Source organism: Geotalea uraniireducens (genome assembly GCF_027943965.1).
Lineage (GTDB): Bacteria > Desulfobacterota > Desulfuromonadia > Geobacterales > Geobacteraceae > Geobacter > Geobacter uraniireducens.
Genome location: NZ_AP027151.1, coordinates 1 through 747,500 on the forward strand (window position 1 = coordinate 1; position 747,500 = coordinate 747,500).

The 747,500-nt window shown below is 59.0% G+C and carries 700 protein-coding genes, 12 tRNA genes, 1 other RNA gene, 3 pseudogenes and 2 riboswitches (1 of these 718 running past the window's edge); of the genes and pseudogenes, 406 read left to right on the top strand and 310 right to left on the bottom strand.

Annotated features, from left to right (window positions below; translation table 11 throughout):
- Positions 1-224 precede the first annotated feature (224 nt).
- Positions 225-1,565 carry a chromosomal replication initiator protein DnaA gene (dnaA, locus tag QMN23_RS00005; protein WP_282001027.1) on the bottom strand — a complete coding sequence of 447 codons (1,341 nt, stop codon included), beginning with the start codon at positions 1,563-1,565 and terminating at the stop codon, positions 225-227.
- A 279-nt stretch (positions 1,566-1,844) separates the two neighbouring features.
- On the opposite strand from dnaA, the gene rpmH reads away from it, so the two are divergent.
- From rpmH to def, 14 genes are all read left to right on the top strand, one after another.
- On the top strand, positions 1,845-1,994 hold the full coding sequence (rpmH, locus tag QMN23_RS00010) for a 50S ribosomal protein L34 (protein WP_282001028.1): 150 nt from the start codon (positions 1,845-1,847) through the stop codon (positions 1,992-1,994).
- 19 nt (positions 1,995-2,013) lie between these two features.
- Positions 2,014-2,358, top strand: a complete 345-nt coding sequence (rnpA, locus tag QMN23_RS00015; protein WP_432613108.1) for a ribonuclease P protein component — start codon at positions 2,014-2,016, stop codon at positions 2,356-2,358.
- A complete protein-coding gene (yidD, locus tag QMN23_RS00020; protein WP_282001030.1) occupies positions 2,352-2,561 on the top strand; it encodes a membrane protein insertion efficiency factor YidD in 210 nt (69 codons plus the stop codon). Before rnpA ends, yidD begins: the two co-directional genes overlap by 7 nt.
- An 18-nt stretch (positions 2,562-2,579) precedes the next feature.
- Positions 2,580-4,163 (top strand): membrane protein insertase YidC, encoded by a 1,584-nt coding sequence (gene yidC / locus QMN23_RS00025; RefSeq protein ID WP_282001031.1) that lies wholly within the window; start codon positions 2,580-2,582, stop codon positions 4,161-4,163.
- A gap of 22 nt (positions 4,164-4,185) precedes the next feature.
- Entirely contained in the window at positions 4,186-5,556 is a 1,371-nt protein-coding gene (mnmE, locus tag QMN23_RS00030) for a tRNA uridine-5-carboxymethylaminomethyl(34) synthesis GTPase MnmE (RefSeq protein WP_282001032.1), read from the top strand.
- A 143-nt stretch (positions 5,557-5,699) separates the two neighbouring features.
- Positions 5,700-7,580, top strand: coding sequence for a tRNA uridine-5-carboxymethylaminomethyl(34) synthesis enzyme MnmG (gene mnmG, locus QMN23_RS00035; RefSeq protein WP_282001033.1), 1,881 nt, complete (start codon positions 5,700-5,702; stop codon positions 7,578-7,580).
- Complete coding sequence (rsmG, locus tag QMN23_RS00040) at positions 7,577-8,233, top strand: 16S rRNA (guanine(527)-N(7))-methyltransferase RsmG (protein WP_282001034.1); 657 nt, start codon at positions 7,577-7,579, stop codon at positions 8,231-8,233. The genes mnmG and rsmG overlap by 4 nt, the downstream gene beginning before the upstream one ends.
- Before the next feature lie 315 nt (positions 8,234-8,548).
- Positions 8,549-9,187 carry a glycine zipper family protein gene (locus QMN23_RS00045; RefSeq protein ID WP_432613086.1) on the top strand — a complete coding sequence of 213 codons (639 nt, stop codon included), beginning with the start codon at positions 8,549-8,551 and terminating at the stop codon, positions 9,185-9,187.
- Positions 9,188-9,251: 64 nt separating this feature from the next.
- The gene (locus QMN23_RS00050) at positions 9,252-9,644 is read left to right on the top strand and encodes a YbgC/FadM family acyl-CoA thioesterase (RefSeq protein WP_282001036.1); all 393 of its coding nucleotides are present in this window, start codon (positions 9,252-9,254) and stop codon (positions 9,642-9,644) included.
- The gene (locus tag QMN23_RS00055) at positions 9,641-10,648 is read left to right on the top strand and encodes a glycosyltransferase family 2 protein (protein WP_282001037.1); all 1,008 of its coding nucleotides are present in this window, start codon (positions 9,641-9,643) and stop codon (positions 10,646-10,648) included. The genes QMN23_RS00050 and QMN23_RS00055 overlap by 4 nt, the downstream gene beginning before the upstream one ends.
- A 130-nt stretch (positions 10,649-10,778) precedes the next feature.
- Positions 10,779-11,081: a hypothetical protein gene (locus QMN23_RS00060; protein WP_282001038.1), complete on the top strand. Its 303-nt coding sequence runs from the start codon at positions 10,779-10,781 to the stop codon at positions 11,079-11,081.
- Between the two features lie 214 nt (positions 11,082-11,295).
- Positions 11,296-12,987, top strand: coding sequence for an FAD-dependent oxidoreductase (locus QMN23_RS00065; protein WP_282001039.1), 1,692 nt, complete (start codon positions 11,296-11,298; stop codon positions 12,985-12,987).
- A 99-nt stretch (positions 12,988-13,086) separates the two neighbouring features.
- Positions 13,087-13,650, top strand: a complete 564-nt coding sequence (locus tag QMN23_RS00070) for a glycine cleavage system protein R (RefSeq protein ID WP_432613087.1) — start codon at positions 13,087-13,089, stop codon at positions 13,648-13,650.
- A 4-nt stretch (positions 13,651-13,654) separates the two neighbouring features.
- Complete coding sequence (gene def, locus QMN23_RS00075; RefSeq protein WP_282001040.1) at positions 13,655-14,161, top strand: peptide deformylase; 507 nt, start codon at positions 13,655-13,657, stop codon at positions 14,159-14,161.
- Positions 14,162-14,263: 102 nt separating this feature from the next.
- On the opposite strand, the gene hemG is transcribed toward def, so the two are convergent.
- Together hemG and QMN23_RS00085 are read right to left on the bottom strand one after the other, a co-directional pair.
- Complete coding sequence (gene hemG / locus QMN23_RS00080) at positions 14,264-15,673, bottom strand: protoporphyrinogen oxidase (RefSeq protein WP_282001041.1); 1,410 nt, start codon at positions 15,671-15,673, stop codon at positions 14,264-14,266.
- A gap of 19 nt (positions 15,674-15,692) precedes the next feature.
- A complete protein-coding gene (locus QMN23_RS00085) occupies positions 15,693-16,121 on the bottom strand; it encodes a MarR family winged helix-turn-helix transcriptional regulator (protein ID WP_282001042.1) in 429 nt (142 codons plus the stop codon).
- 156 nt (positions 16,122-16,277) lie between these two features.
- Here QMN23_RS00085 and QMN23_RS00090 point away from each other — a divergent pair, with 156 nt between their 5' ends.
- Positions 16,278-17,171, top strand: coding sequence for a DnaJ C-terminal domain-containing protein (locus QMN23_RS00090; protein ID WP_282001043.1), 894 nt, complete (start codon positions 16,278-16,280; stop codon positions 17,169-17,171).
- Between the two features lie 59 nt (positions 17,172-17,230).
- On the opposite strand, the gene QMN23_RS00095 is transcribed toward QMN23_RS00090, so the two are convergent.
- From QMN23_RS00095 to QMN23_RS00110, 4 genes are all read right to left on the bottom strand, one after another.
- On the bottom strand, positions 17,231-18,196 hold the full coding sequence (locus QMN23_RS00095; RefSeq protein WP_282001044.1) for a peptidylprolyl isomerase: 966 nt from the start codon (positions 18,194-18,196) through the stop codon (positions 17,231-17,233).
- 65 nt (positions 18,197-18,261) lie between these two features.
- Positions 18,262-19,176, bottom strand: coding sequence for a peptidylprolyl isomerase (locus QMN23_RS00100; protein ID WP_282003953.1), 915 nt, complete (start codon positions 19,174-19,176; stop codon positions 18,262-18,264).
- A gap of 68 nt (positions 19,177-19,244) precedes the next feature.
- Complete coding sequence (mfd, locus tag QMN23_RS00105; RefSeq protein WP_282001045.1) at positions 19,245-22,721, bottom strand: transcription-repair coupling factor; 3,477 nt, start codon at positions 22,719-22,721, stop codon at positions 19,245-19,247.
- Between the two features lie 78 nt (positions 22,722-22,799).
- Entirely contained in the window at positions 22,800-24,242 is a 1,443-nt protein-coding gene (locus QMN23_RS00110; protein WP_282001046.1) for a PLP-dependent aminotransferase family protein, read from the bottom strand.
- A gap of 181 nt (positions 24,243-24,423) precedes the next feature.
- Between QMN23_RS00110 and QMN23_RS00115 the strand changes: the two genes are divergently transcribed.
- Together QMN23_RS00115 and QMN23_RS00120 are read left to right on the top strand one after the other, a co-directional pair.
- Positions 24,424-24,723, top strand: a complete 300-nt coding sequence (locus QMN23_RS00115; RefSeq protein WP_282001047.1) for a DUF2917 domain-containing protein — start codon at positions 24,424-24,426, stop codon at positions 24,721-24,723.
- Positions 24,724-25,037: 314 nt separating this feature from the next.
- Positions 25,038-25,697 carry a pentapeptide repeat-containing protein gene (locus QMN23_RS00120; RefSeq protein ID WP_282001048.1) on the top strand — a complete coding sequence of 220 codons (660 nt, stop codon included), beginning with the start codon at positions 25,038-25,040 and terminating at the stop codon, positions 25,695-25,697.
- Between the two features lie 67 nt (positions 25,698-25,764).
- Here QMN23_RS00120 and QMN23_RS00125 read toward each other — a convergent pair whose 3' ends face one another.
- Positions 25,765-26,298, bottom strand: coding sequence for a gamma carbonic anhydrase family protein (locus tag QMN23_RS00125; protein WP_282001049.1), 534 nt, complete (start codon positions 26,296-26,298; stop codon positions 25,765-25,767).
- Between the two features lie 60 nt (positions 26,299-26,358).
- The gene (nadA, locus tag QMN23_RS00130) at positions 26,359-27,273 is read right to left on the bottom strand and encodes a quinolinate synthase NadA (protein ID WP_282001050.1); all 915 of its coding nucleotides are present in this window, start codon (positions 27,271-27,273) and stop codon (positions 26,359-26,361) included.
- Between the two features lie 221 nt (positions 27,274-27,494).
- On the opposite strand from nadA, the gene QMN23_RS00135 reads away from it, so the two are divergent.
- A complete protein-coding gene (locus QMN23_RS00135; protein WP_282001051.1) occupies positions 27,495-27,842 on the top strand; it encodes a TatA/E family twin arginine-targeting protein translocase in 348 nt (115 codons plus the stop codon).
- Between the two features lie 46 nt (positions 27,843-27,888).
- Here QMN23_RS00135 and ybgF read toward each other — a convergent pair whose 3' ends face one another.
- The 7 genes from ybgF to QMN23_RS00170 all read right to left on the bottom strand — a co-directional run bounded on the left by ybgF (position 27,889) and on the right by QMN23_RS00170 (position 33,536).
- A complete protein-coding gene (gene ybgF / locus QMN23_RS00140) occupies positions 27,889-28,719 on the bottom strand; it encodes a tol-pal system protein YbgF (RefSeq protein WP_282001052.1) in 831 nt (276 codons plus the stop codon).
- A 74-nt stretch (positions 28,720-28,793) separates the two neighbouring features.
- Positions 28,794-29,372: a peptidoglycan-associated lipoprotein Pal gene (pal, locus tag QMN23_RS00145; RefSeq protein WP_282001053.1), complete on the bottom strand. Its 579-nt coding sequence runs from the start codon at positions 29,370-29,372 to the stop codon at positions 28,794-28,796.
- A gap of 138 nt (positions 29,373-29,510) precedes the next feature.
- Positions 29,511-30,806 (bottom strand): Tol-Pal system beta propeller repeat protein TolB, encoded by a 1,296-nt coding sequence (gene tolB, locus QMN23_RS00150; RefSeq protein ID WP_282001054.1) that lies wholly within the window; start codon positions 30,804-30,806, stop codon positions 29,511-29,513.
- Positions 30,803-31,561: an energy transducer TonB gene (locus QMN23_RS00155; protein ID WP_282001055.1), complete on the bottom strand. Its 759-nt coding sequence runs from the start codon at positions 31,559-31,561 to the stop codon at positions 30,803-30,805. The genes tolB and QMN23_RS00155 overlap by 4 nt, the downstream gene beginning before the upstream one ends.
- Positions 31,558-31,977, bottom strand: coding sequence for a protein TolR (gene tolR / locus QMN23_RS00160; RefSeq protein WP_282001056.1), 420 nt, complete (start codon positions 31,975-31,977; stop codon positions 31,558-31,560). Before tolR ends, QMN23_RS00155 begins: the two co-directional genes overlap by 4 nt.
- A gap of 9 nt (positions 31,978-31,986) precedes the next feature.
- Positions 31,987-32,661 carry a protein TolQ gene (gene tolQ, locus QMN23_RS00165; protein ID WP_282001057.1) on the bottom strand — a complete coding sequence of 225 codons (675 nt, stop codon included), beginning with the start codon at positions 32,659-32,661 and terminating at the stop codon, positions 31,987-31,989.
- 95 nt (positions 32,662-32,756) lie between these two features.
- The gene (locus QMN23_RS00170; RefSeq protein WP_282001058.1) at positions 32,757-33,536 is read right to left on the bottom strand and encodes a carbon-nitrogen family hydrolase; all 780 of its coding nucleotides are present in this window, start codon (positions 33,534-33,536) and stop codon (positions 32,757-32,759) included.
- 129 nt (positions 33,537-33,665) lie between these two features.
- Here QMN23_RS00170 and hemW point away from each other — a divergent pair, with 129 nt between their 5' ends.
- The 5 genes from hemW to dnaJ all read left to right on the top strand — a co-directional run bounded on the left by hemW (position 33,666) and on the right by dnaJ (position 39,774).
- The gene (hemW, locus tag QMN23_RS00175; RefSeq protein ID WP_282001059.1) at positions 33,666-34,811 is read left to right on the top strand and encodes a radical SAM family heme chaperone HemW; all 1,146 of its coding nucleotides are present in this window, start codon (positions 33,666-33,668) and stop codon (positions 34,809-34,811) included.
- A gap of 121 nt (positions 34,812-34,932) precedes the next feature.
- Positions 34,933-35,964 carry a heat-inducible transcriptional repressor HrcA gene (gene hrcA, locus QMN23_RS00180; protein WP_282001060.1) on the top strand — a complete coding sequence of 344 codons (1,032 nt, stop codon included), beginning with the start codon at positions 34,933-34,935 and terminating at the stop codon, positions 35,962-35,964.
- Positions 35,965-35,990: 26 nt separating this feature from the next.
- On the top strand, positions 35,991-36,578 hold the full coding sequence (gene grpE / locus QMN23_RS00185) for a nucleotide exchange factor GrpE (protein ID WP_282001061.1): 588 nt from the start codon (positions 35,991-35,993) through the stop codon (positions 36,576-36,578).
- 75 nt (positions 36,579-36,653) lie between these two features.
- Positions 36,654-38,561, top strand: coding sequence for a molecular chaperone DnaK (gene dnaK, locus QMN23_RS00190; RefSeq protein ID WP_282001062.1), 1,908 nt, complete (start codon positions 36,654-36,656; stop codon positions 38,559-38,561).
- A gap of 103 nt (positions 38,562-38,664) precedes the next feature.
- Positions 38,665-39,774, top strand: a complete 1,110-nt coding sequence (gene dnaJ, locus QMN23_RS00195; RefSeq protein ID WP_282001063.1) for a molecular chaperone DnaJ — start codon at positions 38,665-38,667, stop codon at positions 39,772-39,774.
- A gap of 101 nt (positions 39,775-39,875) precedes the next feature.
- Here dnaJ and thpR read toward each other — a convergent pair whose 3' ends face one another.
- On the bottom strand, positions 39,876-40,427 hold the full coding sequence (gene thpR / locus QMN23_RS00200; protein ID WP_282001064.1) for an RNA 2',3'-cyclic phosphodiesterase: 552 nt from the start codon (positions 40,425-40,427) through the stop codon (positions 39,876-39,878).
- Between the two features lie 4 nt (positions 40,428-40,431).
- Positions 40,432-41,496, bottom strand: coding sequence for a CapA family protein (locus QMN23_RS00205; RefSeq protein WP_348835251.1), 1,065 nt, complete (start codon positions 41,494-41,496; stop codon positions 40,432-40,434).
- Between the two features lie 97 nt (positions 41,497-41,593).
- Between QMN23_RS00205 and serS the strand changes: the two genes are divergently transcribed.
- The 8 genes from serS (at position 41,594) to QMN23_RS00245 (ending at position 44,561) form a co-directional block, all read left to right on the top strand.
- Entirely contained in the window at positions 41,594-42,862 is a 1,269-nt protein-coding gene (gene serS / locus QMN23_RS00210) for a serine--tRNA ligase (RefSeq protein ID WP_282001065.1), read from the top strand.
- A gap of 6 nt (positions 42,863-42,868) precedes the next feature.
- Positions 42,869-42,954 (top strand) — tRNA-Ser (locus tag QMN23_RS00215).
- 19 nt (positions 42,955-42,973) lie between these two features.
- Positions 42,974-43,066 (top strand) — tRNA-Ser (locus QMN23_RS00220).
- A 46-nt stretch (positions 43,067-43,112) separates the two neighbouring features.
- The gene (locus QMN23_RS00225) at positions 43,113-43,601 is read left to right on the top strand and encodes a DUF2155 domain-containing protein (protein WP_282001066.1); all 489 of its coding nucleotides are present in this window, start codon (positions 43,113-43,115) and stop codon (positions 43,599-43,601) included.
- A gap of 7 nt (positions 43,602-43,608) precedes the next feature.
- Positions 43,609-43,685 (top strand) — tRNA-Arg (locus tag QMN23_RS00230).
- Between the two features lie 133 nt (positions 43,686-43,818).
- Positions 43,819-44,298, top strand: a complete 480-nt coding sequence (tadA, locus tag QMN23_RS00235; protein WP_282001067.1) for a tRNA adenosine(34) deaminase TadA — start codon at positions 43,819-43,821, stop codon at positions 44,296-44,298.
- Between the two features lie 21 nt (positions 44,299-44,319).
- Positions 44,320-44,408 (top strand) — tRNA-Ser (locus QMN23_RS00240).
- Between the two features lie 76 nt (positions 44,409-44,484).
- Positions 44,485-44,561 (top strand) — tRNA-Arg (locus tag QMN23_RS00245).
- Between the two features lie 145 nt (positions 44,562-44,706).
- Here QMN23_RS00245 and QMN23_RS00250 read toward each other — a convergent pair.
- Complete coding sequence (locus tag QMN23_RS00250) at positions 44,707-45,108, bottom strand: iron-sulfur cluster assembly scaffold protein (RefSeq protein ID WP_282001068.1); 402 nt, start codon at positions 45,106-45,108, stop codon at positions 44,707-44,709.
- A gap of 67 nt (positions 45,109-45,175) precedes the next feature.
- Complete coding sequence (locus QMN23_RS00255; protein ID WP_282001069.1) at positions 45,176-45,547, bottom strand: NifB/NifX family molybdenum-iron cluster-binding protein; 372 nt, start codon at positions 45,545-45,547, stop codon at positions 45,176-45,178.
- A gap of 200 nt (positions 45,548-45,747) precedes the next feature.
- Here QMN23_RS00255 and QMN23_RS00260 point away from each other — a divergent pair.
- From QMN23_RS00260 to QMN23_RS00300, 9 genes are all read left to right on the top strand, one after another.
- Positions 45,748-45,823 (top strand) — tRNA-Asn (locus QMN23_RS00260).
- Between the two features lie 217 nt (positions 45,824-46,040).
- Positions 46,041-46,616, top strand: coding sequence for a TetR/AcrR family transcriptional regulator (locus QMN23_RS00265; RefSeq protein ID WP_282001070.1), 576 nt, complete (start codon positions 46,041-46,043; stop codon positions 46,614-46,616).
- Positions 46,617-46,872: 256 nt separating this feature from the next.
- Positions 46,873-48,075 (top strand): efflux RND transporter periplasmic adaptor subunit, encoded by a 1,203-nt coding sequence (locus tag QMN23_RS00270; RefSeq protein ID WP_282003957.1) that lies wholly within the window; start codon positions 46,873-46,875, stop codon positions 48,073-48,075.
- Between the two features lie 12 nt (positions 48,076-48,087).
- Positions 48,088-51,246 carry an efflux RND transporter permease subunit gene (locus QMN23_RS00275; protein ID WP_282001071.1) on the top strand — a complete coding sequence of 1,053 codons (3,159 nt, stop codon included), beginning with the start codon at positions 48,088-48,090 and terminating at the stop codon, positions 51,244-51,246.
- Positions 51,246-52,670, top strand: coding sequence for an AdeC/AdeK/OprM family multidrug efflux complex outer membrane factor (gene adeC / locus QMN23_RS00280; protein ID WP_282001072.1), 1,425 nt, complete (start codon positions 51,246-51,248; stop codon positions 52,668-52,670). The genes QMN23_RS00275 and adeC overlap by 1 nt, the downstream gene beginning before the upstream one ends.
- Positions 52,671-52,841: 171 nt before the next feature.
- Entirely contained in the window at positions 52,842-53,186 is a 345-nt protein-coding gene (locus QMN23_RS00285) for a hypothetical protein (protein WP_282001073.1), read from the top strand.
- A gap of 308 nt (positions 53,187-53,494) precedes the next feature.
- Positions 53,495-54,568, top strand: coding sequence for an HlyD family secretion protein (locus QMN23_RS00290; protein ID WP_282001075.1), 1,074 nt, complete (start codon positions 53,495-53,497; stop codon positions 54,566-54,568).
- A complete protein-coding gene (rbbA, locus tag QMN23_RS00295) occupies positions 54,565-57,375 on the top strand; it encodes a ribosome-associated ATPase/putative transporter RbbA (protein ID WP_282001076.1) in 2,811 nt (936 codons plus the stop codon). Before QMN23_RS00290 ends, rbbA begins: the two co-directional genes overlap by 4 nt.
- Before the next feature lie 2 nt (positions 57,376-57,377).
- On the top strand, positions 57,378-58,499 hold the full coding sequence (locus QMN23_RS00300) for an ABC transporter permease (RefSeq protein ID WP_282001077.1): 1,122 nt from the start codon (positions 57,378-57,380) through the stop codon (positions 58,497-58,499).
- Between the two features lie 166 nt (positions 58,500-58,665).
- On the opposite strand, the gene QMN23_RS00305 is transcribed toward QMN23_RS00300, so the two are convergent.
- The 10 genes from QMN23_RS00305 to QMN23_RS00350 form a co-directional block, all read right to left on the bottom strand.
- Positions 58,666-60,057 (bottom strand): HD domain-containing phosphohydrolase, encoded by a 1,392-nt coding sequence (locus QMN23_RS00305; protein WP_282001078.1) that lies wholly within the window; start codon positions 60,055-60,057, stop codon positions 58,666-58,668.
- A 40-nt stretch (positions 60,058-60,097) separates the two neighbouring features.
- Positions 60,098-62,776, bottom strand: coding sequence for a PAS domain S-box protein (locus tag QMN23_RS00310; protein WP_282001079.1), 2,679 nt, complete (start codon positions 62,774-62,776; stop codon positions 60,098-60,100).
- 196 nt (positions 62,777-62,972) lie between these two features.
- Positions 62,973-64,682 (bottom strand): allophanate hydrolase, encoded by a 1,710-nt coding sequence (gene atzF / locus QMN23_RS00315; RefSeq protein ID WP_282001080.1) that lies wholly within the window; start codon positions 64,680-64,682, stop codon positions 62,973-62,975.
- 106 nt (positions 64,683-64,788) lie between these two features.
- Positions 64,789-68,394, bottom strand: coding sequence for an urea carboxylase (gene uca, locus QMN23_RS00320; RefSeq protein ID WP_282001082.1), 3,606 nt, complete (start codon positions 68,392-68,394; stop codon positions 64,789-64,791).
- A 30-nt stretch (positions 68,395-68,424) separates the two neighbouring features.
- Positions 68,425-69,072: an urea amidolyase associated protein UAAP2 gene (locus QMN23_RS00325; protein ID WP_282001083.1), complete on the bottom strand. Its 648-nt coding sequence runs from the start codon at positions 69,070-69,072 to the stop codon at positions 68,425-68,427.
- A 49-nt stretch (positions 69,073-69,121) separates the two neighbouring features.
- Positions 69,122-69,844, bottom strand: a complete 723-nt coding sequence (locus QMN23_RS00330) for an urea amidolyase associated protein UAAP1 (protein WP_282001085.1) — start codon at positions 69,842-69,844, stop codon at positions 69,122-69,124.
- A gap of 37 nt (positions 69,845-69,881) precedes the next feature.
- Positions 69,882-70,340 (bottom strand): nickel-responsive transcriptional regulator NikR, encoded by a 459-nt coding sequence (nikR, locus tag QMN23_RS00335; RefSeq protein WP_282001086.1) that lies wholly within the window; start codon positions 70,338-70,340, stop codon positions 69,882-69,884.
- Positions 70,341-70,421: 81 nt separating this feature from the next.
- Positions 70,422-71,324, bottom strand: a complete 903-nt coding sequence (locus QMN23_RS00340) for an ABC transporter ATP-binding protein (RefSeq protein WP_282001087.1) — start codon at positions 71,322-71,324, stop codon at positions 70,422-70,424.
- Positions 71,311-72,351: an ABC transporter permease gene (locus QMN23_RS00345; protein ID WP_282001089.1), complete on the bottom strand. Its 1,041-nt coding sequence runs from the start codon at positions 72,349-72,351 to the stop codon at positions 71,311-71,313. The genes QMN23_RS00340 and QMN23_RS00345 overlap by 14 nt, the downstream gene beginning before the upstream one ends.
- Before the next feature lie 96 nt (positions 72,352-72,447).
- Positions 72,448-73,572 carry an ABC transporter substrate-binding protein gene (locus tag QMN23_RS00350; protein ID WP_282001090.1) on the bottom strand — a complete coding sequence of 375 codons (1,125 nt, stop codon included), beginning with the start codon at positions 73,570-73,572 and terminating at the stop codon, positions 72,448-72,450.
- 277 nt (positions 73,573-73,849) lie between these two features.
- Here QMN23_RS00350 and QMN23_RS00355 point away from each other — a divergent pair, with 277 nt between their 5' ends.
- Positions 73,850-74,371 (top strand): L,D-transpeptidase family protein, encoded by a 522-nt coding sequence (locus QMN23_RS00355; protein WP_282001091.1) that lies wholly within the window; start codon positions 73,850-73,852, stop codon positions 74,369-74,371.
- Positions 74,372-74,397: 26 nt separating this feature from the next.
- Here the strand turns inward: QMN23_RS00355 and QMN23_RS00360 are convergent, their stop codons facing one another.
- Positions 74,398-75,321 (bottom strand): L,D-transpeptidase family protein, encoded by a 924-nt coding sequence (locus tag QMN23_RS00360; protein ID WP_282001093.1) that lies wholly within the window; start codon positions 75,319-75,321, stop codon positions 74,398-74,400.
- Positions 75,322-75,350: 29 nt separating this feature from the next.
- Positions 75,351-75,719: a hypothetical protein gene (locus tag QMN23_RS00365; protein ID WP_282001095.1), complete on the bottom strand. Its 369-nt coding sequence runs from the start codon at positions 75,717-75,719 to the stop codon at positions 75,351-75,353.
- Positions 75,720-75,927: 208 nt separating this feature from the next.
- On the opposite strand from QMN23_RS00365, the gene QMN23_RS00370 reads away from it, so the two are divergent.
- The 8 genes from QMN23_RS00370 (at position 75,928) to QMN23_RS00405 (ending at position 88,070) form a co-directional block, all read left to right on the top strand.
- Positions 75,928-76,179: a hypothetical protein gene (locus QMN23_RS00370; RefSeq protein WP_282001096.1), complete on the top strand. Its 252-nt coding sequence runs from the start codon at positions 75,928-75,930 to the stop codon at positions 76,177-76,179.
- A complete protein-coding gene (gene kdpA / locus QMN23_RS00375) occupies positions 76,176-77,906 on the top strand; it encodes a potassium-transporting ATPase subunit KdpA (protein WP_282001097.1) in 1,731 nt (576 codons plus the stop codon). The genes QMN23_RS00370 and kdpA overlap by 4 nt, the downstream gene beginning before the upstream one ends.
- 102 nt (positions 77,907-78,008) lie before the next feature.
- On the top strand, positions 78,009-80,075 hold the full coding sequence (kdpB, locus tag QMN23_RS00380) for a potassium-transporting ATPase subunit KdpB (RefSeq protein WP_282001098.1): 2,067 nt from the start codon (positions 78,009-78,011) through the stop codon (positions 80,073-80,075).
- Between the two features lie 50 nt (positions 80,076-80,125).
- Entirely contained in the window at positions 80,126-80,695 is a 570-nt protein-coding gene (gene kdpC / locus QMN23_RS00385) for a potassium-transporting ATPase subunit KdpC (protein WP_282001100.1), read from the top strand.
- Positions 80,692-83,388 carry a sensor histidine kinase gene (locus tag QMN23_RS00390; protein ID WP_282001101.1) on the top strand — a complete coding sequence of 899 codons (2,697 nt, stop codon included), beginning with the start codon at positions 80,692-80,694 and terminating at the stop codon, positions 83,386-83,388. The genes kdpC and QMN23_RS00390 overlap by 4 nt, the downstream gene beginning before the upstream one ends.
- Positions 83,378-84,082, top strand: a complete 705-nt coding sequence (locus tag QMN23_RS00395) for a response regulator (RefSeq protein ID WP_282001102.1) — start codon at positions 83,378-83,380, stop codon at positions 84,080-84,082. Before QMN23_RS00390 ends, QMN23_RS00395 begins: the two co-directional genes overlap by 11 nt.
- Before the next feature lie 321 nt (positions 84,083-84,403).
- The gene (locus QMN23_RS00400; RefSeq protein ID WP_282001103.1) at positions 84,404-86,386 is read left to right on the top strand and encodes a fibronectin type III domain-containing protein; all 1,983 of its coding nucleotides are present in this window, start codon (positions 84,404-84,406) and stop codon (positions 86,384-86,386) included.
- Between the two features lie 520 nt (positions 86,387-86,906).
- Positions 86,907-88,070, top strand: coding sequence for an MFS transporter (locus QMN23_RS00405; protein ID WP_282001104.1), 1,164 nt, complete (start codon positions 86,907-86,909; stop codon positions 88,068-88,070).
- 63 nt (positions 88,071-88,133) lie between these two features.
- Here QMN23_RS00405 and QMN23_RS00410 read toward each other — a convergent pair whose 3' ends face one another.
- The 5 genes from QMN23_RS00410 to QMN23_RS00430 all read right to left on the bottom strand — a co-directional run bounded on the left by QMN23_RS00410 (position 88,134) and on the right by QMN23_RS00430 (position 92,901).
- A complete protein-coding gene (locus QMN23_RS00410; protein ID WP_282001105.1) occupies positions 88,134-89,030 on the bottom strand; it encodes a hypothetical protein in 897 nt (298 codons plus the stop codon).
- 76 nt (positions 89,031-89,106) lie between these two features.
- A complete protein-coding gene (locus QMN23_RS00415; protein WP_282001107.1) occupies positions 89,107-89,655 on the bottom strand; it encodes a DNA-binding protein in 549 nt (182 codons plus the stop codon).
- Between the two features lie 72 nt (positions 89,656-89,727).
- Positions 89,728-90,102 carry a hypothetical protein gene (locus QMN23_RS00420; protein WP_282001109.1) on the bottom strand — a complete coding sequence of 125 codons (375 nt, stop codon included), beginning with the start codon at positions 90,100-90,102 and terminating at the stop codon, positions 89,728-89,730.
- 172 nt (positions 90,103-90,274) lie between these two features.
- Positions 90,275-91,624: a sigma-54-dependent transcriptional regulator gene (locus QMN23_RS00425; RefSeq protein WP_282001111.1), complete on the bottom strand. Its 1,350-nt coding sequence runs from the start codon at positions 91,622-91,624 to the stop codon at positions 90,275-90,277.
- Positions 91,624-92,901: a two-component system sensor histidine kinase NtrB gene (locus tag QMN23_RS00430; protein WP_282001113.1), complete on the bottom strand. Its 1,278-nt coding sequence runs from the start codon at positions 92,899-92,901 to the stop codon at positions 91,624-91,626. Before QMN23_RS00430 ends, QMN23_RS00425 begins: the two co-directional genes overlap by 1 nt.
- 266 nt (positions 92,902-93,167) lie before the next feature.
- Here QMN23_RS00430 and QMN23_RS00435 point away from each other — a divergent pair, with 266 nt between their 5' ends.
- Positions 93,168-93,608, top strand: coding sequence for a glycine zipper 2TM domain-containing protein (locus tag QMN23_RS00435; RefSeq protein WP_282001114.1), 441 nt, complete (start codon positions 93,168-93,170; stop codon positions 93,606-93,608).
- A 127-nt stretch (positions 93,609-93,735) separates the two neighbouring features.
- Entirely contained in the window at positions 93,736-96,342 is a 2,607-nt protein-coding gene (locus QMN23_RS00440) for a plasma-membrane proton-efflux P-type ATPase (RefSeq protein ID WP_282001115.1), read from the top strand.
- 94 nt (positions 96,343-96,436) lie between these two features.
- Here the strand turns inward: QMN23_RS00440 and QMN23_RS00445 are convergent, their stop codons facing one another.
- Both QMN23_RS00445 and QMN23_RS00450 read right to left on the bottom strand, forming a co-directional pair.
- The gene (locus QMN23_RS00445; RefSeq protein ID WP_282001116.1) at positions 96,437-97,498 is read right to left on the bottom strand and encodes a threonine aldolase family protein; all 1,062 of its coding nucleotides are present in this window, start codon (positions 97,496-97,498) and stop codon (positions 96,437-96,439) included.
- Between the two features lie 51 nt (positions 97,499-97,549).
- A complete protein-coding gene (locus tag QMN23_RS00450) occupies positions 97,550-98,428 on the bottom strand; it encodes a DMT family transporter (protein WP_282001117.1) in 879 nt (292 codons plus the stop codon).
- Positions 98,429-98,627: 199 nt separating this feature from the next.
- On the opposite strand from QMN23_RS00450, the gene QMN23_RS00455 reads away from it, so the two are divergent.
- The 6 genes from QMN23_RS00455 to QMN23_RS00480 all read left to right on the top strand — a co-directional run bounded on the left by QMN23_RS00455 (position 98,628) and on the right by QMN23_RS00480 (position 104,029).
- Entirely contained in the window at positions 98,628-99,389 is a 762-nt protein-coding gene (locus tag QMN23_RS00455; RefSeq protein ID WP_282001118.1) for a basic amino acid ABC transporter substrate-binding protein, read from the top strand.
- Entirely contained in the window at positions 99,390-100,178 is a 789-nt protein-coding gene (locus QMN23_RS00460; protein WP_282001119.1) for an amino acid ABC transporter permease, read from the top strand.
- 10 nt (positions 100,179-100,188) lie between these two features.
- Entirely contained in the window at positions 100,189-100,911 is a 723-nt protein-coding gene (locus QMN23_RS00465) for an amino acid ABC transporter ATP-binding protein (protein ID WP_282003959.1), read from the top strand.
- Between the two features lie 136 nt (positions 100,912-101,047).
- Complete coding sequence (locus QMN23_RS00470) at positions 101,048-102,430, top strand: hypothetical protein (protein ID WP_282001120.1); 1,383 nt, start codon at positions 101,048-101,050, stop codon at positions 102,428-102,430.
- Between the two features lie 85 nt (positions 102,431-102,515).
- Complete coding sequence (locus QMN23_RS00475) at positions 102,516-102,797, top strand: hypothetical protein (protein WP_282001121.1); 282 nt, start codon at positions 102,516-102,518, stop codon at positions 102,795-102,797.
- Between the two features lie 44 nt (positions 102,798-102,841).
- Positions 102,842-104,029: an ABC transporter substrate-binding protein gene (locus QMN23_RS00480; RefSeq protein WP_282001122.1), complete on the top strand. Its 1,188-nt coding sequence runs from the start codon at positions 102,842-102,844 to the stop codon at positions 104,027-104,029.
- A gap of 80 nt (positions 104,030-104,109) precedes the next feature.
- On the opposite strand, the gene QMN23_RS00485 is transcribed toward QMN23_RS00480, so the two are convergent.
- Positions 104,110-104,826, bottom strand: coding sequence for a FadR/GntR family transcriptional regulator (locus QMN23_RS00485; RefSeq protein WP_282001123.1), 717 nt, complete (start codon positions 104,824-104,826; stop codon positions 104,110-104,112).
- A 217-nt stretch (positions 104,827-105,043) separates the two neighbouring features.
- Between QMN23_RS00485 and pruA the strand changes: the two genes are divergently transcribed.
- The 9 genes from pruA (at position 105,044) to QMN23_RS00530 (ending at position 114,423) form a co-directional block, all read left to right on the top strand.
- Positions 105,044-108,058: an L-glutamate gamma-semialdehyde dehydrogenase gene (gene pruA / locus QMN23_RS00490; RefSeq protein WP_282001124.1), complete on the top strand. Its 3,015-nt coding sequence runs from the start codon at positions 105,044-105,046 to the stop codon at positions 108,056-108,058.
- A 297-nt stretch (positions 108,059-108,355) separates the two neighbouring features.
- The gene (locus QMN23_RS00495; RefSeq protein WP_282001125.1) at positions 108,356-109,231 is read left to right on the top strand and encodes a branched-chain amino acid ABC transporter permease; all 876 of its coding nucleotides are present in this window, start codon (positions 108,356-108,358) and stop codon (positions 109,229-109,231) included.
- Positions 109,232-109,237: 6 nt separating this feature from the next.
- Positions 109,238-110,158, top strand: a complete 921-nt coding sequence (locus tag QMN23_RS00500) for a branched-chain amino acid ABC transporter permease (RefSeq protein WP_282001127.1) — start codon at positions 109,238-109,240, stop codon at positions 110,156-110,158.
- Positions 110,159-110,185: 27 nt separating this feature from the next.
- The gene (locus tag QMN23_RS00505) at positions 110,186-110,956 is read left to right on the top strand and encodes an ABC transporter ATP-binding protein (RefSeq protein WP_282001128.1); all 771 of its coding nucleotides are present in this window, start codon (positions 110,186-110,188) and stop codon (positions 110,954-110,956) included.
- A 56-nt stretch (positions 110,957-111,012) separates the two neighbouring features.
- Positions 111,013-111,717 carry an ABC transporter ATP-binding protein gene (locus tag QMN23_RS00510; RefSeq protein ID WP_282001129.1) on the top strand — a complete coding sequence of 235 codons (705 nt, stop codon included), beginning with the start codon at positions 111,013-111,015 and terminating at the stop codon, positions 111,715-111,717.
- Positions 111,718-111,781: 64 nt separating this feature from the next.
- Positions 111,782-112,675, top strand: coding sequence for a DMT family transporter (locus tag QMN23_RS00515; RefSeq protein WP_282001131.1), 894 nt, complete (start codon positions 111,782-111,784; stop codon positions 112,673-112,675).
- Positions 112,676-112,778: 103 nt separating this feature from the next.
- The gene (locus QMN23_RS00520) at positions 112,779-113,390 is read left to right on the top strand and encodes a FecR family protein (protein ID WP_282001132.1); all 612 of its coding nucleotides are present in this window, start codon (positions 112,779-112,781) and stop codon (positions 113,388-113,390) included.
- A gap of 87 nt (positions 113,391-113,477) precedes the next feature.
- A complete protein-coding gene (locus QMN23_RS00525; RefSeq protein WP_282001133.1) occupies positions 113,478-113,699 on the top strand; it encodes a GSU3473 family protein in 222 nt (73 codons plus the stop codon).
- Between the two features lie 37 nt (positions 113,700-113,736).
- Positions 113,737-114,423 carry a peroxiredoxin-like family protein gene (locus QMN23_RS00530; RefSeq protein ID WP_282001134.1) on the top strand — a complete coding sequence of 229 codons (687 nt, stop codon included), beginning with the start codon at positions 113,737-113,739 and terminating at the stop codon, positions 114,421-114,423.
- A gap of 67 nt (positions 114,424-114,490) precedes the next feature.
- Here the strand turns inward: QMN23_RS00530 and QMN23_RS00535 are convergent, their stop codons facing one another.
- The 4 genes from QMN23_RS00535 to QMN23_RS00550 all read right to left on the bottom strand — a co-directional run bounded on the left by QMN23_RS00535 (position 114,491) and on the right by QMN23_RS00550 (position 117,692).
- A complete protein-coding gene (locus tag QMN23_RS00535) occupies positions 114,491-114,928 on the bottom strand; it encodes a GSU0071 family protein (RefSeq protein WP_282001135.1) in 438 nt (145 codons plus the stop codon).
- A gap of 456 nt (positions 114,929-115,384) precedes the next feature.
- The gene (locus tag QMN23_RS00540; RefSeq protein WP_282001137.1) at positions 115,385-115,990 is read right to left on the bottom strand and encodes an outer membrane beta-barrel protein; all 606 of its coding nucleotides are present in this window, start codon (positions 115,988-115,990) and stop codon (positions 115,385-115,387) included.
- Positions 115,991-116,030: 40 nt separating this feature from the next.
- Positions 116,031-116,684, bottom strand: coding sequence for an isoprenoid biosynthesis glyoxalase ElbB (gene elbB, locus QMN23_RS00545; RefSeq protein ID WP_282001138.1), 654 nt, complete (start codon positions 116,682-116,684; stop codon positions 116,031-116,033).
- A gap of 90 nt (positions 116,685-116,774) precedes the next feature.
- The gene (locus QMN23_RS00550; protein WP_282001139.1) at positions 116,775-117,692 is read right to left on the bottom strand and encodes an NAD(P)H-binding protein; all 918 of its coding nucleotides are present in this window, start codon (positions 117,690-117,692) and stop codon (positions 116,775-116,777) included.
- A gap of 100 nt (positions 117,693-117,792) precedes the next feature.
- Between QMN23_RS00550 and QMN23_RS00555 the strand changes: the two genes are divergently transcribed.
- The 3 genes from QMN23_RS00555 to QMN23_RS00565 all read left to right on the top strand — a co-directional run bounded on the left by QMN23_RS00555 (position 117,793) and on the right by QMN23_RS00565 (position 119,121).
- A complete protein-coding gene (locus tag QMN23_RS00555; RefSeq protein WP_282001140.1) occupies positions 117,793-118,392 on the top strand; it encodes a hypothetical protein in 600 nt (199 codons plus the stop codon).
- Positions 118,393-118,581: 189 nt separating this feature from the next.
- A complete protein-coding gene (locus QMN23_RS00560; protein ID WP_282001141.1) occupies positions 118,582-118,779 on the top strand; it encodes a hypothetical protein in 198 nt (65 codons plus the stop codon).
- A gap of 9 nt (positions 118,780-118,788) precedes the next feature.
- Positions 118,789-119,121: a PilZ domain-containing protein gene (locus QMN23_RS00565; RefSeq protein WP_282001143.1), complete on the top strand. Its 333-nt coding sequence runs from the start codon at positions 118,789-118,791 to the stop codon at positions 119,119-119,121.
- Between the two features lie 47 nt (positions 119,122-119,168).
- Here QMN23_RS00565 and QMN23_RS00570 read toward each other — a convergent pair whose 3' ends face one another.
- Positions 119,169-119,759: a helix-turn-helix domain-containing protein gene (locus QMN23_RS00570; RefSeq protein ID WP_282001145.1), complete on the bottom strand. Its 591-nt coding sequence runs from the start codon at positions 119,757-119,759 to the stop codon at positions 119,169-119,171.
- A gap of 206 nt (positions 119,760-119,965) precedes the next feature.
- Between QMN23_RS00570 and QMN23_RS00575 the strand changes: the two genes are divergently transcribed.
- From QMN23_RS00575 to QMN23_RS00605, 7 genes are all read left to right on the top strand, one after another.
- Positions 119,966-121,381 carry a DegQ family serine endoprotease gene (locus QMN23_RS00575; RefSeq protein ID WP_282001146.1) on the top strand — a complete coding sequence of 472 codons (1,416 nt, stop codon included), beginning with the start codon at positions 119,966-119,968 and terminating at the stop codon, positions 121,379-121,381.
- Positions 121,382-121,436: 55 nt separating this feature from the next.
- Positions 121,437-121,700, top strand: coding sequence for a hypothetical protein (locus tag QMN23_RS00580; RefSeq protein WP_282001147.1), 264 nt, complete (start codon positions 121,437-121,439; stop codon positions 121,698-121,700).
- A 70-nt stretch (positions 121,701-121,770) separates the two neighbouring features.
- Positions 121,771-122,733: an RluA family pseudouridine synthase gene (locus QMN23_RS00585; RefSeq protein WP_282001148.1), complete on the top strand. Its 963-nt coding sequence runs from the start codon at positions 121,771-121,773 to the stop codon at positions 122,731-122,733.
- A gap of 54 nt (positions 122,734-122,787) precedes the next feature.
- The gene (pgeF, locus tag QMN23_RS00590) at positions 122,788-123,588 is read left to right on the top strand and encodes a peptidoglycan editing factor PgeF (RefSeq protein WP_282001149.1); all 801 of its coding nucleotides are present in this window, start codon (positions 122,788-122,790) and stop codon (positions 123,586-123,588) included.
- Between the two features lie 39 nt (positions 123,589-123,627).
- Complete coding sequence (locus QMN23_RS00595) at positions 123,628-124,803, top strand: aminotransferase (protein WP_282001150.1); 1,176 nt, start codon at positions 123,628-123,630, stop codon at positions 124,801-124,803.
- 114 nt (positions 124,804-124,917) lie between these two features.
- Positions 124,918-125,496, top strand: a complete 579-nt coding sequence (gene msrA / locus QMN23_RS00600; RefSeq protein WP_282003961.1) for a peptide-methionine (S)-S-oxide reductase MsrA — start codon at positions 124,918-124,920, stop codon at positions 125,494-125,496.
- A 19-nt stretch (positions 125,497-125,515) separates the two neighbouring features.
- Positions 125,516-126,187: a flavodoxin family protein gene (locus QMN23_RS00605; RefSeq protein ID WP_282001152.1), complete on the top strand. Its 672-nt coding sequence runs from the start codon at positions 125,516-125,518 to the stop codon at positions 126,185-126,187.
- A 66-nt stretch (positions 126,188-126,253) separates the two neighbouring features.
- On the opposite strand, the gene QMN23_RS00610 is transcribed toward QMN23_RS00605, so the two are convergent.
- From QMN23_RS00610 to QMN23_RS00640, 7 genes are all read right to left on the bottom strand, one after another.
- Complete coding sequence (locus tag QMN23_RS00610; protein ID WP_282001154.1) at positions 126,254-127,096, bottom strand: FAD/NAD(P)-binding protein; 843 nt, start codon at positions 127,094-127,096, stop codon at positions 126,254-126,256.
- 8 nt (positions 127,097-127,104) lie between these two features.
- Positions 127,105-128,103, bottom strand: coding sequence for a 4Fe-4S dicluster domain-containing protein (locus QMN23_RS00615; protein WP_282001155.1), 999 nt, complete (start codon positions 128,101-128,103; stop codon positions 127,105-127,107).
- 14 nt (positions 128,104-128,117) lie between these two features.
- The gene (locus QMN23_RS00620; protein ID WP_282001156.1) at positions 128,118-129,047 is read right to left on the bottom strand and encodes a 4Fe-4S dicluster domain-containing protein; all 930 of its coding nucleotides are present in this window, start codon (positions 129,045-129,047) and stop codon (positions 128,118-128,120) included.
- 87 nt (positions 129,048-129,134) lie between these two features.
- Positions 129,135-129,635, bottom strand: a complete 501-nt coding sequence (locus QMN23_RS00625; RefSeq protein WP_282001157.1) for a hydrogenase iron-sulfur subunit — start codon at positions 129,633-129,635, stop codon at positions 129,135-129,137.
- Between the two features lie 54 nt (positions 129,636-129,689).
- The gene (locus QMN23_RS00630) at positions 129,690-131,687 is read right to left on the bottom strand and encodes a CoB--CoM heterodisulfide reductase iron-sulfur subunit A family protein (protein WP_282001158.1); all 1,998 of its coding nucleotides are present in this window, start codon (positions 131,685-131,687) and stop codon (positions 129,690-129,692) included.
- Positions 131,688-132,578: a CoB--CoM heterodisulfide reductase iron-sulfur subunit B family protein gene (locus tag QMN23_RS00635; RefSeq protein ID WP_282001159.1), complete on the bottom strand. Its 891-nt coding sequence runs from the start codon at positions 132,576-132,578 to the stop codon at positions 131,688-131,690.
- The gene (locus QMN23_RS00640) at positions 132,575-133,159 is read right to left on the bottom strand and encodes a 4Fe-4S dicluster domain-containing protein (RefSeq protein WP_282001160.1); all 585 of its coding nucleotides are present in this window, start codon (positions 133,157-133,159) and stop codon (positions 132,575-132,577) included. Before QMN23_RS00640 ends, QMN23_RS00635 begins: the two co-directional genes overlap by 4 nt.
- A gap of 561 nt (positions 133,160-133,720) precedes the next feature.
- Here QMN23_RS00640 and QMN23_RS00645 point away from each other — a divergent pair.
- The 8 genes from QMN23_RS00645 to QMN23_RS00680 all read left to right on the top strand — a co-directional run bounded on the left by QMN23_RS00645 (position 133,721) and on the right by QMN23_RS00680 (position 141,291).
- Positions 133,721-135,442, top strand: a complete 1,722-nt coding sequence (locus QMN23_RS00645; protein ID WP_432613088.1) for an ABC transporter ATP-binding protein — start codon at positions 133,721-133,723, stop codon at positions 135,440-135,442.
- Between the two features lie 77 nt (positions 135,443-135,519).
- Positions 135,520-135,612: transfer RNA gene (locus QMN23_RS00650), tRNA-Ser, on the top strand.
- Between the two features lie 191 nt (positions 135,613-135,803).
- Entirely contained in the window at positions 135,804-137,069 is a 1,266-nt protein-coding gene (locus QMN23_RS00655) for a tyrosine-type recombinase/integrase (RefSeq protein ID WP_282001162.1), read from the top strand.
- Between the two features lie 312 nt (positions 137,070-137,381).
- The gene (locus tag QMN23_RS00660) at positions 137,382-137,612 is read left to right on the top strand and encodes a helix-turn-helix transcriptional regulator (RefSeq protein ID WP_282001163.1); all 231 of its coding nucleotides are present in this window, start codon (positions 137,382-137,384) and stop codon (positions 137,610-137,612) included.
- A 64-nt stretch (positions 137,613-137,676) separates the two neighbouring features.
- Positions 137,677-138,795 (top strand): hypothetical protein, encoded by a 1,119-nt coding sequence (locus QMN23_RS00665; RefSeq protein ID WP_282001165.1) that lies wholly within the window; start codon positions 137,677-137,679, stop codon positions 138,793-138,795.
- Between the two features lie 583 nt (positions 138,796-139,378).
- Entirely contained in the window at positions 139,379-140,344 is a 966-nt protein-coding gene (locus QMN23_RS00670; RefSeq protein ID WP_282001166.1) for a hypothetical protein, read from the top strand.
- A 1-nt stretch (position 140,345) separates the two neighbouring features.
- Positions 140,346-140,834, top strand: coding sequence for a hypothetical protein (locus tag QMN23_RS00675; RefSeq protein ID WP_282001167.1), 489 nt, complete (start codon positions 140,346-140,348; stop codon positions 140,832-140,834).
- Complete coding sequence (locus QMN23_RS00680; RefSeq protein WP_282001168.1) at positions 140,827-141,291, top strand: hypothetical protein; 465 nt, start codon at positions 140,827-140,829, stop codon at positions 141,289-141,291. The genes QMN23_RS00675 and QMN23_RS00680 overlap by 8 nt, the downstream gene beginning before the upstream one ends.
- 322 nt (positions 141,292-141,613) lie before the next feature.
- Here QMN23_RS00680 and QMN23_RS00685 read toward each other — a convergent pair whose 3' ends face one another.
- The 14 genes from QMN23_RS00685 to QMN23_RS00750 form a co-directional block, all read right to left on the bottom strand.
- Positions 141,614-143,083, bottom strand: coding sequence for an ATP-binding protein (locus QMN23_RS00685; RefSeq protein ID WP_282001170.1), 1,470 nt, complete (start codon positions 143,081-143,083; stop codon positions 141,614-141,616).
- A 507-nt stretch (positions 143,084-143,590) separates the two neighbouring features.
- Positions 143,591-144,073 (bottom strand): hypothetical protein, encoded by a 483-nt coding sequence (locus QMN23_RS00690; RefSeq protein WP_282001171.1) that lies wholly within the window; start codon positions 144,071-144,073, stop codon positions 143,591-143,593.
- Entirely contained in the window at positions 144,070-144,780 is a 711-nt protein-coding gene (locus QMN23_RS00695; protein WP_282001172.1) for a DUF3800 domain-containing protein, read from the bottom strand. The genes QMN23_RS00690 and QMN23_RS00695 overlap by 4 nt, the downstream gene beginning before the upstream one ends.
- A 551-nt stretch (positions 144,781-145,331) precedes the next feature.
- Positions 145,332-146,270 (bottom strand): hypothetical protein, encoded by a 939-nt coding sequence (locus tag QMN23_RS00700; protein ID WP_282001173.1) that lies wholly within the window; start codon positions 146,268-146,270, stop codon positions 145,332-145,334.
- Between the two features lie 2 nt (positions 146,271-146,272).
- The gene (locus tag QMN23_RS00705) at positions 146,273-147,433 is read right to left on the bottom strand and encodes an AAA family ATPase (RefSeq protein ID WP_282001174.1); all 1,161 of its coding nucleotides are present in this window, start codon (positions 147,431-147,433) and stop codon (positions 146,273-146,275) included.
- Complete coding sequence (locus QMN23_RS00710) at positions 147,433-148,566, bottom strand: DUF262 domain-containing protein (RefSeq protein WP_282001175.1); 1,134 nt, start codon at positions 148,564-148,566, stop codon at positions 147,433-147,435. Before QMN23_RS00710 ends, QMN23_RS00705 begins: the two co-directional genes overlap by 1 nt.
- 105 nt (positions 148,567-148,671) lie before the next feature.
- Positions 148,672-149,586, bottom strand: a complete 915-nt coding sequence (locus QMN23_RS00715; RefSeq protein ID WP_282001176.1) for a restriction endonuclease — start codon at positions 149,584-149,586, stop codon at positions 148,672-148,674.
- Between the two features lie 101 nt (positions 149,587-149,687).
- The gene (locus tag QMN23_RS00720) at positions 149,688-151,154 is read right to left on the bottom strand and encodes a hypothetical protein (protein ID WP_282001177.1); all 1,467 of its coding nucleotides are present in this window, start codon (positions 151,152-151,154) and stop codon (positions 149,688-149,690) included.
- Positions 151,154-151,618 carry a hypothetical protein gene (locus QMN23_RS00725; RefSeq protein ID WP_282001179.1) on the bottom strand — a complete coding sequence of 155 codons (465 nt, stop codon included), beginning with the start codon at positions 151,616-151,618 and terminating at the stop codon, positions 151,154-151,156. Before QMN23_RS00725 ends, QMN23_RS00720 begins: the two co-directional genes overlap by 1 nt.
- On the bottom strand, positions 151,615-153,654 hold the full coding sequence (locus QMN23_RS00730; protein WP_282001180.1) for an AAA family ATPase: 2,040 nt from the start codon (positions 153,652-153,654) through the stop codon (positions 151,615-151,617). Before QMN23_RS00730 ends, QMN23_RS00725 begins: the two co-directional genes overlap by 4 nt.
- Complete coding sequence (locus tag QMN23_RS00735) at positions 153,651-153,851, bottom strand: hypothetical protein (protein WP_282001181.1); 201 nt, start codon at positions 153,849-153,851, stop codon at positions 153,651-153,653. The genes QMN23_RS00730 and QMN23_RS00735 overlap by 4 nt, the downstream gene beginning before the upstream one ends.
- The gene (locus QMN23_RS00740; protein ID WP_282001182.1) at positions 153,844-155,961 is read right to left on the bottom strand and encodes a DEAD/DEAH box helicase family protein; all 2,118 of its coding nucleotides are present in this window, start codon (positions 155,959-155,961) and stop codon (positions 153,844-153,846) included. Before QMN23_RS00740 ends, QMN23_RS00735 begins: the two co-directional genes overlap by 8 nt.
- Positions 155,961-159,308, bottom strand: coding sequence for a DNA-directed RNA polymerase subunit alpha C-terminal domain-containing protein (locus tag QMN23_RS00745; protein ID WP_282001183.1), 3,348 nt, complete (start codon positions 159,306-159,308; stop codon positions 155,961-155,963). The genes QMN23_RS00740 and QMN23_RS00745 overlap by 1 nt, the downstream gene beginning before the upstream one ends.
- 195 nt (positions 159,309-159,503) lie before the next feature.
- On the bottom strand, positions 159,504-160,283 hold the full coding sequence (locus QMN23_RS00750) for a type IV toxin-antitoxin system AbiEi family antitoxin (RefSeq protein WP_282001184.1): 780 nt from the start codon (positions 160,281-160,283) through the stop codon (positions 159,504-159,506).
- Between the two features lie 160 nt (positions 160,284-160,443).
- Here QMN23_RS00750 and QMN23_RS00755 point away from each other — a divergent pair, with 160 nt between their 5' ends.
- Entirely contained in the window at positions 160,444-161,745 is a 1,302-nt protein-coding gene (locus QMN23_RS00755) for a hypothetical protein (protein ID WP_282001185.1), read from the top strand.
- Positions 161,746-161,897: 152 nt separating this feature from the next.
- Here QMN23_RS00755 and QMN23_RS00760 read toward each other — a convergent pair whose 3' ends face one another.
- Complete coding sequence (locus QMN23_RS00760; RefSeq protein WP_282001187.1) at positions 161,898-162,689, bottom strand: metallophosphoesterase; 792 nt, start codon at positions 162,687-162,689, stop codon at positions 161,898-161,900.
- 124 nt (positions 162,690-162,813) lie between these two features.
- On the bottom strand, positions 162,814-163,164 hold the full coding sequence (locus QMN23_RS00765) for a hypothetical protein (protein ID WP_282001188.1): 351 nt from the start codon (positions 163,162-163,164) through the stop codon (positions 162,814-162,816).
- 326 nt (positions 163,165-163,490) lie between these two features.
- Here QMN23_RS00765 and ffs point away from each other — a divergent pair.
- The 13 genes from ffs to selB all read left to right on the top strand — a co-directional run bounded on the left by ffs (position 163,491) and on the right by selB (position 185,056).
- Positions 163,491-163,589: signal recognition particle sRNA small type (gene ffs / locus QMN23_RS00770), an RNA gene on the top strand.
- Between the two features lie 79 nt (positions 163,590-163,668).
- On the top strand, positions 163,669-165,402 hold the full coding sequence (gene dnaX, locus QMN23_RS00775) for a DNA polymerase III subunit gamma/tau (protein WP_282001189.1): 1,734 nt from the start codon (positions 163,669-163,671) through the stop codon (positions 165,400-165,402).
- Between the two features lie 72 nt (positions 165,403-165,474).
- Positions 165,475-165,789 (top strand): YbaB/EbfC family nucleoid-associated protein, encoded by a 315-nt coding sequence (locus QMN23_RS00780; RefSeq protein WP_282001190.1) that lies wholly within the window; start codon positions 165,475-165,477, stop codon positions 165,787-165,789.
- 190 nt (positions 165,790-165,979) lie between these two features.
- Positions 165,980-166,573 carry a recombination mediator RecR gene (gene recR, locus QMN23_RS00785; protein WP_282001191.1) on the top strand — a complete coding sequence of 198 codons (594 nt, stop codon included), beginning with the start codon at positions 165,980-165,982 and terminating at the stop codon, positions 166,571-166,573.
- A 60-nt stretch (positions 166,574-166,633) separates the two neighbouring features.
- Entirely contained in the window at positions 166,634-170,215 is a 3,582-nt protein-coding gene (nifJ, locus tag QMN23_RS00790; protein WP_282001192.1) for a pyruvate:ferredoxin (flavodoxin) oxidoreductase, read from the top strand.
- 159 nt (positions 170,216-170,374) lie between these two features.
- Positions 170,375-170,866, top strand: coding sequence for a roadblock/LC7 domain-containing protein (locus tag QMN23_RS00795; protein ID WP_282001193.1), 492 nt, complete (start codon positions 170,375-170,377; stop codon positions 170,864-170,866).
- Between the two features lie 20 nt (positions 170,867-170,886).
- Positions 170,887-171,474 (top strand): GTP-binding protein, encoded by a 588-nt coding sequence (locus tag QMN23_RS00800; RefSeq protein WP_282001194.1) that lies wholly within the window; start codon positions 170,887-170,889, stop codon positions 171,472-171,474.
- A 178-nt stretch (positions 171,475-171,652) separates the two neighbouring features.
- Entirely contained in the window at positions 171,653-174,907 is a 3,255-nt protein-coding gene (gene recC / locus QMN23_RS00805) for an exodeoxyribonuclease V subunit gamma (protein ID WP_282001195.1), read from the top strand.
- 7 nt (positions 174,908-174,914) lie between these two features.
- On the top strand, positions 174,915-178,187 hold the full coding sequence (recB, locus tag QMN23_RS00810; RefSeq protein WP_282001196.1) for an exodeoxyribonuclease V subunit beta: 3,273 nt from the start codon (positions 174,915-174,917) through the stop codon (positions 178,185-178,187).
- 4 nt (positions 178,188-178,191) lie between these two features.
- On the top strand, positions 178,192-180,000 hold the full coding sequence (recD, locus tag QMN23_RS00815) for an exodeoxyribonuclease V subunit alpha (protein ID WP_282001197.1): 1,809 nt from the start codon (positions 178,192-178,194) through the stop codon (positions 179,998-180,000).
- Entirely contained in the window at positions 180,001-181,317 is a 1,317-nt protein-coding gene (locus tag QMN23_RS00820) for a tetratricopeptide repeat protein (RefSeq protein ID WP_282001198.1), read from the top strand.
- 29 nt (positions 181,318-181,346) lie between these two features.
- Complete coding sequence (locus QMN23_RS00825) at positions 181,347-183,137, top strand: ABC transporter ATP-binding protein (RefSeq protein WP_282001199.1); 1,791 nt, start codon at positions 181,347-181,349, stop codon at positions 183,135-183,137.
- Between the two features lie 8 nt (positions 183,138-183,145).
- A complete protein-coding gene (gene selB, locus QMN23_RS00830) occupies positions 183,146-185,056 on the top strand; it encodes a selenocysteine-specific translation elongation factor (protein ID WP_282001200.1) in 1,911 nt (636 codons plus the stop codon).
- A gap of 149 nt (positions 185,057-185,205) precedes the next feature.
- Here selB and QMN23_RS00835 read toward each other — a convergent pair whose 3' ends face one another.
- On the bottom strand, positions 185,206-185,466 hold the full coding sequence (locus QMN23_RS00835) for a cytochrome c3 family protein (protein ID WP_282001201.1): 261 nt from the start codon (positions 185,464-185,466) through the stop codon (positions 185,206-185,208).
- A 213-nt stretch (positions 185,467-185,679) separates the two neighbouring features.
- Between QMN23_RS00835 and QMN23_RS00840 the strand changes: the two genes are divergently transcribed.
- The 11 genes from QMN23_RS00840 (at position 185,680) to QMN23_RS00890 (ending at position 195,548) form a co-directional block, all read left to right on the top strand.
- Positions 185,680-186,453 carry a ParA family protein gene (locus tag QMN23_RS00840; protein WP_282001202.1) on the top strand — a complete coding sequence of 258 codons (774 nt, stop codon included), beginning with the start codon at positions 185,680-185,682 and terminating at the stop codon, positions 186,451-186,453.
- Entirely contained in the window at positions 186,446-187,285 is an 840-nt protein-coding gene (locus QMN23_RS00845; RefSeq protein WP_282001203.1) for a ParB/RepB/Spo0J family partition protein, read from the top strand. Before QMN23_RS00840 ends, QMN23_RS00845 begins: the two co-directional genes overlap by 8 nt.
- Before the next feature lie 184 nt (positions 187,286-187,469).
- Positions 187,470-187,895: an ATP synthase F0 subunit B gene (locus QMN23_RS00850; RefSeq protein WP_282001204.1), complete on the top strand. Its 426-nt coding sequence runs from the start codon at positions 187,470-187,472 to the stop codon at positions 187,893-187,895.
- Between the two features lies 1 nt (position 187,896).
- A complete protein-coding gene (locus QMN23_RS00855; protein WP_282001205.1) occupies positions 187,897-188,517 on the top strand; it encodes a hypothetical protein in 621 nt (206 codons plus the stop codon).
- On the top strand, positions 188,514-189,056 hold the full coding sequence (gene atpH / locus QMN23_RS00860; protein WP_282001206.1) for an ATP synthase F1 subunit delta: 543 nt from the start codon (positions 188,514-188,516) through the stop codon (positions 189,054-189,056). Before QMN23_RS00855 ends, atpH begins: the two co-directional genes overlap by 4 nt.
- An 8-nt stretch (positions 189,057-189,064) precedes the next feature.
- On the top strand, positions 189,065-190,573 hold the full coding sequence (gene atpA / locus QMN23_RS00865) for a F0F1 ATP synthase subunit alpha (RefSeq protein WP_282001207.1): 1,509 nt from the start codon (positions 189,065-189,067) through the stop codon (positions 190,571-190,573).
- A 21-nt stretch (positions 190,574-190,594) separates the two neighbouring features.
- On the top strand, positions 190,595-191,458 hold the full coding sequence (gene atpG, locus QMN23_RS00870) for an ATP synthase F1 subunit gamma (protein WP_282001208.1): 864 nt from the start codon (positions 190,595-190,597) through the stop codon (positions 191,456-191,458).
- A gap of 54 nt (positions 191,459-191,512) precedes the next feature.
- On the top strand, positions 191,513-192,925 hold the full coding sequence (gene atpD, locus QMN23_RS00875; RefSeq protein WP_282001209.1) for a F0F1 ATP synthase subunit beta: 1,413 nt from the start codon (positions 191,513-191,515) through the stop codon (positions 192,923-192,925).
- 66 nt (positions 192,926-192,991) lie between these two features.
- Positions 192,992-193,408 carry a F0F1 ATP synthase subunit epsilon gene (locus QMN23_RS00880; RefSeq protein WP_282001210.1) on the top strand — a complete coding sequence of 139 codons (417 nt, stop codon included), beginning with the start codon at positions 192,992-192,994 and terminating at the stop codon, positions 193,406-193,408.
- Between the two features lie 79 nt (positions 193,409-193,487).
- Positions 193,488-194,507, top strand: a complete 1,020-nt coding sequence (gene pdxA, locus QMN23_RS00885; RefSeq protein ID WP_282001211.1) for a 4-hydroxythreonine-4-phosphate dehydrogenase PdxA — start codon at positions 193,488-193,490, stop codon at positions 194,505-194,507.
- A gap of 66 nt (positions 194,508-194,573) precedes the next feature.
- Entirely contained in the window at positions 194,574-195,548 is a 975-nt protein-coding gene (locus QMN23_RS00890) for a transglycosylase domain-containing protein (RefSeq protein WP_282001212.1), read from the top strand.
- Positions 195,549-195,589: 41 nt separating this feature from the next.
- Here QMN23_RS00890 and QMN23_RS00895 read toward each other — a convergent pair whose 3' ends face one another.
- Complete coding sequence (locus QMN23_RS00895) at positions 195,590-196,594, bottom strand: hypothetical protein (protein WP_282001214.1); 1,005 nt, start codon at positions 196,592-196,594, stop codon at positions 195,590-195,592.
- Positions 196,595-196,766: 172 nt separating this feature from the next.
- Between QMN23_RS00895 and QMN23_RS00900 the strand changes: the two genes are divergently transcribed.
- Positions 196,767-198,416, top strand: a complete 1,650-nt coding sequence (locus tag QMN23_RS00900) for a GspE/PulE family protein (RefSeq protein ID WP_282001225.1) — start codon at positions 196,767-196,769, stop codon at positions 198,414-198,416.
- Between the two features lie 12 nt (positions 198,417-198,428).
- The gene (locus tag QMN23_RS00905) at positions 198,429-199,490 is read left to right on the top strand and encodes a type IV pilus twitching motility protein PilT (protein ID WP_282001226.1); all 1,062 of its coding nucleotides are present in this window, start codon (positions 198,429-198,431) and stop codon (positions 199,488-199,490) included.
- Between the two features lie 62 nt (positions 199,491-199,552).
- Here the strand turns inward: QMN23_RS00905 and QMN23_RS00910 are convergent.
- Positions 199,553-199,629, bottom strand: a tRNA-Pro gene (locus QMN23_RS00910).
- A gap of 138 nt (positions 199,630-199,767) precedes the next feature.
- Here QMN23_RS00910 and QMN23_RS00915 point away from each other — a divergent pair.
- Genes QMN23_RS00915 through QMN23_RS00945 form a run of 7 tightly spaced genes read left to right on the top strand, consistent with a single transcriptional unit; the run spans position 199,768 to position 206,573 of the window.
- The gene (locus QMN23_RS00915) at positions 199,768-201,189 is read left to right on the top strand and encodes a UbiD family decarboxylase (RefSeq protein WP_282001227.1); all 1,422 of its coding nucleotides are present in this window, start codon (positions 199,768-199,770) and stop codon (positions 201,187-201,189) included.
- Positions 201,186-201,710 (top strand): hypothetical protein, encoded by a 525-nt coding sequence (locus QMN23_RS00920; protein ID WP_282001228.1) that lies wholly within the window; start codon positions 201,186-201,188, stop codon positions 201,708-201,710. The genes QMN23_RS00915 and QMN23_RS00920 overlap by 4 nt, the downstream gene beginning before the upstream one ends.
- A gap of 13 nt (positions 201,711-201,723) precedes the next feature.
- Positions 201,724-202,593: a 4-hydroxybenzoate octaprenyltransferase gene (locus QMN23_RS00925; RefSeq protein WP_282001229.1), complete on the top strand. Its 870-nt coding sequence runs from the start codon at positions 201,724-201,726 to the stop codon at positions 202,591-202,593.
- 2 nt (positions 202,594-202,595) lie between these two features.
- A complete protein-coding gene (locus QMN23_RS00930; RefSeq protein ID WP_432613089.1) occupies positions 202,596-203,210 on the top strand; it encodes a UbiX family flavin prenyltransferase in 615 nt (204 codons plus the stop codon).
- The gene (gene mqnE / locus QMN23_RS00935) at positions 203,207-204,289 is read left to right on the top strand and encodes an aminofutalosine synthase MqnE (RefSeq protein WP_282001230.1); all 1,083 of its coding nucleotides are present in this window, start codon (positions 203,207-203,209) and stop codon (positions 204,287-204,289) included. The genes QMN23_RS00930 and mqnE overlap by 4 nt, the downstream gene beginning before the upstream one ends.
- 26 nt (positions 204,290-204,315) lie before the next feature.
- The gene (gene mqnC / locus QMN23_RS00940) at positions 204,316-205,380 is read left to right on the top strand and encodes a cyclic dehypoxanthinyl futalosine synthase (protein ID WP_282003783.1); all 1,065 of its coding nucleotides are present in this window, start codon (positions 204,316-204,318) and stop codon (positions 205,378-205,380) included.
- A gap of 47 nt (positions 205,381-205,427) precedes the next feature.
- Positions 205,428-206,573 carry a ribonuclease D gene (locus tag QMN23_RS00945; RefSeq protein WP_282001231.1) on the top strand — a complete coding sequence of 382 codons (1,146 nt, stop codon included), beginning with the start codon at positions 205,428-205,430 and terminating at the stop codon, positions 206,571-206,573.
- A gap of 11 nt (positions 206,574-206,584) precedes the next feature.
- Here the strand turns inward: QMN23_RS00945 and QMN23_RS00950 are convergent, their stop codons facing one another.
- Genes QMN23_RS00950 through prmA form a run of 3 tightly spaced genes read right to left on the bottom strand, consistent with a single transcriptional unit; the run spans position 206,585 to position 209,066 of the window.
- A complete protein-coding gene (locus QMN23_RS00950; protein WP_282001232.1) occupies positions 206,585-207,304 on the bottom strand; it encodes a hypothetical protein in 720 nt (239 codons plus the stop codon).
- 38 nt (positions 207,305-207,342) lie between these two features.
- Positions 207,343-208,152, bottom strand: a complete 810-nt coding sequence (locus tag QMN23_RS00955) for a 16S rRNA (uracil(1498)-N(3))-methyltransferase (protein ID WP_282001233.1) — start codon at positions 208,150-208,152, stop codon at positions 207,343-207,345.
- Entirely contained in the window at positions 208,149-209,066 is a 918-nt protein-coding gene (gene prmA, locus QMN23_RS00960; protein WP_282001234.1) for a 50S ribosomal protein L11 methyltransferase, read from the bottom strand. Before prmA ends, QMN23_RS00955 begins: the two co-directional genes overlap by 4 nt.
- Positions 209,067-209,205: 139 nt before the next feature.
- Between prmA and QMN23_RS00965 the strand changes: the two genes are divergently transcribed.
- The 7 genes from QMN23_RS00965 (at position 209,206) to QMN23_RS00995 (ending at position 215,541) form a co-directional block, all read left to right on the top strand.
- Positions 209,206-210,372 (top strand): M20 family metallopeptidase, encoded by a 1,167-nt coding sequence (locus QMN23_RS00965; RefSeq protein WP_282001235.1) that lies wholly within the window; start codon positions 209,206-209,208, stop codon positions 210,370-210,372.
- Between the two features lie 82 nt (positions 210,373-210,454).
- Positions 210,455-211,264 carry a pyruvate, water dikinase regulatory protein gene (locus tag QMN23_RS00970; protein ID WP_282003784.1) on the top strand — a complete coding sequence of 270 codons (810 nt, stop codon included), beginning with the start codon at positions 210,455-210,457 and terminating at the stop codon, positions 211,262-211,264.
- Positions 211,265-211,324: 60 nt separating this feature from the next.
- Positions 211,325-211,999, top strand: a complete 675-nt coding sequence (locus tag QMN23_RS00975) for a response regulator (protein WP_282001236.1) — start codon at positions 211,325-211,327, stop codon at positions 211,997-211,999.
- Positions 212,000-212,002: 3 nt separating this feature from the next.
- Positions 212,003-213,415, top strand: a complete 1,413-nt coding sequence (locus QMN23_RS00980) for a sensor histidine kinase (RefSeq protein ID WP_282001237.1) — start codon at positions 212,003-212,005, stop codon at positions 213,413-213,415.
- Positions 213,416-213,428: 13 nt separating this feature from the next.
- A complete protein-coding gene (gene mqnB, locus QMN23_RS00985) occupies positions 213,429-214,160 on the top strand; it encodes a futalosine hydrolase (RefSeq protein ID WP_282001238.1) in 732 nt (243 codons plus the stop codon).
- Positions 214,161-214,162: 2 nt separating this feature from the next.
- Positions 214,163-214,993: a menaquinone biosynthesis family protein gene (locus QMN23_RS00990; RefSeq protein WP_282001239.1), complete on the top strand. Its 831-nt coding sequence runs from the start codon at positions 214,163-214,165 to the stop codon at positions 214,991-214,993.
- Between the two features lie 104 nt (positions 214,994-215,097).
- Complete coding sequence (locus tag QMN23_RS00995) at positions 215,098-215,541, top strand: septal ring lytic transglycosylase RlpA family protein (RefSeq protein ID WP_282001241.1); 444 nt, start codon at positions 215,098-215,100, stop codon at positions 215,539-215,541.
- Positions 215,542-215,611: 70 nt separating this feature from the next.
- Here QMN23_RS00995 and QMN23_RS01000 read toward each other — a convergent pair whose 3' ends face one another.
- From QMN23_RS01000 to glmU, 18 genes are all read right to left on the bottom strand, one after another.
- Positions 215,612-218,152 (bottom strand): MMPL family transporter, encoded by a 2,541-nt coding sequence (locus QMN23_RS01000; protein ID WP_282001242.1) that lies wholly within the window; start codon positions 218,150-218,152, stop codon positions 215,612-215,614.
- A 4-nt stretch (positions 218,153-218,156) separates the two neighbouring features.
- Positions 218,157-218,861: an outer membrane lipoprotein LolB gene (locus QMN23_RS01005; RefSeq protein ID WP_282001243.1), complete on the bottom strand. Its 705-nt coding sequence runs from the start codon at positions 218,859-218,861 to the stop codon at positions 218,157-218,159.
- A gap of 13 nt (positions 218,862-218,874) precedes the next feature.
- Positions 218,875-219,495: a LolA family protein gene (locus tag QMN23_RS01010; protein WP_282001244.1), complete on the bottom strand. Its 621-nt coding sequence runs from the start codon at positions 219,493-219,495 to the stop codon at positions 218,875-218,877.
- The gene (locus QMN23_RS01015; RefSeq protein ID WP_282001245.1) at positions 219,492-219,794 is read right to left on the bottom strand and encodes a hotdog domain-containing protein; all 303 of its coding nucleotides are present in this window, start codon (positions 219,792-219,794) and stop codon (positions 219,492-219,494) included. Before QMN23_RS01015 ends, QMN23_RS01010 begins: the two co-directional genes overlap by 4 nt.
- 76 nt (positions 219,795-219,870) lie before the next feature.
- Positions 219,871-220,911, bottom strand: a complete 1,041-nt coding sequence (locus QMN23_RS01020; RefSeq protein WP_282001247.1) for a beta-ketoacyl synthase N-terminal-like domain-containing protein — start codon at positions 220,909-220,911, stop codon at positions 219,871-219,873.
- Positions 220,908-222,113: a beta-ketoacyl-[acyl-carrier-protein] synthase family protein gene (locus tag QMN23_RS01025; RefSeq protein ID WP_282001248.1), complete on the bottom strand. Its 1,206-nt coding sequence runs from the start codon at positions 222,111-222,113 to the stop codon at positions 220,908-220,910. Before QMN23_RS01025 ends, QMN23_RS01020 begins: the two co-directional genes overlap by 4 nt.
- Positions 222,114-222,265: 152 nt before the next feature.
- Positions 222,266-223,006 carry a 3-oxoacyl-ACP reductase FabG gene (fabG, locus tag QMN23_RS01030; RefSeq protein ID WP_282001249.1) on the bottom strand — a complete coding sequence of 247 codons (741 nt, stop codon included), beginning with the start codon at positions 223,004-223,006 and terminating at the stop codon, positions 222,266-222,268.
- Between the two features lie 29 nt (positions 223,007-223,035).
- Positions 223,036-224,421: a lipid biosynthesis B12-binding/radical SAM protein gene (locus QMN23_RS01035; protein WP_282001250.1), complete on the bottom strand. Its 1,386-nt coding sequence runs from the start codon at positions 224,419-224,421 to the stop codon at positions 223,036-223,038.
- Positions 224,418-224,840, bottom strand: a complete 423-nt coding sequence (locus QMN23_RS01040; RefSeq protein WP_282001251.1) for an acyl-CoA thioesterase — start codon at positions 224,838-224,840, stop codon at positions 224,418-224,420. The genes QMN23_RS01035 and QMN23_RS01040 overlap by 4 nt, the downstream gene beginning before the upstream one ends.
- Entirely contained in the window at positions 224,837-225,679 is an 843-nt protein-coding gene (locus QMN23_RS01045) for an ACP S-malonyltransferase (protein WP_282001252.1), read from the bottom strand. Before QMN23_RS01045 ends, QMN23_RS01040 begins: the two co-directional genes overlap by 4 nt.
- Entirely contained in the window at positions 225,676-226,974 is a 1,299-nt protein-coding gene (locus QMN23_RS01050) for a B12-binding domain-containing radical SAM protein (protein WP_282001253.1), read from the bottom strand. Before QMN23_RS01050 ends, QMN23_RS01045 begins: the two co-directional genes overlap by 4 nt.
- Positions 226,971-227,228, bottom strand: coding sequence for a phosphopantetheine-binding protein (locus QMN23_RS01055; protein ID WP_282001254.1), 258 nt, complete (start codon positions 227,226-227,228; stop codon positions 226,971-226,973). Before QMN23_RS01055 ends, QMN23_RS01050 begins: the two co-directional genes overlap by 4 nt.
- Positions 227,225-228,127: a lysophospholipid acyltransferase family protein gene (locus QMN23_RS01060; RefSeq protein WP_282001255.1), complete on the bottom strand. Its 903-nt coding sequence runs from the start codon at positions 228,125-228,127 to the stop codon at positions 227,225-227,227. The genes QMN23_RS01055 and QMN23_RS01060 overlap by 4 nt, the downstream gene beginning before the upstream one ends.
- 48 nt (positions 228,128-228,175) lie before the next feature.
- A complete protein-coding gene (locus QMN23_RS01065; protein WP_282001257.1) occupies positions 228,176-229,552 on the bottom strand; it encodes a radical SAM protein in 1,377 nt (458 codons plus the stop codon).
- Positions 229,553-229,571: 19 nt separating this feature from the next.
- Positions 229,572-230,234, bottom strand: coding sequence for a glycosyltransferase family 2 protein (locus QMN23_RS01070; RefSeq protein WP_282001258.1), 663 nt, complete (start codon positions 230,232-230,234; stop codon positions 229,572-229,574).
- A complete protein-coding gene (locus tag QMN23_RS01075; protein WP_282001259.1) occupies positions 230,219-231,049 on the bottom strand; it encodes a polysaccharide deacetylase family protein in 831 nt (276 codons plus the stop codon). Before QMN23_RS01075 ends, QMN23_RS01070 begins: the two co-directional genes overlap by 16 nt.
- A 5-nt stretch (positions 231,050-231,054) precedes the next feature.
- Positions 231,055-232,884, bottom strand: a complete 1,830-nt coding sequence (glmS, locus tag QMN23_RS01080) for a glutamine--fructose-6-phosphate transaminase (isomerizing) (protein ID WP_282001260.1) — start codon at positions 232,882-232,884, stop codon at positions 231,055-231,057.
- Positions 232,885-232,938: 54 nt separating this feature from the next.
- Positions 232,939-234,366 (bottom strand): bifunctional UDP-N-acetylglucosamine diphosphorylase/glucosamine-1-phosphate N-acetyltransferase GlmU, encoded by a 1,428-nt coding sequence (glmU, locus tag QMN23_RS01085; RefSeq protein ID WP_282001261.1) that lies wholly within the window; start codon positions 234,364-234,366, stop codon positions 232,939-232,941.
- Between the two features lie 158 nt (positions 234,367-234,524).
- On the opposite strand from glmU, the gene QMN23_RS01090 reads away from it, so the two are divergent.
- The 3 genes from QMN23_RS01090 (at position 234,525) to QMN23_RS01100 (ending at position 239,172) form a co-directional block, all read left to right on the top strand.
- Positions 234,525-235,073: an MXAN_5187 C-terminal domain-containing protein gene (locus tag QMN23_RS01090; RefSeq protein WP_282001262.1), complete on the top strand. Its 549-nt coding sequence runs from the start codon at positions 234,525-234,527 to the stop codon at positions 235,071-235,073.
- A 56-nt stretch (positions 235,074-235,129) separates the two neighbouring features.
- Positions 235,130-237,004: a B12-binding domain-containing radical SAM protein gene (locus QMN23_RS01095; protein WP_282001263.1), complete on the top strand. Its 1,875-nt coding sequence runs from the start codon at positions 235,130-235,132 to the stop codon at positions 237,002-237,004.
- Positions 237,005-237,312: 308 nt separating this feature from the next.
- Positions 237,313-239,172, top strand: coding sequence for a cytochrome c3 family protein (locus QMN23_RS01100; protein WP_282001264.1), 1,860 nt, complete (start codon positions 237,313-237,315; stop codon positions 239,170-239,172).
- Positions 239,173-239,320: 148 nt separating this feature from the next.
- On the opposite strand, the gene QMN23_RS01105 is transcribed toward QMN23_RS01100, so the two are convergent.
- The 4 genes from QMN23_RS01105 to radA form a co-directional block, all read right to left on the bottom strand.
- Positions 239,321-239,396: transfer RNA gene (locus tag QMN23_RS01105), tRNA-Ala, on the bottom strand.
- A gap of 61 nt (positions 239,397-239,457) precedes the next feature.
- Entirely contained in the window at positions 239,458-241,245 is a 1,788-nt protein-coding gene (locus tag QMN23_RS01110) for an ATP-binding protein (protein WP_282001265.1), read from the bottom strand.
- A 61-nt stretch (positions 241,246-241,306) separates the two neighbouring features.
- The gene (dksA, locus tag QMN23_RS01115; protein WP_282001267.1) at positions 241,307-241,663 is read right to left on the bottom strand and encodes an RNA polymerase-binding protein DksA; all 357 of its coding nucleotides are present in this window, start codon (positions 241,661-241,663) and stop codon (positions 241,307-241,309) included.
- Positions 241,664-241,758: 95 nt separating this feature from the next.
- Positions 241,759-243,111: a DNA repair protein RadA gene (gene radA, locus QMN23_RS01120; protein ID WP_282001269.1), complete on the bottom strand. Its 1,353-nt coding sequence runs from the start codon at positions 243,109-243,111 to the stop codon at positions 241,759-241,761.
- 171 nt (positions 243,112-243,282) lie between these two features.
- Between radA and QMN23_RS01125 the strand changes: the two genes are divergently transcribed.
- Positions 243,283-244,902, top strand: coding sequence for a HEAT repeat domain-containing protein (locus tag QMN23_RS01125; RefSeq protein WP_282001270.1), 1,620 nt, complete (start codon positions 243,283-243,285; stop codon positions 244,900-244,902).
- Positions 244,895-246,262, top strand: coding sequence for an HD-GYP domain-containing protein (locus tag QMN23_RS01130; RefSeq protein WP_282001271.1), 1,368 nt, complete (start codon positions 244,895-244,897; stop codon positions 246,260-246,262). The genes QMN23_RS01125 and QMN23_RS01130 overlap by 8 nt, the downstream gene beginning before the upstream one ends.
- Positions 246,263-246,278: 16 nt before the next feature.
- Here the strand turns inward: QMN23_RS01130 and QMN23_RS01135 are convergent, their stop codons facing one another.
- Complete coding sequence (locus QMN23_RS01135) at positions 246,279-246,863, bottom strand: HEAT repeat domain-containing protein (protein ID WP_282001273.1); 585 nt, start codon at positions 246,861-246,863, stop codon at positions 246,279-246,281.
- Between the two features lie 109 nt (positions 246,864-246,972).
- Between QMN23_RS01135 and QMN23_RS01140 the strand changes: the two genes are divergently transcribed.
- Complete coding sequence (locus QMN23_RS01140) at positions 246,973-247,326, top strand: hypothetical protein (protein WP_282001274.1); 354 nt, start codon at positions 246,973-246,975, stop codon at positions 247,324-247,326.
- A gap of 107 nt (positions 247,327-247,433) precedes the next feature.
- Positions 247,434-248,414 carry a beta-ketoacyl-ACP synthase III gene (locus QMN23_RS01145; protein WP_282001275.1) on the top strand — a complete coding sequence of 327 codons (981 nt, stop codon included), beginning with the start codon at positions 247,434-247,436 and terminating at the stop codon, positions 248,412-248,414.
- Here QMN23_RS01145 and QMN23_RS01150 read toward each other — a convergent pair.
- Complete coding sequence (locus QMN23_RS01150) at positions 248,401-249,465, bottom strand: CheR family methyltransferase (RefSeq protein ID WP_282001276.1); 1,065 nt, start codon at positions 249,463-249,465, stop codon at positions 248,401-248,403. The genes QMN23_RS01145 and QMN23_RS01150 overlap by 14 nt on opposite strands.
- 291 nt (positions 249,466-249,756) lie before the next feature.
- Here QMN23_RS01150 and QMN23_RS01155 point away from each other — a divergent pair, with 291 nt between their 5' ends.
- Positions 249,757-249,963, top strand: coding sequence for a hypothetical protein (locus QMN23_RS01155; protein ID WP_282001277.1), 207 nt, complete (start codon positions 249,757-249,759; stop codon positions 249,961-249,963).
- Between the two features lie 39 nt (positions 249,964-250,002).
- Here QMN23_RS01155 and QMN23_RS01160 read toward each other — a convergent pair whose 3' ends face one another.
- From QMN23_RS01160 to QMN23_RS01180, 5 genes are read right to left on the bottom strand one after another with little or no spacing between them, the layout of a single operon-like run.
- Positions 250,003-251,085, bottom strand: coding sequence for a protein-glutamate methylesterase/protein-glutamine glutaminase (locus QMN23_RS01160; RefSeq protein WP_282001278.1), 1,083 nt, complete (start codon positions 251,083-251,085; stop codon positions 250,003-250,005).
- 9 nt (positions 251,086-251,094) lie between these two features.
- Positions 251,095-251,988 (bottom strand): HDOD domain-containing protein, encoded by an 894-nt coding sequence (locus QMN23_RS01165; protein ID WP_282001279.1) that lies wholly within the window; start codon positions 251,986-251,988, stop codon positions 251,095-251,097.
- A 17-nt stretch (positions 251,989-252,005) separates the two neighbouring features.
- Positions 252,006-252,857 carry a CheR family methyltransferase gene (locus tag QMN23_RS01170; RefSeq protein ID WP_282001281.1) on the bottom strand — a complete coding sequence of 284 codons (852 nt, stop codon included), beginning with the start codon at positions 252,855-252,857 and terminating at the stop codon, positions 252,006-252,008.
- Positions 252,858-252,884: 27 nt separating this feature from the next.
- On the bottom strand, positions 252,885-254,717 hold the full coding sequence (locus tag QMN23_RS01175; protein ID WP_282001282.1) for a chemotaxis protein CheA: 1,833 nt from the start codon (positions 254,715-254,717) through the stop codon (positions 252,885-252,887).
- A 55-nt stretch (positions 254,718-254,772) separates the two neighbouring features.
- On the bottom strand, positions 254,773-255,270 hold the full coding sequence (locus QMN23_RS01180) for a chemotaxis protein CheW (protein ID WP_282001283.1): 498 nt from the start codon (positions 255,268-255,270) through the stop codon (positions 254,773-254,775).
- Between the two features lie 518 nt (positions 255,271-255,788).
- On the opposite strand from QMN23_RS01180, the gene QMN23_RS01185 reads away from it, so the two are divergent.
- Both QMN23_RS01185 and QMN23_RS01190 read left to right on the top strand, forming a co-directional pair.
- Positions 255,789-257,183 (top strand): sigma-54-dependent transcriptional regulator, encoded by a 1,395-nt coding sequence (locus QMN23_RS01185; protein ID WP_282001284.1) that lies wholly within the window; start codon positions 255,789-255,791, stop codon positions 257,181-257,183.
- Positions 257,184-257,192: 9 nt separating this feature from the next.
- Complete coding sequence (locus tag QMN23_RS01190; protein ID WP_282001285.1) at positions 257,193-257,960, top strand: lytic transglycosylase domain-containing protein; 768 nt, start codon at positions 257,193-257,195, stop codon at positions 257,958-257,960.
- Positions 257,961-258,056: 96 nt separating this feature from the next.
- Here the strand turns inward: QMN23_RS01190 and QMN23_RS01195 are convergent.
- The 9 genes from QMN23_RS01195 to QMN23_RS01235 all read right to left on the bottom strand — a co-directional run bounded on the left by QMN23_RS01195 (position 258,057) and on the right by QMN23_RS01235 (position 267,274).
- Positions 258,057-258,134: transfer RNA gene (locus tag QMN23_RS01195), tRNA-Glu, on the bottom strand.
- A 50-nt stretch (positions 258,135-258,184) separates the two neighbouring features.
- A tRNA-Lys gene (locus tag QMN23_RS01200) sits at positions 258,185-258,260 on the bottom strand.
- Between the two features lie 53 nt (positions 258,261-258,313).
- Entirely contained in the window at positions 258,314-259,606 is a 1,293-nt protein-coding gene (locus tag QMN23_RS01205; RefSeq protein WP_282001286.1) for an adenylosuccinate synthase, read from the bottom strand.
- A 14-nt stretch (positions 259,607-259,620) separates the two neighbouring features.
- The gene (locus tag QMN23_RS01210) at positions 259,621-260,928 is read right to left on the bottom strand and encodes an ATP phosphoribosyltransferase regulatory subunit (RefSeq protein WP_282001287.1); all 1,308 of its coding nucleotides are present in this window, start codon (positions 260,926-260,928) and stop codon (positions 259,621-259,623) included.
- Positions 260,929-261,100: 172 nt separating this feature from the next.
- Positions 261,101-262,603: an FG-GAP repeat domain-containing protein gene (locus QMN23_RS01215; RefSeq protein WP_282001288.1), complete on the bottom strand. Its 1,503-nt coding sequence runs from the start codon at positions 262,601-262,603 to the stop codon at positions 261,101-261,103.
- A 244-nt stretch (positions 262,604-262,847) separates the two neighbouring features.
- Entirely contained in the window at positions 262,848-263,135 is a 288-nt protein-coding gene (locus QMN23_RS01220; protein ID WP_282001289.1) for a hypothetical protein, read from the bottom strand.
- A 110-nt stretch (positions 263,136-263,245) separates the two neighbouring features.
- Positions 263,246-264,625, bottom strand: a complete 1,380-nt coding sequence (locus tag QMN23_RS01225; RefSeq protein ID WP_282001290.1) for a histidine kinase — start codon at positions 264,623-264,625, stop codon at positions 263,246-263,248.
- Positions 264,626-265,165: 540 nt separating this feature from the next.
- On the bottom strand, positions 265,166-265,570 hold the full coding sequence (mce, locus tag QMN23_RS01230) for a methylmalonyl-CoA epimerase (protein ID WP_282001291.1): 405 nt from the start codon (positions 265,568-265,570) through the stop codon (positions 265,166-265,168).
- A gap of 48 nt (positions 265,571-265,618) precedes the next feature.
- Positions 265,619-267,274 (bottom strand): acyl-CoA mutase large subunit family protein, encoded by a 1,656-nt coding sequence (locus tag QMN23_RS01235; protein ID WP_282001293.1) that lies wholly within the window; start codon positions 267,272-267,274, stop codon positions 265,619-265,621.
- Positions 267,275-267,570: 296 nt separating this feature from the next.
- On the opposite strand from QMN23_RS01235, the gene QMN23_RS01240 reads away from it, so the two are divergent.
- Positions 267,571-267,786, top strand: coding sequence for a hypothetical protein (locus QMN23_RS01240; RefSeq protein WP_282001294.1), 216 nt, complete (start codon positions 267,571-267,573; stop codon positions 267,784-267,786).
- 111 nt (positions 267,787-267,897) lie between these two features.
- Here QMN23_RS01240 and QMN23_RS01245 read toward each other — a convergent pair whose 3' ends face one another.
- The 9 genes from QMN23_RS01245 to QMN23_RS01280 form a co-directional block, all read right to left on the bottom strand.
- Positions 267,898-270,798 (bottom strand): biotin/lipoyl-containing protein, encoded by a 2,901-nt coding sequence (locus QMN23_RS01245; RefSeq protein ID WP_282001295.1) that lies wholly within the window; start codon positions 270,796-270,798, stop codon positions 267,898-267,900.
- A gap of 48 nt (positions 270,799-270,846) precedes the next feature.
- A complete protein-coding gene (locus QMN23_RS01250; RefSeq protein WP_282001296.1) occupies positions 270,847-272,571 on the bottom strand; it encodes an acyl-CoA carboxylase subunit beta in 1,725 nt (574 codons plus the stop codon).
- A gap of 182 nt (positions 272,572-272,753) precedes the next feature.
- Positions 272,754-273,317 carry a helix-turn-helix domain-containing protein gene (locus QMN23_RS01255; protein WP_282001297.1) on the bottom strand — a complete coding sequence of 188 codons (564 nt, stop codon included), beginning with the start codon at positions 273,315-273,317 and terminating at the stop codon, positions 272,754-272,756.
- 223 nt (positions 273,318-273,540) lie between these two features.
- The gene (locus tag QMN23_RS01260) at positions 273,541-274,803 is read right to left on the bottom strand and encodes a (Fe-S)-binding protein (protein WP_282001298.1); all 1,263 of its coding nucleotides are present in this window, start codon (positions 274,801-274,803) and stop codon (positions 273,541-273,543) included.
- Between the two features lie 52 nt (positions 274,804-274,855).
- Positions 274,856-276,235: an FAD-binding oxidoreductase gene (locus QMN23_RS01265; RefSeq protein WP_282001299.1), complete on the bottom strand. Its 1,380-nt coding sequence runs from the start codon at positions 276,233-276,235 to the stop codon at positions 274,856-274,858.
- 60 nt (positions 276,236-276,295) lie between these two features.
- The gene (gene larA, locus QMN23_RS01270) at positions 276,296-277,555 is read right to left on the bottom strand and encodes a nickel-dependent lactate racemase (RefSeq protein ID WP_282001300.1); all 1,260 of its coding nucleotides are present in this window, start codon (positions 277,553-277,555) and stop codon (positions 276,296-276,298) included.
- Positions 277,556-277,656: 101 nt separating this feature from the next.
- Positions 277,657-278,871 (bottom strand): FprA family A-type flavoprotein, encoded by a 1,215-nt coding sequence (locus tag QMN23_RS01275; RefSeq protein ID WP_282001301.1) that lies wholly within the window; start codon positions 278,869-278,871, stop codon positions 277,657-277,659.
- Positions 278,872-278,998: 127 nt separating this feature from the next.
- On the bottom strand, positions 278,999-279,124 hold the full coding sequence (locus QMN23_RS19600; RefSeq protein ID WP_432613090.1) for a rubredoxin-like domain-containing protein: 126 nt from the start codon (positions 279,122-279,124) through the stop codon (positions 278,999-279,001).
- Between the two features lie 10 nt (positions 279,125-279,134).
- A complete protein-coding gene (locus tag QMN23_RS01280; RefSeq protein ID WP_282001302.1) occupies positions 279,135-279,578 on the bottom strand; it encodes a Fur family transcriptional regulator in 444 nt (147 codons plus the stop codon).
- Positions 279,579-279,806: 228 nt separating this feature from the next.
- Here QMN23_RS01280 and QMN23_RS01285 point away from each other — a divergent pair, with 228 nt between their 5' ends.
- A complete protein-coding gene (locus QMN23_RS01285; RefSeq protein WP_282001303.1) occupies positions 279,807-281,861 on the top strand; it encodes a sodium-translocating pyrophosphatase in 2,055 nt (684 codons plus the stop codon).
- A 187-nt stretch (positions 281,862-282,048) separates the two neighbouring features.
- Positions 282,049-282,240 (top strand): FmdB family zinc ribbon protein, encoded by a 192-nt coding sequence (locus QMN23_RS01290; RefSeq protein WP_282001304.1) that lies wholly within the window; start codon positions 282,049-282,051, stop codon positions 282,238-282,240.
- 101 nt (positions 282,241-282,341) lie between these two features.
- Here the strand turns inward: QMN23_RS01290 and QMN23_RS01295 are convergent, their stop codons facing one another.
- The 9 genes from QMN23_RS01295 to QMN23_RS01335 form a co-directional block, all read right to left on the bottom strand.
- Positions 282,342-282,683 carry a hypothetical protein gene (locus QMN23_RS01295; protein WP_282001305.1) on the bottom strand — a complete coding sequence of 114 codons (342 nt, stop codon included), beginning with the start codon at positions 282,681-282,683 and terminating at the stop codon, positions 282,342-282,344.
- Positions 282,684-283,181, bottom strand: a complete 498-nt coding sequence (locus tag QMN23_RS01300) for a ferritin family protein (protein ID WP_282001306.1) — start codon at positions 283,179-283,181, stop codon at positions 282,684-282,686.
- Positions 283,182-283,300: 119 nt separating this feature from the next.
- Positions 283,301-284,071, bottom strand: a complete 771-nt coding sequence (locus QMN23_RS01305) for a tRNA threonylcarbamoyladenosine dehydratase (protein WP_282001307.1) — start codon at positions 284,069-284,071, stop codon at positions 283,301-283,303.
- Between the two features lie 14 nt (positions 284,072-284,085).
- Positions 284,086-284,853: a TatD family hydrolase gene (locus tag QMN23_RS01310; protein ID WP_282001308.1), complete on the bottom strand. Its 768-nt coding sequence runs from the start codon at positions 284,851-284,853 to the stop codon at positions 284,086-284,088.
- Between the two features lie 69 nt (positions 284,854-284,922).
- A complete protein-coding gene (gene cobA, locus QMN23_RS01315; protein WP_282001309.1) occupies positions 284,923-286,464 on the bottom strand; it encodes a uroporphyrinogen-III C-methyltransferase in 1,542 nt (513 codons plus the stop codon).
- A gap of 61 nt (positions 286,465-286,525) precedes the next feature.
- Complete coding sequence (gene hemC / locus QMN23_RS01320; RefSeq protein WP_282001310.1) at positions 286,526-287,482, bottom strand: hydroxymethylbilane synthase; 957 nt, start codon at positions 287,480-287,482, stop codon at positions 286,526-286,528.
- 87 nt (positions 287,483-287,569) lie between these two features.
- Positions 287,570-288,874: a glutamyl-tRNA reductase gene (hemA, locus tag QMN23_RS01325; protein WP_282001311.1), complete on the bottom strand. Its 1,305-nt coding sequence runs from the start codon at positions 288,872-288,874 to the stop codon at positions 287,570-287,572.
- Positions 288,875-288,893: 19 nt separating this feature from the next.
- On the bottom strand, positions 288,894-289,709 hold the full coding sequence (gene ccsB, locus QMN23_RS01330; protein WP_282001312.1) for a c-type cytochrome biogenesis protein CcsB: 816 nt from the start codon (positions 289,707-289,709) through the stop codon (positions 288,894-288,896).
- Positions 289,706-290,380, bottom strand: coding sequence for a precorrin-2 dehydrogenase/sirohydrochlorin ferrochelatase family protein (locus QMN23_RS01335; protein WP_282001313.1), 675 nt, complete (start codon positions 290,378-290,380; stop codon positions 289,706-289,708). The genes ccsB (QMN23_RS01330) and QMN23_RS01335 overlap by 4 nt, the downstream gene beginning before the upstream one ends.
- Positions 290,381-290,591: 211 nt before the next feature.
- On the opposite strand from QMN23_RS01335, the gene trxA reads away from it, so the two are divergent.
- Both trxA and QMN23_RS01345 read left to right on the top strand, forming a co-directional pair.
- Complete coding sequence (trxA, locus tag QMN23_RS01340; protein WP_282001314.1) at positions 290,592-290,921, top strand: thioredoxin TrxA; 330 nt, start codon at positions 290,592-290,594, stop codon at positions 290,919-290,921.
- A gap of 32 nt (positions 290,922-290,953) precedes the next feature.
- Positions 290,954-291,454: a TlpA family protein disulfide reductase gene (locus tag QMN23_RS01345; protein WP_282001315.1), complete on the top strand. Its 501-nt coding sequence runs from the start codon at positions 290,954-290,956 to the stop codon at positions 291,452-291,454.
- Here the strand turns inward: QMN23_RS01345 and uvrC are convergent.
- Positions 291,429-293,342, bottom strand: coding sequence for an excinuclease ABC subunit UvrC (gene uvrC, locus QMN23_RS01350; RefSeq protein WP_282001317.1), 1,914 nt, complete (start codon positions 293,340-293,342; stop codon positions 291,429-291,431). The two genes, QMN23_RS01345 and uvrC, sit on opposite strands and share 26 nt — an antisense overlap.
- 218 nt (positions 293,343-293,560) lie before the next feature.
- Between uvrC and QMN23_RS01355 the strand changes: the two genes are divergently transcribed.
- Both QMN23_RS01355 and QMN23_RS01360 read left to right on the top strand, forming a co-directional pair.
- Complete coding sequence (locus tag QMN23_RS01355; RefSeq protein WP_432613091.1) at positions 293,561-296,527, top strand: tetratricopeptide repeat protein; 2,967 nt, start codon at positions 293,561-293,563, stop codon at positions 296,525-296,527.
- A gap of 1 nt (position 296,528) precedes the next feature.
- On the top strand, positions 296,529-297,236 hold the full coding sequence (locus QMN23_RS01360; RefSeq protein ID WP_282001318.1) for a LysM peptidoglycan-binding domain-containing protein: 708 nt from the start codon (positions 296,529-296,531) through the stop codon (positions 297,234-297,236).
- 199 nt (positions 297,237-297,435) lie between these two features.
- On the opposite strand, the gene QMN23_RS01365 is transcribed toward QMN23_RS01360, so the two are convergent.
- The 7 genes from QMN23_RS01365 to QMN23_RS01395 all read right to left on the bottom strand — a co-directional run bounded on the left by QMN23_RS01365 (position 297,436) and on the right by QMN23_RS01395 (position 305,916).
- Entirely contained in the window at positions 297,436-299,061 is a 1,626-nt protein-coding gene (locus tag QMN23_RS01365) for a LysM peptidoglycan-binding domain-containing protein (protein WP_282001320.1), read from the bottom strand.
- Between the two features lie 26 nt (positions 299,062-299,087).
- Complete coding sequence (locus tag QMN23_RS01370; RefSeq protein WP_282001321.1) at positions 299,088-300,413, bottom strand: hypothetical protein; 1,326 nt, start codon at positions 300,411-300,413, stop codon at positions 299,088-299,090.
- Between the two features lie 184 nt (positions 300,414-300,597).
- Positions 300,598-301,305 (bottom strand): NAD(P)/FAD-dependent oxidoreductase, encoded by a 708-nt coding sequence (locus QMN23_RS01375; RefSeq protein WP_282001322.1) that lies wholly within the window; start codon positions 301,303-301,305, stop codon positions 300,598-300,600.
- A gap of 100 nt (positions 301,306-301,405) precedes the next feature.
- Positions 301,406-302,653 (bottom strand): spinster family MFS transporter, encoded by a 1,248-nt coding sequence (locus tag QMN23_RS01380; RefSeq protein WP_282001323.1) that lies wholly within the window; start codon positions 302,651-302,653, stop codon positions 301,406-301,408.
- Positions 302,650-303,381: a response regulator gene (locus QMN23_RS01385; RefSeq protein ID WP_282001324.1), complete on the bottom strand. Its 732-nt coding sequence runs from the start codon at positions 303,379-303,381 to the stop codon at positions 302,650-302,652. Before QMN23_RS01385 ends, QMN23_RS01380 begins: the two co-directional genes overlap by 4 nt.
- A 17-nt stretch (positions 303,382-303,398) precedes the next feature.
- Positions 303,399-305,393, bottom strand: a complete 1,995-nt coding sequence (gene uvrB, locus QMN23_RS01390) for an excinuclease ABC subunit UvrB (protein ID WP_282001325.1) — start codon at positions 305,391-305,393, stop codon at positions 303,399-303,401.
- A 70-nt stretch (positions 305,394-305,463) separates the two neighbouring features.
- The gene (locus QMN23_RS01395) at positions 305,464-305,916 is read right to left on the bottom strand and encodes a response regulator (protein WP_282001326.1); all 453 of its coding nucleotides are present in this window, start codon (positions 305,914-305,916) and stop codon (positions 305,464-305,466) included.
- Between the two features lie 286 nt (positions 305,917-306,202).
- Here QMN23_RS01395 and QMN23_RS01400 point away from each other — a divergent pair, with 286 nt between their 5' ends.
- On the top strand, positions 306,203-306,394 hold the full coding sequence (locus tag QMN23_RS01400; RefSeq protein WP_282003788.1) for a twin-arginine translocase TatA/TatE family subunit: 192 nt from the start codon (positions 306,203-306,205) through the stop codon (positions 306,392-306,394).
- A gap of 95 nt (positions 306,395-306,489) precedes the next feature.
- Here the strand turns inward: QMN23_RS01400 and QMN23_RS01405 are convergent, their stop codons facing one another.
- Positions 306,490-308,274, bottom strand: a complete 1,785-nt coding sequence (locus QMN23_RS01405; protein WP_282001327.1) for a tetratricopeptide repeat protein — start codon at positions 308,272-308,274, stop codon at positions 306,490-306,492.
- Positions 308,275-308,818: 544 nt separating this feature from the next.
- Between QMN23_RS01405 and QMN23_RS01410 the strand changes: the two genes are divergently transcribed.
- The 15 genes from QMN23_RS01410 to QMN23_RS01480 all read left to right on the top strand — a co-directional run bounded on the left by QMN23_RS01410 (position 308,819) and on the right by QMN23_RS01480 (position 322,785).
- Entirely contained in the window at positions 308,819-309,274 is a 456-nt protein-coding gene (locus QMN23_RS01410; RefSeq protein WP_282001328.1) for an Hsp20/alpha crystallin family protein, read from the top strand.
- Positions 309,271-311,751 (top strand): endopeptidase La, encoded by a 2,481-nt coding sequence (gene lon, locus QMN23_RS01415; protein WP_282001329.1) that lies wholly within the window; start codon positions 309,271-309,273, stop codon positions 311,749-311,751. The genes QMN23_RS01410 and lon overlap by 4 nt, the downstream gene beginning before the upstream one ends.
- Entirely contained in the window at positions 311,748-312,740 is a 993-nt protein-coding gene (gene thiL, locus QMN23_RS01420) for a thiamine-phosphate kinase (protein ID WP_282001331.1), read from the top strand. The genes lon and thiL overlap by 4 nt, the downstream gene beginning before the upstream one ends.
- Positions 312,741-312,857: 117 nt before the next feature.
- Entirely contained in the window at positions 312,858-313,733 is an 876-nt protein-coding gene (locus tag QMN23_RS01425) for a CheR family methyltransferase (RefSeq protein WP_282001332.1), read from the top strand.
- A gap of 54 nt (positions 313,734-313,787) precedes the next feature.
- Positions 313,788-315,068 (top strand): methyl-accepting chemotaxis protein, encoded by a 1,281-nt coding sequence (locus QMN23_RS01430; RefSeq protein ID WP_282001333.1) that lies wholly within the window; start codon positions 313,788-313,790, stop codon positions 315,066-315,068.
- Positions 315,065-315,532 (top strand): chemotaxis protein CheW, encoded by a 468-nt coding sequence (locus QMN23_RS01435; RefSeq protein ID WP_282001334.1) that lies wholly within the window; start codon positions 315,065-315,067, stop codon positions 315,530-315,532. Before QMN23_RS01430 ends, QMN23_RS01435 begins: the two co-directional genes overlap by 4 nt.
- Positions 315,504-315,869, top strand: a complete 366-nt coding sequence (locus tag QMN23_RS01440; protein WP_282001335.1) for a response regulator — start codon at positions 315,504-315,506, stop codon at positions 315,867-315,869. Before QMN23_RS01435 ends, QMN23_RS01440 begins: the two co-directional genes overlap by 29 nt.
- A gap of 3 nt (positions 315,870-315,872) precedes the next feature.
- Positions 315,873-317,573 (top strand): chemotaxis protein CheA, encoded by a 1,701-nt coding sequence (locus QMN23_RS01445; RefSeq protein ID WP_282001336.1) that lies wholly within the window; start codon positions 315,873-315,875, stop codon positions 317,571-317,573.
- Entirely contained in the window at positions 317,570-318,184 is a 615-nt protein-coding gene (locus QMN23_RS01450) for a chemotaxis protein CheC (RefSeq protein WP_282001338.1), read from the top strand. Before QMN23_RS01445 ends, QMN23_RS01450 begins: the two co-directional genes overlap by 4 nt.
- Complete coding sequence (locus QMN23_RS01455) at positions 318,181-318,669, top strand: chemotaxis protein CheD (RefSeq protein WP_282001340.1); 489 nt, start codon at positions 318,181-318,183, stop codon at positions 318,667-318,669. The genes QMN23_RS01450 and QMN23_RS01455 overlap by 4 nt, the downstream gene beginning before the upstream one ends.
- A 10-nt stretch (positions 318,670-318,679) precedes the next feature.
- Positions 318,680-319,495, top strand: a complete 816-nt coding sequence (locus QMN23_RS01460) for a LolA family protein (RefSeq protein WP_282001341.1) — start codon at positions 318,680-318,682, stop codon at positions 319,493-319,495.
- 84 nt (positions 319,496-319,579) lie between these two features.
- Positions 319,580-320,305: a LolA family protein gene (locus QMN23_RS01465; protein WP_282001343.1), complete on the top strand. Its 726-nt coding sequence runs from the start codon at positions 319,580-319,582 to the stop codon at positions 320,303-320,305.
- A 20-nt stretch (positions 320,306-320,325) separates the two neighbouring features.
- Positions 320,326-320,811, top strand: a complete 486-nt coding sequence (locus tag QMN23_RS01470) for a YajQ family cyclic di-GMP-binding protein (RefSeq protein WP_282001345.1) — start codon at positions 320,326-320,328, stop codon at positions 320,809-320,811.
- 69 nt (positions 320,812-320,880) lie between these two features.
- Positions 320,881-322,197 (top strand): 30S ribosomal protein S12 methylthiotransferase RimO, encoded by a 1,317-nt coding sequence (rimO, locus tag QMN23_RS01475; RefSeq protein ID WP_282003789.1) that lies wholly within the window; start codon positions 320,881-320,883, stop codon positions 322,195-322,197.
- Between the two features lie 168 nt (positions 322,198-322,365).
- Positions 322,366-322,785 (top strand): TraR/DksA family transcriptional regulator, encoded by a 420-nt coding sequence (locus QMN23_RS01480; RefSeq protein WP_282001346.1) that lies wholly within the window; start codon positions 322,366-322,368, stop codon positions 322,783-322,785.
- Positions 322,786-322,895: 110 nt separating this feature from the next.
- Here the strand turns inward: QMN23_RS01480 and gpmI are convergent, their stop codons facing one another.
- The 19 genes from gpmI to QMN23_RS01575 all read right to left on the bottom strand — a co-directional run bounded on the left by gpmI (position 322,896) and on the right by QMN23_RS01575 (position 341,655).
- Entirely contained in the window at positions 322,896-324,434 is a 1,539-nt protein-coding gene (gpmI, locus tag QMN23_RS01485) for a 2,3-bisphosphoglycerate-independent phosphoglycerate mutase (RefSeq protein ID WP_282001348.1), read from the bottom strand.
- A gap of 109 nt (positions 324,435-324,543) precedes the next feature.
- Entirely contained in the window at positions 324,544-325,005 is a 462-nt protein-coding gene (locus QMN23_RS01490) for a 23S rRNA (pseudouridine(1915)-N(3))-methyltransferase RlmH (RefSeq protein ID WP_282001349.1), read from the bottom strand.
- Positions 325,002-325,397, bottom strand: a complete 396-nt coding sequence (gene rsfS, locus QMN23_RS01495) for a ribosome silencing factor (protein WP_282001350.1) — start codon at positions 325,395-325,397, stop codon at positions 325,002-325,004. Before rsfS ends, QMN23_RS01490 begins: the two co-directional genes overlap by 4 nt.
- Entirely contained in the window at positions 325,387-326,037 is a 651-nt protein-coding gene (gene nadD, locus QMN23_RS01500; protein ID WP_282001351.1) for a nicotinate-nucleotide adenylyltransferase, read from the bottom strand. Before nadD ends, rsfS begins: the two co-directional genes overlap by 11 nt.
- Positions 326,038-326,061: 24 nt before the next feature.
- On the bottom strand, positions 326,062-327,318 hold the full coding sequence (locus QMN23_RS01505) for a glutamate-5-semialdehyde dehydrogenase (protein ID WP_282001352.1): 1,257 nt from the start codon (positions 327,316-327,318) through the stop codon (positions 326,062-326,064).
- Positions 327,319-327,349: 31 nt separating this feature from the next.
- Positions 327,350-328,471: a glutamate 5-kinase gene (proB, locus tag QMN23_RS01510; RefSeq protein WP_282001353.1), complete on the bottom strand. Its 1,122-nt coding sequence runs from the start codon at positions 328,469-328,471 to the stop codon at positions 327,350-327,352.
- A 158-nt stretch (positions 328,472-328,629) separates the two neighbouring features.
- On the bottom strand, positions 328,630-329,643 hold the full coding sequence (gene obgE, locus QMN23_RS01515) for a GTPase ObgE (protein WP_282001354.1): 1,014 nt from the start codon (positions 329,641-329,643) through the stop codon (positions 328,630-328,632).
- A gap of 79 nt (positions 329,644-329,722) precedes the next feature.
- The gene (gene rpmA, locus QMN23_RS01520) at positions 329,723-329,980 is read right to left on the bottom strand and encodes a 50S ribosomal protein L27 (protein ID WP_282001355.1); all 258 of its coding nucleotides are present in this window, start codon (positions 329,978-329,980) and stop codon (positions 329,723-329,725) included.
- A 77-nt stretch (positions 329,981-330,057) separates the two neighbouring features.
- Complete coding sequence (gene rplU / locus QMN23_RS01525; RefSeq protein WP_282001356.1) at positions 330,058-330,366, bottom strand: 50S ribosomal protein L21; 309 nt, start codon at positions 330,364-330,366, stop codon at positions 330,058-330,060.
- Positions 330,367-330,448: 82 nt separating this feature from the next.
- Positions 330,449-330,751, bottom strand: coding sequence for a Rieske (2Fe-2S) protein (locus QMN23_RS01530; protein WP_282001357.1), 303 nt, complete (start codon positions 330,749-330,751; stop codon positions 330,449-330,451).
- Between the two features lie 174 nt (positions 330,752-330,925).
- Positions 330,926-332,116 (bottom strand): formate-dependent phosphoribosylglycinamide formyltransferase, encoded by a 1,191-nt coding sequence (gene purT, locus QMN23_RS01535; protein ID WP_282001358.1) that lies wholly within the window; start codon positions 332,114-332,116, stop codon positions 330,926-330,928.
- A 117-nt stretch (positions 332,117-332,233) separates the two neighbouring features.
- Positions 332,234-333,742 carry an Rne/Rng family ribonuclease gene (locus QMN23_RS01540; protein WP_282001359.1) on the bottom strand — a complete coding sequence of 503 codons (1,509 nt, stop codon included), beginning with the start codon at positions 333,740-333,742 and terminating at the stop codon, positions 332,234-332,236.
- Positions 333,743-333,793: 51 nt separating this feature from the next.
- A complete protein-coding gene (locus tag QMN23_RS01545; RefSeq protein WP_282001360.1) occupies positions 333,794-336,292 on the bottom strand; it encodes a TIGR03960 family B12-binding radical SAM protein in 2,499 nt (832 codons plus the stop codon).
- 180 nt (positions 336,293-336,472) lie between these two features.
- Positions 336,473-336,850, bottom strand: coding sequence for an exosortase system-associated protein, TIGR04073 family (locus tag QMN23_RS01550; RefSeq protein ID WP_282001361.1), 378 nt, complete (start codon positions 336,848-336,850; stop codon positions 336,473-336,475).
- Positions 336,847-337,266, bottom strand: coding sequence for an exosortase system-associated protein, TIGR04073 family (locus QMN23_RS01555; RefSeq protein WP_282001362.1), 420 nt, complete (start codon positions 337,264-337,266; stop codon positions 336,847-336,849). Before QMN23_RS01555 ends, QMN23_RS01550 begins: the two co-directional genes overlap by 4 nt.
- An 84-nt stretch (positions 337,267-337,350) precedes the next feature.
- Positions 337,351-339,582, bottom strand: a complete 2,232-nt coding sequence (locus QMN23_RS01560) for a DNA polymerase domain-containing protein (protein ID WP_282001363.1) — start codon at positions 339,580-339,582, stop codon at positions 337,351-337,353.
- An 80-nt stretch (positions 339,583-339,662) separates the two neighbouring features.
- Complete coding sequence (locus QMN23_RS01565; RefSeq protein ID WP_282001364.1) at positions 339,663-340,265, bottom strand: peroxiredoxin; 603 nt, start codon at positions 340,263-340,265, stop codon at positions 339,663-339,665.
- 189 nt (positions 340,266-340,454) lie between these two features.
- Positions 340,455-341,180 carry an ATP-binding protein gene (locus tag QMN23_RS01570; RefSeq protein ID WP_282001365.1) on the bottom strand — a complete coding sequence of 242 codons (726 nt, stop codon included), beginning with the start codon at positions 341,178-341,180 and terminating at the stop codon, positions 340,455-340,457.
- 70 nt (positions 341,181-341,250) lie between these two features.
- Positions 341,251-341,655: a nitrous oxide-stimulated promoter family protein gene (locus QMN23_RS01575; RefSeq protein ID WP_348835252.1), complete on the bottom strand. Its 405-nt coding sequence runs from the start codon at positions 341,653-341,655 to the stop codon at positions 341,251-341,253.
- A 49-nt stretch (positions 341,656-341,704) separates the two neighbouring features.
- Here QMN23_RS01575 and pcnB point away from each other — a divergent pair, with 49 nt between their 5' ends.
- A complete protein-coding gene (gene pcnB / locus QMN23_RS01580) occupies positions 341,705-343,081 on the top strand; it encodes a polynucleotide adenylyltransferase PcnB (protein WP_282001366.1) in 1,377 nt (458 codons plus the stop codon).
- Between the two features lie 32 nt (positions 343,082-343,113).
- Here the strand turns inward: pcnB and QMN23_RS01585 are convergent, their stop codons facing one another.
- Entirely contained in the window at positions 343,114-344,061 is a 948-nt protein-coding gene (locus QMN23_RS01585) for a YbgA family protein (protein ID WP_282001367.1), read from the bottom strand.
- Between the two features lie 254 nt (positions 344,062-344,315).
- Between QMN23_RS01585 and QMN23_RS01590 the strand changes: the two genes are divergently transcribed.
- The 7 genes from QMN23_RS01590 to QMN23_RS01620 all read left to right on the top strand — a co-directional run bounded on the left by QMN23_RS01590 (position 344,316) and on the right by QMN23_RS01620 (position 353,944).
- On the top strand, positions 344,316-345,962 hold the full coding sequence (locus QMN23_RS01590) for a sensor histidine kinase (RefSeq protein ID WP_282001368.1): 1,647 nt from the start codon (positions 344,316-344,318) through the stop codon (positions 345,960-345,962).
- Positions 345,940-346,311, top strand: coding sequence for a response regulator (locus tag QMN23_RS01595; protein WP_282001369.1), 372 nt, complete (start codon positions 345,940-345,942; stop codon positions 346,309-346,311). The genes QMN23_RS01590 and QMN23_RS01595 overlap by 23 nt, the downstream gene beginning before the upstream one ends.
- Before the next feature lie 54 nt (positions 346,312-346,365).
- Positions 346,366-348,876 carry a mannose-1-phosphate guanyltransferase gene (locus tag QMN23_RS01600; protein WP_282001370.1) on the top strand — a complete coding sequence of 837 codons (2,511 nt, stop codon included), beginning with the start codon at positions 346,366-346,368 and terminating at the stop codon, positions 348,874-348,876.
- Positions 348,877-351,081: a glycoside hydrolase family 57 protein gene (locus QMN23_RS01605; RefSeq protein ID WP_282001371.1), complete on the top strand. Its 2,205-nt coding sequence runs from the start codon at positions 348,877-348,879 to the stop codon at positions 351,079-351,081. It abuts the gene before it with no gap.
- Between the two features lie 204 nt (positions 351,082-351,285).
- Entirely contained in the window at positions 351,286-352,311 is a 1,026-nt protein-coding gene (gene galT / locus QMN23_RS01610; protein ID WP_282001372.1) for a galactose-1-phosphate uridylyltransferase, read from the top strand.
- A 16-nt stretch (positions 352,312-352,327) separates the two neighbouring features.
- Positions 352,328-353,779, top strand: a complete 1,452-nt coding sequence (glgA, locus tag QMN23_RS01615; RefSeq protein WP_282001373.1) for a glycogen synthase GlgA — start codon at positions 352,328-352,330, stop codon at positions 353,777-353,779.
- A gap of 9 nt (positions 353,780-353,788) precedes the next feature.
- A complete protein-coding gene (locus tag QMN23_RS01620; RefSeq protein WP_282001374.1) occupies positions 353,789-353,944 on the top strand; it encodes a hypothetical protein in 156 nt (51 codons plus the stop codon).
- Positions 353,945-354,041: 97 nt separating this feature from the next.
- On the opposite strand, the gene QMN23_RS01625 is transcribed toward QMN23_RS01620, so the two are convergent.
- On the bottom strand, positions 354,042-355,556 hold the full coding sequence (locus QMN23_RS01625; protein WP_282001375.1) for a cytochrome c3 family protein: 1,515 nt from the start codon (positions 355,554-355,556) through the stop codon (positions 354,042-354,044).
- 348 nt (positions 355,557-355,904) lie between these two features.
- On the opposite strand from QMN23_RS01625, the gene QMN23_RS01630 reads away from it, so the two are divergent.
- Positions 355,905-356,978, top strand: coding sequence for a pyridoxal-phosphate-dependent aminotransferase family protein (locus QMN23_RS01630; protein WP_282001376.1), 1,074 nt, complete (start codon positions 355,905-355,907; stop codon positions 356,976-356,978).
- Positions 356,979-357,146: 168 nt separating this feature from the next.
- The gene (locus tag QMN23_RS01635; protein WP_282001377.1) at positions 357,147-357,332 is read left to right on the top strand and encodes a hypothetical protein; all 186 of its coding nucleotides are present in this window, start codon (positions 357,147-357,149) and stop codon (positions 357,330-357,332) included.
- A 43-nt stretch (positions 357,333-357,375) separates the two neighbouring features.
- Here the strand turns inward: QMN23_RS01635 and rd are convergent, their stop codons facing one another.
- Together rd and QMN23_RS01645 are read right to left on the bottom strand one after the other, a co-directional pair.
- Positions 357,376-357,537 (bottom strand): rubredoxin, encoded by a 162-nt coding sequence (rd, locus tag QMN23_RS01640; protein ID WP_282001378.1) that lies wholly within the window; start codon positions 357,535-357,537, stop codon positions 357,376-357,378.
- 77 nt (positions 357,538-357,614) lie between these two features.
- On the bottom strand, positions 357,615-357,806 hold the full coding sequence (locus QMN23_RS01645; protein ID WP_282001379.1) for a ferredoxin: 192 nt from the start codon (positions 357,804-357,806) through the stop codon (positions 357,615-357,617).
- Between the two features lie 225 nt (positions 357,807-358,031).
- Here QMN23_RS01645 and pckA point away from each other — a divergent pair, with 225 nt between their 5' ends.
- Positions 358,032-359,624, top strand: a complete 1,593-nt coding sequence (pckA, locus tag QMN23_RS01650) for a phosphoenolpyruvate carboxykinase (ATP) (protein ID WP_282001380.1) — start codon at positions 358,032-358,034, stop codon at positions 359,622-359,624.
- Positions 359,625-359,784: 160 nt separating this feature from the next.
- A complete protein-coding gene (locus tag QMN23_RS01655; protein WP_282001381.1) occupies positions 359,785-360,240 on the top strand; it encodes a hypothetical protein in 456 nt (151 codons plus the stop codon).
- Here the strand turns inward: QMN23_RS01655 and QMN23_RS01660 are convergent.
- The 3 genes from QMN23_RS01660 to QMN23_RS01670 form a co-directional block, all read right to left on the bottom strand.
- Complete coding sequence (locus tag QMN23_RS01660; RefSeq protein WP_282003792.1) at positions 360,200-362,740, bottom strand: helicase C-terminal domain-containing protein; 2,541 nt, start codon at positions 362,738-362,740, stop codon at positions 360,200-360,202. The genes QMN23_RS01655 and QMN23_RS01660 overlap by 41 nt on opposite strands.
- Positions 362,741-362,883: 143 nt before the next feature.
- Complete coding sequence (locus tag QMN23_RS01665) at positions 362,884-363,156, bottom strand: cytochrome c7 (RefSeq protein WP_282001383.1); 273 nt, start codon at positions 363,154-363,156, stop codon at positions 362,884-362,886.
- 131 nt (positions 363,157-363,287) lie between these two features.
- Positions 363,288-363,569 carry a cytochrome c3 family protein gene (locus tag QMN23_RS01670; protein ID WP_282001384.1) on the bottom strand — a complete coding sequence of 94 codons (282 nt, stop codon included), beginning with the start codon at positions 363,567-363,569 and terminating at the stop codon, positions 363,288-363,290.
- A 149-nt stretch (positions 363,570-363,718) separates the two neighbouring features.
- Here QMN23_RS01670 and QMN23_RS01675 point away from each other — a divergent pair, with 149 nt between their 5' ends.
- Complete coding sequence (locus QMN23_RS01675; RefSeq protein ID WP_282001385.1) at positions 363,719-364,630, top strand: helix-turn-helix transcriptional regulator; 912 nt, start codon at positions 363,719-363,721, stop codon at positions 364,628-364,630.
- Entirely contained in the window at positions 364,627-365,577 is a 951-nt protein-coding gene (locus QMN23_RS01680; protein ID WP_282001386.1) for a TIGR01212 family radical SAM protein, read from the top strand. Before QMN23_RS01675 ends, QMN23_RS01680 begins: the two co-directional genes overlap by 4 nt.
- Here QMN23_RS01680 and QMN23_RS01685 read toward each other — a convergent pair.
- The 6 genes from QMN23_RS01685 to QMN23_RS01710 all read right to left on the bottom strand — a co-directional run bounded on the left by QMN23_RS01685 (position 365,574) and on the right by QMN23_RS01710 (position 374,410).
- On the bottom strand, positions 365,574-366,821 hold the full coding sequence (locus QMN23_RS01685; RefSeq protein WP_282001387.1) for a BamA/TamA family outer membrane protein: 1,248 nt from the start codon (positions 366,819-366,821) through the stop codon (positions 365,574-365,576). The two genes, QMN23_RS01680 and QMN23_RS01685, sit on opposite strands and share 4 nt — an antisense overlap.
- A gap of 107 nt (positions 366,822-366,928) precedes the next feature.
- Positions 366,929-367,201, bottom strand: coding sequence for an EscU/YscU/HrcU family type III secretion system export apparatus switch protein (locus QMN23_RS01690; RefSeq protein WP_282001388.1), 273 nt, complete (start codon positions 367,199-367,201; stop codon positions 366,929-366,931).
- Entirely contained in the window at positions 367,188-368,903 is a 1,716-nt protein-coding gene (locus tag QMN23_RS01695; protein ID WP_282001389.1) for a flagellar hook-length control protein FliK, read from the bottom strand. Before QMN23_RS01695 ends, QMN23_RS01690 begins: the two co-directional genes overlap by 14 nt.
- 57 nt (positions 368,904-368,960) lie before the next feature.
- Complete coding sequence (locus QMN23_RS01700; RefSeq protein WP_282001390.1) at positions 368,961-371,525, bottom strand: glycosyltransferase family 1 protein; 2,565 nt, start codon at positions 371,523-371,525, stop codon at positions 368,961-368,963.
- Between the two features lie 45 nt (positions 371,526-371,570).
- Complete coding sequence (locus QMN23_RS01705; protein ID WP_282001391.1) at positions 371,571-372,938, bottom strand: sigma-54-dependent transcriptional regulator; 1,368 nt, start codon at positions 372,936-372,938, stop codon at positions 371,571-371,573.
- 50 nt (positions 372,939-372,988) lie between these two features.
- Entirely contained in the window at positions 372,989-374,410 is a 1,422-nt protein-coding gene (locus QMN23_RS01710; RefSeq protein ID WP_282001392.1) for a sensor histidine kinase, read from the bottom strand.
- A gap of 201 nt (positions 374,411-374,611) precedes the next feature.
- On the opposite strand from QMN23_RS01710, the gene hypA reads away from it, so the two are divergent.
- From hypA to QMN23_RS01770, 12 genes are all read left to right on the top strand, one after another.
- Entirely contained in the window at positions 374,612-374,944 is a 333-nt protein-coding gene (gene hypA / locus QMN23_RS01715; protein ID WP_282001393.1) for a hydrogenase maturation nickel metallochaperone HypA, read from the top strand.
- Positions 374,945-375,072: 128 nt separating this feature from the next.
- Positions 375,073-376,158 carry a glycine cleavage system aminomethyltransferase GcvT gene (gene gcvT / locus QMN23_RS01720; RefSeq protein WP_282001394.1) on the top strand — a complete coding sequence of 362 codons (1,086 nt, stop codon included), beginning with the start codon at positions 375,073-375,075 and terminating at the stop codon, positions 376,156-376,158.
- Between the two features lie 59 nt (positions 376,159-376,217).
- Positions 376,218-376,592, top strand: coding sequence for a glycine cleavage system protein GcvH (gcvH, locus tag QMN23_RS01725; RefSeq protein WP_282001395.1), 375 nt, complete (start codon positions 376,218-376,220; stop codon positions 376,590-376,592).
- Positions 376,589-377,935, top strand: coding sequence for an aminomethyl-transferring glycine dehydrogenase subunit GcvPA (gcvPA, locus tag QMN23_RS01730; RefSeq protein ID WP_282001396.1), 1,347 nt, complete (start codon positions 376,589-376,591; stop codon positions 377,933-377,935). The genes gcvH and gcvPA overlap by 4 nt, the downstream gene beginning before the upstream one ends.
- A complete protein-coding gene (gene gcvPB / locus QMN23_RS01735) occupies positions 377,926-379,371 on the top strand; it encodes an aminomethyl-transferring glycine dehydrogenase subunit GcvPB (RefSeq protein WP_282001397.1) in 1,446 nt (481 codons plus the stop codon). The genes gcvPA and gcvPB overlap by 10 nt, the downstream gene beginning before the upstream one ends.
- A gap of 27 nt (positions 379,372-379,398) precedes the next feature.
- On the top strand, positions 379,399-380,199 hold the full coding sequence (locus QMN23_RS01740; protein ID WP_282001398.1) for a lipoate--protein ligase family protein: 801 nt from the start codon (positions 379,399-379,401) through the stop codon (positions 380,197-380,199).
- Entirely contained in the window at positions 380,196-381,041 is an 846-nt protein-coding gene (gene lipA, locus QMN23_RS01745; protein WP_282001399.1) for a lipoyl synthase, read from the top strand. The genes QMN23_RS01740 and lipA overlap by 4 nt, the downstream gene beginning before the upstream one ends.
- Before the next feature lie 90 nt (positions 381,042-381,131).
- The gene (locus QMN23_RS01750; RefSeq protein WP_282001400.1) at positions 381,132-381,575 is read left to right on the top strand and encodes an NfeD family protein; all 444 of its coding nucleotides are present in this window, start codon (positions 381,132-381,134) and stop codon (positions 381,573-381,575) included.
- Between the two features lie 8 nt (positions 381,576-381,583).
- Complete coding sequence (locus QMN23_RS01755) at positions 381,584-382,432, top strand: SPFH domain-containing protein (RefSeq protein WP_282001401.1); 849 nt, start codon at positions 381,584-381,586, stop codon at positions 382,430-382,432.
- An 86-nt stretch (positions 382,433-382,518) separates the two neighbouring features.
- A complete protein-coding gene (locus tag QMN23_RS01760) occupies positions 382,519-382,929 on the top strand; it encodes an OsmC family protein (protein WP_282001402.1) in 411 nt (136 codons plus the stop codon).
- Between the two features lie 65 nt (positions 382,930-382,994).
- Positions 382,995-383,216, top strand: a complete 222-nt coding sequence (locus QMN23_RS01765) for a dodecin (RefSeq protein ID WP_282001403.1) — start codon at positions 382,995-382,997, stop codon at positions 383,214-383,216.
- An 84-nt stretch (positions 383,217-383,300) separates the two neighbouring features.
- Positions 383,301-383,741 (top strand): FKBP-type peptidyl-prolyl cis-trans isomerase, encoded by a 441-nt coding sequence (locus QMN23_RS01770; protein ID WP_282001404.1) that lies wholly within the window; start codon positions 383,301-383,303, stop codon positions 383,739-383,741.
- A 103-nt stretch (positions 383,742-383,844) separates the two neighbouring features.
- Here QMN23_RS01770 and QMN23_RS01775 read toward each other — a convergent pair whose 3' ends face one another.
- On the bottom strand, positions 383,845-384,321 hold the full coding sequence (locus QMN23_RS01775) for a ferritin family protein (RefSeq protein ID WP_282001405.1): 477 nt from the start codon (positions 384,319-384,321) through the stop codon (positions 383,845-383,847).
- Positions 384,322-384,491: 170 nt separating this feature from the next.
- On the opposite strand from QMN23_RS01775, the gene QMN23_RS01780 reads away from it, so the two are divergent.
- Complete coding sequence (locus tag QMN23_RS01780; RefSeq protein ID WP_282001406.1) at positions 384,492-385,373, top strand: complex I NDUFA9 subunit family protein; 882 nt, start codon at positions 384,492-384,494, stop codon at positions 385,371-385,373.
- A gap of 59 nt (positions 385,374-385,432) precedes the next feature.
- On the opposite strand, the gene radC (QMN23_RS01785) is transcribed toward QMN23_RS01780, so the two are convergent.
- Entirely contained in the window at positions 385,433-386,122 is a 690-nt protein-coding gene (gene radC, locus QMN23_RS01785; RefSeq protein WP_282001408.1) for a RadC family protein, read from the bottom strand.
- Positions 386,123-386,205: 83 nt separating this feature from the next.
- The gene (locus tag QMN23_RS01790) at positions 386,206-387,015 is read right to left on the bottom strand and encodes an undecaprenyl-diphosphate phosphatase (protein ID WP_282001409.1); all 810 of its coding nucleotides are present in this window, start codon (positions 387,013-387,015) and stop codon (positions 386,206-386,208) included.
- Between the two features lie 257 nt (positions 387,016-387,272).
- On the opposite strand from QMN23_RS01790, the gene QMN23_RS01795 reads away from it, so the two are divergent.
- Entirely contained in the window at positions 387,273-387,890 is a 618-nt protein-coding gene (locus QMN23_RS01795) for a DUF47 domain-containing protein (protein ID WP_282001410.1), read from the top strand.
- Positions 387,883-388,884: an inorganic phosphate transporter gene (locus QMN23_RS01800; RefSeq protein ID WP_282001411.1), complete on the top strand. Its 1,002-nt coding sequence runs from the start codon at positions 387,883-387,885 to the stop codon at positions 388,882-388,884. The genes QMN23_RS01795 and QMN23_RS01800 overlap by 8 nt, the downstream gene beginning before the upstream one ends.
- A gap of 78 nt (positions 388,885-388,962) precedes the next feature.
- Here the strand turns inward: QMN23_RS01800 and QMN23_RS01805 are convergent, their stop codons facing one another.
- Positions 388,963-389,445, bottom strand: a complete 483-nt coding sequence (locus tag QMN23_RS01805) for a DUF2062 domain-containing protein (protein ID WP_282001412.1) — start codon at positions 389,443-389,445, stop codon at positions 388,963-388,965.
- 230 nt (positions 389,446-389,675) lie between these two features.
- On the opposite strand from QMN23_RS01805, the gene QMN23_RS01810 reads away from it, so the two are divergent.
- From QMN23_RS01810 to QMN23_RS01995, 38 genes are all read left to right on the top strand, one after another.
- Complete coding sequence (locus QMN23_RS01810) at positions 389,676-391,022, top strand: TolC family protein (protein ID WP_282001413.1); 1,347 nt, start codon at positions 389,676-389,678, stop codon at positions 391,020-391,022.
- Entirely contained in the window at positions 391,019-392,131 is a 1,113-nt protein-coding gene (locus QMN23_RS01815; RefSeq protein ID WP_282001415.1) for an efflux RND transporter periplasmic adaptor subunit, read from the top strand. The genes QMN23_RS01810 and QMN23_RS01815 overlap by 4 nt, the downstream gene beginning before the upstream one ends.
- 122 nt (positions 392,132-392,253) lie before the next feature.
- Positions 392,254-395,469 (top strand): efflux RND transporter permease subunit, encoded by a 3,216-nt coding sequence (locus QMN23_RS01820; RefSeq protein ID WP_282001416.1) that lies wholly within the window; start codon positions 392,254-392,256, stop codon positions 395,467-395,469.
- An 80-nt stretch (positions 395,470-395,549) separates the two neighbouring features.
- A complete protein-coding gene (locus QMN23_RS01825; RefSeq protein WP_282001417.1) occupies positions 395,550-395,978 on the top strand; it encodes a C-GCAxxG-C-C family protein in 429 nt (142 codons plus the stop codon).
- Positions 395,979-396,012: 34 nt separating this feature from the next.
- On the top strand, positions 396,013-396,411 hold the full coding sequence (locus QMN23_RS01830; RefSeq protein ID WP_282001418.1) for a DUF302 domain-containing protein: 399 nt from the start codon (positions 396,013-396,015) through the stop codon (positions 396,409-396,411).
- A 63-nt stretch (positions 396,412-396,474) separates the two neighbouring features.
- Positions 396,475-396,687, top strand: coding sequence for a YgaP family membrane protein (locus tag QMN23_RS01835; RefSeq protein WP_282001419.1), 213 nt, complete (start codon positions 396,475-396,477; stop codon positions 396,685-396,687).
- Complete coding sequence (locus QMN23_RS01840) at positions 396,684-397,511, top strand: MBL fold metallo-hydrolase (protein WP_282001420.1); 828 nt, start codon at positions 396,684-396,686, stop codon at positions 397,509-397,511. The genes QMN23_RS01835 and QMN23_RS01840 overlap by 4 nt, the downstream gene beginning before the upstream one ends.
- 51 nt (positions 397,512-397,562) lie before the next feature.
- Positions 397,563-397,937, top strand: a complete 375-nt coding sequence (locus tag QMN23_RS01845) for a rhodanese-like domain-containing protein (RefSeq protein WP_348835253.1) — start codon at positions 397,563-397,565, stop codon at positions 397,935-397,937.
- Positions 397,938-397,953: 16 nt separating this feature from the next.
- Positions 397,954-398,217, top strand: a complete 264-nt coding sequence (locus QMN23_RS01850) for an ArsR/SmtB family transcription factor (protein WP_282001422.1) — start codon at positions 397,954-397,956, stop codon at positions 398,215-398,217.
- Positions 398,218-398,569: 352 nt separating this feature from the next.
- On the top strand, positions 398,570-400,219 hold the full coding sequence (locus tag QMN23_RS01855) for a methyl-accepting chemotaxis protein (protein WP_282001423.1): 1,650 nt from the start codon (positions 398,570-398,572) through the stop codon (positions 400,217-400,219).
- Positions 400,220-400,361: 142 nt separating this feature from the next.
- Complete coding sequence (locus tag QMN23_RS01860; protein WP_282001424.1) at positions 400,362-401,981, top strand: methyl-accepting chemotaxis protein; 1,620 nt, start codon at positions 400,362-400,364, stop codon at positions 401,979-401,981.
- Positions 401,982-402,035: 54 nt separating this feature from the next.
- On the top strand, positions 402,036-402,446 hold the full coding sequence (locus QMN23_RS01865) for a bacteriohemerythrin (RefSeq protein ID WP_282001425.1): 411 nt from the start codon (positions 402,036-402,038) through the stop codon (positions 402,444-402,446).
- Positions 402,447-402,726: 280 nt separating this feature from the next.
- Complete coding sequence (locus QMN23_RS01870) at positions 402,727-403,089, top strand: response regulator (protein WP_282001426.1); 363 nt, start codon at positions 402,727-402,729, stop codon at positions 403,087-403,089.
- On the top strand, positions 403,086-403,592 hold the full coding sequence (locus QMN23_RS01875; RefSeq protein WP_282001427.1) for a chemotaxis protein CheX: 507 nt from the start codon (positions 403,086-403,088) through the stop codon (positions 403,590-403,592). The genes QMN23_RS01870 and QMN23_RS01875 overlap by 4 nt, the downstream gene beginning before the upstream one ends.
- A gap of 18 nt (positions 403,593-403,610) precedes the next feature.
- Positions 403,611-404,699: a response regulator gene (locus QMN23_RS01880; RefSeq protein ID WP_282001428.1), complete on the top strand. Its 1,089-nt coding sequence runs from the start codon at positions 403,611-403,613 to the stop codon at positions 404,697-404,699.
- A 467-nt stretch (positions 404,700-405,166) separates the two neighbouring features.
- Complete coding sequence (locus QMN23_RS01885; RefSeq protein ID WP_282001429.1) at positions 405,167-407,068, top strand: tetratricopeptide repeat protein; 1,902 nt, start codon at positions 405,167-405,169, stop codon at positions 407,066-407,068.
- Positions 407,069-407,281: 213 nt separating this feature from the next.
- Positions 407,282-407,704, top strand: coding sequence for a flagellar basal body rod protein FlgB (flgB, locus tag QMN23_RS01890; RefSeq protein ID WP_282001430.1), 423 nt, complete (start codon positions 407,282-407,284; stop codon positions 407,702-407,704).
- Positions 407,704-408,147: a flagellar basal body rod protein FlgC gene (flgC, locus tag QMN23_RS01895; protein WP_282001431.1), complete on the top strand. Its 444-nt coding sequence runs from the start codon at positions 407,704-407,706 to the stop codon at positions 408,145-408,147. Before flgB ends, flgC begins: the two co-directional genes overlap by 1 nt.
- A gap of 96 nt (positions 408,148-408,243) precedes the next feature.
- Positions 408,244-408,549, top strand: a complete 306-nt coding sequence (gene fliE / locus QMN23_RS01900; protein ID WP_282001432.1) for a flagellar hook-basal body complex protein FliE — start codon at positions 408,244-408,246, stop codon at positions 408,547-408,549.
- 63 nt (positions 408,550-408,612) lie between these two features.
- Complete coding sequence (fliF, locus tag QMN23_RS01905) at positions 408,613-410,193, top strand: flagellar basal-body MS-ring/collar protein FliF (protein WP_282001434.1); 1,581 nt, start codon at positions 408,613-408,615, stop codon at positions 410,191-410,193.
- Positions 410,194-410,236: 43 nt separating this feature from the next.
- Complete coding sequence (fliG, locus tag QMN23_RS01910) at positions 410,237-411,229, top strand: flagellar motor switch protein FliG (RefSeq protein WP_282001435.1); 993 nt, start codon at positions 410,237-410,239, stop codon at positions 411,227-411,229.
- Entirely contained in the window at positions 411,216-412,025 is an 810-nt protein-coding gene (locus QMN23_RS01915) for a FliH/SctL family protein (RefSeq protein ID WP_282001436.1), read from the top strand. Before fliG ends, QMN23_RS01915 begins: the two co-directional genes overlap by 14 nt.
- Positions 412,012-413,343, top strand: coding sequence for a flagellar protein export ATPase FliI (fliI, locus tag QMN23_RS01920; protein ID WP_282001437.1), 1,332 nt, complete (start codon positions 412,012-412,014; stop codon positions 413,341-413,343). Before QMN23_RS01915 ends, fliI begins: the two co-directional genes overlap by 14 nt.
- A gap of 73 nt (positions 413,344-413,416) precedes the next feature.
- Entirely contained in the window at positions 413,417-413,857 is a 441-nt protein-coding gene (gene fliJ, locus QMN23_RS01925; protein WP_282001438.1) for a flagellar export protein FliJ, read from the top strand.
- A gap of 32 nt (positions 413,858-413,889) precedes the next feature.
- Positions 413,890-414,375, top strand: a complete 486-nt coding sequence (locus QMN23_RS01930) for a MotE family protein (RefSeq protein WP_282001439.1) — start codon at positions 413,890-413,892, stop codon at positions 414,373-414,375.
- A 127-nt stretch (positions 414,376-414,502) separates the two neighbouring features.
- On the top strand, positions 414,503-415,945 hold the full coding sequence (locus tag QMN23_RS01935) for a flagellar hook-length control protein FliK (RefSeq protein ID WP_282001440.1): 1,443 nt from the start codon (positions 414,503-414,505) through the stop codon (positions 415,943-415,945).
- A 17-nt stretch (positions 415,946-415,962) separates the two neighbouring features.
- Positions 415,963-416,625 (top strand): flagellar hook assembly protein FlgD, encoded by a 663-nt coding sequence (locus QMN23_RS01940; protein WP_282001441.1) that lies wholly within the window; start codon positions 415,963-415,965, stop codon positions 416,623-416,625.
- Positions 416,626-416,631: 6 nt separating this feature from the next.
- The gene (locus QMN23_RS01945; protein ID WP_282001442.1) at positions 416,632-417,018 is read left to right on the top strand and encodes a TIGR02530 family flagellar biosynthesis protein; all 387 of its coding nucleotides are present in this window, start codon (positions 416,632-416,634) and stop codon (positions 417,016-417,018) included.
- Positions 417,019-417,165: 147 nt separating this feature from the next.
- On the top strand, positions 417,166-418,404 hold the full coding sequence (gene flgF / locus QMN23_RS01950; protein WP_282001443.1) for a flagellar basal-body rod protein FlgF: 1,239 nt from the start codon (positions 417,166-417,168) through the stop codon (positions 418,402-418,404).
- A 452-nt stretch (positions 418,405-418,856) separates the two neighbouring features.
- Positions 418,857-419,381 (top strand): flagellar basal body-associated FliL family protein, encoded by a 525-nt coding sequence (locus QMN23_RS01955; protein WP_282001445.1) that lies wholly within the window; start codon positions 418,857-418,859, stop codon positions 419,379-419,381.
- A gap of 23 nt (positions 419,382-419,404) precedes the next feature.
- Entirely contained in the window at positions 419,405-420,388 is a 984-nt protein-coding gene (gene fliM / locus QMN23_RS01960) for a flagellar motor switch protein FliM (RefSeq protein ID WP_282001446.1), read from the top strand.
- Entirely contained in the window at positions 420,385-420,690 is a 306-nt protein-coding gene (fliN, locus tag QMN23_RS01965) for a flagellar motor switch protein FliN (protein ID WP_282001447.1), read from the top strand. The genes fliM and fliN overlap by 4 nt, the downstream gene beginning before the upstream one ends.
- On the top strand, positions 420,687-421,178 hold the full coding sequence (gene fliO / locus QMN23_RS01970) for a flagellar biosynthetic protein FliO (protein WP_282001448.1): 492 nt from the start codon (positions 420,687-420,689) through the stop codon (positions 421,176-421,178). The genes fliN and fliO overlap by 4 nt, the downstream gene beginning before the upstream one ends.
- A 20-nt stretch (positions 421,179-421,198) precedes the next feature.
- Positions 421,199-421,957: a flagellar type III secretion system pore protein FliP gene (fliP, locus tag QMN23_RS01975; RefSeq protein WP_282001449.1), complete on the top strand. Its 759-nt coding sequence runs from the start codon at positions 421,199-421,201 to the stop codon at positions 421,955-421,957.
- Between the two features lie 79 nt (positions 421,958-422,036).
- Positions 422,037-422,306, top strand: coding sequence for a flagellar biosynthesis protein FliQ (gene fliQ, locus QMN23_RS01980; protein ID WP_282001450.1), 270 nt, complete (start codon positions 422,037-422,039; stop codon positions 422,304-422,306).
- A 22-nt stretch (positions 422,307-422,328) separates the two neighbouring features.
- Entirely contained in the window at positions 422,329-423,126 is a 798-nt protein-coding gene (gene fliR / locus QMN23_RS01985; RefSeq protein WP_282001451.1) for a flagellar biosynthetic protein FliR, read from the top strand.
- Positions 423,127-423,151: 25 nt separating this feature from the next.
- Complete coding sequence (flhB, locus tag QMN23_RS01990) at positions 423,152-424,213, top strand: flagellar biosynthesis protein FlhB (protein WP_282001452.1); 1,062 nt, start codon at positions 423,152-423,154, stop codon at positions 424,211-424,213.
- 376 nt (positions 424,214-424,589) lie between these two features.
- Complete coding sequence (locus tag QMN23_RS01995; RefSeq protein WP_282001453.1) at positions 424,590-425,498, top strand: LysR substrate-binding domain-containing protein; 909 nt, start codon at positions 424,590-424,592, stop codon at positions 425,496-425,498.
- 52 nt (positions 425,499-425,550) lie between these two features.
- Here the strand turns inward: QMN23_RS01995 and QMN23_RS02000 are convergent, their stop codons facing one another.
- The 13 genes from QMN23_RS02000 to QMN23_RS02060 all read right to left on the bottom strand — a co-directional run bounded on the left by QMN23_RS02000 (position 425,551) and on the right by QMN23_RS02060 (position 441,541).
- The gene (locus QMN23_RS02000; protein ID WP_282001454.1) at positions 425,551-426,516 is read right to left on the bottom strand and encodes a cytochrome-c peroxidase; all 966 of its coding nucleotides are present in this window, start codon (positions 426,514-426,516) and stop codon (positions 425,551-425,553) included.
- Between the two features lie 182 nt (positions 426,517-426,698).
- The gene (locus tag QMN23_RS02005) at positions 426,699-429,362 is read right to left on the bottom strand and encodes a M16 family metallopeptidase (RefSeq protein WP_282001455.1); all 2,664 of its coding nucleotides are present in this window, start codon (positions 429,360-429,362) and stop codon (positions 426,699-426,701) included.
- 33 nt (positions 429,363-429,395) lie between these two features.
- Complete coding sequence (locus QMN23_RS02010) at positions 429,396-430,574, bottom strand: L-dopachrome tautomerase-related protein (RefSeq protein ID WP_282001456.1); 1,179 nt, start codon at positions 430,572-430,574, stop codon at positions 429,396-429,398.
- Between the two features lie 15 nt (positions 430,575-430,589).
- Positions 430,590-431,855, bottom strand: a complete 1,266-nt coding sequence (locus QMN23_RS02015) for a YfdX family protein (protein ID WP_282001457.1) — start codon at positions 431,853-431,855, stop codon at positions 430,590-430,592.
- Positions 431,856-431,930: 75 nt separating this feature from the next.
- On the bottom strand, positions 431,931-433,361 hold the full coding sequence (locus tag QMN23_RS02020; protein WP_282001458.1) for a DegQ family serine endoprotease: 1,431 nt from the start codon (positions 433,359-433,361) through the stop codon (positions 431,931-431,933).
- Positions 433,362-433,408: 47 nt separating this feature from the next.
- The gene (locus QMN23_RS02025; protein ID WP_282001459.1) at positions 433,409-434,488 is read right to left on the bottom strand and encodes a hypothetical protein; all 1,080 of its coding nucleotides are present in this window, start codon (positions 434,486-434,488) and stop codon (positions 433,409-433,411) included.
- A complete protein-coding gene (locus tag QMN23_RS02030; RefSeq protein ID WP_282001460.1) occupies positions 434,485-436,260 on the bottom strand; it encodes a c-type cytochrome in 1,776 nt (591 codons plus the stop codon). Before QMN23_RS02030 ends, QMN23_RS02025 begins: the two co-directional genes overlap by 4 nt.
- Before the next feature lie 252 nt (positions 436,261-436,512).
- A complete protein-coding gene (locus QMN23_RS02035; protein ID WP_282001461.1) occupies positions 436,513-437,409 on the bottom strand; it encodes a transporter in 897 nt (298 codons plus the stop codon).
- A gap of 45 nt (positions 437,410-437,454) precedes the next feature.
- Complete coding sequence (locus tag QMN23_RS02040) at positions 437,455-437,742, bottom strand: hypothetical protein (RefSeq protein ID WP_282001462.1); 288 nt, start codon at positions 437,740-437,742, stop codon at positions 437,455-437,457.
- Positions 437,743-437,762: 20 nt separating this feature from the next.
- A complete protein-coding gene (locus QMN23_RS02045) occupies positions 437,763-438,278 on the bottom strand; it encodes a hypothetical protein (RefSeq protein WP_282001463.1) in 516 nt (171 codons plus the stop codon).
- A gap of 135 nt (positions 438,279-438,413) precedes the next feature.
- Positions 438,414-438,755: a hypothetical protein gene (locus QMN23_RS02050; RefSeq protein ID WP_282001464.1), complete on the bottom strand. Its 342-nt coding sequence runs from the start codon at positions 438,753-438,755 to the stop codon at positions 438,414-438,416.
- Between the two features lie 192 nt (positions 438,756-438,947).
- Entirely contained in the window at positions 438,948-440,294 is a 1,347-nt protein-coding gene (locus tag QMN23_RS02055) for a sigma-54-dependent transcriptional regulator (RefSeq protein ID WP_282001466.1), read from the bottom strand.
- Complete coding sequence (locus QMN23_RS02060; RefSeq protein ID WP_282001467.1) at positions 440,291-441,541, bottom strand: two-component system sensor histidine kinase NtrB; 1,251 nt, start codon at positions 441,539-441,541, stop codon at positions 440,291-440,293. The genes QMN23_RS02055 and QMN23_RS02060 overlap by 4 nt, the downstream gene beginning before the upstream one ends.
- Positions 441,542-441,726: 185 nt before the next feature.
- Here QMN23_RS02060 and QMN23_RS02065 point away from each other — a divergent pair, with 185 nt between their 5' ends.
- Both QMN23_RS02065 and QMN23_RS02070 read left to right on the top strand, forming a co-directional pair.
- Positions 441,727-442,743 carry a helix-turn-helix transcriptional regulator gene (locus QMN23_RS02065; protein WP_282001469.1) on the top strand — a complete coding sequence of 339 codons (1,017 nt, stop codon included), beginning with the start codon at positions 441,727-441,729 and terminating at the stop codon, positions 442,741-442,743.
- Between the two features lie 129 nt (positions 442,744-442,872).
- Positions 442,873-445,245 (top strand): EAL domain-containing protein, encoded by a 2,373-nt coding sequence (locus QMN23_RS02070; protein ID WP_282001470.1) that lies wholly within the window; start codon positions 442,873-442,875, stop codon positions 445,243-445,245.
- Here the strand turns inward: QMN23_RS02070 and QMN23_RS02075 are convergent.
- Positions 445,232-445,837 (bottom strand): sensor histidine kinase, encoded by a 606-nt coding sequence (locus tag QMN23_RS02075; protein WP_432613092.1) that lies wholly within the window; start codon positions 445,835-445,837, stop codon positions 445,232-445,234. The genes QMN23_RS02070 and QMN23_RS02075 overlap by 14 nt on opposite strands.
- Complete coding sequence (locus tag QMN23_RS02080; RefSeq protein WP_282001472.1) at positions 445,782-447,110, bottom strand: MASE3 domain-containing protein; 1,329 nt, start codon at positions 447,108-447,110, stop codon at positions 445,782-445,784. The genes QMN23_RS02075 and QMN23_RS02080 overlap by 56 nt, the downstream gene beginning before the upstream one ends.
- A 234-nt stretch (positions 447,111-447,344) precedes the next feature.
- On the opposite strand from QMN23_RS02080, the gene QMN23_RS02085 reads away from it, so the two are divergent.
- The 10 genes from QMN23_RS02085 (at position 447,345) to QMN23_RS02130 (ending at position 455,364) form a co-directional block, all read left to right on the top strand.
- Positions 447,345-448,502, top strand: coding sequence for a class I SAM-dependent methyltransferase (locus QMN23_RS02085; RefSeq protein WP_282001473.1), 1,158 nt, complete (start codon positions 447,345-447,347; stop codon positions 448,500-448,502).
- Between the two features lie 49 nt (positions 448,503-448,551).
- Entirely contained in the window at positions 448,552-449,175 is a 624-nt protein-coding gene (locus tag QMN23_RS02090) for an HAD family hydrolase (protein ID WP_282001475.1), read from the top strand.
- Between the two features lie 7 nt (positions 449,176-449,182).
- Positions 449,183-449,644: a ferritin family protein gene (locus QMN23_RS02095; protein WP_282001477.1), complete on the top strand. Its 462-nt coding sequence runs from the start codon at positions 449,183-449,185 to the stop codon at positions 449,642-449,644.
- A 48-nt stretch (positions 449,645-449,692) separates the two neighbouring features.
- Positions 449,693-451,096 carry an aspartate ammonia-lyase gene (locus QMN23_RS02100; RefSeq protein WP_282001478.1) on the top strand — a complete coding sequence of 468 codons (1,404 nt, stop codon included), beginning with the start codon at positions 449,693-449,695 and terminating at the stop codon, positions 451,094-451,096.
- A gap of 52 nt (positions 451,097-451,148) precedes the next feature.
- Positions 451,149-451,370, top strand: coding sequence for a NifU family protein (locus QMN23_RS02105; RefSeq protein ID WP_282001480.1), 222 nt, complete (start codon positions 451,149-451,151; stop codon positions 451,368-451,370).
- A gap of 57 nt (positions 451,371-451,427) precedes the next feature.
- Positions 451,428-451,628, top strand: coding sequence for a hypothetical protein (locus QMN23_RS02110; RefSeq protein WP_282001481.1), 201 nt, complete (start codon positions 451,428-451,430; stop codon positions 451,626-451,628).
- A gap of 118 nt (positions 451,629-451,746) precedes the next feature.
- Positions 451,747-452,925 carry a phospholipase D-like domain-containing protein gene (locus QMN23_RS02115; RefSeq protein ID WP_282001482.1) on the top strand — a complete coding sequence of 393 codons (1,179 nt, stop codon included), beginning with the start codon at positions 451,747-451,749 and terminating at the stop codon, positions 452,923-452,925.
- A gap of 108 nt (positions 452,926-453,033) precedes the next feature.
- Positions 453,034-453,723 carry a 7-cyano-7-deazaguanine synthase QueC gene (gene queC / locus QMN23_RS02120; protein WP_282001483.1) on the top strand — a complete coding sequence of 230 codons (690 nt, stop codon included), beginning with the start codon at positions 453,034-453,036 and terminating at the stop codon, positions 453,721-453,723.
- A 16-nt stretch (positions 453,724-453,739) separates the two neighbouring features.
- Positions 453,740-454,540, top strand: a complete 801-nt coding sequence (folE2, locus tag QMN23_RS02125; protein ID WP_282001484.1) for a GTP cyclohydrolase FolE2 — start codon at positions 453,740-453,742, stop codon at positions 454,538-454,540.
- Positions 454,541-454,692: 152 nt separating this feature from the next.
- Positions 454,693-455,364: a TIGR04282 family arsenosugar biosynthesis glycosyltransferase gene (locus tag QMN23_RS02130; protein ID WP_282001486.1), complete on the top strand. Its 672-nt coding sequence runs from the start codon at positions 454,693-454,695 to the stop codon at positions 455,362-455,364.
- On the opposite strand, the gene ilvA is transcribed toward QMN23_RS02130, so the two are convergent.
- Positions 455,340-456,548 carry a threonine ammonia-lyase gene (gene ilvA, locus QMN23_RS02135; protein ID WP_282001487.1) on the bottom strand — a complete coding sequence of 403 codons (1,209 nt, stop codon included), beginning with the start codon at positions 456,546-456,548 and terminating at the stop codon, positions 455,340-455,342. The genes QMN23_RS02130 and ilvA overlap by 25 nt on opposite strands.
- Positions 456,549-456,572: 24 nt before the next feature.
- On the bottom strand, positions 456,573-457,553 hold the full coding sequence (locus tag QMN23_RS02140) for a cation diffusion facilitator family transporter (RefSeq protein ID WP_282001488.1): 981 nt from the start codon (positions 457,551-457,553) through the stop codon (positions 456,573-456,575).
- A gap of 202 nt (positions 457,554-457,755) precedes the next feature.
- On the opposite strand from QMN23_RS02140, the gene trxB reads away from it, so the two are divergent.
- Both trxB and QMN23_RS02150 read left to right on the top strand, forming a co-directional pair.
- On the top strand, positions 457,756-458,706 hold the full coding sequence (gene trxB, locus QMN23_RS02145; protein WP_282001489.1) for a thioredoxin-disulfide reductase: 951 nt from the start codon (positions 457,756-457,758) through the stop codon (positions 458,704-458,706).
- A 63-nt stretch (positions 458,707-458,769) separates the two neighbouring features.
- Positions 458,770-459,783: pseudogene (locus QMN23_RS02150) on the top strand (YifB family Mg chelatase-like AAA ATPase); the annotation flags it as partial.
- A gap of 13 nt (positions 459,784-459,796) precedes the next feature.
- Here the strand turns inward: QMN23_RS02150 and QMN23_RS02155 are convergent.
- Together QMN23_RS02155 and QMN23_RS02160 are read right to left on the bottom strand one after the other, a co-directional pair.
- Positions 459,797-461,299 carry a recombinase family protein gene (locus tag QMN23_RS02155; RefSeq protein ID WP_282001490.1) on the bottom strand — a complete coding sequence of 501 codons (1,503 nt, stop codon included), beginning with the start codon at positions 461,297-461,299 and terminating at the stop codon, positions 459,797-459,799.
- Between the two features lie 13 nt (positions 461,300-461,312).
- Positions 461,313-462,008 (bottom strand): LexA family transcriptional regulator, encoded by a 696-nt coding sequence (locus QMN23_RS02160; RefSeq protein ID WP_282001491.1) that lies wholly within the window; start codon positions 462,006-462,008, stop codon positions 461,313-461,315.
- A gap of 346 nt (positions 462,009-462,354) precedes the next feature.
- Between QMN23_RS02160 and QMN23_RS02165 the strand changes: the two genes are divergently transcribed.
- The 28 genes from QMN23_RS02165 to QMN23_RS02300 all read left to right on the top strand — a co-directional run bounded on the left by QMN23_RS02165 (position 462,355) and on the right by QMN23_RS02300 (position 488,913).
- Complete coding sequence (locus tag QMN23_RS02165; RefSeq protein ID WP_282001493.1) at positions 462,355-462,528, top strand: hypothetical protein; 174 nt, start codon at positions 462,355-462,357, stop codon at positions 462,526-462,528.
- Positions 462,529-462,559: 31 nt separating this feature from the next.
- Complete coding sequence (trfA, locus tag QMN23_RS02170) at positions 462,560-463,363, top strand: plasmid replication initiator TrfA (protein ID WP_282003795.1); 804 nt, start codon at positions 462,560-462,562, stop codon at positions 463,361-463,363.
- A gap of 260 nt (positions 463,364-463,623) precedes the next feature.
- Complete coding sequence (locus tag QMN23_RS02175; protein WP_282001494.1) at positions 463,624-463,989, top strand: hypothetical protein; 366 nt, start codon at positions 463,624-463,626, stop codon at positions 463,987-463,989.
- A 119-nt stretch (positions 463,990-464,108) separates the two neighbouring features.
- Positions 464,109-464,702, top strand: coding sequence for a sigma-70 family RNA polymerase sigma factor (locus QMN23_RS02180; RefSeq protein ID WP_282001495.1), 594 nt, complete (start codon positions 464,109-464,111; stop codon positions 464,700-464,702).
- Positions 464,703-464,736: 34 nt separating this feature from the next.
- Positions 464,737-465,234, top strand: a complete 498-nt coding sequence (locus QMN23_RS02185) for a hypothetical protein (RefSeq protein WP_282001496.1) — start codon at positions 464,737-464,739, stop codon at positions 465,232-465,234.
- A 63-nt stretch (positions 465,235-465,297) separates the two neighbouring features.
- Positions 465,298-465,915, top strand: coding sequence for a type II toxin-antitoxin system HicB family antitoxin (locus tag QMN23_RS02190; RefSeq protein ID WP_282001497.1), 618 nt, complete (start codon positions 465,298-465,300; stop codon positions 465,913-465,915).
- A gap of 199 nt (positions 465,916-466,114) precedes the next feature.
- Positions 466,115-466,996, top strand: a complete 882-nt coding sequence (locus QMN23_RS02195) for a ParM/StbA family protein (RefSeq protein WP_282001499.1) — start codon at positions 466,115-466,117, stop codon at positions 466,994-466,996.
- Between the two features lie 7 nt (positions 466,997-467,003).
- Entirely contained in the window at positions 467,004-467,309 is a 306-nt protein-coding gene (locus QMN23_RS02200) for a hypothetical protein (RefSeq protein WP_282001500.1), read from the top strand.
- Between the two features lie 109 nt (positions 467,310-467,418).
- Positions 467,419-468,015, top strand: a complete 597-nt coding sequence (locus QMN23_RS02205; RefSeq protein WP_282001501.1) for an OmpA family protein — start codon at positions 467,419-467,421, stop codon at positions 468,013-468,015.
- Positions 468,012-468,752 (top strand): DsbC family protein, encoded by a 741-nt coding sequence (locus QMN23_RS02210; RefSeq protein WP_199383775.1) that lies wholly within the window; start codon positions 468,012-468,014, stop codon positions 468,750-468,752. The genes QMN23_RS02205 and QMN23_RS02210 overlap by 4 nt, the downstream gene beginning before the upstream one ends.
- A gap of 58 nt (positions 468,753-468,810) precedes the next feature.
- Positions 468,811-469,116, top strand: coding sequence for a hypothetical protein (locus QMN23_RS02215; protein WP_199383776.1), 306 nt, complete (start codon positions 468,811-468,813; stop codon positions 469,114-469,116).
- A 55-nt stretch (positions 469,117-469,171) separates the two neighbouring features.
- Positions 469,172-469,435, top strand: coding sequence for a type IV conjugative transfer system protein TraL (locus tag QMN23_RS02220; protein ID WP_199383777.1), 264 nt, complete (start codon positions 469,172-469,174; stop codon positions 469,433-469,435).
- Positions 469,436-469,457: 22 nt separating this feature from the next.
- Positions 469,458-470,036, top strand: a complete 579-nt coding sequence (locus QMN23_RS02225) for a type IV conjugative transfer system protein TraE (protein WP_282001504.1) — start codon at positions 469,458-469,460, stop codon at positions 470,034-470,036.
- Entirely contained in the window at positions 470,033-470,986 is a 954-nt protein-coding gene (locus tag QMN23_RS02230; protein ID WP_282001505.1) for a type-F conjugative transfer system secretin TraK, read from the top strand. The genes QMN23_RS02225 and QMN23_RS02230 overlap by 4 nt, the downstream gene beginning before the upstream one ends.
- A complete protein-coding gene (locus QMN23_RS02235; protein ID WP_282001506.1) occupies positions 470,976-472,229 on the top strand; it encodes a TraB/VirB10 family protein in 1,254 nt (417 codons plus the stop codon). Before QMN23_RS02230 ends, QMN23_RS02235 begins: the two co-directional genes overlap by 11 nt.
- The gene (traV, locus tag QMN23_RS02240; RefSeq protein ID WP_282001507.1) at positions 472,226-472,750 is read left to right on the top strand and encodes a type IV conjugative transfer system lipoprotein TraV; all 525 of its coding nucleotides are present in this window, start codon (positions 472,226-472,228) and stop codon (positions 472,748-472,750) included. Before QMN23_RS02235 ends, traV begins: the two co-directional genes overlap by 4 nt.
- 2 nt (positions 472,751-472,752) lie before the next feature.
- Positions 472,753-475,206, top strand: a complete 2,454-nt coding sequence (locus QMN23_RS02245) for a TraC family protein (RefSeq protein WP_282001508.1) — start codon at positions 472,753-472,755, stop codon at positions 475,204-475,206.
- Between the two features lie 4 nt (positions 475,207-475,210).
- Positions 475,211-477,163, top strand: coding sequence for a hypothetical protein (locus QMN23_RS02250; protein ID WP_282001510.1), 1,953 nt, complete (start codon positions 475,211-475,213; stop codon positions 477,161-477,163).
- 16 nt (positions 477,164-477,179) lie between these two features.
- Positions 477,180-480,848: a conjugal transfer protein TraN gene (traN, locus tag QMN23_RS02255; protein WP_282001511.1), complete on the top strand. Its 3,669-nt coding sequence runs from the start codon at positions 477,180-477,182 to the stop codon at positions 480,846-480,848.
- The gene (locus QMN23_RS02260; RefSeq protein ID WP_282001513.1) at positions 480,848-481,447 is read left to right on the top strand and encodes a hypothetical protein; all 600 of its coding nucleotides are present in this window, start codon (positions 480,848-480,850) and stop codon (positions 481,445-481,447) included. Before traN ends, QMN23_RS02260 begins: the two co-directional genes overlap by 1 nt.
- Positions 481,448-481,483: 36 nt before the next feature.
- Positions 481,484-482,503 carry a TraU family protein gene (locus QMN23_RS02265; protein ID WP_282001515.1) on the top strand — a complete coding sequence of 340 codons (1,020 nt, stop codon included), beginning with the start codon at positions 481,484-481,486 and terminating at the stop codon, positions 482,501-482,503.
- Positions 482,479-483,468, top strand: a complete 990-nt coding sequence (locus QMN23_RS02270) for a type-F conjugative transfer system pilin assembly protein TrbC (RefSeq protein WP_282001516.1) — start codon at positions 482,479-482,481, stop codon at positions 483,466-483,468. Before QMN23_RS02265 ends, QMN23_RS02270 begins: the two co-directional genes overlap by 25 nt.
- 136 nt (positions 483,469-483,604) lie before the next feature.
- On the top strand, positions 483,605-483,901 hold the full coding sequence (locus tag QMN23_RS02275) for a hypothetical protein (protein WP_282001518.1): 297 nt from the start codon (positions 483,605-483,607) through the stop codon (positions 483,899-483,901).
- Positions 483,879-484,373, top strand: a complete 495-nt coding sequence (locus QMN23_RS02280; protein WP_282001519.1) for a S26 family signal peptidase — start codon at positions 483,879-483,881, stop codon at positions 484,371-484,373. Before QMN23_RS02275 ends, QMN23_RS02280 begins: the two co-directional genes overlap by 23 nt.
- 11 nt (positions 484,374-484,384) lie before the next feature.
- Positions 484,385-484,636: a hypothetical protein gene (locus QMN23_RS02285; protein ID WP_199383787.1), complete on the top strand. Its 252-nt coding sequence runs from the start codon at positions 484,385-484,387 to the stop codon at positions 484,634-484,636.
- 10 nt (positions 484,637-484,646) lie between these two features.
- Entirely contained in the window at positions 484,647-485,387 is a 741-nt protein-coding gene (locus QMN23_RS02290) for a hypothetical protein (protein ID WP_199383788.1), read from the top strand.
- The gene (locus QMN23_RS02295) at positions 485,365-488,574 is read left to right on the top strand and encodes a conjugal transfer protein TraG N-terminal domain-containing protein (RefSeq protein ID WP_282001522.1); all 3,210 of its coding nucleotides are present in this window, start codon (positions 485,365-485,367) and stop codon (positions 488,572-488,574) included. Before QMN23_RS02290 ends, QMN23_RS02295 begins: the two co-directional genes overlap by 23 nt.
- Entirely contained in the window at positions 488,575-488,913 is a 339-nt protein-coding gene (locus QMN23_RS02300; protein ID WP_282001523.1) for a hypothetical protein, read from the top strand.
- On the opposite strand, the gene QMN23_RS02305 is transcribed toward QMN23_RS02300, so the two are convergent.
- A complete protein-coding gene (locus QMN23_RS02305; protein ID WP_282001525.1) occupies positions 488,910-489,209 on the bottom strand; it encodes a hypothetical protein in 300 nt (99 codons plus the stop codon). The genes QMN23_RS02300 and QMN23_RS02305 overlap by 4 nt on opposite strands.
- Positions 489,210-489,425: 216 nt before the next feature.
- Here QMN23_RS02305 and QMN23_RS02310 point away from each other — a divergent pair, with 216 nt between their 5' ends.
- The 16 genes from QMN23_RS02310 (at position 489,426) to QMN23_RS02385 (ending at position 516,570) form a co-directional block, all read left to right on the top strand.
- Entirely contained in the window at positions 489,426-490,085 is a 660-nt protein-coding gene (locus QMN23_RS02310; RefSeq protein WP_282001527.1) for an HD-GYP domain-containing protein, read from the top strand.
- Positions 490,082-490,333, top strand: coding sequence for a hypothetical protein (locus QMN23_RS02315; RefSeq protein ID WP_282001528.1), 252 nt, complete (start codon positions 490,082-490,084; stop codon positions 490,331-490,333). The genes QMN23_RS02310 and QMN23_RS02315 overlap by 4 nt, the downstream gene beginning before the upstream one ends.
- Positions 490,334-490,589: 256 nt before the next feature.
- The gene (locus QMN23_RS02320; protein ID WP_199385278.1) at positions 490,590-490,799 is read left to right on the top strand and encodes a helix-turn-helix domain-containing protein; all 210 of its coding nucleotides are present in this window, start codon (positions 490,590-490,592) and stop codon (positions 490,797-490,799) included.
- Positions 490,796-492,313: a type I restriction-modification system subunit M gene (locus QMN23_RS02325; RefSeq protein ID WP_282001530.1), complete on the top strand. Its 1,518-nt coding sequence runs from the start codon at positions 490,796-490,798 to the stop codon at positions 492,311-492,313. Before QMN23_RS02320 ends, QMN23_RS02325 begins: the two co-directional genes overlap by 4 nt.
- On the top strand, positions 492,310-492,537 hold the full coding sequence (locus QMN23_RS02330; protein ID WP_199385280.1) for a hypothetical protein: 228 nt from the start codon (positions 492,310-492,312) through the stop codon (positions 492,535-492,537). Before QMN23_RS02325 ends, QMN23_RS02330 begins: the two co-directional genes overlap by 4 nt.
- Entirely contained in the window at positions 492,534-494,057 is a 1,524-nt protein-coding gene (locus tag QMN23_RS02335; RefSeq protein ID WP_282001532.1) for a type I restriction-modification system subunit M, read from the top strand. Before QMN23_RS02330 ends, QMN23_RS02335 begins: the two co-directional genes overlap by 4 nt.
- Positions 494,054-495,211, top strand: coding sequence for a restriction endonuclease subunit S (locus QMN23_RS02340; protein ID WP_282001533.1), 1,158 nt, complete (start codon positions 494,054-494,056; stop codon positions 495,209-495,211). The genes QMN23_RS02335 and QMN23_RS02340 overlap by 4 nt, the downstream gene beginning before the upstream one ends.
- Before the next feature lie 125 nt (positions 495,212-495,336).
- Entirely contained in the window at positions 495,337-497,922 is a 2,586-nt protein-coding gene (locus QMN23_RS02345) for a DEAD/DEAH box helicase (RefSeq protein WP_282001534.1), read from the top strand.
- On the top strand, positions 497,919-500,900 hold the full coding sequence (locus QMN23_RS02350; protein ID WP_282001535.1) for a type I restriction endonuclease subunit R: 2,982 nt from the start codon (positions 497,919-497,921) through the stop codon (positions 500,898-500,900). Before QMN23_RS02345 ends, QMN23_RS02350 begins: the two co-directional genes overlap by 4 nt.
- Before the next feature lie 22 nt (positions 500,901-500,922).
- On the top strand, positions 500,923-503,082 hold the full coding sequence (locus QMN23_RS02355) for a hypothetical protein (RefSeq protein WP_282001536.1): 2,160 nt from the start codon (positions 500,923-500,925) through the stop codon (positions 503,080-503,082).
- 100 nt (positions 503,083-503,182) lie between these two features.
- The gene (locus QMN23_RS02360; protein WP_282001539.1) at positions 503,183-507,589 is read left to right on the top strand and encodes a DEAD/DEAH box helicase; all 4,407 of its coding nucleotides are present in this window, start codon (positions 503,183-503,185) and stop codon (positions 507,587-507,589) included.
- Positions 507,590-507,689: 100 nt separating this feature from the next.
- Entirely contained in the window at positions 507,690-509,897 is a 2,208-nt protein-coding gene (locus tag QMN23_RS02365; protein ID WP_282001540.1) for an McrB family protein, read from the top strand.
- A 2-nt stretch (positions 509,898-509,899) separates the two neighbouring features.
- On the top strand, positions 509,900-511,090 hold the full coding sequence (mcrC, locus tag QMN23_RS02370; protein WP_282001541.1) for a 5-methylcytosine-specific restriction endonuclease system specificity protein McrC: 1,191 nt from the start codon (positions 509,900-509,902) through the stop codon (positions 511,088-511,090).
- A 19-nt stretch (positions 511,091-511,109) separates the two neighbouring features.
- On the top strand, positions 511,110-511,958 hold the full coding sequence (locus QMN23_RS02375) for a Hachiman antiphage defense system protein HamA (RefSeq protein WP_282001542.1): 849 nt from the start codon (positions 511,110-511,112) through the stop codon (positions 511,956-511,958).
- Positions 511,948-515,070 (top strand): DEAD/DEAH box helicase, encoded by a 3,123-nt coding sequence (locus tag QMN23_RS02380; RefSeq protein ID WP_282001543.1) that lies wholly within the window; start codon positions 511,948-511,950, stop codon positions 515,068-515,070. Before QMN23_RS02375 ends, QMN23_RS02380 begins: the two co-directional genes overlap by 11 nt.
- A gap of 114 nt (positions 515,071-515,184) precedes the next feature.
- The gene (locus QMN23_RS02385; protein WP_282001544.1) at positions 515,185-516,570 is read left to right on the top strand and encodes a hypothetical protein; all 1,386 of its coding nucleotides are present in this window, start codon (positions 515,185-515,187) and stop codon (positions 516,568-516,570) included.
- A gap of 29 nt (positions 516,571-516,599) precedes the next feature.
- Here QMN23_RS02385 and QMN23_RS02390 read toward each other — a convergent pair whose 3' ends face one another.
- The 36 genes and pseudogenes from QMN23_RS02390 to QMN23_RS02565 all read right to left on the bottom strand — a co-directional run bounded on the left by QMN23_RS02390 (position 516,600) and on the right by QMN23_RS02565 (position 543,670).
- Positions 516,600-516,875, bottom strand: a complete 276-nt coding sequence (locus QMN23_RS02390; RefSeq protein ID WP_282001546.1) for an integration host factor subunit alpha — start codon at positions 516,873-516,875, stop codon at positions 516,600-516,602.
- A 118-nt stretch (positions 516,876-516,993) separates the two neighbouring features.
- The gene (locus QMN23_RS02395; RefSeq protein WP_282001547.1) at positions 516,994-517,149 is read right to left on the bottom strand and encodes a hypothetical protein; all 156 of its coding nucleotides are present in this window, start codon (positions 517,147-517,149) and stop codon (positions 516,994-516,996) included.
- 169 nt (positions 517,150-517,318) lie between these two features.
- A complete protein-coding gene (locus QMN23_RS02400) occupies positions 517,319-517,591 on the bottom strand; it encodes a hypothetical protein (protein ID WP_282001548.1) in 273 nt (90 codons plus the stop codon).
- A gap of 23 nt (positions 517,592-517,614) precedes the next feature.
- Positions 517,615-518,010, bottom strand: coding sequence for a TSCPD domain-containing protein (locus QMN23_RS02405; protein ID WP_282001549.1), 396 nt, complete (start codon positions 518,008-518,010; stop codon positions 517,615-517,617).
- Between the two features lie 22 nt (positions 518,011-518,032).
- A complete protein-coding gene (locus QMN23_RS02410; protein ID WP_282001551.1) occupies positions 518,033-518,581 on the bottom strand; it encodes a hypothetical protein in 549 nt (182 codons plus the stop codon).
- A gap of 81 nt (positions 518,582-518,662) precedes the next feature.
- Positions 518,663-519,166, bottom strand: coding sequence for a hypothetical protein (locus tag QMN23_RS02415; RefSeq protein ID WP_282001552.1), 504 nt, complete (start codon positions 519,164-519,166; stop codon positions 518,663-518,665).
- 19 nt (positions 519,167-519,185) lie between these two features.
- Positions 519,186-519,860: a hypothetical protein gene (locus tag QMN23_RS02420; protein WP_282001554.1), complete on the bottom strand. Its 675-nt coding sequence runs from the start codon at positions 519,858-519,860 to the stop codon at positions 519,186-519,188.
- 73 nt (positions 519,861-519,933) lie between these two features.
- Positions 519,934-520,158, bottom strand: coding sequence for a hypothetical protein (locus QMN23_RS02425; protein ID WP_282001555.1), 225 nt, complete (start codon positions 520,156-520,158; stop codon positions 519,934-519,936).
- Between the two features lie 30 nt (positions 520,159-520,188).
- Positions 520,189-520,416, bottom strand: a complete 228-nt coding sequence (locus QMN23_RS02430; protein WP_282001556.1) for a hypothetical protein — start codon at positions 520,414-520,416, stop codon at positions 520,189-520,191.
- Positions 520,416-520,856: a hypothetical protein gene (locus tag QMN23_RS02435; RefSeq protein ID WP_282001557.1), complete on the bottom strand. Its 441-nt coding sequence runs from the start codon at positions 520,854-520,856 to the stop codon at positions 520,416-520,418. The genes QMN23_RS02430 and QMN23_RS02435 overlap by 1 nt, the downstream gene beginning before the upstream one ends.
- 73 nt (positions 520,857-520,929) lie before the next feature.
- Positions 520,930-521,301, bottom strand: a pseudogene (gene radC, locus QMN23_RS02440) (RadC family protein); the annotation flags it as partial.
- A 225-nt stretch (positions 521,302-521,526) separates the two neighbouring features.
- Entirely contained in the window at positions 521,527-521,982 is a 456-nt protein-coding gene (locus QMN23_RS02445) for a hypothetical protein (protein WP_282001558.1), read from the bottom strand.
- 79 nt (positions 521,983-522,061) lie between these two features.
- Entirely contained in the window at positions 522,062-523,909 is a 1,848-nt protein-coding gene (locus tag QMN23_RS02450; protein ID WP_282001559.1) for a hypothetical protein, read from the bottom strand.
- Positions 523,910-523,992: 83 nt separating this feature from the next.
- Complete coding sequence (locus QMN23_RS02455; protein WP_282001560.1) at positions 523,993-524,943, bottom strand: DUF3150 domain-containing protein; 951 nt, start codon at positions 524,941-524,943, stop codon at positions 523,993-523,995.
- Positions 524,944-525,012: 69 nt separating this feature from the next.
- Entirely contained in the window at positions 525,013-525,396 is a 384-nt protein-coding gene (locus QMN23_RS02460) for a hypothetical protein (protein ID WP_282001561.1), read from the bottom strand.
- Between the two features lie 11 nt (positions 525,397-525,407).
- On the bottom strand, positions 525,408-526,331 hold the full coding sequence (locus QMN23_RS02465; protein WP_199385306.1) for an AAA family ATPase: 924 nt from the start codon (positions 526,329-526,331) through the stop codon (positions 525,408-525,410).
- Between the two features lie 99 nt (positions 526,332-526,430).
- Positions 526,431-526,868: a hypothetical protein gene (locus QMN23_RS02470; protein WP_282001562.1), complete on the bottom strand. Its 438-nt coding sequence runs from the start codon at positions 526,866-526,868 to the stop codon at positions 526,431-526,433.
- Positions 526,865-527,068: a hypothetical protein gene (locus QMN23_RS02475; RefSeq protein ID WP_282001563.1), complete on the bottom strand. Its 204-nt coding sequence runs from the start codon at positions 527,066-527,068 to the stop codon at positions 526,865-526,867. Before QMN23_RS02475 ends, QMN23_RS02470 begins: the two co-directional genes overlap by 4 nt.
- Positions 527,022-527,273, bottom strand: a complete 252-nt coding sequence (locus QMN23_RS02480) for a hypothetical protein (RefSeq protein WP_282001564.1) — start codon at positions 527,271-527,273, stop codon at positions 527,022-527,024. Before QMN23_RS02480 ends, QMN23_RS02475 begins: the two co-directional genes overlap by 47 nt.
- A 91-nt stretch (positions 527,274-527,364) precedes the next feature.
- On the bottom strand, positions 527,365-528,330 hold the full coding sequence (locus tag QMN23_RS02485) for a PD-(D/E)XK nuclease family protein (RefSeq protein WP_282001565.1): 966 nt from the start codon (positions 528,328-528,330) through the stop codon (positions 527,365-527,367).
- A gap of 82 nt (positions 528,331-528,412) precedes the next feature.
- On the bottom strand, positions 528,413-528,574 hold the full coding sequence (locus QMN23_RS02490; RefSeq protein ID WP_199385310.1) for a hypothetical protein: 162 nt from the start codon (positions 528,572-528,574) through the stop codon (positions 528,413-528,415).
- 90 nt (positions 528,575-528,664) lie between these two features.
- The gene (locus QMN23_RS02495; protein ID WP_282001566.1) at positions 528,665-532,003 is read right to left on the bottom strand and encodes a DEAD/DEAH box helicase family protein; all 3,339 of its coding nucleotides are present in this window, start codon (positions 532,001-532,003) and stop codon (positions 528,665-528,667) included.
- An 87-nt stretch (positions 532,004-532,090) separates the two neighbouring features.
- A complete protein-coding gene (locus QMN23_RS02500) occupies positions 532,091-532,639 on the bottom strand; it encodes a hypothetical protein (RefSeq protein WP_282001567.1) in 549 nt (182 codons plus the stop codon).
- Positions 532,640-532,671: 32 nt separating this feature from the next.
- Entirely contained in the window at positions 532,672-533,778 is a 1,107-nt protein-coding gene (locus QMN23_RS02505; RefSeq protein WP_282001568.1) for an ATP-binding protein, read from the bottom strand.
- 118 nt (positions 533,779-533,896) lie between these two features.
- Entirely contained in the window at positions 533,897-534,304 is a 408-nt protein-coding gene (locus QMN23_RS02510) for a single-stranded DNA-binding protein (RefSeq protein WP_282001569.1), read from the bottom strand.
- Between the two features lie 482 nt (positions 534,305-534,786).
- Positions 534,787-535,050, bottom strand: coding sequence for a hypothetical protein (locus QMN23_RS02515; protein ID WP_282001570.1), 264 nt, complete (start codon positions 535,048-535,050; stop codon positions 534,787-534,789).
- Positions 535,047-535,859: a DNA/RNA non-specific endonuclease gene (locus QMN23_RS02520; protein WP_282001572.1), complete on the bottom strand. Its 813-nt coding sequence runs from the start codon at positions 535,857-535,859 to the stop codon at positions 535,047-535,049. Before QMN23_RS02520 ends, QMN23_RS02515 begins: the two co-directional genes overlap by 4 nt.
- A gap of 35 nt (positions 535,860-535,894) precedes the next feature.
- Complete coding sequence (locus tag QMN23_RS02525; RefSeq protein WP_282001573.1) at positions 535,895-536,179, bottom strand: hypothetical protein; 285 nt, start codon at positions 536,177-536,179, stop codon at positions 535,895-535,897.
- A complete protein-coding gene (locus tag QMN23_RS02530) occupies positions 536,172-536,495 on the bottom strand; it encodes a hypothetical protein (protein ID WP_282001574.1) in 324 nt (107 codons plus the stop codon). Before QMN23_RS02530 ends, QMN23_RS02525 begins: the two co-directional genes overlap by 8 nt.
- 319 nt (positions 536,496-536,814) lie before the next feature.
- Positions 536,815-537,297, bottom strand: coding sequence for a hypothetical protein (locus QMN23_RS02535; RefSeq protein WP_282001575.1), 483 nt, complete (start codon positions 537,295-537,297; stop codon positions 536,815-536,817).
- Positions 537,298-537,319: 22 nt separating this feature from the next.
- A complete protein-coding gene (locus QMN23_RS02540) occupies positions 537,320-538,807 on the bottom strand; it encodes a conjugal transfer protein TraH (RefSeq protein ID WP_282001577.1) in 1,488 nt (495 codons plus the stop codon).
- A 33-nt stretch (positions 538,808-538,840) separates the two neighbouring features.
- Complete coding sequence (locus tag QMN23_RS02545) at positions 538,841-539,677, bottom strand: conjugal transfer protein TraF (RefSeq protein WP_282001578.1); 837 nt, start codon at positions 539,675-539,677, stop codon at positions 538,841-538,843.
- On the bottom strand, positions 539,665-541,116 hold the full coding sequence (locus tag QMN23_RS02550) for an HD domain-containing protein (RefSeq protein ID WP_282001579.1): 1,452 nt from the start codon (positions 541,114-541,116) through the stop codon (positions 539,665-539,667). The genes QMN23_RS02545 and QMN23_RS02550 overlap by 13 nt, the downstream gene beginning before the upstream one ends.
- Positions 541,113-542,486 (bottom strand): type IV secretory system conjugative DNA transfer family protein, encoded by a 1,374-nt coding sequence (locus QMN23_RS02555; RefSeq protein WP_282001580.1) that lies wholly within the window; start codon positions 542,484-542,486, stop codon positions 541,113-541,115. The genes QMN23_RS02550 and QMN23_RS02555 overlap by 4 nt, the downstream gene beginning before the upstream one ends.
- On the bottom strand, positions 542,455-543,177 hold the full coding sequence (locus QMN23_RS02560) for a hypothetical protein (RefSeq protein ID WP_282001581.1): 723 nt from the start codon (positions 543,175-543,177) through the stop codon (positions 542,455-542,457). Before QMN23_RS02560 ends, QMN23_RS02555 begins: the two co-directional genes overlap by 32 nt.
- Positions 543,164-543,670 carry a lytic transglycosylase domain-containing protein gene (locus QMN23_RS02565; protein WP_282001582.1) on the bottom strand — a complete coding sequence of 169 codons (507 nt, stop codon included), beginning with the start codon at positions 543,668-543,670 and terminating at the stop codon, positions 543,164-543,166. Before QMN23_RS02565 ends, QMN23_RS02560 begins: the two co-directional genes overlap by 14 nt.
- 113 nt (positions 543,671-543,783) lie before the next feature.
- On the opposite strand from QMN23_RS02565, the gene lexA reads away from it, so the two are divergent.
- Genes lexA through QMN23_RS02580 form a run of 3 tightly spaced genes read left to right on the top strand, consistent with a single transcriptional unit; the run spans position 543,784 to position 544,796 of the window.
- Entirely contained in the window at positions 543,784-544,386 is a 603-nt protein-coding gene (lexA, locus tag QMN23_RS02570) for a transcriptional repressor LexA (protein WP_282001583.1), read from the top strand.
- 3 nt (positions 544,387-544,389) lie between these two features.
- Positions 544,390-544,635 carry a hypothetical protein gene (locus QMN23_RS02575; RefSeq protein ID WP_282001584.1) on the top strand — a complete coding sequence of 82 codons (246 nt, stop codon included), beginning with the start codon at positions 544,390-544,392 and terminating at the stop codon, positions 544,633-544,635.
- A complete protein-coding gene (locus QMN23_RS02580) occupies positions 544,635-544,796 on the top strand; it encodes a hypothetical protein (protein ID WP_432613093.1) in 162 nt (53 codons plus the stop codon). The genes QMN23_RS02575 and QMN23_RS02580 overlap by 1 nt, the downstream gene beginning before the upstream one ends.
- A 59-nt stretch (positions 544,797-544,855) precedes the next feature.
- On the opposite strand, the gene QMN23_RS02585 is transcribed toward QMN23_RS02580, so the two are convergent.
- From QMN23_RS02585 to QMN23_RS02590, 3 genes are all read right to left on the bottom strand, one after another.
- Complete coding sequence (locus QMN23_RS02585; protein WP_282001585.1) at positions 544,856-545,206, bottom strand: hypothetical protein; 351 nt, start codon at positions 545,204-545,206, stop codon at positions 544,856-544,858.
- A gap of 91 nt (positions 545,207-545,297) precedes the next feature.
- The gene (locus QMN23_RS19605) at positions 545,298-545,501 is read right to left on the bottom strand and encodes an ATP-binding protein (protein WP_348835255.1); all 204 of its coding nucleotides are present in this window, start codon (positions 545,499-545,501) and stop codon (positions 545,298-545,300) included.
- Positions 545,502-545,641: 140 nt separating this feature from the next.
- On the bottom strand, positions 545,642-546,154 hold the full coding sequence (locus QMN23_RS02590; protein WP_282001586.1) for an Hsp20/alpha crystallin family protein: 513 nt from the start codon (positions 546,152-546,154) through the stop codon (positions 545,642-545,644).
- A 363-nt stretch (positions 546,155-546,517) separates the two neighbouring features.
- Between QMN23_RS02590 and QMN23_RS02595 the strand changes: the two genes are divergently transcribed.
- The 8 genes from QMN23_RS02595 (at position 546,518) to QMN23_RS02630 (ending at position 555,882) form a co-directional block, all read left to right on the top strand.
- Positions 546,518-547,573, top strand: a complete 1,056-nt coding sequence (locus QMN23_RS02595) for a type IV toxin-antitoxin system AbiEi family antitoxin (protein ID WP_282001587.1) — start codon at positions 546,518-546,520, stop codon at positions 547,571-547,573.
- A complete protein-coding gene (locus QMN23_RS02600) occupies positions 547,536-548,411 on the top strand; it encodes a nucleotidyl transferase AbiEii/AbiGii toxin family protein (RefSeq protein WP_282001588.1) in 876 nt (291 codons plus the stop codon). The genes QMN23_RS02595 and QMN23_RS02600 overlap by 38 nt, the downstream gene beginning before the upstream one ends.
- 6 nt (positions 548,412-548,417) lie before the next feature.
- Positions 548,418-549,086 (top strand): SOS response-associated peptidase, encoded by a 669-nt coding sequence (locus QMN23_RS02605; RefSeq protein ID WP_282001589.1) that lies wholly within the window; start codon positions 548,418-548,420, stop codon positions 549,084-549,086.
- Entirely contained in the window at positions 549,083-551,263 is a 2,181-nt protein-coding gene (gene recD2, locus QMN23_RS02610) for an SF1B family DNA helicase RecD2 (protein ID WP_282001590.1), read from the top strand. The genes QMN23_RS02605 and recD2 overlap by 4 nt, the downstream gene beginning before the upstream one ends.
- A 378-nt stretch (positions 551,264-551,641) precedes the next feature.
- Positions 551,642-551,929, top strand: coding sequence for a co-chaperone GroES (groES, locus tag QMN23_RS02615; protein WP_282001591.1), 288 nt, complete (start codon positions 551,642-551,644; stop codon positions 551,927-551,929).
- Positions 551,930-552,020: 91 nt separating this feature from the next.
- Positions 552,021-553,646, top strand: a complete 1,626-nt coding sequence (groL, locus tag QMN23_RS02620) for a chaperonin GroEL (protein WP_282001592.1) — start codon at positions 552,021-552,023, stop codon at positions 553,644-553,646.
- Positions 553,647-553,782: 136 nt separating this feature from the next.
- Positions 553,783-555,180 carry a DegQ family serine endoprotease gene (locus QMN23_RS02625; RefSeq protein WP_282001593.1) on the top strand — a complete coding sequence of 466 codons (1,398 nt, stop codon included), beginning with the start codon at positions 553,783-553,785 and terminating at the stop codon, positions 555,178-555,180.
- 30 nt (positions 555,181-555,210) lie between these two features.
- Complete coding sequence (locus QMN23_RS02630; protein WP_282001594.1) at positions 555,211-555,882, top strand: FKBP-type peptidyl-prolyl cis-trans isomerase; 672 nt, start codon at positions 555,211-555,213, stop codon at positions 555,880-555,882.
- A gap of 194 nt (positions 555,883-556,076) precedes the next feature.
- On the opposite strand, the gene QMN23_RS02635 is transcribed toward QMN23_RS02630, so the two are convergent.
- From QMN23_RS02635 to QMN23_RS02680, 10 genes are all read right to left on the bottom strand, one after another.
- Positions 556,077-556,529 carry a thioredoxin family protein gene (locus tag QMN23_RS02635; protein ID WP_282001595.1) on the bottom strand — a complete coding sequence of 151 codons (453 nt, stop codon included), beginning with the start codon at positions 556,527-556,529 and terminating at the stop codon, positions 556,077-556,079.
- Between the two features lies 1 nt (position 556,530).
- Complete coding sequence (locus QMN23_RS02640; RefSeq protein ID WP_282001596.1) at positions 556,531-557,139, bottom strand: hypothetical protein; 609 nt, start codon at positions 557,137-557,139, stop codon at positions 556,531-556,533.
- Between the two features lie 26 nt (positions 557,140-557,165).
- Entirely contained in the window at positions 557,166-558,296 is a 1,131-nt protein-coding gene (locus QMN23_RS02645; protein WP_282001597.1) for a S1C family serine protease, read from the bottom strand.
- Between the two features lie 30 nt (positions 558,297-558,326).
- The gene (locus QMN23_RS02650) at positions 558,327-558,824 is read right to left on the bottom strand and encodes a phosphate-starvation-inducible PsiE family protein (RefSeq protein ID WP_282001598.1); all 498 of its coding nucleotides are present in this window, start codon (positions 558,822-558,824) and stop codon (positions 558,327-558,329) included.
- 19 nt (positions 558,825-558,843) lie between these two features.
- Positions 558,844-559,146, bottom strand: coding sequence for a chaperone modulator CbpM (locus QMN23_RS02655; RefSeq protein WP_199385344.1), 303 nt, complete (start codon positions 559,144-559,146; stop codon positions 558,844-558,846).
- A gap of 11 nt (positions 559,147-559,157) precedes the next feature.
- Positions 559,158-560,099, bottom strand: a complete 942-nt coding sequence (locus QMN23_RS02660) for a DnaJ C-terminal domain-containing protein (protein WP_282001600.1) — start codon at positions 560,097-560,099, stop codon at positions 559,158-559,160.
- 24 nt (positions 560,100-560,123) lie between these two features.
- Positions 560,124-560,285, bottom strand: coding sequence for a hypothetical protein (locus QMN23_RS02665; protein WP_199385346.1), 162 nt, complete (start codon positions 560,283-560,285; stop codon positions 560,124-560,126).
- Positions 560,286-560,606: 321 nt separating this feature from the next.
- On the bottom strand, positions 560,607-561,089 hold the full coding sequence (locus tag QMN23_RS02670) for an Hsp20/alpha crystallin family protein (RefSeq protein ID WP_282001602.1): 483 nt from the start codon (positions 561,087-561,089) through the stop codon (positions 560,607-560,609).
- A 25-nt stretch (positions 561,090-561,114) separates the two neighbouring features.
- Positions 561,115-561,513 carry an Hsp20/alpha crystallin family protein gene (locus QMN23_RS02675; protein WP_282001604.1) on the bottom strand — a complete coding sequence of 133 codons (399 nt, stop codon included), beginning with the start codon at positions 561,511-561,513 and terminating at the stop codon, positions 561,115-561,117.
- 37 nt (positions 561,514-561,550) lie between these two features.
- Positions 561,551-562,000, bottom strand: a complete 450-nt coding sequence (locus QMN23_RS02680; RefSeq protein ID WP_199385349.1) for an Hsp20/alpha crystallin family protein — start codon at positions 561,998-562,000, stop codon at positions 561,551-561,553.
- Positions 562,001-562,222: 222 nt separating this feature from the next.
- Between QMN23_RS02680 and rpoH the strand changes: the two genes are divergently transcribed.
- Both rpoH and QMN23_RS02690 read left to right on the top strand, forming a co-directional pair.
- Entirely contained in the window at positions 562,223-563,056 is an 834-nt protein-coding gene (gene rpoH / locus QMN23_RS02685; RefSeq protein WP_282001605.1) for an RNA polymerase sigma factor RpoH, read from the top strand.
- 200 nt (positions 563,057-563,256) lie between these two features.
- The gene (locus QMN23_RS02690; RefSeq protein ID WP_282001607.1) at positions 563,257-563,415 is read left to right on the top strand and encodes a hypothetical protein; all 159 of its coding nucleotides are present in this window, start codon (positions 563,257-563,259) and stop codon (positions 563,413-563,415) included.
- Between the two features lie 160 nt (positions 563,416-563,575).
- On the opposite strand, the gene QMN23_RS02695 is transcribed toward QMN23_RS02690, so the two are convergent.
- The 3 genes from QMN23_RS02695 to QMN23_RS02705 all read right to left on the bottom strand — a co-directional run bounded on the left by QMN23_RS02695 (position 563,576) and on the right by QMN23_RS02705 (position 566,803).
- Positions 563,576-563,764: a hypothetical protein gene (locus QMN23_RS02695; protein ID WP_282001608.1), complete on the bottom strand. Its 189-nt coding sequence runs from the start codon at positions 563,762-563,764 to the stop codon at positions 563,576-563,578.
- A gap of 192 nt (positions 563,765-563,956) precedes the next feature.
- Positions 563,957-566,191 (bottom strand): NADP-dependent isocitrate dehydrogenase, encoded by a 2,235-nt coding sequence (locus QMN23_RS02700; protein WP_282001609.1) that lies wholly within the window; start codon positions 566,189-566,191, stop codon positions 563,957-563,959.
- Positions 566,192-566,335: 144 nt separating this feature from the next.
- A complete protein-coding gene (locus tag QMN23_RS02705) occupies positions 566,336-566,803 on the bottom strand; it encodes a helix-turn-helix domain-containing protein (RefSeq protein ID WP_282001610.1) in 468 nt (155 codons plus the stop codon).
- Between QMN23_RS02705 and QMN23_RS02710 the strand changes: the two genes are divergently transcribed.
- The 3 genes from QMN23_RS02710 to QMN23_RS02720 all read left to right on the top strand — a co-directional run bounded on the left by QMN23_RS02710 (position 566,755) and on the right by QMN23_RS02720 (position 570,271).
- Positions 566,755-567,285: an ATP-binding protein gene (locus QMN23_RS02710; protein ID WP_282001611.1), complete on the top strand. Its 531-nt coding sequence runs from the start codon at positions 566,755-566,757 to the stop codon at positions 567,283-567,285. The genes QMN23_RS02705 and QMN23_RS02710 overlap by 49 nt on opposite strands.
- 520 nt (positions 567,286-567,805) lie before the next feature.
- The gene (locus tag QMN23_RS02715; protein WP_282001612.1) at positions 567,806-569,470 is read left to right on the top strand and encodes a sigma 54-interacting transcriptional regulator; all 1,665 of its coding nucleotides are present in this window, start codon (positions 567,806-567,808) and stop codon (positions 569,468-569,470) included.
- Positions 569,471-569,482: 12 nt separating this feature from the next.
- Complete coding sequence (locus QMN23_RS02720) at positions 569,483-570,271, top strand: NAD(+)--dinitrogen-reductase ADP-D-ribosyltransferase (protein WP_282003797.1); 789 nt, start codon at positions 569,483-569,485, stop codon at positions 570,269-570,271.
- 45 nt (positions 570,272-570,316) lie between these two features.
- Here QMN23_RS02720 and QMN23_RS02725 read toward each other — a convergent pair whose 3' ends face one another.
- The 8 genes from QMN23_RS02725 to nifH form a co-directional block, all read right to left on the bottom strand.
- A complete protein-coding gene (locus QMN23_RS02725; RefSeq protein ID WP_282001614.1) occupies positions 570,317-570,709 on the bottom strand; it encodes a NifB/NifX family molybdenum-iron cluster-binding protein in 393 nt (130 codons plus the stop codon).
- A gap of 28 nt (positions 570,710-570,737) precedes the next feature.
- Complete coding sequence (locus QMN23_RS02730) at positions 570,738-571,229, bottom strand: pyridoxamine 5'-phosphate oxidase family protein (protein WP_282001616.1); 492 nt, start codon at positions 571,227-571,229, stop codon at positions 570,738-570,740.
- A gap of 23 nt (positions 571,230-571,252) precedes the next feature.
- Positions 571,253-571,813, bottom strand: coding sequence for a gamma-glutamylcyclotransferase family protein (locus QMN23_RS02735; protein WP_282001617.1), 561 nt, complete (start codon positions 571,811-571,813; stop codon positions 571,253-571,255).
- Between the two features lie 18 nt (positions 571,814-571,831).
- Complete coding sequence (anfO, locus tag QMN23_RS02740) at positions 571,832-572,575, bottom strand: Fe-only nitrogenase accessory protein AnfO (protein ID WP_282001618.1); 744 nt, start codon at positions 572,573-572,575, stop codon at positions 571,832-571,834.
- 66 nt (positions 572,576-572,641) lie between these two features.
- Positions 572,642-574,030: a Fe-only nitrogenase subunit beta gene (gene anfK, locus QMN23_RS02745; protein ID WP_282001620.1), complete on the bottom strand. Its 1,389-nt coding sequence runs from the start codon at positions 574,028-574,030 to the stop codon at positions 572,642-572,644.
- Positions 574,031-574,047: 17 nt separating this feature from the next.
- Positions 574,048-574,476 carry a Fe-only nitrogenase subunit delta gene (gene anfG / locus QMN23_RS02750; protein WP_282001622.1) on the bottom strand — a complete coding sequence of 143 codons (429 nt, stop codon included), beginning with the start codon at positions 574,474-574,476 and terminating at the stop codon, positions 574,048-574,050.
- 13 nt (positions 574,477-574,489) lie between these two features.
- Entirely contained in the window at positions 574,490-576,064 is a 1,575-nt protein-coding gene (gene anfD, locus QMN23_RS02755; RefSeq protein WP_282001623.1) for a nitrogenase iron-iron protein, alpha chain, read from the bottom strand.
- A gap of 121 nt (positions 576,065-576,185) precedes the next feature.
- Positions 576,186-577,013, bottom strand: coding sequence for a nitrogenase iron protein (gene nifH, locus QMN23_RS02760; protein ID WP_282001625.1), 828 nt, complete (start codon positions 577,011-577,013; stop codon positions 576,186-576,188).
- Positions 577,014-577,385: 372 nt separating this feature from the next.
- Between nifH and QMN23_RS02765 the strand changes: the two genes are divergently transcribed.
- A complete protein-coding gene (locus QMN23_RS02765; RefSeq protein WP_282001626.1) occupies positions 577,386-577,631 on the top strand; it encodes a hypothetical protein in 246 nt (81 codons plus the stop codon).
- Between the two features lie 120 nt (positions 577,632-577,751).
- A pseudogene (locus QMN23_RS02770) lies at positions 577,752-578,834 on the top strand (IS5 family transposase).
- Positions 578,835-579,040: 206 nt separating this feature from the next.
- On the opposite strand, the gene QMN23_RS02775 reads toward QMN23_RS02770, so the two are convergent.
- Entirely contained in the window at positions 579,041-580,585 is a 1,545-nt protein-coding gene (locus QMN23_RS02775; protein ID WP_282001627.1) for a sigma 54-interacting transcriptional regulator, read from the bottom strand.
- A 136-nt stretch (positions 580,586-580,721) separates the two neighbouring features.
- Here QMN23_RS02775 and QMN23_RS02780 point away from each other — a divergent pair, with 136 nt between their 5' ends.
- From QMN23_RS02780 to QMN23_RS02810, 7 genes are all read left to right on the top strand, one after another.
- Positions 580,722-581,438, top strand: a complete 717-nt coding sequence (locus QMN23_RS02780) for an FMN-dependent NADH-azoreductase (protein ID WP_282001628.1) — start codon at positions 580,722-580,724, stop codon at positions 581,436-581,438.
- Positions 581,439-581,684: 246 nt separating this feature from the next.
- The gene (locus QMN23_RS02785; RefSeq protein ID WP_282001630.1) at positions 581,685-582,074 is read left to right on the top strand and encodes a response regulator; all 390 of its coding nucleotides are present in this window, start codon (positions 581,685-581,687) and stop codon (positions 582,072-582,074) included.
- Positions 582,075-582,235: 161 nt separating this feature from the next.
- The gene (locus QMN23_RS02790; protein ID WP_282001631.1) at positions 582,236-583,462 is read left to right on the top strand and encodes an efflux RND transporter periplasmic adaptor subunit; all 1,227 of its coding nucleotides are present in this window, start codon (positions 582,236-582,238) and stop codon (positions 583,460-583,462) included.
- 28 nt (positions 583,463-583,490) lie between these two features.
- Positions 583,491-587,918 carry an efflux RND transporter permease subunit gene (locus QMN23_RS02795; RefSeq protein ID WP_282001632.1) on the top strand — a complete coding sequence of 1,476 codons (4,428 nt, stop codon included), beginning with the start codon at positions 583,491-583,493 and terminating at the stop codon, positions 587,916-587,918.
- A gap of 70 nt (positions 587,919-587,988) precedes the next feature.
- A complete protein-coding gene (locus QMN23_RS02800) occupies positions 587,989-589,419 on the top strand; it encodes a hypothetical protein (protein ID WP_282001633.1) in 1,431 nt (476 codons plus the stop codon).
- A gap of 293 nt (positions 589,420-589,712) precedes the next feature.
- On the top strand, positions 589,713-591,203 hold the full coding sequence (locus tag QMN23_RS02805; protein ID WP_282001634.1) for a SpoIIE family protein phosphatase: 1,491 nt from the start codon (positions 589,713-589,715) through the stop codon (positions 591,201-591,203).
- 275 nt (positions 591,204-591,478) lie between these two features.
- Positions 591,479-591,844 (top strand): hypothetical protein, encoded by a 366-nt coding sequence (locus tag QMN23_RS02810; RefSeq protein ID WP_282001636.1) that lies wholly within the window; start codon positions 591,479-591,481, stop codon positions 591,842-591,844.
- Positions 591,845-591,866: 22 nt separating this feature from the next.
- On the opposite strand, the gene QMN23_RS02815 is transcribed toward QMN23_RS02810, so the two are convergent.
- Positions 591,867-592,478: an HAD family hydrolase gene (locus QMN23_RS02815; RefSeq protein WP_282001638.1), complete on the bottom strand. Its 612-nt coding sequence runs from the start codon at positions 592,476-592,478 to the stop codon at positions 591,867-591,869.
- Positions 592,479-592,736: 258 nt separating this feature from the next.
- Between QMN23_RS02815 and QMN23_RS02820 the strand changes: the two genes are divergently transcribed.
- A complete protein-coding gene (locus QMN23_RS02820; RefSeq protein WP_282001639.1) occupies positions 592,737-593,135 on the top strand; it encodes a class II SORL domain-containing protein in 399 nt (132 codons plus the stop codon).
- A gap of 334 nt (positions 593,136-593,469) precedes the next feature.
- Here QMN23_RS02820 and QMN23_RS02825 read toward each other — a convergent pair whose 3' ends face one another.
- Positions 593,470-593,724, bottom strand: a complete 255-nt coding sequence (locus QMN23_RS02825; RefSeq protein WP_282001640.1) for a hypothetical protein — start codon at positions 593,722-593,724, stop codon at positions 593,470-593,472.
- A 107-nt stretch (positions 593,725-593,831) separates the two neighbouring features.
- Here QMN23_RS02825 and QMN23_RS02830 point away from each other — a divergent pair, with 107 nt between their 5' ends.
- Both QMN23_RS02830 and QMN23_RS02835 read left to right on the top strand, forming a co-directional pair.
- Positions 593,832-595,406 (top strand): acetyl-CoA hydrolase/transferase C-terminal domain-containing protein, encoded by a 1,575-nt coding sequence (locus QMN23_RS02830; RefSeq protein WP_282001641.1) that lies wholly within the window; start codon positions 593,832-593,834, stop codon positions 595,404-595,406.
- A 481-nt stretch (positions 595,407-595,887) separates the two neighbouring features.
- The gene (locus tag QMN23_RS02835) at positions 595,888-597,483 is read left to right on the top strand and encodes an acetyl-CoA hydrolase/transferase C-terminal domain-containing protein (protein ID WP_282001642.1); all 1,596 of its coding nucleotides are present in this window, start codon (positions 595,888-595,890) and stop codon (positions 597,481-597,483) included.
- A gap of 134 nt (positions 597,484-597,617) precedes the next feature.
- Here the strand turns inward: QMN23_RS02835 and QMN23_RS02840 are convergent, their stop codons facing one another.
- Complete coding sequence (locus QMN23_RS02840; RefSeq protein ID WP_282001643.1) at positions 597,618-597,902, bottom strand: hypothetical protein; 285 nt, start codon at positions 597,900-597,902, stop codon at positions 597,618-597,620.
- Positions 597,903-598,082: 180 nt separating this feature from the next.
- Positions 598,083-598,967, bottom strand: coding sequence for a tyrosine recombinase XerC (gene xerC / locus QMN23_RS02845; protein ID WP_282001644.1), 885 nt, complete (start codon positions 598,965-598,967; stop codon positions 598,083-598,085).
- 186 nt (positions 598,968-599,153) lie between these two features.
- Between xerC and QMN23_RS02850 the strand changes: the two genes are divergently transcribed.
- The 5 genes from QMN23_RS02850 to QMN23_RS02870 all read left to right on the top strand — a co-directional run bounded on the left by QMN23_RS02850 (position 599,154) and on the right by QMN23_RS02870 (position 605,006).
- Complete coding sequence (locus tag QMN23_RS02850; protein WP_282001645.1) at positions 599,154-600,401, top strand: NAD(P)/FAD-dependent oxidoreductase; 1,248 nt, start codon at positions 599,154-599,156, stop codon at positions 600,399-600,401.
- 1 nt (position 600,402) lies between these two features.
- Positions 600,403-601,575, top strand: a complete 1,173-nt coding sequence (locus QMN23_RS02855) for a DUF362 domain-containing protein (protein WP_282001646.1) — start codon at positions 600,403-600,405, stop codon at positions 601,573-601,575.
- A gap of 292 nt (positions 601,576-601,867) precedes the next feature.
- Positions 601,868-603,082, top strand: a complete 1,215-nt coding sequence (locus QMN23_RS02860; protein WP_282001647.1) for an efflux RND transporter periplasmic adaptor subunit — start codon at positions 601,868-601,870, stop codon at positions 603,080-603,082.
- Positions 603,082-603,780: an ABC transporter ATP-binding protein gene (locus QMN23_RS02865; protein ID WP_282001648.1), complete on the top strand. Its 699-nt coding sequence runs from the start codon at positions 603,082-603,084 to the stop codon at positions 603,778-603,780. The genes QMN23_RS02860 and QMN23_RS02865 overlap by 1 nt, the downstream gene beginning before the upstream one ends.
- Complete coding sequence (locus QMN23_RS02870; protein WP_282001649.1) at positions 603,780-605,006, top strand: ABC transporter permease; 1,227 nt, start codon at positions 603,780-603,782, stop codon at positions 605,004-605,006. The genes QMN23_RS02865 and QMN23_RS02870 overlap by 1 nt, the downstream gene beginning before the upstream one ends.
- Positions 605,007-605,081: 75 nt before the next feature.
- Here the strand turns inward: QMN23_RS02870 and QMN23_RS02875 are convergent, their stop codons facing one another.
- A complete protein-coding gene (locus tag QMN23_RS02875) occupies positions 605,082-606,404 on the bottom strand; it encodes a DEAD/DEAH box helicase (protein ID WP_282001651.1) in 1,323 nt (440 codons plus the stop codon).
- A gap of 148 nt (positions 606,405-606,552) precedes the next feature.
- Here QMN23_RS02875 and trmB point away from each other — a divergent pair, with 148 nt between their 5' ends.
- The 6 genes from trmB (at position 606,553) to QMN23_RS02905 (ending at position 612,398) form a co-directional block, all read left to right on the top strand.
- Positions 606,553-607,176, top strand: coding sequence for a tRNA (guanosine(46)-N7)-methyltransferase TrmB (gene trmB, locus QMN23_RS02880; protein ID WP_282001652.1), 624 nt, complete (start codon positions 606,553-606,555; stop codon positions 607,174-607,176).
- Positions 607,169-608,383 (top strand): tRNA pseudouridine(13) synthase TruD, encoded by a 1,215-nt coding sequence (gene truD / locus QMN23_RS02885; protein ID WP_282001653.1) that lies wholly within the window; start codon positions 607,169-607,171, stop codon positions 608,381-608,383. Before trmB ends, truD begins: the two co-directional genes overlap by 8 nt.
- Positions 608,384-608,497: 114 nt before the next feature.
- Positions 608,498-608,818 carry a DUF4212 domain-containing protein gene (locus QMN23_RS02890; protein ID WP_282001654.1) on the top strand — a complete coding sequence of 107 codons (321 nt, stop codon included), beginning with the start codon at positions 608,498-608,500 and terminating at the stop codon, positions 608,816-608,818.
- Entirely contained in the window at positions 608,811-610,346 is a 1,536-nt protein-coding gene (locus QMN23_RS02895; protein WP_282001655.1) for a VC_2705 family sodium/solute symporter, read from the top strand. The genes QMN23_RS02890 and QMN23_RS02895 overlap by 8 nt, the downstream gene beginning before the upstream one ends.
- A gap of 19 nt (positions 610,347-610,365) precedes the next feature.
- Entirely contained in the window at positions 610,366-611,595 is a 1,230-nt protein-coding gene (locus tag QMN23_RS02900) for a putative nucleotidyltransferase substrate binding domain-containing protein (protein WP_282001656.1), read from the top strand.
- Between the two features lie 5 nt (positions 611,596-611,600).
- Positions 611,601-612,398: a sugar phosphate isomerase/epimerase family protein gene (locus tag QMN23_RS02905; RefSeq protein WP_282001658.1), complete on the top strand. Its 798-nt coding sequence runs from the start codon at positions 611,601-611,603 to the stop codon at positions 612,396-612,398.
- Here the strand turns inward: QMN23_RS02905 and QMN23_RS02910 are convergent.
- A complete protein-coding gene (locus QMN23_RS02910; RefSeq protein WP_282001659.1) occupies positions 612,388-612,843 on the bottom strand; it encodes a universal stress protein in 456 nt (151 codons plus the stop codon). The genes QMN23_RS02905 and QMN23_RS02910 overlap by 11 nt on opposite strands.
- Positions 612,844-613,188: 345 nt before the next feature.
- On the opposite strand from QMN23_RS02910, the gene QMN23_RS02915 reads away from it, so the two are divergent.
- Positions 613,189-613,971 (top strand): IclR family transcriptional regulator, encoded by a 783-nt coding sequence (locus tag QMN23_RS02915; protein WP_282001661.1) that lies wholly within the window; start codon positions 613,189-613,191, stop codon positions 613,969-613,971.
- A 71-nt stretch (positions 613,972-614,042) separates the two neighbouring features.
- Here the strand turns inward: QMN23_RS02915 and coaE are convergent, their stop codons facing one another.
- The 3 genes from coaE to QMN23_RS02930 all read right to left on the bottom strand — a co-directional run bounded on the left by coaE (position 614,043) and on the right by QMN23_RS02930 (position 617,606).
- Positions 614,043-614,648 (bottom strand): dephospho-CoA kinase, encoded by a 606-nt coding sequence (gene coaE / locus QMN23_RS02920; protein WP_282001663.1) that lies wholly within the window; start codon positions 614,646-614,648, stop codon positions 614,043-614,045.
- 94 nt (positions 614,649-614,742) lie between these two features.
- Entirely contained in the window at positions 614,743-616,389 is a 1,647-nt protein-coding gene (locus QMN23_RS02925) for a FapA family protein (RefSeq protein WP_282001664.1), read from the bottom strand.
- A gap of 92 nt (positions 616,390-616,481) precedes the next feature.
- Complete coding sequence (locus tag QMN23_RS02930; protein ID WP_282001665.1) at positions 616,482-617,606, bottom strand: aminopeptidase; 1,125 nt, start codon at positions 617,604-617,606, stop codon at positions 616,482-616,484.
- Between the two features lie 307 nt (positions 617,607-617,913).
- Here QMN23_RS02930 and QMN23_RS02935 point away from each other — a divergent pair, with 307 nt between their 5' ends.
- On the top strand, positions 617,914-619,932 hold the full coding sequence (locus QMN23_RS02935) for an FAD-dependent oxidoreductase (protein ID WP_282001666.1): 2,019 nt from the start codon (positions 617,914-617,916) through the stop codon (positions 619,930-619,932).
- Between the two features lie 119 nt (positions 619,933-620,051).
- Positions 620,052-622,607, top strand: coding sequence for a molybdopterin-dependent oxidoreductase (locus QMN23_RS02940; RefSeq protein ID WP_282001667.1), 2,556 nt, complete (start codon positions 620,052-620,054; stop codon positions 622,605-622,607).
- A 56-nt stretch (positions 622,608-622,663) separates the two neighbouring features.
- Here the strand turns inward: QMN23_RS02940 and QMN23_RS02945 are convergent, their stop codons facing one another.
- The 10 genes from QMN23_RS02945 to typA form a co-directional block, all read right to left on the bottom strand.
- The gene (locus QMN23_RS02945) at positions 622,664-624,601 is read right to left on the bottom strand and encodes a response regulator (RefSeq protein ID WP_282001668.1); all 1,938 of its coding nucleotides are present in this window, start codon (positions 624,599-624,601) and stop codon (positions 622,664-622,666) included.
- Positions 624,570-625,652, bottom strand: coding sequence for an endolytic transglycosylase MltG (gene mltG, locus QMN23_RS02950; protein WP_282001669.1), 1,083 nt, complete (start codon positions 625,650-625,652; stop codon positions 624,570-624,572). Before mltG ends, QMN23_RS02945 begins: the two co-directional genes overlap by 32 nt.
- Before the next feature lie 119 nt (positions 625,653-625,771).
- Positions 625,772-626,356 (bottom strand): glycerol-3-phosphate 1-O-acyltransferase PlsY, encoded by a 585-nt coding sequence (gene plsY / locus QMN23_RS02955; protein ID WP_282001671.1) that lies wholly within the window; start codon positions 626,354-626,356, stop codon positions 625,772-625,774.
- An 81-nt stretch (positions 626,357-626,437) separates the two neighbouring features.
- Entirely contained in the window at positions 626,438-626,854 is a 417-nt protein-coding gene (locus tag QMN23_RS02960; RefSeq protein WP_282001672.1) for a MauE/DoxX family redox-associated membrane protein, read from the bottom strand.
- Positions 626,854-627,369: a rhodanese-like domain-containing protein gene (locus QMN23_RS02965; RefSeq protein WP_282001674.1), complete on the bottom strand. Its 516-nt coding sequence runs from the start codon at positions 627,367-627,369 to the stop codon at positions 626,854-626,856. Before QMN23_RS02965 ends, QMN23_RS02960 begins: the two co-directional genes overlap by 1 nt.
- A gap of 9 nt (positions 627,370-627,378) precedes the next feature.
- The gene (locus QMN23_RS02970) at positions 627,379-627,723 is read right to left on the bottom strand and encodes a DUF190 domain-containing protein (RefSeq protein WP_282001675.1); all 345 of its coding nucleotides are present in this window, start codon (positions 627,721-627,723) and stop codon (positions 627,379-627,381) included.
- A 10-nt stretch (positions 627,724-627,733) separates the two neighbouring features.
- Positions 627,734-628,108, bottom strand: a complete 375-nt coding sequence (gene crcB / locus QMN23_RS02975; RefSeq protein ID WP_282001676.1) for a fluoride efflux transporter CrcB — start codon at positions 628,106-628,108, stop codon at positions 627,734-627,736.
- Between the two features lie 18 nt (positions 628,109-628,126).
- Positions 628,127-628,516, bottom strand: a complete 390-nt coding sequence (locus QMN23_RS02980; RefSeq protein ID WP_282001678.1) for a YybH family protein — start codon at positions 628,514-628,516, stop codon at positions 628,127-628,129.
- On the bottom strand, positions 628,516-629,259 hold the full coding sequence (locus QMN23_RS02985) for an outer membrane protein assembly factor BamD (RefSeq protein WP_282001679.1): 744 nt from the start codon (positions 629,257-629,259) through the stop codon (positions 628,516-628,518). The genes QMN23_RS02980 and QMN23_RS02985 overlap by 1 nt, the downstream gene beginning before the upstream one ends.
- 168 nt (positions 629,260-629,427) lie before the next feature.
- Complete coding sequence (typA, locus tag QMN23_RS02990; RefSeq protein WP_282001681.1) at positions 629,428-631,224, bottom strand: translational GTPase TypA; 1,797 nt, start codon at positions 631,222-631,224, stop codon at positions 629,428-629,430.
- Positions 631,225-631,473: 249 nt separating this feature from the next.
- Here typA and QMN23_RS02995 point away from each other — a divergent pair, with 249 nt between their 5' ends.
- Entirely contained in the window at positions 631,474-631,605 is a 132-nt protein-coding gene (locus QMN23_RS02995; RefSeq protein ID WP_282001682.1) for a hypothetical protein, read from the top strand.
- Between the two features lie 10 nt (positions 631,606-631,615).
- Positions 631,616-632,215, top strand: coding sequence for a M23 family metallopeptidase (locus QMN23_RS03000; RefSeq protein ID WP_282001683.1), 600 nt, complete (start codon positions 631,616-631,618; stop codon positions 632,213-632,215).
- 6 nt (positions 632,216-632,221) lie between these two features.
- Here QMN23_RS03000 and QMN23_RS03005 read toward each other — a convergent pair whose 3' ends face one another.
- The 6 genes from QMN23_RS03005 to QMN23_RS03030 all read right to left on the bottom strand — a co-directional run bounded on the left by QMN23_RS03005 (position 632,222) and on the right by QMN23_RS03030 (position 636,977).
- Entirely contained in the window at positions 632,222-632,392 is a 171-nt protein-coding gene (locus QMN23_RS03005) for a hypothetical protein (protein WP_282001684.1), read from the bottom strand.
- Complete coding sequence (locus tag QMN23_RS03010; RefSeq protein ID WP_282001685.1) at positions 632,392-633,252, bottom strand: NAD(P)-dependent oxidoreductase; 861 nt, start codon at positions 633,250-633,252, stop codon at positions 632,392-632,394. Before QMN23_RS03010 ends, QMN23_RS03005 begins: the two co-directional genes overlap by 1 nt.
- Positions 633,253-633,263: 11 nt before the next feature.
- Complete coding sequence (locus QMN23_RS03015; protein ID WP_282001686.1) at positions 633,264-635,084, bottom strand: chorismate-binding protein; 1,821 nt, start codon at positions 635,082-635,084, stop codon at positions 633,264-633,266.
- On the bottom strand, positions 635,081-635,938 hold the full coding sequence (locus QMN23_RS03020) for a TIGR02757 family protein (RefSeq protein ID WP_282001687.1): 858 nt from the start codon (positions 635,936-635,938) through the stop codon (positions 635,081-635,083). The genes QMN23_RS03015 and QMN23_RS03020 overlap by 4 nt, the downstream gene beginning before the upstream one ends.
- An 83-nt stretch (positions 635,939-636,021) precedes the next feature.
- Positions 636,022-636,462: a D-aminoacyl-tRNA deacylase gene (gene dtd, locus QMN23_RS03025; protein WP_282001688.1), complete on the bottom strand. Its 441-nt coding sequence runs from the start codon at positions 636,460-636,462 to the stop codon at positions 636,022-636,024.
- Positions 636,459-636,977, bottom strand: coding sequence for an O-acetyl-ADP-ribose deacetylase (locus QMN23_RS03030; RefSeq protein WP_282001689.1), 519 nt, complete (start codon positions 636,975-636,977; stop codon positions 636,459-636,461). Before QMN23_RS03030 ends, dtd begins: the two co-directional genes overlap by 4 nt.
- Before the next feature lie 110 nt (positions 636,978-637,087).
- Here QMN23_RS03030 and QMN23_RS03035 point away from each other — a divergent pair, with 110 nt between their 5' ends.
- Positions 637,088-637,708: a LysE family translocator gene (locus QMN23_RS03035; protein WP_282001690.1), complete on the top strand. Its 621-nt coding sequence runs from the start codon at positions 637,088-637,090 to the stop codon at positions 637,706-637,708.
- Here the strand turns inward: QMN23_RS03035 and QMN23_RS03040 are convergent.
- The 3 genes from QMN23_RS03040 to dapF form a co-directional block, all read right to left on the bottom strand.
- The gene (locus QMN23_RS03040) at positions 637,705-638,565 is read right to left on the bottom strand and encodes a deoxyribonuclease IV (RefSeq protein WP_282001691.1); all 861 of its coding nucleotides are present in this window, start codon (positions 638,563-638,565) and stop codon (positions 637,705-637,707) included. The two genes, QMN23_RS03035 and QMN23_RS03040, sit on opposite strands and share 4 nt — an antisense overlap.
- A 64-nt stretch (positions 638,566-638,629) precedes the next feature.
- Positions 638,630-639,049, bottom strand: coding sequence for an HIT family protein (locus tag QMN23_RS03045; protein WP_432613094.1), 420 nt, complete (start codon positions 639,047-639,049; stop codon positions 638,630-638,632).
- A 58-nt stretch (positions 639,050-639,107) separates the two neighbouring features.
- Positions 639,108-639,947 carry a diaminopimelate epimerase gene (gene dapF, locus QMN23_RS03050; protein ID WP_282001693.1) on the bottom strand — a complete coding sequence of 280 codons (840 nt, stop codon included), beginning with the start codon at positions 639,945-639,947 and terminating at the stop codon, positions 639,108-639,110.
- A 139-nt stretch (positions 639,948-640,086) separates the two neighbouring features.
- Between dapF and QMN23_RS03055 the strand changes: the two genes are divergently transcribed.
- The 5 genes from QMN23_RS03055 (at position 640,087) to larE (ending at position 643,245) form a co-directional block, all read left to right on the top strand.
- A complete protein-coding gene (locus tag QMN23_RS03055; RefSeq protein ID WP_282001694.1) occupies positions 640,087-640,296 on the top strand; it encodes a hypothetical protein in 210 nt (69 codons plus the stop codon).
- An 85-nt stretch (positions 640,297-640,381) separates the two neighbouring features.
- Positions 640,382-640,786: a cytochrome c3 family protein gene (locus QMN23_RS03060; RefSeq protein ID WP_282001695.1), complete on the top strand. Its 405-nt coding sequence runs from the start codon at positions 640,382-640,384 to the stop codon at positions 640,784-640,786.
- Positions 640,787-640,933: 147 nt separating this feature from the next.
- Complete coding sequence (locus QMN23_RS03065) at positions 640,934-641,398, top strand: RrF2 family transcriptional regulator (protein WP_282001696.1); 465 nt, start codon at positions 640,934-640,936, stop codon at positions 641,396-641,398.
- A 12-nt stretch (positions 641,399-641,410) separates the two neighbouring features.
- Entirely contained in the window at positions 641,411-642,334 is a 924-nt protein-coding gene (cysK, locus tag QMN23_RS03070) for a cysteine synthase A (protein WP_282001698.1), read from the top strand.
- A gap of 95 nt (positions 642,335-642,429) precedes the next feature.
- Positions 642,430-643,245 carry an ATP-dependent sacrificial sulfur transferase LarE gene (gene larE, locus QMN23_RS03075; RefSeq protein ID WP_282001699.1) on the top strand — a complete coding sequence of 272 codons (816 nt, stop codon included), beginning with the start codon at positions 642,430-642,432 and terminating at the stop codon, positions 643,243-643,245.
- Between the two features lie 62 nt (positions 643,246-643,307).
- Here the strand turns inward: larE and QMN23_RS03080 are convergent, their stop codons facing one another.
- Together QMN23_RS03080 and QMN23_RS03085 are read right to left on the bottom strand one after the other, a co-directional pair.
- The gene (locus tag QMN23_RS03080) at positions 643,308-643,751 is read right to left on the bottom strand and encodes an Hsp20/alpha crystallin family protein (RefSeq protein ID WP_282001701.1); all 444 of its coding nucleotides are present in this window, start codon (positions 643,749-643,751) and stop codon (positions 643,308-643,310) included.
- 124 nt (positions 643,752-643,875) lie between these two features.
- Positions 643,876-644,052: a hypothetical protein gene (locus QMN23_RS03085; protein ID WP_282003965.1), complete on the bottom strand. Its 177-nt coding sequence runs from the start codon at positions 644,050-644,052 to the stop codon at positions 643,876-643,878.
- A gap of 263 nt (positions 644,053-644,315) precedes the next feature.
- Here QMN23_RS03085 and QMN23_RS03090 point away from each other — a divergent pair, with 263 nt between their 5' ends.
- The 4 genes from QMN23_RS03090 to nfi all read left to right on the top strand — a co-directional run bounded on the left by QMN23_RS03090 (position 644,316) and on the right by nfi (position 648,993).
- Positions 644,316-644,495, top strand: coding sequence for a DUF4177 domain-containing protein (locus QMN23_RS03090; RefSeq protein ID WP_282001702.1), 180 nt, complete (start codon positions 644,316-644,318; stop codon positions 644,493-644,495).
- Positions 644,492-647,170 carry a DNA polymerase I gene (gene polA, locus QMN23_RS03095; protein ID WP_282001704.1) on the top strand — a complete coding sequence of 893 codons (2,679 nt, stop codon included), beginning with the start codon at positions 644,492-644,494 and terminating at the stop codon, positions 647,168-647,170. Before QMN23_RS03090 ends, polA begins: the two co-directional genes overlap by 4 nt.
- Positions 647,171-647,264: 94 nt before the next feature.
- On the top strand, positions 647,265-648,290 hold the full coding sequence (locus tag QMN23_RS03100; RefSeq protein WP_282001705.1) for a GGDEF domain-containing protein: 1,026 nt from the start codon (positions 647,265-647,267) through the stop codon (positions 648,288-648,290).
- A 28-nt stretch (positions 648,291-648,318) separates the two neighbouring features.
- Positions 648,319-648,993 (top strand): deoxyribonuclease V, encoded by a 675-nt coding sequence (gene nfi, locus QMN23_RS03105; RefSeq protein ID WP_282001706.1) that lies wholly within the window; start codon positions 648,319-648,321, stop codon positions 648,991-648,993.
- A gap of 292 nt (positions 648,994-649,285) precedes the next feature.
- Here the strand turns inward: nfi and QMN23_RS03110 are convergent, their stop codons facing one another.
- Entirely contained in the window at positions 649,286-649,915 is a 630-nt protein-coding gene (locus tag QMN23_RS03110; protein ID WP_282001707.1) for an O-methyltransferase, read from the bottom strand.
- Between the two features lie 147 nt (positions 649,916-650,062).
- On the opposite strand from QMN23_RS03110, the gene QMN23_RS03115 reads away from it, so the two are divergent.
- From QMN23_RS03115 to QMN23_RS03210, 20 genes are all read left to right on the top strand, one after another.
- Positions 650,063-650,992, top strand: a complete 930-nt coding sequence (locus QMN23_RS03115) for a DMT family transporter (RefSeq protein ID WP_282001708.1) — start codon at positions 650,063-650,065, stop codon at positions 650,990-650,992.
- Between the two features lie 3 nt (positions 650,993-650,995).
- A complete protein-coding gene (locus tag QMN23_RS03120) occupies positions 650,996-651,379 on the top strand; it encodes a peptide chain release factor family protein (protein WP_282001710.1) in 384 nt (127 codons plus the stop codon).
- 60 nt (positions 651,380-651,439) lie between these two features.
- A complete protein-coding gene (locus tag QMN23_RS03125; protein WP_282001711.1) occupies positions 651,440-653,806 on the top strand; it encodes an endonuclease MutS2 in 2,367 nt (788 codons plus the stop codon).
- 17 nt (positions 653,807-653,823) lie between these two features.
- Positions 653,824-654,534: a class I SAM-dependent methyltransferase gene (locus tag QMN23_RS03130; protein ID WP_282001713.1), complete on the top strand. Its 711-nt coding sequence runs from the start codon at positions 653,824-653,826 to the stop codon at positions 654,532-654,534.
- A 50-nt stretch (positions 654,535-654,584) separates the two neighbouring features.
- A complete protein-coding gene (locus QMN23_RS03135) occupies positions 654,585-654,884 on the top strand; it encodes a hypothetical protein (protein WP_282001715.1) in 300 nt (99 codons plus the stop codon).
- Positions 654,885-654,911: 27 nt separating this feature from the next.
- Positions 654,912-655,475, top strand: coding sequence for a cysteine hydrolase family protein (locus QMN23_RS03140; protein WP_282001716.1), 564 nt, complete (start codon positions 654,912-654,914; stop codon positions 655,473-655,475).
- A complete protein-coding gene (locus QMN23_RS03145) occupies positions 655,472-655,828 on the top strand; it encodes a cupin domain-containing protein (RefSeq protein ID WP_282001717.1) in 357 nt (118 codons plus the stop codon). The genes QMN23_RS03140 and QMN23_RS03145 overlap by 4 nt, the downstream gene beginning before the upstream one ends.
- A gap of 152 nt (positions 655,829-655,980) precedes the next feature.
- Positions 655,981-657,909: a carbon starvation CstA family protein gene (locus QMN23_RS03150; RefSeq protein WP_282001718.1), complete on the top strand. Its 1,929-nt coding sequence runs from the start codon at positions 655,981-655,983 to the stop codon at positions 657,907-657,909.
- On the top strand, positions 657,906-658,388 hold the full coding sequence (locus QMN23_RS03155) for a dihydrofolate reductase (protein WP_282001719.1): 483 nt from the start codon (positions 657,906-657,908) through the stop codon (positions 658,386-658,388). Before QMN23_RS03150 ends, QMN23_RS03155 begins: the two co-directional genes overlap by 4 nt.
- Positions 658,385-659,548 (top strand): HAD-IA family hydrolase, encoded by a 1,164-nt coding sequence (locus QMN23_RS03160; RefSeq protein ID WP_282001720.1) that lies wholly within the window; start codon positions 658,385-658,387, stop codon positions 659,546-659,548. Before QMN23_RS03155 ends, QMN23_RS03160 begins: the two co-directional genes overlap by 4 nt.
- Positions 659,549-659,584: 36 nt before the next feature.
- On the top strand, positions 659,585-660,571 hold the full coding sequence (locus tag QMN23_RS03165) for a zinc-dependent alcohol dehydrogenase family protein (protein ID WP_282001721.1): 987 nt from the start codon (positions 659,585-659,587) through the stop codon (positions 660,569-660,571).
- Positions 660,572-660,819: 248 nt separating this feature from the next.
- The gene (locus tag QMN23_RS03170; protein WP_282001722.1) at positions 660,820-661,263 is read left to right on the top strand and encodes a tetratricopeptide repeat protein; all 444 of its coding nucleotides are present in this window, start codon (positions 660,820-660,822) and stop codon (positions 661,261-661,263) included.
- Positions 661,264-661,374: 111 nt separating this feature from the next.
- Positions 661,375-662,124, top strand: coding sequence for a DNA repair protein RecO (recO, locus tag QMN23_RS03175; protein ID WP_282001723.1), 750 nt, complete (start codon positions 661,375-661,377; stop codon positions 662,122-662,124).
- Positions 662,125-662,293: 169 nt separating this feature from the next.
- Positions 662,294-663,163 carry a glycine--tRNA ligase subunit alpha gene (gene glyQ, locus QMN23_RS03180; RefSeq protein WP_282001725.1) on the top strand — a complete coding sequence of 290 codons (870 nt, stop codon included), beginning with the start codon at positions 662,294-662,296 and terminating at the stop codon, positions 663,161-663,163.
- Positions 663,164-663,306: 143 nt separating this feature from the next.
- Positions 663,307-665,370: a glycine--tRNA ligase subunit beta gene (gene glyS / locus QMN23_RS03185; RefSeq protein WP_282001726.1), complete on the top strand. Its 2,064-nt coding sequence runs from the start codon at positions 663,307-663,309 to the stop codon at positions 665,368-665,370.
- 146 nt (positions 665,371-665,516) lie between these two features.
- On the top strand, positions 665,517-668,177 hold the full coding sequence (gene ppdK / locus QMN23_RS03190; RefSeq protein WP_282001727.1) for a pyruvate, phosphate dikinase: 2,661 nt from the start codon (positions 665,517-665,519) through the stop codon (positions 668,175-668,177).
- 189 nt (positions 668,178-668,366) lie between these two features.
- On the top strand, positions 668,367-668,567 hold the full coding sequence (locus tag QMN23_RS03195) for a cold-shock protein (protein WP_282001729.1): 201 nt from the start codon (positions 668,367-668,369) through the stop codon (positions 668,565-668,567).
- A gap of 109 nt (positions 668,568-668,676) precedes the next feature.
- Positions 668,677-669,558 carry a B12-binding domain-containing radical SAM protein gene (locus tag QMN23_RS03200; RefSeq protein ID WP_282001731.1) on the top strand — a complete coding sequence of 294 codons (882 nt, stop codon included), beginning with the start codon at positions 668,677-668,679 and terminating at the stop codon, positions 669,556-669,558.
- Positions 669,559-669,644: 86 nt separating this feature from the next.
- Positions 669,645-670,154 (top strand): GNAT family N-acetyltransferase, encoded by a 510-nt coding sequence (locus QMN23_RS03205; RefSeq protein ID WP_282001732.1) that lies wholly within the window; start codon positions 669,645-669,647, stop codon positions 670,152-670,154.
- 182 nt (positions 670,155-670,336) lie between these two features.
- Positions 670,337-672,427, top strand: a complete 2,091-nt coding sequence (locus tag QMN23_RS03210; protein WP_282001733.1) for a methyl-accepting chemotaxis protein — start codon at positions 670,337-670,339, stop codon at positions 672,425-672,427.
- Between the two features lie 16 nt (positions 672,428-672,443).
- On the opposite strand, the gene QMN23_RS03215 is transcribed toward QMN23_RS03210, so the two are convergent.
- From QMN23_RS03215 to QMN23_RS03285, 15 genes are all read right to left on the bottom strand, one after another.
- Positions 672,444-674,150: a methyl-accepting chemotaxis protein gene (locus tag QMN23_RS03215; RefSeq protein WP_282001734.1), complete on the bottom strand. Its 1,707-nt coding sequence runs from the start codon at positions 674,148-674,150 to the stop codon at positions 672,444-672,446.
- A gap of 274 nt (positions 674,151-674,424) precedes the next feature.
- Positions 674,425-675,699, bottom strand: a complete 1,275-nt coding sequence (locus QMN23_RS03220) for a hypothetical protein (RefSeq protein WP_282001735.1) — start codon at positions 675,697-675,699, stop codon at positions 674,425-674,427.
- Between the two features lie 356 nt (positions 675,700-676,055).
- Entirely contained in the window at positions 676,056-676,712 is a 657-nt protein-coding gene (locus QMN23_RS03225; RefSeq protein ID WP_282001736.1) for a fumarylacetoacetate hydrolase family protein, read from the bottom strand.
- A 30-nt stretch (positions 676,713-676,742) separates the two neighbouring features.
- Positions 676,743-677,702, bottom strand: coding sequence for a TIGR01212 family radical SAM protein (locus QMN23_RS03230; protein WP_282001737.1), 960 nt, complete (start codon positions 677,700-677,702; stop codon positions 676,743-676,745).
- A gap of 3 nt (positions 677,703-677,705) precedes the next feature.
- A complete protein-coding gene (gene thiE, locus QMN23_RS03235; protein ID WP_282001739.1) occupies positions 677,706-678,347 on the bottom strand; it encodes a thiamine phosphate synthase in 642 nt (213 codons plus the stop codon).
- Positions 678,340-679,122: a thiazole synthase gene (locus tag QMN23_RS03240; protein ID WP_282001740.1), complete on the bottom strand. Its 783-nt coding sequence runs from the start codon at positions 679,120-679,122 to the stop codon at positions 678,340-678,342. Before QMN23_RS03240 ends, thiE begins: the two co-directional genes overlap by 8 nt.
- Positions 679,123-679,187: 65 nt before the next feature.
- Complete coding sequence (gene thiS, locus QMN23_RS03245) at positions 679,188-679,385, bottom strand: sulfur carrier protein ThiS (RefSeq protein ID WP_282001741.1); 198 nt, start codon at positions 679,383-679,385, stop codon at positions 679,188-679,190.
- A gap of 71 nt (positions 679,386-679,456) precedes the next feature.
- A riboswitch (TPP riboswitch) is annotated at positions 679,457-679,613 on the bottom strand.
- A 103-nt stretch (positions 679,614-679,716) separates the two neighbouring features.
- Positions 679,717-680,247, bottom strand: a complete 531-nt coding sequence (locus QMN23_RS03250; protein WP_282001743.1) for a menaquinol oxidoreductase — start codon at positions 680,245-680,247, stop codon at positions 679,717-679,719.
- A gap of 27 nt (positions 680,248-680,274) precedes the next feature.
- Positions 680,275-681,132, bottom strand: coding sequence for a HAMP domain-containing protein (locus tag QMN23_RS03255; RefSeq protein ID WP_282001744.1), 858 nt, complete (start codon positions 681,130-681,132; stop codon positions 680,275-680,277).
- 117 nt (positions 681,133-681,249) lie between these two features.
- Entirely contained in the window at positions 681,250-682,236 is a 987-nt protein-coding gene (locus QMN23_RS03260) for a cytochrome c3 family protein (protein ID WP_282001745.1), read from the bottom strand.
- Between the two features lie 174 nt (positions 682,237-682,410).
- Positions 682,411-683,058, bottom strand: coding sequence for a cytochrome b/b6 domain-containing protein (locus tag QMN23_RS03265; RefSeq protein WP_282001746.1), 648 nt, complete (start codon positions 683,056-683,058; stop codon positions 682,411-682,413).
- A gap of 2 nt (positions 683,059-683,060) precedes the next feature.
- A complete protein-coding gene (locus QMN23_RS03270) occupies positions 683,061-684,116 on the bottom strand; it encodes a cytochrome c3 family protein (protein ID WP_282001748.1) in 1,056 nt (351 codons plus the stop codon).
- 73 nt (positions 684,117-684,189) lie between these two features.
- Entirely contained in the window at positions 684,190-684,423 is a 234-nt protein-coding gene (locus QMN23_RS03275) for a hypothetical protein (protein WP_282001749.1), read from the bottom strand.
- Positions 684,424-684,479: 56 nt separating this feature from the next.
- Positions 684,480-684,872: a response regulator gene (locus QMN23_RS03280; RefSeq protein WP_282001750.1), complete on the bottom strand. Its 393-nt coding sequence runs from the start codon at positions 684,870-684,872 to the stop codon at positions 684,480-684,482.
- 46 nt (positions 684,873-684,918) lie between these two features.
- A complete protein-coding gene (locus QMN23_RS03285; protein ID WP_282001751.1) occupies positions 684,919-685,164 on the bottom strand; it encodes a hypothetical protein in 246 nt (81 codons plus the stop codon).
- 541 nt (positions 685,165-685,705) lie between these two features.
- Between QMN23_RS03285 and QMN23_RS03290 the strand changes: the two genes are divergently transcribed.
- On the top strand, positions 685,706-687,118 hold the full coding sequence (locus tag QMN23_RS03290; RefSeq protein WP_282001752.1) for a sigma-54-dependent transcriptional regulator: 1,413 nt from the start codon (positions 685,706-685,708) through the stop codon (positions 687,116-687,118).
- Between the two features lie 93 nt (positions 687,119-687,211).
- Here the strand turns inward: QMN23_RS03290 and QMN23_RS03295 are convergent, their stop codons facing one another.
- A complete protein-coding gene (locus QMN23_RS03295) occupies positions 687,212-688,825 on the bottom strand; it encodes a HAMP domain-containing sensor histidine kinase (RefSeq protein WP_282001753.1) in 1,614 nt (537 codons plus the stop codon).
- Between the two features lie 205 nt (positions 688,826-689,030).
- On the opposite strand from QMN23_RS03295, the gene QMN23_RS03300 reads away from it, so the two are divergent.
- Positions 689,031-692,537, top strand: a complete 3,507-nt coding sequence (locus QMN23_RS03300) for an alpha-amylase family glycosyl hydrolase (RefSeq protein WP_282001754.1) — start codon at positions 689,031-689,033, stop codon at positions 692,535-692,537.
- Positions 692,538-692,608: 71 nt separating this feature from the next.
- Here QMN23_RS03300 and QMN23_RS03305 read toward each other — a convergent pair whose 3' ends face one another.
- Positions 692,609-693,532, bottom strand: a complete 924-nt coding sequence (locus QMN23_RS03305) for a hypothetical protein (RefSeq protein ID WP_282001755.1) — start codon at positions 693,530-693,532, stop codon at positions 692,609-692,611.
- A gap of 110 nt (positions 693,533-693,642) precedes the next feature.
- The gene (locus QMN23_RS03310; protein ID WP_282003798.1) at positions 693,643-694,179 is read right to left on the bottom strand and encodes a YkgJ family cysteine cluster protein; all 537 of its coding nucleotides are present in this window, start codon (positions 694,177-694,179) and stop codon (positions 693,643-693,645) included.
- A gap of 140 nt (positions 694,180-694,319) precedes the next feature.
- Here QMN23_RS03310 and QMN23_RS03315 point away from each other — a divergent pair, with 140 nt between their 5' ends.
- On the top strand, positions 694,320-695,201 hold the full coding sequence (locus tag QMN23_RS03315; protein ID WP_282001756.1) for a DUF362 domain-containing protein: 882 nt from the start codon (positions 694,320-694,322) through the stop codon (positions 695,199-695,201).
- Between the two features lie 13 nt (positions 695,202-695,214).
- On the top strand, positions 695,215-696,780 hold the full coding sequence (locus QMN23_RS03320) for a 4Fe-4S binding protein (RefSeq protein WP_282001757.1): 1,566 nt from the start codon (positions 695,215-695,217) through the stop codon (positions 696,778-696,780).
- 65 nt (positions 696,781-696,845) lie between these two features.
- Here the strand turns inward: QMN23_RS03320 and QMN23_RS03325 are convergent.
- The 3 genes from QMN23_RS03325 to thiD all read right to left on the bottom strand — a co-directional run bounded on the left by QMN23_RS03325 (position 696,846) and on the right by thiD (position 699,811).
- Positions 696,846-696,921, bottom strand: a tRNA-Thr gene (locus QMN23_RS03325).
- A gap of 88 nt (positions 696,922-697,009) precedes the next feature.
- Entirely contained in the window at positions 697,010-698,311 is a 1,302-nt protein-coding gene (gene thiC, locus QMN23_RS03330; RefSeq protein ID WP_282001758.1) for a phosphomethylpyrimidine synthase ThiC, read from the bottom strand.
- Positions 698,312-698,347: 36 nt separating this feature from the next.
- Entirely contained in the window at positions 698,348-699,811 is a 1,464-nt protein-coding gene (gene thiD / locus QMN23_RS03335) for a bifunctional hydroxymethylpyrimidine kinase/phosphomethylpyrimidine kinase (RefSeq protein ID WP_282001759.1), read from the bottom strand.
- A 70-nt stretch (positions 699,812-699,881) separates the two neighbouring features.
- Positions 699,882-699,983: riboswitch (TPP riboswitch) on the bottom strand.
- Between the two features lie 162 nt (positions 699,984-700,145).
- On the opposite strand from thiD, the gene alr reads away from it, so the two are divergent.
- The 33 genes from alr to QMN23_RS03500 all read left to right on the top strand — a co-directional run bounded on the left by alr (position 700,146) and on the right by QMN23_RS03500 (position 739,059).
- Complete coding sequence (gene alr, locus QMN23_RS03340; RefSeq protein WP_282003800.1) at positions 700,146-701,285, top strand: alanine racemase; 1,140 nt, start codon at positions 700,146-700,148, stop codon at positions 701,283-701,285.
- Between the two features lie 63 nt (positions 701,286-701,348).
- Entirely contained in the window at positions 701,349-702,392 is a 1,044-nt protein-coding gene (gene selD, locus QMN23_RS03345; protein WP_282001760.1) for a selenide, water dikinase SelD, read from the top strand.
- Positions 702,379-703,650 carry an ASKHA domain-containing protein gene (locus tag QMN23_RS03350; RefSeq protein ID WP_282001761.1) on the top strand — a complete coding sequence of 424 codons (1,272 nt, stop codon included), beginning with the start codon at positions 702,379-702,381 and terminating at the stop codon, positions 703,648-703,650. Before selD ends, QMN23_RS03350 begins: the two co-directional genes overlap by 14 nt.
- Positions 703,651-703,798: 148 nt before the next feature.
- Entirely contained in the window at positions 703,799-705,364 is a 1,566-nt protein-coding gene (gene purH, locus QMN23_RS03355) for a bifunctional phosphoribosylaminoimidazolecarboxamide formyltransferase/IMP cyclohydrolase (protein ID WP_282001762.1), read from the top strand.
- A 484-nt stretch (positions 705,365-705,848) separates the two neighbouring features.
- Positions 705,849-707,123 carry a phosphoribosylamine--glycine ligase gene (purD, locus tag QMN23_RS03360; RefSeq protein WP_282001763.1) on the top strand — a complete coding sequence of 425 codons (1,275 nt, stop codon included), beginning with the start codon at positions 705,849-705,851 and terminating at the stop codon, positions 707,121-707,123.
- Between the two features lie 61 nt (positions 707,124-707,184).
- On the top strand, positions 707,185-707,694 hold the full coding sequence (purE, locus tag QMN23_RS03365) for a 5-(carboxyamino)imidazole ribonucleotide mutase (protein ID WP_282001764.1): 510 nt from the start codon (positions 707,185-707,187) through the stop codon (positions 707,692-707,694).
- Positions 707,695-707,825: 131 nt separating this feature from the next.
- The gene (locus tag QMN23_RS03370) at positions 707,826-708,098 is read left to right on the top strand and encodes a cytochrome c7 (protein ID WP_282001765.1); all 273 of its coding nucleotides are present in this window, start codon (positions 707,826-707,828) and stop codon (positions 708,096-708,098) included.
- Positions 708,099-708,283: 185 nt separating this feature from the next.
- Positions 708,284-709,636, top strand: coding sequence for a cytochrome c biogenesis protein ResB (gene resB, locus QMN23_RS03375; RefSeq protein WP_282001766.1), 1,353 nt, complete (start codon positions 708,284-708,286; stop codon positions 709,634-709,636).
- A gap of 19 nt (positions 709,637-709,655) precedes the next feature.
- Complete coding sequence (gene ccsB, locus QMN23_RS03380) at positions 709,656-710,510, top strand: c-type cytochrome biogenesis protein CcsB (RefSeq protein WP_282001767.1); 855 nt, start codon at positions 709,656-709,658, stop codon at positions 710,508-710,510.
- A gap of 135 nt (positions 710,511-710,645) precedes the next feature.
- Positions 710,646-711,659: a cytochrome c3 family protein gene (locus QMN23_RS03385; protein WP_282001768.1), complete on the top strand. Its 1,014-nt coding sequence runs from the start codon at positions 710,646-710,648 to the stop codon at positions 711,657-711,659.
- Positions 711,660-711,676: 17 nt separating this feature from the next.
- On the top strand, positions 711,677-712,669 hold the full coding sequence (locus tag QMN23_RS03390; RefSeq protein WP_282001769.1) for a cytochrome c3 family protein: 993 nt from the start codon (positions 711,677-711,679) through the stop codon (positions 712,667-712,669).
- 76 nt (positions 712,670-712,745) lie between these two features.
- The gene (locus QMN23_RS03395) at positions 712,746-713,834 is read left to right on the top strand and encodes a 6-bladed beta-propeller (protein ID WP_282001770.1); all 1,089 of its coding nucleotides are present in this window, start codon (positions 712,746-712,748) and stop codon (positions 713,832-713,834) included.
- Positions 713,835-714,266: 432 nt separating this feature from the next.
- The gene (locus tag QMN23_RS03400) at positions 714,267-714,986 is read left to right on the top strand and encodes a cytochrome c3 family protein (RefSeq protein WP_282001771.1); all 720 of its coding nucleotides are present in this window, start codon (positions 714,267-714,269) and stop codon (positions 714,984-714,986) included.
- Positions 714,987-715,267: 281 nt separating this feature from the next.
- Positions 715,268-717,514 carry a hypothetical protein gene (locus tag QMN23_RS03405; RefSeq protein WP_282001772.1) on the top strand — a complete coding sequence of 749 codons (2,247 nt, stop codon included), beginning with the start codon at positions 715,268-715,270 and terminating at the stop codon, positions 717,512-717,514.
- A gap of 85 nt (positions 717,515-717,599) precedes the next feature.
- On the top strand, positions 717,600-718,601 hold the full coding sequence (locus tag QMN23_RS03410; protein WP_282001773.1) for a glycosyltransferase family 2 protein: 1,002 nt from the start codon (positions 717,600-717,602) through the stop codon (positions 718,599-718,601).
- Positions 718,598-720,097 carry a hypothetical protein gene (locus QMN23_RS03415; protein WP_282001774.1) on the top strand — a complete coding sequence of 500 codons (1,500 nt, stop codon included), beginning with the start codon at positions 718,598-718,600 and terminating at the stop codon, positions 720,095-720,097. The genes QMN23_RS03410 and QMN23_RS03415 overlap by 4 nt, the downstream gene beginning before the upstream one ends.
- A 4-nt stretch (positions 720,098-720,101) precedes the next feature.
- Positions 720,102-721,049 carry a glycosyltransferase family 2 protein gene (locus QMN23_RS03420; RefSeq protein WP_282001775.1) on the top strand — a complete coding sequence of 316 codons (948 nt, stop codon included), beginning with the start codon at positions 720,102-720,104 and terminating at the stop codon, positions 721,047-721,049.
- A 54-nt stretch (positions 721,050-721,103) separates the two neighbouring features.
- Complete coding sequence (locus QMN23_RS03425) at positions 721,104-722,288, top strand: glycosyltransferase family 4 protein (RefSeq protein ID WP_282001776.1); 1,185 nt, start codon at positions 721,104-721,106, stop codon at positions 722,286-722,288.
- A gap of 6 nt (positions 722,289-722,294) precedes the next feature.
- Complete coding sequence (locus QMN23_RS03430) at positions 722,295-724,184, top strand: tetratricopeptide repeat protein (RefSeq protein ID WP_282001777.1); 1,890 nt, start codon at positions 722,295-722,297, stop codon at positions 724,182-724,184.
- A gap of 68 nt (positions 724,185-724,252) precedes the next feature.
- Entirely contained in the window at positions 724,253-724,900 is a 648-nt protein-coding gene (locus QMN23_RS03435; protein WP_282001778.1) for a winged helix-turn-helix transcriptional regulator, read from the top strand.
- An 80-nt stretch (positions 724,901-724,980) separates the two neighbouring features.
- Positions 724,981-725,043, top strand: coding sequence for a hypothetical protein (locus QMN23_RS19675; protein WP_432613102.1), 63 nt, complete (start codon positions 724,981-724,983; stop codon positions 725,041-725,043).
- Between the two features lie 226 nt (positions 725,044-725,269).
- On the top strand, positions 725,270-726,787 hold the full coding sequence (locus tag QMN23_RS03445; RefSeq protein ID WP_282001779.1) for an oligosaccharide flippase family protein: 1,518 nt from the start codon (positions 725,270-725,272) through the stop codon (positions 726,785-726,787).
- A 113-nt stretch (positions 726,788-726,900) separates the two neighbouring features.
- Entirely contained in the window at positions 726,901-727,617 is a 717-nt protein-coding gene (locus tag QMN23_RS03450) for a class I SAM-dependent methyltransferase (protein WP_282001780.1), read from the top strand.
- Positions 727,618-727,768: 151 nt separating this feature from the next.
- Positions 727,769-728,515 carry a class I SAM-dependent methyltransferase gene (locus QMN23_RS03455; RefSeq protein WP_282001781.1) on the top strand — a complete coding sequence of 249 codons (747 nt, stop codon included), beginning with the start codon at positions 727,769-727,771 and terminating at the stop codon, positions 728,513-728,515.
- Positions 728,502-729,407: a glycosyltransferase family 2 protein gene (locus QMN23_RS03460; RefSeq protein ID WP_282001782.1), complete on the top strand. Its 906-nt coding sequence runs from the start codon at positions 728,502-728,504 to the stop codon at positions 729,405-729,407. Before QMN23_RS03455 ends, QMN23_RS03460 begins: the two co-directional genes overlap by 14 nt.
- Positions 729,408-729,735: 328 nt before the next feature.
- On the top strand, positions 729,736-729,942 hold the full coding sequence (locus tag QMN23_RS03465; RefSeq protein WP_282001784.1) for a hypothetical protein: 207 nt from the start codon (positions 729,736-729,738) through the stop codon (positions 729,940-729,942).
- Positions 729,939-731,114, top strand: a complete 1,176-nt coding sequence (locus tag QMN23_RS03470) for a glycosyltransferase (RefSeq protein ID WP_282001787.1) — start codon at positions 729,939-729,941, stop codon at positions 731,112-731,114. Before QMN23_RS03465 ends, QMN23_RS03470 begins: the two co-directional genes overlap by 4 nt.
- Positions 731,111-732,097 (top strand): glycosyltransferase family 2 protein, encoded by a 987-nt coding sequence (locus tag QMN23_RS03475; RefSeq protein ID WP_282001789.1) that lies wholly within the window; start codon positions 731,111-731,113, stop codon positions 732,095-732,097. The genes QMN23_RS03470 and QMN23_RS03475 overlap by 4 nt, the downstream gene beginning before the upstream one ends.
- Before the next feature lie 82 nt (positions 732,098-732,179).
- Positions 732,180-733,322, top strand: a complete 1,143-nt coding sequence (locus QMN23_RS03480; RefSeq protein ID WP_282001791.1) for a glycosyltransferase family 4 protein — start codon at positions 732,180-732,182, stop codon at positions 733,320-733,322.
- A gap of 60 nt (positions 733,323-733,382) precedes the next feature.
- The gene (locus QMN23_RS03485) at positions 733,383-735,833 is read left to right on the top strand and encodes a hypothetical protein (protein WP_282001792.1); all 2,451 of its coding nucleotides are present in this window, start codon (positions 733,383-733,385) and stop codon (positions 735,831-735,833) included.
- The gene (locus QMN23_RS03490) at positions 735,823-736,572 is read left to right on the top strand and encodes a tRNA1(Val) (adenine(37)-N6)-methyltransferase (RefSeq protein ID WP_282001793.1); all 750 of its coding nucleotides are present in this window, start codon (positions 735,823-735,825) and stop codon (positions 736,570-736,572) included. The genes QMN23_RS03485 and QMN23_RS03490 overlap by 11 nt, the downstream gene beginning before the upstream one ends.
- A 169-nt stretch (positions 736,573-736,741) precedes the next feature.
- On the top strand, positions 736,742-737,485 hold the full coding sequence (locus QMN23_RS03495) for a glycosyltransferase family 2 protein (protein ID WP_282001795.1): 744 nt from the start codon (positions 736,742-736,744) through the stop codon (positions 737,483-737,485).
- A complete protein-coding gene (locus QMN23_RS03500; protein WP_282001796.1) occupies positions 737,482-739,059 on the top strand; it encodes an ArnT family glycosyltransferase in 1,578 nt (525 codons plus the stop codon). The genes QMN23_RS03495 and QMN23_RS03500 overlap by 4 nt, the downstream gene beginning before the upstream one ends.
- Positions 739,060-739,092: 33 nt before the next feature.
- Here QMN23_RS03500 and QMN23_RS03505 read toward each other — a convergent pair whose 3' ends face one another.
- Both QMN23_RS03505 and QMN23_RS03510 read right to left on the bottom strand, forming a co-directional pair.
- Positions 739,093-739,605, bottom strand: coding sequence for a DUF721 domain-containing protein (locus QMN23_RS03505; protein ID WP_282001797.1), 513 nt, complete (start codon positions 739,603-739,605; stop codon positions 739,093-739,095).
- Positions 739,598-739,855 carry a hypothetical protein gene (locus tag QMN23_RS03510; RefSeq protein ID WP_282001799.1) on the bottom strand — a complete coding sequence of 86 codons (258 nt, stop codon included), beginning with the start codon at positions 739,853-739,855 and terminating at the stop codon, positions 739,598-739,600. Before QMN23_RS03510 ends, QMN23_RS03505 begins: the two co-directional genes overlap by 8 nt.
- A 113-nt stretch (positions 739,856-739,968) precedes the next feature.
- Here QMN23_RS03510 and QMN23_RS03515 point away from each other — a divergent pair, with 113 nt between their 5' ends.
- The 12 genes from QMN23_RS03515 to QMN23_RS03570 form a co-directional block, all read left to right on the top strand.
- Positions 739,969-740,250: a DUF3343 domain-containing protein gene (locus QMN23_RS03515; RefSeq protein WP_282001800.1), complete on the top strand. Its 282-nt coding sequence runs from the start codon at positions 739,969-739,971 to the stop codon at positions 740,248-740,250.
- 184 nt (positions 740,251-740,434) lie between these two features.
- A complete protein-coding gene (gene ffh / locus QMN23_RS03520) occupies positions 740,435-741,793 on the top strand; it encodes a signal recognition particle protein (protein WP_282001801.1) in 1,359 nt (452 codons plus the stop codon).
- A 97-nt stretch (positions 741,794-741,890) separates the two neighbouring features.
- Positions 741,891-742,157 (top strand): 30S ribosomal protein S16, encoded by a 267-nt coding sequence (gene rpsP, locus QMN23_RS03525; protein ID WP_282001802.1) that lies wholly within the window; start codon positions 741,891-741,893, stop codon positions 742,155-742,157.
- A 52-nt stretch (positions 742,158-742,209) separates the two neighbouring features.
- Complete coding sequence (locus QMN23_RS03530) at positions 742,210-742,440, top strand: KH domain-containing protein (protein WP_282001804.1); 231 nt, start codon at positions 742,210-742,212, stop codon at positions 742,438-742,440.
- Positions 742,440-742,961 carry a ribosome maturation factor RimM gene (rimM, locus tag QMN23_RS03535; RefSeq protein ID WP_282001806.1) on the top strand — a complete coding sequence of 174 codons (522 nt, stop codon included), beginning with the start codon at positions 742,440-742,442 and terminating at the stop codon, positions 742,959-742,961. The genes QMN23_RS03530 and rimM overlap by 1 nt, the downstream gene beginning before the upstream one ends.
- On the top strand, positions 742,958-743,695 hold the full coding sequence (trmD, locus tag QMN23_RS03540) for a tRNA (guanosine(37)-N1)-methyltransferase TrmD (protein WP_282001808.1): 738 nt from the start codon (positions 742,958-742,960) through the stop codon (positions 743,693-743,695). Before rimM ends, trmD begins: the two co-directional genes overlap by 4 nt.
- Before the next feature lie 14 nt (positions 743,696-743,709).
- Positions 743,710-744,261, top strand: a complete 552-nt coding sequence (locus QMN23_RS03545) for an RNA methyltransferase (RefSeq protein ID WP_432613095.1) — start codon at positions 743,710-743,712, stop codon at positions 744,259-744,261.
- Between the two features lie 76 nt (positions 744,262-744,337).
- The gene (rplS, locus tag QMN23_RS03550) at positions 744,338-744,694 is read left to right on the top strand and encodes a 50S ribosomal protein L19 (protein ID WP_282001812.1); all 357 of its coding nucleotides are present in this window, start codon (positions 744,338-744,340) and stop codon (positions 744,692-744,694) included.
- A 49-nt stretch (positions 744,695-744,743) separates the two neighbouring features.
- Positions 744,744-745,397: a ribonuclease HII gene (locus QMN23_RS03555; protein ID WP_282001813.1), complete on the top strand. Its 654-nt coding sequence runs from the start codon at positions 744,744-744,746 to the stop codon at positions 745,395-745,397.
- Positions 745,384-745,770, top strand: coding sequence for a YraN family protein (locus QMN23_RS03560; RefSeq protein ID WP_282001815.1), 387 nt, complete (start codon positions 745,384-745,386; stop codon positions 745,768-745,770). The genes QMN23_RS03555 and QMN23_RS03560 overlap by 14 nt, the downstream gene beginning before the upstream one ends.
- A gap of 69 nt (positions 745,771-745,839) precedes the next feature.
- Positions 745,840-746,691 carry a nitrilase-related carbon-nitrogen hydrolase gene (locus QMN23_RS03565; protein WP_282001816.1) on the top strand — a complete coding sequence of 284 codons (852 nt, stop codon included), beginning with the start codon at positions 745,840-745,842 and terminating at the stop codon, positions 746,689-746,691.
- Positions 746,691-747,500: the 5' portion of an NAD+ synthase gene (locus tag QMN23_RS03570; RefSeq protein WP_282001818.1), read on the top strand. Its footprint extends 12 nt past the window's final position; 810 of the gene's 822 nt are visible here — the first part of the coding sequence; it begins with the start codon at positions 746,691-746,693; its stop codon lies off the right edge, out of view. Before QMN23_RS03565 ends, QMN23_RS03570 begins: the two co-directional genes overlap by 1 nt.

The following is a 747,500-nucleotide window of genomic DNA, read 5'->3' on the forward strand; positions in this document are numbered from 1 at the left end:
CGTCCCTCCTTTTCAACAGAGCATCTTTATTAGCATATATCTTTTTTAAATCTTGTAGTAGTAGATATGTCCTGTGCATATGTTGATAACCGGCTAACCGGCTGACATCAATGTTTTTTTGACCGCCCGTTCGATGTTGAAAAGAACTCGTTTATCCGCAACCGGCTGGGGAGCAGTGGTGGATGCCGGGGATAAACTGCTCGTTATCAACAGCTTTGTCATTGTCAGGTCAACAGCCCTTTTTTAAGGGTGTCGATGGTACTTTTCAGTTCGAAATTCTGGCTGAGGAGCTTCTCGACTTTCTTGGTCGAGTGAATGATGGTTGAATGGTCCTTGCCGCCGAACTTTTCACCGATTTCTGGGTAGGATGCCTTGGTCAGCTCCCGACAAAGGTAGATGGCGATCTGCCGGGGCACGACTAGTGCCTTGAGTCGTTTGTCCGACTTCAGTTCGGTTACCTTGATCCCGAAATGCTCTGCAACGTATTTCTGGATCATTTCCACCGTAACCTCTTTGGTCTTGTCGACAATGATGTCCTTGAGCACTTCGCGGGCCATGTCGAGGGTAATGTTTTTGCCGGTCAGGCTGGCTACGGCGCCGAGTCTGATCAGCATCCCTTCCAGTTCTCGGACGTTGGAAGTGGCGCTGGAGGCCAGGAAGAGCGAAACATCGTCGGGCAGCACGATCTTATCGCTCTCCGCTTTCTTTTTCAGGATGGCGATCTTGGTTTCGGTATCCGGCGGCTGGATATCGGCGATCAATCCCCATTCGAAGCGCGACCTGAGTCGTTCTTCCAGTCCCGGAATATCCTTGGGGAACTTGTCCGAGGTGACGATGATCTGTTTATGCGATTCGTAGAGCGAGTTGAAGGTGTGGAAAAACTCCTCCTGTGTCCGCTCTTTGCCGGCGATGAACTGGATATCGTCGATCAGCAGGATATCCATTTTGCGGAATTTGTTGCGAAACTGATCCATCTTCTGGTAACGGAGGCAGTTGATCAGTTCGTTCATGAATTTCTCGGAGGTATAGAAACAGATCCGGGCCTTTTTGTTGCGGGTGAGCACATCGTTTCCGATGGCGTTCAGGAGGTGGGTCTTACCGAGGCCCACTCCCCCATAGATGAAGAGAGGGTTATATTTTCCGGCCGGGTTGTTGGCGACCGACTGCGCTGCCGCATGGGCGAACTGATTGCTGCCGCCACAAACGAATGTCTCGAAGGTGTACTTTGGATTGAGGTTGGTTGAATAATCCGCCTGGGGCTGTTGACCCGGCTCCGCGGCCGTTTTGGCAGCGTCACGTTTCGTAGCGGTGGATTGTTTGCTTTCCTGGGGAGTGATCTGCAGTTCCACTGTGTACTGGCTGTTGGTCAGCGAGCAGATCGACTCGATGATCATCGGCAGGTAGTGCTCCGCGATCCGTTCCTTGATGAATTCGTTGGGTACGCTCAGGATGAGGGTGTTTTTGTTTGCGCCGTTAAACTTGATCGGTTGAATCCAGGTGTTATAGGTCTGGTGCGTCAAAACTTTTGCCAGATTGGATTGCGCCTGGAGCCAAACCTCTTCCATAACAGACCTTCTTAAAATGAGTTATACACAGACTTGTCAACACCTGTTGATAACTGTTGCGGTTGCAAAATTTATTGCGTGGGACGGGATTTGCGCTGGGAAATGCGCACGATCTTGAGACATTGGGATACCGCAGACTAACAGAGCAGGTGGTAATTTGCAAGGCCAAATTGAGCCGCGGTCGGTAAATTTATACTTGACAGACACGGAGCTCTGTGATTAAAAATACCCTCTTGGCAAAATACGCTGCCAACCATCGAGATTCAGGGAGAACCAATCATGAAAAGAACATATCAGCCGAGTAACACGTCGCGGAAAAGGACTCACGGGTTCCTGGTCCGGATGGCTACCAAAAACGGCCGTCTGGTCATTAAGCGGCGTCGTGCCAAAGGCCGTAAGCGGCTCGCCGTGGCGGTTGCCGGTAAATAACGGGAATACGTCAATTTCGCTGTACCGGTTTACCAAAGAAGACCGTTTGCTGCGGAGGGCCGATTATTTGCGTCTCTCCACGGCAGCGCGCAAGTACCATACCCCGAGCTTCCTTGTCCTGTGTGCGCCGGGCCCGGAGGGGCGGAGGCGAATAGGCATCACCGTCAGCCGCAAAGTCGGGCCGGCGGTGACACGCAACCGGATCAAGCGTCTTGTCCGCGAATATTACCGCGTGCACAAGACGCTCTTTCCTTCCATTGACGTGAACGTCATTGCCAAGAAGGGAGCCGAGCGGCTCGACTACCGGGGTGTCTGTCAGGAACTGGATGGGGTAGTGGAGCGTCTGGCAGGCATTCAATGGTAAAAGTACTCATTCACTTAATTTCCGCCTACCAGCGTTACCTTTCCCCCTTCAAGGGTCAAGTCTGTCGTTTTTATCCTTCCTGTTCCCAGTATTCAAAAGATTCTCTCGCAAAGCACGGGCTCCTGAAGGGGCTCTGGTTTTCACTTGTCCGGGTGCTGAAATGTCATCCGTTTCATCCCGGCGGTTATGATCCCGTAAAGTAATCACTTCAGGAGTGTTCCATGGAAAAACGGGCTTTTCTTGCAGTTATGCTGTCGATTGCCTTCATATATGCTTATTCGGCTTTTTTCCAGCCGAAGAAGCCGGTGGTGGCAACGGCCGATAAAGTGCCTGCCCAGGCTCAATTGTCGTCAGTTCGCCCTGTCGCTTCTGCTCAAGCGCTGGCTTCTGCAGTTAAGGCACCTGCTGCCAAAGATGAAGAGGTTTCAGTCGACACGCCGGTCTATTCGGCGGTTTTTTCGACTCGTGGAGCCAGCCTTAAGCGCTTGGTCTTGAAAAACTATCGCGAAACTGCCGATCCTCGCGGGAAGAACGTATCGCTAGTCAACGAAAGCAGTCCCGATGAATTCACGCTTGCTACCAAGGCTGGCGGTTTTGGCGCTGATCAGGCTGCGTTGTACGTCCCGAGCACGCAATCCTTGTCCGTTTCCGGTGGTGAAAACAAGCAGCTTTCCTTTGTCTGGACCTCGCCAGCCGGCGTTACCATTACCAAGACGTTTACCTTTCACGGCGGCAAGTACGGAATCAATCTTGACTACCGGGTAGCCAATACCGGCGCTGCGCCGGCAACCGGCGTCATTCAGACAATGATGACCTTTCCTTTCCCACCGCAGGGAAAGGAAAGCCGCTTTGATATCCATGGGCCTGTATCCTTTGCACAGGAAAAGCTGCTCACCGAAAAGGTGAAGGACTTGGCGACCCAGCAGAAGAATTACCAAGCTCCGGAATGGAGCGGTTATGCGGACAAGTATTTTCTCTCCGCGATGGTGACGGTGAATGGCAGCATCTCTTCGGTTGCCATCGGCTCCACTCCCCGCGGTTATTTCGACTCGATTTTCAGTTCGCCGGCCATTTCGTTACCAGCCGGCGAGGCTCGGACCCTTGCCTACCGACTTTATTTTGGGCCCAAGGATCTTGAAATACTCAAGGCACAAGGAAACAACCTTGAGCGGGCGATCGACCTCGGTTGGTTTGCCGTTCTCGCCAAGCCACTGCTCCATACGCTGAAATTCTTCTACCGCTATACGGGCAACTACGGTCTGGCTATTATTATCATCACCGTGATCATCAAGATCCTTTTCTATCCGTTGACCCATGCCAGCTATAAGTCGATGAAAGAGATGCAGAAGCTGCAGCCGAAGATGAACCAGCTGCGGGAAAAGTATAAGAACGACCGTGAAGCGATGAATAAAGCCATGATGGAACTCTACCAGACGCACAAGGTTAATCCGCTTGGCGGCTGTCTGCCGATGATCGTGCAGATCCCGGTCTTCTTCGCTCTTTACAAGGCTTTGATGTATTCGATCGAATTACGCCATGCGCCCTTCTTTTTCTGGATTCAGGATTTGTCAGCCAAGGATCCTTACTATGTGACGCCGATCATCATGGGGGTGACCATGGTGATTCAGCAGAAGATGACCCCGTCGCAGATGGACCCGACGCAACAGAAAATGATGATGGCTCTGCCGGTTGTCTTTACCTTCATGTTCCTGAATTTTCCGTCCGGCTTGGTGCTTTACTGGCTGGTCAACAACATCCTGACAATTACCCAGCAGTATTTTATCAATAAGAGCATCAGTTCCTGAGATGCCCGTGCATAGGTAAGGAATGTATCGACACGACACGATAGCAGCTATCAGCACACCGGTAGGCGAGGGGGGGATCGGCATCGTCCGCGTGAGCGGCCCTGATGTGCTCCCCCTTGTCCGGCAGGTGATCCGGCGTTCCACAGACGGTGACTTTGAGAGTCACCGTTTTTATTATGGCATGTTGATTGATCCGCTGTGCGGTGATGCGGTCGATGAAGTGTTGGCGGTTGTCATGAAGAAGCCGCATTCCTATACCCGTGAGGACGTCCTGGAAATTCAGTGCCATGGTGGTTATCTTGTGACCCGTCGGGTACTCGACGTGGTCCTCGGCTGCGGCGTTCGACTTGCCGAACCGGGCGAGTTCACCCGCCGGGCTTTTTTAAACGGGCGGATCGATCTTGTCCAGGCCGAGGCGGTGATCGAGCTGATCAGATCGAAAACCGAGACTTCTCTTGCTTTGGCGCGACATCAATATGAGGGGCGCTTGTCCTCGCAGCTTCACCAAGTTCGCGACAGTGTCCGTTATGTCTTGGCCCTTCTTGAAGCTTTCGTCGACTTTCCCGAGGAGGAGATCGACCCGGTTCACTACCGCGATATTGACTCGACGGCCCGATCGGCTTTGCAATTGGTCGGAGACTTGATTGCCGGTTTTGCCGAAGGCAAAGTCCTGCGGGATGGGGTGTCGGTGTTGATCGCCGGCAAACCCAATGTTGGCAAATCGAGTTTGCTTAATACCCTGGTGCAGGAGAAGCGGGCAATCGTTACTTCCATTCCCGGCACTACCCGGGATATCATCGAGGAAGTAGTCAGTGTGCGTGGTCTGCCGGTGAAGGTACTTGATACTGCCGGTGTTCGCTCGACATCGGACCCGGTGGAGCGGGAAGGGGTGCAGCGCGCTCTGGAGCGCATTCCGCTCGCCGATTTGATTCTGCTGATTCTTGACCGCTCCCGGCCGCTTGACGAAGATGATCGTTTGTTGTTTGAAGCGGTTGCCGGGCATCGGTATCTGGTTGTCCTCAACAAGGTTGATCAATCGCCCTGTCTCGAGCTTCCGGCATGTTTGAACGGGGCGGAAGTAGTTTCCATCTCCACTCTGACGGGGGAGGGGATTGACGCGCTGCGCGAAGCGATCTTCAGCCAATTCATGCTTGGCAAGGCTGTCGATAGCCGCGAGTATGTTGTCGTTTCGCAGGTCCGTCACCGCGATGCGTTGCTGCGAGCCGAGCGTCACCTCAAGCAGTTCCTCGACAATCTCGATGCTGGTTTTGCACCCGAATTGCTGTCGGTTGATTTGCGTGACGTTCTCGGTGCTCTTGGTGAGGTTACCGGTGAGACTACTCCTGACGACGTGCTCGATATTATTTTTCAGCGTTTCTGTATCGGCAAGTGAGGCAGAGCTCGGTATTGCGCGTCGGGCCGGTCTGATGAGATGTTTCACGTGGAACGTTTCTTGTAACATGGCAGAGTTGTAGAATAATTTGTTGGGATACAGTATCCCTGGATGAAAAATGTGAAACGAGCAGGACGTAGAATATGGCTTATGTAGATTACGAAAAACGATATGACGTAATAGTTGTCGGTGCCGGGCATGCTGGCTGCGAGGCGGCCCTGGCCGCGGCGCGGATGGGCTGCGAAACCCTGCTGTTGACGATCAATCTCGATGCCATCGCTTTGATGTCCTGCAATCCGGCAATCGGCGGTCTGGCTAAAGGCCATCTCGTCAAGGAGATCGATGCGCTGGGTGGCGAGATGGGGAAGAATATCGATGCCACCGGTATCCAGTTCCGCATTTTAAATACTCGCAAGGGGCCGGCGGTACGCGCCTCGCGGGCGCAGGCCGACAAGCAGCAGTACCGGCTTCGGATGAAGAAGATCCTGGAGAACCAGGATCGGCTTGATCTGAAGCAGGGAGAGGTGACGGGCCTCGTGTTCGACCGCAGCACAGTCGGCGGGGTTGATACCAAGGTAGGCATCCGGTTTCGCGGCACAACAGTGATCCTTACCACTGGCACCTTTATGCGGGGATTGATTCATGTCGGGCTGACCCATTACGCCGGCGGCCGGGCGGGGGACCTTCCCTCGATCGGTCTTTCCGACCAGTTGCGCGAGTTCGGTTTTACGGTCGGCCGGCTCAAGACGGGAACGCCGGCACGGCTCGATGGCCGGACGATCGACTTTTCCCGGTTGGAGCCGCAGTATGGCGATGATCCGCCGCAACCGTTTTCGTTTGCCACCGGGCAGATCAATCAGTCGCAGCTGCCCTGTTATATCGCCTACACCAACATCCGCACCCATGACATCATTCGCGGAGGACTTGACCGTTCGCCGCTCTATTCGGGAGTGATCGAAGGGGTGGGCCCCCGCTATTGTCCCTCGATCGAGGACAAGGTGATGCGCTTTCCGGATAAGGATCGGCACCAGACGTTTCTCGAGCCGGAAGGGCGCGATACAGTCGAATACTATCCGTCGGGCCTTTCCACCTCGCTGCCGATTGATGTCCAGTATGCGCTCTACCGATCAATCGAAGGGCTTGAGCGGGTGGAAATCATGCGCCCGGCCTATGCCATCGAATACGATTATGTTGACCCCATTCAGCTCCATACTTCGCTGGAGACCAAGCTCGTCGCCAATCTCTACCATGCCGGGCAGATCAACGGCACCTCCGGTTATGAAGAAGCGGCGGCACAGGGTCTTATGGCTGGGATTAACGCCGCGTTGCGGGTCAGGGGGCAGGAGCCGCTGGTCCTCGGCAGGAGCGAGGCCTATATCGGCGTGCTGATCGACGACCTGGTCACCCTTGGCACGCGGGAGCCCTACCGGATGTTCACCTCGCGCGCCGAATACCGGCTGTTGCTACGGGAGGATAATGCTGATCTGCGTCTGCGCGAGTTTGGGCATGCCGTCGGGCTGGTCGATGACGCCGACTATGGGAGATTTCGGGAAAAACGGGCGCAGATCGCCGAGGAGATAACGCGGCTGCAGCAGACCCGGCTTGCACCGTCGACTGCAGATTCGACGTTTCTCGCCGACTTTGCCCTGACCGGCCTGCAGAATGCCCCGAGCTTTGAGCAGCTGCTCCGCCGACCGGATATCACCTATGCCGAGCTGGAGCGGATCGACCCGCTCGCGGCGGCGTTGCCGCCGGCCGTCCGGGAGCAGGTAGAGATCCAGGTCAAGTACCAAGGCTACATCGAGCGGCAATTGGAGCAAGTGGAACGGTCGAAAAAGCTGGAGGCAACCAGGATACCGACAGACGTGGATTACCAAGCCATTCCGGGCCTCTCCATTGAAGTTCGGGAGAAGCTGCTCAAGTTCAGGCCCGATACCCTTGGCCAGGCGTCGCGCATTCAGGGGGTAACCCCGGCGGCAGTCGGTATTCTCGCGCTGGCAATCAAGGCACGGGGCAATGCATGAACCAGTCGGCGCGTTCATTGCTGCTTCAAGGCGCGGCAGCATTTGGGGTGACACTGTCACCGCCACAGCTCGATGCGTTTGCGTGTTACGCGGCCGAGCTGAAGAAATGGAACCGGAAGATCAACCTGACCGCCATTACCGGTGATGTGGAGATCGTCCTCAAGCACTTCGTCGATTCGCTGAGCATCTGCCCGATTGTCGCTGGCGCGGGCAGCGTCCTTGATCTCGGCTCCGGTGGTGGTTTCCCGGTTATTCCGCTGAAGGTGATTGATGCGAACATTGAGGCGCTGTCGGTCGACGCGGTTGAAAAAAAAATCATCTTCCAGCGTCATGTCGGGCGGCTGCTCGGTTTGTCGGGCTTTACCGCCCTGCACGCCCGGGGCGAGGTTCTGGCCGAACGTTTTGCCGGCCGTTTCGATTGGGTGGTTTCCCGCGCCTTTGCCGATATCCCGACATTTGTCCGGATGGCGTTGCCGCTTTGCGCTGCCGATGGCAAAATCCTGGCAATGAAAGGGCAGGCGGGGCGGACGGAAGTCGAAGCGGCGCAAGGCGAGTTGACCGGGTTGGGATTGAAGGTGGTCGAGCTGATTGAGTTCACATTACCGCAATCAACGGCACAGCGAAGCCTTGTTGTTATTGGAAAAAACCAATAATGTGTGAATTGTAGCGAAATGGGCCAAATTTGTCATTTCAGCCGGTCCGGATAAAAATCAGGCTCCGGTATGCCGGAAGAGGAAAATGCGCCGTAGACGGCAAATACGCGCCTTAAGTTTGTGCCTAAAATTTGGGCATTTGTATCCGCTAGACCCGTTGCACGGCAAAACGGGCATGTTATGCTTGAGCATGCATATTGATCCGATTCCCGGGAGATTGCCATGTCAAGAAAGCAATTAGCTGTATTGCTCGTGACACTGTTGTTCTGTTCCGCCTGCACGGCATATAAAAGTCAATATGTCGGATTCCGGCCGGTGGAAGACTATGCGAATCGCCAAGTCATCGACGGAGTCAGCGTCGCGGGCGAAGCGTTCGCCGAACCCGGTGCCGCCAAGGATGCCTTCGGTTTCGACGTTGTCGGCGCGGGGGTGCTGCCCGTACAGGTGGTGATGAATAATCGCGGCAACAGTGACCTGGAGATTGTTGCCGCACAGACCTTTCTTGTTACCGATGCCAACCGCTATTTTCCGGTCATTCCGAACAGTGTCGCCATCGACCGGCTCGAAAAATCGACCCAGCTCGCTTCGTTCTTCGGCAAGGGGGCCGGCAAGGGAGCGTTGCTCGGCGCCGCAGGGGGGGCAATCCTCGGCACGGCGATCGGCATCGTTTCCGGCAGCAGCGTCGGCGAAGCTCTCGGTAAGGGGGCGGCAGTCGGTGCCGCAGGCGGCGCGGTCATCGGCGGGGTGAAGGAAGGGACCTCCGATGAACGGGAACGGAGCATCATCGATGATATCCGCGACAAGGGGCTGGAAGGAAAGGAGATACCGCCCGGCAGCCTGGCCAGCGGTTTCCTGTTCTTCCCTGCCGAGGCTGGAACAGCGGCGGCGTTGAAGATGCAGTTGCGTGACCGCAGCAGCGGCAAGATCTTGCCGGTCACGCTCACCTTCAGGTAACCGCGCCAGCTGGTGGCGAAAAAGAGGCCTCGCGCCTCTTTTTTTTAAGCAGAGGAGATAGTTCATGGAGTTTCGCGTCTATTACGAAGATACCGACGCCGGAGGGGTGGTCTATCATGCCCGCTACCTCGGTTTTCTCGAACGGGGCCGGTGCGAGTTCCTGCGAGAGCGGGGACTGTCGGTCAAAGGGCTGGCAGAGCGGGACAACATCTTTCCGGTAATCCGGATCGAAGTCGACTTTCGTGCGCCGGCGGTTCTTGACGATCTGCTGCGGGTCGAATGCGAGGTGGTTGAGGTTGGCAAGACGTCCTTTACGTTAGGGCAGCAGGTGGTGCGGGCCCTTGACGGCAAGCTGCTCGTCAGCGCGCTGGTGACGCTGGTCTGTGTTGGCCCGGGGATGAAGCCCAAGCGGCTGCCGGCCGAATTGCTGCAGGCCCTCCGCCCGGAGACGCCGTGAAGCAACCGAAAATCTCGGTGCTGATGCCTCTCCGCAACGAGGCAAAGCATCTCCCGTTGGCTCTCACTTCGCTTTTTCGGCAAACCGAGACGGATTGGGAGCTGGTCGCGGTCGATGACGGTTCGCATGACGGCACCGAGGGCTTGCTACGCGCGGCGGCCGGGCTAGACCCGCGGATTCGGGTGACCCGCAATCGGGGAGAGGGATTGGTAGCCGCGCTCAATCACGGCTTGGCACTCTGCCGCGGCGGGCTGGTGGCGCGAATGGATGGCGACGACGTCTCCCATCCCTGGCGCTTTGCCCGGCAACTGGCCTGCCTGGAGGGCCACCCGGAGCTGGGACTGCTGGCCTGCAACTTTCGGCACTTTCCCCGCCGGGAAGTCGGTCTGGGCATGCAGCACTACGAATCGTGGCAAAATGGCCTGCTGACCCATGAAGCGATCATGCGTGACCTCTATGTCGAATCGCCGTTCGTCCATCCGAGCGTGATGGTGCGGCAACAGGTGCTGGTGGCAGCCGGGGGGTACCGGGAGCGGGGCTGGCCCGAAGACTACGATCTCTGGTTGCGGCTGGCGGCTGCCGGGGTTCGGTTTGCCCGGCTGCCGGAGGTACTGTTTTTCTGGCGCGAGCATCCGCGGCGCTATACGCGGACGGCCAAGCAGTGCAGTGCGCAAGCTTTCCGGGCGTGCAAAGCACATCACCTGCGCCACGGCTTTCTCGCCGGAGTGAATGCGGTGACGCTGGCGGGGGCGGGGGCGGAAGGCCGGGCTTGGCGCCAGGTCCTGGCTGCCGAAGGGGTCGCAGTTGAGCGCTGGCTTGATGTCGACCCGCGCAAGATTGGCAGGGAACTGCACGGCGCGCCGGTGGTCTCGCCGGAGCAGGTCCGACGGGACGGGCGGAAAATCCTCGTCACGGTAGGGACTCGCGGCGCCCGGGCCGCGCTGCGGCAGTGGGCGGCCCGGGTCGGCCTCGCCGAAGGACGCGATTATCTCTGCGTCACCTGATGGGCTACGGCCCTTCGCCGCATCCGGCGCGGACATTTTCCCGGCCGGGGCCGGCCGGCGGCCTGTCACCAGCCGAAAAAAGCGTGGCGGGCAGGAAAGCGCCAAACTGCCAGTATGAGAGGGGATGCCCATGGGGATCAAACTAAAGCCATCGGATCTTTTCAACAAGTATCACAAGGATGTGGCACATCGTGACGAACCGAAATTCGTCGGCAAGCCGGACCCGGCGCCGTTCAACCGCGATGATATCTACGAAGTGATCCCGCTGCTTGAGGCGGTGATGGACGAACTTGGCACGCTCGATGGCCGGGTGCTCAATGAGCTCGAAGACATTATGCTGCAGGAGATGCCGCGCTTCGTCGAGCGGCGTGACGAGGTGTTCGACTACCTCGTGGAAACGGCGCGCGATCGCTTCGGCTGGGAAAAATGCTGAGAAGAACAGCCCGCAGCGCGGCTGCGGGGCGCTGATTGCCGCAGCCCAGGAATTCGGCAACGCTGGGGTGGCCGTTTGCCGGGGGGGCGTTCAGTGGCCGGACCCGCGTTCCGAGTGCCGGCCGGAATGCCCATAATGGGTTGTTTTCCGGGAAGAATGGTATTATAGTATATGAAATTTTGAATATAATTGCGTCACGACGGAGGAGAAGGCGATGGGGAACAGGATCATTGTAATCGGCGCTAATGCCGCCGGGGCCAAGGCGGCCGCCAAGGCGCGGCGCATCGACCCTCGGGCAGAGATAACGGTGGTGGACCGGGGGGAATTCATTTCCTACGGGGCTTGCGGCATTCCCTATTACGTTTCGGACACCGTCGCCGACGTGAAGGAGCTGATGAGCACGCCGGTGGGCGTGGTGCGGGATGCCGCCTTCTTTCGCAAAGTTAAGGGGGTCGAGGTAGTTACCGGTACGGAAGCGGTAGCCATCGACCGGCAGGCGAAGACCGTAACCCTTTACGAGCGAAGTACCGGCCATACCGTGGTTCGGCACTATGACCGGCTTGTGCTGGCAACGGGAAGTTCTCCGTCGATTCCGCCGCTGGAAAACATGGGCTGTCCCAATATCCTGACGGTCAAGACGCTCGAAGATGCCCAACTTATCAAGGAAAAAGCTTCTCCCGACAAGAGCGTCTGCATCGTCGGCGGCGGCCTGATCGGCCTGGAAACAGCCGAGGCGTTGCGGGAGCGGGGCATGGCGGTAACGGTGGTAGAGATGCGCGAGCAGCTCCTACCCGGAATTCTCGACCCCGAAATGGCCCGGCTGGTAGAAAAACATCTCCAGGAAAAGGGGGTGACAGTGCTGACCGGCTGTACCGTCGCCGGCTTCGATGGGACGACCCGGGTGGAGAAGGCGATCACTACCAAGGGGGAGGTACCGGCCGACCTGGTCATCCTGGCGCCGGGAGTGCGGCCCAACGTTACCCTGGCCCGCGAAGCCGGGCTGACGATCGGCGAGACTGGCGCCATTGCCGTCAACGAACGGCTGCAAACCTCTGATCCTGACATTTACGCCTGTGGCGATTGTTGCGAGACGACTCACCTGGTCACCGGCCGGAAGATTTTCGTCCCCCTCGGCAGTACCGCCAATAAGCAGGGCCGGGTGGCCGGCATCAATGCCGCCGGCGGTTCTTCCACCTTTCCGGGAGTGCTCGGTACCGCCATCGTCAAGGTCTTTGAGATGAATGCCGGCAAAACGGGCCTTACCGAAGCCGAGGCCCGCAACCTTGGCTACCAGGTAGAAACCGTGCTGGCCCCGGCACCGGACCGGGCCCACTTCTTCCCTGGCGCCAAGCCGATCGCCCTCAAGCTGGTGGCCGACAAAGCGACCGGCCGGGTGCTCGGTCTCCAGGCGGTGGGCCTCGGTGCCGTGGACAAGCGGATCGATGCCGCCGTCGCCGCCATCACCTTCGGCGCTACCGCCGAGCAGTTGGCACAGCTCGATCTGGCCTATGCCCCCCCGTATGCGGCGGCAATGGACAACCTGATCGTCGCGGCCGATATCCTGCGCAACAAGCTCAGCGGCCATGCCCGCGGCATTACCCCGGCAGCGGTGAAGAAAAAGCTGACCGAAGAGGATGACTTCATCCTGCTGGATGTCCGTTCCCCCGGCGAGCACGAGGAGGTGCGGATTGCCGGTGCCAAACTGATCCCCCTCGGCGCCCTGCGCGAAAAGCTGGAGACGCTGCCGCGGGATAAAGAAATCGTTGCCTTCTGCAAGGTCAGCCTGCGGGGCTACGAAGCGCAGAAAATTCTTGAAGCTGCCGGGTATGCCGACGTCAAGTTCATGGACGGCGGAATTCTCACCTGGCCCTATGAGCTGGAAAAAGGGGCGCGGAAGGCGGAATGAGCCGCCTTGTCATTCGGGCCGACATCTGCTATAGATTGAAGGCCTGTCCGCTACGGGGCAGGCCACCGCTCCCGGACCTCGGTCCACGCAGGAGGAACCATGATGACCAGGCTTGAGAACCTTGCGCACTTTGCCGTCACCGTGGTCGGCAAAGACCGCCCGGGAATAGTCGCGGGGGCCACTGGAGCCCTCTATCGGCTCGGGTGCAATATCGAGGACTCCAGTTCGACGATGCTGGGCGGCGAGTTTTCGATGATCCTGATCGTCGGCCATGACAAGCCGTTCACTAAAGCGAAGCTGCTGGAGGGGTTCAAGGCGCTGGGGGAGGAGATGGGGCTGACGGTATCGGTCCGTCCCCTCAGCCGCGACGAGTCGCTCCATCGTGCGCCGGAAGGCGAGCTCTGCATGATCTCGGTCTACGGCAGCGACCGTCCGGGGATCGTGTACCGGGTGGCCCGGGCGCTGGCCGACCGGCAGGTCAATATCACCGATCTCAACACCAAGCTGATCGGTACCGAGCAGGAACCGGTGTACGTTATGATGCTCGAAGCGGCCATTCCCGAAGGGTTGTCCGTCGATGACGTGGCCATGCTGCTCGACGAGATTAAAAAGGAGTTGAACGTGGAGATCTCCGTCCGGTCGATCACTCCGGTCTCCCTCTGATCCGATGCCTGCGCAGAAAATCCTCCTCTATCCCCATCCCGTGCTGAAAAAAGTCTGTCATCCGGTTACCGCCGTCGATCAGGAGATCGCCGGCCTGATTGATGACCTGCTCGATACCATGCATGCCGGTCCCGGTTCGGTCGGCGTTGCCGCTCCCCAGATCGGCGTGACGTTGCGGGTCTGTGTGGTTGACGTTTCCGGCAGCCGCCATGGCAAGGAGAACAATCACGGACAGCTGGTGATGATCAACCCGGAAATTCTCTCCTGCGAGGGTGGTGCGGTGATGCGCGAAGGGTGCATGAGTGTCCCCGACTACACGGGCGATGTCGAGCGGTCCACGGCCATCACCGTCCGCTTCCAGGATGGCGCCGGTGTGGAGCGGCAGTTGGAATGCAGCGGCTTCGAGGCGGTGGCGATCCAGCATGAAATGGATCATCTGGACGGCATCCTCTTTCTCGACCGGATCGTCTCGCTCAAAACTGGCCTGTTCCGGCGCAAGAATTACAAATAGGCGGCGCACGTCGCTGTTGCTCTTCCCGTGGCGAACAACAGGATGGCATGAAAGTGTTTTCCGGAGGAAAGGGGAACCGTCAAAGGCGGCTCCCCTTTCGTTTTAGCGGGATTTCAGATAGGTGACAACCGCATCGGCCGTCCGGTTGGCGGCGGCAACGCAGTCGTTCAGACCAATGCCGCGGTAGGAGTTGCCGGTCAGAAAGAGACCCGGATGGTTTGCCAGCTGCTCGTCCAGCGCCGCCAGTCGCCGACCATGGCCGGCGGTGTACTGGGGGATCGCCTGAGCGTGTCGGAAGATGCGGATGAATGATGGCTCGGCGGTGATCGCCATTGCCGCCTGCAGGTCGGCCCGCACCCGGCGGATCACTTCCTCGTCGCTGAGCGTAACGTACTCGGGGAAGCAGGCCCCGCCCAGCATGCTGCGCAAAAGTACTCGCCCGGCCGGTGCCCGGTTTTCGAAAATGCTCGAATCCCACAGGGTACCGAGGGTGTTCATCCCTTCTTCTTTCGGGATCAGATAGCCGAAACCGTTCAGATCGTAGCTGATCCGCTCCCGTTCGTACCCGAAGCAGACGACGGTCATCGATGCATAGGGGATCTCCCGGAGCACAGTTACCATTTCCGGGGCGATGGCCTCCAGAATGTCGGCTGTGGCGTATGCGGGGCTGGCGAGGATCACTACGTCGGCATCGATATCGATCGTTGCCGTGCGGAGCCGGAAGGGTGCACTGCTTCCGTTGGTCAGGCCTGTTACCGCCTGCCCCGAAACAATAGTTGCCGGCCCGAGCCGTTCGGCCAGGATATCGGTCAGGGTCTGTATGCCGTCGCGAAACGAGGTGAGAACCCCGCCGGGGCCGGCAGCGCTGGCCACCACTTTGCCGGAGGCGATATCCTGTTTTTTCTTTTTGGCCAGCTTGATCATCGCCTTGACCAGACTGCCGTAATCGCGTTCCAGCTCGGCGATGCGTGGAAAGCAGGAGACGAGCGACATGGTCTCCGGGTTGCCGGCGAAGATTCCGGAGACCATCGGGGCAATCAGTTTCTGCAATGCCTCTTCACCGAGCCGGCGGCGGCCGAAAGCAGCCAGAGTCTCGTCTTCAGCGGCGGCATAGGGGGGAATGAACGGTTCCATTGCCAGCCGCAGCTTGCCAGGCCAGGAAATCAGCTTGCTTTTGAGGAACGATGGCCCATTTTCGGGGAGGCGGTTCAGGATGCCACCGGAATAGATAAACCGCTTCCGGGCATTGTCGTTGCTGCGCAGTAACTGGCCGGACGCCTCCAGATCGCGGCAGAGATCAAGCGTCTGCGGCTTGGAGTCGAGAAAGCCGTTCGGGCCCCATTCGCACAAGTACCCGTCCGCCTTGATGCTCCAGATCTTGCCGCCCAGCCGCTCCTCTTTTTCCAGCAGGGTCACGTCCAGCTCGATATCTGCCGCCTTTGCCTGCTTTTGCAGGAGGTAAGCGGCCGCCAGCCCAGAAATACCGCCACCGACGATGATCGCCTTTTTCATGATTCACTCCTCCGTATCGTCATTCCAGGCTGCCGAGAATTTCCGCCAGGGTTTCGAAGGCGCCGACCAGCCGGACCTGGTCGGCATCCGGCAGCCGGGCAAAAAGGTTTCGGTAGTTTTCCACGATGCCGTGTCGCAGCTCCCTGATCAACTCTTCTCCCTTCTCGGTAGTAAAAATAGTCACCTGCCGCCGGTTACCCTCATCGACGGCCCGGTAGACGATGCCGAGATTGACGAGCCGATCGACCATTTCACTGGCCGAACTCATGGCAATGCCGAGTTCGCGGGCCAAGAGGTTGAGCGGACAACTGCCTTTGTCGTAAATGGTCAGCAGCATCTTGTACTGGTTATAGGTCAGATCCATTCCTTCATGGACAAGGCTGCGAATTCTGCTCATCACCCGCATTATCGTTGGGTAGAGCTGGGCGATGCGTTCGATGCGTTCCATCGGTAACCCTTACGGTATACGAAATGTTCGGACACCTAAATATTAGATCATCGAAATTTCGCTGTCAAGGAGAGAAAATTACCGGGCGATGTTGACAGGGTACGCTTCTGCCATTACATTCACATTTGCCGATTGCATCAGGAAAGGAAAAGGATCATGGCAGCCAAGGACTACTACGAAGTACTGGGACTTAAAAAGGGGGCGACGGAAGAGGAGCTGAAAAAGGCCTATCGGAAACTCGCCGTCAAATACCATCCCGACAAGAACCCGGGAGATAAAGCAGCCGAGGAGAAGTTCAAAGAGATCAACGAGGCGTATGCCGTACTCTCTGATCCGAAGAAGCGTCAGCAGTACGATCAGTTTGGCTCGAGCGACTTCCATCAACACTATTCGCAGGAAGATATCTTCCGCGGTTTTGACGTCGGGGACATCTTCAAGGATATGGGGTTCGGCACCGATGATATTTTCAGCCGGATCTTCGGCGGTGGATTCCGGCAGGGCCAGGGTGGCTTTGGTTTCGGTGGCGGAGGCCGGCAGAGGGGCGAGGACTTCTCGATGGAGCTTGCCGTGAGCTTTCACGACGCTTATACCGGCTGCGAGAAGCGGGTGGCTTTCATGCGTGACGGCAAGCGGGAAGAACTCTCGGTGAAGGTACCTGCGGGCGTGGAAAGCGGGGCCCGGCTTCGGGTGGCGGGCAAGGGGGGGCAGGGGAGCGGCGGTCCCGGGGACCTCTTTCTGAATGTCAAGGTTGGCCACGATCCGCTCTTTGCGCGGGAAGGTGACGATCTGATAGTGGAACGGCAGATTCGCTTCACTGAAGCGGCGCTCGGCACCTCCCTTGACGTACCGACCCTGGAGGGGAAGAAGCGGATCAAGGTGCCGGCAGGTATCCAGGCGGGGACCAAGATTCGGCTGAAGGGGCTCGGCTTTCCCCATCTGGGCAAAAGTGGCAAAGGGGATCTTTACGTGCGGGTTGGGGTGGCGGTTCCCGAGCAGTTGACTGCCGAACAACGTAAGCTGCTGGAGGAACTTGGCAAAAAAGGATTGTAACCGGCATAAAAAAACGCGACCGGTGAGCCCGGCCGCGCTTGAAGCAACAAAAGGATGCGTTATTGACGGATATCGATCGCCGCACTCTTGCGGAGATCAGCAACCCACTGATTGAACCGCTCTTCCGACTTTTTCCGGTACAATAAATCCTCGACTTCGCCTTTCACCTCGTCGAAGGGGCGGGGTGCGCCGGGGGTCCGCGCTTCCAGCTTGATAATGTGCAAACCGGTTGAAGTGTAGATCAAATCGCTAACGTCGCCCGGCTTCATTTTGGCAAGGCTCTCCTCGAACTCCGGTAGGACATCCCCCTTGCGGAACGTACCGAGATCGCCGCCGTTTTTCTTGGCAGCCGGGTCGTCGGAATACTTGCGGGCCAAGTCGGCGAAATCCTTGCCGCTCTGGGCCTCATACAGTACCGTCATCGCGGTGGTCATGATCTTCTTGACCTGCTCGGCCGGCATCTCCTTGTCGAGCCGGAAGAAGATGTTGCGAGCTTTCAGCTGATCCTCGCCGCCGAATTTCTGCGGATTGGCCTGATAAAACTCATGCATCTCCCGCTCGCTGACGACGATTTTTGAGCGAACTTCCTGGCTGATCAGCCGAAGCCGTTCAAGCTGTTCGCGAATCTGGGTCTTGTATTGATCGAAGGTAAGCCCCTGGTTGGTCAGGGCCGCAACGAGTGCTTCCTGTGAAAGCTTGTTCTGCCGTTTGACGTCTTCAATCGCCTGCCTGATCTCCTCTTCGCTGACCCGGATGTCCAGTTCTCGAATCTTCTGTTCAACCAGTTTACGATCTATCAAGCGGTTGAGGGCAAGCTTGTCGATGTTGAGACGTGTCTGTTCGTCAAGGGGCTGCTGCTGCCGTTCGGCCTCCTTGAGCATGACGGATTTTTCCTTATCCACGGCATAGGAGGTGATGATCTCGTCGTTGACGACGGCGACAATCTTGTCGATGACCTCGGCAGCAGCGATAGAGGCGAACGTTGCGGAAGCAATGAGGATGAGAGCGGTGAGGCGTAGTTTCATGTTACCTTGCTGAGTTCAAAAGCAAAAACTGGCCGGGCAAGCCCGGCCAGTTCGCGTGATGGAGGTTACTTCGCTTCCGGGGCGGCTGCCGGCGGGGCACCGGCGTCCTGGGCACCGCCGAGGCTTTTCAGAACATCTTCGTTGATGGTGATCTTGGCGTTCTTCTTGATGTCGTCCTTCAGCTTCTGGAAGACTTCCTGCTGTTTGGCCGGCAGCAATGCCGCCTTGATCTGCTCTTTCACTTCGTCGAAGGAACGGACCCCCGCTTTCCGGGTGCCGGTCTTCTTGATGATGTGATAGCCGAACTTGGTTTTGACAATTCCGGATATCTGGCCATCTTTCATGCCCATGACCGCCTTTTCGAATTCAGGGACCATCGCCCCCTTGCTGAACCAGCCCAGGTCGCCCCCCTTGGCCGCTGCCGAGTCGATCGATTTCTTCTTGGCCAGTTCTTCGAAATTGGCGCCGGCTTTCAACTGCGCCAGGATATCCTGAGCTTCCTTCTCGGTCCGGACGAGGATGTGGCTTGCCCTGATCTGGTCGCCGGTCTTGAATTTATCTTTGTTTTCATCGTAAAACTTCTTCAGCTCATCATCGGAAATGTTGACCTGCTCTTCGACTTTTTTCTTGAGGAAGGCGTCGACAATCACGCGCTTCTTCAGCTCTTCCAGCTTGGCGGCAACTTCCGGGCTCTTGTCGATCCCGTCTTTCCGCGCCTGCTGCAGGATCAGTTCGCGCACCACCATCGTGTCGAGCAGTTCCTTTTTCCCTTCGGGCGTCTCGGCCATCGGTTTCAGGTACGGAGGAAGGTTTTCCAGCTCCCGCTGAAAGTCACCGGTGGTGATGGAGTCGCCGTTCACCTCGGCAATCACCTGTCCCGCTTTTTTGGCTGGTGCGCTTGTGCTGCCGGTTTCCGTCTTCCCGCCACAACCGGCAAGGGCGGCAACGCTGGCGGCAATGACGAGCGTTCTGAAGATCATCGTGCGCTTCACGGACAACTCCTTTGCAGATGAATTAACTACTGAACAATCTTGCGGAACCTAGCATATCAAACCAGCCTTTTCAAGAGATTTCTGGCCTCTGCCAGGATCCCCTCGAATGAGCTGTCGGCAAGCTCGGCGACGAGCCGGTAATCGGGAGTGAACTGATAGCGTTTGCCGTTATTTCTGATAAGTCCAATGATTGCATCGGGAGAAACGGAAGTCTTCTGGTGAAAGGAAAAGGTCAGCCGTCGGCCATCGCATTCCGCGGTCCGGATCAGCAAATTCTTGAAGAGGACTCGCAGCTTCATCACCTCAAGCAGATAGGAAGCGGCAAGCGGGAGCTTGCCGAAACGGTCGACCAGTTCTTCGAGCACTTCATCCACTTCCGTCTCGGCCGTCGCCTGAGTGAGTTTCTTGTAGATGATAAGCCGCTGGTTCGGCTCCCGAACGTAATCCTCGGGGATGAAGGCTGGAATACGGAGATTGATCTCCGGTTCGATCTTTTCAACCGGTTCCTCACCTTTAAGTCGCTGGACTGCCTCCTCAAGAAGCTCGGTGTAGAGGTCGAAGCCGACCGTGGCGATGTTTCCCGACTGCTTGGCCCCCAACAGGTCGCCGGCCCCGCGAATTTCAAGGTCGTGGGTGGCCAGGCGGAAGCCGGCCCCTAACTCGGTCAACTCCTGGATGACCTTGAGCCGTTCGCGGGCGTCGGCGGAAATCGCCCCCTCGCCGGGAATGAGGAAATAGGCATAGGCCCGCTGCTTGGAACGTCCTACCCGCCCGCGCAGCTGATAGAGCTGGGCAAGGCCGAAGGTGTCCGCACGATCGACGATCAGGGTGTTGGCATTGGGGATGTCGAGGCCAGACTCGATGATGGTGGTGCAGAGCAGCAGATTGGTTTCTCCGTGCATGAAGCCGAGCATCACTTTTTCCAGCTCGCCTTCCTCCATCTGCCCATGAGCCACGGCAATTTTGGCTTCTGGAACGATGCGGTGCAGATGCTCGGCCCAATTCATGATCGACTGTACCCGATTATGGACGAAGAAAACCTGGCCGCCGCGCCGCAGCTCGCGGATGACCGCCTCGCGGATCAGCTCATCGGCGGCCCGGGCGACGAAACTCTTGACTGCCAGCCGATCCACCGGGGGGGTATCGATGATGGAAAGATCGCGGATCCCCATCAGTGACATGTAAAGCGTGCGCGGAATCGGGGTCGCGGTCAGGGTGAGGATGTCGACGACTGCCCGGTATTTCTTGAGCCGCTCCTTGTGGGTAACTCCGAAGCGTTGCTCTTCGTCGATGATCAGCAGGCCCAGATCCTTGAAGGTCACGTCGCTCTGCAGCAGGCGGTGCGTGCCGATGATGACGTCGATGGTCCCCTTCTTCACCTGCTCGAGGATGGCTTTCTGCTCCTTGGCGGTACGGAAGCGGGAGAGCATCTCAATGGTAACCGGATATGCGGCAAAGCGGGCCCTGAACGTTTCAAGATGCTGCTGGGCAAGGATGGTGGTGGGAACTAGCACTGCCACCTGCTTGCCATCCATTACCGCCTTGAATGCGCCACGCATCGCCACTTCGGTCTTGCCGTAGCCGACGTCGCCGCACACCAGGCGGTCCATCGGTTTCGGCGCGGTCATGTCGCCCAGCATGTCGCCAATGGCTGCCAGCTGATCCGAGGTTTCCTCGTAGGCAAAGGAGGCCTCGAATTCGCGGTAGAGCTCGTCGGGGAGGGAAAAGGCATGTCCTTCGTGAACATGCCGGGCAGCATAAATCTTCAACAGCTCTTCCGCCATTTCCTGGACCGCAATCCTTGCCCGTGCCTTGGACTTTTCCCAAGAAGTGCCGCCGAGCTTGTCTACCTTCGGTTCGAGACCTTCGGCGCCGACATAGCGTTGGACCAGGTTGAGCCGGTCAATCGGCAGATAGAGCTTGTCGGCGCCGGCGTACTCCAGCAGCAGGAAGTCGCTGGCGTAGGTGTCGAAGGAGAGATGTACCAAGCCGCGATAGATGCCGATGCCGTGGTCGAGGTGCACCATGTAGTCGCCTGGCTTCAACTCGGCCAGTGACGTCATCAGCTGCTTTTTGCGCAGCTCCGAGATGCCGCGGCGCTTCACCCGGCGACCGAACAGCTCCTCCTCGGTAACGACAATCAGTTTGCCGGCGGGAAGTCGGAACCCGCGGGAGATACCGCCGATGACGATCGCGATCTTGCCGTCGTCACGTTCCCGTTCTTCGGCGAAACTCCGCTCGGAAATGGCCAGCGGGATGGGGTAGTGGGCCAGCAGTTCGTAGAGACGCTGAGCCTGCCCGCGCTGGTGGCAGGCAATGATGAGCCGTTCCCGCTCGTTGAGCCAGGCGCTGAAACGTTCGACCAGCGGTTTCAGGACCCCCTCGCTGTCGGCCGACAGCCCTACTTTCAGGTCGGCATTATCTGCACTGGTTATCTCGATGCGTTCTTCGTTGCGGTCGGTTATTGTCAGCGCGAGATGGGGGATTGTGACGACCCGGCTTCTTTTGAGCTGGTCGTCAGTTTCCGCGGCAGCCAGAAAGAGGGTTGCCGGTTCCGGGAAAAGGTCGCCTCGGTCCTGCGCCCGGGCCGCCGCCGTCTCCAGTTCATTGTCGAAGTGTTGCTGGGCGGCGGTGATTGCCTCGGGGTCGATCAGTACCTTGACCGTGTCCGCCGCGTAGTCGAAAAGGGTTTCCAGCGTCGGCTGGAAAAGTGGCAGCAGGTACTCGACCCCGGCAGGGCATAGGCCGCTTTGTAACTGTTCCAGCAGTTCCCGGCGGGCAAGGGGGGATATCTCCAGGTCGTCGCAGCGCTGTTTCAGCCGCGGTGCCGCGGCTTGGATGACATCGGGGGAGAGGAGAAGTTCCCGCGAGGGGAGGAGCAAGAGTTCCTCTAACGGAATCAGAGAGCGCTGGCTGAGCGGGTCGAAGGTGCGAATCGTGTCGACGAAGTCCCCAAAAAATTCAATCCTGACCGGCTGGTCGAAGCCTGGCGGGAAAATATCGACAATCCCGCCGCGCACGGCAAATGTGCCGCGGTCCTCGACTAGGGGGACATGTAGGTACCCGAGGGTGACAAGCTTGGTCAGCAGCTCGTCGCGATTGCTTTCTTCCCCGGGCAGGAAATAGAGGGAACTTCGGTCGAACAAGGTCCGCGGCAATACCTTCTGGCGTAGCGCCTCCACTGTCGTGACAACCGCCGACGGGCGACGATCGAGCAGGCGGCGCAGCGTGTCGAGACGTTGGCCGGTTATGTCTGCATGGGGAGAGGCCTTTTCGAACGGGGCAGTGTCCCAGGCGGGAAAATACAGGATTTCGCCGACCGGGCCGGCGAAGAATTGCAGTTCGGCATGAATTTCGCCGGCCCGGTCGCTGTCGGGGGCGACTATCAGGAGGGTGCGCCGGGATTCGGCCTGCAGCCTCGCCAGCAGGTACGCGGCAGCCGAGCCTTTGAGCCCCGGAAGGGCCAGCCGGGCATTCTCGTCCTCAAGGGCGTTGGCCAGGCGGCGTATGAGTGTGGAGTCGGCAACAGTCATGAAGGTAATGGGTCAGGAAGGAAGCGCTGATCAGACATTAGTTGAAAGGATAGCAGAAATGGTGCGCTTAATCTACCGTTACGACATGGCGGCAGCCAACTGGCCAAGGGTGGAGATGGCGTTCTCGACCCGCTCGTCCCAATAGGCGGCATTGAGCCGGATGCAATTCCGATATTTGCCGGTAGCGGAAAAGATCGGCCCAGGGGCAATGGTGATCCCCGCCCGAAGCGCCTGCTCGTAAAGGAGCAGGGAATCGACGGTCGGCGGGCACTCTACCCAGAGCACAAATCCTCCTTCGGGACGGGTGACACGCGTTCCGGCAGGGAAGGTGCGGCCGACCGCTTCAGCCATCTGTACCATCTGCCGGGCATAAACCCGGCGAATCCGCCGGACATGGTGATCGTAACCGCCGTTGGCCAGGAATTCCGCCACAGCCAGTTGTGGCGGGGTGGAGGTGGCAATGTTGGTAATTCCCTTCAGCCGCTCGATCTCCGTTTGGAACCGACCCGGCGCTACCCAGCCTACCCGGTAGCCAGGGGCGAGTGTTTTTGAAAAGGATGAGCAGAGGAGTACCATTCCCGAGCGGTCGTAAGCCTTGGCCATGCGCGGGCGGTTGGGAGCGAAGCTGAGATCGCCGTAAATATCGTCCTCAATGAGGGGGATATCCCGTGCAACCAGCAGTTCGACCAGTTCTTTCTTGTACTCGTCCGGCATCAGGCTGCCGAGCGGATTGTTGAAATTGGCGATTACCATGCACGCCCGGATCGGATTGTGATCGAGAGCGTAGCGGAGAGCGTCGAGGCTCATCCCGTGCCGGGGGTGAGAGGGGATTTCCAGCGCGCGGAGGTCGAGCAGGTCGATTGCCTGGAGAAAATTGTAGTACACGGGCGATTCAACCGCTACGGTATCACCGGGTCGACAGATGGCGCGCAATGACAGAACGACGGCTTCAACACAGCCGGAGGTGGTTACCAACCGGTCCGGCGAGACAGCACAGCCGGCGGTTAGCATCCGTTGGGCAATCTGGACTCGCAGCTTTTCACAGCCGGGCGGAATTTCATAGGAAACGCTGGCAATTCCGTGGCGGCGCGACTCAGTGGCGAGCATCCGGTTGAGCCGTTCGACGGGGAGGAGTGCCGGGTTGGGAATGGCGGCGCCGAGCGGAACGAGATCGGGATTGCGAGTGTCGCGCAACACCAGCATTGCCAGTTCGCCAGTGCTGACCCCGGTCGGGCTGAGTTGCGGGGCAGAGATTCCCGGTTCGGGAGTAACGACCGGGAACCGGGCCCGAACGTAATATCCCGATTGGGGCCTGGCATCGATCAACCCCCGGTCTTCCAGGAGGGTGTACGCCTCCAGGACCGTGGTGAGACTTACCTGGAACTGACGGCTCAGAGTCCGAACCGACGGGATTTTGTCACCGGGGCGGAACGTGCCCTCAGTAATCGACTGGGCGATCCGCGATGCGACCGTCTCATAGAGAGGCGTTTTTGCAACTGTCGATGGCGAGGACATTCTCATGGAGTGAGTTTACCTCCGGGATGGGAATGGGAATAGATACAATTGAGCTGTTCTTGGTAGAGTACAGTTTATAAAAGTGGCAACTGTTATGGTAACAGAGTTGTTGGTGTGTATCTGTTATTATCCTGGAAAACCCCGTATCCTGCAAGCGTAAATATGATGACGGTCACAGGGGGGGACGATGACGATCAATCTTGACCGGGATGAGACCGTAAGGCTTGAAGGCGATGCCCGCGGCGCGATTATTGCCTGCCTTGCTGGTGTGCTCTGGATAACGCAGGAAGGAGACGCGACCGACCACCTTGTCGAAGCCGGCGGGCAGTTTACGGTGGAGCGCCAGGGGCTTGTGCTGGTTGAAGCGAGGCGCGATGCCCAGCTTGCCATCCGTGGGGTGCAGCTGTCGGAAGCAGCCGGGCCATCAGCCAACCGGCGGCGGTCGTTTTCGCCAGTGCACCGGGTGTCGATTCCCTCCGGGGTGTGAAAGTTCTCAAGAATGAGCCCATGTAGCCGATAAGGGAAAATAGGGTGCTATCCTGGTGTCCAGGGACCATGTTTTTCCGCTGGAAAAGGAAGGGCTGCATGATAAAGGGTAGATGGCTGTATGGAAGTGTTCTGATCCTGGCGATTGCCGGCGGCGGGGATTTTGCCGTTGCGAAGGAGCACGCCGCAGCGAAACAGGAACTGGACCCCGCGGTCGCTGCCGTAGTGAGGAAGCCATTGCCATACGCGGAGTATGTCAAGTTGGTCGCACGTCGGGGAATCGTCGCACATCGAAAGGGCAGGAGCAAAAGTCGGATGGCTAAAAACGCGAAACCGGCCCGGGCGGCAGTCGTCGCGGCGAAAGTGACTACGCCTGCTCCTGCGGCGAAACCGCCCGTCATTACTGTGCTGACGCCCCCTGCACCGGTGGTTGCCGAGCAAACTCCCGGCTGGCGGCCCAGCCCGGAGCAGCTTCGTGAGATCATCCGTTCCACACGGAATCTGGCGGGGGCGAATCTGCGGGGAATGAATCTGGCACGGCTCGATTTGCGAGGCGTTTCGCTGGTCGGTGCCGATCTGTACCATGCCGACCTGGGCGGGGCAATTCTTGACCGAGCCGATCTTCGTGGTGCAGCGCTGGAGATGGCTGACCTGCGGGGAACGAGTCTGCAAGGGGCTAATCTGGCAGGAGCCGGACTCTTCAAAACTAACCTGCAGAATGCAAATCTTGACGGTGCTGATTTGACGGGAGTTTATGCCGTCTGTGCCAATTTCCGCGGCGCGCGACTTGTAAATGCCAAGCTGTGGGGGAGTGTTTTTACCGAGGCGGTGCTTGATCGTCCGCTTCGTCAGGAAGGTACTGTTGTAGCAACCGGCGAGAGGAAAGAGCCTCCCGCACTTGTGAAAACGGCCGAGGGAGGCGGACAGGCCCCCGTGGGGCGAAAGGGTTGGTGGGTGCGACCGATCATGTTCTGATTCGCTCGCATGTGCCGTGAAATTTCAGGCCGGTTCCGTCCGTACGGAGCCGGCTTTTTTTTGACCATCAGGGCTGACCGGACAGATACTGGCGCGCATAGCCGACGTATGCTTCGGCTGACCGCTTGAGCCGTTCGATTTCTGCCGGAATGAGTTTCCGCCGATATCTGGCCGGAGCGCCGAGCCAGAGAGTGTGCGGCGGGACAACCGTTCCTTCGGTAACCAGCGATCCGGCACCGATGAGTGCGCCTTCGCCGATCACGGCGTAGTCCATCACCAGTGCCTGCATGCCGATAAATGCCCCGTTGCCGATGGCGCAGCCATGGAGGGTCACGTGGTGGCCGACTGTTACGTCATCGCCGATGATGAGTGGCGCACCCGGGACGTCAGGGCCATCCCGGTGAGTTACGTGCAATAGGCAAAGGTCCTGGATGTTAGTCCGACAGCCGATCCGGATGCTGTTGACATCCCCCCGGATCACCACGTTGTACCAGATGCTGCTATCCGGGCCGATGATCACATCGCCGATGACCGCTGCCGTCTCGGCGATAAAGACGCTCCGGTCTATCGAAGGGGTGTTTCCCTTAAAGGTACGGATCATAGCATTCCACCAATCCGCAGTGACAGCAGGGTGCCGACCGCCTGCTGCCGGTCGAGCCGGTCAGTCTCGGGGGATCGCAATCATCCGATCCAAGGCCCGCTTTGCCGGAATTGCGGTTTCTAACGGCACCTTGACCACTGGTGACAGGGTTTGCAGCGCCTGCAGAACATCCTCCAGCGAGGTGAGCTTCATATTGGGGCAGACCAATGCCGGCGAGGCGAGGAGGAACTCTTTGCCGGGATTTTCCTGGCGCAGCCGATAGAGGATACCTGCCTCCGTACCGATGATGAAGCGCTGGGCCGACGAGGAACGACAAAAATCATACATGCCGCTGGTGGAGCAGACATGGTCGGCCAGCGCCGAGACCGCCGGATTGCACTCCGGATGGCAGATGAAGAGCGCGTCCGGATTTTCCTTCTTCAGCCGGATAATGTCATCGGCCTTCAGCCGCTCGTGGGTCGGGCAATAACCGTCCCAGAAGTGAAAGACTTTGCTGGAATGCTTTGCCACGAATTGTCCCAGGTTTCGGTCCGGGACAAAAATTACTTCGGGGTCCGGGAGGGAGTTGACCACTTTCACGGCGTTGGCGGACGTGCAGCAGATGTCGCTCACCGCCTTGACCGCAGCCGATGAATTGACGTAGGTAACGACCGGTACGCCGGGGTGCTGATTCTTCAGGTCGAGTAACTGTGGCACGGTAACCATGTCGGCCATGGGGCAGCCGGCATCAAGCCGGGGAAGAAGGACCGTTTTTTCCGGTGAGAGAATGGACGCAGATTCGGCCATGAAATGGACGCCGCAGAAAACGATGACGTCGGCGGCCGTTTTTGCGGCTTCCTGCGAAAGGGCAAGCGAATCGCCGGTGATATCGGCAATTTCCTGGACTTCGTCGCGCATATAATTGTGGGCGAGAAGCACTGCGTTGCGTTGTTTGAGGAGTTTCCTGATTTCCTGTTTGAGATCATCGGCGTGCATCAGACGCTCTCCCTTGACCAAAGCGCCGTATACGACGCGAAATGCTGAGATAGTAGAACAAGGGTCGGGTCTCTGTCAAACCCTTTGCGGCATCCCGGAGATGCCGTGCTTGACATAACCCTGCAAGACATCTATTATTTCTCCATTATAGGCGTTGGAATAACCGGATTGCCTGCTGTGCCAGCGCATCCCGGCGCCGTTCGGCGTGCTACGGAGGAAACATGTTCGGTATTGGGATGCCGGAATTGATAGTCATTCTTGTGATCGCTCTGATCGTGATCGGGCCGCAAAAGCTGCCGGATATCGCCCGTTCCCTCGGTAAGGGGCTGGCGGAGTTCAAGCGGGCCTCCGACGATTTCCAACGGAATCTGGCGGAAGAGGTGCGCAATCTTGACGAGAAGGACAAGGCGGCAAAAGATCCGGCAGATGCCGCTGGTGTGTCGGCGCCACGTGATCTGGCGGCGGAAGTGAAGGCTTACGAAGAGCAGGCGACGGAGCAGAATCCGCCGAAGGCGGCGGAGGTGAAATCCGGCGATGCTCACGGTGAGCCGGAGCGGAAGATCGGGTAGTGAGCCACTGATTCCAGAAAAAAAGGCGGGGTTACCCCGCCTTTTGTCATTTCAGCTCTTTCAGTTTCTCTTTTGCTCGCTTGGCTTCTTCCGAGGCGGGGTAGTCTTCGATCAGTTTCCTCAGTACGTACCGGGCACTCTTGTTGTCGCCGATTTCAGCAAAGGAAACCGCCTGCTTGAACATGGCGGCCGGTACTTTCTCCTTTCCTGGATAGTTCTTGATGACGTTCTGAAATTCGAGGATGGCCTGCTCGTATTTCTTCTCGCTGTAGTAGGTTTCGCCGACCCAATAATGGGCATTGGCCGCCAGATCGTTCTTGGGATAGAGCTCCAGGAACTTGTTGAATGTATCGCGGGCGGTCGGGAAATCGCCGGCGCGGTAAGTATCAAGCCCCTTCTGGTAGAGCGCCTCGGGGGTCTGCGCTTCCTGGGCACGGGCAGCTTCAAGAGCGGTAATTTTCTTGACCGCGTCATCCAATCCTGTCTCGACCTTGCCAAGCCGCTGTTCGATTCCCGTCAAGCGCCGCTCCAGATCGTCACGCAAGAGAGCGACATCTTCGGCGGGCTTCTTCGCGGCAATCGAAAGATCGTCGATTTTCCCCGCCAGGACTTGCGTGTCGACCTTCATCCCATCCATTGAGGCCTGCATGTCGGCCAGACCCTTGCGCTCTGTCTCCCGTTCGGTCTGGAAATCCTTCAAAGTCCCTTCGACACTTGCCCGCGCTTCAGTCTTGACGCCGTTCAAATCCTTTTCCAGCTGGAAAAGACGGCTCTTTAACTCTTCGTTGTCGCGCTGGACAACGTCAAGATCGCTTCGCGTCGCACAGCCTGCCAGAGTGAGCAAGGCAATTACACAAAACAGCTTCGCAATTTTCATCGGCCCTCCGCCGGTCGCCTTGACCGGAAATTGGATAACATAACGGGAACCGTTGCCGGTTCCCGTCGTTTCAGCTATTTTACGATAACGAATTCCGCTCGTCTGTTCATGGCCCAGGCAGCTTCGTTGTGGCCGGGGTCGAGGGGTTTCTCCTTGCCGTAGCTGATGGTCGAAAGGCGCCCGGCAGGAACGCCGAGCGCGACCAGGTAGCTTTGTGCCGCCTTAGCCCGTTTTTCGCCCAAAGCGAGGTTGTATTCGTCGGAGCCGCGTTCGTCACAATGCCCTTCAATGCTGACCTTGACGGTCGGCATTTTTTTCAGCAGCGCTTCCGCATCACGGGTCAGGATATCGCGGGCCTGTTGCGAAAGGACATAGGAATCGAAGTCGAAGTGGATTCTCTCAAGAGTTTCCTCTGCCGCCTGGGTCTTGAGCGGTTCCTGGGTCGGTTCGGCAGAGACGGGAGCTTCCGCGATCTGCTGGGCAGGCACTTCGGTCTTTGCCGCCGGAGCGGGGGCCGGTACAGGGGTCGGCTGGGTTACGGCAGCCTGGGGCAGTGGCTCTTCCGTCTTAACCATCTCTTTCTTGGCGCAACCGGCGGTGTAGATCAGGCTGCCACAAAGCAAGACTATCAATCCCAAGGTACGAGTGCGCATTCATTTCCCTCCTTTGTTGTAAGGCTGACCGGATCGGCAGCGGGCAACGACGTCCGGAACAGGGACAATTATATATAATCGACAAGCATTTTCAATATTCATCGGCCGACGTGCGAGGCGATGACAAGAGGTGCAGCATTACCAATGGTATGACCAGGTCGGGTGGGTGTCATCATGTTTCCCCTGCGAAATTCTGGTCTGCCCGCTGCCGTCGGCACGCATGAGGTAGATTGCATGACCGCCATCCCTGGTGGAGCTGAAGACGATGAACCGGCCGTCCGGTGACCAGCGCGGGTGTTCGTTGCTGCCCTGGGTAGTCAATCGAGTGTCGTTGCTGCCGTCGGGGCTGATGGTGTAGATCTGGAAACCGCCTTCCTGTCGACAGTAAGCAATCTGATCGCCGCGTGGCGACCAGCGGGGGGATACATTGTAGGCGCCATTGGTCGTCAGCCGCCGGACATTGGAGCCGTCTGCGTTCATGATAAAAATCTGCGGCTTGCCGAGCCGGTCCGATACAAAGGCGAGCTGCTTGCCGTCCGGCGACCAGGCGGGAGAAACCTCGATGGCGCTCGAGTGAGTCAAGCGCTTGATCATTTTGCCATCGCGAGAAATGGCATAGATTTCAGAATTGCCATCCTTGCTGAGCGTGAGCGCGATCTCCTGACCGTCCGGTGACCAGGCGCCGGTGACGTTAAGACCCTGACGGGCCGATACGAGAGCTTCCTTGCCGGAGAAGAGCTCGCGCCGGTAAAGGTCGGGGTTGCCGCGCCGGTATGAAGTATAGATGATCTCCCGGCCGCTGGGGGAAAAATCGGGGTCCAGGTTGATGGAGCCATTTCTGGTCAGACGCTGGACGTGATGACCGTCATAGTCCATCAGGTAAATCTCTTTGTTGCCGGTAACCTTGGAAATAAAGGCGATTTTCCCGGTAAAGGGGCCACGAATACCGGTCAGCGTTTCCAGGATATCGTCGGAAAAGGTGTGGGCGATGCGCCGGACGTCCTGCTTCCTGCCGCTATACCGCTTTGCCAGCAACTCTTTGCCCTGGGTGACATTGTAGAGGCGAAACTCACAGGTGACATTATCCCCGGAAATCGAATAGCCGCTTTTTACCAATAAATCAACGCCAGCGCTCTGCCAGGGAGCGAAGTCGAAGTCGCCGGGCCTGATCCCGGTGGCGGCCGCCTTGGCTGAACCGGCGGCCACGGTAAATGGGCCGGCAATGGTCATGTCGAAGCGGAGGACATCGGCAACTTCGTTCGCCAGCGGGTCGTCGGTACTGCCGCCAAGATTGCGGGGGGCATCAACGGCCAGGGTAAGCTTGTTCGTACCGGTGGCCGTAACTTCTCGATAGGATTGCTGGGCATACAGTGGGAACTGTAGCCCGCACAAAAGCAGCAGCACGCATGTAGCACGAAGGATGGAGAATTTCATTTTTTTCCCACTCCCTGGGGTCTGAAGACGAAACCGATTTCGGTTTCTCTGCCGCTCGGTGGCGGCGGAAAAGTCTTTTCGGCGCGGACAATCGCTTTGAGCACCGAGTCTTCGAAAATCCGGTCGCCGGTGGACTGCTCGATATGCTGTCCGACGACATGGCCGCTACCGTCAATGGTCAGCCTGACAAAAACTGCCGGCGCTTTGCTCTGGTAGGCGATGGTGTAGTGGAACGCGTCCTTCAAGCGGGATTGAATGTAGCTGCCGTAATCGCTTCCTGTCTGGGTGCCGGTCGCCCCAGGCATGCCGGGGGTCGCGGCGGTTCGGGAATTGGTCAGCTTTTTCCGCAGGGCGTCGAGCGCCGCTTCCTGATGGTGTGCGTCGACGGCGTCTCGTAACCCGGCCAGACGGTCCTCGAACTCCTTGGAGGTTTCCGCCCCCGTTGCAGCTTTTGCCGCTGTCGGCTGCCGTGACGCCGCAGGCCGGGAGCTTTTTCGGGGGAGCGCCATCTCCTGGGAACTCTGCGGTGGTGCGGTCGGTGCCGCGGGCGAGCCGGCATCGACTGCCGGACGGCCGGCCCGGGGGGCCGCCACGGGAAGATTTACCACATCGACATAGTAGATGGGGGCTTCCGTATAGGTAGGGGAGGAGAAGTGCCCGAACAGGATCGCTGCCGCCAGGCTGAGATGAATGGCGGCCGAAATGCCGAAACTCCACCCAAGGCCGCCATCTCTACGGGTATCAACGTAGGTCATTTCCTCTGCGCAGGCTCGGTAACCATGCCGAGACGTTCGATGCCGGCACCTTTGATCTCGGCCATGGTGGTTACCACCTGGCCATAGGGGACATCACGGTCGGCCTTGAGGAAGACCTCCTTCTTGGCTCGGTTGGCCACCATGGAGGTGAGTTTGGCCTGTAGGTCTCCCGGCGCGACTTCGGTGCTGTTGACGTAGACTTTACCATCCTGCTTGATCGAAACGACCACCGCCTCATCCTGAGTACTCATGGCCTTGGTTTCCGCTTTCGGCAGGTTTACCTGGACCCCCTGCTGCATCATCGGCGCCGTGACCATGAAGATCACCAGGAGCACCAGCATGACGTCAACCAGCGGCGTAACATTGATCTGCGACATGGTGCTGCGGTCGCCGTTGCTTCTGCTGCCGACTTCCATGGTTTCTCCTTATTTCCGGGCAAACGTCCGCTGGACGATGTTGAGGAATTCGGTCGAAAAATTGTCCATCACCGCAATGAGCACCTTGATCTTGTGTTGAAAGTGATTATAGCCGACGACCGCGGGAATTGCCGCCACCAGGCCGATGGCGGTGGCAATCAGTGCCTCGGCGATCCCCGGAGCGACAACGGCCAGAGAAGCGGAGCCGCTTTCGCCGATCCCCTTGAAGGCGGTCATGATTCCCCAGACCGTGCCGAACAGGCCGATGAACGGCGCGGTCGAACCGGTGGTGGCGAGAAAAGTTACATATTTCTCCAGGCGGGTGATTTCGGAGGTCGTGGCGCGGCGCAGCGCGCGGGCAATGTTGTCGATTCCGCCCAGGTCGGTGCTGATCACATCCGGCTCGTCCCGCTGGTCCCCCCGCTCCACGAGGCGTTTCAATTCGCTGTAGCCCTCGTTGAACAGGACGCTGAGCGGTGAATTGGTGAAGCGGTCCAGTTGTGCGTTAATGGCGTCGAACCGCTTGGTTTTCCAGAAAAAATCGAGGAAGCGTTCCGATTCGTTGTTGGCACGGTGCACCTGTAGGACCTTGAAGAAAATGATAGCCCAGGAGACAACGGAGAAAAAAACAAGGATGACAAGTACCAGCTTGACGACCAAACCGGTTCCGGCAAAGAGCGTCACGGTGAAACCTCCGAATTGATTGATTTTAGACGATGAACAATAGCCCCGGCGGTCAGGCAAGTCAATACCGTATTCCGGGGGTGGAAGCGGTCAGGTTAATAAAAATCCGGTTTGCGGTCGACGAAGCAGGGAATCTGCTGGCGCCAGGTTTCCATGACCGCAAAATCGAGCATGGCCGAGGGTTCGCCGGCGTCGTACCCGCCGTCGGCTAACAGTTCCCCCTTGGGATCGATAATCAGGCTGGCGCCGAAGAAGTCGAGCTTTCCCTGAACGCCGCAACAGTTGGCGGCCACGATGAACAGCTGGTTTTCGATCGCCCGTGCTCTCAGGAGGGTGCGCCAGTGCTCTTCGCGCGGTTTCGGCCATTCGGCCGGCACTACGAGGATTTCGGCCCCATCCACCGCCAGTCGGCGTGCCAGTTCGGGGAAGCGCAGGTCGTAGCAGATGAAAACGCCGAGCCGTCCAAGATGGGTATCCACCAGCAGACGGCTGTCGCCACCGTCAAAAGCCCGATCTTCACCGAGCAGCGAGAAAAGGTGGATCTTGCGGTACTTGCCGAGCAGCACCCCCCGGTCCATCACGTAAGCCGTGTTGCAGACCCGCGGCCCGTTCGGTTCCGGCAGGCTGCCGACGATGACCATTTCCAGCTCGCGGGAAAGTCGCCCCAACTCCTCGACAATCCCCGGCGTCCGCGTGGCCAGCTCATTCAATTCCTTGTATGCGTAGCCAGTGCTCCACATCTCCGGCAGGACGGCCAGATTACATCCCTGATCGGCAAGCCGCCGCAGCGCTCCCTGGACATATTCCACGTTGGCATCCACATCGCCAAGCCTGATGGTGAACTGAACTGCTCCGGCCTTGACGGTACGTTTCATCGACAGCCCTCCGGGTAGGTGACGTTGCGGCGCAATCTTTGCCAGTGTAGCGATAAGTCAGTATATTTTCAATAAAAGATGTTTGGACTTTCACCGGACGGCTGGCGTATCATGCGAAGGTCAATGCCTATGCCGCTATCTCTCTATATCCATGTGCCGTTTTGCGTTCGGAAGTGTGGTTATTGTTCCTTCGTCTCTACGGCGACCCCCCTTCTCGAGTTCGAGGAATATGTATCGCTCTTGGTCACCGAGCTGGAGTTGCGGTCGGCGGCGCTGCTCCGGGACTTCCGGGTGGCGACCATCTATTTCGGTGGCGGCACGCCGTCCCTCTTGGCGCCGCCGCTGATCAACCGTTTCCTGACGGCCGTCTTTCGCCTCCTTGCCGTGGCTGATGATGCCGAGGTTACGCTGGAGGCCAATCCCGGGACTGTGACGGCCGAGTCGCTGGCTGCCTACCGGACGGCCGGGGTGAACCGGTTGTCGCTCGGGGTGCAGTCCCTCGACGACCGAATGCTGGAGAAACTCGGTCGGATTCATACGTGCCGGGATGCGCGGAATGCTGTCGATGCCGCTAGGGCGGCAGGTTTCGCCAACCTGGGCATCGATTTGATCCATTCACTGCCTGGGCAGGATTGTCGCCATTGGCGGAGCGAATTGCTCCGGGCTCTCCAGCTGGCGCCTGATCATGTCTCGGCCTATGGGCTGACGGTCGAGGAAGGGACGCCGTTTGCCCGTCTGGTCGAAGCAGGAACTCTTGTCCTGCCGGAAGAGGAAGAGTCGGCGCGAATGTTCGAAATGACGATGGAGCTGTTGACCGGGGCCGGATATGACCACTACGAGATTTCCAACTTTGCCCGGCCCGGCTATCGTTCGCGACATAATCAGGTGTACTGGCAGCGGGGTGATTATCTCGGCCTCGGTGTCGGGGCGCACTCATTTTTCCGCAGTCCGGCTCCCGGGTGCCGGTGGCAGAATCACGAGTCCCTGGCCGATTATCGGCAGGCACTCGGCGCCGGCCGGTTTGCCGAGGAGGGGCTGGTCCGGCTGACGGAGCGGGAAGCCATGGCCGAATGGCTGTTTCTCGGGCTCCGGATGCGCGAGGGGATTCTCATCGAGCGTTTTCGGGAAGAGTTCGGCACTCCGCTCGGCGCTGTTTACGGGACTGTCATCGACCGGCTCGCGGAGTGTGGCCTGCTCAGTCTGGAGCACGGGAAAATGCGGTTGACGGACCATGGTCTGCTCCTGTCGAATCGGGTGTTTGCCGCCTTCCTGTAGTAGCCGGCGAGAGGCCTGCATAGTGGCGTGAAATCCCTTGACAAAGTACAGGGGCGTTGTTACTTTTACCACGTTAGCACTCACCTCGTCTGAGTGCTAACGTGCTTTGTGGGGTGTGCAAATGAAGGACGAGCTTTCGGAGCGCAATAAAAAAATCCTCGAAGCGATCATCGAGGATTATATCGTTACCGCTGAACCGGTGGGGAGCAGGGCCGTCACCAGACGGCACGGGCTTGCTCTGTCGCCTGCGTCGGTGCGGAATGTGATGGCCGATCTTGAGGAAATGGGCTTTCTGGCTTCGCCCCATACTTCGGCGGGTCGCGTTCCCACTGATAAGGCCTACCGCTTCTACGTCGATTCGCTGCTGACGGTGCGCAGGATTGACAAGCCGGAACGGGAGCTGATTCGCAAGCAATATAATGCTGCCGGACGGGACATCGGGGCGATCCTGCACGAAACCAGCCGGATGCTTTCATCGGTCTCCCGCTATACGGGGATTGTCCTGGCACCCCGCTTTTCGTCGACCATTTTCCGTCATATCGAGTTCGTCAAGCTGAGCGGTCGGCGGATTCTGACTGTTCTGGTAGCACAAAATGGTTCGGTGCAGAATCGGTTGATCGAATCGGAAGAGGAGTTCGCGACCGAGGACCTGGTCCGGATGTCCAACTATCTCAACGAGTTGCTCGAAGGACTGCCCGTCGCCCAGGTCAGGACCAGGATTCTGGAAGAGATGAAGGGCGAAAAGGCCCTTTACGATTCGCTGATTGCCCGTGCCCTTGTCCTGTCCGAACAAACCCTCGAAGAGGAGGGTGCGCAGATTTTCATCGAAGGGCAGACCAATATTTTCGAACAGCCCGAATTTGCCGATGTCGGGCGGATGAAGACGATCTTCCGCGCTTTTGAAGAGAAGGGGCATCTGGTCGATCTCCTGGACCGCTGCATAAACGCTCAGGGGGTGCAGATTTTTATCGGCGCCGAAACGCACCTGAACCGGATGGAAGGCTTGAGCGTCGTCACCTCGACCTACCTTACCGGCAAGAATACCCTCGGCGTGCTGGGGGTGATCGGGCCGACCCGGATGGGCTATGCCAAGGTGATCCCGATCGTCGATTACACTGCAAAGCTGGTGAGCAGACTGCTCGAGGAAACATAGCAAACGTGTTGGGAAAGGGTGGAGCTGTGGATAAGAAAAAAGGAAGCCACGATAAAGAAATGCTGAATGCCGGTCATGCGGCAGAAAGCGGCGCTCCGGTGGCAAGCGAAGTCGAGAATCTGTCGGACAGCGAACGGATTGGCCAGCTGGAAGCATTGCTGGCCACCAAAGAGGCTGAGGTGGCTGCCAACTGGGACAAGTTCGTTCGCGAGCGGGCCGATCTGGAAAACTATCGAAGACGGACCCAGAAGGAAAAGGAAGAACTGCTCAAGTATGGGAACGAGAGCCTGATCCTCGAGATCCTGCCGGTACTGGACAACATGGAACGTGCCTTGGCCCATGCCAGCGAGGAGAGCCTCACGGCCATTATTGAAGGGGTCAAGATGACCCACAGTATGCTCCTTGCGACGATGAAAAAGTTCGGCGTAGCGGCGGTAGAGGCGGAGAAGGGAACCGCTTTCGATCCGGCCCTCCATCAGGCGATGTGCCAGGTCGAAACGACAGAGCTCCCCGCCAACACGATCGTCGAGATCTTCCAGAAAGGGTATCTCCTCAACGAGCGACTGATCAGGCCTGCCATGGTATCGGTTGCCTGTGGGGAAAAGGGTAAATAAAAGATGTTTGCCCCTTGCTTTTCCGTGGGGCAATGACTAGGTTGGGCTTATCGAGCAAAAAGGAGGAAGTTACCAATGAGTAAAGTAATCGGTATCGACCTGGGGACCACCAACTCCTGCGTCGCAATAATGGAGGGTGGAGAGCCGGTTGTCATAGCCAACTCCGAAGGAAGTCGGACCACGCCGTCGATGGTAGCCTTCACCGACAGTGGCGAGCGGATCGTCGGACAGCAGGCCAAGCGGCAGGCGGTCACCAATCCGGAAAACACCTTGTTTGCCATCAAACGGCTGATCGGCCGCAAGTTCGATTCCGCGGAAGTGCGCAAAGACATCTCCATCTCGCCGTTCAAGATCGCCAAGGCCGACAACGGCGATGCCTGGGTTGAAGCCCACGGCAAGCAGTATTCCCCGCCGGAGATCTCGGCGATCGTTCTCCAGAAGATGAAAAAGACTGCGGAAGACTACCTGGGGCAGGAAGTGACCGACGCCGTCATCACCGTTCCGGCCTATTTCAACGATTCGCAGCGCCAGGCGACCAAGGATGCCGGCAAGATCGCCGGGCTCAATGTCCTGCGGATCATCAACGAGCCGACCGCTGCCGCCCTTGCCTACGGGTTGGACAAGAAAAAGGACGAAAAAATTGCCGTCTTCGACCTGGGCGGCGGGACGTTCGACATTTCCATCCTCGAGATCGGTGACGGGGTCTTTGAAGTTAAATCGACTAACGGCGATACCTTTCTCGGCGGCGAGGATTTCGACCAGCGAATTATCGACTGGGTGGCCGACGAATTCAAGAAAGAGCAGGGGATTGACCTGCGCAGCGACAAGATGGCTCTCCAACGGCTCAAGGAAGCGGCTGAAAAGGCCAAGTGCGAACTTTCCGGTTCGGCGGAGACCGAAATTAACCTGCCGTTTATCACCGCCGACGCCAGCGGGCCGAAACATTTGCTGATGAAACTGAGCCGTGCCAAGCTGGAGACGCTCTGTGCCAGCCTGCTGGACAAACTTGAAGGCCCCTGCCGCACCGCTCTGCGCGATGCCGGCCTTTCCCCGGCCGAGATCGACGAGGTGATCCTGGTCGGTGGGATGACCCGGATGCCGGCGGTGCAAAAACGGGTGCAGGATATATTTGGCAAGACGCCGAACAAGGGGGTCAATCCCGACGAGGTGGTCGCAATCGGTGCCGCCATTCAGGGCGGCGTGCTCAAGGGGGATGTGAAGGACGTTCTGTTGCTGGACGTCACGCCGCTCTCCCTCGGTATCGAGACCCTCGGTAGCGTCATGACGCGGTTGATCGAGAAGAACACGACGATTCCCTGCCGGAAGTCGCAGACCTTCTCAACCGCATCCGACAATCAGCCGGCGGTTACCATTCATGTGCTTCAGGGTGAGCGGGAGATGGCGTCGGACAACAAGACCCTGGGCATGTTCGAACTGACCGGAATCCCGGCGGCTCCGCGCGGGGTACCGCAGATCGAAGTAACCTTTGACATCGATGCCAACGGTATCGTCCATGTTTCCGCGAAAGACCTGGGGACCGGCAAGGAGCAGTCGATCCGGATCACCGCCTCCTCCGGCTTATCCAAAGAGGAAATTGATCGGATGGTCAAGGAGGCCGATGCCCATGCGGCCGACGACAAGAAAAAGCGGGAATTGATCGAGGCCCGTAACCAGGCGGATTCACTGATCTATACCACCGAAAAATCTCTCAAGGAGTATGGGGATAAAATCGGTGCCGACGAGCGGAAGCGGATCGAGGATGCTGTCGCTGCCCTGAAGAATGAGCTTGAGAAGGAAGATGCCGAAGCCATCAAAAAGGCAAGCGAAGAGCTGATGCAGGCGTCGCACAAGCTTGCCGAGGCGGTTTATGCCAAGGCGGGGCAGGCAGGAGAGGAAGCTGCCGGCGAGTCGCAAGCGGAAGGGCCGAAGGACGAAAAGGTGGTTGACGCCGATTTCGAAGAAGTTAAAGACGACAAGAAGTAATCGTGAAGCTTGCTTGGGGTGACGGAAGAAGGCTAAGGGATGGCGGGAGGAGTACGCCCTGTCACCCTTGGCCTTTTGCCGTTTGCCTGGGAAAGGACTGATTTTGGCTGCTGAAAAACGTGATTATTACGAAGTGCTCGGCGTTCATCGCAACGCTTCAGATACCGAGGTAAAAAAGGCCTTCCGAAAGCTGGCGATCCAGTATCATCCGGACAAAAATCCGGGCGATAACGAGGCAGAAGAGCAGTTCAAGGAAATAACCGAGGCCTATGAGGTTATCTCCGACCCGCAAAAACGGGCTCAATACGATCAATTCGGCCATGCCGGCGTTAGCGGCGGGGGATTCTCTTCGGCGGGATTCGGGGCCGGCACGCCCTTTGGCGACATCTTCAGTGATATCTTCGGCGATCTGTTCGGCGGGCGTCCTCGGGGCCGGGGGCGGCGTGGCGACGATCTCCAGTACAATTTGGAACTCAGTTTCGAGGAAGCCGCGTTTGGAGTAGAGAAGCAGATCGACGTTCCCTTTTCCAAGCGGTGCGGGGATTGCGGCGGCAGTGGCGCCAAGCCGGGAACCGAGCCGAAGGTCTGCCCGACCTGCCGCGGTGCCGGCCAGGTTCGATTCCAACAAGGCTTCTTCAGCGTCAGCAAAACCTGCAGCCATTGCAACGGCGAAGGCCGTGTTGTCGAAAATCCCTGTCCGTCGTGCCGAGGCACCGGCATGGTGCGCGATACCAAGAATTTGGCAGTGAAGGTCCCGGCCGGCGTGGAAACCGGTACCCGGCTCAAGCTGACCGGTGAAGGCGGGCAAGGGATCAAAGGGGGAGGGAACGGCGACCTCTATGTGGCCATCAGTGTCAAGCCCCATGCGATTTTCGCCCGCGAAGACAATGATGTCCTCTGCGAGATCCCGATCAGTTTTGTCCAGGCGGCGCTCGGTTGTGAAGTAGAGGTACCGACTCTCGATGGCAAGGTGTCGATGAAGGTGCCGGACGGAACCCAGTCGGGGCGGATGTTCCGGCTTCGGGGCAAGGGAATACCGCAACTCCAGGGTTACGGCCGGGGGGACCAGCTGGTGATCATCAAGGTAGAAACGCCCTGCAATCTCAACAAACGGCAGCGCGAATTGCTTGAAGAATTTGCCAAGATCAGCGGCGAAGAGGTCCACCCGATGAAAAAGAATTTCTTCGAGAAAGTGATGGATATCATCAGCTGATGGCTGCAGGGCTCGCGGCGGCCGTGTTCTGACCCCCTCTTACGGCCGCTGCGATTCTACTAGATCCTTTCTTTTTACGGTGCCGATTCGGGTGCCGTACCTTATGTCCCTCCATCTATCGTCAAAGGGAAAGTCCCCTTACGCCGGTGGATAGCTCCATCCCGGGTCAAGATACTTGCGTAAAGATGAAACTCATTGACCGCGAAAGGAGTCGGCGAAAGATCGGCGTGCTTTGCTTGATACGCTGCAAAATCCTCCGGCTGGCCGTCTTTGAGCCGGGCAAGCGTAATATGCGGAGTATAGGGGCGGTGCTCGGTAGGGAAGCCGGTGGCGGTGACAGCGTGCTCGATGTCGGTAACCAACTGAAACAGCGCAGGGACCTTCTGAATGCTGATCCAGAGCACCCGGGGCTGTCGTGCGGACGGAAAACAGCCGGTCTTCTGCAACGAGAGGCAAAATCGCGGAAGGGAGATGGCTGCCAATCTGACCTGAAGCTGGGCAAGCTGTCGGTCGTCCGCGTCCCCGATAAAGCGGAGCGTGAGATGCAGCTGCTCCGGCGGTACCCACCGGGCGCCGGGAAATCCGGAGCAAAGCGCGGTAAGCTGCGCCTTGACGACCTCGGGAAGATCGATCGCGATGAAGAGCCGGGGCATGGTGTCACCTCCGTGCCGTTCGAATGGCGTCCTGCTCCTGATGGTCGACATATTTTACCAAATAACGGCCGTTCTCACAGGATATCCTGCTGCGAAAAGGGCGGGAAATCGTAGCCAGATGACGGATGATTTTACGGCCAATCTCCCTGTTGGCCGGTTGCGGCTGGTAACGCACATCACTGTACAAGACGTTGAGGGGGAGAATTTCCAGATAACTCCCTGCGTCGGCGAGATGAATCCGGCCGATAATGCTGTGCGCCGCGGCAGTACTCCGGCTACCGAAGGCAAAATTGCCGAGACTATAGAGGATCGGTTTGCCACGATAGATTTCAATCCCCTGGAGGACATGCGGGTGGTGGCCAATGACGGCGTCGGCGCCCGCGTCTATGGCGCGATGTGCGGCAGCCGTCTGGTAAGGCTTGGGAAGGCTGCGTCGTTCCTCTCCCCAGTGGAAGGAAACGATCACATAGTCCGCTACGGCACGTGCCTTGCGGACATCCTCCTGGTAGAATAAGGCGTAACCGGGTGCCGTACCGGCTGAATTGCCCGTGGCGAAGAATTCTACCGGCTGGGTCAGCGAATAGGCGAGAAAGGCGATCGTTTTTCCTTTAACCCGCACCAGTGCTGCCCGGCGTGCCTCGTTCAACGATTCGCCAGCCCCGGTGAACTGGATTCCCTGGTGATTCAGGTTGGCAAGGGTCTCGCGCAAACCCTGAGCGCCGAAATCCATCATATGGTTGTTTGCCAGGGTCAACACCGAAAATCCGGCATGTCTGAGAGCTATCGTCGCCGCCGGATTTGTCCGGAAGTGATAGCGCTTTTCAGTGAACTCTGTGCCAGTACGGGTAATGGGTGCTTCAAGATTGCCGACGCACAAGTCTCCGGTTTGAAGAAGGGGGGCGGTCGCGGAGAACGGGTAGTCATAACCCTGTCGGTCAAAGAGCGACGTGGCGCTGCCGGCAAGCATGATGTCGCCAACGAAATTGATAGTTATTTCCGCAGCGGTGGCTGAGGAATACCCGATACCGAGCCATAGCCCGGCGAATAGCACCAAGGGGAGAAATTTCACATTACCTCCGAGCGGAATGACGACAAAATGATTGACTAACCGGGCGACGAATGTTAATTACTATAACTTTCACCTTCGGAAAGTAAAGGTTTTTCCAATGCTTGATTCACGATATCTACGCGAGCACCTTGAGGAAGCAGAGCGGCGGCTCCAGACGCGTGGGCCGGGAATCAGCCTAGCTCGATTTCGGGAGCTTGACGAGCAGCGCCGCGAGATACTGAAAGAGAACGAAACGCTCAAGGCGTTGCGGAATAAGGTTTCCGAAGAGATCGGTCGTGTTAAGGACAAGAGCCAAGTTCAGGATCGGATTGCCGAAATGCGTGAAGTTTCGGGTAAAATCAAGGAGCTGGATGAGGACTTGCGCCGACTCGAAACGGAGTTCGACGGAATTTTGCTGACGATTCCGAATATTCCCAACGCATCGGTTCCGGAGGGGGCTTCCGAGGCGGACAACCGAGAGGTGCGGAAGTGGGGGGAAATCCCGCGCTTCGATTTTGTTCCCAAGCCGCATTGGGAACTTGGTGAAGACCTTGGCATCCTCGATTTCGAGTGTGGCGCAAAGCTGACTGGGGCGCGTTTCACGCTCTACCGGGGGGCAGGCGCCAGGCTCGAACGGGCCCTCATTAATTTCATGCTCGACCTGCATACGGAACGGCACAATTATCTTGAAATGCTGCCGCCCTTTATGGTAAACAGGGAGAGCATGACTGGCACCGGTCAGCTGCCGAAGTTTGAAGAGGACCTCTTCCACCTGGAAGGGGTTGATTATTTCCTCATCCCGACAGCTGAAGTGCCCGTTACCAACATTCATCGCGGCGATATCCTCCGTGCTTCCGACCTGCCCTTGAGCTACACGGCGTACACCCCCTGTTTCAGGAAAGAGGCGGGTTCTTACGGTAAGGACGTGCGGGGGCTTATCCGCCAGCACCAGTTTAACAAAGTTGAACTGGTGAAGTTCGTTCATCCGGCGACATCGTACGATGAGCTGGAAGTGCTGCTTGGCAATGCTGAAGAGGTGTTGCGCCGGCTGGGCCTCCATTACCGGGTAGTGGAGCTTTGCACCGGCGATCTCGGTTTTTCAGCCGCCAAAACATACGATATCGAAGTCTGGCTTCCCGGTCAGGAAACCTATCGGGAAATCTCTTCGTGTAGCAATTTTGAGGATTTTCAGGCGCGTCGCGCATCCATCCGCTTCAAAGAAGATGAACGATCGAAGCCGGAGTTTGTTCACACCCTCAATGGCTCAGGCTTGGCGGTGGGGCGAACCTTGCTTGCCATCCTCGAGAACTACCAGCAGGAAGACGGATCGGTTGTTATCCCCGAGGCGCTCCGCCAATACATGGGCGGCGTTGAGAAGATCGGCTAGGCTTTCGGAGGGATGGCCGAGTGGTTTAAGGCGGCGGTCTTGAAAACCGTTGAACGAAAGTTCCGTGGGTTCGAATCCTACTCCCTCCGCCACATTGAAAGACAACGAACCGGAGAGATGGCCGAGTAGGTCGAAGGCGCTCGCCTGCTAAGCGAGTATACTGGGAAACCGGTATCGAGGGTTCGAATCCCTCTCTCTCCGCCAGTTTTATCGGCTGGCGTAACGAGGTGGTGTGGGACGAGGAGGAGTTGTGAAAGGTCTGGTCAAGCTGTTTGCCGTAGCAGTCATTGCGGCGCTGGCAGCTTCTGGTTGTAGTAAGAGTGAAGAACAGAAAAACGGTGGGGAAGTAGCAACGCCTCATGGACAGACCGCAAGGAAAGAATCGGTTGTAGTCGTTCCCCCCAGCGTTAAGGGGAAATGGAAAGCGGTAAAGATTGCCGTTATGGACAAGACCGTTAACAAGGAAACGGTCTACACGGTGAATCTCGGATCGGAGCTGGCCATACCCGGCAGCAATCTGGTGATCAAGGTGGAGAATTTCTTGCCGCAGTTTACGATGGACGGCACGACGCTCACCTCGCAATCGAATGAGCCGAAGAATCCGGCCGTTCAGGTGAAGATTCTCGAGGGGGGCAAGGAAGTCTTCAAAGGCTGGTTGTTCTCCCTCTATCCGACAACCCACGCGTTCAATCATCCGAAGTATGGTTTCACGCTGGTTGATTTCATTCCTGCCAATTAGTTGTTGTGCGCTCGTAGCTCAGCTGGATAGAGCAACGGACTACGAATCCGTAGGTCGGGAGTTCGAATCTCTCCGAGCGCGCCATTTTACTTCGAATGAGGGGCTACCGTCAGTGTAGCCCCTTTTTCGTGACACTGCTGGTGATGCTGGCGGCAAACCGCAGTTGACACCCCGGCTAAAACGGGGTATATAACACAATCCGGCTGATGGCATGACAATGGCTGCAACGATAAAGGACGACGGTTATTGGATGGGAAAGGCTCTCCGGGAGGCCGCTAAAGCGGCTGCACGCGGAGAGGTGCCGATCGGTGCCGTGGTTGTTCGTGATGGGGAATTATTAGGCCGGGGGTTTAACGAGCGGGAGCGGAAAAAAGATCCTACCGCTCATGCGGAAGTAATTGCCCTTCGGCGTGCGGCAGCCAAAAGTGATAGCTGGCGGCTCGCCGGTGCTGATCTTTATGTAACGTTAGAGCCTTGTCTCATGTGCATGGGGGCCATTGTTCTCGCGCGGATTAGGCGGGTTGTTTTCGGTTGTTACGATCCGAAGGGTGGTGCAGCTGGCTCTTTATACAATGTTGCGCAGGACGGTCGGCTCAATCACCAGGTCGAGCTGGTGCCTTTGGTTCGTGCTGTTGAATGTTCGCAAAAGCTCAGCGAGTTTTTTGTCGGGTTAAGAAAGAAAAAGGCGGCTCAATAGCCGTTTTTGTGTGAATAAATTGGAGAGATGGCCGAGTGGTCGAAGGCGCCTGACTCGAAATCAGGTATACCCTCCGGGTATCTAGGGTTCGAATCCCTATCTCTCCGCCATGTTGCGGTGGCCGGTTGTTGACTGGCCGCCGTTTTTTAACCGCGGCAGCTGACTATTTGCCGAGGACCACGAATTGCGCCCGTAGCTCAGCTGGATAGAGTACCTGGCTTCGAACCAGAGGGTCGGGAGTTCGAATCTCTCCGGGCGCGCCAATGAAACGGCGGGATTGCCAAATGCAGGCGGTCTCGCCGATTTTGTTTTATGCTGAATATTCACTTGGCTTATCCAGCCTCTGGAAAAAGCACGGCGGCAAGAGGCAACAAATACGCTCTGGGGCGGCATGACGGTGCTGACGGATTACAGGCCGAGCGGCGGTACCGTTCCGGCAACGGTCTCCTGGTACTGCTTGATGGCTGCGTGGAGCGCTGAAGCGGCCATGTTGGAGCAATGCATCTTCTCTTCGGGCAGTCCGCCGAGCGCATTGGCAATTTCCAGGTCTGTCAGCATCATCACTTCATCGATCGACTTCCCCATTACCATCTCAGTCGCGATTGAAGAGGTTGCAATGGCAGCACCGCATCCTTTGATGAGAAATTTGATATCCTTGACGATCCCCGCTTCGATTTTGAGGAAATAGAGCAGGGTATCGCCGCAGGTTGGGTCTCCTGCCTGCACGACGACGTTGGCGTCCTCCATGGCGCCGACATTCCGCGGATTGCGGACGTGATCCCAGGTGGTCGCGGAGTATTGTTCGCTCATCACAAAACCTTTCTACAAGTGCATTACCGGTCGAGCGTTCCGGGTACGATGGTAAAATGGCAACGCGTCAATGAGCACATCCTTGGTCATGGTGCTTGCATGATCCTGGGATAAGCTCGCGGAAGCTGCCGTCTCTGAACTTGCTGACATTTTCCTGAACGGTGGTTCCTTGGGCGCTGTAAACCTTAATTCTGGACCGATTGAGCATGATCAGTGCTCCGGCGCCGATCCCGCCAACAATGACGGCATCTACCTTGTTGCCAGCCAGTGCTTTTATCGGGTTGCACGAACCGTCAACGTGCAGTTGGTCGCGATTGATGATGCTGGCAACTTCATTAGTTTCGGTGTCGACAAGGACAAACTTTTGTGCGGAGCCAAAATGCTTAAAAACGGCGCTTTCGAGTCCTCGGTCTTCTGTAACGGGAAAACAGAGCTTCATTTGCCCTCCTGTTGTTTTTGTGCATATGCACAATTTAAATCGTAGAGAAGGATCCTGTCAAGCCATTTTCTCGCCCAAGTGTAAGCCGCCGGTCAAAGAACCTATATTATGCTTGGCATTGATTACGGAATCGAAAGCGGTTGGCTCAATCTTTCCGCTTGACAGCCAAGATGCGGTCGTGGTACAAGGCTATTCTCTATTCCCCAATAGCTCAGTCGGTAGAGCAGGTGGCTGTTAACCACCTTGTCCCTGGTTCGAGTCCGGGTTGGGGAGCCAAATGACCGAAGGCCGTTATCCAAAAGGATGACGGCCTTTTTCATTGTTCCTCCTGGCGTTTCCCATGCGAACAACGGAAGGGAAGGACCAGGAGGAGCTCTGGTCGATAGTGCGGCTGCGGGCATTGCCTTCCGACAAACCTCCGGAGAAATAACTTGACAAGTGGCTGTCGACTGCATAGATTGAATGAATATTCATTCCGCAAAAGGAAGGGACGATGGACAAATCAGGAAAACGGGGCGAAATAGTGCGAGCGGCGCTGGAGTTAATTGCCGAGCACGGCTTTCACGGCGCCCCTATGGCGATGATTGCCGATCGGGCCGGGGTTGGTGCCGGTACGATCTACCGCTATTTCGAGAACAAGGAAGTGATGATTACGGAACTCTACTGTGAGCTGGAAGAGCGCATCTATCCGGCCCTCCATGCGGGATATCCGGCTGAAAAACCGATCCGTGAACGCTTTATGCACCTAGGGACGTCGCTGCTCCGCTATTTCATTGGTAGCCCGCTCGATTTCCGTTTTCTCGAACAGTTTCACAACTCTCCTTACGGGGTGGAGTATCGTCGGGACAAGGTCCTTGGCAATCGGGAGGGGTGCGATGTCTTCCGTGACCTCTTCGAGGAGGGGGTCGCCCAGCAGGTTATCAAAGAGCTGCCGCTGGTGCTGCTGTTCGATCTGGCCTTCGGTCCGCTGCTGGCCATGGCTCGAGATCATATCCTCGGCTTCATCCAACTGAAAGACTCCTTGGTTGTGCGATGCATCAAGGCATGTTGGGATGGTATCAAGCGTTAGCTTGCGAGTGAGGGCGCTGTGGTTGTGCAGTACCAGAATGAACATTCATTCTGGTAGGTGGCCCTGATCAATCCACTGGTCAGGAGTGAGCCGATGACAGTTTTTGTTTTCCTTACCATGGTGGCTTGGGCGGTAACGGCCATTATAGCGTTTATGACAAGAAAACGGTAGCTGGGTAGCAGACACCGGCTGCTGCCGATTCGCCATGAGTCCAGGCGACAGGTTTGGTGATTTTCAGAAATTTATCGAGGTGGGTATGCAAACCAAGTATGGAATCAAACTAATTGCTGCAATGAGTGTGTTGGTTGGAGGGTTGGCCTTGGCCGGCTGCGGAAAGCAGACTACTGCCGGTGGTTCGGCGCCGAGCGGCCCGCCCGAAGTGGGCGTTGTGGCCATTTCTCCCGAGCGCGTGGCGTTGACGACGGAATTGCCGGGCCGCACGTCCCCACATATAATCGCCGAGGTTCGTCCCCAGGTGGGAGGGATCATTCAAAAGCGTCTCTTTGTCGAAGGCTCGGACGTCAAGGCCGGCCAAGTATTGTACCAGATCGATCCTGCGACCTATAAGGCCGCCTATGCCAGCGCGAAGGCGGCTTTGGCGCGGGCCGAGGCAAATCTGATTCCGGCTCGGCTCAAGGAGGGACGGTTCCACGACTTGGTCAAGATCAAGGCGGTGAGCCAGCAGGACTACGATGATGCAAATGCGGCGCTCAAACAGGCTGAAGCCGATGTTGCCTCGGCCAAAGCGGCCGTAGAGACTGCGCGGATAAACCTGGATTATACCAAGGTAACCGCTCCTATTTCGGGACGGATCGGCCGTTCGGCCGTGACCGACGGCGCGCTGGTAACCGCCAGTCAGCCGACGGCCCTGGCAACCATCCAGCAGCTTGCACCGATCTACGTGGATGTGACGCAATCGACCGCCGACCTGTTGAAACTGAAGCAGAACCTGGCGAGTGGCATCCTGAAAAAAAGTGCAGCAGGGCAAGCCAAGGTCAAACTTATACTGGAAGACGGCACTCCGTATCCGTTGGCAGGAGTACTAAAGTTTTCGGACGTAACCGTTGATCAAAGCACTGGCTCCGTTACCTTGCGGGCGGTGTTTCCTAATCCCAAAGACACCCTGCTTCCCGGTATGTTCGTTCAGGCAGTTGTGGAAGAAGGCGTAAATGAACAAGCGATTCTCGTCCCGCAACGCGGCGTGACCCGCGACCCGCAGGGAGGGGCTCTGGTCATGGTCGTTGGGGCTGGGGACAAGGTCGAACCGCGGCCGATCAAGGTTGTCCGGACCGTTGGCGACAAATGGCTGGTGAGTGACGGATTGAAAACCGGAGACCGGGTCATTCTAGAGGGATTGCAGAAGGCAAGACCGGGAACGCAGGTCAAGGCGGTCCCATTCAGCGGCGAGCCGACGGCAACGTCATCCGCTGCACCAAAAACTGTTGCTGCAAAAAAATAAAGGAGTCGTGCAATGCCCCGCTTTTTCATAAATCGCCCGATCTTTGCCTGGGTCATCGCCATCATGGTCATGTTGGCGGGCTTGCTAGCGATCAAGACCCTGCCGGTCTCCCAGTATCCGGCCATCGCCCCGCCGGAGATTGCCATCAATGCGACTTATCCCGGCGCTTCGGCCCAGACGGTGCAGGATACGGTCACTCAGGTGATCGAGCAGAAGCTGAACGGGATCGACAACCTGATCTACATGTCCTCCACCAGCGATTCGTCGGGAGCGGTATCCATTACCCTGACCTTCAAGGCGGGGACCGATCCGAACATCGCCCAGGTACAGGTGCAGAACAAGTTGCAGCTTGCCACTCCGCTCCTGCCGCAGATCGTACAGCGGCAAGGGATTTCTGTCGTTAAGTCGACCAGGAACTTCCTGCTGATCGTTGGTCTGGTTTCGGAAGACGGGTCCATGGACCGCAACGCCCTGACCGACTACATGGTCTCCAACATCCAGGACAACATCAGCCGGCTTGATGGGGTCGGGGAGATCCTTCTCTTCGGAACTCAAAACGCCATGCGGATCTGGCTTGATCCGGCGAAGCTGGATAATTTTCATCTGACCACCAACGACGTGATTGCCGCGGTGCAGGCACAGAACGTCCAAGTTTCGGCAGGGCAGTTCGGCGGCGCGCCGGCAACGAAGGGACAGCAGCTCAACGCCACCATCAATGCCCGGACGCTTCTCCAGACCCCGGATCAGTTCGGGGCCATCATCCTCCGTACCAACCCCGACGGCTCTACGGTCAAGCTGAAGGATGTGGCCGAGTGTAAAATTGGCACTGAAAACTATGAAATCCAGTCGTTTTACAACGGCAAGCCACTGGGAGGGATGGCGATCCGCCTTGCCTCCGGGGCCAATGCGCTGGAAACCGGTAACCGGGTCAAGGCGAAGATGGCGGAGCTGTCGAAGTATTTCCCTGCCGGCATGAAGGTGGTCTATCCCTATGACACCACCCCATTCGTCAAGATCTCCATCGAGGAAGTGGTCCGGACCCTGGCCGAGGCGGTCTGCCTGGTCTTCATCATCATGTTCCTCTTCCTGCAGAACATCAGGGCAACCCTGATCCCGACCATCGCGGTGCCGGTGGTCCTCCTGGGGACCATGGGGGTGCTGGCGGCTGCCGGCTTCTCCATCAACACCCTGACCATGTTTGCCTTGGTCATTGTCATCGGCCTCCTGGTTGACGACGCGATCGTCGTCGTCGAGAACGTGGAGCGGATCATGGCCGAGGAAGGGCTTTCCCCCCATGACGCGACCATCAAGTCGATGCAGCAGATCACCAGTGCGCTCTGGGGGATTGCCACCGTCCTGACGGCGGTCTTTCTGCCGATGGCCTTCTTCCCCGGCTCCACCGGGGTTATCTACCGCCAGTTCTCGATCACGATCATTTCCGCCATGATCCTCTCGGTATTAGTGGCTATGATCCTGACGCCGGCACTCTGTTCCACCATCCTCAAACCGGTGGAGCAGGGGCATGAGGCGTGCGAGAGCGGCTGGTTCTGCCCGTTTTTCCGCCGCTTCAACAAGGTATTCGAGTTCTGTCGGGGAAAATACGAAGGGATCGTCGGCCGTTCCTTCGGCAAACCGATCCGCTATCTGCTGGTCTACGGCGTCATCGTCGCCGCAATGGGCTGGTTCTTTCTCCATCTCCCGACCTCGTTCCTTCCCGACGAGGACCAGGGATTCATCATCTGCCAGGTCCAGTTGCCGGCCGGTGCCACCGAGGAGCGGACCATCCAGGTGATTCGCCAGCTGGAACGACATTTCCTTGAGGACGAGAAGAAGACGGTGGAAGGGGTTATCACCGTGACTGGATTCAGTTTCGCCGGTCGGGGTCAGAACATGGGGCTCGCCTTCGTGAAACTGAAGGACTGGAAATTGCGCCACTCGCCGGATTTGAAGGCCGCGGCGGTGGCCGGCCGGGCGATGAAGGCTTTTTCGAAATTCCGGGACGGCCTTGCCTTCGCGTTCTCGCCGCCGGCGGTGCTGGAGCTGGGGGTGGCCAACGGTTTCGACTTGCAGCTTCAGGATCGGGGCGGTTTGGGGCACGCAAAGCTGATGGAGGCACGCAACCAACTCCTCGGGATGGCGATGACAAACCCCAAACTGGTGGCGGTCCGTCCGAACGGTCAGGACGACTCTCCGCAGTTCAAGCTCGACATCGACGATGTTCGGGCCGGCGCACTGGGGGTATCGCTTGACGATGTCAACAGCGTTCTCTCCACTGCTTGGGGGAGTACCTATGTAAACGATTTCATTCAGAACGGCCGGGTCAAGAAGGTCTATCTGCAGGCCGAGGCCCAATCCCGGATGCTGCCGGAAGATATCAACACATGGTACGTTCGCAACGATAAGGGCGAGATGGTTCCCTTCTCCGCCTTCGCCACTGCCCATTGGCAGTACGGCTCGCCGCGCCTGGAGCGCTACAACGGTATCCCGTCGGTGGAGATTCTCGGCCAGGCCGCTCCGGGGGTGAGTACCGGTGAGGCAATGTCGGAGGTGGAAAAAATGGTGGGGCAACTGCCAACAGGGATAGGTTACGAATGGACCGGCCTCTCCTATGAGGAAAAGAATGCCGGTGCGCAGGCCCCGGCGCTCTATGCCATCTCGCTGCTGGTAGTGTTTCTCTCGGTGGCTGCGTTGTACGAAAGCTGGACCATCCCCTTCGTCAACCTGCTGATGCTGCCGCTGGGTCTGGTCGGAGCAGTGACGGCGGTAAAGCTCAGGATGTTCCCGAACGACGTCTATCTCCAGATCGGCCTACTCACCACCGTTGGCCTTTCGACCAAGAATGCCATCCTGATCATCCAGTTCATCAAGGATCAGATGCATCACGGCCTTGGGTTGATTGATGCGACTCTGGCAGCGGTGAAGATCAGGCTCCGCCCGGTCATCATGACTTCGCTGGCGTTTTTCTTCGGTACGCTGCCGCTGGCGCTGACCAAGGGGGCCGGGGCCGCGGCTCAGAACGCCATCGGTACCGCCGTTACCGGTGGCCTTCTCTCGGCTACCTTTATCGACCTGATCTTTATTCCGTTCTTCTTCGTTCTGGTGTCACGGGTCTTTGCCCGGAAGAAGTCGACCGTCCCGGCTCCTGCTGCCAACTCCCAGGAGGTGCATTGATGAATAGGATGACAACGGCCTTGTCGCTGCCGCTGGGGGTTTTCCTCTGCCTGGCCGGCTGCACGACCATGGCGCCGAACTATAACCGGCCTGCCGCTCCCGTTCCGGCCGCTTGGCCAAGCGGACCTTCCTACCAGCAACAATCCGGCCAGCAGGCTGGCAAAGCGGTGGCCGATATTCCCTGGCAGGAGTTTTTTGCCGATCAGAAGCTGCACAAGCTGATTGCCCTAGCCCTGGATAATAACCGTGATCTGCGGGTTGCCGTCCTGAATATCGAACGGGCCCGGGCACAGTACCAGATTCAGCGGGCCGATCTCTTCCCGCAGCTTGATGCTACCGCCGACGGTAATTTCCAGCGTCTCCCCGAAGATTTTTCGGGAACCGGCCAGGCACGGACCCTTCATCAGTACAGTGTCGGCCTGGGGGTAAGCTCATACGAACTGGATCTTTTTGGCCGGGTGAGGAGCCTTAAGGAGCAGGCGCTGGAGCAGTACCTTGCTACCGATGAGGCGCGGCGGAGCGTGCAGGTCAGCCTGGTTTCCCAGGTCGCTACCAGCTGGCTGGCCCTGGCCGCCGACCGCGAACGGCTACAATTGGCAAAGGAGACGCTGGCAAGCCAGCAGGCGTCCTTCCAGCTCATCAAGAGCCGCTTCGACGTTGGCGTTTCTTCGGCGCTCGATCTGCATCAGGCCCAGACCAGCGTCGACACGGCGCGGGTCGACATTGCCCGGTATACCACCCTGGTGGCCCAGGACGAAAATGCCCTGAACCTGGTGGTCGGCTCGCCGGTGGGAACCGACCTCTATCCGGTATCTCTCTCCGAAACGCTCACCGCGTTGAAGGATCTTACCCCGGGACTTCCTTCCGACGTTTTGCTGAACCGGCCCGATATCCTCCAGGCCGAGAGCCTGCTCAAGGGGGCAAATGCCAATATCGGTGCGGCGCGGGCGGCATTTTTCCCCCGCATTACCCTGGTTTCGAGCGTCGGCTTCGGTAGCAACGATCTGACGGGGCTTTTCCAGGGCGATTCCTTTGCCTGGAATTTCGCTCCGCATATCTCGCTGCCGATTTTTGACGCCGGCCGCAACCGGGCCAACCTCCAGGTGGCAGAAGTAGATCGGAACATTGCGGTTGCCCAGTATGAGAAGGCAATTCAGACGGCGTTCCGCGAGGTCGCCGATGCTCTTGCCCAGCGGGGCACCATCGATGACCAAGTGGCGGCGCAACAGTCGCTGACCGATGCCACCGCCGAGAGCTACCGGCTCTCCCAGGCCCGTTACGACAAGGGCGTCGACAGCTACCTGAACGTCCTCGATTCCCAGCGCTCCCTGTACAGTGCCCAGCAAAACCTGATCACGGCACGACTCTCCCGGCTTGCCAACCTGGTGACGCTTTACAAGGTGCTGGGGGGGGGAAGCAAATAAAGTCCCGCAACGGGTGAAGCGACATCAGCCGTTCGACACTGCTGCCACGTGGCGGGCAGCAGTGTCGAAGCCAGCCTGGTCCGAAGCCGGAAGCGCCCGGGCCGCCAGCTGGCGCCGAATCTTTGATTAACTGGGCAAATGATCTGGACACGCGATGGAGGATTGCTAGCCATGCTAAAAGATGATCGGCAATTCAAAGATCCGGCAGCAGCCCGAGCCTATGTCCGTAACCTGACTTATCTTTTCGACGACGCGGAAGAGATGGTGGAGTTCTTGAGCGCCTGTGACATTGTCCAGGCGACGCTGGTCCGTTGGCTGTTCCAGAAAAACCGTTATGAGCGACTCCGCCGCTGCACTTGGTCCCGGGAGCCTCAAACAGGCCAGGCAGAGAAAGAGGTTGCCCGGTGCGAGTACGGCAAAGCATCGGCGGAATTTCAGCTCGCTAAGGAGAGCCTCAAGAGAATAATCAGAAAGCTCGACGGCGCCCGAGGCGACAGAGAGCTGCCCGGTGGATGATCCCGCTGGCGGGAGCCTTGTCGATCGAGGATGGCGGCGGAGTCGGCCTGGAGCGGCAAATCGGCATCATCACGCCAACCCAGTAATAGTCCTCTCCTTAACCGATCTCCCCCTTTACATACATATCTCAAAGTAGCCGCCAGCGACGAGGAACAGGGCAAGTTGCGGTAAACTTCAAGGAAGAGCATTTTTCGGTCCCGGAGCTCCCCGCTCGGGACTGCTGAACCGTCTGTTGACGGTCTGCAGAAACGATACTGCTGCACAAATCTCTGGGGTCGGGGTCGACTTCCCGGCCGCGGGAGGGGGCAATGACCGGACAGTGGAAGAAGTGGTTGTTCAGAATTGCCGGGCTGTTGATGGTGGGCCTGCTTGCCGCGGTTCTCTGGCAGAAGTTCGGCGGTACCGGCAAGGACGACGGGTTGGTTAGTGGCAATGGGCGCATCGAGGCGGTGGAGATCGATGTTGCTGCCAAGGTTGCCGGCCGGGTCAAGGATATTCTGGTCCGCGAAGGGGAGTTCGTCACTGCCGGGCAGGTGGTGGCGGTTCTGGATACGGAGGCTCTCGAAGCGGAGCTCCGCCAGGCCGAGGCTCAATATCTCCAGGCCCGTACGGCGGTTGCCACCGCCCGCAGCCAGCTGGCCCAGCGGCAAAGCGAAAAGGCCGCAGCGGTGGCGCTGGTCAAGCAACGCGAGGCCGAACTCGATAATGCCCGCAAACGTTGGAACCGGTCGTCGGAGCTGGTGTCACGGGGGGCGATGTCGCAGCAAGAGGCCGATGATGACGATGCCCGGCTGAAGAGCGCCCTGGCCGTCGTCAGCTCGGCTCATGCCCAGGTGGCTGCCGCCGAGGCGGCGATCACCACGGCCCGCTCGCAGATTGCCGGGGCGGAGTCGGCGGTTGCCGCTGCCCGGGCCACGGTCGAGCGGATTCAGGCGGACATCAAAGACAGCGCCCTCAAGTCTCCCCGCGACGGTCGGGTCCAGTACCGGGTCGCCCAGCCGGGCGAGGTAGTCGGCGCCGGCGGCCGGGTGCTGAGCCTGGTCGATTTGAGCGATGTCTACATGACGTTTTTCCTGCCCACAGCGGTGGCGGGGCGGGTTGCGCTCGGCACCGACGTGCGGCTGGTGCTCGATGCCGCTCCCCAGTATGTCATTCCCGCACGGGTGTCGTTCATTGCCGATGTCGCCCAGTTCACCCCCAAAACCGTGGAAACCGCCAGCGAACGGGAGAAGCTGATGTTCCGCGTCCGCGCCCAGATTCCCGTCGCACTCCTGAAGAAGTATCTCACCCAGGTGAAGACGGGGCTGCCCGGTGTGGCCTACGTGCGGCTGGATTCCCGCACCCCGTGGCCGCCTCAGCTCGCGGGACGGTTGCTGCAATGAGTCCCGGCGTTCCGGCCGCCGGCGGCCCGCTGCCCGTGGCACGGCTCCAGCAGGTCGGCCTCTGCTACGGTGCGACCCGGGCACTCGACGGAATCACCCTGGCTATTCCCGCTGGCAGTATGGTCGGCTTCATCGGTCCCGACGGCGTGGGGAAGTCGAGTCTCTTCGCCCTGATTGCCGGCTCCCGGGCCATTCAGGCCGGCTGCGTCGAAGTGCTCGGCGGCGACATGGCCGATGGTCGCCACCGCCGGGCGGTCTGCCCGCGAGTAGCCTTCATGCCTCAGGGGCTTGGCCGCAACCTCTACGCCACTCTGTCGGTGTTCGAGAACGCCGACTTCTTCGCCCGGCTGTTCGGCCACGGTCGCCGGGAGCGGGAGCGGCGGATCGCCGAACTGCTGGCCGCCACCGGGCTGGCTCCCTTCGCCGACCGGCCGGCCGGCAAGCTTTCCGGGGGGATGAAGCAGAAGCTTGGCCTCTGCTGTGCCCTGATCCACGATCCCGACCTGCTGATCCTCGACGAACCGACCACCGGGGTCGATCCGCTGTCGCGCCGGCAGTTCTGGGAACTGATCGACCGCATTCGCGCCGGCCGACCCGGGATGAGCGTGCTGGTCGCCACCGCCTACATGGAAGAGGCCGCCAGATTCGATTGGCTGGTGGCGATGAACGCCGGCCGCATCCTCTCCACCGGCACGCCGCGGGAACTGTTGGCCCAGACCGGCGCCAGCTCGCTAGAGGAGGCGTTCATCGCCCTGCTCCCCCCTTCCCAGCGGGAAGGCCACCAAACGCTCGTCATCCCCCCGCGTCCGGGCGAAGAAACCGCCGCCGAGGCGGTCATCGAGGCCCACGGCCTGACGATGCGCTTCGGCGATTTCGTCGCTGTCGATCAGGTGAGTTTCCGGATCGGCCGGGGGGAGATCTTCGGCTTTCTCGGCTCGAACGGCTGCGGCAAGACCACCACCATGAAGATGCTGACCGGGCTCTTGCCGGCCAGTGAAGGGGAGGCCCGGCTGTTCGGCCGGCCGGTCGACCCCCGCGATCTTGCCACCCGGCGGCGGGTCGGCTACATGTCCCAATCCTTTTCGCTCTACAGTGAACTGACGGTACGGCAGAACCTGGTGCTGCATGCCCGGTTGTTCGGGATGCGCGAGGAGCTGATCGCGCCGCGGGCCCAGGAGATGGCCCGCCGCTTCGGTCTCAGCGAGGTGATGGAAAGCCTGCCCGACGCCCTGCCGCTGGGGCAGCGCCAGCGGCTTTCCCTAGCGGTGGCGATGATCCACGGCCCGGAGATGCTGATCCTCGACGAGCCGACCTCCGGGGTGGACCCGGTAGCCCGCGACGCCTTCTGGCAGATCATGATCGACCTGGCGCGCCGGGATAAGGTCACGATCTTCATCTCCACTCACTTTATGAACGAAGCCGAGCGTTGCGACCGGATCTCGTTGATGCATGCGGGCCGGGTGCTGGTCAGCGATGCGCCGGCGGCGCTGATCGCCGCCCGTGGAGCGAAAACGCTGGAAGAGGCATTCATCGGCTACCTGGAGGAGGCGGGGGCTGCCGACATCGTCTCCCCACCTCATCCGAGCTCTCCGCCTGAAGGGGAGGCAACGGGCTCGACGTTCCCCTCCCTGCAGGAAGTGGCTCAGGAGGGGAGCGGCGAGCGCCCGTATAACCGGAGCCCCTTCAGTCTGCGCCGGCTGATCAGCTATTCCCGCCGCGAAGGCCTGGAGCTGCGGCGCGATCCGATCCGCCTTGCTCTCGCCATGCTGGGGAGCCTGATCCTGATGATCGTTATGGGGTATGGCATTACCCTGGATGTGGAGAATCTTACCTTTGCGGTCCTCGATCGGGACCAGACCGCCATCAGCCGGGATTATACGCACAACCTTGCCGGTTCGCGCTATTTCAGCGAGCGCCCGCCCCTCAGGGACTATGCCGATCTGGACCGGCGGATGCGAGCCGGGGAGATCAGTCTGGCGATCGAGATTCCTCCCGGTTTTGCCCGCGATCTGCGGCGTGGCACCCCGGTAACCGTCGGCGCCTGGATCGACGGTGCCATGCCGGCCCGCGGGGAAACGGTGCGCGGCTATGTCGAGGGGATGCATGCCCAGTGGCTGGCGACCCTGGCACGACAGGCTTCGGGCAATACCGCTGCGGCGGGGATGGCCACCATCGAGACGCGCTTTCGCTATAATCCCGATGTCAAGAGCCTGCCGGCGATGGTGCCGGCGGTGATTCCCCTGCTGCTGATGATGATTCCGGCGATGCTCAGTTCGCTGTCAGTGGTGCGGGAGAAAGAGCTCGGTTCCATCGTCAACCTGTACGTCACGCCGGTTACCCGTCTTGAATTCCTGCTCGGCAAACAGCTCCCCTACGTTGCCCTGGCAATGCTGAACTTCGTTCTGCTTGCCGCGCTGGCCATTTTCATGTTCGGCGTGCCGCTCAAGGGGAGTTTCCCCACGCTTGGTGCTGCGGCGTTGCTGTACGTGATCGCCGCCACCGCCTTCGGGCTGGTGATCTCGACCTTTATGCGCAGCCAGGTCGCTGCCATTTTCGGTACGGCGCTGCTGACCCTCCTGCCGGCGGTGCAGTTTTCCGGGATGACCGATCCGGTCTCCTCGCTGACAGGGGCGGGGGCGCTGATCGGTAAAATCTATCCGACGACCTATTTCCTGACCATTGCCCGCGGCACCTTTTCCAAGGGGCTCGGCTTTGACGACCTGCGGGCGGCCTTTTATCCCCTGCTCCTGGCGGTGCCGGTGCTGATCGGACTCAGTACGGCGCTGCTCAAGAAACAGGACCGCTGACCATGCGTGCCGCCAACATCTTCCATCTCGGCATCAAGGAGTTGCGTAGCCTGCAGCGTGACCCGGTGATGGTCGTGCTGATCATGTACGCCTTCACACTGGCAATATATTCGGCGGCCACCGCCGCTCCAGAGACCCTGCGCAAGGCGCCCATCGCCATTGTCGATGAAGACCGCTCCCAGCTCTCCGCCCGCATCGCCGATGCCTTTTTCCCGCCGCTTTTTCTGCCGCCGGTAGTGATCTCCCCTGCCGAGATGGACGCCCGCATGGATGCCGGCCTCGACACGTTTGCCCTCGGCATTCCGCCCAATTTCCAGCGCGATCTGCTCGCCGGCCGCAGTCCGGCCATCCAGCTCAATGTCGATGCCACCCGCATGAGCCAGGCCTTTACCGGCAGCAGCTATATCCAGACCATCGTCATCCGCGAAATAAACGCCTTCCTCCAGGGGTACCAGACACGAGCGGTGCCTGCGGTGGACCTTGCATTGCGGGTCCGCTTCAACCCGGAACTGAACAAGTCTTGGTTCGGAGCCGTGATGGAGTTTGTCAGCAACATCGCCATGCTTTCCATCGTGCTCACCGGCGCGGCGCTGATCAGGGAGCGGGAGCACGGTACGGTGGAGCATCTGCTGGTGATGCCGGTAACCCCCTTCGAGCTCATGGCCGGCAAGGTCTGGGCGATGGCGATGGTGGTGCTGCTCTCCTCGATCTGCTCGTTGCTTTTCGTCGTCCAGGGTCTCCTTGCGGTTCCCATTGAAGGCTCCATCGTACTGTTCATGGCCGGTACCGCGCTACTCCTCTTTGCCACTACCTCGCTGGGGATCTTCCTCGGGACGGTTGCCCGCTCCATGCCGCAGTTCGGCCTGCTGCTGATGCTGGTGCTGCTGCCGATGGAGATCCTGTCGGGGAGCGTTACGCCGCGGGAAAGCATGCCGGAGTTTATTCAGTACGTGATGCTGGCGGCGCCGAACACCCATTTCGTCATGCTTGCCCAAGCCATCCTCTGCCGCGGAGCGGGGATGATGGTTGTCTGGCCACAATTCGTCGCCCTCGCCCTGATTGGCGCAAGCCTTTTTTCCTTTTCCCTGGCGCGCTTTCGCAAAACCTTGGGAACGATGACATGAATCGGCCGGAGAGTAGCCGGTAGAGGCCGACGGAGTGGAATCAAAACGGGCAGGCGGTATTGTCCCGGGGGTGGTAAGAGCGTGGGCCTTGCGGGAAAATCGGGTGGAGAGTGGGTGGGAGCGGCAATGAATGATGGCGCATTGCCGCTCCCGCCGGATGGCGCGGTTAGTGTCGCTGCTGTTTTTTCTGCCGTGACCAGACGAAGATTCCGGTGGTCGGTGGATCGAGGCGGTAGTAACGCTGGATAGCCGCCACTTTTGCCTGGTCGAGTTGGGTTCCCCGGCTGAGGAGGAGCATCCCGGTGCCGCTGTAGATGCTCTGCGCCAGGACTAGCCCCGGTTCGAGTTCCGTCGGCTTGAGCTCCTTTTCCACCTGCTCGAAGGCGCTCTGCTCCGCCTCGTCGCCTTTGCCGAGCGGCGCCAGCTCTTTCCCTCCCGGCTCCGTTTTGGCGTAATAGACATATTTGAGGAATTTCCGGAACGTCGGCAGCAGGCCCGGATCGAGCTTCTTGCCCAGCTCCGTGCCGACCTTCCAGAGGGCGTTCTCCATGGCGCTCGTGCCGTAGAGGTTCTGCATCGCCCCGTCGATATAGTCGGCCATGGCGATGATCCGCGCGCCGAGCGGAATCTGCTCTCCGGTCAGCCGGTCGGGAAATCCGCTGCCGTCGAAATACTCGTGGTGATGGCGGATCAGGATGCCGGCCTCCCGCAGGTCCTCCATGGCGTCGATGGCTGTCTGGCCGCGAACGGCATGCCGCTGGTATTCGGCCAGTTCCGTCGGCGTCATCTCCTCGGGCAATTTGTGCAGGATCGCTTCCGGGATGCCGATTTCGCCGATGTCGTGGAGCATGGCGGCAACGTGGATCGTCTCCGCCTCCTCGGCCGACAGGCCGAGCGCCTTGGCAACGTTCAGCGCCAGGGTTGCCACATTGGTGCTGTGATTCTGGAGTTTCTTGCCGCGCAGCTCGATGAGCCGGGAGAAGGCCAAAATAGTGTTCCGGTAACTCTCCCGCAACCGTTCATTGGCGTTTTGCAGCTCTTCGTGCTTTTTGCGGATTTCGGTGGTTTGCTCCAGCACCCGCTGCTTGAGATTGGCATTCCACTCCTGGAGCTCCTCGTTCTGCCGGGCGACGATCGCCGCCAGCCGGCGGTTCTCTTCTTCGAGCCGGTAGTGGCGCACCGCATCGCGGATGGTCAGGACGATTTCGTCGTCGTTCCACGGCTTGGTGATGTATCGGTAGGCGCCCCCCCGGTTGATGGCGTCGATGGTGGCGTTGATATCGGCATAGCCGGTGAGCATGATCCGTAGTGCCTGCGGGGCAACGCTTTTCGCTTGTTCGAGGAACTCGACTCCCGACAGACCCGGCATCCGCTGGTCCGAGACAATCAGCCCGACATGTTCCGCTTCCTGGAGCAGCTGCAGCGCCGCCCCCCCCGAGCCAGCGGTCAGCACCTCGAACTCTTCGTCTTGCAGCAGCCGCCGCAGCGATTTCAAGATGTTTTCCTCGTCGTCGACGAACAGGACCTGCACCGGCGGCAGTTCATGAAAATCAGTCATTATCTTCATCTCCTCCTTGCTGATCAATGCCTCGCGGCGCTTATGCCCCGGCCGGCGAATTTTCCCGCTGATCCGGGGCGTGACACTTGGCGATCCCGTCCAGCGGCAGCCGGATGGTGAAAGTAGTCCCCCTGCCGACCTCACTCTCCAGGGAGATGTCGCCGCCGTGTTTCTTGATGATGTCGTAGCTGATGCTCAGGCCGAGCCCGGTTCCTTTGCCCACTTCCTTGGTGGTGAAGAATGGCTCGAAGATTCGGCTGCGGATCGCTTCCGGAATTCCGCAGCCGGTATCGGCAATGGCGATGCAGGCGTTATTCTCTTCGCACCAGGTGCGTACGGTGATCTCCCCCTGCTTGTCGATGGCGTGCGAGGCGTTGACCAGCAGGTTCATGAAGACCTGGTTCAGCTGTTGCGGGTAACAGCGGAGCGGCGGCAGCTCGCCATACTCCTTGTGCAGGGTCGCCTTGTACTTCAGTTCGTTCCAGACGATATTGATGGTGCTTTCCAGGCAGTCGACGATGTTGGCCATCTTGCAGTCAGCCTCGTCCACCCGGGAAAAGCTCTTCAGGTCCTGGACGATCTTCTTCACCCGCTCGGCGCCGTCGAGGGACTCGGCGATCAGGCTCGGGATGTCGGCGAGGATGTGATCGATCTTGAGCTGCCGGCGCAGCGGCGCCAGTTCATCCTCCCCACCGGCTGCCGTGGCAGCCAGCGCCGAGCTCTGGGCCTCTAGGAAGGCGGCCAGCCGCTCCTGGTATTTGCCGAGGGTGCCGAGGTTGCTCATGATGAAACCGGTCGGGTTGTTGATCTCATGGGCGATGCCGGCGGCCAGCTGGCCGATCGAGGCCATCTTTTCCCGCTGCAGAATCTGCGCCTGGGCTTCTTTCAGCTCCGTGTAGGCCTGTTCCACTGCCATCGAGGCCTGTTTCGTTTCGGTGGCGTCATGGATGGTGATGACGACGCCGGATTCTTCCGCGGCGCCGTCGTCTCCCAGCGGGTAGCAGGTGAGGTTGAACCAGCGGTTCAGCTGCTCGTGGTAAATCTCGCCGCCGCGATCAGCGAGGGTCGCGGCCGATATGCCCGGTAGCTTGATCGCTTCCTGCCAATCGGCGCCGAGCAACTCTTCGTAGGGAATCCCCGCGAACTCTGCAGTGGCCCGGTTGCACCGTTTCACTTTCCCTTGGCGATCGAGAAGGATGACCATGTCGTTGATGCAGTCCATGGTCCGTTCCCACTCCCGTTTGACCGTCTCGACCTGGTTGAAGAGGGCGGTCAGCTGTTCGTGCCGGACGGTCAGCTCCGCCTTGCTCTTCAGCAGCAGCCGTTCGTTTTCCTTCTGGGCGGTGATATCCCGCTCGATGATGATCAGGCATGCTTCGCCGTTCAACTGCAACTGGTCTACTGAGCAGAGCAGGGTGCGGACCCCCCCCGTTTTGGCGCGGAGCCTGATTTCCAGATCCCGGACCCGGCCGACCCGTTCGACCTGCTCGATCATCCGGGTCCGTTCGTCACTGTTGACCCACAGGCCGATCTCTCCGGCCGAGCGGCCGAGAACCTCGTCCCGCGCATACCCGAGGATCGTCGTGAACGCCTCGTTGACGTCGATGATCACCCCGTCGGCCTTGCGGCTGATGGCAATTCCGTCGGGACTGGCGTGGAAGGCCCGGTTGAACTTGTCTTCCGAGGTCCGGAGCGCCTCCTCGGTCATCTTTCGATCAGTAATATCTTCCAGGGTTTCGATGACCGCCAACAGTTCCCCGTTGTCGTTGCGCACGGGCCCGGCGTCGAAGAACAGGTAGCGCTCCTTGCTCCCCACGTTGTGATACCACCCTTCACCCTGCAGCCCGCCTTCGACAAACGGCGATCGGGCATGTTTTTCGTAAAGGTGGGTAATATCCTGTCGGTCGTCGCTGATGACCAGATCGGCGAGGGTCGGCCGCTGCTGAGGGTAAAATGCCTGCCAGTGGTCACTGGTACCGAGCATCGTGGCGGCCTTGATCCCGGTCAGTTCTTCGCAGGCCTTGTTCCAGACCAGCACCGTATGGTCGGGGGCGAGGACGAAACAGGGGACGGCACAGTACTGGACGAGCCGTAATGAGAGATCGCGCTGCCGGGCCAGCGCCTGTTCCATATCCTTCCGTTCGCCGATGTCGTGGACGATTGCCACGAACGACAGCCGGTTTGCCACCCTGATGGTACTAAGGTAAATTTCCGCCGGGAAGAGGTGGCCATCCCGGTGCCGACCGGTCGTTTCGGTGTCGAGGCGGAAATTCGGTGCCGCCTGGTTGCCGGTGTGGGTAGGGAGCTCACGCCGGTCCGCCAGGTCGGGGATCAGTCGGTTGATTTGCTGGCCGAGAATTTCGGGGTCCGGATAACCGAACAATTTTCCCGCCGCCGCGTTGACCGACGTGATCGCCCCGGTAGTGTCGAAACAGATCACCGCGTCGATAATATGCTCCAGCGGCGCCTGAGCCCGGGTGACTTCGGAAAGGGCCGCCGCCCGGAGCGGGCGGACGACCAGTCTCCAGACGAAGGGGGCGCTGAAGAGCACCAGCAGACAGGAGTCGGCAAAATTTTTCAGTGGGGTGTCGGAACCGGGCAGGATGACGGAAATCAGGAACATGACGACGGTTTCGATGCCGAAAACGATCAGCAGCGTCACGAAAAACAGGCTCAATGGTCTGAGAAGCCGCGGCGGGCGGCGGGCGTTTCCGCTCATGGTGCCGTCTCCATCATGGTGTCCGGTAGCCGGGGACACAACGGTGCACTTCCGTAATAACGGTAATTACTATATCGACACATTATGCAGCAAGTTGAATTTTGAGGGGAAAATTCTGCGTCGGCGAATGCCGGCGACCGGGAAGGGGGTATCCGGCGACGGGCGAGGGATTGATTGCCGGAACGGTCGCGGCGCTTCAGGAGATGAAGCGCCGCCAGCCGCCGCAGGCGGTAATTTCCCGGGCGTCGGTCACGGCGGCTGCTTCGACGAGAAACCCCGTCACCTGGCGACCGTCGGCCAGCTCTACCTTACCGAGGCCGAGCGGTGCCGGGATAGCGGCCAGAAAACGTCCGAGGCCGGCGGCGGGGAGTTGCCAGACTTCCAGTTCGATGGCGGCACCGCCCGCGGCACTGCGCAACAGTCCCGGCTTCGGCGGGTCGGTGGCCAGGGCGAACAGCCGGTAGGCGGGGGCGGTCCGATCGGCGCGGAGGAAGCGGCCGCCCAGCTCGACCAGCTGCCGGTTGAGGGGGAGGCCGCGCATGTGGGCGCCGCAGACGGCGATTTCCAGCGGGGCATCGGCAGCGGCGGCGGCGAACCGCTCGCCGAGCTGCAGCAGGCGATAATCGCTGAATGCCGGGGCGGCCAAGGTGATCCCGAAGGGGAGGCCGGCAGTGGTGAAGCCGGCCGGCACTGCCAGCGCCGCCAGGTCGAGCAGGTTCATGAAATTGGTGTAGTAGCCGAGGTTGGCGTTGAGCCGGAGGGGGTCGGCGACTACCTCGTCGATCCGGTAAATGGTGCCGGCGGTCGGCGTAACGAGGCAGTCGATCTCTCCCCAGACGGTTTCGCTCTGGCGACGAAGTTCCTGCAGCCGGTACATTCCCCGGAAGGCATCCACGGCCGAGGCGGCAGTGCCGCCGGCAATGATCTCGTAAGTAACCGGAAAGAACTCTTCAGGGTGTCGGGCAATGAATTCTGCCAGGGCGGCGTACCGCTCGGCCACCCATGGACCTTCGTAGAGGAGCCGGGCGGCGGCGGCGAAGGGGTCGAAGTCGATCTCCCGCTTGTGTCCGCCGAGGTCTTCCAGACGGTCGACGGCTGTGGCAAAGAGCCGCTCGTACTCGCTGTTGCCGAAGAAGCGGAGCTGCTCCGGTCGTGGAACGCCGAAGACGAACGGCCATTGGCCGGCTCGTTCCGCAACCGGCGCTTCCCGGCGTGACCAGGGGTCGGCCGGATCGTAACCGGCGGCAGCTGCCAGGACCCGCCCGCTGTCGGCGGCATCCCGGGCGAAGATCGACACGCAGTCGAGGCTGCGGCAGGCCGGGACCACCCCGTCGGTACTCAACAATCCCCGGGTCGGCTTGACCCCGAACAGGTTGGTGAAAGCGGCCGGCACCCGGCCGGAGCCGGCGGTGTCGGTGCCGAGAGCGAAGGCGACTTCGCCGGCTGCCACTGCCGCTGCCGAGCCGGAGCTGGAGCCGCCGGGGATGTAGTCGGCGTGGTAGGGGTTGCGGGCGGTGCCATGGGGTGAGCGGGTGCCGACCAGCCCGGTGGCGAACTGGTCCAGATTGGTCTTGCCGATCGGAATTGCCCCGGCATCGATCAGCCGCTGGACGACGAAAGCGGAGCGCTCCGGCAGGTAGCGGTAGGCGGGGCAGGCAGCGGTGGTCGGTGCCCCCCCGAGGTCGATGTTGTCCTTGATCGCAAAGGGCACACCGTAGAGCGGGAGGCTGTCCGGCGCCAGTGTCGCCAGGCGGTCGGCGTAGCGGTAGAGCTCCTGCCGCTCCAGCAGATGGAGCCAGCTGTTGCTGTCGCGGTTGGCGGCGATCCGTGCCATGACGTCATCGATCATCCTCCGGGGGGTCAATGCGCCGCGCCGGTACTGGCCCAACAAGTCACCGATTTTCATTGTTATCTCCCTGGCGTATCAACAGGTAATCTACGGTTGTCTGCCGCTGCCACTTAGGGCGGACACAAAGCCCACCGCTACGGAATCCTTGGTCGCGCTGCCGGCCTCATTCCGGGCAGATGCTGAGCAATGGCCGGCCGGCGTTCAGATAGGCGTTCTCGGTGCAGAACAGCTGTTCGACGGTACCGCTGCAGGTGGCGAGGATAGCGGTTTCCATTTTCATGCTCTCCATGATCGCTACGCATTCTCCCTCCCGGACCGTATCGCCCGGCCGGACGGCGATCTTCCAGACGACGCCGGCTACCGGGGTGGCTACCGGCTCGCAGCCGGCTGCCACCTCTCCCTCGGCAATGCTTTCCAGGCAGTCGGCACTTTCGGAGATGAAGTGGGCTTGGCCGCTCTCCTCCCAGCGCTGCCGTTCTTCCTCGAAGGCCCGGGCCTGGCGTTCCTTGGCGGCGGCGATTTCGTCGCGGTGCGTTTCCTGGAAGCGGCGATAGTCGCGGAGTGACAGGGTCGTCTCCTCGATCCGTAGGCTGAAGGTGCCGTTGATGAAGTCGCGGCGTAACCGGAGCAGTTCCTCGTGGGAAACCGGGTAGAAGCGGAGCTGGTCGAAGTGGCGCAGCAGCCATGGCTTGCCGGCTTCGAATTCGCGGGTCTGCCGGTAGCGGTTCCACATCTGGACGGTGCGGCCGACGAACTGGTAGCCGCCGGGGCCCTCCATGCCGTAGACGCAGAGGTAGGCGCCGCCGATACCGACGGCATTTTCCGGGGTCCAGGTCCGGGCCGGGTTGTACTTGGTGGTCACCAACCGTTGGCGGGGATCGAGGGGGGTGGCAACCGGCGCCCCCAGGTAGACGTCGCCGAGCCCCATTACCAGGTAGTGGGCGGAAAAGAGGATCTCCTGCACCTCCGTCACCGACGCCAGGCCGTTGATCCGGCGGATGAATTCGATGTTGCTCGGACACCAGGGGGCATCTTTCCGCACCGACTGGTCGTACTTCTCGATCGCCAGCCGGGTGGCCTGGTCATCCCAGCTGAGTGGCAGGTGGACAATCCGGCTCGGCAGTACCAGGTCGTCCAGCGACGGCAGCGACTCTTCCGCCGCCGCCAGTTGGGCGAGCAGCCGGTCCAGCGGCAGCTGCCGGTTGTCATAGTGGACCTGGAGGGAGCGGATGCCGGGGGTCAGGTCGATCACTCCGGCCGGCAGCCGGTCGCGCAGCCATTCCATGAGCGCCTGGGCGCGGAACCGGTAGGTGAGATCGATTCGCGGCTCGCCGTACTCGATCAGCAGATATTTGTCCCCCGAGCGCCGGTAGACCACCGCCGGCCGCCCGTCGACAGCGGGCAGGGTTGCCACCACCGGCCCGCTGGTCGCCACGGCTACCGGCCCGTCGAGGGAGGGGCGCGGCGCGGGTGTCAGGGTGTGGAGCAACTCGTCTTGGTGCCGTTCCAGCGCCTCGGCGTCCCGTTGCGAAATTCGGCGGAAGCGGACCCGGTCGCCCGGTTTGAGCTGGCCGACTTTCCAGAGTTCCGCCTGGACTACTGTGGCCGGGCAGACGAATCCCCCCAGGCTCGGTCCGTCGGGCCCGAGGATGATCGGCATGTCGCCGGTGAAGTCGATGGTGCCGATGGCGTAGGCATTATCGTGGATATTCGAGGGGTGGAGTCCCGCCTCGCCACCGTCGCTTCGAGCCCAGAGCGGCTTCGGCCCGATCAGCCGAACGCCGGTGCGGGCGGAGTTGTAATGGACCTCCCAGTCGGTGGCGAAGAAGGTGGCGATATCCTCCTCGGTAAAAAAATCCGGGGCGCCGTGGGGGCCATAGAGTACGCCGAGCTCCCAGTTGCCGGTGAGCGTCGGGCGGAGGGGCTCTGCCAGCACCGCCGGGGAGGCCGGCGCTGCGGCCGGCAGTACGTGCAGCACGTCGCCGGTCCGGAGTGCCCGGCCGCCGTGGCCGCCGAATTCGCCGAGGGTGAAGGTCGACTTGCTGCCGAGGTAGTCGGGAACGTCGAAGCCGCCCCGGATCGTCAGATAGCTCCGCTGTCCCGGCCCGGTGATGGCGCCGAGCTTGAGGGTTGCCCCCGCGGCGACCGGCACGACGCTCCAGAACGGGATGGCGATACCGTCGAGGGTGGCCGGCATGGGCGCCCCGGTCAGACAGATGGCGGTGGCGGTATTGAAGAGCAGGGTCGGGCCGGTGATGGTCAGCTCCAGACCGGCAGCCTGTTCCGGGTTGCCGAGCAGCCGGTTGCCGAGCCGAAAACTGAGGCTGTCCATCGGCCCAGAAGGGGGGACGCCGACCTCCCAGTAGCCCGTGCGGCCGGGATAGTCCTGAATCGTACTGCAGGTGCCGGGGGCGAGGACCTCGATGGTTGCTGCCCGGTACTCCAGGGTGTCGAGGAGCCGGGTGAAGAGGTCGCCGGCGGCGAAGCGCCGGTCGGCGACGATCTGGCGCAGGTATTCCAGGTTGGTTTCAATCCCGGCCAGCCGGGTTTCGGCCAGTGCCCGCTGCAGCCGCTCCAGGGCCTCGGCCCGGTCCCGGCCGGCAACGATCAACTTGGCCAGCAGCGGATCGTAGTAGGCGGTGACGGAGGTCCCCCGCTCGACCCAGCCGTCGCAACGGGCGGTTTCCGGGAAGTGCACCTCGGTCAGGACACCGGCAGCGGGCTGGAAATTTTTCCCGGGATCTTCGGCGTAGAGCCGCACCTGGATGGCGCAACCGGCCGACTGCGGCGCCAGTTCCGCCAGCGGCGGCAGTTCGCCGCAGGCTTGACGGACCATCCATTCCACCAGGTCGATGCCGTATACCTCCTCGGTAACGGTGTGCTCCACCTGGAGGCGGGTGTTGACCTCCAGGAAATAGAAGTCGCCACTGGCCGTGTCGAGAACGAATTCCACCGTCCCGGCCGACGAGTAGCGGGCTGCGGCCGCCAGCCGCCGTGCTGCGTCGCAGAGCCGCTCCTGCTGCTCCGCGGTCAGCCCCGGCGCCGGAGTTTCCTCGATGACCTTCTGGTTGCGCCGCTGGACCGAGCAGTCGCGGGTCCCGAGAGTGAGGGCCGCGCCCCGGCCGTCGCCGAAGATCTGTACCTCGACGTGGCGGGCCCGGGCGACGTACTTCTCCAGGAAGAGCCCGCACTCCTTGAAATTGTTCTCCGCCAGCCGGCCGATCCGGGCGAAGGCGGCGAGCAGTTCTCCTTCGTCATGGCAGAGGGCCATGCCGATGCCGCCGCCGCCGGCGGTGCTTTTGAGCATCACCGGGTAGCCGATCCGGGCCGCTTCGGCCGTTGCCCGGGGGGCGTCCGCCAGGATGCCGCTCCCCGGCAGGAGCGGCACGCCGCTCTGCTCGGCCAGCTCCCGGGCACGGTGTTTCAGGCCGAAGGCGCGCATCGTTTCCGGTTCCGGACCGATGAAAACGATTCCCTCCTGCCGGCAGGCCTCGGCGAATGCGGGATTCTCGCTCAGGAAGCCGTAGCCGGGGTGGATTGCTCGGGCGCCGCACTGCCGCGCCAGCTGGAGAATCCGCTCGCCGTTCAGGTAGCTGACCGCCGGGGCGGCATCGCCGAGCAGGTAGGCCTCGTCCGCCTCGATGACGTGCCGGGCGTCGGCGTCGGCCGCGGAGTAGACCGCCACCGTGGTCACGCCGAGCCGGCGGAGGGTGCGGATGAGGCGGCAGGCGATCTCGCCGCGGTTGGCAATGAGCACTTTTTCGAACATGGTGGTGTTTCCTTGTCGGTTACGGGTCGGTCAGTCCCAGATCAACAGCTGCACTGGGGTCGGGTTGTAGGCGTTGCACGGGTTGTTGAGCTGCGGACAGTTGGAGATCAGGCAGATCACGTCCATTTCCGCCCGCAGTTCGACGTATTTCCCCGGCTCGGAGATGCCGTCGGCGAAGGTCGATTTGCCGTCCGGGGAGATCGGCACGTTCATGAAGAAATTGATGTTGTGAACGATCTCCCGCTTGTCCATCCCCTCGCCCCAGGCGAGGAGGCCGGCGAGGAAGCTGTCGCGGCAGTTGTGCATGTAGCGTTTCTCCCGGGGGTAGCGGACCGAGTTGCTCTCGGCGGAGCAGCCGCCTCCCAGGGTATCGTGCCGGCCGCAGGTGTCGGCGCTGATGGTCAGCAGGACGTTGCCCTCCGACGACAGCAATTGGGAGCCGGTGGAGAGGTAGACGTTCCCCTGCTCGCGGATGGTGTCGACGGCGCTGTAGCGGTCGCTGTAATCGGCAGCGTTGTAGAAGATGGTATCTACCGCCTGGTTCCCTTCCAAGTCGACGATCCGCAGGGTCTGCCCCGCGCGGATCAGCCGGATCCAGTGCTCGCCGGCCGGGACGACGGTCGAGGCGACGGCGGCGGCCGGGTCGAGCGGGCTTTCTTTGAGGGTCGCTATGGTCATGGTCGGTTCCTTTCCTGATTCAATCCCTCCATTAACGGGGGACGTCAACTTAAAGACAGTACTCCACCGTATTGATGAAGCCCCGTTCGTTCTGTGGGCAGAAGGTGCGGCACGGGTTCTCTTCCGGCGCGATAGCGGAGCGCCAGACGGTCAGCCGGACCGGCTTCGGGGCGTATTCGGGGGTGGGGTCCATCGGGTGCGGGCAGCTGCAGAGCACCACCAGGGTATCCATTTCCGCCTGCAGGTCGACGAAGGCGCCGGCGCGGGAGTTGCCGGCGACGAAACTCATTGCCCCCGTCTCGTCAACGGCGATCTTGGTGAAGAAATTGACCGGTGCCACCAGGTCCCGTTTGCCGAGACCGTGCTTGGCCAGTTCCAGCAGCAGCGCGTCATGGCCGTTGCGATAGTAGCCGTTGCGCGCCTCCTGGTAGCTTCGGCTGCCGTAACGGCGTTCGTTGGTCCGGGCGTTGGAAACGCCGCTGATGGTATCGTGCCAGCCGCAGCTGTCGTCGAGCACCGACACGAGAATCCGCCCGAGATCCGAATAACAGGCACACCCCTTGCCGATGCAGGAGATGAACTGGGCTTTCAGTGTGTCGGGCATGTTGTAGCGTTCGGTGGGATTGTGGGCGTTGTAGAAAATCGCCGCCATGTTGGCCCCTCCCTCCAGGTCGGTCAGTCGCAGGGCGGTGCCGCGCTTGAGAAGGTGCGAGCGATTCCATCCTCCCGGCATGGTCTCTTCGAAAAGGATGAGCTTCGGATCGATGTTCATGAGCTATTCTCCTCCTGGAAATGGGCGTCTTGTATCCCTACCTGGTTTTCTTTCGGGCATGGAGCGGCGGCAGCGTCGAACCGGTCAGGGTCAGTTTCCCCGTTTCCACCCCCTTGCAGCCGATCAGTTCCTGGACCAGCGCCCGCAGGCGGTAGACCGGACCCTGAACGATCAGCACCTCCATCCGGTAGTTGTTCTCCAGCATGACGTTGAGGGAACTGACCACTTCCTTCAGGTAGGCGCGCTGGATCTCCACCAGCCGTTCCTGGATCTGGTTCCGCGATTCGTCGTAAAAGATGGTGATGCTCCCGGCCATCACTTCCCGGTCGTTGTGCTTCTCCCGCCGGGTGATCAACGCGTCGCGGAGCATTTCCGCCACCGCGTTGCTCCGGTTCTGGAAGCTGCTCTCGGCCATGATCCGGTCCAGTTCTTCCGACAGCGATTCCGGCAGCGAGATGCAGATCCGTTTGACCCCCGAATTTTTCTTCATGTCCATGGTTGGCCGGTCCTTTCCGTGGCTATCGTATGAATAATTAACAAAAAAGTATTACCATGATATCCGCCAAAAGCGACCGGCTCAATAGACATCGTCACCAACTGGCGTCAAGCGGACGATGGGGAGCAGGTCATCCCCCTCCTTGGCCGGATGGATCAACTCTTCGAGCCGTTTTTTGGTCGCCAGGAATTCCTGGGAAAGGAACTGTTCCGGCGACCGGGGGTGTTCCACTGGCACTTCGATGATCTCCTGGATTTCCCCCGGATTGGCCTTCAGGACCACGATCCGGTCGGAGAGGTAGACCGCCTCGTCCAGGTCGTGGGTGATGAAGATGATGGTGACATCGACGTTTTTCCAGATCTGCAGCAGGTACGACTGCATCTTGGCGCGAGTCTGCGCGTCGAGGGCGCCGAACGGCTCGTCCATCAAGAGGATCCGCGGCCGGTTGGCCAGGGCGCGGGCAATCGCCACCCGCTGCTTCATCCCGCCGGAGAGCTCGTGGGGGTACGCCTCGGTGAATTCCTGCAGGCCGACCATCTCGATCCAGCTCCGCGCCTCCTGTTCGGCCGACAGGCTGCCGAACCCCTGGGAGACCTCCAGGCCGAACATGACGTTCTTCAACACCGTCAGCCAGGGGAAGAGGGTATAGCCCTGGAAGACCATCCCCCGGTCGGGGCCGGGGCCGGTCACCTCCCGCTCGTCGAGCAGGATGGCGCCGCTGGTCGGCTCTTCCAGCCCGGCAAGGATCCGGATCAGGGTCGATTTGCCGCAGCCGGACGGCCCGATGATCGAAATGAATTCGCGGCGCCGCACCTCGAAAGAGACATCATGGAGGGTCTGGATGGCCCCCTGGACTCCGTCGAAGGTCTTGCCGAGCCGGTTGACCCGCAGGACCACCGGCCGGGCGGCGATTTTCCGGAACCGCTCCCGGACTGCCGGACTCTGCTGCCGGTAGCTGGGAAGGGCGATTTCATGCGTTGTCATAGGGCACCTGCTGATAGGCGGATTTGACTCGGGTCGGTGCATAGACGATCCGGAGCCGAGAGAGGAAACTGCGCTTGCGGCTCTTCCAGACGAACAGGTGGCTTCCCAGCCAGGCGAGGAAGATGTCGGTCGTCAGGCCAATGATGCCGATCATGATGATGGCGGCGTAAACATTGTCGTAGATCCGGTACTTGGCCTGCTGGTTGATGAACCAGGTGATGCCGGTGCTGTTTCCCACCACTTCGGCGACGATCAGATAGGTCCAGGCCCAGCCGAGCAGAATGCGCATGTCCCGGTAGATGTCCGGCAGGATGCCTGGGATCACCACCCTGGTGAACAGCTTGAAGCCCCGCGCCCCGAGAGTCTGGGCCGCCTCGATCAGCGCCGGGTCGAGTTTCTGGGTGGTATTGGAGATCATTAGCAACTGCTGGAAGAAGGTACCGATGACGATGATGGCCACTTTCGGTCCGTCGTTGATGCCGAGTACCGCCACCGCCAGCGCGGCAAAGGCCGGGGCCGGCAGGTAGCGGAAGAATTCCACGAACGGTTCGCTCAGGTGGGCGAAAAACCGATAGGTGCCGCAGATGATGCCGAGCGGCACGGCGAGCAGCGAGGAGATCAAAAAACCCCAGACGATGACCTTGATGCTGTGCCAGAGGCTTTCGTGGAGCCACGGCTCATCCGGCAGTCGGGGCGGGGTGGTGAATGCCTTGTAGAAACTGATCGCCACTTCGTGGGGGGCGGGGAGGTAGATCGGATTGGCCGGGATGCCGCTGGCCGGCATCAGGTGCTGGGCCATCGCCTTGGCATTTTCCCGGGCAAAGGCCCCCTTTTTGACCAGGTCGCCGACCGTGAAGTGGCCGATATCGCCGCTGGCGGTGATCCTGACCAGCGGATGCCAGACGGCCGGGCAGTAGCTGACGATCGCCCAGAACGCCAGGGGGATGATGAAGGAGAAAATCTGCAGAACCCGGCGCCGGCGGGGGTCCAGATCCTTCCAGATGACGAAGTAGCGTGCGCGTGCCATGGTTTAATCCTCTCGAATGCGCCGACAGTTTCCCCGGTGGCCCCTGGCGACTGCCGGGGGCGGGCGGCTGTGCCCGTCGCCCGCCCCCGCGGCGATTTACTGCACGTTCATGGTGAACGAGGGGTCGATGTACTCATCGACATTCTGCGGCTTGCTGTAGACCTTGTTCGCCACGTTGAAGGCGTCGGCGTTCTTGCTCGACCCGTAGAGCGATTTCAGGCTGTCCCCCTTCTTGAATACCTCTTTGGCCTCGGCCAGGGAGAGGAAGCGGGTCCCTTTCATATAGGTGGCATACTCAGCCGGCGGTACGTTGACCCGCGCCGACATGATGTCGAGGACCTCTTTCTCGTGGGCCGGATCCTTGATGTAGTCGTAGATTCGATACCAGACCTTGACCACTTTCTGCCAATCCTCTTTGCGGTCGGCCAGGCTCTGGGGATCGACCACCAGGGTGTCGTAGATGAGGCCTGGGGCGTCGGCGCTGGTGTAGATCGCCTTGGCGCCGTTCACCGCCTTCAGGGCTTGTCCCGAGTTGGGCTGCCAGGCGGCGATGGCGTCCACGTCGCCCGAAGCCAGGGTCTGGGCGGTCTGGTGGGTCGGGGTGTTGATCAGTTTGACGTCGCTGATTTTCATCCCGTTCTGTTTGAGGGCCGTCTCAAGCATCAGGTGTTCCAGGAGGCCGATTTCCAGGGCGACCTTTTTCCCTTTGAGGGCTTTGATCGAATCGATGCCCGGCCGGGCGACAATCATGTCGTTGCCGTTGCTGTAATCGTTGACCAGGATCATCACGCCCTTTTTACCGTTGGCACCGTTGACCAGCGTGTCGCCGTTGGACATTGCCACCGCATCCACCTTGCCGGCGACAAAGGCATCCATGGACGGGGCGTATTCGAACCAGAGGAACTGGACGTTGACGCCGGCTTCCTTGAAAAATCCCTTCTGGATGCCGACCTCCCAGGCTACCCAGCCCGGCCAGTCGCTGTAGGCAATCCGGAGAGGTGGTTTCCCCTGGGCGCCCTGTTGTACCGCCGTACTTTCCTTGCCGCCGGACTTGCAGGCAACCAGCGCCAGACAGCAGGCTGCCGCGGCCAGTGCCACAATCATTATCCGCTTGACTCTCATCTGTTCCCCCCTTTGTGGAAGATCGTCCCGGGTCGAATCCGCGGCCGGCGGCCAGACGAAACCGAACTGTCGCCGGTCGTCGTTGACCACGTCAAACATTGGAGTAGCAACCGTCATGCCGCCGTAATACTTTTTTAGTGATTTGTATGAAAATAGGCCGTCGGCTGCCCAGCGGCCAACTCAAATCAGGGGGTTGGCCATGACGCCGGCTGCCCGGGGCGGCAGGGCGCGGCATGGTCAACAGGAAGCGGTGTGCCGTAAATTGCAGCATGTGGTGGCAAAACTGCCTAAAAAGTCAGCATTGTGTTGCCGTTGTCGCCGGCGCGCCCGAAGCGGATGACTGACGTGCTGGTCTGAAAATTGCTATTCACTCCGAATGATGGCAACGAAACGAATCCGACAGTTCAGCCTGCTGCTGGCCGCCCTGCTGCTGGCGGTCGCCGCCGGCCCGGCACCGGCCGTGGCGGCAGTGGCCCCCGTCGACCGGGTTGTGGTCTTCAAGAGCCGGCGGCTGATGCAGCTGCTCCGGGGAAACGAGGTGATCCGCTCGTACCGGATCGCCCTCGGCAGGCATCCGGTCGGTCCCAAGGACCGTTCCGGCGATTGCAGGACCCCCGAGGGGTGCTACCTGCTCGACCGGCGCAATTCTGCCAGCGCCTATCACCGCTCCATTCACATCTCCTATCCCAATGCCCTCGACCGGGCCGCGGCCCGCAGCAAAGGGGTCTCCCCCGGCGGCGACGTCATGATCCACGGTCTCCCCAAGGGGTTCGAAGATCTGGCCGACCGGCACTTCGTCCGGAACTGGACGAAAGGGTGCATCGCCGTCAGCAACGCCGAGATCGATGAGATCTGGCAACTGGTTCCCGACGGCACACCGATCGACATCCATCCCTGACGCTTCACGGCGTGGCCGGCTCTCACCTAACGGCTGACGTCGGTCGGGATGCCGGTCTTTTCACGGGCCACTACCGTCAATTTTTGCAGATCGACTCGGTCGGCCAACCCCTTGCTGAAGACCAGGCCGAAGGCAGTCGCCATGAGGTCGTCGTCCGGTCCGCCGTGGGCCTCGGCAAAGACGTGGCCGTTAAGGAGTGCCAGCTTGACCGGCTGGCGGATGATCGACACCTTGGTGCCGACGGGAACAGCGGCAAAGAGCTTCGGGATATCGTTTGGGTAGAGATGGATGCAGCCGTGGCTGACTTGGCGGCCGATACCGAACGGCCGGTCGGTGCCGTGGATCAGCACCGAGCGGAGGGAGAGCCGGAGGGCATGGCTGCCCAACGGGTTGTCCGGCCCCGGCGGGACCTCCTTCGGCAATTCGGGCTTCTGCCGCCTGATCGAGGCCGGGACGTGCCAGGTGGGCCGGGTGATCTTTTCGACGATCCGATAGGTGCCGGTCGGCGTTTCCCACCCCTCGTCACCGATGCCGATCGGGTAGGTGACGACCCGGTCGGGGTGGCGGGAGGGAAAATAAAAAAGCCGCATTTCGGAGAGATTGATGACGATTCCCCGGCGAAGGGGGACGTCGGGGATGATCCAGCGGCTGGGAATGGTGATCCGGGCGCCAGGTTCGGGAATGATCGGGTCGAGCTCCTGATTGGCGGCGACGATCTCGTTGTAGCCGAGGTCATACTGCGGCGCCAGCTCGATCAGCGATTCGCCCTGCCTGATCTCGTGGCTGGCCAGGGTGCCGATCATCCCGCTGCCGAGCCGGAATTCGGCCCCTGCACATGGCCGGGCCACCAACAGCGCTGTTAGGGCAAAAATGGTACACCAGGGGAAGATGGTCCGTTGCGTCATGTCGTTATCGGTGAGGATGGGGAATGGTGCGGTCGGCTTCCCCACGGTCGCCGGCCGCCCAGGTTGTTAACCGGCTACTTCTTCTGCTCCAGCTTGAAAAGTTTTTCCGATTTCTTCTCTTCGTGCTGCGCCTGCTGGGCCGCCGCCTCGGCCCGATCCGCCGCCGCTTCAGCCCGCTGGGCTGCGGCTTCGGCCTTCTGCGTGTCGACGGAAAGCTTGTTGGCGGCGTCGAGCGCCTGCTGTGCCTTGTCATCCGCCGCCTTGATCGCCGCCTTGTCGGCATCCGACAGCCCCGCTTTCCCTTCCAGATCGTTGACTTTCTGCTCCAGCTTGCCGAGCCGCTCCGCCAGCGGATCCGTCTGGGACTTGACGAATTCCTGGGTCGCGCAGCCCGAAGTCAGCAGCAGTACCATCAGCCCCCCGGCGCCAATGATTCTCTTCATGTCCGCCTCCTTCGTGATAGGAATATGTGCTTAATAATCCCACCGGTTTTACCCTTGTCAAGGCAACATTCGCCAGGATTGTCACGAACTTCTTGACGATTTCTTGATAGCTCCTCCGGCCATTTTGAGCCTGCCTTGAGGCGGCGGGCGGTATGCTGATCACCAGGGACCGACAAGCGGATTTGCCACGTTTCCGGGAGGAGCCACCGTGAAGATTTATCTCTACGATTGTGACAGCGGAGTCTACCAGGGCGAGGATTTTGTTGCCGACGAGGGGCAGTGGGCCGGCTCGATGCCGGCGGGGGCCACGACCGTTGAGCCACCGCCGGCAAAGGGCGGTGAAGCGCCGATTTTCGACGCCGCAACCCGCCGCTGGGAGCTGCGGCCCGTTGCCGCTCTGCGGAAGGGTTCGGGACATGGTACACTTGACCGGGAAAGCCCCGAGGAGCGCCGCCGATGAATCTTCAGGAGTGGCTGCATACCACGCTGTTCTTTACTGTTCTGCTGCTTCTGGTCGGGCCGTTCGGCCGCTACATGGCCCGGGTCTACCAAGGGGAACGGACCGTTCTCACCCCCCTGGCCGCCGCCGTCGAAACCGTGCTCTACCGGCTTTGCGGCGTGGATCGGCACGAGGAGATGGACTGGAAACGGTATGCTGCCAGCCTCCTTCTGTTCAATCTGCTCGGCGGCACGGTCCTTTTTGCCCTGCTGCTCCTCCAGGGCGTCCTCCCCCTCAACCCGCAACGGTTTCCGGCATTCTCCTGGCACCTGGCCCTCAATACGGCCGTCAGCTTCATGACCAACACCAACTGGCAGAATTACGGCGGCGATTCGGCGGCCAGCTATTTCACCCAGCTGGGCGGCTTTACCGTGCACAATTTCGTCTCTGCCGCCACCGGGATGGCGGTCGCCATCGCCCTGATCCGCGGCTTCGCCCGGCGAAAAAGCACGGCCATCGGCAATTTCTGGGTGGACCTCACCCGGAGCATCCTCTACATCCTGCTGCCGCTGGCGCTGCTTGCCGCCGTATTCCTGGTCTCCCAGGGGGTGATCCAGAATCTCGCCCCGTACCGGACCGTGCCGCTACTCCAGCCGGTTGCCCGGGAACCGGGGGGGTGGGGTGGAGCGGCCCGGGAGGTAACCATGCCGATGGGGCCGGTCGCTTCCCAGGAGGCGATCAAAGAGCTCGGTACTAACGGCGGCGGTTTCTTCAACGCCAACTCGGCCCACCCCTTCGAAAATCCGACCCCTCTTACCAACATCGTGGAGATCTTTCTGATCCTCCTGATCCCCGGCGGACTAACCGTCACCTTCGGCCGGCTGGTGGGGAACCCCCGCCAGGGGTGGGCGCTGCTGGCGGTGATGCTGGCGATCCTCGTCTGCGCCATGGGGGTTCTCTCCCGGGCCGAGTCGGCCGGCAATCCGCTGGTGGCGAAGCTTGGCGTCTACGGCAGCAACATGGAAGGAAAAGAGATCCGCTTCGGCCTGGCCGGCAGCTCCCTGTTCACCGTCGCCACTACCGGTACCTCCTGCGGCGCGGTCAACACCATGCACGACTCCCTTACTCCCGTCGGCGGGATGATGCCGCTGGGGCTGATTCTCCTCTCCGAAGTGGTCTTCGGCGGGGTTGGCACCGGGCTCTACACCATGCTCGCCTTCGTGGTGATCGCGGTCTTTATTGCCGGGCTGATGATTGGCCGGACCCCCGAGTTCCTCGGCAAAAAGATCGAGGTCCGGGAGATGTGGCTGTCGATCGTCACGGTGCTCGTCGCCGGCGTGCTGGTACTGATCTTTTCCGGGCTCGCCATGCTGGTGCCGGCAGGGGGCGCCGCCATGGCGAACCCCGGCGCCCACGGCCTCACCGAGGTGCTCTATGCCTTCGCCTCGATGGCCAACAACAACGGCAGCGCCTTTGCCGGGCTGAACGGCAATACCGTTTTCTATAATCTGACCGGTGCCGTCTGCATGCTGGTCGGTCGCTTCGCGCCGATCGTCGCCTCACTGGCCATGGCCGGATCGCTGGCGGTGAAGAAGTACGTCCCGCCGAGCCTCGGGACCCTGCCTACCGACAAGCTGCCGTTCGCCCTCTGGCTGACCCTGGTGATCCTGATCGTCGGCGCGCTGACCTTTTTCCCCGCCCTGGCGATGGGGCCGATCGTCGAGCAGCTGCAGATGATGGGAGGGTAGGGGCAAACCCCCGTGCCTGCCCGTCCACGCCCGACCGCAAACAAGGCGGGAGGCCATGGGGGGCCGCACCTACGCAAGGATGTAACGACGGAGAAGATATCCATGTCCAGACACGCTCCGGAACCGATCTCGATCTTTGACCGCCGGCTGATGTGCGCGGCGCTGGTCGAGTCCTTCAAAAAGCTCGATCCCCGCACCCTCTGGCGCAATCCGGTGGTGTTCGCCGTGGAGATCGCCAGTGTCATTACCCTGATTTCCTTTGCCCTGGCGCTCGGCGGAGTGGGAGGGGAGTCGGCCCGCTTTACCGGGTTGGTTTCGCTCTGGCTCTGGCTGACGGTTATCTTCGCCACCTTTGCCGAAGCACTGGCCGAGGGACGGGGAAAAGCCCGCGCCGCCTCTCTCCGCAAGACCCGCACCGAAGTGACCGCCAAGCGGGTGAAAAGGCCGGCATTTGACGCTCCCGTCGAGATTGTCCCGGCCACCGCACTGCGCAAGGGGGATTGCATCCTGGTCGAAGCAGGCGAGCTGATCGCCGGTGACGGCGAGGTGGTGGCCGGGGCCGCGCTGGTGAACGAAGCGGCGGTGACCGGCGAATCGGCGCCGGTGGTGCGCGAGGCCGGTGGCGACCGGAGCGCCGTTACCGGCGGCACCACCGTCATCGCCAACGCGATTGTCGTCCGGATTACCGCCAATCCGGGAGAAACCTTCCTCGACCGAATGATTTCGCTGATCGAAGGGGCGAAACGCCGCAAGACCCCCAACGAGATTGCCCTGGAAGTCCTCCTGGTTGCCCTCACCACGGTATTTCTGCTGGTCTGCGCCAACATCAGCCCGCTCTCCGCCTATAGCGTCAAGGCGGCCGGCCGGGGGGCGCCGATATCGCTGACGGTGCTGGTCGCCCTTTTCGTCTGCCTTGCCCCGACCACCATCGCCGCGTTGCTGCCGGCCATTGGCATTGCCGGGATGGACCGGCTCTTCCAGAAGAACGTCATTGCGCTGTCGGGGCGGGCCATCGAAGCGGCCGGCGATGTCAATGTGCTGCTCCTCGACAAGACCGGCACCATCACCCTCGGTAACCGGGAGGCGGTGGAGTTTGTCCCGGTGGGCGGACACAGCGAACAGGAACTGGCCGAGGCCGCCCTGCTGGCCTCGCTCACCGACGAAACCCCGGAAGGGCGCTCGATCGTCATGCTGGCGAAGAAACGGTACGGCCTGGAGGCGGTTCTCCCCGCCGATGGGCAGGCCATCGTCTTCAGCGCCGAGACCCGCCTTTCCGGACTCGACACCGGCGGCCGGCGCTACCGGAAAGGGGCGGCGGATTCAACGGTCGCCTTTGCCCGGAGCCTCGGTGCTTCTGCCACCCCTGCCACTCTGGAAGAAGTGGTGGACCGGATCGCCCGGGCCGGGGCGACGCCGCTGGTGGTCAGCCGCGATGCCGAGATTTTCGGCGTCGTCAACCTGAAGGACATCATCAAGGGGGGAATTCAGGAGCGGTTCCAGCAGCTGCGGCAGATGGGTATCCGGACGGTGATGATCACCGGCGACAATCCGCTCACTGCCGCGGCCATTGCCGCCGAGGCCCAGGTGGATGACTTCCTGGCGAAGGCGAAGCCGGAGGACAAGCTGCGGCTGATCAAGGAAAACCAGGAGCAGGGCTTCATGGTGGCAATGACCGGCGACGGCACCAACGATGCCCCGGCGCTGGCCCAGGCCGACGTGGCGGTGGCGATGAACACCGGCACGCAGCCGGCCCGCGAGGCGGCGAATATCATCGATCTCGATTCGAACCCGACCAAGCTCCTCGACATCGTCGAAGTCGGGAAGCAGATCCTGATGACCCGCGGCAACCTGACCACCTTCAGCATCGCCAACGACGTCGCCAAGTACTTCGCGATCATCCCGGCGATGCTGCTCTCGATCTACCCGCCGCTGGCGGTGCTCAACGTCATGCAGCTGGCGACGCCCCGCTCGGCGATCCTCTCGGCGGTGATCTTCAACGCGCTGATCATTCCGCTGCTGGTGCCGCTGGCGCTCAAGGGAACCAAATTCCGCCCGCTGCCGGCCGAAAAGCTCCTCATTCACAATCTGCTCATCTACGGGGTGGGGGGGATGCTTGCGCCGTTTGCCGGGATCAAGGTGGTCGATCTGCTGGTGAGGCTGTTCGTGTAAAGGCGGATCCGGCGATCCCCGATTATGCAAGAATCCTCCGGGAGAACATCATGAAAGAGCTGAAACCGGCAATCCTCTTTTTCATCATCTTCACCGCCATCTGCGGCGGCATCTACCCGGCGGTGGTCACCGGCATTGCCCGCACCTTCTTTCCGCAGCAGGCGGCAGGAAGCTTCATTACCGACCGGGCCGGCCGCGTGATCGGCTCACGGCTGATCGGCCAGCCGTTCTCCGCCGACCGGTACTTCTGGCCCCGGCCGTCGGCCACCGCCGGCTTCCCGTACAATCCGCTGGCGTCTGGTGGTGCCAATGCCGGCCCCACCAATCCCGCCTACCTCCGGGCGGTGGCGGAACGGGTGGCGGCACTCCGTGCCGCCGGCATCGACGGTCCGCTCCCCGCCGATCTGGTCCAGGCCTCGGCCAGCGGCCTCGATCCCCACCTTTCGCCGACGGCGGCAGCGGTGCAGATCCCCCGGGTGGCCAGAGCCCGCGGGGTGAGCGTTGCCCGGCTGGCCCAACTGGTGGCCGACCGGACCGAAGAGCGGCGGCTCGGTTTTCTCGGCGCGCCGCGGGTAAATGTGCTTGAATTGAACCTGGAACTGGATAGACTGTCGCCATGAACGGCAACCACGACGATAACCGCCCCTCCCCCGAGGCCCTGCTGAAACTGGCCCAGGCCGAAGAAGCCGGCGCCACGCGGGGAAAGCTGAAAATCTTTCTCGGCTACGCCGCCGGGGTGGGGAAGACCTACGCGATGCTGGAGGCGGCCCGGCTCCGGCAGCTGGAAGGGCGGGACGTGGTGGCGGCGTACGTCGAGTCCCACGGCCGTTCCGAGACCGATGCCCTGCTGGAGGAGCTGGAGATCATCCCGGTGGTCCGGGTCGCCTACGAGGGGGTGACGCTGGCGGAACTGGACCTGGACGCGGTGCTGGCCCGCCGGCCGCAGATCGCCCTGGTTGACGAGCTGGCCCATAGCAACGCCCCCGGCGCGCGGCACGAGAAGCGCTGGCAGGATGTGGAGGAACTGCTTGCCGCCGGGATCGACGTCTATACCACGGTCAACGTCCAGCATTTCGAGAGCCTGAACGATACCGTGGCGCAGATTACCGGCATCGTCGTCCGGGAGACCGTTCCCGATCGCCTTCTCGATGAAGCGGTGGAGATCCGGCTGGTCGATATCCCGCCGGAGGAGCTTCTCCAGCGGCTCCGGGAGGGGAAAGTCTACATCCCGGCGCAGGCCGCCTGGGCCCTTGACAAGTTCTTCAAGCAGGGGAACCTGATGGCACTGCGGGAGCTGTCGCTGCGCCGGGCCGCCGTCCGGGTCGACGAACAGATGCGGGCGTACATGGAGACGCGGGCGATTCCCGGCCCCTGGCCGGCGGCTGAGCGACTCCTGGTCTGCGTCAGCGGCAGCCCTTACAGCGAGCGGCTGATCCGGGCGACCCGCCGGCTGGCGGACGAGCTGAAGGCCCCCTGGTTCACTGTCTATGTCGAAACGCCGGGGGGCGACAAGTACGTGCAGGAAAACCGCGAACGGGTCTGGCGCGATCTGCGGCTGGCGGAGAGTCTTGGCGCCCAGGTGGCTAACGTGACGGGGAATGCGGTGGCCGATGCGCTGATCGATTACGCGGTCCGGCACAACGTCACCAAGATCGTGGTCGGCAAGCCGGCCAAGCCCCGCTGGCGGGAGCTGCTGTCGCCTCCTATCGTCGACCAGCTGATCCGGCTGAGCGGCGTGATCGACGTGGTGGTGGTCAGCTTCGCCCCGGGCGTGGGGGAGGAGCGGCGCCCCGGAAAACCGGCGCAAGCGCCGGCGGTGCCCGGCTACCTGGCGAGCCTTGGGCTGGTGGCTGCCGCCTCGCTGATCTGCCTGCTGGTGAAGCCGTTCCTCCAGCCGACCAACATGGTGATGATCTACCTCCTGGCGGTAGTGTTGTCGGCAATCCGGTTCGGCCGGCGGCCGGCGGTTCTGACTGCCTTTCTCGGGGTGCTCGCCTTCGATTTCCTCTTCGTGCCGCCGCGGCTGACCTTTGCCGTGGCCGATACCGAATACCTGATTACCTTTGCCGCCCTGTTCATCGTCGGGGTGGTGATCAGCACCCTGGTCGCCCGATCCCGGGAGCGGGCCGAGGCGGTGCGGGAGCGGGAGGTGCAGACCGCCTGTCTTTACTACCTCAGCCGCGATCTGGCCGCCGCCGTCGATCTCGAAGCGATCATCCACGGGGTCATCCGCAACATCGAAGAGACGCTGGGAGCCAAACTGGCGGTATTCCTGCCGGAGGGGGCGACCCTGGCGATCGGCGGGGCCAGCGGCGGCCTGGCCCTCGACGAGAAGGAGCGGGCGGTGGCCGACTGGGCCTTTCGTAACCGCCAGGCGGCCGGGCGGGGGACCGGCACCCTCGGCTCGGCGGCGCTCCTCTATCTGCCGCTGCAGACCGCGGCGAGCGTCCTCGGAGTGCTCGGGATTCGCCTGCCGGACGATGCCGCCTCCCGGTCGGAACAGAAACGCCGGCTGCTTGACGCCTTCGCCAGCCAAACCGCCATGGCCATGGAGCGGGTCCAGTTCTCCCGCCAGGCGGAACAGGCGGAAATCCTCCAGGCACGGGAAAACCTGGAACGGGCGCTGCTCAACTCCGTTTCCCACGATCTCCGCACGCCGCTCGCCTCGATTACTGGGGTGCTGAGTTCGCTCCGCGACGAGGGGGAGCTGCTGAACGACCGCTCGCGCCGGGAACTGCTCGAAACCGCCTGCGAAGAGGCGGCGCGCCTCAACCGTTTCGTCGGCAACCTGCTCGACATGACCCGCCTCGAAGCGGGGGCGGTCAGGCTCAACCTGGAACCGTGCGACGTCCAGGATCTGGTCGGTTGTGCCCTAGCCGCCCTCGACGCGCGGCTCGGCGACCGGCCGGTCGAGGTGCGAATTCCCCTGGACTTGCCTTTGGTACCGATGGACATGGTGCTGATGATCCAGGTGTTGATCAACCTTTTGGACAATGCGCTGAAATATTCGCCGCCGGCGGCACCGCTCGAAGTCTACGCCCGCCTTGACGACGGCTGGCTGATCATGGCGGTGGCCGACCGGGGACCGGGCGTTCCTCGCCAGGACCTGGAGCGGATCTTCGACAAGTTCTACCGGATTCCGGTACCGGAAGGCGCCGGGGGGACCGGCCTCGGCCTGTCGATCTGCAAGGGGATCGTCGAGGCCCACGGCGGCGAGATCCGGGCCGAGAACCGGGCCGGCGGCGGGTTGCGGGTGATCGTCAGGCTGGCGCTGGCAGCAGCGGCGCCGAAGAAAGGACGCCATGGCCAATGAACTGAATAGCGCCAATTTGCCCCGCATCCTGGTGGTGGACGACGAGGCGGCGATCCAGCGCTTTCTCCAGACGGTCCTCGACGCCGGCGAATTCTCCCTCCACCGGGCCGAGACCGGCCACGCGGCGCTGGCGGCGGCCGCGGCGGTCCGTCCCGATCTGATCCTCCTCGATCTCGGCCTGCCGGACCTGGACGGGGTGGAAGTGATCCGGCGAATCCGGGAGTGGTCGCCGGTGCCGATCATTGTCCTCTCGGTGCGGGAGCGGGAAGACGACAAGGTGCGGGCGCTGGACGCCGGCGCCGACGATTACCTGACCAAGCCCTTCGGTATCGCCGAGCTGCTGGCGCGGATCAGGGTGGCGCTTCGCCGCTCGGTGCAGCAGGCGCCGGAGCCGGTCTACCGGGTCGGCGAGCTGGAGGTGGACCTGCCGCGCCGCCGGGTGACGGCGGCCGGTGCCGAGGTCCAGCTGACCCCTACCGAATACGAGCTGCTGCGGCTATTGGTCACCCATGCCGGCAAGGTGCTGACCCACAGCCAGATTCTCCGCCAGATCTGGGGGGTGGTCTACCTGGAGCAGCCGCACGTCCTGCGGGTGAACATCAGCAACCTGCGCCGCAAGATCGAGCCGGACCCCGCCCGGCCTCGCTACATCCTTACCGAACCGGGGGTCGGCTACCGCCTGCGGGCGGAGTGAGAATACTGACATGCTGTACATCCCACCGTTCGATCAAAGAATAGATTGACATCGGGGACTTACCTTCTAGCATTGGTATTGTCTAATGGTGTTTGCGCGGTTGCCCATGAAGACAGTACATCGGCTTATAATGGGATCTTCTCCGGACATTTCGGCTGAATTGATTGACTCACCCTCTGCCAGAGATGGCGCTTCCTCCTTGCGATTGTTTCATTGAACTTGGTCAGCCGGATTCTCAGGATGGCCCATACTGACGGTCAGCATCTCGGCATCCGCTTTTTTTGCCTCTGGTCCGGATTGACTGACTGCAGGAGGGGGAAAATGAGAAAGTCGATCTTTCGGACGGCTGGGATGGTGGCCGTGGTGTGCATGCTTTTCCTCGAACTCATCGTCACTTTGCGCGAAGCACGCGGGAGGGAAATTGCCGGTGTCGCGACGGGCATTGTACCAGCAAACATCGCGGCGATTATCTGGGAGAGTCAAACCGTCGACCAGTATGGAGATAAAGGCGCTGACAACTCCCTGGCAATAGATGCTTCAGGGTATCCACATATCAGTTACCGTGAATACGATTGGTGGGCTATGACCGATTATCTGAAATATGCGTATTGGAACGGCACGAAATGGGACATCCAGTATGTCGATTGGACGGGAGACGTCGGGTTTAATAGCTCATTGGCTTTGGACGGCGCAGGCAGACCCTGCATCAGTTACCATGACAATCAAGCCAGGTTGAAATACGCCCGGTGGGATGGTTCGGTATGGAATATTACGACGATTAGTTACGCTGGTGGCTCGCCATCACTTGTTCTGGACAGCTCAGACATCCCTCACATTAGCTATTTTAGGCCTTACTATGTAAAGATCGACAACTTGGTCGTGCTTCAGGCAGATCTGATGTATGCGCATTGGGATGGTCAGCAGTGGCAAGTTCAAACTGTTGAACGTGGCGGAAGAGTCGGCGAGTATAATTCGCTAGCCCTCGATCATCAAGGGCGGCCGCACATTGCTTATCGAGATTTTGGTACGGCGAGCGGCAAGCTGAAATATGCAACCTGGGACGGGTCCTTGTGGCAAATCCAGACTGTCGACGATCAAGGCGATGCAGGCAAGAATCCGTCTCTCGCTCTGGACAGCGCAGACCGGCCATGTATCAGCTATATGGGGGGCGATTATAGCTTGAAATACGCTACATTGGTCGGCAATGCATGGCAATTCCAAATTGTCGATGAACGCCCCGGCATGTACTTTCTTCCGAATTCCCTCGCTTTGGATAGCGAAGATCGGCCTTGTATCAGCTATTGTGATCAATTCCATGTGCCGATGTCATTAAAATATGCCGCTTGGGACGGCAGCATGTGGCAAATACAGACCGTCGATAGTGTTGGCAGTCCCGGGATGAGCAATTCTCTGGCTTTAGACAGAAATAATCCCCATATCAGTTATTATGAAGCGATTGATGGTACGGGTGGAGGCGCCCTGAAATACGTTAAATTTGAATCAGTCGTTACCGTCCCAGGCGTACCCCTCAATGTATTCGCTACTGCTGGCAATACTCAAGCTACAGTCAGTTTCACTGCTCCGGCGTCTGATGGTGGTAGTGCGATAACCAGCTATACTGCAACTGCCTATCCGGGCATGATAACCGCAATTGGTCTGGCGAGCCCGATAACGGTGACCGGATTAATCAATGGTATCTCCTACACCTTTACGGTAACCGCGACCAACGAGTTGGGGCCTAGTTCAGCTTCGTCGACATCCAATAGCGTTATCCCACAGGCTCCTTTGGTACTGACACTCGATTTTTCCGGCACTGGCAGCGGCACTGTAACGGGAACTGCGACCGGGAGCCCGGGAATCCTTTCTTTCAATACCAGCGGTAGTATTCCATTTACTCCTGGATCTGTGGTCAATCTACACGCAGAAGCGACTGAGTATTCGTTGTTTTCCAACTGGCTTGGCGCCTGTGACGGAACGAATCCGGACTGCGTGCTAACAATGGATAATGATCGGAACCTTACCGTAATATTTGCCAAGGATATTGAACGCATGGCATGGATTGATGGCACGGTAAACTATTTTGCAGCAATCCAGCTCGCTTATGATGATGCCTTATCACATGCCATCATCAAAGCGTGGGGAACTGACTTCGTTGAAAATTTAACCTGCAACGGCAGTAAGGACCTTATCCTTAAGGGTGGTTACGACATGCTTTACGCAAGTAATTACGGTTATACGACACTCAAAGGGAATTTGGTCATTCAGAGCGGCTCGCTTACGATTGAGCGGTTGGTAATCCAGTAGGGGTAAGGATATCCCTGAAGGAGCCCTCTGGATGATCTGTTTCAATGTCTCGCAAGCTTTGTCGGCTGCAAAGACCTGTGCCAAACAGGACAACCATTTGACCCAGTATTGCTCCGGCATGCAATACACAACAGTTGGATTCTTTCGTCTGATTCCAGTCCACCATCTACGGCGAAAACAAGAAAAAACCACTTCAGTCTCGGATTTTCTTACTTAGTGAGATATGCCGTGTGCACAATCGCTTGTTATTGGTTTTGTGAAATCCTCGGATTTTGAGAGTGTTGATTCGATTGTTGGCGATTTATGTCACGCGTAGTAAATGTGAAATTGACACGTGATCAGACGCCGTGACGTGCGACAGTAATAGTGTTGCGATTCACCGATTCGTTGGGTGTCACTCCTTCTCCCCGGGAGTTGCCACGACGCCGTTCCTCGCGTATGATAGCCGTTCCGTTCGCGGTTCGTTGCTGCCGGTAGCGCCGAACCGCCGCGGCTATTTCCCGAAACGGAGGGGCATGCGGTGCCCGTGATCCTTGCCGAGCAGCGGCCGATGCTTCGCTTCCTGCTGGTCCTGACCGTCGCTTCGACCCTCGGCCTCCAGGGGTGGTCGATTCTTTTCAACAACTTCGCCGTCGAGGCGGTGCGGCTGAACGGCAGCGAAGTGGGGCTGATCCAGTCGATCCGCGAAGTGCCGGGCTTCCTGTCGCTCCTGGTGGTCTTCGTTCTGCTGCTGGTCCGCGAACACCGGCTGGCGGCGCTGGCCATCGTCTGTCTCGGCAGCGGCGTTGCCCTGGCCGGGCTCTTTCCCACCCTTGGCGGGTTGCTGGTTACCACCCTGGTGATGAGTTTCGGCTTCCACTATTTCGAAACCACCAACAACTCTCTGACCCTCCAGTATTTCACCACTGCCACCGCGCCGCTGGCCTACGGGCGGGTCCGCAGCTTCGCCGCCATGTCGAGCATCGCTGCCGGCGGGATCATCTGGGTGCTCGACGGATATCTGCCGTACCGCGACATCTTCCTGGCCATCGGCGGAACGGTGGTGGCCCTCGGGCTCTGGGGGCTCTGCCGTAATCCGACCCACGGCGGGATCGCCCCCCAGCGGCAGCGGATGGTGCTGCGCCGGCGCTATGCCCTCTATTACTTTCTCACCTTCATGTCGGGGGCGCGCCGGCAGATCTTCGTCGCCTTCTCGATGTTCCTGCTGGTGAAGATCTTTCACTTCACCGTCCGGGAGATGACCCTGCTGTTCATCCTCAACAATGCCATCAACTATTTCCTCAATCCGCTGATCGGTAGGGCCATCGTCCATTTCGGCGAACGGCGCATCCTCTCCATCGAGTACGCCGGGCTCACCGCCGTCTTCATCACCTATGCCTTCACCCGCTCCCGGTACCTGGCGGAAACGATGTACATCCTCGATTTCATCCTTTTCAACTTTGCGGTCGCCATTCAGACCTACTTCCAGAAGATCGCCGACCCGGCCGACATTGCCCCGACCATGGCGGTCGGCTTTACCATCAACCATATTGCCGCGGTGGTCCTGCCGGTGGTCGGCGGCCTGCTCTGGATGGTCGATTACCGCATTCCCTTCATTGCCGGCGCCGGGATGGCGCTGGTCTCCCTCTGTGCCGTGCAGCGGATCAGGCTTCCCGCGCCGGAGCGGGCGCTTCCGGCCGCCTGAACGACAACGGCCGCCGGGTCTCCCCGACGGCCGTTGTCTGCTGCATTCTCTGCCCCTGCTTCGTTACATCATTCCCATTCCGCCACCCATGCCGTTGTGCGGCTGCCAGCTGTTGCCGGAATAGTTCCAGAAATAACTGTGGCTGGTCATGTTGCGGAACAGGCTCGAATAGTTGCCGAAGCCGGCGGTCATCGGCATGCTGCCGAGCATCGCCTGCATCTGGGTCCGCATGGTGGTCATGAAGGTGCTGCCGGTGCCGGCGCCGGTAGTGACGTTGTTCGCCAACTGCGGCAGGTTCTGGTTGATCGTCCCCATCATCGCCCGGTAGCGGCCGGCGTAGACCGTGCCGCTGCCGCCGCTCCCCATTACCGTTCCCGCCTGGCTCTGCATCAGGGTGACCATCTGCTGGGCAAGCTGGTGCATGAACTGGTAGTTCGTCTGGTTGGTTCCCGCCTGGCTGCCGCCGGCGACGTAATCGCCGAGCATCGACATGGTCGCGGGCAGATTGAGCTGGTTGCGGAGCTGAACCATGGCGTCAGTCAACGTCATGCCGGGATTGGCGGCCATCTTCTCCTCGATCAGTGTCGACATCGGGCTGATGAATCCGGCTATGCCGGCCGGCGCTGTCATCACATAGCCCTGGCCTACCGTGCCGCTGTCCTGGTCGGTGGTGGTGCCGGCAATTGCCCGGACCACCATCGGGTATTTCGTTTGATCGCCGGCGGTCACAGTCATGGTGTATTTCCCGCCGGTGGTGGTCATTGCGTTCGGTTCACCCGGATCCAGCTGATAATTGCCGTTCTTGTCGAGGAATACCTGGGCATTGGCCAAGTAGCCGTCCGCCACAGTGCCGCTTACCGTGGTTGATGCTGCCGTCGTCGTGCCGCTTCCTCCTCCGCCGCAGCCGGCCAGCGTGGCGGCGGCGATTGCCGCCAATGCGGCAAGAACCTGTCTTTTCATGTCGTCTCCTTATGCTCGGTCGGCTGTCCATAACATGACGCCGCAAGCCGGTAAATAGTTTGCTCGTTGAATGTCGTTAACGGCGCATCATGCCGCCACCGCGCATCATCCTGCCACTGCGCATTGAGCCGCCCCGCATCCAGCCGCTCTCTGATTGCCGGTCGGCAGCATGGTCGGTATTTGCGGAGCCGCTTTCCCACCGCGGGTTTCCTCTGCCGTCCCGCAGCTCGACTTGGGCGCCGGTGGTCCGGTTGGTCAGCCGCTGGGTGATGAGATACCACTTGCCATCCTGGCCCTGAGCCTTCGACCCCCTGGCAATCAGTTCGTCATCCGGACTGATCACTATCCCCGCCTTCTTCCAGTAACGTTCTGGGCCAAGGGCGAGCCTGACAACCCTCCCCTCGGAGCCGACTGCTACCACCAGGTTGTCCTGTTCGCCAACGCCCGGGACGGAAACTGCCCGTCCCGAAACGGTGGCGACGGTATTGACGTCGTAGCCGTGGTTGAAGTCCAGGCCGCTCGTCTCCTCGCCGCTGCCGAAGCCGAAGGCTGCGGCGCTCCCGGCCGTCAGGCAATGCAGCAGAAGTGCGGTGAGCAAGAGGAGAACAAAGCGACCTGCCTTCATTGACAAAACTCCTGGTGGTTGGTTGCCGTGCGGGAAACCAAGAGTTTCTTATCCGGGGGAACCGGATCGAAACTAGTTGGTATACGCGTTACTCATCGTCCCGCTGGTCGGCATGTTGCCGCTGGTAATCGTTCCACTGCCCGACATGGTTCCACTGCCCGACATGGTTCCACTGCCCGACATGGTTCCACTACCCGACATGGAACCGTTGCCGGACATCGAACCGCTGCCGGAGCCACCCATGCCACCGGAGCCGCCCATGCCACCGGAGCCGCCCATGCCACCGGAGCCGCCCATGCCACCGGAGCCGCCAGCGGCGCCGGAACCGTGCCCGCCCATGCCACCGCCATGGCCGCCGCCATGACCGCCGCCTCTGGCGAAGACCGGCGTGGCAAAGGCGAAGGCGGCGAGAATCGTTACCGCGGAGAGGATTTGTTTCTTGTTCATGGTGATTACCCCCAAACGAAATGATGCTGCTGCGGGGGATTATTCCACGGACCATGCCAATACAATAAATCTTATAACATACCGGATTTACTGAGACCGGTGGGCTGGGTGGTTGCCCTGCGGTAACAAGTGCGCAACGAATTGCACCGCTGGCGCAACGAATTGCACACTGTTATTTTTCATTAAACAGGTCAAATTCCTTGAGCCGATACTGGAGAGTGCGGCGCGAAATTCCCAGTTCCGCCGCAACGAGCCGCCGATTGCCGCCGTGCTTCCGGAGGGCCTTGACGATGATTTCCCGTTCCACCGACTTGAGTACCTCTTTGCTGTCGGCGCTCTCTTTCTCGGGGTGCCGGAGCAGTTCGTCGGGGAGGTTGGCGCAGCGGATCAGATCGCGGGCCAGGATCACCGCCCGTTCGATGACGTTCTGCAGCTCGCGGACGTTACCCGGCCAGGCGTAATCCTGCATCGCTTGCAACGCCGCCGGCTCGATGCCGGTGAGCCGCTTGCTGATCTGCCTGCCGTAACGGCCGAGAAAATAGTCGACCAGCAGCGGGATGGCGTCGCAGCGCTCACGTAGTGGCGGTAGCGAAAGCGGAAAGACGTTAAGTCGGTAATAGAGGTCTTCGCGGAAGCGACGCTCTGCTACCTCCTGCTGGAGGTTCCGGTTGGTGGCGGCGATGACCCGCACATCCGCCTTGATCTCCTTGCTGCCGCCGACCCGCTCGAATACCCGCTCCTGGAGTACCCGCAGCAGCTTGGCCTGCAGGGTGGCCGGCATTTCGCCAATCTCATCGAGAAAGATGGTTCCCCCCCGTGCCAGTTCGAATTTGCCGGCCCTGGCCTGGGCGGCCCCGGTGAAGGCACCCCGTTCGTGGCCGAACAGTTCGCTCTCCAGCAACGCTTCCGGGATGGCCGCGCAGTTCAGCGGGACGAAGCTCGCCTTGTGTCGCGGGCTCAGCAGATGGATGGTCCGGGCCACCAGCTCCTTGCCGGTGCCGCTCTCCCCCTCAATCAGAACATTGGCGGTGGTGGCGGCGACATCGTGGACCAGGCTGCGGAGCCGCTGCATCGCCTTGCCGGCAAAAATCAGTTCTTCCGGCGGGATTCCCGCGGCGGCCGATTCTTTCAGCGACAGGTAATCCCGTGTCTGTTCCTGGTTTTCCAGTGCACGGCGGACCAGGGTGAGCAACGAGTCGGGATCGTCGAGGGGCTTGGTCAGGAAATCGAGCGCCCCTTCCTTGATGGCTGCCACCGCTTCGTTGACCTGGCCGAAGGCGGTCAGGAAGATGAACGGCGGGGCAGCCAGCTCGCCCCGCGTTTCCCGAAACAACTCCAGGCCACTCTTGCCGGGCATTTTCAGGTCGGAGACGACCAGGTCAAAGGTTTCCCGCCGGAGAAGGCGCAGCCCTTCCAGGCCGTCCCGGGCACTTTTGACCTCATGGCCAGCGTCGGCCAGGATCGTTTCGAGAAACATTCTGAAGGTGGTGTCATCTTCGACGACCAGAATCCGTCCGTGCATCATTGATCCTTTCGCGCCACCGGCGGTGCTGTGGTCAGGGTAAGGGCGAAGCGCGCGCCGCCGGCGGGGACGCTCACGGCGGTGAGGGTGCCGCCGTGCTCTTCGGCGATTTTCCGGCAGAGGGCCAGCCCCAGCCCGGTACCGCGGGCCTTGGTGGTAAAAAACGGCTCGAATATCCGCGGCAGCAGCTCGGCCGGGATGCCGTCGCCGCTATCGGTGACGGTGATCTCGATGAGGTGGCCGGTGTCGTGCCGGACAGCGATTGCCAGGACGCCGCCGTCCGGCATCGCCTGGATAGCGTTCAGGCAGAGGTTGAGGAGCAACTGGCCGAGGCGGTCGCCATTGGCGTACACGTATAATTCGTCCGGGCAGTCGACCTCGCTCCGGACGCCGGCGGCTGCGGCCTCGTTGCCAATATTCGACAGGAGATCGGCAAGCAGCTCCGCCAGGGGCGTTGACGTCATCGGGTACGGTTCGCTCCGGGCGTAGGCCAGCAGATCGCCGACCAGCCGCTCCAGGCGGCGGACTTCGACGACGATCCGTTCGGCATAGCTCCGGTTTCGCTCGTCGGTTGGCTTCCGCTCGATCCACTGAGCAAAGCCTTTGATGCCTGCCAGCGGGTTGCGGATCTCGTGCGCCAGGGTGGCGCCCAGTTCGCCGAGGCGGACCAGGCTCTCCTGACGGGCGATTTCCTGGCGGTAGCGGTTTCCCCGGGCCATCAGCCGGAGGATGACGATCACCAGCCCCCAGCCGGCGACCAGCAGGGCGAGCAGCAGTATCAGGGTGAAACGCGCCTGCCGGATCACCTCGTCCGAGCGGTAAGTATGGAGGACCAGTTGGAGGAGCAGCCCTTCGCCCGGCAGCCGTAACGGAAAGATGAATTCGTACGCCTGTTCGCCGGTGTGCAGCGTCACCCTTCTTTCCAGCGGTAGGTGCTTCTCGGGGAGCGCAAAATCTCCGCTGTTTTCCGCTGGTGCACCGATCAGGTCGCTGTTGGTATGGAAACGATAGATGCCGTGGTGGTCGATCAGGGCGAAGTAGGCGACATTCGCCGGGTGGAAGCCGGCGAGGGTGTGCAGGGTCGGATCTTTCAGCGCCAGGGTCTCCACCGCTTCGGCAACTGACAGCGCCACCCCGCGCAGATTCTCTTCGGCGACCGGTCGCGCCGAGTAGTAGTTGGCGACGGCGAACCAGGCGAGGACTCCTGATAACCCCAGGCCGGCTGCCAGGACCAGTAATTTGTAAGTTACTGTTTTGGAGAGGAATGTACGCCGCATTGTTTCCATTGTGTCACATCGCTGGTCGGGAAGCAATCTCCTTGCCGGCTTGCGCCGGCACTCTCTCCAGTATACCACCGGCGAACCGATCGCTGGCCGGCCCCGTGCAAGTATTTGCACCATTATGGCATGGCCGGGGCGGTGACAAGTATGCAACATTTTGAATGTAGGCGAAAATCGCCGTCGGGCGACGGTTGGCATGTTTCGTGGTGACATGAGCGGGAACGGCCCGAGAACAGGGCAATGTAAAACCAAAGGAGAGAACGATGAACAGTAATCGGTACCGGGCCTTTGCGGCCATCATCTGCAGTGCGCTGGCATTGACCGCCTGCGCTCCCTACCAGTATCGGGGCGGGGTGACGGGCGGGGCGATCGGCGGTCTTGCCGGCGCCATTCTCGACCATCGGAACCCGTGGCGCGGCGGGGTCGTCGGCGCCACCCTCGGTGCCGTCGCCGGGGCGACCATTGCCGAAATTTCCGTCCAGGGCGCCCGGCAGGCGGCCATCGACGACCGGCCGGTGGCCTATCGGACGGACGACGGCCGGGGATATTACTATGCCGAGCCGGTGGGCCCCGGCCCCCGGCCGGGCTGCCGGCGAATCCGCGAGCGGATGTACGAAAACGGGCGGCTGGTCCGGGAACGGGTGGTGATTGTCGATGCCGAACCGCGTTACGTTCGGCATTACCGGGACGACGAGGACGATTGAGCCGCTCTTTTCCGGTCGTTGCCGCTCGGCGCATGTCGTGGGTACCATTCCCGGTTACCGATGATACACTTGTTAACTGATACCGGTCGGTCGATGGCGGCAACTACGAGACTGTCGGGAGGGCGAGATGGGCAAGAGCACCAATGACTATGAACAGCTGACGATCGAGGAAACCCTGCGGGAACTGGCGGTGGAGCGGGCGACGGGCCTCTCCGCCGCCGAGGCGGAACAGCGGCTGCAGCAGTATGGCGCCAACGAAATCCCCGAGAAAGAGGAATCGCTGGCCCACCGCATTTTTCGCCGATTCTGGGGGCCTATCCCCTGGATGATCGAAGCGGCGGCATTCCTCTCCGCGCTGGTGAACAAGTGGGAAGATTTCACCATCATCATGATTCTTCTCGTCACTAACGTTTTTATCGATTTCTGGCAGGAATCGAAGGCGCTCAGTGCGTTGAAGGTTTTGAAGGAGAAACTGGCTAAACGGGCCCTGGTGCTCCGCGATGGCCGGTTCCAGGCGATCGACGCCGCCGGCCTCGTGCCGGGGGATATCATCAAGGTGAAGATCGGCGACCTGATTCCGGCCGACCTGAAGCTGATTGACGGCGATTTCATTCTCGCCGACCAGTCGGCGCTGACCGGCGAATCGCTGCCGGTCACCAAGAAAGCCGGTGCAGTTGCCTATTCCAATTCGATCGTCAAGCAGGGGGAGATGCTCGGGATGGTCGTCAACACCGCCCTGAACACCTTTTTCGGCAAGACGGTTGCCCTGGTCGCCCGGGCGGAGAGCGAAGAAAAGAGCCACTTCCAGAAAGCCGTCATTCATATCGGCAACTACCTGATCCTGATTACCGTTTTCCTGGCGGCGGTCATCCTGATTACCGCCATGTTCCGCCAGGAGAACATGCTGGAGATCCTCCGTTTCACCCTGGTGCTGACCGTTGCCGCCATTCCGGTGGCGATGCCGGCGATCCTTTCGGTGACCATGGCGGTGGGCGCCATGAACCTGGCGAAGAAGCACGCCATCGTCAGCCGGCTGGTGGCTATCGAGGAACTGGCCGGCGTCGACGTGCTCTGCTCGGACAAGACGGGGACGCTGACCCAGAACCGGATGACCGTCGCCGAGCCGGTCGTCCATGCCGGGCATACCGTCGAGGAGCTGATGCTCTTTGCGGCGCTCTGCTCCAAGAAAGAGAACAACGATCCGATCGAAATCCCGATCTTCGAATATCTGCAGCAACACGGCGGCGAAGAGCGTTTGCAGCAGTACCGGCAGCGGCAGTTCGTTCCCTTCGATCCGGTGAGCAAGCGGACGGAGGCGACGGTTGAGGGCGCGGAGGGCCCGTTCACCCTAGCCAAAGGGGCGCCGCAGGTAATTCTCGAACTCTGCGGCGAGCAGTTCGAGGCGCGGGAGGTCTTGCGGCAGGTGGAGGATTTTGCCGGCAACGGTTTCCGGACCATCGGCGTGGCAGTGAAACGGCAGACGGACCGCGTCTACGATTTCGTCGGCTTGATTCCACTTTTCGATCCGCCGCGCGACGATTCCAAAGCGACCATCGACGAGGCGATCAAGCTTGGCCTCGACGTCAAGATGGTTACCGGCGACAATCTGGCGATCGCCCGGCAGATTGCCGGCGTCCTCGGCATCGGCAGCGAGATCTACAACGCCCGGGAGCTGAGCGGCGCCAGCACCCGGGAACTGGTGCTGATGGGGCAGGTGATCGCCAGGACGGTCTACCGGAAGCTGACTCCCGAGATCAGCGACGAGGACGCCCAACGTTTTGCCCAGGGGGTGGTCAAGGCGCTGGAGAAGGAGTTTGAAACCCTCACGCTCCCCAAGGGGTACGTGAAGAGTCACGAATCGGAGATCATCGAGGTGATCGAGAACGCCAGCGGCTTCGCCCAGGTCTTTCCTGAGGACAAGTACCTGATCGTCGACAAGCTGCAGAAGGCCGACCATATCGTCGGCATGACCGGCGACGGGGTTAACGACGCGCCGGCGCTGAAGAAGGCCGATGCCGGGATTGCGGTGTCGGGAGCGACCGATGCGGCCCGCGCCGCGGCGGACCTGGTGTTGCTGGCGCCGGGGCTGTCGGTGATCGTCGATGCCATCAAGGGGGCACGGATCACCTTCGAGCGGATGAAGAGCTACAGCGTCTACCGGATTGCCGAGACGATCCGGGTCATTCTCTTCATGACCGCCTCGATCCTGATCTTCAACTTCTATCCGGTTACTGCGATCATGATCATCATCCTAGCGTTCCTCAACGATATCCCGATCCTGGCCATCGCCTTCGACAATACGAAGGCCGACGAAAAGCCGATTCGCTGGAATATGACGGAGGTGCTGACCGTAGCCACTGTTCTCGGCATCCTCGGGGTCATTTCGAGCTTCGGGATCTTCTATATCGCCGAGGAATATATCCGGCTCTCTCCCGCTGTCGTCCAGAGCTTCGTCTTCCTGAAGCTGGCGGTGGCCGGGCATCTGACCATCTTCGTCACCCGGACCGAGGGACGGTTCTGGCAGAAGCCGTATCCAGCGCCGGTGCTCTTCTGGGCGGCGGTGGCTACCAAGGTGGTGGCGACGCTGTTTGCCGTCTATGGCTGGTTTATCGCCCCGATCGGCTGGAAATATGCGGCGCTGGTCTGGGTTTACGCTTTCGCCTGGTTCCTGGTGAACGACTTTATCAAAATATGGGTGTACAAATACCTGCGCAAAGAGAAGCTCATCTCCTGATAGCGGATGCTCGCTTCTGCTGAAACAGCAACGGCCGTCTCCATTGCCGGAGACGGCCGTTGCGTTATCGTCATCGTCATAGGGGGGGAACCGGTTACGTCCCGGCCACTTCCCGGAGGTCACGGGCGAAGGCGTCGATATCCGCCTCGGTGGTGGCCCAGGAACACATGAACCGGGCGCCGCCAGCGCCGATAAAGGTATAGAAGTGCCAGCCGCGGTTGCGCAAGCCGTCAAGAATCTGCGGCGGCATGTCGGCAAAGACGGCATTCCCCTGGCGGGGGAAGCGGATGGAAATTCCCGGCACTTCCCGCAGCCGGCTTTCCAGCAGCCGGGCGCAGTCGTTGGCGTGGCTGGCGTATCGGAGCCAGGCGCCGCTTTCCAGCATCCCGATCCACGGTGCCGCCAGGAACCGCATCTTCGAAGCCAGTTGTCCCGCCTGTTTGCAACGGTAATCGAATTCGCTCGCCAGCTGGCGGTTGAAGAAGATCACTGCCTCGCCCATCGCCATGCCGTTTTTCGTCCCGCCGAAACAGAGCACGTCGACGCCGGCCTTCCAGGTCACCTCTTTGGGTGGGACCTGCAGGGCAGCCAGGGCATTGGCGAAGCGGGAGCCGTCCATATGGACCCGCAGCGACAGCCGCTTTGCCAGATCACCGATCGCCTGCAGCTCGTCGAGGGAATAGAGCGTGCCGAGTTCGGTGGTCTGGGTGATGCTCAGCACCTTGGGCTTCGGGTAGTGGATATCGCTGCGCCGCTCCACCGTGTGCTGCACGGCGTCGAGATCGATCTTGCCGTTTTCGCCGGGGACCAACAGAATCTTGGTGCCGTTGGAGAAAAATTCCGCGGCGCCGCACTCATCGGTTTCGATGTGGGAGGTCTCGTGGCAGACGATGCTGTGGTAGGACTGGCAGAGAGAGGCGAGGGCCAGGGAGTTGGCGGCGGTGCCGTTGAAGACGAAGAACACCTCGCAGTCCGTTTCGAAAAAGTCCCGCAGCAGGGCGCAGGCCCGTTCCGTCCACGGATCGTCGCCGTAAGAGCAGGCATAGTCGCGATTGGCCGCGGCCATTGCCTCCAGTGCCTCGGGACAGATCCCGGCATAATTGTCGCTGGCGAACTGGTAATGGTGCATAGGTGGCTGGCTGGTGACGTCGATCATGAGGTGACTTTCTCCCGTGGGTGATAGGATCGCTGCGTACCGGGTTGCCGGTCAGGCCGGCGAGGAGAGCTCGGAGGACGATCCGTGCGGAACGAGTTCCGACACGACCATTCCCGCCAGAATCAGCAGCGCGCCGAGATAGCCAATGGTGCCGAGCCGTTCGCCGCCGGCCCAGAAGGCGTAAATTGCCGCGAAAACCGGCTCCATGCAGAAGATCAGTGCCGTCTGGGCGGGGCTCAGGTGCCGCTGCATCGAAGTCTGGACGATGAAGGCGAAGACGGTGGCGAAGAAGGCGCAGATGAGCAGCGCCCAGAGCACTTCCCGGTCCCAGGAAAGGAGCGGCTGGTTCGTCGCCGCGGCGACGCCGAGGCTCAGCAGGCCGACGGTGGCAAGCTGGACGGTGGTCAACCAGTAGACATCGTTGTCCCGGGCATAGCGGCCGGTGAGGATGAGGTGCAGCGAGACGCAAACTGCGCAGATCGCCGCCAGGAGATCGCCGAAATTGAGAACGAGCCGGCCATTGGTGCAGAGCAGGAACAGCCCGGGGACGGCGAGGGTGACGCCCCACTTGACCCCGGGGGTGACGCTGTGGCGAAACAGCAGTGCCCCCAGAAGCGGCACGATGACGACGCTCATGCCGGTGAGGAAGCCGGTGTTCGAGGCGCTGGTGAAACGCAGCGCCACGGTCTGGAAGGCGTAAGAGGCGAAGAGAAAGATGCCGAGCACGATCCCCTGGCGGATCGTCCGCAGCGCGCAGGGCTGCCGCCGGGCCAGGCAGATCGGCAGGATAACGGCGACCGCGAGAGCAAACCGCTGGCCGAGGAAGACAAACACATCCACCCGGGCGATGGCGTTCTTGACGATCGTAAAGGTGATCCCCCAGAAAAAGGTGGTAAGGAGCAGTGCCAATATCGCTTGCAATCGTTTCACGGTCCCCTGCCGTAATCGGTGAGCTGGAAAAATTGGTTGATATTGTTAAACATTTTAGGAACAAAAGTAAACAAAAATGGTTATAACATACTGTCAGTGCAGCAAAAAGAATTGACATCAGGGGAAAATAATCTTAATAGTAGCGTCGTTTAAGCTGCTGTAAAAATGGGTGAATATCTTTAACAAAAAGGGAGGATGTATGAAATTCGTTCAACGTGCCGTGTCGCTGCTCGCGCTGGTCGGCCTCTGCCTGACTGCGGCTGCTCCCCAGGCGGCCCTTGCCGCCGGTGGTCGAACCATTACCGTTGCCACGGATGCGACCTGGCCGCCGATGGAGATGGTGGATGCCAATAAGAAGATTGTCGGTTTTGACATCGATTTCATGAATGCCATCGCCAAGGAAGCCGGCTTCACCGTGAAGTACAAGAATACGGCGTGGGACGGTATCTTCGCCGGGCTCAGCGCCGGCCGCTACGACGCGATCATCTCCTCCGTGACCATTACCCCGGAGCGGCAGAAACAGTATGACTTCTCCGACCCCTATATCAACATCGGGCAGATTCTGGTAGTGCCCAAGACTGAGGGCAGAGTGACCAGGATTGCCGACCTTGTCGGCAAGGCCGTCGGCGCCCAGATCGGCACCACCGGTGCCTTCGCGATCAAGAAGGTCAATGGGGTCGAGCTGAAGAACTACGACGAGATCGGTCTGGCCTTCGAAGATATGGCTGCCGGGCGTATCGCCGGGGTTGTCTGCGACGAGCCGACCGCTGCTCACTACGCCCTGCAGCGGGCGGAATACAAGGCCAAGTTCAAGATCGTCGGCAAGCCGTTCACCTCCGAGTCCTACGGGATCGTGGTCAAGAAGGGCGACAAGGCGCTGGTTGCCCTGCTCAACAAGGGTATCCGGGCCGTCAAGGCGAAGAAGATCGAAGACAAACTGCGGAAGAAGTGGCTTCGGTAAATGACAGCGAACGACAGGACACGGCCTGCCATTGAAGTCGGTGATGGCGCGGCCATCCCGAGCAAGAGCGATATCGGGCTGTTCACCGCGTGGCGCTTTGCCTTCTTCGGTGCACTTGGCCTGATTGTCTATCTCGCGCTTGCCAAACCCGACCCGTATCTCGAGATTCTGAAGTTCATTCCCGACGGTCTCCTTGTCACTTTCAAGGTGACCGTCGGGGCCATCCTCCTTGCCCTGGTGATCGGCCTGGTTGCCGGGCTGGGACGGATTTCATCCAACCGGTTCATCAACGGCGTGGCTTCGCTCTACGTCGAGATCATCCGCGGCATTCCGCTGCTCGTCCAGCTCTTCTACATCTATTACGCCCTCGGCCGGTTCGTCCATGTTCCGGATATGGCCAGCGCCATCATCGCCATGGCCTTCTGCTACGGGGCCTACATGGGAGAGGTGTTCCGGGCGGGAATCCAGTCGATCCCCAAGGGGCAGATGGAAGCGGCCCGCTCGCTCGGCATGACCAAGGGGCAGGCGATGCTGCACGTCATCATCCCCCAGTCGATCAAGGTGGTGCTGCCGCCGATCGGCAACGAGTTCATCGCCCTGCTCAAGGATTCGTCGCTGGTGTCCATCCTGGCGGTGGCGGACGTCCTGCGGCGGGGACGCGAATTCGCCTCGGAGAGTTTCACCTATTTCGAGACCTACACGGTGATCGCCCTCGTCTACCTGATCATCACTCTCTTTTTCTCAAAACTCATCGGCATCATGGAGGAACGGATCAGTGCAGGGCGTTGAGCGCAGCAAAATGGTCGAAGTCCGGAACGTCGTCAAGTATTTTGGCCGGCTGAAGGCCCTGGACGATGTGTCGTTCGATGTCCACGACGGGGAAAAAGTCGTCATCATCGGGCCGAGCGGTTCGGGGAAGAGTACGCTGCTCCGCTCGATCAACAAGCTCGAAGCGATCGACGGCGGCCGGATCGTCGTCGACGGCATCGATCTGTACAGTCAGCAGACCGACATCAACAAGGTGCGGGAAGAGGTGGGCATGGTCTTCCAGTCCTTCAATCTCTTTCCCCACAAGACCGTCCTGGAAAATATCACCCTAGCCCAGCTCATTGTCCGCAAACGCTCGAAGAAGGAGGCCGTCGAGAAAGCAATGATGCTGCTCGGCAAGGTCGGACTGGCGGAAAAGGCCGCGGCCTATCCGGGCAAACTGTCGGGAGGGCAGCAGCAGCGGGTGGCGATTGCCCGCTCGCTTGCCATGGATCCCAAGGTCATGCTGTTCGACGAACCGACGTCGGCACTCGATCCGGAGATGATCGGCGAGGTGCTCGACGTCATGAAGAGCCTGGCGCGAGAGGGGATGACCATGGTGGTCGTCACCCATGAAATGGGCTTTGCCCGCGAGGTGGCGGACCGGGTGATCTTCATGGACTACGGGAAGATCGTCGAGGAAGGGACGCCGGAGCATTTCTTCACCAATCCTTCCCACGAACGGACCAAGCTCTTCCTGAGCCAAATACTCTGAAAAGCTGAATAAAGTGCAACAATGAGGTTGCTTCATCAATGACGAGAGGGGGTGGTTGAGGAACATATTGACTGCCGGTTGTTTCGTTGAATGAAGTTATGCAATTTACACTATTAGTTACACAAAGGAGGAGTAAATGGGCATCAAAAAGAAAACGCTTGCGATCACGGCCGCGGCTGCGCTGACCGTTGCCACGGCGGTTCCCGCCCTGGCGCTGGAAAACGAGTTCCACGGGATGTTCCGCCTGTTGGGAGTCGTGAGCAATTTTGACGGATCGACAACGGGTGAAGGGTTTTATATTCCTGACAACAAAGATAAAAAAGCGCCGACCGCGACCTATTTCGAGCAGCGCGCTCGCCTGATGTACATTGCCAAGGCCAATGATGACTTAAAACTGGTAACGCATTTCGAGATCGATTCCCGCTGGGGTGACAATGCTTATACAACCCTTCGCAATCATGGTGGCGCGATTGGGGCTGATACCGTTAACATTGAAACCAAGAGTGTCTATCTCGATTTTAATGTCCCCAATTCAGGTATTAATGTAAAAGCGGGCATCCAGCCATATAATGATTCGTTTAAGGGAATCCTCTTTGATTCAGATATGGCAGGAGTTCGCGCGTCAAAAACCTTCGGTTCACTTGACACATCTCTTGGTTGGTTTCGTTTTGCCGATATGGGGCAAATCAACAAGACGGCTTGGGACATGATCGCTCTTGACACAAAGTATGCTGTGAGCAAGGACCTCAAGGTCGGGGCCTCATATTACATGATCAATGACGATGGGTCCGAGCAAGACTGGTTGCAAAAAACCAATGCTTGGAATTTTTATATGCAGAAGGGTAACACGAATATTACCCACACTGCTGGCGTTAATGGCGAAGCGACGTTTGGACCCGTTACCGTCGATGGCTTTCTCGTGTACCAGTTTGGTAATCTCGAGGCTCCTGTAAATCGGCATGTGAGTGCGTTTGCCGGTAACGTCGGGGCTCGTGCCCAAGTTGGTCGGGGGACCGCTAGGACCGAATTCCTCTACGTATCGGGAGATAAAGGAGATCAGCAGGGCAGCACGACAAATGCGTTCCAGAGCATCTTCGATGAAAGTGGTTACTACAGCGGCAATATGCAGCTCCTGTTCCGTGACGCCTATGCCATGACGACCGATAATGCATTTGTCTACTCTGCCAATAACCGTGATCAGGGTGTAATCGCCGGCTTCCTCGGGTATGACCTGCCGATTACCTCCAAGCTCTCCGCCAGCGCCAATGCCGGCTTTGCCGCCGTAGCCAAGGAGAACGTCAACAAGCCGGTCAACCTCTCCAGCGGACAGCGCAACAGCAGCAATTACCTCGGCACCGAGCTCAATGCCAGCGTCGACTACAAAGTCTATGACAACATGACCGCCTCCGTGCGCGGTGCCTACGTGATCCTCGGCGATTACTACAAAGGGGTTGCCGCCGGCGGCGAAGATCCCAACAATCCGTACATGACCTCGGTCATGCTCAACTACGCGTTCTAAGCCGATTGTGTCCCGGCAGGGGAGGGAACTCCCCTGCCTTCCTCTCGACCGCTTCATCCCGCAAACAAGAACAGGAGGTTACCACATGAAAAAGCTGGCTCTGTTGGTTATGACTGCCGTTGCATTCTCCGCTGCCGTTCCGGCAATGGCCCAGATGACGAAGGACGAGAAGAATATGTGCCTGCTCGCTTCGAAGAACTGTGCGAACCAGGTTGACAGCATCCAGAAGCGGATCAAGAAAATCCAGATCGAGATCAAAAAGGGGAAAAAGGTCTATTCCGCTGAAGATCTGAAGAAGCTTAACGAGAAGCTGAAAGAAGCCAATGACATTCTCAATACCCTTGAATCCCAGGGCGGCGGCAGGTAATCCTTGTCCGGTGCGCAGCATTTTTTCATCCAAGGAGGAAAGAGATGAAAATTCGTAAAGTTGGTGCTCTGCTGACGACTGCTGCCATGGTTGGTGTGCTGGCGGTCGGTTTTGGCTGCAAGAAGAAGGAAGAAGGGGAAGCTGCCAAGTCTGCCGAAGGGAACACCATCAAGATCGGCTTCCTCGGCGCCCTGACCGGGGACGTTGCCATGTTTGGCAAGCCGACTCTCGACGGGATGAAGCTGGCGGTGGAACAGCTCAACGCGGCGGGTGGGCTCAACGGCAAGAAGTTTGAGATCGTCGAGGCCGATGACCGGGGCGACAAGCAGGAAGGGGCTTCGGTCACCCAAAAGCTGATCAGCCGCGATAACGTCGTCGCCATCGTCGGCGACCCGACCACTGGTATCACCAAGGTTGCCGCTCCCATCGCCCAGAAAGCCGGCGTCGTGCTGATTTCCGCCGGGGCCACCGGGCAGGGCGTTGTCGAGATCGGCGATTGCATCTTCCGCGACACCTTGCTCGACAGCGTGGCGATTCCGGCCCTGATCGACTATTTCTCCAAGGATCTCGGCTATAAGAAAGTGGCCGTGATCACGTCCGACAACAACGACTTCAGCGTCGGCCTCTCCCAGACCTTCCGCGACGCCATCAAGGGGAAAGACATCCAGATCGTTGCCGACGAGAAGGTCAAGGACGGCGATAAGGATTTCAGTGCCCAGATCACCAACATCAAGGCGAAGAAGCCGGATGTCATCTTCTTCTCCGGTTATTACACCGAGGCGGCCCTCATCCTCAAGGAAGCGCGCAAGCAGGGGATGAAGACCAAGATGTTCGGCGGCGACGGCCTCTTCTCGCCGACCTTCATCTCGCTCGGCGGCGATGCGGCGGAAGGCTCGATGGCCTACGTCGGGTTCTCTCCCGAGCAGCCGACGCCGGAAACGGCGAAGTTCATCGACGCCTTCAAGGCTAAGTACGGCGGGAATCTTCCCGGTCTGTTCGACGCCCAGGGGTACGATGCGGTCATGATGCTGGCCGACGCCATGAAACGCGCCAACAGCACCGATCCGGCCAAGTTCAAGGTCGAGCTGGCCAAGACCAAGAACTTCAAGGGCGTTTCCGGGACGATCACGATCCGCGCGAACCGCGAGCCGATCAAGTCGCCGCTGTACCTCCTCGAGGTCAAGGGCGGCAAGTTCGCTCTCAAAGCGAAGATTCCGGTCAAAATGGACTAGAGTGTAACGGAAAAGGCGCCGCCCGTGGGCGGCGCCTTTATTTTCCGCCCGCCGGCTGCTGCCGGCGGGTTTTTTTGTTTTCAGGCCGTGACGCGCCGCTCCATCCGCTCGTTGAACCGCCGGACATGAGCCTTGGCCAGTTCCGCCGCCAGGGCGCGCTGCTGGGTGGCGACCGCCTCGACGATCTGGGCGAGATCCTGGTAGTTTTCGCCGAGCACGGCGGCATTGGTCGGCAGGTAGCTTTCGTAGTACGTGTGAATGTTGTGGTAGACGGTTTTCAATACCGACAGGAAGAGCGGGTTGGCGGAGATTTCCGCCAGAGCCAGGTGCAGTTCTTCGTCGGTCCTGATGAACGGGTCCCAGAACTCCTCCCCTTGGTCGAGATAGCTTTTCGCCCTGCCCAGAAGCTCGCGGAGCCGTTCGATATCCGCGGCCGTGGCCCGTTCCGCCGCCAGGGTCGCCACGATCCCCTCGATCCCCTCGCGGAATTCGGCGAGCTTGCTCAGCGGCACCTTCTGGTAGCGGATGAGCAGCGCCAGGCTCTCGCTCACCTGCTCGGTGGTTACCCCTTTGATCACCGCGCCACCGGCCACTCCGGTCTTGATCTCGATCAGCCCTTTCTGTTCGAGGACGCGCAGCGCCTCGCGCAGCGTCCCCCGGCTGACATTGAACAGTTCTTTCAGCTCCCGTTCCGCCGGCAACTGGTCGCCCGCCTGCAGTTTCCCTTCAACGATCGCCTCCTGAATCTGGTCGACCACATCCTGAAAGATCCTGTTTTGCTTTGCTTTTCGAAACATCAGTGGCTCCTCTCCCGTTGCATCGCGCCGCTCCGGGTCTACAATGGTTGTACCGTTATAGCATCGCGGCTGAGACAATTCAAATCCTAGCAGAATCTGCACCCAAATGCTAATGGTTAAACCATTGACAAGGATCAGGGGCGGTGCTAGGATTGCCCCATCTGAGCCGGTTGGTCCCGGCCCATCACGTCAGCGATGATCGACAAAGGAGCGAGCCATGCAGAACGGTGAATTGAATGCGCGTATTATTGCCCGGGGCAAGGAATTCTTCGGCAGCATTGCCGGGGAGAAGCCGTCCCTTTTCAACAAGGGGGCCTGGATGGGTAAGGTGATGGACTGGAGCATGCAGAACGAAGGCTTCAAGATCCAGATGTTCCGGTTTGTCGACGTCTTTCCGGCGCTGACGAACAGCAGGCTGCTGACGGAGCATATCCGCGAGTACTTCGGCGGCGAGCAGGAGATGCCGGCGGTGCTGTCGTGGGGGGCCAAGGCTGCCGGGATGCTCGGCTCGCTGGGAGGAGCGGTGCTCAACAAGGCGCTGTCGGCCAATATCCAGGAGATGGCCCGCCAGTTCATCGTCGGCGAGACGACGAAGGAAGCGGTCAAGAACCTGGAAAAACTCCGCAAGGACGGCTTTGCCTTCGTGGTTGACGTGCTGGGCGAGGCGACCCTCTCCGAGGAAGAAGCGGAGGCCTACACCACTACCTATCTGGAGCTGATCGAAACCCTGAAAAAGGAGCAGACCGGCTGGAAAGGGCTGGCCGGCAAGGGTGGTGACCCGACCCTCGACTGGGGGCACGCGCCGAAGATCAACGTCGCCGTCAAGCCGACGGCGCTGTTCTGCCTGGCCAACCCGCAGGATTTCGAGGGGTCGGTGGCGGCCATCTACCAGCGTCTCGAGCGGATCTACCGCAAGGTGATGGAGGCGGGCGGCTTCATGTGCATCGACATGGAAGCGTACCGCTTCAAGGACATTACCCTCGAAGTGTTCCGCCGCCTCCGCCGGGCCTATCCCGACTACCCCCATCTCGGCATTGTCCTCCAGGCCTATCTCCGCGATACCGACCGCGATCTCGACGAACTTCTCGACTGGGCCAAGAGCACCAACCTGCCGATTTCGGTCCGGCTGGTCAAAGGGGCCTACTGGGATTACGAAACGGTCCGGGCGAAGCAGAACGGCTGGGAGATCCCGGTCTGGACGATCAAGGCGGAGAGCGATGCCGCCTACGAACGGCTGGCACGGAAGATCCTGGAGAATCATCGGCTCTGCCACTTCGCCTGCGCTTCGCACAACACCCGGACCATCTCCGCGGTGATGGAGATCGCGCGGGAACTGGCGGTCCCCGAGGATCGCTACGAGTTCCAGGTGCTGTACGGCATGGCCGAGCCGGTGCGCAAGGGGATTCTCAAGGTCGCCGGCCGGATTCGGCTCTACTGTCCCTACGGCGACATGGTGCCGGGGATGGGGTACCTGGTCCGGCGGCTGCTGGAAAATACCGCCAATGAATCGTTCCTCCGCCAGAGCTTCGCCGAGGATGCCCAGATCGAGAAGCTCCTGGAAGATCCGGCACTCACCGCCGCCCGGGAGCGGGCCGAACGGGACGCACAACCGAAGCGCACGGCGTCCGGCCCCGGCGGGCTCCCTCCCTTCGTCAACGAGCCGATGGCCGATTTCACCCGCCGCGAGCAGCGCGAGGCATTCCCGCGCGCCATCGCCGGGGTGCGCAAGCAGCTGGGGAAAACCTATCCGCTGTTCATCGGCGGCAGGGACGTGCCGACCGGCGATACCCTGCCAACCGTGAACCCGAGCAACCCCGCAGAGGTCCTGGGAACGATCTGCCAGGCCGGCGTTGCCGAAGTCGGCGGGGCAATTGCGGCCGCCAAGGCGGCTCTGCCGGCGTGGCGCGATACGGAACCGCGGGTGCGCGCCGAGTACCTGCTGAAGGCGGCTGCGGCTGCCCGACGCCGCATCTTCGAGCTGTCCGCCTGGCAGGTGCTGGAGATCGGCAAGCAGTGGGACCAGGCCTATGCGGACGTTGGCGAGGCGATCGACTTCCTGGAGTATTACGCCCGGGAGATGGTGCGCCTCGGCAAGCCGCAGCGGGTCGGCAATGCGCCGGGTGAACTGAACCACTACCTCTATCAGCCGAAGGGGGTGGCGGCGGTCATCGCACCCTGGAACTTCCCGCTGGCCATCAGCATGGGGATGGTATCGGCAGCGATTGTCACCGGTAACTGCGTCGTCTACAAACCGTCGGGGCTGACGTCGATCATCGGCCATCACCTGGTGGAACTGTTTCAGGAAGCGGGGCTGCCGGCCGGCGTCTTCAACTTCACCCCCGGTCGCGGCAGCGTCATGGGCGACTATCTGGTGGATCACCCGGATATCAGCCTGATCGCCTTCACCGGCTCGATGGAGGTGGGGCTGCGGATCATCGAGCGGGCCGCCAAGGTGCACCCCGGCCAGGTCAACGTCAAGAAGATCGTCTGCGAGATGGGGGGCAAGAACGCGATCGTCATCGACGACGATGCGGATCTCGATGAAGCGGTTCCGCACGTTCTCTACTCGGCGTTCGGTTTCCAGGGGCAGAAGTGTTCCGCCTGCTCGCGGGTGATCGTCCTCGATGCGGTCTACGACAAGTTCGTCGAGCGGTTGGTCTCGATGGCCCGGGCCACTACCGTCGGATCGTCGGAAGACCCTGCCCACTACATGGGGGCGGTGGCCGACGACAAGGCGATGAACAGCATCAAGGAGTACATCGAGATCGGCCGGAAAGAGGGGAACGTCCTCTATGAAAGCCCGGTGCCGGCAGGCGGCGGCTACTTTGTGCCGATGACGATCATCGACGGCATTCGGCCCGAACACCGGCTCGCCCAGGAAGAGATCTTCGGCCCGGTGCTGGCGGTAATGCGGGTCAAGGATTTCGACCAGGCGATCGAGTGGGCCAACTCCACCCGCTTCGCCCTGACCGGCGGTGTCTTCAGCCGGAGTCCCGAGCATCTCGAAAAAGCGCGGCGGGAGTTCCGGGTCGGCAACCTCTACCTCAACCGCAACAACACCGGCGCCCTCGTCGAGCGCCAGCCCTTCGGCGGGGCACAGATGTCCGGTGTCGGGACCAAGGCCGGCGGGCCTGATTACCTGCTGCACTTCATGGATCCGCGGGTGGTGACGGAAAACACCATGCGCCGCGGTTTCGCCCCGATCGAGGCGGACGACGACTGGGTCGGCTAGCGTGTGCCGGGAGGGCGGCTGAGCCGATGGTAAGAGAAAAATAATCACCTCGCTGCAACTGGGAGAACGGGCTTGTGGCCCGTTCTCCCAGATTTTGTCTCGCCATACAGAAATTTCACAGAATCAACACAATCCCGATTCTATCGCTTGCACAATCTTCGGCGCCTATGGTATAACGGTCCGACCTATCGAGGTTTAAGCCGTTTCAGCGAGTGTGCGCCGTTTCCCGCCGCAGTTCATGTTCGGCTTCAAAATCCTGCATGCCAATCCGCGCCGCCGCGCCCAGAGGACTCATATATGCTCCTGCAGCAACTCATTAACGGGATTGCCCTCGGCAGCACCTATGCGCTCATTGCCCTCGGCTATACCATGGTTTACGGTATCATTGCCCTGATCAACTTCGCCCACGGGGAGATTTACATGACCGGGGCCTTTGTCGGGCTCTTCATGGTGACGACCCTGAAGGCCAATATCTTCGTAGCCATGGCGGCCGCCATGATTTTCTGCATGGCCATGGGGGTGGTGATGGAATTCGTCGCTTACCGGCCGCTGCGCAAGTCGTCGCGCCTGTCGGCGCTGATCTCGGCCATCGGGGTTTCCATCTTCCTCCAGACCCTGGCGCTGATGGTGTTCGGCGCCGACGCCAAGGGGTATCCTGACGAGGTGTTTCCGATTCGACAGCTGCATCTGGGTTCAGCGGAGATCTCGACGCTGCAGCTTTTGATCATCGGGGTTTCCGCCGTGCTGATGATCGGCCTCGAATTCATCGTCCGGAAAACCAAGATCGGCAAAGCGATGCGGGCCACCTCGGAAGATTACAATACCGCGGCCTTGATGGGGATCAACGTCAACCGGATCATCTCGTTCACGTTCGCTCTCGGCTCGGCGTTGGCGGCAGCCGGCGGCGTGCTGGTCGGCATCCTGTTCAATGCGGTCAGCTTCAACATGGGGCTGATGGCCGGCCTCAAAGCCTTTGCCGCTGCGGTCCTCGGCGGGATCGGCTCCATTCCCGGCGCCATGCTCGGTGGCCTGCTCCTCGGCGTGGCTGAGGTCCTCGGCGTCGCAGCCGGCTATTCCTCGTACCGGGATGCCATCGCCTTTGCCATCCTGGTCCTTGTCCTGCTGGTGAAGCCAACGGGGCTCCTCGGTCAGAAAATCCACAAAAAGGTGTAAGCGCTTATGGCAGAAGCCCTGAATAACCTGGTCCAGTTGATGGACCCCTATTTGCTCCAGATCCTGGTCAATATCGGCATTGCCATCATCTTGGCACTGGGACTGAACATCATCACCGGGATCACCGGCCAACTGTCGCTGGGTCACGCCGCATTCATGAGTGTCGGGGCTTTTGCCAGTGCCATAATCACCATTCGCTTCAATATTCCTTTCGGTCTGAACCTGCTCCTTTCGGGGCTGATGGCAGCGATCGTCGGTGCGGCGATCGGCTTTCCGATCCTTCGCCTTACCGGTGATTATCTGGCGATCTGCACGCTTGGCTTTGCCGAAATCGTCAAGGTGGTGTTTCTTAACATGGATATCACCAACAAGGCGCTCGGCCTGACCGTTCCAACCCCGAAATCGCCCATCCCGATGCCGATCTATGTCTGGCTGGTCGCCATCATTGCTATTATTTTCTCTTCCTTCATGAAAGACTCACGCTTTGGCCGGGCACTCAAGGCGATCCGCGACGATGAAATCGCCGCCGAAGCGATGGGAATCAATATCACCCGCTACAAGATCGAGTCATTTGCCCTCGGGGCTTTCATGGCCGGGGTTGGCGGCGGGCTCTACGCCCACTTCATCAATTACATCAATCCATCCGATTTCGGTTTCCTCAAGTCGGTCGACATGCTGAGCATGGTGGTGCTGGGCGGCCTTGGCAGCATTGCCGGGACGGTGGTCGGTGCCTCGATCCTTGCCGCCGCCCCCGAATTCCTCCGTTTCATGTCTGAATACCGGATGCTCGTCTATGGCGGCCTGCTGGTCTTCCTGATGGTCTTCCGGCCCAACGGGCTCCTTGGCGGCGTAAACTTCACCGACTTGGTGCTGCGCAGTCTGGGACGGAAACCGGCCATCGCCGAAGTCCGGGAAAAACAAACCTAACCTTCAATTCATTTACGGGATAGACCAATGTCGCTTCTCAAACTCGATAACGTAACGATTCGCTTTGGCGGGCTCGTGGCCGTCGATGGGGTCGACCTGACCGTCGAACGGGGCGAAATCCTCGCCCTGATCGGTCCCAACGGGGCGGGCAAGAGCACCATCTTCAACCTGATCACCGGTATCTATGCCCCGACGGAGGGGAGCATCTCATTCAACGGCCGCCCGATCAGCGGCAACAAGCCATACCATATCGCCGCGGCCGGGATTGGCCGCACCTTCCAGAATATCCGCCTCTTTACCGAACTGTCGGTGCTCGAAAACGTCCTGATCGGCGCCCACAAGCTGGGGAAATGGGATCTGGCAGGCTCGATTATGAAGCTGGCGCCGTGGGTGCGGAAAGAAGAAGGAGCCCTTGCCGAATGGGCCATCGAGTGTCTCAAGCAGGTCGACCTGGCCCATCGGGCCTACGAGCTGGCGGTCAACCTCCCCTATGGCGAGCAGCGGCGTTTGGAGATCGCCAGGGCGCTGGCGCTGAAACCGGACCTGATCCTGCTTGATGAACCGGCCGCCGGGATGAATCCCCAGGAGAAGCAGGTGCTACTTGAGATGGTCCTGAAGATCCGGGCGGCGGGGATCACCGTCTTCCTCGTGGAGCATGACATGAAATTCGTCATGGGCCTTTCCGACCGGATCGCAGTCCTCGATTACGGGGTAAAAATCGCCGAAGGGAAGCCGGAAGAGATCCGGACCAATCCCCAGGTTATCGAAGCCTATCTCGGCAAGGGCGCCGTGCACTGAGATCGGGCTGCCGGTCCGCTAGAGAAGGTCCCCTGCTGCAGCACAAAGGATGAAACATGCTTGAAATTGAGAACCTGTCCGTTAACTACAAAGCGATCAAAGCGCTGCTCAATATCTCCTGTCGGGTCGATCAGGGCGAGATCGTTGCCTTGATCGGTGCCAATGGCGCCGGGAAGACCACGACCCTCAACGCCATCTCGGGGATCGTGCCGCCGGCTGCCGGCAAAATTTCCTTTGAGGGTGAAGAAATCACCCGCATGTCCCCGCACAAGATCGTCATGAAAGGGATCAGTCAGGTCCCCGAAGGAAGACGGGTTTTCGCTAAGATGAGTGTGCTCGAAAACCTGGAGATGGGCGCCTATATCAGAAGCGACAAGAAGGGCATTGTCGCCGAGATCGACCGGATTTTCCAGCTGTTTCCCCGACTGGCCGAACGGCGCAAGCAGCTCGCCAAGACACTCTCCGGAGGGGAGCAGCAGATGCTGGCGATGGGGCGAGCGCTGATGTCGCGGCCGCGGCTGATTCTCCTCGACGAGCCATCGATGGGGCTGGCGCCGATGCTGGTGGAAAAAATTTTCGAAATAATTCAGGAAATCAACCGGGAGGGGACGACGGTGATGCTCGTGGAGCAGAATGCCCACATGGCCCTCTCCATCGCTCACCGTGCCTACGTGCTGGAAACCGGCGAGGTGGTGCTGCAGGGGCCAGCTGCCGAACTGGCCGCCAATCCCGAAGTCCGGAAGGCTTACCTCGGCGAATAGTCCGCCTGTGCACGCCGCTTCGCCCTAGCGGCCGGAGCTGGATGGTGTCCGAAAGAATTGACCTATGGCGCAACACGAAGCTCAACCCATTATCAACCCCTATCTGGCTGTCCTGATAGGGGTTTTTGCTGTCTCGTTCTCGGCGCTGTTTGTCCGGCTGTGCGGTGCGCCATCGATGATGATCGCCACCTACCGGCTATTGTTTACCTTTCTGCTCCTGGCGCCGTTGACCTTTTACGAGCAGTTCGGCGGCGTTCGGCGGATGAGCCGGCGCCAGCTCTGGATGGCGGGCCTGAGCGGCGTTTTTCTTGCCTTCCACTTCGTTACCTGGTTCATTTCCCTCAAATATACCAGCGTTGCCAGTTCGGTGGTGATCGTCACCATCCAGCCGGTATTCGTCGTTATCGGTTCCTGGCTGTTCTTTGGCGAGAAAATTTCCCGTCTGGCGGCCATCGGCGGGGTTTTGGCACTGTTGGGCAGCGTCGTGATCGGGGCGGGGGATTTTCGGGTCGGACGGGAAGCGTTCCTTGGCGACCTGCTGGCCCTGGTCGCTGCCGTCCTGGTTTCGGGCTACCTGCTGATCGGCCGGCGGTTGCGCGGCAGTGTCGATCTCACCGGCTATACCTTCACAGCCTACGGCATGAGTGCGTTGGTCCTGATTGTGGCCAGCATGGTGGCCCGGGTACCGTTCCACCCGTATCCGTGGCGCGACTGGGTGCTGATGTTTGCCCTCGCCGCCGTTTGCACCGTGCTCGGCCATACGGTTTTTAACTGGGCGCTCCGTTACATCCAGGCCTCGGTTGTTTCCGTCAGCATCCTCGGCGAGCCGATAGGCGCAATTGTCTGGGCAGCACTCTTCCTGCACGAAAATCCTACCGTCCGCCAGATGATCGGCGGCACCCTGATCTTTGCCGGACTCTACATCTTCACCCGGGTGGCGGCCAGGCAGCTCGAATGAGTGCGACCGATGCCGCTCTTGATGGCAGGGACCGGGCGCTGTAGCAGTGTGACGGCAGACACGTGGCCATGAATGAAGATAACGACGGAGGTTCCGAACTCCAGTGCTGCGATTCCTCATCATCGCGTTAATGTTGTTCGCTGTCGGACCGGAGACGGTGTTTGCCGCGGCGGGAACGCAGGTCAGCTACCTTGCCGGACCGGCATTTGTCCGCTATGAGAACGTGGATGAATGGGTTGCCGCGGAACAGGGCATGCCGGTTACCGAAGGTGACGAGCTGAGGACCGGCGAAGGGGGACGGCTCGAGCTGCTTTTGCCCGGCGGCTCACTGGCCCGGGTCGATCAGTTCAGCAGTTTCGACATGATCGCCCTCGATCCGGACCTTGCGTCATTTTACTTGGCGGCTGGCGACATCTACATGCAGTTTGCCGGGGGCAAGCGGGCGACGATGGAGGTGGAAACCCCCGTTGCCGAACTTCGAGCCGGGGTTGGCAGCACTTTTGGTGTGTGGCAGGACGACGACGGCGAATCGCTGCAGGTGCGGGTCGTGCACGGCGTGATTTCCGTGACGGTCGCCGGCCGACGGTGGACGGTCGAGCCCGGGCAAAAGCTGTTGGTAAAGGGGCGTGAAGTGAAGATCGTGCCGTCAGATCCGCCCAGTGCCTGGGAACAATGGAATGACGATCGCGATCAGCAGGGCCGCAGCGGGCGGTGAGGCAAAGTCGCGGATTGTTTGACAGTGCCGTGTTGTCTGCTAACCTGTTAAAAAAGCGTCTGTTCCGGGAGCTCAGCCAAGGAGGTGATGCAGATGCTGGTTCGCGTCAGATATCACGATAATACCTATGACATGGTGAAGCCGTGGCGCCTGCAGGAGTTTATCGCCGCCGGGAAAGTGCAGTCATTTTACCGGTCCGACGGTTGGGTCGTTGTTGGCCGTGATCCGTTGCGGCGGGGGGCCGGCCGCAGCTATACCGGTCCCGAGCGGCGGAAGCGGGAAAACAATGTCTACCGGGCCGCAGTCTAGGCGACGCGTGTCCCTCGGGCAACAGCGGAGTAACCCCATGGAGGAAGAGCAGTTTACGGTCGAATTGCAGAAGGAACTGGATGCGGTGCGCGAACAATTTCTTGCCCAGGCTCCCGGTGAAGTGGCCGAAACGTTGCGTCGATCGGCAGACGAACTGCTCCGCTCGGGAATTCTCGACCACTCTCTCAAGGTTGGGGCGCAGGTAACGGATTTTTTGCTGCCCAATGCGGTGGGAAAAGAGGTGAGCCTCGGGTCGGTCACTGCCCGTGGCAGTGCAATCGTCGCTTTTTATCGCGGCGGCTGGTGACCGTATTGCAGCCTGCAGTTGCGGGCTTATCAACAAATGTTGCCCCGGTTCCGGGAACTGGGCGCCGAACTACTTGCCATCTCGCCGCAAACTCCCGATAAATCACAGGCGACCCTGCTGAAAAATTTTTTGCAATATGAAGTGTTGAGCGACGTGGGGAATCGGGTCGCCAGGAAGTTCGGCCTCGTTTACGCGCTCGGCGAAGAGCTTCGCCGGGTGTATCACCGGCTGGGGGTCGATCTTGCCGACTATAACGGGGATGGCACCTGGGAGCTTCCCCTCCCGGGGACATTCGTCGTTGACCGGACGATGACCGTCCGTCTTGCCTTCGTCGAAGTTGACTACACGAAACGGCTGGAACCAACCGCAATTCTGCAAACGTTGGAAAAAATCCGCTTGGGTGAAAATCCGGAGTGAAGGAGACGGTTGCCGCTTGGCCGGGACAGCCGGGCACTGTCCTGACCAAGCGGCGAAGGGAAGGGAATTAGGCGGCGGCCGTTGATTCTTTGTCGATAATGTCGATGATTTCGCGGTAAATGGCGATCATGACGCCGATATCACGCCACTTCTTTGCCACCATTCGCAACAGTGCCCAAGCATGAACCAACGTGCCGGAGAAGATGAAAATCCCCGCCAGCCGGCTCCCCTCGTCACCCATCATGTAACACGAAACGACCCCGACCGTAATCATGGAGGCAAACCAGGCAAGTTCCGGCCCTTTGAAGGGATTTTCCATCACTTTGAGAAAATCGATGTAGTAACGGGAGAGCCCTCTGACTTTGCGCATGAAATCGCCTAGCTCATCGCCCGCATATTTCAGATATGCATAGGAGAGAAAACGATCAGCTGCCGACTTGCGGCTGGCTTTCATCCGTTCGTTGACGTACTTGTCGATCGCCTCGTCAATTTGTCGTGTGTCCATGGTCGATTCCCCGCAGCCGCATTCCCCATCGCTTTCCGGAGCAGGCAGGTATACTGGCGAAGTGACCGGGAATGGCAAGACATCCTGCCTCTGCTTCAATTTCATACATGAAGCGTGCCATACAAAAACCACCGACATCACCATGGAAGTCGCCCTGTGCTGCATGCTTGCCGGAGCGCTTTCCTATCTGTATATAATTCTACTACAGTTGACGTAAAGTGGGGCAAGAGAAGAATTTATTCGGACCAGCGTTGCACTTTTGCCACAGTCCACTGTTGCAGAATGGGTCGCTGATGATGCATTTTGCGGCATTACCTTGTTTTGCAGCAATGCGAATCGATCATGGCATCTTTCGACGGAATGCGAATGGAATGCGTCATCAGGTGGCTGGCAGGGGGGAACCCCACGATGAGGAGCGGCGCGCTCATCGCGGGGCTTGATTCGACGGCGTGATTGCTAGTTGAAAAACACCCTGAAGCCAAACGTGCCGGCGAAGCCGCTCGGGTCGAAGTGGCCACTGCCGTCCGGGCCGTTGATGTCTACCTGTGGTGCAATCACGGCCCGCATTTCGGCGTTGAGGACCAGCTGTTTGGTCAGAAAATAGTCGATCCCGCCGCAGATGTGGGCCCCGACGGTAGTGTCGACGTCAACGTTGGTGCCGTTTGGCCGCTTGTAATCGTTGATGAGGATGTCGAGGCCGCCGCCGGCATAGGGAACTAGCACGGGCTGCGGGATGAGAAAACGGTATTGGGCGCCGAGCGCCACGTTGACGATCTCGAAATCGCCTTCGTCTGCATCGCTCACCCGGTTGGCGCCGAATTCGGTATGGGTAACCTCGATTTCGGCGGCAAGGTTGTCGGTAATGCCGTAAATGAGCCCGCCACCGCCCAGAAAGCCGGCGTCAGTTTCCAGTTTGTAATCGTTGTAGTCGCTGTCGGTCGGCAGATAAAAACCGATCCGGCCGGTAACGCCGAGCCGTCCCTTGATGCTGTCCGCCAGAGCGGTCGTTCCGGTCAGGGCCAGCAGTAAAAGTGCGCCGATAACGCCCATTGCCTTGGTCATCCTGTTGCCTCCTTGCAAATGAGTTTGAATGCCGTCTTGGTCAAGCCAGCTCAATGACGGCCTTTACCGCCTTCTCAATGCCTTCCGCCGCTTCGGAAATCCGGTTGGCCAGCATGTATGCCGGGGTAGTGACGATCTTGTTCTCCCGATCGACGACGAATTCGCGCACCGGGCAATTTACATGCTCGCTGCCGGTTCCGGTAATGGCTGCCGCAGTCCCGCTGTCGGTGCCAATGGTCACTTTCGGCCGGAAATCGCGGCCGAGGGTAGCGGCGATGAGCGCCGGCGCGATGCAGATGGCGCCGATCGGTTTTCGGGCGCCGGCGATTTCCCTGATCAGGCGTGCCACTTCGGGGTGAATCGTGGCGTCGGCGCCCTTTTCCGCAAAATTGCACAGGTTCTTTGCGGCGCCATACCCCCCGGGAAAGATGAGCGCATCGAGCTCGGCGGCCGAGACTTCCTTGATGTCACGTATCTTGCCGCGGGCTATCCGCGCCGATTCGACAAGGGTGTTGCGGGTCGCTCCCGTCTCCTGGGAGGTTAGGTGGTTGACTTCGCGAAACGCCATGTCGGGGGCCATGCAGACGGCTTCCGCGCCAAGCCGGTCGATAGCCAGCAGGGTCAGGACCGCCTCGTGGATTTCGCTGCCGTCATAGACGCCACAGCCGGAAAGAACAACGCCGATTTTTTTCATATGTTCCTCCTTATGGTTTCTTGCGCGGACGGGGGTGACAGTAAGAACGGGTCGAACAGGGATAATGCAGGATCTGGGAATGAAACGGTGCTAATTGTAAACACTCTTCCCCTCTTCTGCAAGGGCGATTTTGACCGATTCATCATACGGGGTGAGCGGAAAGGGGAACAGTTCCCTAATCCGGTTTTCCCGGCAGACTACTTCGTTCCTTAACCCTTCGATGAGTGGCATGGAGATGGAGGGCTTCACCGGGGTAACCAGCCCCACCCAGTAGGAGGAAAGCTTCGGGGTGAGCACTGGTACCGGGATGAGCAAGAGCGGCCGGTTTACGATCCGGGCGAACCGCTCCATCATCAAGCGGTAAGTGAGGATTTCCGGACCGCCGATATCGAAAGTTTGCCCGGCGGTTCGTTCGTCGGCGAGGCACCCGACCAGATAGCTGATGACGTCGTTGACGGCGATCGGCTGGCAGCGCGTCTCGACCCAGCGGGGGGTGATCATCAGTGGCAGCCGTTCGACAAGGGCCCTGATCATCTCGAAGGAAGCGCCGCCGGCACCTATGATGATGGCAGCGCGAAGAAACGTCGTCTGGAAAGAGCCGCGGCTGATAATGCGGGCAACCTCGAGGCGGCTGGCCAGATGCTCCGACAGCCGGCCGCCGGTTTCGCCGAGCCCGCCCAGGTAGATGACCCGGCGGAGGTGACTTTTCCCGGCCGCCGTCACGAAGTTCTCCGCAGCCTGCCGGTCGCGCCGCTCAAAGCCGGCCCGGCCACCGCCCATCGAGTGGACGAGATAATAGGCGGTATCGATATCGGTAAAGGCTGTCCGGATACTGCCGGGTTCGAGGAGGTCGCCGACATGCCGTTCGACCCCCGGGGGGAGCGGTGCCGCTTCGCTGCGAACCAGGCAGCGGAGCCGGTGGCCAGAGGCCAGCAGGCTTGTGACGAGCCGTTTGCCGATGAAGCCGGTAGCGCCGGTGACCAGGATAGTTGCCGTGCCGGAAGTCATCTGTTCCCCCTGTGTGACGGCATGCTGGCCGGTGAGTTGTGACCTCTCCCGAGGAAGACAAGGGCAGTTGGCTGTGGTATCGTTGGCGAAAGGGGTAACGATGAGTGTCGAGCCAGCCGATAGTGCCAGTGAAATTGCCTGCCAGCAGGTGCTTCTGGCAGACGCCTCGGTCTTTTCCGTGCAGGAGATGACGGTGCCAGCGCGCTATGCCGTGGCCGTTGATCCAGACTATTTGCTGGCGCGTTATCTGGAGTATATCAGAGTGTTCACCCTTTCGCTGATCAGGCCCCGGCTGACGGCCGAAGGGCTCGAGTTCCGTCTGCTCGGGAGCTCGCTCAGCCTGATTCGCTTCACGGCCCCGCAACGGACCGGCGGGGCGGAAAAATCCGTACTGGAGCTGGCCATCTGCGGCGGTGTGCTGGTACAGTCGGCGCAGTGCACGCGTGGTAAGCTGTCGTTTGCCGTTGAACGGACGAGCGAAGGGAGCCGCCTGCGTCTCCGGCTCGCCGATTACTGCCCGTTGTTGCTTGGCGGGTCCCGGCCGTCACGAGTGCGAAAATGGCTGTACCGCTTTACCCAGGCATATCTCCACCGGGTGGTCACCGTCCGGTTCCTGCAGCGGCTTTTCCGGGAACTGACCGGCGGCCGCCGCTGTGTCCGGGTCGTCCGGCTTCATCTTCTTGAAGGGGAGGATATCTAGGCTATCGGCCGGGCAGCGTTGTGCCGATCCTTGCCCTGTTACCGATCACCGCGCGGGACAAAACAGCCCGTTCTAGAATCGGCGACAGCCGTTCAGCATGCCGGGCTTTCCCTGCTCTCCAATGGTTGCATTCCGGTCTTCCCATGGTACAGTTTAGTAAAAAGATCAATAACCGCAAGGAGATAGGCCATGAAAGAACGTGAACGGGTAGGAGTCTGCGAGCGGACGGAACATAAGGAAGAACGGGTGAGGATCAGAAATCGGTTGACTGGGGAAATCGGCTATTCGTTCGGTTGTACGGAGGAAGGCGGCACGATCCAGGTCGAACTGGAGGACGGCCAGCTGGACAGCTGGGTGGCAACTGACTGTGAAGAACTGACGGCTTAGGATCGCGGCGTGGAAGAGCGCAAATCCAAGCGAATGGCGATGGCAGTCGGCTGTTGGCTGGTAGAGGTCGACGGTGCAACTTGCGTGTACACCTTTGACCTCTCCGAAGGGGGGGTCGCGGTAATCACGGAAGATCCTTTTCCGGTGGGGCAGGTATTGACGCTCCAGTTTTATACGCCCCAGTCGGCCAGTGCCGTCACCCTGGAGGCCGAGGTGGTTTGGAGCAGGCTGGAGCCCGAAGGGGGAATGGGGCTCAAATTCATTAATTTGGACGAGGGAAAGCGCGCGCTCGTCCAGGAATTCAGCCGCCTTCTTGAGCGGCAGAAAAAGACGATGCCTTAGCGTCCGTGGTGCTGCCCCGCCTTGTTCCCGGCGAGGCAGCCGAACATTCAGTCGCGGGTGTAAAGAACTGCCACCGCTGTTGCCCGCTGCTCGCCTACCGAGACGTAGCCGTGCGGCTCGGAGGAGTCGTAATAGATGCTGTCTCCTGCGAGAAGCTGCATGATTTCGGTGCCATAATGGAATTCCAGCTCCCCTTCGAGAAGATAGATGAATTCGTAACCGTCATGACGGTAGAAGAAACTGTCATCCCACTCGTGTAGTTCAAATTCGACGAGAAACGGCTCCATCGGTTTGTGACGCATGCCGGGGGCGAGCGACCGGTAAAGGTAGCCGTGGGGGGCATCGTTGCCGGAGCGTCGGCGGCTGGGCGTCTGTTGCGATGCCCGGGTGAGGACCAGCTTCTGTTGGTCCTCTTCTTCCTCGAAAAAGTAATGAATCCCCACACCGAGTCCTTTGGATATCTTGAGCAGGGTGGCGATCGGGGGAGTCACCTGATCGTTTTCGATCTGGGAGAGCAGCGGTTTGGAGAGCCCCGACAGTTCCGACAATTCCTGGAGGGTCAGCCGCCGTTCCTGGCGGAGTTTTCTGATTTTTTCGCCGAGCCGCAACTCTTTGATCTGGGACTTGATGTCGTTCACTATGGCCTCCTCTCTGCTGAGCCCGTTATATGCAATCCGGCTTGGTGCGTCAAGTGCTAATCGCGCGGGGCGGATGGCCGGATTGGTGGGCATCCGGCGCAGATCCTCGTCGGCGGCCGGCATGGAAAGGACGTTGACATCGGGAGGGAATTTCGCTAACCTTTCAACGACTTAAATCCATTCTGGCCGTTCCGTGAGGATTTTCGATGTCCGTGCGTCGCTTCGTCTGTCTGCTGTTGCTCGTTCTTACCGCTGCCAGCGGCTGCCAGAAAAAGGAAGAGAAGCTCTATTACGAAACCGGCAGAGCCGAGGCGCCCGTCAAAAATGTTCCCAAGGACATCCTGGCAACCCAGCAGGCCTTCGTGGAATTGGTCAAAAACGTCAATCCGGCGGTGGTCAATATCTCGACCATCAGCAAAAAGAAACTTGAGCAGCCGTTTTTCGAATTCTCTCCCCTGTTCGACGATTTTTTCGGCAACCGCCCCCGTTACCGCCGTGAGCGGAGCCTCGGCTCCGGCTTCATCATCAATCCGGAAGGGTATATTGTCACCAACGACCATGTGGTACGCGACGCCGAAAGCATCAAGGTCAAGCTCTCCAATGAGACCGTCTATGACGGCCGGGTAGTTGGCGGCGATCCCAAATCGGATATCGCCATCATCAAGATCAGCAGCAAGGAGAAACTCCCGGTGGCGGTCCTCGGCGATTCCGACAAGCTACAGGTTGGCCAGTGGGCCATTGCCATCGGCAACCCGTTCGGCCTCGACCGGACGGTGACCGTCGGGGTCGTTTCGGCCACCGGTCGCTCCAACATGGGGATCGAGGCCTATGAAGATTTTATCCAGACCGATGCCTCGATCAATCCCGGCAATTCCGGCGGGCCGCTCCTGAATGTCTACGGCGAGGTGATCGGCATCAATACGGCGATCGTTGCTGCTGGCCAGGGGATCGGTTTTGCCATCCCGATCAATATGGCCAAACAGGTGATCACCCAGCTGATTACCAAGGGGCGGGTAACCCGGGGTTGGCTGGGGGTGAGTATCCAACCGGTGACCGAGGAACTGGCCCGGCAGTTCGGGCTGAACAGGCCGCGGGGTGTCCTGGTGAGTGACGTCATGGAGGGGAGTCCGGCTGCCCGGGGCGGGATACGGCAGGGGGACATTATCCTGACTTTCGCCGGCAAGGAGATCAAGGATGCCCGCCAGCTGCAGCGGGTGGTTGCCGATACCCCGCCGGGCCAGAAAGTGGCGCTGGCCGTATTCCGCGAGGGGCGGGAGGTGACGCTGACCATTACCACCGCCAATGCGGACAGCAGTGCGGCGCGGCAGGCCCGTCCCGAGGGGGGGGAGGTCGATTCCTTCGGCCTGATGGTCGAGAACCTTCCCCGCGAGTTGCGGCAACGGGGGGTGACCGGCGTGGTCGTGACCGATGTCGACGAAGACGGGGTGGCGGCCGAGGCCGGCATCCAGCGGGGCGACGTGGTGATGGCCGTTAACCGGAAACGGGTCGCCAACCTGAACGAATATTCCCGGGCCATGAGCGATGCCGCACAGCGCGGCATGGCCCTTCTGCTGGTGCGGCGGGATGATGCCAGCATCTACTTCTCGCTCCGGCTGCGCTAGGCCGGCTGCTCCGTTCCGCAGAAGCGGGGACGGACTATTTATCCAGGGGAATTCCATGAGCCTTATCGCCAATGCAGACCAAGCAAAGCGTCTCGCCCGAGCCATCATTTCGGATATTGCCATCTACAACCGGGAAAAGGTCGAGCAGGGGATCAAGGGTGACAGCATTTTCGAGCTGCTGGCCGAGGAGATCGAAGAAGGCCGGCAGCATTTCGTCTCCCGGGTGACCCCGGACCTGGCGACGACGAGGATCTTCGACATCGCTCTGGTCGACGTGCTGATCAAGCGGGCAGGGAAAATCGAATCCGCCATCTGGTAGCGGACAACTCACGGCGGTTTGCGGAGGCAAGGCGCGATTATCGGTCGCGCCTTTGCCGTTTTGGAGAGCTATGGAGTCACATTTTACCGTGACGGTTCCGGCGGAGGGTGAACCGGAACGTCTTGACCAGTTTATCGTTCGCAGCCTCGACGGGCTTACTCGCTCGGCGGTCCAGCGCCTGATCGATGACGGCCGGGTGACGGTTAACGGCATCGTCGAGAAGGCATCATTGAAACTCAAGGGGGGGGAAGTGGTCGCGGTCGAAGTGCCGCCGCCGGCCCCGGCGGTCCCCCAGGCCGAGGAGATTCCCCTCGATATCCTGTACGAGGATGGCGACGTGGTGGTTGTCAACAAGCCGGCGGGGATGGTGGTGCATCCGGGAGCCGGCAATCCGGGCGGTACCCTGGTCAACGCCTTGCTTGGCCACTGTCGCGACCTATCGGGGATCGGCGGCGAGATTCGCCCCGGCATTGTCCACCGGATCGACAAGGATACTTCCGGCGTGTTGGTGGTGGCGAAGAACGACCGCGCCCACGACGGGCTGGCCCGCCAGTTCCACGACCATACGATCAAACGGATTTATCTGGCACTGGTGTTTGGATCGCCACGGGAGGACAAGGGCCGGGTCGAGGGGGCCATCGGCCGGCATCCGACCGATCGGCTGCGGATGTCCGGGAAAGCCCGCCATGGCAAACGGGCGGTGACCCACTGGAAAGTGCTGGCCCGCTATCCGGGGCTCAGTCTCCTCCAGCTTCGGCTGGAGACGGGCCGGACCCACCAGATCCGCGTCCATATGGCCGAGTCGGGGCATCCCCTGGTGGGGGACGAACTTTACGGTGGCGGCGGCCGGCTTGCCAACCTGCGCGATCCGGTGCTGCGCAAACTGATCCGCGAACTGGGCCGTCAGGCCCTGCATGCCAAGACCCTTGGCTTCGTGCACCCGGTGACCGCCGACTATCTGGAGTTCGACACTCCCCTCCCCGACGACCTGCAGCGCATTATCGACTATCTGGAATCGGTGGCGGGCGGCTGACTGCCGGCGTTTCCGTTCCCGACAGAGTTATCTAGCCCCTAAAGGAGTTTGCAGATGGAAATGAAACGTATCGACAAGATCCATTACCTGGAGTCCGGCCTGCTGGCCGGGGCCGGGGTTGCCGTACACGGCTTCACCACCCGCCACGAAGGGGTCTCGCGTCCCCCCTACAATTCGCTCAACCTGGGAACCAATACCCTCGACCCCTCCTACAACGTCGAGGGAAACCGGAGTCTCCTGACCCGGGCCTTTGCCACCGGCCTGGAACGGCTGGTGACGGTCAACCAGGTCCACGGCACCGATCTTCTGGTCCTCGATGCGGCCAACCCGGATTACAGCTACTTCCAGAAACTGGAGGCCGACGGGATCATCACCAACCAGCCGGGGGTAATGGTCGGGGTCTGTGTCGCCGACTGCGTGCCGGTCCTGCTGCTCGATCCGGTCCGGCGGGTAGTGGCGGCTCTCCACGCCGGCTGGAAGGGGACGGCGGCCGGCATCTGCCGGAAGGGGGTGGAGGCGCTGGTCGGCGTTTTCGGCTCCGAACCGCGGCAGATTCTGGCAGCCGTGGGCCCGGCGATCGGTGGCTGCTGTTACGAAGTGGACGCTCCGGTCGTTGAGGCCTTTCGCCGGACGGAAAACGGCTGGGGCGACTTCGCCCGCGAAACCGGCGCCGGCAAATGGCAGCTGGATCTGGCTGCCGCCAACGTCCGCCAGCTCGTCGAGTCGGGCGTTGCCGAGGCGAATATCGAAGCGAGCGGGCTCTGTGTCAGTTGTACGCCGGAGTCGTTCTTTTCCTACCGGCGCGACGGGGGCGAGACCGGCAGGCAGATGGGCTTCATCATGTTGAAGCCGTAGCCGCGGCGCCGGGCAGACACTCGCGCTGAGAGGAACCTGATGAAGCTGACCGTTTCCGAACTGATTCGTTCCGTGCATTTCCCGCCCATTTCCGAGGTCAGGGGGTGGCTCGCCGACCGTGCCCCCGATCCGGAGCGGCCGCTGATCGATCTTTGCCAAGCGGTTCCCGACTATCCGCCGGCCCGCCAGCTGACCGACTACCTGGCGACTCTCCTCGACGAGCCGACACTCGCCAGATATTCGCCCGACGAAGGGCTGGCGGAGGTGCGCGAGGCGATCTCCGCCCGCTATGCCCGGGTCTACGGCGCCGCGCCCGAACCGGACCGACTCTGTCTGACGATCGGCGCCAGTCAGGCGTTCTGGTTGGCCATGGTCACCCTCTGTCGGGCCGGCGACGAGGTGATCGTCCAGACGCCGTACTATTTCGATCATCCGATGGCCCTGGAAATGCTCGGCATCAGGGGGGTCTACGTCCCCTTCGACGAGGCTGCCGGCGGTCTCCCTTCGCCGGAGGCGATCGCCCGGCTCATCACCCCCCGGACCCGGGCCATCCTCCTCGTGACGCCGAGTAATCCCACTGGCGTCGTCACGCCGCCGGACATCATCCACCAGCTCTACCGGCTGGCGCAGCGCCACGGCATCGCCCTGGTGCTCGACGAGACCTATGCCGACTTCATCCCGGGCGGAGCGCCCCCTCACGAGCTCTTTGCCGATCCGGAGTGGGGGGATAATTTCGTCCACTTCAGCTCCTTCGGCAAGACGTATGCTCTCACCGGCTACCGTGCCGGGCTGCTGGCCGGCTCGCGGGAATTCATCCACCATGCGCTCAAGGCCCAGGATACGATGGCGGTCTGCCAGCCGCGGATCACCCAGCATGCCGTGCTCTACGGGACCCGCTACCTGGACGACTGGGTTGCCGACAACCGGCTGATGATGGCTCGGCGCCATGGCCGGTTCGTAAACGAGTTTATCGCCCCGGGCAACCCCTTCCGCCTGGTGGCGAGCGGTACCTTTTTCGCCTGGGTACGCCACCCCTTTGCCGGGATGTCCGGCCGGGAGGTGGCGCGGCGGCTTGCCGTCGAAGCAGGGCTCATCTGTCTCCCCGGCGAGGTGTTCGGGCCCGGGCTCACCGATTACCTGCGCCTGGCCTTCGGCAATATTCATGAAGAAACGATCCCGGAGGCGGTTGCCCGATTCAGGGCGTTGGGGGTTTGACAGCAAGGGGGCCGGGGGTATCCTTGAGGAAGCCGGAGCGACCGGCGGGGAGGGTGCCCGATGATCCGCGGAACTGTGCTGATGATGGCTTGGCTTGCGCTGGTGCTGACGACCATGGGAGGTGTGCGCACTGCCCGGGGAGAAGCCGGCGGCGTCGGACAGGGACTGGAAAAGGCGACGTTTGCCGGCGGCTGCTTCTGGTGCATGCAGCCGCCCTTCGATGCACTGCCGGGGGTAGTTTCCACTACCGTCGGCTATACCGGCGGCAGCAAGAAAAACCCGACCTACGAAGAGGTGTCGGCCGGCGGTACCGGCCATGCCGAATCGATCGAAGTGCTCTTCGATCCGCGGCGGGTAAGCTATCGGCAACTGCTGGCGGTCTTCTGGCACAACATCGACCCGTTGACGGCCGACGGGCAGTTCTGCGATTACGGCCACCAGTACCGGACGGCAATTTTTTACCATAACGAAAGCCAACGGCGGGAAGCGGAGGCGGCGAAGCGGGCGCTGGAAAAGGCCCGCGGCTGGAAGATCGTCACGGCGATCGAGCCGGCCGGGCCGTTTTACCCGGCTGAGGAGTACCACCAGAAGTATTATCAGAAGAATCCGTTCCGCTACCGGTTTTACCGCTTTAATTGCGGCCGGGACCGGCGGCTGAAGGAGTTGTGGGGCGCGGAAGCGCCCGCCCACTGAACGGGTGAAGGAGGATGTGGTGAGAATCGTGGCGATCTGCGGCAGCCCGCACGGGCTGCGGGGGAATACCGGCCGGCTGTTGGACGAGGTGACCGCGGGCGTGCGGGAAGAGGGGGGCGACGTTGAGCTCTTTACCCTCTCGGGAGTGACGGTGAAGCCGTGCGTCGGCTGCGATACCTGTCACATCCGCGGCGAGTGCCCGATCAACGACGACTTTACCGATCTGAGGAAGGCGCTGCTGGCCAGCGATGCCTTTATTATCGCCAGCCCCAATTACATCTTCAGCGTGACCGCCCAGTTAAAAGCGTTCATGGATCGGTGTTGCGGGCTGATCCACTGTCTGGCGCTGGAAGGGAAATACGGTGCGGTGGTGGAAACGTCGGGTGGTGGCGGCGATGACGAGGTGCTCGACTACCTGCGCCGTTTTGTCGGCAGTCTCGGGGCCTACTGCGTTGGCGGGGTCGGTTCTCCGGCGGCGGGGCCGCGGACGTTCCCCGACGAGGAGGCCCTGTTCGCCCGGGCCCGCGAGTTGGGCCGCGAACTGTGCCGCTCGGCCAAAGAAAAGCGTGAATTTCCCGAACAAGAGGGCGCACGGCTCGCCTTTGCCGCCCGGATGCGCGGCCTGGTATCGCACATGCGGGAGTTCTGGCCCTATGAGTATGAGTACTGGCAGCGGCTCGGCAAACTGTAGCCGCGAACTGACGAAAAAAGGGGGCTCATGCCCCCTTTTTTCGTGTTTCGTTTGTCCATGCCCCGGCTAGAATTCCTGTGGCATCGCCTTCACCTGGGCGGCGGTGAAAACCGGGCCGTCCTTGCAGACATAGACATTGCCCACATTGCAGCGGCCGCACTTGCCGATGCCGCACTTCATCCGGTTTTCCAGGGTCGTATAGATGGCCTCGTCGGCGAAGCCGAGCCGCTCCAGGACCGGTAGGGTGAACTTGATCATGATCGGCGGGCCGCAGACCAGGGCGATGCTGTTGGCAGCGGCCGGCGCCGCCTCTTCGAGGACGTTGGGCACGAATCCTACCTTGCCGTCCCAGGTGGAGCCGTTGCCGCCGGGGTCGACGGTCTTCACCAGCAGGACGTCGCTCCGTTGCTCCCATTCTTCCAGCTCCCGCTTGTAGACCAGATCCGCTTCGGTGCGGGCACCGTAGACGATGGTGATCTCGCCGAATTTTTCCCGCCAGTCGAGGCACTGCCAGATCAGGGTGCGGAGTGGCGGCAGGGCGATCCCCCCGGCCACGAAGACCAGGTTCTTGCCGAAAAACTCCTCGATCGGGAACGAGTTGCCATAGGGACCACGCACCCCGACGGTGTCGCCTACTTCCAGCTGACGCAACGCTTCGGTGACCCGGCCGACGGCGCGGAAGCAGCATTCGATGGAGCCGGCGCGGGTTGGCGCCGAGGCGATGCAGAAGGTCGATTCGCCGGCGCCGAAGGCGGAGTACTCGGCGAACTGGCCGGCGCGAAAACTGAACGTGTCGCGGACCGCTTCATCCTGGAAGACCAGTCGGAAGGTCCGGATGTCCGGCGTTTCGTCAATGATCGCCTCGATGGTCGCCAGTTGGGGGAGATAAATGTTCTTATGATCGCACATAGCCAATCCTACTTGTCGTTGATTTCTTCGAGTACGGCGGCAATGTCGATTCCCACCGGGCAGGCGCGGATGCAGCGGCCGCAGCCGGTGCAGAGCCGCTGGTCGAACTTGTCGACGTAATATTTGAACTTGTGCATGATCCGGTTGCGATAGCGTTGGGGCTGGACGTCGCGGGGGTTGTGCCCCGAGGCGTGGTTGGTGAACTTGCCGAAGCCGCAGGCGTCCCAGCTCTTGCGCCGCGCCCCTTTGGCCGTCCCCCCCTCGTCAACAATATCGAAGCAGTGGCAGGCGGGGCAGAGAAAGGCGCAGGCGCCGCAGCCGGCACAGCGGGCGGCGATCTCCTCCCAGAGCGGGTCTTCGAAATGGCCATCGAGCCAAGCCCTGATCTTTTCCAGGTCCAGCGCACCGAGGGCCGGCTCGGCCAACGGGAGCGGTTCGCCGGTGCCGTCGGCAAAGAGCCCGGCATGGGCCGCCAGAAGCGCCGTCCCCTTGTCGGTGATGGCATCGCAGCGGAAGCTGCCTCCCTTCAGGGGGGTGAGGAAGAGGTCGCTTCCTGTGGAGTCGGCGGGGGAGAGCCCCATGGCGGTGCAGAAGCAAGCGTCGTCGCCGCCGGTGCAGGCGAGGCCGATAATGGTGGTCTTGCGCCGGCGCTCGAGGAAGAACTCGTCCCGGTAGTCCCAGGAGAATACCGCGTCGAGGACCGGGGCAGCGGCCACGTCGCAGGGGCGGGCGCCGATCAGCACCGTTTCGGGGAGACGGACCGGGTCCACATCGCCGAGGTGCACGGCTTCCTTCCCCTGCTCGTAGGTGAGGATCGTCTCGCAGAGCGGCAGGAACGTCTCCTTGGCGGAGCGGCGGGGGAGTTCCCCCAGGGCAAGTTCCGCACCGCCGGTGAGCGGTTCGTAAAGGGTCATAGTGCCGGCGACCCGGGGGCCGACGACCCGTTTCCCGTCGCTGATGAGCGCATCGACGAGAGCGCGGAGATTTTGTTCGGTGATGGTTTTCATAACGGCTCGTGTGGTTATTTGATGAACGACTGGTCGTCGTCTTCCCGGTATGACGTCAGTGGGCCCTTCTCCTGCGGCTCGAGTCCGGCCTCGAAGCCGTAGAGCGCCTTCAATTCCTTGGCCATCTTGCGGTTCAGCAAATTGAGCGGGATGTCCATCGGGCAGACCCGCTCGCACTCGGCACACCCCGCGCAGCGGCCGGCCAGGTGCATGGCCCGGACGATATGCCAGGCCATGTTCCCCGCCGGACGCGGCGTGGTTTCCACCGCCTGGGGACGGTTCCGGTCGCAGAGGCACTGCTCGCAGTAGCAGAACGGGCAGACTTGGCGACAGGCGTAGCAGCGGATGCAGCGGGAAAAGTGCTCTTTCCAGAAGCGCCACCGCTCCGCCGGGGTCATTGCCTCCAGACGGGCCAGCTCCGCCGCTTCCCGGGGGGTAAAGGCCGGCAGGTCAGGGAGGGTGCCGACGGTCACGTCGACGCCGGTCGGGGTGTGCACCGTGCACTCCCGGCACTTCGGCGCCACGGTCTCTTCCGCGAGGGGAAGGCGCCGGTCGGCGTGGGCGCCGTACACTCCCGGGCAGGCAATTCCGATGATGTAAATATCCGCGCGGTTGAGCTGGTTTTCGCCGATCAATCCGGCCAGGGCCCGCAGGTCGCACCCCTTGACGACGATTGCCAGCCGTCCTTTCCCCCGAACCTCTTTCTTGGCCTTGGTGAGGTAGAGGGCCAGGTTGTTGACGCAGCCCGGGGCGAAGATGAGCTGCTCCGCGCCGGCCGGATCGGTGACGATCGCCGGCAAGGCGCTCCCGGCCCGGCGTCCCGCCTGCCAGCCGATCACTGCGGCGGCGGTGCCATTCTCCAGGACCGTTCGTGCCTCCTGACGGAGCGCCGCAGTGGCGGCGGCATACAGTGCCGGGTCGATTGTGTGTGCGGTAGTCGTCATAAAAACCCTTGGAATAAATACCTGAATCGCCGGCAGAGGGTCGTTGCGTCAAGTGGTTTTCCTCTGCACTTTCTGCGGTTAATGAGCTTAGATGCTGTTGTACGCCTCTTGCAGCTCCGGCGTGGCGAGCGCGCCGGACCAGTGCTCTTCGGCTTCCAGTGCCGCAAACTCGCGCAACGGCCCCAGTTCGCGGACCCGTTCGGTGAGTTCCGTGGCCACGTCGACCCATTTCCCCCCCTCGGCGGCCGAAACCCAGGAGAACTGGAGCCGGTTGAGGTCGACGCCGATGAAGTCAAGGAGCTGCCGGAAGGCGGCAAACCGTCGCCGGGCGTGAAAGTTCCCCGCCATGTAGTGGCAGTCGCCGGGATGGCAGCCGGAAACCAGCACCCCGTCCGCCCCCTTCTGGAAGGCCCGCAGGATGAAGACTGGATCGATCCGCCCGGTGCAGGGAAACTTCACCACCCGGATATTGGCCGGGTACTGGAGCCGGCTCGTCCCTGCCAGGTCCGCCCCGGCATAGGTGCACCAGGTGCAGACGAAGGCGACAATTTTCGGTTCGAAGGCGTGTTGCTGTTTTTCTGCGTGCATGCATGTCCTCGTAGGGGGTGGGGTTTCCCCGCCCGGGGCGCGGTGACCGCGCCCCTACAATGATTCGATCATCGCCATGATCTGCTCATCGGTATATCCATCCAGCTCCACACTCTTCGACGGGCAGGTCGCCTGGCAGGTGCCGCAGCCGCCGCAGACGCCGGGGTTGACGTAGGCCACTACCCGGATCAGATTCCCCTGCCGGTCACGGAGCTCTTTTTCCTCCACGGCGCCGTAGGGGCAGACCTTCTTGCAGGCGAGGCAGGCGACGCAGTTCTTCTCGTTCACCTTAGCGACGATCGGCTCCCGTTCCAGCTCATTCTTGGCAAAGAGGGTCATCACCTTGGCCGCGGCGGCGCTGGCCTGGCTGACGGTGTCGGGGATGTCCTTCGGCCCCTGGCAGGCCCCGGCGAGATAGATTCCCGCCGTGGCGCACTCTACCGGCTTGAGCTTGGCGTGGGCCTCGCTGTAGAAGTGGTACTTGTCATAGGAAATACCGAGCTTCTGTGCCAGGGTGTCGGCCCCCGGCCGCGGCTGGACGGCGGTGGCCAGGACCACCAGGTCCGCCTCGATCTCTACCTGGACGCCGACGGCAATGTCGCTCCCCATCACCACCACCTTGTCCCCTTTCTGGTAGAGGCGGGAAACCATGCCGCGGATGTAGACCGCCTCCTCTTCCTCGACCGCCCGCCGCCAGAACTCGTCATAATTCTTGCCGGGGGTCCGGGCGTCCATGAAGAAGACGTAGGCCTGGCCGTCGTGGACCTTGTGCTTGTAGAGCATGGTGTGCTTGGCAGTGTACATGCAGCAGATCTTGGAACAGTAGGAGATCCCCTTTTCCCGGGCGCGGGAGCCGACGCACTGGATGAAGACCACCTCTTTCGGTTCCCGGCCGTCGGAGGGGCGGACGATCTTGCCGCCGGTGGGGCCGGAGGCGGAAGCGAGCCGTTCGAAGGTGAGGCCATCGATGACGTCGGGAATCTTGCCGTGGCCGAATTCGCCGTAACCCTTGATCGGCGAGCCTTTGGGCTTTTCGGCGATGGAGTAGAGCTCGAAACCGGTGGCGACGACGATTGCGCCGACCGGCTCGACGAGCAGTTGGTCCTGCTGATCATAGTCGATGGCGCCGGGGCCGCAGACCTTCTGGCAGACACCACACTTGCCGCTTTTGAACCAGGTGCAGTTTTCCCGGTCGATCACCGGGGTGTTCGGCACCGCCTGGGGGAACGGGACATAGATGGCCGGGCGGGTGCCGAGCTGCCGGTCGAACGTGTTCGGAATCTTTTTCTGCGGACATTTGGCGGAGCAGATGCCGCAACCGGTGCACTTCTCCTCGATGACACTCCGCGCCTTCTTCCGGACGGTAACCTGGAAATTGCCGATGTAGCCGTCGACGTTCTCGATTTCCGCGTAGGTGTGGAGGGTGATGTTCGGGTGGTTGGCGACATCGACCATCTTGGGGGTCATGATGCACTGGGAGCAGTCGAGGGTCGGAAAGGTTTCGGAAAGCTGGGCCATGTGGCCGCCGATGGACGGCTCCCGCTCGACCAGCACTACCTGGTGGCCGGCGTCGGCGATGTCGAGGGCGGCCTGGATGCCGGCGATGCCGCCGCCGATGACCAGCGCCCGCTTGGTGACCGGGACGGTGATCGGCACGAGCTTCCGGTCCTTCTTCACCCGGGCCACCATCATCGCCACGATGTCGCTTGCCTTGGCTGTCGCCTCCTCCCGGTTCTCGTGGACCCAGGAACAGTGTTCGCGGATGTTGGCCATCTCGCAGAGGAACGGGTTGAGCCCGGCAGCCTTGGCGGCGGCGCGGAACGTCTTTTCATGCATCCGGGGAGAACAGGCGGCGACGACGACACCGTCCAGCTGCTGTTCGGCCACCGCTTTCTTGAGCAGGCTCTGGCCGGGATCGGAGCACATGTACTTGTAATCGGTGGCATAGGCAACGCCGGGGAGCCGGGCCGCCTCGGCCGCGACCTTTTCCACGTCTACGGTGCGGGAGATGTTTTCACCGCAGTGACAGACGAACACGCCGATTCGAGACATCTAGAGTAACCCCTTCTTTTTCAACAGCGGCTGCGGATTAACGATCATGCTCTCAAGGCCGAGTTTGTTCGGGGCGACTCCGACGGCCAGGGCAAGCAACTGGGTCATGTAGAAGACCGGCATGTCGAACCGCTCGCCGGTAACCTCTTCGATCTCCTTCTGCCGGATGTCGAGATTGCCGTGGCAGAGCGGGCAGGCGACCATCAGGCAGTCGGCACCGGCGGCCTTGGCCGAGGCGAGAATCTCGCTGGAAAGTTTCAGCACCACTCCGGGGCGCGAGAGGGTGAAGTTGGCGCCGCAGCATTCGAGCCGGTGGCTCCAGGCGACGGTTTCGGCGCCGACGGCGCCGATCACCCGCTCCATGATGGTCGGCGCTTCGGTACAGTCGAGTTGCGGCACCTCGGGGGGGCGGGTGAGGAGGCAACCGTAGTAGCAGGCAACCTTGAGCCCGCTGAGCGATTTCTTGACCGCTTCCGTCAGCCGGTCGAGACCGAAGTCGCGGGCGAGGATCTCCAGCAGGTGTTTGACCGGTTTGGCCAGATTGACCTGCCCGGCGATGGCGTACTCCACCTGGCGGCGCTTGTCGTCGTTGTCGGCGAGCTTGTGCTGGGTGACCTTGAGGCGCGAGAAGCAGGCGGCGCAAGCCACCGCCAGGTCGCCCGGTACCTCTTCCGCCAGGGCGAGGTTCTTGGCGCAGAGCGACAGCGAGAGGAGCTCGTCGACGTTGTGGGCCGGGGTCGCCCCGCAGCAGAGCCAGTCGGGGACCTCGACGAGGCCGATCCGCAGCGCCTTGAACAGCCCGCGGGTCGATTCGTCGTATTCCTTGGCCGAGGCGTGGAGGGAGCAGCCGGGGTAATAGGAGTAGATGAGCTGGTTCCTGGCGGGGGTCACGGCGCTTCTCCCTTCCGGCGCAGCTCCTCGATCCGTTTGAAGATCTGCTCGATTTCGGCGATATTTTTATTCTTCTGGTGGAACATCTTCAGCTTCCCCTTGGTGATCAGCTTCGGGCCGAGCATCAGGTCCTTGAGGAACTGGCCGCTCTTGACGTTGAAGACGGCAGCCAGCCGCATCTCGTACTGCCGGCCGTAGGTGCGGATGTTGTCGAGAAACAGCCGGTTGGCCAGCTGGACGTAGCTCTCCTTCGAGGGCCCCTGGGCATCCCAGGAAAGCTTGCGCAGCGCGTCCATGATTGCGGCCAGATCGACCTTGTTCGGGCAGCGGGTGGTGCAGGTTTCGCACGAGGCGCAGTACCAGATCGAGCGGCCCGCCAGCACCCGCTCGTACTGGCCGAGCTGCAGGAGCCGGACGATCCGGTTCGGCGGATGCTCCATGAAGCTGCGCATCGGGCAGCCGGCCGAACATTTGCCACATTGGAAACAGCGCCGGACCGAGCTGTCGGACAGCGCCTCCACCTTCCGCACGAAATCGACATTCATGGTTTGGGTGGAGAGGGGCATTTTCGAATGTTTCACATTCCCTCCGGAGTGACGCAGGGCGTAAATGAACGAGGTGCCGGGCGATGAAACGGGAGCAGGGGGCGAAGACGGGCGGCGGGGCGGGCGGGAAGGCGGCAGAGGAAGGTGGCAGCTGTCTTCGGTGACAGAAAACGGTGTTTCATTGGGCGAATTCCCAGTGAGCAATTTTTAGTGGCAATAAAAAAGCGCTTCATCGCGCAGTGTGTTGTTGCTACTTAACAAAGCTAGTTTTATCCAAACTAAAAAACAGGTAACATATTTGTGGTGCGGTTGTCAACACAATAATAGAACGGCGTCTACGGCTGCCTCCCTGGTGGGGAGCGGAGGGCTGGGTGGTCTTACCAATTTGATGGTACTGTGCCGGGCGGCTGGTTGTCAATGGCAAAGGCGGTGCCTCCATGGTCGGCCCTGCCGACGATCTACGCCATTGTACTGCGAGTGGTAACAAAAAAGCAACAGTCGGATTCCGAGTGGTTTTGACAAGAAGAACAAAATGAACTACAAGAATCTGTGGCGGATTTTTCGGATGCGAGGTGGCGTATCGGCGAGCTCGGGCGTTTGTATGGTTATCTGAAGGGGAATCGCCGGGCCTATCTCTTTGGCGCGCTCTGCCTGTTGGGGACTAATGGCTGTGCCCTGCTGATCCCCTGGCTGCTGAAGCTGGCGGTCGAAGGATTGCGCCAGCCGGCCACTGCCCACCATGCGCCGGTGTGGTACGGGGGGGCGATCATCGTTGCCGCCCTGCTGCAAGGGGGGATCCGGATCTTCTCCCGAACCACCTTTCTCCATGCCGCCCGGCGGGTCGAATTTGCGATTCGCGAGGACCTCTACGGCAAGCTGCTCACCCTTGATCTGCCGTACTTTGCCGGCGAGCGGACCGGCGATATCCTTTCCCGGTTTGCCAATGACCTGACCAACGTCCGGATGCTGCTCGGCTTCGGGGTGCTCAACGTCATCAATACGACGATCATTTACGGGGCGGCACTGGTGCTGATGGGGAGCATCAACCCCTTTCTCACTGTCTGTGCCGTGGCGCCATTCCCGTTGATGATCCTGGCGGTCAAGCGGATCTCCCGCCGGATGTTCCACCATTCGAAACGGGCGCAGGAAGAGCTGGCCCGCCTTTCCAGCCAGGCGGAGGAGACCATATCGGCGGCTGCAGTGGTCCGGGCCTACTGCCGCGAAGAGTCCGCCATCGACATGTTGCGGGAAACCTGCCGCCGCTACTTGGCGAGCAGTATGGCAATGGCTCGGCTGCGCGGGGTGATGCTCCCCCTGATGGCGGCCACCTCGGCCCTCGGGACGCTGATTGTCCTCTTTCTGGGGGGGGAGCGGGTGATTACCGGTGTAATGACCCTCGGCGATTTCGTGGCCTTCAACGGCTATCTTGCCATGCTCGTCTGGCCGACGGTGGTCATGGGGTGGATTCTCAATCTCCTGCAGCGAGGGGCTGCCTCGATGAGCCGGCTTAACGAGGTGCTGCAGGCTTCGCCCGCCATCGCCGAAACAGAAGGAGCAGGGGCGCCGCTGCCGCTCGGCGGAGCGATCGAGTTACGCAAGCTCTCCTTCGGCTACGATGGGCCACCGGTACTTAACGACCTGTCGCTGCGCGTCGAGCGGGGCTCCCGGTTGGGAATCGTCGGCCCGGTCGGCAGCGGCAAGTCGACCCTGGTGCGGCTGTTGACCCGGCTCTACCCGGTGGCGGACGGGATGCTGTTCATTGATGGGGTCGACGTGAACCGGCTGCCGCTTGCTCTCCTGCGGGAGGCGGTCGGCTTCGTCCCCCAGGAGAGTTTCCTCTTTTCCCGGTCGATCCGCGACAATATCACCTACGGCCGGGAAGGGGCCAGCTCGGCCGAGATCGAGGCGGCGGCCGAGCTGGCAAGCCTTGCTGCCGAGGTGCGGCGTTTTCCGAACGGTTACGAGACGCTGGTCGGCGAGCGGGGGGTGACCCTCTCCGGGGGGCAGAAGCAACGAGTCGCCATTGCGCGCGCCCTGCTCAAAAATCCGCCGATCCTCGTCCTCGATGATCCGCTGTCGGCGGTCGATGCCCGTACCGAGGCGGAGATCCTTCGCGGGTTGGCCGGCTATTACGGCGAACGGACCGTCATCATTGTTACCCACCGGTTGTCGGCGGTGCGGGATTGTTCGACAATCGTGGTGCTCAGGGAGGGGCGGATCGCCGAGCAGGGAGGGCATGACGAACTCGTTGCCCGGGACGGCCTGTATGCGGCGATGTGGCGGGAACAGCAACTCCGCGCCGAGCTGGCGGGATTGTAGCGGTGCCGGGGCTGGCGACTGTGGGCGAGAAAAAGAACTTTACAAAGAAAAACCGTTATACTATATTTCCAAATCCCGGAGAGATGTCCGAGCGGTTGAAGGAGCACGCCTGGAAAGCGTGTGTATGCCCATAAGGTGTACCGAGGGTTCGAATCCCTCTCTCTCCGCCAGTAAACAATCCAGCATCGTCCGATGCGGTCCGAAAGCCCCTGAGAAATCAGGGGCTTTTTGCTTTTTATCGTCCAGCCATATCCTGCCCCGTCTTTTGACATCCGGCGTTTTTTGTGGTAGATTTTCACCAAATATACCACAAAAAATTTCGCGTACCACAAAAACCTACCACAATAGCTGGAGGTGCCCTATGCCGAAGCGGATTGTACCACTCACCGATGTCCAGGTCAGAAACGCCAAACCAAAAGAAAAGGACTATAAGCTGCCAGACGGATATGGCCTTTATCTGCTCGTAACCAAGACCGGCGGAAGACTCTGGCGCTTCAACTTCATTTTTGATAATAAGCCGAATCAATTATCCCTCGGCACCTACCCTGAAATCACTCTCGCAGAAGCCCGCCAGCGGCGTGAAGACGCCCGTAAACTCCTTGCCCACGGAATAAGCCCTGGGGAAGCCCGCAAAGCGGAGAAACAATCGCAGACCCAAGAAACGGAGACCTTCGAGGCAATCTCCCTTGAATGGTACAACCGCCAGGTGCCGGTCTGGGCTGCCACCCATGCCGCAACAGTGATCGCTCGCCTGAAACGCGACGTGTTCCCCCATGTCGGCGCCAGACCGATTGCCGAACTGAAAGCGACCGACATGCTCCAGGTCTTTCGGCGTATCGAAGCGAGAGAGAAAATCGAAACCGCGCACCGGGTGAAATCCATCTGCGGCCAGGTGTTCCGCTATGCCGTCGCCACCGGCCGGGCCGAGCGCGACTGCACGGCCGACCTGCGAGGCACGCTGACACCGGTCATTCCCAAACACCATGCGGCCCTGACCGACCCGAAGGATGTTGCCCCCTTCCTGCGTGCCATCGATGATTACAGCGGCTCGTTCATCGTCAAATGCGCCTTGCGCCTGTCGGCTCTCGTTTTCCTCCGACCGGGTGAATTACGCCTGGCGGAATGGACGGAATTTGATCTCGATGCTGGCGAATGGAACGTGCCGATCGAGCGGATGAAACTCAAGAAACGCCTCAAGGAGTCGCGTAAAGGTGAAAAGCACCTTGTTCCGCTGGCACGGCAGGCCATAGATGTGCTGAAAGAGCTTCACAAGGTAACCGGCAGCGGCAGGTATCTCTTTCCGAGCATGAATACCACCCTGAAGCCGATCAGTGACGCTACCGTTAATCAGGCTATCCGGCGCATGGGATACGAAAAAGGCGAAATGACCGCCCATGGATTCAGGGCCATGGCCCGGACGATTCTTGAGGAGGTTCTGCACGTTCAGCCTGAGATCATCGAACACCAACTGGCTCATGTCGTCAGGGACTCGCTTGGACGGGCTTACAATCGCACAACCCACCTGGCGGCACGGAAGAAGATGATGCAGACGTGGGCCGATTATCTCGATAACCTGAAATCCGGGGCAAAAGTCATCCACCTGCCTGAGCGGGCTTCCCAGCACTGATTATAACCCTTACAAATTGTTTCCACATATCACTGAACGCTTCAAGCCGGTTCAGATCTTGATGCTGCTACATCTGCGGATCTCGCCATCTGTTTAACAATTCCTGCCTTTAAACTCAAACGGCCATCACCTCGAAACGGGGTGATGGTTTTTTTGAAAAAAATTTTAAGCCTGCAATATCAGCAGTTTAAGTGACAAATTGTGTAAAAACAGGACTGCGTGACCTTCCCCCCCTATAGATATATATATTGGATGACGTGATCCGAACGTGTCCGGAGCCATCCACAGCCAAGCTATAATCTCGGAGGTCCTATGCGCAGCTCATCCCTGCCTGAAACCGGTTTTTTGCGCCTGTGGCAAATACTCGGCAATACAAAAACCGATCCCCCCACACCCCCTCTGCTGCCGATCTCCAAGAGTACCTGGTGGGTCCGAGTGAAATCCGGGGAATATCCTCAGCCGGTAAAACTCGGTCCCAGGATCACCGCCTGGCGGGTTGAGGACATCCGCTCACTGATCGCCCGCGACACGCAAGCCGAATAACCTTGCCCGGTCAAGGGAATACAGCATAACCGATGCCGGCACGATTACCGGAAACGAAGTAAATATGCCTGAAGATAACAAGCTATATGCCGTGGAAGATGTCGAAGATCTCTTGGCAGAGTTCAACAGTCCGAAAAACAGGCTCACGGTTTTCAAACCGTTTGTTCGGTATTTTGGTGACTTGAACACGGCCATCATTCTTTCTGAGATATTTACCTGGAGCTACCACTTTCGAGATCGCAAGTTACCGGGAATCGGATACGGCTGGTTTTACCGACAGTATGAACCTTCCTGCAAGCAACAGGAGCTTGATGGCACTGCCGGTGTTGGAGTTCCTGCAGATGAAATGAATGAAACCACAGGCAGTGAGGCTGAAGGTAAGACTTGGCTTGAAAGGGTAGGACTTCGAGAAGATGTCGTCAGGAAAATAGTCAAAGTTCTGGTGAAAGAGGGCTATGTCCAGACTGTTGTTAAGAAGGCGAACGGTGCGCCTACCTGCCACTATAAATTTGTACGCGGTAAGTTGCTGGATTTAATGGATACCCTCAAAAAGCAGGAAAGGAACCCTGAAAATATCAGGGAACGTTTCCCGAAAAAAACAGGGAAGGAAACCTGCAATAATCGGGATTCCTTAACAGAAGAAACAACAGAGACCACTCAGAAAACAACTACAGAACAGATTCGGTTGTTGTTATCCGGCACGCCGTTGTCAAAAATCTCTGAAAAGGGGTTGAAGATTCTGATCAAGCGACACGGTAGCAAAAGAGTAATTGAGGCTGCTGACGTTGTCGCTGAGACATGGCGACGTGAGCACATGGAGATCCGGAACCCCGGCGGCTATCTCCAGGCCTTCTGTGTGGACCTCATCATACCGGAGTGGTATGAGCCCCCGCATGTTCGCGCTGCCAAGGCAGAGGCTGCTGCAGAACGGAAACGTGCCGAGAGCGATAAGCAGGAGGAACTAAAGAAGGCAGAAGCACAGAAATCAAAAGAATGTGATGACTACTGGCACACCCTGTCCGAAGAAGATCGCCAGAAACATCGAGATGATTTCAGGGCAACCGCTCCGTTCCTGCAAGACCTCAAAGATGATTTTCTCGACGGCCTTGCCAAACTGAATGCCTGGGAGAGGTGCCAACAAATGATCACAAATGCCGGCATTACCGGTGAGCCTACCAACTGAAAGCTCAGAGTAATCGGCATGTTGCCGGGATATTGGAAACAAACAAAACAGTTACGACTTTTTCAGACAGGAGAGATTTTTCGCAGCATCACTGCCCGGTGTACCCAGAGCCGTCGAGCCACTTGGCCCGGCCGGACACCACCCACGGGATTGGCCAACCTAAGCAGAGCCCTTTCATGTCGAGGTAGCATGTACCTCCCCCTCCCATGATCGAACGCAACCAGATATCCGAAGACGACCGGAGAACCCCCGGTAACGGCGCCCCTGGAAAGGCGTTTCCGCTCAACGAGATGCATCTGTTGATCCGGAATCTGAGGACGGACCGGGAATACCCCCGAAGTCCGGTGCCCCTGGAAAGGCATTTTCCGGCAAGTACAATCGAGGACCTGTTTGATGTGGACCACCGGTAGCGTCCCGGTTCACGACAGACAGCAGGACGTACGGCAGGAATCCCTGCCCGGTCCGGATACAAGGGACACTACGAAAAGCAGGAAGACGGAGCTGCTACCGTCGGCATGGCGATGCCGGAAAAAGAGCATGTCATCTCACCACGCGGGCCGGCAACGGCCAGAGGAGCCAAAACATGAATCATCGATGGCCGACATCACTACATTCGCAAACGGAAGCACTATTTCATGGCATTCGTTCTATCCGGGAAAAGAAAAAAAGCAATCCATTCGGAATACACTCCTTCGGCTCCTGGGATTCTTACCGAAACCATGCCCATCGCTTTGTCGACTTCATGATCGGCAAAGACCGGACCAGCCTGCTGGACACCCGATCGGTACACGACGACATGGCGGAATATCTGGAGCACATACTGACCTACTATGCCGAAAAGAAACGTTCCCGCCAGACCATGGAAACGTTGCTGTCGGCATTGGGAAAGTTCGAGTATGCCCTGAACCGTTACATCGAGATGTATTACCACGACGTCCCGTTGCTTGAGTCTGAACCGCTCCGGCTTGAGTACTATGCCCGGAGCCGAAGCCTGTTGCGAAAATCAAGCAGGATCTTCGATAACCGGGCCTATCCCGACCCGGTTCAGCTCATAGCGAACATCCGGAACAAGACATTCCAGCTTCAGGCTTCTCTGCAGTATGAAGGCGGATTACGGGCCGAAGGGGTGGGCGCACCGAGTAACCGCAGATTAAAGAATCCCCTGACGGCGTCTTGCCTGCGCGGCATCATCAATGATCCGGTCAGCCGCATGGTGATAGGTATCGTTGCTACCGTGGAAAAAGGGGGAAAAGAAACTGAGCATTACGTTTCCCTTCGAACCTATCGGCGCCTGGAGCAATACGTAAAAGAGTTCGGCAAGCTGGAAAGTGACTACTTCGAATATGTGGCGGCAATCAACGAGGCGGCACGCGTGACCGGGCAGTATTCGCCGGGTCGCGGCAGCCATGGTCTCAAGCACAACTTCGCCCAGGAACGTTACCTGGAATGTATCGACCACGGGCTGAAACACGAACAGGCCCTGCAGCAGACCTCCCTGGAAACCTCCCATTTCCGCCTGCGGGAGACCCTGACCTACACGAGAGGATGACATGACCGAACAACTGAACCTGATAACCGGCCTGACGGAGCATGAGCGAAAAAAGCTCTTTTCGTGGGTAGCGTCGCTGCCGGAAGAGCAGATTATCGAGATCTTCCAGGACGGAGTGAAACGTTCGTTCCAGCTCAAGGGTGCGCGTCCAGAACTCTCCGGCAGGATCACCAAGTACTGCGCCTTTGTCATGGCGGCCCGCAAAGGTGGCTGGGATACCATCAAGGGCAAAGGGTACCGGGTGGCGGATCAGGAGCAGTATGACGACTTTTCCCACCTGCGTCGGGCGGCGGCAGCGACCCTTGTCACCAGGGGGAGGAAACCGGTTCTGCGCCGGAAGATCCTGGCCTACTGGGGCGAAGTGAAGGAACTGAAGGCTGACGGTATGGGCTTCCGGGTCATCGCCGGCTATCTACAGAGCAAGCGCAAACTAAAGATTTCGGCAACGTACTTGAGCAAGCTCTGGAAGGAGGTGGAAACAAATGGTTGATTTCGAATTCAAGGGCATCCGCGTGAATGCTACGGCAGAGATAACGTGGCGCGAACTCAAGGATTCCGGTGGACATCATCTGAATCGGTTCGACAGAAATACCAGCGTCAAAGTCAGTTTCTGGGATTTTGTCATCTTCAATGACCTCTTTGAGCTGGCCACGGTTAAATCGACGCTGAGCTATTTCATGCAGGCATACTGGAAGCGGAGCAGCAAGGCGGGCAGCAAGATCGAGCTGGCGATGGCGCTATTTCATGACGATGACTTCAATCCGCAGGCACTCAATATGATTGCCAAGCAGAAAAACGGCATTCAGTCCCTGGAAATCAGCGTGGCTGACAATGGCATGCCTGCCGGCGAAGTCTATCTGAGCGCCCAGGAGGTGATCATGCTGGATATCGCCATCGGCAAGGCCATCAATCTGCTGTCGCCGGAAACGGTGTATCTTCAATACTAATCGTGTGAGGCTATCATGTCGGATACCGTTGTAGGGGAATATTCAGCATCCATAACATTCACCCGCTTGGGATGCCAAAGTGCATGGTGGCTGTTTTGGCTACCAATTTGGTACCAAATATGGGGTAGTATTTGCCACCTTCAGTCAATGGGGCATATTTGGGTACAAAAATGGCGCCATCATTGCGGCATAATTTGGATGTTGCCCCTTTTGCCCCTTTGGTGCCCCATTCTCTTTACCCCAACCTCTGACGGGTTTGACGTCTTCGTGAAGAGTTTAACATGCCTGAACGCATGACGGGTTTGACGGCTTCATGAAGGGTTCAATCTAAACCAGAAGACAGCGGTTTGGCTTTGGCTACTACATAATATGCAGACTGACCGGTATCACCGACCTTTTGGAGGATCCCCAAGTGGGTAAGCTGCCGTATCTCTCTAAGTGCCGTACTATCTGAAACACCGGTAATCTCGCGATACAGAGCATTAGTGATACGACCTGTCATCTTAGCATGTTTAACCGCTTTCACCTGCCGCTCATTCAGGTTCATTCCGGCCAGGATTTCCGGTGTCAGCCAGTCACGCCAGATGGTTGTAACGAAAAAACCTTCCCGCTGTTCAAACTGCGGTTCCGGCAGTCCGGCCTCGCGGCAGAGCTCAATCATGGTCTGGGTGCCGGAACCAACTCGCTCGATATAGCGGGCCAGGTAGAGCGACTCGGCCAGAAGCGGGTTATATGGCACTGACGGGTGATCATGCCGAAGACTGTCCATGGTGAGGGTGCCTGGCAACGAGCCGGGATTCCAGATTTCGAGCCGGTCCGCAAACAGTCGAACCTCGACTGAGGCATTGCTGTGATAGTCCCGGTGGGCAATCGCATTGACGATGGCTTCGCCCACGGCATCGGGCGGGAGTTCATAGGTCGCAGGCGCTGTAATGCTGACATCCCTGACGCCAACCGCGCGGTCAATCCGGTCGAGAACAAAATCGCGGGCAAGGTTTGCCTGCTCGAAAAGATCCCCACCATAGACCTGCATCGATAGAAATGGACGCCGATATTCCGTGCCACGGCAATGCATGCACTTGATTTCAGCAGTCCGGTGGAATTTCTGCGGATTGCTACCGAAGAGCAGAAGCGCGGCATTGGTGGGCTTCTGGTCGTGCACAAGATTGAGGTGGGTCAACAGCGCCTGGGTGCTGGTATTGGTCTTGAGTGGAAATCCGCGTTCCCGGCGGGCGGTATCCAGGAACCATTCAACCCGCTTGCGAGAAATGTCTTTTAGGGAAGCCTGCTCACAGGGAGAAGTATCGAAGGGAGGTACCCGCAGGGCGCCGCTGGTGTCGAGATAGTCAACAAGGCTTGCATAGACCTCGGCAGTCAGTGCACTGGCATCTTCAATGCGACGGCGGATCAATTCATTGCTTGCCTTACTGACAAGCTGCCGCATCTTGGGGTGGCGCTGTTTGTCATCGCTGCCCCAGACGTACACTAGGCGGGGTTTACCATGAAGGCCGGCATGATCGTATTCACGCTCTGTCGGAGAAACACCGTCTGCATCCTCAAAACCGTACTCATATCCGAAGATGCCCAGATAAATGTCGCACCGTTCTACCTCTTCCAGATAAACCGTATCGGCACGCTGGTCTCGTGCCGGAAGTTCCTCAAACAGAAAAACATCAGAAACAAAACGGCGCAGAACTGCATCTCCCAGAAGAAACGCCTTTAGATCCCGGCGAACCTGGGCAAATTCTTTCTGGACGCTGCTGATGAATATTCTCTTGCGGGTTATGGTCATGTCAGTTACCGGTTTTCAGGAATTGATCTGACTCTATTACTAACTATACGCTTCTATATGCTGCGACTATAGCGCTAAATGATCTATACGCTCGCGCATATACAGCTTATAGAGTCAAGTGATATCCTCTTTAACATCATAAACCCAGCGCGGTGGTGAAACGACTTCTTCTTAAATCTCGCGGTCGGGCGTTGTGCGCCGGTCGGATTTGAACTCTACATCAAGCTGTTCGCCTTTGGCAATTATGTATGTCAGCTGGTCAAGGGTTATCATTTCCGTTTTCCAGTTAAGCAAAAATATTATTTGATATCGGAGTGTTATACGTTATTTCCGTTTTCAAATTAAGTAAGAGCACAACACCTAACGTACTGAACAGGGTGATTTGAGTCGCCGTTTCGATCTCTGAAATTATCGATTGACAACATATAGCCAAAATGTATACTGAATACAGCTCATCTACCATGTGTAGAAGGAGTAACGAGGCCGTCCCCCAAAGGGCGGCTTCAGCTATTTGATGGCCGCAGCGTATTCCTTTCTCAGCTTTTTCTTCGAGTGTTCCTTTTCAACCGCATAGGCAGTCCACAACAGAATATACCCTTTGCGTTCTGCAAGAATTACCAGATATTCTGCATCTTCGAGCCACAGGCATATCCGCTTTTCGCCTCTTCTTTCGTTTGCCCATATCTTGATTGCCGAGTCACCAGAATGTTCAATAACCGGTCGGGGCCAGCGGATACGTTCGCAACGCCGCATGTCCGGCACTCGGTCTGGTTCCGCGTCTCCTTCCGAAATTATGTGCCAGAAGGTCGCTTCCTTGTTTTGAATCACCGGATGGCGCTTGAGCGCCAATGTAACGCCGTTGAATGCAGGTCTGCTGTCGATAAAGTCCCGCTTGAAAAAAGCATAGAGTGCATCAATGTATCGGTCCCAATCGCCACCGTACTCTTCAAACAGGGTCAGAGCGGGTAGCCAAGCGATTTGTTCGGTCATGCGCCACCATCCGAAGCAAACCAACGGAACAAATTCACCTTTTCTTCACGCAAGAGGGTTGTTTTCGTAAGGCAGTAGCGGGAACGTTCTCTCATTCGGGCAATCAGAGCTTCTTTCCCGGTATTACCGGATAGGCCGCGATTGACGTAGGACACGGCACCGATGAGGAGATCCGCTACTTGCAGAATTTCGACTTCATGTGAGCGAACATTCTGAACGCGTTCAATGATGGTTCGGGAGAAATCATAGAAGTTGTTGCACAACACATCATGCAGTTTGGCAACCTTGCCGGCGCTGCGCGTATCCTTGATATCCAGGTAAATCCGGTAATGGGAGCGGGGATTGAAGATGACCTTGAGCATGTCAAAATACATCTTGTAGTACCAGTCGTCATGGCTTTGGCCGAAAGCCTCGTGGCAGAGCCTGGTTTTGTCTGGGACGATGAGCGCCCGGAAACAGAGGTCATCATCGTCGAAGAAATAATCCAGTACATCCAGGTAAAAACGTACCTTCGCTGGTGAAACCTTGGTCCATTTAAGTTCAAACTCAGGCTTCAACCCATGATGAGCCTTTATTTCCCGCAGGCGAACTGAAATTTCGCGCGCCTTTTCCAGAGGGCACCAGACAGCACCAAGCACCATAACTTGCTGATGGTCATTTTCCAGATGGCAGCTTTCGTCGCAATAGACGTTATAAATTTCGCTCATGCTGGTTCTCACTTTTGGATGGTTGACTTGGACTCGATCGGCGGAGTCGAATTTTCATTATTCAACCTATGCAGAATGGAGACGTGTCCCCTCATTTATCTTGCCCACTCCGTCTCGGTTGGCTATTGCCGGAGACGATCTACCAGATCAATAAGTCTGGGCGTATACATCTGTCACTTCCGCCTTGCCCATCAAACAATTCATGCAGTGTAACCACCTGTTTTGTAACGATTCATAAAAGTATATGAGCAGCATCTATCCTGATCCATCAAACAACCATCAAGCAAATTACAGGTTTTTAGTAATGTTCCCGAAGTATATTTCGGGAACATCGATCCCCTGCAAGACAAATTTCAAAGGTTTCAGTCACTTACCTTCAAAAGCCTCGTAATTATTGCGCACCACCGTTTTCTCCTCAAAAGTGATGCTGGTGAGTTGTGAGTGCCTGCCCCCTCATGGTTTCCATAGTTTTTCAAATTATCATGAAGTTGAGACACGGCTCCTTTGTATTTGTACCCACTCTGTCAGGGGCTGACCCCGCTTATTCACCCTCATAGATGCAAACAGAAAATTCCGACAAGAAGGTGGCCGCCGCTGGAAACCTTATCGGGGTAGATGTGGATTCTATCCTGATGCGGTTCGATCTTGCTATGCCACCAAAAGATAATATCTGTGCCATTAACAGCTATTGTTCGCTTTTGGCGTGCAACTCTATCGCCCTTAGTGTTCCCATTTTCATCCGATATATCAACCCCAAGTGCACCGAATTCTGCAGAGACCCTCTGCCAAGGGCCAGAAAATATCCGGCTACCATGGTCTGAAAATGCACTCAAGTGGAGGACCAGGGGCCGCACAAGTTCCCTGTAAGGTTTACTCATGTTTTTGATGCCATTGAAAGCACCTGCAACAAAATCTACAGTGGGAAAAGCAGAGGGGGCAAAACCCTCCATTTCGGCTGGATTCTTGGTCGTCGTTACTATGAGCCAACGGAAAAAATCACGATAACTTTGACTATTCGCAACAAACCACTGAGTTGAAACTTTGCTGTCTACTTCTACCGGAATTGATCCAAATTGACGACCCGTAGGGAAGACAACGCAGGCAATGGCGTTGGTCGGATCATGTACAGTTTGTTCATGTGCCCATGCCACCGATGGAGCATATTCTTCTGCCCCTTCGCCGATACGAACCTCGAAAGCAGGGGGCCATGGCAATGGGAGCTCCTGCCATTTCTGCAACTTCCCAAAGATTGTTGCAATTCGCTCCCGTATTTCCCATGAAATTGGAATTGGAGATTCTGCCTCATAGAGGTCATAGAAGCACTTGTCACCCAAAACCCGGATACTGAATAAATCCTCAGAGTAACATGCCAATAGCCCTTGCTCTTCAGCGTCATCAAGCAAATCCAACATAGTTTCTAGTGCTTCAGTACACTCGTCAGCTAAAAGACCATTAAAGCGCCAGCTCGTTTCATCGATAACAAATCGCATAGTTATCGTGGCCTGCGCACTTTGGTAAGCGCAGTGACATCAAGCTGATATTGATCGAAGAACCCTTTAGGCCACGAATTTATACTGCCCGTTTCTGTGAAAGAAAGGCTTAGTGGGTTTATTGCATTTGTGTTAAAAAAGTGAACTATAGCTTGATCTTTATTCAAAATACGTCGTTCGCCAATAGCACGTCTAATACCGTTAAGAATATGATCAGAATGCGTCTCAATGACTACTTGTACACCTGCAGCAGCAATCTGTGCTAAGAAGTAGCCCATCTGAGATTGCCCTAGAGGATGTAGATGAGCTTCAGGACTATCTATAATAAGAAGTTGCCCTTTCTTTGCCAATAACCCCGCCACAATAACAGGAAACGCATACGTCAATCCGTAACCAATGTTTGATGGTCGCCTCCAGTCACCAACATCCCCAATTCTCAGTTCTAACCTCATCAAGTTTGTTCTTTCAACAGCTTGTGCGTTTCCTTGTGCGCCAGGAAATAGCTCATTTGCCCATGAATTGAACTGCCGGCGAAGAGAGTTCGCCTGGTCGGCAGGATTACATCGAGCTCCATCAATTTCATCATCAAGTAGTAACTGAAACCACCAAGGCGCTAACTCCCCCTGCACACCAACGTCCGCATGAACTGGTGATGGATCTTCTGGAGACGGAAATACCTCCGCAGTGCCTTGCCTTACCGCGCTTAGAAAAATGGTCTCACGAATTTTGTCTATCAGTGATTTTGCATCTAATCCAACTTCTGGCGGCAACAGAGATTCGAGTCGCTCGATGCGAGAATATTCTTTAGCTTCAGTAGCATTTCGAGTTTGAATCCTTCCAATACGTAGAGCGGAACCCTTTGATCGGTCTTCAGCCTGAAAAGCCCATTCAATTTCTACCTGATTATCTTCAACTGCAAAAACAATATCTCCATCCCCTGAATTTAATACTTCCCCAGGAGTTCCTAGACGCACAAGGGAACCATTAAGAGGCAGCCCGTCGGATCGATTACCGGAACGCAGTGACTGGGCAAGTAACAAAATACTTTGCAATGTAGTAGATTTGCCTGAGGCATTAAAACCGGTCAAAAGTGTAAGTGGAGCTAAAGGAAGTGATAACGACTCAAAACATTTAAAGTTCTTTAGTTTTATATTTGTCAGCATTAAACCACCTCCGCGATTGCATTTCTCATCATATTGAAACGAGTTCTGACTTGAAACAATCCATTTGTGGCGTATGTAATAGCTTGAATGAATTGATAATCATTTACTAAATCGCAAACTATATTTTTCAATTTTTCGGAATTCTGTTCTACGCATTCATCTGTCAACTCAGAAAATATGACCGTGCATACATCAAAAAGCGCAATATTGATTACAGTTCTTCCTGCATATTTATCTTTGAGTGCCAATGATTTTCTAAAAGCATGTTTTTCAAATAAATTGTAGTTAATATTTAATGTCCTCTTGAAAGTAGCCTCTAAATTTCTTAGGCTCTCTTCATCAAGTTGATTCATTTTTTCAAGTGCTTTTGCAAGGAAATCGTCCATATCTGCTTTATATTGATCAACACCTAAAAGATAGAAGGCATAAAAACGGTTTATAACTTCTCGATCACGCATTGACTTCTTATCAAGACTACCACCAGTAACTTTTAAAAACAGTTCGTTTTCAGCTGCCCTCTTTAGTAATTTGGTTGCGTTTCCGTTGAAAAGACAATTTCTCATTTGTTGACGGGTAAGAGGAACTCCTCCATTCACCCGTTCAAATATGTCAAGCTTTGCTCGCTCAGGCGCCTTAGCATCAAGGATATAAAGGGTTAGTTGGGTATCTTCAAGGCGTTCTTGTAGTGTGATCGACAGGCCATTGAATTTTTTGTTAAGCAAAGGACTCTCTTGTTTTGTTCCGTCACGTCCTTCTCCAAGTCCCGTCAGAGAAAACTGATTATTTATAAAACGATAAAATGTTGTAAGTCTTTGTAAACCGTCAACAACAACAATTTTCCCATCTTTTGCTTCTGCAACGTAGAAAACAGGCAAAGGAATTCGCATGAGGCAGGATTCTATTAATCGAGACTGTTTCGTTGGTGGCCATACAAAATCCCGCTGAAAATCAGGATCAAGCACATAACGCCCTTTTTCTATCCTGCTCATCACTTCCTTGACCGTTCGCTGATCCTTTCGCACGAACAGTGCGTCAAGAGGATACTCGTCCCATCCTGATGATTCCGAGGTGTCAAGCCCCTCAGGTTCTTCAACAATTGGATTCGGATTTATATCGTGCTCATTTTCATTCATGACATTGCACCTTTGATAACTTTCCGTTTTATATTCCGGCACCACTTTATTTATATCCGTTTCGCAGCCGTTGGCGCGAGTCTTTTAGGTCTTTGCTCATTGGTTTTATCCTTTAACTACACCCGAAATAGGATGTACGTATATCAAGCCCCTTGTCTGAGCAGCTTTTACCTTCCGGTCCAGCATCTGAGAAAATGATAGATGTCCCTCAAGCACCAGGACAAGATCTTCTCCGTCAACAAAGATGGTTTTGATTGCTTTCCCGGTTACAACACTCTTTACAACATGATCGCTGAATCCGTTTATCGAGACAAATAGACCACGTCCGTACATTTTACCTTCAACTTTACCGACGAATTGATAAACTGGCTCGTTGCTTGCGGCCTTGTCTTGCCATTTGGCCTCTATCAGGTAATGCTCACCGTCATATTTCACGGCGCCATCGATTTGTTCTCCGATTACCTTGAACGGTTCTGTCATCTCAAGACCCGCAAGCTTAGAGAGTCCACCCAGAATCGATTCGAGTGCATATCCACGCTTGGACGGAGATGTCTTACCTGCATGCAATTCAAGAAATTCATCAAGCAGACCGGATATGGATATTTGTGGTTTCTGCTTTGCAGAATCCGCTGTCTCTCTTTTCTGCCGATCAGTAACAATTTTGGCATCTCGTATTTCTTGAAGTTGTCGCAGATGGTCCAAGCACTTTTGGGCCTTCGAGCGATCCAATTTCTTGAGGTTATCAAAGTAGTACGGATCAAAACGTGACCAATTGAGTAGAGACTGGAGCATCGACCTGAACGGGCCTAGTCCTCCTGTTGGCAGAGAAGACAAATGTTCAAACATAACGTCGATCATTTTACTGCGTGTCATGCCCTCATCTTTGAACTGAGCAATAACCTTCAAATCGGCACTCGTGCATCCATGATCACCCAGAAAAGTGTAGATGTCATGTTTTGGCCAGAGTACCGATAGAATACAGTCTTTCATGCAACCTTTTATGTCATTTGGAAAACTCATTCAAATCTCCAAATCAAGTGACCAATACCCGGTTGGAATTGAAAAGCACTCGCTCGGCCTTGATCTCGGTAATGATAGTCTGCTAGGTTTCTCTTTCATTGTTATGCAGCTCGTATTTTTCCGGCAGGGGGCAACGCAATTAGCTCTTCATCAACATCGGGCAATTTACCTGAATCATAATTCATGTAATGGCTCAATGCCTTTCTTACTGCTCGTGGCAATTCTGCATGATTTACAGTGCGATATAGCTGGTTGCAGACAATTTTATCGAATATCTCCCGCTCCCAGTCAGACAAGGAGCATACTTGGGACCACCACAAATCTGTGGATCCGTCTCCTTCATGGTCAAAACGGTGGATGATGTAGGATTCTGGCATAAGCATAATTTTGTAGAATTCCTCATGATTATTGCCAAAAGCCTTTAGGAAATAGTCGCGCTTGGTTCCAACAAGACCTCGTGTACGGATCAGAACGCACTGGATCGCACGTAAGAATTTGACATTCCAGTTCTCTCCGATATTCCCTGGAGTCGATGTAAGCCTATTTTTGCTTTTCAAATCAACGTACCGCATGGGGAATGAAAAAATTTGCGTTCCCAGCTCTTCATTAAGGTCAAGATTTATTCGCAAACGATCATAAAAGTCAGTGGGATGATCTTTGAAGTTGTAGAGGATATAATTCGATAGATGCGTCAGTCCGTATTTTGCGGCCAATCGAATCTTGGCCTCATAGAGTTTTCTGAAACGAATATCGTCGAACGCAATTCGTGCTGGCCGAATTGCGATCTCACTCAATAAAGCCATTTTTTCTTCGGTGAGCAGCCGAGCATCAAGTCCCTGGTTGAAGTCAACATAACGATTTACCGTACTTATACGACCCGTTTTATTTCTATAAGAATAGGTTGCACCCTTTTCAAACCCTAACGCTTTAATATCTTTGATAATGTCTTTGAACCGACTTGATGCCAAGACGTTATTGTCAAGCAGAATAAGGTCGCGCTTTTCACCATAAAGCTCTTCTATCAGCCGTATCTGCCGACTAAGGGGTAAATAGCCATTGAATTCTGGCTCAATCTGGTGTACGGCGCAGAAATCACACCCGTTCGGACATCCCCTTGTTGCATAACCTATGTAACTATTCTGAAGTTCATAAGTAAAATTGGCATTACTCAGGATGCTATAGTCGGGGGTGAGAGTGTCAATTTTAGTCTTATCACCTGGATCGAGAATCCCTGGGGTGTCAAGCAGACCTGGAATTACCGTAGCTCCTGTTTCAGCTTCCAAGTCATCTTTTAACAAGGTTGCCAGGACACCACCCACAATCACATCAGTTCGACGTGGGACGCTGTCTTGATAATATGCAACGGCCTTGACAGTCTGTTTCCAATAATAGGTGAAGAGAGAGCTTACATACACCCGATCCCAACGCTCAGCCTTGATTTCAGGTATACATCCTTTGACGAATACAACTCTATCGTTCAGCCGTTTGTGATAAGCCGCTATCTTCATCAACCCTAAAGGCGGATATTTAGTTTTATAGGGTGGTTCAACCAGTAAAATATTACGCATCAACTGTCCCAGTTCTCTGATTCAGATTGTTCAAAAATGAAATGTACAAACTGCTTAGGGAGCTCTTTACAGCAGGTTGGGTCAAGCTGTGGATCACTACTTTTGGAAGCCGGAAGTAAATAGTCGCAAAGGAATTCGTCTATAAGGATATCCATGCCTGCATTTGCATAACCTTCTATAGCTGCAAGCACACCTTTATCATCAGATACCTTTTCGTAATCAAAAGCGTTTTTCTCCAAAATCATCGCATAGAAGCATGACCATTCACGTGGAGTTATCGTTCGTGACCAAAAACGGTCGTCACGTTTTTTAAGCGGTGTTTGAATACCTCTTCTGTAACCAATGCACGCACATAGAAAAAACAATTCATGAAAATCATCGACAGCACAATTGTTCTTTATATTGTTATACAACTCTTTGTATTTCGCCTCGGTTGCAACGCGAATGTTTCCATCCATTTTCATTGGTAAGCCTCCTCATCACGCAGAATCGCAAGAGCAGAGCTAATGTCCTGTTCAACTATCTCCGTATTCCCGTCCTTTGTAGATCGCAACATAAAGAATTTCCCCCATTTGCCGCTATTTTTCAGCAGTTGGGCCTCCTGTCGTCTAAATTCAGTGTCAGTTGCAAGGAGAATCCATTGGGAAGCAAATGTAGGGACTTGATTAATGAGGTTTTGCCGGTGTTCGTAGGATAAGCGCCCAAAAGGTGTATCCATGAATAACGGGATTTCAATTTTACTGCCCCTTGCTGCAATACGTGCCAGGGCAGCAATGAACGAAATAGACATGATTTGACGCTGACCAGCAGAAATGTTGGCAAGAAATGGTTTCTTGTATCGATCAAGAACTTGCAGAGAGTAATCTTCGTTTACAATGATAGTTCTAAGGTTCTCGCGGCCTTCCTGATCCAATAGATCCCGGAAAAGCAACGTGGCTGACTCGCTAATCATATCCTTAATTTCGCGAGTGAATTGGCTGTAAATATCGTTCAGCGCATCTTGAGTGTCTCTCGCTAAAATCGAACGTCTTGACAATTCATCATTCCGTCCAACCTTGAGTTTTTCCTCTTTAAGGAGTGCACGAAGACGATCATTTTCCTGTTGTAGTTGCTCGAGTTGAGACTGAGTTACACGAGCATTAGCTTCAAGAGAGATTATGTTCTCTTGGAGTTTTTTACGATGCTCATCAAGCTTCGTCGCGTCGTGACGTTCAGATGTGCCGATCTGATTGCTGACATTCTCCAAGCTGCGATTGACATTAGCAATGGCGCTGCGGATGTTGCCATATTGTTGGAGTCTCTTTTCTGTAAGATCCGCGTCGTCACTAAAGTGGTTACGGACTTCACTTAAATATCTCCATAGATTTAATGCTGCATCCTGGGTTGAAACGTCACTGGTACGTTTCAGCCACTCAATGATGTGTGTGTAAGCATCTGATCCCTCGCATACTGAACTACCGCAGATACAAAGCTTTTCTTCAAGAATTCTTTCGATCAGGTCACGTCGGATTTCAGATGGAATTTCACCCTTTTGCTTTTGATGATCAATATGCTCATATACGCTGATTACTGTCGGTGCGACAATTAATGCCGATGCTTTACAGACAAGATTTTTCATCTCAGACAAAGCCTCAGCGGCTTGCTGCTCGAGTTCGCTGAGTTCTTGCTCTAACGACTTGCGCCGTTCAAGCAAGTGGCGTATTTCGTTGAACTTTTCAAGCTCCTTGTCGGTTTTTTCAATTTCTTGCCTTGCCAACCGGATTTCATGGGCAAGTTCATCAAGTCGTTTACCCGCCCGAGTTTGCTCTTCTTCATTATCCCCGAGTCGCTTTAAAAGCCGCGACAGTTCTTCATGGGAAGCTCCGGACAGCTCACGTTCCAAGCCCCTGGTAACACGGCCAACCGCCTTGATAGCGGTTTCAAGAGCATCTACATTCAGCAAGTTTCGAATGCCGGCACTGATCTCCCTGCGCTGCTCAATACTGGCACGGGTTAGCCGTTCAATCTTTTCACCATCGAACAAGAAGTAGTCTTTGACCCGCCGGTCAAGAATGCTGTCAATGACCTCGTTGATTTCAGTCGTCGGAACCTGTTGAGTGTTGCCACTCGCAGGGGTGACAAATAACCGGATTTCATCTTCCTCTTCAATTATCCGGCCATCATCCTGCATCCCTAGAATTGCCCTGCGAAGGCGATAATGGCTATCTCTATGACTGAACTCCAATTCCACAACAGTCTTAACGGGTTTATCTGGATTAGCTTCCAGTGCTGAAACATTCACCAACTGCAACTCATCATGGGGTACATCTCCATCTTGGCTTAGACGGCGTTCCCCAAACAGACAAAACACTATCGCTCTAAAGAGCCCAGTTTTCCCGCGGCCATTTTCACCAAAAACTACCGTGACATTGGCATCTTCTTTAGATGGAGTAAAAAATTGAATTTCTTGCTTGCCGCGAAACTGCCTGAAATTTTCGACGGTCAATTTGAGAAGTATCATAGTGTGCCACCCTCCGATGGCTTGGCTAGCCTTCGTACTACCGTCTGAAGTTGATCAGCAATAGCTGCTTCAGACTGCTGAGATTCTGCCAGTTGAATTGCCTTTAAAGCCAATTCACGAACGTTCTCAGGATAACTTGCCAGTTTGTCTTCAATTAACGCATTTACATCGGGTAACAACGATTTATCGCTAGTCATCTTCACTCCAGTCCCATTGTTTCAAAGAGTGGTATACATCCCAGGGTTTCTCATCAAGCAAATTCAACATTTCGAACTTATTCAATATATCCCTCACAACAGACCGCGCATTGAATTGATTCGTTGCGGATGAAGCAAACTCAACAAAGCGAGGCATCTCGCGTTTCAGTATTGCAGCATCTGTAGTGTGTCGTAGCATCAAGCGTTCCTGAGAGGGGACCACTATGAAATCATAAATCACAGCTCGGTCTTTCCCTTTTGATTTTCTGAGAATTCTTCCTCGCCGCTGTACGAACTCGCGAGGATTCGTGCTGCTGGCCAAAATGAAAGCCGTCTTCGTCGAAGGGACATCAACCCCTTCGTCCAAACATTTGATTGCGATGAGTACCTGAATGTCACCAGCATCGAACTGCTCTAGCAACTTCTCTCTGTCCGCTAGGCGTACATCATGAACAAACTCATGGCAGCGTAGTCCCAAAGAGGCTACCTCCTGGAGGACCTCCCGGTGTTCGCCTGCCGCGCAGTATATGAGGACTCCATTCAGTTCGTCATCCCGCAATTGAGAATCCTTGATCATGCCACGGAGCAACCGAATAAGTACCGGCAACTTTTGACTTGCAGATGAAATGATCCTAGCTCGTTCCAAAAGCAACTTTTTCATACGTTCACGCTTTTCAGGGTCTCGCTTGGCAGACGCACTGATGGCAACTACCCTTTGCGTGATTTCCTCATACAGTTCCAACTCAGTACCCGTGAGATTTACCAACTGAGGATAATATTCGTATGGAGTCAGAAATTTGCCGATTGCGTGATCCAAGGTGTATTCAAAGCACGTTGCACCGAAATAGTTGAATATGACTTCAGTCCCCTCATCATCAAACCAACGCCGTGGAGTGGCTGATAAACCAAGGCGCATACCTGCATTGTCAAGTAACGCTTTTCGTAAATGCGAAGCGCCGAGCCCATGGGCTTCATCCCCTATCAGGAGCGTATTGTCAGTCGAAAGACGTCGTGTAGAAGTCGCGAATCTTTCCATTGCGGCAGTTTTATGTACTGCCAATATGCAGATATGACTTTTTGAGCCAATATTAAAATCTTGAATTGCCGATTTCACTTCGATCTGCCATCGCCCATGTTCGCCACTGCAAAGTATGGGATCAAATCCAAATTGGCGGCAGTTTCTTTCCCACTGCTCAAGCAGATGGAGATAGGGGACAAGGATGACTAATGTTAAACGGCCGCGGTCATGGTAGACGGATGTGGCAGCAGCCAAAGAGGTAATCGTTTTCCCAGTGCCGGTAGCCATTTCAAACACACCCCGGCACCCAGCGTCACGCCAGGCGTCTATTGCTCGCTCCTGATAATCATGAAGCTTAATGGTGCAATACGGCGAACTAGCACAATCCTTTTGATGCGTCTTGCGACTGTAAGGACGCTCTGGGGCAGTTCTCAATTTAATAAACTGTTCTCGGCTCGCTTCAGGAATGCGATAAACACTGAACTGCTTGTTATGATTATTCCAGAGTGCCTCAAGTCGTGAATTGTGCATCTCGACGTAAGGGGACTGTCCAGGCTCCCATGATTTGAATACCGAAAATGCTTCTCCATTCAGTGAAGCTTTAATGGAATCATTCAGCGAACCGTGAATTGCAACACGGTTGCCACTCCCATCGGTGAAAACTCCAACTTTATCATGATAGTCCCCAGCTGATGTACGGTCTCGGGGTACGGCAAAACGAAACTCAAGAAGCCCGTCAGCAACCATCCACGCCAATGCGTTGCGTGTATCGGTTTCCAGTGTAGTTGCCAGATTTTCGATGTTGCGTGTGAGAACTTCTTTCAGCACGGAGTCATGCCTGGCTTTTTCGCCAAATTGAAGTGCCTCCCAGTCTGCTTCATCGATGATTGGTGAAAGAACAATCCGGGCACTACCGCCACTAGAGACAAAGTCAGCCATGCCCTGTGCTGCAAGCTTTAACCAACCTGAGGTAAAAAACCCTACACCACGCAAATAATCCTTCGATTGCTGTAAAAGGGGGACCTGCAAGTCGACTATCAAGTCATAGCGCTCGCTGTCGTACACTGGTTGTAATTCAAGGTCTTTGAGCACTAACGCAACCTCGCTAACTTTACAACGTTGCCATCAATGACAACAGGACCGTCTTCCTTCAGCATTACAGGGGTCAAATTCTTTTTGAGAATGCCTGCACTACGCATGTCTGAAACGAATACGTCAAGATTCGCGGCACCATCGTAATTCGTGTTGAGGATGTGATAGATGAGGTCATCAAAAGTTTCAATATTGCTATCATTCGGGATGGATACATATGCATTTCGTGCTATCCCCAAAATACGATATTTCCCGCCTCGTGAAAGCAATTCCCCCATAAGTGTTGATGTCCAACATATATGCTCCGGTAAGCACGGAAGTTGTTCATGGCTGAATTCAAAAAGATCAGATATGAGGCCACAGAATCTGCCACCGCATGTCAGGTTTTTTATATGGCCGGAAGCTATGCTTTCAAGAGCGTCCTGTTTCTCATCGCACCAATGCAATGAGTCAATGTGGACTACAACACTCTCGCTATATCGAAGGATTTGGAAATTGAAATGAACGTTGTAGACACTGTATTGTTTGTACCCAAGCTCATCAACAAAGTGCTGATATAGCTCACCGAATCCACAGGGGGCATTTTTGTCCAGAATGTATTGGATCACCTCTGACGCAACGCCCATTGTTCCCCTGCCGCTTTCACTCTGTTTTTCAAGGCTGATCTGTGGGTAACGTGAGAAATCGAACTGATCTGAAAAGAAAAATTGAATCAACGAATAAAGGAGCATGGGGGTTGTAATTCCCAACAGTCTGCACGAAATTTTCTTGTCGTTGTAAAGCTTGAGTACAGCTACATGATTTGAATTATTGAGAAGACTTTTGAGGTGATCGACTATCGGAATCAGTTTGTCAGCATCAATATTAAGGCTGCTAAGATGCAGGTACTCACCACGGTTGCTTCGTAATAAATTAGGAATTTTTGGAAGATGGTTGATCGTGAATACATCTTCACTAACACAGAGCTTTTCAAGTGCATGGTTCTTTATCTGTTCAAGCGTAACAACCCCTTCCTGTTCCAAGACGAATGACTCTAAAACGAGCTGTACAGGAAGTCGTACTCCATCACCAGACTTCAACAGAACATAGGGGTAGTCGTTGCATAGCAAGGTATCGCTCGCGGAAAGTCTTAAACATGTGTAAAGCGCATGAGTGTTCGGGATTCCTTCTCGCTGGAGGGGGGCCTTGTACAGTTCATAAATCCCAGTAGCTGAAAGGTACGGAATCTTGTCGTTATTGAGTCGAGAGACGATGTCCTTTTCAATTTTCGAGATAATGTCGACTGGTACCGTAACTAGTTCCTTATGAATAAATGTTCCTGCACCCCACAATAAGAGCTCTGATGACCTCTCAAGATTTCCATATACAGAACGTTCGGAAAATTGCGAATGGGTCGGTCGGTCTTTGTTCACCTCTACATGGACTTCGGTAAAGTGCATTGGCCGACCGGCATTCCTCAAAATTGTTTCAAATAAAATCAATCGTCGCTTGCCATATTTTTGAGCCCAAGCGTACTGAGTATATAGCGTATCTTCATCTGCTAATATTTCTTCAATAGCATCATCAAGGTAATGCAGATAGCCATCAGAAAACTGCGTAATATTCTTAACGGTAGCACATCCAGTCCCCTTGCAGAATTCGAGCATTTTCTCTTTAGCTATATCAAAATGGAGCGCCCCATTTGCTTGGTCTGTAACGGTCTTGGTAAATATAGGTCTGATTTCAGGGCAAGATATGCATCTATGTTCTGGCAAGATAATCCGTGATGGAGATGCCCATACCACCTCATATTTGGGCGATAAACTTATTAAAGAGGCAAGGGATTCATCAGAAGGTCGTACAGGCCAGTTAAAGGATGATTTTAAATATGTGGCCATTTCAGTTGTGCAGATTACGCCTCCTGTAGAAGCAAGGGCACCATCAACAGAGAGCCAGAGCCTATTCAACATCTCAACGGTTTTAGGTTTTTCAATTTTGGAAATGTACTGTTTTTCTATTTGACGTACACGTTCACGCGTCAACTGTAAGCTCTGCCCTAATTCTTCAAGAGTCCAATGACGCTCATCCAAGAAGCCTAGTCGCCCCATAATGACGGTGAAATGGTAAGGTTTTTTGATGATCTTGCGGACAAACGTCTCAGTCAAACATTGGAAGCTTGCATACGCATCAATAGGAAGGCTATTCGACAAATCGTCAACCAATTTGCAAATAGATAGTTTTGAATTCCATACACTACTAATTGCTTTAATACTCTTATAATTAAATCCAAATTTTCTGACAACTTGCCTTTCAGTTATACTCGTTAGATCCATCCATTTAATATTGTTGCTGCCAAATAGATCATATATGCAATCAGCAAAAACATAATTTGCAATCAGATTATCAGCTATTTTAGAGTCAATATCATAGAAGATAAATGTTTCAGCAGTCTTAACATTTACTGCAAAAGATTTTGCTAAATCATTTCTGTCAGAAGCAATCTCCAATGCTAGAATTATTTTATCTACTGAATCACAATTTAATCCGATATTTATCAGATAACCTATAGATAAATTAAACAATAAATCAATTGGGTCATCGAATAAGAACCCACATTCTAATAATTTAGACAATTCATTTTCTGAAAATCCTAATTTCCCTATAGTCACAACATTTCCCACTTCGTCATCAACTTGTGGCATTGTCAACCAAAAGAGTTCCGGCAAATTACGCGACAATATACTCCATTCAGCTGGGTCACAAGGCCAATGCTCCCCAGCACGGGGGATAAAACGAAACATGAATCGAGACGATAAAGAAGGACTATTTTCGGTACCTGAAGAATCGCTAGCGGTCGCTGTATTCTGTGGATTATTTTGATGTAATTTAATCTTGACTTGTAGCTGTTTGATGTCGTGAACTGTTTTACGGCCAATGCCCACAAATCCGAATATATCCTCTTCACTGAGCTCAAGCAGGCGTTCTACTGTGCTTATCTGCTCACGTGAAAGCAAGTTTCTGGCTCTTGTGGGCAGGCGTTCAATAAATTTTGACGGGATGGGGGTAGTGCTATTATCCTCAAAGTATGCCGGAGAGGGTGGCTCTGCAACCACCTCAATTTCAGAAGTATGTAACTGGCCTGCGATATCTAATTCTTTATTGCCAGTTATAATGCGTTGAATTTTCAAAACTTCTTTGCAGATTTGTTCGGGAACTGCGGCTTTATTCATTTCTTCTGAGGTCAGGCGCAATAGTCCCTCAAGGCTTCTAACACCACACGTAAGTAGTGTATCAAAAGCCTTCAAGCTCATCATTTTCAATGCATTCTCGAATTGCACTTCTTTTGTCATTTCAGTTGAGTTTGACATAACTCGAGAAACTCGACGCTCCAGGTCTAGCCAGCCTTTCTCAGGACGGGGACAATGTACTGGGTACAGAGTCACGTCCGGAAAGGTCATTATTGGCGGTCATAATTCCTGCTCAGTTGAAATACGATGGACCATAATCGCATATACACCCGATGTGCGACAGGACATGTCATCCAAAGTCATTTCTCATCGACCTCAAATATCCGGATCGATCGTAGTATTTACATATACCTGCCACCGGCGATCCTTTTTGGCACCCTTGATACTTACTCTTGGAGTCAAGGCCGTTGGAATTGGCCGTTTCAACCGGACATAGTCAGCGAGAGGTGCTACCAGTTCTTTTTCACCAACCAGCTCCAGCAAGTAGCCAAGCCTCTGTGCATATGACACAGGGGACAGCTCGGCAACTTCTACAAGGCGGTGCGGATCGATACGCTCAGCCAGTTCGGTCAGGATGGTTGCGACATTATCCAGACCGGCACAGTGGCTGACATAACCGACAACATCAAGCGCAGTTGCCTCGGGTGTTGATACTTTTATGGTACCGGCAGTGGTGTTACGTATTTCTGTGGGGATTGCTGCTGCGTTCTTCCGGTAAATGAACTGAACCCTGATATTGCCACAGGTTATCGGCCTGCGGATTTTTGCCACCATGACTTGAAAGACCTGCGGTCGCTGATGTGCCGCCCCATGGAATTCTGCGGCACTCAGGAGCCCGGCATAATAGACCTCACCCAAATGCTCCATGAGATGCGGGATGAACTGGGCAGCGGGAACGCATCCCACGCTTCGATGCATCGGGAGAAGAATGACGTAGAAGCCGCGGAACGGCATTGCGATCTCGCCTTTTTTCTGCAAGCGATGCAACGCCGATTTGACCGCAATTTCAGTTGAACCCGCCAGATTGAGGAACTCCTGGTAGGTGAAACATGAGCGGCCTTGCGCGGCTAAACTGTCGACCAGACCAAGATACATACACTGATCTCTATCCTGTTTGATTTTGGCGCATAAAATAGCACGTGTTGCTTTTATTTGCAAACAATCAATATGAATTGATGTTCATCGAGTATTTGACTGACTTTGGGAAAAATCCTACATTTCAAGCACGTTATATTCTTTATTGATAGGGGCTGTTATGGACAAATCAAAAGACACCCGAGTCAGCCGGGAACAGTTGTATGAAGAGGTGTGGGCAGAGCCTATGACTACGGTTGCCCTGAAGTACAAGGTCTCCTCAAGTTTCCTTGCACGTATCTGCACTCGATTGAAAGTCCCTCGGCCACAAAGGGGCTACTGGGCCATGTATGCGACCGGCAAACGCCCCAGGAAGCCGCCATTGCCTGCCGCCAGTCCGGGTGATGAACTGGAATGGGCTCGCGACGGCTATGCAAGAGTTGCCCAACTGCCTCCGCCGCAGGTGCCGCAAGACGGCAGTGGCAATAAAAGTCGGCGGCGGTCACTGCCGCAACAGCACCCGCTGCTCGAAGGTTTCAAGGAACTCATGACCGGAGCAGGCGAGGATCGCAACGGTTTCCTCAAGCCCAGAAAATACCTGATTGCTGACATTATTGTCTCAAAGGAAACCCTGGATCGGGCAATCGACGTGGCAAACACCTTATATCTGTCCTTTGAAAAACGTGGTCATTCCGTCAACCTGGCGCCGTATGGCCAGAACCTGCATCGCCACGAAGTTGAGCAACGTGAGAAAGGAGGGAGGCGGAATGAACATTATTATCCGGATCTCTGGAGCACTACACGTCCGACCGTTGTCTTCATTGGCACAGTGGCTTTTGGCGTAACCATATTTGAGATGAGCGAGAATGTCGAAGTGGAGTATCAGGATGGGAAGTACACCCGGGTCTCGGAACTTCCGGTCAAAAAACCGAGACGTTATGAATCATATTCCTGGCGGAGCATGTCTGACCTGCCGAGCAGACGATTGTGCGTGCAGGTGTACTCTCCCTACCAGAGAGTTGCATGGATGCGCCAATGGCGCGAATCGAAATCCGGCGACTTCCCGCGAAAGCTTGCAGGCTTGGTTAAGGAGATTGAAGCCGAAGCAGCAAACATCGTCAAGCGTTTCGAGGAGGGTGAGCGCCAAGCTGAGATCGAAAGGCAGCGGCGGGAAGAGGAAAGACGCAGACAGGCACTGGAAGAAGCTGAACGCCGGCGAGTCAAGGCGATCAAGGACAGCCTGGATGAGTTGTCCGAGATCATCAAGGCCTGGGGCAAGGCAAAGAGGATCGAGGAGTTTTTTGCCGATGTTGAGCTTCGGACCGCCGATCTGGAGGATGAAGAGAAAGCATCTGTTCTTGAACGACTGGCACTGGCCCGCAAGATGGTTGATACTACGGATGCCCCGAAATGGCTTGCTTCGTGGAAGACGCCGGAGGAAAGAAATCAGGGACACACTCAGTATGACACCTGGCATTACTGATTGATCGTCAATTCAACGCTGCAAGCTGCTGCTGTTCCGAAATGTCGGTTAGTATAAATATGTACCGATATTTTGTAGCTACAATTTTCTCCGGCATTCATACAGTCAACGATAATAGCTGTATCAGGTACGCCGTGAGGTTGAACTGTTCTTCAGAGCTCAATGACCAGTTGCCTGTCATACTGTGGATTGACTTCCACATCCTTGTAGCCATAAGGATTTACCACCACCCTGGTTTTGCCGAGAGTATAGTCGAACGAGTTGTGCGTATGTCCGTGCACCCAGAGATCTGGGCCGTGATCGATGATTTCATTGGAAAGATCGGTCATGAAGGCGCAATTGAGACTTTCCCCACGGAACTGTTCATGAATAGAGAGTGAAGATACACCGTGATGAGTAACCACTACCTTTTTCTTGTTACCTGCAGTCACCAATGAATCAAAAATGTATCTTTTTGATTCCTGAAAAAGGTCCGCTGTCTCTTCTGGAATAAGAGTCGTTCCATCAGCTTTCTTTATTACGAAGAAGTCGTTCATGTGTGTCCGGGCATACTGCATCTTAAAGAAATCCTTGCCGAGAAAATCTGTCCAGAGCATTGCCCCGACAAATAGGACACCGGTGATTTCAATCGATTCGTTTTCAAGGAAATGGACGTTCTTAGGGAGTGAAACCTTGGTTTTCAGCTCCTGGATACGACCAAAGAAATCGTTGTGATAGAAAAAGTGATTCCCCTCTACATAGATGACGGCTTGAAAACGTTTGGCCAGTAGGCAGACAATCTTGAGCCAGGTTTCCTGACGATGGGCCAGCCCGATATCACCGGCAACCAAAGCCACGGTCTCCTTGTCTGTCGGCAGTGGTGGAACCACCATCTCGAGAATACGGGGAATCTTGTTGGGCTGCCAGAATTCGGCGTGAATGTCGGAAAAAGGACGGACAAGCATAAGGACTCTCCTTGAATAATGCATTTTCAGCCAAGATATACAATTCTACTACATTTAAGTGACGGGGGATTGGAGCCTTTTTCAAGCAAATGTGTGTTAGCTAAGAAGGACGCCAAATAGTCCCCTACCACCAGTAATACCAGCGCCAGTACCACCATGGGACATAACAGGGACGATAGTCCGTGCTGGAGTAGGAGTACTTGAGCAACGTCCAGTACGGTTTTCCCTTAACATAGCCGTGATAGAGCCGCACTTGTACCCGGTCCATCAGGATGTACGGTAGCGAGATTCCGGCAATGCCGATTGCCCAGTACCAGAATGTTGCAGGGAAACAGAGTCCGACCAACAGACCGGCAACTGCGCTGGTCAGCAGAGGCACGATGGCAGCGACCAGCACCGCCGGCAGTTTCGGCCGTTTCGGTTGCCGCTCCAGGAGCCATTGCCGGGCATCATAGTATTTGATAGTGTTTGACATATGAACCTCGCCTTGCCACACTGACGGTTAGTTGTCTGCACTCCGACAGGTTCTTCCTGTAATTGTGCTTGCCCCAAAAGCCGTCTTTATGGTAGAAGAAATATTCCATTCCAAATGCACACGAAAATCTTTTGTGGTATTTTTTATGGTAGCAGTGTCAAGGCGGGTTGCTGATTCTTTTTTAAATCAGTAGGTTGAGTTTGAAGTTCGATGGACTCTCTCGCCATAAAACAAAAGCGAGCCCCTCGAGGCGCTGATCAATATCCGCCGTGCCCCACAAGGAAATCAGGGACCGGGTAGCGTTGCCCCTTGCGGGCAGAGCTGATAGCTGGGTCCCGCGCAACGGTAGGTTACGAACCCCGTCAGGTCCGGAAGGAAGCAGCGGTAGTGACTGATCCCGTGTGCCGCGGGGGAGCCCAGCTATCAGTTGTGCCCGCAACGTCCCCGTTTCATCCCACCTCCCATCCCTTTGTACTAACCGTTCGTGCCGTGAGGTGTTGAACCTTGTCCTATCTCGTTCTCGCTCGAAAGTGGCGTCCCCAGACCTTCAGCGACCTTACCGGTCAGGAACATGTCAGCCGGACGCTGCAGAATGCGATCGATTCGGGACGAATCGCCCATGCCTTCCTCTTTACCGGTGCCCGTGGCGTCGGCAAGACCTCTTCGGCCCGGATTCTGGCCAAAGCCCTGAACTGCGAACGGGGGATGAGCCCCGAGCCGTGCAACGAATGTCCGGCCTGCCTGGAAATCACCGCCGGCACCTCGGTCGACGTCCTGGAAATCGACGGTGCCTCCAACACCGGCGTCGATGACATCCGGGAGCTGCGGGAGAACGTCAAGTATCTGCCGTCCCGCTGCCGGTTCAAGATTTTCATCATCGATGAAGTGCACATGCTCTCCACCAACGCGTTCAACGCCCTGCTGAAGACCCTCGAAGAGCCGCCACCGCACGTCAAGTTCATCTTTGCGACCACCGAGCCCCACAAGGTCCCGATCACCATTCTCTCCCGCTGTCAGCGGTTCGATTTCCGGCGGATTCCACTGGCCAAGGTGGTGGCACGGCTCCGCTATATCGTCGATCGGGAAAACAGCGCCATCAGCGACGCGGCGCTGACCGTCGTCGCCCGCAAGGGGGACGGCAGCATGCGGGACTCGCTCTCCGTGCTCGACCAGGTCCTGGCCTTTTGCGGCGAAAATGTCAGTGATGACGAGGTGGTTGCGCTGCTCGGCGTGGTTGACCGTCGGTTACTCCTCGACGGCTCGGCGGCGGTCTTCGGTCGCGACAGCCGTGCCGCCCTCGGGGTGGTGGCCAAGGTGGACGAGTTCGGCTACAATATTCGCCAGTTTTGCGGCGAGCTGATCGAGCATTTCCGCAATCTGACCATACTTAAGGCGGTGGGGGACGGCGCTGAGTTGCTGGACCTTTCGGAGGCGGAGCTGGCGCTCCTGCGCGAGCAGGTCGAGCCGCTGGCGCTGGCCGATCTGCAGCGGCATCTGGCGATTCTGCTCCGGGCCGAGGCGGAGATGGCGCAATCGTCCTTTCCGCGGCTCGTACTGGAAATGGCGCTGATCAAAATGGCTACGCTGGTGCCGGTTGTCCCGGTGGATGAACTGCTCGGCCGGCTGCGCGCCCTTGAAAGCGGGACGCCCTCCGCTGCGGTGGTGGCTGACAGCCGTGTCCAGTGGCGGCCGGCTGCCCCGGCCGGTCCGCCGGCAGCACGATCAACGGTGGCTGCCGCTCCTCCGGTGGCGCCTGCCGGGCTGGCCGCCCCGGCTGCCGCTCCCCGGGCTCCCCAACGGCCGGCACCGACCGAGACGTTACCCCGTACCGGGGACAGTTGGGCCGACTTTGTTGCCTACGTCAAGGCCGGCAAGGTCCGGCTCGGCTCGCTGCTGGAGCATGGCAGCCCGCTGCAGGTTTCCGCTGAGCGGCTGGAAATCGGTTTCCCTGAAGGCTCCTTCGCCCTTGGCAGTCTGAAGGAAAACGATGCCCAGGCGGCCCTGCGCGAGCTGGCCCGGACGTTTTTCAAGAGCGAGCCGGCCCTGGTGTTGCGATCGCTGGCAGCGGGAGAGGATGCAGCGGTGCCGAATCTCCTGGAAAAAAAAAGAGTTGAGGACGAGCGTCGCCTGAACGATTTGCAGCAGAATGCCAAAGCACATCCGGCCATTGCCTCGGCGCTGGAGGTTTTCAGCGGTGAGTTGGCCGAGGTAGCGCCAGCCGAAAAAGATAATCGCTAGAACTATGTTTTAGTTTTAACAAAACTCCTTAACTGTGAGTAAATTTAACCCTACGACCCCATGGAGGCACAGATGTCCAAAGGTTTGGCCCAGATCATGAAGCAGGCGCAGATGATGCAACAGAAGATGGCGAAATTGCAGGAGGAAGCCGCGGCCAAAACTGCCGAGGCCAGCTCCGGCGGCGGGGCGGTGACTGCCGTTGTCAGCGGCAAGAGCCAACTCATTTCCCTGACGATCAAGAAAGAAGCGGTTGATCCGGAAGATGTGGAAATGCTGCAGGATTTGATTGTCGCCGCCGTCAACGAGGCTCTGAAGAAGGTTCAGACGCAGTTCTCCGACGAGATGGGAAAAATCACTGGCGGCTTGAATCTTCCCGGTATGTTCTAGTGACTGTGCCGGTGCCGGCTTTTGATTTACAGCGGTTTTCCCCTGCGGTCGCGGCGGCGGCGGGAGGATTTGACATATTCGATCCTTCGCAGTTTATTTCGTAATTGCAGCCCATTAGCCGAAATTTTATTTCGGCTAAATTTTTTTATTAAAATTGTAATAAAAAATTGTTTTAAATGTCGGGAAAAATATGGTACATTTTTCGAACTCATTGACCAAGCTGCTAGCAGAGCTCCAGAAGCTGCCGGGAGTTGGCGAGAAAACGGCCCTCCGTCTCGCCTTTCATCTGTTGAAATCCCCCGAAAATGCGAATGCTCTGGCTGAAAGCCTGCAGGATGTTACCAGTCGGGTGAGATTCTGTTCTGTTTGTTTCGGGATTACCGAGGAAGACCCCTGCTGGCTCTGCACCGCGGAACGCGATGATTCGGCCATCTGTGTGGTCGAGGAGCCGCAGGACCTGCTGGCCGTGGAGCGGACCCGGGCCTTCCGCGGACGCTACCACGTCCTGCAGGGGGCGCTGTCGCCGCTCAACGGCATTACCCCCTCCCAGCTGAGAATCGCCGAGCTGATCAAGCGGCTTGAGGGGGGCGGGGTCCGGGAGGTGGTCCTGGCGACGAACTTCACCGTGGAGGGTGAGGCGACGGCGCTCTATCTGGCCCGGCTGATCAAGCCGCTCGGGATTCGGGTCACCCGGCTGGCCCACGGCATTCCGCTCGGCTCCGATCTGGAATACGTGGATGCAGCGACGGTGCAACGGGCACTGGAAGGGCGCAGCGAGGTTTAGTGGACTGAGAAATACAACGACAGTTTAGTTACTGTGCGTACTATCTAAGAGGAGGAGAGCATGAGTCGCAAAATGGTTACCATTGACGGCAACACCGCGGCCGCCCACGTGGCCCACGCCACCAACGAGGTGATTGCCATCTACCCGATCACCCCGTCGTCGGTCATGGGGGAGATTTCCGACATTAAGAGCGCCATGGGCGAGAAGAACATCTGGGGATCCATTCCGTCGGTAGTCGAGATGCAGTCCGAAGGAGGGGCCGCCGGGGCCGTCCACGGTTCGTTGCAGGCCGGCGCCCTGACCACCACCTTTACTGCCAGCCAGGGGCTGCTGCTGATGATTCCCAACATGTTCAAGATCGCCGGTGAACTGACGCCGACCGTCTTCCATGTCTCCGCCCGGGCCATTGCCGCCCAGGCGCTGTCGATCTTCGGCGATCACTCGGACGTGATGGCCTGCCGTTCCACCGGCTGGGCGATGCTCGCCTCCAACAACTCCCAGGAGGTCATGGACTTCGCCCTGATCGCCCAATCGGCGACCCTCCGCTCGCGGGTGCCGTTCCTGCACTTCTTCGATGGTTTCCGGACTTCCCACGAAGTGCTCAAGGTCGAAGAGCTGACCTATGACGATATGCGTGCCATGCTGGACGACGAGCTGATCGCCCAGCACAAGGCCCGCGGCCTCTCCCCCGACCATCCGGTGATGCGCGGTACCGCCCAGAACCCGGACGTCTATTTCCAGGGTCGCGAGACGGTCAATCCGTATTATCCCGTCTCCATCGGCATCGTTCGCGAAGAGATGAACAAGTTTGCCAAGATTACCGGCCGCCAGTATCAGCTGATCGATTACGTCGGGGCTCCTGATGCCGACAAGGTGATTGTCATCATGGGGTCGGGTGCCGATACGGTTCATGAGACGGTGGAAAATCTCGTCGCCAAGGGTGAAAAGGTCGGCGTCGTCAAGGTCCACCTCTACCGGCCGTTCCCGATCGAAGATTTCGTGGCCGCGCTCCCCAAGACGGTCAAGAAGATCGCCGTCCTCGACCGGACCAAGGAACCGGGCGCCCTGGGCGAGCCGCTCTACCTCGATGTCCGCACCGCGATCGGCGAAGCCATGGCCGAGGGCATCTTCCAGTTCGACGGCTATCCGGTGATCGTCGGCGGCCGCTACGGCCTCGGCTCCAAGGAGTTCACCCCCGCCCAGGCCAAGGCTGTTTTCGACAACCTCGGTGCCGCCAAGCCGAAGAACCACTTCGTGGTCGGGATCAAGGAAGACGTTACCGGTAGCAGCCTCGATACCGATCCGGACTTCCGTAATCCGTCGGAAGGGGTTTACCAGGCGATGTTCTACGGCCTCGGTTCCGACGGCACCGTCGGTGCCAACAAGAACTCGATCAAGATCATCGGCGAGCTGACCGACAACAATGCCCAGGCCTACTTCGTCTACGATTCCAAGAAGGCCGGTTCAATGACCACCTCCCATCTCCGCTTCGGCAAGCAGTACATCCGGGCGCCCTATCTGGTGGACACCGCCGACTTCGTTGCCTGCCACAACTTCTCCTTCCTGGAGAAGTACGACATGCTCTCCAAGGCCAAGGACGGAGCGACCTTCCTCCTCAACTCTCCCTATGACCAGAATGAGGTCTGGGACAAGATGCCGGCCGACGTGCAGCAGCAGATCATCGACAAGAAGCTGAAGTTCTACGTGATCAATGCCGTCAAACTCGGTGAGGAGATCGGCCTCGGACCCCGCATCAACGTGATCATGCAGACCGCCTTCTTCAAAATCTCCAACATCATTCCGCTGGAGACCGCGGTGGAGTCGATCCGCGACGCCATCAAAAAGTCCTACGGCAAGGCGGGCGAGAAAGTGGTCGCCATGAACAACAAGGCGGTCGATGCCGGTCTGGAAAACATCGCCGAGGTGAAGGTCCCGGTAACCGCCACCAGCACCATCAAGAAGCCGCCCGTCGTCAGCGCCCAGGCGCCGGCCTTCGTCCAGGAGACCACCGCGCCGATGATCGCCGGCCTCGGCGACGACCTGCCGGTTTCCAAGATGCCGGCTGATGGTACCTTCCCCACCGCCACCTCCCAGTTCGAGAAGCGGAACATCGCCATCGAGATTCCGGTGTGGGACGAGCAGCTCTGCATCCAGTGCGGTATCTGCTCCTTCGTCTGCCCCCATGCGTCCGTCCGGATGAAGGCGTATGACGCTTCCGCCCTGACCGGCGCACCGGCCACCTTCAAGTCGGCGGAGTGCAAGATCCCCGAAATGAAGGGGCAGAAGCTCACTGTCCAGGTGGCGCCGGAGGATTGCACCGGTTGCGGCGCCTGTGCCTACAACTGCCCGGCCAAGGACAAGAATAACCCGAGCCACAAGGCCCTCGACATGGCCTACCAGCCGCCGCTCCGGGCCTCGGAAGTTGCCAACTTCGAATTCTTCCTCGGCATTCCCGACGTCGACGCGACCCAGGTCAAGCTCGAGTCGGTCCGCGGATCCCAGCTGGTCCGGCCGCTTTTCGAGTTCTCCGGTGCCTGCGCCGGCTGCGGCGAGACGCCGTACCTGAAGCTGCTCTCCCAGCTCTTCGGCGACCGGACGATGATCGCCAACGCCACCGGCTGCTCGTCAATCTACGGCGGCAACCTGCCGACCACCCCGTGGGCCAAGCGTGCCGACGGTCGCGGGCCGGCTTGGTCCAACTCGCTGTTCGAAGACAACGCCGAGTTCGGCTTCGGGATGCGGCTGGCGGTCGACAAGTTCAACCAGATGGCTCTGGAACTCCTCGACGAACTGGCCACCTGCTCCTGCGCTTCCTGTAGCGACATCAAGGGGCTGATGGCCGAGATCAAGGGCGCCGACCAGTCGACCCAGGCCGGGGTGGAAGCCCAGCGCGGCCGGATTGACGTGCTGAAGAAGGCGCTGGCGGGCTGCCCGGAAGCCGCCGCCAAGCGGCTGCTCACCGTGGCCGACTACCTGGTCAAGAAAGCGGTCTGGATCATTGGCGGCGACGGCTGGGCCTACGACATCGGCTACGGCGGTCTCGACCATGTCATCGCCTCTGGCAAGAACGTCAACCTGCTGGTCCTCGATACCGAAGTGTACTCCAACACCGGCGGTCAGGCCTCCAAATCGACGCCGCTCGGCGCCGTGGCCCAGTTTGCCGCCGGCGGCAAGCCGGTCAGCAAGAAGGACCTCGGGATGATGGCCATGTCCTACGGTTCGGTCTACGTAGCCAACGTCTCGCTGGCCAATCCGGCCCAGTGCGTCAAGGCGTTCCTCGAAGCCGAAGCCTACGACGGCCCGTCGCTGATCATTGCCTACTCGCACTGCATCGCCCATGGCATCAACATGACCACTGCCGTCGACGAGCAGAAACGGGCGGTCACTTCCGGCTACTGGCCGCTGTTCCGCTACAATCCGCAGCTGGCCGCGGAGCACAAGAACCCGCTCCAGCTCGACAGCAAGGCACCGACCATCGCCTTCGAGGAGTATGCCTACGGCGAGAACCGTTACAAAGTGCTGAAGAAGAACAATCCCCAGGCGGCCGAGAAACTGATGAAACAGGCCTCCCAGTGGACCAAGGCCCGCTTCGCCTATTACCAGAAGCTAGCGAGCCTGACCTACGAGAACCCGGGCGAGTAACCGCCCCGTTCCGGAGGAACCTCGACCCCCGGCAGTTCTGCTGCCGGGGGTTTTTTTGTCGCGTGGGCCGGCCGTTTATCTTCTTGAACCCGCGTCAAATTTTTGTTATAACCGTGCCAACGGTGATTGGATTCTCACAACCCGGCTAAGGGGTGCTCCATGGCTTATCCTCAAATGGTGATGTACGATGAGGAGTTCAAGCAGATCAACGCGGTCATCGAAAAGCTGCTCAGAGAGGCCAACGCAAAGGTGATTTTCCTGGTCGACAAGAACGGCCAGCTGATCTCCGGTGTTGGCGAAACCGAACGCTTCGATACGACCTCCCTCGCCTCGCTGACGGCGGGGAACATCGCCGCCACCGGCGGCCTGGCCAAGCTGATCGGCGAAAAAGAATTTTCCATCCTCTTCCACGAGGGCGAAAAGGATAACCTGCATATCTCCATCGTCGGCGGCCGGGTCATCCTGGTTGTCCTCTTCGACAGCCGCTCTTCGCTCGGTCTGGTGCGGCTCCGGGTGAAGAAGGCTTCTGATGAACTTACCGCCGTTTTCGACCGGCTGATGACCCGGGCCGAAGAGAAAGAGCGGAGCGGCATCCAGGATTTCCCCTTTGCCGAGATTACCGACGACGACATCGATAACCTGTTCAGCTAGCGGCCCGGGGGTATGGCGGAATGTCCTTCATCAATTACGCATCACGCGAAATAAACTGCAAGATCGTCTATTACGGCCCCGGCCTCTGCGGTAAGACCACCAATCTGCAGTACGTTTATCAGAAGACCGCCCCCGAGGCGAAAGGGAAGATGATCAGCCTGGCCACCGAAACGGAGCGGACGCTCTTTTTCGACTTCCTGCCGCTGGCACTCGGCGAAATCCGTGGTTTCAAGACCCGCTTCCATCTCTATACCGTTCCCGGCCAGGTATTCTATGATGCCTCGCGGAAACTGATTCTCAAGGGGGTGGACGGTGTGGTGTTCGTTGCCGACTCCCAGGACGAGCGGATGGACGCCAACATCGAGTCGCTGGAGAACCTCCGGATCAACCTCGGCGAGCAGGGGTACGATCTGGACAAGCTGCCGTACGTCGTCCAGTACAACAAGCGTGACCTGCCGAACATCCTGTCGGTCGAGGAACTCCGTAGTGAGCTGAATCCGACCGGGGTGCCCGAGTTCGAGGCGTGCGCCACTACCGGCGAAGGGGTCTTCGAAACGCTCAAGGCGGTTGCCAAGCTGATTCTCATTGATCTGAAGAAGGGGCGTTAGCCCGCTTGGTGCGCCGGGAGGCGAGCTGCGGCAGGACAAAGGTGTGGGAAGCCCATGGCGTTAAAACCGTGGGCTTTTTTGTTTCGTGCCGGGGTGATTTGACGTACTATGTCGCAACCGTGGCCGACAATGGCGCCGCAGTGCACCTTTTCCCGAGCCTGAATATCGCGGGGATGTCATGCCCTTGACTATCTATACCGGCAACCGGATGGAGCACCTGGTCGCGCACCTGGCGACCATGGTCAGCGAGTCGCCCCTGCCGCCGTTGGCGCCGGAGACGATCATCGTCCAGAGCCCGGGAATGGAACGCTGGGTGGCGATGGCGCTGGCTGACCGCCTCGGTGGCTGGGCCAACGCCGATTATCCATTTCCCAACGCCATGATCTGGCGGATCTTCCGGGCGGTGCTCGGCGAGCTGCCGCCGACTGCCGAGGATTCGCCCTTTGCCCCCGAGCCGCTTCGCTGGCGGCTGATGACCATCCTTCCCTCCTTGCTCGAACGCCGGGAGTATGCACCGCTCAAAGCATATCTGGCCGACGACGGCGACGGGCGGAAGCTCTTCCAGCTGGCCGGGACGATTGCCGATACCTTCGACCAGTATGGCCTCTATCGGCCGGAACTGCTGCTCCGCTGGGAACGCGGCGAGGGGGACGACTGGCAACCGGACCTCTGGCGGCGGCTGACGGCAGAGGCGGCCGTCCCTCATCGGGCGACCCTGCTGGCGGAATTCCGCCGGGCCGTTTCCCGGCTGCGGGAGGCCCCTGCCGGACTTCCCGCCCGCCTCTCGCTGATCGGCATCTCGGCGTTGCCGCCGTTCCATCTGGAAGTCCTGACCCGGCTTGCCGGCCAGCTGCCGGTCAATCTGTTCCTGCTGAACCCTTGCCGTACCTACTGGGGGGGAATCGTCTCCGCCCGGGAGCAGGCCCGCCTCGAACGGCGAGATGCCGAAAGCGCGCCGCCCGACGACTATTTCGAGCTCGGCAACCCTCTGCTCGCCTCGCTGGGCCGGACCGGTCGGGACTTTTTCGAGCTGCTGCTCGACAGCGCGGAACCAGGGGCTACCGTCGAAGATTTTACGGCGGGCGAGGAGACGACCCTGCTCGCCATGGTCCAGGGAGATATCCTCGACCTGCGGGATCGGACGGCTGCCGGCGAGGTCAAGGGGACCATCGCTCCGGGGGATGCCAGCATCCGGGTCCATTCCTGCCATAGCCCGCTGCGGGAGGTCGAGGTGCTGTACGATACGCTCCTCGAGCTGTTTGCCGGCGATCCGACCCTTACCCCCCGGGATGTGCTGGTGATGACGCCGGAGATCGAGAGCTACGCGCCATACGTTTCGGCGGTGTTCGGCTCGCCCGAATCGCCGGAGCGGCGGATCCCCTACGCGATTGCCGATCGGAGCCTCCGGCGCGAGGGGGTGGTCGCCGAGGCGCTCATCAAGGTGCTCCGACTGGCGGGGAGCCGCTGTACGGCCAGCGAAGTGCTCGATTTCCTCGCTCTGGCGCCGGTGGCCCGGCGGTATGCCATCGGGCAGCGGGGGGTGGCGACCATTCGTGGCTGGGTGCGGGAAGCCGGCATCCGCTGGGGGATCGACCGCGCCGACCGCGGCGAGCAAAAGCTTCCCGCGTTTGCGGAAAATTCCTGGCGGTCGGGACTTGACCGGCTGCTGCTCGGCTATGCGATGGCCGGCGAGCGGGAGGGGCGGTTCTGTGCCGGGATTCTCCCCTTCGACCGGGTTGCGGGGGAGGCGGCGCTCCTCGGCTCGTTCCTGGAGTTTACCGGCCGGCTGTTCGCCACGTTGCGGCAGCTGCGGCAGCCGCGGCCGGCGCCGGAATGGCTCACCCTGTTGCGCGGCGTGCTGGTCGACTTCATTGCCGCCGATCAGGACGAGGAGCGGGAGCTCTTGGCGATCGATGGAACGATTGACGCGCTGGCGGCGGCATGGCGGGTGGCCGATTTTAGCGACGAACTGACTCTGGAACAGATGACGGCGTGGCTGGACGAACGCCTCGGCCGGCTGGGGCCGGGGGGAGGCTTCCTGACCGGCGGGGTGACCTTTTGCGCCATGCTGCCGATGCGGAGCATTCCCTTCCGGGTCATCGCCCTGCTCGGGATGGACGACGGCGCCTATCCGCGGCGCAATCCGCCGTCGGGCTTCAACCTGATTGCCGCCGCTCCCCGCCCGGGTGACCGCTCGCTACGCGACGAGGACCGTTATCTGTTCCTGGAGGCGCTCCTGTCGGCCCGGCAGCGGCTGCACATCAGCTACCTGGGACAAGGGATCGTCGACGGCGGGACACGGCCCCCTTCGGTGCTGGTCAGCGAACTGCTGGATTACCTGGAACGGGGTTTCGTCGTCGCCGGTGCGGCCGATAAAAATCTCCGCGAGACGGTCGAGGTCCGGCAGCGGTTGCAGCCGTTCAGCCGCGACTATTTCCGGGGTGACGCCGGTTCGCCGCTCTTCAGCTACTCCCGGGAGAACCTTGCCGGCAGTCTGGCCAAGGGGCGCGGTGCCGAACCCCGCCCGTTCATGGTTGCACCGTTGCCGGTGCCGGACGAGGTGACGACGATTACGCTTGCCGATCTGGCAGCCTTTCTGGCGAACCCGGCCCGACAGTTTCTCCGCCTCCGGCTGGGAGTTCACCTGGAGCGGAGCGAGGAACTTCTGCCGGAGTGTGAGCCGTTTCTTCCCGATCCGCTGGAGCGTTACCAGCTCGACCAGGAGGTGGTGGCGACCCTGCTGGCGGGGGGAGATCCCGAACTACAGCGGGAAGTGCTGCGCAGCCGGGGACTGCTGCCGCCGGGGGCTATCGGTGCCGAGGTCTTCCGGCGTCGCGTGGCGGCCGTCGCCGATTTTGCCGCCGAGGTGGGGGCAACGCTGGCCGGCGAAGCGCTGTCGCCGCTGGAAGTCGACCTGCCGCTCGGCGGCGTGCGGCTGGTCGGCCGGCTTCGGCGGCTCGGGCCGGCCGGACTGGTGCAGTATCGCTTTGCCAAGCTCAAGGCAAAGGATCGGCTGCGGGCCTGGCTGGAACATCTGGCCCTCAATGCCGTGGCCCCGGCAGAGTGCCCCCGGCGGACCGTTCTCTTTGCCAGCGATGCCACCGTCACCTACGAACCGCTGACGGCTGCCGCCGGCGAACTGGAACGGCTCGTCGGGCTCTACCGGCAGGGATTGGCTGCGCCGCTCCGCTTCTTCCCCGAGAGTTCGCTCGAATATGCCCGGAAGAGCCGGGAGCCGAAAAAGGCCGATCAGGCGCCGGCGGCCGCCCGGAAGAAATGGCGCGGTTCCGAGGAGTATCCCGGCGAGGGGGAGGAGCCGGCGTTCCGGCGCTGCTTCGGGGCCGCCGAGCCCTTTGCCGGCGACTTCGCTGCGGTGGCACTGACGGTCTACGGCCCGCTGCTCGACTGCCAGACCGAACGGAAACGGAAATAGGCGCGCCATGGAGCCCTTCAACCTTCTCCATACCCCGCTGAGCGGTCGCCACCTGATCGAGGCCAGCGCCGGTACCGGCAAGACATTCACCATTGCCGGCCTCTACCTGCGGCTGCTGCTGGAGCGGCGGTTGCGGGCGGATCAAATCCTGGTTGTCACCTTCACCGAAGCGGCGACCGAGGAGTTGCGGGACCGGATCAGGCGACGGCTACGGGAGGCGGTGGATGCCTTTGCCGCCGGGAGCAGTGACGACCCGCTGCTCGACGGGCTATTGGGCGGGGGAATTGCCGCTCCCGAGGCGCTCCGTTTACTGTCGGCCGCGCTCCGTTCCTTTGACGAGGCGGCGATTTTCACCATCCACGGCTTCTGCCAGCGGGCCCTCCGGGACAATCCCTTTGCCAGCGGCTCCCTGGCCGATACGGAGCTCCTGGCCGATCAGGAGCGGCTGCTGCAGGAAGTTGCCGCCGATTTCTGGCGGGACACCGTCTACCGGGCGCCGGCACCGCTGGTGCGGAAGGTCGTTGACGAGGGGGTGTCGCCCGGCCGCCTCTTGCGGTCGGTCGGGACGCGGGGGGGGCCGTTGCTGAGGGTGATCCCCGAGCTGCCGCTCCCCGAGTTGCCGGCAGGCGATCCGGACGAGGCGTTCCTTGACCAATGGCTGCTGGCGCTGAAGCGGCAATTCCACGCCTACCTGGCCGCCGAACTGCCGCGGCGGAAGCGGCGGGCCAATGTCCGCTCCTTCGACGACCTCCTGCTCGATCTCTACCAGGCGCTGCAGGCGGCGCAGGGCGACGCCCTGGCCGGGGCGGTGCGGGAGCGTTACCGGGCCGCCCTGGTCGACGAATTCCAGGATACCGATCCGCTCCAGTTCGGGATTTTCGATGCCCTCTATCCGCTGGCGGGCGAGGCGCCGCTGTTCATGATCGGCGATCCGAAGCAGGCGATCTACAGCTTCCGCGGCGCCGATGTCTTTGCCTACCTGGCGGCGGCTGCCGCGACGGAACAGCGTCATACCCTGGACGAAAACTGGCGTTCCGAGCCGGCACTGGTCCGGGCGGTCAATGCCCTCTTCGCCGGGCGGCCGGCACCGTTTCTCTTCCCGGGGATCGCCTTTCACCCGGTGCGGGCGGCGGAACGGGAACAGCGGCTGCTGACCGTTGACGGCGCTGCCGATCCGGCGCCGTTCAAGATCCACTTCGTCCCCCGAAGGGAGGCGGGCAAGCCGATCAACAAGGGTGACGGCGCCGAGTTGCTGGTTCAGGGGGTGGCGGCGGAGATTGCCCGGCTGCTCGACGAAGGGGGCGCCGGTCGCCTGCTGATCGGTGACCGGCCGCTGGTCGCGGGCGATATTGCCGTCCTGGTCCGGAAGAACCGCCAGGCGCGGCTGGTGCAGCAGGAACTGAACCGGCTCGGCATCCCGGCGGTGCTGCGCGGTGCCGGCAATCTCTTCGATTCGCCGGAAGCGGCGGAGATCCTCCTGGTGCTCGGGGCGGTGGCCGAACCGGCCGACGAGCGGCGCTTGCGGGCCGCCCTGGTCACCGACCTGGCGGGGATCGGCGGGGACGGCCTGGCCCGGTTGTTGGGCGACGAGAGCGCCTGGGAGACGGTGCTGGAGGAGTTCCGCGGCTACCATGACCTTTGGGCGAAGTCGGGGTGCATGCCGATGGCGATGCGCCTCCTGGCCGGCCGTCAGGTGCGTAGCCGGCTGTTGGCGCTGCCGGACGGCGAACGGCGGCTGACCAATATTCTTCACTGCTTCGAGCTGCTCCACGAGGCAGCGGTAGCCGGCAATCTCGGCATGGAGGCGACCGTCAGCTGGCTGGCGGAGCGGCTCAGCGAGGAACAGCGCCGGGAGGAACACGAGATCCGCCTGGAGACCGACGAGGCGGCGGTCCAGCTGGTGACGATTCACAAGAGCAAGGGACTCGAATATCCGGTGGTCTTCTGCCCGTTCTGCTGGGAAGGGAGGGACGGAACCGGCGAAACGGTCCTGTTCCATGACGAAGCCGGCCGGGCGGTGCTCGATCTCGGTTCGCCGGAGCTTCCCCGCCATCGGCAACGGGCCGCCGAGGAGAATCTGGCCGAGGGGCTGCGGCTGCTCTATGTGGCCGTCACCCGGGCAAAGAACCGCTGCTATCTGGCCTGGGGGGCCTTCAAGGATGCCGGCGGCTCGGCGATGCATTACCTGCTCCATCCGGACGTGCCGGGCGACAAAGGACAGGTCGCCCTGTCCGACGAGGCGATCCGGGCCGAACTGGAGCAGCTGGCCGTTGCCTCGGGCGGGGCCATCGCCGTGACCCCGCTTCCCCCTCGGGCTCCTGCCGGCGTCTACCGGCCGCCGGTCGCCGCCGAGCCGCTCAGCTGCCGGGAGTTCCACGGTACCATCGAGCACGACTGGCGGGTGGCAAGTTTTACCTCTTTCGTCTCCCAGGCCGAACATGTTGCCGAGTTGCCCGACCGCGACGAATGGGTGGCGGGGGACGGGGCGCCGCTTTTGCGGGAACCGCCGGCCGAGCGCCAGACGATCCGCGATTTTCCCCGCGGGACGCGGGCGGGGATCTTTCTCCACGAGATCTTCGAGGAACTCGATTTTGCCGCCGGGCCGGCCGGCATCGCCGAAGCGGCGGTGGCGGAAAAACTCCGCCGGCACGGCTTTGCCGGCGAATGGCTGCCGGCCGTAACGGCAATGCTGGGCCAGGTTCTCACCGTCCCGTTGCCGGCCGGGGAGGCCTCGTTCCGGCTGGCCGACCTCCGTCCCGGCGGCTGGCTGACGGAGCTGGAGTTTTACTTCCCGCTCCGCTTCATTACCGCCGACGGCCTGCGGGAAGCGGCGGCGCGCTGGAGCGGCCTGGAGCAGCCGGTGAGCCTGACGGAGCTGGTGACCGGTCTTACCTTCCAGCCGGTCCGGGGGGTGGTGCGCGGCTTCGTCGACCTGGTCTGCGAATGGCAGGGGCGCTATTTCATCATCGACTGGAAATCGAACTATCTCGGTTCCCAGCCGGCGGATTACCAGCCGCCGCAGTTACGGGAAAGCATGCGGTCGCACCGGTATCCCCTCCAGTATCTGCTGTACACGGTGGCGCTGCATCGCCATCTGGCGGTGCGGCTTGCCGATTACGACTACGATCGCCATTTCGGCGGCGTTCACTATCTGTTCCTGCGGGGGATCGAGGCGGCCCGGGGCGACGGGGCGGGAATCTTCCATGACCGGCCGCCGCGGCAGCTGATCGAGGAGCTGGAACGGCTGTTCGTCCGGCTTGACTGCCGGGCAGGTGAGTGAAACGATGGCATATGCGCACGAAGATGAATTGACCGAGCTCGATCGGCACTTTGCCGATTTCGTTTGCCGGCTTGCCGGCCGTGGCGATTCCTGGCTGTGGCGGGTCGCGGCCCTGACCAGCAATGCCACCGGCCGCGGCAACGTCTGTCTCGAGCTGGCCACGGCGCTGCCGCCGGAGAGTGTCGGCGCCGCGGCGCTGGCGGGCTGGATCGAGCATCTCCGCGCGGTGCCGCTGGTCGGGGCACCCGGCGAGACGACGCCGCTGGTCCTCGACGCTGCCGGCCGTCTCTATCTGCACCGCTTCTGGGAGTATGAAGCGGTACTGGCCGCGGCGTTGCTGGCACGGAGCCGGCAGGAATGCCCGGTCGACGAGGCGCTACTCGGCGAAGGGGTGCGCCGGCTCTTCCCGCCGGTGGTGGCTGACGAGCCCGACTGGCAGCTGGTGGCGGCCCTGACGGCGCTCTGCCGGCCCTTGGCCGTGATCTCCGGCGGCCCGGGTACCGGCAAAACCGCCACCGTGGTGAAGGTGCTGGCGCTACTGCTGGAGCAGGCCCGGGGTGTCTCCTGTTCGCTCGCCCTCGCCGCTCCGACCGGCAAGGCGGCGGCCCGCCTGGCCGAGGCGATCCGTACTGCCAAGCAGGGGCTGCCGGTGGCCCCGGCGATCCTCGAACAGCTCCCGGAGGCGGTAACCACCATCCACCGGTTGCTCGCCTACCACCCGCCGTCCGGCGCGTTCCGCCACCATCGGGACAATCCCCTGCCGTATGCGGCGGTGGTGGTCGACGAAGCGTCGATGGTCGATCTTCCCCTGATGGCCCGGTTGGTCGAGGCGCTGCCGCCGACGGCGCGGCTGATTCTGTTGGGGGACAAGGACCAGCTGGCCTCGGTGGAAGCCGGGGCGGTCCTCGGTGACATTTGCGACACCGGCCGGCTGCACGCCTTTTCCCCATCGTTTCGGGAGCGCCTGGCGCGGCTGGCCGGATCGGCGCTGCCGGCCGCCGGTCCGGCGCCGGAGTCGCCACTCGGCGATTCGCTGGTCGTGCTGCGGAAGAGCTACCGGTTCGGCGCCGAAAGCGGGATTGGCGCCCTGGCCCGGCTGATCAACGAAGGGCGGGGGGAGGAGGCGCTGGCACTGCTCAAGGCGGGGGGATGCGGCGACCTGGCGTGGCGGGAACTGCCGGCGGCGGAAGAGCTGGAATGCCAGCTGCGGGAGCCGCTGGTCGCCGGCTACGATGAGTTCCGGGCGACGGCCGAGCCGCTGGCGGCCCTGGCGGCATTCGGTCGGTTCCGGGTTCTCTGCGCCCATCGCCAAGGGCCCTACGGCGTGGCGACCCTCAATGGCCTGGCGGAACGGCTCCTGGGGCTGCCGACCGGTGTCGGGGGGGAATGGTATCCCGGCCGGCCGGTACTGATCACCGAGAACGATTACCCGCGCGGCCTCTTCAACGGCGACATCGGCATCGTCCAGGCTGCACCGGACGACGGCCAGCGGTTAGCCGCCTTTTTTCCCGCCCCGGCAGGGGGGGTGACCAGGCATCTGCCGCTGCGGCTTCCCGGTCACGAGACGGTCTTTGCCATGACCGTCCACAAGAGTCAGGGGTCCGAGTTCGAGCGGGTGCTGCTGATCCTCCCCGATCGCGCCTCGGCGATCGTGACCCGCGAGCTGATCTATACGGCGGTCACCCGGGCCCGACAGCGGGTGGAGGTCTGGGGGCGGGACGAACTGTTCGTTGCGGCGGTCGGCACCCGGATCAGTCGGAGTTCCGGATTGCGGGACCTCCTCTGGGCCGGGCCGGGTGGCGAGGAGGCTTAGGTGAACGTGGTGCGGCGGACGGACAAGGGCTGGCGGTTGCTGGTGGCGGGGATGATGCTGCTCTGCCTTGCCCCGGGGATTGCCTTCGCCGCCGGCAGTGGTGCTTCCCGGCTGTTCGTCACCGGCTTTACGGCGCTCCATGACGGCAACAGCCGGGAAGCGGCGGAAACCTTCGACCGGCTCCTTGCCGTTTATCCGGACACGCCGCTCCGTGACCTGGCGTTGTTCTTTCTCGCCCGCGCGTCGTTGGCGGCCGGCGAGCGGCAGCAGGCGGCCCGGGCGATGGCCACTCTGCGCCGCGAGTATCCGGGAAGTGTCGTGGTCGCCGCCGCGGGGCCGGAACTGCTGGCGCTGGCCGCCGGCTACCGGCCGTCGGCGGGCGTTGCGCAGGTTCCGGCGAATGGGCCGCTTGCCCGGCGCACGGAACGGCCGACTGGGGTGCCCGATGAGGCGGGGCGGCGTCACGGACCGGCGGCGGAGAACACCCGGCTCGCCCCCTCCCGGCCAACGGCCGTTGCCGCGAATCGCCCCCAATCGGTGATTGCGACTCCGGTGGTGGCGGCCCCCGCCCCGGCGCCGGCCGACAATGTCCCGACGGGGCCGACGTTCGAACTGAACGTTACCCCTGCCGATGCTCCCCGACCGGTAGCCGTGCCGACCCTTGTACCGCTGGAGATCGTCAATCGCGGCTCCGGTGCCGATAGCTATCGCCTCCGGGCGGCATTCCCGCCGGAATTCCGGGCCCGTTTTGCGGCCGCCGCCCGGCCGGGCACCCCGATCGGCGAAACGTCGCTCCTTGCTCCCGGCCAGCGCTTTGCCGCAGTGCTGTCGGTCGTCCTGCCGCCGACCGCGATCGACGGCCAGCGCTACGTCTATCCGCTCCGGGTCGCTTCCCGGCGTGCCCCGGCCAGCGACCGAATCCGGGATATCGTTCTGGTGGCGGCGGCGCCGCTGCTCCGGGTGGTTGTCCGTCCCGGCCGGCCGGTGATGACTCCCGGCGACCGCATCGACTATGCCGTTACCCTGCTCAATGTCGGTTCGGCACCGGCGGAGCGGATTTCGCTGCGCTTCCGCTGTGCCGGCGAACGGCTGGCGGCCGTGGCCGGCGTAACCGATCCGGCGGCGGGCGACGGAGGGGAGGTGCTGACCGGTATCCGGCTGGCGCCCGGCGAGATTCGGACCGGCACCGTTTCGTTCGGGCTCGACCCGGCGCGGCGTAGCGGTCCCGAGCTGCGCTGCCAGGCGGAACTTCAGGACGACAACCGGGGGATGGCCGAAGTCTTTCGCGCGGCGGCGGTCCGGGTTGCGGCGCCGTAACCGGTAGCTCCGGACAGGATGGAAAGGGTATGCATTTCGGCAATATCTATGCGGATGAAATAGTCGGCAAAGCCTACGACCGGCAACTGATGAAGCGCTTTGTCGGCTATGTCCGTCCCTACTGGTGGCTGGCGGCGACGACCCTGCTGCTCCTTCCCCTGGCGGCCGCCGCCCGGCTGGCCCAGCCATGGCTTTTGAAAGTGGCCATCGACGGCCATATCGTCACCGGCAAGCTGGCCGGGTTGCCGCTGGTGGCGGCCGGGTTTCTCGCCCTGATCGTCAGCGACTCGCTGCTGACCTTTCTCCAGTCCTGGCTGCTGCAGTACCTGGGGCAAAAGGTAATGTTCGACCTGCGGCTGGAGCTGTTCACGCACCTCCAGCGGCTGCCGGTGGCATTTTTCGACCGGGTGCCGACCGGCAGTCTGGTGACCCGGGTGACGAGCGACGTCGAAGTCCTCGGCGAGATGTTCGCCGCCGGCATCATCACCGTGGTCGGGGATATTCTCTTCCTGGCCGGGATTGTCGGCGTCATGCTCTGGATGAACCTGAAGCTGTCGCTGGTCACCTTCTCGGTTCTGCCGGTGCTGATCTGGGTTGCCTTCACCTTCCGGATCAGGATGCGCCAGGCATTTCGCGAGGTTCGGGCACGGCTGGCCCAGCTCAACGCCTTCCTGGCGGAGAGTATCGGCGGGATGGCGATCGTTCAGCTCTTCGGCCGGCAGGAACGGGAACGCAACGAGTTCACCCGGCTCAATGCCGCCTATCGGGACGCCAACCTGCCGGTGATCAGCTGGGACGCCTCGCTCTATGCCCTCGTCGAGGCGCTGTCGTCGGTGGCGGTGGGGCTGATCGTCTGGTATGGCGGTGGCGAGATCGTTCGGGGTGGGGTGACCTTCGGCGCCCTGGTCGCCTTTATCCAGTATATCGAGAAATTTTTCGGGCCTATCCGCGATCTCTCCTCCAAGTACTCGGTGATGCAGGGGGCGATGGCGGCCCTCGAACGGATCTTCAACCTGCTCGATACGGAGCGGAGCGAGCAGCCGGCAGGTGGGGAGAAGGCCATGGCCGGCGGCCCGCAACCGCCGCCGGCACCGGTCGACACCATCGAATTTCGTGACGTCTGGTTCGCCTACACCCCCGGCGAGGATGTCCTGCGGGGGCTCAACCTGACCATTCGCCGCGGCGAAAAAGTGGCCCTGGTCGGCGAAACCGGCGGGGGCAAAACGACCGTTACCCGGCTCCTCTCCCGCTTTTACGAGGTCGAACGCGGCGCCATCCTCTTCGACGGCACCGATATCCGCCGGCTGCCGCTGCCGGAGCTGCGGCGGCGGATTGGGGTGGTGCTCCAGGAGCCGTACCTATTCACCGGGACGGTCGGCTTCAATATCTCCCTTGGCGACCCGGCGGCGGCCCGGCGGCTGGAAGAAGCGGCCCGCCTCGTCGGCGCCGACCGCTTCATCGGCAAGCTTTCCCGCGGTTATGACGAAGAAGTCCGGGAGCGGGGGATGAATTTTTCCGCCGGCGAGCGGCAGTTGATCTCCTTTGCCCGGGCCGTCGCCTTCGACCCGGAGATCCTGGTCCTCGACGAGGCGACCGCCAGTATCGACAGCGAGGCGGAACGGCTGATCCAGGAAGGGCTCCGGGCGCTGATGGCCGGGCGAACGTCGCTGGTAGTCGCCCACCGGCTGTCAACGATTCAGGATGCCGACCGGATTATCGTCATTCATCGCGGCGAAAAGGCGGAAGAAGGGAGCCATCGGGAGCTCCTGGCTGCCGGCGGCCTCTACAGCAAGCTATACCAGTTGCAATTCAAAGATTAGGAGCGGTCATGAAACATCTCATTCTCGGCACCGCCGGCCATATCGACCATGGCAAGACCTCGCTGGTCAAAGCGCTCACCGGCATCGATACCGACCGCTTGCCTGAAGAGAAGTCGCGGGGGATTACCATCGAGCTTGGCTTTGCCCACCTGGAGCTCCCCGGGGGGGTACAGTTCGGCATCGTCGATGTGCCGGGACACGAACGGTTCGTTCGGACGATGGTTGCCGGCGTGGGGGGGATGGATGTGGTGATGCTGGTGATCGCCGCTGACGAGGGGGTGATGCCCCAGACCCGGGAACACGTCGAGATCTGCCAGTTGCTCGGGGTCAGGAGAGGGCTGGTGGTGTTGACCAAGAGCGATCTGGTGGCTCCGGACTGGCTCGATCTGGTGGCGGAGGAGGTACGGGAGTATCTGACTGGGAGCTTCCTCGAGGGGGCGCCGGTGTTGCCGGTCTCGGCAAAAACCGGGGCCGGGCTCGGAGCGCTCAAGGAAGCACTGGCCAGCCTGGCTGCCGAGGTAGAGGAAAAACGGGCGGAAGGGCCGTTTCGCCTGCCGGTGGACCGGGTTTTTACGGTGACCGGTTTCGGCACGGTGGTGACAGGGACGCTTCTTGCCGGCGAAATCCGGGTGGGGGACGAGGTCGAAATCCTCCCGGCCGGGCGAACGGCCCGGGTGCGCGGGGTACAGACCCACGGGCAAAAAGGGGAGATGGTCACCGCCGGCCAGCGGGTGGCGGTCAACCTGCAGGGAGTGGAGTACACCGAGCTGGAACGGGGTGACATTGTCGTGCCGCGCGGGGCCTATCAGACGACCCGGGCCGTCGATGTCCGCCTCGACTATCTGCCGTCGGCACCGAAAGAGTTGCGCCACCGCAGTTCGTTGCGTCTCCATTCGGCGACCTATGAGGTCCAGGCCCAGATTATCCTCCTCGACCGGGACCTGCTCAGGCCGGGAGAGACCGCTTTTGCCCAGCTCCGGCTGAAGCGGCCGGTGCTGCTGCTCCCCGGCGATCCGTTCGTTCTTCGCTCCTACTCTCCCCAGGCGACCCTCGGTGGTGGCCGGGTCCTCGATCCGATGCCTCCCCGGCGCCGCCGCCGCTCGGAAGAGGCCCTGGCGCTTCTCCGTGCCTTCGGCGGGCATTCGGACAGCGAAGCAGTGCGGCTGCTGATCGGTGGCAGCCTGCTCTCCGGCATTCCGTTCACCGAGCTCGCCGTGCGCAGCGGTCTGCCCGGCAAACGGGCCGAACTGGTGGTCGGTTCGCTCCTCTCGGCGGGCGAAGTAGTGCAGGTGGTGCGCGAGCCGCGCATCTTCCTCTCCCGGGAAGCCTTTAACACTCTCAAGGCGCAGCTGTTCAGCGAGGTCGAAACGTATCTCCGCGACAATCCCCTCAAGGAAGGAATGGGGCGGGAAGAGCTGAAGACACGGATTCCCCGGCGAAGCGATCAGCGCTTCTTCGGGCCGCTGCTCCAGGCTCTCGAGAAGGAAGGGTTGGTTGTCGCCGATCGTGAATTCGTTAAGCTTCCCGGCCGGAAGGGCGAGGTCCCGGTGGATCAGAGCGGTCTGCAGGGCCTGATCGCGGCGGCGCTGGACAAAGGAGGGGGGGAACCGCCGACCGTCAAGGAGTTGTGCGACCAGTTACGCTGCGGCGAAAAGGAGCTCCTCGAACATCTCAACCTCCTGGCCCGCGAAGGGCGGGCGGTCAAGCTGAAAAGCGACGTCTTTTACGCCCCGGCGCCGGTGGCGGCCATTCGCGGCAAACTGATCGACTACCTGCGGGAGAAAGGGGGCATTACCCCCCCCGAATTTCGCGAGCTGACCGGACTCTCGCGGAAGTTCATGATTCCTCTGCTCGAATATTTCGACCAGGAAAAAGTGACCATTCGGGTCGGTGACAAGCGCGTCCTCCGCAAGGGGTGACTTACCCCTCCTGGTGATTTGCTCAAAAATGTGCTGGGCTGTCCCGTGCCGGATTTATGGGGTGGGCAAGGGGCGCGGTCCCGTCCTTTCGGCAGGCTGTTCGCTGGGATGCGGGTAGCTCGGAGGCATGTCTCCCGACGGCTGACAAGTTATTTCCGGTGACATTCGGTGCAGAGCGGATCGGATAACCGGCGGGCAGTCGCTGCCGTCTCATCCAGCTGACGTCCTTTGCCCATCAGACGCTCCCCCACTTTATGACAGCCGAAGCAGCCACGGCCCCTTAATGCCTGGTGCATTTCAACCATCTTCGGGTTTTTGCTGTGGCAGACCGTGCATTCGAATGCGCCGGCGGGAAACGCCAGGCCGTTACAGACAGCGATAATGCCTAGGAGGCCAGGCAGTTTTTTCATGGTTTTGTCCAGTGTTTTTTCTCCGATTTTGCCCGTATGCACTGGAAAGTTCCTTGATCAAAGTCAAAAGCGAGCTGATGGCGATAGAGCCCCGCAGGGTAAGGACCTGAAAGGACGGGGGAAAAATTCCTTCACAAATCTGGCTGAGTATGGTAACTAACAGGAGTTTGCGGAACCAGAATCCTGTTTGCGGCGGGGCGGCGGCGAGACGAAATGGCCAAGAAAATCTGCATTGCCAATCAAAAAGGGGGGGTCGGAAAGACGACCACTGCGGTTAATCTTGCTGCTTCGCTCGCGGCGGCGGAGAAAAGAACCCTGCTGGTGGATATGGACCCGCAGGGTAATGCCGGCAGTGGCGTCGGCCTGAACAAGGACGGACTTGAAGAGTCGGTCTATGATGCCATTATCAACGAGGTTGATCCGCTTAGCCTTGTCGTTAAAACGGAGCTGGCATTCCTCGAACTTCTCCCCTCTACCACCGATCTTGCCGGAGCAGAACTTGAGCTCGTTGCCGCCACAGAGCGCGAACGCCGGCTGAAAACCGCTCTTGCTCGGCTTGACGAGCACTACGATTACATGGTCATCGACTGTCCCCCCTCTCTCGGGCTCTTGACGGTCAACGCGATGACAGCTGCCGATTCGGTCCTTGTTCCTCTCCAGTGCGAATATTACGCCATGGAAGGGTTGTCACAGATTATCAAAACGATCAAGCTCATTCAAAGGGGACTCAATCCCGGCCTGACCATCGAGGGGATCCTGCTGACCATGTATGACGGGAGAAACAATCTTGCCCGCCAGGTGAGCGAGGAGATCAGAGTGCATTTTAAGGATCTGGCTTTTCAGACGGTTATCCCCCGTAATGTGCGTCTTTCCGAGGCGCCCAGCCACGGCCGGCCGATCCTTCTTTACGATATTTCATCCCGGGGCGCCGTTGCGTATCTCGAGCTGGCAAAAGAGCTTCTGGCGAGGGAGGCGCTCCATGGTTAAGAAGACTGGACTCGGCAAGGGCATGGCCGCGCTTCTCCCGGTGGTGGAAGAGGAGGGCCGGCGCTATTTTTCCTGCCCGATCGAAGAAATTCACCCCAACAAGAACCAGCCGCGGAAAACCTTCGCGCCCGACAAACTGGATGAGCTGGCTGCCTCCATTCGAGAAAAGGGGATTATCCAGCCGTTGGTGGTGCGGCGCAAGGGCGACCATTATGAGCTGATCGCCGGCGAACGCCGCTGGCGGGCCGCCCAGAAAGCCGGCTTGCACGAGGTGCCGGTTGTCATTCAGGATGTCTCAGAGAATACAGCTCTTGAGATGGCCCTGATCGAGAATATCCAGCGGGAAGATTTGAATGCCGTTGAAGAGGCGGAAGCCTATCAGGCGTTGCTGGAAAATTTTTCCCTCACCCAGGAAGAGCTGGCTCGCCGGGTCGGCAAGGACCGTTCGACGGTTGCCAATTCGCTGCGTCTTCTCAAGTTGACTCCGGAGTTGAAAAAAGACATCGTCGAAGAGCGGCTTGCCATGGGGCATGCCCGTGCCCTGCTGGCGCTGGAGTCTGCTGAGCATCTGCAGCAGGCGAGAGACGAAATCATCAAAAAAGCGCTGACCGTCCGCGAGGCGGAGAGCCTGGTGAAGCGTCTCAAGGCCGGGGGCGGGGCGAAGGCGAAGCAGAAGAAAGCCGAAATGCAGATGACAGACCTGGTGGCGCAGCTTCAAGCGCGCCTGATGACGAAGGTGGCCATTCGCCGGGGGAATAAGGGCGGCAAAGTGGAAATTGCCTTTGGAAGCCAGGATGAATTGTCGAGAATCGTCGAACTGCTGCTGGGCTGAAACGGTGGCGGCTTAAGCGCCTCAGATGATAAGGTATACTTCATAAAGTGCTTGACATGACAGGCGCGTTGTGATAGCTAAGGTCTATTTTGCGGCCGGTTGACCGTATTTTTTTTTGATACAGGCTTGTTGTATACAGTATACAAAAAGTATGCACGGGCTATGAACAAAGTGGGGTGGTAGCGTGATTAGTCTGGATTTAGCGTTTGTTATTCAGGGAATTAACTTCCTCGTGCTGATGGTGGTGCTTAACGTCCTGCTTTACAAACCGATCAGGAAGGTTATGGCGGAGCGGAAGGCCCGGATTGAAGGGGCGAAGGAGCGAGCGGCCGCGGTTGATCGGGAAGTTCAGGAAAAAGTGGCGCTCTACGAAAATCGCCTCCGTGAAGTGAAATCAAAAGCCAGCGGCGAGCGCGAGGTTTTGCGGAAAGAGGCGCAACGTGACGAGGCGGCGCTGCTGGAGGCGGCACGCAAGGAGGCTGCCGACTCGCTGGCCACCATCAAAAACAGGGTTGCGAAAGAAGCTGCCGACGCCAAAGGGATCCTTCAGGAGCAGGTTCGTTCGTTGTCGCTGGAAATCTGTGAGAAGGTTCTCGGGAGGAGTTTGTAACATGGCGTTATCGGTTCGCAATAGACGGCTGGTCAAGGGTGTGCTGGCGGTAGCCGCGTGCGGCGCGCTCGTTGCGGGAATGGCTGCTCTCGGCTTTGCTTCGGAAGGTGCCGAAGGCGCCCACCATGTCGATACCGGAAAACAGCTGAAAGACTTCATGTGGCGGGTTATCGACTTCGCTGCGCTGGTGGCGTTGCTGGTTTGGGCGCTCAAGAAGGCGAACGTGAAGGGAGCGCTGGCCGATCGGCGAGCCAATCTGGAGAGAGCACTCAAGGAAGCCGAAGAGGCGCGGGCGGCTGCCGAGAAGAAATTTGCCGAGTATAACGAAAAGCTCGAGAAGGCAAATAGCGAAGTCGACGAAATCTATGCGGCGATCCGCGCCGAAGGCGAGCAGGAAAAGTCCCGGATCATTGCCGAGGCAAAGGCGGCTGCGGCGAAGATTCAGGAGCAGGCTGCTGCCGCCGCTCAGCAGGAAGTCCTCAAGGCGAAGGCGGAGTTGCGCGACGAGGCGGCCCGTTTGGCCGTGCAAGCTGCCGAACAGATGCTTAAGGACAACGTAACCAAAGACGACCAGGACCGCCTGGTTAAAGACTATCTCGGTAAGGTGGAGAATTTACATTGATCTCGAACGCTATTGCACGTCGCTACGCCAAGGCGCTGGTTCAGCTGGGGGCGGAGGAGAATGCGGTCGAGCGTTTTGGCAGTGAACTCGGGCGGTTTGTCGCCGTGCTCGATGCCAATTCCGACCTCGATTCGGTACTCCGGAGCCCCGCTTGCAGAATTGAAGCGAAGATGGAGATTCTCGGGGAGGTGCTCGGCAAGCTCAGCCTCGCCGAGACGGTAAGCAGTTTTCTCAAAGTGTTGCTGGAGCGTGGCCGAATGGCTTTCCTGCCGCAGATCGCCCACAGCTATTCTGTTCTTGCCGATGAGCTCTCCGGGGTTGTTCGGCCGGTTCTCGTGTCGGCTTTCCCGCTTCAGGATGCCCAGGTCGAAGAGATGCGAAGCGCCCTGGCAAAGGCGACCGGAAAAGAGGTCGTGCTCAAGGTGGAAGTCGATCCGTCGATGATCGGCGGCGTGATTACCAAGATCGGTGACAAGGTGTTTGATGGCAGTGTTAGGACCCAGTTAGACCGGATTAAGGATATATTACAGAAGGGGTGAGACGTTCCATGGAAATCAGAGCGGAAGAAATCAGCGAGATTATCAGAAAGCAGATCAAGGACTACGGCAAGGAGGTAGAGGTTGCCGAAACCGGCACCATTATCTCCGTCGGCGATGGTATCGCCCGCATCCACGGCCTCGACAAGGCCATGGCGGGTGAGCTCCTCGAATTCCCTGGCGGTGTTTCCGGGATGGTGCTCAACCTCGAAGAAGATAACGTCGGGGCGGCGATCCTGGGGGACTTTGAAGGGATCAAGGAAGGCGACTCGGTTAAGCGGACCGGCCGCATCGTTGAGGTTCCGGTAGGCGAAGCCCTGGTTGGCCGCGTCGTCAATGCCATCGGGGAGGCGATTGATGGCAAGGGGCCGATCGACAGCAAGGACTTCCGGAAGGTGGAAGTCAAAGCCCCCGGTATCGTCAAGCGGAAATCGGTTCACCAGCCGATGCAGACCGGCCTCAAGGCGATCGACTCGATGGTGCCGATCGGCCGCGGTCAGCGCGAGCTGATCATCGGCGACCGGCAGACCGGTAAAACGGCAGTTGCCATCGACACGATCATCAACCAGAAGGGGGGCGACGTCATCTGCATCTATGTCGCCATCGGCCAGAAGCGCTCGACGGTCGCCCAGGTGGTTGGCAAGCTTCAGGAGCACGGGGCGATGGATTACACGATCGTCGTCGCCGCCACGGCTTCCGAACCGGCTCCTCTCCAGTTCATCGCTCCCTATACCGGGGTTACGATGGGCGAATACTTCCGCGACAACGGCAAGCATGCCCTCATCATTTACGACGACCTGTCCAAACAGGCCGTGGCTTATCGGCAGCTGTCCCTGCTGCTCCGTCGTCCGCCGGGACGTGAAGCCTACCCGGGCGACGTCTTCTACCTCCATAGCCGTCTCCTCGAGCGTGCGGCAAAGCTTTCTGACGATTGCGGGGCCGGTTCGCTGACCGCGCTGCCGATCATCGAAACGCAGGCCGGTGACGTTTCCGCTTACATTCCGACCAACGTCATCTCCATCACAGACGGCCAGATCTATCTTGAGAGTGACCTGTTCTACTCCGGGGTCCGGCCGGCCATCAACGTCGGTCTGTCAGTTTCCCGCGTCGGCGGCTCCGCACAGATCAAGGCGATGAAACAGGTTGCCGGTACCCTCCGGCTGAACCTGGCTCAGTATCGTGAGATGGCTGCTTTTGCCCAGTTCGGTTCCGATCTGGACAAAGCCACCCAGATGCAGCTGGCCCGCGGCGAGCGCCTGGTTGAAATTCTCAAGCAACCCCAATACCGGCCGCTGCCGGCCGAGAAGCAGGTCATCGTCATCTTTGCTGCCAATAACGGCTATGTCGACGAGTATTCCGTCTCCGTCCTGAACCGTTACGAGTCGGAGCTCAATACATTCTTCGATACGCGGAAGGCTGACATTCTGGCCGAGCTGCGGGAGAAGAAGGCCATTGATGATGATCTCAAAACGAAGATCATTGCGGCGCTTGATGAGTTTAAGAAGGAATTTACTGCGTAATTCAAGGACGGTGCTTCGCCCATGCCTAGCCTTAAATCGATTAAAAAGCGGATCAGTTCCGTAAAGAATACCCGGCAGATCACCAAAGCCATGAAAATGGTCTCCGCAGCCAAGCTGCGGCGGGCTCAGGAAAGCGTTGTTGCGGCGCGTCCCTACGCCAAGAAACTCGGCGAGGTGCTGGAGCGGCTTTCCCGGAGCGGTGATGTGGAGAGCAGTCCGCTCCTCCAGAAGCGGGTTGCCGAAAAAGCGTTACTCATTGTCGTTACCTCGGACCGGGGGCTCTGCGGTGGCTTCAACGCCAATATCTGCAAAGCCGCCGAGCGTTTTCTGAAGGAAAAGAAGGGCGACTATGCCGAGCTGAGTGTCCTCACCATTGGTCGGAAGGGGTTTGACTTCCTGAAGAACCGGCACAAGGTGTGGAAAAACTACAGCAACGTTCTGTCCAGCCCCAACTACCAGACGGCAGCGCTGTTGGCGCGTGAGGTTATTGAAGGCTTCATTGCCGAGGAATACGACGAGGTTTATCTGCTCTTCAATGCCTTCAAGACCGTCATGTCTCAGGACATCACGCTTGAAATGCTGCTGCCGATTACTCCTCCTGCCAGCAATGAAGAGGAATATGCGCCCGAATACATCTACGAGCCGTCGAAGGGCGAGTTGTTGGCGGAGATTCTGCCGAAACATATTGAAGTGCAGATTTTCCGGGCCGTCCTGGAGTCGATAGCTGCCGAGCATGGCGCCCGGATGACCGCCATGGACAGCGCCTCGAAGAATGCCACGGAAATGATTGGCAAACTGACGCTTCAGTACAACCGGGCGCGCCAGGCTGCCATTACCACCGAACTCATGGAAATCATTTCCGGCGCCGAATCAATCAAGGGATAGTTTGCACGTATAGAAAAGAGAGGCCGTTACCGGCCGCAGGAGGAAGAGGGTACAATGAGTCAGAATATCGGAAAGATTACGCAGGTTATCGGCGCGGTTGTCGACGTCGAGTTTGAGCCGGGTAAGCTCCCCCCCATTTACAATGCTCTGCGGGTAACCAATGCCGCAATTGACGATCGCGAATACAACCTGGTACTGGAAGTTGCCCAGCACCTTGGCGAAAATTCGGTCCGGACCATTTCGATGGATTCGACCGACGGTTTGGTTCGCGGCCAGAACGTTCTCGATACCGGTAAACAGATTTCGGTGCCGGTAGGACGCAAAACTCTTGGCCGGATCATCAACGTCATCGGTGAGCCGGTTGATGAGATGGGGCCGGTCAATGCGGAGAAAGAGTACGGGATTCACCGCAGCGCGCCGCTGTTCGAAGACCAGTCGACGAAGATCGAAGCGTTTACCACCGGGATCAAGGTCGTTGACCTGCTTGCCCCGTATGCCCGTGGCGGTAAGATCGGCCTCTTCGGTGGCGCCGGCGTCGGCAAGACCGTTCTGATCATGGAGCTGATCAATAACATCGCCAAGCAGCACGGTGGTTTCTCGGTTTTCGCCGGGGTGGGTGAGCGTACCCGTGAAGGGAACGACCTCTGGATGGAAATGAAGGAGTCGGGCGTTCTCGACAAGGCATCGCTCGTCTACGGTCAGATGAACGAGCCGCCGGGAGCCCGTGCCCGGGTTGCTCTCACGGCGCTGTCGATTGCCGAATACTTCCGCGACGAAGAGGGCCAGAACGTGCTTCTCTTTATCGATAACATCTTCCGTTTCACCCAGGCCGGTTCCGAGGTGTCCGCGCTCCTCGGCCGTATTCCTTCGGCCGTTGGTTACCAGCCGACCCTCGCGACTGAGATGGGTGAACTCCAGGAGCGGATCACCTCGACCAAGAAAGGTTCCATTACCTCGGTCCAGGCGATTTACGTTCCGGCTGACGACCTTACCGACCCTGCCCCGGCCACTACGTTTGCCCACCTTGACGCAACGACCGTTCTTTCCCGGCAGATTGCCGAGCTCGGCATCTATCCGGCCGTTGACCCGCTCGACTCGACTTCCCGGATCCTCGATCCGCAGGTCGTCGGCGATGAGCATTACAAGGTCGCCCGTGAAGTGCAGTACGTCCTGCAGCGCTATAAAGACCTGCAGGACATCATCGCGATTCTCGGGATGGACGAACTTTCCGAGGAAGATAAGCAGGTCGTTGCCCGGGCCCGGAAGATTCAGCGCTTCCTGTCCCAGCCGTTCCATGTTGCCGAGGCATTTACCGGTACCCCCGGGGTTTATGTCGAGCTGAAGGACACCATTAAAGGGTTCAAGGAAATCGTTGAAGGCAAACATGACGATATCCCCGAGCAGGCGTTCTACATGGTCGGGACGATCGAAGAAGCCATTGAGAAGGCCCAGCGGCTTGCCGCTTAATTGACGTTATCAGATCGCCGGAGAAGACGCGCCGCTGAGCGGCGCTACTCCAGCGGAGGATTATAGATGGCAGAAAAAATTACATTCGAACTGGTTACGCCTTATCGGAAGGTGTTGACCGAAGAGGTCGACGAAATCACCGCTATCGGCTCGCTGGGCGAATTCAGCGTGCTGCCGGGTCATGCACCGTTCCTGACTGCACTGAAAATCGGCGAGCTGTCGTACAAGCAGAACGGCGGTTCCAGTTACCTGGCAGTTAACTGGGGCTACTTCGAGATCAAGGACGATAAGGCTGTTGTGCTGGTGGAAACCGCCGAACGGGCCGACGAAATTGACCTTGAACGGGCCCAGGCCGCGCTTGGCCGTGCGGAAACCGCGCTGAAAACCCTTTCTGCAGAGGACAAGAAGTACCGGGTCATGGAGGCAGCCCTGGAGCGGGCGGCAATCCGGATGCAGGTTGCGGCAAAATCAGCCAGGAAATAACGTATAAATCGATTAGCTGAATTAAGAGCGGCCCGTGCCGCTCTTTTTTTTTAGGCCAACGTAGGGTATAACAACGGCAATGACAATGGAGAAACCGCTCATAGCCCTTACCATGGGCGACCCGACAGGTATCGGCCCGGAGATCATTGCGCAGACGGTTGCCGAGCCGGCAGTGGCCGCCGTCTGTCGACCGGTCGTTTTTGGCGACAATGGAGCCATTGCACGAGCGAATTCACTTGTTGGCGCCGGCCGGGAGTTCGCTACGGTATCCTCTGTCAATGAAGCCGCATCGCTAACCGGTCCGGCGGTGCCGCTCATACCTCTTACGACCCTGGCCGACGTGGATATGGCATATGGACAGCCGACCGCTGCGTCCGGAGACGCCATGTACCGCTATATCGTCGAGGCGGCCCGCCATTGTCTGACTGGCGAGGTCGACGGAATGGCGACGGCGCCGATCAACAAAGAGGCAATGAATCGGGCAGGCCATAGTTACCCCGGGCATACCGAGTTGCTGGCGGAACTGACCGGCAGCGACGAATACGTGATGATGCTGGCCGGAGAGCGTCTCCGGGTGGCGCTGGTTACGATCCATGTCTCCCTGCGAGACGTTCCGTCCCTGCTCTCCATTGAGAAGGTCGTGCAGACGATCCGCATCGTCAACCGGGATGTTGGTCGCTACTTCTGTTGCCGTCCGCGCATCGCCGTGCTGGCGCTCAACCCCCACTGCGGCGAAGGGGGGATGTTCGGTGACGAAGAGGAAAAGATCATTGCTCCGGCAGTGAAGCTAGCTCGGCTGGCAGGGATCGAGGCAACCGGCCCGCTCTCGGCGGACACCCTGTTTCATTTCGCCGTCCAGGGTGAATATGACGCTGTGGTGTGCATGTATCATGACCAGGGGTTGATCCCGTTGAAGCTCCTCCATTTCGACGATGCTGTCAACGTAACGCTTGGTTTGCCGATTATCCGTACTTCGGTGGATCACGGAACAGCCTACGATCTAGCCGGAACGGGGCGGGCATCGGCAAAGAGCATGATTGCGGCGGTAAGGATGGCAGCGGCAATGGCCGTTATGCGTAATACTGGCGTGGCAGTCTAAGCGACGCCATGCGACCGGGAAGGGCGGCTGTGACAGGTGCCCTTCCGTTGTTGTGAGAGAGAACCGATGAAGAAAAAGAAAATCGTCCTGGCAATCTTGGGAATCATATTACTCTATGTGGGGTACATCGGCGTCTCGATTATGAATCTGCCGTCGGTGGAGGTGTTGAAGAACCGCCGGATGAATATGACAATCCAGGTCAAGGACTGGCACAACAACTATCACTCCTTTGTCGTTGGCCCGAAAAACCGCTACTGGACAGCTTCGGCAAGCATCCCCGCCGAGATGAAATGGGCGGTGATTGTTGCCGAAGATGCCAATTTTTACAAACATGAGGGGATTGACGTCAAGGCGATCAAGAACGCCATCAAGTACGATCTGGAGAAAAAGAGCTTTGCTCGGGGGGCCTCAACGATTACCCAGCAGGTAGCAAAAAACCTCTTTCTCTCCCGGGAGAAAACGATCAGCCGGAAAATCGAGGAAGTGATTCTGGCAAAACGGATGGAGCAGGAGCTGACAAAGGGAAGAATCATCGAGCTCTATCTCAATGTCGTTGAGCTGGGACCGATGATCTACGGGATCGGGCACGGCGCCCATTACTATTTTGGTAAGTCGGCGGCGGCTCTCACCCCGCGGGAATGTGCCTTCCTGGCGGCGATGCTCCCCGGACCGCGGCAGGCCTACAACCCGTATAAGCACCTCGACAAGGTGCTGAAGCGGTCGGAAATGATCCTGCGGCTGCTGCGCAGCAAAGGGGCGCTGTCCGAAGACGAATACCGCCAAGCCCTGGCGGAATCACCCAATATCAGCGGCATGCAGCGCAAGGTCGACGAGAGTATCAAACAGCAGGAGGTGCCGTTTACTCCTCTCTCGTCGGCGACTGTACCTGGTCAGCCGGCGGCCAGCGAGGCACCTGCCGCCGGGGCCGGTAACTCCGAGCAGCGCGAAACGCCGCCGCAAAACAGCGCAACGGAGCCGCCGGCTGGTGAAAATGTGCCGGCTGGCGCTGCCGCCCCGCCAACCGAGCAGGCACCGCGGTAAAAGCTACACTGCAAAGCCGGCACTGCCTCGTGAAGGCAGGGCTATACCCGGAATCGCTCGATATCCGGGTCCGAAAAGGTATTGTCCACTACCAGCTGCCGTTCATGGCCGTCAATAGCCACGCTGACCGAGCAGGATTGCCCCGGCTCCGCCTTGGTGTAGCGGAGGAGGAGCCGGACGGCCGTTTCCAGCAGTTCTTCGCTGAGAATCCCCATTACCACTGCAGTCGGGCTGCTTCCCTCCATCCAGCGAATGGCGGCTTCACCCTGCTGCATAGCCTGGCCGAGCAAGTTGTTTTCGGCCTCATTGCGGCCGACAAGGACCTTGGTACGTTCCCCGACCCGGAAATGGCGCCCTACTTTCAGCAGGCGAAAATCGCGGAGATTGAGCTCATCCGAATGGTCGAAGACATCCCGGACCTTGGAGACGAAAGAAACTTCCGTCAACAGGCAACCGCCGGCAGGGCAGGGATAGTTCTTGACGTCCAGGTCTTCGGCTAACTGCATCTGGACCTTGCGGGAACGCCCCTGGATGGCCAGTAGTTTTTCCCGGTCGACCCAGCCGTTCTGCTCGGGGATGGTCGGCGCGAAATGCTGTGCCGAAAGAGGCCGGAGCAGCAAACCTTCCAAGCCGCTCTCGCGCTCGATAACCCGGAGAGTGTCGCGGCGCTGGCTCATCGGCCGCTGGCCAAGCACTTCACCGGTAATAACGAAGTCCGCTCCGGAGGTGGCCATGTATTCCCGGGCCTTGCGTAGCAGGAAGATCCGGCAATCGATGCAGGGGTTCATCCCTTTGCCGTGGCCATGCCGTGGGTTGCGTACCACTTCCAGGTAATCGACGCCCTTGTGCATGACTTTGATCGGGATGCCAAACTCTTCGGCAACCCTGACTGCCTCAGATTTGCAGCCGGCGTTTTTGCCGGTGCAGGTACAGAAGGGGGAGGTGAAATTGAGGGCCTCGACGTCGATACCCTGCTCAAGCATTACTTTGACCGCAAGGGTAGAGTCGAGTCCTCCGGAAAGGAGGGCCAGCGCTTTTTTCTTCATGGTTTCTCCTGGGGCGCCATCACGGGCGGAAGAACGGTAAGCTCCCGGTACGGGGCCGAAATATCCGTCAGGCTAGCACAGGGCGGCAAGAAATGTAAAGAGGCGAGACAAAAACAAAATTGTGCTCAAGTACCGGGGTATCCGGCCGATGGGAAGTAAAGGGAGGGGAATAATGGACAGTATCGTCAAGGAAGGGTCGCTCGGTTCCATCCTGTTCAAGTGTCAGATCATCAGCGAGGAAGATATTGCTGCCGCCCTTGCAGAACAGGAGCAGACCGGCTGCCGGTTCGGTGAGGCGCTGGTCACTCTTGGTATCGTCACCCAGGAAGATATCGACTGGGCACTGTCGAATCAGCTCAATATCCCCTATGTGCGCCTCAAACCGCCCATGTTCGATCAACAGGCGGTCGCCTTGGTGTCGGCGACACTGGCGAGACAGCATAATCTGATTCCGCTGATCCGCGCTGGCGATGAGCTGAGTATCGCTATTGCCGATCCCCTCAACCTGACTGCCGTTACCGAAGTTGAACGGATCACCGGTTGTTCGGTTACGGTTTCCGTGGCGCTGATCCGTGAAATTCGGGAAATGCAGGAGCTGTTCTACGGCGCGGCCGATTCGACAGTATCGCTCGGTTTTGCTTCGGCCAATTTTCCGCCGCAGGCCATTGCCGCAATCAATGAAGACTTGAGCGGCGGTAAGTTACTCGATTATCTGCTCCTCTTTATCCTGCAACAGAAGCTTGCTTCACTGTCGCTGCAACCGCTCGGGGAAACCGTCATCGTCGTCGGGCGCCGGGGCGGGGTAACGCGTGAGATCGGTCGGCTGGCGGCCGCCTACTATCCAGAAGTTGTCCAGCGGACCAGGAAGCTGGCCCGTCTGGGAGAAGTCGAGCTCACCGGCCGGGGTGAACTCGCCTTTGCCTGGAAAGGGAAAAATATCCCGTTTCAGGTGGCGTCGCTCCGGAGTGAAGCTGGTGAGCATCTGACGTTCAGAATGCACGTTGCCGCACCATTCCCCGGCTCGGTGGCCGATCTTGGCCTGTCGGCAGAGAAACTCGGACAGTTTGGGGATCTTGCGGCGCTCAACCGAGGTCTGCTCCTTGTCGCGGCGCGCGAACGGGAAATCCGGCAGATGGTGATCAATCTCTATCTGCAGGAGTGTGATACGACAGGTAAAACGGTGATGGTTCTTGGCGAAGGGACCAATCCCGGGGAAAAACGTTTTCCGCGGGTTGCCGTCCCCCGGCATTCCGAGCTCGGAGCGTTGATCCCCGGGGTGCTGGATCACGATCCCGATATTCTGGCCATTGAAGATGTTGCAGACGGTCACGGCTTCGCGGCGGCCTGCCGGGCGGCGCTTCGCGGCAAGCTGGTCGTCGCCGGCGTAGGTTTTGCCGATCTTGCCGGTACGTTCAAGCATCTGCTCACTTTTCGTGACAAGCTGCAGATGATTCCGCTACAGCCGAAGGGGATCATCGTCTGCCGGGGAGTCCGTACTCTCTGTCCTGACTGCCGGGAGCAGGGGCCGCCCTCGGCCGAAGAGCTTGCCGGGCTGGCGGCGGAGCTTCATGTTCCGGTCGGTTGTCGGCCGGTCGGTTGCGCTTCGTGCGACCAGACTGGTTATCGAGGCAAACGATATCTGTTGGAGATGCTCGTTTTCGACGAGGAGATGAGGAAACGTTTCGCCTCGGCCCGCGACGACCGGGAGGTTCTCGACTATCTGCGCGGCAAGGGGTGGTCCGGTATTGTCGAGGAAGGGAAGACGCTGGTAGTTGAAGGAGAGATATCCATCGAGGATTATCAAACCTCGATCTTGACCTGATGGAGATGGCACATGGCACGGATTGATGCACTTTTCAAGATGATGAAGGAACAGGGGGCGTCCGACCTACATCTGTCGACCGGGGCGCCGCCAATTTTCCGGCTCCATGGCGAGATGGTCCGGCAGAATTTCAAGGCGCTGACCCATGATGAGCTGAGGGGGATTCTGTTCGAAATCCTGTCGGCCAAGCAGCAGGAGGAATTCGACGCGAGGCACGACCTCGACTTCGCTTACGCAATTCCGGGGCTGGCCCGCTTCCGGGGGAATTATATGATGCAGCACCGGGGGATCGCCGCCGTCTTCCGGATTATCCCGAGCAAAATCCTGTCGGCCGATGATCTGAGCCTGCCTGAAGGGGTACGGAAGATGACCCAGTTCAAAAAAGGGCTGGTGCTGGTGACGGGGCCGACCGGTTCGGGGAAATCGACGACCTTGGCGGCCATGATTGATCTGATCAATTCCACCCGCCAGGAGCATATCCTCACCCTGGAGGACCCGCTCGAATTCATTCATGAAAACAAACTTTCGCTGCTTAATCAGCGGCAGATCGGCGAGCACTCGGACAGCTTTACCAACGCGCTGCGGGCGGCGTTGCGCGAAGACCCCGACGTTATCCTGGTTGGGGAGATGCGGGACCTGGAGACGATTAGCCTCGCCATGAGCGCTGCCGAAACGGGCCACTTGGTCTTCGGCACGCTGCATACCAATTCGGCGGCCAAGACCATTGACCGAATTATCGATGTCTTTCCGAAAGATGGCCAGGAACAGGTGCGGGCCATGCTTTCCGAATCGCTCAAGGGGGTAGTGTGCCAGCAATTATTGAAGACCGCCGACGGGAAAGGGCGGGTGGCTGCCCTGGAAATCATGCTCGGCACGCCGGCCATCGCCAACCTGATCCGGGAGGGGAAAACCTTTCAGATTCCGTCGATCATCCAGACCGCCAAGCGGGACGGCATGCAGCTGATGGATCAGCACCTGCTCGATCTGTTAAAGATGAAGCGGGTTGCTGCGGAGGAGGCGTACCGCTGTGCCCAGGACAAGAAACAGTTCGAGCAGTACCTGGATAAAGCGTAACGAAGCGAGCGGAGAGGTGAAAAAGAAAAGGGGCCTGCACGAGGCCCCTTTTTTTGTCTTTATGGTCGGGATGACTGGATTTGAACCAGCGGCCCCCTGCTCCCGAAGCAGGTGCGCTACCAGGCTGCGCTACATCCCGACTCGGACTCTTATAGCGGTTTCCCTTTCTTTTGTCAACAGTTTAACCGGCTGCCGACCAAGAAAAGGGTTGTCAGTCGCGGGTGGAACGTGCTAGAAAATTAGATTCAGCGCGGACTTTTGCCCAATGAAGGGGGCCATGGCGTACCGGGACTTGCACGATTTCCTGGCAGAGTTGCACCGGCTTGGTGCTCTGCATCGCGTCGGGGCGGAGGTTGACCCACACCTCGAGATTGCCGCCATCACCGACCGGGTGACCAAAGCTCCCGCGGGAGGGCCGGCGCTGCTGTTCGAGAAGGTGCGGGGGGGTGCGATTCCGGTCGCCACCAATCTGTTCGGCTCGCCGCAACGAATGGCCGTGGCGTTGGGGCTGACAACGCTCGACGAGTTGCAGCAGCGGATGGACGAACTGCTGGCGCTGACGCCAGGGGGGGCAGATACGGCAAGCCGTGCGGAGTTGCCCCGCCAGGAAGAGCTTGCCGAATTTGCTCCGGTAACCGTCGAGACAGGACGCTGCAGGGATATCGTCGATGATGCCGTTGATCTGACGGCCTACCCTTTCCTCACCTGCTGGCCCGGTGACGGCAAACCGGATTGGCCGGGTCGATTCATCACTCTCCCGCTCGTTTTTACTCGTGATCCCGATACTGGCGCTGCCAACTGCGGCATGTACAGGGTGCCGGTTTTCGACGCTGCCCGGGCTGGTATCCGCTGGCATGCCGGTGCCGGCGGCGATCTCCATTACCGGAAGTATTGCCGTCGGCAGGAAAAGATGCCGGTCGCGGTGGCTGTCGGCGGCGATCCGGCGGCGATTTTTGCTGCGACCCTACCGCTTCCCGAAGAACTCGACGAAATGTACCTTGCCGGGTTTCTCAGGCGCGCGCCGCTGCCGATGGTCCGCTGCCAGACTTCCGACCTGCTGGTGCCGGCCGATGCCGATCTGGTAATCGAGGGGGTCATCGATCCGGCCGAAGAGGTAAGTGACGGGGCGTTCGGCAACCATAGCGGCTTTTATCAACCGGCCCGGCATGTGCCGCTGTTGCGGGTCAGCCATGTTACCCGGCGCCGGGATTGTATCTATCCGGCAACGGTAGTCGGCCCACCGCCCGCGGAGGACTGTTTCCTGGCCAAGGCGGCGGAAAGGTTTTTCCTGCCACTATTTCGACGGCGCTGGCCCGAGATTGTCGATATCAACTTTCCGCTGGAATGGATTTTTCACAACAGTGCGATCGTCTCGGTGCGGGACGGGGAAAAGGGGCGGGGAAGAGAGCTGATCAAGGCGATGTGGCGGTCGGAGTTGATGCGCCGCGCCCGGGTCATCGTGCTGGTCGGTGAGGATGTCGATGTTCAGGATCTTTCCCGGGTTGCCTGGCGGGTGATGAATGGCACCGATTGGCGCTCCGATCTGATCATTGATGATGACGGCGTACGCCAGCCCCGGTTTCCCTGGCTCGAGGGGCGGCTCGGCATCGATGCGACACGCCGGTCGGCGGAAGTGCTGGCCGACCCGGCGACGGTACGGCTGGTCGCGACCCGCTGGAGGGAGTACGGTTTCCGATGAATATGCGGCTTTTCCGGGGACTGGCTCTTTTGCTCTGGCTGGTGGTCGCCGGCTGTTACCATCTTCGCCTGGCGGCGACGCCGCTCGAAGAGGCTCGTTTTTCCGTGAAGTTACCGGAGGAGCGGGTAATGGCGGCAGTCAAGTTCCTTTTGCAGCAAGACGGCTACACCATCGAGTCGGCGGATGAGCGGGAAGGTATTATCCTGACCGAGTACCGTAATTTTTCAACCAAGGCCGGTGGCGTCACTCTGCCGGAAGGGGGCCGTCTCTATTATCACAAGCTGAAGGTGACGATCGGCAGCTCCGGAGCAGAAACGGTTGTGGCACTGGCCTCGGTCGATCTCGAAATCAGGTCGAGCTACGTTTACGAAGATGATGGTCGGGTGCAGGCGTTGAAAAAAAGGTACCCCTACGAGCAGTACCCCGGCATGTTCGACTTGTCGACCGTCACCTGGGAACTCAAGCGGGTCAGCGGATATCTGCAGACGGGGCTGCGGCGTGAGGCCAAAAATGGTTATTGAGGAAAGGGTAGCAATGGGCGCATTCGGCAAGGCCAGAGTGTTCCTGGAAATGATCAAGTTTTCCCACACGATCTTCGCCCTGCCGTTTGCGTTGACGGGGGCGGTACTGGCTGCCCGTGGGCTCCCTACCGGGTACCAGATATTCTGGATCCTCGTGGCGATGGTGGGAGCCCGCACCACGGCGATGGGCCTGAACCGGCTGATCGACGCGGATATCGATGCCCGCAACCCGCGGACGGCCGGGCGGGCAATCCCGGCGGGGCTGATCGGCAAGGGGACGGTTGTTGCCTTCATCGTTTTTTCAGTGCTGGTGATGCTCTATGCGGCGTTCATGCTCAACCGGCTCTGCCTCTACCTAGCCCCGGTGGCGCTCTTCTTCCTGGTCCTCTACTCGTACTGCAAGCGGTTTACCGCCCTGGCGCACGTGGTGCTCGGCGTCTGTCTCGGCGCTGCCCCCATCGGTGCCTGGATCGCCATCCGGGGAGACGTGGCCCTGCCTGTGTTGTTCCTTGGGCTGGCCGTGCTCTTCTGGGTCGCCGGCTTCGACATCCTGTACGCGCTCCAGGATCTGGAGTTTGACCGGCAAAGCGGCCTGCACTCGATTCCGGTACATCTCGGCATTGCCGGTTCCCTCTGGACGGCAAGGGCTTTTCATCTGGTGATGCTCGGGTTGCTGGCAGGGGTGTGGTCGACGCTGGGGCTGGGGATGATCTTTCTTGTCGGACTCCTCGTCACGGCGACGATGCTGGGCTATGAGCACTGGCTGCTGCGGGGCGGCAATCTGGCGAAACTCGATGCGGCGTTTTTCAATATGAACGGTTACATCAGTGTGGTGATCTTCCTCTTCACTGCTGCCGACGTCTTGCTGCTCGGGGGGCGTTAATCATGGCGAAGCACTTCGTCATCGGCCTGACCGGCGCCTCCGGTGCCATCTATGGCTTCCGTCTTTGCGAAGAACTGCTCCGCGCCGGGCATCGCCTGACGGTGCTGGCCAGCCAGCCGGCGATCGAGGTCATCCGCGAAGAACTCGGCTTGAGTCTCCGCGGCGACGAGGCGACGGTCAGGACCGCTCTCTGTCGCTATCTGCAGACCACGGACGATACCCTTGCCTATTACGCCGCCGACAATCTCCTCGCTCCGGTGGCCAGCGGCTCTGCCGCTCCCGAGGCGATGGTCGTGGTCCCCTGCAGCATGGGAACCCTGGCGCGGATCGCCAGCGGCGTTTCGACGTCCCTGCTCGAACGGTGCGCCGATGTGATGCTGAAAGAGCGGCGCCCGCTCATCCTGGTCCCGCGGGAGACGCCGCTCAACGAAATCCATCTGGAAAACATGCTCAAACTGACCCGGATGGGGGTGCGCATGCTGCCGGCCATGCCCGCGTTTTACCACCAGCCGCAGACGCTTGCCGATCTTGTCGATTTTCTGGTCGGTAAGGTTCTCGATTCCCTTGGCATTGAGCAGACCCTCTTTCGGCGCTGGGGTGGAAAGGAGCAGTCATGATTTCACTGGCGGGCATCCGCGACAAAGTCGGCGCCGGAGCGCGGATCGATGATGACGAAGCGCTGTTTCTCTTCGAACACCACGACCTCTTGGCGGTGGGGGAGCTGGCGGCGACCGTCAACCGTCGCTGCAATGGCGAACGGGTCTTTTTCAACGTCAACCGTCATATCAATCACACGAATATCTGCGTCAACCGGTGCACGTTCTGCGCGTTTTCCAAGACTGCCGACGAGCCGGGTGCCTACCTCTACGACCTGGAAGAAGTACGTAACCGGGCCATGGAGGCGCTCAGCCAGGGGGCGACCGAGATCCATATCGTCGGCGGCCTCCATCCCGATCTGCCGTTCGAGTTCTATCTGGCGATGTTGCGCACAGTGAAGGAAGTATCGCCGACGCTGCACGTCAAGGCATTCACGGCTGTGGAGATCGACTACCTGGCACGGCTTTCCGGCCTGTCACTTGCTGAAACACTGGCACAGCTGAAGGAGGCGGGCCTTGGTTCCCTTCCCGGCGGCGGCGCCGAAATCCTGCGCTGGGAAGTGCGTCAGCGGCTCTGTCCGGAGAAGATCAGCGGCGAGCGCTGGCTCGAAGTCATGGCGGCGGTGCATGCCGCCGGGCTGAAGTCCAATGCCACCATGCTGTACGGCCATATCGAAACGTTTGCCGATCGCGTCGACCACATGCGGCGGTTGCGCGAACTCCAGGACCGGACCGGCGGTTTTCAGGTGTTTATCCCCCTGACCTTCCAGAAGGAAAATAATCCGCTCGGTCATCTCAAGCGGCCCGGCAGCGGCGGGGTCGACGATCTCAAAACTCTGGCCGTTGCCCGGATCTATTTAGACAATTTCGCCAATATCAAAGCTTACTGGGTGATGCTCGGCCAGAAAATCGCCCAGGTGTCGCTCGCCTTCGGGGTCAACGATCTCGACGGTACGGTGGTGGAAGAGAAGATCGGCCATGATGCGGGTGCGGATTCACCGGCGACCATGGGGCGTGACGAAATCGTTGCGCTGATCCGCAAGGCGGGGCGGATCCCGGTAGAGCGCGATACCCTCTATAACGAACTGAGAACCTTCTGATGCCCGCCGGAATGGTGATGACCCCTATGCTCCAACAGATCGAAGGCAAGCTCCGGCAGGGCGAACCGCTCGACCGCCGCGAAGGGTGCTGGTTACTGACCGAGGCTGACCTGTTGGCGGTGGGGAGGCTGGCCGACACGGTCCGCCGCCGGCTTCATCCCGAAGACGTTGTGACGTTCGTCGTCGACCGGAATGTCAACTACACCAATATCTGCGAATCACGCTGCAAGTTCTGCGCGTTTTATCGGGATGCCGAGGCGCCGGACGCCTACTTGCTGGGCGAGGCGGAGATCTTTGCCAAGATTGCCGAGCTGGTGGCCCAGGGCGGGACCCAGCTGCTGATGCAGGGGGGGCTCCATCCGTCCCTGGGGATCGAATTTTTCGAGCGACTGTTCCGCGGCATCAAGGAACGTTTCCCGACGGTCCAGAATCACTCCCTCTCCCCGGCCGAGATTACCCAGCTTGCCGCCGTTTCCCGGCTGGATATCGCCACGACGATCAGTCGGCTGCGGGCGGCGGGCCTCGATTCGATTCCCGGCGGCGGGGCGGAAATCCTGGTCGATACGGTCCGGCAGGAGATCTCGCCGAAGAAGATCGGTTGGGCCGGCTGGGCTGCGGTGATGCGCGAGGCGGCCCGTCAGGGGATGCCAACCACGGCAACCATGATGTTCGGCAGCCGCGAACGCCCCGCCGATATCGTCGAGCACCTGTTCCGCATCCGGGAGTTGCAGGAGGATGGCGGGTCATTCACGGCATTCATCCCCTGGACCTACCAGCCCGGCAACACGGAACTTGGCGGGACGACTGCCAGCGGCGTCGAATATCTGAAGGTCCTGGCCCTCTCGCGGCTTGTCCTCGACAATGTCCCGAATATCCAGGCCAGCTGGGTTACCCAGGGGGCAAAGATGGCACAGGTGGCGCTCTTTTTTGGGGCTAACGACCTGGGTGGGACCATGCTTGAGGAGAATGTCGTCGCCGCTGCCGGCTGCACCTTCCGGATGAGTCTGCAGGAGATGGTCGACCTTGCCCGGGATGCTGGCTTCCGGCCGGCCCAGCGCACCACCCTCTACCGGATCGTGCAGGAGTTTTAGAGTTCTTTGCCGGCGCACGCGACGCCGAATGTCGATTGGAGAAATCATTGTCAGCTACTGTTGCCGTGCCGGAGATGCTTACTACTGCCGCCGGGGTTGCCCGGCTTGCCGGGCGTCTTGCCGAAGAGCCGCTGGTTGCCTGCGATCTGGAAGCCGATTCCATGCACCATTATCAGGAGAAGGTCTGCCTGATCCAGTTTGCCTTTCCCGGCGGTGCGGCGCTCCTTGACCCGCTTGCCGTTACCGACCTGGCATCGCTGGTGCCGGTTTTCGCCGCCGAATCGATCCGCAAGATTTTCCACGGCGCCGACTATGATATCCGTTCGTTGCATCGGGATTTTGCCATCGAGGTCAATAATCTCTTCGATACGATGATTGCCTGTCAGTTCCTCGGCGAGCGGGATTTCGGCCTGGCCGCGGTGCTGAAGAAGCGCTTCGGTGCCGAACTCGACAAGCAGTACCAGCGGGCGGACTGGAGCCGCCGGCCGCTGACGGCGGGAATGATCGATTATGCGATGAAAGACACCTCGCTACTCATCGCGCTGTATCAGCAACTGGAGGGAGAGTTACGGGCGAAGAACCGCCTGGCGTGGGTAGAGGAGGAATGCGCCTTGCTTGCCCGAGTGCGGATGGTGTCGCGGAGCGACGAGCCCTTGTTCCTCCGTTTTAAAGGGGCAGCGCGACTTGAGTCCCGGGCGCTGGCAGTCCTTGAAGAACTGCTCCGGTTCCGGGACCAACGGGCCCGGCAAGCCGACGTGCCGCCATTCAAGGTTCTCGGCACCGACACAATGCGTGAGCTGGCGGAAAAACGCCCGCAGAACCGGAGCGAGTTGATCGGTATTTCCGGGATCACCGACAAGGTGCTCGACCGGATCGGCGAAGGGATTCTGCGGGCGATCGAGAAGGGAAATGCCGTTCCCGCCGGGAAGCTGCCGGTCTATCCGCGGCAGGAACGCCGGAAACGGGGGCGGCTCGAAGAAGAGCGGCTGAAAGCACTCAAAGAGTGGCGTGAACGGACTGCATCTGTTTTGGGGATTGACACGGGAGTGCTGGCGAACAATGCGCTGCTTGAGCGCTTGGCGTATGAGGCGCCGCGGACCGTGGCGGACCTCGGGCAGGTCCCGGCCATGCGGAATTGGCAGCGGCAGGAATTCGGGGCGGCGCTGGTGGCCCTCATTACCTCCTGCCGCTGAAAAAGATTCTTTTATTTGTGCTGAGCCGTCTCTTCGGCTTCTCCGAAGAGGGCATCGAACTCCCGGGATGATAGTTCGTGCGGTTCCGGCTGTTTTTTTGCCTGGTTGTCCGCCGGGGCGGGTTTCTCCTCATCACCCCAGGAAAAGCTTGTCAGGTCGAATTCGTCGGCGGCTCCACTGCCGTCGGTCAGAGTTCCTTTCTCTTCACTCTCCCCCGAACCGAAATCCCAGGGAATACCATCCTGCTCAGACGCGTCCCCTTTACCGGCGTTGCTGCTGGCCGTTTCGAGCAGTGCCGCAAACGCATCGTCGGAAGGTTGTTCCTCGGCGGGCGGTCTTTGTTCTTCATCGTCGAAGGAAAAATCATCAAAAGCGGGTTCGGCGGCCGCTGCCGCGGGGGCGGCAGTATGTGGTGGAGCTGGCGGTGGTGGCTGGGGCAAACCGAGATCGAGGTCGGAGAAAATGTCGTCACCCTGCTTGACTGCGGCGGGCTGGGCGGGCATCTCCCAGGTGAAGCCGGTCGTCTCCCCGCTGGAGGCCGGCGCTGGAGGAGTGGGTGGAATAACGTCAGCCGATGCTGAAGTTTGGGCCGGCGTACTGGCAACTGCCGCCGGTGGAATAATGATGGCCCGGATACCGTGAGTTTGCTTGAAAGCGGTCAGATCGCTGTTGCATTTTTTGCAGATATCGAGAAATTCGAAGCTGTTGTAGCCGCATTTGGGGCACTTCATATCCCTGCTCCTTGGGCAGTGCCGCGTCAGCGGCATTGCTATGGTTTTTTCTCGGCAGCCGGCCGGGCCGGTTTAGCCATCTCCGACTCTTCCCGGGCATTGCCCAGGTCGCCGAACTCGTATTGCAGGATGGCCATTGCCGCCACCCCGGCAGTTTCGGTCCGGAGGATACGCTTGCCAAGGGTGACCGGCGTGAAGCCTGCGCTGATTGCCACTGCCGCTTCATCCGGGGAGATTCCCCCTTCAGGGCCGACAATAATAGCTATTCGTGCCGGGGTTGCGGCGGCGGACAGGACTTTCTTCAGGGTGACGGTTTCTTCCGCCTCCCAAAGGAGCAGCTTCAGCTCCTGATCCGCCGTGCGCAGGGCCTCGGCAAGAGTGGCAGCAAAGCGCACTTCGGGGATGGTTCGTCGACCGGCCTGCCGTGCCGCCTCGACGGCTATCCGTCGCCAGCGGCTGACTTTCTCCTCCATCCGTTCGCCGGTAACCCGGGAAACCGAACGTGCCGACTGGAACGGAATCACTTCGCTGACACCGAGTTCAGTACATTTTTGCAAAATGAGTTCCATCTTATCCCCCTTCGGCAGCCCTTGAAAGAGAGTTACCCAAACCTCGTCGGCCGAAGTCGCCGGAATCACCCGCTCTTCAATCCCCACCAACAGCGAACTACGGCCGATTTCCCGGATTGTCCCCCGGCATTCTCCACCTGAACCGTCGGCCAGAACAAGCGGGGTGCCAATTTTCAGGCGTAATACCCGGGCGATGTGACGAAAAAGGGCGCCTTCGATCTGAACGGCATTGCCGGAAAGGTCGAGGTCGGGGGCGACGAAGCGGCGCATCGAATTCATTCCGCCTGATAGATGAGGCAGGACCACTCGCCTTCGCGGGTTGTTGCCCGGAGGGAAAGGCCGGTGGTGCTGAAGCCGTCCATGACGAACCGTTCTCTTTCCAGCAAAATTCCCGAGAGGACGAGAAAGCCGCCTGGCGCAACCTTGGCTGCCAGTTCGGTGGCCATCCTGACCAGGTCTTCAGCTAGGATGTTGGCGAGCACGACCGTGAAGTGTTCGGCAATCTCCTGAAGGGGGGTGGTGGATAATGCGACGGTGACGTCGTTAAGGGTACAATTTTCCCGGGCAACTGCAATGGCGTCGGGGTCGATATCGGTGCCGATCACCGGGGCCGCCCCGAGTTTGGCGGCGGCGATGGCAAGAATCCCTGAGCCGGTCCCGACGTCGAGGACCGCCGGCGTTTCGCCAGCGGTCCGCTGGGACAGGAAGATGCTTTCCAGTGCCTCCAGGCAAAGCTTGGTCGTGGGGTGTGTTCCGGTGCCGAATGCCATTCCCGGGTCGAGCTCGATAACCAGATCGTCCGCCAGCGGGGAAAACGGCTCCCAGGTCGGTTTGATGACGAAATGCCTGCCAATCCGGGAAGGGCTGAAATGCTGCCGCCAGCCGGTAGCCCAGTCTTCTTCCTTGATTATGGCGACCATTGGTGGGGGGAGTTCGAACTCGCCGGCGAGGTGGCGATGGTCGTTAAGAAAGCGTTGCACGGCGGCCACATTTTCGTCGAGTTGGTCATCGACGGCAAAATAGGCGCGAACCGTCGTGGTGGGCGATTCGGCAATTCCATCAAGGGAAAAGGTATCGAGGTTTTGGTTGTCGATGCTGACGCCGTTGCCGGAAAGCTCGACCAGAAAGTCGGCAAGAAGGTCGACGAGGGGGGCTGGCGTTTCACAGGTTACCTCGGCCCAGGTTTTGTCCATGTCTGCTCCTTTTGGGGGGCTGCTCGGGATTGCGCCGAGGTGAGCTAACGTAGCAAAACAAAAGAGCTCTGACAATAAAAAACCTTGACAAATTCGCTGTACGGAGTTTAACTCTCATTAAAATCGCTTCTGGGTGGCCATGGTGGAACTGGAGGAAAAGAAAAGAGCGATTGTCTCGTTCGTTCAAGGCCGTGGGGAGGATTTTTCGGCAGTTGCCGAGGAACTGTACCGGCATCCGGAACCAGGGCTCTATGAAGTTGCGAGTTCGGCCCTGCTTGCCGCTTTTCTGGAGCGGGAGGGATTTGCCGTGGAACGCGGCTGTGCCGGCTTGGCCACTGCCTTTCGCGCGTGCTGGGGGAGCGACGGTCCGGTCATTGCCCTGATTGCGGAGATGGATGCTCTCCCGCAGCTGGGGCACGCCTGTGGTCACAATATCATTGCCGCAGCCGCCCTCGGCGCGGCGACCGCCCTTCGGCACCTGCTGCCGGAAGATGCGGGGCGTATCGTTGTCCTCGGCACTCCCGCCGAGGAGTTGGGAATCGGTAAGGTGGAGATGATCCGCCAAGGTTTTTTCGACGATGTGGAATTTGCCATGATGGTTCATCCCTCGTCGAAACGGCAGGTAATCAAGGGCTTTCTCGGTCTGGCGCGAATCCGCTTCACGTTCATCGGCAAGGCTGCCCATGCCGGCGCCTATCCGGAAGAGGGGGTCAATGCCCTCGATGGCGTCATTCAGACTTTCACTGGCATCAATGCCCTTCGCCAGCAACTGCGGCAGGATGTGCGCGTCCACGGGATCATCACTGAAGGGGGAAGCGCCCCCAATATCATTCCCGGCCGGGCGGCTTGTTATTTTTATGTCAGGGCTGCTGATCTCGATATGTTGGAAAAGGTGAAAGCGCGAGTAGTTGCCTGCGCCGAGGGGGCGGCTACCGCCAGTGGCTGTCGCCTGGAGGTGGAGGTCGATCCTCGGCAACTGGCGCCCATGAAAATCAACCGGGCTTTCTCCGCCCTCTACTCGGCCCAGTTGAGCTTGCTCGGTTTGCCCGAGGTCTTGGCGCCGGCCGACCAGAACAAAGGGTCGTCAGATATCGGCAACGTCTCGCAACTCGTGCCGACTATCCATCCCCATGTGCCGATCGGCGAGGGGGTCCGTATCCACAGTGAGGAATTTGCCCGGGCGACGATTTCCCCCGAAGGGAAAGCCGCGGTAGTCGAAGGGGCTACTGCCCTGGCCCTGACTGCGCTGGAGCTGATCGCCGTTCCGGAGCAGCGGGAAGCGGTCCGGCTTGATTTTCGTTCATGAAGGCTATTTTTTTGCCTGATTGGCTAAAACATGGTATAAATACCTTAATGAGAACGTGGAGCACACCAATGGTGGTGGGGCAATGAAAGGGTTGTTGCGGCACTTATATCTCTTTTCCGATGCCACGGGTGAAACGGTCGAACGGGTAGTGCGGGCGGCCCTTTCCCAGTTCCGTGATGCCGAGGTGCGTTTTCATCGGATGAATCGAATCCGTTCCCGGGAAGACGTGCTGGAGTCCCTTGAAGAGGTGCTCCGCGAGCCGGGGATGGTTATCTATACCTTGGTTGATACGGAGCTTGCCCAACTGCTGCGGGATGAGGCCGAAGCCCACGGCCTGGAATCAGTAGACCTGATCAGCCCACTCCTGTTCAAGCTTTCCGACTTTCTCGAAACCCCGCCACAGAAAGAGCCGGGGCTCCTCTACCAGCTCAATGCCGAATATCACAAGCGGATCGATGCCGTCGACTTTACGGTCAAACACGATGACGGTCAGGATCCGCGCGGGCTGCACAAGGCAGATTTTGTTCTGGTGGGAGTGTCGCGTTCCTCGAAGACTCCTCTTTCCATGTATCTTGCCCATAAAGGCTACCGGGTCGCCAATGTTCCGATCGTCTACGGTATCGAACCGCCAGCCGAACTCTTCAAGGTCGACCAGGATCGGGTGGTCGGGCTGATCATAGACGCGCAACGGCTGGCGGAAATCCGTTCGGCTCGCCTGCGCAACCTGGGCAATATCCCGAAGGGAAGCTACGCCGATTTCCTGAAAATCGAAGAAGAACTGGAATACTGTCGTCGGCTTTACCGGCGGAATCCCCAATGGCTGATTATCGATGTGACAAAGAAGTCGGTGGAGGAGTCGGCTGCCGAAATTATCAGACGGCAAGGCGGTTGAAGTGCGCGCGGTCCTTAAGTTTTTCATAGCTCACCAAGCACAGAAAGAGAGGTAACAACTATGCGTATTCTCGTGGTCGAAGATGAAAAGAAAGTTTCCAGCTTCATCAAACGCGGACTCGAGGAAGAACGGTATGAAGTAGATGCTGCTTTTAACGGGGAAGAGGGGCTGAAAATGGCGATCGAGAAAGGCTATGACCTGATCATCCTCGACGTCATGCTTCCCAAGAAAGACGGCCTGAGCGTTGTCCGGGAACTGCGGGAGAAGAAATCCGCCACTCCCGTACTGATGCTTACCGCCAAGGATTCTGTCGAGGATATCGTTGCCGGCCTGGATTCCGGCTCCGACGACTACCTGACCAAACCATTCGCCTTTGCCGAGCTGCTGGCCCGGGTCCGGGCGCTGGTCCGGCGCAGCGAGCAGGACCGCGGGGCCGAAATCCGCTTCGCCGATCTCCGTCTCGATCCCGTTACCCACAAGGTGTGGCGGAAAGACAAGGAAATCGACCTCACCGCCAAGGAGTATTCGCTGCTCGAATATTTTATACGCAATCCCAATCAGGTCCTGACCCGGACCATGATCGCCGAGCATGTGTGGGATTACACCTTTGACAGCTTCACCAATATTATTGACGTCTATGTCAACTATCTGCGGAAGAAGATTGACCGGGACAACGACAAGAAGCTGATCCATACCGTGAGGGGAGTGGGCTATATTCTTAAAGAGGAGGATTGATCCTTGTTCTTCAGGTCAATCCGCTTTTCCCTGACTCTCTGGTTTGCGGTGACCCTTGCGGTAATTCTGGTGCTCTTCAGCCTGTTCATCTACCTTGTGCTGAAGAGCCAACTCAACAAGGATATCGACAAGGAACTCCTGACTGTTGCCGAAGCGGTTTCCAGTCCAACTCTGGAACCGTTTCGCCGGGCCGGGCCATCGGTGTTCGACCAGGTCCTGGAAGATTTCATCGGGGCGAAGCTGACAGGTAAATACGTTCAGGTGCTCGACAGCCGGGGGCAGGTGACCGCCTCGTCGCGCAGCCTTGAGGCATTGCGGATTCCACTCTCCAAGTCTGCGTTCCGGCGGGCTACCGAAGGGAAGGTAACCTACGAGACCCAGGTGAATCTCGATATCTATCCGGTCCGGGCGATTACCTATCCGATCATCAGCAATGGGAAGTTGGATCAGATCGTCCAAGTCGGCTCGTCGATGAAATCGGCTGCCGAAACTCTTGACCGGGTACTGGTGGTCTTCGCGGTTTCGATCCCCCTTTCGCTTCTCCTCTGGAGTATGGGGGGGTGGTTTCTGGCCGGCCGGGCGCTGAAGCCGGTCGATATTATCACCCGGAGTGCGCGGAAGATTACCGCCGAAAACCTGAGCCACCGCCTGGAGATCGTCAATCCACAGGATGAAATTGGCCGGCTGGCAGCCACCTTCAACGATACGCTGGAACGGCTGGAAAACGCCTTCAACCGCATCCGGCAGTTCTCTGCCGATGTCTCCCACGAACTGCGTACCCCTTTGACCATCCTGCGTGGCGAGACCGAAGTCGGCCTGCGCTGGGCCAAAGAGCCGGAGGAGTTCCGGGAGCTTTTCCGGAGCAATCTGGAAGAGATCAACCGGATGTCGAAGATTATCGAGTGTCTCCTTGAGCTTTCCCGGGCTGAGGAGGGAGGGCTCAAGCTCGAGTTGAGTGATGTCGATCTCAGCGAGCTGGTCGCCGAGGTCGTCCAGCAGTCGCGGCTGATCGATCCGGAGAAGGGATTGAAGATTGCGTATACCGTCGATCAGCCGGTTGCCGTTACCGGCGATTGGCTGCGGTTGCGGCAGGTGTTCATGAATCTGCTCGGCAACGCCGTCAAGTATACGCCGGCTGGCGGGGAAATTAGCGTCGTTGTCGATGCGACCGGCGGCTTTGCCCGAATCTCCGTCATCGACAGCGGGGTCGGCATTCCGGCCGATGATCTGCCAAATATTTTCGAGCGCTTCTACCGGGTCGACAAGGCCCGTAACCGCGCCGACGGCGGCATCGGCCTCGGCCTTTCGCTGACGAGAACGTTTATCGAAGCTCATGGCGGCAAGATCGAGGTGGTCAGCGAGCCGGACAAGGGGAGCGTGTTTACCGTCTATCTGCCGCAGACCTCCCGCACCTGAGCCGGAGCAAGCTATGGAACCGATCATCATCATCGCGGCAACCCGCCAGGAGCTGTCGCTGCTCATCCGGAGTCTCGGCTCCCGCCCGTTCGCCGGCAGCGGCGGCCGGGAAACGTATCTGGGGGAGTTCGGCATGACCAAGGTCGTGCTGGCGGTCACTGGGCTGGGCAAAGTGAATACTGCCGCCGGTCTGACGGCGCTCCTCGAGAGTTTTCGGCCGCGCCTGGTGATCAATACCGGTTGTGCCGGCGCCTACTCCGGCAGCGGCTTGCAGGTTGGCGACATCGCCGTGGCAGCTGCTGAAATTTACGGCGACGAGGGGGTCCTGACTCCCGCGGGATGGAAATCGCTCGAAGCCATTGGTATTGCAGCGCTGGAGCATGGCGGGACGCGCTATTTCAATGAATTCCCGCTGGCCCTGTTGCCGGCCGAACAGGCGGTGCAGCTCGCTTCGGTACTCGGCATCACGGTGCGTCGTGGCAGGTTCGTTACCGTCTCCACCTGCAGTGGCACTACGGAGCGGGGTGATGAGCTGGGCCGGCGTTTCGAGGCGATCTGCGAAAACATGGAGGGTGCCGCTGCCGTTCATGTCGCAACCGGCTACGGTGTCGACTGCCTGGAAATTCGCGGTATCAGCAATCTGGTCGAAGACCGCGACCTGTCGCGCTGGAACATCCCGCTGGCGGCGGAGAAAGCCCAGCGGTTCATTCTCAAATTCCTCGAATCCTATCCGGCGGAGCAGTAATCATGGAGCTTTCACTCGGCTATTCCCCCTGCCCGAACGATACCTTTATTTTTTTCGCCCTGGTTCACCGGCTGATAGAATGCCCGGGTTTCACCTTTCGGGAGCGGCTCGAAGATGTGGAAACCCTGAACGGTTTGGCCCGCGAGGGATCCCTGGACGTCAGCAAGATTTCTTATCATGCCCTTGGCTATCTCCGGGACGACTATTGTCTCCTCCGGGCCGGCGGAGCGCTCGGGCGCGGCTGCGGACCGCTCGTGGTGACTAAGGGCGCCCGGTCCATGGCGGAACTGCGTGGTAAACCGATTGCCGTGCCGGGGCGCTACACGACTGCCGCACTGCTGCTCCGGCTTTTCGATCCGGGCCTTGACACCCTGGTCTATCTGCCGTTCCACGAGATCATGGGGGCAGTCGCCCGGGGTGAAGTTGCCGCTGGCGTAATCATCCACGAATCCCGCTTCACTTTCCCCGCATACGGACTGACAAAACTGCTCGATCTCGGCGACTGGTGGGAAGGGGAAACTGGCCACGCGATCCCGCTTGGCGGGATCATTGCCAAGCGTTCCCTCGGTCGGGAGGCAGTGCGGGCCATCGATCGCGCGCTGCGGGCCAGCGTTGCGTACGCCCAGGCCCATCCGGGTGAAGCCAACGAGTACATCCGCGCCCACTCGCAGGAGATGAGCGACGAAGTCTGTGCTGCTCACATCAACCTCTATGTCAATGACTATTCCCTTGACCTAGGACCTGTCGGCGAAGAGGCGGTTTCTTACCTCCTCGGCCGCGCCGAGGAAGCGGGAATCGTCCCGCGTGCCACCCAGCCACTGTTTCTATCCTAGAATACGTTAACGATAACGGCCGCTTGACCGGTCGGTAAGGCTTTAGCCTTGACCCACCCCGTAACTCCGTGCTATAGGGATAGCTCGCCCAGAAGGAGGTGCCTATGGTATCCTTGTTCCGGAAGAGGCGACTGGCTATCCTGATCATCCCCGGCCTGGCGCTCTTCCTGACCCAGACACTGTCCTTGCAAGCAGCAGAGATAACCGACCAGCAGGAACCCCCGGTGAGTGTCGTGTCCGCTTCCCGGGAGGGGCATGAAGGACTTGCCTCGTATTACGCCAGGCGTTACAAAGGAAGGCGTACCCATTCCGGGGTACGTTACGATCCGAAAAAACTGACGGCGGCACACCCCACCCTCCCGCTCGGGACCAGAGTGAAAGTCGTTGCTCTCGGTACCAAGCGCGAAGTGACGGTGACCGTCAATGATCGCTGCCGGAAAAGATCGCAACCGTTTATCGATCTCTCCCGGGCGGCAGCAAGAAAGCTGGGAATTATCGGGAAAGGGCTGGCCAAGGTGCGCATCATCCCCTTGGACGACGCTTCCTGACCCCCAGGCCAATAAAAAAATATTTGGGCGAAGTGAAGAAAGCCGGCGGTGACGCCGGCTTTCTTCGTTGTTACCGGTTGATGTCGATGGTCGATGGCCGGAAAAGCGCCAGGGCGGCGGGAAGTGCCACCAGCGCGAACAGCATGGTGGCGGCGATCCCAAAGTTGGTGGCCCAGCCGATGGAGGCCATGGCGCCGTAATCAGTGAAGGCGAGGGAACCGAAACCGGCGATGGTGGTCAGGGCCGAGAGGAGCACGGCGCGGCCGGCCTGGGTGAAGCGTTCGGGAGCCTCGTCCGGCGGACCTCCCTGCAGCCGGTGGTAGACATGAAGGCCGTAGTCGCTTCCCATGCCGAGAATCGTGACCAGGACCATGGCATTCATGAAGTTGAGGCGCATCCCGGTCAGGGCCATCAGCCCCAGCATTGCCACAACCCCGGCGAAGACCGGCAGGAGGGCGGCGGCGATACCGCGCAGCGATTCGAAATGGACGAGTAGCAGGGCGAGAACGAGCACCCCGCCGATCAGAAAACCCCGGGCAAAACTTGTGCGAACCGAATTGGCCAGCTGAGCGCTTATCAGCTCGGTGCTCGTGACGCGGGCGGTCGGGGCAATCCCCTGCAATGCGGCGATGAACGCTTTCTGGGGGAATTCGCTACCCCGGTAATGGAGATAGAGCAGCAGGTGGTAGCGGCCGTTACGTTCAACCAGGTAACGGCTCACCATCCCGGCAAAGGGCGATTGGCGGAGTTGTTGGAGCGCCTCGGCCAAGGGCACCGGTCCGGCTGCCGGCAACTGGTCGAGGCCGGCCGCGGCCTGCGGGAACATCGCCGGCTCGAAGCCGGATTCAGCCATGGTGCGGCTCAAGGTGCGGCCGGCGCTCCGTACGGTGGGGGTGTGCAGGGTGGCGAGAATCTTCTCTTGCACCGGTCGGGCGTTGAGGATCTGGCCGAGCCAGGAGACGGCGGTCAGCTTTCCCTCCTGCCGGTAGCGTTCTGCGAGCAGGGCCACGCGACTCCCCTGGTCGACCAGCGCGTCGAGCGAGTCGCCCGGCAGTTCGACGAGCAACTGGCGGGGAGCGATGCTGAGATGACGTTCAATCCGTTCCTGGGTCAGGAAAGCTTCGGAATGGCGTGGCTGCAGGTTCTTCAGGTCGCCCTCGAAAGAGATGGTCGTGGCGGCACCGGCCAGGCCGAGGAGGGCAACGAGCGTCGTCCCGGTTACGAGGCGGGGCACCCGGCGGGTCAGCCGCCAGAGGCCGCCGAGACCGAAAGCCGGCAGAAGGGCGTAGTGCCCTCGGGAATGCCGGTCAGTGTAGAGCAGCACCGGCGGCAGGAGCAGGAACGTTGCATACATGGAAAAAATAACTCCCAGGCCGACGAGTAGTCCCAACTCCGAAAGGGCGCGAACATCGGAGATCGTCAGGGCAAGGAAGGGAAGGGCGGTAGTCGTGGCGGCGGTGAAGATTCCCTGGCCGGTATCGACGACGGCGAGCCGCAGCGCTTCCGTGGTACTCTGGTCCGCCTGGCGTTCGGCATGGAACCGGTCGTAGAGGTGGATCGAGTAGTCAGTGCCGAGGCCGACGATCAGCGCGGTGAAGGCGAAGGAGATGATATGGATCGATGGGAGCAGCAGCCCGGCGGCGCCGAGGGAGAGAACGGTGCCGCAGGCGATGATCACCGGCAGCAGCAGTGTGGGGTACAACCGGCGGTACGTTAGGTAGAAGAGGGCCAGGACCACCAATAGTGATGAAATGACGCAGACGACGATGTTCCGTTTCATCACCGCCTCGTCGATCACCGCAGAGAGATGGGCGCCGGCACAGGAAATGGCGACGTCCGAGCCGAGACGCGCCCGGTTGATGCCGGCCACCAGCCGGCGGGCAAAGGCCATGTCCTGTACCGGCCGGGCCGGTTCGGCGATCATGATCAACAGCGTGCCGTCGCGGGAGAGCAGATAAGGAGAATCGGGGGCCAGGGCGAATGACTGGCTCCCTTCTTTCAGCCGGGGGAGAATCAGTTCCCGGAGATAGAGCGGATCAGCTGCCACCAGGTCGCGAGCGCCCAAGGTCGAGCCGATCATCAGTTCCCGCGTCGCCCGCTGCAGGGCTTCTGCCATGTCGGCCGGGGTGAGCCGTTGGTTGTAGTCACCGGTAGCTGCCGGCGGGAGGAACAATTGGGGCCGGTAAACCGCATAGCCGACAAAGCGGGCAAAGGCGGTCGCCTCGGACGGGTCGACCGTGCGGTAGGTGACCCGGCGGAAGGCGGGCTCGCCGTCAACCCGAAGGTGGCGCAGCTTGGTAGCGAAATCCTCCGCTGCGGCGGGGAGCCGTGCCGCGGGCCCTTCGAGGAGAAAATAGGCCTCTCCGGCACTGCCGGTCCATTCCAGGGTGTCGAGGAAGAGCTGCAAGGCACTGTTGTTGGCGGGGAAGAGCTTGAAAATGTCGGATTCGAAGTGGATGTTGAGGACCGAACCGCCGGCCAGCAGCAGGGCGATCAGCAGGGCGCCGAGAGTGGTCCGGGGGCGCTGCCAGCCGATCCGGTAGAGCCATTCGAGATGTGCCCGGATAGCGGCCTGGGTTCGGACGATCACTTGTGCCGCCAGCTGGGCCATCGAGCTACATCCCCTTGATGGCGGCCAGGGGGAGCAGGGTCATCCCCTCCAGGTTGGGGGTGAGAGCGGCATCGTCAACCGGCTTGTTGATGTCCGGATCCTCGAAGGACATCTTGACCCGCACCCCCTGCCGGTCGCTGAATTCGATCTCCGCCGGGAACGGCACGCCGTCGATCGATTGGTAGTCGCGGTAAGAGACCTCTCCGTCAGCCGCCTGCTTGCGGGTCAATAAGCCGTCCCCGTCGTAGGTGAGGGTGGTCAGGCGGCCACCCGTTTCGACCTGCTCCGTCCGGTTGCGCTCGGCCGGCACCAAGAGCGGCGTCCCGTCCACCACCTGGCGCATCATCTTCCATCCCTGCATTCCACCCTTGGCGGGGAGATCGGCAAAAGAGCCGACATAGGCGACATTTTTTCCCGGCAGCATCAAGGTAACCCGGTCGTCAGTGGCGAAAAATTCCATGGCGGTGGTACCGAAGGGGGTCAGCATGACCAGATGGAAGCGGTCCGGCTGCCGGTAAATCAGGTAACCGTTGCCGCCGGTGCTGCCGTCGGGGGTCCTGACCGACACGGAAACCGTGGCGGCCAGGGTGGTGACGGTGGCTCCCGGGGTAAAGGCGGGGCGAGGATGGGGCAAGGTGGCGCAGGCAGTCAGGGTACAAGCGAGCAGCACCAGCGCTGCCCGCATTAGGCGGATCATGGTGTGTTTCACGGGGAGTATTTCCTTATTCGAGCCGGAAGTCGCGGTCGGCGAGGCCGACATTGCTGCGCAGCCGGCGGAAGGTGATGGTGGTCCGGTCATGGTTTTTTTCATCGATGACCAGCCGTTTCAAGGTGCCATCCTCCTGGAGCGCCAGCTGCAACTCGCGGATGCTGCCGGTTTTGCCGGGAACGATCCGCAGGGTGACCGTTTCTCCCTGCCGGTCGGCGGTTACCGTTACCCCCTCGGGCAAGGCTGTGATCGGCCGGTCGAGAAAGGTAAACCAGCGTAACAGGCTCTCCTCGGGGGGGAGCACGGTCTTTTGCCGGACCCCCTCCTTGGGGAGAAAGAGGGTCAGGATGTTGTTTTTCAGCAGCAGCCGACTGGCGTAAGGCGGATAAATCTCCATGTAGAAGGCGTCAGGACGCTTGAAGCGGACAATGCCGCTGGCGGCGATTTTTCTTTTCATCAGGGCGATCTGCTTTTCCTGGGTGATCTCGGCAGTGAAGTCCCGCATCCCGGCGAATCCCCGCCGCATCAGTTCCAACCCCTCCACCGGCGAGAGCCGGGCGGCGCCCGCCGGCCGGCTCGGCAGCGTGGTCAGGCCGCCGACCAGCAGCAGAATGGCAACGAAACGTTTCATCATAGCGGCACCACCTTGAGGGTCACCGTGGCCGAGGCCAGCGGCCGGTCGGCGGCTGTCACCTCCCCGGCTACCAGGTGCAGGGGGCCGAACGACTTGATGATTCGGACCGTAATGGTCAGCACGTCGCCGTCGCGGCCGGTATCGTGGAATTCGGCCCGGTCGATGGAGGCGAGGATGCCGCTGCCATCCCCCTCGCGCGCCGCGACGATTCCTCCCAACTGGGCGACCGCCTCGACGAGGAACAGAGCCGGCCATCCGTCCTCGCTGCAGGAGAGGCACTGGCGCGCCGTGGCCGTCACCCCCGGTTCGAGGTGTAGCAGCCGGTCGAGAAAGAGGAACGGGGCGCGATGGGGAAGATATGCCGCCGGGTCAGGATTAAACAGGGCCGCCTCCGGTGAAATCGATGCCGAAGTAGGGTCCCTCGGGTGAAGCGGCCAGGTGGAGTCCCCGCTGGCCGGGGGCCAGGAGCAGGAGGAGGGAGACCATGGCGAGGCCCCCCATCGCCAGGGACCGGCCGACCAGCGGCCCGACGGCAAGGCGCCGGACAGCGGGGAAGATGTTTGCCACCGGCGGCCATTCCGGCGCCGTACCGGAAAGGGAAAGCAGTTCCGGTGCCGTGGCACCGAGCAGCCGGTCTGTACCGGCGGCGCAATGTTCCTCGGGAATGAAGCCGATGGTCCGGATCTCGTCGATGGTCCCCCTGATCGCCGTGCCGCGCCGCTCGGCATGGTCGCGTCGTTCGAGGACCAGGATGCCACATCCTTCGCCAAAACCGTGGGCATAACGGCGGAGCTGGCCCATGGCGTGGAAACCCTGCATTACCGGGGCATTCAGTTCGTCGACACCGCCGGCCAGCATCACGTCGGCCCGGCCTTCCGCCAGGAAGCGGCAGGCCATCTGCAAGGCCGTCTCGGCGGAGCAGAATCGCTGCACCTGGGTGACATTGGGGCCCTTCAGGCCGTGTTCGATGGAGGCGTTGCTCGCCGGGGCATTGGCCACCGTATTGGGAAAGAGCATCGGCACGAGGCCGTCGATTCCGGCGCTGAAGTAGCCGCTGAGGAATTCCACCGAATTGGCGATGCCGCCGAAGCCGCAGCCGAGAGCGATGCCGATCCGGGTCGCGCCGAGTGCCGCCGGGGTCGCTCCGGCATCCTGAAGGGCCAGGCCGGCGGTAACCGTCGCCAGCAGGCTGGAACGATCGAATTTGCGCGCCTTCAGCGGCGGCATGAAGTCAGCGGCCCTGAAGGCGTCGGCTTTCCCCCAGTAATGGCCCGGCTCGCCGAGCAGTTCGGCAGGGACCGGCGTCAGGCAGGGAGTACCGGCGTCAACCGCCTCCCGGAGTGCGGCTGCGCCGACGCCGGCGGCCGAAATGGCGGCACAGCCGGTAACGGCGATATCGAGTGTGCGGTTCGTCATCTGCTGATCACCACCGAGGTAATGTTGCCGCCAAAGGCAAACGAGTTGGAGAGGGCGACGGTTGCCGCCGACGGTTTCGGGCCGGTATGGCAGTAGTCGAGATCGCATTCGGGATCAGTACCGCGGAAATTGAGGGTCTGGGGAATGATCCCTGCCTGGAGGGCAAGCAGCGTCGCCGTGATTTCGATGGCGCCCGCCGCACCGAGGCAATGGCCGGTCAGCCCCTTGGTCGAGACGAGCGGGACCTCGGCGGCCCGCTGGCCGAAAACCTGCCGGAACGCCTTGCTTTCTATCGCATCGTTCAGCGGGGTGCCGGTGCCGTGCGCATTCACCCAGCCGACATTGTCCGTGGTCAGGCCCGCTGCGGCCAGGGCATCGCGCATTACCCGAGCAGCCTCGGCGCCGGTCGGTTCGGGAGCGGTCATGTGATGAGCTTCGCCGTCCAGCGCATAGCCGAGGATGAAGCCGTGGATCGTCGCTCCCCGGGCCACGGCGGCCGCTTCCTCTTCAAGGACGAGAAAGGCCGCTCCCTCGCCGAGGGAAATCCCCTGCCGGCCTAGGCTGAACGGGGAACAGGGTTCCCGGTCGACGACCCGCAGCGAATTGAACCCGGCATAGGTGAGGACGGAGAGGGTGTCGGTGCCGCCGCAGAGACAGGCCTTGAGCTGCCCGGTGGCAATCAGCCCGGCCCCCCAGCCGATGGCGGTGGCCGATGAGGAGCAGGCGGTGGTGACGCTGCCTTGATAGCCGCACAACCGAAAACGCTCGGCAAGGGCGGTGGCGGTCCGGTCGGGGAGGATTCCCCGGAGCAGGGCGGGATGGCCACGTTTCCCGGCCAGGCGCTCCCGGAGCCACTGCTCGCTGTGGATCATTCCGGCGGCGCCGGCGCCGACGGCTACTCCGATATCGAACATGTCGTAGTGCCGGCGAACATCACTGGCGGCCAAGGCCTGCCCGGCGGCGATGGCGGCGAACTGGTCGGCCCGCGACAGCCGTGCTGCGCCCTTTTTGCCGAAATAGTCGTCGGGGCGGTACTCCTTCACCTGGGCGCCGATCCGGGAGGGAAAGGGGGTGACGTCGAAAAGGTCGACGGGGCCGATAGCGCTCTTGCCGGTGAGCAAGGCATCGGTGAATGTGGGGATATCTTTGCTGGCAGCGCAAAAAATGCCGAGGCCGGTAATGGCGATTCTGCTGTTCCGCATCCAGGTATCTCGCAGCCCGGCTACGGCGGGCCAATCCTTAGGGTAATGTCCTATTTTAAACGCAAAAGCGCGGCAAACGCAAAGAAAACTTCTCCCGTTTGCCGCGCTGCGCGGGATGGTCGAGCAGGATACCGGCCGGTGCGATTGGGCGGTTAGATGATGCCGCCGTCGACGATCAGGCACTGGCCGGAAATGTAAGAGGCCCGGTCGGAGGCAAGGAAGAGCACGGCTTCCGCCACTTCCGCCGCCTGACCGAGCCGGCCGAGGGCGGTGCTCTTGACGATGCTCTGGACGATCTCCTGCTTCATGCCGGCGATCATCTCGGTCTCGATCAGCCCCGGCGCCACAGCGTTGACCCGGATTCCCATCGGGCCGACCTCGCGGGAGAGCGCCTTGGTGAAGCTGATGGCGGCCCCTTTGCTGGCCGCGTAGTTGGTCTGCCCCGGCGTGCCGGCGTAAGCGGAAATCGAGGCGACATTGACGATGGCCCCACGGCGCTTCGCCAGCATCTTGCGTACCCCCCACTTGCAGCAGTGGAACAGCGGCGAGACGTTGGTTCGGAGCACTGTCTCCCAATCTTCCTCAGCCATCATCGGCAGGTAGACGTCGCGGATAATTCCGGCGTTGTTGATCAGGACGTCGAGATGGCCGCTCGGACCGGCAGCGGCGTCGATGACTGCAATGGCGCCGGCGCCGGTACTGACGTCGGCTTTGATGGTGGTGATCGTTCCCGGCAGGGAAGCCGCTGCCGCCTCCAGCTCCTCGGCCGCCTGCTCATTGGCCAAGTAGGCGGCGGTTACCCGGGCCCCGGCGGCGGCGAAGCGGAGCGAGATGGCCCGACCGATTCCCCGCGTCCCGCCGGTAACGACTACAGTCTGCTCGGCACATTCCATGGCTGTTCCTCGTTCTGGGACCGCCGCCGTCAGCGGGGTCCGAAGGGGTTGACGCGGCTTCTCGTCAGCCGCTTGAGCTGTTTCCAGAGCGGGCCGCGCACCGGGAAAGCGCGGAGCGCCTCGAGCAGGGCGTCGCTCATGTTGATCTCCAGTCCCGGCGCTACCCAGTTCCGCCGCTTCATGGCTTCGCTGGTGACGAGTTCGCCGAGCGAGTCCCGGACCGTTGGCGCGAGATAGAATGCCGGTTCCAGCAGCGAGTCGGCGGGGGAGATTATTCCTTCGGCGACCGCCTGGGCATGGAGAGGGGTGCCGGGGTAGATCCGGATGCCGGTCATGGCGATGACGGCGGTCGGTTCCACCTCGTCCATCAGGGCGAAGCTTTCGGCAACCGTCGCTGCCGTTTCGCCGGGGCCGCCGAAGAGCAGGTAATGGGCAAAATCGATTGCCTGCTCGTGGCAGGCCTGCGAGGCGGCGCGAATTTCGCCGACGCCGAACGACTTGCCGAGGTTTGTCAGCATTGCCGGCGAGCCGGAGTCCGAACCGAATTCGACCGCATCACAGCCGGCGGTAGCCATCTCGTCGACGAGCCGGGGGGTGATGAAGCCGGGATTGATGAAGGCCGACCAGTTGATGCCGAGGCCGGCCCCGCTCAGGGCGCGGCAGAGCTCTGTCGCGTACTCCGGCGGGTAATTGAAGATGTCATCGACAAAGTAGACGTAATCGATGCCATGCCCGTCGGCCAGCGTCCGCAGTTCGGCGATCACGTCGGCCACCGGGCGAAGGCGAACCTGGCGCCCTTCGAGGAGGGGATAGGTGCAGTAGATACAGGTAAAGGGACAGCCACGCTTGGTCTGGACGTTGGCCATTCCCCCTTCCCGCCGGTAGCGCTCAACGGCAAAGAGCTGCCGGTCCGGCGCACCGATCTGTGCCACCGGTTGCGGGGGGGTGATATCGTCCCGACCGGCGCAAACCACTCCCGGTAGATCGGCGACCGGCTCGCCGCGTTCCAGCCGGGAAAGGAGCTGCGGCAGCACCTCTTCCCCTTCGCCGACCACGCCGTAGTCGCCGCCCAGATAGGCGAGCAGTTCCCGCGGCAGCAGGGAAAAGCCGGAGCCGCCGATAATCGTCACGGCTCCGCGGCAGCGGTCGAGCGCCTGTTTCACCCCGGCGCTGTAAGAGCGACAGCCGGGCCAGGTGACGTTGTCGATATTGCGCACCGAGACGACCACTGCGGCGGGGGCGAAATCGGCCATGGCCCGGGTGACGTCTTCCTCCGGCTCCGTGCTGAAACAGAGGTCGATTGCCCGCAGTTCGTGCCCGGCAGCGGCCAGCGGTCCGGCCAGGTAGGCGAGGCCGATCGGGAAAACCGGGTAGGGGCTCCGCTCGCGGTTTGCCGAGATGAGGAGCACTTTCATGGCGTCTCCTGCCAAGTGAACAGGTGCTCGAGCCGCTCGGCGATCACTGCCGGCAGCCGATACTGCAGGGTGCCATTCCGGTCGGTAAGAGCGTGGATAGTCCGGCCGCTGGCGCAGACGGTGCCGTCGTCGGCGGTGATCCGGCAGCGGAATTCGAGGGTGGCGGTTTCGCTGCGGCGGGCGAGCGTGCAGATGCGGAGCTCTTCGTTGTAGCGGGCTGGCCGACGGTACTTGAGCTGCAGGTCGATCACCGGCGCCAGATAGCCGAGTTCACCGAGTTGGCGGGCGTCGAGGCCGAACCGGCCGGCCAGGGCGTTACGGCCGATTTCCATCCAGACGACGTAATGCCCGTGCCAGGCCACCTCGTAGGAGTCGACCTCGTTGAAACGAACGGTGATCGAGGTCTGGTGCTCGTTCATCGGCCGGTCTCACTGTCGATCCAGCGGTTGTACTTCTTCAGGGAGTCGCCGACGCCGACCTCGAAAAAGCGGCTGGCCCCGGCGGCGCGCAGGGCGAGCCAGCTCCGCTCCCAGTAGACCGGCAGCGACAGTTCGCGGGTCATGAAGTCAGCAATGTCGGCGGCGGCCAGGTAATCCTGATCGATATGGTTCAACAGCGGAAGAACGGGCTCGCGGTAGCGGTAATCGGCGAACAGCGCCCGGAAATCATCGGCCAGTTCTTCCATCAGCGGTGAGTGGAGGGGGGCGTCGCATGCGAACAGCTTCACCGAGAAGGCGCTTCGGGCCAGCGCTTCGGCGCAGGCCTCCTCCATATTGCCCCGTTCGCCCGAGAGGAGGAAGTGCCGGGATGTGTTGTGGTTGGCGAGATAGACGCCGTTATTCTCGGCGATCGCCAAGAGTGGCTCGAGGGTGAGGCCGACGATGCAGCCGAGGGCGTAGCGCCGTTCCCGGCCGAAGCGGATCATCAACTGGCCGGCCCGGGCCACCAGTTCCAGGCTTTCCCCTTCGGGAAGCACCCCGGCGGCGGCCAGGGCGGGATAGATCCCCATGCTGTGTTCGGCAACCAGCTGGGCGGTGACCCCTTCGGCGCGGAGGCGCCGGGCCCGATAAAGGCTCATCGCGGCGCCGTAGATCTGCAGCTTGACATTGTCGGTTCCTTCGGCGCCGAGCCAGGAAAACCGCTCCAGGTCGAAGGAGGCCCGCTCCTTTGCCAGCTCGGCGATGGCACGGAAATCGTCGTCGTCGGGGAGCGTGGCGGGTGGCGCAAGGGGTTGGCCGGGAAACAGGTAACAGTTCATGCGGAACAGCTCTTCTTTCGGGCGGATTTTTTGATGGCGCTGCGGAAGCCGAGGTTCATCGGGCCGAAGACCTGAACCGAACGGTGCAGTTTCCAGATACGGCGATACATCGAGCGGAAGGAATAGAACGACCGGTTGAGCCAGTCGTGCCCTTCCTGGAGCTCGGCAGCCGACATCCCCCGGGGGCGGAAGGTGACGTGCCCCATGTCATAGTCACGCCAGTCGTTGGAGGTGATCCGCCCCTCAGCTTCCAGCCGGCGCCGGATGGCGGTGCCGGGATAGGGGGTGAGGATCGGAAAGATCGCCGCTTCCAGGCGCGCTTCTTCGCAGAAACGAAGGGTTCGTTCGAAGGATGCCGGCGTATCGCCGTCGTAACCGAGGACAAAGGAGCCGAGGATGCCGATACCGTTGTCGCGGAAACGGCGGGCGTCGTCCAGGTAGTCACGGGCCTGGTTGGTTACCTTCCCCATCGCTGCCAGGGTTTCCTGGTCGAGAGATTCGAAGCCGACGAACATCCCGACGCAGCCGGCGGCCCCGGCGGCCCGCAGCAGTTCTTCGTCGCGGGCGAAGTCGATCGGCGCGTGGGAGAGCCACTTGAAGCCCATTCCCTTCATCCCGGCAAAGAGCTGGAGGGCGTAACGGCGGTTGGCCACCAGGTTGTCGTCGACGAAGAAGGCGAAGGAGTTGACCGGGCGAAGCTGTTGCAGTTCGGCGAGGACCGCTTCCACCGGCCGCTCCCGGTATTTCCGGCCATAAAAGGCGGTCACGGAGCAAAATTTGCAGTCGAAGGGGCAGCCCCGGGTGGTCTGCAGGGTGTTGGTCAGCAGGTATCCCTTGCCGGCAAACAGCTCGCGTCGGGCCACGGGGATCGTCTCCATCGGCAGCAGTCCCTCGGCATGATAGCGCCGCTGCAAGGTGCCGGCGGCGAAGTCGGCGAGCAGCCGGGGCCAGGCCAGTTCGCCCTCGCCGATCACGACGGCATCCACATGGCCGAGGGCCTCGTCGGGGAGGTTACTGGCATGGAAGCCGCCCATGACCACCTTCCGGCCGCGGGCGCGAAAGCCGGCGGCGATTTCGTAGGCGCGCGGCGCCTGGGGGGTCATGGCGGTAATCGCCACCAGGTCGGCGTCGGTGTCGAAGTCGAGCGGCGCCAGGTTTTCGTCACAGAGAGCCAGCTCCCAGGAAGGAGGAGTGACCGCCGCCAGTGCTGCCAGGGAGAGGGCGGGGAACTTGAAACCCAACTCTCCCCACAGCCGCCCCTTGGGCCAGCCCGGCGAGACGAACAGCAATTTCATGGGCGGTGTTCCGCGATGTATTCGGCCATGGTCCGTACCGATTGGAACACCTTGGTGCCGGTGGCGGCATCGGGGACGACAACGCCGAATTCTTTCTCCATGGCAACCACCAGCTGCAGGGCATCGATGGAGTCGAGTCCGAGCCCGTCGCCGAACAGGGGGGCGTCGGTATCGATGTCGGCGGGAGACATCCCTTCGATGCGCAGGGCATTGATGATCAGCTGTTTGACGTCGGGGATCAGTTGTTCGGTCATGCATTATTCCTTTTCTGCGTTGTAGAGTCGTTCCAGTACGCGAAAAAATTGTACCACTGGTCGGGATAATCCCGGATGTATTTTTCGAAGAGGCGGAGAATCCGTTCCATCCCGGTGCGGATTGCCTGCCGGTGCTGCCCGTGGTTGCCGGTGAAGTAGACCGGTTCTTCCATGATTGTGGCGTACCGGCCCTGCTCCAGGGGGACGAACACCGGCAGGACCGGCGCTCCGGTGGCCAGGGCAAGGTAGGCCGCTCCCACCGGAATGGCGGCCGGGCGGCCGAAAAAGTCGAGCTCCATGGTGTGGGACGAGCCATCCCGGTCGCCGAGCAGGGCGACCACCTCGTTGCGGCGAAGGGCGTTGACCGCTTCGATGACGGCCAGTGGCGAGGTCTCGTCGCGGTCCACGTAGATGAAGCCGATGCCCCGCTCTTTTCGGACCTGCTCGCGGAGGGCGTTTACCCGTTCGTCGGGCTCGCGGAAGGTCATCACGTTGACCGGATAGCCGCGGTCGGCGAGGCCCAGCCCCCCCAGTTCCCAGTTCCCGAGGTGGGGCGAGATGATGATCGCACCGCGCCCCTCGGCCAGCACCCGGTCGAGGATTCCGTGTCCCTGCTGCCTGCCGATCAGGGCGAAGAGCCGCTTCCCCCGCCGGCGCATCATCAGCATGACGTCACACCAGTTACGCGAAAATTTGTAAAAGGTGGCAAAAACGAGCCGATCCACCCGGTCCCGGCCGGTCACCACCCGGAGGTTTGCCCGGAGCGCCCGCCGCGTTCCCGGCAGAATCAGGAAAAACAGCCCTCCCCAGAACAGGGCGAAGGGGGGGAGGAGGGGGCGGGGAACCAGCAGGGTTAACGCGTTGATAAAGAACAGGCTGACACGGTTATAAAGGGCCATTGCCGGCCCTCGGGCATGGTGTAAGTCCCCGGCGGTGCGAGTTCCCGGTCACTTGGCGTTCCCTTCCCGTTTCTGCTGTTGTCGGGGGGCGAATTCCCGCTCCCAGGCCGGCTCGGCCAGCTCGCTGTAGCGGCGTGCGTAATCGTCCATCTCCGCGCCGAGCGGACCGAAAATGGCATCCGCTCCCTCGTGGGTGGCGTAAGCCCCTTCGCTGCGGAACAGCTCCCGGCCGACATCCGGATGGTCGATCAGCATGCAGGGCCGGAGCAGGTTGTCATGGCGGCCCTGGACGTCGCGAATGGTGCGGAAGAGCGGCGAATTGAGGGCTTCCCGCAGCGTGGTGCGGCGAATGTTGTCGACAGCGAAGTGGCAGAAGACGCACGGTTCGATGTCGCCATTGGCATTGATGTGGAAATATTTCCGGCCGCCGGCGATGCAGCCGCTGATGATCGGGCCGTCATTCCAGAAGTCGACGAAGAGCATCGGCTTGCCGGCCCGGAAGTCGATGGTCCGCCGCCGCAGCAGGTCGCGCTGTTCGGGGGTGGCCATCAACTGCAGGTCCGGCTCGCGGCCGACCGGCACGTAGGTGAAGAGCCAGAGGGCGAATACCCCCTTGGCCACTAGCATGTCGATGTACTCGTCGCTGGTGATGATCTCCGTGTTCTTGCTGGTCTGGGTGAACGAGCCGCAGAACGACAGGCCGTTCTCCCGGAGGAGGTCCATTGCCCGCATCACCTTTTTGAAATGGCCGGGCCCGCGGCGCTCGTCGGTCTCCTTCTCGTATCCCTCCAAGGAAAACGCCGGCATGACGTTCCCGACCTCGATCAGCTGCTCCACCAGCCGCTCGTCGATCAGCCCGCCGTGGGTGAAGACCAGGAACGCCATGTCCGAATGCTTGCGGAAAATCTCGAAGATGTCTTTCTTGAAGAACGGTTCGCCGCCGGAGATGACGGCGAAGTAGATTCCCATCTCCTTGATCTGCCGGAGGACCGAGTCGATCTCGTCGAGAGAGAGCTCCAGCGATTTGCCGTAGTCGCCGGCATAGCAGCCATAGCAGGAGAGGTTGCACTTCATGGTCGGGCTGATCACTACCGTCGACGGCGGATAATATCCCTCGCGCTCCTGCCAGGCTTTCCGCTTGTTGGTGCCGGAGAGCAGGTGGTTCACCGCCAGGTTGGTGATCCACTTGTCGCGCTGGTTCGGGTGGAGTTCCTTGAGAATCCGGCGGGGAAAGGCGATCGAGGGGTGATTTTCCCGGATCAGCTGGCGAATCCAGCGAATCCGTTCCTTGTAGTAGTCCTTCTTCGGGATCAGCTCCATCAGGTAGGTCATCCGCGCCAGGTTCTCGGTGGAGGCGTTGGTCGCCAGCGACAACAACAGCGAGACGATCTTTTCGGTGGAATAGTTTTTCAGGCTCTGCAGCATGAAAGGGGCTCTCTTTCCATTACATGTAGCGGAGGAACGTCATACAGATGTTCCAGGTATCGCGAACCGGCCGGAAATGGCTGGTCGCCCGACCGTCGGCCACCCGGGCGGCAACCGGCAGCGAGTCGATGGTGAAACCGCCTCGCCAGGCTTTCATCAGGATCTCCATCTCGAGATTGTAGCCGTCGGCGGCCAACTGGACGGCCCCGAGCATCTTCGCCGAGTACCAGCGAAAGCCGGACTGGCTGTCGGTAACGCTGAAGCCGGTCCGCTTGCGCATGCACCAGACACCGAACCGGTTCCACCAGGAGCGCAGCCCGGCCATCTCCTCGAACTGCCCGAAGCGGGAGGCGATCAGGATGTCGGTCCCCCTTGTCCAGGCCGTTTCCGCCAGGCGGCGGATCGCGGTCGGGTCGTGCTGGCCGTCGGCGTCGAGGGTGACCACGCCGTTGAATCCTTGGGCAAGCGCCCAGGTAAAGCCTGTTTTCAGTGCAGCGCCCTTGCCCCGGTTCCGGTCGTGGTCGAGTCGCTGGACCGGGAATGCGGCGATGGCCGCAGCAGTGCCATCGGTCGAGCCGTCGTTGATCACCAAAAGCGGCATACCGCTGGCCAGCGCCTCGCGGATGACCCCTGGCAGGGTCGCTGCCGCATTATAGGCGGGGATGACTATGCAAAATCGCACTGCTCGACCAATTCTCTCAATGAAGTGAAGCAAAACCGCTGTAGCAGGGACCGCAGCCGTGTTTCCGCGCCGCTGCGCGGTCCGTAGGCGGCGAATGACCGGAGTGGCCCGAGTTTGAGTCGTGGTCCCGCCGGATCAAGTTCCCGCGGATGCAAATACAGTACCGCCGGTGTCCCTCGCCGGTTGAGCCGGCGGATCGTGGCAGTCAGCAGCGCTTCGGGGAAAAAGCGCAGTCCCCAGCCGCCGCCGGTCGGCAGGTTGATTAACCCGGCCGGGGTGACGAGCGGTGGCAGTTCCGCAATGGTGCCGTGTTCGGTGGTGACCGGAAAGGGAACGCGCGCTCCCCGCCGGTCGCCGATCAGCGGCAACGGGTTCAGGCTTGAATCGTAATGATATCCCTCTTCGCGCAGAATGGCAAAGGCCCAGGGCGTTGTTTCCCGGGAGAGCGACCACTGGGGAGCGCGAAAGCCGGTGGGTCGCCGTCCGGTCTGCCGTTCTAGCAATTCACCGGTTTTGCGGACTTCTTCGCGAAATTCCGCCGGAGTCAGACCGGTGACCAGTCGGTGAGACCAGCCATGAGAAGCGATCTCGTGGCCGGCGGCAGCGATCAGCGGCGCCAGCGTCGGCTGTTCTGCCGCCACCGAGCCGAGGATGAAAAAGGTTGCTTTTACGCCATATTCGGCGAGAAGCGCCAGGAGCCGCTCGACATTCGGCAGAACCCGCCGGTCAGCAGGGGCGAGTGCCGGTAGCTCGGGACCGCCGCAGACGTGGTACCAGTCCTCGACGTCGATAGTCAGCGCATTCAATGCCGGCAAAGTGGCTATTCGACCGTCACCGATTTTGCCAGGTTGCGCGGCTGGTCGACGTCGGTCCCTTTCAGCACCGCCACATGATAGGCAAGGAGTTGCAAGGGGACGGAGAGGAGGATCGACGTCAGTTCGCCGCCGTCAGCGGGGATGGCGAGCGTTTCCTCCGCCTTGTCGGCAACCTCCCGATCGCCGGCGGAACAGATGGCGATGACCCGGCCGCCGCGCGCCACGACCTCTTCCATGTTGGAGAGGACTTTTTCGTAGGTGCTGTTCCGGGGGACCAGGACGACTACCGGCATGTTTTCGTCAATCAGGGCGATCGGGCCGTGCTTCATTTCGCCCGCCGGATACCCCTCGGCATGAATGTAGGAAATCTCCTTGAGCTTGAGCGCTCCTTCCAGGGCGATGGGGTAGTTGATACCGCGACCCAGGTAGAGGAAATCCCGGGCGTTCATGTAGCGGCGGGCGGTCTTCTCCACCGCGTCGTTGATTTCCAGGGTCTTTTCCAGCAACGCCGGCACCTTGACCAGCTCGGTGATCATCGCCTGGCCGCGCTCGGCGTCAATGGTGCCGATGGCCCGGCCGAGCCGGATGGTCAGGAGGTAAAGGGCGACCAGTTGGGTGACGAAAGCCTTGGTGGAGGCAACCCCGATCTCGGGGCCGGCGTGGGTATAGACGACCCCGGTCGCTTCGCGGGCAATGGAGGAGTCGACAACGTTGCAGATGGCGACGTTCCGTGCCCCGCGCGATTTCCCCTCGCGCATGGCGGCCAGCGTATCGGCGGTTTCGCCCGATTGGGAGATGAGCACCATCAGGGTCCGGTCGTTTACCACCGGATTGCGGTAGCGGAATTCCGAGGCGATGTCGACTTCCACCGGGATACGGCAGTGCTCTTCGAGCAAGAACTTGCCGACCAGCGCTGCGTGCCAGGAGGTGCCGCAGGCGACAATGCAGATGCGGTCGAACTCCCGTAATTCGCAATCGCTCAACCGCAAGTCTTCCAGATAGACGTCCCCCTCTTCTTCCCGGAGGCGGCCGGCGATGGTGTCGCGGATAGCGCGGGGCTGCTCGAAAATCTCCTTGAGCATGAAATGCTTGTAGCCGCCTTTTTCTGCCATCAGCGGCGACCAATCGATGTGCCGGCTCGTTTTTTCCAGGGGCTCGCCGGTGACCCGGCTGAAGGAAGGAGTCCCCTCCCGGAAAACGACCATCTCGCCGTCTTCGAGGAAGACCATCTCCCGGGTATGGGAGAGGATTGCCGGAATGTCGGAAGCGACAAAGAACTCGCCGGCGCCGAGCCCGACGACCATCGGCGAACCCTGCTTGGCTGCGACGAGGACGTTCGGTTCCTGTTCGCAGAGGATGCAGACCGCGTAGGCGCCGCGCAACTCCTGGAGGGCCAGCCGTACCGCCTCGACAAACGTGCCGGTAGCGGCGTACTTCTCGTCGATCAGGTGGGAAATCACCTCGGTATCTGTTTCGCTTTTAAACTCCCGGCCGTCGGCCTTGAGCCGCGCCTTCAGCTCCAGGTAGTTCTCGATGATGCCATTGTGTACCACGATGATCGAGCCGGCCTGATGCGGATGGGCATTGGTTTCGGACGGCTTCCCATGGGTGGCCCAACGGGTATGGCCGATGCCGATCGTGCCGGTGAGCGGGGCTTCGGTTACCAGGCGTTCCAGATTGATGAGTTTACCTTCGCTGCGCCGTACCGCCGCCCGGCCGGCAGCAATGGTGCAGACGCCTGCCGAGTCGTACCCGCGATATTCAAGCCGTCTCAGCCCGTCGAGGATGATCGGCGTCGCTTCCTGGCTGCCAACATAACCTACAATTCCGCACATATATCCGCCCTTCCCGACGACAGACTGCCGGACGGGAGTCCGGCGTATCCATGGTCAATCGTCCTTTTTCTTGAGTTTCCAGCCATCTTTGTTTACCTGCGGGGTACGGGCGATCGCCAGCGAATCGGGCGGTACGTCCTTCGTCACCGTTGTGCCGGCGGCAATCAGCGAGTTCCTGCCGATCGTCACCGGGGCGACGAACTGGACGTCGCTGCCGACGAAGACGTCGTCTTCGATGACGGTCCGGTGCTTCTGCCGGCCATCGTAGTTGCAGGTAATGGTGCCGCAGCCAACGTTAACGTTGCTGCCTATGGTGGCGTCTCCGAGATAGGTGAGGTGGGATGCCTTCGAGCCTTTCCCCATGACGATTTTCTTGGTTTCCACAAAGTTGCCGATCTTGACATGATCAAGCAGCTCCGTCCCTGGACGCAGATGGGCCATGGGGCCGACGACGACGCCGTCGTGGAGTACCGAGTCTTCCATGACGCTCCCCGCCTTGATCACCACTCCGTTGCCGAACCGGCAAGTACGGATGACTGCCTGCGGTTCGATGAAACACGCATTGCCGAGCGTGCTTCCCTTGATGACCGCGCCGGCTTCGACGGTGCATCCGGAACCGAGCCGGCTGCCGCTACCGATATGAACGCCCGGGTAAATCGTTGTATCCGGTCCGATGATCACCCCGTGTTCGATATAGGTCGTTGCCGGATCAATCAAGGTAACGCCATCAAGCATCAGCTGACAGTTGATGCGTTCCCGGGCGATTCCGGCCGCTGCTGCCAGTTGCAGCCGATCGTTCACGCCCATGATTTCGCGCGGGTCGTTAATGGTAAAGGCGGCGCAGTGGAGCCCACGGGCGTTGGCCCTGGTGATGATGTCGGTCAGGTAGTATTCTCCCTGGGCATTGTCATTGGAAAGATTTGCAACGGCCTCGAACAGGAACTCGGCAGCTACGCAGTAAATCCCCGCATTGATCTCCCGGCAGTCCCGCTCTTCCGGAGAGGCATCCTTTTCTTCGACAATCCGGAGTACCCGGCCGTTGGCTCCTTTGATTACCCGGCCGTAGCCGAAAGGATCGGTAACCCGGGCAGTCAGCACTGTCACGATGGCGCCGGAATCGCGGTGCGCCTCCTCCAGTGCCCGGAGGGTGTCGGGGCGGATGAGCGGCACATCGCCGCAGAGGATCAGGATCGGCCCCTTGAAGTCGGCCAGGCAGGGGGTGGCGCAGGCCACCGCATGGCCGGTGCCCAGCTGCTCTTCCTGGACGGCAAACATGATGTCCGGATCGTTAAGCGCGGTCCTGAGCGTTTCTCCCTGGTGACCGATGACCACGGCAAACTTCGTTACCCCAGCTTCCCGGGCAGCATCAATCGGCCAACGGATCATCGGCATCCCGGCGAGGGGGTGCATCACCTTGACCAGCTCGGACTTCATCCTGGTCCCCTTGCCGGCTGCCAGGATAATTGCCGCCAGATTTTCCATGGTATTGATCCTCCCGATAATCAGGGAATATGACAAGTATAGAAACGATTCACTTTAAACGATGCCGTTCATGCAAGTCAAGGAATTAGCAGGGCTAACGGGGGAGATTCGCCTTTACATCTTTTCCTGTTCTGCTATAGTCTGGAACGGGAGCAGGAATGGGGACACCTGAAGATATCGCGCAGCTGGAACAGAGCCTTAACGAGCTGATTATCAAGTACGAGCAGTTTTTTCTCGGTCTTGAAAAGCGGGAGCCTCTGCGCCTGCTGGAGACGGTTGAACGCCTGTCGCGCAAGTACGCCAACGTGAAGATCGTCAACACGATGCTGAAGTTCAAGTACAACTCGCTGGTTGCCCGCTTTTGCAGTTACAAGCAGTACTGGAGCAGGATCGTCCGCCTCATGGAAGAGGGAAAGTATTCCCGCGACCGCTTCAGAATGACCATGCACCAGCGTCCGGATGCTCCCGGGGACAGCGGCCTGGCGGCGCCGGTTGTCGACCCCGAGGAAGAGCTTTTTCGCAATTTTGTCGAAGCCCGCAAGTCTTGCAGTCTCCCGGCCGACGCCATAACCAGGGAGATGGTCAAGTCGGCCATCGACAAGCAGAGACCGGCGATCATCGCCAAGTATGGTAGTGATGCGGTGGAATTTCGCGTCGTCATCGAGGATGGTGTGCCCAAAATCAGGGCGCGACGGCGGAAGGGCTGATCCGTGCCTGTCGCCCCGCTCGTGCCATAGACTGTATCCCGCGGAGTCCCTCGCTCGTGAAAGTCGTTCTTGTTGCCATCCACCTTGCCCCTTCTCCCCAGGCCGTCCCCCTCGCCAATGCCTCTCTCAAGGCGTATCTCGCTACCGACGAGGAACTTGCCCATACCGTTACCGTTGAACTTTGCGACTTTTTCGTCACCGACGACTTGGATGCCGTCGTGGCGGCGATCCTCGCTGGTTCCCCCGTGGCCGTCGGATTTTCCCTCTACCTGTGGAACCGGCAGATGGTCTGTACGCTGGTTGAACGGCTGCAGCGCCGCCAGCCGGAACTGCCGATCTTTGCCGGTGGCCCGGAAGCGACTGCCGATCCGGAGCGTCTGCTGCGGAGTGCGCCCTTTAGTTTCCTTATCCTCGGTGAAGGGGAGGTGCCGTTCCTTGAAGCGATGGCCAGGCTGGCCCGGGGTGAGTCGCCGCAAGGGGGGATCGGTACGGCATTCCTTGCCGCGGGGGTGTTCACGGTCCGGCCGCTTCGACCGGTGGCGCTGCTCGACACCATTCCTTCCCCCCTGCTCAGCGGGGCGCTGGAAGTCAGCCGCTATCGCGGCCTGCTCTGGCAACTCGCTCGTGGCTGCGATTTCCATTGCGATTACTGTTACGATTTCAAAGGAGAACAGGGCGTCCGGCGTTTTTCCCTGGAACGGGTCGATGCCGAACTCGATCTGCTGGCCCGCAGTGCGGTGCAGCAAGTCTTCGTTCTCGATTCCACGTTTAATGTCGAGCCGCGGCGGGCGAAAGCAATTCTCAAAATGATTCGCCGCCGGGCACCGCATGTCCATTTCCATTTCGAAGTGCGGGCGGAATTGATCGACCGGGAGATGGCGAATCTGTTTGCCGAGATTTCCTGTTCATTGCAGATTGGGCTCCAGAGTGCTGACCCGGCGGTTTTGAAACGGGTCAGGCGTCATTTCGATTCCGCTGCATTTGCCGGCAAGGTGGCGTTGCTCAACAATAGCGGAGCGATTTTCGGCTTCGATCTTATTTACGGACTGCCGGGCGATTCTCCGGCGCAGTTTCGGAAGAGCCTGGATTTTGCGCTTGGGCTCTGCCCGAATCATCTCGACATCTTTCCGCTGGCGGTGCTTCCCGGAACGGCTTTGGCTGCGCGGGCCGTCGCGGAGGGGCTGGTTGCCAGAACCGAGCCGCCTTACACGCTGATCAGTTCGGCGGGCTATTCAGCGCAGGAAATGGCGCGGGCGGCCCAGCTGGGCAATGCCAGCGATATTTTCTACAGCCGCGGCAAGGCGGTGGCCTGGTTCGGTTCGGTGGTCCGAGCGCTGAAGATTGCTCCCGCTGTCTTCCTTGAGGCGTTTGGTGACTGGCTGCAACGCAACGTTGGCGGCGAGCTGACGGAGGGGCGTTTTACCGACGAGGAGGTCTGGCGATTTCAGCGGGATTTTCTCGCCTTTTCCTGCAAGGGCCGGAAGGCGGGATTGCTGCCGGCGATCCTCGATCTGGTGGATTATAATTACCACTATTGCGCGGCGTTGCTGGCCGCCCCGCCGCCGTTGCCTACCGACCGCGAATTGGCCCGGACCGATCTTCTGGACCGACGTGTAGCGCTTGCTCCGTCGGCGCGGCTGGCGCACTTTTCCTACGATATCGCTGATCTGCTTGATGCCGGTGATCTTGAAGTGCGGGATTTCGTCGAGTGCTTCTCGCCGACGGGCTCGTGGGCGGTCATTTATCCGCGCGCTGGTGAAGTGTGGACGGAAACCCTGGTCGAAGCCCATTATCGTTACCTTGAGTCGCTCGACGGCTCGATTCGGGCGGGCGAAGCGACCATTTTGCTCAAATTGACGTACGAGGAAGGGGCGGCGTTTCTCGAATTCGCTCTGGCCGAAGGGATCGTGGTCCTCTGCCCGGATGACTGACGTTATGGTTAGTTTTTTCAGCCTTTTGCGCACGAATTGATGTATAAAAAAAACATACAATTTTGTTGCAATTTCCCCCCTATAGTATTAGGATTGACCAGATTTACGCATCCTCATTGAACCCTCGTTTTTTCTAGAATACTGTTTTGGTGAAAACTCCGCCGCTCCGCTCACCATAACTAACTAAAAAGGCCATGTATTCCGGGGCTGACGTACCTCTTGTTGGGGGGGTAGGAAGCCTTTTTGTGTGTCTATATAACACCGCGTTTTGTTGGTGTGCGAAATAAATCACCATAGGAGGAATGTGCATGTTGTCGATGTTAATGAGGCTGTTTCCCGCCTTGTTGCTGCTCGTGGCCTTTGCCGGCCCGGCGGCGGCCGAAGGGGGGCTGGCGATTGATCCGGCCACCTGCCTCGGTTGCCACAGCAACAAGATCTCGCCTGCGGGCTTTGCCGCATCCGTGCATGGCAAGAACGCCTGTACCAGCTGCCATACGGAGATTACCGACCTCGCCAAGCATATGAAAGGCGAAATCAAGGTGGGGAAGGTACATTGCGAGCGGTGCCACAAAAAAGAGGCTGCCGAGCATTATGGCAGCGTGCATGCGCAGAAGGATGTCATGTGTGCCGATTGCCATACCGACATCCATACCCATACCTATTGGAACAAGGACAAGCGTAAAGTTGTCGCCAAATGTATCCAGTGCCACGACAAAGAGTCCGTATATCGCAATTCAATCCATGGTAAGGCTGTTGCCGCGGGCAACATGGACTCCGCAGCGTGCAACGACTGCCACAACCTGCATGCCATCAAGGCGCTCGGCGATCCCAAGTCCAGAGAGAACCGGGAGTTCCATACCAAGGTCTGCCTGAAGTGTCATGCCAACGAGCAGATGATGAAGCGGAACAACGTCATGACCGTTGCCGTTGAGACGTACATGCAGAGCTATCATGGCAAGAACTACCGGCTCGGCTTCCCCGAGCGGGTCGCCGGTTGCGCCGACTGCCATACCGCCCACTCGGTCCTCCCGGCCAAGGATCCCAACTCGAGCGTCAATCCGCAGAACCTGACCGCCACCTGTGCCAAGTGCCATCCGAAGGCGACGCCGCTCTTCACCAAGTTCTATGCCCATGGCGAGCATAATGATCGGGAAAAATATCCGATTCTCTTCTACACCTTCATTGCCATGACCGGTCTGTTGGTCGGCACATTTGCGGTATTCTGGTTCCATACGCTCCTCTGGATGTTCCGCGGCTTCGTTGAAAACCGCGAAAAGCAGGCGGCGCTGATCGCCGGCCACGTCGAGCATCACATCCCCGATGGACACAAGGTGTATCGTCGCTTCAAGCGTCGGCATATCTTCCTCCACTTGCTGGTCATCATCAGCTTCCTCGGCTTGTCGCTTTCCGGCCTGCCGCTTAAGTTCAGTGATCAGCAGTGGGCGAAATTCATGATGGAAAACATCTTCGGCGGTACTGCCAACGCCGGTTTCGTCCACCGGTGCTGCGCCGGGATCACCTTCGTCTACTTCTCCGGCGCCCTGATCCTCTCCTTCCACTTCCTCTTCGTCAGAAAGGATCTGCCGGGTAACTGGCTCCAGCGGATGTTCGGACCCGACTCCTTGATGCCGAACCTGCGGGATATCAAGGATGTAGCCGGTATGGTCCGCTGGTTCATCTTCAAGGGACCGAAACCGACCTTCGAGCGGTGGACCTATTGGGAGAAATTTGACTTCATCGCCGTCTTCTGGGGTATGTTTGCCATCGGTGGTTCCGGGTTGATGCTCTGGTTCCCTGAATTCTTCGGTAGCTTCCTGCCGGGCTGGATGTTCAATGTGGCGACCATCGTTCACTCTGACGAGGCACTTTTGGCCACCGGCTTCATCTTCACCGTCCACTTCTTCAATACCCACGGTCGGCCGGAGAAATTCCCGATGGACTTCGTCATCTTCAATGGCCAGATGCCGAAGCACGAATTCCTCGAGGAACGTGGTGACCAGTGGAAGCGCTACGAAGAGCTGGGGATTACCGAGCAGTTTGCGGCCAAAAAGACCAGCGGCATTGCCTATGACTTCATTGTCAAAGGCTTCGGCTTCACCGCTGTCATCATCGGTCTGACTTTGGTTGTCTTGATGCTCTATGCATTCCTGGCCGGCGGTTCTCACTGAACCTCGGGCTGACATAAGGGAACAGAAAAGGGGGTGCCGCCGGCACCCCCTTTTCTGTTGTTGGAGAGCGATTTTTGAACGAGTTGTGGTGAAGACCGGTGGCGGAATGAAAAAAGGGGGAACAGGATACCTGTTCCCCCTTCATATTTGGTGGAGATGAGCGGGATCGAACCGCCGACCTACGCGTTGCGAACGCGTCGCTCTCCCAGCTGAGCTACATCCCCGTTGGCGCAAAAACGATCCACCATTCTATACACAAATCGAGTCAATTTGAAAAGGAGAAATTTACGGTGATGTGGGAAGGATAACGGTGAATTCGGCGCCACCCTCTGGTCGGTTGTGGGCTTCGATCTTCCCGCAATGACCAGCAACAATCTTGTCGACAATCGATAACCCCAGCCCTGTTCCCATTTCCTTGGTCGTCACGAACGGGTTGAAAATGGTGTGAAGCAGTTCCTGCGGGATGCCGCTTCCGGTGTCGATTACCTTGACGGCTACCGCCCGTTTTTTGTTAAGACGAGCCGCAGTGGTATCGATCTGGAGAACCCCGCCTGGCTCCATCACTTCGCAGGCGTTATTGAACAGGTTCATGAACACGTGGCGCAACTGCTGGCAATCTCCCAATAGGGAAGGGAGGCGCGGCGCAAAGTTTCTGACGAGATCGATCTTTTTCTTGTCAAGGTTGAGGCCCACCATCGCCAGGGCATCATCAATGATCTGATTGATGCTGCAGCGGTTGTAACAGATGGTGTTTTTCTTGGCGAAGAAGAGGAGGTCGGTAAGCATTTCCTCCAGATGATGCACTTCACGACTAATCAATGCCGCATTATGCCATTCCTCGGAATTTTCCGGCAGCTTGCGCTTGAGGCGTTCGGCAAATCCCCCTACCGATACCAGCGGATTCTTGATCTCGTGGGCAATGGCCGCGGCCATCTTGCCGATGGCTGCCAGTTTTTCCCCCTGGAGAAGCTGTTCCTGAGTCTCGTGCAGGTAGCGGTTTGAGTCTTCCAAGCGGTTATAAAGGATGGAGTTTTCGACTGCCATGCCGGCTTGGTTGGCAAAAAGCTGCACCAGGCGCAGATCGTCGTCGGCAAGGGGGCGCAGCGTTACATTGTTGTCGACAACGATGGCGCCGACAACCCGCTCTTGGGCGATTAGCGGGGCGACCGCATAAGGCGGGGTGCCGAACCGCCTGCTGTAATCCCGGTCAATTGAACGATCGCGGGTTTTGCCAGCGTAAATCATCTGCTTGTCGAGGACGGCCGCTGAGATAAGATTGCTGGCCCGGTCGAGGGGCAAACGGGTTGCCCGAACGAGTCGGTCGAAATCCGCGTTTCGTGGCGCGCGGGGGCGGCGTCTCGTGGTTTGCGGTTCGGACTCCGAGAGCGAACGGGTCGCCCCCATCATCCCTTGGATTACCTGTGCTCGTTCGTTGACGAGAAAAAGCATTGCCCGGTCGAAAAGTGGCGTCGGACTTTCGGTAAGTGCCGTGAGAATGAGCTGGGTGAGCCGGTCAAGCTTGATGGTCGAAAGCATAGAATTGCTGACCTGCTGGAGAAAGGACAATTCCCGCAGCCGCATGGAAATCCCTTCGAGCTGGTTTTTGCAGCGGATGATGCCGGCAGCTTCAACGAGGATTACCTGCAGGAGGTCCATGTCGCTCTCGGGCAGGAGCGTGTCCCGGAGAAGGCCTAGGGACATGACGCCAACCAACTGGTCGCGGTCGAAAAGGGGGATTGCCACTAAAAGTTGCTCGGTGCCGAGCAGTGGTTCATCAGGATGAAGCGCCGCCTGGCCACGGCGAAGGATTTTTCTCCGGGCGGCACATCGTCCCGCGACCCCTTTGCCAAACGGGATGTGGCAGGGAAGCGACGGCTCGGGGAGCATGGTTGATATCTTCAGGATGAGAGAGTGTCTCTCACTGTCGGCGAGGAAAAAAGTCGTCGCAGCACAACCGAACGCTTCAGTTATGACGTGGGCGATCGATTTGAGGCGCTCCTGATGCGAATGATCGGTAAGGCTGGCTATCCGAATTACCTGGCTCACTATCTTGTAATGATCCTGAATAGCCATTCGGACTCCGCAATTTCGCTGGAAAGAAAGAGTCAGATAGAGGGATGGACAAAGTGGTGGGTCAAGGGCGGCGCTCTTTGCGTTCTTGCTCGATCTTGCAGTCGATGCACAGGGTAGTGACGGGCCGAGCCTTCAGGCGGGCTTCGCCGATCTCCTCGCCACAGACATCGCAAATGCCGAAGGTGCCGTCGTCAATCCTTCCCAAAGCTTCCTTGATTTTGTTGATCAGCTTCCGCTCTCGATCGCGAATCCGTAGTTCGAAATTCCGGTCCGATTCCTGGGTGGCGCGATCGTTGGGATCAGGGAAGTTGGTGGTGTCGGCAGTCATTTCGGAAACGGTCTTGCCGGCTTCTTCGAGAAGAGAACGAATCTCTTCATTAAGAACAGTTCTGAAGTACTCGAGTTTTTCGCTATCCATACTACTACTCTCCCTTATGCTGTAACTCAGGTAGATACTATGAAAATTAGCAGGTTAAGTAAAGCAAAAAGTACTCCGCGCTAGGGGTGAATTGCTTAAAAAAGCCGGGCCAGTGCTTCTTCTACCGACCTGACGCCAAAGACTTCGATCCCTGGAATCTGGGCAACCTGTTTCAAGCTGCCAGCCGGGATGATCGCTCGGTCGAACCCGAGTTTGGCTGCCTCGCGGATACGGGTTTCCGGCTGGGTGACAGCACGAACTTCGCCGGCCAGACCGACTTCGCCGATAACCAGGGTCTGGGGGGGGATCACCTTGTCGAGGTGGCTGGAGGCGAGAGCGGCAACCATTCCCAGGTCGACTGCGGGCTCGATGAGACGGGCGCCTCCGGCGGCATTGAGAAAGATGTCCTGGCCGGCCAGGTGCAGGCCGACCTTCTTATCAAGGACGGCAACAAGAAGCGCAAGCCGGTTGTGATCAACGCCGAGAGTGGTCCGGCGTGGCACCCCGAGTGAAGAAGAGGTTACTAACGCCTGCAGTTCGACAAGCAGGGGGCGGCTCCCTTCAATGGTGGCAACGACGGCTGATCCAGAAACGCCGTGCGGCCGTTCGGACAGAAAGAGTTCGGAAGGATTGCGCACTTCACAAAGTCCGCTCTCTTTCATTTCAAAAACCCCGATCTCGTTGGTGGAACCGAAACGGTTCTTTACCGCCCGCAAGATCCGGAACGAGTGGCCGGGATCCCCTTCAAAATAGAGTACCGTATCAACCATGTGCTCGAGGACTCGCGGCCCCGCCAGAGAGCCATCTTTGGTGACATGGCCGACAATAAAGATCGGGATGCCGCTCCGCTTGGCCAGCACCATCAGGCGACCGGCGCTTTCCCGGACCTGACTCACGCTGCCGGGGGCCGATTCGAGGCCTGGCGCATACATGGTCTGAATCGAATCGATTACCACTGCCCGGGGTGGGTGGGCTTCTATCTGGGAGATGATTATTTCGAGGGAGGTTTCGGCGAGGATCATCAGCGCCTTGGCATTGATGGAGAGTCGTTCCCCCCGTAGCCGGGTCTGCCGGGCCGACTCCTCTCCTGACACGTAAAGAACGGAGCCGACTGAGCAAGCGAGGTTGTTCATGGCCTGGAGAAGGATCGTTGATTTACCGATCCCGGGATCGCCGCCGACCAATACCAGCGAGCCGGCAACCAGTCCCCCGCCGAGTACGCGATCGAATTCGGAAATGCCGCAAGAAAGGCGTTCCTCGGTATCGCCCTGTATGTCGCAGATCGGTATCGGCTGTGACTCCGGGACGGGAGGGGAGCCGCTACGCCTGTTCTTGCTGCGGATTTCCTCGACCAAGCTGTTCCAGGCACCACAATCGGGACACTTGCCGAGCCATTTTGCCGACTGGTAGCCACACGTCTGACAGACGTACAGGGTGAGATTTTTCACGGGAGTAGACTCCTTTCCAACGCTTGGCGGATACTAACCGCTTTTGCCAAAGGTGTCAATTTGCGGCCATCAGACGGACTCCCGATCGGACTGGCGGCGAGTTTAACCGAAGCCGTTTGACAAAGAATAATCGGCTACGTACTATGTGTGGTATCTGACTGCGGGCGGTGGATGATGAGCGGTGCCGGGAAACAGCGGCAAGTAGGAGAGGATGAAAAATGCCGGTGCTGCAGCCTTGCCTGCGATGAGCTTTACCGGGCATTCAAGGCGGCAGGCTTCTATCCGGCCGGGCATCCACGACGGTTCGCCAGTTTGCAGGCTGCCCATGCTGCATTGCTGGTGTGCGTTCGCGATCAGGAGTTGGTCCTCGTTACTTCCCGGGCCGGTTTCGCCTCTTCGGATGGTGGCGCAGCCATCACGCCAGGCCCTCTCTCCCGTGCCATTGCCCATGAATTTTTCATTCGGCGCATCCGTCGCCTGACTTTCCTTCCTGATGTCTCCTTGGCCGATTTTTCATCACTTCTGGAGTTGCTGACAATGGATCCGCAGGAGATCCAGTCCGGCGGTGGTGTGGAAGTCCTGATGGGGCAGCGGCGGATTGCCACTATCTGGGCTAATGAACTGGACTTGTCGGTCATCCTGCAGAAACGCAAAGAGCTCGAAGCCGCTGCAAGCGGTTCGGAACTTTCGGTCGCAACCGCGGTGTCACAAGTCAGTGAATCCGGCGGGCTGACCGCGGCAATGCCGGTAGTCCACGAGCAAGCGCCGCCGGAACTTGCAGATATTATTGCGAGGATGGAGCAGGAAGACGATAACGAAAAATACCGCCAGCTCGCCCGTTCCCTTGTCGATTGTTGTGAAGTTTTGCGCTCGGCCGGCGACTATGAATCTCTTTTCCCGGCGCTCTCATTTCTCGTCCGCCAGGGGAATGATGAAGGAATTTCCGTCGGCCGGCGTGGATACGCCTTACTTGCTCTCGATCAGGTGGCTGACGAACAGGTGATCGAGTACCTTGTACAGGGTCTGGTAGAAAAAAATACCGAAGTTAAAGAGCAGCTCCATCCGATTTTTCGGCAATTGGGTGCAAAAACTGTCCCCTTGCTCGTCGCACGGCTTGCTGTTGCCGAAAGCAAAGTTGCCAGGAAAAATTTGTCCGCTGCCCTGGTGGCAGTGGGTGAGGAGGCCGTTGCTTCGTTGGCCGGGCAATTGACGGACGAGCGTTGGTATGTGGTGCGAAATGTGGCTGCGATCCTCGGCGAAATAGGCGATGTCACTTGTGTCGGCCAACTGGCACAATGTCTTGCCCATGAAGATGAACGGGTTTGCAAGGAAGCGCTGCGGAGCCTCGGCAGAATCGGCGGGCATGAGGCGGAGGCGGAAATTTTGCGGGTTCTGGGTGCCGGCGAGCCGGGTCTGAAGAGGCAGGCGGCGATCAGTCTCGGACTGATGCGTAGCGAGGCGTCCATCGCTACTCTGTGTGCGGTTGTCGGCCGGCGGGATATTTTTCTACGCTCATTCCAACTGAAAATGGATGCAATACAGGCGCTTGGCAGGATTGGCAGTGTTCGGGCGCTCCCTTGCCTGGTCGGCATCCTGCAGCAGCGGCACTGGCTTGCCAGCCGGCGCTGGCGCGAACTCAAGGTCGCGGTTGCTGTGGTCCTTGGACAACTGGGGGATGCAACCACCCTGTTTCCTTTGCTGGCGCTTGCGGCCAGGGGGGGACGACTTGGCCAGGCGTGCGCCGACGCCGCGGAATCTGTCCGGATGCGATTGGATAATCGTCGTGAATAATCTCGCTCTGACACAGGCACAGCGGATAGTGCTGCTGGTTTCCGGGACGGTCAAAGGGGTGAACCTTTATCCGGCAGACCATCCGGCGATTCTGGCGCCGCTCAACGAGCTTGGTGGGTTACTGGAGTCCGTGCTGGCCGGTAATCCTGACCTCCATCTGGGAATCATTGACGGCGTACTGTTCGTCGAACAGCACCTCTTTTTTACCCCGAGCGCGGCTGTCGAAGAGTTGACGAATATTCTCCTCGGCAAGGGCGTTGATGTGCTGTTATTCAAGCGGGGGGTGAGTGCCGACGAGCTGAAGAGATTTATCGAGATCGTTGCTCAACGGCAGTTGCGGGGAGGCCAGCTTGCCGAGGCGATTGCCGCGGCATCGATAGATCACATAGCGGTTGAGCTTACCGACCGGCCTTCGGACGAGGATGGGGCTGCCGATGACGGGGACTCCGTCCAGGCTACCTATCGCCAGGCGGTCAATGTCGTCAGCCACCTGTTCAAGGATGTCGAGAGCGGCCGAATTCCCCAACTGGATAACTTGGCCGAAGTCGTCGATCGCATTGCCTCACTCGCCATCAAGGATCCACTAACCCTGGTCGGCTTGGCGATGATCAAGGATTACGACAACTACACCTTTTATCACAGTGTCAATGTCGGAGTTCTTTCGATGGCGCTTGCAGTTGTTGCCGGATTGGGCGGGGAAGACCTCCGCTCCGTTGGCATGGCCGGTTTTCTCCATGACGTGGGGAAAACGCGGATCGAAAAGGCAATTCTCAACAAGCCCGGGCGGCTTTCATCGGACGAATTTGAGCGGATGAAGATGCATGCGGAGGATGGTGCCCGAATCATCGGCGAAATGATGGGGAGCAACCATCGGGTAGCTCAGGCGGTGTTGGGGCACCATATCCGTTTCAATCGGACCGGCTATCCTGCCTGGGCCAGAGACCTCCCCTTCGATCTTTTTTGTGAGATTGTGGCCGTAGCAGACTGTTACGATGCGATTACCACTCTGCGGGTGTACAAATCGCCACTCAATCCCAAAGCTGCGCTCGAAAAGCTTCGGGAACTCTCGGGCACGCATTTGAATGGCGATTTGGTGGAGAAGTTCGCGACCATGATGGGCAAATATCCTGTCGGTACCCTGGTCCGGCTTGATTCCAATGAAATCGCCGTTGTTTGCCGGCCCGATCAGCTCGCCGGCGAGCAGCCGGCGGTCAAGATTGTCATGGACGCAGCGGGGCGGCTGCTTGATAAGCCGATCTCCCGGAACTTGGCGACGGAAAACAGCGCCGTCGGCCGGACGATCGTGGCGGTGGTCGATCCCTTGACCAAGTCGATAGACGTTTCTCGGTATCTGGATTGAGCCCGGATTGCCGTGACTATCGTTTGAAGGGGAGGTGTGACAGGGCGAAGGCCGCTGCTTCACGGGTTGCCGGATGTGGCGAGGCAAGGAGGGAGAGGAATTTGTCCTCAAGTTCGGCGCTACCGATGACGCCGAGCGCTTTGGCGGCTTCAGCATCAAGAAAGCCATCGCCTGCGTCGAGGAAGCCGGTGAGGAGGGCGGCCGCCTCCGGGGCTCCGCAGTTGCCGAGAGCGGCGATTGCCTTGACCTGAATGGCAGTGTTTGGTTCCTGGAGGTGCTTTTTGAGGGCGGGGAGGGTGCGGGGATCGGCAAGCATCCCCAGCGCTTCGATGGCTGCCGACCGGATATCGTCTTCAGGGCGCGTGGCGCAATAGAAAAGTGGCGGGAGCACCTCGTCGCCGCCGATTCTTCCCAGCGCATAGATTGCCTTGATCTTTGCCCCCATATCCCCCTTTTTCAGCATCTCCGTGACCTTGGCAAAGCTGCCGAGTTCCTCAAGCCGTTCAAGGGAATGGGCGGCTGCCTGGCGCACTTCTTCGACGGGGTCCTTCAGGAGCGGAATAAGCTGTTCCCGGCGTTTTCTGGTTGCGTTCTCGTCCATGGCTATGGCATTAAGTAGCAGAAATTTTCAACGGCAACAACTTCTAATTATATGCTGGGCTGTCGTGACATGCAATTGAGGCGGCCGGCCGGTGCAAAGAAGGGGATCAATGAAAATCAATGTCAAGGCTGCCTTGTTGTCCGCCTTTGTCCTGCCCGGCCTGGGGCAGATCGTCAGCGGTCGGCGCGTCAAGGGAGCGGTGATCATCGTCTTGGCCAACGTGTTTCTCCTGGCGGCGTTTGTCGTGCTGCTGCGCGGCATGGGGCCGGTGCTGCTGGAAGCGAGGTTGACCGGGCAGGTTGATGCCGTTGGCATTGCCAATAAGCTTGAAGCGGGAGCGCCGGCGGCCAGAGGGCTTTTGGCCGTCTTTGCCGGGCTCTGGTTTTATGCTGTGATCGACGCGTTGCTCGGCCGTGGCGATACCGGCCATGACGATCGGCATGATGGTCCGACTGCCGGATAATTGGATTGACAAAAACAGTTTTAGTGTGAGATAAGTTAATCTTAGCGATCAGTTAGAGCCCCCGCCAGGGGGCTTACGTGTATTTTGGCCGGGATGGAGAGTGAGAGATGTTTTATTCTAAGGTGGTGGCGACCGGTGGTTACGTTCCCGAGAAAATAGTTCCCAATGAGTTTTTCGGTTACCTCGTTGAGGATGCCGATTCCTGGATAACATCCCGCACCGGTATCAGGGAGCGCCGCTTCGCCGCTGAGAGCGAGGCCACTTCCGACCTGGCGACCAGGGCTGCCCTGAAGGCCCTGGAGATGGCGCAATTCAGTGCCGACGAATTGGACTGCATCATTGTCGGTACCTCGACCCCAGATATGATCCTCCCCTCCACTGCCTGCATGGTTCAGAAGAATATCGGCGCACGCAATGCCTTCGCCTTCGACCTCAATGCCGTCTGCAGTGGTTTCGTTTACGCCATGGAAACGGCGGACAACTTCATCCGTTCCGGTAAATACGCCCGGGTCATGGTTATCGGGGCTGATACCTACTCGAAGATCCTTGACTTCCAGGACAAGTCCACGAGTCCGTTGTTCGGCGACGGGGCAGGGGCGGTCATCCTGGCCAGAACCGAGGAAAAAACGGGTATTCTCCAGTCGATCGTCATGAGTGATGGCAACGGGTGGGAACTGATCCAGGTTCCGTCGTCCGGTTCCCGCAAGCCGATTACCGCCGAAACGATCGCCCAGCACGAGAATACGTTCAAAATGGCCGGTAAGAGTGTCTTCGTCTTTGCGACCGATGTCATTCCCAAAATCATCAACGACGTTGCGGGCAAGGCGGGAATAACTCCCGGCGAAATCGATCACATCATCCCTCATCAGGCTAACGTCCGGATCATCGATTTCATCTCCAAGAAAACCGGCATTGAGAAGGAGCGGTTTCTGCTTAATTTGGACCGGTACGGAAACACTGCCGCTGCTTCCGTCGGCTTGGCGTTGGATGAGAACTTGCGCAATGGGACAATTCGCCCCGGCCACCTGGTTCTGATAATGGGCTTTGGCGGAGGCCTTTCCTGGGGGGGGCTGCTTATTCGCTTCTAAAGCCGGCCAACCCCTCTCCCGCTGTAATAACCGTCAGTCCGGCCCGCGTGGCGATCTCCTGCAGCAACGCGTCAGGGACGACCTTCTGCCAGCCCTGATGGAACCGGTTGGCGGCCAGAAAAATCCCCCGTGGGGCGAGTCGCCTCGTCAACCCCTCGATAGCGCGTTCCAGATCTTTCCGTACATTGATGAATGGTCCTCCCAATATTCCGTTACAAACAATGACATCATACCTCGCACCTCCCCAATCAGCAGGTTGCAGCAGGTCCTCGCTCCGGAAGCGGATTCGGTCCACCGCGCCTCGTTGGTGAAGATCGGCGTTATGGCGTCGAAAACGACCTTGTCTCATTTCGTCGTGGGGGAAGAAAGCGTGGGTCGCGGCGAATAGTTCGACGGGCTCGTGGGTTGTGCCGTGGATCATGAATGCCGTTGGCGGATATCCTGCTTTCAGCAACAGGCGCGCAAGGTCGTAAGTCCCTTCGCCGCTGCCGCAGGCGGCGTCAAGGCAGCGGATCGGCCGATTTACGAACTCAGGTGTTGTCAGCCATTCTTTCAGAAAGGCCGCTTGTCGGGGATACCGGTTGAAAGCATTGCCAAAATGAGGCGGCAAGTACAGCGCGAAGATGAAGCGATGGCGCTGCTGATCGTCGACTGCCAGGCGATTGAGCAGCCGGGCAGGGTTGGGGTCTTGAAACGGCGGGGGCAAGCGTCTGAGCAGGTCCAGCCAGCTGCGGGCCATTGACAACGGCGGGGCGAGCCCCCCCGACTGCTGGCAGAGGGCGAGGTCGAGCAGCCGGGTAACAGCGCTGGCAATTTCCGCGAAAGGGAGGTAAGTTTCGGTAATGATTTCCATTTCGGCGGTGACTGCCAGATCGGCTGTCCACCAAGGAGTGGGGCAGGTCGTGAGAAAGACGGCGAAGCGTTCGCCTAGACGCTCGATCCGCCGTGCAAGTTCGCTGTCGAGCAGCGAGCCTCTCGTTGCGAGGTATGGCAGGGATGCGGCAATCGCCTCGCTGTCCCAAGCGGGAATATGGTCGGATGGTTCGATCATGCGGGGCCTGTGAGATCTCCATTGTGCCAGAATGGCACACGAAACGCTCGGGGCTTGGTGTGCAGCAAGGGGGTCACTGCCGGGCCTGCCGGGCTGCTGCCGGTGTTCTGGCGACCACAGTCTCTGGTTTGATCGGGCAAATGTCAATCAGGAAGACGAAAGGTACAGATGCTGACCGATAGACTCTCCATGCTGGCGTGTGTGATTCGTTATTCGCTGGTCCCAGCCTCCCGCCGCGCCCCCCCCGTGCCTCTTTCGCAGCTGCCGTTACCACTGCCACCTGGTGAATTTATGGTTGTTTCGCGCACCCTGGTCGCCCGCTGGCTTGCCTCGCCCGGTCAATTCGGTGATTGCGCGACAGGGATGATTGCCACTTTGTTTCCCGACTGTCCGGCAATTGGTGGGCCCTTCCTATTGTTTCGTCTCAAGCGGCTGGGATTTTCCGGCGCACGGGTGAAGGTGGTCAAAGAAGGTCTTTTGGTCTGTGCGAGTCGTTGATTTGCGGCAGAAGCCTCTGCGTGAGGGAACTCAGTTCTTTCAGCCGCTCAGCCGGCTGATTTCCGCACCGATTTGTCCCAGTGGCAGGATGATGTCGGCGACTCTTCCCTCAATGCACGCCCGGGGCATGCCGTAGATGGTGGAGGTTGCCTCATCCTGAACGATTGTCCCCCCCCCTTTTTCTTTCAGGTGCTTCATCCCTTTGAAGCCATCGCTGCCCATTCCTGTCAGGATCACGCCGAGCATGGCGCCGTTGCAGGCGTCGGCAAGGGAGGTCAACATGTGGTCGACAGACGGGATGTAGATGTACTGCGGAAACTCCGCAGGAGGATAAGTGCGGATCGCCAGGCTGTTCCCCTGGCGGATCAGAGCGGTATGCCGCCCTCCCGGGGCGACGAGGGCGACTCCTGGCTGCAGGATGTCGCCATCGGTTGCTTCTTTGACCTGGATTGAACATTTGCTGTTGAGCCGTTCGGCGTAGGGACCCGTAAATGCTTTCGGCATATGGATCGCCACCACGATCGGATGGGAGAAGGTGGCGGGAATCCGGCCGAGGACCTCCTGAAGGGCGACCGGCCCACCAGTGGATGCGCCGATCCCCACGACATGATACTTGCTGCCGGCAAGTCTGGCTGGTGCCGGCCGGGATGGCGGAGGAAGCTTTACTGCGGCGGTATGGGGGGGCGCCATTGGTACGCGGCGGAAAAACGAACTCCCGGCCCCCTTGACCTTCCGCAGCAACTCTTCTTTAAAGATCTTTTGCGCATCAATGCTATCGGTGACATTCTTGGGGATGTAATCGATTGCTCCGGCGTCCAGGGCATCGAAAGTTGCTCTGGCGCCTTCGCACGTCAGGGTGGAAACCATGAGGACCCGCGTGGGGCATTTGGCCATGATCTGCTTGAGGGCGGAAATCCCGTCGAGCCGGGGCATCTCGATGTCCATCGTAATGACATCAGGCTTGAGAGCCAGCGCCTTCTCCACTCCCTCCAAACCATCGACCGCAATACCGACCACCTCGATGGCTGGATCCTTTTCGAGGACGCTCCTGATTACCATTCTCATGAACGACGAGTCATCAACAACCAGGACCCGCAAGCGGCTTGATACGTTAGAAAGCATGGTGGCCTTTCACTTGTCTTTAAAGATGTTGCCGACCAACTGCTGGATTTCCTCGATCTGGTCATCCAACTCATAGCAGAAGCGTTCGATGTCCAGGCTCCCCAGCTTAGAATCAGAGCCGTGCAGCATCCCCCAGGCCGGCTCGTCGGCGAGAGAGAAGCTTACCCACTCCTTGCCGCCGTAATCAAGATTCCGTACCGTGCAGAAAAGGTCGGCCAGATTGACGATGGCTGTCAGCCGCGGGGCATTTTTGGCTTCCTGTGGTGCATGGTGATGGGCGATGACTTCTTTGTAGTCATCGGGGAAATGCCAGGCATCGGCAAGGCAAAGACCGATTTCGCAGTGAGTAGTGCCGAGGAATTCCTCTTCTGCTCGAACAAGTTGATAGGGCTTATCTTTGATTGAGTCGACTATCTTCTGGAAATCCTCCTGTAGGTAATAACTGAGAAAGACTTCGCCGATATCGTGGATTACGCCGCCGATGTATGCTTTTTCCGTGTCGTGATAGCCCACCTTTTCCGCAATCAGTCGCGCGACGATCCCGACGCCGAACGAATGCTCCCAGAAAGGCTGGATACCCAAAACCCCATCTTTGCCTTCAAAGCTTTGAATGAATGAGCAGGTCAGGATAAATTCCCGGATATGCCGAAGCCCGAGATAGACAAGTGCTCCTTTCAACGAGGTGATCTCGTTAGCTGGCCGGTAGAGGGGAGAATTGACCATTTTCAGCACCCGGGCAGCCATTACCTGGTCGGTGAAGATCAGCTCGACGACTTGGTCTATATCGACGTCTGGCTGATCAAGAAGGGCAAGGACCTGAGTCGCAACGGCCGGAATCGTGGGCAGGTCTGTCATTCCCTTGATAAGCGCAGCGGCTTTTTCCATTTTGCGGGATATTTCCACGTGTTCCTTACCACCTTTCATTTCTTGTAGGCAAAGCCCCCCGGGAAGTGGACCGTTTTGAACTTATCGTTCACCCCGTGGAGAGATTCGGACTGGCCAACGAAAAAATAGCCGTAAGGCTGAAGGTTGTTGTAATAGTGCTGAACGACCTTGGTCTTGGACGCCAGGTCAAAATAGATGAGTACGTTGGCGCAGAAGATAAAGTCGAAGCTCTTCATGAAAACCATTTTCGAGTCATCGTAAAGGTTGAGATGGGAGAAGGTAACCAGTTTCTTTACCTCAGGTGAGAGGATGAATCGTCCGCCCGGCTCTTCGCGGAAATATTTTTTCCGATAAAACTCCGGCGTGTTCCTGACGGAATAGGAGTTGTAAATCCCCTCCCGTGCTTGGGTGATGACTTCCTCATTGATGTCGGTGCCAGCAATTTCGATGATCCAGTCTTTGAGGATGGTCGGCCGTTTCTCAAGTAACATCATTGCCATGGTGTAGGCTTCTTCACCTGATGACGAGCCGGCGCTCCATATCTTCAATTTTCTGAAGCCGATCTTCCCCTTGACAGCGACGATTTCAGGGAGGAAGACATTTTCCAGCGCTTTGAGCTGGGGAGGATTGCGGAAAAAACATGTTTCATTGGTGGTGATTTCGACCAGCAGCTTGTTCAGTTCTTCAGAACGCAATCCTCCATTTTTGACGAGCGACAGGTAGGCCGTATGGCTTTTGGCGTTGGTCGCTTCCATTCGGCGGGCAATACGGCTTTCGAGGAAATACTTTTTGCTGGTATGAAAGTAGATACCACAATGATTGTAAATGAAGTCCCTGAGGACTTCGAAGTCCTTGTCGGAAAGCTTAACCGTCATTCCTTCAGTCATGGAAAAAATGGTCTCCTGTCAGTTCAACTAGGCAGCAACGCGCCCGCCGGCGCCGTCGCTGTTTTCCATAAGGCCGGCCGGATCGATAATCAGCGTGACTCGCCCGTCGCCCAGGATTGTCGAGCCGGCAATGCCGGGGAGGTTCGCCAGATACTTGCCAAGGGATTTTATGGCAACTTCCTGCTGCCCAAGTAACCGCGAAACGATCAGCCCGACTCTTTTTTCAGCGATCCCAACCACTACCACATAACACGCAGTACGGCTCCGCTCGCTTGGTTCTATGTTGAAAACTCGTTGCAGTCGCATGAGCGGAAGGACGGAATCCCGGAGTTTAAGGACTTCCTGGCCGCCGATGGTGTGAAATTCGCTCTCCTCAACGCGCAGGGTCTCAAGAACGGCAGCCAGGGGGATCGAATAAGTCTCGTCTTCAACTTCGACAAGAAGCGATTGGATGATTGCCAGGGTCAAAGGCAGTTTAAGGATAAATTCCGAACCCTGTCCCATCTCCGAACGGATATCAATGATCCCGTTGAGTTTCTTGATGTTGGTCTTGACCACATCCATGCCGACGCCACGGCCTGAGAGGTCGGTAGCGTTTTCTTTGGTTGAGAATCCGGGAAGGAAGATCAAGTCAAGGATTTCCCGCTGGCCCATGGCCGCCAGTTGCTCGTCGGTCACCAGCCCTTTTTCCCGCGCTTTCCGGGCAACTTTTTCGGTATCGATACCTCGGCCGTTGTCTTTGATGCTGATAACGATCTGGTTCCCTTCGTGGGCTGCAGAAAGGATGAGTGTCCCCTTGCGCGGCTTGCTGGCCGCCACTCGTTCCTCAGGGGTTTCCAGCCCATGATCCATTGCGTTTCGAATCAGGTGGATGAGCGGATCACCAATCTCGTCGACGACCGAGCGGTCAAGTTCGGTTTCTTCGCCAAGGACGATCAGATCCACTTCCTTGCCGAGATCGCGAGCGAGGTTGCGAACTATCCGGGGGAATTTCTTGAATACTTTCTCTACGGGAATCATGCGCATCTTCAGAACCTGCATCTGCAGTTCCGAGGTGACAAAGCTGATGCGTTTGGAAAGCTTGCTAAACTCTTCTCCGAAAGCGACCTCGTTGCTGCCGCCATGGAAATCGGTGTTGAGCTGCATCATTCGGTTGCGCTCAAGCACCAATTCACCAACTTGATTCATCAGGTCGTCGAGGCGCTTGACGTCGACACGTACGGTCGAATTATCCGACAGCTCATCGACCTTTTTGTCGGCTTCTTTGAGTGCCGGGGTATTGGTGGCTCGCGGTTGCGGCGCTGCCTTCTTTGCCGGCGCGGTCTCCTGCGGGGCGGGCTGAGGCTCGGGCGAAGGCGCTTCTTGTACCGGAGCAGCAGGCTGTTCCGGTGTGGCGGAGAGTTGTTGTGAAGAGGGAGGAGGTGCGTCGGCAGCAACAGCGGGCTTGAGCACGGTCGCTTCCTTGGCGTTTTCGGAAAGGAGGGGCACCAGTTTGTCGATTGTGCCATCGACTTCCCGCTCGATGATCTCCCCCGCCTTGATGTCGCTTACCAGTAGCTTGACCAGATCAATCGCTTCCAGTACGACGTCCATGATTTCGGGAGTAACGACCAGCTCGCCACGTCGTAACCGATTCAGGACGTCTTCGGTTTTATGGGTCACTTTGACGAGCAGCTCGAAGCCGAGAAAGCTCGAGGCTCCCTTCACCGTATGGATCGAACGGAAGATACTATTGAGCAGATCGGCGTCTGAAGGAGATTTTTCCAAAGCCACCAAGTCATCGTCAAGTTTTTCCAGGAGCTCTGCCGTTTCGGTCAGAAAGCCATCTAGAAGTTCTTGGTCATCGCATTCTATTGCCATAGGCAACTCCTCGTGAAACTAAATAAGCAATCTATTCACAACACCTGCAGCGGGATTAGAGCATTGCGCTGGCGAACAGACGGCGTTCATCCTGCGTGATCAGTTTTTCAAGATCAAGGAAGAACAGCAGCCGCTCCGTCTGGTTGATGACTCCGGAGAGACATTCCTGCTCCACGGCACTATTCACCACGGCGGGCGGCGGTTGGATTTCGCTTTCGGAAATGCGGATGACCTCGGATACGGCATCAACAACAAAGCCCATTAACTCGCCATCCATGTCCATAACCATTATTCTGGTCTGACTGCTGATATCACCTTCTGGCAGGCCGAAACGCTTGCGCATCGAAATGATGGGGATCACCTTGCCGCGCAAGTTGATGACCCCCTCGATATAGTGAGGGGTGTTCGGAACCCGGGTGATGGCGGGCATACGAATGATTTCGCGAACTTTAAGAACATTGACACCATATTCTTCTTCCTCAAGCTTAAAGCTGACCAGTTGGATCAGCTCACTTCTTGTTTCCTCAACCTTTGGTTGCAACGCCGTTTCCATATATTCCTCCTTGGAGTGTCTGGTTCGCAGGGGGTACGTTCAGTAATTACCGGTATTGGCAGAACCTGCCGGTCTCATCTGCTCTCTTTTGATCCGCCGTTACATCGGCCGATGGTAATGCGTTATCGCCATTTGAAAATAGAGGCAGACCGTGGTTATACTCATCGGCGCAACCGGGTAAAATTTTAATAAAAAGTTTGCCGCATCGTTGCTCATCATGTTCCGTGCCAATGCATTCGAGAATGTGTCGGCATCGTGAGGCAATTGGTGGACGAATCAGTGACACCCCAGAACTGGGGCGATGCGATAATAACTGCATATTTGACAGCATCTGGCCGCAGGCTGCTCTCATGCTGGAACTACTGCTGCTTGAAGGCGTGATAAAAATGTGCTGAGCTGGGTGCTAGGAAAAAATTTCGGCCTTGTCGTCATTTTGTTGACTTTTGTCATTATTATGACTAAGATCGCATGGTGCGGAAAGATCACCAATTTAAAGGTGCTATATTCCAGAGGAGACCATGGATATACCGAGACTGCTGATCGCTGACGATGACAAGAAAACCCGGGATTTTGTCGCAGCGTTCCTTAAGTATAAGGGGTATGACGTTGTGCAGGCCTTTGATGGCCAGGACGCGCTTGACAAGCTGGAGCATGAGGATGTGCATCTCGTCATCACCGACCTGATGATGCCCCGGGTGAACGGCCTCGAGTTTGTCAAAAAATTAAAAACCATGCGTCCTGGTACGGTCATCATTGCCTATAGTGCATATGGCAATTACGAGATGGCGTCGAATCTCCTCAAGGCGGGAGTATTTTTCTATCTCGAGAAGCCGTTCAATCTTGACGAACTGGAGACTCATGTCAAGCGCGGTCTGGAACATCAATCCTTGCAGAGTCAGGCATATCGGAATAAGCCGAGCATTAAAAATCGCTCCTTGATACCCAATATTGTCGGTGAGAGCTCCAAAATGCTCTCTCTCTTTGAGTTGATCGAGAAAGTTGCTGAATCCGATTCAACGGTCTTGATCCAGGGCGAATCGGGAACGGGCAAGGAACTGGTAGCTCGGGCCGTCCATGATCTCAGCAATCGCAAGACCAGGAACTTCGTTCCGGTGAATTGCGCCGCCATTCCGGATGAACTGCTTGAGAGTGAATTGTTCGGTCATGTCAAAGGTTCGTTCACGGGGGCTGTCGCCACCCGTATCGGCCGTTTCGAGATGGCTGATCGAGGAACCCTGTTTCTGGACGAGATCGGAGACATGAAGCCGAATTTGCAGGTCAAACTATTGCGTGTCCTGCAAAACAGAGAGCTTGAGCCGGTTGGCGCTACTCGTTCGAAGAAGATCGACGTGCGAATAATTGCGGCGACTAATCAGAATCTCGAAAAATTGGTGGCTAACAAGGCTTTTCGAGAAGATCTCTATTACCGAATCTCGGTCATCCCGATCTTTATTCCGCCCCTCCGCGAGCGACGAGAAGATAGCCCCCTGTTGATCAACGTTTTTCTTGAACGATTCAACAAAAACAAGAAGAGCAAGGTCAAGGCTTTTGATAGTGAGTCGATGGAGCTCCTTTGTAACTATGAGTGGCCGGGCAACGTGCGCGAGTTGGAGAACCTTGTCGAGAGGCTGGTGATCTTGAAGGGGTTCGGGACGATTGGGGTGAAGGATTTGCCGGAAAGATACACCGGGCGGCCGACAGCTCCGACATCCGATGCCGTTGTCCTCCCCGATACGGGAATCTGTCTGAATACGGTTGTCGAAGAGTTTGAGAACAATCTGATCCTCCAGGCATTGAAAAAAACTGGTGGGAACAAGAAAGAGGCGGCGTTGCTCCTTAATCTAAAGCGAACCACTTTGATTGAAAAATTAAAAAAGAGAAAACTTGATACAATTGCCACGCCTCTTGCATAAAGGCGTAGCATGAGAGTTGATCAGCTGATCCAAAATCCCTCCACACTTTCCGTTGATGGTGCTGCCGAGCGAATAAAGCAACCGGCAGCGGATCATTCACCAGCTTTTTCCCTGCTCCTTGCGGATAATCTTGCCGGCAATTCGAAGCAAAATGTTACGAAAAAGTCGCTGGCAGCCGCCGCCGAACTGATGCGCCTCGAAATGATGCGGAGTGCCTTTAGTTTGGCTGGTTCGGCTGCAGAAGAAGCACCCTCCCTCTCCACCCCTGCAATGAAGCTGGCCTTGCAAAGCTTCGCCGCGAACGGGCCGGACAATTCGACTCCTGATTTGTCGTTATCGGCAGGGGCTTCCGCTCCGGATGCGGGGCAGACGGTCGGGATCGATTATTCCGCACCGGACTGGCTTGAAAATATTGTGAATCGCGCTTCCGATCGCTATGGCGTGGATGCGGGTCTGATCAAGGCAGTCATCAAGGCTGAGAGTAATTTCAATCCCGATGCAGTATCACGGGTGGGAGCACAGGGATTGATGCAGCTTATGCCGGCAACTGCCCAAGGGTTAGGGGTGACCAATTCATTCGATCCTGAACAAAATGTGATGGCGGGAACCCGGTTCTTGCGCGATCTGCTCAATCGCTACGGTGGTGACGTCAATGCTGCGCTGGCCGCCTATAATTGGGGACCTGGCAATGTTGATCGTAAACCGGGCGCCCTGCCACAAGAGACGCGTATGTATCTCGCGAAAGTTAAAAAGTACTACGGTGAGTTTGTGGGCTGAGGTTGAACGCCTTGTTGGAACGGCTGTCGGCTGGTCGTGGTCTCCGCTGCTTAATGAAAAAGCCCCGAAGTGTGAACTTCGGGGCTTTTTCAGTTTTGGCGTCCCCTGGGGGATTTGAACCCCCGTCGCCGCCGTGAAAGGGCGGTGTCCTGGGCCGGGCTAGACGAAGGGGACGAAGGGAAAAGAACCCGGTCAGGTGTCTGACCGGGTTCTTTGAGTTTGGGTGGTGAGCCGCGTTGGGATCGAACCAACGACCACCTGATTAAAAGTCAGGTGCTCTACCAACTGAGCTAGCGGCTCGCAACGAGAATCAACCTTTTATCATGCTGCTGCTGGCAAGTCAAGGTGTTTTTTTACTGGAATGGATTTTTGATAATAATTGTCTGATCTCGGCGCGGACCGACCGATACAAGAACAATCGGGCAATCAATTAGTTTTTCCAGTTGCTTCACGTAAGCGCGGGCATTTTCCGGTAACTCGTCAAAGGAGCGGGCTGAGCTGATGTCGGATTTCCAGCCCGGGACTTCCTCGTAAACCGGCTGACATTGTTCGAAAATATCCAGGCTGGCCGGAAGGTCGGCAAGCGTCTTCCCGTTATAGGTATAGCCCGTGCAGATTCTGATGGTATCGAAATCGTTTAGCACGTCAAGCTTTGTCAGTGCCACACCTGTCAGCCCGTTGACCCTCACTGCATAGCGGACGACCATGGCATCGAACCAACCACAGCGGCGGGGTCTGCCTGTGGTGGCGCCGAACTCTTTGCCTGTCTGGCGAAGCTGTTCGCCGTCGGCATCGAGGAGTTCCGTCGGGAAGGGGCCGCTGCCAACTCTTGTTACATAAGCCTTGGAGATGCCGATAATTTCATGGATGTCACGCGGACTAACGCCTGACCCGGTACATGCTCCACCTGCGCACGTCGAAGAAGACGTTACATAGGGGTAGGTGCCGTGGTCAACGTCGAGCAGCGTCCCCTGTGCGCCTTCGAAAAGAAGTTTTTTGCCTGCTTTGATATCGTTGAAAAGCAGGAGAGTCGTATCGGCAATGTATTTGCCTAACGTCTCGGCATAACCACAATATTGTGCAAATATTTCATCGAACGTGAACGGTTGCTCGCCTAACAGGCTGGTCAGGATAAAGTTCTTTTCTTCCAGGTTTTCGCGGAGCTTCCGGGCAAAAGTTTCGCGATTGAGCAGATCCATGAGTCGGATACCGCGGCGCCCAATTTTGTCTTCATAGGTGGGGCCGATGCCTCGTCCGGTTGTGCCGATTTTCTTTTCGCCGCTCTTCGATTCGCGCGCGATATCGATTCTCTTGTGGTAAGGCATGATCACGTGCACGGATTCGCTGACAAGAAGGGCGCTATCGTCCTTCAGCCGGCCGCTCGCTTTCAGGTTGGTAATTTCCCGGATAAAGACTTCTGGGTCGAGAACTACGCCATTGCCAATGATGCAGCGCTTCCCTTCGTGGAGGATGCCTGACGGGATCAGGTGAAGAACAACTTTTTCATCGCCGACAACAAGAGTATGGCCGGCGTTGTTGCCGCCTTGATAGCGGACTACATCGTCTGCGTACTCGGTGTAGATGTCAACAACCTTGCCCTTGCCTTCATCGCCCCACTGGGCACCAACCACCACTACGTTTGCCATCGATTTTCTCCTTATCAGGGAAGAACGTCGGAGGAGAATGAACTCCCCATGAGATCGGACTTCTTGATTCTAGTTCCCTGTCTGTTGGCCAGGCGGTAAATGTAAACTTCGTCATCGGCGCAGAGGTCGCCGCCAATGACTAGTACGCGAAGAATGTTCATCCGCCGTGCATAATCGAGAGATGCTTCGAGATCCCGGTGAATAATGTCGCGTGCCGTTGAGTAACCCAAGGTGCGGAGATGCTGAGCTATTGCGAGCGCTTCGCGCAAATCGGGCATCATATTGAAAATGAGGAAGTCGCGCGTTTTGCTCGCCTCAACATCAGGCTGTTTTTCCAGGGCACTCAACAGTGACAAGATGTTGAAGGCAAAACCGGTAGCTGGCGCAGGGAAGCCGTAACGAGCAGTGAGGTTGTCGTAGCGGCCCCCACTGCAGGCGGCCTCTCCCAGTCCCGCAACAAAGCCTTCGAAGGTAAGACCGCTATGATAATAAAGACCTCTGATCTCACCCAGGTCGATAGTGAGATATTTGCTGATGCCGTGGATGTCGAGGATGTCGAGTACTCTGGCAATGTTGTCGAGAGCCTGCCGGGAAGCATCGTTGGTGGCCACGCGCTGCGCTGTTGCCAATACCTCCCGGCCACCGAAAAGTCTTGGCAGGGCGCTGAGTTCTTCTTTGACGGAATCTGGCAGTTGCTCCGTGTCGAGCAACGCTCGCACCGCGGAAGCATCTTTCTTGCTGATAGCTTCAAGTAACTGGTGCAGCGATGAGGTGGAACCTAGCCCTGAAGCGCTCATGATGCCCCGAAAGAAACCGACATGACCCAAGTCGATTTTAAAGTCCTCGAAACCGAGACTCCGTAAGACTTCGACAGCCATTGCCACCATTTCGGCGTCGGCTTCAGGTGAATCAAGGCCGATAAGTTCGACACCAGCTTGAAAAATTTCGCGGCTGCGTCCGGATTGGAGCTCAGCGTGTCGCAGGACCCGCCCGTTATAATAAAGGCGATGGGGTAACGGATATCCTTTCATCCGTGTAGCAACGATTCGTGCTACCTGTGGGGTGATATCCGAAGGGATGGCGAGCAACTTGCCGGTGTGCCGATCATCAAAGCGAAAGGTTTTTTCCTTGAGTTCTTCGCCGAGCCCGGCTGCCATGACATGTTGAAATTCCAGCAGGGGGGTGATGATCCGGCGAAATCCCCACAATTCGAAGACTTTGCGAATCTTGCTTTCAATATAACCGATTTTGTCCGCCTTTTCGGGGAGGAAATCGGTAACGCCCTTCGGTAAGGATGCTTCTGTTGTCGGAGGCTTAGTCAATTTCTGTTCTCGGGAGCAATGGATGGTGCAACTGTCGAAGAGATGGGCAAACCCGTGAAATCCTAACAGTATGCCTGCGCTATGTCAATGATTTATATCCCCGCCTTGACCGCTGAAACGGCACAGGGCGCCTAGGCGCCCTGTGCCGTTTTTTATCACTATCGGCCTGGGGTCACTGGACCTTTTTGACGGCAATCACGCTTGCTCCGCTGCTGAACAAGCCCTCATTCTTGACAACCTCAAGAAGAACCAATTCTTTGCTGGCCGTGTCGTAGTAATAGTCGGCCAGATAGTTCTGGCTCTGACGGGTATGCCATTTCTCATCAAGGGCAGACCCGTTCCAGGCAAACGCAAAAAGAGAGCTCTTCCTATATGCTCGACTGTTGCCAATAACGAAAGTTCCGGTGTTCTGCGGTACGATAATTGTGCCGTCCGGGGTGACCGTGATGCGCTGTTCCAGGAAAATCCAGCGGTATTGGTCACCGGTAGTGCGGATATTGGCCATGTCTTCCCGTTTGAAATACATTTCGCTGCCGCCAAATTTGTCGCTACTGCGCCATAACTCTTCCCCGGAATTCGAGTAGACGATCAGGTATTCGTCACTGTTCAGCACCAGATAATAAGTGTTTCCAGCGGCATCACGGAACCGGTTGAAATTGTAAAGATAGCCAAACCGGGGCAATTTGATGGGATTTTTCAGCTCGTATTTGGTGCCGTTTTTGACCAGTTCGTAGACGTCGCCGTAGAAATCTTTGTCGGTGCTCATCTGCTGGGCGTAGATCTTGGTTTTTAAACCATCAAGAGCGATTGCCCTGAAGTAATAGGGTAAATTGGCTGCAACCTGCTTAAGTGCGCTATCGGTCGCGATCCAGACTTGTGAAGAAAGCGATTCGCCATCCATGATCGTCAGATAAATTTCAGGCGTCCCATCGCCATCAAGATCGGCGGCGTCGATCGAAAGGACTTTTTGCTGGGGGGGGAACGTAACTTCAGCGATCAGCTTGACGGCATTCCCTTGATGATAAAGCCGGAGATTGTGCTCGTCGGAAATGTACAGTTCGCGTGAACCATCGGGTAATTGCCGGCCAGGCGCCATCCCGCTGAGTGAACCGGTCAACCGCTGGCTGACCCAGCCGCCGCTGGTAGTACGAGTAACTTCTTCCGGTTTGATGATGTCGGTTGCGGGTACCGTGTCACGATGAACGATGTCGGTTGCCGGCGGAGCGGTGGAGGGGGCAGCAGGTACCGTAGCAACAGTAGTATGTTCGGGGCTCCCCTGTAGGCCTTTGCCGGCGATTTCGGCTGCCAGGTCATGCCCCAGTTTCGTGAGCGCGGGGATCATTTCATCTTGGCTTTCGCCCTGTTGGAACGAACGGGCGATTACTTTTCCTGACCGGTCTCTGGCGACCACATCCAGACTAAAGACTTTACCGAAGACGATGTAACTTCCCTTGACAACAATGTCGGCGCTGACTGGTGAGTCAACGGAGACCAGCGTGTCGCCATTTAAGCGTGAGGCGAGAAGGGTTTGGAGTGTGGTCTTTAATTCATCTTTGTTGGCCGCTCCAGTGACTGCGAACTCGGAAACGAAGGCTCTGAGTGGCGTGGCCTGGGCTCCATGCGCCACAAGAACCAGCAGGGCGACCGCGATAAAGTGACCGAAAATCCGTTTCATTATTTCTCCCGATTGGTTAAGTCCGTAAAGTGGCTGATTTGTTGCTGTGGTGCAGCCGGCGGCACTGCAAGTTGCCGCCGGCCGCATGGCGTCAGGAAAAGGGAGCTCGTTGGCCCCTCGCCACAGGCGGCAGAATTATCGCAAACTGCGTTTCGCATGTCAAAAGATTAGTGAGTCAAGGAGGGGCAGGAAAAAGAAAGGGGAGAGTTGCCTCTCCCCTTCTGATGGTGCAGTAGTCAATCGGCTAATTGCCACCGCCGGTGCCGATCATGATCTGATCGAGCAACTTGTTGGCTTCGTCAAGTTTCTCCTGCAGCTTCTTCAGATCGCTGGCGGAGTAAACTTTCTTGCCTTTTTTGATTTCGGTATGAAGTTTCTTGATTTTCTGCTGGAGGCTGTCGACATCGTTGGCGCAGTTCTTGGACGCCAGCAGGCACTGGTTCTTCTCTTCCTTGGTCATTTCGGCAGCAAACAGCGGCATGGTAGCCGACATCATGAAGGCCGCCATCACCATCACAGCCACTTTTTTCATGGGATAACCTCCGCTTCGGGTAATGTAATGCAGCGAGATTCAAGTAAACCAGCAATCCTCGGAAAGTCAACCACGCTGCCGGGAGAGGTCCCCCGGCAGCAAATGTAAACCTAGAATGCGTAGTTCAGCATGATTCTGGTTTCGTAGGGGTCGCGGGGATCCTGGCCATTAGCCGCAGTGCGCTTGAAATAATCGCCGAGGAAAACGTAGGCGCCCTGAAGGCTGGCGGTCAGGTTGTCGTACACTTTGTAGCCGACTTCGGCGTTGAGCTCGGTGCCGAGGTACTGGCTGTCGTGCTTGGCGTCGCCGGACGTCGTTGCGCCATAATTGTCGTTGTTTTTGTCGGCGGCAACAAAGCCGACATTGGCATTAGCGAACAGTTTGCTGGTAATCGGTGCATTGTAGCCGACAAAACCGCCGATGACGTTCTTGACATTGTAGACAATGGCGCGGTCACCGGTAACGTTCCACTTGTTGCGGAACATGATCATCATGTCGGACTCATAGAAGCTGTGCTTACCGTTGGCCTTGGATGTTTCGTTGGTCACGCCTACGTATGAGGAGTCTTCGTTGTCACTGTTCTGCTCGCCGGAGGCATAAAGGAAGGATGCCTTGAGGGTGCCGGGGCCCAGCTTTGCCTTGGCTGTGAGGTTAGCAGCCCAGCCCCCGAAGTCATACTTGTCGGCGCCGTCGGTGCGGCCGATCTGGTAGAGCAGGAAGCCATCCACGGTAACCGGGTTGAATTTGTACTCGCCGTTCACCCCGAGGGTGTGCATGGTGAAGTTGAGGTTGGTGGAATTCTGGTCGGCAGTCAAGACATAGTAGGATGCACCCACTTTCAGGTCTTTGGTGATGTTGTACTTGCCGTCCAAAAGATAGAGGTCGCGGGTGGCCTTGCCGGGAGTGGTCGCTGAGCGGCTGGCCGCCGAGCCGATGGTGAATGTGTCGGCATCGTCAAGGCGTGAGAACCCTGCCAAAATCGAACCATCGCCAAGCCTGGCGGTGGCGATGACCGCCGCGGCGTCGGCATTGATGAAGATCCCTTTGTAAGAGTCGGTGATTGGCTGTATGCCGACCTTGAAATTCAAGGGAGTGGAGGGGATGTTGAAGTCAAGATAGACGTTCTTGGTTTCAAGGTTGGTGGTGTCGGCACCGACTGCACCACCCATGTTGCGGGATGTCGTGTAGGAGTTGTCACCCCAGCGGGAGTCGATCTCGAAGTGGGTCACCAGCTTCAGGTCGTCGTTGGCCTTGGCAATGTACATGAGCCGGGCACGTTGCTCGACGAAGCTCTTTGTTTTGGGGTCTTTCCCGTTGCCGTCGCTGATTTGGTCGGGAAGCAGTGCTCCGGAACCACCATCATTGTAGTTCGAGATCGTTCCGAAAACCCGGAACAAGCCGTGAAACTCATTTTCCAGCGCCAGGGCCGGAACCGCGGTGGCCACCGTCAGGGCGCCGGCGGCGGCTACAGCCAAAACTCTTTTTCTCATGTGTTGCCTCCTTCATTGATGATAAAACTGCATGAAAAAATAAAATGTTACATACATGGTACGCTTTTCGGTATCACCACCTTTCTTGAAAAGATTTGCCAGCTGTGACTGGTGAAAATCCCCCCTCCAAAACAAAACCCTTTTCAGTCTCTCACGTGAGAGAAAAGAAAAGGGTCTCTGGAATCGGCAGTCGCGCACGACTGCTGATGGTTGTCTTGCCTGTCGGACTGGCGACATTATGCGGTGTGGTGGAAGACATCGATGTCTGTACCTTTACCAATTGTTAGATTTTACTCACCTGTGGCCGGGTGTCAATAAATAAAATGAATCCACTGTTTCAACCTCTGTATGAATTACTGCGTTTTAATATTGGTGAAGTCGGAAGCTGTAAGTAAAGAAAATATCAAAATAGCGTTCTAAAATGATGGAGACACTATAGTGTTTTGTTGATAAATGTCAAGAGAAAATTCAGCTGTTAGGGGCGTATCATCCGACTCGTAAACCGTAAAGAGCTGTTCTAGAAAATGAGCTCCCGTACCGTTAATGGGCAAGCTGACAAAGCTCGGTAAGCACGCCGCCACTTGCCTTGGGGTGAATGAAGGCGATTAAAGTGCCGTGCGCACCGGTTCTCGGCGTACGGTCGATCATCCGCACCCCCTCGCTTTCGAGCTTGCGAAGAGCTTCGACAAGATCGTCGACTTCATAGGCGACATGATGAATTCCGGCGCCGTTTTTAGCGATGAATTTGGCAATCGGGCTTTCCGGGCCGGTCGGTTCGAGCAGTTCGATCTTGGATTCACCGATCTGGAAAAAGGCGACACGAACTTGTTGCTCGGCGACTTCATCGGTCCCCTGGAATGTCATGCCCAAGTGGTCGCGATAAAAGGGGATTGCTTCGCTGAGTGAGGGTACGGCGATGCCGAGATGGTTGATTTTAGTTAACATGTCAGTTCCTTGAAAAAAGGGCGACATGATGTCGCCCCGACAAGTTGTTTATAAAACGACGGTCTCTCGATGCACCCCGAAAACGTTACGGAGGACATCGGCAATTTCTCCTAAAGAGGCATACGCCTTAACCGCATTCAGGATCGGCGGCATGAGGTTGTCAGTTCCTTTCGCGGCAGTTTCAAGTGCTTGTAGTGCTGACCGGACCTCACTGTCATTCCGCCGCTGTTTCAGTTCAGCCAAGGCCGTTTTCTGGGCCAATTCTACCTCTTCCTTGATTTTCAGCAACTCTGGCTGCGGTTCATTTTCGATAGTGAACTTGTTGACGCCGACAATAACCAGTTCATTTGTTTCGATCGCCCGTTGGTAAGCATAGGCTGAATCCTGGATCTCTTTTTGCTGGAAGCCGCGGGAAATTGCTTCGACTGCCCCGCCAAGCTTATCGATTTTCTCGATGTAAGTGAAGGCGGCCTGCTCGATCTGATCGGTAAGGGCCTCAACCATGAAACTGCCGGCAAGCGGGTCAACGGAATCGGCAACGCCGGATTCGTATGCCAGAACCTGCTGGGTACGAAGGGCGATCCGTACCGAATCTTCGGTCGGCAGGGCAAGCGCCTCGTCCCGGGAGTTGGTATGCAGCGATTGGGTCCCGCCGAGTACGGCTGCCAAAGCCTGAATGGTGACACGCATAATATTGTTGTCCGGCTGTTGGGCGGTGAGGGTGCAGCCGGCAGTCTGGGTATGGAAGCGGAGCATCATCGACCGCGGATCTTTGGCGCCAAACCGTTCTTTCATGATTTTGGCCCACATGCGGCGGGCGGCACGGAATTTCGCCACTTCCTCAAGAAGGTTGTTGTGGGCGTTGAAGAAGAAAGCAAGTCGGGGCGCGAAATCGTCAACCGCGAGTCCTGCTTTTATCGCTGCTTCGACATAGGCGATACCGTCGGCAAGCGTAAAGGCGACTTCCTGGGCGGCACTGGAGCCGGCTTCGCGGATGTGGTAGCCGGAAATACTGATGGTATTCCACTTCGGGACGTTATCCTTGCAGTAGGCGAAGATGTCGGTGATGATCCGCATGGACTCCTTGGGGGGATAGATGTATGTTCCCCGGGCCATGTATTCCTTGAGAATATCGTTCTGAATAGTGCCGGAAATCTTGTCCGGGGATACGCCTTGTTTTTCAGCCACTGCAATGTACATGGCGAGGAGAATCGCTGCGGTCGAATTGATGGTCATCGAGGTGGAGACACGCTCCAACGGAATCCCGTCAAAAAGAATCTCCATGTCTGCCAGCGAGTCGATGGCTACGCCGACCTTGCCGACTTCCCCCTGACTCATGCTGTGATCCGAATCGTAGCCCATCTGCGTTGGCAGGTCGAAGGCGACGGAAAGGCCGGTCTGACCCGCCTGGAGGAGGTATTTGTAGCGCTCGTTGGACTCCCGTGCCGTACCGAAGCCGGCGTACTGGCGCATGGTCCAGAACCGGCCACGATACATGGTCGGCTGAACTCCCCGTGTGAAAGGAAACTGCCCGGGAAAGCCGATTGTTTCATCGTATCCCGGATAGTCGAAGCCCGGCGTGAAGCACCGCTCGATTTCGATCGCGGAAGTGGTGGAAAATTCGGCTTTGCGTTCAGGCGTTTTGGTAATGTTTTTCTGAACGACCGTCTCCTGCCAAGCCTTCTTGCTGTCGTCAATGCTCATAGTACTCTCCTGGTTCTGAATAAAATACGCCCCCGCTGGGGAAAATAATGGTCCTGCGGCCTACGACCGTCAATCAACTGCTGCCCGGCTTGAAAAAAGGACGAACGTGGTAGTCCCTTCCCGGCGGCTGCCCCCTCATACCCGGCCCCAGCACTCACTTTCAATTGAGCCGGTTTGAGGTATAGTCATAATACAGTCCCACCTTGCGTCTCGCACATGACAGCCCGATTGGCCTTTAAGGTTTCGACATGCGAAACCATCTGGCCGGTGCCGGATGGTTCGAAAGGAGGACAGTTATGAAATGCCCCGTCTGCAAGAGCCATGAGCACCTCGATATTGATCTTCATTCCAACGGTTTCAACGAAAACATCATGGAATGCCCAAGCTGCGGGACAATCTGGTCGGTGAATCATGGTGTCCTGGAAGTCGTCAAGGATTCGCAGGAAAAATCGTTTCTCGAAGCGCAGTCCGAGTGCGTCGAACACGACGACTATAATTTGGACGGTGCCTGACCGGGCTGAAAAAACTACCCCCGTCTTTGCAGGCGGGGGTGGTCTGGATCAGCGGGCTTCAGGTATTCCTCCGGATGTTGTTGTGACGTATGGTCATCTCACATCAGGACCTTACAGGACTGCCTTCAGGTATTCGCCGGTCCGTTCCCGTTTGGCTCGTTCGATTTCCTTCGGATCCACTTCGACAAATTTCTCGTCGGGCGTAACCTTGAAGAGCGGCTGTCCTTTCTGGACGATCGTGCCGTCGCCACCCTGAATCAGAATCTTGTCAATGGTGCCTGAGAACGGTGCGGTGATCTTGTTGAACATCTTCATGACTTCGATGATGTAGAGCGGTTGTCCCTTCTCGAAATGCATCCCTTCGGCAACGAAGGCGGGCATCCCGGGAGCTTCCTGGGCATAGTACATGCCACCGCAGACGGCAACGATCTCGTCGGCTTTGGTCGCCGGCGGCGGGACAAGGATTTTTTTCATTCTTGCCTGCAGGTCGGGATCGGTCAGGTGCTCAGGGATAGTGATTTCAAGGTCGTCCTCGACCCGCAGATCCCAGAATTTGGCGTTGATGCCGACAAGGAAGAGCATGCCGAGCAGTTCCAGCCCCGCTTCGTAGCCGAAGTGGGAAGAACGGATCTGCTCCCATTCCGCCGCGCTGAATCCGGCGGGCGGCTCTTCGTTGTGGAGGATTTCGTTCAGTTTGAAGTATTCGTCGCGCTGCAGGCCGAATTTCTCACGCAATGCCCGGGAAAAACGGAGGGAGCGCTGTAGCAGCTCATTATCGTGATCCCAGATGATTTCCGCTGCCGGTTTGTGGGGCCGATGCGACATGTGGAGGTACTCGTATGTATCGTTAAGCACCCCAAGTGGATTTCGCAGCCAAACGACTTTGCCGTTGTCGATGCGGAAATTCTTGTGGTGCACGCTGAGCCAGCCGGATAGCAGGTGCGGATCCTCGAGAAGCCGCTCCATCGGGCGAATGATCAGGGTCCCCTTGCGATCAAGAACCTCCGACATTGCCTTGAGAGCGCTGCCGAGCTGCTCGGGCTGATCGGCATACTGTTCGGTAATCAGCTTGGCGTAGTGCTTTTTCATCTGGACGAAGGCAAACACCGGATCAAGCTTGTTGGCCTCTTCTTTCAGCATGCCAACCAGGGTAAGGTAGGGGACAACAAAGCGGGTGGTCGGTTTGGCGTTGACGTTATTGCCGATGAACCAATTGACCAGCCCGTAGTGGAATTCCAGATTGGTGGCCAGGTCGGTGCCGCGCAGGGTAGTGCTGCGGATGATCTGGGAAAGGTATTCGAAGCTGTTTTGCCGCTCTTCGCCGTGGGTGATCAAGAGGGCGATATTGGAGTCATAGGCGCCGGCGACTTTGTACTTCATGAACAAGCCGGTATCAGGGTTAACGAGGCTGATTCCCTGATCGTCGCGAATCTCGTCCTGGATCGGTTTCGACCAGTAGCGGATCATCCCGCCGGCATGGGGCGAGAGAGAGGCGTCGGTGGCGTTGAGCCGGGCTTCGACGGCGGCGTTGAACCGGACGATCCGCTCCGGCTTCGGCAACCGTTCCTTGTGCTGTGCCAGCAGTGCCATGGCCTCGACGAGCGAGTCGACAACAAAGAAATCCTTCTTGTCCTTCGGGTTGGTGAATTTCAGGCTATAGCAAAGCTCGGTAACGCGGTGCTCAACCTGGATTCGAGTGTTGACCTCCATGAAGTAGTGACGATCTCGGTCGACGATACACTCGAAGGTGGAGGCCGAATCGAGCCCGACCGCTTCACCGAAACGGGCCGCCTCTTCTTCCATCCGCTGCAGGACCTTCAGGTCGCTTTCCAGTGCCTTGACTTCGGCCTTTCGGCCGGCTGTCTTGGCATTGGCAATGGCGGCCAGCAGCCCCTCCTGGGTGGAGGAAACTTCCAGCAGTTTCTGCTCGTGCATCTGGAGCGAACAGTCACGGCCGCCGAGCGAAATACACCACTGGCCGTTGCCGAGCAGCTGGATCTCGTTGTGCCGGGTCTGCTCGATGTTCAACTCGATCAGAACGTTCTTGTTGTCGCCGACCCCGTTTGCCTTGACTTCGTTGAGGATTTCCCGTACCAGGCCCGGTGCGTCGGCGGCAGCCTGCTGGATCAGCTTGTCGTCGGCGTTCTTGACGGTGAGCAGTGCCGCGCCGAGAATCCGCTGGCCTTTGCCGCCGCCGCCGCCGATCGCTTTCAGCCGAACGCGGCTCTGCGGATATTTCTTGAACATCTCGGCCACTTCCGCCTGGACCTGGGCGCAAAGCTCCTCGATGGAAAAGAGATCGATCCCCTTTTCGTACGAGGCATAGAGAATCTGGTCGGCCAAGTCTTCGAGGGGCAGTTTCTGATCAGCGAGGACGGCTTTATCGCAGGCAAGTCCCTCGGCCTGGACAAGTGCCAGCAACTTGTCACGGGAAGGGTACTTCTTCAGCAGCGTCCGGGCGGTGACGTTGTCGATCCCCGGCGTAACGCTGACGTTGACGCTCAGGGCGGTTCGCTTGGCTTCGTCTTTCTTCCCGGCATTGGCTTGGGTGGCGGCACAGGGGCCGATGAATTTCAGGCCCGCTTTTTCGATGGCGGCGACAAATTCCTCATCCTCCGCCATGAAACCGTAGCCGGCAAAGATGGAGTCATAGCCGTTATCAATGGCAATCTGGATGATCTGATGAATGCGCTCGACCCGCTCTTCTTTCGAGGCCCCGGTGTAATCGGGAACTCGATGCACCCGGTTGGGATCGGTCAGTTGCCGCAGTTCGGGCGCCAGGGCGTTTGTGTAGACGATCGAATCCTTTTCGGACAACAGGATGCCATAATGGCTGATGCCCATCTCTTCGTAGACATCCATCGCTTCTTTCCGGATCGGCCCGCGGCAGACAATCAGCGGCTTGAGATCCTCGCAGGAAAAGGAACGGACCCATTCCGAAGGCGATTGGCTCAAGCAGCGGTCCTTGTGGATCAGCGGATTATTCGTGTAGTAATCAGCAGTCTGTGTCATCAGTCTCTATCTCCAATCTCGTCCCTATGATCGATCATTCGTTGGCTGTTAGTGGAACTCGCGCTGCACGCTCTGCATCGGTGACGGGGTATAGTGCCTGAGCAGGAAGTTCAGGTTCTCGCCCAACACCTGGCGGAGGTCCGTCGGCATGACGATGGAGGAAATGGAGCCGAGGCTGAGGGCTTCCTTCGGATTCATCAGCTCCTTCTCGTAGCGCAGATTGAGCTCGGCTTCCCGGGCTTTCAGCCAATCGGCCGCTTCCTTTTCCGCGTCCTTCTTGGCCTGATCTTCTTTCACCCCGGCTTCGACCCGCTGCTGAATGCCGTTCTTGACCCGCTCGGCGACCGAGTTGCGCAGCTTGCGCAGTTCATCCTTGTACACGAACTCTTTGCCGGCCGGACCCATGACCGCCAGTCGCGTGGTCGGCAGGGCCAGCACCAGGTCGGCGCCGGTCGGGTAGTTGTTGTAGGAAGCGTAGGCGCCACCGAAGGCGTTGCGAATGATCAACAGGATGCGGGGAGTCCGGATGTCGACGATCGAGTCGAGCATTGCCCGGCCGGCATGGACAATGCCGCGGGCTTCCTGTTCCCGGCCCGGCAGGAAGCCGGTGGTATCTTCCATGAAGATGATCGGGATGTTGTAGATGTTGCAGAACCGGTTGAACCGGGCAATCTTGAAGGCGGCGTCCACATCGATCTGGCCCGAGTCGACGGCGCTGTTGTTGGCGACGAAACCGACGACGTTGCCGCCGAGGCGGCCGAAAGCGGTGATGGCATTGCGCGCCCGGTCCGGCTGGATTTCGAAGTAATCGCCATGGTCGCAAATCTGCTGGATGATGATCGATACGTCGAACGGGGTATTGAAGCCGGTCGGCGAGTTGAATGCCTTCTTGAGCAGGGTGTTGATCTCCCAGGTCTTGCGCTCGAGCGGGTCGCTCGTCGGTTGGAACGGCGCCATGACGCTGTTGTTGTCTGGAAGATAGTTCAGCAGCATGATGGCGGTCCGCAGGGCCGCAACCTCATCGGCAACGGTGATGTCGGCAACGCCGGACTGCCCGTGCACTTTGGGGCCGCCGAGCTCTTCCGGGGTGATGTCTTCGCCGAGTACCGATTTGACGACGCCGGGGCCGGTCAGCCCGAAGAAAGTGTCGTTGGGCTGGATGACGAAGCTTCCCTGGCGGGGGAGATAGCTGCCGCCGCCGGCATTGAAACCGAACATGCACATGATGCTCGGCACGACGCCGCTGATCTTCCGCAGGGCGGTAAACGCTTCGGCGTAGCCGTCGAGGCCGCCGACGCCAGCCGGGACGAACGCCCCGGCGCTGTCGTTCATGCCGATCAGCGGGATACCCTTCTCGCCGGCCATCTGAAACAGCCGGGCCAGCTTCTTACCGTTGGTAGCGTCCATCGAACCGGCCCGCACGGTAAAGTCATGGCCGTAAATGGCGACGTCGCGACCTTGGACGTTGAGGATGCCGGTGACCAGCGAGGCGCCATCAAGGTTCTTTCCCCAGTTCTGGAAGAGGATGTTCGGTTCCTTCTCGGTAAGGACGCGGATTCTTTCCCAGACGGTCATCCGTTTTTTGAAGTGCTGCTTTTCGATCTGATCGATGCTGACCGACTTGGTCGGCCGCTGGATCAGGTCGTAGCCTTCTTTCATCGCCTCTTCATAGCCGCCAGTGGCGCGGGAGATCTCGCCCGGAATGGTGAATTCAACTTTCTCGGGGGGATCAAACGGGTTCTTGAGTGAAGGTTTGATTGCTTTCTTGGACATTTCCGCCATCCTTCCGGTACCTTTATTTTTCAACAGCGCCTGTGCAGCGCGGTTCATCACCAACTGCGTTTTCCGGGAATGGGCTCCCGATCCGACCCTTGCCGGGAGGGGATGTATACGGTGCGGTGTATAAAAAAAGGGCCGAATCAAAAAGGCCCTTCAGAAAAATCGTTACCTTGCTGCTAGCGTGTCACAACGGCAAGAACCATCACTTCATTGCCATCCTTGGTCAGGAGCCGGTGCTTGAGTGACGAGTCGAAATAAATGCAGTCGCCTTCCTCGAGGGTGACGCGCTCCTCGTCCAGGAGAAGTTCGGCCGTCCCCCGCATAACGAAAAGGAACTCTTCACCGTCGTGACTGTAAGTGTTTTCCTCGGTCGCCTTTTCGGAGACCGTCAGCAGAAACGGTTCCATTTTCTTGTTCTGCTTGCGGAAGGAAAGCGATTCGTACGAATAACCCTGATTAGTCCCGGCTCGCGAAATGACGCGGGGGATAACTTTGCGCTCCCCTTTCCGCACTACTTCGTAACGGTATTCCTCTTCGTCTTCGTTGAAGAACATCCCGATCTTCACGTCAAAAAACTTGGCGATTTTTGAAAGAGTCGCGATGGGAGGAGAGACGTTGTTGTTCTCGATCTGGGAGATGAGGGCTGGAGAAAAACCGGTCTCGCGGGCTACCGCCTGCAGGGTCAGCTTTTTGGCAAGTCGGAGCTTCTTGATTTTCGCCCCGATGTTGTAGTCGGTCATCCAATACCCCAGGAATGGGAGAAATAAAACTTGTTTTTATTCATGCAGTTAATTACCTAATTAAGCTTGTAATGTCAATAAAATAATTTTTATCTTGACTTAAAGAGTTTGAATGTTTTTCCCATTCCCCTGCCCGCTCAGAGGCCTTGCCAGCGGCGAATAAAACGATTTTATCGATCAATCTGGGACATCCTGGCTTTTTGCCCGAAAGGTGGGGGTCCGCCTAACGGAGGGAGCGGGCCAGGACCTCAAGGGTGTGCATTACCCGCGTGCGAGCCCCCCGCTGTTTCAAGCCATCGGAAAGTTGCATCATGCAGCCGGGACAGCCGGTAACGACGGCCGCTGCCCCGGTCCGTTCAATAGCGGCACTTTTGGCTTCATTGATTTTCAGGGACGTTTCGTAATGGTAGACGTTGAAGGTCCCGCCGAGGCCGCAGCACTTGTCCGCCCCTTCCATTTCGGTCAACGCGACTCCGGGCGCCGCCGTGAGGAGTTCCCGCGGTTGGCGGGTGATGTTGCGGGTGCGGAGGTGGCAGGGGTCATGATAGGTGATGGTCAACTCATCGCCGGCGGCAGTTCCGCCGGGCCGGAAGCCTAATTGCTGGAGCAACTGGGCAGCATCTACCGTCTTGGCGGCGATGGCCCCGATTCGCTCGGCTAGCTCGGGATGCTTCTTGCCGATCAGTGCCGGGTAGAACTTGTGGAGAGCTCCGCCGCAGGTGGCGCAGGCGGTCATCACGTAATCGGCGTCATACTTTTCCAGTGCCGCCAGATTCTTTTCCGCCAGTTCGCGAACCGTGGCGAGATCGCCACCGGACATGGCCGGCAGGCCGCAACACTGCTGGTCCTTGGGAATGATCACCGTGCAGCCGAGATGACGGAACAGGGCGAGGGCCGCCTCGCCAACCTCGGTATAGACAAAGTTGGTCATGCAGCCGACGAAATAGACGATCCGCGGTTTGCCCGGCTCCCCGGGGATTACTTCGGGATGGCGGGCGAGGAACGGGGTACGGGCAAGCTGGGGGATGTGCCGTTTGGTGCCGATGAACGGGAGGGGGAAACGGAGGCGCAACCCGGAGGTGGCCGGTACCTTACGGAAGAATAGCGGGCCGAGGATGGCTGCCGCCAGAGCGCCGAAGCTCATCAGCCGCCGATTTCTGATCACTCTCCCCACTGCTTGGTGGAAGGTGGTCAGCCCCCGCTGTTGCGCCAGGGCTTCCCGGGCTATCATGACGATTTCATCGGTCGGCACGTCGTTAGGGCATTTTTCCACACAACTGCCGCAAAGCAGGCATTTCGACATGGCGGTATAGGTCTGGTCGTCGAGAGTGATGTCTCCCTTGAGCAGGTGCTGTGCAAGGGCCACTTTGCCGCGGGCGACTGCCGGTTCCCGTTGCAGGGCGGCAAAGGCCGGGCAGTGGGCGCGGCAGGCGCCGCATTTGACACATTTCTTCAGTTCGTTTTCAACGCGTTTGAGCGGATCCATAAATACCTGTTGGCTGCGGGCGACTGGTCTGTGTCCGGCCCGGCGCTAGCGGTTATGCCGGGAACATCTTGCCCGGATTGAGGATGTTGTGCGGGTCCAGCGCCTTCTTGATCGACTGCATCGTGGCTATCTGGACCGGGGAGAGTTCCAGGGGGATGAACGGCTGCTTGGCCAGGCCGACCCCGTGTTCGCCCGACATGGTCCCGCCCAGTTCGAGCGCTGCCCGGAAAACCTCCTCGATGGCCTGGTGGGCTTTCTCTTCCATGCCGGGGATTTCCTTGTCAATCATCACGTTGACATGGATGTTGCCGTCACCGGCATGACCGAAGTTGACGATCGGGATGTCGTAGCGCTGCTGGATCCGCTCGATCGAACGGATGACGTCCGGCACTTTGCTCCGTGGCACGACAATATCCTCGTTGTATTTGTTCGGGTTGACGTCCCGCAGCGACGGCGAAACGAGCCGCCGGACCTTCCAGAGCGCCTCCGCCTCGGCAGCGTCCTTGGCCACCTTGAATTCCACCAGCCCGAGCGGCTTGACTACCTCGTGGATCTTGGCCGTCTGCTTTTCGATCAGCTCCGGATCGCCGTCCACCTCGATCAGCAGGACCGCCCGGGCGGTGGCGGGGAGCCCAAGGGTGAAGCGGCGGTCGACGCATTGGAGTGTTGCATGATCCATGAACTCCAGAGTGGTTGGAATGATCTTGTTGCCGACGATCGTCGATACTGCTCGGGCGGCACCGTCGATGGAGTCGAAAATGGTGAGCATCGTTTTCTTTGCTTCCGGGAACGGCAGCAGCTTGAAAATGATCTTGGTGATCACGCCGAGAGTCCCTTCGCTACCGACCAGCAGCCGGGTCAGGTCATAGCCGACCACTCCTTTGTACGTTTCGCCGCCGGTCCGGATAATCTCGCCGGTGGGGAGCACGACCTCCAGCCCCATGACGAAGTCGCGGGTAACCCCGTATTTGACTGCCCGAGGCCCGCCGGCGTTCTCGGCGACGTTCCCGCCGAGGGTCGAAAATTTAAGCGATGCCGGGTCGGGAGGATAGAAGAGGCCGAGACGTTCAACCGCCTGCTGGAACTGTTCGGTGACCACACCCGGTTCGACCTCGGCGATCAGGTTCTCGGTGTCGATGCGCAGAATCCGGTTCAGACGGGTCGTCACGAGAACCACCCCGCCCCCCTTCGGCAGGGCGCCGCCGGTAAAGCCGCTGCCCGCACCCCGGGGAAAAACCGGGAAGTTCTCGCGGTTGGCAAGCTTCAGGATGGCGGCAATTTCTTCGGGGCTGCCGGGGTGCAGCACCGCATCCGGAAGAAATTCCATCTGGGTGGCGTCGTAGCCGTAACAGAGCAGGTCCTGTCGGTCAGTGGCCACGTTTTCCGGCCCGATAATGGCTTTTAGCTGATCGATAATCGATGAAGTGAGCATGGAATGTCTTTCGTGAATAGTGGTTTCTTCGGAGCCCTGCTCCGGATGGCGGAATCGCTGCTACGCCTTGATAGGCAAAACGGTTCCCCCTTCGGGGATGACATATGCCGAAAAATCGGCCGGTAGCAGTTCCCTGGCCTGGCTCAACGCCTCGTCGAGGGTCCGGGCCGGCATCATTCCCATCGCCCGAACTTCTGCGGGGGGAAATTCCGAAACCAGGATGATCCGGAACTTCAGCGCCTTCTGCAGGGTCGAATAGGCGGTCTGGCCGTTAATTTCGTAATGCTGCCGCAGGTGTGTCTCGAACTCATCCAGCGTTCGGAAGCGGAACCAGTTGAAGAAGGTGGCATTGCCGTAGCCGTCGCGGCACTGGGCCAGCAGGACCATTACCCCCCCCTCCCGCAGGGCCTGGCTGCCGTACTCCATCGACTTGTGGGCCTGGATGAAGTTGATGTCCTTGGGGAAGCCGCCGCACGACACGACGACCAGATCGGCCAGCTGGCGGAGCGGGTAGGCGAAGTGCCGGGCATAGAGCTGGCACCCGGCGGCATGGGTCTCCCGCCAATGACCGGCAAAGGCGGCGATGATTCGTTTGTCGGGCGAAAGGACGGTATTGAGGATAAAGTCGGGCGCCGCCAGGGCGCATGCCTCTTCCATGGCCTGGTGAACGGGGTTGCCGGCCAGGTTGCCGGTGGTCGCCAACGGATTTTTGCCGGCCCCTTCACCGGGATTGAGCACGGCGAAGTGGCTCGCCATACAGCTCTTTCTGCTGGCTACTCCCGGCAGGACCGCCTTTCTGCCGCCACCGAAGCCGGCGAAATAATGGAAGCCGATGGTACCGGTGAGAATCAGCCGGTCGGTCTCGACAATCCGTCGGTTTACCTCGACCTCGATGCCGCCCGTCGTTGTGCCGAGCAGGGCCAGGTCGCCGGGGTTGTCGCAGTCGTGATCGAGCACCTTCACCCGGCCGAACAGCGGTCCGACAATCTTGCGGTGTTCATGTTCCGTCTGCTTGCGGTGAATGCCGAGGGCGATCAGGATTTCGATGTCGCGATCTCTGATGCCGATTTCATTGAGGCGCGCCACCAGGAGCGGCAGATAGATTTCGCTGCCCGTATAACGGGTGATGTCGGAGGTGACGATGGTTACCCGGTCCCCCGGCCGGAACGAGCGGATGATTTCGTCGCACCGGTCCAGGGCTTCACCGACGATGGTTTCCGGTTGGGCCGTTGGTGCGGCGACCGTTGGCCGTATCGTGTCAAGCAGGTGTTGAGTCGGGAGGTCGAATTCCCACGATGTGTCGCCGAACTTCAATTCCATGGCTGATGATGATACAGCTTAGCGTTGCAAAGCGCAAGGTTGTGGGGCGCAGGGAGGCTTCCCCCCCTCCGCGCCCCGGGCACCTACTGCTGTCCAGCCGGTCAGAAGCCGGCGTGGTACTCGATGACCTGCCGTGCGAATGAACGGCCGAACTCGAAGCAGGCCGCTTCGTCGTCCGGAGAAGGCCGGTAGGGGATCTGGATTCCAGGCTCAACCGTCTGGAGTCCCATCCGCTTGCACTCTTCGTACGCCTCTTTGACCGCTCCGCCGCCCCAGCCGTAGCTGCCGAAGGCGCCGGTCAGCCGGTTCTTGGGCCTGAGCCCACGGACGTGGGTGAGGAACTCGGCAACGCTCGGATAAAGGATATTGTTGAGAGTCGGCGAGCCGATCAGCGTCCCCCGGCATTTCCAGAATTCCTTGATGGCGACGCTCATCGGCGTGGCCCGCAGCTTGATGACCCGGCAGTCGAGCCCTTCGGCCCTGATTCCCTCGGCGATCGGCACCGACATTTTTTCGGTGCTCTGCCACATGGTGTCGTAAATAATCGCCACCGCGAGACGGGCTTTGCCATTTGCCATATCCTGATACATGTCGAGGACTTTTTGCGGGTTCTGCCGCCAGATTATCCCGTGGTCGGGAGCGATGATTTCCGCTGCCAGCCCCTTGCTCTGCACTTCGGCGATCTTGTTCTTGATCATCTGGCCGAAGGGCATCAGGATGTTGGCGTAGTAGTCGATTACCGAGTCTTCCAGTTCGGCGGCCGAGTCGGATTTCTCGAACTCGTCGTCGAAGCGGGTTGCCGAGGCGATGTGCTGGCCGAAGGCATCCTGGGTGAAGAGTACCTTGTCTTCCCGGCAGTAGGTGAACATTGAGTCGGGCCAGTGCAGCATCGGCGTCTCCAGGAATTCGAGGGTCCGCTTGCCGATGGTCAGGGTGTCGCCGCTCTTGACGGTCTTCATGGTCCAGTTGGACGTGTCGAAGAACCGCTCGATCCCTTTTTTTCCCTTCTCGGAAATGTAGATCGTGGCGTTCGGCGCAAGGGCCATGATCCGGTCCAGGCTCGTGGCGTGGTCGTTCTCGATATGGTTGATCACGACGTTTTTGATTCGGGAGGGGTCGACAACCCCGGAAATGTTCTTGATCGCCAGATCGGCGAAGTCGTACTTGACGGTGTCGATCAGGGTGATTTCTTCGTCCATGATCAGATAATTGTTGTAGGTTGTGCCGCGGGGGGTCACATATCCGTGGAAATCACGGACCGCCCAGTCGACGGCGCCGACCCAGAATATTCCGTCTTTTATCTCTACGGCCTTCACTTGGTTGCCTCCTTGACTGATAACGTGTCCTGTCGGCAGTTATCGCTACCCGGCAGGGGACGCCTGAGGTTGATCGCCGCTTTCGGCCCATTCCGGCGTTTGAAATGGGCCGGCACGGAAAGCAGCGCTATTCGGTAATCTCTTCGAACTGATCCCTGCCGACGCCACAGACCGGGCACACTTCCGGCGGTTCAGGACCTTCGTGGATATAGTCACAAACAGTGCAACGCCATTTTTTCATACGTACCTCCATGATGAATTTATTAATCCCGGCAGGCGGGACAGATGCCACTGACCGTAATGGTGAAGCCGCTGACAGCAAAGCCTTCGTTGTTGAACGGGGGGAGATTGAGCTTGTCAAGCTCCGGATCCCGGAGGTCGACAACCTTATGGCAACGCGTACAGAGCAGGTGGTGATGGTGCCTGGTCTCGGCGTCAAAGCGAACCCGGGCCTCCTGGTGGTTGATCCGTTGTACGACCCCCAGCTCCTCAAGTGTTTCCAGAACGCGATAGACGGTCGTCCGCGAGATGCCGGGAAGCCGGTCGCGGACCGCCTCGAACAGCTGGTCTGCCGAAGGGTGGTCGGTCCGCTCCGCCAGGGCTTCGAGAACCAGCCGGCGCTGAATGGTGACGGGCAGCCCCTCTTTGCGGCAGCATTCCTCAAGATGCTTGATCTTGTTATCTTTGAAGGCAGGTTGAAACTTCATAACAGATGGTATTTTATTGCAACTGGCAACGTTGTCAAGCGGGAAACGTGCCGGTGCGCTCCTGCCGGCACGGGCGGATCTTGACGGTCTGCCAGTATTGCCACCATTTTAGCATTGACAAAACTATGCATTTCCTATAACAATTTTGCGTTTTTGCTCCAAAACAGTCATGGTAATCCAGTAAGTCGACGCCTCATAGTAAGGTAAAATTACAGGAGGTTTTTTTTCATGGAACAGTATGCAGTACTCTTTGCCCTGGTCTGCGCTGCGGCAGCCGTCGTTTTCGGCCTGCTGTCGGCCAGCTGGATTCTGAAGCTCCCCCAGGGGAATGAAAGAATGCGTCAGATCGCCGCGGCCGTTCAGGAAGGGGCTGGCGCCTACATGAAGCGCCAGTACACGATTATTGCGGTCGTCGGTGTGGTCATCTTCGTGGCGCTCTTTGCCACCCTCGGCTTCAAAACCGCCGTGGGTTTCGCCATCGGCGCCATCTTTTCCGGTCTGACCGGCTTCATCGGCATGTTCGTCTCGGTTCGGGCGAACATCCGGACCACTGAAGCGGCCAAGTCCGGCATCCACAAGGCACTGAACGTTGCTTTCAAGGGGGGCGCCATCACCGGTATGCTGGTGGTCGGCCTCGGGCTGCTCGGCGTTGCCGGCTACTACCAGGTGCTGCAGCAGCTAATGCCCGGCGCGCCGGTCAAGGATGTGGTGAGCCAGCTGGTCGGTCTCGGCTTCGGTGGTTCGCTGATTTCCATCTTCGCCCGGCTCGGCGGCGGGATTTTCACCAAAGGGGCCGATGTCGGCGCCGACCTGGTCGGCAAGGTCGAGGCGGGTATTCCCGAGGACGATCCGCGTAACCCTGCCGTTATCGCCGACAACGTCGGGGACAACGTCGGCGATTGCGCCGGGATGGCTGCCGACCTGTTCGAAACCTATGCCGTGACCCTGATCGCCGCCATGCTGCTCGGCGCCATCGCCTTCACCGGCAGCACCAGCGCCGTTAGCTATCCGCTGATCCTGGGCGGCATCTCGATCATCGCGTCGATCATCGGCACCTTTTTCGTCAAGCTGGGCGCCAGCCAGAAAATCATGCCGGCCCTCTACAAAGGGCTGATCGCCTCCGGCGTCATCGCCTGCATTGCCTTTTATTTCGTGACCATGCAGATGTTCCCCGAGGGGCTGACCAACGGTGCCGGCCAGACCTTTGGTGCCACCAGCCTCTTCATCTCGGCCATCGTCGGACTCGTAGTGACCGGGGCGATCTTCTGGATCACCGAATACTACACCGCCACCGAATATGCGCCGGTCCGGCACATCGCCCAGGCTTCCACCACCGGCCATGCCACCAACATCATCGCCGGCCTCGGTATTTCGATGAAAGCCACCGCCCTGCCGATCATCGTGATCGCTGCCGGGATCATTGTCGCTTTCAAGTGCGCCGGCGTGTACGGCATTGCTATTGCCGCCGTCTCCATGCTGTCGCTGACCGGTATCGTTGTGGCGATGGATGCTTACGGACCGATTACCGATAATGCCGGCGGTATTGCCGAGATGGCCGAACTGGACGACTCGGTCCGTGCCGTCACCGACCCGCTGGACGCGGTGGGTAACACCACCAAGGCCGTAACCAAGGGGTATGCCATCGGTTCTGCCGGTCTCGCCGCTGTCATCCTCTTCACCTCGTATGTTGACGAACTGAGACTGGCCGGACAGTCGATCGAATTCTCCCTGTCCGATCCGTACATCATCGTCGGCCTGTTCCTCGGCGGGATGCTCCCGTACTATTTTGCGGCTCTCTGCATGGAGGCGGTCGGCAAGGCCGGTGGTTCGGTCGTTGAAGAGGTCCGGCGCCAGTTCCGCGAGATCAAGGGGATCATGGAAGGGACTGGCAAGCCCGACTACGCTTCCTGCGTCGATATCGTAACCAAGACGGCGCTGAAAGAGATGATCATCCCGGGCATCATCCCGATTGCCGCGCCGATCATTATCGGCTTCACCCTCGGTCCGAAGGCTCTCGGCGGGGTCATCGTCGGCACCATCGTCACCGGGATCTTCGTCGCTATTTCGATGACCACCGGCGGCGGTGCCTGGGATAACGCCAAGAAGTACATCGAGGACGGCTACCACGGCGGCAAGGGTGGCGACGCCCACAAGGCCGCGGTTACCGGCGATACCGTCGGTGACCCTTACAAGGACACTGCCGGCCCGGCCGTCAATCCGATGATCAAGATCATCAATATCGTCTCGCTGCTGATCGTTCCCCTGCTCAGCAAGCTGGGCTAGGCACCGATCACCATCCAGCCAGCCGTACGGAGCGGCCCGGAGAACCCGGGCCGCTTTTTTTATTGCCGGGGATTCCGGGCGGTAAGGTGTCCCGCTAAACGCAACTCATCTCGTTGCCACAATTTGCTGGACAATGAATATGGCATACTATATATATAGTATTAACTATGTATTAGAGGGGTCATCGATGCCGATTTATGAATACCGGTGCGAAGCCTGTGGCGAGGCGTTTTCGCTGTTGCAGAAGATGGGAGCCGGCGCCAAGGATACGGTCTGTCCCCACTGCGGTTCGGCCAACGTGCAAAAGCAGTTTTCCACCTGCGCCGTCGGCGGCGGGTCGACGGGAGGCGCCCCTGCCTGTTCCAGCGGTGGTGGCTGAGGCCCTCGCTTCTGAGCCGTGCGCTCAGCTCCGGCACGAAAAAGAAGAGCGACTGAAAGCAAATCAGTCGCTCTTTGTTATTGTGCCGATGCGTCAACCGGTTATTTGAGCGGTACGTCGGGAGGCGATGCCGGCAAGGGGGTTCCTCCCTGCTTCTGGAACGGCGACTGGTTCCAGAAATGGCCGATCACCATCCGGTCGCGCTCGGTGAGCCGCACTCCCTTTTGCTCCATCCGGCGCATGATCTTTGCCATCTCCTGCCGCTTTTGTACGGCTTCGTCGATCCGTTTCCGGTTGTGGCAGACAAGGCACTTTTCCTCAACGACCTTCAGTCCCTGCTGGGGCAGCGTAATTCCCCGCACATCCTCAGCCGCCGAGGCGCACACCGCCAGAGCCATTCCCCAGAGGGCGATTGCCGGTATCGTCGCAAAAATCCGCTTCATTTATTCCCTCACGTAAATATCCTGGTCAGATTCGTGGACCATGGTCATCACATGGCGGTATTCTTCCTCAATAAGAGCTTGATGTTTCTCGGTTTCCTTGATTACCTGAAGGAAAATTCCCTTTACCAGCGGATCGATGATGTCCTGCGCCATCACGGTATACTGGTCGATACAGGCTTTTTCCTCTTTGAGGGCGATCTCCAGGGCGGTCTGTTCGTGCGTCTCTTCGTCGATCGCTTTCATCAATGCCATATAGGTCGGATTCTTGGTATCTGGCGGTTGGGCCATGTATGAAGTGATATCGCCGAATTCGCCCCCTTTGTAATGATCGAAAAAGGCTTTCAGATGACCAACCTCCTCGTTCGCCAGCAGGTCGAAGACTTTTTTGGCCCGCTCATTTTTCGTGACGGCTGCCGCCTTCCGGTAAAAGTCCATGCTGTCTTTTTCGCCCTTGATGGCCAGTTTCAGCGCCTCTTGAATCGAATATTCCTTGCCCATGGTGTTTACCTCCTCTGATCTGCATTAAATGGATTTGTAAACAGTATATCGGCAAATAAATCCGCTTCAACTGGCGAACAATTATTTGTCCTGGCCCGAAAGCTCCGTCTGGTGCCGCTTCAGCCCCTCTCCAGCAGTTTGTTGACCACTACTCCCGCCATCGTCAGGCCGAAGATGCTCGGGATAAACGAAATGCTGCCGAGGATGGTCCGGCGATGTTCGCAGCTGAAGAGCTGTTCGTCTTTGTTGGGGCAGATGCAGTTGCTCCGGCAGCCGGCGTCAACGATGGCCTGTGGCTGGTACTCCTCGACCGAATAGACAACGGTTACCCCCTGCTGGATTCCTTCCTTGCGGAGCAGCTTGCGCATGATGCGCGCCAGGCGGCAGGTGGTGGTGGCTGAAATGTCGGCGACCCTGATCTTGGTTGGGTCGAGCTTTGCCGCTGCTCCCATGCTGGAGATGATCGGCAGACCCCGCTCCCGGCATGTTTTGATCAGGTGCAGCTTGCTCGTGATGTGATCGATGGCGTCGATCACGTAGTCGCACCGCTCACCGAGGAGAAAGTCACTCGTTTCGGCGCTGTAAAAATCCTTGCAGGGGACGATATCGGCTTCCGGGTTGATCTGCCGGAATCGTGCCGCCATCGCCTGGACCTTGGCCATGCCGACGGTGCTATCGAGCGCGTGCAGTTGTCGGTTGATATTGGTGAGACAGATGTCGTCGAAGTCGACCAGGATCAACCGGCCGACGCCGGCGCGGCAAAGCGCCTCGGCGGCGTAACTGCCGACGCCGCCAAGCCCGAAAACGGCCACCGTCGCGCCGCGAAGTTTGTCGAGACTGGCGGAGCCGATGAGAATTTCCGTACGGGAAAATCGATGCAGGGTAGACATGGATACCTCGTGTGTCAGCGGGGGAGGAAACCGAACAGGGTGCCGGCGTTGGCGGTGGTGACCCGGGTAACTTCTTCGACGGGGACGTTCTTTATTTCTGCGACCCGGCGGGCAATCTCCCCCAGGTAGGCCGGCTCGTTGAGCCGGCCGCGATACGGTTCGGGCGTCAGGTCGGGAGCGTCGGTCTCCAGCAGCAGCCTGGTCAGCGGTGTTTGCCTGACAACCTCGACGGGGCGGACGGCATTCCGGTAGGTAACTGTCCCGGAAACGGCAATGAAGAGGCCGGCCGCGATGCAGTCCCGGGCGATTTCCGGGCTTCCCGAGAAGCTGTGCATCACGCCGCTGCAGCGGATTCCGTCTTCTTCTGCCAGGATGGCCAGCAGATCCCGGAACGCCTTACGGCAATGGATGAGGACAGGCCGGGCAGAGCTCCCGGCGATACGCAGCTGGGCGCGGAAAATATCCTGCTGTACCTGGCGCGATTGGTCCGGCAGCAGATAATCGAGGCCGATTTCGCCAATCGCTACGGCACTCGGTGCCAGGTCGGCCAGCCGGTCGAGTTCCCGCCTGCCGGCCTGCGCAGCGTGTTGGGGGTGAATGCCGAAGGCGGGGAGGACAAAAGGCCGCTCGCGGGCGAGTTGTCGGATACCGTCCCAACCCCCCGGAGCCACCCCCGGGATGACGAACCGTTCGACTCCTGCTCGCCGGGCGGCAGCGATCACCTCGTCAAGTCGCTGGTGGAATTCCGGAGCATCAAGATGGCAATGGGTATCGATCATCATGAGGCGTTCCAGCCGCGTCCGGGTATCGGGAGGATGGCACCGGCCGGGCGGAGAAATGAGCTGCTCGGTTTAATCGTGTGCGGCGAAGGCGCTGACGATCTCGTCAGTCAAGGCGTCCAGCGTGTATTCCCGGGGTTCCACATGGACCGCCAGTCCCAGGTCACGGCAGCTCCGCGAAGTTATCGGGCCGATCGAGGCGACCAGTACCCCCTCGAGCAGCCTGAGCAGCCGGTTCTCGCCCAGCAGGGCGGCAAGGTTCTGCACGGTTGAGGACGAGGTGAAGGTGATGCAGTGGATGCGCCGCTCTTCCAGCGCCTGGACCACTTCGGCGGAAAGGCTGGCGGGAGTGATGTTGCGATAGGCGACCGGTGCGATCACCTCGGCCCCCAGCGCTTTCAGCCCCTTTTCGATGACTTCCCGAGCCCGGTCGCCTTTGGGAAAGAGGACCCTGGTCCCCCTTATCTCCTGCGAACGCAAGGTGGTAACCACCCCTTCGCCCTTGTAATCGGTGGGAATCAGGTCGGCTTTGACCCCCTGGGTCCGGAGAAGGGCGGCGGTTTTCGGTCCGACCGCGCAGACCCGGCAGGCGCCGAGAGCCCGGCTATCCTTGCCCAGTGCCTGAAGTCTGGCGAAGAAGTACTGAACTGCGTTGGCCGATGTCAAGACCAGCCAGTCGAAATCGGACAAGCCGGCGATCGCTTCATCTAGCTGGGACCATTGTTCGGGGGGGACGATTTCGATGGTCGGGCACTCCAGCACCTGCGCGCCGAGATCGGCCAGTTTACGGCTGAATGCGCCAGCCTGATCGGCGGCCCGGGTGACGACAACCCGTTTGCCGAACAACGGCCGGTTGTCGAACCAGCGGAGTTTGTCGCGTAGGCTGACCACGTCGCCGACGATGGTGATGGCTGGGGCCTTGAACCCGCGCAGACGGACTGCCTCGGCGATCGTGGCGAGGGTGCCGGTGATTACTTCCTGCTCCGGCCTCGTCCCCCAGCGGACCAGGGCTACCGGCGTGTCTGCCGACCGACCGTGCGCGATGAGGTTGGCGGCAATCAGCGGCAGGTTCTTCACCCCCATGTAAAAGACGATCGTCCCGCTGCCGAGTGAAAGCCCTTGCCAGTCAATTTCCGAAACGTCCTTGCCCGGACTTTCATGGCCGGTAACGAAGGCCACGGAGGTGGTGAATTCCCGGTGAGTCAGCGGGATACCGGCGTAGGCGGCGGCACCGATCCCGGCGGTGACGCCGGGGACGATCTCGAAAGGAATACCGGCGGCAAGCAGCGCCTCGCACTCTTCGCCCCCCCGGCCGAAGACAAAGGGGTCCCCACCTTTGAGCCGGGCCACCACGTTGCCGGCCAGGGCCTTTTCAACGAGCAGCTCGTTGATCTGCCACTGTTCGCGATTGTGTTGCCCACCGACCTTGCCGGCGTAGATTAGCTGTGTGCCCGGACGGGCGTGGGTCAGCAGGGCATCGTTGGCCAGATAATCGTAGATGACGATATCTGCCCGGGCGATGCAATCCCGCCCCTTGACCGTAATCAGGTCGGGATCGCCCGGGCCGGCGCCAATGAGGTATACAAGACCTTGTTGTGTGGATTTCTCTGCCATGGGGTAACTAAAAGAGAGCGTGCCCCTTGGCGGGGCACGGAGGAATGCGCACCTGTCGGAATTAGACCGGAATTTCCTTCTCCCGGGATACTTCCCGCTGGTAGACTTCGCTGAGAATCTCGTGCCCGCCGTTCCGGAGCAATTTTTCGGCCAGCGCGATGCCCAGCTTCTCGCAGTCGGCTACCGGGCCGCTCATCATATCCTTGACGGTCTGGCTGCCGTCCACCGAGGCGATAAAGCCGGTCAGGGTCAGCGTCTCGCCGTTCACCAGCCCGTGAGCGGCAATCGGTACCTGGCAGCCTCCCTCACAGCGCCACAGCAGGGCTCGCTCCGCCCGGACCGCGTGGGCGGTGTCGGGGTGATTGAAAAAGGCGATGGTTTCCCGGACTTTTTCATCGTCCAACCGGCATTCGATGCCGAGTGCCCCTTGGCCGATAGCCGGGAGCGACAGCTCGACCGGCAGGTACTCGGTTACCTGGGCGGTAAAACCGAGCCGCTTGAGCCCGGCGGCGGCGAGGATGACAGCGTCGAGGTTCTCGGTTTCCAGCTTTCTGATCCGGGTCTCCACGTTACCGCGAACGATGATCATCTCCAGATCGGGCCTGACCTTGAGCAGCTGCGCCTGGCGCCGCAGCGCCGAAGTGCCGATCCGTGCTCCCTGCGGCAGGTCGGCAAACTTAACTCCCCGGGAGATAACGGCGTCGCGTGGGTCTTCGCGTTCGGTAATGCAGACGAGGCCGAGTCCCTCGGGAAATTCGGTCGGGACGTCCTTCATGCTGTGCACGGCGATGTCGATCTCACCACGGAGCATCGCTTCTTCGATCTCCTTGACGAACAGCCCTTTTCCCCCTACCTGGGCCAGTGGCACGTCGAGAATCTTGTCGCCGATCGTCTTGATCTTGACCAGTTCCACTGCCATCCCCGGATAGCGTTCCTCAAGCATCGACTTGACCCAGTTCGCCTGCCAGAGCGCCAGTTGGCTGGCGCGGGTTCCGATCCGTAGCTGCTTCAATATCATTGCATATGCTCCTTTGCATCGCCGCCGAATCCTGCCTGCAAACGATAGATTTCCCGTTTCTCAGGCTCAGCGGCCGGTGGTGATTGTCTATTCTTCCAGTTCGCCGAGACTCTTCTCTTCCGGTACGTCGGTCTGCAGGTCGAACAGGGCGCGCAGCGCATCCACGTACAAGTCGGTCCGTCCCCCCTGGCCCGTCGATTTCAGGGCGCTGGTCGGCGGGTGGAGAAGCTTGTTGATGATGGCCGAAGTGAGTGCATCGAGCCGTCGTTCGGCATCCGGCGGGAGATCTTTCCAGTTGGCGAGGGTCTTGGTCAGCTCGTTTTTTCGCACCTCGTCGAACTTGGTCCGGAGGGCAACGATGGTGGGTGTCACTTCGAGGTTGGAAATCCAGCGGTAAAACTGGCCGATCTCTTCGTCGATGATCGCCTCGGCTTTTTTCGCCTCCTCGGCCCGCTGCTGAAGATTTGAGGCGACGACGTTCTGCAGGTCGTCCATATCATAGAGATAGACGTTTTCGACATCGTTGACCTTGGGCTCGATGTCGCGCGGCACGGCGATGTCGATGAAAAACATCGGCTTGAGCTTGCGCCGCCGGATTACGTCCTCAACGTCTTTCTGCTTGATAATGTAGTGGGGGGCGCCGGTGGAGGTGAGGACGATATCGACCTTGTGGAGGTGGTCGAACAGATCTTCGAAGGCGATCGCCTTGCCGTCGAATTCTTCGGCCAGCCGCACCGCCCGCTCGTAGGTCCGGTTCGTTACCATAACCCCCCGCACTCCGTTGTTGAGAAAATGTTTGGCGGCCAGCTCGCACATTTCCCCGGCACCGATCAGCATGACGGTCTTGTCGGTCAGTTCGCCGAAAATCTTCTTTGCCAGTTCGACGGCGGCAAACGATACGGAGACTGCCGACGAGGCGATTTTCGTCTCGGTGCGAACCCGTTTGGCGACGGAAAATGCCTTGTGCAGAAAGCGGTTGAGGATGATGCCGGAGCTTTTGTACTCGGCGGCGTAGCCGTAGGCGGTCTTGATCTGGCCGAGGATCTGGGGTTCGCCGACGACCATGGAGTCGAGACTCGATGCAACGCGAAAGACGTGGCGGATGGCCGCTTCGCTGTGGTGAATGTAGAGGTGCGGCTCCAGGGAATCCAGGGAAAGGCCGTGATAGTCGGCGAGGAAGCGCTTGAGCCGGGCCATGCCCCCCGCAATGTCGCGGGTAGTGGCGTAAATCTCGACCCGGTTGCAGGTGGAGACGATGACCGCTTCACCGATGTCATCCAACGCCGTGAGGGCGCGCAATGGCTTTTCCATCTGTGTCGGAGCAAAGGCGACTTTTTCCCGAATCTCAACGGAGGCAGTTTTGTGTGAAAGCCCCACAACAATAATATTCATTCGTCATACGCCTCTGACATTATTTGTAGCTGTGCAATCCCGGCATGAAGAGATTGACGCCGAGGAAGGTGAAGAGCAGCACGAAAAAACCGATGATGGCGAGAATAGCCGCCTTTTTCCCCCGCCAGCCGGTGGTGAGGCGGCCATGAAGCAGCGCCGCATAGACGAACCAGGTGATGAGGGACCAGGTTTCCTTGGGATCCCAGCTCCAGTAGGTTCCCCAGGCCGTTTCCGCCCAAATGGCCCCGGCAATGATGGCAAAAGTGAGCAACGGAAAACCGAAAGCCAGACAGCGGTAATTGATTTCGTCGAGAATGTCGAGCGGCGGCAGCTTCTGGTACATCGGGCCGAGCTTTTTGCTCTTGAGGAAGTGTTCCTGAATCAGATACATGATGGCGGCGCCAAACGCCACGGCAAATGCGGCGTAGCTGAGAAATGCCATCGTGGTGTGAACGACCAGCCAGCGGCTCTGCAGGGCTGGATTGAGCGGGGAGATCGCTGACGGGAAGCCGGTTGATGCCACCATGATCAAAAGGGCCAGGGGGGTCACGAAAGAGCCGAGGATGTAAATTTTGTAACGGCGCTCGAAGGTGATGTAAACGGCCACCACTGCCAGACTGAAAAACGAGAGCGACTCGTGGAGGTTGGTGATGGGGGTGTGTCCCGCCTCGTAGAACCGGTCGACAGTAAAGACACAGTGAGCGGCAAGTCCGATGGAGAGTAGCCAGCGGCCGATGCGGCCGATATTCTGGCGGGGCTTTACCAGGTAGGCCATGTAAGCAACAGTCGCGGCGAGATAGATTGCCAGGGTTATCTTGAAGAGCAGGGCATTCATGGGCGGTCCTTTGACTGTACTCCCAATTCGGTCGTCGTGTACCCGGGGCCGAGCAGGTTGGTGAGCAGGCGATCGACCTCCTGATATCGCCGCCTTTTGAGCAGCTTGGCGAGCTCGGAAGCCGCGAGGTCGTTTAAAATTTTCTTATTGTAAGCGGTGTTATCAGAGGCCGTCAACAGCTTTTCGCGCACGGCGCCCAGGATCGTCAGCGCTTCATCATACTCGCTGCCATAGCGCTTCGCCAACTGATCGCGGATATTACGGGCGAGAGCCGGGCTTTTCCCGCCGGTCGAAACGGCGATGGTCAGCTCGCCGCGCCGTAGGATTGCCGGCGTCGTAAAGTTCCCCCGTTCCTGGTGGTCGACGGCGGCAACCAGGATCTGCCGCGCTACCGCCGCGGCGGCAACGGCGCTGTTGACTGCCGGATCGTCGGTAGCGGCAAAGATCATGAACACGCCATCCAGGTCTTCCGGCGCGAAGGCGCGTTGGCGGTGGTCGATTTTTCCCTCATCGCGCAAGGTGCAAAGCGGGGCGGTGAGCTCGGGGGCAATAACCGTGATTGCGGCACCGGCCGGGAGCAGGGAGAGGCATTTTTGCAGGGCGACCCGCCCTCCGCCGACAATGACGACGTTTCGGCCCTGCAGACGCAGGTTGATGGGAAATAGTTCCATCGGGAGCAGCCTTGTCCGGGAAAAGAGGTAATACCAATAGGGTAACGGTGTAGCAGATTTTAGCCGCTTTGCCAAGGGGATAGAGTGGAATGAGCTGTGCCGGCAACCGGCAATCGCTCTCACCGGGTCGGGGATTTCCTCCTTGATGTTTTCAGGAAGCTCGGCTATATTCTGAAAGTGCAATTTATGTCCACCGCTAAAGGAGGCTTTAATGGCTAGCGACAAAGTACTGACATTCAGCGATGATACGTTCGACGCCGATGTTCTTAAATCCGATATCCCGGTACTGGTTGATTTCTGGGCAACCTGGTGCGCTCCCTGTAAGGCGATTGCACCGGTAATCGACGCCATTGCCGAGGAGTTTGAAGGTAAGGTGAAAGTCGGCAAGGTCAATGTTGACGATAATCCGGGCACCCCCGGCAAGTACGGTGTCCGTGGCATTCCGACGGTTATTCTCTTCAAGGAAGGGAAGGTGGTGGATCAGGTCGTCGGAGCGGTTCCCAAGGCGCAGCTCGAAGCCCTGATCAAAAAAGCCCTGTAACATACAAACAGGCTGTGGTGAGGTTCTAGACGATGCGTATCCGGTTAGTCGTGGCGATGTTCCTTCTGGTGTTGGCAGTTCCCGCGTCCTCTTTTGCCATGGCGCAAAAAGGGCAGCCTGCCCCGCCAATCAAAGTGGTGAGTACTTCCGGGCAGCAGATTTCCCTGGCGAACTATCACGGATACGTGCTGGTAATCGATTTTTTCGCCACGTGGTGCCCGCCTTGCCGGGAAGCCATCCCCCACCTGATAGCCTTGAATCGCAAATACGGCAAGCAAGGTTTGCAGGTTCTCGGCCTGTCGCTCGACGAGGGTGATGAGCAGGGCGTGAAGGACTTTGTGGCCGGGAAACGGTTCAACTATCCGGTGGCCCTTGCCAACGAAGGGATACAGACCGATTACGGGCTCCGCTCGTTACCGACGGTGTACGTCATTGACAAGAAGGGGATTGTCGCCGAGAGATTCATGGGCGGGTCCGATGCAACCCTGAAAAGCATGGAAGACCTGATCAAGAAGCTTCTGGCCGAGCCTTAGCGGACGGTCTTTCCGTAATTGTGTCAGCAGCGGCTTCCCTTTCCGGGGAGCCGCTGTTTTCGTCTGGATGCAATGCCTGCCAAATATTTTCCACGACGTTGGCCGGAAGAAAAGATGCGGCCATCAGCTCTTCACGACGTGCTTTCCTGAGCCCGGCAAGACTGCCGAATCGTTTCAACAATTCCCGCCGTCGTTTGCTGCCCACTCCCGCGATGTTGTCCAGCAGCGAGTGAAGCGTCTCCTTCTGTCGCAACTGTTTATGATAGGTAATAGCGAAGCGGTGCGCCTCATCGCGGATTTGTGCCAGCAGGAGGAGAGGGCGCGAATTCTGCCTGAGCACCACCGGATTTTTTCTCCCCGGCAGAAACACCCGTTCATTGCTCCGCTGGATCTCTTCTCCGGTCATTTCCCGCTCAACCCGACTTTTTGCCAGGGAAACCGTATCGATCCCCTTGATGCCGAGTTCGTCGAGGGCCGCGGTGACGGCGTTCAACTGGCCAATCCCGCCATCGATGAGGATCAGGTCAGGGGTGTTGTTTTCGGTCATGTCCCTGCTGAAGCGCCGCGAGAGGACTTCGCGCATCATGGCGAAATCGTCTGAACCATGGACGGTCCTGATGCGGTAGCGCCGATACCCGGATTTGTCGGCTTTCCCGTTGAAGAAAGAAACCCGACTGCCAACGGCGAACGTTCCCTGGATTGTCGAAATGTCATAGCACTCGATTCGGTGCGGGACGTTCCGCAGGTGGAGACGATCTTGCAGCTCGGCCAGTACCGTCTCGGCACTGGCGACCCGGTCGAGTTCCTTTTGCAGTGCTGATTCGGCATTCTTGATCGCCAGTTTTACCAATTCAACCTTGGTCCCCCGCCGCGGATAGACGAATTTCGTTTTCCGGCGACGCCGTTCGGTAACGAGTTCGGTCAGCGCCGAAAGGTCGTCGTTGGGCATTGGCAGCAGAACTTCGCCCGGGATGACAACGTCTCGCTGATAATAGTCGGTGAGAAACGACGAGAGGCATTCGTTGTCGTCCATTTCCCAGGCGAAGGTGAAGTTCCTGTTGCCGTTCAGCCTGCCGCCGCGAATGAACAGCAAAGCTATGGAACTGTATGCCCCGTGGCGAAAGTAGCCGACCACGTCGGTGTCCTCGTTGCTCCGGGTCACCATTTTCTGTTTTTCGACGGTAACCTCGATGGCGTGGATGAGATCGCGAAAGCGTCCCGCTTCCTCGTAACGTTCCTCTGCCGCGGCGCTGTTCATGCGTTGTCGGTAAATCTTTAAAAGGTCGTGATTTTTCCCTTCCAGGAACAGTGCCGCCCCTTCGGCGAGCGCCTGGTAATCGTCGCGGGAAATAAGCCCGTGACACGGTGCCGAGCATTGCCGTAACTGGTAGAAGAGGCAGGGACGCTTGCGTTGCCGGCATGTTGCCAAGGGATAATGACGCAGTGGGAACAATCGATAGAGTTGCTTCAATACCTCGCGCGCTGCCGATGCCGATGAATATGGCCCGAAGTAGCGCGCGCCGTCCTGAATGACTTTGCGGATGATGCTGATTTGCGGGAATGCCTCGTTCAAGTCGATTCGCAGCGAAAAGTAGGTCTTATCGTCGCGGAGGTCGAGGTTGTAGCGGGGATGGTGCTGCTTGATGAGGGTGTTTTCGAGAATCAGGGCTTCCTTCTCGGTGTCGGTGACGATGCAATCAATGCTTTTTACCTTGGTCACCAAAAACTGGATGTGGTAGCGGGATTCGCCGCCTTTGCCGAAGTAGGAGCGGACCCTTTTCCTGATATTTTTTGCTTTGCCGACATAGAGAATCTCGCCGCGCTCCCCCTTCATCAGGTAAACGCCGGGAGATACCGGCAGTGTTTCGATGTGGAAATCGTCAACCATGGAAGGAGTATAGCGTTTGTGCCGAAACTTTTAAAGGGGAGAGAGCCATTCGTTGTGGCGGGACAATGGCCCGCGACCCAGCCGGGTCACGTTGGCAGATTTCCGCGTAGTTACAAGGACTCGCGCGGCATTCTTCGTTGACAAGCTGGTGTTATGATGCTATTTAACTGAAACTGATTAATTTTATGCCTTTATCTGCAATTGGAAAGGTTAAGTCCGTGAATTTTATGAAATTCTTCCGCACTGCCGTTTTCAGGTGCCTAACCGGATGTCTCATAATCGCGTCTCTCCTTTCCACTCCCGCCTTTGCCGTTAATTCAGAAGATTCCCAGATTTTTATCGCTGGCTTCAATGCCTACCAGAAAAAGGACTTTCCTACTGCCATTGAGAAGATGAAAACGGTGCTCGATAAATATCCCGATACGCCGCTCCGGGATATGGCCATCTTCTGGCTGGCGCGGGCAAATTTCAAAGCGGGCTACGAACGAGATGCTGCAAAGTATATGTCGCAGTTTTTCAAAGAGTATCCCGATAGCCCGCTCAAGGGGACCGTTGAAGACGATTTGCTGAACCTTGTGGCTCGATACGATAAGGGCGAACAGCTGCCGGTGATGGCGAAGCGGACTGGGGTTGAGGCGGTAGCGGCTGAACAGGCTGCCGCCAAAAAAGCGTTGGCGGAAAAAACTGCTTTGGCGCGACAAGCTGCTGAAGCGGCCGCCAGGGAAAAGGTTGCCGCAGAACAAGCGGCGGTCCAGAAGGCTGCAGCGGAGAAAGCTGCCACCGAGAAAGCTGCGCAAGAGAAGCTGGCGGCAGAGAAAGCTGCTGCCGACAAGGCAGCGCAGGAGAAGCTGGCAGCAGAGAAAGCCGTCGCCGAGCAGGCCGCCCAAGAGAAGTTGGCGGCAGAGAAAGCTGCTGCCGACAAGGCCGCCCAAGAGAAGCTGGCGGCAGAGAAAGCTGCTGCCGACAAGGCCGCCCAAGAGAAGCTGGCGGCAGAGAAAGCTGCTGCCGACAAGGCAGCGCAGGAGAAGCTGGCGGCAGAGAAAGCTTCTGCCGACAAGGCAGCGCAGGAGAAGCTGGCAGCAGAGAAAGCTGCCGCCGAGCAGGCTGCGCAAGAGAAGCTGGCGGCGGAGAAAGCTGCCGCCGAGCAGGCCGCCCAAGAGAAGCTGGCAGCGGAGAAAGCTTCTGCCGACAAGGCAGCGCAGGAGAAGCTGGCAGCGGAGAAAGCCGTCGCCGAGAAAGCTGCGCAAGAGAAGCTGGCAGCAGAGAAAGCTGCCGCCGAGCAGGCAGCGCAAGAGAAGCTGGCAGCGGAGAAAGCTGTTGCCGACAAGGCCGCACAAGAGAAGCTGACAGCAGAGAAAGCCGCGCAGGAGAAGGCTGCGGCTGAGCAACTGGCGGCACAGAAAGCGGCGACTGAGAAGGCTGCCGCCGAAAAGCTGGCAACCGAGCTTCGTACCTCAGAGGCTGCGGCTTCAGCAAAAGCCTCAGCCGAGATGGCCGCACGTGAGCAGGCTGCGCGGGGAAAGGCCGCTCGCAGCTCTTCCAATGAGGATGTGGTCCGCCGGAATGCCCTCCGGGAAAAGGCCATTGCGGAGTACAAGTCGCTGATCGACCGGTTCCCCGGAACACGTGCTGCAGCGGCAGCAGTGGCCAAGCTGCAAGAGCTCGGTATCGCCTATCCCGAGGCAGTGAAGGGGGAAGCGGCGGCAAAAGTGGTTCCTTTGGAGAAAAACGCCCGCATTTTGTCCCTCGAAGTCGGTCAGTATGCCGATGTGGACCTCTCGCTTCTGCCGACCGGCGAAGCTATGGAAGTAGGTAAACGTCATGAGCTGTCCTTCGAGGTTGTTAATCGGGGGAACGGGCCGGACAGCTTTTTCCTCGAGTCCGGGTTCCCGCCGGAGTTCAATGCCCAGTTTGCCGATGCGGCAAAGAAGGAAGTCCCGATCAACCTGACCCCTGTTCTGGCGCCGGGTGAACGGTTTCGGGGCGTCCTCTCCTTTACGGTGCCTCGCGAATACATCGACGGACAGAAAATCATTTATCCGATCAAGGTGGCTTCCCGGGTTGATCGCGATGCCTCGCAGGCGCGGGATATATTCCTGACGGCTTCAGCACCCCTGCTGCGAGCCGTCGTCAAGACTGACAAGACCGAAATACTTCCCGGGCAAAAGGTCGTTTACCGGATTGCGCTCCTGAACATCGGTACGGCAGCGGCCCAAGGGGTGACACTACGACTGAACTACCCGCCGCAATACGAACCGGTCGGCTATCTGGACGGCGGCTTCAAGCAAGAGATGAAGGCGGCCCTGGTCATTGACGGCATGCGGCTGGCCTCTGGCGAGAGCCGGGAGTTCGAGGTGGCCTTCCAGTTGAAAGAAGAGGCCCTTGCACAACAGGAACTGTACTTGCGGGCCGATGTGGTGAACAATGAACTGCAAACCCGGGATTCATTCCTGTCGGTTGCCTCGCTCGTCCAGGCTGTCAGCGGGGTTGCGGTCAGGACGAATAGCGACAAGCTGGTCGTTATTCCCGGTCAGCCGGTTTCGGTCCCCTTGATTGTTACCAATACCGGTAATGTGCGGGAAGACTTCCTCATTAAAACAACGCTGCCGCCCAACATCAGCTACACCTTGTACCAGGACCTGAATCGTGACGGGATCCGCCAGAGCAACGAGCCGATCATCAACCATGTCGGCCCACTGGCCCCCAAAGAAGAATCCTATGTGATTCTCGACCTCTCGACCCCAAACACCGAGTCGGACGGCACGAATGTCAATGTATCGCTCTCCTTTGAGCCGGAGAGCGACAGGGCCCATGGCAGCGCGACGATGATAGCCCTGCGTTTCTCGCGGCCGGTGATCGATCTGGTGATGAACGGTAAAGGGGGGAGGTTGAAGCCGGGTGAGGTCTCCTCGTTCGAGCTGAACTTTGCCAACCGCGGTTCGAGCATGGCCAAGATGGTTGAGCTGCAGAGCTTCCTGCCAACGGACCTCGAACTGGTCGCTTCGGACCCGCCGTTCATTCGCGGGACCAGTGGCGATTACCGCTGGAAGTTTGACGAACTGGGGGCTGGCGAGAAGCGGGCAATCAAGGTGACATTCCGGGTTCGGACCGGAACGGCGGTCGGGACGAATATTCAGGTGAAAAATATTCTGAAGTATCAGGATCAGCTCGGGAACAGGTACTGATATGAGCGGAAAACTCAGGTATTACATGTCGTCACTGATACTCACCCTTGCGCTCGGCGGTCAGGCCTACGGCGGCGACTATCTGCTCTATGCCCCGGAACCTTCTCAGGGCAAAAAGCCGGCCAGCCCTGAAGAAGGGGTGCTTGTGCAAAGCATTACCATCGAGAAAGGCGACACCCTTTATTCGTTGTCGCGCAAGTATAACGGTCGGGGCGGCTACTATCCACAGATTCTGTTGTTCAACGAGATCAAGAATCCCAATCTGATCTATGCCGGGAACAGCCTGCTGGTGCCGGTAGCGCCGGCAGAGGGTAGGCAGACGGTGCAACCGCGGAAAGCCGCCAGTGCTGCCGAAGCGGCGAAACGGCCTCGGTCGCATGCCGGGAGGAAATTGGGACGGAAAGACGCCGGAACAGCCAAGGCCCCGAAGACGGTGACAACGGTTGCTCCGCCGGCAAGCCGTGCCGGAGTGTCGCCGTCGCCAGTGCGGCAGTCTGTGCCGGCCCGCCCCGCTGAACCACCGAAGAAAGCGGCGCAGCGGGAACAGACTCTCTACGAACAGGGGATCGAAGCATACAAAACGGGGAACTACCGGCAGTCGCTCGAAGCTTTCGACCTCTTTCTGCAGCGCTATCCCGATTCGCCGCTTGTCCCGGACGTCTCGCTCTATCGAGCCGACACCATGCTGAAACTGTCGAATCAGCAATAACAAAGGGGGCGATGATCATCGCCCCCTTTGTTATTGCTGCCTGATTGCGTCGCCCTCCTCGGGCCTTGTCTGTCCCATTCCCGCTTGGTCGAAAATCTATCCAACTCTTGCAGATGCTAACTGCGGCAGTCTTCACATGTCATGATCTGCGACTGCTGTCTCTCCTGTATCGCTGGCACAAGTGATGGTGAAAAGTCAGTTACGGTTTGTCGGGGCTCCATTTGAGCAATTCGGCAAATAACGGCTCGGCTGGCTGGGAGGTGATCAGCAGCCTACCGGGCGAGGGCACCTTGCGGGTTACCTTGAATCCGGTAAGAGTAATCGAATATCGGCCGTAGGGGAACTGCAGCGTCCCTTGGGTATGCGGGTAGTCGAGAGCGGTCAGGACGGTATCAATTGTGGTCCCGTACGTACTGTTGGCGGCAAAGTGGATGATGGTGTAGCCATCGAGCTGCAGGAGCCGTAACAACGTGTAGTTGTACGAATCGCTATCGTCGCAGCTAAGGATGAATCGTTTTCCCCCATTCTCAAAGAATCCTTCGACCCGGATGCTGAAACGACTGTCGGACAACGATCCGGAGACGATGCGGTTTTTCTCCAGGCGAATCGACAAGGCGTCGAGGAGCGCCGCTGTCGTTTCACACGGTGCGCCTTGGGGAATGGTCTGTAAGTCGTAGCCTGGGTCGGTGGCTGCTTTTGCCGCTCCGGCGTCAAACTCGACGACCCGGTAACCGTTGCTCGCCAGATAATCTTGTAGCGGTTGCGGCATTGCCGGCACATTTTCGTCGATGCAGAGGTACACCGCTTCCGGGCCGCGGGTCGCTGCCGGCAGGGTCGTAACCCGGAAATCGAAGTACACCGTCAGCCGGGGATCGGAACCGAAATCAACTGTGACGTTGTTGTCGACCCGGGCAAATTCTGCGGTATGGAGAAGAGTGGCGAAAAAGTCCTTGACGCTTTCCTTGCCGCGGACGACCACCCGGGTATCCGGATAATTCACTGCCAGCAGGGCTTTCTCCTGTGCCGACAGCGCCCCGCTCAGATCGACAAGAATCCTGCCGCCGTCTGCTGCCAAGAGGAGCGGGAAACGGTCGGCGGGAAGTGTTTTACCGTTCAGGCTGATCGGCCGGATCTCACCCTGCCCGGGGACCAGCTCAGTCCAGGCGGTGATCAGACGGGACGCAAAGGACGGAAGTTGAACCGAGGTGGAAGGTTGCTCCTCCTTGGCTTGCGATGGCGGGGCCGGGGCCGCTGGCGGTGCGGTTGAAGGGCCCGGGGGGAGAGTCAGCACCTGTTTGGGAGGGGGGGGCGGCTCGGCCGGGGCTTGGACGTGTCGCGGTGGTTCCGGCTGTAATGCCGCCGCTGCCGATTTGTTCGACGCGGGAGGGCTCGGCTCGCTCGCATTAAGCTGGGAAACGGGTGTCTTTACCTTTGGTTGTCGTCGCGGGATCAGAATCGTTTGCCCGACTTCGAGGCGCTTGATATCGGCGAGATGATTGATTCTTTGAATTTCCGGCAGGAGTGCTTCGGCGGCGTTGTTCGACAGGCCGAAATCACGGATCAGGACCTTGAACAGAAAATCTCCCGGCTTGATCGTGTAGCGGGAATATCCCTCCTCGTCAGCGGGGGGAAGCTCTTTCTTTACGTGGCTGGCCGGTCGGGTCGCCGACCGCTTCTGGTGCCGGGCCGTTGGTGGGGCATTCTGCAGCTCCTGAAGGTCAAGCTCGAACTGAGAAGAGGCGCAAAAACTATTGGTACCGGCGGAAACGGCAATGATTCCCGTCAAGAGCAGGGTGCTGGCGAACGTGGTTGGGCGTTTGATCATGATACCGTCCCGGAAGAAAATTGCTGCTACTGGAAATAAACGACAAAGGCCCGAACGGCCCGCTGGGGACCATTACGGTAGACGACAACGCGTGCTCCCGACGTGACGGTCCCCTTTTCGATCAAAAATCCGCTGGATTGCTGCCGGTCAGTAACCGAGATACGATCATCTCCCGTCATCTGCCGCAGCGAACCGCGCATGAACGATTCCGGAATGCCAAGGCCACTCCGGTCGATTGCCTGGATCGCCTTGATCGTCCCGTTGGTGCGATAAACCCGGAATTCGGTTCTGGTTCCATGGTACCGCTCCCAGCCCGGGTGTTTTGCGGCATAGGTTTTGTCGACCCGCTGCCGGGGGATGAACGCAGGTAACGTGGTCAGCCCGCCAGTTGCCGGCTGGGTCGTTGGCGCCGGCGCTTTTGGTGTGGGGGGCGAGGGCAGTGTTGCGGCAGAACCTGGCGCCGGAGTGGCTTTGGCGGTTGGGCCGCCATTTGCCGGTACGGGGGGGGGCGGCGGTTTGACCGTTGCCTGTTTGGGAAGCGTTGCCAGCGGTGCAGTCGAGGGCTTGTTCGGCGAACCGACGAAAAAGAAACCGATACCGATGATGGCCACTGCTGCGATACCGACTAGGGCTGCCCGATACCGCAGGATGCTGGCCTGACGTTTTGGTTGCCGGGAGGCAGGGGAAGCCATGTGGCGTGCCGTGGCTGAGTGCCCGGCGCTTTCTTCGGCAAGGTGCTCTTCGATTTCAGTGAGCGGCACCGGTTGGGGCGCCTGCTCAAGAGCCGACTGGAGCTGCTGGTCGAACGGCGTGGCGGCCGGTGGCGATGGCGACGTGTCATTGGCCGTCGCCACAGAATCGCTGATGAATGACGGGCCGGATAGCTCAACCAGGTTGCTCTCAGGTTCCGGCTCTTTGCTTGGCAGCGGTGCAGATGGTGTGTCGACCGGCATTTCAGCTGACGGCGCCAGGGGGGCCTCGATGGCGCCGTCAGCAGCTTCACTCCCGGCGATGATCCCGATGATTGCCGATGTCAGCTCTTCATCGCTCAAAGAAACATCCAAAGCTGTGGCAAGGGAATTGTCAACGGACGAATCGCCGGCTTCGCAGAACAGCGTAACGCGCGGCCGACCCGCTGCCGTTTCGGCCAAGAGGTGGCGGACGATAATTTCGCCGGACAGCCCTGACAGATGGTTCTGGATGAAGAGCAGGGCGGGGGGGCGTTCGCTGATGTCTTGGATTCCCTGGCGGAGAGAACGGGAAATGCGCAGGTCAATCTGCGGGTAATCCTTCGTGAAATCGAAGAGCCGTTCGAGCCGGTTTTGATCGGCTATGAGGAGAATAGTGACCACAAATGCCCCATTATCCGGTAAATAGCAGTGTGGCGTATTCTATGTGACGGAACGCCGATAATCAATAACAAAGAAGAGCCGGAAAAAGAGGGGGCGGGGCGTATTTGCCGGGTAACTGCCCATCGCACCAGAGATTGCGAGAGTTGATCCCTGGTAAGCAGCGGAACTGTCGGCTACGAGGCCGTCAGGCGGGAGCCGGTTCGCCGACGGCTGCCGATGGGCTGGCCGGCGGCCCGAGCAATTCTTCCCGTACCTGCTCAAGTCCGCGCTGTTCGATGAGCCGGCCGAGCCGCTGTTCGCTACCCGACTGCTTATACCAGTCGATGATCCGGGCGATGATTGCCAGGACTTCGTCGTCGCTGCCGACATTGTCCACCAGCATGTCGGCGAGTCGGGGCCTTGCCCCTGCATTCCCGCCAATATAGATCCGCCAGCCTTTCGGGGTTCCCATGATGCCGATGTCCTTTACCGCGACCTCGGCGCAGGAGAGCATACATCCCGAGACGCCCATCTTCATCTTGTTGGGGAGTTCCATGGCGTGATAGAGCCGATCTATTTTCAGGCCGAGCGCCGCCGAATCTTGAATGCCGCGTTTGCACCAGGTGGTGCCGGGGCAGATCTTTATGCTGCGAACACAGAGGCCGATTGCCGCTCCCGGCTGCTGCGCCAGTTCGGCCCAGAGGGGGTCGATGTTCGCCTCTTCGATCCCAAACAGGGCGATGCGCTGGGCCGAGGTAAGTTTCAGCGCCCTGGCGCCATATTTGTCAGCCACATCGCACAGCTTGCGCAACGTGGCGGTATCGGTGAAGCCGCCGGGAATATGGGGGGCAACGGCGTAAGTTTCACGGTCCCGCTGCAGGATTGCCCCTTTACTTGGAATATCTTTCTTCATGGACCTTCCTCCGCTGATTAAGCCTGGACTAGTGGTAGCATATTTTCCCCGGCAAATAAAGAGCGGACGACGTAGACGGGGAACAGGGCCGGGGCAAAGGCTATTGCTGTTCGGCGAGCGCCGAGTCCCGCTCGACGGTACGGCAACTGAGAAAGGAAAAGGCGGCGGCAACGAGGATGGCGAGCGGAGCGACCATTAGCGAATTTTGTAATCCCCACCGGTCAGACAGCCAGCCGATGATGGTCGGAGAAATGGCATCGCCCAGGGCGTGAATGAAAAAGATGTTGACGGCGAAGGCCATCGAGCGGATGGCGGAGGGGGAGACATTGACGATGACCGTATTCAACGGGCCGGTATTGAGGAAGAGAAAGAACTCTGCCAAGGCGATTGCCGTCAGGCAGAGGGGGAGGGACGGCGCGAGAATGGCGATGGCCGCGAACGGTGTGCCGAGCAGAAATCCCCAGCCGGACACCAGCAGGTATCCCTTGCCGCTGCGCTGCTGCAGACGATCGCCGAGCCAGCCCCCGGAAAGAGTGCCGGCGATGCCCGTTATGACGGTAATTGCGCCGAACAGGGTGTTTCCTTTGGCGACGCTCAGGCCGTGGATGCGGTTGAGAAACGACGGCAGCCATTGTGCAAGTCCGCCGAGGGCAAAGGTCATCGCGGCCATGGCCAGCGTGCCGTTGATGAACGAACGGTTGCCGAGCAGATCCGCATAGCGGCGGGTCGGAGAGACTGCGCTGTTCTGGTCGCCGATTGTGCGTGGCGGGTCCCGGAGCAGCCAGACCGGGATGGCCAGCAGCAGTCCCGGGGTACCGACGATCAGGAAGGAGGCATGCCAGCCCCACGTCTGGCCGATAATCCCGCCCAGCAAATAGCCGAGGGCACTGCCGACCGGAATGGCAAGGAAGAACAGGGCAAGAATCCTTCCACGCCGCTCCTTGGGAAAGTAGTCAGCCAACAGGCCGGGAGAGACGGTGCCGAAGCTTGCTTCCCCGATCCCGACGACGGTTCGGGCAGCCAGCAAGCCGTGGTAGGTACCGGCAATTCCGGCGAGGGCTGTAGCGGCGCTCCATACGGCCACGCCAAAGGAACAAAGCCGGGTCCGTTGCCAGCGGTCGCCGATCCAGCCGAGGAGCGGGGCCGAAACCATGTAGCAGAGCATGAAGGCGCTGCCGAGAAAGCCGAGGGCCGTATCCGAGAGGTGTAGCTCGGCTTTCAGTAGCGGAAAGATGGCGTAGAGGACCTGGCGATCGATGTAGTTCAGCAGGTTGATCGCGAGCAACAGGGTCAGGGCGGCGGTGGACGCGGCGCTGTTGCCGCCTGGCGCAGATGGCGAACTTGTCACGAGGCTCCCTCCGCCGGGGCGGACAGGGACGTGCCGGTTGCTCCGTCAATCAATGTGCCGATCCGCAGGTGGTCTTCTTCGGAAAGGTGGATGAATTCGAGGCCGAATCCTTCGGGAAGGCTCCGCTTGATTCGTCGGGCGCCACGATTGAGCCAGGCGACCCGGCCGAATACTTCCACCAGGTGTCCGTCGGGAAGCACAAAGCCGAGGCGGAGTTGTTCGCCGACCTCGATGTTGCAGCGGGACGAAAGGAATATCCCGCTGGTGCTGAGCTCTTCAACCGTGCCATAGTGGCTCGCCCCGCCTTGCCTGAAGACGGCGACTGCCTGCAAGGGAATCCGGGGCGTGCGGCGGTCGATGGCCGGCAGGAAGCGACGGCCGGATTCGAGAAACTGCCGCCGGTCGAGCGGCTTGGTGATGACCCCGTTGCAACCGGCCAGCTCACAGGCGTGTCGATCATCGTCCTTTCCCTCCCCAACGACCATGATCAGCGGAGTGTCGTGCAGTGCCGGATCACGCTTGAATTCCCGACACCAGGCAGCGCCGTCGCCTTCCGGCATGCGGTAGTCCAGATAAATGAGATGGGGACGTTCGATTCGGGCAATCCGCAGACCTTCACTGGCACTGGTGGCGGTCAGGGCCCTTATCTGAGAATCCTTGAGATATTCGCAGGCTACAGCGAGGAAAAACTTCTCGTCGTCGACGAGCAGGATGCGTGGATCGTCCATGATCGCTCCGGGTGGGATTATTTCAGGGCAAGTTCCTGGTCTTCGAGCCGTTTGATTCGGTCGCGGAGCGCTGCCGCCTTTTCGAAGTCAAGATTCTTGGCGCAGGCCAGCATTTCCTTGCGCAGCGTCTTGACCAGCTTCGGAATGTCGGCGGGTGGCACATACTCTTCTTCTGCATCGCCAACCGTGGGGACCGTATAGTAATCCCTTTCCTCGATTGATTCAAGGATTGACCGCAAGCCTTTCTTTACCGTCTGAGGCGTAATACCGTGCTCCTCGTTGAAGGCGAGTTGCAGCGCGCGACGACGTTTGGTCTCCTCGATGCAGGTCCGCATGGAATCGGTGACGGCATCGGCATACATGATCACCCGTCCTGCGGCGTTGCGGGCCGCGCGGCCGCAGGTCTGGATCAGCGAGCGGCTTGAGCGGAGGAAGCCTTCCTTGTCGGCGTCGAAAATTGCCACAAGCGATACTTCGGGGATGTCGAGCCCTTCCCGCAGCAGATTAATGCCGACCAGGACGTCGAATTCACCGATGCGCAGGTCCCTGATGATCTGCATTCGCTGGATGGTATCGATATCCGAATGAAGATAGCGAATCCTGATGCCCAGTTCCCGGTAGTAATCGGTCAAGTCTTCCGCCATCCTCTTGGTCAGCGTGGTGATCAGCAGGCGTTCGCCCTTGGCCACTGTGGCGCGGATTTCCTGCAGCAGGTCGTCGACCTGCCCCTGTGCCGGTCGCACTTCGATTTCAGGGTCAAGAAGCCCGGTCGGCCGGATGACCTGTTCGACAACTACGCCGCCGGCCTGCCGTAATTCAAAGTCGGCAGGGGTTGCCGAAACGTAAACCACCTGATTGAGGCGATCACTGAACTCTCTGAATGTCAGGGGGCGGTTGTCGAGAGCCGCTGGGAGCCGGAAACCATAGTTGACGAGAGTCTCCTTACGGCTCCGGTCGCCGCGGTACATACCGCCGACCTGCGAGACGGTGATGTGCGATTCGTCGACGAACAGCAGAAAATCACGCGGGAAATAGTCGAGCAGGGTGTAGGGAGGGTCGCCGGCGGCACGGCCGTCGAAATAACGCGAGTAATTCTCGATCCCTTGGCAGAATCCCATCTCTTCCATCATTTCAATGTCGAAGAAGGTCCGCTGTTCGAGCCGCTGGGCCTCCACCAACATGTTCTGCTCCCGAAACCAGCGGATGCGTTCTTCCAGGTCGAGCCGGATTTGTTCAATGGCGCGCTCGAGGGTTTCACGGGTAGCGACGTAGTGGGAGGCGGGATAGACGGCGCATTTTGTCAGCCGTTGCAGGACTGCGCCCCGGAGCGGATCGATTTCACTGATCCCTTCGACCTGGTCGCCGAAAAACTCGATGCGGATCGCCCGCTCGTCATCATGGGCCGGGAAAATTTCGACAATATCGCCCCGCACGCGAAAAGTCCCCCGGTGGAAATCGAGGTCATTCCGTTCGTATTGGATTTCCACCAGCTGACGAAGCAGGGTGTCGCGGCCGTACTCGTCTCCCTGGTGGAAGAAGATATGCATTGCCTGGTAGGCTTCGGGAGAGCCAATACCGTAGATGCACGAAACCGAAGCGACAATAATGACATCCCGTCTCGTCAGCAGGCTACGGGTGGCGGCATGGCGCAACTTGTCGATCTCGTCGTTGATCGAGGAGTCTTTCTCGATGTAGGTGTCGGAGGTGGGGATATAGGCTTCCGGCTGATAATAATCGTAATAGGAGACAAAATATTCGACGGCGTTTTCGGGGAACAGTTCCTTGAATTCACCGTAAAGCTGTGCCGCCAGGGTTTTGTTCGGCGCCAGCACCAGCGCGGGGCGGTTGGTCCCGGCAATGACGTTTGCCATGGTGAAGGTCTTGCCGGAGCCGGTAACGCCGAGGAGTACCTGGTGGCGGTCATTGCGCAGAACACCGTCGGTCAGCTCGGTGATTGCCGCCGGCTGGTCGCCGCGCGGCACATAGTCGCTTACCAGTCTGAAACGATCCATAGTGCGGATACTACCATGATCGGCAACCTATTGCACCGGCTAAAAGGAGCGTGACGGCCGGGTAATATCCCTATTTGGCCGAATTGGGGGTTTTGGGCGTCAGATTGAACTGGAGCCAGTACGAGCCGATCAGATGCAACGTTTCGCTGAGTTGCGTGAAATCGACCGGCTTGCGGATGTAGCTGTTGACGCCGAGATTGTAGCATTCGAGGATGTCCTGCTCCTCGTTTGACGAGGTAAACACGACGACCGGCAGCAGCCTGGTTTGCTGGTCCGCCCGGAGTTGCCGCAGGACTTCGAGCCCGTCCACTTTGGGGAGTTTGAGGTCGAGAAGCACCAGCTTTGGCATGAGGTGCAAGTCGCGCCCGGCGTGGGTACCGGTACCGAACAGGAAATCGAGCGCCTCGACCCCATCCCGTGCGACGGCCACTTCCGACGAGATATTATGTTTGCGCAAGGCGCGGAGGGTCAGCACTTCGTCGTCAGGGTTGTCTTCAACAAGGAGGATCAGTTTGTTGGGCATATCCGGTTCCTCGGCGTAGTGAGTGTTGGGCCAGCAGACGCATCGGTGGGCTGGCGGGCTATGGCGTCGAAGGTCCATCTGGACCGCCATTGGTTCATGGCAGCGCCGGATGCGCAACGAACGAGGGGTCAAAATGTGAATAAAACGTGACTATATCATATCATACCAAGAAAAAATTTGAACTGTTGAAGAAGGGCGGCGCTCCCGAGCGGCACCGATGTTGCTCTTGATTTTTAATGGTTCAGATGCAATACTCGGCAGTGAAACTTTGTGGGGAGGTCGCGCTATGTTTGGTATCGGCATGCCGGAATTGATCGTGATTCTAGTGATTGTTCTGGTGGTTTTCGGTGCGGGGAGGCTGCCGGAGATTGGTGGTGCTCTTGGCAAGAGTATCAGGAATTTTAAGAAAGCCTCCGAGGGGAAGGACGAGATTGAGATAAAACCGGAAAAGAAGGACGATACGAAAAAAGAGAACTGATGGGCAGGGGGGAGAAGCTGCTACCTCCCCCCGCATCTTCGCGGATGCTGCTAAACGGCCGCTGTGTCGGCCGTTTTCTTCCCGAAACGGTTATGCTACCGCTTCTTGGTCTTTTTGGCGGCCGACTTCTTTGCCGTGCTTTTCTTGGCGTGTGACGATTTTTTGCTGCTCTTCCCCTTTTTCCCTTTTTTCCCTTTGTGGCTTTTCTTGTGCCTCGCCGGTTCGGGAGAGAGTTCCTCTTTGATGTTGCTCAGCAGCACGGCGGTCTCTTCCAGCCCGGGATCAGCCTTCTTTGCCGCTTCGAGCGCTTCCTTCGCCTCGCTGATCTTGCCGGTCTTCAGATAGACCCTTCCCAGGGCATTAAATGCTTTGGCGTAATCGTTCTTCAGCTCGATCGCCTTCTTGTATTCGCCTTCGGCATTATCGTAATCCTTGTTGAATTCATAGATCAGCCCGAGCTTGTAGTGGCTAGCCGGGTCGTTCGGTGCCTGGGCGACGCCGTCCTTAAGCAGGGCAATCAAGTCGTCGTACCGTTTTCCTTTGACGTAGAGCGCCGTCAGAACATTTCGCGCTTCGGCGTCGTTGTTCTTGAGACGCAGAACTTCCCGATACTGTTTTTCCGCCTCGTCCATCTGGTTCGATTTGCGGTAGATGGCCGCCAGTTCCCGGTGGGCTTCCAGATTGTCCGGGTCAAGTTTCAAGGTGTCCTGGTAGGAGGCGATCGCTTCTTTGGGGTTTTTGGCGCTGGCGTAAATCCTCGCCAGTTTCAGATGCAGAAGGGGGTTGCTGCCGGCCCGGCGGAGGAGTTCCCGATACTGTTCGATGGCTTGGGCAAAACTGCCGCGAAGGGTGAAGATGTCTGCCAGCCGCCGCCGTGCGTCACCGTTTTCCGGAGAGAAGTGCAGAGCCTGCTTGTACTCGACGACCGCTTCGTCGATCATCCCCTTGCGCTCGTAGAGGACGCCGAGGTCATAGTGAATATCCCCGTTGCCGTCCTTGACCCTGATCAACTCTTTGTAAGAGTTGATGGCATCGTCATCCTGGCCCGCTGCCATCTGGGCGTCAGCCAGTTTGAGCAGTGCTTCGGGCCAGTCATGCTTCTCCGCCAGGGCGGCCCGGTACTCCTCAACCGCCTTCGGGTAATTTTTTGCCTTGGACAGCTCGTCACCACGGCGCAGATGCTCTTCAGGCAGGATGCCCCGCTGTTTGCCGGCAAGAAGGTATTCATAATCGGCCGCCTGGCGGTCACCCTTTTTTTCGTAGGTTTCCGCCAGCAGGAGATGAATCTGTTGGTTGTGCGGATTGGCAAGCTGGGCCTGCTTGAGTTCCTCAATGGCCTTGTCCAGTTTGCCGCTGCCGGCGTAGAGAGAGGCCAATCCCAGCCGGGCTTGCTCGGTGGCGGGATTTAGCTGGAGGGCCTTCCGGTATTCCTCTTCCGCCTCTGCCGGGCGCTTCATCGCCATGTACACCTCGGCAAGGTCGGCATGGATGCCGGGATTGTTCTCCTCTCCCTTGGCCGCCTCAGAATAGTGATAGATCGCCAGGGAATAAAGTTTGCGGTCGGTGAAGATCTTTGCCAAGCCACGGTGATAACGGGGAGCGGGATCTTCGGACAGGGCCTTGGTCAGTTCGACGACCGCTTCGTCATAGGAACCTTTGCGTACCAGCGCAAGGCCGAGGCTGCCGTGGGCCTGGGAAAAAGACGGGTCGAGCCGGAGAGCTTCCCGATAATTCTTGATCGCCGCATCGAGGCGGTTTTCCTTTTCATCGCGCATCGCTTGAACAAAAATGCCCGCGGCTCCATCCGGACAGTAATCGACGATGCGGTTGCCGAGAGCCTCTTTGTCGTTTTCATCATCCGAGAACAGCGATGGCACCATCTTTTTCGCCTCTCTGCAATCCCGGATTGCCGCGGGAGAGTTGCCAGCGGCAAGAATAACAGTTCCAAGGAGGGTTACTATGATAAGAGTCCTGAATTTACCCACGAAAATCCTCCCGAGTGGTTTGGGTCGATACCTGCGGCAGCAGGCGGGGGCCGGATGCTGTGAAGCGGGCTCATCAGCCGGGGTAACCTCTGTGGGGGCAACCGTCGGAAATGAGTTTTGTTGGGTTGGTGGTAGCTTGGACAATCCGCGGCGATGAAAGCTGGGTATCGGCAGCCAAGACCCCGCTCCTGTTCGGCAGCGGAGTGGCGCGGATGTATTCCGGCCGGGTAGCGACGAGCGGATTATACACGGGGGAAAGGCAAAATTCAATTTATAACCGTCCTTCCTGACTGGGGTTAGGGGGGGCTCATCCGCCGGCGGGCGGATTACCTTGACTTCGGTGGCAAAGATGATTAAATCATCACAAACTGAACCCGGTAAATGCTGTTGTTTACGCAATTCAGGCAACGTGTGGGTGTCTGGAGCCCGTGGAGGAGCTATGGCGTTGAGCCCGAAAGAGCCTCTCGACTGGTTGACGCTCTTGCAGCTTCAACTCGATGAGGTACTTGATTCCGTTATGCGGACTGGGCATGGCGATCGCTTCGGCGAGAGCGATTTCGTGCCGCCGGTCGATATTTATGAGACGTCTGATGCCTTTGCTGTGGAGTTTGAGCTTCCCGGCTACGACGAAACGGACCTCTCTTTGAGGCTCTGCTGCAACATCCTGATTGTCGAGGGGATTAAGCGGGAAGAGACGGGTGAGGGATTCAGCTATATCCGTCTCGAACGGCAATTCGGCCGTTTTTGTCGGACCGTCGAGGTGCCGCCGACCATGGATCTGACGGCGGTGAAGGCTTGGTACCGAAAGGGAGTATTGACGGTAACCTTCCCCCGCCTGTCGGACCGGAGCAAGATTATTCGCGAGATCCCGATTGAACAAGGAGAAGATATATGACTGAAAATAAACAGGACAGCAAGCCGGATACCAAGCAGGAAGGCGAAGAGCTGAAGATTCCCGACATCCTGCCGCTGTTGCCGGTTCGGGATGTGGTGGTCTATCCGTACATGATCCTGCCGCTTTTCGTGGGGCGGGAAATTTCCATTAACGCGGTCGATCAGGCGCTTTCCCGGGACAGGCTCATCTTCCTGGCTACCCAGAAGGAAATGGGCGACGAAGACCCGGCACCGGAGGGTATCTACACCGTCGGAACAGTTGCCATGATCATGCGGATGTTAAAGCTGCCCGACGGCCGGGTAAAGATTCTCGTCCAGGGGTTGGCCAAGGGACGGATCGAGGAATTTGTCGAGTCGAAGCCGTACTATTCCGTGCGGATCGAGCGGATTGTCGAGCCTTCTCCCCCCGAAGAGTCTCTAGAGGTCGAAGCGTTGATGCGCGCCGCTAAGGAGCAGCTGACCCAGATCGTCTCGCTCGGCAAGCCGATCTCGCCCGAAGTAATGGTAATTGTAGAAAATATGCAGGAACCGGGCAGCCTAGCCGACCTGATTGCGAGCAATATCGGCCTTAAGGTGGAGGACGCCCAGCGACTGCTGGAAATCATCGACCCGCTCGAGCGGCTGCAGAAGGTCAATGAGCTGCTCAACAAGGAGCATGAACTCCTCGACATGCAGGCGAAGATCCAGTCGGCTGCCAAGGAAGAGATGGGCAAGAGTCAGCGGGAGTATTTCCTGCGGGAACAATTGCGGGCGATTCAGCAGGAGTTGGGGGAAACCGACGGCCGGACGGAAGAAATCAATGAACTGCGCAAGGCGATCGAGCAGGCGAAGATGCCGCCGCTGGTGGAAAAAGAGGCATTGAAACAGCTCGGCCGGTTGGAGCAGATGCATCCCGATGCCGCGGAGGCCGGTATGCTCCGCACCTATCTCGACTGGCTGGTAGAGCTGCCGTGGGGAGTATCAACCCGCGATGTGCTCGATATCAAACGGGCGAAAAAAATTCTCGATGAGGATCACTATTATCTGGAGAAGATCAAGGACCGCATTCTGGAGTTCCTGGCGGTCCGTAAGCTGAAGAAAAAAATGAAGGGTCCAATCCTTTGCTTTGTCGGCCCGCCGGGGGTGGGGAAGACATCGTTGGGGAAATCGATTGCCCGGGCAATGGGACGGAAGTTCGTGCGGATGTCCCTCGGCGGCATGCGTGACGAGGCGGAAATTCGCGGCCATCGGCGGACCTATGTCGGGGCCCTGCCGGGCAGGATAATCCAGGGGCTCAAACAGGCCGGTTCAAACAACCCGGTCTTCATGCTCGACGAGCTTGACAAGCTCGGTGCCGATTTCCGCGGCGACCCCTCGTCAGCTCTGCTTGAAGTACTCGATCCGGAACAGAACCACATGTTCTCGGATCACTATATCAACCTGCCGTTTAACCTGTCGAACGTGATGTTCATTGCCACGGCCAACCAGATGGACACGATTCCCGGGCCGCTCCGCGACCGGATGGAAGTGATCACTCTGGCCGGGTATACCGAAGAGGAGAAGCTCGAAATAGCCAAACGCTACCTGATTCCCCGACAGACCAGCGAGAACGGAATCAGCGAAAAACAGATCGCATTTACTGACGAAGCTCTCAAGACGATTATCGCCAAATACACCCGGGAAGCCGGCTTGCGGAACCTTGAACGGGAGATCGGCAGTGTCTGTCGCAAGGTAGCACGGAAAGTGGCCGAAGGGGAGACGAAGCATTTCCGGATTACTCCGGCTTTGATCGGTAAATTGCTCGGGCCGGCCCGCTATCTTCGGGAAGTCGAGATGGAGAAAAATGAAGTGGGGATAGTTACCGGCCTCGCCTGGACGCCGGTCGGGGGCGAGGTACTCTTCGTCGAGGCCAGCATCATGAAAGGGAAAGGGGGGCTGACACTCACTGGCTATCTGGGAGATGTCATGAAGGAATCGGTCCAGGCAGCCCTTTCCTACATCCGCTCCCGGGCGAAGGAACTGCAGCTGGCTGAAGACTTTCTGAATGGGGCTGATATCCATGTCCATGTGCCGGCAGGGGCGATTCCCAAAGACGGCCCGTCGGCGGGTATTACCATGGCGACGGCACTGATCTCGGCGCTGACGAAGATTCCCGTCCGCAAAGATGTCGCCATGACCGGCGAAATTACCTTGCGGGGCAAGGTTCTGCCGATCGGCGGCCTGAAGGAAAAAATGCTGGCGGCAATCCGGGCCGGGATCAAGAAAATCGTTATTCCCGAGCAAAACCTCAAGGATCTGGAAGAGATCCCGAAGCATATTCTCAAGAAAGTCAGTGTTGTCCCGGCCAAGGTTATCGATGATGTCTGGTCGGTAGCGTTGGAGACGTTCCCGCCACCGCCGCCGGCTTCCAGAGAGGAACAGCCGGCGAAGACGAAAACTCCGCCGCGTCGTGGCGTGGGGAGTGCGCGCAAGGGAATTGTCGCTGGGGCCAAGAGTTGAAGCTGGGTGAAATCGGCGAATTCGGCTTTATCGGCAGGATTGCCGCCAGGATTGCCGAGGGGAAAGGGGTACGGGTCGGGATCGGTGACGATGCCGCCGTTACCGAGGTCCAACCGGGATATGTGCTGCTGACGACATCGGACATGCTTATCGAGCAAGTCCATTTCGATCTTGCCTTTACAGATCCCTACCGGCTCGGCAAAAAATCGCTGGCGGTCAACCTTTCCGATATCGCGGCCATGGGCGGGGAGCCCCGGCATTTTCTCCTGTCGCTGGCCATTCCCGTCGACCTGCCTCTCGAATTCCTCGACCGGTTCATCGAAGGGGTGCTGGCGATGGCGGACCAGTACGGCGTCATTCTGATCGGTGGAGATACCTGCAGGTCGTCGGCGGGGCTGGTTGTTTCAATCACGCTCCATGGCGAGCAGCTGCCGGACCGGGTCGTCTGCCGTGCCGGTGCCCGGCCGGGAGATGCGGTCTTCGTAACCGGAACGGTCGGTGACTCGGCGTTGGGGTTGGCGCAACTCCGACAGGGGGAAACCGCGGGGCCGGCTGTCGATCGGCATCTCGATCCCGTGCCGCGGGTCCGTGCCGGTATTGCCCTGGCGGAAGCCGGTTTCGCAACCGCCATGATCGATATCAGTGACGGGCTGCTGGCCGATCTGGGCCATATTGCCGAGCGCTCGGGGGTCGGTGCCCGGGTGGATGCGGAACAACTACCCATTTCCCCTTTCTTTCGCGCTGCCGCGTCCCGCCTTTCAACGGATCATCTCGCATTGGCCCTTGCCGGCGGCGAGGATTACGAGTTGCTGTTCACTGCTCCCGCTCCCCTCGAAGAACGAATTATCGACCTGATGGCGGCACTCGGCGTGATGTGCCGAAGGATCGGTACCATTACGGCCGCCGGCAGCGGCATCGTGGTGACCGGGGAAGGAGGGAGAACGCTGGCCGTTCCCCGGGCCGGTTTCAATCATTTCAGCGGGACCTGAGGTGACGGGCGGACCTCTTTGGTGGCTGGCGATACAGGTCGTCAGCCTTCCCCGGTGCGTGGAATAATTCTTGCTGTAAATCCCGATTATCTTGCGAGTTGGGGAAACCGGACCCTCATGAACTATCAATCATTGTCGGTGTCGTTGCCGGAGGATTTCCCTTCAAGCTTTCCTGAAGCCGCTTTGAGCAGGATCAGGGAAATCTTGAAGGTGAGCCGGAATTTTGACATTGGGAGTTACAAGGATAAATACATAAAGCGCCGGATCGCCATTCGTGCCCGGGCGACCCGCTGCCGGACCATCGACGATTATTGCGAGTTGCTGTTCAGGAACGATGGTGAATTGGATCTGCTGGTCAAAGGGCTGACGATCCATGTCAGCCAGTTTTTTCGGAATCGTTCCGCGTTTGACAAGCTTGAGCGGGAGATCTTGCCGGTACTGTTCAACCGACTCCGCAAGGAGGGACGGCAGTCGACAACGTTCTGGAGTGTGGGATGCGCCAGCGGCGAAGAGCCGTATACCTTGGCAATGATCCTGGCGGAATCGTTTCCGGCCGAGTTGAAAGAATTCAAGGTCACCCTCATGGCGACCGATATAAATAGGGATATTATCGACGTTGCGAAGAAGGGGCTTTACGCCTCGGATCGACTGCGCGAGGTTCCGGATGCGCTGCGGGAATGCTATTTTGCCGGTGCCGGCGAGCGATTCTGCTTGCGGGACGATATTCGGGCTATGGTCGATTTTGCTGCCGCCGATTTGTTTGATTCGTCCTCGTACGTCGAGAGTGATCTGGTACTCTGCCGCAATGTGCTCATCTATTTCGAGCGAGGTGAGCAGGAACGAATTATCCAGCGGCTTGCCAATGTTCTTCCCACCGAAGGCATCCTGGTTCTCGGCAAGGCGGAAACCCTTGTCGGTGAGTCCCGCCGGCGTTTTACGACGGTTTGCCCGGTTGAACGCATCTACATGAAAAACAGATTCTCGATCTATTGAGTCAACAGCCTGCGTCGGACAGCAAGTCCGGCCGGGGACGTTCGGAGCGTCGCGATGCGTATCCCTATCGGTTACAAGTTCATCCTCGGCTTTGTGGTAGTCGTTGCGGTGGTCGCCTTCGTTCCGACCGCAATTGCCCGTCTCGGCTATCCGCCGGAAATAACCCTCATTCTGACATACGTGGTGGCGATGACGGCCGGACTTATCCTGGGATGGTTCTTTTCCCGGGGATTCACCCGGAATATCGCTCAACTGACCGACTCTGCCGAAGCAATCAGCCGGGGCGACCTGACCCGGAACGTGCCGTTATCGGCCAGCCGTTTTCCCGATGAAACGGCTGATCTTGCGGATTCCATCAACCTCATGGTCGACAGCCTGCGGGAGTTGGTGGGGCACATCAGGGGAACTGCGGAGCGGGTAACGGTATCGGCCAAGACGCTGTCCGGATCTGCCATCGAAATCAATACCTCTTCGGAAGAGGTGGCTCATGCCATCGAACAGATTGCCCGGGGGGCCGGCTCCCAGGCCGAGATGGTCGAGAGGAGTTCCCGGATCATCCACGAGATGGCGATTTCCGTCGAACTGGTTGCCAAGCGGGCTCGGGAGTCGGCGAAAGCGGCCCATGAAACGAGCCGGACCGCTCGCAAGGGGCAGGAGCTGGCGGACGATTCGCTGGAACGGATGAAGGTTTTTTTCAATAAGGTCGAAGAGATCGGGCAGCAGTTCACGTCGTTCAATGCCCGGCTTCAGCAGGTGGGTAAAATTGCTGATTTTATTGGTGAAATTGCCCGGCAGACCAACCTGCTGGCACTCAATGCCTCGATCGAAGCCGCTCGGGCCGGCGAGTTCGGCAAAGGGTTCGCGGTCGTGGCCGAGGAGGTCCGCAAGCTGGCCGACGGCACCGGCAAGTCGGCAGCCCATATCATCGAGCTGATCATCGCTGTTCGCGAGGAGAGTCAGCGTGTCCGGCAGATTATCGAGGAGAGTTCGCGGGAGATTGGTGAGGGGAAGCGGAATGTCGATATCACGGCGGCCTCGTTCCGGGAAATTCTCACCACCGCAGTAGAGACGGAGCGCCGAGCCGGAAGCATTGCCGATCTTTCCCAAATCCAGACCGAGGGAGCGGCGAAGATGGTTACGGCGGTCGACGAAATTGCTCGGGTGGCCGAAGATAACGCCGCGGCCAGCGAAGAAGTCTCCGCGGCAACCGAGGAACAGACTACCGCGATGCAGGAGATGACGCTTGCCGCCGGTGAACTGGCCCAGCTTGCCGATGCTCTGATGCAGGTCGTCGAGCGATTCCATCTTCCCATGCCGGAAGGACGGAAAATATGAATGCACCGACGGACCGTTATCTTGTTTTTTCGCTCAGCGGGAAAAAATATGCCTTGAAACTGGGACAGACCGGCGAAGTTTTTGAAGCGGTTCCGACCTACCCGGTCCCGAAGGTGCCGGCATTTCTCGGTGAAGCGATCAATGTCCACGGGAGGGTCGTGCCGGTCCTCAATCTGGGAGTGGTGCTCCGGAGTGGTGCTCCCTTGGACGGCGACACCATCGTCGTCCTCGATCCCCAGATTGCCGACTTGGCGTTACGCGTCGAAGGGGCGATTTCGATTATCTCTGCTGCCGATGTGGCGGCAGAGGAGGCTGGTGATGGCGGTATGATCGACCGTTTCCTGCTCTATGGCGGCGATCGTGCGGCAGTGCTTGAACCCTGGAAGCTTTTGCAGTACGTTGAAGAAACCCTGTCCAATGAAATGTGGAGGATTAATGGCCAAGACAGTTATGATCGTGGATGACGCGCTGTTCATGAGGAACATGCTGCGAGGAATCCTGGAAGAGGAGGGGTTCGACGTTGTCGCCGAAGCTGCCGATGGGGCAGATGCGGTCCTCAAGTATCGCGATTTGCGGCCCGAAATCGTAACCCTCGATATTATCATGCCGGTCAAGAATGGCATTGAGGCGCTGCGCGAGATCATGGCGATCAACCCCCAGGCCCGGGTCATTATCTGCAGTGCAGTCGGCCAGGAATCCCTTGTTCAGAAGGCCCAGGGGGTCGGCGCGCGTGATTTTATCCTGAAGCCGTTCAATCCCGATCGCGTTAAAGAGGTCATGCGGCGGGTCGCCGGAGAATAACCCATGGACATGTCCCAGTATCGGGATCTGTTTGTCGCTGAAGCCCGGGAACATCTTGCCCGGATGGGTGATAACGTTCTGGCGCTGGAAAAAGACCCTGCTCATGCCGAGTTGATCGACTCGCTCTTCCGCAATGCCCACTCCATCAAGGGGATGGCGGCATCGATGGATTACCCGGGTATTGCCGACCTTGCCCACAAGATGGAAGAGCTGATCGACCGGGTCCGCAAGGGGACGTCGGTCTTTGACGGAGAAGCGGCTGACCTGCTGTTTGCCGGCATTGATCACTTAGGTCGACTGGTTGGCGATGTCGCGGAAGGCCGGAGCGGTTCCGGCGATTACGGAGAGCTTGGCTCCCGATTGCTCGCACATGGCATCGTTTCAACGGGGGGGAGCGAGCGTCGTCTGCCGGCTGGTGGCGAGACCGCCAGCCCTGCCCATCAGCCGCCCCCCAGGACTGAAGCCGGAGAACCAGCCCCGGAGGTCGAGGACGGTCAGCGGACCGTCCGGGTCAAAGCTGATCTTCTTGACCGGTTGATCAGTATCACCGGCGAATTGATTACCAGCAAAAACCGCCTGGTCGATCTGGGGATGGAACTCGCTTCGGAAAAACTGAGCGAAGCGACCGGTGCTCTGGCCCGTCAGGTCCGGGAGTTGCACAATGAAGTGATGGCGGTGCGGATGCTTCCATTTGCCACTATTTGTGAACGACTTCCCCGGATGGTGCGCGACTTGTCACGGAAATACGACAAACAGGTGTCGTTGGTGATCGAAGGGAAAGAGAATTGCCTTGATCGAGGCATTCTTGAAGTCCTTGCCGACCCACTGGTGCATATTCTCCGCAACGCAGTCGACCATGGGATTGAATTGCCGGCCGAGCGCGTCGCTGCCGGCAAGTCTGGCGAAGGACGGATCGTTCTTTCGGTGCGCCGGGAACAGGACCATATCGTGGTTGCCGTCGAGGATGATGGTCGGGGGATGGACTCCGGGGCATTGGTTGCGGTGGCGCTGGCGAAAGGGCTGATCAGTGAAGAGGCCGGGGCGGCGTTGTCGCCGCAGGAAGCTTTGATGCTTACCTGTCTCCCTGGCTTTTCCACTGCGGCAGCAGTGACTGAAATTTCCGGGCGCGGCGTCGGTATGGATGCCGTCCAAGCCGCCATTCGACAAATTGGTGGAGTGGTCTCCATCCACTCGGCTAAGGGGGAGGGGAGCCGGATCCAGCTCAAGCTCCCCCTGACGGTTGCCATTATTCAGGTGCTGCTGCTGGCTTGCTCAACCATGACGTTAGCTGTGCCGGTCACGGCTGTACAGCGGACCGTCGAGCTTGATCGCCGCGCTCTTACCTGCGAAGGCGACCGGCTGTTTGCTGATATCGGTGGGGAGACTGTTCCACTGGTTGGTCTTGATCGGTTGCTGGGGCTGTCGCCAGGGGCTGATGCCGGAGAGGTGGTTTCTCTGCTCCTGATCGACCGGGGCGAGGATATGGTGGGAGTGATGGCCGAGCGGGTCCTCGGCCAGGCGGAGGTCTTCGTCAAACCACTCGGCAGGCCTTTAGCCAAGCTGAAAGGGCTGGCCGGCGGGGCGATCCTCGGGGACGGGCGTGTGATCTTCATTCTCGATTTGCCCAATTTGCTCGAGCCGTTGCGGTGGCAACGTTTTGTCGCAGGATCAGGTGCTGGAGATGAAAAGGGGGGAATTAGATGAATTTTGATGCATTGACGGAGGAACATCTCGACGCCTTGCGGGAGGTAAGCAATATCGGTGTAGCCCATGCGGCCACCGCCCTTTCGCAGCTGATCGGTAAAAACATCACGCTGCAGGTGCCCAAGGTGCTGATGACCGATATCAAAAAGGTCCCGGAAGTGTTTGGCGGCGCCGAGCGGATCGTGGTCGGAATCTACCTGCAGATGCTTGGAGACGCGCGGGGAAACATCCTGATAGTCCTGCCGCGCGAGAGCGCACTGCGCCTTCTTTCCCGCCTTCTCCCCAAAGAGAAGAGCGAGGGTGCGTTACTGACCGAACTGGAAATTTCCGCCCTCAAGGAGGTGGGAAACATTCTCGCCTCGGCTTACCTCAATGCCTTGGGGGCCTTGATGCGGAAAACCCTCATTCCGTCTGTGCCGGTACTCTCTTTCGATATGGCAGGTGCTGTTATCGATTACGTCCTGATTGAACTGGGGGAGGTCGGCGATTTGGCCCTAATGGTCGAAACGGAGTTCTTCGGCGAGGATGAAAAAATCAGCGGGCAGTTTTTCCTGCTGCCCGATCCCGAGTCGCTCGCATTAATCCTCAATGCGATTGGAGTTAAGCTTTGAGCCGGATAATCAGTGTCGGCATATCCGAGTTCCGGGTAGCGTCCGCGCCGGTGGTGCTGATGACTTACGGCCTTGGTTCGTGTGTCGGTATCGCCCTTTACGATCCGCTGATGCAGACCGGCGCCCTTGCTCATACCCTTCTGCCGGCACCAGTCCGGGAGAGCGATGCCATTGATCGGACGGCCAAATTTACCTGCTGGGCAGTGGAGTTGATGGTCGAAGCCCTCATTAATAGCGGTTGCGCGGCTGAGCGACTTGTGGCAAAATTAGCCGGCGGTGCAACCATGTTTGAGCCCCAGCAGCGAACGACGCACGGCGGGATTGGCGAGCGGAATGTGGCATCCGCTCGGGCAGCTCTTGAACGGAGCGGCATCCCGCTCGTTGCCGAGGATACCGGTGACGATTACGGCCGGAGCCTCGAATTCAATACCGCCACAGGAATCATCATGGTGAGAGCTTTGCAGAAGCCTATCAAGCAGATTTAGCGGAGGAGGCATGAACCGAGCGAAACTCCTGCTGGCGACGGTGGCGTTTTTCATGATGGCCTTGCCGGCGCTGGCTGCCCCGGTCCAGGCGGTCAACGTTGGTCTGCAGGATGTCATCGATACGGTGGAAAAGAGTTTCAGGACCGATCCGTCCACCGGTTTGTCCCCGTTGACAACGGTAACGGCCGATTTCTTCCAGCGCTCGACTCTGGCTGCGCAAAAGAAAGAGCTGCGGGCGGACGGCCAGATGTTTCTGCGAGTGGCCACGAATCGCGATCCGTTGATGTTCCGCTTTGACTATTTCCGGCCGATGCAGCAGGAAATAGTCTGCAATGGCAGCACCCTCTGGATTTACTTGCCCGAGAACCGTCAAGTGATCATCAATAACGTCCAGTCGGTTTTCAATCCCTATACCTTTGACCCCGGTACCGATCACGCATCGAACTTTCTCCAGGGGCTGCCGCGACTCTCGCGGGATTTCCAGATTACCTTCTCGCCACAGGGGCGGGATATCGCCGGAAATTACATCCTTGATTGTACTCCTCGACGGTCGAGCGTCTCAGTCGCCCATCTGTATATCGTCGTCAGCCGTGATGCGGTGCTGAGTTACGTGCGGAGCGGCAGGAACATCAGGACGTCGTTTGCCTCGCTCGGCCAGCAGGAGTGGGCATTCCCGATCCTTTCGACAACCTTGGTGGATCATCGGGACAATACGACGGTTATCGAGTTCAGCAATGTCAAAACCAATATTCTTCTGTCCGATGGCCTGTTTACCTTTGCTACCCCCCCCGGGGTGGAGGTCGTGAAACCTCCTCGGCGGCACTGAGGAAAATGCAGCGGATAATGCAAGGGCGGTATGTGGTTACCGCCCTTGCTCGTTACGTAAACCGATTGATTTGGGAGGCATGAGGTGAGGCGCTTCAAGACGTTACTGGTGGTTATCGTAGGTGTACTGCTCGGCTCTACTGCAGCGTGGGGGGCACCGGCCGACTCTGCCGATGTCGTGGCGACCCTCGAGCAGGGGTATGCATCGCTTCGGGATCTGCGGGCCTCTTTTACTCAACAGGCTGAACTGGCATCGGTGAAGCGGGTGCAAAGGGGGGCTGGGGAGCTTTATCTCAAAAAATCCGACGGTACGGTCAAGTTCCGCTTCAATTACACCAAACCGAAACAGCAGATTGTCTCCGATGGCAAGACGGTCTGGTATTATCTGCCTGAGAATCGCCAGGTCATGACCATGGATGCGGCGTCGCTCTTTGCCGGCGGGGGAGGCATAGCCCTGTCGTATCTGACCGGCATCGGGCACCTTTCCCAGGACTTCTCGGTGCGACTGGTTGGCAGCGGGCGTGATGCCAAAGGCAACTACCTGCTTGAACTGATCCCGAAAAAACAGGGCCAGGCGTTTACCAAGCTGCAGCTGGCCGTTGCCGGCAAGGTGGTGGACGAATACCGCCGCACCGGTAAGGTGCCTCTGTTCTTCCCGATTGTTTCCTCAGTGGTCTTTGATCAGCTTGGCAACCGGACGGCAATCGATTTCAGCCGGGTTCGGGTGAACGGCGGTGTCAGTGCCAGCCATTTCAACTTTACGGTCCCGGCCGGCGTGGAGGTAGTCCGTTCGCCGCTCGGGGGGAAATAACGATTCTCAAGGAGGTTGTCATGCCATCATTTGATATCGTCTCGAAGGTGGACATGCAGGAAGTTGACAATGCGGTCAACCAGACGGTCAAGGAGATCGGCCAGCGCTATGACTTTAAAGGTTCGAAGTGCGAGGTGACGCTGGAAAAGGAGGCGATCAAGCTGCTCGCCGACGATGATTTCCGCCTCAAGGCGGTCGTCGATATTCTGCAATCCAAGTGCATCAAGCGAGGGCTTTCCCCCAAGGCCCTGCAGTACGGAAAAGCGGAGCCGGCCTCGGGCAGCATGATCCGTCAGCTCGTGACGATCCAGCAAGGGATTTCCAAGGAGAAGGGGAAGGAGATCATCGCCCAGATCAAGGAGACCAAACTGAAGGTCCAGGGGCAGATTCAGGATGACCAGGTCCGGGTGACCGGCAAGAATATCGACGACCTGCAAGAGATCATTAGATTGCTGAAAAGTAAAGATCTGAGTATCGACCTGCAGTTTATCAATTTCAGACAATAGGTGGGATCGGTAACGCGTTCCCGGAGATCAGAGGTGCATTTGAACGACGTGGTAAAAGAAAAAGTCAGCATGGTTAGTCTCGGCTGCCCGAAGAACCTGGTCGATGCCGAAGTAATGCTGGGTTGTCTGGCTAAAGATCAGTATGAAATAACCACCGACGAGCATGACGCGGATATCATCATTGTCAATACCTGCTCTTTCATCAAGGAAGCGAAGCAGGAAAGCATCGACACCATACTCGATCTGGCCGACCGCAAGCAGGACGGCAACTGCAAGCTGCTGGTCGTCACCGGCTGCCTCCCCCAGCGTTACCAGGAAGAGCTGGCCAAGGAACTGCCGGAGGTCGATATTTTTGTCGGCACCGGCGACTATCCGCGCATCGCGGAGATCATTGCCGAAAAACGGCAATCCGACGAGCAGCTGCGCTATGTTGGCGACCCGAATTTTGTCTACGATGAAACGTTGCCCCGGCTCAAATCGTCCCCTGCCTACACTACCTACCTCAAGATCGCCGAAGGGTGCTCGAACTGCTGCTCGTACTGCGTGATCCCTTCGCTCCGCGGGGCCTTCCGCTCCCGGCCGCTGGACAGCCTGCTGCAGGAGGCCAGGGAACTGGTTGCCAGCGGGGTCAAGGAGGTCAACCTGATTGCCCAGGATGTCACCGCTTACGGCCGCGATCTGCCGGGCCGGCCGTCGCTCGAAACGCTGATCAAAGAGCTGGCGGCTCTCGACGGTCTGCAATGGATCCGCCTTCTCTATGCCTACCCGGACGGGATCACCAACAGCCTCATCCAGACCATCAAGGAAGAAGAGAAGGTCTGCAAGTATCTTGATATCCCGATCCAGCATATCAGCGATCCGGTGCTCAAACGTATGAACCGGCGGAGCAGCGAGGCGGAAATCAGGGCCCTGATCGAGAAGCTGCGCGAGGAAATCCCCGACATCGCCCTGCGCACCTCGCTGATCGTTGGTTTTCCCGGCGAGACGGAGGAGGATTTCCGCAAGCTGCTGCACTATGTCGAAGAGGTGCAGTTCGACCGGCTGGGGGTCTTCTGCTATTCACGGGAAGAGGGAACGCCCGCTGCCGAAATGCCCGACCAGGTTTCCGAGCGGTTGAAGCGGGAACGGCACAAGAAGCTGATGCGGGCTCAGGCCCGGGTTTCGTTCAAGCGTAACCGCCGGTTGATCGATACCACCGAGCAGGTGATCGTCGAAGGGCTCAGCGACGAAACCGACCTCCTCCTGAAAGGGCGTTCCTCGCGCCAGGCGCCCGATATCGACGGACAGGTCTACATTACTGCCGGCTCGGCAAATGTCGGCGACATCGTGACGCTGCGAATTACCGATTCCTCGGATTACGACCTGATCGGTGAGATTGTCGCGTGAGAGTCTCTCTTCTGCCAGGGGGCGTCCGTAGGGGGAAAACAGTTGCGTATCGTGGCGGAATTGTTGGTGAGGTATACATTTCGGGCCTGCTTTTTGCTTGACAAAAGGGAGGTTTCCTGTATTATTTCGTGACCCAAAAGCCCAAGAATTGTATATGGAGTGATGTAAATGGTTGAAAAACTTGAAGAAATGAAGGCGATTCTCCGGAAGATGAAGGAGGATGCCCTCAAAGAGATAAACAAAGCGGTTAAGAACGGTTCGGAGGCGACGACCGGCGAGCCGACCGGGGACATCTACGATCAGGCTTCGTCGGAACGCGACCGCGAGCTGGGGCTGATCCTCAACGACCGGGAGCGCGACAAGTTGCGGCAGATCGATGAAGCGCTGTTGCGGATCGACGAAGGTGAATACGGTATCTGTGAGGAGTGCGAGGAAGAAATCCCCCTTGGCCGGCTCAAGGTGATGCCGTTCGCCCGTTACTGTGTCCGGTGTCAGTCGGATATGGAGAAGCTGCAGGCGCAAACGAAGCGTTTTGAAGAAGACCGGGCGTATCGGGAGATCTCGTTCGGCGACGAGGATGAAGGGTAAGAATTTTTTATCCCGTCCCGCGAAGGAAGAATTACAAAGGGCGCTGCCGATATCGGTGGCGCCCTTTGTTGTTGGTGCGTGATTCGTTGGCCGGTCGGGGCTCGTTGCCCCTAGTCGAGCAACAGGCTCTTGCCCGACATCTCCGGTGGTTGCGGGAGTCCGAGCAACTCCAGCATAGTGGGGGCGATATCGGCCAGGGTGCCGTCGGGGCGCAGCCGGGCGCCGCGCCGGGTATCGTCCACCAGCACGAAGGGGACCACCCCGCAGGTGTGGGCGGTATGGGGACCGCCTTTCTCGTCGGCCATGATTTCGGCATTGCCGTGGTCGGCCGTGATCAGGGCCGCTCCACCCTTGCGCCGCACGGCGGCGACCACTCGGCCGACGCAGTCGTCGACCGCCTCGACCGCCTTGATGGCGGCGGCAAGCTGCCCGGTATGCCCAACCATGTCGGCGTTGGCAAAGTTGAGGATAATGACGTCGTGCGTCCCATCCTCAATGCAGCGGAGCAGTTCGTCGGTCACCGGGTAAGCACTCATTTCCGGCTGCAGGTCGTAGGTCGCCACCTCCTTGGGCGATGGCACCAGGATCCGGTCCTCGCCGGGAAACGGGGTTTCGCTGCCGCCATTGAAGAAGAAGGTGACATGGGCATACTTTTCCGTCTCGGCGATCCGCAGTTGCCGGAGGCCGTTCTTGCCGAGTACTTCGCCGAGGATATTGGTCAGCGGTTCCGGGGCAAAGGCGACCGGCAGGTTGAAGGTGGCATCGTACTCGGTCATACAGACGTAGGCGGTGAGGCGGGGAGGGGACTGCCGGGTGAAACCGGTAAAGGCGGGATCGGTGAACGCCCGGGTGATCTCCCGGGCCCGGTCGGCGCGGAAGTTGAAGAAGATGAAACCGTCGCCGTCCCGGAGCGTGGCAGGCGGCAGGCCGGCAGGAGCGATGACGGCCGGTTCGACGAATTCATCGGTGACCCCGGCGCAGTAGCTGGCGTCAATGGCAGCGGCGGCACTCGGGAATTGCGTCCCTTCGCCGCCGACCATGGCACGGTACGCGCGCTCGACCCGCTCCCAGCGATTGTCGCGATCCATGGCATAATAGCGGCCGATTACCGTAGCGATCCGGCCGATGCCGATTCTCCCGATTTCCTGCTCCAGTTCAGCCAGGTAGCCCGCGGCGCTCTGCGGCGGAGTGTCGCGGCCGTCCAAAAGCGGGTGAATAAAGACGTCGGCCAGTCCCTGGCGCCTGGCCATTTCCAGCAAGGCATAGAGATGGGTGTTGTGCGAGTGAACGCCGCCGTCCGAAAGTAAGCCCGCCAGATGCAGTCGGCCGCCGGCCGCCTTGGTGCGGGCCAGGCAGTCGAGCAGTACCGGGTTGGTGAAAAAGTCGCCATCCTGAATCGCCTTGGTGATCCTGGTCAGGTCCTGGTAGACGATTCGCCCGGCGCCGATGTTGAGGTGTCCGACCTCCGAGTTTCCCATCTGGCCATCCGGCAGGCCGACCGCCATACCGGAGGTCCGCATCTCGACGCAGGGGTAGGTGGCGCACAGCTCGTTCATATGGGGGGTATGGGCGAGGGCTACGGCGTTATTGGCCTCAAGCGGATTGATCCCCCAGCCGTCGAGGATCATCAGCAGCAACGGTTTCGGCATTTCTCCTCCTCAGTATTGAAAAAACATGTGCCTGCAGCGGGTCGGTAGTCGTGGGGAAAATCAGTGGATGTGCGGCAAATCGACCGGCCCTGGCGATCAGCGGCGCTAATCAGTGGTGGTACGGTTCGCCGTTGAGAATGGTGAATGCCCGATAGAGCTGCTCCAGTAGCACCACCCGGACCATCTGGTGGGTCAGGGTCAGTCGGGAGAGGGCGATGACCTTGTCGGCCCGGGCGCGAAAGGCGTCGCTGAAACCGTAGGCGCCACCGACGGCAAATGCCAGTTCGGGAACGGCGTTGTCCCGTTGTCGGCCGATGAAAGCCGCCAGTTCCGGCGAGGTCAGCTGGCTGCCGCGCTCGTCGAGCAGGATCAGGCGGCTGTTCTTCGGCAGGAGCCGCTCCAGCCGCTCGCACTCCCGGCTGCGCAGCGCCAGCTCGGCAGCTCCCTTCTCTTCCCGGGCCTCGGCCAGCTCCAGGGGGGCGTAGCGTCTGATCCTCCCCGCATATTCGTCAATGCCCCGCTTCAGCCATTCCTCCTGGGTCTTGCCGACCCAGAGGACCCGCAACTTCACTCGGTGCCCCCCTCTTTTCCTTCCCAGAGGTATTCGGCGGGAATTTCCACGGGGAGTGCCGCGGCCCAGAGCTCGTCGAGATTGTAGTAGCGGCGCAGGTCATCGCGGAAAATATGCACGATCACATCACCGTAATCGATGACGATCCAGTTGCCCTCCTTCAGCCCTTCGATGTCGATGGCCTTGCCGAATTTCTTGAGCCCCTTCTTGACCGAATCGGCGATGGCCTGGGTCTGCTTGTCCGACAAGCCGGTGGCCAGCACCAGGTAGTCGGCGATCGAAGAGAGCCGGCCGATTTCCAGGACCTTCACGTCGAGGGCCTTTTTGTCGAGGGCGAATCTGGCGCATTGCACGGCCCGTTCCCGGGAGGTGAGCGTCGGTTTATCGGTCATCAGTATAAATCCCCTGTTCTTTGATATAGTGTTCGACCGCCTCCGGCACCAGGTACCTGATCGATCGGTTGAGACGGGCGAGGCTGCGGATGGAGCTGGAAGAGATGTCGAGGGGAATGCCGGTCAGGTAATAGACCGAATATCCCGAGCGGTGGGCCAGCCGATGTTCGGCGGCATGATAGCAAAACTGCGTGGCGATGGCAACCGGCAGCGCCGCCGTGAAATCGGTGATTGCTGCCCCCGGCCGTTCGACGACGACGATGTTGCCGGCGGCGAAGATGGCGGCGTATTCATGCCAGGCACCGATGTCGAGGAACGAGTCGCTGCCGACGATGAAGAAGAACTCGTCGCCGGTGGCCTCGGCGCGCAACGCCCGCAGAGTATCGATGGAGTACGACGGCCCTTCCCGTTCCCCTTCGATGGTGGAGACGGTGAAGGCCGGAGCGTCGGCGATGGCGAGGCGCACCATCTCGCACCGGGTTTCGAACGGCAGTTCCCCCACCATCGGCTTGTGCGGAGGGGCCGCGGCTGGGATGAAGATCACCCGGTCGAGGGCGAAACGGTCCCTCACCTCCTCGGCAATGCGGAGGTGGGCCAGGTGGATCGGGTTGAAGGTGCCGCCGAGAATACCGGTTTTCATGGGTCGTCTGCGCTGCCGTTCCGGTTACTGTCTAATCTGGCCATCGCCGTAGACGATGAACTTGGTGGTGGTCAGGTCTTCCAGGCCCATCGGGCCGAAAGAGTGGAGCTTGGTGGTCGAAATGCCGATTTCGGCCCCGAGCCCCAACTGGTTGCCGTCGGCAAAACGGGTCGAGGCGTTGACCAGGACCGTGCTGGAATTGACTTCGCGGATGAAGCGCTGGGCCGCGGCATAGTCGCTGGTGACGATCGCTTCGGTGTGCAGCGAGCCGTAGCGGTTGATGTGGGCCACCGCCTCGTCCAGATCGTCGACCACCCGGCAGGCGAGGATCAGATCGAGGTACTCGGCATGCCAGTCCTCTTCGGTGGCTGGGGTCGCCGCCGGGTTGAACTGGCGGAAACAGTCGTCGCCCCGCAGTTCGACCTGGAGATTGCCGAGGGTTTCACTGATCCGCGGGATGAACGTTTCGGCGATGTCCTTGTGGATGAGCAGCGTTTCCAAGGCGTTGCAGACGCCGGGGCGCTGGGTCTTGCCGTTGACCACGATCCGTTCGGCCATGGTGAACTCGGCGCTGGCGTCGACAAAGACATGACAGACCCCTTTGTAGTGCTTGATGACCGGGATCTTGGAGTGTTCGACGACGAAGCGGATCAGGCTTTCACCGCCACGGGGGATGATCAGGTCGATCGATTCCTCCTGGCGGAGCATCTCCAGCACCGCTTCCCGCTCGGTGAACGGGATGACCGACAGGGCCGCCGCCGGCAGGCCGGCTTTTTCGATCTCCCCGCCAAGAATCCGGGCGATGGCCAGGTTGGAATAAATGGCCTCCGAGCCGCCGCGGAGGATCACCGCATTGCCCGCTTTCAGGCAGAGGGCGGCTGCATCGGCGGTAACGTTGGGACGGGCTTCGTAGATGATCCCGATCACCCCGAGCGGGATGCGCATTTTGCCGACCATCAGCTCGTTGGGCCGCTTCCACATTCTGGTCACTTCACCCACCGGGTCGGGGAGGGCGGCCACCTCGCGCAGGCCGTCGGCCATTGCCTTGATCCGGACCTCATTGAGCATCAGCCGGTCGAGCATGGCCGACGACAACCCCTTCTTCTCGCCCGCTTCAAGGTCGCGGCGGTTCTCTTCGATCAGGTGCGGGGCGTTGTTGATCAGGGCCATGGCCATGTTGCCGAGCAGCTCGTTTTTGGCCGGCGTCGGCAGCTTGGCCAGGGCAATCGCCGCCTGGCGGGCGGCACTGGCGATCGTGCGGATTTTTTCGGCGATGGTCATGTCGAACTTCTCCTCGATGGATCGATACCGCCTAGAGCAGTACCAGGTTGTCGCGGTGGATGATTTCATCCCCGTATTTGTAGCCGAGGATCGCTTCGATTTCGCCGCTGCGGTGGCCGCGGATCAGCTCGATCTCGGCATGGGAGTAGCCGACCAGGCCGCGGGCGAGCTCGGTGCCGTCGGCAGCGACGATGCGGACGCAGGCGCCGCGGTCGAATTTCCCTTCGACCCGCACGACCCCCGACGGCAGCAAGCTCTTCCCCTGGCGGGCCAAAACCGTCCGGGCTCCTTCGTCGACAACCAGTTTTCCCGACGGCTTCAGGGTGTGGGCGATCCAGTGCTTGCGCCGGTTGAGGCTGGCCTCTTCCGGCAGGAAGAGCGTGCCGAGATCTTCACCGGCGAAGGCGGCCGTCAGTACGGCAGGGCACCGGCCGTTGAGCATCAGGGTGGCAACCCCGAACTGGCCTGCTTTCTTCGCCGCGGCCAGTTTGGTCACCATGCCGCCGGTGCCGACGGCGGAACCGCTTCCGCCGGCCGCCCGTTCCATCTCCCGGGTAATGCTCTTCACCAGGTGGATGAGCCGGGCGTCGGGGTTGGTGCGGGGGTCGGCTTCGTAGAAGCCGTCGATGTCGGTGAGGATCACCAATAGTTGCGCTTCGGCCAGGTTGGTGACCAGTGCCGAAAGGTTGTCGTTGTCACCGAACTTGATCTCTTCGAAGACGACGGTGTCGTTCTCGTTGATGATCGGGGTTACCCCGAAGTCGAGCAGGGTATCGAGGGTGGCGCGGGCGTTGAGAAAGCGGCGGCGGTTGGCCAGGTCGTCGCGGGTGAGGAGGATCTGGGCGACCCGCAGGCCGAAGACGGCGAAGGCCTCCTCGTAGGCGCGGATCAGGTGCGATTGGCCGATGGCCGCCGCCGCCTGCTTCTGGGGGATGCTTTTCGGCCGGCCGGCGATGCCGAGTTCTTTCCGCCCTGCGGCGACGGCACCGGACGAAACGATGATCACTTCCCGCCCGGCGGCGCGCAAGGCAGCCACTTCGGCGGCCAGTCGGCCGATCAGCTCGCGGTCAAGGCCGTTGACGTCGCCGGCGAGAACCCGGCTGCCGATTTTGATGACGATGCGTTTTGCTTTGTTCAGGATTTGGGCGCGCATGGAAACGACACGTTCGGGAGATTGACACCAAATACCTGATACTAGCAGATTTTATGGGTGATGGCAAAACAAACCCGGCTGGTGCGGCGCGCAGTTTCGGCAGAGCCGCCGAACGTGCTCCTTGGCCGGTGGAAATGGGGCGGACTGCAGGGGGGGGGCTAGGCCGTTTCCGCTCCCCCCCAGAGCAGACGGGCGATTTCGTCGAGCAGCGGCGGGATCCCCTCTCCGGTGGCGGCGGAGATGACGAAGACCCGGAATCCCCGCGCTTCGAACCAGGGGAGAACCCGGGGAAGATTTTCCCGGACCACCGGCAGATCGAGCTTGTTGATGACGATGATCTGGCGCTTTTCGGCCAGTTCGGGGCTGAACAGGGCCAGTTCCCGGTTGAGGGTTTCGAATTCCCGGATCGGGTCCCGGTCGGGCATCCAGGAAAGGTCGAGCAGGTGCAGCAGGATGTTGGTCCGTTCCACATGTTTCAGGAAGCGATGGCCGAGGCCGGCACCTTCGTGGGCCCCCTCGATGATGCCGGGAATATCGGCGATGACGAACGACCGGTAGTTCTTGTACGGGACCACTCCCAGGTTGGGCTTGAGGGTGGTGAAGGGGTAGTCGCCGATCTTCGGCCGGGCCGCCGACACTTTGGTGATGAAGGAGGATTTTCCGACGTTCGGAAAGCCCAGCAGCCCGACATCCGCCATCAGTTTCAGCTCCAGCTTGAGCCACCGTTCCTCGCTCGGTTCACCCGGCTGGGCGAACTTGGGTGCCCGGTTGGTGGCGGTGGCAAAGCGGGCGTTTCCCTGGCCGCCGCGGCCGCCGCGAAGCAGAACGAGCGTTTCGTCCGGGTCGGTCAGGTCGGCGAGCAGTTCGCCCGTTTCCGCGTCCTTGATCACCGTCCCTGGCGGGATGAGGATCTTCAGGTCCTCGCCGTTGGCGCCATGGCGGTCCTTCCCCATGCCGTTCTTCCCTTTGCCGGCTTTCAGGTGGGGGCGGTAACGGAGATCCATCAACGTGGCGAGCCCGGCGGAGACTACGAAAATAACGTCTCCCCCTTTGCCACCGTCGCCGCCATCCGGGCCGCCATAGGGAATGAACTTTTCGCGGCGGAACGAGACGCAGCCGGCGCCGCCGGGGCCGGACTGGACATGGATTTTGACTTCATCGACAAACTGCATGATTCGATCTCCGTTGCAATAAACAACGAAAGCCCGGAACCTTCGGTCCCAGGCTTTCGCCGCGGTATGTCCGCACCAATCAGTTTGCGGGGTAGACGGAGACTTTTTTCTTGTCCCGGCCCAGCCGCTCGAACTTCACGATGCCATCCACCAGGGCAAAGAGGGTGTAGTCCTTGCCGCAGCCGACATTGGTGCCGGGGTGGATCTTTGTGCCGCGCTGGCGGTAGATGATGTTCCCCGCCTTGACCGTTTCACCGCCGAACTTCTTGCAGCCGAGTCGTTTGGATTCCGAATCGCGTCCGTTCCGTGTAGAACCGACGCCTTTCTTGTGTGCCATGGTGTTAAACCTCCTGACGGCTTCCCGAGGTGATGGGGGTCAGTTGCCAAGCCGCCGTAAAAATGCCGTGGTTCCGGTTAAGCGTTGATCTTTTCGATCTTGAGGATGGTCCGCAATTGACGGTGCCCGCGCAATTTCCGAAAAGTCTTGCGCCGCTTCGACTTGAAGACGAGAATCTTCTTGTCTTTACCCTGCTCGACAATCTTGCCGACGACAGAGGCGCTGGGCACTAAAGGTGTTCCGATCGTAACCTTTTCGCCGCCAACCATCAGGACTTCGTTGAGTTCAACGGTATCACCGACCGCTCCCTCGAGTTTTTCGACTTTCAAAAAGTCGCCTTCGGAAACTTTGTACTGCTTCCCTCCGGTTCTGACTACCGCGTACATGGACTTCACCACCTTTACCAATATTTTTGAAGAGCGTTAAAAAATAACGAATAACGCTCAGCGAGTCAAGGATTTTTTCTGTTTAGCCAAGTTCGACCAACACATCGTCCCCCTCGATCCGGACAGGATAAATCTTGAGTGTGTATTCGGGGAATTCCTTGCAGGCCCCGGTTTTCAGGTTGAAGCGGTAGCCGTGGCGCTGGCAGGAAAGATGTTCGGCATCTTTGACCAGCGCGCCGGAAAGCGGCGCTCCCTGGTGAGGACACTCGGTCTCGCAGGCGTACACCGCCCCTTTGGCCTTGACCAGCAGGATTTCCTGGCCGTTGACGGTGACGATTTTCTTCCCCCAATCGGGGATGTCGGAAATTTTTGCCGCAAAGGTCATCGTTCGCTCCCTCCTTTTCAATCGTTCGTCGTCCTAAATTATTGCCGTCGGTTGGGGAAACAACCGCTACATCAATAGAGTGCGAGATGCACCCAGTTCTGACCGGAAAAGCAAGGGGGCTGCCGTAGACGCTTGGCCGCAGGTTGACACCGCCCGCGCGGGAAAAAACACCCCCTAAGGACTGTCCGGAGGCGTGACGAGTGAGATCGCATGGGCGGCCTCTTCGGCCCGCCGGCGCGCTTCGTCGGTATCCTTGCCGAGTGCCAGCGCCACCCCCATCCGGCGGCCGGGGCGGGTATCCGGCTTGCCGAAGAGTCGCAGCTTGGTGTCGGGCACCGTTAATGCCGTCGTCAGCCCGTCGAAAACAACTTCGGCGGCTGCCCGGTCAGCCAGGACGACATGGGAGGCGGCCGGGGCAAGGTTCGTCACTTCGGGGACCGGGAGGCCGAGGATTGCCCGGACATGGAGCTCGAACTCGGACATGCTCTGCGAAACCATGGTCACCATCCCGGTGTCGTGGGGGCGGGGGGACACCTCGCTGAACCAGACCCGGTCTCCCTTAATGAACAACTCGACCCCGAAGATGCCATAGCCGCCGAGGGCGTCGGTCACCGCCCGGGCCTGGCGGCGGGCCTCGGCGAGCGCTGTCGGTGTCATGGCCATCGGCTGCCACGATTCGTGGTAATCGCCCTTGATCTGGACATGGCCGATCGGCGGGCAGAAGGTAGTACCGCCGGCATGGCGGACTGTCAGCAGGGTGATCTCGTAATCGAAGGGGATGAATTCCTCGATGATCACCCGGTCCGAGGCGCCGCGCGCCCCTTCCAGGGCGTAGGTCCAGGCGGCGTCACCGTCGCTCTCGCTCCGGACGACGCTCTGCCCCTTGCCCGACGAACTCATGATCGGCTTGACCACGCAGGGGAGGCCAATGGCGGCAATTTCGGCGCGGAATTCTTCCCGTGACGAGGCGAAACGGTAGGCTGCGGTCGGCAGCCCCAGTTCTTCGGCGGCGAGGCGGCGGATTCCCTCCCGGTTCATGGTCAGGTTGGCGGCCCGAGCGGTCGGGATGACTGTGTATCCTTCCGCTTCCAGCTCCAGCAGGTAGGTCGTGGCGATCGCCTCGATCTCCGGGACGATCAGCTGCGGCCGTTCCTGGGCGATGACCCGGCCCAGCTCCGTCCGGTCGAGCATGTTGATGACATGGCTGCGGTGGGCGACCTGCATGGCCGGGGCGTCGGGATAGCGGTCCACGGCGATGACTTCGACCCCGAGCCGCTGGGCCTCGATGGCCACCTCCTTGCCCAACTCCCCGGAACCGAGGAGAAGCATCTTGGTGGCGGAATTCTTGAGTGGGGTTCCAATCATGACATATCCTTTTGCAGACGAACTTGAGAGCGGTGCGGTACGGCGGTCGGCCCACCCCTGTACTCCCCGCAACGCCCCGGGCGGCCCGGCGGCCTGACGTACCTGTAACGTTGCATTTTACGAAATGGCGATTTCGAACTGCTCCTGGTGGAATCCGGGCTTGGCACGGACGGTGATCCGCTTCTTGAATTTCTTCTCCAGTTCCTCCAGCCCCCGCCGTTCCTCGTCGTAGAGCAGGTCGGCCACCTGGGGATGGACGGTCAGCATCGCCTTGGTGCCGCGGATGTCGAGCATCTCCCGGCGCAGTTCCCGGAAGATTTCGTGGCAGACGGTGGTCTTCGATTTGACATAGCCGCGCCCTTCGCAGTAGGGGCACTGTTCACAGAGCATCCGGCCGATGCTCTCCCGGACCCGCTTGCGGGTCATCTCCACCAGGCCGAGATCGGAAATCTTGAGAATGTTCGTCTTCGACTTGTCGGCCTTCATGGCCTCTTCGAGGGCGGTGAAGACCTTTTCCCGGTTGACCTCCTTCTCCATGTCGATGAAGTCGATGATGATGATCCCGCCGATGTTGCGCAGCCGGAGCTGATAGGCGATCTCCTTGACCGCTTCCAGATTGGTCTTGAGGATGGTGTCTTCCAGGTTGTGCTTGCCGACGAAACGACCGGTGTTGACATCGATGGCGGTGAGCGCCTCGGTCTGTTCGATGATGATGTAGCCGCCGGACTTGAGCCAGACCTTGCGGCCGAGGGCGCGGCTGATCTCCACCTCCAGGCCGAAATGGTCGAAGATCGGCTCGTCGTCGTCATACAGCTCGATGGAGTATTTCATCTTCGGCATGAAGGTGCCGATGAACTGGACGATCTTGTCGTGTTCGTGCTTGGAGTCGACGACGATCTTGTTGACGTCCTCGGTGAGGATGTCGCGGATCACTTTCTGGGTGACGTCGAGGTCGGCATGGATCAGGCAGGGGGCATGGACCTTGTCGTTCTTCTTGACGATCTCATCCCAGAGTTTGGTCAGGTAGTGCATGTCCGAAACCAGGTCCTCCTCCGACTTCCCTTCGGAGACGGTCCGGACGATGAAGCCGCCGGTGGCCGGCTTGATCCGCTCGATGATCTCTTTCAGCCGTTCGCGCTCCTCCTCGTCCTCGATCCGGCGCGATACGCCGACGTGGTCGACGGTCGGCATGTAGACCAGGTGGCGTCCGGGGAGCGAGATGTGGGAGGTGATCCGGGCCCCCTTGGTGCCGATCGGCTCTTTCGATACCTGAACGAGGATTTCCTGCCCTTCCTGGAGCAGTTCTTCAATCGGGTGGAGCGGCTGGATCACCTGCTGCTCGCTCTCCGGCTCCTCGCTCTTGCCGTTGCCGTCCATGAAGGTTTCGAACTCTTCCATGGCGTCGAAGACGTCGGCCACGTAGAGAAAGGCCGCCTTTTCGAGGCCGATGTCGACGAAGGCCGCCTGCATGCCGGGAAGCACCCGAACGACCTTCCCCTTGTAGATGTTGCCGACGATCCCCCTGACCCTGCTGCGCTCGATATAGAGTTCGGCGATGGTGCCGTTCTCGATCAGGGCGATGCGGGTTTCGTGGGACGAGGTGTTGATGACGAGCTCGTTCCCCATTGATTTCCTCTCTTGCTCGCTGCCCGGCGGCGGCGAAATGTATAGTATAACCTAATTTTCTGAATGCTTGAAGAGTACGGCGAGCTTTTCGATCCGGATGCCGGCCAGCGTCTCGTCGGGCAAGCCGGTAATGGCTCGCGCGTATTCGAGCGGCTTGCCCCGGCCGATGGTCAGCTCGAGGCTGTTGCCGGTCACCTGCAATTCCGCCAGTTCCTGACGGAGGTCGTACTCGCTGATCTTTCCCTTCTTTTCGCGGCGGAAGGGATAGCTTGTCAACGCCAGGAACGTCTCTGCCCGGCTCGGAAGATCGACTGCCGTTCCCGTCGGCAGGGTCACCCGGTAGCGGGTCTTGTCGATAATTACCGAGAGCGATGGGGAGCCGGGCGGCAGCTCGGTCGCCTCGGTGACACAGATTCCCGCCGGAAGTGCCGCGTTCAGCCTGCTGCGGAGCTCGGCCGGTTCGAGGCCCGGCGCGACTTCCATATCCATGTATTCGGCCATTGATTCGATGCCGACCGACAGGGCGGTGGCAAAGGAGAATTTGGGATGGGGGTGAAACCCCTGCGAAAAACGGATCGGCAGCCGTGCCCGATGAACCGCCCGGGTAAAGAGGCCGATCATCTCCAGATGGCTGAGGAACCGCATCCGCCCCGTTTTCGTGTAGCGGAGGCGGATCGTCGCCTTGCCGTCGGTTACGGTCGGAGGGCCCGCTGCCAACGGCTCGGCGCCGTGCCAGTGCGGGTCGGCGAGCCGCATTTTGATCCGGTCGAAATCACAGATGCCACAGCCGGTGCAGAGGCCGGTGCGGCAGTCTTCAGTCGGGATGCCGAGGGCGGACTTTTCCAGTTCCCGACGGAGAAATTCCTTTGTGACGCCGTAATCGAGGTGATCCCATGGGAGAATCTCATCCCGGTCGCGCCGGCGGTGGTAGAAGGCCGGTTCGATGCCGGTGGCGGCGAAAGCGGCCTGCCACGTGGCAAAGGAAAAATGGTCTCCCCAGCCGTCGAAGCGGCAGCCAAGTTCCCACGCTTTCTGCAGGACGGTGCCGAGCTGCCGGTCGCCGCGGGCGAAAACCCCTTCCATGAACGACAGCGGGGCGTCGTGCCATTTGAAGGCCAGTTTGCGTGCCCTCAGCTCCCGGCGGAGAAATTGCTGCCGGGCGATGGTCTCATCGATGCCGATCTGCGGTTCCCACTGGAAGGGGGTATGGGCCTTGGGGACGAAGGTCGAGACCGAAACATTGACTTCGCCGCCGGAGCCGGCCCGGCGCCCTTCCATTTTGACCTTGCGGGAAAGATCGGCGATGCCGAGCAGGTCCTCGTCGGTTTCTCCGGGCAGGCCGAGCATGAAGTAGAGCTTGATCAGTCGCCAGCCGTTGCTGAAGGCTTCGTAGGAGTTCCGCAGTAGATCCTCTTCGCTGATGCCCTTGTTGATGATCCCTCGCAGCCGCTCGCTGCCGGCCTCCGGAGCGAGGGTGAACCCGGTTTTGCGGACCGTGCGGATCGCTTCCACCAGTTCCTGGTTGAGGCTGCCGACCCGCAGCGACGGGAGGGAGACCGCGACCCGCTGGTCGCGGTAGCGGCGAATCAGTTCCTGGAGGAGCGGGGTGAGGCAACCATAGTCACCGGTCGAGAGGGAGAGCAGCGACAGCTCGTCGTAGCCGGTGGTGCGCAACGACTCTTCCACCAGCTGCAGGATGGTTTCCGGCGACCGCTCCCGGACCGGGCGATAGATGTAGCCCGCCTGGCAGAAGCGGCAGCCCCGGGTGCAGCCGCGACCGATCTCGATGCTGACCCGGTCGTGGATGGTTTTCAGAAAGGGAACTATCGGCGTGGTGGGGTAGCGCGCCTCGTTCAGGTCGGCGACAAAGCGGCGCCGGACCCGGCGGTAACCGGGGAGCAGCGGCGTAACGGCGGCAATCCGGCCGCTCTCACCGTAACCGACGCTGAAGAACGATGGAATGTAGACGCCGTCGATCCGTGCCAGCCGTTCGAGCAGCTGCCGCCTGCTCTCGTTTGCCCGGCGCCATTCGCGATAGGCTTCCGCAATCTCCACCACCGCCTCTTCGCCGTCACCCAGCAGAAACGCATCGAAGAAGTCGGCCAGCGGTTCGGGATTGCAGGCGCAGGGACCGCCACCGACAACCAGGGGATGCCGTTCGTTCCGCTCGGCGGCCCGCAACGGGATGCCGCCCAGATCGAGCATGTTGAGGATGTTGGTATAGGAGAGCTCGTACTGGAGGGTGAAGCCGACGATCTCCGCCTCGACGAGCGGGGTATCACTCTCGCTGGTGGTGAGCAACGTTGCCGCCTGGCGCAACTGGGTCTCCCGGTCGGGCCACGGGGCGTAGCTCCGTTCGGCGGCGATCCATTCAACGGCGTTGAGAACGCCGTAAAGAATCTGGAAACCCAGGTGGCTCATGCCAACTTCGTAGACGTCTGGAAAGGCCAGGACAAAACGTATTTCGGCCCCCTCCTTGGCGGAGGAGCCGATCTCTCCTCCCATGTAGCGGGCAGGCTTTTCGATGGCAAGCAGCTCGTTATTCGACACGCGTTCTCTCTTCGGGCAGTCCGTCAGGGAATCTGCTAGGGTAAATACATAAAGCTAGTATATGGCGGGCGGTTTGGCAAGGCTAAACGTGTACTGCGGAGGGGGGAGCGACGACCCGACGCCAGGCGAACATGACTCCGGCGCCAAGAGCGCAGCGGGCGGGGGCACCGCCCGGCGCGGTTACTCTTTTTGCCAGACGTAGGGCGGGTCGATGTAGGGATCGAAAAAGCCCGGGTAGGCAATGAAGAAGGTGGCAAGTTCGCCGACCCCGGCCAGGGTGCGGGCGATGGTCATCCCAATTCCCTTCAGCGGGCCGACGAGCAGTCCCTTGACCGGCCCTTCTTCCTGCCAGGTCACGTAAACCTGTTTGGGGAGTTCAACCCAGCCGGTCGTGGTGTTGCTGATGCCGCGAGCCGCCTTGTTTGCCATGCCGTCCACCACTTCCTGGGCGGAAGAGGTTTCGATGGTCCGCAGATCGTCGGCATGCCCCTGTCGCGGCACTGCCGGCACGAGCAGCAGCGCGATGGCAGCTCCCGCCAGCACCAGCCGCAGTTTCATTGTCCGTCTCCCTGCCGGTCGGCCGTTGGCACCCCATCTTGCACGGCAACCGGTTCTTCCCGTGCCTTATCCCAGCCATCCCAGACATACTCCGGGTCGATCATCGGGTCGTAGTAGCCTGGTTGCGGCACCAGGAAGAAGACCGCTTCGGCCGTCCCGATGAATGCCCGGTAGAGGGTCATGCCGATCCCCTTGAGTGGACCGACTACGTAGCCGACCGCCCCGCGATCGCGGACGCTCAGGTACGATTGCTTGGGAAGTTCGACGATGGAGGTGCCGACGTTGGTTATTCCGCGGGCCAGTTTGAAGGCCATTTTCTCGACGATGAATTCGGCTTTTGGCTGGTCCTGGGCAAAAAGCGGCGTGGCAAAGGAGAGCGTTACCGCACAGGCAAGAAACAGGGCGAAACTACGCATATATTCTCCTTCTCGTTAGTGTGTCTGTCTGCTAACCCTTGTAGCATACTTGCAGGCTGCTGGCAAGCGGCGACCACTGTCCGTTCAGTCGAAAAGTGACCGTTCTGCGGGGAGAAACGGGGCGAACCTCTTCATGACCTGGTCGAGGCGGTCGATGTAATAGCCAGTATTCTCGTCGGGGCGGCGCGGATCGTAGGCGGAAACCGGCCGGCAGCTTTCGTAGAGAGCAATTCCCTTTCCCTGGCCGGTGACATAGTAGCTGATCTGATCACCGGCCCGGTATTCATTGTTCGCGCGGAGGGCGATTTCGTAAGCCGCCGCCGGGGAGCGCTTCCCTTGGCGCACTTTCTGGAGGTAGGTGGCCGGCGATTCGCCGAGGGTCTCGGTGCGTGCCAGCCGCTCGATGGCGAAGCCGTGATCGCGCAGCCGGCGGAGATACTCATCGTAGCGCGCCGGGACGTTGTCGCTCTCTCCCGTGAGGAGCAGTGCGATTACTTCCGTGGTGAATTCCCGCAGGTACGGCTCGATCCCTCGTGAGCGGAGCGCACTCCCCCTGACGGTGATTTTCCCGGCATAATCGAGGAGGGCATAATTCTTCATCTTGTACGAAAACATCGCCTGGTATAGTCCATCCTGCTCAACCTCGATTCCCGGCGGGAGGGTGGCGGAGAGGTCACGGACGAGGGCGTTTTCTTCTCCGGGGCTACCGCTCTCCGGGGGCGGGATGAAATAGATTCCGTCGGTGTCAATTTCAACGGGGCGGGCGTGATGCTCCCTGAGCCAGATCAACATCTCCTGGATCAGCCTGCGGCCGGTTCTGGTCACCTCCGTCGCTGTGGCGAGGTCGGCAAAGTGATGGATCGTCGTTCCCAGGTAGCCGTAAAACGAATTGATCAATATCTTGAAGGTTTGCTGGAGGGCGGCGTAATAGTCCCGTTCCGGTCCTGCGGCAGTGCGGGCCAGGGCCTTGGCCCGGAGCCGGAAGTCGCGCAGGTCCCGCAGCAACGGCAGGAAGAGTCCGAGGCTTTCCCGGGGCGGCGCGAGGCCAAACGCCAGCATGATCGACGGGTAGAGCGATGCCACGTCGCAGTGGACCACGGGACCGACCACGCCGGTCATGCAGACGTCGGTATAACCGCCGGCCAGCTCGCCGCCGCCGGCGGCGGGCCGGGGAATGGCGGTGCCGCGGCGCAGGTACTCCCGGATGAACAGCGCGTCGATCTTGGTGGCGTTGCCCCGCACGATGCAGTTCTGGTACGAGTAGGGGAACATCCGCGCCTGGAGGAACCAGGGGTGGGAGAGGAGGCGGGAGAGGGCGAGCGTTTCCCGGACGTCGTCCAGGTTGTAACGGCGGAGCCGTTCCGGGTCGCGGGCGAAGATCTCGTCGATCGTGCCGCGCTCCAGGTAGGTCCGATCGGCCGCGGCAAGGCCGAAGTGGCGGGCTGCCTGCTTGAGACCGTAACTTTCCAGTTCTCGGCCCGAGACGTCGTAGAGTTGGACGAGAAAGTAGGTGTCGATGACCGAGCGCCCGTAAATGTCCCACCGCGGGTAGTCGATCTGCCGCTCGGCGATGGAAAAACGCGCCGGATGCACCCGCGGGACACTACCGTCCCGTCCCCAGCGAAGGCTGATCCCGTGGCGCTCGGCGCGGATCCGCAGATACTCCAGGTCGAAACGGAACAGGTTGTGCCCTTCGATGACATCCGGGTCGCGCTCGCGGATGATGGCGGTCAGCCGCTCCAGCAACTGCGGTTCCGTAAATTCGCGGCCGGAGAGGAACGCTTCATACCCCGCTTCATCCATCACCGCGATGCTGATGATCCGGTCTTCCGCCCGGCGGGGATTGGAAAATTCGTATCCCGGCGCGCAGGCCGTTTCGATGTCGAGGGCCAGCCGGCGCAGCCCGGAGAAGGGCAGCCCCTTGAAAAACGTTTTGCCGGTTAGCAGCAGGTGCTGGTGGACCGGGTCTGTCAGGTAGCGATAGGGGGCGTCGGGAGCCGAAGGGGGGTGGCCGGTGTGGCGGGCCAGATGATCGCGGGCGGCCAGACAGTGGTGCCAGTCGCTGAAGGTGGCGAGGTGACGGTAGACGCCGTTGCCGGCAAGCGGATGCAGCGTGGCCGCGGCGGCGAGCCGCCCGAGCAGGGTGGGGTCTTCCAGGAGGATAAAGGGATGGAACGGCTCGTCCTTGAAGATCAGGCCGTCCGGCGTGCGGATGAAAAGCCTGATGAACCGTCCGGCCAGTTCGGCAGCGACGATCCCCGCCGTTGCATCGGCACCGAACAGGATCGGGTTGTCGGCAAGGGATAATTCGTCCACCGGGAAATCCTCCGCCGCTGATAAAAAAAACGGCACGGTCTGCCGGCCGTACCGTTTTCGCTACTGTTGTCGTGTCCGGTTTACTTCGCCGCGTGTTTGGCCAGGTAATCGGCGACGCCGGCAGACGTCGAAACCATCGCCTCGTCTCCTTCCTTCCAGTTGGCGGGGCAGACCTGGTCGCCATGGGTTTCGACAAACTGGACCGCATCGAGCATCCGAAGGGCTTCCGCAACGTTCCGGCCCAGTGGCAGGTCGTTGATGACCGCGTGGCGGACGACCCCCTTCGGGTCGATAAGGAACAGACCGCGCAGGGCGACGGAGTTGTTGAAGAGCACCCCGTACTGCTTGGAAATCTCCTTGTTCAGGTCGGCAACGAGCGGATACTGGATGTTGCCGATGCCACCGTCTTCCACGGCGGTGTTTTTCCAGGCAAGATGGGTGAATTTCGAGTCGACGGAAACGCCGATCACTTCACAGTTCCTGCTCTTGAAGGTGTCGATCGCCTTGTTGAAGGCGAGAATTTCCGAAGGGCAGACAAAAGTAAAGTCGAGCGGGTAAAAGAAAAGGATGACGTATTTCCCGCGAAAACTCGACAGCTTCAGCGTGGCGAACGTATTGTCGGGCAGAACCGCGTCGGCGGAAAAGTCGGGAGCCTCCTGGGTGACCAGCGTACACATGCACATGAGATAAATTCTCCTTTCCGGTGGAAAATAATTAATACAGGGAAAGGAATACCAGCAGCCGTCGGCCTTGTCAATCAAAAAAGATAAAAAAACTCCTTTTTGTCTTGTTGGCCGCATTGCCACACTGGCAGCGACGGGCGGGGCCTTGCAGGTGACTGCCTTGCTGCCGGGTTCTCATCCCGGCAACCCCTATTTGATAGTCCCGTCGACGCCGATGATTACCTCCCGGAGCGGGATGTTTTTGCCTGCTGCGGCAAGTGCCTGCCTGGCCGCCATGACGATGCCGCCGCAGCACGGCACTTCCATTCGGGCAATGGTAACGCTCCTGATGGCGGACGCACGGAACAGTTCGGTCAGCTTTTCCTGGTAAAACCGGTTGTCGTCGAGTTTGGGGCAGCCGACGACCAGTGCCCGACCGGCGAGCAAGTCGCGGTGAAATTCGGCGTAAGCGAACGGCACACAGTCGGCGGCGATCAAGAGGTCGGCATTCTGGAAATAGGGGGCGGTGGTCGGGACGAGGTGAAGCTGCACCGGCCACTGACGAAGCTGGCTCGGTTGCCGGGCCGCCGGCGAGGCGGTCGGTGTCGTTCCGGCAGGGGTGATCATCCTGACTTGGGAGCCGGGGCAGCCGCTGCCGTTCGCCGGTCGGTGGGGGTGTCGTTCTGCCGCTCCGCGGTTTGCCTGGCGATGCTCTGCCACCGCCTCTTCATCGAACGGTACCGCTTCCCGATCGATCACCCTGATGGCGTCACGGGGGCATTCGCCCAGGCAGGCACCGAGCCCGTCGCAGAGGTTGTCGGCAGCTAGTACCGCCTTGCCGTTGACGATGGTGATAGCCCCTTCGGCGCAGGCCGGGACGCAAAGGCCGCAGCCGTCGCATTTTTCTTCGTCGATCTGGACGATCGTTCTGATCATAATGGTCTCCCTGGTGTGCCGGTCGTGCCGGTTCCGTGCTGCAACCGGTGCATTGGGCCGGATTGTCGGTCTAAAAGAAATAATGCCACAGATAGTCGAGGCGGCCCCGCAGCAGCAATCGCCGGCCCGAGAACGCCATCACCTCGCGTATCTTCGCCCGATACTCTTTGCCGTAACAATGGATCCGGCACTCTTTGCACGCCGGCTTCGGTTCGAGCGGGCAGGTGCGGCGTTTGCTGATCCCGTGGGCAAGAAGCCCGGCGCATTCCGGACAGAGCTTCAGGTCCGCCCGGTAGTGGCGAGCCAGTTGGGACGGCAGCTCGCAGCTGTGGCGCTCCGTTGTGGCATGGCGAGCGTTGCAGTAGGTCCTGACGAAGTCAGTCAGCACCCGCAGGTCCTTGAGCTGGGTTTTGGTGAACTGTTCCATGGTTTCATCATAGGCCAACGACCGGCAAAAAGTCATGACCCATGTCAAAAAAAATCCCTTAGCCGGAGCGATTTTGCTTTTCGGGGAATTCTGTGCTATGTATCCGGCCATGCATAGCGATACCCCTCTCATCATTCCCCGTTCGGACCATCCCATCTCCCGGAATCTCGTCAGCCCCCATGCCCTCAAAGTCCTGTATCGGCTCAAGGAAAGCGGCCATCTCGCCTATCTGGTCGGCGGCTGCGTGCGCGATCTGCTGCTCGGCCGGGAGCCGAAGGATTTCGATGTTGTTACCGATGCAACCCCGAACCAGGTGAAGCGGATCTTCCGCAACTGTCGGCTGGTCGGCCGGCGCTTTCGGCTGGCCCACATTCATTTCCAGGACGAGATCGTCGAGGTGGCGACGTTCCGCTCCTCCGAGCCGGAGGAACTGGAGGCGGAGATGCCGATCCCGATGGCGGAGGGTGCCGATGCCGGAGGGCCTCGACCGCCTCGGCATCTGCGGAGCGACGACGGAGTGATTCTACGGGATAACGTGTTCGGTACGCCGGAACAGGATGCCCGGCGGCGGGACTTCACCGTCAATGCCCTGGCTTACAATATCGCCGATTTTTCCATCATCGACTACGTTGGCGGGATGGCCGACCTCCGGCAGGGGGTGATTCGCACTATTGGCGATCCCGGCGTTCGCTTCACCGAAGACCCGGTGCGGATGTTGCGGGCCGTCCGTTTTGCGGCGATGCTCGGCTTTGCTATCGAGCCGCTGGCCGGGGAGGCAATCATTGAACTGGCGCCAACCATTACCCGGGCCACCCCGCCCCGCCTTTACGAAGAAATTTTGAAACTCTTCCTGCTCGGTGAGGGTGAGAAAACCTACCAATTGATGCGCCAAACCCGGCTTTTCGATCACCTGTTTCCCCATTTCACTGCTTGGCTGGAGCGGGAAACCGACGGCTTCCCCCATGCCCGGGTCGGGCAGGGCCTGGAGTGGATCGATCGGCGGGGCGGCGCGGGGGACAAAATTTCTCCCCCCCTGCTCCTGGCGATCATGTTCGGTGAATACCTGGAGGAGAAGGCCGCCGGCTTCAGGCAAACGGGGCGCGCTCCCCAAGAGGCAATCAACGGTGCGGTGGCGGAATTCCTCGGCGAACTGGCGCCGACAGTGCTGGTGCCCCAGCGGATCGGCATTGCCGTGCGGGACATTCTGGCCAGCCGCAACCGGTTCCGCAAGATTCCCGGCAAGCGCCCCCAGTCCTTCGTCGGCCGTCCCGGGTTTGCCGATTGGCTGACCCATTTGCAGTTCTTGAGCGAGATTGCGGCTGAAGAGGCGAAGACCTACGCCTGGTGGCACGCCTATGCCGGAACTGCAGCGACTGAAGTCCCGGCCCCGGAGCTTCCCGGCGCCGAAGAAAAGAAATCCCCGCGCCGGCGGCCGCGGCGGCGCCGGCGGAAGAACACCCCTCCGGCATCATAGCGATTATCGAACGGGTTGCGCCGTCCGGCGGCTCAGACGTGGTTCCGGAGCATCAGTTCCGGCGGCGTCGGACTCAGATAAACTTGCTGCATGAGGTAATGCTGGTCGTATTTGCGCACATAGTGCCGGATCATGGTTATCGGTACGACAAGCGGGATCAGGCCGTTGTGGTAGGCGTCGATGAACTCTTGCAATCCCAAGCGCTCTTCCGCCGCCAGCACTTTTCGGAAGTACCCCTTGATGTGCTGGAGGACATTGGTGTTCTTCTTGACGGTGGCCGGCAGCGCCAGGGCTTTCATGAAGAGCTCCAGGTACCGGGCGAACAGTGCGGTCGGTTCCATCTCCGTACCGTGAGCCACCAATTTCCCCGCTTCCCGGTAGAGTTCCGGGCTGTGAGCCATAAGCTGCAGCTTGTGGGCAGAATGGAACTCGACCAAGTGCCCGATTTTTCTCTCCTGACGGAGCAGATCCTGCCACCGCCGATAGGCGAAAACCCGCTCGATGAAATTTTCCCGCAGCGCCATGTCGTGCAACCGTCCTTCCTCTTCAACCGGCAACAGCGGAAAATGTTCGACCACGGCTGCGGCGAAGAGCCCGCGGCCAACTCTGGGCGGCATCCCGGCATTGTAAACCTTCACCCTGAACAGTCCTGAGCTTGGCGATCCTTTCTTGAAGATGAAACCGCAGAGGTCCTCCCTTTCGAGTTCGACCACTTTCTGCCGACAGAAGGCCTGCATCTGGGCGGTGAGGTCAATGCGGCTCTTGCGGGTGACCAGCCGGGGGGCGGCAGGGTCGCCCTCAAGCCGCATTGCTTCTCGCGGCGTTGGCAGGCCGCACCCGACCTCGGGACAGACGGGCACGAAACGGCAGAACCTGCCGAGCGTGTCGGAGAGATAGTGGTCGTGTTTGTGCCCGCCGTCGTAACGGACCCGCTCGCCCAGCAAGCATGAACTGATGCCGATTGAAACCGGAGTTGACATGATGTTCTCCCAGTATTGGTTAAATGAAAACAAAAAATAATTCATGAAATAAGGTCAACTGCCGATGATTAAGGTATTGACAGCTCTGCTTGCGGGGCCGAGGTGCTGCCCGGCTGCCCGGGGAGTTTTGTGGCTGTCACTCTATTTAATTAATAAAAATCAGTAATTTCGCCCATTTCTCCTTGAAAATAGAGATACTGCTGCTATAATTTTGCCTGTTCCGATGGGTAAATCAAGCACTTTCGGAGTGATGCGTGGATTGGGAATGTTGCTGGGGCAAGGAAAATATCCGCCCGGACGAATGCCAGCAGATCAGCGAGGGGGAAGAAGTCCTTTACACCTCGCGGGGGCGCCGGATTCTGGAGAAGTGCGTCGAGTGCCCCCTGTTTCGAAATGATCTGCGGAAAAGCGGGGAAATCGACAGCCCACTGGCCGCCATTGTCCCCTTTCTGGTCGAGGGCGTGCTGGAACAACGGGGAAAGCTCCAGTCGATGGTTGGCTTCCTCGACAGCAAAGACCGGGAGATCAAGTTCCTCCACGAGATCAGCCTCGTTTTGCAGACCTCCGTCGATCTGGATGAAGTACTGTCGGTCGTGATGACCGCCATTACCGCCGGCAAGGGATTCGGGATGAACCGGGCATTTCTCCTCCTGACCGGCAAGGAAAGGAAATTGCTGCAGGGGTACCTGGGGGTCGGACCTCGGAGCCTCGATGAAGCCTGGCAGATCTGGGGGGAGATCAACCGGGACGATTTCACCCTCAAGGAGATGGCGAAGAACTTCTACCAGACCAAATTCAACTCGGAAAAGGTAAAATTTCACGACATTCTCGAGCGGTTGACCGTTCCGCTTGCCGAGCAGAATCATGTTCTTGTCCGGGCGCTTCGGGAAAGAAAGCCAATCCTGGTGGAAAATGCCTTCAATAATCCGGACGTCGACCCGTCGCTGGCCCGGACACTCGATGTCGACTCCTTCCTGATTACCCCGCTAATTTCCCGCAATCGCCGGATCGGCGTCATCATTTCCGATAATTGCATCACCCGCCGACCAATTACTCCCCAAGATGTCCAGTCGCTTGAAACGTTCGCCTTTCCGGTGGCCTTCGCCATCGAACGTGCCTCGCTCTACGAACGGCTGCAGGAGGAGCTGCTCAAAGTTACCGCAGCCAATGTCAAGCTCAAGGAGCAGCAGGAGCTGATCGTCAAAATGGAGCGGATGGCATTGGTCGGCAAGATTACCTCGAATATTGCCCATTCGATCCGCAACCCGCTGATGATCATCGGCGGGTTTGCCCGCACACTGCTGAAGGGGGCGGCCGAGAACGATCCGAAACGGGGCTATCTGGAGTCGATCGTCCGCGAAGCCCGGCAACTCGACGGGGTCCTTGAGGAAGTACTCAATTATTCAGACTCGCTCTATCCCACATTGGACAGCTGGGACGTCAATCAGTTGCTCAGCGCCGTTTGCCGTGAACTCGACGGTAAGTTTGCCGAACGGAGGGTTGGGTGCCGGCTTCGCCTTGGTGTCGACCTCCCGCAGGCCCATATCGATTACAAGCAGGTGGCGTACTGTCTGCGGAGCATTCTTGCCGGCATGGTCGACAGCCTGGCGGACGGCGGGGAGATCAGGGTCGTCAGTCGGCATGAGGCGGAGTGGGTTGTCATTGCTGTTGAGGGGGCGGGGAAACCGACCGGTGTCGGTGGATTGGAATCCGTGACTTCGCCCTTCGCCAGTGCGCGGGAAATGGGTGACGGCCTGGGCTTGGCGGTCTGCCGGACGATCATGGAAAAGCATGGCAATATTCTTGAAATCGAAAATCCTCCTGAGGGAGGAATGCGATGTATCCTGAAACTACCAATCCAGAAGAAGGAGGATGTGTATGGCACGGTTACTGGTGGTTGACGATGAAAGCAGCATTCGGCTGCTCTACTCCCAGGAGCTGGCTGACGAAGGCTACGAGGTGGTAACGGCGGCGACCGCCGCCGAGGCGGTGGAACAGATCGGCACGCAGGATTTCGATCTGATCGTTCTCGATATCAAACTGAAAAACGAAAGCGGCCTCGATCTGCTGCAGAAGATCGTCAAGGAGCGCCATAACCTGCCGGTGGTCCTCTGTACGGCATTTTCCTGCTTCAAGGATGACTTTTCGGCCTGGCTTGCCGACGGTTATGTGGTCAAGTCGAGCGATCTGACCGAACTGAAGGAGGAGATCAAGCGGGTCATTGCCAAAAAGGGAGCGAAACCAGCCTGAACGTTGCCGGTGAAATATTGAAATTCTGACTATGTACCAAAGGAGCATCCCATTATGAAAGCTGTAATTATGGCTGGCGGGTTCGGTACCCGCATCCAACCGTTGACGAGCAACATTCCGAAACCGATGATTCCGCTGCTCAACCGGCCGATCATGCTGCATATCGTTGAGCTGCTGAAAAAATACGAGATTACCGACCTGGTGATGCTCCTGTATCATCAGCCCGCAGTGATCAAGAACTTTTTCCGCGACGGTACCGACTTCGGGGTAAAGATTACCTATGTGACGCCGCTCCAGGACATGGGGACTGCCGGCGCGGTCAAATGCGCCGAGAAGTATCTGGACGAACGGTTCGTGGTCATCAGCGGCGACCTGTTGACCGACTTTAATCTGAAAAAAATCGTCGATTTTCATGAGGAAAAGAAAGCGCTGGCGACGATTACCCTGACTTCGGTGAAAGACCCGCTGCAGTTCGGGGTGGTGATTACCGACAAGGAGAAGCGGATTACCCAGTTCCTCGAGAAGCCAGGGTGGGGAGAGGTGATTTCCGATACCATCAATACCGGGATCTATGTTCTCGAACCGGAAATTTTCCGGCACATTCCCGCGGAAGAGAATTTCGACTTTTCCCAGGATCTTTTCCCCCGGCTGTTGAGCAACAGCGAACCGCTGTTCGGCTATACCGCCAAGGGATACTGGCGGGATATCGGCAATACCGATTCCTACCGGGAAGCCCACCACGATATCTTTCGCGGCAAGGTCAACGTCAAGATCGATGAACCGAAGCAGGACCTGGTTGGCAAGGACCTGCGGCTCGGCAGCGATGTCAATCTGGACGATCATGTGGTGCTGGACGGAACGGTGATCATCGGCGACAACTCGCAGATTTTCGACAGCGCCCAGATCAAGGATTCGGTTATCGGCCGTAACTGCACCATCGAGGCGGGGGTCAGGCTGCACCGCTGCGTGATCTGGGACAACGTTTATGTCAAGCGGGGTTCTAAGCTGAACGACTCGGTGGTCTGCAGCAACGTGAGCGTCGGCAACGGGGTCGTCATGGAAGAGGGGACCATTGTCGCCGACGATACCTCCATTGGTGAGGAAGCGTACATCAAGCGGGACGTGAAAATCTGGCCGCGCAAGGTGATCGAGGCGGGTGCCATTGTTACCGGCAACCTGATCTGGGGAGAGAAGTGGAAAAAATCCCTGTTCGAGGGGGCGATGATCAAGGGATTGACCAATATCGAGCTGACTCCCGAATTCGTGGCGAAGCTCGGCTGCGCTTACGGCACCACGCTTCCCAAAGGGAGCAACATCCTTGCCGGCCGCGATTCCTACCGAGCATCCCGGATGCTCAAGCGGAGCTTTATCGGCGGACTCCTTTCGGCCGGGGTCAACGTTCGCGACCTGACGATGGTGGCGCTGCCGGCCCTGCGTTATAAGCTGAGGACTTTCGGCGAAGTGGGGGGGGTTCAGTTCCGGCAGGCGATTGATGATCCCGCTTCCACCGAAATCGTCTTTCTCGATGGTGAGGGGCTCGATTTTTCCAGCTCGATGGGGAAAAACGTCGAGCGAATCTTTTTTAAGGAGAATTTCCGCCGTGCCCACCATACCGAACCGGGCGGGCTGACCGAAATTCCGCAACAGGTGATGGATTTCTACCGGGAAGGGTTTCTCCATGCCATCGACCGGTCGCCACTTCACCGGAAATCGTTTAAGGTGGTCATCGATTTCAATTTCTCGCCGGCCAGCCAGCTTTTGCCGAGTATTCTTAATGAAATGGGGTGTGAGGTGATCAGCCTCAATGCTTATGTCGACGAGGAGCGCGGCGGCAAGGTGCCGGGGGGACGGCAACAGAGTCTGTCCCAGCTGGCCAAGATCGTCGCTTCGCTGGAAGCCAATGCCGGTTTCTGGCTCGATTCGACGGTCGAAGAGGTGATCGTGGCGGACGAAACCGGCAAGATTTACGAAGGGGCTGAACTGCTCCCGCTGATCGTCGGGCTGGCCTTGAAGGCCGGTGAACGAGGGCTCTTCGCCGTACCGGTATCGGCCCCCTCTGCCGTGGAGCGAATGGCTCACGAAAAGGGTTGTGCCGTAACCCGCACCAAAAGTGCCGACAGGTCGATGATCGAAGCGGCTCTCTCCTCGGAGGTGGTTCTCGCCGGCAGTATGGACGGCCGTTTTGCCTTCCCGAAATTCCAGGCAGCTTTCGACGGTATGTTCGCGATTGCCAAAACTATCGAGATGATCGCCCGGAGCGGCATGCCGTTGTCGAAGGTCATGGATGAAGTCCCCCAGCGCTGTTTCCTGCAGACCCGGGTCCCCTGCGTCTGGGACATGAAGGGGGGGATCATGCGGAAAATGAGCGAGGACAGCCTCGACAAAGAGGCAAGTTTCATCGACGGGATCAAGGTCAATGTCGGTGAAGACTGGGCGCTTGTCCTCCCCGATCAGTACCAGCCGTATGTCCATATCATCGCCGAGGCGCGGGATGCCAAGACGGCTCAGCGGTTACTGGGTGAATACCAGAAAAAAGTCGAACAGTGGAAAAAGGAGCTTTCGTAGATGGGCGAGCCGCTGCAGGTAGTCTTTCTCTGGCACATGCATCAGCCATATTACAAGGATCCGGGGAAGGGAGAGTATGTCCTTCCCTGGACCTACCTGCATGCCATCAAAGACTACTACGACATGGCGGCTATCGTCGACGAGACTCCCGGTGCCCGGGCGGTCTTCAATCTGGTGCCGTCGCTCCTCGATCAGTTGCTCGACTATGCTTCCGGCGTTGCTGACGATCCGTGGCTGCGGCATGGGAAAATGGCGCCGGGGGAGATGGGCGAAGAGGAGCGGCAGTTCGTCCTGGACAATTTTTTTTCTGCCAACCGTCAACGAATGATCGATCCTTACCCGCGCTATCACGAGTTGCTCTTTCTGGCGGGCGACGGTTCCCGGACAAGAAGGGAAAGCGGGGCGCGCCATTTTTCCGATCAGGATATCCTTGACCTCCAGGTCTGGTTCTTTCTTGCCTGGACCGGCGAAGCCGCCCGGCGCCGCTATCCCGAGTTCCGCGAGTTGATCGCCAAGGGGCGCAATTTTACCGAGGACGACAAGGCGCTCCTCTTCTCCCGGCAGGGAGAACTTCTCAACAGTATCGTGCCGCTCTACCGCAAGCTTCACGAAGAGGGGAAAGCGGAGCTGGCGGTCTCCCCGTATTATCATCCGATCCTGCCGCTCCTTTGCGATATGAAAAGTGCTCTGACGGCGATGCCCCGGGCGAACCTCCCGGCCACCCGCTTTCGTCATCCGGAGGATGCCCGAAGTCAGGTGGCGAGCGCTTTGGCCCGCTTCAGGGAGATTTTCGGATTTGCCCCGGCGGGGATGTGGCCGTCGGAAGGGTCGGTCAGCGACGAGGCTTTGGCAATCGTTGCCGGCTGTGGCCTGAAATGGGTGGCCAGCGACGAAGATATCCTTGCCCGGACGATTCCCGGTGGCCTCGGTCCCCAGAAACAGGCGCTCTATCATCCCTATACCTTCCGGCAGGGGGCCCGTGAGCTGAAAATGTTCTTTCGCGACCACCTGCTGTCGGATTTGATTGGTTTCACCTATTCTGCATTTGAACCTGGTCGGGCAGTGGAAAATTTCCTGGTGCGGTTGCGTGAACTCCGCAAACTCGTTCCCAACGCCCGGGTGGTGCCGGTGATTCTTGACGGTGAAAATGCCTGGGAATATTACCTCGACAACGGCTATACTTTCCTCGTCGACCTTTACCGGTCGCTGGCGACGGCCGGAGAGCTGGAACTGACCACCTTCTCCGAGGTCCTGGCGGGGGAAGCGGAGCGGCGGGTAATCGAGCATATTCACCCCGGATCGTGGATCAACGGTAACTACGGCATTTGGGTCGGCCACCCGGAGGAAAACCAGGCCTGGGATTATCTTGAACGTGCCCGGGAATCGGCCGTGACCGCTTCGCCCCACATTGCCGAGCTTCTGGCGGTCGGCGGTCCGTGGCGCTCGCCAGAGAATGAGGTAGAGCGAACAGCCCAGCTGGTCTGTCTGTCGTTGTATGCCGCCGAGGGGAGTGACTGGTTCTGGTGGTATGGCGACGATCACTTTTCCGCCCACAGCGACCGCTTTGACCGGCTGTTCCGTCGCCAGTTGATCAACGTCTATCGATTGCTCGGCATGGAAATCCCCCGTGAACTCCATGAACCGATCAAGAAAAAAAGCCCTGCGGGCTTGATCAGAGAGCCGGCGGCGTTTATTTCGCCGACGATCAACGGCCATGTCGACGATTACTTCGAGTGGCTGGCCGCCGGCCTTTATGACCTGACGAAGCAGGCTTCGGCGATGCATGCTTCGGAAAATCTTCTGCAATCGTTTTTCTATGGCTTCGACCGGGAGAACTTCTATTTCCGGTTCGACAGCCCGAAGGCTATTCAAACGTTGCTGCAGCCGGGGGATGTCTTTCACCTTTATCTGATTGCCGTAGCCGAATATCGGCTCGATATCGATCCAGCGACGGCGAGCGGTGCGCTGCTCGTCAAGAGAACGACCGGCTGGGAAACTACCGGAGGGGAGTGCCGCTGGGGGGTTGGTAAAGTGGGCGAAGTGCAGGTGCCGCTTGCCGCTGTTGCGCTCAAGCCTGACGATAAACTGTTCGTTTACCTGACCCTGGTCAGGGAAGGGGAAGAATTCGGCCGTTGGCCGAGCGATTCCCCGCTGGTCCTGAAGTATGTCGGGCCGGAGCTTGAATTGAATGATTGGCTTATCTAGCTGGCGTCCCGAACCGACTTGTCTGCTTTAGTGGCATCAGCCTAGGGAGCCGCTTGTTGTCGGCCGCCTGGCCTCCTGCTGTGGCGAAGCGCCGATCTGTCTCACAGACCGTTGATTCCCTTGCCAGGATGAAAAGTTCCGCATCCCCGTAGGAGTATCTCATCGGAAGCTTTCGGGTGAGACACGATTTGAACTGGAGGCGTCATGTCCGAACTGAGGTGGGATCCACTGAAGCTCCACTGGGTCATTATCGCGACCGAGCGTGGCCGCCGTCCGCGCGATTTTCTCGTCGAGCCGGAAACACAGGAGATGATGAGTTGTCCCTTCTGCTATGGCAACGAGGACAAAACGCCCCCGGAGATCTTCGCGATCCGCCCTGGCGGGACGCCGAATTCGGCTGGCTGGAAGGTTCGGGTGATTCCCAACAAATACCCGGCGCTCCGCATTGAGGGCGAGCTGAATAACCGCGGTCACGGTCTTTACGACGTTATGAACGGAATTGGCGCTCACGAGGTGATCATCGAGACTCCCGACCACAATCGCGGCTTGGCCGATCTTTCACCAGCCGAAATCGGCGATGTCCTCAGGGCTTATCGAGCCCGGTTGCTGGACCTGCGAAACGACCGGCGCTTTCGCTATATGGTGCTGTTCAAGAATCACGGGCTGCGGGCCGGAGCATCGCTTCCCCATTCCCACAGCCAATTGATTGCCGTCCCCCTGACGCCACCGGTTGCGGCCACCGAACTGCGAATCTGCCGGGAGTATTTCGCCGGCAAGGAGCGTTGCATCATTTGCGACCTGATCGATTTCGAACTGCGCAGCGGCGAGCGGGTAGTTCGCGAATTCAGCGATTTCGTGATCCTCACTCCCTATGCGTCCTGCTTTCCTTTTGAACTGCGCCTCTATCCCAAACGCCATGCCTGCGATTTCGCTGCTCTGGGTGACAGTGACCTGGCCAACCTGGCCGTGGCGCTGAAAGAGATGCTCGCCCGGCTGAAAAGCGTCCTGCGCGATCCCCCGTACAATTTCATTCTCCATACTGCGCCACCGAGACAACCGCGGTTGGGCAAGCCGGATTACTGGAGTTCCATTGAATTCGATTATCACTGGTATATCGAGCTGGTGCCCCGGTTGACCCAGATTGCCGGGTTCGAATGGGGAACCGGTTTTTATATCAATCCGACATCGCCGGAAGATGCCGCCTCGTTTCTCCGCGAGACGGAACTGTGAAGGCGGAGGAATGGGTATGAAAATTTTGCTGGTAGCTTCCGAGGTGACCCCGTTTGCCAAGACCGGCGGGCTTGCCGATGTAGCGGCGGCACTTCCCAAGGCGCTCAAACAGCTCGGGCATGATGTAAGGATCATTATGCCGTGCTACCGGTCAATAAGCCAGGGCGACGTGCCGTTCAGAAAGGCGCGAAAGAGTGCGGAAATCGAGCTGGGGGGAGAATCGCTGAAAGGATTTCTCCGTCAGGCAGCCCTGGCGGATGTTCCCGTCTATCTGGTCGAGAATAAATATTTTTTTGGCCGGGACTATCTCTATGGTTCGCCTGAGGAGGATTATCCCGACAATCCGCGCCGTTTTGCCTTTTTCTGCCGGGCTGTCCTCCAGCTCCTGAAAAGGATGGATTTCCGGCCTGACGTCATTCACTGCCACGACTGGCAAACGGCTCTAATCCCAATTATTCTCCGCGCCGAACTCGGCGACGATCCGTTTTTTGCCCGGACGGCCGTGGTATTCACTATCCACAATCTTGCCTACCAGGGACTCTTCCGGGCCGATGCCCTGGCGGAAATGGGACTTTCTCCTGCCCTGTTCACTCCGGATCAGCTGGAATACTACGGCAAGGTGAATCTTTTGAAAGGGGCAATCCTTGCCGCTGACGTCATTACCACCGTCTCCGCGACCTACTGCCGTGAAATTATGACTCCAGAGTCGGGCTGCGGTCTGGAAGGGGTCCTTCAGGCCCGTGCCGATGCACTCGTCGGTATTCGCAACGGACTCGATACAGACGAGTGGAATCCTGCCGCCGATCGGCGGATTTTCCGCAATTATTCGGCCAAGTCGTTGGCCGGCAAGCATGCCGACAAGCTGGAACTTCAGCGCGAACTTGGTCTGGAAGTATCGTCTTCGGTGCCATTGATCGGGATGGTTGGTCGGATGGTCGAGCAGAAGGGGATCGAATTGCTGATTTCCCTCCTCCCGCGGCTCGGTAGCGAGCGGTTGCAGGTGGCGATCCTGGGGACCGGTGACCGGGACTCCATGGCACGGTTGCAGGAGTTCAAGGAGCGTGGGGTCAAGAATATCTCTATCACTTTTGGCTTTCACGACGAGCTGGCGCCGAAGATTTTTGCCGGCAGTGATCTTTTCCTCATGCCGTCCCGCTTTGAACCATGCGGGCTCAGTCAGCTGATCGCTCTCCGTTACGGAACGGTACCGGTGGTGCGGCAGACCGGTGGCCTTGCCGACACCATCATCGATGTGACTGAAAACCCGCGGGAAGGGAATGGTTTTTCATTTTCCGCCTATACTGCTGATGCCTGTTGGGATGCGATCCAGCGGGCGCTGGCGGCTCTCGGCGACCGGGAGGGCTGGCGAAAAATCATGCGCCGGGGGATGTCTGCCGACGTGTCGTGGCGACAAGCTGCGGGCAAATACGAAGAACTCTATCGGACATGTCTGCAAAAAAGGAAGTGAGGTCTGTCGATGAACGAAGAGGTTGGGGAATTGGATGAATTGAGCCGGGAAATCAGGAAGATTATCGACAACAATAAAAAATTCCTGGAACGGGTCATGGATGAAGATTTCGAGCCCGACGAACCGGCTGGCGAAAGTGAGGGTGAGGTATTCGAAGAACTGTAGTTCCGGCTTTCATTCAAGCGGTGATGTGGTCGGTGCCGAGCAGTAAGTAAAAAGCCCCCGGAGGGAGATTCCGGGGGCTTTTTGCATTACAGCCGGACTACTGCTGGCCGCCTCCTGCCACGTCTTCGCCGCCGGCGGCATGGCAGTCACTGCAGTTGGCCGTGTAGAGCGCATTGCCGATGTCAACCGGATGCACGAACTCCTTGACCTCCTTGCCGGGCGGAATGTTCTCCTGTTTCTGCCCGATGACCGTGTGGCAGAGATTGCAGTCCTTGGAAATCACTCGACCGTTCGCTGCTTTATGCTTTCCGTCATGACAGCGGAAGCAGCCCGGGGAATAGAAGTGACCAATGTGGTTCGGGTAGGTGTTCCACGCGACTTTCATTTTCGGGAAGAAGTTGCGGCTGTAAATATCTTTTACCTGTTCCACCGCGTGCTTGATTGCCGCAGCCTTCTGCTTCGCTACTTCCGGGTAATTCTTTGCATAGTAGGCGGGCAGCGCTTCACCGATGGCCGCCGTGGCTTCTTCCTGGGAGGCATAGGGTTTCTCCAGCAACTCAACCGCGACTTTTTTGATATATGGCAGCGTGGGATCGATCAATCCCGAGACGATATGCTCATCCATCTCCTGGCTGGGCGAGCGGTAAATATGGGTCGGCCGATTGTGACAGTCGGTGCAATCCATCAGCCGCTTGTTCGCCGCTGTGATCTCCTCTTTGCGCAGCGGCGCTTCGGTATTCATGTATTCGACGAATGACCCGTCCTTCTGCTGGACGGCAATATACGGGATATCGAGCCGTTTCTTATCGCGGGCGATATAGAACACCTCGGTGCCGATATGCCAATGGATACCTTTCGAGTGCGGGGATTTCGGTGTGCCGCCGATGTTGATCAGCATGTTGATCTCGCGCGGTGTGTTTTCCTTGTTCGGAGCATAGTGGTAAAACACCTTTTGCCGGCCTGAATAGAATTTTTCGGGCCAATGGCATTGCTCGCAGGTATCCCGGGCGGGGCGGAGATTCTCGATCGGCGTTTCAATCGGTGTCGGGTAGGTGTGCGCCAAGACGGCCCAGACTTGGCGGAGGCCCGATATCTTGGCCTTGACATACCATTTCGCCCCAGGGCCGACATGGCACTCAACGCATTTGACCCGGGCATGGGGAGAGTTTTTCCAGGCGGTATGTTCGGGCTGCATGACGGTGTGGCAGAGTTCGCCGCAGAATGTTGTCGATTCGGTGAATTCATAGCCGAGAATCGAAGCAATGGTGACGATTAGGACAAAGACGACCGTTGCCAGCACGAAAAAGATAAACAGATGCCGCTTGTGTGGATCGTTAAAATCGAGGGTTGGATAAACGGGAATCTCGTCGGGTCTGGCGGTCCGCTGCCGGTTTCTGGTCCGCCAACCGCCGAACGGGACGAGCAGGATGCCGAGAATGAGGAGTGCCGGGAAGGCAAAATAGACCAATAAGCCGATATAGGGCTGATCCATCCCGGTGATCATTTCCAGGGCCAGGAAGGTAATGATCAGGCCGGTGGCGACGAAAACGAACAAAAAACCGACCAGGCTGATAGGGTTCCACAAGTAGCCAGCCATTTTTCGTATGGACATGGTTCCTCCTTATGTAAAACATCGTTATGAAGGTGTTGGGTATTCTTAGATTAGCGAACAGGAATTTCCCGAACCGTTAATCTATAGGTTGTTGAGTTTAATTGTCAAATTAAAAATTAATTTATAGAAAGGCGTTCTTGCTTAGCTGGGCAGGACTCGACTGCTTCCAGATATGGGAATACGGTGATGCACAATACCGCTCACCCTGGCCGGCACTCGGCTTGACACCGGAGGGTGATTTTGTTAGCTTCGTCGATACGTGTAGCATCGGCATTCCGCACAATTTGCCGGCAAACACGGCACGTTAACTTTAGCTTCGCTCAACCTATGATAGCACGGGAGAACGCAATGGCAAAAAAACTCTTCATTCCGGGACCGGTCGAGGTCCATCCTGATATTCTCGCGGCGATGGCAATGCCGATGATCGGCCATCGGATGCCTGAGTATGCCGCGCTGCACGGTCGGGTGACGGGTGCCCTCAAGAAACTGCTCGCCACCGAGGAGAAAGTGTTTCTTGCCACGTCGAGCGCCTTTGGCGTCATGGAGGGGGCGGTCAGGAATCTGGTGAAGCGGCGGTGCGTAAATTTCTGCAACGGGGCTTTTTCCGACAAGTGGCACGATGTGACCAAACGGTGCGGTAAAGAAGCGGATGCCGTGAAGGTCGACTGGGGAAAGGCGATCACGCCGGACATTGTCGACCGGGCGCTGGCCACCGGCAAATACGACAGTCTGACGCTGATTCACAATGAGACGTCAACCGGCGTGATGTCGCCCCTGCCGGAGATTGCCGCGGTGCTGAAAAAATATCCCGAGGTGGTGTCGATCATCGATACGGTTTCCTCGATGAGCGCGCTCAGTATCCCGGTGGACGCCCTCGGCATTGATTGTTGCATCTTCGGCGTCCAGAAGGCCTTCGCTCTGCCCCCCGGTCTGGCGGTCTTTACTGCCAGTGCCAAGGCGCTGGAGCGCGCCGGTACGGTCGAGGGACGTGGCTATTACTTCGATTTTCTGGAGTTCGCTGCCAATGATCTGAAGAATAACACCCCATCAACTCCCTGTATTTCGCTGGTTTATGCGCTGGATCGCCAGTTGGAGCGGATTTTCAGCGAAGGGCTCGAACAGCGCTGGGCACGGCATCGCGAGATGGCCTCCCTGGTGCGGAATTGGGTTGTCGACCGTGGCTTCGGTTTCTTTGCCGAAGAGCCGTATCGCTCCCTGACGCTGACTTGTGCGGTGAACAGCCGCAACGTTGACCTCGCGGCGCTGAAAAAAATACTTGCCGGTCGTGGCTATGCGTTTGATGACGGTTACGGCAAGATCAAAGGGCAAACTTTCCGGATTGCCCACATGGGAGATATGCAGTGTGCCGATCTGTGCGAATTTTTGAGTGTCATTGACGAGAGCCTGGGGCAGCTTTCCTGAGCAATCTCCCTGCATCGCGTCGATTTGCTGCTATAATGTGACGGAAATGCCAGCCGGTGAGCTGGTGACGCTTGTTGTTTGGCGTGATTCTGGCATAGCAGTGACTGGGTGATTACGGTAAGGCGACGTTGATGCTTTTGGGCAAAGCGAGCGCCAGAGGGGGAAACAATGAAGTGTCCCGGTTGTGGCAGCAGAACGGCGGTGGAAATCGACATGCATTCCGAAGGATTTACGGCCGAGGAATATCCGGTCAAGGAATGTGGTTCGTGCGGGATGGTTTGGCGGGTGCGGTTGGAGAAAGGGGAGCCGAAAATCGACATCATCAAGGCTGCCGAATCGAAAAAGAACGGCTAACGGCAAGACTCCCGGAGAAGGCTTGCCGTTAGTGCCCGGCGGTTCAGGTGACTTCCTCAAACATCTCTTTGCCTGCACCACAGACAGGGCAGACCCATCCTTCCGGCAATTCAGCGAAAGGGGTTCCCGGGGCGACGCCGTTCTCGGGATCGCCGTTCGCCGGATCGTAGACATATTGGCAGATGGTGCACGTCCAACGTTGCATGATGTTTCTCCTCTCCTGTCAGATTGGCTGTATTTGCGTTGAATCGCCCGGCTTGCCCGGGCGGACTGATGTCGCTCCTATTCCTCCCAGCCGATGCACTGGACAGGGCAGCCGTCGATTGCCGGTTGAATTTCCTTCTCCGGGGCGCCGGTCGGATTGTACACCTCCGATTTCCCCTCACTGTTGAATCTGAATACTCCCGGGCATGTGGAGACACACAGCCCGCAGCTGATGCATGCATCCTGGTCGACCTTTGGTGTTCTTGCCATCCAGGCGTTCCTCCTTGGTAACGAATGTCCCCATTGTAGCAAGCTGACCCGCGCTGTCAATTGGCCCCTCCCAGTAACGGGGCGGATTTGACACTGTTTTACGTCGCTATTCCGAAAAACATTCTGATAAAATTCTGATAATTTCACTGGCACTTGATTTTTTTTTGTGCTATTAAAAAATGCTGTTTCCGTTCTAACCGCCTTATTTCATATGGAGGTAAAACCTTGAGACTGAACGACATTACCAGAGGAACCGGGCTCGAAGAGCACGGGATCACCAATGCCAACCTCATTTACTGGACCCCCCCCACGTCGGTCCTTTATGAGCAGATTGTCAAGCGGGGCGAAGGCCTTGTGACCCATCTGGGCGCGGTAGCGGTAAAGACCGGTCACTATACCGGCCGTGCCGCCAATGAGAAGTTCATCGTTGATGAGCCGACCTGCCACGACCACATTGCCTGGGGCAAGGTTAACCAACCGTTCGATCCCGCTAAGTTCGACGGTCTCTATAACCGGATGATGGCCTACCTGCACGGCAAGGATATCTTCGTTCAGGACTGTTTTGCCGGTGCCAGCCCGAAACACCGCCTCCCGGTACGGGTTATTACCGAAAAGGCTTGGCATTCGCTGTTCGCCCGCAATATGTTCGTGCGGGCCACCGCCGAGGAGCTGGTTGGCCACAAGCCGGGCTTTACGGTCATTGACCTGCCGAATTTCCACGCCGTGCCGAAGATTGACGGGACCAATACCGAAACCTTCATCATCGTCAATTTCGCCAAGAAGGTGATCATCATCGGTGGTACCAGCTATGCCGGGGAGATCAAGAAATCGATCTTCACCATTCTCAACTATCTCCTCCCCCAGGATAAGGGGATCCTCTCCATGCACTGCTCCGCCAATGTCGGAGAAAAAGGTGATGTGTCGGTCTTCTTTGGCCTTTCCGGTACCGGTAAGACTACGCTGTCCGCCGATCCGAAACGGTCGCTGATCGGTGACGACGAGCATGGCTGGGATGAAGAAGGGGTGTTCAACTTCGAGGGGGGCTGTTACGCCAAGATCATCAATCTTTCCAAAGAAGCCGAGCCGGAGATTTATGAAACTACCCGCCGCTTCGGGACCATTCTGGAAAACGTTGCCATCGATACTGTCAGCCGGCGGGTCGATCTGGACGACGACTCCTTCACCGAAAATACCCGCGCTTCCTACCCGATCACCCATATCCCGAACGTTGTCAGAGCGGGAATGGGCGGGCATCCGACCAATATCGTCATGCTGACCTGCGACGCGTTCGGGGTGCTGCCGCCGATCGCCAAGCTTTCGCCTGAGCAGGCGATGTATCACTTCCTGTCGGGCTACACGGCAAAAGTTGCCGGGACCGAGGCCGGAATCACCGAACCTCAGGCGGCGTTTTCCACCTGTTTCGGTGCGCCGTTCATGGCGCTGCACCCGTCCGTGTATGCCAAGCTGCTCGGCGAAAAGATCGCCAAGCACCAGGTTGACTGCTGGCTGGTGAACACCGGCTGGAGCGGCGGCCCCTACGGCGTGGGGAGCCGGATGAAAATCGCCTATTCGCGGGCGCTAGTCAATGCGGCTATCGACGGAACGCTGAGTGCCGGCGAGTTCGAGAAGGATCCTTTCTTCGGCCTGATGATCCCGAAAGCGTGTCCCGGCGTCCCGGCCGAAGTGCTGAATCCGCGTAACACCTGGACGGATAAGGCTAAGTACGATGAGACTGCCAAGGGGCTTGTGGAGCGGTTCCGCAAGAATTTCGACCAGTATAAGCAGTATGTGACTGCCGAAGTTGCCGCCATCATGTAGCTGTTCAACAGTGCAAGCGCTGTCTAAAAAGGCCCCCGAACCGGGGGCCTTTTTCTTTTTCCGACCTTTACGTAAACGTTATCTTGTAAAACGCTATTTTATCTGGTAAGCTGTAGCGACGTTGGCATCGGTGAATTATCATTGCTGAAGGGGGATTGCAATGGCAGACGCGTTTGATTTTGGTCGGTTGCGACGGTTGGTGCTGATTCATCTGGTGGTGCAGGTGTTTCTCTTTGTGCTGCTTGGCGTAGCGGCATTCGTGCTGCTGAACAAGGTGCCATCACACATCTTCACCAACAGCATTATCCGGGTCGTCATCGTTCAGCTGGTGCTGATCTATCCCTTATATCGCTTTGCCGCCGCCGACGCCGAGCGGGAAATCGCGGCCGCGGCGGTCAATCTCAGCGCCGAGCAGCTCAATGGCCTCCGCCGCAAACGGGTGTTCAGTGACATCACCAAAGGCGCCCTGTTCATCTTTTTCGGCACGTTCGTGCTCCGTGCACCTGCCGCTCCGCAGATTCAGTTCTCTATCCTGTTCGTTTTCCTGCTCTCAAACCTTGCCTATTTTCAGTGCTTCAACGCTGTGGCGAAGCGGCAGATGCGCGGGAAGCAGTAAAAAAGCCCGCCATCCTGCTGAAAACGTCGTCGCTCTTACCGGTTACCAGGCTGACCGGCGGCAGTGACTTCAGAAAAAAACGGCCGTAGTTCTTGGAGAGCACCCTGCTGTCGAGGATCAACACTGCCCCCCGGTCGTCCCGGCTGCGGATGAGGCGGCCAAACCCCTGCTTGAATTTGATCACCGCCTGAGGAACCGTGTAGTCCATGAACGGATCGCCGCCGGCGGCGGCGATATGCTCGGCACGGGCCTCTAGGATCGGTTCGGTCGGCACCCGGAACGGGAGCCGGGTGATCACTACCAGTTCCAGCGCCTTTCCCTGCACATCGACTCCTTCCCAGAACGAATCGGTGCCGAACAGTACCGCGTTCGGCTCCTTCCTGAAGCGGGCGAGGAGGTGATGGCGGTTGACCTCTCCCTGGCGGAGCGGGGTGAGCGTGAGCCGGCGGAGAGTCTCGGCCATCCTGGCAAAGAGTCGGCTCAGCAGCTCGTAGGAGGTGAACAGAACGAAGGCGTGGCCGCCGGAGATGGCCAGCCCCTTGTGGAGAGCGATCTCAAGCGCGTCCGTAAACCGGCTGCTGCCCGGTTCGGGCAGGTCGTTCGGAATGCCGACAAACGCCTGATGCTCGTAATCGAACGGCGAGGCGAGCAGTAGCTCCGTTACTCGCTGGCGATCGAGCAGGCCGATGCCGGTCCGATGTTCCAGGTAATCGAAGCGCTCGCCGACCGCGAGGGTGGCCGAGGTAACGACAACCGTCTTGAAAGCGTCAAGGATGCTCCGCTTGATGGCGGTTGCCACGTCGAGCGGAGACGAGCAGAGCTTGATCGTCAATCCCTTGCTTCCTCTCCTGGCCTCGAACCAGCGGCAGACCTCCTCGGCGCTGCTGACAAAGTCGAGCAGATCGTGGGCGTATGCCTCCAACCGACCAACAACCCCTTTCAGATCTATGAGCGTGCCGGCAAGCTTCTCTTGGGCGCGGTCGGGGACCCGGCCGCAACCCTTGAGAAATAGCTTGAGTCTGGCCGCATAAGCATTGAGATCGGCTGCCAGCTCGCGCGCCTCATCATCGACTTCCCGCCAGAATTTCGTTCCGTAGAGCGACTGGGTCACCCGGAGCTTCCGTTCGCCGGCGGCTTCCTTTGCCCCATCCAAGTAAGCGAGTAAGGCCAGGCCGATGGCGTCGAGAGCCCGGCCGGCGTTGTCGCTGAGGGTCAAGCGGCCGGGAATGAGTGAGCCTTCAAGGATGTCGGCCAGTTCCCGGTACAACTCGTCGCATGAGTCGGGTAGTTCCCGGGAGAGCTGACTGGAGAGGTGCGGCAACAGGCCGCGCTGGGCTTTGCGGGGATGCTGCAGCTTGCCGAGCAGCTTCAACAGTCCCAGCCGGGAAACCTGCGCCGAGAGATGGCCGGTGGCAACATCTTCCAGGTGATGCCCCTCGTCGAAGATCAGTCGTTCGAAAGGGGGGAGAATGGCGGTTGAGCCGTAGCCCGTTTCCTGGCGCAGCGCCACGTCGGCCAACAGCAGCGAATGGTTGACAACCAGGATGTCGGCGGAGGCCGCTTCGCGCCGGGCGGAGTAGAAAAAGCAGCGACCATAGTGGGGACAGCGGACCCTGCCGCACTGATCGGCCTCGCAGGCAACTTCTTCCCAAGTCTCCTCTTTCGGGACGAACGAGAGATCATTGCGGCATCCTTCGGCCGTTGTTTCGCTCCAGGCGACGATTGCTTCGAGTTCGCCAGCCGACGGATCATCCTTGAAAAGTGAAGGATCGGCCTTTATCCCCTCCAGCTTGCGCCGGCAAAGATAATTGCCGCGTCCCTTGACCAGGACGGCACGGAAATGCAGTCCGCTGTGTTTCTGCAGAAAGGGGATGTCCTTCTTGGTGAGCTGTTCCTGGAGGTTGATGGTATTGGTGGAAACCACCACCCGTTCCTTGTTGCGGATGGCCCAGGTTACGGCCGGGACCAGGTAGGCCAGGGACTTGCCGGTCCCGGTCCCCGCCTCGATCACTGCCACCTGTTCCTCGTTGAACGCCTCGGTGACGGCGAACGCCATCCGGAGCTGTTCTTCGCGAAATTCATAGCCGGGCAGGTTGGCGGCAAATGTCCCTTCCGGCGCAAACATTGTCTCGATTTCGGGAAACGAAAGCCGCTCGATCTGTCGCCGGGCGAAGGGGGCAACGGCTTGATAGCACTGTTCGACCGCGTTGTCGACGATATAAAAGCCAACGCCCTGATTGCCGAGCAGCGAGGCGATTTCCAGGTCGGCCTGGGAGGGAATGAGTTGACCGGAGGGATGGTTATGGATGACCACGTCACCGAATGACGCGGCGATCATGATGGCGGCCACGGCGTCACGGTTACCCCGGGCGAGGGGCTCGATCTCGACGACGAGCCGATTCTCATCGGTGCGACCGAGGAAGAATACCTCGTTGCCGCCGGCCTCGCTGATCGCCGTGCGCATCTCCAGAATGGGTTTATCGGAAAAGTACCGCCTCATCGGTGAGAGGATAGCCTCTTTCACTATCCCTCGGCAACGCTTTTTCGCGTCATGGAGGGCGGACGGTCAGGAAGAGCTGCCCAGGGGGATGCTACCACGAAGAGGGGACGAATATGTTTCGTCCCCTCCCTTTTGTCCACCGGTTATTTCTTGTGGCACTCGCCGCAGCGGGTCGGTCCCTTCTTCATCTGCTCGTGGCACCCTTTACAGGTCTTGTGTGCGAAGTCCTTGCCGAACCCTTCGATCTTGCCGGGGCCTTTTTCATGGCAGGACTTGCAGTCCTTCAGCAATTCCTGGTGCATCTTGTGCGGGAAGGTGACGTTGCCGTTCCGGGCCGGGAAGGTGAGGGTATCGGCGGCAAAGGCCGTTCCGGCGGCGAAGAGGGTGAGGGCCAGCGTTGCAAGCAGTCTTTTCATGGTGCATCTCCTTGTGTGCTGATTTCGGACAACTTTATGGCCCATTGTGGCAAATTGCTGCGGTCCCGGGTAGCGACATCGTGCGGAATGCAACCCGATGTCGGGTCGCCAACCGGTATTTGTTCCCCCGGTCAGCCGCTCTTATGGCAATCGCCGCACCTGGTCGGTCCCTTCTTCATCTGTTCATGGCATCCTTTGCAGCCTTTGCCGTGGGCCATGACCTTGTCGAATCCATCAATTTTTCGCGGGCCGTTCTCATGGCAGATTCGGCATTGCCCCAAAGCGTCCTGATGTTTCTTGTGGGGAAAGACGACAGCGCCGATCCTAGTCGGGTAGGTGATTTTTTCGATGGCGTAGCCGATCCCAACATAGAAAAGTACGAGAAATGCCGCACCGAGTAGCCTGATTGACATGGCTTGCTCCTTTCGAAGTGGCGAATGCCCTGACACGCTACAAAATCTGTGCCTTGCTGCCGGATTTGGGCCGCACATTTCGTGGCGAGGGGGCGAAATGCGCAAAAGACTTCCGACTTGGCGACAAAACCTGTTACAATGCAATCGCCATGACCAATTCTATCGGGAAAAACGACAAGAATGCCGCGCCAATCGTTGCTATTGATGGGACGGCGATCAAGGGGGTCCGGGAGGCAAAAAAGCTGACCCAACTCTATGTTGCCAACGTCGTCGGGGTGACGACCGATACTATTTCCCGCTGGGAAAACAACCGCTATCCCACCGTCAAACGGGATAATGCGGAAAAGCTGGCAATGGCCCTTGAAGTTGAACTGCCGGAAATCCTTCGCCGGGAACCGGTGCCGGAAGAAGCGTCGCTGGCTACGCCGGAGAAACGGGACTGGCGACTAGTCGCGTCGCTGGCGGTCATCGTGGTGGTTGTGCTGGTGGTCGGAATCTTTATCTACCAGCGCTCGATCACCCGCCTGGTGGCTGTCCGCTGGCTGCCGCATTACGGGGCGCCGGGACAGATTGTCCCGGTGCAGATCAAAGTGCTGCGGCCAAACAGCGATAGCGGCGGTTTCATCGTCAAGGAGCGATTACCGGCGGGCGGGCGCTTTGTCCGTTCGAACCCGCCGGCGGCAGGTGATGTGGGAGGCGGTGCGGTGAAATGGCTGATTGCCGGCGGTAGCGGACCCGTGACCATCTCCTATACGATGACCTTGCCACAAGGCCTGCAGGCCGATACGCTGGCCCGGTTCAATGGCGAACTGGTTCGCCGGGAAGGGCCGGGGACCAGCAAAGACGACATCGGCGGCGACGACACGATTACCGTCGGCGGCTATCATTGGGCTGACAGCAATGGCGATCACCGGATCGACGACAACGAGATCATGCCGGCCTATTATCTGACGGAAGAGATGAAGGGGTTGGGGCTGGACTGGCGAACCATCGAAAACATCTGGAGCGGTCGCGGCTACCGGTGGAATGAGCGTAAAAAAGGTTATGAGGTCGTCAAGTGAGTGTTGTCGCCGAGCCACGGCGTTACCGCTCGTTTTCCGATGAATTGAAACGGCTCTTCGGCTGCCGGGTCCACCGGATTTCCGTGGATGCCGGCTTTACCTGCCCAAACCGCGACGGTACCGTCGGCCATGGCGGCTGCATCTATTGTGGGGGCAAAGGTTCCGGCTCGTTCGGCATCCGGGCCGGGACGGCGATTGCCGACCAGCTTGAAGCGGGCAAGGAGGTCATGGTCCGCAAGTACAAGGCCCGCAAGTTTATCGCCTATTTCCAGGCCTATTCCAATACCTACGCTTCCGTGGAGCAGCTGCGCCCCTGCTACGACAGTGCCCTCGCCGTCACCGACATTGTCGGTCTGATTGTCGGTACCCGCCCCGATTGCCTCCCGCCTCCTGTCCTCGATCTGCTGGCAGAATACCACCAGCGCACCTATTTCTGGCTCGAACTGGGTCTCCAATCCCCGCTCGACCGTACCCTCGACCTGTTACGACGCGGCCACGACTTTGCCGCCTTCGAGCGGGCGGTAACTGAATGCGCAACCCGCGGCCTGCGGCTGTGCGCCCATGTCATCCTCGGGCTGCCGGGTGAGAGCCGGGCCGAGATGTTGGAAACGGCGGCGGTGCTCAATCGCTGTGGGGTCCAGGGGGTGAAGATCCATCTGCTTCATGTGATGCGGGATACAGCGCTGGCTGAGATGTACAATGCCGGGCGGGTGATACTTCTCGACCGGGACGAGTATGTTGGCCTGGTCTGCGATTTTCTGGAACGGCTCGACCCGCGGATCGTCGTCCAGCGGCTGACCGGCGACGGCCATCGTGACTATCTGCTGGCTCCTCTCTGGTCGCTGCAGAAGTTCGAGGTGCTCAATGCCATTGACGGTGAGTTGGTGCGGCGTGGGACGCGGCAGGGCAGCCGCTGGACCGGGCTAGGGGAAGAGGGGGGGCGTTAGAAAGGGTAGCCGAGGCCGACGAAAACCGCCGGGCCGTCCTTGCCGATGCCGATATCGACGCGGCCGACGATGTTGGGCCGAACCACGGCCCGGAAGCCGAGGCCGGGATTGAACTCGAAGCTGTTGGTCTTCGCCTTGTCAAGCGATTCCATAACCGCGCCGAGATCGATGAACGGCGCCAGTTCCCAGTCGGTATTGACGTTGAAGACGCTCCAGCGGAACAGTCTGATCCGCTCCTCCAGATTGCAGAGCAGGTAGCTGCTGTCGATGAACCGGTTCCGTCCGTAGCCGCGCAGTGTCGTTTCGCCGCCGAGGATGCTCCGTTCCAGGAAGGGGACATCGTTGCCGAGGGTCTGGTTGTAGGCGAGCCGGCCGACACTGATGTAGCGCGCCTTGCCCAGGGGGAAATACCCCTTCGTTTCTACCTCGTAATGGCGATAGCCGGCGCTGCTGCCGAGAAACTTGCCGCTCCCTTCGATGGAGGCCCTGGCGTACAGGCCGCGGGTCGGCATATCGCGGGAATCGAGTGTGCTGTAGACCAGACCGATCTTCTGGGCATGGGCGGTGAATCCGTCAATACCCGGCACTTCCGCCACGGTGAACCGGTCAGCCGTATAGGGCAGATTTTCGACGGCGCCGGGGCGAATGCGTACCTTGCGAAAACGTTCTCCCACCACCAGCTGGATATGGGGCCAGATTTCGTAACCGGCCGAAAGGGTAAAACCGTATTCCTTGTCGGCGTAGTTGGTCTCGTCATCTTTGGAGCTGTCCGACTGAAAACCGAAGAATCGTGCCGATCCGTCACTGAAATCGTAAATGAAGGCGTTGGTTTCCAGCTTTTTGTCGAAGAAGGTCTTGTCACGGAGCCGCAGTTCGTAGTCCTCATTGACGCGGGTCGATTTGGAGAGGTTTGTCTCCCAGTTGCGGTCAGGAGAAGGGAAAAAGGCTCCGTAGAAAGTGAAGGTCGTGCCGAAGTTCTGATTGTAGTTGATCTGGGGCGCGATCAGCGTACTGACCTCGTCCTTGGCGTTATGGATGAGAAAAGCACTCAGGGCGCCGAGGGTAACGCCTTCGTTGGGGCTGCTGGCGATGACCGGCAGCGGGATGGTTACTACCTTGACCGGGTCGCCGAAGTTTTCGTCGGTGAGCGGGTACGGGAGCCTCTGCCGTGGCACCATGCTGGTGCAGGCGGTGAGCGCCATACCAAGAAATATGAGAAATATAGGTGCGGTTATCCGAGACATGGGAACAATTCTGTATGCCGAGGTTTTCAACCAAGGGGACAGAATAACGGGTTTGCTGCCCATGTTCAATAGAAAAGAGCTCGCCGGTTCGGTCCGGGCGGGCGGCCTTACCCTGCTTCCTGTTGCTCCAGCCAGTAGAGCCAGGCAAGCAGTTCAGCGACGGCCCGATAGAGTTCCGGAGGGATGTCGTGATCGATGTCGACCTGCATCAGCTGAGAGACGAGGGCGGGTGACTGATGAACGTAGACCCCGGCCTCCTGCGCGCAGGCAATGATCGCCTCGGCGGTAACTCCGTGTCCCTTGGCAACAACCTGCGGCGCGTAATGTCCCTCCCGGTAAGAGAGGGCTACCGCCTTCCGTTCCCGCTCACTTTTCTGCATGACGCACGATGAGGCCGGACAGCCGCAGTCCGGCCGCCTCCATTCGCTCTTCCAGATTTCCTTTGGTCGCAGCCAGGGAGACGCTGGTTTGTTCTTCGTCGGCGGCTACGTTGACGGCCACTTCCCCGCCGGCGAGGCGGATGGCGGCACTGACTGCGCCGAGCCGGGGAAGGACCAGTCGCACTTCGGTTTCCCACGACCGTTCGCCGTGCTGGTGACCTCCTCCCTGCCGTTCATCGACTTTCCATTCCATGAACTGATCGGGCCAGACTTGGCCGAACCAGCTGAATTGGCCGGTATTGAGGACTGCCAGCTGCTCTTTGATGAGCGAGATGGTCTGGGGATCGATGCCGCCTTGGAGTGATTCGGGCAGGGCAGCATGGTACGGGGAGCTTTTGTCGAGCATTGGCACGTCGCCTGTTTTGATGGCTGTCGCGGCAGGTTCCGGCGTGCCGGCTGCCGGAGGAGGTCCGGCCGGCGCGCCTACCGGCGGCCGATGGCTTTCAGGATGTGGCTGCGGGGGCGCTGCGGATGGTTCGCCATGGAGGACGACGGTATTCGGCGCCTGGCGTGCCCCGGCGGAGTCAGTCGTTGTGGCCGGCTCACCGGTGGTCAATCTCTCTGGGAGGCCGGCCAGTCGCGTAATCTCCGGCTGGCTGTTCTCCAGTGGCGGGGAGGCGGGGGGAGTGGCAGCGCCGGTGGTGGTCGGGCGGGAAGGCTGTCCCGCCGGGCCGTCCTGTGCTGCCATTGCCGATCCGGGAGAGGTGGCCACCGTCCCGTTTGGTTCATCTGCTCCGGACGCGGAAAATGCCGGTGACGGGCCGGTGACTGTCCCGGTTTGAGCGCCGGCTGGAATCGGCCGGCCGGCAACGGATGCCGGCGTGGTCGTGCTGCCGGCATCCGTTGCCGGTGGCGCGGCGGAGTCCGGGCCGGTTCCCGGTCGGGCGCCGGACAGCGTCCCATTACCCCTGGTCGGCGTCTCCCCCGTTGTGGTTGCCGTTGGCTGCTCCGGTGAAGTGGTCCCTGGGGCGCGGGTGGCCGTAGTTTGTGGGACATTTTCTGTTGCCGGCCGGATTTGGCCGTCAGCCACGGGTGCGTCGGCCGCCGACTTGTTCCCCCGGGTGCGCAGGTAATCGGCAAGCCGCGAAAGTGCCCCTTGCGGCTCGCTGAGCAGCTCCGCCAGCGGGAAGTTCCCCTGCAGCCACTGGGCAAGGTGCGATTCGTAAAAAATGCCGCTTTTGCTGAGAACATTGCGCAGGCCGGCGGCGAGCACCTGGGGATCGTTGGGGGGCGTCGGACTGACCAGCGAGGGCCGGGGGAGGGAGGAGACGGTCGTGGCTGTCGGCCCATCCGCCGTGGCCAGCAGGTTGAGCCAGCGGCCGGTGTCGCTGATCTGCACCGGTACTCCCGAGTTGGCCTCCTGCGAAAAAGCAAAAATGAGCTGCGGCTCTTCGCTGACGTAGGTCAACTCCACCGTTTGGCCCGGCTGGAGGTTGACCGGCAGTTCCATGTTCAGAAGCTGATTGGCCAAGCGGATCAGGTAGCGGTTGTTCGGCAGGTTGGCCATGACCTCCCCCTGCACCATCTGGCCGGGGGTCAGATTGAGCGGGGTGAGGCTCTGCCAGTTGGACTCGGTCAGGGTGAACGATGAGTCCTTTAGCAGCGTCTGGGCGAGCTGGGCAATTTCGTTGGTGACGATCATGTAGTACTTTTCGGTCGCCCCGGGAAAAAATGAAGCCTTTCGCCCGGGGAAATGCCGCTACCCCCAGAGCATCAGCCCTTGGTCATAAACAGGGCCCAGCTCCGTATGGCAGGGCATGACCCGTACCATGAAGCCGTAGCGACCGCAGAAACGGCACTCGATTTCGCCGGCAAAGAGCTGGTTCCCCTCGGCAGATTGGCCGGCGTGCGCCAGCGGGAGGAGCTCGCCGCCAATGATGTTCCCCCGCGAATCGAGGACGCCGCAATAGAGTTCGACCGCCAGTTGTTCGGGGGCAATAGCGCCGAGGGTCAGCTCGGCTGTCACCGGAATCAGGGTGCCGAGCGGGACCTCGGCGGTAGCGACCGCCTCGACAGCCCCGATGCGGACCTGCGGCCAGAGCCGGTGCATCTCCCCCTTCCAGCGGGCCAGCTCGGTAGCAAGGGCCATCCGGTCGGCGGAAAGTTTTTCCCATTGGCTGAAAGACTCCAGATACATGCGGGTGGTGTATTCCTCGACCATCCGTTCGGAACTGAAAACAGGGCAGAGCGTTTGCAACGAGGCCTTGATGCAACCGAGCCAGCCCCGGGGGACATTGTCGGTGCCGCGATCATAGAAGAGCGGGATGACCTCCTTTTCCAGCAAATCGTAGATCGCCCGGCTCTCCACCTCGTTCTGGTAGTCGATATCGTCGTAAACCTCTCCGTTGCCGATGGCCCAGCCGTTGTTTCCCCGGTACCCCTCTGGCCACCAGCCGTCGAGTACGCTCATATTGAGCCCGCCGTTGAAGGCGACTTTCATGCCGCTGGTACCGCTCGCCTCGAAGGGGCGGCGGGGGGTGTTGAGCCAGACGTCGACCCCCTGGACAAGGTGCCGGGCCACGGCCATGTCGTAATCCTCGATGAAGACGATCCGGTTGTGGAAGCGTTTCTCGAGGGAGTGCTGAAAGATCTGCCTGATCAACTCCTTCCCCTCGACATCCTGGGGATGGGCCTTGCCGGCAAAGATGATCTGTACCGGCCGGTCGGCATCGTTGAGCAGCCGCGCCAGCCGGTCCAGGTCGCGGAACAGCAGGGTGCCCCGTTTATAGGTGGCGAAGCGGCGGGCGAAGCCGATGGTCAGGACTTCCGGATCGAGCACCTCGTCGGCGGTGGCGATCTCCTTGGCGGTGGCACCGACTTTGGTCAGATGCTCTTTGAGCCGGCGCCGGGCGAACAGCACCAGCCGTTCCCGGCACCGTTCGTGGGTGCGCCACAGTTCGGAATCGGGGATGTTGACGGCTCGGCGCCAGAGCGCCTGGTCGGTCGGATCTTCCCGCCACCGGTTTCCCAAGTAGCGGGTGAGCAGCGCGGCCATTTCGTTGGAGAGCCAGGTTTTGGTATGAACGCCGTTGGTGACGGAAGTGATCGGAATCTGCTCTTCGGGGAGCTCGGGCCAGAGGTTGCGCCACATCTTGCGCGATACTTCGCCATGCAGCTGACTGACGCCGTTGGCATGGGCGGCGAGCCGGAGTGCCAGCACCGCCATACAGAACGCTTCGTGGGGGTTTTTGGGATTCTGCCGGCCCAGTGCCAGAAACTCGTCCCGGGATAGGCCGAGAGCGCGGTAATACCTTCCCAGGTACTTTTCCAGCAGATCGGGGGAGAAATGATCGATGCCCGCATCGACGGGGGTGTGAGTGGTGAAGATGTTGCCGGCCCGGACCGCTTCCATCGCCTCGGTAAACCTGAGGTTGTACTCCTCCATCAGCAGCCGGGTTCGCTCAAGGGCCAGGAAGGCCGCATGCCCTTCGTTCATGTGGCAGATATTGGGGGCGATGCCGAGCAGTTTCAGCGCCCGGATACCGCCGATGCCGAGGAGAATTTCCTGGCGGATTCGCATGTCCTGGTCGCCGCTGTAAAGCTGGGCGGTGATTTCCCGGTCTTCGGGGGCGTTCTCCTCAAGGTTGCTATCCAACAGGTAGAGGGGCACGCGCCCGACCTGGAGCCGCCAGAGCTGGGCTGAAACTTTGCGTCCCGCCAAGTCGAGTTCGATGGTCAGCGGCTTGCCGTCGGTGGTCCGTTCAAGGTGCAGGGGGAGGTTGTAAAAATCGTTCTCCGGGTAGATTTCCTGCTGCCACCCTTCGATATTGAGGTACTGGCGGAAATATCCCTGCCGGTAGAGGAGGCCGACCCCGACCAGGGGAATCCCCAAGTCGCTGGCCGATTTGAGGTGGTCGCCGGCGAGGATGCCGAGCCCCCCCGAATAGGTGGGAACCGACTCGTGGAGGCCGAATTCCATGGAAAAGTAGGCGGTCAGCATCGGTTTCGAGCCGTTGTAGTGTCGACCGAACCAGGTCTTTTCTTCCAGGTATTCCCGGAAACGGTTCTCGACCCGCTTGAGGTGGGTCATGAACCCTTCGTCGGCGGCAAGTTTTTCCAGGAACGTCTGCTGGAGAATGCCGAGCATTTCCACCGGATTATGGCGGGTCTGCTGCCAGAGCTCGATGTCGAGCCGCTTGAACAGTTCTACCGCTTCCGGTTCCCAGGTCCACCAGAGGTTGTAGGCGAGCTGCTGCAGGATGGCCAACTCGCCGGTCAGCGACGGGACGACCGTGAAACGGTGAAGCTTCGTTCTGAAATCCATGGAGCCTCCTCGGGAAACGGTGCCCGTAGCATGCTGTTGTCATTGTCAGTCCGGTTTCTCGATGCCGAACTTTTCCAATCGATATTGCAGGGTCTTGTAGCTCATGCCGAGCAGCGGTGCTGCCTTGGCGATCACCCAGTCCGCCCGTTCCATTGCCTTGATGATCAGTTCTTTTTCGAGCTCTTCGAACTGGATGCCGCCGGCCGGGAATTCGAAGGGGATTTTGCCGCCGCCGGCTCCCCCCTCCCGCACCTCGCCGGGGAGGTCTTCAGGGTGGATGTACTCGCTCTCGGCCATCAATATCCCCCGTTCGATCACCGATTCCAGCTGCCGGACGTTGCCCGGCCAGGAATAGTCCATGATCAGCTTTAGGGCGCTGCGGGCGATCCCTTTCACGGGGAGACCGGTTTGGGAGCCGTACTTGCGAACGAAGAAGTCGGCCAGGGTGGCGATGTCGTTTCCCCTCTCCCGCAAGGGGGGGAGATTGATCCTGATGACGTTGAGCCGGTAGAAGAGGTCTTCGCGGAATCCTCCCCGACGGATTTCGCCTTCCAGGTCGCGATTAGTGGCGGAGATGATCCGCACGTCGATCGGGATGTTGACCTTTCCCCCGACCCGGCGGATTTCCTTCGACTGGATGGCGCGCAGCAGCTTGGCCTGCATGGCGACGCTCATTTCGCCAATCTCGTCGAGGAAGACCGTCCCATCGTTGGCCGCTTCGAAGATGCCGATCTCCCGGCTGTTCGCCCCGGTGAAGGCCCCTTTCTCATGGCCGAACAGTTCGCTTTCCATCAGGTTTTCGGGGATGGCGGCGCAGTTGATGGCAAAGAACGGCCGTTTCTTGCGGGGACTGCCATCGTGGATCGCCCGGGCCACCAGTTCCTTGCCGGTCCCCGATTCGCCGTAGATCAGGACGGTGGAGTTGGTTGGCGCAATCTTGGCGATGATCCGGTAGACTTCCTTCATTTTGGGATGTTCGCCGATGATGTCGGGGATGGCAGCGGTCTGCTCCAGCTTCTTATGCAGGGCCCGGTTTTCCCTGACCAGGGCAACCCGTTCGAAGCCGCGCCGGAGGGTGAGCAGCAGGTCGTCCCGCTCCAGGGGTTTTTCCAGATAGTCGAAGGCCCCCTTTTTCATCGCTTCGACGGCCGAGTCGACGGTGCCGTGGGCGGTCATCATGATCACGCACTGTAGCGGATCGACGTGCAGTGCCCGCTCCAGCAGTTCCATCCCGGACATCCCCTGCATTTTCAGGTCGGTCAGGATGATGTCGAACTGTTGGGATTCGAGGTGTGCCAGTGCTTCCTGGCCGCCGGGCGCGGTGTTGACCCGGTATCCTTCACCTTCCAGAATGGTCTGGAGGATTTCGCGTTGTCCTCGTTCGTCGTCAACCAGAAGTATGCTGCCTGCCATTGATGTTCCTCGCTCTGCCAAAGACGCCGGCGCCGGGCCGGTCTGCTGCCTCACTCCGCCGGACCAGCCGGCAGGGTGACGATGAAAGTGGTCCCCTGGTCGACAATGCTTTCAACCTGGATATCGCCCCCGTGCTCCCGGATAATCCGCTCGGTGATCGCCAGACCGAGGCCGATTCCCGCCTCCTTGGTGGTGAACCAGGGCTGGAAGATCTTTGCCAGATCGTCAGGTCGGATACCGCCTCCCTCGTCGGCGAAGGTCAGCCGAAACTGGCGCAATTCCCGGTCGAACCGGGCACCGAGGGTGACCGTCCCTCCTCCCGGCATGGCTTGGGCGGCGTTGGTGACAAAATTGAACAGACAGTTGCGGAGCATTTCGCCGTCGACGCGCATCGGTGGCAGGTCGTCGACCAGGTCGGTAACGATGGCGATTCGCTGTTCGGTCAGCTTTTCCTCAAGGATCGGCAGCGCCTTTTCGATCAACTCCGCGTAGGAGATATCGGCGAGGCGGAGTTTGAGCGGCCGGCCGTAATTCATGAAGTTGACCACCATGTAATTGGCCCGGCGCACTTCCTCCTTGATCTTGTCCGCCAGTGGGACGAAGCGGTCGGTGCTTTCGGGGCAAGCAGCCATGAACTCGCTCTTCAGGTGGTCGATGGCGAGGCTGATGTAATTGAGCGGATTCCTGATTTCATGGGCGATACCCGATGCCAGCTGGCCAACCTTGGAGAGGTGCTCCGCCTCGTAGAGCCGCTTTTCCAGCGATTCCCGTTCCCGTAGCTTGGCGACCATCTCGTTGAAATCTTTGGCCAGGCCGCCGATTTCATCACCGCCGGTGGCCGGGAAGGTCACCGACAGATCGCCGTCCGCCACCCGGCGGACCCCGGTGGCCAATCGATTGATCGGTGCCGTGTAGCGCCGGGCGAGGAAGATGGAGAGCGTAATCCCGAACAGGAAGACCAGCGAGGTGGCGATCACCCGGTGGATGAAGTTGTCGTGCTGGATGGTGCGAATATTGTCGAGCAGCAGGTTAATCTGGACGTAACCGAGCTGTTCGTCGCCGACGATTACCGGCACTACCAGGTCGTACGCCCGGACTGACGAGGGATGGTCGCCCTTGCCGACGGGAGATGCCTTGAGTCCTTTGCCCAGTTTGCGGATTTCCCGTTTTTTGCCGACCTTCGTCGGGTCGGACGAATCGATGATCTCCCCTTCATTGTTGATGATGTTGACTTCTTTGATCCCCCGGACTTTCGCTTCCTTTAGATAATCCCGGAGTTGCGACTGGTCGGCTTCGTATTCGGAAGTCAGGTCGGCAATGCTCATCTGGATCGCCTTCGAAACGAAGGTGGAACTTTCCTGGATTTCCTGGACCAGGTCGTTCTGGCTGTACTGGTTGAGGGCGAAGAGCGTCATGATGGCGATGACGAGCAGCGACAGCATGATCGTCACCAGCTTGGTGTTGAGGGTCATGGGGAACCTCGGGTGGGATTTGCCGCGAAATACCGCGAAATTATACACGAGCCCCGGGAGGCACACAAGGGGATTGCGCCGAGAGTGTTCCGGCAGAGGACTCTTCTCCTCGCCGGCGATCTCTGCTATCATATCAGACTCTCCGGGCTTCCCGGGAACATCTGCGTCTCCGGGCGCTGCCGTTGGCAAGAGGGAGGTCCTGTGCACGAAATGTCCATTACCCAGAGCGTGGTTGAAATCTGCGAGAAAAATGCGGCGGGCCGTCGGGTCCTTGGCGTCACCCTGGAAATCGGCGAGCTTTCCGGCGTGGTGGCTGAGGCGGTGGAATTCTGCTTCACGGCCTGCGCGGCCGACACCCTGCTGGAAGGGGCGCGGCTCGAGATCGAGCAGACGGCGGGACGCGGTGCCTGTCCGTCCTGCGGCGCCGAGTTTCCCCTGCACAGCTACTTCGATCCCTGTCCCGAGTGCGGCGGTTACGGCGTGCGGGTGATTGCCGGCGAAGAGCTCCGGGTCAAGGAACTGGAGGTCGAGTAAACCTGTTGGAACCAAACGGTTTTTTCTCCGGGAGACACGATGCCGGTCGTGCGGTAAAATCGTTTACAAAGAGCGGCAAATCATTTAAAGTGGAGCGCCCTCCAACGAACATTGCCCGGGAGATGACCATGGACCTCCTCAAGAATACCCCCCTCGTGGAAGAACATTGCCGACGCAACGCCCTGATGGCCCCCTTCGGCGGCTGGAACATGCCGATCCAGTACGAGGGGATCATCGCCGAACATCGCTGGTGCCGGGAAAAGGCGGCGCTGTTCGATATCTGCCACATGGGCGAATTCCTCTTTACGGGGGATATCGTTGCCGGAGGGCTGGAAGACGTCTTCACCTTTTCCGTCGCCTCCATCCCGGTCGGTCGTTCCCGTTACGGCTTTCTGCTCAACGAACAGGGCGGCATCATCGACGATCTGATCGTCTTCCGGCTGGCCGAAGACGAGGCGATGGTGGTGGTGAACGCCGCGACCATCGACAATGACTTCGCCGTCATCAACTCCCGGCTTACCGGCGGGACGTTCCGCAACATCTCCGCTGAAACCGGCAAGCTCGATCTCCAGGGCCCGCTGGCCCGCGAGGTTCTCACCACGCTGGTTCCGGGAATTGCCGGGCTCCCCTATTTCAAGTTCGTCAAAACCACGCTGCTCGGTGCCGAGGCCATGGTCAGCCGGACCGGCTATACCGGCGAGCTCGGTTACGAGGTCTTCCTTCCCGCCGGAAAGACCGTCGAGCTCTGGTCGCGGCTGCTGGCCGACGAGCGGGTGAAGCCCGCCGGACTCGGCGCCCGCGACGTCCTCCGCCTGGAGGTGGGATACAGTCTCTACGGCAGCGACATCGACGAGACGACCACGCCGCTGGAGGCGGGTCTGGCGGCCTTCGTCAATTTCGACAAGCCGTTCGTTGGCCGGGACGCGCTGCTGCGGCAGCAGACGGAGGGGATCCGGCGGGCCAAGGTCGCCTTCCAGGTCGGTTCCCGGCGTTCACCCCGGCACCATTACGAAATCTGTTTCGAAGGCCGCGCGGTCGGTACCGTGACGAGCGGGGTCTTTTCCCCGATGCTCGGCTGCGGCATCGGCATCGGCTTCGTCACCCCGGAGGTCGCCGTCGTCGGTGCGCCGCTCACCATCCGTCACGACCGGGTGAGCATGGACGCCACGGCGGTCGAGCTGCCGTTCTACCGGGGCGGCTCGTTGCGTGCCTGACAGTTTCCTGGTTTTTACAGTATTCCAAACCACGACATTCAATTTTCAGGAGGATCGCCATGGACATGTACTTCACCAAAGAGCACGAGTGGGTCAAGATCAAGGAGGGGACTGCGGCAGTCGGGATCACCGAGTACGCGGCACACCAGTTGGGTGACGTCACCTTCGTCGAACTTCCCCAGGCCGGCAAAACGGTAAAACAGTTCGATACCCTGGCCGGCATCGAATCGGTGAAGGCGGCAAGCGATATCTATGCGCCGGTGTCCGGCAAGGTGACCGAGGTGAACGAGGCGCTCAACGACCGGCCGGAGATCGTCAACGAAGCGCCGGAGGACGCCGGCTGGATCGCCTGGATCGAGATGGCGGATACGGCCGAGCTGGCGCAGCTGATGAACCGCGAGCAGTACGACGAGTACGTGCGGGGTCTGGAATGAGCAGAGCCGGCTATTGTCCCACGACGCCCGAAGAGGAGCGGCAGATGCTCGACGCTATCGGCGTGACGAGCATCGACGACCTCTTCCGGCCGATTGCCCCGGGCCTTCGGGCAAAATCTTTCGATCTTCCCGACGGGATGTCGGAATTCGAGATGCTGCGGACATTCCAGGAACTGGCCGCCAAGAACGCCCAGCACCTGGTTACCTTTGTCGGCGGCGGCTATTACGACCACCTGATCCCGACGGTGGTCGACCACCTGACGGGGCGGGCCGAGTTCTACACCGCCTATACTCCCTATCAGCCCGAATGTGCCCAGGGAACCCTGCAGGCGCTTTTTGAATACCAAACGGCAATTTGCCGGCTGACCGGCCTGGACGTCGCCAATGCTTCGCTTTACGACGGCGGCACGGCGCTGGCCGAGGCGGCGTTGATGGCCCTCCGGGTCACCGGCCGACGCCGGCTGGTCATCGACGGGGCGGTCAACCCGTTTCACCGGGAGATCGTCCGGACCTATCTGGCCAACCTGGATGTCGAGCTGCTGGAGATTCCTCCCAAACTCGGCCTAGAGGACGATGCCCGACTGCGGGCGGCCATCGACGGCTCCGTCGCCGCAGTCCTCGTCCAGAATCCGAATTTCTTCGGCAGCGTCAGCGACTTCCGCCGGCTGGCCGACGAAATCCACGCCGCCGGTGGGCTACTGGTCGTTTCGACCTATCCGGTATCGCTCGGGCTGGTTGCCACGCCCGGTGAGATGGGAGCGGACATCGCCGTCGGCGACGGTCAGAGTCTCGGCAATCCGCTCTCTTTCGGTGGTCCTTCCTTCGGCCTGATCGCCAGCCGCAAAGAGTTCATCCGCAATCTCCCCGGACGGATCATCGGCGAAACCGTCGACCGTCACGGCGAACGGGGCTTCGTCCTGACCCTGCAGGCCCGCGAACAGCACATCAAGCGCCACAAGGCAACCTCCAACATCTGCAGCAACCAGAGCCTCTGTGCCCTGCGCGGGCTGATTTTCCTGTCCAGCCTCGGCCGGCAGGGATTTGCGGAGCTCGCCCGGCTCAACTACGACAAGGCCGAATATGCGAAGCAGGCGCTCGGGAGGCTTTCCGGCGTCGAGGTGATGAACGGCGGGGCCACCTTCAACGAATTTACCGTTTGCCTGCCGAAAGATGCCGCCGAGGTGGTTGCCGGCCTGCTGCGCAAAGGGGTGGCGGCCGGGGTGCCGCTGGGGAGCTACTATCCCGATATGGGGCATTGCCTGGTGGTGACCGTTACCGAGAAAAGGACCCGGGAAGAGATCGATACGTTTGTCCGGCAACTGGAGGGGGCGCTATGCAACTGATCTACGAACAATCGATTCCCGGTCGGCCGGGCGTCAGTCTGCCGGCCAGCGATGTCCCGCCGGCCGCCGGCCTGTCGGCCGAGCTGCGCCGGGCCGAAGCAGCTGTGCTGCCCGAAGTGAGCGAACTCGATCTGGTGCGCCATTTCACTCTGCTCTCCCGGCGCAACTTCTCTGTCGATACCAATTTCTATCCCCTCGGTTCCTGCACGATGAAGTACAACGCCAAGGCCATCGAGGAAGCGGCCCGGGCCTTTGTCCCCTATCACCCGATGGTGGCGCTGCTTCCCCATGGCGCCTCGTACTGCCAGGGGAGTCTTGCCCTGGCCTACGAACTGGGCCGGACCCTGACCGAGATCACCGGCATGGATGAGGTGACCACCCAGCCGCTGGCCGGGGCCCATGGCGAGATGACCGGCATCATGATGGTGGCTGCCTATCATCGGGCGAAGGGGAACAAGAAGCGCTACGTGGTGGTGCCTGACTCCTCCCACGGCACCAATCCGGCCTCGGCGGCGATGGTCGGCTACGAGATCATCACCGTGCCGACCGCCGCATATGGCGATATGGACCTGGAGCGGTTTCGCGAGGTGATGACCGACGAAGTGGCGGCGGTAATGATGACCTGTCCCAATACCCTCGGCCTTTTCAACCCGCACATCCGTGAAATCTGCGACCTTGCCCACGATCACGACGCCCTCGTCTACTACGACGGCGCCAACCTCAACGCCATCCTCGGCAAGGTCCGCCCCGGCGATGTCGGTTTCGACGTGATCCATGTCAACCTGCACAAGACCTTCGGCACTCCCCATGGCGGCGGCGGTCCGGGCAGCGGGCCGGTGGGGGTGAAGAAGGAGCTGATTCCCTTCCTCCCCGGGCCGCGGATCGTCAGGAACGACGACGGCAGCTATGCGCTCGAATCCGCCCTCCCCGAAAGTATCGGGCGGACGGCTGGCTTTTTCGGTAATTTCGGGGTGATGGCCAAGGCGTATGCCTACATGGTGATGCTCGGCCGTGCGGGGCTGATCCAGGTGAGCGAACAGGCGGTCCTCAGCGCCAATTACGTGATGAGCCGGCTCAAGGATCTCTACGAACTCCCCTACGAGACGAGCTGCATGCACGAGTGCGTCTTCTCGGCGGTCAGGCAGGCAAAGAACGGCGTCCATGCGATCGATATCGCCAAGTTCCTCATCGATCGCGGTTTCCACCCGCCGACGGTCTACTTCCCACTGATTGTCAAAGAGGCGATCATGATCGAGCCGACCGAAACCGAGAGTAAGGAAACCCTCGATGCCTTCATTGCCGTGATGCGGGAAGCGGCGGAACTGGCCGAGCGCGATCCGGCGGCCTTTGCGACGCTGCCGCAGTCGATGCCGGTTAGCCGGCTGGACGAAACCAAGGCGGCCCGGGAGCAGAACGTCTGTTTCGGCTCGTGGTGAACCGCTTCCTTTTCCCGGAATGAACCTATGACCTGGCGGCTGATCGATAGCGGGCCTCTCGACGCGGTTACCAATATGGCGGTCGACGAGGCGCTCCTCCGGAGCTTCGACCCTGCCGCACCAGTGCCGGTGCTCCGCCTTTACGGGTGGGAGCCACCGGCTTTTTCTTTGGGCCGGTTCCAGCAGGCGGAAGACGTCCTTGACCTCGATCGCTGCACTGCCGCCGGGATTGCCGTGGTGCGGCGGATAACCGGCGGCGGGGCGATTTACCACGCCGCCGAACTGACGTATTCCGTTGTCTGCGCCCCGTCCCAGATTCCCGGCGGGGCGGGGGTAAAGGAATCGTTCCGCACCCTGACCCGCTTCCTGCTCGACTTCTATCGCGGCCTCGGCCTGGCTCCCGCCTGGGCGGCGGACGGTTGTGCCCCCGGCCCGTTCGGCGAACGGACCCCGCTCTGTTTTGCTGGGCGGGAAGAGTGTGACATCGTTGTCGAGGGGCGGAAGATCGGGGGGAATGCCCAGCGGCGATTGAAAGGGGTGGTCTTCCAGCATGGCTCGATTCCCCTCCGTCCCGTCCTTGCCGGGGTCCTCTCCCTGCTGCGGCAGGTTCCGCCGGGGCTGATGGCCGACTGTGCCACTCTTGCCGAACTGGGGGTGAACGACGACGAGGCCGGGTTGCGGCAACGGCTGGCAGCAGCTTTTGCCGCAGCGTTGGGCGTCAGGCTGACCGGGTCGGCGCTGACCGCGGCCGAAACGGCGCTGGCCGCCGAACTTACCCGCGATCGTTACGGATCGGCTGCCTGGAATTGCCAGGGAGAATTATCATGAATATCGTCCGCAAGCCCGAATGGCTGCAGAAAAAGATCAATCCGGCCGCCCATGCGGAAATGGAGGGGCTGCTCGGCGAGTTGCGGCTCCATACCGTCTGCCAGGAGGCCCGTTGCCCCAATATCAGCGAATGCTTCCGCCAGCGGCAGGCTACCTTTCTGATCCTTGGGGCCCTCTGCACCCGCCGCTGTTCCTTCTGCAACGTGACCAAGCGGTCGCCGGTCCCTCCCGATACCGGCGAGCCGGCCCGGGTTGCCGCGGCCGTTGCCCGGCTTGCCCTGAGTCACGTGGTAATTACCAGCCCGACCCGCGACGACCTGGCCGACGGCGGCGCTGCCCATTACGCCGCCACCGTCGCGGCTATCCGCGGGGCGGCACCGGCAACGACGATCGAACTTCTCATCCCCGATTTTCAGGGGAGCCGTACCGCATTGGCGACGGTGGTTGCCAGTGGGCCGGCCATCGTCGGCCATAATCTGGAAACGGTCCCCCGCCTCTACCAGATCCGCTCGGGAGCCGATTACCACCGCTCTCTCGCGGTGCTTGAAACCCTGCGCGAACTGGCCCCGTCCCTCAGGACCAAGTCGGGAGTGATGCTCGGGCTCGGCGAGACGGAGGAGGAACTGTTTGCTGTCCTCGACGACCTGCGCCGGGTCGACTGTTCATACCTCAGTCTCGGCCAGTATCTGGCGCCAAGCCGGGCTCACCATCCGGTGATCGAGTACCTCCCGCCGGAGACCTTCGACCGATACCGCGAGCAGGCGCTCGCCATGGGCTTTGCCCATGTGGAGAGCGGGCCGTACGTCAGGAGTTCCTATCATGCCGCCCGGTACGGCGAGTGAATGGGCACGGATCATGCTGCATCGGGCATGGACCGCTCCCGGGCTGCACGGGCCTGGCGGCGGTGATTCCGCTGTGGGGAGGTGGTAGCGGTGCACGTGGAATGGTGGTACTGGATAGTGCTCGGGTTTGTCCTGATCGGCGCCGAGCTGGTGGTGCCGTCCTTTACGATCATCTGGTTCGGTCTCGGTGCCGTCATGGTCGGAGCGGTTTTCGCCCTCTGGCGGGGCTTTCCGCTGGCCGGTCAGCTCTGCCTCTGGACGGTGGCCTCGGTTTCGTTCACCATCCTCTGGTTCAAGTATCTGAAACCGAAAAGCGCCACCGGTGCCGGCCAGGCCAAGGAGTCTATCGTCGGTGAAACGGGGATGATGATCCAGGGGGTCGCCACACCGTTCGAGCGGGGGACGGTAAAGTTCCCGGTGTCGCTCCTCGGCGCCGACGAATGGCGCTGTTATGCCGACACCCCTCTCCAGACGGGCGATCGGGTCAGGGTGCTGGATATTCAGGGACAAATCCTCAAGGTCGCCAAACTCTAGGAGGTTGCATGCCGGGTATTGTGATTTTCGTTGTACTGCTGGTGCTGGTGGCGGCAACCCTGTTCGCCGGGGTGAAGACCGTTCCCCAGGGGCAGGAATGGCTGGTGGAGCGGCTTGGCAAGTACCACGCCACCCTCAAGCCGGGCCTCAATTTTATCATTCCCTATATCGATGCCGTTGCCTATCGGGTGTCGACCAAGGGGGACGTGCTGGCGGTCGGTGCTCAGGAGGTGATCACCAAGGACAATGCGGTCATCATCACCAACGCCGTGGCTTTCATCAAGGTCGTCGATCCGATCAAGGCCGTCTATGAAATCCAGAATTATGAAATCGCCATTCAGAACCTGGTGATGACCTCACTGCGGGCGATCATCGGCCAGATGGACCTGAACAATGCCCTTTCCGAGCGGGAGCAGATCAAAGCCAAACTCCAGGACGGGATCGCCAAGGAGGTTGCCACCTGGGGGATTTACGTCCAGTCGGTCGAGATTCAGGATATCAAACCGTCGCCATCGATGCAGCAGGCCATGGAGCAGCAAGCGAGCGCCGATCGCTTCAAGCAGGCGACCATTCTCGAGGCGGAAGGCAAGAGGGAAGCGATGATCCGTGAGGCGGAAGGAAAACTGGAAGCCGCCAAGCGCGAGGCGGAGGCCCAGATCCGGCTGGCCGAGGCGTCGGCCAAAGCCATTGGCGACATCAGCGCCGCCATCCGCGACCGGGATCTCCCGGCTGTCTTTCTCCTTGGCGACCGCTATATCAATACCCTCCAAAAGATTGCCCAGTCGCCGAACGCCAAGATGGTGGTGCTTCCGGCCGATCTTCCTGCCGCTATCCGCGGCATTCTCGGCAAGCCCTGACGGCCCCGCCGACCGGACGGGACCATCCGGGCGGATTCCGAGCAACGTTGCGCCGTAGCCAAAAAACTGCCAAGGAGGTAATACCGATGGAATTGACGATCAGTTTTCCCGGAGGACAGAAGGTCAACGCGGAACTGAACGGGATGGTCATCCCGACCGACCAGCCGGTCGCCGCTGGAGGCGAAGGATCGGCGCCGTCGCCTTACGACTACTTTCTCGCCGCGATCGGCACCTGCGCCGGTTTCTACGTCCTGGCTTTCTGCCACCAGCGGGAAATCCCCACCGACCGGATCGTTCTCCGCCAGCACGCCGAATTCGCTGCCACTGCCGACGGGAAGAGGCGGCTGGCCCAGGTGGCGATCGAGATTGTCGTCCCTCCCGATTTTCCCGAAAAGTATCGCCAGGCCCTGGTGCGGTCGGCCGAGTTGTGTGCCGTGAAAAAGGCGATCCTGGATCCGCCGGAATTTTCCATCAGCACCCGGGTGGGCGATAACTGAGCTCTTCGCTTTACAGGGATTCCTCCGGTGGTAAGCTTTCGAAAAACAGCTTGACGGAGGGAGTCATGACCTACGGCGAAGACAGGATTTACAAAAAGGTGGAAGTGATCGGGGTTTCCTGCAAGGGAATCGAGGGGGCCATTCAGGCGGCCGTTGCCAAGGCACACCGGAGCCTCGACAAGATTTCCTGGTTCGAGGTGCAGGAGGTTCGGGGGCATGTCGGGGATGACGGGCAGATAACCGAATATCAGGTGGTACTCAAAGTGGCGTTTCAGCTCAAGGAGTGACAACCCCGGAAAATTACGTGGATTGTTCGCGGCCGCTCTGCTATAGTCGCGGACGGACGTAAATTCTTCAGGGGAGGGAGAGGCATGGCACAGGCAAAAAAGGGTGATACCGTCAAGGTGCACTATACCGGACGGCTTACGACCGGCGAAATCTTTGACTCATCCGAAGCGAGTGGCAGTGCGGGCGAACCGCTGCAGTTCACCATTGGCAACGGGGATGTCATTTCCGGCTTTGAAACCGCTGTTCTCGGGATGGCGCCCGGAGAGAAGAAGACGGTAACGATCCCCGTCGATCAGGCCTACGGAGAGCGGGTCGACGAAATGATTGCCGAGATCGAGCGTGAGTTTCTTCCTCCCGGTTCCACACCGGAAATGGGGCAGCAGTACGAGGTCACCCAGGACAACGGCGAGGTCTTTCACGTGACCGTCACCGGCCTGACCGAGACGACTGTTACCCTTGACGCTAATCACCCCCTCGCCGGCCGGGAGTTGGTCTTCGATATTTCGCTGGTGGAGATTTGCTAAGCCGACCGTCCGGTGCGGACGAAACAAAAAGGGCGGCCATTACCGGGCCGCCCTTTTTTATGTGCTTCGATCAGACGGGTGCAGCAGGTGTTGTTGCCCCCCATCAGTTCTCGGTCATGAAATGTTCTTCGTACATATCTTCCAGCGACTGGAGATGGCGGGTTTCATCGGCGAGTATCTTCTGGAAGAGGCCGGCCATCGGCGCTCCGGAACACCCTTCGGCCATCCGTCGGTAAAAGTCGATCGACCCCTTTTCCAGGTGGATGGCATATACCAACGCTTCACGGGTATCCGAGCTGGCGCTGAGCTCTTTCTTTTCCAGGATGTAGTCGAGGTGCATGGTGGGCACCTTGGCTTCCAGTTCTCCGCTGCCGGCCATGCTGCCGTCGAGAAGGGCCTTTTCCATGCTCAACTTATGTTCTAGCTCGTCCAGGGCCGCTTCCTTGAGGATCTCCCGGGCTCCCTTGTGCTTAACCTTCCGGATAGCTTCAAGATAGTTTCTGAACCCTTCTTCTTCCATTTTGATTGCCATTTCCACCGCGGCTTCGAAAGTGTAGCAGACCGCACCCTGTTCACTCATCGTCCGACCCTCCCGTTTCTTGGGTAAATGACACCTTATTAACATACCCCGGTGGTAAGCACAAGCGTCTTGTATACAGATTGCTGCAGGGGTGATGGCCTGGGCTGGCAATTAGTCGGAGCTGCGGTACAATTCCCCGAAAAGATCGGTAACGGAACGGAGGGCATGTCATGAAGCTGTTTCTTGCCGGCGGGACCGGCTTTGTCGGCGGGCATCTGCGGGCGGCGCTGCTGGAACGGGGGCACCGGCTCCGCCTGCTCGTGCATCGGCGCCACGAGGGGATCGAGGCGGAGGTCGAGCAGGTGGAGGGCGATGTGACCCGTGTTGCCAGTTTTGCCGAGGCGGTCGTCGGCTGTGATGCCGCAATTAATCTGGTGGGGATCATCCGGGAATTCCCCGCCCGGGGGATAACCTTCGAAGCGCTGCACGTGACTGCAACCCGCAATATGGTCGATGCGGCAAAGCAGGCAGGCGTGCGGCGCTACCTGCAGATGTCGGCCCTTGGTACCCGGCCGGCGGCGACTTCGCAGTATCACCGGACCAAATATCAGGCCGAGGAGTACGTTCGTTCGTCGGGACTTGACTGGACCATTTTTCGCCCATCGCTGATCCACGGCCCGGGTGGCGAGTTCGTCACCATGCTGGCCGGCTTCATCAGGGATCTCCCGGTGGTGCCGGTGATCGGCGATGGTCGTTACCGCCTGCAGCCGGTGACCGTCACCGATGTTGCCCGTTGTTTTTGCCGGGCGCTGGAGCTTCCTGAAGCGGTGGGGGAAACCTTTGAACTGTGTGGCGGCAATCGTCTTTCCTATGATGAACTGCTCGATACGATCGGCAGGGTGCTCGGCAAACGGCGGGTGAGGAAATTTCATCAACCCCTTGGGCTGATGAAGCTGGTTGTGCCGCTTCTGCAGGGATTCTCGTTCTTTCCGCTGACCATGGACCAGCTTACCATGCTGGTGGAGGAGAATATCTGCAGTGGCTCATGGCCAACGCTCTTCGCCCCAGAGCCGGAATCGTTCGAAGAGAGCATACGCCGTTACCTGCGCTGATTGTGTTGCCTGAAAGCGAGCAGGTAAATCCGGCCTCCGTATCCCATAGCCTCGCGTTTCTACCACATTCCCTGTGCAACAAAGCTGATAAACCGGCCATCGCCGACGATGATATGGTCGAGCACCCGAATTCCCATCAGGTCGCCTGCTTCCCGCAGGCGGCGGGTGATGTCGAGATCTTCGCGGCTCGGCGTCGGGTCGCCGGAAGGGTGGTTGTGCACCAGGATCACTGCCGCCGCCGATTCGCGCACCGCCGGGTTGAATACTTCTCGAGGGTGGACGATGCTCTGGTTGAGGGAGCCTTCCGAGATTTGTACTTCGCGGATGATCCGGTTTTTCCCGTCGAGCAGGAGCGCCATGAAGTATTCCTTGCGCCGATCGCGGAAGGTGTAGTGGTAGTGCTGGTAAATCTGTTCCGGGGCGGTGAAACGCTCCCGGCAGACCAGCAGCCGGTCGGAATTGATCCGTGCCGCCATTTCCAGTGCTGCCTTGATCGAGGCGGCCTTGGCCGGTCCGGTTCCTTTGATGCGGCACAATTCGGTGACGGTGGCGCCGGCCAGGGTGCGCAGGTCGCCGAATTCTTGCAGGAGAGCCCGTCCCAGGTCGATGGCCGATCGGCCGCTCACCGAATCACCGGTGCGGATGATCAGGGCGAGTAATTCCGCGTCACTGAGAGAGTCGGTACCTCTTTTGAACAGTTTCTCCCGGGGGCGTTCGTCCGCCGGCCACTCCTTGATCCCGCCTGCCATCCAGTGCGCTCCCTTCCCTGGGGTATTCTCCGTGCTTTAAAGGGAGACTGTAGCATGGAACGAGCTTTGTTGGTAGATGTCTATTAGATTAGGCTAATATAGATAAGGGTGGCTGCCCCGACGATCAGTCGGTACCAGACGAAGGGGTAGAGAGAGCGCCGCTGGACGAGTCGAAGCAGGAGCGCGATGCTGAAATAACCGACGATCGCCGAAGAGGCGATACCGATCAGCAGCGGAGTCAATTCGCCGGCGGGAATGCCGTGGGTGACCAGATGACCAAGCTTGAGCGTGGCAGCCCCGGCAACGACAGGGAGAGAGAGCAGGAAGGAAAACCGGGCGGCGGTCTCGCGGTTGAAGCCGAGGAACAGGGCGGCGACGATGGTTACGCCGGAACGCGAAACGCCGGGGATCAACGCCAGGCATTGGGCCACTCCGATGATCATTGCCGCTTTCAAGTCCATCCGATCCATACGCCAGCGCTTGCTTCCCGTGGTATCCGCAAATGCCAGTACCAAGCCGAAAGCGATCATCAAGACGGCGATCAGGGTGATGCTGCTGCGGAAAAATTCCTCGATTGGCGCCTCGAATGCCTTGCCGACAATGGCGGCGGGAACGGTGGCGGCAACGATGTAGTACGGGAGGCGGGTCGACTGCTCCCCCAAGCCGCGGGTCAGGCCGCTCGCGGCGTTGGCGACGAGTTCGGCCACGTCGTGACGGAAATAGAGCACCAGCGCCACCAGAGTCCCGAGATGAAGGGCCACGTCGAAGGTCAGCCCCGATTCGGGCCAGCCGAACAGCCATGGGACAAGAATGAGGTGAGCCGAACTGCTGATAGGAAGGATCTCGGTCAATCCCTGGAGGATGCCGAGAGCCAACGCGTGAAAGGGATTCATTTCGCTCCTCGCGAGGTTTGTTGAGCCCGTGCACAGTAGTGGATATAGGTCGCAAAATCAAGACAAAAGCAGACGCGACAACCGGGTTACCGTGAAACATGGTTGTAATATTTTTCATAGGAATTGGGCTGAAAGTGTGCTATGTCTCTTCCGTTTGCCATCACAGTCCGTTGCCGTTGCCGGTGAAGAACTTTTGTCGCAATTTCGACGGTCTATAACTATCCGCCGGCTTTTTGTCGCCGGCAGCGGAGGTTTCGATGTTCGGCCTGATTCCCAAGGATGAGAAATTCTTTGTCCTGTTCAAGGACATGACAACCAATATCATCGAGGGGGCACGTCTCCTCAAAGAGATGCTTGATTCGTACGACGACCCGCAGCAGAGCCAGCGGAAGATCAAGGATATCGAGCACAAGGGCGACGCCATCACCCATGATATCATCCAGAAACTGAACAAGAGCTTTGTCACCCCTTTCGACCGGGAAGATATCTATGCTCTGTCGGCTGCTCTTGACGACATCATTGACCTGATCGATGCCTCGTCCATCCGTTTCATCATGTATAACGTGGAAAAGCCGACTGCGGAGGCGAAGGAGCTGGCCTTCATCATTCTTAAATCGTGCGAGGCGATAGGTCGGGCGGTTGCGCACCTGGGCAGCAAGCTCGAGCATATCGCCGAACATTGCGTCGAGGTAAACGCGTTGGAGAACGAGGCGGACCGGGTCTGCCGCGAGGCGATCAGCCGGCTGTTCGACGAAGAGAAAGACCCGATCCGGCTGATCAAGTGGAAAGAGATTTACGAAACCCTTGAGCGGGCTACCGACAAATGCGAAGACGCCGCCAATATCCTGGAAAGCGTGGTGGTAAAAAATGCCTGATGTAACGTTGCTTATGCTGATTCTCGTTGTCGGGTCGGCACTGCTCTTCGACTACATCAACGGCTTTCACGACACCGCCAATGCCATCGCTACCTGCGTTTCCACCCGGGCGCTGTCGATCCGTTCGGCCATCGTTATGGCGGCAATCCTCAACTTTGCCGGGGCGATCATTTCCACCAAGGTCGCCGCGACCATCGGCAAGGGGATCGTTGATACCGGCAACGTCACCCAAATGGTCGTGCTCGCCGGGGTGGCGGGAGCGATCATCTGGGACTTGATCACTTGGTACTACGGTCTTCCCGCTTCCTCCTCCCATGCCATCATCGGCGGCCTGATGGGGTCGGTAATCGCCCATGCCGGCGTTTCCGCCCTGCACTGGGGGGGGCTGGAGAAAATCATTCTCTCGCTGATCATCTCGCCGATCATCGGCGTCATCTTCGGCTTCATCGTCATGGTGATCATGCTTTGGAGTTTCAAGAATGCCGCTCCTTACGCCTTGAACAAGAATTTCCGCCGTTTGCAAATCCTCTCCGCGGCCTTCATGGCCTTTTCCCACGGGACCGCCGACGCCCAGAAGTCGATGGGGGTCATTACCATGACGCTCGTCAGTTATGGGACGCTGAGCACCTTCAGCGTTCCGACCTGGGTCAAGCTTGCCTGCGCCATCTCCATGGGGCTCGGTACGGCGGCGGGCGGTTGGCGGATTATCAAAACGGTCGGCAAGGACTTCGTCAAGCTACAGCCGGTGCACGGCTTCTGCGTCGAAACGGCGTCCGCAGCGGTTATCATGGGTGCCTCCTCAATGGGGATGCCGGTCAGCACCACCCATGTCATCACCTCGGCAATCCTCGGGGTTGGGCTGTCCAAGCGGCTTACCGCCGTCAACTGGGCCGTCGCCTACCGGATCGTAGTTGCCTGGGTGCTGACCATCCCGGCATCGGGGATCGTCGCCTACGTCGCATATCAGGTGTTGAACCCGTTGCTTGGCAAGTAAAACGGGTGTGAAGCGGTTGGTTGCAAAGAAGGCGGGGATTCCCCGCCTTTTTTCATTGGTGATGGCGGTGGGGAAGGGTTATTCGAGGTCCTCGCCGACCTCTTCCATCTCTTCGGCGAGTTGGGATAATGCTTCGTCCTTGCTGCGGAAGCGGATGACCAGGTAATAGCAGAGAAAGTAAGCGATCACCGAAGCCACAAACCCGATCAGGGAGCAGCCGATGACCAGCGAGGCGGCATGGCTTTGCAAGTGGTGCCACTCCAGGCTGCGAGCTTTGAGCTCGTGGACGGGGAGCCCCTGGACGAAGCGGCCCAGCTTGTAGCTGGCGCTGAGCACCGGAACCACAGTCAGTGGGGTATTGACCCAAGCGCCGGTAATGCAGGTGAGTTTATTAATGCGCAAGAGGAAGGCGGCGGCGATGGCCAGGGGAGTGTGAAAGCCGAAGAACGGAGTGAAACTGATGAACACGCCGACCGCAAACCCGGCGGCAATGTGCCCCGGATGGCTGTCCAGGGTAAGAATCGTCTTGACGTTGTGTTTCCACTTTTGCCAATCGAGCACGTAATCCCGCCTCCTTCAGGCTGATGAGTCTAAGGTCCAGCTTCCCCTTTGTCAAATTATTTCCCGGGAGCGCCGTTTGTACCGTGCCCTGCATTGTGCTGAAAATATTGTTAAGATAATTTAAATATCGGGTATACTTTTTATCGTTGACAATATAGTGGGTGGAATATATATATTTATTTATATGTATGGCGCCGCTGGTATGGTTCCATGTCGCAAGGAGGGATCGGGTGAAGTTGCTGTCGCTTGTTGCCGTGTTGTTGCTGTTGAGTCTGTCGCCGGCCGTGCTGTGGGCTGCCGACGCTTCCGTAACGCTCAAGGAAGCGCTGGATCGCGCCTTGCAGCAGAACCATCTGGTACGGGGAGCGGCTTACGAGCGGGACGCCGCCGAGCGGGAGGTGGCGGTCAGCCGTAGTCGCTACTTCCCCCGGATCATGTTCGACGAGTCTTTTGGTGCCTCCAATTCACCGACCCGAGTCTTTATGATGAAGCTCGACGAGGGGCGGTTCACCAACGATGATTTCCAGATTGGCAACCTGAACCATCCGGCGGTGCACAGCGACTTTCAGACCAGCCTGTCACTGGAGCAGCCGCTGCTGGATTTCAGCGTCGGCTACCTGAAGACGATGGCCGAGAAGGATGCTGATCGACAGCGCGAACTGTTCGGTCAACGACGGGAAGACGTCGGCTTCAGCGTTTTCTCTGCCTATTTGGAGGTGCAGAAGGCCCGGGCAATGCTGGCTGCGGCGGAAAAGGACGTCGCTGAAGCCCGCGAGCATTTCCGGGTGGCCAAGGTACGCAACGAGCAGGGGGTGGGTCTTAAATCCGACGAGTTGCGGGCGCGCACGTTCCTCTCCGAGACTGAGCAGCAAAATATTACTGCAATTAATGATCTGAAGCTGGCGAAGATGCGCCTTGCGCTTGCTGCCGGCGGTGAAGCCGGCGACTATCTCGACATCGACGGTGACGTGACGACCGAGCCGTTCCGCATGAGCGAGGAAGAGGTGGTTCACGAGGCGCTGCAGAGCCGCCCCGATCTCAAAGGGACGGCCAAGCTGGTAGAGAAGGCCGATGCGGCGGTGGGGCTGGCGCGAAGCGCCTGGCTCCCCACGCTCTATGCCGATGCTTCCTATCAGATGAATGACCGGGACATTCCGCTGGGTCGGGATAACGATGCCTGGGCGGTCGGCGCCAGCCTGCGCTGGGAGATTTTCGACGGGCTGCGGCGCAGCAACGACCAAGCCCGGGCCCGGGCGTCCCGGCAGGCGGCAGCCCAGTACCAGGAACAGCTGCGCAACGAGATTGTTCTCCAGGTACGGGAGAGCATCCTCCGCCGCGAGGAGGCCGGCAAGCGTCTCGAGGTGGCCCGCCATGCATTCCTGGCTGCGGATGAGGCGACCCGCCTGGTGAGCAAGCGTTTCGAAAACGGCTTGGCGACGATCGTCGACCTTCTTGACTCCCAGTCGGCCCTGAACCGGACCCGGACGGGGCTTGTGAAGAGCGAAACCGACTACCTGCTGGCAACGGGGCGGATTTACTACGCTGCCGGTATTTTCCTGAAGGAGATTGACCGATGAACGTACGGACCATGGCGGCAAATCTGCTCGTCCTTGGCGCACTATTGAGTGTTACCGGCTGCGGCGGCAAGCAGGAGACAACAACCGCTGCCGGGCAGCCGGTTGTTGTCTCCGGGGTAACGGTGGCCCCGGCAGTAGCGGCCACCCTTCCTGAAGGGATTGAAGCGGTGGGGACGGTGAAGGCGAAAAATAGTGCCGTCCTGGCTGCTCGCCTTCCCGCGACGGTAACGGGCGTTTTCGTCCGTGACGGCGAGGCGGTTGGCAAGGGGAAACTGCTGGTGACCTTGGAGGCGGGCGAGAGCTCCGCTCAGGCGGCCAGTGCAACGGCTGCAGCCGAAGAGGCGGCCCGGGGCCTCGACGAGGCTCGCGCCCGGAAACGGCTGGCCGATGCCACCTATGAGCGCTATAACAATCTGTTCAAGGAGCAGGCGGTAACCCGTCAAGAACTGGACAACCGGAAAGCCGACAAGGAGGTGGCCGATCAGGGGGTGCAGCGGGCAATTGCCAGGCTGGCAGCGTCCCGGGATGCGGCCAGGGCGGCTTCGGTCGTCGCCGGCTACCAACGGATCGTCTCCCCGTTGGCGGGAACGGTCACGGCCAAGCAGGTGGAGCGGGGAATGACGGTGTTTCCGGGAACTCCTCTCCTGACCGTGGAAGGTGACGGGGATTTCCGGCTCGAGGTGGCGGTCCCCGAATCGCAGATCGACCGGGTCAAAATCGGGGCACGGCTACCGGTGACCATCGAAAGTGCCGGTCTGGCTCTGGATGGGCGGGTCGCCGAAGTGGTGCCGTCTGCCGATCCCGGCAGCCGGACCTTTACGGTCAAGGTGGATGTGGCCGGCAAGGGCTTGAAATCCGGGATGTTTGGGCGAATGGTGCTTCCAACCGGGGAGCGGTCGGGGATTGTCGTGGCAAAAGCCGCAGTGGTCGAACGGGGTGCGCTGACTTCGGTCTGGGTGGTCGATCAGCAGGGGACTGCCCGGATGCGCCTGGTCAAGGTGGGAAAAATGTTCGGTGACCGGGTGGAGATTCTCTCGGGCCTGACTGCCGGCGAGCGGCTGGTGGTTGGCGGCGCTGACAGAGTGGTCGAGGGAGCCCGAATTCGCTAACGGGGACTTCCCGGTCCCAATCCGTTCCGGTGGCGGAACGGGCCGCTTTCGGGCGGCATTTGCAGTGCTGATTCTCGTCTCCTGCCGGCATGATCCGGCACGGGGCGTTTTCGGAGTATTCGATGACCAATCTCGGTTTTGCGGGGAAAGTCGCCCGCGCCTTCATCAATTCGAAGCTGACGCCACTGATCGTCTTGGCGTCGCTGCTGCTCGGCCTCTATGCGGTACTGGTTACTCCCCGTGAAGAGGAGCCGCAGATCGTCGTGCCGATGGTCGATATCTTCCTGCCGATGCCCGGTTCCACACCGAAAGAGGTGGAAGAGCGGGTTGTGGTCCCCTTCGAAAAGAAGATGTGGGAGATCAAGGGGGTCGAATACGTCTATTCGATGAGCAAAGCCGGGATGGGGATTGTCACCGTCCGGTTCCTGGTCGGCGAGGACATGGAGAAATCGCTGGTCAAGCTCTACAACAAGGTGATGAGCAACCGGAACATCCTGCCGCCGGGGGCTGGCGAGCCGCTGGTGGTGCCGAAATCGATCGATGACGTGCCGATCCTTGCCCTGACTCTCTGGTCCGATCGCTATGACGGCTACGAGTTGCGCCATGTTGCCCGGGAACTCTGCGATGAGCTGAAAAAAGGCGATAATGTGGCGGAGACCGAGATCAAGGGGGGGCGGCGGCGACAGCTCCTGGTCCGACTCGATGCCGCCCGGCTCGCCGCCTATGATCTGTCGCCGCTCCAAGTGGCCGGCGCGATCCAGAAAGGAAATTCTTCGCTGCAGTCGGGCTCGTTTGCTGCCGGCAATCGCGAATACCTGGTCGATGGCGGTGAATTCCTTGGTGATGCCGATGCGGCACGGCGGCTCGTGGTGAGCGTCCATGACGGCCGGCCGGTCTATCTCGGCGATGTAGCCCGGGTGGAGGACGGTCCCGAAGAGCCGGCCGACTATGTCTTCTTCGGTCTCGGCCCGGCTGCGGCGGCTGAGGGGCTGAGCGGCAACCATGCCGCCAACTACCAGGCAGTGACTATCTCTGTTGCCAAACGCAAGGGGGCCAACGCCACCTGGGTGGCGGAGGACCTGCTGCGGCGGGTCGAATTCCTCAAGGGGAAGGTGATTCCGCCGGACATCAAGGTGACCGTGACCCGCAACTACGGGGAGACGGCCAAGGAGAAGAACAACGAGTTGCTCTTCCACATGTTCCTGGCGGCGCTGTCGGTTACCATTCTGATCGCCCTATTCATGGGGTGGCGTGCCGGAGCCGTGGCGGCTATCGCCATTCCGGTGACCCTGGCCCTGACCATGCTGGTCTTCAAGGAGATCGGCTATACGCTGAACCGGATCACCCTCTTTGCGTTGATCTTCTCTATCGGCATCCTGGTCGACGATGCCATCGTCGTGGTGGAGAATATCCACCGCTACTTCACGACCACCAATTTCAAGCCGCTGGAAGCGGCAATCCGGGCGGTGGACGAGATCGGCAACCCGACGGTGCTTGCCACGTTCGCGGTCATCGCCTCGATCCTGCCGATGGGCTTCGTCGGCGGCCTGATGGGTCCCTATATGCGGCCGATCCCGGTCGGGGCGAGCATGGCAATGCTCCTCTCGATGTTCATTGCCTTCATCGTTACCCCCTACTTCGCCTATCGGCTGATGAAGGGAGAATCGCACTTCGGCAGCGCCGAGGAGGTCAAGGATTCGCGGCTGACCCTCTTCTACCGCAAGGTGATGGGAGCCCTGATCCATAAGAAGCCGCTCCGGCGCGGCTTCCTGGCCGGGGTGGTGGTGCTTCTTCTCCTGTCGTGCTCGATGATCTACTTCAAGCTGGTGACGGTCAAGATGCTCCCGTTCGACAACAAGAACGAGCTGCAGGTGATCATCGATGCGCCGGACGGGACGCCGCTAGAGGACACGGCACGGATGACCGCCGAGATGGGCGATGTTCTCAGGACGGTTCCCGAAGTGACCGATTTCCAGAGCTATATCGGCACCAGCGCCCCGTTCAACTTTAACGGCCTAGTTCGGCATTATTATCTGCGCAAGGGGCCGAACGTGGCCGATATCCAGGTGAACTTCCTGCCGAAGAGCGAGCGGCACGACCAATCCCACGATATTGCCAAGCGGATCCGGCCGCTGTTGAAAAAGGTGGCTGACCGTTACGGGGCACGGATTAAGGTGGCTGAAGTGCCGCCGGGACCGCCGGTATTATCGACCCTGGTGACGGAGGTCTACGGCCCCGACCAGGTGACCCGGCTCGCTATCGCCCGGCAGATCAAGGCGATTTACCAGAAGGTCAACGGTGTGGTTGACACCGACTGGTACGTGGAGGATGACCAGCCGAAAGTTACCTTTGCCGTTGACCGGGAAAAAGCGGCCCTCTCCGGGATTGCCGCAGAAGACGTGGCTAAGACCCTGCGGATTGCCCTGGCCGGGATGGATACCGGAATTCTCCACTTGCCGCGTGAGAAGGAAGCGGTGGCGATTAATCTCCGGTTGCCGGTGGCCCAGCGCAGCTCGATCGATTCGCTGTCATCCATTTACGTTCCCGGGCCGCAGGGAAATGTGCCGCTCTCCCAACTGGTGCGGGTAGCCACCACTACCGAAGAAAAGACCCTCTACCGGAAAAACCTCAAGAGCGTGGTCTATGTCACTGGTGACGTGGCCGGCGCGATCGAGGCTCCGGTCTATGCAATCCTGAAGATGCAGAAGGAGATCGACAAAATACAGCTCCCCGGCGGTTACCATGTCGCCCAGTATGCTGCCCATCAGCCATGGAGCGAGGAGCATCCGGCGATTAAGTGGGACGGCGAGTGGCATATCACCTATGAAGTATTCCGCGATCTCGGCCTCGCCTTCGGAGCGGTAATGATCCTCATTTACGTGCTGGTGGTGGCCTGGTTCAAGGACCTGAGCACGCCGCTGGTGATCATGGCACCGATTCCCCTGACCCTGATCGGCATCCTGCCGGGACATGCCCTGTTCGGCGCCTTCTTCACCGCCACCAGCATGATCGGTTTCATTGCCCTGGCGGGGATCATCGTCCGGAATTCGATCATTCTCATCGATTTCGCCGAGATGAAACGCCGGGAAGGGCTACCGCTCGACGAGGCAATCATCGAGGCGGGGGCGGTCCGCTTCCGGCCGATGCTTCTGACGGCGGCGGCGGTCGTGGTCGGGAGCTTCGTCATCGTCTTCGACCCGATTTTCCAGGGGCTGGCGATTGCCCTCATGTTCGGCGAGATGGCTTCGACTACCCTGTCGCGGGTGACCATCCCGATTCTCTACTATTTGGTGGAAAACTGGAAGGAGCGGCACCGGAAGACGGCGGAAGAGGCATAGACGCGGTCCGCTGAGCCGCTTTGGCAACAATGGGGCACCCCACCCGGGTGCCATTACCTGATTCAAAAGACGGAGGCCCGATGTTTTGGCAGAGGAAAAGTGATAGCGCGGCTGGCGATTCGCTGGCCGAGCAGGTTGGGGTGGTGGCAGAAGGATTCTATCGCTCCGGAAAGATGCACTGTGCCGAGGCAGTGCTGATGGCGGTTCGTAATCAGTTTGCTCCGGAGGTTCCCGAGGAGGTCGTCCGCGTGGCGGCTGGCTTCGGCGGCGGTTCAGGGAGTGGCTGTCTTTGCGGTGCCGTGGCCGGAGGGACCATGGCTTTCGGGATCGTCCTGCGGGACGATAAGCGGAAAACCAAACAGTTAACCCATGAGCTGCACAGCTGGTTCAAACACGAGTACAGTGCCGTCTGTTGCCGGGTGGCTACGAAGAGCGCGAAAGGGACGGGCGGCTGTGCCGTGCTGACCGGTAAAGTGGCGGAAAAGGTAGCGGAGTTGCTGACAGCCTAGGAACGCGGTCCGGCCGTTCCTGAGGGAGGTTTCCATGGAACTGACAACACCGTATGCATTTGGCAAGACTGTGGACGCGTCGTTTGGCGAAGCGGAAGAGAAGGTTCGGACGGCCTTGGCCCGGGAAGGGTTCGGTGTGCTGACCGAAATCGACATGAAGGAGAAGTTTCGGGCCAAACTTGGCCGGGAGTTCCGCAACTACAAGATTCTCGGTACCTGCAATCCGGCGCTGGCCTGGGAAGCGGTCGCCCGGGAGATCAACATCGGTGCTTTGCTACCGTGTAACGTCGTCCTCTATACCACCGATGACGGCCGAACAGCGGTAGTGGTTATGGATCCGGTAGCGGCCCTGGGGATGATCGGCAACCCGGAAATGACCGAGATGGCCCGGAGCGTCCGGGGGATGCTGGAGCGGGTGCTGGCGGCGGTCTAGACAAATGTAAATGTCTCATCCCCTCTGCACGGGCAGAGGGGAACCAACAAAGGAGAACGACCAATGTATATCGACAGAATGCTGAGAATCATCGCCGGGAGTTTTATTCTGCTTTCCGTGGTGCTGGCGGTCAAGGTGAACATCAACTGGCTCTGGTTTACCGCCTTCGTCGGCCTTAACCTCTTCCAGTCGGGCTTCACCAACTGGTGTCCGATGATCACGATTCTGGAAAAACTGGGGGTTCCCAAGTTTCCTCGGGATTGCTGTTCGAAATGAAACACCGGATCACCATCCTCTGCGACAACACCGTTGGGCCGATTTCCGGGACGATCGGCGAGCACGGCTTTGCCGCGCTGGTGGAAGGAAGCGGCCAGGGGCTGCTGTTCGATACCGGTCGGGGCGAGGGCCTGTTGCATAATGCCCAGCGGATGGGGCGCGATCTGCGGCGGGTCAGTCGGGTGGCCCTTTCCCATGGCCACTATGACCATACCGGCGGTCTTTGGCCGTTATTGGGCAGTTGCGGCCCCAAGGAGATCCTTGCCCATCCCGGGATCTTTACCCGCCGTTACCGCGTACGCGAGGGAGAGAGCGTTTCGATCGGCATCCCTTACGCCGAGGATTTTCTGCGGGGGCAGGGGGCGATTTTTTCGCTCAGCGAAAAGTGGCGGGAGATCGGCCCGGAAACGTGGCTGACCGGCGAAGTTCCCCGGCTGACCGGCTATGAAAAGGGGGACACCGGCCTTTGCTGCGATGATGGGGGGTGCACAGCCGATCCGATCAGTGACGACCAGTCTCTGGTCCTCCGTTCTGAGCGGGGGCTGGTGTTGCTGCTCGGCTGCTGTCATGCCGGGGTGGTCAATACTATCGAGTGGGCGCAAAAAATGACGGGGATTGACGAAGTCTACGCAGTGATCGGCGGGACCCACCTCGGCTTCTGCAGCCAAGCGCAGCTTGATGAGACGATAGCGGCGCTGCGTCGCTTCGGCGTCCGGAAAATTCTCGGCAGTCACTGCACCGGTTTTTATGCTGCTGCCCGGCTTGCCCACGAGTTTCCCGGCGTGTTTCATCCGGCGTACGTCGGCTATACCTTGGAAGTCTGAGCAGTCCTTGTCTGGCGGAGCGCAACAATGTTCGGTGCCGGAGGTTTTGTGGTGAAATTTCTGATCGCGGCCGTGGCAGTCCTGTTAGGTGCGAATGCTGCGTTTGCCGTCGGCTACCGCAATATCGAGTCCTCTGAGGCGCGGACCCTGCTGGCCAAAAAAGTCGCCGTTTACCTGCTCGACGTGCGGACTCCCGAGGAGTATCGCCAGGCTCATTTGACCGGTGCGGTGCTAATCCCGCTTAACGAGATGGAGCGACGCCTCGGTGAAATTCCGAAAAACCGGCCGGTCGTTGTCTACTGTGCCGTCGGTTCCCGTTCCTGTCTGGTTGCCGACCTGCTGGTCCGGAAAGGCTTCCGGGAGGTTTACAATGTTGTGGATGGGATCGTCGGCTGGTATCGGCACGGCTATCCGATGGTCCGTTAAGGGGAAGGGGGTTACCATGAACCGTGAAGTTGAAGAAGTTGCCCTGCTGCTGAGAATTCTCGGCCATCCGGTCAGGCTGCGCATTGCGACGGGGCTGGCGACGGGGTGTGCCTGCGTCAAAGAGATTTGGGAATGCCTCGGCATGCCCCAGGCGGTCGTCTCGCAGCATCTCAAGGTTATGAAGGAGCATGGGGTTCTTGATGCCCGCCGGGAAGGTGTGCGGGTCTGCTATTCCCTGAAAGAAGGCCCGGTAACGGAGATCGTCAAGGCCCTTTCCTAACTCCCGCTGCCGATTTCCCCCCCCAAAAAAATAAGCCTCTCTTTTCCCTCTCCCTTCCACTTTTCCCGTATTCCTGCCAGCGCAGAAGTCCTGCCTCTTACCGCTCCGCCGCCGCGTGACCTGCTGATCCCGAAAACAGCTACCAGCGATGAATGCTGTTATTTTTATGGATGTCGTTTGTCCGAGGGTAGGCGAGCTGATAAATGATTATAGGCCGCTAATGTATAGAATGACGTTATATAAATTAAAGATCACCCCCGAGTCTCCGATAAGAAGTATGCGTGGGGTGCTGATTCTCGACCGGAGAGAACTCTGACTGCCGCAGCACTTATTTCAGCCGGAGGAGTCGTTCATGAAACTGAAGAGGTACAGGGACTGGGGAATTTTGCCGAAGATCATGACCATTTCGGCAGTAACGGTGACACTGTTCGCCGTGCTGGTGCTGTTTTTCTTCCTGCCGTTCATTGAAGGGAGGTTGATGGACGGCAAAAAAGGCGCCACCCGGAACGTGGTGGATGTTGCCTATCATGTCTTGAGCGGCTACGGCGACAAAGCGCAGAAAGGGGAATTGACCCAGGAGGAAGCTCAGAAGCGGGCGGCTGACGAGATCAAGTCCTTGCGTTATCAAGGGAAGGAATACTTCTGGATTAACGACCTCGGGCCGCGGATGATCATGCACCCGATGAAGCCGGAGCTGGACGGTACCGATCTCAGCGAGAATAAAGATCCGAACGGCAAACATCTGTTCGTTGAGTTTGCCAAAATTTGCCGGGAAAAGGGTGGTGGCTTTGTTGATTACATGTGGCCAAAACCGGGAGAGAGCGAACCGGTACCGAAAATTTCCTATGTTAAGCTTTACGAGCCATGGGGATGGGTCGTCGGCAGCGGCATTTATGTCGACGATGTCCATAAGGAAATGGCAAAACTCTATTGGGGGGTTGTTGCCGGAACCTGTCTGTTTGCCGTTATTACCCTTTCTCTTGCCCTTTCGGTCGGGTTGGGAATTGTCCGGCCCTTGCGTCGGGTGGTCGGTAGCCTCCATGGCATAGCCGAAGGTGAAGGGGACCTGACCCAGCGGATCGTCGTGGAACGCCACGACGAGTCGGGTGATCTGGCTCACTCATTTAATGCCTTTGTCGAAAAGCTGCAGACGATCATCGGTAGTGTTGCCAGCAACGCCCTTCAGGTTGCTGCCGGCGCCCACCAGGTTCAATCGGCGGCGCGACATATGGCCGACGGCGCGGAGCACGTTGCTGGCGAGGCCGGCACGGTTGCCACTGCCAGCGAAGAAATGGCAGCAACCAGTATGGAAATTGCCCGGAATTGCGTATCTCTTGCCGAGGGAGCTCGCACTGCCAGCGATTCGGCCCATGTTGGCGCCGGGGTTGTTCAGGAGACAGTTAGCGTGATGAACCGGATTGCGGCGCGGGTCATGGATGCGGCAAAAACCGTCGACAGCCTCGGTTCCCGTAGTGACCAGATCGGAGAAATCATTGGGACAATTGAGGATATCGCCGATCAGACCAATCTGTTGGCGCTCAATGCCGCCATTGAAGCTGCCCGAGCTGGCGAGTCGGGACGGGGATTTGCCGTCGTCGCCGATGAAGTCCGCGCGCTGGCCGAACGGACAACCAAGGCGACCAAGGAAATTTCCCAAATGATCAAGGCGATTCAACAGGAAACTCGCGGGGCGGTTTCATCGATGGAAGAAGGGGTACAGGAGGTCGAACGGGGGACCGGCGAAGCGACCCGCTCCGGCGAAGCACTGCAGGACATTCTCGATCAGATCAATGCGGTCAGCTCGCAGGTCGGGCAAATCGCGACTGCCGCCGAGCAGCAGACTGCTACCACCACGGAAATCAGTGGCAATATTCAGCGGATCACTGATGTCGCCCAGCAAACCGCCAGCGGTGCCCAGCAGTCGGCGACCGCCGCCGCTCAACTTGCCGGATTGGCTGAAGAATTGCAACGGCTGGTAGGAAAATTCCGGCTCAGCGCGTAAAAAGATGAGAAATGGCCCGATTTTGTGCGCGATTTTGCGGTCTGCCCGTTCCTGGTCAAATGTCGCTAAATGAGGCCGGATGGGCCATTTCGCCGGTCAGTTGTCTGCCGGAGTTGCAAATCGGTCAGAGGGAGTTTGTACGATGCAGTTGACAATCAAACGGAAGATGGGGCTGACGCTTGGCCTGACGCTCTTGGGGATGGCGGTAATTGTGGTGTTTATGCTGATCGGCTTCGCCAAAGTGCAGCGGCATCAGCTGGCCATGGAAAAGCTAGCGGCTGTCAATACTTCGGCGTTGCGGGGCAATATTGCCATGCTCAAGGCGCGGGAGTACGAGGCAGAGTTTTTTGATCGGCACCAGGATAAATGGGTTGCCCGGGTGAAGGAGTCAGTCGATAAGGTAAACGTCCAACTGGATGCCATTTCCGCCAACAACGCTGATCCGAAGATCAAGGGATGGGTGGAGAATGCCCGAAAACTGGCCACCCAGTATGTCGGCCAATTCGAAAAGCTTTCCCAGAAAGCATTGGCAAGTGATTTCAAGGACGAGTCGTTGAACGAGGATCGGGAAGATTTGCGCGACATCATCAACGAGTTCGAGCCACTTCTCGACAACTACATTCCCAAGCAGGTAGGGGCAAGTTACCAGGAGGCGAGCAAGGCGCTCAATCACGAGTTGGTTCTGACACGAATCCAGATTCTGGCAGCGATTATTGTTGTTGCGCTAACCCTGCTGGCCTGCCTCCTGACCATCTCCGTCGGTCTCATCTCCTCGCTGCGCAAGGTCGTTGAACGGCTGTCTGATATCGCCGATGGCGATGGCGACCTGACCAAGCGGATCGAACTCCAGAACAATGATGAACTGGGCGAGCTGGCTGCCCGGTTCAACAATTTCGTTGAAAAGCTCCATGTGATAATTGCCCAGGTATCCCACAATACCCTGCAGGTCGCATCATCCTCGTTCCAGCTCCAGGCAACCGCCGGTCAAATGGCCGAAGGAGCCGAGAAGGCAGCAAGCCAGGTCGGTGCTGTGGCCTCAGCCAGCGAAGAGCTGGCAGCCACCAGCTTCGAGATTGCCACTAACTGCGGCAATGTGGCAGAAAGCTCGCGGCTGGCCAATGATTCGGCCCAGACTGGAGCCCAGGTCGTTCAGAAGACGGTTGAGGTGATGGCCCGGATCGCCGATCGGGTAATGGATTCGGCTCGGACCGTCGAAAGCCTCGGTAGCCGGAGCGACCAGATCGGTGAGATTATTTCCACAATTGAGGATATTGCCGATCAGACGAATCTGCTTGCCCTTAACGCTGCCATCGAAGCGGCCAGGGCCGGCGAGCAGGGACGTGGCTTTGCCGTCGTTGCCGACGAGGTGCGGGCATTGGCAGAACGCACTTCCCGAGCAACCCGGGAAATTTCCCAGATGATCAAGGGAATCCAGGACGAGACCAAAGGGGCGGTTTCCGCCATGGAGCAGGGGGTCAGAGAAGTGGAGAACGGCAGGTCCGAGGCGGCTCGTTCCGGAGAAGCGATCCAGGCGATTCTGGAGCAGTTCCGGATGCTCGATGCTCAGGTCGGAGAAATTTCAACGACCGCCGACGAGCAGACCCGGACCACGACGGAAATCAGTTCCAGCGTGATGGAGATTACCGATATTATCGAAGCGACGGCGGCGGGGGCCAATGACTCGGCTGAAGCGGCCGCCGGCTTGGCCCATCTTGCCGAAGAACTGAAACAACTGGTTGGGCGGTTCAAACTGGCATCTTGAGCAAGCGAGGTTTGCGTTTTCCCGATAACGGGAAATTTACATCCTGAGGAGGAAATGATGGCCCTGATTACCTGGAGCGACGGTCTGAGTGTTAAGGTGCGGCAGTTCGACGACCAACACAAGAAACTGGTGGAGATGGTCAACCAGCTGCATGATGGGATGAAAGCCGGTAAAGGAAGCCAGGTCTTGGGGGATATCCTCAAGTCGCTCATTTCGTATACCCAGACCCATTTTGCCGCCGAGGAGCAGTTGATGAGAACGCACAACTACCCCGATTTCGAGGCGCACAAAAAAGAACATAACGCCCTCGTCATGCAGGTCCTTGATCTGCAGAAGCAACTGCAGGGCGGCAAGCCGGTGCTGACCCAGAATGTGATGAACTTCCTCCGTGACTGGCTTACCAAGCATATCCAGGGGGATGACAAAAAGTACGGCCCCTTTTTCAACGGGAAAGGCGTCGCCTAGTACGCCGGCCGGCGGTAGGCCTGCTCGGTAATGGAACGAACCATGCATGGGTGATGAGGATGGCGTGATGCTCCGATTTGCAGGCTTGCGAGCATTCGGTGGAACTGTGCCGGAAGGTTTTTTGTTCTGAAGGTTGCCTGGTAGCCGGATCAAATTATTGACGCTCCGCTGTTTGTTGGGGGCGTCAATAAATTTCCTGGCCGGTGCCCTCGATCATGGTTGACCGCAGAGAGTAAATCAATACTGTAATTACAGCAATGTGCAGAGAAGGAGACAAATTATGGCCAATGTACTGATCGTAGACGATTCTTCGACCATGCGGAAGATCATTTCGCGGTCGCTCCGCCAAGCGGGACTTCCCATTGACGAAATCTTCGAAGCCGGCGATGGTATTGAAGGATTGAATGTCCTTTCCGGCAAAGGGGTTGACCTGATCCTCTCGGATATCAATATGCCGAACATGGACGGCCTGGAGTTTATCAAGCAGGCGCGGGCCAACGGCCACAAGGCCCCGATCGTGATGATTACCACCGAGGGGGGGGAAGATATCCTCAAGGAGGCAATGAATAACGGCGCCAGCGACAGCATCAAAAAGCCATTTACCCCGGACCAGTTGCATGAGAAACTCGGAGGGCTGCTATGAGCCTGAATAATGATGTGGCTGAATCAGCCAAGCTGAGCGAAGAGGATGTCGCCGGCTACATCATCGGCGCCACCAAGGAAGTCTTTGGCACTATGGTGATGATGGAACTTGAGGACCAGTATCCGCTTCAGGAGCCGGTCACCAAATTCCATTGCAGCGTTACCGGGATGGTCGGCCTGGCCGGTACCTATACCGGCATCCTTTCCATCCATTGCCCACAGGAGTTCGCTTTGCGGATCACCTCGTCCATGCTCGGCATGGAGGTGGAAGAGGTCGGTGAAGATGTGAACGATGCGCTCGGCGAGATTGCCAATATGCTCGGCGGCTATGTCAAAATGGTGCTTTCCAAGGGCGGGCTTGATCTCCATCTATCGGTCCCGACCGTCATCTCCGGCGAAGAATACACTTTGAATGCCATGGCCGATACCGATTGCGTCATCATCCCCTTCGTCAATGACGGAGAACGGTTTCTGGTTGGGCTGAAGCTGCAGAAAGAATCCTAGCAGGAGCGCTTTTGAATCATGGAAGGTTTTGCTACCCTCACTTCCGTAGTTGATAATGCCTTCAAACAAGCCGCAGAAGACAGCGGCATGCTCCTTGGGCAGGAACTTACCATCGGTGAGGCCGATCGGATCGCGACCAACCGCCAGACGTACTTCTGCGATATGGATGATCTCTGCTTTGTTGCGGAAATCACTTCCAGTGGCGAATTTGCCGGTAAGTTCTATACGGTAATCGGTTTGCGGGATGCCATCTGTATGAGCGGCTATTTGCTCGGGATTCCGCCGGCTCGTATTAATGAAAAACGCCGGCTGGCCATTATGGAGGATGACGATGTCGATGCGTTCTCCGAGATTGTCAACCAGGTGGTTGGTTCGTTCAATTCAATTTTTCAGCCCGCCTTCACCAATAAAGTCCACCTGAAGGTTGCCCCGCCGCAAAAGTTCATCCCCGAGACGACCGAGATCACCGAGACTGAGCCGGTTCCTGACAGTGAATACCTGCTTTTCCGCGGCCGGATGGAGATGGCGGGACAGGAGATGGGCTACCTCGATCTGCTGATTCCTGCTCCACTGGCCGAATTGTTCGACCCGCCGGAGGTGGTTGAGGAAGAACCCGCGGCTGTTGCGGTTGAAAGCGATGCGGAGTCTGAAGCGGCACCGGGGGCTGACGACGGAGCCGACGAATCGGATGTCACGGCCGGTGAAGAGGCGGCTGTCACAGTTTCTCAGGCCGCTTCGTCGCGTAAGGTGCTGATTCTGGAAGACGACGACGGGGACCGGCAGCTGCTGCGGGAATTTTTGGCCAGCCGCGGCTATGAACCGATCGAAGCGGGGCTCGATGCCGATATTCGGGAAATCCTTGCTACCGGTGGGGTCAGGTTGGTCGTCCTCGGAATTCATAATGGCGATGATCGAGACATGGCAGTCTGTATCAAGATCAAGTCGCTTACCCAGGAGGAGGCGCTGCCGATCATCATGTGTGCCCGCGAATGGACCCGCTCGGCAGTGCTGAAAGCGGTGAAATACGGTGCCCGGGATATCATCGTCAAGCCATATCAGCCCGAGGATGTTGCTGCCAAAGTTGAAAAGTTTCTTCGCGCTGCCTAGCGTGTTCCCGAGCCAGCCGTCCTTGGCAGTCAATAGTCAAAAATGTGACTTTTTGTCAAAACCTCTTTGACATAACTGCTCCCCAACCGTCTATTCCCGCCGATAACCACCCATTCACAGGTTATTTTCCTTTTACAATCACGGCACGTCTTTTGCCGTAAGCTACGGAGAGATTTTATCTTCGGCTGGTTGCGGTCGACCAATCCTGCCGGCAAGCCGGTGGCTACAGGTGTTATGTGAGAAATTGTGCGACTGAAATCTGGAATCCAGTGTTGGTCCGTTTTGCTCGATGCTGTTGGGGCATCGCGGTTTTCAGCCTGATCTGTCTTGGCGGGAACAGAGCCTGGGCAGGCGAATCAAATCGTCTGTTTGCCGTTTCGGTCCGCCCGCATGCCGGCTTTACCAGGCTAGCCCTGAAGCTTGAACAGGATCCCCGTTATTCCCTGTCATTTCTCAGCGGTAATCGGGTGCGGCTTGAACTTCACGACACCGACGGCAGCCGCTGGAAGCGGTTGCGCAGCTATGCCGACGGACACGTTAAGGGGTGCCGGATAACCCGCCGGGGGGGCGACTTGTTGGTGACGGTGGCGGTTAAGGGCGATCCCCATGGCGTTCGGGCCATTTCTATCGCCGGGACAGCGACGCTTGCCCTCGATGTCGGGTCGGAATTGACCCCTCCTCGTCGTTCGCCATTGTCACAGGGACGTGAAGGGATCAAGGTCGGAGTGGCACAACTGGTTACCAGTTTCGATCCGCCGCTCAAGTCGGAAATTCCGTTCCTCCCCTCAGATCGACGCGTGTTGGAAAAAAAACTCCCGCCCGAGGAGATCTCCCAGGTCTTTGCCGGAGAGGCGGCACTTTACCATGGGAATGGCGGCGAAGCTGAAACGATTTTTGCACCACTGGCGATCCGGAGAGGCCCGGCCCAGGCCCTGGCACTTTATCGGCTCGGCGAGGCGAAGTACATGCTGCAAAAGTATGGTGAGGCGCTGGCGGCATTCCAGGGCGGTGAAAAATTGTGGCCGGAGTTTCTCGTTGCCTCTCCTGCGACGACGTTCTCTTATGCCGACAGTATCGTCCGCAAGGGTGATCTCGAACGGGGGAGAAGACTTCTCGACCAGCTGATCGCCCGGTTGGCAGACAAAAGTTACGCGCCGATCCTGCTGGTCAGGCTGGCCGATATCCTGAGCCGACAGGGTAAGGATATCGAAGCGGTTGCAATCTATCGCACCGTGGCCGACGGGTTCCCCAACAACAAGGCACGATACCAGGCGCGGATGAAGCTTGCCGACCGGCAGCTCGTCTCGCTGGAGCCGGCCGTTTTTGAAGGCCTGGCGCAGAATTACCTGGACATCTATCAGCAGGGGGGCGATTTTGCCCTGCGTGAGGAAGGGCTCTTTAAAGCGGCGCTCCTTGTTGCCCTCTATGGTGATGCTGCGCAGGCATATACCTTGATGAGTGAATATGAGCGGAAATTTTCCCATGGTGTGTACGTTACCATCGCCCGTGGGGTTCGCGAAGAGCTACTCGTGCCGATCTCTCGGCAGTTGGTTGCCGCCGATGATCGTGACGGGCTGGTTAAACTGGCGCTCGACAACAGGGAGTTTCTTGCCAAGTGTCTTACCGAGCCGGATTTTATTGCCAAACTTTCGGCGGCATTTGCCACGGGAAATCGGCGCCCGGATGAGGTTAAACTGTATTCGTTCCTGATCGGCAAGGAGTGGGGCCGGAATCCGCTGCTTTACCAAGCGCTGATTGACGATGCGGAAGTCCTGGGCGACCTGCCCTTGCTGGAAAGGGCGGCCGGCGACTTTGTCCGGGATTTTCCCGATCATCCCTCGGCGCAGGGATACCGTGAGCGCCTGGCTGTCTTGGCGTTTAACCGGGGCGACATGTCGCAAGTGGTGATGCGACTGTCGGACCTTCTGCAAGAAAAACGGCATCCCGAGGCGATAGAAAGCTTGTACTATCTCGGCAAAGCCATGGATCGCCTTGGCAACCATCGCGGCGCCGAACGTGCCATGCTTCGCTTCCTGACAGAAAACCGCCAACATAGCGGCGGTACCACGCTGGTCCCCGATGCCTACTATGTAGCAGCCACCGCCTGTCTGAGCCGGAATGACCGGATAGATGCCGTAGCGCTGTTCCAGGCTGGTAGTGAGGTTGCGCCTGCTGGCGCCCGGGATCCGTTTGTCTACAAGCTGGGAGAGCTTGCCCGAAACGAGAAACGGTACGCCGATGCGGTCCGCTACTTTCAGACCGTTGTCCGGGAAGGAAAAGATCCGGAATGGAAAAAAATGGCCAGCCAGGCCTTGGCCGACATGGAACTGAGCCGTCAGTTAGCCCAAAAACTTCCCGTGTCAAAATGATGACTATTTTGGAGATAAACCCGCTTGGTCACGCTCTGTAGTTGGGCTGCAGTGGCGCCGGTTGCGGTAGCCCAGGCGCCTCTTGCCGCTATTGTGTCAAGTGTTGACAGGGATCCGTGGTGTAACTTGGTTGAATGTCAGGCGTATCAGGAATGTGTGTGGTGCTGGTACGGCTTTTGCTGACAGGGTAGGTCGGGGGAAAGGAGAGAAGCAATGCCGATTGATGGTCTGTTCAATACTACGATTCAGGTGCTGGCGAAAAGCATCGACATGCGCGCCAAGAACCACACCATGTTGTCCGCAAATTTGGCTAATGCTGAGACGCCCAATTATACGCCCTCGGTCCTTTCGTTTGAAGATGAACTGAAGAGCGCTTTGAAAGGAAAGCATGGGGGGACGCCGGCTCTGACGAATCCCCGGCATATCCCGCTGAAGGGAAATTCTTCCAGCATCCAAAGTGTCCAGGGGGAAGTAGTGAATATCGCTTCGTCCGATACCGGCAAGGATAACAATGGGGTTGTACTAGAGACGGAGATGACGCAGCTGGCGGAAAACCAGATCATGTATAATGCCTCGGTCCAGATGCTGGAGAATAAATTCACGGATTTAAAATATGCGATAACGGGGAGTAAATAATGGATTTCTTTAGTGCAATGCACATCAGCTCCTCCGCGCTTTCCGCAGAAAGAACGCGGATGAATCTCATTTCCAGCAACCTGGCGAACGCCAATTCGACCCGCACTGCTGCCGGAGGCCCGTACAAGCGGAAGGACGCGGTGTTTGCCGCCACCCAGGTGGGAGAGACATTCAACAGTACCTTTGACCGGCTGCGGCAGGAAGGGAGTCCGATGGGGGTGCAGGTTTCCCAGATTATCGAGGACCAGAACCCTCCCCGCCTTCAGTACGATCCATCCAATCCCGATGCGAATGCCCAGGGATATGTGGCGCTGCCCAATGTTAATGTGGTGGAGGAAATGGCCGACATGATCGCGGCTACCCGGGCCTATGAGGCGAATGTGACGGCGGTACAGGCAGCGAAGAGCATGGCTCTGAAAACTTTGGAGATAGGTTCGAGGTAATATTTTTTGCGCTGAAGGTGCGAAAGCGGCATGAACCCGCTTATAGATGTTTATCGACCATCAACAAAGAAACTTTAGCCGATCCAGGAGGATGATGTGGTGAACGGTATCGAGAGCGGAATTGGCATTACTCAGGCGTTTCCAACTGCCGGCGGGAGCGATGCGAAAACGACGACCCTGGCAGACGATGCCGGAAAGTTTTTTAATGAACTTGTCGGCAAGGTCAACGACATGCAGCTTAAAGCCAATACTGCCGTTCAAGAGTTGTCTACCGGCCAATCGCAGGGACTCCATGAAGTAATGATCGCCATGGAGGAGTCAACGATCTCCTTTCAGTTTCTCACCCAGGTGCGGAATAAGGCGGTTGAGGCGTATCAAGAAGTAATGCGGATGCAGGTATAATGGGCGCGCCTTACCGATGTGACCTTTCAATAAACGGTTTCTGTTACTTGCTGGAGTTTATAAATGCCTGAAGGTCTGAAAAAGCTGCTGCAGCCGTTCATGGCCCTCCCCCCCGCCAAGCGTTGGGTGGTTGGCGGGGTTGTGGGGGTGTCGGTGATCGCCTTCTCTCTGTTGATCATGATTGCTAATCGGACCGATTACCGGCCGCTCTTTACCAATCTGACCACCGAGGACGCCGGTGAAATCGTCACCAAGCTGAAAGAACAAAAAGTCCCGTACCGGATCGCTGCCGATGGCAAGGCGATTCTCGTCCCTGCCGAGAAGGTTTACGATCTGCGGCTGTCACTGGCTTCCGATGGCCTACCCCAGGGTGGCGGTGTCGGTTTCGAGATTTTTGATCGCAAGAACTTCGGTATGACCGAATTTGTCCAGAAGCTGAACTATCAGCGGGCACTCCAGGGTGAACTATCACGGACCATCAGTCAGATTGCCGGCGTCGAGCAAGCCCGGGTACATCTGGTTATCCCGGAAAAATCGCTTTTCAAGGATAGTGAAAAGCCGCCCACTGCTTCGGTCGTTTTGAAAGTGAAGGGCGATCGGGTTCTGCGCGACAGCGAAGTCCAGGGAATCATCCATCTGGTGGCGTCGGCGATAGAGGGACTGGATACCGATCATGTTACTGTTCTCGACAATCGGGGACGGCTCTTGTCCCGCAATAATCCCGGCGATGCGACGAGCAAGATGACCGCTGCGATGCAGGAAGTCGAGCGGAACTATGAGCGGAGTACCGAAGAGCGTCTGCAGTCGCTACTGGACCGGGCCGTCGGAAGCGGTAAATCGGTTGCTCGGGTCTCGGCGGTTTTCGACTTCCGGCAGGTTGAGAAGTTCGAGGAGAAGTATGATCCGGAAACCGTCGTCAGGAGCGAACAGCGCAGCGAGGAGAAACTCGGTTCGGCCAACGCCGTGGGGGGGGTCCCGGGCGTACAGACGAATCTCGGTAAAGCTCCGGCCGGCGCCGGGACCAACGGCGGTGGCAGCAAAAGCGACGAAACCCTCAATTACGAGGTGAGTCGCTCCACCTCCCGGACGATTGAGCCGGTCGGTACCTTGGCCAAGGTTTCCGTGGCGATCATGGTCGATGGCAAATACGATGCGCCGGTTGGCAAGGATGGCAAGCCGGGTAAACCGAAATATACCCCGCTTTCCGCCGACGAATTGCAGAAAATCGACGCCCTGGTCAAGAGTTCCGTCGGCTATAACGCCCAGCGTGGCGACCAGGTTACGGTGGTCAACGTCCCCTTCCAGGATACGGGCGATACGGGTGTCGATGAGGCGGGGAAATGGTGGAATGCACCGGTCTTCCTGGCACTGCTGAAGAACGGCCTGATCGGCTTCGGTTTCCTGGCGCTACTCTTCTTCGTGGTGCGGCCGCTGATGAAGATGCTCCGGCCTGAGAAGAAAACCTCTTTCGAGCCGCTGCCGACCACTGAGGAAACCATCAACCAGATCGCCGAAGCCCATCGGCTGCAGATCGGTAACCAGACGGTCAGCCAGATGGAACTGATCAACAAGGTGAAAGAGGAGCCGTATCAGGCGGCGCAGATCATCCAAAACTGGCTGCGCGAACAGCCACAGGAAAAGTAACACGGTATAGCGGCAGAGCAAATTCAAGTTTCGAGGCTGTTACATGGATGGTACTGACAAGGCGGCGATTTTGCTCCTCTTTCTCGGTCCGGAAGCGACTGCGAAGGTCTTTGAGCACTTGGCCGACGACGAAATAAAGAAGATCTCCAAGAGCATGAGTAAGCTGGGCCATGTTCCCCGCAATGTCATCCAGCAGGTTATCGACGAGTTCAACGAGATGACCAATCCAGAAACCGGCATTTTCTCCCAGGGAGAAGAGTTCGTGCGGAAGATTCTGGAGCAGACACTCGGGCCTCAGAAAGCGGAAATGTTGCTCAAAGAGCTCCAATCGGCCAGCTTCGGCGATATGGTCGACATTCTGGCCAACATGGACGGCAAGACCATTGCCAACTTCCTTTCCCAAGAACATCCGCAGACCATTGCGGTGATCCTTGCCAAGCTGCGGGCCAAGCAGACGAGCGAAATCATTTCCATGCTCCCGCAGGAACTCCAGGCAGAAGTGGTGTTGCGGATTGCCGACGTCGATCAGGTGTCGCCGGAGATCCTGGCGGACATCGACGAAGTGATCAAGCGTGAGTTGACCTCAATGGGTGGCATCCAGCGGTACAAGGTCGGCGGGGTCGAAAAGGTTGTCGACATGTTCAACCATCTGGATCGGAGCAAGGAAAAACAGATTCTCGAAAAACTCGATGTTCTCAACCCGCCTCTGGCGGAAATCATCCGCAAGCATCTCTTCACGTTCGAAGACATCTTCAAGCTGGACGATCGCTCCATCCAGGCGATCATGCGCGAAGTGTCCAACGATGCCCTGACTTTGGCGATGAAGAGTTCCGCCGACGAGATCAAGGAGAAGATTTTCCGCAATATTTCCAGCCGTGCAGCCGAGATGATCAAGGAAGACCTGGAAGTAATGGGGCCGGTTCGCCTCTCGGATGTGGAAAAGGCCCAGTCAGAAATCATCAAGATTGTCCGCCGGATGGAGGAGGAAGGCAAGGTGGTGCTTGCCGGCCGCGGAGGAGACGATGTCCTCGTCTAAGCTGTCTAGAATCATCAAGGTGGGAGCAGCCGATTCCCATCCCCTGTCGATCACTTCCTACGATTTCGACATCGTCTTCGACGAACAGTCGCCCCGGGAGGACCTTCCGGAATCTACAGGTTTTGTCCCGCTCTTCCTTGGCGGCCCGTCGCCGCGGGTTGCTCCCGATCCTGTGCCCCCCCCCGTTGAAGAAACAGTGGCTTCTCCCCCTGACCTGCCGGGGATGGTGGTGCTCAGTGAGGAGGAACTTCAATCTAGGGTTAACGAGGTCTTCCAGAACGGCCTCGAAGAGGGACGCCGACAGGCGGAGCGCGGCCTGGCCAATGTATTCAAGTCGCTGCGTGATGGAGTCGCCGCACTTAACGAATTACGCAGCAGGGTCGTCAAGGAGAGCGAGGAGGATTTGCTTAAGCTGGCTGTAATGATCGCTCGCAAGGTCATCCAGCAGGAAATCACCCAGAGTCCCCGGGTATTGTCCCGAATTGTCGCTGCCGCGGTCAGCGAATGTTCCGAGCGTGACCGGGTGGCGATCCATCTTAATCCGAACGACTATGCGGTAGTTGCCGCTGACCGCCAGGTATTCCTCGGCGCCCTCGGCGAAGAAGGCCAGATATCGCTCATTTCCGACGACGCGATCGGTCCCGGGGGGTGCCTGGTGGAAACCGCCACCGGTACTGTCGATGCCCGGATCGAGGCCCAGCTGGATGAGTTGTACCGTGCACTCCTTGAAGAGCGGAGTACGCCGGTAGATGTCGTTTTGCCTGCCATAGGGGAGAATCTCTATGCCGAGGCGTAGGATCGATCTCGCCCGTTATTTCCCCGCGGTTGAAAACGTCAAACCGATCCGGTTCCATGGCAAGGTGACCCAGGTTGTCGGGCTGGTGATCGAGGGATATTGCCCCGATGCGGCGGTTGGCACCCTGTGTCATGTCCATCCCCATGACGGGGAACCGATTCCAGCGGAAGTGGTCGGTTTTCGTGACAGCAAAACTCTGCTGATGCCACTTGGCGAATTGCGGGGGATCGGCCTCGGTTGCCTGATTTCCGTCAAGCGGAAGAAGGCGTCGCTCGGTGTCGGCCCGGGATTGCTTGGCCGGGTCATTGATGGCCTTGGCGAACCGATCGACGACAAGGGGGGGCTTGTTACCCGCGAGGAATATCCCATCTATGCCAATCCGGTCAATCCGATGAAACGGCGACCGATTCGCAAGCCGCTCGATCTCGGGATCAGGGCTATTAATGGTCTATTGACCTGCGGTGAGGGGCAACGTGTCGGAATCATGGCGGGCTCTGGTGTCGGAAAGTCGACACTGCTCGGCATGATAGCCCGCTATACCGAAGCCGATGTGAACGTGATTGCCCTGATTGGCGAACGGGGTCGTGAGCTGCGGGAGTTTATCGAAAAGGACCTCCAGGAAGAGGGACTGAAAAAATCGGTGGTAGTCGTTGCCACTTCGGACCAGCCGCCGCTGGTCCGGATGCGGGGCGCCTATATTGCCACCACCATTGCCGAGTATTTCCAGGCGCAGGGGAAGAAGGTCCTCCTGATGATGGATTCGGCCACCCGATTTGCCATGGCGATGCGCGAGGTGGGACTGGCGATCGGCGAGCCGCCGACTACGAAGGGGTATACTCCGTCGGTGTTCGCCGCCCTGCCGAAACTGTTGGAGCGGACCGGCAATTTTCTCGACGGAAGTATCACCGGCCTCTATACGGTACTGGTCGAAGGTGATGACTTCAATGAGCCGATTTCCGACGCCATGCGAAGCATTCTTGACGGGCACGTTATCCTTAACCGGGAACTGGCCGCGCGGGCCATCTATCCTCCCATCGATGTTTTGGGGAGTGCCAGCCGGGTAATGATGGATGTCACAGAAGCGCAGCAGCAACGGTTTGCCAGCCGGTTCAAGGAACTGCTGGCTGCCTACCGGCAGGCCGAGGATCTGATTAATATCGGTGCCTACAAACCGGGAAGCAATAGTACGATTGATTATGCGCTGGCGAAGATGGACGGGATGCTGGCCTATCTCAAGCAGGGGATTCATGATGGGGTAACTCTTGACCAATCCGTTCAGGCCTTGGGAGATCTCTTCGACGAGGGGATGGCACTCTGATTGCACTGATAGCCTGTGTGGGGAATTGCCCCGCGGTAACAGTTTGTAACACGCTTCGTCCGGAGACAGGGTCATGATGCACAAACAAGGATTTCAGCTGCAACAGGTTCTCAATTACCGCAAAGAGGTGGAGAAAGCTCGGAAACTGGAGTTCGTCACGGCCAAGAGGGAGTTCGAAAATGCTAGCGAACTTCTGCAGCGGCACGAGGCCGAAGCCGATCGTGCCAGGGTTGAATTTAACAACCGGCAGGCGACGGGAATTTCGGTGAATGAGTTGCAGATGTATTCCAATTTTTTCAGCAAGAAAACCTGCGATATCCAGCAGCAGCGTTGCCAGGTGAGCAGCCTGGGCCAAGAACTGACCGAAAAGCGGGAAGTGTTGCTGGATGCCGCCAAGGAAAAGAAATCTCTGGAACTGTTGAAAGAGAAACAGCTGATGGCTTTGCGGCGGGAGCTTGCTGAAAAGGAACGGAATTTCCTCGACGAGTTGTCCGTTCAGCGGGCGGTTCGCTGATGCGAGTGTCTATTCCCCTTGGGATCGTGGCTGTGGCTGGATTACTTTTGCTGGCTATTTCCTCTTCCTCACCGCGGAGCGACGAAGCCCATGCGGCGACCGATGCGGGCTCCCGATATGCCAGCTCCCGGAGTGGCGCCGACGAAGCGGCGGCACTGGAGCTGAAGCGTCAGCAGCTTGCCGCGCGGGAGGCAGCCGTTGCTATCAAGGAGCAGGAACTGAAAAATCTGGCGGCGACGCTTGATGCCCGGGTCAAGGAACTCGATGCCGCCAAGGCGGCCCTCGACCAATCGCTGGAAGCGCGGAAGAGTGTTCAGCAGGCGGAGTTCCAGAAAATGCTCAAGGTTTACAATGCACTCCGCCCGGCCGAGGCTGCGGGGCTGTTGGATAAGTTATCCGAGGGGCAGGAGATGGAGATTCTCAACCAGATGGATCAACGTCACCTCACGAAGCTCCTGCCGCTGATCAAGCCCGAACGGGCATTGAAGTGGACCCGGCAGAATCTGGCAGACAAATAACTCCAAGCCGGTATTTCCGACTGGGAAGATAACGTATTTAGTTCTTTGACAAGTGAATATAAAGGCTTCGGCAGGAGTCGAGAAGACTTTGGCCGAAGCTGCTCCATAGTGAAAGGAGGTGAAAACGATGCAAATTGCACAGATGCTCCAGATCGTGCCGCCAGCTGCCCAGACATCCGGTACCGCATCTGAAGCTGCTGGAACCTCCTCCGGAGAAGCCGGGCTGTTTGCCGCACTTTTCGCCGGGCTGTTAGGCAAACCCGTCGAAATGCCTGCCGGCGCGCAACTCCTTGCCGGTACGGCAAAAACGGCGGCTTCAACCAAGGAGCAATCCGCCAAGACTGATGAGACCGCTTCCGTCCAAGCGCCGGTAGTGGCTCTGGCTCCGGTTGCGTTGGTTTCCACGTCGACTGCTATTCCTCTGACCGATCCGACAGCCACAACGGCGACTGCGGGTAAGGGGGGCGCAACTCCGGTAACAGCACAGCCAACCCATCCTTCGGCAGATCCGACCGGCGCCTTGCCGGTAGCCAAGCAGAATGGAGACGACACGGGGAGTAAGCAATCCCCGAAGCAGGAGTCGTTGGTGGCGTCGACAACCAGCACGGCTATGCCGTCAGGGAACAAGGTGTTTGCCGTTCCTCCCGGTGAAGCCGTGGAGGTCCTGCAGGTAACGGTTGCCGATTCGGGCTGCCAACCGGCAGTCGGTGGTAAATTAGCCGCTGGAGGTAAATTGCCGGAAGTTCCTTTGCCGGACGAATCGACAACCAGCCAGCAGCCTGTTGGCGACAAGTCGGAAGTTCGCACTGCAGCCCTGACGACAGCTCCCGCCGGACGGCTGGTGGTTCCGGCAAGAAGTGGCGGGCAGGATGGTCGCCAGATCGAAGCGGCAGCGCCCGAAACCAAGGGAACGGAACCCTCGTCAGGAGAGTCCCAAGCTCCTAAAGTGGAAGTTGTTGTGCGAAAGGAGCTTGGCGAGCAACAGTTCGCAGATCATCGCGAGCTGGCAGGCGACAGGAAAGAAGGCGACACCGGAAAGGACCAGGGGATGCCGCAGCATGTTGCCAGCGATGGAAGCAAGGCAACGCCAACCGTTCCGGACAACCGTTCGCAGTCGAGCGGGGAAACGCAGCATGCTCTCCGCGACAGTGTCATGTCTCAGGTGAAGGATGCTCTGGCAGCGCGACAGTCGGCCGGTAACGGCCAGATCGCGATCAAGCTCAATCCGGCGGAGCTGGGAGAGCTCAGAATCAACGTCCATGTCGTCGATCAGCACGTCAAAGTAGAAGTGCTGGCAGCCAACAGCCAAGTGCGGGACGTCCTCCTCAACAACCTCGACTCCCTGAAGGAGAGCTTCGCGCGGCAGAATCTGACCATGTCCGGCTTCAATGTTTCGACCGGTGGTGGCCAGGGGTCAGGACAGTTTTTCCGCGATGCGTGGGGGAACAGCCAGGGGATGGCAAATTATTCACTAGGCCAGAGTGCGGCGGAAGAGTTGCCGGTAGCGGTCAATACGACCGATTATTACACTGACCGACGGGATAATTCACTCGTTGATGTACGATTCTAAGAAAGGAGGTTTATAAGATGATAACTGGGATAACAAACACTACGACCACCACAACTTCAGCCGCCGACGCGATGAAGCAATCAACCGGCCTGAATTCGAACGACTTTCTGCAACTGTTCATCACTCAGCTGCAAAACCAGGATCCACTCAATCCTCAGGACAGCTCCCAATTCATCACCCAACTGGCGCAGCTTACCCAGGTAGAACAGTCGTACAACACCAATACCAACCTGCAGAATCTGCAGACGGCCCTGAACGGCTCCAACAGCCTTTCGGCGGTTTCGTTCATCGGTAAACAAGCGACGGTGCAAAGCGATGAGGTCGGCTTGACCTCGGGGACCGCTGCTTCGCTCGGCTACCGGCTTCCGGCAGATGCCGCCAAGGTGCTGATCGACATCAAGGACAGCGCAGGCAATACAGTGAGAACGCTGACGCTGGGACAAACTGCTACCGGCGACGGGACAGTCATTTGGGACGGTAAGGACGCTGCTGGCAACCAGCTTCCCTCCGGCACCTACACCTACTCGGTGGCCGGCATCAATAGCAACAACGAGGAATTCAGCGGTACGGCACTGCTGACGGGGACGGTCAGCAAGGTCAATCTGGAGGGCCAGGAGCCGGTGCTGACCATTGGCGGCATCGACGTTTCGTTGTCCAATCTACTTTCAGTAAAGGGGTGATTGAGGGTGATCGATCCGATCTATTTTCCCGAACCGCTTCCCATTAGCCCGGCGCAAAAACCGGCAACGCCGCAATCGACCAAGACCGGCGCCAGCACGTCCGATTTTTCCAGGATTCTCGACGGCAAGCTCCCGGCGTCGGGAGTCAAGTTCTCCCAACATGCCCAGGAACGACTCCGGGCGCGGGGGATTACTCTTAGCGATGCCGATATGCAGAGGCTGGCCGGTGCGGTAGAGAGTGTCGCCCAGAAGGGGGGGCGCGAATCGCTGATCATGCTGGGCGATGCGGCGCTCGTGGTAAGCGTCAAAAACAAGACCGTCATTACCGCCATGGACCGGGCGAGCATGCAAGGGAATGTGTTCACTAATATCGATTCAGCTGTGGTTTTTTGAGCGCGTGGCTCGGTAGCGACTCTACCGGGCTGACATGAACAGACCAACGGGCCGGACCTTCTGAGGGGGCCCGGGGACACCGACCGACCGAGGTGTCCCACCTAACCCTGGCGAACGCCATAGGCGTTCGTCTGTATGGAGGCGTAAATGAGTATCACTTCCGCAATGTATACCGGTATCAGCGGCCTTTCCGCCAATGGTGAGGCAATGTCCGTCATCGGTAACAACATTTCCAACATCAACACCACCGGCTTCAAGTCGGGCCGGATGCTCTTCTCCGATGTCCTTTCCAGCACCATCAGTGGCGGCTCCCAGATCGGCCGCGGCGTCCAGATTCAGGCGGTGCAGAACAACTTCAGCCAGGGTTCTTTCGAGAGCACCCAGAGTTCCACCGATCTGGCGATCCAGGGGAACTCGTTCTTCATGGTGCAGAACGACAGCGGGCGCTACTACACCCGTGCCGGCGCCTTCAACTTCGACAAGGACAATATTCTGGTCAATCCCGACGGCTATCAGGTCCTCGGCTACGGGATCGTTCCCTCGTCCGGCCAGTCCGACGGTGTCCTTCAACCGATCGATCTGACCAGCTTCGCCACGACGCCACCGAAACAGACCACGGCGGTCAATATGGTGGTCAATCTTGATTCGACCCAGACCACGCCGACTCTTGCCTGGGACCCGACCAATCCAGTGGCGACCTCCAACTTCTCCAGCAGTATGTCGGTATACGATTCCCAGGGGAATGCCCATACCGCTACCGTCTATTACCGTAAAACCGGCGCCAATGCGTGGGACTGGCATGTGCTGATTCCCGATGCCACCGCGGGCAGCCCCATCGACGGCACCTTGACCTTCGATGCTACCGGAGCTCTGACGGGCCAGACTCCGGCCTCCTCGGCCGCTCAGGCCATCACTTTCCCCGGCGGGGTCGCCGCCAGCAATATTACGTTTGATATGGGGGTCAACAGCTCGACCCAGTACGCGAGTGCTTCGAGCGTCTCTTCACAGTCTCAGGACGGCTACTACCAGGGGACGCTGACCAAAGTGACCATCGACGATAAGGGCTTCGTCAACGGCGTTTACTCCAATGGTCAACTCCAGAAGCTTTACCAGGTGGCATTGGCTAGCTTCTCCTCACCGGACGGGCTTTCCAAGGTCGGCGGTACTCTCTTCGAAGAGACCCTCGACTCCGGCCAGCCGCTCGTCGCCTCGGCCAGCACCCCGGGGGTCGGCAAAATCCTCTCCAACTCCCTCGAGCAGTCGAATGTCGACATGGCGTCGGAGTTCGTTAAGATGATCACTACCCAGCGGGGCTATTCGGCCAACTCCAAGACGATTACCACTGCCGACGAGATGCTCCAGGAAGTTCTCAACCTCAAACGCTGATCCAGGCTGTCCCGGGGGGGGCTCCCCCCCCCGGGGAGACAGCAGTGCGCTGGCGCGGTACTATCCCGTTGACGGAAAAATGACAAACCGCCAAGCGTTTATTCCTTTGCGCTGGCGGGTGATCTGTTGCCGGGCTATCCCTTTATTTCTCCGCCATCTGGGGCGGTTGTTTCTTGTTGTGTTGTACCGGCCTGGTCCGGGCGATGAACCGTGCTGTGGTCGCGCTTGTCAAAACTCTGACTGTCTCCTCCCTGCTGGCGTCAGCGGTGACGCTATCGCTCTATCCCCAAATGCTTTCCCTGCCCGTAAATAACCCCGATTTCCCCTGATTTCTGCCGTTCTGGCAATTATCCCCTAACTCCGACCGGTGTCGACCGTTTCTGGCATTTCGGTTGCAGTGTTTGCATCGGTGTACAAATCCCCGATCCCAACAGACGATGAAGGAGGAGTAGATGGCTTCCAGTGATGAAAAGTCGCCGGCAGAAGGCGCTCCGAAAGACAACAAAAAAATGATTTTTATCATCATCGGCGCGGCAGTGGTTGTCGTTGCCCTTGCGTTCGTCTTTCTCTCCGGCGGCAAAAAGGATAATAAGGCTGCTGCCCCTGCCGAGGCTAAAGTGGAGCAGAAAGCGGAAGGCGGCGAGGGGGGCAAGGACGGCGCGAATGGTGGTGCGGCCAGCAATATTTTCCCCATGGAGCCGTTCATCGTCAACATCTACGATGGTCAGGAGCTTCGCTATCTGCGGGTTAAGGTCGAGTTCGAAACGGCCGGCCCCGGCGTCAAGCCTCAGATTGAAGCCCGCCAGGCTCCGTTGCGCGATGCCATCCTGGTCCTGTTGACCACCAAGACCCTCCAGGATATCCAGGACCTGCAGGGCAAAAACCAGTTGCGTGACGAGATTATGACCGCGGCCAATAAAATCCTGCCGCCCGGCACCATCAACAAAGTCTATTTCACCGATTTCGTGGTTCAGTGATCCGGAAGCACTGAGGACTGTCCATGGAGAGAATTCTCACCAAGCAAGAGATCGAGTCACTGCTGGCCGCCGTCTTCGACGGCCGGATCGAGCCGGACAAGGAACTGGCCAAGGAACAGGGCGTAGTGCATACTTACGATCTGTTCAATAGCGAGTCCCATAAGGGGTTGGTGCCGAATCTGGATATCATCTACGACAGCTTCATCCGCTATCAGCGGGGGACTCTGTCGAACCGGCTCGGGCGAATCATCGAGATCAAGAAAGTCGGCGCGGGATCATATAAGTTCGACGATTTTATTCAGACGCTGCCGTCGCCGGTCTGTATGGCCATCTACAAGGCCGATCCTCTCAAGGGGGCGGCGCTGATAGCGATTGACAGCCCGCTGGTTTTCACCATCGTCGACTGTATCCTCGGGGGTACCGGTAACTCGGCAGTGCCGAGCACCAACCGGATGTTCACCTCCATCGAGGTTTCGCTGGTGTCGAAAGTGGTCAAAGACGCCCTGGCTGACCTTGAGAAAGCCTGGGCACCCCTCTACCCGGCGAAGATGAGCCTGCTCAGGATGGAGATGAACCCTCGGCTGGTTAATATCGTCCCGCCGGAGTACCAAGTCGTGACGATGGATCTGGAAATCCATATTGACGACATTGTCGGCAGAATGATTTTCGCCGTTCCCTACATGACCATCGAGCCGATCAGGGATAAGCTCAAGTCCGGGACCCAGTTCGACCTGATGGCCATCGATCCTCAGTGGTCCTACCGTCTGTCGACGGAACTTCTGGAGGCGCCCCTCGATCTGGCGGTGGAAGTCGGCAGTGCGGTCATCAGCATGAATGACCTGCTCAACCTAACGGTCGGCGACACGATCATGCTGGGCACGCCGTGTCACAGCGACTTGGTCGTCAAGGTCAGCGGCGTGCCGAAGTTTACGGGCGCTCCGGGACTGCGGCACGGCAACAAGGCGCTGCAGATAACCAACATTATCGATAAAGGGGGGAAGCAGTGAGCGACCTCGAAAAAGAAGAGAGCAAAGACGGCGAACTGGACAAGAAGAACCTTGAGTTCATTCTTGATATCCCTCTGCAGCTGACGGTGGAACTGGGACGGACCAAAATCCTGGTAAAGGATGTGTTACAGCTTAACCAAGGGGCGGTGGTGGAACTGACCAAACTGGCGGGCGAGCCCCTGGACGTGTTTGTCAACTCCAAACTGGTCGCCCGGGGGGAAGCGGTGGTGGTCAACGAGAAATTCGGCGTCCGGCTGGTCGATATCGTCAGCCCGAACGAACGGGTGGAGAAAGTACTATGAAACGGTTTGCTGCGGTGGTGGCGGTGCTGGCCGTCCCCGCCGTTGTCCTGGCTGCTGATCAGCAGCCGGGAGGGGGTGGTTTCAGCTTTCTGGCCGTTTTCCTGCAAATGCTTGCTTCCCTGGCCCTGGTTCTCGGGGTCCTTTTTCTATTTTACTACGTCACCAACCGCTGGTTCAAGCTGGGGGCAGTCGCCAAAACGGGGGAGCGGCACATCCGCCTCGTCGAAACCCGTTATCTGGCGCCCAAGAAGTCGCTGGTGCTGGTTGAGGTTGCCGGCGAATACCTGCTGCTCGGTTCCAGCGGTGATCGGCTGAACTTCATCAAGCAAATCGACATCCTGGAAGAGATCGAGGTGGTCGAGGACGAAACGAAACGTCCGCCGTTCGCTACCGTCTTCCAGGGCACGTTTGACGCCGTCGCGGCAAAAATCACCGCCATGAAGCAGGGCCGGGCCGACACTGTCGCCCGCCACCTTCGCCGTTCATAGCACCAGGGATGGTGTCCTCCATGTCGAAACGTTTCCGTCAGCTATTCATAATCGTGTTCATCCTGCTCGGCATTGCCGGGCTGGCCGCTGCGGCTGAGCCCGTCGGACTGCCGACGCTCAGCATCGGTGTCGGAAAGGCAACCAAGCCGGGGGATTTTTCCACTGTCATCCAGATTTTCTTCCTGATGACGGTTTTGTCACTGGCGCCGGGTTTGCTGATGATGACGACCTCCTTTACCAGAATCGTCGTCGTCCTCTCGTTTCTCCGCAATGCCATGGGAACCCAGCAGTCGCCGCCCAACCAGATCATTATTGCCCTGGCGATGTTTCTCACATTCTTCGTCATGACGCCGGTCTGGCAGCAGGTCAAGACCCAGGCGATCGAACCGTACCGCGCTCAGCAGATTACCCAGCAGGAGGCACTTCAGCGGGGCGTGGTGCCGATGCGCAAGTTCATGCTCTCTCAGACCAGGGAGAAAGACCTTGCACTCTTCATTAATCTCTCGAAGATGCCGCGGCCCCGCAATGCCGACGATATTCCGACCACGACCCTGATTCCGGCATTCATGATCTCTGAGCTGCGTACTGCCTTCCAGATCGGCTTTTTGATCTATATTCCCTTTCTGGTCATCGATATGGTAGTGGCGTCGGTCCTGATGTCGATGGGGATGATGATGCTGCCGCCGGTAATGATTTCGCTGCCGTTCAAAATCCTGCTCTTTGTCCTGGTGGATGGCTGGGGGCTGGTTATTGGCTCGCTGGTCAAGAGTTTCGGCTAGCAACCGGCAGGGGCTGTCCTGACGATTGCCCGCTGCCAGAGGGGTGAACCGGCCTGGTATCACCCATGGAGACCCGGAGATGACTCCTGAACTTGTCGTGCAGCTTGCCCGGCGCAGCTTTGAAGTGACTTTGCTGTTGTCGGCCCCGCTGTTGATCGCCGGTCTGGTGATCGGTCTGCTGATCAGTATCTTTCAGGCAGTGACTTCAATCCAGGAAGCGACCCTGGCCTTCGCGCCGAAGATTATTGCCGTGATGCTGGCACTGGTAATCTTCTTCCCTTGGATGATGAGCTATATGGGCGATTTCACCCGTGAGGTCTATACGATGATCGCCACGATGCGTAACTGAGCGCGGCGACCGGCTCACTGCCATGTTTCCCTTAGCCACCCCTTTTCCCACGCCCCACGAGGTCGCCTTTTTCGCTCTTGTCCTTGGGCGGATGGCGGGCATCTTTTCCTCCATCCCGCTCTTCGGTGGCCGGCGGGTACCGATGAACATCAAGGTCGTGGTTGTCTTTGCCATGACCCTTGTCTGCTATCCGATCGTCAAGGCGAAGGCCCCGCAAATTCCAGACGACGCCTTGGCCTTCGCCATGCTGATGATTCAGGAGACTCTGGTCGGTATCTGTCTCGGCATTCTCTCTCTGGTGGTCTTTGCCGCCGTTGAATTCTGTGGCCAGATTGTCGGCGTTCAGATGGGCTTTTCCATCGTTACCGAGTTCGATCCGGCGCAGGGGTCGCAGATGTCGATCATGTCGGTGTTCCAGGAAATGCTGGCTACGCTACTGTTCGTCACGCTCGGGGTCCACCATCTCTTCATCAGTGCCCTGGTCGACAGCTACAATGTCTTGCCGGTCGGGACCTGGCACATGAGTGAGGAATTGCTGCAATTCCTCACTGTCACCATGGGAGAGGTGTTTGTCCTGGCGGTTAAACTCGCTGCGCCAGTGATGGTCTCACTCCTGGCGACGACGGTCGTCATCGGCATCATGGCCCGCTCGTTCCCGCAGATGAACGTCTTCATCGTCACCATGCCGCTCAATATCGGCATCGGGTTCCTGATCCTCGGCTTTTCTATTGCCGTGTTTTTTCACACCCTTCAGGGGGCATTCGGCAACTTGCAACTCCAACTCCAGACCCTGTTCAGGCTGATGGGGCCGGGAGGCTGACCGGCCGGCGCGCCGAGGCGGATGCATGTCAGACGAAGATAAACATTCAAAAACAGAACAACCCACCAGCAAAAAGCTTGAGGAAGCGAAGAAAAAGGGGGTGCCGCACAGCCGGGATCTTACCTCGACGGTGACCTTGATTGCCTCGGTCATTGCCCTTTATTCCACCGGCGGGTTCATGTTCTCCACCTTGAAGCGGACCAGTTACGAAATCCTCTCTTCAATGGGGACCTACCAGTTAACCGAATCTAGCGTCTACAAGCTGTTGCTCAAGATGTTGCTGGTCATGCTGAGCGTTACCCTGCCGTTCATGGTGGTGGTGGTAATCGCCGGGACGGTCACAACGCTCCTTCAGGTTGGATTTTCCCTCCAGGGCGAACGAATTACCTTCGATCTTACCAAACTCGATCCGGTCAAGAACTTCAACAAGCTGTTCAACAAGGATTCCCTGGTCGAGATGGTCAAGGCGCTTCTCAAGATGGCGATTGTTGGCTACATGGCTTACAAGATTCTTCGGGACGAAATGGACTCGATCGTTTACCTGACGGAGACGGACCTCACCGGGATCCTTGAATTCGTCAAGCAGATCTCTTTCAAGCTGGTGCTCCATACCTGCGGCGTACTGCTCATCCTCGCTACCCTTGATCTGGCGTTCGTCAAGTGGCGTTTCATCCAGAATCTGAAAATGACCAAACAAGAGGTCAAGGATGAACACAAGGAATCGGAAGGGGACCCGCAGGTCAAGGGGAAGATCAGGAGGATGCAGTTCGAGCAGGCCCAGCGGCGGCTGCGCAAGATCATTCCCACCGCCGACGTTATCGTGACCAACCCGACCCACTTTGCGGTGGCCCTGAAGTACGACCGCATGACCATGACGGCCCCGGTGGTCCTGGCCAAAGGGGCCGACTACATGGCACAGCAGATCAAGGCGATAGCCAAGGAAAACAGCGTCATGCTGGTGGAAAACCGCTTCCTTGCCCGGGAGTTGTATGCCCAGGTGAAGGAGGGACAAGAGGTTCCCGAAGCCCTTTATACTGCCGTGGCGGAGGTTTTGGCGTATGTCTACAGTCTCAAGGGCAAAATCTAGGGGGGCTCGCGTCAGTCTTTACGCCATCTTCACCCCGGTCTCCCTCTCACCATCCTCGACGTAGCGCTGCTACGCCTGCGGTGTTGCTCGCTCGGCCGCGGCGAATCTGCCGCAAATTCGGACGTGACGCTCTGCCTGGTGGTTAGTAGCCGAACTCAAAATCGAAGCCGAAAATAAAGCCCGCCCTTTGAAAAAGAGGCTTTAGGCGATTTGCCTTTCAACGTTGCCGGGAATTCTCCCGGCCTTTCTTTCTCAAGGGTGCTAACGTGTCCTCCCTTCGGCGGTTCCCGGTTGTAGTCGTCGGGTGGATCATTTATAAATAAAACGGATAATAAAAATTATATCAATCAGTATTATTTATGCTTGAGGCGAGGGAATGGCAATAACATTACGTCAACTGGAAGTGTTCGAAAAATTGGCATCCTGCGGTCACGCAACCCGGGCTGGGGAATCGCTTTTGCTCAGTCAGGCGGCGGTCAGTATGGCCATTGCCGAACTGGAACGGCTGACCGGCGGACCACTTTTCGAGCGCCGCGGGCGCCGGCTGGTACTCAACGAACGAGGCCGGATGCTTTTGCCTGAGGCCCGGCAGGTTCTGCAGCGGGTAGCGACGGTCGAGAAGATCTTGTTAGAGTCGGCGGAAGAGCCGGCCGGGGTGCTGCAGGTCGGGGCCAGTACCACCATCGGCAATTATCTGCTGCCGAGTCTGATGGGGCATTTTGCCGAACGGTATCCCAGGGCTCGGGTCCTGTTGCAGGTGGGCAACACCCACCAAGTGGAAAAGGCGGTGGAAGAGGGGGCATTGGATCTGGGGCTGATCGAAGGTTCCTGCCAGAGCCGTGAACTGGAGCAAATTCCCTGGCGCGGCGATGAACTGGTGGTGGTTGCAGGGCCTTCCCATCCCTGGAGTGGCGAGCGGCGGGCCGATCTGGCGCTCCTGGCCGGTGCGTCATGGATCGTCCGGGAGAAGGGGTCGGGGACCCGCGAGGTCTTCGAACAAGCAATGCTGGAATGTGGGATCGACTGGTCCGTGGCGCTTGAGTTGGGGCACACCGAAGCGATCAAGCGGGGGGTGGAGGCGGGTCTCGGGGTAAGCTGCCTGTCACGGCTGGCCGTGGCGCGTGAACTGGATCACGGGTGGCTGGTGGAAGTGGTGACCCCCCTGGCGCTGCGGCGGACGCTGATGCTGCTTCATCGGCCGAGTCGCTACCGGACGCCGCTGTTCAGCGCGTTTCTTGCCATGCTTGCGGCGGCGGGAGACCGGCGGAAGGATGAGCCGGCATAGTGCCGGACAGATACAAAAAGAGGCCGGCGGGAATGCGCCGGCCTCTTTGACTTCAGTTGGTTATTGGATGGGGGGTAGTATCCGAATTGGGTGGCAGGATCGGATAGACCTCCTTCGGTTGCTTGCCGGTGAGGCTGGTGAGGAATGCTGTGATCGACGTTGCCTCTGCCTCGTTCAGCGAGATGCCGAGCTGGGCGGAACCCATGATCTTGACGGCATCTTCCAGTTTCCAGACCTTGCCCGAATGGAAGTAGGGGGGGGTCAAGGCAACGTTGCGCAGCGAGGGTGACCGGAAAACGTACTTGTCGCTGGCGGTGTTGGTTACCTTGAAGCGGCCGGTATCCGCCACCGGTCTGATATCGGTGCCGGGGACCTCGTGGACGCCAAACGGGAAATAACCGCCGCCACCGACGTTGATGCCGTTGTGGCAGGCAGCGCACCCTTTGCTGATGAAGAGGGCGAGCCCCTCCTGCTGTTTGGCGGAAAGCGCCTTGTGGTTTCCCTTCAGGTAATGGTCGAACGGGGCGTCGGGGGTGAGGAGCGTCGCTTCATAGACTTCGATGGCTTTGGCGACGTTGTCGAAGGTGATCGGTTCCCGCTGACCGGGGAAGGCCTTTTTGAACAGCGGAGCGTAACCCGGGATGCTCTTCAGGGTCTCAACTAGCCGATCCGGCTTATTGTTCATTTCCACCGATGCCTGGACCGGTCCCTTGGCCTGGGCTTCCAGATCCTCCGCCCGGCCGTCCCAGAACTGGGCGATGTTGAATACCGCATTCAGAACGGTTGGCGAGTTGCGCGGTCCTTTCTGCCAGCCGTGGCCGATGGCGGTTTCCTGAAGATCGCCGCCCGCCAGCCCGACGTTGTGGCAGGTATTGCAGCTGATTAACTGGGATGCCGATAACCGGGGATCGAAGTAAAGCATCTTGCCCAACGTAACCTTGGTGGGATTGGCAGGATTGCCTTTCATAGCGGGGGCCTTTGCCGGGATCGGCTTGAAAAGGCCTTGCGCCCGTTTCATGATGTCTTCTTTCCCCGAGGCTGCACCGGCTACCAACGCCAATGCCAACGCCAACGAGATCGTCTTCGCGTTCGTCCTTGTTCCTCCTTAATATGAAATTGCACATCTGGGTATGAGTATAATCGATAATTTACGCTGCACAAGGGGGCCGTTCCGGTCCGCCGCGTATACGTCCCCGTCGCTTACCGGGAAGCGGGGCCGCGGCGAACCTGGGCAAATCCCCGGGGCCGAAGCCAGCGGGCGAACGCCGTTCGGACTTTTTGTGCGGAAATGGCCAGATAGCGACGTGCCGCGACCGTTGGTTCGTCGAGCGGCAATCCTTGTTCGACGCGCTCGAGAAGGCCCATGGCGATCTGCCCGGTATCGGCTTGGGCGAGGGGGATCTGCCGCAGCAAGAGGGTCTTGGCCTGTTCCAGCTCGGCGGCCGTGACCGGTTGTCGCTGCAGGTCGCTAATGACCCGCTGGACGATGAGTTTGGCCCGTTCCGCATTGCGGGGATCGCAACCGTAAACGACCCCGAACAGGGAACGGTTTTTTCCCGCTTCGAGAAAGGCCTCGACGGTGTAGACCAGGCCGGTGCGCTCCCGCAGCTCCCGGTAGAGGCGGGTGGCGTAAAAGCCCCCCGACAGGACATGGAGGCCAACCTGGAGCGGGTAATAATCGGGGTCGGTACGGCGCAGGCCGAGGGTTTCGGCCATGGTGACCTCATCCTGGACCCGCCCGGGATCAGGGACGGAAACCGTTGCTACCCGGTTGGCCGGAACGGCCGGGAGGTCGGTCTGCGGGGGGGGACCGGCGGCCCGCCAGTCGCCGAAGTACCGCTCGACCAAGCTTTTGGCCTTTTCCGGAGTAATGGCACCGATGGCGACAATGGTCGTCATGTCGGGGCGAAAGACCGTCTGGTAGTAATTCCGGACATCGGCCAGGGTTAACCGGTTCACCGTGTCGGGTGTTGCCTGGCGCAGGGCGGGATCGTGGGCGGGGAAAAGTGCCTCTCGCAATGCCCGTTGGGCCAGGTAGCCGGGGCTCTTCAGCTCTCCGGCCAGCGAGGCGGCCGTTTCCCGGCGGACGATCGAAAAGGCTGGTTCGGGCAGGACCGGATGGAGCAGGTTATCGGCGAGCAGGGCAATTCCCCGCTCGCTGTAGTCGGCCAGCACCTGCAATGAAAAGCTCGTGCCGATCTCGGCCTCGGCAGCGATGTCGTCCAACGCCTTCTGGAAGGCGAGTCGGTCCAGAGTCGTTGTGCCGTAAGAGAAGAGGCCGTCAAGCAGGTCGGCTGTCCCCTCTTTGCCCGGTGCCGTTTCCAGGTCGGGGTTGTTCTTGACTTGGCCGATGAAGGTCACGGAATTGCTGATGGTGGTCGGCACTACCAGCAGCCGCAGGCCGTTGGCCAGGGTGAAGTCGGCTGGTGCCGGCGGGGCAGGGGGCGGACCGGGGAGCTTGGTGATCTGCCTGGCCCAAGGGGGAAGGCGGACAGCCCGGGCCTGCCTGGGCGTGAATGATTCCCGGCCCCGGCTTTTGCCGCCGGCGATCGGCGTGCCGGCGGGCTGTGGCGTCAGGACGGCGGTAAGGGCCGTGTCGTTCTGCAGGTATTCCCGGGCGACCCGGTTGACGTCGGCAACGCTGACCCGGGCAATTGCCAGCCGGTCGTCATCGGGAGAATTCCGCCCCTCCACTGCCAGGGCCTGGGACCAGGCGTCGGCAAGCCCGGTCAGCGAATTTTTCTGGAATTCGGCCTGGGCCGCTTCATGCCTCTTGGCTGCCTCGACCAGTTCGGCAGGGAAACCTTCCTTGAGATAGGTGGCGACGATCCCTTTCAGTTCCGCAATCAGCCGGGTGCCGTCGCCACCCTGGGGAAAGGCGGCCATGGCGTAACCCACTCCGGCATGGGGGAGCGGGTTGGCGCTGAACCCGGCAAATAACGCCTTTCCGTCGGGAACCAAGCCATAGATCTTTCCCCGCTCGCTGGCCAGAATGTCGGCCAGTATCTGGCCGGGCGCATAATCGGGGCTGTCGTAGCCGGGGAGGCGGTAGGCGACGACGGCCAGCCCGTAGGGAAGATCGGAAGTTCCGTCGAACGAGCCGGGCTTGAGGGGGCGTAGTTCGCAAGGGGCCCGGGTCGGAAGTGGTCGGCCGGCAATGGAGCCGAAGAGCCGTTTGACGGTAGTCAGGGTTGCTGCCGGGTCAACGTTGCCGACAATGACGAGAATGGCGTTGTTTGGGGCATACCAGTCCCGGTGAAATCGGCGCAGCATGGCGGCGCTCGTCCGGTCAAACGACGGCCGGGTGCCGAGGGCGTCGTGGGCGTAAGGGGTGCCGGCGAACAGGTGCGCCAGGATTTTGATACTCAGCCGATATTCGGGGTCCGATAGATCCTGGACCACTTCCTGTTCAATGGCTCCTCGCTCTTTGCGCCATAGGCGTTCCGTGCCGAGGATCGCCCGCATCCGCACGGCCTCCACATGGAGGGCGGTCTCCAGTGCCTCGGCGGGCACGGTAAAGAAATACTGGGTGATTGTCTGCTGGGTATCAGCGTTGAAATCTCCCCCCATGGCAGCGATGAGGGTCGCCAGCTGATCGGCCGAAAGGCCGGGACTGCCGCGGAACATCATGTGCTCCAAGGCGTGGGCGGTGCCGGGGAAGCCGACCGGTGCCTCGTCGGAACCGACCAGATAGTTGAGCTGGGTGGTCACTGCCGGGGCCAGGGTGTTGCGGACAATAACCACCCGCAGGCCGTTGCCGAGGGTTGACCGCACAACTTCATCGGCCGAAGCGGCGGCGACCAGAAACAGGACAAGCAGTACGGCCAGCAGGGCGCTGCCGCAGCGGTCAGCGTGACGTCTCATAACTCAGACCTCGCTCTTGATGATACCCTGCGGTCACGGCAATGACCGCAGGGTCCCCTGTTCCGTCTCAAGGGGGAGCAGCCAGCTCTTGAAATAGCGATAGGGGCGAATACGCAGGTCTTTGCCGAAATTGAAGCGGGGCGACAGGTTGATCTGCGAGTCGGTAATATAGAGGTAGCCGTCGGGTGAAATCGCCAGGCTGTCGGGCCAGTGGATGAGACTATCCTGGACGATGGTCGCAAGCGGCTTTCCGGGCCGGTACTCCTTGACGGCATGGTCTTCGAGACTGGTGACGAACAGGTTGCCGCTACCATCCATCACCATCCCGTCGGCCGCGCCGGTTTCCGTCAGTCGTTCCACATGCTTTGCCAGTTCCGTCGGACTGAGTTTGGGGTCACGCAGATAGACGGTCTTGATCCGGTAAAGCGTTCGGGCGGTCAAAGCGTGATAGTATAGGTATTCCCCGGCAGGGTCGAGGGCGATGCCGTCGGCGTTGATCTGCGGCACCTGCCCCGTGCTGTCCCGCAGCTCCCGGCCGTCGATCTTCGGTACATAATCGGGCTCGGCCTTGGTCGACGGATGGTCCGCCAGAAGCCGGCGGCTCGTTCCGGTCGCCAGGTCGACGACAACCAGGGCGCCGGTGCCCGAATCGGTCAGGTAGGCAATGTTGCGGCCAGTGTCGATCCGGACGTCGTTCAGGTAACTGTGCGAGAGGGCGATTTCCGGGCCGAACGGGATGACCTGCTCCACCGTGGCGGAGTCGATGTTGACCTTGAGCAGCTTGGCTCCGTGCGGCACTACTCCGCTGAAGCCCGGCGAGGCGGCGTCCAGGATCCAGAGACGGTCGTTCCGATCAATGAAGACGCTCTGCACGCAGACGAAATGCGCCTCCGGATGGGTTGCTTCGTCCCTTCCCCAGCGATTCCACCCCTCGTCGGGGAAGGGACGGGTTGTTCCGTCAGGCAGGACCTCGGCCACCGAATAGAGCGGGTCCTTGCCCCAGCGGGGGAAGTTGACGAACAGCCGGCCGGTGGCGGAAAGGGCGATGCCGGTTACCTGGTCGTTGAAAAGCGGGAATTCGTAAAGCGCTCCCCCCGGAATCGGCCGGGCCGCATCGTGGCTCATCGGGTTGAGGGCGCATCCTCCCCAACAGAGGGTGGCGAGCATGACGGCGCAGAAAAAGCTCCTCACTGGCTGCTGTCGTTGGCGCATGGTCTGACTCCCCGGTCAATAGTTGTGGATCTGCCGTGCCAGTTCGGCGTCGAGTCGGTCGTAACGCGCTGCCAGCTCCGCAGGGTCGGCTGGCGGTGCGGTCCGGAGCGTGTTTACCTGGTTCCGCATGACGATGATTTTCCGGGCGGTTGCCCGATCGATCAGGGCGTTTTTGGCCGCCCTGGTCAGGGCCGTTGCCGCCAACTCAAGTTCCTGGCCGGCTTCGGCAGCATTTCCCATCGTCAGTTGATACGACGCCGCATAGGCAAGATACATTTTGGCATTGAGCAGGTCGTCTTCGGCGGTCAAGGTCGTTTCGCTTTCGTCCCAGTGGGTGTCCAGATAGGCGGCTGCCCGTTCGGAGAGCGCTTTGGCCTTTTCCCATGCCGACCTGACAACCGCCTCGGTGGCCGTGCCGTGCTGATTGAGTTGTTGCTCAAGCTGGCGGACCTCGCCGGTCAGGACGGCAACCCGCTCTTTTCCCCAGACTGCCGTCGTGCCGCTTGCCTGCTCCAGGTATTCCCGGGCCTGGGTGATATAGGCGCGTGCTTCGTCGATCTTGCCGGCCAAGAAGGACTGGTGAGCCCGGTAGAGGCTCTGGCGGGCCAGATAGAGCGGTGAATGGACGACTGCGGAAATGACCCGAACCCGTTTGATCGCCAGTTGCAGGGCTTTAGCGGCCTTGCCAGTTGCCCCCCGCGCCAGATCGCGGCGGGCGGCGATCAGCGACTGCTCGGCCTCGGCAAGCGGACGTTCAACCTCCACCACCTCCAGGCTCCGGTCTGCCAGGGTCAGTTCAGCGGCTGCGCCGCCCTTGTCGCCGTGTTCCAGGTGCTTGCGTGCTGCGGCGACGTGCCGGCGAGCCTTGTCGACCGAGAAGTAATCGGCGATCTCATCCAGGGCGGTATCGACCTGAGTGAGATCGCGCTGGACGGAGATGATCGGCTCGTGGCGCAAATCCAGCCGGGCAATGGCGAGCCGGTTGCGGGCGGTAGCCGTTGACAGGTTGAGACGCAAGGTATCGATCAGCCGGATCGCTTCGTTGAGTTGGCCGGTGGCCGCGCCGGTCGCCTTCCGGGACAAATCGTCCGCAGCCTGGACAATTCCGCGGAGGATCATCACCGCAGTACGATCAATGACACTTGTTTCGTCGTTGGGGATGCTCCGGTACAGGCCGGCGGTATTACCGGCCGCCGGCGCCTGGGGGGCCGCCACTGCGCCCGGCGCAGCGGCAAGCAAGAGCATGAGGGCAAATTTGCCGATCTTGATGGGGACTTTCATTGGGCACCTTCCTTTCTGGCGGCGCTGCTTCGGCGAACCGGCACCGCGATAAGGCGATCCGCAGCTTTCTTGACGCTACGAACCGGAAAGCGTCACAAAGAAGCTTGCACTGCCGCGTTTCAACAGCAGCAGAACGGGGTGCCCCGCAGGAGTGCCGGAGACGAGCCGGTTATAGTCGGCCAGGTTCCGCACCGGTTGGCGGTTCACCTCTTTGATGATGTCGCCGGCCTGGATCCCTGCCGCTTCGGCGAGGCCTCCCGGAGTTACCCCGAGTACCGCGACCCCCCCCCCGTGCCGAAGCCCGAGCGACTTGCGCACCGCCGGGGTGAGGTCGGAGAGCTTCATGCCGAAACTCTGGGCCGGCGTGGCGCTCTGCGCGGCAAGCCGCTGCTCGGTCAATTCTTCCACCTTGACGGTCAGTTGCTCCTTTTTGCCGTTGCGGAGCACGGCTACGGGCACTTCCGTGCCGACGGCCGTTTCTGCGACCAGGCGCGGCAGGTCGGCGGCGCCCTTCACGTCATGACCGGCAAAGCTGATGATGATGTCGCCACGCTTCACTCCCGCCCGTTCGGCCGGACCGCCGGCCAGGACGTCGGAAACCAGCGCGCCGGTCGGCTCTTTGAGGCCGAAAGAGGTGGCAATGGCCGGGGTAACGGTCTGGATGCTGACGCCGATCCAGCCGCGAATGACCTTGCCCTTTTCGCGCAACTGGCTGACGATCGATTTTGCCAGATTGCTCGGGATGGCAAATCCCAATCCCTGGCCGCCGGGGACAATGGCGGTGTTGATGCCGATCACCTCCCCTTTGAGATTGACGAGGGGCCCGCCGCTGTTGCCGGGGTTGATCGGTGCATCAGTCTGGAGGAAGTCGTCGTAGGGTCCCGAGCCGATAACCCGACCGGTGGCGCTGATGATCCCCTGCGTCACCGTCTGTTCCAGGCCAAAGGGATTGCCGACGGCGATAACCCAGTCGCCGACCCGCATGGCATCAGAATCGCCGAGGACCAGCACCGGCAGATTTTCAAAAGTTGAGGAAATTTTGATCAGGGCGAGATCGGTCTTTTTGTCGCGGCCGATTACCTTGGCCTTGAATTCTCGGCCGTCGGAGAGTTTCACCTTGATTTCGTCCGCATTGTCGACCACATGGTTGTTGGTGAGGATATAGCCGTCCCGGTCGATGATGATGCCGGAGCCGAGGCTTTGCTGCTTCAGCTCCCGATCAGGGACATTGCCGAAGAACTTCTTGAAGAAGTCGCCGAACGGTCCCTGGTCCTCGCCACCGAAAAACTGGCCGAAAGGGTTGCCCGGCACCCGCACTGTCGTCGTGGTGCTGATATTGACCACCGCCGGCTTCACCTTACTGGCCAGATCGGCAAAGGATTGGGGAAAGCCGACAAACTCGGTCTTGCCCCGGTTGTCGCAGCCTCCTTGCATGATCAGGAGACAGACCAGTGCTACGGAGCAGAGCATGATCTTGCTTAACCGGTGAAGAACGCCATTTCTCATAAATCCTCCTTGTAGCAACGCGCTTCCCTTGATCCGGGAGCAATGGGTTATTCGCTGTCGGGAGATGGTCGCTTGTCTGTTGTTCTGCCAAACTGCCGGACCATCCAGGTGATGGCGCCGGCGCCGACGAGCAGGGTGGCCAGAAACATGATGATCGGTCCGATCTGGAATGAAACCGCCATCGCTGCCGGATGAAGATAGTCGTGGAGTGCGCCGTTGCGTACCGTGTCGCGGAGCAGTGACATGAGGTAAACGAGCGGGACGGCAATGGTGGCCGCGATGGTGAGCCGTTCCCGGAATGCAGCCCACAACAGGACCGCCGTCAGGGCGAAACCGGCCAGCAGCAGGGTGGTGGCCAGGCGGTCATCCCCCATGAACAGCATCATCATGTCGCGTGGAAGTCGCATCAGGAACCAGATGCCGACCAGAATCTGCAGCATGGTCAGCAGGCGGAATACCCGTAGGCCGATGGCCCGGGCTGCCGCGCCTGCTTCCGGATCACGACGGGTCAGGCGGTTGCCGAAGAGGGCGACGAACAGCCCGCCGATGGCGATGGCGCCGATGATGAAGTGGAGGTAGCGCGGCCACAGAGTCGGGTCCGCCAGGTTGAGGATGGTTCCGCCGGCGTTGGTGAAATAGGCCTGCCAAGCTGACGGGACGAGCATCAGGGTCATGTTGTTGACGAAGAGAAAGGCGATGGTCAGGAAAGCCGCCAGTGCCAGGGCGAGGCAACCGCTTCCGGCCCGGCCGAGCCGGGCGAACGAGAATTCATGAAGGTAGAGGAGGGCGTAGGCGGCCATCAGCAGCGGAATCACCAGTATCCAGAAGAGTGCCATCAGCACCGAGCTAGTGAAGAAAAACTGGCCATAGAGCACCTGGAGGAAGAGCAGCGCCGCAACACCGAGATTGACGGCAAAGGCGACCAGTGCCGGGATGACCCGCCCCAGGGCGTGGGCCAGCCGCCGGGAGGTTTCGTCGTGCTTGAACCGGACGATCAGAGTGATGGCGGTGGTGCCGAGCATGGCGTTCATTAGCAGCAGGTGGAGGGGGAAGACGGCGATCAGGAGCGCCCGGAAGAGCTGCCAGTTTGCCGAAAGGTTGTCGGGAGTAGGGATCAGCTGGTTCATTGGTTTCCTCCCTGGGCGGCATGGAAGAGGAAATCCGCCAGTGCCTCCTTGTCGGCGGCCGGGGCGTTCAACGGCGGCATTACCCCTCCTTTCAGCTTGTCGAGCATGTCGAGGGCCGCGCGGATCCGTTGCCGATCCCAGCCGGTCACTTTCGGCAGCAGCGGATTGCCACCGCCGCGCAGGGTGTGGCACATGCTGCAGTGGGTTTCGAAGACGTCTTCCCCCGGGTCATGGGCCGGGGCGGCCGTTTCGGCGGGATGATTGAGCGAATAAATGTAGCCGGCGATCAGGTCCTTTTGTGCCGGGCTGCCGGTGAAATTCGGCATTGCCGGCTGCAGTGTGTTGAGGTTGTCGAGCGCCCAGCGAATCTTCTGCCGCGTCCAGCCGGCGGTGCGGCTCTTTACCAGGCTTTCCGGGTGGCAGATCGTGCAGTGGGTGCGGAAGGTCTTCTGCCCCTGGGTGCCTGCTGCCGCTGGCATGATGAGCGGTTTCCCCTGCAGCCCGCCGATGATGTAGGCGGCCAGGGCCCGCCGCTCGTCCGCGCTGCCGGCCACCGGCGGCATGAACGGGCGGAGCTGGTGAACGGTGGCCAGATAGTTCTGCAGTACCGGATAACTCATGGTCTTGGTCCGGGCGATGATGTCGTTGTTGAAGCCCCCTATCGTATGGCAGGCGTAGCACTGGAATTTGAACAGCTCCGCTCCGGCCTCCGGCAGGCTTTCTTCGTGGACCTCCTTGAACCTGGTCCAGCGGGCGGTCGGCAGAAATCCTTCCCGGTCGATCAGCGGCTGATCGGCGGCCATGATGCCGGTCGAATACATGACGCCATCGATGACGTACGGCCGGCGGGAGGCTTCCCTGCTCCATTCGAACGAGCCCATCAGCACGAACGAGGCGGCAAATACCAGCAGGGCCGCCGGTTTGGTGTGAAACGCCGGGCGGGTAAGAACCAGCAGCAGAGTCAGGATGGTGAGAATGACGGTGGCGACGGTGCCATAGCTGGCAGCACGGACGATGGTCGGCGACAGTCCGGCGGCAAGGCGATGGGCGAGGGGGGGGAGTTCGGCCAGGTACCACCAGCCGCAGGGAAGGGCAGCGAGCAAGGCCCCGAGTACCCACAGCCCGGAAAAACGGCTCATCGTCCGCTTCAGTTCGGTATCTTTGAGAAATGCAGTGGTAAGAAAGGCATAGACTCCGGCGAACATCAGCGCCATACAGGTCCGAAAGGCGAGGGCCGGCCAGAAAGTTTCGTTGAAAAAACCCGCCCAGAAGTCATGGCTGACGGTCCAGCTCCCCGGCGTCAACATGAAGTCGATGATGCCGTTGATGATGAACAGGCTGCACCAGGCGGCGGCCGCGTAAATCCAGCCGACCGCCTGGTGGGTGCGCGGCTCCAGCCGGTCGAACGAATAATAGTAGACGAAGATGGCGACGATCTCGACCAGGAAGAAGACCCATTCGGTGGCCCAGCCGAAAACGAAGGTGTGAATGAGGAGCGAAGTGGCGGCCGGGTTGACGATGCCGATGATGAACCAGATGCCGACGCCGCTGATCCCTCCCAGAATTGCCGTCATCAGGAGGAAGAAGCGGGCGTGGGTACGGGTGAAGACCAGGATCGCCGGGTTGCTTTCCCGATATCCCTTCCGCTCGGCGAAGACCAGGTAAAAACCACCGCCCACCGCAAAATGGGAAATACAGACGTGGAAGATGCTGATCAGGGCGATGAGGATGCCACCGCCGATGGTCGGCATATACCAGACCGGATAATTCATAACATATCCTCGGGTTTGGAAGTTTGGACGAAATGTCCTCAATGGCCTGAAATGGCCGGCTGCACTCTGCTTCGAGGATAGCGTCCTTTCCCGGAATTGCAACCCCTTGGTCGATTCGTCGCCGGCGGGCGGAGCGTCAGGTCGTTACTCAGTTGGTGGTCAGGCGGGGCGTCTCGCATAAAAAAAGGAGTCCTGAGACTCCTTTGCGGCCCCAGGAGAACGTGCCTCCGGGGAAAAATGGGGCGAGACGGGTTAGAAATCGACAAATAAGGCCAGCCCGCCGCCGATATCGGGGCTGCCGTTGGTGAAGCCGTGCGAGAGATACGCTTCGAGGCTGTACCGGTCGCCGATGTCGTATACCCCTTTCAGCCGGCCCTCGAAGAGGGCGGGGGAGCCGTCGGCCGGTGCCGTGGCTCCACGGCCGAGCAAGGTGCAGAAAAACTGCCGGGTAAGCTGATAGCCGAGCCCCGCTTCGTAGTTGAGGTAGTCCTTTGTCTGATAGAGGTCAGAGGAGCCCTGGAAGACGTAGGTCGCTTCTCCGGCGAGTCGCCAGTCGCCGAACCATTTTTCCAGCGACAGGCCAATGCCTGCATCAAACTCACCGGTCCCCAGCCCCTTATCCCTGTCTGCGGTTGGGAACTTGAAGTAGAGCGTCGGCCTGATACGGGGGACGAGATCGCTTTCCTGAACCACAATGTAGCCGGCCGTCAGGGTGATGTCGCCAAGGCCGCTCGCCGAGGCCGACGGATTGCTGATTGACGAACCGGTTCCGCCGGCGCTGGTGCCGCCAGGCCCGGACATGAAGCGCGGCATGGCTGACATCGTGCTCATGCCGTAGCCTCCTCCCCGGTAGGGCATGGTAGTGCCGTAAACGGTATTGCTGTTACTCTGGTATACCCAGGGGATGATCAGCTCCAGGTCGAGCCGCTCGGTAGGATAGAGGTCGACGATCAGCGGCACCGAAACGAAGTCGGTGGTGGTGTCAGTCCCATAGTCGCCCGAAGAGATGTCAAAACCGAGGCCGACGGAGACGAGCCGCCGCTGTCCGGAAGGCGACTCGGCGGCGCACACCGGCATGGCGGCGATGATCAGGAGCAGAAAGGCGCAATACAATGGAAGGGCAATCCTTCGTGAAGTGGTGCATGGCATAAAATCTCCTTCGGGCTATTGATGAAAAGCTCGGCCGACAGTGGGTTATGATCCGCTATGCGTCTTCGACCGGCTCTTGGTCCGGCTTTTCTGGCGGGTTCCCTTGGTCTGCTGCTTCTGTTCCTTGCTCTGCACCGCTTCTTCGTGGCGCTCCCGTTCCTGGTACTGTTCCTGATATTGGTTTGCGCCGGTGCTCCCCTGGTGTTGTTGCCGGTATTCATTGGTCTTCTGGTACTGTTTGCCGCTACTTGCCGGCTCGGCAGCCAGAGCGCCGCAGCTGACGGCTGCGCAGAGCCCTGCCGCCAGCCCGATAGTCAAAATGGTTCGTGCCATGAGAGTTTCTCCTGTTCCCGCTACCGGCCATGCCGGCCGCCACCGCCTCGCCGGCCGGAACTCGCCGGCCGGTTACTGCCGGATCGGGACTGCCCGGACCAGCTCGGCTTGCCGGTGTCGCTGCGCAGATTGGCTTCTTCGCCGGTAGCGCTGTTCGAAATCCGCTGGGTGAGAAGGTACGTCTTGCCGTCCTTGCCGATCGCCTTCGCTCCCCGTATCGTTACCGTATCGCCGGTCTTCAACGGTAGCCCGTGCTCGTTCCAGTACCAGGGGGGGCCGAGTACCGCGTGGAACGTTTCCCCCTTTCCGTCGATCACAGCAATAATGTGCTTGCCGTCGCTGTCCGGGCCGAGAGAGACAATCCGTCCGGTAACGGTCGTTACGGTGTTCAGATCATACCCTTGCTCCAGGTCGAGGCCGCTCTTCTCCCATCCCCAGCCGACACCGAAGCCCCAGCCGGCGGAGGCGATGCCCCCCTGCAGCAGCGTGAGTACGACGAGTGTCGTGAAGATTGTCGAAAAACGTCCTCTACCCATACTTCTCCTCCTGACGTCTGCGTTTCCCGGTCGTACCGAGATCGGCCGGGGGCGGGACGGCGGCCGCTAGTCGCCTCTCCCTTCCCCGGCCTGTTCGTGAACTCACCGCTCGGCTGCCGGGTTTCCCGGCACGATTTAGTTGGTCGGAACGGTGTTCGGCGAGCCGTAGCCGGTTCCATCCATCGGCGGGACAGTGTTGCCGGTGCCGTCGCCGGGGCCGAGTCGCCGCATCTGCCCTACGCCGCTCGTCGTCCCGGTGGCGCTCTGGAGCTGCTGCCGGGTCTGGGTGGCAGTCCCCGTGCTGGTGCTCGTGCTGGTGCTCGTGCTGGTCAGGCAGCTGCCATCGCGGAGCCGCAAGCCTTTTCCTACCCCCTGGCCGCCGTTCATGGCCTTGTTACCGGCGGCGAAGGCTTCCGCTCCGAGGCTGAGGGCGCAGACGGCGGCGAGTGCTACGGTTACGATTGCTTTTCTGTTCATGTTTTTCTTCCTCCTTGACGTTGTGATCCTTCTGTCGGGAGGATTTCCATTCAGTGTGCCAGAACAATCGCCAGCTGCAACTGGCGGAAAAATCTGCTGAAACTTTTTCCCAGCTTCCTGCCGGTGCAAGAAAACAGGTGCAAATATTGCGCGTCCGGGTGAGAATTTGCACCGCTTGGAGCATCGGCTCTTTTACTCGTCGTCGATCAGCCCGTATTGCTTGAGCCGGTATTGGAGCGTTCGCCGGGAAATCCCCAGCTTTTCGGCGGTTAGCCGCCGATTGTCGCCACAGCTCTTCAGCGCCGCGACAATTACCTCGCGTTCCATTTCCTTTAGCAGTCCTTCACTGTCCTGGTCGGTGGCCGGCCGGGAACGGAGCGTCTCCGGAAGGTCCTGGACGGTGATCGATTGCCGGGCCAGGATCACCGCGCGTTCGATGACGTTTTGCAGTTCCCGGATATTGCCGGGCCAGGCGTAGCGCCTGATTGCCGCCATCGCCGCTGCTTCGATGCCGCGGATTTTCCGGCCGGTCAACCGGGCGAAGCGGCCGATGAACCAGTCGGTCAATTGCGGCAGGGCATCCCGGCGCTCCCGCAACGGCGGGAGATGCAGGGGGAAAACGGCGAGACGGTAATACAAATCCTCCCGGAACCGCTTTTCGCGGACTTCGACGGTCAGGTCCCGGTTGGTGGCGGCGATGACCCGTACGTCGACCCGGATCTCCCGGCTGCCGCCGACCCGCTCGAAGCTCCGTTCCTGGAGTACCCGCAGGAGTTTGGCCTGCAGGCTGAGCGGCATTTCGCCGATCTCGTCGAGAAAGATGGTTCCCCCTTGGGCCAGCTCGAACTTGCCTCGTCGGGCTTGCAGCGCCCCAGTGAAGGCGCCCCGCTCGTGGCCGAACAATTCGCTCTCCAGCAGGTTTTCCGGGATTGCCGCACAGTTGACGGTGACGAAACTCGCCCCTTTACGGGGGCTCAGGAGGTGGATCGTTCGGGCGATCAGTTCCTTGCCGGTACCGCTTTCGCCGGTGACGAGCACCGTCGTGGCCATCGGTGCAACCTCGCCGACGAGCCGGCGCAGGTCGGCCATCGCCTCTCCGGCGAAGATCAGCTCTTCCGGTGGCAGGCCGGCCGCCTCCGTTTCCTTGAGGGCCAGGTAGTCGCGTTCCTGCCGGCTGCTGGCCAGTGCGCGGCGGACGATGACCCGAAGCGTCTCCGGATCCTTGAGCGGTTTGGTGAGGAAATCCGCTGCGCCTTCCTTGATGGCTGCCACCGCCTCTTCGACGGTTCCGAAGGCGGTCAGGAGGATGAAAGGTGGCGCCGGCGGCTCTTCCCGGCAGGCGCGAAACAGTTCGAGCCCTCCAATTTCTGGCATCTTGAGGTCGGAGATGACGAGGTCGAACGATTCCCGCCGCAGTAGCGCGAGCCCAGCCCGGCCGTCAGCCGCTTCGCGCACTTCGTACCCTTCGCCGGCCAGGATCGTCCTGAGCAGCCGACGAAAGGTGGGATCGTCTTCGACAAGCAGGATACGGGCGGTCATGGTTGTTTCCTTCCGTGGGAGGCGGGAAGCGTCACGCGAAAAACCGACCCCCGGTCGCTGCCGGCTTCCACGGCAATCGTTCCGCAATGGGCCTCGACTATCTTGCGGCAGATGGCCAGACCCAGGCCGCTCCCCCGGGCCTTGGTGGTGAAAAACGGCTCGAAAATCCGCTGCCGATCGGCAGCGGGAATTCCCGGCCCGGTGTCGGTCACCGTGATTTCAACCGTACCGTTACGGGCAGCAGTGGCGATGGTCAGCGTTCCCTCGACGTTCATTGCCTGGAGGCCATTGACTGCCAGGTTGAGCAGCAATTGCTCCAGACGGTCCCGGTCGCCGCTTACCTGCAGGCCGGGGGTGAGCTGCGGGAGGAGGATAATATCCCGCAGCCGGGCCTCCGGTGCCACCAGTGACAGGACGTAATCGACCAGTTCCCCGAGATCGATCAGCGTCCGCTGTTCAGGCTCCTGGCGGGCGTAAACCAGCAGGTTGTTGACCAGTTCTTCGAGGCGGACCGCCTCGGTGACGATCATGGAAGCAAACTCGCCGATTTCGTCGTGGTTGAGCTGCTCATTGAGCAGTTGGGCGTATCCCTTGATGCCGGCCAGGGGATTGCGGACTTCATGGGCAAGCACCGCCCCCATTTCACCCAGCTGGGCGAGTCGCTCCCGGTGGGCCATCTCCCGGCGATGAATCTCTTCCCGCCGGGCAAAGCGGTAAATCAGGCCGCCCATCACCCACGCCAGGCCGAGGAGGGCAAAGAGCATCACCATGCCGAGCCGGGCCTGGCGCACCACCTCTTCAGCCCGCCAGGGGTGGAGGCTGAGCCGCAGGGCCAGTAGCCGGTTCGGGAGGTGCACCGGTGCGTTGTACTCGAAGACTTCTTCGCCGGTGCCGAGGCGGATTCGCTCCTCGGCAAAACCGAGCTGGCGGAAGACCGGCTCGAAACGGCGGTCGGCAACCCGGCTGCCGATCAGGTCCGGATTGGAGTGAAAGACCTGGATGCCATTCCGGTCGATCAGGGAAAAATAAGCGATGTCACGGGAGTGGAAAGCGTTGAGGCTGGCGAATGAGGGGTCCCGGTCCGCCACCGATTCCACGGCCGAAGCAAGCGAAAGGGCCAGACCGCGCAGATTTCCCTCGGCGATCGGGATGGCGCTCCGATAGGTGCCGATGGCGAGCCAGGCGAGCAGGGCGGTGAGAATCAGTCCGGCCGCCAGGGAAAAGAGCGGAACGAGGTTTCGATGCATCGGACGGGCTCCCTTGGGATGCGTGACAGAAAGATAACAGCTAAGCGCCGGGTGGTGCAAGGGGTAAGCAGCATTCAATTAAATTTTATTAGCACGAACTGCGCCATGCGCGGTAATTTTTGCCTTTAACCGTGCTCGCTGCGGGGGTATTATCAGCTGGGAAAGTCGGCTGATGGAGGTGACTGATGCGGCAGGGCAAACCGGCAAAAAAATATTCGCAGGCGGGACGGGTGCACGATCTGATTCGGCTGATCGAGGCCCGGCACGGCGTCACTCTGGAGGAGATGGCCGAGGAGACCGGCGTCGACCGGCGGACCGTCCACCGGGATCTGAATGTCATCCACGAGGCCGGCTATCCGCTCGTTTCGGAGTGGCTGAACGGCCGGAAAGTCTACCGCTTTCTCACCCGGTTCAAGGATGTCCCGCCGATCACCTTTACGCTCCAGGAATTGATGGCCCTGTCGTTTTTCCGCTCGCAGCTGCATTTCCTCGATGGTACTCCTTTCCGCGACGACCTGGAGACGGTTTTCCGCAAGATCAACTCGGTTCTTCCGCCCCGCTACGCCGCCCACATGGAGCGGATCGCCGACGTCTCTCTGCCGCTCCTGCAGGGGCGGCGGGACTACCGGCCGGTGGCGGAGCCGCTCCGCCAGCTGCGCGAGGCGCTCATTTACCAGTACCGGGTCAACCTTGCTTACCGGGCCAAGGGAAAGGGCGGGGTTTCGACCTATGTCGTGGATCCGTACACACTCATTTTCTACAAGGGGGGGCTCTATCTGGTCGGCTATGCCCACAACCGGCAGGCGATCCGGACCTTTGCTGCCGAACGGATCGCCTCGGTGGAGCTGGAAAAAGAGCGCTTCGAGATGCCCGACGACTATCAGCCGGAAGAGCGTCTCAAGGGGGCGTTCGGGATAGTTGACGAAGCGCCGCTGGCGGTCCGGATCCGTTTCTCCCCCGAAGTAGCCCATGCGGTCCGGGAGCGGATCTGGCATCCGAGCCAGCAGATCGAAAGCGGGCCCGCCGGCAGTATCGTGCTCGCCTTTACTGCCGGCGGAGTCCTGGAGATAATCTCCTGGCTCCTTTCCTACGGAAATCATGCCGAACTCCTGGAGCCGGTGTCACTGAGGGCCGAAGTGGCGCGAATCGTTGCCGACATGGCGGCCAAGTACCTGCCCTCGCTCCCTGCCGATCATGACTGAACATGGTCTTTTCGCCTCAAGCGAACCACCGCTTCAGCCGATAAGTAAATAACAAGAGATCAATGTTTTTAGCCACCTGCGGTAGGTGCGGGATTGCCGGATATTTCCGCCGGGTGGTGGGGTGTCACGATGGGGTATCCATCCCGGCTGGGTAATCTAAATATTTCGCTGCCGTCGCCGCGCCGGCAGTTCTTCGTCTTGCTGGGGGTCATCTTCTTCATCGATCTGGCCTTGATGTTGATCCTGGGGGTGCTCTTCCACGATCTCACCAGGCTGCACGTCTATCTTTTCGATAGTCTGGCGCTGGTGATTCTCTGTGCTCCTTTTCTCTGGGGCCGCATCGTTCGGCCGATGCGCGAGACCGCGGCCACGGCCACCAACCGGATCGAGAGCCTGCTCGAATACCTGGCCGACGGGATCATCAGTTTTGACGAAGAGGGGGCGGTCAGGCTGGTCAATCCGGCGATCGAGAGGATGTTCGGCTTTTCCGCCGAAGAGGTGATCGGTCGAAGTGTCGACGAACTGCTGGTCGGTAACGAGAACGGGGGAAGCTATTTCCCCTTTGCCCTGGCGGCGCGTGACGAATGGAGCAGCGGCCGGGTCACCTATTCGATCACGGGACTTCGTTGCGACGGTAGCCGCTTCCCGGCCGAACTGTCGGTGAGCAAGGTGCGGATCGGTAACCACTGGACGTTTCTTGGCCTTGTCCGCGACGTAACTGCCCGGAAGCGGGACGAGCAGGACCTGCTGCTGCTGAAACGTGCCATCGAGTCGAGTGTCAACGGCATCTCCATTACCGACGTTACCCACCCCGACAACCCGATCATCTACGTCAATCCGGCCTTTGAACGGATGACCGGCTACGCCGCCCATGAAGTGCTGGGCAAGAATCCGCGCTTTCTCCGCGGAGACAGCCGGGACCAGGAGGAAACCAGGAAGATGTCGGCCGCCTTTCGCGAGCGGCGGGATGGCTATTTCGTCCTGCGCAATTACCGCAAGGACGGCACCCTGTTCTGGAACGAGCTCTATATCGCCCCGGTCCGCGACCGGGCCGGGGTAGTCACCAACTACATCGGGGTAATGAACGACATCACCGAACACCGCCACTACGAAGAACAGCTCATCTATCACGCCACCCACGATCCGCTGACCGGGCTTCCCAACCGGAATCTTCTCCAGGACCGTCTCGCCCAGGCCCTCGCCCTCGACGCCTTCGCCCACAAGAACCCGCTCTGCGTGATGTTTCTCGACCTCGACAACTTCAAGAAGGTCAACGATACGCTGGGGCATACGGTGGGGGACATGCTGCTCAAGGCGGTGGCCGACCGGCTGACCGGCTGCGTGCGGGGCGGAGATACGGTGGCCCGGCTCGGCGGCGACGAATATATCATCGTTCTGCCCAATGTCCGGGAGATGCAGGACGTTATCACCGTGGCCAAAAAGATCATCGCCGTGTTTGCCGCGCCGTTTCCGCTGCTGGGCGATGAAATCTACGTGACCTCCAGTATCGGCATTGCCCTCTCACCGACGGACGGGGAAACGGTCGACGCCCTGCTCAAGAATGCCGACGCGGCCATGTACCATGCCAAGGAGCAGGGGAAAAACAATTACCAGTTCTATTCGGCGGAGATGAATATCCGGGTCTTCGAGCGGCTGGCGCTGGAGACGAGCCTCCATCGGGCCATTCGGCAACGGGAGTTTCTGCTCCACTACCAGCCGCGGGTTGACCTGAGGACCGGCCGGATTTCCGGGGTGGAGGCGCTGGTTCGCTGGAATCATCCCGAAATCGGCCTGGTGTCGCCTGCCAAGTTCATCCCGCTGGCCGAGGAGACCGGCCTGATCGTGCCGCTCGGCGAGTGGGTGTTGCGGACCGCCTGTGCCCAGAACCGAATCTGGCAGGAACGGGGCTTGCCACCGCTGCGGATCGCCGTTAACCTCTCTTCCCGCCAGTTCAGGCAGGAGAACCTCATCCAAATGGTGGCCGGGGTTTTGACGGAGACACACCTGGCGGCACAGTGGCTGGAGTTGGAGCTGACGGAGAGCCTGGTGATGCAGGAAGGCGAGCGGTCGGTGGCCATCCTGACCGAACTGAAAGAAATGGGGATCGATATCGCCATCGACGATTTCGGCACCGGCTATTCATCTCTCAGCTACCTGAAGCGGTTCCCGGTCAGGAACCTCAAGATCGACCAGTCGTTCATCCGCGACATGACCCGCGACCCCGACGATGCCACCCTGGTGCGGACGATCATTACCATGGCCCACGGCCTTGGCATGAAGGTTATTGCCGAGGGGGTGGAACTGGAAGAGCAGCTCGACTTCCTTCGCCGGCATCAGTGCGAAGAGATCCAGGGCTACTATTTCAGCCAGCCGCTTGATGCCGAGAAGTTCGAGCAGTTGCTCCGTTCCGGCAAGTCGCTTGTCGATACTGGCTTTGCCTCCCCGGAGGTGGGGTACGGCGACGGACCCGGCGTGGCTGGCCGGGGGGCTATTCAAGGGTAAAAAAGAACGTGGCTCCCTGGTCCGGCTCGGCGACGGCCCAGATGGCGCCGCCATGCCGGTTGATGATCCGCTGGACCGTGGCGAGGCCGATCCCGTGGCCGGGGTAATCGGCCTTGTCATGCAGCCGCTGGAATGGGCAAAAGAGCCGGTCCGCCAGTTCCATCGGAAATCCCGCCCCGTTATCTTTGACGAAAAAGATCGTTTTCCCCTCCACCTCTTCCCGGCCGATGTCAATCAGCGTTATCGCTTTTTTCCGTGCGTATTTCCAGGCGTTACCGAGCAGATTCTCCAACACGATCCGCAGGAGCGCCGCATCGGCGTCGACGGTCATCCCTTCGGCGATGGTGACGGTCGCTGGCCGTTCCGGTTCATTCATCCGCAGGGTGAAGGAGATATCTTCGGCGAGTTTGCTCAGGTCGACGGTTTCCCGGTGCACTTCGTAACGCGCTACCCGTGAGAAGCCGAGCAATGTTTCGATCAGGTTGTTCATCCGCTCGGATTCGTCTTCGATTCGGATGACGTAGCTCCGGCACTCCTCATTGAGTTGCTCCGCACAGACGGTGAGCAATACGTCGCTGTAACCGGAAATCACGGTCAGATGGGAACGAAGGTCGTGGGAGACGGTATATATAGTTGAAGGCCTCCAGGTCGCTGTTCGCCAGCTCCAGTTCCATGGCGCGGGCGGCCAGACTTGCGTTGAGACTTTCGACTTCCCGGGCACTCCGACGTTGCTCGGTGATATCGGTCATCACCGAGAGGGAGCGGATAATCTCACCCCGCTTGTCCCGTTCCGCCTCGGACGACAGCAGGACGTCGATGATCCGACCGTCTCTGGCAACGGTCTGCAGCGGCGCTTCGCGGATGCGGCCGGTTTCGAGAAACTGGGGGATGATCGCCCCCAACACGTAGCTCCTTGAATCGTCGGTCATGAAATCGGCGGAGAGCCGGCCGATGACTTCGTCGCGCTGGTAGCCGAGGGTCTCCAGCCAATAGTCGCTGACATTGACGATGTTTCCCGACCGATCGATGGAGTGCAGCATCGCGGGGGTATTGTTATAAAGGTTACGATACCGCTCCTCGCTTTCTTTGAGATTCCTGAAAAGCAGATTGTACGGCTCTTCCAGCATGGTGCCGATCATTGCCCGGTAGATGAAGTAAAAACCGCCGAGGGCGAAGAGATGGCCGATCATGACGGTGGGGCCGAATGGCGTGGCATAGCGGCTGAATTCCAGCTCGCTGACAATGAACAGCAGGAGCGCGCTCCCCATGAGCCCGATCACTTTCCGGTCCAACAACCGCCGCTGGCGAATCATCAGGACGAAGGCTCCCGACAGGACAAGGCAGATGAAATATTCGCTGCCGACCTTGAACGGGGTGAGCGACCCATCTTCCCGGTAACAATCCGGAATGAAGCCGCCATGGAAAACCATCCCGACGATCACGGCGGTTGCCAGGAAATAAACGGCCACCGTCATGCCAATGCGGAGCCGGTGGTTCAGGAACGTCGGGGCGGCAAACAGGGAAATGCTTTGCAGGGAACGGGCGGCAAGCCAGAATTGAGCCGAGGGGTTCGGCCCGATGCTGGGAAAGAGTTCCATGGCCGGATAGGTCAGCGCGTGCAGGAGTTCCAGGATGGCGACAAAGAGGTGCGAGATGCCGATCAGCAGGATGTAGTGATTGTCGGTAAAGCGGCGGGAATGCCAGGCGATCATGAAAATACCGCTGGCAATAACTACCGAGAGAATCTCGACCAGCGAGTGGAAGAGAAGGAAGCTGTGACAGCTGGTAACGTAGAGCCCGCCGAGGGTTCCCGCCGAGAGAGCGATAAAACCCAAATCGCCAATGCCGAAGTGTGCTCTGGCCATGAAGCCCTTCATAAATGGGATTGGGGAGGGAGGCCGGTGCATTAGGCTGGATTAATTATCCCCTCCAACCGTTCTACTTTACCAACTCCCGCCCAATTTGCAATGACAGGGGGGAGTTGACGGTCCGCCATCCTGGGCTTCCTGCATGGGCACACCACGCTGCGGCCGGTGGAACGGCAGATTGACAAAAACACGCCCTTGCACTATAAGTGAACTTTTTTCCGGAGGTTTTTCGTGGAACACCTTGACGATACGCCGCTGCGGAAACTGATCCGCGAGCGGATTGCGGCCCGGGGGAAAATCCCTTTTGCGGAGTTCATGGTCGCTTGCCTGTACGAACCAGGCCTCGGTTACTATACCTCGCCGGGACGCAAGGTCGGCGCCGAGGGAGATTTTTACACCAGCATCAATGTCCACCAGGCCTTCGGCCGGGTCATCGCCCGAGAGATCTGCCAGATGTGGGAGACACTGGGGTGCCCCGGTTCCTTCGAAATCGTCGAGGCCGGTGCCGGCCACGGCCAGCTTGCCAAGGATATCCTCGATACCATCCGGGCCGTGAATGGCGAGCTGTACGCGGTCCTGACCTGCCGGCTGATCGAGACGGAGCCGTCGCTGCGGGAGGTGCAGCGCCAACTCCTGGCCGAGCATGCGGGGAAGCTCGCCTGGAGCAGCCCGGACGAGCTGGCTGCCGGTACCCTCCGTTTCACCGGCTGTCTCTATTCCAACGAACTCCTTGACTCCTTCCCGACCCACCTGGTGGAGATGACAGGTGCAGGACTCCGGGAGGTGTACGTGACCGTTGCCGGGGACGATTTTGCCGAAGAACTCGACCATCCTTCCACCCCGGAACTGGCGGAGTACCTGGCGCGGCTCGGCATCACCCTCAACGAGGGGCAGCGGGCCGAGATCAATCTCAATGCCGTGCGCTGGCTGGCGGCGGTGGCCGGCTCGCTGGAGCGGGGATTCGTCCTGACCATCGATTACGGCTATCTCGCTCCCGAGTTGTACGGGCCGATGCGTCAGAACGGCACCCTTCTCTGCTATTACCGGCATACGATCGAAGAGAATCCGTACCTCCGGGTCGGCCAGCAGGATATGACCACCCATGTTGACTTTTCCACACTGATTGAGCAGGGGGAGGCGGCCGGGCTGAAAAAGATCTGGTACGGCGAGCAGTACCGTTTCCTGGTGGCGGCCGGGATCATGGAGGAGCTGATGGCCCTCGAGGCGGTGGCTACCCGGGAGGAGGAACGGCTCAAGCTTCGCCTGACCATCAAGAAGCTGCTGCTTCCCGAAGGGGGGATGGGCGATACCTTCAAGGTCCTCGTCCAGGGCAAAGGGGTCGAAAACCCGCATCTGCTCTGCATGCGCGACTGGAGTCGGCTCTTTTGACAGCGGGGTGCGGGATGATAGACTTGATCCGGAGGCGGGGGGCGGGCCGGTGACCGGAATCAATGCCATAATTTTCGATCTCGACGGAACTCTTTACGTCAGCGATGCTTTAGGGGAACAGATTGTCGCGGCGGCAAGCCGCTACATAGCCGAGCTGCGGGCGACCACCGTAGCCGACGCCGAACGCCTGATCCGCGAGACCAAGGAGCTGCTGATCAGGCGGCAAGCCGGCGCGGTGACCCTGAGCCTGGCCTGCCGGGAGCTCGGCGGTGATCTGCCGGAACTGCACCGGCGCTTTGCCGGCGAGGTCGACCCGGTGCCGCTGCTCCGCCGCGACGAGCGGGTGGTGGCGCTGCTCCGTCGACTCAGCGAGCGTTTCGACCTCTACCTCTACACCAACAACAACCGCTCCCTCTCCGAGCGGATCGTGACGGCGCTTGGCCTCACCGGCCTTTTTCGCCGCATCTACACCATCGAAGACTCCTGGCGGCCGAAGCCGGACCGGGATGCCCTGGAAAAGCTCCTGCGCGATATCGACCGCCAACCCGGCCAGTGTCTTTTTGTCGGCGACCGCTACGATATCGACCTCCGCCTTCCCGCCGAGCTGGGAAGTGCGGTCTTTCTCTCGCAGAGCATCGATCAACTGCTGACGCTTAACTCCATCATTCAGTGAGGAACCAATGAACGAGAACCGCAAAGAAACCCTCGACGCCATCATGCGGGCCATGGAGATCGAAAAGGAAACCTTCGATTTCTATACCAAGGCCGAGCATAAGACTTTCAATCCGGAAGGGAAGCGGATCTTCCACTGGCTGGCCAAGACCGAGGAACAGCACTACCTGAAGCTGAACGAACTTTACCAATCCCTGCATGAAGGGGGACGATGGGTCTTCTACGGCGGCTCGACCATCGGCCTGGAACCGGGCGCCGCCGGCGAACCGCAGGTCGATTTCAACACCGACGATCTGGTGGCGTTGCAGATTGCCATGGAGATCGAGAAGAAGGGGATCGACTACTTCGACGAGTTGATTGCCGGGACGGCCGATGCCGCCGGCAAGGAGATGCTTGCTGCCCTTCGCAATGAGGAGGCTGAGCACCTTCGGGTCATCAGCGAGAAATACCGGGCAATCAAGGGGGAATAGGTTTTCCCCCCGCTGGCTCCGGGTGCCGCCGAGCATGGGAGCGCACCAATGGACTTCCGGATAGAAAAAGACACCCTCGGCCCTGTCGAGGTTCCCGCTGCTGCTTACTACGGAGCGCAGACCGCCCGGGCGGTGGCCAATTTCCCTATCTCGGGGCTGCGGCCCCATCCGGCGCTCGTCTGGGCGACGCTGGTCATCAAAAAGAGCGCTGCCCGGGCCAATATGGCGACCGGGCGACTGCCGGCGGAACTGGGCGGGGTAATCGTCCGGGCGGCCGACGAGGCGCTGGCCGGGGGATTTGCCGCCGATTTCGTTGTCGATCCGTTCCAGGCAGGGGCCGGTACCTCGCACAACATGAACGTCAATGAGGTGCTGGCCAACCGGGCCAATGAACTCCTCGGCGGGCAGCGGGGCGACAACGCGCCGGTTCATCCCAACGACCATGTCAATATGGCCCAGTCGACCAACGATGTCTTTCCGACTGCCATGCGGCTTGCCGCCTTGCGGCTGGCCGACGGTCTGGTTGCCGCCCTCGATGGCCTGATCGCCGCCCTGCGGCGCAAGGGGGAGGAGTTCGACCGGGTTCTGAAAAGCGGGCGTACCCACCTCCAGGACGCGGTGCCGATCCGGCTCGGCCAGGAATTCGAAGCCTACGCGGTGGCCATCGGTCGTAACCTGGCCGGGATCGAGCAGGCGCTCCCGGCACTCCGGGAACTGGGGATCGGCGGGACCGCCGTCGGCACCGGGCTCAATGCCGAACGGCGCTATATCGAACTGGTTGTCGCCGAATTGGCCGGCGAAACCGGTTTGCCGCTCCGGGGCGCGGCAAACCTGATCGAAACCACCCAGAACATGGACCCTTTCGTAGCGCTCAGTTCGGCCCTCAAGGGGGTGGCGGTCAACCTGATCCGGATCGCCAACGACCTGCGGCTGCTGGCGTCGGGGCCGCGGACCGGTTTGAACGAGATTACCCTGCCGGCGCTACAGCCCGGCTCGTCGATCATGCCGGGCAAGGTCAACCCGGTGCTGGCCGAGGTGACCGATATGGTGGCTTTCCAGGTGCTCGGGGCCGACACCACGATTACCCTTGCCGCCCAGGCCGGGCAGCTGGAGTTGAACGTGATGATGCCGGTCATCGCCTGCAACATCCTCTTCGCCCTGGAAATCCTGCAGAATACGATCCGCAAGCTGACTGATTCCTGTATTGCCGGGATCACCGCCAACGAGGCGCGCTGTGCCCGTTATCTGGACGAGTCGGTCGGCCTGGTGACGGTGCTGGCGCCGTACATCGGCTATGCGGCGGCGGCGGAGGTGGCGAAAGAGTCGATGCGGACCGGCCGGAGCGTCCGGGAGATTATCGTTGCCCGGGAACTGCTTTCGGCCGAAGCGCTCGGCAGGATTCTCGATCCCTATCCCCTGACCAGTCCGGGGGTACCGGGGCGCAAGGAATAGCGGGCCGAAGCCCGTAGGTGCTGAAACAACCCATTAACGGAAGGAGAGAACGATGCTGGAAGAAGTCAAGAAGGTGCTCGATACGGTCCGGCCGGCGCTTCAGGCGGACGGCGGCGATGTTGAACTGGTGGAAGTGACGGCGGACGGCGTGGTGAAAGTCAAGCTGGTTGGCGCCTGCGGCCACTGCCCGATGTCGACCATGACCCTCAAAATGGGGATCGAACGGACTCTCAGGGAGAAGGTGCCGGGAGTCAAGGAAGTTGTTGCCGTCTAAATCGGCACGACCGGTTGCTCCAGCCCGGCGACGGTTCGCGGCAGAGGGAGGTATCCCATGGCATGCAAGGTAAAGACGTTCGGTATGGAAATCAAGCCGCTGAAGACCATGCAGGAACTGGCCCAGCTCGATGAGCTGGTTAACCGGTTCGTTGCCGAGAACGGGGTGAAGAGGCTCATTGCCGTCTCCGATACCCCGACGACCGATGACAAGGGCGAAACGATCGGCCTCGTCAGGGTGATTGCCTACGAAGAGTGAAGACGGGAGGCGCGGTTGACGACCGCGCCTCTTCCGTTTCAGGGTGAGGGACCGGTCGCTGGTTGCTCTTGCCAGCGTCCCTCGTTCTGCGTTACCCTGTCAGCAGGAGCCCGATTCCATGTCTGTCGTGCGCAAGAAGAGCCTCCGCCGTGCCCCGAAGTCGTTTCGCCTCTTTCGGCGGAACAGTAATGCCTTCCACGCGGCGGGAAACCGGGTGCAGCTCTTCAAGGGGGGCGAAGAGTTTTTTCCCGCGCTTATCGAGGCCTGCCGCCACGCCCGCCGTTCCATTCATGCCGAATTCTATATCGTGCGCGACGATCTTACCGGCCGGGCTTTTGCCGAGGCGCTTTTGGCCGCCGCGGCCCGGGGGGTCGAGGTGGCGCTGAGTTACGATTACATCGGCTGTTTCGAGACGCCGGCGGCCTACTTCCGTCGCCTGAGTGGCGGCGGTGTTGCCTGCCTCCCCTTCAACCCGCCGCCGTTCCGCCGCGGCATCGCCTGGTTCGACAAGCGCAACCACCGCAAGCTGGCGCTCGTCGACGGCGTGACGGTTTTCGCCGGCGGGGTGAACGTCGGCGACGAATATTCCGGCTTTAGCGGTGCCTCCGAACGATGGCGCGATGTCGGGGTGCGGATCGACGGTCCGGTCGTGGCGGAGCTGGAGCGGCAGTTCCGGGAGTTCTGGAGCGAGGAAGGGGGCGCGCCGCTTGGCGGCCGCGTCGGCGACCTCTCCCCCCTGCCGGTTGGCGATGCCGAGGTCCTGGTTGTCAGCGGCGGTCCCCACCACAACCGGTCGCTGATCCGGAGCGCCTTCCGGATCGCCATCGCCGGGGCGACGGAATACATCCGGATCATGAATCCCTACTTCGTCCCCGGGCCGCGGATCGTCCGGTCGCTGCTTCGGGCGGTGCGGCGCGGCGTACGGGTGCAACTGGTCCTTCCCGCCAAGAGCGATGTGCCGCTGGTCCGGCTGGTGAGCCGCAGTTACTATGCGCCGTTGCTCCGGGCAGGAATCGAGATTTACGAGCGGCAGGGGGCCGTGCTCCATGCCAAGGTGATGCTGATCGACGACTCCTGGGGAGTGGTCGGTTCCGCTAACCTGGATCAGCGGAGTTTTCACCGCAACTACGAGGTGAACGCCATCGTCGTCAGCCAGCAATTCGGCGCCCAGCTGGCGGAGATGTTTGCCGAGGACCTGGCCGGTTCGCGGCGGGTGGTGCTGGAGGAACATGAACGGCGGGGGCGGGTGGTCCGGCTTCTCGAACGGCTCTGCGCGCCGGTGAGCTGGTTCCTCTGAGCGCTGCGCCGGCCTTGCCGTCCGGCATCTTTTTATTGACGCTTGCCGGGGGGCGGTGTATGAGTTTGATGCCTACCCGGTCCCGAAGCGAATTCTCAAGGAGTTGTCATGCCAAAGAAAGCGGTCGTGTTGTACAGTGGCGGCCTCGATTCGACCACCTGTCTGGCCATTGCCCGGGCCGAGGGGTTCGAGCCCTACGCGATGAGCTTTGCCTACGGCCAGCGCCATACCCACGAACTGCAGGTGGCGAAGGCCAATGCCCGGGCGATGGGGGCGGTGGATCACCTGGTGGTGGAGTTCGACCTGCGTCAGGTCGGCGGCAGTGCCCTGACGGCCGACATTGCCGTCCCGAAGGAGGGGGTGGGGAGCGATATCCCGGTGACCTACGTGCCGGCCCGCAATACCATTTTCCTGTCGTTCGCCCTCGGCTGGGCGGAAGTGCTGGGGAGCTTCGACATTTTCATCGGCGTGAACGCCCTCGATTACTCGGGGTACCCGGACTGCCGGCCCGAATATGTCGCCGCCTTCGAAACCATGGCCAACCTGGCGACCAAAGCGGCGGTCGAGGGAAAGGGGCACTTCCATGTCCATACCCCGCTGCTCCGGCTGACCAAGGCGGAGATCATTGCCCGGGGGCTGGAACTCGGCGTCGATTACGGCCGTACCCACTCCTGTTACGATCCGGCCCCCGACGGCACCGCCTGCGGCCTCTGCGACTCCTGCCGGCTGCGGCTCAAGGGGTTTGCCGAGGCGGGAGTGGCCGATCCGGTCAGGTACGCGGTGAGGAGTGAAGGGTGAGGGAGGAGAAACACCGATGACGAAAAATGCGCCCCCCCCCTCACTCAGCGATGTCCAGACTTCACTGGACACCCGCAAGATTCCGATCAGCAAGGTCGGGGTGAAGGATATCTCCTACCCGATCATGGTGATGGACAAGAACCGGAAATTCCAGCATACCGTGGCCCGGATCAACATGTTCGTGGATCTCCCCCATCACTTCAAGGGGACCCACATGAGCCGCTTCATCGAAATTCTCAACATCTACCGCGAGAAGATCGCCCTCGACAACATGGAGCCGATCCTCCAGCAGATGAAGGAGCGGCTCGGCGCTTCCTCCGCCCACCTGGCGATCGAGTTCCCCTATTTCATCGAAAAGCGGGCCCCGGCCTCCGGTGCCCGGAGCCTGATGGAATACGCCTGCACCTTCACCGGCACGCTCGGCGCGGAATTCGATTTCGTCCTCGGGGTCCAGATTCCGGTTACCTCACTTTGCCCCTGCAGCAAGGAGCTTTCCCGCTACGGCGCCCACAACCAGCGGAGCCATATTACCGTCCAGCTCCGCTACCGCGATTTTATCTGGATCGAGGATCTGGTGGAGTTGATCGAAGAGTGCGGCTCCAGTCCGGTCTATTCGCTGCTGAAGCGGGTGGACGAGAAGTTCGTTACCGAGCGGGCCTATGAAAACCCCAAATTCGTCGAGGATATTGTCCGCGAAGTCACCCTCAAGCTGATGGCCCATCCGGCCGTGACCTGGTTTTCCGTCGAGGCGGAAAATTTCGAGTCGATCCACAAACACTCGGCTTATGCCGCCATCGAGCGGGACAAGCGGGAATAATGCCGTTACCCCTAAAATGCGCACGGTCCTTGCTTGACGGGGCGCTGCCCGGTTATCCCGAGAGGTGTTGATAAGGTTGTGGAAAAAACGGGAAGTTGTGGATAACGCTACAACTTGGGATGGGTTAATCGGCACCGGAGCGCCGCTTTTTCATGAATAACGCCTTGCTTGTTTTCGCCAAAAGGCCAACTCCTGGTCGCGTTAAGACCAGATTGGTGCCGCCTCTTTCGCCGGAAAATGCTGCAGAACTTTATGCTCGAATGCAACTCGATATTTTTGCCAAAGTTGGTCATTTGGCTGGAGTGGACTCGTTCGTCTGCTATGACCCGGCAGACGGGGCTGCGGAGTATTTCGCGACGAACGTTCGGACGGCGCGGCTCTTTCCCCAGGCCGGGGCGAACCTGGGTGAGCGGATGGCCAATGCCTTCAGCCAGGTTTTTCAGCGGGGATACCAATCCGTGGCAATCATCGGCACTGATTCGCCCGACCTCCCGGCGGCATTCATCGAAGAGGCGTATGCCCGGCTGGCCCGGCCGGCGGTCGATGCCGTGTTCGGGCCGAGCGAGGACGGGGGGTATTATCTTCTGGCGATGAAGCGGCTGCTACCGGAACTTTTCGCCGCCATTCCCTGGTCGACGGACGCGGTGCTCGCCCGGTCGCTGGCCCGGGCAGCCGCTGCAGGAATTGCCGTGGAGCTGCTGCCGGCCTGGTATGACGTCGATGAGGCGGCCGACCTGCACCGGCCGGGACTGGTTGCCCCCGGTAATGGCGCCCCGCTGACCCGGAAGTTTCTGCTCGCCTATTTGACCACCGTCACTTCGTAACTCTTCCGTTCCAGGTAATCGATAATTTCCGTGATGTGCTCGTAGCCCCGCGTTTCCAGCTCCAGGAGAACCTCGGTCTTGCCGAGGGCGAGGCCAAGGGAACGGCGCTCGTGGCTGATGAGGAAAATGTTGGCCCGGGTGGTGGCGACATCGGCCGACAGCCGGGCAAGTGAGCCGGGGATGTCGTCAAGGACGACGGTCAGCTTCAGGTAGCGGCCGGCGGCCACCAGGCCGCGCTCGACCACGGTGGCAATCGTCTTGACATCGATGTTGCCGCCGGAGAGGACGCAGACGGTCTTCCCCGTCATTTTTCCTCCCTTGCCGTTCAGGAGCGCTGCCAGGGGCACCGCCCCCGCGCCTTCCACCAGCAGTTTGGTCCGCTCCAGCAGGGCGACGATGGCGAGCGCGATCTCTTCTTCGTCCACCAGCACCACGTCATCCACCAGTTCCCGGATGATCGGGAAGGTGTTTTTGCCGACCCTTTTCACCGCGATGCCGTCGGCCAGTGTTACCGACAGCGGCGCTTCGACGATCTTTCCCTTTTTCAGCGAATAGTGCATCGACGGCGCCGCCTTGGATTCCACGCCGATGATCCGGACATGGGGGTGGGTCTCCTTGACTGCGGTCACGATCCCGGCGATCAGCCCACCGCCGCCGATCGGGACCAGGATGGTTGCCACATCGGGCAGCTCGTCGAGGATTTCCAGGCCGATGGTTCCCTGCCCGGCCATGACCAGCGGGTCGTCGAAGGGGTGGACGAACAGGGCGCCGGTCTCCTTCTGGCCCTTGAGGGCGGCGGCGTAGGCTTCGTCGAAGTTTCGTCCCGTCAGCACCACTTCGGCGCCGTACTCCCTGGTCGCCTGGACCTTCTGCGGCGGGGTGCTCTCGGGCATGTAAATCGTCGATTTCACGCCGAGCAGGTCGGCGGAAAAGGCAACCCCCTGGGCGTGGTTGCCCGCCGAGGCGGTAATGACGCCGCGGGCCAGCGCCTCGCGGGGCTGGGCGGTCATGAAGTTGAGGGCGCCGCGGATCTTGAACGAGCCGGTACGCTGGAGGTTTTCGCATTTGAACAGCAGCGGCAGGCCGAGCCGTTCGCTGAAATGGTGCGAGTGGATCAGTTCGGTGCGCCGAACCCGTTTTTTCAACCGGTCGGCAGCCTCCTGGATCAGGTTGTAGGGTAGCATGGCCCCTCCGCGCCGGGGCGCAGCTTAGTGGTCGTGGTGATGGTGGTCATGATCATGGTCATGGTCGTGATTATGGTCGTGATTATGGTCGTGGCGGGGGCGGTGGCGGAGTTCCTTGATCATCGGCGATGCGGCGACACAGAGCGTACATTCCGCCTGTAGAGTCGTATGGCTGATGTGGAATTCCTCGAACAGCAGCTGTTCAATCTGCCGCAGTACCTCCACTTGTCCTTCTTTGTACTCCGGCTTGATGTCCACATGAGCGGACAGGGCGAGGATGTGCGAACAGATGGTCCAGATGTTCAAGTGGTGGACCGAATTCACCCCCTCGATGCCGGCGATGGCGTCGGCCACCGCCTGGGTGCTCAACCCTCGCGGCACCCCTTCCAGGAGGATGTGGGTCGATTCGCGCAGTACCCGCCAGGAGCCGGAAAAAATGGCGCAGCCGATACCGATGGAGATCAGGGCGTCGAGCAGGTACCAGCCGGTGAAATAGATGATCGCGCCGCCGACGATAACCCCGACCGACGCCGCCGCGTCGCCGAGGACATGGAGAAAGGCGCTGCGAACGTTGAGGTCGTCGTGGGAATGACCGTGCAGGGCGGAGGCGGCTACCAGGTTCATTACCAGGCCGATGGTGGCGATAATCAGCATTGGCAGGCTTTTTACCGCCTCGGGATTGAAGAGCCGCCCCGCCGCCTCGTAAAAGATCCCCACCGCCATCAGGAAAACCGTCGCGCCGTTGATGAACGAGGCGAAGACCTCGGTTCGGTGCCAGCCGAATGTCCGGGTGTCGGATGCCGGGTACGAAGAGAGTTTGATCGCCGCCAGCGACAGGAAGAGGGCGAAAAGGTCGAGAAAGACGTGGGCGGCGTCGGAGAGCAGTGCCAGCGAGTTGGTCCAGATGCCGCCGGCGACCTCGGCGATAAGCGTAAGGGCGGTCAGGACGATGGCGTATGTGAAACGGCCGGCTATGCTCCGGTCGAGATGGCTCTCGGCGTGCATCGTTTACCTCGCGGATCAAGCCCGGCACCGGCGGTTGGCTGGCGAGGAGATCGTCGGCATCAACTGCGGGATGCGCACGCTTTCATTAATTGAAAGTGTAGCAGAGGGCTCCCGACCGGTCAATCGGAAAGCGCCCGACAGCCCTTGCAATTCCGGCCCGTTACTGCTATCGTAGCCCGACTTTTTCGGGAGGATCTCGTCTATGGAAACGATGCACCGTCGCTTGATTATTCTCGGCTCCGGCCCTGCCGGCTACACTGCGGCTGTCTACGCCGCCCGGGCCAATCTGGCGCCGACGCTCATCACCGGCCTGCAGCAGGGGGGACAGCTGATGACTACCACCGAGGTGGATAACTGGCCCGGCGATGTCGATGGCGTCCTCGGCCCCGAGCTAATGGAACGGATGCGCCGCCATGCCGAACGCTTCGCCACTGAAATGTTCGTCGACCAGATCGGTAAGGCCGATCTCAGCCAGCGGCCGTTCCGCCTCGAAGGGGACAACGGCATCTATACCTGTGATGCCCTGATCATCTCTACCGGTGCCTCGGCCCGCTATCTCGGCCTCCCGTCCGAAAGCAGGTTCAAGGGGAAAGGGGTTTCGGCCTGTGCCACCTGCGACGGTTTTTTCTACCGGGGGAAGGACGTAGTGGTGATCGGCGGTGGGAACACTGCCGTTGAAGAGGCCCTGTATCTCTCCCATATTGCCAGCCATGTGACAGTCGTCCATCGGCGCGACCAGCTCCGTTCGGAGAAGATTCTCGCCGACAAGCTGATCGAAAAGACCAAGACCGGTAATGTCACCATCGAGTGGAACCACCAACTGGATGAGGTGCTCGGCGACGAGTCGGGCGTGACCGGGGTCCGGCTTCGGCACCGGAGCGGTTCGACCAAGGAGCTGGCAGTGCACGGCGTCTTCATCGCCATCGGTCACACCCCTAACACCGAGCTGTTCGTCGGCCAGCTCGATATGGAGAACGGGTACATCCGTACCCAGTGCGGCAATGATGGCAACGTCACCGCCACCAGCGTCCCCGGGGTTTTCGCCGCCGGCGACGTCCAGGATGCGATCTACCGCCAGGCAATCACCTCGGCCGGGTCCGGCTGTATGGCAGCACTCGATGCCGAGCGGTATCTCGATATGCTCAAGCCCTAGCTTGGCGGGCCGGGAGGCAGGACGCCTCCGCTACGCCCCAGTTGATTCCACGGAGGGAAGATTATGCTCGCCAAGGCCCTGTCCAGCGCCCTGCTGGGGATCGACGCCGTCGTCGTCGATGTCGAAGTGGATATCTCCGCCGGCCTGCCCCAGTTCGCCACCGTCGGCCTCCCCGACGGGGCGGTCAAGGAAAGCAAGGACCGGGTCAAATCGGCGCTGAAAAACGCCGGCTATGATTTCCCGCCCCGCAAGATTACCGTCAACCTGGCCCCCGCCGACCTGAAAAAGGAGGGGGCCGCCTTCGACCTTCCGATCTCGGTCGGTATCCTGGCCGCCACCGGCATCATCAAAAGTGAACGGTTGCACGAATATCTCCTGCTGGGCGAGCTGTCGCTCGACGGCAGCGTCAAGCCGATCCGCGGCTGCCTGCCGGTGGCGGTTGCCGCCCGCAGTGCCGGACTGCGGGGAATCGTCGTCCCCCGGGAAAACGCTCCGGAGGGGGCCGTGGTCGAGGGGGTCGAGGTGATCGGTGTCGGCGAACTGGCCGAGGTAGTCGAGTTTCTCAACGGTGAGCGGGAGATTGCGCCGCACCGGGTCGACCTCCAGGGGCTTTTCGACCGGGACGGCGAGCCGTGGGACGACTTTGCCGAGGTGAAAGGGCAGGAGCACGCCAAGCGAGCCCTCGAAGTGGCGGCGGCCGGGTCGCACAATCTGTTGATGATCGGTCCACCCGGTTCGGGGAAAACCATGCTTGCCCGGCGGATCCCGACCATCCTCCCCCGGATGACCTTCGCCGAAGCGATCGAAACCACCAAGATCTACAGCGTCATGGGGCTCTTGGACCGTGAAAAGGCCCTGGTCGCCCGGCGGCCGTTCCGTACCCCGCACCATACTATCTCCGACATCGGCCTGATCGGCGGCGGCAATACCCCCCGCCCCGGCGAAGTCTCCCTTTCCCACCACGGCGTGCTGTTCCTCGACGAACTCCCCGAATTCAAGAAGCATGTCCTCGAAGTGCTCCGCCAGCCGCTGGAAGACGGCAAGGTGACCATCTCCCGCGCCCTGATGTCGCTCACATATCCGTCACGGTTCATGCTCGTTGCGGCGATGAATCCCTGTGGGTGTGTGAACCTTTCTCTACTGGCACAAAAGTGGGGATATAATAGAAGACAAAATGGAGGGATTCTTCGCCGACATCAACCCGGTCCAAGAGTTCCTTCACGACTTGCTGCCTAGCATCGTAGCTAAGCATTCCCCAAAGCGATGTAAGCGTAGTAGCTCTTTCGATAACGAACGATCTACCGATTTCATTCGTCTTGATGAAATCAATCTCCGCCTGCAGGCGTGGGATCTCCGCAAAGATACTTTCCTTCCTGTACTTGAGAGGATCGAATCTCTCCCGAAATTCGTTCTGATCGAGGGCCTGCTTCCCGTACAGATCAATAAGAACGTCTATCTTGTTGTTCACATCTTTCTGTTCCTTCTTCAGAAGTTCCAGCCTTTCCTGTTTCTCCAGGAGCTCCCTTTCCAGGTCCTCATTCGCACCAAGCTGTTCGGGTGTGATAACTATGCCTTTCAAAGCATCGTGAAAATGCTGCTCGATGATGTCCTCATTGATCTTCGTCCGACATTTTTTACAGGCATAACGTGGAATCTTCATTGACGGGTAGGGTGCGACATAGAGCTTGGAGCCGCATTGGCATTTCAGCAAGCCGGAAAAGAGAAACCTTCCGTTTTTCGGAACTTCTTTGAAGTTGGGATAACGGGTCGCCGTTTCCTGGAATATCTTGTTCACGGCCTCCCAGTCTTCTTCGGACACCAAAGGCTCGACGTTGAAGTAAACCCAGTCCTTCTCAGGCTTCAAAACCCAGTTCTTCTTATTTCCCAGACTCTTCGCGTAATTGGCCCTCCGAACTCCCTTGTAGACGGTCTCCGAGAGCATCCGCTTGAGGGAAGTGGGACGGAAGACGCACTTATTCCTGGAATAGAGACCTTCCTCCTTAAGCATGTTGCAGGTGGTGAGCAACTTGCCAGTTTCAAGGAAAAGCTCGTATGCCCTTCTGACGATGGGAGCCTCAGCTGGATTTGGAACAAGCTTCCCTTCAACCCAATGGTAACCAAAAGGTCCCTTCCCGCCGGTGTTCTTCCCCATTTTTGCCCGAACTGGGATCGAAGCGGCAACGCGAGCGGAGATCTCTTCCCTTTCCCACTGGGCCAAAGCGCCGATCACGGTGTAAAGAAGACGGCCGGCAGGCGAGGATGTGTCTATGCTTTCTTCCAAGCTGACGAGGGCCGCATCGTGTTTCTGGAAATAATCAGAGATTTCGAGGAGCTGCTTGGTATTGCGGGCGAGACGGGCGAGTTTCGAGAATATCAACGCCTTGATGCGGCCTGCTGCAACATCTTCGAGCATTCTCTTCGCTTCGGAATTGTCCAGAACGTCTTTGCCGGATACCCCTGAGAGGTCGTACAGTTCTACAACCTGCCACCTCTTGAGCTCGGCGTACATCCTGGCACGTGCTTCATGATTTTTCGGGGACTCCCCCCGGGCTTGATCCTCTGTCGATACCCTTATCCAAATTCCAACATGCATAACCGCATTCCGCCTAGATTATTCCGCCAGCCCAGACAACCCTTCCGACAATTTTCAGTTTTTCAGTATCATCCCCGTGCAATATCTCCGGTTCGTATAGAGGATTGTCACTCCTGATAACAACAGAACCGTCGAACTTTTTCTGAAGGCGTTTGACGAGCAAAGCATCATCAAATTGCAGAACATAGATGGCACCATCTTCAACCCTTGAGACTCGAGTATCAACCAATATCAAATCTCCGTTGCTCAGGGTCGGTTCCATACTGTCGCCATGAACAGCAATCAGTGCAAGGCAGTCCCTTGGAATACCCAGGACATTTTTGACCCAGTCAGCCTTAAAGTAAAGATGATCGACGATCTGTTCGCTATGGATAATGGCGCCACCACCGGCACTCGCTTGTACTTCATATCTAGGAACCCGTACATAACCTTCCTTCTCCATTACAAGAAGTTGCTGTTCCTGATACTCGGAAGGGACAGCAGCTCCCTCTGAAAAAATCCATTCCAAACCGATGTGGTTCTTGATGCACAGACTGATGATCTTATCATAGGGAATCGTGTTACGACCTTTCCAGACCCCCATCAGCCTCGGGTCCACCTCTAGCGCCCTTGCGACATCAACGTCTCCTTTCACGCCGAGGGCTGACTTCAGCTTTTCGATGATTTCAGATATCTTGTAATCTTCGTTTTGTGTATTTTTTCTTGACATGTTATCATCCTTATGTGATAATAATCATCATGATGAAGATTTCAGTGAAAATAAAGATCCTGATGATGGAAAAACAGATATCAGGATCGGATATCGCCAGAAAGGCAGGTGTCCATCGGACGGCCGTCTATCACGTAATAAGCGGGAGGGCACGATCACAGCGGATTCAGAGAATCATTGCCCAAGAGCTTGGGGTACCATACGAAAGTTTGTGGCCACGATAAAGCTGTTGGGATGTCATCAGCTTGGGTCACTTGCGCCCCAACTACTCATCATCTTATACCATAAAAAATCACACAATTCATCAAAATGTTATTCAATTCTTCTTTTTGGTGCACGAAACGCCGTGAAAGTCACCGTCGAATACATAAATTCATGCGATCCGGAGGCAAGGTTTGAGCGTCTGATGAATATCATCCGACGCGACCTCGAACGGCAAGCCTTTGAGAAAAGTGCAGGAAAGGAAATCGTTCCGGTTGTTCCGCCTTCTTCTGTGATGGAGGTGGCCATTGCACTGTAATACTCAGGCCATTCCGAGTTCCTCCCCCAGATTGCCCAAGGAAGCCGAAGTCGACTCTTTCGAACGAATCCTTGCGAGCCTCGCAGCAAAACCCAAATACCTCCCTGAATGGCCGGACGGTCAACGGGCCATGCCGAACGAGGTTCTCCGCTCGGCCCTCTTTAATTGCCGAAACAGAAATCAGCAACGCGTCTTCCTCAAAGACATTGAAATAGCCGTCATCGGCGACGGGCAGATCATTTACCGCGGAGAAGAGCTGCGCCAGGACGACGAGCTTGTCTGGCTCCATCTCATTCACTTGGCAAAGAAAGTCGCCCTCGGAGAATGCGTAGAGTTTACGCCATATTCTTTCGTCAAGGCCCTCGGGTGGCCAATCAAGGGGCAAAGCTATGAGCGTCTCCGCACCTGCCTCAGCCGGATGCAGGCCACCGCGATCCGCATCCATTCCAAGCGGCTCGGATGCTTTATCAGCGTATCGTTGATTCTCAAGTTCAAATCAAGGGACGAGAACAACGAAAACATGTCGCGATGGCAGGTTTGGGTCGGAGAAGAAATGCGGCTGCTATTCGACGATGAATTTCTAACAAGGGTTAACTGGGAAACCAGAAAGTCGTTACCGGACGGAATCACGTCAAAGCTTTTCGGCTATTGGGCAAGTCACCGGCAGCCATACCCGGTAAAAGTCGAGACCCTTATCAAGCTATGCGGCTCCGAGATGGCGCAGAAAAACTTCAAGATCGAACTCAAGAAGGCTCTTGGCGAACTCGTCAGGGTTGAGTTCCTTGACAGCTGGGAAATAGTGGAGGACCTGGTTGCGGTCAAGAGGAGGTATTGACCTTTGACTTACCACCTATTGACCTATGACCAGCCAGCTATTGACCTTTGGCTTACCGGGAATTGACCTATGCCCAACCGGTATTGACCTATGCCAAACCGGAACTTGACCTTTGACTTACTGGACTGTTGACCTTTGACCAACTGCATGTTCGTAGAATCGCAAATAATAACAGGATATTGCGAAGTTTTCCACAGCCCTCTAACCATATTCTAACCCTTTTTAACCAAAAAAAGGGCAGCAATCCAGAGGAGGGACGCATGAACTGCCAATTTCCATACGATGCAATGACCATCGTCATCACTCACTTGAGACGGTCAGGAATGGCGATCTCCAAAGCCGGTGACTCCTACCGGATCGTGGAAGGGATCTTAAATCTCAACGTCGTCAACGAAGCTGTACGAGACCGGGCAATAACAATTGCCGAAGACGGTTCAATCCAGATATGCGGGGCCTATATCCCCACAGGATGGGACATCGTTAGGATTCGCCGGAAGGTGGAAGATCATTTGCGGAAATCTGCCTCCACAGAAGAAATCATCCGTATCGCCTCATGCCTTGGCGTCACGTTGATTTCCAGCGACAGGGAGATCGCAAAGCCAGACTTCCCGGTTCCCGGCATTTAGAAGCAGTTGACATAACCGCATATTTCATTGCTGGCACGGCCAAGCGCTTTCAGGCGCCGGCAAAGCCGGTCTTCGGAGCTCGACTCCGTGGCCGGCTTTTTTTGTTTTTCGGAGGCAACATGGATTTCCTGATGGCTGTCGAGTGGGTTCAAGAAAACAAGGAGGGCATCAAGTTGATGATCTCCCAGTATCGCAAGTTCTCGCCCTACGAAGAGAGCGATTACATTCAGGAAGCCTATGAGGCGGCAATGGTGGCGACTTTGCGAAGCGAGTCGAAGGGGATACCGTTCGAGGCCGCCTTCTGGACCATTTTCCGGAACCAGATCAGCATTATGACCCCGAACCTCAACCACCACGGCTCGAACTCGATCTCGTCTCATCTGTGCTCTTTCGACATCGACAACGTGTCAGCAAATGACCAGGACGGTGAAAGCGATATGGACATAGTGGCGGTATTCGAGGCTATCCAGCAACATCTCACCAAGAAGGAGCAAGAAATCTTCTCCTTGTCTCTCGGCTTGACCGAGGCGGGAGCATTATCCAGCTACGAAATTGCCAAACTCCTCGGCTGCTTGCCGACCAACATACGCAACACTTTCAGCAGAGTATTCAACCGATTGAAGAAACTGGTCGCCGAAGGCGTTATCGATCCAGCGCAGATCAGAAACCAATTCAACAGCCGGCAGAGAAGTTCGGCAGGCGCCTGCATATAAACCTCCCGAACGACAGCCCCAAGGACACCCCACCATGGATATCAAAACCGCCGTAAAGACCTTCAAACCGGTCACCGGCAAGGTCATGAGGAGATTGTCGCAGGACAACATCATTTCCTTCCCTCTCGACGACGCCGATCAACGCCTTCTGTCTTCCCTCAGTCACATCTGGAGGCACGACTGGTATGTCGCACAGATGAACAAATCGTTCAGGCCAGACAAGAGAGCGGCAATGCTGGCTTTCCCGGAATTCGGGAAGATCGAGCGCTACATCCTCAGTACCTATCTGAATTTGAAACCCCGCATGAAGGTATCGACGACCGAGATGGCCGACAGGATTCAGGAGTTCTTCGAGGTCGAGTACCCGCTGAGCAAGATAAAGAGGGTCAGACAGATCGCTTACAACCTCCGCCGCAGATCAAGGGAAGAGTCATGCAAGCGGACCATGATCCAACTGGCTCTGCTGGAGGAATCCAAGGGAAAAAATTCGCGGGAACGTCTGTCATTTCCACCAGATAAACTTTCAAAATGAACATAGTTCATTATGAAAGTTATTGTTGCGCCCTGCGGCGAATGGAATCGAACGGAGGTGGACATGGAACGGGAAGACTTGATTCAGGATATCAGGGGGCAGATCGTCGTGGCGTTTCTCTCTGGAATGAGCGTGGTGGAAATAACCAGGGCACTCAAGAAAGGCAATGTCGAGTTCGTGCACAGCTTCCTTAGAAGTATCGGTCACATCAAGGGTATGGATAAGGAGTCCTATCATCAGTCTTTTGATATCGACTGGCCTCTCGAGGCGGCTCTCCGAAAGATCGGATATACCTTCGCCAGATGGTGCAAGGGATGGGGATTCGATCCAGCCGTTGCGGAGTTGGTCCTCAAGGACCGCTCCAATGTGGACCATACCCCGAAGGAACATGAGGCCATGAAGCGGGATTTCCCGGAAACCTATGCCAAGGTGTTCGGCAAAGATACCGAACGAGCATCTACGGCCGCGAGAGCGAAAAAGCAGTATCCCACGATACTCCTTACGTGGGACAGCTCGCGGCAAGCCTATGTTGCCGAGATCCCCGGTCCTCCAGTCTTAAACGCGTGCGGTGCCAGCCTGGATCATGCGTTTGAACGGATCAAGGAGGTATGGAAACTTTACGAAAGTCTATTGAGGCTCAAATCCGCCATGGAGAACCACACCGTCAGGGAATCCTTTTAGGTCGCCAAAATGGTCGCTGTTTTGGCGGATAACCGGACTGCTCTCCGAATATGGGTATAAATTCTCCTCCAAAATCGACACCGTTCGGATAGTTCCCCATTTTTTCTCCAATTTCCTCCCCAATAAATGTCCCCCCGCTAGATATGTGGGTAAGGGGGAACGTTTGTTCCCCATTAACGACACCATAAGGGAGGCAAACATGAACGTGCTTGTCTGTGATCTGGGGTTTTCTTCGGCCAAATGGATCTATGGGGAGAGGAAAGGCAGGATAATCTCCGCTTTCCGGTATGACGGAGACAATCTTCTCATCGGCGAGGAGGCACTGCTCTCTTCCGGCTCCTCCTACCTTAAGACAATGGAGGAACTGGGAAGGTACTACCCTGTTTTCGTGGAACATTGCCAGCAAATAGCGGAAACTTCCGGGGAAATGGTATTGGCTGTCGGCCTGCCTTATTCCTACTGGTTGGAGCAGAATAAGCCCGGGGGAGCGGTACCCGCCATTGCCAAGGCTCTTTCCGGCGGTGCGATCAGCGATGTCGCCGTCTTCCCGCAGGGGCTTGGCGGCATCAGGGATTACCTTGACCAAGCGAGCGAACGTCCAGACGGCAATGTTCTCGGCATCGACATCGGGTTCAATACCGTCATAGTGACGCTCTTCTCACCGGCCAGGAGGCAAATCATCTATGGAAAGACGCTCAACAAGCGCGGGGTCCATCAAATGGCGACGAGTTTCCTGCTCCCCCGCATCAAGAACCTCGCTCCATCAGGGACGTTCACTCCCGTCGAGATCGCGTTTCTCATCGAGAAAGGGTACCTGCAATACGGCTTTGAACGCCATGACGTGACCAGGGAAATCCATGAAGCGGGAGTAGCCTATGTCGAGCACATCCTGAAGGATGTTCAGGGGGAATTACAGGCCCACGTCGGAATGCATGCCGACTTCAACCGGGTCCTGCTGTTCGGCGGAGGGGCAGCACTTCTCAAAGACGACTTTCCGGCAAAGAACATCGAGGTGGTCATTCTGCCTGAGCCGGAATTCGCTAACGCCCGGGGATTCCTGTCGCTCGCCGGCGGAAAGTGAGGGTGACATGCCACAGTACACGATCAAGATCAACACATACGATCCGGTCATCATCGAGGCTTTCGCACGCTTACGGAGGAGTCGGAAGCAGGCTGCGTTCACGCAGGAGGCGTTGAAACACTTCATTGCCTCCGACAAGGGGGCTCAAGTTATCAAGCTCATGAGCCAGGAAACCCGACCGTCACCAGGGACGGACTCGCCTCAGCCGCTGAAGGCTCATCACGAGACGGGGCCTCCGGCCTCATCGGTGACCGCTCTCCAAAAGCCATCGCTGGAACCATGCAGCGATGTCCTGGAAAAAATTTTGAAGTAGCCGAATGCCCCGTTTTCCGCGGGGCATTCTCATTTTCCCGCCTCGTTTCAGTCCGCACAACTGTCCCCCCCATAGATATTACCCGTGAAAGAAACATTTCGGAGGTCCCATGCCCGGAAGATACATCGCCATCGTATTGGCACTCCTTGTTCCCGTCGCTGCCGAAGCCGCAGTCATCAAGCAGAGGCCCTTTGACTACTCCTTTGAGGTGGCAGACGTGAGGGGAAGCGACGTCTTCGTGGTCTGTACAAGCTCTCCCGATGATCGGCTCTCCTTGCTGCCAGCTCCCCCACCACTGGCAGTACGGTCGAGTCGTGACGAAATCCCGGTGAAAGAAGTGCTGAAGACGGCGCCGCCGGCAGTCGATGCCCGCAAGGATTGCGTCAATTGTCTCCTGGGAACGGTCAGATTTGCCTTCGACAGTTGGGAGATGACGAAGAACCAGCGGGCAAAACTCGACGAGGTGATCAAAACGGTTCCTGAAGGCGTAGTAGTCAACATTGACGGTTACACCTGCGATCTTGGCAGCACGTCCCACAACCTGCGCCTCTCACTCAAGAGGGCGAACAAGGTCGCTGCATATCTGCGCGGGAAGGGCGTTCCCGTGGGGAAAGTGAAAGGACTGGGCGAGTGCTGTCCCGTGTCCGATGACAGGCCGCAAAACAGACGTGTCGAGATAAGCACACAGCAAAAGGAGGAGAAGTGAGAGTTCTGACGAAGAAAAAGCTCAAGATCGGCGGGATCATCCTGGTCATCGTCACCACGGCGGGTCTTTCCGCGGCGAACGAGAGCCTGAAGTCCGAGGAGAAAAACCTGAAGAAGAGCTTTCCGAATCTGAGAGTGGACAATTTCAGGGAATCACCCGTGAAGGGGCTGTACGAGATCGTTGCCGGAAACCAGGTTTTCTACTTCAGCCCGGACGGCTTCCTGATGTTCGGCGAACTGTGGAGCAAGGACGGGAAAAACCTGACCGCCGAGACACGCGAGAAGGTCCTGGCCGAGAAACTGAAAAGCATCCCGCTGGACAAGGCCCTGAAAATCGGCTCCGGCCCGCACCAGGTCATCGAGTTCACCGACCCTGATTGTCCCTTCTGCCGCAAAGTGGACGAACTCCTCGCGAAGAGGACCGACATCACCCGCTATGTGTTCTTCTTCCCGCTTCGGAGAATTCATCCTGATGCGGAAAAGAAGGCCCGTTACATCCTGTCGCAGAAGGAGAAGGAGAATGCATTCCGTGAGGTTCTCAGCGGCACACTGGACGGCAAGCCGATACCGCAGGATGAAAACAATGCCTCGCAACTGGAGGAGATGGAAAAAGTCGCCCAGAGCATTGGCGTGCAAGGGACGCCGGCCATCTGGATTGACGGCGTTGCGATCAACGGGGCGGACATCCCGCGCATAAAGGCGCTTCTGGACGGAAAGGGGGTGAATGTCCCGAAATAACGTCAGACGAGTCACGAGGGTAGCAAGTCGTCACACCACAACAAGGAAGGAGAACAAAATGAAATTTAACAGGAAAAAGATGTTGATACTGTTCGGGCTCGCTGTGGCGGTCACCCTCGTGGCATCACAGGCCATGGCCCTCACCGCCCCCGTAGCCGGATCGTTCGGTTACGAGGCCTATGACTTTTTCATCAACAAGCTGGTGAAGGGACCGTTCGGGGCGATCGCCTCTGTCCTCCTCATCCTCACGAGCATCATCTTCTTCGTCAAGCAGACCCTCGCACCGGCAATTACCTGCATCCTGGCCGGGGTCCTGCTCATCAACGCAAGCGCCATCGTGACCTCTCTCGGCTGCGTAATGTAACTATAACAACAGACGGAGGGGGGATTCACTCCCCCCTTTTCAAGGAGAACGCGGGATGGTCCGTTTCCCCCAATATCTTAGCCAACCCTTCCAGATCCTCTGGTTCGAGCCCGACGACATGGCTTTCATGGCGGTCGGCTTCATTTTCGCGCAGAAGTTCGGCGGCGTCTTCTGGTTTTTGATGTTCGTTCTTCCCTGGATATATGGCCGCATGAAGAAACGGTATCCCAGGGGCTTTCTGCGCCACACGCTTTACTTCACGGGGATCGCGCCAATGAGGGGTTATCCCCATTTCTTCCAGAAGCATTTCCTCGATTGATCGCCTGACAGGGAGACAGACAGTGAAACTGGATATTTTCCTCCAACGCAATTCGAACATCTTTGCTGAAAACCGGCTGCTCAAGTTCGCCATCATCATACTGGGGGTGGCGGTCGTCATAAATACCGTCGGAGTCTTCACGGCCCTCGACAAGCAGAGGGTCATCCTCGTTCCGCCGGTCATAAACTCGAAGTTGATGGTTTCCGGCGACAAGGCTTCGGACGAATATCTGAAGGAGTTCACCAGGTATGTTCTCGGACTGGCCCTCACCTACAACCCGGCAACCGCCCGGACCCAGTTCAGCGAGATCCTGGCTGTCTACGATCCTTCAGAGTTCCAGAAGGCGAGGAAGGAACTGTACGAGCTGGCCGACAAGATCGAAAATGCCCGCGCCTCCAGCGCTTTCTATATCCAGTCGATCACCAACGATGCAGACAAGCGTCGCATCGAGGTCACAGGCACAAAGAACACCTACATGGCCGAGCAAAAGGCCGATTCCGTCCAGACCACCTACATCATCGAATACCGCTTCGACAGCGGAAAATTCATCCTCACCCGTCTCTACGAGAAGACGGCGCAGGGTGAGAACAAGGAGGCATGATGCACAAGGTCGCTTTTCTGGTCGCCGTTATGGCGCCGATGATGGCGTTCGCAGCCGACCATGGCAAAACCGAGCAGACAATAAAGCAGCGGAGTGTGGCGCCGGTCGAGAAACCGGCAGAGCAGTTCCCTCCCGAAGGGGAGTTCCCAGTCGTGGTTCCTCCGGAAGTTACAACGACTATCCGGCTCTCAAGCTCCGATCTCAACCGGATTTCCTGCCCTGCGGAGATCAAGGAGGCCCTGACCTCGACCGAGAAGGGGGTCACCATCAAGATCACCGGGAAGGACGCCTTCGTTAAATTCAAGGTGACGAAGCGGGGCGACAAGATGGTCTACTCCACCACGCCTACCGAAGTCTACGTCGTATGCGGTGACGAAACCTACAGCATGATCGCCTTCCCCCAGCGTATCCCTTCCCAGACCATCCGGCTTTCCTCCGGCAAGGAGAAGAAGATCAAGGAAAACATCTCCCTCTATTCCGGGCTGCCTTTCGAGAAAAAGCTGCTCAAGGTCATCAGGGAAGTCTTTACCGAGCAGATCCCCGATTCGTACGCGGTCACCAGGGAAGTAAAGCGTTTCGACGCGTACAAGGAAATCAGGGTGACGCTCCGAAGAGCGGTGGACATCGAAGGTGAAGGGCTTCGGGTGAAGGAGTACGAGGTTGCCCTTAAGGAGGGAATTCCCCAGTTCAAGATGAACGAGAAGATGTTCATCCGCACGGAACTCGCGGAGAACCCGGTCGCGGTTTCTCTCGAACGGCATCTGCTCAGGGGAGGAGACACCTCCAGGCTCTTCGTTGTCGAGCAGCGGGCCGCAAGGCAAGGGATGAAAAGGCTCGACGGAGAGCTTCCGGTAATGGACCCCAGACATTCCGAAGCCCACCCTCCCCAGAAGAAGGGGCAGGAACACGAAGCGGGCTTCAAGGGACAGGAGGCGGACGATGATAAATAGGCTCCTGTCCTACTGGAACAGTCTGAACTCCGGGCAACGCCGCACGGGGGTCATTTTCGGGATCGGGATTCTCACCGTTTTCCTGAGCGTCGCGATCTACCTGACGAGCAGCAGGAAAGAGCTGAAGACGGAAGAGGATAAAAAGAGCTCGCCCATCAGCCTTGAGCCGAAGCTACTGGAGAAGAGCCAGTTTCTGGAGAGCCAGAAGGAGCTTACCCGCCGCGACGAAAAGGTGGCCGAGCTGCAGAAAAAACTCGAGGAAATCTCCCAGCAGAAAAACGGCCAGGTAGTGGCGAATCCCCAGCAGCCGGTTCCGATGCCGGTGGCCGGGCAGCCGGTTACGACTGCGGCCCTGCACCCCCAAGGCCAATCGGCCAGCACAACAGGGGCCAAGCCATCCGGCAGCAAACAACCGGTACCGCCGCCTCCGTCGCTTCCCCAGAGCGCCATTCCGCCACCTCCTTCCATGCCGAGCACTGCGCAGGGACAACCGCTCCCGCCTCCGGAAACGGAGATCGGCGACATTACCATCGTTGCGGGCTCTATGCAAAGTGCGACTCCCAAGGATGTCGGGGGAGATAAAAAAAAAGAGAACACGACAGTCTATCTGCCACCTTCTTTCATGGAGGCGACCCTGCTTTCCGGATTGGACGCACCTACGGCCTCGGAAGCGAAAGGTAATCCCGTCCCTGTACTCCTGAAGGTGAAAACCCCCGCTGTTCTTCCCAACAGCGTCAAGGCGAATCTGAAAGGGTGCTTCGTCATAGCCGACGGCAGGGGAAACCTCGCCACCGAAAGGGCGGAACTCCTTCTCGTTTCCCTTTCGTGCCTCGACAGGAAGGGACAGGCGGTTATCGATCAGAAGGTGAAAGGGTTCGTTGTGGATGAGGACGGCAAGATCGGGCTGCGCGGCAAAGTGGTCGCCAAGATGGGCTCCATGGTCGCACGCAGCATGATCGCCGGTTTCTTCGGCGGTGTAGGTGACGTCCTAAAGGCTTCGGCGACAACGACCTCGGTAAGCGCGCTGGGAACCACACAGTCGATCAACGCCAATGACCTGGCGGTTGCCGGGGTCGGGAATGGACTCTCCAACGGCTTCAAGGAGATCCAGAAGTTTTACATGGAACTGGCCCGGCAGACGCTGCCGGTCATCGAGGTTGGCGCCACCAAGCCGGTCACGCTTGTCGTTAGTGAAGGAACGAACCTGGAGATCAAGAAGATCTCGAAGGGAGGGGTGAAGTGAAAAAGACCATATTACTTATCGGCGCGTTGTTCCTGAGCGGTTGCGCGTTGTTAAATCCATACGAGAGCGATTTCAGCTGTCCGGAGGGCAACAAGGGGAAATGCGTTTCCGTGCAGCAGGCATACGAGGACAACGGGGCCGTGTCTGCGAAGGTCAAAGGGGACGCCACAAAGGAGGGGCGCTGCACATCCAAGTACAGCGATGTCGATGGCGCTGTGCCGCTTGAAACGGTCTGTTCAGACCCGCAACCGGCGACAACTTCAGCCCCTGCCGCAACCATGGTGCTCAACCAGGAAGACCGGAACTACAACCACTACCGCTCGGCACTCTTCGAAAAATTCAACGGCCTCCTGAAGGAACCGGTGACACCGGTGGTGGCTCCCCCGAAAGCGATGAGGGTTCTGCTCCTCCCCTACACCGGGCAGGAAAACGAGTTCTACATGCTCAGGTACGTCTACTTCTTCGTTGATGAGCCCCGCTGGATTCTTGGCGATTCAGTCCTTGAGGAAGAGGAGGAATAGACGTGGGACTGTTCGATCTCATCTTCGGCAAAGACGGCGGAGCCACCGTTGCGGGACTGCGGGCCATGACAGAGCGCGACCGGTTCGCCGAGTACCTGCCGTGGGAAGCCTACGGCCCTGAATCCCGGCTCTATATCAATATCGACAACACCGTGGGGATGATGTGGGAGTGCTCGCCGCTGATCTTTGCGGGAGAGTCGACCATGAGAACGCTTGAGGGGCTTTTCCGTCTCAATCTTCCCGACGGGGCGATCATGCAGTTCATCCTTTTCGCCGACCCGAACGTCACGCCGATCATCCGGGACTTCAACTCGATGAAGTCCCGGAAAAGCGAGCTGATTCAGGATGTCGCAGAAAACGTCTCCGATTTCTATTTATCAGGAGTCGAGGGCCTCCCGAATCTGTCCGGGATACCTATCCGCAACTTCCGGCTCTTTTTCACCGTGAAATTCCCCGACAGGGAACTGCCGAACGTCAACATCGACGAGATCAACGGGACGGTCCAGGAGATCCTCCAGGGTGCCGGGCTTTCGCCCAGGAGCGTTGAGCCTGGGGTACTGCTCGATTGGTTGCGCCGGATGATGAACGACACCCCGTCGGAAAACAACGGCCACTACGACGACCGCAAGGAGATCCGCAAGCAGGTACTCCTCGCCACCCCGATCGAAACCGGCTTTTCCCGGTTGAAGTTCGGCTCGAAGTGCTTTCGCTGCGTGACGCCGCGCGCCTACCCGCGAGAGGGAAACCCGATCCAGACTAACAAGCTTTTCGGCGGGATCATGGGGCAGCCAACCGACTCGGACCAGATCAGGACGCCGTTCTTTTTCACCCTGAACATCATCCTCAAGAACCAGAAGCAGAAGCTCCACACCAAGTGCAACCTCGTTCTCCAGCAGAAGGGGGTCGGTTCCTTCGCCCCGTCCCTCGCCCGCAAGCAGGAAGAATACATGTGGGCGGCCGACGAACTGGAGCGGGGAACGAAGTTCTTCAAGATCATCCCAATGCTCTGGGTCTACGGCAGTGATGAATGGCTGGTGAACGAGTCGGTAACTAGGGCCAAGCGGGTGTGGGAGGGACAGGGATACGTGATGCAGGAGGACAAGGGGATTCTCCCCATTCTCTTCATCTCCGCCCTTCCGTTCGGCCTCTACGACATCAAGAGCAACGTCGAAACACTCGACCGGGACCAGATCATGCCGGTTGGGAGCATTGCCGCCACCCTGCCCGTGCAAGGGGACTTCTCGGGCCTGGGACGGCCGGCGATGCTCTTCGCCGGCAGAAAGGGACAACTGTTCGGCCTCGACATCTTCCACAAGAAGGGGGTCAACAACCACAACGCGATGGTCTGCGCGGAGAGCGGAGCCGGCAAGAGCTTCTTTCTCAACTATCTCCTCTTCAACTACTACGCCTTGAAAGCGAAGGTGAGGGTGATCGACATCGGCGGCTCCTACAAGAAGATGACCATGCTGTGCGGCGCCCGCTATCTGGATTTCTCGGAGGATTCGGACGTCTGCCTCAACCCGTTCACGAACATCGTGGACGTGGAGCACGACATCCCGATCATCGCCCCGATCGTGGCGCAGATGATCTTCTCATCCGGCAACTCCAGCCCGAGCGAAACCGAGATGACCCTCATCAAGGAAGCGGTCCGCTGGGCATGGCAGCAGGAAGGGAATGACGCCGGGATCGACACTGTCCACGAGTATCTGTCCAACTTCGACCGCTATTCCAACGTCGGCGGCGAGGTGAAGGATGCGGCTGCCCGCCTCGCCTTCAATCTTGGGGATTTTCGGAGTGACGGTCCGTTCGGCCGCTTCTTCAACGGCAGAAGCACCTTCGACATCGCCAACGACGAGTTCGTTGTTCTCGAACTCGAACAGCTCGTGCAGAAAAAGTCGCTCTTCAGGGTCGTCACCCTCCAGGTGATCAACGCCGTGACCCAGGACCTCTATCTGTCAGACCGTTCCGACCGGCGGCTGATAGTATTCGACGAGGCATGGCAGTTCCTGGGGGAGAGCTCGACCCTGAAGGAAGTCATCGAAGAAGGGTACCGCCGCGCACGCAAGTACGGCGGCAGCTTCACCATAATCACCCAGTCGGTACTGGACATGAAGCGTTTCGGCGGCGTCGGAAACGTCATCCGGGAGAACTCCGCCTTCAAGTTCTATCTCGAATCCAAAGCATTCGAGGAAGCGCGGAACGAGAAGATGCTCGACTACGACGACTTCACCATGGATATCCTCAAGTCCACCAAGAGCGCCAAGCCGAGGTACTCGGAGATCTTCATGGATACGCCATACGGCGTGGGAGTGGGGAGACTGGCGGTCGATCCCTTCTCCTACTACGTCTTCACGTCGGATGCGGACGAGATCACGGAAATCGAGCAGCTGGTAGATGGAGGCATGGGGTACGAGGATGCGATTAGGGAGATGGTCAGGAAATATCGCGGCGATTAGCGTTATGACAACAGTCATGGCCGGCAACGCCCTGGGAGGAACATACGACGACGCCAAGAGTGCCGGGACGGGCTCCGCGCAGACTGCGCTCTCCCGTTTCGGGAGCCAGGACGGGTCAAACCAGAACATCTCCCAGCCGTTGACGAGCCCGACGAAGCTCTTGCAGACCTTGGATGGTTCACAGAGTTTCCAGGCGAACATCACCTCGCCCTCTTCGGCGAAATTCCTGGAGGTCTTCATCCAGCCGGCAGGGACCGGCGACCTGCAGAAAGTCATCGTCAGCCAGTACCTCGACACCAACGGAACATTCGATTACGTCTATACCCTTCCGAGAGCGGTTTCAGGGGTCTGCGGCAACGGTTATATCGCCTGCGATCCGGGGACCTGGAACCATTGCCAGTATTTCAAGTGGACGGCCGGTCCCGACGGAAAAATCGCCGATTCCGCCGCATCGATCACCGACCTGGGGGGCTGCTACTGCATCAATCAGAGCTGCGGCAGCAACCTCGTCTGGGCGAACAGCGCGGTGATCCTCCAGGACCTGGGAGGGGGAATCGTCAATGCCATCCACAATGGCAATTCCGCCTTCACCATCACCAGCGTCAACTACGACCTCACGACGATCGACTACTTCGGCCGCGTAACCGGCAACTCGACGACCGCCTCCGGCTCCATCAATTCGCTGGCGTCGTCGCCGACCGTAAGCACCCTGAGCGGCTACTACACCAACTGGGCCGGATTGACCGCGGGCAGGGACAACGCCGCCATCGCCCAGTCCACGGACCCGAATAGCCTTTACTACCTGATCTCCAATTCCGGTGCCTCCACCCAGGCGAGCGGCAAGATGAGCGCCTGTACTGTGAAGCGCAACGGTGCGGTGCAGACAACGGTCCGGACGATCAACGACTCGGGGACCGGCCAGCTCTGCACCGACCACTTGGTCTATATAAAGGTCCACAAGGTGAGCGATTCCGAATACCAGATGCAGTACGTCGATACCGGCCCCGGCGGTCTTGGGACGGCCCATTCCAACTGCGGCGACAATCCTGGCGGGAACGGCTGGCATACCATAAAAGACGTCATTCTTACTCAGCCCGACCCGAACCGGCTGGAAAAGATGATGCAGGCGAACCTCACTCTATCCAACATATCCGGCCCTGGCTGTTCTTCCGGCTCCGGCTCGGTAGACGGGATAGTGAACGGCTTCGACACCTCCCTCCAGACCAGCGTTGTCTGTCCAGCTTCTGGCGCCCAGTTTCCGACGTACAACTGGAGCTACTACATTCAGATAAAGGAGGACCAGTACGGCGAAGGGGTGGACAACCAGTGCGCAACGCTCGAGAACGACCCGGATTGCCGGTTGCAGAACGAAACAGTCGACGGCGTTCAGACCATGCTGAACTTCAACGCCACCGGGCTCACTCCACTTCCCAGTTGCCGGCAGTTGTTCGGCCAGGTGGGGATCAACACCATCTGCCGCAACTGGTGGCAAAAGAAGCGCACCTACGTCTGCGGCAACCAGGCATACGATTTTTCGGCCATCGGAACCAGGTTCGGCAAGGTCACCACGACCGTCACCGACAACACCTCCAGCCTCGACTTCCAGGACAAACGCCTCACGGCCGGAGGCTGGAGCGACGCGACCGGCAGTTTCGCCCTTCCCGGACGCGACCAGTCCCCCACCTGCGAGCAGGCATGCAAGACCAGAAAACCCAAGAACGACACCCAGGTGACGGTATCGGGCGATGTCACAGAGATGAGGAATCCCGCGACCTCATACGACTTCTTCTACCGGGTGTGCGACCGCAACAACGTCTGTCCCGCAGGTCCGGGGGAAGAGATCGTCAAGGACTGCCAGTGCATCAACGATTTCAACGAGGCGGCGACAATCATCCAGACGCTCCGGACGGCGGGGAAAGACACCATCTGCACCAGCGGCGCAAAGAAACCGCTGTAGGTCGAGGTGAGACAGCATGATGTTCCGAATCCTATACGCCATGATCCATGCAACACTGATCGTCTCCCTCAGTGGCATCCCCCGGACGGCCCTCGCCGCGGTGAGCTGCCAGGATCAGATCAACCCGAACACGACGATCCGCTACAGCGACACCCTCGTCTCCTTCGTCTCGTACAACGGCAAGACCTACGCCATCGCAAAATCGGCGGCGACCGGCGGCACCTCCGAAGCGGAGACTTTCTTCGATTTCTCGGCCAACATCACTCGCGCCTACACCATGACCGGCGACAGCACCGGTTCCCTGAAAAACCTCCTCTCGCTCGGCAAGTTCGGAGCTGCAAAGCCGGTGAAGATCGACAGCGCCGACACTGAGAAGTTCATCCTCACTCAGTACGGCAAGTACCTGGGAAGCGCCTCCACGCCCAAAAGCACCTACCTTGACGCCTGGAAGGAATACGGCGCGAGCGGTTTCACCACTGTTGACGGCTCCGCGCTTTCCTACACTAACTGGGCTTCTCCAGTGTACAGCGGACAGGACCCGCAGGCAGTCGTCATGGGCGGAGACGGCAAATGGACGAGCGGGCTTGACGGGACGAGGAGCGGGCAGATCGTCCAGTTCGACGGGGTGCTCGATTGCGCCGCCTCGTTTTCGCCTCCGCAAACGGGAGACGGCACAACCACTACACCTCCGACGACCGGAACGAGTGGTCCCGATCTCTCGAAGCCGGTCTGCGGCCAGGATCTCAACAACAACGGCTACGCCGCCGACCCGGGGGAGATAGCCAACTGCATCCAGACGACCCAAGGGCTCTTCTGTCCCGTAGGGTCCGTCAACTGCGTGGAGACCTATTCCGCCCCGATCTGTCCCAGCGGTTCCGCTTTGAACACCTCGCGGGACATGTGCCAAGCCGATGCCGTCGTCACCTGTGGGAGCGGCTACAGCTACGATCCGTCGTTGGACAAGTGCGTTCGGTCGATCGATTGCCCGGAAAACGGACTATTCAATCCGGTAACCGACCGTTGCGAGAAGCTAGTCCAGAACGACTGCCCGACCGGATACTCCTACGACGGCAACAGCTCGAGTCCAACCTACGACCGCTGCGTGAAGTCCGCCACATGCAACGACGGCGGTTCGTTCATCGCCAGCAGTGACCGGTGCGAACGTGCCTGGATGCCGGTCTGCGACTCCGCCAATGGCTATTCCTACAACTCCGCCACCGGACAGTGCCAGCGCTCTCCCGTCTGCTCATCCGGATCCTACAATCCCGCATACGACCTGTGCACGAAGCAGTACACCATCTCGTGCCCGTCCGGGTACAACTACAGCGCCACGACCGGACGCTGCGAGATGCAGCCGGTCTGCCCGAGCGGCACATCGTTCAACGGCATCACCAACCGGTGCGAAACGTCGGCAACCACCATCACCGGATACACCCAACCGATCACCGGCAAGACGGAGATCATCAAGTACAAGGCCAGAGGAAACACGAGCACCGGAATAACCCAGTACTCGACCTCTCCGCCGGCTCTCGACAGTCTCAGCTTCGACTTCATCCTGCAGAACGGCCAGGTCGTGCTCAAAAAGGAGTGCGCCTGGGGTGGCGCTGGAAACTGCGGCTGCGACCGGCCGCACTGGAATGGGTGGTGCCGGGCCGGAACGGACCTGACCCAGACCAGGAGCGGCAACACCCTCACCGTGGTCGCCACCATCTTCGACTGGAACTACGACTATTACTCCCCCTACTGCGATCCCGGCTACACCCTGTTCTACGATTACGATTCAGGGTCTCCCTACTGCATGGGGTGTCCGACCCAGGCTTATGACTGGGAGAGTGGAAGCTACTACACCTACTACTCCTGTTCCGGAGAGGTGCGATACCCCGCTTCCAAGTCCTACACGACCGGCGCGGCGGCAAGCGCCGACCTGTCGGAGTTCGTTTCGTGCCCCGCGGGCTATACGCTCACGGCTCCCCCCACCACTACCCAATGCGTAACGATAACTACCCAATGGGGGAACCAGACCGGCATCACCGACTGCACCCAGTCCGGCCTTTATATTTGTTCCGCCCCGGTAAACGCCTGCAATGCCGGCTACACCCTGTCGGGAAGCGTCTGCTACCAGAACCCGACCTGTCCCTCCGGTTCCTTCGACAGCACGACCCATACCTGTTACGCCCCGGCCTCCCTGCTCTGCGACGACGGCTTTCGCCTCGACACCGCATCGAACACCTGCGTCAAGTCACCTTCCTGTCCGGGAGGTGTCCTCAACACCGGGACGGATGTCTGCGAGGCGACCGTGACGAAGGACTGCGGCACCTATGCCTTCGACAGCGGCGCCAATGTCTGCTATTCGGCGCCGGTCTGTTCCTCCGGGGTCTACGACGCCACGTTCAATCTCTGTCTCGGCGCCCTGACGAGAAACTGCGGCTCCTATGCCTGGAGCCAGCCGGATTTCAAATGTCTGCAAGCGGTCTCGTGCCCCAAGCCTGACGGCTTTTCGCAGGCGGCGACCGTGGCCTTTTCCGGCACTCTCGACAAGTGCGTTTCCGAGGCGCAGCACGACTGTCCGACCGGGACTGCTTACAACGGCCTTCCCGTCGAGAAATGCGAGGCGGTGCCGATCTGCACCGGCGACGGAATCTACAATACGACGGTCCATAGCTGCTTCCTGGGAATGAACACCTGTCCCCTCGGGACCCAGTACACCTGCATGGACAACAACGGGGCCATGCAGTGCTCGCCTAATCAGTGCTTCACCGCAGGGACTAGCGGTACCGAAGAGACGACGATCATGGACGAGTCGATGATGCAGGACGACGGCCAGCGGGACCAGAACGGCAACTGCCTCGACCAGCTCTTCGTCTTCAACGGCAAGGCTTCCCGCTGCCGGCCGCCTGGACTCACCGTGGGGATGATCAACAACTGCTGCGAAAGCGACAGCATCGGCACGGACGACATGGGGAGCAACATCTCCATGGTCGCCAACGGCATCCAGACCGCCTACGAAATCGGCCAGGTGGCCTACTACTCGAATCTGGTTACGAGCGGAGCGGCCACCCTCACCCCCCTGGTCGGCACAACATCGGTTGGCATCGTGACCGCAACCGGCACCACGACCGTAAGCGGCGCCGTCGCCACCGGCGTGTCCACGGCCGCGGCAAGCGGAACCACTGGAGCCGCGGCAATCGGTTCCGGCCTGCAGGCATACGTGGGAGCGTTGCTGAATCCGGCCACGATCGCCGTGGCGATCGTCGTCATGGTGGTCATGAAGGTCCTCATGGGAAGCGGCTGCGACCAGGGAGACATCCAGACCGGAATGCAGGCCGCGTCCAAGGATTGCCACTACATCGGCGATTACTGCGAGAAGAAGTGGCCGCTGGTCGGCTGCGTCCAGAAGGCGAAGGGGTACTGCTGCTTCAACACCAAGATGGCGCGGATAATCCACGAGCAGGGGCGGCCTCAACTGCAGTCGTTCGGAGCGGACGGCGCCTGGGGTTCACCCAGCTCCCCCAATTGCCGTGGCTTCACCCCGGACGAGTTCCAGTCGCTGGATTTCTCCCGCATCGACCTCTCGGAGTACTTCGGCGACATCCAGAAGGACCTGGCGACGAAAATCCAGGGAGCCCAGACATCGATCCAGAACCGGGTGGAGCAGAAATTCCAGGCAACGACGGGGGCCAACTGATGAAGGGCGTTATCGTCATGGCAACGGCGCTGTTCGTGGCGACCACAACCGATGCCAGAAACCTGAGTACGGTCGGAGCGACATACCAGATCGCCGAGCGGGACGCCCTGACCGAGATCGAGCAGCGGGCGAAAGGCGTCGACTGGAGCAAGGTCGTAAGAAGGAAGGCTATCGAAGACTACGACGGTCCGCAGGATCGGGTGCTCCTGCCACGCGCTGCCAAGGACAGAAGGTTTCCGGTGGACATGACCTGGACCCTGGCGACGGATATTCCGGACGGCAAGGGGGGCGTACTCTACCCACAAGGGTACACCTTCAACCCTCTCGATTACATCACCTTCACCAAGACCCTGGTAGTGATAAACGGGAACGATCCGGCGCAGGTGAAATGGTTCGCATCGTCGGAATACAACGGACGCATCGACGTGATGCTTCTTCTCACCGAGGGCTATTACCGGAGCCTGGGAAAGAGGCTCGACGTCCCCCTGTTCTATGCCGACGGCGCGATCGTCGATCGGCTGCGGTTGGAGGCGGTCCCTTCGATTGTCAGGCAGGAGGGAAAAGTCATGGTAGTCAACGAATTCGCGGTGCCGCGATGAGCCGTCAGGTTTCCGGAAGGCAGAAAGGAAGATGAAATGACAAGACGCTTTACCGTCCTACTGGCACTTGCAGCCGGGATATTACTCCCCGCCGCCTTTACCGAGGCCGCAACCGTCTGCAAGGGGACAGCAATCAACCCGGTCACCGACATCTGCTGGCAGTGCATGTTCCCGGCCCAGATCGGCAGCGTCTCATTCGGCATGGGGCAGGAGTCGGCCCCGGGTAACATCACCACTCCCACCTGTGTCTGCCCCGACAGCAAGCAGGGGATCATTGCCGGACTCTCGGTTGCCTTCTGGGAACATGCCCGGATGATCGAAACGGTGAAGGACCCTTACTGCTTTCCGATCCTGGGGACCGGCATGGACAACCCGAAACCGGGGTTTTCCTCCGGCACTTCCAACGGGCCGGCCTACAGTGACAACGCTTACTCGTTCCAGCAGGCCCACTACTATACCTTCCCGGCCTGGTCGATCCTGAAGCTCTTTATGGACTTTCCCTGCGCCGAGCAGGGGGGATTCGATCTCGCCTACATGACGGAGGTGGACCCCATGTGGAACGATGACAGCCTCTCCTTCATCATCAATCCGGAGGCGCTCCTGTTCGCCAACCCCGTTTCCCAGGTCGCCTGCGTTGCCGACAGCGTAGCTGCCACGGTCACCAACCCCATCGACCCTCTGTTCTGGTGCATGGGGTCGTGGGGCTCCTTCTATCCCTTGACCGGGAGCGTGGACTCCAGCGACCCGCTGAGCGTCAACGCCGGACTCGCCGCGAGGATGCTCTTCAAGCTGGGGCGTGAATCGCTCCTGTTCGATACAGGCATCAACCAGTGCTCCTCGGGCGGGGTCATCACCCCGATCCTCGTGAAGAGCAACTACCGCCTGCAGATCGCTCGGCCGGTCCGCGGCACCGCATGCAATCCCATCGGCAGGCCCGCTATGATCTGGGGTTCGGGAAAGAATCCGCCTTGGGGGGCCGGCGCCAATTCCCCCGACAATTTTCTCTGGTCGATGACGAGAAGGAGGGTCTGTTGCGTCGGCTATGGCCTCAACTGATGATTGCCGCGATCCTCGCGTGTCCCTATTCGGTATCTGCCGCTGGGAAAGCGGGGTATATCGCAACGCCGGACGCTTGCTACGTCCCGGAAAAGGTGGAGGGTGAAACCGTTTACCTGAGACAGGCCGGAGTCTGTGAGGGGAAGCCCGGTCGAGCCTTTGTCGGCGTCGCACGGGAGACGGTGAAGGTTTTCGTGGACGGGAAATTCTGGAAGGAAGTGCGGGTGGAGGAGATGGGAGTGCCTGACATCTCGTCGAGCCTCGCCCGGGCCGACCGACAGGCGGGGGCGCTGACGATACCCCAAAACCCCAGCAAGGTCGAGATGGAGAAGGCTGCCGGGAAACTCGACAACTATTACCGCTCGCCGGAGTTCCAGGGGCGCCTGAAGAGCGAGACGGAGAGGATCAAGGCCGAACTCTTCGGGGAAAGCATTGGCAAGTTTTACCCCGACACCCTGGCGCAAGAGAGGAAGGGAAAGCTCTTCGAGACCGAGAGGATCTACGTATTCGTTTCCTCGTCGATTCCGCTTCAGACGGTGCGCAACTATGCCGCCTCAGTCGCCCGTCTCCACGACCCCCGGATCACGCTGGTCATGAGGGGGTTCGTCGGAGGGATGGCGAAGATCCAGCCGGCCATCGACTTTGTGGGAAGCGTCCTGAAGGAAGATCCGGACTGCGATCCTTCCGGGAGCGACTGCCGGATGCGGCCGGCGAGCATGATCGTCGATCCCCTTCTCTTTCGTAGATACGGCATCGAGAAGGTGCCGGCGGTCGTCTACGCGCAGGGGGTGAAGGCCGAGGACCCCGGATTGAGCGAGGGGGATGCCCGGAACGCGAAACTGGCGGAGAGCTTCACGGTCTACGGCGACGCGAGCCTGGAATACATCCTGGAGCTGATCGGCAGGGAAACTGGTTCCCCTTCCCTGAAGGGTCTCGTGTCGGCCCTGTCGGCCGCTCGGCAGTGACTATGCACCAATTAAGGTGGAGATTTTGGATAGTGAATGGGTGACTTCAAAGGAGATGAAATTGGACGCGGAAATGGGAACTAACTTGGAGCACAAAGATGATCCAAAAAAGCGAACACTCGAAAAGAAACGGCCCGTGGCGAAACCGGCTGGGCTCTTTGGACTGGTGGCGCTCTGCCTGGCCGTCTCGACCCTCACGTCGGTGGCCACCCTGTTCTGTTACGACCGCTGGTATGCCCAGAAGGTCGTGGCCGTTGACGTCAAGGGATACATCGAGGCCCAGCGGGAAAACTACCTGGCGGGCAAGATGAGCGATGACGATCTGAGGAAGAGCTTTGACCGGCTCGAGGCGGTGGTCACCGCGATCCCGAAGAACAGGGTCGTCATCATGGGTGACGCGGTGGTTCGAAATGCCGAAACGATCAAGCCTTGATTACCGGGATTGGAGGGTCTGGCTGTTCATCGCACTGATAGTCGTTGTCGGCAGCCAGCTCCCCAGCAGGATCAGCGTGACCCTCACCCCTTCCCTCAAGCACCGGGTCTACTGGCTCGCCAGGGACCCGGACAAGGTGAGAAAGGGCGACTACGTGCTCTTTCACTATCCTGAACGGGTAACCAGCCTCGCCCGGGGTGAGGTCTCGGACCTGATGAAGATCCTCGGCTGCGACGAAGGTGACATCCTGACCGTGGACGAGACGAAAAGCTACTACTGCAACGGCAAGTACCTGGTCCGGGCCAAGGACGTCTCCCTCAAGGGGGAGAGGCTCGAGAGCTTCGTTTTCAATGGCCCGATCCCGGCAGGCTTCATGTTCGTAATCGGCCAGCACAAGGACAGCTACGACTCCCGCTATTTCGGCTTGGTGGAGAAAAGCCGGATCAGGGCGAAAGCGTATCCCATTTTCTGAGAGGTGACGGTATGCCCATCGAAAAACTGAATCCCCTGCACTACATGGGGCAGGCGGAATACACCGGGTTCTGGCAGAAACTCTTCGCCACGGCCCTCTTCGGCTTCTGGGGGAGGTTCCTGTTCATCGCCTTCATCTTCCTGGCCTTCTGGGTCGGGGTGCGGCAGAGGAATCCGACCCTGGCAGCCATCTGTCTCATTCTCGCGTCCATCGTTGCCTACGGCGGCGGCGTCATGAACCTGGTCAGGTCACTGGCCGGATAGGAGGATAGCAATGTCGAAACAGAGTGGCGGCTCGCCGGACGTGATGCCGGTGCCGCAGAGCAACGAGATCCACCCCCGGGGGCTTCTGGAGGCGATTTCCTACATCGATCAGAACTTCGCCAACGAGCTCGGTGGCTGCATGACTAATTCCCGTTTCCTCACCACCAAACAGCGGCTTGAATTCATGGAGGTGGGGTTCCGCAGTTCCTTCGCCTCCGGGATCGTGACAGCGCTCCTGACGCCGGTCGCGATCGGGGTCATCGAGCAGTACATCCCCATGTTCGGAGACCCCACGCCGACCATGTTCGACAAGTTCAGCGCCTTCCTTCTCGCCCTCGGATTTTCCCTCGGCTACGCGATCTTCATGGCGAAGACGGCCACCTGCTATATCGGCGGGTACACGAGGGCTATGGTACTGAACCTTCTCGGCGGGATGACGGTGGGTGCGGTGCTGAAGGCGGTTCTGGCATTCATCGCCTTCCATTTCATCTACTTCAAGGTCTTCACGGACAAGAACATCCTCTGGGTGACGGAGAAACTTTACCATGCCAGGGCGTCTTCCAAAACGGTTGCGGCCATCTACTACTGGGTGCAGGGATTCAAGGGGATCTTCCTCACTTCCGCATATTTCATCCTGGTCTCGACGGCCGTGTTCATCATCATCCCGCTCATCGCCATGGCGTTTGCCTGGATCAGGAACCGCAGGCTTATCGCCGCAGGGGTAGTGAATGTCGATGCGAACAACGTCTAGGATCGCCATTGCCCTTCTTATTCTCGCCATTCCAAGCGCGGCCTTCGCCACGACCATGGATTTCTATGTCTATGGCGGGTTCGACGCGGTGGTGAACGCCTTCAACAAGCTGGCGCTGATCTTCGGTGACAGCACCTACAAGTCGCTCTACGCCATCTCGATAGTGGCCGGAATTTTTTTCGGGTGTCTCTCTCTGGCATCGAAGGCTCTGGGTACCGGCAACGGCTCTCCCATGGCTTGGCTGGTGCCGTCGCTCATCGGGATCATGGTCTACCTGGCACTGGTAGTACCGAAAGGGACCCTCCAGATATACGATCCTGTCTACAACAAGAACCAGGCCGTGGGGAGCATCCCCGAAGGCGTGGTAGTGGTTGCAGGAATTCTGAACACGATCGAGCGGGGGCTCGTGGAGATCGTGAGCACCTCCGGGGACCCCATGTCCTACCAGACACAGGCGGGAGGAAAGGGATTCCTTGGCCTGGCGCAGCTGACGAGCCTTCCCTTGTCCGCTTCCGACAGCAACCTGGACGCCTCGTTGCGGCGCTACGTCAAGGATTGCGTTACCTATGAACTGATGCGTCCTGGAAGCTCCTTGTCAGTGGACGAGCTGCGTAAAACGACCACAAGTTTCACGACTTCTCTACAGAAGGCGCAGAATCCTGCGGTCTGGACCGTCTACTACGATTCCTCGACCCCGAACGGCCAGACACTCACCTGTACCGACGCCTGGACGAACATCACAGCCGCTCTCACCCCGGCCAGTCTTTCGAACAACATCAGCGCTGTCTGCGCGAGCCTCGGCTATGACGTGACAGACGCGGCCTCACTCAACCAGTGCAAAACGGTCCTGGAGAACGTCAACGACGGGACCACCTTGGGAGCTGCCTCGCTCGACGACTTCCTGAAGCAGGCCTACATCTCACAGCGACTCGAGGAGGTCTTCCGGAGCGGCGACGCGACCGGTGCCACGAACTATCAGTTCCTTCTGAGCGCTTCCGGAGCCATGAAGGCCGCCAACGAGTGGCTGCCTATACTGAGAGCGGTGCTCACCGCGATCGCCGTGGGGCTGCTCCCCTTCCTGGCACTCTTCATACCCACACCTTTCATCGGCAAGGCCGTTGGGCTCATTGCCGGCCTGTTCGTCTGGCTTACCGCCTGGGGTGTCACCGACGCCATTGTCCATCAGTTTGCCGTAGACTACGCCAACAAGACCTACGAGCTGGTGCGGCAGAACCGGCTCGGAATGGATGCCCTCTACTTCTTTCCGGATCAGACCGTGAAGATCCTGGGCATGTTCGGGACTCTGCGAATGAGCGGCATGATGCTTGCCACCGTCATCACCGGTATGCTTGTGAAGTTCGGAGGTCACGCCATGGCAATGATGTCAGGAAGCCTGGCAGGACAGATTCAGTCAGCCGGCACGAGGGCCGCCCACGAGATCGAGGACCCTGCCGGCAGAGCCTCTGCGATCCAGCGGAACGTATCCGCCATGCCGGCGCAGGCTTGGGCGAACGAGCATAGTTTCTGGTCGCGGGGCTCCGCGGCGAAATCGCACATGGACATGAATACGGGGAGCGGCCTGGCACTCGGGACAGAAGGGTTTTCGCAGGGATATAACTCGATGCAGACGAGCATGGGGACAACCGACGCCTTTGTGAAGTCGGGAGATCCAAGGGCATCGGCGGCACTCGGGACGGCGATGCTGAAGGCGCCGACGGGACAATTCAGCACGAATGCCGGACAGGAGTGGATACGTCATGCTTCGCCGGACGGGAAGATGGCGACCTTGACCAGCGGGTCACAGAAGCTGGCCCTTTCCAATGGTCGGCTTACCGATGCAAACGGCATGCACCTGGGAATCAAGTACAACGAAGGGATCAAGGCCGGATATTCCGTTGCGAGGAGCAACGCTGAATCTGAAGCCATACGGTACGACATGGCAACAGGGCGCAGTTTCCTCTCAACTCTTTCCAATAACGAGGGGACCACTTCCGTCAGCGGGATCGCCCAGAAATATGGGGTTTCGAAAGGTATGGCGCACGAGCTAAACAAGACCCTTGCCAATACCGCTTCCATCATCGGGAACAAGTCTACGGCTATCAGGGACGAACATGGCAATATGGTTTCAAAGGACGCCTTTGGCCAATTTGTAGCAACTGCAGAGGCAGGAACACCTTTTGGAACCATTGCCCCTATCAAAATTTCAGCGTCTGGACAAGGGGGGTACAAGGTTTCAGCGCAAACAAAGGAGGGAACAACACATACTTATACTGTTGATGTGGCCGACAAGAAGGGAGTTGAACGTTCGGTAGGCGAGGCATGGCGTGATACAACTTCGAAGCTCAGATCCATGGAGCTTTCATCAAATGACCAGAAGGCTATCAGTGAAATGCTCCAGGTTTCGGAGACAGAAAGCTCTACGACCCAGGCCAGCCAAGCATGGAACAAGGCAAAGACGCTGGAGCGTAAAGAGACAGAGGAAACTTCCCATGCCGTTCAGGCAAGCCAGGAGTATGACGCCGCACTCATCGGCTGGTATGGGGACAAGTATTACGGAAATGTGGCTTCTGAGCAGAGATATGCGGAAGCTGCTTCCGACCTCAACCTATTGGCGACTAGGGCAGACAAGGGAGCGATCAACAAGGTTTTCGGAGATTTCATAGAGGAAAAGGCGCTCGCCCCTGCCCCTGTCACAGTACGTGGTGATAAGCCACCTGTGGAGGCTCCCGGGGCTGCGCCCGAGTCCCTCGAGCGGGTTTCGCAAATGGTCTCAGACGCGAACAGCCGTATAGAAGCGGGTCGAGCCAGTATGGATCGACCTAAGGCAATCCCCGACAACATTCGGGAAAGGATTGCCGGTTCTTCTCCATCAGTAGGTATTGGTAAACCGAACCCCCAGCTGAAAAGATACATGAATCTTATGAAGGAGAACGTGGAAACCGGAGGGAAAGAGATGGAGCGAATTACAGCATCTATTGTTGGCCCCCTCGCTCAGATGGCGCCTTTCATTCCTCTAGTTCCTCCAACTGCGCGTGGAGCAGGTGAGGGAAGGCTTCCCGATAATAAGATCACAGACTTCGATCCAAAGGTGATGACGGATACGTTCATGGGGGGAGCCATATTCAAGAAGTCTGGAATCGCTAAACCTGGATTACCGTCGAAGTTCACAATCGGAGGGGAAAAATAGATGGCTTCATTAGCGCTGAAATGCTTGAAGATGCCCGATGGCTTGATTTTCCTTGTTCCAGAGCAAGATGATGGCCAGCTGAAGATCATTGCATCTGCGGTTCAGGTAGCCGTCAACGATGTTGGCGTCTACATCCGAGCCGAAGACATCATACTGCCGATCTTCGACGAGCTGTTAACGCATATTTTGAAGAATCCCAACGTCCAGGTCTGGATTGTCGCAGAAGGCCGTTTTGTTGAGGAAAATTCGATTACGCTTGAACTGGACCGTGATGCGATATTGGAGGCGAAGGGGGTGTGGGAGTATAGAAAGAGCCGGGCGGCCAAGGCCCCGGCTTAGTCATTGGATCGATGGAAAGCGTTGCTCGATAAATGGTCGTATGCAGGATTTACCAACATCTCTTGCCTTTGCCGATCGAGGTCAGCCATCATAACTTTCTGCTCTTCAGTTAGTTCTGGCTGTACATATTCCCCATGTTTCGCCCGAGCCCAGACAGATAGTCCCCAGACCCCTGCGACAATGAATACGACGATATCGAGGCCTCCGAAGAAGGAACGGAAAAACAGAGAGAAAAGCCATATCCCGAAGAACGCGGCTGCAACGGTGTCGCTAAGCTTCCAAACTTTTCCAGTCATCTCTCTAGATTCTCCTTTCTTATGAATCTGGTCTCAACAGGACTTAACAAGCACTTTGATCCATGTTCCTTGAGGTGTCAACAAAAATGAACTGAAATATTATCATAAAACACAATTATTTCACATATTTTTGTCACTCAGTCTCATCAGAACAGAGAGGCGTTTTTCAACAATCCATCTGGTATCTGGCAGATACATTTTGAAAGGGGGCCCCAAATGCACATGATCGATAAAATGGCCTTGGTCACCACTTTGGAGAGGAATTCCCTGATTTTGGTACAAAAAAGTCTTTATGCCAGAAATCTAAATCTCTACAAGCACTCCATCCTTACTGCAGAGATAGCAAAGGATATAGTGGTTTGCACCGACAAAGACTTCGGTATTACTCCTGCTCAGGCCTACCTGGCTGGAATGCTTCATGATGTCGGTAAGCTTTTTGTCCAAGACAGGATTCTCGATAAAAGACATCCTTTGACGGAAAAAGAATGGGAAGTCATGGAGAAACATCCTGCATGGGGCCATGAATATGTCAAGGGTACCGTTTTCGAGCACTATGGGGATGTGATTCTCCATCATCATAAACTCCCTGATGGCTCTGGATACCCGAAGGGGCTGGCATCTAAGGAATTGGATGAGCGTGTTCGTCTTATTTCCGCTGCTGACAAAATCGCGGCGTTTATCGAAGATCGGCCTTATCGAAGGCGCATTCCTCATACGGAACTCATATACCAAGAAGTGAGATCAGTAGCGGAATTGTTATTCGATGATGAGAAAGCTGAGACGATCATTGCCACTGTCATGGGAGCCATTGCCATGGACCGCTGGTCACCTCTCCACAAGGAGCAATTTTCTACAATTGCCTGGAGGGAACTGTGAAGATCACCGAACGGATACTGGTCGATTTATGCCGTAAGATGAATGCTGATCAGCTTAAGCGTTGGGATTCAGGGTTGAAAATCGAACGTCGCGGAGATGAGTACTTCGTAATACGACTTTTTCGAAAACCTCAAAATGGAAGACCAAGGTGTCTCGACCTTTATCGAGGATCTTCCCGTGAAATCAAGGCCTTTTGCGACGGTTTTACCCATGCTGCTGAACTCGTAAATAGCGCCTCTGCCGAATGAAAAATTAATAGAAGATACAGATACCTGCAAACATCCCCCCTACATCTGAAGCCATCCATTTCCACGCAAGTTAATTAGCAATCAAGTGGTTACATCGAAGCAAGTCTTTGCGGTTATTTGCGGCAAAAAGCGGTTGACAATCGGTTTCTGCCAAAGTATTTTGAGTAAAATTTAAGCTGGGATTAGTGTATCCAGGCTGGCCCGCTTCTCCTCCGGTGAAACGTGGCAACAATTCTGCCATGAGGACCAAATTGATATGGCCGAGATAGAAGATCGCTGGTTATCAGTAGACGAGATAGGCAAGTACCTCGGTGTCAGCAGTGACACCGTTTACCGCTGGATCGACAAACATGTGATGCCCGCCCATCGCATGGGCCGTCTTTGGAAGTTCAAGAAAGACGAGGTCGACGAGTGGGTGAAGGCTGGCGGCGCGGCGGACAAGACGAGACAGGATCAAGCTGAATGAGCAGGAAGAACGGAAATAACAATTCAGTCGGTCTGGATATCGGGACCCTCTCCGGGCATCTCTGGGAGGCGGCCAATATCCTGCGCGGTCCTGTCGACGCGGCCGACTTCAAGACTTACATCTTCCCGCTGTTGTTCTTCAAGCGGCTCTCCGATGTCTATGACGAGGAGTATGCCGCGGCCCTGGAAGAGTCCGACGGCGACGTGGAATTTGCACAGTTCCCCGAGAACCACCGGTTTCAGGTTCCGGAGGGCTGCCATTGGAAGGATGTCCGGGCCAAGAGCGCCAATATCGGCCATGCGCTCCAGAAGGCCATGCGCTGCATCGAGCAGGCCAACCCGGACACCCTGCACGGCATATTCGGTGACGCCCAATGGACCAACAAGGACCGCCTTTCTGACGCGCTGCTCAAGGACCTGATCGAACACTTCTCATCGCTCAACCTGGGTAATGAGCACTGTAAGGCGGACATCCTCGGCCAAGCCTATGAGTACCTGATCAAGAAATTTGCCGACCTGACCAACAAGAAGGCTGGTGAATTCTATACTCCGCGCTCCGTGGTCGCGCTGATGGTTCGCATCCTTGCACCCAAGGCCGGGGAAACTATCTATGACCCGGCCTGCGGGACAGGCGGCATGCTCCTCGAGGCGCTGCACCATGTCAAAGAGCATGGCGGTGACGAGAACCTCATGCTGGGCAAGCTATATGGCCAGGAAAAAAACCTGACCACCTCCTCCATCGCCCGGATGAACCTCTTCCTCCATGGTGCGGAAGATTTCCATATCGAACGCGGCGACACCCTGCGCTTGCCCGCCTTTTATTCAGGCGACAGCCTCGCCACCTTTGACTGCGTCATCGCCAATCCTCCGTTTTCCCTGGAAAAATGGGGGGACGACGTCTGGATCAATGACCCCTACGGCCGCAATTTTGCCGGGTTGCCGCCAGCCAAATCCGGCGACTTCGCCTGGGTTCAGCACATGGTCAAGTCCATGGCCCGCAAGATCGGCCGCATGGCCGTGGTGCTTCCCCATGGCGTGCTGTTCCGCATGTCCAAGGAGGGCGAGATCCGGCGCAAGCTACTGGAGATGGACATCCTCGAAGCGGTGATCGGTCTCGGGCAGAACATTTTCTATGGCACCGGTCTCGCGCCCTGCGTGCTGGTCTTCCGCGACAGCAAGCCCAAGTCCCACCGCCAGAAGGTGCTGTTCATCGACGCCTCGAAGGAGTTCAAGGCCGGTCGCGCCCAGAATGAGCTTCTCCCGGAACACGTGGACAACATCCATCGCTGGTACGAAGGCTACCAGGATGTCGAAGGGATCTGCCGGGTGGTCACGCTCGACGAGATCCGCGAGAACGATTTCAACCTGAACATCCCCCGCTACGTGGAGCCGGTGATCGAGGAGGAATCCATGACCATCGATCAGGCCATCGCCAACCTCAAGGAATCGCTGCAGGCGGCGTACGCGGCCGAGGATCGCCTGAAGGGGCTGCTGCTCCGGGAGGGACTGCTGTGAAGATCTACCAGTATAGATCACCCATCGGTCGCTTCCTCATCAAACCGCAAGCGAACAGTCGCTGGGGGCTTTGGTTCAAAGACGACCTGCTTGGCTCCTATCACTCTGCCATGGCTGCCGCCGATGACGTCTATATGCAGGCGACCGGCGATTACAACTGGGACTCCCTGGATGGCGTCGATATTCCAACGGACATTTCTGAATGGGAAGTGGTAGCGCGATGAAGAAGAACAAACACATTTCCCAATCGGAGCTGGAATCCTACCTCTGGGGCGCAGCCACCTTGCTGCGCGGTTACATTGACGCCGGGGACTACAAGCAGTTCATTTTCCCGCTGCTGTTCTACAAGCGCCTGTGCGATGTGTACGACGAGGAGCTGGCCGATGCGCTGGAGGAATCGGGCGGCGATCAGGAATACGCCGCGCTTCCCGAGCAGCACCGCTTCCAGATCCCGGAAGACGCCCACTGGAAGGCTACCCGCACCAAGGTCAAGAACGTGGGCAAGGCTATCCAGGACGCCCTGCGGGCCATTGAGACGGCCAATCCCGACACCCTGTATGGTGTATTCGGCGATGCCCAGTGGACCAACAAGGACCGCCTGCCGGACCACATGCTGCGCGAGCTGATCGAGCATTTCAGCTCGCAGACTCTTTCACTCTCCAACTGCCCGGAAGATGAACTGGGCGTGGGTTATGAGTTCCTGATCAAAAAATTCGCCGACGATTCCGGCCACACCGCTGCGGAGTTCTATACCAACCGCACCGTGGTTCATCTGATGACCGAGATGCTCGAACCCAAGCCGGGTGAGTCGATCTATGACCCCACCTGCGGTTCGGCAGGCATGCTGCTCTCCGCCGTCGCCCATCTGAAACGGCAGAACAAGGAATGGCGGAACCTGCGGCTGTTCGGCCAGGAGCGCAACCTGCTCACCTCGGCCATCGGCCGGATGAACCTGTTTTTGCACGGCATCGAGGACTTCCGCATCGTCCGGGGCGATACCCTGGCCAATCCCGCCTTTGTCGAAGGCGACCGACTCATGCAGTTCGACGTGGTCCTGGCCAATCCGCCGTACTCCATCAAGCAGTGGGACCGCGATGCCTGGGCCGCCGATCCGTGGGGCCGGAACATCTACGGTACTCCGCCCCAGGGCCGCGCCGACTATGCCTTCTGGCAGCACATCATCAAGAGCATGAAGGCCAAGACCGGCCGCTGCGCCATCCTGTTTCCGCATGGAGTCCTCTTCCGCAATGAAGAACTGGCCATGCGCGAGAAGCTGGTCGCCCACGACGTGGTGGAGTGCGTATTGGGCCTCGGCCCCAACCTCTTTTATAACTCACCGATGGAAGCCTGCGTCGTCATCTGCCGCATGAACAAGCCGAAGGAGCGCAGGAACAAGGTGCTCTTTATCAACGCGGTGAACGAGGTGACCCGCGAGCGGGCTCAGAGCTTCCTCACTGACGATCACATCCAGCGCATTGTCGCCTCCTACCAGGCCTTTGCCGACGAGGACGGCTTTGCCCGGGTGGTCAGCAATGACGAGATCCGTGAGAAAGCCAGCAACCTCAGCATCCCGCTCTACGTGCGGGCGGAAAACGGAAACGGCAATGGAAACGGCGCGGCCGAAGCGGTCAGCCTCAAACAGGCCATTGCGAACTGGCAGGAAAGCTCGATGGCTTTGCGAGAGTCGATGGACGGTCTCTTCGAGTTGCTTGAGGACACACGGGTGATGGGAGGTGCCGAATGAGCACGCAAAGCCTGAAGCCCGGCTGGAAGATGGTCAAGTTCGGCGACATCGCCCAGAACGTTGCTGTGCGGGTGGACCCCGCCGATGCCAAAACCGATGTCTATGTCGGGCTGGAACACCTCGATCCCAGCACGCTTCATCTTCGCCAGTGGGGGCATCCGTCTGATGTGACCGGGCAAAAGCTGGCTTTCAAAAGGGGCGATGTTATTTTCGGCCGCCGCCGTGCGTATCAACGCAAGCTCGCCGTGGCCGAGTTTGACGGCATCTGCTCGGCACATGCCATGGTTGTCCGCGCAAAACCTAAGATGATTCTGCCGGATTTTCTGCCGTTCTTCCTGCAGTCCGACATGTTCATGGATCGGGCCATCGAAATATCGGTGGGCTCGCTCTCTCCGACGATCAACTGGAAGACGTTGAAAGTGCAGGAGTTCCCGCTGCCGCCCATTGATGAACAGAAGCGCATTGCCGAGATCCTGTGGGCAGCGGATGAAGCGCTGGAACAATTTTCTAACGCATCAGAGAAATTACAGCAGACACGAGAGACGTATCTTCGGGGTCTATCATCGAATGGTGCGGCTAAGAAATGGAAGGTAACAAAGCTTTCTAAATGCTTTGAAATTGTTTCTGGTCAAGTCGATCCCAAAGAAGAGCCTTATCGCTCAATGCCGTTGGTTGCTCCTAATCACATCGAGCAAAACACTGGACGTTTGATATGCATTGAAACGGCCAGGGAGCAAAACGCAATTAGCGGCAAATATTTGTTCCAATCGGGAGACGTTGTTTACAGCAAAATTCGTCCCAATCTTCGCAAAGCATTCATCGCCGAATTTGATGGCTTGTGCAGTGCCGATATGTACGCACTTCGTCCCTTGCCTGATCGGATAATGACTCGATTCCTTTTGTCGATTCTGCTTGGCGAACACTTTACCTCCTTCGCACTTACTCGCTGTGTAAGGACCGGCATTCCCAAGCTCAACAGGCAGGAATTGTCTGAATACGAGCTGCCGCTACCGACAATTGAGGATCAAAAACAAATTTCCTCACATCTCGAAGCGATTGATGCTGAAGAACAAAACTTGATCAGACATCGGGATGAAGTACTTGAGCTTAAGCGGCAGATTAGCCGGGAATATTTGGAGACAGACCATGTTTAACGAAGAAAACACGGTCGAACAGATGGTTCTCGACACGCCCTGCACTGGCGTGACTTCGAACATGGTTACCTGAGAGCTATCCAGCCACGGCGGCGCATGCAAAAGAAACCAAGGAGGGTTACTCCATGGCATTTAAAATCCCCCAGAAATCTTCGGTATCCATCAAAGACCCTGAATCGTTATTCCGTGACCTGCGGGACCGTACCGTAGAAGGCCTCCTTGCGCAGCAGGCCGATATGCTCCGCAACTATTTGGACCATGTCGACAATCGTGATATCGCACTTGAGCTACCCACCGGCAGCGGCAAGACCCTGGTTGGTCTCCTGATCGCAGAGTGGCGTAGAAGAACGAAACGGGAGCGATGTGTACTGCTTTGTCCTACCAAACAGCTTGTCCATCAGGTGGTTGAACAGGCCAAAGAAAAGTATGGAATCAACGCTCTTGATTTTTCGGGATCCAAACACCAGTACCCGGAGGCTGATAAGACCGCTTTTAACAATTGCGAATCAATAGGTGTTGCCACCTATAGCGCTCTGTTTAACACAAATCCGTTTTTCAGCGACGTTCATACACTCATTTTTGACGATGCCCACGCCGCTGAGAATTATGTGTCGAGTTTCTGGTCATTGGAGATCCGGCGCTATCAGGACGAAACTACCTTCGATGCAATCTGGCAGATCATCGCACCTTACACCACAGAAAATGACCAACTCCGTTACGATCAGGGCAACGACGGATCGCTTGATACATCATTCGTCAACAAAATTCCGACGCCTTATCTACTCAAGTGCAGGACAGCGCTGACGGTTGCAATTGATAATGCCTCTAGAGATGCTGAAAGCCCAGAGGAATACGGTTATCGATGGCGCATGATCAGAGATCACCTTCACGCCTGCCATCTCTATTACACCAGCAATTCAATACTCATTCGTCCTCTTATTGCTCCAACCAAGAGCTTCGCACCCTTTCAGAATGCGCGGCAGCGCATCTACATGTCCGCAACTCTCGGTGAAGGTGGGGACCTGGAAAGAATTTTCGGCCGTAAAAAAATCGAACGAATACCTGCTCCAGAAGGCTGGGATAAGCAGGGAATCGGCCGCCGATTTTTCGTGTTCCCAATGCGGATGTGGGATGAAGCAACGTCATTAAGTCTCGCGATTTCCTGGGTTACTAAATTTGACAGAGCTCTCGTCCTCACTCCAAGCAACCGCGATGCCGACAAAGTCAAAGAAGTCATCAAAGAACTCCCGGCAACGCAGAGCCATACACTCTTTGACGCTGAACAATTGGAGGCATCGAAAAAATCATTTACCAAGGCCGGTTCCGCCATTGCTGTTCTGGCGAACAGGTATGACGGAATCGATCTGATCGGAGACGAATGCAGATACTTGATAATCTATGGTCTTCCGGAATCTACAAATCTTCAGGAGCGTTTCATCATCAGCCGATTTGGCGCATCTGTACTTTTCCAGGTGCGCATCCGCACCAGGATTACTCAGGCAGTAGGAAGATGCACTCGCTCATCAACCGACTATGCTCTCGTAGTTATTATCGGCGATAAGGTGCATCAATATTTCCATATGCCGGAAAAAAGAGAAACACTGCATCCGGAGCTTCAGGCCGAAGTCAATTTTGGTGTCGAGCAGTCAAAAGTCGATAATCCCTCTGCATTAGGGGATAACATCGACATATTCATTGCCCACGGACCAGAGTGGAAAACGGCCGATAATCATATATTGGAAACAAGAGATGAACTGACTCAATTGCCCATACCTTCCGCAAGTCCGCTCGGAGAGTCGGTTGTTCATGAAGTAAAATTCCACGATGCCCTTTGGTCCGGCGATTTTGACACTGCACTCTCGTCAGCAAAAGATGTGCTTGCCAAACTTGCAGGTGGGCACGATCTGAAGGGATATTCTGCTCTTTGGAATTACCTTGCTGGCTCTGCTGCATATCAGGCAAACAAAATGCCGGCAGCTCAAGAACATTTTTCGGCAGCATTTTCATGCGCAAGTACGTTGCCTTGGCTTAAGCAGCTTCAAAACCTGATCTCCACTCAGACTCAGGAAGCACCTATCGATATTATTTACGGGGAACGTATCGAACGTATAGAAGGAGTCCTCGAACGGTTTGGAAAATCCGGCAGCGCAAAAATTGAAAAGTATTTTCAGACTATAAGGGAAGGGCTTTCAAGTCCGGAATCGAAACCGTTCGAAGAAGCTCAAGTTAAGCTTGGTCACCTGCTGGGTTTTGAATCGGGTAACACTGAGCGTTCTGGTGATCCGGATCCTTGGTGGATCTTTGGGCGACAGGGCGTTGTATTTGAGGACTACACTGCAACTGGCGATAAACCCATTGTTTCCAAAGAAAAAACACTACAGGCCAAAGCTCATCCGGATACCCTCGCAGCCGAACACCCAGGTGTAAATTTCTCGGTCGTACTTTGTTCGAGTTCAGACAAATTACATTTCGCTGCTGAACCTCATACGGGAAGTGTATTTTACATCAGCGTTGAAGAATTCAAAAAGTTTTCAGAAGAGTGCATGACAACAATGCGTGCGCTCTGGGACTCTTACCAGTCCCCCGGAATCATTGAATGGCGAGAATTTGCTGCACGCAAGTTGGTTGAAGCAAGACTGGGTAGTGATGACATTCTGGCAAGATTGACGAGCAAAAAGCTTTCCTCGTTGGCAGGAGGCGGACAGAAATGACCTTCTTCAATGAGGAAAATACGGTTGAACAACTCGTGCTGGACACTCTGACTGACAGAGACAACCAGTGGTGCATTGCCGAGCCGCAAGCTGATTATCTTGATTCACACCTCACCCTTCTCATTTCAAACCTCAAATGGCGCTTCGTGGCCGCCGAGGAGTTGCCGCGCCAGCACTCCGACGTGTTGGTGGAGTCGATGGTGCGCGACGCCCTCATCCGCCTGAACCCGGAAATCAAGGCCCAACCCGACCGCGCCGACGAGGTGCTCTACCGCCTGCGGACCATTCCGCTGTCGGTGCAGAGCGAAGGCTTGGTGCGGGCCAATGAGCTGTTTGCCGAATGGCTGCGGGGCGAAAAATCCATGCCCTTCGGCGAGCGCGGCGAACACACACCGGTGCGGTTGATCGACTTCGAGAACCTGAGCAACAACGATTACGTGGTCACCAACCAGTGGGTCTATCCGGTCAAGGAAGGTGGCCGCCGCTTCGACATCGTCATGCTGGTCAACGGTATCCCGCTGGTGGTCGGCGAGGCCAAGACGCCAGTGCGCCCGGCGGTGACCTGGGTGGACGGGGCCAGCGACATCCACAACGGCTACGAACAGAGCGTACCGCAGATGTTCGTGCCCAACGTCCTCTCCTTTGCCACCGAGGGCAAGTGCTATCGCTACGGCTCGGTGCGCATGCCCATCGATATCTGGGGGCCGTGGCACGAGGGAAACAACAAGGCCGAGGGGACGCTGGCGGACGTGCAGCGCTCCATCCGCTCCATGCTGCGCCCCCATGTAGTGCTGGACATCCTGCAGAATTTCACCCTGTTCGCTACCGATAAGAAGCACCGGCGCATCAAGATCATCTGCCGCTATCAGCAGTACGAAGGCGCTAACCTGATGGTGGCCCGCGTGGTCAAGGGCTATCCCAAGAAGGGCCTGATCTGGCATTTCCAGGGCTCGGGCAAGTCGCTGCTGATGGTGTTCGCGGCGCAGAAGCTGCGGATGCACCGCAAGCTCGGCAACCCCACGGTGATGATCGTGGTGGACCGCATCGACCTGGACACCCAGATCACCGCCACCTTCAATGCCGCCGATATCCCGAACATGATTGGAGCCGCCACCCGGCAGGAGCTGCAAAGCCTGCTGGCGGCCGATACCCGCAAGATCATCATCACCACCATTCACAAGTTCGGCGAGGCGGACGGCCGCCTGAACGAGCGCTCGAACATCATCGTGATGGTGGACGAGGCGCACCGCACCCAGGAAGGCGATCTCGGGCGCAAGATGCGCGATGCGCTGCCCAACGCCTTTCTCTTTGGTCTGACCGGCACGCCGATTAACAAGCGGGACCGCAACACCTTCTGGGCCTTCGGCGCGGACGAGGATGAGCAGGGCTACATGAGCCGCTACTCGTTCCAGGACTCGATCCGGGACAAGGCCACGCTGCCGCTGCATTTCGAGGCGGTAGACGTGAAGCTGCATATCAACAAGGACGCCATCGACGAAGCCTACTCTCAGATGACCGATGAGCTGAGCGAGCTGGATCGTGACGACCTGGCCAAGCGGGCCGCCAAGATGGCGGTGCTGATCAAGGCCCCGGCGCGGGTGAACGCCATCTGCCAGCACATCGTCAAGCACTTCCAGGAGAAGGTAGAGCCGAACGGCTTCAAGGCCCAGGTGGTGACCTTCGACCGGGAGTGCTGTGTGCTCTACAAGAAGGCCATGGACGAGTTGGTCGGCCCGGAGGCCAGCGCCATCGTCATGCACACCCAGGGCGGAAAGTCTGACGAGTACGCGGAATGGAAATTGGCCAAGGATGAGGAGGAAAAGCTCCTCGACCGTTTCCGCGATCCGAACGACCCGCTCAAGTTCCTGATCGTCACCTCCAAGCTGCTGACCGGCTTCGATGCCCCCATTCTGCAGGTAATGTACCTCGACAAGCCGATGAAGGATCACAACCTGTTGCAGGCCATCTGCCGCACCAACCGTGTCTACCCCGGCAAGACCCACGGTCTGATCGTGGATTACCTGGGTATCTTCGATGACGTGGCCACGGCCCTCGATTTCGATGAAAAGGCGGTGCAGAAGGTCATCACCAATCTGGATGACCTCAAGAAAGAGCTGCCCGGCGTGGTCGCAAGATGCCTGGCGTTCTTCCCTGGCGTGGACCGCACTGTCGGCGGCTACGAGGGGCTGATCGCGGCGCAGGATTGCCTGCCGGATAACGAGACCCGGGACAAGTTCGCGGCGGAATATTCGGTGCTCTCACGTCTGTGGGAGGCGCTGTCTCCAGATCCCTGTCTCGGCCTTTATGAAAAGGACTACAAGTGGCTGACCCAGGTGTATGAGTCGGTGAAGCCGCCGAGCGGCAACGGCAAGCTGCTCTGGCACGCCCTGGGGGCCAAGACCATCGAGCTGGTCCATGAGAACGTGCATCTGGAGACGGTGCGCGACGATCTGGACACTCTGGTGATGGACGCCGAGGTCCTCGAAGGGCTGCTTGATGCCAAGGACCCGGACAAGAAATCTAAGGAAATCGAGATCAAGCTCATCGCCCGCCTGCGCAAGCACAAGGACAATCCGAAGTTCGTCGCACTGGGCGAACGCCTCGAAAAGCTCAAGGAGCGGCATGAACAGGGCCTGCTCCACAGCCTCGACTTCCTCAAGGAGCTGCTGACCCTGGCCAAGGAGGTCGTCCAGGCCGAGAAGCAGGTGGACCCGGTCGATGAACAGGCCAAGGCCAAAGCTGCCCTGACCGAGTTGTTCGCCGAGGTGAAGAACGGCAAGACACCGATGGTGGTCGAGCGGATCGTGACCGACATCGACGAGATCGTGCGCCTGGTCCGGTTTCCCGGCTGGCAAAACACCAAGGCCGGAGAACGCGAGGTCCAGAAGGCCCTGCGCAAAGTGATTTACGTGAAGTACCAGGTCAAGGACCAGGATCTGTTCGACAAGGCGTTCGGGTATATCCGACAGTACTACTGAGAAGGGATGGTAATGGGGATCTATGGCTAAAACTGGTCAGGCAAAGCAGATCATTGAAAACCGCAGAGGTGACACCTTTGGCGGTTGGCCTGCCCGTACCCTGCTGGAGGCGGGCGATATTCCCATTGCCCAAATCGCCGAGCTTGCCCTGCGTGAAGGACAGAGCTCGAATCCTTTGTATCGGGTCCACCGCTGGTTTGCTCGCCGGGTGGGCTCTCAGTTCCGTTCGATCCTCACCGCGCTGACCCTTCCCCCTGACAAGGCCAACGCCTTTTGGGATACGTATCTCGGCAAGACCTCCGTGCATGGCGCTATCGTTCTCGATCCCTTCATCGGCGGAGGGACAAGTTTGGTGGAGTCCATGCGCTGCAACGCTCGGGTGATTGGTTTTGATATCGACCCGGTTGCGACCTTTATTACCCGATTTGAATTGGCCGCCTCCCGGATGGAGGATCACTATCTGGAAATCGAGCAGATCTGCAAAGAGGTCGCCCAACTCATTACGCCGTTGCATCGGACCATGGTGGACGGAGTCGAACGGGATGTTCTTCATCATTTCTGGGTCCAGGTGAAGCAGTGCTCGAATTGCCAGAGCGATGTAGAGCTCCATCCCCATTTTCAACTGGCCTACTCCAAAGAGAAGGGGCTGCAGTGGGTATTCTGCAAGGACTGTCATGCGGTCCACGAATTGCCGATTGAACGCAAGGTGCTGCACTGCTCTTGCGGCAAGCGCACCACTGTCAGCGCGGGCACGCACGGCAACGGGATCATGACCTGCCCGACCTGCAAGCACACACAGAAGATCGCAGCGGATGACCTTGACGGTGCCGAACGTCCCGCTTGGAGACTCTTTGCCCAGGAGTATCTGGTCGGAACCGGCAAGAACTGCACAAGGCATTTCAAGCGCATCGAAGAAGCGGACCAGGCGTTGTACGACCGAGCAACCCGTAAGCTGCGGATGATCGGGAATGGCCTACTTGTGCCGACGAGAAGCATTCCCCGCGAGGGGCGTTCGGATGGACGACCTCTGATCCACGGGATTCGGCTTTACGCAGACTTTTTCAACGACCGGCAGAAGCTCCACCTGCACCTTCTCGGTTCGGCCATCGGCCGAGTGGAAAGCGATGAGGCGCGGCGCTGCCTTGAGCTGGCCTTCAGTGAGCATCTCACCACGAACTGCATGTACACGGCCTATGCGTTTGGCTATCGCCGAACCAGTCCAATGTTCTCCATTCATTCATACCGGCACATCACTCGTCCGGTCGAGCTGAACCCTTGGCAGGATGGCGTCGGACGGGGAACGTTCATCAACACGGTCCGGAAAATATCTAAGGCGATTGCCTTTGCCAAAGCGCCCGAGGAGCTTCATCCGGAAGGCACCAGAGTCGCTTATGAAGATGATTTCGAGCGCAAACAAGCCTGTCTTGGCTCTGTCGATGATGTATTGAGCGGCAGCGCCACGGCGGCGATTGAAACCCAGTCTTCCGAGGAACTCCATTTACTACCGGACGGCTCAGTGGATCTCGTGCTGACTGATCCGCCGTATTTCGACAATCTGAGCTACTCGGAACTCTCAGACTTCTATTTGGCCTGGCATCAGGCTTTGGGAATCGCACCGCCCCCGTATGACGATAACGTCACTTCGGCTCCGATACTGCAGAATCTCGCCATCACGCGACGATCCGACGAAGCTATCAAGGGATACCAGGAACGACTTCAGCAGATTTTCATGGAATGCAACCGCGTGCTCAAGCCGGACGGGATCTGCGTGTTCACCTACCACCATAAACTCTCATCGGCATGGGATGCTCTCGGCACGGCTCTGCTTCATTCGGGGCTCTCGGTAACCAAGGTTCTGCCCATGCGTGGCGAAGGCCAAGGAGGCCTTCACACTTACGATGGCACCATCAAGTGGGACGCGGTGCTGGTCTGTCGCAAGGGTAATCAGGTTACTTCAGCAAGCTTGGACAATGCGGCGGTTCCGCGTACCGCAATCAAACAGGCCAAACAGCAAGCATCCGCATACGCTGAAGATCTGGCTAAGGCACGAAAGATCGGTTTCCGCGACCCAGATCGCCTGAACCTTGAACGCGCCATGATCGTGGCATCGGCTGTTATAGATCCAGCCAATCCCCATCTTGTGCCACTCTCAGACGCCTTAAAAACAAGCACTACAGGATGACGGTGACAGATGCCATAGGAAGCTTTATCACGAAAAGTCCGCTTCGTCGTCGCTTTGAGCGCGACGGCTACATGATCTTCATATTTTCGGGAGGTATTCGATGCCCCAGATAAATAAGCAGGCGCTAGCGCAGTACATTCGCTCGGGATGCGCGCGCCAACTCGCGCTAAATCTCCGGCCCGACAACGTGCGGTTTGGTGCCGAGCGCAATGCCGAGGGCATGCCGTACCCCCAGTCGCCTCGCCCTGGTCTCCGGCAGATCCAGGAGGCGGGTGACGAGTGGCAGGCCGAGAAACTCCACGACCTGACCCGCACCTTCCCGACTGGATCGGTCGTAGGCGTGCCCTACCAGAACCAGCAGGGGCAGACGCGGTACCGGACGGTCACCTTGGATGCAACCCGATTGCGGGCGGCGAGCCCCGTCCGTTTCCTCGTCGAGACGGAGTTCGACCCCGCTCCTCAAGGCGGTGAACTGGAGCAAGCGCTCGGGCTTTCCCCGTTTCGCGCAGCTCACCAACTCGAATTCGCCCATCTGCGCCCGGACATCATCGTCGCCCTCCCTCCTGGGACCTTCTCGAGGTACCTGTCTCCCGATGGAACTCCCCACGATCTCCCACCCAATGATGCGCGAGTTCAGCTGCGGGTGATCGACATCAAGATGACCGCGGAGCCATCGCCGGGCTACTTCGCGGAGGTCACGTACTACAGCATGGCCCTCGCTGCCTGGCTGGTCGACAACCAACTCGACCACGAGTTCGTTGTGGTACCAGACGCAGCTATCTGGCCTGGTTCGCATGACGCCTCCCGGCTCATGGTCACCTACAACGAGATTTTGACCGCAGGTGTTCAGCCGACCCTGGCGCAGCTTTGGGACGCTATGCAGGAGGACCTCGAGCCCGTTCCGCTCGAGGTGTTCGCCTTTCGCGTGCGGAGGTTCTTCTCCGTAGACGTCCCAAATGCGCTTGGATCTCACTGGCAGAGTCTGGACTGGCACGTCGACAACAGGTGCTCGTTCTGTGAGTACCTCGGTGAGAACCGGGGCCAGAACGCCCAGCCTCCTGTGGCGCCCCACGCGCTTCATTGCCTTCCGACAGCGGCCACCACCGACCACCTGAGCCGTGTTGCCTTCGTCACCCAGGGTGCCAGGCTGAGCCTTGTTCGCGGGGGCGTCCAACAAGTCCAGGCACTTGCCCAGCGCTTGCCGCAGGACGCGGTGTTCGACACACACCAGGCCCTGAGAGCAACCAGGACCGTGGTCTCGGCGAGGGCAGCTGCACTCCAGTCACGGATCGCGACCGTCGCTCAGCAGAGCGGTACCTCGGCCAGCATGCCGAAGTGGACCGACCTCAGACTCTATATCTCGGTCGACTTCGATATCGGCAGCGCGATCACGGTAGCGTTCGGACTCAAGGGTTTCTGGCGAGAGCCTCGCGCCATCCAATCCCCGCTCACCCAGCCGCATTCGATGCAGACGTGGCAGGCGACGGCAACCATCGTCACTGATCGCGACATCCAAGCGGAGCAACGAGAGCTCCTAGCTTTCCTTCAGAGGATCCATGACATCCTGACCTGGTGCCAGCAGCAGGACACTCAGAATCTGTCCCGCCCTCAGTTGGCCGGACTGACGCGATCCCAGCAGGACGACTACCGCACCAAGATCCAGATCTACATCTGGGACACCCTGCAGTATGAGCACCTGACCAGGGTAGTGGGTCGCCACCTGGACCATATCCTCGCGAACCAGAACATCTCCTACCTTGCGTGGCTGTTCCCGCCAGAGGACCTACTCGAAAACCCCGACATGGTTACGCGTCGCTCACCTCTGACCATCGTTCGAGACGTGGTCCGAGGTCTCGTCGCGGCGCCCGTCGAGCACTACTATAGCCTGCTTCAGGTGGCTCGTCATTTCCACGAGTCGGGGCTCCCTCCGAACGTCGCGACCTTCAATCCGCACCCACTCTTCACAACGCCTCTGAGCGACCAGATCCCTTCCGAGCGGGCCCACGAGATCTGGTCTAAGGTTACGACTCCGAACCACTGGCAGACACAGCTCACGCGCTACCAGGACACCGTTACGCTTCGGCTACGGGCGCTTGAAACGGTGGCGAAGCGGTTGGAGCACGAACTCCGTACCGTACTCATTCAGTCGGCACCGGTCATTCGCATCGAGCCACCGCAGCGGCAGTCACGTGTCAGCGCGGATGGGCAGCTCTGGTACAACTTCGCCCGCCTGAACGCCGCGCTCGACGACCTTGATGTGCAGCAGGTGCGAGCGATGCCCGTCCACGAGCGGGTGGCGCGATTTCGGAGTGCGCTCCTGACCCAGCGATTGACCGGAACGGCCGCGACTCAGGCGCTTCAGCAGCTGAACGTCTCAACCCGTCCGGGGCTGCGCGTGTATGAGCTCTCGGCTGACTCGGTCGACCTGAAAGCCAAGCCAGGAGACTTCTCCTTTGCGCTGAGCCCTGCGGCCGATCAGGCGTTCCTCGATCGGAAGATCTCGAGGATGGTTCGGGGGACTCCTCTCGACACGCAGCTCCAGCAGCAACTCGGGAACCGGTTCTGGAGAGCCACAATGGAGGCGATTACTGCCGTGACGGTGATCGCGCTCGACCGGAATCGTGGTCTTGTCGCTCTGGCCCCCAAGGACGGGATGCCAGGAATCCTCGACTCAATCGAGCGGCACGGGGTCGCGTCGTTCGCTGCAGACGTCACGCTGGATCCGACGAACACCGATTTCTTCACCCGGAAGCTCTCGGCGAGCAATGGAAGCGGCGCGCTCCAGGTGCTGGCGAATCCGCCCCTGGCTGCGCAGCGCGCCAACGCGAGGGCGGTGGCCGCGACCGGACAAGCCGGATGTCGCGGCCCGAGGCGCACGGCACATCGCCCTCCTGCGGACTTCCTGTGGAACGCCACCGCGATGAGTGGCGCGACGACGACGCAGGCACCCGCAGCGATCCAGGCGCGACTCGTCGCCTACCTCCAGTCGGCGGGCCGCTCGCTGAACCCATCGCAGGTCCACGCGTGGCAGCATGCGCTCACCCACCGGGCGAGCCTCATCTGGGGGCCTCCCGGCACCGGCAAGAGCCTCACTGTGCGCGCCGTGATCGTCGGCGCAATCCTGGATGCGCAGGCACGCGGGCAGACGATACGAGTGCTGCTCACTGCTTCGACCTACACGGCAATCGACAACGTGCTCGCGGACGCTGCTGGAGACATCGAAGCGCTGCTTCCGGGGCAGTGCGACCGATTCCGGGTGCGCTCTCGTTTCCAGGAGCCTTCGACCAACACTCCGCAGCTCACTGATGTCGAGATTGACCGGGGCAACCCTTCCCCGGTGCTCATGGGGTTGAAGGGCGAGTTGGAGCGTCCCACCCGCTGCGTTTTGGTGGGAGGGACTCCCGAGCAGGTGTACAACCTCCTCACGAGCAACCAGGGCAGTGCCTGTGATGAGCGATTCGACCTCATCTTGGTCGACGAGGCTTCGCAGATGGACGTCGCACACTCGGTTCTTCCGTTCTGCGCGATCGCCGCTAACGGATCCATCGTGCTCGCTGGCGACCACCTGCAGTTGCCGCCGATCCACAAGGCCGAACCGCCGGCCGGGCTCGAGGACATGGTGGGCTCCATCTACGAGTACTGGCGTTCGCGCTACGGGGTCGTCGAGTGCGCACTCGACGTGAACTACCGCTCGAACGACACGCTGGTGGCCTTCGCCCGAGAGGCGGGCTACCGGACCGCACTGACGAGCCGCTCGCCGAACCTGCGCCTTGAGCTGACCTCTCCGCTACCTGTCAGCCAGCCTGGGAACTGGCCCATCACGCTCCATTGGACTCCCGAATGGACCCAACTCCTCGATCCAGACCAGCCCGCCACTTGCTTCGTCTACGAGGACGGACGGAGCAGCCAGCAAAACGAGTTCGAGGCCGATGCAGTGGTGGCGTTGGCGACGCTTCTCCATGGTCGTGTAGCGTCTGCACTCTCCGGTGAGGTCGACCCGCTCACGGGCGGGGTTCGACCGCCGTCATCAACTCCTTACTCGACCACCGAGTTCTGGCAAAAGGCACTTGGCGTCGTGACGCCTCACCGCGCGCAGCAGGCGGCCATCGTATCACGGCTGCATCAGATATTTGGCGCCTCTGGAGCCGTTGCAGATGCGATCCGCGACGCTGTCGACACCGTCGAGAGATTCCAGGGCCAGCAGAGAGACGTGATCATAGCGTCCTACACGCTGGGAGATCCTGATCAGATTGCAGAGGAAGACGAGTTCCTCATGAGCCTCAACCGCTTCAACGTCGTGGCTTCCCGCGCCAGAGCAAAGCTGATTACCTTGGTGACGCAAGAGGTGGTGAACCATCTCTCCGACGAATTGGACACTCTCCGTCAGAGTCGCCTGCTGAAGGCATATGTCGAATCCTTCTGTAACGATTTCCGACCCATGACTCTCGGTTATGTTACGGCGAACGGCATCCTCCAGGTTGATGGGGTATTCAAATGGAGACAATGACCGATCTGGTTGAGCGGACATCTCCAAGGCCGAATGGTGCTCCGTCTACCATAAGATGCAAATTGAGGGGACCATATGAGATTGAAGGAGAGTAGACAAGATGAATCCTAAACCTGAAGGAGCCGGAGCCAGAGCCTGTTGGTTTGTCGGAGCCACATACGGCGGAACTGATGATCAGACCCCCCGTTTTCTGCAGGAAGGCATTTGGGGAAATGGTTATCAGGACAAATACCTCGACGCAGTGAAGTCTATCCAGGTGGGGGACCGCATTGCGATCAAGTCGTCCTATACGCGGAAGCACGATCTCCCCTTTGATAACCGAGGCCAAACCGTTTCCGTCATGGCGATCAAAGCCATTGGCACGGTAAAAGAGAATCTCGGTGACGGCCGCACCTTGAAGGTTGACTGGAAACCTTTCGATCCTCCGCGTGAGTGGTACTTCTACACCAATCGAAGCACGGTCTGGCGGGTCTTGCCTGGCGACTGGACCACAGATGCTTTAATCGGATTCACATTCGAGGAAAAGGCGCAAGACATCAACCGGTTCCGCAATGCTCCTTACTGGCGTGAACGATTCGGTGATAGCGCTGTCGACAAGCGCCGTTTCAACTGGACTCGCTTTTACGAGGCGGTAGCTGACAAACTCCTTACCTTTCGGAATAGGCGAGATGAGCTGATTGCTGGAATCCACGTTATTGCCTCTAAGGTGGATGGCCTCTCCAACCTGCAGGATCAATTCGCGGATGGTTCCTCTGGCCCCCTGAAGGACATCTGCCCATTTACGGCCATGGGCATATTCAACCGGGGGATCACCGATGCAAATCGCAAAGCTATTGCAAGCGAACTTGCCAGTCTGCTTGGAGTGTCTGAGCCTGTTCCGGACTCCTTTGAAGGGATTCCAATTCTCAATAATCAGAAGTCATGGTTTTTCGGTTTCGACAACAAACGCCAACCAGATGACATTGACACCCTCTGGGAAGCCTTTGCCCAGGCAATTGCTTTTGCGGAATCGGATGACGCGGAGGCGCGGTCGGCATTTGTCTCAGCCTACGACAACGCGACGCAGCGCTATGGTGTGGGGTGGAACCTTACCATGGGGCTGTACTGGATTCGTCCTTGGAATTTCCCGACCCTTGATGGTCAGTCCCAGCGTTACATCAGCAAGAAGCTCAACATTCAGGTTGGCATGAACGGCCCCAAGGGCCGCTGCAATGCCACTGATTATCTGGCGGTGCTGGACACCCTTGAGGCTCGTTTCCAGGAGGATGCGTATCCCGTCCACTCATTCCCGGAGCTGTCACTTGCCGCCTGGCTTTTCAAGGATAGTGGGACATCTGCCCACCCGAATGCCACAGACCCTGATTCGCAGGATGACGAAGCGGATGCCACACCCGAGGCAGAGGTCACGGCTGCACCCATCGAACCGTACTCCGTCGATGACATTCTGACGGATGGATGTTTCATCGCCCGGGAAAAACTCGAAAAAATTCTCGAGCGCCTTCGGACCAAAAAAAACCTGATTCTTCAGGGGCCGCCAGGCACGGGAAAGACCTGGCTTGCCAAGCGATTGGCTTTCGCTTTGATGGGGCAACGCGACGACAGCAAAGTCCGAGCGGTGCAGTTTCACCCGAACCTTTCCTACGAGGATTTTATTCGTGGTTGGCGGCCGGTGGGAGATGGCAAACTCACGCTGGTGGATGGGCCTTTTGTGGAGATGATGAAGGCCGCCGCGAAAGATCCAACGTCAAGGCATATCGTCGTCATTGAAGAGATTAATCGTGGGAATCCCGCACAGATTTTCGGCGAGATGCTGACGCTCCTCGAGGTAGACAAGAGAACGCCAAATGAGGCCCTGGAGCTTTCATACAAACGGTCAGATGGCGAGCGTGTTTTCATTCCGGACAACCTTTATGTCATCGGCACGATGAATATTGCCGACCGCTCCCTCGCCTTGGTCGATCTGGCATTGCGTCGCCGTTTTGCCTTCATTGATCTGGAACCCACGCTCGGAAAGCCCTGGCACGATTGGGTTCAATCCCAGTGCGGTATTGATTCAGAAATCCTTGTCGAAATCGAGAAGCGTCTCATTGCCCTAAACAGCGACATTTCAGCCGACACCGGTCTCGGGCCTCAGTTCCGAGTGGGGCACAGCTATGTCACACCGCCGTTCGGTATTCCCATCAGTGATGCCCGGGAATGGTTCCGTCAGGTGGTTGATACCGAGATCGGTCCGTTGCTCGATGAATACTGGTTCGATGCGCTCGAGAAATCCCAGAAGGCGAGAGAACGCTTGCTGGAAGGATTCTGATCGTGACACTTGCTGCAGCCAACTTGATATCAGACGCCCATGAAGGGATTGGCCGAATAGGCCGCATCCCGGTGCGCAACCTTTGGCTGCTTATGCTGTACGCATCGGATTTGTTCAGGGATCTCGAAAAGGCAAAGGTCGCCGTAGAGGATAACCCTTATGACATCCCAGACCTGGTCGCAGAAATGCTTTGCCGTCGCGTCGAGCGTCGTATTCAGCGCAACTTGAGTTATGGCTACCAATCGCGTGAGGCTGTTCTTGGCCGCGTGCGCGGACGCATCGACCTACTGAACACTGAGAGGCATCGATTACTGGATCGTGGAAAGGTTGCTTGCCGATTCCATGAGTTGACCATCAATACAGCCCGAAACCGCTATGTACGGACGGCCCTGGAGGAAATATCCAAAATCGTTCTCCGTGGGGGGCTGGCACACCGATGTCGGTCGTTGGCGGTAAGCTTGAGACGCATGGGCGTAACCGGGGAGCGTCCGAATCGTGGCGAGGTCTCCATCGACCGCTTCGGGAGGCACGATGCAGATGATCAACCGATGGTTGCTGCGGCCCATCTGGCCTTCAATCTTGCCCTACCTACAGAGGCTGCAGGCGCAAAGCAATTGTCGTTGCCGGATAGAGAAATTACCTGGATTCGGAAGCTTTACGAAAAAGGGATCGCCGGTTTCTATGATGTCGTGCTTTCCAATAGAGGATGGCGCGTCGATGCGGGCAAAACAATTGGCTGGCAGATTGAAAGCAAGAGTCTGGGCATGGACAAGATCCTCCCCTCGATGCGAACCGACATCATCCTCGACCACTCCGACGCGGGACGCCGTATTGTCATTGACACGAAGTTCAACTCCGTTGTGACACGTGGCTGGTATCGGGAAGAAACACTGCGCAGCGGATACGTCTATCAGATTTACGCCTATTTGAGGTCCCAGGAAGGTAATGGGGATCTCCTCGCTGAAAACGCCTCGGGTCTGCTCCTTCATCCTTCGGTGGGTGATATGGTTAACGAGGCCGTCGTGATCCAGAACCATGAAATTCGATTTGCCACCGTTGATCTGGGAGCGACGGCAAAGGAAATTCGAGACCAGCTTTTACAGGTTCTGGAATGGCATCGGCAACGCGAGAATTCGTATGGCCATGAATGTAATCACCTCAATGCTGCTCGGATTGAGAAAAAAGATATGTAACCTTGGAAACGGATTGTAAATGCCCTGGACTTCAGATCATACAAAATGGCTCGTTGACACCGGCGAACGACTGACGACCGCCGACGGCAAGGAGGTCGAAGTCTGGGAGTTCCGTCATGAGAACGACGAGGCAGTGCTCTCCGCCTGGGCGAAACACTTCCGGAATCACTATTGCCTGGATACTGAGATCGATTTCCTCCGGGGCAAACGTCCGCGACCGGATTATCTGACGAATATCAAGTTCCCATGCAGAACATCCAAACTCGGCCCAGGAATCCGAGCAGGAGATTTTGGGGAAATACTGGTTTCCGATTACCTTCAATGGCTTCTCGGTTACTGGGTGCCCAGGGTGCGGTGGTCATCGAAGGTTGTTCGAGATGAATCGCCCAAGGGCAGCGATGTAATTGGTTTCCGATTTCACAAAAAAGACGGCGAAGCCTCCACCAAGGACGTGTTGTTTGTCTTTGAATCCAAGACAAAGTTCTCCACCTCTAAGATCAACCGCCTACAGGATGCTATCAACGATTCAGCCAAAGATCACATTCGAATCGATGAATCGCTGAACTTTATCAAGCAAAAGCTCTATGAAAAAGGGGCCATCGAACAAGCTCAAAGGATCGAGAGATTTCAAAGCCCCGTAGATATGCCTTATAAGGAAACCTACGGCGCTGCGACTATCATTTCTGATGAGTGTTTCGATGCCGAAGAATTGGCTTCGGCAGACTGCAGAAAAATCCCCAAATCCGCAAAATACAAGGAGTACTTTCCACATCCTAATGGTGACAGTCTTGCCCTCTTGGTTATTAAGGGACCCAGTATGATGGACCTTGTCAACGAGCTCTACAGGAGGGCTGCGGATGAGGCCTGAAAAGAAATCCCAACTCCTGCTTGGCGTCACCAGGTCAAAGGCAAAGATGCTCGAGTACGGTGTTCCGGAAGAGCATCACATCAAAATCACGCAAGATCCGGCCAAGCTCTTCACCATATCGATTGGTTTACTGGGCGACCTTGCCGCCGCTATCAACCGGGAGGAGCCAGATCCCGGCTCCCTCTCGGAGCTGAAAACCAATCTACTTTTTTCTGCCCGCTTTTTTGATTCCTACCTCCAATCAAAGCTGAACGAGACACTTGATCCATACCTTGTGCTTCTTGGCTCCGCCTCCTATTACCTGTGCGATCTTCCTGGAAGCGCGTCGGTATTGGCGAAGCGCATCGATGGCGACTGCCCGGATCTGTATGGCGATGGTTTGGAAGACCTGTTGCTCTGGTTGTTGCAGGCCGATCTGGGAACCTATTTTGATGGAGCTGAGGGACCATTCGGCGGATTCATCGACGGTATTTCAAAATGGATTCTCCAGTTTTTCGAGGATGGGAATGGCGAAGACAATCTTCTTGATTTGGCCACGGAGCTGAGGGATGCCGTCTATGAATATGGCACACCCAGGCAGCTTCTATTTGGTGATGTGATCACTGCTGTTCTGAGGAAAAAGCTCGAAAATTCCGCCTGGAAGGCTTTGCCATCATATTCAGGCCTGCCTCGCAACAAATGGCTCCACGCGCTGCAAAAGGATTCGTTCATCAAGGAACTCTGGCCCGCTCAACACCTCTTGGGCAAGGCTGATGTTCTCAAAGGCAAGTCTGCCATCGTTCAAATGCCCACCAGCGCTGGCAAAACCAAGGCAACGGAGCTGATCCTTCGAAGCGCGTTTCTGACTGACCGCGTAGCATTGGCCATCATCATCGCCCCTTTCAGGGCGCTGTGCCATGAGATCAAGAACAGCCTCGTCGAGGCATTCCACAACGACCCCACCAAGGTGGATGAATTATCCGATGCCCTACAGACCGACTTCGAGATTGCCGAACTCCTTGGACACCAACAGATCCTGGTTGTAACCCCAGAGAAGCTGCTCTACGTCCTCCGGCACGCTCCGGAGCTGGCTGCCCACGTTGGCCTGCTGGTCTTTGATGAAGGCCACCAGTTCGACAGCGGCACCCGAGGCATTACATACGAACTGCTCCTAACATCGCTGCGCTCCATGATTCCCAAAGGTGCCCAGAAGGTGCTGATCTCAGCGGTCATCAGCAACGCCGAAGCCGTCGGAGAATGGCTGAACGGCGAGCCTAATGTCGTCGAAGGCACAACCCTGATTCCGACTTTCAGGTCGGTCGGGTTCGCGAGCTGGCTCGATCAGTTGGGAAGAATCGAATACGTCGACAGCCGTGATGCCGAACAAAACGAGTTTTTCGTTCCGAGGGTGATTGAGAGATTCAATCTTGGGAGGAAGAAGCGGGAAAGGACGGACCGCTTTTTTCCTGAAAAGACTGACGGGCAGGCTATCGCACTATACCTTGGTCTGAAATTGGTCCCGAATGGCAGTATCGCTGTTTTCTGCGGAAGGAAGTCGACAGCGGCCAGCGTCTGCGAAAAGGCCGTCGATATTATCGAGCGCGGCGCACCCGTGGTATTACCGTCAGATTTTTCTGACGCTCAGGAAGTTGAGCGGCTGACACATCTGCACGTCAAGAATCTCGGTGCTGACGCACCGGCGTCCCAGAGTTCGGCGCACGGCATTTTTTCCCATCATGGCAATACGCCGCATGGTATCCGGCTGGCGGTGGAGCATGCCATGCGCGACGACCTTGTGAGATTCGTTGTTTGCACATCCACCTTGGCGCAGGGTGTAAACCTTCCCATTCGATACCTCATCGTGACCAGTGTCTACCAAGGCATGGAACGTATAAAGGTTCGCGATTTCCACAACCTCATTGGCCGAGCGGGTCGCGCCGGGATGCATACCGAAGGCAGCATCCTGTTTGCAGATCCGGTGATCTATGACAAGCGAAAGGCTCGCAACGATAAATGGCGCTGGGATCAGGTGAAAGAACTTCTGGAGCCGCGCAATTCTGAGCCATGCATCAGCAATCTTCTATCGATCTTCGACCCCATCAAGAGTGATGACGAGAAATACACCATCACCATGGAGGCTTTGGATTTTGCCAAGGCTTATATCAACGATCCTGATGACGTTACCAAACTGGCTGCCGGGATAGCCGCACGACATGGAGACAAAGGATTCTCACGAGACGGTGTCGAGCGGCAAGTCGCCTGGAGAATCAGCCTCATCTGTGCCGTCGAGAGCTTCCTATTATCCCATTGGGATGAATCTGAGGATGGTCTTTCGGAAGCCGATGTGACCCGCTTGGCCGAAGGGACGCTTGCTTTTTTCCTGACTGATGAGCAGAAAAAGGAGCATATCCGCGAGTTGTTTCAGCTTGTCGCTGGGAACATCTCCGCAAACATCACCGATGCAACTCGCCGTAGAATCTACGGCAGGACGCTTTACGGTATTCAGGATGCCCAAACCATTGAGGGATGGGTTCAGTCCAACGCTGACAGCCTGCTTTCGATTGTTGATGAAACAGAAGCGCTCGATCTTGTCTGGCCATTGCTTACCCGGCATATCAACGGTGGCGTATTCACCAAGTTCGATAAACCGGAGGTGCTTAAAGAAATCGCGCATGGATGGATCAGTGGAAAGCCCTTCAGCGACCTCCTGAAAATCATCCGTAAGCGAAAAGCCAAGATGATATGGGGCACCCGCCGGAGGGAGTTCAAGATCGATCATGCCGTCGACGTCTGCGAAGGGACGCTCGCTTATGACGGTGCGCTTGTAGTAGGCGCTGTGTGTGAATTCTTCGAAACACTCGACCAAGATGGCACCGGAGAGCTGATCAATCGTCTGCAGCTTTTTCAAAAGCGCCTGAAATATGGTCTGCCCACGGAAACCGCCATTGCCCTTTACGAGCTTGGCTTTTCGGACCGTGTCATCTCTCAGGACCTTGCCGCATCCTTGAACCTGGCAGCGACTCAGAAGAAGGATCTCGTGAAGGCACTGAAACAAGACCGGGGCGGAGCCAAGGCGGTGATGAAGAAATACCCAAGATATTTCCAGAAGCTAATGAATGAACTCCTGCAGTAGAAATCCAGATCATCGATCCGAACTATCTCGCGACCTGCTGTTGGCCCGGTTGTTGGTAGAGCGGGGAGCCTACGATAGTTCTCGGGGAAAGCTCGTATTTCCCCAGGAGGGGGCATGAATCAGCAGACGCAGCCATCACCAAGAGAGCATCATTTCTACGTTGCGATAGCCAAGTTCCTTTTTCACCATCCGGAGCATGGCATTGTATCAGTGCGGGACCCGATCAAGATCAAGGATGCAGAGCGATACGGGCTCAGCCCGCTCATACTCTATGGATTGACCGTTGCCGGGTTACCCATTCGGTGGATGACCTTCACTCCAGCCGTGCAGCCCAAGGCCTTCCGGGATGTTCTCCTGGATGCGTGGCGTAACGCCGGAGGCTTGCGTGGCCGCCCCGACATCCTTCGGGTCAACCGCCACCTAGCGACAGCCAGCCCTGAACTGGTAGGGGAAATGGCAAAAATCGGAGTCCAGGTCGAGGTCGCCGATGCCAAGGAGAAATCCCTTCCTGCTTCCCTGCGCTCAGCACAGGACTCCAGCAAGTGGCTGCTGGGAAAGCACGACAGAAAAGACCAGGCTCTTACCGGGTCCATCCAGGCGCTTTGCCGGGACGCTCAATATGACCACGATTTTCATGTCAGGGGTGGTCAAAGAGGCGTGAACAGTCGCGAGGTGGAAGAAAGAATCCAGCAATGGCTGGCCTTACCAGCACTAAGGCCGGAGCCAACATTGACCGTAGGACTGGACTGGGAACCCGGTTCATGGCTTTCATCCTGGGAATCTTCCCTGCCGCCCGATCAGCCCCGTTATTTCAGCCTCGACGGGCTTGATGGCAGGACCTGGCTGCTGCCAGGAGAGAAGGCACCGGAGGATATCGTTGAGGATGATGATTTCTGGGCCGACAGTGACTATGACAACGCAGCCGAAATCGCCAAGAACCTCGTGGCGTGCTGGCCCAATCCGCCTGCAGAGATTGCCAAGTGTGCAGGGGCCACTCTGCGGGAACTTCAGTGGTTCACCTCAGGAAAAGCCCCCCTTGACCGGCATGCGCGTTTTGACCTGGAAGACTTGCTCGGCATCGAATACGACGAGAGCATGGGGGGGTACGTAGGGGCCGGGCCTTATGTCCTGATGGCCAACAAACCCTCGGCCCTCAAAGAAGTCTATGAATCCATTTCCAAAGGCGGAGATGCATGTCCTTGTGAGATTGTCCCTCGCCTAGGAGCCGCAGACCCAAGCTGGCGATACGTGTTGATCAACACGTATGGCGAGCCTCCGAGTATTGTGATGGCACCTCGCGGAGCAAAAATCACGGAGCGCCTTCCGGAATTGCTTATGAATTATGACGGTATCAGGCATGTCGCTCCGGAGTTCTACCGGGATGTCGTTTCTACCTGCGCCCGGGCCTGCCGCGAACCTGGGGTCAACATTCGCGAGATGAAAGACTTTGTGAAGCGTTACGAAGAGCACTGGGTAGGTTGCGCCTGGCAGCCGGAGTAATGTTAGGCCCAATTATTCTGCATCCACACTTATTGATTGATACGATTTTTCAACAATACGCTCGGCTTGAACGTCAGAACCTTCCGTGATGTGATGGTGATGGTCTCCCCGGTCTGCGGATTCCTTCCATTTCGGTCGGCCTTCTGGCGAACAACAAAATTCCCGAAACCGCTTATCTTCACATGCCCTTCGGTCGCAATGGCATCCTTGAGAATATCCAAGGTGAGTTCAACCAACTCAACGGCTTCTTTCTTATTACATGAAAGCTTTTCTTGAATCTTGTCGACTAAATCGGCTTTCGTCATCTCGGACCTTTCATCGCATTGATGTGAAATCTGTAAGTACCACAATTCACGAATGATTTCCAGGCATTAATAAGAAAAGGCGGCCACGAGGGCCGCCTCTATCCAGGCCGGATGGGCTTCATCCAACCTGAAGACTCTTGCAGGGTCTCATTCCCGTGAAAATGGAAACGACCTCGATCTGGCCGCTGGTAACATCGTTCCTCAGCACTGCCTTCTCGAATTCCTCCCACGAAAGCGAATACTCCCTGCCGTTTATCCTTGCCTTGACTGTCATGGTCCTCTCCCCCTTATCTCTGTGATTGGCGCCCAAGAGGGCTCCCCGCAACCACCGTGTTGACGGAGGCTCCGAGGAACCCTCTTGAGCTGGGGAAGAGGCCTGGGGAGGGTGCATGAAGCACCGCTCCCCTTTATCTGAAGGGTGGACTATGCCACCATTCAACCGGCTACTTCGTCACGGTCTCAGGCGGACCCGGCCGCGACTTTTCCAAGGGTGGTTCCTTTTTCTGCTCCTCTTCGCGTTGCTGCACCTTTTCCCGCAGCTCCTCTTGAGGATCGGACAGGGCCCTGCCGGTGCTGGCAGTCATGTGGACCACCGTAGCGACGGGGTTCAACCAGGAAGCCCCCTTGGTAGCAAGCTCGACACTGGCCCACTGGCTGTGGCTGCAGCCGCCAAGGATCGTCGCCAGTACCATAAGAATCAGACGCGTTTCTTTCATACCCATACTCCTCTGTGATGTTTTCATGTGGAGACAACCTCCAAGCCGTTCGCTTCAGCAAACTCCTCATCTTCGATAATGCCGTTGAGGTCAGCGCCTGTTTCCAGGTGCTGCAACACCAGCCTGATCGCGCATGCCACCTCGTTGAGGCAGGTCTTCGGCCCCTGGTGGCAGGAGATCCCGGCCAATGCCTTGACAGCATCATGGGCCTCCAGCCCGGAGCGAAGTCCGTAGGAGACAAGCCGGGCGATGCCGTCGGCCATTGCCGAGCCGCAGCCGCCGGCCTTGCCGAAGCGGATGAAAACCTCGAACGGTTTCCCTTCCATTGTCGTCACGGTCACGAAAATCTTGCCGCAGTGCGACCGACGTTGAATCGTGTATCCCGGCGCGGCGGCCGGGCGTGGTGTTTTGGGACTCATCTCAATCCTCCTTTTCCTTGACCTACCATCCTCTCGTGTCCAGTTGATCCATGACGGCGGCAAGGCCGATCTCCGCGTAATCGAAACCCACGTAGCGACCGGTTGCCGTCGAGATGGAGCCGTCCTTTTGGGGCACCTGCAGCAGTTCCTCCTCGTCCGCTCCTTCCGTGTCATAGTCGAGGACCATGAGGTTCATCGACTGGATGTCATTCGGACGGTCGGAAACGATGCACTGCACCAGGCCCCCTTCGAGGATGACGGCTACGGTCGGTGGTTCATGGCGCCGATCCGACAGGACGTTTCGCACCCGCTCGCGCAGGTCGAAAAACTTGTCGGTCCGCTCCGGGTACTCGTCAGTCACGTTCTCAATAAATTTCCAGCATGCCTTTAGAACCGCGAGTGCTTCGCTCTCACGGTTCCCCTCGCTATCGAGGTGTTCCCTGACATCCGGGATGAACTCGGATATGAAATTGACGGCTTCGCAGCCGTTGATCTCCTCGCCATGGAACTCGCTTGCAGGATCGGCCTGAGGAAAGGTTTCTATCAGTTCCTGCAGAAGGTTTCTTGCCATGTTCTGTCTCCTTTTCTGTGTGAGAGGGCAGAACTCCCCCAAGGGGAAAGGTTCCGCCCCCTGTCGGGTTGGCATTGTTGTTCAATCTCTCAGCCGCTCGTCCCAGCAGCACTCGCCGATGTAATGGGCGAGATCGTCGCTCTGGTAGAAAATGCGCGCGGTGCTTCTTACGATCAGGTTGCCGCAACCGACGCATTTGACGGCTCTCTCAATGGGGCTGTCCGCGACCGTCAGTTCCCGGATGAATGTCCCATCGCAGTTCTGGCAGTCGAAGATCACCCGGTCGATCCCCAGCAGGGTGTCGGTCCGGGATACCTCGAGAATGCAACCGCATTCCGGACAGCCGAGATTATTGGGGATGCCGGTTTCAACCTCCCTTTCGTGTTCGTAATTGTCTCGGGCGACACGGAGGTTTTCGTTGAAGTCGATTTCCATTCGCTCGCAGAAGTGCATCAGGTCCGTGAGCAGGTCCCTGAAGTCATCTTCGTCGCCCTCGAAATCCCGACCATCGAGAGTCAGGCAGTACGCCTGCATCACCGTGTCGATCCGCTCGGCACGTTCCTCATTGGTGGGTTCGCCTGTCATCTGTTTCCGTGGGGCCATTTCACCACCCCCTCTTCTTGATCTGATCGACAACGGCTGCCAGGTCATAGTCGGAGTTCGACAGCTTCACGAGATGACCCACGGCATGCTCTGTCTCGCCGTTGTGCGGGAGCTTGAGGAGGCTCTGTTCGTCGAAACCTTCCACGTCGGTGTCGATGACCACGACGTCCATTGATGCAGGAAACTGTTCGGGGAGGTCGGTAACGACCTTCTGAACAGCTCCACCATCCAGGACAACGCAAACGGTGGGAGGCTTCGGCACGTTGTCCCTGTTTTCCGTTTCATGGATTCGCTGTTCCAGCCACGAACCGGTTCCGAAGTACTGCACGTCATCGGCGGTCACGAATACCGCGCTGCCGCCGAATCCGTCCGGCAGGTTCCTGGTGCAGGTGTACGCCGTCTCTTTCGATATCCAGGGGAGTTCGCCGTTGGAACGGCGGATGATCCCCTGGAGGCAGGAATAGAGGGCCTCCTCTTCAAGCTCGGTGTCGTCCTTCGGATCATCCGCGGCAAGGACGCCGTGGGTGCACCAGTCATCGGCGAAGAGATACAGCTTGTCTTCTCCGTCCGGCGTGATGGTGAGTCCGAAAGCGTCGAGGATTTTCATGTCTTCTTCGGTTATGAGATGTTTGGGTATCGAGGGCTGGAACGGCCCCTGGGAAATGTAGTCAGCCATGGCTGTCTCCTTGTTGTTTGAAATGGGGAGACAGAGCCCTTTCCGGGGATTGTCTCCCCGTTGGGGTTGCTGATCAGGACCAGGCGACCTCTTCGCCATTGGCCTTTCGCAGGAGTTCGAGGGCGACACGGCCGGTGATCCAGTTGAAGCCGCACGTTCTGAGCGACTTCCCGACGATCCCGATCGCCTTCGGAATCTCCGGAGTCGGATCGGAAGGCAACGGCAGCGGCCCGTACTTTATCGATCTGGCCAGAGCCAGGGCCTCATCAAGGGTGTAGTCGTAGTGGGGATGTCTCATAAGGACTCCTCTCAAGGGTATTGTCTTCTTTCAGCGCAGTGGCCGCAGTTCGCCGTCCTTGTCCGTCCACCACCCGTACCCCTTGATCCTGGCGTTCGGGTTCATGGTCTTGGTATTGACGACGAACAACTGATGGGGATTGACCTTGTTTCTGATGAGCGCGAATTCCGTGCCCCGCGGCCCAAAGATACGGTAGGCGTAGCCCAGAATCCCCGGTTCATCCGTCCTCTCGATCCGGTATCCACTGAAATCGACCATCAGACGGCCTTCTGTACTTCATTGTCGGGATACTCTTCCCGCTCGTCATAGTCGCCACTGTCGAGGTCTGAGAGGTACACCGTGTCGGTTGACCACCGGATGTCGGTGTGCCTGTACAGCCCGGACCAGTAGAAGCCGCTGTCGGTGATGTTGAGGAGGTTGCATTCGGTCCTCCCCTGGTATTCCTTCAGCGGCACCTTGCCGCTTTCCCACTGGTCGTAGTCGGCGTTCATGAAGACGCAGGAATATTCGAATTCGGAAACCCTGTAGACGCCCAGGGTGCGGACGGCTTCGGAGAGCTCCCTGATTCGCGCGATCATTTCGGCGGTAAGTTCGATCACCGCGTAATCCGCGGCCTCGAAGAAATCGCTGCTGTCGGACACGGACAGGATGAGTTTTTTCGTTGCCGGCGTGTCGTTGCCGGTTTTCCCATTTTCCATTTCTTGTCTCCTTTCGGGTCTGTCCGGACAGGGGACAAGAACCCCCGCAGGGAGCTCTTCCCCTGCCGGGTTGTCAGATAAGGCCTTGCTCGGCGAAGCTCAGGTAGCTTTCGCCGATGATGATGTGATCGAGCACCCTGATGCCGAGAAGTTCGCCCGCCTCCTTGATGCGCCTGGTGATCTCCAGGTCCTCGCGGGAGGGGGTAGGATCGCCGGTTGGGTGGTTGTGGAGGAGAAGGATCGCCGCGGCGCTCGACAGGAGAGCGGTCTTGAAGACCTCCCGTGGATGCACTATGCTCTGGTTCAGGGAGCCGACCGAAACCCTGTCGAGACAGGCGATCCGGTTCTTGCCGTCCAGGTGCAACGCGATGAAATGCTCCTTCGCCTCCCTCTGGAGGTCATGGAACATCTCGAAGACCTGGCTCGCCGAGGTGAAGCGCTTGGACACCCACGCAGGGGCGTCTTCACGCACTACCTCTTTCCGGTACTTCGCCTCGATCGACAGGATCGTGATTTTCTTTTTCTCCGGGGGAAGTTCCTCTCCGAAGAGATTTCTCTGATAGGGGGACATTTCGCGGGCTCCTTTTCCGGAGGGCGGACGTCCCCATGGGGGACTTGAGCCCCCCCGAAGGGTGATGTTTGATTTGTCGTTGTGACTTTGCCGATCGCTTCAGACTACCCTGACCGACTGGAACGGTGCGCCCATGACTGCCGGGCCCCCGTCCGATCTCCTGGTGGAGACCTCCAGGTGGCACGGTATCCAGCCGGTCGATCTGCCGACCCAGAAGCGCCGTTTCTCGCCGTATCGGTCCACCACCTCGACCCTCTTTCCTTCGAGGCCGATGAGCTGAGGGGTGAGTTCCGCCCGGGAGCGGTACCCGGTCTGCCTGTGTTTCTGATGAACCAGGTCCGTCAGCTGCCGGTACTTCCGGTAGGCCTTCATCGTGCCCCGTTCGGCCGGCAGGGGGGTCAGGTCCCAGCGATCCAGCTCTGCTGCGAGCAGGTTCCCCAGCTCCATCACCCGATCGAAGCCGAGGGTGCTGCATCCCTCCTCGAAATGGATGACGTACAGGCCGTTGCCGGGACCGAAGTAGTCCGGATTGATTGTCACTTTGTTCATTTTCACTTTAGCCTCCTGAAGACACTCCCCCATACGGGAGTGTCGGTTAGAACTCCCGGTATGGGCGGGGCCTCCATCATGGAGGTCAGGCGGCCTTGCGTTTTGTGACGAGCGCCTCCTTGAGGAGGCCGATCAGTGCGGCAGGCAGATCGTCGATCAGCCTGATGACCGATGACGTTTCCTTGAGCCAGCTTTCGATCCATGAGTCGAGGATGCCGATTCCGTACACCTCGATCCCGCAGGCTCTCAGCCGCGTCACCGCTCTTTCGGTCTTCTCGTGATCGTCCGGTGCCCCGTCCGTCATCGCGATGACGATCTTCCGGGTTTCCTGACGGTGGGAGAGAAGCATGCCGGACCACAGCAGGGCCTCCGCCATGGGGGTGCCGCCGCTGGCGCCGACATTGAAGCGCCCGGCTCTCGGTTTCGCCCCGAAAGCCTTCAGCTGCACGATGTCTCTCCCCCAGGGGAAGGCTCCCACGGCGCAGGCCACTCCCGGAAGGAGTTCCAGCGCCTCGGCGGTGACGAATGCGCCCTGCAGCGCCACTCTGATCTTGTTGTTGTCTTTCATCGAACCCGAACGGTCTATGAGCAGGACGATGGCGGTATTGTCATCGTCCCTGATCCGCCGGGATGCGAATACGCGGGTGTCGGGGGTCCGGCAGCCGATGAGATGTAGCGACCGGCCGTCGATCCGGAACCCGACCCGTTTCGGATATGCCTGTTTCGTGCGGACAGCCTGCAGGAGTCCCGCAAGCTGGGCTCTCAACCTGCTCGTCTTGCGACGGGCATCGTCGAGACCCATGTCCCCTTCGACCGTCTTCTGGTCTCCGGGTCCGCTTCCCGCCCCGACATTGAACTGCGAGGTGTCGGGAATCTCTTCAAGTGTTCCGTTACGTTCGCCTTCCTCGTGTTCCCTGCCAAGCATGGCGGAAACCATCTGCCCCAGATCAACCCTCTGTGAGGCTTCGGCGGCGTCTGCCACCTTCAGCTTCTTCAGGTTGTTTTTCTGCCGGTCGGAGAGCGGATCGCTTCCGCCGGCCGCACCCCTGGTACGGGGAGATGTGCCGGAACCGCCTTCATCGGCGTCCGCCTCACCGGGATCATTCCCGGAGCCCTTTCCGTCGCCGGCAGCCGGTGGTTCACCACCGGTATCGGTCCGGTCCGGATCGGCGGGTTTCCCTTCTTTCCCGGAAGCTCCCTCCTTGTCCTCGTCGGACTCGGAAGGGTCGCTCTTGCGGTCGGAAGGGTCGTTGCCGCTCTGTGGCGATTTCCCTCCATCGTCCCTTTCCTCCTTTTGCCGGTTGCCCTGTAAGGGCGGTGGCGGAGGCGGAGGATCGGGCGGGTTGTCGATGAGGGCCTCGATTTCCTTCGCGAGCCCGTCGCAGTCGGCCGTCGAGCTGCACGAACCGATTCTGTCCACGAGGGCCGCGAAGAGATCGCAGAAGTGGTCGCCTAAGGCTTTCCGGCAGAAATCTTCCGCCTTCTTCGCGATCTTGCCGAGGGGCTGGCCGAGCACGTCGGTCCTGGCGCGACAGCACGCCCACGACATCAGCATCGAGAGCGGCTGCGCGGGAGTCCCGCGAAACTTTCCTTTTCTTGCCAGAAGCGCCGCCAGGGTCTTCAGATTGGCGGCGCAGCCGGGATATATCTCCCCCTGTTCCTTCTCGATCCGCACGTCCTCGATGATGTTGGTCCATGGCGGCATCTCGATGGAAAAGTCCGTGAGCGCCACATGGGCCGCTTCATGATCGACGTAGCCACGGGCGAGTATCGCCGCCTCGTGGTCATCGGCCGGAAGGGTGGGGATGACGATGATGTTTCCGTTGGTGTATGCCTGGTCCCCCTCAATGTGGAGGGTCACGCCCATCTTCGAGGCGAGGGCCTGCAGCGCGATCCGCAGTCCCCCGATGACTGTTGATATTTTCGGTGCCATGGTTTCTCCGTAAGGACGCTCCCCCCCTGCGGGGAGCGTCGGTTGATGACTCCCCGGCAGGGTCGGGACCGTCCTTTACAGGACTAGAACCATTCGGATGGCGCCTCCTCGAACTGAGGCACGTAAGGCGTGAACGGGACGACCTCGATCTCCCGGGCTTCTTCCATCGGTTCCGCTTCCTCCGCCGGAAGTTCCTCTGCCGGTTCTTCCTCGACAGGGGGATTCTCGGCGATCTCGCGGGCCTCTGGAATGTTCCCGAGGAGGTGGATCGCGCCGCACAGGGCGGCGAAATCCCTTCCCTTGATCGGTCCGGTTTTCGGCAGACCGGAGAGGGTCAGCCTGATACCGGTGACCAGCTCGTTCAGGCCTGGCTCGAGAAAGACCAAGCCTTCGATCTTGTCGAGCATCGACCTGATCGGTCGCACCGCCTTCTGTCCGACCTCCAGCTTGCCACGGAAGGAGCTGTCCCAGGTCGCCAGGGCCTGCTGACGGACTTCGTGACGGAGCTGCTCGGCCAGGCCGTTCACCTCCGCCGTGAGACCGTTTTCATGCCCTTCCACCGGATTGATGGTGAAGGTCTGCACGGAGAAGGAGAGCTGCGTTCGCACGTAGTCTATCTCCTCCACCGCGTTGCGGATCACGCTCTCCCAGCCGGGGTTCTCGGCGATCCATTCTTCAACCGCCGTGTCGTATTCGGCCAGGAAGGTCTCCTTGGCTTCGTCGAACTCCCTGCCGATCTCCGCCAGATCGCCCATGAGGATTTTCAGCCTCTCCATGGGGACCGCGTAGCCGCCGAGGAAACGGGTCCCGACCCCGAGCACTGCCCGCTCGGCCCTCCGCTTGAACGTCGCAAAGGGCGCCAGGGCGCTCGGGTCCATGACCCTTTTGCTCCCGAGGGTGGCGAGCTTGTCGGGTGGGAGTTCGCTCCCGTCCGCCAGTTTCAGGTCCTCCGGCCGGAGTTTCTTCCTTCCGGTCCAGAGGGAAACTGACAGAACGATGATGGAAATGTTCTCGAGTATTTGGTCTTGGCTCATTGCATATCTCCTCGATGTTCGGGAGGAGACGCCACCCCCACGGGGGTGATAGCGTCTCCCCGGGTTGGGTCAGAACCATTGTTCGCTGTTCTGGTCGGACAGCCACTCCCGCATGACATTTCCGTTCAGCGGCGGGGTTGCGGCAGCCGGCCTGTTCTGTGATGGAGGGTTCGGTTGTGGTGGCGGTTGGGCATTTCGTTCGTGCGACCATCCTCTGCCGGGGAACCATTCCCCGACGACCCGGTAACCCTTTCCCCTCTTCTCCTCGATCTTCTGGTCGAGAAAAATCCGGGAGGGGGCCGGTCCGATGACCTTGCACTGGTTCACCTGGCCGGTCTTCCCCCACTGACTTATCACTTCCTTGTCTGTGAGGAACCCGAGCCAGTCCTTTCCGCCGCTGGAGGAGGGAGCCCTCATCCAGATGCCGTATTGGGTGTTGCCGGGAACGAACATGACCCCACCTCCTATGCGATGATCCGCTGTACCAGTTCATGTAGAGCCTGGCGGGAGGCGGGTTCGGCCCGGAAGCCGAGTGCCCGGTCAAGGGCGTAGGTCATGGGGTTTATCCCCGGCTTCGCCTTGAAGAACGTGGCCAACTGCGCCCACCGGATGAGGGTTCGAGTGCAGAAGGTGACCTCGATCTCGCCGTTTCGGAAGAGGTCGCGGACCTTGTTGGCCACTTCGATCATTTTCTGCCGGATCGGGGAGGGGACCTCCGGGACAGCTTTCCCCAGAGCCTGATCCTCCTCCGCGGCGTTCGCGTAGCCGACCTCCAGCATCATGAACCTCCCCATGGAGGCGAGGTTCTGGCGCTTGGTCGACTGGTAGAGACCGGTTGTGTCGCCGTTGCCGGCGGTGTTCCCGGCGTAGATGATCCGGGCGCCGAAACGGAGCGGGTCGATGGTCTCCCCGGTTTCGGGAACGATGATGGAGCGGCCTTCGAGAAGGGCGTTCAGCCCGACGAAGGTGCCCGGGTCGAGAGTATCCGCCTCGTCAAGGAGTATCCACGCCGACGCCGGGTCCTTGAGCCCCTGGATGAAGGGGCCGTCCACCCATTCCATCTCGCCGCTTCTGACGACGAAGCGTCCGAACAGCTCGGGGATCTCCATCCGCTCGTGGCACGAGACCACGTAGAGGGGGATGCCGAGCCGCGCGGCGATCTGGGTGATGATGGAACTCTTGCCGGACCCGGTAGGACCTACGAGATAGAGGGGATCGGTCCCCGCCGCTCCTTTCATCCAAGCCAGAATGTCCGACAGGATTTCTCTCCGAAACACATAGTCCGGATTGGAGCGGGGGATCATCGCGTGTATCGCGTTGTCGCGCACATCGACGGTGATCGTGGCGGGAGCCTGGATGCCGAATACTTCCGTGATGGATTTTTTCATGATGGTCTGTCTCCTTTCGGAGGCGGACCATCCCCCTTTGGGGGGAAATGATCCGCCCCCCATGGGGTTTGAAATACGTTCAGGTGAGAGTCCTATGCTTCAGGGTTCACGATCCCCCTCCTCCAGAATAAGCGTGTCTATGCCGTACCAGTCGTGAGCCTGGTCGGCGATGGTGTCGAGGAGGTTCCGTATCCCTTCCAGAGGTTCCAGGTCGGTGAAAGGGCGCGGTTTCTCCTCTTCGAGGAGGCGGGAAAGGAGTGCCCGCTGTCTCTTGAACAGCGCCGGGTCGATGGAAAACAGGAATACTTTCCCCTCCCCGAGCTCGTCCTCGTAGAGATTGAACACCGCCGATATCGCATGGTCTATCGCGACACAGCGGGTGATCTGCTCCACGATGGCGGCATAATCGTCAGGCAAGGCCGCTGCGGACAGTCTGCCCCCTTCGATGCAGTCGGACAGGATGTCGTGGAGCTTGCCGTAAGTCTTGTGCAGTTCTCTCAGCGCGGTGATCGCGCCGCAATCGCATAGGTCCTTCATATGGCCTCCTTCCAGGCGGAGATGATCTTCGGGCATCCCGACGCCATCCTCGCTATCACTGTGACCCCCTTGTAGCGAAAGCGCAGGGGTTTTTCCGTGAGAAGCGGGACGGCGAGCTTGACGCCTTCCAGTGCCTCGAGCGGTACCGACCGCTCAAGGATTCGATTGGCGCCGTGCAGCGACAGGGTAAGAGCCGGCATGCCTATGACCTCCTTTCATGTTGACCGCTTCCCGAGCCTCGGGCTCCGGAGCGGCGGAGGCGGCGAGGAAGCAGAAGCTGACCGAGATCACCATGACGACTGCCGCCAGGATGGTCCACAGGAGCTCCTTGAGGTCCTCGCTGTTCATCTTCGACCGGGAGAGATGTTTGTAATCTTTGGGCAGGACGCCCGTTCGTGTTTTCATGACTGCTCCTTTTCAGGGGCGGATACGCGCCTCCCGTGAAAAGGAGTGACCCCCGGGGGGCGCGTGATTCGCCCCCGGATGGGGTTTGGTCTCAGGCCGCCTTGGCGAGCGGCGCTGGTGGCAACTGTCTGACTTCCAGCTTCGTGTAGCCCGCTTTCGGCTTACTGCAGGCCTGGAACACGTCGGGGAAGTCTTTCTTCAGTCTGGTGGAGTCGATGGTCTCACCCGGAGCGACGGTTGTCGTCGCCACGGCGATCCCTGTTTCGGTGATCCCCTGGAACCGCTCTCCGAAGAAGGAGATCAGCTCTTTCTTCAGCGGGTCCATTCTCTTTTCGAGGGCCTTTTTCTGCCGGTCGAGACTCTCGTAGTCGGCGACACGGTCAGTTACCTCCTGGGGGATCTCCTGGTCCCTGTGGGCCGGGCATCCTGTCCGGTACGAACAGTGGCCGCACAGAATGCTCGGTATGGTGTTCGGTTCGCACTCGCCGCGCATGGCGGAGAGGATGTGACTGCCCCTCTCGATCAAGGGGGTGAAGACCTCCGGGTGGGGAGCGTAGGAGTTGAACTCCCGGTATTCCCCCTTGTTCAGGTCCACCGCCAGGATCGAGCCGCCGATCTCCGCTTTCTCGCCTTCCCTGATTCTGAGAAGGCCCATCTGTACGTGCAGCTGGTCGACCCAGCTGCCGTAAGGTTCCTCGGGAATGCCGCCCGTGGACTTCATCTCGACCACATGGAAGCGGTTTTTCCCGCGAAAGAGGAAATCGATATGACAGACGATGTCATAGGACGGGTGGCAGATCTCGACCTCTTCCTGGAAGGCGGCGCCGCCCGACAGGAAGAACTCCCTGAACATGGCCTGCGCCGCGTGCCCCCTTGCGAAGACGAGCTGCTGCTTGATGGAATGGGCGACCGGCTGAAGCTTGCCAAGTACCGCCTTGCGGGGGCATCCGGCTATGTCGGAGGCCCCGGCGTACCTGGTACGGTCACCAAGATGTGCTGACATCTTTTGCTGATGTGCGGGTATTGCCTTTTTCAGAAAATCGTCAAGGCGTGCCATCGGTTCTGTCTCCTTTTCATGCCCGGGGAGACGGAACGCCCCCGAGAGGGAGTCCGTCTCCCTGATCGGGGTTTGTGATGGTTTACATGCAGGCGTAGGCGATGACCGCCGACGCGAGGAGGGTTGTCCCTACCATGATTCCGGCGATGATGTTCTTGCAGGAAATCTCGACAGCGGACTTCTCCGCCTTCATATAGATGGTTCTGCCGTTGGCGCATCTGATGGCTACTGTGTTGGATCTCATTTCGTGTCTCCTTTCGGGTTGTCCCAGGAGGAGACACGTATCCCCGGAGGGAGACGGAATCTCCCCGAGGGGTGGTTGATGGTTGGCCTTTTACGCCCGGCCGCGCCTTGCGCGCTTCCCGGTCACGAGGTACGTGCCGAATAGGGTCACTTCCAGCATCCCTACCGCCAGGTACTCGCGGTACTTCTCTGCCGGGATCTGTCTTTCGACCTCCCAGCCGTCTTCGAAGACGATGACCGGGACGGTTTCCGGAGCGGGCGGCGTCGGTGGTTCCGGCTGCGGAAAGGGTATGACCTTGGCCACTGCCGGAGGCGATGTTGTGATCTTGTTTTCGTCCCTCACCCTGGCGTTGTCGGTTCGGGTCATCTTTTTGAGCAAAGCGCTCGGGTCTTGATAGTCAATGTTCCCTTCCCTGAGCGCCTTGGTGATGAGAGCTGAAAACGACTGGTTGCCGCTTGTGCATTCCGCGGGGTCGATGTCCGGTGTTTCCCCTTCCGCCAGCTTGGCGATCATCCTCTTCTCCAATGTGTACGCCAATTGGGCCTCCTGGATCGGCGAAGAGGTGAGATACCAGTATCGGCAGGGACGGACTTCCCCATAGGTCATGCGGTGTATGTCGGCGGTGTTTACGCGCCGGATTCTCCCTTCCCCCTGCTCGGCCAACCTGGTGTTGTCGGAGTAATCGTACCAGCAGAGGTTGTTGAACTGGCTGAGGTTGAGTCCGGTCGCCACCCGGTGGTATGAGGCGATGACAACCTGGGCGGTGGTCTTTTCGAACCACGCCGTCAGTCTTTCGGGGGCTACCGAGTCGGGAAGAACGTCGATGGACAGGCCGGGAACGCTGTCGGCGATGATCCGCCTGAGCGGCCCGCGCATGTCGATCTTTTGCGTGTTCCCGGTGTAGACCAGGAGCCGTTCTCCCCATGTCTCGACCAGACGGACGATGTTGACCAGCTCTGTTTCCTTATCGAGCAGTTCATCGACCGACCGTCGCAACAATGTGCCGAGGAGTTCGCCACGCAGGCGGATTTCGTCGTCCGCGTGCCTGAAGGTGTCGGACACCCGCAGGAAGGCCGCCGTTCTTACGCTTGTGACCGGTATTCTATCCTCGATCGGCAGTTCCGCATTGTCTATGATCTTGTCGATGGTCCTCATGCAATCTTCCACTTCCGCATGAGGGGCGCATTTGATGACTTCCCGTTCGACGGGGGGTAGGTCGTCGAAATCCTCCGAGTCCACGTTCACGAAGTTCGGCAGGGTGTAGACCAGGGCTGCCGGCGAGATTCCCGCCGTGTCGTAGGTCTGCACCTTTTCCGAATCACGGTGGCGGTTTCTCTCGTCGCTTTTCCTGACCTCCTTGTAGGCGCCGAACCGCGCCTGGAAGTCGGTGGCGGACTTCATGTCCCATCCCGCCTCCCGCATCTGCACCGGATTTACCCCCCAGAGCAGGTTGTAGAGGCTCTTCGCCATGCCGTTCGTGACGGTCGCGGTGAGACAGAGAACCCGTCTGGCGGAGGCCGCCAGGCGGATGAACGCCGTCCCCTGATTGCTCATCAGGTTTGCCGCGTTGTGTGCCTCGTCGAAGATGGCGAGGTCGAAGGGTATCCGCTTGAGGAAGCGGATGTAGGGAAGCTGTTTGTTGTGTGATTTCACCTCCGTTGACGCGCCGTTCCTCTCGATGTCGGCGATCCACTGCCGGTAGCGAAGGCGCGGCCGTTTGTTCTCGGGAATGTAAGTGTAGAGGACGTCGCCGCAGACGGGACAGTGTTCCTTGCTCCCCCTGCTGATCCTCTTCACCTCGGCCGAGCAGTTGAGGCAGGCGTCGGTATATTTGATCCCTTCTTTCGTTTTCACCCGGGTGAGCTTCGTGACGGGCACGAAATCCGGGTGCATGCGCAGACGGGTGTAGGCGATCAGATAGAGACCCTTCGGCCTGGTGCGGGCGAGTTCCCGCAACCGTTGCCAGGAGTCGATCACGTGGACGGCGAAGCCCTCGTTTTCGTACTCCTTCACCATCTGGGGGACGAGCTGCGGTTCCGTCACCATGATCGACCTCTTGGCGCCGGCGAGATACTTTACCGCCTTCGACATCCAGGTTTTCCCCGTTCCGGTGTTGGCCCGGATGCCGATCCCCTTCCTCCCGGAAGCAAACGCCTTCATGACCGCCTTCACAGCCTCCCGCTGGGGGGCCTTCAGGCCGATCTCCTTCAGTTCGGACGCGAGATATTCCTCGTCCCGGCCGATCTCGTGAAGGGGTTTGTAGATGGTGGTGAGCTTCTTGAGGAGGATGGTGGACAGCTGGGAATTGAGCTCCACGTAGTCGAAGCCAAGTTCCCGGGCGGCTTTCACCTCGCCCGTCCTGTCCATGAGGAAGGTCTCTACGGTTGGTTTGTGGATGACAGTCGTCGTCTTGGTGCCGTTGTCGTCGTAATCCTCGAACGACTCCGGCTTTTCGACGAGCATGTACTTGGCCAGATAGTGGACGCCGTTTATGGCGACGCTCTCAATCTGGCTGTTCATGGCGGCAAGCTGGACGGCATGGGCCGTTCTGAGGGTGGATACGGGCTGAATGCTGGTGTCGTAGCTGGCCGGATATTCCTTGTCCAGCATCACCGTTATCGCCTTGTCCAGCCTCTCTTCGCACTCCAGGTAGAACCCTGAAAGGTCCCGGCACTGGAGCATGGGCCTGGTCTTGATCCCGCCTGCTTCGACCTCGATGGTGACGGTCGGGTTTTCGGCGTGGGTCAGGATCAGGTCCTCCCCGGCGTTGTCCAAGTTGTCGTAGTTGTGATAGTAGGGTGACCGGTAAGAGGTCGTTTCGTTGCTGACATTCTTCCGCAGGAATATGACCAGCTGCCTGAAAGCCCCGTATTCCTCCGATCTGTATGCATACCGGTAGGTGAAGCTTCCCCGCAGGAGTTCGGTCATTTTCCCCTTGAGCTCGTATTCCGGGATGATCAGGACCATGACCCCCCGCTTGGAAACCATGGGGGCGGCCTTTTCGACCCAGGAGATTAGCTCTCCGCCGTTCCTGTTGTAAGGCGGATTCAGGAGGAGAATGTCGAACGACCCGGTACTGGTGGTGTCGAAGAACGACGTGTTGAGTTTCTGGTCGGTGCCGCGGATTTTCCTGAAGCGCTCCGCGTCCAGTTCCACCGCGAAAGAGGCGACGGCCGTGTTCTTGGCGCTCGATCCGGTGGCAGCCTGTTTCGCATGGCGGACCATGCTCGACAGGAAAGCCCCTTCGCCGGCGCACGGATCGAAGATGGTAACCATCTTCTCGTGGACGCTCGTCCGGTCCCAGCCGAAACTTATGCTGACGACCTTTCTGACCAGCTCCACGTCGCGCGGGAAGGTGGGATAGAACCCCTTCGCCAGCTCGTTCCCCTTTATGCGGGAGTGGTTGTTGATTTTTTCAGTGAATTCCATGTCCGCTCCTCGTGAAAGGGGAGGCGGCATGGCTATCCCTTTGCGGGGAGGTGACCATGCCACCTACCCCTTCCGGGATAGATTGTGCTACTGCTGCGTTTGTTCCTGCTTCACCTCGACCGAGATGCATGACGCAGGCTCGGGGAAGGTGAACCCGCCGTATCTGATCCGGTTCCTCACTTCATCGGGAACGTTCTCGATATGGCGGTAGCATTTCTTCGTGCCGATGAGCGGTGTCAGTTCCTCTGCCATGTCGAACAGAGGGAGATACCAGTCCCGGTGCACGAACTGCTGCTGATCCAGGATGCGGGAGTAGATACCGAAGCATTCCTCCCGGCTGTTCCCGACGATGAGGCGGCGCTGCCGACTGGGAAGGATGTACAGCCCCGAGTAGCCGTTATCGATCTTGCCGATAAGGCTCACGGTACCTCCCATTGCCACGCGGTCTCTTTTCCTGCCGGGAATTTCCAACACGGGCGCCTCCCGGTCGTGGAGGATCTGGGCGAAGGCCCTGACCTCCTGGGAGGGGCCGTAGGCGGACAGCAGAACGACGAGTTTGTCGTCTTCCAGGATCAGGTTGCTGCAGAAAATGGTGGCCGAAGCACGCTGGCCAATGAGTGAAATGGTGGGTTGCATGGTTTCCTCCTGTCCATGGGTCCGGATCGCGGTCAGGCCGCCATCTTGATGACCCACGCCTTGTAGGAGGAACTCCACTTGAAGCCTTTCGTCTTCAGGAACTCCTTGGAGGCGGTATCCTGATACGACGGAGTGGCGTAGACCTCTTTGTTGGTTTCGTCCAGTTTGAAGGGGATGCGGCGTGCTGCCAGGATGGCCGTGATGTCGGTAACCGTGCCCGGTGTCCCGTCGCTCTTCTTCGTTTTCGCTTCCAGTGCCTTGAGTGCGGCGGTCATCCGTTCGGCGGGAATATCCTCGAGTCTGTTCACTCCCATATAGGCGAGGAACTTGTCCCGGTCGGCTCCCACCTCGCTGATTTTCGCCTCCAGTTCCATCACCTGATCCTGCGTGATAGACTTCGGCCCCGAGGGTTGTTGTTCCTGGGTAGTACCGGCATGATTCTGCGCCGACTCTCCCGATTCCAGCCAGGCGCGGATGGAGCTTCCGTGTTCCTCCGTCAACTTCCCGTGGAAACCGTCGAAAATCTCTGTCCGGTCCTTGCTGGTGGTGGCGATGTGCCGTTCCTGGTCAACATCGAAGACCAGTGTAAATTCAAAGTCCATTCCTTCTCTTTGAATGGGCGCCATGCCGACCTTTTTCGGGACTTTCTTGCCTCTCTCGTCATCGACAAGGACATACTCGGTCTTGCTGCGCATCGTGGCGATGACATGCATCTGCGACTGCAGCATGGCATCGACGAGGGAGTTGTGCTTGGGGGTCGCTTCACGCCACCCGGCAAACTTGTTCCCTTTCGCCGATTCGGTCCTCGAGTCAACGAACTCCAGGATGCCGCCGGTCCCTGCCCATGCATGTGAGAGGGAGTCGATGATGATGAGGTCGTAACCCAGTTTTTCCGCCTCCCTGATGCCGCTTATGTACTTCTCGACGGTGAAGGGGGGCTTGATGACGGCGACGTGGTAGTCGCCCAGGTGGGCATAGAGAGACGCGCTTTCGTTCTCCGTATCGAGTACCGCGATTTTTCCGGTGGGGCCGACGATTCCGAATGCCAGCTTGAGTGCCGACATGGTTTTGCCGGAGCCCGCGGGACCGCAGATGCCGATACGTGCTTTCGCTCTCTTTCTGACTGCTTTCTGGAACATGATCTCGATCTCCTTTCTGTCGGTTGTACCCGGACAGAGGAGACGGACCACCCCGCAGGGGTCTGTGTCTCCCCTGTCGGGCTTGTGTTTGGTTACGGTCGTTACTGATGGTCAGGGCTCAGAAGGGAATTTCGTCTCCTCCGGAAGGCGGCTGGTAGAAGCTGTCCGGTTCCGGGTCGCCTTCGCGTCCGGTGTCTTTTCTCGACAGCATCTGCATTTTCTCGCCGACGATCTCCGTGGTGTAACGGTCCTTGCCTTCCTTGTCCTGCCATTTCCTGGTCTGGAGCCGGCCCTCGATGTACACCGTCTTTCCCTTTGACAGGTATTCGCCGGCGATTTCAGCCAGACGCCCCCAGAGGGTGAGATTGTGCCACTCGGTCCGCTCCTCGTATTCTCCTGTCTTGTTCTTGAAACGTTCCGACGTCGCCAGAGAGAAACTTGCGACCGCCGTTCCGGATGCCGTGTACCTGACTTCCGGATCCTTGCCCAGATTCCCAATCAAGAGAACCTTGTTCAAACTTGCCATGACTGCCTCCTTGCTGGTTTCCCGAACGAGAAGACGGTCACCGATCCCGCGCGGGGAGAGGTTTGGTCTCCCTGTCGGGACTGGTTGAATTCCCGCCGCTTCCAAGGCTTGTCGCGGGTTTCGGGTACAAAAAAACCCGTTCCGGCACGATGTCCGAAACAGGTCTTTGCGGGGTTATGGTATGAAAAAAGGCGCTGCCCGGTTCTGGACGCACCTCTATCGTCGCTGTTTAAAGTCGCCTTTGCCCAAGGTCGACTACCTGGTGCTCGTCGAGCACTCTGACTTCTCACCGGGAAAGGGGCGAAAAGCGCGCCTTGTCTTTCCCTGCGTTGCATCCCTGCCGGGGCGTTCAGATCAGGGGCTATCCCTGAAATTTGTTCCGGGGTGCGTGACCCAAGCGGAATCTCTTCGTGGAAGAGTGTAAAAATACGGAAATCTTCTGCCACCTTCGTGATGAGGCGTTCAGCCTTCCGGCCGGTCTCCTACGCGAAGGGGTTTTTCACCGTGTCCGGCTGTTCCACCTCAACCTTGGCGGGCAATTCCACGCCCGTCATGGCCGCGACCACCGAATCAACTATCTCCTTCAGCTTGACCACCTTCTCCAGGCCTTCCTTGTCCCGGGTGATGTCGAGGCTGCCGTACAGCGACACCCGATCCAGACGGTTCTCGATGGTCAACCCGTTGATCTGGAGGCACTCCGATTCGTTCTGGAACGGAGCGATGCTGAGATCCTTTTTCCTGCTCACCTGTAGTTCCTCCCGTGCCTTTTTCCGCCTCCCCTGCGCTCCTTTGGCTGAGGAAGCGGCATGATCTCACGCTTGGCGGCCGGCGACATGGAGGGGAAGAAATCGATCCCGGCCATCTGCTCGAGTTCGGCCACCGAGATGTAGCGCAGATCCGCCTCGGCGGCATTGTTGACCAGGTAGACCCCGGCGGCGTTGCGCTTCGGGCTGTACACGATCTTGTAGATATGGGTCGGCACCAGGACCCGGCGCTTGAGGGCCTTGACGTTGTTGCCGACGAACAGGGGACCGGTGATGACGTACAGGTTTCCTTCCCGCTTCGCCAGCGTCCTGACCGCACTCTCGATCCCGCTCCAGATTCCCCTGTTGTTGGTGCCGTCCTGGGGGACGATGTTGGCGAAGCTGAAGCTCTCGTGCTGCGCCTGATCGGTGGACATGTCGGCGTTGGGAGACATGTGCCCCCTGTCGAAGCCGCTGCGCGCGTAGTCTGATAGTTCCGCCCGGTCCGACTCCGGCAGCCGCTCTTCGGCGTGGAACGTGTCCTTGCGGACCATCCCCCTGGCGGCATCGAGCCTGGACCTGGTGAGATGCTCGGCGGACCAGAGCGGGGTGCGCGTCAGGCCGGAATTGATCACGCCGAACTCATCGTAGCAGAGTTCCTGGGTCTTTGCCTGCATCTTGGCGTTGACGATGTCCGGCGCCTCGCCTCCGGCGTAATGCTCCCCGCAGGAAGTTTTCATCGCGAAGGACGGAGCGGCGAAAAGCGCCAGGATGACGGCGGTCACGAGCGTGATCGAAAACCTGTTCTTCATGGGTCCTCCTGTCGATTCAAATGGATATCCGGATTTCATGATGAATGGTCGGTCAGAGCGGCACCTGCAACATGATCTGCCTGCAATCTGCGTATAAAATCTTCGGGGGCAATACCTTCCCTACGCAGGCACAGAATCAAAGCGATTTCTCCTCTGCTGTATCCCTCGGCATGATAGATCGTGCGATCATTCGGGCAGTAGTATAGAGAGTCAAGCCACTCTGCAACAGCTAACCCATCTTGCCCGGGTATCTGTTGAGGGTTCTCTCTCAACATCGTGCTTAACAAGTTGATCACCTTCGGAACAGCTCCTTCACGCATGCGATCCCCTGCTGTGAATCTTCATGAACGCTTCCATTATGAGCGGCCTGATCAAAGCATTACGTTCCTGGAGAGAGAGAAATTTATCCACCTTCGACACAATATCCAGACCCTGAAGGAATGTATTTTTTGCTTCCCGAAAGACCGGATCAGTCTGATACCAATGAGCTACATAACGCTCGAAGAGTTGGTTTGCCACGAGATCTTCATCATCCGTAAGCCCCTCATTGTCGTACTTTGATTGAAGACGACGAAACTCTTGATCGTCTTCCTCAGTCCAGGTCACTTTGATAGTGGCGGGATTATTCCGAGGCATCGTCCACCTCGTATTCAGCTTTGAGAGACGCCACAAACTGCTGCCACGCATACCCGATTATCCAACCTGCCGTCATCCATAGGAACAGATGGATGACCCATGTAACACGGACAGGATGGATTGGTTCCGGCTGGACTCTGCTGACGACATCGAAGGTAACCCCGATCGATGTCACCACGATAGCTATTATGAAAAGGACGACTCGTTTCAAGGATCTCTGCCAGGCCCAGTTTCAGTCATGAAATACGGATACCCAGTAAAATGAAACGGCGCACATCATATCATCTTACGTGGGACAAGTGAAGATTTCCCCGGCCATTCAGGCCGACGCCGGCTCCGCAACTGAAACGGCCGAGTCGGCCACACCGGCTCCCTTTTTATCCGCCCCGGCCTTCTTTCCCGGTTGCGCCTCGTCAACATCCTGATCGCTTTTGGCCAGCGGGTCGTCAAACCCGCGGGGCGGATAGTATTTTTCTCCCAGCAGTCGGCTTATCTGCGCATTGAGGAGGTTGATGTCCTCCTTGATTTTGTCGGACTTCTCTATGATCTCCGCCGCTACCGCGAAGCTCAGCTTCCTGCTCCTCCCCGCCTGCAGTCTCAGCTTGTGGAGCATGATGTCGTGAGAGTTGAGAAGACCGATGAAATCAAACTGGTCATAGGTGCGCCGACTGATGAAGGCCAGATCGCTACGTTCCGATTTCTTGTGCCGCTCTTCGCGCCATTCCTCGGGGGTGGGGCGGGGTTTCCTCTGTTCCTTTTCGCCGCTTTCGTGTTTCTCTTGCCCTTTGGTAGCCTTGCTCATGATTTTCTCTCCTTGAGTGTGGTTAGGATTTCCCCAGTGCCCGCCGGGCGACACCCGTCCCGAAACGCCCCGAGAGCTCCGCGAATACCGTATCGTCGAATCGTTTCATGTTGAGGACGAGCATTTCCACAGAGTTCACCTCGGTTGCCGCGTTGGCGTAGCTTTGATGAGCTTCCTGCAGCAGATGCAGGGTTTTCTCCTCGAGGGTCTGGAGATGCTGGAGCCCCTCGCCCAACAGGGCGATCTGGCACGTCTCGGGAGAAGCTCCGGCCTTGCTCGTCTGCTGGCTCGACATGATGTTCTTTGCGCTTTCGCTGAGCTGCACCGCCCGGTTGAAGAGGTCAAGGAGCATGTAGTAACCGAAGGCCCTGGCGGTAACCTCGGAGAGCTTGCCGATGACCTCTCCCTCGGTATTGGTGGCCGTCGCGTTCTTCAGGATCAGGCCGACCGAGAGGGGTGTGCTCTTCAGGAACGTCTCCTCGTCGGCGGAAAGGGGCTGCCTTGCTTTGAGCTTGCCGGCGATGGCCTGCATCTGGCCGTTCACGTAGGTCAACAGGTTCTTGTTGGCGTCGGTGATGTCCGCGCACGCCCCGCCGCTGGCCCTCCGTTGAGCAGTGCCGTCGATGAAGGAGCTGAAGCTCTCGTTCTTGTCGCACGGGGGTATGTACTGGGCACGGTAGGTAGTCCCCGAGGTGGCCGGACTCTGGACGATCACGTCGCCGATGAAGCCCCTGATGAGCTGCACATAGTCGCTGCTCATCCCCCTTTTGGCAGCAAGGTTCTCCAGTACCGACCCGTCGCCGAACACGGTCCTCACCTCGTCGGGACAGCCCGCCGTGGCGCTGGCAGCAGATGCCTGGATGGTGCCGGGAGCCATGGGCTTGGTCCCGCTCGCGGATTTGAGCTCGCTGTCGAACAGCTTGCTCACGTCATGGGCCAGGTCTTTCGCCCCGCTGGAAACGAGGAAATCGGTCTGGGCCGACTTCATCTCCGCCTTCAGGCTGTCGGACATGATGGAGGAGAACGGGCTCGAAGCCGTCGCCACCAGGGCCTTGGCCGCCTTGCAGTCGTTGAGCTGGAGGGAGTTCAACCGGTCGGTGATCGCCTCCAGCGTCTTGATGGTGTCAGCCACCTGGGGAGCCAGGGTCTTCAGGGCGATGTCGAAGGCGGCCGCCGGCGCCGCGGAAAGGATGTTCTGCAGCTTCTGGACGAGATAATCGACGTTCATGAACGAGAATCCCCCCAGGAAGGCGTCGATGCCGCCGCACCCCGACTTGAGCTGCGGGAGCGACGCGGTGACCAGGTAATCGTTGGAATTGGCCCAGCGGGCCGAGAAGCCGCCGCCTGTGTAGTAGCCACGTTTCGCCCCCTCGTAGTAGCTCGGGGAAGTGCTGCTCTTCTGCTTTATCCAGTCGTCCACCCAGCCCGACCCTGGCGCGGATCCTGGGAAGCCGGCGAGAGACACGGCCACCGCCGCCGCGATCAGCTTTGTTCTCTTGCGACGCAGCATGGGTACACCTCCTTTTTCATGTCGCGATTCCGTCTATTTCTCCGTTGGCGCGGGGGAACGCTTTTTTACGTCGAAACCGCCTCCCCGCTGGAAATCGTAGAGGGAGAATTCCTCTGGAGTGATCTCCCCCTTGAGGAGCCTCACGGCCCGGTAGGTTCTGTCCTCGATCTCGTCGGCGGAGATCACGCCGGACGACACCGGAAAATAGTCCTGGTTCCCCTTCTGGATCAGGACGAGTGTGGGGGTGATCTCCACGTGGAATCGCGCGGCGAGCCCCGGGTTCTCCTGGGTGTTCACCCTCTTCACCACCCACCCGGTCGAGTTGGTGAACCACTCCAGGATCGGCGCCTGCTCCTCGCAGAAGCCGCAGTCCTGGCGGAAGAAGTAGATGAGCGCGAAGTCATCCCGGTTTTCGCGCAGCTTCCGGCTCTTTTCCTCCCTGATCCGGGATATGCGGCCCAGATTGCCGGGGGTCGTGATCGGATAGTCCTTCTTGGTGGACAGTTCCGGGTACTTCTGCCAGACGTACTGGGAGACGTTCGTGAAAGCGAGGGCCTTCTTCCTGGCGATCTCCTGGACCTCGTAGTAGTCCCTGACGTTCTCCTCCGACGGGTTCCGCACAGCCTCCTTCTTCAGGCCCTCGGCGAGCTTTTCGAAGTTGTCGGGATGCATGTCCCAGATCTGGTCGTAGGTATAGTCCCTGAGCCTTGCGGGACTGGTGCCGGCGTCCCGGCTCTTCTCCTTCTCTGCTGTGGCCTTGGGTGGTTCTTTCTCGTACCACCACCATCCCTTGCCCGTCTCCGAGTAGTAATCGGCGCTGGCGGTCCCGGCGAAGACGAGGAGCAGGCCGGCGACGATCAGGTTACGCATGTGGCGCCCTCCCTGATCTTCAGCTTGATGTCCGCGACCATCTGTCTCAGCGCCTGCGGCTTCTCGCTCTCCAGGGTCGACGGGAGAGCGCCGAAGGCCTCGGCCCGGAACGGTATCAGCAGGACCGAATACCCCTTGCCTCCTTTGGTGACGACAGTTGTCTGCGTCATGTAGTGGCCGCGGCCCATCAGGTCGGTGGCGATGGCGTTCTTGACCCTGCTCAGTTCCCATACGACGGTGTGAAGCAGGTTCCGTTTCATCTCCTCGTTCGCGTCCGCGAGCTTTACCAATGGGTCGTGTCCTCCGATCCGGTGAATCACCCGCCACAGCGCGTCCTGGTTGGCGAAGACCAGGCCGTTCGGCATGGAGACGATATGCCAGCGGCTACCCGTGGGCGTCTCCTCCAGTCGATTCACCATTTCTCCGAGAAGCGACAGCACAGTGTCCGCGTCGAACCAGGAAGGGAGTTCCAGCGTCGTTGGCGTGAATTTCCCCTCCACCGGAGAGCCGAGCGGGTGGTCCGTCTTCGGCCGGTCCGCATCGGCCGTCACCTGTTCGGCCAGCAGAAGGGGAACCCCGACATTTCCGAACGACGCCAACTCTTCCGCCCGCGCATCGTGGTCGCACCGTTTCAACTGCACGGTGAGTTCGTCCGGAGGGGTGATCGCGTGGTGATTGCCGATGGCGGCGTCCAGTTCCTGCCTGTTCGGAAGGGAGGCGTACTCTGGTATGCCGCCGAGGACAATCTTGGAAATGACCGGGTGATCCGCGGTGGAGTAGTACTTTTTGTGAAAGGACGGAATCTTGCCGATGTCGTGACCGAGCGCGATGATCAGGCAGTCGGCCAGCATCGCCCCCTTGCCGGCGGTCGCGGCGAATTTACGGGCTACCGCCAAGCTGTGCCTGTAAAGGGGTATCGTGGCGAGCAGGGAATACGCCTCGGCCCCATACTGGGCATCCGTTTCTGTCACCTTTCCCCCACCGCCCGCGTGTCCCTTGCCGACGACAGAAGGACAGGCCCCTTCCGCGTCGAGCAGTTTGAGGATCTCAACGATCACCGTCCGGCGTGCCCCTTTCACGAGCCGCCGATTCTCGACCATAGTCCGGTAGAACCCGGCTATCTCCTCGATGGCGAAGGCAGGGGGCGGTGTATTCGCCTCGTCCGTGGCGGAAGGAGGCTTGCGCCAGAGCTTTGCCACTTCCGTGAACTCGATGACGTCGCCCGCCAGCGCGTTGTTCTCGTCCGAGGGGGTTTCGTCCTCTTCGGTCCAGAGGTGGCTGATCTCCTTGAGGGTGAGGGTCTCCATTTCGGCATCCCCCTCTTCGTGGCGTTCCTTCGCCTCGGGGGCACTTTCGGGTCGAAGGCCGATGAACAGCCTGATCGAGAAGAGGATCAGGCCGACCCCGATCAATCCGGCGATTAAGGCCAGTGTTTTCATTTCGAGCTCTCCCTCTGCGCCGACGGCACATTCAGCGGGGCGGCGGGAAAGTTGATCTTCACCGATGGGTTTTTCACCATGAGGGTGGTCCCCCTGTATCTTCCCGAATAGGTAAGCATGTAGAACTCCTGCGGCTGCAGGCCGAGAATGTCCTGGACCTTGAGGATGTCCTGTTCCACTTCGCGGGTTGTGACCTGGTTCGAGCCGAAAATCCCGGTGAGCACGTTTCTCACCCCGAAATGCCGCACCACGTACTCGGAGGTCTCGGCGTCAGAGCAGCGCATGAAGATCTTGGTGTTGGTGTTGTCGAGGATCGACTTCCCGTACTCCTCCCCCACGGCGGCGTATATCTGGTTCACGGACTGGGCGAAGGCATGCACCATCACATCGGCCGCTCCCGCCTTGGCGAACAGCTCCTCCACGCCCTGGTAGATCAGGCTCTGCGCCTCGTCGATGTAGATCGACAACGGAGGGGAGACCTTCTGCCTGTTGGAGAGATAGACCCTGCCGACGAACGACTGGATCATGGAGAGGAGTACCTTGCCGAGGGTGGCAGCTGCCTCGCGGGTGATCAGGGAGCCGGTATGGACGACCAGGATGACCGGCTTTCCCTCCTCCAGCCGGTCGATGAAGCGGTTGCTGTCGGCCTGGCCGATGATTTTGCCGATGTTGCCGGAGGAAAGCTCCATGAGGCAGGTGCGAAGCGACGAAGAGACCTTCGAGTAGTACTCCTGGGGCGAGTCGAGGATGTCCCTGAACATCCCAGCGATCAGGTCCGCCTCCGACATCTCCAGCCGCCGCAGATGGTTCATGGTGTATTCCAGGGAGCTACGGCGGATGCTGTTGCGGATCGTGTCCATGTTCAGGACGAGCTTGTGCCCTTCCTCTTTGGCGAGGATGATGTTGCCGGTGATGACGGCGGTGGTGATCTCCTTGGCGATGTTGCGGTAGAACGGCTCCCGCCCTCCCTGGATGCCGGAGATGATGTGGCCTACCAGCTCGTCGACCATGAAATAGAAGGCCATAGGATCGACCACCGCCGAATACTCGGGGAAAATCGGCGTCACCAGCATCAGGTCCTTCAGCCGGCCGGACTCCCGGGCCACCTCGAATATCTTGGTGAATATCTGCTGGTCCCCCTTGGGGTCGAAGTAGACCACGCTGTTCCCCTTGCGGATGTCCTGCTCGATCAGGTTCTCGCAGAGCCGGGTCTTCCCCACGCCGGTGGTTCCGAACACGAACATGTGCCGCCTCCGGAAGGAGTCCGGGATCGAGATGGGGACGATCCGTGTCGGCTGCTCCATCCGGACGCCGGTGCCGATGTCGGTGGACGGCTCGTCACCTCTCGCTTTTTTCAGCCACGAAAACATGCAGGTGTTCTCCCAGTTCCTTTCCGACGGTGTTGATGGCGCTCTTGGGGAGACGGACCGGCGTTGCGAGCCTGCTGAACCCTCCGGCGACCCGCCTCTGGCAAACAATGCCGTCCACTCCCGTGACTTTCTTCAGGAGCAGTTCCGGCAGTTGCGGTGACGTTCGGCTCAGTTGGATGCGGACGCGCGCAGAGTGCCTGCCGGCCTGGACGGCGTGGACCCGCGTAACGTGAAAAGCCCGCGTGTCGCCGACCCGGTAAAGCCCACGTTCATGCCCGGGCTGGTAAAGTAGCGGGCATTCCCCGCTCAGGATCAGGCGGCGGAAGGCTTCGTCGATCTCCAGCACCACGCGCAACGTCCCACCGTCCTCGATCCTCCCGACAGTGCCGTATATGACCTGGCCCCGCAGTTCCTGAAGGACCTCCGCCTCGCGCAGGGCCTGCCTCCTTTGCAGTTCCAGTTCGACGTTGTGGAGGATGTGGCGCCGGAGTTTCTTTGTTATGGCATGCAGCGGAACCTCGACCGGTCTTCCGATACGCGGATAGGCGACGATCTCCAGTCCGTTCTCCGCTCTGACCGAGACGGTTGTGTCGAGGGCAGCGGACAGGGTTCTGGTCACGGCAAGCTCCACGGCATCGAGCACCTGGTCTTCCGGCAGCCCGTACTTCTGCAGAAGGTCAGCGGTCAGCACGGCCGAACACCGCCAGCCAGGGCGTCTCTTGCGCCACGACCTCGGCCGAGGCCACCTGTCTGATCGGCTGGGTCCCGGCGTGTTCCGACAGAATCCGGAACACCCTTGCCGCGTAGCGGTCGCGCTTCGACGGAGTGCGGGAGTTGTAACAGCCGACCGCCTGCCAGGTGTACCCGTAGTCGGAGACACACTGGGCGAGAATCCAGGCCCCCACCTTCACGTTCGTGCAGGGATCTCCGAGACCACTCCAGGTCTTTCCGAGCCGTCCGGCCCAGGAGGAGTTGATCTGCATGAGCCCGAAGTCGTAGGTGCCGTTGCGGTTCCAGTTCACGGCCCCCGGATCGAAGTTGCTCTCCACCTTGGCGATGCTCCAGAGAAGCTGCGGCGAGATGCCGTAAAGCTCTCCCGCCTCCTGGAAGCAGAAGGCATGAGCGCTTGCAGTGTTTACCGCAAGGCAGAGCATCACCAGGATGAATGCCGACAGTCGGATCATGTTCGTTTTCTCCTAACCCTATATCTAGCGGGGGGACAGCTCTCGTTGTCTTGATAAGACAAGGTGACCCTGATATATAGTGCTCAATTGGACACTATGCGAAGGAGAATACGGTGACCGACCTCACGGCACGGCAGCAGAAGGTACTGGACTTCATCGCCCGGTTCATCCAGACGAACGGCTACTCGCCGACTCTGCGGGACATTGCCGGTCACCTAAGCGTGAGCAGCACGTTCGGCGTGAACCGCCACCTCGACGCCCTGGAGAAGAAGGGCTTCATCAGGAGGTCCGGAACGGCGCGGGGAATAGTGCTGGCCACGCAGGGCGCCAAGAGTGTCCCGCTGCCGATCGTCGGCACCGTCCGCGCCGGCCAGCTCCACCCCGCCATCGAGGACATCCAAGGGTACTTTGCCGTCGATCAGGGGCAGGTAAAGGGCGAAGGGTGCTTTCTTCTGAGGGTGAAGGGGGACTCGATGATCGGGGCGGGGATTTTCGACGGTGATCTCGCCCTGGTCCGTCCGCAGCCCGTCGCGGAAAACAAGGACACGGTGGTCGTCATGGTCGAGGGAGAGGCCACGCTCAAGTGGTTCTACCGGGAGCGCGACCGCATTCGTCTCCAGCCGGCCAATCCCAACATGGAGCCGATCATGGTGGGCCCCGACAAGGATGTCTCGATCGTCGGCAAGGTCATCGGCATATACAGGCAGTTGGAGTAGGAATTGGAACGGATCAGGGAACAAATACGGATCGCCACCATCTTCACGCCGGGACGCCAGATCAAGCCGGTCTGGTTCGACTGGCACAACCGGAAGCACTCGATCCTCCGGACGACGTACTTCTGGAGGGAAAAGGTGGGAGATGCTCTTCTTCTGCACTTTTCAGTGACGGACGGAGAAGCGCTCTACGAGTTGGTCTACAACACGAGCGACCAGAGCTGGCTGCTGAACGGCATCGAGGTGAAGTGATGAGCCGCGTGATCATGCATCTTGACATGAACAGCTTTTTCGCCTCTGTCGAGCAGGCCGCCAATCCGGAACTGCAGGGCAAACCCGTTGTCGTCACGGGTTCGAAGCAGCGCACGGTAATTCTGACCGCCAGCTACGAGGCCCGCAAGTACGGCGCTTGAGAAAGAAATGGTTAAACAGGAGGGTAAGATATGGCACGAGGTTTCGCCAAAGGGGGGGCTCATTGGTAGTCTTTCCATTTTTCAGCGTAAAATTCCAGCCATTCTTCAAACGAAAAATATTTTCCTGTGCCTGCATCATAGCATGACGTCAAGAGTTTGATGTCACCGGTTTTCCTGTGCTCAACGGCCCTATTTTGAAGGTACTCCTTCAGTTCCTGTTTCGACACCCCCCACTCTTGAGCCAGTTTTCTCGTTCCCACGGCGTTCCGGTTTTGCGCCATCTGCCAAAGGGCTTCAAACTGAATTTCTCTTAATTCATTTTCCGCAAGGCCGCGAGATGCCGCAATCTGGGCAGCCCTCACAAAATTGTTTCGTTCCAATTCGTATTTCAAGTCATCATTGCCGACCATATTGGCTCTCCCAATGTAGAGCGCTGGGTAACCACAGGCAGGGACGGGGACGGCATGGACTGGTCATGCTTGACTATGGAGTTACCCGACCCTACTCAGAGTCACCCAGCGTAAAAAACACCGTGGCCCGTTTCCCCAACTCCCCTTCAGCCCATACCTTGCCGCCGTGGTGGGTGGTAGTGCGTTCCACGGTGGCAAGGCCAATGCCATAACCCCCGTATTCCTCAGTTACTGCGAGGCGTTGGAAGGGGTAAAGAGCTCGGCTGCTTCTAAACCTCCAGTCTCCTCCTGACACGAAATATCATAGGACAGTGCATTAGCCGTAAGAAATGAAGCAGCCACCCGCGCGGGAAACCAGAATGTACTTCCGGATTTCACCTCCCGCAATTCCAAAAGACCCGGATTTCACATACATCGCCCTCCATCGATACAAAATCAGTCAATTTTGATCTTTTTAACCTTCTGCACCGCCGCTTCCGTTTTCGGTATCCTGACTTCCAGTACCCCGTCTTTAAAGGAAGCCTTAGCCTTGTCGGTCTGTGTTTCAGCGGGCAGGGTCAGACTCCGGGAAAATGATCCGCAGGTGCGTTCAAGCCGGAAATAGTTCTTCTTCTCAACCTTTTCTTCCGATTTCTTCTCGCCTGAAATTGTGATCACATCATCGGTGACGTTGACGTCGATGTCATCCTTGCCCATTCCCGGCAGTTCGGCTTTCACAACCACGTCGTTTCCTTCTTCAAAGATGTCAACGGTAGGCGAGAACTCTCTCAGTTCCCCAAACTCCGGAAATCTGAAACGAGACATCCACGGGGAGAAAAAAGGTCTTCTGAAAGCTTCGTCAAACCAGCGCTCCATCTCTTCGAAGGGCGTCATGAATCTCCTGGATTCCTGGGGGATCAGTTCCTTCGACTCTTTTTTCGAGACGTCTTTCGACTCCTTGTCGGCCATCGCTTTACCTCCTTTGCTACAGTTTTGTGCTGACCTCAAATTGTGTGGCCATTATGAGGTCATCCACTTACTTGGCGTTACACTTTCCGGGTGGCTACCTATATATAAATTTAGTGACGGCTTTTTCAAAGTCAAGGGCCAAAGATATTGAAATAGTTACAGTATGATGGCTTTGGACCCGGAAAGCCAACGCATTCGCTTGCAGGGATAGGAATGAGTAAAAAAACATTGGACACCTACGCGGCCTTCACCACCCTCGGAAATCTCTCCGGCTTGGCAGCCGGATGGGATCAGGAACGTTACTGCACGTTGATTTCTCAATCATGTTGACTTGTGTTCAACGATTTGATATGTTCAAAACAAATGAACAAAGAAAATATTGAACACAACCGAACCGCCGGGAATGAAGCCGACATCCTCCGGCAGGCGATGGAAGCGTTGAAGGCGCTCGCTCCCCTGGAATACGAGGCGGAGCCGGTCCGCGGCCTTCGTGACCAGAGATACGACTACATTGTTCGGGCAAGGGTTTTCGGAAAGGAATTCGCTTGGTGCGTCGAGGTCAAGAACCGGCTCACCAAAGCGGCGGAACTCCAGGCTCTGATCAACAAGGATAAGACGCGGCACCCGTTCCTGCTCGCGACAGGGTACGTCCCCCCCGAGGCCGCGGCAAGACTGCACGACGGCGGCATTCAGTTCATCGACACGGTCGGAAACGCCTTCGTCAATCAGCCGCCACTGTTGATCTTCGTGAAAGGCAACAGACCGGAAAAGGAAGAACCCCCCGTTCCCGCCGCCCGTCTCTTCAAAGGGGTCGGACTGAAGATCGCCTATCTCCTTTTGTGCCGACCGGAACTGGTCGACAGGCCGTATCGCGATCTCGCCGAGATGACGGATGTCGCCTTGGGGACGGTGAACGGCACCTTGACCGAACTGGTCCAGAAAGGCTTCATCCTCGACATGGGGAAAAAGGGGAAGAAGCTCCTGGGCAGGAAGACGCTCTTCGAGCGCTGGATCGCGGCGTATCCCGATTACCTCAAGCCGAAGCTGTTGCTGGGGCGCTTCCGGGGTGACGGCGACTGGTGGAAGGATATCCAGATGGACCCCGCCCTCGCCCAGTGGGGGGGAGAGGTTGCCGCGGCGAAGCTGACCGGATACTTGAAGCCGGGAACGGTCACTCTGTATGCGGACAAGAACCGTCTGGCCGATCTGGTGATCGCCAACAGGCTGAAAAAGGACCCGCAGGGCAACGTGGAGATTCTCGAACGGTTCTGGCCGCCGGGAAACGGCTTCGGTGAAGGCGAAACCGTGCATCCGATCCTCATCTACGCCGATCTGGCCGCGATAGGCGAACAACGAACCATGGAAACTGCAAGGATGATCTATGAACAACATCTCGATCGATATTTCGGGCAGGATTGACCCCGGGAGAGTATCGGTTCTCGGGAGCATCAAGGAAGTCGCCGAGGAACTTGACATACATTTCTTCGTGGTGGGGGCTTTCGCCCGCGACGTGATCTTCGAGCACATCCACCGGATTCCCGCTCCCCGAGTGACGGAAGACATCGATATCGGTGTCGAGGTCGCAAGCTGGGAGGAATTCCAACGTCTGACCGGCTCCCTGATCGACCGTGGACTTCTCACGGCGACGAAATCACCACACCGCTTCATAGCTAGTTCATTCGCCGCAGTGGTCGATATCGTACCCTATGGAGGGATAAGCGGCGAAACTAAACGGATCAGCTGGCCACCTGACCATGACATGATCATGAGCATGCTCGGGTTTGAAGAAGCATATCAATCGGCATTGAAGGTGAACCTCAGCAGCGACCCGCCCCTGGAAATCCTTGTGCCTTCGGTGCCGGCTCTGGCACTTCTAAAGATCATCTCCTGGGCCGACGCATACCCGAGACGCGAGCGCGATGCCCACGATCTTCTTTTCATCCTGGAAAACTACGACGCGACCGGTGTCGAGGCGAAGCTGTACGAGTCCCATGTACCCCTTCTCACCGAGGAAGAATTCGATTCCCGACTCGCTTCCGTTCGGCTGCTCGGGCGGGACATTGCGCAGTTGGGCAGCCCGGAGACGCTAAAGACGGTAGAGGAGATTCTGATCCGCGAAACTGACGAAGAGCATGGTTTCAGGATGCTCTCCAATATGGTCAAGGGTGCCTCTTTCCAAGGAACCAAGTTCGAAGCCGCTCTGCAACTTCTGAAAAAGCTCCTGCAGGGAATTCAAGAGGAAAAGCCAAGGGAGTGAGCGGCCGTGTGCGGAAGATTTACAATCATACTGCCGCCGGAGGTTCTGGCTGAAATCTTCGGCCTTCCAGAGTTGCCCCGGATCGAAGCACGCTATAACATCGCTCCCACGCAGGAGGTAGTCGTAATTCGTCAGAATGCCGAAGGTGTGCGGCAGTTGGTGACGATGAAATGGGGATTGATTCCTGCGTGGGCGAAAGACCCCCATATCGGCAACAAGTTAATCAACGCCCGATGCGAGTCGGTCCACGAAAAGCCGGCCTTCAGGCAGGCGATCCGTACCCGCCGGTGCATTATACCGGCTAGCGGATTCTATGATTGGACGCACACCGACAAGAAGATACCTTTCTACGTAAGCATGGCAGACGGCTCGCCGATGGCTTTTGCTGGGATCTGGGATTCATGGAAAGCACCGGACGGATCACGGCTGGAATCCTTCACGATTCTCACCACCAATGCCAACAGCTTGATAGCCCCCATCCATGACAGGATGCCGGTCATCCTGCATCCAGCAGAATTCGATCTCTGGCTCGATCGCGACATCACCGAACCCGAAAAGCTAACGCACCTCTACCATCCGTACCCTTCCGACCTTCTGAGGGCCTGGCCGGTTTCGTCGCTCGTCAATTCCCCCCGCAACGAAACGCCTGCCTGCATTGAGCAGGCTGTGTCATGAAGACAGTAACCTCGACCGATACTCCCATTGAACGGCTTGCCGGCTCTGTGGAACGGGTGACCTTCCACAGTGAGGAATCGGGGTTCTGCGTCCTGCGCGCCAAGGTCAAGGGACACAGAGACCTGGTTACCGTAGTTGGCTCCGCGGCATCCATCACCCCCGGTGAGTTCATCGAGTGTATTGGCGCCTGGCACAACGACAGGACCCACGGCCTGCAATTCAAGGCCAGACAGCTTAAGGTTGTTCCTCCCGGCACCGTCGAGGGGATTGAGAAGTATCTCGGTTCCGGAATGGTCAAGGGCATCGGCCCACATTTTGCCAAGGTGCTGGTAAAAGCCTTTGGGGAAAATGTCTTCACAGTCATCGAGAACGATCCGGAAAAGATGCTTTCACTCCCCGGCATCGGCAAGAAACGCGTGGAGAAGATAACCTCCGCCTGGACCGAACAGAAGGTCGTCCGGGAGATCATGGTGTTTCTCCAGTCTCACGGAGTAGGTACGGCCCGAGCTGTCCGCATTTTCAAGACTTACGGCGACGAAGCTATTATCAAGGTTACCGAGAATCCCTACCGTCTGGCCTTGGACATCCACGGCATCGGTTTCAAGACTGCGGACGTCATTGCCGGCCGTCTTGGAATTGCCCCGGACTCTCTGATTCGTGCTCAAGCTGGAGTCCGCCATGTCTTGCAGGAAATCTCCAACGACGGCCACTGCGCCGCGCCGGTGGAGACTCTGATTGCGGAGTCGAGTAAATTGCTACAAATCCCAGACGCAATTCTGGAAGAGGCCATCAGTGAAGAGATCGTCTCGGAGAATCTGGTCAAAGAGGAGATCGAGGGACGTGAGTGCCTGTTTCTGGCTACGCTGCACCGGGCCGAGGTTGGTGTGGCGGCAAGCATGAGGCGAATTTTAGAGGGACAGCCTCCTTGGGGTGCAATCGACGCGAACAAAGCCATTCCCTGGGTGGAGGGGAAAACCGGCCTGACGCTGTCATCTTCTCAGGGAGAGGCTGTGAGACTCGCCTTGTCCAGCAAGGCAGTAGTCATTACCGGTGGCCCTGGTGTCGGCAAGACCACCCTGGTAAACAGCATCCTTCAGATCGTCCGGGCGAAACAGATAAAGGTCACCCTCTGTGCCCCAACTGGGCGTGCCGCAAAACGACTTTCCGAGTCCACCGGTCTTGAGGCCAAGACCATTCACAGGTTGCTCGAGTTCGATCCAAAATCATTTGGTTTCAAGCGAGGGCGGGACAATCCCCTCGAAACCGACCTGCTGGTAGTGGACGAATCCTCAATGGTTGACATAGCCTTGATGAACCGATTGTTGGTGGCAGTCCCCGACACGGCAGCCCTGATGATAGTTGGCGATGTGGACCAACTCCCCTCTGTTGGACCTGGCGCGGTGCTTTCCGACATCATCGATTCCGGCAAGGTCCCAACCGTTCGGCTGACGGAAATTTTCCGGCAGGCAGCGACCTCCCGGATCATTGTCAATGCCCACCGCATCAATAAAGGCGAGATGCCCATGAAGGCAGATGGTGCTGAGCTGTCTGATTTCTATTTCATCCCAGCAAACACTCCGGAAGAAATCCACGAGAAGTTGCTGCAAGTGGTCACGGAGCGCATTCCCAAAAGATTCGGTATGCATCCGGTCAAAGACATACAGGTTCTCACCCCAATGAACCGCGGAGGCATCGGCGCCCGGGCTCTGAATGCGGAATTGCAGATGAAGCTGAACGAGAAGGGTGAGCCGAAAATCACTCGCTTCGGGACGACCTTCGCCCCAGGCGACAAAGTGATCCAGATAGTCAACAACTACGACAAGGAGGTCTTCAACGGCGATATTGGACAGATCATGACGATCGACGAGGAAGAAGGAACTCTGCAGGTGGATTACGACGGCAGAACTGTCGAGTATGAGTTTGGCGAGTTGGATGAGGTATCTCTCGCCTATGCTACGAGCATTCACAAGAGCCAAGGCTCCGAGTACCCCGCGGTCGTGATCCCCTTGGCTATGCAGCACTATACCCTTTTGGAGCGGAACCTGATCTACACAGCCGTGACGCGAGGGAAGAAACTTGTGATAATCATTGGTCAGCCAAAAGCCTTGGCAATGGCGGTGAAAAATCGGAAGTCCACGATAAGAATGACGAAGTTGGCAGTTCGGCTTGTAGAATAACAGTTTGCCCGAGAGGAATTAACGCCATTTGAGAACATGATGACGACGAGGCGATTCCGTACCAAGGACAGTCTAAGCAATGTACTCATGCAAGGAAGCCTTCGCAATAGCCCTGAAATCCCCCCTATGCCGTAAACATAGATCCATTCTGCCTTGCCCCGCCAGTCACCGCCAGTTACCCATTAGTTGCCTCAAGTATGCGATGTCTCGTAGTGCAGCAGGTGCAGATAGTGTGACAAATGCGTTAATCTTGTATTGCCCCCCCTTGATTTTTCTTCTCCTCGTTATTATTTTTTTGCGTTTAGCACTCATCTGTAATGAGTGCTGATTTAATTTCACTAACCTCGCAACATCATACGAGGAAAGGAGACCAAAAGCATGAATCTGAGACCGCTGCACGACCGCATCATCGTCAAGAGACTGGAAGAAGAGAACAAGACCGCTGGCGGCATCTTCATTCCGGAGACAGCCAAGGAGAAGCCCCAGAAGGGGGAAGTCATCGCTGTCGGAAAAGGCAAGAAGGCCGAGGACGGTAAGGTTACTCCTATTGATGTTAAGGTGGGAAACAAGGTTCTGTTCGGTAAGTATGCCGGCACTGAGATAAAGATCGATGGCCAGGAATATCTCATCATGCGTGAGGACGACATCCTGGGTGTCATGGAGTAACGGTAGACCTTCACATTAATGGCGATTCCTGTCGTTGCCCGCACCGGGATCGTCCCCATAATCATCAAGAACAAATGGAGGATATGGAATCATGGCAGCAAAGCTCATCAAGTTCGATCAGGAAGGAAGAAAGTCCATTCTCAGGGGGGTGAACACCCTTGCCGACGCGGTGAAGGTGACCTTGGGTCCGAAAGGGCGCAATGTCGTGATCGAGAAGTCGTTCGGTTCTCCCCTCATCACCAAGGACGGCGTTACCGTTGCAAAGGAGATCGAACTGAAGGACAAGTTCGAGAACATGGGCGCCCAGTTGGTAAAAGAGGTCGCCTCCAAGACCTCCGACGTTGCCGGTGACGGCACCACCACCGCGACGGTCCTCGCACAGGCGATCTACCGGCAGGGCTCCAAGCTGGTCGCTGCCGGCCACAACCCGATGGAAATCAAGCGCGGCATCGACCAGGCGGTGGAGACCATCGTCGGCGAGTTGAAGAACATCTCCAAGCCGATCAAGGACCAGAAGGAAATCGCCCAGGTGGGGACCATTTCGGCCAACAACGACAAGACCATCGGTAACATCATCGCCGAGGCGATGGAGAAGGTCGGCAAGGAAGGGGTGATCACCGTCGAGGAGGCCAAGGCGATGGAGACTACCCTGGAGACCGTGGAAGGGATGCAGTTTGACCGCGGCTACCTTTCCCCCTACTTCGTCACCGATCCGGAGCGGATGGAAGCGAGCCTGGAAAACGCCCAGATTCTCATCCATGACAAGAAGATCACCGTCATGAAGGATCTCCTGCCGCTCCTCGAAAAGACCGCCAAGAGCGGCCGACCGCTCCTCATCATCGCCGAGGATATCGAAGGCGAAGCGCTGGCCACCCTCGTTGTCAACAAGCTGCGCGGCGTTCTCAATGTCTGTGCTGTCAAGGCCCCCGGTTTCGGTGATCGCCGCAAGGCCATGCTGGAAGACATCGCCGTTCTAACCGGTGGCAACGTGATCTCCGAGGAACTGGGCGTCAAACTGGAGCATGCTACGCTGGAGATGCTCGGTCAGGCGAAGAAGATTACCGTCGACAAGGACAACACAACCATCATCGATGGCGCCGGTTCCGAAGCGGATATTCAGGGACGGGTCAAGCAGATCCGGGCACAGATCGAGGAGACCAAAAGCGACTACGACCGGGAGAAACTCCAGGAGCGTCTTGCCAAGCTCGTCGGCGGTGTGGCCGTGATCAAGGTAGGTGCCGCGACCGAGACCGAGATGAAAGAGAAGAAGGCCCGGGTTGAGGATGCCCTCCATGCCACCCGCGCAGCAGTCGACGAGGGGATCGTCCCCGGCGGCGGCGTCGCCTACATTCGGGCTCTTGCATCCCTGGGTTCCCTCAACCTTCCCTCTGAACAGCAGTTCGGGGTAAATATTATCAAAGAGGCCCTCGAGGCACCCATCCGCCAGATCGCTCAGAATGCCGGGGTTGATGGCTCCATCGTGGTTGACAAGGTAAGGAACGGCAAGGACGCCTTTGGTTACAACGCCGCAGATGATGAGTATGTCGACATGCTCAAGGCCGGGATTATCGATCCGACCAAGGTCTCCCGTTGCGCCCTCCAGAACGCCGCGTCTGTCGCCGGTCTCATGCTGACTACCGAAGCGATGATCGCTGAAAAACCGAAAGAGGAAAAGCCGATGCCGGCCATGCCCGGCGGAATGGATGATATGATGTAGATTCAGGATGCCCTGACGTAAATAGGGGGACGGCGAACGAGCCGTCCCCCTATTTACGTAACGGCAATCGACAACGCAGTGGAACATCAAGCCGGTTCCAGCGCAATTTGGACGGAAGCCATATCGGAGGTTAACCATGAAACGAACGGCAGTACGCTTGTTTTCTACGGTGATGGGGGTAACGCTACTCGTCTCAAGCTGTTTCGGGACGGCTTGGGCAAAGGAACTTGCCCCCGACTTTGTGGAGTTGGCCAAGAAACTGAAACCATCCGTTGTCAATATCAGTACAGCCAAAACGGTAAAGCCACAAACACAATTCCGACGCCCTTTCAGTAGCCCCTTTGGCAATGACCCCTTCCAGGATTTCTTTGACCGTTTCTTCGACAACATGCAGCCTCGCCCTTACAAGCAACGGAGTCTCGGGTCCGGATTCATCATCGACGGAGGTTACATCCTTACCAACAATCATGTGGTGGCCGGCGCCGACGAGATCAAGATAAAACTGGCCGATGGCCGCGAATTCAAGGCCGAAATCAAGGGGCTTGACGAAAAGCTGGATCTGGCACTGCTCAAAAGCGACGCCAAGGAGGAGTTGCCGACGGCGAAACTGGGTGACAGTGACGTTATCCAGGTGGGGGAATGGGTAATGGCTATCGGCAACCCATTCGGACTTGCCGAAACGGTAACTGCCGGCATTGTCAGCGCCAAGGGCCGGGTGATCGGCAGCGGCCCGTACGATGACTTCATCCAGACCGACGCTTCCATCAACCCCGGCAACTCGGGGGGGCCGCTTTTCAATGCCAAAGGGGAGGTGATCGGTATCAACACGGCGATCATTGCCGGCGGCCAGGGAATCGGTTTCGCCATCCCCGTCAACATGGCCAAGTCCATCATCCCTCAACTGAGGGAGAAGGGGAAGGTGACACGCGGCTGGTTGGGGGTCTCCATCCAGCCGGTTACCCCCGATCTGGCGAAATCTTTCGGCCTGAGCAGCGAAAAGGGAGCCCTGGTGAGCGAAGTCCTGCCGGGGAGCCCGGCCGAGACGGCGGGGTTTAAGCCTGGTGACATCATTCTGGAGTTCGATGGGAAAGTCATTCATGAGATGAGCGAACTCCCACGGTTAGTGGCTGCAACCGATGTGGGTAAGAAGGTCACGGTCAAGATAGTGCGTGACGGCAAGGAAGAGAATGTTACCGCTGTCATTGATCGTTTGAAGGATGGCGGTGGCGATGAGCAGGGTGAAGCTGCCCAGGATAAGCTGGGGCTCACCGTCAGGGAATTGAACAAAGACCTTGCCTCCAGGTTTCAGCTAAAGGAAACATCGGGTGTGGTTGTGACCGAGGTGAAATCGGACGGGCTGGCTCAGGAGGCGGGCATCGCCCAGGGAGATATCATCAAGGAGATCGACGGGCAAAAGGTGGCCAACCTGAAGGAATATGAAAAGGCCATAGCCGCCCATAAGAAAGGGCAGGTTATTCGCTTCCTTCTGAAGCGGGGTGACAGCTCTCTCTTTGTCGCCACCAAACTCGATTGAATTGACAACTTTACGCAACCGGAGGATAGAATGCTCAGAATCATCATTGTCGCCATACTCTCCCTGCTCATCGCTATCCCTTCATTTGCCGTCGAGGGGCCCAAAAATGAGGATGAGAAGACTCTTTATGCCATCGGGCTGACGGTTGCCCGGTCTCTGTCGGTATTCAACCTGTCCCCCGCCGAGTTGGAGCATGTCAAACAAGGGATTACGGATGCGGTCGAAGGAAAGAAACCGGCGGTAGATTTGGCCGACTATACCGGGAAGGTGCAAGAACTGGCCCGTGCGCGCCGCAAGGTCCAGGGAGAGAAGGCTGCTGCTGCGGGTAAGGAGTTCCTGGAGAAGGCGGCCGGCGAAAAAGGGGCTGTAAAGACCGATTCCGGAATGGTGTACCAGTCCTTGAAGGATGGAAGTGGCGCCAGTCCGACCGCAACCGATACGGTAAAGGTCAACTATCGCGGGACCCTCGTTGATGGAAAGGAATTCGACAGTTCGTACAAGCGCGGCACTCCTGCCGAGTTCCGTCTGGACGGGGTCATAAAATGCTGGACCGAAGGGCTGCAGAAAATGAAAGAGGGTGGAAAGGCCCGGTTTGTCTGCCCGTCCACGCTCGCCTACGGCGATGCTGGTGCCGGGGAACTCATTCTTCCAGGATCAACGCTTAACTTCGAGGTAGAACTCCTTGAAATCAAGAAGAAATAGGAGCGGGTATGGCGGGCCTTAAGGCCGAATTCGGTCGATTTCACCTTTCAATACCGAAAATTTAACTGTTGACGCCTCTATCTGATGGCACGGATAGAGGCGTCTCGCTTATTTTCACAAAACCTCCTTACGCGAGAAGCCTCGCCTTCCAAGCGGGGAGGATGTCAAAGTTTACTCAACCACAATCTTTCCTTTCAATCTCGGCTCAGCCTATGTTTGAGCCAAGTCAGAACCGCATCGAGCGGTTGCGCTCCCGCAAGTTGACCGACAACGCGCCCCTGCTTCAGCAGCACTATCGCCGGAATTCCCCTGATACCGAATCGAGCTGCCAGATTTGGATTGTCTTGGGTACTGATCTGTAGTACTGCCGCCTGCCCGGCTAGTTTTTCAGCAACTGTCCGCACCACCGGTGCGAAGGTGTGGCAGTGGGGTCAGGTGGGAGCCCAGAACTCAGCCAGCACCGGACCAGGATAGGAGTTGATGAAGGAGTCAAAGGTCCGGTCGCTCATCTGCTGGGGATGACAGTACAGCGGCGGCAATGCTGACTTGCAGTTGCCGCAGCGCCCACGCAAACCCTCTTTATCAACCGGGATACGGTTACCAGTACCGCAAGACGGGCAGGAAACGATGTAGCTTGACGTAGCCATATCACTTCACCTCGGTTGCAGGTTGTTGTTCTCTTGGATACTGCCGACGAAGCCGTTCCAGCCCTTTCTGCCAACTCTCAGCGTCGCCGTACTCGAAGAATCGCGGATAACGCTCGTGTGCCGCCTTGATCCGACGGGCGTGTTTGATCGGGCACCAGTACTGCTCCGTCCGGGCGGCTATCTCCCGGCCGTAGGCCATAAGGCCGTTACCATAGGAGCAGTAGAAGCAGTTGAACTTCTCGATGATATTCAGATAGGGAAGATCCTCACGGTCGAAGATCAGATATTCAGAGCGCTTTGCCTTTGGAATACCATACACCGGAAAGCAGATCGACTGATAGAGCCAGAGAAACAGATCCAGGATCATAAAGGGGATGAACCCGGCGTAGATGACCGGAGCGGTAAGGACATTGAGCGGTCTTGCTTTGATCAGATAGCGGAACCAGCCGATTTTCAGACGACGTTGCTGCCGTGCCACCTCCTCGGCGAACCGAACCCGTTTCTTTTCAATGATGAACTCGAATTCGTCCCGTTTCTTCTTGAACTCGACTTCGAGTTCCTCCTGGAGTTCCTTGATCCGTCGGATGAGATCGTCAATGGTTTGGGGCATTCCGCTTCTCCCTGGCTTGATTTTGCTTACTCTGCCTGCAACTGAACGCTGCGGTGCTGCTGTTTGCCGTCACGGAGAATGGTGATGGTCACCGTATCGCCTACCTTGAAGTCATCCAGTCGAGCCAGCAATTTGGGAATCGTTTCGACCTGTTTTCCTTGTACGGCTGTAATGATGTCTCCCGGAGAAAATGTTCGGTCGCGGTTAATGGTTATGCCTCTGAACCCTGCACGTGCTGCCGGAGAATTTGAACGCACCTTGAGTATAGCCACACCCTTGACGCCAAGCTGCTCGGTAATCGCTTCGTTAAGATCCTGGTCAATTTCAATTCCCAAGGACGGGCGGACATATTTCCCTTGACCAATCAGTTGCGGAACCACCCGGTTGACGGTATCGACCGGCACTGCAAAGCCGACCCCGGCGGATGCGCCGGACGGGCTGTAGATGGCGGTATTGATGCCGATGAGCCGACCGGCGGAATCAAGCAACGGCCCGCCGGAATTGCCCGGGTTGATGGCGGCATCGGTCTGGATCAGATGCTCGATGACGCTGCCGGATTCCCCCTTCAATGACCGGTCCAGAGCAGAGACGATCCCGGTGGTCAGGGTCCAGTCGAGGCCAAAGGGATTGCCGATGGCAAAGACCTTCTGGCCAACTTTCAGGTTGTGTGAGGTGCCCACCGGCAGCGAATGCCCTTTGAAGCCGGTGCCGATGTTCAGGACAGCAAGATCGTGCATTGGGCTGGCACCAACCAGACTGGCCTTGTACTCCTTGCCGTCCGACAATCTGACCCGTGCTTCCGAAGCCCCTTCGATGACATGGTAATTGGTGACCACATGTCCCTTGTCATCCCAAATGAACCCGGACCCGGTGCCACGGGGGATGGTGAAGATATTGCGGCTCCAGAAGTCCATGACCCGTTCCGATGTGGAAATATACACAACCGAATCGCGGGACCGTTCGAACAATTCGATCGTCGATTTTTCATCAGCGGCCAGATCGCCCCGGGCAGTTACCGCTCGCGGTGTTGCCGATTCTTTCTGGAACGCCCGATCAGCCCACGACAGGGCATGCCAGGCGAACAGCACCGTGATGACTGCGATGGTCAGCCAGCGCAGGCGGCGCAGGAACGGGTCACTTGGCGAGTACTGAGGCATGTGGTACTCCGATCATACAAACAGTTACTGTTATCCTTCTTCTTGCCGGCCATGCTCCATGTTCCAGGCATCCCGTTCCCGCATAAGCCAGTACACGGCGCCAAGAGAGATAAGTGCCAATGCCAGCGCTGCAATCTTGGCCGCTTCTATGGCCTGGATATCAAGGATAATGAATTTGCGGGCCAGGGCAAGCAACGAAACCAGGATGACCGTCTTTACCTGGATGATGTTCTGCTGCCGTTTGGCAACTACCAATATGGAGTGCTTGAACTCCATGGCGATGAGCAGGGTCATGATCCCGCCGAACACCGTCTGGAAAGTCTCGTGCTTCAGGGGGTCGAAGGCCCTGTTCACCAGCAAATTGATAACATCCTCGCCTAGCTTGAAAAGGGCGATAGCCACGATGAATGATATGAGCAGCACCAGAATATTGGCGATCAGGTTCTCGAAGAGATGGTATGGTTTCGCTTTACGTGCTTTTTCGGTTGCCTTGTGCAGCCATGTTTGCTGCCAGTTTCGTTCAGTCATGGCAAAGCCCCTCGGATCCTTATAGTCGCCGCTCCAGGTCGTCGATACGGTCCAGCAGTTCCATCACCAGGGCCACGGCATCGAAGTTGAGACCAAGGTCCCGTTTCAGGCGCAAGGCCTTCCTTGCCCTGATAACGGCACTCCGGTCAAACAGAGGAGTTGCCCCTCCCGACAGCGGCTCGATGAGGCCGATGGAGAAGAGCCGCTTTGCTACCGACAGGTGGCATTCGCACAGTCTACACAATTCATGAATGGTGATGCCCGGCACCGAGACCATTTCATGTTTTCTGCTGATAATGATTTCATACTGTCGTGCTGTCATGGCGTCCTCGGTCACGTACGCGGATCAAATCGCGATTCCTTGGCCAATTCCTCGAAGAGATGCCGCTCCCTGGCCGAGAGATGCTTCGGCACCACGATGCGGACTTTCACCAGCAGATCTCCATAGCGTCCAGTGGTAACAGGCATCCCCTTGCCTCGTACCCGCAAGGTCTGACCGCTCTGGGTACCAGCCGGCACGGTGAGATTGATCCTGCCGTCGACCGTTGGCACCAGCACCTTGGCCCCCAGAGCCGCCTCCCAGGGAGTAATATCGACCGTCGTGGCCAGGTCATGGCCGTTCAGGGTGAAGCGTTTGTCGGGTTGGATTTGGACCCTCAGGAACAGGTCACCCGCTTCCGCGCCGCCGCTGCCGCTGCCACCTTGCCCAGCAAGCCGGATCAGGGAACCGTCCGTAACACCCGGCGGGATGGTGACATCATAACTGCGTCTGGTCCTGGTCGGTCTGCCGCTGCTGTCCGCTTCTACCCGTTCCAGTTCGATGTTTTTTCTGGCGCCATGATAGGCGTCGGACAGCGTGATGTCGATAGTGGCCTCATGATCCCGCCCCCGCCGTCTCCTGGTACCTCCGCCCCGGAATTCGGCCTCTTCGCCAAAACTCCATCCGCCGCCGAACAGGTTCTGAAAGAAGTCACTGAACTGGCCCGGGTCGGCATTTGAGAAATGGAACCGCACATTGTTGTCACCCTGATACCCCTGATTGGCGAACCGCCCATCCCAGTTGCTGCCGACCTGATCGTACCTGGCCCGTTTTTCCGGATCTCCCAACACCTCGTAGGCTTCGTTGATCTGCTTGAATTTCTCCTCGGCGGTGCTTTCCTTGTTGATATCGGGATGGTACTTTCGTGCCAGCTTGCGGTAGGCTCGCTGGATCTCTTCCTTGGTTGCCGTTTTGCTTACGCCGAGGATGGCGTAATAATCCTGAAACGTTGCCATTATCTTCTCTCTCGCCTGAACCCATCATTCTTTGTTGTCGTCTTCAGGCCATCTGCGCATGCAGTAGATGCACTGTTCAACATTGTGCGGAATCGTGTCCCGCAGGATTTCTTTCTGAAACTGGACGCCACAGCGCTTTGGAACCGGATAACGATGCAATTTGTTGTCTTTGATGAAGTAATGCATGCCATGCTCCTTTCTCTTGTGGTAGCGGGTTACGTTGTGCGTAATTCCCAGCATTGTTCGGGCCATTCTGTGTCCCGGCAAGAAACTGTAGTACGTTCTGAAGGTTCCCGAGCCTCCTCACCAAGACATCCTTTTGCTGCGGGTCGTCGGTGGTTCTGTATTGGCTGTGCAACTCCTTCATATGTTCTTGAACTATCGTAACGGGGTTGATGCATTTACGCTTCATCCATCCTTCCTCCGTGTCTGCAAGAAAGAATAAGGGGCTTTTCCGATAGAACCGGCGAGGGCCGCATCAAGCGGCCCTCAATCATTCAAGCTGGTTCAGGAGATCGGCACGCGATAGCGGGCATGCCGTCCTTTCTCCGGCTTGGGGAGCCGGATGGTCAGGACCCCGTGTTTGAGGTCCGCCGCAATCGTCTTTTCATCGATTTCGTACGGCAACTGGACAGTTCTGGCGAAGCTGCCGTACCGGCATTCTGAAATTAGGCACCCATCACCTCCTTTCCGCTCGCGTACAACATTCTTTTCACCTTTTATCGTCAACCGCCTGCCGACAAGTTCGACTGAGAAATCTTCTTTCTTCAGCCCTGGCATTTCTGCCCTGATAATCAGTTCATCAGTGGTTTCATTCATGTCGAGCGACGGACTACCAAACTGCATGAAGGCTGGCAGGGCATCGGCTGTGATCCGCTCCGGGGTATGTTCCTCTTTCTTCCGCGGACTTAGTTTGTTCAGGAAATGGCCGACTTTGTCATGAACCCGCTCCAGCGCCTCGCCCCATTTCTCGGGCAACAGGTTTGACATGGTGATCACCTCCCAATCAGACTCTTCAGCCGACCTGGATTGCGATCCGTTTCGGTTTGGCGACTTCAGACTTCGGTATCCGCAGGGTCAGGATGCCGTTCACGTAGTCGGCATGGGCCTTTTCATGATCGAGGCTCTCGGGGATCGAGAACTGGCGGTAGTAGTTTGCCAGTTCAAATTCCCGATAGGACGAAGTTCCGGGCACCTCGTGCTGTGCCGGTGCGCTGATGGTGAGAATACCTTTTTCGACGTTGACATCGAGCGATTCCTTGGAGGCGCCCGGGATGTCGGCGGTCAGGACCATACCTTCTTCATCCTCAATGATGTTGACTGCCGGGCGGATATAGCGTTCGTTGGACCGCGTCTCTTCACGGGTCTGCACATTCCGTTCGTCATTTCTTTCCGTAAGACTGTTGACTGCCATGATTGATTACCTCCTTTCCGTATCATGTCGTTCGTTATCACGACAGTTTAATGTCGATTTTTTTCGGTTTGGCATGTTCGGCCTTGGCCAGGGTGACCTGCATGATGCCATCCCTGCAACTGGCCGTGATCTTGTTGGAATCGATGTCGACCGGCAGTTCCAGTGTACGGGAGAATTTGCCGGAGCCGAGTTCGGAGCGGTGCACAATCTGCCCTTCCTTCTCGACGAACGGTTTGCGTTCCCCGCTGATGGTGACTGTGTTCCGCAGTACGGTCAGATCGACATCCTTCGGATCGACGCCGGGAACCAGTGCCTCGATGTAGACATGCCCCTCGTCTTCGCTGAAATTGACCAGCGGAAAACGACGGGTTGTTACCGGCGAAAGGAATGTCGGTCCAAACGGCCGACCAAAACCTGCGCCACGGAACGCTTCATCGATTTCCCTTCTCAGGTTGTCCAGTTCCTTGAATACATCCCAGCTTGCCATGTGGATTACCTCCTTTCGATATGTGATTTTCTGGTCAAAAAATAAGTACGCACTTCCTGCGTGTCAAGAGGGGGGGGGTAATTTTTCGAGCTACCTCAACATGCTGATATCATGGAGCATATTTCAATATTTCTTCTTGAAATCGATATGACGCTTTGCTACTATTTTAGCACTCAGCGCCATAGAGTGCTAATCATGATACAGTCTTTCAGGAGGTGCATCGTGGTTACCAATCTGCCAATCGTTACCGACAGTCTTACCCTCTACCTTTCCGAAATCCGCAAATTCAAATTACTCACTGAAGACGAGGAAAGAAATTACGCCGTCAAGTTCTTTGAGGAAAAGGACCTGGAGGCAGCGCATGCCCTCGTAACCTCAAATCTGCGCTATGTGGTTAAAGTTGCCTCCGAATACCGTCATTACGGTCTGAAAATGCTCGATCTGATCCAGGAGGGCAATATTGGCCTCATGATGGCGGTTCGCAAATTCAATCCCTATAAAGGGGTTCGATTGATTTCCTATGCCGTATGGTGGATACGGGCCTACATTCAGAATTTTATCGTCTCTACCTGGAGTCTCGTCAAAGTCGGCACGACGCAAGCCCAAAGAAAATTGTTTTACGGGTTACGCAAGACAAAGGAAGCACTGCTCAAACTAACTGGCAATGACAGCGACGCCCTGGAAGTGTCAAGCGTGCTCCATGTTCCAGGCCATGAAGTCGTTGAGATGGAGCAGCGCCTTAAAGGGGAAGTTTCTCTCGATAGAGAGATATATGATAGCGACGGCTTGACCATTCTCGAAACCATTGCCGATGATCGGATGAATCAGGAAGAAATGCTTGGCGAGTATCAAGAAGAGCATGCACTGAAAATAGCGGTTGCTCATGCCATGCAGGGATTGAACGAGAAGGAGCGCTACATTGTTGAACACAGGATCACCAGTGATGATCCCGCAACACTTCAAGATATTGCGGACCACTTTTCTATCTCTCGTGAGCGAGTACGCCAGATAGAAGAGCGTGCATTGACAAAACTAAGAAATATTTTGAAAACTTAATTGCTACCTGCGCATCAGCCAGGGGGCAATGTTCAACTTGAGTAATATTGTGAGGTTTGTTTATAATATTATTAGGGGATTACGTCATGAGGAGAAGAAATCATGATCATCCATGCGCGATCAATGATACCGAACGCATGACGAAAATTTATTTTAACAGATGCAAAAGCAGAATCGCTGGCAAAAAGGAGGTATCCGTCATGAAAGGGAGAATTTACGACAAACTCTGCGCCATCGATGACAGTGGAAGAGCAAACGCTCTGTCCACCGAACCAACGGTTTTCTGTGCGCAGTGCGGCGCCGAGGCGCACGATCCGTCGAGCGTCTGTGAACCGGTGGATATCCAGACCAGAAAGTAGGAACTTGATGTTTCTGGACCTGAGAAGGTGGGCTTGGTCTTTCAAGCTCACTTTGCTTAAGATGAGGCTGATCACTTCCACTATTATTAATTATAAAAACATAAAGTCGGATATCCGGCATTTTCTCATCAGCGAGCCAAGGGAGCAGTCCCCAGGAAGATCAGGCTTTCTCGCTCTCCCAAAGGAGTTGCTCCGCGAAGGGGAGATCCTCCTCAGCCACTTGCACTTGTAGCGGGCCGATTCCCTTTTCCGGTTCACGAGCCAGTGAATACTCGATCCCAGCCCTTTGCAGCATCGCCTCAATCCTGGCCAGGTCGGCCGCGTCCTTCGGATCGTAGAACTTGACCATAGAGCCACCTCCCTTAGAATTCCTCGCTACACGACAACCAATTCTTTTCCGGGTTATTCTGCCGCTTCCGGCAGGATTCGCACCCTGCCCTCGATCCGGCATCCGGATGTCTGCTCCCGTTCGAGAGCTTTTCGCTCAGACAAAACAATAGTCCTGGGACGGTGCACCATGCGCCGTCCCACTCGTAAGACTCTAGCTGAATATCATCATGTTGCCGATAATAGCATTCAAGGTACCACTTGGACGCATGGCTTTGGCTGTTTTTACCTTGTCGGGGTGATAGTACCCTCCCATGTCAACGGGTTTTCCCTGGGCACCGAGCAGTTCCTCATTGATCAAGGATTCGTAATTTTCAAATTGCCGTGCCACGTTGACAAAGCGGACCTGAAGCTCCATGTCCTTGTTCTGTTCCGACAGCGCCTGTGCCCAGTACATGGCGAGGTAGAAATGGCTGCCGCGGTTGTCGATCTGTCCGACCTTGCGGGCAGGTGACTTGTTGGCGTCAAGGAACCTGGCGATGGCCTGATCGAGGGTCTCGGCGAGGACCAGGGCCTTGTCGTTCTTGAAGGTGGCGCCGAGATGCTCGAGGGAAGCGACAAGGGCCGAGAACTCTCCGAGGGAATCCCAACGCAGATACCCTTCCTTGACAAACTGCTGAACATGCTTGGGGGCTGAACCTCCCGCGCCGGTCTCAAACAGACCGCCACCAGCCAGCAGCGGCACGATGGAAAGCATCTTGGCGCTGGTCCCCAGCTCGAGGATAGGAAAGAGGTCTGTCAGGTAGTCCCGGAGAACGTTGCCGGTGACCGAGATGGTATCCAGCCCCTTACGGATCCGCTCCAGCGAGTAGCGCATTGCCTCAACCGGCGGCAAAATCTTGATTTCGAGGCCGGTGGTGTCATGATCCATCAGGTATTTCTCTACCTTGGTAATGACCTGAGCATCATGAGCGCGGTTCTTGTCCAACCAGAAAACCGCATGGGCACCGGTGGCCCTCGCACGCTTGACGGCCAACTTGACCCAGTCCTGGATCGGGATGTCCTTCACCCGGGACATCCGCCAGATATCGCCTTCCTCCACCTGGTGCTCCATCAGAACCTTGCCGTTGGCGTCCACCACGCGGACGGTTCCATCGTAAGGGATCTCAAACGTGGTCGGATGAGAACCGTACTCTTCGGCCTTCTGAGCCATGAGTCCAACGTTGGGGACTGAGCCCATGGTGGCTGGATCGAAGGCGCCATGTTTCTTGCAGTCCTCGATGATCTCCTTATAAATCGTGGCGTAGCAGCGGTCCGGAATCATTGCCTTGGTATCATGGAGCTGGCCGTCCGGCCCCCACATCTTGCCGCCGTCACGAACAACTACCGGCATGGAGGCGTCAACGATGACGTCGCTGGGCACATGCAGATTGGTGATACCTTTGTCGGAATCAACCATCGCCAACCTCGGGCGCTTGGTGTACTCAGACCTGATGTCGGTCTCGATTTCGAGACGTTTTGTTTCCGGCAGGCTCTGGATCTTCTTGTAGAGGTCGCCGAGCCCCATGTTGGGATTAACACCAAGCTCCTTGAAGGTTGCCGAGTGCTTCTCAAACACGTCTTTGTAAAAGATGGATACGGCATTACCGAACATGATCGGGTCAGAGACCTTCATCATGGTGGCCTTGAGGTGGAGGGAGAGGAGCAGATCCTGTCTTTTGGCATCCTCGATCTCTTCAGCAAAGAACTGGCGAAGCGCTTTTTTGCTCATGAAGGTGCCGTCAAGGATGTCACCCTTCTCCGCCTTCAACTCGTCTTTCAGGACAGTTGTCTTGTCGTCCTTGTTAACCAGCTCGATCCTAAACTCGAATGTGTCCGCTGCAGTTATGGACTTTTCGTTGCCATAAAAGTCGCCTTCTCCCATATGGGCGACATGTGCCCTGGAATCCGGACTCCAGGGGGCGAGTTTGTGCGGATTCTTCTTGGAAAAATTTTTTACCGACAGAGGAGCTCGACGGTCGGAGTTACCCTCGCGCAGCACAGGGTTGACGGCACTGCCGAGCACCTTGGCATACCTCTCTTTGGTCTCCTTCTCGGCGTCGGTCTTGGGGGCCTCTGGATAATCGGGAACATTGTATCCTTGGATCTGGAGCTCCTTTATGGCCTCTTTCAGCTGAGGGACTGAAGCACTGATATTGGGGAGCTTGATGATATTTGCTTCCGGGCTCTGGGTAAGCTCACCCAACTGGGCCAGATGATCGGGAATCCTTTGCGCTTCCGTCAGGTTCTCGGGGAAATTGGCGATAATCCTGCCCGCAAGTGAGATATTCCGGGTTTCAATCTCAATGCCGGTCCCCTTGGTAAACGCCTGAACGATAGGCAGCAAGGAGTACGTTGCCAATGCGGGTGCTTCATCAATTTCCGTCCAGATAATCTTGTGTGTCACCATGTTACCCCCTTCTTAAACACTGATTAAACTGACGATATTCTTGAATTATAAATTCAATAACGTCTTGGTCAATTTTCAAGGAAAGCGAGATCGCTCTCTTGTACTGCGAAATAGCCATAAACGTTCATTAATCTTGTGCAGTCATCATAATTTACTCACAGATGCCACAAGAAAACGCTCGATTTTCTCCAAGCTCTTCCTGAACGGCTTGTGCCGTCCACTCAACCAGTCGGAGAGCTGCTCTGGATCGCGCCCCATCGCTTCGCCCAACCGATCAAGACTCATTCCATGAACCCGTTTGTACCAGGCAAGCCGGCCGAGAGTATCATCGGAGCAATCGAACGGAACATATCCTAGAAAATTAATGATTTTCGGGTTATATTGCAGTTCCGGTTCGACACCGTGCTCCCAGTTCCAGATGGAGGACTCGGTGACGCCGATGATCTCGGCCACCTCACGCTGGAGGAGACCGAGGTCCATCCGTTTCTTGCGGATGTGCTCGCCGACAGTAAGGGGGTGCTCGGGATAACCGGGAACTGCCTGTTTTTGCAGAGGAATGGCTATTGAAAACGTATGGCGGCGTGACAGCGAAAAGTAGGAAAAGGTGCACACACCGCTGCAAATGCGGTCAGGACGGTGACAAAACGGGCAGTTGCAGCTGCACGCCGCGGGAAATTCACCAGTACCGGTCGCGGATCTCCGGGCCGCTCCTCGACCGGATCGATATCCATATCGAGGTGCCGGCAGTCAGGTACCGGGATCTGGCAGAGCGAGCGGAAGGGGAGAGTTCGGCGGTGATCGTCGGCCGGGTGGAGCGGGCGCGGGAGATCCAGCTGGAACGGTTCAAGGGAACCAGGGTCCATTGCAACGCCCACATGGCGCCGCGGCAGATCAGGAAATTCTGCGAGCCGGATGCTGCCGGCCACCGGCTTCTGGAGGTGGTGACGGAGAAACTTGGCTTCTCGGCCCGGGCCTACACCCGGATTTTGAAAGTGGCGCGGACTATCGCCGATCTGGAAGGCGCGGAAAGCATCCGCGAACACCATATCGCCGAGGCGGTCCAGTATCGGAGTTTGGATAGAAAAACAGGGTAGCGGCAGGGGGCGCAGGAGAGGGCAACGGCAGGAGAGGCGCAAAGGCGGGGCGAACTGGATGTGGTCGTCGTCCCGCGGTTATAGCGTGCCGCGCGACTCGCCGCCCGATCCGCTATCCGGTGGCTGGTCGGATTGTGTTCTACCGCAGCCGCACTGGCCAAAGTAAACAGAAAAGAGGGGGGCACCTGTGGAGCCGGCCCCCTTTTCCTTGAGGCCGAGAGCGCCCGATCAAGCCGGTCTATTAAATGCTGTCAGCCCCTGGCGAGCTTTAATGGCATAACCGCTTGGCAAGCGTTATGCATTAATTTATATAACGCCGGCGGGCTGACCCGTGAGAGCAAGCCATGGTTGGTAATTTGCGGTAATCACTTGCCATTGCTGCAAGCGGCAAATGATGCCGCAAAAACAGCGATGTCTAAAAACAAGGCACGAAGCGACAAAAGCGCCGCCCAATGTGACAAGTGTTTCAACTGTCCGAAGCGCAATGAATGCACGAAGTGATGAGCAAAGGTAAAGCATTATGGCCGCAGCAAAAGACATAGACCTAACAGCGGAAGCATCCGGACTAAAGATCGTATTCAACAGTGAAAACAATGCGATCAATACCATGCGCCTGAATTTGGCGACAGTCGGCAAGTGTCGTAACCGGGAATGTCGAGCTAAGGTGTTTCCGCTGCTTTACCAGATGAGCAGGGTAATAGCGGAAAGTGCCGATCTGTCGCATACCCTCATGATCCTGCAGCAAATTATGGAACGGGACATGAGTATTATCTGCGGCATGATCAGCCTCTACCATCAAAAAACCGGCGGCATCCTGCTCCATGAAAGCTTCGGCTTGACCGAAGATGAAGCCGCAAAAGGGGTTTATGCGTTGGGCGAGGGGATTACCGGTAAAGTCGTCGAAACGGGGAAAGCGGTAATGTTGCCCAAGATCAGTGAAGAGCCGGGCTTTCTCCATCGCACGCGGGATCTCAAGTACGGCCTTGACCAGGAGCTCTCATTTATCTGCGTGCCTATCACGCGAGGACGAAAGGTCCTCGGCACCATAAGTGCGGAGCGGATTTATGATAGCAATAAGCTGCTGGAGCAAGATGTCGAATTACTGTCAACCTTCGCGGCCATTATTGCCCCGACCGTAGAACTGTATCTGATGGAGCATGTCGACAGACCAAGGCTTGAGCTGGAAAACCGTCGTTTGAATGATGCATTGAAACAAAAATTCAAGCCATCCAACATTATTGGCAACTCCAAAGCCATGCTTGATGTGTACGAACACATTCGCAAGATTACCGCCACAAAGACCACCGTTTTGGTGTTAGGTGAAAGCGGGGTTGGCAAGGAATTGGTTGCCAGTGCCATCCATTACAACAGCCCGTTGGCAGACGGCCCGTTTATCAAGTTCAATTGTGCGGCATTACCGGAAAACATCATTGAGAGTGAACTGTTTGGGCACGAAAAGGGTTCCTTTACCGGCGCTTCGTCATTTCGTACCGGCAGGTTTGAGGATGCCAATGGAGGAACCATTTTCCTCGATGAAGTGGGAGAGCTTTCGTTGGCCATCCAAGCAAAGCTGTTGCGGGTGCTTCAGGAAAGAAGTTTTGAACGAGTGGGCGGCAATCGATCTGTCAAAGTTGAGATTCGTATTATAGCGGCAACCAACCGGGATCTGGCTGAAATGGTTGCTAAGGGTCAGTTTAGAGAGGATCTGTATTACCGCCTGAATGTCTTTCCTGTCACAATTCCGCCGCTGCGGGACAGAGGGAGTGACATCATTACCATTGCTGACCATTTCGTCGAAAAGTTTTCGAGAGAAACCGGCAAAGCTGTAAAAAGAATATCAACCCCTGCTCTGAATATGTTGATGAGTTATCACTGGCCCGGTAATGTCCGCGAACTTGAAAATGTTATCGAACGTGCAGTGATTCTTACTGAAGATGAGGTTATTCATGGCTATAACCTGCCACCGTCACTACAAACCTCGGTATTGACCGGAACAGTCAATAAAGGGGGGCTTGAGGCAAAACTTGCCTCAGTTGAGTATGAAATGCTGGTGGAGGCACTCAAAACCAACAACGGCAATACGACCGAGGCGGCCAGAGAACTCGGCATCACCAGAAGAATATTGGGCTTGCGGATGACGCAGTACAATCTTAACTACAAGAACTTCCGTGAGCGGACACCATAAGGGGTGTTACCACTGAGATACGGTTCATTCAATCACTGTAATCTGCCACCGTGGGTCATTGCTTCGTACCACTTCAACAGTAATCCGCAGCCGCTGGAGATCCAGGGGGTGAAGCAGTCAAATCGCTTTCTGTTTGACAAGCTGCTGGCAGCTGCCGACTGGCATGAACGGGCCGGTATTTTTATGGACTTTATGTCCGTAAAATTCCAGTTGCATCACTGGGAGCAACAGGCAACGCTCCCGGCCAGAAACAGCATCAAAAACAACTACCTCTTTTTCCTGCGCTGCTGGATGATCGACTCAAACTCAATATCCGGCGCGGTCCTTAAACATTGGGTCGAAAGCCGGATGGGAATCTCTCCCACCTACCACAAAGCCCGCATCCATGACATCAACAGCGAAGCTTATTTCAACTACACCGTCGATGTGATGAAAGGGAGTGCCTGCACCAGCGCTATCCAGGCACAACTTGACCTCCTGTTTGAATATTGTCAGTTCGAACTGCGCCGGAAATATCCGGGGCAAGAGACCATCACGCTCTATCGCGGCACCCATGACGCGGAAGAACACGACATCATAGAAAACCTGGAAAACCGCCAACAGATCGTGCGACTCAACAATCTGATCTCCTTCACCCTGGAAGCGGAGCGGGCCTGGGAGTTCGGCCGTACCGTCTGGAAGACGACGGTGCCGCTTGCCAAGATATTCTACTACAGCGACCTGCTGCCCGGCAGCATTCTGAAAGGCGAAGACGAATACATGATTATTGGCGGGGAGTACCGTGTAGAGCGGCTCAGGTAAACACGCCGCCATACGTACGGTTTTCTGCTGCTTCCTGCTGACACATCAGCATCCGTTACGTTGCTCCATAATTCTGGCCGGTGTTCCCATGGCCTTTTTCAGCCAGGGCGGCGGATTTCCCCGCAGGACTTCCTGTAATTTATCAATGATGTCGCTGATGGGGGTTGCCGCCACGGTATTCAGGTGAAAGGATTTTTGAGCAACAAGTTTAGCCAGCACTACGGTGCTGATATGTAAACTACAGACGATGACGCACCCGCCAACCATGCTGATACGCGCTAAGTGGGGTTCGTCTGAAGGATCTCCGGGTAACATGGCCGTGCTGTCACCGCAAAATGTTGCATGATCAGCCCCGATCTCCCAGATTGTAAAGGCGCGTGCCTCTTCAAAACTCTCATTGACAACGGTGCCGTCGTTTGAAGCAAAAGCTATTTTCATGGCATTTCCCCTTTGGCATCAGGCCATGTTACACACCGTGCTTTTTCCCTTTGAGCGAACCGATCTCAATTCGAACCACGGCGGTTCGGTCGAGGTTCGTCTGGGGGTAGTCGAATTTCTGAGATGCAAACTGCGCCACAATCAGGTCCAAGGCCTCGATTTTCTCTGCCTCGTCCGCTATCTCCACTGCTTTGCCAATACCAATGACCGTACGATGCTGCGCTTCAAAATCGCAGGCATCATCACTGGTAATGACACCGTGATCTACGCTGATCTCAAAGCAAATGTTGTTGTTGCGCCGCAAGATCTCCATCTTCGAACCGGATTGGGCGGAATGGAAATAGAGTGACGTACCGTCGTAGGCATAGAACACCGGCACCAGAAACGGCATGTCTCCGTCAACCAGGGCGATATGCATCAGTTTTTCCGAGCGAATGATGGCCTGTATCTCGGTGTGGTCGGTGATCTCGCGATCCTTACGCCGCATCGGACCGTGGTGGTGATGTGCGGAATTCTGCATAACACGTACTCCTTTATCAGTTGTTAGGTCGTTGGCTGCTTCAGGCCGCTACAATCACAGGAGAGTCTGCCGAAGGTAGAGGCGCTTTCATGTTCAAACAGGTGTGGTACCGGGAAGGTTGCCTTTTTTGCCGGTATCTGACGCAGCGTCTCAATGTATGCCGCAGGCAGGCCGCGGGCAACGGCGCCGGACAGGATCGTTTCCAGATATTCAGTGCTGGGTGGTTGTTGCGGGCCGCCATGATAGAACTTACGGTACAGCAGCACCGGGTAGGTGATGCCGTCAACTCCAATGACGTCGGTTGGCAGCAGAAAATAATCGCCGGTGCCGTCCAGATGCACATCCAGCCAGGCATCAAGCCGCTCGGAATCCCAGAACGAAAGCCGGTAGATGATTCCCCAGAGTTCTTCGCCGGGGCTGCTGATCAGGGTGGCCGCCCCACCGTCCCAACGTCTGGAATAATCGAAAAAGGCAAGGGCATGATCGGGCAGCCGGGCAAGGCAGACAATTTCCGGTTTGGAACAGCGTGAAGCGATCAGTTCCGGATTCATATTTGCGGCATAGGAGAAGATCAAATGGCTCATCTGCAGATACCTCGCTTGCTAAGAGGGATGAACAACGGTCTCTTTGGCCGGAACCAGTAGCACTCTTGTACCTTTTCCATTACCGGCAGGCTGTTCCGAAGCAACGATCAGGTCCAGTTTGTCCAGTTCCCTGCTGAACCAGCGCGGCGGATGATCGCAGAGTACTTCCAACTGCGTGAACTTGACGCTGGCCATGAATGGCACCAGTACCTGTTTTGAGTTGAGGCTACTATCATTAGCCAGAATCTCGGCCAGATTGATCCGGTAACAGCCGTTCCCCAATGATTGCGGTGCCGGCAAGGGCTTGGCGGTCTCCGTCAGTGCCGGCGGGGAGCCGGATGGATGTGTAGAACAGCCACCCCCGCAACCGGAGCGGTTTGCCGGAACGCTACAGGTGTGTCCGGTGACAGGTTTTGCGGCCTGTGCTGCTATAAATGCCTGATCGTGCCGGGAAACGGAATCCAACTGTTCCAGCAGAGCCCCATGCGATTGCCAGGTACGGAAGCCGAACTCTTCCTGCAACACAGCATTCAGCAGCCCTCGGACCTCACTGAGCACAAACACCTTGCACCCATCTAGTTGAGCTACCGCTTTTCGAATGGCAGCCTTGATTTCGGAAAGTGACAGATCAGCATGTATGCCAAAGGGGATTTCCCTGATTTTCAACCAGCCGTTCTCGCCGTTTTCGTACAGGCATACCTGCCCGTTCTCGTGAAAGCCGGCAACATCACCGTGCACGTTGACATAGCTTGCAATTTTCATGGGTTTACCTTGTTCGAGAGGAGGTAGGCCCGTCCCGTAAGGCGGACACCTTCCTCTGGGAGTCTGCTACCACATGTTCAGAATCCATTCTCTGTTCTTCTTGTGTTCCATGTCGGTAAACAGGGTGTTTGCCATCTGTTCTGCCAGCCAGGTGGCTCCCTCGTATCCCACTACCGGATAGCGGTACATCCCGGCGCGGTCGTAGGTGGGGAAGCCGACCCGCAGCATCGGGACGTTATAGTCGATGGAGACAAAACGTCCCTTGGAATGGCCGAGGATCAGATCAAGTTTCAAGCCCTTGTTCTTGATGCGATCTTCCAGCTCCCAGAAGTCGGCATTGGTCACAACCTCCATATCCCAATCAACGTGTTCTTTCATCGCCTGAAGCCTCGGGTCATCCTTGTAGAACGGGTTGTCGTCGCCAAGTAGCAGCAGAACCGGTTTCATCTCAAGATCGATGCAGAATTCGGCCAGTCCGATCACTAGGTCTGGGGCGCCGTAAATGGCTACCTTTTTCTCGGCCAAAAACATATGAGTAAGGTCGGTCAGGGCGTCGATGGCGCGTCCCCGCTCTTTTACCAGAGGCTCCGGAATCGGTTTGCCGGTTAACTGCTTCAGGTTTTTCAGGAAGATGTCGGTGTTGCGAATGCCGATCGGCGTAGGACCGATCACGGTCGGCAGATCAAACTCCTGCTTCAGCCATTCGGCCGCCTTGGTCCCTTCATAACGGTTCAGGGCAATGGTGCCGACGGCATTGGCGGTGCTGCGCAGGTCGTCAATGGTCGTACTGCCGTGGGAGATGGCGCTGCCATCAGGCATCAAGGGCGAATCAAAGCTCTCGATCTCAAACAGGACCGTCGCGTCGATCTCCATCTCCTTGAGCAGATGCTTGATCGCCTTGACGTCGCCGGGGTTGACCCAGCCGGTCAGGACGTTCAGTTTACCGTTGGGCTCACCTTTGGTGGCGAAGTATTTGACAAAATCCCGTACCGCGATGTCGTAGCCACCGATCATACTGTTGACGAAACTGGGGGTGTGGACTGGGATCAGATGCACTTCCCGGTCGGGAAACTTCTCCTTGAGCAGACCGCTGTTAAGCTTCTTGACGACACCGTCGATGTCGTCGCCGATGATCTCGGTTGAACAGGTGGTGATGATCGGGATGACCTTGATGTGCGGATAGCGCATCAGCAGCACGTCAACACCCTCTTCAACCCGGTGGCAGGCGCCGAACACGGCACCGTCCTCGTGCAGTGATGATGAGGCGATCTCAAAGCTCTCCTTGAAATGCTGTGAGAAGAGCAGACGCACAAACATCACGCAACCCTGCCCGCCATGAACGAGGCCGGTACAGTCTTTAATGCCGATGCTGGCAAACTGGGCTCCGGCAGGCTGGCAGGTGAAGATCGGATTGATGGTGCCGACGCGACTTTTTTCTTTTATTTCGCAGTGCATGGCGGTTTCCTTCTTTCCTAGTAGTTGACGACGGTCAGTTCAAGGTTGAGCGACCCGTCGATGAGCGTCCAGTCCAGACGGGCATTCAAAAGCCGCATGAGGGCCTTGACGTCTTCCTTGGGCATCTCCGTAATCCAGGGGAAAAGCTCCCGGTAAGCGCGGTTCAGCATAACGGCGTCCACCCAGTAGCATTTATCGAGCGGCGAGGTGATATTGACCTCCTCGTCGCAAAGCAGTTGGGCGGTCTGGCCGAGGATCCCGGCGTTCTGCTTGCGCCGGTCCCAGCCCCGCGAATTGAACTGCCAGAGGCAGTGTTTCATGAGGTAGTTTTCCAATTGGCCGATCTTTTCCCTGGTTTCCGGTGAAACAGTGGCCAGCGGGTCACTGGTATAGACCTTCTGGTACTTCCGTTCGGCCAGGTTTTTTATTTTGTGCTTGGCAGCCATACAAGCTCCTTTATCAGGCCGCGTCTTTCGGCATATTGGCCGAGGTCCGCGGAAATTCGGGATAGGTCTTGTTGCGTAGCCCGGCAATGACGTCGTAGTTGCCGGTGTATTCAGAAAGTTCCGTCGATGCCTTGATCTCTTCTGGCAATTCCTTGTCAGACAGCATCCGACGGGTGAGGAAGCTGTGGTCGGACTGGATCTCATCCTTGCTGATATCGATCAGGGAGAGCTCATGGATCGGCGAGTAAATGGCATTGTAGATGTCGCGGGCAAAGCGCACCCAACCTTCGAAGCCTTTCCATGGGCCGTTGTGGTAGGCATGGGCGTTCAGGTAGGGGACATTGACCTTTTTGGCCATTTCCCCCGGCCGCTTGCCGGTGAAGATGCAATGGGGCTTCAGCATTTCCAGGGCCTCAAGACCTTCCAGCTCGTTCGGGTCGTCAATGGCCAAGGCTCCCTCGCCGCAACGGGAAACTCCTTTTTCCATGTCCCCCTGATGGCCGAATTTGGTGTAGACCGAGACCACCTTGACCCCCATCTCTTCCTGGATGGCGTGGGCCCAGTGCCACAGTTTGGACCCACCCGGCCAGAGGCAGATCCTTTTGCCTTTCAGCCGCTCCTTGTACCAGTCGAGCTGCGGCTGCCACTTGGCAGTTTCTTCCGCGATGATCTTCTCGGCGCGGTCCTCGATGCCGAAGAACAGCCCGATCTTGCGCAGCGAGTCACCCAGGGCCTTGAAACCGAAGCCGTCGATGTCGAGGCGCGGGATGCCGTAGCGGTCGCGCAGTTCGTCGCAGATGTACTCGGCGGACCGGGCGCACTCCAGCACATTCAGGTGGGCGCGGTGCATGCCGCGCAGGTCGTCGTAGGAACCGTTGCCGGTGAAGGTGGACAACACCTGGATTCCCATCCGCTTGAAGAAGTCCAGCATCACCTCCTGATCGCCCTGGATATTGTATTCCCCCACGTAATTGATCACGTAGTCGCTGGTGATCTCCGGCTCCAGCGTGCCGACCTTCTGGTTGATCCAGGCGATGTTGATCTTGTGGTGGCCACCCGACTGGCTGGGGCCGCCGAAACCGGGTGAGTTGCAGACAAAGATGTCCACATCCGGCAGCTCTTCCATCACCTCCTCGGCAATGGCGTTGGCGTCGTCGCCGATCAGCGCTGTGGCGCAGGTCTGGTAGATGGTCATCCGCTTGGTGCCCGGGAAGGCCTTGAAGGCCTCAATAATGTTCTGCTTGAGCAGTTTCTCGGCGCCGAAGACGATATGTTTTTCTTTCACGTCGGTGGCAAAGGTGTACTTAAGCTGAAAATTGTCGTTGTCGCTGATATAGCGCTTGGTCTGCCAGGTGTCGTAGGTGCAGCCGACCGGACCGTGACTGATATGGATGACGTCCTTCATCGGCGTACCGATCACGTGCTTGGCGCCGCAGTAGGCGCAGCCGCGTTCGGAAATCGTGCCGGGGATGGTGTTGAGGTAGCCCTTGGGCAGACAGGAGGTCAGGTCCTCGCCTTTGCCTTTAATGACGGCATGCTCCCGGCGCTCGGGGATAACTTTACTGCATTCAAACTCATGGTATGGCATGGCGCAATCTCCTTGTAGCTTGCAAACGAATTGAATCTAACCCCTCCAACCCTTGTCAGGGGAGGCAACTCTGGTTTGCTCCCTCCCTGAGAAGGGAGGGCTAGGGAGGGTTGGTTTGAAATTAGTCGGCCAGACCGTACTTGACGACCATCTCTTCCAACTGATCCATGGTCAGCGGCTTGGGAATCACAAAGTCTTCGTTTTCAATGATCTTGCGGGCCAGTTCGCAGTATTCCTTGGCCTGGTTTTCGTTTGCGTCGAACTCCGTCACCGTTTTTTTGTTGAATTCGGCCTTTTGCACGATGTTGTCGCGGGGTACAAAATGGATCATCTTGGTGCCCAGGGCAGCGGTGAATTCCTCCATCAACCCCAGTTCGCCATCCACCTTGCGGCTGTTGCAGATGATCCCCCCCAGACGCACGCCGCTTTGCTTGGCGTATTTGGTCAGCCCCTTGGCAATGTTGTTGGCGGCATAGATAGCCATCATTTCACCGGAGGCCACGATGTAAACCTCCTCGGCCTTGCCGTCGCGGATCGGCATAGCAAAGCCGCCGCAGACAACGTCACCCAGCACGTCGAAGAAGACGAAATCGAGATCCTCCGTGTAGGCGCCATTCTCTTCCATCAGATCGATGGCGGTGATGACGCCGCGCCCGGCGCAGCCGACGCCCGGCTCGGGGCCGCCCGATTCAACGCACTGAATTCCCTTGTAGCCGATCTTGATCACCATATCGTTGGTGATTTTTTCTGCTCCGTAGTCGCGCAGCATGTCCATCAGGGTTTCCTGTGGCTTGCCGCCGAGGATTAGACGTGTGGAATCAGCTTTGGGGTCACAGCCGTGAATAAAGACCTTTTTCTCGTGGAAATGGGCCAGAGCTGCTGCCGTGTTCTGTGTCGTTGTGGATTTACCGATGCCGCCTTTACCGTAGATGGCGATTTTTCTAGTCATGGTTAAGCTCCTTTAGTGCAAGACAGATGGTTTTTGAGGAACCGGTTCATCAGCGCTTGAGTCCTCCTAGAGCAGAGAGTGTGCCAGGGGTATCTTGAATTAGAAAACCTGTCGTGCTGTAATGTGCTGTTGGTGTAAATTGTTATTAATAACGGTGAGTTGTACTGATTGGCTGGCTTGCGTGAGAGATTGGGGGAAGGGGAATCCTATTGTTTCGATGCTTGTTGTTAACGATGAAAGACGTTCCGCACGGTACGATTTAGAGGGAAAAGTTCCTAAATGTACGGAGGGTTCAAATGTTATACACGGACGGCCACAGAGAGGCATTGACCACGCAATACGTCCGAATTACAGGGGGGATTGGGGGATCTTATGGAAGAAAACCGCTGGCGCCATTGCAACGTCCACATGGCGTCGCGGCAATTCTGCGAGCCGGATGCCGCCGGCCACCGGTTTCTGGAGGTGGTGACGGAGACGCTTGGCTTCTCGGTCCGGGCCCACACCCGGATTCTGAAAGTGGCGCGGACTATCGCCGACCCGGAAGGCGCGGAGAGCATCCGCGAACACCATATCGCCGAGGCGGTCCAGTATCGGAGTTTGGACAGGAAGCAGTTTTAAGAATAACAGAAAAAGTTTCTTATATCAGGTCTTGAAAAACACACAGTATTTATGGCCACTTTGGACTGATTTTATGTTGTCATGCAACGCATAACTTTCTGATATTGCATGAGAATTGATGTGCGTGGTTTCGAAGAACAGTCCGATGCCCTGTTCGTGTATGTCTCGCCGGAGTCCTTTGTCCCCAAGGACCATCCGTTGCGGCCGATCCGCCAGATGGTCGATGCCGCCCTGGAGAATTTGTCGCCAGTGTTCAGCCAGATGTACTCCTACACCGGCCGGCCCTCCATCCCGCCGGAGCGCCTACTGAAAGCCATGCTGCTGCAGGTGCTCTACTCGATTCCCAGCAACGTGAAGTTGGTGGAACAGATCCACTTCAGCATCCTGTTCCGCTGGTTCCTGGGACTCGGCCTCGATGAACCGATCTGGGCCATTCCAGCTTCAGTACGAACCAGGAGCGGTTGATCGAAACCGACGTAGCCACCCGCTTCCTAGCGGAAGTGCTGGAGCAGGCCAAACGCAGGAAACTCCTGTCCAAGGATCACTTCAGCGTTGACGGCACACTGATCCAGGCGTGGGCCTCGCTCAAGAGCTTTAAACCGAAGGGCGACGACCAGGACCCGCCGGTCGGCAGGAATACGGGCCGGGACTTCAAGGGAGAGAAGCTTTCCAATGACACACCCATGCCTCAACTACCGATCCCGAAGCGAGGCTGTACCGCAAGAGCCTCAACCAGGAACCACGGATGTCCTCCGCCGCCCATCTGCTAACCGAGAATCAGCATGGGCTGGTCATGATGAGCCGAGTCACCCAGGCCGACGGCTATGCGGAACGCGAAACCTCCAAGGAAATGCTTGGCAAGATCGCCCCGAGGAAGCGGCGGCTGACCGGAACTACGATACCTTCGGCTTTACCGAAGCCATGCGGGCGTTGAACGTCACGCCCCACGTAACCCGGAACACTACCACTACCAAGAAAGGACGCCGTTCCTCCATCGATGGCCGTACCACCAGGCACAAGAGCTACGCCGCGAGCCAGAAGTTCCGCAAGAGGATCGAAGAGGCGTTCGGCTGGCTCAAGACGGTTTGACTGTTTCGCAAAACCCTCTACCGAGGAGCCAAGAAGATCGACTGGCGCTTCATCCTGGCGGTGACGGCCTATAACCTGGTCCGAATGCGAAACCTGGGAGTAGGTGTCACCTGAAGCAGGGTAAATGCGCCGTATGGGTGTAAATCCGGCCGCCAAAGCGGCAAAAATAAGTTTCAAAGAGCATAAATTTAGCGAATAAATCGGACCTGTTACCTGAATATGTCCTTCAAGGGAGGGTTAGCCGCTCAATCGACGGGTTTTTCAAAGACCTGATATTAGCTATCGCTTGATCTGGACTCACTCCTACCACTGTAAGTTCTTTATCCTGTACTTTTCCGCTCTCGGCGCCGATAGTTGATGCCGAGTTTGTCCAAACGCCAGCGTAGGGTGTTCGGGTTCATTCCGAGGAATTCAGCTGCTCCGCCAGGGCCGTGAATTTTTCCTTTAGCAAATTTGAGTACTTCGCTGATATGTGCTGCTATGGCTTCGTCAAGTTTCAGGGGACGAGGAGAGAGGGCGTTACAGGCGAGGACTTCCTTCGTTCTTTCCTCCTTACGCGGTAGTATCGCATCGAAGGTCAGTGATCCGCCGCGGTGCCGGATCAACTCCCGTTCGACTAGGTTTTCTAGTTCGCGCACGTTCCCGGGCCAGTCGTACTCCATGAGTCGCAAAAGCGCACCGGGTGCTATGGGCGCGGGAACGCTCATTCCGAGCTCTCTGCTCTTCACTGCCAGGAAATGGCGGGTTAACGCTGGAACATCCTCCTGCCGTTGCCGCACTGGCGGTACTATGATAGGAAAAGCGCTCAGCCTGTACCAGAGGTCCTCCCGGAAACTTCCTTCTGTCATCATACTCTGCAGGTTGCGGTGTGTTGCTGCGATTACCCGAATGTCGACGGGGATTGGTCGTTTCCCTCCTACTCTCTCTATCTCGTGATTTTGCAGTACACGCAGGAGCCGTACCTGGGCCGTGGGGGGTAACTCACCGATCTCATCCAGAAAAATAGTCCCTCCGTTGGCCCGTTCGAATCGTCCTCTGTTCTCGGCAATCGCTCCGGTAAACGCGCCCCTCTCATGACCGAACAGCTCGCTGTCAATCAGATTTTCCGGCATGGCGCCGCAGTTTACCCTGACGAACGGACCGTCCTTGCGGGGTGAGGAGAAGTGGATTGCATTGGCAATCATTTCTTTGCCGGTTCCTGTTTCACCGAGGAGCAGCACTGTGTTGTTCAGGGGTGCCACTTGACGCACCATCTCCATCACATTGCGTAGTCCGGTATTGCTGCCGATGATCTCGTCTACGGCGCTGCCGTACAGCTCACGATTCAGGAAGCGCTTATCGTCCTGTAGTATAGCCTGGTAACGGAGCACTTCCTCGTGGGCGAGGGCGTTGGCAAGCGCAATTGCAAACGGCTCGGCAATATGTCTAAGGAGTTCTGTCTGCTCATGGCCGTATCTTCCTTTCCCCCCTGCACGCAGGGTTAGACCGCCAAGCAACTCCCCCTTCATGCGCAAGGGAATAATCAGGTCGGTGTTTCCTTCGAACTTCACGAACGGCGCGAGGATGCGGAAAATCTCGTCCTCTACGTTCACGACGAATGGCGCGGAAAAATTCCGCACCACGATCTTCTCTAGCATTCCTTCTGGCAGAGGGATGATTCCATCAGGAGGGAAAGTGCCATTATCAAAGGCGTGCGCAATTCGCCGGATTGCCCCCAGGCGTTCGTCGATGATGAAAAGGGTTAACACATCGAGCGGAACATAATCTCTCAGGTACTCAAATGCGCTGTGCAAGGATTCCTTTATGTCCAAACTGCTGCAGATCCTTAGGGTTATCTCCCTGATGAATTCATCGCGATTCTCCATAGCTTCACTCCTCGGTATTGCGGACGGATACCTTCCCCTTCGTTGCGTATAATTTACAATATACTGTAACATTGTTGGAATTCACAATAATTGGTAATTATTTTACAGAATACTGTAATTTGTGTAAGGACTTGCTATGCAACTGTATGAAATTATGAATATTATAAGTTGGTATGCTCTTCGCTTTTATAAAGCAGGTATCCAAAGAAAGGAGAAAACTATGGCCTCCCTTCTCTACATCACCTGCAATGTCAGGCCTCAGGATGGGTCACTCACACTTTCGCTCGGAAATGAATTCCTAGAAGAATACCTTCGCTTGAATCCTCAGGACGAAGTACAGGTTCTCGACCTGTATCGTGACAGTATCCAGCGTGTAGATCAAGACGTGCTTAACACCTGGGGGCGAATCGAGCGAGACGAAGATGATGTTCTCCTCCTTTCGGAAGAAGAGCGGCGTAAGGTGAGTCGGATATGGCGCCTCGCCGACCAGTTCGGCCGGTGCGACAAGTATGTCTTTGTTACGCATAGCATCAATCTCTGGTTCCCGGCCGAGTTCAAAATGTATGTCGATACAATCTGTGTTCCTGGCCGTACCTGCCGGCTGACGCTGCACGGGGCGGAGGGGATGCTTCCTGATCGAAGTAGGAAATCCCTCCATCTGCATGCCGGCCCATTCGTCACTTTTGGGCGGGAGCAGGACCTAAGCATTGCCTACCTACGCTCTATATTAAATTTCCTCGGTGTAGCGAATCAGGAAACAGTAATCCTTCAAGGTGACGATCCGAAACGAGTGCCCAAGGAGGAGCACAAAAGAGCTCGGCGCAGACTTTTGGAACTGGCTTGCCGTTTCTGAGGAGGAGAGCACTTATGGGATTCATCGTTGTATTTTTTGCTGCAATTTGGCCCCTGTTAGCTGTTCTAGCTTTTGGAGTCAAAAGAAAGCGATACGGTTCTGGTACGTCTGCAGATCAGCCTAGCAACACAGGCAAGAGTCCTTCCGTCCCAAGCCCCCCCAATTGGTACGTGCTAAAGCCATTTTCTACTAAGGATGTGGTAGCCAAAGGAGTAGCGCTTCCAATATTAGTATGAGGTATTTGCAATGATAACGAGGGACATTCTTGTCGTTGATGACGATATTGCTTACCTATATCTTTTCAGTTTATTCCTTAAATCTGAAGGGTTTGATGTGGCTGCCGCGCAAGATGGAATTAAGGCGTTGGGAACAATGGAAAACTGTAATTTCAGAATTGTGATTACTGACTTCAATATGCCTGAGATGAATGGGCTGGATTTGGCAATCAAGGTGAGAGAGCGACATCCGGAAACCCGGGTCGTTTTGGTAACTGCAGATGATCTGCCTAAGCTTCTAAAAGTCGCTGTAGATACAGGGATAATAGAGATCTTCTCAAAACCAGTAGATTTAAAAAAACTGGTGAAAACAGTCCTTACTGTTATTACAGGAATACCAAACATAAGATTGGGTAAATGAAATGAGAACTGAATGGCTCGCATTTAGATGCGGTTTCGTATTGGGAGGTCTCGTGGGGATTTTGATAATCAGCGCCCTGACGATTAGTAGCAATGACGATCCAAACGAATAACTTTCAGTTGGCGAGATCGCCGATGCAGTTGAAAAGAGGAGTAACAATTATGACTAGTCTCACATCTATTCTGGAGGCTTTATGCCTGTTCCTGCTGGGCGTTGCTCTGACTGCCTGTACTAGTGAACAGCATAAAAAGCAATCAAGTAGCGATGCCGTTCCCGTAGTTGTCGGAGGTGTCCAGAAAGTACAGGAGCGGGAAACAATCTCGGTGAGTGGGGTCGTTTCAACCCCGAACTCACCTGCAGATGTTTCCTTTCTCGTTTCCGGGAAAGTGATATTCGTAGGGCCGAGGGAGGGGGAATACGTGAAAAGGGGGCAAGTCCTTGCCCGGATTGACCCCACTGACTTCGCCCTTTCGGTCAAAGGCGCCTCAGCACAGGCGGCCTGTGCGCAAGCGACCATGGAAAAAGCTATGCACCCCGTGCGGCCGGAGCTTCTGGAGCAAGCACGCATCGCCTATGCACGGGCTGAGGATGAGTATGGACGAATGAAGATACTGTACGACTCTAAAAGCTTGGCGCCGAACGATTTCCTGAAATACAAGGCTGCATACGAGCGGGCAAAACAGGAATACGAGCAGGCCAAGGCCGGAGGCCAGAGAGAAGACAAGGATCTGGCGAAGGCCTCGTACAACCAGGCTACCACAAACCTTGACATTGCTAGGAAGGCGCTGTCCGATGCGACTCTGCGTGCCCCCACCAACGGCTATATCGCAAGAAGGTCGATAGAGGTCGGCGATATCGCCACTCCCGGGCGCCCTGTCTTCGAGATCGTTAAGATCGACCCGGTGGAAGTCAACGTGGGCGTGCCGGAAACGGACGTACACCTTGTCAGGATCGGACAGAAAGCCGACGTTACCGTTCCCGCCCTCCCAGGGAAGTCGTTGGAAGGGATGGTGCGAATCGTCAATGTCTCTGCAGACCCCAACACCCGAACCTACATGGCGAGGATCACGGTGGCGAATCCCGAGCACTCCCTGCGCGTGGGAATGGTGGCGGAAGCAACCATTCGCGGAGACCGGACGGTATCCATGGTTACACTGCCGGGGGATGCGGTGATACGCGATCCGCAGGGGGCAATGGAGGTCTACGTCTACTACCCCGAGCAGAAGCGCGTCTACGCCAAGCGCGTGGAAATTGGCGCGGCAGTCAATAGAGACGTCGAGATCAAGAGCGGTCTTTCCGGTAACGAACTGATCATTCTGGCCGGCCAGACGAAGCTGAGGAATGGCCAGAACGTATCGGCAACAGAACAACAGCCGTGCCGGAAATAGATCGACAGTCGCGAGAGGAACAGGTTCCATGACGCCGATAAAGTTTTCGCTTCGGTACTCTACCGTGACCCTCATATTAACCGCCATGGTTGTCATCGTCGGCATCCATGCGTTCCTGAAGATGCAACGGACAGAAGACCCGACAATCACCATCCGGACCGGCCTCGTGGCCGCCATGTATCCCGGCGCGACCTCCGAACAGGTGGAAAAGCAGGTCACGAAGACCCTGGAGAAGCACATCTTCAAGTTTCCCGAGGTGCGGAAGGAGAAGACCTATTCCACGAGCCGTCCTGGTGTGGTCATCATCAACGTGGAACTTGAGGACAACGTTAAGAATTCAGACCAGTTCTGGGCGAAGCTGCGCAACGAGTTGAACGTGGTGAAGAGCACGGAGCTCCCCGCCGGCGTCATGGGGCCGGTAGTGGACTCCGATTTCGGTGATACCGTCGCCATGCTGATCGCCGTCCACGGCAAACACTACGGCTATCGCGAGCTGAAGGATTACGCTGACAAGATCCACGACGAGATGCGCACCGTCCGTGAAGTTGGGAAACTGGTGACCTACGGTAACCAGTCGGAAGAGATCCGGATCACCGGCAGCTTAGAGCGGATCGCGCAGTATTTTGCCGACCCGCGCCAGATAGCGAGTGCCCTGAGTCAGCGAAACGTCATCCAGAGCGCGGGACATTTCGACGCCGACGGGTCAAAGGTTCCCATGAGGACCACGGGGGTCTTCAATACCGAAGACCAGATACGAAACGTGCTCGTCGACGTTTCCAAGGATGGTCACCCGGCCTACATCAGGGATTTCGCCAACGTGGAGCGGCGGTATCAGGATCCTACCTTCATGGTGCGCTATGACGGCGACCCGTGCCTGCTCCTTTCGGTGGAGATGCAGAAGGGGAAGAACATCGTCGAGCTCGGGGAGCAGCTCGACAAGGTCTTCCAGCGCCTAGAGGTGCTCCTCCCCCCCGACGTCAAGCTGGATCTCGTCGCGAACCAGCCTGAGGTCGTAAGGGCGCGGACCGAGAAGCTCAGCCACGAATTTCTGCTCGCTATCGGTTCGGTCGTACTGGTCACGATGGTGCTTCTCCCCCTGCGGGTCGCTCTCATCGCCGCCCTGGCCATACCGGTCACCCTGTGCGGCACCCTCGGCGTCATGAATGCGTTCGGCATCGCTCTGCACCAGGTTTCCATCGCCGGGCTCATCATGGTTCTTGGGATCGTGGTGGACGACGCCATCGTGATCGCCGACAACTACGTGGAGCTCTTGGACCACAAGGTGCCGAAAGCGGAGGCGGCCTGGCGGTGTGCGAGCGACGTCCTCGTCCCGGTACTCACGGCGACCATCACCATCATCGCCTCCTTTCTGCCACTCTTGATCCTGACTGGCTCCGTCGGCGAGTTCATCATGGCGCTCCCGCTCACGGTGGCGATCGCCCTGGCGGTCTCCTTCATCGTGGCGGTCATGCTGACTCCGCTGCTCTGCAGAACCTTCATCAAGAAGGGACTGCACGATCACGACGCCGCAGGTGCCCACGCTAAGGAGAAGAAGAGTCTGCTGGATTGGCTCCAGGATAAATACGGGGTCTGGATCAATATCTTCATAAAACGAAAATGGCTCGCCTTCGCTCTCGGCGGGTGCGCATTCATCTTCGGAGTGGTGCTCTTTGCACTGGTACCGCAACAGTTCTTCCCCACTGCCGAGCGCAACCAGTTCGTGATCGACGTCTGGATGCCTCAGGGTACGCGAATTGAGGCCACCGATGTAGTCATGGGACGAATCGAAAAAGCCTTAGCATCCAGCAAAGGTGTTGCCCATTATGCCACCTTTGTCGGCCAGAGCGCGCCGCGATTCTACTACAACGTGAATCCGCAGCAACCCGACGGCGCCTATGGCCAGTTTATCGTCAACACCGTTTCGGTGGAGGATACCTCGCGGCTGGTGAAGGAGCTTCGCCCGGCCCTAGCAAAAGTGGCGCCGGAGGCGATGGTGATCGTGAAGGAACTTCAGCAGGGATCTCAGATGGAGGCCCCCATCGAAGTGCGGATTGCCGGGGACGACATCGGCGAGCTTAAGCGACTGGGCGAAAAGGTGCAGGGAATCCTGGAGAGTGTGCCATCTTCCCAGTATGTGTACCGGGATTACTTTAACGATTCGTACATGGTGGACGTGAAGGTCAACGACGAACTCGCCAACCGTCTCGGCATAACCGACGCATCGGTATCGCAAACACTGGCCGGCGCATTCGACGGCGCCGCGGTGAGCACCTTCTGGGAGGGGGACCGGCCAGTCACCATCAAGCTGCGCCTGGACCAGGCTTCCCGTTCGAATTTCGCGGATATCGGTAACACCTACCTCAACTCTGATCTGACCCGTGCCCGGGTTCCGCTCCGCGCTGTTGCATACCTTGCGCCCGAATGGCAGACCAGCAGGATCGTCCGCAGAAACGGCGTGCGCACCCTGACCATCCGGGCCTTTGCGAAACCGGGGCACTACGCCTCAAAAATGCTGGAGCAGGCGATGCCGAAGATCAAATCTCTGGAACTGCCGACGGGGTACCGGATTGCCTACGGCGGTGAAAAGCAGAATCAGGGCGAAACTTTCCCGCAGATGCTTGTCGCCCTTAGCATGAGCCTCGTCGCGATTTTCCTGGTGCTCCTCGTGCAGTTTAGGAACATCTCCGACCCCCTCGTGGTGATGGCCTCGATCCCCCTCACCCTGTTTGGGGCGGTTCTCGGTCTCATCATCACCCACAACCCCTTTGGCTTCACTGCGTTCATGGGAATGATAAGTCTGTGCGGCATCGTGGTGAGAAACGGGATTATCCTGGTGGACTACTGCAACGAACGGGTCGCTGAGGGAGAAAACCTAGAGCAAGCGGCGCGGGACGCGGGGGCACGGCGGCTGCGCCCCATCTTCCTCACCACTATGGCCGCAGCTGTGGGAGTCACGCCGATGATCGTCTCCGGGTCGAGCCTCTGGAGCCCGCTGGCGAGCGTTATCGCCTTCGGCCTCATCTTCTCCATGTTCTTCACGCTTCTGGTCATTCCCGTTCTCTTCGTGGTCATCAAATCCCGCTCCGCCAAGGATGCGGCAGGTAAGCCCGGTGCAGCCGTCACCGTTGCGATCGCACTGTGCGTTCTTATCGCGGCAGGTAGGGATGCCTCCGCTGAGCCGGCCAAACACTCCCTGACGCTCTCCCAGGCGGTCGAACTGGCCCTGAAGCAGAATTCAGTCCTCAAGATCGGTCGAGAAAAAGTCACGGAAATGGATCAGAGGATCGTGTCAATACGGGCGCAATGTTTTCCGCTTCTTTCCAATGACACCAAGTATATGGCCCTGTCTGACAAGCAACTCATCACCATACCGGTGGGTAGCCTCGGAAATGTCGGCGGCGGCCCTTTCCCCGACAACGATGTGAAGTTAAGCCAGAGCCGCTCCACCGTCCTGTACAGCGAAACGACCCTCGCCCAACCGACAACACAGCTTTTGAAGATCCATGAAGCCAATCAGATCGCCTGGGCAGACCGAAGCATTGCGGAAGCAGAATTGACAAGCTCGGAAAACGAGACGGTCCTCGCAGTATACCAGCTTTATTTCGCGTTGCTCGTTGCCAACAAAGAGAAGGAGGCTGCCCAGGCCTCGCTCTATGCGGCGAAGGATAACGAGCGGGAGTCCGAGGATGCGGTGAGGGCGGGAAACGTGCTTGTTGTGGCGCTCACCGCGGCCAGGGCCAATCTGCTCCAGTCTAGGCAGGCGCTTATCGTAGCAGAGAACCGCATCTCGGACGTGACTTCGGAACTCGATGATCTGCTGGGTCTCCCCGGTGACGCTATCCTGGAAGTGACCGAGGCAGGGCTGCCGGAGCTTGCGGAACTGACTAAAGATGAAGCTTACAATCAGGCGCGTGCCAGAAATGGCGAACTTCTGGCTGCCCGCGAAACCGTGGAAAAGTCGCGGCACGCGGTCCGTGCCGCCCGCTACGAGTATGTTCCCGATGTGACGATTTTTGCCCGCCACGGCTACCAGGACGGAGCGCCGTTTCTGCCGGGGAACATCGGCATCTTCGGGGCCGAGCTGACCTGGAATATTTTCGACTGGGGGAAACGGAGCGGCGAAATTGGCCAAAGGGTCGCCCAGCAGTCGCAAGCGGAAGAAAACTTGGCACGGGTTGACAGACGGATCGGGATCGATATCGATAAGGCGTACCGGAAGCTGGCTCGCGCGAAACAGATGATGGGTGTTGCCCGCGAGGCGCTTTCTTTGTGCGCTGAAAATGCCCGGCTCAGCAAAAATCGCCTCAAGGCGGGGACAGTAACGGCGGCAAAGCATGCCGAAACGGTTGCAGCGCTCAGAAAGGCGGAGATGGAGGAGCTGCAGGCTTCGCTGCAATACCGTCTGGCCCGGACCGAGCTTGACCGTATCATGGGAGTGCTCGCGGCAAGTAGGTAGGAGATTATCTGAGCGAAAGACGGGAGCCCGCCTTGCCGCTTTTGGACTCTCAGCCTGAAAGGAGAAAGCCGTGAATCTGCATGAGAACGGCGCAACGGTCGTCGAGCGCTGTCGCCTGGCGGAAGATTTGGCAGAAGTGGCACTGATCGATACGGTATACGGGGACCTTTATATGCAGCGTGCCCGGGACTTTCTGGCGCCAGCGCTGAGTGAGGGTGACTTCGCCACGCTTCAGCTTCTGGAGGCCGAAGAGCTGAACCTTCCCAATCGTATTTATGTCGCCATGAAGCAGTCAAACTGGATGGAAGTAAAGGAGTTGAGCTCCCGGATGTCAACCCTAAAGCGGATCATCGCGGAAAAGGAAAACCTTCGCCAGTTGGGGGAAAAGATTTACAACCTAGGGGAGCCACCACTGGACCCATTCTCCCCTGGGCTCCAGGGGATGGCGAGGATCAGAGAGCCCCAAGCGCTGCTGCATAAGTTGTCTGCACAGCTGGAGCGGTTGCAGAATGCCGATCCTGACTGGGAGCGTTTTTACGTGGCCCGGAAGAGCGCCATGGCTGCAGTCAATATACATTCATCGCAATCGTCGGAGGAAGCGGATTTGAGTGGGTCACGCCTGGAGCATAATGCATTTGAAGCTCTGGACAGCGGTGATTTCACCCGGCTGGAGAAAATGGCTACTTTGATGGAAAAAGAAGAACCGAGCGAAACGGAGAAAGCCTCCGGGCCCGCGGTGGCCTTCGGTAGAAGATCTCCGGAACTCACGTCCCAGTTTCCGCAGGAGGTGTTGAACAGGGCTCGAGTCCTGGGCTTGTCACTGATGCGGATGGAAGCCGGCAGCCGGGTTCTCAATCTATCGCCGGAGGAACTGGCTCCCCTCTATTGCCATCTCTGGCACCCGGCCTTTTCCGACGAGATCAGCGGACAGGGGTCCGGCTGGCGGAAGAAGAAAGTCCCGCTCCCTGCCGATGCTCCTGCAGCCCTTCGGGAGCTCGTTGAACTGTTCACCCTCCACCCCTTTGTCAATTCCGGTGGTGCCAGGTTTGCTCCCTCCCTTGTAGAGGAAGACGTGCTGGTTGAGGATTTCGATGAACCATATCCTGGGGCTGAAACTCCGACTTCTGAGCTCCTTTCGGCACTTGGTTTCGATGCCCGCCGGGGGCTCAGCCGGATTCGAATCGAAAAAGCTCTCCGCGACCGTGGGAATGCCATCATCGGAGACATGGGGCTGGATGTGCGCACCTTCCGGCTTGTATGCATTCCTCCGGATGTCTACTCACGAGTCGGGCTTCTGAAGGGGTGGGGACAAAAACCATTGTGGACCCATTTTGACGGCTACATGGTGATGATTAACGGAAAGCTCGGGGCTCTGGCAGGAGGGGATGTGCGTTTCGGGGGGCTCTACGACTTGGTAGGAATCAGCCGTGACTATGACTCTGACCGGATTATTACCCGTTTCGCCGTGATACAGCGGAAGCGCATGGAGGCAGCCAGGTAACCGCAGATGATTTGCATGGCAGCGGAGCCTGAAGCTGCGCGGGTGAAAAAATGACAGAACGAAGAAGACTATTTTCCATGCTCCTGTTGCTCATTACCGCGGCAATCGGCATTGCTGGATTAGCATCTCTTTTTCTGTATCAGTTCGCTTCCCAGCCGCAGACGCCGGGGGTATCCGGGGTTGTGCGGCTCGGGAGGTCAGCATTCCTGGCCGGTGGCGTCGTAATCGTGGTCGCATTCTTGGGCATGGTGCTCCTCTGGCACCATACTCGCTCATTGCTTCGACGAGCAGAAGTGAAGTACCGCAGCATTATGGAAGAGGCCACCAACGGGATCCTTCTGATCTCTGACGTCATTGAGGAGTGCAACACGCAGGCGTGCATTCTCTGGGGGCGCGAGCCTAGGGAGATGATCGGCCGCACGCTGGCGGAAATCTCTCCCCGTGTACAGCCGGACGGCCGGGAGTCGGCTGAAGTGGCTGCCCAGCACATGGCGGCGGCCCTTGCCGACATACCGCAGTCGTTCGCTTGGTGGCATCTACGCAAAGATGGGGCCGCGGTTGATATGGATATGTTTGTAAAGGCTATCCGGGTGGACGGGAAAACGGCCCTACTGCTCATTGCCCGCGATGTTACCGAACAGCGCAGGATGGAGGAGGAACTGCGGCAGAGGAACGAGTTCATAGAAACGATCATGGAAAACATGCCGATCGGTTTGGGTGTCATTACCTTCGACGACCATACGATGCGCTACATGAACCGCAGGATTGAGGAGATCGTCGGCTGGCCGCGGGAGGCTTTGAACGATCTTGAGCAATTTTGGCAGTACGCCATTCCCGATCCCACCTACCGGGAAGAAGTGCTCGGTAAGATCAATAGGGACCTGGAGCGGGGCGACCCGTCGCAGATGTTCTGGGAAGTCCGGATTACGAAAAGCTCGGGCGAAACCGCGGTCAATCTTTGGACAACCATCCCCATGTTCGAGCGGAACCTTCTGATCGCCACCGCCCAGAACTATACGGAGCAGAGGCGGGCCGAAGAGGAGCTGCGCTGGAGCGAGATGCAACGTGTCCAGCTTCAGGCGGAATTGGACCTGGCGGCCCAGGTGCAGAGAAAGCTGCTGCCTGTCGATCTCCCCCAAATAGCCGGTTTAGAGATTGCAGCGCTATGCCTGCCGGCACGGCAGGCGGGGGGGGATTTCTACGACTGGCAGGAGACGGTGCCGGGCACCTTGACCCTTGCGTTCGGGGACATCATGGGGAAGGGGATGGCGGCCGCTATGCTGATGGCGACGGTGCGGGCCACCCTGCGCGCGGTGATCAGAGGGAATGGCCCGGCAGCCGCCGTTCAACTGGCGGAACAAGCCCTCTGGCACGACCTGGACGGTTCCGAGAGCTTCGTAACACTTTTTCTGGCCCAAATCGACGGGTCCTCGGGGGAAATGAGCTATGTGGACTGCGGCCATGGCTATGTGTTCCTGCGGCGGCGCAATGGGTCCGTGCAAGAACTCCTCCCACGCGGGCTTCCCCTTGGCGTACGTGCCGAGGAGTCTTACTCGGAAGGGAGCTGCGTGATTGAGGAGGGGGATGCCCTGATCCTGTATAGCGACGGCCTTCTCGAACCGGAATTGGGATTGAACATTGATCACGGACTGCTGTCGGAGCGGGTGGCCGGGGCGACCCATGCTCGGAAGATGGTGGAGCTGATAGCGGCGCTGGTGGAGCCATCCGCGTCACTACCCGACGATATGACAATCCTGGTGATGCGCAGGAGGGAGGGGGAATAAGACAACTAAGAAGACGGCACACAAAATCCTTTGTCCCTAACAGTCAGCTGGTGTTGCAGTGGGGTGCACGCATGACACGGAAGAAATAAATTGCTGATAGCCCCCCGGACTGATCTGAAGGAATTCGGGTCGTGGTAGGAATGCCAGATTGTCCGGCACACCCGCACTGATCTGTACGGGATGAATTACCGCATACGGCTCCTGGCTTAGATAGTGACGCGTCGCGGCTCCGAGGGATTTGGATGGTGGATACGATTTGGCATACAATAAATGTTTTGTTCAAAATTTGTGAACAACCATTATTGTTGAACGTCGAGCGGGCGGAAGGGGAGAGTTCGGCGGTGATCATCGGCCGGGTGGAGCGGGCGCGGGAGATCCAGCTGGAACGGTTCAAAGGGACCAGAGTCCATTGCAACGCCCACATGGCGCCGCGGCAGATCAGGCAATTCTGCGATCCAGATGCCGCCGGCCACCGGTTTCTGGAGGTGGTGACGGAGACGCTTGGCTTCTCGGTCCGGGCCCACACCCGGATTCTGAAAGTGGCGCGGACTATCGCCGACCCGGAAGGCGCGGAGAGCATCCGCGAACACCATATCGCCGAGGCGGTCCAGTATCGGAGTTTGGACAGGAAGCAGTTTTAGGCTGCTTCACCCTGCCGGCACGTCACAGTGCCAGTCCGAAGCCCGCCAGTTCGAGTTTCGTTGCTTCGGCGCCGGCATGGACGATGCCGTTGATGCCCAGTCCCCGCGCTATTTCCACGAACATGGGGCGATCCTCGATGTACACAACCTGCGACGGTTTCACCTGGGCGATGTCGAGGGCGATGCGGTAGATATCCGCATCGGGCTTGCGGTAGTGCACAAAGCAGGATGAGATGAAGAAATCGATGAATTTCCCCAGCCGGAATTCGTTGATCCGGTAGGCGGTCAGTTCGCGTCCTTCATTGCTGACCGCGGCGATTTTCAGCTTGTGGCGTTCCTTGAGTCGACAGACCAGCTCGATCATTTCCGGGAAAGGGCGGGACTGGTCGAACATGAACTTCCGGAATTCCTCCCGGGAAAAGGTGCGGTCTTTATAAAACACTACCCGGCCGAGGTAGTCGTTCAGCGTCAGCTTTCCCTCTTCGTAAGTGTCGAAGGTTAGGTGGTGCCGCTCGTCCATCTCCTCGCAATCGAGCTGGAAGAATTCCGCGGCCCGGCGGCGGGCCTCCCGGTCCCAGCCGTTAGTCAGCAGGACTCCGCCGATATCGAGAAACAAGGTCGTAATCTGTGCCATTGTTCCGCCTCCCTTGCTAGTTCTCTACTGCCTTGGCGATAATTGCCTCTGGATACTGGTGAAGTATATCCCCAGCCGCCACCAGTTCAATTTTTCGGGATAACATCCCGGCGCCGGCTGGTGCTTTCCCTTCCGGCCGGGTGCTTGCAATTTCGAGGTTGTCATATATGGTTGATCTGTCGGAGATCTGGCGTGGTTCCCGTGAGCTGACGATCAACGGGGCCGAGCGGAGCCAAAACCAGTTTCGAGGAGGGGAAAATGGCTGAAATGGGCGCGTTGTACGCACACGACGACTGGAAAAAGGAGAAGCATGTCCCGGTAATCGAACTCGAAGGAGGGGCGGTCAAGGCCGATGAGCTCTTTTCCGTCAAGGTTTCACTCGGCAAGGAGATTGCCCATCCCAATACCACTGCTCATCATATCCGCTGGATTCAACTCTTTTTCAAGCCAGAGGGTGACAAGTTTGCCTACCAGGTTGGCAGTTTCGAGTTTGCCGCCCACGGGGAGTCGGTTGAAGGAGCGGATACCGGTCCGGTCTATACTCATCATTCGATAACAGCCCAATTGAAGGTCAAAAAGCCGGGGGTGCTGCACGCCACGGCGCTCTGCAATATCCACGGTCTGTGGGAGAGCTCGCTGACGATCACGCTTGGCTAATTCGGCACTATTCAGAAACAACCGGGCCCTCGAAAGGGGCTACATCCGTCGGCGGTCCGGTTGTCCCTAACCCCGCCCGCTGTCTGTGGGCAATGGGCCGTTCCGGCCCGATCCGGGCGATTCTTCCCATACACTGGCAATACGCGATACGGCTATACCGAAGCGCGTGTCGGATCCTTTCGGCAGCAATGGCTGTGGGGCGTTTTTGTCGGCGCTCCTCAGATATTCCAGGGGCCGACTTCGGCCGCACCGCTCAGAGAGTTCTCCCGTTGCTGACCTCGGTCGTGATTCCTTCTCTTCGGTGCAGGCTATTGGTGGACGGTCAAACAGGCTATTATTTTCCAACAAAATAAATTTTTACTAAATCAGCTCCAAGTGAGCTTTTGCAGTTTATTCCTAATTTTCCAAGAAAAAAAATCACTGCTAATATAAAAAGATGTTTTGGCTTGTTGCCACCCGTTTTTTGCCCTTGACGCAAGGAAAGTAGCTGCAATAAAGTGTATACAGTATACAAATTAGCGATGGCAGGTTGACCATCCGGCCATTGCCGACAGCCGACGTTTCGCCCGACTGCCCTGGCAATCACCACGTGAATCCCGCGAGTGTCCGAGAAGCTTTCCTTCGTGCTTTCCCACACCCCCCGATTCCCGCGTTGTCCTGACCCGCCATCGTCATCCCGTAATGGAGGAATAACTCATGTCCGAACTGCTCAATCGTATCAGAAAAACCAGTCTGCACTCTCGCATCAAGAATGTTGAAGAGGTTCTGCCGCTGTTCAAGGATGGCATGAATCTCGGCTGGTCCGGCTTTACGCCTGCCGGCTATCCCAAGGCGATTCCCATTGCCCTGGCCGATCATGTCGAGAAGAACGGTCTGCAGGGAAAACTCCGCTTCAATCTGTTCATCGGTGCCTCGGTTGGCGTTGAGACGGAGGACCGCTGGGCCTCCCTCGATATGATTGACCGTCGCTGGCCGTACCAGACCGGCAAGAACATCCAGGCCGGCATCAACGAGGGCCGAATCCGGATGGGCGACAAGCACCTGTCGCTCTTCGCCCAGGATCTCGGCTACGGATTTTATACCAAGGATTCCGGCGGCCGAATTGATATCGGTATCATCGAGTGCTCGGCCATTACTGAAGACGGCGGCCTGATCCTGACCGCTTCCTGTGGTGCGGTGCCGGAAATCGTCAAGATTGCCGACAAGATCATCATCGAGCTCAACACCAGCGTCCCCAATTACGAGGGGCTCCATGATATCATCGAGCCGATCGACCCGCCGAATCGCCTGCCGTTCCTTATTTCCCGCGTCGACGACCGGGCCGGTACACCCTATGTCCGCGTCGATAACGATAAGATCATTGCCATTGTCGAGTCGACCCATCCGGACAACGGCCGGGCCTTCTCCGAGCAAGACGATACCTCGGAGGCGATCGCCAACAACATCATGGACTTTTTCCAGTTCGAGGTGAAGAACGGTCGGTTGCCGAAAAATCTCCTGCCGCTCCAGTCGGGTGTCGGTTCGATTGCCAACGCCGTCATCGGCGGCCTTGCCAAGGCTCCTTTCACGGGGCTCAAGGTCTGGACCGAGGTGTTGCAGGATACCATGCTCGACCTGCTCGATTCCGGCAAGCTGGACTTTGCCTCAACAGTCTCCCTGTCGTTCTCCAATGGCGGCTTCAAGCGGTTCTACGAGAAATGGGATTTTTATGCACCGAAAGTGCTGATGCGGCCGCTGTCCATCGCCAATGCCCCCGAGCCGATCCGCCGTCTCGGCTGTATCGCCATGAACACCCCGGTCGAGTTCGACATTTATGCGCATGCCAACTCGACCCTGGTCGGCGGCACCCGGATGATCAACGGTATCGGCGGTTCCGGCGACTTCCTCCGGAATGCCTATCTGTCGATCATGCATACGCCGTCGGTTCGTCCCTCCAAGACCGATCCGCTCGGTATTACCTGCGTGGTGCCGAAGGCACCGCATATCGACCATACCGAGCATGACCTCGACGTGCTTGTCACCGAGCAGGGGCTGGCCGATCTTCGCGGTCTGGCGCCGAAGGATCGGGCGCAGATGATTATCGACAAGTGCGTGCATCCGGCATACAAGCCGATCATTCAAGAATACTTCGACATGGCCAAGAAAGAATGCCTGGCTAAGCGGATCGGGCATGAGCCGCAGCTCTTCGACCGCTGCTTCAAAATGCAGTGGAATCTGGCGAAAAACGGGACAATGCGGATCGATAACTGGGATGTAAGCATCAATTTCTAATCGCCCGCGTTACAGTCCGGAAAAGACCCCGTCACCTTTGGTGGCGGGGTTTTTTTATTGCCGCACGCCTGGGAGAAGAACGGCCGTTTTATTTGCCGGAAGGGGCTAAAATCAAGCTGGTGGCTGCTTTAGGAGTTGTTTTAGCGAAAGTAAAATATGGCCCTACAAATTTATCAAGATAAAAATCGGCGATCGCCAAACAGACTGGCAAAAGGGACTGTGTGGGAGGAAAAAACCTGCTAACATGCCGTTGTGTTGTGCTTTTTGCCTTGAATCCGTACTGAGGTTGCCAAAAAGGTTAATTTTTTTTTAACTTGACTATGGAATAGGCGTTGAGTAAAATCCGGTTCTAATTTGCGGGACGGATTGCTCTCTTGCGGCACTGGGCGCGGCATGAGGCGGTTGAGACGGACTTCTTTCTCGGCAATTTCAAGGTCTTTGATCTTGATTGTAAACATCAAAACAAAAAAGGAGGCACCAGATGTCCGAGTACGGCACACTGCAGGACCGCGTACGCAACAAGTCGCTTTTGAGCAAGGTCATGTCCCCCGAGGACACGATCCAGTTTTTCAAACCGGGCATGAACCTGGGCTGGTCCGGCTTCACCCCGGCCGGTTACCCGAAGGTGGTACCTATCGCGCTTGCCGACTACGTTGAAAAGAACAACCTGCAGGGCAAATGGAAGTTCAATCTCTTCATCGGCGCCTCCGTCGGGGCCGAAACCGAAGACCGCTGGGCCACCCTGGACATGATCGACCGCCGCTGGCCGTACCAAACCGGGAAGAACATCGCCGCCGGGATCAACGAAGGGCGGATTCGGATGGGCGACAAGCACCTTTCCCTTTTCGCCCAGGACCTTGGTTATGGCTTCTACACCAAGGACAGTGAGACCGGCCGTCTTGACCTGGCGATCATTGAGGTCTCCGCCATTACCGAAGACGGCGGCCTCGTGCCGACCACGTCATGCGGCGTGATCCCCGAAATCCTCATGCAGTGCGACAGGATCATCGTTGAGGTGAACACCGGCCAGCCTTCGTTCGAAGGTATTCATGACATCATTGTCAGCAAGAATCCGCCGAACCGTCAGATCATCGGCATTACCCGGACTGATGAGCGGGTCGGTACGTCCTATGTGCCGTGCGACCCGAGCAAGATCATTGCCGTGGTCGAGTCCAAGCTTCGTGACAAAGGTCGTGCCTTTGCCGAGCAGGACGACACCTCAGAGGCCATTGCCAACCACATCATCGATTTCTTCAGCCACGAAGTGAAGGTCGGTCGTCTGCCCAAGAACCTGCTGCCGCTCCAGTCGGGCGTCGGTTCCATCGCCAACGCCGTCATCGGTGGCCTGGCCAAGGGTCCCTTCTCCAATCTGACTGTTTTCACCGAGGTGCTCCAGGATACCATCCTGGACCTGTTCGATGCCGGCAAGTGTGACGCGGCCTCCGCCTGCTCCCTCTCCCTCTCGGAGAGCCCCGGCTTCCCCCGCTTCTTCGAGAACTGGGACCGGTACTTCTCAAAGTGCACCCTGCGGCCGCTCTCCATTTCCAATGCTCCTGAACCGATCCGCCGGCTCGGCTGTATCGCCATGAATACCCCGGTCGAAATTGACATTTACGCCCACGCGAACTCCACGCTGGTCGGCGGTACCCGGATGATCAACGGTCTCGGCGGTTCCGGCGACTTCCTCCGCAACGGCTTCCTCAAGATCATGCACACCCCGTCGAGCCGGCCGTCCAAGACCGACCCGACCGGTATCTCCTGTGTCGTGCCGCACTGCTCGCACATTGACCATACCGAGCACGATCTGGACTGCGTCGTGACCGAGCAGGGTCTGGCCGATCTCCGTGGCCTCTGCCCCCGCGACCGGGCGAAGGTCATCATCGAGAAGTGTGCCCATCCGGACTACAAACCGATCCTTTCCGAGTACTTCGAGCTGGCCAAGTCCGACTGTCTCCGTCGCAAGGTCGGCCACGAGCCGCAGCTGTGGGACCGCGCCTTCAAGATGCATATGAATCTGGAGCGGAACGGCACCATGAAAATCAAAAACTGGGACATCAAGGTCGATCTTTGCGAATAGGATTGTCCAAGCCCATGTAGTGAAAAGCCCCGCCGGGAAACCGGCGGGGCTTTTTTTTCGGCAAGTTTAGGTGAAAAGTGACTGCCAGAGGAAAGTACGGCCATGGAGAACGGCCTGCCTCCGGCAGAGTGAGGTTAGAGCAGGTCGTTCAGTGCCGTCCTGATCCGGGCGACAATCGGGGCAATGATCTCGGCAGGTGCCGTGGCGAAGGCGGCGAGTTCATTGTCCAGAAACGATACTTCGGCGACCCGGGTACCGGTGGAGATTTTCAGCGTATGGCTATCCGGGAGCACGCAACCCGTGCCGGCGAAGAAGATCCGCGTCACGGCGATCCCTTTTTCCTCGGCCAAGCGGATGGTTTCCTGAACGATTCGTTGGGCGCCCGTATCTCGCTGGTTGTCCGCGGAGGTATTGATCATTATTCGACTCCTGGAGAGTAACGTACCGCGCAGGGGACGAGCCTGGCGGCACTGCCGAGTGAAGACCAGTGTATCGTGCGGTGCTGGTCCGGTCAAGGAGCGTGATGACGGCAGACCGGAATAATGGCCTGGGCTAACAGATTTTTCCGGGCAGCTGCTACAAGGCTCCGCTGATGGTGTTTACTTTCTGGCTTTGGGGTGAGCCTTGTCGTACACTTCCATTAAACGGTCGATGCCGATATGGGTGTATTTCTGGGTGGTGGAGAGCGACGAGTGGCCAAGAAGCTCCTGGATTGCCCGTAAATCGGCACCTCCTTCCAGAAGATGGGTGGCAAACGTGTGCCGCAAGGTGTGCGGCGAGATTTTCTTCATGGTGGCAAGACGCAGGATATGCCGGTCGACCACCCGCCGGACGCTGCGGGCGGAAAGTCGCCCCCCCCGGGCGTTGAGAAAGAGGGGTGAGGCGGCACCCGGGCGATTCCGGGCGGTGAGGTAGGCGTCAAGGGCGGCCCGGGCATGGCGCCCGACCGGAACGATCCGTTCCTTGCCTCCTTTGCCGAGGACCCGGACGGTGCCTGCCTCGAGATCGAGACCGGCAATATCGAGGCTGGTCAATTCGGAGACACGCAGTCCGCAGGAGTAGAGGGTTTCGAGAATTGCCCGGTCCCGCAGACCGAGGATGCCCGGCTGGTGCGGTGCTTCGACGAGGGCTGTCACTTCGTCGATGTTGAGGTGGTAGGGGACCTTTTTCTCCTTTTTGGGGGCACTGACCAGTTCTGCCGGGTTTCGGTCGATGCTGCCGGTCCTGAGTAAGTACTTGAAAAAAGCCCGGACAGATGCCAGCTTCCGGCCAATGGAACTTTTCCGATGTTCCCGGTGAAGCAGCGCCAACCAGCGCCGGATCAGCAGATGGTTGACTGCCGAGGGGGCAGGGTCTGTGCCGAGCTCTCCGCTGGCGAATTCAAGGAACTGGGCGAGGTCGGAACGGTACGCCGCCAGGGTGTGCGGGGAGACGTTCCGTTCGTGTTCGAGATAGCGGGCAAAAGCGGTGATGGCATTTTCCATGGCCGGTCCCTGAAGCAGAGAAATGATTGTTCCATCCTAGCAGAAAAACATCGAAAATCGTACCGTCGGTTGTTTCCCGGGGAAATTCGGGTATTCTTCATCAGTTCCGCACTTTTGACTCTGGTCATTGCCGGTGCGGACGGGGATGTTATGTATGACGATAATCAGCGGAGGGAGTGAACAAGGATGAAGTGCGCAGTAATCGTGGGGATGGGGTTCGGCGGGACCAGGACTGCCCGGATCCTGGCGGGACAGGGATTCGACGTGGTACTGGTCGACCGGAACAACTATCACCTGTTCCAGCCGCTCCTCTATCAGGTGGCCACCGCCGGCCTGGAACAGGAATCGATTGCCTATCCCGTCCGAGCCATGGCTCGCCAGTGGCGGGGGACCCGTTTTCATTTGGCCGAGGTGACCGGTTTCGATTTCGCTGCCCGGGAAGTCGTAACCGACAGTGGTCGGATCCCTTACGACTATCTGGTGGTTGGCGCCGGCAGCGTCACCAACTTTTTCGGCAATGCGGCGGTGGAGCGCCATGCCTTCGACCTGAAAGAACTGACCGATGCGGAAACGCTGCGGAACCACATCCTGACGGCATTCGAGCGGGCAGTCTACGAACCCGATGCCGCAAAGCGGCGGGCGTTGATGACCTTCGTCATCGTCGGCGGCGGACCGACCGGGGTCGAGTTTGCCGGGGCGCTGATCGAACTGGTCCGCTTCGTTCTCGCCAAAGATTATCCGGAGCTGAGCGTCCAGGCGGCCCGGGTGGTCCTCGTCGAGGCGACCGACCGGCTGTTGGCGGCGATGCCCCAGGAACTGCGCAGCTATACGCTGGAGCGACTCCGCTCGATGGGCGTGGAGGTACTGCTCAATGCCCGGGTAGTGGATGCCGATCCAGAGCGGGTGGCCTTCGATGACGGCTCGATCATCCCGGCCCATACCCTTTTCTGGTCGGCGGGGGTCAAGGCCGCGCCTCTGGCGGCGCTGCTGCAGGTCCAGCAGCGTCCCGGCGGGAGGATTGCCGTCGAGCCCGACCTTACCCTGGCCGGCCGGCCGGAGGTTTATGTCATCGGTGACATGGCGTACCTGGAGCAGGATGGCGCGCCGCTGCCGATGGTGGCGCCGGTGGCGATGCAAATGGGCCTTTATGCCGGGCGAGCGATCCTGGCACGGGAACGGGGCACGACGCTGCCGCCATTCCGTTACCGCGACAAGGGGAGCATGGCTACCATCGGCCGGAGTTCGGCGGTGGCATCAGCCTACGGGATGAGTTTTTCCGGGTATTCGGCCTGGTTGGTCTGGCTGCTGCTCCATCTCTACTACCTGATCGGCTTCCGCAACCGCATCGTGGTAATGCTCAACTGGATCTGGTATTACTGGTTCCACGAACGGCAGGTCCGATTGATTACCGAACGGGAACGGGGCGGCGAGTAAGGTGGGGACAATATCCAATGCAGTGGCTAACCGGCAGCAGCATACCGTCGCCGTTGAGCGGGCGGCGGATTATCGCCCCGAAACGATCCGCGCTGCGCTGACCCGCCTGCTGGAACCGTTCGGCGGCATGCCGGCCATTGTTCGTCCCGGCGAGCGGGTGCTCCTCAAGCCGAACATGCTGGCGGCCAAGGCCCCGGAACGGGCGGTGACCACCAATCCGGCGGTGCTGCAGGCGGTGATCGAGCTGGTACAGGCTGCCGGCGGGGTTGCTCTGGTCGGCGACTCGCCCGGGGTTGGCAGTGGGCGGCGAGTCGCCGAAAAATCCGGTCTGTTGACGGTCATCGAAGCGACCGGGGCGGAACTGGTCGAATTTACCGAGTCCCTTGAGGTGCCCGGCGAGGGACTCTTCAAGCGTTTCAAGCTGGCCCGGCCCTACCTGGAAGCCGACAAGCTGATCAATCTCCCCAAACTCAAGACCCATGAAATGATGACCATGACCTGCGCCGTGAAGAACCTGTTCGGCGCAGTGGTTGGGACCGGCAAGGCGGCGTGGCACCTGCAGGCGGGCGCAGACCGGGAGTTGTTCGCCCGGATGTTGCTGGAGATTTATCAGCTGCGCCAGCCGGACCTGACTATTGTCGACGCGGTGGTCGGGATGGAGGGGAACGGTCCGGGGAGCGGCGATCCCCGGCCGATCGGCCTTCTGTTGGGCGGGACCAACGCGCTTGCCGTGGACGTGATCGCCGGGGAGCTGCTCGGCATCCCGCGGAAGCTCCTCTGGACGGAACGGGCTGCCGAACGGCTCGGCCTGGATGGCTGGGATCGTCGGACCATTGCCACTGTCGGCCTGTCGGTCGCCGAGGGGCGCGTTGCCGATTTCCAGCTGCCGCACCTGTCCGATGTGCAGTTCGGCCTGCCGCGCTTCCTCAAAAACCGCCTGCGTCATTACCTGACCGCCCGTCCTGCCGCCGATCCGGCCGCCTGCCGCCTGTGCGGTATCTGCCGTGATGCCTGCCCACCGCAGGCTATCGAGATTAAGGATGGAACTCTCCAGTTCGACTATCACCGCTGCATCCGCTGCTTCTGCTGTCGAGAACTCTGCCCGGACGGGGCGCTGCAGGTCCGGGACGGAATTCTGCTCAAATTGCTCAAGAAAATGCATAATGAAATTTAATCGGTCGCCGCGTTGACTTTCCCGGGACCGGTGATTACTATGTAACTAACCCAAGCAACTGAGGGAATATCCCGCGAAAGGAGACCCAGGCCATGTGGACCACGCTCTATATGCTTCGTCCGGTTACCCGTTGCAAGGAGGGTTGCCGACGCTAGCCCGCCGCGTGATTGCGACGGGCGTTTTCCAGACCCCCTGACCTTTGGTCAGGGGGTTTTTTGTTGTCACAACTTTGGAAATCAAGCAGTTTCTATTATATACTGATCGCCGGAACCTTCTTCCGACGAGGTTTTTCATGAAAAAAGCGATCATTGTGGCGCTACTGCTCCTCATTGCGGCGGCCGGCGGCTATTTCGAGCTGGTTGGGAAAAGCCCCGCCGTGACTTACCGAACCGCCCGGGTAGGGCGGGGTGATGTTGTTGCCACAGTCTCCGCCACCGGCAATCTGAGCGCGGTGACGACTGTCCAGGTCGGCACACAGGTTTCCGGGACGATCAGCCGGCTGTTCGTTGACTACAATTCGCCGGTCAGGAAAGGGGAGGTGATCGCCCAGATTGATCCGGCCCTCTTTACCGCCGACGTGCAGCAGGCGCGGGGAAATCTGCTCAATGCCGAGGCGGCGCTGCAAAAGGCGAAAGCCACGACCGCCGACAACCTGCGGACCATGGAGCGGAACCGGCAGCTGCTTCAAGAGGGGATTGTTGCCCAGAGCGATTTCGACGCGGCAAATACCCGCTACCTGGAATCCCTGGCCGATATTCGGGCCGCGGAAGCTTCGATTGTCCAGACTCGCGGTGCCCTGAGCCGGGCGGAGACGAACCTGCGCAACGCCACTATCCGCTCGCCGGTCGATGGGGTGGTGATCTCCCGGACGGTGGATGTCGGCCAGACAGTGGCCGCCTCTTTCCAGACGCCGACGCTGTTCACTATTGCCCAGGATCTGACCCGGATGCAGATCGAAACCAGTGTCGACGAGGCAGACATCAGCCGGGTCAAGATTGGGCAGCCGGTGACCTTCACGGTCGACGCTTATCCCGATACCCCCTTCCGGGCACGGGTCGCTCAGGTACGCAACGCGCCGGTGATCACCCAGAACGTTGTCACTTATGTAGTGGTCGTGACGGTCGACAATCCCGAACTGAAGCTGAAGCCGGGGATGACCGCCAACGTTGCCATCGAGGTCGGCCGCCGGCAACAGGTCCTGCGGATGCCGATGGCCGCTCTCCGCTTCCGGCCGAGCGGCGGGCAGCCGTCCGGGGGGCATCGGGGGGCTGCTGCGCCGGGCAAGGAGAAAGGGAAACGCGAGGCCGGGCAGCAGGTGTATCTGTTGTCGCCGGAGAATCGGCCGTTGCCGGTGAAAGTCGTAACCGGTCTCAGCAACGACAGTCAGGTGGAGATCGTCAAGGGGCAGCTGAAGGAGGGGGATCAGGTTGTCGTTCAGGAACTTGGCGGCAAGGAGAAGGACAAGGATCGCGGGGGGAGTGGCCCGCCGATGCGGATGAGGTTCTGATGGCGACGGTTGTCGATCTCGTCGATGTGACGAAGGTCTACACGATGGGCGAACAGCGGGTGGAGGCGCTGCGGGGGATCACCTTTGCCGTGGAGCGGGGGGAGTTTATTGCCATTATGGGTGCCTCGGGAAGCGGCAAGTCGACCTGCATGAACATCCTCGGTTGCCTCGATGTCCCCACTACCGGCAGTTACCGGCTAGAGGGAACGGCGGTCGGCGCGCTGAGCCGCAACGAACTGGCGGCGGTGCGTAATCGCCGTCTCGGCTTCGTTTTCCAGGGGTTCAACCTGCTAGCGCGGACCACCGCCCGGGAGAACGTCGAGTTGCCCCTGATCTACGGCGGGGTGGCGGCCAGCGAGCGGCGCGACCGGGCGATTGCCGCGCTGGCCCTGGTCGGCCTGGCCGAACGGGCAGACCATTACAGCAACCAGCTGTCCGGTGGCCAACAGCAACGGGTGGCCATTGCCCGGGCGCTGGTCAACCAACCGGCGCTGCTTCTTGCCGACGAGCCGACCGGTAATCTGGATAGTGCCACCAGCATCGAGATCATGAAAATATTCCGGGAACTCAACGGGCAAGGAATAACCATCATCATGGTCACCCATGAGCCTGATATCGCTGCCTGGGCTGGCCGGGCCATCACCTTCCGGGACGGTTTGATCATTGCCGATGCCCGTGTCGGCGGCGAGGAGGGGTGATGGAATTGCTGATGTGCCTGAAGATTTCCCTCCGGGCGCTCAGGACCAACAAGATGCGCTCCTTTCTCACCATGCTTGGCATCATCATCGGCATTGCCGCAGTGATCATCATGGTCGCGATCGGTGCCGGAGCCAGCCGGATCATTGCCGATCAGATCGCCAGCATCGGCAGCAACATCATTCTGGTGATTCCCGGCTCTACCACCAGCGGTGGCATCCGGCTCGGTTCGAGTTCCGTCCCGTCCCTTACCTACGACGATGCCCGGGCGATCGGCAGCGAGTTGCCGGCAGTGCTGCGGGTCGCCCCGACGGTGCGGGGGACGGCCCAGGTGGTCTTCGGCAACATGAACTGGTCGACGATGATCATGGGGGTCACTCCCGATCTCCTCGATATCCGCGACTGGCCGGTGGTTGAAGGCCGCAATTTCACCCAGTCCGACATTGAGGGGGCCACCAAGAACTGCCTGATCGGCCAGACAGTGGCGGAAAACCTGTTCGGCAGCGAGGACCCGATCGGCAGGATCATCCGGATCAAGCGGGTCCCTTTCATAGTCGTAGGTCTCCTTGCCGACAAGGGGCAGTCGCCCCAGGGGACTGATCAGGACGATATCGTCATGGTCCCGTTGCGGACAGCGTTGCGGAAAATCCTTGGGTCACAGTTTCCCAACACGGTTGGCGCCATTCTGGTCCAGGCCCGCAGTAAGGAACTGCTCTCCCAGGCAGAGGAGGAGGTCGTCACCCTGCTTGACCAGCGCCACCGGATCGGCCCGGCGAAAGAGCGCGACTATTCGGTGCGCAACCTTTCCGAACTGCTGGCGGTGGCGCAGCAGTCCTCACGGGTCATGTCGCTTCTCCTCGGGGCGGTGGCTTCGATCTCGCTGGTCGTGGGGGGGATCGGCATCATGAATATCATGCTCGTTTCGGTGACCGAGCGGACCCGGGAGATCGGCATCCGCATGGCGATCGGCGCCCGCCAGCGTGACATCCTGCTGCAGTTTCTGACCGAGGCGGTGCTGCTGACCCTGCTGGGCGGAGGAATCGGGATGGTGATCGGTGTCGTGGGAGCGAAACTCATTTCGACGGCCTTTGGCTGGCCGACCCTCGTTTCGCCGCAGGCGATCCTGATTGCCTGCGGCTTTTCCGGCGGGGTGGGGATCTTCTTCGGATTCTATCCGGCCCACAAGGCGGCGGGCCTCAATCCGATCGAGGCACTGCGCTACGAATAAGCTGCTGCGAGACGGCAGGGGGCGGGACGCCATTGGCCGGGTCAGGAGGGCCTTCCCCGGCCAGGTGCCGGCGGGCTACTCGGCCGGTGTTTGCTCTCCCGCCGGTTTCTTCCTGTGCGGCCGGCGGCGGCGCTTCTTCTCCTCGCCGGCCCCTTCTTCCTTGGCCGGCGCTTCGGGGTGGCGCTTGCCATGGTGGCTCTGACCACGCTGGCGGACTTCCCCCTTCACTTTCGGCTTCGGTTTGATGTGCTTGTAGTCGTGAACGATCAGATCGTCCTCGGCCCACTCGACCGGAATTTTCTCCTTGATGTACTCATGAATCGCTTCCAGGTAAAAGGCACCGTCCTCGTCGGCGAGGGAGATCGCCTTCCCCTCGGCGCCGGCCCGGGCGGTCCGGCCGATGCGATGGACGTAGTCCTCCGGGTCCTGGGGCAGGTCGTAGTTGATGACGTGGGAGACCCCCTCGATGTGGAGCCCGCGGGAGGCGACGTCGGTGGCGATCATGATCGGCAGTTTGCCGCTCTTGAAATCGTCGAGGATGCGGAGCCGTTTTTTCTGCTCTACGTCACCGGAGATGACCCGGCAGGGGAAGTCGTTGGCGTTGAGCCGTTCGTAGAGGAATTCGGCTTCCCGCTTGGTGTTGACGAAGATCATCGTCCGCGCCATCCCCTCTTTGCGTAGCAGGCCGAGGAGCAAAGGGAACTTCTCCTTCCGTCCCGTGTGGTAGAGCAGTTGCTCCACTCGTTCGGCGGTCATCTGTTCCGGCGAGACGGAAACCTTTTCCGGCAGGTTCATGAACTCGTAGGCCAGCTCCATCACCCGCTGGTTGAGGGTGGCGGAAAACATCATGTTCTGCCGCTGGTTATAAGGGGGGAGGCGGCGGAGGATGAAGCGCAGGTCGGCGATGAAACCCATGTCGAACATCCGGTCCGCTTCGTCGATGACCAGCACCTCGATATGTTTCAGCGTGTAGACCTTCTGCTTCAGGTAATCGATCAGCCGGCCGGGGGTGCCGATTACCACGTCGGCCCCCTCCTTGAGGGCATTCCGCTGCTTCATGTAGTCCACCCCGCCGTAGATGGCCTGGATGGTCAGCCCGGTATGGGCGCCGAGGGCCTGGGCGTCTTTTTCGATCTGGACCACCAACTCGCGGGTCGGGGCGAGGACCAGGGCACGCGGTCGTTGGGCCACTTCACCCTCCTTGCGGAGCAGATGACTGAACAGGGTGATCAGGAAGGCGGCGGTCTTGCCGGTGCCGGTCTGGGCCTGGCCGGCCACATCTTTTCCTTGTAGGGCGAGGGGGAGAGTCTTTTCCTGGATCGGGGTGCAGTCGGTGAAACCGGTGTCGGCTATCCCCTGGAGAACCTGCGCTGGCAGGTCAAGCGTGGTGAATTTCATGGTCTTTCTTTCCTTTTATGCGACATTTCAACCGGATAGCTATAGCATAGCGGGGCGGAAATGACAAGCGGCAGGGGATGCGAAAAATTCTTCTCCCGTTGTGCGTCCTATGGTATGGTACGCCCACTCAAACCACCGAGGAAGTCCGATGCAACGCATGATACAGATCGATTCGCCCTTCTTTCTCCGGGGGGAAGAGCTTCCCGACCCCGCCGACTGGCCGGCGATCTTCGGCAACGATCATCCCTTGGCCCTGGAAATCGGCTGCGGAATCGGCGATTTCATTGCCAGAACTGCCGCCGAACAGCCCGCGACCAATTTTATCGCTATCGATTTTTATAACAAGGGGTGCTACAAGACCGCCCGCCGACTCGAAAAACACGGGCTGACCAACGTCCGGGTATTGCGGGAGGAGGCCCGGCAGTTCATCGCCACCCGGATTCCGCGGGAATCGCTCAACGCGGTTTACATCAACTGCCCCGATCCCTGGCCCAAAAAACGGCACCGCAAGCGGCGGCTGGTCAATCGCCAGTTCGTCGAATTCCTGCGGGACTACCTGGTACCGGGGGGCGATTTCTATTTTGCCACCGATTTTGTCGATTACGGTCTCGACGTGGCCGACCTGATGCCAACGATCGCCGGCTTCGCCAATATCCTGGTGCCGGACCGCTACCGCCATGAGCTGGCCGGTTATCATCTTTCCAAGTATATGCTCAAGTTTATGGGCGAAGGGAAAAAGATCCATTTCGTCCATTACCGGAAAAATGACTGAAAGACGTGCCGTGAGCAACTATCTGACCGCCGATCTCCCCGGTACCGGCGGGGTGATCAAAGCGTTACCCGAGGATTTCCTGGTCGAGGAGGTTCCGCTCTACCTCCCGTGTGGCGAGGGGGAGCATACCTATGCCCTGATCGAGAAACGGGGAATGACGACCCTGGAGGCACTCCGCCGGCTTTGCCGCGCCCTCGGCGTGGCTGAACGGGATGCCGGCTATGCGGGGTTGAAGGATGCCCGGGGGATTACCCGGCAGACCGTCTCGCTCCCCCGGGTCGCTCCCGAGGCGGTGCGGGCCGTAGAGCTTCCCGGGCTGCGGGTGCTCGCCGCCGAACAGCATCGGAACAAGCTGAAACCGGGCCACCTGGCGGGCAACCGCTTCCGGATCAGGGTCCGGGAAGTCGGGGCCGGGGCGCTGTCGCGGGCCGAGGCGATCCTGGCGGTACTAGCCCGGCGCGGGGTTCCCAATCGTTTTGGCGAGCAGCGGTACGGTGTCCAGGGGACGACCCATCTGATCGGCCGGGCGCTCGTTGCCGGCGATTGGCGGCAGGCGGTTGAGCTGGTGATCGGCGATCCAGCGCTGGTCGAGGGGGATGGCTGGCGTGCGGCCATCGAAGCCTACCGGCGGGGCGACCTGACCGAAAGCCTGCGTCTCTTCCCCGGGCACTGCCGGGCCGAACGGGAAATCCTGCAACGGCTGACGAAGCGTCCCGATGCCTACGAGGCCGCCTTCAACGCCGTGCATCCGCGGCTCAAGAAGCTTTATCTCTCCGCCTGCCAGTCGTACCTGTTCGACCAGGTACTCGACCAGCGGCTACAGACCATCGATACCGTGGTTGCCGGCGATCTGGCCTGGAAGCACGATAACGGGGCCTGTTTCCTGGTAACCGATGCCACCGCCGAAGCCGGGCGGACCGCCCGGTTCGAAATCTCGCCCACCGGGCCTTTGTTCGGCTGCCGGATGACGTTGCCGGCAGAGGAGCCGCTCCGCCGCGAGGAGACGCTGCTGACGGCCGAGGGGCTGACCTTGGCAAGTTTCGACCTTCCCGGCTGGCGGCGGCTGGAAGGGGAGCGGCGGCCATTGCGGGTTCCGGTGGCCGGGGCGCTGGCCGGTATGGACGGGGAGGATCTGCTGCTGGAGTTTTCCCTGCCGAAAGGCAGTTATGCCACGGCGGTGCTGCGCGAGATTATCAAGGTTGAGTGAAAGGGGTTTAGCGGCGAAGCGGCAGGCCGGTTTTTCAGGTACAATTAGCTTGCCGAGGCGGTGCGCGTGATGATTACCGGCTGATTGCCGCTTTCAGGAGAAGGAGGTCCGTCCATGCAGCGGGAGCCTTACGACGTCAATCTGTTTCGACCACGCCGGGGGTACATGACCGGCGAGGTGCGGATTATCCTGGCAGTGCTCCTGGGCTGGGGGGCCGTAACCTTCGGCTTCCAGATTCTGCTGCGCCTTCTGGCCCGCAATCCGGCCGGCGAAGGATTTTTTACCGACTTCACATTCCTCAGTTTCCCCTGGCATTTCTGGTTTACCGCCCAGTTCCTCCCCCTCTGGTTCATCATTCTCTGCATCATGTTCAACGTATATATCGACCGGCATGCGGAGCACCACAGCCGCAAGCGGGAGCGCAGTCATGACTGACGCCGGGGTCAACTTCATTCCGCTGCTCATTGTCGCGGCAACCCTGGCCTCGTTTATCGTTTCGGGGGTACGAGCCCGCAGCCGGGAGGCGTCCGACTACGGTTTCGGCGGTCGTTATATCGGCCGGCTCGGCGGCGGCGCGGCCATTGCCAGCAACTGGATGAGCGCCGCCAGTTTCCTCGGTATGGGGGGGTTGCTCTACCTGCAGGGGTATTATGCCCTGGCCTATGTCATCGGCTGGACCGGCGGCTATGTCCTGCTGCTGGTACTGATGGCCAGCCAGATTCGCCGTTTCGGCAAGTATACCGCTCCCGACTTCGTCGGTGACCGTTATGCCTCGCCGGGGGCGCGGCTGGTTTCCGCCGCCATCTCGATCACCATCTCGGTCATTTACTGTACCGCCCAGTTCAAGGGGATCGGGATGCTCTTCGCCTGGCTGTTCGGTACCAGCTATCCGAACGGCGTGATCCTCGGTGCCGTCGTAGCCGTGTCGTACGTCATCATTTCCGGTATTCTCGGCGTTGCCCGCAACCAGCAGCTGCAGTACGCGGTGCTGATCGTCTCGTTCATCCTGCCGCTGATGTTGCTGGCGCATCGACTCGGCTATTTCTGGGCGCTCCCCCAGTTCGGTTACGGGGTGGCCATCGACGACCTGGCGCGGGAGTTCGGTATCGATTTCACCGCCCCGTTTGCTTCCGGCAGCCTTTTCGAGTGGCTGGCGCTCTGTTTCACCCTGATGGTCGGGACGGCCGGCCTTCCCCACGTCCTTTCCCGGTTCTATGTAGTTCCCAATAACCGCGATGCCCGCTGGAGCCTGGTCTGGGGGCTGTTTTTCATCGCCCTCATCTATTGGTCCGCTCCTGCCTATGCGGTCTTTGCCCGGCTGCTCGAGGCGCGCGGTGGCATGGTGCCGCCGCCGTACGCCGCGGAAAAGATGGCCGATATCATAGTGATCAAGACGGCGGTCATGGGGGGGCTTCCATCCTGGATGATCGGCATCCTGGCGGCGGGCGCCACCAGCGCTGCCTTCTTTACCGTCGCGGGGTTGCTCCTGACCGGGGCCGCCTCCCTTTCCCACGACATTTACTATCGGCTCATCAATCCCCGCGCCTCCGAAACCTCGAAGATGGCGATCGCCAAGGGGGCCGTCGTCGCCCTGGCGGCGGTGGTGCTGATTATTGCCCTTCACCCTCCGGGGCTAATTGCCGAGATTACAGCCGTGGCCTTTGCCCTGGCCGGCAACACGATTTTTCCCGCCTTCCTGCTCGGCATCTGGTGGGGGCGGGCGAATCGGCACGGGGTCATTACCGGGATGCTCACCGGGGTGCTGATTACCTTTGCCACCCCGCTGTTCGGCAAGTTTGTGCCCGTGGTGGCGGAGCTGTTTCCCCTGACCTCGTCCGCCTTTATCGGGGCGCCAATCGTGATTGGCATCATGATCGCCGTTTCGCTGCTGACCCCGCCGCCGCCGGAAGAGGTGCGGCGGTTCCTTGCCGAGCAGGTTCACGGCCACATGGAAGCGGAGTGAAAGGAGGGCTGAAGAGCCGATGTCGGTATTTTCCGAAGTGACGGACGACCATGTGCTGACGAGGCGGGGGGGCGGTGCGTTCCTTGCCCGCTTGCAGCGTAATTTGAACGAGTTGCTGGCTCACCTGCCGCCGGGTGCCGACGTCGCTACCCTCGACGTGGCGGCTGGCGAACTGGATGCGGAAATTGCCTTCGAGAAGGAGTTCGCGGCCGATTTTTCCCAGCGCCTGGCAACGCTCGATGCGGCGGCAGACCCGGCTGTGCTCGCTGCGACCATGGCTGGAGCGCGAGAGATCGTCGCTGCTTATTTCGCTCGCCGGCAGGCGGTTCTTCCCCTTTATCGCCATGGCACGATGCTGGTCGACCGGGCGACGACGGTGGCACTCCGCCTGGCCGGGCGCTGGCTGGCGGAGAGCGGCGTCGGCCCGCCCCCGCCGTCCTGGTGCTGGATGACGCTGGGCGCTGCCGGACGGGGCGAGGCGTCATTGACGGGCGAATATGACGCGTTACTGATTTATGCTGCCGAGGCCGGCGATGATGCCTCGTCTGTCGTGGGCTTCGCCGGCCGGGCCGTCAAGATTCTCGAACAGGCCGGCTTTGCCAGCCGGCGGGGGGTGACGCCGACCTCGCAGCTGTGGCGGGCCGATGCGGATGAATGGTGGAAACGGCTCCGCTCGGCGGCCGGCGAAGGAGGAGATGCCTTTGAACTGCTGGTTCGGCTGGCCGATTTGCGCTTTATGGCCGGCGATCCTGCCCTGGCGGAGCAGATGGTCGCCCGGGTCCGGACAATTCTCGCCGACCATCAGGCCGAATTCTTTGCCATGGCGCGCCGGACGGCGATGATGCCGGGAGGATTCGATTTTTTCGGCAGGCTGAAAGTGGGGCGGGTGGGTGAGCAGCGGGGACTGTTCAATTTGAGTGCGGCTGGTCTCGAACCGTTGGTCGCCAACGTTCGACTACTGGCCGTGCACCATGGCGTGTCGGCAACCGGTACGATGGCCCGCATCCAGGAACTGCTGCAGAGGGGAAAGATTGACGTCGAACTGGCCGGCCGGCTCCTCGAAACTTGTCACCTGTTCGGACGCTCTGTGGGCAACTGGCAGGCCGGGGGCTGCGGCGGGCGGGGAGGGGATGTGCTCGTCAATCCCGAAGAGCTGTCGACCGTCGACGAACGCGATTTGAAGAGCGCCGTCGAGGCGGTGGGAAATCTGCAGAAAATCATCTATAGCAGCATTGCCAGCCAGGGGTGATGCCGATGCAGATTTCCCTCTCCACCGGCACGCTCTTCGTTTTCCCTCTCGGCAAAGTGATGAGTATCGCCAGGGAAGCCGGGTATGACGGCGTTGAGCTGATCATCAACCAGGATTTTCAGAAAGTCAGCAGTCGGAAACTGGTGCGGGAGTTGGCGGAAATTTTGCCGATCCTCTCGATCCATGCTCCGTTCATGCCGCTGGACGGTTGGGGGAGTCCCATCGATTCTCTCAAGCGGTCTGTGGAACTGGCGGCCGAATGTGGCGTGCCGCTGGTCAATTTCCACCCTCCTTCCTGGCTGGGTGGCGAAATTGGCTTCTGGCGCTGGATGTACAAGGTAATGGACTTTCAGGAGGAGATCGCCCAGAACACGGTCATCGTGACCCTGGAGAACATGCCGTGGGTGGGAACGCGCTTCCGGGTCAATCCTCATATCCTTTCCAGTACGGAAAAGATGATCGATTTCATCCAGGAGCGAAACCTGTTCATGACCTTTGACTGCACCCATATGGGTTCGGGCAAGGCTAATTTTATCAATGACTTCTATCTGTTCTACAATACCGGACGAATCAGGAACGTCCACTTTTCCGACTACGGCCACGGCCGGGAACATCTGCTCCCGGGGCATGGCATTCTGCCGCTTACCCGCTTTCTCAACCATCTGCGCAATACCGGCTACGCCGCTACCCTGACGGTCGAATTGTCGCCGGAAGAGTTCCCCCGGGACGAACGGATCATCGTCGACAGCCTCAGGGAAATTCTCCAGTATCTCCGCGCGGAAACCGGCGCAGCTACCCCCTGATAATATAGACCGAACAGGGCGCGTTTTTGGCGATCTTGTGCGAAACGCTGCCGAGCAGCTGCCGTTTGAGAAAACCTTTGCCGGTACTGCCGATGACGATAACGTCGATGTCCTCTTTGGCCGCGAAATTGATGAGTTCTTCGGCGGGGTCACCGTAGACGACCTTGATCTCCAGCGGAATCTCGGCCTCCTTGGCATCCTTCTCGATAACATAGAAGATTCGCTCCCGGAGTTCGTCCCATTGTGCCGTTTCGGTGATCGGCGGCGCCGGGACGAAGTCGGTGAAGGTACTCCGCGGGGCGTTGGGCAGTACCAGCATGGCGTAGATCTTGCTTCTAAACTGACTCGGGTTGCCGGCGGCAAGTCGCACCGCTTCTTCGGCAGCCTTGTCCGAAAGGGGGGAGCCGTCTATCGCCACGAGTATTTTCTTCCGCAGGTGGAGCATGGTTTCCTCCCAGGAATAAAACAACCGGAAATTGTCATTGCCGGCTCATTGATGCGGTCGGTTGCCCTTCACAGAACAGATGTGCGTCAAGAACTTTTGCATTTCTCTCGTCCGGGCTATGGTAGCTGCTCCACACGTGAATGACTATAAAGAAAATATTCTGCCTTGACAATTATAAAACGATATTCTATCTTTTCCGAGGGGAATGTTCCGAAATAATGTGCCGGGATAAGTTTTGTCGCCGTATCCGGGGAATCTGTCAGTCCGGGCGGGGATGTTTGACTTGACTTATTCCCGCCGAAGGCTTATCTAGAAGAGTTCATTTTTGCGCTGAAAGAGGGAGTAATGGCCAAGAAGGATAAATCGGAATATATCATCCAGGCTGTAGATCACGCACTCGATCTTCTCGAACAGTTTCGCGACGATGTGGACGAGTTGGGTGTGACGGAGCTGTCTAAGCGGCTAAAATTGCACAAGAACAATGTCTTCCGGCTCCTTGCCACCCTGGAGGCCCGCGGTTACATCGAGCAGAATCGGGTCACGGAGAACTATCGGCTCGGGCTGAAGACCCTCGAACTTGGCCAGACTTTTATCCGTCAGATGGGGCTGCTGCGGCAGTCGCGGCCGGTGCTCGAGTGGTTGGTCAAGCAATGCAACGAAACTGCTTATGTGGCAATTCTCAAGGAACTGAGTATCGTTTATCTTGATGTTGTGGAGACGGACCTGACGGTACGGGTCGTGCCCCGCGTCGGCTCTCGGTTGCCGGCCTACTGTACTGCAGCCGGTAAAGTGCAGATCGCCTATCTGACTGACGAGGAGCTGGATAACTTTTTCCCGACCAAGGAGCTCAAGCCGTTTACCCCGTACACCATCACCGATCGCGACGAATTGCGGAAACACCTCAAGTTGGTGGTCGAACAGGGCTACGCCATTGATAATGAAGAACTCGATATCGGCGTCCGGTGCGTTGCGGCGCCGATCCGCGATTATACCCGCCGGATCATTGGGGCGGTCAGTCTCTCCGGTCCCTCGATGCGTTTCACCGATGAGCGGATGGACAAGGAGCTGATCCCGCTGGTGCAACAGGCGGCAGATGAAATCTCGATGAAACTCGGTTATCACAAATAGGAAAAGCCCCCGGGAACGGGGGCTTTTTTGCTTCCTAATGCCTGTAGTTTCTAGCTCCGCCGGAGCCGGCCTCAATTCATGAGGGGCTGGAGCCGCTCGGCCCATAGGTGCCGAACCTGCCGTTCCGTTGCTTCGGGCGCGCCCCGGTTGTCGATCACTACCGAGCCGTAAGAAGCTTTTTCCGCCATCGGCATCTGGGCCGCGATCCGTTGTTCCGCCTCTTCATAGCTGATGCCGTCCCGCGCCATCAGTCTCGTCAGCTGCGTTTCCCTGTCCACATATACCACCCATATCTCGTCAACCCGGTCGGTAGCCCCGGCCTCGATCAATAGCGGTGCCATATAGAAGACCACTGCTGTTCCCGCGGCACGCAACGCGGCAAGTTTCTGTTCAGCCAGACGACGGATTGCCGGATGGGTTATCGCCTCAAGACGGCGTCGGGCGGCCGGATCGGCGAAGACTACTTTGCCGAGCGCTTTGCGGTCGAGATCGCCGTCGCTTTGAAGAATGGTTGAGCCGAAAGTGGCAATGATCTGGTGAAACGCCGAGCTTCCCGGCTGAACGGCTTCGCGGGAAAGCTGGTCAGCATCGATGACTGCAGCGCCGCAGGCTGTCAGTACGGCGGCGACGGTGCTCTTGCCCGAGGCAATCCCCCCGGTGAGGCCGATGATGCGCATGGCTTCCTCCTCTGCTGGTCGGGCAACCATCCCATACTTTGCACGGCGTGTCAACGGGGGGAGTTTGAGGAAAAGATTGTGGGAAACAGGGGGGTTAGGGAGTGGTTACAATGGCGTCGTCGACGAGCTGGAATACGGTTTGCGGCAGATCTTCATCGACCTTCAACGCTTTGTTGCCGATTGAGACAATGACCCCGCTCATTACCGTTTTTTCCACTTTGATCTGGGCGTTTGCAACCCGTTCCAGACGTTTCTGCAGTCTCTTTTTCTCGCCGGTCATTTCAGTGACCGTACCGATTAGCTTCTCTCTACTTTCCTGGATAGTCGCGACCTGATCGGGACCGGCTTTATGGGGAGCAGCGGTGAAATATTCGAGCCGCTTGTTGATTTCGTCGAGTTCCCGTTCCTTCTCCTGCAGTTTCAGTTTGATACTGGAAAGCCGTTCCCGGACATGGGGGTCGACGCCGACGCTTACCAGGGTGTGAACTCCTGCATAAGAGCCAATGGTGACGGCGCCGATGAAGTTGACGGCTTGGCAGGTACCGCCAATGATATGCCCTTTCCCGGCGCTTTCCTGGCCGACGGTTATCTGATTGCCGGCGATAAGTTCGCTCTGCATCGCCACTTCCTGGATGGCAATCGAGTTGCCGGCTTCGACGAGGGCATTCTCGGCAAACAAGGCCGAGACATTCCCTTTTGCCGAGACGCGGGAAGCGTCCCGGTTAATCTCTCCTCCGGCGTTTCTGACTTCGCCCTGGCCGATGATTCCGCCACGAATCTCGATGTCTCCCCCTCCGTCCACAGTGGCGGCCTCGACAACTCCGCCTATGGTGATGTCGCCTGTCGCCCTAACGATCATCCCGGCCCTTACATCTCCCTCGACGCAGATCGAGCCGTTAAAGATCAGGTTACCGGTTGATAGGTCGACGTTTTTGACCTTGATGACCGGTTCGACGATGATTCCGTCGGCGACAAGGACCGGTTGTCCGGCAATTGCGGCAATCAGCAGGTTCGGGTCGTCAGGGGAAATTTCGGTGCCGGTCAGGTTCGGTGCAAACCGCACATCCTTCACCGGTGGTGGCGGGACCTCTTTTCCTGCCAGGCTCAGTCCCGCGGCCCCCGGTTCCGGAGGGATCCGCCGCATCAGGGGGGTGCCGGGGCTGACGCTGAAGATATCGCCCATGTTCCGATAGTCGACGGTATCGTTTTCGACTAGCAGCGGTTGCCGGTCCTTGGCGGCGGGGAGGAGGCTCACCAGTTCGCCGTTGGTCCCTGGAACGGGTTTTTTCCCCTGTGCAATCAGCAGGTCCTTGGCGCCTTCTGCCGCGACGGCCGCTTCTATCTCCTTGGAGATTATGCCGTGGACAATTCCCTGCTCCTTCAGCGCCTGGGAAATTTGCGCCGTGGTAACCGGCTTGCCGCCATAGGGTTGGGTGATGGTGAGATACGCTTCGACGTTGTCGGGAGTGGTGCGGACAATGTATGAGCCGTCGCGCCGTTCGCCGATTTCGAAGGAGAATGGCTGGGTTGCGGCGTTGTAGCGCTTGAGGAGTTCGACAAAGGCGTGGTCATGAATGAATAGGCCGTTGAAACCGGCGGCCGCCAGTGCCTCTTTGAGCCACAGTAGATTGATGGAGAGCTTTTCTCCGTCGGTTGGCTCGTAGAATGCCTTGAGCTTCCGATCGCCGTCCGTCATCCTGAACGAGAGCCCGGATTTGGTCGGTTGTGCCGTGTCAGCCATTTCTCGACTCCGGATGCCGCATGGTAAGTGAGCTCGCCTTTCATGCTCACTATTATATATCGGCCGGAACCGGGTCATCTTTAACGGTTTGTTTACAAAGTTAATACACCATCCCGCAGCAGGACGGTTTCCCGGCCGCCGGCCGTAAGGGTCGTGAGGGTCGGTCGGTAAAAGACATAGTCTTCGTGGAAGGGGGTTTGCACGGTCCCTCCGAATCCGGAATTGTCTCCCAGGGCGATATGGATTGTGCCAAGGATCTTTTCAGCTTCAAGAATGTTGTCGGGGCGGGTCGCCCGGTCATTGGTGCCGATCCCCAACTCGGCGATATTGCGGTTGTTGTCACTTTCGGCAAATCTTTTTTCCAGTTCTCGACGGTGCGGTTCTTCGCCCCTGATTTCGGTAACCATGCCCCGGTTGACGATCAGCTCGAGGGGCGAGGACAGCTTTCTGGTGGGAGCGTAGTCGATGACCATGATGCCTTCGCTGGTCCCTTCGCGGGGCGCCAGATACACTTCTCCCGCGGGAAGATTGCCGAAACTGCCGGGGGCGGTGAGGATGCCGTCGTCGCCCTTGGCTGTCCGTCCTGCTTTGCCAATCCGCATTTTGGTGCCGTTGGGGGTGGCAATGAGGATCTCTTCGGCGTCATTGATCCGGCTGGCCAGCAAGGTGGTGCGGGCAGCTAGGGCATGCCAGTCGACTCTCATCGAAGTAAAGAACATTTCCGGGTCGAACTGCGGCAGGCTTGCGTACCGGCCGCCCGCCGCGTTGACCAGCGAGCGGAAGCGAGTGTGGCTTGTGGAATTGTTGGCCAGGGCGATGACTACGTCGACTACGTTGTCCCGGTAGCTGACAACGATGTCCCGTGCCCGTTCAAATTCTGCCGGCGAGGCTTGTTTATTGAGGAGTTTTGCCAGGAGCCCCTCGCTGACGAGCAGATCGATGATCGTGGGGCCAAAGGCGCTTCGCCAGAGGGTTTCGGGGGGCTCGGCGCCAGGGGCTGCGGTCGTCGGATAGACGACGAATTCGCCATTACCGTAAGTTTCGGTGGCGAAACGGGCGGCTTCCCGCGCTGCGTCGAACAACCGCTTGCGCCGCTCCAGGTCGGCGCTGCCAATGGTTTCGTCGGGACGGATGGTGTCGGCGATCACGATGATCCGTTCGCCGCGGTGCACTCCCATGTTGGTTTCATAGAGAGCGGTTAGAGCTTCCTGCAGCATGACACGACCCCTTTCATCGTGGATTTCCATGTATGGTACCTCGTAACAGCGAGCGACGAAAGGTAAATTGTCGTCCCGGTCCGAGGGGACAAGGGATCCCCTGGCAAGTATTCCGCCGGGTGAACTCAAAGAGGCTGACAATTATAAAGGAAAACCAATTTTTTATTAATTTTTCCCTTGATTTATCGGGGGGGGTTGTGTTAGATAGTGCATACTGTATACAATTTGTTGAAGCAATTTTTGCGAATAAAAGCAGGTAGTTAAGTTAAAGTTGACCCTATCTGTGAAGGTCTGAACGGAGGCGTGCGTGGCACAGGTGGTTTTTTCCAGCTGGGGTAGGACGATTGTCGATAACCGAAAAGGGGGGCAAGCTGAAGAGGCGAGTTTCCGGCTCTCGACAACTGTCGGCGGTGAGCGGCCGATGGCGGCGTTTATGGGGTGGGACGGCATTATCCTCTTCGATAAGGGGGTCGATGTCCCCGCCATGGCTGCAGAATATATGCGGCGGGTGCAGACCCAGTATTGCTGTGGCAAGTGCACGCCGGGCAAAAAGGGGACCAAGGTCTTGGCCGATGTGTTGGCGGCCATCGTCGAGGGGAAGGCCAGCGAGGGCGATCTCGATACCATCGAGGATCTGACCGACCTACTGACGAACTGCAAATGCACGCTCTGCCAAAGTTCCACGATTCCGGTCCTTGATGCCGTGAAACATTTTCGCGATGACTTCCTTGCCTACATCAAGGGGGCGGGCCGGAAGAACGATTCCTATCGCTATGTGGACAAGTACACCGCGCCCTGCATGGACCGCTGTCCTGCCCACATCGATATTCCGGCTTACATCGAGGCGATCAAGGATTATCGTTACGGTGAATCGTTGGCCGTAATCCGCGATAATATGCCCCTGCCGTCGGTCTGCGGTCGGGTGTGTCCCCATCCGTGCGAGACACACTGCCGGCGCAAGAATGTCGACGACTCGGTCAATATCATGGTGCTGAAGCGGACCGCTTCGGACTACGAATGGAAGCACAGTATCGACCCGCCCATGAAGCCAAAATCCCGCAAAAACAAGACGATTGCGGTGGTCGGGGCAGGGCCTGCCGGCCTTGCCTGTGCCTACTATCTGGCTTTGGAAGGTTATCCGGTGACCATTTACGAAGCGCTTCCGGAAGGCTTCGGCGGCGGGATGATCGCCGTTGGTATCCCCCCCTACCGTCAGCCCCGCACGCTTCTGCAACGGGACATCGATATTATTGCCAGCCTTGGCGTGACAATCATTTACAATACCCGGATCGGGACCGATATCTCGCTTGAAGAGCTCAAGACGAAATTCGATGCGGTGTTCCTTGCGCCGGGCGCCCATCGCTCCAAGCCGATGGGCGTGGAAGGGGAAGATAAAGGATATAAGGGGTTCCTGCGGGGCGGGATCGACTTCCTTCGCGAAGCTTACATGGGCAAGCCGACCGGCATGGGGAAAAAAGTCGTCGTCGTCGGCGGCGGGAATACGGCCATCGACTGCGTCCGGGTGGCGTTGCGCGAAGGGGCGGAAGTATCGACGCTCCTCTATCGCCGTTCTCGGAAGGAGATGCCCGCCGATGTCTGGGAAGTAGATGGTGCCGATGAGGAAGGGGTCAAGTTCGAGTTTCAGGTGTTGCCGACGAAAATCCTCGTCGATGCGAACGAACAGGTGACGGGCGTCGAGTGTGTCAGAATGGCGCTCGGTGAGCCCGATGCTTCCGGGCGTCGCCGGCCGGAGCCGGTCCCCGGCAGTGAGTTTGTCGTCGAGTGCGATACGGTCATTCCGGCTATCGGTCAGGATCCGGACCTGGGATTCATCCCGGAAGGGATGGGCATCGACATCACCAAGTGGAATACGGTGGTCACCCAATACCTCCCCCTGAAAGATGCCGCCGGGAAAGATCTCAAGGATGGGATGGGTAATCCGCTTTCCCGGACGCTGATCACCGATTGCGCCGGGGTGTTTGCCGGTGGCGATGCCGAAATCGGCCCGCTTACCGTCGTTGCCTGTATCGGCAGTGGCCACCGGGCTGCGAAAGTTATCCAGCGTTGGCTCGAAGAAGGGAAAGCGTACCTCAACGACGACGAGATCATGGAGGATATCCTCACTAATCTCCCGGTTTACGACAAAAACGAGGCGGTTCCCTGGCTCGATGCGGTGTCGCGGGCTCACCAGGCTGAAGTTCATGGCAAGGAGCGCGCCAGTTACAAGAATTACTGCGAAGTGGAGCTCGGGTTAACCGACAGCCAGGCGGTGCGTGAGGCGGAGCGCTGCCTCCGTTGCTACCGGGTGGCAATGGTTGCTCTATAAATTTACCGGTTTTACGGAACGTCACATTGGCGTAAGGGATGACGGCCGACGGCGAGGATGCGCAGTCAGCGAAACGCCGCCGCCGTATCCCGTGCCAGTTTTCCAGGGGTGAAACAGATATGGTCAGTCTCACAATCGATGGGAAGGATATTACGGTAGCAAAAGAGACCACGATCCTCGATGCGGCGGCACAGCTCGGTATCAAGATACCGACCCTCTGCTGGCTCAAGAAAGTCTCTCCAACCGGCGCTTGCCGGGTGTGCGCGGTCGAGATCGAAGGTGTCGACCGACCCATGACCGCCTGCAATACGCCGGTCAAAGAGGGGATCAAGGTTACGACCCAGTCGGAAAAACTGGTGAAGATTAGACAGAAAATCGTCGAGCTCCTTCTTGTCAACCATCCCCTCGATTGCCCGGTTTGCGATGCCGGCGGAGAGTGTGACCTGCAGAACTCGTGTTACGAAAACGGCGCGGTCCGGCAGGAATATTCGGCCGTCCTGGAGCGGCGGCAGATTCGCTACGATTGGCCCTTGATTGAAAGCGATCCCAATCGCTGCATTCTGTGCGAGAAATGCGTGAAGGTCGACCATGAAGTAGTCGGTTGCGATGCCATTGCCGTTGTGAATCGTGGTGAGGCAACGGTGATTGATACCATTGATGGCAAGCCGCTCAATTGCGAGTTCTGCGGTAACTGCGTCGGGGTCTGCCCGACCGGGACACTGATCAGCAAGCCGTTCAAGTTCCGGGGGCGGCCCTGGGCCTTCACCGTTACTGAGAGCGTCTGCGCGTTTTGCTCGACTGGCTGTCAGATCGAGTATCATTCGCGCAACGGCCGGGTCGAACGGGTTACCAGCGAAGACGAAACCTTCAATAGCGGCAACCTTTGCATCAATGGGCGCTTTGGTTATAGCTATGCCAATGCTCCCGAACGCCTGATGGCTCCGGCGGTCGGCGGCAGTGCCTGCGATTGGAACGCCGCCATGGGCGCAGCCGCGACCGGCTTGAAAGAGGTCATCGCCAAGTACGGACCGGCAGCTGTTGCCGGCATGGGGTCGCCCCGGCTGACCAACGAGGAGAATTACCTTTTCCAAAAGTTGTTCCGGGGGGCCATTGGCAGCAATAACATTGATTCCGAGGCCCGGCTGGGATACGCGACCGCCCGGAAGGCTCTCCAGGAGATGCTCGGTCTTGTCGGTGCCAGTGCTTCAATCAGTGCAATCGACAAAGCGGCGGCGGTCCTGGTGTTCGGCTGTGATCTCAACGCTGAGGCAACCGGGATGGAATACCGGGTGATCAAGGCGGTAATGAAAAACGATGCAAAGTTGGTCCTGGCCAACCTTCGCGGCGTTAAATTGGGGAAATTTGCCAACGGCAGCCTGGTTTACAAACCGGGAAGCGAACTTGCAGTAATCAATGCGTTGACCAAGATCATCATTGAGGAAGGGCTTGAGGACGCGGCATTTGTCGGGAGCAAGGTCGGCAACCTGGCGGAACTGAAAGGTGCCCTCGCGGCACTGTCGCTGGCCGATGCCGCGGCAGCGGCTGGGGTAACCGAGGTAGAACTGCGCGAGGCTGCGCGACTGCTTGGCGGTAAAGCAAGCGTGGCGGTGATTTTTGGTGCCGACCTGATGCGAAGCGACGCTGCGGCAGCAAAGGTCAAGGCGTTGACCAATCTTGCCTTGGTGCTCGGTGCAGTCGGCAAGGAGCAGGGGGGAGTGTTCCCGGTTTACGAGAAGACCAACATCCAAGGGGTGCTCGATATGGGCGTCGCTCCGGACGTCCTGCCGGGCGGCCAGGGGCGGGAGGCCTCCGCGGCTTTTGAGAAAGCCTGGGGCAGGAAATTGCCTGCCGATGCCGGCAAGGATTTCTGGGGGATTGTTGACGCCATTGAACAGGGGGCAATCAAGGCACTCTACCTGCTGGGGTGCGACCCGCTTGCGTCGTTCCCGGAGAGCGGGCGTATTGCCAAGGCGTTTGACAAGCTTGAGCTGCTGATCGTTCAGGATGCCTTTCCCGGCGAAGCTGCCCGGCGAGCCAATGTTCTCTTCCCGGCATCGGTGGCGGTGGAAAAGACGGGGACGTTTACGACCATCGACGGCCGGGTTCAGAAACTCGGTAAGGCGGCCAACCCTCCCGGTGATGCGCGGGAAGACTGGGATATTCTGACCGAGTTGTACAATAGGTTGACCGGTGAAAATCGCTTTTCGTCACCACAGGGGATCTTCAGCGAGATTACCGCGCTGGTGCCGCAATACGCGGGACTGGCTGATGGCTGCGGCGTGATCGCTCCTGTCCTGCGCGAGGGCAGCTTCACGCTTGCGCCGGTTACTACGGATGCTGCAGTTACAAGCGATTCCGCCTATCCCTACACCCTGTTGGCCGGGGCTATGCTCTATCACAGCGGGACAACCACTACCTGGTCGAAGAACAACCTCGATGTGGCACCGGAAGGGTATGTCGAGCTGTCGGCAGAAGATGCGGCGAAACTCGGTGTGAGTGATGGTGCCACCGTAAGGCTTACTTCGGCGGCGGGGAGCGTGGCTGGCAAGGTCCGAATCTCGAACCGGCTGCGGGCCGGGATGCTCTTTGCTCCCTATCATTTCCGGACGATGGGGGTGAACGGGGTGGTGACGCGGAGTTCCGGCTTGGTCAGGGTCAAGGTCGAGAAGGCCTAGCACGAAAGTCTTGAAACGTTAAAAAAAGCCCTGCCATCTCTCCGGCAGGGCTTTTTTTAACCGAAAATTTTTCTCAACAATCCTTTCTTTGTTGTTTCCTGCCGTTCTGCAAGGGTGCGAAGCCCTCGTCGGGCATTCATCTCTCGGGCATCGAGCCGGAGGGCCTTATGAAACTCCCCTTCGGCAAGACCGTCTTTCCCCTCGTCCAGCAACATCCAGCCGCGGAAAGCGTAAGCGTTGGCAGTCTTCTCCAGTTGTAGCGATTTGCCGAGGAGTCCCCGTGCCCTTTCTCGTGCCGCGGTGGAAAACCGGTGCGCCGGGTTCCGGTAGAGCGCCCAGGCGAGGAAGGCACAGTAGGAAGGATTGTTGGGGGCGAGGATAACAGCGTCCTGCAACGCCTTTTCGGCGCTGACGAAGTCATTCATTCCCAGGAATACTTTACCGGCCTGATACTGGATTTCTGCCTGCAACTTTTCGTCCTGCTTGCCATCAATCCCGCCGGTGTCGGTATGGAGAAGCTCGTCGTACCGCTCCTTGGTGACGACATTGGTTAACGTGTTGTAGGCATGCGCGTAGTTGGCCAGAATCTGGGCCGCTATGTTCTGGGCTGCTCCGGGGAGTCGGATGAACTGTTCGGGGGCATAATGCCGCGTTTTGGAAAAATAAGCAGTCTTGAGTGCAGGAAAACTGAATGACTTGGGCGTGAGATCAAACAATTGGTAGTAATTACGACCTTGCAAGGCGGACAAGTCGTCAGCCAACCGGCGAGCTGCTTCCCCTGATTGTGAGGAATTGTCCGGGACGAGCGGGGCCGTCGTATCGATAACAATTGGATTCTGCGACAGTTCGCTTACCAGATCGGCAAAGTCGACAACGTTGTCCGGTACGATCTCCGCCTCTTCGAGGAGCGGGGCATTAAAAAGGGTTTTTAGCGGGAAATCGGGGATGCCTTCGGTAACGGGCGTAGGGTAGAAATCGATCATCCTGAGGGCATAAAGGAAATTGAGGAACGAGGTTGCCTCGGAGCGCTCCGGGTGGTGCAGCAGGCCAGCAAGTGTTTTTCTGCCATCCAGCAGGGAGAGCAACTGGATTTCTTCGCTACGGAGCGCCAGCAGATTGATATGGCGGTAAAAAGACTGCGTTCGTGCCGGGTAGCGGTCGCGGTGGCGGGCAAAAAAAACTTTGGGGGCAAAGCCGGCGATCCCTGCTCGGGCTGCCTCGTAGAGCAATCGGGGGATGGCAACCGGAACACAGGGCAACTCGGCATCAGGCATACACTCGCGGAATCGGTAGCCGGTCGATAGCGGCAATGCCCGGGAGAGAGCGTTGGCCAAGAACAGCCGGGATTCTTCAACCAGTTCGTCGTAGGTGAGCATTCCGGCCTGAACGAGGAAAAGACGTTCGCCGCCATTCCTCAGAAAGGTGTTCAGGTCGTCGCGACCGAGCTTGCCATGGCCGAGCAGGTAATGGGCAAAATCACTTTTCCCCTTTGACAAGAAGGAGAGTGGCTCTCCCTTGAGAAAGGCCATGGGGCTACCGTCACCGATGGTCAGGATGCCGTTTTTTTTCCGTTCATAAATGTCGATGATCAAATCGCGCAGGCAGGAATGAGACGGAGGGGGGCTCGCTGCCAGGGCGCTCGTTACGGCCCGGTGAAAGTCCTGCGGGGTGAAGGGTTTTTCCAGGTAGTGAGTAACCCCGAGCTGCTGGGCCACGCGAATGTTACTGTCACCCTTGTAGATTCCCGAAATGACGATGGTCGGCAGCGGGCGGGCTGGGCGCGACTGGCGAAGCTTTTGTAATACAGTGATGCCGCTGACGACAGGCAGCTTGAGGTCCAGGATCAACAGGTCCACTGTTTCCCGGTCCAAGCAGCTAAGGGCTTCGTCCCCTGCAGCAACTCTCAGGACTGCATGGCCCTGAGCGATGAGGAATTTTTCCAGTACCCGGGACAGGCTTTCATTATCTTCGGCCAGCAAGATGCGGGCGGTCATTGCGTATCTCCGCAACGGTCGAAGCCGTCGTTCTGATGCCGTGGCTCGTTTTCAGATAAGTGCGGACGGCGTCGTTGTGCTCCGCAAGAGTGGTGGAAAAGTAGTGGGTGCCGTCGTTTTTGGCAACAAAGTAGAGATAGGGGGAGGTGGCCGGCGAAAGGGCGGCAGCAATCGCCGCGCTCCCAGGGTTGCCGATGGGGCCGGGAGGGAGGCCGTCGATCAGATAGGTATTGTAGGGCGTTTTGCGGAGGATATCCTGTTTGGTAACCGGCCCTGAAAATGCCCGTATTCCGTAGACAGCTGTCGGGTCGCTCTGTAGGCGCATCTTCTTGCGCAGCCGGTTATGAAAGACCGAGGAGATCAGGGCGCGTTCGCCGGGAACAACCGCCTCCTTTTCGATGAGCGAAGCAAGGGTTACCGCCTCGCGGGGCGACATGGCATGCTGCTTTGCCAGTACGGCGAATTTATCGGCGAACACCTTGTCGAACTGGGCAACCATCAGGCGGATCAGCGCCGCTTCGTCCATCTTCGCCGTAACCTGGTATGTGCTGGGGTAGAGATAACCCTCGACACTCGCGCCGCCAATCCCCAATTCGCGAAGCAGGGCCGGGTTCCGCGCCTGCTGGAGGAAACGGTGCCCATCGAGAATGTGGCGTTCATCCAGAAGTTCGGCGATCTGGTAGATGGAATATCCCTCGGGAAGGGTGAATTTCCGGGCATACACTTCGCCAGCCACCATCATCCGCAGTATCTCGCGGGGCGCCATGCCGTCGTTGAATCGATATTCGCCGGCCTGGAGCCGCTCCGTATCTCCCTTGAGGCGTGCCTGCAGGACGAACAGCCGGGCGCTGGAGACAATCCGCGCCCCCTCCAGGTCAGTGGCGATGTGCTTCAGGCTTGTCCCCTTGGAGAGGTCGAAAATTCTGACAGTACGGCCGGTGCCGGCCGGGCTGCCGACGAATACGAGGTAGCGAAGCACGGGGAGGATGACGAAGAGGAGAATGACGGCGGCGATCGTCAGAAATTTCTTGTGTTTAAGGTCGATATGCATGGGGGTGGTATGGGACTGTCGGGTCCGCAGCGGTCGATGCTGGTCAAAAGTCAGGAATCTTTTTTATTTAGGCCAGATTCTGTAGTTTGTCAATATTAAAAGATCTCTAATTGTTGCCGTCAGGCCTTGAACCGGTTTTCGGTGCCGGCTCGCAGTCGGTGGATATTTTCCCGGTGCTTGTAGATCACGAGGGCGGCAATGAAGAAGGTCATGGCGATGACGGGCGGTTTTTGCCCCATGGCGGCGATGATTACCGGCATGAGGGCCGCGGCAATAATCGACGCGAGCGATATATAGCGCCAGATGGCGACTACCACAACAAAGACCCCCAGTGCGGCAAGCACTGCCAGCGGGGCAATGCCGAGAAATACTCCCAGGGCTGTGGCCACGCCCTTTCCTCCCTTGAAGCCGAGGAAGACAGTATATACATGGCCGAGGAAGGCCGCCAGGCCGACCGCCACGATCCAGCTTTCCCCCACGTCAAGATAACGGGCAAGCAGCACCGGCAACAGCCCTTTCAGGCAGTCGCCCAGCAGGGTGGCGATCCCGATCCGCCGGCCAAGCGTACGGTAGACATTGGTGGCGCCGATATTGCCGCTGCCGGTGGCGCGGATATCGACGCCAAACGCTTTGCCAAGCAGCAAGCCGGTAGGAATTGAGCCGAACAGATAGGCTCCAATGATGAGACTGAACTGGATCAGCACAGAACGCTCCTCTTGTTCATTAAAATCAAGGCTATCCTACACCATTCGTTGAATGCCGACAAGCAGCACTCTCCCCTGGTTTCAGGGTCGTGATTTCCTGAAAGTGAAAATAGCAGCGGACAGCAATAGGAGATCGCGGAAGATGGCGGTCCACGCGGTAGTTTTTTGCCCTCCTTGGCGGAAACAGCCGCAATCGATGTCCAGACCACGGACGACGGTGGAGAAGAGAAACACGATGAAAATCATCGTCAGGAGTGCTGCCAAGGCTGCAGCGGTACGGCTCCGCCAGCCGACAATCAGCAGGGCGCCGCAGATCAGCTCTATCCAAGGGACAACGGCGGCAACCAGATAATTCCCGGCATAGGGGAAAATCTGATAGGCGGCAACGCTGCCGGCGAAGACGGTGGGATTGCTTGCCTTGGCGACTCCGGCGTAGAGAAAGACCCCGCCGAGAGCGATCCGCAGCAGAACCGTCAGCTGTTTCCTGCCCAGTTCCATCACTGCTCTCCTTTAGCAAGCGGATAGCCGGCGTCACGCCATTCGGGATATCCCCCCTCAAAGACGTACACCTGCCGAAAACCGGCCGCGATCAGTTTTTCGGCGAGCGCCATGCTGTCGTGGCAATCATAACCGTTGCAGTAAACGACCAGCATTCGGTCGCGCGGTATCGTTCGGGCAAAGGTGGCGAGCAGGGAGCCGGCCTCGCCGAGAGGGAGGGAGCGGGCGGCGCGAATGTGGCCGGCCCGGTAGGCGCTCCGATCCCGGGCGTCGATGATCAACGCCTCCCGGGAGTCGAACAGTTCCTTGACCTGCATCAGCCCGAGAGGGAGCGGCCCTGGTGTTGTCGGGACGGCCGGCGCAGTCTGGACCGTCGGTGCCGGTTGCTGTGCGCCGGTCTGTTCGCCCCGGTAGGCGTTGCGTAGCAAACGGTAATTCCAGAGGCAACCGATGATGGCGGCCAGGAGGACAATGACCGCGATCTCGTTGAACAGCTGTTTCCAGTTCGTTTTCATCGTTGGTCGTTATGCCTGCTTTCGCTGGTCGTAATGGATTACCATGGCTTTTTCCAAGGTAATCATGCCCCCGTTCATCATGTCATCGATCTGGGGCATGATGGCATCGAGCCGTTCCTGGGAGTCCACCACTTCGACAATGATCGGCAGATCGCTGGACAGGCGGAGCAGCTTGTCGGTGTGATAGACGCTGCTTGCGCCGAAGCCGGCAATTCCCCGCAACACGGTGGCCCCGGCGAATCCCTCCCGCCGGAACAGCTCGACCAGTGCTTCGTAGAGGGGGCGGTGCCCATGCTTGTCGCCCTCGCCGATGAAGATGCGCATCAGGATCTTTTCGCCGCTGAATTTGCCCATGGTGCTCCTCCTAGAGATGGCGTGCCGCCATGATGCCGCCCCAGGTACAGATCAGGCAGACCATGACACTGACGAGGATGTTGAGCGAAGCGATCAGGAGCTCGCCGTCTTCGAGCAGCCTGAAGGTTTCGTAGCTGAACGTGGAGAAGGTGGTAAGGCCGCCAAGGAAGCCGATGGTCAGGCCGACGCGAAGCTCCTGCGGAATGAAGGTGCTGCGCAGCCCGAGTTCCATGATGAACCCGATCAGAAATGCGCCGGTGATGTTGACGGCAAAGGTGCCGTAGGGGAAGTTTTTACCGAAGAGCTGGTAGATCCAGCCGGCGGCGAAATAACGGGTCAGGCAGCCGAGGGCGCCGCAGATGGCTATGGAGAGTATGGTTAGCATAAAGGGTTTCGCTGCCGGCTAAAGGCCGCTGACAATTTTCCAGCCGCCTGTTTCGCGGCGAAGACGGATCGTTTCTTCACCGGCCAGCTCCAGAGGGGTTCCCTTCAGGGGGATCTTCATCGCATAGCGTCCTTCGACGGTCGCGGTGTCGCCCTTGACGGTGATGGTGCGGCTGAGAGAGCGGTAGGAAACGGGGCCGATCCGTTGCAGCGTCTTCGCCAGCTCGGCGCGCTTGCCGGCGGCATCGGTCTTGTCGTCCCGGTAGGCCGGGGAAATCAGGGTGGCGTAAAGTGAGCTATCCCCCTTGGCTAAAGCCTGTTCCCGTTTCTGTAGTACGTCGTCAATGGCGCGTTTGTCGGCGCTGCACCCCATCAGGGCAAATAGCAGCAGCAGGATGAGCGGCCGCATCAGAAGTTCTTGTCGAGGAATTGCCGGGCCTCGTTCACGTACTTGCTGGAACGGTATTCGTTGAACAGCCGTTGGAATTCTTCCCGTCCCTTGTTCTTGTCCCCCGAGAGAATGTAAGCCTTGCCGAGGTAGAAGAGGGTTTCGTCATGGTAGGGCGAGCCGGGAAACTTCTTCAGGGCGTCTTCCAGCCGACCGATGGCGGCAGCGTACTTGTCGGTGCGAAGGTAGAACCTGCCGATGTAAATCTGGTAGCGCACCTGGTACATCCGGCAGGCTTCCAGCTTGTTCCGGGCTTCGCCGGCGTATTCGGACCGGGGATAGAGCCGGAGGAACGTTTCGAAGAGCGTGGCGGCATTGTTTATCGGTGTTTGGTCGGTGTCGAAGCCGTTGATCTGCATGAAATTGCTGAGTCCCTGGCGGTAGAGGGCGTAGGCGGACTCTTCGTGGTTGGGATGAAGTTTGCGGAAGTCCTCGTAGGAGGCCGCAGCTTCAATGTAATTACCGTTCGCGAACTGGGCGTCGGCAATCTTCAGTTCGGCCCGCGCCGTCATTTCGGGAGAGATGTAGCTTTCCTTCACCCTGCGCCATTGGGCGATGGCATCTTCGTAGCGGTGGGAGTTGAAATAATCTTCCGCCTCCTTGGCCATGTTGTCAGGGGTTCGGCTGACCGGAGCACTGCTGGTGGCGCAGCCGCCTATCAGCAGCAGGAAAAAGGTGAGTAACAGAGCAAGACGACGGGTCATGATTGCCTCGCGTAGCTGGGAATAATAGCAAAACCTTAGAGGAAAAGGTCCCTTGCTGTCAATGCAAAGTTGCCGCCTGGCGGCTCCCGTGTGGTGTCGGGGCGTACAAACAAAAAGGGCACTCCTTGTGGCAGTGCCCTTCTCTTTGGGGAAAGCGAGCAGGTTTCGCTATTTACGTTTGCGCTTCGTCGGGTCGAGCTCTTTCTTGCGGAGCCTGATCGAGGCCGGCGTTACTTCAACTAACTCGTCGTCGTCGATGAATTCCAGTGCCTGCTCGAGAGTCAAGAGCCGCGGAGGCGTCAGCTTGATGGCATCATCCGAGCCCGAGGCGCGGACGTTGGTCAACTTCTTCCCTTTGCAGGGGTTCACGTCGAGGTCGTTGTCCTTGGCGTGCTGGCCGATGATCATTCCACCGTACACCTCGACGCCGGCACCGATGAAGAGGATGCCGCGGGGCTGCAGGGCGTCGAGGGAGTAGGCAGTCGTTTCGCCATGCTCCATGGCGATCAGCACGCCGTTCTTCCGCCCGGGAATCTCACCCTTGAACGGGGCATAGTCATGGAAGGTGTGGGTTACCACCGCCGTGCCGCGGGTTTCGGTCAGCAGTTCGCCGCGGAGGCCGATCAGCCCGCGGGCCGGGATGACGAATTCGAGGCGGATGGTTTCGCCCATCGGCTGCATGGAGGACATCTCCCCCTTGCGCGGCCCCATCTTTTCGATGATCGCGCCTTGGTATTCGCTTGGCACATCGACCACCAGGTATTCCATTGGCTCCAGCTTCTTCCCGTCAACCTCGCGCATGATCACTTCCGGCTTGGAGACGGCCATTTCGAACCCTTCGCGACGCATGTTCTCGATCAGGATGGAGAGATGCAATTCGCCGCGGCCGGAGACCTTGAAGGTGTCGGGATTGGCGGTGTCCTCCACTCGGAGCGAGACGTTGGTGCGGAGCTCTTTTTCCAGCCGCTCGCGGATGTTGCGCGAGGTAACGAATTTACCTTCCCGACCGGCGAAGGGGGAGTTGTTGACGATGAAGTTCATCGAGATGGTCGGTTCGTCGATGGAGACGTAAGGAAGGGCTGCCGGCGCCTCTACCGAAGCCAGGGTTTCACCGATTCCCACCTCCTCGAAACCGGCGATAGTGACGATGTCACCGGTGCAGGCCTCGGAGATTTCCACCTGCTTCAACCCCTCGTAACCGAGCAGCTTGCTGATGCGGCCGCGGACCACGCTACCGTCGCGTTTGACCATCGCCAGGGTTTCACCGGCCTTGACGCTGCCGTTGAAGATTTTGCCGGTGGCGATCCGGCCGATATAGTCGTTGTAATCGATGTTGGTAACCAGCAGTTGGAACGGCGCGTTCGGGTCGCCCTGGGGAGGATGGACGTTCGATTCGATCACCGCGAAGAGCGGCTCCATGGTGGTGGAAGCGGCTTTCTGGTCGAGCATGGCGTAACCGAGCTTGGCGCTGGTATAAACGATCGGGAAGTCGAGCTGTTCATCGTTGGCGTTCAGTTCGCAGAACAGGTCGAAGACCATGTCGACTACCTCGTCGGGGCGGGCGCCGGGGCGGTCGATCTTGTTGATGACGACGATCGGCTTCAGACCGAGGTCGAGGGATTTCTTGAGGACGAAGCGGGTCTGCGGCATCGGCCCGTCAAGGGCGTCGACCAGCAAAAGCACCGAGTCCACCATTTTGAGGACCCGTTCCACTTCCCCGCCGAAATCGGCATGGCCGGGGGTGTCGACGATATTGATCTTGTAACGCCCGTGATGCACCGACAGGTTTTTCGAGAGAATGGTGATCCCCCGTTCTTTTTCCAGGTCGTTGGAATCCATCACCCGTTCGGTGATGGCCTCGTTTTCCCGGAAGACGCCGGCGTGGCGCAGCATTGCGTCTACGAGGGTCGTTTTGCCATGGTCGACGTGGGCGATGATGGCGATGTTCCTGATTCTTTCCTGCATGATTTCTGACTCCTGACTATGGTAAAGAGGCATAGGCGTGCCTGTGCGGGATACGGCAAACCGCGGACAAAATAAAAAGACGAGCGGCTGCCCGTCTTCGAAAACTTTTCTACTATGCCAACATTCCTGCTAAAAAACAAGATAAATTTCGGGCAACTGCCGCGGCTTGAATTGTCGGATGGTGGCATGTATATTGCTGGATGGAAAATGCGGCGACCAGCTGAGCCAGAATTGAATGCGGGGTGCGTTATGAAGCTGTTCAAAGATTTTCTGCAGACCCTCAGCCGGGGGCTGTTCTGCGAGGACCGTCCGATCATGGTATTCATGGGGGCGGTGCTGCTTCTCTCCCTGGTGTTGATTGCCTACAGTTTTGCCCGCTAGGAGTGCCGCTATGATGACGGTTAATCGTCAGTGGCTGAACATCCTGCTTTTGGGGGCCATCGCCTTTACGTCAGTGACGGCGGCGGCTAGCACCGAGCGCCGCTGGCCGGTGGATGGCGGCTCCATCACTTCCGGTATCGGCTGGCGTCCCGACCCCTTCGGCAGCGGCCGGATGGTTTACCATCACGGGGTGGATATTGCCGTCCCTGAAGGGACCCCGGTCCATCCCACCCAGATCGGCACGGTGATCTTTGCCGGGCCATACAAGGGGTACGGCAATCTGGTGGTGATCGATCATGGCAACGGCTACGAAACCATCTATGGCCACAATTCGTCACTGCTGGTCAAACCGGGGGACCGTGTCGACCAGCAGACGGTCATCGCCCTTTCCGGCAATACCGGCCATTCCACCGGCCCCCACGTCCATTACGAAGTGCGGCAGTTTCCCGTTTCCGCCAAGGAGCGCCGCGAAGCGCAGGCCAAGCTCGAGGCGAGCCTGAAAGAGGCGATCATGCGCAATTTTGCCTCTTGGACTGCCGACCGCAACGCGGCGCAAGGCGGGGGACAGTCGGCAATCGAGCTGGCGCTGCCGGATGACGATGGACTCTAGCTCGGGCTAGAACCGTTTCCGGTATTTGACCAACAGCCGCAGACAGATCACTCCGCCGGTGGCCATGACCGCGACGAGCGGCCGGGAAACCGGTCGCCCGATTCCCCCGATATACAGCGGATAGAGAAAGGCCCCGGTCAACAGGGTCACCGCCAGCAGTGACAGCAGTGCCTTCATCAGTCGATCAGTTTGTACAGGGCGGAAAAGTCCTCGTCACCGTAGCCGGCCGCCCGGCCCCCCTTGAAGAGTTCGTTGGTCGCCGCGGCGGCGGCAAGCGGCTGGCCGAGCCGATCACCCAGGCCGATCGCCAGGCGCAAGTCCTTCTGCATATGCTTCAGCGGGAACGCCGGGGTGAAAATCCCTTGGGCGATCAGTCCCCCTTTCAGGGCAAACATCGGGCTGGCGATCGCCCCGGCGGCGATGACGTCGAGGATGTCGGCCGTCGCCAGGCCGGCCTTGCCGCCAAGGGCGAGCCCTTCGCAGAAGGCGGCCATCATCCCCCCCATCACCATGTTCACCACGATCTTCATCTCCGCCCCTTTCCCCACGTCACCCAGGTGAAGAATCTTCTTCCCCATCGCTTCCAGCCCCGGGAGGGCTTCGTCGTAGAGGGTCCGGTCGCCGGCGGCGAGGATGATCAAGGTGCCGTCCTCCGCCGGTTTCTTGCTCCCCGAGACTGGCGCCTCCAGGAACCGCCCGCCTTTGGCGACCACCGCAAAACCGATCTTCTGCGAAGTCGCCGGGTCTACGGTGGACATGTCCACGTAGCCGCGGCCGTCGCCGATCCCTTCGAGGATGCCGTGCCGGCCGAAACAGACTTCCTCGGCCGCTGCCGGGTCCGCCAGCATGGCAAAGGTGATCGGGCAGCTTGCCGCGACGGCGGCGGGGGTCTCCGCCCGAGTGGCGCCAAGGGCGACCAGGTCCTCGGTCTTTTCCGGCGAGCGGTTCCAGACCGTAACCTGGCAGCCGGCCTTGAGGAGATTCTTCGCCATGGCGCTCCCCATGATTCCCAGTCCGATGAAGCCGAATTTATGCATGGTTCTCTCCTTTATGCAGGTTTGACGGTGACAGCTGGTTCGACGAGCCGGGCCCATTGCCACTGGCGCACCGAATTGATCAGGAACAGCTCGGTTGCTGCGGCCAATTCCCGGCCGGTGATCACCCGTTCGCGAATCGTCCCGGCGGTGAGCAGCTCTTCGCGAAAGGTGCCGGGAAGCAGGCCGCAGTGGACCGGCGGCGTGACCAGTTCGCCGCCGATCCGGGCCACGATGTTGCCGATGGTCCCTTCCGTCACTTCGTCCCGGTCATTGAGAAAAATGATGTCGGCACAATCGGGATGGGCCGCGCGTTCCTGCCGATAGAGCGGCCGGTGAGTAGTCTTGTGATAAAGGAACGGGTCGGTCGGGTCGATCGGGTGGCGGGAAAGCTGCAACGCTACCGGTTCGCCGGGGCGCGTCGCGGCGAGCGGTTCGGTCTGGATGGTGAATGCTCCCCGGCGGTTCATCTGCAACCGGACCTTCTGGCGGCCGCCGAGCTGGCGGACCCGGCGTTCGAGTACGTCCTTGATGGTGCCGAGGCGGACATTGAAGCCATAATAGACTGCCGAGCGGAAAAGCCGGGCCAGGTGGCGGTCCAGCAGAAAGAACCCCTTCTCTTCTTCGTGGAGGAGAGTTTCGATCAACTGGAAGTCGGGGAGCCGCTGCCGGGCAAAGCGCCCCTTGGCCAAGCATTCGGCGAATTCCGGCGCGGGATCTGAACCGATGGTGATGCCGCTGCCAAGCCCCAGTTCCCCCTGGCCTGTTTTCCGGTCGATAACCGCGGTGCGGATGGCGACGCTGAAGACCGCTTCGCAGGTTGTCGCGCCGGCCGGGGAGTCGGTGGGGGCGTCGCCGGGCGAAACGTAGCCGATACAGCCGGTGTACAGCCCGCGAGGAGAAGTTTCCAGCTCCCTGATGATCTCCATGCTGCGCTTTTTCGGTGCCCCGGTGATAGAGCCGCAGGGGAACAGGGCGCGAAATAACTCTTCCAGCCCTGTCCCGTCCCGTAGCCCGGCACTGATGGTCGAGGTCATCTGGTGGACGGTGTCGAGGGTTTCCACGGTGAACAGTTCTTCGACCCGTACCGAGCCGGTACGGGCCACCATCCCCAGATCGTTGCGCATCAAGTCGACGATCATCAGGTTTTCGGCCCGCTCCTTGTCGCTCTCGCGCAATCCTGCTTTCAGCTGTTCATCTTCGCTGTGCCAGCGGCCGCGGTGTGCCGTTCCCTTCATCGGCCGACAGGTCAGGGCCCCGCGGCGCAGTTCGAAGAAGAGCTCGGGCGAGGCGGACAACACCTGGAAGCGGCCGGTGTCGATCAGGGCACAGAAGGGGGCTTTCTGGGACTTGCAGAGGTCGTTGAAATAAGCCTCGGCCTCGCCGGCAAAGCGGAACTGTTGGCGGAAGGTGAAATTGACCTGATAGCAGTCGCCGGCGGCAATGTACGCCCTGATCTTCTCCACGGCGGCGGCGTAGTCGACGGGGGAGAGCGTTGCCAGCCAGTCGGTCGTTTCGTAACGTGGCGGATCGCTGTCGGGGGCGAGGCGGGGGGCCAGGCTGAAGCGGCGGCGGAAAAGACCGAACCAGAGAAGCGGGAGCGGGCCGGCCGGACCGGTCGACAGGTCCGGGTCGATTCCGGTCGCCGCTTCATAGCTGACGAAGCCGGCGGCATGAAGCCCGGCATTGGCCGCGGCTTCGACGCGTCGCAGTGCCGGCAGAACTTCTGCCGGCGAATAGGCGACCACTTCTTCCTCCAACCCCTCGAAGCGGTAAGTGGCGGGATACCGGTTGCCGGAAAACGAAGTGAGGAAAACGGTCGGTTGGCCGCTCATCGTTTGGTCACCGCACAGAACTTGACCACCGGGCAGCTCCGGCAGAGGGGGCGGATCGTGCCGTCGCACCCTTCGGAAATGCCGAGGTGGCAGAGGGGGAAGTCGTATTTGACCGGGTCAGCCGGATCCAGCTGCCGAAGGGCGGCGGTGATCTCCCGGGCCATCCGCCAGTCGGCCTGGCGGCGGGCCGTCAGACCGAGATGCCGGCAAATCCGCTGGATGTGGGCATCCACCGGGATGATCAGTTTGGCGGGGGAAATCTCGTGCCACAGTCCGAGGTCGATTCCGTCGGCGGGGCGGACCATCCAGCGCAGGTACATGCAGAGCCGCTTGCAGGCACTGCCGCTTGCCGGCGAGGGGAAAAAGAAGGGAAAGTACGAATCGGCCGGGATGCCGCCGTCACCGAACACCGGTCGGTAATCGAAGGCCAGCGCGCCGGCGCTGAAGATGGCAAGGGCGTCGGTGATGTCGCCGGCGGCGGGATCGTAACCGGTAAGAAAGAATTGACCGATCCCGTCAGCCTCTTCGAGCATCGTTCGGGCGGCCAGCAACAGGGCACACAGGTCCAGGCCGTCGTTGAACCGGTGCTTGAAGCCGGCAAAAAGCCGTCGTCCCGCCGCCGGCTCGAACCGCTCGACGAAACGGCGGGGCGACGGCCCCAGCCGGTCGAAGACCCCGTTCAGGGTGCGGAGGATGATTTTCACATTGCCGTAGGCGAAGGATGAGGCGATCAGCCCGGCGATTTCCCGGTCTTCGGCGGTCCGGTAGCGATGGCAGAACGACAGTGGATCGTTCGCCAGGTGCTGGGGGGAGCGGGACGCGTAGAGGTTGTCGAGCACTGCTTTCAGATGCACCGGCGAACTCCGTTCCTGGAGAGGGTCTGCTGGGTAACGAGGTATCGTATACCATGCGGCGGGAGTGGGAAAGGGAAAATCGGCTATCTGCTCGTCAGGATGAAGGTTACCGGGCCATCGTTGACCAGCGCGACTCGCATTTCTGTCTGAAAGATGCCGGTGGCGGTCAGCAGGCCGCAGTGGCGGAGCCGGGCAACGAAATAGTCGTAGAGCCGTTTCCCCTCGGCGGGGGGGGCGGCGGTATCGAACGAGGGGCGGCGTCCTTTGGCGCAGTTGCCGGCCAGGGTGAACTGGGAAACGGCGAGGATGGCGCCGCCGGTTTCCCGGACCGACAGATTCATCTTGCCCGCCTGGTCTTCGAAGATCCGCAGCCCGGCGATCTTTTCCGCCAGCCACTCCGCATCTCGCTCCGCGTCACCTTTTTCCACGCCGAGCAGGACCAGAATCCCCGGGCCGATGGCGCCGACGGTTTCCCCGGCGACCGTTACCGCCGCTTCGCTGACCCGCTGGATGACCGCCTTCACCCGAATACCGCCCGGAATGCTTCCTGGTAGACGAGCAGCGCCGCCTCGCCGAAGGGGACGAAGATGACCCGCTCCAGCTCCGGATTCTGCGCCAGGGCACTCTTCGCCTCTTCCATGGCGATGGCGCAGGCCCGGTCCATCGGATAACCATAAACGCCGCAGCTGATGGCCGGAAAGGCGATCGATTTCAGCCCATGGGCGTGGGCCACGGCAAAACAGCGCCGGTAACAGCGCCGCAGCAGTTCCGGCTCTCCCTTGTCTCCCCCGTGCCAGACCGGCCCTACCGTGTGGATGACGTATTTTGCCGGGAGGCGATACCCTTTGGTGAGCTTGGCATTGCCGGTCTCGCAGCCGCCGAGAGTGGCGCATTCGGCCTTCAATTCGGGGCCGGCCGTCCGGTGGATCGCCCCGTCGACGCCCCCGCCGCCGAGGAGGGTATGGTTGGCCGCATTGACGATGGCATCCACCGCCAGCCGGGTGATGTCGCCCGGGGTGATGCTGATCTTCTCCTTCATGGCTGTTCCTCCCTCGCCGGGTTGTCCGGTGCGCGTTAAACCGTTGACAGTTCGGCGCTCCTCGACTAGAGTCGCCCCATGTCTGTCAGTTCGCTACGGAAAGGATCCGGATGACCGCCTCAACTCTCTGCTACTTTCTCGGAGCATCCGTCGCCCTGACCCTGGCGCCCGGCCCCGACAACATCTTCGTCGTCACCCAGGGGATCGCCCGGGGCCGCAGGCCGGCCATTGTCACCGCCCTCGGCATGTGCAGCGGCATCAGCGTCCATACGACGGCTGCCGCCTTTGGTATTTCGGCGGTGTTCTACTCGTCGGTGCTCGCTTTCAATGCCGTCAAGTTCGCCGGTGCGGCCTACCTGCTTTTCCTGGCCTACAAGATCCTCCGCGAGCGTTCGGCGGTCCGGCTCGCCACGGTCGACGAACGGTCTGCCGCCGCCCTGTTCAAACGGGGATTCATCATGAACGTGCTGAATCCGAAGGTGGCGCTGTTCTTCCTGGCGTTCCTGCCGCAGTTCATCACCCCGGCCAGCGGCCATCTGCCGCTGCAGATGCTTCTCCTCGGCTTCATCTTCATGGTCCAGGCCGTGGTGATCTTTACCACGATCGGCTACTTTGCCGGCAGCATCGGGCGCTTCATTCTCGCCCGCCCCCGGGTGGCCAAATTCTTCGACTGGCTGACGGCGGGGGTCTTTGCCTCTCTCGGCATCAGGCTGGCGCTGGCGGAGCGCTAGGCTGCCGCGTCGACCAGTTTCCGCAAAGTCCGCAGATTGACCGCATCCATCTCGTCGTTGTCCCCTTTGGGGGTTTCCAGAATCTTCGGGATGCGGACGAAGCGCGGGTCGTTCATCAGAAAGCGAAACCCCTCCAGCCCCATGGCGCCCTGGCCGATCTGCTCATGCCGGTCGACCCGGCACCCCAATCCCTTCTTCGAATCGTTGATATGGAAGCACTGCAGCCGCTCCAGGCCGATGATCCGGTCGAACTCGGCAAAGACCCGCTCGTACCCTTCTCGGGTGGTGATGTCGTAACCGGCGGCGAAGGTATGGCAGGTGTCGTAGCAGACGGCAAAGCGGTCAGGGCAGGTCGAACCGTCAATGATGGCCCGGAGCTGCTCGAAGGTGTAACCCAGGTTGGTCCCTTGTCCTGCCGTGGTTTCCAGCAAGACCTCCCCCCGGTAGTCGGGGACGGCGGCGAACAGTTCGTCGAAGGCCTCGACGATGCGCCGGATGCCGGTTTCTTCGCCCTCCCCGAGATGAGAGCCGGGATGCATGACGATCTTGGAAATGCCGAGTCGGGCGCAGCGCTCCATCTCCTCGCGAAAAGCGGCGAGGCTCTTGTCGCGGACCTCGCCGGGCGCTGCCGCCAGGTTGATCAGGTAGATGTCGTGGCAGACAATGTCGTGCAGTCCCGCGGTTTGCCACTGTTCGCGGAATAGGGCAATGTCGGCGTCGCCGGGCATCTTGCCCCGCCACTGGTTGGAATTCTGGGTAAAGATCTGGATGACCCCACAGCCGGCCTGGGCACCCCGTTCGGGGGCATGATGGAGACCGCCGGCGATGGACATGTGGGCGCCGAGATAGTCGAGCATGAAAGTTCTCCTGGAGGTGCGAGGCCGCGCAATCGGCTGCCGGCGGCGGGGCCGCAGCCGTTACTCAGCGCTGTGCGGACTCGGTGGCGGAAATGTGCGAGCTGATCTGCCCGATTCGTTCGGCATAAGCCGCCGGAGAAAGCCGCAGCTCTTCATGGGGTTCGGCCCAGACGGGACGGGGCCAGAGGGGATCGGCGGCAAAGCGGGGAATCAGGTGCCAGTGGATGTGCGGGACCATGTTGCCGAGCAGCTCGTAGTTCATTTTAGCGGGCCGGAACAGATTGTAAAGAGACGCGGCGACGGCGGTTACCTCTTCCATCATCTCCTGGCGGACGGTGCGCTCAAGGTAGAAAAGCTCGGTGACGTGTTCCCGGGCGAAGACGAAGGTATAGCCGGGAAAGAACTGGTCGGCGTTGAGCATGACCCGGGTGTGGGTCAGTTCAACGATCCGCAGTTCCGGTTCAGCGTTCCATTTGCGGCACATCGGGCAGTTTTGCATAGCGTCGAGGGGTGGGCGGCGGCCGCTCGGCCGCTGCTATCGGTCAGATGGCGATTTCGCCGGAAAAGACTTCGGTCGCCGGCCCGGTCATGTAGAGACAGCCGTCATCGGCCCATTCCAGTTCCAGGTCGCCGCCGGAGAGGTGGTTGAGAATCTTCTTCTCGGTCAGGCCGTTGAGTGCACCGGCGATGCAGACGGCGCTGGCGCCGGTGCCGCAGGCGAGGGTTTCGCCGGCGCCCCGTTCCCAGGTCCGCTGCCGTACTTCGGTGCGGGAGATGATCTGGACGAATTCAACGTTGGTTCGCCGGGGGAACAGCTCGTGATTCTCGATGAGCGGCCCGTATTTTTCCACCTGGAAATTTTCCACATCGTCAACGAAGATTACGCAGTGGGGATTCCCCATCGAAACGCAGGTAATCGCAAAGGTGGTATGGAGGATGTTCAGCGGCTGGCCGACGGTCCGGCCGTCGGCGGGGGTGCCGGCCATCGGGATTTCCGCCTTGGTCAGCCGAGGTTTCCCCATGTTGACCCGTACCCGCTCCACCGTTCCGGTGCTGCCGGTGAAGAGCTGGAGGGTGAGGATGCCGGCCCCGGTTTCGGCGGTGATCTCTTTGTTGCTGACGATGCCGTGGTCGTAAGCGTATTTGGCGACGCAGCGGATGCCGTTACCGCACATCTCTGATTCGGAACCGTCGGAATTGAACATCCGCATCCGGACGTCGGCCTTGTCGGAGGGCATGATCAGGATCAAGCCGTCGGAGCCGATGCCGAAGTTCCGGTTCGAAACCTTGATGGCAACCTGCTCCGGATCGTCCACCTGCTCCTCGAAGCAGTTGACGTAGACGTAATCATTGCCGGCGCCGTGCATTTTGGTGAATTTCATCGGCATTCCCCTTTAGTAATCGTATGGTATATCCGGTAGCAATAGCAGAAATGGCGGTCGCCAACAAGAAAAAAGCGGGATACTTGACCGCCTGGCGTCCGATTCGGTATGATGCCGTAAACAATTCGGAGGGAAGTCGATGGAATTGAAGAATAAAGTATGGATGACCGGCAATCTCGACTGGTTTGCCTATATCGGCGACGACGCTGTTTTCCTCGGTCGACGGGAAGTGCCGATGCCGCTGGAGGAGGGGGATCGCTGGGTGAATGAAGTCGGCTTTGTCTTCGAGGTCCGAGACGCCGAGATCGTCGTTGTCGAGAAGGGGGATCCGCCCGAACGGGCATGGTGATTCCTTCGCACTTTCAGTTTGTTGCGCCGCCATGGGTAGGTGGTATCCTTATCTCAAGGTGCTATCCTGACATGGAGGTGGGGCTATGGTGCGCCGGGCTCGGTATCTCACGTCCGCAGCCTTGGGATTGGTTCTCCTTGGAACACCGGGGCTTCATGCGGAGCTGATTCTTCACCATGGAGAGACCGTCGAAGCGCAGGGCGGCGTGGAAGAGTGTGTCGTCTGCCATGATGGTCTCATTGCCCCCCGTGCCGACTTCTGTCTGGCCAATTGCTCCTTCCACTCGTCACATGCCGTGGATCGTCCATATCCGTCAACGAGGCGCGGTGCCGGATATGCGTCGGTCGAGACGCTGCAGGCAGCTGGGATTCGGCTGGTTGGCGGCAGGGTGGTTTGCATCTCCTGCCACGATCTCAGCCGAGATCAGCCGTATCACCTGGCAGTTGCCAACAATGGCAGCCAACTCTGCCTTACCTGCCACATAAAATGAGCACAGCCGTTTGTCCGTCTGCCATTCGAGGCAATCGGGATTACCGATAATCGATTGCGGGAATTCCGGCGCGGATAAATTTGTGTTCTTGACACAAAAACTAGCAAAAAGTATAGTAACCAATATATCCGTATTTTAGGGGGAATAATGAAGCTCTCGACAAAAAGCCGCTACGGATTGCGGGCTATTTTCGACATTGCCTACAATTCCGGGAGCCTGCCGGCCCAGGTGCAGGATATTTCCCGCCGCCAGGGGATTTCGCCCCGCTACTTGGAACAGATATTTCAGAATCTCAAACGGGCCGGCATCCTGCGGAGCAAGCGGGGGCCCCAGGGCGGTTACTGTCTGGCGAAGAAGCCGGAGGAGATCACAGTCGCGGAGATTCTGGTGGCAACGGAACGGGATATCAATCTGGTCGAATGCGCCGGCCGGCGGAAGAAGCGGGATGAGTGCACCTTCGATGGTAGCTGCGTGACCCAGGAACTCTGGAGTCAGGCCGGAGCGAAACTGATGGATTATTTCTCCGGCATTACCGTCAAGGACCTTTGCGACCGTGGACAGACGCTCGGCATCAAGCGCGAGCAGGACCACCGCTTTATGTATTTCATTTAGAAGGAGGGGGAAATGCCGGTACTCACCAGCTACGAGGTTGTCGAGCAGATCGGGAACACCCCCCTGCTCCGTCTGGCTGCTCTTGAAGAGCCCAAGTCGGCGGCCGTTTTCGGTAAAGCCGAATTTTTCAATCCCGGTGGCAGCGTCAAGGACCGGATCGCGCTGGCGATGATCGAGGATGCCGAACGGCGCGGCGTGCTCAAGAAGGGGATGGCGGTGGTCGAACCGACCAGCGGCAATACCGGCATCGGCCTGTCGCTGATCTGTGCCGTCAAAGGCTACCGGTTGATCCTGACCATGCCGGACACCATGTCCGTCGAGCGGCGCCGGCTGCTGGCGGCCTACGGTGCGGAGCTGGTTCTCACTCCCGGCTCCCAGGGGATGCGCGGCGCCGTCCAGAAAGCAGAAGAACTGGTCGCCAAGCCGGGGCACGTGATGATGCAGCAATTCACCAATCCGGCCAATCCGGAGGTTCATCGGCGGACTACCGGGCCGGAGATCGTCTGCGCCATGGCCGAACGTTCCATTGATGCCTTCGTCACCGGGGTGGGGACCGGCGGCACCATTACCGGGGTGGGTGAGGTGTTGCGGCAGCATAATCCGACAATCAGGATTGCTGCCGTCGAGCCGGCGGCCTCGCCGGTCCTTTCCGGGGGACAGCCGGGGCCGCACAAGATCCAGGGGATCGGCGCCGGTTTCGTGCCCGAGGTGCTCAACGCGAAGGTGTACGACGAAGTGATTCGCGTCTCGAACGAGGATGCCTATGCCACGACGCGCCGGTTGGCCCGGGAAGAAGGGCTGCTGGTGGGGATTTCGACGGGAGCCAATGTCTTTGCCGCCCTGCAGTTGGCGAAGCGGCTCGGTCCGGGGAAAAACGTGGTAACCGTGTTGTGCGATACCGGTGAACGGTACCTGTCGACCGGTGTTTACGATTAGGCGAGGGGCGGCGGGAATGCCGGTCGCAGCCGGGCAGCCGGATCAAAATTATCAACGAGCCCGTTCCTGGAACGGGCTTTGTTTTTGGAGCGCGGATGAGTGAGCTGACCGAAAAATTTGCCACACTGCAACGCATTATCCGGGAGATGGGTTCGATGCTGATCGGTTTTTCCGGCGGTGTGGATTCGACCCTGCTGCTCCGGGTGGCCTACAACCTGCTCGGCGATCGGGTGGTCGCCCTGACTGCCACCTCGCCTACCTATCCGGAGTCGGAATTTCAGGCGGCGGAGGCGCTGGCGCGGGAGATCGGCGTCCGGCAGTTGGTTGTCGAGTCCAACGAGCTGGCAATCCCCGGGTTTGCCGCCAATCCCCGGGACCGCTGCTACCATTGTAAGAAAGAACTGCTGCAGCTCTGCCGCGATCGGGCGGCGGCCCTGGGGCTTGCCTGGGTAGCCGATGGCAGCAATCTGGACGACCTGGGCGATTTTCGCCCCGGCCGGGAGGCGGTGCGGGAGTTGGGCGTGCGGAGTCCTCTGCTGGAAGCGGGGCTGACTAAGGCGGAGATTCGAGAACTGAGCCGTCGGCTCGGGCTCCCTACCTGGGACAAACAACCCTTTGCCTGCCTGGCGAGCCGTTTCCCGTACGGGACCGAAATTACCCTGGCCCGGCTGCGACAGGTCGGCGCCTGCGAGGAGTACCTCCGGGAGCTGGGCTTTGCCGTCTACCGGGTGCGCTATCACGGTGAAACGGCCCGGATCGAGCTTGGCGAGGAGGAACTGGAACGGTTGCTGGCGCCGGGCGTGCGCCGTGAGGTGGTCAGCTTTTTCAAAAAAGCGGGATTTACGTATGTGGCGCTGGATCTGGAAGGGTACCGGAGCGGCAGCATGAATGAGCCGCTAACCGGGGAATGATTGAACGGGCGCCGGTTTTCCCGACGCCCGTGTTCGCATTGGAAGCCCACTTCGGCGGAGAACTATTTTACTTCGACGGTGATCTGCTTCGGCTTCGTTTCTTCACGTTTCGGCAGGATGATGGTCAGCACGCCCTTGTCACAGCTAGCCTTGACCTTCTCCTGGTCGATGGTCTGGGGAAGGGTGAAGCTGCGCTGGAACGAGCCGTAGTAGCGTTCGATCCGGTGGTAGTTCTCCTTCTTGATTTCGGATTCATGCTTCCGCTCGCCGCGGATGGTCAGGGTGCTGTCCTCGATCCTGACTTCGATGTCTTTCTGGTCCAGCCCCGGCAGTTCGGCCTTGAGGATCACCGAGTTTTCGTCCTCGACGATATCGACCGGCGGCTGCCAGACCCCTTCCCGCAGTTCTTCGCCCGGCTCCTTGTTCCATGCCAAATCGAGCAGCCTGCTCATCTGATCCTGAAGGTTCCGTAAGTCCCTGAACGGGCTGTATTTGACGATTGCCATGACTGCGTTCCTCCTTTGTGCGTAATGTTGGAGAAAACATAATCATCATTCCTGCAAAGTCAAGGGGGAAGCCCCGCAGTCGGTGCCTCCCCCTTTGATTGTGCTCCGTATATGCGATTGTCTGTCAGCTGCGCATCCCCTTCGGAATGCTGTGTTTGAGTTTTTTCGAGCCGTCGTACAGGCAATTTTTCAGTTGAGCCCGGCGTTCCTTGAGATCCCTTTTCTGGTAGTCCGTGTCCAGGGATACTTCGATTTCTTCGGCCAGTTTCTCGATCATTTCCGTCTCTTTTTCAATCATCATACTGTGCACCCCTTGATGGTGATGGGCACGCTCGCGGAACGTGCCGACGGTTGAAACCTGCCTGCCGTACCTCCTTTACGATTTTGCTTCCATCATACCATGGGAGGTGGGCATTGCAACTGGAAGAAGAATAATATTTTCTAATTATATTAGCCGGTTATCCCGGGGGCGAGCGCGAGGGAAACCGGGTTCAGGCCGGCATATCCCTTGATGTGACCGGTATTATCGGCTACTATGCCGGAAACCGTTCAGCGAGGTGGGGCGTGGTGGTCTATAAGGTGGTCGAAGTCAATCCCGTTACCGAGGAGCTCCTGGAGGAGACCCTCAATGTCTGGACTGCCAAAGGGTGGCATTTCGACGGTATGCAGTTTGTCACCCGCGAATCGAGCCGCCGGCCGAGCATGGCGTTCGTGATCTTCACCCGCGAGCAGGAGGGGGCATGACTGCTGCCCGGACGCTGTTCCTGATCGATGGCTCTTCCTACATCTACCGTGCCTACTACGCTATCCGCCACCTGTCGTCGCCGGCGGGCTTTCCCACCAATGCTCTCTATGGCTTTACCCAGATGCTGCTCAAAGTGCTGAAAGATCGCCAGCCTGAGCACCTTGCCGTTGTTTTCGATGTGGGGCGAAAGACCTTCCGCACCGAGCTCTATCCCGACTACAAGGCGAACCGGGCGGCGATGCCCGAGGACCTGGTGCCGCAGATCGCGCCGATCAAGGAGATGGTCCGGGCTTTTGCGATCCCGGTGCTGGAACTTGAAGGGTTCGAAGCCGACGACATCATCGGCACCATTGCCCGCGACTGCGAGGAGCTGGGGATGCGGGTGGTGGTGGTGACCGGTGACAAGGATCTGATGCAGATTGTCAGTGATCGGGTAACCTTGCTCGATACCATGAAGGATAAGGTGTCGGGAGTGGCCGAGGTCCACGAGCGGTTCGGCGTGGCCCCCGAGCAGGTGGTGGACGTCCTCGGCCTGGCCGGTGATACGTCGGATAATATCCCCGGTGTGCCGGGCATCGGCGAAAAAACGGCGACCAAGCTGCTCCAGGAGTTCGGTTCTCTCGACGAGTTGCTGGCCCGGGCTGCCGAGGTGAAGGGGAAAAACGGCGAACGGCTTCGCGAGTATGCCGATCAGGCCCGGCTGTCGCGGCAGCTGGCCACCATCGACCGGCGGGTTCCCGTTGCGTATCGGCTCGACGATTTTGCCGTCTCCCGCCCGGACAACCGGCGGCTGGCCGAGCTTTTCAAGGAGTTCGGCTTTACCACCCTGCTGAAGGAGCTGACCAGCGCGGCGACGCTCAGCAGCGAAAGCTACCGGACCATTGACAACGAAGAGGATTTGCGGTCACTGGTGGCGGAGCTGGCGGCGGCCGTCACGTTCGCCGTCGATCTGGAAACGACCAGCCTCAACCCGTTGGAAGCCGAGATTGTCGGCATCTCCGTCAGCTGCCGCGACCATGAGGCCAGCTACATTCCGGTGGGACATCGCTATCTCGGTGCCCCGCCGCAGCTTTCGCCGGCGACGGCCCTGGCGGCCCTGGCGCCGCTCCTTACTGCTGCCGACGTACGCAAGGTAGGGCAGAATATCAAGTATGACTACCAGGTGCTGCGCCGGGCCGGGGTGGCGATGAACGGGGTCTGGTGTGACACGATGGTCGCTTCCTATCTGCTCAATCCGGTCCGTTCCGGGCATGGGCTCGATTCCCTGGCGGCGGAGCACCTGGACCACCGGATGATCTCGTACAGTGAAGTGACCGGCACGGGGAAGGGGCAACTGAACTTCGCCCAGGTGCCGGTAGAAAAGGCGGCGATTTACTCCTGCGAAGACAGCGACGCCACCTGGCTGCTCCAGCGCCTGTTCCTCCCCCGGCTTGAAAATGCGGGGCTGTCCCGATTGTTCTTTGAACTCGAAATGCCGCTGGTGCCGATTCTGGCCGAGATGGAACTGGCCGGGGTCAAACTCGATCTGGAACTGCTGGCAGGGTTGTCGGGGCGATTCGGCGCCCAGCTCGCCGAGTTGGAGCAGGAGATCCTGGCCCTGGCGCCGGAGCCGTTCAACGTCAATTCACCGAAGCAGCTCGGCGAAATCCTCTTCGACCGGCTGAAACTGCCGGCGGGCCGGAAGACAAAGACCAAGACCGGCTGGTCCACCAACGTCGAAGAGTTGGAACGGCTGGCGGAAGCGGGCTACGCGATCGCGGCCTACATTCTCCAGTATCGCAGCCTGGCCAAGCTCAAGTCGACCTATACCGATGCCCTGCCGAAGCTGGTTTCGCCGGTTACCGGCCGGGTCCATACCTCATACAACCAGACGGTCACCAACACCGGCCGGCTGTCGTCGTCGGAACCGAACCTGCAGAACATTCCGGTGCGGACCGAGGAAGGACGTACCATCCGACGGGCCTTCGTGGCGGAGGAAGGGCATCTCCTCCTTTCCGCCGACTATTCCCAGATCGAGCTGCGGGTGCTCGCCCACCTGTCGGAAGATCGGGTCTTCTGCGATGCCTTCGCTCGTGACGAGGACATCCATACCCGCACCGCCGCCGAGGTCTTCGGCCTCTTCCCGGAAATGGTCACCGCAGAGATGCGCCGCCAGGCGAAGACGATCAACTTCGGGGTCATTTACGGCCAGGGGGCCTTCAGCCTGGCCAAGGAGCTGGGGGTGACGACCAGGGTTGCCAAGGAGTTCATCGACAATTACTTCACCCGCCATGCCGGGGCGCGGGCATTCCTCGACGGCTGCATCCGGACGGCGGAGGAAAAGGGGTATGTCACCACCTTGCTCGGGCGAAAGCTGCCGATCCCGGACATCAAGAGCACCAACGGCAACATCCGGGCTTTTGCCCAGCGCAACGCCATCAACTACCCGATTCAGGGATCGGCCGCCGATATCATCAAGGCGGCGATGCTTCGCGTGGCGGAGCGATTGCGGCGGGAAGGTCTGCGGAGCCGGCTGATCATGCAGGTGCACGACGAACTGGTGTTCGAGGTCCCCGAGGACGAACGCCTGACCATGGAGCAACTTGTCAGGCACGAAATGGAACATGCCGTCAGCCTGAGGGTTCCGCTCCTGGTGGATGTCAATTGCGGGAAAAATTGGAGCGAGGCCCACTAGGAAAGAGTCGTGGATGTAGTATACGGTTTTGTGGTAATGTGGCGATCGCACGAAATAAAGTAGTATAACTCGAGTTGCGGGGAGGAAGCATCCCATGGCCGGCGACATCCTTGACGAGATTATCGAAACCTGTCTGTCCCTCGAAAAAAAAGCCGGCGATATTTTTCGAATTTTTGCCGGTCATGCCGGAAATGACGAAGAGCGGTGCTTCTGGGAAACGGTCGCCGGCGAGACGCGGCATCACAGCGACCTTCTCGACCGGGTGCGCGAAGCGGGCGGTGCCGGCGTGTCGTCTCTGGTGGTCTACAAGCCCCACGAAACCCGGGAAGAGCTGGAGATGATCGGGAAGAGCATCGACGATTACCTGGAGCAATACCAGGCGGCTCCTGACCCGGCTGCCGCCTGCCTGCTCGGCTTCAGACTGCAGCTCTATCTGCTCCATCCTTCGTTTGCCAGTCTCTGCCGCATGATGAGGGACGTCACCGGCGAGGCGATGGACGCCAACTGTTATGGCGCCTATCTTCGCCGCTTTATCGATGGGGTTGCCGGTTGCTGCCCAATGACCCCGGAGATCGAACTGTTGGGCGAGGCGCTGTTCAGACTGTGGAGCGAATCCCGGCAACTGGCCGCCCAGTCCCACATCGATGCCCTGACCGGGGTCCTTACCCGGGCCGGTTTCTTCCGCGCCATCTCTTCCTTCGCCCATGCCGCCCAGCGCAGCGGTAGCACGGTTGCCATCATGCTGATCGATATCGATTATTTCAAGCTGATCAGCGAGAACTACGGCCACCAGACCGGCGACCGGCTCCTGCAGGTGGTGGCCGATACCATTGTTTCGCATCTGCGACGTTCCGATATTGTCGGTCGCTTTAATGGCGACGAATTCATCGTCTACCTGTCACCCGTCGAGCCGGGGGCGCTGCAGGAGGTGGCGGAAAAGCTCCGCCTTTCCATTGCCGAGGCCTCAGCGCGGCTGGTGTCGGTGACGGTTAGCATCGGGATTGCTTTCGGCACCCTCGGCGCCGAAGTGGACAAAGGGGTGGAAGACCTGGTGCGGCGGGCTGATGAATGTCAGATGCAGGCCAAATATACCGGCAAGAACAAAGTGGTGATGAAATGATCGCGCCGCTCGGCGTGGCGGGGGCGCAGTGAACCTGCCGTTCGCCTGGCCCCGGAACCTCGCCGAGGCAAAGCCGCTTCAGGAGCAGTTGGCGCGGCAGGTCCGCCAGAGTCCGCTGCCGGGAGCGATTCGGACGGTGGCCGGGATCGATGCCGCTTTTGTCGGCGACCGGATCGTTGCCGCTGCCACCCTTTTCGACTACCAAACCCTCGAATTCCTCTGCTCGGCACATGCCGTCCGCGAAGTCACTTTCCCCTACATCCCCGGTTACCTCTCCTTTCGCGAAGCGCCGGCCTTTCTGGCGGCACTCGAACAGCTGCCGTCCCCCCCCGACCTGGTGATCGTCGACGGTCAGGGGATCGCCCATCCGCGCCGGTTGGGGATCGCTTCGTTTCTTGGCGTCCTCCTCGGTCGGCCGACCATCGGCAGCGCCAAGTCGCGGCTGGTGGGCGAGTATGTCGAGCCGGCAATGGAGCGGGGCGCTTGGACACCCCTGGTTGATCGGGGCGAAGAGGTCGGCGCGGTGCTTCGAACCCGCAGCGGCATCCGGCCGCTGTTTGTCTCTCCCGGGCACCTGATCACCCTCAGCGAAGCGCTGGCGGCGGTGCTGCACTGCACCGTCCGCTACCGCCTCCCCGAACCGCAGCGGGTGGCCGATCGTCTCGCTGCCCAGCTGAAGCGGGAACTGCCGGCCAGTTGCTGACCCGTTTCTGCTGCGGGAGGTTGCCAACCACGACGGTTACTTCAGTAACCAGCCGGTCAATAGATTCAAGATCCGGAAAGCTGGCGATCTTTTCGGTGCCCTCGGTTTCCAGCGCAAGACGTCGTTCGCCGTCGCCCTGTCCCTCGATCCCAGTCACTGAGTGACGAACAAGGCGCTTCACCATGCTCATGGCGGGAGAAAAGAACATCAGGACCAATCCGGCGGCCCGAACCACCGACCGGTTGCGGAAGCTGTTCGGCAAATAGTCGCCGCCCTGCCGGGGCGGCGATTCCTAGCCGTACTTGTAGGAGAGGAGGACTCCGTCGCGGAGGGGAAGGATCGTGGTGAAAAAATCGCGGCGGGCGAACATGAACCGGTTGAACTCGGCGATCCCTCTGGTTTCCGGATCGTCGTTCCCTTCCGCCACCCGCCCGTACCAGAGAGCATTGTCGGCAATAATCAAAGCGTTTTTGGCCAGGCGGGGGAGCATGATTTCCGCCGCCTGGCGATAATCCTGCTTGTCGACATCGATGAAAAGCAGGTCAATGTTGTCGTAGTCGCGGCCAATAGTCAGGGCGTTGCCAACCCTGAATTCGATCCGGTCGGCAAGGCCGGTTTCCTGGAAGATTCGCCGGGCGTAATCGATGTTTTCCTGGTCGTGGTCGGTCATTACCACCTTGCCGGTAATGCTGATCGCCCGGGCGAACCACCAGGTCGAATAGCCGAAGCCGGAGCCGAGCTCGACCACCAGTTGGGGTTGCCTGAGCCGGGTGAGCAGGTAGAGGAGCCGGCCGACGAGGCGATCGACAATGGGAAAACGCCGTTCCCTGGCCAACTGCTCCATTTCCTGCACATAGGGGTCCTCTTCCGGTGCCAGCCGCATCAGGTATTCCTCGATGCGGGGATCGGTGATGGCAATCATTCCGCGTCCCTCCTTTCCAGAGGAAACTGTATACATAATGACCGGTTAGACAAGTCTAGCACTCCTGCATAGATACGCAATCGCCATGGTGAAAATCCGAGCAAACTCCATGTTGACTTCCATGGACGGCCAGTCTTTAATAGGGGGATGCAGACAGCGCGTGATCCGGCAATGATGCTCCAGACGAAGGCGACGGCCATTCTGCTCCTCAGCACGGTGATGTGGGGGGGGAGTTTTCTGTTCAACAAGATCGGACTGCGGGAGATCCCGCCGGTCCAGTTCTTCTTTTTCCGGTTCGCCCTGGCGGCGCTCTTGATGGGCGGACTCTGCCTCCCCCGGCTCCGGCGGCTCGATCTGACAACCGTCAAGCGAGGGGCGCTGGTCGGTGTGGCCCTGACGCTCGTCAACCTGACCTTCGTTTTCGGCGTCTCCGGCACCTCCATTTCCCGGGCCGGCTATCTCAACAACCTCTTTGTCCTGATCATCCCGCTCCTGTCGTTCACCCTCTGGCGGGAACGGGTCGACCGGCTCACCTTTGCCGGCATCCTGCTGGCGCTGGTCGGCGTCTGGGCACTGGCCAGCGGCGGGAACGGCGGTTTCAATCGGGGCGACCTGGTGTCGACGGTCTGCGCCCTGTTCATCGCGATTCACATTCTGACGGTTTCCCGGGTTCTCCGCGACGAGGACCTCTATCTCGTCACCCTGGTACAGTTCGCCACCGTCGCCCTGGCCGGTGGCCTCCTCTGCCTGGCACTGCCGTGGCCGCGCTTCACCGTCGGTGCCACTTCTGTCTGGGCCGTCGTCTATTGCGCCGTCTTCCCGACGGTGGTGGCCTTCACCCTGCAGAACGCCTATCAACGGTACGTCAACCCGACCAAGGCCGGCCTGATCTATACCCTTGACCCGGTCTGGAGCATGTTCTCCGGGATGCTCTTCCTCGACGAACGGCTGACCCCCCGGGAAGGGTTCGGCTGCCTGCTGATCCTGGCGGCAGTGGCGGGGCCGCTGCTGGGACGGCTCGTTGGGCAGAAACGGCGCTCCGTCTACCTGTTCGACAAGGCAAACGGCGAGGTCTGAGCCATGACGGTGCCGGTTTTTGCCGTCAGCGAGGAGAAAAATCGCTGGCTGCGGGAGAAGATGGCCGAGCTGGGGGTGACGGAAGGGGATCTGGAGGAAACGTTCCTCCGTTCTTCCGGCAAGGGGGGGCAGCATGTCAACAAGACCTCCAGCTGCGTCCAGCTCCGCCACCGCCCCACCGGCATCGAAGTAAAATGCATGCGGGAGCGCAGTCAGTCGGTGAACCGTTTCCTGGCCCGGCGCGAGCTTCTGGAGCGACTGGAGCGCTTGCAGCGCGGGGCAACGATCCGCGATGCCAAGGCGGAAAAACTCCGCAAGCAGAAGAGCCGGCGCCGCAAACGGACAGCGGTGAAATACCGGGGAATAAACGATCAGGGGGAAGAGTGACAACGTTCGGGTGCCCTCCCGGCGCTGCACTCCTTCCCGCCATGCCATAAAGGTTAGCTGATGATCAAGCACGAAACCCTGCAAATCCTCGAATACGACAAAGTCCTTACCGTGATTGGCGGACATGCCCACAGCGATGCTACCGGGACGGCGATCGGCCGGTTGGCGCCCTTAGGCGACCGCCCGGCGATCGAAGAACGTTTCGGCCAGGTGGAGGAAATCCGCCAGCTGGGCCGGTTGGGGTTGGCCCTGCCGCTCGCCTCCTTTGCCGACATTACCCCGGTGATGGTGGCGGTCCGTCCCGAAGGGGCGGTGCTCGATCCGACGGAACTGGTGGTCTTCTTTCCGGTACTCCGGATCATGACCGCCCTGGCTCGGCAGTTTGCCTACCGGACCGATATCCCGCTCTTGCAGCGGCTGGCCGGCGAACTGACCGGCTTTCCCGACCTGCTCGATGAGCTGGAGGTGTCGCTCGACAGCGAAGGGAACATCCTCGATTCTGCGTCGCCGCTCCTCTATGATCTGCGGCAGCGCAAGCGGCAGCTGACCGAGCGGATCCGTCGCCGGCTCGCCGAGATCGTCCGCGAAACCGGTGTCGCCCCGTTCCTGCAGGACGATTTCATTACCCAACGGGGGAGCCGCTGGGTGATTCCGGTGCGGATGGATTCCAAGGGGATGGTGCCGGGGGTGGTGCATGACGTCTCCAACTCCGGCGAGACCGCCTTCATGGAGCCGCTGGAGATCATCGGCCTGGCCAACGAGCTGGAGAACCTGGGCGCCGAGGAGAAGGCGGAGATGATCCGGATCGTCCGGACCATCTGCCGGCAGCTCCGGACGGAAGCGGAGGCGCTGGAGGCCCAGTTCGCCACCCTGGTTCAGCTCGATCTCCTCAACAGCGTTGCCGCCTTTGCCGACCAGGTCGACGCCGAACGGCCGGCGATCAACGAAGAGCGGCAAATCCGGCTCCGGGAGGGACGGCATCCGCTATTGATGCTCCTGCAGCGGCAGCGGGGCGGCCGGGAGGTGGTGCCGCTCGACCTGACGCTCGGGAGCGGCGCGGGGGGGGCGGCGGCGGAGGTGATGGTGATCACCGGCCCGAACGCCGGCGGCAAGACCATCGCCCTCAAGACCACCGGGCTGTTGCTGCTGCTGGCCCTCAGCGGGATTCCGGTGCCGGCTGCCGCCACCTCGACCTTTCCGGTGATCGCCGACCTTCTGGTCGATATTGGTGACGAACAATCCATCGAGCAGAGCCTTTCCACCTTTTCAGCCCACGTCTCCAACATCGCCGGGATCCTGGAACGGGCCGACGAGCGGACGGTGGTGCTGCTTGACGAGCTCGGCACCGGTACCGAGCCGGTGCAGGGGGCAGCCATTTCCTGCGCGGTGCTCGACGACCTGCAGCGGCATGGGGCGCTGGTGGCGGCTACCACCCATCTGACCGATATCGTCGGTTTTGTCCACAAACGGCCGGGGATGGTCAACGCCTCGATGGAGTTCGACCGGGAGACCTTCACGCCGCTCTACCGGCTGAAAAGCGGCGAGCCGGGGCAGTCCCACGCCCTGGAGATCGCCCGCCGCTACGGGTTGCCGGAACGGGTGGTCCAGTTTGCCACCGGCATGCTCGGCACCATGGAGACCGAATTCCACGACCTGCTGGCCGAGCTGAAGGAACAGCGCCGGCGGCACGAGGAGGCACTGACCGCTGCCACGGAGCAGCTGCGGGCGGCGGAGGAACGGGAGCGCCGGGCGGTGGCACGGCTGGCCGAGGCGGAGCGGCAGAAGCGGGAGATGGTGGAACAGGCGCTGGTCGAGGCCCGGGAACTCGTCCGCAATGCCCGGCGCGAGGTCAATGCCATCATCGACGAGGCCCGCCGGGAGCGGAGCCGGGAAGCGCGGCGGAAAATCGACGAAACCGAGGAACGGCTGGCGGCGCAGCTGCGGGCGTTCCACCCGGAAGAACAGCTCTCCCTCGAGGCGCTTCGCGAGGGGGACACCGTCTTTGTCCCCGGCCTCGGCTATGACGGCACGGTGATCGCCATCGACCGCAAGGGGGGCCGGCTGCGGGTGCGGGCCGGGATGATGGAACTCGATGTGGCGCTCGGCGACCTGGCGCCGCGGCGGGGGAAAGCCGCCCAGCCCCAGCCGCGCAAAACCGGGCGAACGCTAACGCCGGAGCCGGAACTCCCCCACGAGCTGAAACTGCTCGGCCTGCGGGTGGACGATGCCCTGACCCGCCTGGAACAGTTCCTCAACCGCGCCTCGCTCGAAGGGTACGGCGAGCTGCGGATCGTCCACGGCAAGGGGACCGGAGCGCTGATGCGGGCGGTGCGCGAGCATCTCGACGGCCACCCGCTGGTGCGCGAGTTCCGTCCCGGCGAGCCGTTCGAGGGGGGCGACGGGGCGACAGTGGTAACGTTGCGCTGAGCCAGGGGAGAGAGCCGATGATTCAGGACCCGACCGATCAATACATTGCGACCATTCTTGCCCATGCCGACATCGTCGGGAAAGCCGTCCTCGAAGTCGGCTGCGGCACCGGCCGGATTACTCGCGACCTGGCCCGCTATGCCGCCCGGGTGGTGGCCGTCGACCCGGATGTCGCCGCCCTGGAGTACGCACGGCAGCGGGTGCCGGCCGCCAACGTGACCTTTCGGGCCATTGCCCCCGACTTCGGCGATTTTTTTGCCGTGGCGGGCGAGGAGACCCGATTCGCGGCGGTCCTCTATACCCTGTCGCTGCACCATGTGCCGGTTGCCGAGATGGGCGCCCATCTCCGGACGGTTGCCGGGCTGGTGGCGGACGGCGGAGTGATCGTGGTGGTGGAACCGGGGGCGGGGGGCTCCTTCACCGAGCTCAAGGAGCGGTTCGGCGCCGGCAGCGGCGACGAGCGGCCGGCCCAGGAGGCGGCGATCCGGGCGATGCATGCCCTGGCCGGCTGGACGGTGGGCGAGACCGTCCCGTTCCGCATCCTGTTCCAGTTTGCCGATGCCGATGACGTTCTTGCCGCCAAGCTCCCCGATTTCGCCAAGCGCTCCGCGGCGGTACAGCAGGAGATCCTCGCCTTCCTGGCGCCCCATCGGACGGCGAACGGCATTGTCCTCGATGCCGGTCGCCGGCTCAATGTGCTGCGCCGGGCGCTGGCCGGGGAGCCCTGACGGATTGTCCCGGAAAGGTGCCATTAATTCTTGTCTGGAGGTTGACGACGATGAAACAGGCGCTGTTGCTGCTCGTTGCCCTTGTCTGCCTGGTCCCCTCCCCGCCGGTCGTCCGGGCGGGCGAGGCGCCGACTGGGTCTCCCCCCGGCGAAGGGCGCGTCCTGGCACCCCGGGAAAAAGATCCGGCGGCGGCGCAGTTGCTCCCCCGCGAGGACGTGGCGGCATCCCCCGCCGTCGCGGTGCCGCCCGCCGAACCGGAAAAGGTGAAGCCGCGCGGCTACGGCCAGTACGAAAAGGTCCTCATTTACGACAGCAGCGAGGGGGGGCATGTGGAGACCCTGCCTCGCTGAACCGGTGACACGAGCTGCGGAGGAATCATGAAGCGTGCCTTGTTGGTGATCGACGTGCAGAACGAATATTTCACCGGCGTGCTGCCGGTGGTCTATCCGCCGGGGAGCCTGGCAAACATCCTCGCCGCGATGGATGCGGCGACGGCGGCCGGGATGCCGGTGGTGGTGATCCGCCACGGGGCCGCGGCCCCGGATGCGCCCGCCTTCCGCCGCGGCGGTCCGGCCTGGGAGCTGCATCCGGAAGTGGCGCGGCGCCCTTTCGAACTGCTCCTCGAAAAGAGCCTGCCGGGGAGCTTCACCGCCACGAACCTGGAAGCGTGGCTCCGGGAACGGCAGATCGAAACGGTGGTCATCTGCGGCTACATGACCCAGATGTGCTGCGACACCACCTCCCGCGAGGCGTTCCACCGCGGTTTCACGGTGGAATTCCTCAGCGATGCCACCGGAACCCTCGCCTTCAGCAATAGTGCCGGCTCGGTCACCGCCGAAGAGCTGCACCGGGCGGTGCTCGTCACCCAGCAGCTTCGCTTCGCCACCGTGCTGCCGACCGCCGCCTGGCTCGCCACGGTTGCCGCGGGGGCCGGAAAATGACCATCGACGAACTTTTCCCTGCCGCGGTGCGCCAGCTGCCGCTGGCCGACCTGCCGCTCGCTGGCGCCACCGCCTTCCTTGCCCAGGGAACCGGGGAGCAGATTCTCTTCATGCACTTTGCCGAAGAGACGGAATTGCCGGAACATGCCCATGCCGCACAGTGGGGGATTGTTCTCGAAGGGCGGATCGACCTGGTGATCGACGGGGTACCGCATACCTTCGGCAAGGGCGACCGCTACCTGATTCCTGCCGGGGTGCGCCATTCGGGCACAATTCATGCGGGCTATGCCGATATTACCTTTTTTGCCCAACCGGACCGCTACCGGCCCAGACCGGCCGTTACGGCGGAGTAGCGACAGCCGGGCATGCCATGGTTGCATCTTCGCTGGTGGGTGCGCTATATTGGAAAGCGCTAACCGGTTTGCCGCCCGGGAATGGCGGGCGGCAGCCAATTAATCGGGGGGCGAAGCGGGCGCTGGCCGGTTCCGCCCGGTGAGGTGAAGCCATGGTCGGCAAAGTGGTCTGGCTGGTAATTGCGTGCGTGGCGGCGGTTTCCCTGGCGGTGGTGGCGGGGATCGTCAATCCCGGGGAAAAGGTCAATGCCCTCTGGCTGGTGACCGCGGCCGGCTGCTTCTACTTGGTGGCCTACCGCTTCTACGGCGCCTTTCTCGCCGCCCGGGTGCTGGCCCTCGACCCGGCGCTGAAGACGCCGGCCCGCCGCCTGGCGGACGGCATGGACTTCCATCCCACTAACCGCTGGGTGCTCTTCGGCCACCACTTCGCCGCCATCGCCGGCGCCGGCCCGCTGATCGGCCCGATGCTCGCCGCCCAATTCGGCTATCTCCCCGGCTTCCTCTGGCTCTTGGTCGGTGCCGTGCTGGTCGGGGCGGTCCACGATATGGTGATCCTGGCCGCCTCGGTGCGGCGCAACGGCCGTTCCCTGGCCCGGATCGCCAAGGACGAGATCGGCCCGGTCGGCGGTCTGGCGGCGTCCCTGGCGATCCTCTTCATCCTGATCGTTGCCCTGGCCGGCCTCGGTCTGGCGGTGGTCAACTCCCTCGCCAAGAGTCCCTGGGGGACCTTCACTATCTTCCTCAGCATTCCGATTGCCCTGTTCATGGGTCTCTACCTCTACCGGCTCCGGCCGGGGCGGGTCGGCGAGGTGAGCGCCATCGGCTTCGCCCTGCTGCTCGGGGCGGTCTTTGCCGGCCACTACATCCCCGGCTCCGCCCTCGAACCGTTCTTCAACCTCTCCAAGGGGAGCCTGGTGCTGGCGATGGCCGGCTACGGCCTGGTCGCCTCGATCCTGCCGGTCTGGATGCTCCTCTGTCCCCGGGACTACATCTCCACCTATATGAAGATCGGTACGGTGCTGCTGCTGGCGGTCGGGGTCGTCTGCATGGCGCCGACCATCCAGATGCCGGCGGTGACCCGCTTCGTCGCCGGCGGCGGGCCGATCATCCCCGGCAAGCTGTTTCCCTTCATGTTCATCACCATCGCCTGCGGTGCGGTCTCCGGCTTCCATTCTCTGATTTCGTCGGGAACGACGCCGAAGATGATTACCTCGGAACGGGAAATCCCGATGATCGGGTTCGGCGCCATGCTGGTCGAAGGGTTCGTGGCGGTGATGGCGCTGGTGGCGGCCACCATTCTGGTTCCCGGCGACTATTTCGCCATCAACACCAAGCTTTCTTTCGATGCCGTGACGGCCCTCGGCTTTCCGGTGGAGCGGGTGCGCGAACTCTCGGCCATGGTCGGCACCGACATCGCCGGACGCCCCGGCGGCGCGGTCTCGCTGGCGGTGGGGATGGCCTCCATCCTCTCGGCGATTCCCGGGATGCGGGGGCTGATGCCGTACTGGTACAATTTCGCCCTGATGTTCGAGGCGTTGTTCATCCTGACCACCGTCGATACCGGTACCCGGGTGGCCCGCTTTCTCCTCCAGGAGTTGGGGAGCCGCATCTACAAGCCCCTCGGCCAGCCGCGCTGGCTGCCGGGGATCATTGCCACCAGCCTGGCGGTGGTGGCCGCCTGGGCGTACCTGATCCACTCCGGCAACGTTTCCACCATCTGGCCGATGTTCGGCGTCTCCAACCAGCTGCTGGCGGCGATCGCCCTCGGCATCGGCACCACCATCCTGATCAAGTCCGGCAAGGTCCGCTACGCCTGGACGACCTTCGTGCCGATGGTCTTCATGTACCTGACCACCTTCGCCGCCTCCTGGACCCTGACCGGCTCTTTCCTCGGCAAGGCCGCCCGGGCGGCCACCGCCGGCGAGGCGCTCACCTTCCGGCTCAATGCCGCCCTGGTGGTGGTGATGGCGCTCCTGGCAATCGTTTCGCTCCTCGACATGTTCTACAAGTGGTACGGCTACCTGACCGCCACCCGCCGGATTGTCACCAGCGAAGTCCTGGAGTACGAGGAGGCGGCATGATTGTCTCCCTGATCGCCGCGATGGCGGAAAACCGGGTGATCGGCCGGGACGGCGCCCTGCCGTGGCATCTGCCGGCCGACCTGGCGCGCTTCAAGGCGCTCACCATCGGCCACCCGGTGATCATGGGACGGAAGACTTTCACCGCTATCGGCCGGCCGCTCCCCGGCCGGCTGAACATCGTCCTCAGCCGGCAGCCGACGTTCCGAGCCGCCGGCGTGGTGGTGGCGCGAAGTTTTGCCGAGGCCCTGGCCCTGGCGCCCGGCGCAGCGGAGGTTTTTATCTGCGGCGGCGGCGAACTTTACCGGGAGGCGCTGCCGCTGGCCGAGCGAATCTATCTGACGATCATCCATCGGGCCTATCCGGGCGATACCACTTTTCCCGAGCTGTTCGCCGATTTTGTCGAAACGGACCGCCAGGAAGTACCGGGCGATCCGCCGCTCAGCTGGGTCACCTATCAGCGTGCCGGGAGTGGCGCATGAGCACGCCCTTGCGCCGATTTTCCGTCTTCCTGCTGCCGGCGGCGGCCGACGCCGCCTGGGCCGAGGGGGTGATTCGCGAACTGGCCGGCCGCTACGACCTCCCTTCCTTTGCCCCCCATCTCACCGTCTGTAGCGGCTCCTATACCGACGTTGCCGAACTGCAGCCGCTGATGGATGCCTTGGCGGCCGCCGCGGCGCGGCTGGCGCCGTTCGACTTGGTTATTAACGGTATCGGGACGAGCGCGGAATATTTCCGAAGCCTGTTCATCGAATTTGCCGATTCGCCGGAACTGGCCGGGTTGCATGCCGCGGCGTGGGGAGCCCTGGACCGGCAGCCCGCGGACGAATTCCGCCCTCATTTGAGCCTCCTCTATGCCGAACTGCCGCTGGCGGAGAAACAACAGGCCGCCCGGACCGTTATCCTCGACCGGCAGCGGCTCAGCTTCGACGAATTGCGGATCGTCGTTCCCGATCCCGCCGCCGGCTGGGGCGATCCCCGCCACTGGCAGTCGTTGTTCCATGCCCGACTCGGCCAAACTGCCGGCAGGGTGCGGGCGGTGCTCTTCGATTTTGGCGGCGTGCTGGCCGAAGAGGGGTTTCGGGAGGGGCTCTTTGCGCTGGCCCATCGCCAGGGGCTCGACCCGCTGGCCGTCCACGGCGCTGGGATGGAAGCGATTTACCGTACCGGCTACGTCGTCGGCCGGGGGAGCGAGGCCGAATTCTGGCGGGTGCTGCGGCAGCAGAGCGGCCTGCGGGGGGATGACGCCGCTCTCACTGCCACCATTCTCGACCGGTTCGTGCTCCGCCCCCGGCTGCTGGCGATGGTTCGCTCCCTACGTGCCCAAGGCTACCGGGTCGCCATTCTCAGCGACCAGACCGACTGGCTGGAGGAGCTCGACCGGCGGTTCGGCTTCTATCGCGAGTTTGACCGGGTCTTTTCCAGCTATCGTCTTGGCAAGGGGAAGCGCGATCCGTCGCTATTCGACGAGGTGGTCGGCGAATTGGGGCTAACCCCGAATGAGGTACTCTTTATCGATGATATGCTGGCCAACGTCGTGCGGGCCGAAAGCCGCGGGCTCCGGGGAATCCTCTTTGAGAGCGAAGAGCAGTGTCTGGCGGAGCTGGCGAAACGGTTCGGCCGGCAGCGCGAAGGGGCGTAACGTGTCGGCACTTTGGGAAAGCGGGAGGGATCAGTCATGCGCGCAATGCTCTTCACCGGGGTCGGTCGGCCGCTACAGCTGACCGAGATGCCGATCCCCGAACCGGGACCGGGGCAGCTGTTGTTGAAAGTCCATGCCTGCGGCATCTGCCGCACCGATCTCCATATCATCGACGGTGAACTGACGGAACCGAAACTGCCGCTGATCCCCGGGCACCAGATCGTCGGCTCGGTGGTTGCCGCCGGCCCTGGCGGGGGACGGTTCCAAAGCGGTGCCCGGGTCGGCGTGCCGTGGCTTGGCTCCACCTGCGGCACGTGTCATTACTGTCAGAGCGGTCGGGAGAACCTCTGCGACGTGCCCCGCTTCACCGGCTACCAGATCGATGGCGGCTTTGCCGAGTATACCGTAGCCGACAGCCGGTTCTGCTTCCCGATCCCCGCGGGGTATCCCGATCTCCAGGCGGCGCCGCTGCTCTGTGCCGGCCTGATCGGCTACCGCTCGCTGGTGATGGCGGGCGAGGGGCCGCGGCTCGGCATCTACGGCTTCGGCGCCGCAGCCCACCTGGTCACCCAGGTGGCCCGCTTCCAGGGGCGGGAGGTCTACGCCTTCACCCGGGCCGGCGATGCCGCGGGGCAGGAGTTTGCCCGCCGGATGGGGGCGCGCTGGGCCGGCAGCGCCGAGCAGCGGCCACCGGAGGAGCTCGATGCGGCGATTATCTTCGCTCCGGCCGGCGAGCTGGTGCCGGCCGCCCTGCGGGTGGTGCGCAAAGGGGGGGTGGTGGTCTGCGGCGGGATTCATATGAGCGAAATCCCGGCTTTTTCCTACGACCTTCTCTGGGGTGAGCGTTCCCTTAGGTCGGTGGCCAATCTGACCCGGCAGGATGGCGAGGAATTTCTGGCCTTGGCGCCCCGAATTCCGATCCAGACCGAGGCGACTGCCTATCCTCTGGCGGCGGCCAACGAAGCTTTGGAGGATTTACGGCGCGGCGCGTTCTGCGGCGCGGCGGTTGTTGTCCCGGGTTAGGGGCGGCCCTTGCCCGCCTGCTGCAATTTCCCCATTTTGTCACCGTCAGTTAGCTATTTCACTGAATGGTGATTTCCCCACCGGTATTGCGCCAATTCTGACAAATATAACTATTACCAGTTGTTATGCAGTGGCGATTGTAAACGACACGGCATGCTCGGTCGGTTAAATTGCTGGCTCGATTGTTGAATAGCCGATAGGTAAAATTGGCTCGTCCGATTGCGGAACGTAACAATGTGAGGCGTATCATGTCGGTAACATTGGCAGCGGAATGGTTTGCAAAGGGGCTCGAATCCCTTCGTCATGACCATATTTATCTGGCCCGAACCTGTTTCGAGCATGCAGCAGCGGTTAATCGCAGCCCGGAAATCTGTTCGTATCTGGCCCTCTGCCAGGCGAAGACGCGGGGGAAATTCGGCGATGCCATCGCGCTGGCGCGGGAGGCGATCGCCAACGAACCGGCCAATCCGGTGCATTATCTCAACCTCGGTCAGATTTATCTCCTGGCGGGGATGCGCCAGGAAGCGGTCGATATTTTCCGGGAGGGGCTGCGTCGCCAGCATAATGACGCGATCGTCGGGGAGCTGAACCGGCTCGGCACCCGGAAACCGCCGGTCTTCCGCCGCCTGCACCGCAATCATCCGCTCAACAAGTACATGGGGATTTTCCTGGCGCGGCTCGGCTTGCGCTAGCGCTGGGGAATGAGATTATCGCGAAAGGGCGACCGGATTGCCGGCCGCCCTTTTTGCTGTGCCGGCAATGTCCCGTTGACGGGACGGCTATGCCGGTGCTACCTTCGCGCCATGGACCAGTGCCGTTGTCATGCCATCGTGCTTGCCGTTATGGATTTTCGGGATAATGACCGGATTGTCACGCTCTGTACTCTTCCGCACGGCAAGCTGCGGGGGGTGGCGAAAGGGGCGAAGAAGAGCGTGCGGCGGTTCGGCGGCGCCCTGGAGCCGTTCGCCCATCTGGAGGTCGAGCTGACGCTCAGGGAGGGGTTGTCGTCGCTGCATAGCGCGGATATCGTGACCGTTTTTCCCCATATCCGCGAAGACCTGCTGAAGATCGGCCACGCCGGCTATGCGGTGGAACTGACCGACCGCCTGCTTCCCGAAGCCGCGCCGGTGCCGCGACTGTTCCGTTTGCTGGCCGCCTATCTGGAGTACCTCGACGGTGCCACGGCCTCTCCTTCCGACCGGCGCTTCTTCGAAGTCAATCTGCTCAATATTCTCGGTTACCGGCTGGCCCTCGACCATTGCGGGCGCTGCGGGGTCGACCTCGCCCCGACCGCTGAGCGGCGGATCGGCGCAGCGGGGGCGGTTCACTGTCCGGCCTGCGGCCGGACCGGGCGGATCCTTTCTCCGCCGGCGGTGGCGCTGCTCGAAGGGGCACTCCGCACCGGCCGTTTCGGCGTGGTGAACTTTCCTGCCTCGCTGTTGCCGGAGGTGGCGCCGCTGATTGACGGGGCCATTGCCGCTCATCTTTCGCGTCCGCTCAATTCGCTGACCTTTCTGCGCCAGGTGGACCCCGACCTCGGTCTTTCTGTGTGATATTCCTTGACACCTTGTTGGATACATTGTAAGCTTTTCGACTCTAATTGCGTGTAACTTGGACGCTTTTTCAGTTTGATCAAACCCTGTTTACACAGGATAAAGATATTCTTATGTATGGAATGCCGCCGTGCCGCGCGTGGGGCGCGGCGGATGAGGAGGAGCCGACTTGACCTTTCAAGACCTGATTCTTGCCCTCCAGGGGTACTGGGCCAAACAGGGGTGCGTAATCCAGCAGCCCTACGATACCGAGAAAGGGGCCGGTACCTTCAATCCTGCCACATTCCTCCGCGTCCTCGGTCCCGAGCCGTGGAAGGTTGCCTATGTCGAACCGTCCCGCCGGCCTACCGACGGTCGCTACGGCGATAACCCCAACCGTCTTCAGCATTACTATCAGTTTCAGGTGATCATGAAGCCGTCGCCCCTGAACATCCTCGACCTGTACCTCGATTCGTTGCGGGCATTCGGCATCGATCCCGCCAAGCACGACATCCGCTTTGTCGAGGATGACTGGGAATCGCCGACCCTCGGTGCCTGGGGGCTCGGTTGGGAAGTCTGGCTCGACGGCATGGAGATTACCCAGTTCACCTACTTCCAGCAGGCGGGCGGCATCGACCTCAAGCCGGTCTCTTCCGAAATTACCTACGGCTGCGAACGGATCGCCATGTATCTCCAGGGGGTCGACAATGTCTACGACCTGGAGTGGGTCAAGGGGGTCAGCTACGGCGACATCCACCACCGCTCCGAGGTCGAGTTCTCCACCTACAACTTCGAAGAAGCCGATGTGGCGATGCTGCTCCAGCTCTTCCAGATGTACGAGCGGGAATGCATCCGGCTGGTGGAGCGGGAGCTGGTTCTCCCCGCCTACGATTACGTGATGAAGTGTTCCCATACGTTCAACCTTCTCGATGCCCGGGGCGCCATCTCGGTAACCGAACGCGCCTCCTATATCGGCCGGGTCCGGAATGTCGCCCGGCTCTGTGCCGAGGGGTATCTGAAGCTGCGCGAGAAGCTTGGGTTTCCGCTGTTGAAAAAATGATCCGACTCCAACGGTGAGCTGACCGGAGTTGATCCCCTTCCGTTCTGCCGGGACTCCGCACCGCTAGGTGCCGTGGTTGGCCGTGGCAGACGGAGCAGAGTGGGGCGGCCGCTTTCCCGTTGCTCCCGAAAGGAAGCTGCTACATGAGCAAGGAACTGTTTCTCGAAATAGGCACCGAAGAAATCCCCGCCGGATTTCTCCCCAAGGCGATGGCCGATCTGGAGGCCCTGGCCAGGAAAGAGCTGGAACAGGTCCGCCTGACCTTCGGCGAGATAAAGACCTTGGCCACACCGCGGCGCTTGGCCCTGGTGATCCGGGGACTGCCGGCGGTCCAGCCCGATGCCGAAATCACCGCCCTCGGTCCGGCGAAGAACATCGCCTTCGATGGGACGGGCAAGCCGACCAAGGCGGCTGAAGGGTTTGCCCGCGGCCAGGGGGTCGACGTGGCGACCCTGACATTGGTGACCACCGAGAAAGGCGAATACGTCGCGGCGGTCAAGAAGGAGAGTGGCCGGCCGGTTCCCGATCTGCTCGTCGAGCTGCTGCCGCGGCTGCTTGCCGCCATCCCCTTCCGCAAATCGATGCGCTGGGGCGACCTCGATACCCGCTTCGCCCGACCGATCCACTGGATCGTCGCCCTCTTCGACGGGGTGATCGTCCCCTTCACCTTCGGCAATATCGAGAGCGGCTCTGTCTCCCGCGGCCACCGGTTCATGGCCAACCAGGCCTTCCCGGTCAGCAACTTCGCCCATTACCTCGAAGAGTGCGAGCGCCATTTCGTCATCCCCGATCCGGAGCATCGGCAGGAGATCATCCGCCGGGAGATCCACCGGGTGGCCAAGAGCGTCGGCGGGCATCTGCTGCCGGACGAGGGGCTGCTCGACGAGGTGACCTTCCTGGTGGAATATCCCAGCGTCGTTCACGGGACCTTTTCGCCCGAATTCCTCCAGGTGCCGCGAGAGGTGCTGATCACCTCGATGCGCAGCCATCAGCGGTACTTCTCGGTGGTCGATGGTAACGGTGCGCTGCTGCCGATCTTTATTACCATCAACAATACCTTGACCGAGGATCCGTCGGTAGTGGTGAAGGGGAATGAACGGGTGCTGCGGGCGCGGCTGTCCGACGCGCGCTTCTTCTACGACGAAGACCGGAAGGTCCGGCTGGAGAGCCGGGTCGAGGCGCTGAAAAGCGTCGTCTACCAGCAGAAGCTCGGTACCTCCTACGAGAAGATGGAGCGCTTCAAGACCCTCGCCGAGGGGCTGGCGGCGCAACTCTGCCCGGCGGTTGGGGAGAAAGTGGCCCGGGCCGCGTTCCTCTGTAAGGCGGACCTGGTCAGCGGCATGGTTGGCGAGTTTCCCGAGGTGCAGGGGGTCATGGGACGCGAGTACGCTCTTTTGGACGGTGAAGACCGGGAGGTTGCCATCGCCATTGCCGAGCACTACCTGCCGACCCAGGCCGGCGGCGAACTGCCGGCTTCGGATATCGGTGCCTGTGTTTCCCTTGCCGACAAGCTCGATACCATCTGCGGTTGCTTCGGCGTCGGCCTGATTCCCTCCGGCTCCGCTGACCCGTACGCCCTGCGCCGCTCCGCCCTCGGGATCATCAATATCATTCTCGACAAGGGGTATCGCCTGTCGCTCGATGCGTTGGTGACCCGCTCGCTTGATCTTCTGGCGGCCAAGCTGACCCGGCCGGTTGCCGAGGTCAAGGCCGACGTGCTGGAGTTCTTCCACGGTCGTTTCGTCAACCTGATGGGTGATCGTTTCGCTTCGGACGCGGTGGATGCCGTGGTCAGCGCCGGTTACGACGATCTGGTCGATTCCGCCGCCCGAATCGCTGCCCTGTCCGAGTTCAAGGGCCGGCCCGATTTCGAGTCGCTGGCCGTGGCCTTCAAGCGGGTCTGCAACATTGTCAAGGAAGGTGTGGCGCAGCCGGTCGACGCCGCGCTCTTCCAGGAACCGGCCGAAGGCGCGCTTCAGCAGGCCTTCCTGGCGGTACGGGGCGACGTCGAGGCCCGGGCCGCTGCCGGCGACTACCTGGCGGCCCTGACCGGCATCGCCACCCTCAAGGGGGCGGTCGACGACTTCTTCGACCAGGTGATGGTCATGGCCGAGGATGAACGGGTGCGAACCAACCGGCTCAGCCTGCTGACAGCGATCAGCAGGTTATTCGGGGCGATCGCCGATTTCGCGAAACTAGCCGCTTAGCCGAAAGGCAAGCGGCTTTTTTCTTGTTTTACTCTCGCTAAATGGTCGTTGAATAACGATAAATTATATTTAATCTAGCTGAACGCGTTTGAGTATCAATAAACGGCGGACCGGGAAACGGCCCGTCAAAACAGAGGAGGAGTGCAATGGCTGCAAAGTACGTGTATTTCTTCGGTAATGGCCAGGCCGAAGGGAAGGCGGAGATGAAGAACCTTCTGGGTGGCAAAGGGGCCAACCTGGCCGAGATGACCAGCATCGGCCTGCCGGTCCCGCCGGGCTTTACCATCACCACGGAGGTCTGTACCGAGTTCTACAAGAACAACCGTTCCTATCCGGCCGGGTTGCGGGGGGAAGTGGAAAAGAACCTGCAGCAGGTGGAAGCGTTGATGGGCCGGACCTTCGGCGACGCCAAGAACCCGCTGCTCGTCTCGGTTCGTTCCGGCGCTCGCGCCTCCATGCCGGGGATGATGGATACCATCCTCAACCTGGGGCTCAACGATACCACCGTCCAGGGGATCATTGCCCAGAGCGGTGACGAGCGCTTTGCCTACGATGCCTACCGGCGCTTCGTCCAGATGTACTCCGACGTCGTCATGGGGATGGACAAGGATCTGCTGGAGCATCTGCTCGAGCAGAAAAAGGAAGAAAAGAAGGTTCACCTCGACACCGACCTGACGGCCGCCGACTGGCGGGAACTGGTCGGCAAATTCAAGGCGAAGATCAAGGAGTCGCTCGGCAAGGAGTTCCCGGAAGATCCCCAGGAGCAGCTCTGGGGCGCGATTGGCGCCGTCTTCGGCTCCTGGATGAATCCGCGCGCCATTACCTACCGTCGGCTGAATAACATCCCGGCCGAATGGGGGACGGCGGTCAACGTCCAGTCGATGGTTTTCGGCAACATGGGGAATGACTGTGCCACCGGTGTTGCCTTCACCCGCGACCCGTCGACCGGCGAGAACTATTTCTATGGCGAGTACTTGGTCAACGCCCAGGGCGAGGACGTGGTGGCCGGTATTCGCACCCCGCAGCCGATCAATCGGGCCAACGGTAAGGACTCCACACTGCCGTCCATGGAAGAGGTGCTTCCCGAGTGCTACCAGCAGCTGGTGCAGATTCGCGGCATCCTGGAAAAGCATTATCGGGACATGCAGGATATCGAGTTCACCATCGAGAAGGGGAAACTCTTCATGCTGCAGACCCGGAACGGCAAGCGGACCGCCAAGGCGGCGATCAAGATCGCCGTCGACATGGTGAACGAGGGGCTGATCGATGAAAAGACTGCCGTGCTGCGAGTCTCCCCGTCGCAGCTCGACCAGCTGCTCCACCCGTCACTCGATCCGAAGGCCAAGAAAACGATCATCGCCAAGGGGTTGCCGGCTTCGCCGGGGGCGGCCAGCGGCGAGGTGGTCTTTACTGCCGATGAGGCGGAAGCTGCGGCGCGGCTCGGCCTGAAGGTGGTCCTGGTCCGGATCGAGACCTCACCGGAAGATATCCATGGCATGCATGCCGCCCAAGGGATTCTCACCGCCCGCGGCGGCATGACCTCCCATGCGGCGGTGGTTGCCCGCGGCATGGGCAAGTGCTGCGTTGCCGGCTGCGGCGATATCAAGGTCGATTATGCCGCCAACCAGTTCGTCGCGGCGACCGGTCAGGTGGTCAAGAAAGGGGACGTGATCACCCTTGACGGCGCCACCGGCGAGGTGATGCTCGGCGAGGTGCAGACCGTGCCGCCCCAGCTGACCGGTGACTTCGGCACCCTGATGGGGTGGGTTGACCGCTACCGCAAGCTAAAAGTCCGGACCAATGCCGATACCCCTCACGACTCGAAAGTGGCCCGGGAATTCGGCGCCGAGGGGATCGGCCTCTGCCGGACCGAGCATATGTTCTTCGAGGCCGACCGGATTGCCGCCGTGCGGGAGATGATCCTGGCCGACGACGTCGAAGGGCGCAAGAAGGCGCTGGCGAAGATCCTGCCGATGCAGAAAGGGGACTTCCTTGGCATTTTCCGCGAGATGAAGGACCTGCCGGTCACCATCCGGCTTCTCGACCCGCCGCTGCACGAATTCCTCCCCCAGGAAGAGAAGGATATCGAGGCGCTGGCCAAGACCATGGGGGTGACGCCACAAACCCTCAAGAACAAGGTGGAATACCTGCACGAGTTCAACCCGATGCTCGGCCACCGCGGCTGCCGCCTCGGTCTGACGTTCCCGGAAATCTACGACATGCAGGTCCAGGCGATCATGGAAGCAGCCTGCGAACTGACGAAGAACGAAGGATTTTCGATCGTTCCCGAAATCATGATCCCGCTGGTCGGCGTGGTCTCAGAACTGGCCCGGCTCCGGGAAAACGCTATCCGGGTCTGCGACGAAGTGATCGAGCGCTACGGCGTCAAGCTCGACTACCTGATCGGGACGATGATCGAGCTGCCGCGGGCGGCGCTGACCGCTGACGAGATTGCCACCCAGGCGGAGTTCTTCTCCTTTGGTACCAACGACCTGACCCAGACCACCTTCGGTCTTTCCCGCGATGATGCCGGCAAGTTCCTGCCGTTCTACGTCGAGAGTGGCCTGCTGGAGGAAGATCCCTTCGTCTCCCTCGATCAGCAGGGGGTCGGCCTGCTGGTGAAGATGGCGGTAGAAAAGGGGCGGGCCACCCGGCCGAACATCAAGCTCGGCATCTGCGGTGAGCATGGCGGCGATCCGTCGTCGGTCATCTTCTGTCACTCGATCGGGCTCGACTATGTCTCCTGTTCGCCATTCCGGGTGCCGATCGCCCGGCTGGCTGCGGCTCACGCCGCTCTGGAGGGGTAATCTCTCAGGCGCTGAAAGGGGCGGGGAAGCGGGAAACCGCTTCCCCGTTTCCCGTTTATCAGGAAAATATCGGCTTGACACGTTTCACTAATTGGTGCTACATAGCGTGCAATTTCTCTCATTTTTGATCTTCGGGCAGCGATTGTGCCCCATATTGCCTCGGCAAAGCGTCACAGGAGGAAAGAAGTAATGGCAAACGGTGTAGTGAAATGGTTCAATGACAGCAAGGGGTATGGCTTTATCGAGCAGGACAACGGTGACGACGTGTTCGTCCATTTTTCCTCGATCCAAGGGGACGGCTTCAAATCCCTGGCCGAAGGTCAGGCGGTAAGCTTCGATATTGTGCAAGGGGCCAAAGGACTTCAGGCGGCCAACGTCGTCCGGAAATAATCTGACCTCTAATCGGAAGAAGATGAAAAGCCCCGGAATTTCCGGGGCTTTTTTGCTGTCGGCCGTTCCCGGCAGGCCGGTCGGTGCAGGGTGCGGCAGCGGTGCCACTATGCTCCAGTACGTTGAACCGGTCTTCCGCCCGCCGAGCGAGGCCCGGAGCCTTATCCTTCAGATCACCGTCGGCTGTTCGCACAACCGTTGCGCCTTCTGCGGCATGTACAAGATGAAGCGCTTCCGGTTGAAGCCGCTGGCCGAAATCTTTGCCGAGCTCGCCGGGCTTCCGCCCCGCTGGTGCGTGACGGTCGACCGGGTTTTCCTTGCTGACGGCGATGCCCTGGTCTATCCCTTCGCCGAACTCTGCCTGATCCTCGACCGGCTGGCCGCGTATTTTCCTGCCCTGACCCGGGTCGGTTCCTATGCCTCGCCGAACAGTCTGACGACCAAGGGCCCCGAGCAACTCGCGCTGTTGCGCGAGAAGAAGTTGCGGATCCTGTACCTCGGTCTCGAATCGGGCGACGAGCGGACGCTGGCGGCGATCGGCAAAGGCTTTACTGCCGGGGAACTTGCTGGGGAAGCGCTTAAAGCCCGCCAGGCGGGAATGAAGCTCTCGGTTACCGCCATCCTCGGCCTGGCCGGCCGGTCGCGGAGTCTGGAGCATGCCCGGGCAACGGCGGCGTGGGTGAGCCGGGTCGCGCCGGAGTATTTCTCTTTGCTGACATTGTTCCAGCGGCATAACGAGCAGTTTATCGGTTCTCTCGAACAATGCACCCGTCGCCAGCTGCTTATGGAGGCCCGCGAACTGTTGACAGCACTCAATCCGGTCAGAACGATCCTCCGCTCGAATCACGTTTCCAACTTTCTCTCCCTGGCAGGAAATTATCCCCGGGATCGACAGCGGCTGATCCAGCAGGTCGACCAAACCCTAGCTGCCATGGAGCGGCTCCCCGGCTACCTCGATAGCATACCCGGCTATGAAGAGGCATATTACTGATTCGCCGCGCCACCCGTCTTCCCTCGTCCGCGGCGTGCCGCGGGAGGGAAAACTGCGGCTTTGGCGGATGTCCTGGAGGTAGCGTTATGTGCACGGCAGATTTAACCATTCGGGAAGCGACCGGCGACGACGCTGCACTGCTCCTTGCCCTGATTTGCGAACTGGCGGCATACGAGAATTTGGCCCATGCGGTGGTTGCCACTGAGGAGCAGTTGCGACACTGGCTCTTCGGCGAACGGCCGGCCGCCGAGGTTCTGATCGCCGAGCTGGCCGGCGAACCAGTGGCGTTTGCTCTCTTTTTTCCGTCATTTTCCACCTTCCTTGGCCGCCCTGGCATCTATCTGGAAGACCTGTTCGTCCGGGAGGCGTGGCGTGGCCGGGGTATTGGCAAGTCGTTGCTGGCCCGGCTTGCCTATCTCGCCGTGGAGCGGGGTTGTGGCAGGCTTGAATGGTCGGTCCTCGACTGGAATCGTCCGGCGATTGATTTCTACCGTGCCCTGGGAGCGCAACCGCTGGACGATTGGACCGTCTTCCGGCTGACCGGCGAACAGTTGGCCACCCTGGCTGCTTCAGCAGCCACCGCTCTCGTCCCTTGATAGAGCGTTCGGCGGTCGACGCCGGCAATGCCGCGTCCCGTTTCCCTCCTCGTTTTTCCCGCTGATTGCCCCTGGTGTGAATACTAGATAATCAAACATTTTTTGAATAATTCGGTTAAAGCCTGGCTTGAATTTGCCGATACTTCATACATGGCATTTACTTCGTGTGGAGGCATGTCTTCATGGCTAGGCGGAAACTGGCGATAAAGGTCCTCGGGATTATCGGTATAACGTTGTTTTTGGGGTTTGCCCTGCTCGGCGGCGTCTCCATCTGGTTGGAGCATTCGGCGCTCCTCGGCCTTGAGACGCGGAATACCCGCGATCTGGCCACCATTATCGAGCGGGACATCGGCGACGTGATGATGAAGGGGGAAATGTCGGAAGTCGCGCGTTACATCGGTGACCGGCGCGGCAAAGGCGGAATCCTCGATCTGCGGACCTTCAATGCCGAGGGGAAGTCTGCCGCCGACAATAACGGCAGCGCCGAGCCGGCAGCCCTGGAGGCGCTGAAGACGGGGCGTACCGTTGAACAGCGGCGGAGCATCGACGGCAAACGGGCATTGACTTTCATTATCCCGATGGCCAACGAAGAGCGTTGCACCCAGTGTCATGACAAGACGAGCCGCTATACCGGGGCGCTGCTCCTGACCACCTCGCTCGAAGAAGGGTATGACGGCGCTCGGCAGCTGACCGTGGCGCTGGCTGCGGTCGGCGTTGTCTGCTTCTTTATCGTACTGGCGGCAATGTATGTCTTTTTCAAGCGGACACTGGTCAGAAATATTGCCGACATCTCGCAGAGCATCCAGGTGATTGCCCATGGCGAAGGGGATCTGACTTCCCGCTTGCCGGTCCGGAGCGACGATGAACTCGGCGAACTGGCGGAAGGGGTAAATCTGCTGATCGCCAAACTCTGTGAAATCATGTCCAGCCTCTATCACCAGGCCGGCCATATCGCCCTGGCCGCCTGCCGGACGATCAAGGAGACCGAGCAATTGGTCAATTCCACCGCCAGCCAGAAGGAGCTGTCTGTTTCAATGGCGGTGGCGTCGGAACAGATGGCGGCGACGTTGAACGATGTAGCGGCGACCACCCAGAAGGCTGCCCAGGTGTCGGGGCAGGTGGACGAGGCGGCGGGGAGCGGGATGACCGTCGTTCAGGAGACCTCCCAGAGCATGGACTTGATTCGCCATGGCGTTATGGCGACTCTGGAGACCATGGGTAAGCTGGAACGATCGTCGGATCAGATCGGCGAGATCGTCGGCATGATCGAAGACGTTGCCGACCAGACCAATCTGCTGGCGCTGAATGCGGCCATCGAAGCGGCTCGGGCCGGGGATGCCGGCCGCGGCTTCGCCGTCGTTGCCAACGAGGTCAAGGTATTGTCGGAGCGGACGGCGGCATCGACCAGGCAGATTGCCACCCTGGTCGGCAGTATCCAGCAGGAGATCCGGGAGGTGATGTCGGCGGTTGCGGGGGAAAAGGATCGTGTCGACGAGGGGGTGGCCCGATCGGCGGTTGCCCTGGAGCGTCTCGGCCAGATCATGCAGCTGGCGGCCACTTCGAACGATATGATCAGTCAGATTGCCACGGCTACCGAAGAGCAGAGTGCCACGACCGCCGAGATATCGGAAAAAATACACCATGTCTCGGGAACTGCCGAGGTGGTGAACGGTAAAATGGAGCAGACGGCGGGAATTTTTCGGGAGCTGTCGGAAACGGCGGAGAAAATCTACGCGACGGTTGGCCGGTTCAGCGTCGGCAATTACCATGATACCATCAAACGGTACGCGACGGAGTTGCGGACCCGGGTGACGGCAACCCTGGAACGGCAGGTAGCGGACCGTCGGCTGACGGTTGATCAGCTGTTCAGCCGCGATTACCGACCGATTCCGAATACCGATCCGCAAAAATACAGTACCCCCTTCGACCGGTTGTTTGATGAACTGATCCTGCCTTTCCAGGAAGAGATCATCGGCCAGGATGCCGGGATCTACTACGCCATCTGCGTCGACGAACGTGGCTACTGCCCGAGCCATAACCTCCGTTATTCGCAGCCGTTAACCGGCAACCCGGCGGTTGATCGGGAACGGAACCGCACCAAGCGGATCTTTAACGATCACACCGGTATCCGCTGTGCCACCAATAGCGAGAATTTCCTACTTCAGACCTATTTGCGGGATACGGGGGAAGTGATGAACGACCTGTCGACGCCGATCCGTATTGCCGGTCGGCATTGGGGTGCGGTGCGGATCGGCTATCGGGCGGACGACTGAGCCGTCCGCCGCGAGGCTAGACCCGGAAGCCGCCCATGGCAGCGGATAGTGCGTCCGTCTGGTGGGCCAGCCCGGCGACTGCCTCGCCCATGATGTGGGTGGTTTCCAGATTGCTTTCGGTGGTGTTCTCCATGTTTTCTACTGCCTGGATGATCTTGGTGCTGCTTTCCGTTTGCACCTGGCAGGCTTGACGGATATTGGAGATCATAGTAGTGATCCCTTCGGACGATTTGACGATGATCGTGCTGGTAGTCCGCTGCTCGTGGGTCGAGGCGAACACCTGGCCGGTCAGGTCTTTCATTCGGGCGACGGCGCCCATGATCATCTCGGTGCCGTTAGCCTGTTCGTTGGTTGCCCTGACGATTTGCTCGACCATTTCCGCCACCCGCTCCATGGCCTGGCGCATATGTTCGCTTCCCTGGGCCTGTTCGACGGTTGTCCGGGCGATTTCGCCCGCCTGGGAGGTGGCCATCTTGACACCGTCGACGATCTTGTGCAGCGCCTCGCCCGAGCGGTAGGAGAGCTGCTCGCCTTCACTGATCCGTTTTTCCGCTTGCCGAATCGCCTTGACCGCCAGCTCGGTCTCCTCCCGCAAACCCATGATGATAGTGCCGATTTCGCCGGTAGAGCTGGTTGTTCTCCTGGCCAGTTCCTTGATCTCGTTGGCTACCACCGCGAATCCCTTGCCGTGTTCCCCTGCCTGGGCAGCAATGATCGAGGCGTTGAGTGCCAGCAGCTTGGTCTGTTCGGCAATGTCGTTAATTACCGAAACAATGGTATTGATATCTCCTACCCGGTGGGAAAGGGTCTCGATGGTTTCGGCCACGGAGTGGGAGGAACGACGAATTTCGTCGATGCCGGAAATCGTGCTCTCCACCGATTCGCGACCGAGTTCGGCATCCCGTAACACTTCCTCGGAGATGGCGGCGGTTTCGAGGGCACTCTTTTCGATCTGCTTGATGGCAATATCCATGTCGGCAACCAGTGAAGCGGTCCTGGCCGAGTCGCCACGCAGCGTACCGACGCTGCGGCCGATCTCCTTTTCCGCCGTCGCCATCTGGACGATTGACGAACTTACATCCTCGACGGCCCGGGCTAACGCTTCCATATGCTCGGCCACCTCTTCAATGCTGGCCGACATCTGGATAATCGAGGCGGCGTTTTCCGAAGCGGTACGGGAAAGACTTTCCACCGCCTCGGCCACTTCGTTGACCGACCGGTCGATATCCCGCATCCCATCGGTAGTCCCTTGAACGGCTTGTGCCTGGATTCTGGCGGTGGCAACCCCTTTGTCGGCCACATCCTGGACGGTGGCAGCGATGGAGCGCAGCTCGTCGACCGAACCTTTCACTTTGTTCACTGCCCCGGCCAGCCGGACAAACATGGCGTTGAGGTTGTCGGTCAGGTGTCCCAGCTCATCTTCCGAGCTGCTTTCGATGGTGACGGTCAGGTCTCCCTCCGCGCCGCGGTCCATGGCGTTCGCCAGCGTATTGACTCGGGTGACCAGCTTTCTGGAAGCCAGCATCCAGAGTACGAAGAGAAACAGGGCGGCATTGAGGAACTGGGCACCGGTTATGACCCCGAGGTAGCCACGGGCCGTTGGCTCGGTACCGATCACGGTGCCGAGCATGGCGCTGCAAAAGCCGCCAATGGCAGCGATGCCGGTTCCAATGATCAGGGATACCCGGATGAGTTTCGAACCCAGTCCCAAATTTTTAGCCATTATCTTCTCCTTGAATGGATTGTCGTAGCAGCGAAGTCAGACAAGGGATAATCGGTGAAACGTCGTGACGAATGCAAAGGGCATACCCTCAAGGTGCGGTGCACTCACAGCGAGTATCCCGCGGATTTTAGCCGATCTGAAGCTGGGTTACAAACAAATAGCAAAGAAAAAACGACGTTCAATTGGTTCATGCCGGGGCGAGGCAGGGCGAGAAGACGGATGAACGGCCGTCACCTGACAGTGGTCCTGTCCATAGCCTGCCGGGCTGGTTTTCTCAGCCGAAGCGGTAGATCCGCTTTCCGGCCCGGAAAAGTTCGATCGGGCCATCTTCGGACACCTTGATGACCTTGCCGAAATATGAGGCGGCACTGGCCGCGGTGGTCCTGCCGCCACCGGTGACGACACTCTGTGCGTGGGAGGTGTCGATGATCAGGCCAGTTTCGAGCAGTTTCCCCCGGCTGCTGAAAACGGTCATCCCGTCGGAAGAGAGCAATCGGCCCAGCTCCCCGGACTGTTTGAGCAGGCAGAGGTGCTTCCCCTGAACACGGCCCATCAGCATTCGCCCCAACGGGTCGTCGCCGCCGACCGAACCCCGCTTGAGGGCCGCCAGGTCCCTGGTTCGTCCTTCGTGAATCAAAACTACCGTGCCGTGTCTGGTTTTCGACAGGGCGTAGAGCGTCCAGATCAGGTCTTCAGTCGCGTCTTCGGGAAAACTGCCGGCGAGGAATGTCCGAAAGATGTCGGGATCGAAAATCTCCCACTGGCCGCGCCGGCGGACCAGCAATTTATCGGGACTGATGATCACTTCAATCTCCGAGGCCTCGTTGACTTTAATGGCAAATGCCCCCGAACCGGCGTAATTGAGCAGGCGGAACAAACCTTGGTGGGTCAAGCGGTCCACTTCGTTGAGTCCTGTAAAAGGGTCAACTTTGATCACCCCGGTGATCTGCATCTGGATGTTGCCGACGAACAGCGAGTTCGTTCCGTCGACAAAACGGTACGTCAGGGGGGTGTCGAAAAAGTCGGCCGCAATGGGCTGGTGTGGATGGAGCTCGAACCAACGACATTTCTGGCCCTGGACCCGGCGACGCAGGTCGGGAAGCTTGGTCCGGTGGATGAGGAAGCCGGTCGTTGCCGGTTTTCCTTCGTACCGTTGGTAGGAAAGGTTTTTCAATAGCTGGATCAGCTGCTGAATTGGCCAGAAGGCCTTCCGATGGTCGCCGCGTAGAAAACGGGCAACGGAAATGTCCGTCAGCGACGCCAGGAGCGCCGTGCGGAAATGGGCGGCGTACTCCGCATGCCGGAAGCCGCTGAACAGCGCGGAAAATGCGGCCAGCAGCTCGCCGCAGAAGATCTCTTCGGTCTTTGTGAATGAAACGGCCGGCCGGCAGGCGGTAAAGAGATAGGAGATGTCGTCAATTACCATTTCCTGCCGGAGCGAGCCCTCTGGCAGTTCTTCTCCCCCCTCCTGGCGTACGAGGCTGACCCGCGCTCCGCCGAGCAGCGTCTGGAGATTCCCCCTGATAGCATCGAAAACGGCAATCGGCATGGTGCTCTCCTCCGGACAGGTTGTCGCGCTCAATTCTATCATGTGCCGATGCCGGCGACAAACGGATCGAGAAAGGTAACGGCGGAGATGGTACGAAAAAGGGGAATGATCCCATTCCCCTTTCCGCTTAGTTGCTGCAGTCGCAACTGCTCAGGTCACCCTCTCCGAAAGGCGCCCGTTTTCCACACTTCTGGCACCGCCAGAAGAGGCCCCCTCAGCCAGGGAGCAGAATCATCATCCCCTGGCAGTCGGGGCATGCTTTTTCGGTTTTCATGGACATTCCTCCTGCTTGATAGAAAACGTACTTCTACGATACCGCGTCTGCCGGAAAAGAGTCAATGATATAAATGTTTGCATTATTTTACGCTGACCCGGAGTGCGACGACGCCGGGAATTTCCGTGCTGACGATGTCGCCGGAAACGAGTGGGCCGACTCCGGCAGGGGTGCCGGTCAAGATGATGTCGCCTGGCTCGAGGGTAAAAATCCCCGACATATAACTGATGATGTCGGCAACCTGATGAATCATCAGGGCCGTCGAGCCATCCTGGCGGAGTTCGCCATTGACGCTCAGGCGAATCTGCAAGCGTTGCGGGTCGGCAACCTGTTCGGCAGGAACGAAATCGGATAGGGGACAGGCAGTATCGAACCCTTTGGCAATATCCCAGGGGAGCCCCTTTTTCTTCAGTTCCCCTTGCACGTCACGTAAGGTCAGATCGATGGCTACCCCATAGCCGGCAATATAACTGGCGGCTTCCTCGCGGGGGATATCCTTGCCCTGGCGACCGATGAGCAGCGCCAGCTCCGCCTCGTGGTGGCAATCGTGGGAATAGGGGGGGATGACGATCTCTTGACCGTCGCCGATGACTGCCGTCGCCGGCTTGGTGAAAATGACCGGTGCCGCTGGGGTCTCGTTGCCGAGTTCTTTGATATGTTCGGCATAGTTGCGACCGATGCAGAGAATCTTGCCGATGCGGTATTCCTGGCCGGTGCCGGCGAGCTTGGCGGTACTCATGATATTCCTCCTTAATCCTGAATGGGGAACTTACAGATTGCCGACTCGGCTGCTGCTTCCGGCCAGCCGGCACCCTTGCCAAGTCCCCCGCCGTTTCAGTTCGTTGACGACCGTGTACCACATCTGGTTGTTTTTGAAATCCCAGTTCGGCGCAACCCGGATGGCAAGCGGTGCCGAGCCGTACAGCCGCTGGACGGCGATCTGCGGCGGGAGGATTTCGAGGAAGTCGCAGACGGTTGCCAGGTATTCCTGATGGGATACGGGGACGAATTCTCCCTGCCGGTACATTTCGGCAAGCCTGGTGCCTTTGACGGCGTGCAGCTGGTGCAGTTTGACCGAATTGATCGGCAACGTGGCGAGCAGGTCGGCGGTCCTGAGAAATCCCCGGCGGGTTTCACCGGGAAACCCGTAGATCAGATGGGTGCAGAGTTCGATGCCTCTGCCGCTGAGCCGGTGGACGGCCTGCAGGTATTCGGCCAGGGTATGGCCCCGGTTGATCCGGTTCAGGATGGCGTCGTCCATCGATTGTAGACCGAGTTCAACGCAAACGTAGTGGCGGGTTGCCAGCTCGGTCAGCAATTCGAGGCATTCATCGGAAAGGGAATCGGGCCGCGTACCGACGGAAATTCCTAGGACGTCCGGGTGTGAAAGCGCCCGGTGATACAGGTCCCGGAGCTTGCTTACAGGTCCGTAGGTGTTGGTGTATTTCTGGAAGTAGATGATGAATTTTTCGCTGCCGAGCCGGCGGCGATGGTAGGCCATTCCTTCCAGCATCTGGATTTCGATCGGTATCCGGGCTAGCGTGCTATTCGGCGAGAAGGAGCTATTGTCGCAATAGACACAGCCGCCGTCCCCTCGCGTGCCGTCACGGTTGGGGCAGGTGAAGCCGCCATCGACGTTGACCTTGCTGACCCGGTAGCCGAAACGGCGGCGCAGGTAAGTGCCGTAGGAGTTGAAGCGAAGATCCTTGTTAATGTACGACTCGGGCATGGGTTACTCGTTTCCCGCTGGGGATGGCAGCAGATCGAGGAAGGCTGCTGCCTCTTCCCGCGGGTTATCCGCGGCAATGATGGCGGAGATCATGGCGATACCGTCAGCTCCGGCAGCCAGAACTTCCGGCACTGAATTCCGGCAGATGCCGCCGAGGGCGAAGATGGGAATCCGTAGCTGCCGTTTCGCTTCCGACAACGGTTTTACGCCGACTGGCTCCCCGTAGCGGGCTTTAGACGGGGTGGCGAAGACCGGTCCGAAGGTGATAAAGTCGGCCCCTCCCTGCTGGGCTGCCAGCGCCCCGGCTACGCTGTGGCAGGAAACGCCGATCAGTCGCTCGGGGCCGATCAGTCGTCGGGCGGTAGCCGGATCGATGCCGGCCTCTCCCAGGTGAACGCCGTCGGCTTCCACCGCCAGGGCGATGTCGAGCCGGTCGTTGACTAGCAGCCGGGCGCCATAGCGGGAGGTCAGTTCGCGCAGCCGGTGGGCAAGCTCGAGCTGCTCGCGCGGCGAGAGATCCTTTTCCCGCAGCTGTACTGCCTTGACGCCGCCCCGCAAGGCCGCCTCGATCACCTCGTCAAGCGGTCGACTGTTGGTCTGCCGCCGGTCGGTGATCAGATAGAGGGAAAAGCCAACCCTAGCCAATCATCCCCTCAATTGGGCTCGATGCGGAGGCATAAAGCTTTTTCGGAATCCGCCCGGCCCGGTAGGCAAGCCGTCCGGCCCGGACTGCCAGCTTCATTGCTTCGGCCATGGCAATCGGGTCCTGCGCTCCGGCAATGCCGGTATTCATCAGGACGCCGTCGCAACCGAGCTCCATGGCGATGGCGGCATCGGAAGCCGTCCCAACCCCGGCATCGACGATAACCGGCACCTTGACGGTGTCGAGGATGATCCTGATGTTGTAGGGGTTGCGGATGCCGAGACCGCTGCCGATGGGGGCGCCAAGCGGCATGACCGCCGCACAGCCCATCTCTTCGAGCTTCTTGCAGACAATCGGGTCGTCGGTGGTGTAGGGGAGGACGGTGAAGCCCTCTTTGATCAGTACCTTGGCGGCTTTGAACAGCTCTTCGTTGTCGGGAAAGAGGGTCTTTTCATCGCCGAGGACCTCCAGCTTGACCATGTCGGACATCCCCGCTTCACGGGCAAGCCGGCAGGTGCGGATGGCGTCTTCAGCGGTATAGCAGCCGGCGGTGTTGGGAAGGAGAGTGTATTTTTTTAGGTCGATGAAATCGAGCAGCGACTCTTTGCTTCGGTCTGAGATATTTACCCGCCGGACCGCGACGGTGATTATTTCAGCTCCCGAGGCTTCAAGGGCCTGTACCATCTGTTCATTGGTTGCATATTTGCCGGTCCCGACCATAAGGCGGGAGTTAAATTCCCGGCCGGCGATGATCAGCTTGTCGCTTGCGTTGGACATGAAGCGTCTCCTTTGCGAGGTGTATGTAGGCTTAATACGAGGCGAGGGCGCTGGCGGCAGGCGAGCTAGCCACCGCCGACGAAATGGACGATTTCCAGCCGGTCGCCATCATTGAGCCGGGTCGAGTCGTAGGCCGCCTTGGCGAGGATGTCGAGATTCAGTTCTACTGCCACCCGCTGGGTGTCGATCCCGAGGAAACGGAGCAGCTCCGTTACCGACATTGGTTCGATGGTCCTGGCTTCGCCGTTGATGATCACTTCCATGGGGCCTCCTGGGCTGCAATGGCTATTCTGGTCGTGTAAACGAAAAAAGCCGCAGAAGCGGCCATGGATACGGTGAAACCATGTCGCTTCCCTACGCCGGTATTACCCGGATCAGGTTCAAAGGGTCGCCCTGCCGGTCCCGCTCCACCATCACGGTTGCTCCGTCAACGGTGAATTGGAACAGGCATCAGGTATGGGCTCTCAGCCGAAACTCCCCTAGCGAACTGACGATATGCGGTTGTGAAAACGGTGTAACGTTCCAACAAAGCTAGCAATTCTACGATGATTCGTCAAGTCTTTTCCGGCGCCCTGAAGAGGGGCGGCGCGCGACCTACGGTTTCCGGTACTTGCTGATGATGTCGAGAACTTCCTGCTCTTTGCGGATCGCTTCGGAGCAGAAGGTCCAGATGTGATAGCTTTCAAGGGCCAGAATCGTCAGCCCTGCTGCGAAGACCGCCCAGTAGTTTTCATCCAGTGCCTTGGCAAAATGATAGAAGCCGTAGAATGCGGTGAGATAGCCCACATGGGCGAAGCCGCTATACTCTTCGGATCCGCCCATCATTCGCGAAAGGATGAGAATGATCGCTGAAAAGGTGTAGAGGACCAACGCACCACTGATCATGGTGATTGACGGTGGTTTGCCGAGGAGAGCCCTGATTGCCGGCGGGAAGGATGGAAGAAAGCTGAAATCCCATAGTGCAGCCATGCTGACCAGAATAAAAAGGGCCATGGCCCACAAACCGCGGTTGGCCCTTTTTTGCAGGGTGGCAATTTTCCTGAGCGTTTCCTGCCGGACCAGATCACGGTCGGGCAGGAAATCAGGATTGTCGGTTGGTGGCACGGGTTCCGGGGTTCGTTTCATAAACGGACACAGGCGAAAGGCATCATTCTAAGAGTTTGCCGACGGGGTGTTTCCCTTGCCGGCTTTCGTTGCGTTGGCCTCTTTCAGGGCCTCTTCAGTTTTTGTGAGCTTCTGGGACATCTCTTGGAACGATTGTGCCAGATCTCCCACTTCGTCACGATAGGCCGGTGCCTTCCGCTCGTGATCTCCCCTGTTGATAGCCAGGATGAATTCCGATAGCTCCTTGATTGGCATTAGTACATTGCGACGCAGGAGGGCGGAGACGCCTCCGACGGTCAGCAGCAAGACCATCAGGCAAAAAATCAGCATCCGGTTCCGGAGAATTCCGAGGGTCTTCTGCAGCGGTTCCTCGGACAGGCCGATGTCGAGGGTGCCGAGCACCTTCTGGCCCGGGGGGTGAACATGGCAGGCAGCGTTGAAGCATTCCGGTTCGTTGTAGATGGGGGCCGTGATGGCGATGACGTTCTTGCCTTTTTCATTGATGTAGCGGCGGGCCTGCTCCATTCTCCCCATGCTGGTAAGCGGTACCGGCCCGGCATGGCAGGCGATGCACCCCGCGGCGTTCTTGTCGACCAGTTTGTTTACGTCTTCGGGGTGGGCCGAGAACATGATGATCCCTCGCTTGTTGAAGATGCGAGCATGTTCGACCCCTTGTTGCTGGCCGACGTTGTCAATGATGTTCCGAAGCGTCTCCCGGTCGTCCTTCAACATGGCATACCGGGTCGACTTGACGATGGTGTCGGCCAGATTCGTTTCGTGTCGAATCGTGTCGTTCAGCATGTCGGTTTTGATAACCGAATAGAGAAGAATGCAGCAGACGATGACAAAACCGGTCACGGCGATGGCGGGCGGGACAATTGCCTTGGCAGCGAAACTCCTGAACATGAAGTCTCCCTTGAGTTGAACGTTCCGTTGCTCTTACAGTGTATCCGAAACTGCCGATAAATCAAGGGCGGGGATCGACCCCGCCCTTGTCTGGCATAGTGCGTCAGAAGCGAGCCATTACATGTCGTGGCATTTCACGCAGTCTTCGCGGACGCTGAACGCCGTTTTCCCGTCATGACAGGCGCCGCACGACTTTCCTTTTTCCATTTCGACCATTGTTACCACTTTGTTGTTTCGCCCAGCCTTGAAGATTTTGGTATGGCAGTTGTTGCAGGTGTATATGCCCAAGTGGAAGGCGTGACTGAAGGTGGCAGGCCCGGCGCCCTTCACCTTGAAATGAACTTCTTTGACCGGATGGCACTTGGCGCAGTCTTTTACGGAGAAAACAGTCTTGCCGTTATGACAGGCGCCGCATGACTTACCTTTTTCCATGGCGGCCATGCCGACCGGAGTATTCCGCCCCGGGACGTAGATCTTGTTGTGGCATTCACTGCAGTTCATCTTGCCGGCGTGCATTTTGTGGCTGAAGATAATGTGGCCGGTATCTTTCGATGAAAGGGCAACTTCCTTTACCATATGGCATTTCGCACATTCGCCAACGCCAAAAGCGGTTTTGCCGTTGTGACAGGCGCCGCAGGATTTCCCTTTTTCCATGTCGGCCATCGTTGCCGGTTTATTGGGCCCGGCGTTGAAAAACCTGGGATGGCAGGCATTGCAGTTTTGGTAGCGGGTCAGATGTTTCTTGTGACTGAACGGCGTCGGGCCGGTGGCTTTCACCTGGAAGGTGATCTCTCTGACGGCATGACATCGGGCACATTCCTTGAGCGGGAAGGCTTTGGCCCCGTTATGGCAGGCGCCGCAGGATTTCCCTTTTTCCATATCCGCCATGGTGTAGGTCACTTTGTTCTTCATGTCGAAGATGGCGTTATGGCATGCCTTGCAGTTGTTTTCGATTCCCTTTTTGCCGATGTGGGCCTTGTGACTGAAGACGATCTTGCCCGCATCTTTAGTGCTGAATGTCACGTCTTTGATGGTAATCCCCCATGCAAGCCCTGCCGTCAGGACTATGCATGTCACGAGGGTGAATGCGCAGCGCAATCTCATGTTCGCCTCCTGTTGAAATTGAAATGTTCATAAAACGCGATGAATTATAGGTGACGGAGTTAGATTAGTCAATTTTAAATACCCTGTTTTCATGCGATGGAGAAGGGGGGCATCTCCGGCAAAAAAAAGGCGAAACGCTGACCGTTTCGCCTTTCCTGAAAAAATGACCGGAGATCAGTGGTGTTCAATCTCCTCCCAGCCGTCCCACATCGGCTTGAAGTGGGCGAGGGGAGTATGCCCCATGGTCGCCAGATAGATATGGACGAACAGGAAGGCAAAAAAGCAGCAGGCGATCAGGAAGTGGGCGCTTACCAGCAGCTTGATGCCGCCAAGGACAATGATCCACTCACGCAGTGGCGCCACGTTCATGATCAGTATGCCGGAGAGTATCACCAGCGGGAGCAGTGCCAGCATCAGCCCCATGTAAGCAACCTTCTGCATCGGGTTGAACTTGTCGTCGGGGGTGGCGTGATGGGGACTCGAGCCACCTTTGAAGAAGTAGTAGAAGTAGTAGAGAACCTGTTTAAAAATACCCATCTTGATATCGTAGACGTTCGGCACATACAGCTTGAACAGGTTACCCTTGATGATCAGGTAGTAGCAAAGCCAGACGGCGTAGGAGATGGAAACGGTAACTCCCGCGGTGTTGTGCAGCCGGATCGCCGACTTGTAGGTCCCGAAGATGTTGACATATTCTGGGAATCTGATCTGGATACCGGTGATGCACAGGGTGACGATCCCGAGGGCGTTGATCCAGTGCCAGATCCTGACCGGCATCGGCGTCAGATAGATGAATTCCTTGTGTTCGTTATGGCCGCTCATGATCAATGCTCCTTTCTGTTGTTTCTGGTCAGGAATCTGAGGGTCCCGTGCCCGGCGGCGAACAGGAAGCCGCCACTGATGATCAGTCCGCCGAGAATCGATAGGGCGGTGCTGCGGGTGGAACCCATCATGTAAAAGTCGGGAGTGCCGTAGAGCAGGTCGAGGATTGCTCCCTTCTCAACCGCTACGCGGGAAAAAGTACCGTTCTTGCCAGGGAACGCGACGAAGCTGGTTTGCATCGCTTTCGGTCCCGAGGCATGGCAGAAACTGCAGTCCCAGCGATTGTCGAGGATCTGGTAACTGTGGGTAACCTTTTCGGGGGTCATCATCCCCCACAGCCGGATATTGTCGTATTTGGCGTTCTTGTTGAAGGTCCTCAGTTCTTCCAGAGAGATGAAGTTGTCGCCGTTTTTGTCGATCAGGGCAGTTACGTCCTTGTCGCCCGGAAGGAATCGCGATAATTCCTCGTACTTGGCCACCTTGAAATCGCTGTGCGGCGAATCGCTGGTCCGTTTTTCGATATACATGGTAATGACGTAGCTCTTCGACCCCGTGTGGCAGGTGATGCACGGCAGGGCGTCGATGTGCAGGTCGGCCTGGGGAAGCCACTTGTCGTGGACTTTGATCATGCGGGCCGTGTCATGGCATTTTGAGCACATTGTATTCATCTGCTTGCCCGACAACTCCATCGGTGGCTTGACGGCGTGGGGGTTGTGGCAATCCGCACAGCCGGCATTGTTGGCGTGAAGGCTGGCGGAGTATTCCTGCTGGATCGGCCCATGGCATTCCTTGCAAGTTGCCCGGGACGGTCTGATGCCATCATCCGGATGACTTGCCGTTACCGATTCATGGCAGGACGTGCAGCCGATGACTGCATGGGTGGTTTCGGAATATTGCAGCGGATCGATGTACAGATGAGCCCCGCTTTTCCCGCTAATATTTTTGTCTCCGTGGCAGTTGATGCATTCGTCCTGCGGTTTATCCGCCGCGAGCACTCCCATGGGCAGCATTACCAGAAGCGATAGCACGAGGGCTGGTGTTAAACGTCGCTTGAACATTACGAACCTCCTTGTTTGCGGTCAATAATCTTCTCTCGGCGGCCGCTGCCGGCCCGCCGGTTCCTGTCGTCGCCTAGTGGGTTGCCTGCTCTTCGGCCAGCGCCCGCTCCTTTTTCAGTCCCTTGGCGGCTCCGAGTGTCATGAGCACTGCCGGGATTACCTGGGCAACGATGATCAGTGCGCAGAAGCCGAGAAACAGCCAGACGAAAATACCGCTGTTATCCTCCCGTGCTCCTGATGCGGCCAGTGCTGGTGCTACGGTCCCAAGCCATGCTGCCAGAGTGTTGCGTAACAGAATCCGTTTCATGACATCCTCCTTATTCGTGAAATATCTTCGTATTGGCGCTTAGCGCCTGGATCTGGTCAACGTGCTGCCCGACAGCTCATCAGATTATCGAAGGCACAACGAACAGCCTGCCGGATTTCCTCTTTATCCTCCGGCTTTACCGGTTTGAGGGCGTGATAGAAAATTCCCTCTTTGCGAAGTTTTCTGATTACTGGCAGCGATGAGTCGTCGGAAACAAGGATGATAGTCAAATCCCGGTTGCATTTCTTCAGCAGCGGGATCAGATCGCTGGCCTTGAACTCGTCGAATTCGCTGCCGAGAAGGACAACCTGGGCAGCCTTCTTGAGAATGCCGTAAATGGCGTTGGCTGCCGAATTGGTGACGATCACGTTGTAGCCTGCCTCGATAAAAAGGTCTGCCAGTTGCTTGCGAGCTTCCGTGTCGTTGTCTGCGATGAGAAGTCCTAACATCGTCGCCTCTCCTGGTCAGAATCGTTGTGGTCACTCACTCAGAAACCTAGACCGCATTGTTGCCGTTCCCTTCCGCGGAAGAATTTTCCGGGTCGGACCTAGTAAAGAGCCCCTTGAGCATGGAGCCGAACAGCACCAGCCCGGGAATGAGCTGGAAAACGATAATCAAGGCGCCAAATGCCAGAAAGAGAATGACGAGAAAGCCGTTTCCTTCTCTTTCGGCACCACTTGCGGCTAGTGCGGCTGCGGGGACGGCAAGTAACGTCAAGGCTGTCAATCGTATCGCTTTCATATATCCTCCTGGCGCTGGCGGAATGGTTTGATTGGTTGCTTTTCATTTTGCACCCCGTGTGCCAGCTTTGGATGTTTTTATTAAAATTACTTAACTGCTTGAAAAGCCTGCACTGTTTTGTATGCGGATTCCATGTCAGCCGGTGGAAGCCTGATAACCCCTGTATATTAGCTTTATACTGTCGCTTATTCCTGCTAGGTGAAGCGGTTGCGGTAGGCTTGTAGCAAGTGCATGATTTTGCGTTATTAATTCCGTGGTTGCAGGGTGTATAAAAAAATGTACACTTAGAATTAAACCGTATCAGCTTGGAATTGTGGCGTTTTTGTGCAGGTGAATAGCGCTGTAAGAAATGGTCCCGGTTTATTGGTTTGACTTGATATTTCAATTGCTGTAATTTAAAAAACACTAATCATAAGGTGTTTTTGTCGCGGGCTTGTTGCGCTCTGTTGATATTCCTGTTGCTTGGGCACGTCTTTGGCCGACAGGATCTTGTCTCGCCGGTCATAACAGAAAGATGTGCTGGAAAGAGGGGACGGAAGCGATGGAAAACATTGATGTGCTTGTCGTAGATGACGAGGCGGTCATTCGCGAGGGGTTGCGGCGCATCCTGGAAAAAGAAGGTTTCCATGTGGAAACATCGGCGAGCGGACAAATTGCCCTGGAACGAATGCAGGAGGAGAATTTTGGGTTGGTGATTTCCGACCTTAAGATGCCGGGAATGAGCGGCATGGAGGTGTTAAAGGCGATCAAGATCCTGCAACCCGAGGTGCCGGTAATTATCATCACCGGTTTTTCCACGGTCGACACTGCGGTCGAGGCAATGAAAAACGGGGCATTCGACTACATCGCCAAACCGTTCACGCCTGATCAGATTACCGAGAAGGTTCGGAAGGCCTTGGAGCAACGAGCGGTCCTGCTCGAAAATATCTTTTTGAAAAAAGAATTGGGCGAACACCATGGTTTCGACCTGTTCATCGGCGAGAGCAAGGAGATGCAAAAGGTGTATAGGCGGATCATTCAGGTCGCGCCGACCGACAGCACCGTCCTGATCACCGGTGAGAGCGGGACCGGCAAGGAACTGGTGGCCCGAGCCGTCCACAATAACAGTAATCGTCGGGAAAACCCTTTTGTCGCCGTTGACTGTACATCCTTGGCGGAAAATCTGCTGGAAAGCGAACTGTTCGGCCATGTGAAAGGGTCGTTTACCGGGGCGATCCAGACGAAAACGGGACTATTCAAGGTGGCTGACGGCGGTACGCTCTTCCTCGATGAGATTTCCAATATCAGCCTGACCACCCAGGCGAAACTACTCCGCGTGCTTCAGGAGCGGGAAATTACCCCGATCGGCGGTACCCAGCCGATTCCGATCGACATCCGCCTGGTTGCTGCCACCAACAAGAGTCTCAGAACGCTGGTCTCGCAAGGTGGCTTTCGCGAAGACCTGTTTTTCCGGCTCAATATCATTCCTGTCGATCTTCCGCCACTGCGGGAGCGCAAGGGAGATCTGCCACTCTTGATCGGCCATTTCCTTAAGGAGTTTTCGGAGGAAATGGGAAAGGATATCCGCGGCTTGGCCCCGGATGCTCTCGCCCTGCTGGAAGAGTATAATTTCCCCGGCAATGTGCGGGAACTGGAGAATATCATCGAGCGGGCGGTGGTTCTGGCAGAGGGGGATCTCATCCAGAAGGAAGACCTGGAGCTTCGTCTCTCCGGGAGTGAGAAGAGCGGTGCACTCGAATATGTTCCTCAGAATGTCGAGGAGTTGAAGGAGACGAAACGGCAGATTCGGGAACGTGCCGTGGAGCCGATCGAGAAGGCTTTTGTGTTGCAGGCGCTAAAACGGAACAACTGGAACATCACTCGCGCAGCCGAGGAGACCGGGATGCTTCGGCCAAATTTCCAGGCATTGCTGAAAAAACTGCGGATTTCGGTACGTAATCAGATGAGCGGCTGATGCGACTGGCGCTGGCAAGAACGGCGCTGCGCTGGACGAGATGACGAGAGGGGGGGCGATTGGTCCTCCCTTTGTCGTTTCACCGTTCGGCGGTCATCCGTTGTCCGGCTGAGGGGAGGACTGATCCGGGGGGGATTCCTGGTCATCCGGGTTTATGAACGGCAGCCAGACGGTAAACGTCGTGCCGACCCCGACGGTGCTCTGTACTTCAATCCTTCCCCCATGACCCTCGATGATGCCGTAAGAGACCGAAAGCCCGAGGCCGGTCCCCTTGTTTTCCTTGGTGGTGAAGAATGGATCGAAAATCTTGCTGAGATTTTCCTCGGGAATGCCGCAGCCGGTGTCGCTGATGGCAATGTAAGCCGAATGGTTTTCCTTGCTGATCCCGGTTTTAATTCTGATCTCGCCGGGGCCGGCGATAGCATGGCAGGCGTTCAGGAGCAGGTTGATGAACACTTGCTCGATCTGGTGCGGATCGAGCAGCATCTCCGGAATATCCGGATTATATTCTTTGATGACCGTGACATCATGGAAGCACGATTGGTGACAGACCAACGTCAATGTGGCATCCATGATGGCATTGACAGCCGACGGCTTTTTCTGTGGGATCGACTCTCGGGAGAAATCGAGCAGCCCTTTGACAATTTTGGCACAACGCTGAGTTTCCTTGACGATCAAGTCCAGATCGCCTTTCAGTGACGGGTCGAGCTTGCTGTCGTTGGCAAGCAGCGAGGCGAAGACCAGAATGCCGGTAAGCGGATTGTTGATTTCGTGGGCAATGCCGGCCACCAGTTCACCAAGGGAGGCCAGCTTTTCGGAGTGGACGAGTTGCGCCTGCATCTGTTTGATCTGCTGGGTTCGCTCGTCAACCTTCGCCTCAAGGTTCTTGCCCCAATCTTCCAATTCGATGCGGGCGCGTTTCAGGCTTGCCGTCATATCGTTGAAGGCGTTGCCGAGTTCGCCCAGTTCGTCATGGCTGGTGATCGCCACCCTGGCTTCCAGTTCGCCACTGCCTATCAAGTGAGCGTGCCGCACCAGTCGTCGGACCGGCTTGTTGACCAGCCGCTGGGTAAAGAAGGTCAGGCAGAGGGAGATCAGGCAGATCTGGAAAAAGGTGAGGATGATGATCTCATTGCGGTAGGTGTAGACCTTTTGATGCATCGAATCGAGGGAGACAATCACGTCGAGAACGCCGAGGACTTTGGCCTCTTTCGGATGAAAGTGGCAGGAGGCAGTGAAACAGCGCTCCTCGTTGTAGATCGCCTTGGCGATGCCGAGTACCAGTTTGCCTTCCCGATTATGGAAAAAGCGGCTTCGGTTCATCGAGGTGGCGTGCACGAGTGGCGAAGGGCCCGAGTGGCACATGTTGCAGGCCTCGGCCTTCTTGTCGAGATAGAGGCCGATTTCCTTGTGGTCGGTGGAGTGGGTGATCAAGCCGTATTTGTTGATCATCCTGATCCGTTCGATGATCGCCCGCTGGGAACCGACTTCGTCGATGACCTGGTAGGCACGCCGCCGATTGTTTTCCAGCATATTGTAATGGGTGGTCCGGACGATCGTTTCGCCCAGTTTGTCGGCGTCGGTGATCGCTTCTTCGAAAAGTAACTTTTGCAGTTGCTCGACATTGATGTAGGCAAACAGGCCCATGGTGATGAGCAATACGATACTGCTGGCAATGGAAAGTTTGGCGATCAGGGAAAGGCGCACTCTTGTCCGCTCCGTCGGGATAGGAGAATGGGGACGAGTTACGATGAACCGAGTTACATTATTACAGCTTAATTGTTACGAAACGATTAGTCAAGTAAAGGATTTACCGCACTGGGCCGGCTCGGCCGGCGTTGACGGTGGGGGTGAATTAGGCTAGTATCGCAGTACGTACCAGCTATTACCGGAAAGTCCAACAGGGGGAGGCATGGGCCGAGGGGCAAAGCCAGTTCGTCGGGAAGTGAGCGGAGAGGGTGCCTATTTCCCTTTCGAATTGCAAGTGCGGCGCGACATGTGGGAGCGGCTGGAGCTTGGTGATCTGCAGGCGGAGATTGCCACCGGCACGCCACTCCCCCCCGTCATGATCGCTCGACAGGTCGCTGCCCGACTCAACCGGCTGCCTGCATTCCGGGAAACGCCGGTTCAGGCTGGCCTGCTGAACCTCTACGCGGTCATGCTCCGGGCTTTCCGACATGTGATCCGCCAGTACACTGAACAATGCCAGCCCGGGTTATGGCTGCTGGTGCCGGAACGGAGCGGCTACCGCTATGAATCCGGCGATCTGGCGCGGACGACCGCCGGCTTTGCCTGGTCTTTCTCCCCGCCGCCGGTCCTTGCCGGCGCCCAGAGCCCGGATGACTATCTGGCCGGTGACGATCCGACCCATATGCGCCGCCAGCAGATTCTGCTTGAACTGCTCATTCTCAGGGTCGGCGCCGAAAACCGGGCGATCGATTCATTCCGGGCGCTGTGCGACGATGAAGAGCTCGCTGCCCGTTCACCCTATCGCCCGGTAATGATGCGGGTTGAGGATACCCTCAGGACCTTCCCCGTCGGCGGGCGGTTCCATCTCCCCCTGCCGGATCTGCTGCGTGCCCCCCTTAAAGCCGCTCCCGATTCGCTGGTCGGCCAGTTGGAATTCATCCAGCGGGAGTGGCGGCCGCTGTTGCCGCCCGAACTGCTTGAAGAGCTGGCGACCGCTGCCGGAATCGTTGCGGAGGAGAGTCGCCAGCGCTGGGGAGGGGCCGGCCCGCCACAGGTTCTTGAATTTGCCCGGCGCGGCTTGCCGGCACCCGACGATTTCTATCCCGAACCGGAGCGGTTTTCCGCCGATCTTGACTGGATGCCGAACGTCGTGCTGATGGCCAAGATGATCTATGTCTGGCTGGGGCAGCTCTCCCGCCAGTACGGCCGCGAGGTCGCCCGGCTCGACCAGATTCCCGATGAAGAACTCGATCGGTTGGCCCGCTGGGGGTTTAGCGGCCTCTGGCTGATCGGCATCTGGGAACGTTCGCCGGCGTCGCAGAAAATCAAACAATTGACCGGCAATCCGGAAGCGATCGCTTCCGCCTACTCGCTGTTCGACTACCAGATTGCCGGCGATCTGGGCGGCTGGGAGGCGCTGGCCAATCTCCGGGATCGGGCGTTGCGCCGCGGTATCCGTCTGGCCAGCGACATGGTGCCAAACCATACCGGTATCTATTCGCGGTGGATGGTCGAACATCCCGACTGGTTCATTCAACTGGACTATCCACCCTATCCGACCTACCGCTTCGGCGGTCCCGATCTCTCCTCCTCGCCCGAAATCAGTCTCAACCTTGAAGAGGGATACTGGGACAAGAGCGATGCGGCCGTGGTCTTCAAACACTATGATCATCGTGACGGCCGGACCCGCTATATCTACCACGGTAACGACGGCACCAGCACTCCCTGGAACGACACCGCCCAGCTCGATTACCTCAATCCCGAGGTGCGGGATGCGGTCATCCAGACCATCCTGCACGTAGCCCGGAATTTCCCGATCATCCGTTTCGATGCTGCCATGACCCTAGCCAAGAAACATTACCAGCGGCTTTGGTTCCCCCAGCCGGGGTTCGGCAGCGGCGTTCCGTCCCGGGCGGAGCATGGCCTGAGTCGGGCGGCTTTCGATGCGGCCATGCCCGAGGAGTTCTGGCGTCAGGTGGTGGACCGGGTGGCGGCGGAGGTGCCGGATACCCTGCTGCTGGCCGAGGCCTTCTGGCTGATGGAAGGATATTTCGTCCGTACTCTCGGCATGCACCGGGTTTACAACAGTGCCTTCATGAACATGCTCAAGCTGGAGGAAAACGCCAAGTATCGCCAGACCATCAAAAACGTTCTTGAGTTCAATCCCGAGATTCTCAAGCGGTTCGTCAATTTCATGAATAATCCCGACGAGCGGACTGCCATCGAACAGTTCGGCAAGGAGAAGAAATATTTCGGGGCGGCGGTGTTGCTGGTGACCATGCCGGGGTTGCCGATGTTCGGCCACGGACAGATTGAGGGGTTCCACGAGAAGTACGGCATGGAATACAAACAGGCGCTCTGGGACGAGCCGGTGGACGAGCATCTGGTGGCGGAGCATAAGGCGCGGATTTTCCCGCTGCTGCGCCAGCGGCGGCTGTTCAGTGGCTCGGAGCATTTCGTCCTTTATGATTTCTTCTCCGGCGACACGGTGGACGAGAATGTCTTTGCCTATTCCAACCGTGCCGGTGACCGGTGCGGGCTGATCATTTACCACAATAAATACGCCGAGACGGCCGGTTGGGTCCGGACCTCCTGCGCCCGGGCCGTACCGGAGAACGGCGGGACCGTCCTCCGACAGAGTACCGTCGGCGAAGCTCTGGGCGTCAAGGCTGACGGCTGGCATTATTACACGTTCCGCGATTATGCCAACGGCCTTGAGTATATCCGCCACGGCCGGGAGGTGGCCGAGCAGGGACTGTACGTCTCCCTGGACGCATACGAGTACCACGCTTTTCTCGATTTCCAGGAGATTCGCGATGACGACTTCGGCACTTGGGGGCAACTCTGCCGGTTGCTGGACGGTCGGGGGGTGCCGGATATTGCCGAAGAGGTGAAGCTGATCCGCTATGGCACGCTGATCGGCCGTTTCCGGGAACTTCTGGCCGCCCTTGCAATCGGCAGAGAGCTGTCCGCCGCCAAAAAGGTGCCGGGGAAAGGCCGGCGTCCCGGTCCTTGCCGGGAGAACCTGGAACCGTTTCTTGTTGCCCTGGCCGAGGCGGCCGGCGTGGCCGAGCCCGCCCTGGCCGAGACGGCAACGGCGATGATCGCCAAGTTGGAGCGGCCAGTGGAGGAGGCCCCGCCGCTGGACAACCGGTTCGGCCGCCTGCTGCTCGCCGCGATGCTCATCTGCAGCGAAATGGGGCGGCTGGCCGGGTCTGCCGCTGTTCAGTCCCGCTCTGCCGACTGGTTCGGTACTTTCGGCTTGCGACGGGCGCTGGTGGACATTCTTGGCGCGGCGGCGACCGACACGACCAGTGATGCAAAACGGGCGCTGGCACTGGCGGATATCCTGCTCGCCGTCGATACGACTTCCGGGGGGGAAGAAGAGGGCACCCGGCTCGGCGACGTCTTGCGCCGGCTTGTCGCCGTGCGGGACATCCAGACGTTTCTGCTGGTTCACCGGGGGGATGGTCACCTCTGGTTCGTTCAGGAGCCGTATGAACAATTACTCGACTGGCTGCGGTTCTGGTTGACCCGGGATGCCGTTGCCGCGGCGGTCACGGCCGCCGGCCACTCCTCGGTGATCTTGTGCCGGGAAGCGGACCGGCTGCGTGAAGCCGCCCGAACGGCCGGTTATCGGTTTGATCTGTTTGTCGACTGGCTGAGGGGGGAATACCCTGATTCCGCTGAACGGCCGGGGGAGAGCGGAGGGGCGGCACCGGACTTTTGACCGGAGCCGCATTTTCGTTTGTTGTTGTCTTGGCCCCGCGCGGTTCGCAACGGACTGGGGAAGGCGCCGCGCTAGTTTTCTGCCACTTCGATCTCGACGTAGGGGGCGAGGTTCGGGTCGCCGGCCTGCTTGAGAGTCACTTCCGTATAGTGCAGCTTCTTTTGCGCATAGGTGTAGCCGGCAACGACGATGATCCGGGCCGAGGTCCTGATGCCGAACAGTTCCACCGGGGCCGGCGGCGAGGTGGGTTCGCCGGTCACGATGACCGTCTTGTGGACCTCTTTGAGTTTACCTTCGAAAAAGTTTTCAACGTCCGCCAGCTTTCCCTTTACGGCATAGCAAACCGTTTTTGCCAGGCCGTCGTCCTGGCGGACCAGGTAGACCCGCGAGCCGGGATAACGACCGGTTTTCGGTTCCGGCGCCATCGGTTCGGTTGCCGGAATCAGCCGCAGTTTCTTCCAGGTTTTGCCAAAATCGCCGCGAAGCGGGATGGAAAGCCGATCGGCGGTTATCGTCATCGGCATCAGCGGCCGATCCCCGTGTGCGGTCTGGGCAATTCCCTCGGAAATTTCAATGGTGTCGGGTTCGGCGGCGTATTTCCGGGTCACCGTTATGCTGGCATCGAACGCGGGTCGGTCCCACGAGAAGTCGCCAAAGTAGGCGGCGCCGAAGATGTTAATGCCGCGTGATAGCAGCGTTTCGTTGTATTTTCGCACCATCCGGCCGGTAAAATTCCGGTCGGCGGTGATCGTCAACATTTTCCGCCCGGCCGGACCGGGGCTCAGCTTGATCTCCTGTGAAGCGAAGGACGGGGCAAAGGAGTCCACCAGTTCCCGCTCGTCTTGCGGAGCTTCGCTTGCTTCTACCACCAGGTAATCCTTGCCGGTGGCCGGTTGCTTGTCCTGGCAGAATGCGGCCACGGGGAAAACCGTGAGGCTGCCGACTATGAGAATGGCGATTCGCACCGCGTTCCCAACAAGTAAACGGCTCAACACAGATGATCTCCTTTCGCTTTGGCAGGTTAGAATCTGGTTAGGGGTCGCTAATATTGCATGTCCCGAGAAAAAAATCCAGTCATTTCGTGGCGAAAGCGATAAAATACCGGTTACTTGTCCCGCAGCGCTTCGGCAATTGAGAGCCGTTCGGGATAATGAATTCCTTCCGCCAGCGAGTCGGCAATGAAGAGCGCATTGATGGCGGTCAGCGTTTCGTTGAGCCGGTCAAGGTCAAGGACGGCGCTCCCGGGGAGGGTGGCAATCCCCCGGAAATTCTCCGGGCAGAAGTCGACCGAAGATTTTCCGCCATGCCTGGTAAGCAGCGGCAACCCGTGAGTCCGGCAGATCAGCGGCCGGGCGGGGTAGAGAAGGCATATGCCATCTTTCAGCAGAGGGCAAGTATCGTTATCGGCCTGCTGAACCCTGGCGCGGATCTGTTCGGCTTCGGCGGCCGGCAGCCGGGCGAGGGCGGTTGCCATGGCCAGTGCCTCGACCGGAAAGATTGAGATGTGTCGGCAACAGGCGGCGCACCCTCGTCGGCATCTGATTTCGCTTCGGAAACAATTGGTGGTTCGTTGGCAAAGATTATCGACTTTGGTGATTAATGCCTGATAATTGCTGAGTTTATCGGGGTTGGGGCCTGCCATGAGGAGCAAAGGATACTCTGTTTACACTCTTTCCGTCAAGAAGATAACCTTTGCTCCGCCGGCCGGTTCAAGGAGACGGTGACGCATGACGAAAACCTCGCGCCGGGATGTGCCGCCCGGGAGGTAAAGGGGGAGGGCGTATGGATCGACGGTCGTTTCTCAAGGGGATTGGCGTGGCGTCGCTTCTGGCGGAAGGGTTGGTCCGCCGGCTGTTTGCCAGGGAAATTCCGGTCGTGGCGGTCAGCCGGGACAAGGATTACCGGCGGGCGGCGGTTCGGGCGGTGGATCTGCTGGGGGGGATGAAGCGTTTCGTCAAGCCGGGGGACGTGGTGGTGATCAAGCCCAACATGGGGTGGGACCGGACTCCCGCCCAGGCGGCCAATACCCACCCGCTGGTGGTCCGGGGGCTGGCTGAGGAAGCCCTGCGGGTCGGTGCCAAGAAGGTTAAGGTGTTCGACCGGACCTGCAATGACGAACGGCGCTGCTACGTCCAGAGCGGCATTGCTGCGGCGCTCAGCGGGCTCGACCGGGTGGAGCTGAAGTTCATCGAAAACGAGCGCTTCCACCCAGTGGCGATCAAGGGCGGGACTTTGAAGAGTTGGGAGCTGTACGGCGAAGCGCTGAGCGCAGATGTCTTCATCAACGTACCGGTGGCCAAGCACCACGGGCTGACCCGGCTGAGCCTCGGCCTGAAAAACGTCATGGGGGTCATGGGGGGGAACCGGGGGAGCATCCACCGGCATATCGGCCCCGCCCTGGCCGATATCAACAGCGTTCTCAAGAGCCACCTGACGGTGATCGACGCGACCCGCGTCCTGACTGCCCACGGTCCCCAGGGCGGTGACCCGGCCGATGTCAAGGTGCTCGATACCGTCGTTGCCTCCGCCGACATCGTTGCCGCCGACGCCTATGCAACGACCCTCTTCGGCCTGAAACCGGAAGAGATCGAGGTGACGGTTGCCGCCTACCGGCGCGGACTGGGCGAGATGAACCTGCGGCGGGTCCGGGTCGTCAGGGGCTAACCGGGGGACGGCCATGAAAAAAATCTCGCCGGCTCGCCTCAGCCAGCTCCTTTTCCTGCTCCTCTTCCTGGTGCTCTTCGTGCAGACCGAATACCGGGGGAGCGATCAGCTGGCGGCGGCGGTCAACAGTTTTTTCCGGGCCGACCCGCTGGTGGCGGTGACAGTGTTGCTGGCCGAGAAGACCATGGTCTGGCTGGTGCTGCCCGGGCTCCTGCTCTTGGGGCTGTCGCTGGTCCTGGGGCGCTTTTTCTGCGGCTGGGTCTGCCCGCTCGGCACCATCCTCGATCTCGTCACCCCGCGAATCCGCAAACGGGGGGCGCTGCCGCTCCTCAAGGGGAACCTGAAATACTGGCTGCTGTTGCCACTGCTCGGCGCCGCGCTGTTCGACGTCAATCTGGCCGGGTTGCTCGACCCTCTTGCGCTGCTTGTCCGGGGGCTGACCTTCTTTTTCTACCCGCTGTTCGGCGACTCGGCCCGTCAGGTGTGGGTCGGCCTGTACCGGCTGCTGGGCGACAACCGGGACTACCTGGCCCCCGGTTATGCGCTACTCCGCGATCACCTGCTCCCCTTCCGCGAAACCTTTTACCCCCTGGCGCTGCTCTCGACGCTCCTGCTCGTGCTGATCATCGTTCTCGAACGGTATGAGAGCCGTAACTGGTGTCGGAATCTCTGCCCGCTCGGCACGCTGCTCGGGATTGCCGCCCGGTTTTCCCCGCTCGTTCGCCGCCCTGCCGGTCTCTGTGCCGACTGCGGCGCCTGTCGTCAACTTTGCCCGACCACCTTTGATCAGGAACTCCTCCAGCGGGAAGAGTGCATCCTCTGTCTGGAGTGTCAGCGGCGCTGCCCGGCCCAGCGGGTCACCTTCGGCTTCGGCCGGCGGCCGGCCGGCGAACCGGTGTTCCTGCAGCGCCGGGTTCTGCTGGGGGGGCTCGTTTCCGGCTTTTTTCTGGCCCGGGTTTTCCGCTTCCGCTCGCCGGCAGCCCAGGCGCGGCTGCTCCGGCCGCCGGGGGTTACCGACGAACAGCGGTTTCTCCAGAGCTGCGTCCGTTGTGGCGAGTGCATGAAGGTCTGTCTGAAGAGCGCCCTCTATCCGGCGATCTTCGAGTCCGGGGCGGAGGGCCTCTACACTCCGCACCTGATCCCGCGGCTCGGTTACTGTGAATATAACTGCACCCTCTGCGGCCAGGTCTGTCCCACCGGCGCCATTCCCGCCCTGCCGGTGGAGGAAAAACGCCGCCAGGTGATCGGCAAGGCAGTCTTCGACAAGAACCAGTGCCTCCCCTTCGCCAAAAAGACCAACTGCATCGTCTGCGAAGAGCACTGCCCGATCCCGCAAAAGGCGATCCGCTCCCGTACGGTGGCTGAAACGACCGACGACGGTCGTTCCGTCAGGCTGCAGGTGCCGTATGTTGTGACGGAATTGTGCAACGGTTGCGGGATTTGCGAAAATGTCTGTCCGTTGGAGGGAAAAGCCGGCATCGAGGTCTTTGCGGTGAACGACCGCTCGCCGCTGCCGGCGGGCGGAGAACCACCGCCGGGGGGCGGCGAAGAGGGCGATCCGTACGGCGGCGCCGGCTAGCGGCGTTGCCCCTGCCGGAAAAAATAAAGGCCCACGGGGAGAAACCGTGGGCCTGATCAATTTCCTGGAGCCACCTGCCGGAATCGAACCGGCGACCTATTGATTACGAATCAATTGCTCTACCATCTGAGCTAAGGTGGCGTGCCGCATTGCACTGCGGATTTTTACTGTAAATCGTCGCGGAAGTCAACCGATTTCATCGGTGGCGACGGCGACCGGCGGCTTGTTGCTACCGTTGCGCCGCCTGTTTCTCCATGGCGTCGTCCATTACTTTGTAAGCGCAGAATTCGCCGCACATGGTGCAGGCGCCGTGATCGGCAACCCCCGATTCGCTCCGCAGCCGCCGGGCCTTCTCCGGATCGAGTGCCTGGCCGAACTGACCTTCCCAGTCGAGTTTTTTCCGGCACTTGGCCATGACGATGTCCTTGTCCATGGCCCCTTTCACCCCCTTGGCGATGTCGGCGGCGTGGGCGGCGATTTTCGAGGCGATCACCCCTTCCCGGACGTCCTCGATGGTCGGCAGCCGGAGGTGTTCGCTCGGGGTGACGTAGCAGAGAAAGTCGGCGCCGGCCGCGGCGGCGATGGCCCCGCCGATGGCGCAGGTGATATGGTCGTAGCCGGGGGCAATGTCAGTGACCAGCGGGCCGAGAACGTAGAAAGGGGCACCATGGCAGAGCCGTTTCTGGAGGAGGATGTTGGCCTCGATCTGGTTGAGCGGCACGTGCCCCGGCCCCTCGATCATCACCTGGACGCCGGCCGCCTGAGCCCGCTGGGTCAGCTCGCCGAGGATGATCAACTCGTGGATCTGCGCCCGGTCGGTGGCGTCGGCCAGACAGCCGGGCCGGAAGCCGTCCCCCAGCGAGAGGGTCATGTCGTATGCCCGGGTGATCTCCAGCAGGCGGTCGAAGTGTTCGAAAAGCGGGTTCTCCTGCTGGTTGTAGGTCATCCACTCGACGGTGAAGGCCCCGCCGCGGGAGACGACATCCATGATCCGCCCCTCGTTCTTCATCCGTTCCACGGTGCTCCGGGTCACGCCGCAATGGACAGTGATGAAATCGACGCCGTCCTCGGCATGTTTGATGATCCCCTCGAAAATGTCGTCGACGGTCATGTCGACAATCGCCTTGTTTTTGGTCCGAACGGCATCGAGAGCTGCCTGATAGAGCGGTACCGAGCCGATGCAGGCGGTGGTTTCGGCGATGATTGCCCGGCGGATCTCGTCGACGGGACCGCCGGTGGAGAGATCCATGATGGCATCGGCGCCGAATTTGACGGCGGTGCGGGCTTTCTCCAGTTCTTTGGTGATGTCGAGGTCGTCGGCGGAGGTGCCGATATTGGCGTTCACCTTGGTCCGGAGCCCGGTGCCGACCGCCAGGGGCCGGCCGTTGCCGTGCTTGATGTTATGGCAGATGATGATCCGCCCGGCGGCGATGCCGGCGCGGATGAACTCGGGTTCCACTCCCTCGGCGAGGGCGGCCTCTTTCATCTTGTCGGTAATGATCCCCTTGCGGGCGTAGTCGAGCTGGGTCATGAAAAAACTCCTCTGTAGCGAATTGATGAATCGTGATCAGATTTCCCGGGCGGCGAGCAGGTGATTGACCGGCCCGTGGCCGCGACCGAGGGGTTGGCCGAGCTTGATGGCCGCGGTGACGAATGTCTTGGCCCGGCCGACGGCAACGCGCAACGGTTCGCCCTGGGCGAGGAAGGCGGCGATGGCCGAAGCGTAGGTGCAGCCGGTGCCGTGGGTGTTCTTGCTCAGGATGCGCGGTGCGGCGAACCGCTGGAAGGCCGCGCCGTCGTAAAGGATGTCGACCGCATCGCCGGCCAGCAGGTGCCCTCCTTTGAGCAGGACATTTCTGGCCCCCAGCTGGTGCAGCCGCCGGGCGGCCTCCTGCATCTCCTCTTCGCCGGCGATGACCATGCCGGTGAGGCGCTCTGCCTCCGGGATATTCGGGGTCAGCAGGTAGGTTATCGGCAGCAACCGGTCCTTGAGCATGGCCACTGCCTCGCGGTCGATCAGTGCCGCGCCTCCCTTGGCGATCATCACCGGATCGACGACGACCAGCCGCTTGTGGTAGGCGGCGAGCTTGTCGGTGACCGTGGCGGTGATTCCGGCCGAAAAGAGCATCCCGGTCTTGACAACATCCACCGGGATGTCGGCCAGGACGGCATCAAGCTGGTCGGCGACGAACTCGGAGGGCACTCCGTGGATACCCGAGACGCCGCGGGTATTCTGGGCGGTCAGGGCGGTCAGTACCGACGAGCCGTAGCTGCCGAGCAGGGTAATGGTCTTGAGGTCGGCCTGGATGCCGGCGCCGCCTCCCGAATCGCTGCCGGCGACGGTCAGTACCCCCCCCCGTGGCAGCGGCGCACGGCGATTGAACAAGAGCGCCAGTTCGGCAGCGGCCAGCGCCGGCTCCGGGTGGGAGAGCACTGCCGAAATGACCGCCAGGGCGTCGGCGCCGGCATCGATCACTGCGGCGCCGTTGTCGACGGTAATGCCGCCGATGGCGACGATCGGGATCGAAATCTGGCTGCGGACTGCCGCCAGCAATTCCGGCCCGGCCAAGTGGGAGATCTCCTTGCTCCGGCTCGGATACATGGCGCCGAAACCGAGGTAGTCGGCCCCAGCGGCCTGGGCGGCCAGGGCCTCTTCCATGTTGTGGGTGGAGACGCCGATCAGTTTTCCCAGGCCGAGAATCCGCCGCGCCTCCCGCGGGTCGCCGTCTTCCTGTCCCAGGTGGAGACCGTCGGCATTGAGCCGCTTCGCCAGTTCCAGGTCGTCGTTGACGATGAACGGGACTCCCCGGTTGCGGCACAGTTCCCGCAGCTCCAGCCCGATGGCGAAGCGCACTTCCGGGTCACGGTCCTTGGTGCGGTACTGGACTATCCAGGCGCCGCCGTCGATAGCTGCCTCGACCCGACTGGCCAGGTTGTCACCGTCGTCGGTCACCAGGTAAAGCCCCCGGATTGCCGAATCCTGTTTTTCTCTGTTGACGATCAGTCGGAGTGTGTGGCCGTTACCGTTCATCGGTTCCTCTCCCGGATCGGGGCCCAAAAAAAAACCGCGACAGCGGTCACGGTTCCAGAAAGTTGATAGACGAAGATTCTGGCCGCTTCCCTACGCCGGTGCTAGCCGGATCAGGTTCAAAGGGTTTGGGCGCTGCCCATCTCAGTTCTGGCGAACTCCCCCAGCAGGCTTGTTGTGTAAACAAGGCTAAACGAAATTTCCCACTAAGTCAACGGGTTTTAAGCCTTCGGCAGCACAGGGTTTTCATCTTTACAGTGCCGGGGATAAGTGATAGTAATTGGCCAAGCGTGCCCTGCGCCCGCCACCTTTACCCGACGGAAAAATCAGGATCATGATGGACAGTCGTCCGACAATTGCCGAAATCGATCTCGCCGCATTACGTTACAACTTCAACCAGATCAGGCAAACCGTGCCCCGGAGCTGCGGTATTCTGGCCATCGTCAAGGCCGATGCTTATGGCCACGGCTTCATGGATATCGCCCGGGAGTTGGAGACGCTCGGCGTGACCGCCTTCGGCGTGGCGTTCCTCGCCGAGGGGATTCAGCTGCGCAAGAGCGGCATCGACCGGCCGGTGCTGATCCTGGGGGGGGTCTATCCCGGTCAGGAGAAGAAATGCGTCGGCTTCAACCTCTCTACGGCGCTCTTCAGTCTCGAGCAGGCGAAAATCCTGGACGAGACGGCGGCCCGCCTTTACCGCAAGGCCAAGGTCCATGTCAAGATCGATACCGGGATGGGGCGTCTCGGGATCAGCCACGAAGAAGCGGATGAATTCTTCCGCGCCCTGCGGGAATTGCACCATCTGGAGCTGGAAGGGATCATCTCCCACTTCGCTTCGGCGGATGAACTCGACGAGGAGGGGCGCCGCTACTCGGAGCGCCAAGCCGCCATCTTTGCCGAGACGGTCGGCATTGCGCGTTCCTATGGCCTGGAACCCCGTTATGTCCATATTGCCAACAGCGCGGCCGCCTTCGGCATGGAGCTGCCGTTCTGCAATCTGGTCCGGCCCGGCATCGTCCTCTACGGCGCCGTGCCATCGGGGGATTTTGCCGGAAAAATGGACCTGCAGCCGGTCATGCGCCTGAAAAGCCGGGTGGCAATGCTCAAATGGGTGACGCCGGGGACCAGTATCAGTTACGCCCGACGCTATACCGCGACGGAGCGGCGGCTGATCGCCAGCGTGCCGGTCGGCTACGCCGACGGCTACGGCCGGGCGCTGACCAACCGCGGCCAGGTGCTGGTGCGCGGGGAGCGGGCGCCGGTGGTCGGCACGATCTGCATGGACTGGTTCATGGCCGACGTGACCGGGATCGCCGACGTGGCGGTGGGGGACGAGGTTACCTTGCTCGGTTGCGATCGACAGGGCAACTGTATCCATGCCGAGGAACTGGCCATCTGGGCCGGCACCATCCCTTACGAGATTTTCTGCGGCATCAGCAAGCGGGTGCCGCGGGTCTACCTGAACGGTTCCCCCTGACGCCGCCGTGTTGCGGGCCGCGGCGGACTTTTCTCCGACGATATTTGCCCGCACGACGAACTCATGACTAAACAGAAGATCAAACTGACAAACATGGTGAAGGCTGCCGGCTGAGCGGCCAAGCTGGGCCCGGCGGGCCTGGAAGATGCGCTCAGGACGGTCGTGGGACGAAGTAGCGACCCCGACCTGGTGGTGGGACCGGAGACTGCCGACGACGCGGGGGTCTACCGGATCGGGGAGAGGCTCGCCCTGGTGGAGACGGTCGACATCGTCACCCCGCTGGTGGACGATCCCTTTACCTTCGGCCGGATAGCTGCGGCCAACGCCCTATCCGACGTTTTTGCCATGGGGGGACGGCCGGTGACCGCTCTCAATCTGGTCTTCTTTCCCGCGTGCACCCTTGGCGGTGAGGTGCTGGCCGAGATCCTGGCCGGTGGGCTCGACGCCATGCGGGAAGCGGGCGTCTGTCTGGTCGGGGGGCATACGGTGGAAGATGACGAGCTGAAGTATGGTCTGGCGGTCACCGGGCTGATCGACCCGGCCCGGGTGGTCCGGAATGCGACGGCCCGGCCCGGCGACCAGCTGATCCTGACCAAACCGCTCGGCACTGGGATCATCTCGACGGCGATCAAGGCCGACATGGCCTCTGCTGCCGCCGAGGCGGAGGCGATCCGCTGGATGACGACGCTCAACGCCGCTGCCGCCGGGCTGATGGTCGAATGCGGCGCCTCGGCCTGCACCGACGTGACCGGCTTCGGCCTGCTCGGCCATGCCAGCGAGATGGCCCGGGGGAGTGGCGTGACCGTGGAGTTCACGCTCGACGCAGTACCGCTCATGGGCGGGGTGGGGGAACTGGTGGCCGACGGACTGGTACCGGCCGGTTGTTACCGCAATCGCGACCACTACGCTCCGCTCGTCTCCCCATCAACCGGCGATGACGCGCGCTTCCTGCCACTGTTCGATCCGCAGACCTCCGGCGGATTGCTCATTGCCCTGCCGCCGGCGGCCACCGGCTGTTTCCATGCCGCTGCAGCCAAGCGGGGGATCTTTGCCGCGACGGTCGGGCAGGTCCTGCCCGCCGGGGAGCATCCCGTTGTCCTCGTCTGACCGCCTGGCGCTGGCCGTCGACCTTGGCACGACCACCATCGCCGCCTCACTCCTCGACTTGGCGACCGGCGACCGCCTGGCGACAGCCGGCAGCCTCAACCCGCAACGGGCGTACGGGGCAGATGTGGTTTCCCGGCTGGCCGCCGCCTGCCGATCAATCGAGGCGCGGCAGCAGATGTCCGAAGTGGTCCGGGGCGAGCTCCGGCGGTTGGCCACGGAACTGCTGACGGCGACGGGATACCCGCCGGAGGCGCTTGCCAGGATCGCCATTGCCGGCAATCCCGCCATGGAACATCTGCTGCTCGACCTGCCGGTCGAATCGCTGGCCTTTCCCCCCTACCGCCCGCTTTTTACGGCGGGACGCATCATGACTGCCCGCGAACTCGGCTGGAATCTGCCGGCGACGCTCTACCTTTTTCCGCTCCCCGGCGGCTTCGTCGGCGGCGATACCGTCGCCTTTCTCTACGATACTGCGGCACCGCTCCCTGCTGCCGGCTCCTCCCGCCTCTACCTGGATCTGGGAACTAACGGCGAAATCGTTCTCCAGGCGGGTGACATCCTCTTTGCCACCTCGGCGGCGGCCGGGCCGGCCTTCGAGGGGGGGAACCTGGCCTGCGGGATGCCGGCCCTCCCCGGCGCGATCAGCACCGTTGCCGCCACTGGCGGGCGACTGGCCCTGACGGTCATCGACGGCAAGCCGCCGCTCGGTATCTGTGGTTCCGGCGTTCTCGATACGATTGCCCTGCTGCTGGAAACGGGAATTGTCGACCGGACCGGCCGGCTGCTGCCGGCGGCGGAGATCGCCTCGCCGCTCGGTGACCGGGTGCGGGAGGTCGCCGGCCAGCCGGCGTTTGTCCTGCACCGCGACGCTTTGCACACCGTCTACCTGAGTCAGGAGGATATCCGCCAGGTGCAGCTGGCGAAAGGGGCGATCCGGGCGGGAATCGAGGTACTCTGCGGCCGGGCCGGCATCGACAGTGCCACAATTGCCGAGGTCGTCCTGACCGGTTCCTTCGGCGTCGTCCTGGCGCCGCGAAGCCTAAAAAATATTGGAATTTTCACGGAAATGATGGTACATACTACCCGGTTCGTCCGCGAGGGAGCACTCCGCGGTGTGGAGCGGACCCTGCTGGAAGGAGCGGGGGAGGCGGCAGTGGAGACCCTTGCCGGTTCCTTCCGGGTTATTCCGCTCTCCGGCACTCCTGCCTTCGAGAAAAGCTTTCTGGAGCACATCAACTTTCCTGATATCGAACGCTGATTTTTTGCCACCGAGGTGTAATGGCAGAGGAAATACCGGGCGGCAGCCCCGCCCGGCGGTACCTTTGAAGGTGGCCGGGGATTTCCGCTGTCGTTGCGGCAGCGGCCGCCGACTTCGTGGCTATATCGTCTTAAAAGGAGCACACATCATGGCTAAGATCACCCGCGCACTCATCAGTCTCTCCGACAAGACCGGCATCGTCGAATTCGCCAGGGAACTGGCCGGTTACGGCGTCGAAATCCTTTCTACCGGCGGTACCGCCAAGCTGCTCCGCGATTCCGGGCTGGCAGTCAAGGACGTTTCCGAGTTCACCGGCTTCCCGGAGATGCTCGACGGCCGGGTCAAGACCCTCCATCCCAAGGTGCACGGCGGGCTTCTCGGCATGCGCGGCAACCCCGAACATGTGGCGACGATGAAGCAGCACGGCATTGAGCCGATCGACATGGTGGTAGTGAACCTCTACCCCTTCGAGGCGACGGTAGCCAATCCCGCCTGCACCCTGGCGGACGCCATCGAGAATATCGATATCGGCGGCCCGACCATGCTTCGCTCGGCGGCCAAGAACAACGCCGACGTGACCGTGCTCGTCGATCCTGCCGACTACCGGCCGATCCTTGACGAAATGAAGGCGAACGGCGGCGCGGTTTCCCGCGAGAGCAACTTTCGGCTGGCAGTGAAAGTTTACCAGCACACCGCCGCCTACGACGGGGCGATCTCCAACTGGCTCGGCGCCCGGCTGGGCGACGAAGTGGCCGCCTATCCCGATACGATCACGCTGCAGTTCAAGAAGGCCCAGGAGATGCGCTACGGCGAGAATCCCCACCAGGGCGCCGCGTTTTATGTCGAGCGGAAGGTTGAGGAAGCATCGGTTTCCACTGCCCGCCAGTTGCAGGGGAAAGAACTTTCCTATAACAACATCGGCGATACCGACGCCGCGCTCGAATGCGTCAAACAGTTCACCGAAGGGCCGGCCTGCGTCATCGTCAAGCACGCCAATCCCTGTGGTGTGGCGATTGGCGCCTCGCTGCTCGAAGCCTATGACCGGGCCTACCAGACCGATCCCGAGTCGGCGTTCGGCGGGATTATCGCCTGCAACCGGGAACTTGACGAAGCGACGGCCCGGGCGATTGTCGACCGGCAGTTCGTCGAGGTGATCATCGCCCCGAAGGTCGCTCCGGCGGCGGTGGAAGTGGTGGCGGCGAAGAAGAACGTCCGGCTGCTGGAGTGCGGCGAATGGCCGGCGACGCCGCTGGCGCGCCTCGATCTCAAGCGGGTCAATGGCGGCCTGCTCGTCCAGGATGCTGACCTGGAGCTCTACAGCGAACTGAAGGTGGTCAGCAAGCGGCAGCCCACCGAGCAGGAGATGAAAGACCTGCTCTTCACCTGGCGGGTGGCCAAGTTCGTCAAGTCCAACGCCATCGTCTACGGCAAGGAGAATATGACCATCGGCGTCGGCGCCGGCCAGATGAGCCGGGTCAACTCGGCACGGATCGCCGCGATCAAGGCGGAGCACGCCGGCCTTGAAGTCAAGGGGGCGGTGATGGCTTCCGACGCTTTCTTCCCGTTCCGGGACGGCATCGACAATGCCGCGGCTGCCGGGATCACCGCGGTGATCCAGCCGGGAGGGAGCATGCGCGACGCGGAGGTGATTGCCGCCGCCGATGAGCACGGCATGGCCATGGTCTTCACGGCGATGCGCCATTTTCGGCACTGAGTAAGCGGTTCCACTGGCTGGGCGGCGGTGCCGGGGACGGGTTGTCCCCGGTTCCGCCGACTCCGGCTGCTGCCGGGGCCGATCTTTGCGGGCCATGTCAGCAATTTCGGTCATAGGTTCCCTGCCAAAAAGCGGGACAACGGCAGGTACGTATAGACCAATGTGATGACCGGGTGCCGAGCGGTGGCGGCGCGCAAGAAGCGTCCAGTGTCTCGTCTCGGCACTGACGCATCATGACAGATTCTTTTACTGGCGGCCGATCATGCGTTATGACGGTACGGCCGGCCGGGTTCACCCACCCCACCAACGGGCTGATCATCCCTGCGCTAACTGCCGGAGGGGGTCAAGCCCTGCCGTCGCCGGCATGCCTCTCGACCTGCTCAACCCAGGTCCGCCGTCAATTAGTTCTTACCCCGGCCGGGATGTGCGCTTTATCGGAATCCCATCGATTGCTGCGGCACTATGCCGCCGAAAGGAGCAGATAATGAAGGTTCTCGTTATTGGGGGCGGTGGCCGGGAACATGCCCTGGTCTGGAAGATCGCCCAATCTCCCCTGGTGACCCGTGTTTACTGCGCACCGGGCAATCCCGGCATCGGTGAGATTGCCGAAAATGTTCCCCTGGCGGTCGATGACCTGGTCGGCCTGCTCGACTTTGCCCGCACTCACGATATCGATTTGACCGTGGTCGGTCCCGAACTCCCTCTTTCCCTGGGGATCGTCGACCTGTTCGAAGAGTACGGCCTGACCATCTTTGGTGCCCGGCGCAACGCGGCAATCATCGAAGCCAGCAAGGCATTCTCCAAGGACCTGATGAAAAAATACCAGGTGCCGACCGCCGCCTATGGGGTGTTCGAGGAGGTTGCACCAGCAGTGGCCTTTATCGACCAGGTCGGGGTGCCGATCGTCATCAAGGCGGACGGCTTGGCTGCGGGAAAAGGGGTTATCATTGCCCAGAGTCGCGAGGAGGCGGTGGCGACGGTGCAGGATATGCTCACCGGTAACGCCTTCGGCTCGGCGGGCTCCCGGGTGGTCATCGAAGAATTCCTGGTGGGTGAAGAGGCTTCGTTCCTCGCTTTTACCGATGGCAAGGCCATTATCCCTCTGGCCAGCGCCCAGGACCACAAGGCCGTTTTTGACGGCGACAAGGGCCCGAATACCGGCGGAATGGGCGCCTATTCGCCGGCTCCGGTCGTTACCCAGGCCATTCACGACAAGGTGATGGTCGAGGTGATGCGGCGGACTGTCGACGGTATGGCGGCTGAAGGGCGTCCTTATCGCGGTGTTCTTTATGCCGGTCTGATGATCAACGGCGACGAGGTGAAGGTACTCGAATTCAACGCCCGTTTCGGCGATCCCGAGTGCCAGCCGCTGTTGATGCGGTTGAAGTCGGATATCGTGCCGGTGTTGCTGTCGGTGGCGAAGGGCGATCTTGGCGGTATAGCCCTCGAATGGCACGACAAGGCTGCGGTCTGCGTGGTGATGGCTGCTGGCGGCTATCCTGCCGACTATCGTAAAGGCGACCCGATCCGCGGCCTTGACGAAGCGGCGGCGCTGGAGGAACTCTTTGTTTTCCATGCCGGTACCACGCGGCGGGACGGCGAGGTGGTGACTGCCGGTGGTCGGGTGCTGGGAGTGACGGCGCTCGGAAGGACGGTTCGCGAGGCGATCGATCGAGCCTACCAGGGGGTTGGGGCCATTGACTGGGAAGGGGTTCACTACCGGAAAGATATCGGCGCTAAGGCGCTGGCAAAGAGCTGAGGCAAATTCGTCTTGTCACGGTCGCCGGGCGGCCGACAGTTTTTCGTGTGGAGGATGAACGATGAACGAACCGCAGGTACTGATCGTCATGGGGAGCGATTCCGACGTAGCGATTATGGAGGAGGCGGCAAAGATTCTGGATAATTTCGGGATCCGTTGGGAAATGCGGATCGCTTCGGCCCACCGCTCGCCGAAAAAAGCGGCGGCGCTGGCGAGTGGCGCCGCGGAACGGGGGATACGGGTGATCATTGCCGGCGCCGGCATGGCGGCTCATCTGGCCGGGGTGATTGCCGCCGAGACCGTGTTGCCGGTTATCGCCGTGCCGATTCCCGGTGGCGCGCTGAATGGTCTCGACGCCCTCTATGCGATGGTTCAGATGCCGGGCGGTATCCCGGTTGCCACTATGGCCATCGGGAAGGCCGGGGCAAAGAATGCCGGCCTGCTGGCGGTGCAGATGCTGGCGCTCGGCAACCTGGAGCTGGCCGCCTCACTACTGCGTTACAAGGAAACCATGGCCGACGAGGTCGAGCAGAAAGATCGGGCACTTCAGGTGCGTTTGCAGGACAAATAGCCTGCGAGCGCCGGCCCGGCCGTGATCTGTCCCCTTGCGCCGGGCAGCTTTTTGCTTGACAAACGGAAGCGCTGCTGTATAAGTTTCTGACGGATTTTCCACCAATTTCTCTGAAGGGGGTAAACAAGCCGATGAAAAAAGTTATTGCTGCTCTCGCACTGTCCGTCTTCTGCTCCAGCATGGCTCTGGCTGCGGATGTGATTACGTTTCCTGCCAAAAACGGAAACGTAGCGTTCCCGCACAAGATGCACCAGGAAGCGCTGAAAGACTGCAAGAAATGCCATGAGAAGGGTCCCGGCAAAATTGAAGGGTTTGGCAAGGACTATGCGCACAAAACCTGCAAAGGCTGCCATGCCGAAATGAAAAAAGGGCCGACCAAGTGCGGTGAGTGCCACAAGAAGTAGTTGCTCGATTACATCGAGTGGCTGTGAAAGGGATAGCGGGGAATCCGTTATCCCTTTTCTTGACTCAACTGCAGGATTAAAAAAATTAAATGTTTGTTTTTTATCGAGAAATTTGGTTATAATACGACAGTCCGACAGGACTTTTTTTTTAGCTGAAAATCCATTAGACGACCGGGAGAGATACGTTGGCAACGAGCAATCGAGGTTTCTTGCAGGCACTATGGGATTTTTTCTGTTCTCTGAAACTCGCCATTTCGCTCCTGATCCTGCTGGCGGCGACATCGATCATCGGGACCATCATTCCGCAGGGGCCGCCTCCCCCCGAATACCTGCAGACCATCAGTGAAGCAAAACAGAAGCTGTATCAGACGCTGGGCTTCTTCGATATGTACCACTCATGGTGGTTCATCCTTCTGCTTTATCTTTTCACCGTCAATATCGTCGCCTGTTCGATAAAGCGGTTGCCGCGGGTCTGGAAAATGATCTCCGAGCCAACCCTGGTAATGGACGACGGTTTCCAGAGATCGCTTTCCCTGACCCACGATTTCAAGATGCAGGGTGACGTGGCGACGCTCCGGGACAAGATGACCGCCTTCCTGAAAGGCGAATTCGCCGCGCCCGTGATAACGGAGCGCGACGGGGAGTTTCACCTCTTTGCCCAGAAATCGCCCTATAGCCGGCTGGGAGTTTATGTAGTGCACCTGAGTATCATCGTCATTTTTATCGGTGCGCTGCTCGGCTCGTTCCTCGGCTACAAGGGGTACGTCAATATCGTTGAGGGGACCGGCACCTCGACCATCTATTCCCGTTCCGGCCAGCCCATCGACCTCGGCTTCACCGTCCGTTGCGACAAGTTTTCCGTCTCGTTCTATGACACCGGTGCGCCGAAAGAGTTTAAAAGCATTCTCTCCGTCATTGACGGCGGGAAGGTGGTGATCGACAAACGTCCGGTGATCGTCAACGATCCCCTCACCTATAAAGGCATCACGTTCTATCAGTCGAGCTATGGCCCGGCCGGCGAGGGGGGGTTATACCACTTCACCGTCCGCGAACGGAACGGCGGTTCTCCCGTCAAGGTTTCCCTGCAACAGGGGGAGCGCAAACCGTTGCCTGACGGCTCGACACTTCAGGTTCTCGAAGCCACCCAGGACGTGAGCCAGTTCATTCCCCAGTTCAGCGGACCGGCGGCCCGCATCGAGGTAACTCCCAAGGCGGGAGAGCCTAAGGCGTTCATCGTTTTTCAGAATTATCCGAATTTCGATGAGCAACGGGGGGGCAAACTGGTCTTCAACTACTTGGGGAGCGACGAGAAGATGTTTACCGGCCTTCAGGTGGCCAAGGACCCTGGCGTCTGGGTTGTCTGGGCGGGCTGCTTCCTGATGGTGGCCGGCTGCTGCATGGCGTTTTTCATGTCGCACAAACGGCTCTGGGTGCGGGTGCGAAACGGTCATGTGACCATGGGGGGCACGGCCAGCAAGAATCCGGCCGGCTTCCAAATCCTGTTTGACGAACTTGTCGACAAGCTGAAAAAACTGTAGACGGCGGAGGATCTTAGTTATGACCAGTTCCATGCTGTTCAATATTGCAACCTTCTCGTATCTCATTTCCATGCTTGCATTTTTTGCCTTTTTGGCAACCAAGAAAAAGGAGGTCGGGCTTGCCGGCAGTCTGATCGCCTACCTGGGCTTTATCGTCCATACGGCGGCGATCGCCCTACGCTGGAAGGAGTCGTACGATCTCGGCCACGGCCACGCTCCCTTGTCGAATCTCTATGAGTCGGTGGTCTTTTTCGCCTGGACCATCATTCTTATCTTCGGGATTCTCGATCTCAAGTACAAGTATCGGGTTGTGGGGGCTTTCGTTATTCCGTTCGCCCTGTTCGGCATGGCCTGGGCCCAACTCAGTCTCGGCAGCGGCATTGAACCGCTGGTTCCGGCGCTGCAGAGCAACTGGCTTCTCTATCACGTCATTACCTGCTTCCTCGGTTATGCGGCGTTTGCCGTCGCCTGCGGCCTGTCGATCATGTACCTTATCAAGGCCGGCAAGGAAGAGTCGCCGACGACTACCCAGGCTGGCGGCGTTATTGCCATGTTCCCGCCGGTCAAGGTCCTTGATGACCTCAACTACAAAGCGATCATGGTCGGCTTTCCCCTTCTGACGCTGGGGATCATCACCGGCGCCGCATGGGCGAACTACGCCTGGGGTACTTACTGGAGTTGGGACCCCAAGGAGACTTGGTCGCTGATCGTCTGGTTCATTTATGCGGCATTCCTCCACGCCCGCTTTACCCGTGGCTGGGTCGGCAAGAAAGCTGCTATCCTGTCGATCGTCGGTTTTGCGGCGACGATTTTCTGCTATCTCGGGGTGAACCTGATCCTCTCGGGTCTCCATAGCTATGGTGGCGGTAAATAGCTGCTTGGCGGCATAAACCTTGCTATGTGTGCTGGGAGGCGATTTGTCGCACACTAAATCAGCAGGTTCTCCCAGGGCCCTCCCGCAAAGCCGGTCATTTGGCGGACCGGTACGGCGGCGGGCCAACGCCAAGCTATGAAACAATTTCTGATCTACGGACTCTGTGGTCTTTTATTTCTCGCCTGGTTTCTGGCAAGCGGCACCGCTCGTGGGGCGGACCGCTTGCCAGGCCTTCCCGACGGCTGCGGGACCCGGTGCCACAAAAGCAAGGTGCGGGAGCAGTTTGTTCACGGCCCTGTTGCTACCGATGATTGCATTGCCTGCCATCGGCCGACCGGTAAACCGCATCCCGACGAGCAGGGAGCGTTCCGTCTCGTTGGCGAGCGAGAAAAGCTCTGCGCCGTCTGTCATGAAAGCAAGGCAACCAAAAAAGTAGTTCATCCTCCGGTGGCAGAAGGCGATTGCCTTGCCTGTCACGACGTCCATCAATCTCCCTATCCGATGCAACTCAAGGCTCCGGGGGCCGATCTCTGTTTCGGTTGTCATAATGCCAAGGACTTTTCCGCCAAGCATGGTCACGCGCCGGTGGCTGCCGGGCACTGTACCCGCTGTCACGATCCCCATCAATCCGACAATCCGGCACTGCTCAAGGCGCCTGGCGCCCAGCTCTGTTTCAGCTGCCACGACAAGGCCCTGACTGAAGGCGTTTCGGTCCACAAGCCGGTGGCGGAGGGACGGTGTACTGATTGTCATGCCCCCCACGGTTCGCCTTTTCCAAGTATGTTGAAAGGCGAGTATCCGGAAGAGTTTTACCTGCCCTACAAGCAGGCTAATTTCGAACTCTGTTTCCGCTGTCACACCAGAGAACTGGCGCAGGATCGGCGGACCGATACCCTGACCGGATTTCGCAATGGCGATTTCAACCTGCATTATGTGCACGTCAACCGGTCCGATAAGGGAAGGTCGTGCAAGACTTGCCACGATCCCCATGCGGCCGGCCAACTGCGGCTGATCAAAGAACGTATCCCCGGCTTTGGTTCGTGGGATATTCCGATCCATTACACCAAGACCGACACCGGCGGGACCTGCGTGGTGGGATGCCACAAGCCGAAAAGCTATGATCGGCTGCGCTTCGTAACCAATCCCTGACGGCGTGAGGAGGCACAATGTCCCGAATGGGGATAACCGCGGCACTCTTTCTGCTGCTGAATTGGTGGATCCCGGGGGCGATGGCGGCGGTGACGTTCGTTTCGCCGGCGCCAAACACCTGGGTTGCCCGGTCGAATTACCTAATCGTCAAGCTAAACAACCCGGAGATCACGGCAGTGAAGATCGACGTGAATGGCTTGCCGGGCGATCTGATGCAGGTTTCGTCGCCCGAATACCGCAAGGCGTTCCAGGATATCCTGATCGTACAGCCTGTCTGGGACCGCGGCCGAAACAACGTTGTGCTCGAGGCGTATGCCGGGAAGGAGCGCCTGGAAGTGGCTCAGGCAGCCTTTTATTATGCGCCGAAAGGCGAGCAGGCGACAATTCCCCCCGAATATGCGGCCAACGTGTTTCACACCCCGGACCATGAACAGCGGTGTGCCGGCTGCCATAATATGGAACCGACGCCGACCCAGCTGCTGAGCACCCAGGAGAAAGAGAACCCCTGCGCCGGCTGCCATCGCAAAATCCTTGACGCAAAATATATTCACGGCCCGGCCGGAACCTATTCCTGTACGTACTGTCATAAGGAGAATGCCAAGCCCAAGTACGCCGTGCTCAAGCGCGATGCGGCACTGTGCAACGAGTGCCACGAAGAGAAAGCCGCCGAGTTCAAGAAGAAGAAATACGTCCATGGACCGGTGGCTGGCGGGATGTGCGAAGTCTGCCATGATCCCCATGGTAGCCCGTATTATGCTCAACTCAAGGCGCCGATCAACGAACTGTGCCTGTCATGTCACGAATCAATCAAAAAAGCGCCGCACGTGGTGCGGACGACTACCGGCCAAGGCCACCCGGTAAGTGGGTTCAAAGATCCGTCGGCTCCGAAGACCGGGCGGGAAATGTCCTGCATCTCCTGCCATAATCCCCATGGCAATGATGTCCGGTATTTCTTCCAGAACAATGCCGAAGACCGCATGCAGCTTTGCCAGATGTGTCATAACAAGTAGGCCGGCAGAAACCGGCGCAAATAGTGAGTCCTCGCCTTTGGGCGGTGGAGTGGTTGTTCAGCCAAGGAGTGTGTCGATGGAAAAGTTCAAGCAGCTAGGTAAATTCGTTGCAATCGTCGGGATGGCCGTTTTTTTTGCAGGTTGCGCCGCGCAGCAGCCGCAAACAGCCCGGCGGTTTTTCTGGCCGCCCCTGCCCGAGCGGCCGCGGATCGAGTGGCTGAAAGCATATTACAGCCAGCAGGATTTTCCCAAATCCGGTTTCAGCAAGTTTCTGCAGGCGATTGCCGGTGAGGAGGATGCGTTCAGTTTCAACAAGCCGCTCGATATCAAGTCGAACGGCAAGGGAAAAGTGTATGTAACCGATGCCGGCCTGCAGGGCGTTGTCGTCTATGACATGGTAAAGCATGATGTCCATATGCTCGGTAGGGACGAAGCTGCTGGCATGTTCCGACAAGTGGTCGGGGTAACGGTCGACGATGTCGACAATATCTATGTTTCTGACGCGGAAAAAAATCTGGTGCTGGTCTTCACCCCTGACGAAAAGCCATTGCGGACCATCGATCTGGCGAATCATGTTGTCAAGGGCGGAGGGTTGGCTATCGATGTGAAGCGGCAGCGACTTTTCGTTGTCGATACCCGCGGGCACAAGATCGTCGTTTTCGATCTTGCCGGCAAATACCTGTTCAGCTTCGGCCAGCGGGGAGATGCTGACGGTTCGTTCAACTATCCGATCGACGTCGAAGTGAACGGTAAGGGGGAAGTTGTCGTTGCCGACTCGATGAACGCCCGGATCCAGATCTTCGACAGCGAGGGGAAATTCCTGCGGAAATTCGGCCGGCGGGGTGATGGACCCGGTGACTTCCAGATCATAAAGGCGGTGGCGATCGATTCCGACGACAACATCTATATTACGGATGGTAAGGGGCACAAGCTGGAAATTTACAGTACCAACGGTGATTATCTGCTTACCGTTGGCGGGCTCTATTCCGTTCTGCAGACCGGCAAGGAGGCCCCGGGCGGTTTCCTGATCCCCCAGGGGGTCGATATCGACCGCAATGACACGATCTATGTTGTCGATCAGTTGAATCGCCGCTTCCAGGTGTTTCAGTACATTTCCGACCGCTTTCTTCGCGAGCATCCGATTCCCGGGTACGAACAGAGATAGCCCTGCCTGTCTCCTTCCCCTGCCGCTCTGCTCCGGCAGGGGAAGGAGCGTTGTTGTGTCATCCTTCCTTCGCTCTTTTCCCCTTTCTCCATTCCTGCTGCCGTTTTTTCCGTCTTAATTGCGGCTACTCCGTTATATCGCTGAAAGTGGCTGGGTAACTCGCTTCAATTGCCAGCCTAAACTGTCAAAATTTGCAATATTTTAATTTGTCACGTTCAATAATATGACACTTGTGTCTGCTTGGTGTGAGACCTATTATTGTTATTGTGTTGCAATATTGGTATGTTAAGCGCTGTTGAGGGGCGTGGGAAAAGGCGGAAGGATGGTTTGTGCTAAAAATGGTATATTGCTTGCTAAAGCAAGCGTAATTGCGATGTGTATTTACCTGCGAGGAATGGATCGCGTTCTTATCGCCATGAAAGGAGAAGAAAGATGAAGAGAGTATTGTCCCTTGTTGCAGCGTTGGCCGTTTCGACCGTTGCAACCGCTGCCTTTGCGGCAGGCAGTTCCACGATTGCCGGTACCAAGCACAACCTGAGCCTCGGGAGTACGGCGAGTTACAAGGTTGGTGCGGGGGGGACCGGTCAGATTTGTATCTTCTGCCACACCCCGCACAATGCGGCCCAGAACGTTCCGCTCTGGAACCGTACCGCGAACGGAACTGCTGCTGGCGGCTTCACGCTGTATTCCTCGGTAACCATGGTCAACTCGAAGCATGCGACCGGTTTTACCACCGACAGCATTTCGCTCTTCTGCATGAGCTGTCATGACGGAAGCGCCTTGGGCGGAACGACGATGATCAAGAATCAGCCGGCCGACGGGACCTCTACCGACGTTTCACTGGGGGGGACCGGTGCCAGTGAGGGAATAGCAAGTGGGCGGGCTGCCAATCTGGGTACTGACCTGCGCAGCAGCCATCCGATCAACTTCCGGGTCCTGCAATCTGGAACCAGCAATGGCCTTGGGGATGTGACGGGCAATATCCTTAAAACTAGCACTGTCTCAGGCGGGTTCCCGCTCTTTGCTTCCGGCGGCCAGGACAAGTACCTGGAGTGCGGCAGCTGTCATGCTGTTCACGACAATACCAACATTCCCTTCCTGCGGACCACCAACGACGGCAGCAAGCTCTGTCTCGGCTGCCACGTCAAATAACGGATGTATCGCTGTATTGCGGTTGGGGCGGATTTTATCCGCCCCTTTTTTTTCGAGGCGCCGGGCGATTTGGCAGTCATAAACAGGTGAAATCGCTGGAATTGCCGAGGTGACGTGTCGTTGTTATGTGCTGCTATGGAAAGTATAGTAATAACGGTTGGTTAATGGCCTGTGTTGCGGCGGGTTGCTCCGTTGCCGAGGCGCAGATATTGCAGGTTTACGGACGAGCGTGCCGTCTCCTCGGCAATGTACCGTACTAAAGCAGAATTTATGGCCCTTTGATGAAACAACATCGGTTCCCGATCATATCCCTTTTGCTCCTGACGGCCTTCGTCACGGCGTTGCTGGGGCCACTGCCCGCGCAAGCAAGGATCAGTGGCGAGATTGACCTTGGCTACGTCAGCTACCAGGCCGACGAGCAGGGGCGGCGGGTTACCGATGCCCATTCGTTCCACCACCGGTATTCGCTCCTCTATTCAACTGACGGGCTGCTCTATGACGGCCGGGTCGGTGCCTACAATGTATCGGTCGGTTACGAGTGGGGGGCATTCGATACCAGAATCAAGCAATCGGACGACCGCGGCGGCGATCTCAACCCCTCAATCAGTGCCGGGCATCTGCTCTACAACGGGGAAGTTGTCCTCGATCCGGTTGAATTACCGCTGCGGATGAAGGCCTACAGCTACGATATGAACCGGATCGCCATGGATGAGGATACCGTGTCGGTCGGCAATACGACCATGATCCGGCCCGGCCTGATTACCGACCTTCTAGACGGGACCCATATCAACACCGGCGTCACAGTGCTATTCGGCGTCAAGAACGGCCTAACTAACGGTTATAATGCGATATTCCGCCATATCCCCCTGGTAATGGTCGACTATCGCGACGAGATCAACAAAGATACGCGGAGCGCCACCCCCCAGGATACCCGGCTGCGCCGGCTGGCCTTTGTTAGCCTCAACAAGCGCGACAACTGGTTTCACTATCGGACGAGCACCTACGACGATTATCTGAACCCCAACCAGTCGTACAAGGAGAGCCAGTTTCAACTGGGGACCATTGACCAGGCGCTCAGCCGGCGCTGGATCGATCTGACCAACTGGCTGAAGATCTCCACCGACGGCCAGTTTACCAAACACGCCACTCCCGATCCGACTACCACCTTCCAAGCCTACGAGTTCAACTTCTATGCCCTTGCCAACCGGCAAACCTGGGATGCCCGGACCTTCAGTTCACTGTCGCGAACGCTGGATCAGCAAGGGATTACCCTGGAGCGGACGATCCCGGTATACGCCAGTGGTGTCTGGGGCGCGGACATCGATTGGAAGGGGAGCCTCTATTCGCATGACAAACGCGTGCGGCAACCTGACAACACCCTGGTCGACACTTCTGATTTGAGCGGCATGCTTCGACTCGACATGCTGAAACGGTCGCCCTTTACCTTGGGGACGATCCTGAAAGCGGAACATGCCGACAATGACGGGGCGAAACTGATTTCGCTGGAGGGGGGACTCGAGAGCGCCAGCACTCGCCGGTTCTCCCGGGATTACACCCTCTATGGCAGCTACAATATCAAATACTTCAATACCTCCGACCGCAACCAGGACGATTCGTCGTACCTGAACCATAACGCGGTTGCCCGGCTGGCCTACGATCCTTCCACCACATATCGCCTGGAACTGGAAGAAAATGTTTCCGTCGGCAGCGGCACCAACCCGCAGGACTTCAGTAATTCGGCGATTGTCATCAACAGCGGCTTCAACGGTTACAACACCGGCTCGACCCTCGGGTCGATTTTCCAGCGCCGTGACAATACGATCAACAACTACGTCCGCTATGTGACGACCGCCAGCGCTTACTGGTCGCCGCTCCCCCGGACGCGGCTCTCCCTTACCCTGATCGAGGATATCCTGACTCAGCCCGGTGCCCCTGCCGATTACCTGACCACGATCCGCAATACCATCGATTACAGTATTGCCAACTTCCTGGTGCGGCTCCGGACCAGCTACAGTTTCCGGAATGTCGGTGGCGATACTCTCGACCTGCTTGAAAGCCAGGGGGCGGTCGAATATCGGCCGAATCGGAATCTGGAGGCTTCGCTCAACTATCTCTACAATGTCGGCAAGGTCGATCTCAAGACCGAGAGCAAATATATTGATCTTCGCCAGCGGCTTGCTTACAATTACTATACGTTCCACGGCCTTGAGCGGAAATTGCTGGAAGTGTCCCAAGAGTTCTCCTATACTCAGACAAAGAACTACGGTGAATTTACCACCACCCAGGATACGGCCACTCGACTGACCCTTGGCCTCCGCTACTTTCCTTTGAGCCGCCTGTTTATCGCCGGCAATGTTCGCTTTTCGCTGCTCGACCCGGGGGAAACACTGGAGCAGGTCTACAACGGAACGATCGGGATCACGTTCCAGAAGCTGCAGGCCACCTTGGATTACAGTTACGGTCGGCGTAACGATAGCGACAATCGGGTGGAAAAACGGCTTGCCGCCAATCTCCGGAAGTTCTTCTGATTCTGATCAACCCCGGATACCGGCGGGGATTTACACGTAATGGAGTGAAAAGCCGGGTTATCCCCGGTTTTTCTTTTGCCCAGCCATGACCGAATGTCCTACCGTCTCGATCATTATCCCGGTGAAACCGGGGGGGGAAGTCCTGTCGCTCACCAGGCTGCGGGAGGTTGACTACCCTGCCGACCGCCTGGAGGTTCTGGTGGCCGAAGGGTGCCGCCCGAGCCGGCAGCGCAATAGGGCGGCGGTCCAGGCTGCCGGCGAACTACTTTTTTTCCTCGATGATGATTCCCTCGTCTCGCCACTCTTTCTGCGCCACGCCGTCGAACATTTTGCCGATCCCCGGGTGGCGGTCGTCGGCGGGCCGTCCCTGACCCCGCTCACCGACTCGCCCCTCCAGCGTGCCATCGGTCTGGCCCTGGCTTCGCCATTCGGCGGTGGTGGGGCCCGCAACCGCTATCGGCGTGTCGGCGCGGCGCGACCGACCAGCGAGCGGGAGTTGATCCTCTGTAACCTGGCGTTCCGACGGCAGGTATTTATCGATCAGGGGGGGCTCGACGAGCGGCTCTACCCGAACGAGGAGAACGAGCTGCTGGATCGGCTGGCGGCGGCCGGCTGGCGGTTTATCCATGATCCGGAGCTGGCCGTCCGGCGGAGCCAGCGTCCCACCTGGCGCGCCTTCTGCCGGCAGTTCTTCGGCTACGGGCGCGGACGGGGCGAGCAGACCCGGATTGGCGGCATCCGGAGCTGGATCGATTTTGCCCCGGCGCTGCTGCTGCTCTACCTGCTGACTACCCCGGTGCTCTTCCGGCCGCTCTACCTGCTGCCCGCCGCCTGCTATCTCGGCCTGGTCCTGGCTGCCGCGCTGGCCGCTACGCTTCGGGCGCGACTGTCGGGGGCGTTCCCCCGGCTTTGCCTTCTCTTCCCGCTGCTCCACCTCTGTTACGGCGCGGGGATTATCAAAGGGGTGCTGTTGCCGCGTTTTGCGCGCGGTGGGGCAGGCGAGCCGGCGGTGTTGGTCCGGGCTGTCAAGGCGATGGGGGGGGCGTGGCCCGCTGATTGTGCCCCTCGGACAGGGGCCGCCCGATGAAGGGAACGCCTTTCACGCCCCGCTGGACAGCATTGCTGGTCTGCCTGGTGCTCACGCTGGCGGTCTACGGTAATACCTTCCGCAACCAGTGGACCTACGACGATCTGCCGGTGGTCGTCCAAAACCCCGATGCCCGCTCCCTCGACTCCTTCCTGCGCAACCAGGTGCCGGGGCGGCCCCTGCGGGAGCTGAGCTACCTGGTCGACCATACCCTGTTTGGCGACCAGCCGGCGGGGTATCGGATGCAACAGCTCGGCTGGCATGCGGCCAACGGTTTTCTGCTGGTGCTGCTCTGCCAGGCCGTCGGCCTGGAGTTCCCCTTTGCCTTGCTGGCCGGTGCGCTGTTTCTCGTCCATCCGCTGCAGGCCGAATCGGTAGCCAACGTGGCCCACCGCAAGGAGCTCCTGGCGCTCTTTTTCTGCCTTTCGGCGCTGCTCCTCTACCTGAAAGCGGTGGCGGCGGAGCGATCACGCCGCTGGTGGGGCGCGCTATGCTCCCTGGCTGCCTTCGGCTGCGCCCTGCTGGCCAACGAAACGGCCGTCACCTTGCCGCTGGCGGTGGTCCTGGCCGAGTGTCTGTTTGTTCCCCGGGAGCGCCGCCTGCTGCTGCGCCGGCCGCTGCTTTTGGCGATTGTTGCCGGTACGGTGGCAGCCCTGCTTGCCTATCATTACCGGGGGCTGGTTTCGCCCGCTCAACTGCTGACGGTTTATTCGAAGAACAATTTCAATGCCACCAGCGACTATCTGCCGCTGGTGTTCGGTTCCCTTACCGCGTTCGGTTTCTATCTGGAGAAGATCGTCCTGCCGCTCGGTCTGGCACCCGAGTATGTTTTTCACCTTTCCGCCAGCCCCTGGCAACCGTGGGCCTGGCTGGCCGGCGGCCTCCTGGTCGCGCTGATTTCGGCGATGGTCCTGCTCCGCCGGCGTTTGCCGCCGGTCGCCTTCGGGATCGGCTGGTTCCTGATCTTCTGGCTGCCGGTCTCCAACCTGGTGCCGGTGGCCTATCTGGCCGCGGATCGCTACATGTACCTCTGCCTTCCCGGCGTAGCGCTTGCCGGAGCGGCCCTCTGCGGTCAACTAAGGAAAAAATGGGCAAGTGCCGTTGCCGTCCCCCTTATCCTTGCATGGTCCCTGTTGACCGTGATACAAAACGGCTATTGGCGCAACGAACACACCCTGTGGCGCCACGCCGTGCGGGTCAATGCCGATTCCACCTGGGTACAGGGGGCGGCTGCCCAGAGCTATCTGGCGACCGGCGAGCTGGACGAGGCGCGCCGGCACGCCCGGGCCGCCCTGGCGCTCAGCTCTTACAACGTGGGGGCTTACCAGATTCTGGCCCGCGTTGAGGAACGGTGCGGCAACCTGGCGGCGGCGTTGCGCAATTACCAGCTGTTCGTGGCGCTTGGCCAGGTGGATTTCCCCGACGAAATGGCCGAGGCCGAACTGCACGTCCGGCTGCTCAAAGCCCGACTGAAACTGATGAAGGAGCAGAGGTGAACCGGTGGTCGATCTGAGCATAGTGGTGCCGATCTATAACGAAGAGGACAACGTTACCCCCCTCCATGACCGGGTGGTGGCAGCGCTTGGCGACAGCGGCCTCGATTACGAACTGATTCTCGTCGACGACGGCTCCAGCGATGGTACCTTTCCGCTCCTCCGGGAGCTGGCCGCCCGGGACCGGCGGGTGAAGGTGATCCGTTTCCGGCGCAATTTCGGCCAGACCGCGGCGATGGCCGCCGGCTTTGCCGCCGCCGCCGGCCGGGTGATCGTGCCGATGGATGGCGACCTGCAGAACGACCCGGCCGACATCCCGATGCTCTGCGCCAAGATCGACGAAGGGTACGACGTCGTTTCCGGCTGGCGGAAAAACCGCCAGGATACCTTTATCAATCGCCGCCTGCCGTCGATCATTGCCAATTCCCTGATTTCCCGGATGACCGGGGTGCATCTCCACGATTACGGCTGTACCCTCAAGGCGTATCGCCGGGAGGTCCTGGACGGCGTCAACCTTTACGGCGAAATGCATCGCTTCGTGCCGGCGCTGGCCTCCCAGGTCGGGGCGCGGGTGGCGGAGCTGCCGGTCCGGCATCATCCCCGGCTGCACGGTACCAGTAAGTACGGCATCTCCCGCACCACCCGGGTGGTGCTCGACCTGATGACCGTCAAGTTCCTCCTCACCTATTCCACCAAACCGATCCAGCTGTTCGGCAAGTGGGGGATCTACACGATCCTGGCCGGCGTCGTTTCGGGGGGGCTGACGCTCTACATGAAGCTTTTCGAAGGGGTCAGCATGAACCGCAATCCGCTCTTGATCCTGACCGCCTTCCTCCTCTTTGCCGGGGTGCAGTTCATCGCCCTCGGTCTGCTCGGCGAGGTCAATGCCCGCACCTATTACGAGGCCCAGGGGAAGCCGATCTATGCGGTTCGCGAACGGCTCAATCTCGACTAGCCGGATCCTTGTTCCGATGACAAACCTTGTGCCGACATTTTCCGTGAGTTGCCGATGAAAATCCTGATGCTCGCACCGACGCCGTTTTTTGCCGATCGGGGGTGTCACGTCCGGATCTACGAGGAGGCCCACGCCCTGACGAGCCGCGGCCACGAGGTGCGGATCGTCACCTATCACCTCGGCCGCGACATGCCGGGAATCGCCACCCGGCGGATCGTCCGCATCCCCTGGTACCGCAAACTCGCCGCCGGCCCCTCCTGGCACAAGCCGTACCTCGATCTCCTCCTTTTCTTCAAGGCCTGGCAGACGGCGTGCTCGTTCCGCCCGCAGCTGATCCATGCCCACCTGCACGAGGGGGCGTTCATCGGCCTGCTGCTGAAAAAGGTCCTTCAGCTGCCGCTTTTGTTCGACTGCCAGGGGAGCCTGACCATGGAGTTGGCCGATCACGGCTTCGCCCGTCCCGGCTCGCTCCTTTACCGCTGCTTCGCCGCCATCGAGCGGCGGATCAACCGGGCCGCCGATGCCATTGTCACCAGTTCCGGCGCCGGCCGGACGGACCTTCTGGAGCGATGGCAGGTCCCGGCCGACAAGGTGGCGGCGCTGATCGACGGGGTGGACACGGCGGTGTTCAAGCCGTACCCGCGGGCTGAGGTCCGGCAGCGACTGAAGGTCCCTGCCGCTGTCCCGCTGGTGGTCTATCTGGGGGTGCTCAACAGCTACCAGGGAATCGATACCCTGTTGGCGGCGATGGTGCTCTTGAAGGCGCGGGGGAGCAAGCTGCGCTTCCTGGTGATGGGCTTCCCGGAAGAGCGCTATCGGGAGCAGGCTCGGCTGCTCGGGGTCGATGACATGGTCACCTTCCCGGGGCGGATCGACTACGCCAAGGCGGCCGTTTATCTTTCCGCCGGCGACTTGGCGGTTTCTCCCAAGATTTCCCTCACCGAGGCCAACGGTAAGTTGTTCAACTACATGGCCTGCGGCCTGCCTACCGTTGCCTTCGATACGCCCGTCAATCGCGAGATCCTCGGCGAAACCGGTGTCTATGCACAATTCGGCGATGCCGGCGACCTGGCGAATCGGCTTGAGACGCTGGCGGCAAACGAAGGGGAACGGACCCGCCTGGCCGGTCTGGTCCGGGAAAAGGCCGAGCGGGAGCACTCTTGGCGGGCCCGCGGCGAGGTGCTCGAAGGCGTCTATCGCGATCTGTTGCGCCGCTGGGCGCGCCGGAGCCGCAGGTAGGCGCCGATGACGACCTGTTCATGGCAGGAACGCTGGCTGCCGTGGCTGCTCCTGCTGGCGGCGGCCTATCTCCTTTACGGTGGGACGTTCGCCAATCAGTGGACCTACGACGATACGCTGGTGATCGTCAACAACCCCGACATCCGTTCGCTGGCCAATTTCATCGAGAACCACAATCCGGGCCGGCCACTGCGGGAACTGACCTACCTCGTCGACTACCGGCTGTTCGGCCTCACCCCGGCCGGCTACCACCTGCAGAACATCGGCTGGCACGCCCTGAACGCCATCCTGCTGTTCCTGTTGGCCCTGCGCTGCGGCGGCGGCCGGGCGGTCGCCTGGGGGGCGGCGCTCTTGTTTCTCGTCCAACCGGTCAATGTCGAGGTGGTGGCGAACGTCTCCCACCGCAAGGACAGTCTTGCCCTGGCCTTTTGCCTGATGGCGCTTCTCTGCTATGGGCGGTTCCTCGATCGTCTCCCCCGACGCTGGCCCTGGCTGCTCGCGGCGGCCGGCGCGCTGGCCCTGGCGCTGTTTGCCAAGCAGAATGCCCTTGTTCTCCCGGCGGTGTTTCTCGCCTACGAGTTTGCCTTCGTGCCGCCGGAGCAGCAGCTGCTGGCGCGGCATCGCCGGTTGCTGACCACGGCTGCGCTGGCTGGCGTGGTGGCGCTCGCCGGCTGGTATATCCACCTGTTGACCGACCCCGGTTTCGCTGAAGAAGTCCGCCGGGCGATGATCAAGATGGAGAGCTACGGTGACTGGCGGCTGGCGGCCTATTTCCGGCTGGTGCTCAAGTCGTGGAGCTTTTCGCTCGGCAAATTTTTCCTGCCGCTCGACCTCTCTCCCGAATATACTTTTGCTGCTCCCGCCGGCTGGCTCGATCCGTGGATTGGCGCCACCTTCCTGGCAATCGGCAGCGCCGGCTGGCTCGGCTGGCGTTCGTTCCGTCGCCGGCCGCTGGTCTTTTTCGCCCTCGCCTGGACGGCGCTCTTCTGGCTTCCAACCTCGAACATTGCCGGCCATGTGGCCTATTTCGCTGCCGATCGCTACCTTTACGCGCCGGGGGCCGGCCTCTGTCTCCTGCTGGCGGCGCCGCTGGCTTGGCTGACCGGCAAACCGGCATTGCTCGCCCGGGGGGTGTTGGCCACCGTTCTGATTGCGCTCGTTCCGCTGACCTGGCAACAGAGCCGGGTCTGGCGGTCAACCCGGACCCTGTACCAACATGTCCTGCAGGTCAATCCCCGCTCGCTGGTCGGCCTTACCGGCCGGGCCACCGAGCTGCTGGAACGGGGTGAACCGGACCGGGCGCTGCCGCTCTTTCTCGAGGCGGTCCGCCGGGCGCCGACCGACGCCCAGGTGCTGACCAATATCGGCTATATCTACTACCTTCGCGGGGAGCCGGCGGTGGCCGTCGACTATTTCCAGCGGGCCATCCAGGCCAGGCCCGATTATGTCGAAGCTTACAACAATCTCGGCTCCGCCTACGATGACCTGGGCAAGGGGGCCGAAGCTTTTGCCGCGCTGCAGAAGGCCTTGCAGCTCAATCCCCATTACGAGAAGGTCTACACCAACCTCGGCATCCTCTACGAGCGGCGGGGGGATCTTGCCGCAGCCGAACGGATGCATCGCCGGGCGCTGGCCGAACTGCCGGAATACGGCGATGCCCACTACGATCTCGGGGTGATCCTCTTCCGGGAGGGTAAGCTGGCTGAAGCGGCCAGCGAATTTGTCACCGCGGTGCGGCTGCTGCGGGCCAATCCCGATCCGCTACTCAATCTGGGGATTACCCGGCTCAAGCTCGGCGACCGCGCGGGGGCCGTTGCCTTGCTGCCGGCGTTGACCGCGCTGGACCGTCAGGCTGCGGCGCGGTTGACGGCGGCGCTGGCGGAGGAGGGGCGGTAGCGGTCCGGACGGGGGCAAAGTGCCGATTTTCCGTTGCATTCGGCGGTCCGCTGGTGTATGTTCACCATATGAACGACGCTAGCGATAAAGAGAGTGAATCGTATCGCTCCTTTCTTCTGCTGAACGAGATTGCCAGTGACGAAAACCTGTCGCAGCGGGAGCTGGCAAAACGGCTCGGCATCGCCCTGGGGCTGGTCAACTCCTACCTGAAGCATATGGTCGCCAAAGGATTCGTGCGGGTGAAGGCCTTCCCGCGCAATCGCTATGCCTACCTGCTCACTCCGCGGGGGATCGCCGAGAAGAGCCGCCTAGCCTACCAGCACCTGAATTATTTCACCAACCTCTATCGTTATGCCCGCCGTGACTATCAGCAACTGTTCCACCGGCTCAAAGCTGAAGGTGTGACCCGGGTCGCCTTCTGCGGCGGCGGCGAGGTGGCCGAGATCGCCTACCTGTCGTTGCGCGAGGCGGAGCTGGAGCTCTCGTTGCTGATGGACGAAGAGGCGGCCGACGGCCAGCAGTTCTTCGGCAAGCCGGTGGTGCCGGTGGCGATCGGCCTGTTGGCCGGCAATCATCGGATCGTTATCACCTCGCTGAAGCGGCAGAAAGCATTGCACCATGAGCTGCTCGAACGCGGCGTGCCTCCCGAGGCGATCTATACGGTCGGGCTGGGCAATGCCGGGCAGGATGAAGAGGAGCAGGGAGAACAACCATGATGAAAAGAGCCCTTAACGCCGGCCTTACTGGCTAGAACGGTTCGTATCTTGCCGAACAGTTCCTGGCGAAGGGGTACGAGGTGCATGGTTTCTTCATCCGCCGCTCGTTTTCTTTCAACACTGGGCGGATCGACCATCTCTAGCGGGACCCCCCCATGGGTGGCGGCTCTTCCTCTATTACGGCTGTCTGGTGGTATTTGGGGCAACGGATGAACTCTTATGGACGTCGAGGAGATCGCCGCAGCCCGGGAAAAATAATGGGAAACACGCAGTGCACCGAAAATTGTGACGCAGAATGCTGTCTGGACTGATACTTGGACACAGCGGAGTGGGAACCGGTTCCGCGGTTGGCGAAACGAGGACCTGCTGGTGAAGCGCCCTCATATGAATAATATTCTCGATCCGCCACCTGGGGATGCAAAACCGTCGCTCGACTCCGGCGCATTTCTGGATCTGAAGAAGAAATCGCTTTCGGGGATGGTGGCCCTCTTTATCCGCCAGGTCCTCGTGAAACTGATTTTCTTCGGGGGGAATATCGTCCTTGCACGGTTGCTGGCGCCGCAAATCTTCGGGATCTATGCCATCGTTAACTTTGTCGTTACCTTTTTTTCCACCTTTGGCGATGTTGGGATCGGCGCGGCGCTTATTCAGAAGAAGGGGGACCTGAGCCGGGAAGAGCTTTCCACTACCTTCTGGCTGCAGCAGATGCTGGTCTGGAGTGTGGTAGTGGTGGTGATGCTGGCGGCGCCCCTGGCGCTGAAGGTCTATTCAACGCTTCCGCCGGTGGGGGTCTGGCTGATCCGAGCGATGGCACTGAGCTTCCTCTTTTCCTCGCTCAAGACGATCCCGGCTATCCTGATGGAACGAGAGATAGATTTCAATCGGATCGCTTGGGTTGATATTACCGAGAACCTTGCATTCCAGGGGGTCGCCATCACCGGCGCCTTCCTTGGGTGGGAGGCATGGAGCTTTGTGGCGGCGGCGGTGACGAGGGGTTTCCTTGGCGCAGTACTGATCTACGCCTTTTCCCGCTGGCGGCCGAGTTTTCATTACCGGTTCGAGTCGGTAAAGGGACTGGTGCGGTTCGGGCTGCCGTACCAGGGGAACCAGATCCTGAACTTCATCAAAGATGCGGTGGCACCCCTGTTTGTGGGGGCTTACGCTGGGGCGGCCGCAGTGGGCTATCTTAACTGGGCCAGAAACATTGCATATGCGCCGCTGATTATTTCGGAAACTTTCGGCCGGGTGGCGTTCCCTGCATTTTCAAAACTTCAAGATGACAAGGCACTACTAGCACGGACAACTGAACATTCTATCAAAATCATGAGCTTGATAATGTTTCCCATAATGGCTACAATGATTGCGCTTGGTCCTGAATTAATACATGTTGTGTATACTGATAAATGGATGCCTGGTATTTATGCTTTTTATTGTTATTGTATTCCTCCTATGGTTGTTAGTATTGCGTCTCCTTTGTATAGCGCAATAATGGCGCAGGGAAAACCTTCAATTTTATTAATTATATCCAGTTTGTTTATATTGTTTGAATGGGGGCTAGGTGTTGTATCTGTTGTTTTGTTAGGATTTACTGGGGCTGCAATGACACAATTGATAATTGTTCCACTGTTTACTTATTTTTATAAATGGATATTGCAAAAAAATAATATTAACATAAAGATTTTTATAAATGTGATATACAAGATAGTAGCAGTACTGTTGTCTGTTTGTGTTGTTGTTTATATGAAAAAAATTATAGTTGTTAATCTGATGACTTTGGCAATTATGTCACTGGTGTCAATTGCTATTTATTTGTTTGCAATGCTTCTTATGGAGCGGGCATCATTACTCGAGTTTGGCGAGTATTTTAAAAAAATAAGAGAAAAATGACTGGAATTGCTAGTAATATGTTTTGGTCCTTGTTGTTATGTCTATGTTAGCATCTTCAGTTGGGCCAGAGACTGATTTGATTTAATAGTCTTTGCCGGTAGGGTGGATATCTGATGGGAAACCAAAATTTTCTGAAGACGACGAAACTGGCTGACGTTGCAAGATGGTGTGTTAGTCAATTCGTCGTATCCGTCGCAGGAAGCCTTCCCCCGGGTACGGCAGTTCTTGATGCCGGCGCAGGCGAGTGTGCGTATAAGGATCTCTTTAGTCATTGTACCTATAAATCAATTGATTTAGGCATTGGGGATTCATCATGGGATTATCGGCATTTGGATTACATTGCTCCATTAGATAATATGCCAATTGATGATGAATGTTTTGATGCTGTGCTCTGTACTCAGGTTCTTGAACATGTAAGTAATCCTTTTGATACGGTGAAAGAGATTTATAGAGTCTTAAAGCCTGGCGGGCAGTTATTTTTGACTGCGCCAATGTCTCAAGGCGAGCATCAAATACCATATGATTATTTTCGTTATACTTCGTATGGTTTGAGACATATTTGTGAGTTAGCTGGATTTCAAAGTGTTGAAGTATCTCCTTTAGGGGGCATGTTTCTTCGCTGGGCATATGAAGTGCCTAGGGCGATGCCAGATATGCCAACTTCTGGCATAAAAAGTGGCAAAATCAATCTTGCCGGACTTCTTCTTGCGCCAGTGAGAATTTTTATCCTATCAATTGTGAGATTGGTGCAGATGTTTCTTATTCTTGTCGACCCCTTGGACAAGGATAAAGTTGACCCTTGGGGGTGGAAAGTTGTTGCCCGTAAATAACAAACCTAGAAACATCCTGGTGTGGAGGCTTGGCCAGCCTTTTATGCAGGCTGGCGAATAATAACGTTAAGTCGCGTTTTAAGCTTATTCTGAAACAAAGAAATTAATGTTCATTGCTAGTGCGTAAGCACCATGGGTAACGATGCTCTCTTTGCTACGGAAAACGTACTTTCGACTTTTACAGGGTATCTTCTTTCAGGGGCGACAGGGCCTCGAAAATGCTGATGCTGCCCTCCGTTATTTCCCGATTTCGGATACAATCCTTGAGATGGGAGGGGAGGCTTCAATCCTGGAGGTCGGCTCCGGTTGCACCGGGATAACTCCATACATCCCGCACAAGGTTACCGGTGTTGACGTCTCTTTCGAGCAACCGGTTTCCCCTAATTTGACCCCGGTCCTCCTTTCTGGCGAAAATCTTCCCTTCAACGATTCAAGCTTCGACATTGTTGTCTCGGTGGACATGCTGGAGCATGTCCCGGCGCCAAACCGCCCAACCGTCATCAGCGAACTGTTGCGGGTCGCACGGAAAAGGGTCTACCTGGCGGTCCCCTGCGGAAACGAGTCTGAGGAGCACGACCGGCTGCTGAACGACCTTTACACCGCGCGACATGGCGAGGCATATCCGTTCCTGGTGGAACATGTGGAAAACGGACTTCCAACCGCACAGGAAATCTCGACACTCCTGGAATTGGCGGCCGCAGATGTGGTGAAAAAGATCCGAGTCCGTTCGGCTCCGAACGTAAACCTGAAAATACGCGAATGGTTCAGTCGGATTTGGATTAGGTCGCCGAAGGCGTACGGCCTGCTGTCGCCGCTTATTTGCATATTCAGGCGCTTCTACAACTTCGGGAACTGCTATCGCCGCATTTTTATGGTGGAGATCGATGCGGGTGAGTGAGCCGCTCGTCCAGATCATCCTTCTTAACTGGAACGGCTGGCGCGACACCGTCGAGTGTGTCGAGTCGTGCCAGAAGCTTTCCTACCCGAACTTCCGGATCGTGGTTGTCGATAATGGTTCCACCGACGGCTCAGAGGAGATCCTGCGGAAGCGTTTTCCCACTGTAGAACTCATCCAGACCGGCGCAAACCTTGGCTTCGCCGGGGGGAATAACGCCGGCATCCGCCATGCGCTCTCCAGCGGTGCGGAATACGTCTGGCTTCTGAACAACGACACGGTCGTGGCGCCCGATGCCCTTACGGAACTGGTTCGGGTGGCGGAAAGCGATCCACGGGCTGGGATGGTCGGGAGCAAGATCGTCTACCATGACGACACCGGGCTGCTCTGGTTCGCCGGAGCGGTTCTTGACCCGGAGCAGCCGCACCGGCCGTATCACCAGGGGCTACGCCAGCGGGACGCCGGGCAGAACGACCGGGTGGCCGAGACCGGCTACGTCACCGGCTGCAGCCTCTTGGCCCGCAAGGAGATGATGGCAGAGGTGGGGCTGCTGGACGACGGGCTCTTCCTCTACTTTGAGGATGTCGATTGGAGCGCCCGGGCCGTCTGCGTCGGTTGGAAGCTCCTCTATGCGCCGGCCTCGGTAGTTCGCCACAAGGAATCGGTCAGCTCCGGCGGTGCCGCTTCGCCGCGGCTGGTCTACTATACGGCGCGCAACCGGCTCTATTTCGTACGCCGTAATTTCCCGGCGAAGCTGTGGGCGGCGCTTTGTTACGACCTTTTCGAACATGTGCTGGTGAACCTGAAGAAGGGGCGGCTGGCGTGCGCCCGTGCAGGCCTGAGGGGGATCCTCGATTTCCTGCGGGGGAAGGCTGGGCCACTGCCGGAACCGTGAGCCGGCGGCTCCGGGGACTGAACCAAATGGTGTTCCGATGGCCGATAGAGACGTCCATACCGACTGCATCTATCTTGATGGCTACAAACTATGTCATCCCCTTGAGGGGGCGGCGGTCCGGACCGCTTCGGGACCAGCATACTCAAGGCGGGCGCTGCCAGAGAGGTGATCAGGGATACGCCGATTTGGCACCGGCTGTGTGCCTTCTGCTCCGGTGCCGAGATGACCTGGGTCATCGTTACCCCAACGCTATATCCCGCTCCAAGGGTGGTGCCAGCCGTTACCGTTGCGTCCCGCATCTCTATCGCTTTGGAGTGGAATAGTGCTGTTGAATAACATCTTTAATACCCACGCGTTCCGCCTTTCCAGCCGTGGCCCTATCGCGCACCCGGAACTCGATTACCTAGTCTGCCACAAGGGGGCTTTCGCCGGCGGCTGTCTGCTGGAGAGCTGCATGGAGTTCATCACCGCCCCTCCGGTTGTTGCGAAGGAGGAGGCGAATCTCAATGCTCAGACGCCGGTTCTGACCTCATGACGGACGCACGACCAAAAATCCTGGCGCTCTATCCGCGGCTGCCGTCGATGGCGAAGGCCGCCGGTGAGAAGACTGCGTTTAAGTTCGTGGAGACCCTCCATGGGCTGGGGCATAGGATCGTCCTGCTCTCGTTCGCCTTCAACGGCTACGATGAGAAGGACTTCCGGGCGCTGGAGCCGCTGTGCGAGAAAATCGTGTTGCACCCCTTCGGTTTTGGCGAGAAGCTGGCGAACGTCCTGCGCGGCTGGCACCTCTCACCGACCCTCGCAGCCCGCCGTAGTCCCGGCTTCGGCCAGCTCATCGACGAGCATATCGGAGGGTGCGACCTTGTCCATATGGAGTTCACGGAGCTTCTGCCTTGGGCCTGCTACGTCAAAAGGAAGTACCCGCAGAAGCGGGTCTGCTACGTCGCTCATGACATCGTCTTCCAGAAAAAGTATCGGGAAGCCCGCTCGTGCCTTTTCGTGAACCTTTGGCGGGACCTGGACCTGATAATGACTTGGCGGAGCGAGAATCGCTTCCTTGGCTGCGCCGATCGGGTGATCGTGCTCAATCGCAAGGATGCCGCGTTGATTCCTCGGCATCGAGCGAGGGTGCGCGTGGTGGTCCCGTACGCACAGCCCGTTGCTGCCGGGGCGTCGGTCTCCGCTCCGCCAGCCTCCGGTCGTTACCTGGTCTACTACGGCGCGATGGATCGTCCGGAGAACTACCTCGCGGCCATTTCGTTTATCCGGAACTGCTGGCCGCAGTTGCGCAGGGAGTTCCCGCAACTGGGGTTCTGTGTGGTTGGTGCCCGCCCCCACGACCGGCTTCGGGAGTTCGACGGCCGCGACGGAGTGACGGTCACTGGTTTCGTAAACGATCCGGCTGCGTACCTGGCTGGGGCCTTCCTCACCGTCGCTCCGATCACCCTCGGCGCCGGGATCAAGGTGAAAGTACTAGAGTCGCTTCTGAATGGTTCCCCTGTGGTCGCCTTCCCTGCGGGGGCGGAGGGGATAGACGTTGGGCCTGAGGAGGGGCTGACCGTGGTGGCTGGGTATCGGGAGATGACGGCGGAGATCCGACGGGTGCTGAATGGTGCGCCGGCGGACCGGGGGGCAATTTGCTCCGCTGCGCGGCGTGCTTTCGACTGGGGGATTGCTGAAAACTTTCTCCGGGAGGACTACCGGTGACGGAACCGAAGCCTCTCGTCTCGGTCATTGTCCTCACGTGGAATGGGATACGGTTTCTCTCCGGGTGCTTGGGAGCATTGGCCGACCAGACCTTTCGGGGGTTCGAAGTGGTACTGGTTGACAATGGCTCTGATGACGGCTCGGCCCGGTACGTTCAGGAGGAGTTCCCGTGGGTCAGAGTGGTAGATCTCCCCAAAAATCTCGGCTTTGCCGAGGGGAACAACCGTGGACTGGCCGCTGCGCAGGGTGAGTTGATTGTGACCCTCAACAACGATACGCTGGCGGAACCGGATTTTCTCGCGGAGCTTGTTGTCGCTGCGGAGCGGTGTCCTGATGCCGGGATGATCGCTGCCCTTCTAGTGAACTTCTACGACCCCGAGCGAATTGATGCTGCAGGGATCGCCCCCGGTGCTGACGGAATCGGTTACTGCCTCGGTCATGGTGCTCCGGTTGGGAGGCCGTGGGACGAGCCGCGAGATGTTTTTGGACCCTCCGCTGGCGCGGCGCTCTATCGTCGGGAAATGATCGACGAGATCGGTTTTTTCGATGCCGATTTCTTTGCCTATGGTGAGGACTTTGACTTGGCGTGGCGCGGGCAGCTCGGCGGCTGGCGCTGCATGACTGCTCCCCGTGCCGTTGTCCGTCATGTTCATTCGGCTACGAGCGGCACAGGAAGTCCTTTTACCATCTATCATATTCATCGCAACAAATGGTATGTGCTTCTGAAGGATTGGCCGACTCGACTTCTGGTGAAGCATCTCCCACGGATTCTGCTGGCAGATTTGGCCGCGTTTCTGGTCGCCTTGCTGAAAGGCCGTGGTGGCGCAGCTGGCCGCGCCAGATGGGCAGTCCTTGCTGCGCTGCCCCGGCTTTTGGCTAAACGTCGGGAACAGGCCGGGAAGAAATTCCCCATACCCTTGGAACGTCTTTTTGCTCGTGGCGTTTTGCTTGCGACACTGAAGCGAAAGTTGGGAATGAGATAATCTCTGTCGGTTCTGAGTTGATTTTTGTGGCGCAGTATGGGCACATCATTCATTAAAATTATGATTAGGGATAACCGCATTCATGGCTGCTGTCGCAACGGAGAAGTTTGATATGGTTGAGGGAAAACGAGTCCTCTACCTTGTGGATAAGTCTGGGTTCGGTGGCGTCCAGACAATTGCCTATACTCTGATCCGCCATCTTGTTGACGAACAAATCGAGATGGATTTCTTTTTCTTGAGAAATATTAATGACCGGTTCGGCATGGAGGACCGGTGCGAACCCAATGTGTTCTATTCACGAGCGAAGTGGCGCTACAGTTTGCGCCCATTTTTTGAGATCCTTCGCTTTGTCAGAGAGAAAAAGGTTACGATTCTTCATCTCAATGGCAACAAATCCATCATCCTTGGCCTAGTGATCAAGAAGTTTTTTCATCCGACGATCAAAATAATTGCCCATGAACATGGTGGGGTATTTGACTACTCCCGTTGGTATGCGGCATTCCTGAAAATATTCAGTGGTTACTTCGATCTTTTTATCACGATTTCGAATTACCGAAAGCAGTTCCTCGTTAAGCGGTGTCTGGTTATCCCTTCAGCCATTAGGGTTATCGATAATTTTGTTGATCCGGCGCGCCTAGCTTTTGCCAGCACTTGCAGGAGTGGTCACTCTGCCCGTTGCTGCTTAGGGGGAGACAACCCCCTTGTCATCGGGTATGTTGGCGGACTCAGCAAAATCAAGGGGTGTGATGTATTGATTAGAGCACTTCCCCTGTTGCGGGAGCGTATCAGCAATTTTAGAGTGTTGATAGCAGGTGATGGCCCAGCCCGAATGGAACTCGAAAAGCTCGTTGCGACGCTTGGTCTGGAGGATATAGTTTCATTCCTCGGATTCGTCGATCCGCCGGGCAAAGCTTACGCTCAGTTCGATATGATGGTGATCCCTTCGCGTTCGGAGGAGGGGCCGATTTGTCTGTATGAGGCTTGGATGATGGGACTTCCGGTTGTGGCAAGCGATGCACCGGTGCTGAACGAACGCATCAGGGACGGGGAGACGGGAATCCTGTTTCAATCGGAGAACCCAAGCGATCTGGCGGAAAAGATTTGTTCGGTTTACTGTAATCCTGATGTCGCCGCGCACATCAGGGAGGGGGGGGGGCGTGAAGCCGAACGTCATACGGTGGAGCGCTATCGGAGCGATTTGAGGGAAGTCTACCTCTCTGTTTGAGAAGAAGCAGTCTAGTGTGAGTTTGTAAGCTCTGAATTAATTAAGACAATCGGAGGCTACATGGAGAGCAATAAACGGTCGCTCCCTGAGCAGAACTGGTTCTGGATAACCCTGCTGGCGGTTACTCTGATTGCGGTTTTCAGCCCGATGCTGTTTACCGACAAGATTATCCGTGCATCTGACGTCATTACCCAGCTTTTCTGGAATGTGAAGGCTGTCAAGGAGCAGTCACTGTTGGCCTATATCCGGTCATTCCCGGATATCTTTCGTGCCGATTGGGATCCGCTGAGCGACGGTGGACGTACCTTGGAGGGAGGGTGGAACGCAATCAATCTGCTGGTCCACCGCTACCTCATCCAACACTTTTTTCCTTTCCCCTCGAGCATTGGGTGGTTGGTGATCTTTGCCATGTGCTGGGGAGCCGCCGGAACTTTTCTCTATTGCCGGCTGATCGGCACCGGCCCCTTCGGGGCGTTCGTCGCCGGTCTCCTTTACGTGCTCTGCACGGAGAATGCGTCCCTTATCAATGCGGGGCATATTCAGAAACTGGAAGCAATCTGCTGGTTCCCCTGGGTTTTGTTGTTCCTGGAGAAGGCGTTACGGAGCGGCCGTCTCTTTCATTACGCTCTGGCGGCCCTCATGCTTGCCATACAGTTTTTCCACATGCACTGGCAGATATCGTTTTACAGTTGTCTTGCTGTGGGAATGTATTGGTGTTGGCACGCAGGGGCGAGATTTTTAGCGGAGCGGCGGGGCTACACAAAGCCGTTTTGTAAGGATTTGAGCCTGGCGATAGTCATGGTGATCCTCTTTTTTAGCACCATCGCCATGTCTTTTGCTCCGCTGGTGAGTTGGTCGCAGCAGTCCGAGCGGGGCGCTAGCTCTGTTTCGGTAGCTGGCACGGAGAAGGGAATTGGTTATGAAGAGGGAATGAGCTGGTCGATGCCGCCAGAAGAGATTCTCACCTACTTCGTTCCTGGGCTACTGGGCTTTTCTCGCCAGGAGGGCGGGGATGTCCCCGCCCCGGGGCAGGTTTATTACTGGGGAAGAATGCGTTTTACCCAGACCAATGACTACCTCGGGTTACTCCCCTGGTTTTTGCTTCCACTGCCGCTCCTCTTTCGTCGGGATCGCTATACTTGGTTCCTAACATTTCTCATGGCAGTTACTCTGGTTATGGCCTTGGGAAAATACACTTTCGTCTACCGGTTCATGTTTGAATATCTTCCCGCTTTTTCCAAGTTTCGAGTGCCGAAAATGATACTCTTTCTTTTCGCATTTGGCGCAGCGGTACTAGCCGGACGAGGGATTGATCTGCTGAGTGGGGGGATTGCAGAGCGGAAGAAAGTTAAGTGGTGGCTCGTGGGGGCCACATTGTGTGTGGCAGCAGTTGGGGTGTTATGGTTTCTCCTTAGGGGGGGGGCGGGATGGCTGGCTGAAAACGCGGCAGAATACATAGCTGCTCCTACCCGATATCAGCAAAATGTTGGGGAACTGATGCCGCAGCGCTACGAATTCATGCTTCGCGAAACAGCCATCGCGTTCGGTGTCGCTTCACTTTATCTGGTTATCCTTGTCGCTTGGTTCAAAAAGTGGCTTCCGGTAAAGGCGATCCTGCCTTTACTGGTGCTTTTGCTCATCGGTGATCTCTGGCGGGTAAATCATCATTTTCTTATTCTTACGGCCCCGCCACAAGCCGACCGCAAGGTGGCCCAGAACGATATCGTCCGGTTTCTCGAGCCCCGCATCGATCATTATCGAATGCAGCCGCTGAATGGCGAGAATGCCCACTATTATGCGGACTACGGGTTTGCCAATGTCTCAGCCTATGTCACCATCAGTGAGAGACGTTACAAGGAGTTCCTAGAGAGTTTCAACTTGATGAGTGGAATGCCGGATATCATGAATCTTAAGTATCTGATAATGCCCTCAGCCGATTACGAAGCCCAGAAGAGGGTGATGGCGAGCAAGTATGAGCCAGTATTTGCCTCCTCCAACGGCTCTCTGGTGTTGGAAAACAGAACGGTCCTACCGAAGGCATGGCTCGTCCCTTCGGTGGCAGAAGTGCCAGACTCTCGGCAACAGCTTAGCATCATGAACTCAAATCCCAACTTCCAGCCAGCCCAGATCGCTCTCACGGAAAGCCCGCCGCCGTTTCCCCTTGCTCCCGTCGGGAAGTTAGCTTCTGCGGGCAGCGCTCGGGTCACGGTTTATGCTCCTGATCGGATTGTCGTCGAGGCAACTGCGTCGTCGAATGCTCTTCTCGTACTCGGTGAGAAATACTACCGGTGGTGGTATGCGCGGGTGGACGGGAAGCCTGTGGGGATATATCCGGTGGACCATATCCTTCGTGGTGTCTACCTCATGCCGGGAATCCACCGGGTGGAGTTTAGTTTCAATCCGCTGCCGTTCAAGGTCGGCAAATACTTTACGCTGGCATCCTTGGCCATTTTTGCCGTCATGCTAGGGAGGGAATGGCGGCTGCGCAAACGGAGGGGGCGTGAGGGGTGAGGAGACCGTAGATGAGCTGCGTGCCCACGGGCTGCGGATCATTCAGGCCCGGGACGGCTACCGCTTTTCGCTTGATCCGCTGCTCCTCTGTGCCTTCGCCGCGCTGGGCGCCGGCGAGCGGGCGATCGATCTCGGCACCGGCAGCGGGATCATCCCGCTGATTCTCGCCCGGCGGTGTCCCGACGCCACCTTTGTCGCCGTCGAAATGCAGGACGGGCTGGCTGCGCTGGCGGCGCGCAATATCGCCCTCAATGGTCTCGACGACCGGATCATGCTGTGTCACGACGATGTGCTGGCCCTGCGCCGACGGTTCCCGGTCTCCAGTTTCGACCTGGTCCTCTCCAACCCCCCCTACCGGCGGCGGGGGAGCGGCAAGGTCAGCCCAAAGCGGGGGCGGGACGACGCCCGCCACGAATCGACCGCCACCCTGGCCGATTTTCTGGCCGCCGCCAAGTACTTGGTGAAGCCGACCGGCCGGATCTGCTTCATCTACCACCCCTCGCGGCTGCCGGAGCTCCTAGCAGAGGCCGCACGGCAGAAGCTGGCGCCGCTCCGGCTTCGCCTGGTGCACGGTACGGCGGAGACGGAGGCCCGGATGGTCATGCTGGAATTCGCCAAAGGGCGCCATGGCGACCTGCGGGTCCTTTCGCCGCTGGTGGTCCGCGACGTCCGGTTAACCTATACCGCCGAAGTGCAGGCGCTCCTCGGCGAGGAGGGGACGGTGGCGGAGGCTCGGTAAGCTGACGGATTTTGACGCCGGCCGAGACGGTAGCGGCTTGGCCGGCTGACGGTACCCGGCACGGTCGGCTCTGCCGATTCCCGGCAAGGCGAATGGCGTAATTCGATGCCTGGTCGCACTGGCCGGGGCAAAGTAGTAACCTGGGAAACCATGAAGAGGGGATTGCAACGTGTTAAATGGCAAGAAGATTGTGGTGGTTCTTCCCGCGTACAATGCGGCGAAGACATTGGCAATGACCTATCGGGAGATTCCGTTCGAGGTGGTTGACGAGGTGCTGCTTGTCGATGACGCAAGTCGCGACGATACCGCCGCGGTGGCCCGCCAGCTCGGTATCAGGACCGTCGTCCACGAACAGAACCGCGGCTACGGCGGTAACCAGAAAACCTGCTATCAGGCCGCTCTGGACACCGGTGCGGATATCGTGGTGATGCTGCATCCCGATTACCAGTACACCCCCCATCTGGTACCGGCGCTGGCGTCGATGATCGCCTATGGCGAGTTCGACGCCGTGCTGGCTTCGCGGATTCTTGGCCCCGGTGCCCTGAAGGGGGGGATGCCCCGCTACAAGTACCTGGCGAACCGGTTGCTCACCTTAATCGAGAACATTCTGCTCGGCCAGAAGCTCTCGGAATACCATACCGGCTACCGGGCATTCTCCCGGGAGGTCCTTGAGCGGTTGCCGCTGGAGCTCAATTCGGACGACTTCGTCTTCGATAACCAGATGCTCGCCCAACTCGTCTGGGCCGGTTTTCGGCTTGGCGAGCTGAGCTGTCCGACCAAGTACTTTGCCGAAGCCTCTTCGATCAATTTCCGACGAAGCGTGGTCTATGGCCTGGGGGTGCTGAAGACTGCCTGCCAGTTCCGTGGCAACCGGCTGGGGCTGCTGCGGAGCGCCTTTCTGAGGAGCATATGACTGAGACAACGTGTCGTTTGGCGCGCCGGGACTGGCTGCTGATGGGGCTGCTGGTGGTTGCCGCCCTGGCGATCCGGCTCTGGTTCATGCAGTATTTCCGGGTTATCTCTGCTGACGGCATTGCCTATGTGGATATCGCCCGGGATATCATGACCGGCCAAGGGCTGGCCCGGGCTACCCACTATCCGCCCTTTTATCCGCTGCTGGTGGGGGGCGTTGCCTCGTTGGTCGGCGATTACGAACTGGCTGGCCAGCTCGTCTCGATCGTCATGGGGAGCCTGCTGGCGGTCCCTCTCTACCTGCTGGGGAGGGAATTTTTTGCTTGGCGGGTAGCACTGCTGGCCGGCGTCCTGACTATTGTCTGGCCGTCCCTCAGGGGGTGGTCGAACGAGGTGATGAGCCAGGCGACCTATATCACCCTGATGCTGCTCGGAGTGTACTGGCTCTGGTTCGCCGTCACCAGACGTTCGGCGTTGGCGGCCATTGCCGGAGGTGTTGCCCTGGCGCTGGCCCATCTGACCCGCTCGGAGGGGGTGCTGGTTTTTGCCGCTGTCAGCGCGGTCATTCTGGTGGGTATCGTCAGGCGGAAATTTCCTGTCGGGGCCTTCCGCTTGCTGTTGTTGAGCTGGGGGAGCTTCTGGGTGGCTTTTGCCCCCTATTTTTTCGCCCTGCATCACTATACCGGCAACTGGGCGCTGACCGGCAAGACTCGGATCGCTTTGGCGGACGGGCTGAGCTACTATCTGCAGCGGCCGGATCTGAAGCTCGATCCCCATTTCGCTGCGGTCGGCTATCTCGACCTCTTCCGGGAATATCCCGGATACCTCTGGCACAATCTCGGCAATAATTCCCGCGATTGCTTGGAGCAGCTGCTGCCGCCCCTTCTCTGGATGCTGGCGCTCCTTGGCGGTGTGATCGGCTGGCGCGGCGAGAGCGTTTTGCTTAGGCGCGGCTATCTGCTGGCGACTTTCGCTCCCCTGGCAGTCATTATTCTTTTCTTCTTCATCGGCCCCGAGTATACCCAGCCGTACCTGCCGGTCCTGCTGCTGTTCGCCGCCCACGGGATGGTCTGGCTCGAAGGGCGTTTTGCCGACCGCTTCGGCTCCCGCAGGCTTGCGCCGTTTAGTGCCGGAGCGGTTGGGGGCGCCTTGGTGCTCATCTATGCCGGCTACCTGGTGGCAGCCCAGCTCCCGGCCGATCGTGGCCAGCCTTACAACTACACCCAGGATGGCGGCCGTTATGACGATAAGCTGGTAGGATTGCGGCTGCGCACGCTCCTGCCGCGGGGGACGATGATCATGACCCGCTCCGGGCGGGTTGGCTTCTATTCCGGGCATCCGTACGTGCTGCCGCCGCAGGCGGACGTGGCGGAAATCATTGCCTTCGCCAGGGAGCATCGGGTCGACTATCTGGTGGCAAATCTCCAGCTGCTCAGCGCGCGTCCCCAGCTGGAATCGTTGTTTGCACCGCTGTTCAATGCTGGACGGCCGTCATTTCAGCCACCGTCTCTTGAGCTTGTCTACCTCGGCCAGGAGCCGGGCGGGCTCCCCTATCTGGTGTATCGCTTCAGGTGACCGGAAGTCTTTGTCGGTGGGGTAGATGAGAACTTACTTCTTTGCCGGCGAGGGCGGCGGGGGGAGCTGTTCTTGTCCCGCCAGGTGACGTTCAAGGAGGCTGCCAAGGGCTTGAGCCAGTTCGCGATCGTCGATGGTGTCGATCATGGTACCAACCCAGGCGGTCTCTTCCGCTGACAGCGGACGACGGGGCGCGGCTGTCCGGCCGTGCTCGGCGGCAATGGCGGGTGGAAGGGTGCCGGCACGGAGGTAGATCTCGCGGACTAGTTCCTCGCCCAGTGCCCGGTTCAGGGCTTGGACAATCTTACCCTTGAGGAAATTCAGCTGCTGCATCCACGGAGCGTTGTAGACCGCAACGGTCAGCGTTCCGTCGCGGAATTTCACCGGTCGCGCCTTGGTGGCAATCTGCTCGCCCACAACGGACTCCCATACCAGCCAGATTCGTCCTTCCCTGAGGCAACGTTCTGCCGGTTTGCCTCGCAAGGCGTCGGCCAGCAGGTCGGTGACGGCCAGAGGTCGGGGGAGCCGGGGGCGGGACTCAGTCATTGCTTTGCCGTCGGCGTTGCAGCATTCCTCCGACGATCTGCCCGGCAACTGCCCCACCGATGGTGAAGGGGATGAATTTCCAGCTGAAGCCCGACTTGATACGGAGATAGATCAGGAAGGGGATGGAAATGTGGACGTAAAAATACCAGCCGAAAGTGAATTTTTCGTAGCTTTGCCGCAGATAACCGCAGGGGACATTGATGGCAAAGGCGAGCAAAATGAGCCCGGTGAGCATAAAAAATATGTGCATTATTCACCTCTTCCGGCATAGTATGTGATAATCGAGTTTCTTGTCAATCTGCTTCTGACGGGCTGGTGACCGTCAGGGCGGTGGCGGGCTGCTGTAATGTGAGGAGCGGAAATATGGTTCACGATGGCGACTGTGTGGCAATTTTCAATTCCATTCATCGGGTGATGAAAGCTGAAAAAATCCTCAAAGAGCAGGGAATGCCGATCCTGCTGATTCCAGCGCCCCGGGCACTGAACGCTGACTGCGGCCTGGCGCTTCGTTACGTCTTGGCCGACCGGCCCCGCGTCGAGATGCAACTGGCGGAGGCGGGTCTTGTCGCCGAGGAAATCTACGAAAAAAGGGCTGGAGGATACGTACGGCTCGATGCTCGGCCGGGGGAGGCTCCTGATGCCTAGGGGCGGTTACCGACGGGGGTGACAGGGTAGCCCGGACCGTCGGAACTGGTTGAACGCGGAAATGTTTTTTGTCTTGACACATTTGTTGCACCCAGACTATAGTTAACCTCTTTCTCCGTGGAAAAGTGCGTTCAGGGCTTGTTGTGGTCCCGGGCGAGATAACTGTTTGTAATTATTGGTGGCGATGTTCGAGAACCTTTCCGACAAACTTGACAGCCTGTTTAAGAAGTTGCGTGGACAGGGTGTAATGACTGACGACAACATCAAGGACGCCATGCGCGAGGTGCGGCTGGTGCTTCTTGAAGCCGACGTCAACTTCAAGGTCGTCAAGGACTTTGTCGAAAAGGTCAGGAGCCGGGCGGTCGGCACCCAGGTGCTGCAGAGCCTCTCTCCCGGTCAACAGGTCATCAAGATTGTTCAGGAGGAACTGGTAGCCCTGATGGGCGGGAGCGAGGACAACAGCCTCGATCTTGCCGCCAAGCCGCCGGTTTCGATTATGATGGTCGGTCTGCAGGGCTCGGGTAAGACAACCACCTGCGGCAAACTCGCCCGGCTGCTCAAAGGGCAGCGGCGGCGGCCGCTGCTGGTCCCGGCGGACGTCTATCGTCCCGCCGCCATCGAGCAGCTCAAGACGCTGGGGCGACAACTCGACATCGAAGTGTTTGATTCCCGGGCCGACCAGGACCCGGTGGTCATTTGTCGCGAAGCGTTGCAGTATGCCTCGTTGAATGGTCTCGATACGGTTATTCTCGATACTGCCGGCCGACTCCAGATCGATGAGTATCTGATGAATGAGCTGGCCCGGATTAAGGAGGCCGTCGACCCGCGGGAGATCCTCTTTGTCGCCGACGCCATGACCGGCCAGGAAGCGGTGAATGTCGCCACCGGCTTTGACGAGCGTCTGGATATCTCCGGGGTAGTGCTTACCAAGCTCGATGGTGATGCTAAAGGGGGGGCGGCGCTTTCGATCCGCGCCGTTACCGGTAAGCCGGTCAAATTCGTCGGCCTCGGCGAGAAGCTCGATGCTATTGAGGTATTTCACGCCGATCGGCTGGTGTCGCGCATCCTCGGGATGGGTGATATTCTCAGCCTCGTCGAGAAGGCCCAGGCAACATTCGATGAAAAGGAGACTGAGCGTCTCCAGCAGAAGCTCAAGAAAAGCCAGTTCGATCTGGAGGATTTCCGGAATCAGCTCCAGCAGATCAAGAAAATGGGTTCCCTGGAATCGATTCTTGGCATGTTGCCGGGGGTTGGCAAGATGATGAAGCAGATGCCAGGTGCCCAGCCGAGCGACCGCGAACTGAAGCGGATCGAAGCGATCATCGGCTCGATGACCCCTGCTGAGCGGGCAAATCATACGATCATCAATGGCAGTCGGCGACTGCGGATTGCCAAGGGGAGCGGGACGACCGTTCAGGAAGTCAATCAGCTGCTGAAGCGTTTTACCGAGGCGCAAAAGGTGATGAAGCAGTTGCAGAAGCTTGGTCCGAAAGGGTTGATGCGCGGGATGAAAGGGATGGGGAAAGGGATGTTTCCCTTTTAGCTACAAGAATTTTACACGATGGAAAAATTCTCGGTCGATTTCTGATAAACTAAATACTCTATACGGCCCACGGCCGTGAGAACCCTAGGAGGAAGAGATGGCAATCAAGATGCGTTTGGCCCGAGCCGGGGCAAAGAAGAAACCGTTCTACCAGATCGTTATCGCCGATGTGCGGAGCCGGAGAGACGGTCGTTTCATTGAAAATGTCGGGACCTACGACCCGAATCAGAATCCCGCAGCGGTGAAATTCGAGGAGAGCAAGGCTCTCGAATGGCTTGGCAAGGGTGCCCAACCCACCGATACGGTCAAGCAGATTCTCAAGCAGCAAGGTATCTGGGAGAAATTCGTCACAAAATCTGCGTAACGGTTGCCTGTTTCCCGGTCCGCCGGTCATTTCCATTGCAGAGGTTACCGACATGAGAGAACTCGTAGAGACCATCGCTAAGGCGCTTGTTGACGACCCCACTCAGGTGAGGGCTACCGAGGAAATGGAAGATGACACAACGGTCATCAAATTGACGGTTGCGAAAGAGGACATGGGAAGAATTATTGGCAAGGAGGGCCGTACGGCCAAGGCTGTCCGCACGCTGCTCAATGCGGTGTCGACCAAGGACAACAAGAAAGCCGTGCTGAAAATCGTCGAATAATGCTGAATGGTGCTGAACCGGTTCTGCTCGGTAAGATTGTCGGTGTCCATGGGCTCAAGGGGCAACTGAAAGTAGCCTGCTTTTCAGGTGAATACGATACGGTTCTTGCGCTGGCGACGGTCATTCTCGAAGGCTCCGACAAGCGGCGGGAAACCTTTGAAGTTGCCGGTGCGACAATTCACCGTAATCGTCTCCTCCTGACACTCAAGTCGTTTACAGACATCAACCAGGTGCAGCATTTAGTCGGCCGACTGCTTTATGCTCGGCGCGACCAGTTCCCCTCTCTGCCGGAAGGTGAGTATTATTGGTGTGACCTTACCGGTTTACAGGTCGTGACCGGGGAGGGGGAAGTTCTCGGCCAACTGGTGGAGATTATCGCCACGGGCAGTAACGATGTCTACGTGGTACGCAACGAGCAGCGGGAATATCTCATCCCGGCGTTGGACGACGTAGTTGTTGGTATCGATCTGGAGGCGGGGATCATGACGGTCAGTCCTCCGGATGGGTTGTTTGATCTATGAAATTTGATATTCTGACGCTCTTTCCCGCCATGTTCGCTGGGCCTTTTACCGAAAGTATCATCCGGCGAGCCGTTGCCGGCGGGCGGCTGGAACTTCGGCTGCACGATATCCGGGATTATGCCCGTGATAAGCACCGGGTTGTCGATGATGCCCCGTATGGCGGTGGCGACGGGATGGTCATGAAGGTGGAACCATTAGCCGCCTGCATTGAGGCTGTCCGGCAGGAGCGGCCACGCGCTCGGGTGATTCTGACTTCGCCACGGGGGCGGGTATTCGATCATGCGCTGGCTCGCGAACTGGTGCATGAGGAAGAGCTGATTATCATCTGCGGCCGCTATGAAGGAGTTGATGAGCGAGTTCGGGACCTTCTTGTCGACGACGAACTGTCGATCGGCGATTTTGTCCTTACCGGCGGCGAGTTGGCGGCCATGGTGATCGTTGATGCCGTTGCCCGCTTTATTCCCGGCGTGCTCGGCTCGCCCGGCTCGGCTGAAGCCGATTCCTTCAGCGACGGACTGCTCGAATACCCGCAATATACGCGTCCCGTTGAATATCGGGGACTCAGAGTTCCCGAGGAGCTCCTCTCCGGGAACCACGCGGCAGTTGCGCGCTGGCGCCGCCGCAAATCCCTCGAGACGACACTGCGCGCCCGGCCCGACTTGTTGCGGCAGGTGCCGCTGTCACCGGAGGACCAGGAGTTCCTGCGCGGTCTGGGCTATCAGGGCGAGCCATGAACAGGGCGGCGAACGTGGGCGTTGCGCTCCTGCACCACCCGGTTTACGACAAGAACCACCAGATTGTGTCCACGGCCGTCACTAATCTGGATATACACGATATTGCCCGGGCGGCCAGGACGTTCGGCCTCGCCCGCTATTATATCGTCACGCCGGTGTCTGGGCAGCAAAGCCTCGTCGGCCGGGTTGTCGGCCATTGGCAGGAAGGTTGGGGCTCCACTTACAATCCGAAGCGGAAGGCCGCACTGGAGCTGGTCAGGGTAATGAGCACGCTCGACGATGCCTTGCGCGACATGGAAATGCTTTTCGACCGGCCGGCGAAGCTTGTCGTAACTGGGGCGCGCGGCAATGAGCGGAACATTGCGTTCCCTGTCCTGGCCGAAATAATGGCGCCGGGAGATCAGCCGTTCCTGATAGTTCTCGGGACGGGCTGGGGACTTGCCGAAGAGGTGTTTGCCCGCGCCGATTATATTCTGGAGCCGATCAGAGGGACAGGTGACTATAATCACCTGTCGGTGCGCGGAGCAGCAGCTATCATTATGGACAGACTCTTTGGTGCCCGCTGAAGCGGATGCCGCAAGATCAATATAATCAACGGTACAGATGAGAAGACGGTCTGTAGATAACGGGAGGAAGTAAGCAATGAACAAAATCGATTTTATTGAAATGGAGCAGATGAAGAAGGATATCCCGCAGTTCAAGCCGGGGGATACCGTCAAGGTCCAGGTGAAGATTGTCGAAGGCGACAAAAGCCGTATCCAGGCTTTTCAGGGGGTTGTCATCAGCCGGCAGAACGGCGGGATTCGCGAATCGTTCACCGTGCGCAAGATTTCCAACGGCATCGGGGTTGAGCGGGTGTTCCCGCTTCATTCGCCGTCTCTCGAAGCAATCGAAGTCATTACCCGTGGTCACGTGAGACGGGCGAAGCTTTACTACCTGCGCAAGCTGCGGGGCAAAGCCGCCCGTATCCGCGAAAAGAAGTACGTCGCTGCTCTCTAGTCAAGAGGCCCCTGTCAAGGGGCCTTCGCTTTTTGGGGCAGGGGGAACTGTGACACTGCCGCTGTTTGCTACCGATAACCGGCCGTCACTTTGGGAGTACGAGACTCTGGCCGTTCGCCGGGGGGCTCGTGCCATTGCCGGGGTTGACGAGGCCGGCCGGGGGCCGCTGGCGGGGCCGGTGGTGGCCGCGGCTGTGGTTTTGCCGCCGGATGTCTCTCTGCCCGGAGTCAACGATTCCAAGAAGCTCAGCGGCTCGCAACGCGAAAAACTATTCGATCTCATCCAGAAAAGAGCGCTGGCTGTCGGTGTTGGAACTGCCGACCACCGGACAATCGACCGGCTGAATATTCTTCAGGCGACGCTGCTGGCCATGAAGGAGGCGGTCGAGAAACTATCCCACCCCGCAGATTTTTTGCTCGTCGACGGTATCTCAAAGATTCCCGCGGCGTTCCCTCAGCTGACCATCAAGAAAGGTGACTCGCTAAGCATCTCCATCGCTGCTGCATCCATTGTTGCCAAAGTGACCCGGGACCGGCTGATGGTTAGCTATGATCAGCGCTATCCCGGCTACGGATTTGCGGCGCACAAGGGATACGGTTCAGCTGCCCACCTTGCGGCGATTGCCGCTCTTGGCCCATGTCCCATCCACCGGACCACGTTTCGCGGGGTCAAGGAGTTTGTAGGGCGAAATGGCGAAGAGTGAGCCAAACCGACATAACGCCTCGCTCGGTGGCGCAGGTGAACGGCTCGCTGTGGCCTATCTGCAGGAGCGCCGTTTCAAGATTGTCGAACAGAATTACCGATGCCGGGGCGGTGAAATCGATATTGTCGCCCGCGATGGCAAAATCTATGTATTTATCGAGGTGAAGTGTCGGCTTTCTGCCTGCTATGGACCGCCACAGTCGGCAGTCACCCCCTTCAAGCAGCGGCAGATCTCCAAAGCGGCCCTTACGTGGCTCGCCGCAAATCACAAACATGATGTCGACGCCCGCTTCGATGTCGTAGCCATTTCGTTTCGTTCGTCCGGGGAACCCGTGATTGAACACATCGTCAATGCGTTCGATCTCGCCTATTGATCGCCGGCAATCTCGTTGAAAACGGCGCCGCCGTATGCTACCTTAACGCAAATTATTCGGAGAGATGCCGTGGACTTTACTGCCGCCCTGGCCCAAATCAAACCGAAGCTTGGCTGTCTCGACGATAACTGCTCGATGGTTGAAGCCGCCATCGAACGCGGTATTGCAGAACGCGCCGGGCTGATCCTGTTTCCCGAGTTGTCACTTACCGGTTATTTCCTCAAGGATTTGGTGCCGGATGTGGCTTTACGGCTCGATTCCCCCGTAATTGAGAAAATCCGCAATCTCTCCCGGCATATCTCGATCGCCCTCGGTTTTGTCGAGGTCACCGATGACTATCGCTTCTTTAATTCGGCGCTTTATCTGGAAGACGGCCAGATTCGTCATCTGCACCGGAAAGTATACCTGCCGACCTACGGCCTTTTCGATGAGCAACGGTACCTGGCGCGGGGAGAGCAATTGCGGGCCTTCTCCACCAAGTTCGGCCGAATGGGGATGCTCATCTGTGAAGACATGTGGCATTTGTCCGCCTCCTACGTAATGGCCATGGATGGGGCCACTACGCTGATCTGTCTCTCCAGCAGCCCTGGACGGGGAATTAGCGAGGCCGAGACGCTCGGTTCAACAGCTGCCTGGCAAAAGCTGACTTCCACGACGGCAATGTTTCTCGGTTGTCGCGTCCTTTATTGCAACCGGGTCGGTTATGAAGACGGGATCAACTTCTGGGGCGGCTCGGAGATAGTGGCTCCTTCCGGCGAGGTGACAGCCCGGGGACGAATCTTTGAGGAGGATTTTGTCCTGGGTGCGGTTGATGAAGGATCCCTGCGGCGTGAACGGATATTTTCGCCAATGATCCGCGATGAGAATCTTGCCGTGACCATGAAAGAGTTGCGCCGGATAGAGTGTGGGGGGAGTAATTGATGGCGGGGCTCAGAGTCAACGCGCAGCTGCTGCGCCAGGTGCTGGTCGGCTTTATCCGCGATGAAGTGAGTAAGGTCGGGATCCGTAAAGCGGTATTGGGGCTGTCCGGAGGCATCGATTCGGCGTTAGTCGCTTACCTCGCGGCCGAGGCTTTGGGCGCCGGCAATGTGCATGCCTGCATCATGCCCTATAAAACGAGTAATCCTGAGAGCGAGGCGCATGCGCGTTTGGTTGCCGACCGGCTTGGTATCAATTGTCAGGTTATTGAGATTACCCCGATGGTGGATGCCTATTTTTCTCTTTTCCCGGATGCGAATAATATGCGGCGGGGCAACAAGATGGCCCGGGAGCGGATGACGATCCTCTATGACCACTCGGCAGCGCTTCCCGCCCTGGTGCTCGGGACAAGCAATAAGACAGAACTGCTGCTCGGCTACGGAACGCTGTATGGCGACATGTCGAGTGCACTCAATCCGATCGGCGATATCTACAAGACCCAGGTCTGGCAGCTGGCCGAAGAGATGGGCGTTCCCCGGGAGATCGTCGAAAAGAAACCGTCCGCTGACCTCTGGGCGGGACAGACTGACGAGCAGGAACTGGGCTTCACCTACCGCGAGGTCGACGAGCTGCTTTACCGGATGATCGACCTGCGGATGTCCCGTCCCGAATTGGCGGCCGCTGGCTTTGCCGACGATTTCGTAGCCGGGATTCATTCGCGTGTGCAGAATTCTCACTTTAAGCGCCGTCTGCCAGTAATTGCCAAAGTTTCCAATCGCACGATTGACCGCGATTTCCGTTACTCCCGCGAC

Coding starts and splice junctions, on each gene's coding strand:
- dnaA (WP_282001027.1), bottom strand. CDS start 1,565: ATGGAAGAGGTTTGGCTCCAGGCGCAATCCAATCTGGCAAAAGTTTTG.
- rpmH (WP_282001028.1), top strand. CDS start 1,845: ATGAAAAGAACATATCAGCCGAGTAACACGTCGCGGAAAAGGACTCAC.
- yidD (WP_282001030.1), top strand. CDS start 2,352: ATGGTAAAAGTACTCATTCACTTAATTTCCGCCTACCAGCGTTACCTT.
- yidC (WP_282001031.1), top strand. CDS start 2,580: ATGGAAAAACGGGCTTTTCTTGCAGTTATGCTGTCGATTGCCTTCATA.
- mnmE (WP_282001032.1), top strand. CDS start 4,186: ATGTATCGACACGACACGATAGCAGCTATCAGCACACCGGTAGGCGAG.
- mnmG (WP_282001033.1), top strand. CDS start 5,700: ATGGCTTATGTAGATTACGAAAAACGATATGACGTAATAGTTGTCGGT.
- rsmG (WP_282001034.1), top strand. CDS start 7,577: ATGAACCAGTCGGCGCGTTCATTGCTGCTTCAAGGCGCGGCAGCATTT.
- QMN23_RS00050 (WP_282001036.1), top strand. CDS start 9,252: ATGGAGTTTCGCGTCTATTACGAAGATACCGACGCCGGAGGGGTGGTC.
- QMN23_RS00060 (WP_282001038.1), top strand. CDS start 10,779: ATGGGGATCAAACTAAAGCCATCGGATCTTTTCAACAAGTATCACAAG.
- QMN23_RS00065 (WP_282001039.1), top strand. CDS start 11,296: ATGGGGAACAGGATCATTGTAATCGGCGCTAATGCCGCCGGGGCCAAG.
- QMN23_RS00070 (WP_432613087.1), top strand. CDS start 13,087: ATGATGACCAGGCTTGAGAACCTTGCGCACTTTGCCGTCACCGTGGTC.
- def (WP_282001040.1), top strand. CDS start 13,655: ATGCCTGCGCAGAAAATCCTCCTCTATCCCCATCCCGTGCTGAAAAAA.
- hemG (WP_282001041.1), bottom strand. CDS start 15,673: ATGAAAAAGGCGATCATCGTCGGTGGCGGTATTTCTGGGCTGGCGGCC.
- QMN23_RS00085 (WP_282001042.1), bottom strand. CDS start 16,121: ATGGAACGCATCGAACGCATCGCCCAGCTCTACCCAACGATAATGCGG.
- QMN23_RS00090 (WP_282001043.1), top strand. CDS start 16,278: ATGGCAGCCAAGGACTACTACGAAGTACTGGGACTTAAAAAGGGGGCG.
- QMN23_RS00095 (WP_282001044.1), bottom strand. CDS start 18,196: ATGAAACTACGCCTCACCGCTCTCATCCTCATTGCTTCCGCAACGTTC.
- QMN23_RS00100 (WP_282003953.1), bottom strand. CDS start 19,176: ATGATCTTCAGAACGCTCGTCATTGCCGCCAGCGTTGCCGCCCTTGCC.
- mfd (WP_282001045.1), bottom strand. CDS start 22,721: ATGACTGTTGCCGACTCCACACTCATACGCCGCCTGGCCAACGCCCTT.
- QMN23_RS00110 (WP_282001046.1), bottom strand. CDS start 24,242: ATGAGAATGTCCTCGCCATCGACAGTTGCAAAAACGCCTCTCTATGAG.
- QMN23_RS00115 (WP_282001047.1), top strand. CDS start 24,424: ATGACGATCAATCTTGACCGGGATGAGACCGTAAGGCTTGAAGGCGAT.
- QMN23_RS00120 (WP_282001048.1), top strand. CDS start 25,038: ATGGCTAAAAACGCGAAACCGGCCCGGGCGGCAGTCGTCGCGGCGAAA.
- QMN23_RS00125 (WP_282001049.1), bottom strand. CDS start 26,298: ATGATCCGTACCTTTAAGGGAAACACCCCTTCGATAGACCGGAGCGTC.
- nadA (WP_282001050.1), bottom strand. CDS start 27,273: ATGCACGCCGATGATCTCAAACAGGAAATCAGGAAACTCCTCAAACAA.
- QMN23_RS00135 (WP_282001051.1), top strand. CDS start 27,495: ATGTTCGGTATTGGGATGCCGGAATTGATAGTCATTCTTGTGATCGCT.
- ybgF (WP_282001052.1), bottom strand. CDS start 28,719: ATGAAAATTGCGAAGCTGTTTTGTGTAATTGCCTTGCTCACTCTGGCA.
- pal (WP_282001053.1), bottom strand. CDS start 29,372: ATGCGCACTCGTACCTTGGGATTGATAGTCTTGCTTTGTGGCAGCCTG.
- tolB (WP_282001054.1), bottom strand. CDS start 30,806: ATGAAATTCTCCATCCTTCGTGCTACATGCGTGCTGCTGCTTTTGTGC.
- QMN23_RS00155 (WP_282001055.1), bottom strand. CDS start 31,561: ATGACCTACGTTGATACCCGTAGAGATGGCGGCCTTGGGTGGAGTTTC.
- tolR (WP_282001056.1), bottom strand. CDS start 31,977: ATGGAAGTCGGCAGCAGAAGCAACGGCGACCGCAGCACCATGTCGCAG.
- QMN23_RS00170 (WP_282001058.1), bottom strand. CDS start 33,536: ATGAAACGTACCGTCAAGGCCGGAGCAGTTCAGTTCACCATCAGGCTT.
- hemW (WP_282001059.1), top strand. CDS start 33,666: ATGCCGCTATCTCTCTATATCCATGTGCCGTTTTGCGTTCGGAAGTGT.
- hrcA (WP_282001060.1), top strand. CDS start 34,933: ATGAAGGACGAGCTTTCGGAGCGCAATAAAAAAATCCTCGAAGCGATC.
- dnaK (WP_282001062.1), top strand. CDS start 36,654: ATGAGTAAAGTAATCGGTATCGACCTGGGGACCACCAACTCCTGCGTC.
- thpR (WP_282001064.1), bottom strand. CDS start 40,427: ATGCCCCGGCTCTTCATCGCGATCGATCTTCCCGAGGTCGTCAAGGCG.
- serS (WP_282001065.1), top strand. CDS start 41,594: ATGCTTGATTCACGATATCTACGCGAGCACCTTGAGGAAGCAGAGCGG.
- tadA (WP_282001067.1), top strand. CDS start 43,819: ATGGCTGCAACGATAAAGGACGACGGTTATTGGATGGGAAAGGCTCTC.
- QMN23_RS00250 (WP_282001068.1), bottom strand. CDS start 45,108: ATGAGCGAACAATACTCCGCGACCACCTGGGATCACGTCCGCAATCCG.
- QMN23_RS00255 (WP_282001069.1), bottom strand. CDS start 45,547: ATGAAGCTCTGTTTTCCCGTTACAGAAGACCGAGGACTCGAAAGCGCC.
- QMN23_RS00265 (WP_282001070.1), top strand. CDS start 46,041: ATGGACAAATCAGGAAAACGGGGCGAAATAGTGCGAGCGGCGCTGGAG.
- QMN23_RS00270 (WP_282003957.1), top strand. CDS start 46,873: ATGCAAACCAAGTATGGAATCAAACTAATTGCTGCAATGAGTGTGTTG.
- QMN23_RS00275 (WP_282001071.1), top strand. CDS start 48,088: ATGCCCCGCTTTTTCATAAATCGCCCGATCTTTGCCTGGGTCATCGCC.
- adeC (WP_282001072.1), top strand. CDS start 51,246: ATGAATAGGATGACAACGGCCTTGTCGCTGCCGCTGGGGGTTTTCCTC.
- QMN23_RS00285 (WP_282001073.1), top strand. CDS start 52,842: ATGCTAAAAGATGATCGGCAATTCAAAGATCCGGCAGCAGCCCGAGCC.
- QMN23_RS00290 (WP_282001075.1), top strand. CDS start 53,495: ATGACCGGACAGTGGAAGAAGTGGTTGTTCAGAATTGCCGGGCTGTTG.
- rbbA (WP_282001076.1), top strand. CDS start 54,565: ATGAGTCCCGGCGTTCCGGCCGCCGGCGGCCCGCTGCCCGTGGCACGG.
- QMN23_RS00300 (WP_282001077.1), top strand. CDS start 57,378: ATGCGTGCCGCCAACATCTTCCATCTCGGCATCAAGGAGTTGCGTAGC.
- QMN23_RS00305 (WP_282001078.1), bottom strand. CDS start 60,057: ATGACTGATTTTCATGAACTGCCGCCGGTGCAGGTCCTGTTCGTCGAC.
- QMN23_RS00310 (WP_282001079.1), bottom strand. CDS start 62,776: ATGAGCGGAAACGCCCGCCGCCCGCCGCGGCTTCTCAGACCATTGAGC.
- atzF (WP_282001080.1), bottom strand. CDS start 64,682: ATGAAAATCGGTGACTTGTTGGGCCAGTACCGGCGCGGCGCATTGACC.
- uca (WP_282001082.1), bottom strand. CDS start 68,394: ATGTTCGAAAAAGTGCTCATTGCCAACCGCGGCGAGATCGCCTGCCGC.
- QMN23_RS00325 (WP_282001083.1), bottom strand. CDS start 69,072: ATGACCATAGCGACCCTCAAAGAAAGCCCGCTCGACCCGGCCGCCGCC.
- QMN23_RS00330 (WP_282001085.1), bottom strand. CDS start 69,844: ATGAACATCGATCCGAAGCTCATCCTTTTCGAAGAGACCATGCCGGGA.
- nikR (WP_282001086.1), bottom strand. CDS start 70,340: ATGGACATGAAGAAAAATTCGGGGGTCAAACGGATCTGCATCTCGCTG.
- QMN23_RS00340 (WP_282001087.1), bottom strand. CDS start 71,324: ATGACAACGCATGAAATCGCCCTTCCCAGCTACCGGCAGCAGAGTCCG.
- QMN23_RS00345 (WP_282001089.1), bottom strand. CDS start 72,351: ATGGCACGCGCACGCTACTTCGTCATCTGGAAGGATCTGGACCCCCGC.
- QMN23_RS00350 (WP_282001090.1), bottom strand. CDS start 73,572: ATGTTTGACGTGGTCAACGACGACCGGCGACAGTTCGGTTTCGTCTGG.
- QMN23_RS00355 (WP_282001091.1), top strand. CDS start 73,850: ATGATGGCAACGAAACGAATCCGACAGTTCAGCCTGCTGCTGGCCGCC.
- QMN23_RS00365 (WP_282001095.1), bottom strand. CDS start 75,719: ATGAAGAGAATCATTGGCGCCGGGGGGCTGATGGTACTGCTGCTGACT.
- kdpA (WP_282001097.1), top strand. CDS start 76,176: ATGAATCTTCAGGAGTGGCTGCATACCACGCTGTTCTTTACTGTTCTG.
- kdpB (WP_282001098.1), top strand. CDS start 78,009: ATGTCCAGACACGCTCCGGAACCGATCTCGATCTTTGACCGCCGGCTG.
- kdpC (WP_282001100.1), top strand. CDS start 80,126: ATGAAAGAGCTGAAACCGGCAATCCTCTTTTTCATCATCTTCACCGCC.
- QMN23_RS00390 (WP_282001101.1), top strand. CDS start 80,692: ATGAACGGCAACCACGACGATAACCGCCCCTCCCCCGAGGCCCTGCTG.
- QMN23_RS00395 (WP_282001102.1), top strand. CDS start 83,378: ATGGCCAATGAACTGAATAGCGCCAATTTGCCCCGCATCCTGGTGGTG.
- QMN23_RS00400 (WP_282001103.1), top strand. CDS start 84,404: ATGAGAAAGTCGATCTTTCGGACGGCTGGGATGGTGGCCGTGGTGTGC.
- QMN23_RS00410 (WP_282001105.1), bottom strand. CDS start 89,030: ATGAAAAGACAGGTTCTTGCCGCATTGGCGGCAATCGCCGCCGCCACG.
- QMN23_RS00415 (WP_282001107.1), bottom strand. CDS start 89,655: ATGAAGGCAGGTCGCTTTGTTCTCCTCTTGCTCACCGCACTTCTGCTG.
- QMN23_RS00420 (WP_282001109.1), bottom strand. CDS start 90,102: ATGAACAAGAAACAAATCCTCTCCGCGGTAACGATTCTCGCCGCCTTC.
- QMN23_RS00425 (WP_282001111.1), bottom strand. CDS start 91,624: ATGCACGGACGGATTCTGGTCGTCGAAGATGACACCACCTTCAGAATG.
- QMN23_RS00430 (WP_282001113.1), bottom strand. CDS start 92,901: ATGCGGCGTACATTCCTCTCCAAAACAGTAACTTACAAATTACTGGTC.
- QMN23_RS00435 (WP_282001114.1), top strand. CDS start 93,168: ATGAACAGTAATCGGTACCGGGCCTTTGCGGCCATCATCTGCAGTGCG.
- QMN23_RS00440 (WP_282001115.1), top strand. CDS start 93,736: ATGGGCAAGAGCACCAATGACTATGAACAGCTGACGATCGAGGAAACC.
- QMN23_RS00445 (WP_282001116.1), bottom strand. CDS start 97,498: ATGATCGACGTCACCAGCCAGCCACCTATGCACCATTACCAGTTCGCC.
- QMN23_RS00455 (WP_282001118.1), top strand. CDS start 98,628: ATGAAATTCGTTCAACGTGCCGTGTCGCTGCTCGCGCTGGTCGGCCTC.
- QMN23_RS00460 (WP_282001119.1), top strand. CDS start 99,390: ATGACAGCGAACGACAGGACACGGCCTGCCATTGAAGTCGGTGATGGC.
- QMN23_RS00465 (WP_282003959.1), top strand. CDS start 100,189: ATGGTCGAAGTCCGGAACGTCGTCAAGTATTTTGGCCGGCTGAAGGCC.
- QMN23_RS00470 (WP_282001120.1), top strand. CDS start 101,048: ATGGGCATCAAAAAGAAAACGCTTGCGATCACGGCCGCGGCTGCGCTG.
- QMN23_RS00475 (WP_282001121.1), top strand. CDS start 102,516: ATGAAAAAGCTGGCTCTGTTGGTTATGACTGCCGTTGCATTCTCCGCT.
- QMN23_RS00480 (WP_282001122.1), top strand. CDS start 102,842: ATGAAAATTCGTAAAGTTGGTGCTCTGCTGACGACTGCTGCCATGGTT.
- QMN23_RS00485 (WP_282001123.1), bottom strand. CDS start 104,826: ATGTTTCGAAAAGCAAAGCAAAACAGGATCTTTCAGGATGTGGTCGAC.
- pruA (WP_282001124.1), top strand. CDS start 105,044: ATGCAGAACGGTGAATTGAATGCGCGTATTATTGCCCGGGGCAAGGAA.
- QMN23_RS00495 (WP_282001125.1), top strand. CDS start 108,356: ATGCTCCTGCAGCAACTCATTAACGGGATTGCCCTCGGCAGCACCTAT.
- QMN23_RS00500 (WP_282001127.1), top strand. CDS start 109,238: ATGGCAGAAGCCCTGAATAACCTGGTCCAGTTGATGGACCCCTATTTG.
- QMN23_RS00505 (WP_282001128.1), top strand. CDS start 110,186: ATGTCGCTTCTCAAACTCGATAACGTAACGATTCGCTTTGGCGGGCTC.
- QMN23_RS00510 (WP_282001129.1), top strand. CDS start 111,013: ATGCTTGAAATTGAGAACCTGTCCGTTAACTACAAAGCGATCAAAGCG.
- QMN23_RS00515 (WP_282001131.1), top strand. CDS start 111,782: ATGGCGCAACACGAAGCTCAACCCATTATCAACCCCTATCTGGCTGTC.
- QMN23_RS00525 (WP_282001133.1), top strand. CDS start 113,478: ATGCAGATGCTGGTTCGCGTCAGATATCACGATAATACCTATGACATG.
- QMN23_RS00535 (WP_282001135.1), bottom strand. CDS start 114,928: ATGGACACACGACAAATTGACGAGGCGATCGACAAGTACGTCAACGAA.
- QMN23_RS00540 (WP_282001137.1), bottom strand. CDS start 115,990: ATGACCAAGGCAATGGGCGTTATCGGCGCACTTTTACTGCTGGCCCTG.
- elbB (WP_282001138.1), bottom strand. CDS start 116,684: ATGAAAAAAATCGGCGTTGTTCTTTCCGGCTGTGGCGTCTATGACGGC.
- QMN23_RS00550 (WP_282001139.1), bottom strand. CDS start 117,692: ATGACTTCCGGCACGGCAACTATCCTGGTCACCGGCGCTACCGGCTTC.
- QMN23_RS00555 (WP_282001140.1), top strand. CDS start 117,793: ATGAGTGTCGAGCCAGCCGATAGTGCCAGTGAAATTGCCTGCCAGCAG.
- QMN23_RS00560 (WP_282001141.1), top strand. CDS start 118,582: ATGAAAGAACGTGAACGGGTAGGAGTCTGCGAGCGGACGGAACATAAG.
- QMN23_RS00575 (WP_282001146.1), top strand. CDS start 119,966: ATGTCCGTGCGTCGCTTCGTCTGTCTGCTGTTGCTCGTTCTTACCGCT.
- QMN23_RS00580 (WP_282001147.1), top strand. CDS start 121,437: ATGAGCCTTATCGCCAATGCAGACCAAGCAAAGCGTCTCGCCCGAGCC.
- QMN23_RS00585 (WP_282001148.1), top strand. CDS start 121,771: ATGGAGTCACATTTTACCGTGACGGTTCCGGCGGAGGGTGAACCGGAA.
- pgeF (WP_282001149.1), top strand. CDS start 122,788: ATGGAAATGAAACGTATCGACAAGATCCATTACCTGGAGTCCGGCCTG.
- QMN23_RS00595 (WP_282001150.1), top strand. CDS start 123,628: ATGAAGCTGACCGTTTCCGAACTGATTCGTTCCGTGCATTTCCCGCCC.
- msrA (WP_282003961.1), top strand. CDS start 124,918: ATGGGAGGTGTGCGCACTGCCCGGGGAGAAGCCGGCGGCGTCGGACAG.
- QMN23_RS00610 (WP_282001154.1), bottom strand. CDS start 127,096: ATGTGCGATCATAAGAACATTTATCTCCCCCAACTGGCGACCATCGAG.
- QMN23_RS00615 (WP_282001155.1), bottom strand. CDS start 128,103: ATGAAAACCATCACCGAACAAAATCTCCGCGCTCTCGTCGATGCGCTC.
- QMN23_RS00620 (WP_282001156.1), bottom strand. CDS start 129,047: ATGACGACTACCGCACACACAATCGACCCGGCACTGTATGCCGCCGCC.
- QMN23_RS00625 (WP_282001157.1), bottom strand. CDS start 129,635: ATGCACGCAGAAAAACAGCAACACGCCTTCGAACCGAAAATTGTCGCC.
- QMN23_RS00630 (WP_282001158.1), bottom strand. CDS start 131,687: ATGTCTCGAATCGGCGTGTTCGTCTGTCACTGCGGTGAAAACATCTCC.
- QMN23_RS00655 (WP_282001162.1), top strand. CDS start 135,804: ATGCCGAAGCGGATTGTACCACTCACCGATGTCCAGGTCAGAAACGCC.
- QMN23_RS00660 (WP_282001163.1), top strand. CDS start 137,382: ATGCGCAGCTCATCCCTGCCTGAAACCGGTTTTTTGCGCCTGTGGCAA.
- QMN23_RS00665 (WP_282001165.1), top strand. CDS start 137,677: ATGCCTGAAGATAACAAGCTATATGCCGTGGAAGATGTCGAAGATCTC.
- QMN23_RS00670 (WP_282001166.1), top strand. CDS start 139,379: ATGAATCATCGATGGCCGACATCACTACATTCGCAAACGGAAGCACTA.
- QMN23_RS00675 (WP_282001167.1), top strand. CDS start 140,346: ATGACCGAACAACTGAACCTGATAACCGGCCTGACGGAGCATGAGCGA.
- QMN23_RS00680 (WP_282001168.1), top strand. CDS start 140,827: ATGGTTGATTTCGAATTCAAGGGCATCCGCGTGAATGCTACGGCAGAG.
- QMN23_RS00685 (WP_282001170.1), bottom strand. CDS start 143,083: ATGACCATAACCCGCAAGAGAATATTCATCAGCAGCGTCCAGAAAGAA.
- QMN23_RS00690 (WP_282001171.1), bottom strand. CDS start 144,073: ATGACCGAACAAATCGCTTGGCTACCCGCTCTGACCCTGTTTGAAGAG.
- QMN23_RS00695 (WP_282001172.1), bottom strand. CDS start 144,780: ATGAGCGAAATTTATAACGTCTATTGCGACGAAAGCTGCCATCTGGAA.
- QMN23_RS00700 (WP_282001173.1), bottom strand. CDS start 146,270: ATGCGATTTGTTATCGATGAAACGAGCTGGCGCTTTAATGGTCTTTTA.
- QMN23_RS00705 (WP_282001174.1), bottom strand. CDS start 147,433: ATGCTGACAAATATAAAACTAAAGAACTTTAAATGTTTTGAGTCGTTA.
- QMN23_RS00710 (WP_282001175.1), bottom strand. CDS start 148,566: ATGAATGAAAATGAGCACGATATAAATCCGAATCCAATTGTTGAAGAA.
- QMN23_RS00715 (WP_282001176.1), bottom strand. CDS start 149,586: ATGAGTTTTCCAAATGACATAAAAGGTTGCATGAAAGACTGTATTCTA.
- QMN23_RS00720 (WP_282001177.1), bottom strand. CDS start 151,154: ATGCGTAATATTTTACTGGTTGAACCACCCTATAAAACTAAATATCCG.
- QMN23_RS00725 (WP_282001179.1), bottom strand. CDS start 151,618: ATGAAAATGGATGGAAACATTCGCGTTGCAACCGAGGCGAAATACAAA.
- QMN23_RS00730 (WP_282001180.1), bottom strand. CDS start 153,654: ATGATACTTCTCAAATTGACCGTCGAAAATTTCAGGCAGTTTCGCGGC.
- QMN23_RS00735 (WP_282001181.1), bottom strand. CDS start 153,851: ATGACTAGCGATAAATCGTTGTTACCCGATGTAAATGCGTTAATTGAA.
- QMN23_RS00745 (WP_282001183.1), bottom strand. CDS start 159,308: ATGTCAAACTCAACTGAAATGACAAAAGAAGTGCAATTCGAGAATGCA.
- QMN23_RS00750 (WP_282001184.1), bottom strand. CDS start 160,283: ATGTATCTTGGTCTGGTCGACAGTTTAGCCGCGCAAGGCCGCTCATGT.
- QMN23_RS00755 (WP_282001185.1), top strand. CDS start 160,444: ATGGACAAATCAAAAGACACCCGAGTCAGCCGGGAACAGTTGTATGAA.
- QMN23_RS00760 (WP_282001187.1), bottom strand. CDS start 162,689: ATGCTTGTCCGTCCTTTTTCCGACATTCACGCCGAATTCTGGCAGCCC.
- QMN23_RS00765 (WP_282001188.1), bottom strand. CDS start 163,164: ATGTCAAACACTATCAAATACTATGATGCCCGGCAATGGCTCCTGGAG.
- QMN23_RS00780 (WP_282001190.1), top strand. CDS start 165,475: ATGTCCAAAGGTTTGGCCCAGATCATGAAGCAGGCGCAGATGATGCAA.
- recR (WP_282001191.1), top strand. CDS start 165,980: ATGGTACATTTTTCGAACTCATTGACCAAGCTGCTAGCAGAGCTCCAG.
- nifJ (WP_282001192.1), top strand. CDS start 166,634: ATGAGTCGCAAAATGGTTACCATTGACGGCAACACCGCGGCCGCCCAC.
- QMN23_RS00795 (WP_282001193.1), top strand. CDS start 170,375: ATGGCTTATCCTCAAATGGTGATGTACGATGAGGAGTTCAAGCAGATC.
- QMN23_RS00800 (WP_282001194.1), top strand. CDS start 170,887: ATGTCCTTCATCAATTACGCATCACGCGAAATAAACTGCAAGATCGTC.
- recC (WP_282001195.1), top strand. CDS start 171,653: ATGCCCTTGACTATCTATACCGGCAACCGGATGGAGCACCTGGTCGCG.
- recB (WP_282001196.1), top strand. CDS start 174,915: ATGGAGCCCTTCAACCTTCTCCATACCCCGCTGAGCGGTCGCCACCTG.
- recD (WP_282001197.1), top strand. CDS start 178,192: ATGGCATATGCGCACGAAGATGAATTGACCGAGCTCGATCGGCACTTT.
- QMN23_RS00825 (WP_282001199.1), top strand. CDS start 181,347: ATGCATTTCGGCAATATCTATGCGGATGAAATAGTCGGCAAAGCCTAC.
- selB (WP_282001200.1), top strand. CDS start 183,146: ATGAAACATCTCATTCTCGGCACCGCCGGCCATATCGACCATGGCAAG.
- QMN23_RS00835 (WP_282001201.1), bottom strand. CDS start 185,466: ATGAAAAAACTGCCTGGCCTCCTAGGCATTATCGCTGTCTGTAACGGC.
- QMN23_RS00840 (WP_282001202.1), top strand. CDS start 185,680: ATGGCCAAGAAAATCTGCATTGCCAATCAAAAAGGGGGGGTCGGAAAG.
- QMN23_RS00845 (WP_282001203.1), top strand. CDS start 186,446: ATGGTTAAGAAGACTGGACTCGGCAAGGGCATGGCCGCGCTTCTCCCG.
- QMN23_RS00855 (WP_282001205.1), top strand. CDS start 187,897: ATGGCGTTATCGGTTCGCAATAGACGGCTGGTCAAGGGTGTGCTGGCG.
- atpA (WP_282001207.1), top strand. CDS start 189,065: ATGGAAATCAGAGCGGAAGAAATCAGCGAGATTATCAGAAAGCAGATC.
- atpG (WP_282001208.1), top strand. CDS start 190,595: ATGCCTAGCCTTAAATCGATTAAAAAGCGGATCAGTTCCGTAAAGAAT.
- atpD (WP_282001209.1), top strand. CDS start 191,513: ATGAGTCAGAATATCGGAAAGATTACGCAGGTTATCGGCGCGGTTGTC.
- QMN23_RS00880 (WP_282001210.1), top strand. CDS start 192,992: ATGGCAGAAAAAATTACATTCGAACTGGTTACGCCTTATCGGAAGGTG.
- pdxA (WP_282001211.1), top strand. CDS start 193,488: ATGACAATGGAGAAACCGCTCATAGCCCTTACCATGGGCGACCCGACA.
- QMN23_RS00890 (WP_282001212.1), top strand. CDS start 194,574: ATGAAGAAAAAGAAAATCGTCCTGGCAATCTTGGGAATCATATTACTC.
- QMN23_RS00895 (WP_282001214.1), bottom strand. CDS start 196,594: ATGAAGAAAAAAGCGCTGGCCCTCCTTTCCGGAGGACTCGACTCTACC.
- QMN23_RS00900 (WP_282001225.1), top strand. CDS start 196,767: ATGGACAGTATCGTCAAGGAAGGGTCGCTCGGTTCCATCCTGTTCAAG.
- QMN23_RS00905 (WP_282001226.1), top strand. CDS start 198,429: ATGGCACGGATTGATGCACTTTTCAAGATGATGAAGGAACAGGGGGCG.
- QMN23_RS00915 (WP_282001227.1), top strand. CDS start 199,768: ATGGCGTACCGGGACTTGCACGATTTCCTGGCAGAGTTGCACCGGCTT.
- QMN23_RS00920 (WP_282001228.1), top strand. CDS start 201,186: ATGAATATGCGGCTTTTCCGGGGACTGGCTCTTTTGCTCTGGCTGGTG.
- QMN23_RS00925 (WP_282001229.1), top strand. CDS start 201,724: ATGGGCGCATTCGGCAAGGCCAGAGTGTTCCTGGAAATGATCAAGTTT.
- QMN23_RS00930 (WP_432613089.1), top strand. CDS start 202,596: ATGGCGAAGCACTTCGTCATCGGCCTGACCGGCGCCTCCGGTGCCATC.
- mqnE (WP_282001230.1), top strand. CDS start 203,207: ATGATTTCACTGGCGGGCATCCGCGACAAAGTCGGCGCCGGAGCGCGG.
- mqnC (WP_282003783.1), top strand. CDS start 204,316: ATGCTCCAACAGATCGAAGGCAAGCTCCGGCAGGGCGAACCGCTCGAC.
- QMN23_RS00950 (WP_282001232.1), bottom strand. CDS start 207,304: ATGAAGTGCCCCAAATGCGGCTACAACAGCTTCGAATTTCTCGATATC.
- QMN23_RS00955 (WP_282001233.1), bottom strand. CDS start 208,152: ATGAATTCGATGCGCCGCTTCGTCGCCCCCGACCTCGACCTTTCCGGC.
- prmA (WP_282001234.1), bottom strand. CDS start 209,066: ATGGACAAAACCTGGGCCGAGGTAACCTGTGAAACGCCAGCCCCCCTC.
- QMN23_RS00965 (WP_282001235.1), top strand. CDS start 209,206: ATGGTGGAACTGGAGGAAAAGAAAAGAGCGATTGTCTCGTTCGTTCAA.
- QMN23_RS00970 (WP_282003784.1), top strand. CDS start 210,455: ATGAAAGGGTTGTTGCGGCACTTATATCTCTTTTCCGATGCCACGGGT.
- QMN23_RS00975 (WP_282001236.1), top strand. CDS start 211,325: ATGCGTATTCTCGTGGTCGAAGATGAAAAGAAAGTTTCCAGCTTCATC.
- mqnB (WP_282001238.1), top strand. CDS start 213,429: ATGGAACCGATCATCATCATCGCGGCAACCCGCCAGGAGCTGTCGCTG.
- QMN23_RS00990 (WP_282001239.1), top strand. CDS start 214,163: ATGGAGCTTTCACTCGGCTATTCCCCCTGCCCGAACGATACCTTTATT.
- QMN23_RS00995 (WP_282001241.1), top strand. CDS start 215,098: ATGGTATCCTTGTTCCGGAAGAGGCGACTGGCTATCCTGATCATCCCC.
- QMN23_RS01000 (WP_282001242.1), bottom strand. CDS start 218,152: ATGGCCCAGCTGGCGGCACAAGTGATCGTCCGAACCCAGGCCGCTATC.
- QMN23_RS01010 (WP_282001244.1), bottom strand. CDS start 219,495: ATGATGAAACGTTTCGTTGCCATTCTGCTGCTGGTCGGCGGCCTGACC.
- QMN23_RS01020 (WP_282001247.1), bottom strand. CDS start 220,911: ATGACGAACCGCACACTCGATATCGCCGTTACCGGCTGTGCCGCCATT.
- QMN23_RS01025 (WP_282001248.1), bottom strand. CDS start 222,113: ATGCGGAACAGCAGAATCGCCATTACCGGCCTCGGCATTTTTTGCGCT.
- fabG (WP_282001249.1), bottom strand. CDS start 223,006: ATGGAATGTGCCGAGCAGACTGTAGTCGTTACCGGCGGGACGCGGGGA.
- QMN23_RS01035 (WP_282001250.1), bottom strand. CDS start 224,421: ATGAAAGTGCTCCTCATCTCGGCAAACCGCGAGCGGAGCCCCTACCCG.
- QMN23_RS01040 (WP_282001251.1), bottom strand. CDS start 224,840: ATGAACGAGCACCAGACCTCGATCACCGTTCGTTTCAACGAGGTCGAC.
- QMN23_RS01045 (WP_282001252.1), bottom strand. CDS start 225,679: ATGAACTGTTACCTGTTTCCCGGCCAACCCCTTGCGCCACCCGCCACG.
- QMN23_RS01050 (WP_282001253.1), bottom strand. CDS start 226,974: ATGAAATTGCTGTTCGTCTCGCCGGGCTGGCCCAAGGGGCGGCTGTGG.
- QMN23_RS01055 (WP_282001254.1), bottom strand. CDS start 227,228: ATGACCGAACAACTGATCCCCGACGTCAAACAGCTGATCATCAATGCC.
- QMN23_RS01060 (WP_282001255.1), bottom strand. CDS start 228,127: ATGGCCCTTTATAACCGTGTCAGCCTGTTCTTTATCAACGCGTTAACC.
- QMN23_RS01065 (WP_282001257.1), bottom strand. CDS start 229,552: ATGCTGCAGAGCCTGAAAAACTATTCCACCGAAAAGATCGTCTCGCTG.
- glmS (WP_282001260.1), bottom strand. CDS start 232,884: ATGTGCGGAATTGTAGGTTATGTTGGCAGCCAGGAAGCGACGCCGATC.
- glmU (WP_282001261.1), bottom strand. CDS start 234,366: ATGGAAAATCTGGCGGCAATTATCCTGGCAGCCGGCAAGGGGACCAGG.
- QMN23_RS01090 (WP_282001262.1), top strand. CDS start 234,525: ATGGGGACACCTGAAGATATCGCGCAGCTGGAACAGAGCCTTAACGAG.
- QMN23_RS01100 (WP_282001264.1), top strand. CDS start 237,313: ATGTTGTCGATGTTAATGAGGCTGTTTCCCGCCTTGTTGCTGCTCGTG.
- QMN23_RS01110 (WP_282001265.1), bottom strand. CDS start 241,245: ATGGCTATTCAGGATCATTACAAGATAGTGAGCCAGGTAATTCGGATA.
- dksA (WP_282001267.1), bottom strand. CDS start 241,663: ATGGATAGCGAAAAACTCGAGTACTTCAGAACTGTTCTTAATGAAGAG.
- QMN23_RS01125 (WP_282001270.1), top strand. CDS start 243,283: ATGATGAGCGGTGCCGGGAAACAGCGGCAAGTAGGAGAGGATGAAAAA.
- QMN23_RS01135 (WP_282001273.1), bottom strand. CDS start 246,863: ATGGACGAGAACGCAACCAGAAAACGCCGGGAACAGCTTATTCCGCTC.
- QMN23_RS01140 (WP_282001274.1), top strand. CDS start 246,973: ATGAAAATCAATGTCAAGGCTGCCTTGTTGTCCGCCTTTGTCCTGCCC.
- QMN23_RS01145 (WP_282001275.1), top strand. CDS start 247,434: ATGTTTTATTCTAAGGTGGTGGCGACCGGTGGTTACGTTCCCGAGAAA.
- QMN23_RS01150 (WP_282001276.1), bottom strand. CDS start 249,465: ATGATCGAACCATCCGACCATATTCCCGCTTGGGACAGCGAGGCGATT.
- QMN23_RS01155 (WP_282001277.1), top strand. CDS start 249,757: ATGGTTGTTTCGCGCACCCTGGTCGCCCGCTGGCTTGCCTCGCCCGGT.
- QMN23_RS01160 (WP_282001278.1), bottom strand. CDS start 251,085: ATGCTTTCTAACGTATCAAGCCGCTTGCGGGTCCTGGTTGTTGATGAC.
- QMN23_RS01170 (WP_282001281.1), bottom strand. CDS start 252,857: ATGACTGAAGGAATGACGGTTAAGCTTTCCGACAAGGACTTCGAAGTC.
- QMN23_RS01175 (WP_282001282.1), bottom strand. CDS start 254,717: ATGGCAATAGAATGCGATGACCAAGAACTTCTAGATGGCTTTCTGACC.
- QMN23_RS01180 (WP_282001283.1), bottom strand. CDS start 255,270: ATGGAAACGGCGTTGCAACCAAAGGTTGAGGAAACAAGAAGTGAGCTG.
- QMN23_RS01185 (WP_282001284.1), top strand. CDS start 255,789: ATGGATATACCGAGACTGCTGATCGCTGACGATGACAAGAAAACCCGG.
- QMN23_RS01190 (WP_282001285.1), top strand. CDS start 257,193: ATGAGAGTTGATCAGCTGATCCAAAATCCCTCCACACTTTCCGTTGAT.
- QMN23_RS01205 (WP_282001286.1), bottom strand. CDS start 259,606: ATGGCAAACGTAGTGGTGGTTGGTGCCCAGTGGGGCGATGAAGGCAAG.
- QMN23_RS01215 (WP_282001288.1), bottom strand. CDS start 262,603: ATGAAACGGATTTTCGGTCACTTTATCGCGGTCGCCCTGCTGGTTCTT.
- QMN23_RS01220 (WP_282001289.1), bottom strand. CDS start 263,135: ATGAAAAAAGTGGCTGTGATGGTGATGGCGGCCTTCATGATGTCGGCT.
- QMN23_RS01225 (WP_282001290.1), bottom strand. CDS start 264,625: ATGAGAAAAAGAGTTTTGGCTGTAGCCGCCGCCGGCGCCCTGACGGTG.
- mce (WP_282001291.1), bottom strand. CDS start 265,570: ATGTTAACTAAAATCAACCATCTCGGCATCGCCGTACCCTCACTCAGC.
- QMN23_RS01235 (WP_282001293.1), bottom strand. CDS start 267,274: ATGAGCATTGACGACAGCAAGAAGGCTTGGCAGGAGACGGTCGTTCAG.
- QMN23_RS01240 (WP_282001294.1), top strand. CDS start 267,571: ATGAAATGCCCCGTCTGCAAGAGCCATGAGCACCTCGATATTGATCTT.
- QMN23_RS01245 (WP_282001295.1), bottom strand. CDS start 270,798: ATGACACAGACTGCTGATTACTACACGAATAATCCGCTGATCCACAAG.
- QMN23_RS01250 (WP_282001296.1), bottom strand. CDS start 272,571: ATGTCCAAGAAAGCAATCAAACCTTCACTCAAGAACCCGTTTGATCCC.
- QMN23_RS01255 (WP_282001297.1), bottom strand. CDS start 273,317: ATGACCGACTACAACATCGGGGCGAAAATCAAGAAGCTCCGACTTGCC.
- QMN23_RS01260 (WP_282001298.1), bottom strand. CDS start 274,803: ATGGATCCGCTCAAACGCGTTGAAAACGAACTGAAGAAATGTGTCAAA.
- QMN23_RS01265 (WP_282001299.1), bottom strand. CDS start 276,235: ATGCTCACTTCATCGATTATCGATCAGCTAAAAGCCATTATCGGGCCG.
- larA (WP_282001300.1), bottom strand. CDS start 277,555: ATGGAATTGAAGTTCGGCGACACATCGTGGGAATTCGACCTCCCGACT.
- QMN23_RS19600 (WP_432613090.1), bottom strand. CDS start 279,124: ATGGAGGTACGTATGAAAAAATGGCGTTGCACTGTTTGTGACTATATC.
- QMN23_RS01280 (WP_282001302.1), bottom strand. CDS start 279,578: ATGAAGTTTCAACCTGCCTTCAAAGATAACAAGATCAAGCATCTTGAG.
- QMN23_RS01285 (WP_282001303.1), top strand. CDS start 279,807: ATGGAACAGTATGCAGTACTCTTTGCCCTGGTCTGCGCTGCGGCAGCC.
- QMN23_RS01290 (WP_282001304.1), top strand. CDS start 282,049: ATGCCGATTTATGAATACCGGTGCGAAGCCTGTGGCGAGGCGTTTTCG.
- QMN23_RS01295 (WP_282001305.1), bottom strand. CDS start 282,683: ATGAAGCGGATTTTTGCGACGATACCGGCAATCGCCCTCTGGGGAATG.
- QMN23_RS01300 (WP_282001306.1), bottom strand. CDS start 283,181: ATGGGCAAGGAATATTCGATTCAAGAGGCGCTGAAACTGGCCATCAAG.
- QMN23_RS01305 (WP_282001307.1), bottom strand. CDS start 284,071: ATGTCTACCCTGCATCGATTTTCCCGTACGGAAATTCTCATCGGCTCC.
- QMN23_RS01310 (WP_282001308.1), bottom strand. CDS start 284,853: ATGATGATCGATACCCATTGCCATCTTGATGCTCCGGAATTCCACCAG.
- cobA (WP_282001309.1), bottom strand. CDS start 286,464: ATGGCAGAGAAATCCACACAACAAGGTCTTGTATACCTCATTGGCGCC.
- hemC (WP_282001310.1), bottom strand. CDS start 287,482: ATGATATTGAAGCAGCTACGGATCGGAACCCGCGCCAGCCAACTGGCG.
- hemA (WP_282001311.1), bottom strand. CDS start 288,874: ATGAATATTATTGTTGTGGGGCTTTCACACAAAACTGCCTCCGTTGAG.
- ccsB (WP_282001312.1), bottom strand. CDS start 289,709: ATGAATGCCCTGCTCTTCAAGATAACCCTGGCAATCTATCTCGCCGCG.
- QMN23_RS01335 (WP_282001313.1), bottom strand. CDS start 290,380: ATGGAACTATTTCCCATCAACCTGCGTCTGCAGGGCCGAAACGTCGTC.
- trxA (WP_282001314.1), top strand. CDS start 290,592: ATGGCTAGCGACAAAGTACTGACATTCAGCGATGATACGTTCGACGCC.
- QMN23_RS01345 (WP_282001315.1), top strand. CDS start 290,954: ATGCGTATCCGGTTAGTCGTGGCGATGTTCCTTCTGGTGTTGGCAGTT.
- uvrC (WP_282001317.1), bottom strand. CDS start 293,342: ATGGTTGACGATTTCCACATCGAAACACTGCCGGTATCTCCCGGCGTT.
- QMN23_RS01360 (WP_282001318.1), top strand. CDS start 296,529: ATGAGCGGAAAACTCAGGTATTACATGTCGTCACTGATACTCACCCTT.
- QMN23_RS01365 (WP_282001320.1), bottom strand. CDS start 299,061: ATGATCAAACGCCCAACCACGTTCGCCAGCACCCTGCTCTTGACGGGA.
- QMN23_RS01375 (WP_282001322.1), bottom strand. CDS start 301,305: ATGAAGAAAGATATTCCAAGTAAAGGGGCAATCCTGCAGCGGGACCGT.
- QMN23_RS01385 (WP_282001324.1), bottom strand. CDS start 303,381: ATGGACGATCCACGCATCCTGCTCGTCGACGACGAGAAGTTTTTCCTC.
- uvrB (WP_282001325.1), bottom strand. CDS start 305,393: ATGGATCGTTTCAGACTGGTAAGCGACTATGTGCCGCGCGGCGACCAG.
- QMN23_RS01395 (WP_282001326.1), bottom strand. CDS start 305,916: ATGCCCAACAAACTGATCCTCCTTGTTGAAGACAACCCTGACGACGAA.
- QMN23_RS01400 (WP_282003788.1), top strand. CDS start 306,203: ATGTTTGGTATCGGCATGCCGGAATTGATCGTGATTCTAGTGATTGTT.
- QMN23_RS01405 (WP_282001327.1), bottom strand. CDS start 308,274: ATGGTGCCATCGCTGTTCTCGGATGATGAAAACGACAAAGAGGCTCTC.
- QMN23_RS01410 (WP_282001328.1), top strand. CDS start 308,819: ATGGCGTTGAGCCCGAAAGAGCCTCTCGACTGGTTGACGCTCTTGCAG.
- lon (WP_282001329.1), top strand. CDS start 309,271: ATGACTGAAAATAAACAGGACAGCAAGCCGGATACCAAGCAGGAAGGC.
- QMN23_RS01425 (WP_282001332.1), top strand. CDS start 312,858: ATGAACTATCAATCATTGTCGGTGTCGTTGCCGGAGGATTTCCCTTCA.
- QMN23_RS01430 (WP_282001333.1), top strand. CDS start 313,788: ATGCGTATCCCTATCGGTTACAAGTTCATCCTCGGCTTTGTGGTAGTC.
- QMN23_RS01435 (WP_282001334.1), top strand. CDS start 315,065: ATGAATGCACCGACGGACCGTTATCTTGTTTTTTCGCTCAGCGGGAAA.
- QMN23_RS01440 (WP_282001335.1), top strand. CDS start 315,504: ATGGCCAAGACAGTTATGATCGTGGATGACGCGCTGTTCATGAGGAAC.
- QMN23_RS01445 (WP_282001336.1), top strand. CDS start 315,873: ATGGACATGTCCCAGTATCGGGATCTGTTTGTCGCTGAAGCCCGGGAA.
- QMN23_RS01450 (WP_282001338.1), top strand. CDS start 317,570: ATGAATTTTGATGCATTGACGGAGGAACATCTCGACGCCTTGCGGGAG.
- QMN23_RS01460 (WP_282001341.1), top strand. CDS start 318,680: ATGAACCGAGCGAAACTCCTGCTGGCGACGGTGGCGTTTTTCATGATG.
- QMN23_RS01470 (WP_282001345.1), top strand. CDS start 320,326: ATGCCATCATTTGATATCGTCTCGAAGGTGGACATGCAGGAAGTTGAC.
- rimO (WP_282003789.1), top strand. CDS start 320,881: ATGGTTAGTCTCGGCTGCCCGAAGAACCTGGTCGATGCCGAAGTAATG.
- QMN23_RS01480 (WP_282001346.1), top strand. CDS start 322,366: ATGGTTGAAAAACTTGAAGAAATGAAGGCGATTCTCCGGAAGATGAAG.
- gpmI (WP_282001348.1), bottom strand. CDS start 324,434: ATGCCGAAACCGTTGCTGCTGATGATCCTCGACGGCTGGGGGATCAAT.
- rsfS (WP_282001350.1), bottom strand. CDS start 325,397: ATGACCGATAAACCGACGCTCACCTCCCGGGAACGGGCCGTGCAATGC.
- nadD (WP_282001351.1), bottom strand. CDS start 326,037: ATGAAAACCGGTATTCTCGGCGGCACCTTCAACCCGATCCACCTGGCC.
- QMN23_RS01505 (WP_282001352.1), bottom strand. CDS start 327,318: ATGACCATCGCCGAAAAAATCCGCACGATCGCCAGTGCCGCCCGCCAG.
- proB (WP_282001353.1), bottom strand. CDS start 328,471: ATGCGCGCCCAAATCCTGAACAAAGCAAAACGCATCGTCATCAAAATC.
- obgE (WP_282001354.1), bottom strand. CDS start 329,643: ATGCAGTTTGTCGATGAAGTCAAAATCCATGTCCAGTCCGGCCCCGGC.
- rpmA (WP_282001355.1), bottom strand. CDS start 329,980: ATGGCACACAAGAAAGGCGTCGGTTCTACACGGAACGGACGCGATTCG.
- rplU (WP_282001356.1), bottom strand. CDS start 330,366: ATGTACGCGGTAGTCAGAACCGGAGGGAAGCAGTACAAAGTTTCCGAA.
- QMN23_RS01530 (WP_282001357.1), bottom strand. CDS start 330,751: ATGACCTTTGCGGCAAAAATTTCCGACATCCCCGATTGGGGGAAGAAA.
- purT (WP_282001358.1), bottom strand. CDS start 332,116: ATGATTGGAACCCCACTCAAGAATTCCGCCACCAAGATGCTTCTCCTC.
- QMN23_RS01540 (WP_282001359.1), bottom strand. CDS start 333,742: ATGGGGAACGAGCTCGTCATCAACACCTCGTCCCACGAAACCCGCATC.
- QMN23_RS01550 (WP_282001361.1), bottom strand. CDS start 336,850: ATGAAACTGCGGCTGGTGCTGGCGGGAGCTGCCATCGCGCTGCTGCTC.
- QMN23_RS01555 (WP_282001362.1), bottom strand. CDS start 337,266: ATGCGTAGTTTCGCCCTGTTTCTTGCCTGTGCGGTAACGCTCTCCTTT.
- QMN23_RS01565 (WP_282001364.1), bottom strand. CDS start 340,265: ATGTGCATGTGTACGCTGGTCACCCAGGAGGCTCCCGACTTTTCCGCC.
- QMN23_RS01570 (WP_282001365.1), bottom strand. CDS start 341,180: ATGATCAGAACGATCGTCCAGATCGACGAAGAAAAATGCGACGGCTGC.
- pcnB (WP_282001366.1), top strand. CDS start 341,705: ATGTATCCGGCCATGCATAGCGATACCCCTCTCATCATTCCCCGTTCG.
- QMN23_RS01585 (WP_282001367.1), bottom strand. CDS start 344,061: ATGTCAACTCCGGTTTCAATCGGCATCAGTTCATGCTTGCTGGGCGAG.
- QMN23_RS01595 (WP_282001369.1), top strand. CDS start 345,940: ATGGCACGGTTACTGGTGGTTGACGATGAAAGCAGCATTCGGCTGCTC.
- QMN23_RS01600 (WP_282001370.1), top strand. CDS start 346,366: ATGAAAGCTGTAATTATGGCTGGCGGGTTCGGTACCCGCATCCAACCG.
- QMN23_RS01605 (WP_282001371.1), top strand. CDS start 348,877: ATGGGCGAGCCGCTGCAGGTAGTCTTTCTCTGGCACATGCATCAGCCA.
- galT (WP_282001372.1), top strand. CDS start 351,286: ATGTCCGAACTGAGGTGGGATCCACTGAAGCTCCACTGGGTCATTATC.
- glgA (WP_282001373.1), top strand. CDS start 352,328: ATGAAAATTTTGCTGGTAGCTTCCGAGGTGACCCCGTTTGCCAAGACC.
- QMN23_RS01620 (WP_282001374.1), top strand. CDS start 353,789: ATGAACGAAGAGGTTGGGGAATTGGATGAATTGAGCCGGGAAATCAGG.
- QMN23_RS01625 (WP_282001375.1), bottom strand. CDS start 355,556: ATGTCCATACGAAAAATGGCTGGCTACTTGTGGAACCCTATCAGCCTG.
- QMN23_RS01630 (WP_282001376.1), top strand. CDS start 355,905: ATGGCAAAAAAACTCTTCATTCCGGGACCGGTCGAGGTCCATCCTGAT.
- QMN23_RS01635 (WP_282001377.1), top strand. CDS start 357,147: ATGAAGTGTCCCGGTTGTGGCAGCAGAACGGCGGTGGAAATCGACATG.
- rd (WP_282001378.1), bottom strand. CDS start 357,537: ATGCAACGTTGGACGTGCACCATCTGCCAATATGTCTACGATCCGGCG.
- QMN23_RS01645 (WP_282001379.1), bottom strand. CDS start 357,806: ATGGCAAGAACACCAAAGGTCGACCAGGATGCATGCATCAGCTGCGGG.
- QMN23_RS01655 (WP_282001381.1), top strand. CDS start 359,785: ATGGCAGACGCGTTTGATTTTGGTCGGTTGCGACGGTTGGTGCTGATT.
- QMN23_RS01660 (WP_282003792.1), bottom strand. CDS start 362,740: ATGAGGCGGTACTTTTCCGATAAACCCATTCTGGAGATGCGCACGGCG.
- QMN23_RS01665 (WP_282001383.1), bottom strand. CDS start 363,156: ATGAAAAGACTGCTTGCAACGCTGGCCCTCACCCTCTTCGCCGCCGGA.
- QMN23_RS01670 (WP_282001384.1), bottom strand. CDS start 363,569: ATGTCAATCAGGCTACTCGGTGCGGCATTTCTCGTACTTTTCTATGTT.
- QMN23_RS01675 (WP_282001385.1), top strand. CDS start 363,719: ATGACCAATTCTATCGGGAAAAACGACAAGAATGCCGCGCCAATCGTT.
- QMN23_RS01685 (WP_282001387.1), bottom strand. CDS start 366,821: ATGTCTCGGATAACCGCACCTATATTTCTCATATTTCTTGGTATGGCG.
- QMN23_RS01690 (WP_282001388.1), bottom strand. CDS start 367,201: ATGCAGAAAAGTGAGCGGGAACGGAAGGCGGTAGCCCTCTCTTACCGG.
- QMN23_RS01695 (WP_282001389.1), bottom strand. CDS start 368,903: ATGATCGTCACCAACGAAATTGCCCAGCTCGCCCAGACGCTGCTAAAG.
- QMN23_RS01700 (WP_282001390.1), bottom strand. CDS start 371,525: ATGGATTTCAGAACGAAGCTTCACCGTTTCACGGTCGTCCCGTCGCTG.
- QMN23_RS01705 (WP_282001391.1), bottom strand. CDS start 372,938: ATGGCAGGCAGCATACTTCTGGTTGACGACGAACGAGGACAACGCGAA.
- QMN23_RS01710 (WP_282001392.1), bottom strand. CDS start 374,410: ATGACCCTCAACACCAAGCTGGTGACGATCATGCTGTCGCTGCTCGTC.
- gcvT (WP_282001394.1), top strand. CDS start 375,073: ATGGACCTCCTCAAGAATACCCCCCTCGTGGAAGAACATTGCCGACGC.
- gcvH (WP_282001395.1), top strand. CDS start 376,218: ATGGACATGTACTTCACCAAAGAGCACGAGTGGGTCAAGATCAAGGAG.
- gcvPA (WP_282001396.1), top strand. CDS start 376,589: ATGAGCAGAGCCGGCTATTGTCCCACGACGCCCGAAGAGGAGCGGCAG.
- gcvPB (WP_282001397.1), top strand. CDS start 377,926: ATGCAACTGATCTACGAACAATCGATTCCCGGTCGGCCGGGCGTCAGT.
- QMN23_RS01740 (WP_282001398.1), top strand. CDS start 379,399: ATGACCTGGCGGCTGATCGATAGCGGGCCTCTCGACGCGGTTACCAAT.
- lipA (WP_282001399.1), top strand. CDS start 380,196: ATGAATATCGTCCGCAAGCCCGAATGGCTGCAGAAAAAGATCAATCCG.
- QMN23_RS01755 (WP_282001401.1), top strand. CDS start 381,584: ATGCCGGGTATTGTGATTTTCGTTGTACTGCTGGTGCTGGTGGCGGCA.
- QMN23_RS01760 (WP_282001402.1), top strand. CDS start 382,519: ATGGAATTGACGATCAGTTTTCCCGGAGGACAGAAGGTCAACGCGGAA.
- QMN23_RS01765 (WP_282001403.1), top strand. CDS start 382,995: ATGACCTACGGCGAAGACAGGATTTACAAAAAGGTGGAAGTGATCGGG.
- QMN23_RS01770 (WP_282001404.1), top strand. CDS start 383,301: ATGGCACAGGCAAAAAAGGGTGATACCGTCAAGGTGCACTATACCGGA.
- QMN23_RS01775 (WP_282001405.1), bottom strand. CDS start 384,321: ATGAGTGAACAGGGTGCGGTCTGCTACACTTTCGAAGCCGCGGTGGAA.
- QMN23_RS01780 (WP_282001406.1), top strand. CDS start 384,492: ATGAAGCTGTTTCTTGCCGGCGGGACCGGCTTTGTCGGCGGGCATCTG.
- radC (WP_282001408.1), bottom strand. CDS start 386,122: ATGGCAGGCGGGATCAAGGAGTGGCCGGCGGACGAACGCCCCCGGGAG.
- QMN23_RS01790 (WP_282001409.1), bottom strand. CDS start 387,015: ATGAATCCCTTTCACGCGTTGGCTCTCGGCATCCTCCAGGGATTGACC.
- QMN23_RS01795 (WP_282001410.1), top strand. CDS start 387,273: ATGTTCGGCCTGATTCCCAAGGATGAGAAATTCTTTGTCCTGTTCAAG.
- QMN23_RS01800 (WP_282001411.1), top strand. CDS start 387,883: ATGCCTGATGTAACGTTGCTTATGCTGATTCTCGTTGTCGGGTCGGCA.
- QMN23_RS01815 (WP_282001415.1), top strand. CDS start 391,019: ATGAACGTACGGACCATGGCGGCAAATCTGCTCGTCCTTGGCGCACTA.
- QMN23_RS01820 (WP_282001416.1), top strand. CDS start 392,254: ATGACCAATCTCGGTTTTGCGGGGAAAGTCGCCCGCGCCTTCATCAAT.
- QMN23_RS01825 (WP_282001417.1), top strand. CDS start 395,550: ATGTTTTGGCAGAGGAAAAGTGATAGCGCGGCTGGCGATTCGCTGGCC.
- QMN23_RS01830 (WP_282001418.1), top strand. CDS start 396,013: ATGGAACTGACAACACCGTATGCATTTGGCAAGACTGTGGACGCGTCG.
- QMN23_RS01835 (WP_282001419.1), top strand. CDS start 396,475: ATGTATATCGACAGAATGCTGAGAATCATCGCCGGGAGTTTTATTCTG.
- QMN23_RS01840 (WP_282001420.1), top strand. CDS start 396,684: ATGAAACACCGGATCACCATCCTCTGCGACAACACCGTTGGGCCGATT.
- QMN23_RS01850 (WP_282001422.1), top strand. CDS start 397,954: ATGAACCGTGAAGTTGAAGAAGTTGCCCTGCTGCTGAGAATTCTCGGC.
- QMN23_RS01855 (WP_282001423.1), top strand. CDS start 398,570: ATGAAACTGAAGAGGTACAGGGACTGGGGAATTTTGCCGAAGATCATG.
- QMN23_RS01860 (WP_282001424.1), top strand. CDS start 400,362: ATGCAGTTGACAATCAAACGGAAGATGGGGCTGACGCTTGGCCTGACG.
- QMN23_RS01865 (WP_282001425.1), top strand. CDS start 402,036: ATGATGGCCCTGATTACCTGGAGCGACGGTCTGAGTGTTAAGGTGCGG.
- QMN23_RS01870 (WP_282001426.1), top strand. CDS start 402,727: ATGGCCAATGTACTGATCGTAGACGATTCTTCGACCATGCGGAAGATC.
- QMN23_RS01875 (WP_282001427.1), top strand. CDS start 403,086: ATGAGCCTGAATAATGATGTGGCTGAATCAGCCAAGCTGAGCGAAGAG.
- QMN23_RS01880 (WP_282001428.1), top strand. CDS start 403,611: ATGGAAGGTTTTGCTACCCTCACTTCCGTAGTTGATAATGCCTTCAAA.
- flgB (WP_282001430.1), top strand. CDS start 407,282: ATGCCGATTGATGGTCTGTTCAATACTACGATTCAGGTGCTGGCGAAA.
- flgC (WP_282001431.1), top strand. CDS start 407,704: ATGGATTTCTTTAGTGCAATGCACATCAGCTCCTCCGCGCTTTCCGCA.
- fliF (WP_282001434.1), top strand. CDS start 408,613: ATGCCTGAAGGTCTGAAAAAGCTGCTGCAGCCGTTCATGGCCCTCCCC.
- fliG (WP_282001435.1), top strand. CDS start 410,237: ATGGATGGTACTGACAAGGCGGCGATTTTGCTCCTCTTTCTCGGTCCG.
- QMN23_RS01915 (WP_282001436.1), top strand. CDS start 411,216: ATGTCCTCGTCTAAGCTGTCTAGAATCATCAAGGTGGGAGCAGCCGAT.
- fliI (WP_282001437.1), top strand. CDS start 412,012: ATGCCGAGGCGTAGGATCGATCTCGCCCGTTATTTCCCCGCGGTTGAA.
- fliJ (WP_282001438.1), top strand. CDS start 413,417: ATGATGCACAAACAAGGATTTCAGCTGCAACAGGTTCTCAATTACCGC.
- QMN23_RS01935 (WP_282001440.1), top strand. CDS start 414,503: ATGCAAATTGCACAGATGCTCCAGATCGTGCCGCCAGCTGCCCAGACA.
- QMN23_RS01940 (WP_282001441.1), top strand. CDS start 415,963: ATGATAACTGGGATAACAAACACTACGACCACCACAACTTCAGCCGCC.
- flgF (WP_282001443.1), top strand. CDS start 417,166: ATGAGTATCACTTCCGCAATGTATACCGGTATCAGCGGCCTTTCCGCC.
- QMN23_RS01955 (WP_282001445.1), top strand. CDS start 418,857: ATGGCTTCCAGTGATGAAAAGTCGCCGGCAGAAGGCGCTCCGAAAGAC.
- fliM (WP_282001446.1), top strand. CDS start 419,405: ATGGAGAGAATTCTCACCAAGCAAGAGATCGAGTCACTGCTGGCCGCC.
- fliO (WP_282001448.1), top strand. CDS start 420,687: ATGAAACGGTTTGCTGCGGTGGTGGCGGTGCTGGCCGTCCCCGCCGTT.
- fliP (WP_282001449.1), top strand. CDS start 421,199: ATGTCGAAACGTTTCCGTCAGCTATTCATAATCGTGTTCATCCTGCTC.
- fliQ (WP_282001450.1), top strand. CDS start 422,037: ATGACTCCTGAACTTGTCGTGCAGCTTGCCCGGCGCAGCTTTGAAGTG.
- fliR (WP_282001451.1), top strand. CDS start 422,329: ATGTTTCCCTTAGCCACCCCTTTTCCCACGCCCCACGAGGTCGCCTTT.
- flhB (WP_282001452.1), top strand. CDS start 423,152: ATGTCAGACGAAGATAAACATTCAAAAACAGAACAACCCACCAGCAAA.
- QMN23_RS01995 (WP_282001453.1), top strand. CDS start 424,590: ATGGCAATAACATTACGTCAACTGGAAGTGTTCGAAAAATTGGCATCC.
- QMN23_RS02000 (WP_282001454.1), bottom strand. CDS start 426,516: ATGAAACGGGCGCAAGGCCTTTTCAAGCCGATCCCGGCAAAGGCCCCC.
- QMN23_RS02005 (WP_282001455.1), bottom strand. CDS start 429,362: ATGAGACGTCACGCTGACCGCTGCGGCAGCGCCCTGCTGGCCGTACTG.
- QMN23_RS02010 (WP_282001456.1), bottom strand. CDS start 430,574: ATGCGCCAACGACAGCAGCCAGTGAGGAGCTTTTTCTGCGCCGTCATG.
- QMN23_RS02015 (WP_282001457.1), bottom strand. CDS start 431,855: ATGAAAGTCCCCATCAAGATCGGCAAATTTGCCCTCATGCTCTTGCTT.
- QMN23_RS02020 (WP_282001458.1), bottom strand. CDS start 433,361: ATGAGAAATGGCGTTCTTCACCGGTTAAGCAAGATCATGCTCTGCTCC.
- QMN23_RS02025 (WP_282001459.1), bottom strand. CDS start 434,488: ATGAACCAGCTGATCCCTACTCCCGACAACCTTTCGGCAAACTGGCAG.
- QMN23_RS02030 (WP_282001460.1), bottom strand. CDS start 436,260: ATGAATTATCCGGTCTGGTATATGCCGACCATCGGCGGTGGCATCCTC.
- QMN23_RS02035 (WP_282001461.1), bottom strand. CDS start 437,409: ATGCCATGCACCACTTCACGAAGGATTGCCCTTCCATTGTATTGCGCC.
- QMN23_RS02040 (WP_282001462.1), bottom strand. CDS start 437,742: ATGGCACGAACCATTTTGACTATCGGGCTGGCGGCAGGGCTCTGCGCA.
- QMN23_RS02045 (WP_282001463.1), bottom strand. CDS start 438,278: ATGGGTAGAGGACGTTTTTCGACAATCTTCACGACACTCGTCGTACTC.
- QMN23_RS02050 (WP_282001464.1), bottom strand. CDS start 438,755: ATGAACAGAAAAGCAATCGTAACCGTAGCACTCGCCGCCGTCTGCGCC.
- QMN23_RS02055 (WP_282001466.1), bottom strand. CDS start 440,294: ATGACCGCCCGTATCCTGCTTGTCGAAGACGATCCCACCTTTCGTCGG.
- QMN23_RS02060 (WP_282001467.1), bottom strand. CDS start 441,541: ATGCATCGAAACCTCGTTCCGCTCTTTTCCCTGGCGGCCGGACTGATT.
- QMN23_RS02065 (WP_282001469.1), top strand. CDS start 441,727: ATGCGGCAGGGCAAACCGGCAAAAAAATATTCGCAGGCGGGACGGGTG.
- QMN23_RS02070 (WP_282001470.1), top strand. CDS start 442,873: ATGGGGTATCCATCCCGGCTGGGTAATCTAAATATTTCGCTGCCGTCG.
- QMN23_RS02080 (WP_282001472.1), bottom strand. CDS start 447,110: ATGGCCAGAGCACACTTCGGCATTGGCGATTTGGGTTTTATCGCTCTC.
- QMN23_RS02095 (WP_282001477.1), top strand. CDS start 449,183: ATGAACGAGAACCGCAAAGAAACCCTCGACGCCATCATGCGGGCCATG.
- QMN23_RS02100 (WP_282001478.1), top strand. CDS start 449,693: ATGGACTTCCGGATAGAAAAAGACACCCTCGGCCCTGTCGAGGTTCCC.
- QMN23_RS02105 (WP_282001480.1), top strand. CDS start 451,149: ATGCTGGAAGAAGTCAAGAAGGTGCTCGATACGGTCCGGCCGGCGCTT.
- QMN23_RS02110 (WP_282001481.1), top strand. CDS start 451,428: ATGGCATGCAAGGTAAAGACGTTCGGTATGGAAATCAAGCCGCTGAAG.
- QMN23_RS02115 (WP_282001482.1), top strand. CDS start 451,747: ATGTCTGTCGTGCGCAAGAAGAGCCTCCGCCGTGCCCCGAAGTCGTTT.
- queC (WP_282001483.1), top strand. CDS start 453,034: ATGCCAAAGAAAGCGGTCGTGTTGTACAGTGGCGGCCTCGATTCGACC.
- folE2 (WP_282001484.1), top strand. CDS start 453,740: ATGACGAAAAATGCGCCCCCCCCCTCACTCAGCGATGTCCAGACTTCA.
- QMN23_RS02130 (WP_282001486.1), top strand. CDS start 454,693: ATGAATAACGCCTTGCTTGTTTTCGCCAAAAGGCCAACTCCTGGTCGC.
- ilvA (WP_282001487.1), bottom strand. CDS start 456,548: ATGCTACCCTACAACCTGATCCAGGAGGCTGCCGACCGGTTGAAAAAA.
- QMN23_RS02140 (WP_282001488.1), bottom strand. CDS start 457,553: ATGCACGCCGAGAGCCATCTCGACCGGAGCATAGCCGGCCGTTTCACA.
- trxB (WP_282001489.1), top strand. CDS start 457,756: ATGGAAACGATGCACCGTCGCTTGATTATTCTCGGCTCCGGCCCTGCC.
- QMN23_RS02155 (WP_282001490.1), bottom strand. CDS start 461,299: ATGCATGTTGGAATTTGGATAAGGGTATCGACAGAGGATCAAGCCCGG.
- QMN23_RS02160 (WP_282001491.1), bottom strand. CDS start 462,008: ATGTCAAGAAAAAATACACAAAACGAAGATTACAAGATATCTGAAATC.
- QMN23_RS02175 (WP_282001494.1), top strand. CDS start 463,624: ATGAACTGCCAATTTCCATACGATGCAATGACCATCGTCATCACTCAC.
- QMN23_RS02180 (WP_282001495.1), top strand. CDS start 464,109: ATGGATTTCCTGATGGCTGTCGAGTGGGTTCAAGAAAACAAGGAGGGC.
- QMN23_RS02185 (WP_282001496.1), top strand. CDS start 464,737: ATGGATATCAAAACCGCCGTAAAGACCTTCAAACCGGTCACCGGCAAG.
- QMN23_RS02190 (WP_282001497.1), top strand. CDS start 465,298: ATGGAACGGGAAGACTTGATTCAGGATATCAGGGGGCAGATCGTCGTG.
- QMN23_RS02195 (WP_282001499.1), top strand. CDS start 466,115: ATGAACGTGCTTGTCTGTGATCTGGGGTTTTCTTCGGCCAAATGGATC.
- QMN23_RS02200 (WP_282001500.1), top strand. CDS start 467,004: ATGCCACAGTACACGATCAAGATCAACACATACGATCCGGTCATCATC.
- QMN23_RS02205 (WP_282001501.1), top strand. CDS start 467,419: ATGCCCGGAAGATACATCGCCATCGTATTGGCACTCCTTGTTCCCGTC.
- QMN23_RS02215 (WP_199383776.1), top strand. CDS start 468,811: ATGAAATTTAACAGGAAAAAGATGTTGATACTGTTCGGGCTCGCTGTG.
- QMN23_RS02220 (WP_199383777.1), top strand. CDS start 469,172: ATGGTCCGTTTCCCCCAATATCTTAGCCAACCCTTCCAGATCCTCTGG.
- QMN23_RS02230 (WP_282001505.1), top strand. CDS start 470,033: ATGATGCACAAGGTCGCTTTTCTGGTCGCCGTTATGGCGCCGATGATG.
- QMN23_RS02235 (WP_282001506.1), top strand. CDS start 470,976: ATGATAAATAGGCTCCTGTCCTACTGGAACAGTCTGAACTCCGGGCAA.
- QMN23_RS02250 (WP_282001510.1), top strand. CDS start 475,211: ATGACAACAGTCATGGCCGGCAACGCCCTGGGAGGAACATACGACGAC.
- traN (WP_282001511.1), top strand. CDS start 477,180: ATGATGTTCCGAATCCTATACGCCATGATCCATGCAACACTGATCGTC.
- QMN23_RS02260 (WP_282001513.1), top strand. CDS start 480,848: ATGAAGGGCGTTATCGTCATGGCAACGGCGCTGTTCGTGGCGACCACA.
- QMN23_RS02265 (WP_282001515.1), top strand. CDS start 481,484: ATGACAAGACGCTTTACCGTCCTACTGGCACTTGCAGCCGGGATATTA.
- QMN23_RS02280 (WP_282001519.1), top strand. CDS start 483,879: ATGCCGAAACGATCAAGCCTTGATTACCGGGATTGGAGGGTCTGGCTG.
- QMN23_RS02285 (WP_199383787.1), top strand. CDS start 484,385: ATGCCCATCGAAAAACTGAATCCCCTGCACTACATGGGGCAGGCGGAA.
- QMN23_RS02290 (WP_199383788.1), top strand. CDS start 484,647: ATGTCGAAACAGAGTGGCGGCTCGCCGGACGTGATGCCGGTGCCGCAG.
- QMN23_RS02295 (WP_282001522.1), top strand. CDS start 485,365: ATGTCGATGCGAACAACGTCTAGGATCGCCATTGCCCTTCTTATTCTC.
- QMN23_RS02300 (WP_282001523.1), top strand. CDS start 488,575: ATGGCTTCATTAGCGCTGAAATGCTTGAAGATGCCCGATGGCTTGATT.
- QMN23_RS02305 (WP_282001525.1), bottom strand. CDS start 489,209: ATGACTGGAAAAGTTTGGAAGCTTAGCGACACCGTTGCAGCCGCGTTC.
- QMN23_RS02310 (WP_282001527.1), top strand. CDS start 489,426: ATGCACATGATCGATAAAATGGCCTTGGTCACCACTTTGGAGAGGAAT.
- QMN23_RS02320 (WP_199385278.1), top strand. CDS start 490,590: ATGGCCGAGATAGAAGATCGCTGGTTATCAGTAGACGAGATAGGCAAG.
- QMN23_RS02325 (WP_282001530.1), top strand. CDS start 490,796: ATGAGCAGGAAGAACGGAAATAACAATTCAGTCGGTCTGGATATCGGG.
- QMN23_RS02335 (WP_282001532.1), top strand. CDS start 492,534: ATGAAGAAGAACAAACACATTTCCCAATCGGAGCTGGAATCCTACCTC.
- QMN23_RS02340 (WP_282001533.1), top strand. CDS start 494,054: ATGAGCACGCAAAGCCTGAAGCCCGGCTGGAAGATGGTCAAGTTCGGC.
- QMN23_RS02345 (WP_282001534.1), top strand. CDS start 495,337: ATGGCATTTAAAATCCCCCAGAAATCTTCGGTATCCATCAAAGACCCT.
- QMN23_RS02350 (WP_282001535.1), top strand. CDS start 497,919: ATGACCTTCTTCAATGAGGAAAATACGGTTGAACAACTCGTGCTGGAC.
- QMN23_RS02355 (WP_282001536.1), top strand. CDS start 500,923: ATGGCTAAAACTGGTCAGGCAAAGCAGATCATTGAAAACCGCAGAGGT.
- QMN23_RS02360 (WP_282001539.1), top strand. CDS start 503,183: ATGCCCCAGATAAATAAGCAGGCGCTAGCGCAGTACATTCGCTCGGGA.
- QMN23_RS02365 (WP_282001540.1), top strand. CDS start 507,690: ATGAATCCTAAACCTGAAGGAGCCGGAGCCAGAGCCTGTTGGTTTGTC.
- QMN23_RS02375 (WP_282001542.1), top strand. CDS start 511,110: ATGCCCTGGACTTCAGATCATACAAAATGGCTCGTTGACACCGGCGAA.
- QMN23_RS02380 (WP_282001543.1), top strand. CDS start 511,948: ATGAGGCCTGAAAAGAAATCCCAACTCCTGCTTGGCGTCACCAGGTCA.
- QMN23_RS02385 (WP_282001544.1), top strand. CDS start 515,185: ATGAATCAGCAGACGCAGCCATCACCAAGAGAGCATCATTTCTACGTT.
- QMN23_RS02390 (WP_282001546.1), bottom strand. CDS start 516,875: ATGACGAAAGCCGATTTAGTCGACAAGATTCAAGAAAAGCTTTCATGT.
- QMN23_RS02395 (WP_282001547.1), bottom strand. CDS start 517,149: ATGACAGTCAAGGCAAGGATAAACGGCAGGGAGTATTCGCTTTCGTGG.
- QMN23_RS02400 (WP_282001548.1), bottom strand. CDS start 517,591: ATGAAAGAAACGCGTCTGATTCTTATGGTACTGGCGACGATCCTTGGC.
- QMN23_RS02405 (WP_282001549.1), bottom strand. CDS start 518,010: ATGAGTCCCAAAACACCACGCCCGGCCGCCGCGCCGGGATACACGATT.
- QMN23_RS02410 (WP_282001551.1), bottom strand. CDS start 518,581: ATGGCAAGAAACCTTCTGCAGGAACTGATAGAAACCTTTCCTCAGGCC.
- QMN23_RS02415 (WP_282001552.1), bottom strand. CDS start 519,166: ATGACAGGCGAACCCACCAATGAGGAACGTGCCGAGCGGATCGACACG.
- QMN23_RS02420 (WP_282001554.1), bottom strand. CDS start 519,860: ATGGCTGACTACATTTCCCAGGGGCCGTTCCAGCCCTCGATACCCAAA.
- QMN23_RS02425 (WP_282001555.1), bottom strand. CDS start 520,158: ATGAGACATCCCCACTACGACTACACCCTTGATGAGGCCCTGGCTCTG.
- QMN23_RS02430 (WP_282001556.1), bottom strand. CDS start 520,416: ATGGTCGATTTCAGTGGATACCGGATCGAGAGGACGGATGAACCGGGG.
- QMN23_RS02435 (WP_282001557.1), bottom strand. CDS start 520,856: ATGGAAAATGGGAAAACCGGCAACGACACGCCGGCAACGAAAAAACTC.
- QMN23_RS02450 (WP_282001559.1), bottom strand. CDS start 523,909: ATGGCACCGAAAATATCAACAGTCATCGGGGGACTGCGGATCGCGCTG.
- QMN23_RS02455 (WP_282001560.1), bottom strand. CDS start 524,943: ATGAGCCAAGACCAAATACTCGAGAACATTTCCATCATCGTTCTGTCA.
- QMN23_RS02460 (WP_282001561.1), bottom strand. CDS start 525,396: ATGTTCGTTCCCGGCAACACCCAATACGGCATCTGGATGAGGGCTCCC.
- QMN23_RS02465 (WP_199385306.1), bottom strand. CDS start 526,331: ATGAAAAAATCCATCACGGAAGTATTCGGCATCCAGGCTCCCGCCACG.
- QMN23_RS02470 (WP_282001562.1), bottom strand. CDS start 526,868: ATGAAGGACCTATGCGATTGCGGCGCGATCACCGCGCTGAGAGAACTG.
- QMN23_RS02475 (WP_282001563.1), bottom strand. CDS start 527,068: ATGCCGGCTCTTACCCTGTCGCTGCACGGCGCCAATCGAATCCTTGAG.
- QMN23_RS02480 (WP_282001564.1), bottom strand. CDS start 527,273: ATGAAAACACGAACGGGCGTCCTGCCCAAAGATTACAAACATCTCTCC.
- QMN23_RS02485 (WP_282001565.1), bottom strand. CDS start 528,330: ATGGCACGCCTTGACGATTTTCTGAAAAAGGCAATACCCGCACATCAG.
- QMN23_RS02490 (WP_199385310.1), bottom strand. CDS start 528,574: ATGAGATCCAACACAGTAGCCATCAGATGCGCCAACGGCAGAACCATC.
- QMN23_RS02495 (WP_282001566.1), bottom strand. CDS start 532,003: ATGGAATTCACTGAAAAAATCAACAACCACTCCCGCATAAAGGGGAAC.
- QMN23_RS02500 (WP_282001567.1), bottom strand. CDS start 532,639: ATGCAACCCACCATTTCACTCATTGGCCAGCGTGCTTCGGCCACCATT.
- QMN23_RS02505 (WP_282001568.1), bottom strand. CDS start 533,778: ATGTTCCAGAAAGCAGTCAGAAAGAGAGCGAAAGCACGTATCGGCATC.
- QMN23_RS02510 (WP_282001569.1), bottom strand. CDS start 534,304: ATGGCAAGTTTGAACAAGGTTCTCTTGATTGGGAATCTGGGCAAGGAT.
- QMN23_RS02520 (WP_282001572.1), bottom strand. CDS start 535,859: ATGAAGAACAGGTTTTCGATCACGCTCGTGACCGCCGTCATCCTGGCG.
- QMN23_RS02525 (WP_282001573.1), bottom strand. CDS start 536,179: ATGCGTGAAGGAGCTGTTCCGAAGGTGATCAACTTGTTAAGCACGATG.
- QMN23_RS02530 (WP_282001574.1), bottom strand. CDS start 536,495: ATGCCTCGGAATAATCCCGCCACTATCAAAGTGACCTGGACTGAGGAA.
- QMN23_RS02535 (WP_282001575.1), bottom strand. CDS start 537,297: ATGAGCAAGGCTACCAAAGGGCAAGAGAAACACGAAAGCGGCGAAAAG.
- QMN23_RS02540 (WP_282001577.1), bottom strand. CDS start 538,807: ATGCTGCGTCGCAAGAGAACAAAGCTGATCGCGGCGGCGGTGGCCGTG.
- QMN23_RS02545 (WP_282001578.1), bottom strand. CDS start 539,677: ATGCGTAACCTGATCGTCGCCGGCCTGCTCCTCGTCTTCGCCGGGACC.
- QMN23_RS02550 (WP_282001579.1), bottom strand. CDS start 541,116: ATGAAAACACTGGCCTTAATCGCCGGATTGATCGGGGTCGGCCTGATC.
- QMN23_RS02555 (WP_282001580.1), bottom strand. CDS start 542,486: ATGTTTTCGTGGCTGAAAAAAGCGAGAGGTGACGAGCCGTCCACCGAC.
- QMN23_RS02565 (WP_282001582.1), bottom strand. CDS start 543,670: ATGATCCGACTGTCGGCATTCATCCTGGTGATGCTCTGCCTTGCGGTA.
- QMN23_RS02580 (WP_432613093.1), top strand. CDS start 544,635: ATGAGCCGCGTGATCATGCATCTTGACATGAACAGCTTTTTCGCCTCT.
- QMN23_RS02585 (WP_282001585.1), bottom strand. CDS start 545,206: ATGGTCGGCAATGATGACTTGAAATACGAATTGGAACGAAACAATTTT.
- QMN23_RS02590 (WP_282001586.1), bottom strand. CDS start 546,154: ATGGCCGACAAGGAGTCGAAAGACGTCTCGAAAAAAGAGTCGAAGGAA.
- QMN23_RS02595 (WP_282001587.1), top strand. CDS start 546,518: ATGAACAAAGAAAATATTGAACACAACCGAACCGCCGGGAATGAAGCC.
- QMN23_RS02600 (WP_282001588.1), top strand. CDS start 547,536: ATGAACAACATCTCGATCGATATTTCGGGCAGGATTGACCCCGGGAGA.
- recD2 (WP_282001590.1), top strand. CDS start 549,083: ATGAAGACAGTAACCTCGACCGATACTCCCATTGAACGGCTTGCCGGC.
- groES (WP_282001591.1), top strand. CDS start 551,642: ATGAATCTGAGACCGCTGCACGACCGCATCATCGTCAAGAGACTGGAA.
- groL (WP_282001592.1), top strand. CDS start 552,021: ATGGCAGCAAAGCTCATCAAGTTCGATCAGGAAGGAAGAAAGTCCATT.
- QMN23_RS02625 (WP_282001593.1), top strand. CDS start 553,783: ATGAAACGAACGGCAGTACGCTTGTTTTCTACGGTGATGGGGGTAACG.
- QMN23_RS02630 (WP_282001594.1), top strand. CDS start 555,211: ATGCTCAGAATCATCATTGTCGCCATACTCTCCCTGCTCATCGCTATC.
- QMN23_RS02640 (WP_282001596.1), bottom strand. CDS start 557,139: ATGCCCCAAACCATTGACGATCTCATCCGACGGATCAAGGAACTCCAG.
- QMN23_RS02645 (WP_282001597.1), bottom strand. CDS start 558,296: ATGCCTCAGTACTCGCCAAGTGACCCGTTCCTGCGCCGCCTGCGCTGG.
- QMN23_RS02650 (WP_282001598.1), bottom strand. CDS start 558,824: ATGACTGAACGAAACTGGCAGCAAACATGGCTGCACAAGGCAACCGAA.
- QMN23_RS02655 (WP_199385344.1), bottom strand. CDS start 559,146: ATGACAGCACGACAGTATGAAATCATTATCAGCAGAAAACATGAAATG.
- QMN23_RS02660 (WP_282001600.1), bottom strand. CDS start 560,099: ATGGCAACGTTTCAGGATTATTACGCCATCCTCGGCGTAAGCAAAACG.
- QMN23_RS02665 (WP_199385346.1), bottom strand. CDS start 560,285: ATGCATTACTTCATCAAAGACAACAAATTGCATCGTTATCCGGTTCCA.
- QMN23_RS02670 (WP_282001602.1), bottom strand. CDS start 561,089: ATGTCAAACCTGTTGCCCGAGAAATGGGGCGAGGCGCTGGAGCGGGTT.
- QMN23_RS02675 (WP_282001604.1), bottom strand. CDS start 561,513: ATGGCAGTCAACAGTCTTACGGAAAGAAATGACGAACGGAATGTGCAG.
- QMN23_RS02680 (WP_199385349.1), bottom strand. CDS start 562,000: ATGGCAAGCTGGGATGTATTCAAGGAACTGGACAACCTGAGAAGGGAA.
- QMN23_RS02690 (WP_282001607.1), top strand. CDS start 563,257: ATGAAAGGGAGAATTTACGACAAACTCTGCGCCATCGATGACAGTGGA.
- QMN23_RS02695 (WP_282001608.1), bottom strand. CDS start 563,764: ATGGTCAAGTTCTACGATCCGAAGGACGCGGCCGACCTGGCCAGGATT.
- QMN23_RS02700 (WP_282001609.1), bottom strand. CDS start 566,191: ATGGTGACACACAAGATTATCTGGACGGAAATTGATGAAGCACCCGCA.
- QMN23_RS02715 (WP_282001612.1), top strand. CDS start 567,806: ATGGCCGCAGCAAAAGACATAGACCTAACAGCGGAAGCATCCGGACTA.
- QMN23_RS02725 (WP_282001614.1), bottom strand. CDS start 570,709: ATGAAAATAGCTTTTGCTTCAAACGACGGCACCGTTGTCAATGAGAGT.
- QMN23_RS02730 (WP_282001616.1), bottom strand. CDS start 571,229: ATGCAGAATTCCGCACATCACCACCACGGTCCGATGCGGCGTAAGGAT.
- QMN23_RS02735 (WP_282001617.1), bottom strand. CDS start 571,813: ATGAGCCATTTGATCTTCTCCTATGCCGCAAATATGAATCCGGAACTG.
- anfO (WP_282001618.1), bottom strand. CDS start 572,575: ATGAAAATTGCAAGCTATGTCAACGTGCACGGTGATGTTGCCGGCTTT.
- anfK (WP_282001620.1), bottom strand. CDS start 574,030: ATGCACTGCGAAATAAAAGAAAAAAGTCGCGTCGGCACCATCAATCCG.
- anfG (WP_282001622.1), bottom strand. CDS start 574,476: ATGGCTGCCAAGCACAAAATAAAAAACCTGGCCGAACGGAAGTACCAG.
- anfD (WP_282001623.1), bottom strand. CDS start 576,064: ATGCCATACCATGAGTTTGAATGCAGTAAAGTTATCCCCGAGCGCCGG.
- nifH (WP_282001625.1), bottom strand. CDS start 577,013: ATGACTAGAAAAATCGCCATCTACGGTAAAGGCGGCATCGGTAAATCC.
- QMN23_RS02765 (WP_282001626.1), top strand. CDS start 577,386: ATGGAAGAAAACCGCTGGCGCCATTGCAACGTCCACATGGCGTCGCGG.
- QMN23_RS02775 (WP_282001627.1), bottom strand. CDS start 580,585: ATGGAGAATCGCGATGAATTCATCAGGGAGATAACCCTAAGGATCTGC.
- QMN23_RS02780 (WP_282001628.1), top strand. CDS start 580,722: ATGCAACTGTATGAAATTATGAATATTATAAGTTGGTATGCTCTTCGC.
- QMN23_RS02785 (WP_282001630.1), top strand. CDS start 581,685: ATGATAACGAGGGACATTCTTGTCGTTGATGACGATATTGCTTACCTA.
- QMN23_RS02790 (WP_282001631.1), top strand. CDS start 582,236: ATGACTAGTCTCACATCTATTCTGGAGGCTTTATGCCTGTTCCTGCTG.
- QMN23_RS02795 (WP_282001632.1), top strand. CDS start 583,491: ATGACGCCGATAAAGTTTTCGCTTCGGTACTCTACCGTGACCCTCATA.
- QMN23_RS02815 (WP_282001638.1), bottom strand. CDS start 592,478: ATGGCACAGATTACGACCTTGTTTCTCGATATCGGCGGAGTCCTGCTG.
- QMN23_RS02820 (WP_282001639.1), top strand. CDS start 592,737: ATGGCTGAAATGGGCGCGTTGTACGCACACGACGACTGGAAAAAGGAG.
- QMN23_RS02830 (WP_282001641.1), top strand. CDS start 593,832: ATGTCCGAACTGCTCAATCGTATCAGAAAAACCAGTCTGCACTCTCGC.
- QMN23_RS02835 (WP_282001642.1), top strand. CDS start 595,888: ATGTCCGAGTACGGCACACTGCAGGACCGCGTACGCAACAAGTCGCTT.
- QMN23_RS02840 (WP_282001643.1), bottom strand. CDS start 597,902: ATGATCAATACCTCCGCGGACAACCAGCGAGATACGGGCGCCCAACGA.
- xerC (WP_282001644.1), bottom strand. CDS start 598,967: ATGGAAAATGCCATCACCGCTTTTGCCCGCTATCTCGAACACGAACGG.
- QMN23_RS02850 (WP_282001645.1), top strand. CDS start 599,154: ATGAAGTGCGCAGTAATCGTGGGGATGGGGTTCGGCGGGACCAGGACT.
- QMN23_RS02860 (WP_282001647.1), top strand. CDS start 601,868: ATGAAAAAAGCGATCATTGTGGCGCTACTGCTCCTCATTGCGGCGGCC.
- QMN23_RS02865 (WP_282001648.1), top strand. CDS start 603,082: ATGGCGACGGTTGTCGATCTCGTCGATGTGACGAAGGTCTACACGATG.
- QMN23_RS02870 (WP_282001649.1), top strand. CDS start 603,780: ATGGAATTGCTGATGTGCCTGAAGATTTCCCTCCGGGCGCTCAGGACC.
- QMN23_RS02875 (WP_282001651.1), bottom strand. CDS start 606,404: ATGAAATTCACCACGCTTGACCTGCCAGCGCAGGTTCTCCAGGGGATA.
- trmB (WP_282001652.1), top strand. CDS start 606,553: ATGCAACGCATGATACAGATCGATTCGCCCTTCTTTCTCCGGGGGGAA.
- truD (WP_282001653.1), top strand. CDS start 607,169: ATGACTGAAAGACGTGCCGTGAGCAACTATCTGACCGCCGATCTCCCC.
- QMN23_RS02890 (WP_282001654.1), top strand. CDS start 608,498: ATGCAGCGGGAGCCTTACGACGTCAATCTGTTTCGACCACGCCGGGGG.
- QMN23_RS02895 (WP_282001655.1), top strand. CDS start 608,811: ATGACTGACGCCGGGGTCAACTTCATTCCGCTGCTCATTGTCGCGGCA.
- QMN23_RS02900 (WP_282001656.1), top strand. CDS start 610,366: ATGTCGGTATTTTCCGAAGTGACGGACGACCATGTGCTGACGAGGCGG.
- QMN23_RS02905 (WP_282001658.1), top strand. CDS start 611,601: ATGCAGATTTCCCTCTCCACCGGCACGCTCTTCGTTTTCCCTCTCGGC.
- QMN23_RS02910 (WP_282001659.1), bottom strand. CDS start 612,843: ATGCTCCACCTGCGGAAGAAAATACTCGTGGCGATAGACGGCTCCCCC.
- QMN23_RS02915 (WP_282001661.1), top strand. CDS start 613,189: ATGGCCAAGAAGGATAAATCGGAATATATCATCCAGGCTGTAGATCAC.
- coaE (WP_282001663.1), bottom strand. CDS start 614,648: ATGCGCATCATCGGCCTCACCGGGGGGATTGCCTCGGGCAAGAGCACC.
- QMN23_RS02925 (WP_282001664.1), bottom strand. CDS start 616,389: ATGGCTGACACGGCACAACCGACCAAATCCGGGCTCTCGTTCAGGATG.
- QMN23_RS02930 (WP_282001665.1), bottom strand. CDS start 617,606: ATGCTGCAGGAAGCTCTAACCGCTCTCTATGAAACCAACATGGGAGTG.
- QMN23_RS02940 (WP_282001667.1), top strand. CDS start 620,052: ATGGTCAGTCTCACAATCGATGGGAAGGATATTACGGTAGCAAAAGAG.
- QMN23_RS02945 (WP_282001668.1), bottom strand. CDS start 624,601: ATGACCGCCCGCATCTTGCTGGCCGAAGATAATGAAAGCCTGTCCCGG.
- mltG (WP_282001669.1), bottom strand. CDS start 625,652: ATGCATATCGACCTTAAACACAAGAAATTTCTGACGATCGCCGCCGTC.
- QMN23_RS02960 (WP_282001672.1), bottom strand. CDS start 626,854: ATGGAACTGGGCAGGAAACAGCTGACGGTTCTGCTGCGGATCGCTCTC.
- QMN23_RS02965 (WP_282001674.1), bottom strand. CDS start 627,369: ATGAAAACGAACTGGAAACAGCTGTTCAACGAGATCGCGGTCATTGTC.
- QMN23_RS02970 (WP_282001675.1), bottom strand. CDS start 627,723: ATGGGCAAATTCAGCGGCGAAAAGATCCTGATGCGCATCTTCATCGGC.
- crcB (WP_282001676.1), bottom strand. CDS start 628,108: ATGCTAACCATACTCTCCATAGCCATCTGCGGCGCCCTCGGCTGCCTG.
- QMN23_RS02980 (WP_282001678.1), bottom strand. CDS start 628,516: ATGCGGCCGCTCATCCTGCTGCTGCTATTTGCCCTGATGGGGTGCAGC.
- QMN23_RS02985 (WP_282001679.1), bottom strand. CDS start 629,259: ATGACCCGTCGTCTTGCTCTGTTACTCACCTTTTTCCTGCTGCTGATA.
- typA (WP_282001681.1), bottom strand. CDS start 631,224: ATGCAGGAAAGAATCAGGAACATCGCCATCATCGCCCACGTCGACCAT.
- QMN23_RS02995 (WP_282001682.1), top strand. CDS start 631,474: ATGAAGCTGTTCAAAGATTTTCTGCAGACCCTCAGCCGGGGGCTGTTC.
- QMN23_RS03000 (WP_282001683.1), top strand. CDS start 631,616: ATGATGACGGTTAATCGTCAGTGGCTGAACATCCTGCTTTTGGGGGCC.
- QMN23_RS03005 (WP_282001684.1), bottom strand. CDS start 632,392: ATGAAGGCACTGCTGTCACTGCTGGCGGTGACCCTGTTGACCGGGGCC.
- QMN23_RS03010 (WP_282001685.1), bottom strand. CDS start 633,252: ATGCATAAATTCGGCTTCATCGGACTGGGAATCATGGGGAGCGCCATG.
- QMN23_RS03015 (WP_282001686.1), bottom strand. CDS start 635,084: ATGAGCGGCCAACCGACCGTTTTCCTCACTTCGTTTTCCGGCAACCGG.
- QMN23_RS03030 (WP_282001689.1), bottom strand. CDS start 636,977: ATGAAGGAGAAGATCAGCATCACCCCGGGCGACATCACCCGGCTGGCG.
- QMN23_RS03035 (WP_282001690.1), top strand. CDS start 637,088: ATGACCGCCTCAACTCTCTGCTACTTTCTCGGAGCATCCGTCGCCCTG.
- QMN23_RS03040 (WP_282001691.1), bottom strand. CDS start 638,565: ATGCTCGACTATCTCGGCGCCCACATGTCCATCGCCGGCGGTCTCCAT.
- QMN23_RS03045 (WP_432613094.1), bottom strand. CDS start 639,049: ATGTGCCGCAAATGGAACGCTGAACCGGAACTGCGGATCGTTGAACTG.
- dapF (WP_282001693.1), bottom strand. CDS start 639,947: ATGAAATTCACCAAAATGCACGGCGCCGGCAATGATTACGTCTACGTC.
- QMN23_RS03055 (WP_282001694.1), top strand. CDS start 640,087: ATGGAATTGAAGAATAAAGTATGGATGACCGGCAATCTCGACTGGTTT.
- QMN23_RS03060 (WP_282001695.1), top strand. CDS start 640,382: ATGGTGCGCCGGGCTCGGTATCTCACGTCCGCAGCCTTGGGATTGGTT.
- QMN23_RS03065 (WP_282001696.1), top strand. CDS start 640,934: ATGAAGCTCTCGACAAAAAGCCGCTACGGATTGCGGGCTATTTTCGAC.
- cysK (WP_282001698.1), top strand. CDS start 641,411: ATGCCGGTACTCACCAGCTACGAGGTTGTCGAGCAGATCGGGAACACC.
- larE (WP_282001699.1), top strand. CDS start 642,430: ATGAGTGAGCTGACCGAAAAATTTGCCACACTGCAACGCATTATCCGG.
- QMN23_RS03080 (WP_282001701.1), bottom strand. CDS start 643,751: ATGGCAATCGTCAAATACAGCCCGTTCAGGGACTTACGGAACCTTCAG.
- QMN23_RS03085 (WP_282003965.1), bottom strand. CDS start 644,052: ATGATGATTGAAAAAGAGACGGAAATGATCGAGAAACTGGCCGAAGAA.
- polA (WP_282001704.1), top strand. CDS start 644,492: ATGACTGCTGCCCGGACGCTGTTCCTGATCGATGGCTCTTCCTACATC.
- QMN23_RS03100 (WP_282001705.1), top strand. CDS start 647,265: ATGGCCGGCGACATCCTTGACGAGATTATCGAAACCTGTCTGTCCCTC.
- QMN23_RS03110 (WP_282001707.1), bottom strand. CDS start 649,915: ATGATTGCCATCACCGATCCCCGCATCGAGGAATACCTGATGCGGCTG.
- QMN23_RS03115 (WP_282001708.1), top strand. CDS start 650,063: ATGCAGACAGCGCGTGATCCGGCAATGATGCTCCAGACGAAGGCGACG.
- QMN23_RS03120 (WP_282001710.1), top strand. CDS start 650,996: ATGACGGTGCCGGTTTTTGCCGTCAGCGAGGAGAAAAATCGCTGGCTG.
- QMN23_RS03125 (WP_282001711.1), top strand. CDS start 651,440: ATGATCAAGCACGAAACCCTGCAAATCCTCGAATACGACAAAGTCCTT.
- QMN23_RS03130 (WP_282001713.1), top strand. CDS start 653,824: ATGATTCAGGACCCGACCGATCAATACATTGCGACCATTCTTGCCCAT.
- QMN23_RS03135 (WP_282001715.1), top strand. CDS start 654,585: ATGAAACAGGCGCTGTTGCTGCTCGTTGCCCTTGTCTGCCTGGTCCCC.
- QMN23_RS03140 (WP_282001716.1), top strand. CDS start 654,912: ATGAAGCGTGCCTTGTTGGTGATCGACGTGCAGAACGAATATTTCACC.
- QMN23_RS03145 (WP_282001717.1), top strand. CDS start 655,472: ATGACCATCGACGAACTTTTCCCTGCCGCGGTGCGCCAGCTGCCGCTG.
- QMN23_RS03150 (WP_282001718.1), top strand. CDS start 655,981: ATGGTCGGCAAAGTGGTCTGGCTGGTAATTGCGTGCGTGGCGGCGGTT.
- QMN23_RS03155 (WP_282001719.1), top strand. CDS start 657,906: ATGATTGTCTCCCTGATCGCCGCGATGGCGGAAAACCGGGTGATCGGC.
- QMN23_RS03160 (WP_282001720.1), top strand. CDS start 658,385: ATGAGCACGCCCTTGCGCCGATTTTCCGTCTTCCTGCTGCCGGCGGCG.
- QMN23_RS03165 (WP_282001721.1), top strand. CDS start 659,585: ATGCGCGCAATGCTCTTCACCGGGGTCGGTCGGCCGCTACAGCTGACC.
- QMN23_RS03170 (WP_282001722.1), top strand. CDS start 660,820: ATGTCGGTAACATTGGCAGCGGAATGGTTTGCAAAGGGGCTCGAATCC.
- recO (WP_282001723.1), top strand. CDS start 661,375: ATGGACCAGTGCCGTTGTCATGCCATCGTGCTTGCCGTTATGGATTTT.
- glyS (WP_282001726.1), top strand. CDS start 663,307: ATGAGCAAGGAACTGTTTCTCGAAATAGGCACCGAAGAAATCCCCGCC.
- ppdK (WP_282001727.1), top strand. CDS start 665,517: ATGGCTGCAAAGTACGTGTATTTCTTCGGTAATGGCCAGGCCGAAGGG.
- QMN23_RS03195 (WP_282001729.1), top strand. CDS start 668,367: ATGGCAAACGGTGTAGTGAAATGGTTCAATGACAGCAAGGGGTATGGC.
- QMN23_RS03200 (WP_282001731.1), top strand. CDS start 668,677: ATGCTCCAGTACGTTGAACCGGTCTTCCGCCCGCCGAGCGAGGCCCGG.
- QMN23_RS03205 (WP_282001732.1), top strand. CDS start 669,645: ATGTGCACGGCAGATTTAACCATTCGGGAAGCGACCGGCGACGACGCT.
- QMN23_RS03210 (WP_282001733.1), top strand. CDS start 670,337: ATGGCTAGGCGGAAACTGGCGATAAAGGTCCTCGGGATTATCGGTATA.
- QMN23_RS03215 (WP_282001734.1), bottom strand. CDS start 674,150: ATGGCTAAAAATTTGGGACTGGGTTCGAAACTCATCCGGGTATCCCTG.
- QMN23_RS03220 (WP_282001735.1), bottom strand. CDS start 675,699: ATGCCGATTGCCGTTTTCGATGCTATCAGGGGGAATCTCCAGACGCTG.
- QMN23_RS03225 (WP_282001736.1), bottom strand. CDS start 676,712: ATGAGTACCGCCAAGCTCGCCGGCACCGGCCAGGAATACCGCATCGGC.
- QMN23_RS03230 (WP_282001737.1), bottom strand. CDS start 677,702: ATGCCCGAGTCGTACATTAACAAGGATCTTCGCTTCAACTCCTACGGC.
- QMN23_RS03240 (WP_282001740.1), bottom strand. CDS start 679,122: ATGTCCAACGCAAGCGACAAGCTGATCATCGCCGGCCGGGAATTTAAC.
- thiS (WP_282001741.1), bottom strand. CDS start 679,385: ATGGAAGTGATCATCAACGGCGAAGCCAGGACCATCGAACCAATGTCG.
- QMN23_RS03250 (WP_282001743.1), bottom strand. CDS start 680,247: ATGAAACGAACCCCGGAACCCGTGCCACCAACCGACAATCCTGATTTC.
- QMN23_RS03255 (WP_282001744.1), bottom strand. CDS start 681,132: ATGTTCAGGAGTTTCGCTGCCAAGGCAATTGTCCCGCCCGCCATCGCC.
- QMN23_RS03260 (WP_282001745.1), bottom strand. CDS start 682,236: ATGAGATTGCGCTGCGCATTCACCCTCGTGACATGCATAGTCCTGACG.
- QMN23_RS03265 (WP_282001746.1), bottom strand. CDS start 683,058: ATGAGCGGCCATAACGAACACAAGGAATTCATCTATCTGACGCCGATG.
- QMN23_RS03270 (WP_282001748.1), bottom strand. CDS start 684,116: ATGTTCAAGCGACGTTTAACACCAGCCCTCGTGCTATCGCTTCTGGTA.
- QMN23_RS03275 (WP_282001749.1), bottom strand. CDS start 684,423: ATGAAACGGATTCTGTTACGCAACACTCTGGCAGCATGGCTTGGGACC.
- QMN23_RS03280 (WP_282001750.1), bottom strand. CDS start 684,872: ATGTTAGGACTTCTCATCGCAGACAACGACACGGAAGCTCGCAAGCAA.
- QMN23_RS03285 (WP_282001751.1), bottom strand. CDS start 685,164: ATGAAAGCGATACGATTGACAGCCTTGACGTTACTTGCCGTCCCCGCA.
- QMN23_RS03290 (WP_282001752.1), top strand. CDS start 685,706: ATGGAAAACATTGATGTGCTTGTCGTAGATGACGAGGCGGTCATTCGC.
- QMN23_RS03300 (WP_282001754.1), top strand. CDS start 689,031: ATGGGCCGAGGGGCAAAGCCAGTTCGTCGGGAAGTGAGCGGAGAGGGT.
- QMN23_RS03310 (WP_282003798.1), bottom strand. CDS start 694,179: ATGGCAGGCCCCAACCCCGATAAACTCAGCAATTATCAGGCATTAATC.
- QMN23_RS03315 (WP_282001756.1), top strand. CDS start 694,320: ATGGATCGACGGTCGTTTCTCAAGGGGATTGGCGTGGCGTCGCTTCTG.
- QMN23_RS03320 (WP_282001757.1), top strand. CDS start 695,215: ATGAAAAAAATCTCGCCGGCTCGCCTCAGCCAGCTCCTTTTCCTGCTC.
- thiC (WP_282001758.1), bottom strand. CDS start 698,311: ATGACCCAGCTCGACTACGCCCGCAAGGGGATCATTACCGACAAGATG.
- thiD (WP_282001759.1), bottom strand. CDS start 699,811: ATGAACGGTAACGGCCACACACTCCGACTGATCGTCAACAGAGAAAAA.
- alr (WP_282003800.1), top strand. CDS start 700,146: ATGGACAGTCGTCCGACAATTGCCGAAATCGATCTCGCCGCATTACGT.
- purH (WP_282001762.1), top strand. CDS start 703,799: ATGGCTAAGATCACCCGCGCACTCATCAGTCTCTCCGACAAGACCGGC.
- purD (WP_282001763.1), top strand. CDS start 705,849: ATGAAGGTTCTCGTTATTGGGGGCGGTGGCCGGGAACATGCCCTGGTC.
- purE (WP_282001764.1), top strand. CDS start 707,185: ATGAACGAACCGCAGGTACTGATCGTCATGGGGAGCGATTCCGACGTA.
- QMN23_RS03370 (WP_282001765.1), top strand. CDS start 707,826: ATGAAAAAAGTTATTGCTGCTCTCGCACTGTCCGTCTTCTGCTCCAGC.
- ccsB (WP_282001767.1), top strand. CDS start 709,656: ATGACCAGTTCCATGCTGTTCAATATTGCAACCTTCTCGTATCTCATT.
- QMN23_RS03385 (WP_282001768.1), top strand. CDS start 710,646: ATGAAACAATTTCTGATCTACGGACTCTGTGGTCTTTTATTTCTCGCC.
- QMN23_RS03390 (WP_282001769.1), top strand. CDS start 711,677: ATGTCCCGAATGGGGATAACCGCGGCACTCTTTCTGCTGCTGAATTGG.
- QMN23_RS03395 (WP_282001770.1), top strand. CDS start 712,746: ATGGAAAAGTTCAAGCAGCTAGGTAAATTCGTTGCAATCGTCGGGATG.
- QMN23_RS03400 (WP_282001771.1), top strand. CDS start 714,267: ATGAAGAGAGTATTGTCCCTTGTTGCAGCGTTGGCCGTTTCGACCGTT.
- QMN23_RS03405 (WP_282001772.1), top strand. CDS start 715,268: ATGAAACAACATCGGTTCCCGATCATATCCCTTTTGCTCCTGACGGCC.
- QMN23_RS03410 (WP_282001773.1), top strand. CDS start 717,600: ATGACCGAATGTCCTACCGTCTCGATCATTATCCCGGTGAAACCGGGG.
- QMN23_RS03415 (WP_282001774.1), top strand. CDS start 718,598: ATGAAGGGAACGCCTTTCACGCCCCGCTGGACAGCATTGCTGGTCTGC.
- QMN23_RS03425 (WP_282001776.1), top strand. CDS start 721,104: ATGAAAATCCTGATGCTCGCACCGACGCCGTTTTTTGCCGATCGGGGG.
- QMN23_RS03430 (WP_282001777.1), top strand. CDS start 722,295: ATGACGACCTGTTCATGGCAGGAACGCTGGCTGCCGTGGCTGCTCCTG.
- QMN23_RS03435 (WP_282001778.1), top strand. CDS start 724,253: ATGAACGACGCTAGCGATAAAGAGAGTGAATCGTATCGCTCCTTTCTT.
- QMN23_RS03450 (WP_282001780.1), top strand. CDS start 726,901: ATGGGAAACCAAAATTTTCTGAAGACGACGAAACTGGCTGACGTTGCA.
- QMN23_RS03460 (WP_282001782.1), top strand. CDS start 728,502: ATGCGGGTGAGTGAGCCGCTCGTCCAGATCATCCTTCTTAACTGGAAC.
- QMN23_RS03470 (WP_282001787.1), top strand. CDS start 729,939: ATGACGGACGCACGACCAAAAATCCTGGCGCTCTATCCGCGGCTGCCG.
- QMN23_RS03480 (WP_282001791.1), top strand. CDS start 732,180: ATGGCTGCTGTCGCAACGGAGAAGTTTGATATGGTTGAGGGAAAACGA.
- QMN23_RS03485 (WP_282001792.1), top strand. CDS start 733,383: ATGGAGAGCAATAAACGGTCGCTCCCTGAGCAGAACTGGTTCTGGATA.
- QMN23_RS03500 (WP_282001796.1), top strand. CDS start 737,482: ATGACTGAGACAACGTGTCGTTTGGCGCGCCGGGACTGGCTGCTGATG.
- QMN23_RS03505 (WP_282001797.1), bottom strand. CDS start 739,605: ATGACTGAGTCCCGCCCCCGGCTCCCCCGACCTCTGGCCGTCACCGAC.
- QMN23_RS03510 (WP_282001799.1), bottom strand. CDS start 739,855: ATGCACATATTTTTTATGCTCACCGGGCTCATTTTGCTCGCCTTTGCC.
- QMN23_RS03515 (WP_282001800.1), top strand. CDS start 739,969: ATGGTTCACGATGGCGACTGTGTGGCAATTTTCAATTCCATTCATCGG.
- ffh (WP_282001801.1), top strand. CDS start 740,435: ATGTTCGAGAACCTTTCCGACAAACTTGACAGCCTGTTTAAGAAGTTG.
- rpsP (WP_282001802.1), top strand. CDS start 741,891: ATGGCAATCAAGATGCGTTTGGCCCGAGCCGGGGCAAAGAAGAAACCG.
- QMN23_RS03530 (WP_282001804.1), top strand. CDS start 742,210: ATGAGAGAACTCGTAGAGACCATCGCTAAGGCGCTTGTTGACGACCCC.
- rimM (WP_282001806.1), top strand. CDS start 742,440: ATGCTGAATGGTGCTGAACCGGTTCTGCTCGGTAAGATTGTCGGTGTC.
- trmD (WP_282001808.1), top strand. CDS start 742,958: ATGAAATTTGATATTCTGACGCTCTTTCCCGCCATGTTCGCTGGGCCT.
- rplS (WP_282001812.1), top strand. CDS start 744,338: ATGAACAAAATCGATTTTATTGAAATGGAGCAGATGAAGAAGGATATC.
- QMN23_RS03560 (WP_282001815.1), top strand. CDS start 745,384: ATGGCGAAGAGTGAGCCAAACCGACATAACGCCTCGCTCGGTGGCGCA.